General features: G+C 65.4%; 854 protein-coding genes, 19 tRNA genes, 1 other RNA gene, 4 pseudogenes and 1 riboswitch (2 of these 879 only partly in view). Of the genes and pseudogenes, 392 read left to right on the top strand and 486 right to left on the bottom strand.

The window, feature by feature from the left end; genetic code table 11:
* Positions 1 to 217, top strand: partial view of a hypothetical protein gene (locus K5L94_RS10245; protein WP_274512535.1) — the end only. Its footprint begins 284 nt before the window's first position; the window shows 217 of its 501 coding nt (coding positions 285-501); the start codon falls outside the window, past its left edge; the stop codon is at positions 215 to 217.
* Positions 218 to 326: 109 nt separating this feature from the next.
* On the opposite strand, the gene K5L94_RS10240 is transcribed toward K5L94_RS10245, so the two are convergent.
* Positions 327 to 842: a hypothetical protein gene (locus tag K5L94_RS10240; RefSeq protein ID WP_164087103.1), complete on the bottom strand. Its 516-nt coding sequence runs from the start codon at positions 840 to 842 to the stop codon at positions 327 to 329.
* A gap of 597 nt (positions 843 to 1439) precedes the next feature.
* Between K5L94_RS10240 and K5L94_RS10235 the strand changes: the two genes are divergently transcribed.
* A complete protein-coding gene (locus K5L94_RS10235; protein WP_180878157.1) occupies positions 1440 to 1805 on the top strand; it encodes a DUF6713 family protein in 366 nt (121 codons plus the stop codon).
* Positions 1806 to 1878: 73 nt separating this feature from the next.
* Here the strand turns inward: K5L94_RS10235 and K5L94_RS21935 are convergent.
* Positions 1879 to 2185 (bottom strand): annotated as a pseudogene (locus K5L94_RS21935) (hypothetical protein); the annotation flags it as partial.
* Positions 2186 to 2482: 297 nt separating this feature from the next.
* On the opposite strand from K5L94_RS21935, the gene K5L94_RS10230 reads away from it, so the two are divergent.
* The gene (locus tag K5L94_RS10230) at positions 2483 to 3391 is read left to right on the top strand and encodes an SEL1-like repeat protein (RefSeq protein ID WP_274512534.1); all 909 of its coding nucleotides are present in this window, start codon (positions 2483 to 2485) and stop codon (positions 3389 to 3391) included.
* 716 nt (positions 3392 to 4107) lie between these two features.
* Here the strand turns inward: K5L94_RS10230 and K5L94_RS10225 are convergent.
* Entirely contained in the window at positions 4108 to 4269 is a 162-nt protein-coding gene (locus K5L94_RS10225; protein ID WP_274512533.1) for a hypothetical protein, read from the bottom strand.
* Between the two features lie 103 nt (positions 4270 to 4372).
* Positions 4373 to 4600 (bottom strand): hypothetical protein, encoded by a 228-nt coding sequence (locus tag K5L94_RS10220; RefSeq protein ID WP_180878160.1) that lies wholly within the window; start codon positions 4598 to 4600, stop codon positions 4373 to 4375.
* A 92-nt stretch (positions 4601 to 4692) separates the two neighbouring features.
* Between K5L94_RS10220 and K5L94_RS10215 the strand changes: the two genes are divergently transcribed.
* Positions 4693 to 4932, top strand: a complete 240-nt coding sequence (locus K5L94_RS10215; RefSeq protein ID WP_285303993.1) for a tyrosine-type recombinase/integrase — start codon at positions 4693 to 4695, stop codon at positions 4930 to 4932.
* A 93-nt stretch (positions 4933 to 5025) separates the two neighbouring features.
* Here K5L94_RS10215 and K5L94_RS10210 read toward each other — a convergent pair.
* Positions 5026 to 5102 (bottom strand) — tRNA-Arg (locus tag K5L94_RS10210).
* 184 nt (positions 5103 to 5286) lie between these two features.
* Between K5L94_RS10210 and amaB the strand changes: the two genes are divergently transcribed.
* The 7 genes from amaB (at position 5287) to K5L94_RS10175 (ending at position 11940) form a co-directional block, all read left to right on the top strand.
* Entirely contained in the window at positions 5287 to 6819 is a 1533-nt protein-coding gene (gene amaB / locus K5L94_RS10205) for an L-piperidine-6-carboxylate dehydrogenase (protein WP_049457223.1), read from the top strand.
* A complete protein-coding gene (locus K5L94_RS10200) occupies positions 6819 to 7622 on the top strand; it encodes an SDR family NAD(P)-dependent oxidoreductase (RefSeq protein ID WP_274512532.1) in 804 nt (267 codons plus the stop codon). Before amaB ends, K5L94_RS10200 begins: the two co-directional genes overlap by 1 nt.
* A 203-nt stretch (positions 7623 to 7825) precedes the next feature.
* A complete protein-coding gene (locus K5L94_RS10195; protein ID WP_053449569.1) occupies positions 7826 to 8110 on the top strand; it encodes a DUF4190 domain-containing protein in 285 nt (94 codons plus the stop codon).
* Positions 8111 to 8115: 5 nt separating this feature from the next.
* On the top strand, positions 8116 to 8886 hold the full coding sequence (locus tag K5L94_RS10190) for a class I SAM-dependent methyltransferase (protein ID WP_053449568.1): 771 nt from the start codon (positions 8116 to 8118) through the stop codon (positions 8884 to 8886).
* A gap of 8 nt (positions 8887 to 8894) precedes the next feature.
* Positions 8895 to 9950, top strand: coding sequence for a quinone-dependent dihydroorotate dehydrogenase (locus K5L94_RS10185; RefSeq protein WP_053449567.1), 1056 nt, complete (start codon positions 8895 to 8897; stop codon positions 9948 to 9950).
* Between the two features lie 8 nt (positions 9951 to 9958).
* The gene (gene murB / locus K5L94_RS10180; RefSeq protein WP_053449566.1) at positions 9959 to 11020 is read left to right on the top strand and encodes a UDP-N-acetylmuramate dehydrogenase; all 1062 of its coding nucleotides are present in this window, start codon (positions 9959 to 9961) and stop codon (positions 11018 to 11020) included.
* Positions 11021 to 11052: 32 nt separating this feature from the next.
* Positions 11053 to 11940, top strand: a complete 888-nt coding sequence (locus tag K5L94_RS10175) for a DMT family transporter (RefSeq protein WP_274512625.1) — start codon at positions 11053 to 11055, stop codon at positions 11938 to 11940.
* Between the two features lie 76 nt (positions 11941 to 12016).
* Here the strand turns inward: K5L94_RS10175 and K5L94_RS10170 are convergent, their stop codons facing one another.
* The 4 genes from K5L94_RS10170 to K5L94_RS10155 form a co-directional block, all read right to left on the bottom strand.
* Positions 12017 to 13021, bottom strand: coding sequence for an aminoglycoside phosphotransferase family protein (locus K5L94_RS10170; protein ID WP_053449564.1), 1005 nt, complete (start codon positions 13019 to 13021; stop codon positions 12017 to 12019).
* Between the two features lie 98 nt (positions 13022 to 13119).
* Complete coding sequence (locus K5L94_RS10165) at positions 13120 to 14154, bottom strand: heparan-alpha-glucosaminide N-acetyltransferase domain-containing protein (protein ID WP_053449563.1); 1035 nt, start codon at positions 14152 to 14154, stop codon at positions 13120 to 13122.
* Positions 14151 to 14741: a TetR/AcrR family transcriptional regulator gene (locus K5L94_RS10160; RefSeq protein WP_053449562.1), complete on the bottom strand. Its 591-nt coding sequence runs from the start codon at positions 14739 to 14741 to the stop codon at positions 14151 to 14153. Before K5L94_RS10160 ends, K5L94_RS10165 begins: the two co-directional genes overlap by 4 nt.
* Positions 14742 to 14823: 82 nt before the next feature.
* On the bottom strand, positions 14824 to 15597 hold the full coding sequence (locus K5L94_RS10155) for an APH(3')-II family aminoglycoside O-phosphotransferase (RefSeq protein ID WP_238581887.1): 774 nt from the start codon (positions 15595 to 15597) through the stop codon (positions 14824 to 14826).
* Positions 15598 to 15811: 214 nt separating this feature from the next.
* On the opposite strand from K5L94_RS10155, the gene K5L94_RS10150 reads away from it, so the two are divergent.
* Positions 15812 to 16528, top strand: coding sequence for an SDR family NAD(P)-dependent oxidoreductase (locus tag K5L94_RS10150; protein WP_053449561.1), 717 nt, complete (start codon positions 15812 to 15814; stop codon positions 16526 to 16528).
* Between the two features lie 96 nt (positions 16529 to 16624).
* Positions 16625 to 18571 carry an EAL domain-containing protein gene (locus K5L94_RS10145; RefSeq protein WP_053449560.1) on the top strand — a complete coding sequence of 649 codons (1947 nt, stop codon included), beginning with the start codon at positions 16625 to 16627 and terminating at the stop codon, positions 18569 to 18571.
* On the opposite strand, the gene K5L94_RS10140 is transcribed toward K5L94_RS10145, so the two are convergent.
* Complete coding sequence (locus tag K5L94_RS10140) at positions 18568 to 19179, bottom strand: TetR/AcrR family transcriptional regulator (RefSeq protein ID WP_053449559.1); 612 nt, start codon at positions 19177 to 19179, stop codon at positions 18568 to 18570. The genes K5L94_RS10145 and K5L94_RS10140 overlap by 4 nt on opposite strands.
* Before the next feature lie 104 nt (positions 19180 to 19283).
* On the opposite strand from K5L94_RS10140, the gene K5L94_RS10135 reads away from it, so the two are divergent.
* The 4 genes from K5L94_RS10135 to K5L94_RS10120 all read left to right on the top strand — a co-directional run bounded on the left by K5L94_RS10135 (position 19284) and on the right by K5L94_RS10120 (position 22758).
* On the top strand, positions 19284 to 20360 hold the full coding sequence (locus K5L94_RS10135; protein ID WP_164086034.1) for an MBL fold metallo-hydrolase: 1077 nt from the start codon (positions 19284 to 19286) through the stop codon (positions 20358 to 20360).
* A gap of 223 nt (positions 20361 to 20583) precedes the next feature.
* Entirely contained in the window at positions 20584 to 21327 is a 744-nt protein-coding gene (locus K5L94_RS10130; protein WP_053449557.1) for an SDR family oxidoreductase, read from the top strand.
* Between the two features lie 16 nt (positions 21328 to 21343).
* Entirely contained in the window at positions 21344 to 21841 is a 498-nt protein-coding gene (locus tag K5L94_RS10125) for a DUF1097 domain-containing protein (protein WP_049457237.1), read from the top strand.
* A gap of 23 nt (positions 21842 to 21864) precedes the next feature.
* On the top strand, positions 21865 to 22758 hold the full coding sequence (locus tag K5L94_RS10120; RefSeq protein ID WP_053449556.1) for an SDR family oxidoreductase: 894 nt from the start codon (positions 21865 to 21867) through the stop codon (positions 22756 to 22758).
* A gap of 94 nt (positions 22759 to 22852) precedes the next feature.
* Here the strand turns inward: K5L94_RS10120 and K5L94_RS10115 are convergent, their stop codons facing one another.
* Positions 22853 to 23350: a helix-turn-helix transcriptional regulator gene (locus tag K5L94_RS10115; protein WP_053451291.1), complete on the bottom strand. Its 498-nt coding sequence runs from the start codon at positions 23348 to 23350 to the stop codon at positions 22853 to 22855.
* 498 nt (positions 23351 to 23848) lie between these two features.
* On the opposite strand from K5L94_RS10115, the gene K5L94_RS10105 reads away from it, so the two are divergent.
* Positions 23849 to 26965, top strand: coding sequence for a discoidin domain-containing protein (locus tag K5L94_RS10105; protein ID WP_274512531.1), 3117 nt, complete (start codon positions 23849 to 23851; stop codon positions 26963 to 26965).
* Positions 26966 to 27053: 88 nt separating this feature from the next.
* Here the strand turns inward: K5L94_RS10105 and K5L94_RS10100 are convergent, their stop codons facing one another.
* The 9 genes from K5L94_RS10100 to K5L94_RS10060 all read right to left on the bottom strand — a co-directional run bounded on the left by K5L94_RS10100 (position 27054) and on the right by K5L94_RS10060 (position 37684).
* Positions 27054 to 28028, bottom strand: a complete 975-nt coding sequence (locus K5L94_RS10100) for an ABC transporter substrate-binding protein (protein WP_053449554.1) — start codon at positions 28026 to 28028, stop codon at positions 27054 to 27056.
* 16 nt (positions 28029 to 28044) lie between these two features.
* The gene (locus K5L94_RS10095) at positions 28045 to 29796 is read right to left on the bottom strand and encodes an amino acid ABC transporter permease/ATP-binding protein (protein WP_274512530.1); all 1752 of its coding nucleotides are present in this window, start codon (positions 29794 to 29796) and stop codon (positions 28045 to 28047) included.
* Complete coding sequence (locus K5L94_RS10090; RefSeq protein WP_053449553.1) at positions 29793 to 30344, bottom strand: GNAT family N-acetyltransferase; 552 nt, start codon at positions 30342 to 30344, stop codon at positions 29793 to 29795. The genes K5L94_RS10095 and K5L94_RS10090 overlap by 4 nt, the downstream gene beginning before the upstream one ends.
* Positions 30341 to 31561, bottom strand: a complete 1221-nt coding sequence (locus tag K5L94_RS10085) for a M20 aminoacylase family protein (RefSeq protein ID WP_053449552.1) — start codon at positions 31559 to 31561, stop codon at positions 30341 to 30343. Before K5L94_RS10085 ends, K5L94_RS10090 begins: the two co-directional genes overlap by 4 nt.
* A 4-nt stretch (positions 31562 to 31565) precedes the next feature.
* Positions 31566 to 32909, bottom strand: a complete 1344-nt coding sequence (locus K5L94_RS10080; RefSeq protein ID WP_053449551.1) for an LLM class flavin-dependent oxidoreductase — start codon at positions 32907 to 32909, stop codon at positions 31566 to 31568.
* An 18-nt stretch (positions 32910 to 32927) separates the two neighbouring features.
* Entirely contained in the window at positions 32928 to 33905 is a 978-nt protein-coding gene (locus tag K5L94_RS10075; RefSeq protein ID WP_274512529.1) for an LLM class flavin-dependent oxidoreductase, read from the bottom strand.
* 14 nt (positions 33906 to 33919) lie between these two features.
* Complete coding sequence (locus K5L94_RS10070; protein WP_049457245.1) at positions 33920 to 34282, bottom strand: DUF3088 family protein; 363 nt, start codon at positions 34280 to 34282, stop codon at positions 33920 to 33922.
* A gap of 156 nt (positions 34283 to 34438) precedes the next feature.
* The gene (msuE, locus tag K5L94_RS10065; RefSeq protein WP_274512528.1) at positions 34439 to 35020 is read right to left on the bottom strand and encodes an FMN reductase; all 582 of its coding nucleotides are present in this window, start codon (positions 35018 to 35020) and stop codon (positions 34439 to 34441) included.
* A gap of 87 nt (positions 35021 to 35107) precedes the next feature.
* Entirely contained in the window at positions 35108 to 37684 is a 2577-nt protein-coding gene (locus tag K5L94_RS10060) for a TonB-dependent receptor plug domain-containing protein (RefSeq protein ID WP_274512527.1), read from the bottom strand.
* Positions 37685 to 37908: 224 nt separating this feature from the next.
* Between K5L94_RS10060 and ftrA the strand changes: the two genes are divergently transcribed.
* Positions 37909 to 38910: a transcriptional regulator FtrA gene (gene ftrA, locus K5L94_RS10055; RefSeq protein WP_274512526.1), complete on the top strand. Its 1002-nt coding sequence runs from the start codon at positions 37909 to 37911 to the stop codon at positions 38908 to 38910.
* A gap of 79 nt (positions 38911 to 38989) precedes the next feature.
* Entirely contained in the window at positions 38990 to 40234 is a 1245-nt protein-coding gene (locus tag K5L94_RS10050; protein ID WP_274512525.1) for a hypothetical protein, read from the top strand.
* 18 nt (positions 40235 to 40252) lie between these two features.
* Here K5L94_RS10050 and K5L94_RS10045 read toward each other — a convergent pair whose 3' ends face one another.
* The 3 genes from K5L94_RS10045 to K5L94_RS10035 form a co-directional block, all read right to left on the bottom strand.
* Complete coding sequence (locus K5L94_RS10045) at positions 40253 to 40753, bottom strand: hypothetical protein (protein ID WP_274512524.1); 501 nt, start codon at positions 40751 to 40753, stop codon at positions 40253 to 40255.
* Between the two features lie 95 nt (positions 40754 to 40848).
* The gene (locus K5L94_RS10040; RefSeq protein WP_274512523.1) at positions 40849 to 41436 is read right to left on the bottom strand and encodes a TetR/AcrR family transcriptional regulator; all 588 of its coding nucleotides are present in this window, start codon (positions 41434 to 41436) and stop codon (positions 40849 to 40851) included.
* Positions 41437 to 41540: 104 nt separating this feature from the next.
* Positions 41541 to 42485, bottom strand: a complete 945-nt coding sequence (locus K5L94_RS10035; protein ID WP_274512522.1) for an AraC family transcriptional regulator — start codon at positions 42483 to 42485, stop codon at positions 41541 to 41543.
* Positions 42486 to 42593: 108 nt separating this feature from the next.
* Between K5L94_RS10035 and K5L94_RS10030 the strand changes: the two genes are divergently transcribed.
* Complete coding sequence (locus K5L94_RS10030; protein ID WP_274512521.1) at positions 42594 to 43433, top strand: oxidoreductase; 840 nt, start codon at positions 42594 to 42596, stop codon at positions 43431 to 43433.
* Between the two features lie 48 nt (positions 43434 to 43481).
* Here K5L94_RS10030 and K5L94_RS10025 read toward each other — a convergent pair whose 3' ends face one another.
* Positions 43482 to 45251, bottom strand: coding sequence for an oleate hydratase (locus tag K5L94_RS10025; protein ID WP_274512520.1), 1770 nt, complete (start codon positions 45249 to 45251; stop codon positions 43482 to 43484).
* A gap of 215 nt (positions 45252 to 45466) precedes the next feature.
* Here K5L94_RS10025 and K5L94_RS10020 point away from each other — a divergent pair, with 215 nt between their 5' ends.
* The 3 genes from K5L94_RS10020 to K5L94_RS10010 are packed head-to-tail and all read left to right on the top strand — an operon-like array spanning position 45467 to position 46709.
* Positions 45467 to 45922, top strand: coding sequence for an SRPBCC family protein (locus K5L94_RS10020; protein WP_274512519.1), 456 nt, complete (start codon positions 45467 to 45469; stop codon positions 45920 to 45922).
* Between the two features lie 11 nt (positions 45923 to 45933).
* Positions 45934 to 46248: an ArsR/SmtB family transcription factor gene (locus K5L94_RS10015; protein ID WP_197580731.1), complete on the top strand. Its 315-nt coding sequence runs from the start codon at positions 45934 to 45936 to the stop codon at positions 46246 to 46248.
* 2 nt (positions 46249 to 46250) lie between these two features.
* Positions 46251 to 46709, top strand: coding sequence for an SRPBCC family protein (locus K5L94_RS10010; protein WP_197580732.1), 459 nt, complete (start codon positions 46251 to 46253; stop codon positions 46707 to 46709).
* 34 nt (positions 46710 to 46743) lie between these two features.
* Here the strand turns inward: K5L94_RS10010 and K5L94_RS10005 are convergent, their stop codons facing one another.
* On the bottom strand, positions 46744 to 47163 hold the full coding sequence (locus tag K5L94_RS10005) for a hypothetical protein (RefSeq protein ID WP_274512518.1): 420 nt from the start codon (positions 47161 to 47163) through the stop codon (positions 46744 to 46746).
* 151 nt (positions 47164 to 47314) lie between these two features.
* Here K5L94_RS10005 and K5L94_RS10000 point away from each other — a divergent pair, with 151 nt between their 5' ends.
* A complete protein-coding gene (locus tag K5L94_RS10000) occupies positions 47315 to 48079 on the top strand; it encodes a COG4705 family protein (protein ID WP_274512517.1) in 765 nt (254 codons plus the stop codon).
* On the opposite strand, the gene K5L94_RS09995 is transcribed toward K5L94_RS10000, so the two are convergent.
* The gene (locus tag K5L94_RS09995) at positions 48076 to 48858 is read right to left on the bottom strand and encodes a 3-hydroxybutyrate dehydrogenase (protein ID WP_274512516.1); all 783 of its coding nucleotides are present in this window, start codon (positions 48856 to 48858) and stop codon (positions 48076 to 48078) included. The two genes, K5L94_RS10000 and K5L94_RS09995, sit on opposite strands and share 4 nt — an antisense overlap.
* A gap of 233 nt (positions 48859 to 49091) precedes the next feature.
* On the opposite strand from K5L94_RS09995, the gene K5L94_RS09990 reads away from it, so the two are divergent.
* The 4 genes from K5L94_RS09990 to hxsA are packed head-to-tail and all read left to right on the top strand — an operon-like array spanning position 49092 to position 52687.
* Positions 49092 to 49388, top strand: a complete 297-nt coding sequence (locus tag K5L94_RS09990; RefSeq protein ID WP_049403160.1) for a hypothetical protein — start codon at positions 49092 to 49094, stop codon at positions 49386 to 49388.
* On the top strand, positions 49388 to 50884 hold the full coding sequence (gene hxsB, locus K5L94_RS09985) for a His-Xaa-Ser system radical SAM maturase HxsB (RefSeq protein ID WP_274512515.1): 1497 nt from the start codon (positions 49388 to 49390) through the stop codon (positions 50882 to 50884). The genes K5L94_RS09990 and hxsB overlap by 1 nt, the downstream gene beginning before the upstream one ends.
* Entirely contained in the window at positions 50871 to 52040 is a 1170-nt protein-coding gene (gene hxsC / locus K5L94_RS09980) for a His-Xaa-Ser system radical SAM maturase HxsC (protein WP_274512514.1), read from the top strand. Before hxsB ends, hxsC begins: the two co-directional genes overlap by 14 nt.
* 2 nt (positions 52041 to 52042) lie before the next feature.
* Positions 52043 to 52687, top strand: coding sequence for a His-Xaa-Ser repeat protein HxsA (gene hxsA, locus K5L94_RS09975; protein WP_274512513.1), 645 nt, complete (start codon positions 52043 to 52045; stop codon positions 52685 to 52687).
* A gap of 78 nt (positions 52688 to 52765) precedes the next feature.
* Here hxsA and K5L94_RS09970 read toward each other — a convergent pair whose 3' ends face one another.
* On the bottom strand, positions 52766 to 53605 hold the full coding sequence (locus K5L94_RS09970) for a type 1 glutamine amidotransferase domain-containing protein (RefSeq protein WP_274512512.1): 840 nt from the start codon (positions 53603 to 53605) through the stop codon (positions 52766 to 52768).
* Positions 53606 to 53701: 96 nt separating this feature from the next.
* Here K5L94_RS09970 and K5L94_RS09965 point away from each other — a divergent pair, with 96 nt between their 5' ends.
* Both K5L94_RS09965 and K5L94_RS09960 read left to right on the top strand, forming a co-directional pair.
* Positions 53702 to 54625, top strand: a complete 924-nt coding sequence (locus K5L94_RS09965) for a LysR family transcriptional regulator (protein ID WP_274512511.1) — start codon at positions 53702 to 53704, stop codon at positions 54623 to 54625.
* A gap of 553 nt (positions 54626 to 55178) precedes the next feature.
* Positions 55179 to 55535, top strand: coding sequence for a hypothetical protein (locus tag K5L94_RS09960; RefSeq protein WP_274512510.1), 357 nt, complete (start codon positions 55179 to 55181; stop codon positions 55533 to 55535).
* 169 nt (positions 55536 to 55704) lie between these two features.
* Here K5L94_RS09960 and K5L94_RS09955 read toward each other — a convergent pair whose 3' ends face one another.
* From K5L94_RS09955 to K5L94_RS09905, 11 genes are all read right to left on the bottom strand, one after another.
* Complete coding sequence (locus K5L94_RS09955; RefSeq protein ID WP_146256817.1) at positions 55705 to 56148, bottom strand: hypothetical protein; 444 nt, start codon at positions 56146 to 56148, stop codon at positions 55705 to 55707.
* 88 nt (positions 56149 to 56236) lie between these two features.
* On the bottom strand, positions 56237 to 56695 hold the full coding sequence (locus tag K5L94_RS09950; protein WP_220083785.1) for a GNAT family N-acetyltransferase: 459 nt from the start codon (positions 56693 to 56695) through the stop codon (positions 56237 to 56239).
* 538 nt (positions 56696 to 57233) lie between these two features.
* On the bottom strand, positions 57234 to 58622 hold the full coding sequence (locus tag K5L94_RS09945; RefSeq protein ID WP_274512509.1) for a CBASS cGAMP synthase: 1389 nt from the start codon (positions 58620 to 58622) through the stop codon (positions 57234 to 57236).
* The gene (locus K5L94_RS09940) at positions 58622 to 59608 is read right to left on the bottom strand and encodes a CBASS cGAMP-activated phospholipase (protein WP_227860336.1); all 987 of its coding nucleotides are present in this window, start codon (positions 59606 to 59608) and stop codon (positions 58622 to 58624) included. Before K5L94_RS09940 ends, K5L94_RS09945 begins: the two co-directional genes overlap by 1 nt.
* A gap of 152 nt (positions 59609 to 59760) precedes the next feature.
* Positions 59761 to 60342: a hypothetical protein gene (locus K5L94_RS09935; protein WP_274512508.1), complete on the bottom strand. Its 582-nt coding sequence runs from the start codon at positions 60340 to 60342 to the stop codon at positions 59761 to 59763.
* A gap of 217 nt (positions 60343 to 60559) precedes the next feature.
* Complete coding sequence (gene guaA, locus K5L94_RS09930) at positions 60560 to 62125, bottom strand: glutamine-hydrolyzing GMP synthase (RefSeq protein ID WP_005413109.1); 1566 nt, start codon at positions 62123 to 62125, stop codon at positions 60560 to 60562.
* A 104-nt stretch (positions 62126 to 62229) separates the two neighbouring features.
* A complete protein-coding gene (guaB, locus tag K5L94_RS09925; RefSeq protein ID WP_065175075.1) occupies positions 62230 to 63687 on the bottom strand; it encodes an IMP dehydrogenase in 1458 nt (485 codons plus the stop codon).
* A gap of 572 nt (positions 63688 to 64259) precedes the next feature.
* Positions 64260 to 65138, bottom strand: coding sequence for a bifunctional methylenetetrahydrofolate dehydrogenase/methenyltetrahydrofolate cyclohydrolase FolD (folD, locus tag K5L94_RS09920; protein ID WP_014036908.1), 879 nt, complete (start codon positions 65136 to 65138; stop codon positions 64260 to 64262).
* 166 nt (positions 65139 to 65304) lie between these two features.
* A complete protein-coding gene (locus K5L94_RS09915) occupies positions 65305 to 67137 on the bottom strand; it encodes a monovalent cation:proton antiporter-2 (CPA2) family protein (RefSeq protein WP_274512507.1) in 1833 nt (610 codons plus the stop codon).
* A gap of 209 nt (positions 67138 to 67346) precedes the next feature.
* The gene (moeB, locus tag K5L94_RS09910; RefSeq protein WP_274512506.1) at positions 67347 to 68489 is read right to left on the bottom strand and encodes a molybdopterin-synthase adenylyltransferase MoeB; all 1143 of its coding nucleotides are present in this window, start codon (positions 68487 to 68489) and stop codon (positions 67347 to 67349) included.
* 51 nt (positions 68490 to 68540) lie between these two features.
* Positions 68541 to 69461 (bottom strand): LysR family transcriptional regulator, encoded by a 921-nt coding sequence (locus K5L94_RS09905; RefSeq protein ID WP_425507585.1) that lies wholly within the window; start codon positions 69459 to 69461, stop codon positions 68541 to 68543.
* A 119-nt stretch (positions 69462 to 69580) separates the two neighbouring features.
* Between K5L94_RS09905 and K5L94_RS09900 the strand changes: the two genes are divergently transcribed.
* Positions 69581 to 70615, top strand: a complete 1035-nt coding sequence (locus K5L94_RS09900) for an alcohol dehydrogenase catalytic domain-containing protein (RefSeq protein WP_274512504.1) — start codon at positions 69581 to 69583, stop codon at positions 70613 to 70615.
* Between the two features lie 61 nt (positions 70616 to 70676).
* Here K5L94_RS09900 and der read toward each other — a convergent pair whose 3' ends face one another.
* From der to ndk, 7 genes are all read right to left on the bottom strand, one after another.
* Positions 70677 to 72074 (bottom strand): ribosome biogenesis GTPase Der, encoded by a 1398-nt coding sequence (der, locus tag K5L94_RS09895; protein WP_008264979.1) that lies wholly within the window; start codon positions 72072 to 72074, stop codon positions 70677 to 70679.
* Between the two features lie 17 nt (positions 72075 to 72091).
* The gene (gene bamB / locus K5L94_RS09890; protein WP_053449524.1) at positions 72092 to 73300 is read right to left on the bottom strand and encodes an outer membrane protein assembly factor BamB; all 1209 of its coding nucleotides are present in this window, start codon (positions 73298 to 73300) and stop codon (positions 72092 to 72094) included.
* On the bottom strand, positions 73300 to 73938 hold the full coding sequence (locus K5L94_RS09885) for a YfgM family protein (RefSeq protein WP_053449523.1): 639 nt from the start codon (positions 73936 to 73938) through the stop codon (positions 73300 to 73302). The genes bamB and K5L94_RS09885 overlap by 1 nt, the downstream gene beginning before the upstream one ends.
* A 65-nt stretch (positions 73939 to 74003) precedes the next feature.
* Entirely contained in the window at positions 74004 to 74876 is an 873-nt protein-coding gene (locus tag K5L94_RS09880; protein WP_049458294.1) for a helix-turn-helix domain-containing protein, read from the bottom strand.
* A gap of 18 nt (positions 74877 to 74894) precedes the next feature.
* A complete protein-coding gene (gene pilW, locus K5L94_RS09875; protein WP_053449521.1) occupies positions 74895 to 75680 on the bottom strand; it encodes a type IV pilus biogenesis/stability protein PilW in 786 nt (261 codons plus the stop codon).
* Positions 75667 to 76872 carry a dual-specificity RNA methyltransferase RlmN gene (rlmN, locus tag K5L94_RS09870; protein ID WP_274512503.1) on the bottom strand — a complete coding sequence of 402 codons (1206 nt, stop codon included), beginning with the start codon at positions 76870 to 76872 and terminating at the stop codon, positions 75667 to 75669. The genes pilW and rlmN overlap by 14 nt, the downstream gene beginning before the upstream one ends.
* 10 nt (positions 76873 to 76882) lie before the next feature.
* A complete protein-coding gene (gene ndk, locus K5L94_RS09865; protein WP_008265389.1) occupies positions 76883 to 77308 on the bottom strand; it encodes a nucleoside-diphosphate kinase in 426 nt (141 codons plus the stop codon).
* Positions 77309 to 77633: 325 nt separating this feature from the next.
* On the opposite strand from ndk, the gene K5L94_RS09860 reads away from it, so the two are divergent.
* From K5L94_RS09860 to K5L94_RS09850, 3 genes are all read left to right on the top strand, one after another.
* Positions 77634 to 78287: a TetR/AcrR family transcriptional regulator gene (locus K5L94_RS09860; RefSeq protein ID WP_006431024.1), complete on the top strand. Its 654-nt coding sequence runs from the start codon at positions 77634 to 77636 to the stop codon at positions 78285 to 78287.
* Between the two features lie 53 nt (positions 78288 to 78340).
* A complete protein-coding gene (locus tag K5L94_RS09855; RefSeq protein ID WP_053449520.1) occupies positions 78341 to 80713 on the top strand; it encodes a 3-hydroxyacyl-CoA dehydrogenase/enoyl-CoA hydratase family protein in 2373 nt (790 codons plus the stop codon).
* Between the two features lie 69 nt (positions 80714 to 80782).
* The gene (locus K5L94_RS09850; protein WP_006431022.1) at positions 80783 to 81991 is read left to right on the top strand and encodes an acetyl-CoA C-acyltransferase; all 1209 of its coding nucleotides are present in this window, start codon (positions 80783 to 80785) and stop codon (positions 81989 to 81991) included.
* A 488-nt stretch (positions 81992 to 82479) separates the two neighbouring features.
* On the opposite strand, the gene galU is transcribed toward K5L94_RS09850, so the two are convergent.
* From galU to cmk, 8 genes are all read right to left on the bottom strand, one after another.
* Positions 82480 to 83361, bottom strand: a complete 882-nt coding sequence (galU, locus tag K5L94_RS09845; protein WP_053449519.1) for a UTP--glucose-1-phosphate uridylyltransferase GalU — start codon at positions 83359 to 83361, stop codon at positions 82480 to 82482.
* Positions 83358 to 85271 carry a polysaccharide biosynthesis protein gene (locus tag K5L94_RS09840; protein ID WP_053449518.1) on the bottom strand — a complete coding sequence of 638 codons (1914 nt, stop codon included), beginning with the start codon at positions 85269 to 85271 and terminating at the stop codon, positions 83358 to 83360. The genes galU and K5L94_RS09840 overlap by 4 nt, the downstream gene beginning before the upstream one ends.
* Before the next feature lie 3 nt (positions 85272 to 85274).
* Positions 85275 to 86264, bottom strand: a complete 990-nt coding sequence (locus K5L94_RS09835; protein ID WP_053449517.1) for an MraY family glycosyltransferase — start codon at positions 86262 to 86264, stop codon at positions 85275 to 85277.
* A gap of 3 nt (positions 86265 to 86267) precedes the next feature.
* Positions 86268 to 87446: a lipopolysaccharide assembly protein LapB gene (gene lapB, locus K5L94_RS09830; protein WP_006430997.1), complete on the bottom strand. Its 1179-nt coding sequence runs from the start codon at positions 87444 to 87446 to the stop codon at positions 86268 to 86270.
* Positions 87447 to 87452: 6 nt separating this feature from the next.
* A complete protein-coding gene (locus K5L94_RS09825) occupies positions 87453 to 87737 on the bottom strand; it encodes a LapA family protein (RefSeq protein ID WP_006430981.1) in 285 nt (94 codons plus the stop codon).
* Between the two features lie 77 nt (positions 87738 to 87814).
* Positions 87815 to 88120 carry an integration host factor subunit beta gene (locus K5L94_RS09820; protein WP_005409286.1) on the bottom strand — a complete coding sequence of 102 codons (306 nt, stop codon included), beginning with the start codon at positions 88118 to 88120 and terminating at the stop codon, positions 87815 to 87817.
* An 88-nt stretch (positions 88121 to 88208) separates the two neighbouring features.
* On the bottom strand, positions 88209 to 89894 hold the full coding sequence (gene rpsA, locus K5L94_RS09815) for a 30S ribosomal protein S1 (RefSeq protein WP_005416230.1): 1686 nt from the start codon (positions 89892 to 89894) through the stop codon (positions 88209 to 88211).
* A gap of 198 nt (positions 89895 to 90092) precedes the next feature.
* Positions 90093 to 90770: a (d)CMP kinase gene (gene cmk, locus K5L94_RS09810; RefSeq protein ID WP_008265652.1), complete on the bottom strand. Its 678-nt coding sequence runs from the start codon at positions 90768 to 90770 to the stop codon at positions 90093 to 90095.
* 197 nt (positions 90771 to 90967) lie between these two features.
* Between cmk and ykgO the strand changes: the two genes are divergently transcribed.
* The 6 genes from ykgO (at position 90968) to K5L94_RS09780 (ending at position 95499) form a co-directional block, all read left to right on the top strand.
* On the top strand, positions 90968 to 91093 hold the full coding sequence (gene ykgO / locus K5L94_RS09805) for a type B 50S ribosomal protein L36 (RefSeq protein ID WP_005409283.1): 126 nt from the start codon (positions 90968 to 90970) through the stop codon (positions 91091 to 91093).
* Between the two features lie 176 nt (positions 91094 to 91269).
* Positions 91270 to 91569 (top strand): hypothetical protein, encoded by a 300-nt coding sequence (locus tag K5L94_RS09800; protein ID WP_404830627.1) that lies wholly within the window; start codon positions 91270 to 91272, stop codon positions 91567 to 91569.
* 42 nt (positions 91570 to 91611) lie between these two features.
* Entirely contained in the window at positions 91612 to 92649 is a 1038-nt protein-coding gene (locus tag K5L94_RS09795) for an agmatine deiminase family protein (protein ID WP_053449516.1), read from the top strand.
* Between the two features lie 192 nt (positions 92650 to 92841).
* Positions 92842 to 93729: a carbon-nitrogen hydrolase gene (locus K5L94_RS09790; RefSeq protein ID WP_049442792.1), complete on the top strand. Its 888-nt coding sequence runs from the start codon at positions 92842 to 92844 to the stop codon at positions 93727 to 93729.
* 14 nt (positions 93730 to 93743) lie between these two features.
* Positions 93744 to 94274, top strand: a complete 531-nt coding sequence (locus tag K5L94_RS09785; protein WP_049457844.1) for a GNAT family N-acetyltransferase — start codon at positions 93744 to 93746, stop codon at positions 94272 to 94274.
* Positions 94267 to 95499 carry a TraB/GumN family protein gene (locus tag K5L94_RS09780; protein ID WP_053449515.1) on the top strand — a complete coding sequence of 411 codons (1233 nt, stop codon included), beginning with the start codon at positions 94267 to 94269 and terminating at the stop codon, positions 95497 to 95499. Before K5L94_RS09785 ends, K5L94_RS09780 begins: the two co-directional genes overlap by 8 nt.
* A gap of 157 nt (positions 95500 to 95656) precedes the next feature.
* Here K5L94_RS09780 and K5L94_RS09775 read toward each other — a convergent pair whose 3' ends face one another.
* Genes K5L94_RS09775 through K5L94_RS09765 form a run of 3 tightly spaced genes read right to left on the bottom strand, consistent with a single transcriptional unit; the run spans position 95657 to position 103403 of the window.
* On the bottom strand, positions 95657 to 98737 hold the full coding sequence (locus K5L94_RS09775) for an efflux RND transporter permease subunit (RefSeq protein ID WP_053449514.1): 3081 nt from the start codon (positions 98735 to 98737) through the stop codon (positions 95657 to 95659).
* Positions 98734 to 102255 carry an efflux RND transporter permease subunit gene (locus K5L94_RS09770; protein WP_053449513.1) on the bottom strand — a complete coding sequence of 1174 codons (3522 nt, stop codon included), beginning with the start codon at positions 102253 to 102255 and terminating at the stop codon, positions 98734 to 98736. Before K5L94_RS09770 ends, K5L94_RS09775 begins: the two co-directional genes overlap by 4 nt.
* Positions 102252 to 103403, bottom strand: a complete 1152-nt coding sequence (locus K5L94_RS09765; RefSeq protein WP_008266938.1) for an efflux RND transporter periplasmic adaptor subunit — start codon at positions 103401 to 103403, stop codon at positions 102252 to 102254. Before K5L94_RS09765 ends, K5L94_RS09770 begins: the two co-directional genes overlap by 4 nt.
* A gap of 205 nt (positions 103404 to 103608) precedes the next feature.
* On the opposite strand from K5L94_RS09765, the gene K5L94_RS09760 reads away from it, so the two are divergent.
* Together K5L94_RS09760 and K5L94_RS09755 are read left to right on the top strand one after the other, a co-directional pair.
* A complete protein-coding gene (locus K5L94_RS09760; protein ID WP_053449512.1) occupies positions 103609 to 103998 on the top strand; it encodes a c-type cytochrome in 390 nt (129 codons plus the stop codon).
* A 9-nt stretch (positions 103999 to 104007) separates the two neighbouring features.
* A complete protein-coding gene (locus K5L94_RS09755; protein ID WP_006430887.1) occupies positions 104008 to 104469 on the top strand; it encodes a c-type cytochrome in 462 nt (153 codons plus the stop codon).
* A gap of 172 nt (positions 104470 to 104641) precedes the next feature.
* Here the strand turns inward: K5L94_RS09755 and K5L94_RS09750 are convergent, their stop codons facing one another.
* Both K5L94_RS09750 and K5L94_RS09745 read right to left on the bottom strand, forming a co-directional pair.
* Entirely contained in the window at positions 104642 to 106522 is a 1881-nt protein-coding gene (locus K5L94_RS09750; RefSeq protein ID WP_274512502.1) for an ATP-binding cassette domain-containing protein, read from the bottom strand.
* A gap of 288 nt (positions 106523 to 106810) precedes the next feature.
* On the bottom strand, positions 106811 to 107686 hold the full coding sequence (locus K5L94_RS09745) for a LysR family transcriptional regulator (RefSeq protein WP_274512501.1): 876 nt from the start codon (positions 107684 to 107686) through the stop codon (positions 106811 to 106813).
* 102 nt (positions 107687 to 107788) lie between these two features.
* Here K5L94_RS09745 and K5L94_RS09740 point away from each other — a divergent pair, with 102 nt between their 5' ends.
* Both K5L94_RS09740 and dbpA read left to right on the top strand, forming a co-directional pair.
* Complete coding sequence (locus tag K5L94_RS09740; RefSeq protein ID WP_053449509.1) at positions 107789 to 108868, top strand: YeiH family protein; 1080 nt, start codon at positions 107789 to 107791, stop codon at positions 108866 to 108868.
* Positions 108869 to 108952: 84 nt separating this feature from the next.
* Entirely contained in the window at positions 108953 to 110329 is a 1377-nt protein-coding gene (gene dbpA, locus K5L94_RS09735; protein ID WP_274512500.1) for an ATP-dependent RNA helicase DbpA, read from the top strand.
* Between the two features lie 174 nt (positions 110330 to 110503).
* Here dbpA and K5L94_RS09730 read toward each other — a convergent pair whose 3' ends face one another.
* From K5L94_RS09730 to K5L94_RS09715, 4 genes are all read right to left on the bottom strand, one after another.
* Positions 110504 to 111040: an adenine phosphoribosyltransferase gene (locus tag K5L94_RS09730; RefSeq protein ID WP_049457836.1), complete on the bottom strand. Its 537-nt coding sequence runs from the start codon at positions 111038 to 111040 to the stop codon at positions 110504 to 110506.
* Positions 111041 to 111609: 569 nt separating this feature from the next.
* Positions 111610 to 113175: a protein adenylyltransferase SelO gene (locus K5L94_RS09725; RefSeq protein WP_197586625.1), complete on the bottom strand. Its 1566-nt coding sequence runs from the start codon at positions 113173 to 113175 to the stop codon at positions 111610 to 111612.
* A gap of 32 nt (positions 113176 to 113207) precedes the next feature.
* A complete protein-coding gene (locus K5L94_RS09720; RefSeq protein ID WP_053449507.1) occupies positions 113208 to 113897 on the bottom strand; it encodes a glutathione S-transferase family protein in 690 nt (229 codons plus the stop codon).
* A 182-nt stretch (positions 113898 to 114079) separates the two neighbouring features.
* Positions 114080 to 114289, bottom strand: a complete 210-nt coding sequence (locus tag K5L94_RS09715; RefSeq protein ID WP_004153307.1) for a cold-shock protein — start codon at positions 114287 to 114289, stop codon at positions 114080 to 114082.
* Positions 114290 to 114590: 301 nt separating this feature from the next.
* Between K5L94_RS09715 and K5L94_RS09710 the strand changes: the two genes are divergently transcribed.
* Positions 114591 to 115079, top strand: a complete 489-nt coding sequence (locus K5L94_RS09710) for a YaiI/YqxD family protein (protein ID WP_274512499.1) — start codon at positions 114591 to 114593, stop codon at positions 115077 to 115079.
* 6 nt (positions 115080 to 115085) lie between these two features.
* Here the strand turns inward: K5L94_RS09710 and K5L94_RS09705 are convergent, their stop codons facing one another.
* Entirely contained in the window at positions 115086 to 115964 is an 879-nt protein-coding gene (locus K5L94_RS09705; RefSeq protein WP_053449506.1) for a pseudouridine synthase, read from the bottom strand.
* 124 nt (positions 115965 to 116088) lie between these two features.
* On the opposite strand from K5L94_RS09705, the gene K5L94_RS09700 reads away from it, so the two are divergent.
* The 3 genes from K5L94_RS09700 (at position 116089) to K5L94_RS09690 (ending at position 119979) form a co-directional block, all read left to right on the top strand.
* A complete protein-coding gene (locus tag K5L94_RS09700) occupies positions 116089 to 116637 on the top strand; it encodes a YaeQ family protein (protein WP_053449505.1) in 549 nt (182 codons plus the stop codon).
* Positions 116634 to 117818: a BaiN/RdsA family NAD(P)/FAD-dependent oxidoreductase gene (locus K5L94_RS09695; RefSeq protein WP_053449504.1), complete on the top strand. Its 1185-nt coding sequence runs from the start codon at positions 116634 to 116636 to the stop codon at positions 117816 to 117818. Before K5L94_RS09700 ends, K5L94_RS09695 begins: the two co-directional genes overlap by 4 nt.
* A 91-nt stretch (positions 117819 to 117909) precedes the next feature.
* On the top strand, positions 117910 to 119979 hold the full coding sequence (locus tag K5L94_RS09690; RefSeq protein ID WP_040009725.1) for an EAL domain-containing response regulator: 2070 nt from the start codon (positions 117910 to 117912) through the stop codon (positions 119977 to 119979).
* Positions 119980 to 120050: 71 nt separating this feature from the next.
* Here K5L94_RS09690 and fabV read toward each other — a convergent pair whose 3' ends face one another.
* The 6 genes from fabV to K5L94_RS09660 form a co-directional block, all read right to left on the bottom strand.
* Positions 120051 to 121310: an enoyl-ACP reductase FabV gene (gene fabV / locus K5L94_RS09685; protein WP_053449503.1), complete on the bottom strand. Its 1260-nt coding sequence runs from the start codon at positions 121308 to 121310 to the stop codon at positions 120051 to 120053.
* Between the two features lie 697 nt (positions 121311 to 122007).
* Positions 122008 to 122988, bottom strand: a complete 981-nt coding sequence (gene secF, locus K5L94_RS09680) for a protein translocase subunit SecF (protein ID WP_049456823.1) — start codon at positions 122986 to 122988, stop codon at positions 122008 to 122010.
* A gap of 15 nt (positions 122989 to 123003) precedes the next feature.
* The gene (gene secD, locus K5L94_RS09675) at positions 123004 to 124860 is read right to left on the bottom strand and encodes a protein translocase subunit SecD (protein WP_053449502.1); all 1857 of its coding nucleotides are present in this window, start codon (positions 124858 to 124860) and stop codon (positions 123004 to 123006) included.
* Positions 124861 to 124921: 61 nt separating this feature from the next.
* Positions 124922 to 125266: a preprotein translocase subunit YajC gene (yajC, locus tag K5L94_RS09670; protein WP_006434333.1), complete on the bottom strand. Its 345-nt coding sequence runs from the start codon at positions 125264 to 125266 to the stop codon at positions 124922 to 124924.
* A gap of 133 nt (positions 125267 to 125399) precedes the next feature.
* Complete coding sequence (gene tgt, locus K5L94_RS09665) at positions 125400 to 126530, bottom strand: tRNA guanosine(34) transglycosylase Tgt (protein ID WP_053449501.1); 1131 nt, start codon at positions 126528 to 126530, stop codon at positions 125400 to 125402.
* A 79-nt stretch (positions 126531 to 126609) separates the two neighbouring features.
* Positions 126610 to 127707, bottom strand: coding sequence for an alpha/beta hydrolase (locus tag K5L94_RS09660; RefSeq protein WP_274512498.1), 1098 nt, complete (start codon positions 127705 to 127707; stop codon positions 126610 to 126612).
* Positions 127708 to 127844: 137 nt separating this feature from the next.
* Between K5L94_RS09660 and K5L94_RS09655 the strand changes: the two genes are divergently transcribed.
* On the top strand, positions 127845 to 128894 hold the full coding sequence (locus K5L94_RS09655) for a hypothetical protein (protein ID WP_274512497.1): 1050 nt from the start codon (positions 127845 to 127847) through the stop codon (positions 128892 to 128894).
* Between the two features lie 13 nt (positions 128895 to 128907).
* Here the strand turns inward: K5L94_RS09655 and queA are convergent, their stop codons facing one another.
* The gene (queA, locus tag K5L94_RS09650) at positions 128908 to 129975 is read right to left on the bottom strand and encodes a tRNA preQ1(34) S-adenosylmethionine ribosyltransferase-isomerase QueA (protein WP_053449498.1); all 1068 of its coding nucleotides are present in this window, start codon (positions 129973 to 129975) and stop codon (positions 128908 to 128910) included.
* A 211-nt stretch (positions 129976 to 130186) separates the two neighbouring features.
* Between queA and K5L94_RS09645 the strand changes: the two genes are divergently transcribed.
* Both K5L94_RS09645 and K5L94_RS09640 read left to right on the top strand, forming a co-directional pair.
* Positions 130187 to 131683 (top strand): aminotransferase class III-fold pyridoxal phosphate-dependent enzyme, encoded by a 1497-nt coding sequence (locus K5L94_RS09645; RefSeq protein ID WP_053449497.1) that lies wholly within the window; start codon positions 130187 to 130189, stop codon positions 131681 to 131683.
* Between the two features lie 100 nt (positions 131684 to 131783).
* Entirely contained in the window at positions 131784 to 132377 is a 594-nt protein-coding gene (locus tag K5L94_RS09640) for an LOG family protein (RefSeq protein WP_274512496.1), read from the top strand.
* Positions 132378 to 132396: 19 nt separating this feature from the next.
* Here the strand turns inward: K5L94_RS09640 and K5L94_RS09635 are convergent, their stop codons facing one another.
* The gene (locus K5L94_RS09635) at positions 132397 to 135240 is read right to left on the bottom strand and encodes a bifunctional diguanylate cyclase/phosphodiesterase (protein WP_053449496.1); all 2844 of its coding nucleotides are present in this window, start codon (positions 135238 to 135240) and stop codon (positions 132397 to 132399) included.
* A 247-nt stretch (positions 135241 to 135487) separates the two neighbouring features.
* On the opposite strand from K5L94_RS09635, the gene K5L94_RS09630 reads away from it, so the two are divergent.
* The 5 genes from K5L94_RS09630 to K5L94_RS09610 all read left to right on the top strand — a co-directional run bounded on the left by K5L94_RS09630 (position 135488) and on the right by K5L94_RS09610 (position 139692).
* Entirely contained in the window at positions 135488 to 136006 is a 519-nt protein-coding gene (locus K5L94_RS09630; RefSeq protein WP_232281436.1) for an RNA polymerase sigma factor, read from the top strand.
* Positions 136003 to 137019: a hypothetical protein gene (locus K5L94_RS09625; RefSeq protein ID WP_274512495.1), complete on the top strand. Its 1017-nt coding sequence runs from the start codon at positions 136003 to 136005 to the stop codon at positions 137017 to 137019. The genes K5L94_RS09630 and K5L94_RS09625 overlap by 4 nt, the downstream gene beginning before the upstream one ends.
* A 40-nt stretch (positions 137020 to 137059) precedes the next feature.
* Complete coding sequence (locus K5L94_RS09620; protein WP_053451288.1) at positions 137060 to 137656, top strand: IMPACT family protein; 597 nt, start codon at positions 137060 to 137062, stop codon at positions 137654 to 137656.
* Entirely contained in the window at positions 137649 to 139421 is a 1773-nt protein-coding gene (locus K5L94_RS09615; protein WP_053449494.1) for an ABC transporter transmembrane domain-containing protein, read from the top strand. Before K5L94_RS09620 ends, K5L94_RS09615 begins: the two co-directional genes overlap by 8 nt.
* A gap of 76 nt (positions 139422 to 139497) precedes the next feature.
* Positions 139498 to 139692 (top strand): hypothetical protein, encoded by a 195-nt coding sequence (locus K5L94_RS09610; RefSeq protein WP_005416191.1) that lies wholly within the window; start codon positions 139498 to 139500, stop codon positions 139690 to 139692.
* A 249-nt stretch (positions 139693 to 139941) separates the two neighbouring features.
* On the opposite strand, the gene K5L94_RS09605 is transcribed toward K5L94_RS09610, so the two are convergent.
* From K5L94_RS09605 to K5L94_RS09595, 3 genes are all read right to left on the bottom strand, one after another.
* Positions 139942 to 141066: a prephenate dehydrogenase gene (locus K5L94_RS09605; RefSeq protein ID WP_274512494.1), complete on the bottom strand. Its 1125-nt coding sequence runs from the start codon at positions 141064 to 141066 to the stop codon at positions 139942 to 139944.
* On the bottom strand, positions 141063 to 141971 hold the full coding sequence (gene pdxY / locus K5L94_RS09600; RefSeq protein ID WP_053449492.1) for a pyridoxal kinase: 909 nt from the start codon (positions 141969 to 141971) through the stop codon (positions 141063 to 141065). Before pdxY ends, K5L94_RS09605 begins: the two co-directional genes overlap by 4 nt.
* A gap of 525 nt (positions 141972 to 142496) precedes the next feature.
* Positions 142497 to 143696 carry an MFS transporter gene (locus K5L94_RS09595; RefSeq protein ID WP_053449491.1) on the bottom strand — a complete coding sequence of 400 codons (1200 nt, stop codon included), beginning with the start codon at positions 143694 to 143696 and terminating at the stop codon, positions 142497 to 142499.
* Positions 143697 to 143768: 72 nt separating this feature from the next.
* Between K5L94_RS09595 and K5L94_RS09590 the strand changes: the two genes are divergently transcribed.
* Entirely contained in the window at positions 143769 to 144566 is a 798-nt protein-coding gene (locus tag K5L94_RS09590) for an AraC family transcriptional regulator (RefSeq protein WP_053449490.1), read from the top strand.
* Positions 144567 to 144626: 60 nt separating this feature from the next.
* Here the strand turns inward: K5L94_RS09590 and dnaJ are convergent, their stop codons facing one another.
* From dnaJ to hrcA, 4 genes are all read right to left on the bottom strand, one after another.
* Entirely contained in the window at positions 144627 to 145754 is a 1128-nt protein-coding gene (gene dnaJ, locus K5L94_RS09585) for a molecular chaperone DnaJ (RefSeq protein WP_006434177.1), read from the bottom strand.
* A 153-nt stretch (positions 145755 to 145907) separates the two neighbouring features.
* Positions 145908 to 147833 (bottom strand): molecular chaperone DnaK, encoded by a 1926-nt coding sequence (dnaK, locus tag K5L94_RS09580; protein WP_006434175.1) that lies wholly within the window; start codon positions 147831 to 147833, stop codon positions 145908 to 145910.
* A gap of 155 nt (positions 147834 to 147988) precedes the next feature.
* Entirely contained in the window at positions 147989 to 148504 is a 516-nt protein-coding gene (gene grpE / locus K5L94_RS09575) for a nucleotide exchange factor GrpE (protein ID WP_006434173.1), read from the bottom strand.
* Between the two features lie 63 nt (positions 148505 to 148567).
* Positions 148568 to 149632, bottom strand: coding sequence for a heat-inducible transcriptional repressor HrcA (gene hrcA, locus K5L94_RS09570; RefSeq protein ID WP_008266321.1), 1065 nt, complete (start codon positions 149630 to 149632; stop codon positions 148568 to 148570).
* A gap of 114 nt (positions 149633 to 149746) precedes the next feature.
* On the opposite strand from hrcA, the gene recN reads away from it, so the two are divergent.
* Positions 149747 to 151408, top strand: a complete 1662-nt coding sequence (gene recN / locus K5L94_RS09565) for a DNA repair protein RecN (RefSeq protein ID WP_053449489.1) — start codon at positions 149747 to 149749, stop codon at positions 151406 to 151408.
* Between the two features lie 113 nt (positions 151409 to 151521).
* Here the strand turns inward: recN and K5L94_RS09560 are convergent, their stop codons facing one another.
* The gene (locus K5L94_RS09560; protein WP_053449488.1) at positions 151522 to 152439 is read right to left on the bottom strand and encodes a LysR family transcriptional regulator; all 918 of its coding nucleotides are present in this window, start codon (positions 152437 to 152439) and stop codon (positions 151522 to 151524) included.
* Between the two features lie 97 nt (positions 152440 to 152536).
* Here K5L94_RS09560 and K5L94_RS09555 point away from each other — a divergent pair, with 97 nt between their 5' ends.
* Positions 152537 to 153781: an SGNH/GDSL hydrolase family protein gene (locus K5L94_RS09555; RefSeq protein ID WP_053449487.1), complete on the top strand. Its 1245-nt coding sequence runs from the start codon at positions 152537 to 152539 to the stop codon at positions 153779 to 153781.
* A gap of 58 nt (positions 153782 to 153839) precedes the next feature.
* Here the strand turns inward: K5L94_RS09555 and fur are convergent, their stop codons facing one another.
* Complete coding sequence (gene fur / locus K5L94_RS09550; protein WP_005409235.1) at positions 153840 to 154247, bottom strand: ferric iron uptake transcriptional regulator; 408 nt, start codon at positions 154245 to 154247, stop codon at positions 153840 to 153842.
* A gap of 103 nt (positions 154248 to 154350) precedes the next feature.
* Here fur and K5L94_RS09545 point away from each other — a divergent pair, with 103 nt between their 5' ends.
* Positions 154351 to 154743 carry an outer membrane protein assembly factor BamE gene (locus K5L94_RS09545; protein ID WP_006434042.1) on the top strand — a complete coding sequence of 131 codons (393 nt, stop codon included), beginning with the start codon at positions 154351 to 154353 and terminating at the stop codon, positions 154741 to 154743.
* A 36-nt stretch (positions 154744 to 154779) separates the two neighbouring features.
* Here the strand turns inward: K5L94_RS09545 and K5L94_RS09540 are convergent, their stop codons facing one another.
* Positions 154780 to 155037, bottom strand: a complete 258-nt coding sequence (locus K5L94_RS09540) for an RnfH family protein (RefSeq protein WP_008268432.1) — start codon at positions 155035 to 155037, stop codon at positions 154780 to 154782.
* A 3-nt stretch (positions 155038 to 155040) separates the two neighbouring features.
* Positions 155041 to 155466, bottom strand: a complete 426-nt coding sequence (locus K5L94_RS09535) for a type II toxin-antitoxin system RatA family toxin (protein WP_032959119.1) — start codon at positions 155464 to 155466, stop codon at positions 155041 to 155043.
* A 57-nt stretch (positions 155467 to 155523) separates the two neighbouring features.
* Here K5L94_RS09535 and smpB point away from each other — a divergent pair, with 57 nt between their 5' ends.
* Entirely contained in the window at positions 155524 to 156027 is a 504-nt protein-coding gene (gene smpB / locus K5L94_RS09530; protein WP_040007975.1) for an SsrA-binding protein SmpB, read from the top strand.
* 117 nt (positions 156028 to 156144) lie between these two features.
* Here smpB and K5L94_RS09525 read toward each other — a convergent pair whose 3' ends face one another.
* A complete protein-coding gene (locus tag K5L94_RS09525; protein ID WP_053449486.1) occupies positions 156145 to 156717 on the bottom strand; it encodes a hypothetical protein in 573 nt (190 codons plus the stop codon).
* Between the two features lie 219 nt (positions 156718 to 156936).
* Here K5L94_RS09525 and ssrA point away from each other — a divergent pair.
* Positions 156937 to 157329: a transfer-messenger RNA gene (gene ssrA / locus K5L94_RS09520) on the top strand.
* Between the two features lie 112 nt (positions 157330 to 157441).
* Here the strand turns inward: ssrA and K5L94_RS09515 are convergent.
* Positions 157442 to 157903: a methyltransferase family protein gene (locus tag K5L94_RS09515; protein ID WP_053449418.1), complete on the bottom strand. Its 462-nt coding sequence runs from the start codon at positions 157901 to 157903 to the stop codon at positions 157442 to 157444.
* Positions 157904 to 158056: 153 nt separating this feature from the next.
* On the opposite strand from K5L94_RS09515, the gene K5L94_RS09510 reads away from it, so the two are divergent.
* The 6 genes from K5L94_RS09510 (at position 158057) to K5L94_RS09485 (ending at position 163437) form a co-directional block, all read left to right on the top strand.
* Positions 158057 to 160066 (top strand): esterase/lipase family protein, encoded by a 2010-nt coding sequence (locus tag K5L94_RS09510; protein WP_274512492.1) that lies wholly within the window; start codon positions 158057 to 158059, stop codon positions 160064 to 160066.
* Between the two features lie 84 nt (positions 160067 to 160150).
* Positions 160151 to 161023, top strand: a complete 873-nt coding sequence (hchA, locus tag K5L94_RS09505; protein ID WP_271260301.1) for a glyoxalase III HchA — start codon at positions 160151 to 160153, stop codon at positions 161021 to 161023.
* A gap of 5 nt (positions 161024 to 161028) precedes the next feature.
* Positions 161029 to 161733, top strand: a complete 705-nt coding sequence (locus K5L94_RS09500) for a PA1136 family autoinducer-binding transcriptional regulator (protein WP_274512491.1) — start codon at positions 161029 to 161031, stop codon at positions 161731 to 161733.
* An 86-nt stretch (positions 161734 to 161819) separates the two neighbouring features.
* A complete protein-coding gene (locus K5L94_RS09495) occupies positions 161820 to 162053 on the top strand; it encodes a hypothetical protein (RefSeq protein ID WP_006433851.1) in 234 nt (77 codons plus the stop codon).
* A gap of 130 nt (positions 162054 to 162183) precedes the next feature.
* Positions 162184 to 162426: a hypothetical protein gene (locus tag K5L94_RS09490; RefSeq protein WP_053451286.1), complete on the top strand. Its 243-nt coding sequence runs from the start codon at positions 162184 to 162186 to the stop codon at positions 162424 to 162426.
* Positions 162427 to 162582: 156 nt separating this feature from the next.
* Complete coding sequence (locus K5L94_RS09485) at positions 162583 to 163437, top strand: endonuclease/exonuclease/phosphatase family protein (RefSeq protein ID WP_053449414.1); 855 nt, start codon at positions 162583 to 162585, stop codon at positions 163435 to 163437.
* 19 nt (positions 163438 to 163456) lie between these two features.
* Here the strand turns inward: K5L94_RS09485 and K5L94_RS09480 are convergent, their stop codons facing one another.
* The 7 genes from K5L94_RS09480 to K5L94_RS09450 form a co-directional block, all read right to left on the bottom strand.
* Positions 163457 to 163720, bottom strand: a complete 264-nt coding sequence (locus tag K5L94_RS09480; protein WP_053510746.1) for a hypothetical protein — start codon at positions 163718 to 163720, stop codon at positions 163457 to 163459.
* A 248-nt stretch (positions 163721 to 163968) separates the two neighbouring features.
* The gene (locus K5L94_RS09475) at positions 163969 to 165390 is read right to left on the bottom strand and encodes an efflux transporter outer membrane subunit (protein WP_274512490.1); all 1422 of its coding nucleotides are present in this window, start codon (positions 165388 to 165390) and stop codon (positions 163969 to 163971) included.
* Positions 165384 to 166121, bottom strand: a complete 738-nt coding sequence (locus tag K5L94_RS09470; protein ID WP_008265682.1) for an SDR family oxidoreductase — start codon at positions 166119 to 166121, stop codon at positions 165384 to 165386. Before K5L94_RS09470 ends, K5L94_RS09475 begins: the two co-directional genes overlap by 7 nt.
* Before the next feature lie 64 nt (positions 166122 to 166185).
* Positions 166186 to 169356 carry an efflux RND transporter permease subunit gene (locus K5L94_RS09465; protein ID WP_049456792.1) on the bottom strand — a complete coding sequence of 1057 codons (3171 nt, stop codon included), beginning with the start codon at positions 169354 to 169356 and terminating at the stop codon, positions 166186 to 166188.
* A gap of 127 nt (positions 169357 to 169483) precedes the next feature.
* A complete protein-coding gene (locus K5L94_RS09460; protein WP_053449411.1) occupies positions 169484 to 170707 on the bottom strand; it encodes an efflux RND transporter periplasmic adaptor subunit in 1224 nt (407 codons plus the stop codon).
* A 91-nt stretch (positions 170708 to 170798) separates the two neighbouring features.
* Positions 170799 to 171569 (bottom strand): SDR family NAD(P)-dependent oxidoreductase, encoded by a 771-nt coding sequence (locus K5L94_RS09455; RefSeq protein ID WP_053449410.1) that lies wholly within the window; start codon positions 171567 to 171569, stop codon positions 170799 to 170801.
* On the bottom strand, positions 171566 to 171793 hold the full coding sequence (locus K5L94_RS09450; RefSeq protein WP_049456214.1) for a hypothetical protein: 228 nt from the start codon (positions 171791 to 171793) through the stop codon (positions 171566 to 171568). The genes K5L94_RS09455 and K5L94_RS09450 overlap by 4 nt, the downstream gene beginning before the upstream one ends.
* 147 nt (positions 171794 to 171940) lie before the next feature.
* Here K5L94_RS09450 and K5L94_RS09445 point away from each other — a divergent pair, with 147 nt between their 5' ends.
* Positions 171941 to 172972, top strand: coding sequence for a LysR family transcriptional regulator (locus tag K5L94_RS09445; protein WP_005416157.1), 1032 nt, complete (start codon positions 171941 to 171943; stop codon positions 172970 to 172972).
* Positions 172973 to 173063: 91 nt separating this feature from the next.
* Here K5L94_RS09445 and K5L94_RS09440 read toward each other — a convergent pair whose 3' ends face one another.
* Positions 173064 to 173954: a LysR family transcriptional regulator gene (locus tag K5L94_RS09440; protein WP_180879854.1), complete on the bottom strand. Its 891-nt coding sequence runs from the start codon at positions 173952 to 173954 to the stop codon at positions 173064 to 173066.
* A gap of 118 nt (positions 173955 to 174072) precedes the next feature.
* Here K5L94_RS09440 and K5L94_RS09435 point away from each other — a divergent pair, with 118 nt between their 5' ends.
* Positions 174073 to 174798 (top strand): SDR family oxidoreductase, encoded by a 726-nt coding sequence (locus tag K5L94_RS09435; protein WP_053449408.1) that lies wholly within the window; start codon positions 174073 to 174075, stop codon positions 174796 to 174798.
* A 494-nt stretch (positions 174799 to 175292) separates the two neighbouring features.
* Here the strand turns inward: K5L94_RS09435 and K5L94_RS09430 are convergent, their stop codons facing one another.
* The 6 genes from K5L94_RS09430 to K5L94_RS09405 all read right to left on the bottom strand — a co-directional run bounded on the left by K5L94_RS09430 (position 175293) and on the right by K5L94_RS09405 (position 183249).
* Positions 175293 to 175988 (bottom strand): YiaD family glycine zipper/OmpA-like lipoprotein, encoded by a 696-nt coding sequence (locus K5L94_RS09430; protein ID WP_008267948.1) that lies wholly within the window; start codon positions 175986 to 175988, stop codon positions 175293 to 175295.
* Positions 175989 to 176127: 139 nt separating this feature from the next.
* Positions 176128 to 177543 carry a cryptochrome/photolyase family protein gene (locus K5L94_RS09425; RefSeq protein WP_274512489.1) on the bottom strand — a complete coding sequence of 472 codons (1416 nt, stop codon included), beginning with the start codon at positions 177541 to 177543 and terminating at the stop codon, positions 176128 to 176130.
* A gap of 88 nt (positions 177544 to 177631) precedes the next feature.
* Entirely contained in the window at positions 177632 to 178246 is a 615-nt protein-coding gene (locus tag K5L94_RS09420) for an inorganic diphosphatase (protein ID WP_053449406.1), read from the bottom strand.
* Between the two features lie 10 nt (positions 178247 to 178256).
* Positions 178257 to 179624 (bottom strand): purple acid phosphatase family protein, encoded by a 1368-nt coding sequence (locus K5L94_RS09415; protein ID WP_053449405.1) that lies wholly within the window; start codon positions 179622 to 179624, stop codon positions 178257 to 178259.
* Positions 179621 to 180736, bottom strand: a complete 1116-nt coding sequence (locus K5L94_RS09410) for an NHL repeat-containing protein (RefSeq protein ID WP_180879862.1) — start codon at positions 180734 to 180736, stop codon at positions 179621 to 179623. The genes K5L94_RS09415 and K5L94_RS09410 overlap by 4 nt, the downstream gene beginning before the upstream one ends.
* Positions 180736 to 183249, bottom strand: coding sequence for a TonB-dependent receptor (locus K5L94_RS09405; RefSeq protein WP_425507584.1), 2514 nt, complete (start codon positions 183247 to 183249; stop codon positions 180736 to 180738). Before K5L94_RS09405 ends, K5L94_RS09410 begins: the two co-directional genes overlap by 1 nt.
* Before the next feature lie 204 nt (positions 183250 to 183453).
* On the opposite strand from K5L94_RS09405, the gene upp reads away from it, so the two are divergent.
* Complete coding sequence (upp, locus tag K5L94_RS09400; protein ID WP_274512624.1) at positions 183454 to 184086, top strand: uracil phosphoribosyltransferase; 633 nt, start codon at positions 183454 to 183456, stop codon at positions 184084 to 184086.
* 63 nt (positions 184087 to 184149) lie between these two features.
* Here the strand turns inward: upp and K5L94_RS09395 are convergent, their stop codons facing one another.
* A complete protein-coding gene (locus K5L94_RS09395; protein WP_053449402.1) occupies positions 184150 to 184629 on the bottom strand; it encodes an SRPBCC family protein in 480 nt (159 codons plus the stop codon).
* Positions 184610 to 185035, bottom strand: coding sequence for an ArsR/SmtB family transcription factor (locus K5L94_RS09390; RefSeq protein ID WP_230078992.1), 426 nt, complete (start codon positions 185033 to 185035; stop codon positions 184610 to 184612). Before K5L94_RS09390 ends, K5L94_RS09395 begins: the two co-directional genes overlap by 20 nt.
* 59 nt (positions 185036 to 185094) lie before the next feature.
* Between K5L94_RS09390 and K5L94_RS09385 the strand changes: the two genes are divergently transcribed.
* The gene (locus tag K5L94_RS09385; RefSeq protein WP_053451285.1) at positions 185095 to 185388 is read left to right on the top strand and encodes a PsiF family protein; all 294 of its coding nucleotides are present in this window, start codon (positions 185095 to 185097) and stop codon (positions 185386 to 185388) included.
* 84 nt (positions 185389 to 185472) lie between these two features.
* Here K5L94_RS09385 and K5L94_RS09380 read toward each other — a convergent pair whose 3' ends face one another.
* The 6 genes from K5L94_RS09380 to rsmD form a co-directional block, all read right to left on the bottom strand.
* Positions 185473 to 186360: an MBL fold metallo-hydrolase gene (locus K5L94_RS09380; RefSeq protein WP_053449400.1), complete on the bottom strand. Its 888-nt coding sequence runs from the start codon at positions 186358 to 186360 to the stop codon at positions 185473 to 185475.
* Positions 186361 to 186480: 120 nt separating this feature from the next.
* On the bottom strand, positions 186481 to 188211 hold the full coding sequence (ggt, locus tag K5L94_RS09375; RefSeq protein WP_164087536.1) for a gamma-glutamyltransferase: 1731 nt from the start codon (positions 188209 to 188211) through the stop codon (positions 186481 to 186483).
* The gene (locus tag K5L94_RS09370; protein WP_004153175.1) at positions 188208 to 188489 is read right to left on the bottom strand and encodes a YfhL family 4Fe-4S dicluster ferredoxin; all 282 of its coding nucleotides are present in this window, start codon (positions 188487 to 188489) and stop codon (positions 188208 to 188210) included. The genes ggt and K5L94_RS09370 overlap by 4 nt, the downstream gene beginning before the upstream one ends.
* A 131-nt stretch (positions 188490 to 188620) precedes the next feature.
* Positions 188621 to 189112, bottom strand: a complete 492-nt coding sequence (locus K5L94_RS09365; RefSeq protein WP_006433096.1) for a hypothetical protein — start codon at positions 189110 to 189112, stop codon at positions 188621 to 188623.
* Positions 189113 to 189172: 60 nt separating this feature from the next.
* A complete protein-coding gene (gene coaD / locus K5L94_RS09360; RefSeq protein WP_006433094.1) occupies positions 189173 to 189682 on the bottom strand; it encodes a pantetheine-phosphate adenylyltransferase in 510 nt (169 codons plus the stop codon).
* A 26-nt stretch (positions 189683 to 189708) separates the two neighbouring features.
* Positions 189709 to 190287, bottom strand: a complete 579-nt coding sequence (rsmD, locus tag K5L94_RS09355; RefSeq protein ID WP_053511878.1) for a 16S rRNA (guanine(966)-N(2))-methyltransferase RsmD — start codon at positions 190285 to 190287, stop codon at positions 189709 to 189711.
* Positions 190288 to 190898: 611 nt separating this feature from the next.
* Between rsmD and htpG the strand changes: the two genes are divergently transcribed.
* Positions 190899 to 192791 carry a molecular chaperone HtpG gene (gene htpG / locus K5L94_RS09350; protein WP_053449397.1) on the top strand — a complete coding sequence of 631 codons (1893 nt, stop codon included), beginning with the start codon at positions 190899 to 190901 and terminating at the stop codon, positions 192789 to 192791.
* Positions 192792 to 193014: 223 nt separating this feature from the next.
* Here the strand turns inward: htpG and K5L94_RS09345 are convergent, their stop codons facing one another.
* Positions 193015 to 193314 (bottom strand): hypothetical protein, encoded by a 300-nt coding sequence (locus K5L94_RS09345; protein ID WP_274512487.1) that lies wholly within the window; start codon positions 193312 to 193314, stop codon positions 193015 to 193017.
* A gap of 129 nt (positions 193315 to 193443) precedes the next feature.
* Here K5L94_RS09345 and ftsY point away from each other — a divergent pair, with 129 nt between their 5' ends.
* From ftsY to K5L94_RS09330, 3 genes are all read left to right on the top strand, one after another.
* Positions 193444 to 194772 (top strand): signal recognition particle-docking protein FtsY, encoded by a 1329-nt coding sequence (ftsY, locus tag K5L94_RS09340; protein WP_274512486.1) that lies wholly within the window; start codon positions 193444 to 193446, stop codon positions 194770 to 194772.
* Between the two features lie 82 nt (positions 194773 to 194854).
* Positions 194855 to 195979 (top strand): A/G-specific adenine glycosylase, encoded by a 1125-nt coding sequence (gene mutY / locus K5L94_RS09335; protein WP_180879872.1) that lies wholly within the window; start codon positions 194855 to 194857, stop codon positions 195977 to 195979.
* Between the two features lie 5 nt (positions 195980 to 195984).
* The gene (locus K5L94_RS09330; RefSeq protein WP_274512485.1) at positions 195985 to 196254 is read left to right on the top strand and encodes an oxidative damage protection protein; all 270 of its coding nucleotides are present in this window, start codon (positions 195985 to 195987) and stop codon (positions 196252 to 196254) included.
* A gap of 73 nt (positions 196255 to 196327) precedes the next feature.
* On the opposite strand, the gene K5L94_RS09325 is transcribed toward K5L94_RS09330, so the two are convergent.
* From K5L94_RS09325 to K5L94_RS09280, 10 genes are all read right to left on the bottom strand, one after another.
* On the bottom strand, positions 196328 to 196786 hold the full coding sequence (locus tag K5L94_RS09325) for a DUF6491 family protein (protein ID WP_049457522.1): 459 nt from the start codon (positions 196784 to 196786) through the stop codon (positions 196328 to 196330).
* Positions 196787 to 197007: 221 nt separating this feature from the next.
* Positions 197008 to 197721 (bottom strand): lipoprotein-releasing ABC transporter ATP-binding protein LolD, encoded by a 714-nt coding sequence (gene lolD / locus K5L94_RS09320; protein WP_053449393.1) that lies wholly within the window; start codon positions 197719 to 197721, stop codon positions 197008 to 197010.
* Complete coding sequence (locus K5L94_RS09315; RefSeq protein ID WP_006433034.1) at positions 197714 to 198955, bottom strand: lipoprotein-releasing ABC transporter permease subunit; 1242 nt, start codon at positions 198953 to 198955, stop codon at positions 197714 to 197716. Before K5L94_RS09315 ends, lolD begins: the two co-directional genes overlap by 8 nt.
* 23 nt (positions 198956 to 198978) lie before the next feature.
* Entirely contained in the window at positions 198979 to 199428 is a 450-nt protein-coding gene (locus K5L94_RS09310; protein ID WP_164087923.1) for a hypothetical protein, read from the bottom strand.
* Positions 199379 to 199627, bottom strand: coding sequence for an FAD assembly factor SdhE (locus K5L94_RS09305; protein ID WP_005409080.1), 249 nt, complete (start codon positions 199625 to 199627; stop codon positions 199379 to 199381). The genes K5L94_RS09310 and K5L94_RS09305 overlap by 50 nt, the downstream gene beginning before the upstream one ends.
* Positions 199628 to 199700: 73 nt before the next feature.
* Positions 199701 to 200486, bottom strand: coding sequence for a succinate dehydrogenase iron-sulfur subunit (locus tag K5L94_RS09300; protein WP_005409079.1), 786 nt, complete (start codon positions 200484 to 200486; stop codon positions 199701 to 199703).
* Between the two features lie 66 nt (positions 200487 to 200552).
* Complete coding sequence (gene sdhA, locus K5L94_RS09295; RefSeq protein ID WP_053449391.1) at positions 200553 to 202343, bottom strand: succinate dehydrogenase flavoprotein subunit; 1791 nt, start codon at positions 202341 to 202343, stop codon at positions 200553 to 200555.
* A gap of 31 nt (positions 202344 to 202374) precedes the next feature.
* Positions 202375 to 202761, bottom strand: coding sequence for a succinate dehydrogenase, hydrophobic membrane anchor protein (gene sdhD / locus K5L94_RS09290; protein WP_006432981.1), 387 nt, complete (start codon positions 202759 to 202761; stop codon positions 202375 to 202377).
* Positions 202758 to 203150 (bottom strand): succinate dehydrogenase, cytochrome b556 subunit, encoded by a 393-nt coding sequence (sdhC, locus tag K5L94_RS09285; protein WP_005409076.1) that lies wholly within the window; start codon positions 203148 to 203150, stop codon positions 202758 to 202760. The genes sdhD and sdhC overlap by 4 nt, the downstream gene beginning before the upstream one ends.
* 56 nt (positions 203151 to 203206) lie before the next feature.
* Positions 203207 to 203377 (bottom strand): DUF1674 domain-containing protein, encoded by a 171-nt coding sequence (locus K5L94_RS09280; protein WP_005409075.1) that lies wholly within the window; start codon positions 203375 to 203377, stop codon positions 203207 to 203209.
* A gap of 39 nt (positions 203378 to 203416) precedes the next feature.
* Between K5L94_RS09280 and ygfZ the strand changes: the two genes are divergently transcribed.
* Positions 203417 to 204292 (top strand): CAF17-like 4Fe-4S cluster assembly/insertion protein YgfZ, encoded by an 876-nt coding sequence (gene ygfZ / locus K5L94_RS09275; protein ID WP_274512484.1) that lies wholly within the window; start codon positions 203417 to 203419, stop codon positions 204290 to 204292.
* Between the two features lie 127 nt (positions 204293 to 204419).
* On the opposite strand, the gene K5L94_RS09270 is transcribed toward ygfZ, so the two are convergent.
* Complete coding sequence (locus tag K5L94_RS09270) at positions 204420 to 205502, bottom strand: ABC transporter ATP-binding protein (protein WP_053511424.1); 1083 nt, start codon at positions 205500 to 205502, stop codon at positions 204420 to 204422.
* A gap of 353 nt (positions 205503 to 205855) precedes the next feature.
* Here K5L94_RS09270 and zwf point away from each other — a divergent pair, with 353 nt between their 5' ends.
* The 5 genes from zwf (at position 205856) to eda (ending at position 211888) form a co-directional block, all read left to right on the top strand.
* The gene (gene zwf / locus K5L94_RS09265; RefSeq protein ID WP_337999990.1) at positions 205856 to 207292 is read left to right on the top strand and encodes a glucose-6-phosphate dehydrogenase; all 1437 of its coding nucleotides are present in this window, start codon (positions 205856 to 205858) and stop codon (positions 207290 to 207292) included.
* Entirely contained in the window at positions 207289 to 208296 is a 1008-nt protein-coding gene (gene glk, locus K5L94_RS09260) for a glucokinase (RefSeq protein WP_006432897.1), read from the top strand. The genes zwf and glk overlap by 4 nt, the downstream gene beginning before the upstream one ends.
* Positions 208293 to 209015 carry a 6-phosphogluconolactonase gene (pgl, locus tag K5L94_RS09255; RefSeq protein ID WP_164087926.1) on the top strand — a complete coding sequence of 241 codons (723 nt, stop codon included), beginning with the start codon at positions 208293 to 208295 and terminating at the stop codon, positions 209013 to 209015. The genes glk and pgl overlap by 4 nt, the downstream gene beginning before the upstream one ends.
* A 58-nt stretch (positions 209016 to 209073) precedes the next feature.
* Positions 209074 to 210990: a phosphogluconate dehydratase gene (gene edd, locus K5L94_RS09250; protein ID WP_053449386.1), complete on the top strand. Its 1917-nt coding sequence runs from the start codon at positions 209074 to 209076 to the stop codon at positions 210988 to 210990.
* A 238-nt stretch (positions 210991 to 211228) separates the two neighbouring features.
* Positions 211229 to 211888 (top strand): bifunctional 4-hydroxy-2-oxoglutarate aldolase/2-dehydro-3-deoxy-phosphogluconate aldolase, encoded by a 660-nt coding sequence (gene eda, locus K5L94_RS09245; protein WP_053449385.1) that lies wholly within the window; start codon positions 211229 to 211231, stop codon positions 211886 to 211888.
* A 332-nt stretch (positions 211889 to 212220) separates the two neighbouring features.
* On the opposite strand, the gene K5L94_RS09240 is transcribed toward eda, so the two are convergent.
* From K5L94_RS09240 to ispG, 3 genes are all read right to left on the bottom strand, one after another.
* Entirely contained in the window at positions 212221 to 212868 is a 648-nt protein-coding gene (locus tag K5L94_RS09240) for a response regulator (RefSeq protein WP_006432784.1), read from the bottom strand.
* A 200-nt stretch (positions 212869 to 213068) separates the two neighbouring features.
* A complete protein-coding gene (locus tag K5L94_RS09235) occupies positions 213069 to 213818 on the bottom strand; it encodes a phosphatase PAP2 family protein (RefSeq protein ID WP_053449384.1) in 750 nt (249 codons plus the stop codon).
* The gene (ispG, locus tag K5L94_RS09230; RefSeq protein WP_274512482.1) at positions 213799 to 215064 is read right to left on the bottom strand and encodes a flavodoxin-dependent (E)-4-hydroxy-3-methylbut-2-enyl-diphosphate synthase; all 1266 of its coding nucleotides are present in this window, start codon (positions 215062 to 215064) and stop codon (positions 213799 to 213801) included. Before ispG ends, K5L94_RS09235 begins: the two co-directional genes overlap by 20 nt.
* A gap of 114 nt (positions 215065 to 215178) precedes the next feature.
* Here ispG and K5L94_RS09225 point away from each other — a divergent pair, with 114 nt between their 5' ends.
* Positions 215179 to 216405: an ATP-binding protein gene (locus tag K5L94_RS09225; protein ID WP_053449382.1), complete on the top strand. Its 1227-nt coding sequence runs from the start codon at positions 215179 to 215181 to the stop codon at positions 216403 to 216405.
* Positions 216402 to 216971: a response regulator transcription factor gene (locus K5L94_RS09220; RefSeq protein WP_008265983.1), complete on the top strand. Its 570-nt coding sequence runs from the start codon at positions 216402 to 216404 to the stop codon at positions 216969 to 216971. Before K5L94_RS09225 ends, K5L94_RS09220 begins: the two co-directional genes overlap by 4 nt.
* A 21-nt stretch (positions 216972 to 216992) precedes the next feature.
* On the opposite strand, the gene K5L94_RS09215 is transcribed toward K5L94_RS09220, so the two are convergent.
* From K5L94_RS09215 to pcnB, 9 genes are all read right to left on the bottom strand, one after another.
* Complete coding sequence (locus tag K5L94_RS09215; RefSeq protein WP_274512481.1) at positions 216993 to 219893, bottom strand: type 2 lanthipeptide synthetase LanM family protein; 2901 nt, start codon at positions 219891 to 219893, stop codon at positions 216993 to 216995.
* 80 nt (positions 219894 to 219973) lie between these two features.
* A complete protein-coding gene (locus tag K5L94_RS09210; protein WP_049423517.1) occupies positions 219974 to 220180 on the bottom strand; it encodes a DUF6229 family protein in 207 nt (68 codons plus the stop codon).
* Between the two features lie 281 nt (positions 220181 to 220461).
* Positions 220462 to 221976 (bottom strand): glucose-6-phosphate isomerase, encoded by a 1515-nt coding sequence (gene pgi / locus K5L94_RS09205; RefSeq protein ID WP_274512480.1) that lies wholly within the window; start codon positions 221974 to 221976, stop codon positions 220462 to 220464.
* On the bottom strand, positions 221973 to 222353 hold the full coding sequence (gene panD, locus K5L94_RS09200; RefSeq protein ID WP_008268179.1) for an aspartate 1-decarboxylase: 381 nt from the start codon (positions 222351 to 222353) through the stop codon (positions 221973 to 221975). Before panD ends, pgi begins: the two co-directional genes overlap by 4 nt.
* An 87-nt stretch (positions 222354 to 222440) precedes the next feature.
* Positions 222441 to 222938: a hypothetical protein gene (locus tag K5L94_RS09195; protein WP_053449378.1), complete on the bottom strand. Its 498-nt coding sequence runs from the start codon at positions 222936 to 222938 to the stop codon at positions 222441 to 222443.
* Between the two features lie 66 nt (positions 222939 to 223004).
* On the bottom strand, positions 223005 to 223844 hold the full coding sequence (gene panC / locus K5L94_RS09190; RefSeq protein ID WP_053449377.1) for a pantoate--beta-alanine ligase: 840 nt from the start codon (positions 223842 to 223844) through the stop codon (positions 223005 to 223007).
* The gene (panB, locus tag K5L94_RS09185) at positions 223841 to 224656 is read right to left on the bottom strand and encodes a 3-methyl-2-oxobutanoate hydroxymethyltransferase (protein ID WP_004153072.1); all 816 of its coding nucleotides are present in this window, start codon (positions 224654 to 224656) and stop codon (positions 223841 to 223843) included. The genes panC and panB overlap by 4 nt, the downstream gene beginning before the upstream one ends.
* A gap of 34 nt (positions 224657 to 224690) precedes the next feature.
* Positions 224691 to 225176 (bottom strand): 2-amino-4-hydroxy-6-hydroxymethyldihydropteridine diphosphokinase, encoded by a 486-nt coding sequence (gene folK / locus K5L94_RS09180; protein ID WP_274512479.1) that lies wholly within the window; start codon positions 225174 to 225176, stop codon positions 224691 to 224693.
* A 3-nt stretch (positions 225177 to 225179) separates the two neighbouring features.
* Positions 225180 to 226559 carry a polynucleotide adenylyltransferase PcnB gene (pcnB, locus tag K5L94_RS09175; RefSeq protein ID WP_049457499.1) on the bottom strand — a complete coding sequence of 460 codons (1380 nt, stop codon included), beginning with the start codon at positions 226557 to 226559 and terminating at the stop codon, positions 225180 to 225182.
* Between the two features lie 52 nt (positions 226560 to 226611).
* Here pcnB and K5L94_RS09170 point away from each other — a divergent pair.
* A tRNA-Glu gene (locus K5L94_RS09170) sits at positions 226612 to 226686 on the top strand.
* Positions 226687 to 227147: 461 nt separating this feature from the next.
* Here the strand turns inward: K5L94_RS09170 and K5L94_RS09165 are convergent.
* Complete coding sequence (locus tag K5L94_RS09165) at positions 227148 to 228572, bottom strand: sugar porter family MFS transporter (RefSeq protein ID WP_053449375.1); 1425 nt, start codon at positions 228570 to 228572, stop codon at positions 227148 to 227150.
* A 191-nt stretch (positions 228573 to 228763) separates the two neighbouring features.
* On the opposite strand from K5L94_RS09165, the gene fdxA reads away from it, so the two are divergent.
* Positions 228764 to 229087: a ferredoxin FdxA gene (gene fdxA, locus K5L94_RS09160; RefSeq protein WP_005409054.1), complete on the top strand. Its 324-nt coding sequence runs from the start codon at positions 228764 to 228766 to the stop codon at positions 229085 to 229087.
* Between the two features lie 175 nt (positions 229088 to 229262).
* On the opposite strand, the gene K5L94_RS09155 is transcribed toward fdxA, so the two are convergent.
* Complete coding sequence (locus tag K5L94_RS09155; protein ID WP_008267845.1) at positions 229263 to 229778, bottom strand: hypothetical protein; 516 nt, start codon at positions 229776 to 229778, stop codon at positions 229263 to 229265.
* Positions 229779 to 229810: 32 nt separating this feature from the next.
* Positions 229811 to 230704, bottom strand: a complete 894-nt coding sequence (gene dapA / locus K5L94_RS09150; RefSeq protein WP_180879757.1) for a 4-hydroxy-tetrahydrodipicolinate synthase — start codon at positions 230702 to 230704, stop codon at positions 229811 to 229813.
* Positions 230705 to 230868: 164 nt separating this feature from the next.
* Here dapA and K5L94_RS09145 point away from each other — a divergent pair, with 164 nt between their 5' ends.
* From K5L94_RS09145 to K5L94_RS09100, 10 genes are all read left to right on the top strand, one after another.
* Positions 230869 to 231429: a glycine cleavage system transcriptional repressor gene (locus K5L94_RS09145; protein WP_005409051.1), complete on the top strand. Its 561-nt coding sequence runs from the start codon at positions 230869 to 230871 to the stop codon at positions 231427 to 231429.
* Positions 231430 to 231520: 91 nt separating this feature from the next.
* On the top strand, positions 231521 to 232000 hold the full coding sequence (locus K5L94_RS09140) for a peroxiredoxin (protein ID WP_274512478.1): 480 nt from the start codon (positions 231521 to 231523) through the stop codon (positions 231998 to 232000).
* Between the two features lie 84 nt (positions 232001 to 232084).
* Positions 232085 to 233485, top strand: a complete 1401-nt coding sequence (locus tag K5L94_RS09135) for a PhoH family protein (RefSeq protein WP_053511253.1) — start codon at positions 232085 to 232087, stop codon at positions 233483 to 233485.
* Positions 233482 to 233988 (top strand): hypothetical protein, encoded by a 507-nt coding sequence (locus tag K5L94_RS09130; protein WP_008264693.1) that lies wholly within the window; start codon positions 233482 to 233484, stop codon positions 233986 to 233988. The genes K5L94_RS09135 and K5L94_RS09130 overlap by 4 nt, the downstream gene beginning before the upstream one ends.
* Before the next feature lie 12 nt (positions 233989 to 234000).
* Entirely contained in the window at positions 234001 to 234669 is a 669-nt protein-coding gene (locus K5L94_RS09125; protein WP_274512477.1) for a YoaK family protein, read from the top strand.
* A 64-nt stretch (positions 234670 to 234733) separates the two neighbouring features.
* Complete coding sequence (gene thiD, locus K5L94_RS09120; RefSeq protein WP_274512476.1) at positions 234734 to 235543, top strand: bifunctional hydroxymethylpyrimidine kinase/phosphomethylpyrimidine kinase; 810 nt, start codon at positions 234734 to 234736, stop codon at positions 235541 to 235543.
* Positions 235540 to 236466 (top strand): alpha/beta hydrolase family protein, encoded by a 927-nt coding sequence (locus tag K5L94_RS09115; protein WP_274512475.1) that lies wholly within the window; start codon positions 235540 to 235542, stop codon positions 236464 to 236466. Before thiD ends, K5L94_RS09115 begins: the two co-directional genes overlap by 4 nt.
* Positions 236457 to 236533: transfer RNA gene (locus tag K5L94_RS09110), tRNA-Arg, on the top strand. The genes K5L94_RS09115 and K5L94_RS09110 overlap by 10 nt, the downstream gene beginning before the upstream one ends.
* 69 nt (positions 236534 to 236602) lie before the next feature.
* Positions 236603 to 236679: transfer RNA gene (locus K5L94_RS09105), tRNA-Arg, on the top strand.
* A gap of 32 nt (positions 236680 to 236711) precedes the next feature.
* Positions 236712 to 236788, top strand: a tRNA-Arg gene (locus tag K5L94_RS09100).
* 633 nt (positions 236789 to 237421) lie between these two features.
* On the opposite strand, the gene K5L94_RS09095 is transcribed toward K5L94_RS09100, so the two are convergent.
* Complete coding sequence (locus tag K5L94_RS09095; RefSeq protein ID WP_053449370.1) at positions 237422 to 238342, bottom strand: LysR family transcriptional regulator; 921 nt, start codon at positions 238340 to 238342, stop codon at positions 237422 to 237424.
* A 140-nt stretch (positions 238343 to 238482) separates the two neighbouring features.
* Here K5L94_RS09095 and K5L94_RS09090 point away from each other — a divergent pair, with 140 nt between their 5' ends.
* Complete coding sequence (locus K5L94_RS09090; RefSeq protein ID WP_049457850.1) at positions 238483 to 239184, top strand: pirin family protein; 702 nt, start codon at positions 238483 to 238485, stop codon at positions 239182 to 239184.
* 54 nt (positions 239185 to 239238) lie between these two features.
* On the opposite strand, the gene K5L94_RS09085 is transcribed toward K5L94_RS09090, so the two are convergent.
* Complete coding sequence (locus tag K5L94_RS09085) at positions 239239 to 241443, bottom strand: TonB-dependent siderophore receptor (RefSeq protein ID WP_274512474.1); 2205 nt, start codon at positions 241441 to 241443, stop codon at positions 239239 to 239241.
* Between the two features lie 145 nt (positions 241444 to 241588).
* The gene (locus K5L94_RS09080) at positions 241589 to 242284 is read right to left on the bottom strand and encodes an alpha/beta hydrolase (protein WP_053449368.1); all 696 of its coding nucleotides are present in this window, start codon (positions 242282 to 242284) and stop codon (positions 241589 to 241591) included.
* A 185-nt stretch (positions 242285 to 242469) separates the two neighbouring features.
* On the opposite strand from K5L94_RS09080, the gene K5L94_RS09075 reads away from it, so the two are divergent.
* Positions 242470 to 243609, top strand: a complete 1140-nt coding sequence (locus tag K5L94_RS09075) for an MFS transporter (protein WP_053449367.1) — start codon at positions 242470 to 242472, stop codon at positions 243607 to 243609.
* 83 nt (positions 243610 to 243692) lie between these two features.
* On the opposite strand, the gene K5L94_RS09070 is transcribed toward K5L94_RS09075, so the two are convergent.
* Positions 243693 to 244847: an alpha/beta fold hydrolase gene (locus tag K5L94_RS09070; RefSeq protein WP_053449366.1), complete on the bottom strand. Its 1155-nt coding sequence runs from the start codon at positions 244845 to 244847 to the stop codon at positions 243693 to 243695.
* Between the two features lie 185 nt (positions 244848 to 245032).
* Between K5L94_RS09070 and K5L94_RS09065 the strand changes: the two genes are divergently transcribed.
* A complete protein-coding gene (locus K5L94_RS09065; protein WP_274512473.1) occupies positions 245033 to 246379 on the top strand; it encodes a c-type cytochrome in 1347 nt (448 codons plus the stop codon).
* Complete coding sequence (locus tag K5L94_RS09060; protein WP_274512472.1) at positions 246376 to 247302, top strand: c-type cytochrome; 927 nt, start codon at positions 246376 to 246378, stop codon at positions 247300 to 247302. The genes K5L94_RS09065 and K5L94_RS09060 overlap by 4 nt, the downstream gene beginning before the upstream one ends.
* A 12-nt stretch (positions 247303 to 247314) precedes the next feature.
* On the opposite strand, the gene K5L94_RS09055 is transcribed toward K5L94_RS09060, so the two are convergent.
* Entirely contained in the window at positions 247315 to 248847 is a 1533-nt protein-coding gene (locus K5L94_RS09055) for an OmpA family protein (protein ID WP_274512471.1), read from the bottom strand.
* Positions 248848 to 248997: 150 nt separating this feature from the next.
* On the opposite strand from K5L94_RS09055, the gene K5L94_RS09050 reads away from it, so the two are divergent.
* Together K5L94_RS09050 and K5L94_RS09045 are read left to right on the top strand one after the other, a co-directional pair.
* Positions 248998 to 251376, top strand: a complete 2379-nt coding sequence (locus K5L94_RS09050) for a TonB-dependent receptor (RefSeq protein WP_274512470.1) — start codon at positions 248998 to 249000, stop codon at positions 251374 to 251376.
* 8 nt (positions 251377 to 251384) lie between these two features.
* Positions 251385 to 253493 (top strand): phosphocholine-specific phospholipase C, encoded by a 2109-nt coding sequence (locus K5L94_RS09045; protein ID WP_053449363.1) that lies wholly within the window; start codon positions 251385 to 251387, stop codon positions 253491 to 253493.
* A 102-nt stretch (positions 253494 to 253595) separates the two neighbouring features.
* Here K5L94_RS09045 and K5L94_RS09040 read toward each other — a convergent pair whose 3' ends face one another.
* The 4 genes from K5L94_RS09040 to K5L94_RS09025 all read right to left on the bottom strand — a co-directional run bounded on the left by K5L94_RS09040 (position 253596) and on the right by K5L94_RS09025 (position 259812).
* Complete coding sequence (locus K5L94_RS09040; RefSeq protein WP_274512469.1) at positions 253596 to 255191, bottom strand: alkaline phosphatase D family protein; 1596 nt, start codon at positions 255189 to 255191, stop codon at positions 253596 to 253598.
* Between the two features lie 10 nt (positions 255192 to 255201).
* Positions 255202 to 258135, bottom strand: a complete 2934-nt coding sequence (locus tag K5L94_RS09035) for a TonB-dependent receptor (RefSeq protein WP_274512467.1) — start codon at positions 258133 to 258135, stop codon at positions 255202 to 255204.
* A gap of 139 nt (positions 258136 to 258274) precedes the next feature.
* The gene (locus K5L94_RS09030) at positions 258275 to 259300 is read right to left on the bottom strand and encodes a FecR family protein (protein WP_180879776.1); all 1026 of its coding nucleotides are present in this window, start codon (positions 259298 to 259300) and stop codon (positions 258275 to 258277) included.
* Positions 259297 to 259812 (bottom strand): RNA polymerase sigma factor, encoded by a 516-nt coding sequence (locus tag K5L94_RS09025; protein ID WP_180879778.1) that lies wholly within the window; start codon positions 259810 to 259812, stop codon positions 259297 to 259299. Before K5L94_RS09025 ends, K5L94_RS09030 begins: the two co-directional genes overlap by 4 nt.
* Positions 259813 to 260086: 274 nt before the next feature.
* Between K5L94_RS09025 and aceE the strand changes: the two genes are divergently transcribed.
* Positions 260087 to 262762 (top strand): pyruvate dehydrogenase (acetyl-transferring), homodimeric type, encoded by a 2676-nt coding sequence (gene aceE, locus K5L94_RS09020; protein WP_274512466.1) that lies wholly within the window; start codon positions 260087 to 260089, stop codon positions 262760 to 262762.
* 56 nt (positions 262763 to 262818) lie between these two features.
* Here aceE and K5L94_RS09015 read toward each other — a convergent pair whose 3' ends face one another.
* The 3 genes from K5L94_RS09015 to K5L94_RS09005 all read right to left on the bottom strand — a co-directional run bounded on the left by K5L94_RS09015 (position 262819) and on the right by K5L94_RS09005 (position 266637).
* Positions 262819 to 263301 (bottom strand): hypothetical protein, encoded by a 483-nt coding sequence (locus K5L94_RS09015; protein ID WP_008267606.1) that lies wholly within the window; start codon positions 263299 to 263301, stop codon positions 262819 to 262821.
* A gap of 123 nt (positions 263302 to 263424) precedes the next feature.
* Positions 263425 to 265596 (bottom strand): TonB-dependent alcaligin siderophore receptor FauA, encoded by a 2172-nt coding sequence (gene fauA / locus K5L94_RS09010; RefSeq protein WP_274512465.1) that lies wholly within the window; start codon positions 265594 to 265596, stop codon positions 263425 to 263427.
* A gap of 111 nt (positions 265597 to 265707) precedes the next feature.
* Positions 265708 to 266637, bottom strand: coding sequence for a helix-turn-helix transcriptional regulator (locus K5L94_RS09005; RefSeq protein WP_274512464.1), 930 nt, complete (start codon positions 266635 to 266637; stop codon positions 265708 to 265710).
* Positions 266638 to 266781: 144 nt separating this feature from the next.
* Here K5L94_RS09005 and K5L94_RS09000 point away from each other — a divergent pair, with 144 nt between their 5' ends.
* Both K5L94_RS09000 and K5L94_RS08995 read left to right on the top strand, forming a co-directional pair.
* Positions 266782 to 269112 (top strand): TonB-dependent receptor, encoded by a 2331-nt coding sequence (locus K5L94_RS09000; RefSeq protein ID WP_274512463.1) that lies wholly within the window; start codon positions 266782 to 266784, stop codon positions 269110 to 269112.
* Positions 269113 to 269141: 29 nt separating this feature from the next.
* Entirely contained in the window at positions 269142 to 269681 is a 540-nt protein-coding gene (locus K5L94_RS08995) for a DUF4189 domain-containing protein (RefSeq protein ID WP_238581865.1), read from the top strand.
* A 90-nt stretch (positions 269682 to 269771) separates the two neighbouring features.
* Here the strand turns inward: K5L94_RS08995 and K5L94_RS08990 are convergent.
* The 15 genes from K5L94_RS08990 to rlmE all read right to left on the bottom strand — a co-directional run bounded on the left by K5L94_RS08990 (position 269772) and on the right by rlmE (position 285213).
* Positions 269772 to 269864 (bottom strand) — tRNA-Ser (locus tag K5L94_RS08990).
* 78 nt (positions 269865 to 269942) lie between these two features.
* Positions 269943 to 270146 carry a carbon storage regulator CsrA gene (csrA, locus tag K5L94_RS08985; RefSeq protein ID WP_006432031.1) on the bottom strand — a complete coding sequence of 68 codons (204 nt, stop codon included), beginning with the start codon at positions 270144 to 270146 and terminating at the stop codon, positions 269943 to 269945.
* A 147-nt stretch (positions 270147 to 270293) separates the two neighbouring features.
* A complete protein-coding gene (gene alaS, locus K5L94_RS08980; protein ID WP_053449354.1) occupies positions 270294 to 272942 on the bottom strand; it encodes an alanine--tRNA ligase in 2649 nt (882 codons plus the stop codon).
* Between the two features lie 109 nt (positions 272943 to 273051).
* A complete protein-coding gene (gene recX, locus K5L94_RS08975) occupies positions 273052 to 273543 on the bottom strand; it encodes a recombination regulator RecX (RefSeq protein WP_053449353.1) in 492 nt (163 codons plus the stop codon).
* A gap of 110 nt (positions 273544 to 273653) precedes the next feature.
* On the bottom strand, positions 273654 to 274691 hold the full coding sequence (gene recA, locus K5L94_RS08970; protein ID WP_053449352.1) for a recombinase RecA: 1038 nt from the start codon (positions 274689 to 274691) through the stop codon (positions 273654 to 273656).
* 204 nt (positions 274692 to 274895) lie between these two features.
* Entirely contained in the window at positions 274896 to 275531 is a 636-nt protein-coding gene (gene lexA, locus K5L94_RS08965) for a transcriptional repressor LexA (RefSeq protein WP_008267755.1), read from the bottom strand.
* Positions 275532 to 275744: 213 nt separating this feature from the next.
* On the bottom strand, positions 275745 to 277427 hold the full coding sequence (gene ubiB, locus K5L94_RS08960) for a 2-polyprenylphenol 6-hydroxylase (protein ID WP_053451281.1): 1683 nt from the start codon (positions 277425 to 277427) through the stop codon (positions 275745 to 275747).
* 34 nt (positions 277428 to 277461) lie between these two features.
* The gene (locus tag K5L94_RS08955; RefSeq protein WP_053451280.1) at positions 277462 to 277956 is read right to left on the bottom strand and encodes a CinA family protein; all 495 of its coding nucleotides are present in this window, start codon (positions 277954 to 277956) and stop codon (positions 277462 to 277464) included.
* Between the two features lie 122 nt (positions 277957 to 278078).
* On the bottom strand, positions 278079 to 279389 hold the full coding sequence (gene hflX / locus K5L94_RS08950) for a ribosome rescue GTPase HflX (RefSeq protein WP_053449351.1): 1311 nt from the start codon (positions 279387 to 279389) through the stop codon (positions 278079 to 278081).
* Positions 279390 to 279403: 14 nt separating this feature from the next.
* Positions 279404 to 279679 carry an RNA chaperone Hfq gene (gene hfq, locus K5L94_RS08945; protein ID WP_004152891.1) on the bottom strand — a complete coding sequence of 92 codons (276 nt, stop codon included), beginning with the start codon at positions 279677 to 279679 and terminating at the stop codon, positions 279404 to 279406.
* Positions 279680 to 279775: 96 nt separating this feature from the next.
* Complete coding sequence (gene miaA, locus K5L94_RS08940; RefSeq protein ID WP_053449350.1) at positions 279776 to 280729, bottom strand: tRNA (adenosine(37)-N6)-dimethylallyltransferase MiaA; 954 nt, start codon at positions 280727 to 280729, stop codon at positions 279776 to 279778.
* The gene (folP, locus tag K5L94_RS08935) at positions 280729 to 281625 is read right to left on the bottom strand and encodes a dihydropteroate synthase (protein WP_053449349.1); all 897 of its coding nucleotides are present in this window, start codon (positions 281623 to 281625) and stop codon (positions 280729 to 280731) included. Before folP ends, miaA begins: the two co-directional genes overlap by 1 nt.
* A gap of 663 nt (positions 281626 to 282288) precedes the next feature.
* Positions 282289 to 282474: a hypothetical protein gene (locus tag K5L94_RS08930; RefSeq protein WP_008265807.1), complete on the bottom strand. Its 186-nt coding sequence runs from the start codon at positions 282472 to 282474 to the stop codon at positions 282289 to 282291.
* Between the two features lie 102 nt (positions 282475 to 282576).
* The gene (gene ftsH / locus K5L94_RS08925) at positions 282577 to 284511 is read right to left on the bottom strand and encodes an ATP-dependent zinc metalloprotease FtsH (RefSeq protein ID WP_014036751.1); all 1935 of its coding nucleotides are present in this window, start codon (positions 284509 to 284511) and stop codon (positions 282577 to 282579) included.
* 69 nt (positions 284512 to 284580) lie between these two features.
* Positions 284581 to 285213, bottom strand: a complete 633-nt coding sequence (gene rlmE / locus K5L94_RS08920) for a 23S rRNA (uridine(2552)-2'-O)-methyltransferase RlmE (RefSeq protein ID WP_006431652.1) — start codon at positions 285211 to 285213, stop codon at positions 284581 to 284583.
* A 65-nt stretch (positions 285214 to 285278) separates the two neighbouring features.
* Here rlmE and yhbY point away from each other — a divergent pair, with 65 nt between their 5' ends.
* Positions 285279 to 285584, top strand: coding sequence for a ribosome assembly RNA-binding protein YhbY (gene yhbY, locus K5L94_RS08915; protein ID WP_006431650.1), 306 nt, complete (start codon positions 285279 to 285281; stop codon positions 285582 to 285584).
* A gap of 12 nt (positions 285585 to 285596) precedes the next feature.
* Positions 285597 to 285971: an Mth938-like domain-containing protein gene (locus tag K5L94_RS08910; RefSeq protein ID WP_053449348.1), complete on the top strand. Its 375-nt coding sequence runs from the start codon at positions 285597 to 285599 to the stop codon at positions 285969 to 285971.
* A gap of 27 nt (positions 285972 to 285998) precedes the next feature.
* On the opposite strand, the gene K5L94_RS08905 is transcribed toward K5L94_RS08910, so the two are convergent.
* The 5 genes from K5L94_RS08905 to surE all read right to left on the bottom strand — a co-directional run bounded on the left by K5L94_RS08905 (position 285999) and on the right by surE (position 289536).
* A complete protein-coding gene (locus K5L94_RS08905) occupies positions 285999 to 286487 on the bottom strand; it encodes a YqhG/Tai3 family protein (protein ID WP_053449347.1) in 489 nt (162 codons plus the stop codon).
* 180 nt (positions 286488 to 286667) lie between these two features.
* Complete coding sequence (locus tag K5L94_RS08900; RefSeq protein WP_053449346.1) at positions 286668 to 287453, bottom strand: peptidoglycan DD-metalloendopeptidase family protein; 786 nt, start codon at positions 287451 to 287453, stop codon at positions 286668 to 286670.
* Positions 287450 to 288064 carry a YqaA family protein gene (locus K5L94_RS08895; protein WP_008268526.1) on the bottom strand — a complete coding sequence of 205 codons (615 nt, stop codon included), beginning with the start codon at positions 288062 to 288064 and terminating at the stop codon, positions 287450 to 287452. The genes K5L94_RS08900 and K5L94_RS08895 overlap by 4 nt, the downstream gene beginning before the upstream one ends.
* Positions 288065 to 288082: 18 nt before the next feature.
* Entirely contained in the window at positions 288083 to 288760 is a 678-nt protein-coding gene (locus K5L94_RS08890; protein ID WP_006431541.1) for a protein-L-isoaspartate(D-aspartate) O-methyltransferase, read from the bottom strand.
* Positions 288757 to 289536 carry a 5'/3'-nucleotidase SurE gene (surE, locus tag K5L94_RS08885; RefSeq protein WP_008266466.1) on the bottom strand — a complete coding sequence of 260 codons (780 nt, stop codon included), beginning with the start codon at positions 289534 to 289536 and terminating at the stop codon, positions 288757 to 288759. Before surE ends, K5L94_RS08890 begins: the two co-directional genes overlap by 4 nt.
* A 209-nt stretch (positions 289537 to 289745) precedes the next feature.
* On the opposite strand from surE, the gene K5L94_RS08880 reads away from it, so the two are divergent.
* The gene (locus tag K5L94_RS08880; protein WP_049458012.1) at positions 289746 to 290285 is read left to right on the top strand and encodes a Smr/MutS family protein; all 540 of its coding nucleotides are present in this window, start codon (positions 289746 to 289748) and stop codon (positions 290283 to 290285) included.
* 70 nt (positions 290286 to 290355) lie between these two features.
* On the opposite strand, the gene truD is transcribed toward K5L94_RS08880, so the two are convergent.
* The 10 genes from truD to K5L94_RS08830 all read right to left on the bottom strand — a co-directional run bounded on the left by truD (position 290356) and on the right by K5L94_RS08830 (position 298249).
* A complete protein-coding gene (gene truD / locus K5L94_RS08875) occupies positions 290356 to 291387 on the bottom strand; it encodes a tRNA pseudouridine(13) synthase TruD (protein ID WP_053449345.1) in 1032 nt (343 codons plus the stop codon).
* Complete coding sequence (gene ispF, locus K5L94_RS08870; protein ID WP_014646702.1) at positions 291384 to 291881, bottom strand: 2-C-methyl-D-erythritol 2,4-cyclodiphosphate synthase; 498 nt, start codon at positions 291879 to 291881, stop codon at positions 291384 to 291386. The genes truD and ispF overlap by 4 nt, the downstream gene beginning before the upstream one ends.
* A 34-nt stretch (positions 291882 to 291915) precedes the next feature.
* Positions 291916 to 292614 (bottom strand): 2-C-methyl-D-erythritol 4-phosphate cytidylyltransferase, encoded by a 699-nt coding sequence (gene ispD, locus K5L94_RS08865; protein WP_053449344.1) that lies wholly within the window; start codon positions 292612 to 292614, stop codon positions 291916 to 291918.
* Complete coding sequence (gene ftsB / locus K5L94_RS08860; RefSeq protein WP_006431483.1) at positions 292611 to 292964, bottom strand: cell division protein FtsB; 354 nt, start codon at positions 292962 to 292964, stop codon at positions 292611 to 292613. The genes ispD and ftsB overlap by 4 nt, the downstream gene beginning before the upstream one ends.
* A gap of 4 nt (positions 292965 to 292968) precedes the next feature.
* Positions 292969 to 294261 (bottom strand): phosphopyruvate hydratase, encoded by a 1293-nt coding sequence (gene eno / locus K5L94_RS08855; RefSeq protein ID WP_053449343.1) that lies wholly within the window; start codon positions 294259 to 294261, stop codon positions 292969 to 292971.
* A gap of 96 nt (positions 294262 to 294357) precedes the next feature.
* Complete coding sequence (locus K5L94_RS08850; RefSeq protein WP_053449342.1) at positions 294358 to 294687, bottom strand: hypothetical protein; 330 nt, start codon at positions 294685 to 294687, stop codon at positions 294358 to 294360.
* Positions 294687 to 295034: a hypothetical protein gene (locus tag K5L94_RS08845; RefSeq protein WP_053449341.1), complete on the bottom strand. Its 348-nt coding sequence runs from the start codon at positions 295032 to 295034 to the stop codon at positions 294687 to 294689. Before K5L94_RS08845 ends, K5L94_RS08850 begins: the two co-directional genes overlap by 1 nt.
* The gene (gene kdsA, locus K5L94_RS08840; RefSeq protein WP_006431480.1) at positions 295031 to 295861 is read right to left on the bottom strand and encodes a 3-deoxy-8-phosphooctulonate synthase; all 831 of its coding nucleotides are present in this window, start codon (positions 295859 to 295861) and stop codon (positions 295031 to 295033) included. The genes K5L94_RS08845 and kdsA overlap by 4 nt, the downstream gene beginning before the upstream one ends.
* A gap of 89 nt (positions 295862 to 295950) precedes the next feature.
* On the bottom strand, positions 295951 to 297615 hold the full coding sequence (pyrG, locus tag K5L94_RS08835) for a CTP synthase (protein WP_053449340.1): 1665 nt from the start codon (positions 297613 to 297615) through the stop codon (positions 295951 to 295953).
* 400 nt (positions 297616 to 298015) lie between these two features.
* Positions 298016 to 298249, bottom strand: coding sequence for a hypothetical protein (locus K5L94_RS08830; RefSeq protein ID WP_006431442.1), 234 nt, complete (start codon positions 298247 to 298249; stop codon positions 298016 to 298018).
* A 171-nt stretch (positions 298250 to 298420) separates the two neighbouring features.
* On the opposite strand from K5L94_RS08830, the gene parE reads away from it, so the two are divergent.
* The 3 genes from parE (at position 298421) to K5L94_RS08815 (ending at position 302663) form a co-directional block, all read left to right on the top strand.
* Positions 298421 to 300310 carry a DNA topoisomerase IV subunit B gene (gene parE / locus K5L94_RS08825; protein WP_049458019.1) on the top strand — a complete coding sequence of 630 codons (1890 nt, stop codon included), beginning with the start codon at positions 298421 to 298423 and terminating at the stop codon, positions 300308 to 300310.
* Positions 300311 to 300478: 168 nt separating this feature from the next.
* The gene (locus K5L94_RS08820) at positions 300479 to 301057 is read left to right on the top strand and encodes a GNAT family N-acetyltransferase (protein WP_053449339.1); all 579 of its coding nucleotides are present in this window, start codon (positions 300479 to 300481) and stop codon (positions 301055 to 301057) included.
* 109 nt (positions 301058 to 301166) lie between these two features.
* On the top strand, positions 301167 to 302663 hold the full coding sequence (locus K5L94_RS08815) for a S10 family peptidase (protein ID WP_053449338.1): 1497 nt from the start codon (positions 301167 to 301169) through the stop codon (positions 302661 to 302663).
* A gap of 358 nt (positions 302664 to 303021) precedes the next feature.
* On the opposite strand, the gene K5L94_RS08810 is transcribed toward K5L94_RS08815, so the two are convergent.
* Positions 303022 to 304143 (bottom strand): inorganic phosphate transporter, encoded by a 1122-nt coding sequence (locus K5L94_RS08810; RefSeq protein WP_006431323.1) that lies wholly within the window; start codon positions 304141 to 304143, stop codon positions 303022 to 303024.
* Between the two features lie 13 nt (positions 304144 to 304156).
* Positions 304157 to 304783 carry a DUF47 domain-containing protein gene (locus tag K5L94_RS08805; protein ID WP_004152833.1) on the bottom strand — a complete coding sequence of 209 codons (627 nt, stop codon included), beginning with the start codon at positions 304781 to 304783 and terminating at the stop codon, positions 304157 to 304159.
* 292 nt (positions 304784 to 305075) lie between these two features.
* On the opposite strand from K5L94_RS08805, the gene K5L94_RS08800 reads away from it, so the two are divergent.
* The gene (locus tag K5L94_RS08800; RefSeq protein WP_053449337.1) at positions 305076 to 306380 is read left to right on the top strand and encodes a hemolysin family protein; all 1305 of its coding nucleotides are present in this window, start codon (positions 305076 to 305078) and stop codon (positions 306378 to 306380) included.
* Positions 306364 to 307023, top strand: a complete 660-nt coding sequence (locus K5L94_RS08795) for an exopolysaccharide biosynthesis protein (RefSeq protein WP_053449336.1) — start codon at positions 306364 to 306366, stop codon at positions 307021 to 307023. The genes K5L94_RS08800 and K5L94_RS08795 overlap by 17 nt, the downstream gene beginning before the upstream one ends.
* Before the next feature lie 92 nt (positions 307024 to 307115).
* Here the strand turns inward: K5L94_RS08795 and K5L94_RS08790 are convergent, their stop codons facing one another.
* From K5L94_RS08790 to K5L94_RS08775, 4 genes are all read right to left on the bottom strand, one after another.
* Complete coding sequence (locus tag K5L94_RS08790; RefSeq protein WP_053449335.1) at positions 307116 to 307613, bottom strand: pyridoxamine 5'-phosphate oxidase family protein; 498 nt, start codon at positions 307611 to 307613, stop codon at positions 307116 to 307118.
* A gap of 68 nt (positions 307614 to 307681) precedes the next feature.
* The gene (locus K5L94_RS08785; protein ID WP_053449334.1) at positions 307682 to 308677 is read right to left on the bottom strand and encodes an LLM class flavin-dependent oxidoreductase; all 996 of its coding nucleotides are present in this window, start codon (positions 308675 to 308677) and stop codon (positions 307682 to 307684) included.
* Between the two features lie 208 nt (positions 308678 to 308885).
* Positions 308886 to 309653 (bottom strand): sulfurtransferase, encoded by a 768-nt coding sequence (locus tag K5L94_RS08780; protein WP_053449333.1) that lies wholly within the window; start codon positions 309651 to 309653, stop codon positions 308886 to 308888.
* 271 nt (positions 309654 to 309924) lie between these two features.
* Positions 309925 to 310290 carry a DUF6164 family protein gene (locus K5L94_RS08775; RefSeq protein WP_049456388.1) on the bottom strand — a complete coding sequence of 122 codons (366 nt, stop codon included), beginning with the start codon at positions 310288 to 310290 and terminating at the stop codon, positions 309925 to 309927.
* 70 nt (positions 310291 to 310360) lie between these two features.
* Between K5L94_RS08775 and K5L94_RS08770 the strand changes: the two genes are divergently transcribed.
* Positions 310361 to 310795 (top strand): FKBP-type peptidyl-prolyl cis-trans isomerase, encoded by a 435-nt coding sequence (locus K5L94_RS08770; protein ID WP_053449332.1) that lies wholly within the window; start codon positions 310361 to 310363, stop codon positions 310793 to 310795.
* Positions 310782 to 312029, top strand: coding sequence for a TIGR03862 family flavoprotein (locus K5L94_RS08765; RefSeq protein WP_274512462.1), 1248 nt, complete (start codon positions 310782 to 310784; stop codon positions 312027 to 312029). Before K5L94_RS08770 ends, K5L94_RS08765 begins: the two co-directional genes overlap by 14 nt.
* Before the next feature lie 92 nt (positions 312030 to 312121).
* Here K5L94_RS08765 and K5L94_RS08760 read toward each other — a convergent pair whose 3' ends face one another.
* The 3 genes from K5L94_RS08760 to K5L94_RS08750 all read right to left on the bottom strand — a co-directional run bounded on the left by K5L94_RS08760 (position 312122) and on the right by K5L94_RS08750 (position 314901).
* Positions 312122 to 312583, bottom strand: coding sequence for a GNAT family N-acetyltransferase (locus tag K5L94_RS08760; RefSeq protein ID WP_274512461.1), 462 nt, complete (start codon positions 312581 to 312583; stop codon positions 312122 to 312124).
* 84 nt (positions 312584 to 312667) lie between these two features.
* Entirely contained in the window at positions 312668 to 314290 is a 1623-nt protein-coding gene (locus tag K5L94_RS08755; RefSeq protein ID WP_274512460.1) for an FMN-binding glutamate synthase family protein, read from the bottom strand.
* Positions 314291 to 314466: 176 nt separating this feature from the next.
* Positions 314467 to 314901 (bottom strand): BLUF domain-containing protein, encoded by a 435-nt coding sequence (locus tag K5L94_RS08750; protein ID WP_164085876.1) that lies wholly within the window; start codon positions 314899 to 314901, stop codon positions 314467 to 314469.
* Between the two features lie 131 nt (positions 314902 to 315032).
* On the opposite strand from K5L94_RS08750, the gene K5L94_RS08745 reads away from it, so the two are divergent.
* The 4 genes from K5L94_RS08745 (at position 315033) to K5L94_RS08730 (ending at position 317982) form a co-directional block, all read left to right on the top strand.
* Positions 315033 to 315119: transfer RNA gene (locus tag K5L94_RS08745), tRNA-Leu, on the top strand.
* Positions 315120 to 315271: 152 nt separating this feature from the next.
* On the top strand, positions 315272 to 316246 hold the full coding sequence (locus K5L94_RS08740) for a site-specific integrase (protein ID WP_274512459.1): 975 nt from the start codon (positions 315272 to 315274) through the stop codon (positions 316244 to 316246).
* A gap of 57 nt (positions 316247 to 316303) precedes the next feature.
* The gene (locus K5L94_RS08735; RefSeq protein ID WP_274512458.1) at positions 316304 to 317293 is read left to right on the top strand and encodes a tyrosine-type recombinase/integrase; all 990 of its coding nucleotides are present in this window, start codon (positions 316304 to 316306) and stop codon (positions 317291 to 317293) included.
* Between the two features lie 110 nt (positions 317294 to 317403).
* On the top strand, positions 317404 to 317982 hold the full coding sequence (locus tag K5L94_RS08730) for a hypothetical protein (protein WP_274512457.1): 579 nt from the start codon (positions 317404 to 317406) through the stop codon (positions 317980 to 317982).
* A gap of 58 nt (positions 317983 to 318040) precedes the next feature.
* On the opposite strand, the pseudogene K5L94_RS08725 reads toward K5L94_RS08730, so the two are convergent.
* The 3 genes and pseudogenes from K5L94_RS08725 to K5L94_RS08715 form a co-directional block, all read right to left on the bottom strand.
* A pseudogene (locus tag K5L94_RS08725) lies at positions 318041 to 318457 on the bottom strand (hypothetical protein); the annotation flags it as partial.
* Positions 318458 to 318998: 541 nt separating this feature from the next.
* Complete coding sequence (locus K5L94_RS08720; protein ID WP_274512456.1) at positions 318999 to 319427, bottom strand: BLUF domain-containing protein; 429 nt, start codon at positions 319425 to 319427, stop codon at positions 318999 to 319001.
* A gap of 174 nt (positions 319428 to 319601) precedes the next feature.
* Positions 319602 to 320216 (bottom strand): hypothetical protein, encoded by a 615-nt coding sequence (locus tag K5L94_RS08715; protein ID WP_274512455.1) that lies wholly within the window; start codon positions 320214 to 320216, stop codon positions 319602 to 319604.
* Positions 320217 to 320277: 61 nt separating this feature from the next.
* Between K5L94_RS08715 and K5L94_RS08710 the strand changes: the two genes are divergently transcribed.
* Positions 320278 to 320577, top strand: coding sequence for a hypothetical protein (locus tag K5L94_RS08710; protein WP_274512454.1), 300 nt, complete (start codon positions 320278 to 320280; stop codon positions 320575 to 320577).
* Positions 320578 to 321194: 617 nt separating this feature from the next.
* On the opposite strand, the gene K5L94_RS08705 is transcribed toward K5L94_RS08710, so the two are convergent.
* Positions 321195 to 321629: a BLUF domain-containing protein gene (locus tag K5L94_RS08705; protein WP_274512453.1), complete on the bottom strand. Its 435-nt coding sequence runs from the start codon at positions 321627 to 321629 to the stop codon at positions 321195 to 321197.
* 212 nt (positions 321630 to 321841) lie between these two features.
* Here K5L94_RS08705 and K5L94_RS08700 point away from each other — a divergent pair, with 212 nt between their 5' ends.
* Positions 321842 to 322201: a hypothetical protein gene (locus K5L94_RS08700; protein ID WP_274512452.1), complete on the top strand. Its 360-nt coding sequence runs from the start codon at positions 321842 to 321844 to the stop codon at positions 322199 to 322201.
* A gap of 53 nt (positions 322202 to 322254) precedes the next feature.
* On the opposite strand, the gene K5L94_RS08695 is transcribed toward K5L94_RS08700, so the two are convergent.
* From K5L94_RS08695 to K5L94_RS08605, 19 genes are all read right to left on the bottom strand, one after another.
* Entirely contained in the window at positions 322255 to 322614 is a 360-nt protein-coding gene (locus K5L94_RS08695) for a hypothetical protein (protein ID WP_274512451.1), read from the bottom strand.
* 1 nt (position 322615) lies between these two features.
* Complete coding sequence (locus K5L94_RS08690) at positions 322616 to 327634, bottom strand: host specificity factor TipJ family phage tail protein (RefSeq protein WP_274512450.1); 5019 nt, start codon at positions 327632 to 327634, stop codon at positions 322616 to 322618.
* Positions 327634 to 328029, bottom strand: a complete 396-nt coding sequence (locus K5L94_RS08685) for an NlpC/P60 family protein (protein ID WP_053450082.1) — start codon at positions 328027 to 328029, stop codon at positions 327634 to 327636. The genes K5L94_RS08690 and K5L94_RS08685 overlap by 1 nt, the downstream gene beginning before the upstream one ends.
* Entirely contained in the window at positions 328029 to 328490 is a 462-nt protein-coding gene (locus tag K5L94_RS08680) for a DUF1833 family protein (RefSeq protein ID WP_274512449.1), read from the bottom strand. The genes K5L94_RS08685 and K5L94_RS08680 overlap by 1 nt, the downstream gene beginning before the upstream one ends.
* Positions 328487 to 328843 carry a hypothetical protein gene (locus K5L94_RS08675; RefSeq protein ID WP_274512448.1) on the bottom strand — a complete coding sequence of 119 codons (357 nt, stop codon included), beginning with the start codon at positions 328841 to 328843 and terminating at the stop codon, positions 328487 to 328489. The genes K5L94_RS08680 and K5L94_RS08675 overlap by 4 nt, the downstream gene beginning before the upstream one ends.
* Positions 328844 to 328903: 60 nt before the next feature.
* Entirely contained in the window at positions 328904 to 331678 is a 2775-nt protein-coding gene (locus K5L94_RS08670) for a phage tail tape measure protein (protein WP_274512447.1), read from the bottom strand.
* A gap of 2 nt (positions 331679 to 331680) precedes the next feature.
* Positions 331681 to 331980 (bottom strand): DUF1799 domain-containing protein, encoded by a 300-nt coding sequence (locus tag K5L94_RS08665; RefSeq protein ID WP_274512446.1) that lies wholly within the window; start codon positions 331978 to 331980, stop codon positions 331681 to 331683.
* Between the two features lie 8 nt (positions 331981 to 331988).
* The gene (locus tag K5L94_RS08660; RefSeq protein ID WP_274512445.1) at positions 331989 to 332297 is read right to left on the bottom strand and encodes a phage tail assembly chaperone; all 309 of its coding nucleotides are present in this window, start codon (positions 332295 to 332297) and stop codon (positions 331989 to 331991) included.
* Positions 332297 to 332956 (bottom strand): phage tail protein, encoded by a 660-nt coding sequence (locus K5L94_RS08655; protein ID WP_274512444.1) that lies wholly within the window; start codon positions 332954 to 332956, stop codon positions 332297 to 332299. Before K5L94_RS08655 ends, K5L94_RS08660 begins: the two co-directional genes overlap by 1 nt.
* A 71-nt stretch (positions 332957 to 333027) precedes the next feature.
* The gene (locus K5L94_RS08650; RefSeq protein ID WP_274512443.1) at positions 333028 to 333384 is read right to left on the bottom strand and encodes a DUF3168 domain-containing protein; all 357 of its coding nucleotides are present in this window, start codon (positions 333382 to 333384) and stop codon (positions 333028 to 333030) included.
* Entirely contained in the window at positions 333381 to 333884 is a 504-nt protein-coding gene (locus K5L94_RS08645) for an HK97 gp10 family phage protein (RefSeq protein WP_274512442.1), read from the bottom strand. Before K5L94_RS08645 ends, K5L94_RS08650 begins: the two co-directional genes overlap by 4 nt.
* On the bottom strand, positions 333881 to 334231 hold the full coding sequence (locus K5L94_RS08640) for a head-tail adaptor protein (protein WP_274512440.1): 351 nt from the start codon (positions 334229 to 334231) through the stop codon (positions 333881 to 333883). Before K5L94_RS08640 ends, K5L94_RS08645 begins: the two co-directional genes overlap by 4 nt.
* On the bottom strand, positions 334231 to 334539 hold the full coding sequence (locus K5L94_RS08635) for a head-tail connector protein (RefSeq protein ID WP_274512439.1): 309 nt from the start codon (positions 334537 to 334539) through the stop codon (positions 334231 to 334233). Before K5L94_RS08635 ends, K5L94_RS08640 begins: the two co-directional genes overlap by 1 nt.
* Positions 334539 to 335021, bottom strand: coding sequence for a hypothetical protein (locus K5L94_RS08630; RefSeq protein WP_274512438.1), 483 nt, complete (start codon positions 335019 to 335021; stop codon positions 334539 to 334541). Before K5L94_RS08630 ends, K5L94_RS08635 begins: the two co-directional genes overlap by 1 nt.
* Positions 335022 to 335087: 66 nt before the next feature.
* A complete protein-coding gene (locus K5L94_RS08625; protein WP_274512437.1) occupies positions 335088 to 336299 on the bottom strand; it encodes a phage major capsid protein in 1212 nt (403 codons plus the stop codon).
* The gene (locus K5L94_RS08620) at positions 336296 to 336943 is read right to left on the bottom strand and encodes an HK97 family phage prohead protease (RefSeq protein ID WP_274512436.1); all 648 of its coding nucleotides are present in this window, start codon (positions 336941 to 336943) and stop codon (positions 336296 to 336298) included. Before K5L94_RS08620 ends, K5L94_RS08625 begins: the two co-directional genes overlap by 4 nt.
* Positions 336936 to 338195 (bottom strand): phage portal protein, encoded by a 1260-nt coding sequence (locus K5L94_RS08615; protein WP_274512435.1) that lies wholly within the window; start codon positions 338193 to 338195, stop codon positions 336936 to 336938. The genes K5L94_RS08620 and K5L94_RS08615 overlap by 8 nt, the downstream gene beginning before the upstream one ends.
* Positions 338192 to 340099: a terminase large subunit gene (locus K5L94_RS08610; protein WP_274512434.1), complete on the bottom strand. Its 1908-nt coding sequence runs from the start codon at positions 340097 to 340099 to the stop codon at positions 338192 to 338194. The genes K5L94_RS08615 and K5L94_RS08610 overlap by 4 nt, the downstream gene beginning before the upstream one ends.
* On the bottom strand, positions 340032 to 340331 hold the full coding sequence (locus K5L94_RS08605) for a hypothetical protein (RefSeq protein ID WP_239510785.1): 300 nt from the start codon (positions 340329 to 340331) through the stop codon (positions 340032 to 340034). Before K5L94_RS08605 ends, K5L94_RS08610 begins: the two co-directional genes overlap by 68 nt.
* Before the next feature lie 918 nt (positions 340332 to 341249).
* Here K5L94_RS08605 and K5L94_RS08600 point away from each other — a divergent pair.
* Positions 341250 to 341540, top strand: coding sequence for a hypothetical protein (locus tag K5L94_RS08600; protein ID WP_274512433.1), 291 nt, complete (start codon positions 341250 to 341252; stop codon positions 341538 to 341540).
* A 177-nt stretch (positions 341541 to 341717) separates the two neighbouring features.
* Here K5L94_RS08600 and K5L94_RS08595 read toward each other — a convergent pair whose 3' ends face one another.
* The 5 genes from K5L94_RS08595 to K5L94_RS08575 are packed head-to-tail and all read right to left on the bottom strand — an operon-like array spanning position 341718 to position 343674.
* Positions 341718 to 341999 (bottom strand): hypothetical protein, encoded by a 282-nt coding sequence (locus K5L94_RS08595; protein ID WP_274512432.1) that lies wholly within the window; start codon positions 341997 to 341999, stop codon positions 341718 to 341720.
* Positions 341996 to 342199, bottom strand: a complete 204-nt coding sequence (locus tag K5L94_RS08590; RefSeq protein ID WP_274512431.1) for a hypothetical protein — start codon at positions 342197 to 342199, stop codon at positions 341996 to 341998. Before K5L94_RS08590 ends, K5L94_RS08595 begins: the two co-directional genes overlap by 4 nt.
* Before the next feature lie 55 nt (positions 342200 to 342254).
* Positions 342255 to 342737, bottom strand: coding sequence for a hypothetical protein (locus K5L94_RS08585; protein ID WP_274512430.1), 483 nt, complete (start codon positions 342735 to 342737; stop codon positions 342255 to 342257).
* On the bottom strand, positions 342734 to 343168 hold the full coding sequence (locus tag K5L94_RS08580) for a hypothetical protein (protein WP_239684375.1): 435 nt from the start codon (positions 343166 to 343168) through the stop codon (positions 342734 to 342736). The genes K5L94_RS08585 and K5L94_RS08580 overlap by 4 nt, the downstream gene beginning before the upstream one ends.
* Positions 343169 to 343185: 17 nt before the next feature.
* Positions 343186 to 343674 (bottom strand): glycoside hydrolase family 24 protein, encoded by a 489-nt coding sequence (locus K5L94_RS08575; RefSeq protein ID WP_274512429.1) that lies wholly within the window; start codon positions 343672 to 343674, stop codon positions 343186 to 343188.
* Between the two features lie 129 nt (positions 343675 to 343803).
* Here K5L94_RS08575 and K5L94_RS08570 point away from each other — a divergent pair, with 129 nt between their 5' ends.
* Positions 343804 to 344022: a hypothetical protein gene (locus K5L94_RS08570; protein ID WP_142234516.1), complete on the top strand. Its 219-nt coding sequence runs from the start codon at positions 343804 to 343806 to the stop codon at positions 344020 to 344022.
* Positions 344023 to 344082: 60 nt separating this feature from the next.
* Here the strand turns inward: K5L94_RS08570 and K5L94_RS08565 are convergent, their stop codons facing one another.
* From K5L94_RS08565 to K5L94_RS21965, 7 genes are all read right to left on the bottom strand, one after another.
* Positions 344083 to 345186, bottom strand: coding sequence for a ParA family protein (locus K5L94_RS08565; protein WP_274512428.1), 1104 nt, complete (start codon positions 345184 to 345186; stop codon positions 344083 to 344085).
* A 173-nt stretch (positions 345187 to 345359) separates the two neighbouring features.
* A complete protein-coding gene (locus K5L94_RS08560) occupies positions 345360 to 345845 on the bottom strand; it encodes a hypothetical protein (protein WP_274512427.1) in 486 nt (161 codons plus the stop codon).
* Positions 345842 to 346801, bottom strand: a complete 960-nt coding sequence (locus tag K5L94_RS08555; protein ID WP_274512426.1) for a hypothetical protein — start codon at positions 346799 to 346801, stop codon at positions 345842 to 345844. The genes K5L94_RS08560 and K5L94_RS08555 overlap by 4 nt, the downstream gene beginning before the upstream one ends.
* A 259-nt stretch (positions 346802 to 347060) precedes the next feature.
* Positions 347061 to 348494 (bottom strand): replicative DNA helicase, encoded by a 1434-nt coding sequence (locus K5L94_RS08550; RefSeq protein WP_274512425.1) that lies wholly within the window; start codon positions 348492 to 348494, stop codon positions 347061 to 347063.
* Positions 348494 to 349291, bottom strand: a complete 798-nt coding sequence (locus K5L94_RS08545) for a helix-turn-helix domain-containing protein (protein WP_274512424.1) — start codon at positions 349289 to 349291, stop codon at positions 348494 to 348496. The genes K5L94_RS08550 and K5L94_RS08545 overlap by 1 nt, the downstream gene beginning before the upstream one ends.
* Entirely contained in the window at positions 349288 to 349563 is a 276-nt protein-coding gene (locus K5L94_RS08540; RefSeq protein WP_274512423.1) for a hypothetical protein, read from the bottom strand. The genes K5L94_RS08545 and K5L94_RS08540 overlap by 4 nt, the downstream gene beginning before the upstream one ends.
* A gap of 278 nt (positions 349564 to 349841) precedes the next feature.
* On the bottom strand, positions 349842 to 350138 hold the full coding sequence (locus K5L94_RS21965; RefSeq protein WP_425507580.1) for a YdaS family helix-turn-helix protein: 297 nt from the start codon (positions 350136 to 350138) through the stop codon (positions 349842 to 349844).
* Positions 350139 to 350220: 82 nt separating this feature from the next.
* Between K5L94_RS21965 and K5L94_RS08535 the strand changes: the two genes are divergently transcribed.
* The 3 genes from K5L94_RS08535 (at position 350221) to K5L94_RS08525 (ending at position 351691) form a co-directional block, all read left to right on the top strand.
* On the top strand, positions 350221 to 350907 hold the full coding sequence (locus K5L94_RS08535) for an XRE family transcriptional regulator (RefSeq protein ID WP_274512422.1): 687 nt from the start codon (positions 350221 to 350223) through the stop codon (positions 350905 to 350907).
* Positions 350908 to 350924: 17 nt separating this feature from the next.
* Positions 350925 to 351257, top strand: a complete 333-nt coding sequence (locus tag K5L94_RS08530; protein ID WP_274512421.1) for a hypothetical protein — start codon at positions 350925 to 350927, stop codon at positions 351255 to 351257.
* A gap of 128 nt (positions 351258 to 351385) precedes the next feature.
* Positions 351386 to 351691 (top strand): hypothetical protein, encoded by a 306-nt coding sequence (locus tag K5L94_RS08525; protein WP_274512420.1) that lies wholly within the window; start codon positions 351386 to 351388, stop codon positions 351689 to 351691.
* Positions 351692 to 351935: 244 nt separating this feature from the next.
* Here K5L94_RS08525 and K5L94_RS08520 read toward each other — a convergent pair whose 3' ends face one another.
* Positions 351936 to 352256 carry a hypothetical protein gene (locus tag K5L94_RS08520; RefSeq protein ID WP_274512419.1) on the bottom strand — a complete coding sequence of 107 codons (321 nt, stop codon included), beginning with the start codon at positions 352254 to 352256 and terminating at the stop codon, positions 351936 to 351938.
* 168 nt (positions 352257 to 352424) lie between these two features.
* Positions 352425 to 352904 (bottom strand): Arc family DNA-binding protein, encoded by a 480-nt coding sequence (locus tag K5L94_RS08515; protein ID WP_274512418.1) that lies wholly within the window; start codon positions 352902 to 352904, stop codon positions 352425 to 352427.
* 90 nt (positions 352905 to 352994) lie between these two features.
* On the opposite strand from K5L94_RS08515, the gene K5L94_RS08510 reads away from it, so the two are divergent.
* The 9 genes from K5L94_RS08510 to K5L94_RS08470 all read left to right on the top strand — a co-directional run bounded on the left by K5L94_RS08510 (position 352995) and on the right by K5L94_RS08470 (position 357327).
* Positions 352995 to 353165 carry a hypothetical protein gene (locus K5L94_RS08510; RefSeq protein WP_274512417.1) on the top strand — a complete coding sequence of 57 codons (171 nt, stop codon included), beginning with the start codon at positions 352995 to 352997 and terminating at the stop codon, positions 353163 to 353165.
* A complete protein-coding gene (locus K5L94_RS08505) occupies positions 353162 to 353902 on the top strand; it encodes a phage regulatory protein/antirepressor Ant (protein ID WP_274512416.1) in 741 nt (246 codons plus the stop codon). The genes K5L94_RS08510 and K5L94_RS08505 overlap by 4 nt, the downstream gene beginning before the upstream one ends.
* Before the next feature lie 522 nt (positions 353903 to 354424).
* Entirely contained in the window at positions 354425 to 354808 is a 384-nt protein-coding gene (locus tag K5L94_RS08500) for a hypothetical protein (protein ID WP_274512415.1), read from the top strand.
* Between the two features lies 1 nt (position 354809).
* Positions 354810 to 355052: a hypothetical protein gene (locus K5L94_RS08495; protein WP_274512414.1), complete on the top strand. Its 243-nt coding sequence runs from the start codon at positions 354810 to 354812 to the stop codon at positions 355050 to 355052.
* Positions 355049 to 355309: a hypothetical protein gene (locus K5L94_RS08490; RefSeq protein ID WP_274512413.1), complete on the top strand. Its 261-nt coding sequence runs from the start codon at positions 355049 to 355051 to the stop codon at positions 355307 to 355309. The genes K5L94_RS08495 and K5L94_RS08490 overlap by 4 nt, the downstream gene beginning before the upstream one ends.
* The gene (locus tag K5L94_RS08485) at positions 355306 to 355620 is read left to right on the top strand and encodes a hypothetical protein (protein WP_274512412.1); all 315 of its coding nucleotides are present in this window, start codon (positions 355306 to 355308) and stop codon (positions 355618 to 355620) included. Before K5L94_RS08490 ends, K5L94_RS08485 begins: the two co-directional genes overlap by 4 nt.
* Positions 355598 to 356089, top strand: a complete 492-nt coding sequence (locus tag K5L94_RS08480; protein WP_274512411.1) for a hypothetical protein — start codon at positions 355598 to 355600, stop codon at positions 356087 to 356089. Before K5L94_RS08485 ends, K5L94_RS08480 begins: the two co-directional genes overlap by 23 nt.
* Positions 356090 to 356403: 314 nt before the next feature.
* On the top strand, positions 356404 to 356673 hold the full coding sequence (cas2, locus tag K5L94_RS08475; protein ID WP_274512410.1) for a CRISPR-associated endonuclease Cas2: 270 nt from the start codon (positions 356404 to 356406) through the stop codon (positions 356671 to 356673).
* 186 nt (positions 356674 to 356859) lie between these two features.
* Positions 356860 to 357327: a hypothetical protein gene (locus K5L94_RS08470; RefSeq protein ID WP_008267471.1), complete on the top strand. Its 468-nt coding sequence runs from the start codon at positions 356860 to 356862 to the stop codon at positions 357325 to 357327.
* Positions 357328 to 357331: 4 nt separating this feature from the next.
* Here K5L94_RS08470 and hemN read toward each other — a convergent pair whose 3' ends face one another.
* Together hemN and K5L94_RS08460 are read right to left on the bottom strand one after the other, a co-directional pair.
* Entirely contained in the window at positions 357332 to 358741 is a 1410-nt protein-coding gene (hemN, locus tag K5L94_RS08465; protein WP_274512409.1) for an oxygen-independent coproporphyrinogen III oxidase, read from the bottom strand.
* Between the two features lie 44 nt (positions 358742 to 358785).
* A complete protein-coding gene (locus tag K5L94_RS08460; protein WP_053451278.1) occupies positions 358786 to 359226 on the bottom strand; it encodes a group III truncated hemoglobin in 441 nt (146 codons plus the stop codon).
* 178 nt (positions 359227 to 359404) lie between these two features.
* Here K5L94_RS08460 and K5L94_RS08455 point away from each other — a divergent pair, with 178 nt between their 5' ends.
* Positions 359405 to 359692, top strand: a complete 288-nt coding sequence (locus tag K5L94_RS08455) for a hypothetical protein (protein WP_053449326.1) — start codon at positions 359405 to 359407, stop codon at positions 359690 to 359692.
* On the top strand, positions 359689 to 360738 hold the full coding sequence (locus K5L94_RS08450; protein ID WP_053511149.1) for a 4Fe-4S dicluster domain-containing protein: 1050 nt from the start codon (positions 359689 to 359691) through the stop codon (positions 360736 to 360738). Before K5L94_RS08455 ends, K5L94_RS08450 begins: the two co-directional genes overlap by 4 nt.
* A 1-nt stretch (position 360739) precedes the next feature.
* Here K5L94_RS08450 and K5L94_RS08445 read toward each other — a convergent pair whose 3' ends face one another.
* On the bottom strand, positions 360740 to 360976 hold the full coding sequence (locus tag K5L94_RS08445; RefSeq protein ID WP_008267971.1) for a hypothetical protein: 237 nt from the start codon (positions 360974 to 360976) through the stop codon (positions 360740 to 360742).
* A gap of 353 nt (positions 360977 to 361329) precedes the next feature.
* Complete coding sequence (locus tag K5L94_RS08440) at positions 361330 to 361539, bottom strand: helix-turn-helix domain-containing protein (RefSeq protein ID WP_080376007.1); 210 nt, start codon at positions 361537 to 361539, stop codon at positions 361330 to 361332.
* Between the two features lie 111 nt (positions 361540 to 361650).
* Between K5L94_RS08440 and K5L94_RS08435 the strand changes: the two genes are divergently transcribed.
* Both K5L94_RS08435 and crcB read left to right on the top strand, forming a co-directional pair.
* Positions 361651 to 362052, top strand: a complete 402-nt coding sequence (locus tag K5L94_RS08435) for an XRE family transcriptional regulator (protein ID WP_040008084.1) — start codon at positions 361651 to 361653, stop codon at positions 362050 to 362052.
* A 22-nt stretch (positions 362053 to 362074) separates the two neighbouring features.
* A riboswitch (Fluoride riboswitch) is annotated at positions 362075 to 362137 on the top strand.
* Positions 362138 to 362219: 82 nt separating this feature from the next.
* Positions 362220 to 362612 (top strand): fluoride efflux transporter CrcB, encoded by a 393-nt coding sequence (gene crcB, locus K5L94_RS08430; protein ID WP_006430497.1) that lies wholly within the window; start codon positions 362220 to 362222, stop codon positions 362610 to 362612.
* A gap of 3 nt (positions 362613 to 362615) precedes the next feature.
* On the opposite strand, the gene K5L94_RS08425 is transcribed toward crcB, so the two are convergent.
* The gene (locus K5L94_RS08425) at positions 362616 to 363449 is read right to left on the bottom strand and encodes an AraC family transcriptional regulator (RefSeq protein ID WP_053449324.1); all 834 of its coding nucleotides are present in this window, start codon (positions 363447 to 363449) and stop codon (positions 362616 to 362618) included.
* Positions 363450 to 363670: 221 nt separating this feature from the next.
* On the opposite strand from K5L94_RS08425, the gene K5L94_RS08420 reads away from it, so the two are divergent.
* Together K5L94_RS08420 and K5L94_RS08415 are read left to right on the top strand one after the other, a co-directional pair.
* Positions 363671 to 364747: an alpha/beta hydrolase family protein gene (locus K5L94_RS08420; RefSeq protein ID WP_274512408.1), complete on the top strand. Its 1077-nt coding sequence runs from the start codon at positions 363671 to 363673 to the stop codon at positions 364745 to 364747.
* Positions 364748 to 364895: 148 nt separating this feature from the next.
* A complete protein-coding gene (locus tag K5L94_RS08415; protein ID WP_164240761.1) occupies positions 364896 to 365660 on the top strand; it encodes a thioesterase family protein in 765 nt (254 codons plus the stop codon).
* Between the two features lie 15 nt (positions 365661 to 365675).
* Here the strand turns inward: K5L94_RS08415 and K5L94_RS08410 are convergent, their stop codons facing one another.
* Positions 365676 to 365945 (bottom strand): hypothetical protein, encoded by a 270-nt coding sequence (locus K5L94_RS08410; RefSeq protein WP_008267735.1) that lies wholly within the window; start codon positions 365943 to 365945, stop codon positions 365676 to 365678.
* 125 nt (positions 365946 to 366070) lie between these two features.
* The gene (locus K5L94_RS08405) at positions 366071 to 366775 is read right to left on the bottom strand and encodes an ArsR/SmtB family transcription factor (protein WP_180878740.1); all 705 of its coding nucleotides are present in this window, start codon (positions 366773 to 366775) and stop codon (positions 366071 to 366073) included.
* Positions 366776 to 366880: 105 nt separating this feature from the next.
* Between K5L94_RS08405 and K5L94_RS08400 the strand changes: the two genes are divergently transcribed.
* A complete protein-coding gene (locus K5L94_RS08400) occupies positions 366881 to 367522 on the top strand; it encodes a flavin reductase family protein (RefSeq protein WP_274512407.1) in 642 nt (213 codons plus the stop codon).
* Between the two features lie 8 nt (positions 367523 to 367530).
* Here K5L94_RS08400 and K5L94_RS08395 read toward each other — a convergent pair whose 3' ends face one another.
* From K5L94_RS08395 to K5L94_RS08375, 5 genes are all read right to left on the bottom strand, one after another.
* On the bottom strand, positions 367531 to 368076 hold the full coding sequence (locus K5L94_RS08395) for a DUF4124 domain-containing protein (RefSeq protein WP_053449320.1): 546 nt from the start codon (positions 368074 to 368076) through the stop codon (positions 367531 to 367533).
* A gap of 110 nt (positions 368077 to 368186) precedes the next feature.
* A complete protein-coding gene (locus K5L94_RS08390) occupies positions 368187 to 368684 on the bottom strand; it encodes a GNAT family N-acetyltransferase (RefSeq protein ID WP_274512406.1) in 498 nt (165 codons plus the stop codon).
* A 141-nt stretch (positions 368685 to 368825) separates the two neighbouring features.
* A tRNA-Cys gene (locus K5L94_RS08385) sits at positions 368826 to 368899 on the bottom strand.
* 67 nt (positions 368900 to 368966) lie between these two features.
* A tRNA-Gly gene (locus K5L94_RS08380) sits at positions 368967 to 369042 on the bottom strand.
* A 142-nt stretch (positions 369043 to 369184) separates the two neighbouring features.
* A tRNA-Gly gene (locus K5L94_RS08375) sits at positions 369185 to 369260 on the bottom strand.
* A 128-nt stretch (positions 369261 to 369388) separates the two neighbouring features.
* Here K5L94_RS08375 and K5L94_RS08370 point away from each other — a divergent pair.
* Both K5L94_RS08370 and K5L94_RS08365 read left to right on the top strand, forming a co-directional pair.
* Entirely contained in the window at positions 369389 to 369790 is a 402-nt protein-coding gene (locus K5L94_RS08370; protein WP_053512095.1) for a hypothetical protein, read from the top strand.
* Positions 369783 to 370232, top strand: coding sequence for a hypothetical protein (locus K5L94_RS08365; protein ID WP_180878742.1), 450 nt, complete (start codon positions 369783 to 369785; stop codon positions 370230 to 370232). Before K5L94_RS08370 ends, K5L94_RS08365 begins: the two co-directional genes overlap by 8 nt.
* A gap of 2 nt (positions 370233 to 370234) precedes the next feature.
* Here K5L94_RS08365 and K5L94_RS08360 read toward each other — a convergent pair whose 3' ends face one another.
* The 4 genes from K5L94_RS08360 to K5L94_RS08345 are packed head-to-tail and all read right to left on the bottom strand — an operon-like array spanning position 370235 to position 374484.
* Entirely contained in the window at positions 370235 to 371149 is a 915-nt protein-coding gene (locus tag K5L94_RS08360; protein WP_274512405.1) for an HlyD family secretion protein, read from the bottom strand.
* A complete protein-coding gene (locus K5L94_RS08355; protein ID WP_053449314.1) occupies positions 371146 to 371874 on the bottom strand; it encodes an ABC transporter ATP-binding protein in 729 nt (242 codons plus the stop codon). The genes K5L94_RS08360 and K5L94_RS08355 overlap by 4 nt, the downstream gene beginning before the upstream one ends.
* Before the next feature lie 10 nt (positions 371875 to 371884).
* Positions 371885 to 373024, bottom strand: coding sequence for an ABC transporter permease (locus K5L94_RS08350; protein WP_053512099.1), 1140 nt, complete (start codon positions 373022 to 373024; stop codon positions 371885 to 371887).
* Complete coding sequence (locus K5L94_RS08345; protein ID WP_274512404.1) at positions 373021 to 374484, bottom strand: efflux transporter outer membrane subunit; 1464 nt, start codon at positions 374482 to 374484, stop codon at positions 373021 to 373023. Before K5L94_RS08345 ends, K5L94_RS08350 begins: the two co-directional genes overlap by 4 nt.
* A gap of 1161 nt (positions 374485 to 375645) precedes the next feature.
* On the opposite strand from K5L94_RS08345, the gene K5L94_RS08340 reads away from it, so the two are divergent.
* The 54 genes from K5L94_RS08340 to K5L94_RS08075 all read left to right on the top strand — a co-directional run bounded on the left by K5L94_RS08340 (position 375646) and on the right by K5L94_RS08075 (position 422905).
* Complete coding sequence (locus tag K5L94_RS08340) at positions 375646 to 376398, top strand: hypothetical protein (protein ID WP_028690967.1); 753 nt, start codon at positions 375646 to 375648, stop codon at positions 376396 to 376398.
* 118 nt (positions 376399 to 376516) lie between these two features.
* Positions 376517 to 376729 (top strand): AlpA family transcriptional regulator, encoded by a 213-nt coding sequence (locus K5L94_RS08335; RefSeq protein WP_009459729.1) that lies wholly within the window; start codon positions 376517 to 376519, stop codon positions 376727 to 376729.
* Positions 376730 to 376771: 42 nt separating this feature from the next.
* A complete protein-coding gene (locus K5L94_RS08330) occupies positions 376772 to 377647 on the top strand; it encodes a ParA family protein (RefSeq protein ID WP_028690966.1) in 876 nt (291 codons plus the stop codon).
* A complete protein-coding gene (locus K5L94_RS08325) occupies positions 377631 to 377879 on the top strand; it encodes a hypothetical protein (protein WP_019726333.1) in 249 nt (82 codons plus the stop codon). The genes K5L94_RS08330 and K5L94_RS08325 overlap by 17 nt, the downstream gene beginning before the upstream one ends.
* The gene (locus tag K5L94_RS08320) at positions 377872 to 379530 is read left to right on the top strand and encodes a ParB family protein (RefSeq protein WP_028690965.1); all 1659 of its coding nucleotides are present in this window, start codon (positions 377872 to 377874) and stop codon (positions 379528 to 379530) included. Before K5L94_RS08325 ends, K5L94_RS08320 begins: the two co-directional genes overlap by 8 nt.
* Before the next feature lie 15 nt (positions 379531 to 379545).
* Positions 379546 to 380106, top strand: coding sequence for a DUF2857 domain-containing protein (locus tag K5L94_RS08315; RefSeq protein WP_023093474.1), 561 nt, complete (start codon positions 379546 to 379548; stop codon positions 380104 to 380106).
* 3 nt (positions 380107 to 380109) lie between these two features.
* Positions 380110 to 381342 (top strand): STY4528 family pathogenicity island replication protein, encoded by a 1233-nt coding sequence (locus K5L94_RS08310; RefSeq protein ID WP_028690964.1) that lies wholly within the window; start codon positions 380110 to 380112, stop codon positions 381340 to 381342.
* 318 nt (positions 381343 to 381660) lie between these two features.
* On the top strand, positions 381661 to 382440 hold the full coding sequence (locus tag K5L94_RS08305) for a PFL_4669 family integrating conjugative element protein (protein ID WP_028690963.1): 780 nt from the start codon (positions 381661 to 381663) through the stop codon (positions 382438 to 382440).
* A complete protein-coding gene (locus tag K5L94_RS08300) occupies positions 382437 to 382964 on the top strand; it encodes a DUF3158 family protein (RefSeq protein ID WP_028690962.1) in 528 nt (175 codons plus the stop codon). Before K5L94_RS08305 ends, K5L94_RS08300 begins: the two co-directional genes overlap by 4 nt.
* Positions 382965 to 383037: 73 nt before the next feature.
* Positions 383038 to 383478, top strand: a complete 441-nt coding sequence (locus tag K5L94_RS08295) for a single-stranded DNA-binding protein (protein WP_028690961.1) — start codon at positions 383038 to 383040, stop codon at positions 383476 to 383478.
* A gap of 283 nt (positions 383479 to 383761) precedes the next feature.
* A complete protein-coding gene (locus tag K5L94_RS08290; protein ID WP_028690960.1) occupies positions 383762 to 385774 on the top strand; it encodes a DNA topoisomerase III in 2013 nt (670 codons plus the stop codon).
* A 519-nt stretch (positions 385775 to 386293) separates the two neighbouring features.
* Positions 386294 to 387901: a DNA cytosine methyltransferase gene (locus tag K5L94_RS08285; RefSeq protein ID WP_023103930.1), complete on the top strand. Its 1608-nt coding sequence runs from the start codon at positions 386294 to 386296 to the stop codon at positions 387899 to 387901.
* Positions 387902 to 388143: 242 nt separating this feature from the next.
* Positions 388144 to 388701 carry a hypothetical protein gene (locus K5L94_RS08280; protein WP_023103929.1) on the top strand — a complete coding sequence of 186 codons (558 nt, stop codon included), beginning with the start codon at positions 388144 to 388146 and terminating at the stop codon, positions 388699 to 388701.
* Between the two features lie 330 nt (positions 388702 to 389031).
* Positions 389032 to 389244 (top strand): hypothetical protein, encoded by a 213-nt coding sequence (locus K5L94_RS08275; RefSeq protein WP_003290186.1) that lies wholly within the window; start codon positions 389032 to 389034, stop codon positions 389242 to 389244.
* 21 nt (positions 389245 to 389265) lie between these two features.
* Positions 389266 to 389658 carry a hypothetical protein gene (locus tag K5L94_RS08270; protein ID WP_274512403.1) on the top strand — a complete coding sequence of 131 codons (393 nt, stop codon included), beginning with the start codon at positions 389266 to 389268 and terminating at the stop codon, positions 389656 to 389658.
* A gap of 173 nt (positions 389659 to 389831) precedes the next feature.
* Positions 389832 to 390518 (top strand): hypothetical protein, encoded by a 687-nt coding sequence (locus K5L94_RS08265; RefSeq protein WP_017512402.1) that lies wholly within the window; start codon positions 389832 to 389834, stop codon positions 390516 to 390518.
* An 80-nt stretch (positions 390519 to 390598) separates the two neighbouring features.
* Positions 390599 to 391336 (top strand): DUF5983 family protein, encoded by a 738-nt coding sequence (locus K5L94_RS08260; RefSeq protein WP_017512403.1) that lies wholly within the window; start codon positions 390599 to 390601, stop codon positions 391334 to 391336.
* A 97-nt stretch (positions 391337 to 391433) separates the two neighbouring features.
* A complete protein-coding gene (locus K5L94_RS08255; RefSeq protein WP_009459701.1) occupies positions 391434 to 391712 on the top strand; it encodes a hypothetical protein in 279 nt (92 codons plus the stop codon).
* A 289-nt stretch (positions 391713 to 392001) separates the two neighbouring features.
* On the top strand, positions 392002 to 392814 hold the full coding sequence (locus K5L94_RS08250) for a hypothetical protein (protein WP_023103925.1): 813 nt from the start codon (positions 392002 to 392004) through the stop codon (positions 392812 to 392814).
* A 124-nt stretch (positions 392815 to 392938) separates the two neighbouring features.
* Positions 392939 to 393292 (top strand): DUF3085 domain-containing protein, encoded by a 354-nt coding sequence (locus tag K5L94_RS08245; protein ID WP_009459699.1) that lies wholly within the window; start codon positions 392939 to 392941, stop codon positions 393290 to 393292.
* 368 nt (positions 393293 to 393660) lie between these two features.
* Entirely contained in the window at positions 393661 to 394578 is a 918-nt protein-coding gene (locus K5L94_RS08240; RefSeq protein WP_023103924.1) for a DUF3577 domain-containing protein, read from the top strand.
* A 57-nt stretch (positions 394579 to 394635) separates the two neighbouring features.
* Positions 394636 to 395325 carry a DUF3275 family protein gene (locus K5L94_RS08235; RefSeq protein WP_023103923.1) on the top strand — a complete coding sequence of 230 codons (690 nt, stop codon included), beginning with the start codon at positions 394636 to 394638 and terminating at the stop codon, positions 395323 to 395325.
* A gap of 94 nt (positions 395326 to 395419) precedes the next feature.
* The gene (locus K5L94_RS08230) at positions 395420 to 395743 is read left to right on the top strand and encodes a hypothetical protein (protein ID WP_023103922.1); all 324 of its coding nucleotides are present in this window, start codon (positions 395420 to 395422) and stop codon (positions 395741 to 395743) included.
* Between the two features lie 101 nt (positions 395744 to 395844).
* The gene (locus tag K5L94_RS08225; RefSeq protein WP_153164368.1) at positions 395845 to 396252 is read left to right on the top strand and encodes a hypothetical protein; all 408 of its coding nucleotides are present in this window, start codon (positions 395845 to 395847) and stop codon (positions 396250 to 396252) included.
* A gap of 16 nt (positions 396253 to 396268) precedes the next feature.
* Positions 396269 to 396529 (top strand): hypothetical protein, encoded by a 261-nt coding sequence (locus K5L94_RS08220; RefSeq protein ID WP_023103920.1) that lies wholly within the window; start codon positions 396269 to 396271, stop codon positions 396527 to 396529.
* 78 nt (positions 396530 to 396607) lie between these two features.
* Positions 396608 to 397255, top strand: coding sequence for a hypothetical protein (locus K5L94_RS08215; RefSeq protein ID WP_023103919.1), 648 nt, complete (start codon positions 396608 to 396610; stop codon positions 397253 to 397255).
* Positions 397256 to 397317: 62 nt separating this feature from the next.
* On the top strand, positions 397318 to 398427 hold the full coding sequence (locus tag K5L94_RS08210) for a DUF6094 domain-containing protein (RefSeq protein WP_028690959.1): 1110 nt from the start codon (positions 397318 to 397320) through the stop codon (positions 398425 to 398427).
* Between the two features lie 50 nt (positions 398428 to 398477).
* Positions 398478 to 398798 carry a hypothetical protein gene (locus K5L94_RS08205; protein ID WP_023103917.1) on the top strand — a complete coding sequence of 107 codons (321 nt, stop codon included), beginning with the start codon at positions 398478 to 398480 and terminating at the stop codon, positions 398796 to 398798.
* Between the two features lie 90 nt (positions 398799 to 398888).
* Positions 398889 to 399194: a hypothetical protein gene (locus K5L94_RS08200; RefSeq protein ID WP_023103916.1), complete on the top strand. Its 306-nt coding sequence runs from the start codon at positions 398889 to 398891 to the stop codon at positions 399192 to 399194.
* A 135-nt stretch (positions 399195 to 399329) separates the two neighbouring features.
* Complete coding sequence (locus K5L94_RS08195; protein ID WP_028690958.1) at positions 399330 to 401609, top strand: helicase-related protein; 2280 nt, start codon at positions 399330 to 399332, stop codon at positions 401607 to 401609.
* Between the two features lie 113 nt (positions 401610 to 401722).
* Positions 401723 to 402592 carry a hypothetical protein gene (locus K5L94_RS08190; protein ID WP_028690957.1) on the top strand — a complete coding sequence of 290 codons (870 nt, stop codon included), beginning with the start codon at positions 401723 to 401725 and terminating at the stop codon, positions 402590 to 402592.
* A 160-nt stretch (positions 402593 to 402752) separates the two neighbouring features.
* A complete protein-coding gene (pilL2, locus tag K5L94_RS08185; RefSeq protein WP_028690956.1) occupies positions 402753 to 403352 on the top strand; it encodes a PFGI-1 class ICE element type IV pilus protein PilL2 in 600 nt (199 codons plus the stop codon).
* Positions 403349 to 403990, top strand: a complete 642-nt coding sequence (locus K5L94_RS08180; protein WP_023103912.1) for a hypothetical protein — start codon at positions 403349 to 403351, stop codon at positions 403988 to 403990. Before pilL2 ends, K5L94_RS08180 begins: the two co-directional genes overlap by 4 nt.
* 14 nt (positions 403991 to 404004) lie before the next feature.
* A complete protein-coding gene (locus tag K5L94_RS08175) occupies positions 404005 to 404730 on the top strand; it encodes a TIGR03759 family integrating conjugative element protein (RefSeq protein ID WP_042862846.1) in 726 nt (241 codons plus the stop codon).
* The gene (locus K5L94_RS08170) at positions 404712 to 405317 is read left to right on the top strand and encodes a transglycosylase SLT domain-containing protein (protein WP_028690955.1); all 606 of its coding nucleotides are present in this window, start codon (positions 404712 to 404714) and stop codon (positions 405315 to 405317) included. Before K5L94_RS08175 ends, K5L94_RS08170 begins: the two co-directional genes overlap by 19 nt.
* Positions 405314 to 405853 (top strand): integrating conjugative element protein, encoded by a 540-nt coding sequence (locus K5L94_RS08165; RefSeq protein ID WP_017515759.1) that lies wholly within the window; start codon positions 405314 to 405316, stop codon positions 405851 to 405853. The genes K5L94_RS08170 and K5L94_RS08165 overlap by 4 nt, the downstream gene beginning before the upstream one ends.
* A 4-nt stretch (positions 405854 to 405857) precedes the next feature.
* Entirely contained in the window at positions 405858 to 408047 is a 2190-nt protein-coding gene (gene traD / locus K5L94_RS08160) for a type IV conjugative transfer system coupling protein TraD (RefSeq protein ID WP_023103909.1), read from the top strand.
* The gene (locus K5L94_RS08155) at positions 408044 to 408793 is read left to right on the top strand and encodes a TIGR03747 family integrating conjugative element membrane protein (protein WP_023103908.1); all 750 of its coding nucleotides are present in this window, start codon (positions 408044 to 408046) and stop codon (positions 408791 to 408793) included. The genes traD and K5L94_RS08155 overlap by 4 nt, the downstream gene beginning before the upstream one ends.
* Positions 408794 to 408891: 98 nt before the next feature.
* The gene (locus K5L94_RS08150; protein WP_023465080.1) at positions 408892 to 409275 is read left to right on the top strand and encodes an integrative conjugative element protein, RAQPRD family; all 384 of its coding nucleotides are present in this window, start codon (positions 408892 to 408894) and stop codon (positions 409273 to 409275) included.
* On the top strand, positions 409272 to 409505 hold the full coding sequence (locus K5L94_RS08145; RefSeq protein ID WP_009459672.1) for a TIGR03758 family integrating conjugative element protein: 234 nt from the start codon (positions 409272 to 409274) through the stop codon (positions 409503 to 409505). Before K5L94_RS08150 ends, K5L94_RS08145 begins: the two co-directional genes overlap by 4 nt.
* A 10-nt stretch (positions 409506 to 409515) precedes the next feature.
* A complete protein-coding gene (locus K5L94_RS08140) occupies positions 409516 to 409881 on the top strand; it encodes a TIGR03745 family integrating conjugative element membrane protein (RefSeq protein ID WP_023835764.1) in 366 nt (121 codons plus the stop codon).
* 12 nt (positions 409882 to 409893) lie between these two features.
* Positions 409894 to 410292, top strand: a complete 399-nt coding sequence (locus K5L94_RS08135; protein ID WP_023103905.1) for a TIGR03750 family conjugal transfer protein — start codon at positions 409894 to 409896, stop codon at positions 410290 to 410292.
* A complete protein-coding gene (locus tag K5L94_RS08130) occupies positions 410289 to 410978 on the top strand; it encodes a PFL_4703 family integrating conjugative element protein (protein WP_023835765.1) in 690 nt (229 codons plus the stop codon). Before K5L94_RS08135 ends, K5L94_RS08130 begins: the two co-directional genes overlap by 4 nt.
* On the top strand, positions 410975 to 411901 hold the full coding sequence (locus tag K5L94_RS08125) for a TIGR03749 family integrating conjugative element protein (protein WP_023103903.1): 927 nt from the start codon (positions 410975 to 410977) through the stop codon (positions 411899 to 411901). Before K5L94_RS08130 ends, K5L94_RS08125 begins: the two co-directional genes overlap by 4 nt.
* On the top strand, positions 411891 to 413321 hold the full coding sequence (locus tag K5L94_RS08120) for a TIGR03752 family integrating conjugative element protein (protein WP_017515583.1): 1431 nt from the start codon (positions 411891 to 411893) through the stop codon (positions 413319 to 413321). Before K5L94_RS08125 ends, K5L94_RS08120 begins: the two co-directional genes overlap by 11 nt.
* A complete protein-coding gene (locus tag K5L94_RS08115; protein ID WP_023103901.1) occupies positions 413302 to 413742 on the top strand; it encodes a TIGR03751 family conjugal transfer lipoprotein in 441 nt (146 codons plus the stop codon). Before K5L94_RS08120 ends, K5L94_RS08115 begins: the two co-directional genes overlap by 20 nt.
* Complete coding sequence (locus K5L94_RS08110) at positions 413742 to 416609, top strand: conjugative transfer ATPase (protein WP_023103900.1); 2868 nt, start codon at positions 413742 to 413744, stop codon at positions 416607 to 416609. The genes K5L94_RS08115 and K5L94_RS08110 overlap by 1 nt, the downstream gene beginning before the upstream one ends.
* Before the next feature lie 13 nt (positions 416610 to 416622).
* Positions 416623 to 417387, top strand: a complete 765-nt coding sequence (locus K5L94_RS08105) for a DsbA family protein (RefSeq protein WP_028690954.1) — start codon at positions 416623 to 416625, stop codon at positions 417385 to 417387.
* A 178-nt stretch (positions 417388 to 417565) separates the two neighbouring features.
* The gene (gene radC, locus K5L94_RS08100) at positions 417566 to 418060 is read left to right on the top strand and encodes a RadC family protein (protein WP_023103898.1); all 495 of its coding nucleotides are present in this window, start codon (positions 417566 to 417568) and stop codon (positions 418058 to 418060) included.
* A 161-nt stretch (positions 418061 to 418221) separates the two neighbouring features.
* The gene (locus K5L94_RS08095) at positions 418222 to 418668 is read left to right on the top strand and encodes a TIGR03757 family integrating conjugative element protein (protein ID WP_017514119.1); all 447 of its coding nucleotides are present in this window, start codon (positions 418222 to 418224) and stop codon (positions 418666 to 418668) included.
* Complete coding sequence (locus K5L94_RS08090; RefSeq protein ID WP_023103897.1) at positions 418665 to 419612, top strand: TIGR03756 family integrating conjugative element protein; 948 nt, start codon at positions 418665 to 418667, stop codon at positions 419610 to 419612. Before K5L94_RS08095 ends, K5L94_RS08090 begins: the two co-directional genes overlap by 4 nt.
* Before the next feature lie 9 nt (positions 419613 to 419621).
* Positions 419622 to 421016 carry an integrating conjugative element protein gene (locus tag K5L94_RS08085; RefSeq protein WP_023103896.1) on the top strand — a complete coding sequence of 465 codons (1395 nt, stop codon included), beginning with the start codon at positions 419622 to 419624 and terminating at the stop codon, positions 421014 to 421016.
* A 5-nt stretch (positions 421017 to 421021) separates the two neighbouring features.
* Entirely contained in the window at positions 421022 to 421369 is a 348-nt protein-coding gene (locus K5L94_RS08080) for a hypothetical protein (protein WP_077273848.1), read from the top strand.
* A 15-nt stretch (positions 421370 to 421384) separates the two neighbouring features.
* Positions 421385 to 422905, top strand: a complete 1521-nt coding sequence (locus tag K5L94_RS08075) for a conjugal transfer protein TraG N-terminal domain-containing protein (protein WP_028698647.1) — start codon at positions 421385 to 421387, stop codon at positions 422903 to 422905.
* 32 nt (positions 422906 to 422937) lie between these two features.
* On the opposite strand, the pseudogene K5L94_RS08070 reads toward K5L94_RS08075, so the two are convergent.
* Positions 422938 to 424110, bottom strand: a pseudogene (locus K5L94_RS08070) (Tn3 family transposase); the annotation flags it as partial.
* Between the two features lie 63 nt (positions 424111 to 424173).
* Between K5L94_RS08070 and K5L94_RS08065 the strand changes: the two are divergent.
* Positions 424174 to 425330 (top strand): IS3 family transposase gene (locus K5L94_RS08065; RefSeq protein WP_274512401.1). Its coding sequence is split into 2 segments (ribosomal slippage): positions 424174 to 424414 and positions 424414 to 425330, totalling 1158 coding nucleotides; the frame shifts between segments, so codons are not numbered across the junction.
* 1085 nt (positions 425331 to 426415) lie between these two features.
* Here the strand turns inward: K5L94_RS08065 and K5L94_RS08055 are convergent.
* The 8 genes from K5L94_RS08055 to qac all read right to left on the bottom strand — a co-directional run bounded on the left by K5L94_RS08055 (position 426416) and on the right by qac (position 432996).
* Positions 426416 to 427180 (bottom strand): IS6-like element IS6100 family transposase, encoded by a 765-nt coding sequence (locus K5L94_RS08055; RefSeq protein ID WP_001389365.1) that lies wholly within the window; start codon positions 427178 to 427180, stop codon positions 426416 to 426418.
* 506 nt (positions 427181 to 427686) lie between these two features.
* Positions 427687 to 428187, bottom strand: coding sequence for a GNAT family N-acetyltransferase (locus K5L94_RS08045; protein ID WP_000376623.1), 501 nt, complete (start codon positions 428185 to 428187; stop codon positions 427687 to 427689).
* Positions 428188 to 428314: 127 nt separating this feature from the next.
* Entirely contained in the window at positions 428315 to 429154 is an 840-nt protein-coding gene (sul1, locus tag K5L94_RS08040; protein ID WP_000259032.1) for a sulfonamide-resistant dihydropteroate synthase Sul1, read from the bottom strand.
* Positions 429148 to 429495 carry a quaternary ammonium compound efflux SMR transporter QacE delta 1 gene (locus K5L94_RS08035; RefSeq protein WP_000679427.1) on the bottom strand — a complete coding sequence of 116 codons (348 nt, stop codon included), beginning with the start codon at positions 429493 to 429495 and terminating at the stop codon, positions 429148 to 429150. Before K5L94_RS08035 ends, sul1 begins: the two co-directional genes overlap by 7 nt.
* Positions 429496 to 429658: 163 nt before the next feature.
* Complete coding sequence (locus K5L94_RS08030; RefSeq protein ID WP_001261740.1) at positions 429659 to 430450, bottom strand: ANT(3'')-Ia family aminoglycoside nucleotidyltransferase AadA2; 792 nt, start codon at positions 430448 to 430450, stop codon at positions 429659 to 429661.
* Positions 430451 to 430542: 92 nt separating this feature from the next.
* Complete coding sequence (locus tag K5L94_RS08025) at positions 430543 to 431802, bottom strand: chloramphenicol efflux MFS transporter CmlA10 (protein WP_042862943.1); 1260 nt, start codon at positions 431800 to 431802, stop codon at positions 430543 to 430545.
* Between the two features lie 254 nt (positions 431803 to 432056).
* Positions 432057 to 432590 (bottom strand): aminoglycoside nucleotidyltransferase ANT(2'')-Ia, encoded by a 534-nt coding sequence (gene aadB / locus K5L94_RS08020; RefSeq protein ID WP_000381802.1) that lies wholly within the window; start codon positions 432588 to 432590, stop codon positions 432057 to 432059.
* Positions 432591 to 432663: 73 nt separating this feature from the next.
* On the bottom strand, positions 432664 to 432996 hold the full coding sequence (gene qac, locus K5L94_RS08015; protein WP_015059047.1) for a quaternary ammonium compound efflux SMR transporter QacL: 333 nt from the start codon (positions 432994 to 432996) through the stop codon (positions 432664 to 432666).
* 250 nt (positions 432997 to 433246) lie between these two features.
* Between qac and K5L94_RS08010 the strand changes: the two genes are divergently transcribed.
* A complete protein-coding gene (locus K5L94_RS08010; RefSeq protein WP_015057121.1) occupies positions 433247 to 434206 on the top strand; it encodes a class 1 integron integrase IntI1 in 960 nt (319 codons plus the stop codon).
* Here the strand turns inward: K5L94_RS08010 and K5L94_RS08005 are convergent.
* The 3 genes from K5L94_RS08005 to tetR(C) form a co-directional block, all read right to left on the bottom strand.
* Positions 434097 to 434801, bottom strand: a complete 705-nt coding sequence (locus tag K5L94_RS08005) for an IS6-like element IS26 family transposase (RefSeq protein ID WP_001067855.1) — start codon at positions 434799 to 434801, stop codon at positions 434097 to 434099. The genes K5L94_RS08010 and K5L94_RS08005 overlap by 110 nt on opposite strands.
* Before the next feature lie 531 nt (positions 434802 to 435332).
* Positions 435333 to 435647 (bottom strand): helix-turn-helix domain-containing protein, encoded by a 315-nt coding sequence (locus K5L94_RS21960; protein ID WP_061342203.1) that lies wholly within the window; start codon positions 435645 to 435647, stop codon positions 435333 to 435335.
* The gene (tetR(C), locus tag K5L94_RS08000; protein WP_001038045.1) at positions 435634 to 436293 is read right to left on the bottom strand and encodes a tetracycline resistance transcriptional repressor TetR(C); all 660 of its coding nucleotides are present in this window, start codon (positions 436291 to 436293) and stop codon (positions 435634 to 435636) included. The genes K5L94_RS21960 and tetR(C) overlap by 14 nt, the downstream gene beginning before the upstream one ends.
* A 92-nt stretch (positions 436294 to 436385) precedes the next feature.
* Here tetR(C) and tet(C) point away from each other — a divergent pair, with 92 nt between their 5' ends.
* The gene (gene tet(C), locus K5L94_RS07995; protein ID WP_001297013.1) at positions 436386 to 437576 is read left to right on the top strand and encodes a tetracycline efflux MFS transporter Tet(C); all 1191 of its coding nucleotides are present in this window, start codon (positions 436386 to 436388) and stop codon (positions 437574 to 437576) included.
* Positions 437577 to 437631: 55 nt separating this feature from the next.
* On the opposite strand, the gene K5L94_RS21945 is transcribed toward tet(C), so the two are convergent.
* Positions 437632 to 437760, bottom strand: coding sequence for a type VI secretion protein (locus tag K5L94_RS21945; protein WP_001260374.1), 129 nt, complete (start codon positions 437758 to 437760; stop codon positions 437632 to 437634).
* A gap of 265 nt (positions 437761 to 438025) precedes the next feature.
* Here K5L94_RS21945 and K5L94_RS07985 point away from each other — a divergent pair, with 265 nt between their 5' ends.
* Positions 438026 to 438304, top strand: a complete 279-nt coding sequence (locus K5L94_RS07985) for a site-specific integrase (RefSeq protein ID WP_000015696.1) — start codon at positions 438026 to 438028, stop codon at positions 438302 to 438304.
* 357 nt (positions 438305 to 438661) lie between these two features.
* Here K5L94_RS07985 and K5L94_RS07980 read toward each other — a convergent pair whose 3' ends face one another.
* Positions 438662 to 439366 carry an IS6-like element IS26 family transposase gene (locus tag K5L94_RS07980; RefSeq protein ID WP_001067855.1) on the bottom strand — a complete coding sequence of 235 codons (705 nt, stop codon included), beginning with the start codon at positions 439364 to 439366 and terminating at the stop codon, positions 438662 to 438664.
* 65 nt (positions 439367 to 439431) lie between these two features.
* On the opposite strand from K5L94_RS07980, the pseudogene K5L94_RS07975 reads away from it, so the two are divergent.
* The 4 genes and pseudogenes from K5L94_RS07975 to K5L94_RS07960 form a co-directional block, all read left to right on the top strand.
* A pseudogene (locus tag K5L94_RS07975) lies at positions 439432 to 439653 on the top strand (tyrosine-type recombinase/integrase); the annotation flags it as partial.
* A gap of 351 nt (positions 439654 to 440004) precedes the next feature.
* The gene (locus K5L94_RS07970; protein WP_000904906.1) at positions 440005 to 440619 is read left to right on the top strand and encodes a recombinase family protein; all 615 of its coding nucleotides are present in this window, start codon (positions 440005 to 440007) and stop codon (positions 440617 to 440619) included.
* A 65-nt stretch (positions 440620 to 440684) separates the two neighbouring features.
* Positions 440685 to 441488: an aminoglycoside O-phosphotransferase APH(3'')-Ib gene (gene aph(3'')-Ib / locus K5L94_RS07965; RefSeq protein ID WP_001082319.1), complete on the top strand. Its 804-nt coding sequence runs from the start codon at positions 440685 to 440687 to the stop codon at positions 441486 to 441488.
* Positions 441488 to 442324 (top strand): aminoglycoside O-phosphotransferase APH(6)-Id, encoded by an 837-nt coding sequence (locus tag K5L94_RS07960; RefSeq protein ID WP_000480968.1) that lies wholly within the window; start codon positions 441488 to 441490, stop codon positions 442322 to 442324. Before aph(3'')-Ib ends, K5L94_RS07960 begins: the two co-directional genes overlap by 1 nt.
* 123 nt (positions 442325 to 442447) lie before the next feature.
* Here K5L94_RS07960 and K5L94_RS07955 read toward each other — a convergent pair whose 3' ends face one another.
* The 3 genes from K5L94_RS07955 to K5L94_RS07945 form a co-directional block, all read right to left on the bottom strand.
* On the bottom strand, positions 442448 to 442813 hold the full coding sequence (locus tag K5L94_RS07955) for a DUF3742 family protein (RefSeq protein ID WP_028690953.1): 366 nt from the start codon (positions 442811 to 442813) through the stop codon (positions 442448 to 442450).
* 84 nt (positions 442814 to 442897) lie between these two features.
* A complete protein-coding gene (locus K5L94_RS07950; RefSeq protein ID WP_028690952.1) occupies positions 442898 to 443530 on the bottom strand; it encodes an RES family NAD+ phosphorylase in 633 nt (210 codons plus the stop codon).
* A gap of 12 nt (positions 443531 to 443542) precedes the next feature.
* Positions 443543 to 444169 (bottom strand): hypothetical protein, encoded by a 627-nt coding sequence (locus K5L94_RS07945; protein ID WP_023657212.1) that lies wholly within the window; start codon positions 444167 to 444169, stop codon positions 443543 to 443545.
* Positions 444170 to 444488: 319 nt separating this feature from the next.
* Here K5L94_RS07945 and mobH point away from each other — a divergent pair, with 319 nt between their 5' ends.
* Positions 444489 to 446333 carry a MobH family relaxase gene (mobH, locus tag K5L94_RS07940; RefSeq protein WP_028690951.1) on the top strand — a complete coding sequence of 615 codons (1845 nt, stop codon included), beginning with the start codon at positions 444489 to 444491 and terminating at the stop codon, positions 446331 to 446333.
* An 80-nt stretch (positions 446334 to 446413) separates the two neighbouring features.
* On the opposite strand, the gene K5L94_RS07935 is transcribed toward mobH, so the two are convergent.
* The 12 genes from K5L94_RS07935 to K5L94_RS07880 all read right to left on the bottom strand — a co-directional run bounded on the left by K5L94_RS07935 (position 446414) and on the right by K5L94_RS07880 (position 460187).
* Positions 446414 to 449065: an excinuclease ABC subunit UvrA gene (locus K5L94_RS07935; protein ID WP_028690950.1), complete on the bottom strand. Its 2652-nt coding sequence runs from the start codon at positions 449063 to 449065 to the stop codon at positions 446414 to 446416.
* Between the two features lie 25 nt (positions 449066 to 449090).
* Positions 449091 to 450956: a Na+/H+ antiporter NhaA gene (gene nhaA, locus K5L94_RS07930; RefSeq protein WP_153164369.1), complete on the bottom strand. Its 1866-nt coding sequence runs from the start codon at positions 450954 to 450956 to the stop codon at positions 449091 to 449093.
* A 60-nt stretch (positions 450957 to 451016) separates the two neighbouring features.
* Positions 451017 to 452330: a replication-associated recombination protein A gene (locus K5L94_RS07925; protein ID WP_274512400.1), complete on the bottom strand. Its 1314-nt coding sequence runs from the start codon at positions 452328 to 452330 to the stop codon at positions 451017 to 451019.
* Positions 452331 to 452381: 51 nt separating this feature from the next.
* Positions 452382 to 453689 (bottom strand): NAD(P)/FAD-dependent oxidoreductase, encoded by a 1308-nt coding sequence (locus K5L94_RS07920; RefSeq protein WP_028690947.1) that lies wholly within the window; start codon positions 453687 to 453689, stop codon positions 452382 to 452384.
* A gap of 18 nt (positions 453690 to 453707) precedes the next feature.
* Positions 453708 to 454538 carry an S-formylglutathione hydrolase gene (gene fghA / locus K5L94_RS07915; RefSeq protein ID WP_023464790.1) on the bottom strand — a complete coding sequence of 277 codons (831 nt, stop codon included), beginning with the start codon at positions 454536 to 454538 and terminating at the stop codon, positions 453708 to 453710.
* Positions 454539 to 454596: 58 nt separating this feature from the next.
* Entirely contained in the window at positions 454597 to 455931 is a 1335-nt protein-coding gene (locus tag K5L94_RS07910; RefSeq protein ID WP_023464791.1) for a DUF3422 family protein, read from the bottom strand.
* A gap of 182 nt (positions 455932 to 456113) precedes the next feature.
* On the bottom strand, positions 456114 to 456512 hold the full coding sequence (locus K5L94_RS07905; RefSeq protein WP_023103885.1) for a VOC family protein: 399 nt from the start codon (positions 456510 to 456512) through the stop codon (positions 456114 to 456116).
* Between the two features lie 43 nt (positions 456513 to 456555).
* The gene (locus K5L94_RS07900; protein ID WP_011871467.1) at positions 456556 to 457665 is read right to left on the bottom strand and encodes an S-(hydroxymethyl)glutathione dehydrogenase/class III alcohol dehydrogenase; all 1110 of its coding nucleotides are present in this window, start codon (positions 457663 to 457665) and stop codon (positions 456556 to 456558) included.
* Positions 457666 to 457724: 59 nt separating this feature from the next.
* Positions 457725 to 458000, bottom strand: coding sequence for a formaldehyde-responsive transcriptional repressor FrmR (gene frmR, locus K5L94_RS07895; RefSeq protein WP_028690946.1), 276 nt, complete (start codon positions 457998 to 458000; stop codon positions 457725 to 457727).
* A 282-nt stretch (positions 458001 to 458282) separates the two neighbouring features.
* Positions 458283 to 459173: a carbon-nitrogen hydrolase family protein gene (locus tag K5L94_RS07890; RefSeq protein ID WP_028690945.1), complete on the bottom strand. Its 891-nt coding sequence runs from the start codon at positions 459171 to 459173 to the stop codon at positions 458283 to 458285.
* The gene (locus K5L94_RS07885; RefSeq protein ID WP_028690944.1) at positions 459170 to 459778 is read right to left on the bottom strand and encodes a GNAT family N-acetyltransferase; all 609 of its coding nucleotides are present in this window, start codon (positions 459776 to 459778) and stop codon (positions 459170 to 459172) included. The genes K5L94_RS07890 and K5L94_RS07885 overlap by 4 nt, the downstream gene beginning before the upstream one ends.
* Position 459779: 1 nt before the next feature.
* Positions 459780 to 460187, bottom strand: a complete 408-nt coding sequence (locus tag K5L94_RS07880; protein WP_023103882.1) for a ketosteroid isomerase-related protein — start codon at positions 460185 to 460187, stop codon at positions 459780 to 459782.
* A gap of 154 nt (positions 460188 to 460341) precedes the next feature.
* Here K5L94_RS07880 and K5L94_RS07875 point away from each other — a divergent pair, with 154 nt between their 5' ends.
* Complete coding sequence (locus tag K5L94_RS07875) at positions 460342 to 461247, top strand: LysR family transcriptional regulator (protein WP_023103881.1); 906 nt, start codon at positions 460342 to 460344, stop codon at positions 461245 to 461247.
* 150 nt (positions 461248 to 461397) lie between these two features.
* Here the strand turns inward: K5L94_RS07875 and uvrB (K5L94_RS07870) are convergent, their stop codons facing one another.
* The 3 genes from uvrB (K5L94_RS07870) to K5L94_RS07860 form a co-directional block, all read right to left on the bottom strand.
* Positions 461398 to 463374, bottom strand: coding sequence for an excinuclease ABC subunit UvrB (gene uvrB / locus K5L94_RS07870; RefSeq protein ID WP_028690943.1), 1977 nt, complete (start codon positions 463372 to 463374; stop codon positions 461398 to 461400).
* Positions 463375 to 463749: 375 nt separating this feature from the next.
* A complete protein-coding gene (locus K5L94_RS07865) occupies positions 463750 to 464181 on the bottom strand; it encodes a DUF488 domain-containing protein (RefSeq protein ID WP_023835768.1) in 432 nt (143 codons plus the stop codon).
* Positions 464182 to 464433: 252 nt separating this feature from the next.
* The gene (locus K5L94_RS07860; RefSeq protein WP_024086516.1) at positions 464434 to 465414 is read right to left on the bottom strand and encodes an IS5-like element ISPa26 family transposase; all 981 of its coding nucleotides are present in this window, start codon (positions 465412 to 465414) and stop codon (positions 464434 to 464436) included.
* Between the two features lie 448 nt (positions 465415 to 465862).
* On the opposite strand from K5L94_RS07860, the gene K5L94_RS07855 reads away from it, so the two are divergent.
* From K5L94_RS07855 to K5L94_RS07845, 3 genes are all read left to right on the top strand, one after another.
* Positions 465863 to 466804 carry a LysR family transcriptional regulator gene (locus K5L94_RS07855; protein ID WP_028698648.1) on the top strand — a complete coding sequence of 314 codons (942 nt, stop codon included), beginning with the start codon at positions 465863 to 465865 and terminating at the stop codon, positions 466802 to 466804.
* A gap of 514 nt (positions 466805 to 467318) precedes the next feature.
* Positions 467319 to 468485: a glutathione-independent formaldehyde dehydrogenase gene (locus tag K5L94_RS07850; protein WP_020924942.1), complete on the top strand. Its 1167-nt coding sequence runs from the start codon at positions 467319 to 467321 to the stop codon at positions 468483 to 468485.
* A gap of 484 nt (positions 468486 to 468969) precedes the next feature.
* On the top strand, positions 468970 to 469860 hold the full coding sequence (locus K5L94_RS07845; RefSeq protein ID WP_023103878.1) for a LysR family transcriptional regulator: 891 nt from the start codon (positions 468970 to 468972) through the stop codon (positions 469858 to 469860).
* A 22-nt stretch (positions 469861 to 469882) separates the two neighbouring features.
* On the opposite strand, the gene K5L94_RS07840 is transcribed toward K5L94_RS07845, so the two are convergent.
* Entirely contained in the window at positions 469883 to 470176 is a 294-nt protein-coding gene (locus K5L94_RS07840; RefSeq protein WP_009459591.1) for a helix-turn-helix domain-containing protein, read from the bottom strand.
* 119 nt (positions 470177 to 470295) lie between these two features.
* Here K5L94_RS07840 and K5L94_RS07835 point away from each other — a divergent pair, with 119 nt between their 5' ends.
* Both K5L94_RS07835 and K5L94_RS07830 read left to right on the top strand, forming a co-directional pair.
* Positions 470296 to 470949, top strand: a complete 654-nt coding sequence (locus tag K5L94_RS07835; RefSeq protein ID WP_023106332.1) for a substrate-binding domain-containing protein — start codon at positions 470296 to 470298, stop codon at positions 470947 to 470949.
* 118 nt (positions 470950 to 471067) lie between these two features.
* On the top strand, positions 471068 to 472036 hold the full coding sequence (locus K5L94_RS07830) for a Dyp-type peroxidase (protein WP_020924940.1): 969 nt from the start codon (positions 471068 to 471070) through the stop codon (positions 472034 to 472036).
* 37 nt (positions 472037 to 472073) lie between these two features.
* Here K5L94_RS07830 and K5L94_RS07825 read toward each other — a convergent pair whose 3' ends face one another.
* The 4 genes from K5L94_RS07825 to K5L94_RS07810 form a co-directional block, all read right to left on the bottom strand.
* Complete coding sequence (locus K5L94_RS07825; RefSeq protein WP_023103875.1) at positions 472074 to 474017, bottom strand: tyrosine-type recombinase/integrase; 1944 nt, start codon at positions 474015 to 474017, stop codon at positions 472074 to 472076.
* Positions 474018 to 474243: 226 nt separating this feature from the next.
* A tRNA-Gly gene (locus tag K5L94_RS07820) sits at positions 474244 to 474319 on the bottom strand.
* 116 nt (positions 474320 to 474435) lie between these two features.
* The gene (locus tag K5L94_RS07815; RefSeq protein WP_274512399.1) at positions 474436 to 475542 is read right to left on the bottom strand and encodes an NAD(P)/FAD-dependent oxidoreductase; all 1107 of its coding nucleotides are present in this window, start codon (positions 475540 to 475542) and stop codon (positions 474436 to 474438) included.
* Between the two features lie 163 nt (positions 475543 to 475705).
* A complete protein-coding gene (locus K5L94_RS07810; protein WP_274512398.1) occupies positions 475706 to 476917 on the bottom strand; it encodes an NAD(P)/FAD-dependent oxidoreductase in 1212 nt (403 codons plus the stop codon).
* A gap of 284 nt (positions 476918 to 477201) precedes the next feature.
* On the opposite strand from K5L94_RS07810, the gene K5L94_RS07805 reads away from it, so the two are divergent.
* The gene (locus tag K5L94_RS07805; protein WP_053449309.1) at positions 477202 to 477762 is read left to right on the top strand and encodes an RrF2 family transcriptional regulator; all 561 of its coding nucleotides are present in this window, start codon (positions 477202 to 477204) and stop codon (positions 477760 to 477762) included.
* A 59-nt stretch (positions 477763 to 477821) separates the two neighbouring features.
* Here the strand turns inward: K5L94_RS07805 and K5L94_RS07800 are convergent.
* The 13 genes from K5L94_RS07800 to K5L94_RS07740 form a co-directional block, all read right to left on the bottom strand.
* A tRNA-Gly gene (locus K5L94_RS07800) sits at positions 477822 to 477897 on the bottom strand.
* A gap of 144 nt (positions 477898 to 478041) precedes the next feature.
* Entirely contained in the window at positions 478042 to 478671 is a 630-nt protein-coding gene (pgsA, locus tag K5L94_RS07795; protein ID WP_053449308.1) for a CDP-diacylglycerol--glycerol-3-phosphate 3-phosphatidyltransferase, read from the bottom strand.
* Between the two features lie 19 nt (positions 478672 to 478690).
* Positions 478691 to 480535: an excinuclease ABC subunit UvrC gene (gene uvrC / locus K5L94_RS07790; RefSeq protein ID WP_053449307.1), complete on the bottom strand. Its 1845-nt coding sequence runs from the start codon at positions 480533 to 480535 to the stop codon at positions 478691 to 478693.
* The gene (locus K5L94_RS07785) at positions 480532 to 481944 is read right to left on the bottom strand and encodes a hypothetical protein (protein WP_164241073.1); all 1413 of its coding nucleotides are present in this window, start codon (positions 481942 to 481944) and stop codon (positions 480532 to 480534) included. Before K5L94_RS07785 ends, uvrC begins: the two co-directional genes overlap by 4 nt.
* Positions 481941 to 482429 carry a low molecular weight protein-tyrosine-phosphatase gene (locus K5L94_RS07780; protein ID WP_180879828.1) on the bottom strand — a complete coding sequence of 163 codons (489 nt, stop codon included), beginning with the start codon at positions 482427 to 482429 and terminating at the stop codon, positions 481941 to 481943. Before K5L94_RS07780 ends, K5L94_RS07785 begins: the two co-directional genes overlap by 4 nt.
* Positions 482426 to 483199: a 3-deoxy-manno-octulosonate cytidylyltransferase gene (kdsB, locus tag K5L94_RS07775; protein WP_180879826.1), complete on the bottom strand. Its 774-nt coding sequence runs from the start codon at positions 483197 to 483199 to the stop codon at positions 482426 to 482428. The genes K5L94_RS07780 and kdsB overlap by 4 nt, the downstream gene beginning before the upstream one ends.
* 75 nt (positions 483200 to 483274) lie before the next feature.
* Complete coding sequence (gene lpxK, locus K5L94_RS07770; RefSeq protein ID WP_053449303.1) at positions 483275 to 484294, bottom strand: tetraacyldisaccharide 4'-kinase; 1020 nt, start codon at positions 484292 to 484294, stop codon at positions 483275 to 483277.
* Entirely contained in the window at positions 484294 to 486042 is a 1749-nt protein-coding gene (gene msbA / locus K5L94_RS07765; protein ID WP_053449302.1) for a lipid A export permease/ATP-binding protein MsbA, read from the bottom strand. Before msbA ends, lpxK begins: the two co-directional genes overlap by 1 nt.
* Complete coding sequence (locus tag K5L94_RS07760; RefSeq protein ID WP_004152323.1) at positions 486039 to 486461, bottom strand: ExbD/TolR family protein; 423 nt, start codon at positions 486459 to 486461, stop codon at positions 486039 to 486041. The genes msbA and K5L94_RS07760 overlap by 4 nt, the downstream gene beginning before the upstream one ends.
* A 3-nt stretch (positions 486462 to 486464) precedes the next feature.
* Positions 486465 to 487127 (bottom strand): MotA/TolQ/ExbB proton channel family protein, encoded by a 663-nt coding sequence (locus K5L94_RS07755; RefSeq protein ID WP_006429918.1) that lies wholly within the window; start codon positions 487125 to 487127, stop codon positions 486465 to 486467.
* Between the two features lie 3 nt (positions 487128 to 487130).
* Positions 487131 to 489530, bottom strand: a complete 2400-nt coding sequence (locus tag K5L94_RS07750; protein ID WP_274512397.1) for a DNA internalization-related competence protein ComEC/Rec2 — start codon at positions 489528 to 489530, stop codon at positions 487131 to 487133.
* A gap of 59 nt (positions 489531 to 489589) precedes the next feature.
* Positions 489590 to 490933, bottom strand: a complete 1344-nt coding sequence (locus K5L94_RS07745) for a sensor histidine kinase (RefSeq protein ID WP_008267420.1) — start codon at positions 490931 to 490933, stop codon at positions 489590 to 489592.
* 1 nt (position 490934) lies between these two features.
* Positions 490935 to 491606, bottom strand: a complete 672-nt coding sequence (locus tag K5L94_RS07740; protein ID WP_274512396.1) for a response regulator transcription factor — start codon at positions 491604 to 491606, stop codon at positions 490935 to 490937.
* A 145-nt stretch (positions 491607 to 491751) separates the two neighbouring features.
* Between K5L94_RS07740 and K5L94_RS07735 the strand changes: the two genes are divergently transcribed.
* Together K5L94_RS07735 and K5L94_RS07730 are read left to right on the top strand one after the other, a co-directional pair.
* Positions 491752 to 492519: a MipA/OmpV family protein gene (locus K5L94_RS07735; protein WP_133934287.1), complete on the top strand. Its 768-nt coding sequence runs from the start codon at positions 491752 to 491754 to the stop codon at positions 492517 to 492519.
* Positions 492520 to 492549: 30 nt separating this feature from the next.
* Entirely contained in the window at positions 492550 to 492834 is a 285-nt protein-coding gene (locus K5L94_RS07730) for a hypothetical protein (protein WP_053449297.1), read from the top strand.
* 52 nt (positions 492835 to 492886) lie between these two features.
* Here K5L94_RS07730 and K5L94_RS07725 read toward each other — a convergent pair whose 3' ends face one another.
* A complete protein-coding gene (locus K5L94_RS07725; RefSeq protein ID WP_008268513.1) occupies positions 492887 to 493027 on the bottom strand; it encodes a hypothetical protein in 141 nt (46 codons plus the stop codon).
* 162 nt (positions 493028 to 493189) lie between these two features.
* Here K5L94_RS07725 and K5L94_RS07720 point away from each other — a divergent pair, with 162 nt between their 5' ends.
* From K5L94_RS07720 to K5L94_RS07710, 3 genes are all read left to right on the top strand, one after another.
* Positions 493190 to 493759: a peroxiredoxin family protein gene (locus K5L94_RS07720; protein ID WP_053449296.1), complete on the top strand. Its 570-nt coding sequence runs from the start codon at positions 493190 to 493192 to the stop codon at positions 493757 to 493759.
* Between the two features lie 101 nt (positions 493760 to 493860).
* Entirely contained in the window at positions 493861 to 494049 is a 189-nt protein-coding gene (locus K5L94_RS07715) for a hypothetical protein (protein WP_008268658.1), read from the top strand.
* Between the two features lie 221 nt (positions 494050 to 494270).
* Entirely contained in the window at positions 494271 to 494591 is a 321-nt protein-coding gene (locus K5L94_RS07710) for a hypothetical protein (protein ID WP_053449295.1), read from the top strand.
* A gap of 94 nt (positions 494592 to 494685) precedes the next feature.
* Here the strand turns inward: K5L94_RS07710 and K5L94_RS07705 are convergent.
* The 3 genes from K5L94_RS07705 to uvrB (K5L94_RS07695) all read right to left on the bottom strand — a co-directional run bounded on the left by K5L94_RS07705 (position 494686) and on the right by uvrB (K5L94_RS07695) (position 497063).
* Positions 494686 to 494760, bottom strand: a tRNA-Val gene (locus K5L94_RS07705).
* Positions 494761 to 494858: 98 nt separating this feature from the next.
* Positions 494859 to 494933, bottom strand: a tRNA-Val gene (locus K5L94_RS07700).
* Between the two features lie 105 nt (positions 494934 to 495038).
* Positions 495039 to 497063 carry an excinuclease ABC subunit UvrB gene (uvrB, locus tag K5L94_RS07695; RefSeq protein ID WP_006429643.1) on the bottom strand — a complete coding sequence of 675 codons (2025 nt, stop codon included), beginning with the start codon at positions 497061 to 497063 and terminating at the stop codon, positions 495039 to 495041.
* A gap of 170 nt (positions 497064 to 497233) precedes the next feature.
* On the opposite strand from uvrB (K5L94_RS07695), the gene K5L94_RS07690 reads away from it, so the two are divergent.
* On the top strand, positions 497234 to 497728 hold the full coding sequence (locus tag K5L94_RS07690; protein WP_053449294.1) for a GspH/FimT family protein: 495 nt from the start codon (positions 497234 to 497236) through the stop codon (positions 497726 to 497728).
* 48 nt (positions 497729 to 497776) lie between these two features.
* Here K5L94_RS07690 and K5L94_RS07685 read toward each other — a convergent pair.
* The 11 genes from K5L94_RS07685 to grxD form a co-directional block, all read right to left on the bottom strand.
* Positions 497777 to 497853 (bottom strand) — tRNA-Asn (locus tag K5L94_RS07685).
* 79 nt (positions 497854 to 497932) lie between these two features.
* Positions 497933 to 498355, bottom strand: coding sequence for a type IV pilin protein (locus K5L94_RS07680; protein WP_053449293.1), 423 nt, complete (start codon positions 498353 to 498355; stop codon positions 497933 to 497935).
* 38 nt (positions 498356 to 498393) lie between these two features.
* Positions 498394 to 502143: a pilus assembly protein gene (locus K5L94_RS07675; RefSeq protein WP_053449292.1), complete on the bottom strand. Its 3750-nt coding sequence runs from the start codon at positions 502141 to 502143 to the stop codon at positions 498394 to 498396.
* 11 nt (positions 502144 to 502154) lie between these two features.
* The gene (locus tag K5L94_RS07670) at positions 502155 to 502673 is read right to left on the bottom strand and encodes a pilus assembly PilX family protein (RefSeq protein WP_049456559.1); all 519 of its coding nucleotides are present in this window, start codon (positions 502671 to 502673) and stop codon (positions 502155 to 502157) included.
* A 2-nt stretch (positions 502674 to 502675) separates the two neighbouring features.
* Positions 502676 to 503836 carry a PilW family protein gene (locus K5L94_RS07665; RefSeq protein WP_080374888.1) on the bottom strand — a complete coding sequence of 387 codons (1161 nt, stop codon included), beginning with the start codon at positions 503834 to 503836 and terminating at the stop codon, positions 502676 to 502678.
* Between the two features lie 2 nt (positions 503837 to 503838).
* Positions 503839 to 504312 (bottom strand): type IV pilus modification protein PilV, encoded by a 474-nt coding sequence (pilV, locus tag K5L94_RS07660; protein ID WP_053449291.1) that lies wholly within the window; start codon positions 504310 to 504312, stop codon positions 503839 to 503841.
* Positions 504309 to 504824 (bottom strand): GspH/FimT family pseudopilin, encoded by a 516-nt coding sequence (locus K5L94_RS07655; RefSeq protein ID WP_053449290.1) that lies wholly within the window; start codon positions 504822 to 504824, stop codon positions 504309 to 504311. The genes pilV and K5L94_RS07655 overlap by 4 nt, the downstream gene beginning before the upstream one ends.
* A 161-nt stretch (positions 504825 to 504985) precedes the next feature.
* Positions 504986 to 506374 carry a nucleotide 5'-monophosphate nucleosidase PpnN gene (ppnN, locus tag K5L94_RS07650; RefSeq protein ID WP_006429576.1) on the bottom strand — a complete coding sequence of 463 codons (1389 nt, stop codon included), beginning with the start codon at positions 506372 to 506374 and terminating at the stop codon, positions 504986 to 504988.
* 252 nt (positions 506375 to 506626) lie between these two features.
* Positions 506627 to 509881, bottom strand: coding sequence for a TonB-dependent receptor (locus K5L94_RS07645; RefSeq protein WP_053449289.1), 3255 nt, complete (start codon positions 509879 to 509881; stop codon positions 506627 to 506629).
* A gap of 232 nt (positions 509882 to 510113) precedes the next feature.
* On the bottom strand, positions 510114 to 510890 hold the full coding sequence (locus tag K5L94_RS07640; RefSeq protein WP_053449288.1) for an SDR family NAD(P)-dependent oxidoreductase: 777 nt from the start codon (positions 510888 to 510890) through the stop codon (positions 510114 to 510116).
* Positions 510887 to 511207, bottom strand: a complete 321-nt coding sequence (grxD, locus tag K5L94_RS07635; protein WP_053449287.1) for a Grx4 family monothiol glutaredoxin — start codon at positions 511205 to 511207, stop codon at positions 510887 to 510889. Before grxD ends, K5L94_RS07640 begins: the two co-directional genes overlap by 4 nt.
* A 121-nt stretch (positions 511208 to 511328) precedes the next feature.
* On the opposite strand from grxD, the gene K5L94_RS07630 reads away from it, so the two are divergent.
* Entirely contained in the window at positions 511329 to 511907 is a 579-nt protein-coding gene (locus K5L94_RS07630) for a superoxide dismutase (protein ID WP_053451274.1), read from the top strand.
* 67 nt (positions 511908 to 511974) lie between these two features.
* On the opposite strand, the gene K5L94_RS07625 is transcribed toward K5L94_RS07630, so the two are convergent.
* The 3 genes from K5L94_RS07625 to purE all read right to left on the bottom strand — a co-directional run bounded on the left by K5L94_RS07625 (position 511975) and on the right by purE (position 514091).
* Positions 511975 to 512316 carry a carboxymuconolactone decarboxylase family protein gene (locus K5L94_RS07625; RefSeq protein ID WP_006429504.1) on the bottom strand — a complete coding sequence of 114 codons (342 nt, stop codon included), beginning with the start codon at positions 512314 to 512316 and terminating at the stop codon, positions 511975 to 511977.
* A gap of 126 nt (positions 512317 to 512442) precedes the next feature.
* Entirely contained in the window at positions 512443 to 513591 is a 1149-nt protein-coding gene (locus K5L94_RS07620; protein ID WP_053449286.1) for a 5-(carboxyamino)imidazole ribonucleotide synthase, read from the bottom strand.
* Positions 513588 to 514091, bottom strand: coding sequence for a 5-(carboxyamino)imidazole ribonucleotide mutase (gene purE / locus K5L94_RS07615; RefSeq protein WP_005412808.1), 504 nt, complete (start codon positions 514089 to 514091; stop codon positions 513588 to 513590). The genes K5L94_RS07620 and purE overlap by 4 nt, the downstream gene beginning before the upstream one ends.
* Before the next feature lie 58 nt (positions 514092 to 514149).
* Here purE and K5L94_RS07610 point away from each other — a divergent pair, with 58 nt between their 5' ends.
* The 4 genes from K5L94_RS07610 to K5L94_RS07595 all read left to right on the top strand — a co-directional run bounded on the left by K5L94_RS07610 (position 514150) and on the right by K5L94_RS07595 (position 516791).
* Entirely contained in the window at positions 514150 to 514419 is a 270-nt protein-coding gene (locus tag K5L94_RS07610; protein WP_005408847.1) for a Trm112 family protein, read from the top strand.
* On the top strand, positions 514416 to 515267 hold the full coding sequence (nadC, locus tag K5L94_RS07605) for a carboxylating nicotinate-nucleotide diphosphorylase (protein WP_053511397.1): 852 nt from the start codon (positions 514416 to 514418) through the stop codon (positions 515265 to 515267). Before K5L94_RS07610 ends, nadC begins: the two co-directional genes overlap by 4 nt.
* Positions 515268 to 515371: 104 nt before the next feature.
* Positions 515372 to 516373 carry a DUF2272 domain-containing protein gene (locus K5L94_RS07600; protein WP_053449284.1) on the top strand — a complete coding sequence of 334 codons (1002 nt, stop codon included), beginning with the start codon at positions 515372 to 515374 and terminating at the stop codon, positions 516371 to 516373.
* A gap of 67 nt (positions 516374 to 516440) precedes the next feature.
* Entirely contained in the window at positions 516441 to 516791 is a 351-nt protein-coding gene (locus K5L94_RS07595) for a DUF3301 domain-containing protein (protein WP_049436544.1), read from the top strand.
* An 87-nt stretch (positions 516792 to 516878) separates the two neighbouring features.
* Here the strand turns inward: K5L94_RS07595 and K5L94_RS07590 are convergent, their stop codons facing one another.
* From K5L94_RS07590 to K5L94_RS07560, 7 genes are all read right to left on the bottom strand, one after another.
* Complete coding sequence (locus K5L94_RS07590; RefSeq protein ID WP_008264860.1) at positions 516879 to 517331, bottom strand: ClpXP protease specificity-enhancing factor; 453 nt, start codon at positions 517329 to 517331, stop codon at positions 516879 to 516881.
* Positions 517332 to 517415: 84 nt separating this feature from the next.
* Complete coding sequence (locus K5L94_RS07585; RefSeq protein WP_005415948.1) at positions 517416 to 518051, bottom strand: glutathione S-transferase N-terminal domain-containing protein; 636 nt, start codon at positions 518049 to 518051, stop codon at positions 517416 to 517418.
* A 134-nt stretch (positions 518052 to 518185) separates the two neighbouring features.
* The gene (locus K5L94_RS07580) at positions 518186 to 518935 is read right to left on the bottom strand and encodes a cytochrome c1 (protein ID WP_053449283.1); all 750 of its coding nucleotides are present in this window, start codon (positions 518933 to 518935) and stop codon (positions 518186 to 518188) included.
* Positions 518928 to 520187: a cytochrome b gene (locus tag K5L94_RS07575; RefSeq protein WP_006429450.1), complete on the bottom strand. Its 1260-nt coding sequence runs from the start codon at positions 520185 to 520187 to the stop codon at positions 518928 to 518930. Before K5L94_RS07575 ends, K5L94_RS07580 begins: the two co-directional genes overlap by 8 nt.
* Positions 520187 to 520807 carry a ubiquinol-cytochrome c reductase iron-sulfur subunit gene (gene petA, locus K5L94_RS07570; RefSeq protein ID WP_004151998.1) on the bottom strand — a complete coding sequence of 207 codons (621 nt, stop codon included), beginning with the start codon at positions 520805 to 520807 and terminating at the stop codon, positions 520187 to 520189. The genes K5L94_RS07575 and petA overlap by 1 nt, the downstream gene beginning before the upstream one ends.
* 192 nt (positions 520808 to 520999) lie before the next feature.
* Positions 521000 to 521923, bottom strand: coding sequence for a lytic transglycosylase domain-containing protein (locus K5L94_RS07565; protein WP_053511665.1), 924 nt, complete (start codon positions 521921 to 521923; stop codon positions 521000 to 521002).
* Positions 521924 to 521969: 46 nt separating this feature from the next.
* Positions 521970 to 522938, bottom strand: coding sequence for a helix-turn-helix transcriptional regulator (locus K5L94_RS07560; protein WP_053449281.1), 969 nt, complete (start codon positions 522936 to 522938; stop codon positions 521970 to 521972).
* A gap of 80 nt (positions 522939 to 523018) precedes the next feature.
* Here K5L94_RS07560 and K5L94_RS07555 point away from each other — a divergent pair, with 80 nt between their 5' ends.
* Both K5L94_RS07555 and miaB read left to right on the top strand, forming a co-directional pair.
* Positions 523019 to 523639 (top strand): glutathione S-transferase family protein, encoded by a 621-nt coding sequence (locus K5L94_RS07555; protein WP_008264796.1) that lies wholly within the window; start codon positions 523019 to 523021, stop codon positions 523637 to 523639.
* A gap of 106 nt (positions 523640 to 523745) precedes the next feature.
* Positions 523746 to 525161: a tRNA (N6-isopentenyl adenosine(37)-C2)-methylthiotransferase MiaB gene (gene miaB, locus K5L94_RS07550; RefSeq protein WP_274512395.1), complete on the top strand. Its 1416-nt coding sequence runs from the start codon at positions 523746 to 523748 to the stop codon at positions 525159 to 525161.
* Positions 525162 to 525234: 73 nt separating this feature from the next.
* Here miaB and K5L94_RS07545 read toward each other — a convergent pair whose 3' ends face one another.
* The 8 genes from K5L94_RS07545 to K5L94_RS07510 form a co-directional block, all read right to left on the bottom strand.
* Positions 525235 to 526347, bottom strand: coding sequence for an ABC transporter permease (locus K5L94_RS07545; protein ID WP_008265309.1), 1113 nt, complete (start codon positions 526345 to 526347; stop codon positions 525235 to 525237).
* Positions 526344 to 527267, bottom strand: coding sequence for an ABC transporter ATP-binding protein (locus K5L94_RS07540; protein ID WP_274512394.1), 924 nt, complete (start codon positions 527265 to 527267; stop codon positions 526344 to 526346). Before K5L94_RS07540 ends, K5L94_RS07545 begins: the two co-directional genes overlap by 4 nt.
* Before the next feature lie 20 nt (positions 527268 to 527287).
* Positions 527288 to 528244, bottom strand: a complete 957-nt coding sequence (locus K5L94_RS07535) for an HlyD family secretion protein (protein WP_274512393.1) — start codon at positions 528242 to 528244, stop codon at positions 527288 to 527290.
* A 247-nt stretch (positions 528245 to 528491) separates the two neighbouring features.
* Positions 528492 to 530054, bottom strand: coding sequence for a hypothetical protein (locus tag K5L94_RS07530; RefSeq protein ID WP_197652540.1), 1563 nt, complete (start codon positions 530052 to 530054; stop codon positions 528492 to 528494).
* Positions 530051 to 531277 (bottom strand): phospholipase D-like domain-containing protein, encoded by a 1227-nt coding sequence (locus K5L94_RS07525; protein ID WP_274512392.1) that lies wholly within the window; start codon positions 531275 to 531277, stop codon positions 530051 to 530053. Before K5L94_RS07525 ends, K5L94_RS07530 begins: the two co-directional genes overlap by 4 nt.
* An 83-nt stretch (positions 531278 to 531360) precedes the next feature.
* Positions 531361 to 532875, bottom strand: a complete 1515-nt coding sequence (locus K5L94_RS07520) for a hypothetical protein (RefSeq protein ID WP_274512391.1) — start codon at positions 532873 to 532875, stop codon at positions 531361 to 531363.
* The gene (locus K5L94_RS07515) at positions 532872 to 536051 is read right to left on the bottom strand and encodes a phospholipase D-like domain-containing protein (RefSeq protein WP_274512390.1); all 3180 of its coding nucleotides are present in this window, start codon (positions 536049 to 536051) and stop codon (positions 532872 to 532874) included. The genes K5L94_RS07520 and K5L94_RS07515 overlap by 4 nt, the downstream gene beginning before the upstream one ends.
* A 116-nt stretch (positions 536052 to 536167) precedes the next feature.
* On the bottom strand, positions 536168 to 539350 hold the full coding sequence (locus K5L94_RS07510; protein ID WP_274512389.1) for a type VI secretion system Vgr family protein: 3183 nt from the start codon (positions 539348 to 539350) through the stop codon (positions 536168 to 536170).
* Positions 539351 to 539723: 373 nt separating this feature from the next.
* Here K5L94_RS07510 and K5L94_RS07505 point away from each other — a divergent pair, with 373 nt between their 5' ends.
* The 7 genes from K5L94_RS07505 to K5L94_RS07475 all read left to right on the top strand — a co-directional run bounded on the left by K5L94_RS07505 (position 539724) and on the right by K5L94_RS07475 (position 545701).
* On the top strand, positions 539724 to 540710 hold the full coding sequence (locus K5L94_RS07505; protein ID WP_006429312.1) for a PhoH family protein: 987 nt from the start codon (positions 539724 to 539726) through the stop codon (positions 540708 to 540710).
* Positions 540707 to 541192, top strand: a complete 486-nt coding sequence (ybeY, locus tag K5L94_RS07500) for an rRNA maturation RNase YbeY (RefSeq protein ID WP_053449273.1) — start codon at positions 540707 to 540709, stop codon at positions 541190 to 541192. The genes K5L94_RS07505 and ybeY overlap by 4 nt, the downstream gene beginning before the upstream one ends.
* Before the next feature lie 52 nt (positions 541193 to 541244).
* Positions 541245 to 541853 carry a hypothetical protein gene (locus K5L94_RS07495; protein WP_053449272.1) on the top strand — a complete coding sequence of 203 codons (609 nt, stop codon included), beginning with the start codon at positions 541245 to 541247 and terminating at the stop codon, positions 541851 to 541853.
* Entirely contained in the window at positions 541853 to 542461 is a 609-nt protein-coding gene (locus K5L94_RS07490) for a hypothetical protein (protein ID WP_180879792.1), read from the top strand. The genes K5L94_RS07495 and K5L94_RS07490 overlap by 1 nt, the downstream gene beginning before the upstream one ends.
* A gap of 64 nt (positions 542462 to 542525) precedes the next feature.
* The gene (locus K5L94_RS07485; RefSeq protein ID WP_053449270.1) at positions 542526 to 543407 is read left to right on the top strand and encodes a CorC family transporter; all 882 of its coding nucleotides are present in this window, start codon (positions 542526 to 542528) and stop codon (positions 543405 to 543407) included.
* Positions 543408 to 543469: 62 nt separating this feature from the next.
* Positions 543470 to 544672, top strand: a complete 1203-nt coding sequence (locus tag K5L94_RS07480; protein ID WP_274512623.1) for a lipoprotein N-acyltransferase Lnb domain-containing protein — start codon at positions 543470 to 543472, stop codon at positions 544670 to 544672.
* Positions 544673 to 544678: 6 nt separating this feature from the next.
* Positions 544679 to 545701, top strand: a complete 1023-nt coding sequence (locus K5L94_RS07475) for a magnesium and cobalt transport protein CorA (protein ID WP_014036582.1) — start codon at positions 544679 to 544681, stop codon at positions 545699 to 545701.
* Between the two features lie 85 nt (positions 545702 to 545786).
* Here K5L94_RS07475 and K5L94_RS07470 read toward each other — a convergent pair whose 3' ends face one another.
* The 7 genes from K5L94_RS07470 to K5L94_RS07440 form a co-directional block, all read right to left on the bottom strand.
* Positions 545787 to 547151 carry an NAD-dependent succinate-semialdehyde dehydrogenase gene (locus tag K5L94_RS07470; protein ID WP_274512388.1) on the bottom strand — a complete coding sequence of 455 codons (1365 nt, stop codon included), beginning with the start codon at positions 547149 to 547151 and terminating at the stop codon, positions 545787 to 545789.
* Positions 547152 to 547243: 92 nt separating this feature from the next.
* A complete protein-coding gene (locus tag K5L94_RS07465) occupies positions 547244 to 548086 on the bottom strand; it encodes an ABC transporter permease subunit (protein ID WP_004151945.1) in 843 nt (280 codons plus the stop codon).
* Positions 548083 to 549015 (bottom strand): ABC transporter permease subunit, encoded by a 933-nt coding sequence (locus K5L94_RS07460; protein ID WP_049458219.1) that lies wholly within the window; start codon positions 549013 to 549015, stop codon positions 548083 to 548085. Before K5L94_RS07460 ends, K5L94_RS07465 begins: the two co-directional genes overlap by 4 nt.
* Positions 549012 to 550148, bottom strand: coding sequence for an ABC transporter ATP-binding protein (locus K5L94_RS07455; RefSeq protein WP_180878301.1), 1137 nt, complete (start codon positions 550146 to 550148; stop codon positions 549012 to 549014). The genes K5L94_RS07460 and K5L94_RS07455 overlap by 4 nt, the downstream gene beginning before the upstream one ends.
* A gap of 188 nt (positions 550149 to 550336) precedes the next feature.
* On the bottom strand, positions 550337 to 551446 hold the full coding sequence (locus tag K5L94_RS07450) for a polyamine ABC transporter substrate-binding protein (RefSeq protein ID WP_274512387.1): 1110 nt from the start codon (positions 551444 to 551446) through the stop codon (positions 550337 to 550339).
* Positions 551447 to 551538: 92 nt separating this feature from the next.
* Entirely contained in the window at positions 551539 to 552933 is a 1395-nt protein-coding gene (locus K5L94_RS07445; RefSeq protein ID WP_006429229.1) for a glutamine synthetase family protein, read from the bottom strand.
* On the bottom strand, positions 552930 to 553691 hold the full coding sequence (locus K5L94_RS07440; RefSeq protein ID WP_274512386.1) for a gamma-glutamyl-gamma-aminobutyrate hydrolase family protein: 762 nt from the start codon (positions 553689 to 553691) through the stop codon (positions 552930 to 552932). Before K5L94_RS07440 ends, K5L94_RS07445 begins: the two co-directional genes overlap by 4 nt.
* 161 nt (positions 553692 to 553852) lie before the next feature.
* On the opposite strand from K5L94_RS07440, the gene K5L94_RS07435 reads away from it, so the two are divergent.
* The 3 genes from K5L94_RS07435 (at position 553853) to K5L94_RS07425 (ending at position 558556) form a co-directional block, all read left to right on the top strand.
* On the top strand, positions 553853 to 555130 hold the full coding sequence (locus tag K5L94_RS07435) for an NAD(P)/FAD-dependent oxidoreductase (RefSeq protein WP_053509850.1): 1278 nt from the start codon (positions 553853 to 553855) through the stop codon (positions 555128 to 555130).
* Positions 555131 to 555181: 51 nt separating this feature from the next.
* Entirely contained in the window at positions 555182 to 556786 is a 1605-nt protein-coding gene (locus K5L94_RS07430) for an MASE1 domain-containing protein (RefSeq protein ID WP_274512385.1), read from the top strand.
* A 189-nt stretch (positions 556787 to 556975) separates the two neighbouring features.
* Positions 556976 to 558556, top strand: a complete 1581-nt coding sequence (locus K5L94_RS07425) for an MASE1 domain-containing protein (RefSeq protein ID WP_274512384.1) — start codon at positions 556976 to 556978, stop codon at positions 558554 to 558556.
* Positions 558557 to 558667: 111 nt separating this feature from the next.
* Here the strand turns inward: K5L94_RS07425 and K5L94_RS07420 are convergent, their stop codons facing one another.
* Entirely contained in the window at positions 558668 to 558958 is a 291-nt protein-coding gene (locus K5L94_RS07420; RefSeq protein WP_238581863.1) for a hypothetical protein, read from the bottom strand.
* 490 nt (positions 558959 to 559448) lie between these two features.
* On the opposite strand from K5L94_RS07420, the gene K5L94_RS07415 reads away from it, so the two are divergent.
* The gene (locus K5L94_RS07415; RefSeq protein ID WP_006429166.1) at positions 559449 to 560792 is read left to right on the top strand and encodes a diguanylate cyclase; all 1344 of its coding nucleotides are present in this window, start codon (positions 559449 to 559451) and stop codon (positions 560790 to 560792) included.
* 85 nt (positions 560793 to 560877) lie between these two features.
* Positions 560878 to 561339 (top strand): bacteriohemerythrin, encoded by a 462-nt coding sequence (locus K5L94_RS07410; RefSeq protein WP_053449260.1) that lies wholly within the window; start codon positions 560878 to 560880, stop codon positions 561337 to 561339.
* Here the strand turns inward: K5L94_RS07410 and K5L94_RS07405 are convergent.
* Positions 561320 to 562621, bottom strand: coding sequence for an MFS transporter (locus tag K5L94_RS07405; protein WP_049458212.1), 1302 nt, complete (start codon positions 562619 to 562621; stop codon positions 561320 to 561322). The genes K5L94_RS07410 and K5L94_RS07405 overlap by 20 nt on opposite strands.
* A 147-nt stretch (positions 562622 to 562768) precedes the next feature.
* On the opposite strand from K5L94_RS07405, the gene K5L94_RS07400 reads away from it, so the two are divergent.
* Positions 562769 to 563410 carry a hypothetical protein gene (locus tag K5L94_RS07400; RefSeq protein ID WP_274512383.1) on the top strand — a complete coding sequence of 214 codons (642 nt, stop codon included), beginning with the start codon at positions 562769 to 562771 and terminating at the stop codon, positions 563408 to 563410.
* Between the two features lie 155 nt (positions 563411 to 563565).
* On the opposite strand, the gene K5L94_RS07395 is transcribed toward K5L94_RS07400, so the two are convergent.
* On the bottom strand, positions 563566 to 565062 hold the full coding sequence (locus tag K5L94_RS07395) for an aldehyde dehydrogenase (protein ID WP_180878294.1): 1497 nt from the start codon (positions 565060 to 565062) through the stop codon (positions 563566 to 563568).
* A gap of 104 nt (positions 565063 to 565166) precedes the next feature.
* On the opposite strand from K5L94_RS07395, the gene aptA reads away from it, so the two are divergent.
* The 7 genes from aptA (at position 565167) to K5L94_RS07360 (ending at position 573720) form a co-directional block, all read left to right on the top strand.
* The gene (gene aptA, locus K5L94_RS07390; protein WP_049458209.1) at positions 565167 to 566519 is read left to right on the top strand and encodes an omega-aminotransferase AptA; all 1353 of its coding nucleotides are present in this window, start codon (positions 565167 to 565169) and stop codon (positions 566517 to 566519) included.
* Between the two features lie 63 nt (positions 566520 to 566582).
* A complete protein-coding gene (locus tag K5L94_RS07385) occupies positions 566583 to 567461 on the top strand; it encodes a ParB N-terminal domain-containing protein (protein ID WP_053449257.1) in 879 nt (292 codons plus the stop codon).
* Between the two features lie 118 nt (positions 567462 to 567579).
* Positions 567580 to 568866: a DUF445 domain-containing protein gene (locus K5L94_RS07380; RefSeq protein ID WP_049458207.1), complete on the top strand. Its 1287-nt coding sequence runs from the start codon at positions 567580 to 567582 to the stop codon at positions 568864 to 568866.
* Between the two features lie 274 nt (positions 568867 to 569140).
* Complete coding sequence (locus tag K5L94_RS07375) at positions 569141 to 571342, top strand: TonB-dependent siderophore receptor (protein WP_274512382.1); 2202 nt, start codon at positions 569141 to 569143, stop codon at positions 571340 to 571342.
* A gap of 103 nt (positions 571343 to 571445) precedes the next feature.
* The gene (locus K5L94_RS07370; protein WP_274512381.1) at positions 571446 to 571760 is read left to right on the top strand and encodes a DUF3649 domain-containing protein; all 315 of its coding nucleotides are present in this window, start codon (positions 571446 to 571448) and stop codon (positions 571758 to 571760) included.
* Positions 571757 to 573394, top strand: a complete 1638-nt coding sequence (locus K5L94_RS07365; RefSeq protein WP_274512380.1) for a PepSY-associated TM helix domain-containing protein — start codon at positions 571757 to 571759, stop codon at positions 573392 to 573394. Before K5L94_RS07370 ends, K5L94_RS07365 begins: the two co-directional genes overlap by 4 nt.
* Positions 573391 to 573720, top strand: a complete 330-nt coding sequence (locus K5L94_RS07360) for a DUF3325 domain-containing protein (RefSeq protein ID WP_274512379.1) — start codon at positions 573391 to 573393, stop codon at positions 573718 to 573720. Before K5L94_RS07365 ends, K5L94_RS07360 begins: the two co-directional genes overlap by 4 nt.
* A gap of 155 nt (positions 573721 to 573875) precedes the next feature.
* On the opposite strand, the gene rlmKL is transcribed toward K5L94_RS07360, so the two are convergent.
* On the bottom strand, positions 573876 to 576014 hold the full coding sequence (gene rlmKL / locus K5L94_RS07355) for a bifunctional 23S rRNA (guanine(2069)-N(7))-methyltransferase RlmK/23S rRNA (guanine(2445)-N(2))-methyltransferase RlmL (protein ID WP_180878290.1): 2139 nt from the start codon (positions 576012 to 576014) through the stop codon (positions 573876 to 573878).
* 145 nt (positions 576015 to 576159) lie between these two features.
* Positions 576160 to 576687, bottom strand: coding sequence for an alpha/beta hydrolase (locus K5L94_RS07350; protein WP_274512378.1), 528 nt, complete (start codon positions 576685 to 576687; stop codon positions 576160 to 576162).
* Positions 576688 to 576759: 72 nt separating this feature from the next.
* Between K5L94_RS07350 and K5L94_RS07345 the strand changes: the two genes are divergently transcribed.
* Positions 576760 to 577326 carry an N-acetylmuramoyl-L-alanine amidase gene (locus tag K5L94_RS07345; RefSeq protein WP_274512377.1) on the top strand — a complete coding sequence of 189 codons (567 nt, stop codon included), beginning with the start codon at positions 576760 to 576762 and terminating at the stop codon, positions 577324 to 577326.
* Between the two features lie 330 nt (positions 577327 to 577656).
* On the opposite strand, the gene K5L94_RS07340 is transcribed toward K5L94_RS07345, so the two are convergent.
* The 3 genes from K5L94_RS07340 to K5L94_RS07330 form a co-directional block, all read right to left on the bottom strand.
* A complete protein-coding gene (locus K5L94_RS07340) occupies positions 577657 to 578559 on the bottom strand; it encodes a sulfurtransferase (RefSeq protein WP_274512376.1) in 903 nt (300 codons plus the stop codon).
* Positions 578556 to 579368, bottom strand: a complete 813-nt coding sequence (locus tag K5L94_RS07335) for a CoA pyrophosphatase (protein ID WP_274512375.1) — start codon at positions 579366 to 579368, stop codon at positions 578556 to 578558. Before K5L94_RS07335 ends, K5L94_RS07340 begins: the two co-directional genes overlap by 4 nt.
* A gap of 102 nt (positions 579369 to 579470) precedes the next feature.
* On the bottom strand, positions 579471 to 580172 hold the full coding sequence (locus K5L94_RS07330) for an FKBP-type peptidyl-prolyl cis-trans isomerase N-terminal domain-containing protein (RefSeq protein ID WP_005408797.1): 702 nt from the start codon (positions 580170 to 580172) through the stop codon (positions 579471 to 579473).
* 167 nt (positions 580173 to 580339) lie between these two features.
* Between K5L94_RS07330 and K5L94_RS07325 the strand changes: the two genes are divergently transcribed.
* Genes K5L94_RS07325 through nth form a run of 3 tightly spaced genes read left to right on the top strand, consistent with a single transcriptional unit; the run spans position 580340 to position 582172 of the window.
* Entirely contained in the window at positions 580340 to 581122 is a 783-nt protein-coding gene (locus K5L94_RS07325) for an enoyl-CoA hydratase/isomerase family protein (protein ID WP_274512374.1), read from the top strand.
* A gap of 4 nt (positions 581123 to 581126) precedes the next feature.
* A complete protein-coding gene (locus tag K5L94_RS07320; protein ID WP_164086143.1) occupies positions 581127 to 581480 on the top strand; it encodes a hypothetical protein in 354 nt (117 codons plus the stop codon).
* The gene (gene nth, locus K5L94_RS07315; protein ID WP_053449246.1) at positions 581480 to 582172 is read left to right on the top strand and encodes an endonuclease III; all 693 of its coding nucleotides are present in this window, start codon (positions 581480 to 581482) and stop codon (positions 582170 to 582172) included. The genes K5L94_RS07320 and nth overlap by 1 nt, the downstream gene beginning before the upstream one ends.
* A gap of 79 nt (positions 582173 to 582251) precedes the next feature.
* Here the strand turns inward: nth and K5L94_RS07310 are convergent, their stop codons facing one another.
* Positions 582252 to 583484 carry a porin gene (locus tag K5L94_RS07310; protein WP_053449245.1) on the bottom strand — a complete coding sequence of 411 codons (1233 nt, stop codon included), beginning with the start codon at positions 583482 to 583484 and terminating at the stop codon, positions 582252 to 582254.
* Positions 583485 to 583981: 497 nt separating this feature from the next.
* Between K5L94_RS07310 and pstS (K5L94_RS07305) the strand changes: the two genes are divergently transcribed.
* The 11 genes from pstS (K5L94_RS07305) (at position 583982) to rnt (ending at position 593754) form a co-directional block, all read left to right on the top strand.
* On the top strand, positions 583982 to 584998 hold the full coding sequence (pstS, locus tag K5L94_RS07305; protein WP_008267138.1) for a phosphate ABC transporter substrate-binding protein PstS: 1017 nt from the start codon (positions 583982 to 583984) through the stop codon (positions 584996 to 584998).
* Between the two features lie 487 nt (positions 584999 to 585485).
* The gene (pstS, locus tag K5L94_RS07300) at positions 585486 to 586574 is read left to right on the top strand and encodes a phosphate ABC transporter substrate-binding protein PstS (protein WP_049458236.1); all 1089 of its coding nucleotides are present in this window, start codon (positions 585486 to 585488) and stop codon (positions 586572 to 586574) included.
* Positions 586575 to 586656: 82 nt separating this feature from the next.
* A complete protein-coding gene (gene pstC, locus K5L94_RS07295) occupies positions 586657 to 587625 on the top strand; it encodes a phosphate ABC transporter permease subunit PstC (protein WP_008267250.1) in 969 nt (322 codons plus the stop codon).
* Positions 587625 to 588488 (top strand): phosphate ABC transporter permease PstA, encoded by an 864-nt coding sequence (gene pstA, locus K5L94_RS07290; protein WP_006428262.1) that lies wholly within the window; start codon positions 587625 to 587627, stop codon positions 588486 to 588488. The genes pstC and pstA overlap by 1 nt, the downstream gene beginning before the upstream one ends.
* Positions 588489 to 588507: 19 nt before the next feature.
* On the top strand, positions 588508 to 589338 hold the full coding sequence (pstB, locus tag K5L94_RS07285; protein ID WP_005408788.1) for a phosphate ABC transporter ATP-binding protein PstB: 831 nt from the start codon (positions 588508 to 588510) through the stop codon (positions 589336 to 589338).
* A gap of 76 nt (positions 589339 to 589414) precedes the next feature.
* Positions 589415 to 590122 (top strand): phosphate signaling complex protein PhoU, encoded by a 708-nt coding sequence (gene phoU, locus K5L94_RS07280; RefSeq protein WP_008265615.1) that lies wholly within the window; start codon positions 589415 to 589417, stop codon positions 590120 to 590122.
* Positions 590123 to 590349: 227 nt separating this feature from the next.
* Positions 590350 to 590706, top strand: coding sequence for a hypothetical protein (locus K5L94_RS07275; RefSeq protein ID WP_274512373.1), 357 nt, complete (start codon positions 590350 to 590352; stop codon positions 590704 to 590706).
* On the top strand, positions 590693 to 591568 hold the full coding sequence (locus K5L94_RS07270; protein ID WP_053449242.1) for an HvfB family MNIO-type RiPP peptide maturase: 876 nt from the start codon (positions 590693 to 590695) through the stop codon (positions 591566 to 591568). Before K5L94_RS07275 ends, K5L94_RS07270 begins: the two co-directional genes overlap by 14 nt.
* A complete protein-coding gene (locus K5L94_RS07265) occupies positions 591561 to 592340 on the top strand; it encodes an HvfC family RiPP maturation protein (RefSeq protein WP_274512372.1) in 780 nt (259 codons plus the stop codon). Before K5L94_RS07270 ends, K5L94_RS07265 begins: the two co-directional genes overlap by 8 nt.
* Complete coding sequence (locus K5L94_RS07260; protein ID WP_053449240.1) at positions 592340 to 592861, top strand: HvfX family Cu-binding RiPP maturation protein; 522 nt, start codon at positions 592340 to 592342, stop codon at positions 592859 to 592861. Before K5L94_RS07265 ends, K5L94_RS07260 begins: the two co-directional genes overlap by 1 nt.
* Positions 592862 to 593103: 242 nt before the next feature.
* A complete protein-coding gene (rnt, locus tag K5L94_RS07255; protein WP_006428023.1) occupies positions 593104 to 593754 on the top strand; it encodes a ribonuclease T in 651 nt (216 codons plus the stop codon).
* Between the two features lie 44 nt (positions 593755 to 593798).
* On the opposite strand, the gene K5L94_RS07250 is transcribed toward rnt, so the two are convergent.
* The 5 genes from K5L94_RS07250 to K5L94_RS07230 form a co-directional block, all read right to left on the bottom strand.
* On the bottom strand, positions 593799 to 596825 hold the full coding sequence (locus K5L94_RS07250) for a ligand-binding sensor domain-containing diguanylate cyclase (RefSeq protein WP_274512371.1): 3027 nt from the start codon (positions 596823 to 596825) through the stop codon (positions 593799 to 593801).
* Positions 596826 to 597154: 329 nt separating this feature from the next.
* Complete coding sequence (locus K5L94_RS07245) at positions 597155 to 597925, bottom strand: PoNe immunity protein domain-containing protein (RefSeq protein ID WP_274512370.1); 771 nt, start codon at positions 597923 to 597925, stop codon at positions 597155 to 597157.
* A 37-nt stretch (positions 597926 to 597962) separates the two neighbouring features.
* Positions 597963 to 599627, bottom strand: a complete 1665-nt coding sequence (locus tag K5L94_RS07240) for a PAAR domain-containing protein (protein WP_274512369.1) — start codon at positions 599625 to 599627, stop codon at positions 597963 to 597965.
* Between the two features lie 222 nt (positions 599628 to 599849).
* Complete coding sequence (locus K5L94_RS07235) at positions 599850 to 601259, bottom strand: ATP-binding protein (protein ID WP_006427864.1); 1410 nt, start codon at positions 601257 to 601259, stop codon at positions 599850 to 599852.
* A 6-nt stretch (positions 601260 to 601265) separates the two neighbouring features.
* Positions 601266 to 601994 carry a response regulator gene (locus K5L94_RS07230; RefSeq protein WP_006427862.1) on the bottom strand — a complete coding sequence of 243 codons (729 nt, stop codon included), beginning with the start codon at positions 601992 to 601994 and terminating at the stop codon, positions 601266 to 601268.
* A 203-nt stretch (positions 601995 to 602197) separates the two neighbouring features.
* Here K5L94_RS07230 and K5L94_RS07225 point away from each other — a divergent pair, with 203 nt between their 5' ends.
* From K5L94_RS07225 to K5L94_RS07215, 3 genes are read left to right on the top strand one after another with little or no spacing between them, the layout of a single operon-like run.
* Positions 602198 to 603439 (top strand): efflux RND transporter periplasmic adaptor subunit, encoded by a 1242-nt coding sequence (locus K5L94_RS07225; protein WP_008268535.1) that lies wholly within the window; start codon positions 602198 to 602200, stop codon positions 603437 to 603439.
* Positions 603436 to 605394: a MacB family efflux pump subunit gene (locus K5L94_RS07220; protein WP_274512368.1), complete on the top strand. Its 1959-nt coding sequence runs from the start codon at positions 603436 to 603438 to the stop codon at positions 605392 to 605394. Before K5L94_RS07225 ends, K5L94_RS07220 begins: the two co-directional genes overlap by 4 nt.
* Entirely contained in the window at positions 605391 to 606830 is a 1440-nt protein-coding gene (locus K5L94_RS07215; RefSeq protein ID WP_274512367.1) for a TolC family protein, read from the top strand. The genes K5L94_RS07220 and K5L94_RS07215 overlap by 4 nt, the downstream gene beginning before the upstream one ends.
* A gap of 451 nt (positions 606831 to 607281) precedes the next feature.
* On the opposite strand, the gene rlmB is transcribed toward K5L94_RS07215, so the two are convergent.
* The 3 genes from rlmB to rnr form a co-directional block, all read right to left on the bottom strand.
* Positions 607282 to 608025, bottom strand: coding sequence for a 23S rRNA (guanosine(2251)-2'-O)-methyltransferase RlmB (rlmB, locus tag K5L94_RS07210; protein WP_008265272.1), 744 nt, complete (start codon positions 608023 to 608025; stop codon positions 607282 to 607284).
* A 106-nt stretch (positions 608026 to 608131) separates the two neighbouring features.
* Positions 608132 to 608614, bottom strand: coding sequence for a GFA family protein (locus K5L94_RS07205; protein WP_053449235.1), 483 nt, complete (start codon positions 608612 to 608614; stop codon positions 608132 to 608134).
* 83 nt (positions 608615 to 608697) lie between these two features.
* Positions 608698 to 611157, bottom strand: a complete 2460-nt coding sequence (gene rnr / locus K5L94_RS07200) for a ribonuclease R (RefSeq protein ID WP_274512366.1) — start codon at positions 611155 to 611157, stop codon at positions 608698 to 608700.
* A 128-nt stretch (positions 611158 to 611285) separates the two neighbouring features.
* On the opposite strand from rnr, the gene K5L94_RS07195 reads away from it, so the two are divergent.
* Both K5L94_RS07195 and K5L94_RS07190 read left to right on the top strand, forming a co-directional pair.
* Positions 611286 to 611370: transfer RNA gene (locus tag K5L94_RS07195), tRNA-Leu, on the top strand.
* Between the two features lie 155 nt (positions 611371 to 611525).
* Positions 611526 to 611610 (top strand) — tRNA-Leu (locus K5L94_RS07190).
* Positions 611611 to 611795: 185 nt separating this feature from the next.
* Here K5L94_RS07190 and K5L94_RS07185 read toward each other — a convergent pair.
* Positions 611796 to 612542: a sulfite exporter TauE/SafE family protein gene (locus K5L94_RS07185; RefSeq protein ID WP_274512365.1), complete on the bottom strand. Its 747-nt coding sequence runs from the start codon at positions 612540 to 612542 to the stop codon at positions 611796 to 611798.
* A gap of 99 nt (positions 612543 to 612641) precedes the next feature.
* On the opposite strand from K5L94_RS07185, the gene K5L94_RS07180 reads away from it, so the two are divergent.
* Positions 612642 to 613541, top strand: coding sequence for a LysR family transcriptional regulator (locus tag K5L94_RS07180; protein WP_053449232.1), 900 nt, complete (start codon positions 612642 to 612644; stop codon positions 613539 to 613541).
* A 50-nt stretch (positions 613542 to 613591) separates the two neighbouring features.
* Positions 613592 to 613678, top strand: a tRNA-Leu gene (locus K5L94_RS07175).
* A gap of 150 nt (positions 613679 to 613828) precedes the next feature.
* Here K5L94_RS07175 and emrB read toward each other — a convergent pair.
* Genes emrB through emrR form a run of 4 tightly spaced genes read right to left on the bottom strand, consistent with a single transcriptional unit; the run spans position 613829 to position 618552 of the window.
* The gene (gene emrB / locus K5L94_RS07170; RefSeq protein ID WP_006427717.1) at positions 613829 to 615418 is read right to left on the bottom strand and encodes a multidrug efflux MFS transporter permease subunit EmrB; all 1590 of its coding nucleotides are present in this window, start codon (positions 615416 to 615418) and stop codon (positions 613829 to 613831) included.
* A 7-nt stretch (positions 615419 to 615425) separates the two neighbouring features.
* On the bottom strand, positions 615426 to 616607 hold the full coding sequence (gene emrA, locus K5L94_RS07165; RefSeq protein WP_180878280.1) for a multidrug efflux MFS transporter periplasmic adaptor subunit EmrA: 1182 nt from the start codon (positions 616605 to 616607) through the stop codon (positions 615426 to 615428).
* A gap of 11 nt (positions 616608 to 616618) precedes the next feature.
* Complete coding sequence (gene emrC / locus K5L94_RS07160; RefSeq protein ID WP_274512364.1) at positions 616619 to 618112, bottom strand: multidrug efflux transporter outer membrane subunit EmrC; 1494 nt, start codon at positions 618110 to 618112, stop codon at positions 616619 to 616621.
* Positions 618109 to 618552 carry a multidrug efflux system transcriptional regulator EmrR gene (gene emrR / locus K5L94_RS07155; protein ID WP_005408766.1) on the bottom strand — a complete coding sequence of 148 codons (444 nt, stop codon included), beginning with the start codon at positions 618550 to 618552 and terminating at the stop codon, positions 618109 to 618111. The genes emrC and emrR overlap by 4 nt, the downstream gene beginning before the upstream one ends.
* Positions 618553 to 618724: 172 nt before the next feature.
* Here emrR and K5L94_RS07150 point away from each other — a divergent pair, with 172 nt between their 5' ends.
* Positions 618725 to 619606, top strand: coding sequence for a helix-turn-helix domain-containing protein (locus K5L94_RS07150; protein WP_180878278.1), 882 nt, complete (start codon positions 618725 to 618727; stop codon positions 619604 to 619606).
* A 60-nt stretch (positions 619607 to 619666) separates the two neighbouring features.
* Positions 619667 to 621910, top strand: coding sequence for a DNA topoisomerase IV subunit A (gene parC, locus K5L94_RS07145; RefSeq protein WP_006427619.1), 2244 nt, complete (start codon positions 619667 to 619669; stop codon positions 621908 to 621910).
* A 319-nt stretch (positions 621911 to 622229) separates the two neighbouring features.
* Here the strand turns inward: parC and bfr are convergent, their stop codons facing one another.
* Complete coding sequence (gene bfr / locus K5L94_RS07140) at positions 622230 to 622718, bottom strand: bacterioferritin (RefSeq protein WP_004151115.1); 489 nt, start codon at positions 622716 to 622718, stop codon at positions 622230 to 622232.
* A gap of 123 nt (positions 622719 to 622841) precedes the next feature.
* On the opposite strand from bfr, the gene K5L94_RS07135 reads away from it, so the two are divergent.
* Positions 622842 to 625169 carry a penicillin acylase family protein gene (locus K5L94_RS07135; protein WP_274512363.1) on the top strand — a complete coding sequence of 776 codons (2328 nt, stop codon included), beginning with the start codon at positions 622842 to 622844 and terminating at the stop codon, positions 625167 to 625169.
* 82 nt (positions 625170 to 625251) lie between these two features.
* Here the strand turns inward: K5L94_RS07135 and asnB are convergent, their stop codons facing one another.
* Positions 625252 to 626943 (bottom strand): asparagine synthase B, encoded by a 1692-nt coding sequence (gene asnB, locus K5L94_RS07130; protein WP_274512362.1) that lies wholly within the window; start codon positions 626941 to 626943, stop codon positions 625252 to 625254.
* A gap of 347 nt (positions 626944 to 627290) precedes the next feature.
* Here asnB and K5L94_RS07125 point away from each other — a divergent pair, with 347 nt between their 5' ends.
* Entirely contained in the window at positions 627291 to 628169 is an 879-nt protein-coding gene (locus K5L94_RS07125; RefSeq protein ID WP_274512361.1) for a tetratricopeptide repeat protein, read from the top strand.
* Between the two features lie 80 nt (positions 628170 to 628249).
* Here the strand turns inward: K5L94_RS07125 and dapE are convergent, their stop codons facing one another.
* Genes dapE through map (K5L94_RS07095) form a run of 6 tightly spaced genes read right to left on the bottom strand, consistent with a single transcriptional unit; the run spans position 628250 to position 635122 of the window.
* Positions 628250 to 629377: a succinyl-diaminopimelate desuccinylase gene (gene dapE, locus K5L94_RS07120; RefSeq protein ID WP_274512360.1), complete on the bottom strand. Its 1128-nt coding sequence runs from the start codon at positions 629375 to 629377 to the stop codon at positions 628250 to 628252.
* On the bottom strand, positions 629374 to 629745 hold the full coding sequence (locus K5L94_RS07115; RefSeq protein WP_008266886.1) for an arsenate reductase: 372 nt from the start codon (positions 629743 to 629745) through the stop codon (positions 629374 to 629376). The genes dapE and K5L94_RS07115 overlap by 4 nt, the downstream gene beginning before the upstream one ends.
* 31 nt (positions 629746 to 629776) lie before the next feature.
* Positions 629777 to 630643 carry a hypothetical protein gene (locus tag K5L94_RS07110; RefSeq protein ID WP_274512359.1) on the bottom strand — a complete coding sequence of 289 codons (867 nt, stop codon included), beginning with the start codon at positions 630641 to 630643 and terminating at the stop codon, positions 629777 to 629779.
* A 2-nt stretch (positions 630644 to 630645) separates the two neighbouring features.
* Positions 630646 to 631707, bottom strand: coding sequence for a 2,3,4,5-tetrahydropyridine-2,6-dicarboxylate N-succinyltransferase (dapD, locus tag K5L94_RS07105; RefSeq protein ID WP_053508221.1), 1062 nt, complete (start codon positions 631705 to 631707; stop codon positions 630646 to 630648).
* Entirely contained in the window at positions 631707 to 634316 is a 2610-nt protein-coding gene (locus K5L94_RS07100) for a [protein-PII] uridylyltransferase (protein WP_484600517.1), read from the bottom strand. Before K5L94_RS07100 ends, dapD begins: the two co-directional genes overlap by 1 nt.
* A 20-nt stretch (positions 634317 to 634336) precedes the next feature.
* Entirely contained in the window at positions 634337 to 635122 is a 786-nt protein-coding gene (gene map / locus K5L94_RS07095) for a type I methionyl aminopeptidase (protein ID WP_006427380.1), read from the bottom strand.
* A gap of 230 nt (positions 635123 to 635352) precedes the next feature.
* Between map (K5L94_RS07095) and K5L94_RS07090 the strand changes: the two genes are divergently transcribed.
* From K5L94_RS07090 to K5L94_RS06980, 23 genes are all read left to right on the top strand, one after another.
* A complete protein-coding gene (locus tag K5L94_RS07090; RefSeq protein WP_180878266.1) occupies positions 635353 to 635883 on the top strand; it encodes a Csu type fimbrial protein in 531 nt (176 codons plus the stop codon).
* Positions 635883 to 636632 carry a fimbrial biogenesis chaperone gene (locus K5L94_RS07085; protein WP_274512357.1) on the top strand — a complete coding sequence of 250 codons (750 nt, stop codon included), beginning with the start codon at positions 635883 to 635885 and terminating at the stop codon, positions 636630 to 636632. The genes K5L94_RS07090 and K5L94_RS07085 overlap by 1 nt, the downstream gene beginning before the upstream one ends.
* A 7-nt stretch (positions 636633 to 636639) precedes the next feature.
* The gene (locus K5L94_RS07080; protein ID WP_274512356.1) at positions 636640 to 639018 is read left to right on the top strand and encodes a fimbria/pilus outer membrane usher protein; all 2379 of its coding nucleotides are present in this window, start codon (positions 636640 to 636642) and stop codon (positions 639016 to 639018) included.
* Positions 639015 to 640049 (top strand): Csu type fimbrial protein, encoded by a 1035-nt coding sequence (locus tag K5L94_RS07075; protein WP_274512355.1) that lies wholly within the window; start codon positions 639015 to 639017, stop codon positions 640047 to 640049. Before K5L94_RS07080 ends, K5L94_RS07075 begins: the two co-directional genes overlap by 4 nt.
* Before the next feature lie 124 nt (positions 640050 to 640173).
* A complete protein-coding gene (locus tag K5L94_RS07070) occupies positions 640174 to 640419 on the top strand; it encodes a hypothetical protein (protein WP_425507579.1) in 246 nt (81 codons plus the stop codon).
* Positions 640419 to 641117, top strand: coding sequence for a fimbrial biogenesis chaperone (locus K5L94_RS07065; RefSeq protein ID WP_274512354.1), 699 nt, complete (start codon positions 640419 to 640421; stop codon positions 641115 to 641117). The genes K5L94_RS07070 and K5L94_RS07065 overlap by 1 nt, the downstream gene beginning before the upstream one ends.
* 219 nt (positions 641118 to 641336) lie before the next feature.
* Complete coding sequence (gene rpsB, locus K5L94_RS07060; protein ID WP_006427162.1) at positions 641337 to 642143, top strand: 30S ribosomal protein S2; 807 nt, start codon at positions 641337 to 641339, stop codon at positions 642141 to 642143.
* Between the two features lie 126 nt (positions 642144 to 642269).
* Complete coding sequence (gene tsf, locus K5L94_RS07055; protein ID WP_006427160.1) at positions 642270 to 643145, top strand: translation elongation factor Ts; 876 nt, start codon at positions 642270 to 642272, stop codon at positions 643143 to 643145.
* A gap of 250 nt (positions 643146 to 643395) precedes the next feature.
* Complete coding sequence (locus K5L94_RS07050; protein ID WP_008265479.1) at positions 643396 to 644934, top strand: sensor domain-containing diguanylate cyclase; 1539 nt, start codon at positions 643396 to 643398, stop codon at positions 644932 to 644934.
* A 121-nt stretch (positions 644935 to 645055) separates the two neighbouring features.
* Positions 645056 to 645784: a UMP kinase gene (gene pyrH / locus K5L94_RS07045; RefSeq protein WP_006427124.1), complete on the top strand. Its 729-nt coding sequence runs from the start codon at positions 645056 to 645058 to the stop codon at positions 645782 to 645784.
* A gap of 96 nt (positions 645785 to 645880) precedes the next feature.
* A complete protein-coding gene (gene frr / locus K5L94_RS07040; protein ID WP_053449214.1) occupies positions 645881 to 646435 on the top strand; it encodes a ribosome recycling factor in 555 nt (184 codons plus the stop codon).
* A gap of 5 nt (positions 646436 to 646440) precedes the next feature.
* Complete coding sequence (gene uppS, locus K5L94_RS07035) at positions 646441 to 647208, top strand: polyprenyl diphosphate synthase (RefSeq protein WP_274512353.1); 768 nt, start codon at positions 646441 to 646443, stop codon at positions 647206 to 647208.
* Complete coding sequence (locus tag K5L94_RS07030) at positions 647205 to 648041, top strand: phosphatidate cytidylyltransferase (RefSeq protein ID WP_053449213.1); 837 nt, start codon at positions 647205 to 647207, stop codon at positions 648039 to 648041. The genes uppS and K5L94_RS07030 overlap by 4 nt, the downstream gene beginning before the upstream one ends.
* 2 nt (positions 648042 to 648043) lie before the next feature.
* A complete protein-coding gene (locus tag K5L94_RS07025; RefSeq protein ID WP_053449212.1) occupies positions 648044 to 649234 on the top strand; it encodes a 1-deoxy-D-xylulose-5-phosphate reductoisomerase in 1191 nt (396 codons plus the stop codon).
* Between the two features lie 55 nt (positions 649235 to 649289).
* The gene (rseP, locus tag K5L94_RS07020) at positions 649290 to 650648 is read left to right on the top strand and encodes an RIP metalloprotease RseP (protein WP_053508239.1); all 1359 of its coding nucleotides are present in this window, start codon (positions 649290 to 649292) and stop codon (positions 650646 to 650648) included.
* Between the two features lie 74 nt (positions 650649 to 650722).
* Positions 650723 to 653086 (top strand): outer membrane protein assembly factor BamA, encoded by a 2364-nt coding sequence (gene bamA / locus K5L94_RS07015; protein ID WP_053449210.1) that lies wholly within the window; start codon positions 650723 to 650725, stop codon positions 653084 to 653086.
* Positions 653087 to 653458: 372 nt separating this feature from the next.
* The gene (lpxD, locus tag K5L94_RS07010; RefSeq protein ID WP_053449209.1) at positions 653459 to 654481 is read left to right on the top strand and encodes a UDP-3-O-(3-hydroxymyristoyl)glucosamine N-acyltransferase; all 1023 of its coding nucleotides are present in this window, start codon (positions 653459 to 653461) and stop codon (positions 654479 to 654481) included.
* A complete protein-coding gene (gene fabZ, locus K5L94_RS07005) occupies positions 654478 to 654936 on the top strand; it encodes a 3-hydroxyacyl-ACP dehydratase FabZ (RefSeq protein WP_008265823.1) in 459 nt (152 codons plus the stop codon). The genes lpxD and fabZ overlap by 4 nt, the downstream gene beginning before the upstream one ends.
* A 16-nt stretch (positions 654937 to 654952) precedes the next feature.
* Positions 654953 to 655744 carry an acyl-ACP--UDP-N-acetylglucosamine O-acyltransferase gene (gene lpxA / locus K5L94_RS07000; protein ID WP_053449208.1) on the top strand — a complete coding sequence of 264 codons (792 nt, stop codon included), beginning with the start codon at positions 654953 to 654955 and terminating at the stop codon, positions 655742 to 655744.
* A 53-nt stretch (positions 655745 to 655797) separates the two neighbouring features.
* A complete protein-coding gene (gene lpxB, locus K5L94_RS06995) occupies positions 655798 to 657000 on the top strand; it encodes a lipid-A-disaccharide synthase (protein ID WP_271260752.1) in 1203 nt (400 codons plus the stop codon).
* Positions 656997 to 657665, top strand: a complete 669-nt coding sequence (locus tag K5L94_RS06990; protein ID WP_274512352.1) for a ribonuclease HII — start codon at positions 656997 to 656999, stop codon at positions 657663 to 657665. The genes lpxB and K5L94_RS06990 overlap by 4 nt, the downstream gene beginning before the upstream one ends.
* Before the next feature lie 270 nt (positions 657666 to 657935).
* A complete protein-coding gene (gene dnaE / locus K5L94_RS06985) occupies positions 657936 to 661526 on the top strand; it encodes a DNA polymerase III subunit alpha (RefSeq protein ID WP_180878258.1) in 3591 nt (1196 codons plus the stop codon).
* 133 nt (positions 661527 to 661659) lie between these two features.
* Complete coding sequence (locus K5L94_RS06980; protein ID WP_274512351.1) at positions 661660 to 662619, top strand: acetyl-CoA carboxylase carboxyltransferase subunit alpha; 960 nt, start codon at positions 661660 to 661662, stop codon at positions 662617 to 662619.
* 325 nt (positions 662620 to 662944) lie between these two features.
* Here K5L94_RS06980 and K5L94_RS06975 read toward each other — a convergent pair whose 3' ends face one another.
* Positions 662945 to 663400 (bottom strand): CopD family protein, encoded by a 456-nt coding sequence (locus tag K5L94_RS06975; protein ID WP_274512350.1) that lies wholly within the window; start codon positions 663398 to 663400, stop codon positions 662945 to 662947.
* Between the two features lie 149 nt (positions 663401 to 663549).
* On the opposite strand from K5L94_RS06975, the gene K5L94_RS06970 reads away from it, so the two are divergent.
* Together K5L94_RS06970 and K5L94_RS06965 are read left to right on the top strand one after the other, a co-directional pair.
* Positions 663550 to 664140 (top strand): class I SAM-dependent DNA methyltransferase, encoded by a 591-nt coding sequence (locus K5L94_RS06970; RefSeq protein WP_053449203.1) that lies wholly within the window; start codon positions 663550 to 663552, stop codon positions 664138 to 664140.
* A gap of 93 nt (positions 664141 to 664233) precedes the next feature.
* Positions 664234 to 665541, top strand: a complete 1308-nt coding sequence (locus tag K5L94_RS06965) for a polyhydroxyalkanoate depolymerase (RefSeq protein WP_274512349.1) — start codon at positions 664234 to 664236, stop codon at positions 665539 to 665541.
* 200 nt (positions 665542 to 665741) lie between these two features.
* Here K5L94_RS06965 and K5L94_RS06960 read toward each other — a convergent pair whose 3' ends face one another.
* Both K5L94_RS06960 and K5L94_RS06955 read right to left on the bottom strand, forming a co-directional pair.
* Positions 665742 to 666731, bottom strand: coding sequence for a sensor domain-containing protein (locus K5L94_RS06960; protein WP_274512348.1), 990 nt, complete (start codon positions 666729 to 666731; stop codon positions 665742 to 665744).
* Complete coding sequence (locus K5L94_RS06955; RefSeq protein WP_049458153.1) at positions 666728 to 667093, bottom strand: PadR family transcriptional regulator; 366 nt, start codon at positions 667091 to 667093, stop codon at positions 666728 to 666730. Before K5L94_RS06955 ends, K5L94_RS06960 begins: the two co-directional genes overlap by 4 nt.
* A 135-nt stretch (positions 667094 to 667228) precedes the next feature.
* Here K5L94_RS06955 and K5L94_RS06950 point away from each other — a divergent pair, with 135 nt between their 5' ends.
* Positions 667229 to 668131: a peptidylprolyl isomerase gene (locus K5L94_RS06950; RefSeq protein WP_180878255.1), complete on the top strand. Its 903-nt coding sequence runs from the start codon at positions 667229 to 667231 to the stop codon at positions 668129 to 668131.
* 650 nt (positions 668132 to 668781) lie between these two features.
* Here K5L94_RS06950 and K5L94_RS06945 read toward each other — a convergent pair.
* Positions 668782 to 669654 carry a DMT family transporter gene (locus tag K5L94_RS06945; protein ID WP_049456459.1) on the bottom strand — a complete coding sequence of 291 codons (873 nt, stop codon included), beginning with the start codon at positions 669652 to 669654 and terminating at the stop codon, positions 668782 to 668784.
* A 115-nt stretch (positions 669655 to 669769) separates the two neighbouring features.
* Between K5L94_RS06945 and K5L94_RS06940 the strand changes: the two genes are divergently transcribed.
* Both K5L94_RS06940 and K5L94_RS06935 read left to right on the top strand, forming a co-directional pair.
* Positions 669770 to 670714, top strand: a complete 945-nt coding sequence (locus K5L94_RS06940; RefSeq protein WP_053449200.1) for a LysR substrate-binding domain-containing protein — start codon at positions 669770 to 669772, stop codon at positions 670712 to 670714.
* Between the two features lie 69 nt (positions 670715 to 670783).
* Positions 670784 to 671077, top strand: a complete 294-nt coding sequence (locus tag K5L94_RS06935; RefSeq protein ID WP_005408721.1) for a hypothetical protein — start codon at positions 670784 to 670786, stop codon at positions 671075 to 671077.
* 41 nt (positions 671078 to 671118) lie between these two features.
* Here the strand turns inward: K5L94_RS06935 and K5L94_RS06930 are convergent, their stop codons facing one another.
* Both K5L94_RS06930 and K5L94_RS06925 read right to left on the bottom strand, forming a co-directional pair.
* Entirely contained in the window at positions 671119 to 671901 is a 783-nt protein-coding gene (locus K5L94_RS06930) for a DUF4349 domain-containing protein (protein WP_049456462.1), read from the bottom strand.
* Between the two features lie 32 nt (positions 671902 to 671933).
* Positions 671934 to 672290, bottom strand: a complete 357-nt coding sequence (locus K5L94_RS06925; protein WP_053449198.1) for a GFA family protein — start codon at positions 672288 to 672290, stop codon at positions 671934 to 671936.
* Positions 672291 to 672402: 112 nt separating this feature from the next.
* Here K5L94_RS06925 and K5L94_RS06920 point away from each other — a divergent pair, with 112 nt between their 5' ends.
* Positions 672403 to 674211, top strand: a complete 1809-nt coding sequence (locus K5L94_RS06920; RefSeq protein WP_053449197.1) for a DUF885 domain-containing protein — start codon at positions 672403 to 672405, stop codon at positions 674209 to 674211.
* Between the two features lie 84 nt (positions 674212 to 674295).
* On the opposite strand, the gene K5L94_RS06915 is transcribed toward K5L94_RS06920, so the two are convergent.
* Positions 674296 to 674532 (bottom strand): hypothetical protein, encoded by a 237-nt coding sequence (locus K5L94_RS06915; RefSeq protein WP_049456456.1) that lies wholly within the window; start codon positions 674530 to 674532, stop codon positions 674296 to 674298.
* 165 nt (positions 674533 to 674697) lie between these two features.
* On the opposite strand from K5L94_RS06915, the gene K5L94_RS06910 reads away from it, so the two are divergent.
* A complete protein-coding gene (locus K5L94_RS06910; RefSeq protein ID WP_274512347.1) occupies positions 674698 to 675696 on the top strand; it encodes a polysaccharide lyase in 999 nt (332 codons plus the stop codon).
* Between the two features lie 9 nt (positions 675697 to 675705).
* On the opposite strand, the gene agp is transcribed toward K5L94_RS06910, so the two are convergent.
* The 3 genes from agp to K5L94_RS06895 all read right to left on the bottom strand — a co-directional run bounded on the left by agp (position 675706) and on the right by K5L94_RS06895 (position 680441).
* Positions 675706 to 676917, bottom strand: coding sequence for a bifunctional glucose-1-phosphatase/inositol phosphatase (gene agp / locus K5L94_RS06905; RefSeq protein ID WP_274512346.1), 1212 nt, complete (start codon positions 676915 to 676917; stop codon positions 675706 to 675708).
* The gene (gene smrA, locus K5L94_RS06900; RefSeq protein ID WP_053449194.1) at positions 676914 to 678746 is read right to left on the bottom strand and encodes a multidrug efflux ABC transporter SmrA; all 1833 of its coding nucleotides are present in this window, start codon (positions 678744 to 678746) and stop codon (positions 676914 to 676916) included. The genes agp and smrA overlap by 4 nt, the downstream gene beginning before the upstream one ends.
* 132 nt (positions 678747 to 678878) lie before the next feature.
* Positions 678879 to 680441: a serine hydrolase gene (locus K5L94_RS06895; RefSeq protein WP_274512345.1), complete on the bottom strand. Its 1563-nt coding sequence runs from the start codon at positions 680439 to 680441 to the stop codon at positions 678879 to 678881.
* Between the two features lie 110 nt (positions 680442 to 680551).
* Here K5L94_RS06895 and K5L94_RS06890 point away from each other — a divergent pair, with 110 nt between their 5' ends.
* Complete coding sequence (locus K5L94_RS06890) at positions 680552 to 680995, top strand: VOC family protein (RefSeq protein ID WP_053449192.1); 444 nt, start codon at positions 680552 to 680554, stop codon at positions 680993 to 680995.
* Entirely contained in the window at positions 680992 to 681867 is an 876-nt protein-coding gene (locus K5L94_RS06885; RefSeq protein ID WP_053449191.1) for a DUF72 domain-containing protein, read from the top strand. Before K5L94_RS06890 ends, K5L94_RS06885 begins: the two co-directional genes overlap by 4 nt.
* Here the strand turns inward: K5L94_RS06885 and K5L94_RS06880 are convergent.
* Positions 681788 to 682402: a Pr6Pr family membrane protein gene (locus tag K5L94_RS06880; protein ID WP_053449190.1), complete on the bottom strand. Its 615-nt coding sequence runs from the start codon at positions 682400 to 682402 to the stop codon at positions 681788 to 681790. The genes K5L94_RS06885 and K5L94_RS06880 overlap by 80 nt on opposite strands.
* Positions 682403 to 682481: 79 nt before the next feature.
* Between K5L94_RS06880 and K5L94_RS06875 the strand changes: the two genes are divergently transcribed.
* Positions 682482 to 683429 carry a DMT family transporter gene (locus K5L94_RS06875; protein WP_049456461.1) on the top strand — a complete coding sequence of 316 codons (948 nt, stop codon included), beginning with the start codon at positions 682482 to 682484 and terminating at the stop codon, positions 683427 to 683429.
* A 30-nt stretch (positions 683430 to 683459) separates the two neighbouring features.
* On the opposite strand, the gene K5L94_RS06870 is transcribed toward K5L94_RS06875, so the two are convergent.
* From K5L94_RS06870 to K5L94_RS06845, 6 genes are all read right to left on the bottom strand, one after another.
* Complete coding sequence (locus K5L94_RS06870) at positions 683460 to 684620, bottom strand: AAA family ATPase (RefSeq protein ID WP_053451270.1); 1161 nt, start codon at positions 684618 to 684620, stop codon at positions 683460 to 683462.
* A 163-nt stretch (positions 684621 to 684783) separates the two neighbouring features.
* Positions 684784 to 685854, bottom strand: coding sequence for a sensor domain-containing diguanylate cyclase (locus K5L94_RS06865; RefSeq protein WP_053449189.1), 1071 nt, complete (start codon positions 685852 to 685854; stop codon positions 684784 to 684786).
* Positions 685855 to 685988: 134 nt separating this feature from the next.
* The gene (locus K5L94_RS06860; protein ID WP_049424580.1) at positions 685989 to 686711 is read right to left on the bottom strand and encodes a pseudouridine synthase; all 723 of its coding nucleotides are present in this window, start codon (positions 686709 to 686711) and stop codon (positions 685989 to 685991) included.
* A gap of 34 nt (positions 686712 to 686745) precedes the next feature.
* Positions 686746 to 688374, bottom strand: a complete 1629-nt coding sequence (locus tag K5L94_RS06855) for a sensor domain-containing diguanylate cyclase (protein WP_238581862.1) — start codon at positions 688372 to 688374, stop codon at positions 686746 to 686748.
* 145 nt (positions 688375 to 688519) lie between these two features.
* A complete protein-coding gene (locus K5L94_RS06850) occupies positions 688520 to 690940 on the bottom strand; it encodes a putative bifunctional diguanylate cyclase/phosphodiesterase (RefSeq protein WP_053449187.1) in 2421 nt (806 codons plus the stop codon).
* 227 nt (positions 690941 to 691167) lie between these two features.
* Positions 691168 to 693114, bottom strand: coding sequence for a DEAD/DEAH box helicase (locus tag K5L94_RS06845; protein ID WP_049432175.1), 1947 nt, complete (start codon positions 693112 to 693114; stop codon positions 691168 to 691170).
* A 267-nt stretch (positions 693115 to 693381) separates the two neighbouring features.
* On the opposite strand from K5L94_RS06845, the gene K5L94_RS06840 reads away from it, so the two are divergent.
* Complete coding sequence (locus tag K5L94_RS06840) at positions 693382 to 693603, top strand: RNA-binding S4 domain-containing protein (RefSeq protein WP_006426190.1); 222 nt, start codon at positions 693382 to 693384, stop codon at positions 693601 to 693603.
* An 11-nt stretch (positions 693604 to 693614) separates the two neighbouring features.
* Here the strand turns inward: K5L94_RS06840 and ubiM are convergent, their stop codons facing one another.
* The 4 genes from ubiM to K5L94_RS06820 all read right to left on the bottom strand — a co-directional run bounded on the left by ubiM (position 693615) and on the right by K5L94_RS06820 (position 697042).
* On the bottom strand, positions 693615 to 694793 hold the full coding sequence (gene ubiM, locus K5L94_RS06835) for a 5-demethoxyubiquinol-8 5-hydroxylase UbiM (RefSeq protein WP_053449186.1): 1179 nt from the start codon (positions 694791 to 694793) through the stop codon (positions 693615 to 693617).
* A gap of 80 nt (positions 694794 to 694873) precedes the next feature.
* Positions 694874 to 695263, bottom strand: coding sequence for an MAPEG family protein (locus tag K5L94_RS06830; RefSeq protein WP_053449185.1), 390 nt, complete (start codon positions 695261 to 695263; stop codon positions 694874 to 694876).
* A gap of 11 nt (positions 695264 to 695274) precedes the next feature.
* Positions 695275 to 695820 (bottom strand): DUF4019 domain-containing protein, encoded by a 546-nt coding sequence (locus tag K5L94_RS06825; protein ID WP_164087909.1) that lies wholly within the window; start codon positions 695818 to 695820, stop codon positions 695275 to 695277.
* A gap of 58 nt (positions 695821 to 695878) precedes the next feature.
* Positions 695879 to 697042: a COG3904 family protein gene (locus K5L94_RS06820; RefSeq protein ID WP_274512340.1), complete on the bottom strand. Its 1164-nt coding sequence runs from the start codon at positions 697040 to 697042 to the stop codon at positions 695879 to 695881.
* Between the two features lie 320 nt (positions 697043 to 697362).
* Between K5L94_RS06820 and K5L94_RS06815 the strand changes: the two genes are divergently transcribed.
* From K5L94_RS06815 to K5L94_RS06805, 3 genes are all read left to right on the top strand, one after another.
* Positions 697363 to 698841 carry a DNA-3-methyladenine glycosylase 2 family protein gene (locus K5L94_RS06815; protein WP_274512339.1) on the top strand — a complete coding sequence of 493 codons (1479 nt, stop codon included), beginning with the start codon at positions 697363 to 697365 and terminating at the stop codon, positions 698839 to 698841.
* Positions 698838 to 699329, top strand: a complete 492-nt coding sequence (locus tag K5L94_RS06810; protein WP_049458877.1) for a methylated-DNA--[protein]-cysteine S-methyltransferase — start codon at positions 698838 to 698840, stop codon at positions 699327 to 699329. The genes K5L94_RS06815 and K5L94_RS06810 overlap by 4 nt, the downstream gene beginning before the upstream one ends.
* 175 nt (positions 699330 to 699504) lie before the next feature.
* Positions 699505 to 700755 carry an alkaline phosphatase family protein gene (locus K5L94_RS06805; RefSeq protein WP_180878241.1) on the top strand — a complete coding sequence of 417 codons (1251 nt, stop codon included), beginning with the start codon at positions 699505 to 699507 and terminating at the stop codon, positions 700753 to 700755.
* A gap of 100 nt (positions 700756 to 700855) precedes the next feature.
* Here K5L94_RS06805 and K5L94_RS06800 read toward each other — a convergent pair whose 3' ends face one another.
* Together K5L94_RS06800 and K5L94_RS06795 are read right to left on the bottom strand one after the other, a co-directional pair.
* Positions 700856 to 701035: a 30S ribosomal protein THX gene (locus K5L94_RS06800; protein WP_004150462.1), complete on the bottom strand. Its 180-nt coding sequence runs from the start codon at positions 701033 to 701035 to the stop codon at positions 700856 to 700858.
* Between the two features lie 110 nt (positions 701036 to 701145).
* Positions 701146 to 701559: a MerC domain-containing protein gene (locus K5L94_RS06795; RefSeq protein ID WP_008264835.1), complete on the bottom strand. Its 414-nt coding sequence runs from the start codon at positions 701557 to 701559 to the stop codon at positions 701146 to 701148.
* Between the two features lie 135 nt (positions 701560 to 701694).
* On the opposite strand from K5L94_RS06795, the gene K5L94_RS06790 reads away from it, so the two are divergent.
* From K5L94_RS06790 to K5L94_RS06775, 4 genes are all read left to right on the top strand, one after another.
* Complete coding sequence (locus K5L94_RS06790) at positions 701695 to 703899, top strand: TonB-dependent receptor (RefSeq protein WP_274512334.1); 2205 nt, start codon at positions 701695 to 701697, stop codon at positions 703897 to 703899.
* 227 nt (positions 703900 to 704126) lie between these two features.
* Positions 704127 to 704693, top strand: coding sequence for a TetR/AcrR family transcriptional regulator (locus K5L94_RS06785; RefSeq protein WP_053508296.1), 567 nt, complete (start codon positions 704127 to 704129; stop codon positions 704691 to 704693).
* A complete protein-coding gene (locus K5L94_RS06780; protein WP_274512333.1) occupies positions 704693 to 706366 on the top strand; it encodes an MFS transporter in 1674 nt (557 codons plus the stop codon). The genes K5L94_RS06785 and K5L94_RS06780 overlap by 1 nt, the downstream gene beginning before the upstream one ends.
* Positions 706367 to 706376: 10 nt before the next feature.
* Positions 706377 to 707537 carry an HlyD family secretion protein gene (locus tag K5L94_RS06775; protein ID WP_133934171.1) on the top strand — a complete coding sequence of 387 codons (1161 nt, stop codon included), beginning with the start codon at positions 706377 to 706379 and terminating at the stop codon, positions 707535 to 707537.
* A 108-nt stretch (positions 707538 to 707645) separates the two neighbouring features.
* Here the strand turns inward: K5L94_RS06775 and K5L94_RS06770 are convergent, their stop codons facing one another.
* From K5L94_RS06770 to creB, 7 genes are all read right to left on the bottom strand, one after another.
* Positions 707646 to 708137: a Fur family transcriptional regulator gene (locus tag K5L94_RS06770; protein WP_004150412.1), complete on the bottom strand. Its 492-nt coding sequence runs from the start codon at positions 708135 to 708137 to the stop codon at positions 707646 to 707648.
* 34 nt (positions 708138 to 708171) lie between these two features.
* Positions 708172 to 709575, bottom strand: a complete 1404-nt coding sequence (gltX, locus tag K5L94_RS06765; protein WP_274512330.1) for a glutamate--tRNA ligase — start codon at positions 709573 to 709575, stop codon at positions 708172 to 708174.
* Between the two features lie 153 nt (positions 709576 to 709728).
* Entirely contained in the window at positions 709729 to 711285 is a 1557-nt protein-coding gene (locus K5L94_RS06760; RefSeq protein ID WP_053451268.1) for a M20/M25/M40 family metallo-hydrolase, read from the bottom strand.
* 252 nt (positions 711286 to 711537) lie between these two features.
* On the bottom strand, positions 711538 to 711948 hold the full coding sequence (locus K5L94_RS06755; protein WP_053449176.1) for a hypothetical protein: 411 nt from the start codon (positions 711946 to 711948) through the stop codon (positions 711538 to 711540).
* A gap of 10 nt (positions 711949 to 711958) precedes the next feature.
* On the bottom strand, positions 711959 to 713278 hold the full coding sequence (creD, locus tag K5L94_RS06750; protein ID WP_164241361.1) for a cell envelope integrity protein CreD: 1320 nt from the start codon (positions 713276 to 713278) through the stop codon (positions 711959 to 711961).
* 81 nt (positions 713279 to 713359) lie between these two features.
* A complete protein-coding gene (gene creC, locus K5L94_RS06745; protein WP_274512328.1) occupies positions 713360 to 714820 on the bottom strand; it encodes a two-component system sensor histidine kinase CreC in 1461 nt (486 codons plus the stop codon).
* A gap of 3 nt (positions 714821 to 714823) precedes the next feature.
* Complete coding sequence (creB, locus tag K5L94_RS06740) at positions 714824 to 715549, bottom strand: two-component system response regulator CreB (RefSeq protein ID WP_274512327.1); 726 nt, start codon at positions 715547 to 715549, stop codon at positions 714824 to 714826.
* A gap of 35 nt (positions 715550 to 715584) precedes the next feature.
* Here creB and K5L94_RS06735 point away from each other — a divergent pair, with 35 nt between their 5' ends.
* The 4 genes from K5L94_RS06735 (at position 715585) to K5L94_RS06720 (ending at position 721419) form a co-directional block, all read left to right on the top strand.
* Entirely contained in the window at positions 715585 to 716442 is an 858-nt protein-coding gene (locus tag K5L94_RS06735) for a 23S rRNA (adenine(2030)-N(6))-methyltransferase RlmJ (protein WP_006425982.1), read from the top strand.
* 95 nt (positions 716443 to 716537) lie between these two features.
* Positions 716538 to 717083: a GNAT family N-acetyltransferase gene (locus K5L94_RS06730; RefSeq protein ID WP_004150340.1), complete on the top strand. Its 546-nt coding sequence runs from the start codon at positions 716538 to 716540 to the stop codon at positions 717081 to 717083.
* 209 nt (positions 717084 to 717292) lie between these two features.
* On the top strand, positions 717293 to 720757 hold the full coding sequence (mfd, locus tag K5L94_RS06725; RefSeq protein ID WP_053449173.1) for a transcription-repair coupling factor: 3465 nt from the start codon (positions 717293 to 717295) through the stop codon (positions 720755 to 720757).
* A gap of 44 nt (positions 720758 to 720801) precedes the next feature.
* Positions 720802 to 721419, top strand: a complete 618-nt coding sequence (locus K5L94_RS06720; RefSeq protein ID WP_053449172.1) for an HD-GYP domain-containing protein — start codon at positions 720802 to 720804, stop codon at positions 721417 to 721419.
* 498 nt (positions 721420 to 721917) lie between these two features.
* Here the strand turns inward: K5L94_RS06720 and K5L94_RS06715 are convergent, their stop codons facing one another.
* A complete protein-coding gene (locus K5L94_RS06715; RefSeq protein ID WP_274512326.1) occupies positions 721918 to 724011 on the bottom strand; it encodes a M13 family metallopeptidase in 2094 nt (697 codons plus the stop codon).
* A 208-nt stretch (positions 724012 to 724219) separates the two neighbouring features.
* Positions 724220 to 724969, bottom strand: a complete 750-nt coding sequence (gene gpmA / locus K5L94_RS06710) for a 2,3-diphosphoglycerate-dependent phosphoglycerate mutase (RefSeq protein ID WP_274512325.1) — start codon at positions 724967 to 724969, stop codon at positions 724220 to 724222.
* Positions 724970 to 725063: 94 nt separating this feature from the next.
* Here gpmA and nfi point away from each other — a divergent pair, with 94 nt between their 5' ends.
* Complete coding sequence (gene nfi / locus K5L94_RS06705; RefSeq protein ID WP_274512324.1) at positions 725064 to 725747, top strand: deoxyribonuclease V; 684 nt, start codon at positions 725064 to 725066, stop codon at positions 725745 to 725747.
* Between the two features lie 125 nt (positions 725748 to 725872).
* On the opposite strand, the gene K5L94_RS06700 is transcribed toward nfi, so the two are convergent.
* The gene (locus K5L94_RS06700; protein WP_274512323.1) at positions 725873 to 726853 is read right to left on the bottom strand and encodes a cation diffusion facilitator family transporter; all 981 of its coding nucleotides are present in this window, start codon (positions 726851 to 726853) and stop codon (positions 725873 to 725875) included.
* Between the two features lie 219 nt (positions 726854 to 727072).
* Here K5L94_RS06700 and K5L94_RS06695 point away from each other — a divergent pair, with 219 nt between their 5' ends.
* Positions 727073 to 727999 (top strand): hypothetical protein, encoded by a 927-nt coding sequence (locus K5L94_RS06695; RefSeq protein WP_164086900.1) that lies wholly within the window; start codon positions 727073 to 727075, stop codon positions 727997 to 727999.
* A gap of 45 nt (positions 728000 to 728044) precedes the next feature.
* Here K5L94_RS06695 and K5L94_RS06690 read toward each other — a convergent pair whose 3' ends face one another.
* Positions 728045 to 730294 (bottom strand): TonB-dependent siderophore receptor, encoded by a 2250-nt coding sequence (locus tag K5L94_RS06690; protein WP_274512321.1) that lies wholly within the window; start codon positions 730292 to 730294, stop codon positions 728045 to 728047.
* Positions 730295 to 730581: 287 nt separating this feature from the next.
* Between K5L94_RS06690 and K5L94_RS06685 the strand changes: the two genes are divergently transcribed.
* Complete coding sequence (locus K5L94_RS06685) at positions 730582 to 731997, top strand: GGDEF domain-containing protein (RefSeq protein WP_274512320.1); 1416 nt, start codon at positions 730582 to 730584, stop codon at positions 731995 to 731997.
* A 2-nt stretch (positions 731998 to 731999) separates the two neighbouring features.
* Here the strand turns inward: K5L94_RS06685 and K5L94_RS06680 are convergent, their stop codons facing one another.
* On the bottom strand, positions 732000 to 733205 hold the full coding sequence (locus tag K5L94_RS06680; protein ID WP_274512319.1) for an MFS transporter: 1206 nt from the start codon (positions 733203 to 733205) through the stop codon (positions 732000 to 732002).
* 78 nt (positions 733206 to 733283) lie between these two features.
* Between K5L94_RS06680 and K5L94_RS06675 the strand changes: the two genes are divergently transcribed.
* From K5L94_RS06675 to map (K5L94_RS06585), 19 genes are all read left to right on the top strand, one after another.
* Positions 733284 to 733712, top strand: coding sequence for a winged helix-turn-helix transcriptional regulator (locus tag K5L94_RS06675; protein ID WP_053449166.1), 429 nt, complete (start codon positions 733284 to 733286; stop codon positions 733710 to 733712).
* A 93-nt stretch (positions 733713 to 733805) separates the two neighbouring features.
* Complete coding sequence (locus K5L94_RS06670) at positions 733806 to 734141, top strand: DUF3649 domain-containing protein (RefSeq protein ID WP_238581861.1); 336 nt, start codon at positions 733806 to 733808, stop codon at positions 734139 to 734141.
* A complete protein-coding gene (locus K5L94_RS06665; protein WP_053449165.1) occupies positions 734138 to 735727 on the top strand; it encodes a PepSY-associated TM helix domain-containing protein in 1590 nt (529 codons plus the stop codon). The genes K5L94_RS06670 and K5L94_RS06665 overlap by 4 nt, the downstream gene beginning before the upstream one ends.
* The gene (locus K5L94_RS06660; protein ID WP_274512317.1) at positions 735724 to 736023 is read left to right on the top strand and encodes a DUF3325 domain-containing protein; all 300 of its coding nucleotides are present in this window, start codon (positions 735724 to 735726) and stop codon (positions 736021 to 736023) included. The genes K5L94_RS06665 and K5L94_RS06660 overlap by 4 nt, the downstream gene beginning before the upstream one ends.
* Positions 736024 to 736040: 17 nt before the next feature.
* Positions 736041 to 738248 carry a TonB-dependent siderophore receptor gene (locus K5L94_RS06655; protein ID WP_274512316.1) on the top strand — a complete coding sequence of 736 codons (2208 nt, stop codon included), beginning with the start codon at positions 736041 to 736043 and terminating at the stop codon, positions 738246 to 738248.
* Positions 738249 to 738315: 67 nt separating this feature from the next.
* Positions 738316 to 739446 (top strand): metallophosphoesterase, encoded by a 1131-nt coding sequence (locus K5L94_RS06650; RefSeq protein WP_274512315.1) that lies wholly within the window; start codon positions 738316 to 738318, stop codon positions 739444 to 739446.
* Positions 739447 to 739578: 132 nt separating this feature from the next.
* Positions 739579 to 740262: a response regulator gene (locus tag K5L94_RS06645; protein ID WP_049456140.1), complete on the top strand. Its 684-nt coding sequence runs from the start codon at positions 739579 to 739581 to the stop codon at positions 740260 to 740262.
* Positions 740259 to 741638 carry a sensor histidine kinase gene (locus tag K5L94_RS06640; protein WP_053509417.1) on the top strand — a complete coding sequence of 460 codons (1380 nt, stop codon included), beginning with the start codon at positions 740259 to 740261 and terminating at the stop codon, positions 741636 to 741638. The genes K5L94_RS06645 and K5L94_RS06640 overlap by 4 nt, the downstream gene beginning before the upstream one ends.
* Positions 741639 to 741717: 79 nt before the next feature.
* Positions 741718 to 742554 carry an alpha/beta hydrolase gene (locus K5L94_RS06635; protein ID WP_008266311.1) on the top strand — a complete coding sequence of 279 codons (837 nt, stop codon included), beginning with the start codon at positions 741718 to 741720 and terminating at the stop codon, positions 742552 to 742554.
* A gap of 1 nt (position 742555) precedes the next feature.
* Complete coding sequence (locus K5L94_RS06630; RefSeq protein WP_006425769.1) at positions 742556 to 742915, top strand: EamA family transporter; 360 nt, start codon at positions 742556 to 742558, stop codon at positions 742913 to 742915.
* Complete coding sequence (locus K5L94_RS06625) at positions 742912 to 743310, top strand: DMT family transporter (RefSeq protein ID WP_006425768.1); 399 nt, start codon at positions 742912 to 742914, stop codon at positions 743308 to 743310. Before K5L94_RS06630 ends, K5L94_RS06625 begins: the two co-directional genes overlap by 4 nt.
* A 10-nt stretch (positions 743311 to 743320) precedes the next feature.
* A complete protein-coding gene (locus tag K5L94_RS06620; protein ID WP_274512313.1) occupies positions 743321 to 744529 on the top strand; it encodes a DegT/DnrJ/EryC1/StrS family aminotransferase in 1209 nt (402 codons plus the stop codon).
* Positions 744530 to 744697: 168 nt separating this feature from the next.
* Positions 744698 to 745414 (top strand): MtnX-like HAD-IB family phosphatase, encoded by a 717-nt coding sequence (locus tag K5L94_RS06615; protein WP_053449159.1) that lies wholly within the window; start codon positions 744698 to 744700, stop codon positions 745412 to 745414.
* A gap of 65 nt (positions 745415 to 745479) precedes the next feature.
* Positions 745480 to 746880, top strand: a complete 1401-nt coding sequence (locus K5L94_RS06610) for an aspartate aminotransferase family protein (protein WP_006425764.1) — start codon at positions 745480 to 745482, stop codon at positions 746878 to 746880.
* A gap of 28 nt (positions 746881 to 746908) precedes the next feature.
* Complete coding sequence (locus K5L94_RS06605; RefSeq protein ID WP_053449158.1) at positions 746909 to 747973, top strand: GNAT family N-acetyltransferase; 1065 nt, start codon at positions 746909 to 746911, stop codon at positions 747971 to 747973.
* 3 nt (positions 747974 to 747976) lie between these two features.
* Complete coding sequence (locus K5L94_RS06600) at positions 747977 to 748861, top strand: arginase family protein (protein ID WP_053449157.1); 885 nt, start codon at positions 747977 to 747979, stop codon at positions 748859 to 748861.
* Between the two features lie 142 nt (positions 748862 to 749003).
* Entirely contained in the window at positions 749004 to 749363 is a 360-nt protein-coding gene (locus tag K5L94_RS06595; protein ID WP_049456145.1) for a bleomycin resistance protein, read from the top strand.
* 68 nt (positions 749364 to 749431) lie between these two features.
* Positions 749432 to 749644 carry a ParD-like family protein gene (locus tag K5L94_RS06590; protein WP_006425741.1) on the top strand — a complete coding sequence of 71 codons (213 nt, stop codon included), beginning with the start codon at positions 749432 to 749434 and terminating at the stop codon, positions 749642 to 749644.
* A 7-nt stretch (positions 749645 to 749651) separates the two neighbouring features.
* Positions 749652 to 750434, top strand: a complete 783-nt coding sequence (gene map, locus K5L94_RS06585; RefSeq protein ID WP_053451262.1) for a type I methionyl aminopeptidase — start codon at positions 749652 to 749654, stop codon at positions 750432 to 750434.
* Here the strand turns inward: map (K5L94_RS06585) and K5L94_RS06580 are convergent.
* The gene (locus tag K5L94_RS06580; RefSeq protein WP_008267534.1) at positions 750431 to 751045 is read right to left on the bottom strand and encodes a LysE/ArgO family amino acid transporter; all 615 of its coding nucleotides are present in this window, start codon (positions 751043 to 751045) and stop codon (positions 750431 to 750433) included. The genes map (K5L94_RS06585) and K5L94_RS06580 overlap by 4 nt on opposite strands.
* A gap of 105 nt (positions 751046 to 751150) precedes the next feature.
* On the opposite strand from K5L94_RS06580, the gene K5L94_RS06575 reads away from it, so the two are divergent.
* From K5L94_RS06575 to K5L94_RS06555, 5 genes are all read left to right on the top strand, one after another.
* A complete protein-coding gene (locus tag K5L94_RS06575) occupies positions 751151 to 752044 on the top strand; it encodes a LysR family transcriptional regulator ArgP (RefSeq protein WP_274512311.1) in 894 nt (297 codons plus the stop codon).
* 78 nt (positions 752045 to 752122) lie between these two features.
* A complete protein-coding gene (locus tag K5L94_RS06570; RefSeq protein ID WP_053449155.1) occupies positions 752123 to 753529 on the top strand; it encodes a TolC family protein in 1407 nt (468 codons plus the stop codon).
* Positions 753522 to 754535: an HlyD family secretion protein gene (locus K5L94_RS06565; protein ID WP_274512310.1), complete on the top strand. Its 1014-nt coding sequence runs from the start codon at positions 753522 to 753524 to the stop codon at positions 754533 to 754535. Before K5L94_RS06570 ends, K5L94_RS06565 begins: the two co-directional genes overlap by 8 nt.
* Positions 754520 to 755707: an ABC transporter permease gene (locus tag K5L94_RS06560; RefSeq protein WP_274512309.1), complete on the top strand. Its 1188-nt coding sequence runs from the start codon at positions 754520 to 754522 to the stop codon at positions 755705 to 755707. Before K5L94_RS06565 ends, K5L94_RS06560 begins: the two co-directional genes overlap by 16 nt.
* A complete protein-coding gene (locus tag K5L94_RS06555) occupies positions 755704 to 756831 on the top strand; it encodes an ABC transporter permease (RefSeq protein WP_274512308.1) in 1128 nt (375 codons plus the stop codon). The genes K5L94_RS06560 and K5L94_RS06555 overlap by 4 nt, the downstream gene beginning before the upstream one ends.
* 45 nt (positions 756832 to 756876) lie before the next feature.
* Here the strand turns inward: K5L94_RS06555 and K5L94_RS06550 are convergent, their stop codons facing one another.
* The 3 genes from K5L94_RS06550 to K5L94_RS06540 form a co-directional block, all read right to left on the bottom strand.
* Entirely contained in the window at positions 756877 to 758253 is a 1377-nt protein-coding gene (locus tag K5L94_RS06550) for a hypothetical protein (RefSeq protein WP_274512306.1), read from the bottom strand.
* 153 nt (positions 758254 to 758406) lie between these two features.
* Positions 758407 to 758775: a glycine zipper 2TM domain-containing protein gene (locus tag K5L94_RS06545; protein WP_005415760.1), complete on the bottom strand. Its 369-nt coding sequence runs from the start codon at positions 758773 to 758775 to the stop codon at positions 758407 to 758409.
* Positions 758776 to 758941: 166 nt separating this feature from the next.
* A complete protein-coding gene (locus tag K5L94_RS06540) occupies positions 758942 to 761164 on the bottom strand; it encodes a methyl-accepting chemotaxis protein (RefSeq protein ID WP_274512621.1) in 2223 nt (740 codons plus the stop codon).
* Positions 761165 to 761468: 304 nt separating this feature from the next.
* On the opposite strand from K5L94_RS06540, the gene K5L94_RS06535 reads away from it, so the two are divergent.
* Positions 761469 to 761861, top strand: coding sequence for a barstar family protein (locus K5L94_RS06535; RefSeq protein WP_053449149.1), 393 nt, complete (start codon positions 761469 to 761471; stop codon positions 761859 to 761861).
* A 30-nt stretch (positions 761862 to 761891) separates the two neighbouring features.
* On the opposite strand, the gene K5L94_RS06530 is transcribed toward K5L94_RS06535, so the two are convergent.
* Together K5L94_RS06530 and K5L94_RS06525 are read right to left on the bottom strand one after the other, a co-directional pair.
* Entirely contained in the window at positions 761892 to 762884 is a 993-nt protein-coding gene (locus K5L94_RS06530; RefSeq protein ID WP_274512305.1) for a glycosyltransferase family protein, read from the bottom strand.
* Positions 762884 to 764161: an O-antigen ligase family protein gene (locus tag K5L94_RS06525; RefSeq protein ID WP_274512304.1), complete on the bottom strand. Its 1278-nt coding sequence runs from the start codon at positions 764159 to 764161 to the stop codon at positions 762884 to 762886. Before K5L94_RS06525 ends, K5L94_RS06530 begins: the two co-directional genes overlap by 1 nt.
* Before the next feature lie 586 nt (positions 764162 to 764747).
* Between K5L94_RS06525 and K5L94_RS06520 the strand changes: the two genes are divergently transcribed.
* Positions 764748 to 765761, top strand: coding sequence for a type II toxin-antitoxin system PemK/MazF family toxin (locus K5L94_RS06520; RefSeq protein ID WP_144435271.1), 1014 nt, complete (start codon positions 764748 to 764750; stop codon positions 765759 to 765761).
* Positions 765762 to 766186: 425 nt separating this feature from the next.
* Here K5L94_RS06520 and K5L94_RS06515 read toward each other — a convergent pair whose 3' ends face one another.
* A complete protein-coding gene (locus K5L94_RS06515; protein WP_144435270.1) occupies positions 766187 to 766900 on the bottom strand; it encodes a lysozyme inhibitor LprI family protein in 714 nt (237 codons plus the stop codon).
* 591 nt (positions 766901 to 767491) lie between these two features.
* Here K5L94_RS06515 and K5L94_RS06510 point away from each other — a divergent pair.
* The gene (locus K5L94_RS06510; RefSeq protein WP_180874505.1) at positions 767492 to 767815 is read left to right on the top strand and encodes a hypothetical protein; all 324 of its coding nucleotides are present in this window, start codon (positions 767492 to 767494) and stop codon (positions 767813 to 767815) included.
* Positions 767816 to 767857: 42 nt separating this feature from the next.
* Here K5L94_RS06510 and mobQ read toward each other — a convergent pair whose 3' ends face one another.
* Complete coding sequence (gene mobQ, locus K5L94_RS06505) at positions 767858 to 769381, bottom strand: MobQ family relaxase (protein WP_274512298.1); 1524 nt, start codon at positions 769379 to 769381, stop codon at positions 767858 to 767860.
* A 259-nt stretch (positions 769382 to 769640) separates the two neighbouring features.
* Between mobQ and K5L94_RS06500 the strand changes: the two genes are divergently transcribed.
* The 4 genes from K5L94_RS06500 (at position 769641) to K5L94_RS06485 (ending at position 776538) form a co-directional block, all read left to right on the top strand.
* On the top strand, positions 769641 to 769907 hold the full coding sequence (locus K5L94_RS06500) for a hypothetical protein (protein ID WP_019659219.1): 267 nt from the start codon (positions 769641 to 769643) through the stop codon (positions 769905 to 769907).
* 189 nt (positions 769908 to 770096) lie between these two features.
* Positions 770097 to 773060, top strand: a complete 2964-nt coding sequence (locus K5L94_RS06495; RefSeq protein WP_274512295.1) for a tellurite resistance TerB family protein — start codon at positions 770097 to 770099, stop codon at positions 773058 to 773060.
* Positions 773057 to 774355 carry an ATP-binding protein gene (locus tag K5L94_RS06490; protein WP_274512294.1) on the top strand — a complete coding sequence of 433 codons (1299 nt, stop codon included), beginning with the start codon at positions 773057 to 773059 and terminating at the stop codon, positions 774353 to 774355. The genes K5L94_RS06495 and K5L94_RS06490 overlap by 4 nt, the downstream gene beginning before the upstream one ends.
* 2 nt (positions 774356 to 774357) lie before the next feature.
* The gene (locus K5L94_RS06485; protein WP_274512292.1) at positions 774358 to 776538 is read left to right on the top strand and encodes a DEAD/DEAH box helicase; all 2181 of its coding nucleotides are present in this window, start codon (positions 774358 to 774360) and stop codon (positions 776536 to 776538) included.
* 456 nt (positions 776539 to 776994) lie between these two features.
* Here the strand turns inward: K5L94_RS06485 and K5L94_RS06480 are convergent, their stop codons facing one another.
* The 3 genes from K5L94_RS06480 to K5L94_RS06470 form a co-directional block, all read right to left on the bottom strand.
* Entirely contained in the window at positions 776995 to 777978 is a 984-nt protein-coding gene (locus K5L94_RS06480) for a hypothetical protein (RefSeq protein WP_274512291.1), read from the bottom strand.
* Between the two features lie 677 nt (positions 777979 to 778655).
* On the bottom strand, positions 778656 to 779987 hold the full coding sequence (locus tag K5L94_RS06475) for a hypothetical protein (RefSeq protein ID WP_274512290.1): 1332 nt from the start codon (positions 779985 to 779987) through the stop codon (positions 778656 to 778658).
* 236 nt (positions 779988 to 780223) lie between these two features.
* Positions 780224 to 780430, bottom strand: a complete 207-nt coding sequence (locus tag K5L94_RS06470) for a DUF6624 domain-containing protein (RefSeq protein ID WP_274512288.1) — start codon at positions 780428 to 780430, stop codon at positions 780224 to 780226.
* A gap of 460 nt (positions 780431 to 780890) precedes the next feature.
* Between K5L94_RS06470 and K5L94_RS06465 the strand changes: the two genes are divergently transcribed.
* From K5L94_RS06465 to K5L94_RS06450, 4 genes are all read left to right on the top strand, one after another.
* Complete coding sequence (locus K5L94_RS06465) at positions 780891 to 782288, top strand: site-specific integrase (protein WP_274512287.1); 1398 nt, start codon at positions 780891 to 780893, stop codon at positions 782286 to 782288.
* Positions 782289 to 782416: 128 nt separating this feature from the next.
* Positions 782417 to 782785, top strand: a complete 369-nt coding sequence (locus K5L94_RS06460) for an H-NS histone family protein (protein WP_274512286.1) — start codon at positions 782417 to 782419, stop codon at positions 782783 to 782785.
* A gap of 602 nt (positions 782786 to 783387) precedes the next feature.
* Complete coding sequence (locus K5L94_RS06455; protein ID WP_274512285.1) at positions 783388 to 783747, top strand: hypothetical protein; 360 nt, start codon at positions 783388 to 783390, stop codon at positions 783745 to 783747.
* A 316-nt stretch (positions 783748 to 784063) separates the two neighbouring features.
* Positions 784064 to 785896 carry a patatin-like phospholipase family protein gene (locus K5L94_RS06450; RefSeq protein ID WP_141057189.1) on the top strand — a complete coding sequence of 611 codons (1833 nt, stop codon included), beginning with the start codon at positions 784064 to 784066 and terminating at the stop codon, positions 785894 to 785896.
* Between the two features lie 513 nt (positions 785897 to 786409).
* Here the strand turns inward: K5L94_RS06450 and K5L94_RS06445 are convergent.
* Both K5L94_RS06445 and K5L94_RS06440 read right to left on the bottom strand, forming a co-directional pair.
* Positions 786410 to 787600: a sensor histidine kinase gene (locus K5L94_RS06445; protein WP_274512283.1), complete on the bottom strand. Its 1191-nt coding sequence runs from the start codon at positions 787598 to 787600 to the stop codon at positions 786410 to 786412.
* On the bottom strand, positions 787597 to 788328 hold the full coding sequence (locus tag K5L94_RS06440; protein ID WP_274512620.1) for a response regulator transcription factor: 732 nt from the start codon (positions 788326 to 788328) through the stop codon (positions 787597 to 787599). The genes K5L94_RS06445 and K5L94_RS06440 overlap by 4 nt, the downstream gene beginning before the upstream one ends.
* Before the next feature lie 316 nt (positions 788329 to 788644).
* Between K5L94_RS06440 and K5L94_RS06435 the strand changes: the two genes are divergently transcribed.
* From K5L94_RS06435 to K5L94_RS06415, 5 genes are read left to right on the top strand one after another with little or no spacing between them, the layout of a single operon-like run.
* Positions 788645 to 790048: an efflux transporter outer membrane subunit gene (locus tag K5L94_RS06435; RefSeq protein ID WP_274512281.1), complete on the top strand. Its 1404-nt coding sequence runs from the start codon at positions 788645 to 788647 to the stop codon at positions 790046 to 790048.
* A 10-nt stretch (positions 790049 to 790058) separates the two neighbouring features.
* A complete protein-coding gene (locus K5L94_RS06430; protein WP_235652066.1) occupies positions 790059 to 790850 on the top strand; it encodes a MipA/OmpV family protein in 792 nt (263 codons plus the stop codon).
* A gap of 8 nt (positions 790851 to 790858) precedes the next feature.
* The gene (locus tag K5L94_RS06425; protein WP_274512280.1) at positions 790859 to 791965 is read left to right on the top strand and encodes an efflux RND transporter periplasmic adaptor subunit; all 1107 of its coding nucleotides are present in this window, start codon (positions 790859 to 790861) and stop codon (positions 791963 to 791965) included.
* Positions 791962 to 795024: an efflux RND transporter permease subunit gene (locus tag K5L94_RS06420; protein ID WP_274512279.1), complete on the top strand. Its 3063-nt coding sequence runs from the start codon at positions 791962 to 791964 to the stop codon at positions 795022 to 795024. Before K5L94_RS06425 ends, K5L94_RS06420 begins: the two co-directional genes overlap by 4 nt.
* Positions 795024 to 796940 (top strand): esterase/lipase family protein, encoded by a 1917-nt coding sequence (locus K5L94_RS06415; RefSeq protein WP_274512278.1) that lies wholly within the window; start codon positions 795024 to 795026, stop codon positions 796938 to 796940. Before K5L94_RS06420 ends, K5L94_RS06415 begins: the two co-directional genes overlap by 1 nt.
* Positions 796941 to 796988: 48 nt before the next feature.
* On the opposite strand, the gene K5L94_RS06410 is transcribed toward K5L94_RS06415, so the two are convergent.
* The 6 genes from K5L94_RS06410 to K5L94_RS06385 form a co-directional block, all read right to left on the bottom strand.
* On the bottom strand, positions 796989 to 797216 hold the full coding sequence (locus K5L94_RS06410; protein WP_274512277.1) for a hypothetical protein: 228 nt from the start codon (positions 797214 to 797216) through the stop codon (positions 796989 to 796991).
* A gap of 120 nt (positions 797217 to 797336) precedes the next feature.
* On the bottom strand, positions 797337 to 798038 hold the full coding sequence (locus K5L94_RS06405) for a DUF4145 domain-containing protein (protein WP_274512275.1): 702 nt from the start codon (positions 798036 to 798038) through the stop codon (positions 797337 to 797339).
* An 8-nt stretch (positions 798039 to 798046) separates the two neighbouring features.
* Entirely contained in the window at positions 798047 to 798928 is an 882-nt protein-coding gene (locus tag K5L94_RS06400) for a hypothetical protein (RefSeq protein WP_274512274.1), read from the bottom strand.
* A 789-nt stretch (positions 798929 to 799717) separates the two neighbouring features.
* Complete coding sequence (locus K5L94_RS06395) at positions 799718 to 800482, bottom strand: GntR family transcriptional regulator (protein WP_019338253.1); 765 nt, start codon at positions 800480 to 800482, stop codon at positions 799718 to 799720.
* 61 nt (positions 800483 to 800543) lie between these two features.
* On the bottom strand, positions 800544 to 802136 hold the full coding sequence (locus K5L94_RS06390) for an EAL domain-containing protein (protein ID WP_141057191.1): 1593 nt from the start codon (positions 802134 to 802136) through the stop codon (positions 800544 to 800546).
* Positions 802137 to 802188: 52 nt separating this feature from the next.
* Entirely contained in the window at positions 802189 to 804318 is a 2130-nt protein-coding gene (locus tag K5L94_RS06385) for a methyl-accepting chemotaxis protein (protein ID WP_274512273.1), read from the bottom strand.
* Positions 804319 to 804899: 581 nt separating this feature from the next.
* On the opposite strand from K5L94_RS06385, the gene K5L94_RS06380 reads away from it, so the two are divergent.
* From K5L94_RS06380 to K5L94_RS06370, 3 genes are read left to right on the top strand one after another with little or no spacing between them, the layout of a single operon-like run.
* Complete coding sequence (locus tag K5L94_RS06380) at positions 804900 to 805268, top strand: hypothetical protein (RefSeq protein WP_100434275.1); 369 nt, start codon at positions 804900 to 804902, stop codon at positions 805266 to 805268.
* Entirely contained in the window at positions 805265 to 806254 is a 990-nt protein-coding gene (locus K5L94_RS06375) for a caspase family protein (RefSeq protein WP_274512272.1), read from the top strand. The genes K5L94_RS06380 and K5L94_RS06375 overlap by 4 nt, the downstream gene beginning before the upstream one ends.
* Positions 806251 to 806538, top strand: coding sequence for a hypothetical protein (locus K5L94_RS06370; protein WP_100434273.1), 288 nt, complete (start codon positions 806251 to 806253; stop codon positions 806536 to 806538). The genes K5L94_RS06375 and K5L94_RS06370 overlap by 4 nt, the downstream gene beginning before the upstream one ends.
* A gap of 55 nt (positions 806539 to 806593) precedes the next feature.
* Here the strand turns inward: K5L94_RS06370 and K5L94_RS06365 are convergent, their stop codons facing one another.
* The gene (locus K5L94_RS06365; protein WP_100434272.1) at positions 806594 to 807211 is read right to left on the bottom strand and encodes a hypothetical protein; all 618 of its coding nucleotides are present in this window, start codon (positions 807209 to 807211) and stop codon (positions 806594 to 806596) included.
* A 64-nt stretch (positions 807212 to 807275) separates the two neighbouring features.
* Here K5L94_RS06365 and K5L94_RS06360 point away from each other — a divergent pair, with 64 nt between their 5' ends.
* A complete protein-coding gene (locus K5L94_RS06360) occupies positions 807276 to 807554 on the top strand; it encodes a hypothetical protein (protein WP_100434271.1) in 279 nt (92 codons plus the stop codon).
* Positions 807555 to 807664: 110 nt separating this feature from the next.
* On the opposite strand, the gene K5L94_RS06355 is transcribed toward K5L94_RS06360, so the two are convergent.
* Both K5L94_RS06355 and K5L94_RS06350 read right to left on the bottom strand, forming a co-directional pair.
* Positions 807665 to 808114, bottom strand: a complete 450-nt coding sequence (locus K5L94_RS06355) for a BLUF domain-containing protein (protein WP_274512271.1) — start codon at positions 808112 to 808114, stop codon at positions 807665 to 807667.
* A gap of 208 nt (positions 808115 to 808322) precedes the next feature.
* Positions 808323 to 809366 carry an NADPH:quinone reductase gene (locus K5L94_RS06350; RefSeq protein WP_274512270.1) on the bottom strand — a complete coding sequence of 348 codons (1044 nt, stop codon included), beginning with the start codon at positions 809364 to 809366 and terminating at the stop codon, positions 808323 to 808325.
* Between the two features lie 62 nt (positions 809367 to 809428).
* Between K5L94_RS06350 and K5L94_RS06345 the strand changes: the two genes are divergently transcribed.
* Entirely contained in the window at positions 809429 to 809761 is a 333-nt protein-coding gene (locus K5L94_RS06345) for a winged helix-turn-helix transcriptional regulator (RefSeq protein ID WP_274512269.1), read from the top strand.
* A gap of 127 nt (positions 809762 to 809888) precedes the next feature.
* Here the strand turns inward: K5L94_RS06345 and K5L94_RS06340 are convergent, their stop codons facing one another.
* Genes K5L94_RS06340 through K5L94_RS06330 form a run of 3 tightly spaced genes read right to left on the bottom strand, consistent with a single transcriptional unit; the run spans position 809889 to position 811629 of the window.
* Entirely contained in the window at positions 809889 to 810740 is an 852-nt protein-coding gene (locus tag K5L94_RS06340) for an MBL fold metallo-hydrolase (protein WP_100434267.1), read from the bottom strand.
* A gap of 9 nt (positions 810741 to 810749) precedes the next feature.
* On the bottom strand, positions 810750 to 811076 hold the full coding sequence (locus K5L94_RS06335) for a hypothetical protein (protein WP_141057193.1): 327 nt from the start codon (positions 811074 to 811076) through the stop codon (positions 810750 to 810752).
* Complete coding sequence (locus K5L94_RS06330; RefSeq protein WP_141057194.1) at positions 811069 to 811629, bottom strand: sugar ABC transporter; 561 nt, start codon at positions 811627 to 811629, stop codon at positions 811069 to 811071. The genes K5L94_RS06335 and K5L94_RS06330 overlap by 8 nt, the downstream gene beginning before the upstream one ends.
* A 127-nt stretch (positions 811630 to 811756) precedes the next feature.
* Here K5L94_RS06330 and K5L94_RS06325 point away from each other — a divergent pair, with 127 nt between their 5' ends.
* Positions 811757 to 812656 carry a LysR substrate-binding domain-containing protein gene (locus K5L94_RS06325; protein ID WP_274512267.1) on the top strand — a complete coding sequence of 300 codons (900 nt, stop codon included), beginning with the start codon at positions 811757 to 811759 and terminating at the stop codon, positions 812654 to 812656.
* 354 nt (positions 812657 to 813010) lie between these two features.
* Here K5L94_RS06325 and K5L94_RS06320 read toward each other — a convergent pair whose 3' ends face one another.
* From K5L94_RS06320 to K5L94_RS06285, 8 genes are all read right to left on the bottom strand, one after another.
* Positions 813011 to 814336 carry a type II toxin-antitoxin system HipA family toxin gene (locus tag K5L94_RS06320; protein ID WP_274512266.1) on the bottom strand — a complete coding sequence of 442 codons (1326 nt, stop codon included), beginning with the start codon at positions 814334 to 814336 and terminating at the stop codon, positions 813011 to 813013.
* 1142 nt (positions 814337 to 815478) lie between these two features.
* The gene (locus K5L94_RS06315) at positions 815479 to 816384 is read right to left on the bottom strand and encodes a LysR family transcriptional regulator (RefSeq protein ID WP_274512265.1); all 906 of its coding nucleotides are present in this window, start codon (positions 816382 to 816384) and stop codon (positions 815479 to 815481) included.
* Positions 816385 to 816439: 55 nt separating this feature from the next.
* The gene (locus tag K5L94_RS06310; RefSeq protein WP_274512263.1) at positions 816440 to 817627 is read right to left on the bottom strand and encodes a low temperature requirement protein A; all 1188 of its coding nucleotides are present in this window, start codon (positions 817625 to 817627) and stop codon (positions 816440 to 816442) included.
* 17 nt (positions 817628 to 817644) lie between these two features.
* Positions 817645 to 817914: a hypothetical protein gene (locus K5L94_RS06305; RefSeq protein ID WP_180889536.1), complete on the bottom strand. Its 270-nt coding sequence runs from the start codon at positions 817912 to 817914 to the stop codon at positions 817645 to 817647.
* 91 nt (positions 817915 to 818005) lie between these two features.
* Positions 818006 to 818722, bottom strand: coding sequence for a type 1 glutamine amidotransferase domain-containing protein (locus tag K5L94_RS06300; protein ID WP_274512261.1), 717 nt, complete (start codon positions 818720 to 818722; stop codon positions 818006 to 818008).
* Between the two features lie 101 nt (positions 818723 to 818823).
* Entirely contained in the window at positions 818824 to 819597 is a 774-nt protein-coding gene (locus tag K5L94_RS06295) for an SDR family oxidoreductase (protein WP_100434259.1), read from the bottom strand.
* A 252-nt stretch (positions 819598 to 819849) separates the two neighbouring features.
* Entirely contained in the window at positions 819850 to 821043 is a 1194-nt protein-coding gene (locus K5L94_RS06290; RefSeq protein WP_274512260.1) for an MFS transporter, read from the bottom strand.
* Between the two features lie 3 nt (positions 821044 to 821046).
* A complete protein-coding gene (locus K5L94_RS06285; RefSeq protein ID WP_100434257.1) occupies positions 821047 to 821373 on the bottom strand; it encodes a type 1 glutamine amidotransferase family protein in 327 nt (108 codons plus the stop codon).
* A 154-nt stretch (positions 821374 to 821527) separates the two neighbouring features.
* On the opposite strand from K5L94_RS06285, the gene K5L94_RS06280 reads away from it, so the two are divergent.
* On the top strand, positions 821528 to 822436 hold the full coding sequence (locus tag K5L94_RS06280) for a LysR family transcriptional regulator (RefSeq protein WP_181406124.1): 909 nt from the start codon (positions 821528 to 821530) through the stop codon (positions 822434 to 822436).
* Between the two features lie 159 nt (positions 822437 to 822595).
* Here the strand turns inward: K5L94_RS06280 and K5L94_RS06275 are convergent, their stop codons facing one another.
* Positions 822596 to 822985 carry a hypothetical protein gene (locus tag K5L94_RS06275; RefSeq protein ID WP_235652054.1) on the bottom strand — a complete coding sequence of 130 codons (390 nt, stop codon included), beginning with the start codon at positions 822983 to 822985 and terminating at the stop codon, positions 822596 to 822598.
* 403 nt (positions 822986 to 823388) lie between these two features.
* Positions 823389 to 824168: a CHAD domain-containing protein gene (locus K5L94_RS06270; RefSeq protein WP_100434254.1), complete on the bottom strand. Its 780-nt coding sequence runs from the start codon at positions 824166 to 824168 to the stop codon at positions 823389 to 823391.
* A 367-nt stretch (positions 824169 to 824535) separates the two neighbouring features.
* Between K5L94_RS06270 and K5L94_RS06265 the strand changes: the two genes are divergently transcribed.
* A complete protein-coding gene (locus K5L94_RS06265; RefSeq protein WP_274512259.1) occupies positions 824536 to 825060 on the top strand; it encodes a DUF1993 domain-containing protein in 525 nt (174 codons plus the stop codon).
* 214 nt (positions 825061 to 825274) lie between these two features.
* Here the strand turns inward: K5L94_RS06265 and K5L94_RS06260 are convergent, their stop codons facing one another.
* From K5L94_RS06260 to K5L94_RS06205, 12 genes are all read right to left on the bottom strand, one after another.
* Positions 825275 to 826717 (bottom strand): dihydrolipoyl dehydrogenase, encoded by a 1443-nt coding sequence (locus K5L94_RS06260; RefSeq protein ID WP_274512258.1) that lies wholly within the window; start codon positions 826715 to 826717, stop codon positions 825275 to 825277.
* Between the two features lie 115 nt (positions 826718 to 826832).
* Positions 826833 to 827198 carry a thioredoxin family protein gene (locus K5L94_RS06255; RefSeq protein WP_080356154.1) on the bottom strand — a complete coding sequence of 122 codons (366 nt, stop codon included), beginning with the start codon at positions 827196 to 827198 and terminating at the stop codon, positions 826833 to 826835.
* Positions 827199 to 827255: 57 nt separating this feature from the next.
* Complete coding sequence (trxA, locus tag K5L94_RS06250) at positions 827256 to 827585, bottom strand: thioredoxin (protein WP_274512257.1); 330 nt, start codon at positions 827583 to 827585, stop codon at positions 827256 to 827258.
* Positions 827586 to 827625: 40 nt separating this feature from the next.
* Positions 827626 to 828747 (bottom strand): alkene reductase, encoded by a 1122-nt coding sequence (locus K5L94_RS06245; protein ID WP_274512256.1) that lies wholly within the window; start codon positions 828745 to 828747, stop codon positions 827626 to 827628.
* A 75-nt stretch (positions 828748 to 828822) separates the two neighbouring features.
* The gene (locus tag K5L94_RS06240) at positions 828823 to 829377 is read right to left on the bottom strand and encodes an OsmC family protein (protein WP_059033628.1); all 555 of its coding nucleotides are present in this window, start codon (positions 829375 to 829377) and stop codon (positions 828823 to 828825) included.
* A 117-nt stretch (positions 829378 to 829494) separates the two neighbouring features.
* Positions 829495 to 830178: a DsbA family oxidoreductase gene (locus K5L94_RS06235; RefSeq protein WP_059033625.1), complete on the bottom strand. Its 684-nt coding sequence runs from the start codon at positions 830176 to 830178 to the stop codon at positions 829495 to 829497.
* A gap of 113 nt (positions 830179 to 830291) precedes the next feature.
* Positions 830292 to 830855: a TetR/AcrR family transcriptional regulator gene (locus K5L94_RS06230; RefSeq protein ID WP_057496159.1), complete on the bottom strand. Its 564-nt coding sequence runs from the start codon at positions 830853 to 830855 to the stop codon at positions 830292 to 830294.
* A gap of 95 nt (positions 830856 to 830950) precedes the next feature.
* On the bottom strand, positions 830951 to 831292 hold the full coding sequence (locus K5L94_RS06225; protein ID WP_057496160.1) for a carboxymuconolactone decarboxylase family protein: 342 nt from the start codon (positions 831290 to 831292) through the stop codon (positions 830951 to 830953).
* Between the two features lie 23 nt (positions 831293 to 831315).
* Entirely contained in the window at positions 831316 to 832110 is a 795-nt protein-coding gene (locus tag K5L94_RS06220) for an SDR family NAD(P)-dependent oxidoreductase (RefSeq protein WP_262223722.1), read from the bottom strand.
* A gap of 598 nt (positions 832111 to 832708) precedes the next feature.
* Positions 832709 to 833203, bottom strand: coding sequence for an ABC transporter permease (locus tag K5L94_RS06215; RefSeq protein ID WP_237707036.1), 495 nt, complete (start codon positions 833201 to 833203; stop codon positions 832709 to 832711).
* A 45-nt stretch (positions 833204 to 833248) separates the two neighbouring features.
* The gene (locus K5L94_RS06210) at positions 833249 to 833611 is read right to left on the bottom strand and encodes a hypothetical protein (RefSeq protein WP_274512255.1); all 363 of its coding nucleotides are present in this window, start codon (positions 833609 to 833611) and stop codon (positions 833249 to 833251) included.
* Positions 833608 to 834471 (bottom strand): hypothetical protein, encoded by an 864-nt coding sequence (locus tag K5L94_RS06205; RefSeq protein ID WP_188238822.1) that lies wholly within the window; start codon positions 834469 to 834471, stop codon positions 833608 to 833610. Before K5L94_RS06205 ends, K5L94_RS06210 begins: the two co-directional genes overlap by 4 nt.
* Before the next feature lie 213 nt (positions 834472 to 834684).
* Here K5L94_RS06205 and K5L94_RS06200 point away from each other — a divergent pair, with 213 nt between their 5' ends.
* From K5L94_RS06200 to K5L94_RS06185, 4 genes are all read left to right on the top strand, one after another.
* Positions 834685 to 834966 carry a helix-turn-helix domain-containing protein gene (locus tag K5L94_RS06200; protein ID WP_478414812.1) on the top strand — a complete coding sequence of 94 codons (282 nt, stop codon included), beginning with the start codon at positions 834685 to 834687 and terminating at the stop codon, positions 834964 to 834966.
* A 344-nt stretch (positions 834967 to 835310) separates the two neighbouring features.
* Positions 835311 to 836084 (top strand): hypothetical protein, encoded by a 774-nt coding sequence (locus K5L94_RS06195; RefSeq protein WP_188238821.1) that lies wholly within the window; start codon positions 835311 to 835313, stop codon positions 836082 to 836084.
* 23 nt (positions 836085 to 836107) lie between these two features.
* A complete protein-coding gene (locus K5L94_RS06190) occupies positions 836108 to 837073 on the top strand; it encodes a TIR domain-containing protein (protein ID WP_274512254.1) in 966 nt (321 codons plus the stop codon).
* A 64-nt stretch (positions 837074 to 837137) separates the two neighbouring features.
* Positions 837138 to 837539 (top strand): hypothetical protein, encoded by a 402-nt coding sequence (locus K5L94_RS06185; protein ID WP_141057202.1) that lies wholly within the window; start codon positions 837138 to 837140, stop codon positions 837537 to 837539.
* Here the strand turns inward: K5L94_RS06185 and K5L94_RS06180 are convergent.
* The 4 genes from K5L94_RS06180 to K5L94_RS06165 form a co-directional block, all read right to left on the bottom strand.
* Complete coding sequence (locus K5L94_RS06180; RefSeq protein ID WP_141057203.1) at positions 837536 to 837799, bottom strand: hypothetical protein; 264 nt, start codon at positions 837797 to 837799, stop codon at positions 837536 to 837538. The genes K5L94_RS06185 and K5L94_RS06180 overlap by 4 nt on opposite strands.
* A 290-nt stretch (positions 837800 to 838089) precedes the next feature.
* Entirely contained in the window at positions 838090 to 838533 is a 444-nt protein-coding gene (locus K5L94_RS06175; RefSeq protein WP_188238817.1) for an ankyrin repeat domain-containing protein, read from the bottom strand.
* Between the two features lie 133 nt (positions 838534 to 838666).
* Positions 838667 to 839440: a nucleotide-binding protein gene (locus tag K5L94_RS06170; RefSeq protein ID WP_188238816.1), complete on the bottom strand. Its 774-nt coding sequence runs from the start codon at positions 839438 to 839440 to the stop codon at positions 838667 to 838669.
* 11 nt (positions 839441 to 839451) lie between these two features.
* Positions 839452 to 841347 carry a site-specific integrase gene (locus K5L94_RS06165; protein ID WP_274512252.1) on the bottom strand — a complete coding sequence of 632 codons (1896 nt, stop codon included), beginning with the start codon at positions 841345 to 841347 and terminating at the stop codon, positions 839452 to 839454.
* Between the two features lie 136 nt (positions 841348 to 841483).
* Here K5L94_RS06165 and mutS point away from each other — a divergent pair, with 136 nt between their 5' ends.
* The 3 genes from mutS to K5L94_RS06150 all read left to right on the top strand — a co-directional run bounded on the left by mutS (position 841484) and on the right by K5L94_RS06150 (position 846652).
* Positions 841484 to 844105: a DNA mismatch repair protein MutS gene (gene mutS, locus K5L94_RS06160; protein ID WP_425507578.1), complete on the top strand. Its 2622-nt coding sequence runs from the start codon at positions 841484 to 841486 to the stop codon at positions 844103 to 844105.
* 192 nt (positions 844106 to 844297) lie between these two features.
* Complete coding sequence (locus tag K5L94_RS06155; protein WP_008264912.1) at positions 844298 to 845941, top strand: catalase; 1644 nt, start codon at positions 844298 to 844300, stop codon at positions 845939 to 845941.
* Between the two features lie 108 nt (positions 845942 to 846049).
* Positions 846050 to 846652: a DUF937 domain-containing protein gene (locus tag K5L94_RS06150; RefSeq protein ID WP_049456157.1), complete on the top strand. Its 603-nt coding sequence runs from the start codon at positions 846050 to 846052 to the stop codon at positions 846650 to 846652.
* A gap of 72 nt (positions 846653 to 846724) precedes the next feature.
* Here the strand turns inward: K5L94_RS06150 and K5L94_RS06145 are convergent, their stop codons facing one another.
* The 3 genes from K5L94_RS06145 to K5L94_RS06135 all read right to left on the bottom strand — a co-directional run bounded on the left by K5L94_RS06145 (position 846725) and on the right by K5L94_RS06135 (position 848682).
* Complete coding sequence (locus tag K5L94_RS06145; RefSeq protein ID WP_274512249.1) at positions 846725 to 847813, bottom strand: glycoside hydrolase family 5 protein; 1089 nt, start codon at positions 847811 to 847813, stop codon at positions 846725 to 846727.
* A gap of 212 nt (positions 847814 to 848025) precedes the next feature.
* The gene (locus K5L94_RS06140) at positions 848026 to 848433 is read right to left on the bottom strand and encodes an RNA-binding S4 domain-containing protein (RefSeq protein WP_008267691.1); all 408 of its coding nucleotides are present in this window, start codon (positions 848431 to 848433) and stop codon (positions 848026 to 848028) included.
* A 9-nt stretch (positions 848434 to 848442) separates the two neighbouring features.
* Positions 848443 to 848682, bottom strand: a complete 240-nt coding sequence (locus tag K5L94_RS06135) for a hypothetical protein (RefSeq protein WP_053449143.1) — start codon at positions 848680 to 848682, stop codon at positions 848443 to 848445.
* Between the two features lie 62 nt (positions 848683 to 848744).
* Between K5L94_RS06135 and K5L94_RS06130 the strand changes: the two genes are divergently transcribed.
* Entirely contained in the window at positions 848745 to 850226 is a 1482-nt protein-coding gene (locus tag K5L94_RS06130) for an MATE family efflux transporter (protein ID WP_274512248.1), read from the top strand.
* Positions 850227 to 850295: 69 nt separating this feature from the next.
* Here K5L94_RS06130 and K5L94_RS06125 read toward each other — a convergent pair whose 3' ends face one another.
* From K5L94_RS06125 to ffh, 11 genes are all read right to left on the bottom strand, one after another.
* Positions 850296 to 850706, bottom strand: coding sequence for a DUF1801 domain-containing protein (locus K5L94_RS06125; RefSeq protein ID WP_274512247.1), 411 nt, complete (start codon positions 850704 to 850706; stop codon positions 850296 to 850298).
* 38 nt (positions 850707 to 850744) lie between these two features.
* Positions 850745 to 851179 (bottom strand): DUF1801 domain-containing protein, encoded by a 435-nt coding sequence (locus K5L94_RS06120; protein WP_274512246.1) that lies wholly within the window; start codon positions 851177 to 851179, stop codon positions 850745 to 850747.
* Positions 851180 to 851259: 80 nt separating this feature from the next.
* Positions 851260 to 851640 carry a DUF6404 family protein gene (locus tag K5L94_RS06115; protein WP_053449139.1) on the bottom strand — a complete coding sequence of 127 codons (381 nt, stop codon included), beginning with the start codon at positions 851638 to 851640 and terminating at the stop codon, positions 851260 to 851262.
* Between the two features lie 82 nt (positions 851641 to 851722).
* Positions 851723 to 852124, bottom strand: a complete 402-nt coding sequence (rplS, locus tag K5L94_RS06110) for a 50S ribosomal protein L19 (protein WP_005408597.1) — start codon at positions 852122 to 852124, stop codon at positions 851723 to 851725.
* 154 nt (positions 852125 to 852278) lie between these two features.
* On the bottom strand, positions 852279 to 853037 hold the full coding sequence (gene trmD / locus K5L94_RS06105; protein ID WP_053449138.1) for a tRNA (guanosine(37)-N1)-methyltransferase TrmD: 759 nt from the start codon (positions 853035 to 853037) through the stop codon (positions 852279 to 852281).
* 8 nt (positions 853038 to 853045) lie between these two features.
* Positions 853046 to 853558 carry a ribosome maturation factor RimM gene (rimM, locus tag K5L94_RS06100; protein ID WP_010483256.1) on the bottom strand — a complete coding sequence of 171 codons (513 nt, stop codon included), beginning with the start codon at positions 853556 to 853558 and terminating at the stop codon, positions 853046 to 853048.
* A gap of 44 nt (positions 853559 to 853602) precedes the next feature.
* Positions 853603 to 853863, bottom strand: coding sequence for a 30S ribosomal protein S16 (gene rpsP / locus K5L94_RS06095; RefSeq protein WP_005415733.1), 261 nt, complete (start codon positions 853861 to 853863; stop codon positions 853603 to 853605).
* 131 nt (positions 853864 to 853994) lie between these two features.
* The gene (locus K5L94_RS06090; RefSeq protein WP_053449137.1) at positions 853995 to 854777 is read right to left on the bottom strand and encodes an aminotransferase class IV family protein; all 783 of its coding nucleotides are present in this window, start codon (positions 854775 to 854777) and stop codon (positions 853995 to 853997) included.
* A complete protein-coding gene (locus tag K5L94_RS06085; protein WP_053449136.1) occupies positions 854774 to 855850 on the bottom strand; it encodes an NAD(P)H-dependent flavin oxidoreductase in 1077 nt (358 codons plus the stop codon). The genes K5L94_RS06090 and K5L94_RS06085 overlap by 4 nt, the downstream gene beginning before the upstream one ends.
* Positions 855851 to 855931: 81 nt before the next feature.
* Complete coding sequence (locus K5L94_RS06080; protein WP_148564944.1) at positions 855932 to 856366, bottom strand: hypothetical protein; 435 nt, start codon at positions 856364 to 856366, stop codon at positions 855932 to 855934.
* Positions 856367 to 856462: 96 nt separating this feature from the next.
* Positions 856463 to 857839 carry a signal recognition particle protein gene (gene ffh / locus K5L94_RS06075; protein ID WP_005408591.1) on the bottom strand — a complete coding sequence of 459 codons (1377 nt, stop codon included), beginning with the start codon at positions 857837 to 857839 and terminating at the stop codon, positions 856463 to 856465.
* Positions 857840 to 857961: 122 nt separating this feature from the next.
* On the opposite strand from ffh, the gene K5L94_RS06070 reads away from it, so the two are divergent.
* Positions 857962 to 858756, top strand: a complete 795-nt coding sequence (locus K5L94_RS06070; RefSeq protein ID WP_005415730.1) for a cytochrome C assembly family protein — start codon at positions 857962 to 857964, stop codon at positions 858754 to 858756.
* A 101-nt stretch (positions 858757 to 858857) separates the two neighbouring features.
* On the opposite strand, the gene K5L94_RS06065 is transcribed toward K5L94_RS06070, so the two are convergent.
* From K5L94_RS06065 to radA, 4 genes are all read right to left on the bottom strand, one after another.
* On the bottom strand, positions 858858 to 859322 hold the full coding sequence (locus K5L94_RS06065; RefSeq protein ID WP_053449134.1) for a YqhG/Tai3 family protein: 465 nt from the start codon (positions 859320 to 859322) through the stop codon (positions 858858 to 858860).
* 92 nt (positions 859323 to 859414) lie between these two features.
* A complete protein-coding gene (locus K5L94_RS06060) occupies positions 859415 to 861721 on the bottom strand; it encodes a tetratricopeptide repeat protein (RefSeq protein WP_053449133.1) in 2307 nt (768 codons plus the stop codon).
* Between the two features lie 48 nt (positions 861722 to 861769).
* Positions 861770 to 863626, bottom strand: a complete 1857-nt coding sequence (locus K5L94_RS06055) for an ATP-binding protein (protein ID WP_274512240.1) — start codon at positions 863624 to 863626, stop codon at positions 861770 to 861772.
* Between the two features lie 175 nt (positions 863627 to 863801).
* Positions 863802 to 865178, bottom strand: coding sequence for a DNA repair protein RadA (radA, locus tag K5L94_RS06050; RefSeq protein WP_006425111.1), 1377 nt, complete (start codon positions 865176 to 865178; stop codon positions 863802 to 863804).
* A gap of 150 nt (positions 865179 to 865328) precedes the next feature.
* Between radA and K5L94_RS06045 the strand changes: the two genes are divergently transcribed.
* Positions 865329 to 867389: a putative bifunctional diguanylate cyclase/phosphodiesterase gene (locus K5L94_RS06045; protein WP_274512239.1), complete on the top strand. Its 2061-nt coding sequence runs from the start codon at positions 865329 to 865331 to the stop codon at positions 867387 to 867389.
* A gap of 117 nt (positions 867390 to 867506) precedes the next feature.
* Here the strand turns inward: K5L94_RS06045 and cyoD are convergent, their stop codons facing one another.
* From cyoD to cyoA, 4 genes are read right to left on the bottom strand one after another with little or no spacing between them, the layout of a single operon-like run.
* Positions 867507 to 867848 (bottom strand): cytochrome o ubiquinol oxidase subunit IV, encoded by a 342-nt coding sequence (gene cyoD / locus K5L94_RS06040; protein WP_005408584.1) that lies wholly within the window; start codon positions 867846 to 867848, stop codon positions 867507 to 867509.
* On the bottom strand, positions 867848 to 868486 hold the full coding sequence (gene cyoC / locus K5L94_RS06035) for a cytochrome o ubiquinol oxidase subunit III (RefSeq protein WP_006425005.1): 639 nt from the start codon (positions 868484 to 868486) through the stop codon (positions 867848 to 867850). Before cyoC ends, cyoD begins: the two co-directional genes overlap by 1 nt.
* The gene (cyoB, locus tag K5L94_RS06030) at positions 868483 to 870480 is read right to left on the bottom strand and encodes a cytochrome o ubiquinol oxidase subunit I (protein ID WP_040008505.1); all 1998 of its coding nucleotides are present in this window, start codon (positions 870478 to 870480) and stop codon (positions 868483 to 868485) included. The genes cyoC and cyoB overlap by 4 nt, the downstream gene beginning before the upstream one ends.
* 2 nt (positions 870481 to 870482) lie before the next feature.
* Entirely contained in the window at positions 870483 to 871523 is a 1041-nt protein-coding gene (gene cyoA / locus K5L94_RS06025; protein WP_008267587.1) for a ubiquinol oxidase subunit II, read from the bottom strand.
* A gap of 332 nt (positions 871524 to 871855) precedes the next feature.
* Between cyoA and K5L94_RS06020 the strand changes: the two genes are divergently transcribed.
* Positions 871856 to 872284, top strand: coding sequence for a VOC family protein (locus K5L94_RS06020; protein ID WP_274512237.1), 429 nt, complete (start codon positions 871856 to 871858; stop codon positions 872282 to 872284).
* A 107-nt stretch (positions 872285 to 872391) separates the two neighbouring features.
* On the opposite strand, the gene K5L94_RS06015 is transcribed toward K5L94_RS06020, so the two are convergent.
* From K5L94_RS06015 to K5L94_RS06005, 3 genes are all read right to left on the bottom strand, one after another.
* Entirely contained in the window at positions 872392 to 872688 is a 297-nt protein-coding gene (locus K5L94_RS06015; protein ID WP_164085720.1) for a hypothetical protein, read from the bottom strand.
* 107 nt (positions 872689 to 872795) lie between these two features.
* Positions 872796 to 873164: an immunity 53 family protein gene (locus K5L94_RS06010; protein WP_274512235.1), complete on the bottom strand. Its 369-nt coding sequence runs from the start codon at positions 873162 to 873164 to the stop codon at positions 872796 to 872798.
* A gap of 263 nt (positions 873165 to 873427) precedes the next feature.
* Positions 873428 to 873784 (bottom strand): hypothetical protein, encoded by a 357-nt coding sequence (locus tag K5L94_RS06005; RefSeq protein ID WP_080375989.1) that lies wholly within the window; start codon positions 873782 to 873784, stop codon positions 873428 to 873430.
* Between the two features lie 619 nt (positions 873785 to 874403).
* Between K5L94_RS06005 and K5L94_RS06000 the strand changes: the two genes are divergently transcribed.
* Positions 874404 to 874772, top strand: coding sequence for a hypothetical protein (locus tag K5L94_RS06000; protein WP_274512234.1), 369 nt, complete (start codon positions 874404 to 874406; stop codon positions 874770 to 874772).
* Positions 874773 to 874993: 221 nt separating this feature from the next.
* On the opposite strand, the gene K5L94_RS05995 is transcribed toward K5L94_RS06000, so the two are convergent.
* Genes K5L94_RS05995 through K5L94_RS05985 form a run of 3 tightly spaced genes read right to left on the bottom strand, consistent with a single transcriptional unit; the run spans position 874994 to position 875791 of the window.
* Positions 874994 to 875317, bottom strand: a complete 324-nt coding sequence (locus K5L94_RS05995; protein WP_274512232.1) for a hypothetical protein — start codon at positions 875315 to 875317, stop codon at positions 874994 to 874996.
* Positions 875314 to 875538, bottom strand: coding sequence for a hypothetical protein (locus K5L94_RS05990; protein ID WP_274512230.1), 225 nt, complete (start codon positions 875536 to 875538; stop codon positions 875314 to 875316). Before K5L94_RS05990 ends, K5L94_RS05995 begins: the two co-directional genes overlap by 4 nt.
* Positions 875539 to 875572: 34 nt before the next feature.
* A complete protein-coding gene (locus K5L94_RS05985) occupies positions 875573 to 875791 on the bottom strand; it encodes a hypothetical protein (protein ID WP_274512229.1) in 219 nt (72 codons plus the stop codon).
* A gap of 749 nt (positions 875792 to 876540) precedes the next feature.
* On the opposite strand from K5L94_RS05985, the gene K5L94_RS05980 reads away from it, so the two are divergent.
* Together K5L94_RS05980 and K5L94_RS05975 are read left to right on the top strand one after the other, a co-directional pair.
* Entirely contained in the window at positions 876541 to 876783 is a 243-nt protein-coding gene (locus K5L94_RS05980; RefSeq protein ID WP_274512228.1) for a VOC family protein, read from the top strand.
* 25 nt (positions 876784 to 876808) lie between these two features.
* Positions 876809 to 876952: a hypothetical protein gene (locus K5L94_RS05975; protein ID WP_274512227.1), complete on the top strand. Its 144-nt coding sequence runs from the start codon at positions 876809 to 876811 to the stop codon at positions 876950 to 876952.
* A gap of 373 nt (positions 876953 to 877325) precedes the next feature.
* On the opposite strand, the gene K5L94_RS05970 is transcribed toward K5L94_RS05975, so the two are convergent.
* From K5L94_RS05970 to K5L94_RS05950, 5 genes are all read right to left on the bottom strand, one after another.
* Positions 877326 to 877595 (bottom strand): hypothetical protein, encoded by a 270-nt coding sequence (locus tag K5L94_RS05970; protein ID WP_274512225.1) that lies wholly within the window; start codon positions 877593 to 877595, stop codon positions 877326 to 877328.
* Positions 877596 to 877704: 109 nt separating this feature from the next.
* On the bottom strand, positions 877705 to 878694 hold the full coding sequence (locus K5L94_RS05965; RefSeq protein WP_274512224.1) for an RHS repeat-associated core domain-containing protein: 990 nt from the start codon (positions 878692 to 878694) through the stop codon (positions 877705 to 877707).
* A gap of 78 nt (positions 878695 to 878772) precedes the next feature.
* Entirely contained in the window at positions 878773 to 879204 is a 432-nt protein-coding gene (locus tag K5L94_RS05960) for a hypothetical protein (RefSeq protein WP_274512222.1), read from the bottom strand.
* Positions 879201 to 879425, bottom strand: a complete 225-nt coding sequence (locus tag K5L94_RS05955) for a hypothetical protein (RefSeq protein ID WP_274512220.1) — start codon at positions 879423 to 879425, stop codon at positions 879201 to 879203. Before K5L94_RS05955 ends, K5L94_RS05960 begins: the two co-directional genes overlap by 4 nt.
* Positions 879426 to 879703: 278 nt before the next feature.
* A complete protein-coding gene (locus tag K5L94_RS05950) occupies positions 879704 to 880339 on the bottom strand; it encodes a hypothetical protein (RefSeq protein ID WP_274512219.1) in 636 nt (211 codons plus the stop codon).
* A 430-nt stretch (positions 880340 to 880769) separates the two neighbouring features.
* On the opposite strand from K5L94_RS05950, the gene K5L94_RS05945 reads away from it, so the two are divergent.
* The 4 genes from K5L94_RS05945 to K5L94_RS05930 all read left to right on the top strand — a co-directional run bounded on the left by K5L94_RS05945 (position 880770) and on the right by K5L94_RS05930 (position 884805).
* Complete coding sequence (locus K5L94_RS05945) at positions 880770 to 881615, top strand: hypothetical protein (RefSeq protein ID WP_274512217.1); 846 nt, start codon at positions 880770 to 880772, stop codon at positions 881613 to 881615.
* A 183-nt stretch (positions 881616 to 881798) separates the two neighbouring features.
* A complete protein-coding gene (locus K5L94_RS05940) occupies positions 881799 to 882407 on the top strand; it encodes a hypothetical protein (RefSeq protein ID WP_274512216.1) in 609 nt (202 codons plus the stop codon).
* A 369-nt stretch (positions 882408 to 882776) separates the two neighbouring features.
* Positions 882777 to 884150: a hypothetical protein gene (locus K5L94_RS05935; RefSeq protein WP_274512215.1), complete on the top strand. Its 1374-nt coding sequence runs from the start codon at positions 882777 to 882779 to the stop codon at positions 884148 to 884150.
* Between the two features lie 511 nt (positions 884151 to 884661).
* Positions 884662 to 884805: a hypothetical protein gene (locus tag K5L94_RS05930; RefSeq protein WP_274512214.1), complete on the top strand. Its 144-nt coding sequence runs from the start codon at positions 884662 to 884664 to the stop codon at positions 884803 to 884805.
* A gap of 255 nt (positions 884806 to 885060) precedes the next feature.
* Here K5L94_RS05930 and K5L94_RS05925 read toward each other — a convergent pair.
* From K5L94_RS05925 to K5L94_RS05915, 3 genes are all read right to left on the bottom strand, one after another.
* Positions 885061 to 885136, bottom strand: a tRNA-Thr gene (locus K5L94_RS05925).
* 50 nt (positions 885137 to 885186) lie between these two features.
* Positions 885187 to 886191 carry a 2-hydroxyacid dehydrogenase gene (locus K5L94_RS05920; protein WP_274512212.1) on the bottom strand — a complete coding sequence of 335 codons (1005 nt, stop codon included), beginning with the start codon at positions 886189 to 886191 and terminating at the stop codon, positions 885187 to 885189.
* A gap of 101 nt (positions 886192 to 886292) precedes the next feature.
* Positions 886293 to 889166: an autotransporter outer membrane beta-barrel domain-containing protein gene (locus tag K5L94_RS05915; RefSeq protein WP_274512211.1), complete on the bottom strand. Its 2874-nt coding sequence runs from the start codon at positions 889164 to 889166 to the stop codon at positions 886293 to 886295.
* A gap of 235 nt (positions 889167 to 889401) precedes the next feature.
* Between K5L94_RS05915 and K5L94_RS05910 the strand changes: the two genes are divergently transcribed.
* Genes K5L94_RS05910 through K5L94_RS05900 form a run of 3 tightly spaced genes read left to right on the top strand, consistent with a single transcriptional unit; the run spans position 889402 to position 893695 of the window.
* Positions 889402 to 889929, top strand: a complete 528-nt coding sequence (locus K5L94_RS05910; protein ID WP_008267539.1) for an RNA polymerase sigma factor — start codon at positions 889402 to 889404, stop codon at positions 889927 to 889929.
* Complete coding sequence (locus tag K5L94_RS05905) at positions 889926 to 890894, top strand: FecR family protein (protein WP_274512210.1); 969 nt, start codon at positions 889926 to 889928, stop codon at positions 890892 to 890894. Before K5L94_RS05910 ends, K5L94_RS05905 begins: the two co-directional genes overlap by 4 nt.
* A gap of 14 nt (positions 890895 to 890908) precedes the next feature.
* The gene (locus tag K5L94_RS05900; RefSeq protein WP_274512208.1) at positions 890909 to 893695 is read left to right on the top strand and encodes a TonB-dependent receptor plug domain-containing protein; all 2787 of its coding nucleotides are present in this window, start codon (positions 890909 to 890911) and stop codon (positions 893693 to 893695) included.
* A gap of 87 nt (positions 893696 to 893782) precedes the next feature.
* Here the strand turns inward: K5L94_RS05900 and K5L94_RS05895 are convergent, their stop codons facing one another.
* The 7 genes from K5L94_RS05895 to murJ all read right to left on the bottom strand — a co-directional run bounded on the left by K5L94_RS05895 (position 893783) and on the right by murJ (position 903499).
* Complete coding sequence (locus K5L94_RS05895; RefSeq protein WP_053449123.1) at positions 893783 to 894448, bottom strand: lysoplasmalogenase; 666 nt, start codon at positions 894446 to 894448, stop codon at positions 893783 to 893785.
* Complete coding sequence (locus K5L94_RS05890) at positions 894445 to 896334, bottom strand: M61 family metallopeptidase (protein WP_053449122.1); 1890 nt, start codon at positions 896332 to 896334, stop codon at positions 894445 to 894447. The genes K5L94_RS05895 and K5L94_RS05890 overlap by 4 nt, the downstream gene beginning before the upstream one ends.
* 207 nt (positions 896335 to 896541) lie before the next feature.
* Entirely contained in the window at positions 896542 to 897492 is a 951-nt protein-coding gene (ispH, locus tag K5L94_RS05885) for a 4-hydroxy-3-methylbut-2-enyl diphosphate reductase (protein WP_005408565.1), read from the bottom strand.
* Between the two features lie 27 nt (positions 897493 to 897519).
* Positions 897520 to 898044, bottom strand: coding sequence for a signal peptidase II (gene lspA, locus K5L94_RS05880; RefSeq protein ID WP_008266713.1), 525 nt, complete (start codon positions 898042 to 898044; stop codon positions 897520 to 897522).
* Entirely contained in the window at positions 898044 to 900875 is a 2832-nt protein-coding gene (gene ileS / locus K5L94_RS05875) for an isoleucine--tRNA ligase (protein ID WP_164085704.1), read from the bottom strand. The genes lspA and ileS overlap by 1 nt, the downstream gene beginning before the upstream one ends.
* Positions 900872 to 901819: a bifunctional riboflavin kinase/FAD synthetase gene (locus K5L94_RS05870; protein WP_049458439.1), complete on the bottom strand. Its 948-nt coding sequence runs from the start codon at positions 901817 to 901819 to the stop codon at positions 900872 to 900874. The genes ileS and K5L94_RS05870 overlap by 4 nt, the downstream gene beginning before the upstream one ends.
* Before the next feature lie 75 nt (positions 901820 to 901894).
* Complete coding sequence (murJ, locus tag K5L94_RS05865; protein WP_180879540.1) at positions 901895 to 903499, bottom strand: murein biosynthesis integral membrane protein MurJ; 1605 nt, start codon at positions 903497 to 903499, stop codon at positions 901895 to 901897.
* A gap of 117 nt (positions 903500 to 903616) precedes the next feature.
* On the opposite strand from murJ, the gene rpsT reads away from it, so the two are divergent.
* A protein-coding gene (gene rpsT, locus K5L94_RS05860; RefSeq protein ID WP_005408560.1) for a 30S ribosomal protein S20 crosses the window boundary here: on the top strand, positions 903617 to 903695 show its 5' portion. The gene runs 191 nt beyond the window's last position; 79 of the gene's 270 nt are visible here — the first part of the coding sequence; it begins with the start codon at positions 903617 to 903619; its stop codon lies off the right edge, out of view.

Raw genomic sequence — 903695 nt, 5'->3', positions numbered from 1 at the left:
ACCGGCCAGGTACAGCGCGTGGTTGCCCATGGTTGCCCCTCGACGTTCTGCCGCCGCGACAAGAGTTGCAGCCATGGCCGAACACGGCGATATCGACTTTGCCCGTGCGGAAGGTGAACGCTGCCGAGCAATGCTTGGAGCGCAACAGCACGCCATAGACGACATCCGCAGGGATGCCGTTCAGCGTGAGTTGGATGCTTCGACGCCAGCCGAGTGATCCGCACCTGACTACTACAGACAGGAACGTCCCCGCGTGAGTGGGGACACTGCCTTGTATCTCCCCAAGGTCCCTCGCCATGTCCTCTGCAGCGCAGCCTTACCCAGCACTAAGCTGGCGGCGCCGGATGACGGTGGTAGGTCGCTGCTCCGTTTTGATAGCGGATGGTGACCGGAGGATTGATGTTCATGGCACCAGCATCACCTGCATGATCCCCCATGTAGGCCGTCGAGGTTCCAGCGGGCATGCGGACGCAGATCAAGTTGAACCTTGGACCGCTCTCCTTTTCGGCTTTTATCGTCAGAACCTTGAGCACCGTATGGCAGCAGGAGCATGGGAATTCATTCAATTCGATTCCAACTGAGCTACCAAAAGTCTTCGAGCTCTTCAGCCCCGTCCACCAGCACGCAAGCAGCTTCATCTCCGCGTGACTCTTGCACTGGCTGGAAACTTCTGCGCCTTTGGCATTTCCATAATTGAGATTCAGCCCTTTGAAAAGAGCGGCCGCATCTATCAATTCATCAGCACCAGACACAGTATTTTTATGCGTGAACGTTTCATCGTATAGCGTTGCCACTGTGCTGTGCTGGCTGGCCGAACCACCACCCTTGCCCTTGGGGCTCATCGCAGCATCTCCCATTCCCGGAGACATTCAAATACTCGATGGACAGGCACGAATCACGCCAATTCGTCTCACGTATCCAGCCGAAGGCTCTTAAACATCGCTCGCAATCAGGTCGCGAGCCGATGCTCGTAGATGGGTGCCGCTCGTCTTCGAAGATTCAATAGAGCGCGGCCAGGACAGTCGGGCCCGGGTTGAAACAGGTGTCGACATGCTTCTGCCTTCCGGAACGCGCACCGTGCGGCCATAGCTGCGGGCGTTGACCTGACCAGAGCCCGGGTTCCAGTCCCGGCGATCGAACAAGAACAGCACCGGACCGTCGAACCACTGCAACTCTTTGATTCTGGAGACCCCGGCCCGATTCGAACGGGCGATCTTTTAGGAGGGGGATTGCATGCCCTTCTAATTCAATGACTTGCGGATCAACTGCGACCACGCTGCGCCCAAGCGGTCCTTCGGGCGGGGTTTCGTAGCCGGCGGCTCGGTGGGCTCTCGCGCGTCCTTGATGCACTGCAGCTCTCCCCGCCTCGATCAAACGCCTCCCTGCTCGGCAACTGAAACCGGCTGTTAGACTTCGCGAACCCTCGGACGGAAAGCTCCATGGAACGGTGGTATCTGGCAACACTCGTGGCATTGATCCTGCACCAGATTGACGCCGCGTTCTGGCACGAATGGGACATGTTCCGCGTCCCCGGTGGCATCCAAGGTTTCCTTGTCTTCAACCTAGTCGCTGTCGGCGCCCTGCTGCACGGGTATCGCCAAGTCGCGCTGGCCAAGCCGTCCGCGCGAGCTTATGCCCGCCTGTGCGGGATAGTAGGTGCCGGCACAGCAGCAATCCACTTCGCATTTGCCGCTGCTGGCCGTGAGGAATTCCATCTCCCTCTGTCCATCGCGGCTCTAGCCGCATGCCTCATTGCCGGCGTCGGCCTGCTGCTAAGCAGCCAGAAACCGGCCACTGGTCAGTAGCCGCGGCCTAGCTTGGCGCCCCCTGCCCCTGCCCCCACCCACATCTTCATCGGATCCTTCGCCCCGGGCTTCGTGGCGGGGGCGGTTGGATCGGCGTGCTGTCGGTCAAGCGGGCCATGGCCTCACGAAGGGGCAGATCTGGATAGAGCCTGGCCGCGCACCAGCGCTCGCCGTAACGCTTTGCCTGCCGGACGTTGGCGGCCCGCACTTCCTTGACGTCCCCTGCCTTCCATCCATAGCCGGACCCCGGGCCCGCCGTCGAGCGTGACGCTAGCCGTCTCGCGCCCGTTTTACCAGAGCGCCCAGCGCTCACCGATCTGGACCCAGCCAGAGGGGGTCGGGGCGGTGCGGAAGCCTTGGTAGCCGTGCGAGGGAAGCATGGCCGGAAGGATACGACCGGCGGTCGCAGATCCTGCGAACGCAGCAGCGCTCTGCCTGAATCGTTTGGCGAAGGAACCGTTAAGGCCTGCATCGGCGATTTGACGAGATCGCCCATCTGCCCGAATCGGAGAGTCGAGCCTGACTCGACTCTATGCCGGCGCAGCAAAGTTTGCTTGCCGTAGGAAATTACCTACAAGAGGAGTGATATTTTACCTATTGCAGCAACCGATTGAATGTTGCGACCGTCGAGATAGCATGCTTGCTCATCTATCGACTGGCGCGTAATGGAGAACCCGATGCCAAATCCATCCCTAAAGTACAGCTTTGTCTATCAGTGCTTGCGCCTGTCAAAGTTCGCACTCATCGCCTGCATGGTCACCTCATGCTCAGATAAGAATGATGATGTTCAACAGGTGAGCGGCACACCGAAGAATGAAGTACCCGCTGCTACTGCAGAGCTTCGAGGCATCTCTCCAAAGCCAACAGCAATCGATACCAATCTCCAATCTGCACAGCGCCTACCAGATGCTCCCGTGAAAGATCTGTATCCGGCGCTCCGCAATAGAGCAGAAGCTGGAGATCCGGAAGCAAAACGACAGCTGTTCTTGTTGCTCAACGAGTGCCGCGTTGCAATGCAGTCAGACAGGCAACTTGACTACTCCGATAGTCAAGTCTCTCCAGAAATTCTCAAAGCCAGTGGGAAGACACGAGAGCAATACTTGGCCGATCAAGAAATGAGTACTCTCGCTTTCACCGAAGAGAAGCTCAAGCAATGCGAGGGCATCCCAGGCGATGCACTAAAGGAGACGTCCCGATGGCTGAAGGAGGCTGCGCAAGGGGGCGACTCCTACGCGCGGCTGGCCTACTACAACTACATGGATATCATCGTTGGAGATCAGCAGGAACAAGCAGTATCGGCCGAAAAAGTTAAGCAGTTCAATGACGACTCATATCGCTATATCAAAAGTGTAGCTGACACCGGCAACCCGGATGGGCTCTTTACTCTGGGAACTGCGTATCAGCGCGGCATCATTACGCCGAAGGACCCGATCCTTGCCTACGCCTACAAAAAGGCTGCTGGAGAGCTGACTCCCATCGGTGGAAACGAGCAGATGCTGGACCTCATGGCACAGTCCATGACTCCGACTGATCTAAGGAAGGCCAATCAACTGGCCGCTACGCTGGCACAGAGGAGCAAGAGATGAAAATCAGGCTTACGGCAGCATTCCTGTTGGTCTTTCTGCTAGGAGTAGCGGTTTACGTGCATGCCCAAGTGCGAGGAACTAGAAACATCGGGACTTATCCCTGTAATAACTGCGCACTGGGCTATCCGAGAATCGACCCACACACCTCAAATGAGCTTACTCTCGCCATAGCGAGTTTCAACAGACTTGTTGCTCTTGAGTCTCTGTCGATAGCCCCCGGTGACGTCATAACAATGTGTAACGGAACTGCTTGTGTTGGCTATGAAGTTACGTTGGACGGAGATGGATACATGGGAGTCAAGTATGAAGCCCAAGCCAGTACTACTCCTTTGAATCCTAGCGGAAATGCTAATGGCACCGGCTCAGGAACTGGCCATGGAAGCGGTCAAGGCGTCGGGAATCCGGGCGGCGCCAATCCAGGCAGTGGTTGCTATGGCAGTTGTGGCGGAGGACAAACCGGCACAGTGACAGCCGGCCCTGACTCACCGCTCCCGAAACTCCCTAAGGGCTCACAAGAGCTCTAGCGTCCGAAAGCCCTCCCGACCGAGCCCCAGCGGGCGGTGACCCATCCACCGCCCGCCGACGGCTACGTGGCCCCACCATCCCCCAGCGGCGCTGTAACCACCGCTGCGGGCGAGGTCGCCGCCTTCCAGATCGCCTTGTACTGATACAGACTCTGCGCCAGGTGCCAGCGCGCCAGCAGTGCCGCGTGTGCCTCATGCGGCAGCCTGGCCCATGTCCGCGCTGACCTGAATCATGTTCGTTGCGGTCAGGGTTCCGACGATAAAACGCGCGCCGTCAAAGCCAATGCCATTGATCCTTCCCGTGCTGATGTATGCCACGGAAGGGTGGGCCATCGTGTCCGTATTGACCTTCATTGCAGGCGTAGTGGTGACGGGCCTCATCACGGACAGCGATGGGCTGACCGCGCTGCCCGGCCGGCGCCATCGGGCGACACCACTCTGTGGGGTCGGAATGACCCTAGGGTGCTTCGAAGTCCAGGCCCGGCCGCCCGCCCTGGCAGGCTGGGCATTTGCGCAGGTGTATGTCGCTACCATTCGCGCCATAGGTCTCCCCGCAGGGCTTGCAGTGCAGGACATAGATGGACTGCCCGTGGTCCGTGCCAGGGAGGCCGGTGGCGCGGATGTTCTCCTGCTTGTTCCGGTTGATGAAGCCGATCTTGGTGGTGCCTTTGTCGACCCTAGCCATGGATTCGCTCCCTGAGATCTGCCGGCAGTGTAGTCGTACACGCAACGCCCACGAGTGGCGGCTGGGCGCTTCGCCGCCTACCCGATCCGCTGGTGGCCGTGCACAGGGACACGCTCTCCGATTGGTTCACCTCGGATGCCAAGCGTGCGGGAATCGGTGGCAGCCTCCACCGGCTACGGCACACCTTCTGCGCCCACATGGTGATCGCCGGGGTTCCGTTGCGAAGGGTGCAGATTCTGGCCGGGCACGCTGATTACGCCACGACTGAGAAGTTCTACGCCCACCTAACGCCTGAAGGCGACGATGGCGCAGTCGCGAAGCTCAAGTACTGAGCGGGACCATTGGGACCACTGGGACCAAATCCTGTGGATATGCGGGAAACAGTGGGAATTGCTCACCACTGAGCCCGCCTAAGCTATTGATTCTGGTGACCCCGGCCCGATTCGAACGGGCGACCTTCCCCTTAGGAGGGGGACGCTCTATCCAGCTGAGCTACGGGGCCATGCAGCCTGGAAGTTTACAGGCAACACGCCCTGCCCTCCAAGCATTCATGTTCCACCCAGCTGCGCTGGCGCGTTGCACCATGGCCGCATGGGCCGCTCTGCTACCATCGGCGATTCAGTTCATCGCGTCCCCCCACCTGCCCGCGATGGCACCAAACAACGTAACGAAACACAGGAGTCTGCATGTCTTCCGAGCTGCTCAAGTCCCTTGGCCTGGACGCGATCAACGCTGGCACGTACCTGGGCAACGGGGAATGGTCGAGCGCGACCAGCGGTGAGCTGATCACCCCGGTCAACCCGACCACCGGCGAGCCGATCGCGCAGGTCCGCGCCACCACCGAGGCCGAGTACGACACCGTCGTCGCCCGTGCCCAGGAAGCCTTCAAGATCTGGCGCACCACCCCGGCGCCGCGCCGCGGCGAAGCCGTGCGCCTGTGCGGCGAAGCGCTGCGCAAGCACAAGGATGCCCTCGGTTCGCTGGTGGCCCTGGAAATGGGCAAGAGCAAGCCGGAAGGCGATGGCGAAGTGCAGGAGATGATCGACATCGCCGATTTCGCCGTCGGCCAGAGCCGCATGCTGTACGGCTACACCATGCATTCCGAGCGCCCCGGCCACCGCATGTACGAGCAGTACCACCCGCTGGGCCTGGTCGGCATCATCTCGGCCTTCAACTTCCCGGTTGCGGTGTGGAGCTGGAATTCGTTCCTGGCCGCCATCTGTGGCGACGTGTGCATCTGGAAGCCGTCCAACAAGACCCCGCTGACCGCCATCGCCTCGCTGAAGATCTGCAACGACGCGCTGCGCGAGGCCGGCTTCCCGGACATCTTCTTCCTGATCAACGATGCCGGTACCGCGCTGTCGGAAAAGATGGTCGATGACCGTCGCGTGCCGCTGATCAGCTTCACCGGCTCGACCCAGGTCGGCCGCACCGTCAACGAGAAGGTGGCGCGCCGCCTTGGCCGCTGCCTGCTGGAGCTGGGCGGCAACAACGCCATCATCCTGGACGAAACCGCCGACCTGAAGCTGGCCGTGCCGGGCATCGTGTTCGGTGCGGTCGGTACCGCCGGCCAGCGCTGCACCACTACCCGCCGCCTGATCGTGCACCGCTCGATCTACGCCGACGTACTGGCCACGCTGGTGAAGGCCTACAAGCAGGTGGAAGGCAAGATCGGCGACCCGACCGACGCCGCCAACCTGATGGGCCCGTTGAACAGTGACGGCGCCGTGCAGCAGTTCCTCGATGCCATCGCCCAGGCCAAGGCCGCCGGCGGCACCATCGAAACCGGTGGCACCCGCATCGACCGCGCCGGCAACTTCGTCCTGCCGGCGATTGTCTCCGGCCTGAAGAACAGCGACGCCGTGGTCCAGCATGAGACCTTCGCGCCGATCCTGTACGTGATGCCGTACGACAGCCTCGACGAAGCCATCGATATGCAGAACGGCGTGCCGCAGGGCCTGTCGTCCTCGATCTTCACCACCAACCTGAAGACCGCCGAGAAGTTCCTGTCGGCCGCCGGCAGCGACTGCGGCATCGCCAACATCAACATCGGCACGTCCGGTGCGGAAATCGGTGGCGCCTTCGGTGGCGAGAAGGACACCGGCGGTGGCCGCGAGTCCGGCTCGGATGCGTGGAAGGTCTACATGCGCCGCCAGACCAACACCATCAACTATTCGGATTCGCTGCCGCTGGCCCAGGGCATCAAGTTCGACCTGTGATGGACAACGCCGCACCCACGGCACCGGATCGGATCCCCAGCGGGGCTCCGATCCTTGATTACAGCGGCCGCCGCGTGCTGATCGCTGGCGGCAGCAAGGGCATCGGTCGTGAAATGGCGCTGGCGTTTGCCGGCGCCGGTGCGCAGGTTTCGGTCTGCGCCCGCGGCCAGTCCGGCCTGGACGTGCTGCGCGCCGATGCAACCGCACAGGGCGTCGTGCTGCACGCGTTCGCCGCCGACCTGGCTGACACCGGTCAGATCCAGGGCTGGCTGCAGGCCGCCGCCGACGCACTCGGTGGCATCGACGTGCTGGTCAACAATGCCACCGGTTACGGCATGGCCGACGACGAGGACGGATGGGCGGCCAGCCTGCAGGTGGACCTGATGGCGGCGGTGCGGGCCTCGCGGCTGGCCTTGCCGTGGCTGCGCATGTCCGACGACGCCTGCATCCTCAATCTGTCTTCGATTGCCGCGCAGCAGCCGCGCCCCGGTGGCGCGCCCTATGCTGCGGCCAAGGCTGCGCTCTCGCACTACACCACCTCGCAGGCGTTGGCGCTGGTCAAGGACCGGATCCGGGTCAATGCCATCGCGCCCGGCTCGATCGAGTTCGACGACGGCCTGTGGGACCGCCGCCGCAGCGAAGATCCCGCGCTGTACCACGGCACCCTGGCGAAGATTCCGTTCGGCCGCTTCGGCCATCCGCGCGAGATCGCCGATGCCGCGCTGTTCCTGTGCTCGCCACTGGCACGCTGGATCACCGGCAGCGTGCTCAACGTGGATGGCGGCCAGGTGCTGATGGGCTGACACCGGCATCCCGGTAGCTGCCAACCTTGGTTGGCATGCCTTTCGTCGACCAAGGTCGACGCCTACCTGGCTGGAATGCCTTTCGTCGACCAAGGTCGACTTCTGCCGTAGCGGCCAACCTTGGTTGGCGCCCTTGGATTCACCGGGCATGGGATTGCCCGGGCATAGGCACTATCATGTGCACACTGCCAAGGAGGACCCCGATGAGCGTGGCACCCCGACAGACAAGCGCCCTGGCCGTGGTCAGCCTGGTCATGGGCATCGCCAGCTGGACCGTCCTGCCCTTCGTGGCCAGCATCGTCGCCATCGTCACCGGCCACATGGCCCGCGCCGAAATCCGCCGCCGCCCGCTTGAACTTGAAGGTGACGGCCTGGCCGTCACCGGGCTGGTGCTGGGCTGGGTGATGGTCGGCGCGGTGATCGCCGCGATCCTGGTCTTCATCCTGTTCTTCGGCGGCCTGGCCTGGCTCGCCGCTGTATCGAGCTGACCGCCATGACCGCCTCCGACAGCACTGAACGCTTCAGCAGCCGCGTCGCCGACTACGTCCGCTACCGGCCCGATTACCCGCCCGCGCTGCTGCAATGGCTGCACGGCCCGATGGGCGTCAGCCATCAGGCGCTGGTGGCCGACATCGGCGCCGGCACCGGCATCTCCAGCCGCCTGTTCCTGGCCACCGGCCATCCGGTGGTTGCCGTTGAGCCGAATGCGGCCATGCGCGGCGCCGCCGAAGCATGGCTGGCACCGCAGTATCCGCAGTTCCGTGCGGTCGACGGCCGCGCCGAAGCGACCGGCCTGGACGATGCCAGCATCGATCTGGTGAGCGTCGCGCAGGCCTTCCACTGGTTCGACACCGTGGCGGTGCGCGCCGAGTGGCAGCGCATCCTGCGCCCGGGCGGCCAGGCACTGATCTACTGGAACTCGCGCCTGCTTGACGCCAGCCCGTTCCTGGTCGGCTACGAGCAGCTGCTGCTGGACTACGGCACCGACTACAGCGCGGTGGCCGAACGCTACCAGGACGACGCCACCATGCAGGCCTGGTTCGGCACTGGGCTGCGCGGCATGGTGCAGCTGCCGAACGTGCAGTACCTGGACCTGGACGCCCTGCGCGGTCGCCTGTTGTCTTCTTCCTACGCACCGCAACCCGGTCATCCGCGCCACGCGCCGATGATCGATGCCCTGCAGGACCTGTTCGCCGCCCACGCGGTCGACGGCCAGGTCGCTTTTGAATATCAAACCCGAGCCTTCCTCGGCACGCTGGACTGAACCGACGCATGTATTCGCTTGCCCGCCCCTTCCTGTTCTCGCTCGACGCCGAGCGCGCCCACGGCCTCGGCCTGTCCGCACTGGACCTGGCCTATCGCATCGGCACCACGCCGCTGCTGGCCGCCCGCATCGCGCCGATGCCGAGCACCGTGTTCGGGCTGACCTTCCCCAATCCGGTTGGCCTGGCCGCCGGCCTGGACAAGAACGGCGAGCACATCGATGCGCTGTTCGCACTCGGCTTCGGCTTCGTCGAGATCGGCACCATCACCCCGCGCCCGCAGGCCGGCAATCCACAGCCGCGCCTGTTCCGCCTGCCGGAACACAACGCGATCATCAACCGCATGGGCTTCAACAATGCGGGCGTGGATGCGCTGGTGCGCAACGTCGAGCGCGCGCGCAACCGCCGTGGCCTGCTCGGCATCAACATCGGCAAGAACAAGGACACCCCCAACGAACAGGCCGTGGATGACTACATCGCCTGCCTGGACAAGGTGTACCCGTTGGCGGACTACATCACCGTCAACATCTCCTCGCCCAACACCGCCGGCCTGCGTGAACTGCAGGAGGAAACCGCGCTGCGCCAGCTGGTCAGCCAGCTGCGCGACCGCCAGGAGGCACTGGCCGCACAGCACGGCCGCCGCGTGCCGATGCTGGTGAAGGTGGCGCCGGACCTGAGCGAGCGTGACATCGATGCCGCTGCGCGCGTGCTGGGCGAACTGAAGGTGGACGGCGTGATCGCCACCAACACCACCGTCGACCACAGCAAGGTGGCCGGCGACCCGTTGGCCAACGAAGCCGGCGGCCTGTCCGGCGCACCGGTGCTGGAGCAGTCCACGCTGGTGCTGCGCCGCCTGCGCGCGCGCCTGCCCGAGTCGGTACCGCTGGTCGGTGTCGGCGGCATCCTGTCCGGCGCCGATGCAGTGGCCAAGATGGCCGCCGGTGCCGCGCTGGTGCAGTGCTACAGCGGCCTGATCTTCCGCGGCCCGGCGCTGGTCTCCGAGTGCGTGGAGGCGATCCGTCGCCGCCGCGAAGCGCCCAGCCGTGGCGCGGTGGCGCCGCTGTGAGCGCGCCCATGGACACCACCGACGGCGCCGCACCGCTGCGCTGGACGCTCACCCGCAATGCGCCGCTGCAGGCGCTGAACACCTTCCACGTGCAGGCCAGCGCCGCACAGCTGCTGGAACTGCACGATCCCGCACTGCTACCGGACGTGCTGGCGCTGCCCGAGGTAGCCAACGGCCCGCTGCTGGTGCTGGGCAGCGGCAGCAACGTGCTGATCGCCGAAGACCTGCCCGGCACCGTGCTGGTGTTCGGCAACCGTGACATCAGTTTCCTTGAACACCGCGCCGACCACGCGGTGATCCGCGCCGGTGCCGGCGTGCCCTGGCACGGCCTGGTCATGTGGTCACTGCAGGAAGGCCTGTCCGGGCTGGAGAACCTGGCGCTGATTCCAGGCACCGCTGGTGCCGCGCCGATCCAGAACATCGGCGCCTATGGCGCGCAGGTCGGAGAATTCATCCAGGCCGTCGAAGCCTGGGACTGCCACGACCAGGCCTGGGTGCGGCTGGACAACGAGCAGTGTGGTTTCGCTTACCGCGACAGCGTCTTCAAGCAGCAGATGGACCGCTACCTGATCACCTCCATCGAGCTGAAGCTGCCGCTGCTGCATGACCTGCGCATGGACTACGCCGGCATCCGCGAGGAACTGCAGGCGCAGGGCGTGGAACTGCCCGGCGCGGTGGACGTGGCCAATGCAGTGATCGCGATCCGCCGCCGCAAGCTGCCCGACCCCGACGTGCTCGGCAACGCTGGCAGCTTCTTCAAGAATCCGGTGTTGCCGCTGGAACAGGTCGACGTACTGCTGCAGCATTTCCCGGATCTGCCGGTGTTCCCGTCCGACCAGGAAGGCAAGCGCAAGGTCTCGGCCGCCTGGATGATCGAATCCTGTGGCTGGAAGGGTTTCCGCGAGGGCGATGCCGGGGTGGCACCGAGCCATGCGCTGGTACTGGTCAACCACGGCAACGCCACTGGCGCTGAACTGCTGGCATTGGCACGCCGCATCTCGGCCTCGGTGCTGGAGAAATTCGGCGTGCCGATCGAACCGGAGCCCCGCCTGCTCGGCGCACAGTGGTGAACACCCCCACCCTCTCCCCAGGCGCCACCCCGATGCGGGCGGCGCTGCTGATGCTCGGCAGCACGATGGCGTTCGGCCTGATGGCGGTGGCGATCCGCTATGCCACCCGCTACGTGCCGACCCAGGAAGTGGCCTTCTTCCGCAACGCCTTCGGCCTGCTCGCACTGTTGCCGATGCTGCTGCGCCCGGGCCACGCGCCGCTGAAAACCCAGCAGTTGCCGCGTTATTTCCTGCGCAGCGCGATCGGCCTGGGCTCGATGCTGTGCGCCTTCTGGGCGCTGGGCCATCTGCCGCTGGCGCAGGCGGTCTCCCTGTCCTACTCCACCCCGCTGTTCGTCACGATTGCGGCGGTACTGTGGTTGGGCGAAACCATGCGCGTGCGTCGCTGGGCAGCGGTGGTGGTCGGCTTCATCGGCGTGCTGGTGATCGTGCGACCGGGTACCGCTGGCTTCACCGCCGGCAGCCTGGTAGCGGTGGCCGCCGCCCTGCTCAGTTCGCTGGTGGCGATCCAGATCAAGCAGCTCACCCGCGTCGACAGCGCCGACACCGTGGTGCTCTACACCTACGTGTTCTGGGTGCCGCTGTCGCTGGTCCCGGCCCTGTTCGTCTGGGTCTGGCCGACCGGCACCGCCTGGCTGTGGCTGCTGGCCACCGGCGTGCTGGGCACCATCGGCCAGCTGTTGTGGACACGCGCGTTGCGCCTGGGCGAAGTCTCGGCACTGACCCCGATCAGCTTCCTGCAACTTCCGCTGGTGACGCTGTTCGGCTGGCTGCTGTTCAACGAAAGCGTGGACCGCTGGACCATCACCGGTGCCGGCATCATCCTTGCCGCCAACGCCTACATCGCCCATCGCGAAGCCGTGCTGTCACGCCGCGCCGCCAGTGCCGCCGCCTCCGCCGCAGCCAAACCGGCCGAGTAGGTCCCCCTGTAGAGTCGAGCCATGCTCGACTCATCGCGCGCAGCGCGAAGCCTCATCAATGACGGGTGACGTGCGTTTACAGCGCCCGATACGCCCGCTCCGCCGCATCGAACACATTGCCCGGAGCAAACTGCTCCCCCAGGTAATGCAGCGACTGCCGGCGCAGCTGCGGCGAACGCTCCTCGCCATCACTGCCCAGCAGGACCTGCTGGAACTCGATCAGGTCCTGCAGGATGCGCCAGTGCCGGTACCACGCGATCCAGCGCGGATCGCCCAGGTCGTTGCCATAGCCTGCTGCGAAATCCAGCGGATTCTCGCGACCCCAACGCCCACCCACGGCGCCACCGATGAACATCAGGTCGCGCTCGCGTGGCGCCAGCGACAGGCCATCCCAATCGATCAGATGCAGGCCGCCATCGTTCCCCATCAGTAGATTGCCGGCATGCAGGTCGGTGTGGCACAGGTGCAGATCGACCGGCGCATCCTTCAATGCAGCGTGCAGCTCCAGCGCGCTCGCATGCAGCGCCGCGATGCGCGCATGCTGCTGATCCCAGACCGAAGCGAATGCGCGGCCCAGCCCATCCTGCGCTACCGCCAGCCCTTCACCCACCAGCCACTGTCCCACCGTTTCCAGTGCGGCGGTTTCCAGCCGCACGATGGGCAACGCCTGCTGCAGCTCCGCTGGCAGCTGCGCCGCGTGCAGGCGTCGCAGCACGTCGCCCAACCGCTTCCACTGCGTGCGGCTCAGCGCCGCCTCGAAGCCGGACTGCCCTTCGATGTAGGGGAACAAGGTGAACTGCAACCCCCAGCGCTGCACCGACGCACCTCCCGTCAACGCTGGCCAGGGCGCGACGATCTCCTCGATCCCCAGCGTGCCGCGCAGCCAGTGCAGGCTGTCCCAGACTGCAGGATCGACCTGGTAGGTGCGGCACTTCAACCACCATTGCCCGCGCCGCGCATCGACGCGATACACGCTGGCGCTGGCATCGGCGCCCACCGGGCGCGGCACCACTGCGTTCGCCGTGATGGCATAGGACTGCTGCAGGACTTCGCCGAGATGCTGCGCCGAAGCGAATGACATGGATGCAAACGGAAAGTATTACCTGTCGCTACTATCGCAGATGCGTTCGCTACGACACAGACATGTCCGTCACAACATCGTGCGTCACGACCCAAGGGCTAGCCCGCGATGCGCCGCATCGCCATTTCCAGAGGGCCGCGCGCGAACTGCCATGACCACAGCCACGCCGCCCCGGTCGCCAGCAGCAGGAATAGCAGCGCCCACAGCAGCACCGAGGCGAGCGAGGCACGGCCATCCAGCAGGCCCAGGCTTTCCAGCGTGCCCATGCCCAGCAGGATATGCCCGACGTACAGGGTCAGGGTCATTCGCCCGGCCGTGGTGAACGGTGCCAACCACTCACCCGGGCGTAGGCGCGCCAGCCACAGGCAGGCCGCGATGACACTGCAGGCCGCTCCCGCACCCGTCAGCACATAGGCCGGTCCCGGCGGCATCGGCTGCGTTCCCAGCCACGGCTGCCAGGGCGTTCCCTGCGCCAGCTGCTGCACGCCATGCCCGGCCCCGATCAGCAGCAGGCCCAGCACCAGCAGTGCGCGCTGCACCCGAGGCTGCGACAACGGCAGGCGCGCCAACAGCATGCCCAGCAGGAAGAAGCACAGCCACGGCAGCAACGGATGGAAGCCGTTGAACAACAGGTTGCGCGCCATGCCGGGCCACTGCCACAGGCCGGCATACTCCAGCGTCTGCCAGTTCCAGCCTTCGCTGTAGTCCCACTGCAGCAGCGCCCAGAACGAACCGGCGGCCAGGCCGACGATGCTGGCCAGCAACAGCCGTGGCGACGCACGCAGCCACAGCACCGACAGTGCGAAGTACACCGCGTAGTAGTGCAGGATATCGGCTGGGAACAGTGTCAGATTGAGCAGCCCCAGCACCAGCAGGAACAGTGCGCGTCGCCAGGTCTGCACGCTGGCCGACCACCATCCCTGCCGCTGCGTGGCCAGCACCAGGCCCAGCCCGGCCAGCGTAACGAAAGTGGCCGAGGCCTTGCCTTCCAGCAGGTGGAAGAAGCCTGCCAACCCACCCGTACCCTCTGCGGGCACGGCCATCGCCAGGCGGAAGTTGACCAGCACCATGCCGGCCAGCGCGAGGTAGCGTGCCAGATCCAGGCCGTGCAGGCGCCGGTCATCGGCGCTCATGCACGTGATCCCAGCAGCCGTGCCAGCAGTTCGAGGTCCAGCGCAGCTTCCTCCACGCTGCCGGCTTCACCCAGGCCCTGGCGCAGCGCATCGCTTTCGATGGCATCCAGCAACACCTGCGCCTGCAATGCCGGGGCCAGCGCAGGGCGCCGCCGCTCGCGCCGCGCAATGCCCTGCAGCGCATCGCCCAACACCTGTTGAAGCTGCCTGCGGTTGGCCGCGAAGGCCTCGGCGACGGCAGGGTTGCGTGCGCTCTCGGCCAGCACCTCGACCGCGAGCGTTGCCCACTCCGGTTGCCGGCACAACGCGTGGAAGTCCTGCAGGAATGCCAGCACCTGCGCGCGCTCGCCGTCGGCCGCCGCCAGCCGCTGCAGCATCGGAGCCAGTTCCTCGCTTTCGGCCACGGCCACCGCAAGGATGATCGCCTCCTTGCCCGGGAAGTGGTTGTAGAGATTGCCCAGGCTGACACCGGCCGCCTGCGCGATGTCGCGCATGCTGGTCTGGTGGAACCCCTTGGCGAGGAAGCACTGCAGGGCCGCCTGCAGGATCAGGGTCACGCGCTGCTCATTGCGGTCGATTCGGCTCATGGCGCAAATAGTGAACGAACGTTCGTCCATTTCATAGTGCGCGCGAAGCCACCGGCAGGCCGGCGTTCAGCCCCCGCTCGCTTCAGAAGAACTCGTCGAGCAACCGATAGAACGCCAGACGCCGCTCATCGGCGATCACGCCGTAACGCTGGAACAGCGGTGCCACCCAGCGCGTGTTACCAAAATTGTGCACGAGGCTGCGCGCGGCCAATGCCAGGTCCTGGTAGCGGTCGGCCACGCCCAAGCGTCCGCAATCGATGAAACCGCTGAAGCGGTCGTCGGCCACCATCAGGTTGGGCAGGCAGGCATCGCCATGGCAGACCACCCGGTCTTCATACGCCGGCCGGCTCGCGCAAAGCTCGACAAAGACCTGTTGCGCGCTCTGGCCCAGGCGTTCGTCGTCGAAGTCGTCGGCGTCGACCACACCGGCTTCGACGCGTGCCTGCGCGGCATGGAGGCGCGATGCCAACCGCTGGTCGAACGGACAAGTCGCCACGGGCAAGGCATGCAGTCCACGCAATGCGTCGGCCAACACCGCCACCACCTGTTGCGGTGGCAGATCCACTGACGTGGCCAGGTCGCGGCCCGGCAGCGCACTCATCAGCAACCAACGCCGACCCGCCTCTTCGGCAGTGGCCATCACCGTCGGTGCGGGCTGGCCCTGTGCCTGCAACCAGCGCAGGCGCGCGATCTCATCACCCAGTTCGCTGAAGGCATCGATCACTTCCGATTTCAGGAACGCATCGGCCTGCCCGGGCCGATGCACGCGGGCAACATCCGCGCGTGAGACACCTATCGACTGCCGCTCAAAACGCGCGCCGGCCAGGTCCTGCTGCCACGCCTGCGGCAGCGGCATCTCGGCAGGAGTGGATCCGGTTTCGTCCATGCGCATGCGCAGGTCCAGCGTCGGTCGGTGACGATGGCGATTGTCGCGCACTTCCGGCAGCTGCGTCGCCGCGCTGAACCAGGCCCATACGCCAACGCGTGGTTCGATGGACGAATCACTGCTAGCCGTCCACAGTGGCCGGCGCCGCGACGGTCGCTGCAACTCCCGCATACAAGGAAGCAACATGAAGTTGATGGTCATCGGCGCCAGCAGGGGCCTCGGTCGGGCATTCGTCGAAGGCCTGTGCGGCCCGGGCGACACCGTCGTCGGCGTCTCGCGCGGTCGCCCACGCGACCTCGCCTGTCCCGAAGGCGTCGAGCTGCAATGGATCGAAGCGGACCTGTCGCGGCCAACCGACGCTGCCGACCACATCGCAGCACAGGCACCGGCCGATATCGATGTGCTGATCCACAACCTGGGCATCTGGGAAGACAAGGCCTTCAGCGACGAGTACGCCTTTCTCGATGAAAGCGATGCCGCGCTCGCGCAGCTGGTCGACGTCAACATCACCGCCACCCTGATGCTGCTGCAGCGCCTGTTGCCCCGTGTATTGAATGCAGCACGGCCACAGCTGGTGCTGACCGGTTCGACCTCGGCACTGCCGCGCAGCGGCCGCCCGGAAGTGGCCTTCGGCGCTTCGAAGTTCGCGCTCAACGGCATCGCCGATGCGCTGCGCGAAGGCTTCCGCGAGCGTCGCCTGGCGGTCACCAGCCTGCAGCTGGGCTATCTCAATACCGACGATGCACTGTCGGTACCGGTGGCTGACGCCGCAGCGCGCGGCGAAGGCGGGCTGGTGCCCGTGCACGACGTGGTGACCATGGTGCGTGCACTGCTGCAGCTGTCACCCTCAGGCTTCGTGCGCGAGCTGGTGCTACCGGCCATCGCCGACCCGCGCTACTGACTACGGCGGCCAGCGCAGGGAGGCGTCGGTGGCCGCGCGCGCGGCCGTGGTTTACCCTGCTCCTCACTGGCCGTCGGTCACAGGCGGGAACCTGCTATGGATGCGCTTTCACGGGTTACGGCCCAGGTCCTGGACAGTGCCCTGCCCAGCCTGCCGCTGTACCTGCTGCAGGCCACCGCCGTCATCGGCATGATCGGCGTGCTGCTGATCGCCACCCGCCGCGCCGGCCATGCCATCGAAGGGCGCCGCCTGTATGTGGGCGTGGCGCTGGGCCTGATCTACCTGTTCAACTCCTGGTTCGTGGCCCGCTATACCCAGGGCGTGGTCAAGCTCCACCTCGGCTTCGACATCCTGCTGGTCAGCGGCCTGCTCGGTGGCTGGCGCGGTGGGCTGGCCTGCCTGGCCGCCAGCCTGCTGGCCCGCTACCAGTTCTCCGGCACCCAGTTCTTCCTGCCCGCGGCCCTTGAATCCCTGCTGCAGATGCTGGCCGGCATCTGGCTGCGCAGGCGCCTGCACCCGCGCATGCTCAACGAACTCTCGCTGCCCATGATCCTGCAGGCCTGGGGCGTGCGCATCGGCGTGACCGCGCTGGGCCTGGCCCTCGGCGTGGCGATCATCGGCGCCGATCAGCTGCCGGTAACAGAACTGGCGATCCAGCGCCTGCTGGCACTGCCCGTGTCGCTGTTGATGCTGGGCGCCGTATTCGCACTGGTCTACAACGATGCGCAGATCGATGCCCAGCGCCAGCGCGAGCAGGCCTGGCTGCGCATCGACCCGATCAGCGGCCTGCCCAACATGCGCGCGCTCGGCGAACGCCTGCAGCACTATTGGCGCGACAACGACGGCATCGGTCATGCCTGCCTGATCGTCGCCGAGATGGGCAACCTGCGTGACCTGCGGCTGCGTTATGGGCCGCTGCAGGATAACGGACTGTGGCGGCGCGACAGCGGCGACGATGTGCACCGCCTGCTGCCATCACTGCCTGCGGACAGGCTGGAGATCTACCAGTTCGGTGATGCCGCGCTGGCGATCCTGGTCCAGGGCCTGTCGTTGCCGGAACTGCGCACGCAGCCCCGCATCACCGAACTGGCGTCCGGGCTGGCCGAGCGCATCAGCGAGGAGTGGCCAGGCTTCCGGCCGCTGGTCCGCTGCGCGGTGGTCGAACTGAAGCCGCCCGGAGACGCCGACGACGGGCACCTGCCCTTCCGCGCGATCACCCTGGCGTTGAGCGCGATCGAGTCGGGCGTCGTGTTCTTCGACGATCCGGTCCAGCGTGACAGCGAGATCGACGTGCTGATCGAAGGTGCACTGGAACGCTGGCTCCGCCACGGCGACGCGCCGTTGTGCTACCAGCCCAAGCATCGCCTGCAGGACCGGCGCCTGGTCGGTGCCGAAGCGTTGTTGCGCATGCGCGACGGCGAGGGCCGGATGATCACGCCGATGCGGGTGATCTCGCTGCTGCGCCGGCAGGGCCGCCTGGCCGACCTGGAATGGGCCACGCTGCAGTCGGCCATCCACTTCCTGCAGCAGTGCCGGGGTGAGGGCCTGCAGCTGACCGTGGCGGTCAATGTCTCCGCCGAGTCGCTGCGCCTGCCCGGTTTCGGCCTGCGCCTGCAGGAACTGCTGCAGCTGCATGATGTGCCCGGGACGATGCTGCGCCTGGAAATCGTCGAGTGGACCGAGATCGTCGAGCGCGATGTGGTCGATGCCAACATCGCGCAATTGCTGGCGGCCGGGGTGACCCTGTCACTGGACGATTTCGGTGCGGGCTACTCGACCCTGATTTTGCTCTCGCAGCTGGCCATCGCCGAGGTCAAGATCGAGCAGGCGTTGATCGCCACGCTGTCCGATGCCAAGTCACAGTCGATCGTGCGCTTCATCGTCGAAGTCGCGCATCGCTGCGGCGCGATCGTGGTAGCCGAAGGCACCGAGACCCTGGCACAGGAACAGCAACTGCGCGCACTGGGCGTGGATGTCGGCCAGGGCTATCTGTATTCGGCAGCGCTACCGGCGGACGAATTCCGTCGTTTCGCCGCCAGCTAGATCGCGTAGTAGCCCAGGAACATCGCCACCGCCGACTCGGCCACGCGCGCGCGCTCCTCGGCGTTCAACGGTGCCTGCCCCATCGTTACCTGCGGCCAGAACGCAAAGCTCTTCACCAGGCCGTGCAGCTGGTGCCCGGCAAATTCCGGATCGACCGCACGCAGGCGCCCATCGGCAATCGCCGCACGGATCCATGCACTCTCGCCGCTTTCCTTCTCGCCCATGCGGCAGACGATCGCCTGCGCGCGCTCCGGCGAATGGATGATCTCGGCCATCGCCACCCGCGCCAGATCGATGAAGTTGGCGTCGCTGAGCAGCTCCAGCTTCTGCCCCACAAGCTGCAGCAGCTGTGCCGGCAGCGGCTGGTCGGCGCGGTACGGCAGCGTGTCGCTGGCCACGCTGCGCTCCCACAGCTCCTCCAGGATCATCGAGAACAACGCTTCCTTGCTGGGGAAGTGGTTGTAGACGGTGCGTTTGGAGACCCCGGCCGCTTCGGCGATGCGGTCCATGCTGGTGGCCTCGTACCCCGATGCACGGAACTCCTCCACCGCCGCGCGCACGATGGCGTCGCGTTTGCGGTCGGTCAGGCGTTGCGGGGCACGTGGCATGGCGGGGACCAGTCAGCTGAACGGATGCGCACATTTTACACCGAGCAGTGTACTTTTGAAAAACACGAAACTACACTGTGCAGTGTACCCAGCGGACGTCACCCATGAAGCGCCTGCTCCTTGTCCTTTTGCTTGGAATCCTCGCCGTGACCGCCTACACCTTCTGCAAGTCCTGGTCCCTCCCCGACTTCCCCGATTCGCCGCAGTACCGCGACGGCAAGTTCCGCAACGCCCTGCCGCGGCCGGCAATGGGCCTGCGCGACGGCGCGGAGATCTGGTGGACGTTCCTGTTCAACAAGCCCAAGGGCACGGTGCCGGCGCACCCCATTCCGGTGCTGCCGCTGGACCGCGCCCGCCTCGACGCCGCGCCCGACCGCAGCCTGTTCCGGCTGGGTCACTCGACGATCCTGCTGAAGCTGCGCGGCCAGTACTGGCTGACCGACCCGGTGTTCTCCGAACGCGCCTCCCCGGTGCAGTGGATGGGCCCGGCGCGCTTCCACGCACCCCCGATCAGCATCGACGAACTGCCGCCGATCGCCGGCGTGATCCTCTCGCACAACCACTACGACCATCTCGACCACGCCGCGGTGATGCAGCTGGCCGGCAAGACCGCGCGTTTCATTGCGCCGCTGGGGGTGGGCGACCAGCTCATCGCCTGGGGCGTGGATCCCGCCAAGGTGGAACAGCTGGACTGGTGGCAGTCGACCGAAGCCAGCGGCCTGCGCCTGACCGCCACCCCGGGCCAGCACTTTTCCGGCCGTGGGCTGGGCGACAGCGATCGCAGCCTGTGGGCGTCGTGGGTGATCCAGGATGGTGACTTCCGCATCTTCTTCAGTGGCGACACCGGCTACTTCGATGGCTTCAAGGCCATCGGCGAGAAGTACGGCCCGTTCGACCTCACCATGATCGAAACCGGCGCGTATGACCCGCGCTGGGCGTTCGTGCACATGCAACCGGAACAGACCCTGCAGGCGCACCTGGACCTGCGCGGCAAGTGGCTGCTGCCCATCCACAACGGAACCTTCGACCTGGCCCTGCATGCCTGGCAGCAACCGTTCGAGCGCATCACCGCCCTGGCGAAGGCAAACAGCGTGCCGGTCGCCACGCCGATGATGGGCGAAGCGCTGGACATGCAGGCGCCGAACGCCGGCACGCGCTGGTGGGAGCAGGTGCAGTTGTAGCCAGCGATCGCGCCCTGCCTGGAACCCTCTGCCGCACCCGCCTCGCGCGGGTGTTGCAGCAGGCACAGCCGCCCCTGGCGGCCCGGACGGGGACCTGCAGCGGGTCGGCGACCTGATTGTTCGGCTGCCCGGATGATATTGCCGGATCAAGGGGGATTATCCGCCCCGCAATCACGTCCAGGATGACCGTGCGCCATGTGGGTGCGCCTTCCTGGATCTGAACATGAACATCGCTTCCTCAACCCCCGTTGCCCTTGTCACCGGCGGCTCGCGCGGCATCGGTGCCGCCATCTCCCGCCGCCTGGCCGCCGATGGCTTTGCGGTGGCCATCAACTACGCTGGCCGCCACCAAGAAGCCGAAGCACTGGCCACCGAGTTGATGGCCAAGGGGGGCCAGGCCATCGCGCTTCAGGCCGATGTCGCCAACCCGCAGTCCGTGCAGTCCCTGTTCGATGCGATCGAGGCACGCTTCGGCGGTGTCGATGTGGTCGTGAACAGTGCCGGGGTACTGGAACTCGCTTCGCTGGCCGAGAGCGAAGACACCCTGTTCGACCGCCTCATCGCCATCAACCTGAAGGGCGCATTCAATGTGCTGCGCGAGAGCGCACGACGGGTTCGCGATGGCGGCCGCATCGTCACCCTGTCCACCAGCGTGGTCGGATTCAAGCTCGAGCGTTATGGCGTCTATGCCGCAAGCAAGGCGGCGGTGGAAACCATGAGCGCGATCCTCAGCAAGGAACTGCGCGGCCGCGGCATCACCGTGAACGCCGTCGCACCGGGCCCGACCGCCACGAGCCTGTTCCTGGAAGGCAAGTCAGCCGAACTGATCGACCGGCTTGCAAAGATGAGCCCGCTTGAACGCCTCGGCACCCCGGATGACATCGCCGCGGCTGTGGCCTTCCTGGCCGGTGCCGACGGCGGGTGGATCAACGGTCAGGTTCTGCGTGCCAACGGCGGCGCGGTCTGAACCAAGGAGAGACGCCATGAATCCGATCCCTGTTTCCCGCAGTGCCTACGCCCTCGTCACCGTGACCGCGGCGCTCACCGCGGCCTTCGCCGCAGCCGGAGCGCTGCATGCCGGCTGGCCGGTGTGGACGATGTTCATCGGTTGGATTGCCTTTTTCACGCGACTGCAGGGCACGCGCTCCACGATCGAAAACCTGGCCTGCGTCTGGTTCGGGCTGGGCATCGGCGCATTGGCAACACTTGCAGTGGGCCTGCTCTCTCCCTCACTGGGTCCCTCGCTGGCCGTGCCCGTCGTTGTACTGGTCGTAGCGCTGTGCGTGGTCGCCCTGCGTGGCCTGCCGGTATTGAACAACCTGCTGGGGTACTTCCTCGGACTGGTCAGCTGGTTCGCGGCCCACCTTGAGCCCTCGCTGGCCCATCTCTCCGAACTGGCCGCGGCCAGCGCCCTCGGTTCACTGGCCGCCTGGACCGCGCACACCGTGCCGCAGCGCCTGTTGGCCCGCGCCCGGCCATGACCCTTTCTTCTTCCGGAGCTCCCATGTCACACACTATCCTCATCACCGGCGCATCCTCCGGCTTCGGCCTGATGACCGCCAAGGCACTGGCCCTTGCCGGCCACGTCGTCTACGCCTCGATGCGCGAAACACGCGGGCGCAATGCAACCCGCGTGGCCGACATCGCACAGTGGGCAGACGCGCATCACGCCGACCTTCGTAGCGTCGAACTGGACGTACAGTCGGACGCGTCCAGCCAGGCGGCGGTCGAACAGGTGCTGGCCGACGCAGGCGCGCTCGACGTCATCGTGCATAACGCCGGGCACATGGTGTTCGGACCGGCTGAAGCATTCACCCCGGAACAGCTGATGCAGCAGTACGACGTCAATGTGCTGGGCACACAGCGGGTGAACCGCGCCGCGCTTCCGCACCTGCGCCGCCGTGGCAACGGCCTGCTCGTCTGGATCGGCTCGTCCTCCACACGCGGTGGCACTCCTCCGTTCCTTGCGCCCTACTTCGCCGCCAAGGCCGCAATGGATGCACTGGCCGTGTCCTATTCAACCGAACTGTCGCGGTGGGGCATCGAGACCACCATCATGGTGCCGGGTGCATTCACCAAGGGCACCAACCATTTCCTGCATTCGGGTACGCCCGCCGACAGCGCCATCGCGGCCGACTATGAGAACGGTCCCTACGCCGGTGTCGCCGACCAGGCACTGAAGGGCCTGGCAGGGTTGGAGCCTGCAGATGCCGATCCCGAGGAGGTCGCGCGGCAGATCGTGCGGGTGGTGGGCCTGCCACACGGACATCGGCCGTTCCGGGTACATGTAGACCCCTCACAGGACGGCGCCGAAGTGGTCAATGCCGTTGCCGATCGCATGCGACGCGAAATGTACGCCTCCATCGGTCTTGCAGACCTGCTCTCGCCACGAGGCTGAGCCGGGAAAATCAATGCACCTGCGGGGCGCCTTCGGGCGCCCTTTCTGCAGGACCCCAACGCGCGGGTGACAGCGCTGATCCGGCAGCCTGGCACTAAGCCTTCGGCTGCAACCTGCGCCCTTCCCGGGCCAGATTCAACTGCAATGCGGCCGCGGCCAGTTCGGCCATTTCCGTGGTGACCTTCTCGCTGCCACGCGCGCGCAACCAACCCAGAATGTCGGCCAGATGCCAGATGGAGGTTGAGCCGTCATGCACCGGGGACGGAAACGACTGCGGGTTGGCCAGCATCAGCTTCCGCATGTTCTGTCGCGACATCCCGAGCAGATCGGCCACATCCGTAAGCCCCACCAGATCGGGGCTCACCTCCACCAGCTCGGCGCCTGGCACGGCCCGCTGCACATCATCCACTGCCGAGCACAGCGCGACCACCGCGCTGTCGGCGTCACGGCAGAAGGCCAGCGCCATCCTTCCCGGCAAGCCGCTGCCCAGAAGCGCGTCGTCACACCCCGCCTCTGCCAGCCGCCGCTCGAGCATTCCGACGTCATCGTAGCGTTCGGGCAAGCGGTACTTCAGGGTGAAATTGAATTCCATCATCTGCCACCTCGCTTCCATCGAAACCTGATTTCATTGCTCACGACTGCAGTTCTCGACCACGCGGCGCAAGGCGCGCGCGTGGTTGCCAGGACTGCGCGGCGTGCTCCAGATGCTCACGACACAGAATTCTCCACATCGGCAGTCGGTGTCGTTGTAAGGGCAATACATCCGGCCCCACGCGTGGCTCCCACCTACACGGAGGCTCCAGCCTCGAGCTTCCGCGAACCGCAGCACCGATTCGATGTCCTTGTCGGGATGACGAGCACGAGACATTCCTTGTTCTCCCCAGTCTGCACATGACAGGCCAGGGTTGTCAAATGACAACCTGGATGGCTTTGCCTTGAGCAATGACCCTAGCCAATCCCGGTCATGCGTCCAGAGCTACATCCGTCAACGCTCATTGCATCGCCTACCGCAGCGCGTCATGTAAACGGTTACAACCCTTGCTAGCGTAGCGCTCGCCCGATCCCGGCCGAACCTGCGAGGTTGTCTGTAATGGCATTTCGCGTTGAACGCTCCACGGTCCTGAAGCTGCCCTCCTCTTTCCGTCCCACCGCAGCCCTGCTGTTTGTCGGGCTGGCATTTTCCGCGCAGGCCCAGAACCTGCCGGCCCGCGACCAGTGGCGGGCAAGTGCTTCATCGCAGCAGGTCCCGGCCATGGCCATCAGCCACCTGATCGACAACGATCCGAGCACGGTGACCGGCGGCGCGTTCAGTCCCGGCCACTGGTTCCAGATCGACCTCGGCGCGCCGGCCACGCTCGCTGGCGTGCGCCTGACCTGGGATGTCTCCAATCCCGAGGGCTACACGTTGCAGACCTCGCTGGACGGGGCGCAGTGGCAGACCGCCTACACCATGGGCGATTCACTCGGCGGCGTCGAAACGCTGTACTTCGCGCCACGCCAGGCCCGCTACCTGCGCCTGGCCAGTCCGCAGCGCACCTCCGACTGGGGCGTGTCGATCTTCGAAATGGAACCGCTCGACACGTCGCTCAGCGCGCGTGTGGTGGGACTCGATGCCACGCAGTCCGCAGTTCTGTGGCAAGGCGGCAGTGCGGTAGCCATTCCCGCTGGCAAGGGCGGTGTCCATACGCTCGACATCACCTTGCCACGCCCGCAGCCGAGCACCGGGCTGGCGGTGGACTGGGCCAACGTGCATGGCGCCGCAGCGCTGCAGGCCCAGGATGCAGAAGGCCGCTGGCATGCGCTGGCGATGGATGCGCAGGCCGCGACCCGGCAGCAGAGCTGGCTTGCCGCCAGCGCGCCGCTCGACATCCAGGCTCTGCGGCTGACGGTGCACGGCGACGCTGCGCAGATCGCCCGCATCCGCCTGCTGGGCCCGAAGGCGGTGATGACGCCGATGAAGCGTTACCAGATTGCCGCCAGCGGTGCGCAACGAGCCTTGTTCCCCGCCTCGCTGCAGATGCAGCAGACCTACTGGACTGCCGTGGGTGTGCACGCGGGCCGGCAGAAATCGATCTTCGACGAATACGGCAACCTCGAAGCCTTCAAGGGCGCACCGCTGGTGCAGCCGATCTGGCGCAATGCCGACGGGCACGCTGCAGGTGCCGCCGGGCAGACGGTGCAGCATGCACTGCGCGATGGCTGGAAGCCGATGCCGTCGGCCACCTGGGCGCCGCAGCCCGGACTGGAGCTGCGCAGCGAGGCCTTCGCCATCGAGCGCGACGGGCAGCCGGTCACCCTGCTTCGCCACCGGCTGCACAACAGCGGCACGACCACGATCAACGGCACGCTGACCCTGGTTGTACGCCCGATGCAGATGAACCCGCCGTGGCAGAACGGTGGCCTGTCGCCCATCCGCGATGTGTCCGTCGAACGTCAGGCGGTGCGCGTCAATGGCCGCACCCTGCTGCATTCACTCACCCCGGTGACGGCGTCCGCCGCTGCGCCCTTTGGCAAGGAAGGTGCAACGGAAATCACCAGCGCCATCGCCGCCGGTACACTGCCCGACACGCAACAGGCGCAGGACGACCAGGGCCTTGCCGCCGCGGCCCTCAGCTATCGCATTTCGCTGGCGCCCGGGGCCAGCGAGGCCATCGTGGCCGCCTTCCCGTTGGGTACCGCCGCCGCCGATGCCAACGGTGTGCTGCCGGACGCGCCGCCGCTCGACCTGGCCTCGCTGCCGCACGGGGCCGATGCAGCGTTCGACGCGCTGGCCGCGCAGGCCTCAACGGATTGGCAGGCACGGCTGGGCCAGGTGGGGCTGCGCCTGCCCGATCCCTCGCTGGTCGACATGCTGCGCGCGCAGGCGGCGTACATGCTGATCAACCAGACCGGGCCGGCCATGCAACCGGGACCACGCAACTACAACCGTTCCTTCATCCGCGACGGCATGGCCACGTCGGCGGTGCTGCTGCGCATGGGCGAAGCCAAGGTCGCGCGCGACTACCTGGCGTGGTACAGCGAGCACGGCGTGCACGCCAACGGGCTGGTTTCGCCGATCCTCAACGACGATGGCAGCGTCAACACCGGTTTTGGTTCGGACATCGAGTACGACAGCCAGGGTCAATACGTGGCGCTGGTTGCCGATGTCGCCCGGCTCGATGGCGGGCCAGAGTCGGTGCGTGCGTACCTGCCGAAAGTGAAAGCGGCGCTGCGCTTCCTGCAGGAACTACGCGAGCGCACGCTGGTAGCGGGTTACATGGCCGGCCAGCCGGCGCCGGAACGCTTCGCGGGCATCCTTGCGCCATCGATCAGTCATGAGGGCTACCCCTCGCCCACCCACAGCTACTGGGATGACTACTGGGGCCTGAAGGGCTGGCACGATGGCGCGTGGCTGGCCGACGCACTGGGCGATCACGAAACCGCGGTGTGGGCGCGCCAGCAGTACAAGGCCCTGTACGACGCGCTGCACGCCTCGATCCGGGCGACGATGGCGTGGAAGGGCATCGACTTCATCCCGTCCTCGGCGGATCTGGGCGATGGCGATCCCACGGGCGTATCGATCGCCCTGGACCCGACCGGCGCGCAGAGCGTGTTGCCTGCCGATGCATTGCGGACCACCTTCGCCCGCTATCTGGAGGACGTGCGCAAGCGCAACCAGCCCGGTGCGCTGTATGCCTACACGCCCTATGAGATCCGCAATGTACTGAGCTACGTGCACCTGGGCCAGCCCGAGGCCGCCGACGAACTGCTGCAGGGACTGCTGCATGACCGGCGCCCGCTGGAATGGCAGGTGCTGGCCGAGGTCGTGCATTCGCGGCTGCGTTTCCCGCGCTATCTGGGTGACATGCCACACACCTGGATTGGCGCCGAGTACGGCCGCACGCTGTTCGGCATGCTGATGCGCGAAGACGATGACGCGCTGTCATTGCTGCCTGGCACTCCGCCGTCCTGGGTGGCCGGCGATGGGTTGGCGGTGGAACGGCTGCCCACTGCGTATGGCACTTTGCAGATGCAGGCGCGGCAGCGCGACGGCACGCTGGTGGTCACGCTGGGCGACGGACTGCGCAACGACACTGCGGTGAAGGTCTGGTGGCCGGAGCGCACGATACCGAAATCGGTGCGTGTGGATGGGCGGCCAGTTGCCGACTTCGACGCCGAGGGCGTGCGCCTGGCGAAACCGTTCCGGACGCTGGAAGCGCGTTGGTAGAGTCGAGCTTGCTCGACTGCACTTCGCCGCCCCCTACCCCAGTAGAGCAGGCTCGACGCTACAGGGCCGCGCCGGGCCACGCCCGGCGTCAGAGTGCAGGCAACCCCGGCGGGTTCGTCTGCGACTGCGGCACCGCTTCCTCGGCCACGTTCCAGCGCGCCAGCGCCTGCGCATACGCGCCGCTGCCGATCTGGGTGTTCAGCGCCTGCGTCACTGCGTCGGCAAGGCCGCTGCCCTTGCGCGTGGTCACCGAGATCGCCGCAGCGTTTGGCCAGCCACCGGGGAACAGGCCCACGCGCCGCACCTTGCCGTCGCGCGCCGAGTAGGCGCCGGTGGCATTGGGCTCGAACGAGACGTCGGCACGGCCGGTGATCACCGCAAGCCGCCCCACCACCGCATCATCGAAGTACTGGTATTCCACCGGCTTCAGCCCGGCGGCGATGTTCTGCTGGTCCCACTGCCGCAGGATCTGGTCCTGGTTGGTGGCAGCACCGACCACCACCTTCAACCCGGCCACATCGGCAGGCTTTTCGATCTTCCGGATCGGCCCATCGCTGCGCGTATAGATGCCCAGCAGGTCGTAGCGGTAACTGGAGAAATCGAACTTCTTCTTGCGCTCCTCGGTGACCGTCACGTTCGACAGCACCGCATCGTACTTGCCCGATTCCAGCCCCAGCGGCCAGTCAGCCCAGGCCACCGGCACGATCACCAGCTTCAGGCCCAATGCATCGGCAATCAGCCGCGCGATGTCCGGCTCGATGCCGACCACCTCCTTGCTGTCGGCACCATAGTCGGCCAGTGGCAGCTGCCCCGGGTGGGTGGCCACGGTGAACGTGCCGGGCGTGACGAAGCGGTAGCCAGCGGGAATCAACGCCTGCGCCTTCGGATCGAGCGTGCCTCTCAGCACGGCGGTGTTCGCGCCGGCCAGGCTGGCCGCGGCCACATTGCCAGCATCTGGTGCCTGGCGCACGCGCGAATAGACGATGCCAGCGATGCCGATGACCAGCACGCCCACGATCAACAGGGTGCTGCGCGAAGGCCGACGCGGTGCTGCAGGGCTCATGGCGTTCCTTTCAGGGTTACGGAGTCTTGGCCAGGAAATCGGCGGTGCGTTGCTGGAGCGGGCGCTGGAACAGGGCGTCGGGCGTGCCCTGCTCGATCACCCGCCCCTGGTCCATCATCACCACGTGGTCGGCCACGCGACGGGCGAAGCTCAACTCATGGGTGACGATCACCAGCGTGGTGCCGGAGCGGGCCAGTTCCTCGATCACGCTGAGCACCTCGGCCACCAGTTCCGGGTCCAGCGCCGAGGTCGGCTCGTCGAACAGCAGCACTTTCGGTTGCAGGGCCAGCGCGCGGGCAATCGCCACGCGCTGCTGCTGGCCGCCCGACAGTTGGCGCGGGAAGGCATCGGCCTTGTCGGCCAGGCCCACCCGCTCCAGCAGCGTGCGTGCCTGCTGTTCGGCCTCGGCACGCGACACGCCGCGCACGGCGATGGGCGCCTCGATGATGTTCTCCAGCGCGGTCAGGTGCGGGAACAGGTTGAAGCCCTGGAACACCATGCCCACCTCGGCGCGGCGGCGGCGGATCTCGCGCTCCGGCAGCTCGTACAGGGTGTCACCGTCACGGCGGTAGCCGATCAGCTGGCCGCCGACAGTCACGTAACCACTGTCGGCGCGTTCCAGGTGGTTGATCAGCCGCAGCAGCGTGGACTTGCCGGCGCCGGACGGGCCGATCAGCACGGTCACGCTGCCGGCGCGCAGGTCCAGGTGCACATCCTCCAGCACCGGCTGGTCGCCGAATACCTTGCCGACGCCATGCAGCGACACCGCCGCGCCCTCGCCCGCCTCGACCTGTGCTGCGATGCGCGGGCGCTTGGTGGCACGCGGCGTGGCATCGTGCTGTGCACGCGTCGGCGACGAGACACGTGATACCGAGCGCTCGCGCTGCAGTTGGCCGCGCGCAAAGCGCTGCTCCACCCGTCGCTGCAGCAGCGACAGCACGGTCAGGATCACCAGGTACCAGACCGTGGCCACCATCAGCAACGGCACCACTTCCAGGTTGCGCCGGTAGATCACCTGCACGGTGTAGAACAGCTCCGGCAGCGCCAGCACGTAGACCACCGAGGTGCTCTTGGCCAGGCCGATCACATCGTTGAACGCCGCCGGCAGGATCGAGCGCATCGCCTGCGGCAGGATGATGCGGCGCACCTGGCGGCCACGCGGCAGGCCAAGTGCGGCTGCCGCCTCGTACTGGCCATGGTCCACCGACAGGATGCCACCGCGGATCACTTCGGCCGAGAATGCGGCCTGGTTCAACGTAAGGCCCAGCACCGCCGCCGTGAACACACCGATCAGCTGGGTGGTCGGGTACGAGAACAGGCTGATGCCGGTGAACGGCACACCCAGTTCGATGGTGCTGTACAGGTAGCCCAGGTTGTTCAGCAGCAACAACAGCACCAGCAGCGGGATCGAGCGGAACAGCCAGACGTAGCCCCACGACACCGCCGACAGCAGTGGCGAGCCGGAGACGCGCGCCAGCGCAAGCAGGGTGCCCAGCGCGAAGCCAAGGCCGGTACCCAGTGCAGTCAGCAGCAGCGTACGGCCCAGGCCTTCCAGCACCGGGCGCGCGAAGAACCACTCGGCGAACGTGCCCCAGCCCCAGCGTGGATTGCCCAGCACCGATTGCAGGGCAATCAGGATCAACGCCAGCGCCAGCACGGTGCCGAACACCTGCAACGGATGCCGGGCCGGCATGATCTTCAGCGCGGGTGCCGGCGCCTGTGCGGGGCGTGCGGCGATTCCATCCAGTGCAGTCGACGGCGTGCTCATGCGTGGGCTCCATGCAGCACAGCCTGCGTCTGCGCGACCCGCGACGCAGGCGCCTGCAGATATTTCTCGAACGGCAGATGCGCGATGGTTTCCGGATCCGCCTGCAGGTCGAACAGCGCGGTGTAGCCATGGCTGAGGTACAGCCCGACCGCTTCGGGCTGGCGGAAGCCGGTGGTCAGGAACACCCGCCGATAGCCCTGGCGCGCGGCCTGCGCCTCCAGTTCCTGCAACACGCGCCGCGCGATCCCCTGCCGACGCAGCCCCGGCAGCGTCCAGATCCGCTTGAATTCGGCGGTGTCTGGATCGCGGTGCGGCATGAAGGCCCCCCCGGAGATCGCAACGCCGTCGCGCAGCAACAGTACGAACGCGCCTACCGGTGAGGCGAATGCCTGCGCCGGGTAGCGCTGCAGCTCCTCGCGGGCACTGCCACCGATGCGTCGGCGAACATCCGCATAGCGGCTGTCGTACTCCTGTTCCAGGCCATCGAACAGGGGCCGCGCCAGCGGATCATCCACCGAGGTATAGAAGAAGCGTTCGTTGCTGCTCATGCCACGTCCTTCACCAGGTAGTCTTCGGCCAGCCGTGCCCACAGGCTGGCGGCCGGCGCGATGGCGGCGTCGTTGAACACATAGCGCGGGCTGTGCAGCGGTGCGCTGTCGCCGTTGCCGACAAACACGAAACTGCCGGGCCGTGCCTGCAGCAGGAAGGCGAAGTCCTCGCTGGCCGTGCGCGGCGCGAAGCCGCGCACCACCTGTTCGGCGCCGAAGCCCGCTTCCGCCACGCCACGGATATAGGCGGTCTGCTGCGGATGGTTGATCACGCTGGGGAAGCCACGCGGGAACGCAATCTCGGCCCGCGCACCGAAGGCGGCGGCGGTCTGCTCGGCAATCTCGATGGTCCGGCGGCGCAGGGTGTCGCGCACCTCGGGCAGATAGGCGCGTACGGTCAACGTCAGTTCGACCACGTCCGGAATCACATTGGCGGCCTGCCCACCATGGATCGAGCCGACCGTGACCACGCCCATCTGCCGTGGATCGACATTGCGCGATACCACGCTCTGCAGCGCGGTGATGATGTGCGCCGCCACCAGGATCGGATCGACACTGCCCTGCGGCTCGGCACCATGGCCGCCCTTGCCGATCACCTTCAGCCGCGCCCAGTCCACCGACGCCATCGCCGGACCGTCGACGAAGCCAAAGTGGCCCACGGGTACGCCCGGCCAGTTGTGCAGCCCATAGATTGCATCCACCGGGAAGCGCTCGAACAGGCCGTCGGCAATCATCTTCGACGCGCCCGAGCCGGTTTCCTCGGCCGGCTGGAATACCAGCTGCAGGGTGCCGTCGATACGGCCATGGTGAGCCAGGTAATGCGCGGCCGACAGCAGGATGGCGGTGTGGCCATCGTGGCCGCAGGCATGCATCAGGCCGTCGGTCTGGCTGGCATAGGCCAGTCCGGAATCCTCGTGGATCGGCAGTGCATCGATGTCGGCGCGCAGGCCGAGGCGACGGCTGCCCTGCCCGCGCTGCAGCGTGCCGACCACGCCGGTGCCGCCCAGGCCGGTGGTGACCTCATAGCCCCACTGCTGCAGCAGCTCGGCTACGCGGGCACTGGTGCGGTGTTCCTCGAAGGCCAGCTCCGGGTGCCGGTGCAGGTCGTGGCGGATCGCGATGGCCGCGTCGGCGCGTGCTGCGATTTCGGGCAGTACGCCAGTCGTTGGGGAACTCCGCCGGGCATGCCCCGGCGCTACCGCGTTTTCTCCGCTCATCGCCCTACCCTGCCTTCCGCGCCGGTTCGGCATCGCTTGTATGGCGGCTGGCCTTGTATGGCAGGCCCAGATGCTCGCGCAGGGTCTGCCCCTCCAGCTCGCGCTGGTGATAGCCGCGCGCCCGCAGGATCGGCAGCACCTGGGTCACGAAATCGTCCAGGCCTTCGCGCTGTGCAGCGAAGCCAAGGATGAAGCCATCGCTCGCACCGGCATCGAACCAGCGGATCAATTCATCGGCCACATGCTCCGGCGTACCGATGAAGTTTGGCCGCGGGCTCACGGCTTCCAATGCCACCTGGCGCAGGCTCAGGCCCTTTTCGCGCGCGTCCTGCTTGATGCGGTCGGTGGTGGAACGGAACGAATTGCTGCCGATCCCGCCCAGTTCCGGGAACGGCGCATCCGGGTCGTACTGGCTGAAATCATGGTGGTCGAAGAAGCGGCCCAGATAGGCCAGCGCATCATCAAGCGTGGCCAGCGCGGCAATCGCCTGGTACTTGGCTTCGGCTTCCTCGGCAGTACGGCCGACGATCGGGCCGATGCCCGGGAAGATCTTCACGTCATTGCCGCTGCGGCCGTGCGCGATCGCCGAATTTTTCACCTTCTGGGTGAATGCACGGGTTTCTTCCAGTGACGGCGAATGGGTGAACACCGCATCGGCATACTTGCCGGCCAGCGCGATGCCATCATCGGACGAGCCAGCCTGGAAGATCACCGGCTGGCCCTGCGGCGAACGCTGGATGTTGAGCGGCCCTTCCACCTGGAAGAAGCGGCCCTTGTAGTCGAGCCGACGGAACGTGTCCGGCGCGAAGAACGTGCCAGTGTCGCGCTCGCGCACGAAGGCACCGTCATCCCACGAATCCCACAGCCCCTGCACCACCTCCAGGTACTCGTCGGCAATCTGGTAGCGCAGCGCATGTTCGGGGTGTGGCCGCCCGTAGTTGCGCCCCGAACCTTCCAGCGGCGAGGTCACCACATTCCAGCCGGCGCGACCGCCGCTGAGCAGGTCCAGCGAAGCAAACTGGCGCGCCACGGTGAACGGATCGCTGTACGAGGTCGACAGCGTGCCGGCAAGCCCGATCTTTCTCGTTGCCGTGGCCAGCGCCGACAGCAGCGAGATCGGCTCGAAGCGGTTGAGGAAGTGCGGGATCGACTTCTCGTTGATGTACAGCCCGTCGGCGACGAAGCCGAAGGCGATGCCGTTGTCCTCGGCGGTACGCGCGATGTCGATGTAGAACTGCAGGTTGACGCTGGCGTCGGCCGGATTGGACGGATGCTTCCAGGCATGCATGTGGCTGCCGGGGCCCTGCAGCATGATGCCGAACGGAATGTGGCGCGGGGTCGTGCTCATGGGAATCGCTCCTGCAGGTCAGGCCACCGCCGCGCGTGGCGCGGGCGACAGCAGTTCAAGGGATGTCAGGCGTGCGTCGAGGTCGGCCACCGGCGCATCGAGGATGAACTCGCCCACGCCGAAGCGCCGGTGCAGCGCATCCAGTTCGTCACGCACATGCTGCGCATCACCGGACAGCACGCTCGGGCGTGTTTCTTCGATGCGGAAGTCGGCCACGCCTACCTGGCGCGCGTACTCAGCTGCGGCTTCCGGACTGGGCAGATTCACCGTCTGCCCGGGACCGAGGTGCAGCTTGTAGACCCGTAGCGCACCGATATGGCGCGCGGCAGCCTCGGTGGTCGGCGCAGCGAAAGCCACCGTGGCCAGCAGCGGTGGTTGCGTCGACGCACTTCGGTAAGCCTCAAAGGCCGCCTCGATATGCTTTGGATCACCGTCGAAGTGCGCGGCGTAGACAAAACGCCACCCGAGTTCGGCCGCCTGCTTCGCACTCTGCGGGCTGGCCCCGAGCAGGAAGCGTTCCGGTGCCTGCTGCGGAAGAGGCCGGGCCAGTGCTTCGCCCTCGGCGCCAGACAGATAGCCTTCCAGATCGCGCAGCTGCTGGTCGAAATCGGCGAAGGCCGGTCGCCCTGCGGCCAGCGCGGCGGTCGACGCGGGCAACCCACCGGGCGCCTTGCCCACGCCCAGATCCACCCGCCCCGGCGCCAGCGCCGCCAGCAGGTTGAAGTTCTCGGCCACCTTGTACGGTGCATAGTGGCGCAACATCACGCCGCCACTGCCGATGCGGATGCGCCGGGTCTGCGCCAGTACCCACGCCGCCAGCACTTCCGGAGCAGGGCTGGCCAGCGTCGGTGCGGCATGGTGCTCGGCAAACCAGTAGCGGTGGTAGCCCAGCTGCTCGGCGCGCTGCGCCAGCTGCAGGCTGTGGCGCAGCGCCTGCTCGGGCGAGGCACCTTCGGCCACCGGGCTCTTGTCCAACACGCTGATCAGGTAGCTCATCGTCGCGTCCTCGCTCAGGGGTGGGCCACGGGAATGCCAAGCAACCCGTTCAGCGCCGCCAGGATCGGTTCGGCACCGGAGATGTACTGGCGGTCCTGGTGCGCACCGCTGGCAAGCTCACTGCGCACGCCCTGCGGCAATACCAGCTTCGGCAGTGACTGGTCCTGTTCACCGATCTCGGCGATCACCTCGCGGCGCGGCCGCGCGAAGCCGATGCGTCGCACATCCAATTGCGCGTCCAGGCCGTCGATGCTCGACAGCGCTCCTTCCAGCAACAGGCTGTGCCTGCAGAAGAAGCGCTGCCCGGGAATCTGGCCGTCCTCGAACTCACGGTCGAGCAGGAACAGGATGGGTTTGTCGGTTGCGTGCAGACTCACGGAGTCGTCCTCATCAGGGCCGGCAATGCAATGCCGATTCGATTTCGATGCTAGAGAAGCCAGCGCCGGCAACAGCGATGCCAGGCGACAATCGGCGGTCAGATCCGGCCATGCAGATGCGCCTTGGCCATAAGCAAAGCGCCGCCGGTTATGGCGTCAGGCAATGCGCCGAAGCGGCACCGGCAGCACGCGAGCCTGCGCGGCCAGATGCCCGACCGCACGCTCGGCCGCCAGCGCGATCCGGGCCTGCAAGGCAGCGTTGTGGATGCGCTCGCCGTCGAAGTCGGCCGGCGTGGCATACACCCCGATCGGCAGCGTGTGCGCCTGCAGGAAACTGAACAACGGCCGTAGCTGATGATCAATCACCAGCGCATGGCGCTCACTGCCCCCGGTCGCCGCCAGCAGTACCGGCGTATCCACCAATGCCTCCAGTTCGATGAAATCCACCAGATGCTTGAACAGGCCGGGATACGAGCCGCGATACACCGGCGCGGCGACCACCAGCAGTTCGGCAGCCTCGATCGCCTGCAGTGCCTGTTCCACTTCCGGCTGCGCCTCGGCGCGCGACAGCGACTGGCCCAGCAAGCGCGCGATCGGCGCCAGCTCCACCAGATCCACACTGGCATGCACCCGCTGCTGCAGCGATTCCAGCAGATGCCGCACCAGCAGCAACGTGCGCGATGTCGCGGAACTAGTCGGCGAACCGACTAATGCAACCACCTTCAATGCAGAAGACATGAAACGCTCCCATGTAGAGCCGAGCCCTGCCCGGCTGCTTTCGCCGTTGTAGAGTCGAGCCATGCTCGACTGCCGTTGGCCTGAACCTCAGAACCGGTAATTGACCCGCCCGTACCAATACGCGCCAACATTGCCCAGCACATCGCCGCTATCCCACGTGGTCTCGATGCTGGCCACATCGGTGGCACTGCGCGCGTACTCAGGCACCTTGCGGGTGCGCTTGTCGAACACGTTGTTGATGCCCAGCGCCGCACTCCAGCCCACACCCAGTTCCACCGCACCGGAAAGGTTGGTCACCAGCACCGGCGGCTGCTTGTACTCCACGCCGTTGTTCAGGCGCTTGATCGGGCCGTAGTAGGTGAAGTCCAGGTTCGAGCGCCAACGCCCGTTCTGCCAGCCCAGCCCTGCCACCTGCGTGTAGCTGGGCGTGCGGAAGCGCAGCGCGTACTCGCTGGACTTTGTCAGCAGGTTGATGTTCGGCAGACCCTGCAGTGCCGCCGGAATGTCGCTGACCTTCTGGATGGTGGTGCGGCCGACGTTGGCCGCGTAGCTCCAGCGCAGCTTGCCCCAGGCGGTTTCCTGGTTGGCTTCCAGGGTCAGCTCGACGCCGCGCGTGCGCGTGTTGCCCACGTTGGTGAAGTAGCTGGCGTAGAACGCATCACCGGGCAGGATGCTGATGCCGGCCGAACCCAGCAGCGCATCGATGGTGTTCTTCTGCGCCGCGCTCAGCACCGTGCCGCTGTTGTCGGTCACCCGCGCCGGGTCCTGCGCGTTGTAGCCGATCTGGCTGGACTGGCCAAGCTGGCCGCGGATGTCGATCTGATACGCATCCACTGCCAGATGGAACGCCGGGCTCGGGTCCCAGGTCACGCCCAGGCTGTAGTTGGTGGCCTTCTCCGGCTTCAGCGGCGTTGCGCCCAGCGCGATCGCCGCCGGCGAGGACACCTGCGCCACCAGCGTGGTGCCGCACGGGCAGCTGCCGGTGGCCTGGTAGAACTGCGCGCCCAGGCTGGGGGCATGGAAGCCGTTGCTGACCGTCGCGCGCAGGCCCAGTGCCTCGGTGAAATCAAAGCGCGTGGTCAGGCGCCCGGTCGAGACACTGCCGAAATCCGAATGGTCTTCCCAGCGCGCGGCCGCATCCAGGTACCAGCGCGAAGTGATGTTGGTCGCCGCGCCCACATACACCGCCTTGCTGTTGCGCGTGGCCTTCACCGCATCGGCCGTGGAGTAGCCGACGAACGCGGCGGCACCGAAGCCGGTATACGACTCCCACTGCCCAGCCCCACGCTCGTACTGCTCGTGCTGGTACTCGGCGCCCGCGCTCACTTCCAGCGGCGATGCGAACGCCGCCACCTCGAAGCCTCGACGCAGATCGAGATTGGCGATGCCCTGCTGGTAGTCCAGCTTGCCGTCATAGAAATCGGTGGGCGAGCCCGGGTACGGCAGTGAATAGTTCACCGAGTTGCGCGTGTAGGTGCGCACGGTGCTGCGGTTGCCAGTCAGGCTGGCGTCGTAGTCCCAGCCCGCGAGCTGGCCCTTCACGCCGGCCGTACCGGTGTACTGCTTCTCCTTGGTTTCCAGCACCGGCAGGAAGCCGTCCGGAAACACGCTCAGCACGCCCGGCGCCTTGTACGTGGTGAAGATGGTCGCGGGCAGGCGGAAATTCTGGATCGCCTGCGCGGTGCGGTCGCTGGCGGTCGCGTTGGCATAGAACTGCGCGCTTTCACCCAGGCCATGACCCACATTCACGGCGAAGGCCTTCAACGCATACGACGGCGAACTGAGGATGGTGTTGGCCTCGGCATTGCGGTTGGCCTCGGCCGGGTTCGGTGAAGCCCCCACCGGCAGCCGGTTGTTTGGGCGCAGCGCCACCAGGTTGCCGTTCGCGTCTACCGCCGGGTAACTCAGGTAGCCATCGATGTAACGGCGGGTACGGATTGCATGGTGCTGGCGCGTGGTCTCGCCGGACAGGTTGACGAAGCCATCGGCGCCCCACGGCAGGCCGACATTGGCACGCACGCTGGTACGCGAGCCATCGCCATCGATGCTCTGCCCGCTTTCCACCGACAGATCGCCACCGTGCGCCTGCGATTTCAGGATCACGTTGACCACACCGGTGATCGCGTCCGAGCCGTAGATCGCCGAGGCGCCATCGCGCAGCACCTCCACGTGGTCGATGGCCGATACCGGAATCAACGCCAGATCGGCCCAGGCGTGCCCGGGAAAACCACCACCATTGGCCCCGCTCACATAGGCGCTGGCGTTGCGGCGCTTGCCGTTCACCAGCACCAGCGTGTAGCCCGGCGACAGGTTGCGCAGCTGGTAGCCGCGGATCAGGCTCTCCTGATCGCTCTGGTAGCCACCGATCTGGCTCAGCGACGGGAGCGCACGCTGCAGCGCTTCCAGCAGGTTGCCCTGGCCGGTGGCGGTGAGGTCTTCGGCGGAGATCACATCGATCGGCGTGGAGCTGTTTTTCACCGTGCGCGTGCTGGTACGCGAACCGGTCACCACCACGGCATCCAGCGTGGACGCAGCCACATTGGCGGCCGCTGCGGTGGTGGCGGGCTCGGCATCGGCTTCAGCGGCATGGCTGGGCGATGCCGCCAGGGCCGCGGCGATCAGGACAGCAAGCGTGCTCAGTACGGGGGTGTGGGCGGCAGGCATGGGGGCTCGTGGGGGGTGGCCGGAAACACGCTTCCATTCAAGAGCGTGTTCATCCGCCACGACAGGCGTGATCGCGTCACCCAGCCGTAACATCCGGCCACCCACATGACCGCTGGTCATGACGTTAGGCGGCAACGCGGTCTGCAGCGCTACATGCCCCAAAGGCATCACCTCATGCCCGCGCACCACGCAGCGCCACGCAGCGCCGCCCGTAGCATCAAGCCATGCCCACCCTGCCCGCCGATCCCAACGCGCCACTGGTCGCCATCGTCGCCTGCCACGGCCAGGGGCTGTTCGAGTTCGGCTGCGCGGTCGGCCTGTTCGCACCGGTGCGGCCGGAACTGGGCGTTGCCTGGTACCGCACGCAGCTGTGCGCAGGCGAACCCGGCGCACTGCGCATGCTCGGCAACACCCAAGTGCAGCTGCCTTGCGATCTGGGCAGCGTCGATGACGCCGACATCATCGTCATCCCCGGTTGGCGCGAACCCAGCGAGCGCCCGCCACAGGCACTGCTCGATGCGCTCAACCGCGCCCACGCACGCGGCGCACGCATCGCCTCGATCTGCTCCGGTGCGTTCGTGCTGGCCTGGGCCGGCCTGCTCGATGGCCGCCAGGCCACCACCCATTGGCGCCTCACCGAAGCGCTTGCACGCGACTTCCCCCGCGTCGATGTACGCGAGGATGTGCTGTACGTGGATGCGGGCAGCATCATTACTTCGGCCGGCTCGGCCACGGGCATGGACATGATGCTGCACATGGTGCGCAAGGATTACGGCGCGCGCGTGGCCAACCTGGTAGCCGAACGGCTGGTGCTGGCGCCGTGGCGCGATGCCGGGCGCAGCCAGCGCGTCAGCCGCGCGATTCCCAATGGTGAGCCCAGCCGCCTGGCGAAGCTGATGGAATGGATGCGCCGCAACCTGCGCGAGCCGCACTCGCTCGGCAGCCTCGCCGAGCAGGCCGCGCTCAGCCAGCGCACCCTGCAACGACAGTTCCTGGACGCCACCGGCCTGTCGCCGATCGACTGGTTGATCCGCGAGCGCGTGGCCTTCGCCCGTGAGCTGCTGGAAACCACCGACCGGCCGCTGCAGTGGATCGCCGAGCACGCAGGATTCGGTTCGCAGGAATCGTTCCGGCGCCACTTCCGCAGCCAGGTCGATGCCAGCCCCACCGAGTACCGCAGCCAGCATCGCAGCGGCATCGGTGCGGATCGCCTGGTGGGCTGCTGAGCGCCCTCTGTCCCGACTTTCCACGCCGTCATCATCGCTGCAAGATAGGGGCACGCCCCACACTGCCGATGGAACGGTGATGAACGACAGCCCCTACAGGACCTACCGCGTCGGAATCGGCGTTTCGCTGGTGTTGGCCGCGCTCCTCGCCACGCTCTCGCTCATCGCGGTGGCCACTCCCAACCTGGGCTGGGGTGTCGTGGCGCTGGCCACCATCGCACTCTGGGTCGGCTTGCCATTGCTGTTGGTGCTCGTGCTGGCCTGGCTGCGTTACATGGTGCGGCAGCGCGGGCGCGTTCCCGGCCGCGTCCATGCGTTGATGTTCGTGCCGACCGTCGCGGCCATGCTCATCATTCCCCTGTGGCAGTCCCTGCAGCACACGTGGTCCACCGTGGCAGGCGGGTCGCGTGACCCAATTGCCGAGCGGCACATCAATCTCAGCGGGCAGCCCCTGTGGCTGGACACCGCACCGTACGCGTCCACCGGCTCCGGCACAGGCCCGGACCTGCCCATGCAAGGCGACACGCCCGGGCACTTCGTGGCCTTCCACCGCTACCCCAACGCGCAGTCCGATGCAGACAGGGCCTTCCCGTATGAAGAAGGTCGCCTGAAGCGTTCCGTTGACCATTATCGCTACGCCACGCCGTCCGGGGATCGCGCCGTCACCGACGTGCCACTGGTCCGCCAGCCTTATCCGGACACCACACGCTTCAACACCGGATGGGGCCGCACAGGCACACCGGAGCTCGTACATCTCTACTACCACTACAGCGATCATGTGGAGGTCGCGCCCACGCTCGCACGCCTCAGCGGCTCCACTGCCGACGATCTGCAGCGCAGCCGCTTCGAGGGCCTGGTGCTGTTCACCATCCACAACTATGGCAGCGCGCCCATCGTGCGGATGGAAGCCAATGGCATCGCACTGGACATCGGTGACAGGGCCATCGAGAACATCCCGGCGGCGCCTGCGGATTGCACAGCCTATGGCTACCCGGCCGGCGTCGCGCTGCTGCCACTCGACCTGCCGCTGCAGGTGCGCTGGCAAACCGTCGATGCGCCGACACAGTGGCACAGCGCGCGCGTGCAGGTGCCTGCGTTCCGGCAGGCGCAGCCGTTGCCGGGCCAATCCACGTTGCAGCGCGTTCTGCTGTACGTACTGCCCGACGGCATGCTGGCCGCCGAGCGCTATGCCGAGGTGTTCGACGGCGACACACGGCGCGGCATCAAGGCCACCGGCCTGCCGGCCAGCGCTGCCACCTTCGCGCGGTGTGGCAGCGCCCGGGCTGGCTACGGCGATGATGCCGACGCCGTGCTGTCCGATTGATCCGCAGCGCTGGCGTTCTCAGCCACGCGTACGTACGGCGCGTGCATGGATCCCCCAGCACTGCGCCAGGAAGCCGAGCACAAACACCACAGCACAACCCAGCAGCGTCTGCAGGATCACCGGCGCCAGCGGTGCCGCGGCGATCGGGTGCGACAGCGGTACCCGGGTCAGCGTTTCGTTCACGCCCGGCACCAGCGACAGCAGGAAGCTGAAAGACAGCCCAAAGGTCGACAGATACGGTCGCGCGCGGCCGAGGAACTGCAGCCGCCCGGCCAGCACACCGCCGAACGCGGCCAGCAGCACGATCACGCCGAAGGCGTGGCCCGGATTCAGCCCGCCGGTGCTGGACACGGTGAACGAGGTCGCCACCGACAGCACCAGGCCGACCAGATAGGCCTTGCCCGAATGCGTGGCCGGGTCGATGGCGCGGTGACGGATGAAGCCATACAGACCGGCAAGTACCGGAACCAGGCTCACGGCGGTGTGGATCACCCCGAGGGCGGAAAGTGCGTGTGACATGGGGAAAACTCCTTCGGATTGAATGAACCAACTAGTAGGTAGACTCTGTATTCAAAAGAAAGGCCCGCGAACCTCGCAGGCCTCGACAACCGGATTCAGCGGGCGGTGCTCACCCGCGCAATCGCCAGGCGCGCCAGCGTGGCAAACGTGCCGGCATCACCGAAACCGCGCGCGGCCAGCATCGCGCCATGCACCGCCGACATGAATGCCTTGGCCTCATCGGCCGCGGAGCCCTGCAGCTGCAGCTGCCCCGTTGCCGCGCCCTTCTGCAGGGTCAGCGCCAGCCAGCCGCTCAGGTCCTCGAAATGGCCGCGCACTTCCTCGGCAATCTCCGCAGGAATCATCGGCGACTCGGCCGCCAGCATCGCGCAGATGCAGAACGAGGACGTGCCACCGGCGATGCAGGCCGACCAGTAGTCCACGTAGGCGTTGAGTTCCTGCAACGGGTCGTCCAGCTGCCGGTCCAGCAGCGCCAGCCCCTCGCGCGCTTCTGCCCGGTACAGCTCGACCACCGTGCGCACCAGGTCCGCCTTGCTGGGGAAATGGTGGTGGATGCTGGCCTTGCTGATGTTGACCCGCGCCGACACGTCGGCATAGCTGAAGCCGTTGTAGCCGCCGGCCTCCAGCAGCGAACGGGCGTGGGCCAGGATCTCCAGGGCCTTGGGCGAGAGCGGCTCTTTCATATGCCGTAACCTACTAGTAGGTAGACGCGCAGTCAATACCCCACCGGTAGTGCCGGCCGCTGGCCGGCATCCCAGGAAACCAGGCCGGTCCTGTTCCGAGCCCCTCAATGCGAAGACACGTACACCGCCTCTGCCGGCCCCGGCGGCACGGCAAAACTGCGCCGCATGCGTGCCACTTCGGCCGCCGGCGGCAGCGCGAACAGGCGCTTGAACTCGCGGTTGAACTGCGACGGGCTGGCGTAGCCCACCGCCAGCGACGCAGCCTCGGCCGTCATGCGCTGCCGAAGCATCAGCAGCCGCGCCTGATGCAGCCGGGTCGACTTCACGTACTGCATCGGCGACGTACCGGTAACCGCGCGGAAGTGGTCATGGAAGGTCGCCACGCTCATGCCTGCCTCGGCCGCCAGCTGGCCCACATCCAGGGCCGTGGCATATGCCGCATGAATCGTGCGCAGCGCCTTGCCGATGCTGCCGAAGCGCCCGCGCATGGCCAGCGCCTCGCGCATCGCAGCCCCTTGTGCGCCGGTCAGCACGCGGAAGTACAGCTCACGCACCAGCGCTGGCCCCAGCACGGCAGCTTCCAGCGGATCGGCCAACGCTTCCAGCAGGCGCAGCACCGTGGCCTGCATCGGCGCCTGCATCGGGCTGGACATCATGCTCTGTGCGGGCACCTGCCCTGCACCGGCCTGCTCGCCCAGTTCGATCATCAGGTCCGCTGCCAGCTGCAGGTCCAGGTGCAGATAGATCGCCAGCAGCGGCGCCTGTTCCGAGGCCTCGGTTTCCATCGTGAACGGCACCGGCACCGACACCGCCAGGTAATGCTGCGCGTCGTACTGGTACACCTGCCCGCCCAGATAGCCGCGCTTCACGCCCTGGCAGACGATCACGATGCCGGGGTCATACAGCACCGGCGTGCGCGCCAGCGGCCGGTTCGAGCGCAGCAGGCGCACCCCGGGCAGCGGCGTGAGCGTATAGCCCTCCTCGACTGCCAGGGTCTGCAGCAGGCCAACCATGCGCGCCTGCATCTGCCCTTGCTGGGAATCGACCACGGGCACGAGCACTCCAGAGGAATAGGCAAGAATGGACGAATCCTAGGCCTGGGTAGCCGTCGATTCAAGCACTAACGTGCAAGCCCTCCCCCAACGAGCCTGATCACCATGACCTCCTCCCGCCTCATCCTCATCACCGGCGTCAGCAGTGGTTTCGGCCGCGCCCTCGCCCAGCAGGCCCTGCACGCCGGCCACCGCGTGGTCGGCACCGTGCGCAACGACGAAGCGCGCGTGGCATTCGAAGCGTTGGCTCCCGGCCGCGCCTTCGGCCGCCTGCTGGATGTGACCGATGCCGATGCCATCGATGCGCTCGTCGCCGATATCGAAGCAAACGTCGGCGCCATCGACGTGCTGGTCAACAACGCCGGTTACGGCCACGAAGGCATCCTCGAAGAATCCACGCTGGCCGAATTGCGCCATCAGTTCGAAGTGAACGTGTTCGGCCCGGCCGCGTTGATCAAGGCCGTGCTGCCGCACATGCGCGCGCGCCGCCGTGGCCACATCCTCAACATCACCTCCATGGGCGGCTTCATCACGATGCCCGGCATCGCCTGGTACTGCGGCAGCAAGTTCGCGCTGGAAGGCATCAGCGAAGTGCTGGGCAAGGAAGTGGCAGCGTTCGGCATCCACGTCACCGCCGTTGCACCGGGCTCCTTCCGCACCGACTGGGCCGGGCGCTCGATGGCACGGGCACCGCGCAGCATTGAAGACTACGACGCGCTGTTCGACCCCATCCGCAGCGCGCGCGAGGCGAAGAGTGGCCATCAGCTGGGCGACCCGGTGAAGGCCGCGCAGGCCATGCTGCAGATCATCGACAGCGACGCGCCGCCCAGCCACCTGCTGCTGGGCAGCGACGCGTTGCAACTGGTGCGCGCGAAGCTGGCGTCGATGGCCAGCACAATCGATGCCTGGGAACAGCTCAGCCGCTCCACCGACGGCATCGCGTGAAGCGTGGGGGCAGCCGATGCGTTCACCGGCTGCCACCCTCCCGCCGGCTCAGTCCTCCTGCACCAGCTTGAACTCGCGCAGCAGGCCACCAATCTGCGTCTTGTCCAGCTTGTTCATCAGCAGGTTGCGCAGGAAGGCCGGCCCGGGAATGTCCAGCTCCTTGCCATCGCGCAGGCGGCCGGTTGCGGCCAGCAGCGAACGCACGTCATAGGTGGAATTGAACACCTCAGGCACGCCGCGCTCGATGCCCAGCAGCGTGTACACCGCTTCCATCGGCGTGCGCACTGAATACTCGGTGGTGAAGATGCAGTCGCGCTGCTTCGACTCGGCGAACTGGCCAATGAAGGCAAAGTTCACCGCCCCCTCCGGCACTACGTCCGGGCGGTCACCGGCCTGGCGCGGCATGAAGAACGCGGTCACGTACGGCATCATCACCGGCACCGTCTTCGCACCGGTCGCAGCCAGTTCGTCGATCTCGTCCAGCGGCACGCCCAGGTGGTACAGCCACTCGCGGGTGATCTCCTCGCCGGTGCAGTCCTGCATCGGCTTCTTCACGTAGTCGCCGGGCGTATCCACGAACAGCGAATACACCCACACCACGATCTGGTCCTTCGGCTGGTTCTTGAAGTGCGGCTGCCGGTTCACCGTCCAGCTCATCAGCCAGCGCGAGTCGCGCACGCTCACGATGCCGCCGGTCACCACCCTGCCACTGAACGGATCGCGCTTGGCAATCTTCTGGATATAGGCCGGAATGCGCGCATCCAGCGTGGTCACCGTTGCCGATTCCCACTTGGTCTCGGGAATATGCGCACCGAACACATCCGGGCGCCCGAACGCCGCATCCTTCGCGGCGATGCGTCGCCACAGGTCCCACGCCGGTGCCGGGCCTTCATTCAAGCGCGCCGCCGTGTGGTGATCACCGTTGTCTGAATTCTCGGTCAGCGAACCGATGGTCATGAACACCAGGTCATCGGCGCCCAGATCGACGCCGCCGGCCACGCCGTCGTGGGTCCAATGGATGCGCGTGGCCTGCTTGCGGCCGGCCTGCAGATCGAAGTCGACGTCGGTCACCTCAGTGCCGTACTGGAACACCACGCCGTGGTCCTGCAGCCACTTCACCAACGGCAGCACCAGCGATTCGTACTGGTTGTACTTGGTGAACTTCAGCGCCGAGAAATCCGGCAGGCCGCCGATGTGGTGGATGAAGCGATGCAGGTACAGCTTCATTTCCAGCGCCGAATGCCACTCCTCGAACGCAAACATGGTGCGCCAATACAACCAGAAGTTGCTGTCCAGGAAGTCGCGCCCCAGCACCTCGTCGATGCGCTTGTTCTCCATCTCCTGCCGGGTGGCCAGGAACAGCGCGATGATGTCCTTCTGCGCCTGCTCGCTCAGGGTGAACAGGCCATCGGTATGCGCATCCTCGCCGCGATTGATCGTGGCCCGCTGCAGCGAATAGTTCGGGTCATCCTTGTTCAACCAGTAGAACTCGTCCAGCACGCTGGCATCGTCGATCTCCAGCGAAGGAATCGAGCGGAACAGGTCCCACAGGCATTCGAAGTGGTCTTCCATCTCGCGGCCGCCGCGAATCACGAAACCCTTCTCCGGCACCTTCAGTCCATCCAGCGCCCCGCCGGCAATCTGCTGCTGCTCAAGGATGGTGATGCGCTCACCGGCCATGCGGCCATCGCGCACCAGGAACGCCGCGCCGGCCAGCGAAGCCAGTCCCGAACCAACAAACCAGGCGCGCTTGCCATCAACACCCGCCGGCTTTCGCGGGCGCGCGAAGGCTTCGTAGTTGCCACTGCTGTAGTACATGCACTGCTCCTTCCTGGAGGGGGTAACCCCACTGTAAACGCCCCATGCGTCAGCACCGCTTAGGAATAGTTGCGAGCGCTTGCGACCAAATGCCGCAGCAGTGCCCGGCCATGCCTGGCAGATCCCCTCCACACCGACATTTGACATGCAGGCATTTACCTGCCTATAGTCCACCCCAAGGACGGCACCTGCCCGCCCATCGCGAGGAACCTGCCATGGTGGATATCGCACACAGGGTCGGCATCAAGGCCCCCGCAAGCCAGGTGTACCAAGCCCTGGCCACCCCCGAAGGCGTCGCCGCCTGGTGGGCCGAAGACACCCACGGCGACCGCGACGTCGGCGGTACGCTCAAGGTGCGCTTCACGAATAACGGCCAGGAAATCGGCGCCATGGAAATGAAGTTGGAACAGCTCATTCCCGGCCAGCTTGTGCTTTGGGAATTCCTCGCCGGCCCCGCCGAATGGATCGGCACCCACGCACGCTTCGCGCTGAAACAGGAAGGCGACTACTGCATCGTCCTGTTCACCCACGAAGGCTGGAAGGAACGCGTCGAATTCACCTCCCACTGCAGCACCAAGTGGGCGGTGTTCCTGCTCAGCCTCAAGGCCCTGCTGGAAACCGGCAAAGGCCAACCCAACCCGCACGACGTCAGGATCGACAACTGGAACTGAAGACGCCCCGCATGAATGCAGACAAGGTGTTCAAGGCACTGGCCGACCCCACGCGCAGGACGCTGCTGGACCTGCTCTGCGAAGACAACGGCCAGACCCTGGGCCAGCTCTGCGAACACATGGACATGGCCCGGCAATCGGTCACCCAGCACCTGGGCCTGCTGGAAGACGCCAACCTCATCAGCACCGTACGCCGTGGCCGCGAGAAGCTGCACTTCATCAACCCGGTGCCGCTGCACGAAGTCTACGAGCGCTGGGTACGCAAGTTCGAACAGCAGCGGCTGAGCCTGCTGCATGACCTGAAACGAGAACTGGAAGGAGAATGACGATGTCCGCAGCGTCCACCCGCTTCATCCACGTGATCTACATCGCCTCCACCCCGCAGAAGGTGTTCGAGGCCATCACCCGCCCCGAGATCGCCAGCCGCTACTGGGGCCACGAAAACGTGTCGGACTGGAAACCCGGGTCGCGCTGGCAGCATGTACGTGCCAACGAAACGCGCTCGGTTGAACTGGTTGGCGAAGTCGTGGAAAGCACCCCACCCTCGCGGCTGGTGATCACCTGGGCCGCCGCCTCGCAGGCCGACAACCCCGATGCCTACAGCCGGGTCACCTTCGACATCGTGCCCTACCAGGACATGGTGCGGCTGACCGTCACCCACGATGAACTGGAACCGGGCAGCGGCATGGATACCGGCATCCGCCAGGGCTGGCCGATCGTGCTGTCGAGCCTGAAGTCGTTGTTGGAGACGGGCAAGGGGTTGGATGTGTTTGCGAAGCCGAGTTGAGCATCCCAGCCCGGGTTGAAGGAGCGTCGCCGCGCTAACGGCAAGCGGCGACGCTCTTTCCCTGCCACACGGGCAACGATGGGATCAGGGTTTCCGACGAGCTGCCCGCAGCGCTCAGCTGCCCATCAAGGTAGGTCAGCCGCAGGATCTTCCCGTCCTGGCGCAGCGCAATGGAATCCGCTGCGCCGCTCACCAGCACAAGATCACGCCCGCGTTGCTTGACCTGCATCAGCACCGGCGCGATGGCCGCGCCCTCGTAACGCTGGACCAATGCGTAACCGCCATCGGCCTCACTGACAAACGACACCTCCAGGCCAAGAAGATCGCCCGAGTCGGCCTGCCTGCAGACGCTGGAATACGTGGCGTCTCGCGGCTGCGCGTTGGCACTGCCTGCCGACGCGGACAACACCAGCAGACCCGCTGCCAACACAAACGATGGAATCAATCCGACCATTCCCTGTGTCCCCGTCCCGGGTGCTGGCCGCAGCGTAGCGCGTTCCCCTGCTGAACGCCCGCCCCACGCTCACCGCTGCCAAACCCGGTTCCGACCACACTCCGACGCCGCCCGCCACAGCATCACCCGCAGGCTCCCCAGGCGATGTTCGATGAGTGCTTCAGACGCAGATTCCCTGCACAGCAAAGTGGCGGCGGTCACCCTCTCGTTCTGGGTGATGAAGATCGCCGCTACCACCCTTGGCGAGACCGCGGGCGACCTGCTGTCGATGACGCTCAACCTGGGCTACGTGGCCAGCTCGGCCATCCTGCTCACCATCTTCGCTGGCCTGCTGGCCGTGCAGCTGTCGGCGAGGCGCTTCCACCCGGTGCTGTTCTGGTCGGTGGTGCTCGCCACCAGCACCGCCGGCACAACGATGTCCGACCTGCTCGACCGCACGCTCGGCCTGGGCTACGCCACCGGCGCCAGCCTGCTGGCCGGCTGCCTGGCGCTGGTGCTGCTGGCGTGGCGGGTGTCGGAAAAGTCGATCTCGGTCAGCAACATCGCATCGCGTCGCGCCGAAGGCTTCTACTGGACCGCCGTGCTGTTCTCCAACACGCTCGGCACCGCCCTGGGCGACTTCCTCGCCGACGATTCCGGGCTGGGCTTCACCGGCGGCGCGCTGCTGATCGGCAGCCTCATCGCGCTCACCGCGCTGGCCACCCGCATCAAGGGCATCAACCAAGTCATCCTGTTCTGGATCGCCTTCGTACTCACCCGCCCGTTCGGCGCCACCTTCGGCGACCTGCTCACCAAGCCGCTGGAAAAAGGTGGCCTGGGCTTCGGCACGGTGGGGTCGTCACTGGTGCTGTTCACCATCCTGGCCACGCTGGTGGCGCTGCCGATGCTGCAGCGGCGGGCACAGCCCGCCAATTAGCGCGCCGTCCAGCCCCCATCCACCGGCAACGCCGTGCCGGTGATCTGCGCCGCAGCGTCCGAAGCCAGGAACACCACCATCTCGCCCAGTTGCTCGGGCGTCACGAACTGCAACGAGGGCTGCTTTTCAGCCAGCAGCGCACGCGCGGCGGCTTCCTGATCCGTGCCCTCCTTCTGCGCCAACGCCGTGATCTGCTGCTCGACCAGCGCCGTCCGCACCCACCCCGGGCAGATGGCATTGGCGGTGATGCCGGTGCCTGCGTTTTCCAGCGCGGTCACCTTGGTGAACCCCACCACGCCATGCTTGGCCGCCACATAGGCTGACTTGTTCACCGAGCCCACCAGCCCATGCACCGACGCGATGTTGATGATGCGCCCGGCGCCCTGCTGCTTCATGCGCGGCAGTGCCGCCGCCGTTGCATGGAACACTGCCGAGAGATTCAGCGCCAGGATCGCATCCCACTTTTCCGCGGGAAACTCCTCGATCGATGCGGTGTACTGGATGCCGGCGTTGTTCACCAGAATGTCGATGCGGCCCATCTTCGCAACGGCGTGGTCGATCATTCCGCGCACCGCCTCACCACGCGAAAGGTCGGCGCCATCATGCGCCACCCGCACGCCGAATTCGGTTTCCAGGCGGGAACGGATGCGCTCGATCTCCGCCGCATCACCGAAGCCATTCAGCACGATGTCGGCGCCTTGCCGTGCCAGCGCCGTGGCGATGCCAAGACCGATACCGCTGGTGGAGCCGGTGACCACCGCGACCTTTCCAGAGAACATGGGAGAGATTCCTTACGACGGAGGCCCAAGTGTAGATCCACGCCACGCGTGGATGCCCTAGCTCTCGGCAGAAGGCTGATTTGACCCCCTAGTCAGCCCCATTCACCCAAGGATGGTCCGATGAACCTGTGCCAGCCCCTGCCTCCGGCCACCTTAAACGCGGCCCCCCCCTGCCACAGTTGCAACATTCTCCCGTAGGGCGCAAAGTTCGCGTATCCAGGGGGGGATGAGCAATGGAACGCTCGCATTATATTGTTGATCGACAACTGTTTTCGGATGACATGGTGGCCCGCGCAGCGCATCGCTACACGGGCAAGTTTGGTGTGGAACTGTTGAATCAAGGCGCTGATCTTGCGGTGGTTTTTTCTACCACGGATGGCTCCCCGCTGCCGGTCGACCTCTCTACACGGTTCTCCCGTGATCTGCTCGATGAACGCATCAGAGCGTCCGTCCGGGCCGAAACACATGGGCTTCAACTCGAACTGATCAGGGCAGCGCTACACCAGGCCCAGCCCTCGACTGCCGCCTGATGTCCAAGTTCAGGCATCCAGAGGCGTTTGCCGCCTCTCAGGCGTATCAGTTGCTGCCGTTCCGCTTCCGGCGCTTGCCTTGGGATCCAGATCGGGCATTTGTATCCTCCATGGCGGGAGACTGGCTGCTCATGCACATGCATGACCTGCAGCGCTTCGCCGCCCATGAGCTACCAACCAATTCGGCACTCTTTGCCGACCTGGAGGCCCGCCACCTGGCAGTGGCGGGCACAGAACGCAGCAGCCTGTCCCCGTTGCTGAGCCAGATTCGCAGTCGCAAGTCCTACATCCTGGGCGGGCCAGCGCTGCACATCTTTGTAGTCTCGCTTCGATGCCACCACACCTGCAGCTACTGCCAGGTGTCGCGCCAGGAGACAACAGCCACAGCCTTCGACATGGCCGGCTCGCACGCCGAACAGGCGGTAGAGCGGCTGTTTGAGTGGCCAAGCCAAGAACTGACAATCGAGTTCCAAGGAGGCGAGCCACTGCTCAACTTCGAGCAGGTCATGGCCATTACCCGGCGCATTGTCGAGCGTAATCGCTCTGCTGGCCGTAACCTTCGTTTTGTTCTTGCATCCACTCTGCACGACCTCACTGAAGCCCAACTGGCATTCCTCGCTGAGCATCGCTTCAAGCTATCGACATCGCTCGACGGCCCCGAATCGCTCCACAATGCCAACCGCCCCCGCCCGGGCCGCGACAGCTATCGGCGAACCGTGGAAGGCATAGAACTCGGACGCCGCTGGCTGGGTGATGACGGCGTGTCGGCGCTGACGACGCTGACCCGGCGCAGCCTTGAGGTGCCTGAAGCCATCATCGACGAATACCAGAAGCTTGGTTTCCACAGCATCTCGCTGCGGCCTCTGAGTCCCTATGGATTCGCCAACAGGACTGCCCACCGCACAGGCTATTCGACGGCGGATTTCCTCGCCTTTTACCGGCGTGCCTTCGCGCATCTGATGGTGGTCAATCGTTCTGGCTACGCCATGGAGGAGTCCTACGCATCTTTGCTGCTCTCCCAGCTTTTCACCTCATTCGGGCATGGCTACGTTGATCTGCGCTCCCCTTCAGGCGCGGGTCTTGGTGCGGTGATCTATGACCATGACGGGCGCGTCTATCCGTCTGACGAGGCGCGGATGCTGGCGGCCATGGGAGATGACACATTCGCGTTGGGCGATGTTTCGCAACCGGTAGCGCACTGGCTTGGCTCCCCTGCCATGACCCGCCTGCTTGAAGCGGGCGTGGCTGAGGCGCTTCCGACCTGTGCTGACTGCGCGTTCGTGCCACTGTGCGGTGCTGACCCGATCGAGCACTACGCACGCCAGGGTGACCCGATTGGTCACCGACCGAGCAGCGATTTCTGCGCCCGGAACATGGGGCTATTCGATTTCCTGCTGGAACGCTATGAGCGGGAAGATCTAGTGGGCCGTCGGATGATGCGTTCCTGGGCTGTTCCGAAAGCAAACACTGAGGATCTCATTGATGCTGCCGCTTGAAACCAAAGCGGTTCTGTCGCCATCGGCGAAGGCATCTTTGCTGAAGGTGGTCGGTCTTGGCGACTTCCCCCAAGCCTCCCTGCCCCTGCAGCGAATGGCGCTGGATGTCAGGGAGGTGGCACCCGAACAGCTCAGCGATGCGTTGTTGCGCCTCCCTTGGGGAGCTGTCCTCACGCCGCAAGGCTTCGACGTTCCTGACGATGTTCCACACGTGCGCCTGGATGGCCCGTCAGCCCTCTGCAAGTCCGGTGATGTCGTCGAGCTCAATCCCCTTCAACGCAAGGTAGCCATCCGCTATCGGCGCGGGGATACCGGCAACGTTCTGTTTGCCACCGAACGCTGCAACAGCTACTGCCTGATGTGTTCACAGCCCCCGCGCGAGGTGGAGGACGACTGGCGTGTACATCATCTCCTCGATTTGATCGACCTGATCGATGTCGCAGAGCCATCACTGGCGATCAGTGGCGGCGAACCTACATTGCTGGGCAGCGGGTTGGTCGACATCGTACGCAAGTGCGCTGAGAAACTACCGAATACCCACATCCATATCCTTTCCAATGGACGGTTGCGCGATCCTGAGCTACACAGCCGGTTTGCGGACCTCCATCCGAATCTGAGCTGGGGGGTACCGCTCTATGGGGACCATTACGCCCTTCACGATTACGTCGTGCAAAGCGAAGGTGCGTTCTCCCAGACACTACGCGGCGTGTACGCACTGGATGCAGCGCGCCAACGGGTGGAAATCCGAGTCGTTCTGGTTCGGCCTACCGTCGAGCGACTGGTGCAGCTTGCCCGCTACATCTGGCGAAACCTGCCATTCGTCGAGCATGTCGCACTCATGGGCATTGAGCCGATTGGCTTTGCCAAAGCACACCAGGCTGATCTATGGGCAGACCCCATTGACTATGCCCACACCCTGACTGAAGCGGTTGAGACTCTCGCAGAAGCGGGCATCCCGGTTTCGCTCTACAACCTGCCTCTTTGCGCACTGGACCGCTCGCTTTGGCCTTATGCGGTCCAGAGCATCTCTCCATGGAAGAATGACTACCTTCCCGCCTGTGACGCGTGCGCCGTACGATCGCGATGCGGCGGGTTCTTTTCCTGGATCACCCCTGCCTGGACCAGCCGGGCGATCTCCCCTGTACTGGAAATCTGATCATGTCCAATGCATTGATGATTGTCAGCGCCGCCACGCTGGGGGCACTTGGCACCGAGCCACCCAAGGGTCAATCCGACCTGTCCAGACTTTCGGAGATGGATGGCAAGTACGCAACCGTACTCAGCACCTCGCTCAATGCAGGGCGCCACAATCTGTACGCCGGGCACCGCAGCCACAGCTCACATCGATCGCATAGCTCCCACCGCTCCCATTCCTCCGGGTCTGGCAGTTCATATCGCTCCTACTCCCCACCACCAGCGACCTATACACCTCCACCCAGCACCTACACAGCACCTGCCAGTTCGAGAAGCAGCGGTGGAAGTGGAAGCGGCACAGGTACCTATCAGGGGCAAAGCCTTCAGCCCGCGAGCCGGACCAAGGCTGCTACAACCAACAATCTGACAGTGGATCACGGCGCCTCAGCCAAGCCGATTTCTGAGGGGCGCGATGCCGATGCGCTCAAGCTGCTGATCATGCGTGTGCAAGCCGCACTTTATTCGAAGGGCTACGACCCGGGCGCCATTGACGGAACACTGACGCCGGAGACACAGTCGGCACTTCGCATGTTCCAGTTGGCGCACGGCATTCGTGCTACGGGGACGATGACTACGCCTACACTAGATGCGTTGGGTGTGCGGCTTTGAATCGTTCGGCGATGTCATGACCCACTGAAAAGCCGCTAGTGAAGCTCTTCGTCAAAACAGCGCTTGGAGCGAACGGGTCTACTTCAACCGCTCAACCAACTGCTGCCCCACCTCCAGCGCCGAAGCCGGGTTCTGCCCGGTAATCAGCTCGCGGTCCACCACCACATGCCCGGTCCACGGCGTGGCATTGCTGCTGAACGTCGCACCCGCCCGCTGCAACGCAGTCTGCGGGTAGAACTTCATCTCACCACCGCCCAGCATCGGCTTGGCCTGCTCTTCTTCCTGGTTGCTGATCACCGTCATCTGGTAGCCGCTGTAGATCCACTTCGGCGTGGCCGGCATCGCACCCGCATCCAGCTTTGCCACGAAACCATCCGCATCCGGCAGCGTAGACAGCAGCGCGATCGGCCCGTGGCAGACCAGCGCCGTGGTCTTCTTGCGCTGGTGGAAGTCGGCCAGCAAACGGCCCAGCGCCGGGCTCTTCAGCAGGTCCTGCATCGGCGCGTGTCCACCGGGAATGTAGACCGCATCGAAACGCGCGTAGCCTTGCTGCTCGACGCGCGCCAGGCTGACCACCGGCGAGGCCGTCGGCGAGGTCAGCGCCAGATTCTCCAGCAGGTCCTTGTGCAGCGTCAGCTGCGCCGCATCGTTGCCGAAGTACGCCGGCGTCACCGAGGACGCATCCACCGTCGGCGCCCGCCCCTGCGGCGTGGCGAAGGTCACCTCGTGGCCGGCGTCCAGCAGCAGCTTGACCGGCTGCATCAGCTCGTTGAGATAGAAGCCGGTGGACAGCACCTTGCCGTCCTTCAGGTCCAGGTGATTTTCGTCGGACAGCACCACCAGCACGTTGGCGGCATGCGCGCCAGTCGCGGCCAGGGTCAGGGCCAGCGCTGCGGCCAGCCGGGTCATCAGGTTCATAGGGAGCTCCTATCGGGGAATGGCCGCCACTTTATTCATCGCCGCAGCGGCGATAAATTGGCCTCATCGCAAAACATCTGTTCCCCGGAGAGCCAAATGAGCCGCAAGTTCGACTACCTGGGCGATGTGGAGGTGTTCCTGGCGGTGGTCGAGCACGGCTCGTTCACGGCCGGCGCGGTGGCGCTGTCCACCACGCCCTCGGTGCTGAGCCGCGCGGTCACCCGCCTGGAAGCGCGGCTGGGCCGGCAGCTGCTGCAGCGGACCACCCGCCGCGTGGGCCTGACCGACGCCGGGCGGCTCTATCTGGAACAGGTGCGCACCGCCTTCGGCCTGCTGGACGATGCCGAGCGCGACGTACTGGCCCAGGACGGTGCGCTGGCCGGTCGCGTGCGCCTGAGCGTGCCCACCACCTATGGCCACTACCGGCTGCCGCCCGTGCTGGCGCGCTTTGCACAGCAGTACCCGCAGGTGCAGGTGGAACTGAACATCACCAACCGCAACGTGGACCTGGTGGCCGAAGGCTTCGACCTGGCCATCCGCCTGGGCCAGCTGCCGGACAGCGGGCTGGTGGGGCGGAAGCTGGAGGATGCGCCTTTGGTGCTGGTGGCGTCGCCGGAGTACCTGCAGCGCCGGGGTACGCCGCAGACGCTGGACGACCTGCAGCAGCACCTGTGCCTGCCGTTCGTGATGCCGCGCACCGGGCGGTTGGCGCCTTGGATCTTCCGCGACGGTGGGCGCGACGTGGACTGGCTGCCGCGCTCGTCCATCGAGACGTCCGACGATGTGCTGGGCGTGGTGTCGCTGGCCGAACAGGGTATCGGCATTTGCCAGAGCTATGAGTTCATCGTGCGCGAGCGGTTGCAGCGCGGGCAGCTGGTGGAAGTGCTGCCGCAGCTGCGTGGACGGTCAAGGCCGTTCTCGGTGATCTATGCGCCGCATCGGCGGCAGTCAGCGGCGGCGCGGGCGATGATTGAGTTGCTGGTGGGGAATGCGGCGTTGGTTGAGGACGGCGTGGATTGAGTTTCTGCCGTCTTCCCGCGGTGTCGGCTTTGGACCGCTTTTCGGCCTGTCTGACTGATCGCGCGGTGCTGCGGCCCGGTTCGGAATACGAATTGTTGTAAAGGCGGCTGTCTCGCTATCCCCTGAAGGCACGGGCGATTGCGACGTTACCGTTCGCGATCAGCAGTGCGTCTGCACGAATGCGTCGGATCGTGAGGCCTACGGCACGAATAGTGCGTGCCACAATAGATTCCCGCTCTCGAATTCTGCGATCTCTTCGCGAATTTCAATTGGTATTCGGAGCGACCGCGTAAACACCATGGCGCGCCACCGACAACGGGTGGCTCCGGGTCTGCAAACCCGCGACGATTGTTGTGCCAGTTGTTTGCGCTTGTCCGTCGGCACCGTCCCCAAGCGGTGCCGGCGGGCAATCCGTCGGCCTGTATGGCGGGCGGTGCGTGGGGGTCTTCGGACCCACCGGTCATGGCACTACTTCGTCCCGGTTTGCAGCCACGCATCGTCCGCCACCTTCTTCACGGTGGCGCTGTTAAGTACAGCCACGGAAGCCGACGCCATGAAAAAGTCCGACACCTTTTCCTCGTACACCGTTGTTGAGCCCATCAACGACGACACTCCCCTGCCCGATCTGAACTCGCTGCTCGGCATCCTCACGCGCATCCGCGCGGGTGAGGGAGCCGATGGGCTGCCCTGGCCGGAGAACGATGTGTCACCCGGCCGCCGTGTGAGCCTGGCGAAGAGCGAACGCGCGATGGTGGGGGCGCTTACGGTGCTGGAGGTGTTGCACGCGGCAGACCGCTGCCGGGTGGCAGCGGAGCCGGAGCGGCATCTGGATGAGGGGGTTGTGGATGGGCTGTTCCTGGCTTGCCGGGGGCTGGTTGAGTGGGCTTGTCAAGAAGTGAGACCAGAGTGATCTGCTTCTCCAAGCATACTCGCGGCAGACTTGGTCAAGCGTCACATCGAACAACGTCTGCTTCCGGCCAGGAGCGGACGTTGGCTTCTAAAAGGTGCTGACCCATTGCTAATAAGACAGCTTCACTACGAAAGAAGTGAACCTGGAACCTACACTTGCCAACTAATTGCTAAACAGCAACTTTGTCACGGTGCTTTTTCAGCCTGCGACAAGCTGCTGCATATTCTCGCACCAGCTCCTGTCCATCCTCCGCGAGCTTCTTTGCGGACGCGTCAATCTCATCGATAGTCATGGTGGCATCGCCCATGGCGTGCATTAGGTTATTTCTAGAATCCTTCCAGGCGTTGAGCTTGTCGTGCTCAAAGTTCTCCTTGAGAAGCTTGTCCTTCTCTGCACGCCGATTCAGCTCTTTGATTTTTCGCCCCATCATTTTTATAGGTTTTCCATTGGCACCGCCGGCATTCTCACCAACCCCGCCAGAATTTTGTAGAAGCGAAACGAGTCGATCCTCCAGCGCGGCATATGCGTACCAAGATGCCTCCAGGTACGCTCCGGCGTCAGACGCCGATTTCATTCGATTAATGAATGTTTTGTACAAATCTTCCTTCGGCATGCATCCCCCTGTTGCAGTCCATTGCCTGAACTAAGCCGATCCGCATACGGGCTCGGGTTGAATTATTTGCTACGCCGAGCTATCGACGCTAGCGAATCTCTTCGAATTGCCAGATTCTCGTCGGCGTTCCAGACAGCTGGTCAACACCATCATGACTTGGCTCGCCAAAGAGCTTCTTAGCGATTGCCAGCGATGGCTCATTGTCTGTCTCAATCAAGGATTCGATGTAGTAGCGTTGACCGTAGTGTGGTCGAAGATCCTTCTTGAACTGCTCGAGGCATTGACGGATAAAGGTCGAGGTTAGACCGCGCCCCCGAAGGCTCTCTAACGTGCCATAGAATAGACAAAAGCAAGGCAAACCATTGAGCGGCTCATTCTCGTCAAGTACGACAAGCTGTTGGACCTTTAGCCCCGCCAGGCGCGCATAAGTGTAACGCTCTGATGTAACTCCCTGGTCGATCTCTACGAAAATATCTTCGGCACCTGGGACTGGACGCATACGGAAGCCTTCAGAGAACGCTTGCTCCAGCAACTTGAACCCAGTCATTGGATTCTGATGTTCGTGCATTCCTCACCCTGTCGATTTCCAGAAGATCTAGCAGAGTATATAGCGTGAACAAGACCGATATGCCAAGGAGCGTAGGCTTGATTGAATAATTTGGGATCTTCGCTTTCGGCTAGAGGCGGACGCGCCTTGTTCTCGCAGCCCCCATAGAGCAATTCTTGAGGCCACGCCAGTCCGGCAAGATCGCGAGTGAGCAGCTGTCTCATCGCGCGGCTTCTTTACACGTTCCGATGCGATGTGCTTGAGGCAGACCTTGGTCACAAGGCTATGCTGTCCTACGATTTCTACATGGCTCCTTTGCAACTCTTGTCCGACAGCTGGCGGAGCTGAGTGCCCCCCCCTTTTAGCCCCCGACCATGGTCATGGATCGAACTGCACCAATGTCTTCGACGTTTGAACGTTCATCCTCCTCCCCATCAAGAGGGTGGAAGGCACAGCCGCCGGGGGCACCATCTGCACATACGGCAGCCGTCTATTGTGGCGCTGGCCGCCTCCAGCCAGCACTCTAACGTAAACCGAGTCACCGCCCCTTCTTCCCAATTAGCTTCACGTAGGAGGGCCTACTTACGGGGTGGCGTGGAGGAATTGCTGCACGATTCACATCGACCGCCACCCTGGTGACAGAACGAAGTTGACCGTGCACCCTCACCTCACAGTCCATGAAGTGCCGCCCGATGTATGCCACACCACGCGTCCAGACGCGAGATCCGTCATCAACCCCGCTGTGTCCTAAATCGCTTTCTTCGTGAGCGCCAGCACCCGTGTTCCTCACCACCCAAGTCACTCTGGCATGGTTGGGAATAACATCGGGATTTGTGATCGCGAACCTTAGCTTCTCACCGACTCGTGCGAAGGGGACGCGCCCAATGTAGTTCCTCAGTACGCTATGGCTATCCCCATCTAGCACCGTAATGTTGATAACTGGACTCTGGATCGCAAGCCCTGTACCCGCCACCTCCAGCGCAAGCCCATCCACGCCTTCTGGCAGTGGGAACAGGTGTTCAAATGGCTCGCACCAAATTGCTGCAGCTTCAGCTTCATCTTCGCAATCCACAGCGCGAGACGACGAGTCCTTAAATCGTGCCAGCTCTTCCATGAATACGTCGAAGTCACTTTCATCCAGACGATTTAGATTCGTATCGCTGTCGCCACCTACAGGATTGCGCACAGTGCTGTCCACCAAAAGTCGCTCGTAGATCGAATCGACGACGATCGCCAACGCGTCGTCGTCATCCTCTCCGTTGAGGTGTTGTGCAGCATCGACCACCAACACCGTCAGAAGAAGTGAAGAAGGAATTCCGTCAGAGCCCGCGAACTTAAGCGCAGCCCACGCCTTCATGTATCGAACCAGTCGTCGAATACGCGCCTTCTGGCGATCGCTGCCATCGAGCGCTTCTTGGAACCAATCAAGCATGGCTGCTGGGTTGCTCCTTTCCCAGCCATTCGATAGCGTCGCTAACCGGACGCCTCCTCCGTCTGACGCCTTATGATAGACAGGAACGTCAATGTGGAATTTTCGCTCGTATCTAACCCGCGAGCATCGCTCTTTCGGAGCATCGAGCTGCTTTACTTCGTCGCAAATTCTTGCAAACTGCTCTAGCGAATCTCTCAGCAACTCTCGCAACTCGTTGCTGTCAGGCTCCGCCCGACCATCTATGAAATAAAATCCGACATCCACATCGTACTCGGCTCCCGACATCACTGGCTTGATCAATGTGTGGAAACGATATGACCCTTGCAGAAAGGTTGAAACTCCATATCCAGAATCTGCCAGGTCATTCAGCAGCCACTGCTCGAGCGCGTCCTTGTTATCCCTTAGGAACTCCAACTGTCCGTCCGTCGGTCGAACGCGTCGATTGAGCGACTCTGCATCGTCATTGGAAACGAACAATCTGGCTGCAACACCCACTATTCACCCCCTGCAATGATCCACTTTTGTGGCGAGTGAGCCAAATACGGCTCTATCTCTTCTTCGCGTAGCCGATCGAACGTATCTTTCGCAGCGCCAAGCAATCGTTTCTGCGCATACTCGGTTGCGATATTGAGTCCGAGCTTCTTTTGATCGCTCTGACTCGGCGACTCGTCCAGACGTAGATGATTCGAACCGAGTCTATGCCGGACGATCTGAAGCGCCATCTGTTCCTGTGCAGCAAGAATGGTCTGAATCAGCGGAAAGCTAGTCGGTCGAAGCCACGATAGAACGCCCCTTCTCTTCTCTATCCCCATCGGCTCTACGTAAGTGGTAGACATAGTGCCTATGCTGAGCATGCGGACGGACTCATCCTTCGCCGAGAAGTATGTGTTCGCCTCATGGAGCGCCACAAGGTCTGGAGCGTTCGCGAACAAGCCACCGTCTGCGTACAAGCTCTCGCCAAAGCTGGCAATCGGGAAGTAGATCGGCGCGGCTGAAGTTGCTAGCGCAACGTCCCTTACAGAAAGCTTGTAGTCTCTCGTCCAGTCGGCATTGTGCCTCGACTTGAGAGGAGTGCCCCGTCCAAGAGTCAGATTTAGAGCAGGAATTATCAACGCGTGCTTAGCGTCTGCCATCCGAGCACCTCTCGGCAGAAGAGATTCAAGCAGGTCGGCCACTGGCTCGGAGTCGTACTTATTGCGAAACAGCCCCGCTCGAAACAAATTCCTGCGGAATATCACACTCCCCTTGGACACGAACGCTGCGACGACGTCCTTCATTGGAACTTCGAACGCAACAGCTAGCGCCAGAATTCCTCCGATCGATGTCCCCGCAACTAGGTCGAAGCACTGACCGATTGGCTTACCAGCACGCTCTTCAAGTAACTGCAAAACTCTCGCAGAGTAAAGCCCCCTGTACCCACCGCCAGTCAGCGATAGCACATTGATAGCAGACTGTTGGCGCAGACTTTGAGCAACTTCCATGCCCCCCCCTAGACGCGATACCAAGCCTTATAACTATATTCCGGACGCCCACCACAGTCCAATGCCCCCCCCCCCGAACCGGGAGGCAATCCCCGACATCTCAAGCTCACGAGCAATGCCCGCGTAAGCTTGAACGAATTGTTAGGTCTCTCTCAGTGAGACCTGATCTTTGCTGCAAGGCTCAGAGCTACCTCCACATAGCCAATTGCGTCACCATCGCTCAAATTGATCTCCTCAGCGTGAGCGGCGCTATTGCGCAAATGCCGAAGCCTTTTGAAAGTTTCCAGGTCATGCCTGCCTATTACATTGCACTTGAAAAGGTACTCCCCGATCGTCGAGTCGCTTCTAAAGATCTCGCTTGGTGGCTGGCTCCAGAACGAGCTAGCAACTTCATTTGCAGCCCCCTCAACTTCGAGCCAAGCTTCCATGACAGCGACACGAGCAGAAAATGGCACCATTCGCAACAGCTCTAGCCGCTTACTTTCCAGTCTTTTCGGAAGTCCGGGCGAAGTAACGCCCACACTCGGTAGATCAGATGGCTGTTCCGTGAGGCTTTTGACCTTAAGCATCGCGATTTCCCTGGAAAACTCAATTTCAACCTCTTTGTACCTCAGCCTCCTTAATAGAGGTATCAGCTCTTTAAGTGGCTTGCGAAGCAAGAAAGCCAGTACGAGGAGTGAGGCCGGCCAAACTACCGCCTTAATGACCTCGGCTGTGAATGTGAGAGTGTCCAATACGGCGATGCTCCCTGGGGGACTAACTATCTAACTAATTGTTGGACCCGTAGGTCCGGTTATACGACGTATCCACAAAGCACCGTATGGCGACACCCCGATACAGCTCGATATTAGGGCGATTGGATTCGGCTAACAAGCCGGCGTAGAACCGGGCATAGCCCTAGCGGACACCATAAACAACAAGGGCACCTCTCGGCGCCCTCGTTCTTTCAACTCACTCCCACTCAATGGTCGCCGGCGGCTTCCCCGAGATGTCATAGACCACCCTCGACACCCCCCGCAACTCATTGATGATCCGGTTGCTCACCGTCCCCAGGAACTCATACGGCAGATGCGCCCAGTGCGCCGTCATGAAGTCAATCGTTTCCACGGCCCGCAGCGCAATCACCCACTCATAAGCCCGCGCATCACCCACCACGCCCACCGACTTCACCGGCAGGAACACGGCAAACGCCTGGCTGGTCTTGTCGTACAGATCGGCCTTGCGCAGCTCATCAATGAAGATGGCATCGGCCTTGGCCAGCAGCTCGGCGTATTCGCGCTTCACTTCGCCCAGAATGCGCACGCCCAGGCCCGGGCCCGGGAACGGATGGCGGTAGACCATGGTGCGCGGCAGGCCCAGCTCAACGCCCAGGCGGCGCACTTCATCCTTGAACAGCTCGCGCAGCGGCTCCACCAGGCCCAGCTTCATGTGCTCCGGCAGGCCGCCCACGTTGTGGTGGCTCTTGATCACATGCGCCTTGCCGGTCTTGCTGCCAGCCGACTCGATCACGTCCGGGTAGATGGTGCCCTGCGCCAGCCACTTGGCGTTCTTCAGCTTGTTCGACTCTTCATCGAAGATTTCAACGAACAGGTTGCCGATGATCTTGCGCTTGGCTTCCGGGTCGCTCACGCCTTCCAGCGCGGCGAAGTAACGGTCGGCGGCATTCACGCGCACCACCTTCACGCCCATGTGCTCGGCAAACATCGCCATCACCTGGTCGCCTTCCTGCCAGCGCAGCAGGCCGGTATCCACGAACACGCAGGTCAGCTTCTCGCCGATGGCCTTGTGCAGCAGCGCAGCCACCACGGACGAATCGACGCCGCCGGACAGGCCCAGGATCACTTCGTCATCGCCCACCTGTTCGCGCACGCGGGCGATCTGGTCGTCGATGATGTTGGCGGCGGTCCACAGGGTCTGGCAGCCGCACACATCCACCACGAAGCGGCGCAGCAGCGCCTGGCCCTGCAGGGTGTGGGTCACTTCCGGGTGGAACTGCACGCCGTACCAGCGCTTTTCTTCGTTGGCCATGGCGGCCACCGGAATGCGGTCGGTGGTGGCGGTGATGGTGAAGCCCGGCGGCGCAACGGAGACGTGGTCGCCGTGGCTCATCCAGACATTCAGCTTCGGCTCGCCGCCGTGGTCGCTCAGGCCCTTGAACAGCGCATCGGGGTTGATCACGTTCACTTCGGCGTGGCCGAACTCGCGCTGGTCCGCGGCTTCGGTGGCACCGCCCAGCTGCGCGGCCAGGGTCTGCATGCCGTAGCAGATGCCGAAGATCGGCAGGCCGCTGTCGAACACTTCCTGCGGCGCGGCCGGGGCGCCCGGCAGCGTGGTCGATTCCGGGCCACCGGACAGGATGATGCCCTTGGCGCCGAACGCCGCGATCTCGGCCGGGTTGTGGTCCCACGCCCAGATTTCGCAGTAGACGCCCAGCTCGCGGATGCGGCGTGCGATCAGCTGCGTGTACTGCGCGCCGAAATCGAGGATCAGGATCTTGTCGTTATGGATGTTGGTCATGGCGCCCTGGCAATGCAGTAGGGAAAACGAAATCAGATTTGCAGCAGCAGATGGAAAAAGAGGAACGGGAATCAGCTTCCTCGTTCCTCTTTGCCCGGCCCGCGTCAGGCGCGGTAGTTCGGCGGTTCCTTGGTGATCGTCACGTCGTGGACGTGGCTCTCACGCTGGCCGGCGCCGCTGATCTTGACGAACTTGGGCTTGCTGCGCATGTCGTCGATGGTGGCGCAGCCCACGTAGCCCATGGTGGCGCGCAGGCCGCCCATCAGCTGGTGGATGATGCCGCCCACCGGGCCGCGGTACGGCACGCGGCCTTCGATGCCTTCCGGCACCAGCTTGTCGGCGGTGGCGGCGTCCTGGAAGTAGCGGTCCTTCGACCCCTTCTCCATGGCAGCCAGCGAACCCATGCCGCGGTAGCTCTTGTACGAACGGCCCTGGTACAGCTCGGTCTCGCCCGGCGATTCTTCGGTACCGGCCAGCAGGCCGCCGACCATGATGGTCGAGGCACCGGCGGCCAGCGCCTTGCCGATGTCGCCCGAGTAGCGGATGCCACCGTCGGCGATCAGCGGGATGCGGTCCTGCAGCGCTTCGGCCACCAGGTCAATGGCGGTGACCTGCGGCACGCCGACGCCGGCAACCACGCGGGTGGTGCAGATCGAGCCCGGGCCGATGCCCACCTTCACTGCGTCCGCGCCGCTGTCCAGCAGCGCCAGTGCGGCTTCGCCAGTGCAGATGTTGCCACCGATGACCTGCACGTTCGGGAAGTTCTTCTTGACCCAGCTGACGCGGTCCAGCACGCCCTGCGAGTGGCCGTGCGCGGTATCGACCACGATCACGTCCACGCCGGCGGCGACCAGCGCTTCCACGCGGCGATCGGTATCGCCACCCACGCCGACGGCAGCGCCGACCAGCAGGCGGGTCGACAGATCCTTGGCAGCGTTCGGGAAGTCGGTGTTCTTCTGGATGTCCTTGACGGTGATCAGGCCACGCAGTTCGAACGAGTCATTGACCACCAGCACCTTTTCGATGCGGTTGCGGTGCAGCAGCTGCAGCACTTCGTCAGAGGCGGCGCCTTCCTTGACCGTGATCAGGCGATCCTTCTTGGTCATGATGTGGCGGACCGGGTCATCCAGCTCGGTCTCGAAGCGCATATCGCGGTGGGTCACGATGCCGGCCAGCAGGCCGTCGCTGCCCACCACCGGCACGCCGGAGATGTTGTGCGCCTGGGTCAGGGCCAGCACGTCGCGGATGGTGGTTTCCGGGCCGACGGTGATCGGGTCGCGGATGACACCGGCCTCGAACTTCTTGACCTTGGCCACTTCCGCGGCCTGCTGTTCCAGGCTGAGATTCTTGTGGATGATGCCCATGCCGCCAAGCTGTGCCATGGCGATGGCCAGGCGGGCTTCGGTGACGGTATCCATGGCTGCGGACAGGATCGGAAGCTTGAGCTTCAGGTCGCGAGTCAACCGCGTTTCGAGGTTGACGTCCTTGGGCAGGATGGTCGAATGGGCGGGGACGAGCGAGACGTCGTCGTAAGTGAGTGCTTCAGCCTGGATGCGCAGCATCGGCATACCCGAGATGTGGGGAAGCGCGACATTTTACCCTGTTTTCGCGCCCCGTGGCAGGGGGTAGATGCGACGCAGTGTCGCGCGGGCGATCATTGGTTCAGGAGGCCATCCGGGCCGCCGGTGGCGTACCGCCTTTGGTGGGTGCCAACCTTGGTTGGCACGGCCCGTCCGGCAACTGGACCCCAGATGGGCCGATGACCCCGATGGATGTGCCGACCAACGGTCGGCACCCACCTTAAGAGGATCACTCGGGGCAGTCCTGGAGCGCCTTTGGTAGGTGCCAACCTTGGTTGGCACGATCTGTCCGGCACCGGTGCCCCAGATGGGCCGATGGCCCCGATGGATGTGCCGACCAACGGTCGGCACCCACCTTAAGAGGATCACTCGGGGCAGTCCTGGAGCGCCTTTGGTAGGTGCCAAACTTGGTTGGCACGATCTGTCCGGCACCGGTGCCCCAGATGGGCCGATGGCCCCGATGTATGTGTGCCAACCAAGGTTGGCACCTACCAGGAGCGGGTCATCCGCATGTCCGCATTGTGCCGACCAACGGTCGGCACCACCCCAAAAGGTCAGCTCAGCGCTTCCGCCGCTTCCAGGGTGTTCTGCATCAACGTGGCCACGGTCATCGGGCCCACGCCACCCGGCACCGGGGTGATCCAGCTCGCCCGCTGGGCCGCCGCTTCAAACCCGACGTCACCCACCAGACGACCATCATCCAGCCGGTTGATACCGACGTCGATCACCACCGCGCCCGGCTTCACCCACTCGCCCGGCACGATGCCCGGGCGGCCCACCGCCACCACCAGGATGTCGGCGTTGCGCACGGCCTGTTCCAGCACGTCCTTGGGGGTGAACTTGTGGCAGCTGGTCACGGTGCAGCCGGCAATCAGCAGCTCCAGGCCCATCGGCCGGCCGACATGGTTGCTCACGCCCACGATGGTGGCGTTGCGGCCGCGCACCGGCTGGTCGGTGTGGCCCAGCAGCGTGGTGATGCCGCGCGGGGTGCACGGGCGCAGGCCGAACTCGCGCAGGGCCAGGTGGCCGACGTTTTCCGGGTGGAAGCCGTCCACGTCCTTGCGCGGGTCGATGCGCTGGATCAGCCGGCGCGCGTCGGGGATGCCCGGCAGCGGCAGCTGGATCAGGATGCCGTTGATCTTCGGATCGGCGTTGAGCTGGTCGATCAGGTCGAGCAGCTCGGCTTCGGTGGTACCGGCCGGCAGGTCGTAGTCATGTGCCTCGATGCCGACCTTCTCGGCGGCGCGGCGCTTGTTGCGCACGTACACGGTCGAGGCTGGGTCGCCACCCACCAGCACCACGGCCAGGCCCGGACGGCTGCCACCGGCGGCCACGCGGGCGTCGACGCGCACCTTCAGGCTGTCGAGCAGGTCCTCGGCGATACGGCGGCCATCAAGGATGCGGGCAGGAAGCTGGGGGGCGGAATCGGTCATCGGGAGCGGGCGTGGGGCGGCGGGGACGCTATTGTCCCCGATTCAGGCCCCCTCGCCCACCGCCGCGCGTCGACACCGCGCACCGGTAGTGCCGGCCGCTGGCCGGCAACCTCATGGCGTCGGAATGATTCCGTAACTGCCGGCCGACGGCCGGCACGACCGGTGGCTACTCTTCCTCTTCCGGCACATCCTGCGGGTTCAGCGTCTTGCTCGCCCGCTTCGGTGCGGTGAACGGGGTCGGCGTCGGTACGCCCTGCGGGCTGTTGCCGTAGATCATCCGCGCGCCGGCATTCAAACCACCACCGGCAATTTCCAGCTCGAAGCGTTCGGCATCGCGGCGACGGATCTGCTCGGCAATCTCGATCGCGTCATCCTCGTCCGCACCCAGCTCCACCAGCGCGGCCTGGCCGAACAGCACCGCCGACTCAAACGTCTCGCGGATCTGGAAATCGACACCGGCATGGATCAGCCGCAGCGAATGCTCGCGGTCGAACGAGCGCACCATCAGCTTGGCCTGCGGGAATTCATGCGCCACCAGCTCGACAATGCGGTCGGCGGCCTCGGCCTTGTCCACGCACACCGCAATCGCACGTGCGTTGGCCGCGCCCGAAGCATGCAGCACATCCAGACGCGTGCCATCGCCGTAATAGATCTTGAAACCGAAGCGCGCCGCGCTCTGGATCATCTCCACATCGTTGTCGATGATGGTCACGTCCACGTCGCGCGCCAGCAGCGACTGGCTGGCGACCTGGCCGAAGCGGCCGAAGCCGATCAGCAGCACGCTGCCGGACAGGCCATCGGCCTCGTCCACGCCGTCCATGTTCACCGTCGGCTTCGGCGCCACGCGCTTGTAGACCAGCACCACCAGCGGGGTCAGCGCCATCGACAGCACCACCACGGCGGTGAAGTTGGCATTGATGTCCAGGTCGATCACGCCGGCCGATGCGGCGGCGGAGAACAACACGAAGGCGAACTCGCCGCCCTGCGCCATCAGCACGCCGCGATCCAGCGCCTGCGCGTGGTCGCTGCCCATGATGCGCGCCACCACGTAGATGCACAGCGCCTTGGCCGCCATCAACGCCAGCACCAGGCCGAGGATCAGCTGCCAATGCGCGGCCACCACGCTCAGGTCCAGCGCCATGCCGACGCTGAGGAAAAACAGGCCGAGCAGGATGCCGCGGAACGGTTCGATGTCCGCTTCGATCTGGTGGCGGAAGGTCGACTCGCTCAACAGCACGCCGGCCAGGAACGCGCCCATCGCCATCGACAGGCCGGACAGCTGCATCAGCAGCGCCGCGCCCAGCACCACCAGCAGCGCGGCGGCGGTCATCACCTCGCGCGCCTTCGATTCGGCCAGCACGCGGAACAGCGGATTGAGCAGGAAGCGGCCGACCAGCACCAGGCCGACGATGGCACCCACGCCGATCGCCACCGACAGCCAGCGCGAGCCTTCGCCATCGGCGCTGCCCGCACTCGGCGCCATCCACGCCACCAGCGCCAGCAACGGCACGATCAGCAGGTCTTCAAACAACAGGATCGAAACGATCTTCTGACCCGACGGCAGCGCGATGTCACCGCGCTCGGCCAGCAGCTGCATCACCACCGCCGTGGAGGTGAGCACGAAGCCGGTGGCGCCGATGAAGGCCACCTGCCAGGGGAAGCCGAACAGCTTGGCGATGCTGGTCAGCACCAGCGCACAGGTGACGATCTGCAGCGTGCCCAGCCCGAAGATTTCCTTGCGCAGGCTCCACAGGTGCGAGGGCCGCATCTCCAGGCCGATCACGAACAGGAACATCACCACGCCGAGCTCGGCGGTATGCAGGATCGCCTGCGGGTCGGAGAACCAGCCCAGCCCGAACGGTCCGATCGCCAGGCCAGCGGCGAAGTAGCCCAGCACCGAGCCCAGGCCGGCCCGGCGGAACAAAGGCACCATCACCACCGCCGCGCCCAACAGGGCCACGACCTTGACCAGCTCGCTGGTCGCTGCTTCTACCGCCATGCGGTGCTTTCCCCAAGATCCAGAATCGGGTTCAACAATAGAGCAATGCCGATGACGGCAATAGCACGCATGTTGCGCCGGATTGTCTTGGAGGTGGAACGATGTAGGGAGTGACCCCTCAGATCATCCTGAAACCATGTCTTGTAGAGTCGAGCCATGCTCGACTGCTTTTGGCCTCAGCGCGCGGAGCAGTCGAGCATGGCTCGACTTTACAGAGAGCCGCCCCGGCAAAACGCGGCGTAATCGATATACCCCGGGAACGGCACCCCCGGCGCGCACACCGGGCAGTGCGGGTCCGGCCGGATGCCGGTCTCGCGGAAGCGCATGCCCAGCGCATCAAAGCGCAGCAGCCGCCCCACCAGCGGCTCGCCGATGCCCAGCAGCAGCTTCAGCACCTCGGTGGCCTGCAGCACCCCGGCCAGCCCCGGCAGCACGCCCAGCACACCGGCCTCGGAACAGTTCGGCGCGAACTCCGGCGGCGGCGGCTCAGGGAACAGGCAGCGGTAACAAGGCGCCACGCCGCGCTGGCGGCCGGCGTCAAACACGCTTACCTGGCCGTCAAAGCGCTCGATGGCGGCGTACACCAGTGGCTTGGCGTGCTTGATGCAGGCGTCGTTGAGCAGGTAGCGCAGCGGGAAGTTGTCCGAGCCATCCAGCACCACGTCCACGCCCTCCAGCAGCGCATCCACGTTCTCGGAGGTAACCCGTTCCGGCACTGCCTCGACCTCGATCGACGGGTTCAGCGCCAGCAGCCGCTCACGCGCCGAATCAACCTTGAGCTGGCCGACGCTGGCTTCGGTATGCACGATCTGCCGGTGCAGGTTGCTGCGCTCCACGCGGTCATGGTCAGCGAAGCGCAGATGCCCTACCCCGGCCGCAGCCAGATAGAAGCCGGCCGGTGCGCCCAGCCCACCCGCGCCCAGCACCAGCACGCGCGACTGCTGCAGGCGACGCTGGCCGGCCTCGCCCACCTGCGGCAGCAGCAGGTGGCGCGAATAGCGGTCGTAGAAGTCGCGGTCGGCCGCACTGGTCAGCGGCTGCACCAGCGGCAGCACCTGCTCGCGCCAGGCCACGGTACCGCCCGTCACGGAAGCGACGTTGGCATACCCGGCCTCCCGCAGGAACAGCGCGGCATCGGCCGAGCGCTTGCCGCTCTGGCAGATCAGCAGGATTTCCTGGTCGTGCCGCGGCAGATGCGAGGCCGGGTCGGCCTGCAGCTCGCCCTTGGCCACGCCGCGCGCGCCCTCGGCCATGCCCCCGGCCCGTTCGTGCGCCTCGCGCACATCGATCAGCACGGCGCCGTGGGCCAGGCGCTCGCGCGCCTGCGCGGGGGAAAGCTCTCGGATGCTCATGGCCGCATTATCGCGCAGGCCGCTCTGCCATGCCTCGACCAATGCCCGGCGCTACCCAGGCTGCCCGCGCCCGCCGTGCTGTTCCTGAAGAAGACCGATCAGCGCTTTCAGCCCAGGCGGCACATGTCGATGGCCCGGGTAGTACAGCGAAAGCCCGGGAAACTCAGGACACCAGTCCTCGAGCAGCCGCAGCAGGCGGCCATCGGCCAATGGCTCCAGCGCCAGATGCTCGGGAACGAAGGCAATGCCGATACCATCAATGGCCGCGTCGACCATCAACGGCTGGTCCGTCAGCGTGATCGGCCCGGAGACGTTCACCCGCTCGGTGGTGCCTTGATGCTCGAACTCCCAACGGTAGATCGCCCCACTTTCGAAGCGGAAACGAATGCAGTCGTGCTGATGGAGATCCAGCGGCCGCAGTGGCCGGCCACGCGCCTGAAGGTACGTCGGCGAAGCAATCGCCGCGAAGCGCATGGGGGCGGTCACCGCTACCGCGACCATGTCCTGGGGCACGGCTTCGGTCAGGCGGATGCCTGCGTCGAAACCCTCCGACACGATATCGCCCAACCTGCCGTCACTGACGATGTCCAGGTGGACCTGCGGATACTGGCGCAGGAAGCGCGCAAGCACCGGCTTCAGCACGAGCCGTATGGCGCCTTCACTGGCGTTGATGCGGACCGTGCCACGCGGCGTGCCGGCTTCAGTGTCCACGGACTGCAGGGCCTCCTCGATCGAGGCCATGGCCGGCCGCAGCTTTTCCGCCAGGCGCTCCCCGGCGTCGGTCAGCGAGACGCTGCGCGTGGTGCGGTTGAACAGGCGCGCACCCAGCCGCTGCTCGAGGGCCTTGATCGCATGACTGATCGCCGAGGGCGTGATGTTCAACTCCGCCGCCGCACTGCGGAAGCTCCGATGCGCTGCCACCGCCAGGAACGCAGTGAAGGCGGCCAGATCACCTCCACTGGATTGTTGAATACGACTCACCATATTGTGAAATATTGAAGCGATTGTCTTGATAGTCAACCGATTCTACGCTCCGGGGTGTCCGCGGGCACACGCCCTCGGCGCTCACCCACCGGGACAGGATCAAGACGATGAAAACGATGAAAGCGGTTGTGATGACCGGGCCGAATGCGCCGTGGCAGGTACAGGACGTGCCGATGCCCGTGATCGAACCGGGCCAGGTGCTGGTCAAGGTCCACGCATCAGGCATGTGCTACACGGACGTGTGGGCAACCCAGGGCTACGGCGGCGACATCTACCCGCAGACACCAGGGCATGAAGTGGTCGGCGAGGTCGTGGAAGTGGGCGCAGGTGTGCACACCCGCCAGGTGGGCGACCGCGTGGGCACCTCATGGGTCCAATCCGCGTGCGGGCGATGCCCCTACTGCCGCGAGAGCCGGCCCTTGTCCGGGCAGACCGCGATGAACTGCGATGCACCTCGCACCACCGGCTTCGCTGCGCAGGGTGGACACGCACAGTACATCGCCATCTCTGCCGAAGGCACGGTACTGCTGCCCGACGGCCTCTCCTACGTGGACGCGGCGCCGATGATGTGTGCCGGTTACACCACCTGGAGCGGGCTGCGCGATGCGGCGCCCCAGCCACGGGAGAAGATCGCGGTACTGGGTATCGGTGGACTGGGCCACGTCGCCCTGCAGCTGTCCAAGGCCTGCGGCTTCGAGACCATCGCCCTCACCCATTCCGCAGACAAGCATGCGCTCGCCCTTCAGCTGGGCGCCGACCAGGTGGTTGCCAATGGCAAGGAGCTGAAGGCCATCGGTGGCGCCGACGTACTGCTGGTGACCACCAATGAGTTCAGCTCGGCCGAAGAAGCGATGACCGGCCTGCGTGTCGATGGGCGCGTTGTGCTGTGCGGCCTGGACTTCAGCCAGCCCTTCTCGATCTCGTCCGAAGGCGTGCCGTTCCACATGATGCGCCAGCGCGTGATCGGCGCCACCCATGGTGGCCAGCACTACCTCAGCGAAGTGCTGCAGCTTGCCGCCGCCGGCAAGGTGAAGCCGATGGTCGAGACCTTTGACCTGGACCGCGCGACCGAGGCGTATGACCGCCTGTCGTCGGGAAGGATGAGGTTCCGTGGCGTGCTGTTGCCGTGGGGCCACGCCTGAGCAAGGCGGCCGCCCATGCACCACAACGAAAAAGGCGGCCCTGCGGCCGCCTTCTTCTGCATCACTTGCCCTTGACGTGCTTCATCAAGCGCCGCTTGGCCTTGACCTGCCGCTCGGTGAGGACGTTCTTCTTGCCCTCGTACGGGTTGGTACCCTCGCGGAAGATGAAGCTCACCGGGGTGCCGATCAGCTTGAAGCGCTTGCGGAAGAAGTTCTCCAGGTAGCGCTTGTACGATTCCTGCAGCTCCTTCAGGCGCGTGCCGTGCACAATGAAGGTCGGCGGGTTTGCGCCGGCCGGGTGCACGTAACGCAGCTTGGAGACGTGGCCGCGGATGGTCGGCGGCGGGTTGGTCTCGTAGGCCACTTCCAGCGCCTTGTTCACTTCGCTGGTGGTGAAGGTCTTGTTGGCCGACTCGTGCGCGCGGTGCACGGCACGGAACAGCTCGCGCAGGCCCGAGCCATGCTTGGCCGAGATGCGCACCGATTCGGCCCACGGCACGAAGCCCAGCTTCAGCGACAGCAGGGTCTCGGCCTGCTCGCGCTGGTACTCGGTCAGGCCATCCCACTTGTTGATGGCGATCACCAGCGCGCGGCCGGCATCGAGCACGGCGCCGAGCACGGTGGCGTCCTGGTCGGTCACGCCTTCGGTGGCATCCAGCATCAGCACGGCCACCTGGCACTGCTCGATCGACTGCATGGTCTTGACCACCGAGAACTTCTCGACGACCTCGTCCACGCGCGAGCGGCGGCGCAGGCCGGCGGTATCGATCAGGCGGTACTCGCGGCCGTCACGCTCCAGGTCCACCGCGATCGAGTCGCGCGTGGTGCCCGGCACGTCGGAAGCGATCATGCGCTCCTCGCCGAGGATGCGGTTGACCAGGGTCGACTTGCCCACGTTCGGGCGGCCGACAAAGGCGATGCGGATGCGGTTCGGATCGTTGTCCAGCTCTTCGCCACTGCCTTCTTCGGGCAGGCGCTGGATCACTTCGTCCAGCAGGTCGTCCAGGCCCTGGCGGTGCGCCGCCGACACGGTCAGCATCTCGCCGAAGCCGTAACGGGCGAATTCCGAACGCACGCTGTCCTCGTCGGTGCCGTCGATCTTGTTGATCAGCAGCAGCGTCGGGCGCGACAGCTTGCGCAGCCAGGCCAGGATCTCGTCGTCCATTGCCGACGTACCCTCACGGGCGTCGACCACGAACAGGATCAGGTCCGCTTCCGCCGCAGCGGCGCGGGCCTGGCGGGTGGTGGCACCGGCCAGGCCCTCTTCCTCTTCCGCGATACCGCCGGTGTCGACGACGAGGAAATGGTTGTCCTCGTCCAGACGGCAGACACCGTAGTTGCGGTCGCGGGTGACGCCGGGCTGGTCATGGACCAGCGCGTCACGGGTGCGCGTCAGCGCATTGAAAATAGTCGACTTGCCGACATTCGGCCGTCCAACCAGGGCGACCAAAGGCAGCATCGCGATTACTCCAATTTTTAATTTGCCAACCGGAAGGCGGTCAGCTTGCCATCAACGTTCTGCACCAGCAGCACCCCGTCTGCGACGACCGGCTGGGCCAGCAGGGCGTCACCGCCGCTCTTCGCCCGTGCCGCCATCGCACCATCGGAGGTCTTCAACCAGTGCACGTATCCCTTGTAGTCACCGACGACCACGTAATCACCCTGCAGCACCGGGCCGGTCAGCGAACGACGCGCCAGCTCGGTCTGCGACCACATGGCCGCGCCGGTTGCCTTGTCCAGGCCGAACACGCCGCCCTTGTTGTCGGTGACGAACACATTGCCTGACGACACCGCCACGCCACCGGCACCGCCATGGTCGCGCGCCCACAGCGGGCGACCGGTCGGGCCTTCGATGGCCATGGTCTGGTTCTTGAAGCTGCTCACGTAGAGGGTGTTGCCCTCCAGTACCGGAGCACCGTCAACGTCGGCCATGCGCTCAAGCTCGGTACGGCCTTCGCCGTTGCCGATGTTCTGTTCCCACAGGGTGCGGCCATCCTGCTGGGCCAGGGCCGCAACCGCGCCCTCGTCCTTGCCGATGAACAGCACGCCCGGGCCGGTGACCACCGGCGCGTTGCCGCGCACGGTCAGCGCCGGCAGTTCGCTCGGGTTGAACCACTTCTGGGTGCCGTTGCCGGCATCGAAGGCGGTCACGCGGCCATCGTTGCTGCGCACGAACACCAGGCCCTGGGCCACGGCCGGTGCGGCAATGACTTCACCCGGAACACGGGCGCGCCACTTCTCGCTGCCGTCGTTGATGTCCAGGGCGATGACCTGGCCATCCAGCGTGCCGATCACGACCAGGTTCTCACCGACACCCGGGCCGCCGGACAGGCGCAGCTTCGGCTTCTTCTTTTCCTTCTGCGGCTCCCAGGTCCAGACCTTCTTGCCGGTCTGCAGGTCGATGGCGTGCACGCCACCGGTGATCGCCGCGGCGAACACGTGGCCGTTGGCCACCGCCGGGCCCTGGCGCACGCCGATACGGCGCTCGCCCTTGCCGAGGTTGACCGACCAGGCCTTGTTGACCTTGACGCTGGGCTCGAACTTGACCAGCTCAGCCGGCTCCTGGGCCTTCTTCGCTGCCGCGTCCTTGCCGGCGAACCAGCCCTTCACGGTGCTGCAGCCGGTCAGGGCCATGCCCATCAGGAGCACGGTGGCGACGCGGGTGATCATGACCTTCTGACTCATCAAACCGACTCCGCAGGGGCGGCGACCGTGCCGCCGGCATCCATAACCTTGGTTTCCAGCAGGCGCCGCTGCGGCGCTGCCACGTCCAGCGACTTCAGCGCCTTCTCGTACTGTGCACGGGCGTCGTCACGCTTGCCCTGCGCCATCAGCGCATCGCCATGGATTTCCAGGCTGCTGCTGTCGGCGGCGCTGCCCAGCAGCTTGATCGCCTCGTCGCTCTTGCCGGTGGCCACCAGCAGGCGGGCCACGCGCTGGTCGACCACGCGCTGCAGGTCACCTTCGACCTTCACGCCGCGCAGGGTGGCCAGCGCGTCTTCGTTCTTGCCGGCGTCGACCTGGGCCTTGGCCAGCTGCAGCGCCGCGAGGTCGCCGTAGATGCTGGACGGGCCGGCTTCAAGCGCCTTCACTGCCTTGGAGGCATCGTCGAGCTTGTTCTGCTGCAGGCCGAGCAGCGCCTTCTGGTACTCGACATTGGCCGAGGCCAGCTTGCCGCCCTGATCCTTCTGGTACCACTGCCAGCCGGCGATGGCACCGATGGCGATGACCACGCCACCAAGGATGCTGGCGCCATTCTTCCGCAGCCAGCTGCGGACGCGTTCACTTTGTTCGTGCTCGTCGAGCAGATCGTCGATCGCCATGCGTACTCTCGCCCCGCCCATCGGGAGGGACCATTGGGTTTAATCGAAGGTGGTGAAACCGCGCCTCAGTGCGAAACCGGGACTACGGAGCCTTCAGAGGATACCTGAAAGCGTGCCACGTTGGCTCGCTGGTAGGGGGTCAGATCGACGATAGCGCCGTTCTGCTGAACCTGGACCGCCGAGGCGTTGCCCAGGGTCACCCGGGTCACCTGGCCCGGGGTGAAGCTGCGGCTTTCGCCGGACTTGATCAGTGCCTTCTCGACGGTGGCACCGTCCGGGCCGCCGATATCGACCCAGCTGTCGCCGCTGAACTGCATCTCCAGCGTGTTGGCGGCGGCGGCCGGCGCCGGGGCCGAACGCGGCACCGGGGCCAGCGAGGCCACGTACGGGGTCGCGGCCGGCTTGCTGGCCGGGGCGCTCGCCACGTCAACCGGGGTGGCCGGCTCGACGCCCGCGGCGGACGGAGCCACCGGCACGGCGGCCGGGATCGCATCCAGCGAGGCGGTGTTCGGCGACGGGGTGGCGCTACCGTCGAAGTGGCCACGGGTGGCGAACCACACCGGCACGGCCAGGACCGCGGTGATGCCGACATACAGCATGCGCCGGCCGAGGTTCTCGGCAATGCGACGCGCGCGCGGGGTATGGGTATGGCTGACCAGGGTGGGCGGGACCACCGGGCCAACCTGGGCCTGCTCCAGCAGCTGGCTCACATCCACGTTGAGCAGGCGCGCATAGCTGCGCAGCTGGCCACGCACGAACACCGGCGCGCCGAGCTTCTGCCATTGTTCCTCTTCCAGCGACTTGACCACCTGGACCGGCATGCGCAGGCGCGTGCCGACATCCTCGAGGGTCAGTCCGGCCGCTTCGCGGGCCTGGCGCAGGCGGGTGCCGCAGCCGGCCGCAGTCTCGAGAGCGCTCACAGTCTGGTCATCAATCACAATGCATCAACCCTGGAGTTAGGAGCCCGCTTCCTGCGGAAATTCCTGTCGAATCCGCTGGAGATAGCGATCAGATGCCGCCCGATCGCCCAGCCGCGCTTCGATTTGAGACGCAAGTTGTAACACGGAACGCGTTGCGGGTGCAGCCGCAATCCTACGTTCGGCGAAGGCCCGGGCCTCCATGTAGCGGCCCTGGCGGAAGCTGAGCTGGGCCATCGCCTCGAGTGCGACCGGGTTGTCAGGCAGTGTCGTCAGCGCCGCGCGAAGGTCGCGTTCGGCACGTTCGAACTGGCCGGCATCCAGTGCGCAGCCGCCCGCATTGGCCTGTGCCTCGGCCGGCGTGGCATAGCCCGGCGCCTGCAGCGCGCGGTCGAACCAGACCAGCGACTCGGCCGGCCGGCCCTGCTGGCACAGCCAGGCACCGTAATTGTTGAGAATGTCGCCGCGCTGCGGCGCCAGTTCGGCGGCCCTGCGGAAGCTCTCGCCAGCCTGCGGGGTGCGGCCACGGCGCTCATCGATGCCGGCCAGCAGCACCAGCGCGTCCGGGGCCTCCGGCGCCAGCTTCTGCGCCTCACGGGCTTTGCGCTCGGCCGCATCGAGGTTGCCGACCTGCATGTCGCGGGCAGCCAGCGCCAGCAGATCCTGCCAGCGCACCTGGCGGCGGACGTTGTCCGGATCGCGGACCGAGTACACCGGCGCCAGGCTGGGGCCCAGCTTGGCCTTGGGTTGGGATTTGCAGCCGCCAACCGCGAGGGCCAGCGTGCCAGCGAACAGAACCAGCCAGAGGCGGTCAGGCCGCGGCATCGCTCCCCTTCCCCGCCTGAAGCGTCTTGTTGAACTCGGCCTGGCGGCGGGTGCGGTCCATCACCTGGCCCTTGAGCTGGCCACAGGCAGCGTCGATGTCGTCGCCACGGGTACGCCGCACCATGGTCAGCACGTTGCTGTCGAGCAGGATCTTCTGGAAGGCACGGATGTGCGCTTCTTCCGAACGCTCGTAGCGGGTGCCCGGGAACGGGTTGAACGGAATCAGGTTGACCTTGCCCGAATCCTTGGCCTGCACCGCGTTGTCGAACTGGCGCATCAGGCGGGCCAATTCGCGGGCATGCTCGGGCTTGTCGTTGATGCCCTTCATCAGGGTGTATTCGAAGGTGACCGATTCGCGGCGCTTGTTGGCGCGCAGGTAGCGTGCGCACGAGGCCATCAGCTCGGCGATCGGGTACTTCTTGTTGAGCGGCACCAGGGTCTCGCGCAGCGCATCGTTGGGCGCATGCAGCGACACCGCCAGCGACACGTCGCTTTCGGCCGACAGGCGGTCGATCTGCGGCACCAGGCCGGAGGTCGACAGGGTCACGCGCTTGTTGGCCAGGCCGTAGCCCAGGTCGTCGCGCATCACGCTCATGGCGCGCACGACGTTGTCGAAATTCATCAGCGGCTCGCCCATGCCCATCATCACCACGTTGGTGAGGCGGCGCATCTGGTGCGGCACGTTGCCCAGGTGGCGTGCGGCAACCCACACCTGGCCGATGATCTCGGCGGTGGTCAGGTTGCGGTTGAAGCCCTGGGTAGCGGTGGAGCAGAACGTGCAGTTCAGGCCGCAACCGACCTGCGAGGACACGCACAGCGTGCCGCGGGTCTTGTCGGGGATGTACACGGTCTCGATGGCGTTCTTGCCATCCACACCCATCGCCAGCAGCCACTTGTGGGTGCCGTCGGCGGAGGGCTTGTCGAACACGATGTTCGGAACCAGCACCTCGGCATGGGCCTGCAGCTTGGCGCGCAGGACCTTGCCGAGGTCGGTCATTTCATCGAAGTCGGTGACGTAGCGATGGTGGATCCACTTCATCACCTGATGGGCACGGAACTTCTTCTCGCCGAGAACCTCGACGAAAAACTTCTCCAGGCCCGCGCGATCGAGGTCGAGCAGGTTCTGCTTGCCAACCGTGGGTGCCGACTTCGGCAGCGGCTGGATGGCGGGGGACTGTACGACCTCGTTCACGGCATTACTCTCAGCGCGAGACGACTTCGGTGGCGGCGAAGAAGTAGGCGATTTCAATCGCGGCATTCTCGACCGAGTCCGAGCCGTGGGCGGCGTTGGCATCGATGGATTCGGCGAAGTCGGCGCGGATGGTGCCCGCAGCGGCTTCCTTCGGGTTGGTGGCGCCCAGCAGGTCGCGGTGGGCCAGGACGGCGTTCTCGCCTTCCAGGGCCTGGATCATCACCGGGCCGGAGATCATGAACTCGACCAGCGCGTTGAAGAACGGACGCTCGCGGTGCACGGCGTAGAAGCCTTCGGCTTCACGGCGCGACAGCTGCTTGTACTTGGCGGCCACGACCTTCAGGCCGGCCTTCTCGAAGCGGGCGTAGATTTCGCCGATGACGTTCTTGGCAACGGCGTCCGGCTTGATGATCGAAAGGGTGCGCTCCAGCGCCATGGGATGTCTCCAATGGAATCGGGCCGCTGATGGCCCGAAGGGTAACATGAAAAAAACCCGCGTCGGGACGCGGGCTTAGCCTGATAAACGTAGGCGAATTGTAAAAGATAAAGCGCTGGCTTGGTAGTGCCGGCCGCTGGCCGGCAGGCTGGCGCCCGCCGGGCTGCCCACGATTGCCGGCCAGCGGCCGGCACTACCCTTTGCGCCCATTCACCCACCTGAGCGGATTCTGACCGCCCTGGGCATTTTTGCTGCACTGCAAAATGCCATACGCTACCGTCTGGTCCTAGTATCAAACAATCGTTTGATTAAGGTCCGCCCGCCGATGGCCAAACCCGCCCACTTCTCGACCAAGGACCGCATCCTCGGTGCCGCCGAGGAGCTGTTTGCCCAGCACGGCTTCGCCGGCACCTCGCTGCGCCAGGTGACCAGCCAGGCCGACGTCAACATCGCAGCGGTCAATTACCACTTCGGCTCCAAGGAAAACCTGGTCAACGAGGTGTTCCGCCGCCGCATGGACGAGATGACCGGTGCCCGCCTGGCGCAGCTCGAGCGCGCCCGCAGCGAACATCCCGGGCAGCTGCGCCCGGTGCTGGCCGCCTTCGTCGAGCCGGCGCTGGCGCTGGCCCAGGACCGCCAGAACGGCGGTGCCTTCGTGCGCGTGATCGCGCGCGCCTACGCCGAGAAGAACGACAACCTGCGCAAGTTCCTGTCCGACCACTACGGCCACGTGCTGCGTGCGTTCGGCAAGGCGATTGCCGAATGCGCGCCCGACCTGAGCAAGGAAGAGCTGTACTGGCGCCTGGACTTCCTGGCCGGCTCGCTCACCTATGCCATGGCCGACTTCGGGCTGATCAAGCGTCCCGCCGGTGTCACCGAAGCGGCGCATCGTGCCCATGCCGCCCACGAACTGATCCATTTCGCCGAAGCCGGGTTCCGCGCCGCCGCTCGCGCCAGCGCCCTGCCCGCTTCCCCGTGATTCCACCGGGTGTGACCCACCCAGTAACTGCTGACCAACAAAGGCCCTACACCATGTCCAATTCCCTGCTAGTCCGCCGCGCCGCCGTGCTGGGTGCCGGCGTCATGGGTGCCCAGATCGCCGCCCACCTCACCAACGCTGGCGTCGACACCGTGCTGTTCGACCTGCCCGCCAAGGAAGGTCCGGCCGACGGCATCGTGCTGAAGGCGATCGCCAACCTGGGCAAGCTGAGCCCGGCGCCGCTGGCCAGCAAGTCGCTGGCCGAGGCCATCACCCCGGCCAACTACGAGTCCGGCCTGGAGCAGCTGAAGGACTGCGACCTGATCATCGAGGCCATCGCCGAGCGCATGGACTGGAAGCAGGACCTGTACAAGAAGATCGCCCCGTTCGTGGCCGACCACGCCGTGCTGGCTTCCAACACCTCGGGCCTGGGCATCAACAAGCTGGCCGACGTGCTGCCCGAGCAGCTGCGCCACCGCTTCTGCGGCGTGCACTTCTTCAACCCGCCGCGCTACATGCACCTGGCCGAGCTGATCCCGGCCACCACCACCGACGCCGCCGTGCTGGAAGGCCTGGAAGAATTCCTGGTCACCACCCTGGGCAAGGGCGTGGTGTACGCCAAGGACACCCCGAACTTCATCGGCAACCGCATTGGCGTGTTCTCGATCCTGTCCACCATCCACCACACCCAGCAGTTCGGCCTGGGCTTCGATGAAGTGGACGGCCTGACCGGCCCGCTGGTCGGCCGCCCGAAGTCGGCTACCTACCGCACCTCCGACGTGGTCGGCCTGGACACCATGGCCCACGTCATCAAGACCATGGGCGACACCCTGCCCAACGACCCGTGGCACGCGTTCTTCAAGTCGCCGAAGTGGCTGGACGCACTGATCGCCAAGGGCGCGCTGGGCCAGAAGACCGGCGCCGGCATCTTCCGCAAGGTCGGCAAGGACATCGTGGTGCTGGACCTGGAGAAGCAGGACTACCGCCCGGCCGACCGCGCCGCTGCACCGGAAGTGGTCGAGATCCTGAAGATCAGGAACCCGGCCGAGAAGTTCGCCAAGCTGCGCGAGAGCCAGCACCCGCAGGCGCAGTTCCTGTGGGCGACCTTCCGCGACCTGTTCCACTACAGCGCCTACCACCTGGCCGACATCGCCGAGACCGCGCGTGACGTCGACCTGGCCATCCGCTGGGGCTACGGCTGGTCGCTGGGCCCGTTCGAAACCTGGCAGGCCGCTGGCTGGAAGCAGGTCGCGCAGTGGATCGCCGATGACATCGTCGCCGGCAAGAGCATGAGCAACGCCCCGCTGCCGGACTGGGTGTTCGACGGCCGCGACGGCGTGCATGCCGCCGAGGGCAGCTACAGCCCGTCACGCAACGCCAAGCTGCCGCGTTCGTCGCTGCCGGTGTACCAGCGCCAGCGCTTCCCCGATCCGTTGCTGGGCGAGACGTTCGCGCCGGGCGAGACCGTGTTCGAGAACGACGGCCTGCGCATGTGGCATGACGGCGACGGCATCGCCGTGGTCAGCTTCAAGACCAAGATGAACACCGTGTCCGACCAGGTGCTGGACGGCCTGCAGGAATGCGTCAGCCGCGCCGAGAAGGACTTCCAGGGCCTGGTGATCTGGCAGCAGAAGGAACCCTTCTCCGCCGGTGCCGACCTGGCCGGTGCCCTCGGCCTGCTGCAGGCCGGCAAGGTCGACCAGTTCGAAGAGATGGTCGCCAACTTCCAGCGCACCAGCCAGCGCATCAAGTACTCGCTGGTGCCGGTGGTGGCTGCCGTGCGCGGCCTGGCCCTGGGTGGCGGCTGCGAGTTCCAGATGCACAGCGCCAAGACCGTGGCCTTCCTGGAAAGCTACATCGGCCTGGTCGAGGCCGGCGTGGGCCTGCTGCCGGCCGGCGGTGGCCTGAAGGAACTGGCCGTGCGCGCCTCGCAGGCCGCCGGCCCTGGCGGTGACGTGTTCGCCGAACTGAAGAAGACCTTCGAGACCGTGGCGATGGCCAAGGTGTCCAACTCGGCGGTCAACGCCAAGGAACTGGGCCTGCTGCGCAGCACCGACAAGGTGGTGTTCAACAGCTACGAGGCGCTGCACATCGCCAAGGCCGAAGCCCGTGCGCTGGCCGAAGCGGGCTACCGTCCGCCGCTGCCGGCACGCCGCATCCAGGTGGCCGGTGACGTGGGTATCGCCACCTTCAAGATGATGCTGGTCAACATGCTGGAAGGCCGTTTCATCAGCCCGTACGACTACGAGATCGCCGAGCGCATCGCCACCGTCCTGTGCGGCGGCAAGGTCGACCGCGGCACCCTGGTCGACGAAGAGTGGCTGCTGACCCTGGAGCGCAAGCACTTCGTCGAACTGGCCCAGCAGGAAAAGACCCAGGCCCGCATCGCGCACATGCTGAAGACCGGCAAGCCGCTGCGGAACTGACGGAAGACATCGGTAGTGCCGGCCGCTGGCCGGCAACCTCTTCCAACCCCTATTCAAGAGATCACTGCAATGACCAAGCAAATCCAGGACGCCTACATCGTCGCCGCCACCCGTACCCCGGTTGGCAAGGCGCCCAAGGGCATGTTCCGCAACACCCGCCCCGACGACATGCTTGCGCACGTTCTGCGCAGCGTTGTCGCACAGGCACCGGGCGTGGACGTCAACCGCATCGATGACGCGATCATCGGCTGCGCCATGCCGGAAGCCGAGCAGGGCATGAACGTGGCGCGCATCGGCGTGCTGCTGGCCGGCCTGCCCAACACCATCGCCGCGCAGACCGTGAACCGCTTCTGCTCCTCCGGCCTGCAGGCCGTGGCGCAGGCCGCCGACGCGATCCGCCTGGGCAACGCCGACCTGATGCTGGCCGGTGGCACCGAATCGATGTCGATGGTGCCGATGATGGGCAACAAGATCGCGATGGCACCGAGCGTGTTCGACAACGACCACGTCGCCATCGCCTACGGCATGGGCATCACCGCCGAGAAGGTGGCCGAGGAATGGAAGGTCTCGCGCGAAGACCAGGATGCGTTCGCCCTCGCCTCGCACCAGAAGGCCATGGCCGCGATCCAGAACGGTGACTTCAAGGACGAGATCAGCCCGTACGAGATCGTCTCGCACCTGCCGGACCTGGCCGATGGCCAGCGCATCATCACCCGCAACAAGGTGGCCGACACCGATGAAGGCCCGCGTCCGGATTCCTCGGCCGAAGGCCTGGCCAAGCTGCGCCCGGTGTTCCGCAACGGCCAGTTCGGCGGCACCGTCACTGCCGGCAACTCCTCGCAGATGAGCGATGGCGCCGGCGCCGTGCTGCTGGCCTCGGAACAGGCGATCAAGGATTACGGCCTGACCCCGCTGGCGCGTTTCGTCAGCTTCTCGGTGGCCGGCGTGCGTCCGGAAGTGATGGGCATCGGCCCGATCGCCGCGATCCCGAAGGCACTGAAGCAGGCCGGCCTGACCCAGGACCAGCTGGACTGGATCGAGCTCAACGAAGCCTTCGCCGCGCAGTCGCTGGCGGTGATCCGCGATTGCGGCCTGGACCCGAGCAAGGTCAACCCGCTGGGCGGCGCGATCGCCCTGGGCCACCCGCTGGGTGCAACCGGCGCGATCCGTACCGCGACCCTGCTGCACGGCCTGCGTCGTCGCCAGCAGAAGTACGGCATGGTGACGATGTGCATCGGCACCGGCATGGGCGCGGCGGGTATTTTCGAGGCGCTGTAAGGTTCAAAGCACTGCCGGTCGGGATGTCGGTGTACTGAAGGGCCCGGGTGGGTGAGACTGCCCGGGACACGCCGTGAACCCGTCCATGGGGGCTTGGCAGCGGCATCCATGCCGCTGACAGTCCCGGTCAGCCTCACCCACCCGCGCCATCCATCATTCCGCGCGGCGGAGGGGTGAGCAAAGGCAGGATCAAGAGCTGGCGTCAGAGCCCTTTGCGCAGCAAAGGGATCTGACCCCAGCAAGCAAAAAAGGCAGCCACTGGCTGCCTTTTTGCTTTTGCTTTTGGTCTTGCCCTTGATTCCGCCCTTCCCGTCCGCGCCCACTGGAAATCTGACAGGCGGGACGGGTGGGTCTTTGCAGGACCGTTGGCGCCATGGATGGCGCCATCGAGCCCCCATGGACGGGTTTACGGCGTGTCCTGCAAAGGCCCACCCGTCCCGCCCATCACGTATCAATCAAGGCGCTGCACGGAGCGCTTGATAAAACCCTTACTCCTCCGCCAGCATCGCCGCCAGCTTCTCGCGCGCCGGGCCAGCCAGCTTCGGGTTATCCAGCGCGAACCGGATCGTCGCCTCCACCAGCCCCAGGTGCGTACCGCAATCGAAGCGGGTGCCCTCGAATCGATAGGCATCGACCTCTTCGGTTTTCAGCAGCTGCGCGATCGCATCGGTCAGCTGGATCTCACCACCGGCACCGCTGCCGGTCTGTTCCAGCAACTCGAAAATCTTCGGGCTCAGCACATAACGGCCCACCACCGCCAGGTCGCTCGGCGCGTCCTCCGGCTTTGGCTTCTCCACGATCTCCGAAATGCGACCCTTGCGGCCATCAAAGGCCTCGGTGGCCACGATGCCGTAGCTGGCGGTCTTTTCGTGCGGCACGTCTTCAACGGCGATCACGCTGGCACCACTGGCCTCGTTGAGATCGGCCATCTGCTTGAGCGCACCCGCACCGCGGTTCCAGATCAGGTCGTCCGGCAGCAGCACGGCGAACGGCTCGTCACCGATCACGGCTTTGGCGCAGAGCACCGCATGCCCCAGGCCCAGTGCTTCGGCCTGCGTCACGAAGATCGCACGCACGCCCTCCGGAAGAACGTGGCGGATCAGCTCCAGCTGCTCCTGCTTGCCGGCGCGCTCGAGCTTCTGTTCCAGCTCGTAGGCCTTGTCGAAATAGTCGGCAACTGCATGCTTGTAGCGGTTGGTGATGAACACCAACGTATCGCAGCCGGCCTCGATGGCTTCATCCACGGCGTACTGGATCAGCGGCCGATCAATGATCGGCAGCATCTCCTTCGGCACGGTCTTGGTTGCTGGCAGAAAACGCGTCCCCAGCCCTGCCACCGGGAAAACCGCTTTGCGGATTCGCTTGCTCATTGGTACCTGTTGGCCTCACGTGCCGGAAAGGGCAGGACTTTAGCGGATGAAATGTAAGCATCCTGTGCGATTGGCGAAAACTCCGGCATGGTCGCAAACAGGATCTCCTGGATGCTGGCAGTGTCGTAGCTGGCAATCGCCTCGCGCAGGCGCGGGACATTGCCCAGCACCAGATCGCGCGAGAACGTGCGCACGCCGGCCTCGAGAATCTTCGGGTGCGCGGTTGAGCGATAGTCCTCATCCGAATAGAACAGCGTCTCGTGCAGCTTCTCGCCCGGGCGCAGGCCGGTATAGATGATCGGAATGTCCTTGTACGGCTGCTTGCCGGCCAGGCGGATCATCTGTTCGGCCAGCACGCGGATCGGCACCGGCTCGCCCATGTCGAGGGTATAGATCGCACCGTGCGATGCCGACGCGGCCGCCTGCAGGATCAGCTGGCAGGCCTCCGGGATGGTCATGAAGTAGCGGCTGACTTCCGGATCGGTAACGGTCACCGGCCCACCGCGCAGGATCTGCTCGCGGAACAGCGGCACCACGCTGCCGGCCGAGGCCAGCACATTGCCGAAACGCACGGTGACGAAACGGGTGTGCGTGGACTTCTGGTCCAGGCTCTGGCAGATCATCTCGGCGTAGCGCTTGCTGGCACCCAGCGCATTGACCGGGTCCACCGCCTTGTCGGTGGAGATGAAGACGAAATGCTCGACGCGCGCCTCCAGGCAGGCCCGGGCCACGTTCTCGGTCGCCAGGATGTTGTTGCGCACCGCTTCACGCAGCTGGCGCTCCAGCACCGGCACATGCTTGTAGGCCGCCGCATGGAACGCCGTATCCACCGGATGCAGCGACAGTGCGTGGCGGATAACGGCCGGGTCACCACAGTCACCCAGCACGGCTTCGATCTCGACATCCGGGAAACTGCGGCGCAGTTCGTCCTCGATGGTCAGCAGCAACAACTCGCTGATCTCCAGCAGGATGATGCGGCCAGCACCATGGCGCGCGCACTGGCGGCACAGTTCCGAGCCGATCGAGCCACCGGCCCCGGTCACCATCACCGTACGTCCACCCAACCAGCCACGGATCAGATTCCAGTCCGGCATGATCGGCTTGCGGCCGAGCAGATCTTCGATCGCCACTTCCTTCAGCTGCCCGGGAAGCGACTGGCCCTGCAGGATGTCGCTGAGCTTGGGCACGGTGCGGAACGGCACGCCCGTGCTTTCACAGATGGCCACGATCCGCTGCATGCCGGCGGCATCCAGCGAGGGCATGGCAATCACCAGCAGCTTGGCCGCGGTCTCGCGGACCACGGTGGGCGCGTCGTCCAGGGTGCCAAGGATAGGCAGGCCCTGCAGCTTGGCCCCGCGCAGATGGGGGGCGTCGTCGAGCAGGCCGACCGGCTCGAAGTTGCCCGAGCGCCGCAGGTCACGCACCAGCGTCTCAGCCGCCTGGCCCGCGCCGAGGATCAGCACGCGACGTGCGCTGGAATCGGACTGCAGCGCCTGATAGTCCTTCCAGGCCCGGTACAGCAGGCGTGGCGCGCCCAGCAGGGCCGACAGCGCGAACGGATAGATCACCAGCACCGACATCGGCACGCCATCGAAGCGCTTCCACATCAGCACCAGCACGATCGCGACCATGCCGATGAAGCTGGCCTTGAAGATGTTCAGCAGGTCGCTGACGCTGGCAAACCGCCACAGTCCGCGGTAGAGGCCGACGCGCCAGAACACCAGGCCCTGCAGCAGCAGTACCAGTGTGGTGTCGATGTTCCAGAGGGGAAGCTCGGGCGCGTTGGGCAGGATCGAGTAGCGCCCTGCGTGGAGCAGCTGCCAACATGCCCAGACCATGAACAGGTCGTGGCAGACGATGGCCGAACGCGGCATCAGGCCGAGGATTCTGTCCCGCCAGGGTGAAGCCATAAGTCAGGTATTTCCTTGTCGATGGCGCAATCCATTGCGCAGGAGGAGCCAGAGGACGCTCAGCGCACTGAACCACGCGATCGCCACGACAGCCTCCCACCTCGGCTGCAATTTGGAGCAGACAACAGTCACTGTAATACTGAACAGGCCCAAAGCAAAGTACATCCCTGTCACCCGGGCGTGGCTGGCTCCTGCCTGCACCGCGCGTTGGTAGACATGCTGGGTATGGGGTTCCATCCAGCGTTGTCCGGAAATGATGCGCGCCAGCAGTGTGAAGCCTGCGTCCACAAGGAAAGCCGAGGCTGGCACCAGCAGCAGGAGCCAGTTGATGTCCGTGCGCACGCTGGCGATGGCCAGCACGGCCGCCACCGCATAGCCCAACGCGCCACTTCCGACATCACCCATGAAGATCCGCGCCTGCGGAAAATTGAACGGCAGGAAGCCCAGGCAGGCTAGGCCCAATGCCAGGGCCGCAAGCGAATAGGGCCAGGGCAGAAGCGGCGCCAGTCCCAATGCGACAACAATCGCCTGGCTGGCGGCAATGCCGTTGATCCCATCCATGAAGTTCCAGATGTTGATCAGCGAGGCGGTGAACAGCAGCACCAGCCCGGCCAGCAGCCAGCTGCCACCGTTGGCCTTGACCAGCATGGCCAGCAGCGCTGCCGCAATGAAATGCACCAGCAGGCGGCGCAGGGCAGGCAGGGGCCTGTGGTCGTCCCACCAGCCGATGCCGGCCACCAGGACCAGGCCAAGGCTGGCGACCAGCAGGCTTGGCGCGGCGTCCGGCCAGGCCACCATGGCCACGCCCGCCGTAACCAGCAGGCTGATAACAATGGCGATACCACCGCCGCGCGGTGTCGCCACGCTATGGCTGCGGCGCTCGCCGGGCTGGTCCAGCAACTGCCGGCGCACGGCGTAACCGCGGGCGGCCCAGGTCAGGGCCGCGCTCAGCAGGGCCAGCCCCAGCAGCGCCCCCATCACGAACCACGGCATGGATCAGAGCACCGCGTAGTTCAGCAGCGGCTTGACCGTCCCCCACTCCTTGCAGCTCGGGCACTGCCAGTGATGCGTCCGCGCACCGAAACCGCAGCGGGTGCAGCGGTAGGCCGGGTTGCGCACCAGCAACTGATCGGTGATGTGCTTGAGGTCGTGCAGGGTGGCGGTGGAGTCGGCACCCTCGGCCAGGGTCAGGTCGATCAGTGCGGACTCGCCACGCACCGACGGGCGATCCTTCAGCTGGCGCCCCAGGTAGGCACGGGCCGGTGCCACGCCTTCCTGCTCTTCCATCAGCCGGGTCAACGCCAGTACCGGGGCGATGCCGCGATAGTGCTCGGTCATTTCCGACAGGAAGGCACGCGCGCCCGCGAGGTCACCGACCTTGCGATAGTTCGCCATCAGCGCCGGCAGCAGCTCGGGCAGGTACTCCGGATCGTTACGGGCCGCGCGCTCGAACGCGCGCACCGCGGCTTCGGCGTTGCCGGCATCGGTCTCCAGGCGACCCTCGATGATGCCCGCGCGCACCGACATCGCATCGGCCTGGTAGGCACGGGCGATCGCTGCCCTCGCCTCTTCCAGCTTGCCGGCGCCACGGAAGCGCTCGGCCAGCTCGCACTCGAACTGACCGATCAGCTTGCCCATCGGCTCGCCGGTCACGTCCTCGAAACGGGTCGCGTTGTCGATCGCCTTTTCCCAGTCGCGCTCGGCCTGGTAGATGCCGATCAGGTGCTTGAGCGCCTGCGGGGCGCGCTGGTCCAGCTGCGCAAGTTCGGTGAACACGGTCTCGGCACGGTCCAGCAGGCCGGACTTCATGTAGTCCTCGCCCAGCGCCAGCAGGGCCTGCACGCGCTGCGCATCACTCAGATCGTGGCGGTTGACCAGGCCCTGGTGCAGGCGGATGGCCCGGTCGACTTCGCCGCGGCGGCGGAACAGGTGGCCGAGCGCGACCTGGGTCTCGAAGGTTTCCTTGTCCAGCTCGGCGATATGCAGGAACAGCTCGATGGCCTTGTCCGGCTGCTCGTTGAGCAGGTAGTTCAGGCCCCGGAAGTAGGTGCTCGACAGGCGGCTGACCTGGCTGTCACCGTGACGCTGCCCGCCGCGCCGACCGATCACCCATCCCGCTACTGCAGCCAACGGGACGAACAGGAAAAACCACAGCCACTCGGTGACGAATTCCATCTTCGATCAGCGTCCGTCAAAAGATTGGGAGGAAACACCCGCGGCCGGCGTCGCCGCCCCGGACTTGTTGGCACGGCGCAGCTGGCTGTAGAGCGGAATGACCACGCTTACCAGCACCAGACCGGCACCGACGATGACACCCACCAGCAGTGCAGCGATCAGCGCCACGCCTACCGAAGTATGCAACTGGGTGAAAAGCAGGTTGATCGACATCGCGGTCATGTTGACCGCACCGATGATCAGCCCAAGGATCAGGACCGCCAGCAGGACCAGCAGACGAAAAACCTTCATGCGAGAGCTCCAGTGGCAGGAGTCCGTAGCTTATCCGACTCGCGGCTTGATTCGCACGCGGTGGCGCGACGGGAGGCTCAGGCCGGATCAGCGTCCAGCGGCAGCACACTGCTGACCCGCTCGCGCAGTTCCTTGCCCGGCTTGAAATGGGGAACATGCTTGCCCGGCAGGGCAACCGATTCGCCGGTCTTCGGGTTGCGACCCAGGCGCGGCGGACGATAGTGCAGCGAGAAGCTGCCGAAACCACGAATTTCGATGCGATCCCCGGCGGACAGCGAACCGCCCATCATTTCCAGCAACGACTTCACCGCCAGATCGACATCATCGGCCTTCAGGTGCGCCTGGCGGCGCGCAAGGATTTCGATCAGTTCGGATTTGGTCATCACCGGCTCACATCAGGGGCATCTCAGCCTGAAACGGCCCGGGCAAACGCCCGGGCCGTCCAGGAAACAACGTACAGCGTAAGGCCGATTACTCGGACTTGTTGCCGTTCAGCTGTGCACGCAGCAGCGCGCCCAGCTGGGTGGTGCCGCTGGAAGCCGAAGAGGACTGGTATTCCTCCAGCACTTCGCGCATTTCCGCGTCGTCCTTGGCCTTGATCGACAGCTGCAGGGTACGGCCCTTGCGGTCCATGCCCACGAACTTGGCTTCGACCTTGTCGCCGACCTTCAGGTGCTGGGTGGCGTCGTCAACGCGCTCGTTGGCGATGTCGCGTGCCGAGACGTAACCTTCGATGCCGTCAGCCAGCTCGATGATCGCGCCCTTGGCGTCGACTTCCTTCACCACGCCTTCGACCTTGGAGCCCTTCGGATTGGCAGCCATGTACTGGCCGAACGGATCCTGCTCCAGCTGCTTCACGCCCAGGGAGATGCGCTCGCGCTCCGGATCGACAGCCAGGACGACGGCGTCCAGGGTATCGCCCTTCTTGAAGTTGCGAACGACGTCTTCGCCGGTGGTGTTCCAGCTGATGTCGGACAGGTGGACCAGGCCGTCGATGCCGCCGTCCAGGCCGATGAAGATGCCGAAGTCGGTGATCGACTTGATCTGGCCCGACACCTTGTCACCCTTCTTGTGGGTGGCAGCGAAGGTTTCCCACGGATTGGCGGCAACCTGCTTCATGCCCAGCGAGATACGGCGACGCTCTTCGTCGACGTCCAGGACCATGACTTCAACTTCGTCACCGACCTGCACAACCTTGGACGGGTTGACGTTCTTGTTGGTCCAATCCATCTCGGAGACGTGCACCAGGCCTTCGACGCCCGGCTCGATCTCGACGAACGCGCCGTAATCGGTGACGTTGGAGACCTTGCCGAAGACGCGGCTGTTGGCCGGGTAACGACGACCGATGTTGTCCCACGGATCCTCGCCCAGCTGCTTCAGGCCCAGCGAAACGCGGTTGCGCTCGCGGTCGAACTTCAGCACGCGGACGTCCAGCTCGTCGCCGACGTTCACGACTTCCGACGGGTGACGCACGCGCTTCCACGCCATGTCGGTGATGTGCAGCAGGCCGTCGATACCGCCCAGGTCCACGAACGCGCCGTAGTCGGTCAGGTTCTTGACGACACCCTTCAGGATCGCGCCTTCCTGCAGCTTGTCCATCAGCTGCTCGCGCTCTTCCGAGTGCTCGCTTTCGACGACAGCGCGGCGCGAGACCACGACGTTGTTACGCTTGCGGTCCAGCTTGATGAGCTTGAACTCGAGTTCCTTGCCTTCCAGGTAGGCCGGATCGCGCACCGGGCGCACATCGACCAGGGAACCCGGCAGGAAGGCGCGGACATCCTTGATGTCCACGGTGAAACCACCCTTGACCTTGCCGCTGATGCGGCCGGTGATGGTTTCGTTCTTTTCCAACGCTTCTTCCAGCTCGTCCCACACCATCGCGCGCTTGGCCTTCTCGCGCGACAGGACGGTTTCGCCGAAGCCGTTCTCGATCGAGTCGAGGGCGACCTTGACGATGTCGCCTTCGGCGACGTCGATTTCGCCAGCGTCGTTACGGAACTGTTCGATCGGCACGATGCCTTCGGACTTCAGGCCAGCGTTGATCACCACGACGTCGCCGCGGACTTCAACAACGGTACCGCTGACGATGGCGCCCGGCTTCAGCTTGGCCAGGTTGGCCTGGCTGGCTTCAAACAGTTCGGCAAATGATTCGGTCATTAGATTTACTCTGTTGGACACATGGGTCGGTGGCGTCCCCTTCAGGGGAATGGCGACCGCCCGCCTGTTGGTCGACCCCGGAAACGCAGGTCGTGTGTAGTAGGAAAACCGCCACGCATCATTGCGCGACGGAGCTGGTACAGCACTGCTATGCGCGACCACCACCGATGCTGCTGGCAGTGCTCCCGCGCGAACGGATCAGGCAGCCGGAACCGGAAGCAGATCCATCACTCTGGCAACGACATCTGCGATGCCGATGCCTGTGGTGTCGATGAGGACAGCATCGTCTGCCGGCTTCAGGGGCGCCACGGTACGCTGAGCATCACGGGCGTCGCGGGCCATGATCTCGCGCAGGAGGTCATCAAAGTTAACAGAAACCCCCTTGTCTTTCAACTGCTTATGCCGGCGCTCGGCGCGCTCCTCGGCACTGGCGGTCAGGAAGACCTTGTAGGAGGCGTCCGGGAAGATCACCGTGCCCATGTCGCGGCCGTCGGCGACCAGGCCAGGCAGTTCCCTGAATGCGCGCTGGCGCTCTTTCAGCGCGGCCCGCACCTCGGGGATGGCCGCGATGGCCGAGGCCAGCGCCCCGGTGGTCTCCAGGCGCAATTCGTCGGTGGCATCGGTGCCGTTCACCATGACCCGCATCGATTCACCCTGTTCAACAAACTGAACGTGGGTATCGAAGGTGCAGCGCACTAGGGCCGACGCGTCGGAGGTATCGATGTCGGCCCAGCTCGCAGCCACGCCCACCGCCCGGTACAGGGCGCCCGAATCCAGGTAATGCCAGCCCATCCGGCGCGCGATGATGCGGCTGATGGTACCCTTGCCAGCCCCGGAAGGGCCGTCGATGGTCAGGACGGGAGCGAGTGGATTCATGGGGTTCCCAGAGCGTTCGAAGGGGTCATTCTAGCCCCTGCCCGACGCCCCCAGCGGGATCTTTTGTGCAACCACTTGAAACCATGAGGAAAAGCCCGGTAGAATGGCGGGCTTGAACGAGCGTCAACTGCCGATTGTCTTTCGCATATCGCGGCCACGCTCCACCCGAACAACTACTGTTTACGCCGAGGTATGCCATGAAAGTCCTGTCCTCCCTGAAGTCGGCGAAGGCCCGTCACCGTGACTGCAAGGTCGTGCGTCGTCGTGGCAAGATCTTCGTCATCTGCAAGTCGAACCCGCGTTTCAAGGCGCGTCAGCGCTAAGCCTCACAGCCTTCCGGCTGCGGCTGGCCCTACGCGGGGCCGACCCGATGCAAGAAACCGCCTTCGGGCGGTTTTTTGTTTTATGCGGCTTTTTCCTGCCGATTTTGCTGTAATCGCCGTTCTTGACCACTGGGGAGTAGATCGAGATGAAGCGTTACCTGTCCGCCCTGGCCGTGATGGCCACCCTGGCCGCCGCCACACCGGCGCTGGCCGATACCCTGCTTGTCGACCGTGCCCGCGAGAAGCCGGCCGGTGCCCTCCCCGTGCGCGGCCAGAGCATGCAGCAGGTGCAGGCACAGTTCGGCGCGCCGAGCGAACAGCTGCAGCCGCGCGGCGGGCAGAAGCGGCAATGGCCGACCATCAACCGCTGGGTCTACCCGCAGTTCACCGTCTACTTCGAGAAGCAGAAGGTGATCGACGTGGTGGCCAACCAGGCGGACCCGAACGAAGTCGGCCCGAAACCACCGATCCGTTGATCCCTTTACTACCCGCCGTGGGCGGGCCTGTGTAGCGAGACCATGAACCAGACCCTTCGTTTTCCTGCCGAGTGGGAAGCCCAGAGCGGCGTCCTGATTGCCTGGCCCACCGCCGACACCGACTGGGCCGAGCGCCTGGGCCAGGTGGAAGAGACCTACATCGCCCTGGTCGCGGCCATCACCCGCTTCCAGCCGGTGCTGATCTGCGTGGCCGACGACGACGTGGAGACCTATGCCGAGATGCGGCTGCGCTCCAACCGCATCGACATGGACAAGGTCCACTTCACCACGGCGGCCTACGACGACACTTGGCTGCGCGACTCCGGCCCGATCACCCTGCGCCGCGCTGATGGCGGCTTCCAGCTGCTGGATTTCCGCTTCACCGGCTGGGGCGGCAAGTTCGACGCCACCCTGGATGACCAGCTGGTGGGCGTGCTCGACCAGGCCGGCGTGTTCAACGACGCACCGGTGCGCAGCATCCCGTTCGCGCTGGAGGGCGGCGGCATCGAGACCGACGGCGAAGGCACCCTGCTGACCACCTGGAAGTGCCTGCACGAGCGCCACCCGGACCGCGACCGCGCCAGCCTGAGTGCCGACCTGGCCGACTGGCTGCAGCAGGACCGCGTGCTGTGGCTGGACCACGGCTACCTGGAAGGCGACGACACCGACGCCCACATCGACACCCTCGCCCGCTTCGCCTCGGCCGACAGCATCGTCTACCAGGCCTGCGACGACGAGAGCGACTCGCACTATGCCGAGCTGCAGGCGATGGGCAACGAACTGGCCGCGCTGCGCACCAAGGATGGCCAGCCGTACCGCCTGTTCCCGCTGCCGTGGGCACAGCCGGTGATCGACGAAGGCCGCCGCCTGGCCGCGTCGTACGCCAACTACCTGATCGTCAATGGCGCGGTGCTGATGCCGGCCTATGGCGACCCGGCTGACGACCTGGCGCGCGACGTGCTGGCGCAGGCACACCCGGGCCGCGAGATCGTGCAGGTGCCCTGCCGCTCGCTGATCTGGCAGAACGGCAGCCTGCACTGCATCACCATGCAGCTGCCGGCGGGGTTGTTGAAGGCGTAACGGATGCCGCCGGGCCCCGCCCGGCGCTCTCCCTGTAGAGTCGAGCCATGCTCGACTGGCTTTCCGCGCGATCTGACCGGAGAGCAGTCGAGCATGGCTCGACTCTACAAAGGGCGGCCCATTCAGCGCGCAACACGCCGTCGCCATCCATCCGCGCTAACATGCAGGTTTTCCCCCGCAGGAACGCCCCGCATGAACTCGCGCAGCCCCCTTACCGTCGCCCTGATCCAGGAGCGCAACCACGGTGACGCCGCCGCCAATCTGGCGGTGATCGAAGCACGCGTGGCCGAGGCGGCTGCGCAGGGTGCCAAGCTGGTGCTGCTGCAGGAACTGCACAACGGCCCGTACTTCTGCCAGCACGAGTCGGTGGACGAGTTCGACCTGGCCGAGCCGATTCCGGGCCCCAGCACCGAGCGCCTGGGCGCGCTGGCGAAGAAGCATGGCGTGGTGCTGGTCGGTTCGCTGTTCGAGCGCCGCGCCGCCGGCCTGTACCACAACACCGCCGTGGTGTTCGAGAAGGACGGCACCCTGCTCGGCAAGTACCGCAAGATGCACATCCCGGACGATCCGGGCTTCTACGAGAAGTTCTACTTCACTCCGGGCGACATCGGTTTCACCCCGATCGATACCTCGGTGGGCCGCCTCGGCGTGCTGGTGTGCTGGGACCAGTGGTACCCGGAAGCGGCGCGCCTGATGGCGCTGGCCGGTGCCGAGCTGCTGCTGTACCCGACCGCGATCGGCTGGGACCCGGACGACGTGCAGGACGAGAAGACCCGCCAGCGCGACGCCTGGGTGCTGAGCCACCGCGGCCACGCCGTGGCCAACGGCCTGCCGGTGCTGAGCTGCAACCGCGTCGGCCACGAAGCCTCGCCGCTGGGCGCGTCGGGCATCCAGTTCTGGGGCAACAGCCACGTGCTGGGCCCGCAGGGCGAATTCCTGGCCGAAGCCGGCACCGACGCCACCGTGCTGCTGTGCGATGTGGACCTGCAGCGCAGCGAGCACGTGCGCCGCATCTGGCCATTCCTGCGTGATCGCCGCATCGATGCGTACGGCGACCTGCTCAAGCGCTACATCGACTGAGCCGGAGCCCGCGCATGGCCGTCCTCATCCGTGATGCCGGCCCGGCCGACATCGACGCGATCACCGCGATCTACGCGGTGGAAGTGACCGACTTCGTCAACACCTACGAGTACGACATTCCGGACGCGACCGAGATGCTGCGCCGCATGCGCGACATCATCGACCGTGGCTTCCCCTACCTGGTCGCCGAGATCGACGGCCAGGTGGCCGGCTATGCCTACGCCAACACCTACCGCACCCGCGTGGCCTACCAGTGGACCGTCGAGAATTCGGTCTACGTCGATGCCCGTTTCCAGGGCAAGGGCGTGGGCACCGGCCTGCTGCAGGCCCTCATCGATGCCTGCGTGGCGCGCGGCTACCGGCAGATGGTGGCGGTGATCGGTGAACCGACCAACACCGCTTCGATCAAGCTGCACGAACGCTTCGGCTTTCACCTGGTAGGCGTTTTCAAGGGCCTGGGCCGCAAGCACGGCCGCTGGCTGGACACCGTGCAGATGCAGCGCGCGCTCGGCGATGGCGCTGACACCGCACCTTCCAATGAATGAACCCATGACTGAAACCCTTACCGAGACCGGCGACGACCTGTTCGCCGGCCAGCCGGTGCGTGTCGTCGAACGTGACGGCGTGCGCTACACCCTGCTGGGCACTGCCCACGTCTCCCGCGCCAGCGTCGAAGCCGTGGAAAAGGCCATCGACAGCGGCCGCTTCGATGCAGTGGCCGTCGAGCTGGACCCGCAGCGCCTGCAGGCGCTGAGCGACCCGGACACGCTGGCCAAGCTCGACCTGGTCGAGGTGATCCGCAAGGGCCGGGTGGCGCTGTTCGCCGCCAACCTGGCCTTGTCCGCCTACCAGCGCCGCCTGGCCGAACAGCTCGACATCGAGCCGGGCGCGGAACTCAAGCGTGCGGTGGAACTGGCGCGTGAGCGCAACCTGCCGGTACACCTGATCGACCGCGAGGTGGGCCTGACCTTCCGCCGCGCATCGCAGCGGCTGGGCTTCTTCGGCAAGCTGAAGCTGGTCGCCGGCCTCGGTGCCGGCCTGTTCTCATCCGAGGAAGTGGGCGAGAACGAGATCGAGAAACTCAAGCAGGGCGACATGCTGGAATCGAGCTTCGGCGAGTTCGCCAGCGAGAGCCCGGCGCTGTACGAGACCATCATCGGCGAGCGTGACCGCTACATGGCCACGCGCCTGCGCGAAGAACGCGACCCGCAGCAGCGCGAAGTGCTGGCCGTGGTCGGTGCCGGCCACCTGGCCGGGCTGGCGCGCTACCTGGAAACCGACACCGAGGCACCGGCGCCGCTGCGCGCGGAACTGGAGGCGGTGCCGAAGAAGCGCAACATTCCGTGGTTCACGCTGGGCATCCTGGCCATCGTGGCGACCGGCATCGGCGTGGGCTTCTATCGCGGTGGACTGGGCGTGGGTACCGAACTGCTGGCGACCTGGGCCATGTATACCGGTGGCCTGGCGGGCCTGGGCTGCCTGCTGGCCGGTGGCCATCCGCTGAGCATCCTCACCGCGATCGCGGTGGCTCCGTTCAAGCCGTTCCGCCTGAGCATCCCGACCGGTGCGTTCTCGGCGCTGGTGGAAGCGCGGCTGCGCAAACCGGCCTACGAGGACTTCCTGAAGCTGCGCGACGATGCGCAGAGCCTGAAGGGCTGGTACCGCAACCGCGTCACCCGGGTGGTACTCACCTTCATGCTGACCAACATCGGCAGCATGCTCGGCCTGTGGCTGACCACCTTCAAGGTTTGGGGCAAGGTCGCCGGCTGATTGCGTTGTGCCGCGTCGAGCCATGCTCGACTGCGCTCTGGCAGGTGCCAACCCTGGTTGGCGGAGCCAGAAAAAAAGGGGGAGGCCGCCCCACTACGACCGGCCTCCCCCACACCACAACACGTTGCCGCTGCTTGCGGTCGAGCAAGCTCGACCCCTACACCGGGGTACCCGCCACGACCTCCAGACCGCGCGCACGCCGAATCAGTCGCGTAACCGCACTGCGCAGGTCGTCCAGCACCGCGTAGATCGTCGGCAGGAACAGCAGGCTGACCACGGTCGAGAACGCCAGGCCTCCGGCGATCGCGCGCGCCATCGGCGCGTACTCCGGGCCATTGCCGAACATCTGCGTATTGGTCAGCGAGATCGGCACCATCGCCAGGATCGCCGTGCCCATGGTCATCATGATCGGGCGCAGGCGCTCGCGTGAGCCTTCCACCAGCGCCTGGGTGCGGCCCATGCCGCCGCGCCGCAGGTTGTTGATGTGCTCGATCATCACGATGCCGTTGTTCACCACCACGCCCATCAGCACCAGGATGCCGATGAAGGACATGATTCCGAACGAGGTGCCGGTGATCCAGAACAGCCAGAACACGCCGAAGATCGAGAACAGCACGCCGCTCATGATCGCCGCCGGGAACAGCAGCGATTCGAACACCGCCGCCATCACCACGTAGATCATCACCAGCGCGATGAGCAGGTTGAACACCATCTGCTGCATCGCCTCGTCGTCGTTGCCGTAGTCGCCGCCGTCGAAGGTGAAGCCGTAGCCGGCCGGGAAGTTCATCGGCTTGAGCACCGCTTCCATCGCCTTGCGGCCATCCGGCGCGGTGACCTTCTCGGCCAGGTTGGCCTTGATGGTCAGCGTGGTCTGGCGGTTGGTGCGGCCGATCTGGGTGGCGGACGAACCGACATCGACGGTGACCAGGCTCAGCAGCGGCACGCTGCGGCCATCACCGGTACGCACGCTGAAGCCGGCCAGGTCTTCCGGGCTGCTCTGCTCGGCACCGGCGAAGCGCACCCACACCGGCACCTCGTTGTCGCCGCGGCGGAACTCGCGCATCGGTGCGCCACGCAGCGCCAGGCCGACGAAGCTGGCCACCTGCTCGGCATTGAAGCCGAATGCCGCGGCACGCTCGCGATCGACGCGCACCTTCAGTTCTCCGCCCTTCTCGCCGTTGTCGATGCGCACGTCGCGCAGCTCGGCGCGCTGGGCCAGCAGCGGCACCACTTCCTGGCCGATCTCCTGCAGCATCGAACTTGAGTCGCCGACCAGCTGCACCTGCACGCCCTGGTTGCCACCGCCGCCACCGTCGCCGCCCTGGTTGCCGACGAAGTAGTCGGTGCGGGCGGACTTGGGCAGGCCCTTGCGCAGTTCTTCCTGCAGCGCCTTGATGTCCTTGGCGTACTTCTCGTCCAGGGTGACCACGGTCGAGCTGCCTTCCTGCTCGCTGTACCAGGAGTAGACCTGCTTCACATGCAGGCGCTCGCGGTTCTGGTCGATCCAGTTCTCCACCCGTGCCACTTCATCGGACATCTGCCGATAGGTGTAGGCGCCCTTCCACATGTAGCCGATGAAGATGTCCTTGCCGCCATCACCGCCGAACATGTCGATCTTGGTCAGCTTCATCGGCACCAGGCTGACCAGCACCACCAGCACGATGCCGAGCAGGCTCCAGCCGCGATGGTGCAGCGACCAGTCCAGCAGCGTGGCATAGCGGCGCTGCAGCCGGGCGATCATGCCGGTCTGCGAGTGCACCAGCTTGGGCGTGGCCATGCGCGCGGACAGCATCGGGATCAGGCTGACCGCGACCAGCCACGAAGCCAGCAGCGAGACCGAGATGGTGATCGCGATCTGCGACATGAAGATGCTGATGTTGTTGGTCTCGCCGAACAGGTTCGGCACGAACACGATGCAGTGGCACAACGTGCCCGCGCTGAGCGCGATGGCCACGTTGCGGGTGCCGATGATCGAAGCCAGCCGCGGCTGCCCGGGCATGCGCTCGCGTTCCTGGTAGATGCTCTCCACCACCACCACGGCGTTGTCGACCAGCATGCCCACCGCCAGCAGCAGGCCCATCATGGTCAGGATGTTCAGCGTCACACCGACGAAGTACATGAAACCCAGGGTGATGGTGAAGCAGATCGGGATCGCCAGCGTCACCATCAGCGTGGACGGCCAATGGCGCAGGAAGAAGAACAGCACCGTGATCGACAGGATCAGGCCGACGGCACCGGCCTCGGCCAGCTCCAGCAGCGATGACGTCACCGCCTTGCCCTGGTTGTCGATCACCTTGATCTGAACGTCGCGCATCGACGCCTCGGCGCGGATCGATTCGACCTCGGCCAGCGCGGCACGCGAGACCTCCACCAGGTTGGCGCTGCGCTCCTTGAAGATGTCCAGGCCGACCGCCGGGTTGCCGTCCAGGCGGCGCCCGTAGTTCATGCGCGCCGGCTTCAGCCGAACATCGGCAATGTCGCCCAGACGCAGGCCCTTGGCGTTGATCACCAGGTCACGCATCTCCTGCAGGTCGGTGATCTCGCCCACCGGCTGCACGCGCACGCGCTGGCCGTTGTCATCGATCTGCCCGGCCGAGATCGAGAAGTTCAGCGTGCGCAGGCGCTCGCTCAGCTCGTTGATGCTCAGCCCGTGCGCGTTGAGCCGGTTCGGATCGATGGCAATCTCCACCTCGTTCGGCGGCGCGCCGGTGATATCGACGCGCGCCACGCCCGGAATACGCTCGATGCGCCGCTTGAACTCGCGGTCAAGCATGTCATAGGCGGTGGTCAGGTCGGTGGTACTGGCCAGGCGCACCTTCAGGACCGGCTGGTCGCTGCTGGACCACTTGAACACGTTGTAGCGCTGCAGGTCGTCGGGCAGGTCGCTGCGGATCGCATCGATGCGCTCGCGGGCATCGGAGGCGGCGATGGCGATATCACGGTCCCAGTCGCTGAACTCGATGTAGATCAGCGCCGCTTCGGAGGTCGCCGACGAGCGCATGCGCTTGATCCCGGTCATCGTCGCCAGCGACTCCTCGACCGGGCGGATGATGGTCCGCTCCACTTCCTCCGGGGTCGAACCGGTGTACGGGATCTGCACGAACAGGAACGGCGCGGAGATGTCCGGCAGCGCTTCCAGCGGCAACCGGAACGAAGCGATCAGGCCGATCACCACCAGCGACACGAAGCACATGATGGTGGTGACCGGACGGCGGATGGAGAACTCGGCAACGCTCATGCCGGTTCCTCCGCACCCGCCGCGCTGCCGGCGGCACCCGGCTCGATCTCACCTGCGTGCTTGCGGCCGCGTTCACGGTAGTACGCATCACCGCGACGATCCATCAGGTCGTACACCACCGGGATCACCAGCAGGGTCAGCAGGGTCGATACCAGCAGGCCGCCGATCACGGTGATCGCCATCGGCGCGCGTACTTCGGCACCCTCTCCCATCGCCACCGCCAGCGGCAGGAAGCCGAACAGCGTGCACAGGGTGGTCATGATGATCGGCCGCAGGCGCGAGCGCGCCCCCTCTACGAGTGCCTCGTGCTTGGCCACGCCGGCCTCGCGCAGCTGGTTGACCTTGTCGATCAGGATGATCGCGTTCTTGGTGACCAGGCCGACCAGCAGGATCAGGCCGATGAACACCACCACCGAAATCGGCTTGCCGGTCAGCATCAGCGCCAGGATCGCACCGACCAGCGCCAGCGGGATGGTGAACAGGATCACGAACGGATGCAGCAGCGACTCGAACTGCGAAGCCATCACCAGGTAGACCAGGAAGATCGCCAGGCCGAAGGCGAAGATCAGCGACTTCGCCGCCTGTGCCAGCTCCTCGCCCTGGCCGCCGATATGCAGGCCAACGCCCGCACCCAGCGGCTGCTCGGCCACCATCTGCTGCACTTCGCGCATGGCCGCGCCGAGATCGATGTCGCGCAGGTTGGCCGACACCACTGCCACGCGTGTCTGATCGGCACGATGGATCTCGCTCGGACCGGTGGTGGCGACCACATCGGCCACCGCGTCCAGGGTGACCGGGCGCGTGCTGCCCGGGTTGACGATCAGCCGACGGATGCTCTCCACGCTGGCGCGATCACCTTCCTGCGCCCGCACCAGCACGTCGATCTTGCGGTCGCGGAAGCTGTAGCGGGTGGCGACGTCGCCGCGCACCTTCTTCACCACCACATCGGCGATCTGGCGGGTGGTCAGGCCCAGCGCACCGGCACGTTCCTGGTCGAAGCGGATCTGGATTTCCGGGAAACCCTCTTCCACTGTCGACTTCACGTCGGCGTAGTGCGCATTGCCGCGCAGCATCGCCGCCAGGCGCTGGCCGGCCACTTCCAGGGTCGCCATGTCCTGCCCGCGCAGTTCGATTTCCAGCGGCGTGGAGAAGCTGAACAACGCCGGCCGTGCGAAATCGACCTGGGCGCCCGGATGCTGGCCCATGGTGCCGCGCAGGCGTTCGGTGATGGCCGCTTCGGTACGTGCGTTGCCGCCGCCTTCCATCACCACGGTCAGCTTGCCGATGTTCTCGCCGCTTTCGGTCGGGCTCGCATCCAGCCGGGTACCACTGCCACTGACGCCGTACAGCGATGCCACACCCTCGCCCTTGCCGTGTGCCAGCTGCAGTTCGCGCACCAGCGCATCGGTCTGCTTCAGCGGCGTGCCGGCCGGCAGCTTCACCGTCATTTCGAAACGGTCCTGCGCCAGCTGCGGAATCAGGTCGGCACCGAGCATCGGCACCAGCGCCATGGTCGCCACGAAGATGATCGTGGCCACGCCCAGCACCTTGCCCGGGTGGGCCAGCGCGCTCGGCAGCAGGCGCAGATAGCCGCGCTCGGCACCCGCGTAGGGCTTCATCGCCAGATCGCTGGCCTTGCGCATCACCGGGCCGACCACCGCCACCACGCCGCGCCACAGGCGTACCACCAGCCAGGCCAGCGCATAGAAGCCCCAGCGCACGGTCGCGACGACGCCACGGCGGCCCAGCGCGACCGGCTTCTGCCAGCGGTTCTGCGGCTGCCACGGTTCATTCGGTGCCTCTTCCGGGAACGCCAGCGGTGGCCGTCCCTTCAGCGAGCTCAACATCGGGATCAGCGTCATCGACACCAGCAGCGAGATCGCGATGGCGATCGCCACGGTCAACGCCTGGTCGCGGAACAGCTGGCCGGCGATGCCGTCGACGAACACCAGCGGCAGGAACACCGCGATGGTGGTCAGGGTCGAGGCGACCACGGCCATGCTCACTTCGCGGGTACCGGCGATGGCCGCCTGCAGGATGCCCAGGCCGCGCTCGCGCGCCTTGGCGATGCTTTCCAGCACCACGATCGAGTCGTCCACCACCAGGCCGGTGGCCAGCGCCAAGCCGCCCAGCGACATCACGTTCAAGCTCAGCCCCAGCTGGCCCATGAAGAAGAACGTGGCGATGATCGAGACCGGCAGCGACAGGCTGATCACGAAGGTGCTCCAGCCATCACGCAGGAACAGGAAGATGATCAGGATCGCCAGCAGGCCACCGATCACCGCGTCCTTCTTGACGTCGGCGATGGCGTGCTCGATGAAGCGCGACTGGTCCTCGATGGTGGTCATCTCGACGTCGGCCGGGAACGTGCCCTTGATCTGCTCCAGGCGCTTGCGCAACGCCTCGGCGGTGGACACGGTGTTGGCGTCGCCTTCCTTGTAGATCGCCAGCTCGACCGATTCCTTGCCGCCCAGGCGGATCACCGCTTCGCGCTCCTTGTAGCCCTGGCGCACGGTGGCCACGTCCTTCAGGCGCACCGGCACCCCGTTGGCGATCACGCTGGACCCGCCGCCGGACGATGCGCTCTGCGCCGCCGAGGCCGCCGCGATGGCCGCCGCCGAGCCGGTCGAGGCGGCGATGTTGAACATCTGCTGCAGCGCCGAATCCGCCGCGCTGCCATTGCTTCCCTGGGTGGTGACCAGCAGGTTGCGGATCTCTTCCAGATCGGCGAACTGGTTGACGGTGCGCACCAGGAAACGCTGCGAACCTTCTTCCAGGCGGCCGCCGGAGATGTTGATGTTCTCGTCCTTCAGGCGCTTGATGACGGTGTCGATCGGCAGGTTCAGCTGGGCCAGCTTCTGCTGGTCGATGTCGACCTGGATCTCGTCTTCCAGGCCACCGCCGACCTTGACCGCGGCCACGCCGGAGACCGGCTCCAGCTTCTTCTTCAGGTCTTCATCGGCATAACGGCGCAGGCCGGTCAGCTCGCGGATCGCATCGGCATCGCTGGCCGGCGCGGTCTTGCTCGACAGCACCAGGCGCATGATCGGCTCGGTGGACGGGTTGAAGCGCAGCAGCACCGGCGCCTTCGCCTCAAGCGGCAGGTTCAGCGCTTCCATCTTGTCGCGCACCTCCAGGCTGGCCTGGTCCATGTTGGTGCCCCAGGCGAACTCCAGCACCACGTCGCTCTGGCCGGTGCGCGAGACCGACTTCAGCTTGCGCAGGTTCTTGACCACGCCCACCGCTTCTTCGACCGGCTGGGTGATCAGGGTTTCGATTTCGGTGGGCGCCGAACCGGTGTACTCGGTACGCACGGTCAGCGTCGGGTAGCTCAGGTCGGGCAGCAGGTTGACCTTGAGGTTGCCCAGCGCGATCAGGCCGAACAGCAGCAGGGTGACCGTGCACATGGCGATGGTCACGCGGCGGCGGGTGGCGAATTCCACCAGGCCGCCGCGCAGGCCGGCGGCGGCGCCGTCGCTCGCCGGCGAGGCACCGTGGTCGTGGCCCGGGGCGGTCATTGCTTGCTCCCGGCCTTGTCTGCCGGCGTGGCGGACGCTGCGACCGTCTTCGCCTTGGCCTTCGGATCGGCGATCACCTGCACCGCGGTGCCGTCGCGCAGGGCGACCTTGCCGGCGGTGACCACCTGATCACCGGCCGCCAGGCCATCACGGATCTCCACCCACGGGCCCTCGGCGTAACCCAGCTTGACCGGAACCCGTGCGACCTTGCCTTCGCGCACCCGGAACACCGCCGGCTCACCGTCGTCGAGCAACGAAAGGCGCGGCACCACGAGCGCATCGGCACGCTGGTCGTAATCGATGCGGATGCGGCCGAACATGCCGGGCTGCAGCGCGTGCGCGGCACCGTCGAAGGCGCTGACCACGCGAAACGTGCCGCTGCCCGAATCGACCACCGGTGCGATGCGATCGACGGTGCCGGTGAAACTCTGGCCCGGCAGCGCATCGGCAACCAGCGTCACCGGCTGGCCGGCACGCAGGGTGGCCAGCTCGCGCTCGGGGACGTTGAGCGTGGCTTCCAGCCGCGAGTTGTCGACGATGCGGAAGATCGGCGTGTTGATCTGCACGAAGTTGCCGGTCTTGATCGAGCGCGATGCGATGACGCCGGAGATCGGTGCCACCACCGTGGTGTAGGACAGTTCCAGCGTGGCCAGGCGGTACTGCGCGCGGACGTTTTCCAGGTCAAAGCGCAGCTGGTCGACGTCGGCGGCGCTGACCATCTGCTGGCCAACCAGCTTCTGTGCGCGCTGGTAGTTGTTTTCCAGCTTGCGCATCTGCGCTTCACTCTGGGCAACGGCCAGGCGTGCGCGGTCCGGGTCCAGCCGCACCAGCGGCTGGCCGGCGGTCACCCGCTGCCCTTCCTCGACCAGCACCGCCAACGCCACGCCGGAGGTCTTGGCCACCACCTGCGATTCGGCGCGCGGTTCCAGTGCGGCGGTGCCGGTGTAGCTGGCCGCGACCGCGCGGTGGCTGGCCACCGCCACTTCGACCGGGACCGCATCGACCTTCTTCTCCTCCTTGGTCTCGGCGGCCTTGGCTTCGGAATTGGGCCCTGCGGCGCAACCGCCCAGCAGCAGGGAGGTGGAGATCAGCAGTGCGGCAGCGCAGATTCCGCTGCGACGGCCGGACAGGAAGGTTGGGTGCGACATCGTCGGGTCCCTGGAGGATGCGTGGACAGGTGTGGTAGCAAAGTAATGCACCACTTCACGGCCACACCATATCCCAAAGGTCATGGTGTCTTCACGCCGCTGGTCGGCCCACCCCCATTTCAGCTAGATGAAACCTGGGGCTATACTCGGGGCGTTCCGTACCCCACGCCGGAACGACCAGACCCGAATCCCCGGAAACGACACCATGCGCCCGCAGCCGCTCGCCGCTTGTCTCGCTCTGGCCGTCCTCCTGCCCCTTGGGGCCGCCGCACAGCCCGCTCCTGCTCCTGCCACACCTGCCCCGGCCCCGGCTCCCGCCGCTGCCACGGCACCTGCCGCCCCTACCGGCAACTTCGACAATGGCCGCGTCCTGGCCTACACCTGCCAGGGGTGCCACGGCATCACCGGCTACAAGAACGCCTACCCCAGTTACCGGGTGCCGAAGATCGGCGGCCAGACCCAGCAGTACCTGGCCCAGGCCCTGACCGAGTACCGCCAGGGCAAGCGCCGGCATCCAACGATGCAGGCGCAGTCGATGAGCTTCAGCGAACAGGAGATCGCCGATCTCTCTGTTTACCTGTCCACCGTCAAGTAAGGCCCGCCCATGTCGAAAGCCGCGCATCCGATGCGTCATGCCATCGCCCTGTCCGTTGCCCTGCTGCTGGCCGCCTGTTCGCAGTCGCAGGTGGAAAACAGCGAAAAATCCGCCGCCGACCCGGGCCATGCCAGCGGCGAACACGGTTCTTCTTCATCGGCCGGCCTGCCTGCGGGCCGCGAGGCCGCCGGCGAAGCCCGCGCCAAGGTGAAGGGCAAGGCCACCAACCAGAGCTGCATCGACTGCCACGGGGCGGACGGCAATGCGCCGATCGATGCGACCTATCCGAAGCTGGGTGGCCAGTACGGTGACTACCTGGCGCACGCCCTGCAGGCCTACCGTGCCGGTGACCGCCAGCATGCGCTGATGACGCCGCAGGCCAAGGATCTGAGTGATCAGGACATCGCCGATCTGGCGGCGTACTTCGGCAGCCGGCCGAGCCAGCTGCGGGATCTGCACGGGGTCAAATGACCGCTGGCCCCCCGGTGGGTGCGGACCTAGGTCCGCACTGATGCCGCCATCCACGCATGGCGTGGATCTACCAGGCATCGGCGTCGGTAGGTGCGGACCGTTGGTCCGCACGGATCCCAATATCCACGCACGGCGTGGATCTACCGAGTCCACCGGCAGCGCCGGCCGGCGCTCAGCCTTCCAGCTCTTCCCAGCGCGCGTACGCGGCATCCAGCTCGGCCTGGACCTTGGCCAGCTGCTGGGTGTGCGCGGTCACTTCGGCACTGCTGCGGGTGTAGAACGACGGGTCGTTCATCGCCGAGGTCAGCCCTTCGACGTCGCCTTCCAGCTTCTCGATGGTCTTCGGCAGCTGTTCCAGTTCGCGCGCTTCCTTGTAGGCCAGCTTGCGCTTGGGCGCTGCGGGGGTAGCCGCCGCAGCGGCCGGTGCAGCTGCCGCCGGCTTGGCTGCCGGGGCCGCGGCAGGTGCAGCGATGCTGGCCGCGTAGCGCTGCCAGTCGCTGTAGCCACCGACGTACTCACCGATCACGCCGTCGCCTTCCATCACCAGCGTGGAGGTCACCACGTTGTCGATGAAATCACGGTCGTGGCTGACCAGCAGCAGGGTGCCGGTGTACTCGCCCAGCAGCTCTTCCAGCAGCTCCAGGGTTTCTACGTCGAGGTCGTTGGTCGGTTCGTCCATCACCAGCAGGTTGGACGGCTGCGCGAACAGCTTGGCCAGCAGCAGGCGGTTGCGCTCGCCACCGGACAGGCGGGTGATCGGCGCACGCGCGCGTTCCGGGGTGAACATGAAGTCCTGCAGGTAGGCATGCACGTGCTTGCGCTTGCCGTTGAACTCGAGGAAATCACGGCCTTCGGCCACGTTCTCGATCGCGCTCCAGTCTTCGCGCAGCACCGCGCGGTACTGGTCGAAATAGGCGATCTGCAGGTTGGTACCGGGGTTGACCTCACCCTTGGCCGGCTGCAGTTCACCCAGCAACAGCTTCAGCAAGGTGGTCTTGCCACTGCCGTTGGGGCCGATCAGGCCGATGCGGTCGCCACGCAGGATGGTGGTGCTGAAGTCACGGACCATCGTGCGCTCGCCGAAGGCGAACGAAATATCCTTGACGTCGATGACCTTCTTGCCCGAGCTGACGCCCTGCGCGGCTTCCATCTTGACGTTGCCGCTGAGATCGCGGCGCTGCGAGCGTTCGGTGCGCATCGCCTTCAGGCGGCGTACGCGGCCCTCGTCGCGGGTACGGCGCGCCTTGATGCCCTGGCGGATCCAGACTTCTTCCTGCGCCAGCAGCTTGTCGAAGCGGGCGTTTTCCTGCGCCTGCGCGTTGAGGCGTTCCTCGCGGCGGCGCTCGTAGTTGGCCCAGTCGCCCGGCCAGCTGGTGACCTGGCCGCGGTCGATCTCGACGATGCGGGTGGCCAGCGCACGCAGGAAGCGGCGGTCATGGGTGACGAACACCACGCTGCCGCTCCAGCCCTTCAGGAACGCTTCGAGCCAGTCGATGGCTTCGATGTCGAGGTGGTTGGTCGGTTCGTCCAGCAGCAGCACATCGGGGCTGGACACCAGCGCGCGCGCCAGCAGCACGCGGCGCTTCATGCCGCCGGACAGGCGGCCGAATTCGGCTTCGCCGTCGAGGTCGAGCTTGGTCAGGGTTTCGCTGACGCGCTGGTCCAGTCCCCAGCCGTTGGCGGCGTCGATCTTGGCCTGCACGTTGCCGAGCGCTTCGCCATCGAAGACTTCGGCGTGGCTGAGATGGTGGAACTCGGCCAGCCACTGGCCCAGTTCGCCCAGGCCATCGGCCACGACGTCGAACACCGAGCCGGCAGCGCCATGCGGCACTTCCTGCTCCAGGCGGGTGACACGCACGCCCTGCTGCACGCGGACTTCGCCGTCATCGGGCTTGTGGTCGCCGGACAGCAGCTTGAGCAGGGTGGATTTGCCGGCGCCATTGCGGCCGATCAGGGCGATGCGTTCGCCCGGCTCGATCGACAGTTCGGCCTTTTCCAGCAACAACGGGCCGCCGACGCTGAAGTCGACGTTCTGCAGAGTAATCAGAGGCATCCGGATATTGTACGGGTTGGGGGCGTCGGCCGGGTTGCACCCGGCACCCGCAGAGGCAACGGCCGCAGCCAAAGCAACGTCAAAAGCGGCTTACGGTGGCAGGCGGGTCGATGTGGGGCTGCAGGACACGCCGTAAACCCGTCCCTGGGGGCTCGATGGCGCCATCCATGGCGCCAACGGTCCTGCAGCCCCACACCGCCCCGCCTCTGACGGTTCATCGCGATCTGTTGGAACGGCATTCTGCTCTGGTGGGTGTCGACCTTGGTCGGCACATGGGAATCTGATGGCTTACCCCACTTCCCCCAACAACGCCTGCAAGCCCGGCAACCAGTGCTTGCCCGGGTGGCGTACCAGCCACAGGGTGCGCTGCAGGGTGGGCAGCGGGGTCTCCAGCACGCGCAGGCGGCCGAGAGCCAGCGGCTCTTCCAGCGTGTGGCGCGAGAGGCAGGCCAGGCCGAGGCCGGCGATGGCGGCCTGCTTGATCGCTTCGGTATTGCCCAGCTGCAGGGTCTGGGCGAATCCGCGCAGGTGCGGCAGCAGGGCCTGTTCGACGGCTTCGCGGGTACCGGAGCCGGGTTCGCGCAGCAGCCAGCGGGCGCTGCGCAGTTCATCCATCGTCCATCGCGCCGGGGCGTCGGCGGCCGCGACAATCACCAACGGATCCTGCTGCCAGGCGGTGACCTGCAGGCCACGCTCGTGGCACGGGCCCTCGATCAGGCCCGCGTCGACGTCCAGCCGCTGCACGGCAGCGACCACGCCGGCACTGTTGTCGATGCGCAGGTCGACCTCGGCCTGTGGCGCCTGCCGCAGCAGCTCGGCGATGCGCGGCGGCAGCAGGTAGTTGCCGATGGTGGTACTGGCGGCCAGCACCAGCCGCAGGGGTGCGCCCTGCGCCGGGTCGCCGCCAGCGGCCAGCTGCCGCTCCAGGTCGGCGGCATTGACCAGCAGCGTGCGCGCCGGCTCCAGCAGCGCGCGGCCATGCCCGTTCAGGGCCAGGCGACGGCCGATGCGGTCGAACAGCGGGGTGCCGAAATGTGCCTCCAACTCCTGCAGGGCGGCGCTGCTGGCCGACTGCGAGAGCGCGATGGCCTGGCCCGCAGCGGTGGTGCTGCCGTAGTCAGCGATGGCGACGAAGACCTGCAGCTGGCGCAAGGTCAGGCGCATGACAATTACCCGCTTGATAGGTAGCTTTCACCCATATTATTCGTTTTACAGGTCAATCACACAGGCGCACGCTGGCGCCACTACTTCAGCCCCGTCCCCGTCATGAACGCCCCTGCCCTCTCCCCCTGGTCCCTGCCCGCCCTGCGCCAACGCTGGCAACCGCGCCTGCCCGGCCTTCTACTGGTGGGCCTGATCGCTGCGGCCTCGCTATACCTGGCCGAGCTTCCGTGGCTGCAGGCGCACGGCCTGAGCGCGCTGACCGTGGCCATCGTCGCCGGCATCGTGGTCGGCAACACCCTCTACCCGCGGCTGGCGCCGAGCAGCGCAGCCGGTGTCGGCTTTTCCAAGCACTGGCTGCTGCGTGCCGGCATCGTGCTGTATGGCCTGCGCCTGACCTTCCAGGACATCGGCCATGTCGGCGTCAGCGGCGTGCTGATGGACGTGCTGGTAGTGGCCAGCACCTTCGGCCTGGCCTGCTGGCTGGGTGTGCGTGTTTTCAGGATGGAGCGCGAGGCGGCAATGCTGATCGGTGCCGGCAGCGCAATCTGCGGCGCGGCGGCGGTGATGGCTGCCGAGCCGGTGGTGCGCGGCCGTGCGGCGCAGGTCACCGTCGCGGTGTCGACGGTGGTGGTGTTCGGCACGCTGGCGATGTTCCTGTACCCCGCGCTGTATGCACTGGTGCAGTCACACGGCTGGCTGGCCATGGACGCACGCCAGTACGGCCTGTTCACCGGCGCGACAGTGCATGAAGTGGCGCAGGTGGTGGCCGCAGGCCGTGCGGTCAGCGAAGCGGCGGCCGATACCGCAGTGATCACCAAGATGGTGCGGGTGATGCTGCTGGCACCGTTCCTGGTCGCACTGTCGCTGTGGCTGGCGCGTGGTGGCAAGGCCAGCGCCGACGGCAGCAAGGCGCGCATCGTGGTGCCGTGGTTCGCGTTTGGTTTCGTGGCGGTGGCCGGGTTCAACTCGCTGCATCTGCTGCCGGCTGGTTTGCAGGCCGGGCTGGTGCAGCTGGATACGGTGCTGCTGGCGATGGCGATGGCCGCACTCGGCCTGACCACCCACGTCTCGGCGCTGCGCCAGGCTGGGCTGAAGCCGCTGCTGCTGGCGCTGATCCTGTTCGCCTGGCTGCTGTTCGGTGGGCTGGCGATCCACCAGGGCGTGCTGGCGGTGTTGGGCTGAGCAGGAGCGTGCAGACCCAGGTCGGCACCCACATGGATGAAGGCCCCAGGACGGGAGCTGCCGCGCGGACGGGTACAATGCGCCATGACTGACTTCTCGACCCTGCCGCTGAGCCCGGCCCTGCAGCCCGGCCTGGATGCCCTCGGCTACACCACTCTCACCCCTGTGCAGGCGCAGAGCCTGCCGGCCATCCTCGATGGCCGTGATGTGATCGCACAGGCGCCGACCGGCAGCGGCAAGACCGCCGCCTTCGGCCTGGGCCTGCTGCAGTCCATCGACCCCAGCCTGATCCGCGTGCAGGCGCTGGTGCTGTGCCCGACCCGCGAACTGGCCGACCAGGTCGGCAAGCAGATCCGCAAGCTGGCCACCGGCATTCCCAACCTGAAGCTGCTGCTGCTGGTGGGTGGCGTGCCGCTGGGCCCGCAGCTGGCGTCGCTGGAAGGCCATGACCCGCACGTGGTGGTCGGTACCCCCGGCCGCGTGCAGGAACTGGCGCGCAAGCGCGCGTTGAACCTGGGTGCGGTGCGCACGCTGGTGCTGGACGAGGCCGACCGCATGCTCGACATGGGCTTCGAGGAGCCGATCCGCGAGATCGCCGGCCGCACCCACAAGGACCGCCAGAGCCTGCTGTTCTCGGCCACCTTCCCCGACAGCATCCGCGCCATGGCGCGTGACCTGCTGCGCGACGCGGTGGAAGTGACCGTGGAAGGCGCCGACCAGGCACCGGCAATCCGCCACCTGTTCTGCGAGGTGGAACCGGCGCACCGCCAGAAGGCACTGGCCGGCCTGCTGCTGAAGTACACGCCCGAATCGGCGGTGGTGTTCTGCAACACCCGCAAGGACGTGGACGAAGTAGCCAAGTCGCTGCAGCAGTTCGGCTTCTCCGCCCTCGCCCTGCACGGTGACATGGAACAGCGCGACCGCGAGGAAGTGCTGCTGCTGCTGGCCAACCGCAGCTGCAACGTGTTGGTGGCCAGCGACGTGGCCGCGCGCGGGCTGGACGTGGAAGAGCTGGCGGCGGTGATCAACTACGAACTGCCGACCGACGTGGAGAGCTACCAGCACCGCGTGGGCCGTACCGGCCGTGCCGGTGCCAGTGGCCTGGCGATCAGCCTGGTGGCCGGCCGCGAGAAGACCCGTGCCGAAGCGATCGAAGCGCAGATGGGTCAGCCGCTGGACTGGCAGAAAACGCCGCTGGCAACCTCGCGCCCGGCCGAGCTGCCGCAGGCGGCAATGCGCACGCTGCGCATCGATGGTGGCAAGACCGACAAGCTGCGCCCGGGCGATATCCTCGGCGCACTGACCGGTGACGCCGGCCTGTCGAGCAAGTTCATCGGCAAGATCGCGATCTTCCCGACCCGCTCCTACGTGGCGATCGCGCGCGAGCAGGCCAACAAGGCCGTGGCGAAGCTGGAAGCCGGCAAGATCAAGGGCCGTCGATTCCGCGTGCGGATGATGTGATTGAAGCAGCGTTGCCAACCACGGTTGGCAACGGCATGACCTGGTAGCGGCCAACCTTGGTTGGCCCGTCCATGGCGTCGGTTGCGAAAAGCGATGCCAACCCAGGTTGGCAACTACCGGTTCACGGCGGTTCGCTCTGGTAGGTGCCAACCTTGGTTGGCACTCACCCTACGATCAGAACACCAGTTCAGTGTGCAGCGGCAGATCCGCTTCCCAGCGGGCACGGCCACCCAGGCCGTCCAGCTCGACCAGCACGCCGGCGCCGACCACGTCGACACCCAGGCGGCGCACCAGCGACAACGCGGCGACCAGCGTGCCGCCGGTCGCCAGCACGTCGTCGATGATCGCGACGCGGGCGCCAGCCGGCAGCGCATCGGCGTGCACCTCGATGCAGTCGCTGCGGTATTCCAGCGTGTACTCCTCGCGCAGCACCTGGCCCGGCAGCTTGCCCGGCTTGCGTACCGGCACGAAGCCCACGCCCAGTTCCAGCGCCATCGCGGCGCCGAGGATGAAGCCACGCGATTCAATGCCGACCACCGCGTCCAGCTTCTGGTCGCGCCAACGGTCGGCCATCGCGGTGATCGCACCACGGAAGTCCTCGCCGTGGGCGAGCAGCGGCATGATGTCCTTGAAGAGGATGCCGGGCTTGGGGAAGTCGGCGATGTCGCGCAGGCGGGAGGCCCACTGCGGAGCGACGAGGGCGTCGGTCATGTCACGTTGGCTATCTGATGGCGGCATAGGGTACCTGTTCCGGCCGTTGCCTGCCTGTTGAGGGGTATCGGCCGGGCTGCGCCCGGCACCTGCAGAGGCTTCAAGCAACGGCAACGGCAAGAGCTGGTTTCCTGAGGGATGGCGGGGTGGGTCCGGTTGCGGGGGGCGCCGTAAATACATCCATGTAGGCTCGGTCGCCGCATCCATGCGCCTCACGCCCCCGCAACCGGACCCACCCCGCCTTCGACAGATTTCTGCGATCTGCAGTAGATCCACGCCATGCGTGGATGAATCTCCATCGGAATCGAATATTTCGAGAATTGAATGAAATGTATCCACGTGTCGACCAAGGTCGACACCTACCCGCAGCAGCGGGAATCTGTCGGAGGTGGGGCGGTGTCGGAGTGCGGGGTGTCAGCCGCATGGATGCGGCTGCCAAGCCTACAGGGACGTACTTGCGGCGTCCCCGCACTCCGACACCGCCCCGCCAAACCACGGAATCCAGCTTTTGCTCTGGCTGTTGACCTGGCCTCTGCAGGTGCAGGGCGCAGCCCTGCCAACACCCATCCTCAGGAACTGCAGGACAGCATCGAGCAGCCGGCGCGGTTGTCGGCCCACGCCGGGCGCTTGCCGGCGAAGTGTTCAAGCCCCGGGCGCTCGGTATACGGGTCGCGCAGCACCTCCTGCAGGGCGTGCACGCCACCGAGGTCACCCTGCTCCGCGCGGTCGATCGCCTCCTGCGCCAGCCAGTTGCGCAGCACGTACAGCGGATTGGCGGCGCCCATCTTCGCCCTGCGTTCGCTGGCCGACAGCGGATCGGCGCGCAACCGCGTCGCGTAGTTCTGCAGCCACTGCTGCAACGGCGCCCGCAGCGCCTGCTGGCGCGTCTCGTCGTAGTACACCGCGTCCAGCACCGCCGCATCCGGTGCCGCCGGATCGATGCGCATCAGCGCGCGCCAGGCCAGGGTCATGTCCATCGCGCCGTCCTGCATCAGTTGCTGCCAGCGCAGGTAGAGCTGCAGGTCGTCGTCGTCGGCCGCGGCCAGGCCGAGCTTGGCGGCGGCATCGCGGCGCGTACATGCCACGAAGGTGGACTGGTAGGCGGCCAGACCGGCCTGCAGCGGTGCCACATCGGCAAACAGCGGCGCCAGCGCCTGTGCCAACCGGCTCAGGTTCCAGTACGCCACCTGTGGCTGCGTACCAAAGCGGTAACGGCGGCCCTGCGCGTCGGTGGTGTTCGGCGTCCAGTCCGGGTCGAAGTCCTCGACCCAGCCGTAAGGGCCGTAATCGAGCGTGAGGCCGAGCACGGACAGGTTGTCGGTATTCATCACACCATGCACGAAACCCACGCGCATCCAGTGCGCGATCATCTCGGCGGTGCGCACCGCGACCTGCGCGAACCAGTCGCCATACAGCGCCTCGCCCTGCCCCTCCAGCTCGGGGAAATCGCGGGCGATGCAGGCATCCACCAGCAGCTGCAGCAACGCGGTTTCACCGCGCGAAGCCGGCAGTTCGAACGAACCGAAACGCAGGAACGAGGGCGACACGCGGCACACGATGGCGCCAGGCTCGGCACGCGGATGGCCGTCATAGAACATGTCGCGCACCACGTCTTCGCCGGTGCCGACCAGCGACAACGCACGCGTGGTCGGCACGCCGAGGTGGTGCATCGCTTCGCTGCACAGGAATTCGCGGATCGACGAGCGCAGTACCGCGCGACCATCGGCACCGCGCGAATACGGCGTCGGGCCCGCGCCCTTCAGCTGCAGCTCCCAGTGACGGCCGTCGGGCGCAACCAGTTCACCCAGTGAGATCGCACGGCCATCGCCCAGCTGCCCGGCCCAATGGCCGAACTGATGCCCGCCGTAGTTCGCCGCCCACGGCTGCATGCCGGCGTACAGCGCATTGCCGCCGAACACGCGGGCGAAGCCTTCGCTCTCGACGTCAGCGGCATCGAAACCGAGCAGCGTGGCCACCTCCGGCGACCACGCCAGCAACGTGGGCGCCGCCACCGGGGTCGGCATCACCGGTGACCAGGCCGCGGCCAGCACTTCACGGCGGCGCGGGCCGGATTCGGGGTCACCCGGCAGACTGTGCAGCAGGCGGTTGTCGAAACGGGGGCTGTCGGTATCCATGGCCTTGAAGATGGGGGCGACCGCCGCCCGCCTCAATTGCCGCTGAGCGCCTGCAGGTGACCACCGTGGGCCTCGGCGCGCTGGTAGGCCGGGCGCTCGCCGATGCGCTTGAGGAAACCACGCAGTGCAGGCTTGTCGTCGAGGCCACCGCCACGTGCAGCGGCGGCCTGGATCGGGAAGCTCATCTGGATGTCGGCCGCGCTGAACCGCTCACCCGCAAACCATGGGCTTTCGGCGAGGCGGCGTTCCATCCAGTCCAGGTGCAGGCGCCGCTGCGGGCCAATGAAGCCCCGCTCGGCCTTGTCGGCAATGCTGCGCGCGATCGGGCGCGCGAAGAACGGCATCGGCGCGTTGCGGATGCGCCCCATCACCAGGGTCAGCAGCAACGGCGGCATCGCCGAGCCTTCGGCGTAGTGCAGCCAGTAGCGGTAGGCGATGCGCTCGGCGCCCTCGGCTGGCATCGCTGACGGCGACAGCTGGCGCTGGGTGTCGTAGCGGTCGGCAAGGTAGTCGAGGATCGCACCGGATTCGGCCAGCACCAGCTCGCCATCCTGCAGTACCGGCGACTTGCCGAGTGGATGCACGTTGCGCAGCTCGGGCGGCGCCAGCAGCGTTTTCGGATCGCGCGGATAGCGACGGAGCTCGTAGTCCAGCCCCAACTCTTCAAGCATCCACAGCACGCGCAGCGAACGGGAGTTTTCCAGGTGGTGGACGATGCGCATGAGGATGATCCTTGGGAAGACCTGCATCGTACCGCGCTGGATGCATGCCCCTCGTAGAGTCGAGCTTGCTCGACTGTCGTTGAAAGCAGTCGAGCAAGCTCGACTCTACAAAACGGCGGGCAATAAAAAACGCCGGAAGCTTTCGCTTCCGGCGTTCTGGCTACCCAACGGTAGCAGACGGATTAGACCGCCTGCACCTGGTCAGCCTGCATACCCTTCTGACCCTGGACGGCGATGAAGGTAACCTTCTGGCCTTCCTGCAGGGTCTTGAAGCCGGTGCCCTGGATGGCACGGAAGTGCACAAACAGGTCCGGGCCGCTTTCCGGGGTGATGAAGCCGAAGCCCTTGGCGTCGTTGAACCACTTGACGGTGCCGGTCTGACGATCAGACATTTGACTAACTCCTGAAACACATGTTGAAAAAATCGCAGCCACCGGGTATCGGGGCCGAGACTGAGTTGCAGGCGTTGGTAAAGCGGATCGATGAGCGGATCGTGAGATCAACTGCACCAGGCCACGATTCACGGTGACCCTAGCAAACACAGTGGGACGAACGATACGCGTGTTTTCTGCAAAAAGCGATAGCCCGGACGTTCATGGGCAGGGCCCGCCCGCTAGGCGTGACAAGGGCTGGCAGCCGATCGTGGCTAACTCCGAGTCCCCATTCAGGTTTTTCCTACCCTACACTGGGTAAATGACTGAAGCTGAATCCCAAGCTGAACCCGCCCTCCCCCGCATCTGGGTGGATGCAGACGCCTGTCCTGGCGTCATTCGCGACATCCTGTTCCGGGCCGCTGAACGGGTCGGGATCGAGCTGACCCTGGTCGCCAACCAGTGGATCCGCACCCCGCCCTCGCGCTGGTTGCGCTCGATCCAGGTGCCGCAGGGCCTGGACGTGGCCGACAGTGCCATCGTCGAGCGGGTTGCCGCTGGCGACCTGGTGGTCACCCAGGACATCCCGCTGGCCGCGCTGGTGCTGGAGAAGAAGGCCGTCGCACTGAACCCGCGCGGCCAGCTGTACACCCCGAACAACATGGCCGAGCGCCTGTCGATGCGCAATTTCATGGAAGAGCTGCGCGGCGCCGGGGTCCAGACCGGGGGCCCGCCGCCCCTCGGCCCACGCGACCGGCAGCTGTTCGCCGCCGAACTGGACCGTTGGCTGGCCCGGCGTCCCGGCCGCTGAACGGCGCTACCCCGCCTGATCCGGCAGGCACAGGCGGCGCTGGCTGCTGAACTGCCGCCGTTCCCCGCTGAGCGGATCATCGAAGGCCAGCCCCTGTGCCAGCAGCTGCAGGGGCGGCTCGACCGCCCCCTCCGGGCGCGACCTCAGTTGCGGATACAGGTCATCGCCCTCGATCGGCGCGCCCAGCGCGGCCATGTGCACGCGCAGCTGGTGCTTGCGGCCGGTCGCTGGCCGCAGCCGGTAGTGCCAGATCGGTCCCTCCGCCTCGATCAGTTCGATCCGGCTCCGCGCATTGGGCTCGCCCGGCGCTTCGGCCATGCGGAAGAACGGCTCGCCCGGCACCAGCCGGCTATGCCGCTGCAGTGGGAACGCCACGCCCGGCAGGGCCGGTGCCAGTGCCTCATAGATCTTCTCGATGCGCCGTTCGCGGAACAGCCGCTGGTAGGCATCGCGTGAGGCCGGCTGCGTGGAGAACAGCACCAGCCCGGCCGTCAGCCGATCCAGCCGATGCAGCGGCACCAGCTCGGGGTTGCCGGTGCGGACGATCAGACGCGCCAGCAGGGTTTCGCGCACGTGCCGGCCGGCCGGCGTCACCGGCAGGAAGTGCGGCTTGTCGGCCACCAGCAGGTGCGCATCCAGATGGACGATGGTCTCGGCGAACGGAATCACCGGCTCGTCGGCCACCTCGCGGAAGTACTGGATCTCCAGCCCCACCTGCCAGGGCAGATCCGGCGCCAGTGCCCTGCCCTGCGTGTCCTGCACGCGACCACGGGCGAAGCGGTCCTGCCATTGCGCGCGGTCGATGCGCGGGAATCGCGCACACAGGCCATCAAGCAGGCTGGGCCAGTGGCCGGGCGGCAGCTGCAACCGGCTGGGAGGGGTCATCGGGTCCATTCCTGCGGCGGACAAGGACGGCAAGCGTGCCACGTTGACGCTCTGCCGACAGCCCGGCAACGGACACCCCAAGAGCAAACCTCTATCATTGTCCTCTTTAGTCCACGGATCCCCCATGGCTCTTACCGCCACCATCCGCAAGGCCGAACTACAGATCAGCGACATGGATCGCGGCTACTACGCGACCCACAACCTGACCCTGGCCCAGCACCCGTCCGAGACCGACGAGCGCCTGATGGTGCGCCTGCTCGCCTTCGCCCTCAACGCCGGTGATCGCCTCGAATTCGGCCGCGGCCTGAGCACCGATGACGAGCCCGACCTGTGGGAACACGACTACACCGGCGACATCCTGCAGTGGATCGACCTGGGCCATCCGGACGAATCGCGCATCCGCAAGGCCAGCAACCGCAGCCGCCAGGTGCAGGTGGTGAACTACGGTGGCAACGCCTCCGAGATCTGGTGGACCAAGCAGGGCAAGGGACTGGCGCGTTTCGACAACCTGTCGGTGGTCGACCTCGACGGTGCCTTCGTCGAGCAGTGGGGCCAGCAGATCCAGCGTGCGATGCGCTTCAGCGTGCTGATCCAGGATGGCGAAGTGCAGATTCTCAACGACCAGATCCAGCTCGACATCATCCCGAACTGGCGCAAGCGCGCCAAGGCATGAGCACGATCCGCTGCGATGTAGTGGTCATCGGCGCCGGCGCGGCCGGGCTGATGACTGCGATCACCGCCGGCCAGCGCGGCCGCCAGGTGCAGGTGATCGACCATGCCAACAAGATCGGCAAGAAGATCCTGATGTCTGGCGGTGGCCGCTGCAACTTCACCAACACCGGCACCACCCCGGCCAACTTCCTGTCGGCCAACCCGCACTTCTGCAAGTCGGCGCTGGCCCGCTACACGCCCTGGCATTTCATCGAGCTGGTCAGCAAGCACGGCATCGCCTACCACGAGAAAGAGCTGGGCCAGCTGTTCTGCGATGTCTCGTCCAAGCAGATCGTGAAGATGCTGGTGGACGAATGCCAGGCGGCTGGCGTGCAGGTCCGTACCGACTGCAGCGTGCAGCGCATCGAGCACGGCAGCGACGGCTTCCGCGTACACACCAGCCACGGCCTGTTCCACTGTGCCTCGCTGGTGGTCGCGACCGGCGGGCTGTCCATTCCCAGCATGGGTGCCACCGGTTTCGGCTATGAGATCGCACGCCAGTTCGGCCACGCGGTGCTGCCGACCCGCGCCGGGCTGGTGCCGCTGACGCTCAGCGGCAAGCACCAGGAGCGGCTGGCCGAGCTCAGCGGTGTCGCCCTGCCGATCGAGGCGCGCTGCAACGGAAAGAGCTTCCAGAACTTCATGCTGCTGACCCATCGCGGCGTGAGCGGCCCGGCGATGCTGCAGATTTCGTCCTTCTGGCAGCCTGGCGACACGCTGGAACTGGACCTGCTGCCCGGCCAGGATGCCGGCGAGTGGCTGCGCCAGATGAAGCGCGAGCGGCCGGCCGCCGAGCTGCGCACGGTGCTGGGCGAGGTACTGCCCAAGCGGCTTGCGCAGCGCCTGTGCGAACACTGGCTGCCCGACCGCCCGGTGCGCCAGCTGGACGAGCCGGTGCTGCGCCAGGCCGCGCAGCTGCTGGGCGCGTTCCCGTTGGTGGCCAGCGGCACCGAAGGCTATCGCACCGCCGAGGTCACCCTGGGCGGCGTGGACACCGCCGAGGTTTCGTCCTCGACGATGGAATCCAGGCGCGTGCCCGGCCTGCACTTCGTTGGCGAGGTACTGGACGTGACCGGCTGGCTGGGCGGGTACAACTTCCAGTGGGCCTGGGCCAGCGGCCACGCCGCCGGCGGCGTGGTGTGAACCACATCGCCGTTCGATGCGCGCAAGGGGGGCGCGCATGGACGGTTCGGCGCGCATCGTGTATCTAGATTTGCAGATTGGGGAGCAGTGCATGCAGAACGCGAACGACATCACCATCCGCCTGCTGATCGTCGATGACAGCGGCGAGAATGCCGAAGCCATCGTCAGCGCCCTGCGCAACAGTGGCATCGCGGTGCGCCCGTGGCGCCCGCAGGATGCGGCCGAGCTGGCCCAGGTGCTGGACAGCCAGGCCATCGACCTGGTGCTGGCCTCGCCGTCGCCGGGCATTCCACTGCCGCTGGTGGCCCAGCACATCGCCGCCAGCGGCAAGGATATTCCGCTGGTGCTGCTGGCCGAGCGCATCGATGAGGACGAGCTGGTGCAGGCCAGCAGCCATGGCATCCGCGCCCTCGCCCTGCGCCAGCGCCCCGAGCATCTGCTGGCCGTGGTCCGCGACCAGTGGGTGGACCTGCAGGCCCGCCGTGGCCTGCGCCGCATCGAGGCACAGATGCGCGAAACCGAGCGCCGCTGCGACGCGCTGATCGCCTCCTCGCGCGACCCCATCGCCTATGTGCATGAAGGCATGCACATCCGGGCCAACGACGCCTATCTGGAGATGTTCGGCTACGAGCATTTCGACGACATCGAAGGCATTTCGCTGCTCGACATGGTCGCCGCGCAGCATGTGGAAGGCTTCAAGCAGCTGCTGAAAGGCCTCAGCCGTGGCGAAGCGCCGCCGCCGCAGTATCAGCTCGACGCCCGTCACGAAGATGGCAGCGCGTTCCCGGCAACGATGGAATTCACGGCGGCGACCTACGAGGGCGAATCCTGCCTGCAGGTGGTGCTCCGCCGCCGCATGGAATTCGATCCGGAGCTGGCACGCGAAGTTGAAGACCTGCGCCAGCGTGACCAGGTCACCGGCCTGCTCAACCGCCCGACCTTCATGCTGCAGCTGGAAAGCGCGGTGGCCCAGGCCGGTCGCAGCGAAGGCCAGTTCGGCCTGCTGTTGATCGAACCGGACCATTACGCACGCCTGCTGCCGGACATCGGCCTGGCCTCGGCCGACGCGCTGATCGGCGCGCTCGCCGCCCTGCTGGCCGAGGTGGTCGGCGAGGACGCGCAGCTGGCCCGCTTCGGCGAACACAACTTCGCCGTGCTGCAGGCTGGGCCCTATGCGCAGACCGTTGCGCTGGCCGAGCGCATCCGCGAAGCCTATGCCGCGCATGTCTTCAGCATCGGCGCACGCTCGGCCACGGTGACGGTCAGCATCGGCGGCGTGCAGGTGGGCGAGAAGATCGCCAGCATCGGCCAGGTGCTGGCACGTGCCAGCGAATGCACGCAGGCCGCTGCCGAGCTGGGCAATACCTGCCGCATCTTCGACCCCGCCGCTGCCGACCGCGTGGAGGAAGAGCGCGTGCTGCGCTGGGTGGCACGCATCCGTGAAGCGCTGGCCGGCGACGGCTTCCAGCTGCACTACCAGCCGGTGCTGAATCTGCAGGGCGAGCCGCTGGAACTGTACGAGGCCTACCTGCGCCTGGAGCACAACGGCGAGCTGCTGAGCCCGACCGCGTTCCTGGGCATTGCCGAGGAGCACGGGCTGCTGGCCGACATCAACCGCTGGGTGGTTTCGCGGGCCATCGCGGTGCTGGGCCAACGTGCGCGCGAAGGCCATGCCACCCAGGTGCTGGTGAAGGTCACCCCGGAATCGTTCGACGATCCGCAGATGATCGCCACCCTGCGCCGCGAACTGCAGGCACAGGGCGTGCCAGGCGAACGGCTGTGGCTGCATGCACCGGAAGCGAAGGTGTTCACCCATCTGCGCAGCGCGCAGCAGTTCCTTGCCGAGGTCGCGCCCCTGGGCTGCCGCATCGGCCTGGAGCAGTTCGGTTCGGGGCTGGATTCGTTCCAGTTGCTGGCCCACTTCCAGCCGCAGTTCCTCAAGCTGGACCGCGGTTTCACCAGCGATCTGGCCGCCACCCGCGAGAACATCGACCGCATCAGCCAGATCACCGCGCGTGCGCAGGAAGCCGGTATCCGCACCATCGCCGAGTTCGTCAGCGACGCCAATTCGATGACCCTGCTGTTCAGTGCCGGCGTGGACTATGTGCAGGGCGACTTCGTCGGCCCGGCCTTGCCGGAGATGGGGTTCGAGTTTGGTTGACCCACGGGGCTGCCGGCCAGCGGCCGGCACTACCCAACGAAAAGGCCGGCTTTCGCCGGCCTTTTCATTGATCAGGTCATGTCGACCAGATTCTCGATCCTGACGTCCGGATTGACGTCGGCTTCGTAGTCGACACCTTCCACGCCGAAACCGAACAGGCGCAGGAAGTCGGCCTTGTAGCCGGCCAGGTCGCTGATCTCGTACAGGTTCTCGTTGGTCACCTGCGGCCACAGCGCAACCACCTTGCCCTGCACGTCCGCGGCCATTTCCTTGTAGTCGGCACGCAGGCGGCCTTCCTCATCGACCAGCGCGACGGTGTGGCCATCGGCATCGACCAGGTCGTGGCGCAGGCGATCGACCGCCACGCCGTCAGCCTTGCCGCCGTAGAGGATGTCGTACAGCACGTCCAGCTGCTCGATGCAGCCTTCATGGGTGCCCTTTTCCTTCATCACCTTGAACAGCAGCGACAGGTACAGCGGCATGGTCGGAATGGCCGAGCTGGCCTGGGTGACCACGGCCTTCAGCACCGACACGCGCGCATCGCCACCGATCTTTGCCAGCTTCTCGCGCAGGCCCAGCACCTTGGTGTCCAGGTCCTTCTTGGCGGCACCGATCGAGCCATTCCAGTAGATGGCCTGGGTGATCTCTTCGCCCACGTAGGTGAAGGCGGTGGTGGTGCAGCCGTTGGCCAGCACACCGGCATCGGCCAGCGCATCGATCCACATCTGCCAGTCTTCACCGCCCATGACCGCGACGGTGCCGGCGATTTCTTCGGCGGTAGCCGGCTGCAGGTGGGTCTCGGTCAGCACTTCCTTGTCGGTATCCAGGCCACGCAGCGTGATCGGCTCACCGATCGGCTTCAGCGTGGAGCTGATGATTTCACCGGTCTTCGGGTGCTTGCGGCGCGGTGCAGCCAGGCTGTAGACCACCTGGTCGACCTGGCCAAGATCGGCCTTGATCATCTCGATGGCCTTGGCCTTCACCTCATCGGAGAAGGCATCGCCGTTGATGCTCTTGGCGTACAGGCCGGCTTCGTCGGCGTACTTGTGGAACGCGGCCGAGTTGTACCAGCCGGCGGTGCCCGGCTTGGATTCGCTGCCCGGACGCTCGAAGAAGATGCCCAGGGTCGCCGCGCCGCTACCGAACGCCGCAGTGATGCGCGCCGCCAGGCCGTAGCCGGTGGAGGCACCAATGACCAGCACGCGCTTGGGGCCGTTCTGGATCGGCGGACGCGCGCGGATGTAGTCGATCTGCTGCTTGACCGCGGCCTCGCAGCCGGTCGGGTGGGTGGTGACGCAGATGAAGCCGCGGACGCGCGGTTTGATGACCATGGATACCTCGGGTTGGCAGATGCGGCGCACGGGGCGCTCAGCAGGAATACGGGTGCGCGCCTGCGCGCGCGAACCGCAGGATCGTAGTGCGCGGGGGAAGATTGCACAACCGACGCTGGCGTAGGGTGGGATTTTGTTCTGCAGGGCTGCGCCCTGCACCCGCCGGAAGCCAGAGCAACGTCAACGTCAAAAGCTGGGTTCCTGTGGGTTGGCGGGGTGGGTCCGGTTGCGGGGGGCGCTGCAAGTACGTCCATGTAAGCTCGGTCGCCGCATCCATGCGGCTCACGCCCCCGCAACCGGACCCACCCCGCCTTCGACAGATTCCCGCGATCTGCCGGAACGGCACCCTGTTCTGGTAGGTGTCGACCTTGGTCGACACGGATGAATTCATTCGATATCTGACAAATGTGTCGACCAAGGTCGACACCTACCGACAGCGCGCGGTCCAACAGCCGCATGAACCTGTCGAAGGTGGGGCGGTGTCGGAGTGCGGGGTGTCAGCCGCATGGATGCGGCTGCCAAGCCCCCAGGGATGGGTTCACGGCGTCCCCGCACTCCGACACCGCCCCGCCATCCTACGGAATGCTGCTCTGGCTTTGGCTTTGGCTTTGGCTTCTGCAGGTGCAGGGCTGCAAGCCCTGCAACACAAAAAACCCCGCTTGCGCGGGGTTCTCTGTGTGCTGCGCGCCGCAGGTGATTACGGGCGACGGGCCAGAGCCTCGACGTCCTTCGCCTTCGGCAGCAGGTCCTGCTTGCTGACGCGCAGGAAGCCGATCGTCAGCATCGGCACCGCCACCAGGATCGAGGACAGCACCACGATCACCGCACCGATCATGTGCGTCTCGGCCAGGCCTTCCATCGAGCTGCCGCCATACATGTACAGGGCAAGCGCCGACAGGAAGAACATCACCGCGGTGATCACCGTACGCGACAGCGTCTGGTTGATCGAACGGTTCAGCACTTCCATCGAGTCCACGCGCAGGCTGCGGAAGTTCTCGCGGACGCGGTCGAACACCACGATGATGTCGTTGATTGCAAAGCCCATCACCGACAGCAGGCCGGCCAGCACGGTCAGGTCGAACTCACGGCCCAGCAGGGACACGTAAGCCACCGTCACGATCAGGTCGAACATCGCCACGATGCTGGCGGTGACCGCGAACTTCCATTCGAAGCGCACCGCGATGTAGATCAGGAAGCCGGCCAGCATGAAGATGGTGGCGTACAGGCCATTCATCGCCAGGTCCTTGCCGATCTGCGGGCCAACGAACTCGTTGCGCAGCACGGTGGCCTGGTTGTCGGCGGTGGACAGTGCCTTCACCACGGCCGCGGCGGTGGCCTTGTCCTCGGCAGCGGCGTCGCCGGTACCCGGGGCATGCTCGCCGTGCGGGGCCAGGCGGATCAGCAGGTCGGTGTTGCCACCGACACTCTGCACCTGCGCACCGTCAAAGCCGTTTTCCTCGAGCTTGGTACGCACCTGCTCGACGTCCACCGCCTTGTCGAAGCGGGCTTCGATCAGCGTGCCGCCGGTGAAGTCCAGCGCATAGTTGAAGCCCTTGAAGCCGATGATGGCGACCGAGGCCAGGAACACCACGATGGTGACCGCCATGGCGACATGGCGCCAGCGCATGAAGTCGATCTTGGTGTCGTTCGGGAGGATGTGCAGCGGAAACAGTTTCATGTGCGTGTCGTCCCGTCAGATGGCCACGTTCTGGAGCTTCTTGCGGCTGCCGTAGATCAGCGTCGCCAGCGCGCGCGACACGGTGATCGCGGTGAACATGGAGGCGAAAATACCGATGATCATGGTCAGCGCGAAGCCCTTCAGCGGACCGGTACCGAATGCGAACAGCGCCACACCGACGATCAGGCCGGTCAGGTTGGCGTCGAGGATGGTGCCGGAGGCACGCTCGTAACCGGTCACGATCGCGGTCTTGCCCGGCACGCCGGCACGCAGTTCTTCACGGATACGCTCGTTGATCAGCACGTTGGCGTCCACCGACAGGCCGACCGACAACGCCAGGCCGGCAAAGCCCGGCAAGGTCATGGTCGCGCCGAACATCGACATCACCGCCACCACGATCAGCAGGTTGAACAGCATCGCGATCGAGGTGATCACGCCGAACATGCGGTAGTAGATGCTGAAGAACACCAGGGTGAACAGGAACGCGAACACCACTGCGCGCATACCGTTCTTGACGTTCTCGGCGCCCAGGCTCGGGCCGACCACGCGCTCTTCGACGAAGTCCATCGGCGCCGCCAGCGAGCCGGACTTCAGCAGCTTGGCCAGGTCTTCGGCTTCCTTCTTCTGCAGGCCGGTGGTCTGGAAGTTCTTGCCGAACACGCCGTTGATGTTGGCCACCGAGATCACTTCCTCGTTGACCTTGAAGCCACGCACTTCCTGGCCGTCGACGACGGTCACGGTCGGCACGCGCTCGGTGTAGACCACCGCCATCGGCTTGTTCACGTTGGCGCTGGTGAAGTCGAACATGCGCTGGCCGCCGACATTGTTCAGCGTGACGCTGACCGCCGGCGAGCCACTGTTCGAATCGGTCACCGCCTGCGCGCCGACCATCTGGTCGCCGGTGACAATCACGCGCTTGTTCAGCAGCACCGGGCCACCGCCATCACGGCGCTGGTAGACCTTCGCTTCCGGCGGGATGCGGCCGGAGGCGATCGCGTCCTGCGCATTGCCTTCGACCACCGCACGGTATTCCAGGGTGGCGGTGGCGCCGATCATGCGCTTGGCTTCGGCGGTGTCCTGCACGCCCGGCAGCTGCACGACCACGCGGTCGGCACCCTGGCGCTGGATGATCGGCTCGGCCACGCCCAGCTGGTTCACGCGGTTGCGCAGGGTGTTGATGTTCTGCTCGATGGCACCGTTGGCGATCTGGGTGATCTCGGCCTCCGGGATGGTCACCGTGATGCGGCTGCCGCTGACGTCGTAACCGAGGGTCGGCTGAGCCTTGACCAGCGCGGTACGGGCGAGCTGTGCCGCGTCATCACCGGCCGACGGGCTCAGGTTGGCCACGATGCTGTTGTCGGCACGACGCTCCACCGACTGGTAGGCGATGCGGGCGTCACGCAGCGTGCTGCGCACGTCTTCGGTGTAGGCGTCCAGGCGCTTGTCCAGGGCGGCCTTCTGGTCGACCTGCAGCACGAAGTGCACACCGCCCTGCAGGTCCAGGCCCAGCACCATCGGGCGACCGCCGAGGTTGGCCAGCCAGTCCGGCACGGTCGAGGCCAGGTTCAGCGCAACGGTGTACTGCTCGCCGATGGTGTCACGCAGGGCGTCGCTGGCAGCGGACTGCGCCTTCAGGTCCGGCAGGCGGACGATCAGGCTCTCCCCTTCCTTCTCGGCGCCAATGGTGGTGATACCGGCCTTGTTCAGGTCGGCCAGCACGCGGTCGCGCAGCGCATCGTCGACCTGCCCGCCACGGTTGGCGGTGATCTGGATGGCCGGGTCCTTCTGGTAGATGTTGGGCAGCGCGTACAGCGCGCTGAGCGCCAGTACGATCAGGATGACGACGTACTTCCAGCGTGGAAATTCGAGCATTGCTTGGGTCCCGCGCGGCGCCATCCCCGGCGCCGCGGTTGTGCTTCGGAAAGGGAGTGGCTTACTGGGCCGACTTCAGGGTACCGGCCGGCAGCACGTTGCCGACAGCGCCCTTCTGCACGCGGATGCGCACGTTGTCAGCCACTTCGATGGTGATGAAGTTGTCGCCGATGTCGGTGACGATGCCGGCGATGCCGCCGTTGGTCAGCACTTCGTCGCCACGCTTGATCTTCTCCAGCATGGCCTTGTGCTCCTTCTGCCGCTTCATCTGCGGGCGGATCATCAGGAAGTACATGATGGCGATCAGGATGATCGGGAACAGCAGCGTGGTCAGGCCCATGCCCTGCGGTTGGCCGCCGGCGGCCTGGGCGTGGGCGGCGGGAATCAGGAAAGCAAGCAGGTTCATCGTTGGTCCTTTGGTTGGGCGGCGCTCCGGCCCTTTCACGGGCACGGCGTGTCGACCGCGGATCTGGGTCAGCCTTGAAGTATGCCACGGCCCCGGGCGTTCGTCCTTGGGCCGTTTGGCAGGGGGTGTCCGGTTACAGGGGCGGCGCGACCGCCCCCCGTGCCGCGTAGAAAGACTCACGGAAGGCCAGGAAGGTTCCCGCCTCGATCGCCGCACGGATGTCGGCCATCAGCTTTTCGTAATAGAACAGGTTGTGCAGGGTGCCCAGCATCGGCGCCAGCATCTCGTTGCAGCGGTCCAGGTGGCGCAGGTAGGAGCGGGTGTAGCCGCCGGTGCAGGCCACGCAGCCGCAGCCCGGCTCGATCGGGTCCATGTCGCGCGCGTACTGGGAGTTGCGGATGCGGACGGTACCGAACGAGGTGAAATAGTGGCCGTTGCGGGCGTTGCGGGTCGGCATCACGCAATCGAACATGTCCACGCCGCGTGCGACACCCTCGACCAGATCCTCCGGCCGGCCCACGCCCATCAGATAGCGCGGGCGGTCGCCCGGCAGTTCCGGATCCAGGTGGTCCAGCATGGCATTGCGCTCGTGCTCCGGCTCGCCCACGGCCAGGCCGCCGATGGCGTAGCCGTCGAAGCCGATCGCCTGCAGGGCTTCGGCCGAGCGGCTGCGCAGGTCGGTGTGCACGCCGCCCTGGACGATGCCGAACAGGGCCGCATCGTTGCCAAGCTCGTCATGCGCGTTGCGGCTGCGCTGGGCCCAGCGCAGGCTCAGTTCCATCGAGCGGCGGGCGACATCTTCGGTGGCCGGGTACGGGGTGCACTCGTCGAAGATCATCACCACGTCCGAATCGAGCACTTTCTGGATCTTCATGCTCTCTTCCGGGCCCAGGAACACGCGGGCACCGTCGGTCGGTGAGGCGAAGGTCACGCCCTGCTCGGTGATCTTGCGGCGATGGGCCAGCGAGAACACCTGGAAGCCGCCCGAGTCGGTCAGGATCGGGCCATTCCAGCGGCAGAAGCCGTGCAGGCCGCCGTGGTCGGCAATGATGTCCAGGCCCGGGCGCAGGTACAGGTGGAAGGTGTTGCCGAGGATGATCTCGGCACCCAGCGCGCGCACCTGGTCCGGCAGGATGCCCTTGACCGAGCCATAGGTTCCCACCGGCATGAAGGCCGGCGTTTCCACCGTGCCACGCGGGAAGGTCAGGCGGCCACGGCGGGCACGGCCGTCGCGGGTCTTGAGCTGGAACTGCAGTCGGGACATGGAGCGGTCATTCAGGCAAATAGTCGCCCATTGTCTCCCAAAACCGGGCGCCGACGAACCCGTGACCTGTCTGCGCCGTTCAGCGCCCTGCCCGCTGGCGCCAACGCTGCGCCAGCAGGTCGGCCAAGGCCTCGGCCTGGATCGAATTCAGGATGTCGTTATGGTTGGCGGAGACGCTGTCCTCGCCGGCAATCACCCATACCGGCCGCTGCTGCATCGGCACGCAGCCCTGGCCGGGTATGCTGACCGCGCGCAGCACGAAGCGGCCATCGGCCAGGGTCGCGGTACAGGTATCCGCTGGCGAGGGTCGACAGGCATCCCCTGTATTGCAGATCTTGGCACGGTGGGTCTGCCGCTGGCGGTCAAAGCCGATCGGGGTATCGCGGAAGGCGATCCGGTAGCCCCAGCCCACCGCCTTGTCGCCCTGCGCCTGCAGCACCGTGACCTTGCGATGCTGGCGCAAAGCGTCTGCTGCCGTGATCGAGACCGCGCCGCTGAACGCCGGCGATGCCGCCCACGCTGCGACCAGCGCCTGCTCGACCGCGTCGAATTCGCGTTCGGCCACCGCCGGGTTGAGCATGAAGTACTCGAAGCCGTGCAACTGCTCCTGCGCCAGTCCGTCCTTGATCGCATGGAACAACGCCGAGCCGCCAAAGCTGTGGCCGATCATGTAGACCGCACGCTCGGGGTGCTGCTCGCGCAGCATCGTCACCACCTGCGCCAGCCCACCCTCACCAACGGCTATAGACGCGTTCTTCCGGTCCCATACGGTCAGGAAGTCGCTCGGCTCCCAGGCCAGTGGGGTGTCGATGGAATCGCCCCGCCAGCCCACGTACAGCCCTCTCACCGGCGCTCCAGCCTTGGCCTCGACGCTCGCAAGGAACCGGTCAAAATCGGTGAAATTGCTGTCGTTGGGCGATGCGTTGTGGTGCCAGCCGTTGATGAATACCACCACAGGCAGGTCGGCCGGCTCCTCCGCCAGCCAGTGCTGCAGGCGGTCGAACTGGCCGGGCCAATGGAACCGCCCTGCATCATCGATCTCGATCACCATGCGCTCGCTGCGCGCCGGTGCGTCGAGTCGCACGGCCTCGTGCTCGGGCCAGTAGGCGACATCGGGCACGCTGGTACAGGACGAAAGACCGCACACGATCAGGCACAGGCCGGCAATCCGCCGCATGAGCGTTCTCCTTGGTGGGGCACAGGCCCCTCCCCGGGGCCTGCGCGCTGCGATCCTAGCCTGCGGTCACGGGCACTGGACGACCGCCTGTCGGAAGGTCCAGACTGCCGCTGCGATGTATCGAACCGGGGGGAACGATGCTGCACCCAGCACTGCGGGCCGGCTGCCTGATTCTGGCCGCTGCCCTGGCCTGCGCGCCCTGCGCGGCCTTCGAACTGCAGATGGTGACCCGTGCCCAAGCCAAGGATCTGCGCACCAGGCTGGACCAGCTTGGCGTTCGCGGCGTCTCGTTGCAGATGATCCTGGATAGCGGCTACGAGCCCGTGCACGAGCGCATCATGCTGATGTCGTACGGCTGCCCCGGCCAACCATCCTGCGCGGCCCATTCCGAGCGCGGCCATATCAGCATGGGGCTGCAATGGAACGACAATCCCCCGGATGTGCCCTCCCTTGGCGCCTGCCAGGGGAAGGTAGTGATGATGCCGCACCGGAGCGGAAACTGCTGGCTGGCTCATATGCTGAAGGCCAAGCGCAATCCCGATGCCGGTTACGGCGAAGCGTCACTGATGGCGCAGCGCTCGCACTACGGCGACATGCAGTTCCTGCATGCCATGGCGAGCGAGCCCGGTGAAGCGGCGTCGACCACGCTGGAACACATGATGGCCTGGGCCGAGTACAGCTACCGCCTTTCCCTGCGCGGAGGCCTGGAGCAGTTGGATGTGGAGGCACCGGTACGTCAGTTCGCCGGCCTGGCGCCCTGGTTCCAGGCCGAAAAGCGCCACTGGACCGGCGCCGACCTTTTCATGTTCGGCCACGAGTACGACGAACCATTGATACGCGACATGGCATTCGGCTCCCTGCTGCATCTGCTGCAGGATTCCTACTCGCAGAGTCATGTCCAGCGCGACTACGCTGCCGATGGCTTACCCATCGAACGCCTGTTGACCTATCGCGGGCAGTCCAGCCACTGCCACGCCAAGGCCGATCGCAAGGGCCCGGAGGAAAAGAAGCCGCTGGCGGCCAACCTGCGCGCGGCAATCGAGATGGGTCGCGAGCTGATCGCACTCCGCGAACGCACTGCACCGTGGACGGAGGCCGAAGGCCTGCTACGTGGCAGCGCCTTCCGCCTCGCGGCGGACGTGCAGCCAGCCGGCACCGGGGCGTTCACCAGCAAGCACTGCAAGTAGCAGGCGCGGCGCCTCAACCCGCCTGCGGGAACAGCAGCATCGCGTCGCCGTAGCTGAAGAAGCGGTAGCGCTGCTCGATCGCGTGCTGGTAGGCCTCGAACACGCGCTGCTTGCCGGCGAACGCGGAAATCATCATCAGCAGCGTGCTCTCCGGCAGGTGGAAGTTGGTCACCATCGCGTCGACGCTGCAGATGCGGTAGCCCGGGGTGATGAAGATCTGCGTCTCGCCAGCGAACGGCAGCAGCTCGCCATCGCGCATCGCGCTTTCCAGCGCCCGCACCACGGTGGTGCCGACGCCGATCACCCGGCCACCGGCCGCACGCGTGCGCCGCACCTGCTGCACCAGCTCCGCGCCGACGTTCAGCCACTCGCGGTGCATCACGTGGTCCTTCAGGTCATCGGCACGCACCGGCTGGAAGGTGCCCGCGCCCACGTGCAGGGTGACGTGGCCGAAGTCCACGCCCTTCTCCTTCAGCGCGGCCAGCAGCGGTTCGTCGAAATGCAGGCCGGCGGTCGGCGCGGCCACCGCGCCCACTTCACGCGCGAACACGGTCTGGTAGCGCTCGCGGTCGTCCACGCCCGGCTCGCGCTGGATGTACGGCGGCAACGGCAGGCGGCCGGCGTGCAGCAGCCACTGCTCCAGTGACTCGGGCACATGGAACTGCAGCACGTAGAACTCGCCGTCGCGGCCCAGCACCTCGGCTTCGCCGCCGGCATCCAGCGCGATGCGGCTGCCGGCCTTCGGCGACTTGCTGGCACCCACCTGCGCACGCGCCTGCTGGCCGCCGAGCAGGCGCTCGATCAGGATCTCCACGCGGCCACCGCTGGCCTTCTGCCCGAACAGGCGGGCCGGAATCACCCGGGTGTCGTTGAACACCAGCAGGTCGCCCGGCTGCAGCTGTGACGGCAGGTCACGCACCTGCAGGTCGGTGAAGCCTGCCGGGGCGGGTGGCACCAGCAGCAGGCGGCTGGCGGAACGTTCAGCCAGGGGCGCCTGCGCGATCAGTTCGGCCGGCAGGTCGTAGTTGAAATCGGACTTCTTCAAGGCAGTGGGCGGCAACAGGTCGACAATGGCGCGCATTGTACGTCCAGCGTCTGCGAGCCGGCGCGCTTCGCGGCGAACGTCGCGCAAAATGCTGCTATGCAGCAGGCTTTTGCGGGGTTATCGCGCAAAAAAACAAGTGCTAGCATCGAGCCGGAAGTCCGCTGCACGAGCCTGCCCCCAAGCGCGCGTGATGACGCGCGTTTTGCTTTTGAAGACCCGTGCGACCCATTGTTTCAGGAGATCTGCAATGAGCTTCATCGAACGCCTCGCCCCCCTGCGCAACCAGCCCGGCACCCGCCTCACTACTGGTCTGGACGACGCCACCCTGACCGCCCTGTCCGCCCGCCATCCGCAGCTGGTTGCCGCGGTGGAGGCTGCCGCCGAGGAATTCGCGCGCGTGCAGGCCGACCTGGGGCCGCTGCTGGCGCAGGACGAGCAGGCGCAGATCGACGCGATGCAGGACGGCTTCGTCAATTTCTACGCCGATGACGCAGTGACCCCGTATGTGGCGCTGGCCGCGCGCGGTCCTTGGGTGGTGACCCTGAAGGGTGCGGTGCTGTACGACGCCGGCGGCTACGGCATGCTCGGCTTCGGGCACACCCCGGATGCCGTGCTGGAGGCGATGGCCCGCCCGCAGGTGATGGCCAACATCATGACCCCGAGCCTGTCGCAGCAGCGTTTCATCACGGCCCTGCGCGCCGAGATCGGCCATCGCCGTGGCGGCTGCCCGTTCGCCCGGTTCATGTGCCTGAACTCCGGCTCCGAGGCGGTCGGCCTGGCGGCCCGCATCGCCGACGTCAACGCCAAGCTGCAGACCGACCCGGGCGCCCGCCACGCTGGCGCGGCAATCAAGCGCGTGGTGGTCAAGGGCAGCTTCCATGGCCGTACCGACCGCCCGGCGCTGTACTCAGATTCCAGCCGCAAGAGCTACATGCAGCACCTGGCCAGCTACCGCGGCGAAGACTCGGTGATCACCGTTGCGCCCTACGATGAGGCTGGCCTGCGCAAGGTGTTCGAAGATGCTGCGCGCAACCACTGGTTCGTCGAAGCCGTGTTCCTGGAACCGGTGATGGGCGAAGGCGACCCGGGCCGTTCGGTGCCGCCGGCGTTCTATGCGCTGGCCCGTGAACTGACCCGTGCACACGGCAGCCTGCTGCTGCTCGATTCGATCCAGGCCGGCCTGCGCGCGCATGGCGTGTTGTCGGTGGTCGACTACCCGGGCTTCGAAGGCCTGGACCCGCCGGACATGGAGACCTACTCCAAGGCCCTCAACGCTGCACAGTACCCGCTCTCGGTGCTGGCGGTGACCGAGCATGCCGCGCAGCTGTACCGCAAGGGCATCTATGGCAACACCATGACCAGCAACCCGCGTGCACTGGATGTGGCCTGCGCCACCCTCGCCCAGCTGACCCCGCAGGTGCGTGCCAACATCGCCGAACGGGGTGCCGAAGCGGTGCGCAAGCTGGAGCAGCTGAAGGGCGAACTGGGCGGGCTGATCACCAAGGTGCAGGGCACCGGCCTGCTGTTCTCCTGCGAGCTGGCCCCGCAGTTCAAGTGCTACGGCGCCAATTCCACCGAGGAATGGCTGCGCCAGCACGGCATCAACGTGATCCACGGCGGCGAGAACTCGCTGCGGTTCACCCCGCACTTCGGCATGGACAGCGAAGAGCTGGACCTGCTGGTGGGCATGGTCGGCCGCGCCCTGCGCGAAGGCCCACGCCGCGAGCAGGCCGCCGCAGCGTAAGAACGCCCAACGCGTCATACTCCATGGATACCCCGCCCGCAACCGCTGATCCGGTTGCCGGCGGGGCGTTTTCGTTTCCGGCCTAGAGACAGGAAGATCCATGAAATCGATCTGTGTGTACTGTGGTTCCAACGCGGGCAGCAAGCCGGCCTACACCGAACGCGCCATTGCCCTGGGTGACCGCATCGCCCGCGACGGCCTGCGCCTGGTGTACGGCGGCGGCAACGTCGGCCTGATGGGAACCGTGGCCAACGCCGTACTTGCCGCCGGCGGTGAAGTAACCGGCGTGATCCCGCGCCAGCTGGCCGACTGGGAAGTGGCCCATCGCGGCCTGACCGAACTGGAAATCGTCGGCTCGATGCACGAGCGCAAGTCGCGCATGTTCGACCTGGCCGATGGCTTCGTGGCCCTGCCCGGCGGCTTCGGGACAATGGAAGAAATCTTCGAGATGCTGACCTGGCGCCAGCTGGGCATCGGCAACAAGCCGTGCGCGTTCCTCGATGTGGATGGCTTCTATGCACCGCTGATCGGCATGATCGATCGCATGGTGGAGGAGCGCTTCCTGCATCCGGACCAGCGCCACGACCTGTGGTACGGCTCGGACATCGAGGAGATGCTGACCTGGATGCAGAACTACCAGCCGGCACAGGCCTCGAAGTGGATTGACGAAAAACGCCGCGCCGCCCTGCGCTGATGCAACAGCACGCGGCGGCTCAGGCCACCGCGTGCACCCGGGGCGCAGGCCGGCCCAGCAGGTAGCCCTGGCCGTAATCACAGCCGAGTTCGCGCAGGGTCTGCCGCTGCGCCTCGGTCTCGATGCCTTCACCGATGGTCTCGATGCCCAGCGTGCGCGCCAGCGACAGCACGCCTTCAACCAGCGCGCGCGTGCTCTGCACTTCCGGGCCGTGCAGGCCGGCGATGAAACTCTGGTCGATCTTCAACGTGCTGATCGGGAAGCGGTGCAGGTAGGACAGCGCCGAGAAACCGGTACCGAAATCGTCCAGCTGCACCTGGATGCCACGCTCGCGCAGGCCCTGCAGGATGCGCAGCGTATGCGGGCCATCGTCCAGCAGCGCCACCTCGGTGATCTCCAGGCGCAGCCTGCGCGGATCGGCACCGCAGGTGTCGAGCAGGCCGAACAGGCGATCACTGAATTCCGCCGAACGGAAATGGCGCGGCGACACGTTCACCGAGACGTAGCCCTGGCCGCCCTTGCCGAGGCCGGCGATGACCTGCTCGTAGATCAGCCAGTCGACCTGTTCGATCAGCCCGCTTTCCTCACCCAGTTCCAGGAACGCACCCGGCAGCAGCAGGCCACGGCGCTCGTGCTGCCAGCGCAGCAGCGCTTCGTGCCCGACCACTTCGCCATCGGACAGGCGCACGATCGGCTGGTAGAAGGGAACGAAATCGCGGTTGTTGATCGCGCGGCGCAGATCGGCTTCCAGGTCGAGGCTGCGCATTGCCTGTTCGCGCATGTCCTCATCGAAGATCGAGCAACGATCGTGGCCCTGTGCCTTGGCCCGGTACATCGCGGCATCGGCATCGCGCAGCAGTTCTTCACCGGTGCGGTAGCGCGGGTTCCACAAGGCGATGCCCAGGCTGCCGGACGGGAACAGCTCGCGCCCGGCGATCCACATCGATTCCTGCAGCGCCAGCAGCAACCGCTGGCCGAAGTCCAATGCCTGTGCCAGGCCCTGCGGGCACTGCAGCAACACGGCAAACTCGTCGCCACCCAGCCGCGCCACCACATCCTCGGGGCCGGCCATCGACACGATGCGCTTGGCCACTTCCACCAGCATGCGGTCACCGGCCGCATGGCCGATGCTGTCGTTGACCAGCTTGAAACGGTCCAGGTCGAGGAACAGCACGGCGAACACCGGGCCGCCCTCGCGCCTGGCCAGCGCCAGCGCATCTTGCAGGCGGTCGAGCAGGTGCAACCGGTTGGGCAGGCCGGTCAACGCGTCATGCATGGCCTGATGGGTCAGGCGCTGTTCGGCACGCAGGCGCTCGCCGATCTGGCCGAGCAGTTTTTCGTTCACCTCGGCCAGTTCGCGGGTACGCTCCTCCACCCGCTTTTCCAGCTCGGCATGCGCCGAGCGCAGCCGCTGCTGGTCTCGCTGGCGGGCCAGGCCGGTGCCGATGTTCTGCGCGACGAAGGTCAGCAGGCGCTGGTCGTGCACGCTGAACGTGCTGTTCTCGCTGTAGCTCTGCACCACGATCGCGCCGACCACTTCATCGTCGCGCAGCAGGGGCACGCCCAGCCAGCAATGCGAGCGGGCGCCGGATTCGCGCACTTCGCCGGTGGCCAGCAGCGCGTCGATCTGCGCACGCGAGGCCAGCAGCGGGCGCCGGTTGCGCACCACGTACTCGGTCAGGCCGCGGCTGAACGGCCGTGGCGCACGACTGGCATTGTGCTCGTCCACCGAATAGACGAAATCCAGTCCATTGCCCGCCGGGTTGACCAGTGCGATGTAGAAGTTGCGCGCATCAAGCAGGCGCCCGACCACGCCATGCACCTGCCCGTAGAACTGGGCCAGGCTGTCGGCCGACATCGCCATCTCGGCAATGTTGTACAGCGCGGTCTGCAGCTGTTCGGCGCGACGGCGCTCGGTCACTTCATCCTGCAGGCTGTGGTTGGCGCGCTGCAGTTCCTGCGTGCGCCTTTCCACCTGCTGCTCCAGCCGTACCTGCGCCTGGCGCCGGTCCATGGCGGTCTGCACGTGCTGGGCCACGAACCCCAGCAGGGCCCGCTCGGCCTCACCATAGCGGGCAGCCTGTTCATAGCTCTGCACCACGATGGCGCCGCATACGCGGCCATCGCGCAGCATCGGCACGCCCAGCCAGTCCAGGCTTTCCGGCCCGCGCTGGGGGTCGTGCTCCTGCTCCATCACCCGCGCCAGCAGTTCGCGCGACGGGCCACTGAGCGGCCTGCCATGGCGCAGCAGCGCTACGGTCAGACTGCGAGGCATCTCGCTGGCGGCGTGGCTCTGCGATGGATCGGCAACGAAATCATCCACCTGGTCGGCGAAGTACAGGAAGCGGATCTGGTCCCGCACATCGTCGTACTCGACGATGTAGCAGTTCTCCGCGTACATCAGCGTGCCCAGCACGCCGTGCACGTGGCGCAGCATCTCGCCCATCTCAAGGTCGGCACCGGCCAGGTCGGCGATCTGGAACAACGCCTGCTGCAGGCGCTCGGCCTCTTCCAGCGCCTTGATCTGCCCGGCCTGGCGGCCACGCTGCAGGGCCAGTTCCATCGCCTGCCGGGCCAGCCCCCACCACGCGGACGAGGGCGCCGCGCCGGCCACCGACAGCAGCAGCCGCGCACCGTCGTACTCCCAGCCGTGCTGGCCATCGCCGATGCCAGGTTCCCCGGAGGCGCACCCCGTCACCGCCAGCAAGGGCCATCCGCCCTGGCCACAGCCCAGCTGCGGGTCATCCCAGCCCACGCGGACCACCGCCGATTCCGGCAACAGCGCATGCAGCGCGCGCACCAGCGCCGTGCTCAGCACGACCTCGTGTGGTGGCTCTTCCGCCGGTTCAGCATACGTGGACAAATGACAATCTCTTGGCGCCGTCTGTGCGTCGCCTCCCCTGAGCCGTCGAGCATAGCGCGCCACCCGGGGGGCAATGGAAGCCCGCAAACCCCGAATCGTGCGCCCGTACGTTTTTCCTGCTGTCCGTAGCCCCTTGCGCGCCATGAACCCTGCCCTGCCCGCCCTCGCCACCGGCTATGCGCCATCGCCTGCAGGCCTTACCCTGTACGCCGTGGAAGCCAGCGCATTGCCAACCGATGAAGCCTTGATGCTGGCCTGGGCCGGTGGCGACCTGCGCGCGTTCGAAAGCCTGTATGCGCGCCATCGCAAGCGGCTGTTCGGCTTCCTGCTGCGGCAACTGCGCGACAACGCGCTGGCCGAGGAGATCTTCCAGGACGTCTGGCAGCGGGTGATCAGCGCCCGCGCCGGCTGGCAGCCCGAGGCGGCATTCAGCACCTGGCTGTTCCGCATCGCCCATAACCGCTTGAACGATCACTGGCGTGCCGCCCGCCATCGTCCCTCCGCACCGGCCGACGCCGACCTGCGCCTGGCCGCCATCGAGGATGGGCAGACCCCGGAAGCCGAACTTTCCGAATTCGAACAACGTCGCCGCATCCAACTGGCGATGGAACAACTGCCGCCCGAGCAGCGCGAAGTGCTGCAGCTGCGGCTGGATCAGGAACTGAGCCTGGAGGAGATCGGCCAGATCACCGGCGTAGGCCGGGAAACAGTGAAATCGCGGCTGCGCTATGCGATGGACAAGCTGCGTGCGGGATTGAACGCATGAACCGAGACGAACCGCTGACGCCGGAAGAACGCGAGCTGGCCCGCCTGCTCGGCCGTCGCGCCGAACAGGCGCCGCCGGCCGCGCTCGACGCCGCCATCCTGGCCGCGGCGCGCGCCGCCGTGGACGCACCGGCCGCCGCAACCGCCGCCTCCCCGGAAGCACCCCGCGCACGGCGCTCACGCTCGCGCTGGCCGGCCGTGTTCGGTATCGCCGCCTCGATGGTGTTCGCCATCGGCATCGCCTGGCAACTGCGCCCGGAACCACCGCCGGTCCCGGCAGGTGAAGCAGCCGTCGCTGCAGCACCTGCTGCTGCCGAGATCGCAGCCGACGCGCCGCCTGCTGCAGGCGGCGCCGCGGACCGTACGGCGGCAGCCGCAGAACCGGCTGCACCGCCGGCAACGCCCGAGGCTGCTCCGATGGCTGCTCCGATGGCCACCCCCACGCCCGCACCGGCTTCCGCCGAGCGTGCACCCGCAGTGGCGGCAGCACCCAAGCCTGCACCCGTGGACGCACCGGCACGCGCCGCGCGCTCAAGGGCGGCAGAGGCCGCCGCCGATACGCCTTTTGCCACACCGTCAGCCGCACCAGCAGCGGCTCCGCCTGCGCCACCGGCCCCGGCAGCCTACTCGGCACCTGCTCCGGCATTCGCGCCCGCTCCGGCAGCGGCGCTCAAGGCACGCACGGCCGAAGCGGCCATGGACAACGCCGCAGCCAACGCCGAGCCGGCGCAGGCACTGGATCGGGTACAGATCACCTCGATGAAGCGCGAGGCCGCCAGCCGTTCCGCGGCGGGCGTCATGCGCCGCAGCAGCGATGCCAGCCTGAGTGCCGATGCGGTGCAGGCAGAAGTCGGCGCCGACGCGCGCCTGCCACGCCGGCAGTGGCTGGAAAAAATCCGTGAGCGCCGCGATGCGGGCCAGCGCGACCTTGCCCGCGCCAGCCTGGAACGCTACATCGAGCAGTATCCAGAATCGCGCCTGCCGCGCGACCTTCGCCCGTTGCTGGACGACTGAGACCCACGGAGGTCGGGCGCAACACCGTAGAATGGTGGAGATGCCCGATACCCTCGCCCAGCCGGTCAGTCACACGCTGGAAGTCAAACACAGCCGCTTCATTGCCCATGCCACGCCGATTGATGGCGCCGCGGCGGCGATGGCGTTCCTGCAGCAGGTTGCAGTGGCCGATGCCACGCACAACTGCTGGGCTTACCGCCATGGGCAGGACTACCGCTCCAGCGACGATGGCGAGCCCGCAGGCACCGCCGGGCGGCCGATCCTGGCCGCCATCGATGGCCAGGGTTTCGACCGGGTGATGGTGGTGGTGACGCGCTGGTTCGGCGGCATCAAGCTCGGTGCCGGCGGCCTGGTCCGCGCCTACGGCGGTGCCGCCGCCGAGTGCCTGCGCACCGCGCCACGCCTGCCGCTGGTCACCATGGCCCGCCTGCAGCTGCTGGCCGGCTTCGAGGACCTGGGCAGCCTGCATGCCACCCTTCCCGCCTTTGGTGCCGGGAAGCGTGATGAACAGTTCGATGCCAATGGCGTGTGCCTGCGGATCGAATTGCCTGCCGATCAGGTCGACGCATTGAAAATCCGCCTGCGCGACGCCACCCGTGACCGTATCCGCATAGAAGACGACGACCAGGATGACTGACAAGGACGACGCCCCCGCTTCGACCCCGCCGCTGCGCCGCCTTGGCAGCCTGCGCACGCTATGGCCGTTCGTGCGCCGCCACAGCGGCCTGTTCACGGCCTGGCTGCTGGCCCTGGCTGTCTCTTCGGCCGCCACGCTGAGCCTGCCACCGGCCGTGAAGCAGATGATCGACCACGGCTTCAGCAGCGGCGGCCAGATCAACCGTGCCTTCGCCCTGCTGATGCTGGTGGCGGTGGTGATGGCGCTGGGCACCGCCGCGCGCTTCTACTTCGTGTCGCTGCTGGGCGAAAAGGTCGTCGCCGACCTGCGCAGCCAGCTGTACGCGCACCTGATCCAGCTGGGCGCCGGCTTCCACGATCGCAGCCGCAGCGGTGAGCTGGTCTCGCGGCTGACCGCCGACACCGAACTGCTGCGCAGCGTGGTCGGTTCGACGATGTCGGTCGCCCTGCGCAGCAGCGTGACCGTGGTCGGCAGCCTGGCGATGCTGTTCGTCACCAGCCCGAGGCTGGCAGCGTGGTCGCTGCTCGGCATCCCGCTGGCGGTGCTGCCGATCATCATCGGCGCGCGCAAGCTGCGCACCGTCGCGCGCAACAGCCAGGACCGCATCGCCGATGCCAACAGCCTGGCCAGCGAGACCCTCGGTGCGGTGCGTACGGTGCAGGCCCATGCCCGTGAGCCATACGAACGCGGCCGCTTCGACCACGCGCTTGGCGACGCGATCAAGGCCGCGCGCCGCCGCATCGGTGCGCAGTCGCTGGTCACCGCCAGCGCCATCCTGCTGGTGTTCGGCGCCATCGTGGGGGTGCTCTGGCTGGGCGCTCACGACGTGATCGACGGGCGCCTGAGCGCCGGCACGCTGGGCCAGTTCGTGCTGTACGCGCTGATCGGCGGCGGCTCGGTCGGCGCGCTGGCCGAAGTCTGGAACGAGCTGCAGCGGGCGGCCGGTGGCATGGGCCGCATCGGTGAACTGCTGCAGGAAGACATCGAGATCCGTGCGCCGGCACAGCCGCACGCACTGCCGCAGCCGCTGCGTGGCGAAATCCAGTTCGACGATGTGGTGTTCCATTACCCGCAGCGGCCGGACCAGGCCGCGCTGGATCATTTCACCCTGCACGTGCGGCCCGGCGAAACCGTGGCCCTGGTCGGCCCGTCCGGCGCCGGCAAGAGCACGGTGCTGTCGATGCTGCTGCGTTTCCACGATCCGGCCAGCGGCCGCATCTGCGTGGATGGCGTCGACGTGCGCCAGGCCGACCCTGCCGAACTGCGCGCGCAGCTGGCACTGGTACCGCAGCAGCCGACGTTGTTCGCGGCCAGTGCGCGCGAGAACATCCGCTATGGCCGTCTGCAGGCCAGCGACGACGAGGTCGAGCAGGCCGCACGCGCGGCCGAGGCCGATGGCTTCCTGCGTGCGTTGCCGCAGGGCTACGAAAGTGAACTGGGTGAGCGCGGCGCCCGCCTCTCCGGCGGCCAGCAGCAGCGCGTGGCGATTGCCCGTGCGCTGCTGAAGGACGCACCGATCCTGCTGCTGGACGAAGCCACCAGCGCGCTGGACGCGCAGAGCGAGTACAGCGTGCAGCAGGCGCTGGAGCGGCTGATGGCCGGCCGCACGACGCTGGTGATCGCCCACCGCCTGGCCACCGTGCTCAAGGCCGACCGCATCGTGGTGATGGACCAGGGCCGTATCGTGGCCGAGGGCACGCACGCACAGTTGCTGGCCGAAGGCGGTCTGTACGCTGAACTGGCTAGGCTGCAGTTCATCGATTGATGACGGTCGCCTAACATCGGCCGGACCAAGCTGGCGACCAAAAGCAGCGTTCGCAGTCCGTAGAAGGAGGTGCACGATGTCGTTCCGTCAGTTTCCCGCCGTCGACAGCAATGGCGAAAGCCACATCATCATCGAGTTCAAGCCCGAGGCGAATGGCAGCGGGCACCACTCCGAGGCCACGCCGCGCTACGAGCTGGATGATGGCCGCCAGCTGGTGCGCAACGGCCGCGAGTTCACCACCAGCGGCGGCGAGCTGCGGCTGACGATCTGAGGTTTGCCGGGCATGGCCCGGCGCCACCGGATTCCGCATCGCCCCGCGCTGGGGATTCCGCATCGCCCCGCGCTGGTAGGTGTCGACCTTGGTCGACACGCTTTTTGCCAAGGCAGTCGAGCATGGCTCGACGCTATCAATAGCGTGATCAATTTATCGCCAACCGTCTTGACAGCCTTGGCTGCCAAGGCCTGCGCGCGGTTATCCACACGTTTGCGCAGAAATCATCCACACTGCCTGTGGATGAATTCAGCCCAGCACCCGGCCGATGCCGCTGGCGTCCACCTCGGCCGCCGCCGCTGCGATCGCTGCCGGGTCGCTACCCGCCACGAACCCGATACGGAAATGCACTTCGCCGCCTGGCGTGCGCGAGGAGTGGATCGAGGCCAGGCTGATGCGGTGCTGCTCGAACACATTCAGCAGCTCACGCAGCGAACCGGGCCGGTCTTCTGGTAGATGCACCGACAGCGCATTGCGCTCGGTCAGGTCCGCCAGCAGGTAGCCCACCCGCTCGAAGGTGTAGTTGCCGTCAGACAGTGCCTGCTCGCCGAAGGCGCTGCGGTTGGCCGACAACAGCTGCTCACGGAATGCGCCGCGTGCGCCGTCGTCGCCCTGCCCGACCTGTGCCTGCAGGGACTGCAACTGGCCGATCAGCCGCTCCAGCATCGGCGCCACGTACGGGTTGCCGAACTGGATATCTTCGTAGATGGCCGGATTCAACGACAGGATGCGCGAAATGATCGCGGTATCCAGCTCGAACGACGCCGAACGATACGGCATCATCGCGGCCAGATCGCCCAGCTGCGGCTGGTACTGGCGCAGCACGCCAGCCTGGGCCAGGTGGCTGGCATGCACCATCGCCTGTACCAGCGCCATCATCTGGTCGTGGTGCTGCGGGGTGGCGCGCACGCACTCGGCCTGCAGCGCCGCGCACAACGCGTCGACCCACGGCTGCCAGTGCTGCAGCCGCGCTTCGCACACCACCATCACCCGGCCTTTCAGCGTCGGTGCCTTGGGCGGCGCGGTCATCGGATGCAGGCCGACCACTTCAGCCTGCGAGGCCAGCATCGCCTGCACCGGCGCTTCCTTCACCGACGTCACGTCCAGCCACAGGCGGTCCTGCTCGCGCCCCGCCGACTGCTGCACGTACTGGGCAATCAGCGCAGGCGTGTGCCGGATCGGTGCCGAGAACACCAGCACGTCAGCCTGCGCCAGCAGCTGCTCCGGCGTGTGCGAGGCCGGGTCCGCTGGATCATGGCCGATCACCTGCAGCTGCATGTGCTGCTGGAAGAAGCGGCTCAGCCAGCGCCCGTAGGCGCCGGCGCTGCCGACGATACCGACCGTGCGCGGCGTGCGTTCGTGCAGATCGCTCATGCCACGCGTTCGGCGCGGAAGCGCGTGCCTTCGGCCAGTGCGGCAGGCGCCGCGGCGATCACGTCGAACTCTTCGAAGCCGTTGTCCAGGGTCGCCTCCAGCGCTGCATGGGTACCGGCAATGGCGCGCGAGATCGCCTGCTGCATCGATTCGCCGCGCAGCAGGAACGACACCACCAGTGACATCAGCACATCGCCGGTGCCGGCCACATCCACCGGCAGCAACGGCGAGGTCCAGCGCCAGGTTTCCCCGCGACCGACCGCCAGGGTCACCAGCTCGCCGGGGTTTCCACCGACGCTGTGCGCGATCACCCATTGCGGACCACGGTCGAGCAACGTACGGGCGGCGGCGATGGCATCGGCCTCCGCCAACGCCGGCATGCCGGTGAGGCGGTTCAGTTCGAATGCATTCGGCGTGACCAGCCAGGCATGCGGCAGCAGGCGCTCGGCGAAGATCGCTTCCAGGCCAGGCTCGACATAGGGCCCGGTATGGGTATCGCCGATCACCGGGTCGAGGCAGTAGCGCAGCTGTGGGCAGGCCGGCAGGATCTCGTCCAGCCAGTCGGCGAACGCGGCACCGTTGGCGGTACTGCCGAAGTAGCCGGACACCAGCATCCTGGCCCGCTGCGGCAGGCCGCGTTCGTAGGTACCGAGCAGCAGGTCGGCGAACCAGTCGGCGGGCAGCACGCGGCCGCGGGTGGTGTCGTAGAACGGCGCGTTGCTGAGCAGCACGGTCGGGATTTCCGCCACGCGAACGCCGAGCGCGCGCATCGGCGGAACGGCGGCGCTGTTGCCGGCGTGGCCGTAGACAAGTTGCGACTGGACCGAGATGACATCGATCGGCGATGGGCCGTCGGGCCGCTGGCGGCGGCCGTGGACCAGGTGGTTGTCAAGGGATTCGCTCATGCCAGCATTCTACGCCCGGTGGAGGGTTCGGCAGGGCTGCGCCCTGCACCTGCCGAAGCAACAGCAACGGCAACGTCAAAAGCTCGCATTCCCTGGGATGGAGGGGCGGTGTCGGAGTGCGGGGACGCCGTGAACCCATCCATGGGGGCTTGGCAGCCGCATCCATGCGGCTGACACCCCGCACTCCGACACCGCCCCACCTCTGACAGATTCCGTGTGCTGTTGGTAGGTGTCGACCTTGGTCGGCACATCTGTGTGACATCGAATGAATTCATCCGTGTCGACCAAGGTCGACACCTACCAGAGCAAAACGCCGCTCTGCCAGATCGCGGAAAACTGTCGAAGGCGGGGTAGGTCCGGTTGAGGGGGTGTGAGCGGCATGGATGCCGCGACCAAGCCTACATGGACGTATTTACGGCGTCCCCCTCAACCGGACCCACCCCGCCAACCCTCAGGAAACCAGCTTCGGCTGTTGCTTCGGCTTTAAGCAGGTGCAGGGCTGCAAGCCCTGCAAAGCAAAACCCCTCAGTGAGCAGCAGGCCGCGACGGCGGCAGCCACGCAGCCACGATGCCCAGCAGCGGCAGGAACGCGGTCAGCTGGTAGACGTACTCGATGCTGGTCTTGTCTGCCAGCAGGCCGAGCACGGCCGCGCCCAATCCGCCCATGCCGAACGCGAAGCCGAAGAACAGGCCCGACACCATGCCGATGCGGTGCGGCATCATCTCCTGCGCGTAGACCACGATCGCCGAGAACGCCGAGGACAGCACGAAGCCGATCAGCACCGCCAGCACCGTCGTCCAGAACAGATCCGCATGCGGCAACATCAGCGCGAACGGCGCCACACCCAGGATCGACGTCCAGATGATCGGCTTGCGACCGATGCGATCACCCAGCGGGCCACCCAGGAAACCACCTGCGGCTGACGCCACCAGGAATGCGAACAGGTGCAGCTGCGCCTGCGCCACCGGAATGCCGAAGTGGTGGATCAGGTAGAAAGTGAAGTAGCTGCCGATGCTGGCCATGTAGAAGTACTTGCTGAAGATCAGCACCAGCAGGATCGCCAGCACCTTGGCCACGGTGCGCGGCGGATGCCGAGGCGCCATCGACGCGGTGCTGGCCGGACGCGGCGTGCCCAGGTGCAGCGCATACCAGCGGCCGACATAGGTCAGCAGCGCGATGCCGATCAGGGCCGCACCGGCGAACCACGAGGCGGCGTGCTGGCCATACGGCACGATCACCGCAGCGGCGATCAGCGGGCCGAGCGCGGTACCGAAATTGCCGCCGACCTGGAACACCGACTGCGCGAAGCCATGACGGCCGCCCGAGGCCAGCCGCGCGATGCGAGAGGCCTCGGGGTGGAAGATCGCCGAACCGATGCCGACCATCGCGGCGGCCAGCAGCACCACGGCGTAGCTCGACGCGAAGCCGAGCAGCAGCATGCCGCACAGGGTCGAGGCCATGCCGATCGGCAGCGAGTACGGCGCCGGGCGCCGGTCGGTGGCCATGCCGACCAACGGCTGGAAGATCGAGGCGGTGAGCTGGTAGGTCAGCGTGATCAGGCCGATCTGGGTGAAGCTGAGATTGAAGCCGCCCTTGATCACCGGATAGATGGCCAGGATCAGCGACTGCATCATGTCGTTGACGACATGCGAGGTGGAAATGGCAGCCAGCACACCGGGAGCCACCGGGCGTGAGGTCGTTGCGGGAGAAGCCAGGGCGGACATGGACGCAGTCAGGTTGGGGGCGAGCCACGCATGCTACGGTTGCCCTCCCCTCCCTTCTGCCGCGTTCGGGTCATGGCCTATCGCAAAAAGGACATTGCCAGCGACGTCGATCCGGCGGCGCCCTGGCGCGACGTCCCCCAGCATCGCCCGGTCACCTATCGGGTCACCCAGTACCCGGCCGGTACCCACATCGCAGGCCACAAGCACCAGCGCCACCAGCTGGTCTATGCCATCTCGGGGCTGATGGTGGTGCGCTCGGAAGTGGGCCGCTGGGTGGTGCCCTCGACCCGTGCGATCTGGATGCCGGCCGGCATGGTGCACGCGGTCGACTGCATCGCCGCCGTGCACATGCGCAGCCTGTACATCGACCCGTTGTTCGCGCCGCAGTTGCCGGCCGAACCGTTCGCGGTACAGGTGGCACCCCTGCTGCGCGAGCTGCTGCAGGCTGCCACGCTGATCAAGGGCGAGCACATCGAAGACAGCCGAGATGGCCGCGTGGTGCGCCTGCTGCTGGACGAACTGCATCGCATGGACGTGCTGCCACTGCATCTGCCCGCCGCGACCGACCCGCGCCTGCAGCGGATCTGCCAGCACATCCAGAAGCACCTTGGCGATGACGCCACGCTGCAGGACTGGGCGCAGGCACTGGAGGTGGACGTGAAGACCATCCAGCGCCATTTTGCCAGCGAACTGGGCATGACCTTCGGGCAATGGCGGCAGCAGGCGCGGCTTCTGGCCGCCCTGGAGCGACTGGCGGTCGGCGACAAGGTCATCGATGTGGCGCTGGCGATGGGCTACGACAGCCCGAGCGCGTTCACCAGCATGTTCAAGCGGCAGCTGGGGCAGACGCCGGCGGCGTTTTTCCGTTGACCGCATACGACAACGCCGGGCTTGGCCCGGCGCTTTCGTTCAACTTTTCCGTTGAAAAACTCAGGACGTCATGCGGTCCCAGAAGCCCTTCACGCCATCCATGAAGGTGGCCGACTTCGGCGAGTGCTTGCGTGCTTCCTCGCCGACGAAGGTGGCTTCGAACTGCTCCAGCAGCTTGCGCTGTTCGTTGGTGAGGTTGACCGGGGTCTCCACCACCACGCGGCAGTACAGATCGCCCTCGCTGCGGCTGCGCACCGAACGCACGCCCTTGCCGCGCAGACGGAACAGCTTGCCGGTCTGGGTCTCGGCCGGGATGCGGATCTCCGCCTCACCCCCCAGGGTGGCCACGCGCACGGTGTCGCCCAATGCGGCCTGCGAGATGCGGATCGGCACTTCGCAGTGCAGGTCGTCGCCATCGCGCTGGAAGATGGCATGCTCGCGCACGCGCACTTCCACGTACAGGTCACCCGGCGGGGTACCGGCCGGACCGGCCTCGCCCTCACCCTGCAGGCGGATGCGGTCGCCGGTATCGACGCCGGCCGGCACCTTCACCGACAGCACCTTGTCTTCCTCGACACGGCCGTTGCCGTGGCATGTCTTGCAGGGCTTGGCGATGATCTGGCCGCGGCCGCCGCAGTTGTGGCAGGCCTGCTGCATGGCGAAGATGCCGCGCTGGATGCGCACCTGGCCGCGGCCATGGCACACATTGCAGGTCTCGACCTTGCCGTCTTCGGAGCCACTGCCATCGCAGTCGCCGCATTCGGCCAGGGTCGGAATCTCGATGCGGCGCTCAACGCCACGCACCGCTTCTTCCAGGTCCAGCTCCATCACGTAGCCGATGTCGGCGCCGCGACGGGCCTGGCGCGGGCCACCGCCTGCTCCACCAAAGATGTTGCCGAAGATATCGCCGAAGATATCGTTCATGTCCGGGCCGCCCGGACCGCCACCACCGCCCATGCCGTGCTCGAACGCAGCGTGGCCGTGGCTGTCGTACATGCGGCGCTTGTTGCCGTCGGACAGCACTTCGTAGGCTTCCTTGCACTCCTTGAAGGAGGCTTCGGCCGCCGCATCACCCGGGTTGCGGTCCGGGTGGAACTTCATCGCGCAGCGACGGTAGGCCTTCTTCAGCTCGTCGTCGGTGGCGGTGCGGGCAACGCCCAGCACTTCGTAGTAATCGCGCTTGCTCATATCGTGAATCTGGTTCCGGAAAGTCGGGATTCGTCAAAGCGGAAGAGCGGAACCAGGTCCGCTCTTGCGTCGGGCGCCCCGACACGCCGGTGGCGGCCAGGACCCTGATGCGACAACGGGACGCTGCCAGGCAGCGTCCCGCGTCGGTCCGGATCAGGACTTCTTGTCGTCCTTGACTTCGGTGAACTCGGCATCGACCACATCGTCGTTGCCCTTGCCAGCGTTGCCGGCGTCGGCACCCGGGGCGGCACCGCCCTGGTCGGCCGAAGCCGCGGCGAACAGCGACTGGCCGGCTTCTTCCAGCACCTTCGACTTGGCTTCGATCTGCGCCTTGTCGTCACCCTTCATCGCGGTTTCCAGGTCGGCCAGGGCCGCCTCGACCTTGCCGATCACTTCGCCGCCGACCTTGCTGCCGTGCTCGGTGATCGCGCTGCGGGTGCCGTGGATCAGGGCATCGGCCTGGTTGCGGGCCTGCACCAGCTCCTGGAACTTCTTGTCTTCCTCGCGGTTGGCTTCCGCGTCGGCGACCATGCGTGCGATCTCTTCCTCGGACAGGCCCGAACCGGCCTTGATCTCGACCTTCTGTTCCTTGTTGGTCTTCTTGTCCTTGGCCGACACGTGCAGGATGCCGTTGGCGTCGATGTCGAAGGACACTTCCACCTGCGGCAGGCCGCGCGGGGCCGGCTCGATGCCGGACAGGTCGAACTTGGCCAGCGACTTGTTGAAGCGGGCCTGTTCGCGCTCACCCTGCAGCACGTGCACGGTCACGGCCGACTGGTTGTCCTCGGCGGTGGAGAACACCTGCGAGGCCTTGGTCGGAATGGTGGTGTTCTTCTCGATGATCTTGGTGAACACGCCACCCATGGTCTCGATGCCCAGCGACAGCGGGGTCACGTCCAGCAGCAGCACGTCCTTGACGTCGCCGCCGAGCACGCCGCCCTGGATCGCCGCACCCAGTGCCACGGCTTCGTCCGGGTTGACGTCCTTGCGCGGTTCCTTGCCGAAGAACTCGGTCACCGCCTGCTGCACCTTCGGCATGCGGGTCTGGCCACCGACCAGGATCACTTCGCTGATGTCGCTCGAACGCAGGCCGGCATCGTTCAGGGCGACGCGGCACGGCTCGATCGACTTCTTGATCAGGTCTTCCACCAGCGCTTCCAGCTTGGCGCGGGTCAGCTTGATGTTCAGGTGCTTCGGGCCCGAGGCGTCGGCGGTGACGTACGGCAGGTTCACTTCGGTCTGCTGGGCGCTGGACAGCTCGATCTTGGCACGCTCGGCGGCGTCCTTCAGGCGCTGCAGGGCCAGCGGGTCCTTGCGCAGGTCGATGCCCTGGTCCTTGTTGAATTCTTCAACCAGGTACTCGATGACGCGGTTGTCGAAATCTTCGCCGCCCAGGAAGGTGTCGCCGTTGGTGGCCAGCACTTCGAACTGCTTCTCACCGTCGACGTTGGCGATCTCGATCACCGAGACGTCGAAGGTACCGCCGCCCAGGTCGTACACCACGATCTTGCGATCCTTGTTGTCGCCCTTGTCCAGGCCATAGGCCAGCGCGGCCGCGGTCGGCTCGTTGATGATGCGCTTGACGTCCAGGCCGGCGATGCGGCCGGCGTCCTTGGTCGCCTGGCGCTGGCTGTCGTTGAAGTAGGCCGGCACGGTGATGACCGCTTCGGTGACCTTCTCACCGAGGAAGTCCTCGGCGGTCTTCTTCATCTTTTCCAGCACCTTGGCCGAGATTTCCTGCGGCGCCATCTTCTTGCCGTCGCTGGTCGACACCCAGGCGTCGCCATTGTCATGGGCCAGGATGCCGTACGGGACGTGCGCGATGTCCTTCTGCACTTCGGCGTCGGTGAACTTGCGGCCGATCAGGCGCTTCACCGCGTAGAAGGTGTTCTTCGGGTTGGTCACGGCCTGGCGCTTGGCCGAGGCGCCGACCAGGACTTCGCCGTCCTTGGTGTAGGCGACGATCGACGGGGTGGTGCGATCGCCTTCCGAATTCTCGATGACGCGGGCCTTGCCGCCGTCCATGATCGCCACGCACGAGTTGGTGGTGCCGAGGTCGATACCAATGATCTTGCCCATGGGGGAGACTCCTGAGGATGCTTGTTGGGGTCAGTCCGGCCGTTCGGCCGGTGGATGAATACGATGTGGGGGAGGCTCGTGGAACATTCAAGCCATCTCCCGAACGCTGTGTTCAGCGCCTGGAAAACGTTGCCGGGCAAGGCCCGGCGCTGCCGTCAGTCGGCGGCCACCACCACCAGCGCCGGCCGCAGCAGACGCTCGTTGAGCAGGTAGCCCTTCTGGAACACGGTCACCACGGTGCCGGGGGCGGCGCCCGGGGTCGGCACCTGGCTGATGGCCTGGTGGTGTTCCGGGTTGAACGGCTGGCCGGTCGGGTCCAGCAGGACCAGGCCGTTGTCGGCGGCGACCTTCAGCAGCTGCTTGTAGGTCAGCTCCAGGCCCTCGCGCAGCGGGTGCGGATCATCGCCGGCGGCCTTGAGGCCGGCATCCAGGCTGTCGAATACCGGCAGCAGCTCGCCCAGCAGCTTCTCGTTGGCGAACTTGCGGGCCTGCTCGATGTCACGGGCGACGCGCTTGCGCTGGTTCTCCAGGTCGGCGCGCTCACGCAGCGCATCGGCCCTGACCTGTTCAACTTCGGCGCGCAGGCGCTCCAGTTCATCGTTGACGCCGGCGGTGGCGGCCGCATCGGCGGCGGTCTGCTGGGATTCGATATCTGGATGTTCGTGGTTCATGTCTGGGTCCCTGGCGGTCAATCTCCGCCTCCACCCACCCTAGTGTGGGCGGGATGCTGCGTTTCAAGCGTCGGATGTCCCCGGCGTGCGACCGGCCGGCGAAAAGGCCGCGCCCAGCACATCAGCGGTGGCCTGGACCAGCGGGATCATGCGGTCATAGGCCATGCGCTTGGGCCCGATCACGCCCAGCACGCCCAGCACCTGGCCGTTGGCGGTATAGGGGGCCGTGACCAGCGAAACGCCCTGCAGCGGCATCATTCCGGTCTCCTCGCCGATGAAGATGCGCACGCCCGGGGCCTGGATGGTCCGCTCCAGCAGCTGCAGGATCTCGCGCTTGCTGGAGAACAGCTCGAACAGCTCGCGCAGGCGCTCCAGGTCGGACAGGTCCTGCACGCCCATCAGCCGGGTCTGGCCGGCCACCAGCATGTCGTCGGCCGCTGGCTGCAGGGCCTGCTCAGCCAGCTCGATGCTGTGCGCCAGCAGCTGCTCCAGTTCGGAACGGGCGTCGCGCAGCTCCAGCAGCAGGCGGGTGCGGATCTCGGCCATCGGCAGCCCGGCGAAATGGGCGTTGAGGTAGTTGGCGACCTGCTCCAGCTGCCCCGGCGCGAACTCCTGGCGGGTCTCGATGACCCGGTTTTGTACCTCGTTGTCGGCGAACACCAGGATCGCCAGCACCCGGCGCCCGTCCAGCGCCACGAAATCGATCTGGCGGAAGGCGAACTGCTCGCGCCGTGGCGCGCTGACCACGCCGACGAAGTGGCTCATCGCCGACAGCAGCTCCGAGGCGCTGCCCAGCAGGGCCTGGGTGCTGCCGCCGCCGGCCAGCTCCTGGCGCAGGCGGGCCAGTTCGCCCTCCCCCGGCGGCTGCATCTGCAGCAGGCTGTCGACGAACACCCGGTAGCCATGCGCGGTCGGAATGCGCCCGGCCGAGGTATGCGGCGAGGCCAGCAGCCCCAGGTCCTCCAGGTCACCGAGGATGTTGCGGATGGTGGCCGGGCTGACCTCCAGGCCGGCCACACGCGCCAGCGTCTGCGAGCCGACCGGCTCGCCGTCCTGGATGTAACGCGCGATCAGCGTGCGCAGCAGATGGCGCGCACGCGGGGCAAGCTGGTCGGGAGAACCGTGCATGGAATCAACCTGTGAGACACGGACACTAGATAATGGCGGCGCATCCCCTTGGCAAGTCATTGGACCTCCCTCGCCCGCGTGCTAGCGTTGCGCGGCTGCTGATACCTCTTACCCATGCTCAGACATCTTTCGATCAAGGATTTCGCCGTCGTCCGCGCCACCGAACTGGAGTTCGGGCCCGGCATGACCGTGGTTTCGGGCGAGACCGGCGCCGGCAAGTCGCTGATGGTCGACGCGCTGGGCTTCCTGTCCGGCCTGCGCGCCGACAGCGGCGTGGTCCGCCATGGCGCGGCCCGCGCCGAGCTTTCCGCCGAGTTCGCGCTGGACCAGCTGCAGGCCGCGCGCCAGTGGCTGGCCGACAACGAGCTGGACGATGAAGATCAGTGCCAGCTGCGCCGCGTGATCCGTGCCGACGGCGGCTCGCGGTCCTGGATCAATGGCCGCCCGGTGACCCTCGCACAGCTGGCCGACCTGGCCGCGCTGCTGGTGGAGATCCATGGCCAGCATGAACAACAGGCGTTGCTGACCCGTCCGTCGCAGCTGGCCCTGCTCGATGCCTACGCCCGCAACGAGGACGCGCGCCGCCAGGTGCGCCGCGCCGCCGCCGCGTGGCAGGCACTGGTCGACGAATCACTGGCGCTGTCGCAACAGGGCGACGTGAGTGACCGGATCGGCTTCCTGGAGCACCAGCTGCGCGAACTGGACCGCGAGGACCTGGAACCGGAGTCGATCGCCGCGCTCGGCGCCAGCCACCGCCGCCAGGCCCATGCCAGCGCCCTGCTGACCGCCTGCCAGGCAGCCAGCAACCAGCTCAACGGCGACGACGGCAGTTCCGCGCTGGACCTGCTGCAGCAGGTGCGCCACGAGCTGTCGCGCCTGATCGAACATGACCCGCGCCTGGGCGAGGTGGACGGCCTGATCGAGAATGCCTCGATCCAGCTGCACGAAGCCCTTTCGCTGCTGGACCGCGTGCATGACGACCTCGACGCCGACCCCGAGCAGTTCGAAGAGAACGAGCGGCGCCTCGGCCGCCTGCACGACCTGGCGCGCAAGCATCGCGTGCCGATGGACGAGCTGGGCGCGCAGCGCGAACGCATGCATGCCGAAGTGGAACAGTTGCGCGGCGCCGACGAGCGCCTGCAGCGCCTGGCCGGCGAGATCGACAAGGCCGCCGCCGCCTGGCGCGTACAGGCCGAAGTACTGACCGCCAGCCGTCGCGGTGCCGCCGCCGAACTGTCGGCCACCACCACCGGCATCATCGCCGAGCTGGGCATGGGCGGCGGCCAGTTCCTGATCGAACTGGAGCCGCAGGACAACGGCAAACCCGATCCGCAGGGTGCCGAGCGCGTGGAGTTCCTGGTCGCGGCCAACGCCGGCCAGCCGCCGCGCGCCCTGCGCAAGGTCGCCTCGGGCGGTGAACTGTCGCGCATCTCGCTGGCCATCGAAGTGGCGGCGCTGGACCTGGATGCGGTGCCGACCATGGTATTCGACGAAGTCGACTCCGGCATCGGCGGCGCGGTGGCCGACATCGTCGGCCAGAAGCTGCGCGCGCTGGGCGAGAAGCGCCAGGTGTTGTGCGTGACCCACCTGCCGCAGGTCGCCTCCAAGGGCCACGCGCATTACCGGGTGAGCAAGGCGCCGGTGGAAGGCATGACCCAGAGTGCGGTGGAGAAGCTGGACAGCAAGGCACGCGAGGAAGAACTGGCGCGCATGCTCGGCGGCGTGGAAGTGAGCAAGGAAGCGCGCGCCGCCGCCCGCAAGCTGCTGCAGGTCTGACGCGCGTACGCGTTCATCCACGCATGGCGTGGATCTACAGGTAGTGCCGGCCGCTGGCCGGCAACCGGACCTGTGTGGAAGAAGATCGTGAGGTTGCCGGCCAGCGGCCGGCACTACCCCCGTGGCTGCGTCAGATCGACGTTTTCCACCAGGAAATCGAGGAACGCGCGCACTCGCAGCGGCAGGTAGCCGCCCTGCCCCAGGAACACCGCGTGCACCTCCTCCAGGTCACCGGGATTGGCCTCTTCCAGCACCGGCAGCAGCCGCCCGGCGGCGATGTCGGCCTGCACCTGGAACGCGGCCAGCCGCGCCATGCCCAGCCCGCCCAGCACCAGTTGGCGCAGCGCATCGCCATTGCTGGCACGGGCGTTGCCGCTGGGCAGCAGCATGCGCTCACGACCGTCCTGCAGCAGCGGCCAGCCCTGCATCGCCCGCGCATGGCCGATGTCCAGGCGGTTGTGCGCCTGCAGCTCCTCGACGCTGGCCGGCAGGCCGTGCCGCTGCGCGTAGGCCGGTGCGGCCACGATCATCATCCGCGTCGCGCCCAATCGCCGCGCCACCAGGCTGGAACTCTTCAGCGGGCCGGCGCGCACCGCCACGTCGGTGCGCTGCTCAAGCAGGTCGATCACTTCGTCATTGAGGGTCACGTCCACCCCCACCTGCGGGTTGCGCTCGAGGAACGCCGGCAGCAGCGGCAACAGGAAGTGCTGGCCGAACGGCACGTTGGAATTGACCCGCAGCCGCCCGCGCGGCTCGGCGTGGGCGCTGGCACAGCGTTCGGCTTCCTCCAGGTCGGCCAGCACGCGCAGGCCGCGCTCGTAGAACGCGCAGCCTTCCGGGGTCAGCTGCAGCTGGCGGGTGGACCGCTGCAGCAGGCGGGTGCCCAGCCGCTGTTCCAGCCGCGCCACCAGCTTGCTGACCGCCGACGGGGTCATGTCCAGGGTGCGGGCGGCCGCGGAAAAGCCACCGGTCTCGATCACCCGCACGAAGACTTCCAGTTCGCCGGATCGGTTGATGTCGGGTCGCGCCATGGCGATGAATCCAGTTCACAGATGATTGTCCATGCGCAGTCTAGTTCACAGATGAGGGCGGAATCACCATGGCGGCTCCTTTCCCCGGAATCGCTCCATGGACCGCCTCCGCAAGCTCGCTGCAAGCACCCTGCTCGCCCTGTCCGGCGCCGCCAGCGCAACCCCTGCCCCGCACTGGGTGGCCAGCTGGCAGGCCAGCCCGCAACCGGTGTGGGGCGCAGACTTCCTGTTCCCGGCCCTGATCCCGGCATCGCTGCACGACCAGACCTTCCGCCAGGCCGCGCGCATCAGCCTGGGCGGGCCGCGCCTGCGGGTAAGGTTGAGCAATGCCTACGGCACGCAGCCGCTGCGGATAGGAGCGGCCAGCGTGGCCGCACGACCGGGCGCGGCACCACGGCCGCTCCACTTCGACGGCCAGCCCGGCGTGCTGATCGGCGCGGGCCAGGAACGGCTGAGCGATCCGCTGGCACTGCCCACCGGCAATCAGCAGGCCCTGCAGGTCAGCGTTTTCGTGCCGGGGCCGACGCCGCTGCAGACCTTCCACTGGGACGGCCGCCAGACCAGTTGGATCGCCGGCGGCAACCAGAGCCTGGCGCGCGACCTGGATCGAGCCACCCCCACCACCGCACGCCTGTTCCTGACCGGGATTGAAGTCGAGGCCGCACCCGGCGCACGCAGCGTGGTGGTGATCGGCGACTCGATCACTGACGGCGCCACCGCCAGCCTCGACCAGGACCAGCGCTGGACCGACCATCTGGCCGCGCGGCTGGCACCCCGAGGCGTCGCGGTGGTCAACGCTGGCATCTCCGGCGGCCGGCTGCTGCGTGACGGCATGGGCGAGTCGGTTCTGGCCCGCCTGCAGCGCGATGCATTGGATCAGCCCGGCGTGGCCAGCGTGATCGTGCTGATCGGCATCAACGACATCAGCTGGCCCGGCACCGCCTTCGTCCGGCAACAGGCGCGTCCTACGCTGGCCGAGCTGCAGGACGGCTATCGGGCGCTGGCCGAACAGGCCCATCGGCGCGGACTGCGCATCCTGGGCGCCACCCTGCCGCCCTTCGCCGGCGCCCTGCCCGGCACGCCGCTGGACGACTACTACCAGCCCGGCAAGGAGGCGCTGCGCCAACAGCTCAACACCTGGCTGCGCACACGCAGCCCGTTCGACGCGGTGATCGATCTGGACACGGCCCTGCGCGACCCGGCCGATCCGTCACGGATGGCCGCCGCCTACGACTCCGGCGACCACCTGCATCCGGGCGATGCCGGCAACCAGGCGATGGCCGAGGCGGTGGATCTGGAGGTGCTGATGGGGCCGTCCACGCATGGCGTGGATCTACTGTGAACAACGAAAAACCCCGGGCAAGCCCGGGGTTCTGTCGCGTCCGGCTGGCCGGAACGGCTTACTTGCGCTTCTTGCGCACGTACAGCACCAGCGAGTGCTCTTCCAGCTCGTAGCCGTGATCGGCCGCGATCTTGCGCTGCAGCTCTTCGATCTCGTGGCTTTCAAACTCGATGATCTTGCCGCTGTCCACGTCGACCATGTGGTCGTGGTGGCCGCCGCGGTCCAGCTCGTAGACGGCCTGGCCGCCTTCGAAATTGTGCTTGAGCACGAGGCCGGCAGCCTCGAACTGGGTCAGCACCCGGTAGACCGTGGCCAGGCCGATCTCGTCACCATGCTCCAGCAGCTGGCGGTAGATGTCTTCGGCGGTCATGTGGTGCTGGGCATTGCGCTGCTCGAGCAGCGCCAGGATCCGCATCCGCGGATGGGTCACCTTCAGGCCGACTTTACGCAGGTCGTGGGTTTCCATAGGTCTCCGTTCATTGGCGATTTAGCGCCAGCTGCCTCGGATTGGGTCGCGGTGGCACGCCGGGAGTGTATCATCGGTTTGATTTCCCCAACCGCCAGTCCCGATGCGCAATCTCCTGTTGGTCGCCGCCGTCGCCCTGTCCACCACCGGGTGCGGCATCATCTACAAGCAACCCATCTATCAGGGCAACCTGATCCGGGAAGATGCCGTGGCCAAGCTGCAGGTCGGGCAGAGCAAGCAGCAGGTCACCGCGCTGCTGGGCACCCCGTCCATCCCCGACCCGTTCCACGCCCAGCGCTGGGACTACACCTCCAGCCAGCGCGTGAACCGCCTGGGCCGTACCGAGGTGAAGAATTTCGTCGTGTTCTTCGACAACGACACCGTGACCCGCTGGGAAGGCGACTACTTCCCGGGCAACGACAAGGCCCTGGCCCAGCAGACCGTGCGCCAGTTCGGCCGCAACCTGCCGAAGGACAAGAAGAAGAAGGGCCGCTGAGGCGCCCTGCCCGTCCACTCGGACGGGTCGCGGGCATCAACCGCCGAGCGCGCGCCGCCGGCGGTTGTCCTTGGGGTCGGCCAGCAACGGGCGTAGCAGCTCGATGCGGTCGCCTTCCTGCAACACCTGCTGCGGGCGCGCCAGCACGCCATGCACCGCCACTGCCGGGCATCCGGCAGTGCCGTCCAGCGCGGCGGCGGCAATGGCATCGGCCACGGTCGCGCCCTCTTCCAGCTGCAGCCGGCGCGACAGCACCCGCTGCGGCCAGGCCAGCACCACCTCGACCTCGATCATCGCTCAGCCCTCGTCGGCGACGCGGACGAAATCGTTGACCATCCGATCGGCCAGCCCCTGGAAGCCGATCGCCAGGGCCGGGCCCAGCAGGCGCGAACTGGGCTCGAACTCCAGGGTCAGGGTGACCTTGCAGGCATCTTCGGCCAGCGCATGGAATTCCCAGCGGCCGTGCAGTTGCTTGAACGGGCCATCGCGCAGCTGCATGTCGATGCTGTGCGGGCGCTGCAGGGTGTTTTCGGTCTGGAACCAGGTGCTGAACGAGCCCAGGCCCAGGTCCAGGCGCGCCACCAGCCGGTCTTCGCCCTGCTCCAGGATCTGGGCGGCCGAACACCAGCGGAAACGGCGCGGATAGGCCTGGACATCGTTGACCAGGTCGAACATGCGCGCGGCCGAATGTTCGACCAGGGCGCTGCGGCGGATAGTAGGCATGAATACAGGACGTTTCGGCAATCGACCGGGCGGGCCCGAATCGGAGACAATACGGAAATGAGCAAGAACAGCGGCAAGGATAAAGCAAAGAGCGCGACGGCCAACAAGACCATCGCGCTGAACAAGCGTGCCCGCCACGAGTACCACATCGAGGATCGCTTCGAAGCCGGCCTGGCCCTGCAGGGCTGGGAAGTGAAATCGATCCGTGCCGGCCGCGGCAACATCGTCGACGCCTACGCCTACGTCAAGGATGGAGAGATCTTCCTGATCGGCGCGCAGATCACCCCGTTGATCCAGGCCTCGACCCATGTGGTGGCCAACGACCGGCGCGAGCGCAAGCTGCTGCTGCACCGGAGCGAGATCGACAAGCTGGTTGGCAAGGTCGAGCGCGATGGCTACACGATCGTGCCCACCGCGATGTACTGGAGCAAGAACAAGATCAAGCTCGAAGTCGCGCTGGCCAAGGGCAAGCAGACCCACGACAAGCGCGATGCCGCCAAGGACCGCGACTGGGCGATCGAGAAGCAGCGCGTGATGCGTCGCGGCAACCGCGACGCGTAAGCGGTTGCGCATGCCCCTGTAGAGTCGAGCTTGCTCGACTGCTTTGGCCTTCTGTAGAGCCGGGCCATGCTCGGCTTGGACAAGAATCAGTCGAGCAGGCTCGACTCTACAAGCGGCTCAACCGGCCAGCGCGCCCAGCTTCCGCATCCGCGGTACCAGCGCCGCGTGCATCACCGCCAGGTGCATCACCACCGCCAGTTCCGGCGCGTGGCGCTCATCGCCCGCGCGCCACCGCTGTGCCAGCTGCGCCGCATCGGGTGGCAGCAGCGCCAGCAACTGCGCATCGTCCAGCGCGTCGGCCGCGACCTGCAGCTGCCTGGCGACCTGCCTCGACTGCCACACATGCACGCCGATGCTCAAACTGGCCAGCGACATCAGCACCACGGCCAGGCCGTGCTCGAACCACTGCGACAACACCTCCGGCCCCCACAGCAGGGCCGCCAGCACCGCCAGGCCCGGCAGCCGCCACCCCAACCAATGGATGCGACCGCGCTGCGCCCAGTGCACCACCACCGCGCTGGCCACCAGCGCCGCCGCCGCCGTTGCCGGCAGCTCGGTCAGCCAGGTGGCTGCGAGCAGCAGCCCCAGCAGCGCCCAGACCCAGCCGGGGGGCAGCGCGCGCCGCTGATAATCGGCACCGACCGGTCCGACCAGCTGTCGCAGGCTGCGTTGTTGGCTTGCCTCAGTCACCCACCGTCTCCGTGTCTGCTCTAGCCTGGATGGTCGTCGCCAGTGTGTCGCAAATTCGTGCCAATGAAGTTACCAATCCGCTATGCCAGCCGCACTACAACTTCCTGAGGATTGCCAAGGTGACTGTTCAGCTGTTTTGCCGTAGCATTGCCAACGTTGGGCAGGCCCTGACCGTGGCGACACGGAATTGGCCCTGTACCTTGCAGCACTGTAGAAACCGGGGGTGCATTGGTTTCGACGGGGGTTGTGAAGTCGCCTGGCGCATGCCGAGGGGGTAGCTTTCCTCGTAAATCCAGCTGCAAAACTCTAGTTGCCAACGACGACAACTACGCTCCGGTCGCTCTCGCAGCCTAAAAACTGCGGTGCGTGACCTTCTGCCGACTTAGGCGGAGCCTCGAAACTGCTTGTGTCCATGCTCGCAGCGTAGAGTCATTATCATGGAATCGCGCTGGGCGGCTGCCTGTCAGTCCGGCACTAGAACACAACAGGCTGGTTCCCGGATGCGCTTTGCACGCCGTGCTGTTCGGGGACGAGATTTAACGGCGAGCTAAGCATGTAGTGCTGGGGATGGAGTGCCTTCGGACGGCGGTTCAATTCCGCCCACCTCCACCATCTGTATGGCCTGTCGAGGCCACAAGAAGCCGGAACTTCCATCAACGGGGTTCCGGCTTTTTTGTGCCTGTTTTTCGTGCAGGCAGCGTGCCGCGTGACCACCCGGCCCGCGCTACAGCCAACGCCGTACGCGTTGGCGGAACAGCGCATACGCTTCGGGAAAACGAGCCGACAGCACCCGCTCTTCCGGCACGATCTGCAACCGGGTGATGTACAGCACGAACAGCGGCACGGCCAGCCACGCGACCGGGTTCTGCAGGTACAGCACGGCACCAGTCAGAACGATCGCCTGACCGAGATACATCGGATTGCGTGTGTAGCGGTATACCCCGTGCGTGACCAGCGCGCTCGAGGCCGACGGGCGCAGCGGATTGACCGTGGTGCGCGCACAGCGGAAGGCCAGCTTCGGCAGCAGGTTCAGCGTCACACCGAGCGTCAGCAGAGCACCTGCAAGCAGCGCCGGCATCGGCAATGGCAACACCAGGTCCGCTGCCAGGCGGCTGGCCAGGTAGCCGATGCCACCGCACAGCAGCATCACCAGCGGTGGTGGAATCCGTGTCTCAAGCCAACGCATCGCCGTCCTTGTGTGCCTCCATTCACCCCAGTGTCACATGCGAATGCCTGAATCGCTTGCATGGCGGTGGTTTCAAGGCACAAACCGACCGCCCGGTATCTTCCGCTTTGACAGGCCGGACGCTAGAGTGGCGCCACCGCGCAGGAGGATCGTATGGCTACCACGGGCTTGGGCTTCATCGGCCGCACGACCCTCATCATCACCGTGCTGCTCACCTTGGGCGGCTGCGCGACGTTGCGCCAGTTCGGGCCGTCGGTACAGGTCGCCTCGGTCACGCCGGGGCAGTACATCGCGCTCAAGCGCGGCGACATCCTCACCTCCGGCAAGCTCAGCGCGGCAACCACCGAGACCCTGCGCGTGGCCGGCCTCGACGAGGGCGTCTGTGCCAAGCCCGGTCGGCCCTGCATCGAGGCGATGGAAGGCAGCATCGTGGTACGCGAGGAAGACAAGCGTTCGAGCCTGGCCGAACTGTGGCTACAGTACGCAATGACCCTGCCCGCCCCCAAGCGCGAGTACTCCGCGTCGGGCCGCGCCAAGACCGCGATCACCGAACTGGACGCCGACTTCCAGCCGCGCCTGGACGCGTGGATGCAGGTCGCACGCCAGGCCTATGCCTATCTGTTCTTCACCGAACGCACCGCCAACCAGCGCGGCTTCGAAGACCGCCAGACCCAGGTGCGCGACTACTACAACCTGGCGGTGCAGGAAGCCTCGGTGCAGTTGTACAACGCCTACGCGACCGGCCGGGTGCACAGTGAGGCCAGTCATTTCCAGCTGGGCCGCTGGACCTTCGTGCTGGCGCCTTCCACCGAGGCGTCGCCGCTGGACACGCGCACGCCGACCGAACTGGTGCCGGCCGCTTCGCTGTCATTCACTGGCACGCTGCGCAGCGTGCACCGCCGCGACGGCTTCGGTGCGGAACTGGTGGCGGTCATGGATGATCCGGCAAGTACCATCGCCACCTCGGCACCCACCGCGCACGCCACCGCTGCGACCACGCAGAGCTGGAGCGAGATGCCTTCGCCGTCGATGACGGTGCTGCTGCGCTTCTCCGGAAAGAATCTATGGGAAGTGCTGCACGACGACGAGCCGGAACTGGAGATCCACGATCCCTACCAGGTCACCGAAGTCACCCTGCACGGGCAGGAGGTACCGCTGGCGGCGAACTTCACCGCCGGCTACGCGCTGTGGCTGGCGAGATCCAACTTCAGCCACCAGTCGCTGCGCTCGCTGTTCGGCGGCAAGGGCGGCATCGACACGCCGCACCTGTACATGATGCAGCCCTACGATCCGAACCGGCGCGTGCTGCTGATGATCCATGGCCTGGCCAGCAGCCCGGAAGCCTGGGTCAACGTTGCCAACGAGCTGATGCGCGACGACGAGATCCGCCAGGATTTCCAGATCTGGCAGTTCTACTACCCGACCAACATGCCCATCGCGATGAGCCACGATGCGATGCGCCACACGCTGGCCGACGTGTTCAGGCACTTCGACCCCAGCGGAAAGGCGCAGGCCTCGCATGACATGGTGCTGGTCGGGCACAGCATGGGCGGGGTGATCGCGCGGCTTATGGTCTCGTCGTCCGGCGACCACCTGGTCGATACCCTGCTGGCCACTGCGCAGATGACACCGGCGCAGCGCGAACTGCTGCGCACCCGCGGGGCGCCGGTACTGACCTTCCTGCCGGAACCGGAAGTGTCGCGCGTGGTGTTCATCGCCACGCCGCACCGTGGCACCGACGTCGCCGGCACCCGCCTGGGTCGCTGGATCGGTCGCCTGGTGCGGCTGCCGCTGACCGTGCTGGAGGATGTCGCCACCATCGCCAACGATGGCCAGGTCGACCGCAACGATGGCAAGCACGGCTACCAGATGAACAGCATCCAGAACCTGGACAAGGACGACGCGTTCGTCCGCGCCGTGGCTGACCTGCCGATGGCGCCCAAGGTGCAGTACCACTCGATCGTCGCCCGCGCCAAGGCCGACGGGCCGTTGGAAAAGACCGATGACGGGCTGGTGCCGTATTGGAGCTCGCACCTGCCCAACGCCGTGTCGGAGAAGGTGATCGTGTCCGGGCACAGTGTGCAGGAAGCCACGCCCGCGATCATCGAGCTGCGGCGGATCCTGCACGAGGACATGCAGCAGCACGGGGCAGCAGCCAGATAGCCTCGGGCGATTGAGGGAAATCCCTCATCGCGCGTGCGCATCCACGCTTCTATGCTGGCCTTACGTTCCCCGCAGGAGGTCCGCATGAACACGCAAGAGCCCAGTCGCCAGCCCAGCCCCGATCCGGCCGAGCGCGATGCCTTCTTCCCCTCGCCGTACTCGCTGTCGCAGTTCACGTCGCCGAAGAGCAACCTGTCCGGTGCCGACTATCCAGACGCACGCCGTGATGGTCGCTGGAAGGTGCTGATGATCGCCGCCGACGAGCGCTACCTGCCTACCGCCAACGGCCATCTGTTCTCCACCGGCAACCATCCGGTGGAAACCCTGCTGCCGATGTATCACCTGGACAAGGCCGGCTTCGACATCGACGTGGCCACGCTGTCGGGCAACGCCGCCAAGTTCGAATGGTGGGCCTTCCCGCGCGAGGACAAGGAGATCGGCGGGCTGTACGAACGCTATGAAGAACGCTTCCGCCAGCCGCTGGCGCTGGACGACGTCGTGGCCGCACTGGGGGCTGGTTCGGACTATGCGGCGGTGTTCATTCCCGGCGGCCATGGCGCGCTGATCGGGCTGCCGCAGAGCCGCGCGGTGAAAGCAGTGCTGCATTGGGCGATGGCCGAGCAACGCCACATCATCACCCTCTGCCACGGCCCTGCGGCATTGCTGGCCGCAGGCGTCGACGAAGCCGATGGCGGCTCGCTGTTCCGCGGCTACCGCATCTGCGCCTTCCCCGATGCAATGGACCGGCAGACACCGGAGATCGGCTACATGCCGGGCCAGCTGCAGTGGTTCTTCGGTGAGCGGCTGGCGCAGCAGGGTGTGCAGATCGTCAACGAGGGCATCGATGGCAGCGTGCTGCAGGATCGCCTGCTGCTGACCGGCGACAGCCCGCTGGCGGGCAATGCGCTCGGCAAGCTGGCTGCACGCACCCTGCTCGACGCACTGGCCGGGCGCTGATCCGGATGACCGCGCTGGTGCAGGTGTTGCTGGAGCTGGAACGCGCCCGCTCACTGGACGCGGTGGGCGCGGTACTGCGCAGCATCGCCGCACCGCTCGGCTACGACCGCGTGCTGGTGTTCGCCACCGGCACCGGACTGGAGCGCGGCACGCAGCGCGTGTACTGGATCAACGGCGACTGGCTCGGCGAGAGCGGCGATGCCGACCTCGCCCGCTATCTGCATGCCTGCCCGGTCAATCGCCATGTGCTGGACAGCGACGCGCCGTTCTTCTGGAGCAAACGCCAAGGGCTGCGCGGTGAGCGCTACCAGGTGGTGAAGCAACCGCGTGGCGAAGGCCTGCATGGCCTGCAGGTGCCGGTGTTCGGTACCACCGGGCTGGAGGGTGCGATCAGTTTCGCAGGCACCTCCATCGATGCATCCGCCAGCGCACGCCTGCAGCTGGAGGCTGCTGCAACCGCAGCATTCCGCGCCGCGTGCGGTCTGGCTGAAGTTCCTGCAGAACTTTCCGGAAGCCTGCTGAGCACGCGCGAGCGCGAGGTGCTGCGCTGGGTGGCTGCCGGGCGTCGCCAGGCGGAAATTGCCGCCACGCTCGGGCTTTCCGCACGCACCGTGGAAAACCACCTGCGCCATGCACGCCAGCGCCTCGGTGTTGCGACTACCGCGCAGGCGGTACGCGCTGCAACTCGTCGTGGTGAGATCGAGGACTGATCGCAGCGAGGCACTTCCGATGGTCGGGTTCGCGTGATACACACCCCGTGCGCATGTGCGCGATTGCAGAAGCAAGGATGATGCTTATGAAACTGCAACTGGCCGCAATGGCCGCGTTGGTGGTAGCCACTGCAACCCTGGCACCGGTGGCGGACGCCAACACAGGGGTCCCGAGAGAAAATGTTTCCTGTGTGCCGGTGAATGTGGACCGCAACCGCGTCCACCACCACTGCACGGAAACCTACACCGATGAATTCGGCAACGTCTACACAGCCGAATATTGGATCGACGAGTACGGCAACCCCTACCTGCGCGACTGAGCCGGGGAAATGCGCCGGGTCGCCCATGGGCCGGCGCGCATGCAGCAACTCCCGCACGTCAGCCTGGCGTCGCGCGGGACGTTGCACGACAACGCGCAGATGCGCGATTGCAGACACAAGGATGATGACCATGAAATTGCACCTGGCCTCGATGGCCGCACTGATGCTTGCCGTTGGAGCTCTCTCCTCGCCGTCCCAGGCCGCCGCCAGCGGTGGTGGCGGTGGTCCGGAGAACACGAACTGCGTCCGGGTCAAGATGGGGCCCTACTACCATCAGCGTTGCGAAGTGACGTACTTCGAAGAGGACGGCACTCCCTACATCCGGGTGTACTGGATTGACCAGAATGGCCAGTGGTACCTGCCCGCCGACTGAGCACCCGTGATCTCCTGATCGCGCTCACGCGATCCGCCGGGCGACGCGTTCACCGCCCGCCCGGCACCTGCCATCCGCCCATCCCGGCATACCGCTACCCTCGCCTTCCATGGCATGCTCCGTGAAATCGTTTTCATGGAATGGAGGGATTCCACGATGTTGCCGCGTTTCCATCGCCGGGCGCTGTGCGCGCTGCTGGCACTTGCTCTGCCTGTCTTCGCTTGCGCGGCCACGCCTGCGCCGCTGAAAGTGATGTCGTTCAATGTCCGCACCCCGGCCGATACCGAGCCTGGCAAGCGCTGGCCGGACCGTCGCGATGCGATGGTCAAGGTCATCCTCGATGCGCACCCGGCGGTGATCGGCACCCAGGAACTGGTGAAGGAACAGGCCGATTACCTGTCCGAGCACCTGCCCGGCTACCGCTGGTTCGGCGAAGGCCGCCGGGGTGGCAGCGGCGACGAGCACATGGGCGTGTTCTACGACAGCAAGGTGCTGGCCATCGAGGCGTCCGGCAACTTCTGGTTGTCCGATACGCCGGACGTGCCCGGCAGCATCACCTGGGGCAACCTGTATCCGCGCATGGTCACCTGGGCGCTGTTCCGGCGCCTGGAGGATGGTCGTCGCTTCTACTTCATGGATACCCACCTGCCCTACCGCGACGAGGACGAACCGCGCCGGGTGAAGGGTGCCGAGCTGATCGGCAAGCGCCTGGCCACCCTGCCGGCCGACCTGCCGGTGGTGCTGACCGGCGACTTCAACAGCGAACCCGGCGGCGATACCTACAAAGCGTTCACCCACGTGCTGGAGGACACCCGCCCCCAGGTGAAGGCACCGCAGGGCCCGCGCCTGACCTTCCATGATTTCACCGGCAACGCCACCGCACAGCTGGACTGGGTGCTGGTGCGCGGCTTCCATGCACGCAGTTTCCTTACCGACGACCGCCGCATCGACGGCGTGCTGCCGTCGGATCATTTCCCGCTGGTGGTCGAGCTGGACTGGCCGAAGCGCTGAACCTGCACGGCCGCCGCGGCTACGGCGGCGGCTGCCGTGACAGCAGGCGGTACAGTGCCTGATGCTGGTCGCGTGCCTGGCAGATGCGGGCACCGACGGCCAGAAACACGGACACGCCGATCAGCCCCAGGCCGAGCAGCGGATCCGGCAGCCGTATGAACCCGATCGCAGCCGCCATCGACGCGAGCACCATCAGTACCACCACCGCCACCGAAAGCCCCGCGCCGGGTGGCCCCGGATCTCCGAACAACCTGCGCTGGGTATCGTGTTTGCCATCGGTCATCACCTGTCCTCCCAAGAGCCTGTCCCACTAGTTACACGGCGGACACGGCTTCCGGCAGAGTCAGAAACGTCATGACTGTGACAACGTGCACAGCCTGCACGGTGCTTCCCTGCCCCGGTTGCCGAACTGCGGATTCATCATCCACTGCCAGGCGCTGGCTGCCGGAGAAGGCGGCACGATGGCGGGGGGCCGATCAACGGCCCTGAAACAAGAAGGGGACGGACGCTACCGCCTCCGTCCCCTCGGGGTTACTGCAGCTGCGCCACGCTGGGCGGCTGCGGCGACTGTCCCCAGCCGCCCAGTGCCTTGTACACACCCACCACGCTGACATTCACTTCTGCCTCGGCCGCGGCCAATGCATCGTCGGCGGCCAGCTGCGTGCGCTGCGCGTCCAGCAGGGTCAGGAAGTCCTCCGATCCCTCGCGATAGCGGATCTGTGCAAGCGATTCGGCACGTCGTGCCGCCTGCGCCTGCTCGACCACGATCGCCAGCCGCGCCTGCTGCTTGGAGTAGCGGGTCAGCGCGTTCTCGGTGTCTTCCAGCGCCAGCAGCACCGCCTGCTCATACTGCGCGGCCACACCTTCGGCCTCGGCCTTGCTGGCACGCAGGCGTGCACGCACGGTGCCGAAATCGAAGGCCGCCCAGCTCAGCGACGGGGTCAGCGACCAGGCCTTGTTGTTGCCGTTGACCAGGCCGCTGGCATCGCCACCAAGGAAGCCGACGAAACCGGACAGCGACAGCCGCGGGAACAGATCGGCGGTGGCCACGCCGACGCGTGCGGTCGCCGCCGCCAGTCGACGTTCGGCCACCCGCACGTCTGCGCGTTGGCGCAGCAGCTCGCGGGTATCGCCCAGCGGCAGGGCCTTGGCGAACGCCGGCACCTCATGCGGTGCGAGCATCGCGGTGAGCACTTCCGGGCGCTGGCCAAGCAGCACCGCCAAGCGGTTGCGCGACTGCGTCTCGGCCACTTCCAGCAGCGGAATGTCGGCCTCGATCGCCTTCAGGCGGGCACGGCTGCTCTGCACGTCCAGTTCGCTGCCGGCACCCAGCTCCCAGCGGGCCTCGGTCAACTTCTGCGTGTCGCGCAGATTGACCAGGGTGTGCTGGGCCACCGCGATGCGTTTCTGCGTACCGCGCAGCTCGAAGTAGTTGCGTGCTACCTCGGCGGCGACCAGCACCTGCGCGTCGGCCAGGTTGGCCTGCTCGGCATCGAGGTCGGCACGCGCGGCTTCTGCAGCGCGGCGCTTGCGGCCGAACAGATCCAGCTCCCAGCCGGCGTCGAAGCCGAGCTGGTAGCTTTCACTGAACACCCGCTGCCCACCCAGCTGCGGATCGGGTTGCTTGCGGCGGTCGTAGCTGCCGCCTGCGGTGATGTGCGGGGCCTGGTCGAAACGGCTTTCGACGAACACCGCGCGGGCCTGGCTGACGCGGGCCACGGCCACGCGCAGGTCGAGGTTGTCCGACAGTGCGCCATGCACCAGTTCTTCCAGCACCGGATCATCGAACTGCGCCCACCAACTGGCCACCGGCGACGTGCTGGTGAACACCGGCTGCTGTGCGCCCTGCAGGACGACCGGTTCCTGCACCGGCGCCTTGTAGTTCGGGCCGACGCTGACACAGCCCGCCAGCACCAGGCTGGAGACGGCCATCGCCAACGTGCGGATCACCATGGCAGCACCTCGCCCAGGTAGGTGAAGCTGCCGCTGGCACCGGATTCGCCGATCAGCGCCATTTCCACGCTGGAACGTGCGCCTTCGCTGATTTCGATCTCGCCGTTGCCACCGTTCATGTCGGTCTTCACGTAACCCGGATGCACGGTGTTGACCTTGATCGGGGTGTTGCGCAGTTCGTAGGCCAGGCTCAGCGTCCAGCTGTTCACCGCCGCCTTGGAGGCGTTGTAGGCCGGAATCTTGAAGTCGTAGATGCCCGACGCCGGGTCGGCGTGCAGGGTCTGCGAGCCGAGCATGCTGGACACGTTGACGATGCGACCGGACTTGGCCTGCTTGACCAGCGGCAGGAACGCCTGGGTCACGGCCACCAGCGCATACACATTGGTATCGAAGGTGCGCTTCCAGGTATCGAGCGACTGTTCCGAGGGAGCCTGCGCCGGGTTCTCGATCATGATGCCGGCGTTGTTGACCAGGATATCGAGCCGGCCATGGCGCTGGCGCACCTGCTCGACCGCCTCGGCGATGCTGGCAGCATCGGTCACGTCCAGCTGGATCGCTTCCACCGGCAGGCCCTCGGCCTGCAGCTTCAGTGCCTGCTCCACGGCGGTCTCGCGCTTGCGGCCGGCCAGCAGCGTGTGCACGCCGGCCTGCGCCAGCTGGCGCACGGTCTCGGCACCGATGCCGCGGGTAGCGCCGGTGACCAGCGCGATCTTGTTCTGATGGGAGTTCATGGATTCATGCCTTGTGAGGGGAAAGCCGCCGCCGGCCACTGACCGGCGGCGACGGGGTTCCATGTCAGTGATGGATGGTCGGCTCGCCGTGCTGCACCAGCTGGCCACCGCCGTTGCGGGTGACGAACTTGCGCAGGGCGACGTAGAACACCGGGGTGAGGAACAGGCCGAACAGGGTCACGCCCAGCATGCCGGCGAACACGGTGATACCGGTCACCGAGCGCACTTCGGCGCCTGCACCGTGCGACAGCACCAGCGGCACGGTGCCGGCGATGAACGCGATGGAGGTCATCACGATCGGGCGCAGACGCAGGCGGCAGGCTTCCAGCGCGGCTTCGACGATGCCCTTGCCGCCCATCTCCAGCTCTCTGGCGAATTCGACGATCAGGATCGCGTTCTTGCACGCCAGGCCCATCAACACCACCAGGCCGACCTGCACGAACACGTTGTTGTCACCGCCGGTCAGCCACACGCCGAACAGCGCCGACAGCAGGGTCATCGGCACGATCAGGATCACCGCCAGCGGCAGCGACCAGCTCTCGTACAGCGCGGCCAGCACCAGGAAGGCCAGCATGATCGCCACCGGGAACACGATGAACGCCGCCTTGCCCTGGGTCGCCTGCTGGTAGCTCAGGTCGGTCCATTCGGTGGTCATGCCCACCGGCAGTACCTTGCCCGCAATCTCGGTCAGCTTGTTCATCGCCTCGGCCGACGACAGCAGGCGCGGGTCGGCTTCACCGGCCAGGTCCGCTGCCGGATAGCCATTGAAGCGCAGCACCGGGTCCGGGCCGAAGGTCTGCTTGATGGTGACCATCGAACCGATCGGCACCATCTCGCCGCGGTCATTGCGGGTACGCAGCTTGCCGATGTCCTCGACCGTCTCGCGGAACGGACCGTCGGCCTGCGCGATCACCTGCCAGGTACGGCCGAACTGGTTGAAGTCGTTGACATAGGCCGAACCCAGGTAGGTCTGCAGGGTGTCGAACAGCTCGGTGAGCTGCACGCCCTGCGCCTTGGCCTTGACGCGGTCCACTTCCGCATCCAGCTGCGGCACGTTGGCCTGGTAGCTGGAAATCGGGAAGGCCATGCCCGGGGTCTGCGCAACGGTGCCCTGCATCGCTTGCACGGCATTCTGCAATGCGCCGTAACCCAGGTTGCCGCGGTCCTCGATGAACATCTGGTAGCCGTTGCCGTTGCCCAGGCCGAGGATCGGCGGCGGCATCATCGCGAACGCGAAGCCTTCCTGCAGGCCGGCGATCTTCTGGTTGATCTCGGCATTGATCTGCGCAGCGGTACGGCCATGACGCTCGGCGAACGGCTTGAGCGGAATGAACGCCACACCGGTGTTCGGCGTGTTGGTGAACTGCAGCGCGTTCAGGCCCGGGAACGAAATGGTGTGGGCCACGCCGTCGGTTTCCTGGGCGATCTTGGCGACCTTGCGCAGCATTTCATCGGTACGCGCGATCGACGAGCCTTCCGGCAGCTTCACACCGGCGATCAGGTACAGCTTGTCCTGGGTCGGGATGAAGCCCGGCGGTACCAGCTTGAAGATCACGCCGGTACCGACCAGCAGGATCGCGTAGACCACGAACACCGCGCCACGACGGCCGAGGATGCGGGCCACGCCACGCTCGTACTTCTCCGAGCTGGACTTGAAGAAGCGGTTGAACGGACGGAACACCCAGCCGAACAGGCGGTCGATCAGGCGGCTCGGGCCGTCCTTCGGCGCGCCGTGGGCCTTCAGAAGGCGCGCGGCCAGCGCCGGCGACAGGGTCAGCGAGTTGATCGCCGAGATCACCGTGGAGATGGCGATGGTGACCGCGAACTGCTTGTAGAACTGGCCGGTGACACCGGACAGGAAGGCCATCGGCACGAACACGGCACACAGCACCAGCGCGATCGCCACGATCGGGCCGGACACTTCACGCATGGCCTGGTGGGCCGCCGCAGTGGGCGACAGGCCTTCTTCGATGTTGCGCTCGACGTTCTCCACCACCACGATCGCGTCGTCGACCACGATGCCGATCGCCAGCACCAGCCCGAACAGGCTCAGCGTGTTGATCGAGAAGCCCAGCAGGTACAGCGCAGCGAAGGTGCCGACCACCGACACCGGCACCGCGATCAACGGGATGATCGAGGCACGCCAGGTCTGCAGGAACAGGATCACCACCAGCACCACCAACGCGATGGCTTCCAGCAGCGTGGAAACCACGGCCTTGATCGAGTCGCGCACGAAAATGGTGGTGTCGTACACCGCTTCGTACTTCACGTCGGCCGGCATGGTCTTCTGCATCTCGTCCATCGTCGAGATGACCTGGTCACGGATCTCCAGTGCATTGGCACCCGGCGACTGGAAGATACCGATACCGACCGCGTTCTTGCCGTCCAGCTGCGAGCGCAGCGTGTAGTCGCCGGCACCCAGTTCCAGGCGGGCCACGTCGGCCAGGCGCACGATCTCGCCATCGACGCCGCTCTTGAGCACGATGTCGCCGAATTCCTTTTCGGTCTTCAGCCGGCCCTGGGCGTTGATCAGGGTCAGGAACTGGCTGTTCGGCAGCGGTTCGGCGCCGAGCTGGCCGGCCGAGACCTGCACGTTCTGCTCGCGCATGGCGCGCACCACGTCGCTGGCGGTCAGGCCGCGCGAAGCCACCTTGTCCGGGTCCAGCCAGGCGCGCATGGCGTAATCGCCGCCACCGAAGATCTGTGCGTCACCCACGCCCGGAATACGCGCCAGCGCATCCTTGACGTGCAGGCGTGCGTAGTTGCGCAGGTACAGGGTGTCGTACTTGCCTTGCGGCGAGGTCAGGTGCACCACCATCAGGAAGGTCGGCGACTGCTTCTGCGTGGTCACGCCCTGCCGGCGCACGTCCTCGGGCAGGCGCGCCTGCGCCTGCGCCACGCGGTTCTGCACCTTCACCGCCGCCGCGTCCGGGTCGGTGCCCGGGCGGAAGGTGACGGTCATCTGCAGCACGCCATCGGAGCCGGCGACCGACTTCAGGTACATCATGCCTTCGACGCCGTTGATCGCCTCTTCAAGCGGCGTGGCGACGGTCTCGGCAATGACCTTGGGGTTGGCGCCCGGATACACCGTGCGCACCACCACCGACGGCGGCACCACTTCGGGGTACTCGCTGATCGGCAGGATCGGAATCGTGATCAGGCCTGCGGCGAAGATCACGATCGACAGCACCGCCGCGAAGATCGGCCTGTCGATGAAGAAACGGGAAAAGTCCATGGAGGAATTCCTGGGAAATGCCGTCGGCGGGCAACAGCCGCCCTGCCCCTCGCCGATATGACGAAGGCAGGGAAGGCTGCCGCTGGCGCCGGCAGCTAAGCGGAAACGCGAATCAGGAGACGGCGGATCAGTGGTTCAGTGCGGCGGTGGCGTCGCGGCCCGGTGCCGGCGCGGCCTGTGGCTGCATCGCCACGGCCTTGGCCTGCACCGGCATGCCCGGCATGAACACCTTCTGCACGCCGTCGATGATCACCTTGTCACCGGCAGCCAGCCCGTGCTCGACGATGCGCAGGCCTTCGGCGGTACGGCCGAGCTGGATGTCGCGGCGCTGCGCCTTGCCATCCTTGTCGACCACGTAGACGTACTTGCGGTCCTGGTCGGTCAGCACGGCCTTGTCATCGATCAGCATGGCCTGGAACTGGCCGCTGCCGAGCAGCTGCACGCGGGCGAACAGGCCCGGCGTGAACTGGCGGTCGGCATTGTCCAGCAGCGCACGGACGCGGATGGTGCCGGTGCTGCGGGCCACCTGGTTGTCGAGGAAGTCGACCTTGCCCGAATGCGGGTAGCCCTCTTCACCGGACAGGCCGACCTTCACCGGCAGATCGCTGTCGCGCTCGCTCGGGCGCTCGCCCTTGCGTGCCATCTGTGCGTAACGCAGGAAGGTGCTTTCGTCGGCATCGAAGTAGACGAACACGGTATCCAGCGAGACCAGCGTGGTCAGTACGCTGGCGCTGTCGCCGGCGGTGACCAGGTTGCCGGCGGTGACCATCGCGCGGCCGGCACGGCCGTCGATCGGGGCACGCACCTTGGTGAACTCCAGGTTGAGGCGGGCCGCGTCCAGCGCAGCCTGCGCCGCCTGCACGGCCGCACCGGACTGGTCGGCGGCAGCGCGACGCTGCTCGGCGGTCTCGGTGGAGATCGCCTGCTGCTCGGACAACCGCTTGGCACGCTCGGACTCGCTGCGGGCCAGCGTGGCCTGGGTGCGGGCGCGGGCCAGTTCGGCGGCGGCACGATCGTACTCGGCCTGGTAACTGCGTGCGTCGATGGTGAAGAGCACTTCGCCCTTCTTCACTTCCTGGCCTTCGACATAGTTGACCTTGTCGATGTAGCCGGACACGCGCGGGCGCAGTTCAACGCTCTGCACCGCTTCGACGCGGCCGCTGAACTCGTCCCACTGGCTGACCTGCTTGACCAGCACCGGCGCGGCGCTGACCTGCGGCGGCGGCGGCGCACCGGCTTCTTCGGCATGGCCGCCGCTGCAGGCTGCAAGCACGGCCGCGGCGAGGATCGACACGCCGGCCATCGCGATGCGATGGCCGAAACGATGTGGGGTGGTATTGGGGGAAGTCATGGCATGCATCCGTACGGAGGGGTGGTACAGCTATATGAAAAGGTGTTGCGAAAATCGGCGGCGCATACTGCGACCTCAACCTTGGTCGAGGTCAAGCGACGCCTGCGGTATCGCGCCAGAGCGGGGGTACTTCCAGGTGCAGCAGGCCGCGCGGCAGTTCGGCATCGCTGCTGTCGCAACGGACGATGGCGCGGTTGTCGCGGCAACCATCGAGCAGCGAGACCACGCGACGGCCGACCAGCAGCGAGCTGGGCCACTCGATGCAGGCGTTGGCCGCGTTGGCCGGGGTACAGACCGGGCTGCAGACTTCCAGCATCTGCGCACGCACGCCCAGCGCCTGCGCTTCCTGATGCACCACCTGCGCGTACATGCGCAGCGCGGCGGTGGTGATCGAGGTCTCGCCGTAACCCGCCCACGGCTTGGCATTGGCCGGGCTGCCGATCATCACGTAGCGGCGCGCGTGCACGTTGTCCTGCAGCAGCGGCAGCAGGTGGCGAACCGCATGCACGTGCGGCATCAGGTCGGCCTGCATCGCGCCCATCAGCTCGTCACCGTTGCGATCGGTCACGCGGCCACGGCGGTAGGGACCGCCCATTGCGGCGATCACCGCTGCCAACGGACGCGGACGCTGCGCGATACGCTCGGCCAGCGCCCGTGCCGAGCCGTCATCACTGAGCGAACCCAGCAGCGTTTCCAGGCCCGGCTCATCGGCGAACTGTTCGTGCAGTGCCGCCAGCCGGCCCGGATCGCGACCGACCACCAGCACCGGGCTGCCGGCTTCCAGCAATGCACCGACCACGCCCTGGCCCACGGCGCCGGTGCCGCCGAGGACCAGGACTTCGGGCGTCAGCATCCCATTCACGGGACATTTCCTCCCAAATCCGGGATAGTCCCAATTCGCCGCAGCCGGTCCCCCTTGTGCGGGGCCAGGCGGATGACGCCGCCACGCTGCTGACGCATGGGCGCGGTAAACTCCCGGAAATCCTTGTGCACCAAGGAACTCGGACGGGCTTCAACGGTCATCGCCAGGTCCAGGGTGTTCTGGCCGGCATTCCGGAGACGGGCAAGAATGTTGCGCAGGCTCATGGCGGACGGGCTCCAAATAACGAATGGCGCCACGATAGACCTCAAACCTTTACTTGATTAGTCCTGATTAAGGGGAATAATCATCCCGTTCCCGGTCCAATCGTTCTGTCACGATTGTCCCATCCCCGACGTCCAGGATCCCCGACCATGTCCCACGATCTCAACGAGACGCTGATCTTCGTCAAGGTGGTCGAGCAAGGCAGCTTCATTGCCGCTGCCAAATCGCTCGGCCTTCCCAAGACCACGGTCAGCCGCAAAGTGCAGGAACTGGAAACGCGCCTGGGCGCGCGCCTGCTGCACCGGACCACGCGCCGCCTCGGCCTGACCGAAGCCGGTTCGATCTACCACGAGCATTGCCAGCGCATCGCGCGCGAGCTTGAAGAAGCCGAGAGTGCGGTGAGCCAGCTGCAGTCCGGCCCGCGCGGCTGGCTGCGCTTCACCGTGCCCTATTCGATCGGCATCACCTGGATCGCGCCGCTGCTGGGCCAGTTCCATGCGCAGTATCCGGAGATCCGCCTGGACATGCACATGGGCAACGAGAAGCTGGACCTGATTGCCGGCGAAGCGGATCTTGCACTGCGCGTCGGTGCCCTGCCCGACTCCAACCTGGTCGCGCGCAAGCTCGGCAGCCTGCGCACGCAGGTGTTCGCCAGCCCGGCCTACATCGAACGCTATGGCGAGCCGCTGCATCCGGAAGAGCTGCAGTTCCACCGCATCCTGGCGATGCGCAAGCCGTACCACACCGGCAACTCGCCGCGCTTCACCTGGCAGCTGGGCGAGAACGGTGGCGAACTGCGTGACTTCCCGGTCACGCCGTTGATGACTGCCAACGACATGTCCGCACTGAACGGCGCACTGGTGTGCGGCGAAGGCCTGCTGCTGACTGGCGATGTGATGGCCAAACCGTTCGTCGAGTCCGGCATGGTGCGCCGCGTGCTGGCCGGCTGGACCGGCCCGGAGGTGGACTTCAACGCCGTGTTCGCCGGTGGCCGCCTGGTCTCGCCGAAGGTGCGTGCGTTCGTCGACTTCCTGGTCGAGAAGCTCAACTTCGACGCCAACTACATGCTGGCGCAGTGCCCGGGCGCGAAGCTGGCACAGCAGCAGAAGGCGCAGGAGGACGCCGCGCTGGAAAGCAGCGGCAAGCGGATCCTGGAGAAGGTTGCCGCGTCGGCGGCGTGATGCCGTCTGTAGAGTCGAGCCATGCTCGGCTGCGCCTATGTAGAGTCGAGCCATGCTCGACTTCCGGAAAACAGTCGAGCATGGCTCGACTCTACAGTTCGGACAGCACGTGCCCGACCAGCGCACGTAGTTTCGGCTCGGCCTGCCGGCGGCTGGGGTAATACAGGAAAAAGCCGGCAAACCGCGGGCAATACGCGTCCAGCACGGACACCAGCTCGCCGCGTTGCAGCCACGGCCGCCAGGTGTCTTCCATGCCGATGGCCAGGCCTGCGCCCGCCAAGGCCAGCCTGACCATCACCCCCATGTCGTTGCTGGTGATTTCCGGCTGCACATCGACACTGAACTCGCGGCCCCGCTCTTCGAACTCCCAGCGATAGGGCGCCCTGCCCGGCGCACTGCGCCAACCGATGCAGCGATGGCTGGCCAGTTCCCGTGGGTGCGCCGGAAGCGCATGGGCATCACGATAGCCCGGCGAGCACACCACCAATTGGCGCTGCCGCGCCGATACCGGCACCGCGACCATGTCCTGGGCAATGACCTCGCCCAGACGCACGCCTGCATCGAATCCCGCGCCGACGATATCGAACGCTTCATCGGTCACGGTGATGTCCAGCTGCAACGCCGGATAGCGCGCGGCGAAACCAGCCAGCATCGGGCCTGCCAGGAACGCCTCGGCAATGGAGGACACGGCAAGCCGCAGTTGTCCGGACACGGCGGACTGCCGGCGCACGCTGGCCTCCAGCGCATCGCCCAGTTCCGCCAGCGCAGGGCTGACCGATACCAGCAGTGCCTGCCCGGCATCGGTGAGGCTGACGCTGCGGGTCGTGCGCAGCACCAGGGCTACACCCAGCGACTGCTCCAGCTTGGCGATGGTCTGGCTGACCGCCGAACGGGTCACGCCGAGTTGCTCGGCGGCGGCGGTGAAGCTGCGACAGTCAGCCACCCGCTGGAACACCCCCAGAGCGTTGAGATCGATGGCCATTGGTTAGCAACTCTGAACAAGGTGATCAGCAGTCGCCATCTTATCGCGACAAGGTCCGCCGTCTACCGTGGCAATGCCGGGCACACCCCGGCACTCCCTACCCTTCAGAGACACCGCCATGACCCCTTCCCGAACCATCCTGATCACCGGCGCCTCCAGCGGCATCGGCGCCGGCATCGCCCGTTCCCTCGCGCAACCCGGGGCACGCCTGGTACTGGGTGCACGCCGCGTGGATCGTCTGCAGGTGCTGGCCGACGAGCTGCGCCAGCAGGGGGCCGAGGTGCTGGTGCATGCCCTGGACGTGACCCGGCGCGCGCAGGTGGAGGCCTTCGCCGAAGCCGCCCGGCAACGCTTCCGCGCAATCGACGTCATCGTCAACAATGCCGGCGTGATGCCACTGTCCCTGATGGGCTCGCTGAAGGTGGAGGAATGGGACCGGATGATCGACGTGAACATCCGTGGCGTGCTGTACGGCATCGCTGCCGTGCTGCCCGGCATGATCGCCCAGCGCAGCGGCCAGATCATCAACATCGCCTCGGTCGGCGCACTGTCGGTGGTGCCGACCGCAGCGGTCTACTGCGCGACCAAGTATGCGGTGCGCGCGATTTCCGACGGCCTGCGGCAGGAGCACCGCGAGCTACGGGTGACCTGCATCCATCCTGGCGTAGTGGAAAGCGAGCTGGCCGACAGCATCACCGATCCGGCCGCCGCCGAGATGATGGTCGGCTACCGCGCGATCGCCCTGCAACCGGATGCGATCGGCCGCGCCGTAAGATTTGCAATCGAGCAGCCTGCGGACGTGGACGTGAATGAAATCGTGGTGCGGCCGACGGCGACGGTGTGAGCCGGGCATTCCGCTCTGGTAGAGGTCGAGCTTGCTCGACCGCCTTCTGTAGAGTCGAGCCATGCTCGACTCCATACACGCAGTCGAGCATCGCTCGACTCTACAAAAGCGAAAAAGCACGCGGTCATGCGGTGTGCCCAGCAACGCTCGGCACCCACAAAAATGCCGCCTGCAAGGGCGGCATTTTCGTTCCGGCGGGCAGACTTCCGGTAGATGCCGACCTTGGTCGGCACTGCACGCAAACGCAGCGAACGGGAACGCTATCGGCGTGCCGAGCAAGCTCGGCACCTACGGAAAATGCCGCCTGCAAGGGCGGCATTTTCGTTCCGGCGGGCAGACTTCCGGTAGATGCCGACCTTGGTCGGCACTGCACGCAAACGCAGCGAACGGGAACGCTATCGGTGTGCCGAGCAAGCTCGGCACCTACGGAAAATGCCGCCTGCAAGGGCGGCATTTTCGTTCCGGCTGCGCCGGAACAGCAGTAACGCTGCGCGTTACTGCTTGAGCGGAATCACGCGGATCTCGACGCGGCGGTTCTTGGCGCGGCCGGCATCGGTGCTGTTGTCGGCAATCGGGTACGACTTGCCGGCGCCCAGCGTTTCAATGCGCACGCTCTGCACACCCTGGCCGATCAGGTACTGTGCAACCGAGTCGGCACGCTCCTTCGACAGGCGGTTGTTGACCGCGTCACTGCCGATGCTGTCGGTGTGGCCAACCACTTCGATCATGGTCTGGTTGTAGTCGCGCAGGGTACCGGCAACGCCGTTGAGCGAACCATAGAACTGCGGCTTCAGCGTCGCCTTGCCGAAGTCGAAGGTGATGCCGTCCGGCAGGTTCAGCATGATGTTGTCGCCCTGGCGCTGCACATCGATGCCGGTGTTGGCGGTGCGCTCGCGCAGTGCACGTTCCTGGCGATCCTGGTACTGGCCGACAGCGGCGCCACTGAGTGCGCCGATACCGGCGCCGATCAGCGCGTGCTGGCGGCGCTCGGTGGCGCTGTCGCCGGTCAACAGGCCGGCGGCCACGCCGATGGCGGTACCGATCAGCGCGTTGCGGCCGGTGCGGTTCTGCTGCTCGGTCGGGTTGCCGTACTGGTCACTCTGCACATAGGAGCCGCCGGTGGCGCAGGCCGACAGGACGGCCGCACTCATCAGGGCCAGTGCGACGTTGCGGGTGGTGTTGCGGATCATGGGGTTCTCCTTGGTTTCCGGTCGGCCGGCGGCTTGCGGGCGCAAAGAGAATAAACAGCCCGATGCGATGCCGGAATGATGATGCAGCACGCCGACAGGGCCGCGTTCAGCTATCTGACCAGATCACTCAGCCCGCGCTTTACCCCGCCCCCGACTGGCGGTAAGCAGCCAGAGCGGCATCGCGACCCGCCGCCAGGTCCACCAGAGGCGTGCGCGGATAGCCAGGGGCATGCGCCTCCAGCAGCAGCGGATGCTGCCACGGCGCGAAGCGTGCCTTCAGCGGCAGCGCAGCCAGTTCCGGCACCCAGCGCGTGATGTAGCGCGCCTGCGGATCGAATTTCTCGGCCTGGGTCACCGGATTGAACACACGGAAGTACGGCGCGGCGTCGGCGCCTGTTCCGGCCACCCATTGCCAGCCCATCGTGTTGTTGGCCAGGTCGGCGTCGACCAGGGTGTCCCAGAACCAGCGCGCGCCATGCAACCAGTGCGCACGCAGGTGCTTGCACAGGTAACTGGCCACGATCATCCGCACCCGGTTGTGCATGTAGCCGGTGTGCCACAGCTCGCGTAGGCCGGCGTCGACGATCGGCACGCCGGTGTTGCCACGCTGCCAGTCATGCAGCTGCGCAGCGCTCGGATCTGCCCACGGGAAGCGATCGAAGCGCGGATTGAGGTTGTCGGTTGGCGTCTTCGGGAAGTTGTGCAGCAGGTGATAGGCGAAATCCCGCCAGCCCAGCTGTCGCAGGTAGCCGTCGATATCGGCGTCGGTGCCGGCGCTGCGCAGGCCCTCCAGCGCATGGGCGATGCGCCATGGCGCGATCTCGCCGAAGTGCAGGTGCGGCGACATCCGCGACGTTCCCACGCGATCCGGCAGGTCGCGCTGCTCGCGATAGCCGCGCAACGCACCGTCCTCGAACACGGACAACGCCTCCAGCGCGCCGGCCTCGCCCGGCTGCCAGTGCTCCCAGAAACCGGCATCCCAGTCCAGCGCAGGCGAAAGCCGCAGCTCATCCAGCGCAAGGCTGTCGACCGCGTGCGCTGTCAGTGCCTTCGGTGCGGCCGTCAGCGCCGGCAGGCGCCAATGGCTGAGTACGTTGCGCCAGTACGGAGTGAATACCTTGTACGGTTGGCCTTGCTGGGTCGCGATGTCCCAGGGTTCGAACAGCAGGCTGCCATTGCAGCTCTGCGCATCGATGCCCTGCTCGCGCAGCGTGCGCTTGATCTCCGCGTCGCGCGGTTGGGTAGCCGGTTCGTACTTGCGGTTCCAGTACACCGCCTCGGCGCCGATCTGTTCGACCAGCGCCTGCAGCGTCGCCAGGCTGTCGCCGCGGCGCAGCACCAGCGACGAGCCGCGCGAACGCAGGTCGGCATCCAGCGCCGCCAGCGAACGGTGGCGCCACGCGTCGGAGGCCGCGCCCGGCACCCACTCACCTTCCTCGTGCGGCGCGTGGATGTAGACCGGCACCACCTCGTGGCCCGCCTCCAACGCGGCCTGCAGGGCCGGATTGTCCTGCAGCCGCAGGTCACGACGGAACCATAGCAACGCTACCGACACATGCACCGCCTTCGATATGGAAGGCGCACATGATAGCCAGCGACGGTGAAGGTGATGCGTGGGCGGGGCATCCACGCATCGCGTGGATCTACCGGTTGAAGCGCTGCATCGCCTCGCTGATCAATGCCCGTGCTTCGGCAGCGTTGCCCCAGCCATTGAGCTGCACCGGGTTGCGGCCGGCCGGCAGGTCCTTGTAGACCCGGAAGAAGGCCTCGATGCGCTGCCGTTCGATCTCCGTCAGATCGGCCAGGTCGCGGATGTTGGCGTAGGTCGGGTCGACCTTGTCGGTGGGCACGCCGATGATCTTCTCGTCGTGCTCGCCGCCATCGATCATCTTCAGGTAGCCGATCGGCCGGAAACGCACGATCACCCCCGGATGCAGCGGCTCGCGGGTCAGCACCAGCGCATCCAACGGGTCATTGTCACCGGCCAGGGTACGCGGCATCGAGCCGTAGTTGGCCGGATAGGCGACCGGCATCGACTGGAAGCGGTCCACATGCACCAGCCCATCTTCCTTGATCTCGTACTTGGTGAAGCTGCCGGCAGGGATCTCCACCGCCAGGTTCGCTTCCTGCGGGGCCTGCTTCGGCTGGGCCACCAGGAACGGATGCAGCACGGCATCGGCGGCGGTCACCGCACTGGCCAGCAACAGCAGGGCAGTACCGATGGCAGCAAGGGGAAGGATGCGAGAGGGAGTGGTCATCGGCGTGCGCTCATTCCCAGCACCGGTCGGCGCGACCCTTGGCGGTCTGCGAACGGGGGCAGTCGCGCGGCGTGACGCGGCCGTCGGTCAGTTCCGTTCGCGTCTTGCTGCCCTTGGCGTCACGCTGCAGTTCGAAGGCATCGTAGAGACGGCCTGTCACCGTGCGCGCTTCATAGCGCAGGCGCTGCGGGTCGACGTTCAGGACCTGGAACAACTGGGTGTCCTCGGCCACCGGATCCATCGTCCTGCGTGCTTCGTCGGAAAGGCGGTACTGCTTCGGCCCAGCCACGGTCACCACGTACTGCGGCGTCGCAGCGTGTCCTTCACCCCGGCGGCCGTAGGTGTGATCGTGCCCCTGCAGCACCAGATCGACGTTGTGGCGGCGTACCACCGGCAGCAGCACGTCACGCAACGCGGCGTTCTCGCGGCCTTCGCGCGGCGAGTAGAACGGCTGGTGCAGCAGCACGAGGGTCCACGGCTGCGGATTGCCGGTCAGCACCTTGTCCAGCCACTGCGCCTGCGCCTTGGCCGTACCCAGGTCGAGTGCCGAGGTGCCATCGACCACGGCCACGCGCACGCCCTGCGCATCGAACCAGTAGCTGGTCTGCTGCGCTGCGCTGGCGCCGTTGCCCGGCAACGCGAAGGTCACCGACCAGTGCTTGCCCAGCACGCGGCGCTCCTGCGGGGTGTCCTCGAACTCCTCGAAGTACTCGTGGTTGCCGATTGCCGGCGCCACCAGCGTTTCCTGCGCCAGCCAGCCGGTAGCCGCAAACCATTCGCCCCACTCGCTGTCGTCCATGTTGTCGCCGCCGCTGACCAGATCGCCGGCAAACAGGCTCATGCGCGCCTGCGGTGCCGCCTTCTGCGCAGCACGCACGACCCGGCTGACATGGCTCACGTTCTTGTTCTGGGTGTCACCGAAGTACAGCAGGGTCAGCGGCTGGTCGGCGGCCGCCAGCGTGCGCAGCTGGTTCCACGCGCTCCAGCTGCCATTGCCCTGCACGCGGTAGACGTACTGGGTATCCGGCTGCAGGCCGCCGATGTCGGCACGATGGTGATGCGACAGCCCGTTTTCGGTCTGCAGTGCGCGCGTCGTCGCACGCACCTGACGGATGCCCTCGATGGCCGGCGAATCTGCAGCCAGCGCAATCTCCAGCAGTGGCGCCTGCACGCTGCCATCGGTACGCCAGGCCACGGCGAAAGCGTGGCTGGGATCAGCCGACGGCGAGGCGACGATGCGGTCCGGCACCGTCGTCGCTGCGTAGTGGTGGCTGCCCGCCGGTACCTGGGTATTCGGCTCGGCCGCCGCGAACGACAGCGACGGCAGCGCCAGCAGCAGGCCCAGCGCCAGCGCGCGCATCACGCACTGCCGGCTCATGCGCCACACTCCAGCGGCAGCGCGAGCTGCTTGGCGATGCTCTCCCAGTCGAACGCCACCACGCCCTGGTCGTCATGCACCGCATACAGCGCACCGTGCGGGAACCGCGCGCTGGGCTGCTGCATCATCCAGATGCCATCGGTGTTGGCCACGGTGTTGCCCTGGAACGCACCCACCGGCTTCAGCGTGTGACGATCGAACAGGTGGAACACGCTGCGCTGCTTGCCCTGCTCGGTGGTGATCCACCAGCCGTCCTTGCCACAGGTGCGCAGGGTCACGCCTTCGGCCTGTGCCTTGAACACGTCGCGGCCGAAGGTAGTGCCGGTGAAGCGGCCGGCCAGGGTGTAGACCTTGAACTCGCTGGCGTAGCTTTCGTCCTCTTCGGCAATCAGCAGGCGATCGTTTTCGGGGTCGCCCCAGATCGATTCGACAACGCGCAGCGCACCGGCCTCGGTGGTATCACCGATGCTGGCCACCAGCGTCGCCTCGACCTTGGCACCGTCGCGGGTCACGTGGTACTGGCGCACGCGCTTGTCCAGTTCAGCCAGCGGCGGCAGGATGTCACGCCCCTGCGCATCCTCGCCGTTGTCCCAGGAGTCGGTGACGTAGACGCTGTAGCCATCGGCCCGGCGGTCGACCCACAGGCCGTACGGCTTGCGCAGGTCGTCCGCAGCGAACGTCGCCAGCGGGGTGAAGTCCGGCAGGCTCAGCACCTGCACGCGGTGATTGTCGCGCTCCACGATCCACAGCAGGTCGTCGGTCACCGCGATGCCGTTTGGGCGGTCGAACTGCCCCTTCGCGGTACCGCTGCTGCCAACGTCACGCAGATGCTGGCCGGTACTGCCGTCGTAGACCACCAGCTTGTCGGTGGCCTTGGCGGTGGCGATCAGCCACAGCGCTCCGTCCGGTGCACGCCAGGCCGCCGGCGAATCGATGTTGTCGGCCGGCGTCATCGGCGAAAGGAACGCCTCGGCGATGGTGGCCACCGCACGCTCGCCGGTGGCCTTCGCTGCCGTCGCGGGCGCCGCCGGATCATTGCCCGTGGCCGGCGTACAGCCAGCCGCCAGGCTGGCCATCAGTGCGGCAGCCAGGACGGTGATACCACGCCCCATCACAGTGCCACCTTCAGGCCCAGCGCGTAGGTGCGGCCATACTCTTCCATCTGCAGGGTGCGCGAGCGCGTGCCCTGGTACAGCTCAAGCGGCTTGTCCAGCAGGTTCTGCGCTTCGAAATACATGCTTACGCGCGGGGTGAACTTGTAGTCCAGCGAGAAGTCGAGCTGGGTATTGGGCGCCACATAGATGTCGAAGGCACGGCCCTTGCCGATGCTGTCCAGGTATTCACTGCGGTACACCGCCGCCAGTCGCGTGCTCAGGCCATACTTTTCATAGCCGATGTGTGCGCTGTAGACGTGCTTGGAGGCGCGCGGCAGGGTGAAGTCTTCGCCCGCACGATCCTTGATGCCAGCATCGAACGTAGTGTCGAGCCAGGTACCGCTGGCACCGACCAGCAGCCCGTCCAGGCCGGCCGGCAGGAACGCCAGCTGCTGCTGCCAGTTGAATTCCGCACCGCGCACCGTGGCCTTGCGGCCGTTGATCGGCTGGGTCACGTCGAAGCCGCCATAGTCCGGGTCATTGGTGCGCACGGTTTCCACGATGTAACCGTCGATCGACTTGTGGAACAGGCCCAGCGACACGATGCCGGTGCTGCCGATGTACTTCTCCACCGACAGATCGATGTTCTTCGATTCGTACGGATCCAGCTCCGGATTGCCCAGCCGCACTTCCTCGTCACCGCGGCTGTAGCCCACGCGCGGCGAAATGTCACCGAACGACGGGCGCGAGACGGTCTTGTTGGCCGAAGCGCGCAGCACCCAGTCGTCTGCGGCGTCGTAGCGCAGGTGCAGGCCCGGCAGCACGTTGGTGTAGCTGCTGTTGGCCACGCGCGGGGTGACGGTGAAGCTGCGGCCGTTGGCCGCCACGTCCACCTGGTTGCCGGTGGCCTTGAACTGGGTGTTTTCCACGCGCACGCCGCCAATGATGCGCAGTGCGCCGATGTCCCAGGTACCCATCGCGTAGCTGGCGAAGATGTCCTCGCTGGCCACGTAGTCTTCTTCCAGCGAGGTCATTGCGTTGCCGCCAAGGTCCTGCGGCCGCGCACTGTACTGGCTGCCATTGGCCGCCCAGAACGCCCGCATCGCGGCCGAATCCATACCGTCACCCATGTTGCCGTGGCGATGCTCCGGCGAGGAGGTGGTCCAGCTCGACAGCGCCACCTTCGGGCCGACGCGCAGCTCGCTCTCATCAACGTTGACGTCGCGGTCGCGCCAGCGGCCCAGCAGGCCGATCTTGATGCTGCCGCTGTCGCCGTCGAAGCGCACGTTGATCTGCGCGCTGTGTTCCTTGTCATTGACCTGCTTGGGCGAGAGAACGAAGCGGTCGAACGCGTAGTTGCCGTTGTCCAGCCACTGCGGGTTGTCGAAGCTGTAGCTGGGCAGTCGACTGCGCTGGTCCAGGGTGCCGTTGAACGGCGCGCCGTTGAGCTTGAAGCGGGCCTCCATCTCGTCGTTCACACGCTCTTCGGTGCGGGTGTAGCCCACCTTGTAATCGACCACGGCATTGGTCAGCTTGTTCTCGCCGCCCAGGCTTGCCGCAAAGGTGTTTTCCTTCTTGGTGCGGTAGCGCATGCGCTTGTCGATCGAATCCTTCGGCATGCCATCCAGGCGGTACTGGTCGGTGCCGGTCTTGACCATCTTCGCGTCATCGAAGTTGAAGATCACCCGCTGGCGGGTTTCGGCATCGTCGAACTGGCTGTACAGCGTGCGCAGGTAGTACTTGCTGTCTTCGTTCGGGCGCCAGTCGAGGTTGAGGTTGGCACCGATGCGCTTGCGCTCGATCTCGTACTTGCGGTGCTGCAGGTTGATCGCAGTGACGTCGCCAGGCGCGGCATCATCCTCGCCGTCGTATTCCACTTCGGTGTTGTCCGACTCGAACTTGCGCTTCTGGTAGTTCACGCCCAGTGCCACGCCGAAGGTGTCGTTGAACACTTCGCTGTAGTTGAAAGCGGCCTTGGGGCTGGTCTCGCCGGACAGCTGCTGGTGGCTGCCCTCGATCTTGGCGCGCAGGCTGCGACCGTCGCGGTCGAAGGCCGAGGCCGACTCCACCAGCACCGCGCCACCAATGGCATCGCCCGGCATGTCCGGGGTTGGCGACTTGACCACGCGCAGGCGCTCGGTGGAATCGGACGGGATGACGTCCAGCGGCGCGGCGCGGCTGGAATCCTCCGGCGTGCCAATGGCGATGCCATCGACACTGACGCTGTTGAGGTTGGCGTCCAGGCCACGGATGACCACGAAGCGGCCTTCGCCCTGGTCACGGGTCACGCTGACGCCCGGCAGGCGCTGCAGCGACTCGGCCACATTCTTGTCCGGGTACTGGCCCAGCGCATCGGAGGACACGGCGTCCTCGATGGCATCGCTGCTGCGCTTGAGGTCGACCGCGCGGATCTGCGATTCGAGCTGCGCACGCACTTCGATGCGGTCGAGGTCGACCGCGTCGGCGGCCACCGCGCCGGTGGCGGCAACCGCCTGCTGCCCGGCGGCCTGCAGCGGTGCAGCCGCCCCCATCGCCAGGGTCAGGGTGATGGCAACGGCCAACGGAGTCTTGATATGCACTGGGAATCCCCATTCCTGTTAAGAATGGGTCTGCACGGTATGTCCGCAAGGTTGCATGGCCATGACATGGATCTGCACATTTGACGAAGCGCGGGTTTGGGTTCGGCCCACCGATCCGGCAAAATGGCGTCCTCTCTCCTTTTCCCCTTCCCGACCATGAAGATCGTCGAAGTGCGCCACCCGCTGGTGCAGCACAAGATCGGCCTGATGCGCAACGCCGCGCTCAGCACCAAGGATTTCCGTGAACTGGCCAATGAGCTGGGCACGCTGCTGGCCTACGAGGCCACCACCGACCTGGACACCGAGCCGCACACCCTGCCCGGCTGGGCCGGCCCGGTCACCGTGCAGCGCATTGCCGGCGCCAAGATCACCGTGGTGCCGATCCTGCGCGCCGGCCTGGGCATGCTCAGCGGCGTGCTGTCGCTGATCCCGGCCGCCCGCGTCAGCGTGGTCGGCCTGCAGCGTGATGAGGAAACCCTGCAGCCGGTGCCCTACTTCGAGCGCCTGACCGGTCGCCTGGAAGAGCGCGATGCGCTGATCCTGGATCCGATGCTGGCCACCGGCGGCACCCTGATCGCCACCATCGACATGCTCAAGCGCGCAGGCGCCCGCCGCATCAAGGGCATCTTCCTGGTCGCCGCGCCGGAAGGCATCGACGCGGTCAAGGCCGTGCATCCGGACGTGGAGATCTACACCGCGGCCATCGATGCCCAGCTCAACGACAAGGGCTACATCCTGCCGGGCCTGGGCGATGCCGGTGACCGCATCTTCGGTACCCGCGTCGGTTGATCCGGCGAGCCGGGGTCAGAGCCCTTTCTGCGAAAGGGATCTGACCCCATCCCGCATTCCGGCCTACAGTCCGGCCGCGAAGGTTTCCAGCTGGCCGATGGCAGTGTTCCAGCCGTCGAAGAAGCCCAGCTGCTCATGCTGGTCGCGCAGCGCCTTGTCCGGATGCATCACCCGCGCGGTGTAACGGCAGCCTTGGCCCTCGTCCTCCATCGTGATGATGGCGGTGAAGCCCAGCCACGGCGACTGCGGGCGCCAGCCCGCGCCCAGCATCGAGGTGAACACCAGGCGCTGCTGCGGCACCACCTCCAGGAAGCTGCCCGGATTGTCACTGCTGCCGCCATCGGGGCCCTGCATGAAGGTGTGGAAGGCCCCGCCAGGGCGCAGGTCGAACGCACGCACCTCGGTGGTCCACGGCTTCGGGCACCACCACTGGCGCAGCAGTTCGGGGTCTGTCCAGGCCCGCCAGAGTGCCGCGCGCGGTGCGTTCAACAAGCGGCTGATGACCAGATCGGTGTCCGGATTGCTACTTGCGTCCTCGGCCATGAGCCTGCTCCTGTCGGTGAAGGGTTTCGACGAAATCGACCATGCGGTCGGCACGCGCATCCCACAGGACGCGCTGTTCGGCCAGCCACTGCTCGGCCTGGCCCAGCCGCGCCGGCACCAGTTCGCAGGTACGTATGCGCCCCTGCTTGTGGCTGCGCACGACGCCGCTGCGTTCCAGCACGGCCAGGTGCTTCATCAGCGAAGGCAACGCCATCTGGAACGGCTCGGCCAGCATCGACACCGTGCACGGCCCCTGCCCCAGCGCGGCCACGATCGCGCAACGGGTGGGGTCGGCCAGGGCGTGGAAGATCCGTTGAATGGCGGGATCATACTTACCCATATGGCTAAGTAATACGCCGATCTGAATGCCGACGCAAGCAGGCGCGACCGGGCGGCGATTCTTCACGTGGCCTTGCGGGCCGGAAGCGAATGCTCCGCGCACCCGCCACCGCCTGGAGCACCCTGATGAAAGCCCCTTTCTTGCTGGCCGCCGTTCTTCTGGTCGGCCTGCCGCTGGCCGCCAACGCCACCACCCCGCAGCAGCAGCGCATGGCCGACTGCTCGGCCAAGAACAAGGGGCTGAAGGGCGACGCCTACAAGACCGCGCAGAGCGCCTGCCTCAGCGGCCACGCCACCGAAACCAAGGCGGTCAACCCGCAGCAGGAGCGCATGCGCAAGTGCAATGCCGATGCGGGCGCCAAGAAGCTGGCCGGTGATGCACGCAAGACCTTCATGAGCAGCTGCCTGAAGGCGTCGTAATCGTCGCGCCCGGATAGAACGCCATTCACGCATGGCGTGGTTCTACTGCATCAGTGAAGGGCCGGGCATTGCCCGGCCATTTCATTACCCCAATGCGCGCGCCTTCAGTTCACCCTGCTCATGCAGGGTGACGAAACGACCCTTGTCATCGCGACCGAGCTGCGCCAACGCCACCTGCGGATCGTGGGTGAAGAACAGATGCACGTTGCGCGCCAGCTTGTCCTCGAGGAACTGCCGCTTCTCGTCGATCAGCAGCTCGGCGTTGCGGTCGTAGCCCATGGTGATCGGCACGTGTACCCATGAGCGGCCCGGAATCAGGTCGGCGCAGAACACCACGCCACCATGCGCACCCTCGCCGGCATGTGCATGGCCGACGATCTCGGCCAGCATCAGCCCTGGCGTGTGGCCATCGCTGTAGCTGAAACGCACGCTGCGCCCCAACGCCTTGGAGTATTCCCCGTCCACCACTTCCAGGCGGCCACTGGCCTGCAGCAGGCCCGGCAGCTCCGGAATGAAGCTGGCCCGATCCCGCGGATGCGGCTGCACGGCGCGCTGCCAGTGCTGTGCGCCCACCACGTAGGTCGCGTTGGGGAACAGCAGCTCGGGCTCCCGCCCTTCGCTCCATGCCGCCAGCAGGCCACCGGCATGATCGAAGTGCAGGTGGCTGAGCACCACCACATCGATGTCCTCGTGTTCGAAACCGGCTTCGCGCAGCGAATCGATCAGCACGTGCTGGCTTTCCTGCACGCCATAGCGCTCGCGCATGCGCGGATCGAAGAACGCGCCGATACCGGTTTCGAACAACACCGTCTTGCCTTCCAGCGGGCTGGCAAGCAGCGCACGGCAGGCCAGCTCGATGCGGTTGAGCTCGTCCGGCGCTGCCCATTTTTCCCATAACGCGCGCGGCGCGTTGCCGAACATCGCACCGCCATCGAGGCGCTGCGAGTTTCCACGAATAGACCAGAGTTTCATGAGTCGATTATCGGCGCCGGCTCGTTAAATAATCGCTAGAAAGGAAACGGAAAACCCCGCCGTTGCGGGCGGGGTTTCGATGATCCAGCGGATTGCCGGCCAGCGGCCGGCACAACCGGATCAGCGCGCTGGCACGACCTGGGCGCTGCCCACCGGGTTGCGCGGGTCACTGCCGCCGAACAGCGTGTTGGACTTGCGGTCCCATTCCACGGTCTGCAGGTTGCCCCAGACGTGACTGGAACCGCGGCCACCGGCAGCGACGTTGCCTGGCAGGTCGATCCTGTGGCCCATCGCCTGCAGCTGCTTCACCGTGCCGGCATCGAACGCATCGTCCTCGGCTTCGATCAGGTCCGGCAGCCACTGGTGGTGGTAACGCGGCAAGGCGGCCACCTGCTGCGCATCCAGGCCGGCGTCGTAGCCGAGGATGCCCAGCAGCACCATGGTGATGATGCGGCTGCCACCCGGGGTGCCCAGCACCACCACCTTGTCGGCGTTCTCCATGAAGGTGGGCGTCATCGAGCTGAGCATGCGCTTGCCCGCCTTCGGCGCGTTGGCTTCATAGCCCATCACGCCGAACGCGTTGGGCGTGCCCGGCTTCAGCGCGAAGTCGTCCATCTCGTTGTTCAGCAGCACGCCGGTGCCCTTCGGAATCAGCCCCGAGCCGTACAGCAGGTTGACGGTCTGGGTGGCACCGACGCGGTTGCCGTCGCGGTCGATGATCGAGAAGTGGGTGGTCTCGTCATCTTCCAGCGGCGTCGGATTGCCCGACAGCAGGTCGCTGGGCGTGGCTTTCTCCGGATGGATGGTGGCCCGCAGGCCCTGCGCGTAATCCTTGCTGGTCAGCACCTTCTGCGGGATCTGCACGAAGTCCGGATCACCCAGGAAGAAGGTGCGGTCGCGGTAGGCGCGGCGCATCGACTCCACCACCAGGTGGGTGCGGTGGGCCGGGTCCATCTTCTTGATGTCCCAGCCTTCGAGGATCTGCAGCATGCTGGCCAGCGCGATGCCACCGGACGACGGCGGCGGCGCCGTGGTGATCTTCCAGCCGTTGTAGTTGAAGACGATCGGTTCGCGCTGCTTCACCCGGTATCCGGCCAGTTCCTCGGCGGTCCACTTGCCTCCGGCCTGCTTCACGCCTTCCAGCAGCAGTCTGCCGGTCTGGCCCCTGTAGAAGCCGTCGAAGCCACCGGCGGCCAGGCGTTCCAGCGTCTGCGCCAGTTCCGGCTGCTTGAACAGGTCGCCTGTGGCGATCGGCTTGCCGTTGCGCAGGTAGACCTCGCGGGTGCCGGGGAAGCGCTCCATCACTTCACGGCGCGAGGCATAGCCCTTGGCCATGCGCTCGTACACCGGGAAACCTTCGCGCGCGATGCGGATGGCCGGCTGCAGCGACGCCGACAGCGGCAGCTTGCCATGCTTGGCCGACAGTTCGACCAGCGCCGCAGGCAGGCCCGGAATGCCCGCCGACCAGGCGCCGTTGACCGAGCGGTCACGGTCGAGGTTGCCCTGCTTGTCGAGGAACGCCTGGGGCGTTGCCGCAGCCGGTGCAGTCTCGCGCGCGTCCAGCATCACATCCTTGCCGGTGGCCGCGTCGTGCAGCAGGAAGAAGCCACCGCCGCCCAGCCCGGAACTGATCGGTTCGACCACCGCCAGCGTGGACGATACGGCCACCGCCGCGTCGAAGGCATTGCCGCCCTGCGCCAGGATGTCGATGCCGGCCTGGGTGGCCAGCGCATGGCCACTGGCAATGGCGGCGCCGTCGGGGCGTTCGGCACGGACAGGGCTGTCGGCCCAGGCGATCGGGCTCAGCAGCAGGCCGAGCAGCAACAGCGGACGGACGATCAGCGTCTTCATTCGGATGGGGGCTCCGCATAGAGTTCGGGGTGATCGTGCTGCAGCTGGCGCAGCTTGGCCAGCAGCTGGTCTTCCGTTTCCACGATCTCCGGGTCCGGATCGATGCATTCGACCGGGCAGACGACCACGCACTGTGGCTCGTCGAAATGACCCACGCATTCGGTGCAGCGCGCAGGGTCGATCACGTAGATGGTTTCACCCATCGCAATGGCCTGGTTCGGGCAGGCCGGCTCGCATACGTCGCAGTTGACGCAGAGCTCGTTGATTTTCAGCGACATGGCGATACTCCTCGCCCGCGCCTTGGGACAAGGACCGGCCAGCGCGGGCGCGCGGGCCGGTCAGGTCATCAGCGGCGCGCTTGCGGAGCGCCGCCCGGGCCATGCCGGAGCATGGCCGCCATGGCTCGGTCTTACTTGGCTTCGACGAAAATGTACTCGGCACCGGTCGGCTGGATCGCAGCCTGCACGCGGGCGTTGTCGGCCGACTGGCCGATGAAGACGACGCGCACGCCCTTCATCGAATCCGGCCCCACGTCCTTGAACACGGCCTGGATCATGTCAGCCATCTTGCCCGAGGCCGACGAACCGAAGGCCAGCATGTTGCCCGGCTGCACGCCACGGGCCACGGCCTGGGTCGCGCTCTCGGTCTGGCGCTCGTACTTGGCCTGGAAGTCCGGGTCCGATTCCGGCGAGAGGTAGTACAGGAACGGGCTGTTGGTGATGTTGCCCATGTTCTGGATCGCCACTTCCTGCAGGTATTTCTTCCAGCCTGCATCGTCGTCCTTGGACGGCGCGACCAGCGCCTGCTTGGCTTCGTCGACCGGAGCGGCCTCTTCCTTCTTGCAGGCGGTGAAGGCCAGGGCCAACGAAGCGATCAGCATCGCGCGCATGGTGGTGTTCATGGGTTTCCTCCCGGAATGGTGCGTGGTGGTGTACGTAATGGGGTGCGGGTACAGCGGGACTTACGACTGTGCCGACTTCGCTTCGCGGACCTTGCGCAGGGCTTCGAGCACCGCGGCCGGCACGAAACCGGACACGTCACCGCCCAGGCGCGCGATCTCGCGGACCAGCGAGGACGAAATGAAGCTGTGCTGCTCGGCCGGGGTCAGGAACAGGGTCTCGACCTCGGGGATCAGATGGCGGTTCATGCTGGCCATCTGGAACTCGTATTCGAAGTCGGACACCGCGCGCAGGCCGCGCAGCAGCACCCCCCCCTGGACCGAACGGACGAAATGGGCCAGCAGCGTATCGAAGCCGATGACCTCGACATTGCCGTGGTGGCCCAGTGCGCCGCGGGCCAGCTGCACGCGCTGTTCCAGCGGCAGCGCCGGGCCCTTGGACGGGCTCTGCGCCACACCCACCACGACCTTTTCGAACAACGGCGCGGCCCGGCTCACCAGGTCGATATGACCATTGGTGATCGGATCGAACGTGCCGGGATAGACGGCAATGCGGCGGTTGGCCACGGTCATGGGCGGATGCAGATGTTCAGATGAAGTCAAAGTGTAGCAGTGGCGCGGCGGTACAGGGCAAAGCGCACCTCACGGGTGCCGCCCTCGCGGTGCAGCAGCCATTCCGCCGGCAGTGACGGGACGTGGCCGGCCGGCGATTCCAGGTACAGCCAGGCATCGGCGGCCAGGTGCCGCGGCAGCTGGGCCAGCACGCCCTGCCACAGGCCATCGGCGAACGGCGGGTCGATGAACACCAGGTCGGCCTGCTGCGCCGGGGCGCTTTGCAGCCAGCGCAGGGCATCGGCCTGGACCACGGTGACCTGGTCTACCGCCTGCAGCTTGGCGACGGCGGCGGACAGGTTGCGCCCGAGCTGGGCATCGCGCTCGACCAGGGTGGCGTGGGCGGCGCCGCGCGAGACGGCCTCCAGGCCCAGCGCGCCGCTGCCGGCGAACAGGTCGAGCACCCGCGCCCCGCCCAGCCGGGGCATCAGCCAGTTGAACAGCGTTTCGCGAACGCGGTCGCTGCTTGGCCGCAGGCCCGGCAGGGTCGGCACCGGCAGGCGGGTATTGCGCCAGCGGCCACCGATGATGCGGACCTGGCCGTCATTGCCACCACGGCCGCTCACCGGCGCCCCCGGTGGGGGTTGTTCGAGAATTTCAGCATGAAGGGGATTGTAGTCGTCCGGGCGGCGCCCGGAACCCGCAGAGGCCGAAGCAACGTCAAAAGCGGGCTATCCCTGGGTTGGCGGGGCGGTGTCGGATTGCGGGGACGCCGTGAACCCATCCATGGGGGCTTGGCCGCGGCATCCATGCCGCGGACACCCCGCAATCCGACACCGCCCCACCTTCGACAGACTTCCGCGATCTGTCCGAATCCACGCCATGCATATCTGAACATCTGTCAGACATCGAAGGAATTGATGAGATCAGAAGCCCAGCCGTTGCCACCGTCACCGGGAATTTGTCAGAGGTGGGGCGGTGTGGGTGGGCAGGACCGTTGGCGCCATGGATGGCGCCATCGAGCCCCCATGGACGGGTTTACGGCGTGTCCTGCCCACCCACACCGCCCCGCCATCCCACGGAATGCCCGCTGTTGCTTTTGCTATCGCTGTTGCTTCGGCCTCTGCGGGTGCAGGGTGCAACCCTGCCAGACCAACCCCTTGATTTCGGGACAATCAGCCATACCCCTTGGCGAGGCCGCACGCGCTGGCGCGGCATTGCACATGGAGCCTTATCGATGACCGAGACCACCCAGACCGAAACCCTTGGCTTCCAGACCGAAGTCAAGCAGCTGCTGCAGCTGATGATCCACTCGCTGTACTCCAACAAGGAAATCTTCCTCCGCGAGCTGGTCTCCAACGCCGCCGACGCCGCCGACAAACTGCGCTTCGAGGCCCTGACCCAGCCGGCCCTGCTGGAAGGCGACAGTGAACTGCGCGTGCGCGTCAGCTTCGACCCCGCCGCCCACACCATCACCATCGAGGACAACGGCATCGGCATGAGCCGCGCCGAAGCCATCGCCCACCTCGGCACGATTGCAAAGTCCGGCACCAGTGACTTCCTGCGCCAGCTGTCCGGCGACCAGAAGAAGGATTCGCAGCTGATCGGCCAGTTCGGCGTCGGCTTCTACAGCGCCTTCATCGTTGCCGACGAAGTGGAAGTCACCTCGCGCCGCGCCGGCCTGGCTGTCGGCGAAGGGGTGCGCTGGAGCTCGCGCGGCGAAGGTGACTTCGACGTCGCCACCATCGACAAGGCCGAGCGTGGCACCCGCATCGTGCTGCACCTGAAGGACGGCGAGCATGACTTCGCCGACGGCTGGCGCCTGCGCAGCATCCTCAAGAAGTATTCGGACCACATCGGCCTGCCGATCCAGATGCCGAAGGAAGGTGGCGAAGAAGGTGCAGCAGTCGAGTGGGAAACCGTCAACCGCGCCAGCGCGCTGTGGACCCGCCCGCGCACCGAGATCAGCGACGCCGAGTACACCGAGTTCTACAAGCACGTGGCGCACGACCACAGCGACCCGCTGGCGTGGAGCCACAACAAGGTTGAGGGCAAGCTGGAGTACACCTCGCTGCTGTACGTGCCCGGCCGCGCGCCGTTCGACCTGTACCACCGCGATGCGCCCAAGGGCCTGAAGCTGTACGTGCAGCGCGTGTTCGTGATGGACCAGGCCGAGCAGTTCCTGCCGCTGTACCTGCGCTTCATCAAGGGCGTTGTCGATTCCAACGACCTGTCGCTGAACGTCTCGCGTGAGATCCTGCAGTCCGGCCCGGTCATCGATTCGATGAAGGCCGCGCTCACCAAGCGCTCGCTGGACATGCTGGAAAAGCTGGCCGCCGACAAGCCCGAGCAGTACGCCACGTTCTGGAAGGAATTCGGCCAGGTACTGAAGGAAGGCCCGGCCGAGGACTACAACAACCGCGAGAAGGTGGCCGGCCTGCTGCGCTTCGCCTCCACCCGTGGCGACGGCGACGCGCAGAGCGTGTCGCTGGCCGACTACCTCGGCCGCATGGCCGAAGGCCAGGACAAGATCTACTACCTGACCGGCGAGAGCTACAGCCAGGTTCGCAACAGCCCGCACCTGGAAGTGTTCCGCAAGAAGGGCGTGGAAGTGCTGCTGCTGACCGACCGCATCGACGAGTGGCTGATGGGCTACCTCACCGATTTCGACGGCAAGGGCTTCGTCGACATCGCCCGTGGCGACCTCGACCTGGGCGCGCTGGAAACCGAAGCGGACAAGCAGGAGCAGGAAGCGGCGGCCAAGGACAAGCAGGGCCTGGTGGAGCGCCTGAAGACGGTGCTGGGCGATGATGTGGCCGAAGTGCGCGTCTCGCATCGCCTGACCGATTCGCCGGCGGTGCTGGCCATCGGCGAACAGGACCTGGGCCTGCAGATGCGCCAGATCCTGGAAGCCAGTGGGCAGAAGGTGCCGGACAGCAAGCCGGTGCTGGAGATCAACCCGGGCCACCCGCTGATCGCCAAGCTGGATGCCGAAGCCGATGGCACGCGCTTCGACGACCTGGGCCGAGTGCTGTTCGACCAGGCCGCACTGGCCGCCGGTGACAGCCTGAAGGACCCGGGCGCCTATGTGGCGCGCCTGAACAAGCTGCTGCTGGAACTGTCGGCCTGACCGACAGGGTGGTCGCCGGGCATGGCCCGGCGCTACCGGGTGCTGGTGGATGCCAACCTTGGTTGGCATTCCTGCTCTGGTAGATCCCAAGCTTGGTTGGCATTCCTGCTCTGGTAGATGCCAACCTTGGTTGGCGCTCCAAAGGCGTGCCAACCAAGGTTGGCACCTACCAGGGCGGGTCGAGCGTGTCAACCAAGGTTGACACCCACCAAAGCCGGTCGCCTCAGGCTTCCCAATCCAGCAGCGAGCCCAGCATCTGGTCCTGGCGGCGGATCACCGTGGCGTTGGCGGCGAACGCCACCACATCGGCCCGGGCCGCCAGCAGGTCACCCAGCGGCGCGCCGGATTCGGTGCCGGTGGTCGTCACCACAGCCTGCACCCCACCCTGCTCTGCGGCACCACGCTGCAGCTGCAGGCGCTGGGCATCGGGAGTCGCCAGGTTGGCCACGTCGTGCGCGGCCACCTGCACGCCCTGCTGGGCCGCGCGCATTCCGCCGAGGGCCATTCCCATCACGTTGTTCATGGCGGTCTCCGGGCCACCCTGCGCAGCCCTCCGGACCGGTTAACGGCCGGCAGGCCGCGTCCTTGAGTCCACATCGGCCCGACAGGCCCGAGTGGTAGCATATCCCTCAGATTTCAGCGCCTTTTGCCAATGCTCAGTTTTTTCCGCCGCAAGAAGCCCCAGGACGCCCCCGCAACGGAGGCGCCCAAGACCCAGCACTACTCGGCTGAAGAGCTGGCGGCGGCATTCCCGTCCGCTGCCCCGGTCGACGAAGCTCCGGCCGCTCCGCTAGCCGCGCCGAACACGCCAGAAGCTGCCACGCCCGAGGCTGCCACGCCCGCGCCGACGCCTGCACCTGCGCCGGTCGCAGTGCCCGAAGCGCCGGCCGCCGCACCGGCACCGCCGGCTGCGGAACGCGTCATCGCCGCAGAGGACTTCGAAGCCGAAGCCCTGGCCGCTGCTGCCGTGCTCGCGCCGCTGGCGCCGGTCACCCCGGCCGAAGCACCGGCTGCGCCCGCCGCTGATCTGCCGGTGCTGGTCGACGCGGCCCCGGCTCCGGCCGGCAAGCCCGGCTGGCGCGAACGCCTGCGCAACAGCGTCATCGCACGCAGCTTCGGCGGCCTGTTCTCGCGCAACCCCAAGCTCGACGACGACCTGCTGGACGAGCTGGAAACCGCGCTGATCACCGCCGACGTCGGCGTGGGTGCCACCACCGACCTGGTAGAGGGCCTGCGCAAGCGCATGAAGTCGCGCGAATTCGCCGACGCCAATGCGCTGCTGGCCGCGCTGCGCAGCGAACTGATCGCGATCCTGCAGCCGGTGGCCAAGCCGCTGGTGATCGACCGCACTGCCAAGCCCTTCGTGGTGCTCACCGTCGGCGTCAACGGCGTTGGCAAGACCACCACCATCGGCAAGCTGGCCAAACGCTTCAAGGACGAAGGCCACAGCCTGATGCTGGCCGCCGGCGATACCTTCCGCGCCGCCGCCGTGGCCCAGCTGCAGGCCTGGGGCGAGCGCAACGGCGTGGCCGTGGTCGCCCAGGGTCAGAACGCCGATGCTGCATCGGTGGCATTCGATGCGCTGCAGGCCGGCAAGGCCCGCGGCACCTCGGTGCTGATCGCCGATACCGCCGGCCGCCTGCACACCCAGTCCGGGCTGATGAACGAACTGGGCAAGATCCGCCGCGTGCTCGGCAAGATCGACCCCACCGCCCCGCACGAAGTGCTGATGGTGATCGATGGCACCACCGGCCAGAACGCGCTGTCGCAGCTGCGCCAGTTCAATGCCGCGGTGAACGTGACCGGCCTGGTGGTGACCAAGCTGGACGGTACCGCCAAGGGTGGCGTGGTGTTCGCGCTGGCCCGCGAGTTCGGCATCCCGATCCGCTTCGCCGGCATCGGCGAGCGCCCGGAAGATCTGCGCGTGTTCGATCCGGAAGCCTTCGTCGACGCCCTGCTGCCTGAAGCGCTGGGCGGCTGATACACCGCGCAGCCACCCGTGGGGTGGCTCTACTGGAACCGGTAGAGCCACTCCAAGGTGGCAGCCCTCCTCCGGAACACCGATGCCACGCCAGCCGCACGCCAGCGCCGACACTGCCCAGCAAGACGGCTTCGTTGCCCGCCTGCTGCACTGGTTCGACGGCCACGGCCGCCACGACCTGCCCTGGCAGCACCCGCGCAGCCCGTACCGGGTCTGGCTGTCGGAGATCATGCTGCAGCAGACCCAGGTGGCCACGGTCATCCCGTATTTCCAGCGGTTCCTGCAGCACTTCCCGACCCTGCCCGACCTTGCCGCGGCCAGCAACGACGCGCTGATGGCGCAGTGGGCCGGGCTCGGCTACTACGCCCGCGCACGCAACCTGCACGCCGCGGCCAAGCGCTGCGTGGAACTGCACGGCGGCGACCTGCCGCGCGATTTCGATGCACTGCACGCGCTGCCCGGCATCGGCCGCAGCACCGCTGGCGCGATCCTCAGCCAGGCCTGGAACGACCCGTTCGCAATCCTCGACGGCAACGTCAAGCGCGTACTCAGCCGCTACCACGGCATCGACGGCTTCCCCGGCCTGCCGGCCATCGAGAAGCAGCTGTGGGCGATCGCCGAGGCACATGTGGCGCAGGTCCCAGCCGGACGCATGGCCGACTACACCCAGGCGCAGATGGACCTGGGCGCGACCGTCTGCAGCCGCGCGAAACCGGCCTGCGTGATCTGCCCGCTGCACGACGACTGCATGGCGCGCCGCGAAAGCCGCACTGCCGAACTGCCCACGCCCAAGCCCGGCAAGACGCTGCCCGAACGCGAAGCAGTGGCGCTGCTGTTGCGCGACGCCCAACAGCGCGTGCTGCTGCAGAAACGGCCGGACACCGGCATCTGGGCGCAGCTGTGGACGCTGCCGCAGGCCGAAGCCGGCAGCATGCTGCAGGACTGGTTCGATGCGCACGTCGACGGCTCACTGGAAGATGCCGAGGAACTGCCGGTGCTGCAGCACACCTTCAGCCACTACAAGCTGCATCTGCAGATACTGTCGCGGCAGGTACACGGGCTGCGCGTGGAGGAACCTACGCTGCGCTGGGTCGCCGCCGACGAACTTCCCGCGCTGGGCCTGCCCGCGCCGATCCGCAAGCTGCTCGATGGCGCCACCATCAAAGCGCCAAAACGAAATTCCAAGAAACCCCGCAACCACGAGTGAGTGCCATGTCCCGAACCGTCTTCTGCCAGTACGAACAACGCGATGTCGAGGGCCTGGACTTCGTGCCCTACCCGGGCGAACTGGGCCAGCGCGTCTTCAACAACATCGGCAAGCAGGCCTGGGCGGCGTGGCTGGCGCACCAGACCATGCTGATCAACGAAAACCGCCTTTCGCCCCGCACGCCGGAGCACCGCGCGTTCCTGGAAGGCGAACTGGTCAAGTTCCTGTTCGAGAGGGACGCAGAAAAGCCGGCCGGCTTCACCCCCGAAGCCTGACGGCAAAAGGGGACGGAGGGGATTAAGTCGTTTGTGCCACAAACGACTTAATCCCCTCCGTCCCCTTTTTTGATCATTTGGCCGGGGCGGTTTCCGCCTCGCGCTCCTGCACCTGGGCCTGGCGCAGCTCCTGCTCGGACGCGCGCAATGCCTTGACGTCCAGCTTGCGGATGCTCTTGATGAAGCACGGCATGCGTGGGCCGCCCGTAGGGTCGCGCACCAGCACCTTGTCGAAGCGCGTCGAAACGCGATTCATCTGGCTGGTCAGGCCGATGGCGGTGGCAAACGTCAGGTCCTGGCAGGGGCCGTTCAACTCCAGCAGATAGGCTTCGCTGGGGCGGGTCCATACCGCCAGCGCGCTGTCTCCCAGTTCGGTCCAGCCATTGAGGCTGCCGAAGAACTGCATGTCGTTCTGCGGCGCACCGGCATGCGCACGGTACAGGTCCAGCTTCTCGGCACTGCTGAGCCGGCCGGTGGTCGCACAGGCGGCCAGGGCCAGGCAGAGGCCGGCCATCAGGATCGGGGTCTTCATGGCGATCTCCTCGGGGTACTGTCGCCATCATGCGCCTGCCAGGGTGGCGCCCGTGCGACGACCGGGAGCCCCATTCAGGCGGCGGTCGGCGGTCGACCAAGGTCGACCTCCACCAAGGCAGGCCCAGGACTCCGGAATCCGGTAGTCGCCAACCTTGGTTGGCGCTTGCCCCGCAGGAGCAGCCGACCAAGGTCGGCTTCCACCCAAGCGGGACCAGCGGCTCAGACGTCAGCGTGGGCCAATGCGTGCAGCCGCCCTTCGCGCAGTTCCAGCACCCGATCAAGGCGACGCGCCAGGCTGCGGTCGTGGGTGACCAGCACCAGGCTGGTGTGGCGGGCGCGGTTGAGTTCCAGCATCAGCTCGAACACGGTGCCTGCGGTGCGGTCATCCAGGTTGCCGGTCGGCTCGTCGCCAAGCACGCAGGCCGGGTGGTTGACCAGTGCACGCGCCACGGCGGCACGCTGGCGTTCGCCACCGGACAGCTCGCCCGGCTTGTGGTCCAGGCGATGGCCGAGCCCCACCGCCTCCAGCAGGGCCGTTGCCCGGCTGGACGCCTCGGCCACGGCGGTACCGGCCAGCAGTACCGGCATCATCACGTTTTCCAGCGCGGTGAATTCCGGCAGCAGGTGATGGAACTGATAGACAAAGCCCAGCGCCTGGTTGCGCAGCAGGCCGCGCGCGGTATCCGACAGCGCCGACATGCGCTGGCCGGTCACATAGACTTCGCCGGCGGTTGGAACATCCAACCCACCCAGCAGGTGCAGCAGCGTGCTCTTGCCGGCGCCGGACGCACCGATGATCGCCACCGTCTCGCCAGCGGTCACGGTCAGGTCCAGGCCATCGAACACCGGGGTCTGCATGCGCCCTTCGGCGTAGGTCTTGCCCAGTGCTTCGGCGCGGATCACTTCATCGCCGCGGTTGAAGACCTTATTCATAGCGCAGGGCCTCCGCCGGCTGGGTGCGTGCTGCCCGCCAGGCGGGATACAGGGTGGCCAGGAAGCTCATCAGCAGCGCGACCACGGTGATCGCCACCACGTCGCCGGTCTGCATGTCGGTCGGCAGGCCGGTGATGTAGTACACGTCCTCAGGCATCAGCTTGACGTTGAACACCGCCTCGATGGCACCGAGGATGCGTTCGAGGTTGAGGGTCAGGGTGATGCCGCCGATCAGCCCGGCCAGGGTGCCGAAGATGCCGATCAGCGAACCCTGCACCATGAACACCTGCATCACCCCGCCCGGGGTAAGGCCGAGGGTGCGCAGGATCGCGATATCGGCCTGCTTGTCGGTGACCAGCATCACCTGCGAGGACACCAGGTTGAACGCACCCATCGCGATGATCAGCGACAGCAGGATGCCCATCACCACCTTCTCCATGCGCAGCGAGTGGTAGAGGTTGGCATTCTGCTGGGTCCAGTCACTCACGCGGTAGGCGCCACCGAGGCTCTGCGCCAGGTCCACGCCCACCTCCAGCGAGCGGTCCATGTCGTGCAGCTTCAGCCGCACGCCGGTGGCACCGTCACTGCGCAGCACGCGCTCCAGGTCCTGCATGTTGGCGAAGCCGACGCCACGATCGACCTCGTTATAGCCGGCTTCGAAGATGCCGCTGACGGTGAAACGCTTCATCCGCGGCACTGCGCCGGCAGGCGTGCCCTGCACTTCGGCGAAGGTCACCAGTACCTGGTCGCCGACGTCCACGCCCAGCCAGATCGCCAGCTCCTTGCCCAGCAGCAGGTTGAAGCTGCCCGGCTTGAGGCTGTCATAGCTGCCCTTGGTGACCTTCTTGTCGATCACCGATACCTTCGGCTCCAGCGCCGGATCGATGCCCTGGATGATCGCGCCCTGTACGCGCGGGCCGCTGATCATCGACTGGATCTCGATGTACGGCGCGGCACCCGCCACGCGCGGATCCTTGCTGGCGATGTCGACCACACGCATCCAGTCCGGCATCGGCTCGCCGTCGCGGCTGATGGTGGTGTGCGCGGTCATCTGCAGCAGGCGGCTGCGGATTTCCTTCTGGAAACCGCTCATCACGGCCAGGGTAGTGATCAGCACCGTGACGCCGAGCGCGATGCCCAGGATCGATGCCATCGAGATGAAGGAGATGAAGCCGTTGCGGCGCTTGGCGCGCAGGTAGCGCAGGCCGATCGCCACGGGGATGGGTTTGAACATGCAGGCACGCCAGTCAATTCAGCTTATGGTGCCATCGTACGCGGCCGACGGGAAACGGCACGTGCGGCCACGGCCAGTCGCAGTTCACGTCGCTGCCCGGAATCGAGCACATCCGGCCAGAACAACAGGTGCCGGCGGCGTCGGCCCTCACGCCAGGACAACAACAGCCAGGCACCACGCACCACCAGCCGTGGCACCTCGATGTCCTGCCCGGCCACCTGCAGCGGCTCGGGAAGCGGCGGCAGCCGCACCTGCAGGCGCGGCCTGCGCAGCCGCCAGGCCAGCTCGGCCAGGCCAAGGCCCCAGGCCAGCAACACAGCAGGGATCAGCAGGCGCGGTGGCAGCTCCGAGGCGCGCAGCAGCCAGGGCGCGGCCAGCAGCACCGCCAGCTGGGCGGCGGCCTGCAGCCGCGAGGGACGCCACTCAAGGCTTGAGGGCGAGGATCTTCTGCATGAGAGGGATCGCGTGCGCATGCGGGCAGGCCTCATAGCCCATGAACCAGCGCCACAACTTATCGTCCTCGCAATCGAGCAGGAACAGGAAAACCTCGCGCTCTTCGGTCGGCGCAGTGCTCCATTCGTGGTCCAGGTAACGGCCGAACAACTGGTCCAGTTCGCGCATGCCGCGGCGGCAACGCCAGCGCAGCTTCTTCAGCAGAACATCTTCTTCCATCGTGCTTCTCCAGATACAGCAAAGCCACGCATGGCGTGGCTCTGCTGGGGTCATGCAACTACCCGGCGCCGTATCAGGCGCGGCGTTCCATCATCAGCTTCTTGATCTCGGCGATCGCCAGCGCCGGGTTCAGGCCCTTCGGGCAGGTCCGGGCGCAGTTCATGATGGTGTGGCAGCGGTACAGCTTGAACGGATCTTCCAGATCGTCCAGGCGCGCACCGGTGTCCTCATCGCGCGAGTCGATGATCCAGCGGTAGGCCTGCAGCAGGATCGCCGGGCCCAGGTAGCGCTCGCCGTTCCACCAGTAGCTCGGGCAACTGGTCGAGCAGCAGGCGCACAGGATGCACTCGTACAGGCCATCCAGCTTCTTGCGGTCTTCCGGCGACTGCAGGCGCTCACGGTCCGGCGGTGCCGGGGTCTGGGTGCGGATCCACGGCTTGATCGAGGCGTACTGCGCGTAGAAGTGGGTCAGGTCCGGAACCAGGTCCTTGACCACGTTCATGTGCGGCAGCGGATAGATCGGCACTTCCTTCTTGCCGCAGTCCGAGATGGCTCGGGTGCAGGCCAGGGTGTTGGTGCCGTCGATGTTCATCGCGCACGAGCCACAGATACCTTCGCGGCAGGAGCGGCGGAAGGTCAGGGTCGGGTCGATCTCGTTCTTGATCTTGATCAGGGCGTCCAGGACCATCGGGCCACAGGCGTCCAGATCAACTTCATAGGTATCGGTGCGCGGGTTGCTGTCGTCGTCCGGACTCCAGCGGTAGATCTTGAAGGTGCGCACGTTCTTGCCGCCGTTCTTGACGGGGAAGTGCTTGCCCTTCGTGATCTTGGAATTCTTGGGGAGTGAAAACTCGGCCATGGCTGCTCTCGTTGGCTCAGGCGGCCCGCGCCCGTGGGCGCGGATTGCATGGTAGGCGGGGTCGGATCAGTACACGCGCGGCTTCGGCGGCACTACGGACACGTCGTCGGTCAACGTGTACATGTGCACCGGACGGTAGTCGAAGCTGCACTTGCCCTTCTCGTCGACGCTGACCAGGGTGTGCTTCTGCCAGTTGACGTCGTCGCGGTCCGGGAAGTCCTCGTGCGCATGCGCGCCGCGGCTTTCCTTGCGCTGTTCGGCCGAGTTGATCGTCGCCACCGCGTTGAGCAGCAGGTTGTTCAGCTCGTAGGTCTCGATCAGGTCCGAGTTCCACACCAGCGAACGGTCGGAGACCTTCACGTCCTGGAACGAGTCGAAGATCTTGTCCATCTTCTCGCAGCCTTCCTTCAGCGTCTGGCTGGTGCGGAAGACGGCCGCGTCGGCCTGCATGGTGCGCTGCATGCGATCGCGGATGACCGAGGTCGGGGTATCGCCGTTGGCGTGGCGCAGCTTGTCCAGCAGGCCCAGCGCCTTGTCGCAGGCATCGGCCGGCAGCGGCTTGTGCGATGCGCCCGGCTTGATGGTCTCGGCGCAGCGGTTGGCCACCGCACGACCGAACACCACCAGATCCAGCAGCGAGTTCGAGCCCAGGCGGTTGGCGCCATGCACGGACACGCAGGCCGCTTCGCCGATGGCGTACAGGCCCGGCACCACCGCATCGGGGTTGTCGCCGACCTTGCGCACGACTTCGCCGTGGTAGTTGGTCGGGATGCCGCCCATGTTGTAGTGCACGGTCGGGATGACCGGGATCGGCTGCTTGTGCACGTCGACGCCGGCGAAGATGCGGGCGCTTTCAGCGATGCCCGGCAGCTTCTCGTCGATCACGCCCGGGCCAAGGTGGGTCAGGTCGAGCAGGATGTGGTCCTTGTGCTCGCCGACGCCGCGGCCTTCGCGGATCTCGATGGTCATCGAACGGCTGACCACGTCGCGCGAGGCCAGGTCCTTGTAGTGCGGTGCGTAACGCTCCATGAAGCGCTCGCCGCTGCTGTTGCGCAGGATGCCGCCTTCACCGCGGACACCCTCGGTGATCAGGCAGCCGGCGCCGTAGATGCCGGTCGGATGGAACTGCACGAACTCCATGTCCTGCATGGCGATGCCGGCACGCATGGCCAGGCCGCCACCGTCGCCGGTGCAGGTGTGCGCCGAGGTGGCGCTGAAGTAGGCACGGCCGTAACCGCCGGTGGCCAGCACCACGCCCTGGGCGCGGAACAGGTGCAGGGTGCCATCGGACATGTCCAGGGCCAGCACACCGCGGCAGGCGCCCTCTTCATCGAAGATCAGGTCGAGCGCGAAGTACTCGATCATGAAGCGCGCGTCGTGCTTCAGCGACTGCTGGTAGAGCGTGTGCAGCATCGCGTGGCCGGTACGGTCGGCCGCCGCGCAGGTACGCTGCGCCGCCGGGCCTTCGCCGTACTTGGTGGTCATGCCACCGAACGGACGCTGGTAGATCTTGCCTTCGGCGGTGCGCGAGAACGGCACACCGTAGTGTTCGAGCTCGATGATGGCCGGGATGGCCTCACGGCACATGTATTCGATGGCGTCCTGGTCGCCCAGCCAGTCCGAACCCTTGATGGTGTCGAAGAAGTGGTAGCGCCAGTCGTCCTCTCCCATGTTGGCGAGTGCGGCCGAAATACCGCCCTGGGCGGCAACGGTGTGCGAACGGGTCGGGAAGACCTTGGTCAGGCACACGGTCTGCAGGCCCTTGGCGGCCAGGCCGAACGTGGCGCGCAGGCCGGCGCCGCCGGCGCCGACCACGACCATGTCGTACTTGTGTTCGGTGATCTTGTAAGCGGACATCTAATCTGGATTCCTGTGTTGGTGCCTGGGCTCAGGCAACGCCGAGGGCGATGCGGCCCACCGCAAACACACTGACGATCATGCCGAGCACGGCGACGAACTTCACCGCGGTCTGCAGCACCAGGGCCAGCAGCGATTCGTGGATGTAATCTTCCAGCACGACCTGCATGCCGAGCTGCGCGTGCCAGAACATGGCGATCAGCAGGCCGATCAGCGGCACGGCATTCCACGGCTTGGCCACGGCGGCGGCGGCGGTCGCGTAGTCCGAACCCAGCAGGCTCAGCACGAAGACCAGGAACCAGATGCCCAGCACCACCAGGGCGGCGGCGGTCAGGCGCTGGTGCACGAAGTGTTCGGTGCCGGTCTTGGCCGAACCAAGGCCGCGCACGCTCTTCAACGGGGTACGGAACCTGCTCACGCGGCACCTCCGAACATCACATAGGCCCACACCAGCAGGGTGATCACCAGGCTGCCGGTGACCGACAGCCAGCTGCTGCGGATGAAGGCGGGAATGCTGAAGCCGATGGCGAAGTCCTGCACCACATGGCGGATGCCATTGCACAGGTGATAGGCGAACGACCATGTCCACGCGAACAGGAACACGCGGCCATACCAGGCCCCGGCATGGCCGGTGAAGCAGTTCCAGGACTCGGGCCCCATCATCAGGGCCAGCAGGCCCGCGGCGATGATGAGGGCACCAACAGACAGAAAGACGCCAGTGGCTCGATGCAGGATCGAGGTGGCCATCTGAATCTGCCAGCGATACACCTGAAGGTGCGGGGAAAGTGGGCGTTGTCTGGTCGCCATTCGCTGGGCTCGTTGTCTCGGCTGGGCGGCACACGGCCGCGTTGGCTCAATGCTGATCAGAAATCGATGCAGCGTCCGTTTTTCTCCCAATCGCCGTACCGCACCGGATCAAGTCCGCCGCGGCCGCCGAATTCCTCTGCTTTTTCCTGTTCCACGGGCACGGGTGCCGCGGGGACCAGCGGGGCTTCAGATTCGTCGTCGGGAGTGGGGGTTGTTTGGCCTATCATGTTCGGTCTCGCAACGCACAAATTTTAGACCTCGTTCACGTGCCTGACAACCTGCCCCCTGCTTTCGTCGGATATCCGCGCCTTCCCGGGCACCAGCTGCTGAGCCTGCAGGGTGTCGATGCGGCCGTTTTCGCCCACGCCCAGTTCAGCAGCGATGTCACTGCCCTGCCCCTGCTGCACTGGCAGTGGAGTGCCTGGCTGAGTGCCAAGGGCCGCACCATGGCGGTGTTCCAGCTGCTTCGGCTGGCCGAAGACCATGTGATGCTGGTGCTGGCCGACGGCGATGCCGATGCGATTGCGTCGCAACTGCAGCGCTTCGTGTTCCGCCGCAAGGTGAAGGTGCTGGTGCGCAGCGACCTTGCGGTGGCCGGCGCCTTCACCGCGCCCGAGGCCGCCAGTGGCGCCGCCATTGCGCACGCCGAAGGTGACGGCTGGGAACTGGACCTGGGCAGCGATGCCCTGCCGCGCACCCTGCGCATCGGCGCTACCGACGCCTTCGCCGCCGGCAGCGAGGCCGATGAGGTGGCCTTCGCCCTGGCCTGGCGCCAGGCCGACCTGCGCTACGGCCTGCCCCGGCTTGAGGAAAGCCAGCGCGAGGTGTGGACTCCGCAGCAACTGGGGCTGGATCGCCTGAACGGCTACAGCGTGAAGAAGGGCTGCTACCCGGGCCAGGAGATCGTCGCCCGCACCCACTTCCTCGGCAAGGCCAAGCGCGCGGTGCAGCTGCTGCATACCGCGGCGCCGGCGCAGGCCGGTGATGGCGTGCAGCAGGACGGCGCTACGCTGGGCACGATCGCCAGCGTAGCCGGTGACCTGGCGCTGGCGGTGTTGCCGTTGGAGGCCAGTGACGCCGATCTGCAGGTCGGCGATGCCGTCGCGCAGCGCATGCCGTTGCTGGACGGATTGGCGCGCTGAATCCACCCGACGCTTCGGTGGGTGCGGACCGTTGGTCCGCACGCCTTCGGCGAATGAATGGTAGTGCCGGCCGCTGGCCGGCAACCACGCCTGGTTGAGGTTGCCGGCCAGCGGCCGGCCCTACCCGTTACAGGCGCTCGCCAGTTTCCGGGTTGAAGAAATGCAGCCCCTGCGGGTGGATCGCCACGCGGATCTGCTCACCCACCGCCGGCAGTACCTGCGGCGCCACGCGCATGGTCAGCGCATGCTGGCCACTGCTCAGGTTGACGAAGATCTCGTTGCCGACCGGTTCGATGCCTTCGATGCGCGCGTTGAACGCATGCGCATCGTCGGCGGTCGCCGGCTGCAGGTGCTCGGGGCGCACGCCCACCGCGATCGGCTTCTGCAGCCACGCCGGATCGATCGTGGCCTGGCCCAGCGGCGCGCGCCATTCGCCGTCAACCACGGTCACGCCACCGGCATCGCCCTGCAGCGTGCCACGCAGCACGTTCATCGCCGGACTGCCGAGGAAGCCGGCCACGAACAGATTGGCCGGGCGGTCGTACAGCGCCATCGGCGTGTCGATCTGCTGGATGACGCCGTCCTTCAGCACCACGATGCGCTGGCCCAGGGTCATCGCTTCGACCTGGTCATGGGTCACGTAGATCATGGTGGTGCCCAGCTTGCGGTGCAGCTGCGCGATCTCGGTCCGCACACTGTGGCGCAGCTTGGCATCCAGGTTCGACAGCGGCTCGTCGAGCAGGAACACCGCCGGCTCGCGCACCAGCGCGCGGCCCAGCGCAACGCGCTGGCGCTGGCCGCCGGACATCGCCTTGGGCAGCTTGTCCATCATCTCGGTCAGGCCCAGCGTCTGCGCCGCCTCGGCGATGCGCCTGTCGATCGTCGCCTTGTCATGGCCGCGCAGCTTCAGGCCGAAGGCCAGGTTCTCGGCCACGGTCATGTGCGGGTACAGCGCGTAGCTCTGGAACACCATCGCGATGTCGCGATCCTTCGGCGCCACGTCGTTGACCACGCGATCGCCGATGGTCAGCGTGCCGCCGCTGATCTCTTCCAGCCCAGCCACCATCCGCAGCAGGGTCGACTTGCCACAGCCGGACGGGCCGACCAGCACCATCAGCTCGCCATCGGCGACCTCGAAGCTGGCGTCCTTCACCGCGACCTGGCCGTTGTCATAGACCTTGCGCACACCCTGCAACTGCACTTTTGCCATATCACCTAATCCGGTCCGCCCGATGCCGGGCTGTCTTTTGGGACTGCCTCGGCCCTCCCGATGGCAGTGATGATTGCGCGCCCACCGCATGGCGGCGAGCACTGCAATCGAATACAGTTGCCCATTCTGCCATGTAAACGTTTTCACGTGGCACTATCCGATGATCGGTGCGCACCGATCTGCGTCGGCGATTGAACGAAGGTTCCGCCGAGGTAGTGGTTTCGATTGGAACGGTCTTCCGGAGCCCCGGGAAACCCGCCCGACGAACCTCGGACAGGCAGTTGCGCGGATGTCCCCCGAACCCAGCCATGAAGCGATTGACAACGATGTCACCCGGATCTGAAACTCGAGCGATGCACGACACCCTCTTCCTGTTCGGTGCCACAGGTGATCTGGCCCAGCGCTACCTGTTCCCTTCGCTGCTTCGCCTGCTCGGCGACGGCCTGCTGCCGGAGGACTTCCGCATCCGCGCACTGGCCCTGTCCGGGCATGACACCGAAGCCTTCCATGACATCCTGCGGCCGCGCCTGCAGCAGGCCATGCCGATGGCCACGCAGGACGACATCGCCGGGCTGCTGCGCCGCATCGACTACCGCTCGGTGGACCTGCGCGACGTCGATTCGGTGGCCGCCGCGGTCGCCGACCTGGTGCACCGCAAGTGCGTCAGCTACCTGGCCATCCCGCCGGGCCTGTACATCTCCACCTGCGAAGGCCTGGCCAAGGGCGGCGCCCTCGCCGCGCCGGCACGGCTGATGCTGGAGAAGCCGATCGGCAGCGACAGCGAAAGCGCTGAAGAGATCATCTCCACCATCGGCCAGTGGATCGACGAGGACCGCGTGTTCCGTCTCGACCACTACCTGGGCAAGGCGGCGGTGCAGAACCTGATCGCGCTGCGCTTCGGCAACACGCTGCTGGAAGCGGTGTGGAACCGCAATTACATCGAATCGGTGCACATCCTGGTCGCCGAAAGCGAAGGCGTGGATGGCCGCGACGCCTACTACGCCCGTTCCGGTGCGCTGCGTGACATGGTCCAGAGCCACATCCTGCAGCTGCTGTGCATGGTGGCGATGGAGCCGCCGGCCTCGCTGGAAGCCGACCGCATCCGCGACGAGAAGGTCAAGGTGCTGCGCGCCCTGCGCCCGCTCGATGCCAGGCACGCCGCGCGTGACAGCATCCGTGGCCGCTACACCGCCGGCACCATCAACGGCCAGCCGGCCCAGGCCTACCAGCCGCCGGAAGGCAGCGACGTGGAAACCTTCGCCGGCGTCACCGCGCATATCGACAACTGGCGCTGGAGCGGCGTGCCGTTCCACCTGGTCACCGGCAAGCGCCTGCCCGAGCGCACCACCCGCGTGGTGGTCACGCTGAAGCCGGTCACCCACTGGCTGTTCGAGCGCCCGCAGCGTGCGCAGGCCGCACCGAACCGCCTGGTGTTCCAGCTGCAGCCGCAGGAGAACATCGAGCTGGGCCTGATGAGCAGCCTGGCCGGCCCGGAATGGGGCGCGCTGGAACTGCATCCGCTGGAACTGGAACTGTCGGTGCCGACCGGCCTGCACCGCCGCATCGCCTACGAACGCCTGTTCCTGGATGCCTTCAACGGCAACCACACGCTGTTCGTGCGCGACGACGAAGTCCGCGCGGCCTGGGCATGGATCGACAGCGTCGCCGATGCCTGGAAGGAAGCCAGGCTGCCGCTGGAACCCTACCCCGCCGGCCAGTGGGGCCCGGGCAACGCAACGGAGTTCCTGCCGCAGGGCGTGGATGCGCCGGACAGTGGAGCCTCGGCATGAGTGTCGGCTCGCAGCCGGTGCTGGTCGCCGACATCGGGGGCACCAATGCCCGTTTCGCACTGGCCGATACCTCGCTGGACGCGCCGCTGCTGAAGGACAGCATCCGCGAATACGCAGTGGCGGAGTTCCCATCGCTGGGCGACGCCGCACGTCATCACCTCGAACAGATCGGTGCCAGCGCGGGCCGTGGCGTGTTCGCGGTGGCGGGCCGTGTCGATGGTGACGAGGCACGCATCACCAACCACCCGTGGGTGATCTCGCGCAGCCGCACCGCGGCGATGCTCGGCTTCGACGAACTGCACCTGATCAACGACTTCGCCGCACAGGCGATGGCGATCTCGCTGCTGCAGCCGGAAGACGTGATCCAGGTCGGTGGCGCGGCATGGGTACCGGGCAAACCCGGACAGCCGCGCAACTACGCGGTGATCGGACCCGGCACCGGACTCGGCGTCGGCGGCCTGATCCTGCGCCATGGCCGCTGCTATCCGCTGGAAACCGAAGGCGGCCATGTCAGTTTCCCGCCGGGAACGCCGGAGGAGATCCGTATCCTGGAGATCCTGTCCGAGCAGTTTGGGCGCGTCTCCAACGAACGGCTGATCTGCGGCCCTGGCCTGGTCAACATCCATCGCGCCGTGTGCGAGATGGCCGGCATTGACCCGGGCCAGCTGCAGCCGGTGGACGTAACCGCACGTGCGCTGCATGGCGACCCGCAGGCGATGCGCACCGTGGACGTGTTCTGCGCCGTGTTCGGCGCGATCGCCGGTGACCTGGTGCTGACCCAGGGCGCCTGGGACGGCGTGTTCCTGACCGGCGGCCTGACCCCGAAGATGCTTGATTCGCTGCAGCACTCCGGGTTCCGCCAGCGCTTCGAGCACAAGGGCCGCTTCTCTTCGATCATGGCGCGGGTGCCGTCGCTGGCGGTGATGCATCCCCACGCTGGGCTGCTGGGCGCCGCCGCCTATGCCGCCGACGCCGAACGTGACGCACCAGGAGTTGCCGCATGAGCCCCACCTTCCACGACGACCGCATCGAGTTCATCCAGCACGGCGACGCCGATGGCTGGATCGAGGCGGTCGCCGCCGAGATGGCACAGACCCTCAACCACGACATCAACGAAGTGGGCCGCGCCCGCATCCTGCTGTCTGGCGGTACCACGCCGGCGCCGGTGTACCAGGCACTGGCCGAGCTGGACGTGCACTGGGACCGGGTTGAAGTCAGCCTGGCCGACGAGCGCTGGCTGTCGCCGCAGGATCGTGACAGCAACGCCTGGTTGGTGCGCGAACATCTGCTCAAGCGCGCCGAGGGCGCGCATTTCGACCCGTTGGTGCGCGTCGGCAAGCCGCTGCCGGAATGCGTCTACACCGTCAACCTGCAGGCCCAGCACAGCCAGCCGCCGAGCCTGGTGGCGCTGGGCATGGGCAATGACGGCCACACCGCCTCGCTGTTCCCGGGCTCGAAGGACCTCGCCCGCGCGCTGGAAAGCACCCTGCCCTATGCGGCGCTGGATGCCACCGGCTGCCCCGGTGCCAACCAGTGGCCGCTGCGCATCACGCTGACCCCGCACGGCCTGCGCCAGTGCCGCCAGCGCCTGCTGCTGCTGCGCGGCAAGCAGAAGCTGCAGGTGCTGCGCCAGGCCCTGGACAGCAACGACGCCCAGCAGTATCCGATCCTCAACGCGATCAACCTGGAAGGCGCGCGCCTGCGCGTCCACTGGGCTGATTGAAGTCGGCGGCGGCGCGCTGCCGCCGCTTGCCTCTCGCCACCACGAACGCCGGTAGCCAATGAGCCTCCATCCGCAACTGCACGCCATCACTGAGCGCGTCATCCGCCGCAGCGCCGCCTCGCGCGCCGCCTACCTGGCCGCGATCGACGCCGCCCTGCGCGATGGCCCCTTCCGCAGCCGCCTGAGCTGCGGCAACCTCGCCCATGGCTTCGCCGCCTGCGGCGGTACTGACAAGAGCCGGCTGCGCGGCGGCGTGACGCCGAACCTCGGCATCATCACCGCCTACAACGACATGCTGTCGGCGCACCAGCCGTTCGAGACCTACCCCGAACAGATCCGGAAGATCGCCCGCGAGCTGGGCGCCACCGCACAGGTGGCTGGCGCGGTGCCGGCAATGTGTGACGGCGTGACCCAGGGCCGTGGCGGCATGGAACTGTCGCTGTTCTCGCGCGATGTGATCGCCCAGGCGACGGCCATCGGCCTCAGCCATGACATGTTCGACACCACCGTCCACCTTGGTGTGTGCGACAAGATCGTGCCGGGCCTGCTGATCGGTGCGCTGGCCTTCGGCCACCTGCCGGCGGTGTTCGTGCCGGCCGGCCCGATGACCCCGGGCATTCCGAACAAGCAGAAGGCCGAAGTGCGCGAGCGCTACGCCGCCGGTGAAGCCACCCGCGAGGAGCTGCTGGAGGCCGAGTCCGCCTCGTACCATGGCGCCGGCACCTGCACCTTCTATGGCACCGCCAATTCCAACCAGGTGTTGCTGGAAGCGATGGGCGTACAGCTGCCGGGTGCGTCGTTCGTCAACCCGGACACCGCCCTGCGCGATGCACTGACCCGCGAAGCCACCGAGCGCGCACTGGACATCACCGCGCTGGGCGACGATTTCCGCCCGCTGGGCCGGATCATCGACGAGCGTGCGATCATCAACGCGGTCATCGCGCTGATGGCCACGGGCGGCTCGACCAACCACACCATCCACTGGATCGCGGTGGCGCGGGCCGCCGGCATCGTGCTGACCTGGGATGATTTCGACGAACTCTCGCAGCTGATTCCGCTGCTGGCCCGTGTGTACCCGAACGGCGAAGCCGACGTGAACCGCTTCGCCGCCGCCGGTGGCCCGGCATTCGTGTTCGGCGAACTGATCAAGGCCGGCCTGATGCACGGCGATCTGGTCAGCGTGGCGCGTGGCGGCATGGCCGACTACGCCCGCGAGCCGCAGCTGCGCGAGGGCAAGCTGGTCTACCTGCCGGGCCTGGAACGCAGTGCCGATGAAGAGGTGGTGCGCAGCGTCGACAACCCGTTCGAAAGCCAGGGTGGCCTGCGCCTGCTGCGCGGCAACCTGGGCAAGTCACTGATCAAGCTGTCGGCGGTGAAGCCGCAGTACCGCAGCATCGAGGCACCGGCGGTGGTGGTCGATGCGCCGCAGGTGCTGAACAAGCTGCACGCCGGCGGTTTGCTGCCCGAGCATTTCGTGGCGGTGGTGCGTTACCAGGGCCCGCGTGCGAACGGCATGCCGGAACTGCATTCGCTGGCGCCGCTGCTGGGCCTGCTGCAGAACCAGGGCCGGCGCGTGGCGCTGGTCACCGACGGCCGCCTGTCCGGCGCCTCGGGCAAGATTCCGGCGGCCATCCACGTGACGCCGGAAGCGGCGCGCGGTGGCCCGCTGGCGAAGGTCCGCGAGGGCGACATGATCCGCCTGGATGGTGAAGCCGGCACGCTGGAAGTGCTGGTGGACGCTGCCGAATGGGCGGCGCGGTCGTTGGCGCCGAACACGGCTCCGGCAGCGCATGACCTGGGCCGCAATCTGTTCGCGATCAACCGTCGCGTGGTGGGCCCGGCCGACCAGGGCGCGATTTCGATTTCGTGCGGGCCGGCAGCGGCGGATGGTGGGCCGTGGGATTACGACGCCGAGTATGAGCTGGGGCACGATGCGGCGGCAGCGGCGGCGCCGCATGAGGCGAAGGACGCCTGAGGGTTGAAGAGCGTTGCGGGTTTGTTGCGGCGGTGAGTTTGCTGGCGGCGGCAGAGGGCAGGCCGTCGCCAGGACACGCCGTGAATACGTCCCTGTAGGCTCGGTCGCGCCATCCATGGCGCGAACGGTCCTGGCGACGGCCTGCCCTCCGCCGCATCACAGTTTCCGGCGCCGATACGCCGCGAAGTGATCACTGAAAATCAAATTCAAACGCAGAAGCAAAGGCAGAAGCAGAGCTATGGGTATCGAACAACATCAGGTGAAGGCGGCGGAGCTGTTGCATGCGGCGGGCATCCTGCCGGTGGTGACGATTCATACGCTGGACCAGGCGCGTGCGGTGAGTGCGGCGCTGCTGGAAGGGGGCTTGCCGGCGATCGAGCTGACCCTGCGTACGCCGGTGGCGATGGAAGCGCTGGCGATGCTCAAGCGCGAGCTGCCCGATGTGGTGGTGGGCGCGGGCACGGTGCTGACCGTGCAGCAGATGCAGCAGTCCATCGATGCGGGTGCGGATTTCCTGGTGACCCCGGGTACGCCGCCGGCACTGGCCGATGCGCTGGCCGCCGCCCCGCTGCCGGTGGTGCCGGGTGCGGCGACGCCGACCGAGCTGCTGTCGCTGTATGCGCGCGGCTTCCGCGTGTGCAAGCTGTTCCCGGCCACGGCCGTGGGCGGGCTGGCGATGATCAAGGGCCTGGCCGGCCCGGTCGCCGATCTCAAGCTGTGCCCGACCGGTGGCATCACCGAGAACACCGCCGCCGAATACCTCGAGCAGAAGAACGTGGTCTGCATCGGTGGTTCGTGGATGGTACCGGGCAACTGGATCGCCGACGGCGAATGGGACAAGGTCCGCGCCAGCGCCGCCGACGCGGCGAAGATCATCAAGCGCGTGCGCGGCCACTGAGCCCGACAAAGGTGTAGAGCCGAGCCCACGCTCGGCTCCGGCATCATCAGGGGTCAGAGCCCTTTCCCACCGGGAAAGGGATCCGACCCCGGGCGACGAGCGCGCACAGCGCGCGACCCGCTCCTGCTCTTCCTTCTTCATTCCGCGGTGGACGCGCACGGAACCTGTCCGTGGCCGGGCGGATGGGTTGTGCAGGGGCGTGAGCCGCATGGATGCGGCGACCGAGCTTACAGGGACGTACTTGCAGCGCCCCCTGCACAGCCCATCCGCCCGGCCCCTCAGAATTCAACCGCACCGCACACCGCGAGGGGCTCAGCCGTTGGCCGAAACCCTCACAACGGCCGTGCCGGATCCACCAGCCCGTACTGGCTCGCCATGCGCGCCAGCGCGATGTTGTCGTGGATTCCCATCTTCTCGAACAACCGCGCCTTGTGCGTGTTCACCGTCTTCGCGCTCAGGCTCAGGCGCCGCGCGATGTCTTCCTGGCGCAGGCCCTGGGTCAGCAGCAGCGCCACTTCCAGCTCGCGCGGCGACAGGCTGTCGAACGGCGAGCCGTTGCCCTCCACCGTCGACAGCGCCAGGTTCTGCGCGATGCTGGTGCCCAGGTAGCGACGACCGGCCGCCACGTCGCGCACCGCACGCAGCAGCTCCTGCGCATCGCAGCCCTTTCCGATGTAGCCGGCGGCACCGGCTTCAAGCAGGCGCTTCGGCAGCGGGCCGTCTTCCAGCACCGACACGATCACCACGCGGGTATTGCGGTGGCTGCGGACAATGCGCTCGGTCACTTCCATGCCACTGACACCCGGCAGGTGCAGATCGCACAGCACCACGTCCGGCAGCAGCTGGCGCACTTCACGCAGCGCGTCTTCGCCGGTCTCGGCTTCGCCCACCACCTCGATGTCGGTTTCCCCCGACAGAATCATCTTCATCCCGGTGCGGACCAGTGCGTGGTCATCCACCAGGTAGACTCGAATCGTCATTCACGTACCTCTTCGAATGCGGCCATTGCAGGTCAAGCTAGGCAGGGTGCCGTAACCCTGCAAGCGCGTTCGTAATGCGGCAATGGCAATCTGCCTTGCGCATCACAGTACCGCGCCTGGTGCTTGCCCCCTGTCTTGCAGAACCTGCTGCAACGAAACAACTGATCTATCACGTAGACGTCCCCGAAGGGTCATCCACGTCAAACCCCCTGTGATGATGCTTCGCTGGCCTTCGCTGGCGGCGAGCCGTGACGTCGCCATGGGTGCCGGCGACTGAACATGACCAGATAGCACCCTACCACCCAAACCAGCGCGGCACACCATCCGGCCAGGATATCGGAGGGGTAATGCACCCCCAGATAGACCCGGGACACGCTGACCAGCAGGCTGAACGCCGGGGCCAGCAGCAGCACCGGCCAGCGCCAGCGGGTGTTCCAGGCCAGCAGTACCAGGGTCACCGCCAGGGTCATCGACCCCATCGCATGGCCACTGGGGAAACTGAACGTCGATTCCGGCGCGATCGATTCCCACAGGCTGGGGCGTTGGCGCTGGAAGAAGTGCTTGCTGCCCATGTTCAGCAGCGCCGAGCCGACGAAGCTGACGCCGACGAAGGTGGCCTCGCGCCAGCGCCGGTAGCCCAGCAGCACGCCGATGATCAGCACATCGGCCGGGATCAGGAACCACTCGTAGCCCAGCCTGGAGATGAGCACGAAGAAGCGGTCCAGCAGCGGCGAATGCAGGCCATGCATCTGCCACAGCAGGGGGGCATCGAAATGGAACGATTCAAATTCGTGCACTTCATCGGCCAGCGCGACGAAACCGGCCAACGGCAGCAGCACGCCACCGAACAGCAGCAGCAGGCGCCAGGCGTTGCGCGCCATCCAGTGGCGGAAACCGGAGGCTGACTCCGGTGCAGCGAGGATCGCAGGCTTATCCGGCGCTTCGGACATAGTTGTGTTCGACGTAATCGTCGATCAGGGCGACGAACTCCTGGGCAATGTTGTCGCCACGCAGGGTCACCTTCTTCTCGCCATCGACGAAGACCGGCGCCGCCGGCGTCTCACCGGTACCCGGCAGGGAGATGCCGATGTTGGCGTGGCGCGACTCACCGGGCCCGTTGACGATGCAGCCCATCACCGCCAGGGTCATGTTCTCCGCCCCCGGGTGGTGGATCTTCCACAGCGGCATCTTCTCGCGCACGTGGTTCTGCACCACCTTGGCCAGTTCCTGGAAGAATTCGGACGTGGTGCGACCGCAGCCCGGGCAGGCCGTGACCAGCGGGGTGAAGGCGCGCTGGCCGGTGGTCTGCAGCAGTTCCTGGGCGACGATCACTTCCTGCGTACGCGACTGGCCCGGTTCCGGGGTCAGCGAAATGCGGATGGTGTCACCGATACCTTCCTGCAGCAGCACGCTCAGCGCCGCCGACGACGCGACGATGCCCTTGCTGCCGATGCCGGCCTCGGTCAGGCCCAGGTGCAGGGCGAAGTCGGAACGCTGGGCCAGGTCGCGGTACACCGCGATCAGCTCCTGCACGCCACTGACCTTGGCCGACAATACGATGCGATCACGCGGCAGGCCGAGCTCAACCGCCTGCTCGGCCGAATCCAGCGCCGAACGGATCAGCGCTTCGCGCAGCACGCGGCCGGCGTCCCAGGGCTGTTCGCGCAGGTTGTTCTCGTCCATCAGCTTCGCCGCCAGGGCCTGGTCCAGCGAGCCCCAGTTGGCGCCGATGCGCACCGGCTTGTTGTAGCGGATCGCAAACTCGATCAGCTGGGCGAACTGCAGGTCCTTCTTCTTGCCGAAGCCGACGTTGCCCGGGTTGATACGGTACTTGGCCAGTGCTTCGGCACAGGCGGGCTCGGCAGTCAGCAGCTGGTGGCCGTTGTAATGGAAGTCACCGATCAGCGGTACGTCGATGCCCATCATCGCCAGCTTGTCGACGATACGCGGAATCGCCGCAGCGGCTTCAACGGTGTTGACGGTCAACCGCACCATTTCCGAACCGGCACGCCACAACTCGGCCACCTGCTTCACGCTGGAGGCCACGTCGGAGGTGTCGGTGTTGGTCATCGACTGCACCACCACCGGCTTGCCTCCGCCTACGGTGACCCCGCCGATCTGCACGGCATGGGTCTGGCGGCGCGGCCAGAAGGTGGCATCGGAGGGCGGAGTCGGGCGGGTGACGGCGTCGTGCATGGGCGCATTCTACCGCCCGCCCCCGCATTCCGGGTGACTCGCATTCAGCCGGCGGCACGGCTGCGGCCTATTGTCGCAGGCACGTCCGCCCGTGAACGCATACGATGGGCGTGAATGACCGGTCCCGACGCCCCGTTTCTCCGTACCCTGTGCAGCCTGCGCTGGCTTGCCGTGGGCGGCCAGGCCGCGACCATCCTGGTGGCCACCTGGGTGCTGGGCCTGCCGTTGCCGCAGCTGCCGTTGTGGGCCGGCGTGGCGGTGCTGGCCCTGTTCAACGTCTACACCCAGTTGCGCCCGGAGGCAGCCGACACCGCGCCGCTGACCGCCTTCGGCCACATCCTGGTGGACGTGATCATCCTGACCTGGATGGTGGGCTGGAGCGGCGGCATGGCCAACCCGTTCAGCTCGCTGTTCCTGATCCTGATCGCACTGGCCGCATTCGCCCTGCCCCTGCGCTGGGCGCTGGCGGTCGCGCTGGCCTGCCTGCTCGGCTACGCCAGCAGCGGCATCTTCGGGCAACCCCTGCCGGACGGCTACTTCCGCGCACAGGACCTCAACCGCTGGGGCGTGGTCGCCAACTTCCTGATCTCCGCCGCGGTGGTGCTGGCGTTCTCGACCCGGCTGGCATTGGCACTGCGCCAGCGCGAGCTGGAGCTGTCGGCGCTGCGCGAGCGCTTCGCACGCAACGAAGGCATCGTCGCCCTGGCCACCCATGCCGCCTCGGTGGCGCATGAACTGAATACCCCGCTGGCGACGATGACCCTGCTCGCCGACGACGTTGCCGAGCGCAGCGAAGAGCCGGAAGTACGCGAGGACATGGAAACCCTGCGCGAGCTGCTGGTGCAGTGCCGTGAGCGGGTGCTGGCACTGGCCGCACCAGCGTCGGCCGACGCGCCGGGCCGCAGTCACTCCAGCGCCCAGCAGGTGCTGGAGCAATGGCGACTGGTGCGGCCGACCATCGACCTGCACCGCAACGACGATGCGCCACTGCGGCTGCCGCTGGACCCGGGCGTGGGCCACCTGCTGATGGTCCTGCTCAACAACGCCGCCGATGCCGGCGAGAAGGCCGGCCGGCCGCGCGTGGACCTGGACCTGCGCATCGAAGGCGACGACCTGATCGGCGAAGTCCGCGACTACGGCCACGGCTTCGATGCCCGCGCCGCCGTGCTGCCGGGCAAGCTGTTCGGCAGCAGCAAGAGCGAGGGCATGGGCGTCGGCCTGGCCCTGTCCCATGCCACCATCGAACGCCTCGACGGCGAGATGTGGATGCGCCCGGCCCAGGGGGCCGGCAGCCGCGTCGGCTTCCGCCTGCCGCTGGCCCCACGCGAGGACACCCCATGAGCCTTCACCACTCCACCCTGGGCCTGCTGGTCGACGACGACGAGCTGTACCTGCGCACCCTGCAGCGCAGCCTGGCCCGCAAGGGGCTTGAAACGCAGACCGCACAGGATGCCGCCAGCGCGCTGGCACTGGCCCGCCAGCATCCGCCAGCGTTCGCGCTGATCGACCTGAAGCTGGGCAGCGATTCGGGCCTGGCCCTGATCCAGCCGCTGCGCGCCCTGCGTGCCGACATGCGGATCCTGCTGGTGACCGGCTACGCCAGCATCGCTACCGCGGTGGAAGCCATCAAGCTCGGTGCCGACGACTACCTGCCCAAGCCGGCGACCGTACCGATGATCCTGCGCGCATTGGGCGAGGAAGACGACGGCCCGGCCGACGATGGCGAAATGGAAGTGCCCGACGCGATGACGCCGATCAGCCGCCTGCAGTGGGAACACATCCAGCAGGCGATGCACGAGACCGGTGGCAATGTCTCGGCAGCCGCGCGCCTGCTCGGCATGCACCGACGCTCGCTGCAGCGCAAGCTGGCCAAGCGGCCGAGCCCGGAACGCGACCCGACCCGTTGACCGCCGCGGGACGTTCCCGGCTCAGGCCTCCGCCAGCGCCGCCGGCACGGCCTGCCCGCTGCTGAATCGTGGCTCCATTGCGCCCGCCCGCGCCGACGCCGTCTCCTGCAGCAGCGGCGACGGCAGCACGCAGGCCGGATGCATGCGCAGGAATCCATAGATCGCGCCGGCCAGCCCGATCATCAGGCCCGGGGTGAAGGCCGCACGGGTCAACCCGCCGACCATGCCCTGGTGCTCCTCGATCGAAGACACGATCTCGATGGCTGCATCATCCCGCGCATAGGGGCAGCCCTCCGGGTCCAGCGCGGCGGCCAGCACCAGCAGCTCGCGGGTCGACACGTCGCCGTGGCACAGGGTATGGCTGAAACCCCATTTGCCGCGTGCATCGGCCACCGCCCGGCGCATGTCGCGCAACTGCGCCGGGTCGCCGGTACGCGCATACAGGTCGGCGGCCGCCAGTCCGATGCCGACGCTGCCATGGCACCAGGTGGGGAAGTTCTTCTGCCCGTCCTGCAGATGGATGTCGCGCCAGTGCCCGGTATGCGGCTCGAACAATGCCGCCTGGAACGCGAAGGCCTCTTCTGCCAGTTGCCGCCAGGCGGCGCGCTCTGCCGCACTGCCCGCCTGCGAACGTGCCAGCCGTGCCAGCGCCCACCCCATGCCCATCGCACCATGGCCAAAGCCACCGATCGGCTCCCGGAACTGCGGCGTCGGCCAGCGCGCACCGTCGGCATCGACGATCGCCGCATCCTGCATCCGTCGTCCCGCTGCAGCCGCCAGATCCAGCCAGCGCGCGCTGCCGGTGGCCTCGGCCAGCGCCAGCAGCGGCAGGATCATGCCGGACACGCCATCAATCAGTTCGAACTTCACCGGCCCCTGGAAACCACGGCGTTCGGCGGCTTCCGCGCAGTGTTCTGCCAGCGCCAGCAGTGCCGGCCGCTGCAACAGATCGTGCAACGCCAGCAGGGTCCAGATCTGCGAACCGGTGCCGACGAATCCACCGTCGATCTCGGCAGGATGGCGCTCGCACATGGTCTGGAACACCGCAATGGCGCCGTCGATGGCCGGTTCCAGGCCGGCCACCGGATCTGCACGCCCCTGCGCCACTTCACGGCGGTAAGCCGCCAGCGCGAAGGCAATGCCACCCAGGCCGAAGTACAGGTCGGGCTGCACTGGTTGAACCGTCCAGCCGCTGCGGGTCACCTCGGGCGTGATCCAGGTCATCGAGCCGTCTTCACCGTGCACGGCCAGCCGAAGCAGGTTCTCCACCGCGCGCGCTGCGAGTGCGCGTCGACGCGCATCCAGTTCGTCGGCGTGCGGCTGCCGTGCCGCGTAGCTGTAGCCGGAGCGGGCCTCTGCACGTGCCAGCGCATGCTGGTTCAGGTCGGTGGCCACCAGCGTGCTGCGGATGGTCACGTCTTCCAGATCGATGCGCATCGCGCGCCAGTTGGCGACGATCGAATGAATGCGTGGCGCATCCAGCAGCGATGCGAAGATCGGAATGTCACCGTAGCGCAGGTCATCCACCTCGCCGCGCACGGTGTCCAGGTCCGAAGGTGCAGCCGGCGATACCGTCGCGTTCCGTACCAGCAGGTCGACGGCACGTTCGACTGCCTGGGATTCGTTGTGCAGGGACGCCGGATGCCAGAGCATCCGCCCCAGCTCGGCATAGGCCATGGTCGGCCGCCGCACGTCCCGCACCTGGCACCCTTCGAACCCCGCCAGCAACGGCATCAGCTCGCCCTTCGCATCCAGCGCGCGCAGGCGCCCACTGGCATCGACGAAACCCTCGCTGATGTGGTCCCAGTACAACGAGACATCCGGCTGCGGGCTCGGATGGTTCTGTGCGATGGCAACCTCCGCCTCGACCAGGCCCAGCCGCGCCGGCGCGGTCCCGTCTTCGATGATCACCGGCACCTGCACCCGTGGCTGCTCGCCCGGCAGCGCGCCGGCCGCGGACAGGTCCACGCCTTCCATGCCGAGGCCGGTGGTGCGGAACGGCACGATACCGGTGCGCAGCACGGAATTGCGCATCAGTTTGACGGCGGTGTCGTAGGCATCGCCCAAGCCTGAGGGTTCGACGTCGATGACGCGCGAAAACACACTTTCGGCGTCGACCACCACCGGCACCGGCCCGACTGCAATCAGGTTCTCAAGATGGATGTCGGTACCCCCGACCAGGCGCAGGATCGCCAGCCAGTGACCGAGGCCGCGGTAATAGGCACGCAGCTCTTCGTCACCGGAACAGTAGCGGTGCTCCGCGAATGCGGCCCAGCCGTGGCTGCCACGATCAACCACGCGGGGCACGCGTACCCGGTCCGCGCCTTCGCCGAAGACTGCGGCAAGCAGGCCATCGAGCGTGGCATCGATGCGCAGCGAGCGCGGCTTGTACATCAGCGTGCCACCGTCGAACTGCAGCCGCGCCACTGTGCGGCCGCCGCCATGCAGGTCACCCCGCCCCAGCGAGACGGCACGCAACGCTCCTGCCGGCCGGTCGAGCAGCTCCGTCAGCAGCGCGCGATCACTGCCGATGCGCGCGGCCAGCTCCACCACGGCCGCGCATTGCCCTTCGAGCATGCGCGACAGCCGCGGCAACAGCACCGGGTAGCGTCGCTGCAGATGCTGCTGGAAGCCCTCGCTGGTGGCGAGGGCCATGAATTCGTCCAGCGCACCGGCGCTGTCAAGTGGGCCGATGTCACCGCCGCGCGCGGCGGCATGCAGTTCAAGCAGCAGCACGCGATTGAGCTTGAGCTGGGCATGCTCACGAAGCGCGGCATCGCCTTGCCCGTGCAGCAGCGCGCGTTCGTCCGGCCGCAGGTCGAGAGCGGGGTCATGCAGGCCAGCGGCCAACGCGGCGCGCGCATCGGCAAGAAAATGTTCGGTGATGCGCGCAAACACGGCCGCAGCCGGAGAAGCGGTCATTACGCCCCCTGCAAAGTGTCCAGAGTCTGTTCCAGTGGCCGGCACGCAGCGCAAGCCGCTGCGTGCCGGCTCGGGCTACATCAACAGCACAGGCAGTGATTGACCACCGACATCGTGGTGGTGCACTCGGTACCACCACCGGTGATCAGGGTGTCGGAGGCCGACGTGAGCGCGGACTCGGTGGCCGCAGCGCCATAGATGAACAGCGAACCGGCGGGGTTGGCACACCCATCCACATCGTCCGAGCCGTTGAGCCAGCCGGACACAACATCGTCATTCAGATCCATTCGCAATCTCCTGTCATTCACAACATGAGGCGTTGAGAACGTGGATCGATTCCACGTTCCTTCGGATACGGCCAGTCCCTGGCATCAACTTCATGCTGCGAGCGATACTGGATGACAGGTACTGCCGCCCGTGCACACTGCATCGGCATTCGATGCGGCGTCAAGCTGCGCTGCGGCAGGCACGCGGATGCACGGCACGCGCAACACGGAAGGGCGCGTGCATGGCCGGGATGTGAGATGCGGGGATGGCCGGCCGGTGGCCGGCGCCTCCAGGGACAGGCTCAGCGCTTCAGCTGCGCAAGAATCTCGCGGGTCATCGGATCGGCGATCGCCACGTCCTCACCCTGCAACGCCGGCAGCAGGCCACTGGCCAGCTGCTTGCCCAGCTCGACACCGAACTGGTCGAAGGCATTGATGTTCCAGATCACCGATTGCACGTACACGGCGTGCTCGTACATCGAGATCAGCGCGCCCAATGCCTGCGGGGTGAGTGCATCAAGCAGGATCAGCGTGCTCGGGCGACCGCCCGGGTAATCGCGGTGCGGGTCGTCGCTGCCCTGGCCATTGGCCAGCGCCTCGGTCTGTGCCAGCAGGTTGGCCAGCAGGGCCTGATGATTGATCGTGTAGGGATCATCGTTGTGCACGCAGCCGATGAAATCGGCCGGCACGATGCTGGTGCCCTGGTGCAGCGCCTGGAAGAAGCTGTGCTGCACATCGGTGCCCGCCCCGCCCCACCACACCGGCACGGTGTCGGTGGTGACCGGCTGGCCATCACGCTGCACGCGCTTGCCCAGGCTCTCCATCACCAGCTGCTGCAGGTAGGCCGGCAGCAGCGCCAGGCGCTGGTCGTAGGTCATCACCGCATGCGTGGCACAGCCCAGCAGGTTGCGGTTCCAGATGTCGGTCAGGCCGTGCAGCACCGGCAGGTTGCGCTCCAGCGGCGCGTCCAGCGCATGCGCATCCATCTGCGCCGCGCCTTCCAGCAGCTGCTCGAAACGCTCGAAGCCGATCGCCAGCGCGATCGGGAAACCGACCGCCGACCACAGCGAATAACGGCCCCCCACCCAGTCCCACATCGGCAGTACGCGATCGGCAGCGATCGCGAACGCCTTGGCGGCACGTTCCGGATTGGCGCTGACCGCATACAGGCGCTCGCTGCCACCGAGCCAGTCGTGCAGGATCTGGCCGTTGAGCAGGGTTTCCTGGGTACCGAAGGTCTTGGAGATCAGGATGCCGGCGGTCTTTGCCGGATCCAGCGTGGCCAGCGTGCGCTGCATCGCGGCGCCGTCCACGTTCGACACGAAATGCACGCGCAGGCGCGCGCCACTGACCGGGCGCAGCGCATCGGCCACCAGGCGCGGGCCGAGATCGGAACCGCCGATGCCGACGCTGACCACGTCGGTCACGCCGCTGTCTTCCAGCGCGCGCACCAGCACGCCCATGCGCTGGCGGATTCCGCGCGCAGTGGCATAGGCCTCGGCCGCCACCGGCGCATCGACCACATCGCCACGCAGTGCGGTATGCAGCGCAGCGCGGCCTTCGGTCAGGTTGACCTGCTCGCCGCGGAACAGGCGATTGATGGCACCGCCGACATCACGGCCGGCGGCCAGTGCCAGCAACGCCTGCAGCGCGGCGGCATCGTATTTCTGCCGGGCGAAGTTGACGTACAACGGACCGACCCGCAGCGCCAGGTCCTGTACGCGGCCGGGTTCGGCGGCGAGCAGGCCGGGAATGCTTGCGCCCTTCAGGCGCTGGGCGTGGGAATGCAGCGAGTCGAATCCGTTGTTCGTTGTCATGCGGCCTGGGTCGGGATCGTGTCGTTGGTGTGGGTGATCTGGTTGCTGCCATCAACGTACACCAGCTTCGGCTTGAAGCTGTCGGCTTCCTGCTCGGTCATGCTGGCGAACGCGGCGATGATGATGATGTCACCGACCTGCACGTGGCGCGCGGCGCCACCGTTGAGCGAGACAACGCCGCTGCCGGCTTCGGCGCGGATGGCATAGGTCGAGAAGCGCGCACCGTTGGTCACGTCCCAGATATGCACCTGCTCGAACTCGCGGATGCCGGTGGCAGCCAGCAGGTTGTCGTCGATGGCGATCGAGCCTTCGTAGTTCAGCTCGGAATGGGTGACGGTGGCGCGGTGGATCTTGGTCTTGAGCAGGGACAGGTGCATGGGGGCGCTGCAACGGCAAAGGAAAGAGCGGATTCTAGCACCCGCTTGAGCGTCGTCAGGGGCCTGCGGCAGGACGCTGAAGGCCGTTCAGGCGTCCTCGCCCGGCGGGGCTGCCGGGATCGCACTGGCGGTGCCGCCCATGGACAGGCGGAACACGGTGTGGAAGGCCAGCCCGGCGACCCCGCCGAAGCCCCCTGCAGCCAGCACCAGCAGGCCATAGCCAACCACATCGAAGGTGTCGACGTAACGCAGGCGCTGCAGCAGCGGACCGCTGTCCTCACCCGGCCAGGTACAGATGGCCATGACCAGCGCCGCCAGCCCGAAGCCGACCCACACGAAGCGGCCCCGGCGCAGGCGACACTGAGACTGCTGGAACAGCGCCATCGGCAACAGCACGGCAATGGCACCGCAGGCGGCCAGCACGAACATCAGTCCGCCGCCGTTGAGCGCCGGTAGCGGTGTGCGCCTGAATTCGAGTGCGAACAACAGTCCGCCCACCAGCTGGGCCGGCAGCATGCCCGCAGCCAGCACCGCCAGGATCGAGGCTTGGGCAAGGCGGCCGGTATCAGTGGCAGGAATCTTCATGTGCTGTCTCCCGTCCGTGGGAAGGTGGGAGGCGCCCGTTGCGGGCGCCCCGGAGCCGCATGCGGCTCAGAATTCCAGGTTGTCGATCAGCCGGGTACTGCCCAGGCGCGCGGCAATCAGCGCCACGCGGCCACCGCCGTCGAAAGTCGGCTCGGCCAGCTCCGGGGTGCGCAGCACCGCGTAGTCGACCTGGAAACCGGCCGCCTGCAGCGCGGCCGTCGCATCGGCCTCGATCTGCGCGCGCGACTGGCCAGCCACATAGCCTTCGCGCATGCCCAGCAGGGTGCGGTGAAGGGCGGTCGCGACCGGACGCTGTTCGGCGCTCAGGTACTGGTTGCGCGAACTCTTGGCCAGGCCATCCTCGTCGCGCACGATCTCCGCCCCCACGATCTGGATCGGGAACGACAACTCGGCCACCATCTGCCTGATCACGGCCAGCTGCTGGTAGTCCTTGCGGCCGAACACCGCCACGTCCGGCTGCACCTGCAGGAACAGGCGCGCCACCACCGTGCACACGCCATCGAAGTGGCCCGGGCGGCTGGCACCCTCCAGTACTTCGCTCACGCCCGGGGCATGCATCTGCGTGGTCTTGTCCACGCCCAGCGGGTACATCGCCTCCACGCTGGGCAGCCACACGGCATCGCAGCCGACCTGCTCCAGCCCGGCCACATCGGCCTCGGGCGTGCGCGGGTAGCGGCTGAAGTCTTCATTGGGTCCGAACTGGGTCGGATTGACGAAGATGCTCGCCACCACCTTGTCGGCGTACTGGCGCGCCAGGGTCACCAGCGAATGATGGCCGCCATGCAGGTTGCCCATGGTCGGCACCAATGCCACGCGCAGGCCTTCGCGCTTCCACTGGCCGATCTGCTCGCGCAGTGCGCCGAGCTCGTTGAAGGTCTGGATCATTGGGCGTAGGCGTGCTGTTCGTCAGGGAAGCTGCCGTCGCGCACGGCGTCGGCATAGGCGCGGGTGGCACCGGCCACCGAACCGCCTTCGGCAAGGAAATCCTTGACGAACTTCGGGCGGCGATGACCGCTGTCCAGGCCGAGGAAATCATGCAGCACCAGCACCTGGCCATCGCACTGCGGGCCGGCGCCGATGCCGATGGTCGGCACGTCCACCGCCGCCGTGACTTCGGCAGCGACCGGAGTCGGCACGCATTCGAGCACCATGATGCTGGCACCTGCGGCGGCCACGGCCCTGGCATCTTCCACCAGCTGGCGCGCGGCATCGCCACGGCCCTGGATCTTGAAGCCACCCAGGCGCAGCACCGACTGCGGGGTCAGGCCCAGATGCGCGCAGACCGGGATCTCGCGCTCGACCAGATAGCGGATGATGTCGACCTTGAAGCCGGCACCTTCGATCTTGACCATCTCGGCACCGGCCTGCAGCAGCTGCAGCGAGGCATCCAGCGCGCGTTCGGGGGTGGCATCGGCGCCAAACGGCAGGTCGGCCACCAGCAGCGCACGCTGCAGTACGCGGGCCACGGCGCGGGTGTGGTAGACCATGTCGGCCACGGTCACCGGCAGGGTCGAATCATGGCCCTGCACGACCATGCCCAGCGAGTCGCCGATCAGGATCAGGTCAACGCCGTTTGCGTCGAAAGTGCGGGCAAAGCCGGCGTCGTAGGCGGTCAACATGACCAGCTTCTGGCCATTGCGCTTGGCCTCGGCCAGGGCGGGAACGGTCCAGGGCTTGCTGTCTGCGTGGGTGCTCATGTGCTGATAACCGGGGGAGATAACCCGGGCATTATCACTCTATCGGCGCGATCCCGCAGGCATCCACCCGCATCACTGCATCCCGCACGCGTCCATGGCCGGGAATGGCCAGATCCGGTGCGATTTCGGCCAGTGGCACCAATACGAAGGCACGCTCGTGCAGGTACGGGTGCGGCACCTGCAGCCCGGGCTGGTCGAGTTCCTGCGCGCCGTACAGCAGCAGGTCCAGATCCAGCGCGCGCGGACCCCAGTGCACCGCCGGATCACGCACGCGGCCGAAGCGCTGCTCCAGTGCCAGCATCGCCTGCAGCAGCTCATCGGCTGGCAGCGCGGTATCGACCGCGGCCACCGCATTGACGAACGGCGGCTGGTCCTGGTTGCCCCAGGCCGGCGTGGCATACAGGCGCGAGGCCTGCCGCAGGCGGGTCCCGGGCAGCCCGTCCAGCGCGGCAATCGCCGCGCCGACGGTCTCGGCCGCGTCGCCGAGGTTGGCGCCGAGGCCGATCCAGGCAAGGGTCATCGCTTACTCGCCCGCCGCACCGGCCGGGGCACCCGGGCGACGACGACGGCGGCGACGCTTGCGCGGTGCTCCGCTTTCGTCATCTCCCTCTTCGCTGTGCATCGCATCCAACGACGACTCCAGTTCGCGCCCGGACTGCGCCTGCGCCTCGCGCCAGAACTCGACATCGGCGGCGTGCTCGGCCGAAGCCACCTGGCGCAGGCTGAGGAAATCGAACGCAGCACGGAAGCGCGGATGGGTCAGGGTGCGGAACACGCGCTTGCGCTGGCGCGAGCCGAAACGCGACTGCAGCAGCCAGATCTCCTGCATCGGCAGCGAGAAGCGGCGCGGCAGCGCGATGGTGCTCAGCTGCTGCACGGTCACACGGTCGGCGGCACGCCGCTGTGCCTCTTCCGGTGCCACGCCCTGCTTGAGCAGGGTCGCCTGCGCGCGGCAGTAGGCCGGCCACAGCAGCAGCGCGAACAGGAACGCCGGCGAGACCGGCTCGTCATTGGCAACGCGCGCATCGGTGTTGGCCAGGCCCTCGACCAGCATGCGGCGCAGCGCGCCGGTGCGGTTGGACTTGAGCGCCTTGGCACTTTCCGGGAACAGCACATCCAGCAGGCCGTAGCGCTCCAGGCCTTCGAAGCTGGCCACGCCATGCCCGGACAGGAACAGCTTGAGCACTTCCTCGAACAGGCGCGCTGGCGCGGCTTCGTTGAGCAGGCCAGCCAGATGCGGAATCGGCGCGGCGGTGCCCTCTTCGATCTGGAAACCGAGCTTGGCCGCCAGGCGCACCGCACGCAGCATGCGTACCGGGTCTTCGCGGTAGCGCTGCTCGGGGTCGCCGATCAGTTTCATCAAGCGCGCCTGCACGTCTTCGAAGCCGCCGGTGTAGTCACGCACCGAGAAGTCCTCGATGGCGTAGTACAGCGCGTTGCAGGTGAAGTCACGGCGGACGGCATCGTCTTCGATGGAGCCGTACACGTTGTCGCGCACGAGCATGCCGTTTTCCATCTCGCGGTCGCCGCTGCCGTCGTCGCTGTTGGCACGGAAGGTGGCCACTTCGATGATCTCGCGGCCGAATACCACGTGGGCCAGGCGGAAGCGGCGGCCGATCAGGCGGCAGTTGCGGAACAACTGCTTGACCTGTTCGGGCGTGGCGTCGGTGGCCACGTCGAAATCCTTGGGTTGGCCATTGACCAGCAGGTCACGCACCGCGCCGCCGACAAGGTAGGCGCCGAAGCCGGCATCGCGCAGGCGATAAAGCACGCGCAGGGCGTTCGGGCTGATGTCCTTGCGGGAGATCGTGTGCTGGTCGCGCGGGATGACGCGCAGGCTGAACGGTGATGTAGCAGAGGAAATGATGTTGGCGCTTCCGGTTGAAGTTTCGGGATTGCCCAATGGCATCGAGGTGCATATACTAGCGCTCCTGCCTCGGCAGCGACACAGTTACGCTCCCTTCGTCTAGTGGTTAGGACGTGGCCCTCTCAAGGCTAAAACAGGGGTTCGAGTCCCCTAGGGAGCGCCAGTCGCCGCAGCAGGAACCGAAAAAGCCCGCCTCGCGCGGGCTTTTCTGTTTTCCGGGATTGCCGATGGTTGCGGTCGGGTTGGTCGCGTTGGCGCCTCCCTGTTCCTGCGCGGGAGGGGGCGGGCCACCCTTTTCTGGACACGCAAAAGCCCATCCATGGTGCTCGATGGCGCCATCCATGGCGCCAACGGTCCAGAAAAGGGTGGCCCGCCCCCTCCTGACAGTTTCCCGCGACCGCGGCAGTAAGCACTCTTCGTCTCCCGCCGCATGTTCCATCCCGACGCGCCAACCTGCATCCGCCACCCGTGATGTGTCGAGAGGTGGCAGGCCAGCCGCTCCAGGACCGTTGGCGCCATGGATGGCGCCATCGAGCCCCCAGGGATGGGTTTACGGCGTGTCCTGGATCGGCTGGCCTGCAGCCTCCCCACGGAGAAAGGAGGCGCTGAAACACAGGCTGGCCGTCAGCCTTCCATCTGCTCCAGCTCCTTGCCCTTGGTCTCGCGCACATGGCGGACGACGAAGAAGATCGAGAGGATCGCTGCGACCGTATAGATGCCGTAGGCCCCGGCCAGGCCGATGCCGGCCAGCAGCATCGGGAAGGTCACGGTGATCGCGAAGTTCGAGGTCCACTGTGCCGCGCCGGCCACTGCCAGTGCCGGGCCGCGGATCTGGTTCGGGAACATCTCGCCCAGCATCACCCACATCACCGGGCCCCAGGACATGTTGAAGAACACCACGTAGACGTTGGCCGCGACCAACGCGAGCCGGCCCATACCGTCGGACAGCTGCAGGCGGCCCTCGGCCAGGCTGCCACTGGCAAAGGCCACCACCATCAGCACCAGCGCCACCGACATACCGACTGAACCGACCCACAGCAGCGGCTTGCGGCCGATGCGGTCGATCAGCAGCACGGTCAGCAGGCAGGCCCCGATGCTCAGTGCACCCGACAGCACGTTGATCAGCAGCGCATCGCTTTCCGAGAAGCCGACCGCCTGCCACAGCACCGCGCCGTAGTAGAACACCACGTTGATGCCGACCAGCTGCTGGAACATGGCCAGGCCGATGCCGACCCAGAGGATCGGGCGCAGCCGGCCGGTGGCCTTGTCGCGCAGATCACCAAAGCGCGGCTTGTGCTGGTCGTGCGCCAGGCTGGCTTCGATCTCGGCCTGCTTGGCCGCCGCCGCGCCGTCGCCGTACAGCCGGGCCAGCACCGCCCTCGCCTGCGCCTGCCGCCCCTTCAGCACCAGGAAGCGCGGGCTCTCCGGAATCACCAGCAACAGCAGCAGGAACAGCCCGGACGGCAGCGCCTGCATCCAGAACATCCAGCGCCAGGCCTCGTGGCCCAGCCACAGGGGCTCGGTTGACGCGCCGGCTGCGCGGGCCAGCAGGTAGTTGCTGAGGAAGGCGGCGAACAGCCCGCAGATGATCGCCATCTGCTGCACCGTGGCCAGGCGGCCACGATAGCGCGCCGAGGCCACTTCGGCGATGTAGGCCGGTGACATCACGCTGGCCGCGCCTACGGCGAAGCCGCCGAGCACGCGCGCGGCGATGAACAGCCAGGACGCATGGGCGGCGCCGGCGCCCAGCGCCGAGACCAGGAACATCAGCGCCGAGACGATCAGTACGCCGCGGCGCCCCAGGCGATCCCCCAGCCAGCCGGCCAGGAAGGCGCCGATCGCGCAGCCCAGCAGCATCGAAGCAACTTCGAAACCCAGTGCCGCTTCGCTGGAGTTGAAGGCCTGGCGCAGGCCATCGACCGTGCCATTGATGACACCACTGTCAAAACCGAACAGGAATCCACCGAGGGTGGCCACGCAACTGATCAGGACGATGAACGCGGTGTTCTCACCGCCGTGCGGGGCGGTGCCGGTCTGGGCTTGGGACATGGACGATCCTGCTGGAAAGGGAATTCGGCCACCGCTGCGGCCGATGGCCCGCAGCGTCGCACAGGCTCGGCCGTGCCGCCAATGGCCGCAGTGGTCGCGCCTGCCAGACGCCCGTTTTCCGTCCCGCGCCGACACCGGGGGCCAACCTGTTCTAGAATTGTCAGGTTCAGGAATCGATCCACCCCCAGCCCATGCCCTTTGTCGTCACCGAAAACTGCATCAAGTGCAAACACACCGATTGCGTGGAAGTGTGCCCCGTGGATTGCTTCCACGAAGGCCCGAACTTCCTGGTGATCGACCCGGATGAGTGCATCGACTGCACCCTCTGCGAGCCGGAGTGCCCGGTCAACGCGATCTTCCCGGAGGACGACGTCCCCGCCGGGCAGGAAGGCTTCGTCGCCCTCAATGCCGAACTGGCAAAGGAATGGCCGGTGCTGACCGTGCGCAAGGATCCGCCCGCCGACGCCGGCGAATGGGACGGCAAGCCGGACAAGCTGAAGCTGCTGGAGCGCTGAGAAGCGCCCACTGCGGCAACGGAAAAGGGCGCCGAGGGCGCCCTTTTCTGTTCTTCGGCAGATGCCAACCGCGTGATCCGGTAGGTGCCAACCTTGGTTGGCACAGAAGCGCCGACCAAGGTCGGCCCCTACCCGGGCACGTGCGGACCTGGGCCCGCACCCACCCGACCGGCTCTTACTGGGCCAGCTTCGCCTTCAGTGCGGCAATCAGCTTGACCGGCGCTTCGGCAGTGGCCGGCAGGCCACGCGGGTCGACCGCGGAGATGTAGGCGCCGGCATCGACAGCGACCACGCGGACCAGGAAGTTGCTGCCTTCGTAGGCCACGTCGTACGAGCCCAGCAGCTGCGCGCGGCTGGCGATGGTCACGCCCGCCACGCCTTCCAGCGCGCTACCGACCTTGGCGAAGGCTTCATCCTTGCCGCCGGCGATGGTGAAACCGGTGTTGCCCACGGCCGGGGCCGCAGCCACCGGCGCCGCCGGCTTGGTCGCCGAAGCAAGCGTCGGCACCTTGTTGTCGGAGGTGGCGTTGGGCAGGTTCAGGTCCGGCGGCACTTCCAGCGGACGCATTTCCGGGGCCAGGGCGTAGTCGCCCTTGACGCCACGCTTGAAGCAACCGGTGGTGCCGGCCGCGACAGCTACAGCAAGCAGGGCGTAGGACAGCACGCGGACGGTGGAAACGGATTGACGCATGTGAATCTCCTGGGTCAGACCAAGACGGAAGGTCAGTGGCTGGAAAGGGCTTCGAGGGCGGCGATGTCGCCGGCAAGATGGTCGGCAGCCGCATGATGCGCCGCCGACAGCGGCAGCAGCGGCAGGCGCAGGTCGTGGCCGATGCCGATGCGGCGCAGCAGCGCCTTGACCGGAATCGGGTTCGGCTCGACACCGCAGAAGTCGTGGAATGGCTGCAGGCGCGCATCCCACGACCCGGTGGCTTCGTGGTCATGGGCGGCGGCCAGCTCGCACATGCGGCGGTAGGCGCCGGGCAGCACGTTGGAACCGACCGAGACCAGGCCGTCGATACCGGCCTGGATCGAGCGCGCGGCAGTGCCGTCATCGCCACTGAGCACCGCGAACTGCGGGCTGCGCAGCGCCAGCAGCGCCTGCACCCGGCCGGTGTCGCCCACCGCTTCCTTGATGCCGACGATGTTGGGATGGCGGGCCAGTTCGGCCACGGTCTCCGGCTGCATGTCGCAACCGGTGCGGCCGGGCACGTTGTACAGCACCACCGGCAACCCGCCCTGGTCGGCAACCGCGCGGTAGTGCGCGATCAGGCCGGCCTGGGTCGGCCGCACGTACGGCGGGGTAACCACCAGCGCATGGCTGGCACCCAGCGCAGCGGCGCGGCGGGTCTGTTCGATGGTTTTGGCCGTACCCGACAGGCCGGTACCGGCCATGACCGGGATGCGGCCGCCGATGCGCTCGACCGCGCTGGCCAGCAGCAGGTCGTACTCGGCATCGGTGAGGGTCGCCGCTTCGCCGGTCGAGCCGGCTACGACAACGCCATGGACGCCACCTTCCAGTTGCAGGTGCAGCAGGCGCTGCCAACCGTCGGGATCGAGGGCGCCGTCGGCCCGGAACGGGGTCGCCAGCGCGGTGATGAGGCCGGAAAGGGACAAGGACGTGCTGCTCTTGGCTGGGAAGGGAAAACGCCCGCCACGAAAGGCCGGGGGCGACCTGAATGTTACTTGCGGCGCGAAAGCACGGGCAAGTATGCTGGACACCGGTGGATCCCCGCCTCTGGCGGGCATTCAGACTAACGCATGCATTACCCGGAATCGCCTTGACCGACACCACCCCGCGCCCCGCGCCGAGCGAAAACCACCTCCTGATCAACGCCTATACGACGCATCCGGAGTCTCCCCTGCTGTCCGTCACCCGCCGCATCGCCGACAGCGGCTGCAACCTGGTGGACGCGCGCCTGGCCACGGTCGGCCGCGATGTCTCGGTCACCGCCCTGGCCACCGGCTCCTGGGACTCGGTGGCCAAGCTGGAAGCGATGCTGACCCGGCTGGAGCGCGAGGAAGGCCTGAAGCTGGTCTGGTACCGCACCGCTGCCAAGCAGGCGCAGTCCAACCTGCTGCCGTACATCGTCGAAGTGATCGCCGCCGACAAGCCGGGCATCCTGTTCCAGCTGGCCGATTTCTTCGACCGCCAGGGCATCACCATCGAGAACCTGCAGAGCACGCGCTACCGCGCCATGCAGACCGGTGCGGAAATGTTCAGTGCGCAGGTCACCATCGGCGTGCCGGCCAACATGCACATCGCCGCGCTGCGCGACGATTTCCTTGAATTCTGCGACCACCTGAACCTGGACGCGATCATGGACCCGATGAAGTTCTGAATGAATTCCTGATTTTTCGCGCGTCCCTCACGGGCGCGTGGCGTTTCATGCAATTGTCGTAGAAAGAACCCAGGCTCGACAGAAGGACCTCATGAACAACGGCGACACCCTGGACAGCACCATCCTCTCCCTGCCGCTGGCCCTGTCCGGTGGCGACCAGGCCACCCTCGGCGATTACGCCGGCCACTGGCTGGTGCTGTACTTCTATCCCAAGGACAGCACCCCCGGCTGCACCACCGAAGGCATCGACTTCAACGCGCTGCTGCCGAAGTTCCGCAAGGCCGGTGCGGTCGTGCTCGGTGTCTCCCGCGATTCGGTGAAGTCGCACGACAACTTCTGCGCCAAGCAGGGCTTCAACTTCCCGCTGGTCAGTGATGGCGACGAAGCGCTGTGCAGCGCCTTCGACGTGATCAAGATGAAGAACATGTACGGCAAGCAGGTACGTGGCATCGAGCGCAGCACCTTCCTGATTTCCCCCGACAGCCGCATCGTGCAGTCCTGGCGCAAGGTCAAGGTTGCCGGCCATGCCGATGCCGTTCTCGCCGAACTGAAGGCCTCCCAGTCCAAGTGAGTCCCACTGCCTACTGTGTCTGCCATCACCCTGCCCTGCGGCAGGCCGTGATGGTTTTTCCCTGTCCGTAACCAGGAATCGACGATGACCCGAGGCAAGCGCATCTACGTGCTGGATACCAACGTGCTGATGCACGATCCCACCGCGCTGTTCAAATTCGAGGAGCACGACGTTTACCTGCCCATGCAGGTGATCGAGGAGCTGGACAACGGCAAGAAGGGCACATCCGAAGCGAGCCGCAATGCCCGCCAGGTGAGCCGCTTCCTCAACGAGCTGGTGCAGGCGTCCGGCCTGGACAACCTGGCCGACGGCATTCCGCTGCAGCGCCCCAATGGGCTGCAGCTGCGCGGCAAGCAGAGCGCCGGCAAGCTGCGCTTCCAGACCAGCCATTTCGACGCCGGGAAGAGCTTCGGCCAGGTGATCCCGGACAACGCCATTCTCGGCGCGATCCTGGCCCTGAAGGAAGAAACCCCGGACCTGCCGGTGGTGTTCGTTTCCAAGGACATCAACCTGCGGATCAAGGCGGCGATCGCCGGCATCGTGTCCGAGGACTACGAGAACGATCGCGCGCTGGACGATTTCAGCCTGCTCTACACCGGCGCCACCGAGCTGCCGGAAGACTTCTGGAAGCGCCACGGCGAAGACCTGCGCAGCTGGAGCGACAAGGGCCGTACCCATTACGAAATCCAGGCACTGGACGGCGAGGAGTGGTATCCGAACCAGTACGTCTACCTGCCCGGCGAAGATGAAGTCGAGCTGCGCGTCAGCCGCGTGGTCGGCGACGGCAAGGTGGTGCTGTCGCTGGTCGACGATTTCCGCCATGGCAGCCATGCCGTGTGGGGCATCAGCGCACGCAACCGCGAGCAGAACTTCGCGCTCAACGCGCTGATGGATCCGGAGATCGACTTCGTCACCCTGCTCGGCACCGCCGGCACCGGCAAGACCCTGCTGGCACTGGCTGCAGGCCTGGCGCAGACGATGGACCAGCAGCGCTACCGCGAGATCATCATGACCCGCGCCACGGTCAGCGTCGGCGAGGACATCGGCTTCCTGCCCGGCACCGAAGAAGAGAAGATGACGCCGTGGATGGGCGCGCTGACCGACAACCTGGAAGTGCTGACGCACAACCAGGAAGGCGGCACCTGGGGCCGCCAGGCGACCAACGACCTGCTCGCCAGCCGCATCAAGATCCGCTCGATGAACTTCATGCGCGGCCGCACCTTCCTGTCGCGCTACCTGATCCTGGACGAGGCGCAGAACCTCACCCCGAAGCAGATGAAGACCTTGATCACCCGTGCCGGCCCCGGCACCAAGATCGTCTGCCTGGGCAACGTCGAGCAGATCGACACCCCGTACCTGACCGAGACCACCTCGGGCCTGACCTACGCGGTGGATCGCTTCAAGAACTGGCCGCACAGCGCGCACATCACCCTGCGCCGTGGCGAGCGTTCGCGCCTGGCCGACTACGCTTCGGAGGTATTGTGAGCCGCTGCACCCGACTGCTGCTGCCCACGGCTGCGATCGCCCTCGCAGCCGCGCTGGGTGCCTGCACCACCACGCGCGGCCCGGCCAGCGTGCCGACCGCCGAGCGTACCGGACAGTCCTGGGTGGTCACCCGCCCGATCATCGCCGCGCAGGTGCTAGACACCTGCTCACGCCCCAGCCCCGGCCGCGAGGCCGGGCGGGTCAGCGGCTACTGGGCGCCCAGCCGGCAACAGGTCGACCAGCTGGAAGCGAAGCTGTCCTCGCTGGAAGCGCAGGTGCCGAAGGTGCTGGACTTCGATCGCCAGTACGTCGGCATCGAAAGTGCCGGCAAGCGGCTGATCTACATCAACGCCTTCCACCTGCCCGACGACAGCGGCGTCAATCCGGCCCGTGAAGCGATCCGCGTCTGCGATGGCGGTGCACAGTTCTGGGGCGCCGTGTTCGACCCGGCCAGCAACACCTTCAGCGAGCTGCAGTTCAACGGCGGCTTCGGCGGGCCCTGAGGGGCCCTGCCGATGGGAATACGCCTGCCCACCTGGGTCTGGATCGGTGCGGTTGCGCTCTCGTGCGTGGCCGGCATGGTCAACGTGGTCGGTTTTCTGGGTTTCGAGCATCAGGCGGTCAGCCACATGACCGGCAGCACCAGCCAGCTGGGCATGGCGCTGGCCCAGGGCGACTGGCGTGCGGTCGGGCATCTGTGGGGCCTGCTGATCGCCTTCTCGCTGGGCGCCATGCTCAGCGGCCTGTTGATCCAGGACAGCGCCCTGCAGCTGGGGCGTCGTTACGGCGTTGCGCTGGCGCTGGAATCGGCGCTGCTGCTGGTGGCCATTCCGCTGTTCGAACAGCACCAGATCTGGGGCGCACTGGCCGCCGCCATGGCCTGCGGCCTGCAGAATGCGATGGTCACCACCTTCAGCGGCGCAGTGGTGCGCACCACCCACCTCAGCGGCATGTTCACCGACCTCGGCATCGGCCTGGGCCACCTGCTGCGTGGGCTGCCGCTGCAGGTTCGCCGACTGACCCTCAGCGGGTTGATCATCAGCGGCTTCCTCGCCGGTGGCATCCTCGGCGCCTGGTTGTTCATGCGCTGGCAGTACGACGCCCTGCTCGCCCCCGCCCTGCTGACCGGCCTGACCGGGCTGGGCTATGTGGTGTACCAGCAGTGGGCGCGCTGGCGGCATTGAGTCAAGGACATCCACGCATGGCGCGGAGCTACCCTCCCCAGCGGGACCACGGCACAATCGCTGGATGAGCCCGACTACTCCCGTATCCGCCCTCACCATCGCCGGCTCCGACTCCGGCGGTGGTGCTGGAATCCAGGCCGACCTGAAGGCGTTCGCCGCACATCGCGTGCATGGCCTGTCGGCGATCGCCGCGCTGACCGCACAGAACACCCGCGGCGTGACCGCCGTGCACGTGCCGCCGGTCGACTTCCTGCGTGCGCAGCTGGAGGCCTGTTTCGATGATTTCGATATCCACGCGGTGAAGCTCGGCATGCTGGCCAACGCCGAGGTGATCAACGTCGTTGCCGACACACTGCAGCGCCATCGCCCACCGCACGTGGTGCTGGACCCGGTGATGGTCGCCACCAGTGGCGCACGCCTGCTGGAAGACAGCGCCCTGCAGGCGATGCGTGAGCGCCTGATTCCCCTTGCCACGCTGATCACCCCGAACACACCGGAAGCAGAACTGCTGGTCGGGCGGAACATCGGCAACGGTAACGATGCCGAGCAGGCCGCCTCCGCCCTGCTCGACCTCGGTGCCGGCGCCGTTCTGCTCAAGGGTGGCCATCTGCATGAGGGCAACCGCGTGATCGACCGCTACTTCGACGGCGTCAGCAGCGAAGAATTCATCCACGCCCGCCTGCCGCTGGATGCGCACGGCACTGGCTGCACGCTGGCCTCTGCCATTGCCGCGCAGCTGTGCAACGGCCTGAGCCTGGCCAATGCCTGCGAGGCCGGCATCGACTATGTCGCGCGCGGGCTGCAGAGGGGCTACGCCCCCGGCGGCAGCGAGGTGCTGGTGCTCGATCACTTCGGCGCGGCACCGCACGCATGAGCCTGACGCCGGACACGCTTGCCGTGCAGTGCGAGGATGGCCATCGCTACGAGGTGATTGCCTGCGTGCCTGCGCAGCCCATCGCGCGCCTGCTGTGGCTGCCGGCGCTGGGCGTGGCCGCGCGCCACTACCTGCCGCTGGCACAGGCACTGGCCGCCAGGGGGGTGGTGGTCTACCTGCATGAGTGGCGCGGCAACGGCAGCAGCTCGCTGCGCCCGTCGCGCACGCAGGACTGGGGCTATCGCGAGGTACTCGAACAGGATCTGCCGGCTAGCCAGGCCGTGCTGACCGCCGCAGATGATGAAACTGGCCCGCTGCCCTGGATCATCGGCGGCCACAGCCTGGGCGGACAACTGGCCTGCGTGCATGCCGGCCGCGCTCCGCAACACTTCAACCGGCTATGGCTGGCGGCCAGTGGCTCGCCGTTCTGGCGCGGCTTCCCCCCACCGCGCGGCTGGCTGCTGCCGTTGGTCTACCGCTTCCTGCCGTGGATCGCGCAGCGCCAGGGCGTGCTGCATGGTCGGCGCCTCGGCTTCGGTGGCACCGAAGCGCGCGGACTGATCGCCGACTGGGCGCGCGTCGGCCTGAACAACCACTACGCTGCCGTCGGCATGAGCGAAGACCTCGATGCGCAGATGGCGCGGGTGCACGGCAGTGCGCAGGCGGTGCTGATGGAACACGACTGGCTGGCGCCGGCCGGCTCGATGCGCACGCTGCTGGCGAAGCTGCCGAATGTGGACGCGCAGCTGCGCGTGCTGTCCGCGCAGGAACTGGGCACGCGTGCCGATCATTTCGCCTGGCTGAAAGCTCCGGACGCGGTGGCTGACTGCTTTTTCATTCAGTTGGGTGAAAATTTTCACAAAACTGTTGACGGTGCGCGCCGACATCCGCATAATTCCGCTCCTGTCGCAGGGCGCCCGTAGCTCAGTTGGATAGAGTACCTGGCTACGAACCAGGCGGTCGGGAGTTCGAATCTCTCCGGGCGCACCACTCGACAGGTTTCCAGCATCCGCCGCTGGAAATGCAGTAAAATTTGGCAGTAAGTTGATTGTGTACCGCGCGCCCGTAGCTCAGTTGGATAGAGTACCTGGCTACGAACCAGGCGGTCGGGAGTTCGAATCTCTCCGGGCGCACCATACACAGTCAGCACAACAAGTTTATGTAATTGGCGCCCGTAGCTCAGTTGGATAGAGTACCTGGCTACGAACCAGGCGGTCGGGAGTTCGAATCTCTCCGGGCGCACCATTACACCGAAACAGCAGGCCTCGGCCTGCTGTTTTTTTATGTGTGTTTTTCGGCAGGGCTGCGCCCTGCACCTGCAGATGCTTCAAGCCAAGGCAAGCCAAGCCAAGCCAAGCCAAGGCAACGGCAACAGCAACAGCAAAAGCTGGCATTCCGCGGGTTGGCGGGGCGGTGTCGGAGTGCGGGGACGCCGTGAACCCATCCCTGGGGGCTTGGCCGCGGCATCCATGCCGCGGACACCCCGCACTCCGACACCGCCCCACCTCTGACAGATTCCCGCGATCTGATGGATCCACGCCATGCGTGGATGAATCTCCATCGAATTCGAATATTTCGACAATTGATTGAACAGCATCCACGCATGGCGTGGATCTACCGTGTCGACCAAGGTCGACACCTACCAGAGCAGTACGCCGTTCCGACAGATCGCGGAAAACTGTCGAAGGCGGGGTGGGTCCGGTTGCGGGAGTGTCCGCGGCATGGATGCCGCGGCCAAGCCCCCAAGGACGGGTTTACGGCGTCTCCCGCAACCGGACCCACCCCGCCATCCATCAGGAAACCCGCTTCTGCTGTTGCTGTTGCTGTTGCTGTTGCTCCAGCCCGTAGCGGGTGCAGGGCGCAGCCCTGCCAAACCCCCTACCCCCTGGCCATGGCCTGCCACCACTGCGACAGCAGCTCCGGCCTGCGCAGGCGCTCGCGCCACCAGCGCAGTGCCGCGCCATCCTCACCCGTGCGCCAGGCCAGCCAGAAGGTCTCTTCCGGCTTGTGTTCCTCCACCTCGCGGATCACCAGCTGGCCGCGCGCCACCGCCGCGCGCGCGCACGGCTCGGGCAGGAAACCGAAGCCGACACCCTCGCACTGCAGCTTCAGCTTGCTCGCCATGTCCGGCACCGTCAGCATCTCCTGCCCCATCAACAGGCCGACCGTGCGCGGCAGCAGCCGGCGCGCCGAATCAGAAACGGCGATCGCGCAATGCTCGACCAGTTGCTCGCGACCCAGCACGCCCTCCACCGCGGCCAAGGGATGGTTGGGCGCAACCGCGAACACGAACTCCACCGTGCCCAGCGGCTCGACCACATACCCACCGCCACTGGGGCCCTCGCCCGGTGCGCCCACCAGCAGGTCGGCACGTCTGTCGAGCAGCGCTTCCCAGGTGCCGGACAGTGCCTCGCCGATCAGCCGCAGCCGGGTCGGCGCCTCGGCCTCACGGAATGCAGCGATGTCAGGGCCCAGCAGCCAGGTCGGGAACACCGAATCCACCGCCAGGGTCAGCTCGGTCTCCCAGCCCGATGCCACCCGGCGCACCCGCAATTCCAGTTCGCGGGCCGCGCGCAGCAGGTGCCGGCCCTCGTCCAGCAGGGCGCGGCCGGCCTCGGTCGGCTCGGCGCGCGGCCCGACCCGGTCGAACAGCTGCACGCCCAGGTCTTCCTCCAGCTTGGCCACAGTGTAGGAAATGGTCGAGGGCACCTTGTGCAGGGCCTTGCCGGCACCGGCAAACGAGCCGCGGCGGTCGATGGCATCGAGGATCTGCAGGGCATCGAGGCTGAGCTTGAGCATTCGAATTTTTCGATGATGGCTGTCAAAACTATCCGTTTTTCAAACCCCGGGCGCAAGCGGATACTTCTCTCCAACGGGGAAACACGGCGGCTACCGCCCCACCCCGCCCCATCGAAACCATCGAACAAGGAGATTCCATCATGCTGCAGATCCGCAAGAGCGCTACCCGTGGCCTGGCCGAGCATGGCTGGCTGTCCTCCCGCCATACCTTCTCCTTCGCCAACTACTACGACCCCCGCTACGTCAGCTTCGGCCCGCTGCGGGTGATCAACGAAGACAAGGTGATTGGCGGCCAGGGCTTCGGCACCCACAGCCACAGCAACATGGAGATCGTTTCCTACGTGCTGGGCGGCGCGCTGGAGCACAAGGACTCGATGGGCACCGGCTCGGTTCTGCGCTACGGCGACGTGCAGCGCATGAGCGCCGGCAGCGGTGTCAGCCACAGCGAGTTCAACCACTCGGCCGACGAGACCGTGCACTTCCTGCAGATCTGGATCTTCCCGGATGCGGAGAACATCACCCCGTCCTACGAGGAGACCCACTTCACACCGGACAGCAAGCGCGGCCAGCTGCGCCTGATCGCTTCGCCGGACGGTGCCGACGGTTCGCTGCGCATCCACCAGGATGCCCGCATCTTCGCCACCATCCTTGATGGCGGCCAGAAGCTGCACCATGCGCTCGGCAACGGTCGTGGCGCCTACGTGCAGGTGGCCCGTGGCCAGTTGCAGGTGAACGGCATCACCCTTGAAGCCGGTGATGCGCTGCAGGTCAGCGACGAAGCGCAGCTGACCCTGGAAAACGGCAACGACGCCGAAGTGCTGGTGTTCGACCTGCCGCTGTAACGGCAACGCCCGCGATGCTGGATGGCATCGCGGGCACATTGCTGTAGATCCGCGTCAGAACCTGTAGTTCAAGGTCAGCCGCACGTTGCGCGGCTCGCCCCAGGTGTAGGTGCTGTACCAGCTGAAGATGGTGTAGTAACGCTTGTCGAGCAGGTTGTTGACGTTGAGCGTGGCCGACAGGCGATCGTTGAATTCATAGCGCGCCATCGCATCGAGCAGCCAGTAAGGCTGGGTGCGATGCACCACCTTGGCCTGCGTGGCCGGATTGGTGATCTCGCCGAAGGTCGAATCCTGCCAGCGCGCACCACCGCCCAGCGTCAGTCCCTGCCAGGCACCGCGCAGGCGGTAGCTGGAGTGCAGGCTGAACTGGTTCTCCGGTTCCAGCGTGGTCACCTTGGTGCCCGCCTGGCGCGCGATCTTGTGCGAGAACCCACCCTGCACCTGCCAGCCCTCGGCCAACTGGCCCGACATTTCCAGCTCGTAGCCCTTGGTCCGCACGCCCATCAAGGCGCGATAGGCATCCTGCCCATCCGGTGTCTTGCCACCGGTGGGCTGGGCGAAGTTGTCCTGGTCAAGCTGGAACAGCGCTGCACTGGCGTTGAAGCGGCCATCGAGGAACTCGGCCTTCAGGCCCATTTCGTAGCTGCGGCCTTCCAGCGGATCCAGCGCCTTGCCCTGCTCGTCACGCTCGCCCTGCGGCTTGAAGATGGTGCTGTAGCTGGCGTACACCGAATAGTGCTCGCCGAGGTCGTAGACCACGCCGGCGTACGGCACGAACACGCCGGTCTCGCGCGTCTGCGGCGAGCGGTAGCTGGCCAGGCGGCTGCCAACGATCACCTTCAGCGGATCGGCCAGGTCAAAACGGCCGACCACGTACAGGCCGTTCTCACGGGTCACTTCGTTGTTGTCGTAGCTGCGCTGCCATTGCGGCTCGGCGATGTCGCCGTCCCAGCGGCGATAGTCCGGCACTGTATCGGGGAAACCATCCTGTGGGCCGTAGCCGGTATTGGTCCAGCGCTTGCGCGAGGCACTGCCGCCGATCACCAGCTCATGCGCGCGGCCGAACAGGCCGAAATGCCCGCTCACATAGAAGTCGGCGGCGTTGCTGACCGTCTTTCCGACGTACTTGCCGAGCCACAGGCTGACGCCTTCTCCGGTCAACGGATCGGGATTGCCCGCGGCGGCACCGGCCAGCGCAGCGTCGTAACCGTTGACCTGGTGGTTGAGCTGCAGCTTGGCCACCCAGTCGTCGGAGAACGTATGCTCCAGCGTGGCAAAACCAGTGCGCACATACTGACGCCAGCCGGCCCAGCGTGCGCCGTTGTTGAACGAGCGCGGCATGCGGTTGAAGTTGCCGGCACTGTCCAGCAGCGGAATACCGCCCCACGTCGAACCCTTCGGATCGCTGTCCATCGCATCGCCACCCACGGTCAGTAGCGTGCGCTCGCCCAGATCGGCTTCCAGCACTGCGTAGCCGACCTTGCTGGTGCGCTGGTAGTGGTCGAGGTTGGAATGCTTGTCTTCCCATGCCCCCACCGCGCGGCCGCGTACGTGGCCATCGGCAGTCAGCGGGCCACCGACATCGAGCTCGGCACGGTAGTCGTCCCAGCGGCCGACACCCAGCGAGGCGCTGCCAGCGAACTCCCTGCCCGGCTTCTTGCGCACCAGGTTGATGGTCGCGCCGGGATCGCCCATGCCGGTCAACAGGCCGGTAGCGCCCTTGAGCACTTCGATGCGGTCGTAGATGGCGGTGTCGCTGAGCGTGTTGCCGGCCGAATAGGCCGAGTCACGCGACATCGGGATGCCGTCGTACTGGAAGTTCTGCACGGCGAAACCACGTGCGTAGTACTCGGTGCGCTCGCTGTCGTAGGTGACGATGCTGATGCCCGGGGTCACCCGCATCACGTCGTCGATGCCGTGCAGGCCAAAGTCATCCATCTCCGCACGGGTGATCACGCTGATGGTCTGCGGTGTCTGCCGTGGCGTCAGCACCAGGCGGGTGGCGGTCGCGATGGTGCCAGGTGTGTAGGCGCCGCTGCCTTCGGTGATGGTACCCAGCTGGTTGGCGGTGACCTGCACGGTCTGCAGGGTCTGCGAGGCGGGCGTCTGCGTGGCCTTGTCGCCGTCATCGGTGGACTGCGCGGCGGCGATGCCACTGCTGGCCAGTGCGGTGATCAGCAGGCTCTGCGCGAGCGCCTGCGGCAGCAAGCGGCGACGCGGCAATGAGGACGGAAGACGGACAACGGGCACGTACTGCACGACAGGACCTCCACGATCGGGTGGGATCCTCTGGCGACGGCTGGAGGGGATGGGGATTCGGCCGGGTGGCCGCAGGCGCAGGAGTGTACTCCCCTGCGCCCCGGCTGTCGTGCGATGTGCTGTCGTGCGTCGCGATGACGCGGGATCAACCGCCGATGGTGGCGCAGGCCTCCAGGATCAGCGCACTCACCTCGACGGGCTTCGAGGCCAGCGAAGCATGGCTGGCGTCCAGTTCCAGCAGGCGCTTGGGCTGCATCCTGCCAGCCATGGCCTTCTGGTTCTCCGGCGCGATCATGCGGTCATGGCGGGACAACTGGTACCAGCTCGGCCGGTGCTTCCAGGCCGGGTCACTGACCGCATCGCCGAAGGTGCTGGCCAGCGGCGCCTTCTGGGTCACTGCCATCACCCGGCCTTCGTCGGCGCTCAGGTCCTGGCAGAAACTCTCATGGAATTTGTCCGCGCGCAGCCACAGGTAGCCGTCGCTGTCCGGTGCCAGATTCGGCGCGGCTTCCGGCAGATGCTGCTGGGTGATGCCGCCCGGGCTTTCGCCGGCATCCGGGGCAAAGGCCGCGATATAGACCAGCCCCTTCACGTTGGCCTCGTTGCCGGCCTGGCTGATCACTGCGCCACCATAGGAATGGCCGACCAGCAGCACCGGCCCGTCGATCTGCCGGATCATCTTCTGGGTGCGTCCTGCATCGTCGGCCAGCGAGGTGAGTGGCAGTTCCACCGCCTGCACGCGGTCATGGCCGTTGCGATGCAGTTCCAGGATCACCTTGGCCCAGTGTGCGGCCCCGCCCCAGAATCCATGGACGAGGAGGATGGTCGGTGTCGTGCTCATGTATGGATCTCCGGCAGCGGCCGGCGGAATGCCGACCGTGCAGCCACTGTCCGTGGGCGGCGTTAACCACTGGTGACGCAATCGGGTCACTGCAATCGTATGCGTCGTCCAATGTCATGCAGGGCACTTGCCGATCTCACGTGAAAACGTTTCCATGGGCGTTCCTCTGGAGCTTCGCACCGCGCATGACGCCTTCATCCCCGCTTGCCCAGCAGCACGCTACCCGTGCCGCCTTCTTCATTCCCGGATTCGCCACCGCCGCGTGGGCGCCGATGGTGCCCTACGCCAAGGCCAAGGCCGGGCTGTCCGACGCCAGCCTTGGCGCGGTGCTGCTGTGCCTGGGCCTGGGCTCGCTGCTGGCGATGCCTTTGGCGGGCGCACTGACCGGGCGACTGGGCTGCCGTCGGGTGATGGTCATCACCTGCGCCATGATGCTGTGCGCGCTGCCGCTGCTGGTACTGGCCCCTTCACCCATGGCACTGGGCGCGGCGCTGTTCGTGTTCGGCGCCGGCGTAGGGGCACTGGACTGTGCGATGAACATGCAGGCGGTGGCCGTCGAGCGCGATGCCGGGCGCGCGATGATGTCCGGCTTCCACGCCTTCTACAGCATCGGCGGCTTCGTCGGTGCCGGCTGCATGACCGGCCTGCTGATTCTCGGCACGCCGCTGTGGCTGGCCGCGCTGGTGTCGGTTGCCATACTGCTGCTGGTCGCAGCCTTGGCGGCCCCGCACTGGCGACCGCAGCGCATCCTGCATGAAGGCCCCCTGCTGGCACTGCCGCATGGCGTGGTGCTGTTCATCGGGGTGCTGGCGTTCGTGGTGTTCCTCGCCGAGGGCTCGATGCTGGACTGGAGCGCGGTGTTCCTGGCGGAAGTGCGGCAGGTGCCGCGCGACCAGGCGGGAGCCGGCTTCGCATTGTTCACGCTGGCGATGACCGCGATGCGCCTGTTCGGCGACGGCATCGTCGAGCGCCTCGGGCGAACGCGCACGATTGTCATCGGTGGCATCACCGCGGCCGCCGGTTTCGGCCTGGCCACGCTGGTAGCGTCGTTCCCGGTGGCGCTGGCCGGCTACGTCCTGGTCGGGCTGGGCTGCGCCAACATCGTGCCGGCGCTGTTCTCGATGGCCGGCCAGCAGCGGGTGATGCCGGAGAGCATCGCCATCACGGCGGTGACCACGCTGGGCTACGCCGGCATCCTCGCCGGTCCGGCCGCGATCGGCGCGCTCGCGCACGTGACCAGCCTCGGCTTCGCCTTCCTGTGCGTGGCCGCGTTGCTGCTCGGCGTGGCCGCGTCCGCACGCTCACTGGCACGCCGCCTGCCCTGACAGAAAAAGGGGACGGAGGGGATTAAGTCGTATCTGCCTCGGGTGTGCTGCAAACGACTTAATCCCCTCCGTCCCCTTTTTGTTCAACCGCGCGTCGGGGCCTTCACCGGCATATCCGCAGCGTCGTGCACCAGCCACTCAGCCTGCGCCGGCAGCTGCGGGGCCGGGCACGCGCTCTTCGGGTGGTGCTCGTCACGGGCCATCCAGTCATCGACCACGCCGGCCAGCAGGTCCAGCCGCAGCGGCAGGGTGATGTGGTCCTCGCCACGCATCTCGATGTAGTGCGCGCGCGGATTTGCCAGGGCCAGCTCGCGGCCCTGGCTGACCGGAATATGCTGGTCGCCCTGCCCGTGCAGCAGCAGCACGCAGGCGCGGGTATCAGCCAGCGCGCGTGCCACGTCCACCCGATCCAGATCGACATCGATGCGGCGGCTGGCGGCGGCGATCACCTGGTTGATGTCCTGGCCGCCGTAGCGCCAGCGCGCGTAGGACGCCACCGCCTGCGCCTTCAGGCCTTCCGGCTGCAACCCCATCAGGTGCGGGATCATCGTGCGGATCGCCACGCCGGCGTTGGCGAACGACTCCATCGCCACCACGCCAGCCACCTGGTCACCCAGCTTGTCGGCGGTGAACACCGCAGTGGCGGCGCCGTAGGAGACACCGAACAGGTACAGCGGTCCTATGATCTCGCCACGCGCGCGCAGCTCGCCGATCACATCGACGACGTCGTCGGATTCATAGGTGCCATAGCCGGACGGGCCTGCACCGGACTGGCCGTGGTTGCGCAGATCCAAGGTGACCACGCGGTAGCCAGATTCGGCCAGCTGCAGCGACCACGGCAGCATCGAATCGCCGTTCATCATCCAGCCGTGCAGCAGCACCACGGTGCCGCGTGGCGCCTGCGCGCGGAACGGCTGCGGCACGGCCAGGCTCAGCCCGGTATCCAGCGGCAGGCCGTTCTCGTGGCGCTGCGGCAGGTAGTGGTAGCGCGCACCGTAGTCACCCGGATCGAACACGCGCCAGAAGATCGGCACGCCATCACGGCCCGGTGCGAAGCCGTGGCGGTTGGGCAGTTCGGCGATGGCCGCGGCGATGCGCGGGCGATCGAGCAGGGTCGACACGCCACCTGGCGCGATCAGCCTGTCGGCGAGCGAGGTGGATGAGGCATTGATCGAGGAAGAGCATGCAGCCAGCCACAGGCCGGCGCACGCCAGCAACAGCAGCAGCAGGCGCTTCATATCACGTCATAGGGGCAAATCAGACAGGCTGGGACGTTAACGCCTCAATCGCCCTTCCATCTATCGCGCACGGATGACGGCTTGATGACAACGCAGGAACGATTCAGCTTGGTGCACAAGCTGTATCCGTTCAGTCATTGATCCGGATCAATGAACGCACGCGCACGATTGCCCACAGTGCCGCCATGCGCACCTCGCTCAAGCTCGCCATTGCCCTGGCCGCCACAGTGGCCGCCGCCTACGGCATCGCCCGCACCACGCCCTACTGGTTCGCACCGCGACAGACGGCGCAGGTCGACATCCACGATCCAGCCCTGATCACGCATGGGCAATACCTGTCGCGCGCCGCCGACTGCGCGGCCTGCCATACCGCGCCTGGCGGCAAGCCGTTCGCCGGTGGCCTCGGCATGCAGACGCCGATGGGCACGATCTACTCGACCAACATCACGCCCGACCCCGAAACCGGTATCGGCAGCTACGACTACGCCGACTTCGAGCGCGCGGTGCGCCGCGGCATCCGTCATGACGGCCAGCCGTTGTATCCGGCGATGCCGTATGCCTCGTACGTGATCGCCAGCGACGCCGAGATCAAGGCGCTGTACGCCTATTTCATGGGCTCGGTGCAGCCGGTGAGGCAGGACAACGCCGACAGCACGATTCCATGGCCGGCCAACATGCGTTGGCCGCTGGCGTGGTGGCAGCTGCTGTTCGCACGCCCACGCAGTTTCAACCCGGACCCGTCGCTGGATGCCGGGCAGCAGCGCGGTGCCGAACTGGTGGAAGGCCTGGCCCATTGCGGTGCCTGTCACACCCCACGCGGCCTGGCGTTCCAGGAAAAGGCGATGGCCGACGATGGCAGCCGCCAGTTCTTGTCCGGCTCGGTGCTGGAAGGCTGGTACGCGAAGAACCTGCGCAACGAGTCGACCGGCCTGGCCAGCTGGAGCGAAGGTGAGATCGTCGACTTCCTGCGCACCGGCCGCACTGATCGCTCGGCGGCCTTCGGTGGCATGGCCGACGTGGTCGAACACAGCACGCAGTACCTGTCCGACGCCGACCTGCTGGCGATGGCGCGCTATCTGAAGCAGCTGCCGGCGCGCGAGGGCCGCAGCGCGCAGGGGGCGGCCGGTACCGACACCACCACCGCAGCGCTGCGCAATGGCGACTACCGCGTGGCCGGCTCGCTGGCCTATGCCGAGCACTGCCAGGCCTGCCACCGCGCCGATGGCCGCGGCATGCCACGCGTATACCCGGCGCTGGCCGGCAACTCGATCGTATTCGCCGATGATCCCAGCTCGCTGGTGCAGGTGACCTTGATTGGTGGGCGCACGCCACATACCCCGCATGACCGCATGGCGTTCACCATGCCGGGCTTCGAGCAGCTGCCGAACGCACAGCTGGCACAGATCCTGACCTTCATCCGCAGCAGCTGGGGCAACCAGGCCAGCGCGGTCAGCGAGGTCGACGTGGCGCGCATGCGGCGGGTGGTGCGCGACAAGCCGGTGCACTACGTTCCGCAGGAGGCCGCACGATGAAGCGCTCGCGCAAGCATTCCCGCCTGCTGTTCGGCAGTGCGATCGCCGCCCTGGTGCTGGCCGGTGCCGGCACCCTCGCCTATCGCCATCTGTACCCGGACCTGGATGCCGCCACGGCCAGCACGTTCGATATGCTCGATATGCAGGGCAAGGTGGTCGGGCACTACCAGCCACCCAGCGCCGAAGAGATCGCCGCGCTCGGCAACGCCGAGTCGGTGATGCTCGGACGCCGCCTTCTCAACGAGACCGCACGGCTGTTGCCGGACAATGTCGGCAACGATCTGAACTGCAACTCGTGCCACATGGCCGAGGGCAAGCGGCCCTTCGGCAACCACTACTTCAATACCGGTGGCGGTGCCTATCCGCGCTACATGCCGCGCCCGGGCAGGGTGATCGGGCTGACCGAGCGCATCAACGGCTGCCTGCAGCGTTCGATGAACGGCAAGCCGCTACCGAAGGACGCGCCGCAGATGCGCGCGATGCTCGACTACATGGCATGGCTGAGCAGTCCGGTACCCGAGGGCGCCCGCGTGGCTGCGCCCAGTGAAGGGCCGATCGACAGCACGCTGACCCCGGACCCGATCCGCGGCCAGGCGCTGTACGCCGCCCAGTGTGCGGCCTGCCATGGCGACAATGGCGAAGGCCGGCGTGATGCCAGCGGTGACATCGCCTTCCCGCCACTGTGGGGTGAGCACAGCTTCAACATCGGCGCTGGCATGGCGCGGCTGTACAAGGCCGCCGGCTTCGTCAAGCACAACATGCCACCGGCGGTAACCCGCGAGCCGCCGCTGGGGCAGCAGGTGATGCCCGACCAGGACGCGGTGGACATCGCCAGCTACTTCATCAATCAGCCGCGGCCGGACTTCGCCAACAAGAGCAAGGACTGGCCGCGCGACCCGAAACCCAAGGACGCGCGGTACTGAGCAGGCGCCCGCTCAGCGCTTGACCAGCTCCACGCGGCGATTGCGTGCCTTGCCGTCCTCGCTGCCATTGTCGGCCACCGGCTTGTCCGCACCGAAGCCGGCCGCCTGCAGGCGATCGGCGGCGATGCCCCTGGCGGTCAGCGCGGCCACCACCGACCGTGCGCGATCCTCCGACAGGCTGCGGTTATGCGACACGGCGCCACTGTTGTCGGTGTGGCCTTCAATCGACAGCTTCAACGCAGGATCACCCTGCAGAAGCTGCAGCACCTGCGCCAGCTGCGCTTCGGAGGCCGGCAGGATCTGCGCCTTGCCGGTGGCGAAGTTGACCTGGATCGCCACTCGGCCGTCGCTGTCCAGCTTCTTCTTCAACGCATCGGCCGGCAGCAGCGCCGCGGTCTGGGTGAAGCCCTTGCGCTCGGCCACCACCCAGCCGGCACTGAGGTATTCCAGCCGCGCGTGCACCCACACCTGGCGGCCATCGGCCAGATCGACGCTGTAGACCACGCTGTCGTAGTTGTTCCAGTTGAAGCTGGCTGCATTGCTGTAGGCCGACTGCACCGGCTTCGGCACCCCTTCGGCCGCCTCGCGCGGGATGCGCCCCTCGAACACCTTGGTGCCGTTGACCTGGGCCATCATCGCTTCGAGGTTGCGGCGCACTTCGTGCATTGAGTATTCGCGCTCACCCTTGTCGAAATCGGCGGCGAAGGTACGACCCTCGACCTGCTCGAAGTGATCGCCGGTCCAGAACGGGAACGCATCGAAATCACGTTGCTGGGCCTTGTTGCGGTCGCCATAGCCGGCCGGCAGGGACAGGTGCGGGAAGCTGTCCGACCACTGCGCGGTGGCCTTGAACGGCACTTCATCCACCACCACCAGGCCAGCGCCGTTGCTGTCCACTGCCAGCTGCAGCCAGACGGTGCGGTTGGCCTGGCGCAGCACGTAGACCGTGGTGGGCGCGTCCTGTTCGCCGTTCACCGCGTCGATGAAGCCACCGCCGATCTCGCCTTCCAGCTGCGGGCCATAGTAGATATCGCGCAGCAGTGTGCCTTCAAACACCTTGCGGCCACCGGCGGCCGTGATCACACCGTCGAAGTTGCGCTGCACTTCCAGTGCGGAGAACGTCTTGTCGGGTGCCGCTTCACTGTCGGCCACGATGCGGGCCGACCAGCTCGGGCCTTCCACCCAATGCACGCCCTCGCCCATGCGGAACGGAAATCGTGCCCACGCGCGCGGGTGCGGTGCGTTCTGCGGCGCATAGCCTTGCGGCAGGCTGAAGAACGGCAGTTCGCCCAGCGCGGCAGTGCTCAGCGGCACGCTGCCGGTGTCGAACGGCACCAGCGGCACCGGCTTGCCATCGCGGTCGGTGAGTGCGGCGCCACCGGCCGCAGTGGAGGAAGCCGGCGGCGCTGCCTCGGGTGCGGCGTTCTCACCGGGGGTGGGCGGCGGAGGCTGTGCGCCCGCCTGTTCGCCTGATGGCGCCCGGTTGCACCCTGCCAGCAGCACCAGTGCTGCGCCCCCCAGCCAGATCTTCGACCGCTTCCGCATCGCCAGCACCTCAGCTCCATTGAAGCGCCGAGCATACCCGAAGGCCGTGACCGGCCCCACAGTGCCATCGTAGTTGCGTGGCCACGTCATGCCGATGTCATTGGCACTACCGACACTCCGGGGCTTCCCTCTCTTGCAGGTCCGGTTTCGATGCGAACGATTGCGCGCTTTCCCCGTATTTCGCTGCTTGCCCTGCTGATCGCCCCCGCACTGGACGCCCTGGCCGAAGCACCGCAGGGCGAGACGGCCGAAGCGCGCAGCAGCGACGCCCGTACGCTGGACCAGGTGCAGGTGATCGGCCAGGCCACCAGCTACGCCAAGACCTCGGTACGCGCCGAGACGCTGAACCGGCAGACGGTGATGAGCAGTGTCAACGACGCGCTCAATGAAGTGCCGGGCGTGGTGGTCAGCGAGGCCGACGCCACCGGCTCGTCGGTGTGGGGTACGCAGATCAGCATGCGTGGCTTCGTCACCAACCGCGACACCCAGCAGATCGGCACCACCATCGACGGCCTGCCCAATGGTGGCTCCGGCTACGGTGGCGGTTCGCTGGCCAACCGCTACATCGACACCCTCGATCTGGAAACGGTGGAAGTCAGCCAGGGCACCGCCGACATCTCCTCGCGCTCGAACGAGGCGCTGGGCGGTACGCTGAACTTCCTCACCAGCGACCCGCTGCAGGACAGCCGCCTGCGCTTCGTGATCGGCGCCGGTGACAACGACGCACGCAAGTACTACGTGCGCTATGACACCGGCCTGCTCGGCGGCCATACGCGCGCCTGGGTCAGCGCGTCCTCGTCCAAGGTGCACGATTGGATCGATGGCACCGGCCACGCCAGCAACGACCATATCGCCGGCAAGTTCATCACCGAACTGGACCGCTGGACGCTGACCGGCTACCTGTCCTACAACGATGCCGACGAACCCGAGTACACCAGTGTCTCGCCCGCCGGCTTTGCCACCAACCCGGACCGTGACAATCTGGTGGGCACGCTCACCGGCATTCCGTACCTGGACCAGAACTACCGCTCCGGTTCGCGTGCGCTGCGCGAAAACACCTTTGGCTACCTGCGCGCCGCCTTCGATGGCGGCAACGGCTTCAAGGCCTCGGTGGCGGCCTACGGGCACCGCATGGAAGGGCGCGGCGACTGGCTGCCGCCGTACCTGGCGCAGGTCAGCGATGACGGCGCCGGTCGCCCGGAGTCGGAATACATCGGCGGCAAGACGGTCTACGGCGGCAGCAATCGCGGCCAGATCTTCTTCGTCAATCCCGATGGCAGCGCCGCGCAGCGCCTGGCCAGCTGCACCCCGCGGCTGGGCTTCAGCGCCGAGTACGACCCGAACTGCTACGCCGGCAACGTACTGGGCGCGCAGTCCTACCGCCACACCCACTACGACAACGACCGCATGGGCGTGACCGCCGACGTTGAATGGCGGCAGAGCTTCGGCGCGGTCGACAACACGATCCGTGGCGGCCTGTGGGTGGAGAAGCTGGACCGTTCAGCGCGCCGCGACTGGCACCGCCTGCTCAATGTCGGCCAGAGCATCGCCTTCGATCACCAGCCCTACTGGGTGCAGTTCGAGGACAAGTACAAGGTTGACGAGCAGATGTACTACGTCGAGGACGTCGCGCGCTTCGGCCCGTTCAGTGCGCGCCTGGGCGTGAAGCAGTTCTTCGTCGACCAGTCACGCCGTCGCGTGATCGGTGCCAGCGAGCACGTGAAATCCGATTCCAAGTCCGACCCGCTGCTGTCCACCGGCTTCACCTGGGCGCCGGGCGTGGAAGGCATGGAGCTGTTCGCCGGCTTCTCGCAGAACTTCGCCGCCATCCCCTCCGGCGTGCTGGGCGAGACCGACCCGCAGCGCTTCCGCAACGTCGAGCCGGAAACCGCCGACAACATCGAAGTGGGCATGCGCATCAGCCGCTGGCCGCTGACCGCCTCGGTCACCCTGTACAACATCAAGTTCGACAACCGCATCGTCTACCTGCCGGCCGGCTTCGTCAGCGGCATCGACTACCTGGGCGAGACCGACGGCGTCTACGAGAACTTCGGCGGCGTGGAAAGCAACGGCCTGGAAGCGGCGCTCGGCTATGGCTGGGACAACGGCTGGCGGATCAATGCGGCCTACACCTACAACCGCTCCAAGTACCTGGGCAGCGGCAACGCCGCGCGCGACACCCAGCTGGGCATCGTCGACGGCGCCAAGGTGATCGGCCAGCCGGAGAACACACTGGTGCTTTCGGCCGACTGGCAGGGTGCGAACTGGAACTTCGGCCTGTCCGGCCGCTACCTGGGCACCCGCTACCTGGACGCCGCCAACGTCAACAAGCTGCCGTCGGCCACCGTGTTCAACGCCAACATCGGCTTCGACCTGCAGGGCCTGTCCCCGCGCCTGAAGGGCATGGGCGCCAACCTGGTGGTGAGCAATCTGACCGACAAGCGGTATCTTGCAGGGGTGGACGGCCGCGACAACGCCTTCATCGGCGCACCGCGCACCGTCGGCATCTCCTTCCGTGTGGACCTGTGAGTGAGCCCGTGACCGATATCGGCCGACGCCGGTTGTTGCAGGCCGGCGTTGCCGCCGGCCTTTCCCCGCTGCTGCCCAGCATCGCCCGGGCCGCAGCGATCGCCCCTGCCACGCAGACGCGCAGCCTCGAAGACCTGCAGCACATCGTGGTGTTGATGCAGGAAAACCGCTCGTTCGACCACTACTTCGGCACGCTGCCGGGCGTGCGTGGCTTCGGCGATCGCTTCGTTGCGCCGGCCGCTGCACTGGAGGCCGGTGGCCGCACCCGCAGCCTGTGGCTGCAACCCGACGCCAGCGGCAAGCGCGCGATCGCGCCGTTCCCGCTGGATACCGCCGCGCACTTCGGCTACATGCGCGTGGAAGGCACCCCGCACACCTGGCCCGATGCGCAGCGCGCCTGGGACCACGGCCGCATGGGGCAATGGCCGAAGGCCAAGCAGAATCACTCGATGGGCTACTTCCAGCGCAGCGACCTGCCGTTCCAGTTCGCGCTGGCCGATGCCTTCACGATCTGCGACGCCTACCACTGCGCGATGCAGGCCGGCACCAACCCGAACCGGGTGTTCCTGTGGACCGGGCACAACGATGCCGCCGCGCGCGCCGGTGGCCCGGTGATCGCCAACTCGCACGACAACTTCCCCGAATACGGCGGGCATCCGGCGTCGTACCGCTGGAGCAGCTATGTCGAACGCCTGCAGCAGGCGAGCGTGTCCTGGCAGATCTACCAGGACATGGCCGACAACTTCACCGACAACCCACTGGCCGGCTTTGAGGCGTTCCGTCGCGCCTACAGCGCTGCGCCCGGGCATGACCCACAGCTGCGCGCGCGCGGCGTCAGCACCCGTGGGCTGGCGCAGCTGCGCCAGGACGTGCTTGATGGGCGCCTGCCACAGGTCAGTTTCATCATCGCCGACGCCGCCGGCAGCGAGCATCCCGGCCCGTCCAGTCCCGCCCAGGGCGCGGCCTATACCGCGCGCGTGCTGGACGCGCTGACCGCCGACCCGGAGGTCTGGAGCCGTACGGCACTGCTGTTGATGTTCGACGAGAACGACGGCTTCTTCGACCACATGCCGCCACCGGCACCGCCTTCGCCCGTGGACGGCGGCTGGGCCGGCGCCTCATCGGTCAGTACCGACGGCGAGTATCACCGTCATCCGGCACCGGGTGATGAAAAATACGATGCCGCCGAGCTGCGCGGCCGCCCGTATGGGCTCGGCCCGCGCGTGCCGCTGTACGTGATTTCGCCGTGGAGCCGCGGCGGCTGGGTCGATTCACAGGTGTACGACCACACCTCGGTCATACGCCTGATCGAACGCCGCTTTGGCGTGGCCGCGCCGGACATCTCACCGTGGCGCCGTGCGGTCTGCGGCGACCTGACGGGCGCCTTCGACTTTGCCCAGCGCGATACCCGCCCGTTCGTGCGCGGCCTGCCCGACGTGAGCGCGGTGGCCGCACGTGCCGCTGCGCTGCCGGGACGCACCGTGCCGGCGTTGCCGGAAGGGTTGAACCCGGCGAAGCAGGAAAGCGGTATACGCCCGGCGCGGGCCCTGCCCTATCGGCCGCAGGCCTCGATTGCCCGCCTGGATGCAACGGGCGTGGATCTGGTGCTGTCCTGCGAAGGTGCGGCGGCGGTACTGCATGTCTACGACCGCCTGCGGCTTGGCGCCATTCCGCGCCGCTACACGCTGCTGCCGGGGATGCCGCTGCAGGAGCGCTGGCCATTGGATGCCCAGGGGCGCTACGACCTGTGGCTGCTCGGCCCAAATGGCTTCCACCGCCATTTCCAGGGCGCGGCAAAGGCGCCGGCCCTGCAGGCGACGGTCGAGCGCGCGGACGGCCCGTTGCGGTTGCAGCTGCGCAATCTCGGCGACAGTGCACTGCAACTGCGTGTGCAGGCCGGCGCCTACGCCGGGCACATGCCCGAGCAGGCGCTGGCGCTGCCGGCGCGTGCGGAAACCTCATTGGCGTGGGACGCGACGCCTACCGCTGGCTGGTATGACCTGCAGGTCAGCGCGGGCGAGAGCACCCTGCGCCTGGCCGGGCGCGCCGAGGATGGACGCCCCGGCACCAGCGACCCGGCGATGGGCAGCGAACCGCTGCGCTTCGAGCACGATTGAGCCGTTGCGCTGATGTAGAGTCGAGCCATGCTCGACTGCTTTTCGATCATCTACCGGGAAAAGCAGTCGAGCATGGCTCGACTCTACAATGGACTGGCCCGGTCAGGCCTCCTGCAACCCCGGCCGGCCGTGCTCCACCGCGTAGCGCCTCCAGCTCTGCACGGTGCCGTTGGGCTGCATCACCGAATCCAGCGTCTTCATGTCACCGATCCATGCGTGGCGGGTGACATCGCACAGCACATAGCCACGCTTGTCGGTGGTCGCCTTCAGGTGCGGGCTGTGCCGCAGCTGGTTTTCGGCGTAGGCATCCACGCCCTGGCCATCGGCACCGGAGGTGATCGAGGTGGCGAGGAATTCGCTGGAGACCACGCCCGAATCGCGATGGTCCTGCACAAGGTCACTGGCGTAGTGGCGATGCGCGTCGCCACAGGCAGTGACCACGTTGCCGAAGCCGACCTTCTGGATGTGCTCGAGCAGGCGCCGGCGGCTGTCCAGATAGCCCGACCACTGGTCGTCGGACGACTGCACCACCCCGTCCTTCTCTCGCATGTAATTGCCCAGTGCCACCTGGTGGGCAATGGTGTGCCAGCGCGGTGCGGCATCGGCCAGGCCGTCGAACAGCCAGCGCTCCTGCTTCGCCCCCACGATGCTGCGCTTCGGCGATTCCACCTCCTCGCGCAGCGCCATGTTCACCTGCTTGCTGCGGTACTGGCGGGTGTCGAGCAGGTGCAGGTCCATCAGCGTGCCGTAGCGCGCGCGCCGGTACAGCTGCATGTGGCCCTCGCGCGGAAATGCCGAACGCCGCAGCGGCATGTTCTCGTAGTAGGCCTGGAACGCCTGTGCGCGGCGCAGCAGGAAGACTTCGCTGGGCGTATCGTCCTGGTCTTCGGCACCGGCCCAGTTGTTGTCCACTTCGTGGTCATCGAAGGTGACGAACCAGGGTGCCGACGCATGCGCGGCCTGCAGGTCGGCATCGCTCTTGTACTGGGCGTAGCGGCGGCGGTAGTCGTCCAGCGTATAGGTCTGCGGCCCGACATGATTGCGCAGGTTGGTGAATGGCTGGCCGTTCATCCTGCGCAGGCCCGGCTGGCTTTCACCCTCGTAGATGTAGTCACCGTAGTGGAACACGAAATCCAGCGGCTCCTCGGCGATCCGCCGCCATGCGGTGTAGTGGCCTTCCTCGTAGTGCTGGCACCCCGCCACCGCAAAGCGCACCCGGTCCACCGCGGCCGTAACCGCGGGCAAGGTGCGGGTGCAGCCCACCGCGCTGGCGTGGCCACCCACCGTGAAGCGGTACCAGTAGGGGCGACCGGGTGCTAGCCCTTCCAGCTCCACGTGCACGGCGTGGCCCAGCTCGGGATGGGCCATCGCCGAGCCCTGGCGCACCACCTTGCGCATGCCATCGTCCGCGGCCAGCTGCCACTCGACCACCATCGGCCGCGTCGGCATGCCGCCGCCGAACACCAGCGGTTCGGTCGCCAGCCGCGTCCACAGCACCATGCCGTCGGCCGAGGGATCACCCGAGGCCACACCCAGGGTGAACGGCGTGCTGGCAAAGTGCGGCGAGGCCAGCAGGTTGCGCGGGTTCAGCGCGGTGGCATCGGCCTGCGCCACCAGTGCATGTGCCGTGCCCATCCACGCACCGGCTGCGGACAGGCCGGCCAGTGCCAGGAATCGCCTGCGATTGATCGTCTCCACGGCTGCGCCCTCAGTTGTAGATGATGTGGAAGTAGAAGAAGCGGCCGTAGTCGTCGATCTCGGTACGGAAGCGCCCGTTCGGACCGGTGCTGTAGGTGGGCTGGGTATTGAACAGGTTCTTGGCTTCGTACTTCAGCGTCACGTGCCTGCTGACCTTGTGGCTGAAGGCCATGTTGAAGGTCATGTAGGGGTCGTAGTATGAATCCAGCCATTCGGTATCACCGAAATCAACCAGCATCCGGCTGCGGTAGGTACCGGACAGGCGCAGCTGCGCACTCTTCCATGGCATGCGCCAGATCACCGAACCGTTGAGCGACCAGTCCGGCTGGTACAGCAGACGGTCGAGGCGGCGCTCGCTGCCATCGCTGATGCGGTAGTTGGTCTGGCCCTCCAGCCGGGTCGCGTTGAAGTACATGTCGAAACGGTGGCGGCCCCGCTGCAGGTTGCGGTTGGCCACCGCGAACTCGATGCCACGCAGCTTCGACTCATCCGTGTTCATCGGCTGGGTCACCCGGTAGCGGGTATCACCCACGTTCTCGAAGGTGGTCAGGGTGTAGATGTCATCCTTGATCACCTTGTCGAACAGCGCCACCGACACAAGCCCGTTGTTGCCGTTGAAGTACAGGTCCCACGCCAGGTCGATGTTGGTGGAACGGCGCGGCTGCAGGTTGGCGTTGCCCTGCTTGATGGTGCAGAAGCCCCTGCCTTCCTCGTCATCGCCACAGCTGGTGCTCGTCGCCTGGGCGATATTGCTCGGCGTCGGCCGGCCCAGGGTACGGCTGGCGGAGAAACGCAGGCGCTGGTCATCACTCAGCTTGAATGTGGCGTTCAACGACGGCAGCAGGTTGTTGTAGCCGCCGCCGGTCGTGCGGAAGGCCGAGGTATAGGTGGTGCCGCCGTCGTTGCTGAACGGACTGAATGCATCGAACGTGGTGTGGTCATAGCGCAGGCCGCCGATCAGCAGCAGGCGGTCCCAGGCGTAATGGGCAGACACATATGCGTTGCCGATGTCTTCCACGTACTTGTAGTCGCTGGTGAAGTTGGCATTGGGATACGCCGCGTTGTTGCTGCCCAGCTTCGGAAAAAGTTCGTCGTTCCACTTGCGGTTGTCGATCAGCGGGAAGCCCGGCACGCTGCCCAGCAGGGTCGAACCCGGGTACAGGTAGTCGTTCAACGTCGCGCTGCTCTTGTAGTAGTCGAAATCGATGTCCTGCCAGATCTTCAGGTGACGGTATTCGGCACCCGCAGCCAGGCCGAAACCGCGCGCGTCGGCATCGATGTTGTAGCTGAAGTCGGCGCGCAGGTTGTCGATGGTCTCCTTGGCATCGCGCGGCGAGACATAGGCCTGTGCCGGATTGAGCTTGAACGCCGAACTGGTCAGCAGGCTGGAGTCGGAGACGCCCACCGCGTTGGGAAAGCCATGGCTGTCGTTCTCGTAGTCGACGAACAGGTTGCTCGGGTAGGCGCGCACGCCCCAGTAGACCTGGCTGTTGTGGAAGGTCTCCTCGGTGTGGCCGCCACGCAGCGTCAGCCGCGAGCGATCACCGATATCCCAGTTGAAGCTGGCGATGGCGCCACGGTTGTTGCGGTCCCAGCGGTCGTGGCGATTCTTGATGTAGATGCTGTTGATCTGGGTGGTGCCGCTGTCTTCGGTCTGGTTGCGGATCGGAAACTTGGCATTGCCATACAGATCGGTCTTGTTCATCGTCGAGTTCTCGTAGAACCGGTACGAGTACAACAGCAATGATGCATAGAACGGATCATCCGACGGCTTCCATTCCAGCTTGGCCGAGCCACCGAAATTGGTGATGAAGTTGGTGTAGGTACCGGTACTGAAGTTGCCGGGTGCACGCAGCCCGTTCCAGCCCTTGGCCTCGTCCGGCCCGGTGGTGCCGTCGGTAAGGTACTTGCCGGCATCGTTGTAGTAGTAGTTCGACTCCACCCAGCGCTTGACGCTGTTGCGCGAACGCTGCTCGTAGCGGGCCACCGCAACGATGCCGAATTCCTGGTCCGCACCGAACTGGTTGGAGAACACCATCTTGGCGCTCTTGCCGAAGTGGCCCAGCGTCTCATGGTTGCCACCGGCGCTGCGCTCGACATGGGTCTCGGCCGTGGAATGGATACCGGCCACATCGGCGAACACGTACTTGCCGTATCGATCAAACGCGCTGCGGCTGATGATGTCGATCACGCCGCCAATCGCATCCGGCGCCTGTTCTGCGCTGAAGCTCTTGTAGATGTCGGTGCGGGTGCCGATGTCGCTGGGAATCAGCTGCAGGTTGTTCATGCGCTCGCCGGAGCCACTGCCCCCCACGCTGGCAATCGCGATGCCATCGATGGTGGTGTAGTTGAGGTTGGCCTGCACGCCACGCACGGTCACGTAGCGTGGTTCACCGGCATCCTCGACCGCGCTCAGGCCCGGCGCGGCCATCAGGCTTTCGGCCAGGGTCTCGTCACCGTAGCTGTCCATCTCGTCGTAGACCACCGAATCCTTGATCACCGGCGAGGTCTTCTTCTGGTCGATCACCTCGTGCGCAGCGATCACCTTCACCGTATCCAGCGTTGGCGCCACCACGGCCTCGGCCTCGCGCGGCTTCGGTGCGGCCGGCTTCGGCGCGGTGCGCGCGGGTGCAGGATCGATGGCGATGACGTTGCCATCGACAACGGTATAGCCCAGGCCGGTGCCGGCCAGCAGAGCGTCCAGCGCCTGCCTGACGGTTGCCCCTCGTGGCACCGCGCCGGCCATGCGCGCATCACCGCCCGCCGAGTACAGGAACTGCACACCGGAACTGCGCGACAACTGTTCCAGCGCACGCGACAGCGGCTGCGCTGCGATCGGGGCCGATACAGGCGCTTCGAGGCCATCGGCGCCGGCCGCGAGGGCCACCGGCATGCTGCAGGGAGACAGGGCGAGGACGATCGATAGGTAGAGCGTGTTCCGCATCACGGGTCCTTGGAAGAGAGAGACAACAGGTGCCGCAGCGTGATCCGACAGCGGCTTCTCCCAAGTAAGAGCCCGCGTCCGCCGAAGTGGAGAACGCGGATTCGATGAATTTTTTCTGACAGCGAGCGACCAGCCGGCTTCAACGACTTCCGACCCGCACCGTATCGCCTTCGCGACGGACGACGAAGCGCGGATCGCGTTCGAGGAAGACCTGCAACGCACCGATGCGATGCGCATCCAGGCTGCCGGACAACCGCGCCGATGCGGCGCCTTCGTCCAGCACCCGCACCTGCACCTGGTTGTGGCGGTTGAAGGCCGCAGCCACCTCGTCCAGCCGCTCGTCCAGGAACGATACCTTGCGCTGCTGCCAGTCCAGCAGCATCGACAATGGCATGTCCAACGATTCGACGGCATGGCTGCGCGTGTCGACCTGCACCACGCGCCCTCCGTCCAGCTGCGCAAGGCGGCGGGCACCTGCTCCCTGGCTCCAGACCTCGACCTCGCCGGAGACCACGCCGATGCGCGTACCCTGCAGCCGCCGCGACACATCGAACACCGTGCCGATGTCACGGATCTCCAGGCCGTTCACCTGCACCTTGAACGGCCGCCGGTCGTGGGCGATGTCGAATGTGGCCTCGCCCTGCAGGAGTTCCACCTTGCGGCTGAACCAGCCCATCCGCACGCGCAGGCGGCTGTCCGCGTTGAGCTGCACCTGGGTCTGGTCGGCCAGGACCAGGTCTAGCAGTTCACCGTGGTCGGCGCTGTACATCTGCTCGGCAGGCATCAGCAACGGAAGCAGGCCAACGCCCAGCAGGGCAGCGCACGCTGCGACGGCCAGGCCCAGCCAGCGCGCGCGGTGGCGCCTGGGCACACTGCGCAGCGGCTCCGGCACGCTGCCAAACAGCGGCACCACCTTCGCCGAGGCGGCCTTCAGTGGCGGCGCCAGCACTTCCTCGGGCAGCGGCGATTGCAGTGCCTCGTCGACCTGACGGTACAGCGCGAGCGCCCGCATGTAGGCGCGCACGTGCTCGGGCGAACGCTTCATCCATTCCAGGAAGGCAGCGCGCTCGGCCTCGCTCAACGTCCCCTCGCGATTGCACAGGAACCAGTCCATGGCCTCGCGGGAAATGCCATCGTCGGCCACGTCGGATGGATGCCGGTTCATGTGCGCTCCCTGGCGCCCAGCGCCTTCCTGCAGGCCTCCAGCCCCTTGCCGATATGCTTGCGCACCATGTGCACCGACACCTGAAGCTGCTGGCTGATTGCCGGGCAGTCCAGCCCGTCGCGGTAGTGCAGCTCCATCACCCGCCGCGTGGTCGTCGGCAACTGTACGATGGCGCTGCGGATATCGTTCCAGCGCTGCGCGCGCTCGAACTCACCTTCGATGTCTTCTTCACTCTTCAGCACTTCAGCCAGCAGGTCGACGTCTTCCAGCGGCGGCAACGTGGAACGCGAGCGTGCGTGCTCGCGCGCCAGATTGGCCGCCACGGTGAACAGGTAGGCTTCCGGGTTCTCGATCGCCGCCGCATCCTCGCCGGTCGTCCGCAGCAGCCGCAGGTACACCTCCTGGGCGAGATCCTCGGCATCCTCGTTGGCCGAGCCGCGACGCAGGAAGAAGCCACGCAGCAGCCTGCGCCGCAGTTCGTAGCTCTTTTCCCAGATCCTCACGCTGTTCACGGCCGACCAACCACCCCGAGGCTGGAAAACCCAGCAGGGTGACGGCCCTCGGTGACAGCGGTATTGCAGCGGCATGCCAACGCCTGCTTGCCAGAGACCCAAGCCGGGCCCGCCTATCGAAGCCAGCAGGCCCGGCCTACGCTTGCGTTCCCGGTGACCGCGACGGTCGCCCTTCGCGTCCCGGCCCCGCCGTGGCAACCCCGCTCCAGTGCTGTGCGCCCTGCCGGTGTTGTCGCCCCGGCAGGCGGCCGGTCGGCGCCCTCTGGAGACCGCCATGAACCAAGCCCCCATCCCCTTCGATACCGATCCGCTGGAAACCCGGGAGTGGCGTGAATCGCTGGAAGCGGTGATGCAGGCCGGTGGCCGGCCACGCGCGCAATACCTGATCGACCAGCTCAGCGAGCTCGATGCCCAGCAGCACGGCGACCTGCACACCCGCGCCTGGACCGCCTACGTCAACACCATTCCGCCCGAGCGCCAACCTGCCTATCCGGGCGACCTGGCCATCGAGCGCCGCTTGAACGCGATGATCCGCTGGAACGCGATGGTGATGGTGCTGCGTGCCGGCAGGCATTCCAACGTCGGTGGCCACATCGCCACCTACCAGTCGGCCGCCGTGCTGTACGACGTGGGCTTCGACCATTTCTTCCGTGGCCGTACCGACGCCTTCGACGGCGACATGATCTACATCCAAGGCCATTCCGCGCCGGGCATCTATGGACGTGCCTATGTGGAAGGCCGCATCGATCCGCAGCGGATGGACAACTTCCGCCGCGAAGCCGGGCGCGAAGGACTGTCCTCGTATCCGCACCCGCGCCTGATGCCGGAGTTCTGGCAGTTCCCCACCGTGTCGATGGGGCTGGGCCCGCTCACCGCCGCCTACCAGGCACGCTACATGCGCTACCTCGAGTACCGCGGCCTGAAGGAACACCAGGGTCGCAAGGTGTGGGCCTTCCTCGGTGACGGCGAGATGGACCAGCCCGAATCACAGGCGGCGATTTCGCTGGCCGGCCGCGAGCGGCTGGACAACCTCGTGTTCGTGGTCAACTGCAACCTGCAGCGCCTGGACGGTCCGGTACGCGGCAACGGCAAGGTCATCCAGGAGCTGGAAGGCACCTTCCGCGCGGCCGGCTGGAACGTGATCAAGCTGATCTGGGGCAGTGGCTGGGACGACCTGCTGGCCCGCGACCATAGCGGCCTGCTGCGCCAGCGCATGATGGAATGCGTGGATGGCGACTACCAGACCTTCAAGTCGCAGAACGGCGCGTATGTGCGCGAGCACTTCTTCGGCCGCTATCCCGAACTGCTGGACCTGGTCTCGCACATGAGCGACGACGACATCTGGGCGCTCGCACGGGGCGGCCACGATCCGCAGAAGGTGTACGCCGCCTACCAGCAGGCAGTGAACACCAGCGGCCGGCCCACCGTGATCCTGGCCAAGACGGTCAAGGGCTTTGGCATGGGTGAAGCCGGCGAAGGCCAGAACATCAACCACCAGCTGAAGAAGATGAGCGCCGACGCGGTGCGTGCTTTCCGCGACCGCTTCAATCTGCCGGTCAGCGACGAACAACTGGAGGAGATGCCCTACCTGCGCCCGGAACCGGGCAGCGCCGAAGCGATCTACTTTGCCGAGCGTCGCCGCGTCCTGGGCGGGCAGCTGCCGGCGCGCCTGGCCCGGGTCGATCCGCTGCCGCTGCCACCGTTGTCGATCTTCAACAGCCAGCTGCAGGGCAGCGGCGATCGTGGCCAGTCCACCACGATGGGCTTCGTGCGCATCCTCACCAGCCTGCTGAAGGACCCAGAACTGGGCAGGCTGGTGATTCCGATCGTGCCCGATGAATCACGCACCTTCGGCATGGAGGGCCTGTTCCGCCAGATCGGCATCCATTCGTACCTCGGCCAGCTGTACACCCCGCAGGACGCCGGCCAGTTGAGCTACTACAAGGAAGCCAGGGACGGGCAGATTCTGCAGGAAGGCATCAACGAATCCGGTGCGATCTGTTCGTGGATCGCCGCCGGCACTGCCTACAGCAACCATGGCCTGGCCACGATTCCGTTCTACATCTTCTATTCGATGTTCGGGCTGCAGCGCGTCGGCGACCTGGCATGGGCCGCGGCCGATGCGCGTACGCGCGGTTTCCTGCTGGGCGCCACCTCCGGCCGCACCACGCTGATGGGCGAAGGCCTGCAGCACGACGATGGCCACAGCCACGTGCTGTCGTCGGTGATTCCCAGTTGCGTGTCCTACGACCCGACCTTCAACTACGAACTGGCGGTGATCATCCACGACGGCCTGCGCCGCATGTATGTCGACCAGGAAGACATCTACTACTACATCACCGTACTCAACGAGAACTACCCGCATCCAGCCCTTCCCGAGGGCGCCGAGGCCGGCATCCTGAAGGGACTGTACCTGCTGCACCCCGCGCCCTCCGAACGAGGGACCTCGCAGCTGCGCGTGCAGCTGATGGGCAGTGGTTCGATCCTGCGCGAAGTGGAGGCGGCGGCCGAGTTGCTGCAACAGGACTTCGGTATCGCCAGCGACGTCTGGAGCGCGACCAGCCTGACCGAACTGCGCCGCGATGGCCTGGCTGCCGAACGCTGGAACCTGCTGCATCCGGCCGCGGAACTCCGTGTGCCTTACGTGCAGCAGTGCCTGCAAGGCCACGCAGGGCCGCTGGTGGTGGCCACCGACTACATGAAGATCGTCGGCGACCAGATCCGTCCCTTCATCAATGACCGCCGTTTCACTGCATTGGGCACCGACGGCTTCGGCCGCTCCGACACGCGTGAATCGCTGCGCACGTTCTTCGAAGTGGATCGCCACTTCATCGTGCTGGCGGCCCTGAAGGCGCTGGCCGAAGAGGGCCGCATCGAGCGCTCGCGGCTGCAGGAGGCCATCGACCGATACGGCATCGACACCGGCAAGCCAGATCCGGCCGCGGTCTAGGGCGGCAGGCGCAACGCCTGCGGATCTTCCCCGCAGGCGCGGCGCGCGCAGTGCCGCTAGGGCAGCCGCTTGAACAGGTTGGTCTGCAGGATCGGGGTACCGTCATGGCCGTAGAACGCCTTGGTCTCGGTCATCGTCGCGCGGTCATCGGCTACCGTGTAGATGCGGGTCGAGGCGGGCGTGCCATGGTCCACCAGCTGCATCACCAGCGTGTTCGGCGCCGGCAGCTTCAGGTTGGCCTTGTCCGCGCCATAGGTGCCGGACAAGGCGCCCGGCGTGCCATCCAGGGCCAGCGTGCCATCGGACTTCATGGTCTTGCCGTCATGCAGGACGATATCCACATGCGAGCTCCAACGGCCGCTGCCGGCGTCCTTGAACTCCAGCACCACCTGCTTCGGGCGCTGCGCTTCGGGTAGCGCCGAGGTGGCGATATCCAGCGACCAGCGCCCCAGCAGCGGTGAGGGTGAGGCCTCCATCGCCAGCGCCGACGCGGCCGGCAGTGACAGCGCGGACAACAACACAGCGGACAACAGCTTCATACGATGCTCCGTTCGAGTGAAGAAGGTTCTGCGTAGGACATTGTGGGGCGCAGCGCTTCGGATCGTGCCCGTCACCCGTGCCGGGTACAAGCCGAAGCGCTGAACACAGGGCAACGTCGCGCCTCAATAGCCGACCTTCACGGTGAACATCACGTTTCGCGGCGCGCCGTACCAGCCCTGGTTGTAGAAGCCGATCTGCGAGTAGTAGTGGCGGTCGAACAGGTTGTTGATGTTGACCGCCGCGGACAGGTTGGAACTGAACTGGTAGCGCGCCATCAGGTTGACCAGCGCATAGCCGGGCTGCTCTACCGGCACCCGGCGGTTTCCGGGTGCCGTGGCGGTCTGGTACATGCGGTTCTGCCAGTCCACGCCACCGCCAAGGGTCAGCCGGTCCCAGGTACCGGGCAGGCGCCACGTAGTGAACAGCTTGAACAGGCTGCGTGGCTTGGCGGTATTGATGGCCCTGCCCTGCGCGTCCTGCGCGATGAACGTGGTGAAGCTGGTGCCCAGGCTCCAGCCCGGCAATGGCTCACCGGCCAGTTCCAGTTCCAGTCCATCCACCGTTGCACCCTTCACTGCGCGGTACGCGGCCTGCGTACTGCCCTCGACCAGCCCGCCGGTCGCTTCGGCCAGGTTGTCCTGCCGGGTACGGAACAGCGCGGCTGAAGCATTCAAGCGCTCCTGCAGCCAGCTGCCCTTGAGGCCCAGCTCATAGCTGCGGCCGCTGACCGGGTCGAGGATCTGCCCGGATGCATCGCGATTGTTCTGCGGCTTGAAGATGCCGGTGTAGCTGGCGTAGACGCTGCTGTACCCGTTGAGGTCCCAGACCAAGCCGGCATACGGCACGAACTCGTTGCGGTAGCGGTACTTGCGCTTGGCTCCGAAGTACACCTGGTCGGTCTCCCAGTTGCTCAGGCGAGCACCGACGATCGCATGCAGCGGGTCAGCCAGCGACAGCCGCGCCACCGCATAGGCGCCGCTCTGATGGTTGTCCAGATCATCGGCCTGGGTCTTGCTGCTGGCCCACACCGGTTCCGGCGTGCCCGGCCCGTGCCAGTCCAGATAGCTGGCCAACGGCGGCAGCGGCGCCAGCGCGCGGTACTGCCCCAGCGCGATCTCGTCGCGCGACCGCGACCAGCCGATCGACGCCGTGTGCTGGCGACCGAACAGCTGGAACGGACCCGACAGGCTGGCACTGACTGCCTCGCGCCGCACCGGTCCATCGTAGCGGGTGAAGCTGTTGCCATTGGGCATGGCGCCGGTGACCGGATCGGGATAGCCGCCGCGATAGAGGTGCTTCATCTCCATGTCGGTATGTGAACGGCTGTAGGACACCCGCGCCTGCCAGTCGTTACCGAAGCGGTGGTTGAAATCGAAGAAGCCGTTGCGGGTCTCGGTGCTCATCCGTGCCCACGGGGCCGTGGCCGATACCGAGCGATCGAAGGCGGTGCGCGTGCCATCGGCGTTGAACAGCGCGAAGCCACTGCCAAAGCCACGGTTGTCATTGCCCTGGTAGGAGATGCCGGCGATCAACCCGGTGTCCTCGCCCAGATCCACGCTGACCACGCCGTAGAGCGTCTCCGCGGTGCCGTCCAGGCCGGCGGTGTAGCTATCGGCCTCTGCTTTGGCTGCCACCAGGCGACCGCGTACGCGGCCTTCCCTGCTCAACGGGCTGGACACATCCGCCCACGCCCGCCGTGCGTCCCAGCTGCCGAGGCTGACGCCACCACTGGCAGCGAACTCGCGCAGCGGGCGCTTGCGCACATAGTTCACCGCCGCCGAGGGATTGCCGGCGCCGGTCATCAGGCCGTTGGCACCGCGCACGATCTCGATGCGGTCATACACCACCATGTCCAGGTTGTTCTCGCCGAAATTCCACGGCGACAGCACCGGCATCACCACGCCATCGAACTGGTAGTTGTCGATCTCGAAACCCCGCGCCGAGAACGAGTAGCGGTTGGCATCGCTGCGCGTGACCGAGATGCCTGGCGCGATGGCCAGCGCATCGGCCGTACTCAGCAGCGCGCGGTCCTCGATCTGCTGGTGGGTGACGACGCTGACCGACTGCGGTGTCTGCCGCGAGGTCAGCGACAGGCCGGTCGCCGTACCCATGGAATTGGTGGTGTAGGAGCGCGACGATTCGGTGCTGCCGTCGAGATCGGCGGTGACCTGCACGGTGGGCAGTTGCGAGGCCGTGGCGGCAGGTTCGCGTTCGGCGGCATGGGCAGCGTTGAACAGCGCCAGGGTCGTGCCGATGGCGGTTGCCAGGGCACACGGGCGGAAACAGGCAGGCATGGAAGGTCCAGCGGGAAGGAAAGGCTGGATGAGAATTATTGTCATTTGAACGTGAGCGCACGTATGCGCGGACGCAGCAGGTGTTTGCGCGCTGCCGGCGATGATCGAACGTCAGCGGAACCGGCTCGGTGCGATGCCATAGCGTGCACGGAACGCGGTCGCGAAATTGGTGGCATGCCGGTAGCCGGCGAAATGTGCGGCCTGCTGCACGCTGCAGCCCTGCCGGAGCTGCTCGCAGGCCCGCTGCAACCGATGTTCGCGCAGCCAGGCAAACACCGAGCATCGATACACCTGCAGGAACTTCAGGCGCAGGCTGCTGGGGCTCATGCAGGCCACGCGCGCCAGATCGTCCAGGCTGTGATCGGCGGCCGGCGCTGCCTGCAGGCAATCGATCACCCGCTGCAGCATGCGGCGATCGCGCGCGGACACGCGCAGCTCCAACGCGGCATTGCGAGCAGGCGCGCCCAGGGACAGTGCCAGCATCTGCAGGCCCACGCCCTCGCACAGCAGCGCATGCATCGCGCCGTCCCAGACACCCGACAGCAGCTGGTCGGCCGCGTGCCCCAGATGCGCGGGTACCTGCCAGCTGTGCAACGGCCGGCCGTCGGAGCGGTGCGCGGACAGCAGTTCGTTGATCACCGGGTCATCCAGCGGCGCCGATGCGTCCAGCGAGACATTCAGGCTGCGCATGCGCTGCCCCGCGGGGTGGATCGCGGTCATGGGCGCCGCATCGGCCAGTATCCTCGCGCCCGCGCCCGGGCGCATTCCGATCTGCGCCTGCCCTGACAGGCGAGCACCGGCGCAGCCTTCCAGCATCACGATGGCCGAGAACGCCGGCGGCACTTCCGAGATCGCCTCGAAGGCCTGGTGCGCAACCACGTCCGACAGCGCCAGGGTCAAGCCCGGGCGCAGGCAGCGCTGCTCCACCCTGCCCTCGACCACGTACGGCTCCGCGGTGGTGGCGGCCGGTTCCGGCAGTCGATAGCGGAAGCCGCTGCGGCGGCCCAGGCGGTCCAGGTCGGCAAGGGTGAGGGCATGCATGGAGTCACCGACGGAGGAGCGGACGTCGGCCATTCTCATATGAGAACCACTCTCATCTCCAGTCCGGCTGGCAAGGCCCATTCGCCCCTTGTCGATACAAATAGTTACGTTATAACATTTCACACTATTTTCACGGAGCGTGTCATGCGTCGCCATCTGCTTGCTGCCGCCATTCTGTTCGCCGTCCACACCGCCCACGCCGCGGACGAACCCACCCTTCCCACGCTTCAGGTCGAGGCCTCGAAGCCCTCGCGCATCGACAGCCGGGTCACCGTCGACAATCCACAGGCGCAGAACCGCACCCTCGGCGGCCTGCTCGAGCATGTCTCCGGCGTGCAGAACAGTGCGTTCGGACCGAACGCGGGCGCCCCGGTCATCCGCAGTCTCAGCGGCAACCGGGTTCAGATCCTGCAGGATGGCCAGTCCATCCTTGGCATGAATGCGATCAGCGGTGACATCAACATTCCCTTCGATCCACTGTTCGTGCGCAGTGTCACCGTCAACAAGTCCTCCGACACGGTGCGCTATGGCGGCAATGCGATCGGCGGCAGTGTGGAGATCGACTCGGGCCTGATCTCGCGCAGCATGGAAGACAAGGACCAGTCGATGGAACTGGTCCTGCGCAAGGGCTTCAACGCCGCCGATGCGCAGGGCTTCCGCATGAACTTCAACAACCAGCGCAACATCTCCACCAACCTGCAGGTCTCGCGCCAGCGCATTTCCCACTACGACATCCCCGGCAACAGCAAGGCCAGCGTCTGCAACACCCGCCTGTTCCCCGCCACCGGCGGCGTCAACTCGGCGCTGGCCGACAGCTGCCAGAAGGAAGCGCGCGTCCAGCAGATCTACAACAAGGCCTCGCAGCCCTATATCGACCAGTTCATGACCGAGAACCCGGACTGGGCCGACGGTGACTTCTCCTTCTATACCAACAACCCGACCTCGGTCTGGCAGCGCCGCACCTACATCAACCCGGTCAACCCGGCCTATGTGCCCGGCACGCCCTCGTATGTGCAGAAGCAGATCAACAATGACGTGACCCCCGACTATCACCACCGGTTGGGCAACAGCTACTCACGCAATTCGCAGGTGGCCGCCGGCTCGACCCTGTTCTTCGACCGCGGCTACGTCGGTGTCAGCATCGATGCCAAGGACAGCGAATACGGCGTGCCCGGCTTCTCGATGCAGAACCTGTCATTCGGCTCGAACTACGCCGATGGCCTACCGGTGGGCGTGGTGATCAAGCAGCAGCGCTACGCGCTGGAAGCACTGCTGCGCGATCCGCTGCCCTACTTCGAGCGTGCCGAACTGCGTGTCTCCAAGCTGGACAACACCTCGGGCGAACGACTCGGCGCGTCCAAGGCCAACGACTACGACTTCGAAAGCATCCAGGCCGAGCTGCTGCTCAGCCACCAGCGCGTCGGCCCGCTCAGCGGCATGCTCGGCCTCAGCCACCAGTCGCGTGATGTCACCGGCAGCGGCTCGCTGCGCTACCTGCCCGATGTCGATACCCGCAGCAATGCAGTGTTCCTGAAAGAGACGCTGGACTTCGGCTGGGCCACCTTCGATGCCGGCGTCCGCCATGAGCGTGTCGACCACACGCTGCAGCCCAGCCGCTTCAAGACCGCGCGCAATGCTGCCAACACGAAACTGCAGGACCGCGACTACCGGCTCAACAGCTACAGCCTCGGCTCGTACGTCGAGCTCGGCCCCTTGTTTGCCGCCAAGGTGCGCTACTCGTCCTCGCAGCGCGCACCGGAGATCAACGAGCTGTATGCCAGCAACGCGCACTATTCGGTGATGACCCAGGAGGAAGGCAACCAGAACCTGGAGCCGGAGCGTGCAAAGAACCTGGAGCTGACCGGCCTGTTCCACCTCGGCGGCTTCGAGCTGTCGGCCACCGCGTACCGGATGAAGTACGAGAACTACCTCTACCTTGGCTACTCGGGCCTGCAGACCGCCAACCGCCTGCCGCTGAAGTACTGGAAGCAGACCGACACCACGGTGAAGGGCTTCGAGATCGACGCTTCACAGGCGCTGGATCTCGGCCGCTATGGCACGTTGAACATCTCGGCCTTTGCCGACCTGGGGAAGAACAAGGCCGACCACCCGGACGCGCTGCGCGCCCACAATGATGGCGAGTACCTGCCGAACATGCCGACCAACCGCTACGGCGCCAACCTGCAGTGGCAGCGCCAGGGCTGGAAGGCGCAGCTGTCCAGTACCTACTACGGCAAGCAGAAGTACCTCGGCCGCAATGTCAGCGAGGAAATTCCGCTGGACGCGTTCAACCTGGTCGACCTGCAGGTCAGCCGCGAACTGCCGGTGCGCAACAGCTACATCGCCGGCATGGAAGTGTTCGTCAACGGCAGCAATCTGCTCAACGAGGAAGCGCGCCCGCACAACTCGCCGTTGAAGTACATCGCCCCGCTGCCGGGGCGTGGCTTCCAGGTGGGTGTGACGGTCAGGCTCTGAGCCCGGGCGGAAGGAGAAGCGGCCTGCGGGTGGATTACCTGCAGGCACCCGGCACGGCGACGCGCCGGGTTGCGTCGCGAACCCGGGTTGATCCACCATCCGTCGAAAAGGAGATGGCCATGAACTGGAAGCAAGCGATTTCCCTTGGGGTGTTGTTGACCATCACCTCGGGGGCAGGTGCCGCATCTGCGATCACCTACGACAAGGATGGCCGCTACGGCTACTCGATGAACCAGCATTCCCTTACCACCGCGATGCAGCAGTCGCTGCACTACTGCGCGCTGCAATCGCGCAATTGTGGCCAGTCTGCCAGCACGACCAGCGAAGGCTATTCGGCCATCGCGACGGGCACGGTTGCGTTGGGCTTTGCACTGGGTGAGAAGACTGCGGACGCCGCGCAGCGCAAGGCCGAAAGAATGTGCAGGGAGCGCGCCAACGACTGCACGCTTGCCTTGTTGTGGCGCGAAACCCCACCGCGTGATCTCGAGCCGCCACAGCGTCCTGCTGCCGCCGCTCCGGCACCTGCAACGACGCCTGCTGCAGTACCTGCCATCCGTAGCGATCACTAAGGACAGGCAGCCCCGCGCAGGCTGCACCTTCGAACACCGGACAAAGAAAAACGCCTGCAGATCGAGGATCTGCAGGCGCTTCTTTGTATCTGGCGGAGTGAGAGGGATTCGAACCCTCGATAGAGCTTTTGACCCTATACTCCCTTAGCAGGGGAGCCCCTTCGGCCACTCGGGCATCACTCCGGGGTATTCACCGCGTCTGGTGCGTTGCACCTCAGCGGGGCGTGAATCATAACGTTAATCGAGTGCGAAGGTAAAGCGTTATTCGGCAGAATTTTCGCTACCGGCGCCACCGGCTTCGTCACCGCGCTGGATGCGCTGATAGATCTCTTCGCGATGCACAGCGACGTCCTTCGGCGCGGTGATGCCGATACGCACCTGGTTACCCTTGACGCCAAGCACGGTGACGCTCACCGAGTCACCGATCATCAGGGTTTCGCCGACGCGGCGAGTCAGGATCAACATTTTTGCAAGTCTCCATGGAACCGTGTGGAAGGGTATCCCCCACCGGCTTGACGCTCCGTCAAGAAGCGCTACCACGACAAAGGGAAAAGATTCGCAATGGTACCGTCAGCCGTCCCGCTCCTACAAGGAGGGGGACGGCCGGGTTCATCACAGGCGGGGGCTGACCCATTCGACAACTGCAGCCAGCGCAGTGGCAAGGGCGGGCCCGTCCTCGCCACCACCCTGGGCGAGGTCCGGGCGTCCGCCGCCCTTGCCCCCGATCTGACCGGCGATATGGGACAACAGTTCCCCGGCCTTGACCTTGCCCATTGCGCTGCCGTTCACACCCGCAACCAGGGCCGCCTTGCCGTCCTGGGCGCCGGCCAGCACGATCACCGCGTCACCCAGCTGCTGCTTCAGGCGGTCCATGGCGTCACGCAGGGCCTTGGCGTCGAAGCCTTCCAGGCGGGCGGCCAGCACCTTCACGCCGGCGACCTCGACGGCCTGGCCGGACAGGTCGGCGGTGGCACCGGCGGCGACCTTGGCCTTCACGGCTTCCAGCTCGCGCTCCAGCTGCTTCTGGCGCTGGCCGAGCGCGCGGATCTTCTCGACCACGTCACCGGCGCTGCCACCGAGCAGCTCGGCGGCTTCAGCCAGGCGTGCCTCTTCGGCGTCCACGTAGTCCAGGGCGCCCTGGCCGGTGACCGCCTCGATGCGGCGCACGCCGGCGGAGACACCGCCCTCGGAGGTGATCTTGAACAGGCCGATATCGCCGGTACGGTTGACGTGGGTACCACCACACAGCTCGGTGGAATAGTCACCCATCTTCAGCACGCGCACGTGCTCACCGTACTTCTCGCCGAACAGGGCCATCGCGCCGAAGTCCAGCGCCTCCTGCATGGCCATGGTGTGCACTTCGGCGGCATTGTTGGCGCGCACCTGCTGGTTGACCTTGCGCTCGATCACCGCCAGCTCATCAGCGCTGATCGGCTGGAAGTGCGAGAAGTCGAAACGCAGGCGGTCCGGCGCGACCAGCGAGCCCTTCTGCTGCACATGGGTGCCCAGCACTTCGCGCAGGGCGGCGTGCAGCAGGTGGGTCGCCGAGTGGTTGAGGATGGTGGCGCCGCGACGCTCGCCGTCAACCTGGCCGGACAGCACGTCGCCAACCTTCAGGCCACCTTCGGACAGCGTGCCGACGTGGCCATGGAACTGGCCAGCGAACTTCTGGGTGTCTTCCACCGCCAGGCGCACGCCGTTGCCGGTCAGCACGCCGGTGTCGCCGACCTGGCCGCCGGATTCGGCGTAGAACGGAGTCTGGTTGGTGATGACGATGACCGCATCACCGGCATCGGCCGACTGCACCGGACGACCGTCCTTGAGCAGCGCCAGCACGGTCAGGCCATCGGCCTGCAGGCGGTCATAGCCCAGGAACGCGGTCGGGCTGAGGGTGGCTACCAGCTCCGCCGGCAGGGTCACGCCGCCGCCGAACTTGCCGGCCGCACGCGCGGTCTCGCGCTGCTGCTCCATCGCGGCATCGAAGCCGGCGATGTCGACGGTCAGGTCACGCTCGCGGGCGATGTCCTGGGTCAGGTCGAGCGGGAAACCGTAGGTGTCGTACAGGCGGAAGGCGTCAACGCCCGGGATCACGCCATTGCTGGCTTTGCCAGCCACGTCCTCGAAGATCTTCATGCCGGCGTCGAGGGTTTCAGCGAAACGCTCTTCCTCGGCCTGCAGCGCACGGGTAACGGTGTCCACCGCCGCCGGCAGTTCCGGATAGGCCTCGCCCATCTGTTCGACCAGGGTCGGCACCAGCTTGCTGAAGAACGGCTGGCGCACGCCCAGCATCCAGCCATGGCGCAGGGCGCGGCGGATGATACGGCGCAGCACGTAGCCGCGGCCTTCATTGGAGGGCAGCACGCCGTCGACGATCAGGAACGAACAGGCGCGGATGTGATCGGCGATCACGCGCAGCGACTTGTTCTCCAGGTCGGCGGTGCCGGTCAGCTCCGACGCCTTGCGGATCAGCGCCTGGAACAGGTCGATCTCATAGTTGGTATGCACGTGCTGCAGGATCGCCGCCAGGCGCTCCAGGCCCATGCCGGTATCCACGCACGGTGCCGGCAGCGGCACCAGGGTGCCGTCGGGCTGGCGGTCGAACTGCATGAACACCAGGTTCCAGATTTCGATGAAGCGGTCGCCGTCCTCATCCGGGGAGCCCGGGGGGCCGCCGGCGATATGGTTGCCGTGGTCGTAGAAGATCTCGGTGCACGGGCCACACGGACCCGTGTCGGCCATCTGCCAGAAGTTGTCCGAGGCGAACGGCGCGCCCTTGTTGTCACCGATGCGCACGATGCGCTCTTCCGGAATGCCGACCATGTCGCGCCACAGCGCGTAAGCCTCGTCGTCGGTCTGGTAGACGGTGACCAGCAGGCGCTCGGCCGGCAGCTTCCAGACCTGGGTCAGCAGCTCCCAGGCCCAGGCAATCGCGTCCTTCTTGAAGTAGTCGCCGAACGACCAGTTGCCCAGCATTTCGAAGAAGGTGTGGTGGCGTGCGGTGTAACCCACCTGGTCGAGGTCGTTGTGCTTGCCGCCCGCCCGCAGGCAGCGCTGGACGTCGGCCGCGCGCACGTAGCTGCGCTTCTCCGCGCCAAGGAACACGTCCTTGAACTGCACCATGCCGGAGTTGGTGAACAGCAGGGTCGGATCGTTGCCCGGCACCAGCGGCGCCGACGGCACGATGGTGTGGCCTTTGCCCTTGAAGAATTCAAGGAAATCGCTGCGGATCTGGGAGGTCGTGAATTTGGCGGATGCGTTCATTGAGGGCTGGCAGTCTGCGGGCCGGCGGACCCGGACCACCGGCCACATTGGCCAGGGTCGCAAGGGACCGCCGAAAACCTAAAGGGTATCAGGCCCGGCGCCGCCAGTCTCAGTCATCCGGGTCGTAGCGGGTCGCGCGGCGGATGCTGTCGCCGTCAAAGCCACGTCTGGCCAACAGATCGGCGGCCTTGCGCCGCTGCGTCAGGTCCTGCGGGCCAGCCTCGCCGAAGCGGCGGCGGACCAGGTCACGGGCGTTTTCCTGCCAGTCGCCCTCATAGCTGTCCATCGCCGCCGCAATCGCAGCACTGTCCAGCCCATGGGTGCCCAGCTCGGCGCGGACATGGATCGGCCCGTAGCCGGTGTTGGCGCGCATCCGCACCAGGTTCTCGGCAAAACGGCTGTCGTCCTGCCAGCCCGCCTCGGTCAGCTTGGCCACGGCAGCCTGCGCGGCTTCGTCTTCGATGCCACGGGCGGTCAGCTTGCGGGTCAGCTCCCTGCGCGAATGCTCACGGCGGACCAGCAGGCCCAGCGCGCGTTGCACGGGCGTCTGCTCACGTGGCCGGCGCTTGCGGCCGGTGGGAATATCGTCGGAGTCGGACATCGGTGCTCCAAGGGTGGCGCCGTCCGTGGCGCCCTGCCCATCCCTGGGCGATTCGAACCTGCGAGGCAGGGCGACGTCACTGACGGCGCCGCCCTGCCCCACAGCAAGCCTTACTCGTCGTCGCCGTCGTCGTCGCCTTCCTCGCGGGCGGCTTCAGTCGGCTGGAACTTCTCGCGCAGCTCGGCTTCGAGCTTGGCGGCGACGGTCGGGTTGTCACGCAGGTAACCGCGGGCGTTGTCCTTGCCCTGGCCGATGCGTTCCTCACCGTAGCTGTACCAGGCGCCGGCCTTCTCGACCAACTTGGCCTCCACGCCCATGTCGATCAGTTCGCCTTCGCGGCTGATGCCCTCGCCGTACAGGATCTCGGTGATGACCTGCTTGAACGGCGGTGCCAGCTTGTTCTTGACGACCTTGATCTTGGTCTGGTTGCCGATGATCTCGTCGCCCTTCTTGATCGCGCCGATGCGGCGGATGTCCAGGCGGACCGAGGCATAGAACTTCAGTGCGTTGCCGCCGGTGGTGGTTTCCGGGCTCTGGCCCGGCATCATCACGCCGATCTTCATGCGCAGCTGGTTGATGAAGATCACCAGCGTGTTGGAGCGCTTGATGTTGCCGGTCAGCTTGCGCAGCGCCTGGCTCATCAGGCGGGCCTGCAGGCCCGGCAGCTGGTCGCCCATCTCGCCTTCGATTTCGGCCTTCGGGGTCAGCGCGGCGACCGAGTCGATCACCAGGATGTCCACCGAGCCCGAACGGACCAGCATGTCGGCGATTTCCAGCGCCTGCTCACCGGTATCCGGCTGCGACAGCAGCAGGTCATCCACGTTCACGCCCAGCTTGCCGGCGTAGATCGGGTCCAGTGCATGCTCGGCGTCGATGAAGGCCGCCGTGCCGCCCAGCTTCTGGCATTCGGCGATGGCCTGCAGGGTCAGAGTGGTCTTGCCCGAGGATTCCGGCCCGTAGATCTCAACGACACGGCCCTTCGGCAGGCCGCCAATGCCCAGTGCGATGTCGAGCATCAGCGAGCCGGTCGGGATGGCTTCGACGGGCTCGACCACGCGGTCGCCCATGCGCATCACCGAGCCCTTGCCGAACTGCTTCTCGATCTGGCCCAGAGCTGCAGCGAGGGCGCGCTTCTTGTTCTCGTCCATCGGTTGGGTCCTTGCAGAGGTGATGTCGTTGGAGGTGCTGTCTTTGGGGGTCTTCTTTGCCATGGGCTCACTTTAAGTCGGACGTATCGCACAGGCTGAGATTCTGCCCGGCGCTCTGAAAAGAATTATCGGACATCCGTACCAACCTCAGTGGAACCAGAGAATCGCCACAAAAGACCGCGGGGAAATGCAATGCGGAACGGGTCAACGGTTGGGGCGCAGCAGGCCGCAATAGAGGCCTTCGATCGCAAAGTCCTGATCCGGCAGCACTTCAATCGGCCTGTAATCGGGGTTGCGCGGCAGCAGGCGGATGCGGTCCTTGGCGATCTTCAGCAGCTTGACCGTGATCTCGTCATCGATGCGGGCTACCACGATCTGCCCGGAATGGGCGTCACGGGTACGGTGCACGCCGATCAGGTCACCGTCGAAGATGCCCTCGTCGATCATCGAATCGCCCTGCACCTTCAGCAGGTAGTCCGGCGCCGGCGAGAAAAACACCCGGTCCAGCACCACGAAATCGTCCGAGCCGATATCGGCACCGATCGGCAGGCCGGCCGCCACCCGACCCAGCACCGGCAGCCGCAGCACGCTGTCGGGCAGGCCCGGCTCGGCCAGCTTCTCGACCGGCGGGGCCTGCACCAGGCGGATGCCACGGGCCTGGCCCGGGATGCGACGGATCGCACCGGCCTGCTCCAGGGCTTCCAGGTGGTACTGGGCTGCGCGCACGCCCTTGAAGCCGAACGCACGTGCGATTTCAGTCTGCGACGGCGGTGCGCCTTCGCTCTCGATACGCTCGGCGATCAACTGCAGGATCGCCTGCTGGGTGTCGGTCAGGTCCATGGTTAGTAGTATTACTACTAACGCTCAGGTCTGCAAGTGCCGGGTGCGACACGGGGTGACGCCTACCTGCGGGGCCGAGGCGTGGTCGGCAATCGTCGCCGGGCATGGCCCGGCTGGCAAAGGCACAAGCAAGTGCAGCCGACTAACAGTCGGCTCTACAGGAATCGCTGCGCGATTCCGCGGTTCCGGCGGGAACCGCTGCGGTAAACACACTCACGTGTGTTTACCGCTTCTCCATATCGAAAACAGGATCCAGACGCCGCAGAAACCGGCGCCGATGAAGCCGCACACGCCCAGCGCCAGCAGCCAGCGGCTGGAGACGCCGCCCACGCTGTGCATCACGATCGACGAGCCGATGATCAGGGCGGCGGTGACGATGCCCATCACCAGCCGGTTCGCCGCGCGGTTCACCTGTTCGCCGAAACCCTGCAATGCCGTGGTTTCTACCTTCAGCTGGAGGCGGCCACGGCGGGCGGCCTGCACCAGCTTGCGCAGGTCGCGCGGCAGTTCGCCGGCAAAATCCACCAGCCCCAGCAAGCTGCGCCGGCCGCGCTTGAGCAGCGCCTTTGGCGCATAGCGCTGCAACACCACCCGCTCCAGGAATGGGCGCGCGGCGCTGGCCATGTCGAAATCCGGATCCAGCTGGCGGCCCATGCCTTCCAGGGTCAGGAACGCCTTGATCATCAGCGCCAGGTCGGCCGGCAGGGTCAGGCTGTAGCTGCGCAGCAACTGGGTGATGTCGCCCAGCATCAGCCCGATGCGCAGGTCCTTCAACGGCACACCGCGGTACTGGTCGACGAACTGGCTGATGTCATGCTGCAGCCGGTTCTCATCCACCTCCACCCCACCGGCCCAGTCCAGCAGCACGTCGGCCACGCTCTGCGGGTCCTGCTCGACCAGCCCGTGCAGCAACTGTGCGACCTGGAAGCGACGCACTTCCGACAGCGCGCCGACCATGCCGAAATCGATCACGCCGATGCGCCCGTCGCGCAGGTAGATGATGTTGCCGGGGTGCGGGTCGGCGTGGAAGCTGCCGTCCTCCAGCACCATCTTCAACACGATGTCGGCGCCGCGCCGTGCCAGTTCGCGCCGGTCCAGGCCAGCCGCGTCGACACCCGCCAGGTCCCGTCCGGGAATCCCGTCAACGAAGTCCTGCACGTTCAGGCTCTCGCAGGTCCACTGCCAGTGCACGCTGGGAATCAGGATGTCGCCGCGGCCCTTGAAATTGCGCGCGATGCGCTCGGCGTTGCGGCATTCGGCGGCGAAATCCAGCTCGCGGCGCAGTGACACGGTGAACTGCTGCACCACCTCGGCCGGACGATAGCGGCGCAGGTCCGACAGGCGGGCTTCGACGATCTCGGCCAGGCGTGCCAGCAGCCGCAGGTCGGCCTCGACCACATCGCGGATGCCGGGGCGACGCACCTTCAACACCACCTCGCGACCGTCATGCAGGCGCGCACGATGGGCCTGCGCCAGCGAGGCGGCGGCCATCGGGGTTTCATCAAGGAAAGCGAATACCTCCGTGGGCGACGCGCCAAGGTCGGCCTCGAGCTGCTCGCGGATGTCCGCGTACGGCAACGCCGGCACTGCGTTCTGCAGTTCGGAGAGCTCGGCGATCCATTCCGGAGGCAGCAGGTCGACACGGGTCGCCAGCACCTGGCCGAGCTTGACGAAGGTCGGGCCGAGATCCTGCATCGCGCTGCGCACGCGCACCGGCGCGGTCATCCGCAGCAGTTCCTGCCGCTCCTCGTTCCAGTGCAGCAGGCGCCCTGCCCGTTCAAGCGTCGTGGCCAGGCCGATGCGCCGCACCACGTCGCCGAAGCCATAACGGATCAGGACGACGGCAATTTCCTGCAGTCGGCCCAGGTCACGGACTGTGCCCAGCGTTTCCCACATCATGCGTGCTCCGGACGATTACCGGAGCAGCATGTCACAGCTGGGCGTCGATACCGCGCAATGCCGCCGCCACGGTCTGCCGGCGGATGGCTTCGCGGTCACCCCCGAACTGGAACAGCTCGGCGCGGGCGTAACCGCCACGGCGCTTCCAGCCGATCCAGACGCTGCCGACCGGCTTGTCCGGGCTGCCGCCGCCGGGGCCGGCGATCCCGGTCACCGCCACCGCAATGCCGGCACCGGAATTGACCAGGGCACCGGAAACCATTTCCAGCACCGTCTCGCGGCTGACCGCACCGAACTGCTCCAGGGTCTGCGCGCGCACGCCCAGCAGGCGCTGCTTGGCTTCATAGCTGTAGACCACCATGCCGCAGTCGAAGAACGCCGACGACCCGGCGATATCGGTCATGCACTTGGCGATCCAGCCACCGCTGCAGCTTTCAGCGGTCACCAGCTGCAGCGAGGCCTGCTGCAGGCGCTGCCCTAGCGCGGCGGACTGGGCGTTGAGATCGGCGTCGGTGGGGATGGACATCGGCATGACGGTGGGGTGAAGAACCTGCACGTTGTACCGCAGATGACAGGTTGATGTCGCGGGCCGGCGGCACGGTTGCGCTGCCGGCCAGCGGCCGGCACTACCGGGCCTTGGTCGCTACCTCACCACTCCGGCAGCTTTTCCGGCAACAGCGCGCGGATCGGCGCGCCGTCGGCACTGGCAGCCAGCTTCTCGGCTTCGGCGATCGGCAGGTCCACCTGCAGCAGCCAGCCCTCTTCATCGGCCTGCTCGCTGCGGATCACTTCCAGCTGATGCAGGCGCGCGCGCAGGCGTCCGGCGTCCGGCGGCAGGCGCAGTTCACCGGTCACGTGCTGCAGGCCCAGGCGCTTGCCCAGCACTGCCTGCAGCAGGTCCAGGCCCCGCCCGTCACGCGCGGAAATCCATACCCGCTCGCGTCGCGATTCATCAGGAATACCGTCCTGGCCATCGTGACGGACGTCGGCACCGTCGATGCGGTCGATCTTGTTGAACACCAGCAGCTGCGGCAGATCACCAGCACCTACCGCGGTCAGCACCTCGTCGACCTGGGCGATGCGCTCCTCGCGATGCGGATCGGCGGCGTCGACCACATGCAACAGGAAATCCGCTTCGCGCGCCTCAGACAGGGTCGAGCGGAACGCGGCAACCAGGTCGTGCGGCAGATCGCGGACAAAGCCAACGGTATCGGCCAGCACCACGCTGCCACCCGGGACCGCAATGCGGCGCACGGTCGGGTCCAGCGTGGCAAACAGCTGGTCGGCGGCGTAGGCCTCGGCGCCGGTCATGGCGTTGAACAGGGTCGACTTGCCGGCGTTGGTGTAGCCCACCAGGGCCACGCGCGGCAGTTCGCTGCGCACGCGCGCACGGCGCATCTGGGTGCGCTGCACTTCCACCTTCTCCAGGCGCTTCTGCAGCTGCTCCACCCGCTTCTGCAACAGGCGGCGGTCGGTTTCCAGCTGGGTTTCACCCGGGCCACGCAGGCCGATCGAGCCGCCGCGCTGGCGCTCAAGGTGGGTCCAGCCGCGCACCAGCCGCGTGGCCAGGTGACGCAGCTGCGCCAGCTCGACCTGCAGCTTGCCTTCGTGGCTGTGCGCACGCTGCGCAAAGATGTCCAGGATCAGGCCGGTCCGGTCGATCACCCGGCGCTCGAGGAAGCGTTCCAGGTTGCGCTCCTGGCCCGGGCTCAACGCATGGTTGACCAGGATCAGGTCGGCGCCGCTGGCATCGGCCGCCGCCTTGATCTCGTCCAGCTTGCCGCTGCCGATCAGGGTCGACGGATTGGGACGGTCCAGACGCGCGGTGATCGTCGCGGCGATGCTGGCCCCAGCCGAGCGGGCCAGATCACCGAACTCTTCCAGCACATCATCTTCCAGCTTGCCGAAATGCGGCTGGATCAACAGGGCGTGTTCGCCCTTTTTCGAGCGGTCAAACATTCACCGCTCCGGTATTACTCGTCTGCTTCATCACCTGCCTGACCACCTTCACCCGATTGCACGTAACCACCGCCCGGACCGACCTTCACATTGCGTGCCGGGACGACCGTGGAAATGGCGTGCTTGTAGACCATCTGGCTGACCGTGTTGCGCAGCAGGACCACGAACTGGTCGAACGACTCGATCGTGCCCTGCAGCTTGATGCCGTTCACCAGGTACACCGAAACCGGCACGCGTTCGCGCCGCAGTGCATTCAAGAAAGGATCCTGCAGCGATTGCCCCTTGGACATTGCACACTCCTGATTATTGTTCTTATTGGGTTGCCGACGGTTGCCACGGCCCCCGAGCCGCCCGCCGTCCAATGATGTTACACGGCTGGCGGGGGTTCAGCGTGCGACGAAGGTCGACACCGCGCCGGCCAGGCGCTCGTTGTCGATATGGGGGTCGAACCAGCGCGCATCAAGTTCGCCACGCAGCCAGGTCAGCTGGCGCTTGGCCAGCTGGCGGGTGGCGAAGATCGCCTTGTCACGGAAACGGGCGGCATCCCCCTCCCCGTCCAGGTATTCCCAGGCCTGGCGGTAGCCGACTGCACGTACCGCAGGCAGGTCCAGGGGCGCCTGCACCCTGGCCATTTCCGGCATCGCGCGCAGTGCCCGCACCTCGTCGAGGAAGCCCTGTGCCAGCATGAGATCGAAGCGGGCCTCGATGCGCTGGTGCAGTACCGCGCGGTCGCGCGGGGCCAGGATCAGCTTGAGGGTGCGCACCGGCAACGGCGCCACGCCCGGCCGGCGCTGCCATTCCGAGATGGGGGTACCGGTCAGGCGATAGACCTCCAGCGCCCGCTGGATGCGTTGCGGGTCGGTGGCATGGATGCGGGCAGCCGCGGCCGGATCGACCTTGGCCAGCTCGGCATGCAGCGCCGCCCAGCCACGCTCGGCCGCTTCGGCACTGAGCATTTCGCGCATTGCCGGGTCGGCTTCGGGCATCGGCGACAAGCCCTGCAGCAGGGCGCGGAAGTACAGGCCGGTGCCACCAGCCAGGATCGGCGTTTTGCCGCGCCCCACGATATCGGCCACGACACGGCCGGCATCGGCGGCAAACTCGGCCGCCGAATAGGTCTGCCAGGGCTCGCGCAGGTCCAGCAGGTGATGCGGGGCCTGCGCGCGTTCGGCGGCATCGGGCTTGGCCGAACCGATGTCCAGGTGCCGGTACACCAGCGCCGAATCGACACTGACGATCTCGCCATCCAGCTGCTGTGCCAGGGCAATGGCCGTGGCCGTCTTGCCACTGGCCGTCGGCCCCATCACGGCGATCGCCAATGGCCGCCGGTCGATGCCCATCAGTCTTCGTCCGGCCAGCGGAGGGTCGGCGTGGCGTCGGCGCGCGGTGCCGGCACGGCATCGACCGCCTGCCAGATCTTCAGCGCATCGACAGTGGCGGCCACGTCATGCACGCGCACGATGCGCGCGCCGCGCTGCACCGCGATCAGGTGCGCAGCCACCGAAGCCGCCACCCGTTCCGACGGTGTGTCGCGACCGGTCAGTTCACCGAGACTGCGCTTGCGCGACAGCCCGGCCAGCATCGGCACACCCAGTTCCAGGAAGCGCTCCGAGCGCGCCAGCAGGGTCATGTTGTGCGCGGTGGTCTTGCCGAAACCGAAGCCGAGATCGACCAGCAGGTTCTTCTTGGGAATGCCGGCCATTTCCGCAGCGAACAGGCGCTGCACGAGGAACCCGTGCACCGCGGCAACGACGTCGTCGTAGTGCGGATCAGCCTGCATGTGGCCGGGTTCGCCCTGCATGTGCATCAACACCACCGGCACGCCGGCTTCAGCGGCGGCGTCCAGCGCACCCTCCTGGCGCAGGCCGAAGATGTCATTGATCATGCCGGCACCGGCGGCCACCGCCGCGCGCATCACCTCCGGCTTGAAGGTGTCGATGCTGATCGGCACCGCAGTGCGGGCGGCCAGCTGTTCAACCACAGGAATCACCCGGCGCAGCTCTTCCTCGATCGATACCGGGGCAGCACCCGGGCGGGTGGACTCACCGCCGACGTCGAGCAGATCGGCGCCCTCCTCGACCAGCTTCAGGCCATGTGCGACCGCGGCCTCGGTGGTGTCGTGCGCGCCGCCATCGGAGAACGAGTCCGGGGTGACGTTGACGATGCCCATGACCCGGGCACGGTCGAGGCGCAGGATGCGGCCGGCGCAATCGAGCTGGGGCGAGGTATCGAACATGGGCAATCCTGCAGGGACAACGGCGGTTAGTTTAGTTCGGCAGGGCGGCGCCCTGCACCCGCAGAGGCCAGAGCGACAGCAACAGCCGGAGCAACAGCAGGTCTACTGAGGAATGGCGGGGTGGGTCCGGTTGCGGGGGTCGCTGCAAGTACGTCCATGTAAGCTCGGTCGCCGCATCCATGCGGCTCACGCCCCCGCAACCGGACCCACCCCGCCTTCGACAGATTTCCGCGATCTGCCCGCGCTTCTGTAGAGCCGAGCCATGCTCGGCTCAAATCTCACAGATATCGAGATACTCGATTTAGATGGAAAGTCATCCACGCATCGCGTGGATCTACCGTGTCGACCAAGGTCGACACCCACCAACAGCGACCGGAATCGGTCAGAGGTGGGGCGGTGTCGGAGTGCGGGGTGTCCGCGGCATGGATGCCGCCATCGAGCCCCCAGGGGTGAGGGCGCTTTGCTTGCGAAGCACTGCTTCGCAAGCGCCCGAACGCACAGCCGCCAGCGGCTGGGCCGGTCTGGGGATTTTCGGCGTGTCCTGCCAACCCACACCGCCCCGCCATCCCACGGAATGCCGCTGTTGCTGTGCTGTTGCCGCTGAGGTTGCCGGCCAGCGGCCGGCACTACCACGGGTGCAGGGCGCAGCCCTGCCGGTACCCCTCAACGGCGGCGGCGCTTGCGGTCCACGTACAGGGTCTTGGCGATGCTCAGCACGATACCGACCGCGATACCCACCACGCAGCCCAGCAGCAGGTTGTCGGCACCCAGGCCTACCCCCACGCCCACCACGGTGGCGATGACCATCTCGACGGTGTGGGAAATCGGTTCGGGCTTCGGGGCGGACATGCGGGCTCCAGCGTCAGTTCGGTGCTTCGGAAGGGGCCAATGGCCCGGAAACGACGAAGCCGGGTTGCCCCGGCCTCGTCTGGTGTCACGTGCAGCGGGCCGTCAGTGCGATTCGGCCGGGCCTGCGATCGGCGGCAGCGGGCGGGCGTCACCGCCCTTGTCGTTGCCACCATCCTTGTTCGACTTGTTCCAGCCGGCCGGCGGCGGCGGATCGCGACCTTCCATGATGGCGTCGATCTGCGGCGCGTCGATGGTCTCGTACTGCAGCAGCAGCTGCGACATGGCGTGCAGCTTGTCCAGGTTGGCCGTCATCAGCTCGGTGGTGCGTGCGTAGGCCTCATCGAGGATGTTGCGCACTTCTTCGTCGATGCGGCGCGCGGTGTCGTTGGACACGCTCTTGTGCTGGGTGACCGAGCGGCCCAGGAACACCTCGTCGTCCTCTTCACCATAGGCGATCGGACCGAGCTGGTCGGACAGGCCCCACTTGGTGACCATGTTGCGGGCCATCTTGGTGGCGCGCTCGATATCGTTGGAGGCGCCCGTGGTGACCTTGTCGGCACCGAAGATCAGTTCCTCGGCAACGCGGCCACCGTACAGCGAGCACAGCTGCGACTTGATCGCCACGCGGTTCATCGAGTACTTGTCGCCTTCCGGCAGGTACATGGTCACGCCCAGCGCGCGACCGCGCGGAATGATGGTGACCTTGTAGACCGGGTCATGCTCGGGCACCAGGCGGCCGACGATGGCGTGGCCCGCTTCGTGGTAGGCGGTGAGGGTCTTCTCCTCCTCGCTCATGGCCATCGAGCGGCGCTCGGCACCCATCAGGATCTTGTCGCGGGCACGGTCGAAGTGGTCCATGCGGACTTCCTTCTCGTTGCCACGCGCGGCGAACAGCGCCGCCTCGTTGCAGAGGTTGGCCAGATCGGCACCGGAGAAGCCCGGGGTACCGCGCGCGATCACCATCGGCTCGACGTCGTCGGCCAGCGGCAGCTTGCGCATGTGAACCTTCAGGATGTGCTCGCGGCCCTTCACGTCCGGCAGGCCCACCACGACCTGGCGGTCGAAACGGCCCGGACGCAGCAACGCCGGGTCCAGCACGTCCGGGCGGTTGGTCGCGGCGATCACGATCACACCCTCGCCACCCTCGAAGCCGTCCATCTCGACCAGCAGCTGGTTCAGGGTCTGCTCGCGCTCGTCATGACCGCCGCCCAGGCCGGCACCACGGTGGCGACCGACGGCGTCGATTTCGTCGATGAAGATGATGCATGGGGCGTGCTTCTTGGCCTGCTCGAACATGTCGCGCACGCGGCTGGCGCCGACGCCGACGAACATTTCCACGAAGTCCGAACCGGAGATCGAGAAGAACGGCACCTTGGCTTCGCCGGCGATGGCCTTGGCCAGCAGCGTCTTGCCGGTACCCGGCGGGCCCACCATCAGCACGCCGCGCGGAATCTTGCCGCCCAGCTTGGTGAACTTGGACGGGTCGCGCAGGAAGTCGACCAGCTCGCCCACTTCTTCCTTGGCCTCGTCGCAGCCAGCGACGTCGGCGAAGGTGACCTTGATCTGGTCTTCGCCCTGCAGCTTGGCGCGCGACTTGCCGAAGGACATCGCGCCCTTGGCACCGCCGCCACCGCCCTGCATCTGGCGCATGATGAACAACCAGAAGCCGATGATCAGGATGACCGGCAGGAAGTTCATCAGGATCGCGCCCAGGGAGATGCCGCTGGACGGCTCTTCCTGCACGATCTCCACGTTCTTGGTGCGCAGCACGTTGATCAGGTCACGATCGAACGGTGCGGTGATGGTGGACGACTGCCCACCGCGGGTGGTGTAGGTCAGCTGGCTGGTGCCGCCGCGCATGTCGCCGCCGAAGGCGACCTTCTGCACGTTGCCGCTGTCCACCTGGTCCAGGAACTGCGAGTACGACGCACCCTGCGCCCCGGCCCCGGAGGTCTTGGGCGAGAAGCTCTGGAAGACCACCATCAGCACGACGGCGACGACCACCCATAGCAGGAGGTTCTTGGTCAAGTCGTTCATCCTCATTGGCTCCGGTGTTCCTCTTAGTGCTGGCGTTGCGTTGGGGTCGAACTTGCGTACGTTGCGAGCTTACTTCATGTGGGCGCGTTTTCCCTGACCCAAGGCATACACCTCGGGAGAGCGCTTGCGCGAGGCTTCCGGCTTGCGGATGGAGACCTTGTCGTACCTGCGGCGCATTTCGCGCACATAGTCGTCAAAGCCTTCACCCTGGAACAGCTTGATCAGGAAGGCCCCACCGGTCTTCAGGTGGTTGTCGGCAAAATCCAGGGCCAGCTCCGCCAGGTGCATCATCCGCGGCTGGTCGACCGCGCCCACACCACTCTTATTGGGGGCCATGTCCGACAGCACAAGGTCTACCGGCTGATCCCCGAGCATGGCTTCAAACTGAGATAGGACGGCTTCTTCCCTGAAGTCACCATGAAGGAACTCCACGCCGGCCAGCGGCGGCATATCCAGGATGTCCAGCGCCAGCACGCGGCCGGTGTCGCCGATCTGTCTCCGGACCTGCTGAGACCAGCCTCCCGGGGCCGCTCCCAGGTCGACCACGACCATGTGCGGCTTCAGCAACCGGTCACGTTCGAGCAGTTCTTCGAGCTTGTAGGCGGCGCGCGAGCGCATGCCTTCGGCCTGCGCCTTCTTCACGAAGGGGTCGGAGAAGTGTTCCTTGAGCCAGCGCTGGCTGCTTTTGCTGCGGGTTGCCATTGAAAATAGGGGCTGATGGGGTCCTCATGATACCCTGATCGCCCCATTCAACCGTCTTTTCCTGCATGTCCATCGCCCTGACCGCCTCCCAGACCCGTTTCCTGCGCGGCCAAGCCCACGACCTGAAGGCCCTGCTGCAGACCGGCGGCAAGGGCGTGACCCCGGCCTTCATCGCTGAGCTGAACGAAGTGCTGGAGCGCCATGAGCTGGTCAAGGTGAAGGTCGCTGCCGAGGACCGCGACGCCCGTGACGTGATGATCGGCGAGATTGTCGCAGCCACCGAAAGCGCGCTGGTGCAGCGCATCGGCCACGTTGCCGTGCTGTACCGCCCGAGCAAGGAACAGCGCCAGATCGTGCTGCCGCGCGGCTGATCGCCCACTGCCATGCAGCTGAACCACGAACCGCCTGATTACGCCTACAGCCTGCGCGCCGCCGACGGCCGCTCGGCGCGGGTCAACGACCAGGCGCTGGGCAGCAGCTTCTTCCTGACCCCGGACCAGCTGGTCGAGCACTGGCCGGTGAAGCAGGCCGCCGAACTGCAGCTGGCCGACCTGGAGCCAATCCTGGCACTGAACCCGGCGCTGATCGTGCTTGGCACCGGCGACCGCCAGGTGTTCCCGCCGGCCGTGGTGATGGCCGCCTGCCTGTCGCGCGGCATTGGCCTGGAAGTGATGAACAATCCGGCCGCCGCACGCACCTTCAACATCCTGGCCGCCGAAGGCCGCAAGGTCGCCGCCGCCTTCATCCTGGAAGGCTGAGTTCGAGTCGCCGGGTGCGCCCCGGCGCTAGCTGCCCGAAGCTGTGCAGCGGAAGGCCGAGAACGCCTTGAGCCGGCCAATCAGGTTGCCACCCTGCCCCCAGCGGATATCCATGACCTTCCAGTCGCGGTCCTGGCGCTGCAGCAGGACCCGGTCGGTCCAGCGATAGTCGCCTACGGCCATGTCAACGCGGATCCAGGTGGCGTCACCGCTCGATGCGGGCATTCCTACGGATATCGTTTCCGGCCGATCCGGTGCCAGCAGATACGGGCTCTGGTCGAGCATGTGCGGCTTTTCGTCGCGCGCGGCCAGCGCGCTGCAGGCCCGCTCGTAAGCGCGCTGAGCATCAATCGCTGAACGCAGGGCATCGCCCAGCAGCGGCGGAATGGCCGTTTCGTTCGACGCCGGTGCCTGGATGGCGTCGTAGAGACGGGTAACCACGTCACGCGGATCGCTGGCGGCGGTCGCCAATGGCGCGACGATGAGCAGCACGAGAGCGGAAGCAAAGCGGAACATGGGGCACCGGGGCGAATGGGACCACTCAAGAATGCCGGGTATTCCATCCGTCGTGAAGGCGAGCCTGCAACACACAAGATCGCAAGTGACCGCATCTCTACGCTACCCGAGTCGAGCATGGCTCGACGCTACAAGTCAGGAAGGCCGGGCATTGCCCGGCGCTACCCGATCCAACGGCGATCAGCGTGCCGGCAGGTACTGCTGCGGGTCGACCGGCTTGCCGTTGTAGCGAATCTCGAAGTGGACCATGTCGCGGTTCGCGCCGGTGCGGCCCATCTCGGCGATCTGCTCACCCGCCTTCACGCTCTGGCCTTCATTCACCAGGCGCTTGCGGTTGTGGCCATAGGCCGACAGCCATTGGTCGCTGTGCTTGATGATGATCAGCTCGCCGTAGCCGACCAGGCCGGCGCCGGAATACACCACCACGCCATTGGCCGTGGCCTTCACCGGTTGGCCGCTGGTGCCGGCGATGTCGACGCCCTGCTTGGTCGCGTCGCCGGCCACGTAACGGCCAACGATCGCGCCATCGGCCGGCCAGCGCCAGGCGATGTTGCTCTTCACCGGACCCGCCGGTGCGGTGGTCGGCGCGGTGCTGCCGGCACTGCTGCCACCGGAACGCGGGGCGGTGACCACCGTGGTCGGCGCGCGGCCGCCACTGGCACCAGCCGGATACAGCCGGATCACCTGGCCCGGATGGATCGTCGAGGGGTTGTCCAGGCTGTTCCAGGCGATCAGGTCGGCCGGAGTGATGTCGTGGATGCGGGCCAGCGCATAGATGGTGTCACCCTTGCGCACGACCACGGTCTGCCCCGGCTTGGGCACCGAGGTCTTTGGCGTGGTCACGCCCCCGCTGCTGCCGCCGCCACCGGGGCGGACCACAGTCGCGGTGCCACAGGCGGCCAGGGTGGAAACCAGCAACGCCAGCGCGCCTATGCGCACTCCCTTGCTCAGACGATCAGGACTCATGCGAACTTCGACCTCCATACAAGCCAGGCGATCAGCACCACCACCAACGCGGTGGCGATCCAGCCCAGCGGTTCAATCCAGCGGCGCAGCGCCGCTTCGGCACGCGCGCCACCGATCCGGATGACCGCGGCCAGCACGTACACGCGCTTGCCACGACCGATCAGCATGCTCAGCAGGTACTGCGGCATCGGTACGCCGACGATACCCGATGCCCACGTGAAGACCTTCATCGGGATCGGCATGAAGCCGCCCAGCACCAGGAAGGTGAACACCGCCCACGGCGATTCGGCCATCTTTGCCTGCACGGTGGTGATGCCCTGCTCGATCGCTGGCAGCATGCCCATCGCCTCGAACAGCGGCTTGATCGCCTCGAAGGCGAAATGGCCCAGTGCATAGCCGATCAGTGCGCCGACCATCGAGCCGGCCAGGCTGAGGGTGGCAAACCACCAGCCGCGTTTGGGCTGGGCCACGCACATCGGCGCCAGCATCACCTCCGGCATCACCGGGAAGATGATCGCCTCGAAGAAACTCAACACCGTCAGGTAGGTCGGCGCGCGTTCGTGCGCCGCCCACTTCATCGCCCGCTCGTACAGCGGCCCGAAAATCTTCATGCAACCCTGCTCCGTGGATTAGTCGAGCATGCCAGACAGCAGCGGCACGAAGGTGACCGGCGCCAGCACGCGTTGTTCGATGCTGCCGTCAGCCTTGCGGTCCAGCTGTACCAGCGACTGCGCTCCGGGGCCGCCGACCGGTGCCACCAACCGGCCGCCCTCGGCCAGCTGTTCGACCAGTGCGTCAACCAGTGCCGGCGCCGCAGCAGTGACCACGATGGCATCGAACGGGCCGTGCTCGGCCCAGCCGACGCGGCCGTCGTCATGCTTGGTGCGGATGTTCATGCCCAGCGCCCGGAAGCGCTTGCGCGCCTGCCGCAGCAGGTCTCCGATGCGCTCCACGGTGTAGACCTCCAGGCCCAGCGCGCCGAGGATGGCCGCCTGGTAGCCGGAACCCGTACCGACCTCCAGCACCCGCTTCGGTGCACCCTGCAGCACCGCCTCGGTCATCCGCGCCACGACCCACGGCTGCGAAATGGTCTGCCCGTGGCCGATGGGCAGCGCGGTGTCTTCGTAGGCGCGCGAGGCCAGCGCCTCGTCGATGAACAGATGGCGCGGCACCACCCGGATCGCATTCAAGGTGGGCTCGTCGACGATGCCGGCCTCGCGCAGGCGATCGACCAGGCGATCACGCACGCGCTGCGAGGTCATGCCGATGCCGACAGCTTCCGGCTGCAATCGCAGGCGTGGACTCATGCCGGCCGGTCCAGCGCGGCACTGAGGCCGCCGACCCAGCTGGCCACCTTCTCCAGCGCCTGGTAGCGGGTCAGGTCGACCTGGATCGGGGTGATCGAGATATGCCCGGTGCGCACCGCATGGAAGTCGGTGCCGGGGCCGGAGTCCTGCTCGCGACCAGCCGGGCCGATCCAGTACACCTCGTTGCCGCGCGGGTCCTTCTGCGCGATGCAGCCTTCGGCGCGATGGCGGTTGCCGAGCCGGGTGACTTCAAAGCCCTTGACCTCGTTCCACGGCAGGTCAGGCACATTGACGTTGAGGATGGTGTCGGCCGGCAGCGGATCGGCCTTGAGCCGGGCGACGATTTCCACCGCGGCACGCGCGGCGGTCTCGAAGTGCTTCGGATCGTGGTTGCGGCTGACCAGCGAGACCGCCACTGCCGGCAGGCCGAGGAAGCGACCTTCCATTGCCGCCGAGACGGTGCCGGAATAGATCACGTCATCGCCCAGGTTGGCGGCGTTGTTGATGCCGGACACGACAATGTCGGGCTCGAACTCCAGCAGGCCGGTCAGCGCCAGGTGCACGCAGTCGGTCGGCGTACCGGCCACCGAAACGGTGTAATGGTCGATGCGCTTGAGGCGGATCGGCAGGTCCAGGGTGAGCGAGTTGCTGGCGCCGGAGCGATCGCGGTCGGGTGCGACCACCGTGACTTCGTGGCCTGCCTCGCGCAGGACCGAGGCCAGCATCCGGATGCCTGCGGCGTCGACGCCGTCGTCGTTACTGACCAGGATTCGCATCTTCGATTTAACCGCTTGATTTTCCAAGAATTCGATTCCGTCACCGTGCAGTGTGGGCGGGACCGCCGTACTCCCCTGCGGAAGCCGTCGACCCTGCAAGGGCATCGTCTATTGTGCCGCATGCGAGCCGCGGGTCCTACCCTGCCGGCAGTCAGGGCCGACATCGAACCGTCATAGGCAGACCTGCGCCGGCGGTTTACCCTGTGCGCATGTCGCACCCTGAAGACGAAGATCCGGCCGCCCTGTTCCGTGCGGCCATCGGCGAAGTGACGCCGCTGCGCAAGGATGCCGAACCGGCCCCGGCCGCGCCGCGGCCCAAGCCGCGCGCGCGCATGGCCGAACGTGACGAGGCCGAAGCGGCTGGCGAATTCGCCCGGCTGCTGCGCGACAGCTCGCCACTGGAAGCCGGCGATGTGGCCAGCTATCGGCGCGACAACCTGCCGCCGCGCTTGTTCCAGCGGCTGAAGCGTGGCCAGTATTCGGTGCAGGACGAACTGGACCTGCATGGCGCCACCGCCGCGCAGGCCGAGTCGCTGCTGCGCCAGTTCCTGCTGGAGGCGCATGCTCACGAATATGGTTGCGTACGCATCATCCACGGCAAGGGCCTGCAGTCCGATGGCGGCGCGCCGGTGCTGAAGAACCTGGTCGATCGCCATCTGCGCCTGCGCAACGATGTGCTGGCGTTCCATTCGGCACCGACCGGGCAAGGCGGTACCGGCGCGGTGCTGGTGCTGCTGGCGCGCAGATGAAAAATGGGACGGAGGGGATTAAGTCGTTTGAGGCACAAACGACTTAATCCCCTCCGCCCCCTTTTTTCGGTCAGGCCTGCGAGGCGTCTTCGACCGGGCCGAGTTCGTGCAGCACTGCGGTGGCGTAGCAGCCTGGCGGCAGTGCGAACGACAGTTCCAGCACGTCATCGGCCAGCCACACGTGCTGCAGCAACGCCGGACGCAGGCGCAGCGCGCGGCGCTCCTGTTTCAGGCGTGCGTCTTCCAGGCCGGCCCGCAGCGCTTTCGATTCCTCGTCGTCCAGCGCTGCCAATTCGAGCTCACGTGCAGCGTCGGTGCTGCGCAGCTCGCCCTCGCCCCACAGCGGTGCGCTGGGATGGATGTCGAAGCGCGCCAGGCGTTCGGCCAGTACATCGGTATAGGGCTCGGGGCCGAACACGCTGCGGCTGCCGTCCAGCATCCACACTTCGCCGTCCAGCGGCTGGTCCCAGCTGCCCTGCTCCACGCGCGCGGCCAGCACGCGGTTGAACAGTGCGGAACGGGCAGCCGACAGCAGCAGCGAACGCTGGTCCTTGCGCATGCGACGGCCACCGAACATCGCCAGGGCCGCAGGCACGTTGCCGCCGTCGCGGCCGAAGCGCTGCTCACCGAACCAGTTCGGCAGGCCGCGCTCGGCAATCTGCTGCAGGCGTTCGCTGATCGCTGCACGATCCCCCTTCACGTCGCGCAGCACCAGCTTGAAGCGGTTGCCGGCCAGTGCGCCGCGCTGCAGCTTGCGGTTGTGCCAGGTGGCGTCGAGCACTTCAATCTCATCACTGGCCAGCGCGGCGAGATCCGGCGCGATGCGTTTGGGCAGGTGCACGCTGAAGCGCTGGGTGGTGACGGCGTGGCGATCCTTCATGCCGGCATAGCTGACCGCCATTTCCGGCAGGCCAGCCCACGCCGCCAGCAGCTTGGCCACGTGCACGGTATTGGCACCGCGCTTGCGGATGTGCAGCAGCAGGTGCTCGCCTTCACCCGTGGCCTCGAAGGCCGGCAGTTCGTCGACCTGGAAATCGTCCGGCGTGGTGCGGATGCGTGCGGTGAGCAGCGGCGCACCGAACGCCAGCGGTACCGGAATCATGCCGCCACCAGCAGCACCACCGCCTGAGCAGCGATGCCCTCACCGCGGCCGGTGAAGCCGAGCTTTTCCGAGGTGGTGGCCTTGACGCTGACCGCGTCCAGCGGCAGCTGCAGCAGCCCGCCGATGCGCTCGCGCATCGCCAGCGCATGCGGTCCAACCTTGGGTCGCTCACAGATCACGGTGATGTCGGTGTTGCCGACGCGCCAGCCGCGCTCGCGCAGCAGGCTGTCGCAGTGGCGCACGAACTCACTGCTGTCGGCGCCCTTCCAGCGATCATCACTCGGGGGGAAGTGCTGGCCGATGTCACCCAGCGCCAGCGCGCCGAGCATGGCATCGCACAGGGCATGCAGGATCACGTCGCCGTCGCTGTGCGCGAGCACGCCACAGCTGTGCGGTACGTTCACGCCGCCAAGCATGATGTGATCGCCTTCACCGAAGGCATGGACGTCGTAGCCCTGGCCGATGCGGACGGGCGGGAACGGTGCGGTGCTCATGGATGCAACCCTTGCAGCAGGGCCGCGCGGGCAATCAGCCGGCGCGGCGGGAAAGTACGAATTCGAACCGGTCCAGATCGGCCGGGGTGGTGACCTTGAAGTTGTCCTCGCTGCCTTCCACAAGCAGCGGGCGCTGGCCCTGGCGCTCCATGGCCATGGCCTCGTCGGTGACCTCGACACCGGCGGCCGCAGCCTCGGACAGCGCACGGCTGAGCTGGTGGCGACGGAACAGCTGCGGGGTCAACGCACGCCACAGCCGTTCGCGCGGCTCGGTGCCATCGATGCCACCATCGTCGCCCGCGCGCTTGAGCGTGTCGCGCACCGGCGCGGCCAGGATCGCGCCGACCGGATCGGCACGACCGACTTCAAGCAGGCGACCGAGATCGGCCAGCGACAGGTTCGGACGCGCCGCGTCGTGGACCAGCACGAACTCGTCGGCGCGCACCGACTCCGGCAGCGCCTGCAACCCGGCCAGCACCGAAGCGGCACGGGTCGCGCCGCCGATGCAGGTCAGCACCGGCTTGCCCGCCCACTCGGTCCAGCCCGGCCAGTCGGCGTCGTCCTGCCCGACCACCACCATTGCCCCGGCCACGGCCGGATGCGCCAGCAGCGCGTCCAGGGTGTGGGCGAGCAGGATCTGCCCGCCCGCCTGCAGGTACTGCTTGGGTAGTGGCGCGCCAAAGCGGGTGCCTCGGCCGGCGGCCGGAACCACCACCCAGATCGCCGCGCTCACGGCACGTCCGCCGGATGTTCGGCGGCCTGGGCATTGGCACCTGCCGCAGACTGCGCCGGTGCAACCGGCGCATCTTCGACCACGCGGTAGAACTTCTCGCCGGGCTTGATCATGCCCAGCTCGCTGCGCGCGCGCTCCTCGATGGCGGACTGGCCTTCCTTGAGGTCCTTCACTTCGGCAGCAAGCGCATCGTTGCGCTGCTGCAGGCCCTCATTGTCCCGCTCCTGGTTGGCGACCTGCGCTTCGAGCATCATCACTTCACCCGAATTGCCCGGACCGAACCAGAAGCGGTACTGCAGCCAGCCCAGCAGCAGGGCCAGCACCAGCAGCATCCAGCGCCAGTCGCGCATCGGCTCAGCGCTTCAGCGAAACGAACGCGTCACGACCGGCGTAACGCGCGCCGGCACCAAGGGCTTCCTCGATGCGCAGCAGCTGGTTGTACTTGGCCACGCGATCGCTGCGGCACAGCGAGCCGGTCTTGATCTGGGTTGCGGTGGTGGCAACCGAGATGTCGGCGATGGTGGTGTCTTCGGTTTCGCCCGAACGGTGCGAGACCACGGCGGCATAGCCGGCACGGTCGGCCATGGCGATCGCTTCCAGGGTTTCGCTGAGGGTGCCGATCTGGTTGACCTTGATCAGGATCGCGTTGGCGGTGCCTGAGTCGATGCCCTCCTGGAAGATCTTCGGGTTGGTCACGAACAGGTCGTCACCGACCAGCTGCACCTTCTTGCCGATGCGATCGGTCAGCAGCTTCCAGCCGGCCCAGTCGTTCTCGGCCAGGCCATCTTCGATGGTGATGATCGGGTACTGCGCGGCCCAGTCGGCGAGGAAGTCGACGAACTGCTCGGAGGTCAGGCGCTTGTTCTCGCCAACCAGGTTGTACTTGCCGTTCTCGAAGAACTCGCTGGAGGCCACGTCCAGGCCCAGCAGCACGTCTTCACCGGCGGTGTAGCCGGCCTTGCCGATCGCTTCGAGGATGGTGTCGAGCGCTTCGACGTTGCTGCGGAAGTCCGGTGCGAAGCCGCCTTCATCGCCGACCGCCGTGCTCAGGCCGTGGCCCTTCAGCACCGACTTCAGCGAATGGAAGATCTCGGTGCCGGCACGCAGCGCTTCGGAGAACGAGGTGAAGCCCACCGGCAGCACCATGAATTCCTGGAAGTCGACGTTGTTGTCGGCATGCGCGCCGCCGTTGATGATGTTCATCATCGGCACCGGCAGCGACGGGGTCACGCCGGTCTTGGCGGCGAGGTACTGCCACAGCGCCTGCTTGTTCGAAGCGGCGGCAGCGTGCGCGGCAGCCATCGAAACACCCAGCAGCGCGTTCGCACCCAGGCGACCCTTGTTCTCGGTGCCGTCGAGGTCGATCAGGCGACGGTCGAGGCCGGCCTGGTCGGTGGCTTCAAAATCCTTCAGCGCGTTGGCAATGGCGCCGTTGACGTTGTCGACGGCCTTGCGCACGCCCTTGCCCAGGTAACGGGTCTTGTCGCCGTCACGCAGCTCGACCGCTTCCTTGGTGCCGGTCGAGGCGCCGGAGGGAACCGCGGCACGACCGAACGAACCGTCCTCCAGGATGACTTCGGCTTCCAGCGTGGGGTTGCCACGGCTGTCGAGGATTTCACGGGCGTGGATGCTGCGGATCGTACTCATGGTCGGGCCGGTTACCTGTATGGAGAGGGGGCGACAAAACGAATGCCGCGTGATTATCCCCGGCTGCCCGCCACTTGCCAAATGGCCTGATCGGCATCAGCCCCAGCTGGACCCGATCACGATCAGGACCAGCGACAGCAGCATCGCCAACAGCGCACCGGCAATGGCTGCCCAGATGGGTCCACGCTGCCATCGCCAGGCCAGCACCATCGCCACCGCACTGCCGACGAACGACAGGCCGAGCATGACCAGAGCGGCCAGAATCCAGTACTGCATGGCCCGCATGCCGTGGTTGCCGTCACCCGGCGAGCCGAAGCTGGCCGCAAAGGCCATTACACCCAGCAGCAGGGACGCCCAGGCGAGCACGGACAGCCCCAGCGCGATCAGGCCCCAGGGCCAACCGCGCGCCGACGCGCTCGTATTCATCAAAGAAGACCGTAGAACAGGGCACCCAGCCACAGCGACAGCAGGATGACCGCCAGGCCCGCCGCCACCTTGCCGCGATTCAGCCGCCAGGCCAGTACGGCGGACACGGCGCAGCCCACGGCAGCCAGCAGCTCTGCCGCCAGCAATGCCATGAAATATGCGCGCAGATTGATTGCGCTGCCGCCATCACCGGGCGGCCGCACCGACGCGGCGCCGATCAGCACCAGGCCGAACATGCCCATCGTGAACAGCACGGCCAGGCCGAGTGCGATCAAGCCCCACGGCCATTGCTTCCAGTGCCGACGGTGACGCTGGGCGTCCAGCGCCACCCACGGGTCGCGACTCACGCGAAGCGCGAGAAGCCGTGCTTCTTGGTCACCGCATCGAGCTCCATCAGGGTCTCGAGCAGGGCTTCCATCTGATCCAGCGGCCACGCATTGGGGCCATCGGACAGGGCCTTGGACGGATCCGGATGGGTCTCGGCGAACAGGCCGGAGATACCCACCGCCACTGCGGCACGGGCCAGCACCGGCACGTGCTCGCGCTGGCCGCCCGAACTGGTGCCCTGGCCGCCCGGCAGCTGCACCGAATGGGTGGCATCGAACACCACCGGGCAACCGGTGTCGCGCATCACCGCCAGCGAACGCATGTCGCTGACCAGGTTGTTGTAGCCGAAGCTGGCGCCGCGCTCGCAGACCATGATCTGCTCGTTGCCGGTGGCCTTGGCCTTTTCCACGACCGGCTTCATGTCCCACGGCGCCAGGAACTGGCCCTTCTTGATGTTGACCGGCTTGCCGGCCGAGCACACCTTGCGGATGAAGTCGGTCTGGCGGACCAGGAACGCCGGGGTCTGCAGCACGTCCACCACCGAGGCCACTTCGTCCATCGGGGTGTATTCATGGACGTCGGTCAGCACCGGCACGCCGATCTGCTTCTTCACCTCGGCCAGCACCTTCAGGCCCTCTTCCATTCCCGGGCCGCGGAAGGCGGTGCCCGAAGTGCGGTTGGCCTTGTCGAAGCTGGACTTGAAGATGAAGTTGACGCCGAGGCGGTCGGTGATCTCCTTCAGCTTGCCGGCGGTATCGAGCTGCAGCTGCATCGACTCGATCACGCAGGGGCCCGCGATCAGGAACAGGGGCTGGTCCAGCCCGACCTCGAATCCACACAGTTTCATGGCGTTTCCTTGTTGTCCGCAGCACCGGTCATGCCGGTGCGCTGGGGGTTGAAGCATGCAGGATGGGGGCCGAAGCCCCCATTCACAAGTCAGGCGCGCACTTCGGAAAGCAGCTTTCCGCCCGCCTTGCGCTCGCGCGCGGCACGGATGAAACCGATGAACAGCGGGTGGCCGTCACGCGGCGTGGACAGGAATTCCGGGTGCGCCTGGCAGGCCAGGAACCACGGGTGCACATCGCGCGCTAGCTCGACCACTTCCACCAGGGTGTCGTCCATCGACTTGCCGGCGATCACCAGGCCCGCGTCTTCCAGCTGGGTGCGGTAGCGGTTGTTGAACTCGTAACGGTGGCGATGGCGCTCGGCGACCACATCCTTGCCGTACAGCTCACGGGCCAGCGTACCCGGCTTCAGGCGCTGTTCCTGCAGGCCCAGGCGCATGGTGCCGCCCAGGTCGCTCTTGTCGTCACGCTTCTCGACATCGCCGGTAGCGGTGCGCCATTCGGTGATCAGGCCGATCACCGGGTTCGGCGACTGGCGATCGTTCTCGGTGCTGTTGGCGCCTTCCAGGCCGACCACGTTGCGGGCGTAATCAACCACCGCCGCCTGCATGCCGTAGCAGATGCCGAAGTACGGCACCTGCTGCTCGCGCGCGAACTTCGAGGTCAGCACCTTGCCTTCAAAACCACGGTCGCCGAAGCCACCCGGCACCAGGATGCCGTCGACGTCGGCCAGCGCGGCCATGTCGGTGCCTTCCAGGTCCTGGGCTTCCAGCCACTTCAGGTTGACCTTGGTGCGCTGGCGCAGGCCACCGTGCTTGAGCGCCTCGCCCACCGACTTGTAGGCATCCTGGTGGTCGACGTACTTGCCGACCACAGCAATGGTGACTTCGTCCAGCGGGTGCAGGGTCGCGTCGACCGCATCCTCCCACATCGACAGGTCGACCGGACCGGCCTTGTCGGCCAATTTCAGCTGGTTGACGACGATCTCGTCCAGGCCCTGCGCGTGCAGGCCGGACGGAATGCGGTACAGCACGTCCACGTCAGGCACGCTGATGACGGCGCGTTCGGAGACGTTGGTGAACTGCGCGATCTTGCGGCGCTCCGAATCCGGCACAGCCTGCTCGGAACGGCACAGCAGCACGTCCGGCTGGATGCCGATCGAGCGCAGTTCCTTCACCGAGTGCTGGGTCGGCTTGGTCTTCAGCTCGCCGGCGGCGCCGATGTACGGCACCAGGGTGAGGTGCATGAACAGCGCCTTCTCCGGGCCGCGCTCGGTGCGCACCTGGCGGATCGCCTCCAGGAACGGCAGCGATTCGATGTCGCCCACGGTGCCGCCGATCTCGACCAGCGCCACGTCATAGCCTTCGGTGGCTTCGTCGATGCAGCGGCGGATCTCGTCGGTGATGTGCGGAATGACCTGCACGGTGGCGCCCAGGTAGTCGCCGCGACGCTCCTTGCGGATCACGTTCTCGTAGATGCGGCCGGTGGTGACCGAGTTCTTGCGGCTCAGGCGGGTGCGCACGAAGCGTTCGTAGTGGCCCAGGTCGAGGTCGGTCTCGGCGCCGTCGTCGGTGACGTACACCTCACCGTGCTGGAACGGGCTCATGGTGCCCGGGTCCACGTTGATGTACGGGTCGAGCTTCATCATCGTGACCTTCAGGCCACGGGCTTCGAGAATGGCGGCCAGTGACGCCGCGGCAATGCCTTTGCCGAGCGAGGACACCACGCCGCCGGTTACGAAAATCAAGGGAGTCATGGCTGCAAGCATCCTGTCTGGAAATGGAAAACGGCAGCACCACGCGCGCCCTGGGGGCGGGCATGGAGCCTGAAGGGGGTTTTCCGGTTCGCTGGGGCAGCGAGGGAGGTGCGGAACCGTGCGGCGGCAGGCGCCGGACGGGGACCACCGTGCGAGGTCGGGGCGGCCGTGCCGGCCCTATCGACCGTCACCTGCGACCCGCATTGCTGGCGACCACGCATGGTCGCGCCAGCCCATTCGCAAAGGGTGGACACGCACTTACTCCCGGAAAGCCGTAGTTTACAGATTGATGGCCGCCAACCCAAGAGGCAGTTGCGGCCATCACCCAAAAGAAACGCCCCGCAGAGCGGGGCGTCGGGGGGCGAATCCCTTGCGGCAAGGGCTTCGGAGGGTGGAAGGATTACTTCTTCTTCCTCGCCTCTTCTTCCTCTTCCTGCTGCGGGGCCGGCTGGCCCTGCGCCTTCATTTCGGCAGTGGCCTGCGCGCGACGCTTGGCCTTGGCATCCGCCTCGGCCTGCGCCTTGTCGGCCTGGTCACCCTGCTGCGGCGCCGGCTGGCCGGCGTTCTGCGCCACCACCAGCGGCACTGCAACGGCGGCAGCGGCCAGGATCGCAATGGTCAGCAACTTCTTCATGAGGTCCTCCTCGCGGTATGGCTTGGACGTTTCGACCCAACCGGGGTCGCCGGCGTTCAGATTCCAGCGGCTGCCATTTTACCCCCTCCCCGGCGCCGAGGCTGAACCGCAGGCGTGCAAAATCGCCGTCCAGACCGCACACTTGCGCGTCGCTCCGCGCTTTGAAGATAGATGAACGCCCGCTATAACGCCGCCGATATTGAAGTCCTGTCCGGCCTTGACCCGGTCAAGCGCCGTCCCGGCATGTATACCGACACCGCGCGCCCGAACCACCTGGCGCAGGAAGTGATCGACAACTCGGTGGACGAGGCCCTGGCCGGCCACGCCCGCTCGATCGAGATCACCCTGTACAAGGACGGCAGCGTGGAGGTCAGCGATGACGGCCGCGGCATGCCGGTGGACATCCACCCGGAAGAGAAGATCCCGGGCGTCGAACTGATCCTCACCCGCCTGCATGCGGGCGGCAAGTTCAGCAACAACAACTACACCTTCTCCGGCGGCCTGCACGGCGTCGGCGTCAGCGTGGTGAACGCGCTGTCGACCCTGGTGGAAGTGCACATCAAGCGCGAAGGCGCCGAACACCGCATCACCTTCCGCAATGGCGACCGCGCCACCCCGCTGGAAGTGGTCGGCAGCGTCGGCAAGAAGAACACCGGTACCCGCGTGCGCTTCTGGCCGGACCCGAAGTACTTCGATACGCCGAAGTTCGCGGTGCGCGCACTCAAGCACCTGCTGCGCGCCAAGGCGGTGCTGTGCCCCGGCCTGACCGTCAAGCTGACCGACGAAGCCACCGGTGAAGTCGATACCTGGTACTACGAAGACGGCCTGCGCGATTACCTGAAGCTGGAACTGGGCGAGCGCGAATCGCTGCCGGCCGACCTGTTCGTCGGCAACCTGAAGAAGGACACCGAGGTGGTGGACTGGGCCGTGGCCTGGCTGCCGGAAGGTGAACTGGTACAGGAAAGCTACGTCAACCTGATTCCCACCGCGCAGCACGGCACCCACGTCAACGGCCTGCGTACCGGCCTGACCGAGGCGCTGCGCGAGTTCTGCGACTTCCGCAACCTGCTGCCGCGCGGCGTCAAGCTGGCCCCGGAAGACGTGTGGGACCGCGTGTCGTTCGTGCTGTCGCTGAAGATGACCGACCCGCAGTTCAGCGGACAGACCAAGGAACGCCTGTCCTCGCGCCAGGCCGCCGGCTTCGTCGAGGGCGCGGCCCACGATGCCTTCAGCCTGCTGCTGAACCAGAACGTGGAGCTGGGCGAGAAGATCGCGCAGATCGCCATCGAACGCGCCAGCGCGCGCCTCAAGACCGAGAAGCTGGTCGTCCGCAAGAAGGTCACCCAGGGCCCGGCGCTGCCCGGCAAGCTGGCCGACTGCATCAGCCAGGACCTGTCGCGCACCGAGCTGTTCCTGGTGGAAGGTGACTCGGCAGGCGGTAGCGCGAAGCAGGCCCGCGACAAGGACTTCCAGGCGATCATGCCGTTGCGCGGCAAGATCCTGAATACCTGGGAAGTTTCCTCCAACAGCGTGCTGGCCTCGGAAGAAGTGCACAACCTGGCCATCGCCATCGGTTGCGACCCGGGCAAGGATGACATCAGCGGGCTGCGCTACGGCAAGGTCATCATCCTGGCCGACGCGGACTCCGACGGCCTGCACATCGCCACCCTGCTCACCGCGCTGTTCCTGAAGCACTTCCCGGCGCTGGTCGATGCCGGCCACGTGTTCGTGGCGATGCCACCGCTGTTCCGCATCGACGTGGGCAAGCAGGTGTTCTACGCCCTGGACGAGGAAGAAAAGCGCTCGATGCTGGACAAGATCGAACGCGAGAAGATCAAGGGCGCCATCAACGTGACCCGCTTCAAGGGCCTGGGCGAGATGAACCCGCCGCAGCTGCGTGAATCCACCATCCACCCGGATACGCGCCGCCTGGTGCAGCTGACCGTGGACGATCGCGAGCAGACGAGTTCGCTGATGGACATGCTGCTGGCCAAGAAGCGCGCCTCCGACCGCAAGGGCTGGCTGGAAACCAAGGGCGACCTGGCTTCGCTGGAAGTCTGACGCCATCCTCTGGTAGTGCCGGCCGCTGGCCGGCAGTCGAGGTTGCCGGCCAGCGGCCGGCACTACCAGTTGGAGGCAGGCACTACCGGTTGGCGGCCGGACTCATCCCGCCCCCATCGGCAAACCCGGCGGCGCCATAATGCGCGTCCATCCGCGTGGACCACCGTATTGGCCAGCCACTCGCAGCTGTTCCCCGGCCTGCCGCTGCACAGCGCGCGGCTGGTCCTGAGCCCGATCCGCCGCGACGACGCTGCCGCGTTGTTCGTACTGCAGTCGGATCCGGACGTGATGCGCTGGTGGAACCACCCGGCCTGGACACGACCGGCCGAGGCGCGCGAACAGATCGATGACGATCTTGCCGCCCATGCCATCGGCACCCAGCTGAAACTGGCCGTGCGCGAATCCATGGACGGCCCGCTGCTCGGCGTCTGCGTGGTGTTCGCCGTGGACCGTGACGCCGCGCGCGCAGAGATCGGCTACCTGCTGGCGCCCGACCAGCAGGGCCAGGGCTACATGCACGAGGCGCTGCAGCAGGTGCTGGCCTATCTGTTCCGCACGCTGCGCCTGCATCGCGTCGAAGCCGAGATAGACCCGCGCAATGCGCCTTCCGCACACGTGCTGGAACGGCTGGGCTTCCACCGCGAGGGCGTGCTGCGGCAGCGCTGGCGAATCCAGGGGGAACTCTCTGACTCGGCCGTCTACGGCCTGCTGGCCGACGACGACGCGGCCGCCGCCCTGCCCGCTTGACCCAATCTGGCTGCTGGAGGCTGCAGCCTGCGGACATGCCTTTGGACACATACGGCGCGGCCCTCCCCGGCCTAGCATCGGAACCCCCTTCCGCTGCCGAAACGGTGCCATGAAGTCCCTGCTGCATATCGCCGCGCTCTGCGTCGGCCTGCTCATCGCCCCGGCCAGCGTGCTGGCCGCGCCCGACGCCGAGGCCAAGCCCGATCCGAAAGACGACAAGACCGAAGCGCCCGCCCTGCCGGCCGATGCGTCGGCACGCCAGAGCATGCACCTGGCCGGCCGCACCCTGGACTACACCGCCACCGTCGGCACCCTGCCGGTGCGCGATGCCAAGGGCAAGGTGATCGCCGACGTGGTGTTCACCGCCTACACGATGCCGGGCAAGGACCGGCCGGTGACCTTCGCGCTCAATGGCGGGCCCGGCGCGTCGTCGGTCTACCTCAACATGGGCGCGATCGGGCCCAAGGTGGTGACCTTCGGTTCGGAGGGCGACAGCGCCTCGGCGCCGGCTACCCTGCATGACAATCCGGGTACCTGGCTGGACTTCACCGACCTGGTGTTCATCGATCCGGTCGGCACCGGCTTCAGCCGTGCACGCATCGGCGATGACGAAGCCAAGAAAGCGCTGTACAACCCCAGCGCCGACATCGAGTACCTGTCGCGCTCGATCTACGACTGGCTGCTGCGCAACCAGCGCATGGCCTCACGCAAGTACCTGACCGGCGAGAGCTATGGCGGTTATCGCGGCCCGCGCATCACCCACTTCCTGCAGACCCGGCTGGGCGTGGCGATGAACGGCCTGGTGCTGGTCTCGCCCTATCTGAGCCCGACCCTGGAAGACAACGCCGATGTCTCGCCGATGGCCTGGATGCAGACGCTGCCGTCAATTGCCGCCGCGCACCTGGAGCGCCAGGGCAGGCTGACCGATGCAGCGATGCGCGAGGTGGTCGAATACACCCGCGGCGACTACGCGACGGCGCTGATGAAGGGCCGCAGCGATCCGCAGGCGACCGAAGCGATGCTGCGCAGGGTGACCGAGCTGACCGGACTGGACCCACAGTTCGTGCGCCGCGCCGGTGGCCGCCTGGAAACGCAGGCGTACCTGCGTGAAGTGTTCCGCGACAAGGGCACGCTGGGCAGCCGCTACGATTCCAACGTGACCGCATTCGATCCGTTCCCGAACGATCCGGAGCAGCGCGCCAATGATCCGCTGCTGGACAGCATCATCGCGCCGACCACCACGGCGATGGTCGACTTCGTGACCCGCGTGGTCGGCTGGAAGGTGGATGCGCGCTACCAGGCTCTGAACTACGACGTGAACCGGCTGTGGGACCGCAATGGTGAGCTGCGCCAGGGTGCGGTGACCCAGTTGCGGCAGGCGGTGGCGATCGATCCGCATCTGCAGGTGCTGATCGTGCATGGCTGGAACGACCTGTCGTGTCCGTTCATGGGGTCGATCCTGACGGTGGACCAGATGCCGGCGATGGGCAGCAACCCGGATCGCGTGCAGGTGCGCAGCTATCCGGGCGGGCACATGTTCTACAGCCGGGCGGACAGCCAGGCGGCGTTCCGCAGGGATGTGCAGGCGCTGTTCCAGCGTAATTGAGGTGTTCGGCCGGGCCTGCGGCCCGGCACCCGCTGACGGCAACGGCAACGTCAAAAGCCGGGTTCCAGTGGGTTGGCGGGATGGGTCCGGTTGCGGGGGACGCCGTGAACCCGTCCCTGGGGGCTTGGCCGCGGCATCCATGCCGCGGACACCCCCGCAACCGGACCCACCCCGCCTTCGACAGTTTCCCGCTGCTGCCGATGGATGCCGACCGTTGGCCGGCACGGGATCGGATCCCGGTTTCTGCTCTGGCGGGTGTCGACCTTGGTCGACACGATGGATGCGGAAAAATTCTTTGCCCATGAAAAAAGCCCGCCGGAATCCGGCGGGCTTTTTTTGTGCAACGTGTGCCTGCAGATCAGGTCCAGCCGAACAGCTCGAACAGCTTCAGGATCAGGTAGGCACAGCCACCGGCCGCCGGGATGGTCAGGATCCAGGCCCAGACGATGCGTTCGATCACGCCGAACTTCAGCGAACGCGGGTTCTTGGCGAAGCCGACGCCCATGATCGCGGTGGAGATGCTGTGGGTGGTCGAGACCGGCATGCCGAAGTGGGCGGCCAGGGTCAGGATGGTGGCCGAGCTGGTTTCCGCGGCGAAGCCGTGGATCGGATGCAGCTTGACCATCTTGTGGCCCAGGGTCTTGATGATCTTCCAGCCGCCCGAAGCGGTACCGGCGGCCATCACCACGGCGCAGGTCAGCACGATCCACATCGCGATGCCGTCACCGGCATGGGCGTCCGGGTGCATGAAGGCCAGCCACGACGGCAGGTCGTTCAGTGCGCCGGTCGCTTCGGCACCGATCAGGGTCATCGCGATGATGCCCATGGTCTTCTGCGCGTCGTTGTGGCCGTGGGCAAAGCCCATGTAGGCCGCCGAGGCGATCTGTGCCTTGCCGAAGAACGCGTTGACGATGCGCGGACGGGCCAGGCGGCCGATGGCACCACCGATCTTGGCCAGGCCGGCGATCAGCCCCCACAGCAGCACCATCACCACGATGCCAAGCAGGAAGCCGGCGATCGGCGAGGTGATCATCGGCACGAACACCTTCCACAGCAGGCCCTTGTTCTGCGCCCAGCTGCCCAGGCGCTCGGACCAGATCAGCGCGTCCCAGTTGTTGTGCGCAGCGGCCAGTCCGGCGCCGCAGAGGCCGCCGATCAGCGCGTGCGAGGACGAGGACGGCAGTCCCTTCCACCAGGTGATCAGGTTCCAGATGATGCCGCCCAGCAGGGCGCACAGGATCACCTGCGGGGTGACGTCGACCACGTTGGTGTTGAGCAGGCCCGAAGCAATGGTCAGCGCCACCGCGGTACCGGTCAGTGCACCGATGAGGTTCATGAAGGCGGCCAGCATCACCGCCCAGCCGGGCGAGAGCACCTTGGTCGCCACCACGGTGGCAATGGAGTTGGCAGTGTCGTGGAAGCCGTTGATGAACTCGAAGACGAGCGCGGCCAGGATCACCACCAGGACAAGGGTCAACATGCGGCGGCGTCCGTCAGCTGTTCTTCAACACGATCTGGTACGCCACCACGCCGGCCTCGCGGCAGCGGTCGATGGCCTTTTCCAGGATCTCGAAGAATTCCTTCAGCAGGAACATCTGCAGGTTGTCCAGGCGGCCCGAATAGATGTCGCGGTACAGCTCGAGCATCAGCCGGTCGGCCTCGTTCTCCAGCGAGCGCAGCTTCTCGTTGAGCGCGGTCATCCGGTCCAGGTTCATGTGGCGCAGGTCGGCCACCATCTCCACCACCACCCCGGCGGCCTGTTCCAGCATCGCCGCGCGCGGCGCGAAGTCGATGTGCTCCAGGTGGGTCGTGGCCAGCGAATAGCGATCGGCGAACTTCTCGATCTGCTTGGGAATCTTGTACAGCGCCGAACCCAGCGCTTCGATGTCTTCGCGCTCGATCGGGGTCATGAAGCTGTCCACCAGCGCCTGGCTGATCTTGTCCGAGGCCGCGCGTTCGCGCAGGCGGGCCAGCTTGAAAGCGTCCAGCGCCGGCTGGCGGTCGGCCTCGCGCAGCATGGAATGCAGCGCCTTGGCGGCGTCGGATGCCGCGACGGCGGCCTCATCGAGCAGGGTGTAGAACTGTTTGCCGGAACCGAAAATGGTCTGCAGAGAGAACATTGAGAAACCTGTCAGCCGTCGCGGGAAGGACGGCACCAGACGGAATTATGACGGCTAGATGACCATCTCGGGTATCCCTGCCCCCTTTCCGGGCCTTGGCCCGCCCAACCTGAACAGGCAGTTGCCACCCTGCCACGCCCCTTTGCTAAGATGCCAGCGCGCCTTCGGGCGCACCTTATGGACGACGACCCTTATCCCCCAGCGCCGCGCCGGACCCCGCTCCTGAGCGCCAGCCGCCATCGCAAGCACCCGCCCTCCCTGCCACCAACCGGGGACGACGCCCGTGTTTGAAATGATCCTGATTGTCTTCGCGCTTGTTCTGCTGAACGGCTTCTTCGCCATGTCCGAGATGTCGGTCATGACCTCGCGCAAGAGCCGCCTGAAGCAGATGGCCGCCACCTCCAAGCGGGCCGCCAAGGCACTGGAGCTGTCGGAAAAGCCGGAGAGCTTCCTGTCCACCGTGCAGATCGGCATCACCGTGATCGGCGTGCTGACCGGCTACCTCGGCGGTGAAGCGCTGGGCGAGGCCTTCGCCGGCTGGATCCAGGGCCTGATGCCGGGCTTTGCCTACGCTGGCAACGTCGGCACTGCGCTGGCGGTCAGCCTGATCACCTTCATCACCCTGATCTTCGGCGAACTGGTTCCCAAGCGCCTGGCGCTGACCCGTTCGGAGGCCATTGCCGGCCTGGTGGCGATGCCGATGAGCTGGCTGGCCAAACTGGCCCTTCCCTTCGTGTGGCTGCTGTCCAGGACCACCCAGCTGGTGCTGCGGCTGTTCGGCCTGGGCAAGGATGAAGTCGCCTCGGTGACCGAAGAAGAGATCCGCATGCTGGTGGCCGAAAGCCATGAGGCCGGCGTGATCGATGCCCACGAGCGCGACATGATGAACCGTGTCATGCGCCTGGGCGACCGCACCGCCGACAGCCTGATGACCCCGCGCAACCGCATTGCCTGGCTCGACACCCAGGCCGGGCTGGAGCGCAACCTGGAAATCATGGCCGAGCATGAGTTCTCGCGGTACCCGGTGTACCGCGACAACGACATGGACGTGGTCGGCGTGCTTGAGCTGAAGTCGCTGGCCACGCGCATGGCTCGCGGCGACACCGCGCTGTTCCAGACCCTGCGCGAGCCGCTGTACGTTTCCGAATCGACCCATGCGATGAAGCTGCTGGAGATCTTCCGCGAGGAACAGCAGTCGATGGCGCTGGTGGTGGACGAGTACGGCGAGATCCAGGGCCTGGTGACCATCAGCGACCTGATGGGGGCCGTGGTCGGCCGCCTGCAGGCGGTGGAGAACGCCGACGAGGATGCGCTGGTGGTGACCCGCGAGGATGGCTCGCTGCTGGTGGATGGCTCGCTGCCGATCGAGGACCTGCGCGAGCTGATCGGCAGCAACGACCTGCCCGATGCCGAGGACGGCGACTACTACACGCTGGCCGGCATGTGCATCCACTACTTCGGCCGCATCCCGCATGCCGGCGAATACTTCGACTGGGCCGGCTGGCGATTCGAAGTCGTCGACCTGGACGGTGCGCGGGTGGACAAGCTGCTGCTGCGCACGCTGTCCGACGAGCAGGCCGATGAGCTTACCGCCTGAGGCCGGCCAGGGTCCGGGCGCCGAGCGCTCGGCCTACCGCAACGAGGGCATCCGTACCCTGCTGGAGATGTTCGCCTCCGGCGACCCGGCCGAGCACATGCCGCTCGGCCAGATCCTGTGCAACCTGCAACAGAGCGCGTTCGGCGTGTTCCTGTTCGTGGCGATCCTGCCGTCGTTCATCCCGATCCCGGGCATGGGCGGCGCGGTCAGCGGCCCGCTGGTGATCCTGATCGGCCTGCAGATGCTGTGCTGCCTGCGGCGCCCGTGGCTGCCCGGCTTCATCGCCCGCCGCGGGCCGAAGCGCGGCACCATGCACCGCTTCCTCGACCGCATCGACCGGCCGCTGCGGCGCCTGGACAAGATGCTGAAACCGCGCCTGTCGCAGCTGCTGACCCCGCTGCCGGCGCACGCGTTCACCGGCCTGCTGCTGGTGCTGCTGGGCGTACTGCTGTCGCTGCCGATCCCGTTCACCAACTTCCTGTTCGGCTTCCAGCTGCTGCTGTTCGCACTGGCATTGCTGGAACGCGATGGCGCGCTGATGCTGTTCAACTGGATTGCCGCGCTGGCGGCCATCGCGTTCTTTGGTTTCAGTTCCGGGCAACTGGTGGGCTACACGGTGGAGCTGTTCCAGCGCTGGTTCTGAACCGGAACCCGGTAGGGCCGGCCGCTGGCCGGCTGCCACGTTTGCAGGATTGCCGGCCAGCGGCCGGCACTACCAGTACCGGACATCGGTCATCAGCGCAGGTCGATGAACCCGTTGTCGGCCAACGCCGCCGGTTCGTCCTGCACCGCCGACAGCACGAACGTCAGCGCCTTGCCCAGCAGCGTACCCGGGCCATCCCAGTACTCGGCCGAATCGGCCCGCACATGGATCAGGCGCAGGTTGGGATCCTCCTTGCCGCCAGGGAAGAACAGCTTCATCGCAGGCGACCACAGTTCCTCGATCTTCGCGCGATCATCCACCACGCGAGCGCGACCGGACACCGACACATACGTGTTCTTCGAGGGCGAGGCATAGGCCACGTTCACCCGCGGATCGAGTGCGATCTCGGCCACCTTCGGGCTGTCGGCGGTGATGACGAACCACAGGTCACCGCCGAACGCGACCTGCTGGGTGGCCAGCGGCCGGCTGTAGAGGCGGCCATCCACCCCGGTGGTGGTGAACATCGCCACCTCCACGTCCTTGATCAGTTCGGCCAGCTGGGCGATGTGTTCGGCGCGGGTATCGGCCATGGGGGGGCTCCATTGGGATGAGCCCCCATCAGACGCGGTGTGGCTGCAACAGCCCGTGACGCAAGTGTTCAGCCCGCGTGGCGAGCGTGCCAGGCGTGCATCGCCAGTTCGAACGAACGCAGGCGCGCACGGTGGTCATACAGGTTGGCGGTGAGCATCAGTTCGTCGGGCGCGTGCCGTTCGACGAAGGCGGCGATGCCGTCGGCCACCTGCTGCGGATCACCCAACACGGTGCAGGCCAATGCCCGCTCCACGCCCAGCTTTTCATGCGGTTCCCAGAAGGTTTCGATGTCGTCGATCGGTGCCGGGATCTTGCCCGGGCGACCGCGCCGCAGGTTGACGAAACTCTGCTGCTGGCTGGTGAACAGGCGGCGCGACTCGGCTTCGCTGTCGCTGGCAACGACGTTCAGCGCCAGCATCGCGTGCGGCTGCTTCAGCGTGGCCGAGGGGCGGAACTCGCGGCGATAGACCGCCAGCGCTTCGTCCATCACGTCCGGAGCGAAATGCGAGGCGAACGCGTACGGCAGGCCCATCGAAGCGGCCATGCGCGCACCGAACAGGCTCGAACCCAGGATCCAGGTCGGTACGCGCAGGCCGCCGCCGGGAACCGCCTGCACGGGCTGGCCGGGTTGCACCGGCTCGAAGTAGTGCAGCAGCTCGCGCACGTCCTGCGGGAACTGGTCGGCACTGTCGAAGTAGCGGCGCAGGGCGCGTGCGGTGGGCTGGTCGGTGCCGGGCGCCCGACCCAGGCCTAGGTCGATGCGGTCGGGATACAGCGAGGCCAGCGTACCGAACTGTTCGGCCACCTGCAGCGGCGCGTGGTTGGGCAGCATGATGCCGCCGGCACCGACGCGGATGCGCTTGGTGCCACCGGCGACGTGGCCGATCAGCACGGCCGTGGCCGCGCTGGCGATGCCGGGCATGTTGTGGTGTTCGGCCAGCCAGTAGCGGCGGTAGCCCAGCGCATCGGCGTGCTGGGCCAGTTCCAGCATGTTGGCGAAGGCGGCGGTGGTGTCACTGCCCTCGCAGACCGGGGCCAGGTCGAGAATCGACAACGGGATCATCAGCGGTTTTCCGTCACAGGATTTCCCATGCATGGGGTCGGCCAGGCGCGGCGGCCAGTGACGGTGGCGGGATGCTGATTCCTGCGGAATGGGTTCAGAGCCCGCCGGACATGGCCCGGGGCGCCACGCGTGTCGGGTAGTGCCGGCCGCTGGCCGGCAGACAGACAGCCCTTGCAGCCGGCCAGCGGCCGGCTCTACCAATGTGTAGTCAGAACGCGCTGGGGCGCGGCTCGGGCAGTGGCTGGTCGACCATCGGCTTCAGCTCGGCATCCAGCGCCACGCGCTCGTCGAACACGAAACAGCGGCCTTCGTAGCCCTCGCCACCGACGTCCTCGAAATAGCCGAGGATGCCGCCGTCGAGCTGCAGCACGTTGTCCATGCCGTCGTTGACCATCCACAGTGCGGCCTTCTCGCAGCGGATACCGCCGGTGCAGAAGCTGACCACGGTGCTGCCCTTCAACGCCTCGCGGTGCGGCGCCAGCGCCTCGGGCAGGTCGGTGAACTTGTGGATGGGCAGCACCAGCGCATCCTTGAAGGTGCCGTACTCCACTTCCTGCAGGTTGCGGGTGTCGAGCATCACCACCGGCTTGCCGACGTCATCGTGGCCCTGCCGCAGCCAGCGCTGCACCGTGGCCGGATCGACCGCCGGAGCGCGCGGGTACTCCAGCGGCTGGCCGTCATCGCGGCGGAAGCTGATGATCTCGTCCTTCACCTTGGCCTTCAGCCGCGCAAATGGCTGGTGCTCGCTGAGGCTGGTCTTGACCCGCATATCGGCAAAACGCGCATCGGCGTGCAGCGCCGCATAGAAGCCCTCGACCGACTTCGGCGCACCGGCCAGGAACAGGTTCAGCCCCTCGCCCGCCACCAGGATCGTGCCCCGCAGCCCAGCCGCCTCGGCCCGCGCCAGCAGCTGGTCGCACAGGACCTGGGGAGCGTCGATGACGGCGAAATGGTAGGCGGCGGTATTGGCGATCATCCCGCCATTTTAGCGCCAGACCATCCCAGGAGCAGACTTGCCCGTTCATCCACGCACCGCGTGGATCTACAAAGCTCATGAACCTGTCAGGGGCGGGGCGGTGTGGGCAGGCGGGGGCGCAGAGCGCCATGGATGGCGCTCTACGAGGCACGCAGGAGCAGTTTTTGCCGTCCCCCGCCTGCCCACACCGCCGCGCCATCCCACGGAATCCAGCTTTTGCCGTTGCCGTTGCTTCTGCGGGTGCCGGGTGCAACCCGGCAGGAAGCCCCCTTTACCCCCGCAACAGCATGAACGGCAGCAGCACCAGCGCCGCCGCGCCCGCCATCCCCAGCAGCACCAGCACCACGAACACCGGGCGCCGCCGCAACAGGCTGCCGAAGGTCTCCGCCGTGCCGTCGCGCAGCGCCTGCTCGCGCTCTGCACGCACGCGCTCGCCGCGCGCGGCCTGATACTCGGCCATCAGCGCCTTCGCACGCGGATGATCGGCATCCTCGCGCAGCCACAGACCGCCGTTGGAGATACCCCAGGGGCTGGGTTCGGTGCGATACCAGGCGATGCCATGCTGATCCAGCAGCGTGCAGACATCGGCATATTCGTCGTCGCCGACGTTGCGCAGATTGAGCAGAAGTTTTGCCATGCCCCCATGATACCCGGCACCGATGCGCTACCCTTGCCGCCCTCGCCCTGCGCCCTTCCGGAGACGCCCGATGCGCCGCCTGCTGCTTCCCCTGCTGCTGTCCCTCGCCGCCGCTGGCTGCTCGACCGGGCCCTCCGGCCCGCCGCCGGGCGGCACCCTGACCACCTTCGAGCGCATCGACAGCGTGCCCGGCACCGGTGCCGAGGCTGTCGCCGGCAGCAAGGTCACCGTGCACTACACCGGCTGGATCTACGACAACCGCACCGAGACCAAGCACGGCAAGACCTTCGACAGCTCGGTCAGCCGTGGCGAACCGTTCACTTTCGCACTCGGCGCCGGCCAGGTCATCCGCGGCTGGGATGAAGGCGTGGCCGGCATGAAGGTCGGCGGCAAGCGCACGTTGATGATCCCCCCGGACTACGGCTACGGCGACCGCCGGGTCGGTCCGATTCCGGCCGGCTCGTCGCTGGTGTTCGACGTCGAGCTGCTCGATGTCAAACCGTAATACCGCAGCGCAGTGTCGGGTCGCCGTGATCGGCGGTGGCCCGGCCGGCCTGTTCGCCGCCGAGCGCCTGCGTGCGGCCGGGCTGGACGTCGACCTGTACGAGGCCAAGGGTTCGCCCGGCCGTAAGTTCCTGATTGCCGGCAAGGGCGGGCTCAACCTCACCCATTCCGATCCGCGGCCGCTGTTCGACAGCCGTTACCGCGAGCAGGCGGCTGCCGTCGGCCAGTGGCTGGACGGCTTCGACGCGCAGGCGCTGCGTGACTGGGCCGCCGGTTTCGGTGTGGAGACCTACGTGGGCAGCTCCGGCCGCGTGTTCCCGGTCGACCGCAAGGCCGCGCCACTGCTGCGCGGCTGGGTGCGCCGGCTGAAGGAACAGGGCGTACGCCTGCATGCCAACCATCGCTGGATCGGCTGGAACGACGACGGCGCGCTGCGCTTCGCCACCGAAGCAGGCGAGATCGATGTCCACGCCGATGCCACGGTGCTGGCGATGGGCGGCGGCAGCTGGCCGCAGCTGGGCAGTGACGGCGCCTGGGTCGCGCCTCTGCAGGCGCGTGGCGTGGACATTGCGCCCCTGCAGTCGGCCAATTGCGGTTTCGACGTGGAGTGGACGCCGTTCTTCGCCCAGCGCAATGCCGGCGCACCGTTGAAGCCGGTGGTCGCGCACTGGATCGACCTGGCCGGCCAGCCGCAGTCGCTGCAGGGCGAATGCGTGGCCAGCGACTACGGTATCGAAGGCAGCCTGATCTACGCGCTGGCGGCTGACCTGCGCGAGACCATCAACCGCGATGGCCACGCCATGCTGTGGCTGGATCTGGTGCCGGGCCGCGACGCGGCACGCCTGCTGGCCGACCTGTCGCGCCCGCGCAAGGGCCGCAGCTTCGGCGAGCACCTGCGCCGGCAGGCCGGCCTGGATGCGGTGAAGGCGGCGCTGGTGTTCGAGATCCTCGGCAAGGAGGCCGGCAATGATCTGCCTGCCGTGGCCTCCACGCTCAAGCGGCTGCCGTTGCGCCTGCTGCGGCCACGACCGATGGCCGAAGTGATCAGCACGGCCGGCGGTGTGCGCCTGGATGCGCTCGATGATGGCCTGATGCTGCGGGCGTTGCCCGGCGTGTTCTGTGCCGGCGAGATGCTCGATTGGGAGGCCCCGACCGGCGGCTACCTTCTTACTGCCTGCTACGCCAGCGGCCTGCGTGCGGCGGAAGGCGTGATCGGATGGTTGGCCGGGCGGTGACGCCCGAACTGTAGAGCCGAGCCATGCTCGACTGCATTTGATTCAGGCGATAAAGCAGTCGAGCATGGCTCGACTCTACAATTGCCGGGCGCTCACCATGGCCGGCGCATGCTCACCGAGGCCAGCGCCACGCCGCTGGGATGCGGGTAGGCTTCCTCGCGCTCGGCAATGAAGCCCTGCCGTTGATAGAACGGCACGGCATTGAGCGAGGCCGACAACACCACGTCGCGCTCACGGTCGGCCATCGCCAGCAGGCGCTGCATCAGGGCCTGGCCGATCCCCTTGCCACCCCGGTCCGGATCAACGAACAACGCATCGATTTCATTGGCATCGGTATCGAACACGCCGAAGCCGAGCAGGGCGCCCTGCGCATCCTCGGCCACCACGCAACCGCCCTGCCCCAGCAGCCGCGCGTACTGCGACGGCGGTGGCGAGGCCGACCAGGGCGCGATCACCTCCGGCGGGTAATGGCTGCTGCAGGTCTCGCGCACGCACCGCGTACGCAGCGCCCACAGCGTGGCTACATCGTCGGCCGTGCCTGTTCTGAGCTGCATGACATCTCCTTGTAGAGTCGAGCTTGCTCGACTGTTCTTCGTTCCAGACACGCAGTCGAGCATGGCTCGACTCTACAACGGCAGCTACCGCGACTTGCTGGCGCGCAGTGCCTGGATCTTCGGCGGCGGCTGGAACGAGTCGCTGCGCGCATCGGCCCAGAACGCATGGAACACCGCGTGGTCGGGCACCTTGTGCAGCAGCTCGCCCGGTTCCAGGTAGCGGTACAGGGAGGCAAGCGAACGGATCTCGACCGGCGAAACGCGACGCAGGATGTGCTCAGGCCCCAGTTCGGCCGGATCGTTCAGGCCGGCCGCGCACAGCAGTTCCTTCAAGGCATGCAGTGTGTGCTCGTGGTAGCTGTGCACGCGCGTGGCCTTGTCTGGTGCGTCCAGATGCTTCCAGCGCGCCGGGTTCTGGGTGGCAATACCGGTCGGGCACTTGTCGGTGTGGCAGCTCAACGACTGGATGCAACCCAGCGCGAACATGAAGCCACGCCCGGCATTGCACCAGTCGGCGCCCAGTGCGATGGTGCGCGCGATGTCGAATGCACTGGTGATCTTGCCGGCCGCGCCGATGCGGATGCGCTCACGCAGATCCAGGCCAACCAGCGTGTTGTGCACCAGCAGCAGCGCTTCGTGCATCGGCACGCCGACGTGGTCGACGAACTCGGCCGGTGCCGCACCGGTGCCGCCCTCGGCACCGTCGACCACGATGAAGTCGGGAAGCAGACCGGTTTCCTGCATCGCCTTGGCGATACCAAACCATTCCCAGGGGTGGCCGATGGCCAGCTTGAAACCCACCGGCTTGCCACCGGACAACCCGCGCAGGCGCGCGACGAACTGCAGCAGTTCGACAGGCGTCGAGAACGCCGAGTGACGCGACGGCGATACACAGTCCACGCCCATCGGCACGCCTCGCGTCACCGAGATCTCGGCAGTCACCTTCGGTGCCGGCAGCACGCCACCGTGGCCCGGCTTGGCGCCCTGTGACAGCTTGATCTCGATCATCCTGACCTGGTCGTGGGTGGCGTTGGCGACGAAGCGCTCTTCGCTGAAGGCACCCTTCTCATCACGGCAACCGAAATAGCCCGAGCCGATTTCCCAGACCAGATCGCCGCCCATCTCGCGGTGGTAGGGCGAGATCGAGCCTTCGCCGGTGTCGTGGTAGAAGCCACCGCGGCGCGCGCCTTCGTTCAGCGCACGGATTGCATTGGCCGACAGCGAGCCGAAGCTCATCGCCGAAATGTTGAACACGCTGGCCGAATAGGGCTTGGCGCAGTTGGCGCCGATCAGCACGCGGAAATCATGCTTGACAATGGACGTGGGCGCCAGCGAATGGTTGATCCACTCGTAGTCCACCGCATAGGTGCTGCGCAGGGTACCGAACGGCACCGTGTCCATCTCGTTCTTGGCGCGCTGGTAGATCAATGCACGCTGCTGCCGCGAGAACGGCACGTCTTCCAGGTCGCTCTGCACGAAGTACTGGCGGATCTCCGGGCCGATCGATTCCAGGCCGTAGCGGAAATGCGCCATCACCGGATAGTTGCGGCGCAGCGTGCTGCGCTTCTGCAGCAGATCCCAAGTCCCCAGCGCCACCATCGCGACGGTCAGGCCGACGCCCCAGTACCAGGCCGGCCAGATCGTGGCCAGCCACAGGCATATAGGGAACATCAGGATGGCGAGCAGGTAGACGATATACCGGTGCATGGCTTTCCTCGGTTGCAACTGCCCCCGAGTCTACCGCGCTGCCCGTCTGCCGGGTTTGCAGGCGATCGCCTTTAGACGGGCCTGGGCCATCGCCGGCACCCCTGCTTCATGAGCGGCTTCCACTGTTGAACCGGAGGTGATACGACTGAAATCGGACAGGCGTCGCCCAGACTGGCTCAGGAACCCAGCGCGACCGCCGCCGGCTCGAGCTCGCCGTCTGCGCCGGTCCAGGCCTGCAGCAGGCGTTCGAAGCCACCGCTGCCAAGCAGGAAGCCCGGCCAAGCCGCCTCGACGATCTGTGCCAGCAGGTCTGCCTCGATCCTGCGGGTACCCATCGACCATCGCGGAAACGCCCGCTGCAGCACCGGCGCGCGGCACAACATCTTCACCTGTCCATGGCTGCGGGCATTGACGATGCGCTGGAACACCGAATCGATGCCATCTTCGGGGCCTTCCAGGTACTGCAGGAAACGCGTGCCATCGAACATCAGGACACCGGTGACACCCGCTACGCGATTGAATGCCGTGGCATCGGCCAACAGGCGATCAAGATCGGTTGTCTGCAGATCGGCACGGGCCTCACTGGCATAGGCAATCGCGTGTAGCGACATCAGATGGCTCCCCCCCTGGGAACGATGGCTGGAACTATGACATGAATAGGAACGACAGTTAAGCACGCCACCCACCCTGCACAATCGGGTCGCAGCCCTGCGGGTGGGCTACAATCGGCGCCGCGTTGCAGGCCCGGATGGCGAAACTGGTAGACGCATCGGACTTAAAATCCGCCGGGGGCAACCCCATGCCGGTTCGATTCCGGCTCCGGGCACCATCGCATGTTTTGGGGAGCCAACGTGTTTGCCACGACTCACCCCAATTCGGCACGAAATCAGATACTTAGAGCGATCTGAATTTCCGCGACCGCCACGATTTGCCCGGACTTGCCCGGCTACTCTCCCCAAAAATTCCCCATATGATGCGGCCATGGCCAGCATCCAACGATCGGGAAACAAGTGGCGCGTGCAGGTGTACGTGGCCGGCGTTCGCGACTCCACTACCAAGCACACAAAGCAAGAAGCTGCGAAGTGGGCGCTTGAGCGAGAGGCAGAACTTCGAGGTGGGAAGTTGCCAGACAAGTCGCTGCGCGAAGCTATGCGCCGCTATGTCAAGGAAGAGGCGCCCAAGCGAGCTGGCGAAAGATGGGAGTCAGTCCGCATCGCGGCCTGGGAACGATCACTGCCGCTCTTGGACAGGCGAATTGCGACAATCAACGGTTCCGACATCATTGCTTGGCGTGACGGAAGGCTTAAGCATGTCAAGCCAGGGACGGTGGCACGCGAAATGAACCTAATGCGGTCCGTATTCGAGACTGCACGCCGGGAATGGAAGTGGATCAAGCAGAATCCGATGTCGGACGTTCGATGGCCGCAGCAGCCGAAAGGTCGGGCTCGCCGCGTGTCACCAGCTGAGGAAGCCGACCTGATTGCAGCGTTCGGGCTTGACAAGGATCTGTCGGCGGAGACGGCTACCCAGCGGACGGGCTTGGCCTTCCTGCTCGCCTTGGAGACAGCCATGCGCTCAGGTGAGATCCTCTCACTGACTTGGCCGAATGTGCATCTGTCCGAGCAGTACGTTCACCTACCAAAGACCAAGAACGGGGACGCGAGAGATGTGCCGCTTAGCCGGCGGGCTTGCGAGATCCTGAAGACACTTCCTCTTGGCTTCGGGCCCGTATTCCAGCTTAAGTCCGCCGTGCGTGATGCACTTTGGCGAAAGGTCCGGGACTCGACGGGCCATCGCGAAGTGCACTTCCACGACAGCCGAGCTGAGGCCATCTGGAGGCTGTCGAAAAAGTTGGACATCCTCCAGTTGGCCCGAATCATCGGACATCGGGACCTCAAGTCTTTGATGATCTACTACCACGAGCCTGCTTCTGAGATCGCCCGCCAACTCGGGTGATGCTCTCATCTAGGGTGACCGGGGAAGCCAAGGCATGCCTTACTCAGGGTGACCGAAATGGTGACGGTGCGACTGTACTGGCGAGGAACGCGAGCCTACATCGACTGGACTGAGAGCAACGGGCGATTTCGCAAGTCCATTGGGCAATGTGATGCCAGTGAGGCGGAGAGAATTCGGTCCGCGAAGGAAGCAGAACTGACCCACGGGGTCCGGATCTTGGCGCACCTACCCAAGGTCTGCGACTACCTGGAGTGGTATCTGGACTGGTACGAGGCCGAACACCCGACCACCATTTCGAAGGCCAGAAGCGAAGTTAAGCGCTTCATCGAACGCTTCGGCCTTCGGCCGATCGACAGTATCCGAGCAATCGAGGTGGAGGAGTACAAGCGCTCCAGACTACTCGATGACAAGGCGGCAAAGGAAACAGTAGGGAAGGAGATTCGACGGCTCAAGACGGCCTTCAACCGTGGCGTCGAATGGAAAGAGCTGGGTGTGAATCCACTGGCCTCGGTGAAGGCGCCTCGTGGCGTGAGGAGCGTTGCCGTCAAATTCTATGATCGCGCGGCGATGCGTAGGCTCTACCGGGCCAATCCATCCAGAGCGCCTCTCTGGCTCTTCATGGCACACACCGGCATCCGGCGCGGGGAGCTGACGGGACTGAAGAAGGACTCGGTCGTTGGAAGCCGCCTGTGGGTCGAAAGCACCCCGGATGAGAACGGCCTCGGGCGGACAAAGTCCGGCAAGTGGCGGGAAGTGCCTTTGAATCGATATGCCAAGTGGGCACTTCGACATCTCCCCGACCCATTGGTTACGGCACACATGGATACCGTCTCAGACTGGTTTAGAAAGGACGCCAAACTGGCGGGTATCGGCGGACATCTGCATCGGTTGCGGCACACGTTTTGCGCACACATGGTAGTAGCCGGTGTGCCACTGCGACGAGTTCAACTTCTTGCTGGGCACGCAGACTACACAACGACAGAAAAGTTCTACGCACACCTTAGCCACGATGGCGATATTGACGCGGTGAGAAGTCTTAGATACTAAAGGCCGTAGCAACACCTATCGGCCCACATCTCTCGCCCCGCTTATTTGTTGATTGCGGAGTGGAACGTCGCTAGCTATAAGAGCCTCACAACAGCAAAAGGGGGCAGCGCGTGGACGCATTCTGGAAGTTCGTGCAAGTCATCTCTCCAGCATTGATTGGCCTGTTCGGCGTCGTGGTCGGCGGATGGGTAACAGTCTGGCGTGAGAAGAAGTCGGACGCGAGGAAGGCTGCGAAAGAGACAGCGTATCTGGCAGCGATAGTTGGAGGCGAATTGGACGGCTTCGCCAGTCAATGTGCCGACGTGGTGGATGACCCTGGCTATACCGATAAGGACGGATATAAACGGGCTGGAGTAACACGCCCAACATTCGCCCCCTCCAAGTTCGATGTGGATTGGCGCTCCATACCATCCAAAGACATGTTTGACATCCTTGACTTGCCATACCAAATTGAATTCGCAAATTCAACCATAGAGGCGGTGACAACCCATTCCGATAGCCCTCCCGACTTCGAGCTCACATTCTCCGAGAGCCGTCTCCAGTACGCACGGCTGGGCCTTCACGCTGCTGAAATCGCCAATCGAATTCGCACCGCCGCCAAACAGAAGCCAAGGGCTAAGACGTACGAATGGGATCCGATCGCCAGGTTCACAGCGGACATCAAGAAATTTGAAGCGGAACGGAAGTAGCCCACAACGCGAACTTCGGTTCATTCTTGCTGAGCTTAGACACCGCCGTTGACTATCGCGGTTCCAGCGCTTCCTTGATCCGCGCCAATTCCACAGCCCCGGCCTCGGCCAAGCGCCGGGCCTGTTGCTGCTGCTCGCGGGTCGGCGTCAGGCCGGGAAGCGGTTCGATGGGCTCGGCCGGGGTCGTGTCCAGCAGTCGCGCCACAGCGGCGCGCAGGCGCATCTCCGGGTAGAGCCTGGCTGCGCACCAGCGCTCGGCGTAGCGCTTGCCCTGGGCGATGCAGGCTGCCCGTCCTTCCTTGATCTGCCACATCTTCCGGGCGTCGAGGCGGACGCGCACGCCGCCGTCCTTGCCGAGGCTCACATTCGCAATCTGGCGGCCGCTCCACCACAGCACCCAGCTCTCCCCCATCTGGACCCAGCCAGCGGGCATCGGGGTGGTGCGGGAGCCTTGGTAGCCGTGCGAGGGAAGCATGGCCGGAAGAATACGGGCGACGGTCTCACACTCTGCGATGGCGCTCGACGTTCCAACTCGCTGTGATGAACAGTTCACCTTGGATGTCGCACACTGCAGCCTCGCGGCTCTTCTCCGGTGCAGAATCCTTTGCGCCCGTGTCCAGCCTTTAAACGGCACGGCTATGCACCCTCCCAATGCCTTCAGGATCCATTCGATCCTGCCCCTGCTTGCGCTCAATGGCGCGATCACCCGCTTGGAGCAGGTGCGATCAACCTGCAAGAACTGCGGACTGAGGTCCTCACTTTGCGAGGGTGCAGGCCTTCAAACCGATCTGAAGGGCACCACGCTCACCTGCCCAGGTTGCGGAGCCACGGGTTTGATGGATGAAATCGAGACCTGGCATCACTGGCTTGACCAGTGCCGTCGCGAAAGACTGCTAGCGCAGTTCGCCCCTACGCCAGGTGATCCGCTCGATACTGGAGACACAAAATGAACGACAGCGGCTCCGAACTATCGATGGGTGCCTAGACAGTTCGGATGGGTGCCAGTGCGGCGCTGCTCAGGCAGCCTCCGCGAACGGTTCGACAAGCGCCACCAGCATCTCCATCGCGGTGGCCGGGGCAACCTCATCGCCTCCCCGCTGCAGGAAGCCAGTCCAGTCGGCTCGCACCAGTTGCACCAGCTCCGGCGGCGCCAAGGGGATGCAGCGCATCGGCCAGTATGGAAGCCTGCGCTGCCCCACGCGTCCACGCGCAATCTCGATCAGGTTCGTATGGCTGGCGGCCCCAGCAGCTCTGGAGAAGGCCACATCCAGACCGTCCTGGGGCCCCTCCATGTAGGAGAGGAACCGGCTTCCATCAAACAACGTCACCCCGGTCACTCCTGCTCTGCGGTTGAACCGCTCTGCGTCCGCCATGACCTTCAAAAGGTGGGCCTGGGTCAGGTCGCCGACCGCCTCGCTGACGAATACAACCGCCTTGTTGGGCATGGCACGCTGCTCCGGGCCTGTCGGGGAGTCCGAGCGTAGAGCTGACCGCGTAAGCGTCGCGTAGAGGCCGCCAGATCGCCGTCACAGTTCCGCCAGGTTCTCCGCCCCGCGGGTGTCGCCGACCGAACTGCCTGCGGTCAGGTGCAGCCGACTCGTCGAGAACAGGCCAGATCGTTAAATCGGCCCGAGATCCTTCACCACCGCCTGCCCCTTTTCCAGGAAACCAGCCAACAGCCGGCCTCCAGCTACCTGTCGCCCTACCCGTTCATTGAGCCATCTAGCCTGGACCTTGCCAGCCGCAAGAACGTCGGCTGGCGCGAAGCTATCCGGCCTGCTGGCCAGCGGTTCCCCAGGAGAAGCCAAGCCCCCATCGAGGGGCTGCACTATCGTTGACCTGGAGCTGTCGCTCTTCGCATACGCTGTGGCCACCATCCGGCCTCTCTTCGGCGACCAGCCACCCAGCACCAGCTCGGTCCCAAGCTTTTCGATCGGCAAGCGAGCCTCGGCTGCCGCCCTCACGTAATTCGGCCATAGTTGATCCACTACCAGGCCCAACTCGGCGGAGAGCTGCTCCATCGTGAAATCAGCTCGGAAGCTCGCCTGCAGAGCCAGCTCGTAGATGCGAACGAAGAACTGCGTGGACCCGCGCGCAGCCAGCACAAGGTTGTGCTGCGGAATCAGGAGCAGTTTTGCACCAGATGAGTGGGCGCCGGTCTGGGCATCCTCCGCCAAGGTGTCAACGGCAACGAGGAGCTGGTCAGCACGCAGCAAAACGTTGAGGATGCTCATTGTGTCCGCCTAGTGGCCCACACGGACTATCCATCCTATTCATGCGCAAGTCGAGCCCGCTATGACACTCACCCTGGAGCAAATTGCTGAACGACTGCGCTCGTGCGAGGTCGATCTGGAAGCCCATCGGGCCTACCTCAAGGCGATGGAGTACGCGCTTGGCGCTGCCATCGCCACCCACAACGATCCGCGATCACTGGCCCGAGTGTGGGAACTTATGCTGGTAGAAGCGGCGGACGTTCATGCCGGCACCGACGGCCCGGTTTTCACCGCTGCCCTTCAGCAGTCTCTTCGGATGCTGACCGATCAGATTTCCTCGATCGACCCTAAGGCTACCAATCAGCGCCCAGTAGATCAGTAAGGATTCGCTCAAGCGCGGCGGCGGCCTCCTGCTGGGAGTCCACTTTGATCGAAAGGCCGCTTTGCGACGGACCGGGCCTGACCTGAAACCGCGTAAGGGTGCCGCCCCCGCGCCCATCCACCTGGACCCTGGCCGTTATGGTTCTTCCCCTGGCGCTGAATATCCAATCTTGAAACTCGTGCATCTGTACTTATCGGTGTGGGCTTCACAGGATAACTGCCGCCACGTGATGCGAGAATCATCCAAGGTGACACCCCCACTCTAGGTGTTGACCCGGGATTTCGCCCGCCATGCTCCTGTCTCAACGTCCCTGCGTAGCGCCCACGTCTTCGCGGGTATCTTCGCGCCACGAGCGGTGAGGTACTCCGGCATTGAAAGAAGAACCTCTTCCCCCCTCACAGAGCAACTGGTCGAGAGGACGACACCATCACTCAACTCCACCAAGCACGTGGTCTCACCGTCAGTTCCCGGGAGACTGCCAGAGAGATCGGCGGTAGCCCCGGGATAGATGTGTGTATGCGTGAACTCAAAGCGCATCGATCTGTTCCCAACTGCCCTTGATCGCTTATACACCCGAGGACAGCACAAGGGGCTATCTCCAGGGGAGCCGAAGCAATTCAGGCTGCCGCCGCCTCGCGGCATTGCGCAACCAGATCGGCGAGTTGCTCCATGCCGGTAACGGGATCAAACCGGCCTTTCAGCCGCTGGGAGAAGTTGGTCCAGTCGGCGCGGACCAAGGACTTAAGCTGAGAGGCGGTCACCCGCATGAATAGCAATGGCTGTTCCGGGAAGCGGAGCTGCTGAACAGTCCCTCGAGCGAGCTGCACAAGCTCTGAGTGGATGGCCAATGACTCGATGTAGACCAAAGTCGCAGCTACCGAACTGGCGGTTCCCTCGAGGTAGGTAAAGAAGCGGCGTCCATCGAAGCACACAACCGCTCGCGATCCACACGCCTCGTTGAACCTGGCCCCAGCGGCCATTAGGTCGGCAAGCCGGCTTTCACCCACCTCTTCGACAGCAGAGCTTACAAACACAACTGAACACTTCAGCATGCGGCACAACCTCGAATTCAGAGGCGAGCGTATGCCCGGCCATGTGCTCAGCGCGTGCAGGAAGCAAAGCAACAAGCGGTGCACAGTCACGGGATTTCCACGCTTGCAGAACTACGCTCCGCACACCACTCAAGACTGAGTGGCCGTGAGCTGCATCAAGCCGCCGCGCGTACCTCGCAGGAAGCGATCAGCCATGACACTGTCGCCCCTGAATGATCAAAAGCAATCCATTACACGCGCCGCCCTTCGAACCCAACTCCCCTCAGTTCGTCTGGAAAACCAGGTTCAAGGACAAATGTGTCTATACCGGTTGCGGAGTTGGCCTGCCTGGGCGGATTGAGAGCGACAAAAGTGCCGAGATCCGCGCAACCAAACAGGCGCTTGCCGCACAGCTTGCGCACGTTCGGCTTTCGCAGTGCCACGAGGTGTTCGTGCGAAATATGACGGCCGCCCTGATCACTGTCCACCACTTTCTTTCTGAAGCAGCGGAGAAGGATGCCGTCTTCTTCCTTTGCGCAGATGCAGAGGTCGCTGGGCAGATCATCGACACTCTCAACATCTGCGCGGAGTAACACGTCGCGCCACTTGGCCGCAGCAGCAGCCGGTGGGGGTGACGGCTTAGCCGTCACCCCCCGCCCTCATCCAGCGGCCCGACGATCTCCGGCGCAGGCGGGCTCTCCGACTCCCACACTCGATCCGTCGCGGCCTTGATTAACGCCATCAGCTTCCAGCCAGGCTCGGTAATCTGCTCGCCGGTCTGCGGGTGGGTGAAGGTGTACTCGCCCGCCAGCAGCTCACGGATCGGAGCGCGCACCGTGCGGTCATAACTGCGGGTGTTGACCTGACCCGTGGCCGGGTTCCAGTCCACGCGATCAAAGAAAAACAGCACCGGGCCGTCATTGGCCCGGAAGTCCCATTGCACATCGATCCGGGTCGCCAGCATCTCGACCCGGTTGTTGTTGCTCTCGGAAAGAATCGGCGACATCTCATTGCTCCACGGAAATGATGCCCAGCGTCTGATTGATCACCACACCGACCGTACCTCCGCTCGCCGTGCCGGTGGCCACGTTGCGGGTGACGATGATGGCCCGGTAGGTGAACTGCTCGGTGCCGGGGGTGTTGTCGGTGAAGGTGTGCGAGCCCGCCATGCGCGAACTCAGCTGCGACGGCCCACCCTGCTCGTTCAGCACCTCATAGTTGCCCGTGACGTTGAAGTTGGTGATGAACTGCTCGGCACCATTGCCCACCCGCCGATAGATCGCGATGGTGGCGTTCACCGGCCCGGAAACCCCGGTCCACCGGCCCGTGTTCGCCGTGTCGGTCTTGGTCATGTCGTAGCTGACCACGACGTTCTTGGCGCGCCCCAGCGTAGAGAACGGCCCGTTGACGATCTCGGCGTTGCCGTTGGTCGAAGTGGTCTGCACAGCGTTCTTGAGCACGCCGGCCGACAGGCTGCCTCCGAAGTACCCATTGCCCTGGTTGTCGATCCAGAACAGGCCGTTCGCCTTGCTCGCGTTGGCCGGGTTGGAGCCCACACCGATCCACATCATCAGGTCGTTGGATACACCGAACGGCTTGCCGTGCACCATCATGTAGGCCCCGGAACGAGTTACCCACCTGCCACTTCCGAAGGTTGTGCTGCCCGTATTGTTGGGGTCAACGATGCTCAACACGTCAGCAACAAAGCTGATTCGGCCAATGGTGCCGTCGTTGACGGACGTCATACCGATGGCATTGCCATTCACGTCCAGCGCCCAAGTGTACTTGGCAAACATGGTCGACTGGCCGTTCTCCAGCGTCGTCGCCCGCACCTCCATGGACTGCATTGCCGTGGCTGTGTCGGAGGTGGTGACTTCATCGCTCCAGGGAGTCGCGGAGGGGCCACGCTCCAGTTTCAGACGACGGAACGACATTACCTCACCCGTGCCCTCGCAGATCACGCCGGCCAGCAGCCGCGTAGCGTCCGGCGGCACATCGATTGGAACATTAAGCGCCTGCCAGATCCCCAGCTTGGAGCGATCGGACAGAACGGTCACCGAACCAATCAATCCGCTGCCGTTGTATGCGCTGAGCACCAACCGTGCATTGCCGACCGAGCCATTGCGGAACACCTCTCCGGACAGGTAGTGAACGCCTGCCGTCGGGCTCTGCACGTACTGATAGCAGCTGTCACTGCCGCTGGTCGGCTGGATCGCCAGGAATGGGCCGTGTGACGCATAGTTCAACGGCGCGCCGTTGGTCGGCGTACCGCCCCAGCCCGTCAGCCCATTGCGCCAACTGGGGTTCTTCAGCATGTTCGGGTTGGGGTTCATCCCCACCGACAGATGGGTGATGGCCGAACTGTTGGCCGTCACCGAGTCCCCGAGGTTGCTGACCTGGCTGGCCAACTGCTGTAGCCCCGCCGCAGACGCTTTTCCCTCCAGCGCGGCATCGGTCGTGTTGAGCCGCTCGCCCAACGCACTGTCGCGAGCGACACTGGCCTGCTCGACTGCAGTCACGCTGGCCGTGCTTGCCTTGCCGCCCAAGGCCGCGTTGGTGTTGTCGAGGCGCTGGGACAAGGCCGCGTCCGCCTCCGCCAACGCGTTAATCTGGCTGGCCACTTGCCCTGCGCTGGCAGCCTGACCACCATCTGCCGGAAGCTTCACCACAACGGCGTCAACGCGGCCGGCCTCTGCAGCAATGTCACTGGCGTTCTTCGTGGACATGCTGATGGCGGCCGCCAGCGCATCGCCCACCGAGGTGTAGTCGCCGATGGCCTCCCACACCGCCGGATTGGTGCCTGGCTCCACGTCCACGTTCTCGGCCAGCGCCCGGTACAGCGTCCCTGCGCGGCGCACGAAGTCGCCGGCCGGGTAGGTCGTGCCGGCCGCCCATTCGTCGGCGCCGACAATGTCCTCCAGGATGCCGTTGAGCGCGGCGACCTGGGCGTCGGTGTACTGACGCGCCTTGCCAACCGCCTCGTTCACCGCGGCTACGTCACCCGCCAGTCGATCGATGATCTCCTGCCCCACCCGCTGGTTCGCCCGCTCCGCCTCTTCCCATGTCTCCTGCATCTGCTCGCCGAGGTTGTTCCCCAGCGCCTTGACCACCACGCGCATGCCGGTGGAGAGCTCGCCCGAGGTGTTCACGCTGCGGCAGGCGAACGTCCAATCGCCAGACTCGGGGATGACCGCTTCGAAGGGCGCCGTGTGGTAGCCCGTCTCGCCTACCGGCGTCATCGCATTCCAGTCCGGGCTCATGTCCTTCCCCGGCATGTAGCGGATCTCGACGCCGGCAAAGTCCGCCGATCGCGTCGTGTCGCCCAGCCAGCCCCAGGTGTAAAGCCGCACGCCGCCGCTGCGCTCTTCCACGTCGAACAGGTCAACCAGCACCGGCGGTACGTCCGCACCGTGCGTGGCATAGGTCACCGTCACCGCCACGCCAGCCTGCCCGTCCGGGCTGTAGGGCCGCACGGTGATCGGGTATACGCCTGCGCGCGGAATGCGCCAGGTGGCCGAGCGCGTGGTGGTCGAGGCGACCTGCTCCAGCTCCGAATTCTGGTCCAGGTCCGACAGCACGCGGATCTCGCCCACCGGTCCGGTGATATCGAACGAGGCCTGCAGCTCGGAAAACACCGTGTCACCCTGCACCACCTGGCGCTCGGTGATCCGCAGGTTGCTGGCCACCGGCCGGGTGCCCAGTTGGGAGCCATTCTCCGGCGGGATGTACTCGCCGGTCTTCACGTAGTGCCAGTACTCCGGCCCCTCGGCCACCACGTCGACCGCGGCGCCCTTGAGATCGTTCTCCGGTTGGATGCCCACCACGCGCACGCGGTAGCCCGGCGTCTGCTTGAAGTCGTAGATCCAGATCGTGTCCCATGCCGGGTTACTGTCGCTGTTGCCCGGCAGCTCGGCATCGGTCGGCCACGGCTCGGCCAGCTGCAGCTGGTCGCTTTCTCCTGTGAACGGGCGCACCCGCAGCACGCGGTACACCCGCTCGCCTGGGATGCGCAGGCCGATATAGGCGCTGCCCTGCGCGGGTGCAGGCACCGGTACGTCAAGCTGCAGCGTCACGACTCGCCCCGCCCCCATCGATGCAGACAGGACCTGGCCGCCGAAGCCCCATTGCGTCAGGTCGTGCTGCAGCGCCAGCACCGACATGCGGCCGTAGGCCAGGTGCTCGATATCGGTGCTGTAGCTGATCGACTTGTACTGGTACAGGCTCTGCGCCAGATGCCACCGGGCCAGCATGGCGGCATGCGCCTCGCTGGTGACACCCTCGCCGGTCACCTGTGCCGGGTTGAGCATGGTGGTCACGCCGGGCGCAGGCACGCGCAGGGTCTTTGCCTCCCACGTGGCGCGGTCCAGGTAGCTGTACTCGATACCGTCGGCGCCGTTGGCCAAGGTGTACTCGACCTGGAACTGACCCTTCTTGATCGTGGCCATGTTGACCACGCCCGACAGCGGCTGCTCATCAGCGGCCCACACCACGGCCAGACGGCCCTTGGGCCATGCGATCTGGCCGAAGCCGGCCAGCGCGACCGCGTCCATCACCGCTTGGTGGTTGCGCTTCTCGGCCACCTGGTAGTCGTAGGTGAAGCCATTGGCCGCGCAGTGCAGCATGAAGGCCTTGAGTGCCTCCACGTCGATCTGGCTGTCGGGCAGACCCATGCCGGCAATCCGAACGCCCGCCGGCGACTTGATGCCACGGGCGTAGGCCAGGATCTGTGCGCCCGGGTTACTGCTTTCCTCGGTGACCCAGCCGATGGCGTCACCCTTCCACACCGGGATCGGGAAGGAATGTGCAACACAGCGCAGCTCGTCGGGGCTGCCGTTGAGCTGCCCGGATGCCTTCATGCGGATGCCGATGCGCGGGATGCCGTCATAACTGGCCGTGTCGGGCAGCACACTGACCAGGTTGGTCCAGCTGAAGCTGGCCTGCGCGTTGTTCCCGTCGGTGTTCAGGCCCGCAGTCCGCACTCGTACTTCGTACTGACCGGGCGGCACATCGAGGCCATAGGTCGCGCGCCGGGACTTCTGCGTCCGACCGGCCACGGTGTAGTTGCCGAACACACGCCAGCCGCTCTCGCCCACTGCGCGGTACTGGATCTGGATCTGTTCGCGGTTCTCGTAGTCGCGGCCCTTCTTGTCCGCATCGAAGATGCGAAAATCCATGTTCACCTGCAGCCGGATCGCACCCGCCGAGCTGGTGCGCTGAACCCAGTTGCTGGGCGTGTGCTTGGGATCGCTGCTGGTGTCCAGGATCACGCCACCGTCGACGCTGCCAGAGTTGCTGTACAGCGGAATGGCCTCATCCGGCATGCCGGGGAAGCCGCTGTGCCAGACCTGAACCCCCTCATAGCTGCTCAGCAGGGCATCGCCGTTGTACAGCTCGTCCACGCGGGCCACGTTGAGCCCCGGAGTCAGCACAAGCGACAGGTACTGCTCGTCACCCTCATAGTTCATGTACGGCTTGCTGGCCACGTCCGGCGCGATGCGCACCGTACCGAGCACGAACGACAGCGGCTCATAGGCACGCATCCGATTGCGGGGCGCCGAAATGGAGAAGAGTGTGTCGGCCGGAGCCGAGGCGGCAGCGCTGGGCAGCTTGGGACCGAGAACCTTGTTGATCAGCAGGCTGCCGGCAGCGTAGACAGCCGCGCGCGCAAGCGTCGTACCCAACACCGTGGAGGTGCCGATGCTGAAACCTGCAATGGCTGCACCGCCCAACGTGAAGTAGGCCAGTGCGACCTGGGCCACCAGCCGGATCGCGCTCTTACCGACCACGCCCCGGATCTCGATCACCTGGCCATGCTTCGGGTAAACGTTGCTCCACAGATGCCGCTCAACCGACCGGCCGCCGATAGTTACGAGCCACGCCTGCCCGTCCAGACCTTCCACATGGCGCTCAAGGAAGGCATACAGGCTCTCACCCGGGCGCAGGTCGGCCTGCAGGTTACGCTGGCCATCCAGCATCACCGGATGCGGGGTGATGATCAGACGGCCGGCATCGGTAGGCGTGTGCATCAGGCCCATGCGTAGTAACCCTCGATTCGCAGCCCAAAGTCGGGCAGATCGCGCACTCGGTGCAGCACGCTGCAGCCGTTGCGCTCGTTGCTGTGAAGGACCCAGCCCTCATGGGCCAGGAAAAAGAAAACCCCGGCATGGCCGGGGTTTCGGTGTCCCTGATCGAACATCAGGACAAGATCGCCGTCTTCGGGTGGTCCGTCTCGCAGGTGGGCGTAGGGCCGGGACAGTGCCCCCAGCTCAGCCGCGCCCTGCAGCCCGCGCGGGCGACGGCCCGGTAGGGTGATCACCCTATTGAACAGCTGCAGCTGCACGAGTACCACCAGGTCGGCGCAGTCGAATCCGTCTTCGTCGTAGGGGATGCCCACGAACTTCTCCACCTCGGCCAGGCGCATCAGAAGATCCCCGGCAGAGTGTAGGGATTGGCCCGCAACGTCACGGCCTGCTGGCGTGTCAGGAAATCCACCCCGAGCTGCGCCGAAGCCGTGCGGGTATTCACCAAGACTTGCGTCATCGGCAGGTCGTAGCTGGCCTCGATCACGTTGGCATCGGCCCGGTCGGTGATCATCAGGCGCGCCGTGACCAGCTCCCCCGGCTGCAACCGCTCCAGGTCCTCAGTGATCGAACGGCCCACGTTGTCGAGCACCAGCTGCGCGCGTGGCGCCTGCCCGCCCACATCGTCGGGCAGCTTGAAGCCGAACGGGAATCCCGTATACACGTTGCCCTGGCTCACCCAGTCGCCCGTGTCGTTGACGATGCGCAGCACCTCCACGAACGACGGGGCGCTCAGCTCCAGCAGCAGCAGGATGCCGGTGGCGTCGTCGGTGCGCTGCCGGCGCTCGGTGAACGTACTCATCGCAGATACTCCAAAACAAAGTCGCGCTTAGACAAGCGGAACCCAGGCGCTAGCGGCTCTAAACGCCCAATCCTCCCCGCCTGGAATCTTGCCCGAACCATTTGACCGGTCCTCGGATTTCTCACGTTGAACCAGCCGATTCTCTTGAGGCGGTTGAAGTACCAATCCTCGAAGTCGGAAGCAGCCTGCTCGGATCGAAAGAGAGCGGATGCACCCATGGTTTGCAAGACATGGGTATTCAGCAGCCGCTGCCGCGGCACACCGCGTTCCATCTCTGTTCGTTCAACTGAGGGTTCAAAGTCTTCGCCAAATGCCGCGAACAGTATCTCGGCATAGTTCGGGAATGTCTCCACAATCTTTCAGCTCCAATAGTCACTTGCAACTGCATGCGAGCGGTGATCCTGCTTTTGGTTTTATCCGGAGAAGTCCTGCCACCCATAGCGAGCCTTGCCGGCCATACCAATCTGCCCTCCGCTCGCCACGTTCTCAGCGACAACATCAATGATGAGACTCTTGATCTGTGACCCATCCGGCGCCGTCTCGGTCTGATGCCGCTGCTGAACTCGGTTGTCGCCGTAGTTGTTGACCACCACATTGCCGAAACCAGCGCTTGATCCTCCGTGCACGGTTACACCTAACCTGCCGTCAGATCCACGCCGCAAGGGCATAATGGCCTCTGGCCCCGCCTCACCGAACACCCCGGCTCCCTTAGCAAATGCAAACAGCTGGGGCGAGCTGTACACCCCACCGGAGTAGGTCGACAGGCTCGGCGACTGATACGCGGCACCTTTAGCGTGCGGAATGGGAATAGCCTCTTTTACGACTGATCCACCCCCTCCACTCAGCCCGAACAACCTCCCAATGCTGGTGCCCGACAGTCCATCCAGTAGGCCAACAGCGGCCTTCTGAGACTGTATGCGTAGCAAGTCAGCGATAACCGAGCGCGTCAGGTCACTGAAAGAGAGCTTCCCGGTTTCGCCGAATTTCACCCAAGCGTCTTCCCACCCATTCAGTGCAGTGGTCATCACACTGTTGGCCTGTTCCATGGAATTCTTTGCAGCGAAGCTGTAGTCCTCCCAACCGCGCTGGACGCCAACGCGCCAGTCACCGAGCAACGCGAGCCGCCGAGCCTGATAGCCCCCCTCCCGTCGCAGCTGATCATCACGATGACGTTCTGCATTGGCCGCGAGCTGATCCCACTGTTCCTTATCCGTGGCGACCTCCTTGCTGCCGATGCGCTTCAGTTCGTCCTCAAACTCTCGTTGAATCTCGATCCGTCGGCGCAGCTGAGCAACACTATCCTGACCGTGACCATAGGACATTAGGTCAAGCTCGTCGCTTCGCCTTCTCGTGGCGGCCTGCTGGTCGAAGATGGCCTGTTGGCGGGTTAGCGCCTCCAGGGTCTTCTTCTGCTTGTCCGTCGCATCCACCAAGTCACCGGTGGTCTTCAGCTCCTCCAACATCGTCCTGATGCGCTTCCGATCGGACTCTGGGATCTTTGCCCCCAACCGGTCCAGCTCTTCCAGGACCTGCACCCGCAGACGCTGGCTGACGGTAAGCTTCTCCTCGCTGCCAGACTGCTCCTTGTTCAGAGCTACCTGCTGCTGAATCCTGGCAACGATCGATGTTGCCGGATTCGTTTTGGAGTCGCCATTGCGGCGCGCCTCTGCCTCTTGGAACTGCTTGCGCGAGGCGGCCAGTTCCCGATCAATATCAGCCTGATCCTTGCCAAGCTTCTTGCCCAGGGCGACGATCTGCGCCTCTTCAGCGAGCTGCTTTTGACGCTTCGACAGGTTCTGTCCTGACAGGCGCTCCCATTCCTGCTGGTCCTTCTTCCGCTGCTCCAGGTGTTTGCGCTCCCCAACGCTGTCGATCGACGCATCCGCGCCATCAGCGTAGATGCCGGCCATCCTGACGGTGGGCTTTGGACTCAATCCCCAATAGCGCTCAGCGAAGTTGTTCGCTAACCCGAGGTAGCCGCCCAGCAACTTGGCCTGACCTGCTATCGGGGTAAAGAACGATGCAGTTTCCGCTACAGCGCCCCGCTTCAAGCCTGTGGTGCGGGATAGAAGGCGGTCAGTCAGCTCGATGTAACGCCCCAGCTCGTTGAAGGCAGAGGACGTGTCGTCCTTTACTGCCTTCCACCACTGGCTGACGCCCGAAAGGGACTCACGCGCCTTCGCTGACACATCTCCAAGGCTGTCGTGATAGATCCGGATTGCCTCCGTGACCGCCTCCTGCTGCCTCCCCTCTTCCTGCAGCGCGGTCACCCGATCCAGCTGGGCTCGAGTGAGGAAGTGCTCTGCCTCGTTCAGCTTGAGCAATCCTTCGACCGGGTCCTTTGCCAGCTCTTTGAACTTGCCGATGGTTGAGTCGATGCTCTGGCCAGTCGCGCCTTCCATTTCGGCCGCTGATTCCGACACCAAGCGGAACTGTTCGCCGATGAAGCGGCCCGAAGCCGCAACTTGTGTCAGTGCCGCGAGAGCCTTGCCCCGCGTTACACCGCCAAGGTTGTCCATCTGCCGAGCGAGCGCCGCAATCTGCTCGGCGCTGGTCCCGGCATAGTTCCCGGTCGTGATCAGCGCCAGTTCTGCCTGTCGCTGCGCCTCTCCCACCTGATACCAGGCCACGCCAAGCGCCGCGGTCGCAGCGGCCGCAGCCGTCAGCGGGTTGATCATCGACAGCAGCTGCGACGCCAGGGCGGCGGCCGCAGGCCGGATGCCTCCGAACATGTCCTTAAGCTGTCCGCCCTGCTGCAGGAAGACAGTCAGCGGGTTCTGTCCACCCTGCAGGCTCACAGCAATGTCCGTGATCTGCGCCGGCACACCGCGCATGGCTGCTGCCTGCTGGGCCGCGCTGACACCGAAGGCGTTCAGCTCCTTGCCCGAGCGCTTGGCTGCCGCTTCAGCGCGGGCGAGCTTCTGCACGATTTCGTCCAGCACCGGCCCGCTCGTGCGCAATGCGGCGTTGTAGGCCAGCTGCTGCGACCGGGTCATGCCGAGGGTGTCTGCCTGGCGAACAAGCGTATCGATGCGCGAGCGCTCAGCGCGAGACAGCTGCTGATACTGCTGCTGCGCGCTGCCCGACATGTCGGCAACACCGCGCTTTGCTGCAGTGATTGCGCTGTCGAACTGCTGCGTATCGACAACCAGGTCGATTCGAGCTGCGCCAATTGATTGTTCGGTCATGGTCAGCCCTTGCTGATTTCGGTTAGGGCGGCGCCCTCAATGATGCGGATCGCGGCCATCACCTCGGCCCGGCGATCACCGGTCAACCCTTCGCGGTCCAGCTCTTGGAACACGACGTTGTAGTCCAGGCCAAACGGTCCTCCGGCGCTTGCACGCCACTGGGTGGAGACCCGGGAGAAGATTTCGATAGGCAGCGAGCACTCGGGCCACAGCTGCACCTCCGGCGGCTGGTAGTGCTTCGCTTTGAGGCCAACCTGGGCAAGCTCGGCCTCGGTGGGGGCGTGCCAGTACAGCGCCCCCACCGCCTCGATCAGTTTCCCTTGCGGGCCACCTGGATGGCTTGGGAGTAGCCGGTGATGATCACCGCGTCCAGTCCGATCTGCTGCTGCAGGGCCTCATCCACGCCGGCAGTATCCAGCGACACGTCGGCATCCCACTCAGCCACCATGTCGAGGATCGCCTGGGTCGGCGTGGTCTCCTGCCCCGCCAGACGCTGCAGCAGGGTCGTGTAGGCCTCCTGCGTCAGGTGCCGATAAGTGAGGTTGAGCTTCTGCTCGCGGCCGTGACCGACGATGGTCAGCGCTGCCTTGAAGGTCTCCGGGGCCTTTACCTTGAACATCAGGCGCCCTCCACCAGGACTGAATCAGCCAGAGCGGTGAACGTCGCGGTGGTGCCCATCGGCGTGTTCGCGTTCATGGTCGGATCGCCGTCGTAGCTCAGGTAGCCATACCAGTACAGAACATCGCCGCCGGCGAGCTTGGCCCGCAGCACCACAGGTTCGCCCTTCGCGTCGACCGTCTTCAGCGCCGGATACCAAGGCTTGGTCGGGTCGTAGTAGAGCGGGATGGTGATGGTCTTGGCGTTCTTGAAGGTCGGGATCTGGATCTGACGGCCGGTCGGGTTCTCCAGCAGCGTGCCGCTCCAGTACTGCTGCTCACCGCCAGCGGTTGTCGGATCACCCTGCTGGTCCATGTCCATGAAGGCACCGGCCTTGCGCAGGAAGCCTGCGCCGCTGGTGCCTGGATACAGAGAGGTGTCGGTGGTGTCGGTGCCGAGCAGTTCGATCGCACCCGTGGATTCTGCGCCAGCACGCGTCGTGCGGTTGTTCAGGGCCGGCCAGCCGGGTATCTCCAGCACCACCACGTCATCGGTGTCGACCGCATTGGCGGCGATGCTCGCCAGCGCCGGGGCCGCCTTGGAGATTCCGGTGGTTGCGATCTTGGTGGCCACCACCGGCGCGAAACCGAACTGGGTGCCCTTCGGGAGCTTGAGTGCCATGTGTTGTGTTCCTCTGGTTGAAAACGAAAAGCCCGGCGCTTGGCCGGGCTGATGCGGGGTGGGTGGGACGCTTACGGGTCAGGGAACCAGAGCCCGAAGTCGAGGCGGGCGCCGTATGCCTTGATGGGCGCCTCGTACATGGCGACTGCAGCGCCAAATGGCTCGGAGTGCGGAACGCCGGAACAGATCGCATCCTCAATGCGACGGATCAGCGTGTTGGCTTCCGGTCGGGACTTGGACCAGATGGTGATCTGCACCCGCGCGTGCTTGTGGTCCGGCATAGATCCCTCGAGGAACCACAGTGCCTGGCCACCGACTTGCTGATAGAGCGCAAACGGGAAGACCGGCTGGTCCGGCGGAACGTCGGGGTAGAAGCGCCCCTCTACCAAGGGGGCAACCAGGGCATGGAGGGACGGTTCGTAGCTCATCCGCCACCTCCTCGCACCTCGCGCAACAGCTCGGGCAGCCGCTCCCTCCCCCTTTCCACCATCGCCGCCTGCGCGCGCGTCAGGGACGCCTCGTACCCTGGCCGGACGAAGGGCTTGGCGGGAACCCATTCTGGCTGCGCAAGCGGTGCACCCAGCGTCCAGGATCCGTCCGTGTCCTTGTAAACCGCATGCGTCTGCCAGTGGCCGAACTCCACCAAATGCCCGTGTGGCGCCTTCTTGGCGTTCCACGAGATCGAGTACACCTGCCGACGGTCGGTGGATCGGCCGTCCCGGTACGCTAGGTAGATCGCATCGCGAAGACTGCCGGGGCGCAGACTGCCCCCCTCCTCCGTGCCGACCGGTGCCCGCAGCTTCACCTCATCCCGAATGACCTGGCCACCTGCAACGGCCATGGAGCGGGCGAGACTGACGCGCGAGTCGAGAAGCGCCTCCAGTCCCTTCACCGCGTCGGAGAAGTCAACGTTGGCCTTGATGCTCATCCGCTGTTGCCTCCCTGCTCAGTGATGATGAAGGCGCGATCCTTGCGAGCGAGGTCACGGGTGATTCCTTTGACCTCAAACACGAGGCCCTCGTACAGGATCCGCATGGTTGCGTCGATCCCGAGTGCCGTCACGGTCTGAAACCTGGCCATGAAGCTGTACCGGGAGATCGACGCCGGGACGCCGCCTTGTAGACCAGCGCGGATCGCTCCGAGACCAGTTTCGCCGGCAATGCTGACCATGATCTCGTCGACCAGCTCCCAGCCCTGAACTGGTTGCCCCCAGTCATCCGTTCCGGCCGCCGGCCGCTCTACCCGGACCTTTCGATTGAGCAAGCCTGCGCGCATCAGAATGTCTTCCTGTACCAGAGGAGTCGCTCGACGCCGAACTGCACCTCAGTGGATACCTCGCCGACCACAATCGCCTCACGGTTGGCGACCCAGTGCCCCACCAGCAGAAGTGCAGCCTGCATCACGTCCGGCGACAGCTTCATCTCATCCGGGCCGGCAGGCTCACCCTCGACCAGCCTCCGGTCGCAGTGCTGCTCGATGTGCGACAACGCGGCTGCCACGTACTGCTGCAGCAAGGCGTCGTCCACGTCGGCAACGATGTTGCACTGCTTGCGCACCAGCTCCAGGTCGAGGGTGACGGCCATTACGCGGGATCCTTCTTCTGGGCTTCAGCCAGCGCCGCTGCCAGGCGGGCAGCGCCCCAACGACGGTCGAACTCGACGCCGGCGGCTTCCAGCTGCTGGATCAGGAGCGCCCTTTCATCAGCGCCAACCTGATCGGCTGCCTGGGTGCCTGCGGCAGCGTCGGTAACAGCGCCGGCCGTGCCAGCTTCACCGGACGCGGCACCGTAGCCCACGGGTGCGCCTGCGGTGCCTGGAGCTGCATCGGTACTGGCGGCTCCGCCCACACCGTCGCCCTCGCCGGCCTTCAGTTCGCTGGGCTTGGCGGGCTTTTTCTCTTGGGGTGCGGCACTTTCGTGGACCTGTACCACCAAGCCCTTGCCGACCAGCGCGTGCCCGTACTCCGGGTCCACATTTTCGAACACCTGGCCGGCCTGCACATCGGCAGACTCGGCGTTGAGCTTCGGGGCATCACCGCGAAAGCACCATACGGCTTTGATATTCATGTTCCTACTCCGCATCGAAAGAGAGAGGCCGGCGCGTGGCCGGCCTTGTTCGGGGTCAGCTCGCTATCACGCCTGCGGCTTGAAGCGGCCCTTCACGAACGCTTCGACGCGCCGCTTGGCCAGGCCCAGGCGCTCTTCGACCAGCAGCACGCGCTGGTTCTTCACGAAGTCGTCGTTGATCAGGCCGACCTTGAACAGGAAGCTCATGCGGTCGTAGATCGTGGCGCCGCGCTGGAAGTTGGCGACCAGGAACTCGCCACCGGTGGTGGTGCCGTCGCCCTCGTCCATGCTGTCGGAAGCCACCACCGGGCGGCCCCACAGGATCGGGGTCACGAAGCCCTGCAGGTTGGCGAACAGGTAGCGATTCTGGCTGTCCTTCTCCAGCTCGATGTTCATCCAGTCCAGCTCGGTCATCACCGTTGCGTCGGCCGACAGCTTCGACTGCTTGCGAACCTGGTAGATCGCGCGGCGGACGGTGTCGATCGAGGTGTCGCTCGCCTTCGAAAGGTCGGCGTCGAACACGGTGGCATCGGTCATCAGGCCAGGCAGGTTGTTTCCCAGGCCGTCGCCCTTCAGGATCTGGACTTCTTCTTCCAGCTTCAGGTCATAACGCAGCAGCTGCTGCAGGTAGCCGTACATCTGCGGCACATCGTCCAGCGCTTCGTCGGTCACCGGAATCCAGACGGCCAGCTTCTTCACCAGGTCGGTCTTCTGCTCGAAGGTGACGTTGCTCTGCGGTTTGGCCGTGCCTTCGCCGACCGGGCCGGCGCCGCGGGTGTGCAGCTTCTCCCGGTAGTAGGTGTAGCTCTGGCCGGTGACGGAGATCGACGGAATCAGGTCGCGGATGCGCAGTTCCTGGCGGATGCCCGGCTGAATCGTCGGGTCGTAGTTCGGGACGACGATGCCGGCGCTGGTGACCGCCTTGGTTTCCTGCATGGACGCCAGCTCGTCCTTCTTGATCTCGATCTCCGCCGCCGACTTCTCGCGGCCCATCAAGGACTTGTACTCGTCGTTGCCCTTGATGAAATCGATGAAGCCCTTCTTCGTGCCGGGCTGGTTTCCCAGCCCGATGCCCTTTTCTTCCAGCTTCAGCACCTTGTCGACCACCTTCTGGATCTCGTCGGTGGCGGTCTGGATCTGATTCTTCAGGTCGGTGGTGACCTGGTTGCCCTTTTCGATCTCGGCCGAGGCGCTGTCGTACTTCTTCTGCAGGCCGGCGAAGCCGTCCTTCAGCTGCTTTTCCAAGCCCTCACGGATATCGCTGATGTTCTCGCTCATTGGTGCATACCTTTGAAAATGGATTCGATGGATGTGCCGAGTTGCTGCAGCTGCTTCACGGTCTCCGTGTCCCCAATGCCACCGTCACGGTGGATCGCAGGAAAGCCGAGCGAGGCGACGGCCGCCGCCTCTTTCTGGGACAGCCCCATGCGTTCGCGCAGGGCCGATTCGAAGGTGCGAACGTCGGACTTGACGCTCATGACCTGTGCTTCTGGATTCATTCCGAAGGGGACAAATGACGCCTCCCACAGTTCAGCCTTCTTGATGACCCGAACCTGCTTGCCGCCACGCGTTTCAATGGCGTCTTCAAGCGTGTTGAATCCGATTGACATCTCATCGAGCGTGCCATCCCTCATCAACTCGTATGCGTCCCTTGCATAGCTGACATTGAGGTTGACCTTTCCACTCAGTAGGAGACCCTTACTGTCTTGCTCGAATGCGGAGTTGCCTACCAATCGCGTCAGGTTGTGATACAGCGCTAGCCGCAAGCGACCGTTTCGATTTGTTTTTACCTTTACGAACGCGCCAGGGACGATCAGATCTCCGCCGAGATCAACATTGTCAAAGACCGAGGCATAGCCGACGAAATTTCCGGATTCGTCTGCCGACTTCACTTCGAATGGGCAAGCGAGGTTGCTAAGCATTGGCGGGGTCTCCGGTTGGGTCGTCACTGCTGGAATCAGGTTTGTTGCTGGTCCACCGGGTGACCTGGTTGTACTGCTCACCGTCGAGCACGGGCAGGTTCTCCTTGACCCGAACCTCGTTGATCGTCATCCAGCCCGAGCCGCCGGAGCCGCCAAGTGCGGTCTTGTAGTAAGTGGAACGGGCGCCGCTGTCGGCGCGCAGCAGGCCCTCTACAACGGCCTCCACGAACATGTCCCCATCAGCGAACAGCTTGTCGTTGATCTCGCTCTCGATGGCGTCCAGGTAGGGCTTCAGGCCAAAGGTGACGAAGCCGCTGGTTTGCTGTTCCAAGTTCGAGCCCAGCACCGACGTGGAGCGCGCGCGATTGGTCAGGTACAGAGGGACGCCCCAGATGCCGGCGAGTGCCTCCTCTTGGAACTGCTGCGACTCGATGAACTGGCTGTCTTTCTGCGTCAGACCGGCTGGAGTGATCGTTGGCCCGCCCTGCAGGATGGCCATCTTGCCCAAGTCATCCACGTCGCCCTGGCGGATATCGGGGAGCTTCGCCTTGATCTGGGCCTGCTGCTCTTTGGTCAGGAAGCCCGGATAGGTGATGTATCCACCGGTGAAGCCGCCCTTGCGCATGAAGCGGGCCGACCAGTCCTGCGCAGCGCGCGCCAAGCCGATGGTTTCCGCCTGGTACTCGACTGGCGACAGGCCAACGATGCCGTCCGGACTGAACAGCTTGAAGTGCAGCATGTTCTCCGGAGACACCGGAGTTTCGCTGCCGTTGATGTTGGCCCAGTAGATCAAGCCGTCGTCGGTGTCGATTCGGATGTTGTCCACCGCCACCGGGATCAGGCCAATCCAATCGCCGCTGTCATCGCGTCGAATGATGACGAACGCATTGCCCCGCAAAGCCATGTTCACCACCACCGCTTTGATCAGGTCCAGCCACTTGACGAAGGGGTTGGGCTTGCTCAGCAGGCGCAGGAGCCGCCGCCGCTGCGGGCTGGCTCCCTTGACCAGCGCTCGCACGCCGTTCTTGTCCTCATACAGCTTCCAGGGCAGCCCTGCGGCCGACTCGGTCAGGACCTTGACGCACGACCAGACGATGCTGACCGTCAGTGCCTTCTTGGGCGTCACCCGAACGCCCGCCTTCGTGCCGCGGCCACCGGTGGATAGGTCGACCTCCACGTAGTTGCCTGTGGCGGGGTCGTCGTATCCGAAGAACCGCCAGGTCAGCGGGTTGTACCAGCGAAAAGTTGTCATCCGATCAGCCCAAAGAAGCCGTTTTCCAGGTAGTCATCGATGCCGCCGGCGTCGGGCGGCATGGCGTGTGCCGCGCCGATGGCCATGCATAGGGCCACCGCGGCGTCGATCTTGTTTGCCGATCTGGCCTTCGACAGCCAGCTGTTGCCCCAGCGGTCCGATTCGATGACGGCGGACATGATTGCGGACACCAAGACGGGGTTACGGCGCAGGCGTAGGCGACCTTCCAGAAGCGCCTCTTCCAGCAGGCGCAGAGATCCAGGCATCCACATGCCCTCCGGCGCAGGTTGCCCCGACTGCTCAGCGGCCTCGACCGCCGCCTCCAGTGGCTTGCCCTTCTTGCAGCCGCCCTGCGGGTGCTCGGCGAAGGTCACCGACAAGCCAATGTCGTTGACCTCTTCCTCGAACCGGCGGAACGCGTAGCGGTCGTACGCGACCAGCTGCACGTCGTATCGGTTGTCGTACTCAGCCATGACCTGAGCCACGTGCCGGAAGTTGATCGCTTGACCTTGGGGCGCGTGCAGGTATCCACCGTTTACCCACGTGCGATAGGGCAGCTTGTCCTGCAGCTGCCGCGCGTCCAGCGTGTCACCGGGCGTCCAAGCCTCGATCCAGGCGTCGAATGTCGGCTTCTCGATGACCAGCTTCTCGCCTTCGACTTCAACCTCCACCGGGACAGTGCCGGTCTCCACTACTGCAGCCATCGCGGTGATATCGCGAACCTGCGACAGATCGAGGCCGAGGTAGACCTTGCGGCCCTCATGCATGCGCGGGTCGAAGTCGGCCAGCGCCGGTTCCAGCGTTGGGCGCGTCATCCAGGCGGTCTCCGCATCGGTCCACACACAGAAGTGCAAACGAAGAATGCCGTTCAGTGACCCGGGGATCGCTTTGGCTTGCGCCACCACGTCCGCCAGGTACTGCTCGGTAATAGTTACCCCCAATAGGGGATTGGCCTTCGCCCAGCAGCTGGGATCCTCAAGCGGGTCGTCCCCGTCGTCCAGGCTGCACACGTAGCTGAAGGTTCGGTCGTCGATCACGTCGCCAACGAAGGTCGGATCATTCACCGCCTCGGTGTGGCCGGCGGCGACCTTGACCGCATGCTCATGCTCTTCCCAGCACACCGAGGTTCGGTCGCTGCCGGAATTGGTGATCATGAACAGCAGCGGTTCGCGGCGGAACTTGAAGCCGCGCTCCAGCATTTCGATGATTCGCCGGTCGGGAAGCTCGTGCACCTCGTCGACCAGCACGAAGAACGGCCGAGGGCCGGAGCCAGTGCGCCCTGTGTCGCGCGATACAGGCCGGAAGAAGCTCGCGCTGGCGTGGTGCGCCATGCTGAACTCTCGTCCTTCGCCGCCGGCGAACTCGACTCGCTTGGCCAGAAGCGGCGACTTCTTGACCATCTTCACCGCATCGGCGAACAGAATGCCCGCCTGATCCTTCTTCGCGGCCGCCGAGTAGATCTGCGCGCCGGCCTCGCGTGCGGCAGTCATCCCGAGCAGGCCCAGGCCTCCGGCCAGCGGGCTCTTGCCGTTGCCCTTGCCCTGCTCGATATACGCGCGACGGAAGCGCCGAAGGCCGTCGGCCCCCTTCCAGCCAAACAGCGAGCCGATGATGAATGCCTGCGAGGGGTGCAGCTCGAACTTCCGGCCTTCGAACTGCCCCTCGGAGAGCATCAGCACGTTCTCGAAGTACCGGAACGCGTACTCCGCAGCCTCGTGGTCAAAGTAAAGGCCCCTTTCGGGGCCTTCGATCAGATCCTGCAGGTGGCGGCGACAGGCGTTTCGCACGTGCGGCCCGGCAACGATCCGGCCGGCCACCACGTCCAGCGCATACGCCTTAGTGCGGTCGGCCGGCGCTCGGGCCACCGAAGAATTCTTCGCCTTGGTCGTCTTCGTCACCGCCATGCGAGACCTTCGATTCATCCACAGGTGTGGCGCCCAGCTTCGAAAGGATCGAACTGAGCGCCTGGGTTGCTGACACGCCGAATTCGGCTTTGGGGTCTTCCATCCGCGCCGTCCAGAGGCACGCCAGGCGGAGAAGCACCCGGTGGCTGGAGTTGAGCCACGACATTTCCGATGCGAACTCCTTCCACGCCCGCTTCTCGGCCGCGGTCATGGTCTTGAACGGCTCGCCCAATGGGCGCGTGCCTTTCGGTCTCTTCCTCCCGGCATGCCGGCCTGGGTTCTTGATGGCGGCGCCGCTTGTCGCAGCCTTTGCGACGGGCAATCGGGGCCTTGGCATGAATTCCTCGGGAAAATGCGGGATTTCTTGGCAGGAATGGCCCGCTCGAGGGTCGTCCCGTGAATTGTGGATACGCGAATTTAGGGGAACGATCGGTCTAGGCCGAGATCGACCTAAACAATTCGCTCCCCCTACCCTGCGCGGCGTGGAACATGATGCCGTGGAACTGGTCAGCCTCCGATCGGCCAACCGTCGTCATCACAACCTCTGATCTGCACGGCGCCTCGCTCCAGTCTTGCCTGATCGCTGTTGTGGCAGTTGGCACACTGGCTGTCGAAGGGACCGCTCCAGAACATCTCCTCGGTCTCTCCGGCCGGGTGTCCGTTGGAGTGGTTGCAAATCGTAGCCACCGTCACGTGGCCGCGCGCCTTGCATCGGCTGCACATCGGCTCTCGATCCAACTGTGCTCTACGCGTGCGCTGCCAACGGGCTGTGCCGTACAGCTGGGCGAAGGCAGTACCGCCAGCCTGACGAGTCCTGTTACGGAGCGGAGTTCGCTCGCCTGCCATCAGTAGTGCCTCCTATCCAAGCAACACTCTCTTCCTTCGCACCTTGATCGTGGGCAGTCGCTCCTCCTTCTCACCCAGAGCTTGCGCCACGTGCTGTGCTCGGAGGCCGATACACATGGACGGAAACGATCTTGGCCTCTGCGCTGCAATGAACCTTTTTCCCGGGGACGGCGGTCAATCGACCGATCTCCGATCAGGCCATTCGGCACCCGATTCAGAAATTTAGAAGAGAAATTTACATTTTCATCTTGCATATTTTTTAAGAAGCGCTTAAATTATTTGCACACCACAACTGGAACTACAAATGCTTAAGCACCACGAAGTTGCGTTTCAGGCTTTCATCGACCAAGTCGTCCGTACCGGCGCAGCGAGCACGACGTGGGAGTCGCTCTATTCATGGTTCAACACGACCAGGATCAGCAAGACCGTTTGGCGCCAGATCCATGCGCAGTATTTGGAGCTTTGCGACTACTACGACTGGCAAGGTGACACGCCCGCGCTGAGCGCTCTGACATTCGACGCATCGGTAACGCTCATTCGCGGCCCATTTGAACGCGAAAAGCTGAGCGTTCTGTCTGAAGAAGGCATCGGCTAAGGGAGCGTCGCTTGCGCTGCGGGGCGCCATTTCAACTTTGGCGTCCCGCTCACGCCCGCCCTTCTCTACCTTGGAGTCAGCCGGCTAGTTGGCCGCTTCGAACTCATTGCGGCCTCTGAGACCTTCCTGCCACTGCACTCGCCATAGGCCGCAGCGAGCGCAGGAATCCGCACCCGTTCACTTGACCAGGTCCGGCACAGGTTTGCCCTGCACCTGATCAATGGCTTCGAGCTGGGCCTCGTACTGCACCAAGCATCGCTTCCGGCCGTTGCTCACGTCGAACACCGCCGATGGCGGTGCCTCCTTCACCCACTTGCAGCGCTTGCGCAGCTGGGCGTCGATCGGCACGTAGGTGGCCACGGGAACCGTGATGACGGCAGCTGGCGGCGGGTTCGGCTTGGTAGGTGCGGCCTGGCACGCGGCCAGCATCGAGGCCACCGGCAGCAGTGCGAACCTCATGCCGCGATCCTCCTGCCGAGAGTGATGGGTGATTCCAGGGTGCGATCCTCCTGCACGAACGCAGCGGCGATCTCCAGTACCAAGTCCACTGCCATGCACCACAGGTGCAACGCTGGAACCTTCGGGCTGCCGGTCACCTGGGAATCGCTGTCTTCGCGCAACCAAGCAGGCACACCGAACAGGCGGCCCTCGTGGGTCATCCCGGCCTCAATGGCGCTTTCCCTATCGATGTAGAGCCATACTGGGAGCCGCATATCAGTACCCCTTCAGTGCCGGGCAGGCGGAATCGAGCAGCTCCAGTGCTGCCTTACAGGTGTCGGGCCTCTGTTCGTAGCGGCCGCGCCAGGTGGAAACCTCCTTCTCGGATGCCTCGATCTTTCCAGCCAGGTCCTGGAGGGCTGCCGCGCTCTCTGCCTTGAGGGCTTCCAGCTTCTCGGCCTCCACCCTCAACGCGGCGGCGACCTCGGCCAGGCGCTGATCGCGGGTGTCTACGTCCGCCTGCAGTCGGGCAGCGTCGGCCTGCCAGTCGGCCCGGACCTTGATCACCTGGGCGCTCAGGTCGCGGATCTTCTGCTCCTTCTCCCAGGCAGTCAGCCCGGACACCATGCAGCCGAATGCCAGCACGGCGCACACCAGCTTGACCTTGCTGCCGGGCTTGCTCAGCCACTGCAGCGCGTCCGCAGCAGCGCCTACGATCAGCGTCCACAGCGCGCGAAGGAATCGAATCACTGCGTTCATGGCTTGTCGCCTCCGATGGCGCCGGTGGCTTTCTCCACCATGCGCACGTAGCCGGGCAGCAGCCGGCGAATCAGCACGCCGGATAGGCCGGCCAACGGCAGCTGCGGGGCGCCTGCCAGTGCCGGCCAGATGGATGCCGCAACGGCAATGACCCATGCGGCCACGATGGCGTAGGCCACGACCGCAACGGCCAGGGCGGCCCAGCGCGCAGCAGTCTGCAGGAAGCGGTGCCCGCGCCGACGGCTGGCGTCAGCGGCAACTCGCTCTGCATCCTTCTCCGGCAGCAGCAGGACGCCAATCAGGGCGCCGGCCATTGCCACGAGCAGCACGGATTGAGGCACGCCGAGGATGACTCGCTCGGCCTCGCGGAGGGCGTCCGCCGTCGCCGGCGCCACCACCGCGGCGGTGAACGTCCCGACGATGATTTTCATGGTGCTCACGGGCTCGGTCACGGCGCCACCGTCCCGCCGGCCTTGCGGTACACGGCGAGCAGGTCGGCAAGCTTCTGTTCGTGCTGGCCGTAGCCCGCGCCGGGCAGGCTCGCCCAGGTCTTGCGGACGGCCTTGATGGCTTCCTCGATCTTCCCCGCCTGGATCAGCGGCAGCGCGCGGCGCTCCCGGATCTGCTGCAGCGCAATCAGGTCCTGGCTCAAAGGCGAGAAGTCCGTCAGGCCGAGCGTTTTCTTGTAGGCATCGTAGTAGCGGCGCAGCAGCTGGTAGCGGCCGGCTGCGGTCGACTGGATCTTGAGCTTCGACAGCTCCACCAGCACGCGCGGATGGTCGGCGTAGCTCTTGAACAACTGCCCGCCAACGATCACGTCGTAGCCACGGCCTTTGGTCGCCTGCTTGCCGTTGTCCGTACCTTCGGACCAAGCCAGCATGTCGAGGAAGGCCACGACGTTCACGCCGCCAGCCTGTTGGGGAGTGATCTGCGCCATGGCATCTCCATAAGACAGAGAACCCGGACTGAGCCGGATGTAAGGGTTTCAGCTAATTAGTGAAGCTGCCTTTGTGCTTGCTCAACTTGTGGAGCACGATGGGCGTTCCATCACACAAGGGACTCAAACATGGCCGCAGACGAATTCACATACTTCGCGATGTCTACCGTGCGCCTCGCCCACATCAGTGCGATTAGCGACGTAATCGACAACGGGCCGGAATCCGGCAGCAGTCGCTACCAGGTCAACGTCATCGTCACCGGGATTACGCTTTCGGAGAGCTATGCCGCTGAGCCCGATGCCCGGCAAGCCCGCGCCGTTCTTCTGGACGCGTTGGAGGACTACTAAATTCCATACAAAGTGAAAAGCCCCGGCTGGGCCGGGGCTTGGATTCGAAGTAACAGTTGGCTAATTCGTCAGCTCAATGATTGACTCAGCCAGATGCTGGAACACACGACCGAACTCTTCGCGGTTCGCCTTCATCGTTTGCAGGATCTCTCCAGTCTGCTCAATCTGCGCATCGGAAAGCGCGAACACGGGCACGCTGTACTTCTGAGACTGCGCCACAAGGGAATTGAAGTCCGAGATATTCGCCAGATTGAACGGGCCCGTCTCATTCACACTTGCTTGGAAGCGCTTGAATGAAACGATCATCTTCTTGGCGTTAAGCGCAGGCGCCAGCTCATTGTCGACTGTCTCGTCAATTCTATTGATCCACTGCTGGAACGACTTGGCAGGCGCACCGTTTCGTGGGCGATACTTTTGCGACAAGAAGCCAAGCATCACCGGCGGCTCTTCGGGAATCGGATAGATCAGCTCCCTATCCCGGAAGAAATCAATCTCATCCGACCAGCGAGGAATCGTCTTCGATAGCGAACGGATGGCCTGCACACAGAAGAAATCAGGCGCAGTCGGAACGATGAAATGATCACTCGCCATCAAGATGCACTGATTGAGCGCACCCACGCTGGGACTCATGTCCACCAAGACAAAGTCCGCGCCGATTTCCTCACCTGTCAATCGGATCAACTCGCCAATGCTGCCAGGCAAGTTTCGGATGGCTGGGATTGAGTTTCGCGTGGTAAGTGCCACGCTAAGCTGCGTTTCGGCCTCTGATAGCGCGATGTTGCCGCAGAGCACAAAGAGGTTCGGATTGGCAGTCGCTGCAGGCTCGGCCGGCTCCAAACGCCTCAGATCACCGTCGATGACCGGCTTGAGTCCGGCATAGACGTCTGACATTGGATACTTCGCGTAGTGCTGCTCAATGTCAGCGTCGTCTGTATAGCCGAGAGCAAGGGCAGTGAGATTGCACTGCGGATCGGCGTCGACGAGAAGGACCTTATGCCCGAGTTCTGCCAACTTCCAACCCACATGGAACGTCGAGGTCGTCTTGCTAACCCCACCCTTGTGGTTAAAAAACGAAATAATCTTCAAGTCCTTCCCCTGATGTCTGGAGCCATCCATTTGGCCCGACGCGGATTTTCGCACGCCCATCTGGGATTTGCCTCTCATAGCAACATGTTCCGTTGAACTTGGCCGCTAAGGCGGCGCCTTTAGACCCTATAGAATACAGCTTGCGTAGACCGCTATGCCTCTTCCAACGCAAACGGCCCGCCGATTGGCGAGCCGCTTGGTACGCGCGTAGTAAGCGCATGATGGGATTTTGGGGGGTGTTTTCCGTCCCGTCAAGCCGCTTCGTGGAAAAGCTGGACTTTGACCTCCCGCAGAGCTGTGAATCGCTGCTCCTCCAGCCACGCACCCGCTGCCCTAACCCTGGCCTCGAGCTTCTCACGGCGGGAGAAGATGAGGTACGCGTACTCGCTGTAGGCGGAGCCAGTGACCCTTCCTCCCGCCATCTGCTGAATGGCCAAGGCGCCTCCAAACCTGGTCAGGACGATTTGCTCACGGCTATCGCCCTCCTTCCTTTCGGCATCTTCCCATTCCCTCAGCAAGGCCACCTGGTGCATCAGCGTCGAGCCGTAGTAGGTTTCCAACGCCATCACCCCCACCCGTCCTACCGAACGTGCGGCGGCCCCGATGGCAGCCGCAACGTCCTGATCGGTGAACCGAGGCGGGCCCCCGACGAAGTACCCGTCGCGAAGGTCGCGATAGGCAGACTTCCCCATCAGAGCAGCGATGCGCTCTTCGATCGGTCGCTTGTCAGTGCTCATCTGGATACCCCGATTACGATCTTGGTGACGTTGTGCTTGCGATGGAGAGCCGCTTCAATTCTCTGGATCCAGGCTTTGGGATCACCTCCGCCACCCAAACGATCGATCGCTATCTTTCCCACGAGACAGCGGTCTTTCCAGTCGTTGACCAGGAAACAGGCGCCCGTCAGATCGCAACTGAGAAAGGCATCGATGGCCCGCACAGCATCCTCTGCCGCGGATACTGAACTATCGGTTCGTGACAACGCCGCGCTTAACTCCCGCCGCCCCTTTTGCGCCCCGCTTTCGATCAGCGCGTCCGCATCGTCATAGAGCTTGCGGAGCTTCCTGAGATCATCCGCCATAGGAGCCACGTAAGATGGTTTGCAGACTACGATGGACGCAATTGGAGGCAGTGTGATCCGAACGATCCTAGCGTCCTTGATGACCTCTCCGTCGCTATCCACCTTTGCTGGGGTCCTGCCTTCGACAATGACCTCACCCGAAGTCCTGGCGAGATCCTCAAGTCTGGACTGATTCTTGCGACCCACCGCTTCCATGAAGCCGTGCAGCGCGCGGCGGCGGCCATCAAGGCGTTCGAACGCAGTCACCACCGCAGCCCTGGCGCTATCCCTATCGGACAAAAGCTCGGACAGCCTCAGCTTGACCGCTTCGTCATCGATGCTCTTCTGCGCTAGGTTGATATCGCGCATGATCGTGCTATCGGCGTCGTACTTCTTCTTCGCGCAATCTCCGCCGATGATCGTTAACCCACCTCCTGCTACGCGTGCCACCCAACCCTTTTTGTGGGGCGTCCTGCAAAGTGTTCCGGCCTCCTTGAGCGAGCAGCAGTACATTTCCTCCTTTTCGAAGGCGTACCAGCCGACCAAGCCGACGTAGGTCTCCGCCGAGATGGGCCGCTCCTTTTCAAACTCCGGCAAAGCAGTTATTTCAGCCCGATTCTTAAATTGCTTCATGACTAGATAGCTCCTTGCGGCAAGGACAGCGGAGAGAAGGCGGATGGCGGAAGCTCCAAGGGCCCAGTCCAGATTTTCAAGCAAGACTGCCCGGTAATCATGAAAGTCGTACGGAATCGCGACCCCTGAGATTGGCAAGCCTCGGCGGTGGTTGAACGCTGGCCGCGATCACGCCACAGCAGGCGGTCAAGCCTCTGAGCCTGCTGGTCGAGCGTATCGGCGCAATGCCTGAGTGCTTGGGATCCTGTTGGGATGATGGTCATCGACCGATCCCCCCGTAGGACCTACGGCCAGGACCATAGCTGGTCCGGCGCGGCGGTTGGTCGTCGTTCGCGGCCTCCGGCTTGCGCGGCAGCGGGCCGTCCCAGTTGTCGATGCGCATCTGATCGAAGCGGTTCTGGAGACTGATGCGCTCGCCGGCGCGGATATTTCGACCCTTCGCGAAGTGCATCTCCACGACGCCCTGCAGATGGGTTTGCTGCTCGGGGGTGTCGTAGTAGTCCTCGCGGTGCAGGAGCACCACAACGTCCGCCTTCTGTTCCAACTCGCCCGATTCGCGGAGATCAGAGAGGGTGGGACGCCGGTCGGTTCGACCAGTGACGCTCCGATTCAGCTGTGCCAGGGCCACGAGTGGGATCTTCCACTCTTTGGCCAGATCCTTGCCCTTCTGCAGGATACGGCCGTACTCGAAGCGTGCCATGCGGGGATCCACGTCGAAGTCGTGAATGTGGTCGATGACCAGCAGCTGCAGCGGCGTGCGCTGATGCATGCGGCGGGCGCGGGCCTCGAACTGCCGGACGTTCAGAGAGGCTGTGTCATCGATGTACAGCGGCGCCGCCTTGAGGTCCCGAATGGTCGGTGTCAGGCGACTCTGATAGATCTCGCTGTCCTCGGCTCCGTGGCCAGGACGGGTAACCCACTCGTGCGGAATCATGCCGACGCTGGCCACATTGCGGTCGTGGCAGTCGTCCATGCTCATTTCCAGACTGAACAGGCCGACCGTGACACCCTTCAGCGCGGTGTACACCGCAACATTCAACGCCGCGATGCTCTTGCCCATGCTCGGGCGACCCGCAATCAGGTACGCAGTCGACGGCTGCAACCCGTGCGTGACCCGATTGAACTCTGCCCAAGGGGTTTCCAGGCCGGTCAGCCCACCGCCATTGTGGTAACGGTCCTCCCAGCGCTTGTACCACCCGTACATGGTCTCTCCGGCAAGCCGAAGACCGCCGCGCTGGGCCGGCTGCAGCCCGGCGATGTCCTGCGTCAGCTCAGCCAGGAGCTCAGGGAACTCGCGGCCATCCTGCTGCCGCGCAGACTCCATCGCCTTGCGTCCGACCTCGGCCAGTCGTCGCCGGCCGGCGTACTGCATCACGATTTCGGCGTACGCAGCCACGTTGGCAGCCGACGGCGTCGTACTAGCCAGCTCCGTGATGTAGGTGCCATCGCCGACCAAGTCCAGCTTCCCGCGCGCCTCAAACCACTCGCCGATGGTGACCGCGTCAAACGGGCGCTGCTTCTCCGCCAGCGTGCGGATCGACTCAAAGATCAGCTGATGATCGTGACGGTAGAAGTCCTCGGCGGACAGCGTGTCCGACACCAGCGGCCACGCCTCGGGAGCCAGCATCAGGCCACCCAGGACCGCCTGCTCCGCTTCAAAGCTATGCGGGGGAAGATTGGGGTCAAAGCGCATCAGCCCTGCTCCCCTTTGCGATTGTTGTGGTAAGTGCCCTCAATGACCTTCAGCAGGTTCTCCTCGGACTTGATCAGCCACGGCAGCGATACTTGGAAGCTGTTCACCTTGCCCATGAGGTAATCGCTATCCCGCATCCACTCGAACAGGCCACGCCACCATTCGACCGTCTGCCTTTCGGGATCCGCCTTCCAGCGCGCGCGCAGGTGGGCCTTTCGACTGTCGCTCCACCCTTGCACGACGGGGCAGTTCGGAAGCTCCCTGTGGTAGGCGGCGATGATCGCCTCGTGAGGGCAGCCGGTAGTCGACCTGCCACCGAGCAGATCTGCCCGCTCATCCGCTTCGTCAGTGGCGCCTTCGTCACCGGCAGGTGACCCATGGGTTTCTTCTTGATGGTTATATGACGGATTGGCTGCACCACGTGCACCGCGTTCGGTCGTGGCGTGCACCCCGTTAGTGTCGTGGCGTGCACCCCGTTCCCCTTCACGGGGTGCACCACATGCACCCCGTTCCATGATCAGGTCGTAGCAAATCGGGCGGCGATCTGCAGCGGGAATGTACGCCGCAACGATGGCCTGATTACCCTTCCTGATGACTCCAGCTTCAAGCAACTGGCCGAGGCGAGCCCGCACTGTGCGAACAGCCAGGCCTGTGTCCTGGGCAAGCGTTGCTGCGGAGGGAAACGCGTTCCTGCCGTCCTTGTCAGCGTAGTTGGCCAGGCACAAGAGCACGTGCCGGGAGATCGACTCGGTCGCAACTTGCTGGTCCAGCGCCCATGTCATCGCCTGAACACTCATGCCGATGCTCCCGACACTTCCGGGAATGCAGCCAGCATCAACGTGGCGAAGGCGCCCAGGTGTTCCGTCGTGATCCAGCGCTTGCTGGACATTTGCTGGATCCACTCCAGCGCCTGCTGCGGGCCTGAGCAGTAGAAGTCATAGGTAGGCTCATCGCCCTCACGGCTGCGGTCGTAGACCTCCACGGCAATGCGGCCGTCGGGCAAGCGCTCCTGCAGTCTGACCAAAGGACTTGCGCGACGTTCTTGGACATGGGCCAGGGCTTCCTGCATTACCTCGCCGTAGGCGCGCAGGCCTCGGCCATGCAGATTTGCAGCGGATTCGTGTTGTGGCATAGTGGCCTCGCTCTGAACGAAGCCTCCGCATCTGTCTGCCCGACAGCGGGGGCTTCGTTGCATCTGGACATTGGGTTGTCCCCCGAGCGCGTCACGCTCGTAGCGCCAGACACCTACATGGCCACTTCCACATGCAGGGTGGTCGCCGTCCTTGCCCCCTCGCGCCCGATCCTTCAGGCGAGTTTTTGTTCTGTGCCTCCGGCCAGCCCGGGTCGTTATGCCCTGCTCTTTCCGGACTCAACTGGCTGCAACGTCACTCCATAGGCGATCACCCTGCCTTGCGCATCCCGGTCCCATCGCAGATCCGGACGAAGAAGCTCGCAACTGACACCAGTCGCTACCTCAACCAGCGGAGCTAGGTAGGGCGGGGTCAAGCCACCCTGGAGATTCAGCCAGCTCCAGACGTGTCCTTGGCGGATGGGATGCCCTAATGCGGTGACCAGATCAGCAAGGGCCTTCTGGCCGCCGGCTGCGGCAACCGCGGACCTGAGATGCTCAATGGGTTCGCTCATAGGAAGGGAGGCTACTACTTTTCCTGTAGAACCACAACTATAATTGTTTGACGATCACAACAAGGATGGTCACGCTCCCGGTATGGATACGACCCTTGCTGAGCGATTGGTCGCAGCGCGCGAGCGCTCCGGCCTGTCTCAAACCGCCCTAGCCAAGTCTGTGGGGATTTCCCAGCAGGCCATAGCCCAGCTCGAATCCGGTAAGGCCAAGAAGACCGGGGCACTTGCTGAGATTGCCCGGTCACTGGACGTCGACCCGCTATGGCTGGCGCTAGGCGTCGGCGACATGCTGGGAGCGCCGCCCCAGGGTCACCAAGCGGGCGACAACGAGTACACCGACGTCACTGGCTACTCTCAGGCTGTTGGCCTGGGGGCGGCGGGTGCCGAGGCTGAGGAGTACGCTGAGACCCATAGCCTGAAGTTCAAGAAGACCAGCCTGCGCCGGCGGGGCATCTATGGGCGGAACCTGGCCATCTACTACGGCAAGGGCGACTCGATGGAACCAACCATTGAGGACGGCGATGCGATCCTGTTCGACACCTCAGACACCCGAGTGGTCGATGGGCTGATGTACCTGATCCAGGTGCACGGCGCCGCCAACCCGGAGTACTACGTAAAGCGAGCAATGGTGCTGGATGGCACGGTATTCTTCGCAAGCGACAACCCGAAGGGCGACCACCACTGGCAGAAGCCGCGGCGGATGGACTCGAAGCGGGAACCGATCACGGTCGTTGGCCGTGTCCACTGGATTGGCGGATGGGCGGATTGAACGCCTAAGGAAATCGAATGCATCTTTCCATCAACGACGTGCAGCGCTTCTTCATCGCGAAAGGCGTACCCAACACCTGCCCAGTCTGCGCGAGTGAAAACCGCTACATCACCGGTTTCGGTAATGGCGAAGCAACGACTGCGTTGACCTACTGCGATCACCCTGAAGGTCCGGTTGGCTACCTGCAAATGCTCCCAAGTCGACTAGCGAAGCCCGTTGTCGCGGTGGAGTGCAGCAATTGCGGCAACGTTCAGTGCTTTGCCTACCACGTGATTTTCAACTGGGTACTCCAGAACCCGCTGTACACACCGATTATGCCGCCTCCTCCTACCAATGCAGAGGAGTTTTGACCATGGCGTCTACGGGCAAGGGAATGCCGCCCCAATGGAAGGGCCCGCCAGAGTCCAACGGTGGAGCGACGCAACCGCACGTAGATGAAGGCGGCGGCGGCGGCGGCGGTTCGATATATGATGCGCCCATGCATGAGCGCGTCGCAAAACTCGAAACGGTCGTGGCAAACCTCGCCACAAAAGTGGATATCGAGGCTTTACGTGCCGATATCGAACGGGGCCAGAAGGAAAACCGCGCCTGGATGCTGGCAACGGTTCTCGCATTGTTTGCGGGAATCCTTGGCGCTGGTGGCTTGGTTCTGACTGCGCTGAAGCCGAGCTCAGCGCAACAGTCGGCGGTGATGGCCGCACCACAGCCAATCATCATTCAGATCCCCCCCCAGCCCCAAGGCGTGGCACCGGCCCAGCCACCGCCCCCATCGGCCAAGCCCTGACCCCAGAGACCCCGCTCCGGCGGGGTTTTTCTTTGGCGGAAGCCGTCGTTCCACAACAAGAATGGTAATTTCCAAAAATCAACAAAAATTATTGTTGATTCATCCACAATTGTAATTGTAGCCTAACCCCATGTTGGCAACGGCCGATCGATGGGGTGAACCAATGAAGAGTCTCGCGGGACGATGCCGAAGCAGCTCTCCCCTCGCCCACAAGCTCCAAGCAGACGGCCGCCGTAGACCGTCTTCAGCGGTCGTAACTCTTGCCGCCCGTGGAAATGTCGTAGAGCGCCTGGCTGTACGGCAAGCGGAGCAAGACAGTGCTTTTGCTCGCGACACCACCCATCATCCCCATGCGGCACAGCAGCGACACGCCGCCCATTTCTCGCTCGCACATGGCATCGGCGCTGTCGATGAACTCGGTCTTGTTGAGCCGAAGAATGACCAGCGTCTTGCCCTCGGGAATAGCGCCGATAGGCTGGATGACGAAGATCGTGAGCTGCGTGTAGACCACGATGGCCAACACCACAAGCACGATGAGCAGAATGCTGACGGTCTTCCTAGTCATGGGATCCCCCTGTCCATAGTCCCGGATCGGATCATGACACGGCTCGCGCTTGGTGGGAGACCTGAAGGCAGGCAGCCGCATCTAGCCAGCAAGCCAAACCCAGCACTGCATACGACGCAGGTACGGCTATCGCCTGGGCGCACGCCAGTGACCGCTGGCTTGAGGGAGTCAGCGCTCCTTCTTGGTCTTGGCGCCCGCGTCCGCTTCTTCCGACTCCGGCAATTCGGGCAATCCTGCTGCGTTACGCAGAACGTTGTTTTTGCTAGCGGCAGCGGCACGTCGGTAGACGTCTGCCAGCGTCTTAAACATGTGGTGGAATTTGTCCACGTCGTCTTTTGGCAACGGCGTCGACTCCTTCAAAACCAAGTCCAAGAAGGAGTCTGCCTGGATCACCATTCCTCGTGCAGTCTCGGCATCGTCTTTCTGAGTCCGGACGTTTTGGGCCAACTGCCCAACGATCCTGAACACCTCGTCGTCATCCATCGTCCGACGAAAGCTCGCCTCAAGGCGAGCGTTGATCTCAGCATTCAGGGAACGCCCGGAAACGCTCGCAGCGGTCTCCAGCTGCTCGCGCAGTTCCGGCTGCATGCGCAGTCCGAAGGGATTGATGCTCGCCGTGGACGGCCTAGTTTCGGTCTTCTTCGCCATAGCTACATCATGAAGCCAAAAACCCCTTGACACCATGACTACATGGTGTAACTAATAACACTATGTAGTCACCAGCCTAACGGAGACGACATGAAGGACCGCAAGACCAAGACCAGCGACACCAACCCGTTTGGCCTGCGCATGGACCCCATGGTGCGCGAACGCGCCCAGGCGAAAGCCGACGAGCTGGAACGTAGCCTCAACTGGACCATCAATCATTTGTTGAAACAGGCCCTGGGCCTCAAGGAGCCGTCTCCGTGACAAACCTCGTATCCCTCAGCGGCGACACCGCCGTAACCAGCACCCAGACCATCGCCGGGAACACCGACAACGATCACTCCAGCGTCATCAAGCTGGTGCGGACCTACCTTTCCGATCTTGAGGAGTTCGGCTTGGTCCGATTTGAAATCCGACCAAGATCCCAGGGCCAGCACGGTGGTGGAGACACCGAGTACGCCGAACTCAACGAGCAGCAGGCGACCCTGCTCCTGACGTACATGCGGAACAGCCCGATCGTGCGCTCTTTCAAGAAGTCCCTGGTGAGGGCCTTCTTTGATATGGCCCAAAGGATCAAGATGCGGGCCTCGGACCCGATGGCCGTCTTGAACGATCCCACTGCGATGCGCGGCCTGCTTCTGACCTACACCGAGAAAGTGATCAGCCTGGAACAGACGGTCGCCGAGCAGGCACCGCAGGTGGCCACGCTGAATCGGATAGCTGCTGCCGATGGCTCACTGTGCATGCGAGACGCGGCCAAGGTTCTGCAGGTGCGCCCAGTGGATCTGCGGCGCTGGCTGGTTGCTCATGGATGGGTCTACCAACGACCGGGCCATAGCGGCTGGCTCGCCTATCAGGACCGGATCCAGCAAGGCGTCATGTGCCACAAGGTCACGACCGTCCAGCGCGATGACGGAACCGACAAGGTCGTTGAGCAAGCCAGGATCACGCCAAAGGGCATCGCCCGCATTGGCGCCGAACTGGCAAAGGCAGCGGCATGAATCCTAACCCCCCTCTTCAGAGCGGCGGTTACGCCACACCGACGAGTCGATCGCCATCTAGGCTTCTTCTTGCGGCCTGGGTGGCCATCGGCAGCGCAGCGGTTGTGCTGGTTCCGCTGCGATTGATCGAGATGGCAGTCGCACACAACCGAAGCGCCCTTCTTTGTGTCGCTACAGCAAGTGATGCATCTTCCCCGACTTTTGCATTTTCACACGCGAACCTGAACCAAGGAAACCTGAAAGATGAGTAGGGAAATGCCTACCCCTGTTGGAAAGCCAATCGTCATGAGGGTAAAGGCGGGAACCACCGTCTTTATCGGAAATGGCATCCAGATCCAGCTGCGCGGCGCGCACAGAAACCGAGCCGAGATCCACATCTACGCCCCATCGAACATGGACGTAGACCGAGCTGTGACCTTCGAGCCCGATTGGAACCTCAAAAACAGTGACGGCCCGGGCGTTGCAGCGCCCGAGCCGTCAGCCACGCCGCACCCGTAACCGTCAGATCACAAGGAAGCCAACATGGCGAACAACAGTGTACCCGCGGCAGAGCCGGCCGCAGCCCCCCGTCTTGCAGTCGGCGAGCACTACCTGACCTCGATGTGGCGGGACAACCCGCTCTCGGACTTCCTCACCAACCGGCTGTTCCAGATCGACCGGAACACAAAGGCCTCCGTAGCGATCCTGGAAGTTCTGCGCCGCGACTTCACTGGCAGCCAGGATGTGCGTGACATCGGCTCTGACGAAGAGCCGGTTCTGCAGGACAAGTTGACCGAGCACACCATTGATGGACTGATGCTGGCGATGGAGAGCCTGCTGGGCGACGCGGAGAACCTGCTGGACTACGTTCGCGAGAACCAGAACAACGTATGCCGCCACCCGCTCAAGGGGGTGGCCTGTGGCTGATATGACCCTCACCCAGGAAGAGCCGTTCAGCCTAGTCCCGGTGCAGAGCAATGCCCCCATGTTCAAGGTGTGCGCCGGTATCGACACCGCTCACAGCGACTTGAAGGCCAGCATCTACTTCGACTACGTGCAACGCCAGCTGAGCAACCTGGATAGCGACAGGATCACCGACGACGACATGTTCGTCCTTGGCGACCTTCTCGAGATGTGTAGGGCGCTGCGCTACGCCGGAGGTGCGCAATGAGCAACTCGGACAACGTGGCAAAAACTAAGGAAATCGCAATCTCCGGATCTCCGCTTGTGGTGGCATCCGGGCAGGATCTGGACGTCGCGCTGAGCAAGGCCAGGCTTCTCACTGATCACGTCCAGGCACTCCTCTGGCAAGGCATGCGAAGTGCCGCCGGCAAGGACGTCTCTTTCGGATACGACGAGGTCGTGACGATGGATTTTCTTCTCGATATCGCGACCGGCCTGTATCGGGCTGCAGGAGCGGAAGCATGAGCATGTTTGATGATCTGCTGGATATGGGCCACGTGGAGCAGGAACCGGACTTCCTGGTTGACGCCAAGGGGGTGCGATGTGTTCGCCGGGCCATTACGTTCGGGCTCCATGCGCTGGTGCAAGTCCAGAAGGCCAAGGAAGTCCAGAGCGCAACGGATGGAGACGGCCAGTCGTGGCCGGATGATTTGCGTCTCGCGATGCCTGGCGAGTCGTTCGTCGCAAGCATTGGGGAGCTGGCAGACGCGTTGCTCTGGATTGAGTATGCCAGCCACGTGAAGGAGATACGCGATGACGCTGCAGCTGATCACTGAACTGCGGTCCGCCGCTGCCACTCTTCGCCTCCCTGGTGGCACGACCACCGACCGGATCAGCGCCGAGCTGCTCGAACGGGCGGCGCAGAAAATAGCGCTGCTGCAGCGCGCGCCGCTGCCGGCCACTACCGTGAGCGATCTCGTGCCAATGAAGCAGGACGGCTGGTCACTGGAGGGCTACTGCACGTGGGCGATCCGCGCGGCCGAACGAGCGCATGGCATTGGTGGCGAACCTCCGAACCCACCACCTCCCACCTGGGCCGGGGCACCGCACGGCTACAACTTCCGAGCTATGGACAGCGACGGCCGCTGGTACTGGTTTAAGAATCGCCCCTATACCGAGACGCTAGGCACCCACGACGGCTGGGACAGCGACGAGAGCATCCGCGAGGCTCGCGGCCTGCATTTCTACCCTGGGTGGGCAAATACGTTGGAGGCACGACCGGAGGTGGCAAATGGCCGAGCATGACCACACCCTCGCAGCCCTCGCCGCCCTAATTGAAGGCGACCGCTGGCTAAGTGCGGACTCTTGTGCCGTCCTCCTAGGTTTGACGACCCAAGAAGGAAAGCCCAACCGGCGCGGCTTTCTCGAAAGGCTGGCATGCCGCCCTAGCTTCCCTCCCCCACTTCAAATCGGAAACGAGAAGAAGTGGAAGAGGTCTGAGGTCCTGAGGTGGGCCGACGAGGAAAGACGGGCCAAGCGTAGAGCGTGAGAGCTTGGAGAAAGCCATTCCCCGCGCTACGCTCAGGTGGCCCACAGGGGGCTAAACAATGGAGTGTTACGTGGCACTTTTCCTTGTGTCTTACGACATCATTGAAGGAAATTCGTACGATGCGATCATCGACGAGTTGAAGCGACTAGGTGCCGTCCGCACCCAACGCTCAACTTACTTCGCAAGCGTTACGACTGACAGTGCTCCAGGATTCTTGCAGCATCTGAAGAAGTTCGTGGATCCCGAAGACCGTCTTATGGTGATCAAGCTGACCGAAAAACCTGCGCATACGGTCGGTCTGAAGGGAACCAATGCCTGGCTTGAAGAACACTTTGGCTGAGCTCACTGAGTCCCCGGAGCTTTTCCGGGGGCTCAATAGCTGCCAAGTCTTGCAATTGCCCCCAGATTTTCCCCAGAATCCCCCGAACCCCTTGCAGCACAAGGCCTTCTGATTCCGGCTCCGGGCACCAACATCGCAGCGCAGGATGGCGTCCGCCCTTCGGGGCATTGCACAAGGAACCCGCACATGAAGCTTTCTGCCCTGATGCTTGCCCTGCTCTGCACCGCCAGTCTTCCGGCGTTGGCTCAGTCGCACTCCGATACCCGTCGCAATCGCGATGGCAGCATGGACATCCGCCACAGCGATGGTTCGTCCACCCGCATCACCCGTGACCTGTCCAAACGCGTGATCGCCGAGCACAGCAACGGCAGCCGCTCGGTCACCACGACCGATCTCAGCGGACGCAAGCGCACCACCTACAGCGATGGCAGCTACTCCGACACCACCACCGATCTGAGTGGCAGGATCATCACCCAGTACAGCAACGGTGCCCGCTCGACCAGCACACGCGACCTGAGTGGCAGGTGGCGCACCGAGTACAGCGATGGTTCGTACTCGACCAGCGTGCAGGACCTGAGCGGCAACTGGCGTACCACCGCCAGCGGCGGCATGGCGGCCAGGCATCCGGAGCGCGGCTTCGGCAAGAAGCGCTGAGTTTTCAGATCGCACGCGAGTAGCGCGGCTGCTCATGCGCCGCGCGCAGGTACGGATCGAAGCACATCGCCAGCAGCCGCAGCAGCGGCCGTCCCGGCTCGCTGGCACGCACCACGCCCTCGCGGTACTCCGCCAGGCCGTCCTCCTGCAGCCGCTGCACCGACCGCAGGTCTTCGGCGAAGTACCGCTCGAAATCCACGCCGTGGCGCTGGCCCAGCACAGCGCCATCCACCTCGCCCTGGCACATCAGCTGCTGGATCAGTTCCGCGCGCAGCTGGTCGTCGGCGCTCAATGCCACGCCGCGCCAGACCGGCAGCTGGCCCTGGTCCACCGCGTCCTCCCACGACGGCAGGTCACGCGGATTCTGGCTGTAGGTGGCACCAATGTGGCTGATCGCACTCACGCCCAGGCCGAGCAGATCGGTATCGGCGTGGGTGGTGTACCCCATGAAATTGCGATGCAGCTGGCCTGCGCGCTGCGCGCGTGACAGATCCTCTTCCGGCAACGCGAAGTGATCCATGCCGATGTACTGGTAGCCGGCCGCGGAGAGCTTCTCGACCGCCAGGCCCAGCAGCGCCAGCTTGTCTTCCGGCGAGGGCAAGCGGCGTTCGTCGATCTGCTTCTGTGCGCGGAACAGGTGCGGCAGGTGTGCGTAGCCATACACCGCCAGGCGATCCGGGCGCAGCGCCAGCACCCGCTCAAGGGTGCGGCCGAACCCCTCCAGGCTCTGCCCGGGAAGGCCATAGATCAGGTCGACGTTGACCGAGCGCATGCCGCTGTCGCGGCAGGCCTGCAGGATATCCAGCGTCTGCTGCACGCCCTGTATGCGGTTGATCGACTCCTGTACGTGCGGATCAAAGTCCTGCACGCCCAGGCTGGCCCGGTTGAAACCCAGCCGCGCCAGCATGGCGACGTCGTGGGTATCGATGAAGCGCGGGTCCAGTTCGATCGAAAAATCGCGCTGCGGCGAATCGCTGAAGTCGAAGCGGCGGCGCAGGCCTTCCACCAGCGCAGTCATCGCCTCGGCTTCGAGGAAGTTCGGCGTGCCCCCGCCCAGGTGCAGCTGGATGACCTCGCGGCCATCCTCGAACTGCGGCGCCAGCAGGTCGGCCTCGGCCAGCACGCGCGAGACGTAGCTGTGGCCACGGCCGCGATCACGGGTGATCACCCGGTTGCAGCCGCAGTAGAAGCAGGGGCTGGAACAGAATGGCACGTGCACGTACAGCGACAGCGCGCGGGCCAGCTGGTTGCTGTCGGCGATCGCCTGACGCAGTGCCGGCGCGTCGAAGCCGTCGTGGAAATGCGGCGCGGTCGGGTACGAGGTGTAGCGCGGCCCGGGCCGATCGTGGCGGCGCAACAGGTCGGGGTCGAAGGTCCAGGCCAGGCCGCCGGCAGCGGGAGAGAACGTGTCCATGGCGCCAGCATCGCGCCGGGCGGCCGTGACCGCCTTGACCCAGATCAATCCTTGGCAGGGATGCCCAGCACCGGCAGGCCGACCTGCGGCCAGCGCAGCATCTGGTAGCGCTTCCAGAAGGTGTCACCGATGCGTGCGGCCACGTCGTTGGCCAGCGCCTGCATCGGCGGGTTGTTGCATTCGGCGGTGGTGATGCGGAACAGCACCAGCCAGCGGTCGAACAGATCCTTGTCCAGCTCGATGGCCATGTGCTTGGACATCGGCGAGCCCTTGAAGCGGCGGGTAGCGCGCAGCATCGCCGACCAGAAGTCGACCAGCTGCGCCAGGTGCTCCGGCCAGTCGTGGACATGCGCTTCGAACACCGGCCCCAACCGCTCTTCTTCGCGCACGCGCGCATAGAAGTCGTGGACCAGGCGGGTCACGTCCTGCTCGGTACACAACTCGGGCGAGGCAACGGGGAGGACAGGCGGAGGCGTGGCGTTCATCGGGTACCCAAAGCGTGCCGGCAGTGTGCCGCAGCCGGCCGGCACCGCCGTTGATCCAGATCAATGTCGGCGCAGTTCGCTGCCCCTAGGCTGGCACGCTTGCAGGAAGCATGCCCTGCGGATGCTGCGCCGGACCAGGCGGAGTATACGCGCCGCCCACTTATCGATCCGGGACAGCATGAACAGACCCTCCCTCAGCCGCCGCCAGCAGCTGATCCAGCATTGGGGCGCCATCCTCTGGCCCAGCTTCATCGCCGCTGGCGTGGCCAGCATGGTGTTCTTCGCCTTCGTCGATCCGTTGCGCCTGCAGGCCATCAGCTTCCCGGGAACCACCATCAGCCGCGAGCTGGGCTATACCGCAGGCTTTTTCATGTTCTGGACGGTGACGGCGCTGTCCAGCGCGGTTACCTGGTACCTGCAACGGCCGATGCCGAGCGACGACGACGACGAGCTGCCACTGGGATGAGTACGCCCTGCCCCACGACGCCGCGCCCGCGGCACTGGCGCGGCATCCTCAGCGCAGGCCTGCTGGCACTGTTCTATGCGCTGCCCTGGTTGCGCTGGGACGGTCATCAGGCCGTGCTGCTGGACATCAATGCCCGGCGCTTCGACCTGTTCGGCTGGACGCTGTGGCCGGGTGATGTGGGAGTGCTGATTGGCCTCTTGGCAGTGCTGGCGGTGAGCCTTGCACTGCTCACTCATCTGGCCGGACGCATCTGGTGCGGCCATGCCTGCCCCCAGACGCTGTGGAGAGGTGCCTTCGACTGGATCGGCCACACCGTGTCCCGGGCACTGCCGCCGGCACTGGCGCGGCCGGCCACGCAGCTTGCATGGGGCCTGCTGTCGCTGTGGACCGGAATCACCTTTGTCGGCCTGTTCAGCCCGATCGCCGGGCTGGTGGCTGCCGCGCCGCACGCCGCCTGGAGTGGCTGGGAAACGTTCTGGGTACTGTTCTACGCCGCTGCCACCTGGGGCAATGCCGGTTTCCTGCGCGAGCAGGTCTGCCGTTCGCTGTGCCCGTTCGCACGCATGCAGCCACTGCTGACCGATCCGCATACACCGCGTGTCCTGTATGACGCGCGCCGCGGCGAGCCGCGCGGACCGCGCCCATCCGGCCTGGGCGGCGTGCTCGGTCGCGGCCGTGGCCTGCTCGACCCGACCACCGCGCAGGACTATGTGTTCCGTGCCGCGCATCCGCTGCTGGCAGGACCGATGCCAACGTTCAGCGCAGACCGCCTGGGGGACTGCACCGACTGCGCCGCGTGTGTCAGCGCCTGCCCGATGCAGCTGGACATCCGCCAGGGGCCGCAGGCCGATTGCCTGGCCTGCGGCGCCTGCCTGGAAGCCTGCGCACAGCACCAGCACCGGGCCGGTTTCGGCCGGGGGCTGCTGCGCTACTGCAGTCCGCAGGTCATGACCGGCCAGCCGCGGCGCTGGTGGCGACCGCGAACCCTGGCCCTGCTGTCTCTGCTGCTGGCGCTGCTTGCCTGCGGCGGCTGGCGCCTGCTCTGAATCAGCGCGGCCCGTCGGCGTGCGGCGGGACCAGCTGTGCACGGCGGACAATGCCCAGCTGCTCGATGATCAGCGCCATTTCGTTGGTGACTTCGGTGCGTTCGGTCCCCTGCGGGACCAGGCGATCCAGCACCTGCTGGTAGGTATCCCAGAACGCCGGACCGCATCCGTGTTTGTGATAGCTGGCTTCCAGTTCGCGGCGTACCCGTTCAGCCAAGCCATGCATGCCGTATTCCATACGACCTCCGTTGGACTTGTTCTGCATTGTTGACGGTCTACCGACTCACTTGCGTGCTACTGAAAGACTCCCGGGCTTCACGTCCGGTTGATGCCAATTAGTCATAGATTTCACGACAGGTCAATTACATGCACCGACTTTCGTGATCGAAATTATTAATCGTTCACAAAACTACATACGCTGCCCCGGTGGTGCCGGATGGGTTGAACCCGACGTGCCCTCCGGCCGGCAGACGCCGAACTCCTATTGACGACACTGATTGAGTTCTTTCGATCCATTGAATTTGCCCATTTTGCTAAGTCTACTTAGCAAATGGTGCTTAGCGTGCTAGATGCGACAAAAGACGGCGCAGATCAGATGGATTCGCTGCCTGGCGCGTCGGTTGCAGGGAACAGATGCGGGTAGCGCTGACGTAGGATGTACTGCCGCAGGGCAGGAATCGGAAGGTCCTTAGGCCATTGCGACACTGCGGATCGGCTTATGCCAAAGAAGCGGGCCAGTTCGGCATCGGTCCTCAGTCCCAGCCGGGTACGCACCTGCCGTTTGCTCCAGAATTCGGTCACGGTCGGTTCTTCTGTTAACCAGACTTATTCTCGCGGCAAGGATTCTTGGCATTCCACGCGTTAAGCTGGCTTGCATAGATGAATACTCTCGGCCAACGACTCGCCGCCGCCATGAAGAAAGCCGGGCACCCTCGCCCGGCCGATCTGGCCCGCGCCGCCAAATCCACAACGGCAACCATCAGCAACTGGCTCAATGACCATGTGAGCGCCTCTCATGTGAAGGCCGCACAGCTGTTCCGCATCGCCGATGCGGCCAAGCTGGACGCGCGCGAACTGCTGTACGGGGTGACCGGGCGCGGCGTAGGCGAACCCGGCAATGCCTACATCCCCAGCCAGGCCCATCTGGATGTCTGGCAGGACGCCTACGAGCTGGTCAGCCACCTGGTGGCCGAGAACGGGCTGGAGATCGACCACCGCCGCCATGCCGCGCTGGACCTGCTCGCGTTCGAGCTGCTGATGGATGGCTTCAGCCGCAGCAAGGTCGCCCGCGTACTGACGACCTCGATGACGTAAACGCACTGCCGCTGGTAGCATGGCCCGCGATGGGGATGGAGCTCCCCGATAACCGCCTGGAAGGGCTGATGGCTCCTGCCAAGACGAACCCGGTGTTCGTCGACGGCAGGCCGTGCCTGCCCTCGGCGTTCGCCATCGGACCTGCGAACCCGCACTCGAGGCACGCGATGCAAGCATTGAACAATTACTTTCTGGTCTTCATCGGAGGCGGCCTCGGTGCCTGCCTGCGCCATGCCTGCAACCTGATCGGCGCACGCGTCGCGGTCGGCAGCCCGTGGCCCTGGTCGACCTTCCTGATCAACATCAGCGGCGCGCTGCTGATGGGCGTGGTGGTCGAGGCCTTCGCCCTGCGCAATGGCGCCTCGCCGCAGCTGCGGCTGCTGCTGGCCACCGGCATTCTCGGCGGCTACACCACGTTCTCGACCTATGCGCTGGAGATCGGCCTGCTGCTGCAGCGCGGCCAGCATGGGCTGGCAGCATTGTATGCCGGGGGTTCGGTGGCACTGGGCCTGGCCGGCCTGTTCGGCGGCATGAAGCTGGCCCGGCTGGTGCTGGGCTGACGATCAGGCCGCGCTGGCGCGCGCCTGCACACGCCATTCCCGTGGCGACTGCCCGGTGTGTGCCTTGAACGCGCGCGACAGGGCGGCCTCGCTGCCGTAACCGACGTCATCGGCAATCCGCTTCAAGGGACGGCCCTGGCGCAGTGCCTGCTGGGCCAACCCCACCCGCCAGCCCTGCAGGTAGTGGCCCGGCGTCGTACCCATCGCCTCGCGGAAACTGGCCGCAAACACGCTGCGCGACATGCCCGCCACATCGGCCAGGTCTTCCAGCGTCCACGCCTGTGCGGGCGCTGCGTGCATCGCCACCAGCGCCAAGCGCAGGCGTGGATGACCGAGCCCGGCGAACAGGCCACCGCGCATCTCGCCGCCTTCCATCAGCTGGCGCAGTACCTGGATCATCACTACCTCGAACAGGCGGTTGACCATTGCCGCCCGCCCGCAGCGCTGCTCGAAGGCCTCTTCGAACAGCAGCTCCAGCGCGGCATGGCCGCCGTACAGGTCGGCCAGCGGCAGGCAGATGAAATCGGGCAGCGCAGCGCTGATTGGATTGAGCCGGCCGCCTTCGAAATGCAGGTTGGCGCAGGCCATGTCGGCGCCAAGCTGCGGGTCGGTAATGAACCGGTGGGGCATCGGCCGGGGGTACAGCAACAGGCTGGGGGCCTCGACCTGCACCGTCTGCTGGCCATGGCTGACCTGCAGCGGTCCCCGCCGCACCAGGTGCAGCTGGCCGGCCTCATCCTCGCCTTCCAGGGTATTGATGCCGCACAACGCGCCGGCATGGAACACCGAGGCGGTGACCGCGAAGCGTTCGAGCAGGATGGCGAGACGATCAACCATGACGGGACTCCAGATCAAGCGGCACTGCTTCAATACGACGGATCGTATCGGATTCACCACGTCATTGGGCGAACCGGCCGGCGGCCCTACCTGGAAGTGCCGCGAAGGCTGCATGGCCGTGACGACCGCGCGACCGACCGGCACTTCCCTGCGGCAATGCAGCGCGCGCAACATTCCCGGGGCATCTATGCTCGGCGCCATTCCCGGATGGAACAACCACGATGCGTTGCTTGCTTCGTTGCGCCTTCGCTCTCGGCCTGCTGCTGCCGTCGACATCGTTGCTGGCCGCACCAGCGACTGCACCACGCGCGCTCAGTGGCGAACTGCAGGGAGCGCCGTGGCGCCTGGACGTGCCGGCCAGCTGGAACGGCGACCTGGTGATGCTGGCGCATGGCTATGAGCCGGTGGGCGTGCCGCGCACCACCCCGATGGCCGCCAACGACAGCACCGCAACACTGCTGGCCGCCGGTTACGCCGTCGCGCAGAGCGCGTATTCCAGCCAGGGCTGGGCAGTGGCCAATGCGATCACCGACATGGAGCGCCTGCGCCAGCACGCGCTGGACGAACTCAAGCGCGTGCGCCACACCTGGCTGCTCGGGTTCTCGATGGGCGGCGCGGTGGCCATCGCCAGCCTCGAGCGATATCCGCAGCACTACGCCGGGGGCGCCTCGCTGTGCGGCGCCAACCTCAGTGGTGAGCAGATCGCCGCCGACCTGCTGACCACATTGGTCGCGTTCGATTACTTCTTCCCCGAAGCAGAAGGCCTGCCAGCTGCTGGGCTCGCCTCGACGGAAGCGGCCGTGCTGCCACAGGCAACCCTGTATCAAGGCATTGCCAATGCGCTGCAGCGGAACCCGGAACATGCCGCCGTGCTGGCCAGGCAGTTGCAGGTCTCTACGGATGCGCTGGCCGGTACGATCAGCCTGCACGCACTGGTCCTGCACGAACTGGCCACGCGCAGTGGCGGCATGCCGGTGGGCAACAGGGGCGTGGTCTACCGCGGCTTCGGTGACGATACGGCGTTCAATGCCGGTGTGCAGCGTGTCGATGCCGTGCCTGCCGCGCAGGCCGATGTCCGCGCGACGCTGGCACTGAGCGGCGCCTTGAAGCGACCGCTGGTGATCCAGTTCAACCACAACGATCCCACCATCGTGCCGCGCATGCAGGCGGTGTATCCGCAGCTGGCCGCGCGCGCCGGCGCACGGCCCTTGCCACGGGTGTTGCCTGCGGCGGGCGAAGGGCATTGCGGCTTCTCTGAAGCCGACGTGGTCGAGGCGTTGAAGGCTGCACAGCGGTGAAAACAACGCGTGTCGCGGTGCGTCAAGGCCGCGCTGGAAAGACTGCTCCTGCGGGGGCCGGCTCCGCCCGCTGCGGTGCCGAACGCTTACGATGCAGAGACCGGTGGAGTTCCTGCCGCCGCCCTTCCCTGCTGAAGCAACGCACCCGATGGCCTTCTTCAAACGACTGAGCGAAACCCGCTACCTGCCGACCGAACATACCGGCGGCGCCTGGAACATCCGCGAGCAGCACATCGCGCCGGCGATCGGCCTGCTCGCCCACCACCTGGAGCGTGATGCCGCGGCGCGGGGCCATGGCTTCCTGATCGCGCGCCTGTCCTACGACATCCTCGGCACCATTCCGATCGAAGCGATGGAGGCCGACGTACAGGTGCTGCGAAGCGGCCGCACCATCGAACTGGTCGAGGCCACGCTGCGGCATGACGATCGCCCGGCTCTGCGCGCGCGCGCCTGGTTGATGCGCCCGAATGACACCGAGGCCATCGCCGGCACGCCGATTCCAGGCATAACTCCACCGGAGTCGATGCCGGCATGGGACCCGGGCACGGTCTGGCCCGGTGGCTTCATCCAGAGCATCGAGATCCGTCGCCACGATCAGGGGCCCGGCCGCGCAACCTACTGGGCGCGCGCAACGCAGCCGCTGCTGGATAGCGAGACGGTCAGCCCATTGGCCCGCGCCGCGACGCTGTTCGACCTGTCCAACGGCATGGCGGTACGTGCCGATCCGAAGGAGGTGGCCTTCCCGAACCTGGATCTCACCGCTCACCTGTTCGGCGTGCCCGAAGGCGAGTGGCTGGGCTTCGACACGTCGGTGTCGTTCGGCCGCCAGGGCATCGGCCTGACCAGCACCGTGCTGCATGATGCACGCGGCCCGATCGGAACACTCGGCCAGGCGCTGACGGTGCGCCCGTAAATGCAATGGGCGGCGTCAGCCGCCCAGCGTACCCATGGTGAAGGTGTAGCCCGAACTCATCAGGAACTCGCGCATGCGCATTTCCGCGCGGCGCGGCGAGGCCAGATTGGCCGGTGCGTACAGCGCGTAGACCACGCCCGCACCTTCGATGGCCTCGCGACGCACCCCGCAGTGCCGGGTCTCCGAAGCGATCACCCACCCATCCTTCAACCGGTCGGGCCCGATCGACTGGCCGTTCATCAGCCGGAACGTCAGCCAGCGTACTTCCGCAGCGGATTTGCTCATCGCCGGCATTCCGGCTGCGTATTGCGGTCCATCATGTTCTTGCTCGCCATTGCAGCTCCCTAAGACTTGGAACCTGACCATAGCGCCTCCCCATGTCGCGGTCGGATGAGACTGGCTGGTACAGCTCAGGTTGCCAGGCCGAACCGCTTCCACAGCGCCTCGCGCCCCGTCGGTGTCAGCCGAAGTTCGCGCCGACCTTCAACGCGCCGCAGCCAGTCATTCTTCACGAAGCTGTCCAGCATCGCCTCACCGACCAGGCCGGCCAGATGCGGGCGCCGCTCCGTGCAATCCAGGCAGCCCCGGCAATAGCGTGCGGGCTTGCCGGTCGCGGGGCGCTGCAACACCTCGGCCAGCGGCTGGCCGAGTTGCGCCAGGAATACGGCGCCCTCTGCACTCACCCCCCAATGGTCCTCGAACGCAAGCAGGTGCCCGGCCTGCAGCAGGCGTTCGGTAATGGCCACGGCATGTACACCGGCCAGGTGCCGGTAGCACGAGCGTGCCTTGCGCAACGCCGGCATGCTGCGCGACGCAGCAGCGGTGCAGGATGGCGTGCGGTCGGCAACCCGCAGGATACCTTCCAGCATGTCCGCGACCTCGGTGGACGCCAGCCGATGGTAGCGATGGCGGCCCTGCGGGATGGCGACCAGCAGATCGCCTTCGATCAGGCGACGCAGATGCGTGCTCGCCGTCTGCGGCGTCACCCCGGCCACACGTGCCAGTTCCATCGCGGTGTAGGCGCGGCCATCCATCAGCTGCAGCAGCATCGCGGCGCGCGCCTGGTCACCGACCAGGGCGCCGACACTGACAAGGGAACCGGAGGTGTGGACCATGCCGGCATTGTGGCATGCAAGGCCCGGCTGACAGTTCGATGCAGGCCGAAGCATTGCCGGCCCACCTCGGCGCACAGTCATCGCCCCGCTCTTCCGAGAACCGCAGTGACGAATCCTTCGATCCCGCGCCGGCGCATCACCCCTTCGGTCCTGTACCCGGGCACGCCGGTACTGCTGATGACCACGCTCAATCCAGACGGCAGCAGCAACATCAGCCCGCTCTCTTCGTTCTGGGCACTGGGCAACCGGGTCGTGCTGGGGCTCGGCACGCAGGGCCAGGGCTATCGCAACCTGCAGTTGCGCAACGAGTGCGTGTTGAACTTCCCGTGCCACACCCAGGCCGCGCAGGTGGAAGCCATCGCACGCGCGACCGGGCGCGACCCTGTGCCCGATGCCAAGCAGGCGATGGGCTATGTGCATATCCGCGACAAGTTCGCGCTGGGCGGATTCAGCGCCGTGCCGTCCGCTCAGGTGGCACCTGCGACCATTGCCGAATGCCCGCTGCAGGTGGAAGTCACCGTAATGGCAATGCACGCACCCAGTGAGGACGATGGCCAGCACTTCGTGATTGCCGAGGGGCGGATCCGCTGCGTGCATGCCCATGAGGACATCACCCAGGCCGGCACGCAGCATATTGACGTGGCACGCTGGAAACCGCTGATCTATCTGTTCCGGCACTACCTGGGCGTCGGCGAACCCGTCGCGCGCAACTTCCGGGCGCAGACGCCGGAGCGGGCTCCGGCGTAGCGGGCGGATCAGCGCGTGGTCGCGGGCGTGTTGCTGAACGTGTCGCGCACCGAGCGCTCCCGCTCGCGGCGAGTCGCAGCGCACTGCTCGCGTGCGTTCGACATCTGGGTGTCCGCGGCAACCCGCTCCGCACTCATCGACTGCTGCAGGCTGGCGATCTGTGCACGAATGCCTGAATCCTGGGTGGCACCAGCGAGGTTGGTGCCGGCCGTAGCCAGTTGCCGGTTCAGTTCAGCGATCTGGCGGCCCACCTGTTGGCTGCGTGACTCCAACGGGCCGTAGATGCGGGAGCGCTCGCCCTGCACGCAGTTGCGCTCGGCGATACCGGCGTCCGCCAGCGCGGTGTTCTGGTACACGGCGGCGCGGTTCGACGCCTCCCCCGCAGATTCGGTCGAGGGACGGGTGGACCGCAGCTTCATCGGCTCAGCACCGGCCGCGCACGGATTCTGGCTGTACACCGTTTCCCCGGATGCGCCCTTGCATTTGTAGACCTGGGCCGACGCCAGCGGCGCGCTACCCGCCATCAGGGCTACCGCAAGCAGAATTCCCTTCATCCCTCACCTCTCCCTGGTTCGCAATGGATCACCAACGCACGATACGGCGGATCGGGGATGCCTGCACGTGCCGCCGGGCTGTCCTGGCATTTCGCAGGCCCCCTCGGCCGTCAGGCCAGTGCAATCCAGTACGACACCATGTCCACGTAGCGGCCATCGCGCTTCACCGCGCGCGGCTCGGTGCCGGATTCGATGAATCCCAGCGACGCGTACAGTGCGCGCGCGGCAGCGTTGTCTGCCAGCACCGTGAGGGTGAGCGACTCGATGTCCTCCGCGCGTGCGGCGGCAAATGCCCCAAGGAACAGCTGCCGGGCGATTCCGTGCCCACGATGCCCTGCGCTCACGTGGACGCTGTGAATTTCCGCCGTGTGCCGCCGTGACAAACGTACGGGCCGCACATAGCGCAGGAAGCCAACCAGCTGTGCCTGGTCAAAGGCGCCGAAGTAACGGGTATGGGCGTCATCGAGTTGAGTCCGCATCACCTGTGCGGTCTCACCGCTGGCCTCGGCCAGCGTGGAAAGGAACGCAGCGGGTGATTCACGCAGCGCCTGCAGGCGGGCCGCCCACAGCGTGTCCGCGTCGTCGTGTTGCAGTGGCCGGATCAACATCCCTGGTTCCTGCAGGCGTTCATGCGCAGTGGTCAGCCTAGCAGTCCAGTCCCAGCGACGTACATGAAGTTTGGCAGGGCCACGCCGCAGGTGCGCTACGCAGAAATAAAAAAGCCCTGACCGGAGTCAGGGCTTTTCAATTGGAGGCCTCAAGCGGAATCGAACCGCTGTAAACGGATTTGCAATCCGGTGCATAGCCACTCTGCCATGAGGCCAACGTACTGCGCGCCAGGAACGAAGCCCCTGACAAGACAAAACCCCAAGATGGGGCCTGTCGGAATATGGAGCGGGAAACGAGACTCGAACTCGCGACCTCAACCTTGGCAAGGTTGCGCTCTACCAACTGAGCTATTCCCGCGTAAGCCGACATGGTACCGGAAATCCGGGACACACACCAGCGATTTCACTTTTCTGACTGCGCGCAAAGCCTTGTGGCCCAACGTGCCCCGCCTTGCCGTGGCGGCAGAAAAACAAGGCCCCTACCGGGGCCCTGTAGAATCTGGAGCGGGAAACGAGACTCGAACTCGCGACCTCAACCTTGGCAAGGTTGCGCTCTACCAACTGAGCTATTCCCGCAGATTCTTCGACCTGCGTCGAAGGAGCGCTATTGTGTCCAAATTCCTTCACGTCGTCAACAGTCTTCACACGATGCGGTCACGGGCGTCCGCGCTGGGGTACGCTGCCCCGCCCAGTTGCTTTCGGCCATGTTCCTTCGCGGCAAGCCCCTGTTGATCGCCCTGCTGCTGCACCTGCTGGTGGCGCTGCTGTACTGGGCGCTGATTCCGCTGGGGATGAATACCTATCGCGACCATTTCGGATTCACCTCCCATCGCGACATCGGCCTGGGCATCGCCCAGTTCCACCTGTTCTGGATGTTCCTTGCCGCCCAGCCATTGATCGCAGCCCTGCGGCCACTGTTCGCGAAGCTGCTGGTACTGGCGATCCCGCTGGCGTTCGCGACCTGGACGCTGATGCACAACCACCCGCTGCGCCTATTGTACTTCACCATCGGGCCCGGCCTGCTGGCGCTGGGCGCCATCGCGGTGAGCCTACGTTATTCGTCGCTCGGAACCTCACGCCCCACCACGGACATCGCCGATGCCTAGACGCTACGTCCGCCTGTTCTGGCTGCTGGTCTCGCTCACCTGGCTGGCGCTGATCGCCGCGCTGGTCAATGCCGGCTTCACCCCTGACTACTGGCTGCTGCATCGCCTCGAAGGCGTCGAGCCGCGCTACCCCACCAGCAGCGTCATCGTGTTCGCGCTGCTCGGAACGGTGGAGCTGGTGGTGACCGCACTCATCGTGCGGCCCTGGAAACTGAAGCGGCTGTGGCTGCGCCTGCTGATCGCCTTCGCCCTGCTGCTGGCGTGGTCGGTACCGTGGATGCTGTCGGCCATGCACCAGCCACCCGTGCACGGCATGCATCTGCTGTGGTTGCTGCTGCTCGACGTGGGACTGCTGCTGGCACTGTGCGGGGTATCAGCAGTGAGTGCCTGGCGGGCGCTCAGGCACCGCGCGGGAGACGGCCCGGCCCCGCTGCAACGCTAGGGTTACTTCCGGAACTCCACCCGCACATGCTGGCCGAAGCGCGCCTTGGCCGCGCCGTCGAACTCCAGCACGCACTCCACCACCTTGGCCACACCGCGCCCCGCGTCTTCGGGCAGGCGTGCCTGCGCGAACACCGGGCTGATGCGCACCACGTGTGCGGACGGCAGCGTACTGGTGTTCTCGGCACCGTCACTGTCCGGCACCACGGTGGCCTTCATGCCCACCTGCACGGCATCGGCATAGGCGGCGCTGAGTTCGGCGCGCACCTGCAGCGGACGCGCCGGCAGCAGCGAGATCGCGGGCTTGCCAGCCTGCACGAAGGCGCCCAGCCCCGGCACCTGTCCGACCACGGTGCCGGCTTCGGGCGCGCTCAGCGACATCTGCTGCAGTTTCAGTCTGGCGTGTTCCAGCTTGTGCTGGGCCATGTCGACCTGCGCGCCGGCCACGTCGACGTCGGCACGCACGCCGGCCAGCTGCTGCTTGGCCGCGTCGGCCTGCTGGTTGGACGACACGCCTTCGCTGGCGCCGGTGGACAGGCGGGTGGCGTTGCGCTCCAGTTCGCGCAGCTGCGCCTGGCTGCCCTTCAGACGGTCATTGGCCAGGGCGAGATCGGCGGTGGCCATCGCCACCTCCTGCTGCAGCAGGGCACCATCCAGCGACAGCAGCAACTGTCCCTTCTTCACCGTGGCGCCCTCCTTCACCGGTGCGGCGGTGATCGAGCCATCCACCGGCGGCGCCAACGCGATCAGGCCACCCTCGACGTCGATGATGCCGCGTGCCACCGCGACCTTGCCGGCGGTGGCCGTGCTTGCCTTAGCTGCAGGTGCCTGGGCGGGCGCGTCTTTGGAACAGGCGCCAAGCAGCAATGCCGCGGACAGGGCCAGGCTGAGGGGAAGCAGGTGCGACGTCTTGGTCATGGGGCGGACTCTACAGTTTCGTTCTGGCGGCGGTCATCACGGACCATGCCGTCTTCCATGGCGATCACCCGATCGGCATGCCGGATCAGGCGCGGATCGTGGCTCACGCACAGCACGGTGGCGCCATGCGCACGTGCGTAGCGATGCAGAATGTCGATCACGCGCTGGCCGTTCTCGGCGTCCAGCGCGCTGGTGGGTTCATCGGCGAAGATCAGCGTCGGTGATTTGGCGAAGGCGCGGGCGACGGCAACGCGCTGCTTCTCGCCGCCGGACAGCTGCGCCGGGCGCATATGGCTGCGGTGGCTGAGGCCGACTTCTTCCAGCGCCCTGCGGGCCAGCGGCTCGCTTTCGCGATTGCTCATGCCACGGTAGCCCAGCGGCAGCTGCACCTGCTCAAGCGCGGTCAGCGCCGGGAACAGGTTGAAGCCCTGGAACACAAAGCCGACATGGTGCAGGCGGAAACGCTCCACCTCGCTGCGGCTCATGTGACCCACATCCTGGCCCAGCGCATGCACGCGGCCACCATCGGGTGAAGACAGGCCGGACAGCAGCGACAACAGCGTGCTCTTGCCGCAGCCGGACGGGCCCGACACCAGGGTCAGCTCGCCGGGGTAGATGTCCAGCGACAGACCGCGCAGCACCGGTACCTGCACATCGCCGGACATGAAGCCCTTTTCCAGTGCGTCGGCCTGCAGGGTCGGGGCGACGGCGGGTGTGGAAGTCATCGACCGGTCCTCAACGCAGCAGCAACGATGGATCGGAGCGGACCACGCTGCGGACCGCCATGATGCTGGACAGCATGGCCATCACCGCGACCAGCGCCACGCAACCGATGATGACCATCGGCGTCAGCTGCACCGGCACGCGCTGGGTCTGCGCGATCAACAGCACGACGGTGCTGAACGCCGCCGCCAGCAACATGCCGACCCCACCGATCAGCAGCGCCTGCTCGAACACCACCCGCGCCAGCGCGTAGCGGCCGGCGCCAAGCGCATTGAGCGTGGCGTATTCGCGCACCGAGCCAGCCACCACCGAAGCAAACGACTGGTTGGTGATCACCGCGCCGACGAAGCAGACGATGACCGCCATGAACAACACCGCGATGCCGGCGCCGGTATCGAACAGCCAGTACTGCTGCGAGCGGCTGGCAAACTCGGGCGCCGTCCAGAACTCGACCGGCGTGGCCTGGCCCATCGACGCGGCCAGACGATCGCGCACGCGGTCGGCCAGCTCCGGCGAACGCAGGCCCGCCACGAAATAGGTACTGCCTTCATGCGGGTCGGTACCGGCAATGGCACGCGCGGTATCCAGCGACGCCAGCACGTTGACGCCGCCAAGGCCGCGCAGCCCCGGCTGTGCGGCAACCACGCGCACCGCCTTGCCGTTGATCCAGGCACGGTTGTCCTGCAGGTCCACGCCCAGCGTATCCAGATCGGCACTGTCGACGATCACCGCGCCCGGCTCGCGCAGCTGCGCGCGCAGGTCGGCCGGCAAGATGCGCGCGAACATCATCGCGTCATCCTGGGTGGAGATACCGGACAGGTAGACCGACACGTTACCGGTACCCTGCGCGCTGGAGCGCCATTCGCCATCGACCCATTCGTAGGGTTCGACGCGGGTGACATCCGGGTCCATGCGCAGGTGGCTTTCCACATCCGCGCTGATTGCATGGCCGTAGTTGACGCTCTGGGTGCCCGGGAAACCGGCCCATATGTCGGCGGAGGATGCCTTCACATAGATCGCGGCGGTACCGAAGATGCCCAGCACCAGCGCCGCCTGCACGATCAGCAGCACGCCGGCGAAGCACATCGCCAGCACCACCGGCAGGAACCGGCGCCACTCATAGGCCAGGGTTTTCCTCGCCAGCGCGATCATTGCGGTTCGCCCTCGCCCTCGACGGGCAGCGGCGCGCCGCCAAGTGCGCGATACAGGGAGGCGAATGCCAGCACGCGCGCGCCCTGTGCACCGATCAGATCGGCCTGCGAAGACAACGCAGCGCGCTGGGTGTCGAGGCCATCGAATTCGCTGGACAGGCCCAACTGCACCTGCCGCGCTTGGCGCTTGACCTGCTGGCCGGCGGCATCATTGGCCGCACGCAGCGACTGGATGCTGCTGTCCTGGCGTGCCAGGCTGCCCAGTGCGCCTTCCACTTCGCTCACCCCTTCCAGCACCGCCTTGCGGTAGCCGAGCAGCGCGGCATCCAGCTGTTTCTCATCGGCATGGAACCGCGCGCGGCGCTGGCCCCAATCCCACAGCGGAATATCGATGTACGGGCCGATGGAGGGACTGGAATCGGAATTGGAGCGGGCGTTCTGGGTGAGGTTGTAGGCGTACAGGATCGAACCGCCGAGGCTGACCCGCGGATACATCGCGGCACGCGCGGAACCCTTGCTTGCCGCAGCCTGCATCACTTCCGATTCGGCCAGCAGGATCTGCGGACGGTGACGCAGCAGGTCGGCCGGCACCTGCTGCAGCGAGAATGCGCCCAGCTTCGGCGGCGTGCGATACGCACGCCAGGCCGGGTCCGGGCCATCGCGGCCCAGCAGCAGGGCCAATGCACGGGCGGCATTGTCCGCATTCTCGCTGGCCTGCGCCGTGGCCGCGCGGGTGGCTGCCTGGCGAGCCCGCAGCCGATCAAGTTCGCCCGGCTCATCCAGGCGCAGGCGCTGGCGAACCAGCGCCAACTGCTCGCCGCGATCATCCACCGCCTGCTGCCGGGCCAGCAGGTCCTGCTGGGCCTGCGCCACGGTCAGATCCAGGTAGCTGCGCACCACGTCGGCGATCACCGCAACCTGCGCAGCACTGCGCAGCGCCTCGGCATTGCCGGCCGAAGCCTGCGCGCTCAACTGCGCACTCTCGGCGGCACCGAACAGGCCCAGGTCCCAGATCGCTTCAATGCCCGCATGGAAATAGGTATCGACGGCGGCGGCGTCCTGCACCTGCTTGGCGCTGGCCGAGATCTCCGGCAGGAAGCGTGAGTCCGACGTGCCGGCGACGATCCGCACCGCCTGCAGGCGCAGCGTGGCCTGCTGCAGGTCGAGGTTGCCGGCAATGGCCTGGTCCACCAGGCCATCCAGCGCCGGGTCGGCCAGCACCTTCCACCATTGCCTGGCGTCCACCGCCACGCCCTGCCCCTGTGGCAGCTGGGTCCAGGCGCTGGGCGTGCCGCCGGGCAGGTCCGGCACCGGCACCGACATGCAACCTGCCAGGGCCAGGCTGGCCAGCAGTGCGCCGGGGCGCAGCACCGCCTGCAGGGAAGATCCGCGCCCGGTCCTGGGCACTGCCACTGGAGTGATACGCCTGACCACCAGCCCGCCAACGTGTAGAAGGAGCATGAAGGCTACCGTGCGATTGTGGAGCGAACATGGAGAATTGGTCCGAAAAACGTCACAACACGCGTGCGGTTCAGGCAACGCTGATGCTGGCCTTTCGCCAGCCTTTCAGCGCGCGCGACGCGCAGAACGCTGGTGCACATTCCAAGCCATTGAGCCTTGCCGGAGCCCATCCCGCGGCTCACGCGTCCGGCCGTCCCCACGACCGATGCGACCCGCCATTCCGATTGCGACACTGATGTCGGAATCTCCCCACAGGCGCACTGATACCACGCCTTCCATGAAGATGCCGTGGCGCGGCTGTGGCGACTGCAGCAGCCAGCATCGCGACAAACGAAAAAACGCCCCCTTGCGGGAGCGTTTCTACTGAATCTGGAGCGGGAAACGAGACGTGTACTAGGACAGTAAGTCGTTGTTTCCCAATCACTTTCTTCGTTGGGCTGGCCAGCGAAGACCTCAATTGTAGCCTTGTTTTTCGTCCTCGGCAACAAATTCGTCCAAAGAGTTCCACAGACGTCCAAAGAGCTGCACTCAGCACACCAGACCCACGATCGGTACATCGTCGTAGGCAACTCCCTCGAACTCATCATCCACGCCCGGCCGTCTGCCCCGCATCCATCACCGCGAAGACGATCAGGCAGATGGTTCTGGTGATGGCACAGCTCGGATGCCACCTAGGAACGCCTGCACCACAACTCACAGGCGACCTTCTGGTCAAGCTCCTTTGAAAGAACGCGCATGCTGGCCACCGCGTTTCCGCACACGATTCTTTGTCGATATATCAGGATGACGGGGCAAGCATGACAGGCGCCGGTTTGCTGCGTCCGACTGGACATTCGAGGACGATTGCGGCCCCCTCACGCTTCCTGAGACCGCTGGCATATCAGGTCATACCTAGACGGTTTTGCAGAAACCGTAACTTCTCACGACCCTGATAGCGTGAGCGTCGCTGTCGAGCCTACGTCCCGATGCTCGACCTTCTGATCGATGATTTTTGCACATCGAACACACGACGACTACCAGTTGCGCGAACTGGTGAGAAGTATTCAAACCACATGACGAAGCGGCCTTCGGGACCCACTTCCTACACAAGCGACAGGCCGACCATGAGGTCGGCGACAAAGGAGTCGGTCATGTAGTTCTTCTCCTGGAAGGAGACGGAGCATGCACGAGAACAAGAATGATGCACCAACATCAAAGGTGTTCTATCGCCCGATCGAAGCGTCCATCCGCTGGGCCGGGCTGCTGCGATACGAGCAGGTGATCCTGGCTTCGATTTCGTCGCCAAGGCGCCTGCCGCAGTCGTTGGACTGTCCACGTTGTGACGAGCTGCGGCTTTGCACCGAACGCATCTTCGACGGCATCCTCAATGGAGAACTGCCCTTCGGACGGAACGGCATCACGACGCGCGATTCCGCGCTGATCGACTCCCCTGATCTGACGGTGCGCCACGTCGATCTGAAGCGCTGGATGCGCCAGCACTATCCCGAGCAACGACCGTGCTTCCTTTTCTCCCGGAGCGAGCGCATCGCCCATCCCTTCATCTCGGTGGAAACTGGGCAGGCGATGCTAGTCGAGCGCCTGGCCCTGAAGTCCACCTTGGACCAGTACAAACGCCAACTGCATGAGCTGCAGGAAAAGCACGGAGCGCTTCTCAAGCAGATGGCGCCCTCTGCTGGCGCACAGTGCCTGATCAGTGATCGCGCCGAAGCCACCTACCTGAACATCATCGGCAGCATGCTGGACCTGATGCTCGGCCAGTCGCCTTCCGGCGTTCCGTACTCCAGCTTCAAGACGCAGGAGGCGGTGGTCAGCGCGTTGGTCGCCCATCACAGCGGCGCAATGGGGATCGCGGAGCGGACGCTAAACGGCAAGTTCGCCACGGCCAGACGCCGGCTGCGTAGCGCAACAGTCTGAGGTTTTCCATCTTGTATGTGCAATCGCGGAGATTGCATTTGCAATGTCTTTTCCCATCCATGTCTATTGAATGGAGGTCACGCCAACAAACGCCACTGAGCGTTCAGGAGTGACCGCCATGTCGCAAACACCTGCACTGCCCGCAAGCGAGCGCCGCATCCTGCGGCTTGATGAAGTCGAAACCAAGTCGGGTTTCAAACGCGCCCACATCTACAACCTGATGCGCAAAGGCCTGTTCCCGAAGGCGCTGCGCCTGGGCGTGCGCGCGGTCGGTTGGGACTCCATCGAGATCGATCAGTGGATCGCCGAGCGCGTCAACAACCGGGCCTGACCCGTTCTCCAGCGGACTTCCCATCCTCACACGGAGAACGCCATGCAGGTCGTATCCATCATTTCAACCAAAGGTGGCGTCGGCAAGACCACCACGGCCGCGAACCTCGGCGGGCTTGCCGCGGACGCGGGGCTGCGTGTACTGCTGCTCGACCTCGACGTGCAGCCCACCTTGTCCTCGTACTACGAGCTAGGCCACCGCGCACCTGGTGGCATCTACGAGTTGCTGGCCTTCAACGAGCGCGACCTCGGGCTGCTTGTGTCCCGCACGAACATCGAGGGCCTGGACTTGGTGCTCTCCAACGACCACCGAGGCGAGCTGAACACTTTGCTGCTGCACACGCCGGATGGGCGCCTACGGTTGCGCCATCTCTTGCCGGTCCTGGCGCCTCTCTATGACCTGGTGCTGATCGACACCCAAGGTGCGCGCTCGGTGCTGCTGGAGATGGCGGTGCTCGCCTCCAACCTCGCGCTGTCGCCCGTGACCCCGGAAATTCTCGCGGCGCGCGAGCTGCGGCGCGGCACCATGCAGTTGCTCGAAGACATTGCGCCCTACCGGCACCTGGGCATCGAGCCTCCACCTCTGCATCTGCTCATCAATCGCGTCCACCCTGTGTCAGCCAATGCACGGCTGATCCAGCAGGCCCTGCGCGATCTTTTCCAGGACCACGCCGGCATCCGCGTGCTGGCCACCGACGTGCCGGCCATCGAGGCGTATCCGCGTGCAGCTACGCGCGGATTGCCAGTGCATCGGGTCGAATACCGCCAGCCGCCGGGCAGAGTCGCCCTCGCCGCGCTCGACACCATGCGCGGCCTCGCAGACGAACTATTTCCGCAATGGCGGCACCGATTTGCCATGGTGTCCGGCCGTCCGCCACACCCTCTTGATGCCGGGAGGTCCCATGGCGAACGCACATGAGCTAGCCCGAGGCCACAAGCGGCTTCGCGCCCTGATCGAGTTCGCGGTTGGCGAAGGTTGGCACGTCAAACGCACGCCTGGCGGCCACCTCAAGTTCACCAAGCCTGGCTGCGCCGCGATCTACACCAGCTCGACGGCAAGCGACCACCGGGCGACCCTGAATGCCCGTGCGCAAATCCGCCGCGCCGAGCGCGAGGCCCGATACCAAGCGCAGGGAGGCGGCCATGGCTGAGATCACCTCCCAGCAGATGGCTGGCAAGCTGCTCGCGGCCGGGTTCGAGCGCAGCGGCCCGTCAGCCTCGACCTTGAGCGACCCGATCGCCGACACCCCCATGGTCGTGACCCTAGATCAGTTGCGCCCCTACGACCACGATCCCAGGAAAAAACGCAACCCGGCCTACGAGGAAATCAAGGCGTCCATCCGCGAGCGCGGTCTGGACGCAGCGCCGGCCATCACTCGCCGACCAGGTGAGTCCCACTACATCATCCGCAACGGTGGAAATACTCGGCTGGCGATCCTGCGCGAACTATGGTCAGAGACCAAGGACGAGCGGTTTTTCCGTGTATCGTGCCTGTTCCGGCCGTGGCCCAGCCGCGGCGAAGTCGTCATGTTGACCGGCCACTTGGCCGAGAACGAATTGCGCGGGGGCCTCACGTTCATCGAGCGCGCCCTCGGCGTCGAGAAGGCGCGCGAGTTCTACGAGCAAGAAAGCGGCACCACCTTGAGCCAGTCCGAGCTGGCCCGCCGCCTCGCCGCCGATGGCTTCCCGGTACAACAGTCGCACATCAGCCGCATGAACGACGCGGTGCAGTATCTCCTGCCCGCGATCCCCACCGTGCTCTATGGCGGTCTCGGTCGCCATCAGGTCGAACGCCTGTCGGTCATGCGCAAAGCCTGCATGCTCGCGTGGGAGCGCTACGCCAAGGGTCGCCCACTGGTTCAGGACTTCGACGAATTTTTCCAGGAAGTGCTGTCGCAATTCGACGTCCAGGCCGACGAGTTCTCCGCGCAGCGTGTACAGGACGAGCTGATCGGCCAGATGGCCGAGATGCTGGGTGTCGATTACGACGTGCTCGCCCTGGACATGACCGAATCCGAGAGCCGGCAGCGCGCCTTGGTCAGCGACCCAACGCCGCCATCGACGCCGCCTGCGTTGCCGGAGCCGGGAACCATCGCGCGCCCACCTGCCAACACTGCGCCACCCATCGCAGGGGCTGCATCCGCAGCGCCGCCTGCAGGCCGACCTGCGGCAACGCCTTCGACGCGCGAGAGCGACACGGATGCCAGCCAGGCAAGTCCGGCCAACCCTGCGGTGGGTGGCGATCTGCTTCGGGAGCACATCGTCTCGCCGGCACCGACGACCGAACGGCTCCAGTCCATTCAGCGCATGGTCGCCGACCAGTTGGGTGATGCGCTGCCGCTCGACTTCTCGGCGAGTGTCTTGCAGTCCATCCCTGTGCAGGCTGGCGGGCTCTATCCGATCTCCGATGTCTGGTACATCGATCCCGGCGTGGACACAGCCGAGCGCCTGCGCATCCACATCGCACAGTTCGCCCGCGAAATCGCGGGCGAGGCAGACCTGGACGAGTGCATTGATGACCGTGCAGAGGGTATCGGTTTCGTCTGCCGGGCCCGCACCCAAAGCTCGGCACCGCTGGGCCGTGCCGTCCTCGCGCTGTTAGCGTGCCTGGCCGGTCAGCGGCCCGCCGACGTCGGCCTGCACGACGGGCAAATCGTCATCGAACTGCCGGCGCTGCTGCACGGCCAGGGTGATGCGGCCCAGCGATTGAGCGATACCTCGCTGGTCAAGCTGTTCCGGCTGCTGCGGCTGGCCCGGCGCCTGCTCGACCTTGAAGCCGGCGCTGAAGGCGTTGGAATGTGAGCGAGGGAGGCCAGCATGTCCGCACCACACCCACTCAACCAGGCCGTCATCGCCCAGGCCCTCTATGACCTGCGCAATGGGCAACTGCGCCGGTGCAAACTGATGGGGTTTGGCGAGGAAGAACTGGACGCCCTCAAGCATCCCGCGCTGATCAGCGTGCTCGCCAACGCTAACGTCTCCTGGTGCTCGGTGACGGTCAACCGCGAAGTGCTCCGGCGACTGCTCAAGCAGGCGCAGGACGTGGAGAAGGAAATCGCCACGGTCGATCGCATGCTCAGGCTGGGCGCGAGCACCGAGATGGTCAGTCGGTTCTATGGCCTGACCCACCAGGAGGTGGCGCTTCGCCGCGAAATCCTCGGCCTGCCGAAGCGCAAGGGCCGCCACCCCGTGCTGGACGAGAAACAGGACACGGAGCTGTGGCGGCAATGGAAGGCCGTGACCGGCAGCAGGAATGTCGATCTCGAAGACGAAACCTCCATCCTCGACGCTACCATGGACTTGGCCGAAGGCATGTCGCTGCCTCTGTCGGTGGTCTGGGCCTCGATCAAGAGCTGGGTCGATCAGGGATTGGGTTGAGCCATGGCCGTGGACGACACCGCACCACGCCGTGGCCCCGTCGCACTCGCGGATCTGTTCGATGCTGCCCTGAAAGACCTCGCGCCCAAGCCCAGCCCCAGTGCGCCAGCACCCGTGCCTACGCCGACGCCCGCCACGTCAGGCGATGCCTTCCTCTTCAGCGGCAACCGGCACGAGACCGTGCCGCGGCGGCTGTTCCTCGACCGTCGCCTGACGCCGCTGGAGCGCAACGCCTGGCAGGTGTTCCGGCTGATGCTCAACGACGACGGCATGACAGCCTTCCCGACGTATGAGCAGCTTCGACCCTGGCTGGCGTCGATGCCCTGCGCCGGGCAGGCCTCGCATGAAACCGTGGCCCGAGCGTTGACGCTGTTGCGCCTCACCCGATGGTTGAGCCTGGTACGGCGACGGCGTGACCCCAAGACCGGCCGCATCCTCGGCAACCTCTACGTTCTGCACGATGAACCACTGACGCCCTTCGAGGCCATGCAGCTCGACGCCGACTACCTGGCACTGGTCAGCCAGTCCCTCGGCCATTCGGCCAAGGCTGTCCAGATGGTCGGTCTGAACACCCTCAAGGAGATCGCGGAAGATCCGATGCTCTCCGGACGCACACTGCCGTCGCGGCTACAGGTCCTGGCCGAACGCCTCGCCAGCCAAGGCATCACGGCCGCCGAAAGTTATCCACAGGAGGATGCCGCCCACGATTCCGAAGAAGGAGCATCGAGCCTTCTTCGGAATGCGGACGACCCGTCTTCGGAATCCGAAGCAGGGGCGAAACCCGCGCCAGACGCCTCTCTTCGGAATCCGAAGCAGGCCCGTACAGTACGTAGTAGTCGTATTAATGAAGTACGTACTACCGCGCAGGCGCGCGCGCTGGGCGATCTGCAATGGCCCAAGCGCTTCACGGAACTGAAGGCAGAGCAGCAGACAGGTGCCAGGGTGGCATTGCAGCAGGTCGATGCCGCGCTGAGACAGGCCGTGCTGGACGACTGGGCCGCACGATGCAGCAGTCATGGCATCCGCAATCCTGCGGGGTATCTGTTCGGCATCATCCAGCGCGCCATCCATGGCGAGTTCAATGCCTGGGCCAAGAAAGACGCGCCATCGGCACCCGTCCCGCCAAACGAGCGGCCACCAGCAGCACCGCCACCTCAGCCGCAGGGTAAGCCAGTGCCGCCGGAAGTCGCCAAGCAGCACATCGAGCGGCTACGCAATCTGCTCGCCAGCAAGTGAGCCGGCATGCAAGTCGGTGAAAGTAGATGCCCATGGCCGCCAATAGAGCTATCCCCTGGGGATAGTTCCGCTGCTGGGCACAACGCCAAGTTGTCGCAGGCCTGGGATCGACCATCTGCCGCAGCATCGGTGTTGCCTACCCTGATCCCGGCGTGCAGCGTTCGTTGACGCTCCATGGAGCTATCCCCTGGGGATAGCTCGCGCCGCATGCAACCGCCGCGCCCTAAACCGGGGCCCGCCGGGATTCGGATTCTTGACTGACTGCCTTCCGCTTCCTGCCGAAGCTGGCCGCTCCTTTTCCAACAACGAGCGGACACCATGGCAACCAATGAACCTCTGCAACTGAATCTCGGCTCCCTGCGCAGCGCGATGTCGCTGACCCTGCACACCCATCACGCTTCCCGCATCTGGCACGGCCGCGCCGCCGCCGAGGGGCGACCGGGCATCGTCGGCCTGAACGGCTACATCGCCCAGATGAACAAGATGCGGCGGGGCTCGGAGCAGGACGACCCGTACTCGGACTGGTGGATGCTGCGCATCGAGGACAAGCTCGACCAAACCAAGGTCACGCTGCAATCGCTGCGCGAGCAGGTGGACCAGGCGCTGGCGAGCGTGCCACCGGCGCTCAGCCTGGGCGAAAACCTCAACGTGCAGCCGGTCAAGCTCCCGCTCTTCGTCAACGCGCAGCTCGGCTTTGCCGCGGTCTATCTCCTGGCCGACTACGACGACATCGCCCGCAAGCTGATCCTCGCCCACCACACCGCGCTCATCGACCGCAGCACCTTGGAACGCTGGCTCAACGAGGGCGCGCACGCGCTGCGCAGCCTGTTCTCGCTGGCCCAGCAGTATCGCTACTCGGGCTGCACCCGCGACGATTTCGCGGCGAAGAACGCCGCTGCGCGAGTCGCGCTGGAGAAGTACGGCGAACTGCCGCAGGAGGTGCTGGAGGGGACACGCCGCTCGAAGTTTGCGCCACCCGTCGTGCGCCGTGGCCTGCAACAGCGCGGCGACGGTCCTGCCACAGCGCCTCCGCCCAGCGACGAAGCCGCCACCGCAGAGCCGCCCGAAGCGTCAGCCGGCGAGGACGAGCCCGCATGAACGATCTGAACCAACCGACCCGCTACTTCCGGGGCCTGCAACAGGGTGCCTTCATGCGGCTGGAACACGCGGCCTCTCTAAAAGGCCTTTTAAAGCCTTTTAAGGGTAAAGGGGACTTCGAGGCCTGGGCCAGCCAGTGCTTCGCCATGCGCGACGAGTTGATTGCCCTGGCACAGCGACAGGTGCTGGAGCAAGCATGCGGGCACCCCTTCCACCTTCTGCCCATCGAACTGGCCCAACAGACCACTGGCGCAGGAACCGTCTTCTTGCGCTGGCGCAGGCACGACAGGTCGGCCATGGGCGTGGCGCTGTGGCGGGAGCTGATCGCCAGCAGCAGCACACCCGTCAACCTGCTGGCCGACCTGCACGCGATCGAGCTGCAGCGCATCACGTTGAACATGCAGATCAGCCTGCTGCACACCTTGGGCAGGCAGGCGCAGGAATGCGCCAGCAAGGCCGCCGAGGCGGACGACGCCTACCTGCACCGGCTCACGTCCGTTCCTGCCGCAATGCGCGATCGGTGATTGCGCCGGGCATCCCAGCACGCGCCCGGCGCCGACGAGGCACGGGTATTTCAACCACCACGGAGATCACACCATGAGCACGCATTTTTCTGGCGAAGGCAACATCGGCTCGCCACCGGAGTACCGCGAATTCCCCAACGGCAATGACGAACCCAGCCGCTTGCTGCGCCTGAACGTCTATTTCGACAACCCCGTACCCAAGAAGGATGGCACCTTCGAGGACCGCGGCGGCTTCTGGGCGCCGGTGGAAATCTGGCACCGCGACGCCGAGCACTGGAAGGACCTGTACCAGAAAGGTATGCGCGTGCTGGTCATCGGCCGCATGGAGCGCGAGCCTTGGACGGACAACGAAGATCAGCCGCGCGAGACCTGGCAGATCAACGCGCGCAGCGTCGGCATCCTGCCGTACCGCATCGAGTCCGTGGCCCTCAGTCCGAAGCCGCAGGAGGCAGAACCGAAGCCACAGGCTGCCCAGGAATCGACCGCGCCGAAGGAGGCGAAGCGCAGGAAGTGAACCGGCATGGAGGGCGGCCGCCGTAGTGCTTCGCCGCCCTCCATGCACCCCGCAAGCTATCCCCTGGGGATAGCTCCATCAACGTCCATCGACTTCCACGCGCTCCCGCAAATCGCGGCTACTGGTCCGCACACCTGCGGCCACGCGCCATCCCCGCCCGAGCCATTCCATCGGCGTGAAAGCGGTCGCCGGCGCATGCGGCTTGTTTGCTGCTACCCCAGGTGGCGCTCGGCATCCTCGATTCCAGCAACTCCATGAACAACGGGAATCGGGATGGACGGACATGCGGCTGTTCTTGTGCGAGAAGCCCTCCCAGGGCAAAGACATTGGCCGAATTCTCGGTGCCACGCAGCGCGGTGAAGGCTGCCTCAACGGTTCCGGCGTCACCGTCACCTGGTGCATCGGCCATCTCGTCGAAGCGGCAGCCCCCGAGGTCTATGACGCGGCGCTCAAGCGCTGGTCGCTGGAGCAGTTGCCCATCATTCCTCAGCACTGGCGGGTCGAGGTCAAACCTAAAACCGCCACGCAGTTCAAAGTCGTCAAGGCGCTTCTGGCTAAGGCGACCCAGCTTGTCATCGCCACAGATGCCGACCGCGAGGGCGAGTTGATCGCCCGCGAGATCATCGACCTGTGCGGCTACCGCGGTCCCATCGAACGGCTGTGGTTGTCGGCGCTCAACGATGCGTCCATCCGCGCGGCACTCGGCAAGCTCCGGCCATCGGCCGAGACGCTGCCGATGTACTACTCGGCGCTGGCGCGCTCTCGGGCGGATTGGCTCGTCGGCATGAACCTCAGCCGCTTGTTCACGGTGCTGGGACGGCAGGCCGGCTACGACGGCGTGCTGTCGGTAGGCCGCGTCCAGACCCCCACGCTCAAACTGGTCGTGGACCGCGACCGCGAGATCACCGCCTTCGTGTCCGTGCCGTACTGGGCCATCGACGTGTCCCTGTCCGCCGGTGGCCAGACTTTCGCCGCGCAGTGGGTTCCCCCGAAAGCATGCACCGACGACGCCGGCCGCTGCCTGCAGCAGCCCATCGCGCAGCACGCCGCGCAGCAGATCCGCGCCGCGGACAGCGCCCAGGTGGTGGCGGTCGAAACCGAGCGCGTGCGGGAAGGCCCGCCGCTGCCGTTCGACCTGGGGACCTTGCAGGAGGTGTGTTCCAGGCAGCTTGGGCTCGATGTGCAGGAGACCTTAGACATTGCTCAGGCCCTATACGAGACGCACAAGGCCACGACGTACCCGCGCTCCGATTCGGGCTACCTGCCCGAAAGCATGTTCGCCGAGGTGCCAACGGTCCTCGACAGCCTGGTCAAGACCGATCCCTTGCTGCGACCGATCATGGACCAGCTCAACCGCACTCAACGCTCACGCGCCTGGAACGACGCGAAGGTGTCTGCTCACCACGGCATCATCCCGACGCTCGAACCGGCGAACCTCTCGACCATGAGTGAGAAGGAACTGGCAGTGTATCGGCTGATCCGGGCGCATTACCTGGCGCAATTCCTTCCTCACCACGAGTTCGACCGCAATGTGGCGAACCTCTCCTGCGGCCAGCAGACGCTGGCGGCCACCGGCAAGCAGGTCGTCGTCAAGGGGTGGCGCCTGGTGCTGGCCGAACCGCAATCCGAGGAGGATGGCGACCCTGCGGCGCGCAGCCAGGTACTGCCCGCGCTGCGCGAGGGCCTGGCATGTCAGGTGGCCGACGTCGATCTGAAGGCGCTCAAGACGCTGCCCCCTCGGCCCTATACGCAGGGCGAGTTGGTCAAGTCCATGAAGGGCGTCGCCAAACTGGTCTCGGACCCGCGCCTGAAACAGAAGCTCAAGGATACGGTCGGCATCGGCACCGAAGCGACGCGGGCCAACATCATCAGTGGCCTGCTGACGCGGGGCTACCTCGTGAAGAAGGGCCGCGCCATCCGTGCCTCGGATGCGGCCTTCACCCTGATCGACGCGGTGCCCACAGCGATTGCCGACCCAGGGACAACCGCCGTCTGGGAACAGGCGCTGGACATGATCGAAGCTGGACAGCTCACGCTGGACGTATTCATCGGCAAGCAGGCTGCATGGATCTCACAGTTGATCGCGCAGTACGGCAGCACGTCCCTGTCCATCAAGGTTCCCCACGGACCGCCTTGCCCACAGTGCGGCGCACCGACGCGCCAGCGCACCGGCAAGAGCGGCCCATTCTGGTCGTGCAGTCGCTACCCCGACTGCAAAGGCACGCTGCCGGTCGAATCCGGCACGTCCAAGCGTGGTGCCTCGCGCCCGCGCCGCAGCGGCCGCAAAGGCTCCTGACCGACCCCGTTCCCCGTGAACCGTGCCCGCCATCGGCGGCGCGGCCTGTGTTCCGCACGCCCTGCGGGACGCCCAGCGCGCAACGCCTTCTTGTCCGTGTGCGCGTCCCGCTTGGTCATCCCCGGCCGCGGGACCTGAAGGTAGCTTCTCCGCGAACCGCCTCCTGCGCGTTCTGCTGATCTGCATTTCTCCCGCCTCTGCGAAGGGTCCCCCGGTGGCTTGCCAAGCTGCGCGAGCCACCCGGAGACCCTTCGTGGTCAGCGGTATTCGGTGCCGGTGCCCGCCGGCGCAAAAACGGGCTCCCTTTGTGCGCGGATGTGCGCCAGACGATGCCGGCGCGAACCACGACATGCGCCGGGTGTGATTGCTGATGAGCAGACGGTTCTAGCGACGACCGGGCCTGCACCAGCCCACGGGTGGTTCTGTCCTCCCGAGCCGAAGGCCGCAGGGCCTTCGGCGCCTTTCTCCTGCCTATCAACGTCCCGGCCCGCCCCGGGCCACACGAACAGGAGACCCGACATGAACCCGCAACCTTGCACCCTTCGCGGTGCGCCCCAGGCCGCGCCACTGCTGTACGGCAGCGTGTGCAGCGGCATCGAGGCCGTGAGCCTCGCATGGCAACCCCTCGGCCTCAAAGCCGCGTGGTTCGCCGAGATCGAGCCGTTCCCGAGCGCCGTGCTCGCCCACCGTTACCCCCATGTGCCCAACCTGGGCGACATGACCGCGATCGCCCGTCAGGTGCGCGCCGGCACCGTGCCGGCGCCCGACATCCTGGTCGGCGGCACGCCGTGCCAGTCGTTCAGCGTTGCCGGCGCGCGCCAGGGGTTGAACGACCCGCGCGGCGCCTTGACCCTTGCCTATGTGGAGCTTGCAAATGCCATCGACCAAACCCGCCACCAAGACCGCCGCCCGCCGGCAACGCTCGTCTGGGAAAACGTCCCCGGCGTCCTCAACGACCGCAGCAATGCCTTCGGGCATTTCCTGGGCGCACTGGCCGGAGAAAGCCGTGCGCTCCAGCCGCCAGGGGAAAAATGGGCGCACGCTGGTTGTGTGTCTGGACCCCGCCGCCGCATCGCCTGGCGCGTGCTCGACGCTCAATATTTCGGTGTCGCCCAACGCCGCAAGCGCGTGTTTCTTGTGGCATGTGGTGGTGATGACCTCGATCCCTCCGAAGTACTTTTTGAGCGCACAGGCCTGCGCGGGGATTCTTCTGCGGGCCGCGCGCCGTGGCAAGAAGCTGCCCGCGCTGCTGGACCGGGTGCTGCAGCAGCAGGCGGATACGCAGGATTCGCTGGACTGAACCAGCCCTACGGCAAGGTCACGACGACGTTCGGATTCAGCGGCGGCATTGGCCCCGTCGATGTTGCGGCATGCCTGATGGCCGCGGGTCCCAAGCACGACATCCGCACCGAGACGTTCATGGTGCAGTCCATCGCCGGCAGCATCGCCCACACCCTCGACACCGCCAACAACGGCAAGGGCAGCAGCGAGGACGGTACGGGAAAGGGCGTGCCGATCATCGCCTTCACCGCCCAGGGCAGCGGCGCGGACGCCACGATCGACCTGACGCCGACGCTGCGTGCCGGCGGGCATCGCAACAGCCATGCGAACGCAGGCGTCGTGCCCGCCATCGCCTTCGCGCAGAACAACCGCGGCGAAGTGCGCTTCGAGTCGGGCCATGGACAGGTGTCTTGCACCGTCCTGTCCAACGGCAAGCCGGGCTACGGTGTGCCGATGGTGGCCTGCGTTGCCCTGCGGGGACGGACGCAGGGTCTTGCTGCCGAACTGGGCGGAAGCGTTGCGGCGGCGTTGCGTACCAGCGGCGGCGGCGCAGACAAGCCCCATGTCCTGGCCCCCGACTTCGAGGCACATTTCCGCTACGACTGGAATGAATCCGGTGCAGCGGACTGGTCGCAATGGCGGGTGCGGCGGCTGATGCCCATGGAGTGCGAGCGGCTGCAGGGCATGCCCGACGACTACACGCTGATCCCGTATCGCGGCAAGCCTGCCGCAGACGCTCCGCGCTACAAGGCGATTGGCAACTCCATGGCCGTCCCGTGCATGGCTTGGCTGGGCAACCGGCTGGTGCAGTGCCTGCACAAGACGGACTCGACCGCTTCGGATTGATCGACGACGCAGCCTGCCGGCCGCGCCATTCTCCCCCTGCATTGCCGATGTATCGGCAGCAGCCCGCAGCCAGGGTGTCAAGGCTGCCGTGGGTTCCGCCCACGCCACCCACCAGTTCGCTTCGGCATCTCACCGGCGAACGCTGCCCACCGGGGCATCGATGCCTCCTTTCTCCAACCCACGGGATGGTCGCCACGTCCCGTCAGGGGCATGTCGCCACCCGGTCGATTTCAGGACTTCCCATGGACACCATCACCAAGCAAGACCGCATCACGCTGAAGAACCTCAAGGTCGCCGACTTCGCCAGCGAGGAAACGCTGTGCTTCACCGCGACCATCGTGTTCGACGGCACTCCCATCGCCGAGGCCCGCAACGACGGGCATGGCGGCTCGACATTCCTCCGCGCGCTCAACGGCAAGACGACGCTGCTGGCTCAGGCCGAAGCCTTTGCCAAGGGCTTGCCGCCTGCGCCGCTCGATCTAGGCCAGGAGGGTGAAGACCCTCATTACATCGACATGACGCTCGACTTCCTGGTCGATGAACTGGCCGATGCCATGCACGCGGAGCGCAAGGTGCGAGCCGCCTTCAACCGCGACATCGGCAACAAGGTGCTGTTCATCAAGGACGGCAAACTGCTGTTCATCAAAGGCATCAAGCTCAAGGCTATCGCCGACCGCAAGGCGTACTTCGCTTCGCTGCGCACCAGGCAGGCCCAGCCCATCGTCATCCTCGCCGAGCTTCCGCCCGAGCGGGCATTCGACCTGTGGAAGCAGCATGTCCTGGGCGACAAGCCCGATTGACCCAGCGCCACCGCACCCTCCTGACAGCCCCGTACTCGATGCGGGGCTTTTCTTTTCCTGTGCTCATCAATCGGGGCTGGGCCGAATGCCGTTTTCCAACTGACGCGGCGCAGCCCTCGCACGAAGCTGCCTGCATGTTCGCTGATTCGTCAGCACATGCCAGCAGCCAGGGTTCCAGGCTGCCGCGGGTCTCTCCCGCGTCACCCACCAGTCCGCATCGCATCAATTCTGCGGATGAGCGTCCCCGTGACGCTGATGCTTTTTATCAACCGCGTGCGGGAGCTGCCATCCCGTGAGGGACAAGGCCCCGCTTTTCCAAGGAGCCCGTCCATGTCCCAGCAAGCCTCTTTCGGCCAGTTGGCCCTGACCTACTGCGGCAAGTTCCTGCCGCTCGAAGTCTTGCAAAGCGCCGCCGGCCACTACATCGGCACGCGCGATACCGAAGGTCCCGTTTCGCGGGAATCCCGCGAGTACTTCCGCAGCTATGCCGCGGCTCAACGCGCCCTCGAAAGAGGCGGCTGGTCCCAGCTCGCCATTCCCTGATCCAACTGGAGAAATCACGTCATGAACCAGCTACTGCCGCGGGAAGTCGTCGATGAGATCATGCGGGAAGAGCAGCATTTCGCTGCCGCGCCCCAAGCCTTCTTCGAGGCCTGGAAGCGCGGTGTCGAGATTGCTGGTCCCGAGTGGTTCGGCGACGGCACCCGTGAAGGCCTGAACCAGGCCAAGACCAAGTGGGATTTGCGTCCCGACATGCTGCGGCTCAACGATGCCCTCGGCGTCCTGAGCAGCGGCGAACGCATGTTCCTGTCCGCCATGGTCAGCTTCTACAACGCGCGCGAGGGCGGTGCCATGCTCAAGCGCTGCCGCTTCCACGGGCTGTCGGACTTCGACGGTCTCGATCTGGAACGCCGCAAGGTCATCGCCGACCTGCTGGTGAACTACAGCGGTTGGTGAGCCGGTCTCCGGCACGCCACTGTCCTCTCGATCCCCCCGTGAGGGACATGCGCCCATAAGGCCATGTCCCTCAATTTTTCTTCCCCATCGCCCGACGCCAACGGCCTTGGGCTATTCCCTGCGGACGCCATCGTCCGCATGGGCTGGCTCCGCTCTTCTCGAAAGGAGCCAGCATGGCAAACAACTACTACGAAGGCACGGGCGTTCTCGTGCTCAACCGCGTTACTCCCGTCATCAAGGCACTGTTCGGTGCTTTCGCGCTCGACGAAAACCATCCCGGCAATGGGCAGGCCTACATCGCCCAGATCGCCGAAACCAATGATCCACGCTGGACAGATGTGCTGGACGGTCTGGAAAACCTGGCCACACAACTCGGCATCCCCATGCCCGACGACGAAGAGTTGTCGATTCCGCCTCTGCTTGAACGGCTGGCCGCGCACTTCGGTGCTGACCAGGACGGGGAGCTGGAGAACCTGATCGAGCACCACCAATTCGAGGACGGCGCCGACCTGGAAGCCCTGCTTCTGATCGCTACCCGCTTCGATGACGGCCATAACCTGACCGCCATCCAGTTTGAGGGCTGCTGGTATTGCAGCAAGCCAAGGCTATTCGAGTTCGGCGGCAACGGCTGCTACCTGAGCCGTGAGGTCCAGGTCTTCAGAACGTCCTCGCAGGCGCTTCAACTCGGCGATCAACTGCGCAACACCATCCTGGCCGCCGACATCGAAGAGGCCTCAGCGTTGATCGCGCTGGAGGCCGCCAACCTGCTTGCCGGCATCACCGATGAGCAATTTCGCCTAAATGTGCGCCATCGCATCGCCGAACGGCTGGTTCAGACGCCAACGATCAGCGCCGACTGACGCATTTTCCACTTTCAACCAACCGGGTCCAATTCCCGGTGGCGGAGATTGGCCCCAATATTCAAATCTGGAGAGTTCCCATGTCCCAGAAACCCAATCCCTTTCTCCGCGGCTACTGGAATCTGAAAATCGTCCGCACGCTGTGCATCGGCTACGACGACGGAAGCCCGCATGTCTGGCGAATCATCCACGCGAGTCAAAAGCACTTTTCCGACGAGGAACTGATTTCATCCTCGTGCATCGTCACCAGCGATTTCGCCGTGGTCAGGAATGGTCCCGAACCCGTGAGTGCCGAGGTGCTGGCCGAATGCGATACCGCAGAAGGTGTCAGCGGCGAAGGTGTAATCGGTGCCGTGGTCTATGCCATCCATGGCGACGACTTCGACGGTCGCCCCATCCACGTCGGCGACGCCTATTCGGCAGAGGCAGCGCGGGAAGTCGTACAGCGCCTGAGTTTCGAGACCGGCTACTACAGCCGGTGCTGGGAAATCAGCAGCGCACACATCAGCCAAGAAACCGGCCAATACCTCGCCAACCTGGCAGACCTCGCTACGCCGGAGGCATTCCTGTTCATCGCGTTCCGGGTTCCGTACAGCCCGGCGATCGGCATCAAGCTGATCTCCACTCCCTGGACGGACAAGAACCTGGACCACGCCGAGGGCATCAGTGCGGAGCAGCTTCGCCAGGAGCACCGAAGCAAGGGTATGCCGGATGACCTGGCGAACGTCATTGAACTGGCTGGCCAGGCCGACGTGCGCATCCTGATTCTCGACGCCGACGCACCCGTGCTGTTGGGCCTGCCGTTGGCCGAATCCTAGCAGCCGCTCGACGCAACATCCTTCCTCTTTGTTCTCCCCCATACCGGCCCGTCTCCCTCCCGGAGCCGGGCTGGTCCATTTTCATAGGAGCAACCTCATGTTCCCCGACCTCATCTCGCGCACGCCAGACTTCGAGCACCAGCTCGGCGCCTGCGTCAATGCCATGGGCCAGGACGACGCCATCGGCCAGATCCTGGTATTCGAGCGCATGAGCGGCACGCTGCACATGCGCCATATCGCCAGCGCCGACCTGGTGGACACCGACATTGACGACTACGAAATGGTCGTCTTCGACGGTGGCAACACCAGCGGCGATACATGGAAGCATGTCTTCTTCCCACGTCAGCGCGAGCACTACTTCGTGTACGAAGCCTGACCCAACCAAGCCCCTTTTCGAGGGGCTTTTTCTTGTCCGCAGCGCAGGAAAGCGGGTGCGACGCTGTGCGATTTCTTGCAGGCAGGCCGCCCATTCCAGAGCCATCCTTGCTCCATGTTCGTCGGCGTTGCCGACACATGCCCTGGCAGCCGAGACCTTCAAGGCTGCAAGTGCGGGAAACCGTGCTGGTCGTTTCTTCCTATGGACGTACCCCGTCCGTTCACGCCACCCACAAGGGACCTCTCCCTTGCGGGCGGGGAATCCCTTGTTCTTCCTCAAGGAGATTCCCATGGACCGTTCCCTCATCAAATCCATGATGCCTTCGCTTGTCGCGGGCCATGTCCCTCGCAACGTGCGTTCGTTCAAATACCGCGTATTCGATGATCAGCCGCAGTCCTCGACGTTGGGCTTCGCCATTGACCCTCAGCCCTTCAACGGCAAGGTAGTCTCCGCGACCGACGATGCCATCGTCGTCAAGCTCAAGCCTTCCGAGTTCGCCGTGCTCGATCCCAACCTGGTGACCACCGTTCCCAGCGAGGGCGCCAAGGTCCATGTCCAACCCTACGCCCGGCGACGTTTCGACGGGCTTCGCGCGGACACCCCGGAAGTCGTCACCGAGAAGACTTCGGATGGCACGCCTTACACCATCACGAGGCATATCCTTGGCAAAGCACCCGCCAAGCTGCCCATTCCCGAGCCGCAGTGCATGGAGCTGGGCCAACTCATCGAGCAGTTGGAGGAGATGCCCGCGCCCGACGGGTTCCGGTGCATCACCCACATGCTGGTCGATGCAGGTGCCCGCGACTTCGCCTGGGTCGATCCCAAGCCCTCCAGGATCATCGAGACCCCGCCGGCGATCAGCTTCACGGTCTCAACCACCAAGTTCGAGGGTCAGGTGACGATCCTCTACGACCGTGGCGGCGACACCTACGTGGTGGAGCTGCACCGCGACGGTGAGTTGGTCGATAGGCACGACGAGGTGTATTTCGACATGCTCGGTGAAGTGCTGGAGCGGCTCATCGACGACGGGCGCTGGCGCCTGATCGACGTGAGCGTGATCGACGCCAAAGCCTTTCGGCAACGTCAGGCGGTTCCAGCCTGACGTGCCAGACAGGAAGCCTAGCGGCACGACTGATCAGTCCACAGCCTACCGGCGACTGCCCCACAAGCCTTCCATCCGTTTCGGTGGAGGGCTTTTTTCTTCATCCATACAGGAGATTTCAACCATGTCACTGCGATTCAGAGGCTCCGACCTGCGCCCCGTGCTTGCCGAAGCCATCGCCAACCAATGCCGCGTCGCCCTGGCCAAGGACCAGGGCGTGTACTTCCTCGCCGAGCGCGGAGAGCGCCGCCCCGATGGCCGCGTGAAGCTGCTGGCCTATGCCGTCGGCTGCAACCCGGATACCGACCCGTTCGATGACTGGTGGGAACTGGCACGCGCCGAGCTTGGCGGCGACGACTTCGGCGAGTTCTTCGACCCGAAAGACAGCGTTTTCACTCGCATTCTGCAAAGCTCAGATGATCTGGAGCTGTCCGCCACCGCTACGTATCTGTCGCTGGCGGCGGTGGAATCGGCGTAGTCCAAAAATGTCCGCATACCCCTTGAAGCCCCCATTTCGGGGGCTTTCTTTTGGGCGGAACTGGGCAGCCTGGAAAAAATGGGAAGCGCCCGGATGCCGATTGATTGCTGTCGCGCGCGCGAGGCCCGGCCATGCTGACCCCATGCCTGCTGACGTTGTCAGCGACATGCCAAGCAACCATCGGTCTTCAAGGTTGCGTCGCAGTTCCCACTGCGTGACCGAGCCAGCTCGCACCGCATCCATCCGCGAGCGGCCACCAGTCTCTGGTGGCGGATGCTTTCGCCTTATCGACCCACCGCGGGGTTACGCACCTTTCCCCGCATGCGTGGGGCTGGTGTGTCTCCGCTTCTTCCCTATGGAGATTCACCATGAACACCACGTCCAACGAGAAATCGTATTTCGACCTCCACACCTCGGGCATCGGCTACATCCAGCGTGTCCGTGAAGTGCCTGTCCGGGGCGGCCGCCGTGCGCAGCCTTTCCTGGCATGCACCGTTGCCGCGCTGGTCGGCCCCGCCAGGGACCCCAGCTACCGCTACTTCGACGTCAAGGTCTCGGGTGCCGAGGCCAAGAACCTCGTCCAGCGCTACATCGGCGTTGACGATCCCAAGCAGCGCCCGCTGGTGCGCTTCCGCCTCGGCGACCTGTGGGGCGATGCGTACATCCGCGACAAGGGCGAGCGCAAGGGTGAAGCCGCCGCGTCCCTCAAGGCGCGACTGCTCAAGGCCGAGCCGCTTGACCGGGCCGAACTGGCTTCCATCAAGCAGCACGAGCTGATCACCCGCGGCATCGGCTACCTCAGCCGTCCGAAGGACGTCACCCCCAAGGATGGCGATCCGTTCCTGTCGTGCTGCGTCGCGGCTCTGGCCGGGCCTGTCGGTGAACCGGACTATCGGTACTTCGACACCATCGTCGCCACCCCTGAAGCCGAGCACCTGGTTCGCCGGTGCGTGCAGGCCATCGAAGGGGACCGCAAGGTGCTGATCGCCTTCAAGTTGAACGACATGAAGATCGATCCGTACATCCGCACCAAGGGTGAGCGCGCCGGGGAGCCGGGAGCGAGCCTGGAATCGACGCTGATCCACATCGGTCTGATCAAGATCGACGGCACCCAGGTCTATCCGACGAGCCAGGCGCAAGCCGAGGCGTCGCAGGCCGAGGACGCACCCGCGCCCGAAGCCGAGGACGCCGCCGACACCGCTGCCGACCAGCCTATCGAGCCCGCCGAGCGCGAGCCCGCAGGTGAAGTCGAAGAGCAGGAGCCGGCATTGGCTGCTTCGTTCTGATCCGGCATGGCCCCTCACGGGGCCTTGCCTTTTTCCTATTCCTCAAGGAGAAGCATCATGGCAGTCACATCGGCACCCGAGAAATCGGCCACTCCCATCATCGTCCCGGGCCAGCTCGCGCTGCGCACCATTCATGGCCGCAACGGAAAGTTCAATGTTGGCAAGCTCGAATGCCAACTCGGAAAATTCACGATTAAAGACGCGGAGTTGGAGCAATACCCCGAGGGCAAGTATCAAGGGGAGTTCGTCCTTCGCTACATCTTCCTCAAAGGCTATCCGATCAGCGACGGCAGCATGCGTTTCGAGATGCGCGCCAACCTGGACGGTATGACACTTTTCGGCATCGACAAGCTGAGCAAGGCCGAAGCACATAGCTTCGCCCCGCAGGAAGTCGATCCGCTCGATGAAGATCAAGGGACACAGCCTGCGACAACGCCGGCCAAACCCGCCAAGGCATCCAGGTCCGCCAAACCTGCACCCGTGCAGACGTCCGCGGACCCGCTGGTCGATACCACGCCCTTCGGCGTGGACGCGCCGCCTGCTGCGGCTGCTGCCCCCGGCAGCACCGAGGATGGCGACGCCGCGCTGTTCGGCCTGTTGTGGCCGCTGGGCGAGTCTGTGAAGCTGGATTCGACCATCGACCGCCGCGCCCTGCGCGCCCAGATCGCCCGCCTGGGCGAACTGGGCTACGCGCTGGACTTCAAGACGCAGGAGTGGAGCCGCCAGGCCGAACTGCAACCTGCGTGATTGCAGACACCGCATCCGCGGTGTTCTTCATCCACCCGCTGGGGTTCCTTCCCCATGCGGGGGTGGCCTCGGCTTTCTTCTGGAGGTCTCCATCATGTCCACCATCACTTGCGATACACCCCGTTCCGCGCTGGACGAAACCGCGTGGCGCGCCGTTTGCAAGACGGCCGCCGAGCATGCCCAACGTGGTTGCGGCCTGTCCTGGGATCACTGGGTCACGCTTTTCAGCTCGGAGATCGACGCGCAAGCCAGTCGATTGCCGGAAAGCCAGCGCGTTCATGCGCTGGAAATCGCGACCCAGGAATGGGACTACGCAACACCTGCCGAACGGCAGGAAACCCAGGACTGGCTCGCTGAAAACGGCTGCTGTTCGCATGGGATCACGCTGGGTTGCTGCCCGGCCGGTTGCGGTTCCTAGCCCGCACTGCATTCCATCGCCGCACACGCGGCATTCCATCACCCGCTGGGGGTTCTTCCCCACGGGGAGGCCTCTGGCTCTACTTCTTCAGGAGGCCTCTCATGGGCTGGTATTTCTCTCCCCAATCGCGGTCTGAACTGATCGCCGAACTGATCGCACCGCAGGAGACCGAGCGCGCCAGCGTGAAGGTCATCGCCCACACGCTGCGCGGCAACGTCCTCTGGTCCGTCGCGGAAGTGACGGCCAGGGCCGAAGGCGTGCATCGTGATCTCGCGCCGGGCCAGTCCCTGCGCTACATCCGCTGCGATCTTCTGGAGCGCAGCGGCAACCAGTGGGGCTACAAGCCGCTGGACGAGTCCATGCACCCGTACTACTACTCGTGCCCGCTGTCCTATCTGGACCTCGCACCGGAGCAGTCCGCCGACTGGCGTGCAGGCGTTCGCGCCTACCACGCGCGGCGTCGTACAACCACGGTTGCCACGGCACCCGCCGCGGCACTATTGGCCTGAGCCAGGAGGAACCAACATGGACCCGATCCTGGCTGCGCTCCCCGCCTCGCTGTTAAAGCTCGTTGAAGGCAGTTTGTCCAACGACGAAGTTTCCTCCGACGAGGAAATGCTGGCGTACTTCATCGACAACGGCCTCACCGAGGAGCAGGCACGGCAGGCGCTGACCTATCGCGACCAGTACCTCAACAACATCTACCTGGACGGCTTCACGCCGATCACCGCGGTGGACGAGGCGCTTCACTTCAACCCGCACACCCGGCAGTTCGAGCCGGACTGAGCGGTTTTCTTCCACCCCCCCCGGGGCAGTACCTGCCCCGACGGGCGGTGCTGTTCCCGCTCATCCGAGGACACCACCATGCCCGCAAACACTTCTTCCACGCTGTACCGCATCGACGAATGCCCGGACGTGATGGCCGACGCCTGCGTTGGCGATGACCAGGGCAACCTGATCTTCCTGTCCATCTGGGCACGCGACACCGCCGTCCAGCAATTCCTCGCTCGCCTGACCCTCGGGCGCGACGAGCAGGGACTGGACCAGTTCCACGTCATCACCGACCAGGGCGGCAGCGTCCCGGTGTTCATCGGCAACGTCGATCGCCTGGAAAAGCGCATGACCCGCGCCTACCGGCGAACGCTGTTCGGTTCGCTGTCCAACGTGTGGCTGTTCGACCGGCGCTGCGTCAAGCCCGACAAGGCCAACGCCAGCGCATTGGCACTGCTGCCGCGCGACAGCGCCCACCGGCTTGACCGCCTGTGGATGCTGGTGCGGGACACCTGCCCGTTGCCGCTACTCGACCACTGGCGCGAGACCGTGCTGGAACTGCTGCAAAGCCGCGAGATGCTGGCCCGCCTTCCGTTCGCCCTCGGGCCGCTGGAAGGCCATCGGCTCGCCATCGACGTGCCGGCGCTGACCCTGGCGCTGGGCTCCCTGATCCGCAGTGACGCGCTCACCGCCTATCCCTATCCGACCAAGATTTGGACGCCGGAAGCGGTAGCGGCTTGACCCCCTCGGAGGCACGTCTCGGCGTGCTTCCGTCTTTCATCCCCGCCAACCAGGAGACTTCCATGGCCCTCATGTTCCCGCGGCTCGCCCGCAATTTCGCCAAGAACGGGTACTACCCGACCGACGAACCCACGCTCGAAAGAGCCCTCAACGCACTGATGCCCAGCGACGGGCCGATGTGCATCCTTGATCCCTGCGCCGGCGAAGGCGTGGCGATCGCCGAAGCCGCCTATGCCCTCGGGCGTGACCAGGCCAAGGCATTCGCGGTCGAGTTCGACGCGGAGCGGGCACGCCATGCCCGAGGCTTGGTCGATCACTGCCTGCACGCGGACCTGATGGACACGATGGTCTCCAAACAGTCCTTCGGGTTGCTCTGGCTCAACCCGCCGTATGGCGACCTGTCCAAGGACGTCAACGGCAACATCGGCTATCAAGGTCAGGGACGTGCCCGCCTCGAAAAGCTGTTCTATCAGCGTTCGCTGTCGCTGCTGCAGTACGGCGGCATGCTGGTCTTCATCGTCCCCGGCTACGTGCTCGACGCGGAGCTGGTTGGTTGGCTGACACGCCACTACACCGATCTGCGGATCTACCGAGCGGTGGAAACGCAGTTCAAGCAGGTGGTGATCTTTGGCCGAAGGGTGCGCCAGCGCGAGCAGGCCCCCGATGGCGTCAAGGCCGTGCGCAACTTGCTGCTGCAGGTTGGGCTTGGCGAAGTCGAAGCCGAGGAACTGCCGAGCGAATGGCCGTTCCTGCCGTACATCGTCCCCGCCAGTCCGGTCGAGCCGGAGCATTTCTTCCGCGTGACGATGGAGCCGGAGCAGTTCGCCGATGAGGTCGGTCGGCTGCAAGGCCTCTGGCCGTCGCTGGACACGCACCTGGGGGCCGCGCAGCAGTCGCTGCGTCCACCGGCGCGAGCCTTGTCCCACTGGCATCTCGCCCTGGCCTTGGCAGCGGGCGCGATCTCCGGCGTTGTGCGCTCCCAGACGGGGCGCGTGCTCGTCGTCAAAGGTGACACCCACAAGGACAAAACGCTCCAGCGGGAATTCACCGAACGCGAAGACGGCTCCATCGCCGAGACCCGCATCCTCACCGACAAGTTTGTGCCCGTCATCCGCGCGTGGGACATGACGCCTGGCTCCGCGACACGGGGCGAGGTGTTGACCATCCGCTGATCCACCGGACGCGCTGCCGTCCTGCTGTACCACATCGAAGGAGAAACACCATGTTCCCGAATCCGTTCAAGCGGCCAGCGCCGCACAAGCAACCGTTGTTCGCACCGAGTACGTTGAAGTTGAGCGAGAAGGTGCATTGGCTGGCCCGAAGAGGCCTGATCGACCCCTTAGCCTATGTCCAGCGCCATGTGCGCGGGGACTGGGGCGAGATCGATGAGGCCACACGCCAAGCCAACGACGTGGCGATCCAACAGGACAACCTGATGATCTCGCAGTTCAGGATCACGCCGGACCTGGCGCTAATCGTCAAGACCAGCGAGGACCACCAGACCACGGTGATCCAGCTTCCCGAAGAGCGGGACCTGATCTGACGTCCCCACATCGTCATCCTCATTCTCCTGACGGAGCCACTTCACTCCGGCAGGGGTGTCGTGGCTCAATGACTCATCAAGGAGGAGCCCATGGCATCACATCGCATCGAAACCTACTGTCAGAACCTGGCGTTCCCCATCGGGGCGCTTATCTTCAGCAAAGGCATTGACCGCCTGGTCCGCTCGGGTCGCCTCGACCCGATCCCGTACTTCAGGCGCCACACCCGTGGCGACTGGGGCGACGTCAACGTCCAGCAATGGCAGGCCAACAGCACCGCGCTTCAATCAGGCGCATCGCTGGCATCGCACTACGTGATCCATCCGGGGCTGGCCATTCGCATCGTTACCGACGCGGAGCGCCACGCCACCGTCATCGTTCTGCCGTCCGAGGACTGAGCACGGTTCAGCCGCTGGCCACCCAGGCCAGCACCTTCAACCACCGTCGGCCACGCGTCGATTTACTTCCCACCACGGGGCATGCCACTGCCCCGCTGGGGGTGGTGCATGCCCCTTTTTCTTTGGAGCATCACCATGTCCCTCGATCTCGAAACCAATGCCGCTGAAGCCGCGCCCGTACAGGGCGAACTGCTCGACGCGGAATCTTCCCCTCTGACCCTGAGCCTTCAGGATTTCGTCGGCGAGTTCGGCGACGAACTGCTCGACGCCCTCAACAGCGCCAACCCGCCGGTCTATACCGGCCAACCGCAAGCACATCGCCAGCTCATCGTCGCCAGCCTCAAGCGCAAGCTGTTCCAGGCCCAGGCCGAAGTCGTCCACGCCGCCGCGGAGCTGCTGATTGACCGTGGCGAGCGCGCCGCGATCGTCAATGGCGAGATGGGCTGCGGCAAGACGACCGTCGGCATCGCCACGGCCGCTGTGCTCAACGCCGAAGGCTACCGCCGGACCTTGGTTCTCTCGCCCCCGCACCTTGTTTACAAGTGGCGGCGCGAGATCCAGGAGACAGTAGCGGGCGCGAAGGTCTGGGTGCTCAACGGCCCCGATACCTTGGTCAAGCTCATCAAGCTGCGCGAGCAGTTGGGTGTGCAGCCGACCGGCCAGGAGTTCTTTGTCCTGGGGCGCGTCAGGATGCGGATGGGATTCCACTGGAAGCCTGTCTTCACCCAGCGGCGCACCCGCCACGGCGACGTGGCGGCCTGCCCGGACTGCGGCACGGTCATCACCGACCTCGACGGCGAGCCGGTCAACCCGGTCGCGCTCGAAGCCGAGGAGTACCGCAGGAAGTGCAGCCATTGCGCAGCGCCCCTGTGGACGCTGATCCGCCCACGCAGCCTGTCCGGCAGCGACCAGTCCTCGGCCGTGCTGAAAGCCTTGAAGCGCATCCCGACCATCGGGGCAGTCACCGCGCAGAAGCTGATGCAGAAGTTCGGAGACGGCTTCCTGGCCTCGATGCTCGGCGACAACATCCATGAGTTCATCAACCTCATGGACGGCAACGGCGAGCTGGTGTTTTCCGACCGTCAGGCCACCCGCATGGAACGTGCGATGGCCAACATGGAGTTCGGCTTTGGCGAAGGCGGCTACCAGCCGTCCGAGTTCATCAAACGCTACCTGCCGCAAGGCACGTTCGACCTGCTCATCGCCGATGAGGCGCACGAGTACAAGAACGGCGGCAGTGCCCAAGGCCAGGCCATGGGCGTGCTGGCAGCGAAGGCTCGCAAGACCTTGCTGCTGACTGGCACGCTGATGGGCGGCTACGGGGACGACCTGTTCTACCTGCTGTTCCGAGCCCTTCCGGGGCGGATGATCGAAGACGGCTACCGCCCGACCACGAGCGGCAGCATGACCTCGGCCGCGATGGCGTTCATGCGCGATCACGGGGTCTTGAAGGACATCTACTCCGAGAGCACCGGCACGGCGCACAAGACGGCCAAGGGCACCAAGGTATCGGTGCGCACGGTCAAGGCCCCGGGCTTCGGCCCCAAGGGCGTCTTGCGCTGCATCCTGCCGTTCACGATCTTCCTCAAGCTCAAGGACATCGGCGGCAACATCCTGCCGCCGTATGACGAGGAGTTCCGCGAAGTCGCGATGGACACGGCGCAAGCCGCGGCCTACCGCGATCTGGCGGGTCGGCTGACCGCGGAGCTGAAACAGGCTCTTGCACGACGCGATACGACCTTGCTGGGTGTGGTGCTCAACGTGCTACTGGCCTGGCCAGATTGCTGCTTCCGGTCGGAGACCGTGGTGCATCCGCGCACGCGCAACACCTTGGCGTTCGTCCCGGCTCAGTTCAACGAGTTCGAGATCAGCCCCAAGGAGCGTGAGCTGATCGACATCTGCAAAGAGGAGAAGGCGCAGGGCCGCAAGGTGCTGGCCTACACGGTCTATACCGGCACGCGCGACACGACCAGCCGGTTGAAGGTGCTGCTGGAGCAGGAAGGCTTCAAGGTGGCGGTGCTGCGCGCAAGCGTGGATGCCAGCCGCCGCGAGGACTGGATCGCCGAACAACTGGACCGTGGCATCGATGTGCTCATCACCAACCCCGAGCTGGTTAAAACGGGACTGGACCTGTTGGAGTTTCCGACGATCGTGTTCATGCAGTCGGGCTACAACGTGTACTCGCTGCAGCAGGCGGCACGCCGCTCCTGGCGCATCGGGCAGAAGCAACCCGTGCGCGTGATCTACCTTGGCTACGCCGGCTCCTCGCAGATGACCTGCCTCGAACTGATGGCCAAGAAGATCATGGTCTCGCAGTCCACCTCGGGCGACGTGCCCGAATCAGGGTTGGACGTCCTGAACCAGGATGGTGATTCGGTCGAGGTCGCACTGGCCCGGCAACTGGTCGCCGCCTGATCCCCACGCCAACGCTGGCCTAACGCCGCCGGCTTTCCGCTGTTCCCACCTTGCAGCCACGTCCACGGTCTCCGTGGGCGTGGCTGCGCTTTTTCGATCCCAAGGAGATTTCCATGAACACCAATACCCAAGCAACGACCAAAGTCGTCAGTGCTCGCCTCACGCTGGACGTGACTTACCTGCTCAACGGCGAGGCCGAATCGGAAATGCTGGCACGGCTGCGCAGCATGTGCGAATACGCCATCGATGAGGGTCTGCTGACCGGCGAGACCGCCGCGGAAGTGGATAAGTGGTCGATCGATGTGTCCGAGCAGCCCTCGGAAGCTGAGAGTGACACCCTGGTAACCGAGATCGCCTCCTTCATGCGGCAGCGCATCGAAGACGGCAATCTGAACGCTGAAGACATCCCCGTGCGCCTGGCGCGCTACGGCCTGATGGCTCCCGAGGCATTCGCCGACGAGATGCGCGAGCGCATGGGTATGGCCGACGAAGAACCCGAGAGTCAGGCTGTCATCCCTCCGACCGAGCCTGCTGAAGGCGGCGAGATCGAGATGCAAGTCGCTGTCGCCTGCGTCGATGCTTCCGGCACCCCCAACATGCCGGTCTTCAAGGTCAGAACCACCCAGGAGGAATACGACCAGGGTGCCCACTACCACAAAGCCAAGGATCTGGCCGAAGAAGCCCGGTACGAAGGGCCGTTCGTCTGCTTCGACGCTGCCGAATATGGCCCCATCCTGTCGGCCGCCCGCGAACTGGGTCTTGTCCCGCAGGTCGTCGTGGTCGATATGACCGACGGCCAGATCCACTCCATCCGCTGCGACACCGGCGAGATCAAAGTCGTCTGCTACGACACCAGCGATACCGACGAGTACTCGGTGGCGATGGCGGACCGGCCGCTCGGCGAGAACGGCCAACTCGTGCGCTGCTGGGCGCATGCCCAACTGGCACAGGTCGATCCTGGCCTGAAGCTGGCTCGGGGTTGATTCGGCAGGGTCCGACCTGCGCTCTCATTGGCCCCTTCGGGGGCCTTTTTCTTTGGAGGGAGGCTGTCGGAAAATCGGACGGGGCGTGATTCGCATTGTTTGCTGCCGCGCACGACCCCAGCGGCGATGGTGAGGGCTCGATGTTTCAGGACGCCGAGCTATGTGCCCCTCTCCACCCTGGTTTCACCATCCCGAACGCCGCCTGCTGACGGGATTTCTCGGCCTGCTTTGGTCGGTACTGGCTGGCGGCTGCGCGACAACGACTGCGCCGCACGCACCCGATGCCTTCGAGGAAGTCTCGACCGCGCCCGAACCCGAAGCGCCCGAGTACATCCCCGTTGTGCGCTATGGGCGCTACACGTTGGTCGAGCTGGCCCCCACGGCGGCGCAGCGCGACCTGCTGTTGCAGACCATCGATGTTTCGATGCCGGCGGATGCCCGCGTCACGGTCGGCGATGGGCTGCGGCACGTGCTCAAGCGCAGCGGCTACAGCCTGTGTCAAACGGCACATGCCGTGATCGAGTTGTATGCGCTGCCGCTGCCGGCGGCGCACCTGCATCTCGGTCCCATGACCTTGCGCGACGCGCTGATCACCCTAGCTGGTCCGGCCTGGGAACTGCACGCGGATGACCGCGCACGACAAATTTGCTTCGAGCGGCCCGGCGACAGCATGGCCGTCGAATCCATGCCTGAACCGGCCGCCGCCGATGCGGTGCAGACCTTCCCACTGATGCCCTCCATTCCAGGCGGCCAGCCATGAACACTCCCCAATCCTCGCGGCGCCCGGCTGCCGCCGTGGTGGCGCAAAGCCTGCTCTGGCTCTGGCTGCTCGGTCTCAGCGTCATCGTGGCCCTCGGCTACCAGGCGATGAGCGACCAGGCCGACGAGGAACGGCTCGACTCCCGTTTGCAACGCCTCGAAGCGCAGGCGGTGGCCTTGGCCGAGACCATCGGAACCATCCAGCAGCGTCCGCAGGTCGCAACGGCGGCGGACCTCAAAGACACCCGCCAAATCCTGGAAGCACGCGCTTCCCAAGTTGAGAAGACATTGAGCAGCTACGCAGCAGCCGACGACCTTCAGGCGCTGCGCGCGGAGATCGAGCAGATCAAGACGCGTCAGACCGCCGCGCGTGCAGCAACACCCGCCCAGCCGCGCACATCGAGCAAGCCCGCCGCCAAGCCTGAACCGCCGCCACTGCCGTTCCGCATCGTCGGCGCCGAACTGCGCGCCGGCCAGCTCAGTGTGTCCGTCGCGCCGAGCAGCGGGGACTTCACGCCCGACCAGCTTCAGGTGCTGTTGCCCGGTGATGCGGTCGGTCCATGGCGCTTGCAGGCAATCGATGGCAGCGCTGCGGTGTTCCAAGCCGGCGAACAGATCCGTCGCGTGGCGATTCCCTGATCGGAGCACACGACATGAAGCCGTCGATCATCCTTTCCGCACTCCTACTGGCTTCAGTCCAGTGGCCCGCGTGGGCGCAACAGCCAGCCACAGCTCCAGCCCGCAATGCGCAGAGCCAGGAGCGCCCGCTGGCCGCCCGCGTCCTGGACGACCGAGTAGCAAGCAACTGGGGGCTCCAACCCCTGGAATGGGCGCGTTACCGCGAGCTGATGGATGGGCCGCTGGGCATCTACTCGCCAAACCTGGACCCGCTGTCTGCCCTAGGCATCGAGGCACGCACCGACGAAGAACGGCGGCGCTATGCAGAGCTGCAGGTGCAAGTCGAGGCTCGCCGCGTCGAGAAGCTGCTCGCCTACCAACGTGCCTACGACGAAGCCTGGCAGCGCCTGAACCCCGGCATGCAGCGCGTGAACCTGCCCGACGACGGGCCGGGCACCGGCACCGCGCGCGGCAGCGGTCGCATGGCGGTGTTCGTCAAGGACGGCTGCGCGGCCTGTGGGCAGCTCGTGCAGCGGCTGCAATCCTCGGGTGCCGAGTTCGACCTGTATATGGTGGGCAGCCGCCAGGACGACGCACGCATCCGCGACTGGGCCAAGCGCGCGCAGATCGACCCGGCGCGCGTGCGCAGCGGCAGCATTACCCTCAACCACGACGGCGGCCGCTGGCTGTCGCTGGGCCTGCCCGGTGACTTGCCCGCGGCTGTGCGCGAGGTGAACGGCCAATGGCAGCGCCAGCCGTAGCGGCCACCTCCTTCTCGCAGCTCTTGTGCGCACTGGTGCTCGCTACCGGCCTGTGCGCCTGCGCCGTCCATGCCCAGGAGATTCCGCCACCTGCCTACCAGCTCGCCGCCCAGCAGGCGGGCATCCCCTCGACCGTGCTCTACGCCGTGGCCTTGCAGGAGAGCGGCGTTCGACGCAACGGGCGCATCGTGCCGTGGCCGTGGTCCCTCAATGTCGCCGGCCAGTCGCGCCGCTTCGCCACGCGCGCCGACGCCTGCTCGGGCTTGCAACAGGCAATGCGTACCACGCCCCACACGCGCATCGATGCAGGCCTGGTCCAGATCAACCTCGGCTACCACAAGCATCGCTTCACCAGCGCGTGCGACCTGCTGGACCCGTATCGAAACCTCGCCATCGCCGCTGAAATCCTGAACGAGCAGCACACGTCCGGCGAAGACTGGCTGCTCGCGATCGGCCGCTACCACCGTCCTGCGGGCGGCGAGCCCGCCGCCCGCTACCGGCGCAGCGTGTCGCGCCATCTCGCGCGTGTGCAGGGCGCACATCCAAACGCCGCGGTGCTCGCCGCGCGCCAGGAGACTTCCCCATGACAAAATCCCATCTGGCCCTGCGGGGCCTGCTTGTGCTGCTGGCAGGTCTGCCGCTGGCATCGCGTGCCGGCGATCCGCTGATCGTGGTCGAAGATCGCGGTGGCACGTCGGCGCTGCCGTACTACGAGGCCCTCAACCTCCAGGCGCGCGCCGATGTCCCGGGCCGGCCGCCCATTCCGACGCCACAGGTTCCCGCCACACCCGCGGACGAGGCAGCGATGCTGCCGGTGCGTAGCGCCAAGCTCACGCCCGGCACCGTCGCGCGGCGCGTGATCGAAGCGCCCGGCCTGCGGCCGTTCGTGGTCATCGGCGACGACGACGCCTCCCGGGCCTGGCTGCAGCGCCGCGGCGTCGCTTTGCGCGAACGCGGCGCGGTCGGCCTCGTGGTCAATGTCGAGACCGCGCAGGGCCTGGCACGGTTGCGTGCCCTGGTGCCGGGCGTGCCGCTCGCGCCCGTAGCCGGAGACGACCTGGCCGATCGCCTGGGGCTGCGGCACTACCCGGCGCTGATCACGGCCACCGGCATCGAGCAATGAAGCCATGTCGGGGAAACAGCCGGTCGAGGTTCTGCTACGCCCAGCGGTGGAGCTATACACCGTCGCGGCGTGTGCAGGCGCCGCGTTTCTGTGCCTGGTGGCCCCATGGTCGCTCGCGCTGAGCCCGTCGATGGGCGTCGGCAGCGCGCTGGCTTTCGGCGCTTACGGCGCGATCCGCTATCGCGATGCCCGCGTGATCCTGCGCTACCGACGCAACATCCGCCGCCTGTCGCGCTACGTGATGACGAGCAAGGACGTGCCCGTCAGCCAGCAGCGGCTTTTCATCGGGCGCGGGTTCCTGTGGGAACAAAAACACACCCATAGGCTGATGCAGACGTACCGGCCGGAGTTCCGCCGATACGTCGAGCCGACGCCTGCCTACCGGCTGGCACGGCGACTGGAGGAGCGGCTGGAGTTCGCGCCGTTCCCGCTATCCCGGCTGTCCGCGCTCACGGGCTGGGATGCTCCTTTCAACCCGGTGCGTCCGCTGCCGCCTGTGGGCGGCCTGCCACGCCTGCACGGCATCGAACCGGACGAGGTGGACGTCAGCCTTCCGCTCGGCGAGCGTGTCGGGCACTCGCTGGTGCTGGGCACCACGCGCGTGGGCAAGACGCGACTGGCCGAGTTGTTCGTGACCCAGGACATCCGCCGCAAGAGCGCTGCCGGCGAGCACGAAGTCGTGATCGTCATCGACCCCAAAGGGGATGCGGACCTCTTGAAGCGCATGTATGTCGAGGCCAAGCGCGCCGGCCGTGAAGGCGAGTTTTACATCTTCCACTTGGGCTGGCCGGAGATCAGCGCCCGCTACAACGCGGTGGGCCGATTCGGTCGCATCTCGGAAGTCGCCACCCGTATCGCAGGGCAACTCTCCGGTGAAGGCAATAGCGCGGCCTTCAGGGAGTTCGCGTGGCGCTTCGTCAACATCATTGCTCGTGCCCTGGTGGAACTGGGACAGCGCCCGGACTACATGCTGATCCAGCGGCACGTCATCAACATCGACGCGCTGTTTATCGAGTACGCCCAGCACTACTTCGCCAAGACCGAGCCCAAGGCCTGGGAGGTGATCGTCCAGATCGAGGCCAAGCTCAACGAGAAGAACATCCCGCGCAACATGATCGGGCGAGAGAAGCGCGTGGTTGCGCTGGAGCAGTATCTCTCCCAGGCGCGCAACTACGACCCGGTGCTCGACGGACTGCGCTCGGCAGTTCGGTACGACAAGACCTACTTCGACAAGATCGTCGCGTCATTGCTGCCGTTGTTGGAAAAGCTAACCAGCGGCAAGATCGCGCAGCTCCTGGCACCGAACTATTCCGACCTGGCCGACCCGCGCCCGATCTTCGATTGGATGCAAGTCATCAGGAAGCGCGCCATCGTCTATGTGGGACTGGACGCGCTGTCCGACGCCGAGGTTGCCGCAGCGGTCGGCAACTCCATGTTCTCCGACCTGGTTTCGGTCGCGGGCCATATCTACAAGCACGGAATCGACGATGGCCTGCCAGACGCCTCGGCTGGCGCGCGCGTACCGATCAACGTCCATGCGGATGAATTCAATGAACTCATGGGTGACGAATTCGTGCCGCTTATCAACAAAGGCGGCGGCGCCGGGCTGCAAGTCACCGCGTACACGCAGACCCTCTCGGACATCGAGGCCCGCATCGGCAATCGCGCGAAAGCTGGCCAGGTGATCGGCAACTTCAACAACCTGTTCATGCTGCGCGTGCGCGAGACTGCCACTGCCGAACTGCTGACGCGGCAGTTGCCGAAGGTCGAGGTCTATACCACTACCATCGTCTCCGGGGCAACCGACAGTTCGGACATCCGCGGCGCGACGGATTTCACGTCGAACACCCAGGACCGCATCAGCATGTCCAGCGTGCCGATGATCGAGCCATCGCACGTAGTCGGCCTGCCAAAAGGCCAATGCTTCGCGCTGCTGCAGGGCGGCCAGCTTTGGAAGGTTCGCATGCCGCTGCCGCTACCAGACCCGGATGAAGTGATGCCGACGGACCTGCAACAACTGGCAGGGTACATGCGCCAGAGCTACAGCGAGGCTACGCAGTGGTGGGAGTTCACCAGTTCCCCGGCCTTGCAGGATGCGGCCTTGCCCGATGACCTGCTGGATGATGCTGCTCCAGCCGAGCCTGCTGCGGTGGCCACCGACACCGACCACAGTGGCGACGAGGCCGCGCCGTGAAGGACGCCGCCTCGACCGCGCAGCGGGAGCAGAATCAGCGCCAGGGCCTGATCGTCGGCACCATCACCTTGCCGTTTCGCTTGCTTGGAGTGCTGATCGGCTCGCTGCTGTTCTCGATCGTGGTGGAGTGCGTCGGCATGCACCTGTTCTGGAAGGACCAGGGCTGGCGCCATTCCCAGCAGATGTTGCAGTACGAGCTTGGGCATCTGTCCAACCACTTCACGCGCAGCGTGGTCGTGCAGGAGCCGGGGCGCACGGCGCACGAGTTGGTGGATACAGGCTACGAATGGGTGTTTGTTCGCTCCGGGCTGCTGGCGCGCATGAGCCAGACCGCCGAGCGCGTCCGCGCGCCCAGCCACGAGCAGGCGCGCAACTTCCGCTACTACATCAGCCAAGCCTATGTCTGGGCCGAGAGCTACCTGATCGCCGCGGCCTTCACGACGCTGACCTTCCTAGTGCGCCTGCTGGTCCTGGTGCTCACGCTGCCACTGATCTTCACGGCTGCTTTCGTCGGTCTGATTGACGGTCTGGTGCGACGTGACGTGCGCAGGTTCGGCGCGGGCCGCGAATCCGGGTTCATCTACCACCGCGCGAAAGCCAGCCTTATGCCCCTGGCCGTGCTGCCGTGGATCACGTACCTGGCACTGCCGATCTCGGTGCATCCATTGCTGATCCTGTTGCCGAGCGCCGCCTTGCTGGGACTGGCCGTGAGCCTGACTGCGGGCAGCTTCAAGAAGTACCTCTAGCCGATCAATCCGGTCATCCGCAGGTTCCTATTGTTTGCGGCCTGAAACAGCCCTGATCTCCACGATCTAGCCATTGCTGATCACACAGGAATGGCGCGATGTTGGCTCCGATCTGGCTGCGCGCCGCGCATCGCGGCGTGCCCACTTTTCTCGTGACGGCCCTTGTGTTGGGCCAGTCCTCGATGGCCTTGGCCGAGTCCCCAGCGCAGCGTCAGGAGCTGGTCGCAGCGCTGCGCCAACTCGACGCGCTGGAGCGCACGGTCGCCGACAGCGCCGCGCATGCCCCCATCCAGCCGGGCGAGCGCTACCACTTCGACTACCCGAGGCTGCTGGCTGACCTGGCGCGCGTGCGCGCCGGCATCCAGGCCCATCTCACACCGTCGCGCGCCCAGCCGCGCGACCCGTCCGAATTGGCCGGCGACTACCGCACGGAGCGGGTCGTCCCGCCATCACCGCCGACGACCGCGGAGGGCAAGCCATGAACGGCGCCCAGGTCTCGGCATTTCAAGCCAACAGCGGCATCGCACCTTCAGCGATGGCGACCGTCCTGGTCGGCGTCGTGTTCGCGGTCCTGCTCGTCTGGGGCGTCTGGGCCATGCGAACGGCCTACGTGGGGTGGTCCGAGAGCCGCCTCAACCAGCGCCAGTTCCTCGGCGTCTGCATCCGATTCGTCGCGATGTACCTCGTCCTGACTTTCTTCCTCCTCTCCTGACCTGAAAGGCATGACCATGCAAAACCGCATCCTCAATTCCCGTCTTGCCCAGCGCGCCGCCGTGGCCCTGGGCGCCGCTGCGCTGCCCGTGCTGTCGTTCGCGCAGGGTCTGCCGCAATTGGAGAACCCGACCCGCGGCACGGGCAACGGCATCATGGAAACGATCCGCAACTACGGCTACGACATCATCATGCTCGTAGCCCTGCTGGTGGTGGCGTCGATGTTCATCGGCGTGTGCTACCACGCTTACGGGACCTACGCGGAAATCCACACAGGCCGCAAGACGTGGGGCCAGTTCGGCCTCACGGTCGCCATCGGCGCCGTCCTGCTCGTGATCGGCATCTGGCTGCTCACCGAAGCCACCGGCATCCTGTAAGGCGAGGCCGGTATGTCTGAGCAGCAGCACGTCCGTGCGGACGGGACCGTGACGTTCCTTCCGCACCGGCTCAACCGCCACCCCGTTGTCGTGCGCGGCCTCACCGCCGACGAGCTGTGGATCTGCTGCGGCTTGTCCGGCGCCGCCGGCCTGCTGGTCGGCGCGCCGCTGTCGTGGGTGTTCCGCACGATCGCGCTAGCTCCCACGTTCGTCGTCCTGGGCGTGGCCTTGGGCGTGTTCATCGGCGGCGGCATTCTTCGCCGCCTCAAACGCGGGCGTCCCGACACCTGGCTGTATCGGCAACTGCAATGGCGCATTGCGACACGTCATCCACTGATGGCGGGTTGGGTGGGCGGCCATGTGCTGATCTCGCGTTCCGGCTTCTGGACCACCCGAAGGAGCGCGCGATGAGCCGCTTCAAGAACGAGATCACCCACCTGCAGGCGCACATCAAGACGCTTCGCCTGGGGGCTGGCGCCCTGGTCATCGTCGCCCTGGTCATGGGCGGCGGCTGGTGGAGCGCTCCGCGCGATCTGACCATCCACGTTCCGCCTGACCTGCGCTCCGGCAGTACCAGGAAGTGGTGGGAAGTGCCGCCCGAATCGGTCTATGCGTTCACGTTCTACGTGTTCCAGACGCTCAACCGCTGGCCGACGAATGGCGAAGAGGACTACGCGCGCAACCTCCACACGCTCTCGCCGTATCTCACCCCGTCCTGCCAGGCCTTCCTTCGCGCGGACTACGACTACCGCCGCAGCACGGGCGAGCTGCGCCAGCGCGTGCGCGGGATTTATGAAATCCCCGGCCGCGGCTACGGCGACGACCCTACGGCGCGCGTGCGCGTGGTCTCCGACCGCGACTGGGTGGTGACGCTGGACATCACCGCCGACGAGTACTACGGCGCCGAGCAAGTCAAGCGCGCTCTGGTGCGCTATCCAGTGAAGGTCACGCGGGTGGACGTCGATCCTGCCCGCAACCCGTTCGGCCTGGCGCTCGACTGCTATGAGGGCGCGCCCCAGCGCATCAGCACGCCGGAGCCAACGCGCCCGGCGTCTGGCGGCCTGTCTCCGCAAGCGCCCCAAGGAGAAACCCCATGAAGCATCCTGTACTCACGCTGCTGGGGCTGTTGGCCGTGGCCGCCGCTCCTGCTGTCCAGGCAGTGGAGATCCTGCGCTGGGAACGTATGCCGTTGGCGGTGCCGCTGAAGGTCGGCCACGAGCGCATCGTGTTCATCGACCGCAACGTCCGCGTGGGCGTACCTGCGGGCGTCGGCGAGCGCCTACGGGTGCAGAGCGCGGGCGGCGCGGTGTACCTGCGCGCCAGCGAGCCGATCGAGCCCACGCGGCTGCAATTGCAGGACGCCGACACGGGCGCGCTGATCCTGCTGGACATTGCGGCGGAGCCAGCCAAGGACGGCGAAGCCGAGCTGGAACCAGTGCGCATCGTCGAGGGCAACAGCACCCCGGCGCGCTATGGCGATCAGCCCGGCGATGACAACGAAGCTCCGGCGCGCGCCCAGGACCAGGCCGGCGCGCGAGCGGCGCGACGCGAGACCCCGGTGTCGGTTGTCCTGACGCGCTTTGCCGCACAGAACCTCTACGCGCCGCTACGCACCGTGGAGCCGCTGCCGAGCGTCATGCGGGTGAACCTGCGCCGTGACCTCGACCTCGGCACGCTGATGCCGACGCTGCCCGTGCGCGCGGTCGCGCTCGCGTCATGGCGTCTGGAAGACCAGTGGGTGACCGCCGTGCGCCTGACCAACAGCAGCAGCGGCTGGATCACCCTGGACCCGCGCGTGCTGCAAGGCGATTTCCTCACCGCCACCTTCCAACACGAGGCGCTTGGCCCGCGCGGGACGCCCGAGGACACGACCGTTCTGTACCTGGTGACGCGCGGGCGTGGCCTTGCGCAATCGCTGCTACCAGCGGTCAACCGCTTCGACCCGGCCGTGCATCTCCCGCAACCGGAAGCCGGTTCCCAGGATGGCACCGACCGCAAGGAGGTCCGCCATGCGCAGTAATGGACTCCTGAAGTGGCTGATGATCCCGGTTGCCGTGCTGGTGCTGTTCGTCGCCATCCGGCTGTTCTCGGGAGGCAGCACTTCGGCACCACCGACCGCGGATGCCGGCGCCAAGCTCACGCCAGCGGAAATGAAGGCGCTGGGCATCGAGGGCGATACCCCGCGCGACACCGTGGCGACGCTCGTTGCCCAAGTGAAGCAGTTGCGCACCGAGCTTCAGACCGCGCTCTCGGACAACAAATCCCAGCGCGAAGAAAACCAGCGACTGCGCCAGCGCGAGAACTCCATTGACCAGCGCATCAATTCGGCCCTCGACTCCGAGCGCACCAACCTGCGTCGCGACCAAGAGCAGGCAGCCAGCGCGCGTCAGCAGACCGAAGGGCTGCTGGCCGACCTGCAACGGCGCCTGGACAGTATCGGCGGACGTGGCGGCGGCCATGCCGACCTGCCGGTGGGTCTGGGGCTGCGTGACGGCGACGAGGCCGGCATGGAAGGCGGCGTGCGCTGGGTCGAACCCGACGATGCGAGGAAAGCCGAGGGGCGCAACAGCAGTCGTGGCACGGGTAGCGGCATGAGCTTCCCGACGAGCTTCGGCCCCGCGCAGAGCACGTTGGAAACCACGGCGGAAACCGTGGCGAACGCGGGCGCACGCGCCGCAGGCGTGAAGAGCGCCAAGGCGGTCTATACCGTACCGACCAATTCGACGCTGATGGGGTCGGTGGCGATGACGGCGCTGATCGGCCGCGTGCCGATCGACGGAACCGTCAACGATCCGTACCCCTTCAAGGTGTTGGTCGGATCGGACAACCTGACCGCCAATGGCATCGACATTCCCGACGTGGCCGGTGCCGTGTTCAGCGGCACCGCATCGGGCGACTGGACGCTCTCGTGCGTGCGCGGCCAGGTACGCAGCATCACCTTCGTCTTCCACGACGGCACGATCCGCACCATCCCCGAAGACCGCGACGGCAACCAGCAAAACAACCAGCAGCAGAACTCTCAAAGTGGAGGCCTGGGCTGGATCAGCGACCCATACGGCATTCCCTGCGTCAGCGGGGAGCGGCGCAGCAACGCCCAGCAGTACCTTGGCTCGCAAGCCCTGATTACCGCCGCCGGTGCCGGCGTCGCCTCGCTGATCGACAGCGACAGCGGCCAGATGTCCTACGTCGGCGCCGACGGCTCCATCGGCAGCGTCGGTATCTCGGGCAATGAAGCCGTGGGCCGCATCCTGGCCGGTGGCGTGCGCGACATGGCCGACTGGGTGAACAAGCTGTACGGCCAGGCGTTCGCCGCTGTCTATGTCCAGCCCGGCGCGAAGGTCGCCGTCCACCTCGAAAAGCCGCTCGCCATCGACTTCGATCCCGAAGGCCGCAAGGTCGATCACCGCGCAGGAGAAAGCCATGCTCTCGAACTTGAATAAGGCCCTGGCGCTGGCCCTCGCCGTCGCGGTGCTCGGCGGCTGTGCCACCAGCAAGGAAAAGCTGCTCCCCCACGGCGACAGCACGATGATGGACATCTGGCAGCAGAACGCCGGTGACGGGGGTGGTGGCGCCGGCCAGGTGGCGCGCAGGCAATTGCTCGATGCACGCCAGAGCCTGCGCCGGACGCTGACCGAGGCCGACGTGGAGGCCGCGCCCACCGAGCAGATGCGCTACACGCGCACGGCGCGCAACGAGGTCTATCGCCAGTTCCACCGCCTGCCGAACCCCGATCTTGTCATGTATGTGTACCCGCACCTGGCGGGCACCGATCCCGTGCCGGTTCCGGGCTACACGACGGTCTTTCCCCTGTACCAGCGTGTGCAGTACGCCATGCCGGGCGAGCGCGTGGAGGACTACTGATGCGCTGGAAACTCCCCTGGCCGAAGCTGGCTGCATCCGATGGTGGCAATGACGAGCAGCCGGACGGCTGGCAGCGCCACGTCGAGGCGTTGCGCCAGGCCGGCATTGCCGAACCCGGAGCGACGGTCCAGGGCCGCAGGCCGGCGACCGTGGCGGACGAGCAGGCGATGTACGACGTTGCGCAGTCATTCGCGGAGCTGCTGCCGTGGGTGGAGTTCCTGCCGCCGTCGAAGTCCATGCTGCTGGAGGACGGGCAATCGGTCGCGGCCTTCTACGAACTGGTCCCGCTAGGCACCGAAGGTCGGGAACCGGGCTGGCTCGCTCATGCCCGCGATGCGCTCGAAAACGCGCTCCAGGACTCGTTCGATGAGCTGGATGAGAACCCGTGGGTGCTCCAGCTCTATGCACAGGACGAGCCCAGCTTCGACCAGTACATGCAGACGCTACGCGACTACGTGCAGCCGCGCGCCCGCAGCACGGCCTTCACCGAGTTCTACCTCCGCTTCTTTGGCCACCACCTGCGCGCGGTGGCCAAGCCCGGCGGACTGTTCGAGGATACGGTGGTCACGCGGTTGCGCTGGCGCGGCCAGACGCGGCGCGTGCGCATGGTGGTCTATCGCCGGGCCGCCGGGCAGGCGAACCGCCGCGGCCAGACACCCGAGCAAATGCTGAACATCGTCTGCGATCGCCTCTGCGGCGGCTTGGCGAACGCCGGCATCCAGGCCCGGCGCATGGTCGCGGCCGATGTTCACGACTGGCTGCTGCGTTGGTTCAACCCACGCCCCACGATGCTCGGGCCCGGCGCTGAGGAGCGAGAGCGCTTCTATGCGCTGGCCCGCTATCCCGACGAGGTGGAGGAAGGTGAGATTGAGCTGGCGAGTGGTCGGGACTTCAGTCAACGGCTGTTCTTCGGTCAGCCTCGCTCCGATGCCGAGCACGGCACCTGGTACTTTGACGGTATGCCGCATCGCGTACTGGTCACCGACCGGCTACGCATGCCGCCCGGTACGGGGCACCTGACCGGCGAAACCCGCAAGGGGGACGCTATCAACACGCTTTTCGATCAGATGCCCGAAGACACCACGATGTGTCTGACCATGGTGGCGACGCCCCAGGACATCCTCGAATCGCACCTGAATCACCTGGCGAAGAAGGCTGTCGGCGAAACACTGGCATCGGAACAAACGCTCAAGGATGTGCAGGAGGCACGCTCGCTCATCGGCAGCGCGCACAAGCTCTACCGCGGCACGCTGGCCTTCTATCTGCGCGGACGCGATGAAGCCGAACTTGACAGGCGCGGTCTGGACCTCGCCAACGTGATGCTCAACGCGGGGTTGCAGCCTGTGCGCGAGGACGATGAAGTCGCGCCGCTCAACAGCTACCTGCGCTGGCTACCGTGCTGCTACAACCCTGCGCAAGATCGACGGAACTGGTTCACCCAACTGATGTTCGCCCAGCATGTGGCGAATCTCTCGCCGGCGTGGGGTCGCAGCCAGGGTACGGGTCATCCGGGCAACACGTTCTTCAACCGCGGCGGCGGGCCGATCACGTTTGATCCACTGAACCGCTTGGACAGGCAGATGAACGCCCATCTGTTCCTGTTCGGCCCCACCGGCTCGGGCAAGAGCGCAACGCTCAACAACCTCTTGAACCAGGTCACGGCCATCTACCGGCCGCGGCTGTTCATCGTGGAAGCCGGCAACAGCTTTGGCTTGTTCAGCGACTTCGCAAAGCGCCTGGGTCTGACCGTGAACCGGGTCAAGCTGGCTCCTGGCTCGGGCATCAGCCTGGCGCCGTTCGCCGACGCTCGCCGGCTGATCGAAACGCCCAGCAACGTGCAGACGCTTGATGCCGATGCACTGGATGAAGAATTGCCAGCCGATTCCTCGGTCATGGAGGAGGACGAGCAGCGCGACGTGCTGGGTGAACTGGAGATCACGGCACGGCTGATGATCACAGGCGGCGAGGACAAGGAAGAAGCCCGGATGACGCGGGCCGATCGCTCGCTGATCCGCCAGTGCATCCTCGATGCCGCCGAGCACTGCGTGGCCGAGAAACGCACGGTGCTCACGCGCGACGTGCGCAACGCGCTGCGCACGCGCGGCCAGGACCCGACGCTGCCCGAGATGCGGCGCGTGCGGCTGCTGGAGATGGCGGACGCGATGGACATGTTCTGCCAAGGCACGGACGGCGAGATGTTCGATCGCGATGGCACGCCGTGGCCCGAGGCCGACATCACGCTGGTGGATCTCGCGACCTATGCCCGGGAGGGCTACAACGCGCAGCTCTCCATCGCCTACATCAGCCTGATCAGCACGGTGAACAACATCGCCGAGCGCGACCAGTACCTGGGCCGTCCGATCATCAATGTGACCGACGAAGGCCACATCATCACGAAGAACCCGCTGCTTGCGCCCTACGTTGTAAAAATTACAAAAATGTGGCGCAAGCTAGGGGCCTGGTTCTGGCTGGCTACACAAAATATCGACGATCTGCCGCGTGCCGCGGAGCCCATGCTCAACATGATTGAGTGGTGGATCTGCCTGTCGATGCCGCCCGATGAGGTCGAGAAGATTGCACGCTTCCGCGAACTCTCGCCCGCGCAGAAAGCGCTGATGCTCTCGGCGCGCAAAGAAGCGGGCAAGTTCACCGAGGGCGTCATCCTTTCCAAGAGCATGGAAGTGCTGTTCCGCGCCGTGCCGCCCAGCCTGTACTTGGCGTTGGCGCAGACCGAACCCGAAGAGAAGGCCGAGCGCTACCAGCTCATGCAGCACTACGGCTGCACCGAACTGGAAGCGGCCTTCAAGGTGGCCGAGAAGATCGACCAGGCGCGCGGCATCGAGTCGCCGGCCTTGGAACTGTCGTAAGACGGAGAACGCCATGGAACAGAAACGTCCTTCCATTCCGATGCAGGTCCAGGCGTTCCGCCGCCGCAACGGGCGGCCCCGCTGGCCCTGGGCATTGGCTGCTGTGCTGGTCGCGCTGCTGCTGATCTGGCTTGTGTCAAGGTCGCCCGGCGAATCCCCGCCGCAGCCGCCCACGCCGGTCAGCATGGCACCGGTGGCCGGGCCGCCCTGGCTAATGGGCAACCCCAAAGGCCGTTTCACGCTGACGCTCTATGCCGACCTGGAGTGCCCGTTCTGCCGGGAGTATTTCCCGCAGCTCAAGCGGTGGATCGGCAACAACACCGACGTGGCGCTGCAATGGCACCACCAGCCGCTGGCCGAGCACGAGCCGGCCGCGTCAGCCGAGGCACGCCTAGTGGAATGCGCTGCCGAAGCAGGTGGGCATGTCGCGTTCTGGCAGGCGATCGAATGGGTCTATGCCCACACGCGCAGCGGCGGCCAGGGCTTGCCCGATGGCTTGCGGTACCCCGAATCGACGCCAGCCAGCGAGCAGTGCATGGCAAGCGAAAGGCCCAGTGCGGCTATCCGCGCCCAGGCTGCGGAAGCCACCAAGAGCGGCGTAACCGCCACGCCGTCGCTGCGCCTGCTCGATCGCCAAACGGGCCAGGCCATCCTGCTGCAGGGGCCGATCGAGGGCGATGCCTTGCTGTCAGCCATGGACATGCTGGCGGCTGAGGGTCCGACCAGCACACCCACATCCGAAATGCCTGCCGACGTCGTCGGCGACATGCCCAGGTAGCCCCGGTCTTCAAGGCTACGGCGCAGTCCTCTGCGCTGACCGCGACTCGTTCGCCTTGCATCCTGGCCGCGAACGGTCACCGCAATCGCGGTGATGGATGCATCTTTTCATTCTCATCCCCAGGAGGGCTTGCCCTCGGGGGCGCGCGCCCTCCGATCTCACCGTCTGGAGGTTCGCCATGTCTTTCGCCATCAATGACTCCTGTGTGGAGTCGCTTTCCGCCGTAGCTGCCCAGCACGAAGACTGGATCATCCAGCAGGCCATCGTGCTGCTGGAAAAACGGATCTTCAAAGCTGGACCATGCCTCAGCCAGCCGGCCGCCGTGCGGGACTATCTGCGCGTGAAACTGGTCGCTGAACCCAACGAGATATTCGCCGCTGTGTTCCTGGATAGCATGCACCAGGTGCTGGCCTACGAGCCATTGTTCAGGGGCACGATCAACTCGACTTCTGTTTATCCACGTGTCGTCGTACAGCGTGTGCTGGAGTTGAACGCCGCCGCGGTGATCTTCGCGCACCAGCACCCCTCGGGCATCTCCGAGCCGTCGAGCGCGGATCGTGTGCTGACCCAGCAACTGCAGGCCGCGCTGGCGCTCATCGATGTACGGGTACTGGATCACATCATCGTAGGCCAAGGTTCCCCGTTCTCCTTTGCGGAGTCAGGCCTGCTGTAACGGTCGCATTGCTTCATTGATCCTCGCGGAGGCTTCGGCCTCCGTTTTTTTATGGCCCGGGACAAGCAGGTATGCGGGCAGCCCGCGATGCGCATTGTTTGTTGGGGTGGCATCGGGTTCGCGTTTGACTATGGCCCTGATCAACTTTCGGGGCACGCGACATGCCGGCATCCTTTTCCACGTTCGCGTCGGGCTGGCGAACCCTTGGTCTCGTCGTGGCGCTGCCGGCGTCCCTGGCCGTGTTCAGCCCCGTCACCTTCGCAGCCGACGTACTGGTCGTCACCGACAGCCACCACCCGGTCAAGACCATGGGCGGCGAGCGGCTGATCGAGCTGGACGAAGCCCGCCGGATTGAAGCGGAGCTTTCTGCGGAACTGCCCGCCGCCCCCGAACAGGCGGCGGCCACCGTCAAGCGTCGGCTGAACCAAGGCGGCGCCGACCTACAGCGCCGCATCGCTTCCGCATACCAGGGCGTCACCGACGCATGGAGCCTGGGCATCACCAGCATCCCGGCTGTCGTGGTGGATCAGCGCTACGTGGTCTATGGCGAGCCGGATGTGGCCCGCGCTGTCGCGCGCATCGAGCAGCGTCGGAGGACCCAGCCATGACGAGGCCATTCGACCTTATGCGCCGCATGCGGGCTGGCGTGGCTTCCTTGCTGCTGCTCAGCGCCACGGGTAGCTACGCCTTGAACACCACCGCCATCGTTGCCTCGGTGGCCTCGCCCGATTGCTTGGAGTACCGGGTGGTGGGTATCTGCTACTGGCTCTACTGCACCTGGGGAGGCTGCACGGTGCGCACCTCTGTCAAGGTGCGCCACTACATCCCCGATGCGGTCGTCTCCAGCTACAGCAACACGGGCGAGAACCCGTGGGTCGAAGTCCGGGCGATGAGTACGGCCAACCCGTCCGCCCAAGCGGGCGGCGATGGAACGACGAACGAGGATCACGAAAACAATCTCGCGAAATTCAAGAACGCCGACGTGATCGGCCATCCCGGCGTCGAGGTGTTCAACCAGTTTGTTTCGTCCTCGGGCTACTTCTGCGAGGGCGCGGGAACGGCATTCATGCCGTATCTGCTCAGCACCTTGGACACGCTTGCCTGGCGCTACAACGTGCCCGAGATGGCCTACCCGGAGGCATTGATTCCCGGCATGCGCGAGGTCGGCGCACGCACCACGATGAACCTTTGGGGCAACGTGTATCCCCGCGGCGGCTTCCTGCACCAGACCGACGACCACAAATCGGGAGCCGTGGTGGCCCAGCGTGCGGGCGATGTCGTCACGCGCCGCGGGCAGTTGCACGTGTACCAGCCGCTGCTTGCCAATGCCCGCGATGGCTACTGGCCCGCCAGCGCGCTGATGGAGGGTGATGCCTCGACTGGCAAGTGGCAGGAACTCACGCCCGTCCTGTCCTCGTCCTGCACGGTTTTCCCACGCACCGGCTTCCTGACTCAGGCCCAGCAAGGCGACTACGCCTGGGCGCTGTGGCGGCCGTATGCCTGCTGCGAACGCCGTGGACAGGTGTTCCTTGGCAGCGTTGATTTCCTTTGAGGTGCCGCGATGAAGCGTTCCGACTCTATGCAGTTCTCCCCACCGGCTCGTGGCAAGAGGATCTGTTTGGCGCTTACCGGCGCGTTGGTTCTGGCAAGCGGCGTGGCCTGGGGCCAACTGGGCTACCAGACCAGCGGCAACGTCATCGGCGATGACGTCATGTACTCCATCGGCGGCGGCAGCGCCGTTTCGATGGGCCGCGCAGCCGGCATGCGCTCGCTCGGCGTGGGTGTCGGCTGGAACAGCAATCTGATCTGCGGCGACATGAGCATCCAGACCACGTTGAAGAATCAACTCAACGGTGTCACCAATGGCTTTCAGCAGATCATGTCCTCGGTGATCCAGAGTGCTACGAGTGCTGTGGCGTCCCTGCCGGCGTTGATCATCCAGCGTGCAGATCCAGGCCTCTACAACCTGCTCACCAACGGCGTTCTGCAAGCGCGGCTGGATTTCGACCGCTCGAAGCTGACGTGCCGCGCCATGGCCGAAAAGATGGCCGAAACGGCTGGCGGCCAACTCGGCTGGAGCCAGATGGCAGAGGGGTTGGCGCTGCGTGACGCTGTTTCGAGCACGGATGCCGTCTCGGCCATCGAGCAGGCCGAGACGCGCCGTGGCAACGATGGCGTGCCCTGGGTCGGGGGAAGCAATGCCGGCGGCTCCGGTCAGCCCGCGATCAAGGTGGTCGGTGACGTCACCCGCGCGGGCTACAACCTGGTCAATGGCCGCGGGGTGACCGACACGTCGGCAATCGCTCCGGCCAGTTGCACGAGCCTGTCGTGCCAAACCTGGACCACGCCGCAGGCGGCCATCGAGTGGGCAACACGGGTGCTCGGCGAGAAGGAGCAGCGCACCTGCGACGCCTGCACCAAGACGGAGACGGTGCCCGGCGTCGGGCTGACGCCCCTGATCCAGGAGGAGTACGACGCCAAGCTGCAGGCGCTCCAGGACCTGGTCTCCAAGGCGAAGAACACGACGCCCGAAAACCTGCGGGAGGCCGGCAGCGCGTCGCTGCCCATCACGCGCGGCGTGGTCGAGGCACTGCGCGACGAACCGGACCAGCACCTGCTGTCGCAGCGCCTGGCGTCCGAGGTTGCGCTGGCGTCGGTGCTGGAGAAGGCGCTACTGCTGCAACGCACGCTGCTGACCGGCAAGAAGGAGCCCAACGTGGCGGCCAACCAGCTCGCCGTGGAGGCGGTGAACCACGAGAGCGACACGCTCGATCGCGAGATTCGCAACCTCAAGACCGAGCTGGAGCTGCGCCGGGAGCTGGCGAACAACTCGCCCATGGCGATCATCCAGCGCCACGGCACGCGCGCGGCGGGCTCGCGTGGCATCTACGAAGGCGATCCGGTGCCTGACCGCCTCGATCAGTTGCAGAAGGGCAATCCGGGAGGCCGGCCATGAGCCTGATGCGTGCGGCCTGGCTGCGCCCGCGCTGGCTGTTCAACCGGCGCGCAGCGAAGGCGCTGCTGTGGACGATGGTACTCGCGGCCGTCGCCGTGGGTGCCAACATCGTTGGCATCTACCTCGTCGGAAGTGTCGCGGGCTGGGAGCGTTGGCTGGCGGCAGCAGCGGGCTACTTCCTGGTCTGGCGGCTGTGCCTGTATGGCGCGACGGCCTACGGCTGGGTCTGGATGCGTCGCCGGCTGCTTGCGCGTGAGGACGACGCGCAAGCGCGGCGCCGCCTGGTACGCAGCGAGATCGCCGGCGTCGTTGCCATCGTGGCGCTTGAAGCCAGCCTGTTGATGCAGGGCTGAGGGGAGGTCCGAGCCATGACGCTTTTCACAACCGACTACCTGGAGTACTACCTGACCTTGGTGTCCTGGATCGTCAACAACGGCATCTGGGCGGTACTGGTATCCAGCGGGGTATTCGCACTGCCCTTCGTGGCGATCATCGTGCAGGAATGGCTTAAGGCCCGTGCGGAAGGTGCCGACGAAGGCAACAAGGGCGTGCTCTCGGCCGCACGCATCGAGAACCGGGTGTTCGTCGCCATCGTGGTGGTGATGTTCGCCGGCATCCCCTTCATCGACGTGGACCTCAACACAATTCAGTACGACAGCTCGCGCTCGGCCCAGTGCCAGGTCAACGTGCCGCAGCCCACGGATACCGGCTGGTCCCAGTCCTTCAGCACCATCAACAACCAGAGTGCCAAGGTGCCGGTCTGGTGGGCCTTCATGCACGCGCTCTCGCGCGCCGTCACCAGCGCCTCGGTGGCGGCAATCCCGTGCGGGACAGACCTGCGACAGATGCGCATGGAGATCGACGCTACCCGCATCAATGACCCGGTTCTGGCTCAGGAAGTGGCCGATTTCACACACGACTGCTACGGACCTGCACGCGCTAAATTGTTCATGGCGCGGCCGGAGCTGGACGACGCTCAAATGAACGACGTGACCTGGATCGGTTCGAGGTTTTTCACGGATACCGGCGGCTACTACGACAGCTACCGTTCCAGCACGGCGCGCGAGTCATGGCCCTATGACGACACCCGCGACGCAGGGCTTGCGCAGGTGGCCAGTGGCGGCGGCTACCCGACCTGCAGGCAGTGGTGGGCCGATGGCAGCAACGGCCTGCGGGCACGGCTGCTGGGCCAGGTGGACCCCAGCCTGTTGAATCGCTTGGCGGGCTGGGCCGGGTTCCTGAGCCGTACCGAGGTGGACGATTCGGTGGTCCGTACCATCGCGTCACCGCGACAGCAGAAGCTCAACCAGGGTTCGGTCTATACCGACTACGGCGGCCAGATCGACAAGACCCTGCCGAACATCGTGACGCGGGCCACGGGGGATGTAGGAATGGCGGTCGGGGCACTTGCCGCATTTCCCGCCATGGACGTGGTGCGCCAGGCGCTGCCCATGGTGCTTGCCTTGCTCAAGATGGCACTGGTCATCTGCATCCCGCTCGTACTGGTCGTCGGAACCTATGACCTGAAGACGGTCGTCACCGTCAGCGTCGTGCAATTCGCGCTGTTCTTCACCGATTTCTGGTTCCAACTCGCACGCTGGATCGACAGCACCATCCTCGATGCGCTCTATGGGTGGGGCTTCGGCTGGAACCGGCCACACACTAACTTCGATCCGCTGGTGGGGTTGAACAATGCCTTTGGCGACCTGCTCCTGATGTTCGTCATGGGCACGATGTTCCTGGTCTTGCCGGGCTTTTGGCTTGCGAGCCTTACCTGGGTTGGGATTCGGGCCGGGCACGTCATCCAGGGGCTTTCAGATGGCAGCAAGAGCGCCGGCCAAGCAGGCGGTAAGGGCGCTGGGGCCCTTACCGGAGGTAAGCTGAAGTAGGGGTCGTTTGCGGGAGGGGGCGGAATCCTACGCTAAGGCTTTGGCCAGCGATATTCTCCGGTGAGATTGATGTGTTCCCATCCGAGCGGCGAAACATGGGCCAAGAGATCGGGCGATAGCAGCTTTCCATCGCGTTTCTGGTTTGCAACGACCTCGCCGAGCTTCATGGTGTTCCAGAAGATGATGATGGCGGCGAGCAGATTCATGCCGGCGATGCGGTAATGCTGGCCTTCGGCGGAACGGTCGCGGATTTCACCGCGGCGGTGGAAGCTGATTGCCCGCTTCAGCGCATGATGAGCTTCGCCTTTGTTGAGCCCGATCTGGGCACGCCGTTGGAGTTCGGCATCCAGAATCCAGTCGATCATGAACAGGGTGCGCTCGACGCGACCGACTTCCCGCAGGGCTGTCGCGAGCTCGTTCTGCCGCGGATAGGAGGCGAGTTTCCGCAGAATCTGGCTTGGCGCGACGGTCCCGGCAGCAATGGTGGCGGCGATGCGCAGGATGTCGGGCCAATTGCGCTCGATCATGGCTTGGTTGACCTTTCCGCCGATCAACGCTCGCAGGTGCGCCGGGGCGGCCGACGGATTGAACGCGTAGAGCCGTTTGGATGGCAGGTCGCGGATGCGCGGAGCGAACCGGTAGCCGAGAATGGCACATGCGGCAAAGACGTGATCGGTGAAGCCGCCCGTGTCGGTGAACTGCTCGCGGATATGGCGTCCAGCATCGTTCATCAGCAGGCCATCGAGGATGTAAGGCGCTTCGCTTGCCGTTGCAGGAATCACCTGGGTTGCGAACGGCGCATATTGGTCGGAGACGTGGCTATAGGCTTTCAGGCCCGGGGTATTGCCATATTTCGCGTTGACCAGGTTCATGGCCTCACCTTGCTCTGTAGCGACGAAGAACTGTCCGTCGCTCGAAGCCGACGTGCCCATGCCCCAGAACCGGGCCATGGGTAACGCTGCCTGTGCCTCGACCACCATGGCCAGCGCCCGGTCATAGGCTTCGCCCTCGACATGCCACCGTCCAATGCGGATCAATTCCCAGAAGGTGTGGGTGTTTGTCGCATCCGCCATTTTGCGCAAGCCGAGGTTGATCCCTTCCGCCAAGATAACGTTCATTAGCCCGATCCGGTCAGCGCAGGGTGCTCCTGTGCGCAGATGGGTGAACGCTTCGGTGAAGCCGGTCGCCGCATCCACCTCCAGCAGGGGGTTCACCCCCGTTTTCACGGACACTTACGAGAAGGCCGATCTAGGCCATGAGGAGTGTTCATGTCGAAGCGAAGGAAGTTCAGCGCCGAGTTCAAGCGTGGCGCTGTTGAGCAGGCGAGCCAGCCGGGGGTCAGCTGTGCCCAGGTGGCGCGGGAACTGGGGATCCGGGACGCCCTGCTGACCCGGTGGAAGCGGGAGGCGCAGAGCCAGGGCAAAGTGGTCTTCGGCGGTACCGGCACGCCGCGGGACGAGGAACTGGCCCGCCTCAAGCGCGAGCTGGCTCGGATCAAGAAGGAACGGGATTTTTTGCGAGAAGCGGCGACGTTCTTTGCCAAGGCATCATCCTGAGGTATCAGGTGATCGAACGTTGCCGCGATGAGTTTGCGGTTCGACTGATGTGCCGTTGCCTGCGGGTGTCGGCCAGCGGTTACTACGACTGGAGCAAGCGATTGCCCAGCGCCCAGCAGACCGACAATCAACGACTGCTTGGCCGGATCCGTGAGTTGCACGAGGACAGCCGCGGCACGCTGGGCGCCGGTCGCATGCACGAAGACCTTGCGGATCAAGGCGAGACAGCCAGCCTGAACCGGGTGGCGCGCCTGATGGCTGCTAACGGCTTGCAAGGCTGGCCGCGACCGAAGCGGCGTGGCCAGCGCGGCCAGCCGGCGCTGACGCCGCCGGGCGTACGCAACCTGCTGGAACGGGACTTCACCGCGCTGGAGCCGGAGACCAAGTGGGTCACCGACATCACCGAGCTCAAGACTCGGGAAGGCAAGCTGTACCTGTGCATCGTGCTGGATCTGTTCGACCAGCGGGTCGTGGGTTGGTCGATGCACCACCGGCAGGACCGGCAGATGGTGATCCGGGCCGTCCAGATGGCCGTCTGGCAGCGCCAGGGCAGTCATCCCGTGATCCTTCATTCGGACCGTGGCAGCCAGTTCCGGAGCAGCGACTACCAGCGTTATCTGGCGACCCACCGACTGGTGTGTTCGATGAGTGCGGTGGGCCACTGCGGTGACAACGCTGCGTGCGAAGGCTTCTTCGGGCTGCTCAAGCGCGAGCGGGTCTACCGCATGACGTATCCGACGCTCGATGCCGCAAGAGCCGATGTGTTCGAATACATCGAGCGGTTCCACAACCCGAGAATGCGGCGAAGAGTCGCAAGGCAGGACTTGAAGTTTTCAGTCCTTTCACAACCGTCCGTGATTTCGGGGTAGAACCCAGGAGATCGGTGATGCGCGTGGGCGGGATCTGCTTGTAGAGATCGAGCACCAGATCTTCGGCGCCTGTCGGCGCGGCGGCTTCGAGTTTCTCGATATGCAGAACGCCGTTTTCAATCGACCCGCCCGGGATCGTGCCTGCGCGAGCGGCACGGCCAAGCTCGCGCAACCGCATGTCGAGGCGAGCTTGCCGGTCTGCCAGCCATTCCTCCGGCCGCAATGGCACAGCGAGACGACCGCCTTCCGCGATGGATTGTGCCGGAACGAGTGCGTGTTTCAGATCGCCATAGCGCCGGGACCTAGTAAGCCAGACATCTCCGGAGCGGAACGCATCGCGCAGATGGAACAGCACCGCGATCTCCCATAGGCGAGCGTCGCCAGCCCTCTGGGCCCGAAGGTGGCGATGCCATTTCGAGCTGGGCCGCAAGAAGCTGGTCATCGCGGCATCGTTCAAACCGGTACGAAGGGCCGTCACCGCTTCCAGAAGCGGCAGTGCAACGGGCGCAGCTCGCAGATCGAGCAGGCGCAACATGCGTGGAGCGTATCGGCGGAAGCGGTGATAACCGTCGAGCACATGATTGAGCGGATCGTCGGCCATGGTGGCGGTCAGCCTGGTTGCCATTGCAACAAGGGTTTTTAAGCCGTCCCACCCTGACCCACTCGCGATGACATCGCCCAGCGGCTGGCCATCATCCTGTGCATCGACCAGGGCGCCCCCGATCTCGGCGAAGGATTTCAGGGTGTCACGCACCACCCCCGCTTCGTCTGCGACCTTTGCATGGCAAATACGCTCCGAAGCACGGTAGAGACGGCCGACGATCCGGTCGTGGGTTTCGACCACTGCGTCGGCCAACATCGCCTGCCATTCCGAGACGCAAACAGCCAAGATCGCAAGCCGCCTGTCCTCCGGGAGATCGCGCATGCCGTCGGCATAATACCGTTCACCCTGCCTGCGCAGACGAGTCACCCGATGGGCAGGAACGCCGGCAAGCAGATCCTCGGGGAGATCGATGCGTTGCAGATATTCGGGCTCTGTTGCAAAGATTGGCGGCAGTCAGAGGTAGGCTGTCGCTCTGCGCCGATCAGGCGGCTGCTGCGAAATGGTGGTTGAGCATGCCCATGGCCTCCGTCAGCGCCGAGGGCCCAATGCCAAAAGCTCTCTCCACAAGGCGCACCTCGCCCCTGATGCCGGGCTGCAGGCACCAGGGGCGAGCCTGTCCTTTGCGCAGGGCTCGCATGACTTCGAATCCCTTGATCGTGGCATAGGCCGTGGGGATCGATTTGAAACCGCGCACCGGCTTGATCAGTATCTTGAGCTTTCCGTGATCGGCCTCGATCACGTTATTGAGATACTTCACCTGCCGGTGGGCCGTCTCCCGGTCCAGCTTTCCTTCGCGCTTCAATTCGGTGATCGCTGCACCATAGCTCGGCGCTTTGTCGGTATTGAGCGTGGCAGGCTTTTCCCAGTGCTTCAGGCCTCGCAGGGCCTTGCCCAGGAACCGCTTCGCTGCCTTGGCGCTGCGGGTCGGCGACAGGTAGAAATCGATCGTGTCGCCCCGCTTGTCGACTGCCCGGTACAGGTAGGTCCACTTGCCCCGCACCTTGACGTAGGTTTCATCCAGGCGCCAGCTCGGATCAAAGCCACGCCGCCAGAACCAGCGCAGCCGCTTCTCCATCTCCGGGGCGTAGCACTGGACCCAGCGATAGATCGTCGTATGGTCGACCGAAATGCCGCGTTCCGCCAGCATTTCCTCAAGGTCGCGATAGCTGATCGGATAGCGACAATACCAGCGCACCGCCCACAGGATCACATCACCCTGGAAATGGCGCCACTTGAAATCCGTCATCGTTCCGTCCGTCCAATCTCCGCCAAGCATGCTCAAGCTTCACGATTTTTGCAACAGAGCCCACACGAGTATTGAGCATAGTCGAGATTGGTGCAGATCACTTCTGATATTGAACTGTCAGGAGCTGGCTGCACAACAGCCATTACGCCCAATCAACTGGTGCAGTCGTCTTCTGAAAATGACATTTGGTATCTCTCATAAACGGATGTTTTTGAGAGAACTATCTTCGGCCTTCACACGCACGAAAGGCGGCGAAGCTCCGCCGTTAATCCGTCCGCCGGAGATCTCGCCCAGGCAGGCTGAAGGCCGAGCAAGCCTGACAGGCCCGAAAAGCCCGGCACGGGCGTCGGCGGCGATGACGGCGGCGGCATTATCCAGGGTTGATGATGGAAGTGGAGGATATCGACAACCTCTCGCGCAACCAAGACATCGCGGTCGGACTGCAAGTGATCTTGAAGCCACGGGCCCGTCCCACCCCGACATGGACCTCGATGCCCGAACGGACGTTAGATTTCGAGTTCTAGGCGTTCTGCGATGAAGGTTGGATCCCAGCCGGGATTGAAAGTGTCGACGTGGGTGAATCCGAGCCGCTCGTATAGGCCACGCAGGTTCGGGTGGCAGTCGAGCCGCAGCTTGGCGCACCCCTGCGTTCGCGCGGCATGGCGGCAAGCCTCGATCAGCGCGGAGCTGACACCCCGGCCCGCATGTGTCCGTCGCACCGCGAGCTTGTGCAGATATGCGGCCTCCCCCTTGAGGGCGTCGGGCCAGAACTCGGGATCCTCGGCCGACAAGGTGCAACAGCCGACGATGCCGTCGCTGCAACTCGCGACTAGGAGCTCGGATCTCAGGACGAAGGTCTCCGCGAATGTCCGGTCGATCCGCGCGACGTCCCAGGCGGGCGTTCCCTTGGCGGACATCCACGCCGCAGCGTCGTGCATCAGCCGCACAACCTCGTCGATATCACCCGAGCAGGCGACCCGAACGTTCGGAGGCTCCTCGCTGTCCATTCGCTCCCCTGGCGCGGTATGAACCGCCGCCTCATAGTGCAGTTTGATCCTGACGAGCCCAGCATGTCTGCGCCCACCTTCGCGGAACCTGACCAGGGTCCGCTAGCGGGCGGCCGGAAGGTGAATGCTAGGCATGATCTAACCCTCGGTCTCTGGCGTCGCGACTGCGAAATTTCGCGAGGGTTTCCGAGATGGTGATTGCGCTTCGCAGATCTCCAGGCGCGTGGGTGCGGACGTAGTCAGCGCCATTGCCGATCGCGTGAAGTTCCGCCGCAAGGCTCGCTGGACCCAGATCCTTTACAGGAAGGCCAACGGTGGCGCCCAAGAAGGATTTCCGCGACACCGAGACCAATAGCGGAAGCCCCAACGCCGACTTCAGCTTTTGAAGGTTCGACAGCACGTGCAGCGATGTTTCCGGTGCGGGGCTCAAGAAAAATCCCATCCCCGGATCGAGGATGAGCCGGTCGGCAGCGACCCCGCTCCGTCGCAAGGCGGAAACCCGCGCCTCGAAGAACCGCACAATCTCGTCGAGCGCGTCTTCGGGTCGAAGGTGACCGGTGCGGGTGGCGATGCCATCCCGCTGCGCTGAGTGCATAACCACCAGCCTGCAGTCCGCCTCAGCAATATCGGGATAGAGCGCAGGGTCAGGAAATCCTTGGATATCGTTCAGGTAGCCCACGCCGCGCTTGAGCGCATAGCGCTGGGTTTCCGGTTGGAAGCTGTCGATTGAAACACGGTGCATCTGATCGGACAGGGCGTCTAAGAGCGGCGCAATACGTCTGATCTCATCGGCCGGCGATACAGGCCTCGCGTCCGGATGGCTGGCGGCCGGTCCGACATCCACGACGTCTGATCCGACTCGCAGCATTTCGATCGCCGCGGTGACAGCGCCGGCGGGGTCTAGCCGCCGGCTCTCATCGAAGAAGGAGTCCTCGGTGAGATTCAGAATGCCGAACACCGTCACCATGGCGTCGGCCTCCGCAGCGACTTCCACGATGGGGATCGGGCGAGCAAAAAGGCAGCAATTATGAGCCCCATACCTACAAAGCCCCACGCATCAAGCTTTTGCCCATGAAGCAACCAGGCAATGGCTGTAATTATGACGACGCCGAGTCCCGACCAGACTGCATAAGCAACACCGACAGGGATGGATTTCAGAACCAGAGAAAGAAAATAAAATGCGATGCCATAACCGATTATGACAACGGCGGAAGGGGCAAGCTTAGTAAAGCCCTCGCTAGATTTTAATGCGGATGTTGCGATTACTTCGCCAACTATTGCGATAACAAGAAAAAGCCAGCCTTTCATGATATATCTCCCAATTTGTGTAGGGCTTATTATGCACGCTTAAAAATAATAAAAGCAGACTTGACCTGATAGTTTGGCTGTGAGCAATTATGTGCTTAGTGCATCTAACGCCGGAGTTAAGCCGCCGCGCGTAGCGCGGTCGGCTTGAACGAATTGTTAGACATCATTTACCAACTGACTTGATGATCTCGCCTTTCACAAAGCGAATAAATTCTTCCAAGTGATCTGCGCGTGAGGCCAAGTGATCTTCTTTTTGTCCCAGATAAGCTTGCTTAGCTTCAAGTAAGACGGGCTGATACTGGGCAGGTAGGCGTTTTATTGCCCAGTCGGCAGCGACATCCTTCGGCGCGATTTTGCCGGTTATTGCGCTGTACCAAATGCGGGACAACGTAAGCACTACATTTCGCTCATCGCCGGCCCAGTCGGGCTGCGAGTTCCATAGCTTCAAGGTTTCCCTCAGCGCCTCGAATAGATCCTGTTCAGGAACCGGGTCAAAGAATTCCTCCGCTGCCGGACCTACCAAGGCAACGCTATGTTCTCTTGCTTTTGTAAGCAGGATAGCTAGATCAATGTCGATCATGGCTGGCTCGAAGATACCCGCAAGAATGTCATTGCGCTGCCATTCTCCAAATTGCAGCTCGCGCTTAGCCGGATAACGCCACGGGATGATGTCGTCATGCACGACAAGGGTGACTTCTATAGCGCGGAGCGTCTCGCTCTCGCCAGGGAAAGCCGAAGCCTCCATAAGGTCATTGAGCAATGCTCGCCGCGTCGTTTCATCAAGCTTTACGGCCACAGTAACCAACAAATCAATATCGCTGTATGGCTTCAGGCCGCCATCCACTGCGGAGCCGTACAAATGCACGGCCAGCAACGTTGATTCCAGATGGCGCTCAATGACGCTTAGCACCTCTGATAGTTGGTTCGAAATTTCGATGGTCACCGCTACCCTCATGATGTCTAACGCCTGAGCTCAGCCGACCGAAACCGCGTAGCGGTTTTGGGTCGGCTGCAGCGATTTGTTGGGCGATAGCTTGCCACATTCTCTCAACGATTGGGATTTGACGTACTTTCCGCACTTTGTAGCGCGACCACATCATGCTCCCCCTGGCCGCGAGAGCCCTCCGCTCGGGAAACACAAGACAGACCGAGCACGACTGTTGCAAGGGTCAAACAGTACACGACAACCGGCCAAGCCGTGTTGCGCGGCAACAGCGAAATGATCAACGTTCCGATGCTTCCTAGCAGTACACCGCCCAAGCAGAAGTAAACTGCCGTGACCGTTCCAGCAACATGGTCGAATCCTTGAAGAGCGCCATTGGGTGCCACAGATACCGCTGTGGCGACACCAATACCCACTAGCCACATCGGAGCAATAAAGCCTAACACGGACTGCGAAGCCCATATTTCGGTGATGGCAAGCAATACTGCTCCAGCTATCAGGCATCCCATTCCCATTCGCAAGACACTTGGGCTGCCCCACTTGGGTATCACACGCCCCATAAAACGAGCCGTAAACACCATGGCAATTGCCACTGTGGCGAACAGCAGGCTGAAGCCAAGCTGAGACACACCTTGCCTGCCCATTATTAGTCCGGGCGCAATGGAGAAAAAGACGAAGAAGCTACCCATTCCAGCGGCGTAACACAACGTGTACAACCAGAAGTTCAGGCACTTAACGGGGAGTAGCAGCTGCGACCATTGCAAGCCCGTAACTCGTTGCACCCGGGTTTCTGGCCAGAATCGCCACGCTGCTGCAGATGCAGCGATCATGCCCAAACCTAGAAACGCAAAGATAGCCCGCCACCCAAGCCACATGTCGACGAGCGCTCCGAGCAATGGGCCTACCGCCGGGACCATGGCCAGCATGGATCCGAGTATGCCGTAAATGACGTTACTTTCCTCGCGACCTGCGTAAATGTCACGTACTGTTGCAAACGTGGAAACAAGGCACGCCGAGGCACCACAAGCCTGAAGAATCCGAAGCCCCAGAAAGACTTCAGCCAATGACGTAAAAGCGAGGCCCATTGACGCCACAACGTAGGCGAGGCCACCTCCCAGTAGAACGGGGCGGCGCCCCAGTCGGTCCGATAGCGGTCCAAACAAGAGCTGACCGGCACCGATCATGACCAAGTACGTTGTCAGCGTAAGCTGAACTGTGCTCGCTGTCGTGCCAAGCGCGTTTGGCATAAAAGGCACTGCCGGCAAGTACATGTCCATGCCGAGTGATGCCAGCAAATCGAACGGTGATAACAACAACACCGTGGCGGCAAGGGAGTACCGCCAACTAAAGTTTTTTGAGCGCACGAAACCATCTCCTTGAACGAAGGATTTGGCGGCGCTCTCGTAGAGCAAAAGGATTCATGAGAACGCCGCAACAACCGAAAAATGAAGGTTGCTGCGGCTTACTTGTCTGCGTTCTTGGAAGTGCTCATCTGCTGGCTATCTCATGATTGAATTTGAATCGTAACAACTTTCAAGCAACTCAGCGAGGAGCCTTATTGTGCGCCCAACACCTGAGTTAAGCCGCGCCGCGAAGCGGCGTCGGCTTGGACGAATTGTTAGGCCGCATATCGCGACCTGAAAGCGGCACGCAAGACCTCAACCTTTTCCGCCCCGAGTGAGGTGCATGCGAGCCTGTAGGACTCTATGTGCTTTGTAGGCCAGTCCACTGGTGGTACTTCATCGGCATAGTAAAAGTAATCCCAGATGATCGCCTCCCAGCTGTTACAACGGACTGGCCGCCCGGCGATGACGCCCTCAGCCGCCTCTGGGCACGAGCCCTGCGGAGCCTCCGCGATTTCATACGCTTCGTCTGCCCACCAAGCAGGTTCGCAGTCAAGTAACTCATCCCCGATCTCCGCTAAGAATCCATAGTCCAACTCCTCCATGACGCGCCCGCCGAGCATTTCAACTATTGCCTCGAGCTCGCCGCGCCTCTCGCCGGGAAACGTCAGATCAATATCATCGTGCTTGCGTGTTACACGCCCTAGCCGTGCATCGATCGCCCAGCCCCCACCGATCCAGAGCGGCAGATTTCGCTCATCTGCCGCAGCTAGAATTTTGTGTATCAATGTGACCTGCGTTGTGTCCATGCGGCCTAACACCTGAATTAAGCCGCGCCGCGAAGCGGCGTCGGCTTGAATGAATTGTTAGATGCCAGCCCGATCAATGTGCGCTGACCTTGGATAGCAGATTTAGAACGGCGACGCCACTAACGATAAGTCCCATGCCAACGAACGCCCACAAGTCTAGTTTCTGGCCATGGAAGATCCAAGCGATAGCTGCCACAAGTACGATGCCGAGGCCAGCCCAAACAGCATAAGCAATGCCGACCGGGATGGACTTGATTGCGAGAGAGAGGAAATAGAACGCAAGCCCGTAGCCAGCCACAACTACAACAGAAGGAACTAACTTGGTGAATCCATGGCTGGACTTCAGTGCGGAAGTTGCGACGACCTCACCAAATATTGCAATAGCCAGAAAGAGCCAGTTCTTCACGTGCAATCTCCTCTACGGTATGAAGGATAAATAGTGGTGGCTATGAGTTGCCAAAAACAGTCTTGCGGCTGTCGATTTTCTGTGAGCATACGCAACGCCAAATCTGGCATCTAACTTTGTTTTAGGGCGACTGCCCTGCTGCGTAACATCGTTGCTGCTCCATAACATCAAACATCGACCCACGGCGTAACGCGCTTGCTGCTTGGATGCCCGAGGCATAGACTGTACAAAAAAACAGTCATAACAAGCCATGAAAACCGCCACTGCGCCGTTACCACCGCTGCGTTCGGTCAAGGTTCTGGACCAGTTGCGTGAGCGCATACGCTACTTGCATTACAGTTTACGAACCGAACAGGCTTATGTCCACTGGGTTCGTGCCTTCATCCGTTTCCACGGTGTGCGTCACCCGGCAACCTTGGGCAGCAGCGAAGTCGAGGCATTTCTGTCCTGGCTGGCGAACGAGCGCAAGGTTTCGGTCTCCACGCATCGTCAGGCATTGGCGGCCTTGCTGTTCTTCTACGGCAAGGTGCTGTGCACGGATCTGCCCTGGCTTCAGGAGATCGGAAGACCTCGGCCGTCGCGGCGCTTGCCGGTGGTGCTGACCCCGGATGAAGTGGTTCGCATCCTCGGTTTTCTGGAAGGCGAGCATCGTTTGTTCGCCCAGCTTCTGTATGGAACGGGCATGCGGATCAGTGAGGGTTTGCAACTGCGGGTCAAGGATCTGGATTTCGATCACGGCACGATCATCGTGCGGGAGGGCAAGGGCTCCAAGGATCGGGCCTTGATGTTACCCGAGAGCTTGGCACCCAGCCTGCGCGAGCAGCTGTCGCGTGCACGGGCATGGTGGCTGAAGGACCAGGCCGAGGGCCGCAGCGGCGTTGCGCTTCCCGACGCCCTTGAGCGGAAGTATCCGCGCGCCGGGCATTCCTGGCCGTGGTTCTGGGTTTTTGCGCAGCACACGCATTCGACCGATCCACGGAGCGGTGTCGTGCGTCGCCATCACATGTATGACCAGACCTTTCAGCGCGCCTTCAAACGTGCCGTAGAAGGCACTGTTGCAAAGTTAGCGATGAGGCAGCCTTTTGTCTTATTCAAAGGCCTTACATTTCAAAAACTCTGCTTACCAGGCGCATTTCGCCCAGGGGATCACCATAATAAAATGCTGAGGCCTGGCCTTTGCGTAGTGCACGCATCACCTCAATACCTTTGATGGTGGCGTAAGCCGTCTTCATGGATTTAAATCCCAGCGTGGCGCCGATTATCCGTTTCAGTTTGCCATGATCGCATTCAATCACGTTGTTCCGGTACTTAATCTGTCGGTGTTCAACGTCAGACGGGCACCGGCCTTCGCGTTTGAGCAGAGCAAGCGCGCGACCATAGGCGGGCGCTTTATCCGTGTTGATGAATCGCGGGATCTGCCACTTCTTCACGTTGTTGAGGATTTTACCCAGAAACCGGTATGCAGCTTTGCTGTTACGACGGGAGGAGAGATAAAAATCGACAGTGCGGCCCCGGCTGTCGACGGCCCGGTACAGATACGCCCAGCGGCCATTGACCTTCACGTAGGTTTCATCCATGTGCCACGGGCAAAGATCGGAAGGGTTACGCCAGTACCAGCGCAGCCGTTTTTCCATTTCAGGCGCATAACGCTGAACCCAGCGGTAAATCGTGGAGTGATCGACATTCACTCCGCGTTCAGCCAGCATCTCCTGCAGCTCACGGTAACTGATGCCGTATTTGCAGTACCAGCGTACGGCCCACAGAATGATGTCACGCTGAAAATGCCGGCCTTTGAATGGGTTCATGTGCAGCTCCATCAGCAAAAGGGGATGATAAGTTTATCACCACCGACTATTTGCAACAGTGCCCATAGGCTTCATCAGCGCCTGACTGGCGAGCACGATTCCGGCCCTAGCCGCAGGATCGCGCAGGACGACCTAGTTACGAACCAGGCCGAGTGTTCCTGACATCCATCGGCACCATAGTTCTGCTTATCCGGCACGCGCGCGTCAGGGGTGTGGTGAACTACAAAGCAGACCCGTTGAGGTTATCAGTTCGATGCACAATCAGCAGCGCATAAAATATGCACAAGAACAGGAGCACCCTTCGCATTAAGCTGTGGTGGTAACAAGTAGTGCCGGGCTACCATCAGCGAGCATGATGCGCTCCCACAGCATTCGCCTTGGCAGTATGGAAGTTCCTCGCTCCAGTTCGGGCCGGTATCCACCTCGAGTGACCCCAGCCGCCCCTCATGCCAACCGAGCCCATTAAGCGCAGAGTCGGCCGCAACTATCTCGGGGACGCATAAACACGCAGCGATTTACCAAGGAGTTCGGCTAGGTCAATCCGCAATTCCCTTTGCCTGGCCGGAGATGCCGCGAGCAAACAATGTGTCCGGTCGCTACCAGATGGACTTTGTGGGCGGAGGATTGCACCAGACGCTTCAGCGCAGCGTCGTACGATGAATCGGAAGGCCCGGTAAGCAATTGAAGAACCGCTGACCACCTCCCATCCGACAATGCAAGGGTGCCCCGCTCCCAGCGCGACACGGTTGCCTGATCCACACCCATTAATTCAGCTAGGTGACTTTGCTTCATATGACGAAGCAACCGCGCCCTCCGCACCTGCCGCCCCCTGTCATTCGTCAACATTCTTCAGCACCTCAATGTCGTTCGTAGTGAGCCTCATTTTTTCAAGACCGCCGATGATGAGAGCCAGGCCTCGCTCGAATGCCGCGTCCGGACCGCCTTCGTAGACGATTTTCATCGCGCTCTGTAGGCGCGCCGGCATCGTAGACGCTGAGGTGGTCAACTGATCTTCGCCCCGCTCCTCGGCGTCTGCCTCGCTAGCTTGCTGCTCAAGAACAGCGCCGACGGTGAAGTAGCTGATTGCCATCAACGCATAGGTCGCGTCACCTGCCGAAAAGCCAGCATCGCAAAGGAAGCGAAGCTGCGCGTCGGCTTTTTCCATCTGCGGCGCGGCTGGCCGCGTCCCGGCATGAATACGCGCGCCATCGCGATAAGCGAGCAACGCCCGTCGAAAACTGCATGCATTGCCCTTCAGGAACGAACGCCAGTCGTCGTCATCCCTTGGCGTCGAATGCGTGTGATTTATCGTCAGCATGGCTTCGGCAAGTGCGTCGAGCAACGCACGCTTGTTCTTGAAATGCCAGTAGAGCGCTGGCTGTTGCACCCCGAGGCGCTCAGCCAGTCGGCGCGTCGTTAGACCTTCCATGCCCACGTCGTTAAGCAGTTCGAGCGCGGTTCGGATCACGGCCTCGCGTTGGAGCTTGTTCATTCGCGAATTCTCATGTTTGACAGCTTATCATCGATAAGCTTTAATGCGGTAGTTTATCACAGTTAAATTGCTAACGCAGTCAGGCACCGTGTATGAAATCTAACAATGCGCTCATCGTCATCCTCGGCACCGTCACCCTGGATGCTGTAGGCATAGGCTTGGTTATGCCGGTACTGCCGGGCCTCTTGCGGGATATCGTCCATTCCGACAGCATCGCCAGTCACTATGGCGTGCTGCTAGCGCTATATGCGTTGATGCAATTTCTATGCGCACCCGTTCTCGGAGCACTGTCCGACCGCTTTGGCCGCCGCCCAGTCCTGCTCGCTTCGCTACTTGGAGCCACTATCGACTACGCGATCATGGCGACCACACCCGTCCTGTGGATCCTCTACGCCGGACGCATCGTGGCCGGCATCACCGGCGCCACAGGTGCGGTTGCTGGCGCCTATATCGCCGACATCACCGATGGGGAAGATCGGGCTCGCCACTTCGGGCTCATGAGCGCTTGTTTCGGCGTGGGTATGGTGGCAGGCCCCGTGGCCGGGGGACTGTTGGGCGCCATCTCCTTGCATGCACCATTCCTTGCGGCGGCGGTGCTCAACGGCCTCAACCTACTACTGGGCTGCTTCCTAATGCAGGAGTCGCATAAGGGAGAGCGTCGACCGATGCCCTTGAGAGCCTTCAACCCAGTCAGCTCCTTCCGGTGGGCGCGGGGCATGACTATCGTCGCCGCACTTATGACTGTCTTCTTTATCATGCAACTCGTAGGACAGGTGCCGGCAGCGCTCTGGGTCATTTTCGGCGAGGACCGCTTTCGCTGGAGCGCGACGATGATCGGCCTGTCGCTTGCGGTATTCGGAATCTTGCACGCCCTCGCTCAAGCCTTCGTCACTGGTCCCGCCACCAAACGTTTCGGCGAGAAGCAGGCCATTATCGCCGGCATGGCGGCCGACGCGCTGGGCTACGTCTTGCTGGCGTTCGCGACGCGAGGCTGGATGGCCTTCCCCATTATGATTCTTCTCGCTTCCGGCGGCATCGGGATGCCCGCGTTGCAGGCCATGCTGTCCAGGCAGGTAGATGACGACCATCAGGGACAGCTTCAAGGATCGCTCGCGGCTCTTACCAGCCTAACTTCGATCATTGGACCGCTGATCGTCACGGCGATTTATGCCGCCTCGGCGAGCACATGGAACGGGTTGGCATGGATTGTAGGCGCCGCCCTATACCTTGTCTGCCTCCCCGCGTTGCGTCGCGGTGCATGGAGCCGGGCCACCTCGACCTGAATGGAAGCCGGCGGCACCTCGCTAACGGATTCACCACTCCAAGAATTGGAGCCAATCAATTCTTGCGGAGAACTGTGAATGCGCAAACCAACCCTTGGCAGAACATATCCATCGCGTCCGCCATCTCCAGCAGCCGCACGCGGCGCATCTCGGGCAGCGTTGGGTCCTGGCCACGGGTGCGCATGATCGTGCTCCTGTCGTTGAGGACCCGGCTAGGCTGGCGGGGTTGCCTTACTGGTTAGCAGAATGAATCACCGATACGCGAGCGAACGTGAAGCGACTGCTGCTGCAAAACGTCTGCGACCTGAGCAACAACATGAATGGTCTTCGGTTTCCGTGTTTCGTAAAGTCTGGAAACGCGGAAGTCCCCTACGTGCTGCTGAAGTTGCCCGCAACAGAGAGTGGAACCAACCGGTGATACCACGATACTATGACTGAGAGTCAACGCCATGAGCGGCCTCATTTCTTATTCTGAGTTACAACAGTCCGCACCGCTGCCGGTAGCTATTGACTATCCGGCTGCACTAGCCCTGCGTCAGATGGCTCTGATCCAAGGCAAACTGCCAAAATATCTGCTGGCACCGGAAGTCAGCGCCCTGCACCATTATGTTCCGGATCTGCATCGCAGGATGCTGCTGGCTACCCTGTGGAACACCTACATCTGTATTAACGAAGCGCTGGCATTGACCCTGAGTGATTTTTCTCTGGTGCCGCCTTATCACTGTTGAAGGCCACCGCTCATCACGCGTTTGCTGACATTGAGCCCTGCCGGCCGATCGGCCTGAGACTCTCAGCACAGGAGACGGCGGGTGACGAGCGTATACTTTTTCGACGCTTGGTTGCGGTCGCGCTAGGCGTGGCCGCCGACGAACCCGCTGGTGTCGCCCTTGCGGAGCAGCGCAAGGCGGACCTTGCCACGACATCCCCTCGCCCGCCGATCGTCTAAATTCGTCGAGGTTAAGAAATTCCCGCTCCGGCGAGGCCATCACCATCACCGGCGTCAGGTAGTGGACATGGCAGCAGCGCACGCAGGGGCACTGTTGCAAAGTTAGCGATGAGGCAGCCTTTTGTCTTATTCAAAGGCCTTACATTTCAAAAACTCTGCTTACCAGGCGCATTTCGCCCAGGGGATCACCATAATAAAATGCTGAGGCCTGGCCTTTGCGTAGTGCACGCATCACCTCAATACCTTTGATGGTGGCGTAAGCCGTCTTCATGGATTTAAATCCCAGCGTGGCGCCGATTATCCGTTTCAGTTTGCCATGATCGCATTCAATCACGTTGTTCCGGTACTTAATCTGTCGGTGTTCAACGTCAGACGGGCACCGGCCTTCGCGTTTGAGCAGAGCAAGCGCGCGACCATAGGCGGGCGCTTTATCCGTGTTGATGAATCGCGGGATCTGCCACTTCTTCACGTTGTTGAGGATTTTACCCAGAAACCGGTATGCAGCTTTGCTGTTACGACGGGAGGAGAGATAAAAATCGACAGTGCGGCCCCGGCTGTCGACGGCCCGGTACAGATACGCCCAGCGGCCATTGACCTTCACGTAGGTTTCATCCATGTGCCACGGGCAAAGATCGGAAGGGTTACGCCAGTACCAGCGCAGCCGTTTTTCCATTTCAGGCGCATAACGCTGAACCCAGCGGTAAATCGTGGAGTGATCGACATTCACTCCGCGTTCAGCCAGCATCTCCTGCAGCTCACGGTAACTGATGCCGTATTTGCAGTACCAGCGTACGGCCCACAGAATGATGTCACGCTGAAAATGCCGGCCTTTGAATGGGTTCATGTGCAGCTCCATCAGCAAAAGGGGATGATAAGTTTATCACCACCGACTATTTGCAACAGTGCCCCGTAGAACAAGCAGGCATCACGAAGCCCGCCACACCGCACACCCTCCGCCACTCGTTCGCGACGGCCTTGCTCCGCAGCGGTTACGACATTCGAACCGTGCAGGATCTGCTCGGCCATTCCGACGTCTCTACGACGATGATTTACACGCATGTGCTGAAAGTTGGCGGTGCCGGAGTGCGCTCACCGCTTGATGCGCTGCCGCCCCTCACTAGTGAGAGGTAGGGCAGCGCAAGTCAATCCTGGCGGATTCACTACCCCTGCGCGAAGGCCATCGGTGCCGCATCGAACGGCCGGTTGCGGAAAGTCCTCCCTGCGTCCGCTGATGGCCGGCAGCAGCCCGTCGTTGCCTGATGGATCCAACCCCTCCGCTGCTATAGTGCAGTCGGCTTCTGACGTTCAGTGCAGCCGTCTTCTGAAAACGACAAGTCCCCTGCACGATGCTGTCTTGCGCCGTCACTTTACTAACCATAAACACCCTTTGTATGCCTTAGACAGAATTACGGGTTAAGTGACAATTTTTGACGACCGGCACGTTCTGGCTCACACTGTCACATAATCGAACGTTTGTGATACATGCTGATCGGATATGCCCGCGTCTCCAAAGCCGATGGCTCGCAGTCTCTCGACCTGCAGCACGACGCCTTGCGCGCCGCAGGTGTCGAACGGGACAATATCTATGATGATCTTGCTTCCGGCGGTCGTGATGATCGCCCTGGCTTGACTGCCTGCCTCAAGTCATTGCGTGACGGCGATGTGCTGGTGGTCTGGAAGCTCGATCGCCTCGGACGATCGCTTGCCCATCTGGTCAACACGGTGAAGGAGCTGTCAGACCGCAAGATCGGCCTGCGGGTTCTGACTGGAAAGGGCGCTCAGATCGACACCACGACTGCGTCCGGTCGCATGGTGTTCGGAATCTTCGCCACCTTGGCCGAGTTCGAGCGGGATCTGATCCGAGAGCGCACCATGGCGGGTCTCGCCTCCGCGAGAGCGCGCGGTCGCAAGGGCGGACGAAAATTCGCGCTCACCAAAGCTCAGGTGCGTCTCGCGCAAGCCGCCATGGCCCAGCGCGATACTTCAGTTTCCGATCTCTGCAAGGAACTCGGCATCGAGCGCGTCACTCTCTACCGATATGTCGGTCCCAAAGGCGAGCTCAGAGACCATGGAAAGCATGTTCTCGGACTTACGTAGCAACTCGTTTCTTTTCGCAGGTTGAGCCACCTCCGCGCTTCATCAGAAAACTGAAGGAACCTCCATTGAATCGAACTAATATTTTTTTTGGTGAATCGCATTCTGACTGGTTGCCTGTCAGAGGCGGAGAATCTGGTGATTTTGTTTTTCGACGTGGTGACGGGCATGCCTTCGCGAAAATCGCACCTGCTTCCCGCCGCGGTGAGCTCGCTGGAGAGCGTGACCGCCTCATTTGGCTCAAAGGTCGAGGTGTGGCTTGCCCCGAGGTGATCAACTGGCAGGAGGAACAGGAGGGTGCATGCTTGGTGATAACGGCAATTCCGGGAGTACCGGCGGCTGATCTGTCTGGAGCGGATTTGCTCAAAGCGTGGCCGTCAATGGGGCAGCAACTTGGCGCTGTTCACAGCCTATCGGTTGATCAATGTCCGTTTGAGCGCAGGCTGTCGCGAATGTTCGGACGCGCCGTTGATGTGGTGTCCCGCAATGCCGTCAATCCCGACTTCTTACCGGACGAGGACAAGAGTACGCCGCAGCTCGATCTTTTGGCTCGTGTCGAACGAGAGCTACCGGTGCGGCTCGACCAAGAGCGCACCGATATGGTTGTTTGCCATGGTGATCCCTGCATGCCGAACTTCATGGTGGACCCTAAAACTCTTCAATGCACGGGTCTGATCGACCTTGGGCGGCTCGGAACAGCAGATCGCTATGCCGATTTGGCACTCATGATTGCTAACGCCGAAGAGAACTGGGCAGCGCCAGATGAAGCAGAGCGCGCCTTCGCTGTCCTATTCAATGTATTGGGGATCGAAGCCCCCGACCGCGAACGCCTTGCCTTCTATCTGCGATTGGACCCTCTGACTTGGGGTTGATGTTCATGCCGCCTGTTTTTCCTGCTCATTGGCACGTTTCGCAACCTGTTCTCATTGCGGACACCTTTTCCAGCCTCGTTTGGAAAGTTTCATTGCCAGACGGGACTCCTGCAATCGTCAAGGGATTGAAACCTATAGAAGACATTGCTGATGAACTGCGCGGGGCCGACTATCTGGTATGGCGCAATGGGAGGGGAGCAGTCCGGTTGCTCGGTCGTGAGAACAATCTGATGTTGCTCGAATATGCCGGGGAGCGAATGCTCTCTCACATCGTTGCCGAGCACGGCGACTACCAGGCGACCGAAATTGCAGCGGAACTAATGGCGAAGCTGTATGCCGCATCTGAGGAACCCCTGCCTTCTGCCCTTCTCCCGATCCGGGATCGCTTTGCAGCTTTGTTTCAGCGGGCGCGCGATGATCAAAACGCAGGTTGTCAAACTGACTACGTCCACGCGGCGATTATAGCCGATCAAATGATGAGCAATGCCTCGGAACTGCGTGGGCTACATGGCGATCTGCATCATGAAAACATCATGTTCTCCAGTCGCGGCTGGCTGGTGATAGATCCCGTCGGTCTGGTCGGTGAAGTGGGCTTTGGCGCCGCCAATATGTTCTACGATCCGGCTGACAGAGACGACCTTTGTCTCGATCCTAGACGCATTGCACAGATGGCGGACGCATTCTCTCGTGCGCTGGACGTCGATCCGCGTCGCCTGCTCGACCAGGCGTACGCTTATGGGTGCCTTTCCGCAGCTTGGAACGCGGATGGAGAAGAGGAGCAACGCGATCTAGCTATCGCGGCCGCGATCAAGCAGGTGCGACAGACGTCATACTAGATATCAAGCGACTTCTCCTATCCCCTGGGAACACATCAATCTTACCGGAGAATATCGTTGGCCAAAGCCTTAGCGTAGGATTTCGCCCTCTCCCGCAAACGACCCCAAGTAGCGCGGTGCCGATCAGTCGTCGGTGTACAACTCGTGCGACGTATCGTTGTACAGATTGGGATCGTAGCCGGGTGTCTTGCGCAGTTCGGTGAGGTCGGTGAACGGCCACTCGTCTTCTTCCGATGTATTGGCAGCCGCCGCCCATCCCGCCACCACGACTCCCAGCAACACGAGTGCGAACCAGAAGGCGGCGTAGAGCAGCGCGCCCAGCACAGCCAGCTTGACCACCCACAGCAGCACTGTGGCACCAACCGAAGGCACCCCTTTGGCCACCAACCAATTCGATACCCGCCGTTCGCCACGCGCATAGACGCGCCATCCGCGGCCAAAGGTACGGCCGAGGCGTTCTGCGGTACTGGTGCGGGTCGTCGTGTTCATGGTCGTCTCCTGCTACTGAGGAATGCCTATTCCTGTTTGCTCCACTTCATTCCGTTTCGGGCTTCAATGTGTTTTCTTGCTGCTTCAGGACGCTTCGTCATCCGGTTCCACCGGGCCGGGGTCGGGCTCCACGCCGATGCGGTAGGTGGCAACGAAACGCGGCCAGTCCACATGGTCAACCAGGTCGATGTCCTCGACAACGCTGACCTTCGTTCCCGCACGCTCGAACAGGGCGATGCTCGCGGCGGGATAGTTGTTGCGCGACGGATAGAGCACCCCGTCGAACAGCGGCTGGCCGTCGTCGCCGACCATCGCATGCACCTGAGCGGACACCTGCTGCGTGTGCGTGTAGTCGCGGCTCGCCAACTGCTCCAGATTCAGGCCGAAGTAGCCCGCCATGACGCCCGGCGCCGTGAGGTCGGCCAGGAGCACGTCGTCCAGCACGCCCACGGCGCGGACCATCCGGGCGTGGACCTCCTTCAGGGCGATGGAGCGCTTCGTGTCTTCAAGCCACTGGTGCTTGTGAAACACCGACTCCATCAGCGCCGTGGGCAGGTCGCGCCCCAGGTAGAGCACGCCGTAGGCCCCCGCCGGGTCATCGTAGCGATTCGTGCTGCTGCGACCATAGTACAGCGGGCTGCCCCGATAGACGACGCGGCTCACATGCTGGAGCAGTTCACCGGCATCGATCAGGAACGAAGGCAGCTCGTGGCTCATGGCGATCTCGCTTCAATGCACCTGGACGCCCAGCACGTTGAACACGGCCTCGGCCACGTCATCGATCGTGCCATGCGTCACCGCATCCACCGGCGAGCGCCCACCCAAGCCTTCGAGCGGTTCGGACAGTGCGCGGTAGATCGTCCAGTGATCGATACCCTCGACCTCCTGAAGCACGGTTTGGGTCAACTGCTGTTTCACCGGGTCGAGCTGCCAGTCGGGCAGCTTCTGACCGCGCGGCCCCACGTTCAGCGCCAGCAGCCGACGCGCGAGGATGTCCTTGTAGATCTGCTGGCGCGACTTGTCCGCCAGCTTGGCGAACTCCGCGGGCGGCAGGTTGTGCGGCTGGTTGAAGGTTTCCAGCAGCACGGCGCGGCCTCGCTGGACGTCGGTTTCATTCGGTGCCCAGCGCGTGTCGGCGCGCAGCGCGGCCGCCTTGCGTGCAAGGGCCTGCCCAACGGTCTCCCCCTCCAAGTTGGCGGGCAGTGTCACCGCTTCCACACGCTCGTGGACGAACGCCTGCAACTCGGCCGCGAAAGCCGTGGCATCCCGGATTTCGACGGTATCCGCGAAGCGGCGTACATCTTCCACCGTGACGCGCGGCAGACGGTCGGCAATGAATTCAATGGCAGTGGGCATGGTCATCTCCCGAGTAGGTTTGGGACAGGATTCACTCTAGTCGCCTTTGTCGCGTCTGTCAACTTAGTCGCCTGAGTGAGAACAACCTACCTGGCGGAAGCAGCGTTCCCACAGCATAGGCAGAGGCCAGCGCCGGGTCGCCGTCCAATGCATTCGAGCGGGTTCCACATTGACGCTGGAGCCGCAACCCAGGCCTCGCTATACCGAAACGGTTAAAGGCCAAAGGGCCGAAATGGCAAGGGAATGGGGTGCAAGGGGAAAGGCCCTACCTCGAAAAGGCCAAAAGGCCTCCCGGTCGGCCCGTCATCAGGACACCCACATGCTTTCCCTGTTCCAGCGAAAACGGCCCCCGGTCGCTGCCGCACCGACGCCACCACCCGTCACCGCCCTCCCGAAAGGGCTGCTGCGTCCTGAGTCGGCCGCATCGCTGCTGGCCACCCCACGCCGGCAGAAGCTGCTGGAGCACATCTGGCAGCGTACCTCGCTCTCGCGTAGGCAATTCGCCACCCTGTATCGCACGCCCCTGGAACGCTATGCCGAACTGGTCCAGGCCTTCCCGGCCTCCGAGGCGCATCACCATGCCTACCCGGGCGGCATGCTCGACCACGGCCTGGAGATCGTCGCCTACAGCCTGAAACTGCGGCAGTCCCATCTGCTGCCCATCGGTGCCAGTCCCGAAGACCAGGCGGCCCAGTCCGAAGCCTGGACCGCCGCCGTTGCCTATGCTGCGCTGCTCCACGATATTGGCAAGATCGCCGTCGATCTACACGTCGAACTGGCCGACGGCAGTACTTGGCATCCGTGGCATGGCCCGCTGCACCAGGCGTACCGATTTCGCTACCGTGACGACCGCGAATACCGCCTGCACAGCGCCGCAACAGGCTTGCTCTATCGCCAACTGCTCGACCGCCACGTCCTGGACTGGCTCAGCGACTATCCGGCTCTCTGGGCACCGCTGCTCTATGTGCTGGCCGGTCAGTACGAACATGCCGGTGTACTGGGGGAACTCGTCGTGCAAGCAGACCGGGCGTCGGTGGCCCAGGAGCTGGGCGGCGATCCGGCGCGCGCCATGGCCGCGCCCAAGCACGCACTGCAACGCAAGCTGCTGGACGGGTTGCGCTACCTGCTCAAGGAACAGTTGAAGCTGAACCAGCCGGAAGCCTCCGATGGCTGGCTCACCGAGGATGGTTTGTGGCTGGTGAGCAAGACGGTTTCGGACAAACTGCGCGCACACCTCCTGTCTCAGGGGATCGATGGCATTCCTGCGAACAACACCGCCGTGTTCAATGTGCTGCAGGACCACGGCATGCTGCAGCCCACACCGGACGGCAAGGCGGTCTGGCGCGCGACCGTGACCAGCACGACCGGCTGGTCCCATTCGTTCACCCTGTTGCGTCTCGCTCCCGCGCTGATCTGGGAGTCTGGCGAGCGACCAGCACCTTTCGCGGGCACGGTAGAGATCGACGCGACGCCCGCGGAAAACGACGCCAGCATGTCGGCTCCCGCGCCTACCGTCTCGGTGAACCCAGCGCAGGGAGGTCAAGAGCCTCCGATTTGGGAGGGCGACAGCACCACCATCGTTTCACCGCCCGCAGCCCAGCCCGTGCCCGACGTCATGGAGGATTTGCTCGCGATGGTGGGCTTGGGTGAGTCGGCCGGCGTTGGCCAGGATGCCGAGGAGTTCCTCCACACCCCCGCGCCAGCAACAGCCGCGACGTCCATTCCATCGCCTGCACCTGCACCCGCGCCTACGCCTGGGTCATCGGCAACGAAGCCATCCGGGGAACAGTTCATGGTTTGGCTGAAGCAGGGAATCGCCTCACGACGGCTCATCATCAACGACGCGAAGGCACTCGTGCATACGGTGAATGACACGGCCTACCTGGTCAGCCCGGGTGTGTTCCAACGCTATGCGCAGGAGCATCCCGAAGTGGCCGCACTCGCCAAGCAGGAGAGTCAACAGGATTGGCAGTGGGTGCAGAAGCGCTTCGAGAAGCTGCAGCTACATCGAAAGCAGCCCAATGGCCTGAACATTTGGACCTGTGAAGTCACGGGCCCGAGGAAGTCCCGCCGACTGCATGGCTACCTCCTCGAAGATGGGTCCTTGGCACTCGCCGAAATACCGCCCAACAATCCCTATCTTGCTCTGACTCAGGAAGGATGACGCGATTCGGGCATTGATCGCCACCGTCGTGTGGCGACGATCAATGCCCCGCGAAAACTGGCAACATTTGGCGAACTGAGCTACTCGGCCCGCGCCAACTCCTGTGCAAGGAACGGAGCGGTTCTGCTGCCAGACGTTCGGGCCACCTGCTGAGGGGAGCCCGCCACCACGATGCTGCCGCCGGCAGCGCCTGCACCAGGCCCCACGTCGATCACCCAATCGGCCTGGGCCACCGCGCGCATATCGTGTTCGATCATCACTACGGTATTGCCGGCATCGACCAGGCGCTGCAACTGCACCAGCAGCCGGTCGGCGTCCGACGCATGCAGCCCGGTAGTCGGCTCGTCGAGCACGTACAGGCTTCGGCCGCGCTGGCTGCGCTGAAGCTCGGTCGCCAGCTTGATACGCTGCGCCTCGCCACCGGAAAGCTCGGTGGCCGGTTGCCCCAGGCGCAGGTAGCCCAGTCCGATATCGCGCAGCAGTTGCAGTGGCCTTGCCACAGCGTCTTCACCCGCGAAGAATTCGCTGGCTTCGTCCACGGTCATCTGCAGCACCTCGGCGATGTTGCGCCCGTTCCATTGCACCTTCAGCGTGGCCTCGTTGTAGCGTGCGCCATGGCACGTCGGGCACGGCGCGTACACGCTGGGCATGAACAGCAGTTCCACGCTGACGAAGCCCTCGCCCTCGCAGGTCTCGCAGCGCCCCTTGGCGACGTTGAACGAGAACCGTCCGGCATCGTAGCGGCGGCGTCGCGCATCGGGCGTGGCAGCGAACAGCTTGCGCACATGGTCGAACAGGCCCGTGTAGGTGGCTAGGTTCGACCGCGGCGTGCGCCCGATCGGTTTCTGGTCCACCTGCACCAGACGCTGTACGGCGTCCACGTCGCCCGCCAGATGGCCGCCGGTCGCTTCGATCACTGCCGGCCCTTCGCTGGTGGCGCTTTCGGCTACATCGTCTTCCGGCTCGTGGCCCAGGTGCAGCAGCACCAGCTCCGGCAGGGCCTGCGCGACGAGGCTGGACTTGCCCGAGCCGGAGATGCCGGTGACGGCCGTCAGCACGCCCAGCGGAATGCGTGCGTCCACGCCATGCAGGTTGTGGCGGTGGACGCCCTGCAGCTCCAGCCAGCCGATCGCTTCGCGTGCCCGGCTCCCCGGCGCGGGGATCTCGTCGAACAGGTAACGGGCGGTGCGCGATTCGGCAATCTTGCGCAGGCCATCCGGCTCGCCACTGTAGAGCACGCGGCCGCCACGCTCCCCGGCATCCGGCCCGACATCCACTAGCCATTGCGCGCGGCGCATCAGTTCCAGGTCGTGCTCCACCACGAACACCGAGTTGCCTGCGTCGCGCAGCCGATCGAGTGCGTCGTACAGGGCCTGGCTGTCGGAGGGGTGCAGCCCCGCCGAGGGCTCGTCGAGCACGTACACGACGCCGAACAGCAGGGAACTCAATTGCGTAGCCAGCCGCAGGCGTTGCAACTCGCCAGCCGAAAGCGTCGGCGTGGCCCGGTCCAGCGTCAGGTAGCCCAAGCCCAGCCCGCGCAGTTGGCGCAGGCGTGCCATCACGCCACCGGCCAGGCGCTGCGCGGCGAGGCGCTTTTCTTCCGACAGCGCGGAGGTGCGGCGCACGTCGGGCGATACCGCGTGTACGGCACGACCGGAGGCCGCGCGTTGGGCACGGTCGCGCCGGGTCGCTTCCTTGTCCGTAGCCGCCCCCGCTGCATGGGCGCGGAAATCACCCTGGGCAATGGGTTCGAGCAAGGCCGCCAACTGGTCCAGCGGCATCTGCATGAACGCGCCGATGTCCACGCCGGCGAAGGTGACCGACAACGCCTCGGGCTTGAGCCGCTTGCCGTGGCAGGTGGGGCACGGCTTGCCCTCCATGAACCGGGACACGCGCTTTCTCATCAGCGCGCTCTGGGTGTTGGCAAAGGTGTGCAGCACATACCGGCGAGCACCGGTGAAGGTGCCCATGTAGCTCGGCTCCATCTTGCGCTTGAGCGCGGCGCGGGTCTCGGCGGGCGTGAAGCCGGCGTACACCGGCACCGTCGGTGTTTCCTCGGTGAACAGAATCCAGTCGCGATCCTTCTTCGGCAGGTCCTTCCACGGTCGGTCAACGTCGTAGCCCATGCTGACCAGGATGTCGCGCAGGTTCTGGCCTTGCCAGGCGGGGGGCCAGGAGGCGATCGCCCGCTCGCGGATGCTCAGGGAGGGATCGGGCACCATGATGGCCTCGGTCACCTCGTACACATGGCCCAGGCCGTGGCAGGTCGGGCACGCTCCCTGCGGCGTGTTGGGCGAAAAATCCTCGGCGTACAGCATCGGCTGGTTGGCTGGGTAGGCGCCGGCGCGCGAATACATCATCCGCACCAGGCTGGACAGGGTGGTCACACTGCCCACGGAGGAACGCGCGTTGCTGGAGCCACGCTGCTGCTGCAGCGCCACCGCCGGCGGGAGGCCGTCGATCGCATCGACGTCGGGCACGCCGGCCTGGTCGATCAATCGCCGCGCATAGGGGGCCACCGACTCGAAGTAACGTCGCTGAGCCTCGGCATAGATGGTGCCGAAGGCCAGCGAGGACTTCCCGGAGCCGGAGACTCCCGAGAACACCACGAGCGCGTTACGCGGGATGGAAACGTCCACCTCTTTGAGGTTGTTCTCGCGCGCCCCGCGCACCTGCACGAGGCCGCTGGCCGCAGCGGTACAAGAGGATTCACCGAAAGAATTGTTTGGCATGTTCTTATCCTGTAGTTCGTCCCGCTCAGGACGGGACTTCCTGAGTTCGTGGGCCGCGGCGACTGGCTTCGAGCGCCGCGGTGACAGTGCGGGCGTCGTAGCTGCCGCGCAGACGACGACCCTCGACGAAGAACGTCGGCGTGGCGTGCGCACCGCTGGCGACCGCACTGGCGAGGTCGCGCTCGACACGCTCGATCACCGCGGTGCTGTCGAGATCCGCGATGAACCGTTCGACGTCGAGCCCAAGCTCGGCGGCGTAGCCGATCAGATGCTCGCGCTCCAGCGCATGCTGACGGGTGAACACGAACTCCAGCCACGGCCAGAACATCCCCTGGTTCGCCGCTGCCTCGGACGCCCGCGCGGCGATCGGCCCGTGCGGGTGGTGCGGCAGATGGCGCACCACATACCGCAGGTCGTCCCCGAAGTGGGCACGCAGATCGTCCCAAGAACCGGTCGCGTGCGCACAGTACGCGCACTCGAAGTCCACGTACTCGACGAGTGTGAGCTGGGCGTCCTCCGGCCCGCGGATGTGATCGATCTCCGGATCGACCGGTGGCTCAAGCACCATCGGCAGGTCAGCGGTCTTCTCACCCCACCGCTTGGCGGCGACCTTGAAGATCAGCCACCCGAGCAACGTGGCGAACACCATCGACACGAGCACGCCGACCGTCGCCTGGCGGCCCAGGTCGGAGGTCGTGCCGAACGCGAGCCCGATGATCAGCAGCGACACGGTGAAGCCGATCCCGGACAGTGCCGCACCACCGAACACGCTCCCCACCCCGACGCCCTCGGGCAGCCGGCCCAGGCCGAGACGGACGGCGACGAGCGTGATGAGCCCGATGCCCACGAGCTTGCCGAGCACGAGCCCTGCGATGACGCCCCACGTGACTGGCGAGCCGAAGGCCTCGGCGAGCAGCCCGCCACGCACGTCCACTCCGGCGTTCGCCAAGGCGAACACCGGCACGATCAGCAGCGCCGTCGGCAGCCGCAGGAACTCGTGCAATCGCTCGTTCACCGAGATACCCCGGGACAGCCCGCAGTCCACCGCGCGGGCCGATGCGGCACTCGGAGACTGCCAGAAGTCGCGGAACAGTTGTTTTGCCGCGACGACCTTGTGACGTTGCGTCGCGTAGGCGGGGATCAGCAGCCCCGCGGCCATCCCGGCGAGAGAGGCATGGATGCCGGAGTACACGGTTGCGAGCCACAGCACGATCACGATCAGCACATACGGCATTGCCCGCCACTGGCGGGTGCGCCCTAGCCACCACAACGCAACGAGACTGGCGAGGGCGATCAACAACGGGACGATCCGAATCTCCTCGCTATAGACGATGCCGATGATGGACACGGCGAGGAAGTCATCGACCACGGTCAGGGTGAGCAGGAACACGCGCAACTGACCGGATAGCCGCGGGCCGACGATCGCCAGGGTGCCCAGCATGAATGCCGTATCGGTGCCGACCACCGCCCCCCACCCGTGCAGGCCTTCACTTCCGGCCAGCCCCACGATCAGGACATACACCAGCGCGGGAAGCACGACACCTGCGACACCCGCGATCAGAGCGAGACGGGCACGGCTGCGGTCCCTGAGCGATCCGTGGGCGAACTCCTGACGCACCTCCAGGCCGATCAGGAAGAAGAAGACCACCATCAGGCCGTCGTTGACCCAGTGATGCAGATCCATGTGCATGCCCAGCGGCCCGAAGTCAAACCCGACGTCCAGGTGCCACAACGCGAAATAGGCATCGGATAGCGGCGAGTTCGCCCACGCCAGCGCCACGACCGTGACGATCACCAGCAGCACCGCAGCACCAGACTCCGTGCGCAGATAGCGGGCAACGCGTCCCCGGCTGATATTCGCCGAGGATGCACCGAAAGAAGTGGCTGACATGTTCTTATCCTGTTCCTGTAGTTCGTGAAGTCGCGATGAGCCGGTTTCGGAGGCGACCGGTCAGGCGTCCGCCTCTGGCAGCGTCCCATCATCCAGCGAGCGCAGCCAAGTAAGCCTTTCTCCCAGCCTGCGCTCAACACCTCTGTCCGTTGGCTGATACCAGCCCGGCCGCGCCACGCCCTCGGGAAAGTAGCTTTGCCCAGCGGCATAGCCCTTGGGCTCGTCATGGGCATAGCGGTAGCCTTCGTGATACCCCATCTGCTGCATCAGCTTCGTCGGCGCATTGCGAAGATGGAGAGGCACAGGCAGGGAGCCGCTGTTCTTGACGAAGGCCTTCGCCTTGTTCCAGGCGGCATAGGCAGCGTTCGACTTGGGGGCGGCAGCAAGGTAGGTCGCCGCGTGGGCAATCGGTATTTCGCCTTCGGGGGAACCCAGCCTCTCATAAGCCAGCGCGGCATTGAGCGCCAGTTGCAGCGCCTGCGGGTCGGCATTGCCGATGTCTTCGCTGGCCACCACGATCATGCGGCGCGTCACCTGGCTGACGTCGCCGCTGCCGTCGAGGATGCGGGCCAGCCAGTACAGGGCCGCGTCGGGGTCGGAGCCCCGCAGCGACTTGTGGAAGGCGGAGAGCTGCCAGTAGAACTCGTCGCCGCCCTTGTCGAACCTGCGCAGTGATGGGCTGGTGGACAGTTTGGCAAACTCGCCATCGACCACGGCCTTGCCCGCGCCCGACGCAGCATTCGTCACCTGCTCAAGCAGATTGAGGAAGCGCCTGCCATCGCCATCGGCAAAGCCCTTGAGCAGATCCAGCGCGTCCGCGTCCAACGTGACGCCCTGGAGATGCGGCAGTGCGCGTTCGTAGAGCTGGTTCAGTTCGTCGCCGGACAGCGGTTCGAGGGTATAGACCTGCGCGCGTGAGAGCAGAGCGGAATTGACCGCCAGCCCCGGATGCTCGGTCGTTCCCCCCACCAGGGTCAGGAGCCCCGACTCGACATGGGGCAGTAGGGCATCCTGCTGCGCCTTGTTGAAGCGATGGATCTCATCGACGAAAAGCACCGTCGATCGACCATGGTTGCCCAGTTCTGCCTGGGCCTCGTCGATGGCTTGCCGGATGTCCTTCACCCCGGCAAGCACGGCCGAGATGGCGATGAATCGGCTGTCGGTCGCACTGGCGGCCAGGCGCCCCAGGGTGGTCTTGCCCACGCCTGGCGGCCCCCAGAGGATGAACGAGTGCAACTTGCCCGCCTCGAACGCGAGACGAAGCGGCTTGCCGGGGCCGAGCAAGTGCCGTTGCCCGACGAATTCATCCAGCGTCTTGGGCCGCAGGAGTTCGGCCAAGGGAGGCTTGGGCTTTGTCGTGAATAGATCGGTCAAGTTCCTCTCCCTGGTATTTCTGATAGTTGACGTTCCGATAAGGTGTGCACCTCAATCCAGAGAGCCGGATTTATCCAACGCCGTGGGCTCTTTGTCGCTAATCGCATGCATGATGATGCGAGAGCCGCGGTAGCCGATGCTATGGTTCCATACCCAGCTCAACGCGACGCTGAGACGATTTCGCGTACCGATCAGAAAGTAGATATGCGCGAGCTTCCAGATCCACCACGCAAAGGCTCCACGCAGCTTAACCCGCCCCATGTCAATTACGGCCAGGCTGCGGCCGATGGTGGCCAGGTTCCCCTGATGCCGGTATTTGAAAGGCCCGTCAGCGGGCTTGCCTTTCAAACGCCGTCCAATGAGGTTGGCGACGTACTTGCCTTGCTGTTTGGCGGCGGGGGCGATGCCCGGTACGGGCTTCCCATCAGCCATGGTGCACGAGGCGGTATCGCCGATGGCGAAGACCTCCGGGCGACCGGCCACCGTCAGGTCGGGACCAACGACCACTCGACCCGCACGATCAGACGCAGCACCCAACCAGCGAGCCGCGGGAGACGCCTGGACGCCGGCGGCCCAAACGATGGTCTTGGCCGAAAGAGGCTTGCCGCCATACACCACGCCGTCGGCCGAGCATTCGGTGACCGGCGTACCCAGCACGACCTCGACCCCGAGCTTTTCGAGTGCCTGGCGCGTATAGGCCGAAAGATCCTCTGGAAAGACGGACAACAGACGCGGGCCCGCCTCGATCAGTACAACCCGGGACGTGCTCGGGTCGATCGAGCGGAAGTCACGCGCCAGCGTGTCTCGTGCAAGCTCGGCGATGGTCCCGGCCAATTCAACCCCGGTGGGACCACCACCGATGATGACGAACGTCTGCAGCGCGGCACGCTGCTGAGGATCGCTCGTGCGCTCGGCCTCCTCGAAAGCCGCGAGGATTCGGCCTCGAATGGTCGTGGCATCTTCCAGCGTCTTCAACCCCGGCGCGAAAGCCCCCCATTCGTCGTGTCCGAAATAGGCATGGGTAGCACCTGTCGCGAGTACGAGCGTGTCGTAGGTTTGGCGCGAGCCATTGTTGAGAATGACCTGACGCGCGTCCTGGTCGATACCTTCCACTTCCGCCATCAAGGTGTTCACTTCCGGGCGATTTCGGAATAGATAGCGAATAGGCCAGGCGATCTCGGATGTCGAGAGAGATGCCCCTGCGACCTGGTAAAGCAGCGGCTGGAACAGGTGATGATTGCGCCGGTCGATGATCGTCACATCGACCTCGGCACCAGCAAGCTGGTTGGCAACCTCGATCCCGCCGAAGCCCGCTCCGATAATGACGACGTGATGTCGGTTTTTGGAGGTCTTTGTCATGACCTGATCTCCTCTCTCTCAGCGTTTCAGCGCCGATGCGTGGTGTGCCATATGCTCGCCAATGAAACTGGCAATGAAGTAGTAGCTGTGGTCGTAGCCTGGGCGCAGATTCAACGTGAGCGGGTGCCCCGTCTCGTCGCAGGCCTTGCGCAGCAGATCGGGCTGAAGCTGACTCTCCAGGAACTCGTCGCCCAAACCCTGATCCACCAGCAGCGGCAGACGCTCCTGCACGGTGCGAATCAGCTCCACGGTGTCGTACTGCTTCCACGCCTCCCGGTCGCTGCCCAGGTACGCCTCGAAGGCCTTGTGTCCCCAGGGAACCTGGGTGGGCGCGACGATGGGCGAGAAGGCCGAGACGCTTCGATAACGGCCCGGGTTGCGCAGGGCGATGACCAGAGCACCGTGTCCCCCCATGGAATGGCCGCTGATGCTCCGCTCCGCTGTCACGGGAAAGTGGGCCTCGATCAGCGCCGGTAGTTCCTGCACCACGTAGTCATACATCCGATGATTCGCAGCCCAGGGTTCCTGCGTGGCGTTGACGTAGAAACCTGCCCCCTGTCCGAGGTCATAGGCGGGATCGTCGGCAACGCCTTCGCCGCGAGCGCTGCTATCGGGCGCGACGACGGCAATGCCATGTTCGGCTGCGTAGCGCTGGACGGCGGACTTGGTGATGAAGTTCTGCTCGGTGCAGGTGAGGCCTGAAAGCCAGTACAGCACCGGCACCTTGCCGTGCTGTGCCTGCGGAGGCAGATAGACGCCGACTTTCATCGTGCAACCGAGCGTCGTGGATTCATGCTGATAAACGTCCTGCCAACCATCAAAGCTGGCGTGATGTTCGATGCGTTCCATGGTGTTCTCCTATGTTCAAAGGAACGGCGCAGCTCTCGCGCGCCAGGACGGCAGCTCGTCAGGAAGATTTCTCTTCCGCTGCCGTGTCGCCGTGGGCGTGTCTGATCCTGCGCACGATCCACCAGATCGTCAGCATCACCGCAGGCACCAGAACCGCCATCACCGGCGCCACGCTGTCGTGAACCATCGGAATGCCCTTGAGCAAATAGCCGAGAAGACTCACGACGTAATAAGAAATTGCCGCGACCGACAGGCCTTCGACGGTTTGCTGAAGGCGCAATTGCATCTTGGCCCGGTTGTTCATCGACGCAAGCAGATCGCGGTTCTGGCGTTCAAGCTCGACGTCGATCCAGGAACGCAGCAACGCGATGGCCCGGGTCAGCTTGTCGGAGAGCTTGGTCTGGCGCTCCTTTACGGATTGGCATGTCCGCATGGCGGGAGCGATGCGACGCTGCAGGAAATCCGCCCAGGTGCAGTACCCGGATACGGCCTCTTCCGAAAGCGCTGCCAGCCTTTCCTCGACGATCTCGTAGTAGGCACGGCTGGCGCCGAAGCGATAGAGATTCGCCGCAACGCCAGCTTCCAGCTCGGCAGCCAGGCCGGTCAATTCGGACAGCAGCACGTCGCTGTCGCGCCGTTCCACCAAGCTCGTACACATCTCGTCGGTGATCGCCGCAAGGCGCGACTCCATGCGTCGCAGTTCCGACGTCATCGATCGTGTCAACGGCAGGGACAGCAACGCCAAGGTGCGGTAAGTCTCGATCTCCAGCAGACGTTGAGCCAGCGCACCCGCCCGCGCCGGGGTCAAATCGCGGGCCAGGACGAGGATCTGCGTCAGGCCATCCTCATCCTGTCGAAAGTCGGTCAGGATGGCGGCAGAGCCGTTCTCCACCAGCGAGTAGCACAGGCTGGCAGGATCGAAGCGATCGACCTCCTTCTCCGTTTCCGGCGTCCACGGAAGAAGTCTCAAACGGATGCCGGATACGACCGGGCCGGGAGGAACAAATCCATGCTTGAACGGATTTTCGCCGCACGGCTCTCCCGTCTCGGAATCCAGCGAAGCGCACCAGAGATACGTCGAGAACTCGGTGTGCTTTTCGCAGTGCAGGTCTCCTTCATCCCATGTCACGCCGTGGAGCGGCGTAGTATGGTCGGGTTCGGCAACGCCGAAGCGATGAGACAACTCGCTCATCGCCATCTGATCCCTGGCCTGGTCGCCTTCGGTCATGAAAGCGAGCTGCAATATGCCGCGGGGGGCCTGAATCAAGAGATGCGGGCGCGCGTGCACTTCACCCACGGCGGCAGCACGATCGGTATAGGCCGGCATGCCGTACACGGTGGCGGTCGGGGTGGGTTGTACGGTCGTCGTATTGATGTTGGCCGGCTCTTTCATAACGACCTCATTTCTTCTTGGTTGAAAAACACGCTTCAAAGCAAATGCCCGCAGCCATGCGTTTCGCACATGGCTGCGGGCCGATCTTCATGAGCGGGCACCGCTCTACACGGTCCGTCTAATAGGCTCGCCGTGTAGAGGCTTGTGCTGGCCCTTTCAGAACGCCCTCAGCTTCCTAGCTTTCAGACGAAGGTGTACGAGCAAACCTTGTTGCCCGCCGGATCACGCAGGTAGGCCGCATAGGCACCCGGCAGGTGGCCACGCGGGCCAGGCTGGCCCTCGTCGGTGCCGCCTGCGGCAAGGCCGGCGGCGTGGAAGGCATCCACTTCGGCGGGAGTGGCGGCCGCAAAGCCGACCGTCACGCCGTTGCTGGAAGGCGCTTCACCATTGCCCGGACGGGCGATGATGAAAGCCGGCTTTTCGCGACCGAAAAGCACCCATCCGTTGCCGAAAGGACCGAGGTTCTTGATGCCGAGAGCACCCAGAGCGGCGTCATAGAACGCGGCCGACTTCTGGACGTCGGCGGCGCCGATGAAGACGTGCGAGAAGATGCCGTCGCCGGAAATGACAGGATTGGACATGGTTAATTTCCTTGGTGGTTGGTGTTGAATGGATAGTGAGTGATCAGTAGTGGATCACCGTGCGAATCGACTTGCCTTCATGCATCAGGTCGAAGGCGTGGTTGATCTCGTCGAGACCCATGGTGTGAGTGACGAACGGGGCGAGATCGATCTCGCCTTTCATTGCGTCTTCCACCATGCCCGGGAGTTGGGTGCGCCCCTTGACCCCGCCGAAAGCCGACCCCTTCCAGGTCCGGCCGGTGACCAACTGGAACGGACGGGTCGAGATTTCCTTGCCGGCCCCGGCGACGCCGATGACGATCGACTGGCCCCAGCCGCGGTGGGCAGCTTCCAGAGCCGAACGCATCACGTTGACGTTGCCGATGCACTCGAAGGTGTGATCGACACCCCAGCCAGTCATCTCGATCAGAACCTCGTGAATCGGCTTGTCGAAGTCCTTCGGGTTGAGACATTCGGTCGCGCCGAAGGTACGAGCCAGTTCGAACTTCGCCGGATTGGTATCGATGGCGATGATGCGGCCCGCTTTGGCCTGGCGTGCACCTTGAATCGCAGCGAGACCGATGCCGCCGAGGCCGAAGATGGCCACCGAGTCGCCGGGCTGTACCTTGGCCGTGTTGTGCACGGCGCCGATGCCGGTGGTCACGCCGCAGCCCAGCAGGCAGACGTGCTCGGGGTTGGCGTCCGGGTTGATCTTGGCCAGCGAGACTTCGGCGACGACCGTGTATTCGCTGAAGGTCGAGCAGCCCATGTAGTGGTAAAGCGGCTGACCGTTGTACGAGAAGCGAGTCGTACCATCGGGCATCAGCCCCTTGCCCTGGGTTGCGCGAACCGCGACACACAGGTTGGTCTTGCCGGACTTGCAGAACAGGCACTCGCCGCATTCGGCGGTGTAGAGCGGAATGACGTGATCGCCAGGCTTCACGCTGGTCACACCTTCACCCACCTCCACGACGATACCCGCACCTTCATGACCCAGCACGACCGGGAAGAGACCTTCGGGGTCGTCGCCCGACAGGGTGAAGGCGTCGGTATGGCAAACGCCGGTATTCGTGATCTTGATGAGCACCTCGCCCTTGCGCGGCGGCTCGACGTCGATCTCGACGATTTCCAGCGGCTTTCCTGGCCCGAAGGCAACTGCTGCACGTGATTTCATGATGTCGCTTCCTTTACTAGCTAACTAAATTTGCCCTCACCGAGGGCACCCTGGTGCCTCTATCGCAGATAGGAGCGGACGATAGAGATGGTCTCGTCAATGGACTTGTTCTGCGAATCGCTCCTGATTTCGCTACTGGGAAATTCTTCCCGCAGATAGCTCTCCAGAACGGTTGCCATCAATCCGTTGACTGCCCCACGAACGGCCGCAAGCTGCTGAAGAATTGCAGGGCATTCCGCACCTGCATCAAGCGTTTGCTCAAGAGTCGCTACCTGACCTTTGATGCGCCGGATGCGCGTCAGTGCTTGCTTCTTTTCTTCCGGACTGTGTGGCATCGAACACCTCTCTACTTGGGTACACCGCCGCATTATACAATACTCCCCCATAGTATATGCGGCCGAACTTTGCCACAAATTCTGTGCTCTTCGAGCACTCTTACAGGCTAGTACAGGTTTGTTCCCAAGAAGCGCAAAACATTCAAATCAATGAATATTTCTTGCATGTATCGACAGCATCGGGGCAAGTTCAAAACTGGTCAAACTGGAAAAATCTATGCGCAGATAGATATGACCTATCTAAGCCGACTCATCGAGTTGAAGCTATCAAGATGAGACCGGCTAGGCGACCTGATGACCCGAGTGTCGAGCTTTCCGCAGTGCAGGCAACATCTGTCCGTCCCAGTCACGATCGACCGCAACCTGGGCCTGTTCTTGGTTTCGTTCGAGTGCTTCAACGTCAAGATCACCGATCGCCCATGTCTGCGTGCCGCAAGTAGTCGCGAGAATGCCATCCTCGGGGAATCCACGATCCATGGGTGCATAGATCGTGGCCTCGCCAGTGTTCGTGTCCAGCGCCGGACTCCAGTCAGCAGCTCCGGTCGTCACGGCCTGTGCGACGAACATCCGGTTCTCCAGTGCCCGCGCCATGCAGCCCACACGAACCCGGGTTGCACCTGCCCTCGTGTCCGTACAGCTCGGGACCAACAGCAGGCGTGCACCCGCCTCTCGCTGGGCTCGCACGGGCAATGGAAACTCACTGTCGTAGCAGACAGCGATGCCGGCACGCACGCCATTCAGGTCGAACACTTTGAGTTCGTCGCCCCCCTCGATGACGCCAGTGTCTTTCTCGAACCCCGTCAACTGCAATTTGTCCTGGTAGTCACGCGTGCCGTCCGGCGCAAACCACCACGCCCGGTTGCGATAGCGATCCGGTCCAACCCGGGTCAAGAACGTACCGGCCTGAATGGTCATGCGCAGCTCGCGCGCCAGGTCGGTGTACAGGGCCAGCCACGCAGGCTGCAAGGCCTGCAGCGCGGCCAGCGAGGCGTTGAAATCCTGGCGGATGCCAGGCTCGAACATCGCAGCCAGTTCGAGGGACAGATATTCTGGCAACACGGCCAGTTCCGCTCCGGCACGGCTCGCCTCCTCCAGAACCCGCCGCTGCCGCGCTGCGAATGCCTCGAAGCCCGTGGGCTGACCCACTGCGTATTTCGCAACTGCTACTTTCATTTCGCGTTCTCCAGGGAGCGCAGCCACATCGTGAGCGTCTGCTCGGTTTCGCTCGGCTCACCCACCTGTTTCCAGGGCAGCGTAACCTTCATGTCCGACTGCCGCACGTAGCCACGACGGATCCAGAAGGGATCATTACTGCGGTAGTTGGAAGGACGCCGGGGATCGTCGTCTGCTCGATCCACCGACGCGAACGATGTCCACTGCATGCCGCCCAACGAACGGGCATGCGCTTCGCGTTCGTCAAAGAAGCGATGGCCCAGGCCAAGGCCCCGGAAGGCCGGGAGCAGGACTGATTCGCCGCAGTAAAACACTGCCTCCATCGGGATTCCTCGATCGGCGAACGGCACCTGGAAGGCCGGCTCCGCATCGCCGAGCGGCAATCCCGTGGACGCACCCACGACCACGTCATCAGCGAGCGCGAGTACCAGCAGGCTGTCTGCCGAACGGGCGTACATAGCGAGGTAGTGCTTCTCGTATTCGGTGTCGCCCTCGTACAGGTAAGGAAAGCTGCGGAAGACGCTCGCCCGCAGGCCTGCCACGGCATCGAACCATTCGGCAATGTCCGGACCACGATGAACCAGCACCTGCACGTCGCTGGTCATTTCAGGCGTCCCCTCCAACCTGTGCGATCCAGTCGCCGAGGTTGTAGTAGTTGGTGACACGAGCGATCTTGCCATCGCGGATCTCGAAGAACGCGCCGCCCGGCAGCACGTAGCGCTGGCCCTGGGCTTCCGGCAGCCCGTCGTCCGTGACCTTGTATTCGCCATGCACCACGTACTCCGCGCCTGCACACAGGCCGTCGGCGCTGACCATCACCACGATCCCGCGCAGTTGCTCGCCATAGCAGCGGTCCATGCGCTGCAGGAAGGCGCGGAAGGCTTCGCGACCGACCTCACGAGCGCCCTGGTTCAAGTCGTGCGCGACGTCATCGGTCAACATTGACAGCATGGCCTCGCGGTCACCGCGGTTGAAGGCGTCGTAGTAGGCAGTGATGAGAGTCGCAGCGTTCATTCGCGTTCCTTATTGGGTTGTTCGGAGCGGAGCATTCCGGGGTGTTGTCAGTCTGGGCAACCGCGCCTCCCTTGTATATGGAATTGTTGCGATTTTATAATTCCACAATCTGGAACAATCAACGAGCAGCGAAATCGGCCATAAGGCGTGCGTCATGAACAAGGAAATGGAACTACTGCGCATCTTTCGGGTGGCGGCCGAAAGCAGCAGTTTTCGCGATGCGGCCGTCCGGCTGGGGACTTCTCCGCAAGGTGTAACCCGTGCCATCCAGCAACTGGAGCAACACTACGGCGAGGTGTTGTTTCATCGAAGCACGCGCCAGGTGCGCATCACCGCCTTCGGCGAAGGGCTGCTAGACCAAGTGCGCCCCGCATTGGAGCGGTTCGAGGATCTGTGGCGAACGCCTGGCTCCGACCAGCAGGCCTCTCTGTCCGGTACGGTTCGCATCACCGCACCGCACAGCTTGGGCACCAGAGCGGTGCTACCGGCACTGGAGCGCGTGGCCGCGCGCCATCCCGGCATCACGCTGGATGTGCGCCTGTCCGATCGCATCAGCAATACGGTTGACGAAGGGATTGACGTCGGGATCAGGGTCGGATTCATGCGCGATAGCCGCTTCGTCGCACGCAAGGCCGCCGACATGAGACTCCCCATCGTTGCCGCTCCGCGCCTGATCAAGAAAGTGGGCGTACCTGCAAACATCGATGCGCTAAGCAGCCTGCCAGTTACCGTGGCCTTGGATATCAATACCGGCCGTCCCTGGCCTTGGCACTTCAAGGCGGGACGCCAGTGGACACCTACCGCACCCACTCTCGTCGCAGACAATGCCGACATGGAAATGGGAGCGGCGCTGGCCGGGATCGCGTTCGCGCAACTGGCGGACTACATGGCCGCCCCCTACATTGCCAGCGGGAAGCTCGTGCGAGTGCTGGAGAACGAAGAACCTCCGGCATGGGGGTTGTACGTCTATCGGCCTCAGCGTGGCCCCATTCCGGGAAGGGTTCGAGCGGTATTTGATGAAATGCTGGTCGCCGTTGGATCGTTGCCAGCTTTGCGCTGACACGTCGCAAGACGCTGTAGGGCACACACCTTGGAAAGCGGGGCACTGAGCCTCGGCGGCTCACCCCTCCGGTTGAATGATGAGCCGACCGTCTGCCCGCTTGCCCCAGGTGCAGATCGGTCGGCCATGCAACTCAATGCCGGCGAACGATTAGATGTAAATGAATTGCCGGTACAACCCATCCAACTGATGACGAATGTCTTCGACGCGCTGCTCGTCACCGGTATCGGTAAATTCGAGTAGCTGCTGTTCCTTGGCAGTGATCTGATCGCAAAGGTCGGACAAGTTCTCGCAGAAAGCCTCGGAATGAACGGTGGGCTCCTCCGTATTCGTCTCTTCCCCTGCTAGTTTTCGCACAGACGAGGCTGGAGAAATCCCATTTTCCTCGTTAAAGGCAATTTGAAGCTGCCTGCGCCTATTGGTCTCATCGATCGCCTGCTTCATCGCCGGCGTCACCGCGTCGGCGTACAAGATCGCCTTGCCGTTTTCATTCCGAGCGACTCGACCGATCATCTGAATGAGCGCATGGGCCGAACGCAAGAACCCTGCACGGTCTGCATCGAGAATGGCAACCAATGATGCCTCTGGAATATCCAGCCCTTCGCGCAAAAGACTAATCCCAATCAAAACATCGAACTCTCCTGCGCGCAGGCCATTGATGATCTCAACACGATCCTCCGCTTTTATGTCCGAATGCATGTAGCGCGCTCGAATCCCGTTGTCCGTCAAGAAATCCGTTAGCTCTTCTGCACTGACCTTCGTCAGCGTAGTCACAAGCACTCGATTCTTTCTCTTCACGCACTTCGATATTTCGGCAAGCAGGTCATCTATGTATCCATCCGCTTTCCGCACTTCAACCTTGGGGTCAAGCAGTCCCGTTGGCCTGATAACCTGTTCGACAACCCTGCCTTTCGACACCCTCAGCTCGTAGTCGCCCGGAGTAGCGGAAACAAAGATGGTCTGAGGCTTGACCTTCTCGAACTCGTCAAAGTTCAATGGCCGGTTGTTCTTCGATGAAGGCAAACGGAACCCGTAATCGATCAGCGTGTCCTTGCGCGCCTGATCCCCCCGGTACATTGCGGATATCTGTGGCACCATGACATGAGATTCATCGACGAACAGCAGCCCGTCTTTCGGCAAATAATCCAGCAACGTGATCGGAGGAGAAGCTGCGTCTCGGTCGCTGAAGTAGCAGGAATAATTCTCCATCCCCGAGCAATAGCCGACCTCGCGCATCATTTCCACGTCATGCGTGATCCGCTCGTACAGTCTGTTTGCCTCGACCAAGCGATTATTCCTGTTCAGCTCGGCAACCCGCTCTTCCATATCAGCGAGTATCTTTTTGGATGCAGAATCTATTTTGTTCGTGGGCGGTGCGAAAAGCGTTTTTGGCGAAACCAAATAATGGTCTATCTCTCCCAACGTCTTGCCAGTAACAGGGTCCATCCATTGGACAGACGCAACAGTGTCATCCAACAGTTCCACCCGAACCGCCCTGTACTCGGAATCAGCGGGGAAAATGTCAATCACATCACCTTGGACGCGGAACGTTGCACGCTTGAGCGTACGCTCCGTGCGATCATATTGCAGCAAAGCCAAGCGACGAATTAGCTCTCTCTGGTTTAGTTTGACCCCAGGGGACAGAGCGATCTGTAGCGCTCGATATGCATCTGGATCACCCAGGCCGTAGATTGAAGACACCGAAGCGACGACGATCACGTCACGACGCTCAATCAAGGATTTGGTCGTGGACAGGCGCAGGCGCTCAAGGTGGTCATTGATGGCCGAGTCCTTCGGTATGAAACGATCGGTGCCCGGCATATAGATCTCGGGCTGAAAATAGTCGTAATACGAAACGAAGTACTCGACCGCATTCTCAGGAAAGAAGTGCTTCATTTCACTATAGAGCTGCGCGGTCAACGTCTTGTTGGGAGCCAAGATCAACGTGGGCCGCTTCAGACGATGAATCACATTGGCCATGGTGAAGGTCTTACCTGAGCCGGTGATACCTTTCAGCGTCTGGTGCGTCGCACCTTCTTCTATGTCCGACAGCAGCCGCGCGATCGCCTCTGGCTGGTCCCCCGCCGGCGTATAGTTGGAGTGCAGAATAAACATACCGGTTGACATTAGATATCTCCTAATTGAGCTACTTCAATTTGTCCTGATGTATCGGCTATTCCAGAAGACCTATAGCAGTACCAAACTGGGGTGTAAATGACGGCGATCCTGCCGCGCCCCACCTGGGCGTAGGCGTCGCCAACATGATAGCCCAACACATGGGCGGGCTTCCCAGTGCATATCCGCCGATCGCCACGACGTCAGCCAGCGGCCCGTCTGCCAATGCACCTGGAGCCACTCGCCTCGTTGAGCGCTGACATCGAGCCGTGGCGGGCGAGGTTGCTCTGTACGCCCAATGTGTGGCGCCGGCTCCCGCCGATACGCGCCTTTGTCTCTCTCAGCCCTCCAGACGAGGCGTTGGAAACGTGGAGCTACGTCGCCCCTCTAAAGATGCACGATCTCAACATTCGGCCATTTGCCTGCAAGGTACTCGGCCACTAGCCTCCGATGGCAGTGATGGGGCTTGTCTTCGCTGCAAAGCAGGCAACTGTTATCAATCTTTTCTTTATCGATTGACTCAATCTTTCGGGACGACATTAAATCCAGAAATTTACTGGCGTAGATATCCCAATCTCCCCCTTTTATTTTATATTCCTCGAACATGTCTTTGGTTGGAGCAAGTGCTGGTAGATGTTCATATTCCATCCCACACAACGCCTCGGAAAAATATCGAAGATCCTCGCGTTTAGCGAACCCGGCCAATTGCGAAACATTATTCAGGCGAACATCGACAAGGCGCTTGGCACCAGAAGCACTTAACTTGGTGAAGAAGGACCGCGCGGAGGTCTTAGTGAATCCAATCGTGAATATCTTCATCTGCCTTATTCCCCTCGTTCCTTCATCCATAAATGGCTGTTATTGAGCTACCGCCAGGCATGCCCGTCAATCGCAGCTAAGGAAACGCTGGGGGCATGGTGTACTAGGGATGGTCTGAAGTAGCCCCTGTTTTCCGGCTACTTCGCCATCGACACTTTCAAAAAACGGTAGCCGCTCAAATCCCGGTCAAACCTGCCGTCTATTTCAGCCTTTTTTGCCGCTGCAAGCACCTCGCAGCAGTCACTTCACTCTTCACGGACGCACCTCTCCTGCATTGGAGAGCAAATGTCGACGCGCCATCCAAATGTTCGACAGGGCGAACAGCGTCACCATCTGAGCAGTGTTTTTCACCAAGCCTCGGAAGCGCACTTTCGTATAACCAAACTGGCGCTTGATCACCCGAAATGGATGCTCAACCTTGGAGCGAACCTGGGCCTTGGCTCTTTCGATCTTACGTATCGCTTTGTATAACGCGCTGCGGTTACCGTGCTTTTTGTAAGTGCTGCGCCGGGCTGCAATCTGCCAGATGACTTGGCGCCCCTCATGCTCTTCACGCTTCTCTACACCGGTATAGCCCGCATCAGCGCAGACCACGTTCTCACCACCGTGCAGCAGTTTGTCGACTTGGGTTACGTCCGCGACGTTGGCCGCAGTGACCACCACGCTGTGCACAAGCCCGGACTCATCGTCGACACCAATGTGAGCTTTGGCACCGAAGTAATACTGGTTGCCCTTCTTGGTCTGATGCATTTCCGGGTCGCGTTTGCCGTCCTTGTTCTTGGTCGAACTGGGCGCATGAATCAGAGTGGCATCGACGATGGTGCCTTGTCGCAGTGACAAGCCACGGTCGCCCAAATAGCCATTGATCACGCCGAGAATACCGGTGGCCAACTCATGCTTTTCCAGCAGGCGACGGAAGTTGAGGATGGTGGTTTCATCCGGGATTCGCTCCAGGCTCAGACCGGAAAACTGGCGCAGGATCGTCGTCTCGTACAGCGCCTCTTCCATCGCCGGATCGCTGTAACCGAACCAGTTCTGCATTAGATGAATCCGCAGCATCGCCATCAGCGGATAGGCTGGACGGCCCCCTTCGCCCTTTGGGTAATGAGGTTTGATCAGAGCAATCAAACCCTCCCAGGGTACGACCCGATCCATCTCTATCAGGAACAGCTCCTTGCGGGTCTGCTTGCGCTTACCGGCGTACTCGGCATCGGCGAAGGTCATTTGTTTCATCATCGAAAAGCTCGGCGATTGGTGTCCGGGGATTTTGCCAAATCAGGAAGTCTTTTTCAGGATTTCCCCAGCTGCGCCACAACGGCCATGGCAGGCTCCATTCTCTCCCCGCTTCAACGGCCACGACCCGAACAGCTCAAGAGCTTAGCACCGCCTTTTGCGGTTGCGTGCCTCACCACTCACGCTTACTCCCTTCCAGAACGCGCCAACTGCTAAGCTACATGAGGACGACTCGCCCACAGCGCAAAGCACCTGTGTTCGCGCTATTGGCTGTCCCGTGCGTTGTGGTGCTGACCGTCGATGACGAGTCGAACCTACTGTATGGGCACTGCGCGCGGCAGCCTTTCATGCGTGCCAGCTACGTGCCCAAGGTTGGACGCGGATCGAAGCGTGCGCAGGGTTTTTCGTGAAAGTATAAAATCTAATCAACTTTATCAGAAGAAAATATATGATCGTAAGAAACTTTGAATACTTGCTTGCTTTGCACCGTGAAGGCCATTTTGGCAACGCGGCCAAAAGCTGCAATGTTTCTCAGCCGACACTCTCCGCGGGCATTAAGCAATTGGAGGAAGACATGGGTGTCGAGATCGTGCGTCATGGCCGACGCTATGACGGCCTCACTTCTGAAGGGATGCGCGTACTGTCTTGGGCTCAGCAGATGTATGACGACTGCAAAGGGCTGGAGCGAGAACTCTCCGCACTACGGCGAGGTATAGAGGGGCAATTCCGGCTAGGGATACTCCCAGGAACTGCCGGTGTAGCGCCCACATTAAGCATCGCCCTTGCTGAAAAAACACCCTTACTTCAACAATCAGTTCTGGTTTCCGGCGCTTCTTCCCTGCTACAGGCGATTCGAGAAAACAATTTGGATATCGCACTCATGCATTTGGAGGATATCCCAGGGGAAGACTTCGATACTCACCTTCTGTACCGTGAACGCATTTTCCTTTTTCACGCCGCGAGAACACAGCAACCCCGAAGCACAACGTGGGACCATGTTCTCAATAGACAACTCTGCGTGCTGAACTCGGCAGTACCTGAACCCATTCAAGATAGGCTGATGCAATGTACCGCGCAGACTATTCGCACTGATTCAATTGACGTGCTATCGGCACACGTGGCGACAGGAAAATATTCGGCAGTTCTTCCGCAATCTCTCGCCGGCCAACTCGCGCACATTCCAAATCTCCACGCAATCGCAATCAATGGACCAATGTCGCACTCAAATGTCGGATTCGTTGCTGGGAAAAATGCGTTCGAGGCACCGTCATCGCGTGCATTGCTCGAAATGGTGCACACCCCCGAACTCGCCGCCACTCTTCAATCCGTTATATCGATCCATCGTCGGTTCCAGCCCAAAGCAGACTCATCTCAAAGCCCCCTGAAATAGCGAGTCTTGAAGAGCAACTCTGTATTGCTTCAACCAGGCGAAGATTGCAGGCATGCCGTGTGCGCCGCTAACAGGCGCCACGTGCTGAGCAACCCATCGAAGGCCACTAGGTCCAGGGGCAACTCGGGGGACAGGAGTACCTGCTGCATGCGGCCTCCTCATGTCTCGCTGGGTCGAGCTGACTGTTCCTAGATCAAGCTAGGAGGCGCGATGTAGCGATGATCGTTGCCCTCTCCCGGCTAGGAGACGAGCACGGCTCGACGATCCCGCGTAGATAGATCGTGCCTATCTGTACATAGATTATTCCAGTTTGACCACTTCTGAGCTTGATCCGATGCTGTCAAGACCGCAGAAGGAGACGCGGCCAACGGCTAGGCAGTACCACGATCGTTCTTCTTGACAGCGGTAAATTTCGTTTCCCACTTCGATTTAGAAGATGGAAACATTAACGCACAGAGGTGACGAAATGACTCCGACCGGTAACCGAATCGTGACTTTCGAGAAGCCCTTGGAAATGAAGGTCAACACCTTCAAATTTCCAGAGCTGATAACCCCTCAAGGGAAAAGCGCACCCCATGGCGCTATCCTCAAAATAGTTACCACAAATATCTGTGGCAGCGACCTTCACATTTATCGCGGTTCGTTTGCTGTTCCCAAGGGAATGACCATGGGCCATGAAATGACCGGCGAAGTGATCGAAGTGGGATCAGACGTCGAAGTCGTGAAGAAGGGCGACATCGTTTCCGTTCCCTTCAATGTGGGGTGTGGGCGTTGCTACAACTGCAAGCATATGCGCTCCGATGTATGCGAGAACACCAACCCCGAAATCGACTGCGGAGCCTACGGGTTCAACCTCGGTGGCTGGACGGGGGGGCAAGGTGATTATCTCTTCGTACCGTATGCGGATTTCAATCTCCTTCGCTTCCCTGACAAGGATGCCGCCATGGAAAAAATCCGCGACCTGACCCTTCTCTCTGACGTATTACCCACAGCTTTCCATGGGTTCGCTGGCCCAGACTGGCCAGCCGCGCCGGCCTACGTCGTCGGCGAAAACATCCTGATCTTCGGTGCCGGGCCGGTCGGCAGAGCGGGTGCCGCCTGCGCCAGACTTCTGGGTGCAGGCGCCATCATCGTTGCCGATTACATTCAAGAGCGGCTGGACCTTCTCAAGCCACACGGCGTGGAAACCATCAACCTTTCCGACGGCGTGCCGATCGAGGAGCATCTCGAACGCATTACCGGGCACAGGGAGGTGGATCGCGTCATCGACTATGTTGGTGTGGACTGCCGCGGGTTTGGCGCGGAGGCTGACAAGATCGTGGAGAGCGCTGTTACCAACGCAATGCTCAAATATGTCCGCTTCGGCGGAATGACCAGTACGGTCGGTGTGTACTGCGCAAACCCGATCTCGAAAGACCCGAAAGCCAAGAAAGGCCATATGGATCTGGAATGGTCCAACGCCTGGATCAAGTCGCCGCGAATGTCGGCTGGTCAATCTCCGACGGCCAACTACAACCACGCGTTAATGCGGGCGATACTGAACGATCGCATGCCTTACCTTTCGCCGATGATGAACACTAAGTTCATCAAGCTCGAAGACGCGCCCGCCGCGTACAAAGAGTTCGACGCGGGTTCTGCATACAAGTACGTCATCGACCCGCATGGTTCAGTGCGGCATTAAGCATCCGGCGCGGGCTAAGCATCAGGATGTCTCACACTTTCTGGTGAGAGGCATTCTGGTCCCGCCAGTCTCCGGGCAGCAACTGGAGCCGGCGAATATTTTCGCCGGCATTTGCCGTCTGCCCCAGGGTACTTGCCTTGGCTCGGACCAGGAGCAGAGCCTCAGCAATCCGCAGGTGATGATCAACCGCAAGCGTGTTCAAGCGCTTGGTTCGCAATCGGCCAAGGGTCAGACGGGGACGATGCACGGCATCCATTGACGTGCGTGGCTGGAGATAGCCTTCGTCTGATCCTTATCACCCCACGGACTTGATCAGGCTCGCCTAGTGTTGTGCCTGCCTCGGGCCATCGCACGGTCAACCCAGCCCTGGCTCATTCAGCCAGAAGTTTCCAATGATGTGGCCGAACTCGCCGCCGCCAGAATGGCAGTCACTTCTATAGGGAGATAGCACAGTGTTGGATAAGTCGGAACGGGAGGGTGGCCTATGGAGCTGCGCCATCTTCGCTGCTTCGTAGTTCTTGCTGAGGAGCTACATTTCACGCGGGCGGCTGAGCGCCTGCATATCGAACAACCACCGCTATCACGAGCCATCAAGGAACTTGAGGACGAGTTGGGCGTAGTGCTCTTCGACCGAAACCGACGAGGAACAGTTCTAACGGCGGCGGGCGCGGTCTTCTTGCAAGATGTTCGCCGTCTATTCACAGTGCTGGAACAGGCTCGTGAAAATGCCAAGGCTGTGGCATCGGGCTTGCGCGGTAGCCTGCGCATCGCTGTATCAGATGGGGCTATCGATCCACGGCTGTCGGCATTTCTGGCTCGTTGCCGCGCCGAGGAGCCGGAGATCGAAATACGCTTGTCAGAAGTGCCTCTGGCAGAGCAAGTGCGTGGCTTGCGTTCGGGCGACTTCATGATCGGGTTCGCGCACACGGGCGATGTCGGCGACGGTATCGCTGCCGAACCAATCTGGCACGACCCGCTGGTGATTGCGGTGCCAGCTCGTCACTCATTGCTCACCTACAAGGAGGTGCCACTTCAAGAACTTCAAGGCCATCCACTTGTCCTGTGCGACCCGCAGGTATGCGAGGGCTATTGCCGCGAACTCAAGCGGCTGCTCAACACGTTGGAGCACAAGCTGAATGTTGTCGAGGAAGTGTCCTCGCTGGACATGATGCTCACGTTGGTCGGCGCCGGCTACGGCATCGGCTTCATGACGGCGACCAAGATTCCCATCTCCCAACGGCCGGATGTGGTGATCCGCCCCTTGGCGATGGATTCTGCCGTGATCACCACCTACCTGCTTCGGCCGGACGGCGGCAATTTATCGGCTTCGGTGGAGCGATTTATCGTTCGCCTTCGCGACTCTTCGGACGGTTGACGGAGCCTGGCAGGCTAGACACTCAGGGATCAGTGTCGGCACGCAGATTGCGTTCGGTCGCCGTCATCAGGTCAGCCGCGCTTATTCCAAGTGCCGTAGAAATTTTCAGTATGAGCGGAAGCGTGGGCACGTGCTCACCACGCTCGATCTTACCCATGTGAGAACGCGAAATGCTTGCCCGAGATGCGAACTCGTCTTGCGCGACTCCTTGAGCGACGCGCGCAGCGCGCACGGCCTGTCCGAAGGCTAACGCCGACTCGGATTCATACGTCGATGTGCCAGAAGGACGGCCTGGCTGAATTGTTGATTTCTGCATTAGCAGAAGCGTCAAACAATCTGCCACAATTAACCACGTTAAAGATAACGACGTTAAACTTCACTCTTTCCTGAAACGCTGGTTTGCCTTTCTGGACAGATCGCTTATTGGGGGCCCTCATGCATGACGCCACCAGCCAGTTTTCCCATTTCAGGCTTGCTATCGCGCCCGGAGTGCCATCCTCTTGCCTCACAACGCTTCTTGCCCTACAGCGCGCGGAGGAACCAGAAGTCACCATCACGTTCTTTGAGACCTCAGCCGATGATCTGTTGACGGGCCTTGAGGAAGGCCGCTACGACGCTGGAATGACGCTTCGGAACGCTGGTGCTCCGGCTGTGAAAAGCCAACCGCTCTGGGTGGAGAACGTGGCTGTTGCAGTGCCGCTGGGGTCCCCCTTAGTTGCCCAGGCGAAGATCACGCTTGCCGAGCTTCTGGACTATCCGGTGTTTCGCTGGCCGGCGGAGGCTTGCCTACTGCTGGATCAGCGACTGTCCTTTCTTCCGTTGAGCCAGCAGAGCATTCAGCACGTGACTTCGTTCGAGATGATGGCGCTTTGGGTGACCGCTGGCTACGGAGTGGGGCTCTCCGCGCAATCGCGCATTGAGCGTGCCCATGCGTGGGGGATCACTATGCGACCGCTTTCAGACGGCCCCTACGAGATCGTGACATACCTGCAGCGACCCCACGGACGAGCCAATGTTGTTTCTGAGCGGTTCGAGCACAGGGCAATGCTGGTTGCCAGGGACAGGGCGGCTTGCTCGAATACCCCATAGCCCGCTCTCGCCGAGGCTGCGTGCGGGTAATTGCAGCGGCACGCGCCTGTTAGCGCGCCAGTGATAGCGCTTCCATCTCTGGCAATATGATGAATTAACATGGTCTTTGGAGGCACGAATGGTTGGAAGTGGTTGGGATCGAGTACCAATTGACTCGCAAAGCATCGATGCGCCGCTGTCGCGCGCGGCGGTGTTTCTCACGTTGACGGTCGCCGAGGGCCACGAGGCCCTTCAGGCGGTCGCCGGCGTCTTGGACGGGCTGGACGACCTGATCAAAACGGTGGGCTTCCGCGATCTCAACGGCCGGCTGTCGTGCATCACTGCACTGGGATCGGCGCTATGGGACCGTTTCCAGACCGGGAAGCGCCCGAAGGAACTACGGCCCTTCGTGCCCATCGAGGGTGCCAAGCACACCGCGCCTGCCACGCCCGGCGACCTGTTCTTTCACATCCGTGCCGAACGCGAGGACCTCTGTTTTGAATTCGAGCGCCTGCTGCTGGACCAACTGGGCAGCAGCGTGACGGTGGCCGACGAGGTGGTCGGTTTTCGCTACTTCGACTCCCGCGACCTGCTTGGCTTTGTCGATGGCACGGCCAACCCGACCGGGCACGACATCGGCGCCTCGACGCTGGTCGGCAGTGAAGATCAGGCGTTCGCCGGCGGCAGCTACTTGGTGGTGCAGAAGTATCTGCACCAAATGCAGCCGTGGGCTCGGCTCGCCAAGGACGAGCAAGAGCGGATCATCGGCCGGGAGATCGTCAGCAATGTCGAATTGCCCGACGCGACGAGCGGCCAGAAATCGCACAAGACCCTCGCCACGATCGTGGACGACGACGGCACCGAGCACGACATCCTGCGCGACAACATGCCCTTCGGCCGCCCCGGCCAGGGCGAATATGGCACCTACTTCATCGGCTACTCCAGGCATCTGTGGGTGACGCAGAAGATGCTGGAGCGCATGTTCCTCGGCGATCCGCCAGGCATGCACGACCGCCTGCTCGATTTCTCGACGGCGCACACCGGCGCCGTGTTCTTCGCTCCCGCACCGCGCACGCTGAGCGAACTCGTGGAGGCGGTGCAAGCGTAATGCAGGGGCCGCAAGGCCCCTGCAAGGTTTGAGAGCCCTATGCTCCGTCTAGAACTACTGCGCTATCCACCAGCCGACGAACGCTTTGCCGCACATCCTCGGGGATGGGGTACGGGGCAATGGCCTCGGGCATATCCGCATAGTGCTGGTAGTCGCCCATGATGACCTGGATGATCGCCGGTACGTTGGTCGGCGTGACCGCATCAATGGCCGCGCGGTCCCCCAGGTCAGGGTGCGGCTGGGTCAGCATGCGGTACAGATCCCACGAATCCGCGTGCGGGCACTGGTTCATGAGCACCTGGGCCAGCTTGTGCTTGAGCGGCACCAGTTGCCAATCGGGAACACGCTGCCCCCGATTGCCCAAACTGATGGACAGCAACTTGCCCGCTTTCAGTTCGCGGTTGATCTGGTCCTTGGACTTTCCGGCCAGCTTGCCGAACAGCGGGACCGGCAAGCTGCTTGGAGACTCGTAGATGGTCAGCATTTCCTCGCGCTCGCGCTGGATCGCGGACACTTCCGGCTCTGGGGCATGCGTCGGAGGCGGCGGTACCTGAGACAGCCGCTGGAACGTGATGCCGCCGCTGCTCGGGGTTACGACAATAGGCGTGGCCACGACGGGCGGGACGCCGGGAGGAGTGGGCTCGGCCATCGCGAGGGTCGCATCCACCGCTTCCTCCACTTCTGCCATCGCCGGCGCCCCGTCGATACGGATGGTCAGATGCGCGCTCGCGGCTTCCACTTCGCCCTGTTCGAGCAGGTCGAGCCGATCGGCCCAGTCCTGCATCATCCGACGGCGCGGCTCAACGTACTTGGCGTGGTTGTAGGACGAACTCACCTTGTTGGGGTCGGAATGGGAAAGCTGCGCGTCCACCCAAATCTTCGGGTAGCCAATCTCGTTGAGCGCCGTCGAGATAGTGCCGCGGATGCCGTGGCCGGTCAGGCGCCCCTCATAGCCCATGAGCTGCACGGCCTTGTTGAGGGTGTTCTCGCTGATGCGCTTCTTGAGTTCGCTGCGGTGTGACAGCAAGTACTTCTGCGCCGGCCGCATCACCCCCAGGAGATAGCGCACGATCTCGATGGCCTGCAGGGATAGCGGCACGATATAGGGGGGCACATCCTGCGGCCGCTTCCCTGCCTTGCGCATTTCATCCTGGAGCTGCTTGACGATCTGCGGTGGGATGATCCACAAGCCCCTGTCGAGGTCGAACTGTTCGGGTTCGGCCAATCGCAGTTCGCCGGTGCGCACCCCGGTCAGGAACAGCAGCCGGACGCCAAGCTGGGTCTGCCAGCCACGGGGGTTGTAGAGCCGGAGCTTCTGGAGGAACTCGGGCATCTCGGGCAGGTGCAGGTAGGGATTGTGGGCTACGGGGGGCTTGGGCTCTGCCACCACGTCCAGGTCGGCGGCCGGGTTGACTTCCAACCCCTCGGCAATGACCAGGGCATAGCGGAACAACTGGTTGAACCAGGTGCGGACCTTCTCGGCGGTGGTGAACGCCTTGCGTTTCTCGATCGCCGCCAAGACGCCCAGGAGTTGGGGGCGGCGAATGTCGTAGATCGACATTCTTCCCAGGGTGGGCAACACGTCCTTGTTGAAGATGCGCAGGATCTGCGACAGCGTGCTTTGACGGCCTTCCTTGAGTTCCTTGCGGCGATGCTCGACCCAGGCATCGAAGACGGTCTTGAAGGTGTATTCGCCCGCCAGCTTGGCCGCGTGCCGTTTCTGGTCGCGCTCGACCTGAGGATCGATCCCCCTGGCGAGCAGGGCCTGGGCCTTGTCTCGCTCGATCCGGGCCTCGCGCAGGCTGAGAGCAGGATAGCCGCCCAGGCACAGGCGCTTTTGCTTGCCCAGCCAGTAGTAGCGGAATTGCCATGACTTGCCGCCTGCGGCTGAGACCATCAGGCCCAGGCAGTCGTTGTCGGAGAGGGTGTAGCGTTTTCCGGTGGTCTTCGCCTGCCGGACGGTCAGATCAGAGAGCGCCATTTCGAGACTCCTAAGTAATGACTTAGGCCCTATGCTCGTCATGGTCCCCGCTCAGCCCCAGCAACTATCCGGTAGCCGACCCACCCGTATTCTTGTGCCTTATTTGGTCACTCAAAAACGGTAGCTGTGGGTGGATTTCCGTGGCACTCGCTGGAATGAAAAAAGGAGCCGAAGCTCCTTTTTTCAATGACCTACAGACCCCAGTAGAAGTCTGTGGATCAAAATTTGGAGCGGGAAACGAGACTCGAACTCGCGACCTCAACCTTGGCAAGGTTGCGCTCTACCAACTGAGCTATTCCCGCAGATTTCGTTCGACCTGCGTCGAAGGAGCGCTATTGTGTCGATATTGCTGCACGGCGTCAACAGGAATTTTCACCTGGCGTAAGCGGCCTGGCTTGGGCGCCCCGGCCTGCTCCCTTCACGTGCGAAGACCGCGACGGTGGAAGTAGATCTGCTCGGCGACGCGCCGCGTGGCTGCCGTATGCAGCAGTACGTTGAGGGGCCAATCGGCCCGCAGATGATCCATCGCCCAGCGCAGCAGGCGCTTGCCATGGAACGCCGGCGCCACCTGCCGCGCCACATGCTCCGGCTGTGGGCCGGTGCCGCGCAGATGCCGGCCTATGGCATCGCCCACGGCCCAGCCATGCCGCCACGAGGAGTGGATACCGCCGGCCGAGAGCGGCGAGACGATGCCCGCGGCGTCGCCGGTCAGGATCACGCCAGGGCCGGTGATCGGGCCGTCCGGCCGGCCGCACGGCACCAACCCGGCGCGGGTGGCCGAAGGCCGCGCGGCGGGCGGAATGCCGACCACATCGCGCACGTGCTCAAGGAAGCCATCGATATCCGGCGGCCGCACCTGTGCCGGGTGATGGCGCAGTGCCAGGCCCACCTGCAGGCCCGTCGGATTCTGTGCGACCCAGCCGATATAGCCCGGTGCGAAGCGCTTGCTGACGAAGCAATGCAATGCATCGCCCTGCGGCAATTGCAGGCCAGCGAACTCGCGTTCGACGCCGTAAAGGTTGTCACGCACCCGACCGAGGCCGGTGCGCTGGGCCACGCGCGAACGCGCGCCATCGGCACCGACCAGATAGGCGCAGCGCCCCACTCCTTCCACATCCCAACCTTCGCCACTGCGGCGGGCACCGGTGAAGGACTGTTGCAGGTGCAGGTCCACGCCGTTCGCACGCAGTTCGCTGGCCAGCCAGCGCATCAGGTTCGGCGTATCGGTGGTGAGGAAGTAGTAGCCGGGTGCAGTCAGCAGCACGTTGCGCAGGTTGGGCGCGTACAGGCGCACATCCGCGACGCGTTGCAGCAGGTGCTCCGGCATACGCCCCAGCCACGTCTGTTCCATCGCTTCCTTCACCACGATGCCGGTGGTGTGCAGGCGCTCGCCGGGATCGGCCTTGCGTTCCAGCACGCACACGCGCAGGCCGTACTGGGCAGCAGCCAGCGCACAGGCGGCACCGGCGAAACTGGCGCCGACGATGACCACGTCCTGGTCGTAAGCGGAGGGAATGTGGGGCATTGCTGCAAGGCCTGCTGGAAATCAGGGATGCAGCTTCAAGCCAGCGCATGGCGGGGCGATGGGGTGACGGTGAAGTGGGGATGAAGCGGTGCTTTGCACGTGCTGCGCCATGAGGAGCACCACTCCCTTCAGGGAGCGGTGCTTGCTGAACGTCCTGGCGCTGTCAGGCAACCACGATGCGAAGCGGGTCGGCCAACGCCAGGATCTCCGCACGCTCACCACTGGGCGGATAGATCCATTCGGTGTTGATGCGGGTCTTCAGCGCCTTGGCCTCCGCACCGAAAAGCACCACCTGGCGGTCCCAGCCCTCGGTGTAGACGGCGCCCCACGGCCCCAGGTCCAGGCAGGTCACGTACTTGGGCTGCGCGTAGGGAATCATCGCCTCCCCGATCAGGTCGGCGGCCGCATTGTGGCCGGCCGAGCGTCCCAGGTTCATCGCGTGCTGGCAGGACATCATCGCTACGTTGCCATCGTCGTCCGTGGCGGCGTGCGCGCAGTCGCCAGTGGCGAATACCGCGTCGACACCCGTCGCCTTGAGGGTGCGATCGACGTGCAGGCGACCCACGGCGTCGTGCTGGCCGGGGATCTGTGCGGCCAAGGTGCTGGCACGTGCACCGGCCGTCCAGATGACGGTCGCGGCGTCGATGCGTTCACCGTTCTCGAGGGTCACGCCTTCGGCATCCACGTGGGCCACGCCCGAACCCAGCCGCCACGACACACCCAGCTCGGTCAGGGCCTGGGTGATGACCGGCCGTGGGCCTTCGCCGAGGTCCGGACCCAAGGCCTCGGCACGCTCGACCATGATGACGTCCACTGCGGCATCGGCACCGAGCACGTCGCGCAGGCGGTCCGGCATTTCGGCTGCGGTTTCGATACCGGTGAAGCCGGCACCCGCGATCACCACCGTGTTGCGTCCTGCGTTTTCGGGGCGATCGGCAAGATGCTCCAGGTGCACCTGCAATCGCGCCGCGTCGGCGATCTGATCGACATTGAAGGCGTGCTGCTGCAGGCCCGGAATCGGCGGGCAGTTCAGGCGGCTGCCGGCGGCCAGCACCAGGCGATCGTAGTGCAGCGTCTGCGATGCGGCATCCGCACCATGGCCAACCACCTGCACCTGCTGGTTGGCAACATCGATGTGCTCGACGCGGCCGGCAAGGTAGTGCACGCCGACGGCATCGAAGATCGGCTGCAGCGGGGCCTTCATGCGCTCCGGCCCCTTTTCGTACAGGCGTGGGCGCACATGCAGCTCAGGGGACGGCGCTACCAGCACGATCTGCACATCATGGCGCGCGGCCTGATCGAGAAGACGGGCGGCGGCCAGCGCGCTCCACATGCCGGCAAAGCCGGCGCCGATGACAACAATGCGTTTGGACACGGAGGTAAGTCCTTCTGGGAAATGAGATTCAGGCACCCATGCGCGTGGATGGCAGGGGCGTCAGTGATGTGGTGCGCCGGCACGCCACATAACGCGGATCATATGAGTCCGCGTTATGTGGCGCAAGCAGTCGATGGCGGACCGTTCAGGCCAGCACGCCCCTGCCGTGCGCGTGCCCCCAGCCACAACGCCAATGAAATCAATGCCCTGCATGGGACGCCACTCGCTTGCGGCCAGTAACTCAGGCCCCTATAGTCCGCGTTACATTTTTCTGGACCGGTCCCATGGCCCACATCGGAACGGGCGTCGAGTACGCCCTGCACTGCCTGCTCTGGCTGGTCCCGCCGCTGGAACAGCGGCCCAGCAGCCGCGACCTGGCCGAACTGCAGGGCGTGCCGGCAGCCTTCATGGCGAAGATCTTTCCGAAGCTGGAGAAAGCCGGCATCGTCGAGTCCACCGGCGGCATCCGCGGCGGCTACCAGCTGGCGCGTGCGCCCGAGGACATCAGCGTGCTGGACGTGGTCGACGCCGTTGAGGGGCAGAAGGCGCTGTTCGACTGCCAGGAGATCCGCGGGCGCTGCGCGCTGTTCGATGGCAACCCACCGCGCTGGGCCAACCGCGGCGTGTGCGGCATCCACGCGGTGATGATCAATGCGCAGAAGGCGATGCGCGAAGAACTGGCGCGTTCCAGCCTGGCGTCGATTGCCGAGGGCGTGCAGGGCAAGGGACGCCCGGCGAGCTTTGCAGGCGATGTGCAGGACTGGTTTGCCGACCGCCAGGTTGCACGCGAGGAAGCGCGCATCACCGGCATGCGCGCACGCACGTCGGCACAGGACGATGATTGATCGCAGTGGCGCGCACGCAAACGAAAAACGCCCCCTTGCGGGAGCGTTCTTCTTGAATCTGGAGCGGGAAACGAGACTCGAACTCGCGACCTCAACCTTGGCAAGGTTGCGCTCTACCAACTGAGCTATTCCCGCTTGGGAGGCGAAATTCTACCTGTTCCAGGAATGGCGTCAAGCGGTTTTTTTGGCGTATGCGAGGCACCTGGCAGTGCGTATCCACGCCTGGCATGGATGCAGCATTTCCAGTAGATCCACGCCATGCGTGGATGTCGCGCCCGATCAACCGTTGCCCAGCTTCTTCTGGCGCGAACGTTCGCGTGCGGCGCGTTCGTCTTCGCGCAGGCTTGGCCAGGCGGCGTGCAGGTACTGCAGGCCCGACCACAGCGTCAGCACCGCCGCAATCGCCAGGGTCCAGTCGCCGATGTGGAACACCGGCCAGCCCATCCAGATGTCTTCCACTGGCACGTTCGGTGCCACCGAATAGAGCAGGCACAGCAGCGCGACCATCTGCGCGGTGGTCTTGACCTTGCCGATCATCGCCACGCGCACCTTGGCACGCTGGCCCAGCTCCGCCATCCACTCGCGCAGCGCCGACACCGCGATCTCACGGCCGACGATCACCGCCGCCCAGAACGCCATCCACGGCGTCGGGTGGCCCTGCACGATCAGGAACAGCGCCACCGCCACCATCAGCTTGTCCGCGACCGGGTCGAGGAACGCGCCGAACGCCGATTCCAGCTGGTAGCGGCGGGCAATCCAGCCATCGAGCCAGTCGGTGATCGCGGCCAGGCCGAAGATCGCCGCCGAAGCGAAGTTGGTCCAGGTGTAGGGCAGGTAGAACACCAGCACCAGCACCGGGATCATCACGATCCGCAACAACGTCAGCCAGGTGGGGAGGGTCAACTTCATGGCGTGCGTGCTTCTCTCTCTACTCGGCCGCATCGGGCGTGGCCAACCCGTGCAGGTTAGCGTAGATACGCGCCGCGAGGGCGTCATTGATGCCTTCTACCTTGGCGATTTCCGCTTCGCCGGCGGCTTTCAGGCCGACAAGGCCACCGAAATGCTTGAGCAGGCTGGCACGGCGACGCGGCCCGATGCCGGGGATGTCCTCCAGCTTGCTGGTCATCCGCGCCTTCTGCCGGCGACCGCGATGGCCGGTGATGGCGAAGCGGTGCGCCTCGTCGCGCACCTGCTGGATGAACTGCAGCGCCGGATTGGCCGCACCCGGCCGCAGTTCGCGCCCATCTGGCATCACCAGCGCTTCGTGGCCGGCGCGGCGTTCCACGCCCTTGGCCACGCCTACCAGCAGCACCCCTTCCACGCCGAGGTCGGCCAGCGCGGCCTGGGCCTGCGCCAACTGGCCGGCGCCACCGTCGATCAGCAGTACGTCCGGCAGCACGCCCTGCTCTTCCACGGCACGGCGGAAGCGGCGGTCGATGGCCTGGCGCATGGCGGCGTAGTCATCGCCCGGCTCGATACCGCTGATGTTGAAGCGGCGGTACTGCGCGCGCACCGGGCCAGCAGCATCGAACACCACGCAGGAGGCCACGGTGGCTTCGCCGAGGGTATGACTGATGTCGAAGCACTCGACCCGCTTGACCGGCTCGGCCAGGCCCAGCATGTCGCGCAGCGCGTCGCTGCGCGCGTGCTGCGCGTTGCGGCTGTTGAGTTCGGTGGCCAGGGTCAGCTGCGCGTTGCGGCTGGCCAGTTCCACGTAGCCGGCACGCTCGCCACGCACGTTCCACTTCAGCTGCACCTTGCGTTCGGCCGAGGCCGACAGCGCGGCGACCAGCAGGTCGGCATCGGGAATCTCGCGATCCAGCAGGATCTCGCGCGGCGGCTCGAATTCGATGTAGTACTGCGAGACGAACGCGGCCAGCACTTCCTCGGGGCTTTCCTCGCCATTGGTGCGCGGGAAGAACGGACGGGTGCCCAGGTTGCGCCCATCACGGAACGCCAGCAGCAGCACACAGGCCTGCGAGCCCTGCATGGCCACCGCCAGCACGTCCAGGTCGGCGGCGCGGCCATCCACGTACTGACGGGTCTGCATGCTGCGCAGTGAGGAAATCAGGTCGCGCAGGCGTGCGGCCTGTTCGAATTCCAACGCCTCGCTGGCCACCTGCATCTGCTCGCCCAGCTCGCGGGTCAACTCATCGCTCTTGCCTTCCAGGAACAGCGCGGCACGACGCACCGACTCGGCATATTCGCTGGGCGCCACCAGCTCCACGCAGGGTGCGCTGCAGCGACCGATCTGGTACTGCAGGCACGGTCGCGAACGATTGCGGAACACGCTGTCTTCGCAGCTGCGCAGCTTGAACAGCTTGTGCATCAGGTTGAGCGTCTCGCGTACCGCAGTGACACCCGGGTACGGCCCGAAATAGCGGCCGGGAATGGCACGCGGGCCGCGATGCAGCGCGATGCGCGGCCAGTCCTCGCGGGTCAGCAGCACATGCGGGTAGGTCTTGTCGTCGCGCAAGGAAACGTTGTAGCGCGGCGACAACGACTTGATCAGCTGGTTTTCCAGCAGGAGCGCCTCGGCTTCCGAGCGCGTGACAGTGACGTCCATGCGCGCGATCTGCGAGATCATCGACATGATCCGCGCGTTCTTCGGGCTGCCATTGAAATAGCTGCCGACGCGGTTGCGCAGTGCACGCGCCTTGCCCACGTACAGCAAGGTGTCGTCGGCCGCGTACATGCGGTACACGCCGGGTGCGGTGCTGAGATGGGCCGCGAAGGCCTTGCCATCAAAGGCCGGGGCGGGAACGTCGGTCATTCGCTGATCGGTACTTCGCTGAGCACGCCACTTTCAGGGTCCAGGCGCAGCACGGCGTGGGCATCGGTCTCGGCGATCCACACCGCGCCGGCGCCCACCGCCAGCCCGGCCGGGCCCTGCAGGCGACGCGGCAGCGGCTGGGTGGTGAGTTCGCCGCCGCCCAGGCGAAGCGTGCGCAGACGGCCATTGCCGGAGTCGGCGATCCACAGCAGCGGAGCGTCCGGACTCAAGGCAATCGCCTGCGGGAACTGCAGGCGGGCCTGCGCGCGCGGTCCATCCTCATTGCCGAAGCGCCAGGGCCCCTGCCCGACCAGCGTCTGCACCAGGTCGCCGCGCAACTGCAGCGCACGGATCGAGGACCCCAGCGCGTCGGCCACGTACAGCACCTGCTGCACCACCGCCAGCGCGCTGGGCTGGGCGAAGGCGGCCAGGTGACCACTGCCGTCGCGCTCGTCGATGGCACCACTGCCGGCGCGCCACTGCAGGCTGCGCTGGCCCAGGTGATAGCTCCAGATGCGGTTGTCGCCGGCCATGGCGATATGCAGCTGGTTGTCGGCGATGGCCAGGCCGATCGGATGGTCCAGCGATACCTGCCGCGCCTGCGCAACCGGGCCCTCCACCGGCGCGCCGGGGCGGCCGTTGCCACACAGCGTGTCGACGATGCCGGTGAGCAGGTTGATGCGTCGCACCGCATGGTTGCCGGTATCAGCCACGTACAGCGCGTCGCGTTCCAGGACCAGCGCCTGCGGTCGATGGAACGCCGCCTCGGCAAGGTTGCCATCCATGAAATCGGCGGTACCCAGCCCGAACTGGCGCAGGATGCGGCCACCATGGCTGCATTCGAGGATGCGGTGATGGCCGCTGTCGGCGATGTACAGGCGCTCGGTGCTGACGGCCAGCCCCAACGGAAAACGCAAGGCCTGGCGCGGCTCCGGATGCAGTTCACTGCCTCCCCGCGGCGGCGCCGAAGGGGCGCCCTGGCACAGCGCGTTCAAGGCACGCTCAAGCTCACCGGGCGCGCCCTGCCCGACCAGCCGTTGCTGCTCGCGGCCCTGCGCGTCCAGCAGCACCATCGTTGGCCAGGCGTTGATGCCGAAGCGACGCCAGCCATCCCAGTCGGCATCCAGCAGCACCGGCATCGTCAGGCCCTGCCGGCGCAGCAGCTTCAATGCGGCCCCCGGGTCGCGCTCGAAATCAAAGCGCGGCACCTGCAGCACCAGCGGCTGCAGCTTGCCCGGGTGGCGTGACAGCCACTGGCCGAATTCGGCCAGCCGCTGCGCGCTCCAGGCGGAGGCGGCGTTGACGAACAGCAGCGCCACCGGCCGACCGCGCAGTTCGGTCAGGGTGCAGGGGGTGGCATTGAGCCAGGTGGCGAACTCGGGCAGGTCCGGGACGGGCTGGACGTTCATGGCCCGATTATGCCGGAGTCGGCGTCATGCAACAGTCGTGCCACGACACGTTCCGCAGCAGTGTCGACCAGCGTCCAGACCTGCTCGAAGTGATCGTTGCCACCGGTGTAGGGATCCGGGATCGCCACCCGCCCTTCTCCGCCCGACCACGGCAGGTACAACGCCAGCTGCTCGCGCTGGGCGGGTGCAGCCAGGCGACCGGCATCGCGCAGATTGGCTTCGTCAGCGCACAGGATCCAGTCGAAGCGGTCGAAATCCACGGCCCGCAGCTGGCGTGCACGCAGGCCACCAATGTCCACGCCGTGCCCGGCCGCGCAGGCGATCGCGCGCCGGTCCGGTGGCTCACCGACGTGCCAGTCACCGGTACCGGCCGAATCGACCTGCACCCGCCCGGCCAGCGGCGAGGCCTCCAGGCGTGCGCGCAGCGCACCTTCGGCCATCGGCGAACGGCAGATGTTGCCGAGGCAGACGACCAGCAGTTTCATCGCGCGCCCATCGCCTGCAGCAGCGCTTCGGCGCGCTCGAGGTCCTCGGGAGTATCGATGCCCGGCGGGAACGGTTCCGGCGAGATCGCCACGCTGATCGCATAGCCGGCCTCCAGCACCCGCAGCTGTTCCAGCGATTCGACCTGCTCCAGCTGGCCCGGCGGCATCGCCGCGAACTGCTGCAGGAAGCCGGCGCGATAGCCATAGATGCCGATATGGCGCAGCCAGGCATGGCCGTCCGGCAGCGTGTTGCGACTGCGCGCGAAGCCATCACGGTGCCAGGCGATCGGCGCACGGCTGAAGTACATCGCCTCGTTGCGCACGTTGCGCACCAGCTTGACCACGTTCGGGTCGAACAGGGTGTGCGCGTCCTCGACGGTGGTGGCCAGGGTCGACATCGGCGCATTGCCGCCGACCAGCGCGTCGGCCACTGCGCGGATACCAGCCGCAGGCGCGAAGGGTTCATCGCCCTGCAGGTTCACCACCACGGTGTCATCGGCCCAGCCGGCAATGCGCGCGCACTCGGCCAGACGGTCGGTGCCGGACGCGTGCGATGTTGCGGTCATCGCCACCTTCACTTCGGCCAGCCCGGACAGCGTGTCGGCGATGCGCTGGTCGTCGGTGGCGACCCAGACCTCGCCAGCACCCGCCTGCAGCGCGCGGCGCGCCACGTGCAGGACCAGCGGCTCACCGCCCAGCAGGCGCAGCGGCTTGCCCGGCAGCCTCGATGCGGCATAGCGGGCCGGGATGGCGACGACGAATTCGGTCATGCGGGCGGTACTCGGCAGGCTCGTTGCAACAGGAATGCGGCCGGCGGCAGGTGAATGCAAGCGCCGCCGCGCCACTCAGTTCGGTCTCAGCTTGTCCAGGCGATCGGTCAGCGCCACCCAGAACGCAGCAGGCAGCTCGGCACGCAGCGGGACGGCGTAGTGCCAGTCGTTGCCGAACTGACGGCACTTCACCGCGTCCTTCTCGGTCATCAGCACCGGCAGCTGGCTGCCGAAGGACAGGTCCTGCGGCTGATACGCCTGATGGTCGGCAAAGGCATGCGGCACCACGCCGATGCCACGCGCGCGCAGCATGTCGAAGAAGCGCTGCGGATGGGCGATGCCGGCCACCGCGTGCACACGCTGGCCCTTGAAATACGACAGCGGGCGCGCACGGCCACCGGCCAGCGGCTGCGCACTGTCGATGTGCAGGGCCATCGGCCACTGGCCGAATCCACAGGCCTGGGCTGCGGCATCCTCATCGGCCTGGCCGAGGTTGACCACCCGGAAGTCGCACTCGGTAGCGCGGCTGACCGGCTCACGCAGCGGTCCGGCCGGAATCATCCGGCCATTGCCGTAGCGGCGCTGGGCATCGACCACTTCAATTTCGATGTCGCGTGCCAGCCGGTAGTGCTGCAGGCCATCGTCGCAGACGATCACATTGCAGCCGGCCTCGATCAGCGCCTTGCCAGCGGCAACGCGATCACGATCCACGCGCACCGGCACGCCGGTCTTCCACGCGATCAGCACCGGCTCGTCGCCGCCCTTGGCGGTCGGCGTGTCGGCCTGTACCCACAGTGGCTTGTCCGCATCCTCGCGGCCATAGCCGCGGCTGGCCACGCCCGGCTTCCAGCCGGCGGCACGAAGGCGCTCGACCAGGGCGATGGTCAACGGCGTCTTGCCGGTGCCGCCTGCGGTGATGTTGCCGACCACGATGACCGGCACCGGCAACGTGTAGTGCTTGCGCCAGCCGCGCCGATAGGCACGCCGGCGCAGCGCGGTGACACCGGCGTACAGCGGCGCCAGCAGGCGCATCGCCCAGGGAACCGGGCTGCCGTCGTACCAGTACGGCGGGGTCTGGGTACCCTTGCCAGCCATCAGTCCTGCCTTTCGCGGAACTGCATGCTGTGCAGATGCTGGTACAGGCCACCCATGCTCAGCAGCTCCTTGTGGGTGCCGCGTTCAACGATGCGACCGTGGTCCATCACCAGCACCTGGTCGGCATGCTCGATGGTTGACAGGCGGTGTGCGATCACCAGCGTGGTGCGCTCGGGCATCAGGCGCTGCAGTGCATCCTGTACCAGCCGCTCGGATTCGTTGTCGAGCGCGGCGGTGGCTTCATCGAGGATCAGGATCGGGGCATCACGCAGAATCGCGCGCGCGATCGCCAGGCGCTGGCGCTGGCCGCCGGACAGCAGCGCGCCGTTCTCGCCGACCGGGGTCTGCAGCTGCTGCGGCATGCGTGCGATGAATTCCCACGCATTGGCCGCTTCGGCGGCCGCGCGGATCTGATCATCGGTCGCGTCCATGCCATAGGCGATGTTGGCGCCGATGGTGTCGTCGAACAGCATGACCTTCTGCCCGACCATCGCCACCTGGCGGCGCAGATCGGCCAGCGGATAGTCGTCCAGGGCCACGCCGTCGAGGGTGATGCGCCCACCACTGGGTTCGTAGAAGCGCGGTACCAGCCGGATCAGGCTGGTCTTGCCGCTGCCGGATCGGCCAACGATGGCGGTCACCGTGCCCGGCTTGGCAACGAAGCTGATGTCATCCAGCGCGATGCCACTGTCGGCGCGGTAGCGCAGCATGACGTGCTCGAAGGCCAGTTCACCCTGCACGCGCTGCACCGTGTTGCGGCCTTCGTCGCGCTCGACCGGCATGTCGAGGATGCCGAACAGGCGCTCGGCAGCGGACACGCCACGCGAGATCGAGGACTGCACGCTGGTCAGGCGGCGCAGCGAGGGAATGATCGCGGTCATCGAGATCATCAGGCCCATGAACTGGCCGGCGTTCAGACGGCCGGCGAGCGCTTCGCGGGTCGACACCCAGACGATCACCGCCAGCGCCAGCGCGGCCAGGAACTGGACCACGCTGGACGCGCCGGCACGGGTGATTTCCACCTTCATGTTCAGTGCCAGCATGCGGTTGGCCAGGCGCGAGTAACGCGACATCTCATGCTGCTGGGTGCCGTGCACCTTCACTTCCTGCTGCGCGGCCAGCGACTGCTCGGCGGTCTGCGCCATCGTGCCCATGCCGTCCTGGATGCCGCGGCTGATACGCCGGTAGCGCTTGCCGACGTAGGACACGATCACGCCGATCATCGGCACCACCACCAGCATCGCCACGGTGACCTTGACGCTCATCTGCAGCATCACCGCCAGCATCGCGATGATGGTCAGGGTATCGGCGACCACGGTCTTGAGCGCATCGGCGCTGGCCTGGGTGACCTGCTCGGTGTCGAAATTCAGGCGGCTGACCATCACCGGGGTCGATTCGGTATCGAAGTGCGAGGACGGCAGGTGCAGGTACTTGGCCAGTACCTGCTCACGCAGGTCGCGCACCACGCTGCGGCCGGTCTTGGCCAGTGCGTAGTCGCTGACCCAGGTGGCGGCACTGCGCATCAGGAACAGGCCGAGGATGGTCAACGGCAGGATCACCGCCATCCTTGGCTCGGGATTGACGAAGCCGCGGTTGACCAGCGGCTCCATCAGCTTGGTGAAGAAGTACCCGGCCACCGACTCCACCGCCATGGCGATGACAGCGGCGACCATCAGGACCCAGTAGGCACGGGTATATCCCAGCAGACGCTTGTAGATCGGCCACACCGGCGCGTGTTTGGAACTCATGGACGCACCTCGGGTGCTGTTGCAATGGCAATACGGCGGAAGCCGAGCTGGCCCAGCGCATCCTGCGCGGTCACCACGGCCTGGTAGGGAGTGCGTGCATCGGCGCGCAGCAGCACGGTCTGCTCGCGATCACTGCCCGCCACGGCGGCAATGGTCTGCTTGACCGACTCGACGTCGCTGCGCAGCACTTCCTGGTCATTGATGAAATAGCGGCCCTCGGCGTTGATCAGCACGCTGAGCGAGCGCGGCGGCTCGTTGGTCTGCTGCTGGCTGGCGGTCGGCAGCTGCACCTGCAGCGTCGAACGCGCATCGAACGTGGTGGTGACCACAAAGAAGATGATCAGCACCAGGATGACGTCGATCAGTGGCACCAGGTCGATATGCGGCTCATCCTGGGACCGGTCGTTGCCGATACGCATCGATCAGGCCTTCGCCGTGGCAGCGTTGGACGAACGCACCGCCGCGGCCGGGTTCATCACTCCGGGGCGACCGTCGAGCGTATCCAGCAATGCGCTGGCTTCCTGCTCCATCTCCACCACGTAGCCGTGGATGCGGCCCTTGAAGTAGCGATGGAACATCAGCGCCGGGATCGCCACGATCATGCCGGTGGCGGTGCAGACCAGGGCCTTGCCGATGCCACCGGCCAGCTGGTTCACGTCACCCACGCCGTGGTCGAGGATGCCCAGGAACATCTGGATCATGCCGATCACCGTGCCGAGCAGGCCCAGCAACGGGCCCGCCGAGGCGATGGTGCCCAGTGCGTTGAGGAAACGTTCCATGCGGTGCACCAGGTGGCGGCCGGTGTCCTCGATGCGCTCGCGGATCTGGTCACGCGGGCGATTGCGCGCTTCCAGCGCGGCGGCCAGCAGCGCGCCCAGCGGCGAGTTGGCACGCAGGGTCTGCAGATGGGCCGGATCAAGCTTGCCGCGCGCGGCCCAGTTGCGCACTTCCTGGCCGAGGCCGGGCGGCAGCACTTCCGTCCGCCGCAGGGACCAGAAACGCTCCAGGATGATCGCCAAAGCCAGTACGCCCAACAGCAGCAGCGGCACCATCGGCCAGCCACCGGCCTTGACCAGTTCCCACACGTTTCAACCCTCCGGCCCAACGGCCGCTTGTTCAATCGACGATAGGATAGCAGCCGACCGCGCCCGCCCAGCGGCATCCCACCAACGGGATGCGTGGACACGCTGTTCACGCAGCTGCAGCCCTTGCGCACCAAGCCATACGCGGATCGCCCCGGCGTCGGCGGTCGCCAGCACCTCGGCCCCCTGCGCCTGCCAGCGCTGGACCACCTCCGGGCGCGGGTGCCCGAAGCGGTTCTGGTGCCCGGCCGAAACCAGCGCCAGCCGCGGTGCCACCGCCGCCACCCATCCCGCGCTGGAGCTGCCGCCGCTGCCATGGTGCGGCACCAGCACCACGTCGGCCTTCAACGCGGTCGGCCAAGCCTGCAGCAGCGCCCGCTCCGCCGAACGGCCGATGTCACCGGGCAGCAGAACAACGCCGTGGCGGCTGGCGATGCGCAGCACGCAGCTGTCTTCGTTGCCGCCCTGCCGGCTGCCCGGCGCCGGGTGCAATACCTGGAAGTCGACACCGTCCCACTGCCAGCGCATTCCCTGCCGGCAGGGCCTGGCCCCGGCAATCGCGCTGCCGGGCGGTGCCAGCGCATGCAGCCCGGGCAGCTGACGCCGCAGGCTGGGCAGGCTGCCGATGTGGTCCAGATGGTCATGGCTGAGCATCACCTGCTCGGGCGGCCCCTGGCCCAGCGCGCGCAGGGCCGGGATCAGGATCCGTTCATTGCCGTCGGCGCCGGTCGGCGGCCCGACGTCATACCAGAGCGCGTGCCGCGCCGTGCGCACCAGCACCGCCGTGCCCTGGCCGACATCGTGCACCAGCAGTTCCAGCTCACCCTGCGCGGGTGCCCCGCGCGCCGGCCACAGCAGTGGCAGGCACAGCAACAGCCCCACCAGGCCACCGCCGGCCCCGCGCGGCAGCAGCCACCAGAACACCCCCAGCAACGCCGCCGGCACCGCCCAGCCCGGCGCCTCGGCCAGCCACCACATCGCCCTCGGGTGCAGCGCCAGCGGCTGCAGGGCCTGCCAGCTGACCTCGAACAACCCGGCGGCGGCACGCCATGCCCATCCTCCGGCGCCGTCGTGCAGGGCGTGAAGAGCGGTCCCCAACAGCGACATCGGCACCACCAGCAACGTCCACCACGGGATGATCGGCAGATTGACCAGCGGCCCCAACCGCGCGGTGCCACCGAACAAGGCCACGCACAGGGGCAGCAGGCCCACGCTCGCCACTCCCTGCGCCGCCAGGAAACCGCGCAGGCCACCGCCAACCCCCTCCGGCGCGGTGCGCGGCAGGCACCACAACAGCCACAGCACCCCGCCAAAGCTCAACCAGAACCCTGCTGACAGGACCGACATCGGCGCCGGCAGCACCATCACCATCGCAGCCAGCGCCAGCCCCTGCCCTGCGGCAACCGGGCGGCGTCCGGCCCGGGCCAGCGCAACCAGGCCGATCATCAGCGCCGCGCGCACGGTCGGCAGCGCGCCACCGGCCGCAACGGCATAGGCGGCCGCAGCCAGTGCGGCGCCCCACGCGGCGGCCTGCGGCCGTGGCCGGACCCGCCCCAGCGCTGGCCACAACCACCACGACACGCGGCACAACAGCGCACCGAATCCAGCCACCACGCCCACGTGGAATCCGGAAATGGCGACCAGATGGGTCAGGCCCAGCGCGCGCAGGTGCTCCCAATCGGCATCGGACACGCCACGGGTGTCGCCCAGTGCCAGCGCCTGCACGAACCGTGCAGCCGGATGCGCCACCTGCGTGGCAATCGCGGCGCTGCTGCGTTCACGCCAGGCCTGCAGGCCCCGTGCGGGCAGCCGCTCACGTGCGCTTGCCGGATCACGGACCGTGCCATTGCCGGAAATGCCCCGCTGCAAGGCATGCCGCTCGGCATCGAAGCCGCCCGGATTGATCCGTGAACGCGGCGCCCTCAGGCGCAGTGAGAGGTCCCAGTGCGCCCCGGCGCGAACCGCATGGCGCCCGCCCCCGCTGCCAGCGCTTGCAGGCCCGCGCCACGGATCGCTCCAGGTCACCTGCAGGCGCGTACCACGCAGCGACGGCAGCGCCCCGGCCTCGTCCACACGCAGTACGAAACGCGTGTAACCGGGCCCGCTGTGTGGAAGCTCGACCACGCGTCCCTGCACCCGCACATCCTGCGCCGGCGCAGCGGGAGGCATCTGCCGGTGCAGCGCCCAATGCCCGTGCAGCGTCGCCCATGCCAGCCCGAACACGGCCATCGCCCAGCCCCGGCCACGCCAGCGCGCCAGCCAGCAGGCGCCAGCGGCGACCGCCAACGGCGCGCACAGCCACAGCGGCAGCAGCACCGGCAGCTGCATGCAGGCCAGCGCGCCCAGCACCAGCCCTGCGGCACTGCCCCCGCCGAACAGGGGTGGGGCGGATCGTTCGGGAACCATCCGTGCAGCCTGCAATCGATCACGACGGCCTGCCTATCGGGCAATGCCCCGCGCGGCTGTCAGCGCCGAACGGTGCCGCGATGGAAATTGACCCGGAAGCTGGCGCCACCGCCGGCCGCTTCGCCGACACTGACCGAGCCGCCGTGGTGCTGCACGATCTCCTTCACCAGATGCAGGCCCAGCCCACTGCCACTGCCGGCCGCGCGCAGCCGGTGGAACGGCTCGAAGATCGCCTCGCGATCATTGACCGGAATGCCGGCGCCCTGGTCGCTGACTTCCAGCAGTCCGCGCTCATCCAGGCGCACGCAGATGGTGCCGCGCCCGCCACCGTGGACGATGGCGTTGTGCACCAGGTTGGCGATCACCCGCCCCAGCGCCAGGCTGTCGCCGTGGATCCACACCGGCGCGTCCGGCGCATCCACCTCGAAGCCATAGCCCGCCCCTACCACCAGCGGCGCCAGCTCGGCAGCGGCTTCGCGCACCAGCAGCGCCAGGTCCAGCCGTTGCAGCGCACCGACATTGCGGTCGAGCCGCTGCAGGTCGAGCAGATGCTCGGCCACGTTGCCGAGGCGGGCGACGTCGGTGAGCAGCTGCGACTTGAGTTCGCCCTGCGGCAGCTGTGACAGGCGCGCCTGCACCACCGCGATCGGCACGCGCAGCTCGTGTGCGGCATCGGCGAGGAACTTGTCGCGCGCCGCGTAGCCCTGCTGCACCTTGTCGATCGCATCGTTGAACGCTTCCACCAGCGGCGCAACCTCGGTCGACACCAGCTGCGCATCCAGCCGCGCGCCCGGCTGGCCGATATCCAGCTCCTTGGCCTGCTGCGCGGAACGCCGCACACCGCGCATCGCGCGGTGGATCACCGTCGGCATCACCAGCAGCGTGACCACGATCAGCGGCAGGAAGAACCACAAGCCAATCAGGCGCAACACCATCAGTGCGCCATCCAGCAGCCCGCCCTTCGGTGCGCCCCCCACCATCACCGTGATGCGTCGGCCATCCTCGTTGCGGATCATGACCCTGGCCACATCCAGGTAGGGCGGCACCAGCGAACCGAGTTCGGTGGCACCCAGCGTCGGCAACCGCGCCAGCAACGGCGCGTGGATGGCCGGAATCGTGCCGCGTTCCAGCCAGATGCCCTTGTCATCGACCGCCGCGAACCAGAGATTGCCTCCCGCATCCGCGTCCAGCCTGCGCCAGCGCGCTTCATCCAGCACCAACCGGCCGCCCTCACTGTGCACGGCCTTGGCCACCGCCTCGGCCATGAACATGTCCATGCCCCAGGAGTCCTTGTCACCCCAGGTCAGGATCAACGCAACCACCGCGAACAGCACGGTGAATGCCTGCGCGAGGAACAGGCGCCAGGCCAGGCCGAGCGTGATGGAACGGATCGGACGCGCCATCTCAGGCCTCCGCCAGCAGGTAGCCGACGCCCCGGATCACGTGGATCTCCACGCCCGCCCCGGCCTGCTGAAGCGCCTTGCGCAGCTTGGAAATGTGCGCATCGAGCGCATTGGACTGGATCTCATCGTCAAAGCCGTATACCGCCGCTTCCAGCGCACTGCGGGTGACCGTGCGCCCCTGCCGCATTGCCAGCGCCTGCAGCACCAGCACCTGCCGGCGCGGCAGCGCCAACGGTTGGCCTTCCACCTGTGCCTGCAGCGATTCGAAGTCGAACTCGAGCCGTCCCAGCCGCAGGCTCGGTGTCACCATCGCGGAAGGCCGCCGCGACACCGCGCGGATGCGCGCCATCAGCTCCTCGATCGCCACCGGCTTGACCAGGTAATCATCGGCACCGACGTCCAGCCCTTCGACCTTGTCCGACAACGTGCCCTTGGCCGTCAGCATGATCACCGCCAAGTTCGGGCGCAGTGCGCGCGCGGTAGCGACAAAACCGGCGCCGTCGCCATCGGGAAGCTGGCGGTCCAGCAACATCAGCTGGTGCACCGGTTCGCGCAGCGCGATGGCCGCCTCGGCGAGGCTGCCGACCACATCGGCCACCACGCCCTGCCGCTCCAGGCCCGATTGCAGGGCACGGGACAGGTCAGGATCGTCTTCGACCAGAAGGATGCGCATCAGGGACTCGGCTGCCGGAAACGGTGCCGATCATAGTGCCTGGCGCCTGCTTTGGGCGTCATTGCGTGCCGATTGCCCAGGCGCAATGTTCTGACAATGTTGGGCCCGCACCATGCACAGCCATCCCCCGCAAAGTGGCTGATCGATGCCGTCGCTGTCCCCGACCCTGCTGCGCCCCCTGCTGTTCTCCGCTGCCATCGGCCTGCCGTTGATCACGCATGCCGCCGACCGCAGCCCGGGCGTGCAGGCTGGCATCACCGCGGGTGCGACGTCCGGCGCGTATGCGCACTACGACGTCAAGCCGCTGGTCGTACCGGCGATTTCCTGGCAGGGCCAGCGCTTCTTCGCCAGCCCCGGCTCGCTGGGCATGTACCTGTACAAAGGCCAGGGCCTGCGGCTGTCGGCGGCACTCACGCCCTACACGCTGCGCTTCAAGACCGACGACGTGAATGATCCGCAGCTGCGCCGCCTGCACAGCCGGCAGATGTCGGCCATGGCAGGAATCAACGGTGAATACAGCGCCGACTGGGGCATTGTCGAGGCCGGTGTGATGCGTGAGATCACCGGGCATGGCGGTGGCTTCGAATCGCGCCTGCATTACAGCTATCCGATCCAGGCCGGCCGCTTCACCTGGGTGCCACGGGTGGGCGTGGTGCACTCCAGCGCACGCCTGCTGGACTACTACTACGGCATCAGCGACGAGGAAGCACTGCGCTCGGGCCTGGCGGCCTACCGCCCGGGCAGCACGACATCGCCGAGCCTGCAGATCGCGGTCAGCACGCCGCTGGGCACCCAGTGGCGTGCAACAGGCGTGGTCGCCAACCAGTGGTTCGGCGATGCGGTGAAGGACAGCCCGATGGCACGACGTGGTACACAGACGTCGGCCTTCGTTTCCCTGATGCGCTCGTTCTGATCGAGCGCCTGCTACGGACAAGGACCCCCCATGGCCTCCGTCTCCCCTGCTGCTGAAGCGCACGCGATCCTGCGTGCTCCCGATCTGGAAAGCGCCGAGCGCGCCTACCTGGGCCTGATGCCCGACCTGGAACACGTCAACGCGTTGGCGCGGCGCGCCCTGGGACTTTCGCGCGTAGCCGATGCAGCGCGCGGCTACGCGCTGTCGATGACCCTGGTCGGGCTGCGCCTGCAGGAGCTGGAGATGGGTGAGGCCATCGCGAAGGAACAGCGCCAGGCGACCCTGCGCAGCCTGCGCCAGGCCTTCGACGCCTGAGCGCAGGGTAGCAACGGCGCATGCAGCCGGTGCTGCAGCGCCGCGCAAGGACTCAGCGGAAGGTGGTCCAGGCCAGGACCGCAGCCAGCAGGGCCACCCAGACCACCGCCTTGAACGTGCCCTCCAGCATGTTGCCGCCGAACAGCAGTTCAAGCACTGGATTGGGCCGGGACACCGGGACATGATCGCTCATCGGGAAATCCTTCTGGTAATGAGGGGAAGGCAGGCGCGCATGCCTGCGCGGGTGCCACTCTAGTACAGGCGCGGCTCCCGTGCGCGCGTGGCGAACATCGACTTAACATCCCGTGCGCCAGTTCCGGTATGTTCGAGCCAACGCTGCGTTCAAGGATGATCGATGATCAAGCGCGTCCTGTTCCCCGTTGTGGCCCTGTTGCTGTCTGCGCTGATCGTCGCGCTGGGATGGCAGAACCGCCAACTGCGGCAGATCAACCAACAGATGGCCTCGCAGCTGCAGGAGATGCGGCTTGAAGCGCACGGCCTGGCACGCGGCAGCGTTCCCGCCCCGCTTGCGCTGAAGACCACGCAGCAGGCCCGTGTGCAGCTGGGCGGCCCGCGCACTGCGCCGCAGATCCTCTACTTCTTTTCCACGACCTGCCGCTACTGCCTGGCCTCGATGCCGCATGTGCGGAAGATCGCCGCTGCACGCGGTGCCAGCGAACTGATCGGCGTGGGACTTCCTCCCTACGATGAACTGGCCGACTACGCCGACACGCACGATCTGCGCTTCCCGGTCGCCATCGACAGCGAAGGCGATGCATCGAAGCGCTATCGCGCAACGGTCACCCCGATGCTGATCGTGCTGGGCAGCGATGGGGGCGTGGCCTACAAGCATGTGGGCCAGCTTGATGAGCAGGTCGTACAGGCCGCCATGACGTCGTTGGCGCCGGACCTTGCCCTGCCCTGACCTGGCACGCGCCAGCCCCTCATCACTACATCACGCGCCACCACTGGCACTCACGTGCCTTCGGCAACTGCAACACCACAACGCCCACCAAGGAGATACACATGATCGGAAAGAAAGTCCTTTCGTCCGTCGCCGGTATCGTCGTTGTCGCGGCCATGGCCTTCGGCGCCGCCCAGGCCTTCGCCGTCGCGCCCAAGACCGGCTACGCGCCGGGCTGCGAACCGCACCCGAGCTGTCCGTTCGGCAATTCCGGCAAGCCGGGCCAGGTGCTGTGCTGTGATCCGTTGTAATCCCATCCGTTCCGAAGCCCGGGTTTACTGACCGGTTGCCACCGCCGCGACGCTGTTCCGGCTCCGCGGCGGTGGCAGGGCCACGGGGTATTGGCCACCCCGCCCCGGATTCATCCTCCCCGGACCCACTTGACGCACGCTTTACCGGCTTTCGTCGCATACCGGTTTCACCGCACAGGAGGCAGTGCCACGCTGGACTCCCTTCTCCGGAGCACCGTGCCATGCCGATGCTTGCCCTGCTGCTGTTGTGCGCTGGCTTGTTCGGCCGCGATGCCGATGCCGGGGATGTCTCCCTGCGCCGCCAGATCCTGCAGGCCGATGCCGAGCACGCGGGCGCTCCGGCGGCACGGGATCCGGCCACCCTGCAGCTGTACCGGCTGCGCCAGGACCGCGTACTGCGTGTTGGCTACCAGCCTGTGGCCGCAGACGGCCAGCAGCAACGGTCCAGGTCGGCGCGCTACGCGCAGGTCTGGGAACGCGTCGAGGGCCACTGGAAGCTGCAGCGCATGATCAGCATCGACGAATGGGTCGCGCAGCGCTGATGCGCGGCGAGGCTGCCAGCACAAACGAAAAAAGCCGGCCCAAGGCCGGCTTTCATCGTGATCCACCGCTGCACCGGCCATGCCGGGAGCCAGGTGGTGGGCGGTACAGGGTTCGAACCTGTGACCCCTACCATGTCAAGGTAGTGCTCTACCGCTGAGCTAACCGCCCATCTTGTTCTTGCCGCCCGAAAGCTGGCCTTGCTACGTAAAAACCCGGCGCCAGGGCCGGGCTTTGCAGTTCACGACAGCCCCTTTTCAGGGACTTCGTGGTGGGCGGTACAGGGTTCGAACCTGTGACCCCTACCATGTCAAGGTAGTGCTCTACCGCTGAGCTAACCGCCCGTTTTGCTTCTGCATTTCCGCGATTGCGTCGGTGCAGGCCGCGTATATTACGGATGCCAGCCGTGAAGCGCAACACTTTTGTGAAGATGCGGCTGCCTGCCGTGTTCAGCCCAGGCTGGCTTCCTTCAGCTGCCGGATCTGGTCGCGCACGCGTGCCGCATCCTCGAACTCCAGGTCCTTGGCATGCTGGTACATCTGCTGCTCCAGCGCCTTGAGCCGGGTGGCCAGCTGGGCCGGGCTGAGCGACCGGTAGTCGGCCCCTTCCTCTGCCACGCCTGCCCGGCTCTTGCCCTTGCCCTTCTTGGCTTCTTTCTCCGCTGCATCGGACCGGGCGCCTTCCAGCACGTCGACGATCGGCCGTGCCACCGAGCGCGGCACGATGCCGTGTTCCTCGTTGTACTCGACCTGCTTGGCGCGGCGGCGGTCGGTCTCGTCGATCGCCGCCTGCATCGAACGGGTGATCTTGTCGGCATAGAGGATCGCCTTGCCGCGCACGTTGCGCGCCGCGCGGCCGATGGTCTGGATCAACGAACCCGTCGAGCGCAGGAAGCCCTCCTTGTCGGCATCCAGGATCGCCACCAGCGACACCTCGGGCATGTCCAGGCCTTCGCGCAGCAGGTTGATGCCGACCAGCACGTCGAACTTGCCCAGGCGCAGGTCGCGGATGATCTCCACGCGCTCGACCGTGTCCACGTCCGAATGCAGGTAGCGCACGCGGATGCCATGCTCGGTGAGGTATTCGGTGAGGTTCTCCGCCATGCGCTTGGTCAGCGTGGTGACCAGCACGCGGTCGCCGGCCTTGATGCGCTCGTTGGCCTCGCTCATCAGGTCATCGACCTGGGTACCGACCGGGCGGATTTCCACCACCGGGTCGATCAAGCCGGTCGGGCGCACCACCAGCTCGGTGATCTCGTCACCGGCTTCACGATACTCATAGGGACCGGGCGTAGCCGACACGTAGATCGCACGTGGGCAGCGCTCTTCCCACTCCTCGAAGCGCAGCGGGCGATTGTCCAGCGCAGAGGGCAGTCGGAAGCCGAATTCGACCAGGGTCTCCTTGCGCGAGCGATCGCCCTTGAACATCGCGCCGATCTGCGGAATGGTCACGTGCGATTCGTCGATCACCAATAGTGCGTCGGGCGGCAGGTAGTCGAACAGGGTCGGCGGCGGCTCGCCGGCATTCTTGCCGGTGAGGTGGCGCGAGTAGTTCTCGATGCCGTTGCAGAAGCCGACCTCGGCCATCATTTCGATGTCGAACTGGGTGCGCTGGGCCAGGCGCTGCGCCTCGACCAGCTTGTTCTCCGCGTACAGCTGCTCCAGCCGCTCCTTCAACTCGACCTTGATGGTGTCCACCGCCGCCAGCACACGCTCGCGGGTGGTCGCGTAGTGGGTCTTCGGGTACACGGTGAAGCGCTGCATGTTGCGCAGCGTCTCGCCGGTGAGCGGGTCGAACAACGTGATTTTCTCGACCTCACCATCGAACAGCTCCAGGCGCAGTGCCTCGCTGTCCGACTCGGCCGGGAACACATCGATCACTTCGCCGCGCACGCGGAACGTACCGCGCTGCAGTTCGTACTCGTTGCGCGTGTACTGCAGCTGGGTCAGGTGATTGATCAGGTCGCGCTGGTCGATGCGCTCGCCCTTGGACAGGATCAGGCGCAGCGACAGGTAATCCTCGGGGGCACCCAGGCCATAGATCGCCGATACGGTCGCCACCACGATCGCATCTGGGCGCGACAGCAGGGTCTTGGTCGCGGCCAGGCGCATCTGCTCGATGTGCTCGTTGATCGAACTGTCCTTCTCGATGAAGGTGTCCGACGACGGCACATAGGCTTCCGGCTGGTAGTAATCGTAGTAGCTGACGAAGTACTCCACCGCGTTGTGCGGGAAGAACGCCTTGAACTCGCCATACAGCTGCGCCGCCAGCGTCTTGTTCGGCGCCATGATCAGCGTCGGCTTCTGCACGTTCTGGATGACGTTGGCGATGGTGTAGGTCTTGCCCGAGCCGGTGACGCCCAGCAGGGTCTGCTTGGCGATGCCCGCTTCGAAGTTGCTGGTCAGCTTCGCGATGGCATCGGGCTGGTCGCCCGCCGGCGAGTACGGCGAGACGAGTTCAAAACGGTCGCTCATGGTGTTGCCAGTTCCCGGGAAAGGTGAGTATACGGGGCCAGGAGTGACGGCCGGCTGAGGGGTTTCCGGGCAGCCGAGCGCGGCGCTACCTGATGGTGCAGTCCCTGCGAGGCAGCGAGGCTGGATGCATGCGCCTCCCTCCTGCTTCCAGCCCCGACACACAGCACGGCATGCATCTGCTCGAACTACTGGTGGTGGTGGCGGTCCTTGCCGTCCTGCTGGCAGCCGGCTGGCCCGCCCTGCAGGAACTGATGCTGCATCAACGTGCGGAATCCACCCGCCTCGGCCTGCAGTCCGGCCTGGCCACCGCGCGCTACCAGGCCATCATGCGCAGTGCGCTGATCGGCCTGTGCGCAAGCCCCGATGGGCACCACTGCGGCGACGATTGGAGCCAGGGCTGGATCGTGTACAGGACCGACGGGCGACGACAGCCCCCCTCCTCCGTCGACTCCATCCTGCTGCACCAGTCCGGCCTCTCCAGCGTCAGGATCAGCGCCGCCAGCAGCAGCGGCCGGCCACAGATCTACTTCCAGCCGGATGGCCGCAGTCCCGGAGCGAACCTGACGCTGCGCATCTGCGCGGACGACCGGGAGCATGCCCGCGTCATCGTCAGCAACAGCGGCAGAATCCGCTCGACCCGCAGCCAGGACGGTCCGCCCTGCTGACAACAAAAAAGGCCTGCGGATAACCGCAAGCCTTTGATGCGTAATGCTTGGCGCCCGAAGTTGGACTCGAACCAACGACCCCCTGATTAACAGTCAAGTGCTCTAACCGGCTGAGCTATTCGGGCGGGGAGGCGCATTGTAATCACCTCGAACCGAGAGTGCAACACTCTTTCACGCAGCCCTGCAGGCAGCTTCCCGCTCGCGTTACCAGCAGTCGGACAGTGTTGCCTGCGACGTCTTCACGTTGGCCTGATTGAGCGTCAGGTCGCCACATTTGTCCTTGGTCTGCGCATTGGCCGCTGCTGCCGTGAACGTGAACGTCGACTGCCCGGTCTCCATGGACAGGGTGTAGGCCGCGGTGCCGCCCTCGCGTGGCGAGTTGATGGAATCAGCTCCGCCGGGGAAGGTGAAGCCCACATAGGTGTTGTTGATGGTGTGGTAGCGCTCGGCCAGCTGCGCGTACTCCACCAGATCGGCCTTGGCCTGCGCGCGCCGCGACTTGAGAACATGCGCGCTGTAGTTCGGATAGGCGATCGCAGCAAGGATCGCCACGACCGCCACCACGATCATCAGTTCGATCAGGCTGAAACCGCGGGCCACGCGGCCCGCCATCCACGGTGTACGCATTGCGGTGGCTCCTGGTGCCTGCAAAGAAGGAACGTCGATCACTGGATCTGCCTCCACGACTGGCGACCGCAGGGGTACGGCAGGTACATCGGCTCCGCGCCAGCCACCGAAATCTGCATCATGCAGGCATCGCCCGGGGGTTTCGGCGGCGGACTGCCAGGCTTGCCCGGGTCCGGCGGCGCCAGCCGTGGCACCACCGAAGTGGTGACATCCCGCACCGGCGCGTTGCCGCCCGTACTCAAGGGCACGCCAGCCGTGCCTGCGCCGGGCGACGCGCCATCAGGAGCACCAAAGCGCACCTGTGACATCGCCGCCTCGCCACTGCTGGCCTGCAGGCCGAACACCCAGTTCGCACCATCCACCGAACAGCCCTGGGACTCTGAAGGAATGTAGGTCGGCATGAACACCACACCCGAAACAATGCGCGGATTACCCACCGCACGCTCCTTGCCTGACAGCGTCACAGTCCAGCCACGGCTCTGCGCCGGAACAGTCCCTGGCGAAAGGGTGCGCATGCCATTGTCGAACTGTGCCGTGAACGGACGCAGGTTGGCTGAGGTCAGCGTCGTTCCGGGCTGCCCGACTTCGGTGTCGTTGATGCCATACAGCGCCTGCACCGCCGCGTCGTTCTCATCGCCGTAGTAGGAGAAGCTGCCGGTGCCGAAGATCAGCATCACACCACCGGAGGCCCCCGTGGTCACCGTCATGCCACCGGTAATCGGCTGGCGGTAGGTCCGCTGGTCGCTGCGATCGACGTGGGTATCGGTGGTGAACAGCGGCGCCGTCGGTGCTGCATCGTCGCGCAGGTCGAATTTCCAGATCGCACCCCGCTTGTCAGCAGCGTAGACGGTATCGGCCAGGCCGTCGCGCACCCGGTCGTTCTGGCTCGTCCCACCCCAGCGATCGACCACGACGATATTGCCCAGGCCATTGTTGCCGGCAGGCAGGTTCTGACCCGACTCGACCGCCTCGATCATGCGGATGGTCGGCGTGCTGCTGGCCAGCATGTCGACAACGAACAACACGGCCTTGCCACTCCTGCTTTCATAGCCGTTGCCAAATATCGCGCGGAAGCCCACAGAACCGTCGGCGTTCTTCATCGGCACGATCACCGGCTTGCCCAGCACGTGGCCGATGTTGGCGCGCACCTCTTCATCCAGTGCGGCGTTGAGGTCGCTGATCTCCCACAGCAGGGAGCCGGCACCGCCGAACTGGGCAGGATCGGACACATCCAGCGCGAACACACTGCGCCCGCCAGCTCCGGCCGTGCCTACCAGCGAGGTCGTCCAGCCGTTGCTGCCATAGGTATCGCTGACCGTTACCGGGCCATCGACGTAGTAGCGATGCTGGAAGCGCTGGACGTTCTGGTTGGTGGGGTCGTTGGGCAGCAGCAGGTTGCCCATGTGGCCCAGCGACGTGGATGGAATGTACGCAAACAGCTCCTTGCCACCTTCACCGTCCATCTCCCCGTCGGCCCCCATGCCGCCATCGAAGGCGTGCAGCATGCCGTCGTTGGCAGCGGCATAGACCATATACCTGTGGTCATTGCGCTTGGTGACCATGTAGTCGGCATAACTGGTGCCCATCGAGCCTGGCAGGCGGCGGAAACCGTAGTCATCCAGCGGCGAGCTCAGGGCCGGGGTGGAGGTGATGATGTCGCCCAGCACCGTACTGCGGTCGCGCAGCTTGCCGCCGTTGCGCTTCTCATGGCTGACATCTCCGCGCAGGTATGCCACTGCCGTTGTCGAGTCCGTAGCCAGCCCTTCCAGTTCCGAAGCGCTGCAGATCAGGATGCCCGGATACATCACACCCGACTTGTCGCACAGATTGGCCAGACTGACATTGCCACCGGAGAAGTCCACCAGCGCACCATCGCGCCAGAAGCGAATGCGGCGCGATGCGGCCGCCGGCATCTGCGCGGCCGCTTCCCACGCTTCTTCAGAAACGATCGCGCGGGTGGTCGCATCAACCTTCAGCTTGAAGGCATGCAGCTTTCCATACCAGTCCGTGCCGTTGTTGGTTGCCTCGTAGAATGGCTCCACCGACAGCGAGCCCACGCCTATGCGCGCACCGGTCAACGAACGTGAACCGGACGGCGTTGCGCCCTGGGCGACGTTGCTGATGATACGGCGCATGGCAGCAGTGATATCGCCTGGACGCGTGGCATTGACCATTTCGCCGTGGCTGTCATACACCGCGTTCCACAGCTCGTCGACTGCCTCCGGCTTGAGGTTCTGCGTTGTGGTCGGGAAATTGGGTTTTGTCACGTAGGGGTCAGGACTCAGGACCCAGGGCCGCTCCGGGTCCGGCAGGTACTTGACGCCGAACTCCTTGCCCTGCGTACCCAGCGTCACACCGTAGAAATTCATGTGCAGCTGCTTGTTGCAGTCCAGTGAAGCGTCCGGACTGGAACCCTTGCACTCTGCAGGAACCGGCACCGAACCGTTATCAAGCGAAGGAACCAGAGGGCCCTTGTAGTACGGTGCCACCAGATCCTTCATCAATGTCGTGTTTCCATCTTCATTGATGTAACCATCGGTGAACAGCATGCCCGCATTCTTCTGGCAGGCCAGAAGCACAGGAGCCCCTTCATCCGTGCGCTGGAACTGCTGGCCCAGGTAGTCGGCGGCAGAACGATTGGGCGTACTGTCGTCGGCCCGCATTTCACGGGTGATTTCGCTGAGCAGCTTCGCCCTTTGCGACTCGGTCGTCATGTCGAACATGGTCACTGGACGTCGACCATTGATGCGGAACCAGCCCACTCGCAGATTGGTAGTGTCATACAGCGCATTGGTGGCCGCGCCGATCAACGCCTCGCGGCGAGTCCGGTACAGGCTGAACCAGTTTGCGAAGCTCTGCATGGCATTGTCGTACTTCGCTTGGTTATTGCCGAAGTTCGCAAGCTTGATCTCGTACTTGTACAGCGTCCCCGGCCGGCCACCCGGCGAACTGGCAATAGCTACCGGTGTGGCGGTATAGCCGTAATCCGCAGGAAGCGTAGCGGGATTCTCAAGGAAGAACGTCGCCGGGTAGAAAGCCACAGCAGCGTCGCAGCTTGAGCTGTTGATGGAAGTCTCACGGGTGACTCTGTCAAACGTTCCCTCCCCCTGCACAGCTCCACCGCTCAAGCTGCACCGGCCGCGCTCGATACGGGTGCCTACCGGCAGTTTCATCCCGGAACGGAAGCGGAATCGCCAGCTTCCCGAATCCCTGCCGCCAGTCTGCATGCTGGTCAACAGCGAGTCCGCCGTCAGATTCAGCGCACCACCGATCTTGGCGGGCGCGCCGGCCGGCCGGGGATCGAGAGGAGCACTGGCCGCTTTGATCTCCAGGTAATTGGAGGTTGCCGGTGCAGACAGTCCCGTCTTCCAGCCTGGGTAGCTCTCACGGGGATCGTAATAGGATGAATTGACATCTGGCGAACGCGCGAATCCAAAGTTATCCAACGGCGGGATAGCCACATTGCTATCCCGCCCATAACTCGGAAACACATACAGGTAACGCTGCCCCGAACCATCGAATCCGTTGGCTATTCCCTTGTTGTAGAAGCTGCTGCCATCCCAGCGATAAGCACCGTCGCGCGTATTGTTCAGCGTTTCCCACAGCATCGAACCGGAATCGTCCAGCGCCATCAGGAACGCTGGCGGCGTCTGCACCTGGATGTTCAGCGGCGCCTGCGCCAGCGTGCCCTGGGCCTGGGCGGCCATCAGGCTGTAGATGAAATAGCCTCCCCCCAGCGCCAGTGCGGCGCCGCCTGCGGCCATGAAGCGGAATTTGCGCGAAGCCATGGCCTGCGTCCTCAGAGTTTGAATACGGTGTCGATCACCACCGACGACGAGCTCGCATCGGCATCGTCGGTAGCGAACCCGGTGATCTGGTAGATCGGTGTGGTGTCATCCAGCGGTCGGCCCATGTCCAGCGACGATTCGCCGACCACGCAGCTGTCGATCTGCCGCACGTTGACGGCCGGCGACGTCTCGTCGCGCCGGTCCTCCGCCCAGCTGGCCGGATCGAAACCGTCATCGCAGACACGCGATACATCCCCTGCCTGCAGCAGGCTGCCCTCGCTCACGCTTTCGCGATTGGTGATCTGTTCCACCGAACGCTCGGCCGCCCGCACCACGCCTTCCGAATTCTGGAAAGCGCGGTTGGCCGCCCGGTAGTTGGCCGCCATCTTTTCCTGCATGCCGGCCACCTGCATGCCGGCAATTCCGAGCAGCGCCAGCAGGATGAGCATCACCAGGGCCACATACAGCACCGCACCACGCTGCTGGGCGGGAGCGACGACAGGCCGGAAGGAGCGCGGGAAAGGAGTCATGGTCAGTTTCCGAACAGGCGATTGCGCAGCGCAATCGACACTTCATAGCTGGAGCGGTAATGACCATCGGACTTGTCGCCGTTGGCAAAGCCCACGCCGAGCACGGACAGCGCATTGGCCGAGCGGGTCGAGGACGACGGCGACGGACTGCGTGCCAGCAGCCCCACCTGCACCTGCCCCACGCGCAGCCATTGCGCGGCACCCGCGGCATCGGCATCAGTGCTGACGCCATCGGCCGCAGCGAACTGCGTGATGTTGCCGGCCGGCGGCGTGTCCAGGCTGATGTTGGCGGTGTTGTCCAGGCCGTACATCAACTGCAGGCTTTCGATGCCTTCCACCAGTTCTTCGTTGATCGAGTAGGCGCCATCACTGTCGGCACGCGCGCGGCGCAGGCCCGGCTGCTTCGTCTCCGGATTGATGCCCACGTAATAGACCATCGACTCGGCGCGATACAGCATCGTCTGCCCGGTGGGCTGCGCGGCATAGCGCGACAGGTCGAGCGAGGCGGCGGTGACCCGTGCGGCGCTCAACGTGCCCGCGAACACATCCGCGTGGCCGCAGTCGGCGATGCCGAACAGGGTCGGATCACCCACGCCACCGCCAGTCAGGCGGGCGACGCGGGTGCTGTCCATGTCCAGCAGCGCGTTGCCGCCGTCCGTGGAAATGGCAGTGACCGGCACGCCTTCCGGCGCGAAGAAGCGCAGGACGAGCACGTCGCTGCCGCCGGCGGGTACCGGGATGAGCCCTTCGATCGCGGTAGGCAGGCCGGTCGGAGCCGACCAGTCCGCGCCCAGCGTCAGGCTCCCGCCCGGCGTCGTCTCGGGCGCATCGAAGCCCTGGATGGACACGCTGAAATCCAGCGGACTGCCGTCGCCCGAGGTTGCCCCCAGGTGTGACACCGGGTCGCCCTGGTTCTTCACCACATGGGCCTGGTCGTTGACGCAGCCCATGTGTCCGGCCATGCGGATGTCGCGCTCCAGGAAATCCAGCGCGAAACGCGCGTTCTCCTGCACGCGGGAGGCGCCCTCGGACAGGCGGGAGGCCGTCTGCGAGGCGATGAACACCTGGACCACGCCCAGCATCAGCACGAGGCTGATCACCAGCGCGACCATCAGCTCAACCAGCGACAGGCCGGCCATCGCGGCACGACGGTTCATGGCCATGCTCACAGCTCCGTATCCAGGGCGAAGGTGGTGGCCTTGTCCGGATCGTCCGGATCCCAGCGCTGGTCGCCCCAGCTGACGGCCACCCTCACGTTGCCGCCGTTGTAGGTGACTTCCGCGCCGGCGTCATCACCCAGCGCCTTCACCACCTGGCACTGCCAGCGCGCGACCTTGGCGGAAATGGCGACGTCGCCGGTATCGGCACTGCACGCCTTCTCGGCGGTCTTGCTGCCTGCGGCAAACGACGCGGTGGTATACCACGCCGCCTGATAGCGGTTGCTGCGCATCTGCTCGGTCAGGTCATAGGCAAGATTGGTGGCCTGGGTACGGTAGTTGGCGCTCTGCACGAAGCGGACGTTCATGGTCTGCAGCAGCGCGAAACCCAGCAGGCCGAATGCCAGCACGATGATGGCGATCAGCACTTCCAGCAGGGTGAAGCCCCCTGCCTGCCGCGCGCGGACGGAACGGGATTTCATGGGCAGGCTTCCTTGGTGCTGCGGATCTGCCCGGAGGCGTTCACCGTCAATGTGCGCTTGTGCAGCGCGTCCTTGCTGCAGACATCCGGCTCCAGCAGGATCTGCTGATCGGCGCTGGCCCTGCGGCGCCCACGGCCATCGAAGGCGATCACCTCCGACGGCCCGCTGACCGTCAGCTTCGGGCTTCCATTGACGAAGCGCAGGACGGTCTCACCCGACGACATCTCGCCATCACCGTTGGTATCGGCGAAGGCCAGCATGCCGCCAGACCAGCTGCCGTCGCAGCTGGCGCCATCGCTGCTGCCGCACACGCCGCCGCCGCGGTTGCTGCGGATCGCCTCGCTGCGGGCCAGGCTGAGCAGGCCCAGGATTTCATTGTTGCCCGAGGTCACCCGGCTGGAACGCAGGGTGCCCTGGAAGCTCGGAAACGCGATCGCGGCCAGGATCGCCACCACGGCGATGGTGACCATCAGCTCGATCAACGTGAAGCCGCTTTCCCGGCGCAAAGACATTGGACGCTCCCCAGCGTGTTGATGGCCACGATGGGCCATCGCCCTGCCACCGGCAAGCGGCGGCAGGATGAACGGTCAATCCGGGACGACGGGCGTCAAAGGCTTGACGACCCGCCCTCTCCTGTCCGGCCCGGCGCGAGCCCCATCGCGCCGGCGCAGGCTCAGGCCAGCACCTGGTAGCAGGGCTGGTATTCGCCGGAGATCTTCATCCGGCGCTGTTCGACGAAGGCGCGCAGCAGCGCGTCCAGGGCCTGCATCATGTCGGTGTCGCCGTGGATCTGGAACGGCCCGAACTGCTCGATGCGGCGCATGCCGTCTTCCTTCACGTTGCCGGCCACGATGCCCGAGAACGCCCGGCGCAGGTCGGCCGCCAGCGCGTGCGGCGCACGCCCGTGGTGCAGGTCCAGCGCGGCCATCGCCTCGTGGGTCGGCACGAACGGCTGCTGGTACTCCCACGGAATCTCGATCGACCAGTTGAAGAAGAACGAATCCTTCTGCGCCAGGCGGTGTTCGCGCACGCGCTTGATGCCGTTGGCCATCTTCTTCGCCACCGCCACCGGGTCACCGATGATGATCTCGTAGCGCTCGGCGGCTTCATCGCCCAGGGTCAGGCGGATGAAGCGGTCGATCTGCTCGAAGTACGGCGCGGCCACGGTCGGGCCGGTCAGGATCAGCGGGAACGGCAGATCCTTGTTCTCCTCGCGCAGCAGGATGCCGAGCAGGTACAGGATCTCCTCGGCGGTACCGACGCCACCGGCGAACACGATGATGCCGTGGCCGATGCGGACGAAGGCCTCAAGGCGCTTCTCGATGTCCGGCATGATCACCAGGTGGTTGACGATCGGGTTCGGCGACTCGGCGGCGATGATGCCCGGCTCGGTCAGGCCGATGTAACGCGTCACGGTACGGCGCTGCTTGGCGTGGGCGATGGTGGCGCCCTTCATCGGGCCCTTCATCGCGCCCGGGCCGCAGCCGGTGCAGATGTCCAGGCCGCGCAGGCCCAACTCGTAGCCCACCTGTTTGGTGTACAGGTATTCGTCGCGCGAGATCGAGTGGCCGCCCCAGCACACCACCAGGTTCGGATCACCCGGGTTGAGGATGCGGGCGTTGCGCAGCAGGCCGAACACCGCATTGGTGATGCCTTCGGACGACTCCAGCTCGGCCGCATAGGCCGGGCCCATCTCGATGGCCATGTAGGCCAGGTCACGCACCACCGCGAACAGCAGTTCGGCAACGCCGCGGATGATCTCGCCATCGACGAAGGCCATCGCCGGCGCGTTGACCAGGTCGATGCGCACGCCGCGATCCTGCTGCGCCACCTGGATGTCGAAATCGGGATACAGATCGCGCGCCGCACGCGGATCGTCAGAGGCACTGCCGCTGGTCAGCACGGCCAGCGCGCAGCGGCGCAGCAGCTCGTGCATGCCGCCGGCGGAGGCATCGCGCAGGCGCGCCACTTCGGCCCGCGACAGCACATCCAGCCCACCGCGCGGGTAGATCCGTGCGTCCTGCACCGGCAGCGCGCGGGCTGCTTTTTCGTTCGTGGTCATATCCAATTTTTCGCTTCCTTCAAGGTTTCCGACTGTACTGCCGCCCCCTTAAAAAGCAAAACGGCCGGGAAACCCGACCGTTGGATATGTGCTGCCCGTGATCACCTGCCTGGGACCGCTTCGGCGGCATTGGCGCCGCGCACATTTCTGGATGCTACGCCCATGCAGAGCCGCCTGCAAGGACTTTCGCCTGAACGGAAAACGGCCGGGTTTCCCCGGCCGTTTCCACTTACATCTTCAGGCTCTGACGGATCAGAACTTGTACTTCAGGGTCAGCTGCATCGACCAACGCGACACGCCGGTGTTGCCCTTGTCGTTGTTGTTTTCCTGGATGGTCGGGGTATCGGTGCTGCCGGTGAAGTTGTAGATGTACTTGCCGGTGGCCGGATCGATACCTGCGTAGCTGGCCACGCGGGCGGTCGAGTTGAAGCCGTAATCTTCGATGCGGCCCCACTTCTTGTTGAGCAGGTTGCCGACATTCATGATGTCCAGCGCCAGCTCACCCTTGTGCTCCTTCACGAAGCCCGGGAATTCCTGGGCGATGTGCAGGTCGAAGCTGTTGACCCACTTGGTGCGGAAGGCGTTGGCCGGGGCGATCTGGCCCTGGTACTTCGCCAGCTGCGGGTTGGCAGCCAGCCAGTCGAAGAAGGCCTTCTCCATCGTCGCGCCGCCGGTGAACTTGACGTCGCCCGGGCCGTTCGGCACGTAGAACAGGTCGTTGAAGTAGCCGGCGCCGGTGGTGGCAGCGGCGTCGCCGTTCATGTCGTTGTAGTAGATGTAGCTGAACGGACGACCCGAACGACCTTCGTAGAACAGGCCCACGGTGGTGTTGTAGTTGCCGAAGAACGCCTTCTTCCAGTTGATCGAACCGGTCACGCGGTCCTTGATCGCGTAGCGCGAATCATAGGCCACGTTCTCGTTGGCGGTGCCGATCAGGGTGCTGCCCCAGTTGGAGGTGTTCTGCGAGCTGGTCAGCGGGCTGACTTCCTTCGCGGCGGTGTAGGTGTAGGCCAGCGACCAGCCCCAGTTCTCGGTCAGCGGCTTGTTCAGGCCGACGGTGAACTGGCGGCTGCTGCCCTTGTCGGTGTTGCGCATCAGCAGCACGTCGCCGATGTCATCCGGACGGTTGGCCTTGCCACCCACGGTGCCACCGCCGACGGCGGTCGCGCCTTCGCGGATCGAGCAGTTGGTGCCGGCGCACGGCACGTAGCCCTGCGGGTTCCAGTACAGCTCACGACCGTCCTGGCCGATACGGGTGTATGACGGGCCACCAGCGTTCTTGTACAGGTCCAGGCGCTCGAAGTAGATGCCGCTCTTGACCTTGGTGTACAGGAACTCAGCCGACGCGACGATGCCGTACCACGGCAGTTCGTGGTCGAAGGCAAGGTTCGACTTCCACACCGACGGCAGCTTCAGGTCCGGCGCGGCGATGTCGACGTTCTGGCGAGCACCGGCACCCGCAGCCGGGATGTACGGCGGGTTGGTGTTCGGGGTGAAAATGCCGGTCTGGTTACGAACGGTGTACTCGGTGTAGTTCAGGCCGGTGTTCTGGTAGGCACCTGCCAGCCACACGTTCGGGGCCGCGCCACCGAACAGGCCCACGCCGCCACGCAGCTGGGTCGGACGATCGCTGTCGAAGGTGTAGTTGAAGCCGAAGCGCGGCTGCACCAGCTTCTTGTCGGGCAGCTTGGTGTTGTCGTAGCCGTACAGCTCCATGATGCGCGGGTTGTACAGGCGCTGGTTGCTGAAGTCCGGCATGTCGACGCGGACGCCGCCCTGCACGGTCAGGTTGCTGTTGACCGCCCAGCTGTCCTGGATGAACAGACCGGTGTTCTTCAGGGTGTAATTGGCCGGGATGTCGTCGTAGCTGCCACCCGCGCGCGGGGCACGCACCACGTACTGGTTGACGCGGCCCGCTGCGAAATCAGCCAGGTTGTTGAACACATACGCGCCGTTGACGTTGCGGCCGTAGTAGTTCATCAGGTCGTTCTTGGAGTAGTCGAAACCGAACTTGACGGTGTGGTCGCCGATGTACCAGTTGGCGGCACCGAAGGCGCTCAGCTCCTTGCTCTCGACTGCATTGACATGCGAGTTCTGCTCGGTACCGAAGTACAGCGAGTCATTGCCGCTGGCACCGAAACCACGGACCTGGATCTGCGGCAGGCTGGACGGGGTGGTACGGACCGAGGTGTATTCCTTGTGCGAGATCTTGAACTCGGTCGAGAAGTTCTCGGACCAGTCGCTGAACAGTTCACCCATCCAGGATTCGTAGGTCTTCGGCTGCTGGTACCAGAAGGTGCTCAGCGAGATCGCGCTGTTGCTGATCTGCGGGAAGCGGACGACGTTCTGCTCGAGCTTGTTGTAACGCACCGCGGCGCGGTGGTTCTCGTTGATGTTCCAGTCGATCTTCAGCGCGTACTCTTCCACCTCGGTCTTGTTGGCCGGGGGATTGAGCGAGCCTGCGTCGAAGCCGTAACCGGTGGCGATCTGCTGCGCACGGGCGATGTCGGCATCGGTGATGGTGCCCTTGCCGTACGGCGAATCGGTCAGGCTGACGCCCGGAGCCGAGCGCTCCATCTTCTCGTAGTTGGCGAAGAAGAACAGCTTGTCCTTGACGATCGGGCCGCCGAAGGTCATGCCGTAGGTCTTCTCGTCATCGAAGCCGTTGAAGCGGACGCCGTCCAGCTCCTTGCGGACCATGTCCTTGTCGCGGTACGCGTAGTACACGGTGCCGCCGAAGTTGTTGGTACCCGACTTGGTCACCGCATTGATCACCGCACCGGTACCGCCGGCGATGGTGGTGTCATAGTTGGCGATGTCGATGTTGATTTCCTGGATCGCATCCATCGACACCGGCTGACGCTCGGTCGGCAGGTTGTTGGATTCCAGGCCGAACGGGTCGCCGGCGCCGATGCCGTCGATGCGGATGGCGTTGTAACGGGTGTTCTGGCCACCGACCGAGATCGCGCCGTCAGCCTTGCTGACCTGCGAGATGCGCGGATCCAGGCGGATGTAGTCCTGGATGTTGCGGTTCACCGACGGCAGCGACTCCAGCGTCTCGCGGTTGACGTTGGTGCCGGTGCCCATCTTGTAGGCGCTGAACAGATCGCTGCCCACGGCAGCGGCAACAACATTGACCGCGTCCAGGTTGGTGGCAGCCAGGTCACCGCCCAGGTTGGCGTTGACGGTGTTGACCTGGTTCAGGTTCAGGTAGACACCTTCTTCGGTCTTGGTGCCAGCACCCGGCTTGGTGATGGTGATGGTGTACGGACCACCCACGCGCAGGCCGCGCGCATTGTATCGACCCGACGCATCGGTGGTGGCACGCGAAACGGTGCCCGACTCGGTGTGGGTGATGGTGACTTCAGCACCGGCGACAGGCTGGCCTGCGGCGGACATCACCTGGCCGCCGACACCGGCGGAGGTGCTCTGGGCGAAGGCGGGAGCGGCGGCGAGTGCAGCCACGAGACCAAGGGTAAGCTTGGACATCCGGAGTGGGTGGGTCATTTTTCGGTAGCCTCGATGCGAGTTGGCGATGGCGGAAAAAAAGCGCATCCAAACAGCCCTGCGGGTGGCTGGTCGGAGAGTTATCTGGGGTTCCCTACCGCTTGGCTGAAGGCAGCCATAACGGTTAACACTAGATTAACACGCTACGCCATCAATGTGACGGTTGTGCGACAAACGGCACCAGATCGCAACGCAATCGTGACGGGTTCTTCACTCCGTCTTTCCCCGGGACTCACTCGCCGGGAAACGCTCCGCTGGCATCGAGAATCCGCCCCCGCCAGGCATGGCCGGCGCGGGACAACAGGGTTACCGCCGCGGCAGCCGCGGCTTCCGGGCCCTGCGCGGCCGGATCCTGGTCAACCGAGTAGGCCCGGGCACGCAGCGCCGTACGCAGCGGCCCCGGGTACAGGCCACTGACCCGCACCGGGCTGCGGCCGAGTTCGTCGTGCAGGCTGGTGATCAGGCCACGCAGGCCATGCTGGGCCACACCATAGCCGCCCCAGTAGGCTTGCCCGACCCGCTCCGGAGCGTCGACGGCGAACACCAGAGCGGCATCCTCACGTTGCCGCAGCAGCGGCAGGCAGGCCTGGGCCAACCACGCCGGGGCGGTCAGGGTGACGTGCACCGCGCGGGCGAAACTGGCCGGATCGGCCAGTTCGAACGGGGTCAATCCGGGAAAGTGTGCCGCACAGACCAGCAGGCCATCCAGCCGCCCCAGTTCGCGCTGAAGCGCCTGGGCCAGCTCGGCATAGTCGTCGGGGCCCGCCCCTTCAAGGTCCAACGGGTACAGCAGCGGTTCCGCGCCGACGGCTTGGACCTGGGCGTAGACCCGATCCAGCCGGCGCGGCTTGCGTCCCAGCAGCACCACCGTGGCGCCGGCGGCTGCAGCAGCCACCGCCGCGGCACTGCCCAGGCCACCGCCCGCACCGGCAACCAGCACCACGCGATCCTGTAACGGGCGGCCATCGCGCGCCCCGTCGGTCGGTGACGTCGATGGCCAGGCACTCATCCCTGGGTCGCCTCTTCGACGATGCGCTTGAGCTCGCCGGACTCGAACAGCTCCAGGACGATGTCGCAGCCGCCGATCAGCTCACCATTGATGAACAGCTGCGGGAAGGTCGGCAGATTGGAGAAGCGTGGAAGGTTGGCGCGGATCTCGGGCTCTTCCAGCACGTTGACGGTGCGCAGGGCGACGGCGCCGGCCGCCATCAATGCCTGTACGGCGCGGCTGGAGAAGCCGCACATCGGGTACTGCGGGGTGCCCTTCATGAACAGCACGAGCGGGTAACGATCGACCTCGGCCTGGATTTGCTGCATCACCGCCACAACCACACTCCTTGCTTCGTCGGACAAACCGACCGCGGTGGTCGGCTAGACTGCCCACGGTAGCCGCCATTGTAAGCGGATGGAACCGGCTGCCGCCGCCCCTCTGGCCACGAACCTGTCCATGCCCGTCGAATTGCCCGCCCTGCCCTACCTTTCCGGCTCCCTGCAGCCACACCTGTCCGCACAGACCCTGGAACTGCACCACGGCCGCCACCACCGCGCCTATGTCGATGCGGTCAACGCCGGCATCCTGGGCACCGAGTGGGAAGAAGCGTCACTGGAAGAGATCGTCCGCCACGCCCAGGGCAAACTGTTCGATGCCGCCGCCCAGGCCTGGAACCACGGCTTCTACTGGCAGTGCCTGCGCCCTCGCGGTGGCGGCGAGCCGCAGGGCCGGCTCGGCGAACTGGTCAAGCGCCAGTTCGGCGACGCGCAGCGCCTGCGCGAGGAATTCAACCGCACCGCGCTGGGCCTGTTCGGCTCGGGCTGGGTGTGGCTGGTGCAGCACCCGGGCGGGCAGCTGGGCATCCAGGCCACCCGCAATGCCGGCACCCCGCTGACCGGCGACAGCACCCCGCTGCTGTGCTGCGACGTCTGGGAGCACGCGTACTACACCGACTACCAGAACGACCGTGGGCGTTACCTGGATGCGTTCTGGCAGATGGTCAACTGGGAATTCGCCGAGAGCCAGCTGCGCTGAGCCGGCTGCTCGACCGCGGGGAGTGCCGGCCGCTGGCCGGCAACCCACCGGGAAGCAGAGCGTGGCATCACGCACTCTCGTGTGCGGCCACCGCGTCCATCACCCGCGCCGAATAGACCAGCGCGGCGCCGGCATTGAGCGACACGGCCACGCCCAACGCTTCGGCAATCTCCTCGCGGTTGGCGCCGTGCTTCAACGCGGCATCCACGTGCACGGTGATGCAGCCATCGCAGCGGGTCGTGACCGCCACCGCCAGCGCAATCAGCTCACGGGTCTTCGCATCAAGGTGGTTGGTCTGCGCGCCGGCGTTGGACAGGGTGGCATACCCCTTCACTGTATCCGGCGAGAGCTTGCCGATCTCGCCGATGCGGCCCTTCAGTTCCTTGCGGTAGGCATTCCAGTCAAGCATGGTCGTGACTCCTGGGAAAGGAGCCCCACGCTACCACCGGGAACGTTGCGCCGATGCCTGCACCGGCGCGCCACATCGTTGCAGGAATACCGGGGAATGCCGGCCGCTGGCCGGCATTCCTCCTGCTCAGCGATTGCGCAGGGCGTGCGCGGCCGGCGCCACCTGGGACGGGCGGCCCAGCTCCAGCCCAACCTGGTCCAGCGCATCGGCCAGTGCCGCAGCATCATCATCGCGCAGCGTGGCATGACCGACCTTGCGGCCCTCGCGTGGCTCCTTGCCGTAGTCGTGCCAATGGCCGCTGGCCTGGGCCAGCACTGGCGCAGGATCGGGCATCGCGCCCAGCCAGTTCAGCATGCAGGCATGGCCGAGCATGCGGGTGCTGCCCAGCGGCAGGCCAAGCACGGCGCGCAGATGGTTCTCGAACTGCGAGGTCTCGCTGCCTTCGATGGTCCAGTGCCCGGAGTTGTGCACGCGCGGCGCCATCTCGTTGGCCAGCAGTTCGCCATCGCGGCAGAACAGCTCCAGCGCGAACACGCCCACGTACTGCAGGTGCTCGGCAACGCGACGGGCATAGCCGATCGCAGCCTGCCGCTCGGCGTCGGACAGCACGGCCGGCGCCACGCTGGCCGACAACACGCCGTCGACATGCCAGTTGCCGGTAACCGGCCACGCCTCGAAGCTGCCATCGCGGCCACGCACGGCGACCACGCTGACCTCGCGCTGGAAGGCCACGAAGCCCTCCAGGATCAGGCCCGTGCGCTCGACCTGCGCACCCAGCGCATCCCAAGCGGCGTCGATGTCGGCCTCGCTGCGCAGGCGGAACTGGCCCTTTCCGTCATAGCCGAGGCGGCGGGTCTTGAGAATGCACGGCAGGCCGAACGCGGCCGCCTTCTCAGCCAGCTCGTCGCGGCTGCGGATGTCGGCGAAGGCCGGCAGCGGGATGCCCAGCTGCTGGAACAGGGTCTTTTCGCTCAGCCGGTCCTGGGCCACGGCCAGCGCGGCCGGCGGCGGGTAGACCGGCACGCGGTCGGCCAGGAACTGCGCGCTGTCGGCGGGTACGTTCTCGAAATCGAAGGTGACCACATCCACCTTCGCCGCGAAGTCCGCCAGCGCCTGGCGGTCATCGAAGGCGCCGACCGTCAGGGGCGCCAGCGGGCCACTGCAGGCGTCGGCCGCCGGATCGTACAGTTCGAAGCGCAGTCCCAGCGGCGCACCGGCCAGGACCATCATGCGGGCGAGCTGGCCGCCGCCCAGGATGCCGACGGTCAGGCTCATTGGCGCGGGTCGTCGTGGGCCATCACGTCTTCGGTCTGGCGCGCACGGAAGGCGTCGAGCGCCTGGCCGATCGCCGGCTGGTCGCTGGCCAGCATCGCTGCAGCGAACAGCGCGGCATTGGAGGCGCCGGCATTGCCGATGGCAAAGGTGGCGACCGGGATGCCGGCCGGCATCTGCACGATCGACAGCAGCGAATCCATGCCGTTGAGGGCCTTGGACTGCACCGGCACGCCCAGCACCGGCACGGCGGTCTTGGCGGCGATCATGCCCGGCAGGTGCGCGGCCCCGCCGGCACCGGCGATGATCGCGCGCAGGCCACGCGGGCCCGCCTGCTCGGCGTAACTGAACAACACATCCGGCGTCCGATGCGCGGACACCACCTTCACTTCGAACGGAACACCCAGGGCTTCAAGCTTCTGGGCGGCGTGCTGCATGGTTTCCCAGTCGGAACGGGAACCCATGACGATGCCGACAAGCGGCGCGATCGGGTTGGGGGTCATTGGCCGTCACCTGCCTTAAAGACGTATTCTAGCCATCTTCCACGCAAGACGAAGAACCATGGATCGCAAGCTGCTCGACCTGCTGGTGTCGCCGGACACCCGCCAGCCCCTGTCCCTGCTGGATGGCAAGGGCCTGGAAGCCCTCAACAAGGCCATTTCCGCCGGCGCGGTGAACAAGGCCGATGGCAACCCGCTGGCGCAGCCGCTGCGCGAAGCGCTGGTCACCCGCGACCGCAAGCAGGTGTTCCGCGTCGACGACGGCATTCCGGTGCTGCTGGCCGAGGAAGCCATCCCGACCGCCCAGATCGCCGACTTCCCGGCCGCATGAGCACGCTGCCGACGCCGGATGCGGCCGTTGTCGCCGCCGATGTCGCGCGTGCGCTGGCCGAGGACCTGGGCAGTGGTGACGTCACCGCCGCCCTGCTGCCCGACCAGGCCGACAGCGCCTACCTGCTGTGCAAGCAGGATGGGGTGATTGCCGGCCGCCCCTGGTTCGACGCCACCCACCGTGCGCTCGACCCGGACGTGCGCATCGAATGGCAGGTTTCCGAAGGCGACGCGGTCACCGCAGGCACCGTGCTGGCCCTGCTGTACGGGCGCAGCCGCAGCCTGGTCAGCGCCGAACGCACCTCGCTGAATTTCCTGCAGACGCTGTCCGGCACCGCCACCACCACTGCCCGCTATGTGGCCGCCGTGGCCGGTACCGGCACGCGCATCCTCGACACCCGCAAGACCCTGCCCGGCCTGCGCCTGGCGCAGAAGTACGCCGTGCGCTGCGGCGGCGGCGACAACCACCGCTTCGGCCTGTACGACACGGTGATGCTGAAGGAAAACCACATCCGCGCCGCCGGTTCGCTGGCCGCCGCCGTGGCAGGCGCACGCCGGCAGTGGCCCGCGCTGCCACTGGTGGTCGAGGTGGAGGATCTGGCGCAGCTGCGCCAGGCCCTGGAGGCCGGATGCGAACGCATCCTGCTGGATGACTTCAGCCCCGACCTGCGCCGCGAGGCCGTGCGCATCACCGCCGGCCGTATCCCTCTGGAAGTCTCCGGCAGCGTCGGCCTGGGTGGCCTGCGCTCGATCGCCGAGGATGGCGTGGACTGCATTTCCATCGGCGGCCTGACCAAGCACGTGCAGGCCATCGATCTGTCGTTGAAGCTGGGCCCGCCGCCGGGTTGAGGTGACGGTCGCATGGTGCCGGCCAGCGGCCGGCACTACCGTTCTCACACCCTGCGTTCACGACGGCACTGCGACGCTGCGGCCATCCCCCACAGGAGCCGCGCATGCGCCGGATGCTCTTGCCTGCCTGCCTTCTGCTCGCGACCGTCCCCTTTTCCGCAGCGGCTGCGGAGGCCTGTGACGTACCGCCCCGCTACGGCCTGAGCCCGTTGGCAGTGGCCATCCGCAACACCGCCTGCAACGAACACCGGCTGTGGTTCCGGCCCTTCATCGATCGCGATGGTCGCGCTGCAAGCCTCAGCGTCACCGAGGCCGAGAGCGAGCATCTTGCCGACAACGGCCTGATCGCCTGGCAGCGCGTGGCCGGCTATTGGCGTGACAGCGGCACGCTCAACGCGATGGGCAGCATCGCCGGCGCCAGCAGCTGCCTGGCGCCGCTGGGCACGCGCTACACCGACAGCGACTGCCGCGCGTTCCTGGTCGACAACCCGTGGTCGGCCGCCTTCATTTCCTGGGTGATGGTGCGTGCCGGCGTGCCCGGCTTCAACACATCGCCGCGCCACATCGACTACATCCGTGCTGCCTACCAGGGCGGCCCTTCCGGTGTGCCCTATCGGCTGGTTGATCCCGCGACCGCAAAGCCCGCGCCGGGCGATCTGCTGTGCTTCCTGCGCGACCGCAGCACCACGCTGAGCTACAGCGGGCTGGTACAGGCGCTCGGCAATGGTTCGGTCGGCCACTGGAAATCACATTGCGAAGTGGTGGTGGCGGCCAACCTCGGCGGCGACCAGACCCTGTACCTGGTGGGGGGCAATGTGATGAATACCGTGGCAATGCGGCTGCTGCCGCTGGACCGCACCGGGCTGATCCAGCTGCCGCCGGCACGCGAACGCAGCAGCACCGGCATCGACCCCAGCTGCACACCGGGCCGCGAAGACGAATGCAGCTTCAACCGCCAGGACTGGGCAGCACTGCTGCAGCTGACCGCCACATCACCCCTGGTGATGCCCTCGCCCACTGCGACGCCGATGCAGACCGCGCCGGCGCCGCAACCGGCCATCGTGCCCGCGCAGCCAGTGTCCAGCGAGCCGCAGCCGCGGCGGTGACTGCAGCGCTTGATCCAGCGCGTGTTCGCCGCCATCTTTGCCGGATCGACCTCTGACCGCTGACGCCATGCCCACCCTGCTGCTGTTGCTGATTGCCGGCGGAATCATCTATTTCTTCTGGAACGCCGCCCGTTCGGCCGCCGAGCGCGCGGTCGAGCTGGGCCGCAATGCCTGCCGCGCCGCCGATGTGCAATGGCTGGACCAGGCAGTGCACGCCACCGGCCTGCGCCTGTCGCGCGGCGAGGATGGCCGGCTCGGATTCGAGCGCACCTTCAAGTTCGAGTATTCCTATGACGGCATCGATCGCCACGTGGGCCGCATGGTGCTGCGCGGCGACCAGCTGATCTCGTTTACCGGGCCCGGCGCGGCACGGATCAGCCAGATCCGGCCGGATGTGGACGATGCCGAGGATGTGTAAGGTTTAAAGGCGTGCCGACCAACGGTCGGCACCCACCTCTGAACCGGCAAATGAAAAACGCCGCCCATCGGGGCGGCGTCGGAATCGTTACTTGACCACGCGCAGGTTCGGGCGACCCTTGGGCGGCGGGCTGGCAGGCGGCGTATCGTCCGGCGGCGTACCTTCGTCATGCAGCAGTTCATCGCTGGTCGGCGCGGTCTCGTTGCCCGGGATGTCGTCCGGCAGCGCCATGCCCTGCCCGGTCTCGCGGGCGTAGACGGCCAGCACGGCGCTGATAGGCACCTGCACCGGATAGCTGGTGCCGGAGAAGCGCGCCGAGAAGCTCACCATCTCGTTGTCGATCATCAACCGCACGACGGCACGTTCGGCGATGTTGAGCACCACCCGGCCATCCTTGACCGCCGAAGGCGGGACCTGCACGCCGGGGACGCCGGCGTCGACCAGGATGTGCGGGGTCAGCTGGTTGTCGTTGATCCATTCCACCAGCGCCCGCAGCAGGTACGGGCGGTGGCTGGTCATGTGGAAGAAGTCTTCGGTCATGCGTGAAGTGTACGCGCCCGGCGCCCCGCCGGGGCGGATCGCCTGCACACCGGTCGGCGTGCAGACGGGTAAGGCATGTCCGGATCAGACCGGCAGATCGCGCAGCTTCTTTTCCTGCTCGGTCAGGCTGCGGACGAAACCCGGGTGGCGGAAGATGCGGTTGCCGTAGTCCTCGATCGCCTTGCCGTCCTTGGGCAGCGGCACGTCCAGTGATTGCAGGCGCCAGATGATCGGTGCCATCGCGCAGTCGGCCAGGCTCATTTCCGGATTGAGGAAGAACTTGCTGGCCTTGAACAGCGGCAACGACGCAGTCAGCAGTTCCTTCAGGCGCTTGCGACCGGCCTCGGCCTGGGTCTTGTTGCCCAGCTGGATGGCCTGCACCTGCGGCACCCAGTCGTGCTCGATGCGCAGCATGGCCAGGCGGATGCGCGCGCGCGAGAGCGGATCGACCGGCATCAGCGGCGGATGCGGGTAGCGCTCGTCCAGGTATTCGCTGACCACCGACGCGGCATACAGCACCAGTTCGCGCTCGACCAGGGTTGGCACCGAGTGGTACGGATTGAGGTCGATCAGGTCTTCAGGCGGGTTCTGCGGATCGACCGGAACGAAGTCGAAGGTGACCCCCTTGGCCGCCAGGACCAGGCGTACACGGTGGCACAGCACATCGTCGTTCGAGGAAAACAGCGTCAGTGTATTGCGCATGCGTACGCTCGCCGCCATCAAAGGCTCTCCTACGACAGGAGACCGCCTGCCGCATCGGCGCCGCCAGCACCGTGCCAGCGGTCGACTCCTCCCCGAGTGTGCAACCGACCATCACAAAAGCCAATAGGCCCGTGCGATGGCCGGCCGCAGAATCAGTGAACGTCCTTCCAGTATTCCTTCTTCAGCAGGTACAACAGGAAGGTCAGCAGGGCCAGGAACAAGATCACCCACACGCCCAGCTGCTGCCGCTTCAGCGCGGCCGGCTCGCCGGCGTATTCGAGGAAGTTGGTGATGTCGCGCACGGCCTGGTCGTACTGGCCGGCATCGACCGAACCCGGTGTTTCAATCTTGAGCCCGGTCACCGGCGGGTCCATGCCCGGCGCCTCGGGCTTGCCGTGCACGGCATGCTGCAGGCCCTGCATCTCCCACAGCGGGTTGGGCATGGACGCGTTGGCAAACAGCGCGTTGTTCCAGCCCAGTGGCCGGCTGCTGTCCAGGTAGAACGACTTGAGGTAGGTGTAGACCCAGTCACTGCCCCGCACACGCGAGATCAGGCTGAGGTCCGGCGGCATCTTGCCGAACCATTTCTCGGCATTCTCCTTGGGCATCGCCACCGGAATCGGGTCGCCGATCGCCGAGCCGGTGAAGTTGAGGTTGTTCATCACCTCTTCCTCGGTCAGGCCCAGGTCCTGCGCCATCCGCGAATAGCGCAGGTACTTCAGCGCGTGGCAGCCGGAGCAGTAGTTCATGTACAGCTGCGCGCCGCGCTGCAGCGATGCGCGGTCACCGAGGTCGTTGCCGGCCTGCAGCAGCTTGGTGCCGCCCTCGGCGGCGGAGGCCAGGAAACTGCCCAGCATCAGGGTGGCCGCCAGGGCCAGCCGGACCATCCAGCGCTCAGTCATGCGTGGTCACCCTCTCCGGTACCGGCTTGGTCTTGTCCAACCTTGTCCATAGCGGCATGGTGATGAAGAACGCGAAGTACAGGAAGGTCAGCACCCGCCCGATGTAGGTCTCGTGCACGTCGGTGCCGGGGCCGGAACCGATCACACCCAGCCACACGAAGCACACCGCCAGCACGCCCAGCATCACCTTCGAGATCCAGCCGCGGTAGCGCACCGACTTCACCCGCGCCTTGTCCAGCCATGGCACCAGGAACAGGATCGCGATGGCCGAGAACATCACCAGCACGCCGCCCAGCTTGTTCGGCACCACGCGCAACATCGCGTAGTACGGCGTGTAGTACCAGACCGGCTTGATGTGTTCCGGGGTGACCAGGCGGTTGGCCTCGGTGAAGTTGTCGTGCTCCAGGAACAGGCCGCCGAAACCGGGCGCGAAGAAGATGATGAAGGCCGCGATGATCAGCAGGAAGCCGGCGCCGACGCCATCCTTGAGCGTGTAGTACGGGTGGAATGGAATGCCATCGGCCGGGGCATTCGGCGACCAGCGGTTGCCCTTCGGGCCCTTCTTGATCTCCACGCCATCCGGGTTGTTCGAGCCCACTTCGTGCAGCGCGCCCAGATGCAGCACCACCAGCAGCAGCAGCACCAGCGGCAGGGCGATGACGTGCAGCGCGAAGAAGCGGTTGAGCGTGGCGTCGCTGGGCAGGTAGTCGCCCATGATCCATTCGGTCAGGCCGTTGCCGATGACCGGTATGGCGCCGAACAGCGAGATGATCACCTTGGCGCCCCAGAACGACATCTGGCCCCACGGCAGCACGTAGCCCATGAAGGCTTCGGCCATCAGCACCAGGTAGATCAGCATGCCGAGGATCCACACCAGCTCGCGCGGCTTCTGGTAGCTGCCGTACAGCAGGCCGCGGAACATGTGCAGGTAGACCACGATGAAGAACAGCGAGGCCCCGGTGGAGTGCATGTAGCGGATCAGCCAGCCCCACTCCACGTCACGCATGATGTATTCGATGGAACCGAACGCCTCGGCGGCGTTGGTCTTGTAGTGCATCGTCAGGAAGATGCCGGTGACGATCTGGTTGACCAGCACCAGCAGCGCCAGCGAACCGAAGTAGTACCAGATGTTGAAGTTCTTCGGCGCGTAGTACTCGCTGACATGCTTGCGGTACACCGGCATCAGGCCCGGCGCGCGGGCATTGACCCAGTCGGCGACGCCGCTGGCGGTACGGCTGAGGATATTGGCCATCAGGCTGCCCCCTGCGGATCGACACCGATGATGATGGTGTTGTCGTCCTGGTAGTGGTGCGCGGGCACCTTCAGGTTGATGGGCGCCGGCACGTCCTTGAAGACGCGGCCGGACATGTCGAAGCGCGACTTGTGGCAGGGGCAGAAATACCCCCCCTTCCACTGCGGGTCGTAGGGCTCGGGCCGGATCTCGGCGACCATTTCAGGCGAGCAGCCCAGGTGCGTGCACAGGCCGACCAGCACGGAGATGTCCGGCTTGATCGAGCGCAGCTCGGGATTCTGCTTCAGCACGTAGTCCGGCTGCTGGTCCTTCTCGCCGGACTCGGGGTCCTTGAGGCGGCCATCCAGTCCGTGCAGCGCATCGAGGATCGCCTTGGACCGCTTGACGATCCAGATCGGCTGGCCGCGCCATTCCACGATCAGGCGTTGGCCTTCCTGCAGGGCGCTGATGTCGGCCACCACCGGTGCGCCGGCAAGCTTGGCGCGGGCACTGGGGTTCCAGGACTTGATGAAAGGAACTGCGGTGAATCCGACGCCGACGGCGCCCACCACGGCTGTGGTGGCAGAAAGAAAACGCCGACGTCCGGTGTTGACTGGATCGTGTACCCCATCGTTGGCCATCCGGCACTCCGATATTGATTAGGTAGCTTTAAGGCTGCCAGCGGATCCGGTGGGGGCCAGAGCCGCATTGAATCTTGGACGAGTGTAGCGGAACCGTCGCGCGCCACACAACGCACTGCAACAATCTTTTGAAGGCGTGCCGACTGACAGTCGGCACCTACCGTTTAGAGCGTGCCGACCCACGGTCGGCACCTACTGGTGGCTCAAGGCACTGCGGTAGCGGTCGGCCAGCTGGCCGACCCGGCGCACGTAGTACTGGGTTTCACTGTAGGGTGGCACGCCGCCGTGGCGGTCGACCGCGCCCTCGCCCGCGTTGTAGCCGGCTGCCGCGAGGGTCAGGTTGCCATTGAAGCGTTTCAGCAACCATGCCAGATACTGCACGCCGCCGCGGATGTTCTGCCCGGCATCGTAGGAATCACTGACGCCGAAGCGGGCGGCAGTCGGTGGCATCAGCTGCATCAGGCCCTGCGCACCGGCACGGCTGAGCGCGGTCGGGTTGTAGGCGGATTCGGCGTGGATGATCGCGCGCACTACGGCCTCCTCAACACCGAACTCGCGCGCGGCCGAGGTGATCTCGCTCTGGAACGCCGTGGTGTTCAGGCGCACCGTGCCGAAGTCCACGCGCGGATTGACCCCGCAGGCGTAGCAGCGCTCCATGAAGCTGTAGCGGATGGTCCGCACCGGGCCCAGGTTGGCCACCTGGGTCGGCCGCGCACTGGTGTAGTGGCGCACGCCATCCTTCATGAAGGAATAGACCTGGCCGCTGACCATCCGCCCACCGCGCGAGGCGGTTGCGGCCGTGGGCACGGAAGCAGGTGCAGGTGCGGGTGCAGCCACTGCGGGCGTCGCAGCACTGGCCGCGACGGCAACCGGATTGCGCTCGATGCTGGCCACGGTGGTGGCTGGCGCGGGTTTCGGCGCGGTCACCACAGGGCGCGGCGCCGGGCGGGTATCGCGGCTGTAGCTGATGCTGCTGCAGACGGCGCCGGCCACGCGCTTGCTCACATAACTGGTGACGCCGTCGGCGCCCTGGCACTTGTACAGGGTTCCGGCGCTGGCCGGCGCAGCGGTCAGCGCAGCGATGATGATCGCCGTTGTCCCCAGTATCCCCTTCATGGCGGCGAGTGTCCCAGCTTCGCCGGGGCTTGCCAAGCGATGCGGCTCAGGCTGTGACCGACGGCACAGCCAGCAGCTGGCCCAGGCCCGCCAGGCGCTGCGCCAGTTCGTCGCGCAGCTCCGGGGGCGTGGTCCACAGCGCCACGGGCACGCGGTCCAGGCTGAGGATCTGCGCCAGCATCATGCCGCGGCTCTCGGCCCCCATCCGCAGCAGGCAATGGTCGGTGCCATCGGCCTCCAGTACCCCGCACCACGGCGGAATCCGGCCTTCCAGCTCGGAATGGCTGCCGGCCAGGCGCAGGATGGCCTGCAGCGCGAACGGCGCCTGGCTGACGGCCTGCCGCACCATCACATCCGGCGGTGCCGGCGTGCGCCGATGCAGGCCCGGCTCGGTGCATTCGCGCACCGCGCCCATCCGGTCCACGCGCAGGGTGCGCCAGTCCTGGCGGCCCAGATCCCAGGCCAGCAGGTACCAGCGGCGGCCATAGTTGACCAGATGCTGGGCTTCGACCTCACGCTGGGTGACCGCGTCCTGCGCACTGCGGTACTCGAAGGCCAATCGCGACGCCTGCCGGCAGTGCTGCGCCAGCCGTCCGAGCAGGCGTGCATCGGTGGCGGGCAGGTCCGACAGCGTGGCGGTGGCGGCATGCACCTCGCCGGCCTGCTGGCGACGACGGGTTGGCACCAGCGGATCCAGCTTGGACAACAGGCCGCGTGCGGTGTCGTCGATGCCGGCGACAGTGGCCGAGGCCGCGCGCAGGGCGATGGCCAGGGTGGTTGCTTCCTCTTCGTCCAGCAGCATCGGCAGTACCGGCGCACCGGCCCCCAGCTGGTAGCCGCCGCCGACTCCGGCCGAGGCCTGCACCGGGTAGCCCAGTTCGCGCAGGCGCTCGATGTCGCGGCGGATGCTGCGCCGGTCCACGCCCATGCGTTCGGCCAGCTCGGCCCCCGACCACTGGCGGCGGGCCTGCAACAGGGCGATCAGGCGCAGCAGTCGATGGGCGGTATGGCGCATGAAGGATCGAGGACAGAAGTCGTCCGCAATAGTGCCCCAGGATGGCCTCCAGTTCACCACCCACCGCAAGGAGCAATGCCATGACCTCACGCCAGATCACCCTGTACCACGCCGCCCGTTCACGCTCGAGCGGCGCCGTGGCCCTGCTCGAAGCGCTGGGTGCCGACTACCGCATGCAGGTGCTGGACCTGAAGGCCGGCGCCAACCTGGCCCCGGCCTACCTGGCCATCAACCCGATGGGCAAGGTACCGGCCATCGTCCACAACGGTGCGCTGGTGACCGAACAGGTGGCGATCTACCTGTACCTGGCCGACCTGTACCCGGAAGCGGGGCTGGCACCGCCGATCGGTGACGCCCTGCGCGGGCCCTACCTGCGCTGGATGGCCTTCTACGGTGCCTGCTTCGAGCCGGCGATGATCGACAAGGCGATGCACCGCGAGCCGCCGCCGCGCCTGATGTCGCCGTACAACGACGCCGAGACCGTGCTGCAGGTGATCGAGGCCCAGCTGGCGCAGGGACCGTACCTGCTGGGCGAGACGATGAGCGCCGCCGACGTGCTGTGGGGCAATGCGCTGGCCTGGACCAGTGCTTTCGGCCTGGTGCAGCCGGCGCCGGCCACGGCCGCCTACATCGAACGGATCAGCGCGATGACGGCGTTCGACCGCTCGCGGCAGATCGACGCGGAGCTGGCAGCGGCGTAATCGCGCCGCGCCCCCGCCGGGGCCGACCAGCCACGGGCGGACGGCGGGAGGGCCGGGATGCGGGTAGAATTGCCCGCTTTCCCGCCACCCGAATGGATTAAGCGCCATGACCGGGACGCCAGACGTCTTTCCGCCCGCCCCCGGCGGTACCCCGCTCGTTGCCCTGCCCGCCGGTCCGCGCAAGCCCGACCAGGTGAAAGGCAAGCTGTACATCAAGACCCACGGTTGCCAGATGAACGAGTACGACTCGGCCAAGATGGCCGACGTGCTTGCCGCCAGCGATGGCCTGGAACTGACCGACAGCCCCGATGACGCCGACGTCATCCTGGTCAACACCTGTTCCATCCGCGAGAAGGCGCAGGAAAAGGTGTTCAGCCAGTTGGGCGTGTGGAAGGGCCTGAAGAACAAGGGCCGTGAAGTGATCATCGGCGTGGGCGGCTGCGTCGCCTCGCAGGAAGGCGAGGCGATCATCAAGCGCGCGCCGTTCGTGGACCTGGTGTTCGGCCCGCAGACCCTGCACCGCCTGCCGGAACTGATCCGTGCCCGCCGCGAGCAGAAGCGCCCGCAGGTGGACATCAGCTTCCCCGAGATCGAGAAGTTCGACCGCCTGCCCGAGCCGCGCGCCGAGGGCGCCTCGGCCTTCGTGTCGATCATGGAAGGTTGCTCCAAGTACTGCTCGTTCTGCGTGGTGCCCTACACCCGCGGCACCGAGGTCAGCCGTCCGTTCGAGGATGTGGTGGTGGAAGTGGCCCAGCTGGCCGCGCAGGGCGTGCGCGAGATCAACCTGCTCGGGCAGAACGTCAACGCGTACCGCGGGCCGTATGGCGATGGCGAGTTCGCCGACCTCGGCCTGCTTATCCGCACCATCGCCGAGATCGACGGTGTCGGCCGCATCCGCTTCACCACCTCGCACCCGCTGGAGTTCAGCGATTCGCTGATCGACGCGTTCCGCGACGTGCGGCAGCTGGCCAACTTCCTGCACCTGCCGGTGCAGGCCGGCAGCGACCGCGTGCTGTCAGCGATGAAGCGCGGCTACACCGCGCTGGAATTCAAGTCGAAGATCCGCAAGCTGCGCGCGGTGCGCCCGGATATCTCGATCAGTTCGGACTTCATCGTCGGCTTCCCCGGCGAGACCGATGCCGATTTCGAGAAGACCATGAAGCTGATCGAGGACATCGGCTTCGATCACAGCTTCTCCTTCATCTATTCGCGTCGACCGGGAACGCCGGCTGCGGACCTGGAGGACACGATCAGCGATGCCGAGAAGCACGCGCGCCTGTCGCGCCTGCAGGATCGCATCAATGCGCACGCCGCCGGCATCTCCGAGAAGATGGTCGGCACCGTGCAGACCGTGCTGGTGGAAGGCCCGTCGCGCAAGAACCCGAACGAGTTGACCGGCAAGACCGAGAACATGCGTTCGGTGAACTTCCCGGCACCGGCGCGCCTGATCGGCCAGTTCGTGGACGTGGTGATCACCGAAGCGCTGACCAACTCGCTGCGCGCGCGGGTGGTGGCGGAGTAAGGCGTGCCGACCAACGGTCGGCACCTACCGGCATTGATGCCGGCCAGCGGCCGGCACTACCGGATGGCATGCTTCAATCCAGGCGCTTGCGGAAGCGCAGGATCGCCAGCGTCATCATCACCACGATGAAGGCCAGCAGCGCCAGCGCGTCGTGCCACAGCTCCCACAGCGACGCACCGCGCAGCATGATGCCGCGCACCAGGCGCAGGAAGTGGGTCAGCGGCAGCACTTCGGCCAGCCACTGCACCGGCCGTGGCATGCCGGCGAACGGGAACATGAAGCCGGACAGCAGGATCGACGGCAGGAACAGGAACAGCGTCATCTGCATCGCCTGGAACTGCGAGCGCGCGCGCGTGGAGATCAACAGGCCCAGCGCCAGGTTGGCCAGCACCAGCAGCACCGCGGCCAGGTAGATGTCCAGCAGGCTGCCGCGGATCGGCACCTGGAACAGCCAGGTGCCCAGCACCAGCACCAGCGTGGTCTGCAGCAGGCCGATGGCCGCATAGGGCAGCACCTTGCCCACCATCAGTTCGCTGCGCGATACCGGCGTGGCGATCAGCAGCTCCATGTTGCCGCGCTCGCGTTCGCGCACCACCGCCACCGCCGTGAACATCACCAGGGTCATGGTCAGGATCACCCCGATCAGCCCCGGCACGATGTTCACCGCTGATCTTCGCTGCGGGTTGTAGAAGCTGGTCACGCTGACCTGGCCGCTGGCAATGCTGCCTTCGCGCAGCGGCCGCGTGTTGCTGGTCGGGCGCGTGTCGAGCGGCACCTGCGCCAGCTGGATCGCCGCACTCTGCACCACGGTATCGCTGCCATCGACCAGCACCTGCACCGCTTCGCGCCCATCGAAACGACGGCGCTCGAAATCGGCCGGTACCACGATGCCGACGCTGATCTCGCCGCGGCGCAGCGCCTGCATCAGCTGATCCGGGCTGTAGGCTTCGCTGCGCGGGGTGATCACACCGGTGGCGACCATGTCCTGCACCAGCGCGCGCGAGGCCGCGCTGTTCGCCTGGTCGGCCACACCCGCATCAAGATGGCGCAGGTTGAGGTTGATCGCATAGCCGAACAGCAGCAGCTGCATCACCGGAATGCCGACGATCATCGCCAGCGTGATGCGGTCGCGGCGCAGCTGGCGCAGCTCCTTGAGCATGATCGCCCACAGCCGGCGCAGGTTCATGCCGCCGGCTCCCGGCCACGACCTCGGGTGGCGGCGACGAACACGTCTTCCAGGTTCGGCGCGACCGCCTCGATATGCGCCTGTGGATCGGCACCGGCCAAGGCGCGCTGCAGCGCCGCCATGTCGGCCGCGTCTTCACTGCACAGTACGCGCAGCTGCGTGCCGATCTGCGCCACGCTCAGAACGCCGGGCAGGTCGGCCAGCGCGCGGCTGGCCTGGCGTGGCTGCGAAGAGGTGACCTGCAGCGTGCGCCCCTGCAACCGCGCGCACAGTTCGGCCGGCGTGCCATCGGCCACCAGCGCGCCGCGATCCAGGATCGCCAGACGGTGGCAGCGCTCGGCCTCGTCCATGTAGTGGGTCGACACCAGCACGGTGGTACCGGCGTCGGCCAGTTCGAACAAGGCCTCCCAGAAATCGCGGCGCGATTCCGGGTCGACCGCGCTGGTCGGCTCGTCCAGGAACAGCAGTTCGGGCGCGTGCACCACGGCACCGGCCAGGGCCAGGCGCTGCTTCTGCCCGCCGCTGAGCGTGCCGGCCAACTGCGGCTGCCGGTCCTGCAGCCGATACTGCTGCAACAGTGCATCGACGCGCTGCCGGGCCTGCGCGCGCGGCAGGTCCTGGATCGCGGCAAGGAACTCCAGGTTCTCGCGCACCGACAGGTCTTCGTACAGCGAAAAGCGCTGGGTCATGTAGCCGATGCGGCGGCGCAGCGCCTCGGCCTGTTCCGGCACCGACAGGCCCAGCACCTCGATCTGCCCGGCACTCGGCTCCAGCAGGCCGCACAGCATGCGGATGGTGGTCGACTTGCCCGAGCCGTTCGGGCCGAGGAAGCCGTAGACCTGGCCACGCGGTACCGTCAGGTCGACGTTGTCCACGGCCAGCAGATCGCCGAAGCGCCGGGTCAGGCCCTGCGCATGCACGGCAATGTCGTCGCCGGTGTTCAGAAGCTCACCCGCACCGGCAATCCGGCCGGCAGTTTCTGCATGTCGGTCGCCTCGTCCACTTCGATCTCGGCCAGGTAGCTCAGCCGCGCCACGTCGTCGCCGGTCAACGCGTAGTACGGCGTAAATGAAGGCTCGCTGCGGATCGAGCGCACATGCCCTTTCAACGCAGCGGCTTGCCCTTCCAGATGCACCTGCGCGGCCTGCCCGACCTTGACCTGCAACCGTAGTGGCTGTGGCAGGTAGACGCGCGCATAGGGGCGCTCGCCGACCAGCATCACCGCCAGTGGTGCGCCGATCGGCGCCTGGTCGCCCTGCCGATAGGGCAAGGCGTCGACCACGCCATCGCGGGGGGCGCGCAGCTGCAGCTTCTGCAGGTTGACGCCCTGCACCACCTGCTGCGCCTGCGCAGCGTCCGCCGCCGCCTGGCCCTGCGCGATATCCTGCGCGCGGCTGCCGTGCACCAGCTCCAGCCAGGCCTGCTCGGCGGCAAGCACGCTGGCTTCAGCGTTGCCGGCGGCGGCCCGTGCGCGGTCCAGCTCGGCGGCGGCGATCAGGCGCTGGCGTGCCAGGGGCTGCACGCGCCGGTAGTAGGCACTGGCTTCCACCGACTCCGCGCGTAGCGCGGCCAGCTGTGCCTGGGCCTGCGCGATCTGCTCCTGCCGTGGGCCGATCTTCAGTTCTTCCAGCTGCGCCTGCGCGCGCGCGGTGTCGGCCTGTGCGGCGGCGAACTGGGCGTCACCGCGGGCCGGGTCCAGCTGCATCAGCACGGTGCCGGCCTTGACCTGCTGGCCTTCGCGCACCTCCACCGCTGCAATCACTTCGGCCGCCGGTGCCGGCACGGTGACCCGGTCCCATTCCAGCGTTCCCAGCGCAGTCGGTGGCGCCTGGCCACAGCCTGCCAGCAGGGCCAGGCCCACCAGTCCGAACCCACGCATGCCGTTGCCCATGCCCATCCCCTCCAGCGACGGCACTACGGTGCCATCTGCCCCGTGCACCCGCGATGATGCCGATCCGCCCCGGCGGTTTTTTCACCACACCATGGAAGGCCTTGTGCCGTCAGGGTCTGGTCCACCTATCCACAGGTTGATTCGGCATCATTCCACAGCCGGTGTGGAAAAGCGCCAGGGGGATGGGCGGATTGCTCGCCTGGCAATGGAACGTGCGCCCGCGGCAGGATGGACCGCATGGCGACAGGAGCGGTCAATCCTTCTCTTCGCCTGGGAACCCAAGCTTCGTGGTACCAAAGCCATACTTGGTTTCCATCAGCTTCTTCACCGGGCCCATTCCCTCCACGCTCATCTTGCCGTCGGGCGTGCCGCAGCGTGTACCGACCTGCGTCCTGCCGTACTGCAGTTCGGCTTCACGACTGCGCTTGGGCCGAGGATCGGGCTCCCACCAGGGGAAATGGGCGTAGGGCTTGTTGGTCGAGACTTCGTAGCGCCAGCACACGAACGACAGGGTCTCTCTACCGGCAGCGTCATAGTCGTACACGCGGTAAGAGCTGTAACCGCTGGTGAGGGGCGTGAGCTTCAATACGCCCTTGTCTGCGTAGGCGCGCAGGTTCTCGGTGTAGGCGTCACCAGAGACAGGGCCGGACAGGATCACGCGCGTGAGCTTGCCCTTTGCGTCGTAGTTTTCCTGACGATTCAGATCCAGCGTGCGCCACTGGCGTTCGCGAGGGTGCTTGGCACCTGGGGAGAAAATTTCGAAAATCCGGCTGTGGGACCGGTGGCGGTACTCGCGCACGCGGGTGTAATCGGTTATGCCCTCAAACAGCCCCGTTGCAACTTCCATTGGCACGCGCTCGCCGGGGAATCTGTAGACCAACTTCTGTTGACCGTCCTGACTGCGCTCAGCGAAAAGAGCTGTCGCATCGGCGGGAGCGATAACGAATGAGTAGTCTTCAATTCCACTAATTCCTCCTTTCTCGCTACCATGAAACATGCTACCGATCCGCGTGCGCTGATTGGCATCTCCGATATAAATACTTCCGCTCGCGTACCACGCGCCATCGGTCGCCTCTGTTCCAATACCGATGTCCTCGCGATAGGGATCCTCACCTGCCTTACGCGTGGCTTTCTTGGTCAAATCAGAGGCCAGCGACCCGTCCGGCCGATAGGTGAAGTACCAAGCATTACTTTTGGACGCCTTCACGCGAAGCTGGGGGCATGTAAAGTCTGCATCATCCGATACGCTGACACCTGAAATCTCATTTGCCACCTCTACGCGACCATTTTCGTCATAGAGCGCACAGAACGTTGTGACCTTACGGCCCGACGTGCCGGTCTGTTGAATCGATGTCAATTGACCCGACGTATCGTAATCAAGCTCGTGCGCCTTATGCAGTTCAAAGTACGGATACAGCAACTTGACTGCAGGATGCAGGCTTCGGGGAGGCGCTTCACCAATCAGCTTGGACTCCCGCCTTCTCCATTCCTCAGCACGGCAGATCCGCTGCCCTTGGCCAGTAGTTTCCAGATAGTAGACCGAACCACCATTCGAGTCGAATGGAACGTTGTTCAACTTAGCCAGATCAGGACCGGTCCTGATTCTTATGTAAGGTGCCACCTCGTTCGCGCGACTGAGGCTGGCGCCTACTGCATCTCCTCCACCATCCAAGCTTGGCGTAAACTTGACCACCATGCTGTGTCCCTGAAAGCGGCCATCCCCTTCATTTTTTGAACTGCAACCTGCATGCGCGGCTTGCACGGCGCACAGAGCACTCACCGCAATCAGTGCTTTCAGCAGCAAATACTCACTCACACCTTTTCTCCTTGACTCAAGGCAGCATGTCGAGTCGAGCATGCCAATTCACTTGACCTATCCCCCTGAACAGGCAGGGCTGCAATGATCTCGCTCGGCATCGCGGCAGCCGGATCGTCCATGTCACTCCCCCAGAGGAGTGGCATGGTCACCCAGAAACCCTGAATCCCGCGGCGCGTTGCGGTACCTCTGAGAAAATCCGTCGCCTTACGCACATCATGCCGCCCCACTGCATCGGTCACGTAGTCGTTCACAACACTTGGCTCCTTCATGAAATCTGACTGCAGATCTGCCGGCTGCGCGTAGAGCATGCGCCTGACGTGCCCTTTGTCACTAAGACCTGCCGCCGGAAATCCATGAAACACAGAGTCGTAGCGAGGGAAAGAGTCGCGCGGGACATTCGTGAAAACACGCTGATAAGCTTCGGAATTGGCATCCGCAAGCTGCCTGATTCCCATCCAAGTTCTGGCACTTGCCGGTTTGTCGACCTCCAGGGTTGGAACTTTTTCGCTGAACCAAGGGTAGTAGTCTTCGGTTGCATTAGAAAAGACGAATTGCCCCCCCTTCTCAGGCTTCGTCTCAAGCGCCTGCCCCAGGAACTTCCTCCAAAGTTTCATCCGCAGATCCCGCGCAAACTTCCGGGTTATCACCTGCACGCCATTGCCCAGGTCCATCGACTTGGCCGCACCATCCACGATCACTGCGGCTATCTCGGTGTCACCCGTGCCCAGCAGGCTGCGGTCGTTGCAGTTCGCACTTCCAATGATGGCCACAGCGTCGTCCACGATCAGCAGCTTGGAGTGTACGTAACACTGCTCGGTCACCACGTACAAGGGGGTGGCCTGATCCGCGCCGATCGTATGCGGTGTGTAGTGGTTCTTGTGGTTGATGTCGGCCAGGACCCCATAACTTCTCAGGTTCATTACCGACAGATATTCCTTCCAGCGCCCGGCCTTCACCTCTGCCTGCAGGTCGGCCTCTTCCACGCTCGCCTCGCGGATGTCCTTGTCGCGCGCGATCAGTGAACGGCAGATGCGGCGGATCAGGCTGTCGTCGCCACGCAACAGGGTCTGCTGCACCCAGTACTGCTGCTTCAGCACGGCACCGTCGAACAGGCTGCCTTCCGGATGCACGGGCAAGGTGATGTACACATGGAAGCCCTGTCCGGCCACGATGGCGCGACGGATGCGCGCGGCGATGGCCGCCACCAGCGGATCGCTCAACGGCGTCAGTTCCGTGCCACGCGCCAGCGTGGTCTACTCCGGCAGGCCGACGCCTGTCACAAGTTCGGGAAAGAAGTCTCGCCCTACTCGCCCGGCAATCCCAGCTTGGTCGTCCCAAACCCGTACTTGGTTTCCATCAGCTTCTTCACCGGGCCCATTCCCTCCACGCTCATCTTGCCGTCCGGCGTGCCGCAGCGTGTACCGACCTGCGTCCTGCCGTACTGCAGTTCGGCTTCACGACTGCGCTTGGGCCGAGGATCGGGCTCCCACCAGGGGAAATGGGCGTAAGGCTTGTTGGTCGAGACTTCGTAGCGCCAGCACACGAACGACAGAGTCTCTCTACCGGCAGCGTCATAGTCGTACACGCGGTAAGAGCTGTAACCGCTGGTGAGGGGCGTGAGCTTCAATACGCCCTTGTCTGCGTAGGCGCGCAGGTTCTCGGTGTAGGCGTCACCAGAGACAGGGCCGGACAGGATCACGCGCGTGAGCTTGCCCTTTGCGTCGTAGTTTTCCTGACGATTCAGATCCAGCGTGCGCCACTGACGTTCACGGGGGTACTTTGCGCCAGGAGCGAAAACTTCGAAAACACGCTGACCGGTGCTGTGGTAATACTGGCGGACACGAGCATACCCTACAACCCCCTCAAGGAGACCCTTAGCGAGATCGGGTGGCACACGCTCACCAGTGAAGGTATAGCGCAACTTATGCGATGCCTCCTGGCTGCGATGCGCGAATACAGGCGTCACGTCGGACGAGGCGACACTGAAATTCGTGGTCTCAAAATACTCAATCCCGCGCGCATCACTCATCCCGAAAACCAACGAATCATACCCCACGCCATTCGAACCATTAACGTAGTACAGCTCCCCGTACCCTCGCCAGGATCCGTCTTCAACGGCCCGATCCTCCGCCCCGGCGCCGGACTCCTGCGACTGTCCAGGCTGCACCAGCGATTTTGAAAGTTTCCTCTTCAACGCCCCGTCATTTCCGTATTGGAAATATTCCGTCATACTCAGCGAAGGAGTGCCCCGCAGAGTCTCACAGTTAAAGTCGTGATCAAACGACACCGGATTGTTATCTGTCGAAGTGGCAACCGCGACCCTTCCTGCGGCGTCATAAAGCGCACAGAACTGGACTTGGGATCTGCCACCTGAATCATCAAGAATCACCGACTCTATCCGCCCTTGATCGTCGTAGATGAAACGCCTTGAGCTTTCAACCTTGAAGTATGGATAGACCCTTCCAACTGCCTCCGGAATATCAGCGGGCACCTTTCGAAAAACGGCCTCTCTTCGAACCCATTTCTCTTCGCGGACTACACGAAGTCCACTTCCGCTATTAGGCTCAAGATACACAACAGCTCCTCCATCTCGATCAAACGGCTTGTTCTCGATTTCATCAGGGGAGGTCAACCTAATAGCCACGTTGGGAGCAAGAATTGTCGGCCTGTCTCCGGAGACCCTGACAACACCGCGCGAATCGGGAGAGAACCGAACTTGTACATTCTTTGGCACCTCCCCCCATGGCTCAATGCCCGCGCCGCTCGCCCCGGCCACAATCGGAAAGCAAAACAGCATCGTGATCCAACCAAATTTCATGAATGTGCCCCGCTTACCGATGACGACTTTTTATCATTGAGCGCCAAGAGCACTTCACTCGACCCCAACGCTGGTGCAGCTGCAATTATCTGATTCGGCATTGCCGCGGCAGGATCATCCATACCATGCCCCCACAAGAGCGGCATGGAAACCCAGAATCCATGAAGATTCTTCTGATCCTTCATAAAACTCATCGCTTTCGCAACATCGTGACGTCCGACGCTGACGGTTGCCCCGTCCGCCAATTGACTTGGCTCGATCATGAATTCCGGCTGCAGATCCGGCGGCTGGGCGTGCAACATTCGCAATTGATGCCCTTTTTCATTGAACCCAGCAGCGGGAAAACACTGGAATACTGAATCATAGCGCGCCATGGAATCACCAGGAATGTTGGAAAACACTCGATGATAAGTGGCCAAGTTAAGGTCAGCTATCTTTCCAATTTCCCGCCAGGTGGATGACGCGACTGGAAGCTCTACGAAAGCACTCCTGGGTCGCTTTTGAAATGGCGGATAGTAGGGGCTGGTGGCATTCGACTCAGCATACCCTCGCTCCTTTCCGTCATTGACTGCGATTTCCTCCCCCAGGAACTTCCTCCAAAGTTTCATCCGCAGATCCCGCGCAAACTTCCGGGTTATCACCTGCACGCCATTGCCCAGGTCCATCGACTTGGCCGCACCGTCCACGATCACTGCGGCGATCTCGGTGTCACCCGTGCCCAGCAGGCTGCGGTCGTTGCAGTTCGCACTTCCAATGATGGCCACGGCGTCGTCCACGATCAGCAGCTTGGAGTGTACGTAACACTGCTCGGTCACCACGTACAAGGGGGTGGCCTGGTCGGCGCCGATCGTATGCGGTGCGTAGTGATTCTTGTGGTTGATGTCGGCCAGGACCCCATAACTTCTCAGGTTCATTACCGACAGGTATTCCTTCCAGCGCCCGGCCTTCACCTCTGCCTGCAGATCGGCCTCTTCCACGCTCGCCTCGCGGATGTCCTTGTCGCGCGCGATCAGCGAACGGCAGATGCGGCGGATCAGGCTGTCGTCGCCACGCAACAGGGTCTGCTGCACCCAGTACTGCTGCTTCAGCACGGCACCGTCGAACAGGCTGCCTTCCGGATGCACGGGCAAGGTGATGTACACATGGAAGCCCTGTCCGGCCACGATGGCGCGACGGATGCGCGCAGCGATGGCCGCCACCAGCGGGTTGCTGGCCGCTGACTTCACGCCCTGCTTGCGCTTCACCAGGTCCTGCACAACGCCGGTTTTCCCGATGGGCCCACTCATGGCCACGCCCTTGTCGACGTAGCCGGCCTTCTTTTTTTCGGCTTGGGTCATGGGCCGCCGCTCGCCGCCCTTGATTGCCGTCTCCACCGTCCTGCCGGCTTCAGCGTCGGACCATCCGCATTCGGAAATCAGGAACTGGGTCTCGAGGTAGACAAAAGCGCGCGCCGAGGCGATGCAGTTGACCATCGCATCGAGGATCGAATGCATCGGCTGGTTGCGCTCCCAGTACGGCTGCAGGCAACTGGCATCGTCCAGATTCAGGCCGAGCTCCTTGCAGCCCTTCTTCTCCAGCGCATGCAATGCCGTACCCGAGGAACGCACGATCTGTACGGTGACGTCGCCGGCCGTGCCCGGCCGGGCCAGGTCACCGAACAACGCCTGCATGCCGCCCATCGACTGCAGCCATTGATCGCTCAACGGCGTCAGTTCCATGCCACGTGCCAGCGTGGTCTGCTCCGGCAGGCCGGCACCTGTCCAGTCGTTGGCACCGCGGATGCCCCGGTTCAGGACCTTGCGCACCGCCGTGCCGATCTCACGGTCGCCGCGCTGGTTCTGCCAGACCATGGCGTTCCAGCGGTGCATGAAGTTGCGGCAGATGTCGAACACCGCCGGTCCCTGCAGGCGCGCGTGCACGTCCTGCCACGGCATGCGCGGCTGGCGGCCGCTGTCGAGCAGGCGCTGGATGCGATCCACCGGCTCGTTGATCCACTTCACCAGCGATTCCCACGCCTGTTTGGCCTTGTTGAACTTGTTCTCGATCTCGGCATATTTGGCCTTGGCGTCCGTGACCAGCGAGTCAGGATCACGCACGTATCCCACGACCGTGGTGGCCGTCTTGATCGGGCCCAGAATGGCGTCCTTGATCGCAGCCTTGCGCTCATCGACCCACTCGCCGAACTTCTTCGCCTGGATCTTCGTGAAGCCTTCCACCGCGCGCCCTGCGGCGGCGGCGGCCTCGCCGACGTTCAGCTTGACCGCCTCGTCGGCGGCCCGGTTGGAAGCGGCGATGACGTCGGCGTATTCCTTTTCGATCTCGGTCAACCACCCTTGAATGGCCAGGAAGGTCTTGGCGACCGAACGCTGTACCTTCACCGCTTCTTCCATGCCCGGAATGACCATCTCGGCAAGCTTGCGGATGCCTTCGCGCTCCAGCGCGTCGGGCACGCCCAGCTTGTCCGCATAGTCCTGCAGTTCGGCCAGTGCGGCGCCGGCATCCCATTGCGCCTTCATCCGGTCCAGCGCGATGGCCAGGCCCGGCACGTATGCCTGGGCAAAGCCGGGGCGGACACGGCCGACCGCGTCCGGGCTGGTATCGGGCTTGTCCAGGGTCAGGTCCTGCTCAGCCCTCGTCATGCCCCGAAACTTGCTCAGGCAGTTGTTGTAGTGGTCATTGAGCACATGCAACGTCGGGTCGCAGACCACGTCGAAGTTGCCGTCGTCCCAGCGCCCGTGGGCGATGTCCAGGCCGCCGACAAAGCCGATCTTCCCGTCCACCACCAGGATCTTCTGGTGGTGCGAAAAGGCGATGTTGAAGGCATCGGTGCGGCCGGTGGCCGGGTTGTGCAGGCCGACCTGCACCTGCCCCGGCGTGTTGGCATCCTGCATCTTGTACAGGGCCGTACGCGCCTCGTTCTCGTGGGTGTAGGCCGCCGCCTCGACACTGTCGTAGAGCAGCACCCGCACGTCCACGCCGCGCTGGTTGATGGCATCGAACAGCAGTTCACTCAGGCGGCTGGCGTGGGCACCGCCGCGGCTGTCCAGCTCGGTGTCGAAGTTCATCTGCCAGTCGGCGATGAAGATGAACTTCTGCGCGCCGCGGATGGCATCGGCCATCGCCTTCATCGCCGAGCGGCCATCGGTGTAGGCGTCGACCTTGTTGCCGCGCCGCACCGGCGCGAACTGGCGGTCCGGTGGCGCGTAGTAGTCACCGCTGCTGGTGCCCTTCTGCCCGTCCAGGCAGGTCAATGCGGTATGCGGGACGCTGCCCAGCTTGGTGCCGTCTGCCATCACTGGATCTCCTTGCGCTGGGCCGGGTCGGCGTCGATATGCGACTGGAACTCGTACTCGGCACGCTGCCGGTAGGCATACAGCGCCGCATCATCGGGAAGGTCGGCCAGGGTCTTGCCGTAGTTGATCGCTTCAAGCGTGTCCATGGTGGCGCGCACGCCTGGCGAGCTGCTGTAGGGGCGCGGACGCTGCAGGGGAATCACGTCGATGCCATGCACCAGGAACAGCCGCCCCGGGAACCGGCCGGCATCGTTCCAGATCTTCGCGCACAGGGCGTCATCCAGGCTGACGTCGCCCTGCTCGTCGGCCTGCCCCTCGGCAACGGTCTCGGCCCAGTTGCCCGGTACCAGCGCGCCATCTCGCATGTCCTCGTCCAGCGCCCGGCGGGTACGCACGATCTTCCAGGGCTGGCCTGCCAGCGGATGCCCCTGCGGCCCCGGAATGTCCTGCAGGCGGAAGGCCAGCTTCGGAATCTGCTCGCTGAGGGTGCTGGTCGGCATGTCCGGGAGCGCGTAGCTGAGCTGCGCAGGCCCGACGAAGGATTTCTGCCCGGCGTGCACGGTGATGGTGCCGGGACAGTTCACCACCAGGTTGCCGCCCTCCAGGGTGAGGCTGGCGCCACCGGCGGTGGCGATATGCAGGGTGCGCGGCGCGGCCAGTTCCACGGCCGCCTGGGCGCTGGCGGCACGCAGAGAGGCACGCGATTGCACGTTGATCTGCGCGGACTGGGCGCGGACGTCCAGCGCCGCCTGCCCCGCCACGACGCTCAATGCAGCCTCGCCGGCAAAGGTCCGGCCACTGGCTGCGAGCACGCCCACGGCCTGCATCGCGTGCAGGCGCGCGCTACCGGCCACGCTGGCATCGCTGTGCTGGCCACTGGCCAGCACCACATGCCGGGCACTGCTCCACTGCAGCGCCTGCCCGGCCACCATGGCCAGGCCGGCATGGCCGTGCAGCCCGAGCATGGGCTCTTCGGTATGCGGCACGGCGCCGCCGGTGGGCCGACCCTCACCACCTGCGCGGGCCTGTGCGTAGTCCTGCCCGGGCACGCTGGCGCGCGCGACCCGCTGCAGGCCTGCCAGGCCCGCGCTGTCGTCCGGCGGAGCGTGGCTGGCCATGCCGACCGCCCGGTGGGTGGTCGCCATCGCGTGCCAGGACCCGGCCAGGGTTGACGCCTGCTGCAGCAGCGCACTGGCGGCAACGGCCTCACCGGCCGGCGAAGCGGGCGCGCGGGGGTGCGCGATCAGCCATGCGCCACGCTCGGCGCGCAGTGCACCCCAGGCATCGGTACGCAGTTCCGCGCCCTCGCCGCGCAGGGACCCGCGATGGTTGTCGGCCTGGTGCCGCAGGTGGCCAAGATTCAGTTCGCTGATGGCATGGCTGCTGGCCAGCTGCAGGCGCAGCTGCGCATCGGAGTCGTCGAATACCAGGCGGTTGTAGCCGGTACCGGACCACTCCCGTGACTGGATGCCCCACAAGGCACCGGCATGCCGGTGCTGGCCTTCACCGGGCGCCATCGCATGCCAGGCAGGGGCGTGGCCGCCGGCCGCATTGCCCTGCGCACTCGGACGCCTGTCGGCGGCCTGGCCGAACAGGCCTGCGTCGCTACCGGCTGCGGCCGCACCGGCAGGCGTGGGAGCAGCGCCGGCATCACCACGGCCGTTGTACAGCGCACCCAGCACCAGCGGCCGGTCGATGTCGCCCTCAAGGAAGCCGACCAGCACCTCCTGGCCTACACGCGGCAGGAACTGCGAACCCACGCCTGGCCCGGCGTAGCGCTGCGCCACCCGCATCCAGCACGTTGCCTCGGCGTCGGTGGCCCCCTGCAGATGCAGGCGCACCCGGACCCGGCCCTGGCTGTCGGCATGCAGATCGGCGTCACTCCGGCCATCGCCGGCGATGACCCGGGCGGTCTGGTAGCCCGGTGCAAGCGGCCGCGGGTTGATGCGCTCCCCGGTCCCGTCCTGCAGTACCGGGCGCCATGGCTGCCGCTGGTCGACGGCCCGGAACCGGTTGGCGTAGCCCAACGCCGAGGACGCCTCGAGCGGGGCTCCCGGCAGCCCTGCGCTGGCCGCGAGCCAGGGCGCAGGTGGCTCGGCCCGCCGCTGCCCGCGCCCCTGCGTGATCGGCGGCGGGTTGCACCCGTGGTGCAGTACTTCAGTTGGAAGGAGGGTCGGGGCGGCGGCGGTTCCTGCCGCCAGCACGCGGATGAAGCGGCCCGCCTGCAGGCTTCGAACGCTGCCGGTGCCCAGCCAACCGGCCAGGCCCGCCTCGTGCGCTTCGGCCACCCGGCGTGCCCGGCGCTGCCCATCGGCCGCCTGGGCGAAGGCATGCGCGCCCACCGGGTCGTAGATCTCGCGCGGACTCTGGCCGCCCGCCTGCAACGGCAACTGGACATGGCGGAGCACCGGCCCCCGGTAATCGCTGGTGACCAGCGACAACCGGTTGCTGCCCAGCAGGCGACGTGCGCCCAGCTGCTGCAGCGTGTCCGCCACTTCGGTACCGTCATTGCGATGGAAGCGGATGCCGCCATCGCGGGCGGACTGAGGGTTCTCCGGCTGCGCTCGACTGTCGGAAAACAGCACGAGGGTCAGCCGCCCGCCGCTGTCGCTCTCGAATGCGCCGGCAATTCCCTCTTCGGCCAGCAGGCGCTGCACGAAGGCCAGGTCCGGCTCGCGATACTGCACGCAGTAGCTGCGCGCAGGCGCCTCGGCCAGAGCGGCTACGGCGTCCTCGCTCCAACGCCAGCAGGCCAACTCGCCATGCCCGCCCAGCACGTCCTCGACGATGTCGCGCACGGTGCGCTCCTGGTACACGCGGCTGTGCCGCGCATGCCCCAGCAGCCAGGTCCATGGGACACAGTGCAGGCGATAGCGCGCCAGGCCGCCCTCACTGTCCAGCCGATGGGCAGCGGCAACATACCCGCAGCGCAGATGATCCTGGCCATCGTCCAGGCGGGTGACCAGCGCCGCCTCGCGACCCGGCCATTCACCGAACGCGAGGCCCGCGTCCGGATGCAGCACATCCACCCAGTAATCGAATCCACCGGCCAGGCATTCATGGCCCCACCATTGTTCGACGAACAATGGGGGCAGGCCATCGGCCCGCAGGCGGTGCAGTTGATGGTCCGGCTCCAGCCCGACCAGCGAAGCAAGCGCGGCATGCGCGAGTGAAGCATCCATGTCATTTCCTGTGCCAGGCGCTCCTGCCCTGGCGATGGCCTACCTGCCACTTCCGCGTTGCTACGGGCCGGGCAGCGCGCTGCGCCGATCCTTGCGGAAGACCCTGTTCCCTTGGGGCTCCGGGCAGATAGTCATCCGCGGCCCGGCCGCCGTCAAGTTTCCGGCACTCCCCCCTCCGCCGGTCATGACGTTTTTTTCACCATCGGCTCATGGAGCCTGTGGCACAAGGGACGAAGGTGTCTATCCACAGCTTTCTTCCAGCCCGGTCCACACGCCATGTGGAAAACGCCCGGCGCTGGCCGTGTGACCCTGCCGCGCGCTACCCTTGCCGCCTGAATCCACTGTGGTGCAAGGCTTCCGCCCTACCCGATCAATGAAAAGCATCGAGCATCGAGACTTCACCCTGTCGCCGGAAGACAACGAGCGGCTGGCCAACCTATGCGGTCCGTTTGACGGGCATCTGCGACAGATCGAGCTGAAGCTCGGCGTGGAGATCGCCAACCGCGGCTTCGTGTTCCGCATCAGCGGACCGGAAGAGGCCATCGTCGAAGCACAGAAGCTGGTCGAGGCGCTGTACGCCGAGGCCGGCGAGACCACCTTCGACAACCATGCCATCCATCTGCGCCTGGCCCAGGCCAACGTCGAGCAGATCGCCGAGCGCTCCTACGAAGCGCAGGACGTGGCAATCAAGGTCAAGCGCGGCACGGTGCGCGGACGCGGTGCGAACCAGGGCCGCTACCTGCACCAGATCGCCACCCACGACATCAACTTCGGCATCGGCCCGGCCGGTACCGGCAAGACCTTCCTGGCCGTGGCCAGCGCGGTCGAAGCGCTGAATGAATCGCGCGTGCAGCGGCTGATCCTGGTGCGCCCGGCGGTGGAGGCCGGCGAGAAGCTGGGCTTCCTGCCCGGCGACCTGAGCCAGAAGGTCGATCCCTACCTGCGACCGCTGTACGACGCCCTGTATGAAATGATGGGCGTGGAGAAGGTGGTCAAGCTGCTGGAGAAGAACGTCATCGAGATCGCGCCGCTGGCCTACATGCGCGGCCGCACGCTCAACGATGCGTTCGTGATCCTGGACGAAGCACAGAACACCACCATCGAGCAGATGAAGATGTTCCTGACCCGTCTCGGCTTCGGTTCCACCGCGGTGGTGACCGGCGACCTGACCCAGACCGACCTGCCCAAGCACGTGCGCTCCGGCCTGCGTGACGCCATCGATGTGCTGCGGGGGGTCGAGGGCGTCAGCTTCACCTTCTTCGAATCCCGCGACGTGGTCCGCCACCCGCTGGTCGCGCGCATCGTCAGCGCCTACGACCGCCGCGACCTGCATCAGATCCAGCCTGGAGCAACTCCATGACCCGTGGTCCCGTGCGACTGGATGTCGCCGTCAGTTACGCCCTGCCGCGCACCGGCCTGCCGGCGGCGGTCAGCTTCCGCAAGTGGGTGGCCGCCGCACTGAAGGGCCGCATCCGCGAGGCCGACCTGGCCATCCGCGTGGTCGACGCCAAGGAGGGGCAATCACTGAACCGCCACTACCGCGGCAAGGACTACGCCACCAACGTGCTCAGCTTCCCGGCCGAAATGCCCGAAGGCCTGCCCAAGGGCGTCAAGTTCCCGCTGCTCGGCGACCTGGTGATCTGCGCGCCGGTAGTGGCCCGCGAAGCCGATGAACAGGGCAAGGCGCTCAATGCCCACTACGCGCACCTGACCGTGCACGGCGTGCTGCACCTGCTCGGCTGGGACCACGAGGACGACAAGGAAGCCGAGGCGATGGAACAGCTGGAGCGCGAGATCCTGGCCGAGCTCGGCATCGCCGATCCGTACGCCGGCGAGCGCTGAGCAGGCCGGGCGGCCATCCCCCGGGTCCATAACGAAAACACGAGGAACAAGGATGATCCAGCAAGGCAGCTTCATCACGCTACTGATCGTGGGCGGCCTCTTCGCCGCCCTGCTGGTGCTGGGCGTGCGCACCGTCCGGCGCATCGCTGCCACCGATCCCACCGGGCAGCACTGGCTGCTGCGCGGCCTGGCGCTGCTGTCGCCCCTCTGCCTGGTGGCAGGGCTGGCGATCGGCATGATCGGGCCGTACCTCAACGACCGGGCGCAGCCCGCACACGGCCCCGGCCTGCTGACGATCTCGATGCTGCTGATGCTGGCGGGTGCGCTGGCGCTGCCGGTGCTGTGGCGGATGATGCTGCAACGGCGCCTGGGCCGGCCCGCCAATGGGCTGCCGTTCTTCCATGCCTCGCGCACCTCGCTGCTGGTGCTGTACGTACTCGCCGCGGTCTACATGATGCTGATCCGGAATGCCGGGCCGAACCCGATGCCCTGGCTGATGGACGCTGGGCTGGTGCCGACCGTGGCCTGGGCCATCGCGGGGCTGCTCCACCTCGCGATGCTGTCGGTGCTGATCACCCTGCCGCTGATGTTGCTGCGTGCAGTGATGATCGGAGTCGCCCGCCGTATCACCCGGCCGTTCACCCGTTCCTCGGGGCTATGATGGCGCCCCACCGCCTGCGGATACCGCCCGTGTCACTGCGCTGCTGCCTGATCCTGCTGGGTGCCCTTGCCGCTCCGCCTGCCTTCGCCTCCAGCCTGGACCTGCCGGCGCTGATCGAGTGCCGGCAGCGCGTGGCCGATCTCGGTGCGCTGGCGCCGCTGCTGGCCGACCCGCTGAAGGCCGTGGCCCAGGGCCTGCAGCCGTTGCCGCAGGGCAACCAGTTCATGAGCGAGTACCGGCTGGCCCAGCCGATCACCGTCTTCGGCGTGGCCACCGAGCGGGTGGCGGTGGCCGGCGCCAGCATCATGGCGGTCCTTGACCAGGCCGACCCACGGCCGCTGGCCAAGCGGCTGGGGCTGGAGACCGGCTACGACCAGGACGGCAAGTTCATGGCCGGCCGCGAACTGGTCAGCCGTGATGTGACCGACCCGAAGACCGGTGAGGCCCAGATCGAGTCGATCATCCTCAGCGTCTCCACCGTGGCCTCCCATCCCGGCAAGACCCTGGCCGGCTGCACCTACAGCCTGGACCTGCCCGAGGAAGAAGCCCCCGCGCGGCCTGAACTGGCCCCGCCGCCGATCACCGGGCCCGGCAGCGACGGTCACTGACAGGCCGTCACATCCTGCTAGACTGGGGCCAACGCCCGGCCTGCCGGGTGCCTTTTTTCCAGAGATGTCAGAAGACGACAGTAGTAGCTCCCCTGCGGAGCACAGTGAAAAGAAGCGCGGCTGGCTTGAACGCCTGACGTCCGCCTTCTCCGGCGAACCCCACACCCGCGACGAGCTGGTCGCGGTCCTGCACACCGCGCAGGAAGAGGGGCTGATCGCCGCCGATACCCTGAAGATGATGGAAGGCGCCATTTCGGTGGCCGAGCTGACCGTGGGCGACGTGATGATCTCGCGCTCGCAGATGGTCTCGCTGCCGGTCGAAGCGCCCTTCCTGGAGCTGATGAGGCAGGTGGTCGAATCCGGCCATTCGCGCTTCCCGGTTCATGGCGAGAACAAGGACGACATCCTGGGCATTCTGCTGGCCAAGGACCTGCTGCGCGGCGTGGTCGCCGACAACGGCCCGGCCAACGTGCGCGAGCTGCTGCGCCCGGCGGTGCTGATTCCGGAAGCGAAGAAGCTCAACGTGCTGTTGAAGGAATTCCGCCTGTCGCGCAACCACATGGCCATCGTGGTCGACGAGTACGGCGGTGTCGCCGGCCTGGTCACCATCGAGGACGTGCTGGAGCAGATCGTCGGCGAGATCGACGACGAGCATGACGAGGCCGAGGATCCGTCGGCGCAGATCGCCATCCAGTCCGACGGCCAGTACGTGGTCGACGCGCTGACCCCGATCGGTGACTTCAACGAGCGCTTTGGTGCCACCTTCTCCGACGAGGACTACGACACCATCGGTGGCCTGGTCACCGAGGCCGTGGGCCACCTGCCGGAAGTGGGCGACGAGCTGGCGCTGGATCGTTTCATGTTCCGCGTGGCCCGCGCCGATGCGCGCCGGGTGCAGGCCTTCCACGTGACCGTGCTGCCGCCGGACGCGCAGGACGACGCTTGAAGCGCGGTGCCCCCAACCTGGCACTGCGCCTGACGGTGTGGCTGGCACTGTGCGTGCTGGCCATGGTCCTGCCGCTGGCCGCCTCCGCGCAGCCGGTGGCAGCCACACCCGCACCTGCTGTACCCGTCGCCAGCGCCGAGGCTCCTGCCCCGCGCATCGGCGTGGTGACCATGCAGCCGGGCACGGTGTTCTTCGAGCGCTTCGGCCACGACGCCATCGTCGTGATCGATCCGACCAGCGGCGAAGCGACCTCGTACAACTTCGGCTACTTCGATCCGTCCGAAGATGATTTCATCAGCCGCTTCGTGCGCGGCGACATGATGTATTACCTGGTGGCGCTGCCGCTGCAGCAGGACCTGTCGTACTACGACGAGACCGGCCGTGGCGCCAGCGTGCAGTGGCTGGACCTGCGCCCGGACCAGGCGCGAGCGCTGGCCGCCGACCTGGCCGAGCGGGCCAAGCCGGAAAACGCGCGCTACCACTACGATTACTACACCGCCAACTGCGCCACGATGGTGCGCGATACCGTGGACAAGGCGCTGGGCGGCGGACTGCAATCGCAGCTGTCGGGGCGCTCGCGCGGCAACACCTATCGCAGTGAATCGGTGCGCCTGGCCTCGCCGGCAGCGTGGATGTGGCTGGGCTTCGACGTCGGCCTCGGCCCGTTCGCCGACCAGCCGCTGTCGCGCTGGCAGGAAGCGTTCGTACCCATGCGTCTGGCCGATGCGCTGCGCCAGGCACGCAACAGCGATGGACGACCGCTGGTGCAGTCCGAACAGGAACTGTTGCCGCACCGCATCGACCCGGAACCGAAGGAATTCGCGCGCCGCTGGTGGCCGTGGCTGCTGTGCGGCCTGGTGATCGCCGCCGGCGTGCTGGCGCTGCGCAGCCGCCCGCGGCTGCTGGCCGGGCTGGCCCTGCCGTTCTGGCTGCTGTGTACCATCGCCGGCAGCCTGCTGGTGTTCCTGTGGGGCTTCAGCACCCACTACGCCGCCTGGGCCAACCGTAACCTGCTGCTGCTTTCGCCGCTGGCGGTGCTGCTGCTGCCGGGCGCGATCGCCGTGCTGCGCCGGCGCGTGCCGGGCCGCATGTTCAGGATCGTGCTGTGGCTGCTGGCGGTACAGGCCGTGGCCGCGCTGGTAATGCACTGGCTGAGCCTGCAGGCGCAGTACAACGTGCAGTGGATCGTGCTGCTGCTGCCGGTGCACGTGGCCCTGGCATGGGTCCTGGGGCCTCGTCCTCACTTGTCCGAAACACGGCCCTGACGCACGATGGCGGGCATGTCATTGCCCGCCTCCGCTTCCGCACCTGCCTCGGCCAACCCCGCCTGCGTCATCAACTGCGTCCACTACGATGACGAGGGCAAACGCCACGACATCAGCCTGGACGCCATCAGCGATGTCATTGCCAGTGGCAACGGCTTCGTCTGGGTGGGCCTGTACGATCCCAACGACGATGTCCTGCTGAAACTGCAGGAGGAATTCTGCCTGCACGACCTGGCCATCGAGGATGCGCGCAACGCGCACCAGCGGCCCAAGGTCGAGACCTACGGCAATTCCCTATTCGTGGTGGTGACCACCGCGCAGATGGTCGATGAGCGCATCCAGTACGGCGAAACGCATGCCTTCCTCGGCCCGCGCTTCCTGGTGACGGTGCGCCATGGTGCGTCGCTGTCCTATGCGCCGGTTCGCGCGCGCGTCGAGCGCGAGCCGCAACTGCTGAAGATGGGCCCGTCGTATTGCCTGTACGCGGTGACCGACTTCGTGGTCGACAACTACCTGCCGATCGTGCACCGCTTCCGCGACACCCTGGACCTGCTGGAAAAGGACATCTTCGCTGACAACTACAAGCGCAGCACCGTGGTGCGGCTGTACGAGCTCAAGCGCGAACTGAACAAGATGCGGATGGCGGTGGCGCCGCTGCAGGACGTGCTGGCGCAGCTGCGCCGCTACCAGGGCGATCTGATCCCCGACGAAGTGAAGCTGTACGTGCGCGACGTGCACGACCACGCCGTGCGCATCAGCGATGTGATCGACACCCTGCGCGAAATGCTGGGCACCGCGCTGAGCGTGAACCTGTCGCTGGTGACGCTGGCGCAGGGCGAGACGGTCAAGCGCCTCGGTGCATGGGCCGCACTGCTGGCGGCGCCGACACTGATCACCAGCTGGTACGGCATGAACTTCAGCCACATGCCGGAGCTGAGTGAACCGTGGTCCTACCCACTGATGATCGTCGGCGTGGGCGGCGTGTGCGTGGGGTTGTACCGGTTGTTCAAGCGCGCCAAGTGGCTGTAATCCGCCTTTTTGTAGAGTCGAGCCATGCTCGACTGATGCGGCCAACAGCAGTCGAGCATGGCTCGACTCTACAAAGGCAGGGGCATCAAGCCACGTAGACGGTCTTGATGTTCATGAACTCATGGATGCCGTGGTCGGCCAGTTCGCGGCCGAAGCCGGACTGTTTGCTGCCACCGAACGGCAACCGCGCGTCGCTCTTGACGATGGCGTTGACGAACGCGGCGCCACACTCCATGTGCTGGGCAAAGCCTTCGCCGCGCACCGGGTCGCGGGTCCACACGCTGCCGCCCAGGCCAAAGCGGGTGTCATTGGCCACGCGCAGCGCCTCGGCCTCGTCCTTGACCCGGATCACTGCGGCCACTGGCCCGAACAGTTCCTCGTCGTACGCCGGCATCCCCGGACCCACCTGATCGAGCACCGTGGCCGGATAGCCGGCATGCGTGCCGGCAATCGGCTCACCACCGACCAGCACGCGCGCGCCCTTGGCCACGCTGGCCTGCACCTGCTTGTGCAGTTCGTCGCGCAGGTCGGCGCGGGCCATCGGCGCCAGCGTGGTACCACGCTCATCCGGATCGCCGTACTGGCGCTCGCCCGCCGCCTCAACGAAGCGACGGGTGAATTCATCGGCCACGGCATCGACCACGATGAAGCGCTTGGCTGCGATGCAGGTCTGGCCGCTGTTGTCGAAGCGTGATTTCACTGCCGCCGCCACGGTCTTGTCGAGGTCGGCATCGTCGAGCACCACGAACGCATCACTGCCGCCGAGTTCCATCACCGACTTCTTCAGCTGGCTGCCGGCATTGGACGCGATCGAGCGCCCTGCCCGTTCGCTGCCAGTCAATGTCACCGCCTTCACCCGCGCGTCGCGCAGCACGTCGGCGGCCTGGTCGTTGTCGATGTGCAGCACATCGAACACGCCGTCCGGCAGGCCGCCGTCACGGCACACCGCCAGGATCAGGTCGGCGCACTGCGGCACGTTGCTGGCGTGCTTGAGCAGGGCCACGTTGCCGGCCATGAACGCCGGGGCCAGGAAACGGAACACCTGCCAGATCGGGAAATTCCACGGCATCACCGCGAACACGCAGCCGATCGGCTCGTAGCGCACGTAGCTGCGCTGGGCTTCGGTGTCGATCAGCTGTGGCTTGAGGTAGTCGGCGGCGTGGTCGGCGTAGTACTCGCAGGCAGCGGCACACTTGTCGACCTCGGCCAGCGCTTCGGCCTTGAGCTTGCCCATTTCATGGGTCATCGCCTGCTGCAGGTCGTCGCGGCGTGCGCGCAGCTGCGCGGCGATCTGGCGCAGGATGGCGCCCCGTTCCTGCAACGAGCGATCCGCCCAGCCCAGGAAGGCCTCGGCGGCAGCCTGCAGGCGCTGCTCGATATCGGCAGCGCCCATCAGTTCATGGCGGTAGGTGACCAGGCCGGTGGCCGGATCCACGATCTCGACGGTCATGGGGGATCTCCTTGAGGAAGACCCCCATTGTGCGCCGCCGGCCGTGAGCCGGATGTTGCCGGCGCTGTTGTTGCCGGCCCGGCCGGCAGACCTCAGCCGTTGTCCTGCCGCGCCAGCTGCAGGTCGCGCTGGCGCCGCTTCTCGGCCCGTGCATTGATGTACCAGCCGATCACCGCGGCGATCGATACCGCCGACACCAGCAGCGTTGCCAGTGCATTGATCTTCGGGCTGATGCCCATGCGCACCGAGGCGAACACCTTCATCGGCAGCGTGGTCGAACCCGGCGTGGCGACGAAGCTGGCCACCACCACGTCATCCAGCGACAGGGTGAAGGCCAGCAGCCAGCCTGCCACCAGTGCCGGGGCGATGATCGGCAACGTGATGCGGCCGAACACGGTCAGCCGGCTGGCACCCAGGTCCATCGCCGCTTCTTCCAGCGAGAGATCCATTTCCTGCAGGCGCGAGGACACCACCACGGTGACGAAGCACAGGGTGAAGGTGACGTGCGCAATCCAGATGGTGGTCAGGCCGCGCGCCGGGAAGCCGGGAATCGCACCCATCGAGGCCAGCAGCGCCATCAGCGAGAAACCGAGGATGACGTCCGGCATCACCAGCGGTGCAGTGACCAGGGCGCCGAACAGCGGCTTGCCGCGGAAGCGCTTGAAGCGGGTCATCACCATCGCCGCCAGCGTGCCCAGCACGGTGGCGGTACAGGCGGTCCAGAACGCCACCACCAGGCTGGTCCACATCGCATCCATCAGCGCGCGGTCGGCGAACAGGTCGCTGTAGGCACGGGTGGAGAACCCGGCCCAGACCATCGCCAGCCGCGAGCTGTTGAACGAGTAGAACATCAGCAGCAGGATCGGCAGGTACAGGAAGGCGAAGCCGAGCAGCAGCACGCCCAGCCCCAGGCCCTTGGCGGTGCGCGGGCTCATGCCTGCTTTCCTTCCAGCAGGCGCTGCTGGGAACGGTTGAACAGCAGGATCGGCACCAGCAACAGCAGGATCATCGCCACCGCCATCGCCGAGGCGCCCGGCCAGTTGCGGTTGTTGAAGAACTCGTTCCACAGCTGGCGGCCGACCATCAGCGTCTCCGAGCCACCCAGCATTTCCGGGATCACGAATTCGCCGATCGCCGGAATCATCACCAGCATGCAGCCGGCGATGATGCCCGCCTTCGACAGCGGCAGGGTGATGCGCAGGAACGCCTGCCACGGCTTGGCGCCGAGGTCGTAGGCCGCTTCCAGCAGGCGGTGGTCGTGCTTGACCAGGTTGGCGTACAGCGGCAGCACCATGAACGGCAGGTAGCAGTAGACAATGCCGATGTAGGCGGCGGTCGGGGTATCGATCAGCTGCAGCTTGGGCAGGCCCAGGCTGGTCATCAACGTCTGCAGGCCGGTGAACTGCAGGAACTGGTCAAGCAGCCCGTTGCGGTCCAGGATCGCCTTCCACGCGTACACGCGGATCAGGAACGAGGTCCACGACGGCAGCACCACCAGCATCATCGCCACGTTGCGCGCGGCCGGCGACAGGCGCGCGATGGCATAGGCCATCGGGTAGCCGATCAGCAGGGTGAGGAAGGTGGAGATGGCCGCGATCTTGATCGAGCTGAGGAACGCCTGCGCGTAGATCGAATCGCGGAACAGCGCCAGGTAGTTCTCCAGGTTCAGCTTCAGCGAGAAGCCGCCGTCCACGTACTGCAGCAGCCAGGTGTACGGCGGCGAGCCGACCCGGCTGAGCGAGAAGCTGATCATCAGCACGATCAGGAACGGCACCGCGAAGAACAGCAGCAGCCACAGGTACGGAATGCCGATCACCGTGGCACGCAGCCCCGGCAGCCAACGCTTCAGGCCGGCGACGTTCATGAGGTGAGCACCACGCCATCGTTGTCGCGCCAGTGCACCCACACGCTGTCGCCCCAGGTCAGGCCATCGCTGGCCCAGCGCTGCGAGTTGGCGAAGTTGGCCAGCACCTTGGCGCCGCTGGGCAGGCGCACGTGGTAGACCGAGTGGCTGCCGAAATAGGCGATGTCCTCGATCACGCCCTGTGCCTTGTTGGTGTGCCCTTCCGGCTCGTCCTTGCCGATCATCACCTTCTCCGGGCGCAGCGCGAACGCGACCGGCTGCCCTTCATAACCGGTGATGCCGTGGGCGATGTAGATCGGTGCCGGGAACAGCGGCGAGCGCACGGTCACGTACTCGGGCAGGTCCTCGTCGATCACCCCGTCGAACAGGTTGACCGAACCGATGAACTCGGCGACGAAGCGGTTGGCCGGCTGCTCATAGACTTCGTCCGGCTTGCCGACCTGCTGGATCCAGCCGGCATCCATCACCGCGATGCGGGTGGCCATGGTCATCGCTTCTTCCTGGTCGTGGGTGACCATCACGCAGGTCACGCCCGACGATTCGATGATGCTGACCAGTTCCAGCTGCATCTGCGAGCGCAGCTTCTTGTCCAGCGCGCCCATCGGCTCGTCCAGCAGCAGCAGCTTCGGCCCCTTGGCCAGCGACCGCGCCAGCGCCACGCGCTGCTGCTGGCCACCGGACAGCTGGTGCGGCTTGCGCTTGCCCAGGTGGCCCATCTGCACCAGCTCCAGCATCTCACCGACGCGCTTGCTGATCGCGTCCTTGGCCAGGCCATCCTGCTTCAGCCCGAAGGCGATGTTCTGCTCGACCGTCATGTGCGGGAACAGCGCATAGGACTGGAACATCATGTTGACCGGCCGCTGGTACGGCGGCAGCGCGTCCAGGCGCTGGCCATCGAGGGTGATGCTGCCCTTGGTGGGCGTCTCGAAGCCGCCCAGGCAGCGCAGCAGGGTCGACTTGCCACTGCCGGAGCCACCGAGCAGGGCAAAGATCTCGCCCTTGCGCACGTCCAGATTGACGTCGTCGACGGCGACGAAACCGTCGAATTCCTTGCGCAGGTCACGAATGGAGAGATAGCCGGGCACACCCGTCGTGTCGACGACGGCGGCTACCGGCTGGGCTTCAACGGGCATGGGGGCTCCGGGAGCGGGCGGTGGACAGCGGCCGCCATTCTAACGGCCCGGGGGCGCAGGGGATATGACGGCAACAGGCGGGCGGGGCCGGTCGGGCCGCGCCTGCGCGGCCACTGCCCTTGCCGGGCAAGGCCCGCCTCCCTCCCGGGGAGCGGGCGCCGGGCATCGCCCGGCGCCGCCGGACTGGCTTATCGCCCGGTCTTCACCTCGGTCCACAGCCGGGTGTAGAGCTTGTCGGTCTCCGGCGTGTTGATCGAATAGCTGAACATCTTCTCGGCCACATCGGCCGGCGGGTAGATGGTCGGATCGGTACGGATCGCCTCGTCCACCAGCGGGGTCGCGGTCGGCACCGGGTTGGCGTAGTGGATGAAGTTGGTGTTGGCCGCGGCCACCTTCGGCTGCAGCAGGTAGTTGATGAACGCGTAGGCCGCTTCCGGGTGCTTGGCGTCCTTCGGGATCGCCAGCATGTCGAACCACTGCGGGGCGCCTTCCTTCGGGATCGAGTAGGCCACGTGCACGCCATTGCTGGCTTCCTCGGCACGGTCGCGGGCCTGGATGATGTCACCCGACCAGCCGACCACCAAGCAGGTGCCGCCATTGGCCAGCGAGCCCACGTACTGCGAGGAGTGGAAATTCTGCACGTACGGACGGATCGACTTCAGCAGGTCGGCCGCCTTCTGCAGCTCGGCCGGCTCGGCGCTGTGCGGGTCCAGGCCCAGGTAGTGCAGCGCGATCGGGATCATGTCCGCCGGCGTGTCCAGGATGGTCACGCCGCAGTCCTTCATCTTGCTGATGTTTTCCGGCTTGAACACCAGGTCCCAGCTGTTGGCGATGTCGGCGCTGCCGCCGAAGCGCTGCTTCAGCATGTCCACGTTGTAGCCGATGCCGGTGGTGCCGATCATGTACGGCACGCCGTACTGGTTGCCCGGGTCCTGGGTGGCGATGCGCTTCATCACCGCCGGATCGAGGTTGGCCAGGTTTGGGATCTTGCTCTTGTCCAGCGGCAGGAACACCCCGGCCTGGATCTGGCGCCCGAAGAAGTTCAGGGTCGGCACCACCACGTCGTAGCCGCTGTTGCCGGCCAGCAGCTTGGTCTCGACCATCTCATCGCTGTCGAACACATCGTAGGTCACCTTGATCCCGCTCTCCTTCTCAAAGGCCGGAATGGTGTCCTCGGCGATGTAATCGCTGTAGTTGTAGACGTTCAGGACCTGGCTGTCCTGCGCGCCACCTTTGCCACCGCCACAGGCGGCGAGCATGGCGGAGGCCAGGCCGAGCGTGAGGATACGCAGCTTCATCGGGTGCTCCAGAATGCGGGAAGGGGGGGCCGGCGGAGCCGGCAACGGGTGCCAGCCTACCCCCCGGCGGCGGATTTTTCTATTGCGGATGCTCAGACGTTCAGCAGCAGGAACTCGCGTTCCCACGAGCTGATGACACGGAAAAAGGTCTCGTATTCCTTGCGCTTGACCGAGATGTAGGCCCGGCAGAAACGCTCGCCCAGCAGCGCCTGCAGCGCGCCGCACTGTTCCAGGCCATCCAGCGCCTCGCCCAGCGAGCGCGGCAGGTTGTAGCCCAGTTCCTTGGCACTGCCGCTGACCGGTGCATCCGGTGCCAGGCGCTCGCGGATACCCAGCAGGCCACAGGCCAGGGTGGCCGCCATGGCCAGGTAGGGGTTGGCGTCGGAACCGGCAAAACGGCTTTCGACGCGCATGTTTTCCGGGGTATCCAGCGGCACCCGCAGGCCGCAGGTGCGGTTGTCGAACCCCCAGTGCACGTTGCTTGGTGAAACCTCGCCGAACACCAGCCGGCGGTAGGAATTCACGTTCGGCGCGAAGAAGGCCATGGCCATCGGCACATACTTCTGCAGGCCCGCCAGGTAGTGGGCGAACATGGGGCTGAAATCCTCGCCGCCATGCTCGCCACTGAACACGTTCTGGCCGTCGCTGATCCGTACCAGGCTCTGGTGGATGTGCATGGCGCTGCCGGGCTCGTTCTCCATCGGTTTGGCCAGGAAGGTGGCGTACACGCCGTGGCGCATCGCCGATTCGCGCATGGTGCGCTTGAACAGGAACACCTGGTCGGCCAGGTCCATCGCGTTGGCGTGGGTGAAATTGACCTCCAGCTGCGCCGCGCCGGACTCGTGGATCAGCGTGTCGACGTCCAGCTTCATCGCGTCGCAGTAGTCGTACATCAGGTCGAGGATCGGGTCGAACTCGTTGACCGCATCGATCGAGTAGGACTGGCGCGCCGTTTCCGGACGGCCCGAGCGGCCCGCCGGGGGCAGCAGCGGAAAATCCGGGTCGGTGTTCTTCTGCACCAGGAAGAACTCAAGTTCCGGTGCCACGACCGGGCGCAGGCCCAGTTCGGCATAGGCGTCCAGCACCCTGCGCAGCACGTTGCGCGGGGCCAGCTCGTGCGGTTCGCCGGTCTTGGTGTAGCAGTCGTGGATGATCTGCGCCGTCGGGTCGGTGGCCCAGGGCACCATGCGCACGGTGTCCGGGTCCGGACGCAGGATCATGTCCGAATCCGACGGCGAAGTCAGGTCGTAGTAATCGTCGGGGAACTCGCCGGTGACCGTAGTGGCGAAGATGCCTTCCGGCAAGCGCGTGCCGTAATCGTGCGAGAACTTGTCGGCGGGGATGATCTTGCCGCGCGCGTTGCCGGTGATGTCCGGCACCAGGCATTCGACCTCGGTGATCCGCCGCTCCTTCAGCCAGCGCAGCAGGCTGCTTTCCTGCGGTGCGGGGGGCGTGGCCGTCTTGCGCGGGCGCGTTCGGGAACTCATCGGGAATCCAGTCGGTTCTGTTGGTGCTGCCGGCAAGCTTGGCCGAACGCACGGAAAATAGCGTGATAGAACGGCGCCTGCATGACACGCCACTCCGGGTGCCACTGTACGCCGAGCACGAATCGATGATGCAGGCTGCGCGCCGCCTCGACCAGCCCGTCGTCGGCCACCGCCTCGACCTGCAGCCCCCGCGCCAGGCGGGCGATGCCCTGCCCATGCACCGAATTGACCTGCACGCGCTCGCCCTCGTGCCACTGCGCCAGCCAGCCATCGGCAGCCAGCGTGACCGCGTGGGCCGGGCCGTACTGCACCTCCACCGGCGCCTGCGGGTCCTCGCGATGGTCATCCAGGCCCGGCACCACATGCACCTGCGGATGCAGGCTGCCGCCCAGTGCGACGTTCAACTCCTGGAAGCCGCGGCAGATCGCCAGCACCGGCAGGTCCAGCGCCAGCGCCTCCTGCAGCAGCGCGAAGGCGTTGGCATCCCGCGCCGGATCATGCGGATTGCCCGGCCAGCTGCGGCCGCCTTCATAGTGCTGTGGTTCGATGTTGCTGACCGCACCGGTCAACAGCAGGCCATCGAGCCCCTGCAGCCAGTCGCTGGCCGGCAACGGCGGCTGCAGGCTCGGCAACACCAGCGGGGTGACGTCGGCCGCCTCGACCAGGGCGCGCACGTACTTCTCGCCGGCCACCGCGAAACGGTGATGGCCGAGCACGGTACTGTCGGTGGGCAGGCCCACCCAGGGCAGGCGGCGCATGGGAAAACTCCTTGGCGTATGGACACGTTACCCGTCGCCCGGCGAACGCGGCAAGTCATCACCGTCACACCATGGCCGTCATCCATCGGCGAAACTACGCGGGTGAACACCGGTCCCCCTCCCCCACTCCGACCATCCGCGCCGCAAGCGCGAGGCCTGCAGTGAGCGCTGCCTTCCCACCCAGCTGGTACGCCGCCAGCCTGCCCGAACCACCCGCGCTGCCCGCGCTGCGGGGCGATGTGCAGGCCGATGTAGCCGTGCTTGGCGCCGGCTATACCGGCCTGACCGCGGCACTGGAACTGGCGGCACGGGGCCAGCGGGTGGTCCTGCTGGAAGCACAGCGGATCGGCTGGGGCGCCTCCGGGCGCAACGGCGGGCAAGCGCTGGTTGGCTACGGCTGCGAGGTGGATGAGCTGGAGCGCCAGCTCGGCCGCGACGATGCCCGCCGCCTGTTCGACTGGTCGCGCGATGCGGTGCAGGCGATGCGCACGCGCATCGACCGCCATGGCATCGATTGCCACTGGGTGGAAGGCCACGCCAGCGTCGCCATCCGCGAGCGTCACGAGCGTGATCTGCGCGCCAACTGCGAGCACCTGCAGCGCCACTACGACTACCCCATGCAGTGGTGGGACCGTGACACCCTGCATGCGCAGCTGGACAGCCCGCGCTACCGCGCCGCGATGTTCGACCCGCTCAGCGCGCACCTTCAGCCGCTGGCCTATGCACGTGGCCTGGCCGATGCAGCACGTGCGGCCGGGGTGGTCATCCACGAGGATTCGCCCGTGGTGCGCATCCAGCGCGGCTCCCAACCCGCGCTGCACACGGCGCAGGGCAGCGTGCGCGCCGCGCATCTGGTGGTGGCCGGCAACGCGTGGCTGCAGGGCCTGTTGCCTGAGCTGGAACGACGGATCATGCCGGTCGGCACCTATATCGGTGCCAGCGCGCCACTGGGTGCGCAGCGCGCCCGCGCCCTGATCGGCAACAACATGGCCGTGGCCGACACCGCCTGGGCACTGGACTATTTCCGCCTCAGCCACGACCACCGCCTGCTGTTCGGCGGCCGCGCCAGTTATTCGGCCCTGCCCCCGCCCGGGCTGCACGGGGTGATGCAGCGGCGCATGCACCAGGTCTTCCCGCAACTGGCCGACGTGCCGCTGGAACAGGTCTGGGGCGGCTACGTGGACATTACCCGCAACCGCGCCCCGCACTGGGGCCGGCTGGATGGCAACCTGTACTTCGCGCAGGGGTTCTCGGGGCATGGCGTGGCCGCCGCCGGGCTGGCTGGCGAGGTCATCGCCGCCGCCATTGCGGGCCAGAGCGAGCGCCTGGACGTGTTCCAGCGCCTGCGGCATGCGCCCTTCCCGGGAGGGCGGCTGCTGCGGATGCCGCTGCTGGTCGCGGCGATGTCGTGGTACAAGCTGCGGGATGCGTTGTGGTAGCGGAACCCTTCCCAGCCACATAATCGGTGCAGGAGCTGGGGGAGCACGTGGATGCGGTGGTGGAAGGACGGCCTGCAGGTGAGGATACGGGTCAGCCCCGAGGGGCTGGCACTGGCGCTGCTCTATGCCTTCGCCTGCTGGGGCGCGCGCAAGCTGTCACTGGACCAGTTCTTCCTGCCTGCTGGCGTACGGGTGGCCGCACTGCTGCTGTGCCCGCCCCGGCTCTGGCCTTATCTGCTGATCGGTGAATACGCCTACTTCGCGCATCTACGCATCCCCCTGATCAGCAAATACAACCTGACCTGGGTGATCCTCGCCTCGGTGTTCCTGATGCCTGCCGTGATGCTGATCGTGCGGCTGCACCGGAAGCTGCAGGCACGCACCACGATCGTCGGCGTGATCTCCATTGCGGCATGCGCCGCGATGGTCATCAGCCTGCTGAACCTGGGGATCTCGTACCTGCTCTGGGAACCGTTGCACAACGCGTCATTCATCACCAACCTGCTGCGCTATGCGCTGGGCGACTTCACCGGCATCCTGATCCTGGCGCCTCTGGCTCTGCTGTGGATCCGCCGAGCCGAGGAAGAATGGACGGTCCGGTCCATTGCTGCCGTGGCAGGAGCACTCGCAGCCATGCTTGTCGTTGGCCTGCAGGCGACTCCGGTGTCTGCCTCGATCACGGCGCCTGGCTCACTGCAGTTGCTGTTAATCCTGCCTATTCCCGCGATCGCCCTGACCTGCCTGCTGGGATGGCGCGGTGCGGCCATCGGTGTCGCCGCCGTGAACATGATGCTTGGCCTGAGCGCCCCTGCCGACCATCCGACGGCATTCGACCCGGCCACGTTCGCTACCCAGCAGGCCATGGCCATCGCCAGCATCGCCCTGCTGCTGCTGGGCGCGCGCATCACCCACTTCCAGAGCCAGCATCGGTTGCGCGAGGAAGATGGCAGAGCAGCCCTGCTGCTTGCGCGGAACTCACACCTGGCCAGCGAGATGGACCTGCGTGAGCGTGCGGCCCATCTGCGCCAACTGGGCGATGGCATGGACCTGTCGCTGAACGAAATGGTGAACTGGCTGCATGCGCAGGGCCATCACGCTGTCGCAGACAGCCTGCGGCATACCTCGGAGGTGCATTCACGCCTGTTCCGGGCCCAGGCCAGCATGATCTATCCCGCCGCCCTGGAACGGCTGGGCCTGTACGTGGCCTTGCAGGCGGGTGGAGTGCGTGAGGCATGGAACGCCACGCATCGAATCGGGCAACCCAGGTTGATGGGTGACCCCTGCGCGCTCGGGGTAGGCTTGCAGCTTGCGGCCTACCGGCTTGTAGTTGATGCGGTATCACTTCTACTGAGATGCGAATCCGGACAAATTTCGGTCAGCATCCGCTGTGGATGTTTCGCCCGGAATCCGGGTGTATTCATCTGCGTAGCCCTCGTGGGTCGGAACGAATCTTTGGGAATCCGGACCACGGAACTGGCAAATGAGCAGTTGCTGGGCCGAATTCTTGTGCATGGTGGCCACATGGACATGAGTGGCAACAGACTCAGGATCGTATTGACGGAAGCGCGGGGAGGTTCCAGCCAGGCGAGCGCTACCGAAGCTTTGGGGGGACGTACATCCTCCATTGACCCAGGCGCTCCGCGGGCCGCAACCTGACTTCCTCATAGAAACGAGATGCAGATCACTACTCGAAGGTGATCTTTGTTCGGCACCGCCTTGCCCCCCCCGCCAAGGCGGTCCAGCTCGTGTGATTGCGCGCCCGTGCTTCTATGGATACTGTCACCCAATGGCGCGTTCAAACAAGCAATGGGGCCGCCGCCATGTCACGAGCATTGGAGGCTTGGGTTGAATTGGTGGAAGAGGGGAATTGAACTGACGTTCCGCGTGCGGCCCTTGGGGCTGGCGATTGCCGTGATGTACGCGATTACGTGTTGGGCCGCTTGGCGGGTTTCGCTGGACCAGTTTTACCTGCCTGCCGGCATTCGCGTAGCGGCTTTGCTTGTGTGTCCACCTCGCCTCTGGCCCTACCTGCTTATTGGCGAGTACGCGTACTTCGCACAACTGCGCTACCCGTTGATAGATGAGTATGGGCTGGCATGGGTAATCCTGGGTTCGGCATTCCTGCTGCCAGCCGTTGCTCTGGTTGTACATGCGCATCGAAAATTCATGACTGCCAGGGCAGATGGATGGCTGCTTTCGGTCGCGGTGTCAGCCGCAGTGATTGCTACTGCCCTCAAGCTTGGGCTGTCTCACTTGCTTTCAGAGAACCCTTCAAGCGTGCCGATTGCGACAAGGGCCGTACGCTTCGTCCTTGGTGACTACATTGCCATCCTGACGGTTGCGCCACTGGCGGTTCTCTGGAGCAGGCGCCATGCAATGGACGAATGGGGACGCTGGCGCTCTCCCCCGACTGTCGCCGCTCTTGCAGTGATGCTGGGACTGGGTCTGATTACCGCAATGGCCCCTGGCTTGTCGGATGCAAGCAAGACAAGTCTGCAGTTGACCATGGCGCTGCCCGTGATCGTGTTGACATGTATTCATGGCTGGCAGGGAGCAGCCGTTGGCGTCCCCCTGTTGAACATTCTCATTGCAGTGGTTACTCCTACATCCGGCCTCCTTGGCTCATACGATGAACGAACCTTCACGACGCAGCAGCTGATCGCCATTGCAGGAACCGGGCTGCTGGCACTCGGCTCACGCATCAGCCGGCACTATCATCAGCGGGGGCGTAGAGACGTAGACGGGCACCAGGCTGCACGACTATCAAGGTCCGCTCATATGGCGGGCGAAATGGATCTGCGGGAGCGTGCCCTGGATCTCAGGAGAATCGCGGATGACATTGAAGCTTCCTTGAGCAGGACAGCCGACCTGTTGAAGACACATGGCCATCACTCGCCGGCAGTGGATCTACTTCTCACATCCACCGCACATTCCCGCCAATTCCGCGAATTGACCAGCATGGTCTATCCGACCGAGGTCGAGCACGTCGGTCTCTACCTGGCCCTGCAGGTCAGCGGCATTCGTGAAAGCTGGAATCAGACACATAGGATCACATCCCCCTTCCTGACTGGGGATCCCTGCAAACTGAGTATTCCCTTGCAGTTGGCGGCCTACCGCACTCTCACCGAGGCCGTTTCATTGCTGCTCAAGCAGGAACAAGGACAGATCCAGATACGTGCTCGCTGTGGGAAATTGAAAGGGCAACAAGGAATTCTGCTCAGAATCGCTCTGCTGGACCGTGATCGCGATCTGCTACTCGACACAACACGTCTGGCTATTGAACGTCTGAGTTCCCGCGCACAAGCCTATGGAGGGAAAGTGCACTGCGAAGGGAACTGCGTACGTGTGCTGCTCCTGGAGACCGCAGCCAGCGGCGCGCAAAGCAGCATGCAGGCCGCCTGGGCAAGCCGAGCGGACATAGCCTGACTCTTGCCAGCCATCGGAACGGAAGGCCGGCACGATCAGATCATGGCAGGAGCCGCCCCCCCGGCTCCTGCTTCGTCGATATGCGCAATCGTGGCGCCAACGAGAGTGTCCTCAGCCTGCGGTATCCATAGACTCGACGACCCATACAGCGCTTGCACCTTCTCCATAGACAACCAACGAGAACTGAGCACTCTGGAACACCACGCGCCGGACAACCTTCTCGGGCAAACTCAGTCGATGCGAGGGCAAAGACACCTTAGCCGCACTCTTGCCAGCCGGCAGCGTCCAGAACGTGGCGTCGACATTTCCCACGATCAGCACGACCTGACCCGAGAGATCATTCACTTGGTAGTAACTGATCCCATCACGCTCGAACCCATAGACAAGCCAGTTTGGGTTCAAACTCAGATTCGTGGCTGCTGGCAGAGATTCTCCCAGACCGCTCCGAGCCATATGGATTCCGTTGTCGCCACTGGGGCAACACGCTGATGCGCTGAAAGCAGACACAGAAAGCAGGACAGCGGCAGGAAGCAACACTCGCAGTTCAGAAAATCTCACGCTCACCCCCATGGATGGTTGGAATGACAGCTCCAGGCAATTCCGTTTCGCCACCCCACGACTGGATGGCGCTCGACCTCGCTTGAAGGGTTCCTTCGTTCGACGCAGCCGTGTCCAATGCACCAGTAGGGGTGGCGCGACCCAGCATAACCATGCCGCGCCGTGAGCGCCATGAAGGGAGTGCGTTCGAATCTCACCCTGTTGTCCTAGAGATTCCCGGCGAACTGACCCGAACCAGGCAGGGCAGATATGTCCACAACCGAGGGCTCCGGCTAAAGTTGCACCCGAAACTGCCGCTATCCGTGCCGAGCCCTCCCTCGTGAGCCACCGCATCATGCCCGTGCTGCCGCAGGCCGCCGTCGATGGCGACCTGGCCGATCCGCTGCCACAGCGGATCCTGCTGGTCGAAAACTCCCGTGCTTTCACTGGCATGCTGCGCGAGGCCATCGAGCAACGCCTGGAACTGCCGGTGGTGATCGCCTCCACCCTGGCCGAGGCCGACCGCCTGCTGAGCGAGGATGGGGGCTGGTTCCTGGTGCTGACCGGGCTGGTGCTGGCCGACGGCGACCGCGATGCGGTGGTCGAGTTCTTCCTCAAGCGCGGCCTGCCGACCGTGGTGGTCAGCAGCGTCTACGATGAAGACCTGCGCAAGCGCGTGCTGCAGCAGCAGATCATCGACTACGTGCTGAAGAACACCCCTGGCAGCATCGATTACCTGGTCTGGCTGGTGCAGCGGCTGGAGCGCAACCGTCGCATCGCGGCGCTGGTGGTGGACGATTCGCCCTCCGCGCGCGGCTACGCCGCCGCCCTGCTGCGCATGTATGGCCATGAGGTGCACGAGGCCGCCGACGGCAACGAAGGCCTGGCCGCGATCGAGGCGCATCCGGCGATCCGCCTGGCGGTGGTCGACCAGGAGATGCCCGGCATGCAGGGCGTGGAATTCACCCGCCGCCTGCGTACCCTGCGCTCGCGCGACAAGGTGGCGGTGATCGGCATCTCCGGCAATACCGATGCGTCACTGATCCCGCGCTTCCTGAAGAACGGCGCCAACGACTTCCTGCGCAAGCCCTTCTCGCGCGAGGAGTTCTTCTGCCGGGTCTCGCAGAACGTGGACCAGCTGGAACTGATCGGCACCCTGCAGGACCTGGCCACCCGCGATTTCCTCACCGGCCTACCCAACCGCCGTTGTTTCCTTGAGCAGAGCCAGCGCCAGCTGCCGCAGCTGCAGCTGCACGGCCAATGCGTGGCGGTGGCGATGATCGACATCGACCACTTCAAGCACATCAACGACACCTACGGCCACGAAGCCGGCGACGATGCGCTGCGCGCGGTAGCCGGCGCGGTGGCCGCGCACGCGCGCAGCCAGGACCTGATCGCGCGCTTCGGTGGCGAGGAGTTCTGCCTGCTGGTGCCTGACATGGAACAGGACGAGGCGCTGCTGTACTTCGAGGAACTGCGCCAGCGCATCGCCGCGCTGGAAGTGGACATCGGCTCGGCCACCCTGCGCATGACCGTCAGCATCGGCCTGTGCTGCCTGCGCCCGCAGCGTGATGCGCTGCACCGGCTGATCTCCGAGGCCGACCGCCAGCTGTACCTGGCCAAGGCCGGCGGCCGCAACCGGGTCAGCTGTACCACCATGGCCAGTCCGTTGCGCCCACGCGAGCCCGCCCTGCCCTGACCGGCACGCCTTGATCCAGATCAACGCCGCCCGCGCGCCGCGGTTCTACAGTCGGCCCCGACATACGCATGAAGGGGAGCCGGGGATGGCACTACTGGTCTGGCAGGACGATCTGAACATCGGCATCGAGGTGATCGATCAGCAACACCGCCGCATCATCGAGATGCTCAACCACCTGCACGTGGCCCAGGCCAGCATGCAGCGTGCGGCGGTGGGCGAAGTGATCGATGAAGTGGTCGACTACACCATGTCGCACTTCGCGTTCGAGGAAGAGCTGATGGAGGAGGCGGGTTATCCGTTCTGTGCCGCGCACAAGCGTGTGCATGAGGTCTTCATCAAGCGCGTGGCCGAGTACCGGCTGCGTTTCCAGGCCGGCGAGGACATCAGCGACGAGCTGCGCACCATGCTGTCGCGCTGGCTGTTCAACCACATCCGTGGCGATGACCAGGCCTACGCCGAGCAGGTCAAGGCGCACCTGAACCAGTTCGCCCGCGAGCACCAGGGCGGCGGCTGGCTGGGGCGCACGCTCAAGCGCTTCTTTGGTTGAGCCGCAGTGCGCGCCGGTGCAGCGCCACCAGCGCGCACAGGGTGGCCACCGCAGTCAGGCACAGGTAGTAACCCACCGCGACCAGGCCGAAGTGTTCGGCCAACCACGTGGCCAGGTACGGTGCCGGGGCCGCACCCAGAATGCCGGCCAGGTTGAATGACAGCGACGCCCCGGTATAGCGCACCTCCACCGGGTAGATCTCGGCCAGGAAGGTGCCGCACGGCCCGTAGGTCAGGCCCATCAGGAACAGGCCCAGGCACAGGAAGCCGGTGACCAGCCACGGGCTGTGCGGCTGGAACAGCGGTGCGAACAGCACGCCGAATCCGACGATCAGCACGCTGGCCACGATCATCGTGCGGCGCGTGCCCCAGCGGTCGCCATAGCGTGCCGACAGCGGGATGCCCAGTGCGAAGAACAACATGCCGGCCATCTGCATCAGCAGGAACTGTTCGCGGCTGTAGCCCAGCACCGCGGTGCCATGGCCGAGGCTGAACACCGTCATCAGGTAGAACAGCACGAAGGTGGCGAACGCCCCCAACGTGCCCAGCAGCATCGGCACCGGGTGGTCTCGCAGCACCGTCAGCATCGGCAGCCGCACCGGCGCCTTGCGTTCCAGCGCCTTCTTGAAGTCGGGGGTCTCGTGGATGTTCAGGCGCACCCACAGGCCAAGGCCGACCAGCAGCGCGCTGGCCACGAACGGAATGCGCCAGCCCCACTGCAGGAAGTCGTCCTGGCTCAGGCAGCGGCCCAGCACCAGGAAGATGCCGGCTGACAGCAGGAAGCCGAGCGGCGCACCCAGCTGCGGGAACATGCCGTACCAGGCGCGCTTGCCCGGCGGCGCGTTCTCGGTGGCCAGCAGCACCGCCCCGCCCCACTCGCCGCCCAGGCCCAGACCCTGGCCGAACCGGCACAGCGCCAGCAGTGCAGGTGCCCACAGGCCGATCTGCGCATGGGTCGGCAGCAGGCCGATCAGTACCGTGGACAGGCCCATGGTCAGCAGTGCGGCCACCAGGGTGGCCTTGCGGCCGATACGGTCACCGAAGTGGCCGAACACCGCCGAGCCCACCGGCCGGGCGATGAACGCCACCGCGAAGGTCGCCAGTGACTGCAGCAGTGCCGCCTGTTCGCTGCTGTCCGGGAAGAACAGGTGCGGGAACACCAGCACCGCGGCCGTGGCGTAGATGTAGAAGTCGAAGAACTCAATGGTGGTGCCGATCAGGCTGGCCAGCAGGACGCGGCGGGGGGAATTCACGGGCGGTGCGGCAGCGCGGGTCGTCGACATCGGCAACACGGGTAACGGTGGATCGCCCGATTCTGCCACGGGCCGGTGGCCACACGGGGCAATGGTTTCAGCCGACACCGATGCCAACGAAATTTTTCGGGCCGCCCGCTAGGCTGCGCCACCGGTCCCTGCATGGATGCCTTGCCGATGGCTGCAGTTGCGTTGTCGTGGTCCGATTCGCCGAAGCTGCCGCGCATGGCGGCGTGGCTGGTGGTACTGCTGGTGCATGGCCTGATGGCGCTGTGGTTGTGGGGCAGTGGCCGGATCGTGCTGCGTGCTGACGATGGCGCACGGATCTCGTTGCGCTGGCTGCCACCGGAGCTGCCGGCGCCGGCGCCGTCACTTCCGGCGTTGCCCTCCGTACCGATGACACGCCGGGCTGCATCGGTGAAGCCCCACCCTGCCCCGATTGCGCAGGCGGAGACCGCCCTGCCCGCCGAAGGGGCACCGGCGGCTGAGGCTCCGCTGATCCTGGGCCTGCCTGCGGGCAGCATCGAGGGTGGCGATGGCATCAGCGCGGCGGGGGTGGCGCCACGCCTGATCGGTCGCCGCGAGGTGCATGCTGCGTTCGCACCGCGCCGCAACCATTTCCGCATCCGCCGGCAGATGACCCCGGAGCAGATCGTGCACGGCGTGGCGCAGCTGCTGGGGCTGTGGCCGCCCGGGTATATCGTCGACCCTTGCGAGCTGGGGAAGCAGGATATGGACTATTTCCAGAATGCGGTTGAAGAGGCCGATCGCGACCTGCTGCGTGCTGCGGTCCTGCAGGTGAGTGCACGCTGCCGGTAATCTGCATTCCGCGAACGGCAGTCGAGCAAGCTCGCCTCTACTCAAACGCGGCGCTTCCGTAGCGTCGAGCTTGCTCGACGGCTTTTGCCCTTCTGCATCTCGCGGAGAGCAGTCGAGCGTGGCTCGACTCTACAGAAGCGCGGGCAACTCCGACGCTACAACTGGATCCAGGTGGCCTTGATCTCGCTGTACTTGTCGAACGCGTGCAAGGATTTGTCGCGCCCATTGCCCGACTGCTTGTAGCCACCGAAGGGGGCGGTCATGTCGCCGCCATCCCAGCCGTTCACCCATACGCTGCCGGCGCGCAGCTGGCGTGCAACGCGATGCGCGCGACCAAGATCACGTGTCCACAGGCCGGCGGCCAATCCATAGCGGCTGTCGTTGGCCAGGCGCACGGCTTCGGCTTCGTCATCGAAACCCAGAACGGCCAGGACCGGCCCGAACACTTCCTCGCGTGCCAGGGCCTGCTCAGGCCGCACCTGGTCGAACACGGTGGGCTGCACATAGCAGCCGCCCGCTTCCACCTCGGCGCGATGACCGCCCAGCAGCAATCGGGCGCCCTCGCCTTCGGCACGCGCGATATCGCCCATCACCTTGTCCAGATGCGCGGCATCGACCAGCGCGCCCATCGGTGCGTCGGCTTCCAGCGGGTGGCGCGGCTGCATGTGCTGGCCATAGGCCACCACCTGGTGGACGAAATCCTCGCGGATCGAGCGTTGCACCAGCAGCCGCGAACCGGCGGTGCAGACTTCCCCCTGGTTGAAGAAGATGCCCTGCGCCACGCCCTTGGCCGCCGCATCGAGGTCCGGGGCGTCTGCGAACACCACGTGCGGGCTCTTGCCGCCGCATTCCAGCCAGACCCGCTTGAGGTTGGATCGGCCAGAGTATTCCAGCAGCTTCGCGCCAGTGGCGGTGGAGCCGGTGAAGGCCAGCACGTCCACGTCCATGTGCAGGGCCAGCGGTTCGCCGACGCGCGCTCCATGGCCGGGCAACACGTTCAGAACCCCGTCCGGCAGGCCCGCTTCGGCGGCCAGTGCCGCCAGCCGCAGCGCCGACAATGGCGACCGCTCGGAAGGCTTGAGCACCACCGAGTTGCCCATCGCCAGCGCCGGCGCGATCTTCCAGCAGGCCATCAGCAACGGGAAATTCCACGGCACGATGGCCGCCACCACGCCGGCGGCCTCGCGCGTGACCAGCCCCAGTTCGTGCGGGCCGGTGGGCGCGATCTCCCCGTACAGCTTGTCCACCGCTTCGGCGGTCCAGCTCAGGCAGCGCACCACGCCGGGCAGGTCGATGCGCCGCGCATCGCGTACCGGCTTGCCCATGTCCAGGGTTTCCAGCAGGGCCAGTTCGTCGGCGTGTTTTTCCACCAGCGCGGCCAGCGCCAGCAGCACGCGCTTGCGATGCGCCGGGCTGGCCTGCGACCAGTGGCCCGCATCGAAGGAGCGGCGGGCCGCCAGCACGGCACGCTCCACGTCCTGCGCGTCGCAGTCGGCGACCGCACCCAGCACCCGACCGTCGATGGGGCTGATGCAGTCGAAGCGGGCGCCGCTGGCAGCGTCGACCTGGCGGCCGTCGATGAAGGCCTGGCCGGGTATCGACAGCTGGAGTGCCAGCGCCTGCCAGTGGCTGCGGTCGGGGAAATCGGCCATGGGACACTCCTGCAATCAACCAGCCTTGCTTATACCGGGGCCGCCGCGACTTCGCCGTGACGCAGCTGCGCTACATTCGTCGCATCGCACCCGATGGAGCTGGCATGAAGCGTCCCGAAAGCGACCTGCACGACCTGGCCACCCAGCGCCCCGAGTCCCTGGACGCGTACTGGATGCCATTCACCGCCAATCGCCAGTACAAGGCGGCGCCGCGTGTACTGGTACGCGCCGAGGGCATGCACTACGAAGATGTCGATGGCCGCCCGATCCTCGACGGTACCGCCGGCCTGTGGTGCTGCAACGCCGGCCACGCGCGGCCACGCATCGTCGAGGCCATCGTCGAGCAGGCCCGCACGCTCGACTATTCACCGGCCTTCCAGATGGGCTCGCCGCCGGCCTTCGCACTGGCGCAGCGGCTGGCCGCACTGGCGCCGGCCGCGCTCAACCATGTGTTCTTCACCAGCTCCGGGTCCGAGGCGGTGGACACCGCGATGAAGATCGCGCTGGCCTACCACCGCCAGCGCGGCGAGGGCCAGCGCACCCGCTTCATCAGCCGCGAGAAGGCCTACCACGGGGTCGGCTTCGGCGGCATGGCTCTGGGCGGCCTGCCCAACAACCGCAGGGCATTCGGCCTGCAGCTGGGCGGCGTGGACTACCTGCGCCACACCCTGGACCTGCAGCGCAATGCGTTCAGCAAGGGCCTGCCACGCCAGGGCGCGGAGCTGGCCGATGACCTGGAACGGCTGATTGCGCTGCACGATGCCTCGACCATTGCCGCGGTGTTCGTTGAACCCATCGCCGGTTCGGCCGGGGTGATCCTGCCCGCACCGGGTTACCTGCAGCGGCTGCGCGAGCTGTGCGACCACCACGGCATCCTGCTGGTGTTCGATGAAGTGATCACCGGCTTCGGCCGGGTCGGCATGCCCTTTGCCGCGCAGCGTTTCGGGGTCACCCCGGACCTGCTGACCTTCGCCAAGGCGGTCAGCAACGGTGCGGTGCCGCTGGGCGGCGTGCTGGCCAGCGATGCGGTGCATGCCGCGTTGATGCAGGCGCCCCCGCAGGCGATCGAGCTGTTCCACGGCTACACCTATTCGGGCCATCCGCTGGCCTGCGCAGCGGCGCTGGCCACGCTGGAGGTCTATGCCGAGGAGCGCCTGTTCGAGCGCGCCATCGAGCTGGGTGAATACTGGCAGGAGCGGTTGCACGCCCTGCAGGGGCTGCCCAACGTGATCGATATCCGCAACTTCGGGCTGGTCGGTGCGGTGGAGCTGGCGCCACGCCGCGACACCCCCGGCAGCCGCGGCTACGAGGTGTTCCGCCGCTGCTTCCACGACGGCCGGCTGCTGGTGCGCTGTACCGGCGACATCATCGCGCTGTCGCCGCCATTGATCGTGGACAAGCCGCAGATCGACCAGATCACCGGCATCCTCGGCGAGATGATCCGGGCCACCGCCTGAGCCCGGGCCGGTGGTGGCGAGCAGGTACAATGGGCGGTTCCGCTCCTGCTCGCTGCCGTGCCCATGGATATCGTCGTCAAAGAAGAACTCAAGGCCTACATCGACCCGCTGACTGCGGACGAACATGACGCGCTGGAGCGCAGCATCCTGGCCGAAGGCTGCCGCGATGCGCTGGTGCTGTGGGGCGATGTGCTGGTCGACGGCCACAACCGCTTCGGCATCTGCCAGAAGCACGGCCTGCCGTTCAACACCGTGCAGAACACCCGCTTCCAGAGCATGGAAGACGTGCACCTGTGGATGATCGAGCAGCACCTGGGCCGCCGCAGCGTTTCGGACTTCCAGCGCGGCGTGCTGGCGCTGCGCAAGCGCGACATCCTGGCTGCCCGCAAGCAGGTCGAGCAGGCGCAGCTGCAGCGCGAGAGCGACGGCAGCGCCGAGATCGTCGAGGACGCCGGCGAAGACAGCCCGCCGTGGGAACCGGCGCCGAAGATCAGCCGCGCCGAGCTGGCCCGCGAAGCCAAGCTGAGCACCAGCCAGGTCGGCATGATCGAGCGCATCCACGCCCAGGCCGCCGCCGAGGTGGTCGAAGCAGTGAAGGCCGGCGTGATCTCGATCAGCGCCGCCGCAGCCGTGGCCGACCTGCCGGAAGACGAGCAGCGCGCCGCCGCCGCCGGTGGCAAGGACGAACTGAAGCAGGCCGCCAAGCGCGTGCGCGAGTCCAAGCGCAAGCCGCGGGCACCGAAGCCGGACGCGGCCGAGATGGACTTCGAGGAGCCGGATGAGGACGCGATCGCCAGCCGCGACGCCGACGTGCTGTCGGCACTGGAGCAGCTGGGCGAGGACGCACCGGCGCTGCGTCGCCGCGTCGTCGCGCTGACCCGCGAGAACGACACCCTGCGCGCGCAGCTGGCCGCGCTGCGCAAGCAACTCGAAGCGCTCTGAACCAGCGGCTAGTGCCGGCCGCTGGCCGGCAACCCCATGAACGTTCCGGGTGCGTTGCGGATGCCGGCCAGCGGCCGGCACTACCCGATGCTCATGCAGGGCCGGATAGACTTCGGGCATGACGCCTGCCAACGATCCGCGCCGCGCACAGCTGCGGCGCCTGAAAGCCCTCGCACTGGGCCTGCTGCTGTTGATGCTGGCCGGATTCGCCGTCAGCCACTGGCAGGGCGAACGTGGCATCTGGGCCTGGGTCTCGGCGTTCTGCGAGGCCGCCGCCGTGGGTGCGCTGGCCGACTGGTTCGCCGTCGTCGCGCTGTTCCGGCGGCCGATGGGACTGCCCATTCCGCACACCGCGATCATCCCGCGCAGCAAGGAACGCATCGGTGACAGCCTGGCGCTGTTCGTGCGCGACCAGTTCCTGGAACCGGGCGTGCTGTTGGCCAAGCTGCAGGTGTTCGATCCCGCCAGCCGCCTGGGCAGCTGGCTGGCCGATCCGGCGCGTTCGCGGATGCTGGCCGACATGGCGCGCGGCTGGGCGTTGCAGGCACTGGATTTCTTCGACGAGACCGCCGTGCGCCGGCAGCTGCACGGTTTCGTGGTGCAACAGCTGCGGCAGTGGAATGCCGCCGCCACCGCCGGCGAGCTGCTGGCGCTGCTGACCGCCGATGGCCGCCACCAGCGCGTGCTGGACGAGGGCCTGCAGCGGCTGGGGCGCTGGTTGGAGCAGGCGGAAGTGAAGGAGCGCGCCTCGCAGCTGATCGTGCGCTACATCCAGCGCGAATGGCCGACGCTGTCGAGCACCGTGAACTGGGTCAAGCCGATCGACGAGATCGGCGACAGCCTGGCCGAGCGCCTGGCGCGCGCGGTGCTGGAAGAACTGCAACAGGTGCTGGCCGAGCCGGAGCATCCGCTGCGCCAGGACTATGAGCGCTGGCTGCAGGCCTACGTGCAGCGCCTGCGCGAAGACCCGGCGCTGGCAGAACGCGTCGAACAGCTCAAGCAGGAAATGATCGACCACCCTGCCCTGCAGGAGTACGTGCAGGGGCTGTGGGCGCGCATCCATGCCAGCCTGCGTGCCGACCTGCAGCGCGACGACTCCGCACTGGTCGGCCACCTGCAGCGCAGCCTGGCCTCGCTGGGCAGCAGCCTGCAGGCCGACCCTGCCCTGCGCGAGGCACTGAACCAGCACCTGCTTGAAGGCGCGCAGCGCCTGACCGGGCGCCTGCGCGAGGGCGTGACCACGCATATCGCACAGACCGTGAAGAGCTGGGATGAGCGGCATCTGGTCGAGCAGCTGGAACTGAGCGTAGGCCGCGACCTGCAGTTCATCCGCTTCAACGGCACCCTGGTCGGCGGGCTGATCGGCCTGCTGCTGCATGCGGCGACGGTGATCTTCCGGTTCTGAACGCGCGCCTCGATCCACCGGCAGCAGTCGTCACGCTTGATTAACGAAATGCGAATGCCTATCATTTGCTAATCGGTTGTACGCTTAGCCAAGCGGGGCACGGACGCACGTACCCACCCGCCCCTTCGCCCGTGTACATCCCCCGACTACCGGGTCACCCGCACTGCGCGGGTGGCGCACCGTCGATGGGGCTCGCTGGGCGACGTGCGCGGAGCGCATGGCGACTGTACCTGCGCATTCCATCGCCTGATTCGTCCTGCATGGAACCGCACCAATGGCAATGCCGCTGAACTCCCCCCGTCCCACCGTGTTGGCCCTGGCCGTGACTGCATTGATGATCGCCCCGCTGGCCCACGCCGACGGCACTGCCGATCCTTCCGCGCGCACGCTGGATACGGTGAAGGTGACTGCCGATGGCGAGATGCCCAGCAGCTATACGGTGAAAGGCGCGCGCACTGCGACCAAGCTCGACCTGTCACTACGCGAGACGCCGCAGTCGGTGACGGTGCTTACCCGCCAGCGCCTGGATGACATGGGTCTGTTCTCGCTGTCGGACGTGATGGGCCAGGTGACGGGCGTCAGCGTGTCGGTCACCGACAGCGAGCGCATCAACTATGTCTCGCGCGGCTACACCATCGACAACTTCCAGATCGACGGCATGCTCAACACCTTCGGTGGCTCGATCAAGACCAACACCGACAACGTGATCTACGAGCGCATCGAAGTGATCCGCGGCGCCACCGGCCTGACCACCGGCGCGGGTGATCCGTCCGGCACCATCAGCATGATCCGTAAGCGGCCGACCGACACTTTCCAGATGGGTGCCAACCTGACCCTCGGCCGCTGGGGCAACCGTCGCCTGGAAGCCGACCTCGGCGGCCCCGTGGCCTGGGACGGCCGCATCCGCGCGCGCGTGGTCGCGGCCAAGCAGCAGAGCGATTCGTTCCGTGATGTCTATGCGCTGGACAAGGACGTGTTCTACGGCATCGTGCAGGCCGACCTGAGTGACAGCACGCTGTTCGAAGTGGGCTACGAGTACCAGTCGCCGCACACCACCGGCGTGACCTGGGGCGTGGTGCCGTACTGGGGCGCCGACGGCGCACCGGCCAACCTGCCGCGCTCGACCAATCTGTCGGCCTCGTGGAGTGCGTGGCCGATCGTGGAAAAGACCAGCTTCGCGCGACTGGAACAGCAACTGGGCAACGGCTGGTCGGTGAAGGGCAACCTCAGCCATGCCGTGCGCGATACCGATGGCAGCGTCTGGTACGGCGCGGCCGGCTACCCGCGCGCCGACGGTACCGGTGTGACTGCCTACATTTCACACTTCAACGAACACAGCACGATGGACGTGTTCGACGTCAACGTGGGCGGGCCGTTCCAGCTGTTCGGGCGCGAGCATGAACTCGTGTTCGGCCTGGGCCAGTCGGTGCGCAAGGGTGAGTCCGAGGCCATGTCGTTCGATTCCAGCGCACCGGGCTACGCGCAGGTGCCCGACTGGCGTCACTGGACCGGCGAGGTGCCGGTACTGCCGGTGACCCGCCTTGGTCGCCTGTCGTCACAGGACGAACTGCGCCAGCGCGCCGCCTATGTAGCGGCTCGCCTGCGCCTGGCCGATCCGTTGCTGGCCGTGGTGGGCGCCCGCTATGGCAGCTGGGAAACCCGCAAGTGGACCTATGGCTACGACGCCAACGGCAACCGCAACAGCATTACCCGCACCGGCTACCGGCCGGACGACATGCTCACTCCGTATGCCGGCCTGGTCTACGACTTCAATTCGATCTTCAGCGGTTATGTCAGCTACACCGACATCTTCAAGCCGCAGAAATCCCGCGACCGCAACGGCAACTACCTGGAGCCGGTGGTCGGCGACATGTACGAAGCGGGCGTCAAGGCCGAGTTCTTCGGCGGCCTGCTGAATGCTTCGGCGGCGGTGTTCGAAGGCAAGCAGGACAACGTGGCCGAGATCGATGATTCAGTGCCGGTGAACTCGCTGCCCGATGGCAGCCAGGCCTATCGCTCCACCGGCAAGGGCAACAAGGTGAAGGGGTGGGAAATCGAGACCCAGGGCAGCATCGGCGAGCAATGGAACATCTCGGCGGGCTTCGCCCACACCGTCATCCGCAACAAGGACGGCGTGCTGCAACGGACCACAGCCCCGCAGGACACCTTCCGCCTCAACACCAGCTGGCGCCCCGGCGGCATCGATGGCCGCTTCTGGCTGGGTGGCGGCGCCACCTGGCAGAGCCGCATCTGGAACACCAGCACCAAGGCGGATGGCAGCAAGGCCAACATCACCCAGGACGCGTTCTACCTGCTGAACCTGGCCGGCGGCTACCGCTTCAACGAGAACTTCAGCGCGCAGCTGAACATCAACAACCTGCTGGACAAGAAGTACTTCAACAACGTCGGTTTCTACAGCGGCGTGTACTGGGGCGAACCACGCAACGTGACGATGACGCTGCGCTGGAAGCTCTGACGATGGATGGCACCGGTTCTGCGACTGGTGCCCGGCCACGGATGGCCAACCCCGGCGCGCTGCGGTGCGCCGGTCCCTTTTCACTGAAACCAGCAGGAATGCCGTGGACCGCTCGCCCGCAACCGCCAGCCCCCGCACCTTCTTCTCCAACCCGCGCTGGGGCGTGCTGTCACGCTCGCTGGCCGCGATCTTCGGCGGCTACGCGCTGGCCTCGGTGACCAGCGTGTTCTGCGCCCTGGCGCTGCCCGGCGCGCGCGGCCAGACCGTGCTGACCGGCATGCTGCTGGCGATCCTGGTGGCCGCCTGCGCCGCGTTGTGGGCGTTCGCCACCCGCACTGCGCTGCGCGCCTGGGTCGGCATCCTCGCCCCCACCCTGCTGATGGCCGTCGTCGCGCGCCTGCTGGGGGCCTGGGCATGAAGAACGGATTCCGCCAATCGATGGCCTGGCTGCACACCTGGACCGGCCTGCTGGTCGGCTGGCTGCTGCTGTTGATCTTCATGGCCGGCACCGCCAGTTACTACCGCGAGGAAATCAGCCGCTGGATGCGCCCGGAGCTGCCGGCCAACAAGGTCAGTATCGACGTGGCCGCGCAGCGCGCGGTGGACTACCTGCAGGCCAACGCCAGCCAGGCCGAGAACTGGTTCGTCACCCTGCCGCAGCCGCGCAACCCGGCCATGCAGATGTTCTGGCGGCTGCCGCCGGAGCTGGCCGATCCCAGCCGTGGCCGTCGAGGTGGCTTTGGTGATGCCACGCTGGACCCGAACACCGGCCAGGCCCTGAAGGCGCGCGAGACGCGTGGCGGAGATTTCTTCTACCGCCTGCACTTCGACCTGCATTACATCCCGGTGCTGTGGGCGCGCTACCTGGTCGGCTTCTGCGCGATGTTCATGCTGGTGGCGATCATCACCGGCGTCATCACCCACAAGAAAATCTTCAAGGACTTCTTCACCTTCCGCAAGGACAAGGGTCCGCGTTCCTGGCTCGATTTCCACAACGTCAGCGCGGTGATGGCGCTGCCCTACCACGCGATGATCACCTACACCGGCATCGTCACCCTGATGATCATGTACCTGCCGTGGGGCGTGAAGGTGGCCTACCCGCAGGACGAGGACAAATTCTTCAGCGAAGCCTTCGGCGGCATGCCGGAGGTGACCGCGCCGGCCGAAGGCCGCGCCACGCCGCTGCCGATCGCGCAGCTGCTGGACAGCGCGCGAGCGCATTGGCACGGCGTGGAGGTGGCGGGCTTCACCGTATCCAACCCGGGCGCGGCCAATGCAGTGATCGACATCCGCCAGCGTGACGGCAAGCGCCTGTCCACCGACACCCCGGCCGTGCGCTACGACATGGTCAACGGCACGCTGCTGGAAGAAACACCGCCTTCCGGTGGTGCCACCGCCACCCGCGGCGTGCTGTACGGCCTGCACCTGGCGCGCTTCGCCGACTGGGGCCTGCGCGCACTGTTCTTCCTGTCTGGACTGGTCGGCTGCCTGATGGTGGCCAGCGGCGTGGTGCTGTGGGCGGTGAAGGAACGGCCCAAGCACGCCAAGAGTGGCCGCACCGGCTTCGGCCTGCGCCTGGTCGATGCGCTGAACATCGGTACCGTGGCCGGCCTGCCGATCGCCTTTGCCGCCTACTTCTGGGGCAACCGCCTGCTGCCGTTGGACATCGCCGAGCGCTCCAGCGCCGAGGCCAACGTGTTCTTCTACGCCTGGGGTGCGGCACTGCTGGCCGCCTTCATCTGGCCGAAGCGGATGATGTGGGCCTGGCAACTGTACCTGGGCGCCGCCGCGTTCGCGCTGGTGCCGGTGGTCAACGCGCTGACCACGCATGCGCATCTGGGCGTGACCCTGCGCAATGGTGACTGGGTGCTGGCTGGCGTCGATCTGTCGATGATCGCGTTCGGCGCGATGCTGGCGCTGTGCGGCTGGCGCATGCAGCGCTGGACGCCACCACTGTCTGCGGCCGAGAAGAAGAAGCGTGCCGCGGCGGCGGCAGCGCCCAAGGCTCCGGTTGATGCTGCGGAAGCTGCCGAAGCGGAGGCCAGCGCATGATGCTGCTGGCGTTGACCCTGTCGTTCTCCGCGTTCACGGCATTGTCGCTGGCGATGGAAAAGCACCAGCACGACCTGCATGGCAAGGCGGCTGCCTCGCCGGCACGCCGGACGCAATGGCGGGTGCTGGGCTGGGCCCTGCTGGCGGTAGCGTTCGCACTGTGCGTGGTCGACCACGGCTGGGCGATGGGCCCGGTGCTGTGGCTGGGCACGATGACGCTGGGCGGCGCGGTGTTGTCGTTCGGGTTGTACCCGTACCGGCCGAAGTGGATCGCCGCGCTGGCGATCGCGTTGCCCGTGGCCGGGCTGCTGGTGGCGGTGCTGTAGCCACCCTCCACGCATGGCGTGGATCTACTGAACGCCCATCCACGCATGGCGTGGATCTACCGGCCAGATAGGGGTAGTGCCGGCCGCTGGCCGGCATCCCATGAACCCTCTGCGGGTCTGACATCGTTGCCGGCCAGCGGCCGGCACTACCGGGCTTAACCCAACCGCTTCAATTCCCACGCGCGGTGGATGCGCGCGTTGCGCTCGAAATCCGGCCCGATGGTGCGCGCGGTGATCTCGCGGCACTGGGCGAACTCGGCGATGGCGTTCTCTTCCAGCTTGAAGCGGCGGAAGTTGTTGGAGAAATACAGCACGCCGCCCGGCGCCAGTCGTGCCACCGCTGCGCGCAGCAGCTTCAGCTGTTCGCGCTGCACGTCGAAGTCGTCGGCGCGCGCGGAGTTGGAGAAGGTCGGCGGGTCACAGAAGATCACGTCGTACTGCCCGCGGTCGCCTTCCAGCCACGCCATGGCGTCGGCCTGCACCAGCAGGTGCTGGTTGCCGCCCTGCCCGTTCAACGCCAGGTTGTCGTAGCACCACTGCAGGTAGGTGGCCGACAGGTCGACGCTGGTGGTGCTGGCGGCACCGGCCACGGCCGCCTGCACGCTGGCCACGCCGGTGTAGCAGAACAGGTTGAGGAAGCGCTTGCCGCGCACCTGCTCGGCCATCATCCGGCGCAGCGGGCGGTGGTCGAGGAACAGGCCGGTGTCGAGGTAATCGAACAGGTTCACCTGCAGCAGCGCGTTGTTTTCGCGCACCACGATGAACTCGTCGCGCTGTTCGAAGCGGCCGTACTTGCTGCCGCCCTTGCCACGCTCGCGCGACTTCATCGACACCTGTTCCGGCGGCACGCCGAATACTTCACGCGCGGCCGCCAGCAGCTCGTTGCGGCGACGGCGCACGTCGTTTTCCGGAATCGCCGCCGGTGCCGCATATTCCTGCACGTGCAGGAACGTGCGGCGCTGGCCACCGTCTTCCTCGTAGACGTCGATGGCGGCCGCGTACTCCGGCAGGTCGGCATCGTAGGCGCGGAAGCAGGTGATGTCCTCGCGGGCGCGCCAGCTCTTGAACTTCTTCAGGTTCTTGCGCAGGCGGTTGGCCACCATCTGCGCACCTTCGCTCAGCTCGCGCGGCTGCGCCGGGTCGCGGCCCGGCACGGCGATCGGGTCGCAGACGATCAGCGCGCATTCCAGCGCGCCGTTGAACATCTGGTACTTCTTGCCGGCGCGCAGGCCGGTGGCGAAGGCCAGTTCATCGTTGCCGCACAGCAGGCTGGCGCGCCACTGCGGCACGGCCTTCTGCAGGGCATTGCCCAGCGCGCGGTACAGCGCCGGATCGGCCGCCAGACGCTCGTCGTACGGCGGGTTGCAGACCACCGCGCCGATCTCCTGCTCCGGCGCGGCCAGGTCGGCGACGTCGGCGCGGGTGAAGCGGATCGCATGGGCGACGCCCGCTACTTCGGCATTCTCGCGCGCCGCCTGGATCGCGGTCGGGTCGATGTCGCTGCCGTGGATGACCGGCTTCAACGCTGCCAGGCCGGCCGCTTCGCGGTCACGTGCCTCGCTCTGGATGGCCTTCCAGGCGGCCTTGTCGAAGCCCAGCCAGCGGCTGGGCGGCAGGCTGCCGTGGCGCATCAGGCCGGGGGCAACGTCGGCGGCCATCAGCGCGCCCTCGATCAGCAGCGTGCCGCTACCGCACATCGGGTCCAGCAGGCCGCCACCGGCGGCGTGCAGGCGCGGCCACTGCGCGCGCAGCAGCAGCGCGGCGGCCAGGTTTTCCTTCAGCGGCGCCTCGTGGGCGGCACCGCGCCAGCCACGGCGGTGCAGCGGGCCGCCGCCCAGGTCGATCGACAGTGAGGCGCGGCCCTTGCGCAGCGACAGGTTCACGCGCACATCCGGCAGGTCGGTGTTGACCGACGGGCGTTCCAGGCCTTCGTCACGCATGCGGTCGACGATGGCGTCCTTGATCCGCTGCGCCGCGAAGCGCGCATGGGTGATCTTGTCACCGGACACGTGCGCGTCCACCGCCAGGGTCATTTCCGGCTTGATGTGCTCATGCCACGGCAGCGCACGCACGCCGTCGTACAGGGCCTGCTCGTCCGGGCACTCGAACTCGTCGATCGGCCACAGCACGCGGCTGGCCAGGCGCGACCACATGACGATCCGCAGCGCCTGCTCCAGTTCGCCGTCGGCGTTGACGCCGGCAATGGTGGCGGTGGCCTTGCCAAGGCCCAGGGCCGACAGTTCATCGGCAAGCAGGTATTCCAGGCCCTTGGCGCAGGAGACGAAGAATTTCACGGGATCGGTTCGCAGGTGGTCGGGCGCGGCACAGGGGCCGGGCCAGTCGGAAAGGAGGGCCGTAGGCACGGCCGGCAGGCCCGCGCCGGGGGCGGCGGGGCTGCCATTGTAGTCAAAGCGGGCGGGCGCGCCGTGCGCCCGGGCTTCACAGCTGGCGCAGCAGGCGCTCGAAGGCCTGCGCGGAGGCCTCCACGTGGTGCTCAAGGCGGTGCCCATCATCGACCAGCAACAGCTGCGCCGAGCGCGCCTGGGCCCAGGCGATCACTCCGGCGGCCGGGACCACGTCGTCATGCCAGGCCTGGACCACCGTGGTCGGCACCGCGGCGGCGTCCAGCGCCGGCATCGGGCCCATGGTGGTCGGTGGCACCATCAGGAACAGGCCGGCCACCGGCACCTGCAGCGAGGCGATGGCGGAAATGTAGGCACCGAGGCTGGAGCCGGCCAGCACCACCGGCCCCTGCCCGGCGGCAATGGCGGCACGCTCGACCAGGCGGCGCAGTCGGGTCGGCACGTCGCCCACCCGGCTGACCTCGCTCATCGCGTCCAGGTCGGTGTAGTCGGGGCGTTCATGGGTCCAGCCCAGGCGTTGTGCCACCTCGGCCAGCGCGGTGACCTTGGTCGCGTCCGGGCCGCTCTCGAAACCGTGCGACAGGATGCAGTGGCCGCGGCTCATGCGCGCGCTCCGCGCGAGCGGGCCGATGAGGAAAGGGAAGGCAGGTTCATGCCGCAATGCTAGCATCGCCGGATGCCCAACCCGCTCCTGCCCGGCCTGCAAGTGCAGCCCCTGCCCTACCACGACCGCCTGCCGCTGCGCGACCCGGCCACGCTGGAGATGGTGGTGATCCACTGCACCGAACTGCCCGACCTGGCGATGGCCCGCGAGTACGGCGAGCGCGTGCTGTACGACAGTGGCGCCGGCAACAGCGGCCACTTCTACATCGATCGCGACGGCCGCGTGGTGCAGTACGTGGCACCGGAACGGGTGGCCCACCACGTGCGCGGCATGAACGCGCATACGCTGGGCATCGAGCTGGTCAACACCGGGCGCTACCCGCACTGGTTCGACAGCCGCCACCAGGCGATGGACGAGCCGTACACCGAGGCGCAGCTGGTGGCGTTGGAACACCTGCTGCTGGCGCTGGTGGCGCACTATCCGTCGCTGCGGCGGATTGCCGGGCACGACCAGCTGGATCTGGAGCAGGTAGTGGCCAGCGACGATCCAACGCTGCGAGTGGCGCGCAAGCGTGATCCGGGGCCGTTGTTTCCGTGGGCGAGGATTCTGGCGAAGGTGCCGCTGCAGTCGGTGGGTTGATCGGCAGGGCTGCGCCCTGCACCCGCAGAGGCAACGTCAACGTCAACGTCAAAAGCGGGCTGTCGGTGGGATGGCGGGGTGGGTCCGGTTGCGGGGGACGCCGTAAATACGTCCATGTAGGCTCGGTCGCCGCATCCATGCGGCTCACGCCCCCGCAACCGGATCCACCCCGCCTTCGACAGATTTCTACTGCTGTGGGTGGGTGTCGACCTTGGTCGACACGGTAGATCCACGCCATGCGTGGATGAACGTCGAATCGATCGGAACGAGCCTTTGTAGAGTCGAGCCATGCTCGACTGCTTCATGCGCGATGCGTGCGAGGGTACGAGCTCAGGCGCCGGTCGCCACCGGGCGGCTGCTGTCGCTGACCCAACCGCTCCAGGAATCGGCGTAGATGCGTGCGCCGGACAAACCGGCCGATTCCATCGCCAGCAGCAGATGGCAGGCCGTCACGCCAGAGCCGCACATCAGCACCACCTGTTGCGGATCGCGGTTGCCGATCACGCCCTGCAGTTCGGCGCGCAGTTCCTGTGCATCACGCAGGCGGCCGTCGGCGACGTTCAACGCAAACGGACGGTTGACCGCGCCGGGTACGTGACCGGCGACCGGGTCCAGCGGCTCCACTTCGCCGCGGAAGCGTTCGCCCGCGCGTGCGTCGACCAGCCAGCCCGGCGCGTGCTTCAGACGTGCGCTGATTTCATCGGCATTGGCGATCTGGGTGGTGTCGAAACGGCCCGGGTAAGCCGGCAGCGCCGTTACTTCGCCCTGGCCGGTTGCCAACGCGTGACCTGCGGCCTGCCACGCGGCGATACCACCATCGAGCACAGCCACCTTGGTGTGCCCGATCAGGCGCAGCAGCCACCACAGGCGCGAGGCGGCCATGCTGCCGTCGCTGCCGTCGTAGACCACCACCTGGGTGTCGGGACCGATACCCCACTGGCCCAGCTTTGTGGCGAAGGCATCGCTGTCCGGCAGCGGATGACGGCCGTGGCCGCTGCGGGTCAGATCCGACAGGTCCCGATTGAGGTCGGCGTATACCGCGCCCGGAACATGCCCCGCCAGATACTGGCCGCTACCCGCCTGCGGATCAGCCAGCGAGGACCGCGCATCGACCACGCGTACGGCGGTACTGGCAGTAGCACGTGCGTCGACCACGCGAACGCCCTCGCCCAATGCAGCGGCCAGGGTGGCGACATCGACCAGGGTGGTCCACGGCGGATCGATCGGCTTCATTGCACTTGCTCCAGGCGGCGACGCAGGTTGTAGAGGATGGCCGCGGTCGCGCCCCAGATGCGCTGGCCCGGCCAGCCGTATTCGAGGACGTGGCGGACGCGGCCGCGATGATTGATTTCGACCTGGCGCAGGTTGTCGGCAGCCATCAGGTAGTCCAGCGGCACCTCGAACACCTCGGCCACTTCGCTGGGTTGCGGCACCGGCACGAAGTCCGGATCCACCGCCGCCACCACCGGCGTGACCCGGTAACCGGTGATCGTCACGAAGGGATCCAGGTAGCCCAGCGCCTGCACCTGGCCGGGCGCCAGCGCGATTTCTTCCTGGCTCTCGCGCAGCGCAGCGGCCAGTGCATCGCGGTCGTCCGGTTCGGTGCGACCGCCGGGGAACCCGACCTGGCCACCATGGGTGCGCAGGGTCTCGGTACGGCGGGTGAGAATCACCTGTGCGCCGTTGGCACGCGGCACGATGCCGGCCAGCACCGCCGCTTCCACGGGGGGGCCGGGCGGCAGGAGGTCGATCAGTTCACTGCGGTTCCAGCCGTCGCCAAGCGGCGGCACGGCCAGCGGATGCAGCGCGCGCATCAGGCGTTCGTGGTCGGCCAGCGAGCCGCGCAGCGATTGCTGAAGCTGTTCGCGCAGCGGTTGCACGCGATGCAGGATGCGGCTGCGTTCCTCGTTGCTCATCGACGACCACCTTGCGATCTCGTCGAGATGCCGCCCGCAGCCGGTGCACTGCCGGCCTGGATCCAGCTTGCACACTCCGATGCAGGGACTTGCGACAACACGCGCCGATTCTTCCGTTGTTTGCACCCTGCAACAGTAGCGCGAATGGGCTGGATTTGCGCGTCAGGCACTGCACAAACAAAAACGCGCCGGTGGGATCACCGGCGCGTTTCGTTTACTGCTTCGATATTACTTGACGCTGACCAGCTTGATCTCGAACTGCACAGCCACGTTCGGCGGGAACGGGGTGCGCGGATCGGCACCGTAGGCCTGGTCCGGCGGCAGGGTGACTTCCCACTTCGAGCCTGCCGGCATCTGCAGCAGGGTCTCGCGCATGGCCTTCATTTCAACTTCGCTGACCTTGATCGACGGGATCTGCTGGGCCGGACGGGCTTCGGTCGGACGCTGGCCGTACGGGAACGGACCGGCCACTTCCAGCTGCACGGTGCTGGCCTGGGTCGGCTTGGCACCCTTGCCGGCTTCGATCACGCGGTACTGGACGCCGCTCGGCAGGGACTGCACGCCGGCCTTGGCCTTGTTCGCCGCGATGAACTGATCGCTCTTGGTCTTGTTTTCGGCAGCGGCCTTTTCGTACTCGGCCTTGGCGGCCTGGGCACGGCCCTGCTCGCGCTTCTGGAACGCTTCAACGGCCGGCTTCAGCTGCTCGGCGGTGATCGCCGGCTGCTTCTTGGCGTAGGCGTCCTGCAGGCCCTTCACCACCGAGTTGATGTCCAGCTGCTCACCGCGACCGGTCAGCTCCGCCAGGTTGTTGCCGTAGTCGTAACCGAAGTAGTAGCTCAGCTTGCCCTTTTCGGACGAAACGTCCTGGGCGAAGGCATTGCCCGTCAGGGCCAGGGCCGCGACGGCGACCGCGATAGAACGCAACTTCATCAAACAGTTCTCCAGGGGTGGTAACTCAGGGACGTTCTGCGCCGCCCTGAGGCGACGGGTTAGGATAACGGGCGCAACGTGTAACCGCTACTCACGATGCAGGCTATGACCCGTCTGCGTTCGCGGAGTTCAATCTCACTTTTTTTTAACGTTCCAGGAGTTTCCCCGTGGCCGATGCCCTGATCGCTGTCGCCGACGACGGCGCCATCCGCACCGTGACCGTCCAGCGCCCGGACAAGCTCAACGCCCTGAATGCCGCGACCCTGCAGGCCCTGGCCGAGGCGTTCAGCGCCGCCGCCGCCGACCCGGAGGTACGCGTGATGGTGCTGACCGGCGCCGGCCCCAAGGCCTTCGTGGCCGGCGCCGATATCGCCGAGATGAACACGCTCAGCGCCGTTCAGGGACGTGATTTCTCGCTGCTCGGCCAGGGCCTGATGCGCCAGATCGAACGCATGCCCAAGCCGGTCATCGCGCGCGTGAATGGTTTTGCGCTGGGTGGCGGCCTGGAACTGGCGATGGCCTGCCACCTGCGCATCGCCGCCGATACCGCCAAGGTCGGCCAACCGGAAATCAACCTCGGCCTGATCCCGGGCTTCGGTGGCAGCCAGCGCCTGCTGCGCCTGTGCGGCCGTGCCGCCACCCTGGAGCTGTGCCTGCTGGGTGCACCGGTCAATGCAGCACGTGCGCTGGAACTGGGCATCGTCAACGAGGTGGTGCCCGCCGACGCGCTGGACAGCCGCGTGCAGGACGTGGCCCGCCAGCTGGCACGTTCGGCGCCGCTGGCCCTGCGTGGCCTGCTCGATGCGGTGCACGTGGGCGGCGAGTGCAGCCTGGAAGCGGGCCTGGAGTACGAAAGCGCACAGTTCGGCCTTCTGTTCGCCACCGAGGACATGCGCGAAGGCACCAGTGCCTTCCTGCAGCGCCGTCCGCCCGCCTTCCAGAACCGCTGACGCCATGGCATCCCGACCCAACCCCGCGCAACTGTTCGCCCGGGTCCAGGCAGACGATCTCGATGGCGCCCTGCAGGCCGGGCTGATGGACTATGTCGCCCGTGCCGGCGACGAACAGTTGCTGCCCGGCCACCCCGAGTTGCCGCAGCGCCTGCAGCAGGCCCAGCAGCAACTGCACGCCGCGTGGGCCGCGCGCGAACGCTACCGCGCCCGTGCGGTGCGGCTGGCACGCCGAGAGGCCGAACGCGACGCACGCCGGACACCGGCCCCGGCGCCGGACGTGAAGCCGGCCCTGCCCGCGGCAGCGGCGGCCATCCTCGCCCGGGCCAAGGCCCGCGCCACCGGCAAGGAGCAGTAATGGCCACGGTGAAGAAGACCGCGCGCGCACCGGCGCGCCGTGGCGGCGTGATGCCGCGTGCCGACGTGGTGGAAATGTTCACCCGCCTGCGCGAACTCAATCCGCACCCGAAGACCGAACTGGAATACAGCTCGCCGTTCGAACTGCTGGTGGCGGTGGCGCTGTCGGCACAGGCCACCGACGTCGGCGTCAACAAGGCCACGCGCCGCCTGTTCCCGGTGGCCAACACGCCGGCGAAGATCCTCGCGCTGGGCGAGGACGGCCTGAAGCAGTACATCGCCACCATCGGCCTGTTCAACGCCAAGGCGAAGAACGTGATCGCCACCTGCGCGATCCTGCTGGAGAAGCATGGCGGCGAAGTGCCGCGTGACCGCGATGCGCTGGAGGCGCTGCCCGGCGTCGGCCGCAAGACCGCCAACGTGGTGCTCAACACGGCGTTCGGCGAGCCGGTGATGGCGGTGGATACGCATATCTTCCGCGTGGCCAACCGCACCGGGCTGGCCCCCGGCAAGAACGTGCGCGAGGTGGAAGACAAACTGGTGAAGGCGATTCCGGCCGAGTTCCTGCTCGACGCGCATCACTGGCTGATCCTGCACGGCCGCTATGTGTGCAAGGCGCGCAAGCCGGATTGCCCGGGCTGCGTGATTGCCGACCTGTGCCGGTTCAAGGACAAGACCACGGCCGAAGCGTGACGCGGACCGTGTTGTGACGAAACGAAGACGGCGGGCACCAGGCCCGCCGTCTCGATTTCAGACACTGTGTTTGAGGTGATCAGAACGACAGGTCGCCCCAGACGCCGAATTCCTTGGTCTTGTCGTTCTTCTTGTCGCCGGCGTTGGCCAGGTGCGTGTACTTGTACACGGTCGACAGCTTGAGGTTCTTCATGACCGGGAACTCGACACCGACGTTCCAGTACTTGTCGCTCAGGGTCGGGTCCAGGGTCTTGCTGACGTCGGTGTCATCGTAACGACCGAACACGTTGATGCCGCCGTCGGTGACGCGCACGCTGCCCCACACCGACCAGCCGCTGGTCTTGTCGGTGGCAACGGTCAGCACGTTGTTGAGGTTCTTGGCCTGGAAGTACTCACCACCGACGCGGAAGTTGCTGTCGGCGTAGGCCACCATCGCGTTGGCGCGGGTGTAGGTGTTCTCGGCGCTCTGGATGTCGGTTTCCTTGCCCAGCTTGCCGCTGTAGCCACCGACGGCGACCACGAAGTTCTCGTTCGGGGTGTAGGCCACGCGGCCTTCCACGTCCATGCCCTTGCTGCGGGTCGGGTTCTTGTAGCCGGCGCCGGACACGACCGAGACGGCGTAGTTGAAGTTGTTGCCCAGGTTGCCGAAGCCATGCAGGCCCCAGTCGGACGAGTTGCCGTACTTCAGGCGATCGGTCAGGGTGTTCTCGACATAACGCATGCCGTAGAACTTCTCGACGTACGGGATCCACGGCATGTCGGCGGCACCGACGCGCAGGTTGAAGGCCGGGTCGAAGCTGCCCTGCACGTAAGCCTTCTTGACGAACAGTTCGGTATTGCCGATGGCCGAGCTGTACTGGAAGTCGGTGGTCAGGTTTGCCGACCAGATGTCGTTGAACTTGTGGTCGACGGTCAGGTAGAAGCGCTTGACGTCCAGACCGGTGCCGCTGGCGGCGGTGTCCTTGCCGTTGCTGGTCTTGTCGATGTTGGTCAGGTCGAAGAACATGCGACCGCCGATCTTGTTGTCATTGACCAGCTTGGCCAGCTTGTCGACGCTGGTCTGGGTCTTCTGTGCACCTTCCAGGGCCTGGGCCTGGGTGATGTTCACTTCGGACTGCGCGTCGGACTGCGCCTGCAGCGCCTGCGAGTCGCTCTGCAGCTGCTGGACCTGGGCCTGCAGAGCAGCGATCTGCGCCTGCAGCTGCTGCAGCTGTGCCTGGGATACGCCCGTGCTGGCGGGAGCTGCGAAGGCGTCGGCGGAAACCAGACCGAGGCTTGCAACGACCGCGGCGGCGAGCAAATGGGAACGCATTTTGGATTTCTCCAGAGGGTTGGAATGGCTTGGGCAGAACGCCACGCCGGCAGGCCGGTCAAGCGTTTTGCGAACATTCCGTTAAAACCATGACAGCCGAATGACAACCTGAGCACCAACCACAGATTTCTTCGTGCGGTCATGCGTACGACGCATTTGTCGCGCCATCCTTGTCGATCCCTTGCGGCATATGGCGTGATGTATCGGGGTCGACGCGCAGGCCGCCCGCCGCGCGGCATCCACCTGCCGCCCGGTTGCGCACGAAAAACGCCGGATCGCTGCGGAATGCCCGGAGCACACATGCATCGGACAGGCCGTCAGCGACATATAGAAAGGGGTCACAACGGGTGCGTCGTTCCTTCACGCCCCTGCCGCACAGGCGCCGGGCAGCGCTGTAATGGATGCGTCATACAACGGTCCCTGCGCTGTCATCGAACCGTTATGGAATGTGCACCGGGCGGGTAACCCCGCATCCCAATCAACCCAGGAGCCACCCCGTGATCCACGCCTTCAAGTCGCGCGTTGCCGTTGCCGTCTTCGCAGCGTCGTCCGTGTTCGCCGCCAACGCCGCTGAAATCACCGGCGCGGGCGCCTCGTTCATCTACCCGGTGATGTCGAAGTGGTCGGCCGACTACAACGCCGCCACCAGCAACAAGGTCAACTACCAGTCGATCGGCTCCGGCGGTGGTATCGCCCAGATCAAGGCCAAGACCGTTGATTTCGGCTCGTCCGACGCCCCGCTGAAGCCGGAAGAACTGGCTGCTTCGGGCCTGGCCCAGTTCCCGTCGGTGATCGGCGGCGTGGTGCCGGTGGTCAACGTGGCCGGCATCGCTCCGGGCGCGCTGAAGCTGGACGGCACCGTGCTGGCCAACATCTTCCTGGGCAAGATCAAGACCTGGAACGACCCGGCCATCGCCGCGCTGAACCCGGGCCTGACCCTGCCGAGCGCCAAGATCACCGTCGTGCACCGTTCGGACGGTTCGGGCACCACCTTCAACTTCGTCAACTACCTGTCCAAGGTCAGCCCGGAGTGGAAGAGCTCGGTCGGTGAAGGCACCTCGGTCCAGTGGCCGGCCGGCATCGGCGGCAAGGGCAACGAAGGCGTTGCTGCCTACGTGAAGCAGATCAAGGGCGGCATCGGCTACGTCGAACTGTCCTACGCACTGCAGAACAAGCTGTCGTACACCGCGATGAAGAATGCCGCCGGCAAGTTCGTGCAGCCGAGCGACGCCTCGTTCGCCGCCGCTGCCGCCAGCGCCGACTGGGCCAGCGCCAAGGACTTCTACCTGGTGATGACCAACGCCCCGGGCGCCGAGTCCTGGCCGATCACCGCCACCAACTTCATCCTGGTGCACAAGAAGCCGAAGAATGCTGCCAACGGCAAGGCCACCCAGGAGTTCTTCCGCTGGGTCTACAAGAGCGGCGACGCCCAGGCCCGCCAGCTGGACTACGTGCCGCTGCCGGACAGCCTGGTCCGCCAGATCGAGACCTACTGGTCGCAGAACCTGAAGTAAGCAAGCGCGTTCCCCCGCAGGAACGGGATCGGCGGGTCCTCTCTCCCCCGCCGATCCCACCCGGGCGCGAGATCCTCGAGATCTCGCGCCTTTCTCGTTTGCCGGTGGCGTCGAGCTTGCTCGACTGCCCCGGGTGGGTAGAGTCGAGCTTGCTCGACTGCTCCTGGTCGGCCCTAGTCGAGCAAGCTCGACTCTACGAAGGGCCAAGGACTCGGCTGGGTGCTGAAGTGTGCGGACCAACGGTCCGCACCTACCGAGAGCATGGAGCAGTCGAGCAAGCTCGACGCTACGGAGGCCATCCGCCGGTCATACCGTGCGCAGATCCGGGGTCTGCGGGGGTCTCCCGGATCGTGGCCGACCCTGTGAAACCCTTGTCGGAACGTGATCCAGGACACCTCTGTCATGGTCGTAATACGGCTGTAACAAAAACATCATTTCATAGCCGCATCCGCCGACCCCGTCGGCTCTTCCCCGCTATGGAGTGACCATGAAACTGCACTCGGCCGGCCTTGCCGCCCTTTCCCTGGCCATCGCCCTGGGCCTGTCGGCCTGCGGTGGCGACAAGCAGGCCGCACAGCAGCCGGCTGCCGACGGTGCTGCCGCTCCGGCCGCTGCCGGTGCCAAGGTGACCGCCGAGGTCTCCGGCGCGGGCGCATCCTTCATCTTCCCGCTGGTCTCCAAGTGGTCGGCTGACTACAACGCCAGCACCGGTGCCAAAATCAACTACCAGTCGATCGGCTCCGGCGGCGGCATCGCCCAGATCAAGGCCGGCACCGTCGACTTCGGTTCCTCGGACAAGCCGCTGAGCAGCGAAGAGCTGGCCCAGGCCGGCCTGGCCCAGTTCCCGTCCGCCATCGGCGGCGTGGTGCCGGTGGTCAACATCGAAGGCCTGGAAGGCGGCAAGCTGCGCCTGAGCGGCGCCCTGCTGGCCGACATCTTCCTGGGCAAGGTCAAGACCTGGAACGATCCGGCCATCGTCGCCGCCAACCCGGGCGTGAAGCTGCCGGACGGCAAGATCACCCTGGTCCACCGTTCGGATGGTTCGGGCACCACCTTCAACTTCTCCAACTACCTGTCCAAGGTCAGCCCGGACTGGAAGGCCAAGGTCGGCGAAGGCACCTCGGTGCAGTGGCCGGACGGCGTGGGTGGCAAGGGCAATGAAGGCGTCGCGTCCTACGTGAAGCAGATCAAGGGTTCGATCGGCTACGTCGAACTGGCCTACGCGCTGCAGAACGGCATGCCGTACACCGCCATGCAGAACGCGGCCGGCAACTGGGTCGAGCCGAGCGCGGAGACCTTCGCCGCCGCGGCCGCCAGCGCCGACTGGGCCAGCGCCAAGGACTTCAACCTGGTCATCACCAATGCCCCGGGCGACCAGGCGTGGCCGATCACCGCCACCAACTTCATGCTGATGCAGAAGCAGCCGAAGGACGCCAAGCGCAACCAGGACACCCTGGCCTTCTTCAAGTGGGCCTTCGAGAACGGCCAGGCCCAGGCCAACGAGCTGCACTACGTGCCGCTGCCGGCCGAACTGGTCAAGCAGATCGAGGCCTACTGGGCGACCGACCTGAAGTGATGGTTACGACGGTGCCCGCCCCGCGCGGGCACCGCTGCTTCCACGCCATGCCGCCCCGCCCCTTCCTGGCCCAGCCGTCCCCATGAATGCCATCGCCCAGCCTGTAGCCGCCCCGTCCACGCGTGATGCGCGTGATGCCCGCAACGACAAACTGTTCCGATGGGTGCTGGTCGGCACCGTCATCTTCGTCCTGATCGCCCTGGCCTGCGCCGCGCTGTCGATGCTGTGGGGCGGCCGCCATGCCCTGCAGATGCAGGGCCTGAGCTTCTTCTTCTCCGCCGACTGGAATCCGGTCGAAAACAAGTTCGGCGCCCTCGCCCCGATCTACGGCACCCTGGTCACCGCGCTGATCGCAATGGTCATCGCCGTGCCGGTCAGCTTCGGCATCGCCTTCTTCCTCACCGAAGTCGCGCCGCGCTGGCTGCGTGGCCCGGTCGGTACCGCCATCGAACTGCTGGCCGGCATCCCCTCGATCATCTACGGCATGTGGGGCCTGTTCGTGCTGGTGCCGGTGATGACCGAGTACGTCACCCCGTTCCTCAACGAAACCCTGGGCGAGTGGCCGATCATCGGCCCGATGTTCCAGGGCCCGCCGCTGGGCATCGGCATGCTCACCGCCGGTTTCGTGCTGGCCATCATGGTCATTCCATTCATCTCTTCGGTGATGCGCGAAGTATTCCTGACCGTGCCGACCCGCCTGAAGGAGTCGGCCTACGCGCTGGGCTCCACCAAGTGGGAAGTGAGCTGGGACATCGTGCTGCCCTACACCCGCTCGGCGGTGATCGGCGGCATCTTCCTCGGCCTCGGCCGCGCCCTGGGTGAAACGATGGCAGTGGCCTTCGTGATCGGCAACAGCGTGCGCCTGTCGCCGTCGCTGCTGGAGCCGGGCACCACCATCGCCGCGCTGATCGCCAACGATTTCGGCGAGGCCACTGAAACCTACCGCTCGGCCCTGCTGCTGCTCGGCTTCGTCCTCTTCATCGTCACCTTCGTGGTGCTGGCCATCGCCCGCCTGATGCTGATGCGCCTGTCCCGCAAGGAGGGCAACTGATGTCCACCACAGCTGATTCGCTGTACCTGCGCCGCCGCATCGGCAATGTCGTTGCCATCACCGCGTCCTGCGCCACCGCCCTGTTCGGCCTGTTCTTCCTGGGCTGGATCCTGTTCACCCTGGCCTCCAAGGGCCTGGCCGGCATCAACCTGGATCTGTTCACCAAGATGACGCCGCCGCCGATGCAGGAAGGCGGTCTTGCCAACGCCTTCTTCGGCAGCGCCGTGATGTGTGCGCTGGCGATCGGCATCGGCACCCCGCTGGGCGTGCTGGCCGGTACCTGGCTGGCCGAGTACGGCAACGCCCGCAAGGCCGGCACCGTGGTCCGCTTCGTCAACGACATCCTGCTGTCGGCGCCGTCGATCGTGCTCGGCCTGTTCGTCTACACCCTGTACGTGATGCAGACCGGCGGCAACTTCTCGGCATTCGCCGGTGCGCTGTCGCTGGCCTTCATCGTGCTGCCGGTGGTGGTGCGCACCACCGACGAAATGCTGCGCCTGGTGCCTTCGCAGATGCGCGAAGCCGCGCTTTCGCTGGGCATCCCGCAGTGGAAGGTGATCGTGCAGGTGCTGTACCGCAGCGCGTCGGCCGGCATCATCACCGGCATCCTGCTGGCGCTGGCGCGCATTTCCGGCGAAACCGCCCCACTGCTGTTCACCGCCTTCGGCAACCAGTACTGGAACAACAACATCTTCCAGCCGATGGCCTCGGTGCCGGTGGTGATGAACCAGTTCGCCGGCAGCCCGTATGAATCCTGGCAGGTGCTGGCCTGGGCCGGTGCCCTGGTGCTGACTGTCTTCGTGTTGCTGGTCAGCCTTGCCGCCCGCGGCATCCTGCTGCGCAACCGTATCTCCCATGACTGACCTTTCCGTGGATAACGCCATGAACGACCTTTCCAATGCCGTGCCGATGCAGCGCATCGCCGTGCCGTCCTCGCACGAGAGCCTGCACACGCCGTCGCCGGTCAAGCTGGCCGCGCGTGGACTGGACTTCTACTACGACAAGTTCCACGCCCTGAAGGGCATCAACCTGGAGATTCCGGAAAAGCGCGTGACCGCGCTGATCGGTCCGTCCGGTTGCGGCAAGTCGACCCTGCTGCGCATCTTCAACCGCATCTACGCGCTGTACCCGAAGCTGGAAGCGCGCGGTGAGGTGCTGCTGGACGGCGAGAACATCCTGTCGCCGAAGTACCCGATGAACCGCCTGCGCAGCAAGGTCGGCATGGTGTTCCAGAAGCCGGTGCCGTTCCCGATGACCATCTTCGAGAACGTGGCCTACGGCATCCGCCACCACGAGAAGCTGAGCAAGGCCGACATGGCCGACCGCGTCGAGCAGGCGCTGCGCCAGGGCGCGCTGTGGGACGAAGTGAAGGACAAGCTGGGCCAGAGCGCGCTGGGCCTGTCCGGTGGCCAGCAGCAGCGCCTGTGCATCGCCCGTGCCGTGGCCCTGCGCCCGTCGGTGCTGCTGCTGGACGAGCCGACCTCGGCGCTGGACCCGATCTCGACCAGCCGCATCGAGCAGCTGGTGGAAGAGCTCAAGCACGAGTACACCATCGTCATCGTCACCCACAACATGCAGCAGGCCGCGCGCGTGTCCGACTACACCGCCTTCATGTACCTGGGCGACCTGATCGAGCACGACCGCACCGAAGTAATCTTCTCGCAGCCGTCGCAGCGGCAGACCGAGGACTACATCACCGGTCGCTTCGGCTGAAACGTCAGTCGAGCGTGGCTCGACTCTACAGACAACGGCAGTCGAGCATGGCTCGACTCTACAGAGTGGAACAACCATGAACCTTCCCAACGACCACATCGTCAAGAGCTACGACGAAGAGCAGCAGCGCCTGGTGGCCGAAATCGTGCGCATGGGCGAGATGGCCGTCGCCCAGCTCGAAGCAGCGATGGACGTGATCGAGAAGCGCGACGAGAACGCCGCCCATCGCATCATCGCCAACGATGAAGCCATCGACGCGCTGGAACAGCAGATCAGCCACGACGTGATGCGCCTGGCGCTGCGCGGGCCGATGGCCCGCGACCTGCGCGAGATCCTGGCCGGCCTGCGCATCCCGGCCGACATCGAGCGCATCGGCGACTACGCGGCCAATGTCGCCAAGCGTTCGATCGCACTGGGCAAGGTACCGCCGCTGCCCCAGATCCAGGGCCTGCGTGCGCTGGGCCGCCTGGCCGCGCAGCAGGTGCGCCGCGCCATCGCCGCCTACCGCGACAACGACGCCGACGCCGCACTGGCGCTGCGTGAGGACGACGCCCGCCTGGACGCGCAGTACACCGCGCTGTTCCGCGAGCTGCTGACCTACATGATGGAAGACCCGCGCAACATCACTCCGTGCACCCATCTGCTGTTCATGGCCAAGAACCTGGAGCGCGTGGGCGACCACGCCACCAACATCGCCGAGAACGTGTGGTTCCTGGTGCACGGCGAGCAGCCGCTGCCGCCGCGCGAAAAGCGCGACGAGACCTCCAGCACCGGCCAGCCCTGACGCTGCACTGCAACACGTGAGTTGACTCCATGGTGGCCGCTGTCCTTGCGACAGCGGCCTTCTTGTTTCTGGGCATTCCGGCCACCGGTCTCCCCTTCTGTAACAAACCTCACGAAAATTTGAGGTCTTGGCGAGGATTCGTTGAGTAGGATCGCTGCACCATCGTTTCCACCGGCACCCCTGCCGGCCACCCGGGCACCCGCCCACACCACCCAGGAGCACGACCGATGAGCAGTTCCAACAAGACCCTGTCCCTGCTGACTGCTACCGCCCTGGCCGCCGGCCTGGGCATGACCGCCAGTGCCTCGGCCCTGAGCATGAGCGACCTCGCCCAGGGCTACCTGGTGGCCGGCCAGGCTGCCAAGGCCAGCACCGATGCCAAGGCCGCCGATACCAAGATGGCCGCCGACGCGATCAAGCACGCCGAAGGCAAGTGTGGCGCCGACGGCAAGAGTGCTGAAGGCAAGTGCGGCGCCGACAAGGGCAAGGCTGCCGGTGCTGCCGCCGGTGCCAAGGCCAAGACCGGCGACAAGAAGTCGGCTGAAGGCAAGTGCGGCGAAGGCAAGTGCGGTGGCAAGCACTGACGTCCGCGCCAGCATCGTCCACCCGCGGTCGCCGCTTCGCGCGGCGGCCGCCGGGTTGGGCCTGCGCCGGGCGCTGCTGCAGGATCTGCGTGATGCACCGGCCGGCGACTTCGATTTCCTCGAATGCGCGCCGGAAAACTGGATCCATGTCGGTGGGCCCGCCGGCGACGCGCTGGCCGAACTGGCGCAGCGCCACCCGCTGAGCTGCCACGGCCTGTCATTGTCGCTGGGTGGCAGTGCGCCACTGGATACCCAGCTGCTGGAGCAGGTCGGCCAGTTCCTCGAGACCCATCGCGTGCCGCTGTACAGCGAGCACCTGAGCTACTGCAGCGACGACGGCCACCTGTACGACCTGCTGCCGATCCCCTTCACCGATGAAGCGGTGCGCCATACCGCGGCGCGCATCGCCCGCGTGCAGGACCTGCTGGGCCGACGCATCGCGGTGGAGAACGTGTCCTACTACCTGGCACCGGAGCCAGCCATGGACGAACTGGCCTTCACCAACGCCGTGCTTGCAGAAGCCGACTGCGACCTGCTGCTGGACGTCAACAACGTCTACGTCAACGCCTGCAACCACGGCTACGATGCCGACGCCTTCATTGCTGGGCTGCCCGCCGAACGCATCGTCTGCCTGCACGTGGCCGGGCACCTGGATGAAGCACCCGACCTGAAGATCGATACCCACGGCAGTGCGGTGATCGATCCGGTCTGGGAGCTGCTGGCGCGTACCTATGCGCGCATCGGCGCGCGCCCGACCCTGCTCGAACGCGACTTCAATTTCCCGCCCTATGCCGAACTGCAGGGCGAGCTGCAGACCATCCGCCGCCTGCAGGCCACGCACGCCGGTGGCGGTCATGGCTGAGGCTCCCGATTCCCTGCGTGCACAGCAGCATGCCTTCACCGCGCACCTGCGCGACCCGCAGGCGGTGGCCGCGCCGGCAGGCCTGGAACCGCGTCGCGTGGCGGTCTACCAACGGCTGCTGTTCAACAATCTGCTCGGCCTGTTGAGCAACGGTTTCCCGGTCTGCGTGCGCCTGCTCGGCGAACCCGCCTGGAGCGCGCTGGTGCGCCAGTACTTCGCCACGCATCGCTGCCAGACGCCGTTGTTCACCGAGCTGGCCGCCGAGTTCGTGCAATGGCTGCAGGCACGGCCGCAGCTGCCGCATCCGGCACTGGCCGAGCTGGCCCACTACGAGTGGGTGGAAACCGCGCTGTACCAGCTGGCCGCCGAGCCCCTGCCGCCCGCGGCAGACATCGATCCGCTGCAGGTGCCGCTGCAGCGCTCGCCGCTGGCCTGGCCGCTGCTGTACCAGTGGCCGGTACATCGGCTCGGCGCCGAGGACGCGCCAACGCAGCCGCCAGTCGAACCGACCGGCCTGCTGGTACGCCGCGAAGCCGATGGGGAGGTGCGGTTCGCCGCGCTCAGCCCGCTGGCGGTGTACCTGCTGGCCAGCATCGGCGAGCAACCCGGCCTCGAGGGCCAGGCCTACCTGCAACACCTGGCCAACGCCCACGGGCTGGCCGAGGACGCGCTGGCCGGACCCGGTGCCGCGTTGCTGCGGCAGTTCCTGCAGGCTGGCGTGATCGGCCCGCTCCCCGCCCCTCCCTGCCCCCCTTCCGCGGAGATCCCCTGATGAACCTTCCGACCCTGGCCGTCGCACGCGGCCAGCTGGACCGTCTCGCCCCCTGGCTGGCCCCGCTCGGCCTGCGCCTGCTGCTGGCCTGGGAATTCTTCGAATCCGGCCGCGAGAAACTGCAGGGCCAGAACTGGTTCGCCGACCTGCAGGACGCCTTTCCGTTCCCGTTCGATCAACTACCGCCCGCCCTGAACTGGCAGCTGGCAACCTGGTTCGAACTGCTCGGCGCGGCCTGCCTGTTGTTGGGGTTCGGCACCCGTTTCGCCGCCACCGGCCTGCTGGTGCTGACGGTGGTAGCAACCTATGCCGTGCACTGGCCGATGGAATGGCACTCGCTGGGCGACCTTGCGATGGGCTATGCGATCAGCGACCAGGGCTTCGGCAACTTCAAACTGCCGGTGCTGTTCATGGCGATGCTGCTGCCGTTGATCTTCACCGGTGCCGGCAAGCTGAGCGTGGATGCGTGGTTGTCGCGGTGGTTTCCATCGGGCATGACGGTCCGGCCCGCGGCCCGGTAGGCGCTGACCGGGGTCCGGCGCGCTCTGTGCCAACCAAGGTTGGCACCTACCGGGTTCCAGAGGTTGGCACCTACCGGGTTCCAGAGGTTGGCACCTGCCGGGTTTCAGGGGTTGGCACCTGCCGGGAACCTGGTGGTGTGGTGCTCCGGTGGGTGTCGACCTTGGTCGACACGCTCCTGCGCAGGGAACCCGTGCGCCACAGGCCAGCCGGGCGCTCGGGGGCGCTCTGCTAGAATTCACGCATGACTGACCCCACTCCCGCACCTGCCGCCGCTCCCGATTCCGCAGTTCCCCAGGCGCAGCGCGCGATGTCACAACGCTTCCGCGGCTTCCTGCCGGTGGTGGTCGATGTGGAAACCGGCGGTTTCGACAGCCAGCGCAATGCCCTGCTGGAAATCGCCGCCGTGCCGATCGAGATGGACGAGAACGGCCTGCTCTACCCCGGCCAGACCGCCAGCGCACACGTGGTGCCGGCCGAGGGCCTGGAGATCGATCCAAAGTCGCTGGAAGTGACCGGCATCATCCTCGACCACCCGTTCCGTCTGGCCAAGGAAGAGAAAGCGGCACTGGACCATATCTTCGTCCCGGTGCGTGCCGCGATGAAGAAGTACGGGTGCCAGCGCGCGATCCTGGTCGGCCACAACGCCCATTTCGACCTCGGTTTCGTCAATGCGGCCGTGGCGCGCACCGGCCACAAGCGCAATCCGTTCCATCCGTTCAGCGTGTTCGACACGGTCACCCTGGCCGGCATCGCCTACGGGCAGACCGTGCTGGCGCGTGCGGCTACGGCCGCCGGACTGGGCTGGGACGCGAATGAAGCGCACAGCGCGGTGTACGACACCGAGCAGACGGCGCGCTTGTTCTGCACGATTGCCAACGCCTGGCCGCGCTAAGACAGCCAACGGCGCAACCGCATCCACGCATTGCGTGGATGCGATCAACCAATACTCGTACGATCGCGGCCATCGCTCTTGGCCCGGTACAGCGCGCGGTCGGCGCGCTGGTACAACAGCGCCGGGGTGCGGTCGTCGGCGTCCAGCTCCACCAGGCCGGCGCTGAAGGTCACGCGCAGGCCGTCCACGCCGGCCCAGTCCGGATGGTCATGGAACAGCCCGCGCAGGCGCGCGCACAGCTGCGCGGCTTCTTCCAGGCGGGTGTCGTTGAGCAGCAGCGCGAACTCTTCGCCACCGGTGCGCGCGGGCAGGTCCGAATCGCGGCTGGCCGCGGCGATCAGTCGCGCCACCTCCACCAGCACCGCATCGCCGATGCTGTGGCTGTGGCGGTCGTTGACGTCCTTGAAGTGATCGATGTCCAGCACCACCAGGCACAGCGGATGACCGCTGCGCTGTGAGCGGGCGAAGTCGCGGGCCAGGGTTTCATCGAAGCCACGGCGATTGGCCAGCCCGGTCAGGGCATCTTCGCGGGCTTGCCGCTCGAACGCCTCGGCCTGCCGTGCCAGGCGCTCGGCCAGCTCGGTCTTTTCCTGGTTCAGTGCCTGCAGGTGCACGGTCTTGGCCTGCAGGTCGAAGGTCGCCTCGTCCACGCGCCGGGCCAGGCGCAGGTTGCTCGCCTTCAGCTGCTGCAGCAGCAGGCGGTACAACGCCACCAGGCCGGCCAGCAGCAACAGCCCGCCCAGCGCCTGCACGCTGCGGCGCTGCCACCAGAACGGCTCCACGGTGAAGCTCCACACCGCTTCCTGCTGGCCCCAGGCCCCCGCCGGGTGCGCAGCGGCCACGTGCAGGGTGTAATCCCCCGGTGGCAGGCCAACGAACTCGACGCTGCGCTGCGGGCCGCGTTCAACCCAGCCGGCATCCAGCCCATCCAGCCGCGTGCGGTAGCGGATCCGGTCGGACATCAGGTAGCTCAGGCCCACGTAGCTCACCGCTAGGCGGCGGCCACCCGGAATGTAGTTGCGGTCGGGCCCTTCCCAATGCACCGGCGCACCATCCACCTGCACGCTCTCGATCGCCGCCGGCGGTGACGGGCGTTCACGGAAGCGCTGCAGGCGCTGCGGATCGACCGTGCTCAGCCCGCCCGCGGTGACCACCCAGAACGTGCCGTCCTGGCGCAGGATCGCCGACGGGCCCGAACTGCCGTTGGCCTGCGCGTTGGCCATGCCGTCGATCTCGTTGTAGCGCTCCACCAGCACCCGCGGCGCGCGGCCGTCGGCCACCGCATTGAGCGTGGCCATGTCGGTGCGCAGCACGCCCCGATTGCTGCTGACCCACACGTTGCCAAGGCGGTCGGGCACCAGTTGGAACACCGCATCCACCGGCATGCCCTGCTCCAGCCCCACCCGCGCCAGCCGGCCGTTCTGCCAGCGGTACAGGCCGCGGTCACTGCTGATCCACATCGCATCGCCCAGCTGATGGAAGCCGAACACGCTGCGGCCGCCGCCCATCGGGGCCAGGTCGATCGACTGCACGTGGTTGCCGCGCAGCACGCGGATGCCTTCGATGGTGCCGATCCACAGGTTGCCCTGGTGGTCATGCTCGAGCGCGGTGATCAGGCCACCGGGCATGCCCGGCACGCTCGATACCTGCACGCGGTCGCCGTCGATGCGGACCACGCCCTTCTGCGTGCCGGCCCAGACCACGCCCTGCGCATCCACGCTGATCGCGCGGATGTTGCCTCCCGGCATGCCATCGGCGGCCGCAAAGTTATGCCGTAGGCTGCCGTCAGGGCCGAGGCGGTAGACGCCGTCACCGAAGGTGCCGACCCACAGATCCCCCGCCGGGCCCTGCGCCAGGCTGAGGACCGACGGCGCCTTGCCCCCCCGGTTGTGCAGCGGTACGGGACGGAAGCGGCCGTCGGGGGTCTGCAGGTCCAGGCCGCTGGCGCTGCCGACCCACAACTGGCGGTCACGGTCCTCGAACACGGTGCGCACATAGTCGCCACTGAGGCCATCGCGCTCGGTGTAGCTGCTGAACAGTGTCTCGCGCAGGCGGTACAGGCCGCCGTTGGCACCCACCCAGATGCTGCCCTCCGCATCCTCGCGCAGGCTGACAACGCGCCCGCCGGGCAGGTTCAACCCCGCCGGCAGCCGCTCCAGCCCATGCGTGGAGATCCGCAGCAGGCCCTGGTTCTCGGTACCCAGCCACAGGTCGCCGTGGCGGTCCTGCAGCATCGCGGTCATGTGCAGCTGGCCCGGCAGGCGGTGCACCAGCACCAGCTGATCGTCCTCCACCCGGTACAGGCGCTCGCCGGCGACGATCCACAGGGCACCATCCGGAGCGCGGTACGGCCACGACAGCCCGGTACCCGCGCCCAGGCCCCACGCGGCGGGTGCGCGCTTGAGCACACCGTCGTTGTCACGCAGCACCAGCCCATCGAGCGTGCCGACCCAGACCCGGTCCTGCGCGTCGACCACCAGTTTGGTGAAGCTCATCGCCATCGGAAGATCAGCCGCCGGTGCCTGATAGACGATGCCCTTGTCCGGCACCAGGTAGCCGAGCCCCTTGCCTTCGTACAGCAGCCACAGGCGCCCCTGGCTGTCCATCTGCATGGACTGGATCAGCACCTGCGGGGTATCGCCCTGATGCTCCCAGACCCGCCACTGGCCGTCGTTGCCGCGATGGCTGACATTGCCGCGCGAATCGCTGATCCACAGCCCGCCCTGGCGATCGACGTAGAGCGCACCGATGCCGTTGTCGCGCAGGCCCGGGCGGGTGCTGCGGTCGAACACGGTGAAATCCAGGCCGTTGTAGCGCACCAGGCCTTCCCAGGTGGCGAACCAGAGATGCCCCTCCGGGGTCTGCGCGATGTCACGCAGCGAGTTGTGCGGCAGGCCGTTGCGCGAGGTCCAGACGTCGATCGCGTAGTCCCGCAGCGGCGGCGCGCCTTCCTGCGCCGCCAGTGGCGCGGCCACGGCCAGCAGCAGCCACAGCAGCCCCTGCCGCAGTGCCCGCCTGAATGATGATCCACGGCGCTCCGCCCAACGCCTCGTGTCCCCCTGTCCGCCCATCAGCGCAGTGGCGGTGGCCAGCGATGGCTGCGGGGTCTGGCAGCGTGAGGAAACGCGCGGGCAACGCGGAGCGGCGTGCCGGCAGGAACGGGCTGGCTCATCGGGGGGCGTCTGGGGAGATGCGCGAATGATAGGGCAAACGCCAGCCCGCTGCGCCTAATCAGCCATGCACCACGCCCGCGGCAACAACGGCTGGCTTTCTGAGCCAGCCGTGCAGGCGATGCAGGTTTGCGGCGGGAGGGCTTGGTCCGGTACACCGTCCCGATCCCAGGCGGTGACCACAGGCCGGTCCAGAAGACCTCTCGCCTGGCGCCTCAGCGGAGGGACAACTACATCCTGTCGCCGGCACGACGCCTGTAATGGGCCACCAGATCGGCCGGGTAGTACTCGTGGTCGCGGAAGCTCGAATCGTCGATGTCGAACAGCATCACGACCAGCGCGGCCTCGAAGGCCCAGTAGCCCATGTAGCCGCTGTCGTCGTCACGGTGATTCCCGTGCCAGTACACGTTGCGGCTGCCTGCATACCAGCCGTCCAGGAACTCCTTTACGAGCCCGGGCCGGCCCGAGGGTGAGGCGATTGCTTCCATGAGCGGGAGGTATTGGCGATACAACACCTCAGTGGAAACGGGCCGGCCCGCATCCCCCAGCGCAACTGCGATCGCGTCGAAGAGTTTGTCTTTTCCGGCGATCCGCAGCAACTTCAAGCTTCGTTGAATGTACTCTCGCCCCATATCCAGCGAGAGCGCGAAAGCCAGCCACCATAGCCATTGCACGAAGTGATCTTGCCGGATGTCCTCGAACTGGAAACGGTAACTTCTCTCACCGGTCTCCAGTAGATCGCAGAGTTTGCTCATCTTCTCGCGCACTGGAAGGAGCGACCTCACCTCACCCTTGATTGATTCGATGTCATCACCTCGGGAATATCGCATTACCACCACTCCCAACACTGAATCGAAAAGCCTTGAGGCAGCAAGAACACGCCCTTTGCGCGGCAGTTCATCCCCCGCGATTCTCGATTCCTTTCGATGAATCGAGGCTCTCTCATGCTCGATCCAGCGGTCAAAGTAGCTTCTGTTCTTGCGCGAATCTCGCATTTTCATTGTTGGATCAAACCCTTAGTTGACTCCGAAGCGGTCATCAATCGATTCTGACAGTCCCAACCGTTCCGTCTTCGGCCACTCTGACAACAAGCTTCTCGACGCGCCCCTCTTCCAGAGCTTCTACAATCTTCTCTGCCTCATCCTTGCCAACTTTCGCCTCTAGACGCTTTCCAATCCACTCATCATCCATCTGCCGCGTACCGTCCCTGTACGGCCCACCCAAACGGCCCGTGTTGTACTTCGCTTCAGTGATCACATAGTCAGGCGGCGGATCCGGGTGGCTGTAGACCCCATCGATGCCATTCTCTCCCGGACGATACACGCCATCGGTCTTCCCCACTGGCGTCAGTCCCTTGTCCAGCATCGCCTGATGCGCTCTCGCCTCGCCGAACGCAGCACCTGCGGCGCGCGTGCGCGGCAACCGGGTTTCCACCACCCCATCGGCATCCGGCGCCCGGCTTTCCGTGTGCCGACGCTTGCGCGCGCGCAATGCCCGCGCCAATGCCGTGAACGCCTCACCCAGCTCGTCCAGCAGCGCTGCCAGACGCTGTCCCAGCCGCCCGATCCGGGCCGCCCAGGCTGCGCCGCCATAGGCGGTTCCGGCCGTGCCTGCGCTGAACGCGCCCAGCAGCACGCTGATAACGACATCGAGCGCAAACTGGCTACCGTAACGCTGGGTCAACTCCTGCAGCTCGTCTGGCGGTACCGCCTTCGCCCAGTACGCAGGGAACGTCGCCAACAGCTGCCAGGTCGGGCCGTCGTCGAACAGCAGGATCAGCTGCTCCTTGATCGTACTGGCCTTGTCCAGCACCTGCTCGCCTGCTGCACGATGCCCTGCAATGCGTGCATCCAGCCCGTTCCAGTCACCTGCCAGCAGCAGTCCGCTCAGTTCGCGCAGTTCCGCATCGGCCTTGAAGCGCAGCACCGCCAGTTGCCACACCGTTTCCACGCTGCCACTGACCCAGTCCCATGCCCCCTTCGTCTGGCCTTCGATGCGGTTCAGCTCCATCAGGAAGGCCCGATGAGCAGAGTTGGCACTGTTCCATTGTCGCCAGTCCGCAGCAAAATCCTGCCGGGTCTGCTGCACGATGCGCTGCAGGGCGACGCGAAGTCGTTCGCGGCAGGCCTCAATCTCAGCCGAGTCGGCGCTGTCGGCCTCGTGCTGGTAGATCACCTGCACCGGCCCCACGCTCACCTGCGGCAGACGTGCACGGCCTTCGTCATCGAGATGGCCGCTGAACACGCGGCCATCGGACAGGGTCGCCCGGTAACTGACACCGCGCGCGGGCGTACAGTCCAGGTCGCCGTAATGGCAATGCAGCACGACCTCGCGCGTAGCTGCCACATCGCGGGCAACGAAACCGCTGGACGGTGGCCCGGCGCTCCACAGGTTCACCTCCGCCGGCGCGGTAGGCGCCGCGGAGACCGACGCACCGCCACCGCCGTCAACCACATACACCAGCGACTGAGCGCCTCCGAGCAACCTGCAGCCACAGGCCAGCGAATCGCCTTCGCGCGCGATCGGCTTGCCATCGACGATCAGCGTCGGGTCCCCGGTGACGATCTCGAACGTGCCCCCATGCTTTGGACACGTCGCCTTGTCACCCACGCAGGCCACGGCCTTGCCTTCGATATCCGTATTCGACGATCCGGTCAGCACCCGCCCGCCGCCCGTGGTGGCGTCGCCGACCACGATCCACATCCGTGCCATCTGCCATCCGCGAGAAACTTCGATGGCTTCAGGTGACGGGCCGCACGCAGCGCAGGCAATTCAACGCTGACGCAATTGCCCCGACCGTCTAGGCAACGCCTTGCAACGCAGGCGATTACCGCACGTGACGCATTCGCCCTATCGCGCCGCAAGCAGGGCTATCGCGTCAGTATCCGGCGGGGCCTGTCGGAATGCAGCCCCTCCCGCGTCGACTCAGCCGGCGCGGCCCGGCGGCACCACCTGCGCACTGGCCGGCCACTGCACCACGGCTTCCAGCCCGCCTTCGGCGCGATTGCGCAGCCACAGGCGCGCACCATCCTTCTCGGCCAGCGCGCGGGCAATGGTCAGCCCCAGCCCGGCACCACCGGTTTCGCGCGAGCGCGAGGTTTCCACCCGCACGAACGGGTCGAACACCGCTTCCAGCTGGTCCTCGGCCAGCCCGGGGCCATCATCGGCCACCATCACGGTGATCGCACCGCCACTGCGCTCCACCCGTACCCGCACGCGCTGGGCGTACATCACCGCGTTGTCCACCAGGTTGGAGAACAGGCGGTGCATGGCCAGCGGGCGCAGCATCAGCACCGCGCCGGTTCCCCCTTCGAAGACGACATCGGCGCCCCCTTCGGCGGCATCTTCAACGATGCTCTCCAGCAGCGAATCCAGGTCCAGCGCCGCGCGCTGCTCGGCACTTTCGGCGCTGCGTGCCAGTTCCAGGCCTTCGCGCACCAGTGCCTGCATCGCCGCCAGATCGCCGATCAGGCGCTCGCGCAGCACCTCGTCGGTGACATTTTCCAGGCGCAGGCGCAGGCGGGTCAGTGGGGTCTGCAGGTCGTGGGTGATCGCCGCCAGCATCTGCGTACGCTCGGCCAGATGCCGCTGCAGGCGGTGCTGCATCGCGTTGAAGGCTTCCGCCGCACGCTGCACTTCGCGCGGTCCGCGCAGGGGCAGCGGATCCCGCTGCAGGTCATCGCCCAGGTCTTCGGCGGCGGCCGCCAGCTCCTGCAGCGGCGCGCTGGCCATGCGCGCGACGATGTACGCCAGCACCGCGATCGCCAGTACCAGCAGGGTCAGGAACCACGGGTCGACGGCGAGGATGCCGTTGTGGGCCACCGCTGGCGAGTCCAGCGCCAGCTTCAGCAGCGTACCGTCGTTGAGGGTTACGTCAACCGCGCGGCACTTGGGCGGAATGAACGCCGGATCGCGCTCGCGCGGATGCTTGCGATGCCCGGGCGGCGGCGGCGGCAGCAGGTCCTGCAGCTTCGGAATGCACGAACGGAACGAGGTGAAGTGCACGTGCGCGCGCGACACCGGGCCGGGCCGGTCATCGAGCACTTCCATCAAGGCCGTATCGGCCCGGCCCAGGCGCGCGCCCGGCAGCAGCGCACGCACGCTGGGGCCACCGACCTCCAACAGCCGCTCGCGCAGTTCGGGGTTGCCGTCGAGCAGGTTGACGTAGCCCTGCAGGCGGTCGGCGATGCGATTCAGGTTCTGCCGCTCGAACTCCTGCTGGCGCTTGGAGGTGGCCAGCATGGTCGCGCCGATCGCGGCCACGCTCATGCCCAGCAGCAGGATCACGAACAGCCGCCCGACCATCGAGGACAGGAAATGGCGCAGGCGCTTCATCGCGACCTATTCCAGGTTGACCGACGAGGCCAGCACGTAGCCTTCGTTGCGCACGGTCTTGATCAGGCCGTCCGGCCCGCCGTCATCGCCCAGCTTGTTGCGCAGCCGGCTGACCTGCAGGTCGATCGCGCGGTCCTGCGCCTCGTAGTTGCGGCCGCTGCTGAGCGCCACCAGTTGCTCGCGCGACAGCACCTTGTTGGCATGCGCGATGAACACCCGCAGCAGCCGGAACTCGGCACCGGACAGCACCACCACGCGATCGTCCGGGTCCACCAGGTGGCGGTGCTCCAGGTCGAATATCCAGCGCGAGAAGCGCGCGCGGCGTACCGCCAACGGCTCCAGGTTGGCCGGCAGCGCTTCGGTGCGGCGCAGCACGTTGCGGATGCGCGCCAGCAGCTCGCGCGGCTCGAACGGCTTGGCCAGGTAATCATCGGCACCCATTTCCAGGCCCAGCACGCGGTCGATCGGCTCGGCACGCGCGGTCAGCATGATCACCGGGGTGTTCGAGCGCGCGCGCAGGTCGCGGCACAGGGTCAGGCCATCCTCGCGCGGCAGGTTGAGGTCGAGCACGATCAGGTCCACGTGCTCGCGGTCCAGCAGCTGGCGCATGGCGGTGCCATCGGCGGCCGTGCTCACCTGGTAACCGGCGCGGCCAAGCTGTTCGGCCAGCAGGGTCCGGATGTCGTTGTCGTCGTCGACGATCAGCAATCGATGCATCGTGTTTTCGGTCTCCATGTCGCGATCATCCCGTGTCGGCAGCTGAACCGCATCCGGGGCAATGCGTACCAGTGTATCCAGCCGAGGCCGCGATACCTGTGGTTACGCGTATTCACCGACAGTGTTACATAGAGACATACCCCGAGGATTGGCCCCCTGCCGGTCGATCTTCACAATGCCCACCAACGCCGCTGCCGCGGCCCCGAGAGTGAAGCCACGACGTGAGTTTCCGCCTGCTGCCCGCGACCCGCCGGGGTCGACTGATACTGATCGCCCTGCTTGCCCTTGCCGTTGCCGTCGCTGCCTGGTGGCTGCTGCGCAAGCCTGCCGCCCCGGCGGTGGCGACCACCCCGGTCAGCCGCGGCGACATCGAGCAGACCGTGGAGGCCACCGGCGTGATCGATGCCTACAAGCTGGTCAGCGTCGGTGCGCAGGCCTCGGGCCAGATCAAGTCGCTGAAGGTGCAGCTGGGCGACACGGTGAAGGAAGGTGACCTGATCGCCGAGATCGACGCCACCACCCAGCAGAACCAGGTGCTCAACGCGCAGGCCTCGCTGGACCAGGTCACCGCCCAGCGCGCGGTGCAGCAGGCCACCCTGCGCCAGGCCGAACTGGAGTTCGCGCGCCAGCAGCAGATGCTGGCCGCCGAGGCCACCTCGCGCCAGGAATACGATGCCGCCGAGGCGCAGCTGAAGACCGCCCGCGCCCAGCTGCAGTCCTACGAGGCGCAGATCAAGGGCCGCGAAACCGAGCTGGGCACCGCCCGCGCCAACCTGGCCTATACCCGCATCACTGCGCCGATGGACGGCACCGTGGTCGCGGTGGTGGCCGAGGAAGGCCGTACCGTCAACGCCAACCAGACCGCACCGACCATCGTCATGCTGGCGCGGCTGGACGTGGTTACCGTCAATGCCGAGATCTCCGAGGCCGACGTGGTCAAGATCAAGGCCGGCATGCCGGTGTACTTCACCACGCTGGGCGACCCGGACCGCAAGTACCACGCCAAGCTCCGCCAGATCAATCCGGCGCCGGCCTCGATCGCCAACGAAAGTTCGTCCAGTTCCAGCAGCTCGTCCAGCTCCAGCTCCAGCAGCGCGGTCTACTACAACGCGCTGTTCGACGTGGAGAACCCGGACGGCACGCTGCGCATCGACATGACTGCGCAGGTCTCGGTGCTGCTGAAGCAGGCCAAGGGCGTGCTGATGGTGCCGTCGGTGGCACTGGGGCCCAAGCGCCGTGGCGATGAGCGCACGGTGCGGGTGCTGGACGACAAGGGCCAGCCGCAGCCGCGCAAGGTCACCGTGGGCATCAACAACGGTGCATCCGCCGAGATCCTGTCCGGGCTGAAGGAAGGCGAGCGCGTGGTGGTGGGCGAAGCCAGCGCGGCCGGTGCCGCCGCCGGCGGCGGCAACCGTGGCGGCATGCAGATGCGGGTCGGTGGCCCGGGCATGGGGCGCCGATGAGCATGGCGGCGCCGCTGCTGCGCCTGCGCGACCTGCGACGCGAATTCCCGGCCGGCGAGGATGTCATCGCCGTGCTGCGCGACGTGAATCTGGATATCCATGCCGGCGAGATGGTGGCCATCGTCGGCCAGTCCGGTTCGGGCAAGTCGACGCTGATGAACATCCTCGGCTGCCTCGACCGCCCGACCCGCGGCAGTTACCAGGTGGCCGGCCGCGAAACCGGGAAGATGGAGCCGGACGAGCTGGCCGAGCTGCGCCGCGGGCATTTCGGTTTCATCTTCCAGCGCTACCACCTGCTGGGCGATCTGGATGCGCGCGGCAACGTGGAAGTGCCGGCGGTGTATGCCGGCAGTCCCGGCCCGGTGCGCAACGCGCGTGCCGAGCAGCTGCTGCAGCGGCTGGGCCTGGGCGACCGCATGCACCACAAGCCGGGCCAGCTGTCCGGTGGCCAGCAGCAGCGCGTGTCGATCGCGCGCGCGCTGATGAACGGCGGCGAGGTGATCCTGGCCGACGAACCGACCGGCGCACTCGACACGAAATCCGGCGAGGAGGTGATGGCGATCCTCGGCGAGCTGCACGCCGAAGGCCACACCATCATCATCGTCACCCACGACATGAGCGTGGCCCAGCACGCACAGCGCATCATCGAGATCCGCGACGGCGAGATCATCGCCGATCGCGCCAATCCGGATGCGCCGAGCTACCGCGCGCAGCGCGAAGCCAGCACCGGCGTTTCCCATGGCAACAGCTGGCGGGCCGCCCGCGACCGCTTCACCGAAGCGTTCCGCATGGCCCTGCTGGCGATGAACGCTCATCGGCTGCGCACCTTCCTGACCATGCTCGGCATCATCATCGGCATTGCCTCGGTGGTCTCGGTGGTGGCGCTGGGCAACGGCTCACAGCAGCAGATCCTGCAGAACATCAGCGCGCTGGGCACCAACACCATCGACGTCTACCCCGGCCGCGGCTTCGGCGACATGCGCTCGGCGCGCGTGCAGACGCTCAAGGCCAGCGATGCCGACGCCTTGTCAAAGCAGAGCTACGTGGACAGCGCCACCCCCAGCGTGTCGACCTCGGTCACTGCGCGCTACCGCAACCAGTCCTCCACCGCCCAGGTCAGCGGTGTTGGCGAGCAGTTCTTCCGGGTCAAGGGCGTAACCCTGCTCAGCGGCAGCTTCTTCGATGCCGACGCGGTGAAGGGCCTGGGCCAGGTGGCGGTGATCGACGAGAACACCCAGACCCAGTTCTTCCCCGATGTCGACCCGGTCGGCCAGGTGATCCTGCTCGGCAACGTGCCGGCGCGCGTGGTGGGCGTGGCCAAGCGCCAGAGCTTCGGTTTCGGTGGCAGCACCAGCCTGAGCGTGTGGGTGCCGTACACCACGGTGATGTCGCGCATGCTGGGCCAGAGCCACGTATCCAGCATCACCGTGCGTGTGGATGACAGCACTCCGATGGATGCCGCACAGGAAGCGATCACCCGCCTGCTGACGATGCGCCACGGCACCGAGGATTTCTTCCTCAGCAACAGCGCCGAGATCCGCGACACCATCGAGCAGACCACGCGCACGATGACCCTGCTGATCGGCGCGATCGCCGCCATCGCACTGCTGGTCGGCGGCATCGGCGTGATGAACATCATGCTGGTCTCGGTCACCGAGCGTACCCGCGAGATCGGTGTGCGCATGGCCGTCGGCGCCCGCCAGAGTGATATCCGCCAGCAGTTCCTGATCGAAGCGGTACTGGTGTGCCTGCTCGGCGGCGTGCTCGGCATCGGCCTGGCCCTGCTGCTGGGCTCGATGATCGGCCGCTTCGCCAGCGACTTCCAGGTGCTGTTCTCCACGGCCTCGATCATCGCTGCGTTCGCCTGCTCGACCCTGATCGGCGTGGCGTTCGGATTCCTGCCAGCACGCAACGCGGCGCAGCTCGACCCGGTGGAGGCCCTGGCCCGCGAATGAAGATGATGACCCGACTGCCCTTCCCTGCTCCCTCGCGCCTGCTGTTGGCTGGCGCCGTGCTGCTCGCCCTGTCCGCCTGTGCGTCGGTCGGCCGCTATCCGATAAAGGAACCGGACGTGGCGGCCAGCTACGGCCGGGGCGATGCCACCCTCAACGCACCGGCCGACGACCCGCGCAGCAGCCTGGACACACCGGGCCGCGACATCCGCCAGGACACCTGGTGGACCGGCTTCGGCGATGAACGCCTCGACCGCTTGGTGGCGCAGGCACTGGCCGCCAACAGCGACCTGGCCGCCGCCGGCCTCGCCGTGCAGCGTTCGCGCCTGCAGGCCGGGCTGGCCAGCAACGCGCTATGGCCGCAGCCGTCGTCATCCGGCGTCAGCGGCAGCGCCAGCCGCGCCACCGACCTGGCTGACGACTGGCGTCGCAGCTACTCCACCGGCGTCTCGCTGGGCTGGGAAGTGGACCTGTGGGGCCGCCTGCGCACCCAGCGCGACATCGCCCGCTGGGAGGCCGAGGCGAGCGAGGAAGACCGCCAGAACACCGCGCTGCTGGTGATCGGCGACACCATCAACCAGTACTGGAACCTGGCCTACCTCAACCAGTCGATCGCGACCGGCCAGGCCAACCTGGAGCGCCTGGAGCGCACCCGTGAACTGGTGCAGGCCCGCTTCGACGCCGGTGCGGTATCGCGCCTGGAAGTGCGCCAGGCACTGCAGAACCTGCAGTCGCAGCGCTCCTCGCAGAGCGCGCTGGAACAGCAGCGGGTGGAGGCGCGCAATGCACTGACCGTGCTGCTGGATGGCACGCCCTGGCCGCAGCAGGACGAACCGCAGGACCTGCTGGGCGCACGCAGTCCCGCCATCACCGAGGGCCTGCCGACCGACCTGCTCGGCCGCCGTCCCGACCTGCGCGCGGCCGAACTGCGCCTGCGCAACAGCCTGAAGACCATCAAGGTGACCGCCACCCAGTACTACCCGGCGCTGAGCCTGACCGGCAGCCTCGGTTCCAGCGCCACGTCATTGGGTGATGTGCTGCGCAACCCGGTGGCCACGCTGGGCGCCGGCCTGTCGTTGCCGTTCCTCAACCTGCAGCGCGCGCAGCTGGATACCGACATCGCGGGCACCGCCTACCAGATCGCCGCCACCAACTTCCGCAAGACGCTGTACACCGCGCTCTCGGAAGTGGACAACGCGCTGTCGGCACGTGAGCAGCTGGCGCGCCAGGTGGCGGCCTCGCAGGCCTCGTACGACGAAGCGGTGGAAGTCGAGCGCGCGCAGGAAGTGCGCTACCGCGTGGGTGCCACCGACCTGCGCACCTGGCTGGAGGCACAGCAGACCCGGCGCGATGCCGAGCTGTCGCTGGCGCGCGTGCGCCAGGGCCAGCTGAACAACGACGTGACCCTGTTCAAGGCGCTGGGCGGCAGCGCGGGGTGAGGCGATGCGGGGCTGCGCCCCGCACCCGCCAAAACAACGTCAACATCAACGTCAACAACGGGGCATTCCGTTGAATGACGGGGTGGGTCCGGTGACAGGGGACGCCGTGCCCCCCCCTCCGGGGTCCGGCCCAGCCGCTGGCGGCTGTGCGTTCGGGCGCTTGCGAAGCAGTGCTTCGCAAGCAAAGCGCCCTCACCCATGGGGGCTTGGTCGCCGCATCCATGCGGCTCACACCCCTGCCACCGGACCCACCCCGCCCTTGACCGTTTCCCGCGGCTGTCGGAATGGCGTCATACACCGCCTTGGTAGGTGTCGACCTTGGTCGACACGGTAGCGCCGGGCCATGCCCGGTGAGCCCGCAGCGCCGCACGAAAAAGGAGCACAAAAAAGGGTCAGAGCCCCCTCCTGCGGAGAGGGATCTGACCCCCGATCAATCATCCAGCAGTGCCGATCAACCGCGCTGGCGCACGGCCTCGAACAGGCTGACGCCGGCGGCGACGGAGACGTTCAGGCTCTCGATCTCGCCCGGCATCGGGATCTTGACCAGGCCATCGCAGTTCTCGCGGGTCAGGCGGCGCAGGCCATCGGCTTCGCCGCCCAGCACCAGCGCGATGTTGCCCTTCAGGTCCAGTTGGTACAGCGAAGCGGTCGCTTCACCGGCCAGGCCGTAGATCCACACGCCCTGCTTCTGCAGGTCCTTCAGGCAGCGCGACAGGTTGGTCACCGCCACCACCGGAATGCGGTCGGCGGCACCGGCCGAGGTCTTGCGCACGGTGGCGTTGACCGTGGCCGACTTGTCCTTGGGAATGATCACCGCAGTGGCACCGGCGGCCGCCGCCGAGCGCAGGCAGGCGCCGAGGTTGTGCGGGTCCTGCACTTCATCCAGCACCAGCAGCAGGGCCTTGCCCTCGGCCGCGGTAACCAGGCCTTCCAGCTCGTTCTCGCTGTAGGTACGGGCGGCGGCATAACGCGCGGCCACACCCTGGTGGCGCACCGAACCGCCCACGCCATCCAGCGCCTGGGCGTTCACCTTGCGCACGTCGATACCCTTGCGGCGGGCGTTTTCCTCGATTTCGGTCAGGCGCGGATTCTTCGCACCGGCCTCGACCAGCACTTCGCGGACGTTCTCGGCGTCGTTCTCGATGGAGGAGGCGACGGCGTTGACGCCGACGATCCACTGGCTGTTCTTGCTCATGCGGGAGGGGACCGGAAAGGGGGTGGCTATGGTAGAGCATCGGCGGGCCGGGCGCTGCGGCGGCGGCCACCCGCCAGCCGAGCGTAGGCCCGGCTCTACAGGTGGGTCATCGACTGCGCGGCGGCCAGTGCGGGGTGTCGTGGTCGGGGTGCTGGTGGGACACGATCGTGGCCAGGAACGCCAGCGACGCGACGTCGTCCTCGGTGCGCCGCGCCGGCAGGCCGCCCAGCGCATCGACGAATGGCAGCTTGCGCTCCACCCCGTACTGGATCGTCGGCGGCAGGCGCTCGGGCTGGTCGAAGGCGCCGGCAGCGATTGCCACGCCGTCGGGCGCCTCGTAGGTCAGCGGGGTGCCACAGTCGGCACAGAACCCCCGCCGGACCACGTTGGACGACTGGAAGTAACGCGGCTGGCCGCGGGTCCAGCTGAACTGCACGCCGCGCACCGACACCAGCGGCGCGTAGTAGGCACCGAAGGCCTTCTGGCACATCCGGCAATGGCAGATCGAGCTGTCGGTCAGCGCGCCGCGCGCCTGGAAGCGGATCGCGCCGCACTGGCAGCCGCCGCTGTACTCGGGTTGGCCCTGCATGGTGCGTTCCTCCGCAAAATCGTGTCGACCAAGGTCGACACCTACCGGGTGAGGTGGGTGCCGACCGTTGGTCGGCACGCCTTTCAATACTGCTTCTTGGTGCGCTTGGCCGGCTTGCCCCGCTCGGGCAGCGGCGGCAGCCCGTCGCCCTCGTCCTCGCCCTTGTGCTCGACCAGGCGGAAGTCGATCTTGCGTTCTTCCATGCTGGCCTTCAGCACCAGGATGCGCACGCGGTCGCCCAGCCGGTAACTGCTGCCACGGCGTTCGCCGGTCAGCGTCTTGCGGGTGGCGTCGAACTTGTAATAGTCCTGCGGCAGCTGGGTGACATGCACCAGGCCCTGCACCTTCGACTCGTCCAGTTCCACGAACAGGCCGAAGCTGGTCACGCCGCTGATCACGCCGTCGAACTGCCCGCCGACGTGCTTTTCCATCCACGCCGCGCGGTAACGCTCGTCGACCTCGCGTTCGGCCTCATCGGCGCGACGCTCACGCTCGGAACACTGCAGCGCCAACGCGGCCATTTCGCGCGCGTTGTAGGTGAACTTGTCCAGCGGCTTGCCGGACAGCGCGTGCTTGATCGCGCGATGCACCAGCAGATCGGGGTAGCGGCGGATCGGCGAAGTGAAGTGCGCGTACGCCTCCAGCGCCAGGCCGAAGTGGCCGTGGTTGTCCGGGCTGTAGATCGCCAGGCTCTGGCTGCGCAGCAGCACCGACTCCAGCAGCGTGGCATCGGGGCGATCGCGGATCTTCTTCAGCAGCTTGGTGTAGTCGCCGGGGCGCACCTTCGACCACGGCGGCAGGCTCAGCTTGAACTCCTTGAGGAATTCCAGCAGGTCGGCGTACTTGGTTTCCGGTGGCTTCTCGTGGATGCGGTACGGCGCCGGCACGTGGCGCGACAGCAGGTACTTGGCCGCCTCGACGTTGGCCGCGATCATGCATTCCTCGATCAGCTTGTGCGCGTCGTTGCGCACCAGCATGCCGGCCTGGGTCACTTCGCCGCGGTTGTCCAGCACGAAACGCACTTCGCTGCTTTCGAACTCGATGGCACCGCGCTTGGCGCGCGCCTTCGACAGCACCTTGTACAGCTGGTGCAGGCGCTGCACCTGCGGCAGCAGATCGCCCATCCAGGCCTTGGTATCGGCATCATCCTCGCCCACCGCCTTCCACACCTGGGTGTAGGTCAGGCGCGCGTGCGAGTTCATCACCGCTTCGTAGAAGCGCGAATGGGTGACCAGGCCGTCGCGGTCGATCTGCATGTCGCAGACGAAGCACATGCGGTCGACCTTGGGCATCAGCGAGCAGATGCCGTTGGACAGGGTCTCCGGCAGCATCGGCACCACGAAGCCCGGGAAGTACACCGAGGTCGCGCGCTTCTGCGCCTCCTCGTCCAGCGGCGTGCCGGGGCGCACGTAGTTGGAGACATCGGCGATCGCCACCACCAGGCGGAAGCCATCGGCATTCGGCTCGCAGTACACCGCGTCGTCGAAGTCCTTGGCATCCTCGCCGTCGATGGTGACCAGCGGCGTGCTGCGCAGATCGACGCGGTCGCCGATCATCGACGGCTCGACCACCAGCGGTACCGATGCGGCTTCGTCCAGTACTTCCTGCGGGAACTCGAACGGCAGTTCGTGGCCGTGGATGGCGGTCTCCACCACCAGCGAGGCGGTCAGCTTGTCGCCGAGCACGGCGATGATGCGGCCGATCGGCGGGCGGCGGCTGTCCGGTGCCTGGGTCAGTTCGCAGACCACCAGCTGGCCGTCGCGCGCGCCACCGGTCTGGTCCGGCGGCACCTGCACGTTGCGCTGCACGCGCTTGTCGTCGGGCACCACGTAGTTGATGCCCATCTCGACGCTGAAGCGGCCAATCAGGCGGGTCATGCCACGTTCCAGCACGCGGGCGATGCTGCCCTCGCGGCGGCCGCGATGGTCGATGCCGGTCACGCGCGCGAGCACCTTGTCGCCGTGCATCACCTTGCGCATTTCATACGGCGGCAGGAACAGGTCGTCGCCGCCTTCGACCGGGCGCAGGAAGCCGAACCCTTCCGGGTTGGCGATCACCACGCCGGTGACCAGGTTCAGGGTCTGGATCGGGGCGAAGCCACCGCGCCGGTTCTGTACCAGCTGGCCGTCGCGGACCATGGCGCCGAGCCGGCGCGACAGCGCTTCGGCCCGGTCCGGCGCACCCAGGCCCAGGCGTGCGCCCAGTTCTTCGGCGGTCTGCGGCCCTTCGCAACGCTCCAGCAGGGCCAGGATGGCCTCGCGGCTGGCGATGGGTTGTTCGTACTTTTCTGCCTCGCGGGCGGCATAGGGATCGTCGATCACCTTGCCGGTCGGCGGCAGCTTGCGGCCCGGAGCCGGGCCCGGTGCATCATCACCGTGGCGCTTGCGGCCACGCGGCGGCGCGCCGCCTTCGTTCAATTCGGGGAACCAGCCCGGCAGCGGCTTGCCCGGTTTGGTGGTGCGGGCCGCGCCCGCCTTGGCGCCCTTCTTCGGGGCCTGGCTGCGGGACTTGCTCCCGCCCTTGCTTGGTTTTTTGGTAGTCATCGCCCTACATGGTAGCCGGTGACGGCGTGCAGAACGGGTCAGTGGCCGCCTTGAAGGCACTGCGTGAAAAAATTGCAGGAAGTCGTTGACAGCCTGCGGATTCATCTTCACAATTGCGCCTCTGGAACGCCCAGGTGGCGGAATTGGTAGACGCACTAGTTTCAGGTACTAGCGGGTAAAACCGTGGAGGTTCGAGTCCTCTCCTGGGCACCAACGAAAAAACTCCTCGCTCCGGCGGGGATTTTTTTTGCCTGCTGCATGGCGATGGATCCTGATTTCCTCATCGACAGGCGTGGTCGGGAATCCAGAATGGCTTCACCAGGGTGTTGACACCCCCGTAACAACACCCCATAATCTCGCTCCTCGACGCCCAGGTGGCGGAATTGGTAGACGCACTAGTTTCAGGTACTAGCGGGTAAAACCGTGGAGGTTCGAGTCCTCTCCTGGGCACCATGTCGAGAATGAGAAAAACCCGCGAGAGCGGGTTTTTTCATGTCCGGAATCCGGGCCTTCGTAGCGTCGAGCCATGCTCGACTGCACCGGTCCGTAGAGTCGAGCTTGCTCGACTGCTTTGCGCTTCGTCCTGCATGGCATCAGTCGAGCAAGCTCGACTCTACGTACACGCGCGGCAACGCGCTTCAGAACAATGGCCGCAGTACCAGCTCCAGCCCGAGCAGCAGCAGGAACCCGAGGAAGCAGGCGCGGAACACCCGCGCACTGATCCGCTGCCGGATCAGCTGCCCCAGCCACATTCCCAGCAGCGCGGGTATCACCGCCAGCGCGCTCAGGCCCAGTTGCTGGATACCGAACGCGCCGTGCAGCACCAGGCCGGTGGTCAGCGAAATCGTCGACACCGTAAACGCCAGCCCCAGCGCCTGCACCAGTTCTTCGCGCTGCAATCCCAGCGACTGCAGGTACGGCACCGCCGGCATCACGAACACACCCGTCGCACCGGTCACCACGCCCGACAGCGCCCCCACCAGCGGCCCCAGCCAACGCTCGCACCGCTGCGGCACGCGGAACACCGGGGCCAGCAGCGCATACGCCGCGTAGACCACCAGCGCCACGCCAAGTGCCATGCGCGACCAGGTGCGATCGACCCTCACCAACAGCGCGGCCGCGCCCAGCGTCACCACCACCACCGCCAGCATCATCGGCCACAGCCGCCGCACGATGTGGCCCAGTGACGGCCCGGACACCAGCTGCCATGCATTGGTGACGAAGGTCGGAATGAACAGCATCGACGCCGCCGCCACTGGGGACAGCGCGCCACCGAGCAGGCCCATGGCCACCGTCGGCAGGCCCATCCCGGTCACGCCCTTGACCACGCCGGCCAGCACGAACACCACCACCAGCAACACGTAGAAGTACATCGATTCATTCATGCCTTCATTGGATCGGGCCACCGCCCGGCGCACAATGCGGTCTTCCCGGCCTCGCCTTCGGCTGATCCGAAGGCTCAGGCGTTGCAATGAGGGCACGACATGCGGATGGACATCGCCGACCTGCGCCTGTTCCTGGCCATCGCCGAAGCCGGCAGCATCACGGCCGGCGCAGCGCAGGCGAACCTGGCGCTCGGCTCGGCCAGTGAACGCCTGCGCACGATCGAAGCCGACGCCGGTACGGCATTGTTGAACCGGCACCCGCGCGGAGTCAGCCTGACCGAGGCCGGCGCTGCCCTCGCCCACCATGCCCGCCTGATCCTGCGGCAGCAGGCGCAGCTGCGCGGCGAGCTGCAGGCGTTCGCGCATGGCGCGCGCGGCACCCTGCACCTGTATGCCAACACTGCGGCGCTGACCAACTACCTGCCCGCGCGGCTCGCACCGTGGCTGGCCGAACGCCCGCGCCTGCATGTCGAACTGCTGGAACGGACCAGTCCTGAAGTCGTGCGTGCGATCAGTACCGGCCAGGCCGAGGCCGGCATCATCAGCGACGCGGTCGATGCCGCCGGCCTGCAGCAGCATGTGGTGGCCGAAGATCCGCTGGTGATGCTGCTGCCCGCAGACCACCGCCTCGCATCGCGGCGCAGCGTGGCCTTCGCCGATGTGGCCGGCGAGACCTTCGTTGCGCTGGCCGATGGCAATGCACTGCAGACCTACATTGAAGACCAGGCGCGCGACATCGGGCGCCGCCTGGACGTGCGCATCCGCATGAAGACCTTCGAAGGCGTGTGCATCATGGTCGGCCACGGCATCGGGGTCGGCATCGTGCCGCGTACCATCGCCCGCCAGCATCGGCGCAGCACGCACACTGTCGCGGTACCGCTTGCCGATGCGTGGGCTCAACGTCGCCTGTGCGCCTGTTTTGCCGAGTGGACGCAGCTGTCGCCGGCGATGCGCAGCCTGCTGCATCACCTGGGCGTGCAGCCGCAGAAAAAAGCGTGAAATCTTGTTGACACATCTTCTGCCGTTCCCCATAATTCGTCTCCTGAGTCGCCCAGGTGGCGGAATTGGTAGACGCACTAGCTTCAGGTGCTAGCGGGGGCAACTTCGTGGAGGTTCGAGTCCTCTCCTGGGCACCATGACTCAGCAAATGATCAAACCCGCGCAAGCGGGTTTTTTCATGCCCGTCATCCGGGCACATCCAGGCGACGCGTGCATGCATCACGATGAGACTTCAAACAAAAACCCCGCCTTGCGGCGGGGTTTTGTTTTTCATCAACACCGGTCGGTCAATGCCCGCCGCCGGCCGAAGCAGCACCTGCACCGGCGCCGAACGGCGGCTTGGCCAGCCACAGGAAGGCAATGATCGCCAGGAAGATCCAGCCCAGCAGGAAGAAGATGTCGTTGAAGCCCATCTGCGATGCCTGATGGTTGATCATGTTGTTCAGTACCGCCGCGCCATGTTGCAGGTCACCCTGCCCCATTGCCGCCACCTGGTCCTGCATGCCCGGCTGATAGGCCGAGATGTGCTCGGTCAGGTCGGCATGGTGCACCTGGGTGCGTCGCGCCCACAGCCACGTCGTCAGTGACGCCGCAAAGCTGCCGCCCAACGTACGCAGGAACGTCGCCAGGCCCGAGCCTGCCGCGATCTCGCGACCATCCAGGTCCGACAACAGGATCTGCAGCACCGGCATGAAGAACAGCGCCACACCAATACCCATGATCAGCTGCACGCCGGCCACGTGCATGTAGTCCACCTGCAGGTTGAAGTTCGAACGCAGGAAGCTGGTCATCGACAGCACGATGAAGGCCACCGTGGCCAACATGCGCATGTCGAAGCGCGATGCGTACTTGCCCACGAACGGGGTCATGATCACCGGCAGGATGCCGATCGGCGCGGTCGCCAGGCCCGCCCAGATCGCGGTGTAACCCATGTCACGCTGCAGCCACTGCGGGATCAGCAGGGCCACGCTGAAGAACGCCGCATAGGCCACCACCATCGCCAGCGTACCGGCGCGGAAGTTGCGATGGCGGAACAGCTTCAGGTCGACGATCGGATCCTTGTCGGTCAGCTCCCAGATCAGGAACACCGTCAGCGCCACCACGGCCACGCAGGCCAGCACCACGATCTTCATCGACGAGAACCAGTCCTCGTCGTTACCCAGGTCGAGCACCAGCTGCAGCGCGCCAACACCGATCACCAGGGTGATCAGTCCGACGTAATCCATCTTCGGCTTCTCGATCTGCTCCGGGCGCCCCTTCAGCTGGTTGCCCACCACCAGCGCGGCGAAGATGCCCAACGGCACGTTGATCAGGAAGATCCATTCCCAGCTGTAGTTGTCGGTGATCCAGCCACCGAGGATGGGGCCGCAGATCGGCGCCACCACGGTGATCATCGCCAGCAGCGCCAGCGCCTGCCCGCGTTTCTCGCGGGGATAGATCGAGACCAGCAGTGACTGCGTGATCGGATACATCGGGCCGGCCACGAAGCCCTGCAGCGCGCGTGATACCACCAGCATGCCCATGCTCTGCGCCAGGCCGCACAGCAGCGAGGTGATGACGAAGGCCAGCGTGGCCCAGACGAACAGCTTGCGCTCTCCGAAGCGGCGGCTGAGCCAGCCGGTCAGCGGCAGCGCGATGGCCGTGCTGACCGCGAACGAGGTGATGACCCAGGTCGCCTGCTGCGAACTGGCACCGAGATTACCGGCGATGGTCGGCAGCGAGACGTTGGCGATGGTGGTGTCGAGCACCTGCATGAACGACGCCATCGCCAGGCCCACGGTGCACAGGGCGACGCTGGGCGGCAGGAACCCGGAGGCCGCACCCGGCGCCGCCGGGGCGCCCGGAGCACCGGGCGCGGCTGGAGCTTGTGCGGACATGGCGACCTCAGCCCACCTTCGCCTGCTGCTGCGGCAGGTTGCCCTGGATGATCGTGTGGATCACCTCATCGGCATCATGCAGCTGCTTGGCATACACATCGGTGTCGAACACCGTGCCCTTGGCCGCCGCGCTCGGCAGCACTTCGCCCTTCTGGTCGCGCAGGCTCACTTCGGCCTTCATCGACAGGCCGATGCGCAGCGGGTGCTCGGCCAGCTGCTTGGCATCGATGGCGATGCGCACCGGCACGCGCTGCACGATCTTGATCCAGTTGCCGCTGGCGTTCTGCGCCGGCAGCAGCGAGAACGCCGAGCCGGTGCCCAGGCCCAGGCTCTGGATGCGGCCCTTGTACTTCACGTCACCGGCGTACAGGTCGGACTTCAGCTCCACTTCCTGGCCCAGGCGCATGTGGCGCAGCTGGGTTTCCTTGAAGTTGGCCTCGACCCACATCTGCTCGGTCGGCACCACGGCCATCAGGGCATTGCCCGGCTGCACGCGCTGGCCGACCTGCACCGAACGACGGGCAACGTAGCCGGTGACCGGCGCGACGATGCCGGCGCGGGCGTTGTTGAGGAAGGCCTGGCGCAGCTGCGCGGCCGCTGCCTGCACGTCCGGCTGGGTGGCAATCACGGTGTCGTCGACCAGCGCGCGGTTGCGCTCGACGGTCTCACGCGAACCGGCCACGGCCGCTTCGGCGGCGGCCAGCTCATCGCGGGCATGGGCCAGTTCTTCGTTGGAGATGGCACCGGTGGCGGCCAGGTCCTTGCGGCGGGCGAAGTCGTCACGCACGCGCTTCAGGGTCACCTGGCGGGCATTCAGGTCTGCCTGCGCGCCTTCCACGCTGCGGTACAGGCCGCGGGTCTGGCGCACCGTCTTGGCCAGGTTGGCTTCGGCCTGCTGCAGCGCCACCGAGGTGTCGGACGGGTCCAGCTGCACCAGCAGCTGGCCGCGCTCGACGCGCATGCCGTCATCGGCGTTGATGGCGACCACGGTACCGGCCACCAGCGGGGTGATCTGCACCTGGTTGCCCTGCACGTAGGCATCGTCGGTCTCTTCGAACCAACGGCCGAACATGAAGTACCACAGCGCCAGTGCGGCAAGCAGCAGCACGACGATCACGAACAGGCCGCGCAGCAGGTTGCCGCGGCGGTTGGAGGCGGCCGGGGCCGCAGTGTCTTGGGTCTGGCTCATGGCGGAGGTCTTCAGGAATGCGAGGAATCGGAATGGGAGGCAATCGGGGCGCGGTCGGCGTCAGCGGGCTGGAAACCACCGCCCAAGGCCTTGCTCAGGCGCACCGAGGTCTGCACCTGCTGCGACTGCAGGCCGGCCAGCTGCTGCTGCGATTGCAGCAGGGTGGACTGCGCGGTCAGCACGTCCAGGTAGCTGCCGATGCCGGCGCGGTAGCGCTGCTGGGCCAGGTCGAAGGCCGAACGTGCGGTGTCCACGGCCTGCTGCTGCGCGTGCGCCTGCTGTGCCAGCGAACGCACCGCATTGACCTGGTCGGCGACGTCGCGCAATGCGTCGAGCACGGCCTGGTTGTAGTTGGCCACCGCCAGGTCGTACTGCGCATCGGTGTTGGCCAGGTTGGCGCGCAGCTTGCCGCCTTCGAAGATCGGCAGGCTCAGCGCCGGGCCGATGTAGGCGAAGGTGGAACTGCTCTTCAGCAGATCGCCCACGTTCGGGGCGACCACGCCGGCCAGCGCGGTCAGGTTGAAGCTCGGGTAGAACTTGGTCCTGGCGACTTTGATCTGCTTGTCGGCCGCTTCCACGCGCCAGCGCGCAGCCACGATATCCGGGCGACGGCCAAGCAGTTCGCTCGGCAGCACACCCGGCAGCTGCAACGCCATCGGGTTCAGCGGCTGCGGGCGCTGGATCGACAGGCCCCGGTCCGGGCCCTTGCCGACCAGCGCGGCCAGCGCGGTGCGGGCAGCGTCGATGCGCTGCTGCGCGGCCAGCACCTGCTGCTGCGCGGCCGGCACGCGGGCCTCGGCCTGGCGCACCTGCAGGTCACTGTCGATGCCGGCGCTGCGGCGCTGGCGGGTCAGCTGCAGCGACTTCTGCGAGCGGGTCAGTTCTTCCTCGGCCACGTCATTGAGCTGCCAGGCGTAGGCCAGGTCGGTGTAGGCCTGGGCGATGCCGGTGGACAGGTTCAGGCGTGCCGCCTGGGCTTCGACCGTGGCGGCATGCGCGCCATCCACGGCCGCTTCCCAGGCCGCGCGCTTGCCGCCCCACAGGTCCACGCCGTAGCTGAAGTCGAAGGCAACCTGGCTGCTGCCGCCGTAGCGGCCGCCCATCTCGCTGCCGACCATCGATTCGGGCAGGCGCAGGCCGGTGTAGCCACCGGACACCGACAGGCTGGGCAGCTGATCGGCTCGTGCGGTGCCGACCTGGGCCTGGGCCTGGCGCAGGCGTGCATCGGCGGCGTCCAGGCTCGGGTGGCCGGCGAGGCCTTCAGCGATCAGCGCGTCCAGCTGCGCGTCGCCCAGTGCCTTCCACCAGTCCTGCGCCGGGAAACCGGTGGCGCTCAGGTCGGTGTCGGCCAGGGTGCGTTCGCTGTGCAGGCTGTCCACCTCAAGCACGTGGCCCTGCGGGGTGAGGCCGCGGCTGCTGGCGCAGGCGGCCAGGGCCAGGGCCAGCGCTGACACCAGCAGCGCGCGCCCGGACCGGCGGAGAGTGGGATGCGGGATCGGGTTCATGGGGTCGTCAGTGAATCGCGGATTCGGGTAAGGAGGGACAGCAGCAGCGTGCGCTCATCGGCGGAAAGATCACGCAGCGCGTAATCCATCACCGCGTCGCCGCGCAGCTTCAGCCGCGCCCACAGCGCGCGGCCTTCGTCGGTCAGCACGATCTGCAGTGCACGCCGGTCCTGCGCATGCGGCTCGCGGCGGACACAGCCCAGGGCCTCGAGCTTGTCCAGCAGGCGAGTGACCGCACTGGGCACCTGGTCGATGGCCTGGGCCAGTTCGTTGGCGGTACAGGGGGCCATGTGCGAAAGCACCTTCAGCCCGATGTAGTGGGTGAAGCCGATGCCCAGATCTTCTTCAGCCATGGACGCGTCGAGTTGGCGGACCAGGCCGTCGCGCACCTGGCGCAGCAGCAGGCCGAAGCTGGGGGGAGTGGTTGCAGGACAGATCATGGGGGAGCATTCTCTTCCAAAAAAAATATTTCTCAATGGAAATATTCGATCTGGCATCGAATGCTGTGTTGCAGCAGCGGGCTCGATCAGTGAAGGCGCCTACCTTAATGATCTGGTCAGGTGGCCCGGTAGTACAATCCAGCCAATGGATGACACATTTCAGCCAGCGGATATGATGAACAAGGCAGAAATCCCCCCTCCCAAGCGCCTGCTGCGTGACGACGCGCTGGACTGGTTCGAGCGCAACGATGGCCCACCGGTCGTCGCCTTCCGCTTCGACAGCCCGCAGGGCCTGGTCCGCGAAGTGGACTGGCACCACCACCAGCGCGCGCAGCTGATCTGCGTCGAGCGCGGCCTGCTGACCACCCGCACCTCGCACGGCACCTGGTCACTGGCGCCGGGTTCGGCCGGCTGGATGCCGCCGCTTGAGCCACATACGGTCACCCTCGACGGGCCGTTGCGCGGCTGGGGCATGGCCCTGGCGGCGCCTGCCTGCTCCACCCTGCCCTCCGATCCGTGCGTGCTGGGCCTGTCCAAGCTGGCGCAGGCGCTGGCCGACCGCATCTGCGAATGGCCGCTGGGCTATGCCACCACGCCCGAACGCCAGCACATCATCGACGTGCTGCTGGACGAGATCCGCACCGCGCCACGCCAGCGCATGCACCTGCCGATGCCGCATGACCGGCGCCTGCTGAAGATCGCCTCGCAGCTGCTGGCCGACCCGTCCGACGAGCGCAGCCTGGCCGAATGGGCGCACTGGGCCGGGCTTTCCCCGCGCAGCCTGACCCGCCACTTCCGCGACGAGACCACCCTCAGCTTCGCCCAGTGGCGGCAGCAGGCCCGCCTGTCCGAGGCCCTGCGCCAACTGACCGACGGCCGCAGCGTGGCCGATATCGCCCATGCGCTGGGCTTCAGCAGCGCCAGCGCCTTCGTCACCGTGTTCCGCCGCCACTTCGGGCTGCCACCCGGGCGCTACCTGGCACGCGCCGGGCATGGCCTGGAAACCGGGCTGGACCCTGCGCGCGGCTTGGCATCCCCCGCCGCATCCGGATAATCACAGGATTGCGAGCGGCGACCGCCGTCGCCGCCTCCCGACAACAGGTAACAACGCCGCATGACCGAACTTGCCCGCCCCGTGTTCCACGGATTCGAACAACTGCCGCTGCGCGAGTACGCCGAGCGCGCCTACCTCGACTACTCGATGTACGTGGTCCTGGACCGCGCTCTGCCGTTCATCGGCGACGGCCTGAAGCCGGTGCAGCGCCGCATCATCTATTCGATGAGCGAGCTGGGCCTGAATGCCGCGTCCAAGCCGAAGAAGTCCGCGCGCACCGTCGGTGACGTCATCGGTAAATACCACCCGCACGGCGACAGCGCGTGCTACGAAGCGCTGGTGCTGATGGCCCAGCCGTTCTCGTACCGCTATCCGCTGATCGAGGGCCAGGGCAACTTCGGCTCCAGCGATGACCCGAAGTCGTTCGCGGCGATGCGTTACACCGAATCCAAGCTGACCCCGATCGCCGAAGTACTGCTGGGCGAACTGGGCCAGGGCACCACCGACTGGGCGCCGAACTTCGACGGCACCCTGCAGGAACCGACCTGGATGCCGGCGCGGTTGCCGCACCTGCTGCTCAACGGCACCACCGGCATCGCCGTGGGCATGGCCACCGACGTACCGCCGCACAATCTCAACGAGATCGTCAGCGCGCTGCTGCACCTGCTGGACAACCCCGAGGCCAGCGTGCGCGACCTGTGCGAGCACGTGCAGGGCCCGGACTACCCGTCCAGCGCCGAGATCATCACCGCGGCCAGCGATCTGCGGAACATGTACGAGACCGGCAACGGCAGCGTGCGTGCACGTGCGACCTTCACCAAGGAAGCCAACAACATCGTGGTCACGGCGCTGCCGTTCCAGGTGTCGCCGTCGAAGGTGATCGAGCAGATCGCCGCGCAGATGCGCGCCAAGAAGCTGCCGTGGCTGGAAGACATCCGCGATGAGTCCGACCACGCCAACCCGGTGCGGGTGGTGCTGGTGCCGCGCTCCAACCGCGTCGATGCCGAGCAGCTGATGGGCCACCTGTTCGCGACCACGGACATGGAGCGCAGCTACCGCGTCAACCTCAACGTGATCGGGCTGGACGGCCGTCCGCAGGTGAAGAACCTGAAGATGCTGCTCAGCGAATGGCTGACCTTCCGCAGCAATACCGTCACCCGCCGCCTGCAGCACCGCCTGCAGAAGGTCGAGCGCCGCCTGCACCTGCTGGAAGGCCTGCTGGTCGCCTTCCTCAACCTGGACGAGGTGATCCACATCATCCGTACCGAGGACGAACCGAAGGCAGCGCTGATCGCGCGCTTCGGCCTGTCCGACGACCAGGCCGAGTACATCCTGGAAACCAAGCTGAAGCAGCTGGCGCGCCTGGAAGAGATGAAGATCCGCGGCGAGCAGGACGAGCTGGCCAAGGAGCGCGAGAAGATCCTCGGCATCCTCGACAGCAAGGCCAAGCTGAAGAAGCTGATCCGCGACGAACTGACCGCCGATGCCAAGAAGTTCGGCGACGCACGCCGTTCGCCGCTGGTGCAGCGCCAGGCCGCGCAGGCCATCGACGAGACCGAGCTGGTGCCGAGCGAGCCGATGACCGTCGTGCTGTCGGAGAAGGGCTGGATCCGTGCGGCCAAGGGCCACGATGTCGATGCGTCCGCCCTGTCCTACCGCGATGGCGACGCCCTGCAGGGCGCGGTGCGCGCGCGCAGTACCCAGCAGGTCGCGTTCCTCGACAGCGAGGGCCGCGCCTACTCGACGCCGGTGCATACCCTGCCGTCCGCTCGCGGCAACGGTGAACCGCTGACCGGCCGCTTCTCGCCGGCGCCGGGCACCAGCTTCGTCACCCTGGCCAGTGCCGAACCGGAGACGCGCTTCGTGCTGGCCTCCAGCCATGGCTACGGCTTCGTCACCCGCTTCGAGAACCTGATCGGCCGCAACAAGGCCGGCAAGGCGATGCTGAACCTGTCGGCCGGCTCGTCGGTGCTGATTCCTTCGGTGGTTGCCAACGTCGCCACTGATCGCATCGTGGCGGTGACCAGCTCCGGCAACCTGCTGGCGATCGCCGCCAACGACCTGCCGGAACTGGACAAGGGCAAGGGCAACAAGATCATCGAGATCCCCAAGGCCAAGCTCGCCACCGAACGCGTGGTCGCCATCGTGGCGATCAGCCCGGGCCAGACCCTGCAGGTGCGCAGCGGCCAGCGCACCATGGGCCTGAAGTTCAACGAGCTGGACGCCTACCTCGGCGCCCGCGCCACCCGCGGCCACCTGTTGCCACGTGGCTGGCAGAAGGTGGAAGGGCTGTCGGTGGAGTGACCGGTAGTGCCGGCCGCTGGCCGGCAACTGCTGAATGTTGCTCGGATCCAACGTTGCCGGCCAGCGGCCGGCACTACCGGAATCCAGGGACGTCAGACACGAAAAAGCCGGGGCATGCCCCGGCTTTTTTGTTGTCGGCTGGCGGGCGGTGGAGCAGCTGGCGGGCGAAGGCTGGCTGGCGGTGCTCCGGTGCTGGCGGGCGACAGAACTTTGTGCTTCTTCTGGTAGAGCCGACCGCTGGTCGGCTGTCTTTTGAAGAGCAGCCGACCAGCGGTCGGCTCTACCGGGTGGTCGCCGGGAATTGCCCAGCGCCTGCGGCTCAGTGCGCCGGGGCGCCGTTGCCGTCGATCTTGCTCAGCTGGTAGAGCTCCAGGCCGATGCGCTTGATCAGGCCCAGCTGCTGCTCCAGCCACCAGGCATGGTCTTCCTCGGTGTCCTTCAGCTGCGCCAGCAGCATGTCGCGGCTGACGTAGTCACCCTTCTCTTCGCACAGCTTCATGCCGGCGGCGAGATTGTTCCGAACCGCGTATTCAGTATCCAGATCCTTCTGCAGCATCTCCTCCACGGTCTTGCCCGGCTCGGTGGCATGCGGGCGCATGTCCGGGTCGCCGCCCAGGAACAGGATGCGGCGCAGCAGCGCGTCGGCGTGCTGGGTCTCTTCTTCCATCTCGTGGTTCAGGCGTTCGTACAGCGCGAACAGGCCCTGGTCCTCGTAGCGGCGGGAATGGATGAAGTACTGGTCGCGGGCAGCAAGCTCGCCGCGCAGCAGTTCCTTCAGGCAGGCGATGACGTCCGGGTTGCCTTTCATGGGGGGCTCCTGTGAATCGATGCGGCATAGGGTGACGCATTTCCGGCGACGGTGATCTAATCGGAATCAGTCGCAGTTGCGCCTGCGGCTACAATCGACCCTCGAGCGTGGAAAGGACGTGCGATGCGACGTACATGGCGTTGGGTGCTGGGCGTGTTGATCGCCATCGTGCTGGCCACCGTTCTGGTGCTGTGGCTGCTGCTGCGCGGCAGCCTGGCCGACCTGGACGGCGAGCATGCGCTGCCGGGCCTGGCCAAGCCGGTCACCGTCGAGCGCGATGCGCTGGGCGTGGTCACCATCACCGCCGGCAGCCAGGCCGACGCGATGCGTGCGCTGGGCCGCGTGCATGCGCAGGAACGCTATTTCGAGATGGACCTGATGCGGCGCAGTGCCGCGGGCGAGCTGTCGGCGCTGTTCGGGCCGAAGGCCGTCGACGCCGACAAGCGCATGCGCGTGCATCGCCTGCGCGCGCGTACCGAGGCGAACATGCAGGCCGCGCTGGGCAGCAACAGCGAGGCCGTGGGCGCCTACGTCGCCGGCGTCAATGAGGGACTGGCCGGACTTCCGGTGCGGCCATGGGCGTACCTGCTGCTGCGCCAGGCGCCGCAACCCTGGCGGGCCAGCGACAGCGTGCTCACCGGGCTGGCCATGTACGCCGACCTGCAGGATCCGGGCAACCAGACCGAGCTGGCGTTGAGCCGCATCCGCGCGGTGGTGCCGCCGGCGCTGTACGCCCTGCTCGCCCACGATGGCAGCGAATGGGATGCGCCCCTGTTCGGCGAACCAACCGGCAACGCCGTGCTGCCCGACGCCAGCCAGCTCGATCTGCGCACATTGCAGGGAAAGCCGGGCACCGGACAGGAAGAGGCCGATGCGGTCGGCAGCAACAACTTCGCCGTATCCGGTGCACTGACCGCCGACGGCCGCGCCATCGTCGCCGATGACATGCACCTGGGACTGCGCGCGCCGGGGCTGTGGTTCCGCGTGCGCCTGCGCTACCCCGACCCGCAGGCCGCAGGCGGCCAGGTCGATGTCACCGGTTTCTCGCTGCCCGGCCTGCCGGCGGTGATCGTCGGCAGCAACGGGCACGTTGCCTGGGGCTTCACCAACAGCTACATCGACACGGCGGACTACCGCACTGAACCGGCCAACGCTGCGGTCACCGTGCATGAGGAACGCATCGCGGTGGCGGGCCAGGCCGACGTGCTGTTCCCGGTGCGCGAAACCGCATGGGGACCGATCCTGCACACGCATGCCGATGGCAGCGGCGATGCCCTGCGCTGGGTCGCGCAGCTGCCGGGTGCGGTGCGCCTGGACTTTGGTGACCTGGCCCGTGCCGGCGATCTGGAAGCCGCCCTGCACTTCGCCGACCAGGCCGGCATCCCGGCGCAGAACCTGGTGATCGGCGACCGCAGCGGACGCATCGCCTGGCGCCTGATCGGCGCCCGTCCAGACCGCGGCCCCGGTTGTGCACCGGCCGGCTTCAACGCCGCCAGCAACCAGGACTGCGCGCCTTGGCCGATCCGCAGCGACGCCGCACCGGCACTGATTGATCCACCCAGCCATCGCCTGTGGACCGCCAACGGCCGCGTGCTCGACGGCGAGGCATTGGCCAGCGTTGGCCATGGTGGTTATGACCTTGGGGCCCGTGCGCGGCAGATCCGCGACCTGCTGGCCATCCAGGAGCGCTTCGACGAGCACGACCTGCTGGCGATCCAGCTCGACGACCGCGCGGTGTTCCTGCAGCGCTGGTGGGCACTGCTGCACGACGTCATCGAACGCAGTGACGATCCTGCGTTGAAGCGGTTGGGAGAGGCCAGCCATCAATGGGGCGGCCGCGCCTCGGTCAGCTCGGTCAGCTACCGGGTGGTGCGCGAGTTCCGCTCGCAGGTAATGCAGACGCTGTCTGACGCTTTACTGGCCCCGGCCAACGCTCGACTGGGAGAGGACTACCTGGACCCGCGGCTGGCGCAGCTGGAAGGCGTCGCCTGGCCGATGCTGCAGCAGCGCCCGGCCAACCTGCTGCCCCCTGCCTTCGACAGCTGGGACGCACTGCTGGTCGATGCGGCACGACGAACCGAGGACGAACTGTCCAAACAGGGCCCGCTGGCCCAGCGCAGCTGGGGCGAACGCAACACCGCGGCGATCTGTCATCCGATCGCACGCGCGCTGCCGGACTTCGCAAAGCGCTGGCTGTGCATGCCAGCCGATCGCCTGCCCGGCGACCGCGACATGCCGCGCGTGCAGACGCCGAATTTCGGCGCCTCCGAGCGGATGGTGGTCTCGCCAGGCCACGAGGCCGATGGCATCGTGCACATGCCCGGCGGCCAGAGCGGTCATCCGTTGTCCCCCTACTGGGGTGCCGGCCATGAAGACTGGGTGCATGGCCGACCCACCCCGTTCCTGCCGGGCAAGGCCCAGCATGTGATGACGCTGGTGCCTGCACGTTGACGATCGCGGCCAGATCCTTCTCCCAAAGGAGAAGGAATCTGACCCCGCCATTGCCGGCCAGCGGCCGGCACTACCGCCGGCGCTAGGCCAGTGCCTGTTCGTGCACGCCGGCAATCGCACGACCGGACGGGTCGGCCGCTGCCGCGAAGCTGGCATCCCATGCAATCGCCGCCGGCGACGAACAGGCGATCGACTTGCCGCCCGGCACCGTCTCGGCAGCTGCGCGACTGGGGAAGAACTGCTCGAACAGGTGGCGGTAGTAATACGCCTCCTTGGTCTGCGGAGGGTTGTGCGCGAAGCGCTTGTCCGCAGCCGCCAGCACACGGTCGCTCACCTGTGCTTCGGCATGCGCCTTCAGCCCGTCGATCCAGCCGTAGCCGACGCCATCGCTGAACTGTTCCTTCTGCCGCCACAGGATGCTGTCCGGCAGGTAGCCGTCGAACGCCTCGCGCAGCACCGCCTTCTCGATGCGACGGCCACCGAACCCGGCACCGACCATCTTGTGCGCGGCGTCGAAACGCATCGCCACGTCGAGGAATTCGCGATCCAGGAACGGCACGCGCGGCTCCACGCCCCAGGCCATCATCGACTTGTTGGCGCGCAGGCAGTCGTAGTTGTGCAGGGCATCGAGCTTGCGCACCAGTTCATCGTGGAATTCGCGCGCATCCGGCGCCTTGTGGAAGTACAGGTAGCCACCGAAGATCTCGTCGCTGCCTTCGCCGGACAGCACCATCTTCACCCCCATCGCCTTGATCCGCCGCGCCAGCAGGAACATCGGCGTCGATGCGCGGATGGTGGTGACGTCATAGGTCTCGATGTGGCGGATCACTTCCGGCAGTGCATCCAGGCCTTCTTCGAAGGTGTATTCGAAGCCGTGGTGCACGGTGCCCAGCGCTTCGGCGGCAATCGCTGCGGCCGCCAGATCGGGCGAGCCCTTCAGGCCAATCGCGAATGAATGCAGGCGCGGCCACCAGGCTTCGGTCTGGCAGCCGTCCTCGATGCGACGGCGTGCATAGCGCGCAGCCACGGCGGCGACCAGCGAGGAATCGAGGCCACCGGACAACAGCACGCCGTACGGCACGTCACTCATCAGCTGGCGTTCGACCGCATGCTCGAAGGCCTGGCGAAGCTCGGCCAGGTCGGCCTGGCGGCCCTGCACATCCGCGTACTCGCGCCACGGCTGCTGGTAATAGCGCACCAGTTCGCCGCTGGCGCTGTCGAAATAGTGGCCCGGCGGGAACTGCGCGACGTCTGCACAGGTGTCCACCAGCGCCTTCATTTCCGAGGCCACGCGCAGGCGACCCTGCGCATCATGGCCCCAGTACAGCGGCACCACGCCGACCGGGTCACGCGCCACCAGCACGCGGCCGCTGTCACGGTCCCACAGCGCGAAGGCAAAGATGCCGTTGAGCTGCTCCAGCCACTGCGCCGGCGATCCGCCCTGGCGGTACAGCGCGTTGATCACTTCGCAATCCGAGCCGGTCTGGAAGTCATAGGCGGCGGTCAGCGCGGCCTTCAGCTGCTGGTGGTTGTAGATCTCGCCGTTCACCGCCAGCGCCAGCTGGCCATCGGCCGACAGCAGCGGCTGCGAGCCGCCGGCCGGATCGACGATGGCCAGCCGCTCGTGGACCAGCAGTGCGCCTTCGTCGAGGTACACGCCGCTCCAGTCCGGGCCGCGGTGGCGCTGGCGCTGCGACAGTTCCAGCGCGTGGCGGCGCAGGGAAGGAAGATCGTCACCGGCCTGCAGGCCGAAGATTCCGAAGATCGAACACATGGCGGAGCTCCTGTTGGGGGAATTCACGGGGTGGGAAGGTGTTCGACCGGCCATCCAGGCCCGGGTGGGGCTGCGCCCGGGCACAAAAAAACCCGCATCGGCCGATGCGGGTTTTCTGGTGTCCGGGCGTATGTTGCTGTCTATCTACCCAGGGCGCAGTCCCGCATCGGCCGCGCACGATTATTCGCGCGCAGATTATTGCGGTTGTTGTTGTTGACGGCGGTGGCCAAGTGGATCGACATGGCATCGACCCTACCCCGGTTTCCGGCACGGTGCAACAGTTGCGTCGGCAACCAGCCGGACCGCCTGGCGGCGCATAATGGCCCACCCCGAAATGTGTAACTGGAATGCAACACAGCAATGGACGCACCGGGGCGCTGGCCGCCCTGCTCTGCCTGGGCCTGGCCGCATGCCAGACCGTGCCCCCGCCCTCGCCCCTGCCGCCAGCCCAGCTGCAAAGCCTGGAGCAACGCGGCACCGACGGCAGCTTCGACGGTGCCTGGGACACCGCGCAGACCTTCGAGCACTTCAACGATCCGCGTGCGATCACGTACTACGAGCGCGCCGCCGCGATCACGCCCTGGACCTTCCACAACACCAAGGCGGAAGAAGCACTGGGCCGGATCTGGACGTCCGGCACGCTGCGGCATGCCGACAGCCCCCATATCGATCCTGCACCGGTTCTGCGTGCGTCGTGGCGACGTGGCGAACGCGCCTACCTGGCAGCGGCCAACCACGGCAATCCCTGCGCGTTCCATGAACTCGCCACTGCCTATCGCGCGCGCAGCGACGCGCAGCTGGCATTGCGCTGGGACCTGCGCGCGATGATCTACCACCGCTATCCAAGCCGTTCCTCACGACTGCCGGATGCGGTGGCCGCGCAGGCCGGCACCGTGCACCCGTTGGTGGCCCGCATCCAGCGACGCGCCGAGCGCGGCGATGCCGAAGCGCAGGTGGACCTGGGCGCGCTGCTGGAAAGAGGCGTGGGCCTGCCGCGCGATCCGGCGCGCGCCCTGCAGCTGTACCAGCTCGCCGGTGCGCAGGGCAACGTGTTCGGCCAGTACTTCGCTGGGCTGTTGCTGGGTCGGAGCGCGCCGGGCGTGGAGAAAAACACCGATGCAGCGACGCAATGGTTCGCCAGGGCCGAAGCGCAGCACTTCTACATGGCCGCGCCGAGCTATTGGAAGAAGGCGATCGAGCCGCCGTTCTTCATTTTCTCGGAGTAGTAGAGCCGAGCATGGCTCGGCTCTACAGGAAAGCAGCCTCAGCCGGAGGCGTGCCGACCAACGGTCGGCACCCTCCCTCCTCACACCAGCAGCCGTTCCACCAGCCGCTGGTACAGCCCCGGCAGCGCTTCCAGCTCGTCCACGCGCACGTTCTCGTCCACCTGGTGGATGCTGGCGTTGACCGGCCCCACTTCGATGCACTGCGCACCCAGCGGTGCGATGAAGCGCGCGTCGGAGGTGCCACCGCCCGTGCTTTCCTCCGGCGCACGACCGATGTGTTCGGCCAGCACGGCACGCGCAGTGGCGCGCAAGGTACCTTCCGGGGTGTAGAACGGCTCACCGCTGCGATGCCACTTCAGCGTGTACTGCAGGCCATGCCGGTCGAGCAGTGCAGCGATCTCCGCCTCCAGCTTCGGCGCGTCCCAGTGCGGGTTGTAGCGGATGTTGAAATCCACCTCCAGCTCACCGGGAATCACGTTGTTGGCGCCCGTGCCGGCATGGATGTTGGAGATCTGCAGGCTGGTCGGCGGGAAGCTCTCGTAGCCCTCGTCCCAACGCCGCGCACTCAGTTCGGCCAGTGCCGGCGCGGCCTGGTGGATGGGATTGCGCGCCTTTTCCGGATACGCCACATGCCCCTGCACGCCCTGTACGCGCAGCTTGGTCGACAGGCTGCCGCGACGGCCGACCCGCAGCAGGTCACCCAGCGTCGCGGTCGACGAAGGCTCACCGGTGATGCACCAGTCGATGCGCTGGCCACGCTCGGCGAACAGGCGTGCCACATGGCGCACGCCATCGATCGCATCGCCTTCTTCGTCGCTGGTCAACAGCACCGCCAGCGTGCCGGGATGATCGGGATGCGCGGCCACGAACTGCTCGGCGGCGACCACGAACGCGGCCACGCTGCCCTTCATGTCGGCCGTGCCGCGGCCATACAGCACGCCGTCACGGATCGTCGGCGTGAACGGGTCGCTCGCCCATGCCTCGCGTGGACCGGGCGGCACCACGTCGGTGTGTCCCAGCAGCACCAGCACCGGCGCGCCGTGGCCGTGGGTCGCCCACAGGTTGTCGACCTCGCCCAGGCGCAGGTGATCGCAGTGGAACCCGGCCTGCTTCAGGCGTGCCGCCAGCAACGCCTGGCAGCCGGCATCGTCCGGCGTCACCGAGGGGCGTGCGATCAGCTCGCAGGTCAGGTCGAGGACGGCACTCATGCGCCGCCCACGCCGAAGCGTGCCTTGAATCCGTTGTCACTGAAGCCCTGGCTCACCGTGCCGTCGGCGGTCACCACCACCGGGCGCTTGATCAGCTGCGGGTACTCACGCAGCAGCAGCTTCCATTCGGCATCGGACTCGGCCGCCTTGCGGTTGTCCGGCAATTGCCGCCAGGTGGTGGAGGACTTGTTGACCATCGCCGCCAGGCCGCCCAGCTGCGCGGCCCATTCCAGCAGGGTTTCCGGGCTGGGCTTGTTGTCGCGGTAGTCGACGAAGGTGTACGGCACGCCGAAGCGGTCCAGCCACTTGGTCGCCTTCTTGCAGGTATCGCAGTTCTTCAAACCGTAGACAGTGGTGCTCATGGCCATCTGTGATGCTGGAAAACAGAGGGCCAGAATCTCACAACAGGCGCTCGGACACGACCCGGAACTGCACCGCCGGCAGCCGCAGCGCCAGCCCTTCGGCCAGGTTCACGCCCATCGCCTGCAGGCGCGGACAGTGCGCTCCGCCCTCCAGCTGCAGCGGTTGCAGCTGGGTGGTATCCACCGGCAGATCGATGCGGGTGCTGGCCCAGCGCCCATCGCAGGTACGTGCAATGGCCTCGTCCTGGCAGGTCAGGAATCGCAACCGCGCGTCATGGCCATCGCAGAACCCGGCCCATGCCGAAGGGTTCCAGCCTTCGGCGGCGCGCCACTGCAGATGCAGCGCCGGGGCACTGCCCTGCCCGCCTTCGATCCAGGTCTGCCCGCCGCCATCGGCGCGTACCCGGTGTTCGAACCGCGTGGACAGATGGGGTTGCATCGCATCGCTGAACGCGCGCGCACCAGCCACGAAGGCCAGCTGGCCCATCACGTTGCGGTCGAACAGCACCACCGGCGTCCCGTCCGGAGCATCGTCACGGCGCAGGTACCAGCGCCAGTTGCTCTGGCGTGGCGAAGGCATCAGCGCGCGCAGCGGTCCGGCCATGCCGGGCCCGAAATGGCCATGGCGGTAGCTGAGGATGGTGTACGGCGTACGCCCTTCATGCACGACGTAGTGATGGCCCGGCGGCGGTGGCGGTGCATGGCGCACATCGACCCACCAGCTCACATACACCACGTCGCGCACGTCGCTGACCAGCGCCGGTATCGGCCAGCGCCGCGACAGCGCACGCCGCAGCCGGGTCCAGCGTGGGGCGTGCAGCAGGCGAGGCAGCATCCGCCCGAACAGGGTGTCGGACGGATGCCGGTAGATCGCGGACTGCGCCAGGTCTTCCGGCGCCGTCACCTTCAGTCGGCCAGGCCGCGCAGCAGGTCGTTGACGCTGGTCTTGCTGCGGGTCTTCGCATCAACCTGCTTGACGATCACCGCGCAGTACAGCGAGTGGGTACCGTCCTTGCTCGGCAGCGAACCGGACACCACCACGCTGTACGGCGGGATGTAGCCGTAGCTGATCTCGCCGGTAGCGCGGTTGTAGATGCGCGTGCTCTGGCTGAGGAACACGCCCATGCCGATCACGCTGTGGTGGCCGACCACGACGCCTTCCACCACTTCCGAACGCGCACCGATGAAGCAGTGGTCTTCAATGATGGTCGGGCTGGCCTGCAGCGGTTCCAGCACGCCGCCGATGCCGGCGCCGCCGGACAGGTGGCAGTGCTGGCCGATCTGCGCGCAGGAGCCGACGGTGGCCCAGGTATCGACCATGGTACCTTCGCCGACGTAGGCACCGATGTTGGTGAAGCTCGGCATCAGCACCACGTCCTTGCCGAAGTACGTGCCGCGGCGGGCGATCGCACCCGGCACCACGCGCACGCCGCCACGGCGGAACTTCGCTTCGTCATAGCCGGCGAAACGCGATTCGACCTTGTCCCAGAACGGCGCCGGGCGCGCATCGACCACCGCCATGTCGTTGACGCGGAAGTACAGCAGCACGGCCTTCTTCAGCCACTCGTTGACCTTCCAGCCGCCATGGCCGTCCGGCTCGGCAACCCGGAACTCACCGCTTTCCAGGCCATCGATCACCCGGTTCACCAGCGGCTTGGTCGAGCCTTCTAGCTCATGCAGGGTCAGCGTGGCGCGGCGCTCGAAGGCGCTCTCGATGCCGAACTTCAGCTCTTCCACGCCCGGCGCGGCCGGCTTGCGCAGCGACTTGCGGGCAATGGTTTCGGCGCGCGCGGCTTCAGCGCTCTTGGCCGGGGCCTTCTTCGGTGCAGCCACCTTCTTCGCCGGGGCCTTCACCGCAGCGGCCTTCTTCGGCGCGGCAGCCTTCTTCGCGGCCGGCACGGCGGCAGGTTTCTTGGCCGCTGCGCTCTTCGGGGTCGCGGCGGTTTTCTTGGCGGGCTTGGTGGCCATCAGGCGGGGTCTCCGGCGTTTCGATCAGGGTCCAGGCAGGCCAGCATCGCGTCATGCAGCTGCTGCCGGGCAGGTTCAGTCAGGGGGAGGTCGTGTTCGTCACTGATCACGAAAGTGTCTTCGGCGCGTTCGCCGAATGTGGCAATGCGCGCGTCATGCACGCGCAGGCCCTGGTTGCGCAGCACGAACGCCACGTCGGCCAGCAGGCCGGGACGGTCGGGGGCGACCAGGGCAAAACGGGTCGCGCCGGGCTCATCACGGAACTCGATGCGCGGGGCAAAGCGGAAATGGCGCAGCTGCCGTGGCACCACCCGGCGCGAAGGCCGCAGTCGGGTCAGGTCACCGCTGAGCGCCTCGCGCAGCGCAGCCTCCAGGTTGGTGCTGCTGCCATCGGCGAAGGTATCGGCCGGGTTCACCTCGAAGGTATCGAAGATGGTGTCGGCAGGGCCATCCAGCACGCGTGCGCGGTGGATGCCATAGCCCTTGCGGTCCAGGGTCATCACGATGGCGGCGAACAGGCCGTCGCGGTCCGGCGAATGCACGAACACTTCCAGCGCCGGGTCGTCGACGCTGATCCGGCGCACCTTCACCAGCGCCTGGCCCTGCTTCACCGGCACCAGCGCGGCCGCCTGCCAGGCCAGCTGCTCCGGCCGCAGCCGGATGAAACCTTCATCGGGCATCACCGCGAACTGGCGGTCGATGGTGGCATCGTCGTAGCCCTGCTCGCGCACCAGCGCACGCACGCTGTCACGCGCCTCGGCCACGCGCTCGGCCGCTGGCACCGGGTGTTCCAGCCCTTCGCGCAACGCGCGCCGGGTGGCGAAATAGAGATCGGCCAGCAGGCGGTCCTTCCACGCGTTCCACAGCTTCGGGCTGGTGCCGGCGATGTCGGCACAGGTCAGCAGGTACAGGTAGTCGAGGCGGTCGCGGCTGCCGACCAGGGTGGCGAAGCGATGGATCACCACCGGATCGGCGATGTCCTGCTTCTGCGCGGTCACCGACATGCGCAGGTGCTGTTCGACCAGCCATGCCACCAGCTCGGTATCGGTACCACTCAGCGCATGGGCCTGGCAGAACGCGCGCGCGTCCACCGCACCCAGCTCCGAATGGTCGCCGCCACGGCCCTTGGCGATGTCATGGAACAGGCCGGCCAGCAGCAGCAGTTCCGGCTTGCGCAGGCGTGGCCACACTTCGTGCGCGATCGAGAATCGCTCGTCGGCACGACTGCTGGCGAACAGGCCGATGTTGCGCAGGACCATCAGCGTGTGCTGGTCGACGGTGTAGACATGGAACAGGTCGAACTGCATGCGCCCACTGACCTGGGCAAACGCGGGAATCCACTGCCCGAGCACGCCCAGCCGCGCCATGCGCGAAAGCGTGTCGACCGGGCGCTGGCCACGCAGCAACGCCAGGAACTGCTCGCGCGCATCGGCGTCGGCCACGTCGTAGGCCGGCAGCACGGGCAGCGCTTCGGCCAGCGCACGTGCGGTCAGCGAATGCAGGCCACGCACCTGCGGATTGTTGGCCCAGCTGGCGAACAGCGCGAATACCTGGCCGATGTCGCCGCGCGGCCAGTCGGCATCATTGGCCGCCAGGTAGCCGCGGCGCAGGGAGAAGCCCACGGTCAGCGGTTCCGGCTGCGCCTCGCCATCGAACTGTTCCTCGAAGCGCTGCAGCAGGCGGTCGCTGATCCGGCGCACCACCAGTGCGGCGCGATAGAAGCCCTGCATCATCTTTTCGACACCGAGGTTCTCGGCGTCGTCTTCAAAGCCCAGGCGCGCGGCCAGGGTCTTCTGGTAATCAAAGCGCAGGCGCTCTTCCGGGCGGCGCGCCACCAGGTGCAGGCCGAAGCGCAGCCGCGCCAGCACCGCGCGTTCGCGCTTCAGCGCGGCCGCTTCGTCGGCGCCCAGGTGGCCGAGCCCGACCAGCGCCTCCAGGTCACGCACGCCGAAGGCGCGCAGCGCCATCCAGCCCAGCGTATTGAGATCGCGCAGGCCGCCGGGGCCATCCTTCAGGTCCGGCTCCAGGTTGTCGGCGGTATCACCGAAGCGCTGGTGGCGGTTGCGCAGTTCTTCCAGCTTGGCCAGGAAGAACGTACGCGCCGGCCACAACTCGCGATCATCGATGGCCTCGCGCAGGGCGCGACGCGTGGCCTCTTCGGCCAGGATCGGGCGCGCCTCGATCAGCGCGGTCAGTACGGTCTGGTCGGCCGCCGCCTCGCGGCATTGCGCAGCGGAGCGCACGGCATGGCTGACCGCCAATCCACAGTCCCACAGCAGCGCGAACAGGCGCGCCAATGCCGCTTCGTGCACCAGCTGTGCCGGCGGCTCGCCGAACACCAGCAGGTCGATGTCCGAACGCGGGAACAGTTCGCCACGGCCGTAGCCGCCCACCGCGAACAGCGACAGGCTACTGTCGGCCGGCAGGCAGCGCTGCCAGGCCAGGCGGATCAGATGGTCTGCAGCGCGTGCGCGCAGCGCCAGCAGGCGCTCGATGTTGTCGCCCTGGTCGAAGCGGCGGTACAGGCGCGCGTCGGCCTGCTGCAACGCCTGGCGCGCGGCAGCAGCCCAGTCCGGGTCGTTGAGCGACGCGGCCGGCGTGTCCAGCAGCGAACTCGCCGGCAGCATCCTCAGGAGACCTGCGACTCGCCCGGCGACAGGGTCAGCACATCCACGCCGGTCTCGGTGACCGCGATCATGTGCTCCCACTGCGCCGACAGCTTGCGGTCCTTGGTCACCACGGTCCAGCCGTCCGGCAGCACCTTGTTGTAGCGGGTGCCCTCGTTGATCATCGGCTCGATGGTGAAGGTCATGCCCGGCTGCAGCACCAGGCCCTGGCCCGGGCGGCCGTAATGCACCACCTGCGGCTCGTCGTGGTAGACCTTGCCGATGCCGTGGCCGCAGTACTCGCGCACCACGCTGAAACGCTCGCCTTCGGCATAGCTCTGGATGGCATGGCCGATGTCGCCCAGGGTGGCGCCCGGACGCACCGCGCGGATGCCGCGCCACATCGCTTCGTAGGTGGTTTCCACCAGGCGGCGCGCCATCACCGACGGCGTGCCGACGAAGTACATGCGGCTGGTATCGCCGTGCCAGCCGTCCTTGATGACGGTGACGTCGATATTGACGATGTCGCCATCCTTGAGCACCTTCCCTTCACTGGGGATGCCGTGGCAGATGACGTTGTTGACCGAGGTGCACACGGTCTTGGGGAAGCCGCGGTAGCCAACGTTGGCCGGAATGGCGCCCTGCACGTTCACGATGTGGTCGTGGCAGATGCGGTCCAGTTCCTCGGTGGTGACACCGGGCTTGACGTGGGGGGTGACGATGTCGAGCACTTCGCTGGCCAGGCGGCCGGCGATGCGCATCATCTCGATTTCCTGCGGGGTTTTCAGATTCACGCTCATGGCGCCCATTATCGCTGATCCGGCCGCAATCTGAACGAACGCCACCCAACTGGCGATCCGGGCCATGCACGGTTCCGGCAAGGAAAGTGAAAGCGTGACGAACTCCGCCCTTTCGGGTCCCTATTTATCACGGATTACAGACACTTGCGCTGCCTAAGCTGGCCCCAGCGTCGTCAAAGCGGCACCGATCGTGCCGTCTTCGCCTTGTTCAACAGACCTTCGGGTCAGGGAGGTTGTCCATGCGATCCCCAGTTCGTTCCCCGCTGGCCTGGGCCATGGCCGGGCTCCTGGCGTCCAGCCCGGTGCTGGCCGCCGACACCACCACCTTCAACGTCACCCTGATCGTCACCAAGGCCTGCACCATCACCGCCGCGGCGGCCACCAACGTGGATTTCGGCACCGCCGCCTCCACCACCGCCACGCCCACGCTGGGCCAGGGCACAGTGACCGCGCAGTGCTCGGCGCTGACCCCGTACACGATTTCGCTGAATGCGGGCGCCAACGCCAGTACCGCCAATGACGTCACCACCCGCCGGATGAAGAACACCAATGCGGCGGTGACCGCCAACAACTATGTCGGTTACCAGCTGTATCAGGATGCGGCGCACACGCTGGTGTGGGGGGCCACCACCGGCACCAACACCCAAGCCGGCATCGGCACCGGCCTGGCGGTGCCCTACATCGTCTACGGCCAGATCCTGAACCTGAGCACCAACAACCCGGCCACCGGTAACTACCTGGATACGGTCACCGCCACGATCACCTATTGATGGAGCACGCCCGCATGGCCGGATCCCGCCCGTGGCGCGCCACCGGCGTGGCGCTGCTCGCCCTCTGCCTGCTGGCAGCCTCCACGGCAGGGGCCACCAGCCTGCAGGTGGCCCCCACCAGCCTGCAGCTGGAAGCCCGCCAACGCGCCGTCGAGCTGTGGCTGACCAACAGCGGCACCTCACCAGTGAAGCTGCAGGTGCGTGTGTTCCGCTGGGTCCAGCAGAACGGGCAGGAACAGCTGCTGCCCACCGATGAACTGGTCGCCACCCCGCCGATGCAGGAATTGGCGGCCGGACAGCAGCAGCTGGTGCGGGTGATGCGGCCCACCCGTGAGCCGCCGCCGGCCCAGCCGTACTACCGGCTGATCGTGGACGAGATGCCGGACCTGTCCACCCGCACCGACGGCATGCAGTTCGTGCTGCGCTATTCGATTCCGGTGTTCGTGCAACCGGCGTCGGGCAAGCTGGCCGCACGGCTGCAGGCCCGGCTGGTGCGGCTGGACGATGGCCGCGACGGCGTGGAGGTGTCCAATTCCGGCGACAGCTACGCGCAGATCGCCGACCTCGCGCTGGGCAGTGCCAAGCGCCCGCGCATCGTGCACCCCGGCCTGCTGGGCTACGTACTGCCCGGCCAGGTGATGCGCTGGCCGCTCGAACGCACGGCGATCGACCGCGACAACGACCAGATCACGGCCAAGCTCAATGGCGAGTCGGAACAGACGCCACTGTCGCCACCACCGGCTCGCTGAGGCGTTGATGGGCGCGCTGCTTGCTGCCCTGGCTCCTGCGGCGACCGAAGCCGCCGATGTGTCCGGCGCAGGGGCCACCGGGGCTGCCGATGTATCCGGCGTGTCCGCCGATGCCATCCTGCCGCCTCCCACCCCGCTCACCGCCAGCCAGACGCTGTACCTGGACGTATCGCTCAACAGCACGCCACGCGGCCTGCTGCCATTCACCGACAATCGCGGTCGCCTGCAGGCCAGTCCCGAAGTGCTGCGCCAGCTCGGCTTCAATGCCAGCGGCGACGCGCCGGTGTACCTGGACCAGATCAGCGGCGCGGTGGTGCGCTATGACGCCCACATGCAGACCCTGGCACTGGACGTACCGCTGGACCAGCTGACCCTGCCGACCACCGTGCTCAGCCGCCCGCAGGCGCGCGCACCCGCTGGCAGTGCATCGCCCGGCGTGCTGTTCAACTACGACGTGTATGGCAGCCGGGTGGATACGCTCGGCAACCTCAGCCTGAGCTCGGAACTGCGCCTGTTCGGCATCGGCAACGGCACCTTCGAGAACACCGCGATCAGCCGTCGCTACCAGCAGCCCGGCGACCGCCGCTGGCGTGGCGAGAGCGTGCGCCTGGATACGCGCTGGAGCCTGGATTTCCCCGACCAGGCAATGACCCTGGAGGTTGGCGACTTCTACAGCGGCTTCGTCGACTGGACCCGGCCGGTGCGCCTGGGCGGCCTGCAGATCGGCCGCAACTATGGCCTGCAGCCCTATCGCGTGCTGACCCCCACCCCCAGTTTCCTCGGCCAGGCGGTGGTGCCCTCCACGGTCGAGCTGTATGTCGATGGCCTGCGCCAATACAGTGGCCAGGTGCCGGTCGGCCCGTTCCAGCTGGGCGCACAACCCGGCATCAGCGGTACCGGCAGCGCGCAGGTGGTGGTGACCGATGCGTTCGGTCGCATGCAGACGCTGGATTTCAGCTTCTATGGCACCCAGCAGCTGCTGGCCAAGGGGTTGTCGGACTGGTCGCTGGGCGTCGGCCATCTGCGCGAAGACTTCGGCCAGCGCTCGTTCGCCTACGACGACCGCACGGTTGCCAGCGCCAGCTGGCGCGGCGGCGTCAGCGATACATTCACCGGCGAAGCACATGCCGAAGGCGGCGGTGGCCTGGCCCACGCCGGCCTCGGCGGCTGGTGGCTGCTCGGCAGTGCCGGCGTGTTCAATGCCGCCTACGCGCACAGCGACTACCACGGCCTGCAGGGCGGGCAATGGGCGCTGGGCTACAGCTGGAACAACCGCCGCCTCAACGTCAACCTGCGCAGCGTGCGCAGCCACGGCGACTACCGCGACCTGGGCGCGCTGCAGGGCAACCTGCCGCCGAGCATCAGCGAACAGGCCACGGTCGGCATGGATCTGCTGCGGCTGGGCACGCTCAGCGCCAGCTACCTGCGCCTGCGCTATCCCGATGGCGAGGACAACCGCTACGCCAGCCTGTTCTGGTCGCGCACCTGGAGCCAGCGCTGGTCGGCCTACCTGTCGGTGAACCAGAACCTGGACCAGAGCGACGACCGCAGCATCTATCTGTCGGTCACCGCCAGTCTCGGCAACAACCGCCAGGCCAGCCTGTCCAGCCAGCGCAATGGCGACAGCCAGAGCTGGGTGGCCGACGTCACCCAGCCCGTGCCGGGCGATGGCAGTGCCGGCGGTGTCGGCTGGCGCGCCCAGGTCCGTCATGGCGAAGACGGCAATGGTGGCCTGGCCGAGGTCGGCATCCTCAACGATGTCGGCCGCTACTCGTTCGGTGCGTCGCGCCAGGGCGGCCTCAACTATGCCTACGCCAGTGCCAGCGGCAGCCTGGTCTGGATGGGCGGGCACGCCTTCGCCACCCGCGAGGTCTCCGACGCGTTCGCGGTGATCAGCACCAACGGCGTCGGCGGCGTGCCGGTACGACTGGAGAACCGCCTGATCGGCGTCACCGATGATCGCGGCCTGCTGCTGGTCAGCCCGCTGCTGTCGTGGCAGCGCAACCGGGTCTCGATCGACACCCTCGACCTGCCCGAGGACATGCGCGCCGACCGCATCGAGGACTGGGTGACGCCGCGCCAGCGCGCGGGCACCCGGGTCACGTTCCAGCTGCGATCGCGGCCCTCGCTGAGCCTGACCCTGCTGGGCATGGACGGCCAACCACTGGAGGTCGGCAGCGAAGTGCAGCTGCCCGATGGCCGCCAGGCGACCGTTGGTTATGACGGCCTGCTCTACCTCGAGGATGTGGCCGCCGGCAGCATGCTGTACGTCACCACCAGCCGCGGCCAGTGCCGGCTGAAGGTGCCGGACCTGCCTAGGGTGGTGGCGTCCGGCGCCCGGCCGCAGCCGGCACCGCTGCACTGCATCCCGGAGGTGGCGCCATGAGGATGCTGCTGCTTGGCCTGCTGCTGGTGGCTGGGCTGCTGGCCGCGGCACCGGCGCGCGCCATCGCGGTCTGCACGGCCATCGCCGACCCGACACTGCCGTTCGGCAACGTCAACAGCAATGCGCCGGGCGCAACCACGGGCACGCTCAACATCACGGTGAACTGCACCACCTCCGCGCTGAGCCTGCTGGCCACCACCGGGGTGCGGGTGTGCGTGGGCATCGGTGCCGGCAGCGGTGGCGGCAGCAGCGCCAGCTGGCGGACGATGAAGACCGGCACCAGTGACAGCATGAATTTCCAGCTCTACAACACCTCCAACTTCAGCCAGGTGACCGGCTTGACCCCGCGCGGCACGCCGCCCGCGCAGGAACTGACCTTGACCTACAACGTGCCCCTGACCGGCGGCAACGGCACGCAGGCCACGCAGCTGTTCGCACAGATCCCGGCCAATCAGATCCTGGCCTCGGGCGCGTACAGCAGTACCTTCAGCGGCGCCAACGTGGTACTGACCTGGGCCTGGAACGAAGTGCTGCTCGGCACCGCCACCGTGCCGGCCACCTGCAATGGCGGCGCCACCGGCACCAACAGCGCCAGCGCCGCGTTCAGCTTCACCGCCACCGCCAACGTGCTGCCGCAGTGCGGCAGCTATGTCACCACCAACATGAACTTCGGCAACGTCACCGGCGGCATTCCCGCCAACATCGACCAGACCGCCACGCTGACGCTGACCTGCCTGAAGAACACCGCCTACCAGATCAGCCTGAACAACGGCCAGAACAACCCCGCCGCCACCAGCACGCGGCGCATGGCCACCACCCTTGGCACCGGCACCTACTACCTCACCTATGAGCTGTACCGCGATTCGGCGCGCAGCCTGCGCTGGGGCAACACCCTCAACGTTGATACCGTTGGCGGCACCGGAAGTGGCAGCGCGCAGCAGCTGACCATCTATGGCCGGGTGCCGCCGGTCACCGGCCAGCCACCTGCCGGCACCTACAACGATCTGGTGCAGGTGACGATCACCTATTGACGCGCGTGCCGACCTGCGGTCGGCCCCCACCGGGCAGATGGCGCAGTCGAGCAAGCTCGACTCTACAGTTCCTGCCGATCCGGCCGATACCGCGCAACGAGTCTTTCGACACACGGGATGGCAGGTGGTTCGCGCATTTCTGACCGGGGCGATGCTGGTCGCCAGTACGCCCGCGTGGGCCGAGCCCAGCAGCAGTGCCGTGCAGATCCGGCTGACCGTGGTCGAGGCCTGCAGCGGTGATACCGGCGGCGACCACTGCCCATCCCCGCATCTGCGCAGCGATGCACCGCAGCTGCCATCCCAGGTCCGCGACCTTGCCCCGCCGGCCGACGACGACGACGCAGCGCCTGCCGTGACCGTCATCTACTGATGCGCACACGGCTGACCCTGCTCGCGCTGCTGCTGGCGTCGCCGGCCGCGGCGCTGGACCTGCTGCCGACCACGCTGCAGCTGCCAGCCGACGGCGGCCATACCGCGCTGTGGCTGTACAACCCCGGCCCGGGTCGCTGGCAGGGCCAGGTGAGGATCCTGGCCTGGGAGCAGCAGGCGGACACCGAGCGACTGCGCCCCAGCGACCAGATCGTGGCCAGCCCGGTCCAGCTGGACCTGCCAGCAGGCGCTCGCCAGCGCGTCTGGCTGCTGCCGCGCCTGCCGTCTCCCGTGGCCAGCGAACGGGCCTACCGGGTCGTGCTCGCGCCCAGCGCGCCTGGCCTGCCGCGCTACTCGCTGCCCCTGTTCCAGGGACATGCCGCGCCGCTGGCGCAGCCGCAGCTGCGGTCCGAGGTCGGCCCCGAGCCGTCGCACCCTACCCTGCGACTGACCAACTCGGGTACCCTCCACGCCCGCCTGCACGACCTCGCCTTCGTTGCCGACGATGGCCGGCGCCTCGTACTGCTGCCCGGCCTGGCCGGCTATGTGCTGGCGGGCCAGGAGCGCCACTGGGCGCTGCCCGCCCATGCCCGCGGCTATGCCGGCGGCCATTTCCAGGCCCGCCTGCAGGACGGCCGCGTGGTCGAACTGTCCACGCCGGACCCGGCAATTGCAGCAAACGCACCGGGCGGGCTATAATCGACCGGATTCCTGCCGCCTGCGTGCGCGGGACCCGTCCACACCGGACGTCACCGGTGAATCCACACCTGCTGCCCCCATCCGTGCCGGGGTGCTCCGCGAGGAGTTCGGCCACGGAGGCAACAGGGAAGCCCAACCCCGGAACCGATCGCGCTTCCACGCGTCCCGCACACCTATCCCCGCGGGCGGAATCGCTGGTTCCATATCAGGAGTATTGCAATGCCCCAGGTCACCATGCGTCAGATGCTGGAAGCCGGCGTCCACTTCGGCCACCAGACCCGCTACTGGAACCCGAAGATGGCTCCGTACATCTTCGGCGCCCGCGGCAAGATCCACATCATCAACCTGGAAAAGACCGTCCCGCTGTTCAACGACGCGATGAACTTCATCTCGTCGGTGGCCCAGAAGCGCGGCACCGTCCTGTTCCTGGGCACCAAGCGCAGCGCCCGCGAAACCATCAAGGAAGAAGCCGAGCGTTGCGGCATGCCGTTCATGAACCAGCGTTGGCTGGGCGGCACCCTGACCAACTTCCGTACCGTCAAGCAGTCGGTTGCCCGCCTGAAGGAACTGGAAGCCGGTGAAACCGACGGCACCTTCGAGAAGCTGGTCAAGCACGAAGTGCTGGGCCTGCGTCGCGAGCGCGACAAGCTGGAAGCCTCGCTGGGCGGCATCAAGGACATGAACCGCCTGCCGGACGCCATCTTCGTGATCGACATCGGCCACGAAGACATCGCGATCAAGGAAGCCAAGAAGCTGGGCATCCCGGTCATCGCCGTGGTCGACACCAACTACAACCCGGAACTGGTTGATTACGCCATCCCGGGCAACGACGACGCCATCCGCGCCGTGCAGCTGTACGCCCGCGCTGCGGCCGACGCCGTGCTGGAAGGCAAGGCTGCTGCTCCGCACGCCGCCTCGGTGCGTGAGGAAGAGTTCGCTGAAGCCGCTGCTGAAGGCGAAGACAAGCCGGCTCGCCGCGCTCCGGCGAAGAAGGCCGCCAAGAAGGGCGACGACGCCCAGGCCTGATCCAGGCCCCGGGGTGGACGCCCGGCGTCCACCCTCCCTGCGCGCAGCCCTTGGCGCGTGACAGGACCGTGTCACACGGGCCGGCCACCATGCCGGCCCAACCCCTTTCTTTCGTGAGGTAATCCCGTGGAAATCACTGCTTCCCTGGTCAAGGAACTGCGCGAGCGCACCGGCGCCGGCATGATGGAATGCAAGAAGGCGCTCACCGAAGCCAACGGCGACATCAACGCCGCTGCTGAAGCCATGCGCAAGTCCGGCGCTGCCAAGGCCGACAAGAAGGCTGACCGCGTGGCTGCCGAAGGCCGTCTGGGCCTGGCCCAGGATGGCGGCAAGGCCGTGCTGGTCGAAGTCAACTCGGAAACCGACTTCGTCGCCAACGACGACAACTTCAAGTCCTTCGTCAACGCCGTCGCCGCTGCTGCCCTGGCATCGGGCGCCAACGACGTCGAAGCCGTGAAGGCTGCCAAGCTGGCCGACGGCCGCACCGTTGAAGAAGCCCGCGCCACCGCCGTGCAGACCCTGGGTGAGAACATCCAGATCCGTCGCATGGTGAAGGTGGATGGCAACAACACCATCGGCGCCTACGTCCACACCAACGGCAAGGTCGGCGTGCTGGTCGACCTGGTCGGCGGCGATGTCGAGCTGGCCCGTGGCCTGGCCATGCACGTAGCCGCGCTGAAGCCGCCGCACAACAAGGCTGCCGACGTGCCGGCCGAGTTCGTCGAGAAGGAAAAGGAAATCGAACTGGCGAAGATGTCCGAGAAGGACAAGTCCAAGCCGGCCGACATCCTGGAAAAGATCATCAGCGGCAAGATCAACAAGATCGTCAGCGACGTGACCCTGTACGGCCAGACCTACGTGCTGGGCGACACCACCGTCGAGCAGGTGGTCAAGGCCGCCGGCGCCGACGTGGCGGGCTTCAAGCTGCTGATCGTGGGCGAAGGCATCGAGAAGGTGGTGGAAGACTACGCCGCCGAAGTCGCCAAGGCGATGCAGGTCTGATTCCAGCCCTCCGGCTGTGAAGCGACCAGAAGAGCCGCGGGAAACCGCGGCTCTTTTTTTATGCCCACTGCACCCGTGGGTGCGCACCGTTGGTGCGCACACCGACACCGGCGCCCAGGGACCTTTGCGTTGCGCACCAATCAAGCCGATACTCGGCGCAGGGAAACCGCAGTCATTTAGCAGGAACGAAAATTGCGGACTGTGATGCATTCCTAGGTATTCTTGTCCCAATGGAATTGAACGACCCGACATGCCTCCCGAGCTGACAGCTGCCCTGGCGCTCTGCCGCAACCTGCCTTCGCCACCCGGTATTGCCCTGCGCATCATCGAACTGGCCCAGGACCCGGAAGCGGACATCGCCACCGCCGCCGACATCATCGCCATCGACATGGCGTTGAGCGCTCGCATGCTGCGCATCGCCAATTCCCCCCTGTACGCCAGCCGGCGCCGGATCGAGAACCTCGGCCAGGCGCTGACCATGCTCGGCCTGAACGCCACGATCAGCCTGGCCCTCGGCTTCACCGTCACCCAGGGCCTGACCGGCGGCAGTGGCGAGGGCCACGACCTGCGCCAGCGCGCCTGGAAGCGCAGCATCCTCAGCGCCCTGGCCGCCAGCCAACTGGGACAGGCCCGCGGCCTGCGCCGCCTGGAAGAACTGATGCTGGCCGGCCTGCTGCAGGACCTGGGCGTGCTGTGCCTGGCCCAGGCCGAATCGGAACGCTACCTGCCCCTGCTGCGCGAAGCGCGCGACAACACCGACCTGGTCGCGCGCGAGCGCGAGGAACTGGGCTGCAGCCATGCCGACGTCGGCGCCTGGGTGGCCGAGCAATGGGGCCTGCCGCGCTATCTGGTGGAGAGCATCAGCCACAGCGAGGACCAGGACGCGGTCGAATCGCCCTTCCAGGCCTGCGTGCAGCTGTCCGGCGCCGTCGCCGACATCTGGCTGGACGAGGATGCCGACACCGCCCGCGAACGCGCCCTGCAGCAGGTGCACGACCACCTGGAACTGGACAGCGCCCGCTTCGACCAGGTGCTCGCCCGCATCAGCGAGGCCCTGCCGGACATCGCCAGCCTGTTCGAGGCTGGGCTGAACTCGCCTTCGCGTGTGCGTGAACTGATCGACCACGCACAGGAGCTGGCCACCCTGCGCAACCTGCGCGAACTGCAGGATGCCGACCAGGCGCGCCGCCGCGCCGACGAATTCGAAGCCCGGGCCAAGCGCCTGGCCGACCAGGCCCATCGCGACGCGCTGACCGGCGTGCTCAACCGCCGCCAGCTGGAAGCGGTGCTCGAGCAGGAGTTCCTGCGTGCCGGCCGCCAGGGCTGGCCGCTGTCGGTGGCGTTCATCGACCTGGACGATTTCAAGAAGATCAACGACGCGCATGGCCACCTGACCGGTGATGAGGTGCTGCGCGCCTTCGCCGGCAAGCTGCAGGGCCAGCTGCGCAACAGCGACACCGTGGCCCGCTTCGGTGGCGAGGAATTCGTCGCACTGCTGCCCAATACCAGCGAAACCGTGGCACTGGACGTGATCCGCCGGGTGCTGGCCAACATCGTCGCCACGCCGATGGCCGAGCTGGAAGGCGGCCCGCTGTTCGTCACCTTCTCGGCCGGCGTGGCCACCCAGGGCGGCTACGAGCGCTTCGCCGACGTGCAGGACCTGCTGCGCGCGGCGGACGACGTCCTGTACCGATCCAAGAATCTCGGCCGCAACCGGGTGATCGCCCGCTCCCCTGGCGCTCTTGGCCACGACGAGCTGTCGGCGACCGCTGGCGCCGAGCTGGGCTGAACGGGGAGCCCCGCCTGGCCGGGGCAAACGCCGGAATTTTGCGCCGCAGTGCACAAAACACTTTGGCAGGACGCTGCATGCGCGTAGAATCGCCCGCGATTTCCACGCACCCGAGGTCCCCATGTCCAAGCTCGCCTATCGCCGCATCCTTCTGAAACTGTCCGGGGAGGCGCTGATGGGAGATGAGGACTACGGCATCGACCCGAAGATCATCAACCGCCTGGCCCGCGAGGTCATCGAAGCCCAGCAGGCCGGTGCCGAAGTGGCCCTGGTGATCGGCGGCGGCAACATCTTCCGCGGTGCCGGCCTGGCCGCTGGCGGCATGGACCGGGTCACCGGCGACCAGATGGGCATGCTGGCCACGGTCATCAACGCCCTGGCCATGCAGGACGCCCTGGAGAAGCTGGGCGCCAAGGCCCGCGTGATGAGCGCGATCAAGATCAACGACGTGTGCGAGGACTACATCCGCCGCCGCGCCATCCGCCACCTGGAAAAGGGCCGCCTGGTGATCTTCGCCGCCGGCGTTGGCAGCCCGTTCTTCACCACCGATTCCGGCGCCGCCCTGCGCGCGATCGAGATCGGCGCCGACCTGCTGCTGAAGGCCACCAAGGTCGACGGCGTGTACGACAAGGACCCGAACAAGCACAGCGACGCGGTGCGCTTCGACAGCCTGAGCTACGACGAAGTGATCCGCCGCGGCCTGGAAGTGATGGATACCGCCGCCTTCGCCCTGGCCCGTGACAGCGACCTGCCGATGCGCGTGTTCGACATGGGCCAGCCGGGCGAGCTGCTGAAGATCCTCAACGGCGAGAACATCGGCACCCTGGTCCAGGGCCGCGATCAGGCCTGAGCCTGAGCGCGAGGCGACAACCGGGCCGATCCAGGCCCGGCAGCGTCCCGTATTCGCCTATAATCGCCCGATTCCAGATACATCCAGGACCGGGCGATGCTCAACGACATCAAGAACAACGCGCAGACGCGCATGGCCAAGAGCATCGACGCTCTGAAGCACACCCTCACCTCCATCCGCACCGGGCGTGCCACTCCCGCCCTGCTGGACCGCGTGACGGTGAATGCCTATGGCAATGCCAGCACCCCGCTGAACCAGGTCGCCTCGATCTCCAACGCCGATGCCCACTCGCTGCTGGTCACGCCCTTCGACAAGAGCATGATCAAGGAAATCGAGAAGGGGCTGTACAACCACGAGTTCACCCCGAACACGCTGGGCGCCGCGATCCGCATCAACATGCCGCCGCCGACCGAAGAGCGCCGCAAGGAGCTGGCCAAGCAGGTGCAGAAGGAAGGTGAAGGCGCCAAGATCGCGATCCGCAACATCCGTCAGGACGCGAACAAGGAAATCGCCAAGCTGGTCAAGGACAAGGCGATCAGCGAAGACGAGAAGAAGCGCGGCGAAGACGACATCCAGAAGCTGACCGACGCCAACATCAAGGACGTCGACAAGGTCGTCGCCGACAAGGAAAAAGAACTGCTGTCGGTCTGAAGTCGATGCCTTCAGTCCCGCCTCCGTTGCCGGCTGCCCTGCCCCGCCACGTTGCCATCATCATGGATGGCAACGGCCGTTGGGCGCAGCAGCGCCGCCGCCCGCGCGTGATCGGCCACCGTGCCGGCGCGCGCGCGGTCAACCGCACCATTGAGCGCTGCCTTGAACTGGGCATTCCCGCGCTGACCCTGTTCGCGTTCTCCAGCGAGAACTGGGGCCGGCCGCAGGAAGAAGTCGATGCGTTGATGAAGCTGTTCCTCGGCGCGCTCGACCGCGAAGTGGACGAGCTGCACCGGCGTGGCGTGCGCGTGCGCTTCATCGGTGAACGCGAGCGCTTCGGTGCCGGCCTGGTCAGCCGCATGCAGCTGGCCGAGCAGCGCACCGCTGACAACACCACCCTGACCCTGTCGATCGCCGCCAGCTACGGTGGCCGCCAGGATATCGCCCGTGCCGCGCGCGCCCTGGCCGTGGAAGTGGCCGCCGGCCGCCTGCTGCCCGAACAGATCGACGAATCGCTGCTGGGCAGCCACGTGGCCCTGGCCGACCTGCCGGCCCCGGACCTGTTCATCCGCACCGGCGGCGATACCCGCATCAGCAATTTCCTGCTGTGGCAGCTGGCGTACACCGAGCTGTGGTTCACCGAGGCCCTGTGGCCGGACTTCGATGCCGAACTGCTGCAGCAGGCGCTGGACGCCTATGGCAGCCGCGAGCGTCGTTTCGGTTTGACCAGCGCCCAGATCGCCGCACTGGCCACCGAGACCTCCAGCCCATGACCAAGACCCGAGTACTCGCCGCGCTGATCATGGCGCCGGTGGCCATTGCCGCGATCCTGCTGCTGCCGACGCAATGGCTGGCCGCCGCCGCTGCCGCCGTGCTGCTGATCGGCCTGTGGGAGTGGCTGAAGCTGGCCGGCATCGAAGACACCCTGGCGCGCACCGTGCTGCTGGTGCTGAACCTGCTGCTGATGGTGCTGCTGGTGTGGGCCGATGGCAGCACGCTGGTGCTGTTCCAGATCACGACACTGGCCGGTGTCGCCTGGTGGCTGGCGGCGCTGGTCTGGCTGCGCTTCTTCAACTTCGGCGCACAGCCGACGGCGCCCTCGCGGATCGTGAAGATGCTGGCCGGCACCCTGGCCATCGTGCCGGCTTGGGCCGCACTGGTGCTGATCCATGCCGGCGGCGATCCGCCGGGCAAGCAGGGCCACCTGTGGCTGCTGGCCGCGCTGGCGCTGGTCTGGGCAGCCGATTCGGGCGCCTATTTCGCCGGCCGGCGCTTCGGCAAGCACAAGCTGGCCCCGCGCATCAGCCCCAACAAGACCTGGGAAGGCCTGTTCGGCGGCCTGCTGGCCGGTGTTGCCGTGGCCGTGGGCCTGGGCTGGCTGGCGGGCATCGACGTCGCGCACCTGCCGGGCCTGCTGATCACCTCGGTGGTGGCGGTGTTCGCATCGGTGCTGGGCGATCTGTTCGAAAGCCTGATCAAGCGCCACGCCGGTGCCAAGGACTCCGGTCACCTGATTCCGGGCCATGGCGGCGTGCTCGACCGTGTCGACGGCGTCCTCGCCGCCGTTCCGGTGTTCGCGCTGGGCAAGGAAATCTTCGGGTTCTGACCATGAATGCTGCTGCAGACCTGCGCCGGGTCGCCGTTCTCGGCGCCACCGGCTCGATCGGTGCCTCCACGCTGGACGTGATCGCCCGCCACCCGCAGCGCTACCGGGCGACCGTGCTGGCTGCCGGCCGCCAGCTGCAGGCCTTGCTGGCACTGTGCCGCCAGCACGAACCCGAGCACGCGGTGATCGCTGACGAGTCGCTGTTCGCCGGGCTGCGCGATGGCCTGCGCGAGGCAGGGCTGTCCACCGAGGCCCATGCGGGTGCCGCCGCACTGGACCAGCTGGCCGCCAGCGATGCCTGCGACACCGTGGTCGCGGCCATCGTCGGCGCCGCCGGGCTGTCCTCGACCCTGGCCGCCGCAGCGGCCGGCAAGCGCATCCTGCTGGCCAACAAGGAGTCGCTGGTGCTGGCCGGCGAGCTGCTGACCCGCACCGCCGAACGTGCCGGCGCCGAAATCATCCCGATCGACAGCGAACACAGCGCGATCTTCCAGTGCCTGCGCTCGCGCGATGCCAGCATCGATGGCGCCGGCGTACGCCGGATCCTGCTGACCGCCTCCGGCGGCCCGTTCCGTGGCCGCAGCCGTGCCGAGCTGGCCCAGGTCACCCCGGCGCAGGCGGTGGCACACCCGAAGTGGTCGATGGGGCCGAAGATCTCGGTCGATTCGGCGACGTTGATGAACAAGGGCCTGGAAGTCATCGAGGCGCATCACCTGTTCGCGGTGCCCGGCGAGCGCATCGAGGTGCTGGTGCATCCACAGAGCCTGGTGCATTCGCTGGTCGAGTTCGTGGACGGCTCAACCCTGGCGCAGATGGGCCTGCCGGACATGCGCACCACGCTTGCGGTCGGCCTCGGCTGGCCGCAGCGCATCGAGTCTGGCGTGGCCGGGCTGGATCTGCTGGCCCAGGGCCGACTGGATTTCGAGGCCCCGGACACCGACGCGTTCCCCTGCCTGGCCCTGGCCTGGCAGGCGATGCAGGCGGGCGGAACCGCACCGGCGGTGCTGAACGCTGCCAATGAAGAGGCGGTTTCAGCGTTTCTTCAGGGCCGGATCGGTTTCCTGACCATCCCGGAGCTGGTTGCTAACGCTCTTTCAACACTGCCGACCCAAGCAGCCGATACACTGGAGGTCCTGTTGTCCGCCGACCAGCGGGCACGCCAGCTGACCCTGAACGCCATCGACGCCGCCTGAACGATTGCCTCGCCCCGCATGACGACGCCGCCTCTGCCCGCCACTGTGAGCCTGCATGACTGACTTCATCGGATCGGTCTGGTGGATGATTGTCAGCCTCGGGCTGCTGGTCACGTTCCACGAATTCGGGCATTACTGGGTCGGGCGCCTGTGCGGGGTCAAGATCCTGCGCTTCTCGGTCGGCTTTGGCCGCCCGCTGTGGTCACGCCGCGACCGGCACGGCACCGAGTTCGCCATCGCCGCCATTCCGCTGGGCGGCTACGTGAAATTCCTCGACGAACGCGAGGTCGAAGTCCATCCGCACGAGCGCGGCCAGGCCTTCAACCACAAGACCGTCTGGCAGCGCATCGCGATTGTCGCGGCCGGCCCGATCGCCAACCTGCTGCTGTGCATCCTGCTGCTGTGGGCGATGTTCGTGATCGGCAAGCAGGATTATTCGCCGACCATCGGCCGGGTCAGCGGCATCGCCGCCACGGCCGGGCTGCTCAGCGGCGACCGCGTGCTGCGGGTGGATGACCGCCAGGTGGTCACGCTCGGCGATGCCAGCATGGCACTGACTGCGGCGGCGATGGACCGCCGCGACGTGAAGCTGGAAGTGCTCGACCCTGCCGACCAGGTGCGCGTGCGTACCCTGCCGCTGTCGCAGCTGCCGGCCGGATTCGATGAACGGCGGGTACCGATCCTGGCCGGCCTGTACTGGCAATCCTGGCTGCAGCCGGCGCTGGTCGACTCGTTGACCGCCGATTCGGCGGTCGCCGGGCAGCTGCAGCCGGGTGATCTGATCGTGGCGATCGATGGCCAGCGCATCGACAGCGTCGACCAGGTCATCGGCGAAATCCAGGCCCTGGGCCGCGCCGGTGGCCCGGGCATGATCGAGGTCCTGCGCGGCGGCGAACGCCTTGCGCTGGAAGTGACACCGCGACAGGGCAAGGATGGCAAGGGCAACCCGGTCTGGCAGATCGGCGTCGGTTTCCCCACCACCTACAGCCCCGCCTACGACACCCTGCTGCGCTATGGACCGCTCGACGCGGTGACCGTGGCCGTTCGCGAAACCGGCCGCCTGGCCGCCGACTCGCTGGGCATGATGGGTCGCATCGTCACCGGCAAAGCCTCGCTGCAGAACGTTTCCGGGCCGGTCACCATTGCCCGCGTGGCCAATGTCTCGGCCAAGCGCGGCCTCGACTGGTTCCTGCAGTTCCTTGCCCTGCTGTCGCTCAGCCTGTGCATCATCAACCTGCTGCCGATCCCGATCTTGGACGGCGGGCACCTGCTGTATTACCTTATCGAGTTGGTCAAGGGCAGCCCGCTGAGCGAGCGTGCCATCGCCGCCGGCCAATACATCGGCCTGGCGTTGCTGGCCGGGCTGATGGGGTTGGCGTTCTACAACGACATCCTCGGCCTGGTCCCGCGATGAACTTTTCCACGTTGTTGCCGTCTACAGCGTCGGCATCCCGCACCAATGAAATCGACCTTCCTACCGGACGTGACATGACGCGACTCCCCAATCGCCGCCTGCTGGCCCTCGCCCTCGCCGCCGTCACCGGCGCTCCCGCCCTGGCCCAGGCAGCCGAGCCCTTCACTGTCAGCGACATCCGCGTCGATGGCCTGCAGCGCATCAGCTCGGGCACGGTGTTCACCTACCTGCCGGTGGAACGTGGCGAGACCATCACCGACAACAAGGTCGGCGAGACGATCCGCGCCCTGTACAAGACCGGCTTCTTCGAAGACGTGCAGCTGGATCGTCAGGGCAGCATCCTGGTGGTCACCGTCAAGGAACGCCCGGCAATCAACAAGCTGACCGTCACCGGCAACAAGGACATCAAGTCCGAGCAGCTGCTGAAGGGCCTGTCCGACATCGGCCTGACCGAAGGCGGCACCTTCGACCGCCTGAGCCTGGACCGCGTGACCCAGGAACTGCGTCGCCAGTACAACGACCGTGGCAAGTACACCGTCGAGATCACCCCGACCGTGAGCCCGCTGGACCGCAACCGGGTGGACATCGCGATCGCCATCAAGGAAGGCAAGGCGGCCAAGATCCGTCACGTCAACCTGGTCGGTACCGAGAAGTTCGAGAGCAAGGACATCCTGGAGACCTGGGAGTCCAGGGAGCACAACTGGGCGTCGTGGTACCGCCGTGACGACCAGTACTCCAAGGAAAAGCTGTCCGGCGACCTGGAAAAGCTCAACTCCTGGTACCTGGACCGCGGCTATGTCGACTTCAGCATCGATTCCACCCAGGTCTCGATCAGCCCCGACAAGCGCGACATGTTCCTCACCGCCGGCGTGACCGAGGGTGCGCAGTACAAGATCTCCGAGATCAAGGTCAGCGGCGACACCATCCTCCCGCAGGAGGACGTCGAGCGCATGGTGATCCAGAAGTCCGGCGACACGTTCTCGCGTGCACTGCTGGAGTTCAGCTCGGACACCATCACCAATTCGCTGTCCAACATCGGCTACGCGTTCGCCAAGGTGAACCCGATCCCGACCACCAACCGCCCCGACCAGACCGTGGCGATCAACATGCAGGTCGTGCCGGGCCCGCGCGTGTCGGTGCGCCGCATCCTGTTCCGTGGCAACACCCGCACCTCCGACGAAGTGATGCGTCGCGAAATGCGCCAGTTCGAGAACAGCTGGTACTCGCAGGCCGCGATCGACCGTTCCAAGATCCGCCTGCAGCGCCTGGGCTACTTCGAGTCGGTGGACGTCGAAACCCCGGCCGTCAGCGGCAGCAACGACCAGGTCGACGTCGTCTACAACGTCAAGGAAACCACCTCCGGCAGCTTCGTGTTCGGCCTGGGCTACTCGCAGTCCTACGGCATGACCACCTCGGTGCAGCTGTCGCAGAACAACTTCCTCGGCGGCGGCAACCGCGTGTCGGTCGAAGCCTCGCGCAGCAGCTACCTGCAGCGCTATGGCTTCAGCTACACCAATCCGTACTTCACCGATGACGGCGTGTCGCTGGGCTACAACCTGTCCTGGCGCGAACTGGACTACTCCGACTTCAACACCGCGCAGTACAACAGCACCAATGGTTCGGCACAGGTGGTGTTCGGCGTGCCGATCACCGAGACCGATACCGTCTCGCTGATGTTCGGCATCGACAGCAACCAGATCACCACCTACCCGGGCTCGACCCCGCCATCGATCATCGATTACATCGATGCGGTCGGCACCCGTACCTTCCACGCATGGCGCACGGAGCTGGGCTGGGCCCGCGACTCCCGTAACGACTACTTCATGCCGACCCGCGGCACCTACCAGCGCATCGGCCTGGAAACCACGCTGCCGGGCTCGACCATCGAGTACTACAAGCTGAACTATCAGATCAGCAAGTACTGGCCGATCATGCCGTCGCTGGTGATCAACACCCGCGCCGAAGTGGGCTACGGCGACGCCTACGGCAAGGACTACACCCGTACGGTCACCGATGCCGACGGCAAGACCCGCACCGTCACCGCCAGTGGCCTGCCGTTCTTCGAGAACTTCTATGCCGGTGGTACCAACTCGGTGCGCGGCTTCGAGGACAACACCCTCGGCCCGCGCGAGGCCACCAACGGCTATCCGGAGGGCCAGCCGCTGGGTGGTTCGCTGAAGACCGTCGGTTCGGTCGAAGCGTACTTCCCGCGCCTGTTCGACAGCCCGTCGGCGCGCGTGTCGGCCTTCGTCGACTTCGGCAACGTCTACAACGGCACCAAGAACTTCAAGGCCAACGAACTGCGCGTGTCCACCGGTGTGGCCCTGCTGTGGCGCGCCCCGGTCGGTCCGATCTCGATCAGCTACGCCTTCCCGCTGAAGAAGGAAGACGACGACAAGATCGAACGCCTGCAATTCACCTTCGGTGGGCAGTTCTGACGAACCGCCCTGCGGTTCATCAGAACTGCACGCGCATCCCTCCTATCCCCCGCGCCGTCGGCGCGCCCCCCTTAACAGAAGGGGGGCTCTCCACCAGACGGGGTGCGAAGCGCCGGGCTCTGCCCGGCGTTTTCGTTGATGCAGATGACACTGCACGGCACAGGCTTTTGGCCGAGCTCGCAGGAAACTGTCCAGAGGCGGCGGGTGGCCCTGGACAGGACCGTTGGCGCCATGGATGGCGCCATCGAGCACCATGGAGGGGCTTTTGCGTGTCCTGGCCAGGGCCACCCGCCGCCTCCCGCTCGTACCAGGCAGGCGCCAAGCCCTCGCCCCCCGCATGACCGCAATGGCGTCACACGTTAAACTCCCGCCGTGAATACTCCCACCTACACCGCCCAGCAACTCGCCGAGCAGTTCGGCCTGCAGGTCCATGGCGACCCCGCCACCGCCATCCATGGCGTGGCCACCCTCGCCCATGCCGGTCCTGGCCAGCTGACGTTCCTCTCCAATCCGCGCTACCGCGCCCAGCTGGCCGACAGCCAGGCCTCGCTGGTGGTGCTGCGTGCCGACGACGCCGAGGCCGCCCCGGGCGCCGCGCTGGTGGCCAAGGACCCGTACACGGCCTTCGCCAAGATCGCCGCGCTGTTCGACATCGCGCCGACACGGCCGCCAGGCATCCACCCGAGCGCCGTCATCGACCCCACCGCCCAGGTTGCAGCCAGCGCCCATATCGGCCCGTTCGTCTCCATCGGCGCGCGCAGCGTGGTCGGCGAGAACTGCATCATCGGCACCGGCAGCGTGATCGGCGAAGACTGCAGCCTCGACAGCGGCTGCGAGCTGATCGCGCGGGTCACCCTGGTCACCCGGGTCAGGCTCGGCAAGCGCGTGCGCGTGCATCCTGGCGCCGTGCTCGGCGCCGATGGCTTCGGCCTGGCAATGGACGCCGGCAAGTGGATCAAGGTGCCGCAACTGGGCGGCGTGCGCATCGGCGACGATTGCGAGATCGGCGCCAATACCTGCGTCGACCGCGGTGCGCTGGAAGACACCGTGCTGGACGACGACGTGCGCCTGGACAACCTGGTGCAGATCGCGCACAACGTTCAGATCGGCGCGCACTCGGCCATCGCCGGCTGCACCGGCATCGCCGGCAGCGCCAAGATCGGCCGTTACTGCCTGCTTGGCGGCCACGTCGGCGTGGTTGGCCACCTGGAGATCTGCGACAAGGTCGTGATCACCGGCAAATCGGTGGTCCGCAACTCCATCCATGAGCCGGGCGAGTACTCGTCCGGCACCCCGTTGACCGATAACCGCACGTGGCGCAAGAACGCCGCGCGCTTCAAGCAGCTGGACGCATTGGCTCGCCGCGTCCTGGCCGCTGGCAAGGAGAAAGAATGAACGACACGCTGCAGCTTCCTATCGACGTCTGCCAGATCCAGGAACTGCTCCCGCACCGTTACCCGTTCCTGCTGGTCGACCGGGTGCTTGAGCTCGACATCGAGGCCAAGCGCATCCTGGCGCAGAAGAACGTGAGCATCAACGAGCCCTTCTTCCAGGGCCACTTCCCGGGCCGCCCGATCATGCCCGGCGTGCTGATCATCGAAGCGCTGGCCCAGGCCGGTGGCGTGATGACCCAGCTCACGCTCGGCCGTGACTCGCAGTCCAAGCTCTTCTACATGGTCAAGGTGGAAAACGCCCGCTTCAACAAGCAGGTCGTCCCCGGCGACGTGCTGATGCTGGATGTGCAGATGAAGCGCCTGATCCGCAACATGGGCTGGTACTACGGCGAAGCCAAGGTCAACGGCGAAGTCGTTGCCTCGGCCGAAGTCATGTGCGCCGGCGCCAAGGGCTGATCCACTGGAGGCAGGAATGACTGACAACGCACCCCGGATCCACCCGACCGCCGTCATCGACCCGGCCGCACGCCTGGCCGACGATGTGCAGGTGGGCGCCTTCAGCCTGATCGGTGCCGATGTGGAAATCGGCGCCGGCACGGTGGTCGGCCCCCATTGCAGCATCCATGGCCCGACCCGGATCGGCCGCGACAACCGCTTCATCGGCCACGCGGCGATCGGTGGCGAGCCGCAGGACAAGAAGTTCGCCGGTGAGCGCAGCGAGTTGGTGATCGGCGACCGCAACGTGTTCCGCGAATTCGTCACCGTCAACCGCGGCACCGGCGGCGGCGGCGGCATCACCACCATCGGCGATGACAACTGGATGCTGGCCTACACGCACGTGGCGCACGACTGCCATGTCGGCAACTTCTGCGTGTTTTCCAACAACACCACCCTGGCCGGCCACGTCATCGTGGGGGATTACGTGATCATCAGCGGCTTCGCCGGTGCCCACCAGTTCTGCCGCATCGGCGCGCACGCCTTCCTCGGCATGGGCGCGCTGACCAATGGCGACGTTCCGCCGTTCACCATGGTCGGCACCGATTCGCTGGGCCGCCCGCGCGGCATCAACAGCGAGGGCCTGAAGCGCCGCGGTTTCGATGCCGAGCGCATCTCGGCCATCAAGCGTGCCTACCGCACCCTGTACGTGGCAGGCCTGCCGCTGGCCGAGGCCAAGGTGCAGCTGACCGAACAGGCGCGTGCCAGCGATGACGTGAAGGCGATGCTGGACTTCATCGAGCACGCCGAGAGGCCCTTGCTGCGATGAGCAGCACGACCGGCCAGGCGCCGGCCGGCGCCGCTGTGATTCCGCTGGCCTCGATGGCCGGCAGCGTCCCTGCGCAACGGGTGCTCAGCGAGCGCCCGTTGCGGATCGCACTGGTGGCCGGTGAAGCGTCCGGCGATCTGCTGGGTGCGGGGCTGGTGCGTGAACTGAAAGCACGCTTTCCGAACGCCGAATTCGCCGGCATCGGCGGCGATGCGATGCGCAGCGCCGGCTGCCAGACCTGGCATGACGCCAGCGAACTGGCGGTGATGGGGCTGACCGAAGTACTGCGCCACCTGCCACGACTGCTGAAGCTGCGCTCGGCGTTCCGGCAGCGTGCACTGGAATGGCAGCCGGATGTGTTCATCGGCATCGACGCCCCCGACTTCAACCTTGGCATCGAGCGCTGGCTCAAGCAGCGTGGCGTGCGCACCGTGCACTACGTCAGCCCCTCGGTCTGGGCCTGGCGCGAGAAGCGCGCCGAAAAGATCGGCAACAGCGCCGACCTGGTGCTGTGCCTGTTCCCGATGGAACCACCGATCTACGCCAGGCACGGCATCGATGCGCGTTTTGTCGGCCATCCGATGGCCGACGACATTCCGCTGCAGGGCAACCGCGAGGAGGCACGCGCCGCGCTTGGCCTGCCGACCTCGGCCAAGGTGCTGGCGGTGCTGCCGGGCAGCCGCCTGGGTGAGATCTCGCGCCTGGGCGAACCGTTCTTCGAAGCCGCCTGGCAGGTCTCCGAACGCATTCCCGGCCTGCATGTGGTGGTGCCTGCCGCCAATCCGGCGTGCAGGCAGCTGATCGAAGAACAGCTCTCGCGCTCGGCGCTGCCGGTGGCCTATTCGCATGTACTCGACGGGCAGGCGCGCAACGCGATGATCGCCGCCGACGTCGTCGTGCTGGCCTCGGGCACCGCCACGCTGGAAGCGATGCTGGTCAAGCGCCCGATGGTGGTCGGCTACCGCGTCAACGAGCTGACCTACCGCCTGGTCAAGGCGCTGGGCCTGATCAAGGTCGACCGTTTCGCGCTGCCCAACATCCTGGCCGGCCAGGATCTGGCCCCGGAACTGATGCAGCACGACTGCACGCCGGACAAGCTGGCGGCGGCCATCCAGCAGTGGTTCGACCATCCGCAGCGCACGGCCGACCTGCAGGGCATCTATGCCCGCCTGCATGAACGCCTGCGCCGCAACGCCTCGGCACGTGCCGCCGATGCGGTTGGCGAACTGCTGATGCGCGACCAGGCCAAGGCATGAGCCGGCGCCACGCCGCGGCGGCGAGCCTGGCCTTGTTCGATGGCACGGCCGTGGTCGAGCCGGAGCGCCTGATCGCAGGCGTTGACGAGGCCGGGCGCGGCCCGCTGGCCGGGCCGGTGGCCGTTGCCGCGGTGGTGTTCGACCCGGCAAGGCCACGCATCAACGGCCTGGATGATTCCAAGCAGCTCGCCGCCGCGCGCCGCGAGCAGCTGCATGACCGCATCATCGAACGGGCCCTGGCCTGGCATGTGGTGCTGGTCGACGTGGACACCATCGACCGCCTGAACATCTACCAGGCCACCCTGCAGGGCATGCGCGAGGTGGTCGCCGCCGTGGCCCATGTGGCCGGCTTCGCCCGCATCGATGGTAACGTGGTTCCGAAGGGGCTGGTGCTGCCTGCGCAGGCCCTGGTCGGCGGCGATGGCATCGACCGCGCAATCATGGCCGCGTCGATCCTGGCCAAGGTCTCGCGCGATCGCTACATGCAGGACGTGCACGCTCGTCACCCGCAGTACGGCTTCGAGCAGCACAAGGGCTATGGCACCCCGGCCCACCTGGCCGCCCTGCGTGAACACGGCCCCTGCGTGGAACACCGCCGCAGCTTCGCCCCGGTGCGCGAATGCCTGGAAGCGCCGCAAGGGGCGGCCACCCTCGCGACCACCTGAACGGCTGCTGCAATCCCGCTGGGGAATAGTCCCCCCGGGTCATGGGGACGCGCCCACGGCGCGAGGGGGTCGGGAAGCATGGTGGGACCGGGCCCACGGTTCGCCTGCGGACCCTGCGAAGCGATAGCGCGAATGCGATATCGCGTGCCGTCAAGAGCTTGTCGGCACCCCCTGCCCTCGCTACCCTGACCGGGCACTCCAGCGCTTCCCGACCCCGGCGACGATTTCCCCGTCGGCACCCGGGGCCCGCGCGCTCCAACCTGGTCCGGCATGTCCAACTCCCGCTTCGTACATCTCCACGTCCACACCGAGTTCTCGCTGGCGGACTCGACCATCCGTGTGCCGGCCAAGCCGGACCAGGCGGACCCGAAGAAAGCCAAGCAGGCCAATCTGCTGTCACGCTCGGTCGAGCTCGGGCTGCCCGCGCTGGCCGTGACCGACCTCAACAACCTGTTCGCCCTGGTCAAGTTCTACAAGGCCGCTGAAGGCGTGGGCATCAAGCCGATCGCCGGCGCCGACGTGCTGATCGCCGAGGAAGGCCAGGACCCGTGGCGGATGACCCTGCTGTGCCGCGACCGCGAGGGCTACCTGAGCCTGTCGCGGCTGCTGACCCGCGCCTGGATGGAAGGTCATCGCCCGGAAGGCGGCGTGGCCGTGCACCCGGACTGGCTGAAGGCCGGCAACGCCAACCTGTTCGCGCTGGCCGGGCGGCAGAGCCTGGCCGGGCGGCTGGCGCTGGACGGCAAGCATGAGCTGGCCGAACAGCAGCTGGCCGACTGGCAGCGCGTGTTCGGCGATGGCCTGCACCTGGAACTGACCCGTACCGGCCGCGAAGGCGAGGAAACCTTCAACCAGTTCGCGCTGATGGCCGCCGGCCAGCGCGGCCTGCCGGTGGTGGCCAGCAACGATGTGCGCTTCCTGTCGCCGTCGGATTTCAGCGCGCACGAAGCACGCGTGTGCATTTCCACCGGCCGCGTGCTGGACGACCCCAAGCGTCCGCGCGAGTACAGCGACCAGCAGTACCTGAAGTCGGCCGAGGAGATGTGTGCGCTGTTCGCCGACATCCCCGATGCGATCGACAACACGCTGGCGCTGGCCGAGCGCTGCAACATCGAGATGCGGCTGGGCACCTACTTCCTGCCCAACTACCCGGTGCCGGACGACGAGACCCTGGACACCTGGATCCAGAAGATGTCGCGCGATGGCCTGGAAGAGCGCCTGGAGAAGAATCCGCTGGCGCCGGGCAAGACCCGCGAGGAGTACTTCGAGCGCCTGGAGTTCGAACTCAACACCATCATCAAGATGGGCTTCCCGGGCTACTTCCTGATCGTGGCCGACTTCATCCAGTGGGGCAAGAACCAGGGCATTCCGATCGGCCCCGGCCGTGGTTCGGGTGCCGGTTCGCTGGTGGCGTGGGCGCTGAAGATCACCGACCTGGACCCGCTGCCGTACAACCTGCTGTTCGAGCGCTTCCTGAACCCGGAACGCGTGTCGATGCCCGACTTCGACATCGACTTCTGCATGGATCGCCGCGACGAGGTGATCGACTACGTCGCACGCAAGTACGGGCGCGAGCGCGTCAGCCAGATCATCACCTACGGCACCATGGCCGCCAAGGCGGTGGTGCGCGACTCCGGCCGCGTGCTTGGCTTCCCGTACGGCCTGGTCGACGGCGTTTCCAAGCTGATTCCGAACATCCTCGGCATCCACCTGAAGGATGCGCTGGGCAAGGGCAAGGAAGGCCCCAGCTCGGAAATGGCCTCGGCCGAACTGATCCAGCGCTACGAGACCGAGGACGATGTCCGCGACCTGATCGACCTGGCGCTGCAGCTGGAAGACCTGACCCGCAACGCCGGCAAGCACGCCGGTGGCGTGGTGATCGGGCCGGAGCCGCTGAGCGAGTTCTGCCCGCTGTACGCCGAACATGACGAGAACGGGCTCGGCAAGAATCCGGTCACCCAGTTCGACAAGAACGACGTGGAAGAAGTGGGCCTGGTGAAGTTCGACTTCCTCGGCCTGCGCACGCTGACCATCATCGACTGGGCGGTGAAGGCGATCAACAAGCGCCATGAGCGCGCCGGCATCCCGCCGGTGGACATCGCCGCGATCCCGCTGGACGACACGCCCACCTACAAGGACATCTTCGCCAACGGCAATACCGGCGCGGTGTTCCAGTTCGAATCCTCGGGCATGCGCCGCCTGCTGAAGGACGCGCGCCCCGACCGTTTCGAAGACCTGATTGCGCTGGTGTCGCTGTACCGCCCCGGCCCGATGGACCTGATTCCTTCCTTCAACGCGCGTAAGCACGGCCAGGAAGAAATCATCTATCCCGATCCGCGTACCGAAGCGATCCTGAAGGACACCTACGGCATCATGGTGTACCAGGAGCAGGTGATGCAGATGGCGCAGATCGTCGGCGGCTACTCGCTGGGCGGCGCCGACCTGCTGCGCCGCGCGATGGGCAAGAAGGTGCCGGCGGAAATGGCCAAGCACCGCGAGATCTTCCGCGAAGGCGCGGCCAAGGACGGCGTGGACGAGGCCAAGGCCGATGCGATCTTCGACCTGATGGAGAAGTTCGCCGGCTACGGTTTCAACAAGTCGCACGCCGCCGCCTACGCGCTGGTCAGCTACCAGACCGCATGGCTGAAGCGCCATTACCCGGCCGAGTTCATGGCGGCCACGCTGTCCTCGGACCTGGACAACACCGACAAGGTGGTGGGCTTCCTCGACGAGGTGCGCAACCTCGGCCTGACCGTGCTGCCGCCGAAGGTGAACCAGTCGGCCTTCATGTTCGAAGCGGTGACGCCGGACACCATCCAGTACGGCCTGGGCGCGATCAAGGGCGTTGGCCAGGGTGCCTGCGAAGCCGTGGTCGACGAACGCCTGAAGGGCGGCCAGTACAAGGACCTGCTCGACTTCTGCACCCGTGTCGGCTCGGCCAAGCTCAACCGGCGCACGCTGGAAGCGATGATCAACTGCGGCGCGCTGGACGAGCTCGGCCACAACCGCGCCTCGCTGATGCTGCAGCTGCCGGAGGTGATCAAGGCCACCGACCAGATGGCACGCGAGCGCGCGTCCGGCCAGAACTCGCTGTTTGGCGGCCCCGACCCGAGTGCAACCACGATCCAGCTGGACCTGCCCCAGGCCGATGAATGGCCGTTGCTGCAGCGCCTGAACGGCGAGCGCGACACGCTGGGCTTCTACCTCAGCGGCCACCCGTTTGATCCGTGGCGCGACGATGTGCGTGACCTGGTCGGCAACGACCTGGGTTCGGTGGAGAAGATCTGGAGCGCCAACAGCGGCGGTGGCGGCGGTGGCGAGAAGCGCTGGCGCCCGGAAGTGCAGACGGTGCTGGCCGGCCAGGTGGTCGGCGTGCGCCGCAAGGGCGAAAGCCAGATCTTCATCCAGCTCGAGGACGGTCGCGGCCGCGTCGAGTGCAGCGCGTTCTCCGACGCGATGGCCGAGTTCGGCCACCTGATGACCAAGGACCGCATCCTGGTGGTCAAGGGCGGCCTGCGCGAGGACGAGTTCAACGGCGGCTTCGCGCTGCGCATCCGCCAGGTCTGGGATTTCGATGAAGTCTGCGCCAACTACGCCACCCGGCTGTCGCTGCGCCTGGACCTGCGCCAGCAGCGCCCGGTGTGGGAGCGCATCGATGCCCTGCTCGACCGCCATCGCCCGGGGCGCACCCCGCTGCGCCTGGACCTGCTGCTGAAGGGCCCGCAGGGCGGCGTGGCCGGCATGCTTGATGTCTCCGGGCAGAGCGCGGTGCGCATCGATTCCAAGCTGATGGAGGCGCTGCGCGCCGATCCCGCCGTGCGCACGCTGAAGGTGCGCTACAGCCCGCCGTGGGCCAGCTGAGGCTGTGGCCCGCGCCCCGGGCTGACTGGCGCCCCCTGCCCGGCTGCGCTACCGTCGCCTTCCAGACGAGGGCGTACGGGCGGTTTGCACGCATTCGGCTAGAATTCCCCTCTTCTTTACACGACGGCTTCCGATGAATCCGAACTACCTCGACTTCGAGCAACCCATCGCCGACCTGGAAGCCAAGATCCAGGAACTGCGCAACGCCAGTGCCGGGCCGGCGGTCAATGTCGAGGCCGAAGTGCACGCGCTGCAGGACAAGCTGCGCATGCGCACCGCGCAGATCTTCCGCAACCTGACCTCGTGGCAGGTGCTGCAGCTGGCCCGCCACCCGTCGCGCCCGTATACCGCCGACTACATCCGCATCATCTGCGATGAGTTCCAGGAACTGGCCGGTGATCGCGCCTTCGCCGACGACAAGGCCATCATGGGCGGCCTGGCCCGCATCAACGGCCGCGCGGTGATGGTGATCGGCCACCAGAAGGGCCGCGACACCAAGGAAAAGATCAAGCGCAACTTCGGCATGCCCAAGCCGGAGGGTTACCGCAAGGCGCTGCGCCTGATGAAGATGGCCGAACGCTTCGGCCTGCCGGTGCTGACCCTGATCGACACCGCCGGCGCCTGGCCGGGCATCGACGCCGAATCGCGCGGCCAGTCCGAAGCGATCGCACGCAACCTGATCGAGATGGCTGAACTGAAGGTGCCGATCATCTGCACCGTGATCGGTGAAGGCGGCTCCGGCGGTGCGCTGGCGCTGGGCGTGGGCGACCGCACCGTGATGCTGGAGTACTCGGTGTACTCGACCATCACCCCGGAAGGCTGCGCCTCGATCCTGTGGAAGGACGCCGGCAAGGCAAAGGACGCGGCCGAGCAGCTGGGCCTGACCGCCCCGCGCCTGAAGGGCCTGGGCCTGGTCGACAAGGTCGTGCGCGAGCCGACCGGTGGCGCCCACCGCAACCCGATGCAGATGGCCAAGCGCCTGAAGGCCGTGCTGCTGAACGAACTGGACGCGCTGGAAAAGCTGCCCACCGAACAACTGCTGGAACAGCGCTACACCCGCCTGCGCAGCTACGGCACGTACGAGGCCGCGTGATCGCTACCTGACGTCGGATAAAAAAGAGCCGGGCAGATGCCCGGCTTTTTTTGTCTGTACCTCGCACAGCACCTAAGCATGGCGTGAATCTACTGGGTGCAGCTGCGGCCGTTGACGTTCGGGTCCGCCATGAGTGAGCCGAGCATCGCAGGGGAATCAGGGGCGAAGAGGCGCCGGTGTCTGAGCGCAGCGAGTTCGGCGCCGTCCCCTGATTCACCGAGAAGCGCAGGGAACCGGTGCGCAGCACCGGCTCGCGTTCGGCGGCGTGTTCTTTGGTTACTTTCTTGCACGAGCAAGAAAGTGACATGTTCGAGCACGCGGGATCTCAGAACGGCTTGGCCAGCACCAGCCACACGATCGGAATGAACGCCAGCAGCGGGATCTCGTTGATCCAGCGCAGCGCGCGCGACGACGGCAGCGCCCTGCCCTTGGCCACGCCCTTCAGCAGCCGCCCGATCCAGATGAAATACGCCAGCAGCACCACGACCAGCCCCAGCTTGGCATGCAGCCAGCCAGCGCCGCCCGGCGCCACCATGGTCGGGAAACCCGGGATGACCTTGTAGCCCAGCCACAGCACCAGGCCCAGCAGGAAGGCCAGACCGAACATCGAATGGCCGAAGCGGTACAGGCGCAGGCCCATCAGCTGCAGGCGCTCGGTCACCGCCGGCTGGCCTGCGGTCTCGGCCAGGTTGACCAGGATGCGCGGCAGGTAGAACACCGTCGCCATCCACGCCACCACGAACACGATGTGGAAGGTCTTCACCCAGTAGTAGCTCTGCATGCGCTTGCTCCGGCGGCTGGCGTAGATGGGCGGTCATTCTCGCATGCCGTGGCGAAGCCGCTGCAGGCCCGCACGCCGCGACACATCGACGCATGGCGCGCCGCAACACCGTACGATAGGCGCCGTTTTCCCCGATCATGCACCGCCCCATGGACAAGACCTACGACGCCGCCTACTTCCAGCGCTGGTACCGCCGCGCCGACATCGGCGGTAGCGCCCGCCTGGCGCGCAAGGTCGCGTTGGCCGTGGCCAGTGCCGAGTACTACCTGGAGCGACCGATCCGCAGCGTGCTGGATATCGGCTGCGGCGAAGGCGCCTGGCGTGCGCCGCTGCTGAAGCTGCGTCCGAAGGTCGAATACCTCGGCTTCGACAGCAGCGAGTACGCTGTGCGCCGCTACGGCAGGACCCGCAACCTGCACCTGGCCAGCTTCGGCGATTTCGCCTGGCTGCGGCCCTGTGCCCCGGTCGACCTGCTGGTCTGCTCGGACGTGATGCACTACGTGCCCGACCGCGAGCTGCGCGCCGGCCTGGCCGGCGTGGCCGAGCTGACCGGCGGCGTGGCCTTCCTGGAGACCTTCGCCGCCGAGGACGCATTCGAGGGCGACCACGACGGTTTCCAGGCCCGCCCGGCACGCTGGTACCGCCGCGCGATGGCCCGGCACGGCCTGCAGCCGGTCGGGTCGCACTGCTGGCTCGGCCCCGCCCTGGCAGGCGATGCCGCCGCGCTGGAACGGATGTGAATCCGGATTCATTATTTTCAGCCAACTTAACCTGCGGGACACCCGGATGGGATATGCTGCGCGGCAACATATGACCATACATATTCGGTCGTCATGCTCTATCAACTGCACGAACTGACCCGCAACCTGCTCGCCCCCTGGGTGCACCAGGCCCAGGCCAACGCCAAATTCTTCGCCAACCCGGGCCACTGGTGGTCGCAGATGCCGGGTGCTGATCGCCTGGCCGCGGTCAACGAGTTGTTCCATCGCATCGGCAAGGATTACGAGAAGCCCGAGTGGGGCATCAACGAAATCGACGTCGATGGCGAGCGCGTGCCGATCGTGGTGCACGAGGAAGTGAGCAAGCCGTTCTGCAAGCTGCTGCGCTTCAAGCGCCACAGCAATGAAGCCGACCAGCTGCACACCATGCTCAACCAGCCGTTCGTGCTGGTGGTCGCGCCGCTGTCCGGCCACCACGCCACCCTGCTGCGCGATACCGTGCGCACCCTGCTGCGCGACCACCGCGTGTACGTCACCGACTGGGTGGATGCGCGCATGGTGCCGTCCAGCGAAGGTGAGTTCGGCCTGGACGACTACATCGCCTACATCCAGGAATTCATCCGCCACCTTGGCGTTGAGCGCCTGCACGTGGTGAGCGTGTGCCAGCCGACCGTGCCGGTGCTGGCCGCGGTTTCGCTGATGGCCAGCCGTGGCGAACCGACGCCGCGCACGCTGGTGATGATGGGCGGCCCGATCGATGCGCGCTGCAGCCCGACTGCAGTGAACAACCTGGCCACGCAGAACCCGCTGTCGTGGTTCGAGAACAACGTCATCCACACCGTGCCGCCCAGCTACCCCGGCGCCGGTCGCCGCGTGTATCCGGGCTTCCTGCAGCATGCCGGCTTCCTGTCGATGAACCCCAGCCGCCATTTCAGCTCGCACTGGGATTTCTACACCGACCTGGTCAAGGGCGACCTGGAAGACGCCGACGCGCACCGTCGTTTCTATGACGAGTACAACGCGGTGCTGGACATGCCGGCCAAGTACTACCTGGACACCATCCGCGTGGTGTTCCAGGACTTCCTGCTGCCGCGTGGCGAGTGGGTGGTCAATGGCGAGAAGGTCGATCCGTCGGCCATCGGCGATACCGCGCTGCTGAGCATCGAGGGCGAGCTGGACGACATCGCCGGCCTCGGCCAGACCGAAGCGGCGCAGGCACTGTGCACCGGCATCAGTGCAGACCGCCGCGAGCATTTCATCGTCGAAGGTGCCGGTCACTACGGCATCTTCAGCGGCCGCCGCTGGCGCGAAGTGGTGTACCCGAAGGTGCGCGACTTCTTCGCCGCGCATGCCGAGGCACCGGCGGCGAAGGCCACGAAGAAGAAGAGCAACGTGACCCCACTGCGCCGCAAGGCGGGGTAACTCGCCCATGGTGGGTGCCGACCTTGGTCGGTACGACTTGGTAGATGCCAACCTTGGTTGGCGCTCTACCGTCAATCCCGGCATCTGATGGAGCGTGCCAACCGAGGTTGGCACCTGCCAAAGCCGAGCCCGTCAGGCATTTCGATAGCTGATGGAGCGTGCCAACCGAGGTTGGCACGCACCCAAGCGTGGATTCGCGGTTACAGCCGCACCAGCAGGTTCTTGGCGATCAGCCCGTGCAGCTTGCCGATGCCGCGCGCCAGGTGCAGGGTCAGCAGCAGCAGCAGCGCACCCACGGCGGCAACCACGATCGCTACCAGCGGCGAGGCCGCCATCGGCAGCACATTCACGCCGTCAACATAGATGCCCGGGATGTCGCCGCTGAAGATCGCCGCCACCGGTGCCCAGATCATGCCCAGCGACAACGACAGCAGCGTCACCGCGATGGTGAAGTAGATGATGCCCAGCGGCAGCATCAGCACGAAATACAGCAGGGTCAGCCAGGTGCGGCCATCGGTGAACATGTCGCCGATACGCTGCAGCCAGGTGCGGCTGCGGTCGGTGTAGCGCGGTCGGCGCGGCATGCGTTCGCCCAGCAGTGCTTCCACCAGCCGCCCTTCCAGCAATGCCAGCCCGCGCACCGAGCCGAAGAACAGCACGGTCAGCGGAATACCGATGATCAGGATCAGCAGGCCCAGCGACAGCGACAGGCCGGTCACCACCCAGGTGAAGAAGAAGATGCCGGTGGCCAGCGACAGCAGCATGTAGAACAGCGCGCCGTAGGTATGCGGATCCGCCACCACGCCGAAGAAGCGCGCCAGCAGCGAGCGCTGAACCGGCGCCGGCGGCGGTGCGGCCGGCTCGACGCCACTGGCCTCGGCTGCCGCACGCAGCACCGGCGAGGTATCCGCACGCGGCGTGCGCAGCGCGCGGTTCACCGTCACTTCGGTCTCGCGGTAGATCTCGGCCACTTCGTCCGGCGCGCCATAGCTGCCGGCGACGTCGGCGATCACCTCGGCCTCGCTGCGGCCGGGCTGCGCCGCCAGCTCCGAACGCAGGTATTCCTCGGCGTCGTACAGGGCGTCCTGCACCATGGCGGGATCAGCGCCTTCAAGCGCCGAGCGCAGCTGCGCCAGGTACTGCGGAATGGTGGTCGGCAGGGCACGGCCTGCCAGGCTCGGGTCGTTCATTGCGGTACCCCCTCCAACACGGAATCGACGGAATCGCGGGTGGCCTGCCAGGCCTGGCGCCATTGCGCCAGCACCTCGCGGCCACGTTCATTGATGCGGTAGTAGCGCCGCGGCGGCCCGCTGCTGGACGGCTCGACATGACTTTCCAGCAGGCCGGCCCCTTCCAGGTTGCGCAGCACCGGGTACAGCGCGCTCTGCTTGCCGCTCAGCACGCCCTCGCCCACCCGCTCCAACTCCTTGGCAATGAGGTAGCCGTACAGCGGCTGCCCGGCCCGGGCGAGCACCGCCAGCAGGGCCAGCGACACGGTTCCAGCGCTCAGCTCCTTCTGGAACTTCTTCAGGTGGACATCGTCTTCGACCATGACCGGCCCTCCACTACGTTGAAGTCAACAGTAGTGCGAAGTTCGGTATAGCGAATGTGTCGTTAGTCATCGTGCCGGTTGGCGTGGCCGGGACGCTCGCGCAGAATCGAAGCCTCGTTCATTTCCGGGGTTCCCATGCCGCACCGTCGTCGCCTTGCCCTGACCGCCCTCGCCCTGGCCTGCCTGCTGCCCACCCTGGCCAGCGCGGCCACGCCCTACCGCAGCCCGCAGCAGATCCTCGACGCGTCGGCAGCCAGCGACTGGCGCACGCCGGACCCGGCCAACCTGCTCTACATGGACCTGCCGGCTGGCCGGGTGATCATCGAACTGGCGCCGCAGTTCGCCCCGCGCCATGTCGCCAACATCCAGACTTTCGCCCACGAGCACTTCTGGGACGGCACCAGCATCTACCGTTCGCAGGACAACTTCGTGGTGCAGTTCGGCGATGCCGACGCCGATGACGCGGCCAAGGCCAAGCCGTTCGGCAGCGCCGCACGCAAGCTGCCGGCCGAATTCGAACGCGCCAGCGCCGGCCTGAAGGTGAGTGTGTTGCCAGACCGCGATGGCTGGGCGGCGCAGACCGGCTTCGTTGACGGCTTCCCGGTCGGCCAGGATCCGCAGGCCGGCAAGGCCTGGCTGGCGCACTGCTACGGCATGCTCGGCGCCGGCCGCAGCAACGAGGAAGACAGCAGCATCGGCGCCGAACTGTACGTGGTGACCGGGCAGTCGCCGCGCCAGCTGGACCGCAACATCACCCTGGTCGGCCGCGTGCTGAAGGGCATGGAGCTGCTCAGCGCGACCCCGCGCGGACCGGCACCGATGGGTTTCTACACCGACCCGAAGCTGCGTACGCCGATCGTGTCGATCCGCCGTGCCAGTGACGTGCCGGTGGCCGAGCGCACGCCGATCCAGGTGCTGCGTACCGATTCGAAGACCTTCGCCGAAACGGTGGAGGCGCGACGCAATCGCGTGGATGATTTCTACAAGCGCCCGGCGGGGCATATCGATCTTTGCAATATTCCGGTGCCGGTGAAGTAACGCCGTCGCAGGTTCTGCGCGTGGCGCGTGCTGAAGGCGCTTCATCGTTCATGAGCGTTACTTTTCTTTTCGCGCGAAAAGAAAAGTAACCAAAAGAAACGCGCCGCCAGATCGCGAGCCGCCGTGCTTCGCACGTCGGTTCCCTGCGCTTCTCGGTGAATCACGGGGCGGTGCCGAACTCGCTGCGCTCAGACATCGGCACCTCTTCGCCCCTGATTCCCCTGCGATGCTCGGCTCGCTCAAGGCGGATCCAAGATCAAAGGCCGCAGCTGCACCCAGTAGATCCACGCCATGCGTGGATGCCTTTGCCGTTGATCTTGACCTTCCAGTCCGCCTTGAGCGAGCCGAGCACCGCAGGTCCGGCGAGGGCGAAGAGGCGCGGGTGTTTGAGCGCAGCGAGTTCCCGCGCCGTCCCTCGACGGACCGAGGAGCACAGGGTACCGGTGCGCAGCACCGGCTCGCGACCTGGCGGCGTGTTTCTTTGGTTACTTTCTTGATGGCGCACATCCATGTGCGCCACCCTACGGGCCGGCTGCGCCGTTCCACGCTGCTCCTGCAGCGCGGTGCACGAGCAAAGAAAGTGACACCTCCCCGCAGGCGCGGAAAAGAGCTGCCGGGCAGCGCCCGGCACTACCAGTGCGTCGACGCCCTCAGCCCTTCTGGCTCACCGCCACGCTCCCCAGAATCAACGCACCGGCAATCAACATCTGCACCGTCACCGCCTCCCCCAGGAACAACCACGCGAACGCCGCGCCGAACAGCGGAATCAGGTAGGTCACCGTCGATGCGCGCGACGGGCCGATGCGACCGATCAGGCGGTAGAACATCAGGAACGCCAGGCCGGTGCAGGCCACGCCCAGGGCAATCGCCGCACCCCACGCCTTGAGCGGAATCGCCGCCTGTGGCCAGTGGCTCACCGCCATTGGCAGCATCCACAGCGAAGCGCACGACAACGTCGCCGCAGCAGCGGCCGCCGACGGCAGGCCGGTCATGTGCCGCTTCACCAGGTTTACGCCCAACCCGTACAGCAGCGACGCCGCAGCGCCGGCGATCACCGCGGTGCCGATGCTCAGGCCCGACACCTTGGCCGTGGCCAGCACCACCACGCCGGCAAAACCGACCAGCAGCGCGCCAGCACGGCGCATGCCGATCTTCTCGCCGAAGAACAGGAAGGCGATCAGCGCGGCGAACAGCACCGTCATCGCATTGCAGATCGCACCGATCGCGGCCGGTGCCTGTTCGGCGGCATAAGCGAACAGCACGAACGGCAGCGCCGAGTTGATCAGGCCGATCGGGGCCAGCCACAGCCAGCGCCGCGGCGGAAACTGCGCGCGGGCACGCCACAGGAACGGCAGCAGCACCAGCGCGCCCAGTACCAGCCGCACCTCGACCAGCGCGAACGGGCCGAACGACGGCACCGCCACCCGCATGAACAGGAACGAGCAACCCCAGATGGCGCCCAGCAGGGTCAATTCCAGCGGCGTGCGCCAGTCGCGCTCGGCCGCCTGTGGGACCGCGTTCATGCCCTGCCTCCGTCCATCGTCGGTTCCTCGCCAAGGCACACAGGATCGGGCGAAGACGCCCGCCGCACAAGCGCGTAGTATCGCTGCCAGCCACAAATATGGTTTGAGGCTGGACATGCAGCTACGCCCCTCCCTGCTCCCGGCGCTGGCCGTATTCGCGGTCGCCGCGCGCCACCAGAACTTCGCCCAGGCCGCGCAGGAACTACACCTGACCGCCAGCGCGGTCAGCCATCATGTGCGCCGCCTGGAGGAAGTGCTGGAGACCCGCCTGTTCCTGCGCCATGCGCGCGGAGTCCGGCTGACCGCCGAGGGCCGCCAGCTGGCCGACGCCGCCAGCGCCGCCTTCACCGATGTTGCCGCCGTCGCCCACCACCTGCATCCCGCTGCGGACAGCGTGCCGCTGCGGATCGCCACGCTGCGCTCGTTGTCGTACTGCTGGCTGCTGCCCCGGCTGCCGCGCTTCACCCAGGCCCACCCGCACATCCGCATCGAACTGCATACCGGCAGCGGGCTGGATCGCTACGATGACAACGGCCCGGAAGTCGGCATCCGTTATGGGCTGGGCCAGTGGCCCGGCCTGCGCGCGCAGCACCTGATGGACGACTACCTGTTCCCGGTGGCATCACCGGCGCTGGCCGGCGTTGAATCCCTGGCCGATCCGGCACGCATCGCCGGCCTGCCGCTGCTGACCGATCTGTCGCCGCAGGGTTGGCGCGACTGGTTCCGCCATGCCGGCGTGCGCCCGCCCTCGCCGCTGCCGCCGATGCATACCTTCGCCGACAGTACCGATGCGATGCGCGCTGCGGTGTACGGCATGGGCGCGGTGCTGGCGCGCACCCACATCGCCCAGCCCTACCTGCAGCGCTACGAAGTGGTGCGCCTGCCCGGACCGGCGCTGAAGGCGCGCTACGCGTATCACGTGGTGCACGCGGAAGGGCAACCGCCAAGCCAGGCCGCGCGCCTGTTCATCGACTGGTTGCTGGAGCAGGCGCAGGACGAACGCACGCCGATTCCCGCCTTGCCGGACAGCCTGCTGGGGCGCCCACCCACGCACGCCTGACTGCGCCCTCACCCGCTCTTTGCTTCGCGCTGGCTAGTCTGCTGTCGAACCCCACAACGTACCCATGCCATGGCCATGCTGCGACTGCGCATCACCGGAACCGAAGACGACGCCCGCGCCATCAGCGACCTGCTGCTCGGCCTGGAGGGCATCGAACACGTCGAGGAAACCGACGACCTGATGCCGCACATGGACGACGACGACTCCAGCTCGGCCGGGCTGTCCGATGACATCGGCCCGGGCATCCATGAACTGGAAGTGGAAGTCGGCAATGAAAGCACCGCGCAGAAGGTGCGCGATGCGGTGCAGGAACTGGCACTCGAGCTGGACGTGTTCGTCGAATACGAAACCGACGAAGGCTGACACTGGCAGTGCCGGCCAAGGGCCGGCACCCCACGGACGGATCAGGAAGTGGGCGGCAGCTTGCGGCGACGACGACGGCGCAGCCACGCGCGCACGCCCCAGGCGGCGATCAATGCCAGCACGCCCACCGGCAGCAACGCGGCGGCGGCACGGATCAGGAACGCAACGCTGGTGTTGAGGATGCTGCCCGATTCACGCAGTGCGTCACCGATTTCGCTGCGGCTGCGCTGGCCGGAGGTGGTGTCGAAATGGATCGTCACCAGCTGGGTATCGATGCGGCGGCGCTGCTGTGCGGCATCCTTGTTGGCCTGCTCGACGCCGGCCTCGATCTCCGACAGGCGCGTGGTGATCGCCATCAGGTCCTCGACCTTCAGATCCTTGCGGTCCTGGTAGGACAGCAGCCGCGCATGCTCCTTCTCCAGCCGCGCCCTGGTCAGTGCGGTGTCGGCCACCTGCTGCGCGAGGTCCTCGGCGCGCGTACTGCGCGACTGCAGCGTGCCGCCCTCGCCGGCCATGGCGATCAACGGCTCGGTCCCCTTGGGCGCAATACGCACCTTGACCTCACCACTGGGCTGCTCGCCACTGCGCTGGTCGACCTGCAGCACCGCACAGTCGCCGAACGTCGCGCTCTGGCAGGCCTGGGCGATCTGCCGGATGCGGGGCGCGATCTGCGCCGCATCCAGCTGTACCTGCACGTCATGCTCGTAGGCAAGGAACGCACCTTCCGGCGAAGCAACGGCGGCGTCGGCCGCACTGGCGCCTGCTTCCGCCGCCCGCTGGCCACTCTGGGCGCAGGCAGCCAGCGCCAGCAGCAGCACCGGCATCGCCGCGGCCCGCGTCCACGCACGCAGCGGCCTCAAAGCGCAGCTCCGTCGTAGGACATCACCGCCAGCGTGGCCAGGTCCACCTGCGGCACGCAGCGCACGTTCACCGCCACCATCGGCGCGCCGGTACGCGGATCCACCGCTTCGCTGTAGGGCGCGATGCCGCATTCGCGGCAATGGTGGTGGTCGATGTGCGCCTTGTTGAAGTGGTAGGTGGCCACGTCGGCCGGGGCGGTGGTCAGCTGGAACGCCTCGCGCGGAGCGAACCACAGCAGACCGCCGCGGCGCCGGCACATCGAGCAGTTGCAGTCGATGACATCGCTGATCGGCGTTTCGGCCTGTACGGTGAATGCGATCCTGCCGCAATGGCAGCTTCCCTGGTATTCCATGTCCTGCGCTCCGCTGGAGAGTCCTTGTCGGCGCCCATGGTAATCCTATGGCAGGGGGACAAAGCAGCCTCAGCGGCCTATGCTCGCGGTTTGACCCTGTACAGGAACGCCGATGCGCCCGCATCTCCTTGCCCTCGCCCTGGTCGCCGCCCTGGCCGGTTGCCAGCCGGCCGACGCCCCGACCACCGGTTCCACCCCGGCCGCCAGCCAGCAGGCCGGTGACGCCGCCGTCGATGCCGCCTTCGCCGATCTGTCCAAGCGCGCCCTGGACACCTGGATGCAGCTGTCGCCGGTCAGCGCCACCCAGATCGGCGACCACCGCTACGACAGCGAGCTGGACGACCTGAGCGCCGCCGGCCAGCAGAAGACCGTGGCCGCCTACAAGGCGCTGCTGGGCGAGCTGGACAAGATCGAGGTGGCCAAGCTGGGCCGCGAGAACCAGGTGGACGCGGCGATCCTGCGCAACCAGCTGCAGTCGGAAATCTGGAACGCCGAAGTACTGCAGTCCGGCAAGTGGGACCCGCAGCTGTACAACGGCATTGCCGGCAGCGCGATCTATGGCCTGATGGCTCGCGAATTCGCGCCACTGCCGGAACGCCTGAAGTCGGCTACCGCACGCATGGAAAAGCTGCCGGCGATCTTCGCCCAGGCCCGCGAGAACCTGGACCCGGCCCGCGTGCCGAAGATCCATGCCGAGACGGTGGCCAAGCAGAACAAGGGCATCCTCAGCATCGTCGATACCTTCATCACCCCGCACATCGGTGAACTGCCGCAGGCCGACCAGCAGCGCCTGCAGGCCGCCATCGACGGCCTGAAGAAGGCGGTGGACGAGCAGCAGACCTGGCTGGACAAGACCCTGGTGCCGAACGCCAAGGGCGACTTCCGCATCGGTGCGGAAAAGTACGACCAGAAGCTGAAGTTCGCGCTGAGTTCGTCGCTGTCGCGCCAGGAGATCGGTGAGCGTGCGCGCGCCGAACTCAAGCGCGTGCGCGAAGACATGTATGGCATCGCGCAGACCGTGCTGAAAGACAAGCCGGGCGCGCCGGAGATGCCGGCCCAGCCGACCGACGAGCAGCAGCAGAAGGCGATCGAAGCCGCGCTGGAGCTGGCCTACGCCGACAAGCCGGCACGCGACAAGGTGGTCGACGATGCCAAGGCCGCGCTGGAGCAGTCCACCGCGTTCGTGCGCGAGCACGACCTGGTGACCCTGCCCGACGCGCCGGTGGACATCATCCTGATGCCGGAATTCCAGCGTGGCGTGGCCGTGGCCTACTGCGATTCGCCGGGCCCGCTGGACAAGAACCTGAAGACCTTCTACGCCGTGTCGCCGATTCCGGACGACTGGAACGACAAGCAGGTCGACTCGTTCCTGCGTGAGTACAACTCGCGCATGATCCACCTGCTGAGCATCCACGAAGGCACCCCGGGCCACTACCTGGAGGGCTGGCACTCGGCCAAGTTCCCCTCCACCCTGCGTGCGGTGCTGCGTTCGGGCCTGTTCGCCGAAGGCTGGGCGGTCTACACCGAGCGCATGATGCAGGAGCAGGGTTACCTCAACAACGACCCGCTGTTCCACCTGGTGCAGCTGAAGTTCTACCTGCGCACGATCTCCAACGCGATCCTCGACCAGGGCGTGCACGTGGACAACTGGGATCGCGAAAAGGCGATGCACCTGATGACCCACGACGCGTTCCAGCAGGAAAGCGAGGCGGCCGGCAAGTGGGTGCGTGCACAGCTGACCTCGGCGCAGCTGCCGACCTACTTCGTCGGTGCGCAGGAACACTTCGATACGCGCAAGGCGGTGCAGGAAAAGCTGGGCGACAAGTTCAGCCTGAAGGCGTACCACGACCAGGTGCTGTCCTACGGCGCACCGCCGGTGCGCTTCGCCCGCCAGCTGATGCTGGACCAGCCGATCGAGTGATCGGGACGGTGTGAGATGAAGCGGAGCGGCCCGGGGAAACCCGGGCCGCTTTTTTTGTTCGCCCCTGCCTGGGCTGCTGCCGGGTCAGAGCAGATGGATGTACATTTTCTTTGAGCCCAGCCGCAGATCTACGAAGTACTCAACACCACAGCCACGACAGGCTGCAGGGCAATCTTCATCGCTGCCCCGCTCGTTTTCCAATGAGCCAGCCACTACCGGGTATCCGCACTCGAAACAGTTGAAAGCCACATGGTTGCCATGCGGATCAGCAGGGATCTCGTCACCCTCACCGTCCATCACGAGAAAATCCGTGATTTTCATCGCCACTTCCTCCCGCTGAATTGATGACGACAGACTAGCCGACTCTTGAGCTTCAGGCGCCGCTCCGGTCCTGAGCACTTGCAGAGCGGGCTTGCGCGGCCTCACAACTGGCAAACGACTCCGGGCGCATCGTTCGCACGGCCTTCCCTTTCCCTGCAGGTTCCAATGCGCATACTCGCGCTACGCCTCGGCCTCCTTTCCGCTGCCTTGGCGGCCGGCACTGCCTTCGCCGCCTGCCCGTCGCCGCCGGCCGGACACCCCGACATCCGCGCCCTGGGCTACTACACCGACAAGGCCGGTTCGGTGATCGACCCGGCACTGCACCAGCAGAATCACGATGCCACCGCGCCGTTGGACCGTTATGCCGCGGACGTGGCGCGCATGAGCGACGACTATCTGCGCGACGGTAGCCCTGCCGCCGCGCAGTGCACGCTCGCCTGGCTGGGCGCATGGGCGAAGGACGGCGCGATGCTCGGGCAGATGATCCGGGTCAACAACGATCAGTCGTTCTACATGCGGCAGTGGATGCTCGATGCGGTGGCGATGGCCTACCTGAAGGTGCATGACCAGGCCGACCCGCAGCAGCGCGCGCGCATCGATCCGTGGCTGCAACAGCTGGCGCGTGCCAACCTGGCGTACTGGGACAATCCGAAACGGCGCCGCAACAACCACTACTACTGGGGCGGCCTGGGCGTGCTGGCCACCGGCCTGGCCACCGATGACGAGACCCTGTGGCGGGCCGGCCACGCCGCCTTCCAGAAGGGCATCGATGACATCCAGGACGATGGCAGCCTGCCGCTGGAAATGGCGCGCGGGCAACGCGCCCTGCATTACCACGATTACGCGCTGGCGCCGCTGGTGGTGATGGCCGAACTGGCGCGGCTGCGCGGCCAGGACTGGTACGCCAGCCGGGATCACGCCATCGACCGCCTTGCCCGCCGCGTCATTGAAGGCAGCAAGGACCCTGCGTGGTTCAACGAACAGACCGGCGTTGCACAGCTGCCGCTGCAGGCCAGCGGCTGGGTCGAGTTCTACCGGTTGCGCTCACCCGATGGTGGCCTGTTCGACGCGGCACACGCACGCGGGCCATTTCACTCGCCGCGGCTGGGAGGCGATCTTACCCTGATGGCCACGCACGGCATCGTGCGTGCGCCGCTGCGTTAGCGGCGTGGCTCAGCGGGCTGCCGGATGCAGCAGATGTTGGAATTCGGCGACGGTGCAGCCCTGTGCCGCGCACCCCGGCACACGCAGCGCGACGCGGCCCGGCGGCTGCGCCTCGGTCAGCGGCTGCGCATCACGCAGCTGCGCGCTGGTCGGGTAGACGTAGGCCAGGCGGATACGCTCCGCCCCGCTGTGGCGGTCACGCCAGCGCTCGAACTGCAGCAGGCCACCGATCGGTGTCTTCTCGTACTGGCCTGGCAGCGTGTAGTCGCTGATTCCCAGCGCGGCGAGCACGGACCCGATGTTGGAGTCATGGCCAACCAGCAGGTTCACCTTCGGCGAGGCCGGATCTTCAAACAACGCGCCCAATCGTTCCAGCAGCGGCCCGGCCACATCCCGTGCCACCTCGGGTGGTCCGAACAGGATGTCCTGGTAGCCGTTGCGGATCTGCGCCAGCGCCTGCCATTGCGCCTCCGTGTTCAACCGGCCCCAGCCTTCGCGCGGAATGCCACTTCCCTGGTAGTGCTCCATCAGCAGGGCATCGACCAGCCCGCTGGCCAGGGCCAGGGATCCAAAGACGCGCGGCTCTTTGCCCGCGTCTGCGCTGAAGCGGGTGCCGGCCAGGGTCAGACGGCAGTCACCATGGCCCTCGCACGCCGCCGACTGCGGATAGCGGGTGATCGCCTCCACCACGGACAGGGCCGGTGCCAGCTGCGAACGTACCAACGCCTGCTGCATCGCCGACTGCGCGCGTTCGCGGAAGGCCGCGTCATCGCGGTGGATCACCGGGTTGAACAGCGGGTCCATGGTGCCCAGCGGCATGCGCTGTTCAATCACAACATGGCAGCCCGGGAAGGCACCGGCCACGAAGAACTGCGCGGTGGCCTGGGTGCGCTGCAGGCTGTTGGCATGGGCGTGGAAGTCGGCGGGCCGCGGGCAATCCGACACCGGCAACAGCTGTGCCTGCCGCAGCCACTGGCCCATGTAGCGGCCCATGTAGACCTCCAGCACGCCGCCCTTGGTGGTCAGCTCACCCGCAGCGACGTCCCAGCGCGGCCAGGTTTCCGGTGTCGCGTTGGCAAGAGCGCCGGAGTCCACCACCGGCGCGCGCAGGTTGTGGCGGCTGAGCAGGACGACCTGCTCGAGCTGGTCGCCTTCCACCGGCGCTGTCGCCGCAGTTGCGGCCGGAGTTGCCAGGCTGAGTGCCAGCAGCAGGGCAATCACTGATCGGCCGCCACGAAACCACCGGTCTGCCGCGCCCACAACCGCGCATACAGGCCGCCGGCCGCAATCAGTTCGGCATGGGTACCGGTCTCGACGATGCGGCCCTGGTCCATCACCACCAGCCGGTCCATGCGCGCGATGGTCGACAGCCGGTGCGCGATCGCGATCACCGTCTTGCCGCCCATCAGTTCGTCCAGGCTGTCCTGGATCGCCGCTTCCACTTCTGAATCCAGCGCCGAGGTCGCCTCGTCCAGCACCAGGATCGGTGCGTCCTTCAGCAGCACGCGGGCAATGGCGATGCGCTGACGCTGGCCACCGGACAGCTTCACGCCACGCTCGCCGACATGCGCGTCATAGCCACGACGGCCCTGCCCGTCCACCAGCGTATCGATGAAGGCCTCGGCACGTGCCTTGGCCACGGCAGCACGCAGCTGTTCCTCGGTCGCATCCGGGCGTCCGTACAGCAGGTTGTCGCGGATCGAACGATGCAGCAGCGAGGTGTCCTGGGTGACCACGCCGATCTGCTGGCGCAGGCTTTCCTGGGTGACATGGGCGATGTCCTGGTCGTCGATCAGGATGCGGCCGCTTTCCAGGTCGTACAGGCGCAGCAGCACGTTGACCAGGGTCGATTTGCCGGCGCCGGACGGGCCGACCAGGCCGATCTTCTCGCCCGGCTTCACCACCAGGTCCAGGCCGGCGATCACGCCGCCCTTCTTGCCATAGTGGAAGTGGATGTCCTGGAAATGCACGCCACCGCGGGTCACCTGCAGCGGCACCGCATCCTCGCGGTCCTGCACGGTCAGCGGCTGGGCGATGGTGGTGATGCCATCCTGCACCGTGCCGATGTCCTCGAAGATGCCGTTGATCGTCCACATGATCCAGCCGGACATGTTGTGGATGCGGATCACCAGGCCGGTGGCCAGGGTGATCGCGCCGACCGTGATGTGGCCGCCGTTCCACAGCCACAGCGCCAGCCCGCAGGTACCGGCAATCAGGAAGCCGTTGACGATGGCGATGGTCAGGTCCATGCCGGTGGTGATGCGGGTCTGTGCGCGGTGCTTGACCGCCAGTTCCTGGATCGACTCGGCCACATAGGCCTGCTCGCGCCCGCCATGGGCGAACAGCTTCAGCGTGGGGATGTTGGTGTAGCCATCGACGATGCGGCCCATCGCCTTGGAACGCGCCTCGGAGGCGATCCAGGCCCGTTCCTTCGCGCGCGGCACGAAGTAGAACAGGATGACCGCATAGGCCAGCAGCCACAGGATCAACGGCACCATCAGCCGCCAGTCGGCCTGCGCGAACAGGTACAGCGCGGTGCCGGTGTAGACCACGATGTACCAGAGCGAATCGACCATCTGCACCGCCGACTCGCGCAGCGAGGTGCCGGTCTGCATCACCCGGTTGGCGACGCTGCCGGCAAAGTCATTCTGGAAGAAGCTCAGGCTCTGCCGCACCACGTAGTTGTGCATCAACCAGCGCGAACGGTTGCTCAGGCCCGGCACGATGGCCTGGTTGACCAGCAGGTTGTGCAGGCCGACCAGGATCGGCCGTGCGATGACCGTGATGAACAGCATCCAGCCCAGTTCGTTGGCGTGGCGCGTGAAGAAATCGGCACCCGGCTGCTCGGCGACCATGTCGACGATGCGGCCCAGGTAATCGAACATGGCCACTTCCACCAGCGCCAGCAGCAGGCCGGCGATGAGCGTGGCCAGCAGCACCGGCCACACCGGGCGCAGGTAGTGCAGGTAGAACGGCAGCACCTTGCGCGGTGGCATCCGCCCATCCACGGGCGGGAATACCGGAATCAGGGATTCAAACCAACGGAACATTGCATTCCCTCGCCTCTTGCAAGCGGCGGAGTATCCCACGCCGCATGTGTACGCCAGCCGACGATCGCCTGATCACTCCGGTCGTCGCCCGCCCTGGCGGGCGCCCTACCGCAGGCCAACCAAGGTTGGCCTCTACCGGGCCACCGGGGTGAACAGCAGGTCCTGGAAATCGAAGCTGAAATCAGTCAGGCCGGAGATCGGCTGCATGCGCACGTCGCGTACCTTGCCGTCCGGGTCCAGGGTGAAGTTCACGAACGCGTCGGCGTTGAGCGAGCGATCCTCCCAGCGCACGATGAAGGTGTCGTGCTGCCAGTGCTCCAGGCGGCCGCTCAGCTGCGCGGTCTTCATGAAACGCAGGCGCAGGCCCTTGCCCTCGGCACTGATCTGCATGTCGCCATACCAGCGGTCGCGGAACGTCCCGGTGTAGCCGGCCAGCGCCAGCGACGGCGTGCTGCGCTTGTCCCGTGCAGCCTGGTGCTTGGCCCAGGCTTCATCCGCCTTGCCCTGGCCCTTGGCCATGGCCTTGGCGTAGGCATCGACCCAGTCGTGCTTCTCCCCGCCCAGGTAGGCATCAAGCACGCTCAGGGTGATCGCGTTGAACGCCGCGCCCACTTCCTGGTTGGTCAGCACCACCACGCCCAGCTTCTCGCCCGGTACCAGGGTCAGCCGCGAGACCATGCCCGGCCAGCCACCGGTATGCCAGACCAGCTTCTGGCCGCGGTAATCACTCAGGCTCCAGCCTTCGCCGTAGCCGGCAAAGTTGGCCCGCGCCGGTGCCAGCTCCGGCACGCTTGGCGCCGGGATCGACTGCGGCGTGATCATCCGCCACATCTGCTGCTGGCTCTTTTCGGTGAACAAGGGCGTGCCGTCGGCCAGCTTGCCTTCGGCCAGCTGCACCTGCATCCAGCGTGCCATGTCGTGCGCGCTGGAATAGATGCCACCGGCGCCGGCATTGTTCGACCAGGTCAGCGGCGCAACCGTGCGCAGGTCCTTGAAATCGTACTTGGCGTGGCCGACGGCCGCCGTGTCGCCCGGCTTCAGGTGATCGGCGTTGTAGCGCGTGCCGGCCATGCCCACCTTGTCGAAAATGCGGGTCTGCAGGAACTGCTGGTAGCTCATGCCCGAGACGTGCTCGATCACCTGCTGGGCCACCGCGTACAGGATGTTGTCGTAGGCATAGCTCTCGCGGAAACCGCCCTTCAGCGGCACCTGGCCCAGCCGCTGCACCACTTCGGCGTTGCTGTAGGACGTGGTCGGCCAGAACAGCAGGTCACCGGCACCCAGGCTCAGGCCACTGCGGTGCGAGAGCAGGTCGCGGATCGTCATCTGCCCGGTCACGAACGGGTCGGACATGCGGAACGACGGCAGGTGGTCGATCACCTTGTCGTCCATCTTCAGCTTGCCGTCTTCGGCCAGCAGGTTCAGCGAAGTGGCAGTGAACGCCTTGGTGTTGGACGCAATGGCGAACAGGGTGTCGGCCTGCACCGGCTCCGGCCTGCCCTGCTCGCGCACGCCCCAGCCGCGTTCCAGCACCACCTGGCCATACTTGACCACGGCCACGGCAATGCCGGGCACGTCGAACTGCGCGCGCACGCGCTCGACCGTCGCATCCAGATCCTGCAGCGGCGTCGGGGTCGACGCGCTCGCCATGGTCGTGCAGGCCAGCAGCACGGCGCCTCCAATCCAGGTTTTCATCAAGCACCATCTCCGAACAAGGGTCGCGGCCATGTGCAGGCCGTCACCGGGGTTTCGCGGAATGGTAACGGCCGCCGGCGCACCCTGCCCTGTGCCATAGGAGGGGTGTCATGGGCGAGAACAGCCAGCCGGGCAACGGCTCCACCATCATTCCGTGCCTGCGCTACCGCGACGCGCTGGCCGCCATCGACTGGCTGCAGCGCGCCTTCGGCTTCCACGCCCAGGCCGTCTACGCCGACGGCGAGACCGTGTTCCACGCGCAGCTGACCTTCGGCCACGGCATGATCATGCTCGGTTCGGCCAGCAACCACAGTGCGTGGACCGAGCACACCGCCATGCCTGACGAGGTCGGTGGCCGCCAGACCCAGAGCGCGTGCGTGATCGTCACCGATGCCGATGCGCACTACGCCCGCGCCAAGGCCGCCGGAGCACGCATCGTCATCGACATCGCCGACCAGGACTACGGTGGTCGCGGCTACGCCTGCGCCGACCCGGAAGGCTATCTGTGGTGGTTCGGCAGCTACGACCCGTGGCGCGCGGACCACGGCCAGTGACGGTCGCTTCCCGGCAGGCGGCCATCCGCTGTGGCATCGGTGGCTGGGTGTTCCCCGAATGGCGCGGCGGCACGTTCTATCCGGCGGGGCTTGCGCAGCGCGAAGAACTTGCGCATGCCAGCCGTGCGTTGCGCTGCATCGAGATCAACGGCACCTTCTACCGCACACCTACACCGACCCAATGCGCGCAATGGGCGGCGCAGACGCCGGAGGGCTTCCGATTCTCGATGAAGGCGCCACGCTACCTGGTGCAGCGCCGCGACCTGTCCAGCACGGTGGAGGCCGCCGCCCCATTCCTGCAGGCTGCGCTCGCGCTTGGCGACCGGCTCGGTCCGTTGCTGTGGCAGTTCGATCCACGCCATCCGGCTGATGCCGAAGCGCTGGACGCACTGATGACCCAGCTGCCGAAGCAGCTGGATGGCGTGCCGCTGCAGCACGCGCTGGAAGTGCGCAATGCAGCGGTGCACGGTCCTGCGCTGGTTGCCGCCGCCCGCCGTCATGAGGTGGCCCTGGTGATCGAGGACAGTGACGAGGCGCCGTTGCACGGCGACATCAGTGCCGGCTTCGTCTACGCGCGGATCAAGCGCAGCCAGGCCCGCTTGAAGGAGGGCCTGCCTGTGCCCGTGCAGCAACGCTGGGCCGAACGTGCACGACGCTGGTCACAAGGCGAGCCCGTGGACGACCTGCCCTGCCTGGCCGAACCGCCCCCGGCCAGGCCCCGCGAGGTCTACCTGCTGTGCATCGGCGCGGGCAAGGCACGCAATCCGGCGGCGGCGATGGCATTGCAGCGGCTCATCGACGGCGCCAGCGATCCAGCGCCCACAGCATCGTCCAGCCCAGCACGAACACCGCGGCCACGCGCAGCACGTTGATCGCGAAGGCCACCGCCCCGATCCGTTGCACCTCAAGGAACGGGTACGGTGCCTGTCCCAGCAGCCAGGCTAGGCTCATCGCCCAACCGAGATAGGCCAGCGGCAGCCACAGCACCACCGCCAATGCACGCCAGCGCAGGCCGCCGTGCGGCAGCAGCAGCAGCCAGCCGCCCAGGTACAACACTGGCACAGCGTAGTGCAGCCCCATATCCACCCACCACTGCAGGCCAGTGGGTCGCCAAAGCGCCTGCAAGGCCAGAACGTAGACCAGACAGGTCACGCCGATGCACAGCGCCATGGCCGCGGCCACGGTCCCGCCCAGCGGGCGGCCGCGTGCCAGCCATGCACACCCCAGGCACACGCCCAGATTGCTGAGGATGGTGAAGTAACCGAAGAAGCGCAGGGTCGCCGCGACCACGCCCGCATCGCCGCCGGGCCCGCCCAGCAGCAACAGGTACTGCAGCAGCAGCGAGGTGGCAGCGACCAGGGCGGTCAACGCCGCCCATCCACGCACGAACATCGGGCCTGCAGGCATGCGGATACCTCGCCAGGAACGGGGCGCAGCGGCGACCGGGACCATCGCCGCGAACCTGCGCTTGCCGCACAATACACGGATGAGCACACCCGACACCCGCAAAGCACTCTGGCAGATCCATTTCTGTGTCCTGCTGTGGGGCGTCACCGCCATCCTCGGCAAGCTGATCACCCTGCCCGCGCTGCCGTTGGTGTGGTGGCGCATGCTGCTGGTGACGGCGATGCTGGCCCTGCTGCCGCGGGTCTGGCGCGGGTTGCGCACCCTGCCCTTGCGACTGGTGGCCGGTTACGCCGGCATCGGTGCGCTGGTCGCCCTGCACTGGCTGACCTTCTATGGCGCGGTGAAGCTGGCCAATGCGTCGGTGGCCGCCACCTGCATCGCGCTGGCACCGGTGTTCACCTCGATCATCGAACCGTGGGTGGCCAAGCGGCCGTTCCAGCTGCGCGAACTGGCGTTCGGCCTGGCCGTGCTGCCCGGCGTGGCGCTGGTGGTCGGTGGCGTACCCGATGGCATGCGCCTGGGTGTGTTGATCGGCGCACTTTCGGCACTGCTGGTGGCGGTGTTCGGCTCGCTCAACAAACGCATGGTCAGCCATGCCGATCCGCTGACAGTCACCGCGCTGGAGCTGGGTGCGGGCACCCTCACCCTGACCCTGCTGGCACCGCTGATGCCGTACCTGCTGCCGGCACTGGCCAGCCCGCTGTGGATCGTCCCGGACCTGCACGACGGCATCCTGCTGCTGGTGCTGGCCGGGTTCTGCACGCTGCTGCCGTTCGCGCTGGCGCTGGTCGCGCTGCGCCACCTGAGCGCCTACACGGTGCAGCTGGTGACCAACCTGGAACCGGTCTATGCGGTGCTGCTGGCGGTGGTGCTGCTGCGCGAACAGCACGAGGTCACCCCGTGGTTCTACCTGGGCGTGGCGATCATCGTCGGCGCGGTATTCCTGCACCCGCTGCTGAACCGACGCAAGCCGGTACAGCACCCGGAGATTCTCGGTACGGCGGAAGCACGCAACATCGCCGATTGAACGTATCCACGCGGAGTATCGATCGCCGTATTACCGCTGCGGCCAGTGCCATGCCGGAACATCCAGCAGCCCCTGCCCGCTCAGCAGCGTGCGCCCGTGTTCCTTGTGCAGGTGCAGCGAATGGCACCCCGGCGCCTGTTCCAGCGCCGCGATCAGGCGGCTGGCGTGTGATACCACCCATACCTGGCTGCGCGCACTGGCGGCAATGATCAGCCGTGCCAGCGCCGGCAGCAGGTCCGGATGCAGGCTGGTCTCCGGCTCGTTCAGCACCAGCAGCGGCGGCGGCCGCGGCGTGTGCAGGGCGGCGGCCAGCAGCAGGAAGCGCAGGGTGCCATCGGACAGTTCCGCCATCGACAACGGCCGCAGCAGGCCGGGCTGGTGGAAGCGCAGGGCCAGCCGACCGTCCAGCTCGTCGAAGCCCACCGAGGCACCCGGGAAGGCATCCTCAACGCTGCATGCCAACCCGACCGGATCTCCGATCTCGAGGATGGTGACCCAGGCCGCGGCCAGATCGCGGCCGTCGTGATGCAGCACCGGCGTGCGCGTGGCCATCGCCGGTTGTCGCGCCGGCGCATCGGCATCGCTGCGGAAGTGATCATAGAAGCGCCAGCGACGGATGTACTCACGCAGGGCGATGGTTTCCGGCATGCGCTGCGGATCACCGACCTGGGTGAACAGGCTGTCGAACAGCGACAAGCGGTCATCGATCAGATCCCAGCCGCGCGCATGGCGTTGCCGTACCATCACCCCGCGGCGATCGACCAGCAGGTTGGCGCTGCGCAGGAACGGCCCGGCCCAGATCGCCTCGGCCTTGATCTGCGGGTCCAGTGCGAACGCCGAACGACTGGGCGGCGGGTAACCCAGATCGATGGCGTAGCCGAATTGGTCGGTGGCAAATCCCAGTTTCAGGCCCACAGAAGCCTGCCGGGGGCCGCCCTGCAGCGGAATCTCGCCGGCCATGACCCGCCGATCAAGGGTTTCCGGGCCGGCCCATAGCGCCGAGCCGAGCCCGCCTTCACGGGCCAGCACCGCCGCAACGCCGCCCTGTGCGGTTTCCGCCAGCAGGCGCAGCGCGCGGTACAGGCTGGATTTGCCGCTACCGTTGTCGCCGGTGATCACATTCAACTGCCGCAGCGGCAGCACCAGCCCATGCAGCGAGCGATAGTGCGCGATGGCCAGGGTCTGCAGCATGCTCGAGGTCCGTGGAAACAGGACCGCCATGCTGGCCGGTCCTGATCGCACGAGCTGCGACGCGATGTGAATCGGGAAGAGCATCCACGCATGGCGTGGATCTACTGGAACGGGATCGAATCACCACGCATCGCATGCGTTCAGCGCGCGAGTTGCCGGTGTTTCAGCCGGCCAGTTCCACCCGGTTGCGGCCGTTGCCCTTGGCGCGGTACAGCGCCTTGTCGGCGCGTGCCAGCATCTGGTCCACGCTTTCGCCGGACTGGTGCTGGGCAACGCCGATGCTGATGGTCACCGGGAAACCGAGCGGCAGCTCGGCTACCGCCAGGCGCAGGAACTCGCACTGCCGTTCGGCCGCATGCAGGTCGGTGGCCGGCATCACCGCGACAAACTCCTCGCCACCATAGCGTGCCGCCATGCCGCGACCGGCGAAGTGCGAGCGCAGCAGCGTGCCCAGTTCGGCCAGCACCCGGTCGCCAGTGGCATGGCCCTGGAAGTCGTTGATGTGCTTGAAATGGTCGATGTCCAGCAGCGCGACACAGGCTGCAGCGGGCTGCGCGCCGTTCATCGCCACGGCCTCTTCCAGCGCCGCCGCCATCGCGCGCCGGTTGGGCAGGCCGGTCAGCGCGTCGGTGCGGCTCTGTTCGGCCAGGTCGGCATTCTGGGCCAGCAGCACGTCCTGGTACTCCGACAGCAGTCGCTCGTAATCGTCGCGTTCCAGCATGTGCTTCTGGATGTCGAGCGCGAAACGGCGCAGCTCCATCACCAGCATCACCTGCCGCGACAGCGCGGCCAAGGCCTCGGCCTTGTCACTGGCCAGGCGCTGCGGATGCGCGTCGAACACGCACAGCGTACCCAGCGGCAGGCCGTCGGAACTGATCAGGGGCGCACCCGCGTAGAAGCGGACATGCGGATCGCCGGTCACCACCGGATTGTCATGGAAGCGGATGTCCTGCAGCGCGTCCTCGACCACCATGATCTGTTGCGGCTGCAGGATGGCGTGGCCGCACATCGATTCGCTGCGCAGGTTCTCCGCGGCATCAATGCCCTGGATCGACTTGAACCATTGCCGCTCGACGTCGATCAGGGTGACGGCGGCCATCGAGGTGCCGCAGACCGCCTTGGCGATCACCACCAGGTCATCGAAGGATTTCTCGCGCTCCGAATCCAGGATGCGGTAGCGGTACAGCGCCTCAAGCCGAAGGGCTTCGTTGGCAGGCTTGTCGGGCTTGATCATGCAGCGTCATGTTCCGGCAGGTCACTGCGAAGTCTAGCCGATGCGGGTGCGCAATCCGCGTGCCGGGTGGTGCCGGCCGCGGGCCGGCATCCCGGGTACATCGAAGGCACCTTGCAGCCGGCGAGCGGCCGGCCCTACCAGTCCAGCTGCTTCGGCAGCAGGCCCTGCAGCTCCTGCTCGGTCAGGTTGCGCCACTGGCCCGGCTTCAGCGCACCGATCTTGATGTTGTCGATGCGCACGCGGCGCAGCTGGGTCACGCGGTAGCCGAACTCGGCCGCCATCAGGCGGATCTGCCGGTTCAGGCCCTGCTGCAGGGTGATGCGGAAACCGAACTTGGCGATGCGCGAAGTCTTGCATGGCAGCGTCATCTGGTCGTGGATGCGCACGCCGCGCGCCATGCCCCGCAGGAACTCGTCGGTGACCGGCTTGTTCACCGCCACCAAGTATTCCTTCTGGTGCCCGTTCTCGGCACGCAGGATCTGGTTGACGATGTCGCCGTTGCTGGTCATCAGGATCAGCCCTTCCGACTCCTTGTCCAGGCGGCCGATCGGGAAGATGCGCTGTTCGTGGCCCACGAAGTCGACGATGTTGCCCTTGACCGACGTTTCGGTGGTGCAGGTGACGCCCACCGGCTTGTTCAGCGCGATGTAGACGTGGCGGCGGGCGCCGGGCTTGCGGGCGACGCGCGCGCGCAGCGGCTGGCCGTCGACCAGCACCTGGTCTTCCTCGCCCACCACCGCGCCGGTGCCGGCCGCATGGCCGTTGACGGTGACGCGGCGGGCGGCGATCAGGCGATCGGCCTCGCGGCGGGAGCAGAAGCCGGTGTCGGCGATATGTTTGTTGAGTCGGGTGGTCATCGCCCTATTATCCGGCATCGCCGCCCGCCGCGCTTCATGCCGATGCAGCCGGATCAAGCTCTTCGCCGTCGAAGACCCGGTTGCGGCCGGCGCGCTTGGCCACGTACATGGCATGGTCGGCCCGGCGCAGCAGCCCGGCCAGATCGTCCTCGCCCGGTCGCCATTGCGCCAATCCAATGCTGGCGGTCACTTCCAGCCCCGGTACCTGCAGTGCCTGGCCGGCCTCGGTGATGCGCTGGCGCAGTCGGTCCAGCCGCGCCGACGCGGCTTCGCGCGGCATGCCCGGCATCAGCAGCAGGAACTCCTCGCCGCCCATCCGCACCACTTCGTCCTGGCTGCGCACCGCCGCGCGCAGGGCGCGCGCGACCGCGACCAGTACCTGGTCACCCACCGCATGGCCGTGGCGATCGTTGATGTCCTTGAACAGGTCGATGTCGAGGAAGCCGATCACCAGCGGGCCGCGCTCACGGTCAACCTGTGCCAGGTGACGGGCCAGCTGCTGCAGTCCTGCGCGCCGGTTGGGCAGCCCGGTCAGGCCATCGGTCTCGGCCAGCTGGCGCAGCTCATCGCGCTGCTGGCGCAGCCGCCCGAGGCGTTGGTTCATGGCGTAGGCGGCCATCATCAGCAGCCAGGTCACCGCCAGCTGCAGCGCCTCCACCCGGTACTCCAGCAACCATTCGGCTGCACTGGCGTCGGCGATGATCAATACCAGCATCGGCGCCAGCGCGGCCAGCCCGGCCTGCGCCCAGCGGTCGCCGCGCCAGCGCGCCCAGACCCCGGCCAGCAACGCCAGGCCACACCCCAGCAGATAGGTCACCTGCAGGCCCTGTGCGACCCAGGCCAGCTGGCCCCAGCGCAGCCACGGCACCAGCACGGCCAGCGCCAGCAGCCCCCACAGCACGATCGCCTGCAGCGGCCGCGAACGGGGCAGCGCGCGGTCGCCACCGTTCAGCCGCCACAGCGCCGGCAGCACCAGTGCCTGGGTGGCCGCGGTCAGCGAAAGCAACCACCAGGCCCCGCGCTCGCCCACCGGCAGCCAGGGCTCCGGGTAGCCGCTGAGGCCACCGAGGATCGCCTGCCACAGCACCAGCACGGTGGTGCCGGCGATGTAGACCAGGAAACTGCGGTCGCGCGTGGTCAGGAACGCCATCAGCGCCGACAGCGCCAAGGCGATGGCCACGGCAATGCAGGCGGCGCGCACCAGCAGGCGGGCGGTGTCGTTCTGCTGCACCGGGCTGGGCGCGCCCAGCCGCAGGGTCGGAACCCAGCGCGCCTTCAGCGGCGTCTGCCAGGAGACCACGAATGGCGCGTGGCTGCCGGCCGGCGGTACCGCGACCAGGCCGATGCCTGCGCGGAAGCGTGAATCGCGGGTGCGGGCATCGTGCATGTTGCCGCAGATTTCGCGGTCACCGTGCTGGACCCGGACCTCGCCGGCGAAGACGTTGAACACGTCCAGCGCCTGTGGCTCGCCCGACCAGCCCCCGGGCGGCGCGGGCACTTCCACCTGCTGGCGGGCACCGGACAGCATTTGCGGCGTGCACGCACGATGTGGGGTCGGCGCGTCGGTGGCGCCCCCGACCAGCAGGTAATCGCGGCCCGATACGGCCTCGGCAGCCTGAAGCGGCCACGGTATCGCCCACCACATCAGCAGGACGGCCAGCATCCCCCCTGTTCCATACCGCCACTGCCTGCTGCCCACGCCACGTCCTGTTCCTGCTTACGTCCGCGCCCACTGCACGTCGCCCCTGGCGCGCATTATCGCAGCCGGGCGCGCCGCGCATGTGTAGACCAAAGTCGCCGCCGTCCGTTCAGCCCGCGCCCTGCGGCCCGTTCACCGCCACCAGCCGGAAGGGCTTCAGGTCGGTCAGGGTCATCCGTTCCAGCGGCTGCGGCCGTTCGATCGCATAGCCCTGCAGGCCCTGTACCCCCAGCCTGGTCAGCGCGCCGGCCACCTCGGCGGTCTCCACCCACTCGGCCACCACTTCCATCTGCAGCTCGCGCCCCAGCTCGCTGATCGCCCGCACGGTGGCGTGGCTGACCGGATCGGTGTCCATGTCGCGCACGAATGCACCATCGATCTTCAGGATGTCGGCCGGCAGCTGGCGCAGGTAGCCGAACGAGGACAGGCCGGAACCGAAGTCGTCCAGCGCCATCCGGCAGCCCCGCGCCTTCACCGCATCGATGAAGGCGCGCGCCTGGCTGAGGTTGCTGATCGCAGCGGTCTCGGTGATCTCGAAGCACAGCTTGGACGCCAGTGCGCGGTTGCGCTCGAGCAGGTCGCAGACGAAGGCCAGGAATCCCGGTTCGGCGATCGACTGGGCCGAAACGTTGACGTTGCACAGGCCCAGCTGGCGTACATGCGCCGGGCAGACCTGCAGGTGCCGGAACAGCAGCCCGAGCACATGGCGATCCAGCGCCACGGCCATGCCGTAGCGCTCCACCGCCGGCATGAACTGGCCGGGCAGATGCAGGCTGCCGTCGGTGCCGCGCATGCGCACCAGTACCTCGTAGTGCAGGTAGGACGGATCTCCCACCCGGGCGATGCGCTGCGCATACAGCAGCATGCGGTTCTCGGCCATCGCCAGGCTGACGCCCTGCAGGCGTTCGGCCTCCAGGCGCCGTTCTTCCAGCGCCATGCGGTTCTCGTTGAAGCAGTGCACGCGGTTGCGGCCCGCCTGCTTGGCCGCATAGCAGGCGCTGTCGGCGGCACTCATCAGCCAGTTCACGTCGGGGGCATCGGCACTGACCTCGACCACGCCGATGCTGCAGCTCAGCTGCGGGCTGCCCTCGCTGATCGGGAAAGTGGCCTGGCCCAGGTTGCGGATCACCCGCTGCAGCACCCGCTTGGCTTCGTCCTGACCAGCATGGGCGAGGAACACGGCGAACTCATCGGCACCGAGCCGGCCGACCCAGTCGCCATCGCGCACGGCCGCCACCAGGTAATCGGCGAAACTGCGCAGCATCTGGTCGCCGGCGGCATGCCCGAAGCTGTCGTTGACCAGCTTGAAATGATCCAGGTTGATGTAGCACAGCGAATGCGTGCCACCGTCGCTGCGCACCTGCAGCAGCGCGCGCTCCAGCAGGCGTTCGATCTCGCGGCGGTTGATCAGGCCGGTCAGCGGATCGTGGCTGGCGTGATGCTCGATCTCACGTGCCAGCGCATGGTTCTGGCTGACATCCTCGATGATCGCGAACACCGACAGCCCCCCGCTGCTGTGCACGCCGGTACCACTCCAGCGCCCCCAGACCAGGCTGCCGTCGCGCCGCCGGAAGCGCAGTTCGCTTGGCCGCAGCTGCCGGTCCCAGTCGATGCGGCCGACACCGTCGATGACCAGTTCGCCGTCCATCAACAGATCGTGCAGTGACATCTGCAGCAGCACATCGCGACGATAATCGAGAATGTCCGCCATGGCCTGGTTGGCCTCGATCACCTTGCCATCGGTGTCGAGCTTGAGCATGCCCACGTTGGCCTGGTAGAACGCCGCGCGGAAACGGCTCTCGTGCTCGGTCAGGTCCTTGCCGACGCGACGCGCCAGCGCCACGGCCATCAGGCTGATCGCAAGCACCGACAGGCCCGCAACCATCAACGTGGCCAGCCTCACCAGCGTCGCCATCCGCAACAGCGCCTGCGAGAACGCCTGGCTCTGCACCTGCATCCGCCGATCAAGGTCACCCAGTTGCTGCAGGTAGCGATCACGCGCGGCGATCGGCAGCGGGCCACTGTCGTGCCGCAGCTGCAATTCATCGACCAGGCGCTGCACCGCCATCAGGTCGCCGTCGGTCTTCCGCCACAGCGCGGTTGCTTCGCGGAAGGCACCGATATCGCGTGCATAGCGGAACGAGAACACCAGGCGCGGAATATCAGCGCGCGCGTTGCCGCCCTGCAGGAACCCCTGCCTGGCCTTGGCTTCATCCGGCTCAGCCTGCTCCAGCGCCAGCCGCGCCTGCAGATCGCCCAACGGCACCTGCAGGGCCTGGCGCGCGTCGTCCAGGTCCTGGGCATCGCCCCGCGCCAGGTAACGACTGAGCGCGGCGGTTGCATCCTGCTGACCGCGCGACCAGTAGCCCTGGCCGGCAATCCAGGCGGTGGAGGCCGCCTGCAGTTCCTGGATCAGCGCGGACAGTGCGACCAATCCAATCGCCATGCCCGTCAGCAACGCAAATCGCAGTCCCAGGCCCCGGGTCATGGGAACCCGTCGGCTCTGCTGGTCCGTGCCACTCCTACCCATCCCGGATCCCCCCGAATGTGCTGCGGTGACAACCTCCCTTGGAACTGGCTCAGCCTAGGACCGGGAATGTGTTGACCATGCGAAAAAGGGGACGGAGGGGATTAAGTCGTTTATGGCATAAGCACCTGGCCTGCCATTTACGACTTAATCCCCTCCGTCCCCTTTTTGCGGGCCCGGAACGGGCAACGCCAGCCCGAAGGCTGGCGTTGTCAGGGCTGCGGTGCGGCTCAGTAGCTGCGCGGGCCGCGCGGCTTGAAGCCGTCACGACGCGGCGGGCGGCTGTCGCGGTCACCGCCGCGGTCGCCACCGTGGCCACCCGGACCACCCGGGCCGCCACGACGCGGGCCACCCGGGCCGCCCGGACCACGCTTGTCGAAGCGCGGCTTGAACGGACGCGGGGCCGGGTTGGTGTCTTCACCCGGCGCCAGCGCGCGCATCTGCAGCTGCTGGCCCGACACCCACACCTTCTGCAGGTGCGACAGCACGTCCGGCGGCATCTGCGCCGGCAGGTCCAGCAGCGAGAAGTCGTCGTGGATGTCGATGCGGCCGATGAAGCGGCTTTCCAGGCCCGCTTCGTTGGCGATGGCGCCGACGATGTTGGCCGGCTTCACGCCGTGCTGGTGGCCGACCGAAATACGGTAGGTCTCCATGCCCTGCTCCGGCGCACCACGCGGCGGAACCTCGCGGCGCGGGCGCTGCTCGAAACCACCTTCGGCATCGTCACGACGCGGGCCACGCTCGAAACGCGGGCCGCGCTCGTTGCGGTCGAAGCGATCGCCACGCTCCGGGCGGTCGCCACGGTCGAAGCGCTCGCGCGGTGCACGCTCTTCGCGCGGCGCACGCACCGGCGGCTGCAGCAGGAACGGGGTGTCACCCTGCAGCATCTTGGCCAGCGCGGCAGCCACTTCGATGGCCGGCACGTTCTGCTCGTTCTCGAAGCGCTCCAGCAGCTGGCGGTAGAAGTCCAGGCCACCGGCACCGAGGGTTTCGGTGATGCGCGAGGTGAACTTGTTGATGCGGGTATCGTTGACCGCTTCCACGCTCGGCAGCTGCATCTCCTCGATCGGCTGGCGGGTAGCGCGCTCGATCTGGCGCAGCATGCCCTTCTCGCGCGGGGTGGCGAACAGGATCGCTTCACCGCTGCGGCCGGCGCGGCCGGTACGGCCGATGCGGTGCACGTAGCTTTCGGTGTCGTACGGGATGTCGTAGTTCAGCACGTGGCTGATGCGCTCCACGTCCAGGCCGCGGGCGGCCACGTCGGTGGCAACCAGGATGTCCAGCTTGCCTTCCTTCAGCATGGCGATGGTGCGCTCACGCTGGGCCTGCTGCATGTCACCGTTGATCGCGGCCGCGGCCAGGCCACGGGCCTGCAGCTTGCTGGCCAGTTCTTCGGTGCCGGCCTTGGTGCGGGCGAAGATGATCATCGCATCGAACGGCTCGACTTCCAGGATGCGGGTCAGCGCGTCCAGCTTGTGCATGCCGCTCACCCACCAGTAACGCTGGCGGATGTTGGCCGAGGTGGTGGTCTTGGCCGCGATGGTCACTTCCACCGGGTCCTGCAGGTAGGTCTGCGCGATGCGGCGGATCTGCGGCGGCATGGTGGCCGAGAACAGCGCAACCTGGCGCTGTTCCGGCAGCTTCTTCAGCACGGCCTCGACGTCATCGATGAAGCCCATGCGCAGCATTTCATCGGCTTCGTCCAGCACCAGCGTCTTCAGCTCGGACAGGTCCAGGGTGCTGCGGTCGAGATGGTCGATCACGCGGCCGGGAGTACCGACCACGATGTGCACGCCGCGGCGCAGCGCCGACAGCTGCTGGCCATAGGGCTGGCCGCCGTACACCGGCAGCACGCGGAAGCCGGGAATCTTCGACGAATAGGACTGGAACGCCTCGGCGACCTGGATGGCCAGTTCGCGGGTCGGCGCCAGGATCAGGGCCTGGGGCTTGATCTGCTGCAGGTCGATGTTGGACAGTACCGGCAGTGCGAACGCTGCGGTCTTGCCGGTGCCGGTCTGGGCCTGGCCCAGCACGTCGCGGCCTTCCAGCATCGCCGGGATGGTGGCGGCCTGGATCGGCGACGGGGTTTCGTAGCCGATGGCGGTGACCGCCTGCATCACGGGTTCGGACAGGCCGAGCTGCGCAAACTGCAGCGGCGCTTGGGAATCTTGGGACATGGGGAACTCCAAAGGCACTGCCGTCGTTCTGGCAGTGCGATAAAAAAGGGATGGTCCGCGCTTTGGGCGCCCTTCTTATCGCGTGCCCTGGCGCTGCTCGGTCGGAGGAGATTTCACTCGCTCAGAGCGGAATGATACCGCATTGATCCTGAACGAGGCGTACAGCTTTTCCGGGCGCGTGCGGTCATGCCCGGTGCTGGCGCACAATACGCGCCCTCTTTCCGGCCCGGCCACCGGCCTGCGCCCTCTTCCCAGGAACCCCGCTCCATGCAGATTCTCGAATTCGACCTCGACGGCGACTACGTCGAACTCAAGCAGCTGCTCAAGCTGGCCGACCTGGTCACCAGCGGCGGCGAGGCCAAGATGGTCATCAGCGAAGGCCAGGTATTGGTCGACGGTGAGGTCGAACTGCGCAAGGCCTGCAAGATCCGCGCTGGCCAGGTGGTCGAGTTCGCCGACAGCCAGATCCGCGTGCTGGCTGCCGGCTGATCTGAACCCGTTCAGGCCACGCGCTGGGTCAGGTGCGAGGCGATCAATTGCCTGAACGGCGCCACGCCCTGCGCCACGCGCAGGCCGGCCGCACGCAGCAGCCGCGCAGGGCGTCGATCGTCGGTGTACAGGCTGGCGATCGCGTTGGTGGCCTCGTACAACGGCCGCGACGCCAGTCGATGGCCACGCTGATAGCGGGCCAGCATGCCTTCGGCCGCGATGTCGGCACCACGCCGCTGCTGCCCGACGATGCCCTGCGCCAGCCGCTGTGCGCTGGCCAGGCCCAGGTTGAAGCCATGCGCGGTGACCGGGTGCATGCCCACCGCCGCATCGCCGACCAGCGCCGAGCGCTCGCCCACGAACCGGTGCGCGTATACCCCCACCAGCGGATACGCCTGCGGCGTGGCCACCGGCTGCATCCGGCCCAGGCGGTGCTCGAAGCAGGCACTGATGGCCTCACCAAACGCCACCTCGTCCATCGCCAGCAGTTCCTCGATCTGCCGCGGCGGCAGCGTGATCACCGCCGATGCCTGGCCCTCGTTGAGCGGCAGCAATGCCATGGTGCGGCCATAGCCGAACCACTCCCACGCAGTGTGGTGGTGATCGCGCTCGACCTGCATGCGGCAGACCAGCATCGATTTGCCGAAGTCACGCATCTGCGCGCCGATGCCGAGCATGCGACGGGTTGCCGAAAAGCGGCTGTCGGCAGCTACCAGCAGCCGCGCGTGCAGCTTGCTGCCGTCGTCCAGCGTAACCACGTGGCCCTGTGCATCGGCCTGCACGCCCAGCACCTTGCGGCCATCGAACAACTCCAGCCCGTCCTGGCCCTGCACGGCATCCCACGCGGCGCGGCGGATCAGATGGTTGGGCACCAGCCAGCCCAGCGGCTGGCCGTCGACCTGGCTGCTGGCGAAGGTCAGCGCAAACGGCGAGCCGCCGTTCATCACTCTTGCATCGCGCAGCTCGGCCACTTCGGCCTGCGCCAGGCGCTGCCACAGCCCCAGCTGCTCCAGGCTCTGCCGCGAGGCATGGGTCAGCGCGATCTCGCGACCATCGAAGGCCGCCTCGGCCAGTACCTGGCGCGGCTGCACCTCCACCAGCCCGACCTGCAGGCCGCTACCGGCCAGCGCGCGTGCGAAGCACAGTCCCGCCGGGCCCGCGCCGACCACCACCACGTCCATCCTGCGCATGCGCGCCTCCTGCCGTTGATCCAGTCCGCGCCAGCATAGCGCCACGCAGCTGACCGGCCTTGATCTGGATCAGGCCCGGCTCACAACAACGCGAACACCAGCGCCAGGATGGCCAGCAGCGATACCGCCCAGACCAGGCTGCGCACATAGGGCACGCCGGCGGCATACAGCGGCAGATAGACCACCCGCGCCCAGAAGTAGGCCTGCGCGGCCAATGCGGTGGTGTCGTTGCTGCGCCCGGCCAGCACCACCGCGATCGCGGCGGCGGCGAAGAACGGGAAGGTCTCCAGGAAGTTGGCCTGGGCCCGCTGCAGGCGGCCGGCCAGCGCACTGAGCGGCCGGGCCTGGCCATCACGCGCCGAGGCATTCCACTTCAGGCCACGCTCGCGGGTGACCACCGTGGAGGTGGCGAAGATGTAGACAAAGCCCAGCAGCACCGACCAGGCCAGCATTGTCAGTTCAGTTGCCATCATTGCGCTCCTCAGGGTGCCGATGCACGCAGGCTGTAACCGGCCAGGCGCCACACCTGGTCCTCGTCGAAACGGAACGACACCAGTTCGCGTACCGGCTGCGCGCTGTTGGCGAAGCGGGTCGGGAAGCTGACGTTGATGTACAGGCCTTCGGGCACGGCGGCACCGGCGCCGTACTTGACCCGGGTGATGGTCGGCTGGCCGCGGCCGGCCATCGCGCCCAACCGCGTGCGCTCGGTGGTCAGCTGGCTGACAAAGGCCGCCTTCGGCACCGCACGTCGCGCGACGGCGGAGGCGCCCTCCCACAGCTCGCCGGCACGGTTGGCATCGACCAGCTGCGCCGCCTTCACTGCGGCTGCGCCCATTTCCGCGTCCTGCTTCTGCACCTGCGCCTGCTGCGCGGCGGTCAACGCCGGGGCACCGGCGGTGGCCGGCTTCGCGGCCGCCGGCGATGCCGGCGCCGGGCGCGCGGGTGCAGGTGCGGGCGTGGCCGGCGCAGGCACCTGCGCCAACGCAGTGAAGGGCATCAGGGACAGCAGCAGGAGCACGCGCTTCATGGACACCGCCGGTTACCGGGAAAGAACCGCAGTCTACGCCAGCACAGTGAGCTGTTCGTCAGTGCGCGTGGGCGCTGCCCTCGACCACGGCAGCGTCGGCCTGCGCGGCAGGCTTGCCGGCGTCCGCAGGAGCCTGTTCGGCCACCGGCGGCGGCTCGGACGGTGCCGGCGGCAGCGTGGCCACATCGATCTCCGACAGCGGGCTCTCTTCGGGACACACCGCATCCGGGAAACCGAAGCGCTGCTTCAGTGCCTGGCCACAGCTGTTGATCGACTCCATGTCAGCGCCTTCGCGCTTGCACTGCTGGTCGAAGGCGATCAGGAACGCATCCTTGCGCTGTACGAAATCATCGCCGCAGGCGCGCATCTGCTTGATCCGCTCCAGGTCGTCCTGCACGGCGTTGGTGCCATCCAGGCCGTACTGGCGCAGCTCGTCCGGGGTCAGCAGGCGCAGGCTGCGGTTGGGCACGGTCATCATCAGATCGGCCACGCCCACCGCCACGCCGTTGCGCTGCAGGTAGTCCTTCACGTTGTCGTAGACCTCGTGCAGCTCGCGGTTGAGTTCAGCACGCGAGGTGGCCTTGGAACTGATGCGCATCATGCGGTGGATGCCGACCTTGCCCGACAGCAGGCGGTTGTCACCGGCGGCCAGCACGAACACGCAGGCACTGTGGCAGATCGAGCCTTCGCGCACCCAGATGGTCCAGCCCGATTCACCGATGCTGTCACCGGCCACGATGGCCGATTCCACCTGGCCGCCGCTGGAATCCAGGTCGAGGATGCGCTTGTGGATCTTCTGCTCGTCGGCGACCACGGCCAGCCGCCACATCATCTCGGCGAAGCCCGGATTGATCTTTCCGGAATAGCGCACGCGCATCAGGCCACGCTCGGCGCAGGGCGCCAGCGCCTGGCTGATCTGATCGCGCTGCAGGCCTTCCAGCTCGATACCGTCGCCGGCCTCGCCTGCGTACTCGGTGCTGCAGCTGACCCAGGCGCGGCCATTCTCCAGCTGCGCCTGTGGCCACGGCCGATCGGCCCGGCTGCGCGGCGGCGCGGGCGGCGGCGGTGCGTCAGCCGCATTGATCGACACCATGTTCTCGCCATCACTGGCCGGCGCCCGCGCAGCCTTGTCGGCAGCGGTCACATTGCCCGGATTCTCCAGCTGACTGCAGCCCGCCAGGGCCAGGCACAACAGGGGCAACCAGCGGAATTTGGCGGACATCGGCAACCGGTCTTCATGAGAGCAAGGGCCACAGTCTACCCGTCCAGCGCGCGCGTTCAGCGCGTGGCACTGAACCCGCTCTGACCCTCGGGAAAGCGTGTCGACCAAGGTCGACACCTACCCACAGCAAAAGCGTGCCGACCAACGGTCGGCACCCACCAACTGCAGCGACCAACCGCCCCGCCATCCCACGGACTGCCAGCTCTTGATTGAGACGTTGACGTTGCGGGTGCAGGGCTGCAAGCCCTGCCAGCACCCTCTCCAGCATCCATGTCCGAATCCGGCGAGTATCCCCGCCCGCACCCGCCTAGACTGGCGCCATGGACACCGCCCTCGCCCTCGACACCGCCGCCTGCGACCGCGCCCGCCTGGCCCGCGACGCACGCTTCGACGGCGTGTTCTTCACCGCCGTGCGCAGCACCGGCATCTATTGCCGCCCGGTGTGCCCCGCGCCCCCGCCAAAGCCGCGCAACATCACCTACTACCCGAGCGCCGCTGCCGCCGCCGCCGCCGGCTACCGGCCGTGCCTGCGCTGCCGCCCGGAACTGGCGCCCCAGGCCCAGCAGGCACTTGCCGGCCAGGCCGTGCAGCGCGCCCTGGCCCTGATCCAGGGTGGCTTCCTGCAGGAACAACCGGTGGCAGACCTCGCAGAGAAGATCGGACTCAGTGCACGCCAGCTGCAACGGCTTTTCGTTGAACACCTGGGCGCGACACCCGGACAGATCCACGCCACCCATCGCCTGCTGCTGGCCAAGCAGCTGTTGACCGAAACCACGCTGCCGGTGACCGACGTCGCGCTGGCAGCCGGCTACAACAGCCTGCGCCGCTTCAATACCGCGTTCCTCCAGGGCTGCGGCATGGCCCCCACCGCGCTGCGCCGCCAGCATCAACCGCTCGCCGCCGATGAGGGGGGCCTGGTGCTGCGCCTGGCCTACCGGCCACCGCTGGACTTCCCACGCATGCTGGCCTTCCTGCGCAAGCGCAGCCTGCCCGGCATCGAACTGATCGGCGAAGACGGCTACCAGCGCGTGTTGGGCACGCCTGAGCGGCCCACCCTGCTGCGCGTCACCGCCGATCCGAAACGGCCGGAACTGCACCTGCAGCTGAGCGCCGTCGATCCGCGCCTGATTCCGGATATCGTGCGCCGCGTGCGCCGCGTGTTCGATCTGGATGCCGACCTGCAGCAGGTGCACGCCGCGCTGAGTGAGGAACCGCTGCTGGCGCGCGGTATCGCCGAACGCCCCGGGCTGCGTGTTCCGGGCGGCTGGGATGGATTCGAAGTGGGCGCGCGCGCGGTGCTCGGCCAGCAGGTCAGCGTCGCCGCGGCCACCACGTTCGCGCGGCGCCTGGTGGATGCCTTCGGCGCACACCTGCCGGGCATGCCATCGGACTTCGATCGCCAGTTCCCCGCACCCGAGGTGCTGGCCGGGGCGCCGCTGGAATCGATCGGCCTGCCGCGCAGCCGTGCCGCTACCGTGCGAGCACTCGCAGCCGCCTGCGCCAGCGGCCAGCTCGATTTCGGGCCTGGCCAGGCGCTGGAAGAGTTCGTCACCCGCTGCGTGGCACTGCCCGGCATCGGCCCGTGGACCGCGCAGTACATCGCCCTGCGGGGCCTCGGCCAGCCTGATGCCTTCCCCGCCGGCGACCTGGTGCTGCAGCAGGTCCTCGGCCATGCGCAGGGCCAGCGCCTGAGCGAGCGTGCCACCGAAGCACGCTCGCAACCCTGGCGGCCGTGGCGCGCGTATGCCGTACTGCACCTGTGGCACCTGTCCGGCACTTTCGTTGGAGAACCGACATGACCCTGTTGTTCGACCGTTTCGACAGCCCGATCGGCGTGCTGACCATCGCCGGCGACGAGCGCGGGCTTGCGCATGTGCTGTTCCCGGAGAATCGCCATCCGGCGCGTGGCCGCGACGACTGGCACTACGCGCCGGATGCGCTGCCGGAGGCCCGCCAGCAGTTGCTGCAGTTCCTGCACGGCGAACGCAGCAGCTTCGATCTGGAACTGGCACCGCGCGGCACGCCGTTCCAGCTGCGCGTGTGGCAGGCGCTGGCGCTGATTCCGTTCGGGCAGACCTGGAGCTACCTGCAGCTGGCACAGCACCTGGGCCAGCCCAGCGCAACACGCGCGGTGGGCGCCGCCAACGGCCGCAACCCGTTGCCGATCATCCTGCCCTGCCATCGCGTGATCGGCAGCAACGGCGCACTGACCGGGTTCGGCGGCGGCCTGGAGACCAAGGCCGCGCTGCTGCGCCTGGAACAACGCCAGGCCCCATTGTTTGCATGAGGGCCGGCCGGGCTGCGCCCGGCACCCGCAGAAACAACGGCAACGTCAAAAGCCAGACCGGCTCTGGATTGATGTGGGTTGGGCGGCGCGGGGACAAGGAAGAATGCGCGGACACGCTGCGCCCTTCCGCGCAGCGTGTCTTGGGCCGGTCATTGCGCCGGCTTATCATGCGCGGATGACTTCCGTACGCCTGACCTGCGCGCTGGCGCTGCTGCTGCCATTGGCCGCCTGCACCACCGCGCCCGCGCCCTCCGCCTCCGTTGCCACGCCCGTTGCTGCGGCTGCGCCGCCGAAGCTGCTGCTGATCTCCATCGACGGCCTGCGCGCCGACGCGCTCGATCGCGGCCTGACCCCGAACCTGCAGCGGCTGATCGACGGTGGCGTGCGTGCACGCTGGATGACCCCATCCTATCCGTCGCTCACCTTCCCCAACCACTACACCATCGTCACCGGCCTGCGCCCGGACCACCACGGCATCGTCAACAACAGCATGGACGACGAGGCACTGGGCCGTTTCGAACTGAGCAACCGCGAGGCGGTCACTACCAGCGCGTGGTGGGGCGGCGAGCCGATCTGGGTCGGCGCCGAGAATGCCGGCGTGCGTTCGGCCACCACCTCGTGGCCGGGCAGCGAGTCGGAAATCCGCGGGGTGCGCCCGAGCCAGTGGCGCATCTACGACGGCCAGGAACCGCTGGAACAGCGTGCCGGCATCGTGCTTGACTGGCTGGCGCAGACCGACGCCGATGCGCCGCGCCTGACCACGCTGTACATGGAGCACGTGGACAAGGCCGGCCACCACTACGGCCCGGATTCGAAGCAGTATGCCGACGCCATCGTGCGCGCCGACCAGATCGTCGGCCAGGTGCTGGATGGACTGCAGCAGCGCGGGCTGGCGTCGACAACCAACGTGATCGTGGTGTCCGACCATGGCATGGCCAGCGTCGCCGACGGCCACGTGATCGCCACCGAATCGATGGCCGATCCGGCCATCGCACGCAATGTCAGCCAGGGCCAGTCGGTGGGCTTCGCACCGGTCGCCGGTCGCGAAGCCGACGCCGAACGCGTCCTGCTCGGCCGCCACGCCCACTACGAATGCTGGAAGAAGGAAAACCTGCCGCCGCGCTGGCACTACGGTACGCACCCGCGGGTGCCGCCGATCGTCTGCGCCATGGATGAAGGCTGGGATGCCCTGCATCGGGACAGGATCGCCAAGCGCACCAAGCAGGATCGCGGTTCGCATGGCTACGACAACGCCCTGCCGTCCATGCGTGCGGTGTTCGTGGCCGGCGGCCCGTCGTTCCGCCAGGGCCTGGTGATCGATGGCTTCGACAACGTCGATGTCTATCCGCTGCTGGCGCATCTGCTGCAGGTGCCGGCCGCGCCGAACGACGGCAACCCGGAAACGCTGAAACAGACTCTGCGCTGACGCCGCCGTAGAGCCGGGCCCACGCCCGGCTCGGCGAACAGGCATAAAAAAACGCGGCGCCAGGCGCCGCGTTTTTTCTTGAAGCGGTCGACCGGCCGGATCAGGCCTTGGCGACAGCCTTCTTCGCCACAGCCTTCTTCGCCGGAGCCTTGGCCACGGTCTTCTTGGCAACCGGGGCGGCGGCGCCTACGGCGACCTTGCTCGCGGTGTGCGAACGGGCGTTGCCGTAGCTGGCGTTGTAGCGCTTGCCCTTGGCGGTCTTGCGGTCACCCTTACCCATGTCTTCAACTCCTCAAGTGTGAAATCTGGTTACCCCGTACTGACACGGGTTCGGCGGGGCCGCCTTGCTGGGCGCCCCCGCGCACGATCGGAAATCCTATCACGGAGCGCCTAGTGCGCGCAGCTGGCGTCGTGCACGTGGCCGTGATTGAGGCGCAGGTTGACCAGGTGCGCGACGCCCACCAACAGGCCACCGATGGTCATCACCACCGCATGCGGCACCGCGTTGTGATGCAGCGGGTCGTACAGCACGCCGGCCCACAGCGCGACCAGGCCCGGAATCAGGAAACCCAGCGCGCGCAGCGCACCATGCCGGCGATAGCCCCAGACCAGGCTGAACAGCCCGAGCAGGGTCACGAACACCACCAGCGCCTGCTCCACGCCGTCGCTCAACCAGAACGACAGGCCCAGCGACGGCGCCGCCGCCAGCAGCACGGGGATCACCGCGCAATGCACCGCGCACAGCATCGAACCAGTGGCGCCGAATCGGTCGAGCAGGTGGCGCAGGCGTGAGGACAGGGACATGACTTCCAGCAGGGTCGGCGAATCGTTATGGAATAATATAACATCCGTTCCCGACCCGCACGGTTTCCCTCCCCCTGTCCCACCGACGGGATTCGTGCGCCCTGCTATTGATACATTGTAACAAAGGACCTGCCCATGCCCGCCCACACCCCCCGGCTCAAGCCGCATTCCCTGGCCCTGGCCCTCGCCGCCCTGCTGCCGTCCGCCGCCTTTGCTGCCGGCCAGGACAGCGCCCATCGTGACCGCCACCTGACCGAGCTGTCGTCGGTGCAGGTCACCGCATCGCCGCTGCAGGGCGATGCCGAATCGCTGGCGCGCCCGGTCGAGGTTCTCGCCGGGGAACGCCTGGACGAGCAGAAGGCCGGCACCCTCGGCGATACCGTAGCCAAGCTGCCCGGCGTGCAGAGCACGTTCTTCGGCCCGGGCGTCGGCCGCCCGATCATCCGCGGCCAGGAAGGCCCGCGCGTGGCGGTGCTGTCCAATGGCATGGGCAACATGGATGCCTCCACGGTCAGCGCCGACCATGCCACCAGCATCGAGCCGTTCCTGGCCGACCAGATCGAAGTGCTGAAGGGGCCGGCCACGCTGCTGTTCGGCAGCGGCGCCATCGGTGGTGCGGTCAACGTGGTCGATGGCCGCATCGCGCGCGAACTGCCGGAGCGTCCGCTCAGCGGCCGTGCAGAACTGCGCGGCAATTCGGTGAACAACGAACGCAGCGGCATGTTCCGCCTCGATGGTGTCAGCGGCAACGTCGTGCTGCATGTGGACGGCCTGGTGCGCAATGGCGACGACTACCGCATCCCGGGTTACGCGGTGATCGACAGCCTGGAAGATCACCACGACCACGATCATGACCACGATGCGGCCGAGAGCGAAGAACCGCGCCGTGGCCGCCTGGACAACAGCTCGATCCGCACTCGCGCCGGTGGCGTCGGCGCAACGTGGCTGGGCGACGGTGGTTACTTCGGCGTATCGGCCAGCACCTACCGCACCAACTACGGCATTCCCAATGGCGCGCACGTGCATGCCGACGGTGATGATCATGGTCATGACCACGGCCACGACCACGGCGATGAGGAGGAAGGCGGCGACGAGCATGACGTGCGCATCGACATGGTGCAGAACCGCTTCGAGACCAAGGCCGGCATCTACGACCCGGTCTCGTTCCTGAAGAACATCAACGCACGCGTGGCCTACACCGACTACGAGCACGTGGAGCTGGAGGCCGGCACGCCGTCGACCCGCTTCACCAACCGCGGCATCGAAGCGCGGCTGGAAGCCGTGCAGCAGCAGATCGGCGGCTGGGACGGTGCCTTCGGTCTGCAGTTCGGCAACAGTGATTTCGGCGCCAAGGGCGAAGAAGCCTTCGTTCCGGATACCGGCACCAGGAACATCGGCCTGTTCGTGCTGCAGGAAAAGCAGTTCGGCCCGTTCAAGCTGGAACTGGGCGGCCGCCACGACCAGGTCAAGCTGGACCCGACCGGTGACTACCGTCGCCGCACCTTTGGTGCCACCAACCTGTCCGCGGCGGGCATCTGGAAGCTCAACGACGCGGTGGACCTGCGCATTGGCGTGGACAGTTCCGAGCGTGCGCCGACCAATGAAGAGCTGTACGCCGCTGGCGCGCACATCGCCACCCGTTCGCTGGAAATCGGCGACGCCAACCTGAAGACCGAGCGCGGCCAGCGCGTGGAACTGGGTATCCACACCCACAGTGACCGCCTGGACTTCTCCGCATCGGTCTACCAGACCAAGTTCAAGGACTTCATCTACTTGGCCGACACCGGGGTTACCGAGGGCCTGCCGGTTCGTGCCTGGACCCAGCAGGACGCGGTATTCCGCGGTGCCGAGGCCGAAGCGCTGGTGCACCTGTTCGAAGGGGGGGCCGGTGATTGGGACCTGCGCCTGTTCGGCGATTACGTGAAGGCCAAGCTGGATGGCAGCGGCAGCCGCAACCTGGACATCGCAGTGCCGCACGGCGACCACAACCACAACTACACGGTGGAGCTGGCCAACACCGGTTACCTGCCGCGCATCGCTCCGGCCCGCGTCGGCGCCGACCTGCGCTGGTCGAAGGACGGCTGGCGCGCGTCGGTCGGCGCGGTGCGCTACAGCCGCCAGAAGGACGTCGCGCAGAACGAGGAACCGAGCAACGGCTACACCCTGGTCGATGCGCACCTGGCCTACCGTTGGGATCGCAATGCGAGCAACAGCTACGAGGTGTTCCTGGATGGCAGCAACCTGACCAACCGCGAAGTGCGCCCGCATACCTCGCTGCTGCGCGACTACTCGCCGCTGCCGGGTCGTGGCGTCGCTTTCGGCATCCGCGCGTTCTTCTGATCGCGCACGGCGGGGTCGGAGCCCATTCCGCAGGAAAGGGCTCTTGACCTCCCTCATCCACGCATGGCGTGGATCTAAAGCATCTCCAGCGGGGGCCTTCGGGCCCCCGTTTTCATTTCCGCCAACACCATCACGCAAGCGTCACAAAGATGTGCGTACGACAACAAACGGACAATCCCGCCACTCAATGTCTCGCCAACCGGACATTAATGTCCGAAAATGAACCCATGACCGCCCAACGTGCCGATGCCGCTGCCCGCCGTGCCCTCATCCTCGACGCCGCCGATCATGTCTTCGGCCAACATGGCGTCACCGCTCCACTGGACCTGGTGGTCGAACGCGCCCAGGTGGGCCGCGCCACCCTGTACCGCAACTTCCCCGACCGTACCGCGCTGATCCAGGCGCTGCTGCAGCGTACGGTCGACCGCATCCGGCGCCAGGTCGAGCAGCTCGGCGACCGCGACGACGCCTTGTTCGAGGTGTTCGAGGGCATGGCCCAGCGCATCATCGATTCGCCTGCCCTCGCCGATTACTGGCGTGCGGTGGATTCGGACGTGCCGGCCATGCGCACCGCGCGCGAGACCGTGCGTGACCTGCTGGAAGCGCCGATTGCCCGTGCCAAGGCCGCCGGCCTGTGCCGCGCCGATCTGGAGAAGACGGATATTTCACTGATCTCGGGCATGCTGGGCGCAGCCCTGCGCGGCAAGACCCGCGACGAGCGCGCCCAGCTGGCCGGGCGTGCCCTGCAGCTGCTGCGCGGGGGTCTGCAGGGAGCACCCAGCGAGGCGCGCTGATGGTCCAGCCGTATCTGAAGCCGGTTCCGGATTGGGAGGAGCACGAGAAGCCGACCATGCCCGGTTCGGCGTCGATGCCCTGGCATCCGCCCTATCGGCGCGTGGCCTACGCGCTGGTATCTCTGCTGGTGGCGATCACCGGCGGCCTGGGCAACGCGCTGGTCACCGCCAACCTCCCGTTCCTGCAGGGCCAGCTGGCGCTGACGCCGACCCAGGGCAGCTGGCTGGTGGCGGCCTACGCGATGGTCAATGTCACCGCCAACCTGCTGGCCTTCAAGTTCCGCCAGCAGTACGGCATCCGCCTGTTCGCCGAGATCGGCCTGGGCCTGTACGCAGCGCTGGCGGTGCTGCATCTGTTCGTCGGCAGTTTCGAGACCACCCTGCTGACCCGCGCCGCCAGTGGCTTCGCCGGCGCCGCCTGTTCGACACTGGGCACGCTGTACATGCTGCAGGCGCTGCCGCGCCGCTTCACCGGCAACCTGCTGGTGGTGGGTGTCGGTCTCTCGCAACTGGCGGTGCCGATTGCCTGGATCGTCTCGCCGGGCCTCGTGGATACCGGCCAGTGGCACCAGCTTTACTCGTTCGAAGCCGGCCTTGCCCTGTGCGCGTTCGCGGCAGTGGTGGTGCTGAAGCTGCCGCCCGGCATCCAGATCAAGGCCTTCGAGCCGATGGACTTCCTCACCTTCGCCCTGCTCGCCCCTGCCGTTGCCCTGCTGGTGATCGTGCTGGCACAGGGCTATACCCGCTGGTGGCTGGATACGCCGTGGCTGGGGTGGGCACTGGTCGCCTCGATCGCGTTGTCCACCACCGCCTTCATCATCGAACACTACCGCCGCAACCCGCTGCTGCAGACGCGCTGGCTGGCCAGCCTGCCAGTGCTGCACTTCATCGTCGGCGCGTTCCTGATCCGCTTCCTGACCACCGAACAGTCCTACGGCGTGGTCAACCTGATGCGCACGCTGGGCATGGGCCCGGACCAGCTGCGCCCCCTGTTCGGCGTGATCCTGGCCGGCGTGATCACCGGCATCGCGGCGGCGTCGCTGACGTTCGGGCCGAAGCGGCTGATTGCCCAGCTGCTGATGGCGATCCTGCTGCTGGGCACCGCTGCCTTCTTCGACCAGCACCGCACCAGCCTGGACCGGCCGCACGACTTCTACGTCAGCCAGTTCCTGGCCTCGGTCGGCGCCGGCATGTTCATGGGCCCGCTGATCATGCTCGGCATCTCCGCCGCACTGAAACAGGGCGTGGACCACATGATCACCTTCCTGGTCACGCTGTCGATCACCCAGACCCTGGGTGGCCTGGCCGGTTCGGCGGTGCTCGGCACCTTCCAGCTGCATCGTGAGCAGCTGTATTCCAGCGCATTGACCAGCCAGCTCGATCCGGCCGACCCGGTGGTCGCGCAGCGCCTGCGCGTGCAGCAGCAGCTGTACAGCGCGCAGATCACCGATCCCGTGCTGCGCAGCGCGCAGGGCAGCGCGCAGCTGGCGCAGATCACACGCCGCGAAGCCAATGTGCGAGGCTTCAATGATGTGTTCACCCTGAGCGGCTGGCTGGCCATCGGCTTCCTGTGCTGGTTGCTGCTGCTGTCGCTGCGTACCGCCGTGATCAAGCAATGGCGCAAGCGCCACCCCACGTCCCCTGCTGCGGCCACGCCGGTCGCGCCCCGTTGAGTTGATCGCCATGCCCCCTGTCCCGCCCCGCCCAGACGACATCGACGCCGACAACGTCACCCCGCCGCCACCGACCGATGCGGCGCCTGCGCCCACGCCCGCGGCGCCGGCGGCCGCGCCGAAATACCTCAAGCCCAGCGCGCGCAGCGTGGTGGTGATGGTGGTGGTGGCGTTGCTGGGGATCGCACTGATCCTGCGTGCCTGGCACCTGTGGCCCTTCACCAGCAGCGTGATGGTGACCGACAACGCCTATGTGCGCGGGCAGATCACGGTGATGGCGCCGCAGGTGAACGGCTACGTGACCGAGGTGCTGGTCAAGGACTTCCAGCATGTAAAGAAGGGCGAACCGCTGTTGCGCATCGATGACCGCATCTATGCGCAACGTGTCGCCCAGGCACAGGCGACGCTGGACAGCGCACGCGCGGCACTGGCCAATTCGGACCAGTCGCAGGCGCAGAACCGTGCGCAGATCGCCTCCGCACACGCCACGCTGTCGGCGGGCCAGGCCGAACTGCAGCGCTCGCGCAACGAGGCCCGGCGCTACGAGGAGCTGGCCGCACAGCAGCTGGTGTCGGTCAACGACCGCGACAAGTTCCGCACCAGCCAGGCCTCGGCGCAGGCCAGCGTGCAGCAGTCGCAGGCGCAGATCCGCATCGCCGAGGAAACGCTGGTATCGACCCGGGTGGCACGCAAGAGCCTGGAAGCGCAGGTGGAGAGCGCGCAGGCACAACTGGAACTGGCTCGCATCGACCTGGCCAATACGGTGATCCACGCACCGCGCGACGGCCAGATCAGCGAGGCCAGCGTGCGCGTGGGCCAGTACGTGGCCGCCGGCTCGCAGCTGCTGTTCCTGGTGCCTGACACGCTGTGGGTGGTCGCGAACTACAAGGAAGGCCAGACCTGGCAGATGGCGATCGGCCAGCCTGCCTCGTTCTCGGTGGATGCCTTCCACGGCCAGGTGCTGAGCGGCCGCGTCGAGGAGATCGCGCCCGCCACCGGGTCCGAGTTCAGTGTGTTGCGCCCGGACAACGCCAGCGGCAACTTCACCAAGGTGGTGCAGCGGCTGCCGGTGCGCATCAGGATCGACGGGGAGCAGAAGCTGGCAGCACAGCTTCGTCCGGGCATGTCGGTGATCGTGCGGGTGGATACCGCGACCAAGCCGATGGACTAGGGTACAGGCCCGGTTGCGCCGATATGAAACGGGGTCAGATCCCTTTGCCAATGGCGAATGGATCCGCCCCCCCTCCCATGCCGGCCAGCGGCCGGCACTACCGTTGCGTTACCCGGCGCAGCGGGCGCAGAGCCCGTGCACTTCCAGGGTCTGTGCCTGCGGCTGGAAGCCCAGCTCCTTGGCGCGCTTTTCCAGCTGGGTGACGATCTCGCGGTCTTCCAGTTCCACCGCGCTGTGGCAGCTGTTGCAGATCAGGAACGGCACCGAGTGCGCCGCGCTGCTGGGGTGATGGCAGGCCACGAAGGCATTCACCGATTCCAGCTTGTGCACGAAGCCGTTGGCCATCAGGAAGTCCAGCGCACGGTACACGGTGGGCGGGGCATCGGCGCCCACGCCCTTGCCGTTGCGCACCCATTCCAGCAGCTCGTAGGCCTTGACCGGCTTGCCGGCCTCGGCGATCAGCTTCAGTACGTTGGCGCGGATCGGGGTCAGGCGCAGCCCGCGTTCGCGCGAGACACGCTCGACCACCGCCACGAAATCCGATGCGTCGTGGACGTGGTGGTGCGGGGCGGTACAGGCAGTGGCGGTCTTGGCGGGCATGCGTGTTCTCCGGTTCGGGCCTGGCAAGGATGCCTCAGGCCGTTGCTACCTTGGTGATGGCCACATCAATGCGTTTCAAGGCCTGTTCGCGGCCGGCCAGGTACACGGTATGGGAAATGTCAGGACTGACCTGGGTGCCGGTGATGGCCACGCGCAGCGGCTGGGCGACCTTGCCCATGCCGATGTCCAGCGCGGCGGCCACGTCGTGCAGGGCCACGCCCACCGACTCGGCGGTCCACTCCGGCAGCGCCGCCAGCAGCTCGCGGGCCTTGCCCAGCGCCACCTCGGCACCGGCCTTGAAGTGCTTGGCCACCGCCGCTTCGTCGTAATCGGCCAGCGGCTGGTACCAGACCACGGCCTTCTCGGCCATTTCCTTCAGGGTCTGCACGCGTTCACGCAGCGCGATCACCACGTCCTCCGGGGCGGGGCCGGCGGCCACGTCCAGGCCCAGCTTCTGCAGCTGGTAGACCAGGTGCGGCACGATGGCAGCCACATCCTCGGTCTTCAGGAAGTGCTGGTTGACCCAACCCAGCTTGGCCATGTCCAGGCGCGAGGCCTTGGAATTGCAGTCCTTCACGTCGAACAGCTCGATCAGTTCCTGGCGGCTGAACAGCTCCTGGTCACCGTGCGACCAGCCCAGGCGGGCCAGGTAGCTCAGCAGCGCGTCGGGCAGGTAGCCGGCGTCCTTGTACTGCATCACGTCGGCCGCGCCGGTGCGCTTGGACAGCTTGGCGCCCTGCTCGTCCAGGATCATCGGCATGTGGCCGAACTTCGGCACCGGCGCACCGATGCCTTCGTACAGGTTGATCTGGCGCGGAGTGTTGTTGATGTGGTCGTCGCCGCGGATGACCTCGGTGATGCCCATGTCCCAGTCATCCACCACCACTGCGAAGTTGTAGGTGGGGTAGCCGTCCGGGCGGAAGATGACCATGTCATCCAGCTCGCTGTTGGCGATCTCGATGCGGCCCTTGATCAGGTCGTCGAATACCACCGTGCCTTCCAGCGGGTTCTTGAAGCGGATGACGCGGTTCGGGTCGTCCTTGTACGGCAGGCCCAGCTCGCGCGCGGCGCCGTTGTAGCGCGGCTTTTCCTGCCGGGCCATGGCGGCTTCGCGCATCGCGTCCAGCTCTTCGCGGGTTTCGTAGGCGTAGTACGCCTTGCCGTTGGCGATCAGCTGCTCGGCCACTTCCTGGTAACGGGCGACGCGCTCGGTCTGGTAGATCGGGCCCTCGTCGTAATCCAGGCCCAGCCACTCCATCGCCTCCAGGATGGCGTCGATCGCGCCCTGGGTGCTGCGTTCACGGTCGGTGTCCTCGATGCGCAGCACGAACTCGCCGCCGCGGTGGCGGGCCTCCAGCCAGCAGTACAGCGCGGTGCGGGCACCGCCGATGTGCAGGTAACCGGTGGGGCTGGGGGCGAAGCGGGTGCGGCAGATCATGAGGCGCTCGGGGAACGGGAATCCCCCGATTTTACCAGCCCACCGCCCCCGACGGAAAAAGGGGACGGAGGGGATTAAGTCGCGATTGCCGAGCCGATGCGGCTACGGACGGGAAGCGGAGGGGAGAAACGACTTAATCCCCTCCGTCCCCTTTTATGGTTCAGCCTTGCGCGGGAACGGCTGCTCGCGCATGGCGGCGTTGTAGGCGAACGAGGCGACGATGGCCGCGGCCTGCTTCAGATCTTCCGGCTCGGCGTGGTCCCAGGTGTCCAGGTGGCTGTGGTGGACGTTGCTGAAGTAGTCCAGACGGTCCTGGATGAACTGGAAGCCCGGCAGGCCGATGCGGTCGAAGCTGATGTGGTCGGTGCTGCCGGTGTTGCGGGTGGCCACGGTGGTGGCGCCCACGTCATGGAACGGCGCCAGCCAGGCTTCGAAGATCGGCATCGCCGCCAGGTTTTCCTGGGCGTAGATGCCACGGAAGCGGCCCGAGCCGTTGTCCATGTTGAAGTACACCTGGAACTTGCTGTAGTCGCGCGTCTTGCGCAGCGCACCGGTCGGCTCGCGCAGCGAGGCCGGCAATGCCTTCTGCGCCGGGTCGGTGGGTTCCGGGAACTGGCCGAAGTGCTTGGCCACATAGGCCTGCGAGCCGATCAGGCCCTGCTCCTCGCCACTCCACAGCGCCACGCGGATGGTCCGCTTCGGCTTGGCACCGGTGGCCTTGAGGATACGCATGGCCTCCATCATCACCGCCACGCCGGCGGCGTTGTCGGCCGCGCCGGTGCCGCTGTGCCACGAATCCATATGCGCGCCGATCATCACCACCTCATCGGGCTTGCTGCTGCCGCGGATCTCGGCCAGCGTGTTGTAACCGGGCTGGTCGGCTTCGTCAGTGAAACGCGCGGCCACGTCCACGCGCAGGCGCACGGTCTGCTTGGCCTTCAGCGCGCGCACCAGCGGGTTGAAGTGTTCGCTGATCATCGCCAGCTCGGGGATGCCCACCGATTCACCGGCCTTGCGCGAACCACCTCCGGCAACACGGATGATGCCGTTGTCCCAGCTGCTGATGCTGATCGAGGCCAGCGCGCCCTCTTCGACGAAGAACGCATTGACCTTGCTCGCCAGCGCCTGGCGCTCCTGGTATTCCTTGACCCGCTTGGCGCGCTCGGCGGTGGCGTCCTGGTCCTTGGGCAGGGTGAATTCCTGCAGGCCTTCCAGCGAGGTGGCGTCGTGGCGATGCGAATCTGCCTCGGTGCCGCGCTTGTACTCGCGTGCTTCGCCCAGCAGCAGGATCCTGCCGCGCAGCTTGCCGCGGTACTTCTCGATGTCTTCCGGCTTCTTGATCTCGACCTGCACCAGCTCACCTTCGACCGGGCCGTTCGTACCCGGCGTCCACGCCTTGGGCAGCGCATGCAGCGGTTGGATGCGGTCACCCAGCATTTCCACGCTGGCCGAGGTGAACTCCCAGCCACGGCCGAAATCATCGAAGGCTTCGTCGTGGACGTTGTCCAGCTTCCATTCGTTGAACTTGCCGCGGGTCCACGCGTTGGCGCGGCCCATCGCCGGCGAATTGGTCAGGCGCGGCCCGATGCGTTCGGTGAGGTAGCTGAAGGTATCCATCACCTGCGAGCGATGGAAGGCCTCCTGGCGGATGCGGCTGACCATGTCCAGGTCCACCGTCTCGCGCTGCTGCGCCCCTGCATTGCCCCCCATCGCCAGCGCTACCGCCAGCACACCCCACTTCAGCCCGCTCCACTTCAACACGCCGCACCCCTGCCCTTCGGCTCGATCATCAACCCGTCGAGTCTAGCCAGCAGGGGCGCGGTGATACCGTCCCATCGGTCATGGGCGGTGCGGAAGCGTGCGAACCAAGGTTCGCACCCACAGGTGATCGGTTGGTTCGCACCCACCAAAGGGCTGGGTTCCCGCCCGTAGATCCACGCCATGCGTGGATGAACAGCCGAATCATCCACTCCAGCCCAGCCACAGCTGCGCCCGCGCCGGCAGCAGCAGCAACCAGTGCCGCCGGTCGATGCTGCTGCAGCCGTACACCGCCGCATGTGCCGGCCAGTCCTCCGGCAGGCCGCCGATGCCGATCTCGGCCAGCGCCTCCGCTCCGGCCTTCCATGGCCGGTAGCGTGGCACCCTGCCCGCCAGCGCGCCGCGTCCCTGCCGCGCACCCTGCAACCAGTCCAATCCCTGGCCCTGCAATCCCTCGCAGGTGACCGCGGCCAGCTGGAAGCGGACCAGGCCGGGGGCGATCCGTGCCCCCGGCAGGGCCGCCAGCACACCATGTGCCTGCAGCAGTGCATCCACTTCCAGCAGGGCCGGAATGCCCTGCCGTGCCCGTTGCCGCAATCCGTGGCGCCAGCCCATGGCGTCCTCCTTACTTCAGTTCCGCGCCAAGCGCGTACCAGTCGACCCGGCGGGTCACCCACATCGCCAGCGCCAGGATCACGAACAGCAGCAGCGAGCCCATCAGCAGCGCGTTGTTCTCCGACACCAGCAGCCCATACAGCGCGCCGTACAACACGGTCAGCAGCGCGGCAAAGCCGAGGCCACGCTTCCAGTGGCCCAGCACGTTGGCCAGGTACACCGCCTGCAGCCCGATGCAGGCCACGGCCGAGACCAGGTAGGCCTTCCAGAACGCGATGTGCTCGGACAGGCTGATCAGCAGCAGGAAGAAGATCGCCAGCGCCAGGCCCACCATCAGGTACTGCAGCGGATGGATGCGCAGCGACTTGATCAGTTCGAACAGGATGAAGCCGACGAAGGTGAGCAGCACGAACAGCACGCCGTACTTGGAAGCGCGGTCGGCCTGGGTATAGGTATCGACCGGATCGACCAGCGACACGGTCACCGCCTGCGAATCGATCGCGCCGTCGCTGCGCAGCTGGCGCTGCGCGTCGGACGCCAGCGAGGACACCGCCCAGCGTGCATCGAAGCCCTGCGCATTGACGCGTCGCTCGTTGGGAAGGAATGCACCACTGAACGACGGATGCGGCCAGCTCGAACGCAGCGCGATGCGGGTGTCATCGCCCACCGGCACCACCGACAACATGCGGCTGCCGTCCAGGCGCAGTTCCAGTTCGACGGTACTGGCGGCCAGGCTGCCGCCCTGGTCGCTGGCGAACCCGGCCACGGGAGCATGCAGGCCGCGACCGACTTCGCTGGCCGCTTCGACGCCTGGCAGCAGCCGCAGCTGCTTTCCGTCCACGCGCAGGTTGGGCGTACCGACCAGCCCGCGCACGTCGGAGACGCCCAGCGCCACATACGGCTGTCCGTAGCTGCGGCCTGCCTTCACCGGGTAGTCGTCGACGGCGAACGTTGCCTTCAGCTGGCCGTTCCAGCTGTACACCGGCACCTTGAACAGGCCGACCTCGCGCTGGCTCGGCAGCATCTCACCGCCCACTTCCAGCGTGGCCGGCATCTGCAGCCAGTGGCCTTCGCTGACCTGCACCTCGGTCTTCTTGTTGCCCTTGGCGTCGACCACTTCGACCTGCTGGCGCTCTACCCACGGCACCACCCGCACCGGCCCGACCAGGCGCTGTACCCCGGCGCGGCTGTCGGCAACCCGCGAAAAGGCCTCGTCGCGGTATGCGCTGCGCTCGGTGATGACCCCACGGATCATCATCAGTGGAACCAGCAGCAGCAGGATCAGCCCGCCGACAATGGCGAACCGCAGCAGCATTTTCAGGGATTTCATGGTCCATCCTCGTTGGAGAGGGCTGCAGGATGGACCGCTGCAGTGAGCAGGGTTTGTGGCGAATTTGAAGCGAGTGTGAAGTCAGCGGCGCGGGCGCTGGCCCGGCACGCTCAACGGCAACCACAGGCTGGCCACGGTGCCGCCGCCGTCACGGACCTCGACGCTGGCACGGCCGTCATGCAGGCGCGCGACCTCCTGCACGAACGGCAGGCCCAGGCCCGAGCTGCGCCGTCCACTGGCGGGACGCGCCAACGAATAGAAACGCTCGAATACCCGATCGCGCGCATAGTCCGGAATGCCCGCCCCCCGGTCGGCCACCTGCAGGCGCACGCCCTGCCCGTCCACCTCGGCCTGCAACGCGATCTCCGCACCGGCTGGTGAGAATGCGATGGCATTGTCGATCAGGTTGTGCAGCGCCTGCCGCAGCAGGTAGGCATCGCCCTGCACGGATAGGTCGGGCGCGCTGCCGATGCGCACCTGTACGCCCGCCGCCTGCGCGCGCACCTGCGCCGCAGCCGCCGCCTCGGCCAGCAGCACCGGCAACGCGATCGGGTCGCGGGTCTGCAGCCAGCCATGCTGCTCCACTTCGGCCAGCGCCAGCAGCTTGTCGATGGTCTCGGTCAGCCGTTCCTGCTGGTCGACGATGCTGCGCGCGAAATGCACGCGGTCGGCCTCGGGTAGCGGCTCCTGCAGCAGCTCGGCGGCACCGCGGATCGCCGCCAGCGGGCTCTTCATCTCGTGCGTCAGTGACTGCACGTACTGTTCGACGTAGGCCTTGCCTTCCAGCTTGCGGCGCATGGTTTCCAGCGCCTGGCCGAGATCGCCGATCTCGTCGCGGCGGCGGCGCGGCGGCGGTACCGGTTCGCCGGCGGTGACCGCGCGGGCATAGCGGCTGAGCTGGCCCAGGCCGGTGGTCAGCCACATCGTCACCAGTACGCCGACCAGCGCCGACAGCCCGATCAGCCATGCCCCGCGCTCGATGATGGCGCGCTGGCTGGCGGCGATGAACGGATCGATGCTGCGGTTGGGCTGGGCCAGGCTGAGCACACCGATCAGCGTGCGTCCGTCGGCCGGGTCATATACCGGCGCCGCCACGTGCATTACGGTATCGCCTTCCTCGCCCGGTACTTCCGGGCTGGAACGGGCGCCGTACTCGCCGCGCAGGGTGCGGTAGACATCGTTCCAGCGCGAGTTGTCGCGGCCCAGGTCGCGGCCCAGCGAGTCGTAGATGACGATGCCTCGGGCGTCGGTGATGGTCACCCGGTAATCCAGCGAGCGCTTCGGGAAGCGCCAGACCATTGCCTTCAGGTCGCGCTGCCGCGCCTTGGCCAGGTTGCGGGTGAAGCCGCCGCTGCGGATGGTGCCGTCCTTGACGTCGGCGGCGGCCATCTCGGCCAGCACGTTGGCCGCATCGACCAGGGTCGACTCCATCGCCTGGCGCACACCCGGTTTCACTTCATTGACGAACACCCGCATCACGAAGAACGCGGCGATGCCGGTGATCAGGAAGAAGCCCAGGAACAGCTTCAGCACCAGGCGCATCGGCTAGACCTCCAGCGCGTAGCCGAGGCCACGGTGGGTGCGGATCGGATCATCACTGGCACCGGCCGCACGCAGCTTGGCGCGCAACGTCTTTACATGCGTGTCCACGGTACGGTCGGCGCTGTCGGCGCTGCTGTCCCAGCCGCGATCCATCAGCTGCGCACGGCTGAGGATGGCGCCCGGGCGTTGCAGCAACGCCTCCAGCAGCGCGTATTCGTAGCGGGTCAGGTCCAGCGCCTGGCCCCTGAAGCGGATGCGGCGGCCGTCGCGGTCGATGGCGAATGCGCCGTGCTCCTGCCAGCCCGCTTCGGCGCTGCCCGCTGTCGCCAGCTGTGCGGCACGGCGCAGGCGAGCACGCACCCGCGCCACCAGCTCGCGCGGCGAGAACGGCTTGGTCATGTAGTCGTCGGCCCCCAGTTCCAGGCCGAGCACGCGGTCCACTTCGTCATTGCGGGCGGTCAGGAAGATCACCGGCAGCTGCGCAGCCGCGCCCGGCTGCGCGCGCAGCCGCCGGCACACCTCGAAGCCGCCCAGATCCGGCAGGCCCACGTCCAGCACCAGCAGATCGATACCCCCGGCCTGCAGACGTTGCAGGGCTTCGCTGCCCAGCAGGCAGTGGCTGGCGGCATAGCCTTCGCTGCGCAGCGCATAGAGCACGGTTTCGGCGATGGCGGCTTCGTCCTCGACCACCAGGACATGGGCAACAGGGGCTGTCATGGCGCGCAGCATAGCCGCTGCGGCCGCCGCCCCGTACACTGCCGCCCATGAACTATCGCCACGCCTTCCATGCCGGCAACCACGCCGATGTGCTCAAGCACATCGTGCAGCTGGCCCTGATCGACAGCTTCAAGCGCAAAGACAGCCCGTTCTTCGTGCTCGACACCCACGGCGGTGCCGGCCGCTACCTGCTGGCCAGTGAAGAGAGCCGCAAGACCCTGGAGGCCGAGTCCGGAATCATGCGACTGATGGCCCAGCCCAAGCTGCCGGAGGTGGTCGAGCGCTACCTGAAGGCCGTGCAGGCCGACAACCCGGTGGGCGCGCTGACCAACTACCCGGGCTCGCCGCTGCTGAGCGCACAGGCGATGCGCGCGCAGGACCGCATGGCGGTGTGTGAGCTGCAGGAACCCGAAACGGCCACGCTGAAGGCGCTGTTCGCCCATGACAGCCGCGTCGACGTGCGTCCGGGCGATGGCTATGCGCTGCTGCGCTCGCTGCTGCCGCCGAAGTTCAACGGCAGCAAGATCGGCCGCGGCCTGGTGCTGATCGACCCGCCCTACGAGGCCCAGGACGCCGAGTACCAGAACATCCTGGCCGCCCTGGCCGAGACTCTGGCACGCTGGCCGCAGGCGACCTGCGCGGTGTGGTTCCCGATCAAGCAGCGCCGCACCATCCTGCACTTCCTGCGCAAGGCCAGTGCGCTGCCGGTGAAATCGGCGATGACGATCGAGTTCCTGGTGCGCCCGGACGACTCGCCGCTGCGCCTCAACGGCAGTGGCATGCTGCTGCTCAACCCGCCCTGGCAGTTCGATCGGGTGGTCGGCCCAGCCCTGCCGGCGCTGCGCCAGCACCTGGGCGAACCCGGTGCCAGCACCCGCCTGGATTGGCTCAAAGCCCCCGAATAACGGCCTTCACGAGGCTGTACCGCCGTGAGCCTTTCGTTCACGGAATGCAGCCCCGGTGATGCCACAATCGATGGACCACCAAGGAATCACCCGGTATGGCCACTCGCAACCGCATGCCGCCCTGGCATGAGATCTTCAAGGCTCCCAGCGGCCACGAGCTGCTGATCCGCCCCATCCGCCCGGAAGATGGCGCGCCGCTGCAAGCAGCGTTCAGCCTGTTCGGGCCGGAAGAAATCCGTGATCGTTTCCTGCAGGCGGTGACCGAGCTGTCGCCGGAAACCACCCAGCGCCTGACCCACCCCAATCCCAAGACCGAGATCACCCTGGTCGCAGCCGAATCCCTGCCCGCTGGCGAAGCGGTGGTCGGCGCGGTCGCCCGGGCCTCGATCATCCCCGGTACCCGTGAAGCCGAGTACGCGATCCTGATCAGCCGCTTCCTGATCGGCCAGGGCCTGGGCCGGCAGCTGATGCGCAAGCTGGTGAAGTGGGGCCGCGGCAAGTACCTGGACCGCCTGTACGGCGACGTGGCCGCCGAGAACGAGCCGATGAAGCAGCTGGCCGCCTCGCTGGGCTTCAAGCCGGTGCCTCATCCTACCGGCGCCGAAGGCCTGGTGCGGATGGTGCTGGAGCTGGACAACTGAAGGATGGGCCGGGCACTGCCCGGCACCGCATGTTTCGATAGTCGAGCAAGCTCGACTCTACGGATGCGCCGGGCACTGCCCGGCACCGCATTCCGGTAGTGCCGGCCGCTGGCCGGCAGCCTCATGCACCGTTGGGGTATCGGAATGCCGGCCAGCGGCCGGGACTACCTGGCGGGCTTCGACCGGGCTTCTGCTAAAATCCGGGGTCCATGTCGCGTACCTCATACCCCGCCCCGCCGCTGCCGCGCGCCGGCCAGCTCCGCGCCTGGTGGCGCGCCCCCGCATCGCCGACCGCCCTGGCCTGGTACCTGGCCCAGGCCGCGCGTGCGCACGACGCCCCGCTGCTGGTGATCGCCCGTGACAACCACGGTGCCAACCAGCTCGAAGCCGACCTGCAGACCCTGCTTGGCGGCGACCCGGCCCTGCCGGTGGTCGCCTTCCCGGACTGGGAAACCCTGCCCTACGACCGCTTCAGCCCGCATCCGGACATCATCTCGCAGCGCCTGGCCGCCCTGCACCGCCTGCCTGCGCTGAAGCGCGGCCTGGTGATCGTGCCGGTGCAGACCCTGCTGCAGCAGCTGGCGCCACGCAGCTACGTGATCGGCGGCAGCTTCGACCTGAAGGTCGGCCAGCGCCTGGACCTGGAGGCCGAGAAGCGCCGCCTGGAGAGCGCCGGCTACCGCAACGTGCCGCAGGTGATGGACCCGGGCGACTTCGCCGTGCGCGGTGGCCTGCTCGACGTGTTCCCGATGGGTGCCGACGAGCCCCTGCGGGTAGAGCTGCTGGACGAGGACATCGACTCGATCCGCGCGTTCGACCCGGAAAGCCAGCGCTCGCTGGACAAGGTCGAGGCCGTGCACATGCTGCCCGGCCGCGAAGTGCCGATGGACGAGGCCAGCATCGCCCGCGTGCTGGCCACGCTGCGCGAACGCTTCGATGTCGATACCCGGCGCAGCGCGCTGTACCAGGACCTGAAGTCCGGGCTGGCCCCGGCCGGCGTCGAGTACTACCTGCCACTGTTCTTCGAGCGCACCGCGACCCTGTTCGATTACCTGCCCAGCGGCAGCCTGCCGGTGGTCTGTGCCGGTGCCGGTGAAGCCGCCGAGACGTTCTGGGCGCAGACCGGCGAGCGCTACGAACAGCGCCGCCACGATGTGGAGCGCCCGTTGCTGCCGCCGTCGGCGCTGTACCTGTCGCCGGAACTGCTGCGCGAGCGCCTGAACGATGCGCCGCGCATCGAAGTGTGGTCGGCCGACCACGCACGCATCGCCGATGCGCACGCGCTGGGCGACCAGCCGTTGCCGCCGCTGCCGGTGGCTGCACGCGAAGCACCGGCCGGTGATGCACTGAAGTCCTTCCTCGGCCACTACCCGGGCCGGGTGCTGATCGCCGCCGATTCGCCTGGCCGCCGTGAAGCCCTGCTGGAAGTGCTGCAGGCCGCCGAGCTGAAGCCACCGGTGGTGGCCGACCTGCCCGGCTTCCTCGCCGGCGATGCGCGCTTCGCGATCGCGGTGGCGCCACTGGAAGACGGCTTCGCGCTGGACGATCCGCGCATCGCGGTGCTGACCGAGCGCCAGCTGTTCCCCGAGCGCGCCGGCAGCACCCGCCGCACGCGCCGTGCCGGCCGCGAGCCGGAAGCGATCATCCGCGACCTCGGCGAGCTGACCGAAGGCGCACCGATCGTGCACGAGGACCATGGCGTGGGCCGCTACCGTGGCCTGATCGCGATGGACGTCGGCGGCATGCCCGGCGAGTTCCTCGAAATCGAATACGCCAAGGGCGACCGCCTGTATGTGCCGGTGGCCCAGCTGCACCTGATCAGTCGCTATTCCGGTGCATCTGCGGAAACCGCGCCGCTGCATTCGCTCGGCGGCGAGCAGTGGAGCAAGGCCAAGCGCAAGGCCGCCGAGAAGGTGCGCGACGTGGCCGCCGAACTGCTGGAGATCCAGGCCCGCCGCCAGGCGCGTGCCGGACTGGCGCTGCAGGTGGACCGCGCGATGTACGAACCGTTCGCGGCCGGTTTCCCGTTCGAGGAGACCCCGGACCAGCTGGCCGCGATCGACGCCACCCTGCGCGACCTGGCCAGCAGCCAGCCGATGGACCGCGTGGTCTGCGGCGACGTCGGCTTCGGCAAGACCGAGGTGGCCGTGCGCGCCGCCTTCGCCGCCGCCAGCGCTGGCAAGCAGGTGGCCGTGCTGGTGCCGACCACGCTGCTGGCCGAACAGCATTTCCGCAATTTCCGCGACCGCTTCGCCGACTACCCGATGAAGGTCGAAGTGCTGTCGCGCTTCAAGACCAGCAAGGAAATCAAGGCCGAACTGGAGAAGGTCGCCGCCGGCACCATCGACGTCATCGTCGGCACCCACCGCCTGCTGCAGCCGGACGTGAAGTTCAAGGACCTGGGCATGGTGATCGTCGACGAGGAACAGCGTTTCGGCGTGCGCCAGAAGGAAGCATTGAAGGCGCTGCGCGCCAACGTGCACCTGCTGACCCTGACCGCCACGCCGATCCCGCGCACCTTGAACATGGCCATGGCCGGCCTGCGTGACCTCTCGATCATCGCCACCCCGCCGCCGAACCGGCTGGCGGTGCAGACCTTCATCACGCAGTGGGACAACGCGCTGCTGCGCGAAGCCTTCCAGCGCGAGCTGGCGCGTGGCGGCCAGCTGTACTTCCTGCACAACGACGTGGAGAGCATCGGCCGCATGCAGCGCGAGCTGTCCGAGCTGGTGCCCGAGGCGCGCATCGGCATCGCCCACGGCCAGATGCCCGAGCGCGAGCTGGAAAAGGTGATGCTGGATTTCCAGAAGCAGCGCTTCAACGTGCTGCTGTCGACCACGATCATCGAGTCGGGCATCGACATCCCCAACGCCAACACCATCATCATCAACCGCGCCGACCGCTTCGGCCTGGCCCAGCTGCATCAGCTGCGCGGCCGTGTCGGCCGTTCGCACCATCGCGCCTACGCCTACCTGGTGGCCCCCGACCGTCGTTCGATCACCCCGGATGCGGAAAAGCGCCTGGAAGCGATCGCCTCGATGGACGAACTCGGCGCCGGCTTCACCCTGGCCACGCACGATCTGGAGATCCGCGGTGCCGGCGAACTGCTGGGCGAGGACCAGAGCGGACAGATGGCCGAGGTCGGCTTCAGCCTGTACACCGAACTGCTGGAACGCGCGGTACGCAGCATCAAGCAGGGCAAGCTGCCCGACCTGGATGCCGGCGAGGAAGTGCGCGGCGCCGAAGTCGAGCTGCATGTGCCGGCGCTGATTCCGGAAGACTACCTGCCGGACGTGCACACCCGCCTGACCCTGTACAAGCGCATCTCCAGCGCGCGCGACAGCGATGCACTGCGCGAGCTGCAGGTGGAGATGATCGACCGCTTCGGCCTGCTGCCGGATGCGGCCAAGCACCTGTTCGCCATCGCCGAGCTGAAGCTGAAGGCCAACACGCTCGGCATCCGCAAGCTGGACCTGGGCGAGAACGGTGGCCGCATCGTGTTCGAATCCAAGCCGAACATCGACCCGATGGCGGTGATCCAGCTGATCCAGAAGCAACCGAACCTCTACGCCATGGAAGGGCCCGACAAGCTGCGCATCAAGCACCCACTGCCGTTGCCGGAAGACCGCTTCAACGCGGCCCGCGCCCTCCTGACCACCCTCGCCCCGGGTTGATCGCCCCCGAATACCCCGCACCGGTCCCCACCCGGTGCGGGTGGATGCCCATGTTTCCTGACGCCGTACCCGCCCCCGACCTGCTGCACGCGCAGGCCTGCCTGATCGATGCCCTCTCGATGTCGCTGCAGATGCGCGACGCTTACACCCGCCACCATTGCGACCGTGTCGGCCTGCTCGCGCAGCGCCTGGCCGCGCACTGCGACCTCGACACCGAGGCCTGTGAACAGATCGGCCTGGCCGCCCGCTTCCACGACATCGGCAAGATCGGCATCCCCGACGACGTGCTGCTGGCCCCGCGCCGGCACACCGACGAAGAGCGCGCGATCATGCGTGAGCACCCGGTGCGCGGCGAGCATATCTTCCTGGCCACCGGGCGCAGCGATGCCGCACCGGTTGCACGGCTGATCCGTGCCCATCACGAAGCATTCGATGGCAGCGGCTATCCCGATGGTCTGCGTGGCGAGAGCATTCCGCTGGGTGCGCGCATCGTCACCATCGCCGATGCCTACGATGCGATGACCAGCGTGCGTCCCTATCGTGCCGCGATGGCGCGCGAGGCTGCGCTGGGCATCATCGAGAACCAGTCCGGTGGCCTGGTCGATCCTTACGTGCTGCAGCGCTTCCACCGCATGCTGGCGCAGGAGCCGGAGCTGGCGTAACTGCCTGCCGCCGGGTATCAACTGACGCGCCCGCCGACGCGCCGGTAGAGTCGACTGTTAGTCGACTGCCCTTCGTCCAGATCGCGAACATTCCGCGCTGCACGCGATAGTCGACCAACGGTCGACTCTACCAAGCGGGTTTCGTCGGGCCGGTTGGTCGACTGCCCTTCGTCCAGATCGCGAACATCCCGCGCTGCGCGCGATAGTCGACCAACGGTCGACTCTACCAAGCGGGTTCCATCGGACCGGTTGGTCGACTGCCCTTCGTCCAGATCGCGAACATCCCGCGCTGCGCGCGATAGTCGACCAACGGTCGACTCTACCAAGCGGGTTTCGTCGGGCCGGTTGGTCGACTGCCCTTCGTCCAGATCGAGAACATCCCGCGCTGCGCGCGATAGTCGACCAACGGTCGATTCTACCGATCCGGCGCCACCGGGCCGACAAACAAAAGGCCCGGCGTTCGCCGGGCCTTTCGCATCACGCATCACGTGCGATCGATTACCAGATCACCACGCGCTTGTCGTCGGCACGCACCATCGCGTCGCCGGCCTTGCACTGGAACGCGGCAGCGAAGGACGGCATGTTCGACGGCGCGCCATTGGCACGGAAGTTGGCCGGGGCGTGCGGGTCGGTGTTCAAACGCACGCGCAGTTCACCGTCGGTGAAGTTGCGGCGCCACACGGTGGCCCAGTTCATGAAGAAGCGCTGGTCCTGGCTGTGGCCATCGACTGCGACGTTCGCCTTCGGGTCTTCCTTCAGCGCCATCTGCAGCGCGTCGTAGGCCACGGTCAGGCCACCCAGGTCGCCGATGTTCTCGCCCAGGGTCAGCTTGCCCTTCACGAACACGCCCGGCACCGACTCATAGCCGTCGAACTGCGCGACCAGCTGGTCGGTACGCTGGGTGAAGGCCTTGCGATCGCCGTCGGTCCACCAGTTGTCGAAGTTGCCGTTGGCGGCGAACTGGCTGCCCGAGTCATCGTAGCCGTGCATCATCTCGTGACCGATGACCGCACCGATGCCGCCGTAGTTCAGCGCCGGATCGGCCTTGGCGTCGAAGAACGGCGCCTGCAGGATTGCCGCCGGGAACACGATCTCGTTCTTGGTGGCGTTGTAGTAGGCGTTGACCGTCTGCGGAGTCATGCCCCACTCGGTCTTGTCCACCGGCTTGCCGATCTTGTCCAGCATGTAGCGGTAGTTGAACGCACGCGCGGCCTGCATGTTGCCCAGGTAGCTGTCACCGTTAGTCTGCAGGCCGGCCCAGTCACGCCACTTGTCCGGGTAACCGATCTTGGGGGTGAAGCTGGCCCACTTTTCCAGCGCCTTCTTCTTGGTTTCCTCGCCCATCCACGGCAGCTGCTCCAGGCGCGCCTTCAGCGCTACCGAGAGATTCTCCACCAGGTGCTGCATGGCCACCTTCGACTCGGCCGGGAACACGGCGTCGACGTACAGCTGGCCCAGCGCTTCACCCATGCCGCCATTGACCGACTCCAGCACGCGCTTCCAACGCGGCTGCATTTCCTTCTGGCCACGCAGGGTGGTGCCGTAGAAGTCGAAGTTGGCCTTCTCGAACGGGCTGCTCAGGTACGGCGAAGCATCATCGATGGTGTGGAAGCGCAGGTAAGCCTGCCAGGTGCTGGCCGGCACGTCGGCCAGCATCTTGTCCATCTCACCGAAGAAGCCCGGCTGGGCCAGCGAGAACTTCTGCGCGGCCGGCACCTTCAGGGTGTCGAACAGCGCGGTCCAGCTGAAGTTCGGGGTCAGCGTGTCGGCGTCGGCGGCGCTGAGCGGGTTGTAGCGCTTGGCCGGGTCACGCATTTCGATGCGCGACATCGAGGCCTTGGCCAGGCGGGTTTCGAAGGCCATCACGGCCTTGGCCTGCTCGGCCGCCTGCGCAGCATCCACGCCGGACAGGGTCAGCACCTGCGCGATGTAGGCCACGTAGGCGTCGCGGATCTTGGCCTGGGCGTCATCAAAGTAGTAGCCCTTCTCCGGCAAGCCCAGGCCGCCCTGGCCAACATAGGCGATGACGTTGGCCGAATCCTTGTAATCGGCGTTGGCAAACAGCGAGAACAGCACGCCCTTGCCCTCGGCCTGGCTGTCGCGCAGGTACTGGGTGATGGCGGCGGTGTCGTTCAGCGCGCCGATCTTGTCGAGCGTCGGCTGCAGCGGCGCCAGGCCGGCGGCTTCGATCTTCGCTTCGTCGTTGCCGGTCTTCCAGATGTCACCGATCTTGGCTTCCACCGAACCGGCCTTGGCCTGACTGGCGGCGGCCTGCTGTACCAGCGTGTGCTGCACTTCCAGCGAGCGCTCGCGCAGGATCTCGAAGCTGCCCCAGGTGGTCTGGTCGCCCGGCACCGGGTTGGCCTTCAGCCACTTGCTGTTGACGAAGCCATTGAGGTCGGTACAGGCCGAAATGGCCGGGTCCAGATCGGCGCTGTTGAGCGAGATCAGCGGCGTCTTGATCTGCGACAGGTCGAAGGCCGGCTTGGCATCGGCAGTGGCGGCCGGGGCGGCTTCGTTCTTGCCACAGGCGGCCAGCGAGGCGGCGATGGCGATCGTCAGGCCCAGCGGGACCAGATTGCGGACGTTCATGAGGCTCTCCTGCGGGTAATTCCACAGGGTAGCCGGGAAGGCCGGCGAGACGGACCGGCCAAAGGTCACAGGGCCTACCCCTGTAGCGTCGAGCCATGCTCGACTGCTCTGCGCCTCTTGCCGCAGCGGTCATGAACGTGGAACGGAGAGCAGTCGAGCATGGCTCGACTCTACAAAAACGAAGGCCGGCTTGCGCCGGCCTTCTGCTTTATTTCGCCTTGCCCTGGTTGGCCACGGCTTCAGCGGCCTTGCGCGCCGCTTCCGGGTCGCCCAGGTAGCGGAACGACTTCACCGTCAGGTCGTCGTTCAGTTCGAACAGCAGCGGGATGCCGGTCGGAATGTTCAGCTCGAGGATTTCATCGCGCGAGACGTTGTTGAGGTACTTGTACAGCGCGCGCAGCGAGTTGCCGTGGGCGGTGACCAGTACGGTCTTGCCGTCCTTCAGTTGCGGCGCGATGGCGTCGTGCCAGTACGGCAGCACGCGGTCCAGCGTGGTCGCCAGCGATTCGGTGCCCGGCAGCGCGTTGCGGTCCAGGCCGGCGTAGCGGCGGTCATGGATCGGGTGGCCCGGATCTTCCAGCTCCATCGGCGGCGGCGGGATGTCGTACGAACGACGCCACACCTTGACCTGCTCCTCGCCATGCTTGGCCGCAGTCTCGGCCTTGTCCAGGCCCTGCAGGCCGCCGTAATGGCGCTCATTGAGGCGCCAGGACTTGTTCACCGGCAGCCAGTCCTGCTCCAGCTCGGCCAGCGCACCCTGCAGGGTGTGGATGGCACGCTTGAGCACGGAGGTGTGGGCGACGTCGAACTGCAGGCCTTCCTCGCGCATCAGGCGGCCGGCGGCGGCCGCTTCCCGGCGCCCCTGCTCGGTGAGGTCGACATCGACCCAGCCGGTGAAGCGGTTGTCCAGGTTCCACTGGCTCTGGCCATGGCGCAACAGTACGAGTTTACGGGTCACTGCAGGGTCTCCAACGCGAGGAAAGGCAGGCCGCCATTGTAGCCCCGGCCGCTGCTCACCGGGCTGTGGCGCCGCGCATGCGATGCTGTGGCCGATGAATACGATGATCGACCCCGGGCGCTGGGAAGGCAGCGTCAGCGCCGCCCGCGCGCAGCAGCTGCAGCTGGCCGGACGCGTGGAGCGCCAGGACCGCCTGCCCCGCCACGTGCGCTGGCTGGCCGGGCTGGATGTCGGCTTCGAGGAGGACGGCGCCATCACCCGCGCCGCTGCGGTATTGCTGGACGCAACGATGCTACGGCCTGTCGCGCAGGAGATCGCGCGCATTCCCACGGTGATGCCCTACATCCCCGGCCTGCTCAGTTTCCGCGAACTGCCCGCGTTGTTGGCGGCGCTGGCCTTGCTGCCGCGCACACCCGACCTGGTGTTCGTCGATGGCCACGGCATCAGCCATCCGCGCCGGTTGGGCATCGCCGCGCACCTGGGCGTGGTCACCGACCTGCCAAGCATCGGCGTGGCCAAGTCGAAACTGGTGGGCCGGTTTGAGGAACCGGCACCGGAACCCGGCGCGCATACGCCGCTGCTGGACGGCAATGAACAACTGGGTTGGGTACTGCGTAGCAAGGTGCGCTGCAAGCCGTTGTTCGTGGCCGGTGGCCATCGGGTCAGTGCGGACACCGCGCTGGACTGGGTGCAGCGCACGCTGCGGGGCTACCGCCTGCCTGAGCCGACCCGGCTGGCGGATCGGCTGGCCTCACGACGGGGGAGCGTCGACGGTTAGTCGACTATCGCGCGCGACGCGGGCCTTGTCGCACCCTCTCGGCAGAACAGTCGACTGACAGTCGACTCTACCAGGCAGGTTTCGCCCAGCCGGTGTCGCCCCTTCAGCTTGCCTGCATATCCCATTCAACGATGCACGTGGCCGCGATGACCCTGCGCATCCTCGCCGTGGTCGTGGCCCTCGTGGCCCTCGTGCTCGCCGCCCTTGGCCGGCGCAGGTTCGCCACAGGCCTCGCCGCAGTGGTCCGCCTCGATCTGCAGCGTCACATGCTCGATGCCGAAGTCATCGTGCAGGCGGCCACCCAGTTCACGGCGCAGCACATCGGCATCGGTGCCGTCGCGCATCACGATGTGCGCGGTCAGTGCCGGCGTGCTGGAAGCCAGCGCCCACACGTGCAGGTCATGCACGTCCAGCACGGCCGCGTGGTCGGACAGGCTGTCGCGCACCTTGGCCACGTCCATGCCCTTGGGCACGCCTTCCAGCAGCACGTTGATCGCCTCGCGCATCAGCACGTAGGTGCGCGGCAGTACCCACAGGCCGATCAGCACGGCCAGGATCGGGTCGATCGGCTTCCAGCCGGTCCACTTGATCAACAACGCGCCGGCGATCACCGCCACCGAGCCCAGCATGTCCGCCCACACTTCCAGGTAGGCGCCCTTCACGTTGAGGCTCTCGCCACTGCCGGCCTGCAGCAGGCGCATCGAGATCAGGTTGATGATCAGGCCCGCAGCGGCGATCACCAGCATGCCGGAGGAAGCGATCTCCTGCGGCTCGCGGAAACGTCCCACCGCCTCCCACAGGATGTAGGCGGCGACCACGAACAGCATCGCGCCGTTGATCATCGCGCCCAGCGCTTCCAGGCGTGCATAGCCGTAGGTGCGCCGTGCATCCGGCGGGCGCCGGCTCAGTCGCACCGCCACCAGCGCGATCATCAGCGCCAGTGCGTCGGTGGCCATGTGCGCGGCATCGGACAGCAGCGCCAGGCTGTTGGTCCAGAACGCGCCCACCACTTCGACGACGAGGAAGGTGGAGGTCAGGCCGAGCGCCCACCACAGGGGCTTCTCGTGGCGGATCTGGGATGGCAGGTGATCGTGGTCGTGGCCCATGGCAACAGCTCCTTTGCGATGGGAGGCAGGCTACGCCGGCACGCGTGGGGAAACTATCACGGTGTTTATAACATTGCAGAATCCGCGCGATGGGCCGCTGCTTGCACCCGCACCGGGCAGCCCTATGATGGCCGCATCCCCTCTGGATGGGGAACGGGCAGCCAACTCGCTACGGCGTTGCTGCCCGCAATGGACACCCACGCACAAGGAATCCGGAACATGTGGACCACCAAGACCCCCTGGGTCGCCATCACCATGGCCTGCGCATTGGGCATGGCGGCAAGCGCATCGGCCAAGACCTGCCAGCAGAACTTCCGCTCGGTAGGTGACCCCCGCAATGGCCAGTTCTTCACCTCCGAGGTCACCCTTCCCGGCCTGAAGCCCCGCAGTGCACTGGGCCAGCTGCGCAAGGCGGCCCTGGACGAGGGCAACAACTTCGTCAGCGGAGATGTCATCACCGAGACCGAAGGACAGATGTACGTCCTGCAGACCGATACGAAGATGCCGTTGGTCAGCATCATCACCGCCTCCAATGGCGGCAACGTGGTGGTCGGCACCAAGCTGTCACGCGGGCAGACCGCCAAGGAAGAAGACGCACGCAGCGCGCTGTGTGGTTGGCTGGACAAGCTCAGGACCGGCCCCGAAGGCGAGGCGATCGCGGAAGCCGTGCGGGTCTCCAGTGGCTTCGACAAGCCGATCCAGGCCACCGCGGTCGGCATGTCCACCCAGATGGGCAAGGACTCCAAGCGGCTGCAGCGGGAAATCAACACCGCACCGCTGAGGTCACTGTTCTCCGGCAGCAGTACCCCGCCGGACACCGAAGCGATGTACCAGCCGTTGCTCGTCAAGTATTTCGGCCGTCGTTTCATCATTGATGGCCAGGTCTACACCGCCCAGGCCAACCGCTTCACCAAGACCTTCGAAGTGGGCTATCTGGTCACTAAGATGAAGGGCATCGGTGGCATTGGTGGACGCCAGTCGAACGACGACAACAACGCCAACTTCACCGTGCACTGTGCGCTGGCCCCGGATCAGATGGCACTGGCCGCCACCCTGCGCGAGAACGACTGGGTGAAGCTGGAAGGCGTAGTCGACAAGATGGACACCGGTGGCGTTCACCTGCGCGATTGCCGGCAGGTGAAGTAGGTTGCCAGGCTGCGCCGGGACTGGCCCGGCGCAGCACTCGCCGGATCAGAATCCGAAGCGCAGGCTGGCCCAGTACGCGCGACCCGGCTCGTTGTAGGTCGCCGCACCGGCATCGCTGCTGTTGGCTTCGCGGAACAGGCGCTTGTCGGCCAGGTTGTTGACGCCGAAGCCGAAGCTGACCGTCTCGGTCACCCTGTAGCGCGCGCTCACGCCCCAGATGTTGTACGCCCCGCGATCCTGCAGCGCGAGCGACGGATCACAGGTGCCGGTGCAGCGCGGATCATTGTTGATGTTGGTGGTGGCCGGCTTCTGCTTGCCATAGAAGGTACCGGTCAGCAGCAGCGACAGCTTGTCGGTGGCCTGCCAGTCCAGCATGGTGTTGATCGTGTACTTGGGGATCACCGACAGCGGCTGGCGCGTGGTCTTGTTCTCGTTCTCCACCATGTAGGTGAAGTTGTTGCTCCACTTCAGGCGGTTGCCCTGCTCGCCCAGCAGCGGGATCACCAGGTTTCCTTCCAGCCCCTGCACGATCGCCTTCGGCGCGTTCTCCCAGCGGAAGATGCGGCCCCTGCCATCGGCGGTCAGGCCGATCTGGTCGTAGCCGGCCTGGATCTTGTCCTTGTAGTCGTTGTGGAAGTAGGTCAGCGACGCCTGCCAGCCACTCTGCGGCGCCCACTCCACACCCAGTTCCTTGTTCAGGCTGGTTTCCGCCTTCAGGTCCGCATTGCCGCGCATGTAGCAGCCGGCGCCCAGGCTCGGCAACGCATTCGGGCAACCATTGCCGCGGGTGTAGTACAGGTAGTCCGGATTCGACTGGTACAGGTTCGGTGCCTTGAAGGCGCGCGCGATGCCACCCTTCACCACCCAGTCGCTGTTGATGCGGAACTGCGCGTTGAGGCTGGGGCTGGTGTTGTTGCCGAACTGGCTGTGGTGGTCGAAGCGCAGGCCCGGGGTGACGATCCAGCGCTCGCCCAGGTAGATGTTGTCTTCGACGAACACTGCAGTGGTCTGCGCATCGGCCTTGCCGCGTGCACGGTCGGCCGACAGGCCTGGGAAACCGCCACCGCTGCTGCTGGACTGGCTCATCGAGTACGGATCGGTCAGGCGGCTGTCGAGATGTTCAAAGCCCAGCGTCCAGATGTTCTCGGCGCCGCCCAGCGTGGTCGGGAAGCTCACTTCGCCATCCAGCTGGTAGTTGCGCAGGCGCGAGGTCGACCAGTCGGTGCCATTGAAGCTGCCTTCCGGGCCACCGGCCAGGCCTTCATTGATGCGCGAGTTGTTGACGGCCTCGACCGCGGCCGTAACCCGCGAGGTCACGTCGCCCCAGCGGCCGCGATGGGTGATCGCACCGGTGTTGCGGTACATGCGGTTGGTTTCCGCCTTGCCGTCGGCCAAGGCAGCCAGATCGATGCCGGTCGAGGTGCCGGTGGTGCTGACCGCGCGGTCGCCGGCGTAGATGTTGCCCTGGCGGCTGGTGCCAGCCTCGAACTCGACCACCTGGTCGGCCGTCACGTCCCAGCGCAGCAGCGCGTTGACGTCGCGGTTCTTGACGCCCTCGCGGCCGGCCGGCGGCACCGCGTTCGGGTTGGTCGCGTACTGGCGGTTGAGGTCCAGCGAATCGGCGTCGGTCTTGTTGAGGTTGCCGTACAGGCGGAACGACAGGGTGTCGGTCATCGGCCCACTGAGCTGCAGGCCGACGCGCTCGCTGCCGCCTTCGGCGCTGTGCTCGGGCACCAGGCCGTACAGGTCGACCGCACCGGTCAGGTCGCCGGTCGGGCGCTTGGTGATGATGTTGACCACGCCGCCGGAGGCACCGGAACCGTAGCGGGCTGCCGCCGGTCCGCGTAGCACTTCGATGCGCTCGATCATCTCCGCGGGGACCCAGTTGGTGTCGCCGCGCGTGTTGCGCTCGCCGCTGCGGCCCATGCGCACCGCATCGCGTGCGCCGATGCGCTTGCCGTCCACCAGGATCAGGGTGTTTTCCGGGCCCATGCCGCGCAGGTCGATCTGGCGGTTGTTGCCGTACTGGCCGGAGGCACTGTTGCCGGTCAGGTTGACGCCCGGCATGGTACGCAGCAGCTCGGCGATGTCGTTGGCCGGCGGGCGCTTGGCGATGTCCTCGGCGGTGATGGTCGAGGTGCCCAGCGCCTGCCGCGCGATCTGCGAGGCAGTGACGTGCACCGTGTCGATATCGGTTGCGTCGGTTTCGGCCTGGGCGGTCAGGGCGCTGCCCGCCAGCAGGGCGGCAACGGCGAGCGCCAGCGGGCGCGGCGAAAGGACAACGGCTCGGGACATGATCTGGACCTTCTGGCAGGGCAACGGGGCCTCTGGCAAAGGGCTTGAGGCAACGACGAGGGGGGAGGCGGAGCGTCGCTGCAGTCGCCTGCGGCCCGTTCCGTGCGTGCATTCTCCCATTAATGCGATTGATTCTCAAATGCGTTCACTCATTGCAGCAGCAGGCGCGATGTGCTTTGCGCACCGGGCAAGCCTGCATCGCGCTTAAACAGGCCGGCTCACCCGCCATCAACCGCACGCCACCACGGCCGATACCGGTGGTTTGCCGTACGCAGCCAGAGATCGACGTGGAATCACCCCAATTGGACGATGCCAGCCAGCCGTTGGCCGAGGCGTGGCAGCATTGCCTGCAACAGGCCGGCCCGGCCGCCACCGCGCTGTTGCGCGCCGCTGCCACCGATGCCCCGCCCGCGCTGGCCCAGCGCTTCTACGAAGTGCTGCTGCAGGATGCACGGGCACGCCGTTTCCTGTCCCATGAGCAGGTCAAGCAGCGCCTGCAACCGGCCATGCAGCGCTGGCTGGTGCAGTTGCTGACCACCGATGCCGCCGGCATCGCCACCACCGTCGCCTCGCAACGGGTGATCGGCGATGTGCACGCGCGGGTCGGCATTCCCGTCGACCTGGTGACCCGTGGCGCGCGCGTGCTCAAGCACGAGCTGTTCGTGCGCCTGCGCGACACTGCGCCCGACAGTGCCACCGCCTTCGCCGCCATCGACTGCCTCAGCGCGATCATGGACATCGCCATGGAAGGCATGACCCTGGCTTACACCCATGCGCGCGAACGCTCCACTCGTGCCGATGCGGCCTACCGGCTGTTCTCGCTGGTGCAGAACGTCAGCACCGAGCGCGAGCGTCAGCGCGCCCTGCTGCTGGATTGGGAGAACGCCCTGCTGTACGCCCTGGCCGGCCACGTGCAGGGCAGCGACAGTGCCAGCCTGGCCAGCTCCGAGTTCGGCCTGTGGTTCACCCACAAGGGCATCCCCAGCTTCGGTGAAAGCAGCGAGACCCAGCAGGTCGGGCAGTTGATGGCGCGTATCGATGATCGCCTGCAACAGGCCGCCACCGACGCCACTGCCCAGCGGCTGGCCGGGCTGCCATTGATCCGCGAAGACCTGGCAGCCATCCGCACGCTGATGACGCTGCTGTTCGAGCGCATCGGCGAACTGGATGCCGGCAGCGACGCCCTGACCAACCTGCTCAACCGCCGTTTCCTGCCGACGGTACTGCGCAGGGAGATCGAGCTGGCCACGCGCAACCACACGCCGTTCTCGCTGCTGCTGCTGGATCTGGATCACTTCAAGGCCATCAACGACGGCCACGGCCATGATGCCGGCGACCGCGCGTTGCAGCACGTGGCGGGCCTGCTCGGCCAGCTCACCCGCGGCAGCGATTATCTGTTCCGCTATGGCGGCGAAGAATTCGTGGTGGTGCTGGTCGCGGCCAGCGAATCGCAGGCCGAAGTGATTGCCGAAAGCCTGCGCCGGCAGATCGCACAGTCGCCGGTGGCCCTGGCCAATGGGCAGGTGCTGGCACTGACCGCCAGCATCGGCGTGGCCGGCCATGACGGCCACCCGGATTACGAGCGGCTGATGGCGCGTGCCGACGCTGCGATGTACGAGGCCAAGCGCAGCGGCCGCAACCGCGTGGTGGTGGCCAGCGAGGCGCTGCAGGAGGCGCCGGGGCGGCGCGCATTGCAACGGTAGCGTCAACGCCAGACGGGCGTGTCGCTCCGCAGGGGCATGCCGCGGTATGCCCCACATCCCCACCACAGCAGCGCCAGCACTGCGATGCCCGCCCCCAGCAGGCACACCGCGGCCCAACCATGCCGGGCCTGCACCCACGGTCCGGCCGCCGCACCGATGCCGCTGCCCACCGCGTAGAACAGCATGTACAGCGCCACCAGGCGCCCATGCTGTTCAGCCGGCGCGCGCAGCAGCAAGGCCTGGTTCGACACGTGCAGTGCCTGCCCACCGAGGTCGAGCACAACCACGCCCAGCAGCAGCAAGGACACCGACTGTTGAAGCCCCAGCAGCGGCCACCAGGCAAGCAGCATCAACACCAGCGCACCGAGGCTGACCCGATGGGCGAAGCCACGGTCGATCCAGTGCCCCACCCGCGCCGCCATCAGCGCGCCGAGCACACCCGCCAGGCCAAGGGCACCGATGGCGGCGGTCGACCAGTTCAACGGCGGTGCCGACAGTGGTAGCGGTGCCGCTGCCCAGAACACATTGAGGCCGGCAAACAGCAGCAGCGCCAGCGGAGCACGCTCGCGCAGCGTTCGATCCCGCCGCAGCATGCCCAGCATCGAGCACAGCAGCGCCGACCAGCGCGGCGGTATCGACGGCACCGGAACCGCCGGCAGCCGCCGCCACAGCACCCCTGCCAGGGCTGCCATCAGCAGCGCTGAAAGCAGATAGACCGCCCGCCAGCCAGCGCTGGCCGCCACCACGCCCGATAGCACGCGCGCCAGCAGCAGGCCGATGAACACTCCCCCCTGCACCACACCTACGCTGCGACCGCGCTGCTCGGGCGGCGACAGCGTGGCGGTATAGGCGATCAACCCCTGGGTCAGCGCCGTGCCCAGCAGCCCGGCCAGCAGCATGCCCGACAGCAGCCACACCGCGGTGCGTGCCGCCGCCAGCCACACCAACGCCACCACCAGTGCCATCAGCTGCAACCGCAGCAGCCGGCGGCGGTCACCGCGGTCAGCCAGCGGAAGCAGTCCGAGCAGTGCCAGCACGCTGCCAGCCTGGGTAGCGGCCAGTACCGCGCCCGCCACCGCGCGATCCAGCGCGAACGCCTGTGCCAGCTGGTCCAACAGAGGCTGGGCGTAATAGACGTTGGCGACGCTGGCGCCCGCGGCAACGGCCAGCAGGACCAGCAGCGGACGTGGAATGGATTCAGCCTTCATGATGTGGTTGCAAATTGAAACTGGATGCAGGCTAGCGGCATTGGTTTTAAACTGCAACCACATTTGGAGGCACCCGCCATGCACGCTGACAGCCCCTGCCCCGTCGCCCGCGGCGCCGACCTGCTCGGTGATCGTTGGGCCCTGCTGGTGATCCGCGATGCCTTCGATGGCGTCAGTCGCTTTGGCGACTTCCAGCGCAGCCTCGGCGCGGCGCGCAACATCCTCAGCGATCGCCTGCGCAGGCTGGTCGAGGCCGGCATTCTGCAGCTGCAGCCGGCCTCCGATGGTTCGGCCTACCAGGAATATGTGCTCACCGCCGCCGGCCTGGAGCTGTTCCCGCTGCTGGTAGCGCTGCGCCAATGGAGTGAACGCCATCGCTTCGGCGCTGGCGAAGCCCACTCTTCCTTGATCCAGCGTGACAACGGTTCAGCCGTTCCCTACATGCAACCGCTGGACAACAACAGACAGCCGCTGCCCGCGCACGCCACTGTAGTGCGCAAGCTGTAGACCGCCGCATCCCCCGGATGGGGGACTCGACAGGGCCACCGGTGTCAAATAGCATTCAATCGCAATTGCACACGGTTCTCATTGACTTCGGCGATGGCCGCTCCTACCTCTCCTTCTGCTGCCGGCGCTGCGCCGGCCAAGCGTGTGGCGCGCGTTAACGGTCATGGCCTGCTCTGGACCCGCGGGCTGCTGGCGCTGCTGGGCGGTTACGCGGTGGCCGCCTGCTGGGCTGCCGCGCTGGCGCGCCTGCTGCCCGGCACCAGGGCCGATGCCACCCTGGTGGCGACCATGGCCGCGTTCGTGGTCTACGCCCTGGCCGCCATCTGGGCCTATGCCGCGCGCAGCACCCTGCGCGCCGCACTGGGTCTGCTGGCCGCGGGCGCACTCGCTGCACTGATCGCTTGGCTGCTGCGCGGGAACATCGCATGAGCAGCGCCGACAACCTGGGCGGCATCCGGCAATCACAATCGGTGCTGCACACCTGGTCGGGCCTGGTGGTCGGCTGGGTGCTGTTCCTGATCTTCATTGCCGGTACCGCGTCGTACTGGAAGGAAGAACTGACCCGCTGGATGCAGCCGGAAATCGGCCTGCCCGCCGATGCCACCACCGCAGTGAACCAAGCCCAGCAGTTCCTGGCCCGCACCGCAGCCGACGCGCAGCGCTGGAGCATCGAACTCCCCGATTCGCGCAGCAGCGCCACCACCGTCAGTTGGCAGCCGAAGGGCGAAAAGGAACGCCGGCGCGGCCAGCGCAATCCCAACCAGGCCACTCTGGATGCCGACGGCACCCCGGTGCAGGTACGCGAAACACGCGGCGGCAATTTCTTCTACCGCCTGCATTTCGATCTGCACTACGTGCCGGTGCTGTGGGCGCGCTGGTTCATCAGTGCCTGTTCCATGCTGATGCTGGTGGCGATCATCAGCGGTGTCATCACCCACAAGAAGATCTTCACCGACTTCTTCACCTTCCGCCGCGGCAAAGGCCAACGTACCTGGCTGGACGGCCACAATGCGCTTGCGGTGCTGTCACTGCCGTTCCATCTGATGATCACCTACACCGGTCTGATCACCCTGATGACCCTGTACATGCCGTGGGCGGTGGATGCGAACTACCCCGGTGGCCGCGATGCGTTCTTCGCCGAACTGTTCCCGCGTGCGGAGAAGGCCGAGGCCAGTGGGGTGGCCGCGACGCCGCCGGCGCTGGCCGAGGTGCTGCGCCGTGCCGAAGTGCAATGGGGCGGCGGCCATGCGGCCTCGCTGCAGGTCGAGCAGCCTGCCGATGCGGCGATGCGCATCAGCGTGCGCCGCCAGCAGGGCGACCAGATCGCTGGCGCTGCCGACACGCTGGCCTTCGATGCGCGCGGCAACCTGCTGGATGCGGCGCCGCCGCGTTCGGCCGCCGTCATCACCCGCGACGGCATGATCGGCCTGCATGCCGCGCGCTTCGCACCCACCACGATGCGCTGGCTGTTCTTCCTTTCCGGCGTGGCCGGCACGCTGATGGTGGCCACCGGGCTGGTGCTGTGGACGGTGAAGCGGCGCACCCAGCTGCCGGATCCGGCGCGGCCGCACCTGGGCTTCCGCATCGTCGAACGCCTGAACATCGGCTTCGTCACCGGCCTGCCGGTGGCGATGCTGGCCTTCCTGTGGGGCAACCGCCTGCTGCCGCTGGACGTGGCCAACCGCAGCGATGCCGAGGTGAAGGTGTTCTTCTACGCCTGGGCCGCCTGCGTGGTGCACGCGATGCTGCGCCCGGCCCGACGCGGCTGGGTAGAACAACTGGCATTGGCCGGCGCGTTGGCGCTGGGCCTGCCGCTGTACAACCTGGTGGTCTGGCAGGGCGGCGCGGTCAGTGCGCTGGCCAACGGTGATGGCGCCAAAGCCGGCATCGACATCGGCCTGCTGCTGATCGGCGCGAGCCTGTTGTGGGCCGCGCGCAAGGTGCACCGTTTCGTGCCGGCGCAGCGCAAGCCCCGCACCGCACGCGCCACCACGCCGGCCGAGGCGGGCGCATGAGCGTGCTCGCACTGCTGTTGGCGGCCGCCGCCTTCGCTTGCCTGGCCATGGCAATGGAACGCCACCACCGCGATGTGGCCGGCCATGCGCCACCAACGCCGCGCCGTCGCCTGCTGCAGGTGCTGGGCGCGCTCGGGCTGCTCGCCAGCCTGTTGGCCAGCATCACAGCCTGGGGCGCTGCACAGGGTTTTGTTGGTTGGTGCGGCGTGCTCGCCGCAGGCGCCGGGGCCATGGTGCTCTGGCTCAGTTTCCGCAGCCCGGCCAAGCCGGCGCCACGCCCGCCTTCCCGTTCCTGAACTAGAAAGGTCATTCCATGAAGTACACGCACTCTGGCGCCCTGCGCCGGAACGCCCTCGCCTTGTCGCTCGCCTGCGCCGCCTCGCCGGCGTTGGCCCAGGACACTGCGCCGGCCACCACCGAACTGGACCGGGTGATGGTGACCCAGCGCACCGAGGGCTACCAGGTCTATGGCACCAACACCGCCACCAAGCTGCCGTTGACCCTGCGTGAAACCCCGCAGTCGCTGACCGTGTTCACCCGCCAGCGCATCGAGGATTTCAACCTCATCACGATTTCCGAAGTGCTGCAGCAGACGCCGGGCGTCACCATCCAGTCGTATGACAGCAACCGCACGCTGTTCAACGCGCGTGGGTTTGCCATCAACAACTTCATGTTCGATGGCATTCCCACCAACTACACCACTGGCGCCGGCGGCAACTCGATCCTCAGCGACACATCCATCTACGAACGCATTGAAGTGGTGCGCGGCGCCAGCGGCCTGGTGACCGGTTCGGGCAACCCGTCGGCCACGGTGAACATGGTGCGCAAGCGCCCGACCGAAACGTTCCAGGCCAGCACCAGCCTCAGCGCCGGTTCGTGGGATTACAAGCGCGCCGAAGTGGATGTATCCGGCCCGCTCAGCAAGAGTGGCCGCGTGCGCGGGCGCTTCGTCGGCGCCTACACCGACAAGGAAAGCTGGGTGCGCTTCCAGCATGACAAATCGCCCAGCCTGTACGGGGTGATCGAAGCCGACCTGACCGACAGCACCCGCCTGCGTGCGGGCATCGACTACCTGAAGACCGGTTCCGATGGCGGCGCCTGGAGCGCCTCGCCGCTGTACTTCCGCGATGGCAGCCGCGCGCACATGCCGCGTTCGTACAGCGCCGCAGCGCGCTGGAACGAATGGAACCGCGAAAGCACCAACTACTTCGCCACGCTGGAACAGCAGTTCGGCGCCGGCTGGAGTGGCCGCCTGGCCTACAACCACCGCGCCACCGACACCGATTCGCTGCTGCTGGCCGGTTCCAACACCGGCAACTGGGCCGACCCGGTCACCGGCCTGGGCCTGCGCATTGCCGATACCTACTCGGTCTCGGAAACCCGCGAAGATGCCTTCGACCTGTACGCGTCCGGTCCGTTCCAGCTGTTCGGCCGTTCGCACGAGCTGGTGGTGGGCATCAACCACTACGACCGTGACCTGGACACCATCCGCGCCGGCATCACCTCGCGCCCGTACAGCGTGGCCGCCTTTCCCAGCATCTTCAGCTGGGACGGCAACATCGGCAAGCCGACCACCTACAACTACGGTATTCCGTCCAGCACGGTGAACACCACCGAAACCGGCTACTACGCCGCCGTGCGCCTGAACCCGATCGACCCGCTGAAGATCATCGCCGGCGCGCGCTATTCCGATTACCGCACCACCACCGACAACTACAACACCGACGGCGTGTTCACCAGCCGCAGCGCGCGCACCACCGCGCATGAGCTGACCCCGTACGTGGGCGTGCTGTACGACCTGAGCAGCAGCATCACCGCCTTTGCCAGCTATTCGGACGTGTTCCAGGCCACCGCGCGCCGCGACATCAACAACCAGCTGCTGGACCCCACCACCGGTGGCAACTACGAGTACGGCCTGAAGGCCGACTTCTTCGGCGGCCGCCTGTACGCGGCGTTGAACGGCTTCTACATGAAGCAGGACAACGTGGCCGAACTGGACCCGAACGGTGGTGAGATCAAGCTGCCCGATGGCAGTTCGCCGTACATCGCCAGCCGCGGCATCACCACCCAGGGCGGTGAGTTCGAAGTCTCCGGTTCGATCAACGACCACTGGAGCATGACCGGCGGCTACACCTACAGCTACAGCAGCAACTCCGATGGCAGCCGCTTCGCCAGCACCAGCCCGATGCACCTGGCCCGCTTCAACACCACCTGGACCCATGGCCAGTGGACGCTGGGCGGGGGTGTCAGCGTACAGAGCGAGATCTACCAGATGCAGCCCATTCCCACCGGTCGCTTCACCGCCAGCGGCACGCCGGTCACGGCCACCGGCAAGATGAGCCAGGGCGGCTACGTGCTGTTCGACCTTATGGGCCGCTACCGCATCAACGACAACCTGAGCGTGGGCGTGACGGTCACCAACCTGTTCGACAAGGCCTACTACCGCAACGTCGGCTTCTTCAACTCTGGCTATTGGGGTGAACCGCGCCGCGTGCTGTTCAACCTGCGCGCGAAGTTCTGAGCAACGGCGTAGCATCAGGGGCGGGCCTTCGGGCCCGCCTTTTCATTGCCCGCCAAGGAAACACCCGATGCTGCACCGTGCCCTGTCCTGCCCTGCCCGCCTGCTGCTGACACTGGCCCTGCTGCTGGGCACGCCCCTGTTGCAGGCCCGCGAGGTCGCCGCACCGGCCGCCCATGTTGAGGCCGATGGCCCCTATGTGTTCCGCCAGGGTAACCAGCTGCAGGCCAAGTGGATCTGCGCCGACAAGGTCGAGTCGCGCACGCTGGCCATTGGCGCAGCAGATACCGATGTCGCGCCGCGCTGCGGGTACGCGCACACCGTGCACGTGGCCGCACCCACTGCGCCCTCGGTCTCCGTGCTGCCGGCGGTGCCACGCATCGTGGCGCTGTCCGACATACACGGCCAGTACGGGCTGCTGGTGCGCCTGCTGCGCGCCAACAAGGTCATCGATGCCCAGGACCGCTGGGCAATGGGCAAGGACACCCTGGTCATCGCCGGTGATGTGTTCGACCGCGGCCCGCAGGTGACCGAAGCGTTCTGGCTGCTGTATGGCCTTCAGCAGCAGGCCGCCGCTGCCGGTGGCGCGGTGCACTTCGTGCTCGGCAACCACGAAACCATGGTGCTGTACGACGACCTGCGCTACGTCAACCCGAAGTATCTGCGCAGCGCGCAGCTGCTTGGCCGCAGCTACCCGCAGCTGTACGGCGCTGATTCGGTGATCGGCCAATGGCTGCGCACCCGCCCGGTGCTGCTGAAGATCGGTGACACGCTGTTCCTGCACGGCGGCATCTCGCCCGAGGCGGTGGCACTGGCGCTGGACCCGGCGCGCACCAATGCGGCCTACCAGGCCTCGCTGGGCCTGCCCAAGGCCGAAGTGAAGGCCGACCCCGCCACCGCGCCGCTGTATGACGGCAAGACCAGCCCGATCTGGTACCGCGGCTATTTCGATGGCCGCCTCGACACCGCCGGTGTACAGAACGTGCTCGACCGCCTGCAGCTGAAGCGCATCGTGGTCGGGCACACCTCGATGCCGCACGTCAGCAGCTTCCATGGCGACCGCGTGATCGCGATCGACAGCAGCATCAAGAACGGCGAGAACGGCGAATTGCTGTTCATCGAGAACGGCGCGCTCAGCCGTGGCCTGCTGGACGGCTCACGGGTGCCACTGGCACCGGGCGAACCCGGCCTGCAGGACTGAATGGCGGGACAGCGCGGCGGCCGCCAACCACCCCGCGCTGCTCCACCTTCACCCGGTTTGCGGCTACCCTCGGCAGCCGAGAGGCCCACCCCGTCCATCCGGCGGGCCTGACCGTTACAGGAGCCCCCGCGCATGCGCGTATTGATTGCTGAAGACGACCCGGACATCGCCTCCGGCCTGTGCGCCTCGTTGCGCCGGCAGGGGCATGTGGTCGACCACGTCGACAATGGCGCGCACGCCGATGCTGCGCTGGGCTCCACCCAGTACGCGCTGCTGGTGCTGGACCTGGGCCTGCCGCAGCTGGACGGCCGCGACGTGCTGCAGCGCCTGCGCCAGCGCGGTGATGGCCTGGCGGTACTGGTGGTGACCGCGCGCGATGGCCTGGCCGAACGCGTGCGCGTGCTCGACCTCGGTGCCGATGACTATCTGGTCAAACCGTTCGCGCTGGACGAATTCGAAGCGCGCGTGCGTGCACAGCTGCGCCGGGTCACCAGCAATGGCAATCCGGACCTGCGCATCGGCCGCCTGCGCCTGGACCTGGCCGGTCACCGGGTGTGGATCGATGACCAGTCGCTGGAACTGACCGCACGGGAGTTCGGCCTGCTGTCGGCACTGGCGGTACGCGCCGAGCGCATCGTCTCGCGCGCGCAGCTGGTGGAAGCACTGTGCGACTGGGGCCAGGACCTGACCGACAACGGCCTGGATATCGCCCTGCACCGCCTGCGCCGCAAGCTGCAGCCCGGCGGCATGGGCATCCGCACCGTGCGCGGGCTGGGCTACATGCTGGAAGACGGGCAGGACGACAGCGCCCCGTGATCAGTGGACCGCCCAGCCTGCGCCGGCGCCTGCTCGCCTTCCTGGCGTTGCCGATGCTGGGCCTGCTCATCTTCAATACGATCCTGGCCTATTACGTTGCGCTGGACTATTCCAACCGCATCCACGACCGCAACCTGATCGACGATACGCATTCGTTCGCGCAGATGCTGAGCACCATGCCGGTGACCAGTGACCTGTCACCGCAGGCCCGCTTCCTGATCGAATACGATCCCGACGGCCATCGCTATTTCAACGTCGACAGCAGCCGCAAGGGCACCCTCAGCGGCAACGCCGACTTCAGCCCTTACGCGCCGTCGCAGGACTGCGCGGGCGTGCATCCGGCGCTGTATGACGGCAACCTCAACGGCCAGCAGGTGCGCATGGCCACCGTCTGCACCCAGGCGATGAACGATCCGCAGGACCAGCTGGCGGTGACCGTGGCCGAAAGCATGGCCGACCGCCGCCAGCGCGCGCGCGAGATCCTGATGATCATCATCCCGCTGATGACCATGCTGGCGCTGGGCACCGCCGCGTTGGTCTGGTTCGGCGTGACCTACGGCCTGCGCATCCTGACCCCGCTGAGGACCCGCCTGGCACAGCGCCGCGGCGAACTGGCGCCGATCTCCGATGCCGACGTGCCGGAAGAGATCCAGCCGCTGATCAGCACCATCGACGATCTGTTCGCGCGCCAGGCCGAAATGATCACCCTGCAGAACCGCTTCATCGCCGATGCCGCGCACCAGTTGCGCTCGCCGTTGGCCGGCATGGCCCTGCACGTGGACCAGGCGCTGGCGCATGGCGACCCGGACACCGTGCGCGAAGCCCTGCAGCACATCCGCCGGCTCAACCAGCGCACCGCCCGGGTCAGCACCCAGCTGCTGGCGCTGAGCCGGGCGCAGACCGTGCCGGACACGGTGGAAGCGCTGGACCTGTGCGAACTGGTCCCGCAATGGGTTGGCATGCGCGTGCCGGAGGCGATCCGCGATGGCATCGACCTCGGCTACCGCGGCAGCAGCCAGCCGCTGCGCGTGCTCGGCAACGGCGCCATGCTGCAGGAGGCGCTGGACAACCTGATCGACAACGCCCTGCGCTATGCCGGCCGTGATGCCACCGTCACGGTTGGCGTGCACGCGCTGGATGACAATGACGTCGAACTGTACGTGGAAGACAACGGCCCCGGCGTGCCCGAGGACGTGATGCCCCGGCTCGGCGAACGCTTCTTCCGTGCCCCCGGCACCGCCGCCAGCGGCACCGGGCTGGGGTTGGCCATCGCCCATGAGGCGGTGGAGCACTTCGGCGGGCGCCTGGCCTTCCTCAACCGGCCCGGTGGCGGGCTGAAGGTGGCCATCACGCTGCCGCTGCTGAAGGCCCCCTGACCCGGCCCGGGGCGTTGAAAGGCTGGTGAAAATCGCGCTTGCGATCCTGCCATCCCCACTGCCGTCCCGGAGCCGCCAGGTGACCGAATCGCACGACTTCTTCCTCCCCGGTGGCCCGCAGGGCGTGCTGCTGGTGCATGGCCTGACCGGCACCCCGGCGGAAATGCGCATGCTGGGCAAGGGCCTGAACAACGCCGGGTTCACCGTGCATGGCGTGCAGCTGCCCGGCCATTGCGGCACCGTGGATGACCTGCTGGCGACCACCTGGGAGCAGTGGTACCAGGGCGTGGAAGATGCGGCGGCCGAGCTGCGCGGCAAGGTCGACCAGCTGTTCGTCGGTGGCCTGTCGATGGGCGCGGTGCTGTCGCTGGCACTGGCCGCGCGCCGTCCGGAGTGGGTGTCCGGCGTCGGCGTGTATGGCGCCACCTTCCGTTACGACGGCTGGAACATCCCGGCCGTGGCCCGCCTGTCGTTCCTGCTGCCGTGGTTCAAGCGCTTCAACATCGGCCGCGACCGCATGTTCATGGAGGAGCCGCCGTACGGCCTGCGTGACGAGCGCCTGCGCGCGCAGGTCAGCGCCGCCATGCTGTCCGGCGACAGCGCCGCCGCCGGCCTGCCTGGCAACCCCTGGCATGCCCTGGCCGAAATGCGTGCACTGAGCCACTGGACCCGCCGCCACCTGCACCAGGTGACTGCCCCGTGCCTGGTGATGCACGCCCGTGAGGATGATGTGGCCAGCATGGGCAATGCCGAACTGGTGATGTCGCGGGTCAGCGGCCCGAAGGAACTGGTGGTACTGGAAGACAGTTACCACATGATCACCATCGACCGCGAACGCCGCGACGTCATCCGTCGCAGCGCGCGTTTCTTCACCGAAATCGGTGAACGCAGCGGCGTGCTCAAGGCGGTGGCCTGAGATGGGGGCACTCGCCACCCTGCTGTGGCTGGCCAACGTCGTGCTCGATACCGGTGGCCAGCTCGCCTTCAAGGCTGCGGCCAGCGACCCGCAGGACGGCGAAGGCCTGCAACGCTGGAAACACATGCTCAGCCGCCCCTGGCTGTGGATCGGCATCGCCTGCTATGTGCTTGAGTTCGTCGCCTGGATCGCCTTCCTGTCGCTGGTACCGCTGTCCAAGGGCGTGCTGCTGGGCTCGATCAACATCGTGGCGCTGATGATCGCCGGCCGCTTCCTGTTCCGCGAGAAGCTCACGCCGTTGCGGGTCACCGGCATGCTGCTGGTTACCGCCGGCGTAGCCGTGGTGGGGGCCGGCTCATGAGGCGCCTGTATGTGATCGGTTTCCCGCTGCTGATGGCCTTCGACACATTGGCCCAGCTGTGCTTCAAGTATGCCGGCGATGCCGCGCTGCCGGTCGAAGCCAACAGCGCGTGGCTGCTGCGCGTGCTGTCGCAGCCGTGGGTCTACGGCGCCATCCTCGGCTACATCGGTGCCTTCTTCACCTGGATGAGCCTGCTGCGCCATGCGCCGATCGGCCCAGCATTCGCCGCTTCGCACCTGGAAGTGATCAGCGTGCTGCTGCTGTCGGCCTGGCTGTTGAACGAGCCACTGACCCTGCATCACCTGGTCGGCGCGGTACTGATCGTGGCCGGCATCGTCTGCCTGGGCCGTGCCGAAGCAGACGACCCGCACAGCCCCGCCGAAAGCACCGCGTGAGCGCGTTGCGATGAGCCTGTTCGCGCGCGAACTGCCACCGACCGCAGGCCTGCCGATGCAGGCCAGCGACTTCCTTCCCGGTGGTGGCGACCTGCGCGACATCCTGGCCCGACAGCTCGGCACACCGCCGCTGCAGCTGACCTGCTCCGGTACCCACGCGCTGCTGATCGCGCTGCGCACCCTGCGCAAGCGCGCGCCCAATCGTGACACCGTGATCCTGCCGGCCTACACCTGCCCGCTGGTGCCGATCGCGGTGCACAGCCTGGACCTGCGCGTGCAGCTGTGCGATACCCGCCACGGCCACTTCGACTTCGATCCCGGCCAGCTCAAGCGGCTGGCCGATGCGCGCACGCTGGCGATCCTGCCAACCCACCTCGGTGGCCGCATCGCCGATGTCGAGCTGGCCTGCGAGATTGCACGCGGCGCGGGTGCCTGGGTCATCGAGGATGCCGCGCAGGCACTGGGTGCACGGATCGGCAACAGCAGTGTCGGCCTGCGCGGCGATATCGGTTTCTTCAGCCTGGCCGCCGGCAAGGGATTGAGCCTGCACGAAGGCGGCCTGCTGGTCAGCCGCGACGACGAGCTGCGTGCCGCGCTGGCCGGACATGCTGCCGAACAGGTACGTTTCAGCCTGCGCTGGGAGCTGCTGCGCAGCGTGCAGCTGCTCGGCCTGGCGGCCTGCTACCGACCTTCGCTGCTGTCGCTGGTATACGGCAATCCACTGCGCGGCGCGCTGCAGCGTGGCGACCTGGAAGAAGCGGTCGGTGACATTTTCCCGCTGCAGATTCCGCAGCACCGGGTCAGCCAGTGGCGGCAGAACATCGGTGCCAATGCCGCACGGCGCCTGCCGGCCTTCCTGCAGGCCGGACGCCTGCGCGCGTTGCAGCTGCGCGTGCAGCTGGCCCAGCTGCCAGCGGTGGAGGTGGTCGATGGCCTGGCCGGTACCGGTGGCACCTGGCCGATGCTGATGCTGCTGCTGCCCAGCCAACGCGCCCGCGATGCGGCACTGAAAAACCTGTGGCCGCGCGGCCTCGGCGCCAGCCGCATGTTCATCCATGCGCTGCCCGACTACGCCTACCTGCGCGGCATCGTGCCGATGGCCGACGTGCCCAACGCACGCGACTTCGCCGCACGCATGCTGACTCTCGGCAACAGCGCCTGGCAGACCCGTGAAGACACCGCGGAAATCCTGCGTGCGCTGGCTGATGCCCAAGCGTGAAAGCCGCTCCTCCCGGGCGTTTCGCGCATTCAGCAACGTCACTTCCTGAACGCTTTCCCCGCCCGGAAATGAAGGCTTTCAACAGGAAAGGAACGAGAAAGGCGGCCTGCCTACATTGAGCCTGCCCCGGCACCGTGCCGGACGCCTTTCCCATCGACGGACCTGCCCATGCACTGGAGCATCCTGTGTGACTTCGACGGCACCATCAGCCTCGAAGATGTCATCGACTCGCTGCTGGAGAAGTACGGCCAGCCGGGCTGGCAGGAACTGGAAGAACAGTGGAAGTCGGGAAAGATCGGCTCGCGTGAATGCATGCAGGGCCAGGTGCGGCTGCTGAAGCTGGACCCGGCCACGCTTGATGCGCACCTGGACCAGGTGCAGATCGATCCGGGCTTCACTGCCTTCGTCGCCCGCGCCGAGCAGCTGGGCCTGCCGCTGCGCATCGTCAGCGACGGCCTGGACTATGCGATCCACCGCATCCTCGCCAACCACGGCCTGTCGCGGCTGCCGGTGGTGGCCAACCACCTGCGCTGGTGCGAAGACCACTGGGAACTGGAATCGCCCTACCAGTCCGAAGGGTGCCGCAGCGGCACCTGCAAGTGCACCTGCGCTGCGCAGGCACGTGCCAACGAAGCACCGCGCGTGCTGATGATCGGCGACGGCAGTTCGGACTTCTGCGTGTCGGAGGATGCCGACTTCGTGTTTGCCAAGCGCCGCCTGATCACCCATTGCACCCATGCCGGCATCGAACATGCCGCGATCGATACCTTCCACGATGCCATCGCGCTGTTGCCGCGCCTGCTTGATGGCAGCCTGCTGCAGCCACGTCGCATCGACGCCAGCCCGCAGCCCACTGCACTGCCCCTGCTGCTGGCCACCGCCTGAGCACCTCCTTCCAGACCCGCTCCCCCGTTGCCCCCTTTCGAACGTCCTTCACGGAACCGAACTGCATGAACATTTTTGACAAGAATGCCGACGCCGCTGCCTCCGATGCGCAGCTGCTGGCCGACGAAGCCCGCTACAGCTCCTTCGGCGACACCGTCCACTACGTCGACCCGCCGAAGATCTTCCAGCGCGGCGAAGGCAGCTACATGTTCGATGGTGCGGGCGTGCCCTACCTCGACCTGCAGATGTGGTACTCGGCCTGCAACTTCGGCTACAGCAACAAGCGCCTGAACGATGCGCTGAAGGACCAGATCGACACCCTGCCGCAGGTCGCCAGCCAGTACCTGCACCCGACCCGCGTACAGCTGGCCAAGACCATTGCCGTGGACATGCACGAGAAGTTCGGCCTCGACGGCCGCGTGCACTTCAATGTCGGCGGCGCGCAGGCCATCGAAGACTCGCTGAAGATCGTGCGCAACGCGCGCGGCGGCAAGAGCCTGATGTTCGCCTTCGAAGGCGGCTACCACGGGCGCACCCTGGGTGCCTCGTCGATCACTTCCAGCTACCGCTACCGCCGCCGCTACGGTCATTTCGGCGAGCGCGCGATGTTCATCCCGTTCCCGTACCCCTTCCGCCGCCCGAAGGGCATGACCCCGGACGAGTATTCCGACCACTGCGTGTGGCAGTTCGAGCGCCTGTTCGAAAGCGAATACAACGGCGTGTGGGATCCCAAGGTCGGCCAGGCCGAGTACGCCGCGTTCTACGTCGAGCCGATCCAGGGCACCGGCGGGTACGTCATCCCGCCGCGCAACTTCTTCACCGGCCTCAAGCGCGTGCTGGACAAGTACGGCATCCTGATGGTCGTCGATGAAATCCAGATGGGCTTCTGGCGCACCGGCAAGCTGTGGTCGATCGAGCACTTCGGCGTGACCCCGGACGTGCTGGTGTTCGGCAAGGCGCTGACCAACGGCCTGAACCCGCTGTCGGGGCTGTGGGCGCGCGAAGAGCTGATCAACCCGACCGTGTTCCCGCCGGGCTCCACCCACTCCACCTTCAACTCCAACCCGCTGGGCACCCGCCTGGGCCTGGAAGTGCTGAAGCTGGGCAAGGAGATGGACTACGAGCGCACCGTGCCGGAAAAGGGCGCGTACTTCCTCGACGGCCTGCGTGGCCTGCAGAAGCGCCACCCGGAAATCGGCGACGTCGACGGCCTGGGCCTGGCCCTGCGTGCGGAAATCTGCCAGACCGACGGCTACACGCCGAACAAGGAACTGCTGGACCGCATGGTCGACATCGGCCTGGCCGGTGACCTGCTGCACGACGGCAAGCGCATGGGCCTCGTGCTCGACGTGGGTGGCTGGTACAAGAACGTGATCACCTTCGCGCCGTCGCTGGACATCAGCTACGAAGAGATCGACCTGGCGATCACCCTGCTCGACCAGGCGCTGACCAAGGCCAAGGGCTGAGGTCGATGCGCTGCCGGTTCCCGTGCCGATGGAGATGACGTCACGTGCGTCCAGCACTGCGCTGGAACCGGCCGCGCTGCTGGAGGGCTTCCTGGCCCACCCGCCGCTCGGATTCGAGGCAAGCCGCCTGCCCAGCGGCCTGCCGACCTTCCGTGCGCCGCTGGACCTGACCACCACGATGGACGACGCACTGCGCGGCAAGCTGCTTGGCCTGCCGCTGTCGCGCCTGTGGCGGCCCTGGATCACCTGGCAGACCCGCTTCGTCGGTGCCACCAGCACCGAGTACACCCCGCTGCCGGCGCACCTCGCGCCGGAGGCGCTGGCCGAGGACGTGACGCGTCACGCGATCGGCGATACCCGGCTGCTGGTGGTCAAGGACCTGGCGATCGATTCACCGCTGCTGGACGACGCCGCCAATGCACACAGCGGGGCCTTCCTGCAGGCGCTGCTGGCACGTGGCTTCGTTGAACTGGAAGGCATGCCGCTGGCCTGGGTGGCGATCGATTTCGATTCGCTCGACGGCTATCTCGGCCGCCTGTCGTCTTCGCGTCGCAAGAACATCCGGCGCAAGCTGCGCTCGCGTGATGACCTGCAGATCGACTGCATCGCCAGCGGTGATCCGGCGCTGGCGGACCCGCAGCTGCAGGCCGAACTGTATGCCCTTTACCTGGGCGTATATGCGCAGAGCGCGGTGCATTTCGACCAGCTCGACCTGCCCTACTTCCAGCACCTGCTGGCCGACAGCCAGGGCCAGGGGCGGATGTTCCTGTACCGCCACCAGGGCCAGCTGATCGGCTGGAACCTGTGCTACGTGCACGCCGGCAAGCTGGTGGACAAGTACATCGGCCTGGCCTACCCGCAGTCGCGCGAGCACAACCTGTACGCGGTCAGCTGGATGCACAACCTCGAATACGCGCTGCAGCACGGCCTGAGCCATTACGTGGCCGGCTGGACCGACTCGCGGATCAAGGCCGAACTGGGTGCGAGCTTCACTTCCACCCGGCATGCGATCCACGCGCGCTCACCGCTGCTGCGCGCCGCCCTGCGCAGGCTGGCGCCGCATCTGCAGGGCGAGCCTGATGGAGGCGGTTGAACGATGCCGTTGCGTTCCCCGCTGATCCTGGACCTGGATGGTGGCGTGCTGCCGCTGCCCCAGGCGCAGACCCTGGCCCTGCCGCAGTGGCACGATCCGCTGCGCTTCGCCTGCAGCAATGCCACGCTGGACCGCTTCGCCGCTGACGTGCTGGCCCCGCTGCCGGCCCAGCTCGGCACGGTCATGCTTGGCAGTGGCGATTTCCACCACCTCAGCCTGCCGCTGCTGCGGCGCATGCGCGCGCAGGCACCGTTCCAGCTGGTGGTACTGGACAACCACCCCGACAACATGCGCTTCCCGTTCGGCATGCATTGCGGATCGTGGGTGAACGCCGCCAGCAAGCTGCCGCAGATCTCGCATATCCATGTGCTGGGCATCACCTCCAGCGACATCGGCCTTGGCCATGCCTGGGAGAACCATTGGCGCCCCCTGCTGGGCGGTCGCCTCACGTACTGGTGCATGGACGTGGACGTGGGCTGGGGCCATCGCCTGGGCATGGGCCGCGCCTTCCGCCGTTTCGAACATCCCGAGGCACTGGTCGCTGCGTTCGCTGCCGAGCAGGCCAAGTCGCCGCAACCGACCTACCTGTCCATCGACAAGGATGTGTTCGCCGAGGACGTGGCCCGCAGCAACTGGGATCAGGGCCGTTTCCAGCTGGAAGACGCGCTGGTGGTGATCGAGGCGCTGCGCGCCGGCGGACTGGTCGGCAGTGACATCACCGGCGAAGTGTCGCTGGCCAACTACCGCAGCCGGTTCAAGCGCTGGCTGTCGTCGCTGGATGGCCAGCCCGACATCCCTGCCGACGATCTTCCCGTATGGCAGGCGCGCCACCAGCAGGTGAACCGCGAACTGCTGGCGGCGATGGCTACGGTGCCGACGGTCTGCTGACCGCTTGCGGTCGCGTCGGCTGCCGGCCGGCGTGGCTTCGGTAGTGCCGGCCGCTGGCCGGCAGCCTCATCGTTCCCGGGCTCAAAAGGATGCCGGCCAGCGGCCGGCACTACACTGGACGCCTACCCCCGGAGACGCCGCCATGCCCCAGACCGTCATCCCGCAGCTGCGCATGCGCCATGCCGACACCTCCCTGCCGTTCTACGTGCAGGGCCTGGGCTTCGTGGTCGACTGGGAACACCGCTTCGAACCCGGCTTCCCGCTGTTCGCCCAGCTCACCCGCGACGGCCAGACCCTCTTCCTCACCGAACACACCGGTGATTGCGAGGTCGGCGGCGCGGTGTACTTCATCGTCGAGGATGTCGATGCGCTGCACCGTGCCTTCAGCGCCGCGAACGTGCCGATCGAGCAGCCGCCGCATGACACCGAATGGGGCAGCCGCGAGATGCTGCTGCGTGATCCCGACGGCAACCGCCTGCGCTTCGCCACCCACGCAGACTGAACCCCAGCGGCTTGAGCCGAATATACGAAACATATATGCTTCGTATATCCACTACCCCAGGACCGCCGATGGGCATCGTCAACATCGATGACACCCTGCACGACCAGCTGCGCCGTGCCTGTACCGTCTCCAGCCGCTCGATCAACGCCCAGGCCAACTTCTGGATCCGGGTCGGCATGCTGTGCGAGATGAATCCCACGCTGAGCTTCCAGGACATCGTCGCCAGCGAACTGCGCGCGGCCGGCGTGCAGCCACAGGCGCTGGCGCCCGGGCGGGCCTGACATGGCGATGATCAAGCAGCCGCACGAAATCGCGCTGATGGCCGAATCCGGGCGCCTGCTGGCGCAGGTGTTCGCCGCGCTCGACCGGCTGCCGCTGCAGGGCCGCAGCACCATGGAAATCAACGATTTCGTCGAGCGCATGATCGTCGATGAACTGCAGGCAAGGCCGGCCAGCAAGGGCCAGTACGGTTTCCCGTATGTGCTCAACACCTCGATCGACAACGTGATCTGCCACGGCGTGCCCAGCACCACCGACGTGCTGCGCAACGGCCAGATCGTCAACCTCGACATCACCCTGGAGAAGAACGGCTACATCGCCGACTCCAGCACCACCTACCTGGTCGGTGAGGTCGACTATGCCGCGCGCCGGCTGGTGCAGACCACCTACCAGGCGATGTGGAAAGGCATCGCCACGGTGCGCCCCGGCGCGCGCCTGGGCGACATCGGCCACGCCATCGCCCGCCACGCGCGCAGCCATGGCTACAGCGTGGTGAAGGAATACTGCGGCCACGGCATCGGCCAGGAGATGCACGAGGAACCGCAGATCCTGCACTACGGTCATCCGAACACCGGCATGACACTGGAAGAAGGCATGGTGTTCACCATCGAACCGATGCTCAACCAGGGCAAGCCGGCCATCCGCCAGCAACCGGACGAATGGCCGGTGTATACGCGCGACGGCAAGCTGTCGGCGCAGTTCGAACACACCGTGGCGGTCACCGCCAGTGGCGTGCGCGTGCTCACCCTGCGCCCCGGCGAAGCGCCATTGTGTGCGGTGGATGCGGCCTAGAGCGGGCGCAACAGCAGCAGCGTGGCGAGGCAGAACATGAAGACCGCCACCCCTGCGTCCAGCACGCGCCACGCAGCCGGCCTGCGGAACACCGGCTGCAACAGGCGCGCGCCATAGCCCAACGTGCAGAACCAGGCCACGCTGGCCACGCAGGCTCCGGCGGCGAAGGCCCAGCGCAGATCGCCGGGGTAACGCGTGGACAAGCTGCCGAGCAGCACCACCGTATCCAGATAGACGTGCGGATTGAGCAGCGTGAACGCCAGGCAGGTCAACAGTACCTGGCGCCCGCTGCCACCCTGCGTCTCGGCGGCGGCCAAGGCACTGCCACCGTGCCAGGCGCGCAATCCGGCCTGCAGTCCATACCAGAGCAGGAACGCCGCACCGCCGAAGCGCAGCACCTGCAGCAGCAACGGCCACTGCTGCACCAACGCCCCCATGCCGCCAACGCCGGCCAGGATCAGCGCGATATCAGCGCCGGCACAGGCCAGCACCACCGTTCCGACATGGCGACGTTGCAGCCCCTGGCGCAGGACGAAGGCATTCTGCGCACCGATGGCGATGATCAGGCCGGCACCTGCGAACAGGCCGGCGGTGGTAGCGGCGATCCACATCAGGAAGGCCCAGGCAGCGAAGGGACGCGCAGGGTGCGGCCATTGCCGCGTTAAGACAATCTGATTTTTCTTTATCCTGTGCAGAAAAACTGAAGGGGCGCCTGCATGGATCTGGTACATCCGCAACTGGCCGCGTTTGCCGCGGTGCTGGAGGAAGGCAGCTTCGAGGCTGCGGCACGCCGCCTGTCGATCAGCCCCTCGGCGCTGTCGCAGCGGATCAAGGCCCTGGAGGACCGGCTCGGCCAGGTACTGCTGGTCCGCCAGGCGCCGTGCCGCCCCACCGCGGCCGGGGAGGCCCTTCTGCGCCGGGTTCGCCCGATGCAGGCACTGGAGGCCGAGGCCTTGGCCGAACTGCTGCCCGAGCGTGGCAGCGACGCTGCGCGCACGCCGATCCCCTTGGCGGTCAACGACGACTCGCTCGATACCTGGTTCGTGCCGGCCATCGCCGAACTGCACCAGCGCCACGGCTACCTGTTCGACCTGCGCATGGATGACCAGGACCACACCCTGCAGCTGCTGCGCGATGGCAGCGTGCTCGGCGCGGTCACCGCCGAAGGCCAACCGGTGAAAGGCTGCAACGTGCATCCGCTCGGCGCCATGCGCTACCACGCCATCGCCTCGCCCGGCTTCGCCCGCCAGTACTTCAGCGATGGCATGCAGGCCGCCGCCTTGGCACGCGCACCGATGCTGGTGTTCAACCGCAAGGATGAACTGCAATGGCGCTTCGTGCGGCGGCTGACCCGCGCGCGCCTGCAGCCGCCGCTACACTACCTGCCCTCCTCCACCGGTTTCGTCGAAGCCGCAGCGTGCGGACTGGGCTGGGGCATGGCTCCGGAAACCCTGGTCGCGCCCGCCGTGCATGCCGGCCGCGTGGTGGTACTGGAACCCCGCCGCTGGCTGGATGTGCCGCTGTACTGGCAGCATGCCGCCGTGCGCTCAAGCACGTTGCAGCACATCACCCAGGCGCTGCGCAGCGCGGCCAGCGGCACCCTTCGCTGAGGACCACACGATGACCGCAGACCCGGGCTTCACACCGCGCGCACTACCGTTTGCGCACTTCTTCACCATTGGGACGGCATGGGCGTGATCGGCCGACGTACAAGGATGCTCCGCGCAAAGGCCGCGCTGGCGCTGACGCTGGCAACCTGCCTGCCCATCACTGCGTCGGCGCAGTCCATCACCGACGCACCGGCTTTGGACTGGGAACAGGCACGGCAGCGCCTGGAACAGGTCTCCGATGCGCTGGCCGCCGCCGACGCCGCCGTGCGCAACAAGCAGGACCTGCAGGACGCCACCCGCCTGCTGCGCCTGCCGGAGATCACCGGCGAAGTGCGCCGCCTGCAGTTCCAGAAGACCCTGACCCTGCCGCTGGGTTCACTGGCGCCGGTGGCCGAAGCCTTCGGCATCGACTCGCCGCTGTCGTTCACCGAACGCGACTGGCGCACCCGCCCGGTGGTGACTGCGGTGCTGCCGCTGTACACCGGCGGGGTGATCCCTGCTGCACAGCGCGCCGCCAGCGCCGCCCATGAACAGGCCAGCGCCGAGCGCGAGGCGCAACGCCAGTCACTGACCGTGCAGCTGGCACAGGCCTATTTCGGCCAGCGCCTGGCCGAACAGGCCGTGGAGGTGCGCCGCGATGTGCGCGATGGCCTCAACCGCCACTTGTCCGACGCCGAGAAACTGGAGCGCGAGGGCTTCGCCACCCGCGCCCAGCGCCTGCAGGCCACCGTGGCCCGCGACAAAGCCGAGCGCGAGTACCAGAAGACGGTGAACGACCTGGCCACCTTGAAGGCCGCGCTGTCCACCCTGCTGCGCAGCGGCGGTGAGGTGCAGCCGGTATCACCGCTGTTCGTGCAGCGCGCGCCGCTGGAGCCGGTCGCCCGCTTCGAACGCACCGCGCAGGCCCGCCAGCCGCAGATCGCGCGCCTGCGGGCGATGGTGGCGCAGGCCGAACAGGGTGTGCGCGTGCAGCAGGCCAAGCTAAAGCCGCAGATCTTCGCCTTCGGCCAGTACGACTTCCGCCGCCGCGACGAAATGCTGACCGATCCGGACTGGGCCTTCGGCATCGGACTGAAGTACACCTTCCTGTCGCCGAACTCGCGGCCGGCGCAGATCAGCGCCGCGCGTGCGCAGCAGGAGCAGGCCGAAGCGGGCCTGCGCGAAGCCGAGAACCAGGTTGCACTAGGCGTGCGCAAGGCCTGGAACGAACTGGAGACCGCCCGCCAGCAGTTCGTGCTGCTCGACAGCAGCATTGCCCAGGCACAGGAAAACCTGCGCCTGCAGGAGCTGGCGTTCCGCGAAGGCCAGGCCACCTCGCTGGATGTGATCGACGCGCGGCTCGGCCTCGGCGGTGCCCGCGTCGAGCGCGCACAGGCCGCCTACCAATACGATGTTGCACTGGCACAGCTGCTGGAGGTCAGTGGACAGATGGACCGTTTCGAAGAGTTCCGGCGGCGTGCGGACGAGGTGATCGACCATGAGTGATGTGCTGCACGACGATGCGACGACGCCCCCCGGAAAGCGCCGGCTGGGACCCATCCTGATAGGGGTGCTGCTGGTGGTGGTGGTGCTGGGCCTGTGGCTGGCCTGGCGCAGCCCGGCCGACCAGATCCAGGGCATGGCCGATGCGGACACGATCAACGTGGCCGCCAAGATCACCGCGCGCGTGGCCGAACTGAAGGTGCGCGAAGGCGACCGCGTGCAGTCCGGGCAGGTGCTGTTCCTGCTCGACAGCCCCGAGGTGGCCGCCAAGGAACAGCAGGCACACGGCGCCCTGGCCGCCGCGCAGGCGGTGGCCGACAAGGCCGATGAAGGCGCGCGCAGCGAGGACATCCGCGCCGCCGAAGCCAACTGGAAGCGCGCCGAAGCCGGTGCGACGCTGGCCGAGGCCACCTACCAGCGCGTGCAGAACCTGTTCAACGAAGGGGTGATGACCCGGCAGAAGCGCGATGAAGCACATGCCCAGGCCACCAGCTCGCGCGAACTGGCGCGTGCCGCGCGCGCGCAGTACGACATGGCGCTGTCTGGCGCACGCGAGCAGGACAAGCGCGCCGCGCAGGGCCAGGTGCAGCAGGCGCAGGGCGCGGTGGCCGAAGTCAACGCCGCGCGCGCCGAAGTGGAAGGGCGCGCCCCGGTCGCGGGCGAGATCAACAAGCGCATGGCCGACCCGGGTGAACTGGTGCCGGCCGGCTATCCGGTGTTCACCCTGGTCGACATCGACCGCATGTGGGTGGCGATGAACCTGCGCGAATCGCAGATGCAGGGCCTGAAGGTCGGCAGCAAGCTGCGTGGCAGCGTGCCGGCGCTCGGCCAGGACGGCGAGTTCGAGGTCTACTTCATCAACCCCGCTGGCGATTACGCAACCTGGCGTACCACCCGCCAGTCGTCCGGCTACGACGTCCGCAGCTTCGAGGTGCGGGTGCGCCCGGTACGCCGCATCGAGGGCTTCCGCCCCGGCATGAGCGTGCTGTTCGCATGGCCCCAGCACTGAGCCCTGATGGCGGCGGCTTCGCCGCTTCCTGGCGGCGCGAGCTGCGGTCGTTGCGCGGCAACCGTGCCGACCTGATGCTGGTCACCGTGCTGCCGCTGCTGATGCTGGTGGTGATGGCATGGATGTTCACCCCCTCGGTGATGCGCGACATCCCGATCGCCGTGGTCGACCTCGACCACAGCAGTGACAGCCGCCTGCTGCTGCGCATGCTCGATGACAGCCCGGGCGTGCGCATCGCCAGCCAGCCAGCCGACATCGAGGACGCACGTTCGCAGCTGCGTCGCCTGGACGTGTTCGCGATCGTGCTGGTGCCGCGCGACGTTACCCGGCAAGCGCTGCGCGGGCGCCAGGGCACGGTGTTCGCCTATTACAACGCCACCTACATGACCACAGGCCAGTCCGCCGCGCGTGATATCGGCGATGCGGTCTCGGCCTGGAACGCACGCCTGCTGCGCGAGCGCATCGGCCTGCAGGTCGGCCCGGGCAAGCTGCGTGCGGCACCGATCGCGGTGCAGTCGGACATCCTCTACAACCCGGCACGCAGCTACGAGCTGTTCCTGCTGCCGCTGATCTTCCCGGCGGTGCTGTCGCTGGTGCTCGCGCTTGCCGTAGCCGGCAGCCTTGGCCGCGAGATCCGCGATGGCACCCTGCCCGACTGGCTGCGCCGCACGCCGTGGGCCGCCATCGCCGGCAAGGCTGCACCGTACATCCTGCTGTTCTCGCTGTACGGTGCGCTCGGGCTCGGCTACCTGGCCTGGCTGCGCGGTGATGGCGTGGCCGGCAGCGTGCTCCTGCTGCTGCTCGCACAGCCGCTGTTCTACCTGGCCACGGCCGCCTACGCGTTGTTCTTCGTCGGCGTCACCCGCGACATGGGCACCGCGCTGTCCGCAGTCGGCCTCAGCATCGGCACCGCATTGGCGTTCTCCAGCGCCACCTTCCCGGTGCTGGACGGCCCCCTGTTCACCCGCATCTGGCATCAGCTGCTGCCGCTCAGTGCCTACATCAAGCTGCAGACCCAGCAACAGTTCATCGGTTCACCGCTGCTGGTTTCGCTGTGGCCGTTGGCCACGCTGCTGCTGATGTCGGTGGTGGCCGGCGGCATCGGTGGCCTGCGCCTGATCGCCTTCGCGCGTACGCCTGACGCTGCGCAGCCGGCGAGGGCCGACGCATGAGCACGCTCTGGCGCAGCCTGCGGCAGACCCTGATGGCGGTGCTGTGCGACCGCTATGCGATCGTGGTGATGGTCGGCGCGGTGATCCTGTATTCGTTCTTCTACCCGGCGGCGTACCGCCACCAGGTGGCCGGCAACCTGCCGGTGCTGGTGGTGGACGAAGACCACAGCGCCACCAGCCGCGAACTGCTGCGAAAGCTGGACGCGCTGCGGGTCGCACGCGTGGTCGGGCAACCGGCCGACATCGACAGTGCGCGCCAGCAGCTGGAAGCCGGCCATGCCGAAGGCATCGTGCTGATTCCGGCCAACCTGGAGCGCGACATCCTGCGCGGCCACCCGGCCAAGCTGGTGCTGCTCGGCAACGGCGCCTACCTGGGCCGCGCCAGCTGGGTGCTGGGCAGCGTGGCCGATGCACTGGGCGCGTTCGGGCGCGACGCGGCGGTCGGGCAGGCGGCCTTCATGGGCGCACCGCAGGCACCGCCGGTCACCCTGGTGCAGCGCCCGCTGTACAACACCCAGGAAGGCTACGGCAGCGCCATCGTCCCCGGCGTGGCCGAACTGATCGTGCACCAGACCCTGCTGATGGGCATCGGCGTACTGCTGGGTGGCCGTCGTCTCGCGCTCGGCCGGCGCCTGCGCTTCGATCTGCCGACCCTGGGCGGCATGGTACTGGGCTTCGGCCTGATCGGCCTGTTCGGCCTGTTCTACTACGCCGGTTTCACTGCCTGGGTGCAGGACTATCCACGCGGTGGCAATCCTCTGGGCCAGCTGCTGGGCGGCACCCTGTTCATCGCCGCGACGGTGGCGTTCGGCCTGTTCGTCGGCAGCTTCTTCCGCACCCGCGAACGTGCGTTCCAGTACATCATCGCCACCTCCATCCCGCTGTTCTTCCTGGCCAACCTGTCCTGGCCGGCAGTGATGACCCCACGCCCGCTGGTGTGGCTGGCGCAGCTGCTGCCAACCACCTCGGGCATCAACCTGATGGTGCGCCTGAACCAGATGGACGCCCGCCTGGCCGAAGTCAGCCACGAACTGATCACCCTCAGCATCCTGCTGCTGCTCTACGGCAGCCTCGCCGCCTGGCGCCTCCTCGCAAAAAAGGGGACGGAGGGGATTAAGTCGTAAGCGGCCGGATTGGCGGATTGCGACTTAATCCCCTCCGTCCCCTTTTCAGGGGTCTGGCGCGTACCAGAACGGGATGCGGTACTCGCGACGTCGCTCCGGGCCGCGTTCGCCACCTTCGGCATTCCAGACCAGATTCAGATCATGCCGACCGGGTACCAACCCCGCCATCGGCAGGTATCCGACCAAGCCGCGCATGTCGACATCACGGCGTTCCATCGGCATGAACTCGTGCAGGTCGACCGGCGCGCCATCCAACTGCACCAGCCACAGCCGCGACAGGCACTCCACCGCCGCACTGGCAGCCTGCGCGCCTACGGCTTCGTTGCGCGCCCCGGGCAGCGCACTGCAATGCTGGCGTGCCAACGGGTTGTCGCGCTGGGGACGATGCGGAATGAACACGCGCAGGCGCGAACCGGTGATCGTGTCGGAGGGAATCATCGGGTACGCCAACAGCTGATCGTGTGCCGAGCGCATCGACTCGTAATGCGCGCTCAACATGCCGTGTTCGACAGCCTCGTCAGTCATCACCTGGTAACGGTTGAACAGCGAAAACTTCACCGAACCCAGTACCTGGACGGCTCCCAGCACCATGGCCACCACCACGGCGAGCAGATAGACCGCCATGAATGAACGCGAGCGCAGGTTGCTCTGCAGGGTCAGCTGCATCGTCTGCATCTGGCGCAGCAGGGGAATCCGCTGCAGGCCCGCCAGGAAGCGCTGCAGCCAGTGCTGCAGGCCCTCATGGGCCTGGTTGCGCCGCTGCCTACGCGCAATGACGCGCTCCAGCAGCGCGGGCACCAGCGCGAGTGCAAGCAAGCCGGTCAGGACGCTAATGACCACGATCATGACAACACGTTCTGAACCGCCGGCAAGCGCACTGATCGCCATCGCCACGCACAGCGTCAGCACGGCCATCACCAGCGTTCCGGCCAGCGTCTGCACGGCCAACAGCGTGGTGGAGAAGAGCATGGTGGCCAAACGATCAGCGCGCTCGATGCTGCCATCCAGGCCACCGTCGCGGGCCTTGAGGAAGGCGCGCGATACCGGGCCCATCTGCGGAAGCCGTTGCCAGTCGATGCCCTTGGGGAAGTGCGATTTCAGCCCGATCAGGCCTATCCAGTAGCCGCGCACGGTCAGGTGCGCGATCAGCGCCACTGCCAACACGTAGCACATGCCCACGCTGATGCTGAAACCAAACCACAGCAGTTGGAAGTAAATGCCTTCGGTATGCAGGCTGCTGCGCGCCCAGGCATCGAACAGATAGCCAGGAACCGCCAACAGTGCAAACGCCAGCAGGCCGGAAATGAACAATTCGAGCTCGTCGGTACGCTCACGCAGTCGGCCGAAGCGCGCTGTCGCTTCCAGTACTGGATCGACCTCGGCAACCGGCGTGTGCGACTCAGTCAGGGGTGATTCGTTCACATTGCGTTCATCCATTGAAGTCGGCGCAGTATAGACACCGCGCTGCAGCCCGCGATACAGGGCCGTTCAACGACGAACGCCGGCACAGGGCCGGCGTTCGAGGACATGCGTACTGCGAAATCCTGTGGAAGGAAGCGCTACCGGTGCAGACAATCAGCGGTAAACACGCTCGCAGCGGCGTTCGACCACGCGATCACCGTTTTTCTGCTGGCTGTTGCCCTGGATCTGCCGGCCCGCGGCGCCACCGGCGACGGCACCGGCGACGGTGGCCAGCTTCTTGCCGTTGCCGCCACCCACCTGGTTGCCGAGCAGGCCACCAATCACCGCACCGGTGGCTGTACCGGCAATACGGTTGGGGTCACGCGAATTGCGTTGCACTTCCACGTTCTTGCAGACCACGCGGCTGCCATCGTTGAACTTGCGCCCTTCATCACGCGGCCCGTAGGTCTGTGCGCCTGCAACCGAACTGGCCGCCAGCAGCGTGCCCAGCACAAGCAGTCGAGTCGAGGTCTTCATGGCCATCTCCTGAGGTCCGGTATGCCGCAAGTGTCCTCCCACGGCTGGCAACCGGAAGTGAAATGGACGTATGCGCGGCGACATCGGCCATCGCCCGTTCAGGAAAAAAATCCGCGCCCATCGCGACCAGCCATCGCGATGGGCGCCGTCTCCCTGCCGGCATGCCGCCCTTCTAGAACTCCTGCCAGCCACCCGCGTTGGCGGCCAGCGTCGAATCGATGCGGGGCGAAAGAACCGTCGGCCTGCGCACCGGAGCCACCGAAGCCGCGACGGCCGCCAACGCAGGCCGTACCACCGCCGCAGCCGTGGCGGCGCCGGTGCGGAACACCGACACCGCTTCAGCCAACAGGTTGGCCTGCTCTTCCATCGAGCGTGCCGCAGCGCTGGCCTCTTCCACCAATGCCGCATTCTGCTGGGTGGTCTCGTCCATCTGCACCACGGCCTGGTTGACCTGCTCGATGCCCGAACTCTGCTCCTGCGAGGCGGCGGAGATATCGGCCATGATGTCGGTCACCCGCTGCACCGAGGCCACGATCTCGCCCATCGTGGTGCCTGCCTGGCGAACCAGTGCCGACCCATCGGCCACCTTGCCGACTGAGTCCTCGATCAGGCCCTTGATCTCCTTGGCGGCACCGGCCGAGCGCTGCGCCAGCGTGCGCACCTCGCTGGCCACCACCGCAAAGCCCCGGCCCTGCTCACCGGCACGCGCCGCTTCCACCGCGGCGTTCAGCGCCAAAATGTTGGTCTGGAATGCGATGCCATCGATCACCGAGATGATCTCGGCAATCTTCTTCGAGGCGGCTTCGATGGCGGACATCGTGGTCACCACCTGGCCGACCACCTCCCCGCCCTGCGAGGCGACACCATGCGCGCCGATGGCAAGCTGGTTGGCCTGCCGTGCGTGTTCGGCATTCTGCTTCACGGTGGAGGTCAGTTCCTCCATCGACGCGGCCGTTTCCTCCAGATTCGCGGCCTGCTGCTCGGTGCGCCGCGACAGGTCGGTGTTGCCCGAGGCAATCTCGCCTGCAGCCAGGTTGATGCTGGATGCACTGGCCTGGATGCGGCCAACGATCTGCTTGAGCTGATCGACGGTGGCATTGCAGTCATCGCGCATGCGGGCGAACACACCATGGAAGTCACCTTGCATGCGTACGGTCAGGTCGCCTCGCGAGATGGCCTGCAACAGGGTCGACACCTGCACCAGGTTCTCATCGGTGGTCTGCATCAGCTGGTTGAGCCCGGCCACCATGTCGCGGAAATCGTAGGCGAAGCGGTCCTCATCGCCGCGCAGGCTGAAATCACCCGCCGCAGCTGCGGTCGCCAGCCGGCGGATCTCGCTGTTGATCGCCGACAGGCTGCTCTTGGTTTCATCCATTGCCTGGGTGATCGCCGCCTTCTCGCCCGGCAACGGGTCCATGTCCACCGACAGGTCACCGCGGGCATAGTGCTTCATCACTTCGATCAGCCGGTTCTGCACCTGCACGTGCGAACCAACCAGCGCATTGGTTTCGTGCACCATCCGCCCGAAGTCGCCGGGGAACGCGCTCTCATCCATGCGGTAGCTGAGGCTGCCGGCGTCATGCTGGCGGGCCAGCTCGCCCTGCGCCGCCATCACCGCCTGTACCTGCATCTGCATGCGTTGCATCGACCTGAGCAGCTGGGTCACCTCATCGTTGCCCGACGCATCGATGACGTTGTCCAGGCGGCCACCGGCGATGCCATCAGCCAGCTTCACCGCCCCCTCCAGCGGACGGGTCAGGCTGCGGGTGATCGCCCAAGCCGCCAGCGAACCCAGTATCAGGCTCAGCACGCCGAACGCGATCGACAAGGTGCCGGTCCAGGCCTCCGTGCTGCGATATTCCTGGCGGCTGCGCTCGGTCAGTGTCTCTTGATGCCGCAGCAGCGTCGAGATGGATTCGTTCCAGGCCGTGGCCAGCCCGTGCTCGGCCAGCAGCTCTTTGGCAGCGCCGTCGAAATCCCCAGCCTTCATGCGCTCGTGCAGATGCTGGGTGGAGGCGTCGGTCGCCTTGCGTGCCGCGTCGATTTTCGCAACCAGCGCATCGCCGGTGGCGTCACGCGGAATCTTGATGTACCTGGCCCAGATGCCGTCGTAGGTCTGCGACAGTTCCTGTGCCTTCTGATAATCCTTGTCGAAATCCTCGCCACGCTTGATCACCATCAGCCGCCGATGCATCAGCACGGCATTGTTGGTATCGAGCATGTCATTCAGCAGCCGCATCTTCACCATGTTGACGTCCACCACTTTCTCGAACTGGGCGGACTTGAGCTGGTTTCCGTACAGCACCAGGCCAACGATGGCCATGATGAACAGCAGCAGCAAACCAAAGCCGGCGCCCAGCCGGGATCCCACTCGGAGGTTGCGTAAGGCGAGCATCTCAATTCCCTTGATCATGGCCGTACGATCGATGGCGGCGCAGGCAAGGGAAACTTTATGGGAGTTTATATTTGGAACGATCCAATAATATTGAACAGGCAGAATGGACCCGCCCCCATACCGCCCCCCCATCGCCCTTTGGCTGACGATGACATGCCAGCGCAGCATTGAAATCACGCCGCATTGACAGTTTCTCCCCGGTATATCCATCCAGCATCCATTGATAATCAGCAGCGGACACCACCGTTCCGGATCGGGCTGCCAGTGCATGCAGCCGTTACCGGCGAACGGCTACAGTTGCGGCATGTCCCTGGTCCTGCACATCGACGGCGCATCCATCAACGACATCGCCAGCCTGTACGCGGAAATCAACCGTGTGTTCATGGCCAGCGAGAACTGGCAGCTGGGAGCAAGCCTGGACGCGCTTGATGACCTGCTGTGGGGTGGCTATGGCGTGCTCGCCGGCCACTCCGCCGCGACCGTCGTCTGGCACGACATCGCGCATAGCCGCAGTGTATTGGGGCGGGACGCCACGCATGCGTGGCTGCGGTCAAAACTCGATCAGCCCGGCACCTTCAATGTCGCGGCCATCAACGAGCAGATCGCGGCGCTGGAGCACCGCCAGGGACAGACGTACTTCGAGATCGTGATGGAGATCTTCGACGGGCATCCGCAGATCACCCTGGTCGCTGCCTGAGCGCGCTGCGGCAACGCCGCGTGCCGGGCTTCAGAATTCCGCCAGGGCCTCACCCAGGCGCAATGGGAACGCAACCTCGCTGGCCAGATGCCATGCGCGTGCATTGGCACCGAGCCGGGTGCATTCGGCCTCATCCATCGCCAGTGCACGCTCGACGGCCTGCTCCAGCGCTGTCTCGTCCACATGCCAGGTCCTGGACAGGTGGCAGGGCGCGCCCTCGTGAGCCGCCACCAGAAGACCGCGGCTCTCATCGATCATCTGGTTCATCGGCGCGCCATCGCAGGTGATCACCACCGCCGCGCAGCTCATCGCTTCGACCAGGTAGTGGCCCCAGCCCTCGGTCTGCGACAGGCACAGGTGGAACACATGCTCGTTCTGCAGGCGCTGCACCTCTTCATCGGGCAGGCGCTCGCGGACGATCCGCAGGTTTGCCGCCCCACCCTCGTCTTCGTCCGAAGGCCCACCACGCAGGACGGTCAGCAGGGGCCATTCCGGGTGCCGCTTCCAGACCTTCACCAGGGTCGCCGTACCCTTCATGCGGCTGCTGCCTGCGGCATGCAGGAAGCTGCGGGGCTTGCGCGGCACCGAAGCGTCGTAGCGGTCGCGGCTGCAGAAGCCCACTTCCAGCGCGCGCATGCCCAGCGCAGTGAAGATGCGCGTGGCGTCCTCGGTCTTGGTCAGCAGGGCATCGAATCGCGGCAGGATGCGGAGGCTGCGCGCAGATACCCATTCCGGATTCGGGATCAGCAGATTGACCTCGGCCAGGCCAAAACTGGCCGGCCGTACGTGCTCCAGCGAGATGTTGATATCGAATCGCGCCGGCTTCCGCCCCAGGCTCAGCCACGACGCCAACAGGCGGCGCAGGCGCAACCGGCGCAGTTTCCACGCCCCGCCATTGCGTACCGCATCGAGGCGGCTGATGGTCACCTCATGCCCGAGCTGTCGCAGCGAGCGCTCGATCACCTGGATGTCATGGCTCAAGCCGCGCTGGTTGTCGGCCGCCAGCAGGTGAACATGCGCCATCAGTGCGAACTCCCGTCCCGGCGCAGGTCGCGGACCGGCAACGCGGTCGCCAGGACGAAGCCCAGCACCAGGTAGAAATAGAACGAATGCGGCATTGCCCGATAGAACACGTTGTCGGTGAACGCCGAGAGCGCGTAGACGATGACCACGGCAAGGCCGGCGGTGGCGACCATCGCCGTGGTTTCATCGGCATGGCCGATCCGCCGCACGAAATGAATACCCGGCAGGATGAAGATCAGCAGCATGATCAGCAACAGCGGCACGCCACCGGTCACTGCCGCTTCCAGGTACTCGTTGTGGGGATGGTTGTAGCGAGAGATCGCGTCGGACACCTCGCCGCGCGCAATGCCCTCGCGCGCATAGGTACCAAACTGGTTCAAGCCCACCCCGGTCAGCGGGTGCTCGGCAATGGCGTCGACCGCCACGCCCCACATCGCGATGCGCTCACGCACCGAACCCACTTCGTTGTGCTGGTTGAAGCCGGCGATCTCGCCACTGACCTCACCGAAGCGTTGGATGACCTGATGGTTGAGCACCGTGGTGGCACCGAGCACGCCGATGACCAGGGCGCCGACGAAGGCCAGCGGGCCACGCCAGCGCCGGGTACGCCACACGTGCACCGTCATCACCATCAGCATCGCCGGAATGAAGGCCAGGATCGGCCCCCGGCTCTGCGCCAGGATCGAGCCGTAGACGCCCACGGCAACGGCAACCCCATGCAGGCAGCGCTCGGCCGGATGGACGTTCGGCTGGATCAACCGGATGACCGAGAACAGCGCCATGCACAGCGTGACCATCGTGAACTCGATGGCCGTCCATTCGCCACCACTGAAACCATAAGCACGTTCCAACCCCATCACGTGGTGCTGCACGATGCATGAGCCACCGAACACAAGGGTGGAGAGCGCGAACAGAGTCCAGATCAGGCGCCAGTCCAGCACGGCGGCGAACACCGCGGCCGTACCCAGATAGAGCAGCATCTGCGCGGGCAGGTCCAGCTCGCTCCAGCGCAGGTCGTGCCAGGCGATGCTGAAGAAGGCAAAGGCCAGGCGCAGCAAACAGGCGATCACGATGAAGCGCGCGATGCGGTAGCGCAGGCGGACATCCGGCTGGCGACGGATCAGCACCACGCCGGTGACCAGCAGGGCCAGCAGCAGCACGGCCTTCAACAGGTTGTACGACGCAGATCCGGCAAGCGGGACAACGGCAACCAGCGTACTCAGCAGGGCGATGCGCCAGTAATGGCGAGGTTCGGCGGCCATGCAGGCTGCAGTCATGCGTGTTCTTTCCATCAACGCCCGCCCGGGGATGAATTGCCCCGGTTTCCATGGAGGCCGATTGGCGGGAATCGCCGGGGCCGACACTACCGTGGCCCTCCATGGAAATCAACCAAACCACCCCTGTCGTTGGCGCCCAGACAGCCCCGGCGCGCGCGCCCCGCCCGGTGGATCAGGGCGGGGATCATCGACCCGCCCAGGCCGTTACACTAACTGTTCTTCCGGCCCTGCCCCGCAAGGCCTCGCCCAGACGCCCTGCCCAGACGCGAACCGCTCCAAGTGACTGATACGAAAGACAACACCAGCAACGCCAAGGCGTCCAAAGAACACACCCCGCTGATGAAGCAGAACGACTAAAAGAAGATTTTAGTCACCAAGAGCCTTGTGCAGCAAGGATCTCGAACATCGCCAGCGAAATCTGCGCTTCGTCGCAACATCGCCGCAACAGCAACTGTTCGGCCCTCTAGTATCCTATTTGAGGAGCTGCTCGCATGAAGCCGCCCTTGGCCAAGCCATTCGTCAGCGTACGCCATAGCAATCACGGTTCTTGGGCAAATTTCCAACAGGTCACATACTAGGCGGGTTCGTGTCGAGCATTCTTGTTAGCTACATTGAGCGCAGGCTAGATCAGGCGCAGAACGAAACCTTTCATGCGCTCGGTAGCGAGTCTCTTGATGGAATTTCTGAAGTGTTACTCCCTCGGAGCGAACACGACCGCACGATCTACTTCGTTAAGAAGTTCTACGGCCATGACTGCTATCAGTGGCTTGTACATTCGGTTGAACCAACAGCCCCCACCACCACGACCTGCGCGGCCTATAAGGTTGTGCTCAATGCGCCTCCCAGTTCGGGCGCTACAGAGTACCTCCACCAAACCCTAAACAAGGGCACGCGACGTAGTCTTTCAAGCACCGTTCGGCCTGGCAACCTAGTGGAAGTCGATTACGGTCATGAGCTGACCATTGGGCGGAGCGACGGCGAGCTGCGATCAAACAAGCGATACAGCGACACCATCCAAAACGGCGAAATGCACAAACGCCGCTTAGCCGTCGTGGTGAGCACCTCCCGTCGAACGACGTTACAAGTGGTTCCGATCACGTCTCAGGAGCCAGCGACAACCGACAAGACGACGTTCGAGTTGTCAGACGAGACACTGAAGCAACTGAAGTTCTACGGCAATTCGGGAAAACGAAGTTGGGCGATCGCCAGCATGATCGAAACAGTGTCGACGCGCCGCGTCTTGCCACCCGTTTCGTACTACGAGGGACGTGGTGGCGTGCGATCCGGACGAGACACCAACTACAGCGTCTCGCTGTCCAGCTCCGAAACGCGCTCACTAAAGGAGGCGCTGCTCCATTCGATCAGTGTACGTGACTACTACGAGAACCAGAGTGCCCTCGCTAACGCCAAGGCGAGGATCAGCGTGTTGGAACCACTGTCCGACCGGGTAAATGAACTTGAAGCCCAACTCCTGACCTTGCAGGCGGAAACCGAGCACCTCCGCCTATGCAAGGAGGTTGCGGACATGTGGGCCACAAACATGAACCTTGACCTTCTGGACGAGGTAGATATGCTGAGGGCGCTCTACAGTGGCCGCTAGGCCCTCCAGGTGGGGTTACTTGACCAACGGCGAAATTCTCGATAGCATAGCTTCACTTGGTGGGAGTTCTGGAGCAGCACCAGTACCCCGCGACGGCCTTTAGGGCCATGCTGCAAAAGTAAAAGATCGTAGCAAAAAGGCCACCTACGGGTGGCCTTTTTGCTGTGTATGCTCTATCCCTAAGATAGCGGCTATTTCTTTCGCCCCAGGGAAATAAATTCCCAAAAAATCAACAACAAGCCGGAGCAAGGGCGGGATATCCGTCCTGCAGATGGCCGGCTACGCCCGGGCCGAGCACGCAAAAATTGCCGACAAGTTGACCAAGCGGCTAGCGACCGCGTTAGGAGCGCTGTTGATTTGGCCGTCCAGGAACTGCTCAGGCCCGTGCCCTGAGCAGTCACGGCCAGCGATAGATTCCTTAGGAGCTATTTCAACTCGGCCAACCGCGCTTGGTAAGCCTGCTCCACACAGGCTTCGTCGGTACAGACGTCCCGCACCGTCCTGCGCCACCGTCCTTGACTCGCCGCAACCTCGCCCGGGTCCATCGAGCGGGTCCGGACGGCACCAAACGCCTCTGCAGTTTGCTTGTCCAACCGGGCCAGATCCGGATCGGCACAAATCATCTGCTCTACGGCCGACGACGCGTTCACACAGTCAAAGCTGGGCCCAGTCGAAGCGCCATCCGCCAGCGGCTCGTCCGAGTTGGGCTCTTGGTAATCGTCCGCCTTCGTCGACATCGCTGAATCATAAGCAGGATCAACGTCCACTGCCTGTGACGCTTCCACTGGGGCCGCAGCTGCGGGAGCCATGGCTTGTGTTTGGCTCCTGACATTAGAGCTGATAGCCGCACCGATGCCAATAAGATCTCCAGGAAGCACCTGGACCTCGGCCAAGTGTTGTCCATTGACCGCCTGAGAGGTGTATTCAAGCCGTAGCTTGTAAACGTCCTGCCCAGGGTTGTTGAATGGCGCGGCCAGGTCAGCTTCGCAACTGTAGCGGCTGATCTTCTCATCAAAGCTCGTCGGATGAGCCAAAGAGATGGGAAGAACACTGCGAAGCTGCTCTGCGCTCAAATTGGCAGCAGCACTGGTCGCCCCCAGCTCCCGCTGGATGATGCTGCGAACCAGGTCCAGGGTCATCTCATCGCCGCACTCCGGCGCTCCGGCCTTCCCGCACCCTACGAGTGCAGGAAGCAAGAACGCACTGCTTAGAACCATTTTTTTCATTGACATCCTGTCCTCGTCGCAAAGGTTGGGCAACGCCCTCTTATGCGGCTATCGACCCCGTTGCGAATTTCTTTAGAGAGCTAACTTGGGGCCATCGTGATCCAACGCCGGCGGAGTCAGCCCCGCTTGTGGGGCCGACTGCGCGACTGCAGGTGACTTTCCAGGGACCGCTTCCCCGCCAGCAAGTTCTTTTCGACTAAGTAGCAATTGTGTGCGCAATTCCCTGCTGAGTGCCCTTGCTAATTTTCACTTAACTGGTTGGCTACGAGCACACACCAACCGAGGACGCACATTGCTAGATCCACGAACCCAAATCGCCGCCCTACTTCTGAGCGGCAGCTTCAATCCCACCGTCCATCGCACTCGCGAAGAGCGCTTGGGAAACATCCAAGCCGCTCTGGAGCTCGCGGAGCACGTCCTGGGCAGGTCTTCAGGAAAAAGCCCGATCCAACCCATCGATGCTCAGTTGACCGACCACGGGAACACACCAACGACGGAGGAACCATGACTGATCCACAAACCCGAATCGCCGCGCTGGTTTTAAGCGGCACCATCGAACGAGCGGCTCAGCGTACACAGCAGGAGCGCTCAGAAGATGTTCGAGTGGCCTTGGAGGTCGCCGCCGAGGTTTTGCGCCAGCGCGCAGGCGGAAACCCAGTCGACCTCATTCATGACAGGCCTCACCTTCAGCCACGGCCCGCTCCTACAACCAAGGAACGCGTCGAGGTAAAAGAGGATCTGGCTCCGTTGGACCAACTGCTCGCTGATCGGCGGGGAATCAGGCCCTCGGCCAAGCCGCCAACGACCAAACGGCCAACGATTCATTGAACTTCCCAAGCCCCCCGCCACAGCGGGGGCTCTTCATTGCTGTCAGTGAAGCCTTGGCCGAGGCGTGGCCTGCGGGGTGGATACAGTCAGCTTTGCGGGGTCTCCCGTTTCGTGAAGCGGATCCTCCAACTGATCCAGGGCTACCCTGCTGCCGGCTTCCAACTCTGCCACGGCGGCTGACAGCTGATTCGCACAGGCCTCTTCCTGACCGTCCTCGATCTTTGTACGAGCTTTTCTCAGGGCATCCAAACGCTGCTCGATTGCGGCCAAGCGACGTCCGCGACGCCGGGCCCAAGCCACCAGTGCAGCGCCTGTCGGCCGGGGCTGCTGTTCGATGAAGTCCTCCAACGACCGCTCCGCGCGCGTCAGAAGCGATGCAGCCCGTCGTTCTGCCTCCACCCGTCGCAGCCACTCCGTCGCTCGTCGCCTCACGGCGGTCAAGCCCCTTAGCGCTCGGTGGATATCCTTGCGCACCCTTGTCGCCACGCTCCCGTTGCTAACGGCCAAGTCCAGGCGACCTAGAAGCAGGCGCGTGGACCGAAGCGCGCCCTCGAGACCGGCCGCCACCACGTCACGCCAAAGTCCCCACGCGCTCTCCATCAGGGATCGCAGCGATGGTTCGGGTGCATCGGGAAGAGTGCGAATGGCCAGAGCTCCTCGCCGACCGAATCCCTTTACGTCCTCGATGTAGCTTTCACCCGATTTCGCCCCCAGCTCGACACGGTTCGGCGGCATCGATGCATGTCCGCGGGCACGATCTGTATCCGTCGCTGCCCTCTCAAACCGTATCGCTGCCTGATGCACAGCACCCTGGTTTTCCGCAACGATGTTGGCCAGAACCTTCCCGACATCGGTCTCCACTCCCCGCCGTTCGAGCGCTGAGGCCTGCTGGCCCAAGTGGATCGTTGGGCGCCGCCCGAGAACCGCAGCTTCGACGATGTCGCCGCGCTCGAGCGCGTCCTCCGCTTGCGCTTCCAAACTTCGATGATCGACGGACACTGGGACCTCGGCAGCGGCCAAGTGCTGGTTTGTCAGCTGGGCCACCATCGCCCGGAGCCACTCCACTTCGCTGCGCCCCGAGGGGCCACCGTCCAGCTCGCGCGTCTTGTCCGCAAGCCCTTCGGCATCCAAGCGGCGCGTGGTGGCGAGGATGTGCACGTGCCAATTCAGTCCATCGTTGCTGCCCGGCGAATGGATGCTCGCTTGGGCTGCAAAGCCGTAGCGATCAACCAGGGCCCGGGCGATGTCCGCCGTCAGGGCCGAGCGCTGCGGCCCATTGAGCTCATGCGGAAGTGCGATCTCAAACTCTCGGGCCACGGTCGCGTCTTTTCGCTTCTCTGCCGCCTCGGCTGCTTGCCAGAGCCTGGCCGCATCGAGCGACCAATCGGGCGCCTTCAAAGGAACCACCCAGCGGCTCTCGACCACTCCGCCTCTGCGAGAGTAGTCGTGCCGTGCTCCCGTGCGCTCATCTACGAGCGACAAGCCCGCGCGGTAGGCCGCGGCGGCAACGGCCGAATGGCCTTTGGCACGGGAGAAGGTTTTGACGCGGGTGTGGTAGATAGCCATGCAGAGAGCTCCAGTTCTTTGAGCCCTTTATGCCTTTGAATTTGCCGTTGGCAAGTCGCAAAGCGGCTTGGGGTTCAAGGGGCGAAGCCCTTTGCGCACGCATCACTTGTGATGCCTAAGTGCGCTTTTCGCTCTTTGCATTTGCATCTTTCTTTTCTGATTTTCTGAATTGCATCAAGTGCGAAAGCGATGCGCCATAAATAGGTTGACGGATGAGAAATCATTGCTTCACTGAGGGAGACTTCACTAGGAGAAGATCATGTCATCCACCAATCACTACCGCGATCAGATCCAACGGGCCACCCATCGGCTGGCCCAGCTTCAAGCCAGGGAGCTTCTGGCGCATCAGCGGCAGGATGCCCGGGAGAAGGCCATCAAGCGCCGCGACGACGCCAAGCGCAGACGACAAGTGGCCGAACTCGTTTTCCTGGCCGGGGCCCAGAACCTGCCAGACAACGAGATCGTCGCAGCCCTGCAGCGGCACATGCTTGCGGTGAACGAAACACGGCTCTCACCACCCCACTGATCATCCCAGCTCACTCGTACGGCCATCAACGTCAAGGCTTGGGGCAGGCACGCCAGTGCCCTGGACGCCAATACTGAATGGGCGAATCCTGGCCATCCCAGAGCCTCGCCCCGTCCTGGCGATGCGCGTCTCACGTGGGGTTGGCGAGCTACAATGCCCCAAAAGGAAGCGCCAAAGGCAGGGGGCCACATGGCGAGAAGGAAGCAAACCGCAGGCGGCTGGATCGTCGCAATCCTGGTCGTCATAGCATTGGTGCCAAAGGAAGTCTGGATCGGTTTGGGGATCGTCCTTGCGGTGGCCGCCGCCGTTTGGCTCTGGGCCAAGTGGCAGGCGATGCGCCCGAAAAAGACACCCTCTCCCGCCAAGCCGGTCCCCGCTCCAGAGCCGACCTTGGCGGAGTTGATCAAGGCATCCGCTCTTCCATCTGGGCAGGCGGCACAGAGACAGCCCCGCGCAGAAGCTGCCCAACCGGCGAGACCCGCGAATATTGAATCGGGCACGTCCTCGGGATCGGTCGGCGCTGCGGTGCCAGAAGATGCGCGCCCGCTCGGCTCTGAGGGGCGCCCGGCGCTGCCTGCGGCGCAGGCCCCGAGCAAAGCGCCCCCGGAGACTCTTTCGCCGCCCCGTCCTGGCAATTTGGAAGAGGCCAAAGCCGCGGTGAGCATGCGCCTTGCCATCGAGTCCGCCGCACGGGTGCTGACGGCCGTGGGCTCCGCAAACCCTTCTACCCCCTACCCCTACCAACCTGACGAGGAACGCATTGAGCGCGCGCGCCCGGGCAACCTCGCTGCGGCGAAACTTGCCGTGACCCAGCGCTTGGCCGCGACTTCGCAAGATGAGCTGGTCGAGCCGCTGATCCAGTTCGCCACAAACGCGGACACAGCCTCGGGAGAAACCTTGACGGGCACCATAGATGGGCGAGCGCACTCGGACTCAAGAGCCGCGGAGCAGACTAACTCTCCCCACACGAACGGAACCCGCGACGCAGGTGCAATGACGCCGCCGCCCCCGCTTCCATCGCGGGCTTCGCCTCCCTCCCTGCCCGATGAGCTCCGGCGGGTGGCCATCGACGCCGGAACGCCGGCAAAGCAATTCACGGTACCCCGCCCCCCCGAGGGCTGGGACAAGACCCGCTGGCTCGGCGTCCAGGACGAGATCGAGATCGCCGGCATCGTTATCCGGGGCGGCCTGTTCTACACAGGTCCGCGGCTGATCACCCCTGGCACGCGTGAGAACGAGCCCAGCTTGGTCAATGGCGTTCTTGCCGTAGGGCGATACGGAGATTACCGGTCCACGACGCGCTACTGGGGAGGCTACGCAGATTTTGAACCCGCTGAACGCCACTCCTATCTGAAGTGGCTCGCTTCGGACCGTACCGATCCCGGCTGCGCAATCCAGTATGTTCGATTGTTCCTGTTTGGATTGGAGCGTCGCATCTTGCTGGATTCGGTGAACGATCCGGATTCCAAGCAAGACTGGCCCGCTATCGAGGCGATGCTCCGCCGTTTGTCGTCTGCTTATGCCGCCGTGCTTCCGAACGTCCACGGTCATGTCAACAGCCTGCTCGACTGGATGGCTCTGACCGAAGCAGGCGAACAGCTTTACAACGCGCCGCTTCCCGCGTTCGAACGAACTTACGAACTGCCTTTCTACATCCGCTTGGCCCTGGGGCAATGCTCCTTGGATCGAGTCCCCGTGCCCGCCGCGCTGGCCACTGCGTGGGTGCGACTCAATCCAGAGATTCCGCTGCGAACCGCCGCAACGCGTTGTGCGGAAGAGTTCGATCGCCTTTTCGCTCTGCGGTATCAAGAGACGTTCGGCCCTGGAATGGTGCTGCCAAAAAACCGCACCAAGCTGAAGTTCACACGCCGCCCCTTTAACCCGGCCTTGGACCGGACTGATGCCGGCACCAAGACTTTCGGTGACATTCCCGATGTCACCGCATTGCGAGCGCCCATAAAGGCGCTGCAGGAACTTGTTTCTCAGTGCACGGAGGACCTCGGAGCCTTCAGCCGGCTCGTGGGCAAGAACCCCGAGGCCCGCCAATCCATTGAGGGCACCTTGCTGCTTCCGTCAGAGATCTGGCCGCTGGCCACGCGGACCGCATTGGCCGAAGTCGCTTCGGATGTTCAAACCGCCAATTTGTCGATCAAGCTGACCGACCTATTGGAAAGGCTTGGGGCAGTCGGAACCACCTTGGGCAAGGACAAAATTCGGGAACTCGCACGAGCACTGGAGCAGTCCAAGGTCGGCATGGAACCCAATGTGCTCGAAGGCGCGCGGGTGCCTGGCGAGAACGACCCGATCGTTCTCTTCCCCCTGCTTCCCGACCAAACCCATCGAACCGACGCTCAGGCCTATCAAACGGCCCAGTTGACCCTGCAACTCGCCTCGACGGTCGCTCAGTCTGATGGCACGTTCAGCACCCACGAACTTCAGCACCTTTCACGCGAAATCGAAAGCTGGACGCATCTGAGCGAGGGTGACCGACGGCGTCTGCGCGCGCACCTTGATCTCTTGGCGATGGCACCGCTTTCCTTGCCTACGCTGCGCAAGAAGCTGGATCCGCTCAGCGGGGACATAAAGGACGCCATCGCCGGGTCCATGGCCACGCTCGCCCAAGTCGACGGGATGGTCTCCCCAGAGGAGGTCCGGTTCTTGGAGCGCGTCTACAAAGCGTTGGGCGTGGATCCCGCTCGTGTGTTCAGCGACGTCCATGCCCCACGCCCGCCCAAAGCCCCCAGCGCATTGCCCAAGGCTGCGTCTGGCGCATTCCAACTCGATCCCGACCGGATCGCTGCTCTTCAGCGGGACACAGCCCAAGTCTCCGCATTGCTCGCCAACATTTTCACCGACGAGGAAGCGACTCCCCCTGATCTTGCGCCGGCGGAAGCGGTGAGTGCCGAGGTGGAGAGTGCTGGTCAGTTGCTCGGGCTTGATCAGGCACACAGCGCATTGCTGAGGCTAATGCTGTCGCGCCCCGTCTGGACCCGTGCAGAACTGGAAGATGGCGCGGCAGACATGGAGCTGATGCTCGACGGCGCGCTTGAACAAATCAACGATGCGTCGTTCGACGCTTACGACATTCCATTTTCCGACGGCGACGACCCGTTGGAGATCAACCCCGAATTCATTGAGAAGATCGAGCAATGAGCAGCCCAATCCGTTCCAGGGACCGCGACGCGGTGATCCAGTCGCTGCGCGCCGGCGTCGTTCCACGCGCCGGTCAGCATTTGATCCAGGTCGGGCGCGCCCGTGAAGTGCAAACCCTGGTCAGTGACATCGATCGGCTCGCCGATGGCGGCTCGTCCTTCCGCCTGGTGGTGGGTGAGTACGGCGCAGGCAAGACCTTTTTCTTGAACCTCGTTCGCGCCGTTGCAATGGAGCGGAAGCTCGTCGTGGCCAGCGCGGATCTGAATCCCGACAGGCGGTTGCATGCTTCAGGGGGACAGGCCCGGTCGCTCTACGCGGAGCTCATGCGGAACTTGGCCACTCGGACCAAGCCCGATGGAGGCGCGCTGCCCGGGGTGGTCGAGAAGTTCATTTCGACCGCAGTGGCCGAGTCCAAGTCGCAAGGCTTATCCACCGAGCAGGTCATTCGCGCGAAGCTCGAGCAGCTGAGCGAACTGGTGAACGGCTATGACTTTGCCGACGTGATCGCCGCCTATTGGAGAGGGTTCGAGCAAGGCAACGAGCAGCTCAAGTCCGATGCCATTCGTTGGTTGCGTGGCGAATTTGCCACCCGGACGGACGCGCGTGCAGCGCTGGGCGTCCGAACCATCGTGGACGACGCATCGGTCTACGACCAGCTCAAGCTCATGGGCCGCTTTGTTCGGCTGGCGGGCTATAGCGGCCTGCTGGTGTGCCTGGACGAACTGGTCAACCTCTACAAGTTGGCCAACGCCCAGGCCCGGAATGCAAACTACGAGCAGCTCCTGCGCATGCTCAACGACTCCCTGCAGGGCACTGCGGTTGGCCTTGGTTTTGTTCTGGGCGGCACCCCGGATTTCCTGATGGATACCCGCCGCGGCGTCTACAGCTATGAAGCTCTTCAGAGCCGCCTGGCCCAGAATACCTTTGCCACCAACGGGTTGGTGGATTTCAGCGGCCCTGTCGTTCGACTGTCGAGCCTGACAGCCGAAGACTTCTACGTCCTGCTCACCAAGATTCGCCATGTCTACGCTGCCGGCGACGCAGGCAAGTATCTCTTGCCCGATGAAGCCATTCACCAGTTCATGACCCATTGCGCCAATCGAATCGGCGATAGCTTCTTCCGCACCCCGCGCACAACGATCACCGCCTTTATCAACCTCTTGGCCGTCTTGGAGCAGAACCAGGGCGTGGACTGGCAGGACCTGATCGGATCGGTCGAGGTGGCAGCTGACCACGGGGGCGACGGCGAGTTGGTCGTGCAAGAGGACGACGAGCTGGCGTCGTTCAGGCTCTAACGATGACTGCCTCCAGCGCCTTCCAATCGCTGCACCCTCGAATCCAGCGCTACCTCTGGACCGAACAATGGGAGGCGCTGCGTGAGGTCCAGGAATTGGCGATTCCTCTCGTCCTGAGCGCCGACCGGGACGTGATCATCGCCGCCAGCACCGCCTCGGGAAAAACCGAGGCCGCTTTTCTTCCTGCGCTCACGCACCTTCTGAACACCGACGAGGAGGGCCTGATTGTCTACATCAGCCCTCTAAAGGCGCTCATCAACGACCAGTTTGAACGGCTGCAGCGGCTTTGCGAGGACCTTGAAGTCCCCGTGTGGCCTTGGCACGGGGACGTATCGGGCTCCACCAAGCAGCGGTTCTTTAAGCACCCCCGTGGCGTGCTCCTGATCACGCCGGAGTCCTTGGAGGCGATGCTCTGCAACCGCGGGACATCCGTTGCGGCAGCGTTCTCAAAGCTCCTCTACGTTGTCGTGGACGAACTCCATGCGTTCATTGGAAGCGAGCGCGGGAAGCAGCTTCAATCGTTGATGCACCGGATCGACGTGCTATTACGGCGGCGGACTCCCCGCCTGGGCCTGTCGGCAACCTTGGGTGACTTTTCGAGCGCTGGGGCCTTCCTACGCCCCGGTGTTGGGACTGCCCCCGCGCTGGTCAACGCCTCATCAGCTGGAAATGATCTCCAGCTGATCATCAAGGGCTACGAGCAACCCGCATCTGAGGGCGGATCCGACGAGAATCCCGCGGCTCCCGCTGCGGTGGCCGAGCACCTCTACCGGGTGCTTTCAGGGACGAACAACCTGATCTTCCCCAATAGCCGAAGGGAGGTTGAACGCTACACGCACCTCCTCAACCTGCTGAGCGAACAGGACGGCCGGCCGAGAGAGTTCTGGCCACACCATGGGAGCCTGTCCAAGGAAATACGCTCGGACACGGAAGCGGCCCTGAAACAAAAGGGTCGTCCAGCGAACGCAATTTGCACGAACACCCTGGAACTGGGCATCGATATCGGAGCGGTGAAGAGCATCGCGCAAATTGGCCCACCACCTTCCGTGGCCAGCCTTCGCCAACGCCTTGGTCGCTCCGGGCGCCGCCCTGGAGAGCCAGCGGTGTTGCGCGGCTACGTTATCGAGGACTCAATCGACGCTGAGTCGACGTTGAAGACAAGGCTTCGACTGGACACAGTTCAGTCCACTGCTTGCGTGCTGCTATTGCTGGAGAGGTGGTTTGAACCGCCTTCGGTCAACGGCCTACACCTTTCAACGCTCGTCCAGCAGTTGCTTTCTTCCATTGCCCAATACGGCGGGCTTAAGGCAGCTCAAGCGTATCAGCTGCTCTGCGCAGATCAGGGACCGTTTCACGGCCTATCCCAAGACGCGTTCGCAGAGTTGCTTCGCCACCTTGGCCAAGAACAGGTGCTAATTCAAGATGGCTCCGGCTTGCTGCTCCACGGCCCGGTCGGCGACAAGTTGGTCAACCACTACACCTTCTACGCCGCTTTCAGCGTCGACGAAGAGTTCCGGATCGTGGCCGCCGGCAAGGCACTGGGCACGCTCCCCGTGTCCCAACTGGTGACCGTCGGCCAGCGAATCTTGTTTGGCGGCCGCACTTGGCTCGTCGAGCAGATCGACGACGCCCAAAAGACGATCTATGTGGCCGCAGCGAAGGGCGGCACCCCGCCTCTTTTCAATGGAACGGGCGGGCAGGTCCACACCCAGGTCCGTAACAAGATGCGTGGACTGTATCAGCAAGAGATCAAACCAGACTTCTTGGATCCCACTGCCTATCGCTTCCTGCAGGAGGCGCAGAGCGCCTACCGTCAATTGAGACTGGACGGGAAGGTTCTCCTCGACCAGGGCAGCGATGCCTTGCTGCTGACGTGGCTGGGAGACTCCGCAAATGAAGCCATCGCCTGCCTCCTAAACGCTCAGGGATTCACTTCTCAGGCCGGCAGGCTGGGCGTGGAAATCTCCAAGGGGGCTAGGAGTCTCGATGACGTGATCAAGGTGCTCGGGCGGGTGGCAAAGATGGCATTGCCATCGCCAGAGACGCTTCTTTACTCTGCGAACAACCTAGTCACGCAGAAGTGGGACGGCGTACTTCCTCCACGCCTTCTGAGACGCTCGTATGCATCGTTGAAGCTGGACTTCGAAGAGGCGATTGCATGGCTCGCTTGCGAGTTCGGATAGTGCACCAGGTCGTCAATTGGTGCGAGCCGATAGTCCCAGTTGCCAATGACGCCCTCAGCCCCAGGCATTGCCACCCAAACCCCAAACGGGTTACTCAAGCCCATGGCCTAGTCTAGGTTGCAGATCCTCGTTCAGCATCACCATTGGAGCCATGACCAGGGCACCCTCTCGCCCCTCAGCCTGGTAACACCAAGTGCCTGACCACGAATCACAACCGCTCAGGCACGATCTTTCCAATTGCACGATAGACAATTGGAATTCCTCGGTATGACCGCGGCAAACCTTGCGGAACCCTCTTAAAGACATTCACCAAAAAAGCTCGACGCCCGAGACGCCAATGCCATGTTAGCCCGATACCAGAAATTTGCGCCAACTTGGATACCCGGTCGTAGAGCTCCCCTATCGAGCCATCGATCGATTGAACCTCAGGATCAACATTCATAAGCCCCCCACTCCCTACAATAGCCTCAGCTTTAACTCAGAAAACACCGTTGTCAATGGCGTAGCATAAGTAACCTTCAAAACCCGCACACCAAAGCGCCTCCGCCATCCACCACAGAAAAGATGACCAAACGCCCCTCCCTTCAAATCACATATAACTGAACCGCTATCTCCGCCATTCGAGAACTTCCGCGGGAAAGCCCCAACCTCAATGCAATCATCAAAAAAAGCAACACCCCCGTCCCACGCAACACTCACGGCGCAAATTCCTTTACCCAGTATTCGGCCGTAGGTTAGACCGGTGGTTCTTCCAATCTTTGCGACCCCCGAAAATAATCCAGGAACATTAGAAACTTGAGTGATTGATCCAAGCCCAGGAATATTGTTGACATGCCCGGATTCGGGATCTCTTATCCTGGCAATTGCAGCATCGACCACATTGACTTGGCCAACGACCACATCTTTCCATAGGACAAGATCAGCAACTACATCAGCTGACTTAATTAGATCATTGCGACCAGGTTGAATAATCCTACACTCGCCCCGCCCGGCAGGATCCAGAAGGACATGATTGTTGGATAAAATGAATTGTCCGTCCATCTCTTCGGACTCGACAAACAATCCAAGGGTCCCTGCGGCTCCCTTTATGTTAGAGATACTTACACCCACACGCATGGGCCTGCTCTTCCCCCTCAACCAAGCAGCACCTTCCGGCCCAAGAATCTCCATAGGCTGGATATCAACCTCGCCTTTACATATCTCAGTAATCTCGCCAACGATTTGCGGAATTACAGACTGCTCGCCTTGCGGGCGCACAGCCAGATAAAAGTCGCCCTGCCGCGCTCCTGGCGCTATGCCGAGTGCGATCTGCGCACGCGGCGCCCTCCAACGAGACCTCGCACCACCTCGTGAGAAGCGCATTTCCGGGACAGGTCTCGGCCGCAACTCGAAACGATCCAACAGCTCATCTCTCAGACCTACGACACGCTCGTATTCCATTCAGATAGCTTCCTGATAAATCCTCATCCAAGCATGCCACCTGCAGGGCACTGGAGGGGAGCGCGAGCCGACTAGCCCTAGTGACCCGATAAGCCCTGCATCACACGTCTGTCCCGTCCTCGCCCACCTGCCACGGTAGGCCGGCCTCGGGCAGCAACGCTCGCCTTAGGCGAGCGATGTGCACCGCGTCGGCGGCACTGAGCACGCTCTCTTCGCCCTCTGTGGGCAGCCGAAGGTCCGGACCGCCTGATGAGCTCGCCGCGAAGTCCTGGGTCAGTGGGCGTCCCACCAGTTGCACCTAGCGACGCGACGAGGATCGACCGAGTAGTTGCGCCACGGCTCCGCTTCCCAAGCAATTTCTCAGCCACGATTTCACGGCGTCGTTTACCATTCCTACAGAACTAAACCAAACAATCCAAAGGGCGCTGTTAGCTTACAGAAATTAAGCGGTATAGAATTGCGGCGGATCTGCTCTGCCGCGCATCAAGCCCCATTGCAGCGGGTGCTCTTGCCCTCGGACGCTACCGCCGCCAGGGGCTTTACCTCTCGGGGCAGCCTTCTGTCCACTCATCATGTTTCTCCGTGGTTTAAATTGCCTGAAGGCAATGCGCTGCTCCACGGGAGATGAGCTCACCTGCTGATGAGTGTGGCTATTGCTCGCGATCTTTTAACTCGCCTCATGGCTGATCATCGTCCGCCGTGCGAGGCCCGTGAGGCGGGTCCTTTGACCTAAACTTGTTAGGACTCTCAGTTCGCCTGACAGCCCTTAGCACTACGTCCTTAAGGTCTTCAGACAGGCTTGGAACCTTTTTCAGAGCTTCACGGAACATTGGCGACGCGAAAAACTCCGCATAAGGGCTTCCATGATCAGTCTCCGCCATGAAACGCAACGGCTCTTGGTCAAGGTGGCGGAGCGCCGACCCAAATAGGTCCTTTTCAAATTCCGGATCGATTCGTGAGGCTTCGCGACGGTAGCCCTCATAGGCCGTCGCAAGGGACGCTTTAAATGAGTAGTCTTCCGCTAGGCGAAAGCGCTGCGCTATTTGACGCGTAGCCAGCCAAGCCACCCACAGTGGCGCGGCAAGGGAAAGCGTCCCAAGGGCGACCTGAACCCAGATCAATGACATGAACTGCTGGCTTGTCGGGTCCTTTGTGAGTTCGGAGATTGCTTGGACTCTGAGGTAGCCAAGGTACGCGCCAGCGCCGAGTGCACCGATCAAAAGGCCGACCCACCACCTAACCGATACCCGAAGCGCGTTAGCCCTGCTATTGAAAGCCTCAGCGAGCGCATGACTGGTCGTGGCGCGATACACGGCCTCGATCCCGTCCAGTACCCTCTTGGCTTCAACCTCTAACGCCTCCATCCGGGTGAAAGACGACGCAGCACCATCTGCTGCGGCTTTCGACTTCGACGCTGCCTCAACTGCAGACTGATGTGCTGCTGCAACGTCCTTGCGTGCGTTAGCAATCATCTCAGCATCGACCGGAAGATCCCCGATCAGCTGAGCCCCCTGCCTGATCTCGTCCAACTGGTCTTGGAGAGCCTCTCGATCCACAACAATGGCATCCAATGCCTTCTTGGTCAGCTTCAGCTGACGCCGCAGCCGACCTGGCAGCGTCTCTGGATCGGGCTCGGCCCACACGCCAGTTGGAAAAAGAGTGCGCTCCCACTGATTGAACGTCTCAAAGTACGCCCAACCTGCCTGACCTATGTTACCGCCCGAAAGATTGCCCAGATTGCTAGTCAGTATGGTGAGCTGGGTGGGAAGGCTGGCGATCAAGTCCGCTTGATCTTGCTCGTCGGGGTCAGTCTCATCGAAAGCGAGATCCGCATCCCTGATACGCTGAGCCAACCGCGCCGGAACGGCGGCAATCTCCTGTGGCGTGAGTGCAGGCGCCATCCAACCGATCTGCTGCTGGAGCGGATTGGTCACGCCATTAAACGTCCGCTCCACCGCAGAAGTAAATTCATCCAGAGCAGTACACGCTGCTTCGACTTGCTGGTCCATGGATAGCCCCCCCATCCCTATTCAGCGCATTGTAGACGCAGATTATGCTGCCTGCGCAAGGCTCGGCCTGCGATCCGCACCTTCAAGAGCTCCTGCGGACCCGCAAATCTCGTTCGGTGGACGCGTCCGAAGCACTGGACCAGGGTAGCGACGTAGACCCACTCGAAAATGCCAGCAGCCTAGACCTCGATCGCAACGCAGTCCGTTTCGATGCGGCCCCAAAGATAGGCGTGATTTCATGTTCTGACCTGCCCTCTGGCCACCAAGGGTTGCATGGCGTCCGCGACAGAGCGCTGGAAGGGCGGATCCTTGTCGGCATACTGGGCTACCAGCCAGGCCGCGTCCGCCCCGTCCTGGCCCACCTGCGCCACGGTCGGCCAGCCATGGGCCGCAACGATCGCCTTCAGCCGAGCGGTGTGCGCCGCATCGACAGCACTGAGCACCCTCTCCTCACCCTCAGTGGTCAGCGGGAGGTCCCGCGCGCAGCTCGGGGTTAGTGGGCGCCCCACCGCTGGCTCCCAGCGGCGCGAAGAGGATCGCAATCACAAACAATGGACAGACTCGTTGCGCCACAGCTCCGCCTCCAAGGTGATTTCTCAGCCCTCAATTCTCCGCAACGTTTATCATCCGTACAGAACTAACATAACAATCCAAATGTCGCTGTTAGCTTATATAAATTAAACAGTACACAAATGACTGCGAAAAGCTACAAGACCATGCATCGCAAACCCTTGATTTAAAAGCGTTGTGACCGTCATCCTGCGCAGTAACACCTTTGCGCGTTTACGCCTTACAACCACCGCCACGGAGAAAGCCTAAGGCAAAAACAGAAGACATCTTTTTCTATTGACGATTTTGCAGCCTGTTTTATCTGTACTTCCATCGAAACGATGGAAGCCAGAAATGCCCCTGAAGAAACTTCTACACCCCCTGCAATCCTACGTGGACGATCCCAGGGACTCCTTGCAGATGACCGACATCCGCATCGGAAGGGTTCGTATCGGAAAGCTCGTGGTCACCGGCCGGGAGGCCGCGGTCCACGCTCAGGACATCTTCAACACCGTCTGTGAGCGAACAAGGCGTCCGCGCTCTACGAAGAATGGCACGCGCTACCCCGAGCCACTGCCTGTAGCGACACCAGGTCGTTCGCTTTCGGTGGAGATTGATGACTACCTCCGAAATCGTGGCGACTACAGTTGCCTCGCCAAAGAGACGGTCGAAGCGACCGCACGCACTCTGCGATTGCTGCTGCTGACGTGCGGTGACATTCCTGTCTCGCGCATCGATCACGCCCACATCTACAGGGTTTGGGACTTGATCCGCTGGCTACCGGACCGCTTTCTATCCGACCCGGCATACCGCGGCTTCACCTACAACCAAGCAGTGGAGTGCGGCAAGCAACTGAGCGTCGCGCCACCAGCCCCGGCCACTCTTGAGAAACACCGTCGGTTCCTGTCGACGTTCTTCAAGAAGCTCGAAAAATCCAAGGCCATCGTTGCGTCCCCCATGGTCGCCTTCGACGAGATCAAGAAGGACTTGGTAGTGGATCCGAACAAGCCCGAGCGCCTGTTTGACGATGCAGAGCTCAAGCGCATCTTCGCGCACGAAACGTACATCCCATGGGCCATCAAGTATCCTCACCGCTGGTGGCTTCCCATCCTTGGCCTCTGCACGGGAGCACGCATCAACGAGATCGCTCAGTTGAAACTGGCGGATGTGGTGCAGGAGGCCGGCGTCTGGTGCATCCGGATCCAGAAGACCGTCGATCCCGACCTTGCGCACAAGACCCGAGATCGGAGCCGGCAGCGCCTGAAGGGGAAGGCAGCCATTCGAACCCTCCCCATCCCCGCCCCGGTGGTCGACGCAGGCTTCCTAGATTTCGTGGCCGATATCCGCGCGTGTGGCCATCCTCGATTGTTCCCCCACCTGACCGCCGGCGTGAACCGCAAGACAGGCGAATCCAACCAGCGCTACAGCCAAGCGGCGCTCAACCAGTTCAGCACCTACCTGAAGAGCCTGGGCTTCGGGAAGGGAATCGGGCTGCACGCGTTTCGGCACACCATCGCCACGGAGCTCCATCACAAGGGAATTCCCGACGAGGACATTGCCTTGCTGACGGGCCACAGCATCAGCAAGAGGGTTCCGGTGCTGCATGAGGCCTACTTCCACAAGAAGCCCGAGCTCGCGCGAAGGAAACAGATCGACCTTTTGGCCCGCTACGCGCCACCGGTGGAGCTGCCGATCTACAACAGGGGGCAGTTCGCAAAACAACTGGGTGATGCGAGCAAGTTCTACCCGTAGTAACCGGGGCTCTTATCCGAGCCCCACCAAACCCCTGAGGCAGGGCCTAGCTAAGCGCTCGTCAGGGGGCGTTCGCATCGAACCCCATTTGGAACTAGGCTAAAGCTCTCAACGCTCGGATCAAACAGATGACCATCGATGTCAGCGGCCTGTCGGCCAAAGAACTAAAGACCCTGATCGCTCAGGCAGAAAAGCAGCAAACCAAGGTGCTGACCCGGCCCAAGGCTGCCGCCATGCGAGCCAAGATCAACCAATACGTCAAAGACCACGGTTACACGATTGAGGAGCTTTACGGGGCGGTTTCAACGGCCTCTTCCGAGACCTCCAAGAAGCGCACCGGCCGCAAACCCGCGAAGTCCGCCGGCAGCAAGGTCGCCCCTAAGTACCGCAATCCGGCCAACCCCAGCGAAACATGGTCCGGCCGTGGCCGCCAACCAAGGTGGCTTGCTGCGCTGGTCCAGAAGGGGAAAGAGCCCAGCGAGTTCTTGATCAAGTAGTCCAAAGCACAAGTCCACGAGCGAAAGCGAATCAACACCCAGGCCCTTTGTCGGCGCGCGCACGGCGCATGTGAGGGCCTGGGCTTACTTGCCATGGACGGCGAATGCGCTCTGGTGAAGGCACTGATTGGTGTCGCCTGACATTGCAGGACAGGACGTGCGCCCGATTGCAGGCGCGTGCCTCGCCGTCGATGACGAGGCCTGGGAAGACTCTTCTCTTAGTCCCGGCATCGCCCCGCGCCGATCGCGCGGTCACCAGAATCCCTGCAGCCTGTCGTCGGGGCGTTGGGTCTTGCTCCACCTATCCGCCACCCACCAAGCAGCCCTGGCGGACAGGATCAAGGCTAGCACGTCGCGCCAGAGCAGGCCGAGGCTGTGCAACGATCAACTCCAGGCAGGGCGACGGGCAAAGCTTGCCGAAGGCGACGGCACTGACGTGGCTCAAGTCGCCAGGAGATAAGGCCGATACCGTACCCGTGGCACACTCGCGATACATAGCTTGACTGCCGCTCATTACGTGAGCATCGCAGCCAAGTCTCTGGAACAACCCAACTGCGGGCGTGCGCCGTCCTTCAACACAATTGGCTTACATGGAGTTTCCAATGAACCCACACTTCTCGGCCGAAGCACCGGAGCGCCCCCGTCCAAAAGGCCTATATGCGCAACTAGATTTCATTGAACCCTTGGGCGAAGGGTTGGCCCTGGTTGGCTTGGACGGTGTGGATGCGGAGTGGTTCGCGGAATTCACCAAGCGCTATGGCCTGAACGATAATGCCGCGAGCGCGGACGCATGCGGAGAGTTCTTAGGAGAACGTGGTAGCACAAGAATTCTGACTCGCCAGTTTTTTATCAAGCGCGCTGATCGGGCTTCGAGCTGCGCTCTGCGCCTGTGGAGCAAAGAAGTCTACAACCCTGCGCTGAGGCGCAGACACCGCCCGAGTGCCGCCCTTCCTTTGATGTAAATCGGCTTTTCGCTATAGATGCCAACGGATGCGGGAAACGCGGCTCGATAGCGCAACAATAGTGGCGGACGGCATAAGTGCTCGCGGTGCCAATCTCGGGGTAGCCAGGACCTACCGCCCTGATATATCGATGCGAGCCTGTTGAGCTAAGCTCTCCTAGCGCGGTTGATTTAAATTGCACTTAAGGATGCTTAGAGGAGCCTGGCTGGGCGTGAGTAGGAATTCGGTACTTCATCGATGGCACCACAATGCCGTCCTACTCATCCAAGCACCGCGCGTGGGAATTCACAACATATTTGGATGAAGGCGATAAGCAATGGAAGCAGTGGAGACCGCTATGGATGAAAACCCTTCCCTCGCCAGCAATGGCGGGACGACGCCTATGGACACGACTGATGCTTCGCTTGATGTGGCCCCGAATCCGCAAGGACTCGCCGTCGTAGAGCAGAACGTGTTTGTTGCCTTCCAAGGCGGCGGTGCCAGAGGCGTCGTTCATGTCGGCGGACTTCGGGCCCTTGAGGACGGGTTAGGTGAAGCAGACGAATCAGATAGCTCACCGATAAGGCTCAAGCTGGTAGGCGTGGCGGGGACATCTGCTGGATCAATCGTGGCCGCGCTTGTTGCCAGCGGAAGGACTTCCGATGATCTTTACGATCCAACGACCGGAGATCACCTCCTCTCGACGCTACAGGGCGGAGCCTATCGCTCTCTCACAGGCCTGTTCACTCGGCGCGGATGGAACAATATCCTTCGCGCCAAAAGAGTGTCTTCTCTCTTGTCCTCAATTGCCAACGTTCGAGACCTATTTAAGTATGCTTTTGTAGCCTCGGTCGTGATTGCTCTTACGACGTATTTGGTAGGACTTTCCGCCTACCCATCAAGTTTCCTTAGCCTTCGTTTGGCAGCCAGCCTGAACGCTGCTGTAAACATCATGACTGTGATCATTCCAGTTGGGATGATCATTTTCATCATAGTTGGCGCGTTCGTGGTTGTTCGCCTGCGTCCAGGGCTAGCCCCGTTAACAGCCGTTAAAACGGCTGTTGATGAAGCCATCAGGTTATCGCTACCTAACTTGAGTAGCTACGCAGACAGGCATCTCGAAGATGAAAAATATGTGACCTTCAAATGCCTCAAAAGCTGTGGTGGACTGCCCCTTCGCATCGTCGCGACCGATTTGACGAGAAAGGACGTTCGCCTATTTTCGTACGAGACCACTCCTAACGTAGCCATTGCCGACGCTGTATGTGCATCGATCGGACTTCCCTATATCTTCAAGCCCCATCGTATAGACATCGACGGCACACCACACGAATTTGCCGATGGGGGATTTCTATCCAACCTGCCCCTATGGGCCTTTGATGATGAACGGGCCAAGGATCCAGATTGCTGGTCCATCGGAATGTCTATCAAGTCAATCCCTAAGGTCGCCGACGAGAAAATTGACAAGCCGTCACACTGGTCAACTGCGATCCTTGACGCCATTGTCTCAGGACCATCGCTCATTCATCGCCGCGGCATTGATAATCTGATGATGGTGGATCTACCTTCGTCCTTAGACCTGCTGGACTTTGATAAAGGCGAGGTCCGCATTCGCGGGGAGATATCCCGGGCCCGGACAAGGGCTAACAAGATGCTGCACGCACAGTTCTTACAATTTAAGCTCACAAAACTCATGCACTGGATTGATGAGGTCGCGCTTGAAAACTTCAATTCAGTTTTGCGGAGCGCGGGCAGGGAAGAGAGAAAAAGCCTGACGTCAAGGCTGTACTTAAACTCTCAGAGATACGCGTTACTGATTGCAGGCCCTGGCTCTGGCTTAGGAGGAGCCTCCCTAACCAAATTCCCTCTCATCGATATGGGCAATAGTCTGCATTGGCGCACGGCGTCAGAAGTGGGCCTGCCGACAAAGGGGCTTTGGTCCGTGGTGGTCAGACTTAAAAAGCCCCTAACGATGGGAGACGCGTTTGTTTCGTTCCACTCTTTAGATTTGACGCCACAAGACCTGAGTGCTATAACTGGGATGGGCGATGACTCATCGAGCTTGGACGCTTTGGTCGGACTACTTCGAGGGTCACTTGAAGAGTTTGAATTAGCGTTAGCAGCTGAAAAGCATATTACCCGTGAATTCATTTTTAATTGCGGCGTATGAGGTGCAATATGAATCGTAAAAATCTGTTACCTACTGCACCTGCTCCCACTGCCTCCCGCGAAGCTGTGCGGGATGCCTCGCCTAAGGTGAAGCCGCTTCTGAAAATATCCGCAAATACGGGAAGCATTAACTCTCGTGCTTTGATGGCTACCGTGGCTGCTCTGAGGAAGGAGCGAGACCAACCTAATCAGCCAAAACCTGCAAGGCCGCGCCGCGCGCTCATTTCCTTCAAATGACTCGAACGGCGACCGCAGATCGCGCTCTAGACTCAGTTGATGATACAGCGATGATGCGGAGGGGCGGCATCGGAACGCCTTCAGATTCTTGGTCATTCTTGTTCTAGACTCGGCTGAGCGGACCTGCCATGCCTTGCCCCGTTTGGCCGCGGGCCCTCCAGACCGGCCCGAGCGCTCGGCAATTAGCACCAGACCATATCGGCAAGATCACAAGATCGCGGCAGTGGAGCGCTGGGACTTGACCAAGCCTGGGCGCCATCTATTGGCACCGAATCTTTCAACGGCTCATCTCTCGGTTGATCGAGACCACCACCTCCAAGCCTCCACCCGTGCGATTTCGCACTGTCAGCACGCCACCGTGGGCAGCGCATATGGCACCCGCAATGGAGAGGCCAAGCCCGGAGCCACCCGAGTGCCGGGCCCTGGACCGATCCGCCCTCCAAAAGCGGTCCTGGACACGCGGGAGGTCGGCCTCGTCGACCCCTGGGCCACGGTCGCCAACAATGAGCGTCACCCGCGTCCCCTCCTGCCTGAGCGATACGTCCATGACGCCGCCGCTGGATGCATACCGCAGCAGGTTGTCCACCACGATGGTCACCACTTGGCCCATCCGCAGCCGGTCGGCCTGGACCTCGATGCCGGCGTCCAGATCCAACTGGCATGCAACCCCAGCAGCTTGGAGTTCCAGTTCCACCCACTGAATGCGCTCGAGCACCAGATCTGCGAGCGCAAACCGCTCTTCTTCCAAGCTCAGGGCCCCAGCCCGCGCCATCGACAGCAGATGGAGGTCGCCAACGATGCGATTGATCTGCTCCAGCTGCCGGTGAACCAGCAAGAGTTGATCATTGGAGTGCGGAAAAACATCGTCCACCATCCCTTGAATGCGCCCCATCGCAGCGTTCAACGGGGTCCTGAGCTCGTGGGCCAGCATCGCACTGGAGTCCCTGATCTCCCGCTCATATTGCTCCAGGCGAGACGACATCTCGTTGAAATCTTCGGCCAAGCCGGCCAGCTCTTGTGGGGCATGCGGACTCAGCGCTGCCCGCGCCGAGAAGTCCCCCTCGGCCACCTGCCTCGCCGCTTTTGCCACCGAGCTGAATTGCCGCGATAGCGGGCGAGACATCATGAACCCAAAGACGAAGATGAAAGGAACGGATGTCACCAGCAACGCCAGAAGGGTGAACCAATCTGGATTTCGCAGGCCCGGCAAGAAGTTCTCGATGGCGTAATTGGCTTGGAACAGCGCCCATAGCCGCGCTTCGTCCAAATGCGGATCTGCCACAAGCCGCCGCACTTCTTGCTGTACCTGGGGCGGTAGCGCGCTGAGGATGCGCTCATCCTTCAGCTGGAAATGCAGCCACATCCCAAGCGCCACGCAGCTCACTGCCCCCACGGCCAGCCCGCTCATTCGAAGGCCGACCCAAGTCCATAGGGAGCTGGGCGCTCGTGGATGGCGGCCAGGCTTCATTGGAACCTGTATCCCACGCCGCGCACCGTCACCAGAACACCGGTAATCCCGTGGTGCTCGAGCTTCTTGCGAATGTTGTGGACATGCGTGTCGACAACGCGATTCAGCGAATCGCTGGTGGCCGCAACCCCTTCCAGCAGCTCCGCGCGTGTGAAGGCCTTGAAGGGGGTGCGCAGGAGTGCATAAAGGATGTTGAATTCGGTGGGAGTCAGCTCGACGACGGACGGAGACCCTGCGGCCTCTGCTTCAACGAGCACCCTCACAGCCTCCCCGTCTACGGTGAGCCGCCCGTGCTGGAGGACCTTTTCCTTTCCTCGACCAGGCACCACCCGGCGCAGCACCGCATGAACCCGAGCCACAACCTCTCGAGGGCTGTAGGGCTTGACCACGTAGTCGTCTGCTCCGTATCGCAGGGCACCAAGCTTGTCCGGCTCGTCCCCGACGGCGGTCACCATGATCACGGGCGTGTCCCCCGCTTTGCGAATGGCCGACAGCACGTCAATGCCGCTCATCTTCGGCAGCATGATATCCAGAAGAACCAAGTGGGGACGCCACTGCGCGAAAAGTTCCAAGGCCTGCAGGCCATCGTTGGCCACCGCCACAAAAAAACCCTCCTTGCGAAGGTAGGCCTCCAGGATACTGGCGCCGTCCGCGTCGTCCTCGACGACCAGGACCCGCTTGTCGTTCGACGGAATGGGAGCCGAATTCATAGAATCCGAAAAAGTCATTGATGAAATCTTGATATTTGGGCGGAAACCGTCGAAACGGCGCGCCATTCTTACCACTACAGCGGCGCCTCTGCCACCAAGACGTTGCAGATCGTCAGGATCTTCAGCATGTCGGTTCAGAAACGACGCTCGCAGCCGAGGAAACTGCGCTTTTTTTTGAGGCTTGATCGAATCTCAACAAAGAGCACAAAGAACATTGAGGAGAGGCCTTCAAGCTTCGCGCAATTCTCTGGCGAACGTTGGTTAATCCGTGATTACTTGCTCGGCCTTCCGCTGGTTCGGACCAGCTCTGGTTAGTTCGGCAGCTGTCTTAGGGATGGCCGCGTTGGCAGGGTGTTCTTTGTCCCCCAAATACGTCCGTCCCGCCGCTGTCGTTCCCGAACAGCTCGGCTCTACGACTGTTTCGCCTACCAACGGAGCGCGTTGCTCGGAGCGGATGCGCGGGGAAGACATTGCTTTTGTCCGGGCGACAGTCAAGGGCGGCCAGCTGGACGCCATGATCAAAGCGGCGCTGTGTCGCAGCCCCGACTACCGGCTTGCGGAGCTCAACGTGCGACTCGCGCGAGCGCAGGCCGGTCAGAGCAACAGTGCACGATTGCCACGGCTGGATGGGCAAATCGTCAAGAGCAAACAGCGATTCGGCGATTCCGCGCTGGACGAGCGCTACCAGCAGGATCTGTCCATGGCGACCGTCGGACTGTCAGAGTTCGATCCCGACTTCTTCGGGCGCCTCAGGTCGCTCGCCGCTGCCGAAGGGCTCCGGTGGGAAGCATCTCAACACGGCCGCGACGCGGCCCGGGGAGCGCTCATTGGCGAAACGCTCCGCGCCTACGTCCTCTACTCTGCGGCCAAAGAAGCCGAAGCCCAGGCCGGGGTAGTGGCCAGCAGCACTCGGGAACAGCTCCGCCTCGCTGAGCGCCGGCAAGCGCTTGGCATGATCGCCTCCGACGATCTTCGCGACGCGGAGAGCTTGGCTGCACAAGCGGATGCAAACGCGGCCAAGGCTGCCGAGGCATCAAAGGCCCAAGAGCGGGCCCTGCGATTTCTGGTTGGGTTTGACTCAGCGCTGCCAAGCCCAAACCTGTCGCTTTTCGTCGACGGCTCGGGCGACGCGGCCCGCTACGGTGGTTTGGATTCTTCCGTGCTCTACCACCGCCCCGAGGTGCTTGAGGCAGAAGCCCAGTTACAAGCAGCTCACGCTGACATCGGCGCCGCACGCGCGGCCTTCTTCCCGTCCATCCAACTTACCACCTCGCTTGGCTCGGCCAGCGAGAGTTTGGGTGGCCTCTTCTCTGCCTCGAAAGCTTGGACGTTCACCCCCAGCCTGCGGCTTCCCATTTTCGACTTCGGTCGGAACAAGCAGGCGCTGGATCTCGCATGGATCCGTCAACAGCAAGGGGTCGTGCAGTACGAGAAGGCCGTCCAACGCGCGTTTGTCGATGTCGCCGATGCCCTTGGCAGCCGAAGCCAGGCCGAGCAGGCCTACACCGCAGCTCGCAGGAAGGAGCTCGCTGCCGTCGGAAAGACGGGCCGACTGATCCAACGAATTGATGCAGGCCTGCAAGACGCCATGAACCGACCGCAGGCCGAGATTGACGCGGCCAATGCCACGGCCGACCGCGTCGCTGCTCAGCAGGACTTTGCCCTTTCCCGGATCGCTCTGTCGCACGCGTTCTATGCCACGGCTCCTGCCCGCCCTTCCCCTTCCGACTCCCACTGAGGTTTCCAATATGATCACCAAGACCAAATCAACCGTCCTGCTTGGATTGGCCGTGCTTCTGGCGGCACCGGCCGCTCACGCCGGCGGCCTGTGGGGCGACAAGATGGAGGCCACTTTTGGGGCCGGCGTGCTCTACGGCCCGCTCTACGCGGGCTCGGATGAGAGCCAAGCGATCCTTGTCCCCGTGCTGTCCGTTCAGCGGGGCATCCTCTTCGCCGACTCGACCCGCGGGGCGGGCCTGCAGTATCAGTTTGGCAATGGCCTCTATCTCTCCCAGTCGATCTACTACGACTTGGGCCGCTTGGAAAGGGACAGCTCATGGCGCCCTGGCTCAGATTCCTTGAAGGGCATGGGCCGCGTTCCAGGCTCGGTCACCACGAAGACCATGCTGGTTCAGCCCTTGGGCGATCGCTTCAATGTCTCAGCGGAAGCGGAATACGCCCTGCGATCTTCGGCGCACCGTCTTCGCTACCGCGTGGGGGCGGAAGCAAAGCTCTTCAACGGCAATGCCAACGACGTGTTTCTCACAGCAGATGTGCACGGCGGCGATCGGGATTTCAACCAAGCCTACTACGGGGTGAGTGTCGCTCAGGCGGGCGTTACAGGACGCCGGGCGTTCTCTGCCGACTCGGGTATCAATGCCTACGCCGCCGGCGTTCGCTGGGAGCACAAGTTCGGCGATCGTTGGATGGGCATCGCGCAGATCAATGCGATGCGCTACGCGCACGACGTGAGCGGCAGCTCCATCATTGAGCGGCGCAACAGCGTCTTCGGGAACGTGGCCCTCACCTACACCTACTGAGACAGAAAATGGCCTTCCTCCCACCGCTATCGATGCGCGCCCTTCTCGCCCTCTCCCTCGCCGCGCTGTCCGCCTGCAGCCAAGAGCCCACGCCGCCCGCGCCGGTGCGAAGCGTGAAGGTTGAAACGGCAGAGCGAGGGGCACGCACCTCGGCTGAGTTCATCGGCACGGTTCGCCGGTCCTCCAGGGCGCAGCTCAGTTTTGAGCAGGCGGGACGGATCAAAGCAATCCATGTCGATATCGGCGACGCGATTGCCAAAGGCCAAGTTCTCGCAGTCTTGGACCCAATTCCCGTCCAGCAACAGTTCGCCCGGGCCAGCGCCCAGCTGAACGCGGCCCGCGCAGCGCTGGCCGAACGCCAGCTTCAGTTCAACCAACAAGAAGCGATGTTCAAGGACGGTGCCGTTGCGCAGGTCAGCTTGACTCAGGCTCGCGCCGCCCTGGAAGCGTCCAAGGCGGAACTCAATAGTGCTCAGGCCGATGTGACCCTGGCTCAGCGCGCGGTCGATCACAGCATCATCCGAGCGCCATTTGACGGGCAAGTCATCGCTCGCCATAGCGAACCGACCGTTGACGTCACCGCAGGCCAAGCGATTCTGGACGTGCAGGGCAGCGGGCAGACGGAAGTTGCAGCCGACGTACCGGCCTACCTCGCCAAGGCCCTCCAGGCAGGGGCCGCAGCATCTGCACGGCAGGACGGCAACGTATTGGTCCCCCTGACTCTGCGTTCGGTTGCACAGCACGAATCGACCGCAGGAACTGTGCCGGTTCTCTTGGAAGCTGCGGACGGTGGCGCGCCCCTCCTACCCGGCTCACTGATTCACGTGTTGGTTCAGGTCGACAACGCGAACAAGACCCTGACGGTGCCGCTCTCAAGCCTCGTCCCCAGCAGCACCGCCGGCGCGGCGGATGTCTTTGTTTTCTCCGCGGCTCATCAGACCGTGAAGAAAGTTCGCGTTCGCGTCGGCAGCTACCAGGGAAGCCAAGTCGAAATCCTCGGAGGGTTGGCCGAAGACGCTGTGATCGTCACGGCGGGGGCCAGCTACCTCACGGATGGTCAGAAAGTTCGGCCTTACAAAAGCCAGTCCCAGCTCGGACAAGGGGCAACCCGATGAACCTTACCCAGTCGGCGATAAAATCCAGCCGTCTGACGGTGTTCGCCTGCCTGCTGCTTCTGTTCGGCGGCATCTTCACCTTCTTTGGCTTTCCCTCTCAAGAAGAGCCGTCCGTCACCATCCGTGAAGCGCTCGTGTCCGCTGCTCTCCCGGGCCTGCCCAGCGAGGAAGTGGAAGAGCGCATTGCCAAGCCGCTGGAGGAGCGGCTGCGAGAGGTGGCCGGCATCAAGCGAGTTGTATCGACCGTTCGCCCTGGCAGTGCCCTGATCCAATTGACGGCCCAGGACAGCGTCGATGATTTGCCCACCCTTTGGCAGCGTGTGCGCGCTAAGGCAGCTGAGGCCAGCGCCGAACTACCGCCGGGCACTCAAGGGCCACTGGTGGACGACGACTTCGGACGCGTCGCCGTTGCCTCCATTGCGGTGACCGCCCCCGGATTCAGCACAAGCGAAATGATGGGGCCGCTGCGCGCCATGCGGGAAGAGCTCTATCGTCTGCCGGGCGTCGAGCGGGTGACTATGTATGGACTGCAGGAAGACCGGGTCTACGTGGACTTCGACAGGTCCAAGCTGGCCTCGACCGGCGCCACCCCCAACGGGATCATCGACCAACTCAGGGACAAGAATGTTCTTTCGCCCGGCGGGGAAGCCATCGCCGCCGGTCTCTCGCTGACCCTCTCTGCCGACAGCCAGGTCCGCAGCGCCCACGATTTGGCCGACGTGCTGGTCAGCGTGCCCAATGCCAAGGAGAGCCAAGTCATCCGGCTAGGGGATCTGGCCGCCGTTCGGATTCTGCCACCGGACCCGCCGGAGGGAGGCGCGCTCTACAAAGGGAAGCCAGCCATCGTCGTGGCCGTCTCTATGGCCAAGGGCTACAGCATCGAGACCTTTGGCAAAGGCTTGCGTGCAGCGTTGGATCGCACCCAGTCGGCCCTGCCGGTCGGCTTCGAGCAGCACGTGGTGACGTTCCAGCCGGACGTGGTGGAACGCGAAATGGGCAAGATGCACCACGTCATGGGGGAGACCGTGGTCATCGTCATGGCGGTCGTCATGCTTTTCCTAGGCTGGAGGACCGGGCTCATCGTTGGAGCTATTGTCCCGCTGACCATCCTTGGCTCGTTGGTGGCAATGCGCGCGCTCGGCGTGGAACTCCAAACGGTGTCGATCGCGGCCATCATCCTGGCACTGGGACTTCTGGTCGACAACGGCATTGTCATTGCCGAGGACATTGAGCGCCGCCTTGCACATGGCCAGGAGCGGATAAGCGCCTGCGTGGACGCTGGAAGGACGCTGGCCATTCCGCTTCTCACGTCCTCGCTGGTGATCATCCTGGCGTTCTCCCCGTTCTTCTTTGGTCAGACCTCCACAAACGAATACCTGCGATCCTTGGCGATCGTCTTGGCCGTCACGCTGCTGGGCTCCTGGATCTTAAGCATCACCGTGACGCCCCTGCTGTGCATCCGATTCGCCAAGGTCCACGTCCACGCCGAGGATGACGGCCAGTATCAGAGCCGGCTTTACAAAGGCTACAGTCGCATCATCGCCAAGGTCTTGGACCACAAAGTGGTCTTCATGGGGACGATGGCAGCGCTGCTGGCCGGTGCACTGGTCATCCTGACGTCATTGCCCTACGACTTCCTGCCGAAGTCGGATCGCCTACAGTTCCAGATGCCAGTCACGCTGGAGCCAGGCGCGGCATCGACTGAAACCAGAAAGGTGGTTACAGAACTCAGCGCTTGGTTTGCTGACAGAGAGCAGAACCCGGAAGTCACTGAGAGCATCGGCTACGTCGCCGACGGCGGACCGCGGATCGTGCTTGGCCTGACACCGCCGCTTCCTGCGTCCAACGTGGGCTACTTCACCGTGAGCGTTGCCCAGGGGACGGATATCGATGCTGTGATCCGCCGTGCCCGGGAGCACGTTCTGGCTGCCTATCCAACGGTGCGTGCCGATCCCAAACGGTTTTCCCTCGGCACAACGGAAGCCGGCGTGGCCGTCTATCGGATCTATGGGCCAGACGAGGATGAACTGCGCCGCATCGGTGAGGAAGTGAGCGCAAAACTCGCGACGCTCGGCGGCACGCAGGATGTCTACGACGATTGGGGAAAGCGCACTCCTAGCTACACCATCAAGGTAGACGCGGCCAATTCGAAAGCGGCGGGCGTGAGCAACAACGATATCGCCGAGTCGCTACGCTACCGCTACAGCGGCGCCGAGGCCACCCGCCTGCACAGCGATGGCACGGCCACGCCCGTCATCCTGCGCTCCACTGCCAGCGAACGATCACCGACGGCTCGTCCCGAGGACACCTTGGTCTATTCCAGCGCGTCCGGAAAGGCAGTGCCGTTGGGCGCGATTGCCACGGTCGAAGCGTCCAGTGAGCCGTCCACGATCGTGCGCCGCAACTTGATGCGGTCGCTGACAGTCACGGGCAAGAACCCCGGGATGACCACCAGCGAAATTGTCGCCACCCTCAAGCCCGAGATCGCGGCCATCAAGCTACCGCCTGGCTACCGCATTGAGCTGGGAGGCGAGATGGAGGATGCGGCGGAGGCCAACGACGCCTTGCTGGGCTTCATGCCCCACGCGCTCGGCGCCATCCTTCTCTTGTTCGTTTGGCAGTTCAACTCGTTCCGAAAGGCCTTCATCGTCGTCGCCAGCATTCCATTTGTCCTCATCGGCGCCTCGCTGGCACTGTTGGTCACCGGCTACCCGTTCGGCTTCATGGCCACGTTTGGGTTGCTTGCGTTGGCCGGCATCATCGTCAACAACGCAGTCCTGCTGCTGGAGCGCATTGAGGCTGAGCTTGAAGAGGGGCTGCCAAGGCGCGAGGCGGTCGTATCGGCGGCAGTGAAGCGGCTCCGTCCGATCCTCATGACCAAGCTCACCTGCATCGTCGGCCTGGTGCCCTTGATGGTGTTCGCCGGCCCGCTTTGGACTGGCATGGCGATCACGATGATCGGTGGTTTGGCGCTGGGAACCCTCGTGACGTTGGGCCTCATTCCAGCCCTATACGACTGGCTGTTCAGCCTTCGTATTCGACCGGAGGATGCGCGCTGATGGCGCAGAACATCAATCGCGTCGCCGCTGTGCTGTGCGCCGCACTTTTGAGCGGTTGCGCCATGGTCAAAATCAAGAACGTGTCCCCAGAGCGCTACTTCGAGCAACGTCGGGGTGACATCCTGAGCACCGGGGAACTTAGCCCTGCCACACGGCAGGAGATGGGCCTGCTTTCCTTGGACACGAAGGCCTGCTTGTCGGCGCCCGAGCCCTGCTCGGGCACCCTCATCGGGTCGGAGGAAATCAAGTCCGCAGACTCGTTGGCCGCCGCGGCGGAGCTGTGGGTTGCCCACGCCGCGGAGCTGTCCCGAACGTCGCCGGACAGTGATCGGACGATGGACGCTTGGTTGAAGGCCGCCCGCTACTCCTACGCCTACTTCCTGGTCTTCCAGCAGAATGCCTCACGCTTGGCGCCCCGCGATCGCGATACCCAAATTCGGGACTATTACAACTACGCCGTGGAGAACGTCACGGCAAGCCTGTTCCGACGCTATCGGCGGGGAGAACACTCCAATCTGACGAGTGAGAGCCTCCCCACGCCAGCAGGTTGGAGCCTGAAGCTCGACATGTCGGGCCTGCGCGAGATTGGTGACGTTCCCGTCCCCAGAGAACTTCTGGCCGCCTCCGGTATTGGGTTCGGCGGGATCCGAAATGCCTACCGCCGCGATGGCTTTGGAGCGGAAATGGTGGCCGCGCTGCCCCCAGGGACGTCCAGTCCTCAACCGTCGCCGGTGTCGGACTTTCCGTTGGCCGGCGGCTATAGCGCGATGCCAACCCCCAACGTCACGTGCTTGTTGGACTTCCACGGCGATGACGTGCAGCAGGTGCTTGCGTCACGTTCGGCGACCCTTAGGGCGTTCGATCCACTGTTGGAGAGCGCGGCCGCCATCAAGGGAGAGAATGTGCCCCTGGCCGCCAACTTCACTGCCGGCTACGGCGTATGGTTGGCACGCTCCAACTTCGCCACCGAGGCCATCCGCACGCTCTTGGACATGGACAAGAGCTTGGACAAGCCGCACCTCTACATGCTGCAGCCGTTCGACCCAAACCGGCGAGTGGTTCTGATGTTGCATGGCTTGGCCAGCAGCCCTGAGGCGTGGGTCAATACTGCTAATGATGTGCTTGGCGACGATGATCTCAGGGCCCGTTACCAGGTCTGGCTGATGTATTACCCCACCAACCTGCCGCTTCCCTACAACCATCAAGCGATCCGGGAGACCGTCCTGAAGACACTGAAGGACATGGATCCTTCCGGTGCCGCAAAGGCCTCTCATGGAATGGTCGTGGTTGGGCACAGCATGGGCGGGCTGTTGACACGGCTGATGGTTTCTTCAAGCAATGGCAGTCATCTGCTTGACCAGACCCTGCAGGAGCTCAGGGGCAAGGGTGACGACGCCAGTAAAGTGCGCGAGGAGCTGGCCCCACTCCTGGAGTTCGATCCGATGCCTGAAGTGCGACGGGCAGTCTTCATCGCTACCCCGCACTTTGGAACGCCATCCGCGGAAGGCGTACTCGCCGCGATCGTCTCCCGGCTGTCCTCGATCCCTCAAGGGCTCTCCACACGTTACAGTGCCAGCGCGGCCGTCTTGGCGACCGTATCGGGCCGCCTCCCACTGAGCATTGACAACCTCAAGGAAAGCGACCCCTTTGTAAAAGACATCGCCGAGCTTCCGATCTCCCCGGACGTGGTCTACCACTCCATCATTGCTGTGAAGAACCCAACGAACTTGGCCACCGCAACGGATGGCTTCGTTCCCTACCGAAGCGCACACCTGGCCAGCGCTGCTTCGGAAAAGGTCATCGTGAGTGGTCACAGCGTGCAGCAGACACCAGAGGCCGTTCTGGAACTGCGGCGTATCCTGCGCATGGACGCGGGGTTGGAAGCGCCACAATCCGAGCCAGCTCGCTCGGAGTAAGAAAGCTAGCGCTCTTGGCAAAGTGGCCCCATGTTGGGGCCACTGGTCTCAGTTCGTCTTGGAGAACGCCGCTCTGCTGACGATTTGACGCACGCCGCAGGCGGAGCACTTCAGTTCCAGCGCTCCACAGATGCCGAGCGTTGCACTCTTGGTGGCATCCAGGAACGTGAAGCATTTCAAGCACTGCATCTTCTCGGCCTGGATGGGAGACGTGGCCGCATCCGGATGGTCACAGATGGCCAAGTTCTGAACTTTGAATACGCCGAACTGCTGCACAACTACCTCGTATAACGGCTCAAGAGGGTGACAAACCGCAGAGGGAGCCAAAGCGCCCTCCCCGCGCGGCTCCTCAACGAACCTAAGTGACTGGCACCTCGGCCAGCCCAACACACGCCGCTACACAGGCTCTTGTGGCTGAGGCTCGGACTCGTCCTCGTCCTCTTCGCTGCCGTAGGTCCGCTTGGCCAGCTTGGGCAGGACGTAGACGCCGAGCAGCAAGTGATCGATGACCTCAAGGGCCAATGTCAACTCCTCAACGCTGTGCGGTGCGACTTCATGTGCAGCGTTGTTGCCCAGGACGCGCAGGTTGTGAAGGATGGTAGCGCCCGCATCGGTCAATCCCCGACGTTCCTTGAGATCGTTGATCTTGTGATAGAGCTCTCTGCCAACCGCACCTTGGTCTTTGCAGACCGTCTCAACGATTGCGCGGATACCAATGCCGCTGAGCACCGGGTTGGACGCATTGAGACAGGCCAGAGTCTCCGAGTAGATGCGCTCGACCTTGGTTGGCAACAGATGGGAGGACTCCAGCGCTGCCCTGCCCAAGTTGGGAGTGGGGAAGATCTCAACGTCTGGCACGTATTCCCACTCACCTTGGCGCACCTCCGCCACGTTTTCATTCGTGCCAGTGGCCATGCGGAAGGCAACAGTGCCGCAGCCCAGGCAACGTACGGTCTGATACTCATGCGTCCAGTTCAGTGCAATGTCGTCGGGGACTTCGCCCTGCTCGGTGTGTTCATGGATCACCTCATGATTGGTGATATGCCTGCAACGTCGGCAGGGGCAGCTTTCCAGCTTGGTGGTTTCTTTTAAGGTCATGTCGAGAATTAGATTGTGCTAGGCGAGGCGCTGCCATACTCGGTCTCGAGCAACGGCTGCATCTGCTCACGCCAAAACTGGGAGTCGGCGACCAAGCACCTCGCATGGGTTGCGTAGGCATGGTCGAGGGTCTGATTGAATCGGTTCCACCACCCTGCGGTGTAAGAACTCCACATAGAAAGGCGGTCGATCGCCTGATCGACTTCGTCGGTACTGATCGCGTCTAGTTCCGCGAGAGCTTCCACGTAGGCCCCCGTTCTGCCCTCGGCAATCTGATAGTTCTTCAGCTGTTTATCAACGACCACATCGTTCCGGAACCGGCGTAGCACCATCGAGTGCGCTCGAGCTCTTCCCTCGGCGAGGTTGTCCCGAAGAATCCTCGCGATTGCGTCGCAGCGTTTTGATCGGACGTCGTATGCCTCGCGATCCTGGCGAGCGTCGCTCAGCCTCTGGAGCTCGGACAGCCATGGGAAGGCCAGTAGGAACTTGAACCGCTGAATGCCCGTCTGATTAGGAATCGGGCCCGGGTCATACTCGCAGCAGCTCTCCAACGTCGAGACGGCGGAAAGGACGATGGTCGCCCAGCGATCAACGCGATCACACAAGGGCATGCCCTCGGCCGCCTTGTCATCGAAATCCCGCCTCAGCGCGTCAAGCTTCTTGTCGAGCTCGACGTAATCAATGGAGGACAGCCCATAGCCGAGCATGGCGGCCAGATCCTGTGCCCTGCGTACCTCGTCGGATTCGGGCGCCTCCTTCAGTTCCCGCTCGACGGCCCAAGCCGCCGTCAACACGCGGTCAATGGATCCCCCGTCGGCCAGGAAGTCCCGCAGGAAGGAGTAGTCGTCGTGCGGAGTCTGAGTTCTGAGGGGATTGGAATCTTTGAGCATGAGCGACCAGCCTTGAGGAGACGTGTCGCGGTTGCCTGGGCGAGGCCAAGCGCGACACGCTACCGGGCCTCTCCACAGCCTGGCTGGCCAGGCTGAGCACTTGTTTTGGCCCCGGCGCTCAGAAGCGACGCGATGGCCGGAGGCTACCCAAGACGGACATCCTCGTGAATTGGCGCGGAGAGAAGGATTCGAACCTTCCAGCCTCCCCTTGGATACGACATCACAGTGAAGCGCATTCGTCCTTCAACTTGGGTTGCAGCTCTTCCCCAACTGGGCTCCGCGAGAGGCACGCCACCAACCAACCAGACCACAGGACACTTCTGAACCACCCACGGACGGACAAACCGAAGCGCCATCCGTGCGCCTCGCTCCTTTCCTTAGCTTGCTGACCGTCGAACACTGCATCCGGACCCCTGCAAGCATCCGTGCGCCCTTCGTCTTCTGCGTGTGGAACAACGTAATCAATGTGTGTGTTTGAAGTCATATTCAGCTCCTTAGTGATGACATACGCATCGACCACCAGGGAAGCCTGCAACCCAAACCAGGACTCGAACTGCGCCTCCCTGTGCGCCGATGTTGGCACCAAGAAGGGGGGATCAGTGATCCCACGAGCCTAGTATAGATTGCCCACCACGAACTTGATCGCTGCAGGTTGGAGAATCAGACCAAGCCCGTGGGATTCCCCAGACATGTATTGCCGCTGCCCGTTGCACCCGACAAGACAGGCACCGCGCTCATATCAAGATGGCCTTGAGGACCACGGCTTTTCCCCCAGGGCTGCGGCGGTGATCACCCCGAGGGTGGGAGCGCATAGCGCACGCTTTGCCGATAACGGGAACTGGGGTAATGACCAACGGTGACCTCCACCGGCTTGCCCGTCGCCGAGTAGTAGAATCGAACCACTTGGAGCGCCGGATCGCCTGGCGCTGCCTGCAGCAGCCGCGCGGTGTCCTGGTCGAGGACCGTCGCCGTCACATCTTGGCGGACCTCTGTCACAGCAATCCCGAACATACGCTCCAGGTTCTGATAGATCGGCCCACGAGCGACGTCGGGCGTGATCTGGGCTGCCGCATACTGGGGCGGCAGATAGATCCGCAAGACGCTCATTGGCAAAGGGGCCTGAGGGCGCCGCCGCAAGAAGCATGCCTCCGAGAGCTGGATGCCCCTTCGGCATTCCAGAACCTCGGAAAGGCGCTCGTTGACGGTGATAGGGCCCAGGGAGACCTGGTGCAGTTCGGTCTTTCCAAGAAAGTCGCGAAGGTCTTCCGCGGACGTGATCGGAGCGAAGGCCTCCGCTCCCTGGGGTGCGGGCAGCACGATGGACCCCACGCCAGGCCTGGACGCGATCAGCCCCTGCGATCTCAGCAGTGCAAGGGCCTGGCGGACGGTCTGACGACTGACTCCATGGATTGAGGTGAGGCTCTTTTCTGACGGCAGCGTGCTGCCGACGGCGAAGGCCCCGCTCTCAATGTCACTTGCGAGCGACTGTGCAAGCAGGTGGTAGAGCGGCTTGGAATGGCCATTAGAGGACAATGCTTTATCAGGGATGGTCACTTCGTATCTCTTTCCGTTCCTTTGCGCGCAAGCCTCTGAGACCAGCACGCCTCTGATTTCATCAGGCGGGCGCTGGACTGCCATTGCTGGTGAGCCCAAGCATGTCGTCGGGTAGCGAGTCGGCCTTGCATGGCTTTCCTAGCAACCAGCCTTGGCCAACCGCCTCGGGAACGAGCCGGTGCATCGCCAAGGCCTGCATCTCGGTCTCAACCCCTTCGGCAACAAGAGGCAGACTCAACGCCTTGGCCATCGCACAAATGGCTTCGACGGCGTAGCTTGCCGGTGAAAGGGTGCCCATAGCCCTGGTAAAACGACGGTCCATCTTCAGTCCTGCCAAGGGCAAGTCTGCCAGGTAGGCAAAGTTGGAATACCCCGTCCCAAAGTCATCCAGATACACGCGAAAACCTGCTTGGTCCAGTTGCCCCAGCGCATCGGCAAGATCCTGCTGTGATGCCGTTGACCGCTCCGTAAACTCCAACACTACGTCGGCTGGCGAAACACCGAAAGCTTCGGTTTGCTCGCTCAGGAAATGTCTCAGCTCGCTGTCCAAAATGTCCTGAGCGGACAGATTGATGCTGGCGTAGAAGCCGTCCCCGCGTCGTAGACGAGGCCCCATCTCTTCCAGGCTCTTGACGATCACCAGCTTCGCCAGCGCCGTTCCGAGCCCCTGTTCCTCCGCCATGGGAACGAAGGTATCCGGCGGCACGTCAACGCCGGCCAAGGTACGCCATCGCGCCAAAGCCTCCACGCCCACCATTCGCCTATCTGACAAGCGCCGCAGTGGCTGATAGACCAAATCGATATCGCCATGCCTGATCGCCCTTGCAAGCATGCGGTGAAGCGCTCGTCTCCGTCCCTGAGAGACCTTTAGCAACGCGCCCAAGCCCCCTCCCCCCACCAAAGCGAGGGCGAGTATGGAAGCGACGATCCATGAAGGCTGACCCAAAAGGCTGCCAGCCTGTGCCTGAGACACAACGCAGATATCAAACTCGTTGCTACACGCCCGTGTGGATATGTGACCGGCCAAGGGCGCGGCCAAGCCGTCCTTGCTCAACGTCAGGTCAAACGCATCTCCAAAGCTTTGGAAGTGGTGCTTCCCGTCACGGCTGATCACCAGCGCGCCGATGCTGCCAACAGGCATGGACACCCGGTCAAACGCGGTGGGCGCCGTCGTGACGATGGCGTTACCGTAAGACGCCAGGTCGACCTTGATTCGGTCGTCCCCGGGAGCGGGCACGCTCCGCCAGAGCGAATAGCCACGCACGACGCGGTGAGGTGGAGCGAGCTCAACGGGCGTCGGCAGGCGGCCCCACATTGCGGTGCAAAGCAGCCGGCCGCTGATAACCCGCCCAACGTCTTTGATGTAACGGGAGTGAAAAGCGATCAGTCGCAACTCGGCCAGGTCGCTGGGGCCACAGGGCTCTGCGCTGATTCGCAGCACCCTGTTGAGACCATCGACGCTTGCACGTGCCACATCCTCCGCATGCACCAGCAGCCCGGTCGTGTAGTTCGCCAGGTCGACTCTGGCCCGTTGGGTTACTGCCAGCTGAGCCGCCCCAAGGGTAACGAGGACGACCGCAGTGCCCAGAAGGTATGGGGCTGATAGGTGAAGAGCCCGACGTGAAGATCGCCACCTGGCGGAAGGCTTGCGCATTGGTTCCTCATGGATAGGACCCGCCGGCCACCCGGTGCCCAGCGGGATGAGCTCAGCTGGCGTGAACCAAGCGGGGGCGGAATTCTGCGTTGACCTTAAAGAAGGCAACGGCTTGGGCCAGCCCAACGGCCTGCTCTTCTACCGCTCCAGCCGCGGCGGAAGCCTCTTCAACCAGAGCAGCGTTCTGCTGCGTCACCTCATCCATCTGCATCACGGCCTGATTGACCTGTTCGATGCCCGCGGTTTGCTCTTGAGAGGCCGCCGATATCTCCGTGATCATGTCGCGGACACGCTGGACGCTCCCCACCACTTGGTGGATCGTCGACCCCGTCTCACGGACTTCATTGGAGCTGTCCACCACGTCCTGAACCGAACGATCAATCAACTGCTTGATTTCCTTGGCTGCCTCTGCACTGCGCTGTGCCAGCGTTCGCACTTCGCTTGCTACCACCGCAAAGCCTCGGCCTTGGTCGCCGGCCCTGGCCGCCTCCACTGCGGCATTGAGTGCCAAAATGTTTGTCTGGAAAGCGATGCCATCGATGACGGTGGTGATATCGGCGATGCGCTGGGACGAGGCCTCAACCTTCACCATCTTCTCCATCACGCGATCAACGGCTCGCCCGCCCTGAAGGGCCAAGTCGCCGGCGTCAGACGCAAGCCTCGAGGCTTGAATGGCATGATCGGCATTCTGGCGCACGGTCGACGTCAGCTCTTCCATCGATGCGGCCGTCTCTTCCAGATTGGCGGCCTGCTGCTCGGTGCGACGGGAGAGGTCCGCACTACCCTTGCTCACTTCTGAGGCGGACACGCGGATGACGCCAGCACCGTCTTGGATGCCCCGAACGATCCGGCCTAGCTGCTCAGAGGAGGAGTTCGCCGCATCGCGCATCGTCGCGAACACGCCGCCAAACTCGCCAGAAACGCGGAAAGTCAGATCGCCTTGAGCAACGGCCTCCAACAGTCGTGCGATGTCCGACAGGCTCTTATCACTGACATCGAACATCTGGTTGAGGTTGTCGATCATCTCGCGGAAGCTGTGACTGAAGCCATCTGCGGCGCCGCGCTGAGAGAAGTCTCCCGCCGCAGCGGCTTGGACCAGCCGACGAATCTCCTCGTTGATGGCCAGCATGTTCGTCCGCGTAGTCTCCATGGCCTCGGTAATGGCGGCCTGATCGCCTGGGAGCAGCGGCATGCGAGCGCTCATGTCCCCGACGGCATAGTGCTGGGCAATGCCTACGATCTGCGAGGTTACTGCGTTGGAGCGCTCCACCATGCCGTTCGTGTCGCCGACCAGTTCACCAAAGGCACCTGGATGGCGGGACTCATCGATGCGGTGCGACGTCCGCCCTTCGGCCTGGGCCGACGCCATTGCCTTTTGATCCGCAATCAGGCCCTTGATGCGCTCCTGCATCGATCGCATGCTTTCAAGCAAGGCAGAAGTCTCGTCTCGGCCTTCCACCTTGATAACGTTTTCAACGTTGCCCGACGCAATGGCGGTTGCGGTCTTAGTCGCCTCGCCCAGTGGTATGGTCAGGCTTCTCGTGATGGTGATTGCCAATGCGATGCTGAGCAGGACCGCCAAGACCCCAGCGGCGACCAACATCTTCCGGGCGCTTGCTGCAACGGCCTGAGCGTCTTGGTAGCTCGCGTCAGCCAAGCGCTCCTGAAGCTCTGCGTTGGCGAAGATGGCCGCCTGCCATTCGCCGAGCAGGGCGTCTCCTTCACTAAGCAGCTTCGTTGCCGTCGCCACGTCGCCGTGCGTCGCAGCTTCGACGACCGCATCGTTGACCCGGCGAGCCGCAAGCCGCTTCTCGGTGATCACTGCACGAATCTTTTTTCCTTCTTCATCGGCAGGCGTTGCATACAGAGCGTCGCGGGCCTTGTCATAAATGGCCCTTTGCTCTCCGATCTCTTTCAGCAGGGATGCTTGGATCTTCTTGTCCTGCAGCATGATCAGCTCGCGCAATGAAATGCTGATCTGCATGTTGGCACTGGCCATCGTCTTGGAGAGACGGATGCGCTCCATGCTCTCTTTCACGATGGTGTCCATGCTGGTCTCGGCGCGAGACAGCGCCCAAAGGCCAGATGCCACGATCGACATCGCCACCGCGATCAACACCACGAAGGCCGCACCCAATCGGGTGCCGACCCTGTACCGCATCAAGAAATTCTTCACATTCATACCTCTCATGGGGGGAGGAGCACGCTCCTGGCCGACAGCGTCGGCGAGCGAGTGATCGGCCCCACGAAGAACAACCTTAATGCGCCCAATTTACGCAGCCAATTCGCAGAAATGGGCTCACTTAGCGGGCAAATGTCCGCTTTTGACCACAAATAGCGCTATTTCGGACAACAGGCATCCACCTAGAAGACAGGATTTGTCGCCCGATAGCGACCAACTATCGAAATTTGAAGGGACATGTATCTTTCGTTTATCCACGGTAGATTGAGGCGACACGGGATTGGCTTGGAACATGCACCGTTAAGCTAGCGGAGGCCTTGCTTCGCGCGTCCCTGCGTGAATCGGGCAAAGCTAAGATCCGGACGACCATAGCGGTCGCGGTCTCTCGCCGCTGCCTTTTACCCTTCCCTACCCCCAGTCAAGAATTGTCGGACAGTGCCGGCCTCAACGCGGATGCCAACAAAATTCCCTAATAGATAGCTTGGTGCGCCGCACCATGATCATGTAGCTGCCCCGTGGTATGAATGCCCATGTGATGTGCGTCACAAATCTTCGACCTATCTCGATCAGGATGAATCGTCATGGCCAAAAAGGTTGTTTTTGTCGCTTTCGCAATCGAAGACGTTGCAATTCGAGACATGCTCAAAGGACAGTCGCTCAACACAAAGACGCCCTTTGAATACGTCGACATGTCAGTTAAAGATGCCTACGACGAAGAGTGGAAAAAGAAGGTCCGTACTCGAATTCTTCGTTCAGATGGCGTCCTGGCGATCGTGTCGGCGAACTCGCTGACCTCTAGCGGACAGAAGTGGGAAATTGCCTGCGCTAAGGCGGAAGGCGTGCCGCTAAAAGGGATCTGGGGTTACAAGGACGATAGGACCGCGCTCGCCGGCGTCAGCACCATGACCTGGACCTGGGCAAACCTCGAAGACTGGATCGACACGCTGTGACGCGGAGAGCCTTGGTGGTGGGCGTGGACTTTTACGCTCACGTCTCTGACCTTCATGGATGCGTCAATGACTCGTTTGCGGTCAAGGCGATGCTAGATCGGCATGCTGACGGGTCACCCAACTTTGGCGTCCGGCATCTAACGGCGACTGGGCCTGGCGACTCAGTGACCCGGGAGGAAATGCGCTCTGCGATCGAAGAGCTGTTTGCTGGGGAAGGGGAAGTTGCGTTGCTGTATTTTGCAGGCCACGGACACATCGAAGAAACCGGCGGCTACCTGTGCTCGTCGGAGATCCATACCGGACACGATGGCCTGCCGCTTTCAGAAATCATGACGATGGCCAACCGGTCCAAAATGGCCAACCGTGTCATCATCTTGGACAGCTGCCATAGCGGGGTCGCAGGCGGGGCGGCATTGAATCAGCGCGTCGCGGAAATCAGCGATGGCGTCACTATCCTGACTGCTTCTACGGCTGAGCAATACGCCACAGAAGAAGACGGCGCTGGCGTCTTCACTTCCCTCCTTGTTGATGCGCTGGGGGGAGCGGCTTCCAACCTAGTTGGTGACGTGACGCCAGGTGGCGTCTATGCCCACGTGGATCAATCGTTGGGACCTTGGGCACAGCGCCCTGTTTTTAAAACAAACGTGAAGACCTTTGTGTCTCTGCGCAAAGTCCAGCCGCCCCTTGCACTTTCCGACCTACGGAGAATCTCGGAACTGTTCCCTAGTAAGGGGGCCACCTTCCAACTGGACCCTTCCTTCGAGCCTGAGCGTTCCGCCGACTGGGAAAGGGATCCCAACGGCATTCCCCCTCCTGACCCCGAGAACGCCGCCATTTTCTCAGTCTTACAGAAATACAATAGAGTCGGCCTGCTCGTGCCGGAAGGAGCACCGCACATGTGGCACGCCGCAATGGAATCGAAGTCAGTCCGACTAACCGCTCTGGGAGAGCACTATAGGGCACTGGCGGCAAGAGGTCGGATATGAACAACGTAGCCGACCAAAATCTTGACCGCGCCATGGAATATCTCGTGGAGCAGCTTGCTTCGATTGAACACGAGAGATGGGCCCATTGGCAGGCCTACTTGCACAAGCAGGGCCAGCGCCAGAACGACGGCAGCATCGTTCTGCCTGCCGAGCTCGTGTCGAGGTGGGAACGCCAAATTGCGACCTCATACGCAGAGCTTACTCCCGACGAGCAGAGCTCTGACCGCGAACAGGTCATGAAGTACTTGCCGCTCATAATGAAGATGCTGCAATTAGGCAGCTAAGTAGAACAACACTCCAGCGACCCTAGTGGCCGTACCGGAACATTGGGTGCTCTCCCTACGAAAGCGCCCCGAGGTCTTTCACGACCGCCTGGCCCTGCAGCAGGAACCCCAGCAACAACCTTCCTCCGGCCACCCGCCTGCCCTCACTTTCGTTGAGCCAACGCGCCTGCAGCCGGCCCGCCTCAAACAGGGCTGGCGTGGCCATCGAGGGCGGCCAGGCCCGCAAGGGCTCACCGGGCGACGAGAGCTGCCCCGTGATCGGCTGGACCACTGCGGGCACCGCCGCGTCGTGTTTGGCATAGGCGGTGGCCATCATGCGTCCGTTCTTGGGGGACCATCCGCCCAGCACCAGCTCGGTGGTGCAGTATTCTGCCGGCAAGCCCGCTTCGGCCACGGCTTTGGCGTAGTTCGGCCAAAGCTGGTCAATGACCCGCCCCAACTCCGCTGCTAGCTGTTCCAGGGTGAAGTCCGCTCGAAAACTGGCCTCCAACGAAAGCTGGTAGATGCGCAGGAAGAACTGGGCCGACCCTCTGGTCGCCAGCAAGATTTGGTGCTGAGGAATGAGCAGCACCTTTGCCCCCGCCGAAGCTTGACCACTTATGGCGTCCTCCGCCCAGGTATCCACCGTCACAACCAACTGGTCAGCGCTCAGCAAAACGTTGAGGATGCTCATGGGTAAAGTCTGGCGGCCTTTCTCCCACTATCCAATCTTGCCCCCACACCTGTCGAGCCCTCCTATGGAACTTTCCCTAGAACAGCTGGCCGCGCGCCTTGAGGCATGCGAGGCCGACCTGGAAGCCCATCGCGGCTACATCAAGGCCTTGGAATATGGGCTGCGGGCGGTCATCGCCAGCCACCCGAACCCGCAAGTGCTTTCACTGGCATGGGGGATGACGCTCGCTGGCGCTGCAGATGCCCACGCAGGAGAAGAGGGGTTTGCCTTCAACGGGGCTATGCAGCAGGCAATGCGCAACTTAACCCGTGAAGTAGTAGTTGGTGACGTGGGAGCCGGCTAGCAAGCGGTTACAGGTAGTGACCACTGTCGGGCCCGATTACTCGGTCAACTACACGGAAGGTTTGTCTGAACTGCGCGATATGGTCCCTGCTCCGGCCATCAGTGCGCCTGTTAGTCGACAAGCGCTCGCCGGCTGACCAGGAACAGCAGACGGTCAATTGCCGTCGCGTTGAGTGCTTCGCCATCTCCCCGTACCTTGAACGCGGTCCAGTCGCTGGCCGCCACCCGGCTCAGTTCGTCCGTTTCAACGGGTAGCCACCTCATCGGCCAATAGGGCAGACGCCGGTCTGCCACAGCGCCCCGTTGCAACTCAATCAGATGGAGGTGGCTCGAGGCCCCGAGCACGCGGGAGAAGGCAACGTCGAGCCCATCCGCCGGGCCCTCTAGGTATTGGAGAAACCTGGCACCGTCGAAGAGCAACACCCCGCTGACGCCCGCGTCGCGGTTGAAGCGCGCAGCGTCATCCACCAGATCGTCCAGCTTCGAACCTTGCAGCCCCAGCTTGTCTCCAGTCAGAAGATCCGAAGCTTCACTCACATACGCCACCGCCCCAATTGGCACCCACTGCTCCTTGTCGCCCCCATCAGCAGAAGAAGTTACCAAAACTGAATCAGCAAGGTTGGCGCAGCAGTGGGAAGTGCGGCGCCAATCCTGACTGATTCACAAAAGCCCAGAACGGCGCGGAGCCTCTTTAGCCATTCTGAATCATCGGGTCAAGGTCCGCTTCCGGCCAGAAGCCGACCCGCATATGCACCGGCGAGGGCTTGGCTCAAATGGCGATGAGGACTTTACCCATGACAGATCCCGCTTCAAGTGCCCCGTGCGCTTCGGCGATCTTCTCCAGCCCCACCTTAAGGCCGACATGGGGCGAATAGGCGCCGCTGGCAAGGCATGCGTTGATGTCCCTGATCGCGTTGTCTTTCGCTTCTTGAGGGACCGAATAGATGTACACGAAGCGGAGCACGCAACCGTGCACCATCGCACGCAACAGCGGCAGTGAAAGCGCATCGGTTGCCCCTACGGTTGCATAAGCGCTGATAACCCCACCAGAAGCGAGGCATGCGAGGTCAAGATCGAGGTTTGCCTTCACATTGACGTCTACGATGCGGTCCACGCCCGCATTCCGGGTAGTCGCTTGAATCGCGCCGGCGACATCGTCGTTCAGACGGTCCAGCACCAGATCTGCTCCGGCCGCCCGGGCAATGATTGCCTGCTCGGGATTCATCACCGTTGCCGCGACCCAGGCTCCCGCCCACTTCGCCAGAAGGATGGCGGCGGTGCCGACCACGCCCGCCCCGCCTTGCACCAACACCCTTCGGCCGTCGATGGCGCCATCGGCGAAGAGGCAGCGATGGGCTGTTAGTGCCGGGATGCCCAGGGATGCACCCACCTCGAAAGAGACATCGTCAGGCAGCGGCACGGCATGCCCTGATGGCACCACCACGAACGCTGCTGCCGTCCCGCTCGCCCGGCCCTGCTGGGCTTCATAGATCCAGACCCGTTGCCCTAGACGACCCACCTCGTCCGCGTCGCCAACCGCATCGATCACACCCGCCCCGTCTTGGTGGGGAATGATGCGTGGAAACGGCATCGGCGAAGAGAACCCTGTGCGGGCCTTGAGGTCTGTGGGATTCAGCCCCGACATGTGGACCCGAACCCGAACTTCGCCTGGCCCGGGTTGCGGGGTCGGCAGCTCGGCGACACGAAGCACCACATCGGCCGGGCCCTGGCGGTCGTAGTACGCAGCTCTCACGGGCTTTCTCTCTGATTGCGAAGGGACTCCTTCGGGGCCAGCACTATCGGAGGCAAGCATCCGCCTTACAACTAGGCACACTTTGTATATATAGGGATACAAAGTATCCCATTGGAGCAGTCATGGCCCGTAGCGCCCCTCCCGAGTACCGATGTGCCGTAGAAATCACCGTGGACATCGCGGGTGGCAAGTGGAAGCCGTTGATCGTTCACTACCTGCTGAGCGGAACCAAACGGTTTGGGGAACTGCGAAAACTGATCGGCGGAGTGACCCAGCGCTCGCTGACCTTGCAGCTGCGCGAGCTTGAGGCAAGCGGCATCGTTCGACGCGAAGTGTTCGCAGAAGTTCCACCACGCGTTGAATACACGTTGACGGCGCTAGGCACCACGCTGGCACCGACGCTGGAAGCAATGAAGTCCTGGGGGGAGCACTATCTGGCCAGCAGGAACGACTAGCCCTGTTGGGATCGCGGTTCGCAATGTGCTCGGCTTAGCGCATAGTTTGTTTCCGACTCTAGGCGCCGTCCTGGACGGCTGCTTTCGGCCAGGAGCGGACGCTGCCCTTACAACAACCAGTCCTTCTTCATCCGGCGTAGGTGAAGGCATAACTCCTTCCGATGCGCTGGATGCGAGCAAACCCCAGCTCACCCAAGTGCATGCCGGCCGCGATCAACCGATCTGCACTGACCATATCCAAAAGCGCTGAACGGGCCGCTGCAGCCCGCTGCGGATCCTGGTCGAATGCGATGGATACGTCGGGCCGGGCAATTTGGATGTGGGGAAAATGCACGATGTCACCCCAGATCAACGCACTGCAGCCCTCCGATTCCACCCGATAGCCGGTGTGCCCTGGCGTATGGCCTGACAGCGGAACCATACTGATACCGGGCAGTACATCGCCCTCGGCCAACAAGCGCAGGTTGCGGCGATATCCGGCGAACACCTGCCGTGCGAGCAGAAAGTTGCCCCGGGCACGATCATTGCTGCGGGCAAGGTTGCCGTCGTCCTCCCAGAAGGACAGCTCGCGTGGGTGTATGAGCAGCTCCGCATTGGCGAAGACGGGGTAACCTTGAGCATCGAGTAGACCGCCAACATGATCAGGATGCGCATGCGTGAGCAGGATCGTATCCACATCCGCGGGCTGCACACCGGCTCGCAACAGATTGACCCTCAGTTCCCCTCCCCAGCCCTTGATCCCCCCGGCACCGGCGTCGATGAGGATCGTGCGGTCCTTCCCCCGCACCAGGTAGGTGTTGATGTGGATCGAGGACGGGTCGCTGACCCCTGCCTTCAGCTGTAGCTGCGCGGCCTCGGCCGGATCAATGTGGGAGAGCAGATCCAAACTGGCGGTCAGATGGCCATCGCTGATCGCTTGGATCAGGAAGCCACCGATCTGGAGGGTGGGTAGAGCCCGTTCAACGATGGATGCGTTCATGGCTGCTCGTCAGTTTCGTGCGTGGAGGGCATCATTGGCGTAGCCAAAGCAACGGATGCGCGCCGTCAGCCCTGCATGGTCTTGGATGGCCAGATCGAGCTGCCGCATGAATGCGTCCATGAGCTCGGGCGTCCTACCCGGTCCCAGTCGGTAGGCCAGTTCCGCGGACGCCGGATGGCCCCGTCCCTGCCGCGCAGCCAGGTAAAGGATGTGCACGTTGTCCAACGCAGCACCCAGCACGTCCGTGCACAGCACCGCGCATTGCTCAGTGAGCGCGTCCAGACTGTCCTTCGCCGGCATCCGCTCCTCGGTGAAGTAGATCGAGAGCCTAGGCATTTGGGTGCGGCTCCGCCCCTGACCGGCCTGCCTCGGACACGCACTTGAGTTGTGCTGTCATGGGCGTATACGCGTGCACACCGCCAGGAAGGGACTCCACGACCGGAACTTGCCCCGCCGGGACGCTCGCAAGCCAGAGCGCTGCGGGCGCGTGATCGAGCGCAACCGCATGCAAGGCCTCGAATGCAGTCCCCATCTCAATGAGCGGCTCAGGGCCGACGCGACTCACCAGCAGGCAATCGCCCTGTTCGACGGCGGGGGCCCGATCCAAGCCACTGTATAGGTTGCGATGCCAGTCGGTGATGTGCTGCTGCCAGCGCGCGAAGTTGCCCCCGCCCTTCCGGGCATACTCGTCCCCCTGCAGGACCTCCAGGCCGTCTATCGAGTGAAGGGCAAGGTAGGCCGGGCACCCTGCGCCACATGCCCTGAAGCGCTGCGAGGTGTGGAACCCCCGCACGGAAATGAGCGCAGGCAGTTTGTGCAGGCTGTAGAAGTCGTTCCATTCCTCCTCGCTGGCGGAGTCGGAATAGCTGCATTCAACGGCGTAAATCATGGGAACACTCCTGGGCCGGCTTGTGCGCGCGCCCCTTGTTGATGTCCCGTCATGCTAGGCCTGCATTAGCTCACATCAAATCGACGTTTCGGTATGCTTCAGTGACAAAAGATCACGCTGAATCCCCATGCGCAGGAAGATTCCCAGCAGCACCGCCCTGACCGCCTTCGAGGCCGCCGCCCGCCACGGCAGCTTCGCGCGGGCAGCGGAAGAGCTTTCCCTCACCGAGGGGGCCATCAGCCGCCAGATCGGTAGGCTGGAATCCTTCTTGGGGGTCCCCCTATTTGAGCGGGTCGGCAATCGCGTCCGCCTGCTGCCCAATAGCGAGCGATACGCCGCCCAAGTCCGCGAGTCACTGGACCGCTTGGACCGGGACAGCCAATACCTGATGGGCCAACCGAAGGACGCTGCAAACCTGGACATTGCCGTAACGCCCACCTTCGCGTTGCGATGGCTTATCCCTCGCCTGCCCGCGTTTAGCCGCGCACACCCGAACATCACCGTGCACCTTTCCGAGCGCACTGCCCCGTTCGCGCTTGCCGGCAGTGGATTCGACGCCGCCGTGCACTTCGAGCACCCAGCCTGGGTGGGTATGCGCACTTACCCGCTGCTGCAGGAAGTGCTGGTGCCGGTGTGCCATCCCGCGCTCATCAAGGGCGCAAAGGCTCGCGTCCCGCTGGATCAACTGCCGCGGCTACACCGACGACAAAGCCCTGATGCTTGGCAGCGCTACGCCAAGGATTCAGGCATATCCCTCACCAACCCAGCGGTGGGAGCACGCTACGACCTCCATGCGATGTTGATTGAAGCAGCGCTTGCAGGCCTCGGGGTTGCTCTGGTGCCACGCCTTTACGTGGAGGCAGAGCTGGCGCAAGGTCGGCTGGTGGCGCCATGGCCGCAAGGCGAGGCGGTGTCCAAGACGTTCTGCCTGGTGCTGTCCGAACCGATCGGTTTGACTGCCGGTCCAGTGCAAGCGTTTGCACACTGGTTGCAGGAAGAGGCCCGCGCGGCTCGAATGGAAAAATGACTTGACGACTACGCCGTAGGAGCGCTCGCATGAAGCATTGGCCTACCGCTCAGAGGGTTACGCAGGCGCCCTTCGTAGACATAGCTATTTGAGAAGTCCACCAGAGGTCGACCACCCTTTGCAAGGCAACCGGACTTTGTAGCTTTCCAGCACTAACGTGAGGATCGCGGTTACCACAGACCAGCCGAGCAACTTGAGATGGAATAGCAGCGTCGGTGATTTCGGTGATGTCCGGCACATGCTGACGCCGGTAAGCGAATGGCGGACTCGGTCAATCAAAGAGAACGGCACCGATAGCGTCCTGCTCCGTCCAACCCAAGAGCCAGAACCCATCAGCACGGCGCTCCAAGCCATTTAGGTTCGCTCGACCCCATCCTGGAAGGAGCTACGCTTTCTCTTCCTTTTCAACTTCGATGTGAATACAAGCGGATCGAACTGGCGCCTCTGATTGAGGAGATGCGGCCTATCCACACTTCGAGCCAGCTCCTCAATGTCGCGAGCTGAAACCCCAGCCTGTTGGAAGTGCTCCTGCCAGGTATCGACAACTGCAATAACTTTCACCACCTCCGCAGCAGCAGCCTCAGCGGTCAATCCGAAAGCGGAACATTCCGACATTGCATTGTCCAGCGTTGAGTCATGGCCAGAGGTTCCACAGCGGAACTCCTGCATCCCTTGACCGGAGTTCGTTGGCAAAACATCGTAAGCAGGCGCCAGTCGAAGCTGACCTAAACCAGGATCTGGAACCAATAGTGAATGGTTCTTCTCATGATCGTCTGTATTGTCGATCAGGATGTTAAACACCATCCGCCGAAAAAGCTCCCTCGCGTCGGCCTCATGGAGGTTTCCCCGAGACACTCCTTTTCGGCGAAGTATAAGAGCCAATGCCGGGTAGCCCAAGTCTGGGACGCCGGTTGTTGCCGCACGGATTGCCGTACTGGCCGATAGGCTATGAATTCGCTTGCCCATCTCGCGATCAAAGCGATGTATGGCAACGGCGTTCGTTCCGTCCAGCGGGATGACCTTTGTCTCGGCTACAGTTATCCCAGCACGCGAAGCCAGTGTCATCGAAGCGTGCTCAACCAACGGCGCATCCACCGGTTCATTATTGAAGAACTTGATCACCCACTCGGCACCACCGATCTGGATGACTGCCTTGGGCTTGGCACCGCCCAGAGGGCTTCCCCCGGCCGCTATGATTCGCTGCTCTACAACGCTAAGCGACTCAGCATTCTCGATCTTCGCTGCGGCCTCACTCAACGTCTGCGCGTCCTCTAGGCGAGGAAGAGGGCCCTGTCTGTGTGGAAGGTACTCGCCGGGATGAGTGGAAACTCCCAAGGCGCCGAACCTATCGTCACCGGCTAGATACAAGTACTCCATCAGCGAATGACGATCAGGCTTGTCCACATAGCGGATGACCTTCTCCCCCCAACGATCTGGCCTGGCATCGTCCACTGCACCTACAGCCCTCGCAGAACCCTGCAATCGTGTGGGTGGCACGAACTCCATGTCGCGCTCGAGAGGTAAATCTTCACTGAGAGCAAAGCCACTTTTTCTCCACTCCTCGCCATGCCTCAAAGAAACGCCTTTCCCGACGTTCATCAGACTCAGTTCACCGACATATCTCGGTTGAGATGGGTCAACTACGCACCACAGATAAAGCTGATCAAATTTCATCTTCATCCTTCATCCCCCGCCGGCTCACCCGAGCCTCGGCAGATGCCTTGGCGCGTGCACGACCTAGCGCAATCGCGTCTCGAACGCTTAGCTCCACCGCCCCCAGATCTGTTTCAGGGCTGGCCAACTCCCCCAGATCATCGTCTCGCTGAATGAGCCAAAGAGCTGTGGCCACGATGCCCAAACTTACGGAGGGGTCGCCGGCCTCAAGGCGAAGCAACGTAGGGACTGAAACACCCAGTCGCTGGGCCCATGCCTTAAGGGACTCTCTGCGCCTCAATCGGGCCACAGCCAAGTCCGCCCCCAGCTTCTCAATTGCCGCTGCGGTAGACGGTGGGAGTTGCTGGATTGCGCGGGAAGCTTTCGACATAAACATATAGTATACCCAAATGCGTGCATTTGCAAACATATATGTTAATTTTGCACGGAACGCCTCAAGCCCCCTCCTTCTCCCGGTGGAGGGGATGCTAGGAGTCTTGGCCCTCTCAGCAGGAACTCCGGCGTGTTCAAGACCTCCGCATTTGATACGGCCGCGCTGGCGTATTGGCGGGGGCTGCTGCGCCATGCTGGAATAGGCCGCCGCATCTTGTGAAGACGGTCAAGCATCCGGCACAGTCAACGCCCGCTCGACATCGAGCCAGGTCTTGGTGGGCGCCAACGCGCCCCCCCTGCCGAATTTCACCAGATCAGTTGATTGGTTTCGCCGTGAACGAAAGACGCGCTTGAGGCGCCTTCGGCCCGCTCACCCTTATTCCATCAGTGACGGGAGGCCTGCGGATAGCGGCGCCAGATAGCTGGGAATTAGCAGTTGCCGACCTGGCTGGCGGCCGAGGCGCTGGGCAGTGGCGCACTGATCGCCGTCCTGGCACCGCAGGGCGAACAGGTGACGCCGATTTAGGCCCTGCGGCCAACGACCGGCGACCTCGCGCCAAAGATCCGGGTAAGCGCGAATGAACTGCTGGTCTACTTCCTGCCGCTCGCGCCCGGGGATTGGCTCCACTGGCCTACCGGTCGCCCACTGCTGCCGTTTCCCGGCCCACTCTCATGGGCGCGGTATGGATATCGCATGATCCAATGCGCCCATCTCTGCTCCATCCACAGTCAACCAAGGCTGGTCCCTGCGCTCCACTCCTTGTCCTAGACCGGCCTCACAGGTCCAAGTGGGGCCGCACCAAGGCCTCAAACCACTCGATGAAGGCGTTGAGTCGGCGCGAACGCTGCCGGCGATTGGGGTAGACAAGCGATACCTGCATCGGCGCGGCGCGAAAGTCGGGCATGACCTCCACAAGTTCGCCCCTGTCGAGCAGATGCTGGACATCGAACCTGGGAATCTGGATCAACCCCATCCCCGCCACGCAGCAGGCGATGTAGCTTTCGGCGTTGTTGGCGATAACGCGGCTGGGTACGGCGACCAGGAGTTCTTGGCCCGACACAACGTAGTCCCAAGGAAGTTCGCGCCCGGTGGAGGGCGAGGCGTAGCCCACGCACAGGTGCGCCTGGAGCAGATCCTCCGGCCTGGCGGGCACGCCATGCTCCCGCAGGTAGGCCGGACTGGCGCAGTTGATCAGGGCGATATGCCCCAGGGGACGGGCGACCAGGCTGCTGTCATGCAGCGCGCCAATCCGCACGGCGCAGTCAACCCCTTCCTGCACCAGATCGATCGCACGGTCGGTCGAGCCCAATGCCAACTGGAGACCGGGATAGCGACGCAGAAATCCTGGCAGCGCGGGGGCAATAAGCCGACGCGCGATGCGGCTAGGCACGTCCACGTTGAGCCGTCCGGAGATCCTGCGTTGGCTGGCATGAAACAGCTGCTCGATGTCTTCGGCGTCGCAGAGGAAGAGGCGTACCCGCTCCAGCAACTGCACGCCATCGGCTGTAGGCCGCACCTGCCGCGTCGTTCGGTGCAGCAGGCGCGTGCCCATGGCCAATTCGAGTTGCTGAATGGCAGCGGACACCGACGCGCGCGGCACGTCCAGCGCATGGGCGGCCTTGATGAAACTCCCCATCTCGGCAACCTGGACGAAGATGCGGTACTGATCGAGTTTGTCCATTCATCCTTTTCCACAAAACCCGCTCGCGCCGGGAAGCCGCCCTACGGGAAACGCCTCATCCCCTGTCGTTGCGGCGACGCTCCCGCAGCAGGCGCCCCTCCCAGAAACTCACCACCAGCACGACCAGGGTGGTCAGCCAGCCCATGACCAGCAAATCCACGACCCATGCCACCGGCACCAAGGCCAGCAGCATCAGCACGCCGGCCAGGTGCGACGCTGGCACCACGCCATAGACCACCCGCTTGTAGATGGCACTGCCCAGCAGGTAGATCGCCGGCCCTGCAAGCAGGATGGCCGTCTGCGCCAGACCGGGACGGGCATGGGGATGGGCGAGCACCAGGTCGTTGCCGACCGCCGAGGCGATGACCCCGGCAATCAGGATGGCATGCACGTAATGGAAATATGCGCCGATGCGTCCGGGGTCGTCCGAGCGTGTGATGGCGGCCGTCGCATCCTTGCTCGACGTGCCGAAATACAGCCACCACATGGCCAATGTGCCGATGAAGGTGGCCAACAGCGCCAGCACCACCGGTACATCCCAGGTGGCCGCAGCGGCAAGGGTGGCGCCGCTGGCGAGCACCGTCTCGCCCAGCGCCACAATCACGAACAGCTGGCAGCGCTCGGCCAGGTGGCCGCCCTCGATGGTCCATTCCTGCGTGTGCGAACGGCCCATCCCCGGCAGGGCAAAGCCGAACATGGGCGAGACGTATTCGCAAAGAACGGCAACCAGCCACAACAGCGCACGCGCCTCATGCTGCGCCAGTGCCCCGGCGATCCAGAACACCGCCGAGATCGACACCCAGCCCAGCATGCGGTGGTAGTTTGGCGCCAACGGATGCCCGCCGCGCAATTGCAGTGCGATGAAAGCCGTTCTTCCGACCTGCATCGCCACGTAGGCGCCGGCGAACATCAGCCCCCGATCGGAGAATGCCATCGGGATGCTGGCCGCCATGACCAGCCCGAGCAGCATGGTCACGAACATCATGCCGCGGATGCGCGGTGTTTCCGGATTGAACCAGTTGGTGGCCCAGCAGGCGTATTGCCACCCCAGCCAGACCGCGAACCACAGGATAAGCGTTTCGAGCACGCCGACGCCGGTGAGGTTGTGCAGCAGTTCGTGGCTGAGCTGGGTCACCGCAAAGACGTAGACCAGATCAAAGAACAGCTCTTCGTAGGTCACCCGCGCGTGGTGGCCATCGCGATGGCGTAACAGCGGATGCTCCGAACCGGGCCTGCTGGACATGGCTGTCATCCTGTTCTTCACGAATGCGAAAGGCGCCAGACGATGAGGCCGGCAACAACCGCGGGGACCGCAAAGACCAGCAGCAGGATCGGAAGCTCATCGCGCACGCTGTAACCGGCATGCGCCACGCCCACCCACATATTGACACCGGCCACGACCAGCCAGGCCGGCACGAAGACCTTGGCCGCCAGCACCATGCCTGCCGCGTTCGCGCCCCAGAGCCAGCCGAACAGGACGAATACGCCCAGCAGGAGCAGTCCTGCGGCCATCACCATCAGTACGTGCATGTCCCCTCTCCTCTGTTTCCTGTTGAGCGCGCAACCCAGCAAAGAAGACCGACGGCGCCGCCCATGCCGGTGCCCGCCATGCACAACGACCCTACTCGTCCAGGGCATCGAGCACCAGCTCGGCGGTGAGCCCACTGCTGTACTGCTGCTGCCCGGTGATCAAGCGGCCATCGCGGATCGCGAACGGTTCGTTCGCGCCCCGGCAGCGGTAGGTGGTGCCCTGGATCCGGGCGGCTTCGCCCTGGATGGTGTAGTCGTTCAGGGTCATGCCAAAGGCCTTGTTGACCTCGTCCTCCTCCTCGTCGCTGAAGCCGGTCCAGGTCTTGCCTTCGGCCAGCAACCTGCCATCGGACAGCCGCGTCCAGAGCAGGAGGCAAGCGCCGTGGCAGATCAAGGCGACGACCTTCCCCTTCTCGTAGAAGTCGGCGATCAGCGCGTGCAACGCCGGGGCGTCCTTGAAGGTGAGCAGCGGCCCGCCCCCGCCGGCAACCCACACCGCGTCGTAGTCGTCCACGTTCACCGCACTGATCGGCAGCGTCTGCTTGAGCAGTGCGCCAAACCTGGCGTGATGGACAAAGCCCAAGGTGACCAGGTCGTCGGCGTAGGGGCCGCCGGGCGTGCGCGGGTCGCTGTGCGTGTCAATCATGACCTCCCCGCCTTCCGGAGACGCCAGGTCCACCCGATGCCCGGCTTCTGTGAACATCAGGAAGGCGCGGGTCATCTCTTCGCCAAAGAAGCCCACCGCAAAGCCCTTCAGCTGGGCGGTATTGGAGACGATCGACAGGATGCGGCGCGGCTTGCGCTTCACGCCGATGCGGGTTTCAACTTTCAGGTCAGACGCTTGCATGGCTATGCCCTCCAAAGTTCAACTATCGCCCGGGCCCAGGCCCCGGCGGCGGGCGTAGATGCCTACTTGGTGGTGTATCCACCGTTGATGAGGATGGTCTGCCCGGTGATCCACCAGCCGTCGCTCACCAGGTGGCGGATGAAGGGCACGACATCCTCGATGTCAGTCAGGCCGGTCTTGCTGAAGGGCGAAAGCGCCGCTGCCGTCTGGTGGTAGGCCACCGCATCGGCGCCCTCGGCCGGATAGAAGAAAGGCGTGTCCATCGGGCCCGGGCCGATGGCCGTGACCGAAATGCCGCGTGCACCGAACTCCTTGGAGGCCGCGCGGGTGAAATGCTCCACCGGCGCCTTAGTGCCTGCGTAGGCGGCATAGAACGGGGTGAAGGCGCCCAGCAGCGAGGTCACGATCGTGCAGATCTTGCCGTTGTCGTTGAGATTCCTGCCGGCTTCCTTGAGGAAGAAAAAGGCGGTCTTGGAATTGACAGCCGTCATCTGGTCATACTCGGCCTCGCTGATCTCGGCCATGGGCTTCTTGAGCACCTTGCCGACGGTATTGATGGCGATGTCGGGCTTGCCGACCGCCGCGACAGCGTCGGCGAACAGCTTTTCGACGGCACCGGCCGTGCTCAGGTCGCCCTGCAACGCCACGGCCTGCGCACCACTGGCCAGCACCGCGGCGACGGTGGCGTCGGCATCGGCCTTGGTGGCGGCGCTGTTGTAGTGGATCACCACGGCCTTTGCGCCCTGCGCGGCCAGGTCGCGGGCGATCAGGCCGCCGAGGTTCTTGGCGCCGCCGGCGATGAGGACAACCTTGCCCCGGATGGAATGGTCTGCCATGGAAAATCTCCTTCACGAATCACGGAGAGTTGAGCTTAGGCGTCTCCTGCCAAGCGATAATCCGCGTCTGACTGGATAGATAATCCAGAAAAACAGCCCAATGAAGGAAAGCTCGGCTTCGGCTCTCACAACTCGCACCGGAAAATGAGGGCTCGCGCCATGAGCTTTCCCATGAACATCGCCCCATTTGTGGCGCCTGCCGCGATAGATGCCTGCGCCGCCCGCCGGCACGAACCGGTGCCAGCGGAATGATCAGGTCATAAGTCTTTCAACCTGAAATGCCGGACGCCGCATCTGCCAGAGCATCCAGAGGATCCCCAGGCCAACGGCAACCGCACCCACCCACGCCGTGCTGGTCAGCCCCATCGCCTCCAAGCTGGCACCGCCAAGCATCGAACCCAGCGCGATACCGCCATTGAATCCGGCGATGTTCAGCCCAGCCGCCACCGCCGGCGCCTGCGGCGCGTGGACCTGCGACAGCCCGATCACCCGCGCCTGCAAGGCGGGCACCGCCGCATAGGTCAGCGCACCCAGGAGGCCCGTCAGCAACACCATCAACGGCAACGACGGTGCCGATGCCCAAATCGCTAGCAGCGCTACGGCCAAGCCGACCAGTACGGTCATCACGGCGAAGTCCGCACCCTTGCGGTCGGTCAGGCGTCCGCCCCAGATGTTGCCAATGGCAGCCATCACGCCATAGCCCAGCATCAACAGGCTGGCCGTGCTCTCGCTGGCGTTCGTCACCTGCAGCAGGATCGGGGAAATGTAGGTGTAGAGCGCGAACGACCCGGCATAGGCCAACACAGTGATGCCGGCTCCGGCCAGCAGACGCGGATTGAATATGGCTTTGAGACCATCCATCGCGTTGGCCTGCGCCGAGCCGTCGTTCCGATCCGTCGGCATCAGGGCAAACAGGCCGAGGAAACCAATCGCGCCGCTCGCGGCCACCGCCATGAAGATGACTTGCCAGCTCAGCACGGCGCCCAGGTAGGTGCCAAGAGGAACGCCCAACGCCAGGGCCAAGGTCAGGCCGCCGAACACTACAGCCACTGCCGCCCCGGCCCGATGCCGGCCCGCCAATTGCGTGGCAACGCTCGAGGCCACGGCGAGGAACACGCCGTGCCCCAGGCCCGAGGCGAAGCGAGCAATCAGCAAAGGCGTCAGCGCATCCGACAAGCTGACCACCGCGTTGCCCAGCGTGAACAGCCCCATCGCCATCAGCAGTAGCGGCCTGCGCGGCCAGCGGCTCGCCAGCGCGGTCAGGCCCGGCGCGCCGATTACCGCGCCCAGCGCGTAGGCCGTGACCGCCGTGCCGACTTGGGCCACGCTGACATGCAGGTGGCTGGAGATGGTGGAGACCAGCCCGATGGTCACGAACTCGGTGAAACCCAGTGCGAACGCGCAAAGCGCGAAGACGTAGATGACGAAAGGCATGCGCTCGTTCATGGCTTAGATCCGACCCACGGATGCCGCTGCCAGCAGTGGCAGCATCGCCTCGGCCACACCCTTGGCCGAAGCCGGGTTCTGGTCCAGCACCAGCCTCTCGCTGGCTAACCCCCTTCTGCTGAAGATTCGGTTCGGGCATTGCCGGATACCGCGTTCCTGCACGGCATCGGCAAGCGGGAACGGCAGGCCGTCGTAATAGCGCGCGTCAGCCAGCACTCGATGCGGATGCGAGGCTTTGGAAACACGGAAACCACCAGGAGCCGTGTCGGCGGCGCCAGTCGGCCCCTTGCGGTCGTGGCTGCTCAGGACGAAGAGAATGCGTTGGGTCATCGAAAGGCTCCTGGGTGCGGGTGGTGCACCTCGCCGGGCACCTCCAAGGGGAGCGTGCGCGTTGCGGTATGCGAGGTAAGGAACTCATTCTGGGGAATCCGATATATCCTTAAAATGACCAAAATAGACAAACACTTTCCCCGAAATGGCCCAAATGGCTCTGCGCAATCTCGATGATCTGGCGGTGTTCGTGCATGTGGTGGACCGGCGCAGCTTTTCCGCCGCCGCACGCGACCTGCACCTCGCGCCCAAGACGGTCAGCAAGCAGATCGCCCGGCTAGAACAGGCGCTGGGCACCACGCTGTTCGAGCGCAACACCCGCAACTTGCGCATCACCGACGAAGGGCGGGCAATCGCTGAGCGTGCCCGCGTGGCCCTAGCGGTGCTGGAGGAAGTGCAGGAACTGGCGACCGGCGGCAACCAAGAACTAAGCGGCATCATCCGCCTGACGGCCCCCATGCCGTTCGGGCGCAAGTTCGTGGCCCCGGCGATCCACGATTTTTGTCGTCTACATCCCCGAGTCGGCTTCGACCTGCGCCTGTCCGATCAGGTGCAGGACCTGTATAGCGGCGATCTGGACTTGGCGATCCGCATGGGCGAACTGGCCGACTCACGCCTGGTGGCGAGGCGCGTGGCCGACAACCGGCGGATTCTTGCGGCGTCTCCCACCTACCTAAAAGTGAATGGACAGCCCGCTCAGCCGGAAGATCTGGAGCGGCACAACTGCTTGGTGTTCGCCTATCCGGGGCTGTTGCAAGACACCTGGCCGCTGCGTAAGGGCCGGCGGGAGAAGTCTGTCACGGTCAGCGGCACGCTCTGTAGCGACAGCGGCGACGTCCTACACGCTTGGTGCCTTGCCGGACTGGGCGTCTCGCTACGCGAAACCTGGGACATCCACGAGGAACTCCGCGACGGTCGCTTGGTGCGCGTTTTGCCGGACTGGGAGGCCATCCCCTCGAAGATCAGCGTCGTGCGGGCGCGGCGAGAGCCTGTGCCCCGCCGACTGACGGCCTTCAGCGACTTCCTACTAAGGCGCTGGCAGCAGGCGCCTTGGGATCAATGACAGCCTAAAGCTCGGACCCCATCGCTCAATCGAACCAGGTTGGCCCCCCCTCAGCTACCGCTGGGAACACACTGGCATTGAGCCGTTCTTCCGCGTGAAGCTTCGACGTGGCGCCACCCCAGATGGCTTCCTGCTACGGAAACGCTATATCCAAGCAAGCTACGGTTTTCTCAAGGCAGTGAGCATCGATTCCAGATTTGCTCCAGCCGGGGCTGCCAGGAGCGCAGTCCTCTCCGCCGAGCTGATCGCCAGATAGGTCATGCGACCGCCCGATGCCTTTGTAAACAGGTAGAAGCCTGCCAACTTCGGCTGATTGGTGACCTCATACACACCCTCGTCCTTAATGACGAAATGAATATTCTTGGGCTTGGCCTTCTCATCACCTTTTCGAGGGTGCCACACCTTCACCTCACCCAAGACAGCCTGGGCTGCTCCTTTTGGAAGCAAACGAAACACTTGGGATACGGCCTCGGATTTATTGCATTGCAAGAAGATGCCCCGCTCGCCGCCGATGACCTCAAACGTCAGAGTTTTCCTGTAGTCAGCCACTTGACTTCCTTTCCTTTCGCCGTATCAAGAACAACCTCAACTGCGGCGGTTTATTTGTGTATTGGCTAGAAATATTCAATCATGAAGGGCTCTCTAGCCGGCTAGAGAACCTTGAGGAAGGGCAGCTCCAACCCCTATTTTGCCTTTTCCTAAGCACCGAACTCGGCTGGCAATATGGAATCATGGAAAGCGAACACGTCCTGGGCGGCTGCCTCTTGGCGGCCAGCGATCCGCAGAACGGCCATATCCTGTCCTTGGAATCTCCAGACTCGGATGTGAGCGCTCCGCTCCCGCAGTAATTAGTGCATTCCAAAACCGGGTATCGGCCGGGCGCTCCGGTTCTTTAGGGCCCTCTCTAGACGCCAAAGGACTGACTCTTGAGCCTGATGTTGAGTTCACGAACTCAGTTAGGCACCGCACGGGCCAACTCTTCCTCAATGGCCGCGATGAGCAGCTTTCGGTGCTCGATGCCAGTCATTACCCTAACCAAATTGCGAAGCATCCGCAGGTCCTGGCGCCGCCCGAGGCGGTCACTGAGCTGGTGAAGCACTTTGGCCTTCCCAACCGCCTTCTTAGATGAAACATCCACGCCGAGGGCCTGCATGGCTTCTATTTGCATACGCAGCCTGCGCACCGCCCTTCGCCAACGGTGGAGGACTTCGACGTCGTCCGAGCCAGCCGCTTTCTTTCGCACCTTCACCACACGTCGCTCACTGCGCTTATAGCCAGCCCAGATCGCATCGCTCTTCACCTCGGGCCAAGGCTGCGTGCTCAGTAGCTCAGCCACCTTCTGAACTGCCTTCCGACGGCGGGCAAAGCTTGGGTCCTTGTCGAGCTCCGCTGCCAGCACGTGCTCACGTCGGGCATCCAGCCTTCGCAGAATCGTTCCCCATGGCAAGTCTGGATACTTTTTTTCCATCCCTCGCGCCGATTCGATCACAACATGGCTGTCTCGTAAGGCCGAGAGGCCCTTTCCAATCCTACGGAGGCGTTGGTCCTCTGTAGCCAGATCCAGATCGGAGGCATCGAAAAGCCGCAGCAAAGCCCGCAGCCGCCGGATGCCTTTGCGCGCGCCATGCACGGATTCATGGACGCCGGCGCCCGGGCGCAGCGCTGCAGCGATAGCTGAGCACTCGTGTTGCGCCAACTCGAGCGCCTTTGCGCCAACCGCACTGACTGGCATCTCTACGTCTCCGGAGACTGCTTGAGAACAGTAGTTCTAACCCCAGTCCTTTGCAATTTTCTGAATCCCAAGCCTGACATCCGCGGCTTGTTGTCCTAAACGTCATCACCATGTCTACCCCTTGCGTGGCGCGCAGGCCTTGCAGCCAATGCAGAGCGGCTCGGAACCTGCGTATGGTTCCATACGGTGTTGAGCTCCGTTGCCGTGCCAGACCTATGGGCCACTCAAGCAGGCGTTTCGTCTCTGTTCCACGATGGACAGTTCTCTGCGATCCCTCGGTAGGCAGCTTCCAGTGAATAATGGTCGATAGCAGGCCAACGCCCGCGCCATTCACAACAAAGCCCTGTCTTAAGCACTAGGAAGCACCATGACCATCCATCAAATGACCATCTGCGGTTTTGCGCAGATGCTTCGCGCGCTCAAAGGCCAGCTGGACAAGGCCGACGCACATGCGCTGGCCATCGGCTATGACCCGCGCAACCTGCTCTCAGCGCGCTTGGCGCCGGACATGCACCCGCTGTCCAAGCAGATACAGTTCGCCTGCACCCAGGCACGCGAAGCGGGCTGCCGACTCAGTGGAGAGCCGTTGCCGTCACTTCATGCACCCCACGACATGGATCAGGCGCGTGCGCTGATCGATCAGACACTGGGCCACTTGGCCGCAGTCGACGCAGCGGTCATCGATGCCAGCGCCTCGCGTGAAGTGGCAATCGAGCTGGCTGACGGCCTTGCCTTCGACATGAACGGAGGCGAATACGCCGCAAACTGGGCCACGCCGCAGTTCTACTTTCACCTGATCACCGCTTACAGCATCCTGCGCCACAACGGTGTGCCGCTGGGAAAAGCCGATTACGTGCCGCACATGTTCGCCTGGATGCGACAAGGCGGTTGAACCATGCAGCTAGCCCCGACGAAGTCTGCGGGGCGGCAGCCGATCTGGACAACGTGGCAAGTGCATAGTGAACATCGCCTACGGTTTTGAGGACAGGAGGATATCGGCGCCCTGCCCCGAAGCGGCTGGCCCTGAGCTAGCCGGGGAGCAGATCCCAATGCCGGAGAGAGCCATCAGGATTCTGCTGGCCCCCGGGTCGACCGCACCTCTCTACTCAAGAGCCTGGCAAGCAATCCAAACAGGCTTCCGGCGGTGGCGGTGGGATGACCAGCTTGCGCTGTATTTGACGCAAAGCCGTCCGAACACCTTCCTCGACAACCGGGTGATAGAACGGACTGTCGATCATCTGCTGGACGGTATCTCGCCGCTGAACGCTCCACGAAAGCAGGTGGCCAATGTGTTCGGCCGATGGGCCAACCATCTCTGCACCCAAGAAGGTTCCTGTGGCGCTGTCGGCGTAGACACGGATTACCCCGTGGTTCTCCAGCATGACCCGGCTGCGCCCCTGATCAGCAAACGATGCCTCTCCAACCTCAAAGGCCGCGCCACTCTCGGTCAACTGCCGGAAGGTGGCGCCCGCCATCGCGATCTGGGGGTTGGAGAACACGATCCCCAGTGGTGCCCTGCGCGGCCGTGGGCGCACGTTTGGATAGCGGCCCGCGTTGTCGCCTGCGATGCGGCCGTCGTCGGCGGCCTCATGAAGGATATCGGCCATCCCATTGGCATCCCCGGCAACGAAGATGTGCGGGCAGGTGCTCTGACCGGTAGCCCGGTCGACGATGGGCAGCCCGTAGCTGTCCAAACCGATATCGGCATTGTCCAGGCCGATTCCGAGCATGTTCGGCTTACGACCTGTCGCCGCAATCAGGTAGTCAAACGTCTCGGTACTGCGAACACCGTCAGCGCTTTCTGAGACCACCAATACTCGACCATCCTCGGTGAGCGAGGGTTTGACCTTTGCGCCCAGGCTCACAGGAACTTCTTCAGAGAAGATGCGTGTGGCCTCCGCCGCAACCACTGGGTCGCTCAGCGGTCCGATGAGCCGGCTGCGACCGTAAAGGCGAACCGTCACTCCAAGGCGGTGCAGGGCCTGTGCCAACTCAAGGCCAATGACCCCGCTGCCAACAACGGCCACTGAGCTGGGCAGATCAGTCCACTCAAAAACGTCATCGTTCACAAGAAGCCGGTCGCCCAAAGCCTCACGCCATCCCTCCGGAACGAAGGGGCTGGATCCTGTCGCTACAACGATGCGATCAGCTTCGACGATGGTGGATGACCCGACTAAAAGCTCATGAGGGGAGAGGAACGTCGCCTTGCCGCGCAGGCGGTGCTCCTCCGGCCACGCTTCTACCGACTCCACAACGAAGCCGACGAAGCGATCGCGCTCGCGGCGCACCCGAGCCATTACTTCCCGTCCGTCGACCTTGATTGCTCCGGGCATGACGCCAAAGCTCGGCGCCAACGCCAGCATATGAGCAGCATCTGCGGCACTGATGAGCAGCTTGCTCGGCATGCAGCCAACCCTCGCACAGGTGGTTCCGTAGACGCCACCTTCAATCACCACGATGCTGTCGGTATGCGCTTTGGCCGCGCGGTAGGCTGTCATTCCGGCACTGCCGGCGCCAATGATGGCGACATCAACCTTGATACGAGTCATCTGAGACCTCTTTTCGCCAGCGCATTGCAGTTGCCTGCAGCACGATCAGCGGAGAATGAATCGACCTCAACTTGTGGACGGCCGATTCGAACATTTCGGAGTATTCGGTTGTCGACTATTGGCGTGCGCTATCGAGTCGCTTCTGAGCCCACTGCGCGATACGCGGTGCGGACAACGAGCCCAGGAGCCTGCCTACTTCTTGACCTTGCTCGTCATACATCAGGAGCATCGGCACAGCAGCGACCTTCAACGAGTCCAACAGCTGCGGATCCGTCGCTGCATTCACCTTGAGGAATCGGGCCTTTGTGCCCATTGCCTCGGCGGCGGTAGCGAAAGCAGGCTCCATCGTCTTGCAGGGAGGACACCATGGTGCCCCTATGTAGAGCAGAAGAGGATCGGCTGTAGAGCGCGCAATGCGGTTGAATCCCATGGCGTTCACTTCTTCCACCTTCCCAACCCATGAAGGCACGGACGTGTTCATCGCTTCACCTTCTTTGCTAGGCGGGCGCCCCATAGAGGGCGCCCGCTTGGTTGTGGCTTACTCGCCCTTTACGAACGGAGCGATCTGCTCGTGCAAAGCCTGCTTAGGCATCGCGCCGACGATCTCCTTGGCGACCTTGCCATCCACGAACACTTTCAAGGTGGGGATGGACCGCACCCCAAATCGCTGAGCCAACTCCGGGTTCTGATCGATATCGACCTTGACCACGTGGAGCTTGCCTTCAAGCTCATCGGATAGCTCTTCCAAGGAAGGCGCGATGGCTCGGCAAGGCGGGCACCAAGGGGCCCAGAAGTCCACCAGCACCGGCGTCTTGCTTTCAATGACGTCGGACTCGAAGTCGAAGGTTGTCGTGCTACGGGTTGCCATGTCACACCTCATCTGTGGCCCGCATTAGCGGGGTAGTTGATCAGACGACTTCTGCGGCGGCGCTAGCGCCATCGTAGGTCGGATAGTCCGTGTAACCCTTGGCTCCGATCACGCCGTAGAAGGTGGACGGATCAGGCTTTGCCAGCGGCCAGCCGTTCTTCATCCGCTCCACCAGGTCGGGGTTGGAGATGAAGTTGGTGCCGAACGCAATCAGGTCGAGCTCGCCCTTGGCCAGTTCCGCCTCGGCCAGTTCCTGGGTGAACCCACCTGCACCGATCAGCGTGCCCTGATATGCCTTTCGGAACGCGGCGCCGAAGCCAGCCGGCGTGCCCGCTGCCGAGATCGTGGTCTGGTAGTTCAGATGCACGAACGCCAGGGTCCGCTCGTTCAGAGCCGAGGCCATGCTTGCCCACGCTTCAGCCTCGCCTTCGAAGGCCTCCATATCGTAGATGCGACCAAACGGGGACACGCGAACGCCCACCTTCTCGCCGCCAATTTCAGCCGCGACCGCGTCGATGGTTTCCAGCAGCAGACGCTGACGGTTCTCGATCGACCCACCATACTGGTCGGTGCGGGTATTGAGCTTGCTGCTCAGGAACTGGTCGAACAGGAACGCGTTGGCGGCCATCAGTTCGACGCCATCGAAGCCCGCATCCATCGCACGACGCGCAGACGAGGCGAAGTCCTGAATGACACGCTTGACCTCATCGGTGGTCAGGGCGCGCGGCTTGCTCGGCAGCACCGGCCCTTCCTTGCCAGGCTCGACCCATGCATAGACCATCGTGGTGGTCGCCGGCACGTCGCCCGACGACACCGGCGCGACGTTGCCCGGCTGCAGCGAGACGTGCGACAGCCTACCGACGTGCCAGAGCTGGGCAAAGATCTTGCCGCCATTGGCATGCACCGCATCGGTGACTTTACGCCAGCCTTCGGTCTGCTCATCGGTGTAGAGGCCGGGCGTGTATAAGTATCCACGCCCCTCGTCGGAGACGGGAAGGCCCTCGGTGATGATCAGGCCGGCCGAGGCGCGCTGACCGTAGTAGAGCGCAGTCAGCTCGCTGGGGATGTTCTCCGGGGTGCGCGTGCGGGTCATTGGTGCCATGACGACGCGGTTTGCCAGCGGAAGGCCGGACAGATCGAAGGAGGTAAACAGCTTGTTCATAGCGGCATCTCTAATGGGTGTGCAGCCCCACGCTGGGGCTGCTGATTGTTAGGCAGGGTCCGACCAGTTGAAGGCTCAGCCTTCGACGACTTCCAGTTTGGAGACCATGCGGATCGCCTTGGAGAAGTTGGCCAGGTTCACCGAGGTCTTGGTCACCACCGCGTGCAGTTCTTCCAGGCGCTCGCGCGAGGCGTCCGTGTTCAGACGCACCACGTAGGTGACCTCGTCGTAGCCCGGGTTGACGCTTTCGTCCAAACCGAGGAAGCCACGCAGGTCCAGTTCGCCGTCCGTCTCGATCTCCAGGCTGTGGACGGTGATGCCCATGGCCGCTGCGTTCACCACGTAGCCCACTGTCAAGCAGGCATTGAGTGCTGCCATCAGCAGCTCCTGCGGATTGGGAGCCGAGTTCTGACCGAGCAGTTCGGTCGGCTCATCGGCAGCAATCTCGAAGTGGCGCTCGTGTTTCACCCCGGCCATCGAGTAATGGTTGACCGTGGCGACAGAACGGGTCTGGCCGTCCCACTTCGTCTTTACGTTGAAGCGGGCGTTACGCTTGGATGCGTCTTCAGCGACGCCTTTGGCAAATTCCTGAAGAGCGGCGACGTCGATACCATTGGGCTTGTTGGTCATTTTCGTAGTTCCTTTCTGAGTGCGCTCACGCGCGGTGGGTCATCCGGGCGCTAAAGGCCGGGGCATGACCGAATTGGGATTTGGCTGAGCAGTTCTGTTGCTTAGACGGTCAAGAAATCAGTGCGCGCAGCCATCGATGCCGCAGCTTTCGCCTTCGCCGGCGACAATCATTGGAGCTGGCATCTCACGGGCCGCTTCAAGGATGGCGCGCTCAAATACGTCCACTTCTCGAGCGCCGGAGACAAACACCTTGTTGTTGAACAAGAACAACGGCACGCCGTTGGCGATCTGGTTTGCATCCATTTCATCGCGTCCGATCTCAGCGGCGATGCGCTCAGAGTCGAACTCGAACAAGGTGTCCGTCACGCCGACCTCTTTGGCAAGCGACGCCAGGACGTCCTGGTCAAAGATGTCGATGCCATCGGTGGTCGCTGCTTTGTAGATGCGCTCGCTCAGCAGCTGGGCCACGACCGGGGAGCGGATACTCTTGACCAGCGCATGCGCAACCGTCGTATCACCGAAACGCATGGTGTCGAAGTTGTAGACCAAGCCTTCCAGGATGCCATTCGTGCTGACGGCCGCCATCATCCGATCTGCGCCCGCCGGCCCGCCCAGCTTCTGATACAACGCGGTCTTGTAGTCCATCGGCTTGACACCTCGCGCAAGGCGATAGGCCTTGTGAGTCACCTCAACCTGGACCTGTCCTGCCAGCGCATCCACCGCCTTTTCAAAGCGCTTTTTTGCAATCCAACACCACGGGCAGACGTAGTCCGACCAGATGTCCACCTTGACCGTTTTCATGACGCTCTCCATTAATCCGAGCAGATGCGAACTACCATTCAGTCGGTAGGCTAAGAATCTGTAAAAAAATGCCGTGCGAGCCCTCAGTGCTTGATGGCAGCACCGCGATAAGGTCAGGCGTTTTCGACGATCAGCCTGATGACACTTGGCTGCAACGAGTCGGCGTCTTTGGTGGCCCAGTTGATGAAGCTGGAGCCCTCCAGAACACTGAGAAGCAGGAATGCTTTCTGCCTGGCGCCACTGCCTTTGGGGATTTGCTTGAGCTTGATGCCTTGCTCCAGCATTCGGGTGAGCCAGGTCAGCTGCATCTCAAAGAACCGCTGAGTCAATTGCTGCATGCTCGGTGGCAACGCGGACATCTCTGCAGCCAGCGCCCCGCATAGAGGGAGCAACTTGCCGTCGTCACCAGATTTAAAGATCTGGAAAAAGGCTTCAAGGCGGGCAACCACATCGCTGTGCTGAACCTCAACACGATCGAACTCGGTGCGGACACGTTCAATGTAGTCCTCCACGATTGCCCCGCCCAAGTCTTCCTTGGTCGGGAAATGGTGATGGATGCTTGCCTTGCGAATGCCGACAACCTCAGCGAGGTCCGCGTAACTGAAGGCGCTGTAGCCGCGGGTTCGCATCAGGTTTTCAGCGGTGTGAACCAGGGCGTCGCGTGTGCCAACGGCCATCTCGATACCTCCACTTTGATGAGATCAACTCTACCTACCACATGGTAGTTAGTCAATGCCCAACGACAACCTCATTGCCGTCGTTGGGCTGCGGTTTACGCACCAATCTCGTCATACGCCTCAAGAGCGCGCGAGGAGTAGACATAGGCGGCGCCGGCATTGAGTGCGATGGCGGTGCCCAGGGCAGCGGCGATTTCTTCCTTGGTCGCCCCGGCCTTCTTGGCCGCGCCGGCATGTGCAGCGATACACCCATCGCAACGGGTGGTCACAGCCACCGCGAGCGAGATCAGCTCATGCGTCTTGGCGTCCAGCACGTTGCCCTCACGGGTAGCGAGCTCCAGCTTATGGAAGGCGCTGGCCACAGGGGCATTGGCCTTGTTGAAGCCACTGACACGCTTGATGAGCGACTTCAGCTCTTCGGTCCACTTCTTTTCCATTTCGATCACCTTTGTATGTTGGTTTAATTGCCGAGCTTGCGAGCAGCCATGACGCCACCGTCCACGTCCCACACCGCGCCGGTAACCCAGGAGGCCTTGTCCGACAGCAGGAAGATGACGGTCTCTGCAACATCGCGCGGTGTGCCATTGCGGCCGAGCGGATGGAAGTTCTTGAAGCCATCCAACGCGCCCGCAAGCTGCTCGCCAGGAATAAACCGCTCAAAAATCCTCGTCTCCACCATGCCGGGGCTGACTGCGTTCACGCGGATGCCGTGCTCCGCCAGCTCTGCAGCAACGTGCCTGGTCATTGCATCCAACCCCATCTTGGCCATCGAGTAAGCCGGGGCTGTAACCGTTTCGATGGCCTGGCGGGCCGCAACAGCGGTGACGTTGACGATCGAACCCGGCTTCTTCTGCGCGACCAGCGAAGCGGCCACCTGCTGGGTGATGAAGAACAGCGAGCGATTCAGGTCGAGGAAGTTGTTGTAGTCCTCAATCGAGTGCTCCAAGAATGCCTTCGGATAGAAGATGCCTGCCGTGTTGACGAGGAGGTCAATGTCGCTGTGTTCCGCCGCCAGCTTTGCAAGCAACGTCTGCACGCTTTCCGGGTTCGAGAGATCTGCGGCGAAAGCAGCTGCCTTGCCCTCCCCCGCTACGGCCGCCAACTGCTGGCGCGCAACCTCTGCCTTTTCCGGGCGATTGCCGACCACAACGACCGCGCCGCCCTGCTCGGCCACCATTTGGGCGACCTCCAGGCCGATCCCACTGGTGCCACCCACGACCAACAACTTGCGACCGTCGAACTGTTTGATGTCCATCTGATTGGCCCTTATGCCTACCTAGTGGTTGGTAGGCTATGCCGATGATCGATGGGTGTCAAGAAAGACTCGCGGCCTTTTCATTCAGCTTGTTCAGGTCTAGCCCTGAACCACCTAGGGAGCCCTGGGCTGACCTTGGTCAGCCATAGCAGGTCGATAAATAGTGGAGCGCCGCAAAAGGACGTCAGAGAGTCCCGATCTCGGAAATGGTTACCTGTGCTTCTACAAGGACAGCGACCAGCATCCGTCCCCCGGCAACGGTCCGCCCCACGCTTTTGTTGAGGTAGGCCGCCTGCAGCCGGCCGGCCTCCAATACGGCGTCAAGTTCGAAGCTGCCCGGACGCCCGCGCAATGGTTCCCCGGGTAACGCCAGGCCACCTTCCAGCGGCTGCAGCCGTGTCGGAACACCGCCCGCATGGGCACCGACGCGTTGATCGCTGCGGCCAAAACGGGCCTCAGGGACGCCTGCGAGAACTACCGGACGGCGCTGATCGAGCATCGAGGGACGTAGGCGGCCATCGTCGCGGCGTCTTTTGCGGACCGCCCAAAGGCGACATTTCCCCTCCCTTTGACGGTTTTTAGAAGTTCGTGGCCCGCCCTACAGACTGGTGGCGCGCCACGCGCGCCCGATCAACCCGCCCACCAGTGGCGCAATCGGGAAGACGGTGTAGAGGGCGGCCAGCGCCAGCGGCGGGACGGAAACAAAGAAATTGCGTTCCGATTCAATCAGACCGGGGTAGAAGATTCCCACACCGATGCTCGCCAGCTGGATCGCGACCACGACCAGCGTCCCCATCAGTGCCCCCTTCCAAAAGCCCCCGCGCCTCGGTTCCAAGAAGGGATTGACCGCCCTGGCTGCCCGAACGCGCGCCGCCCGCCAGTTCAGCACGCAAAGCAGCAGGAGGAGCGCCAGCACGCCAACGCCAGCCGAGAACGCCGCCACAGCCTGCCAGGCAAGCCCCAGCTCTCCAGAAATTTCTGCACCGCCTGCGAAGGCGAGCAGGCCAGCACCGCCCAGGAGGACCGTTGCGGGTGCAAGCAGGCCCCACTGCATATGGGACGCGGTTGAGTGAGAGCCGACATGGGCATTCATGGAACCTCCAAATGAGCGAAATCGAGGGCGGGTTACAGAGGCGGATCAGGGCTTCTTCTGTGCGTCGATGAGCACCCACTGCCCTGCCCGCTTTTCAAACACCAGGTCTGCCCGGGCAGGCACAGGCGCAGGCTCTTCCTTCAGCTGGCGCCCACCCTGGAAACCAATCACATCGAGGGTGCCGCCCGTGACGCACGTCGTTCGCTCGGGCCCGGTCTGACTACAGTCGGCGCTCAAGTTGTCCCAGCCTCGCACTTCCACGCGCTGCCCCAGCTCGGCCACCAGGTTCGCGTTCAAATACTGCTCGTACCCCTTTGCAACCTGCTCTACCGACGGTCCCTGTTCTGCCTTACCGCAGGCGATCATGGCAACAGCTGCTACCGCGGCGACCACCATTCCACGCTTCATGCACCTTCTCCTTGGTTCTTGGTGACGTCCACTTCGATCGTTTCGTTCCGGTAGCCCAAGCTCACTTTCTCGACGGTCACGTCCATCTTGGGTTCCGTGCCGTCGATCCAAACCCGATTGACCGAGAAGACCACACGGTCGTCCTGGAACGACCGGCCCTGCCGCGCGAGGTTGGCCGCTTCAGCGAGGTCCATCCGGATCAGCAACCGGTAGCGCCCCGCGTTCGGAGGGCTGGACACGCCGGTGGGGGTCTTGCGGGTCCAAGGGACGAAGTTCTTCCCCGTGACACTCAAGCCAGCAAGCGAGATCTGCGGCATCGGCACGAACACTTCCATGACGCCCCGATCCGCGTTGTAGCTGACCCCACCGAGCGCTTTGAAGTTCGGGCGAACGGCATACCGCCGAATTCCTTTGAACCGCTCCAGCCGTGCGTCGAAAGCAGGCCCGAAGCGCTGCTCGATCACCGCCGCAGGCGGCTCCGCCTCTTTACTGCCCGTCGTCCTCTTTGCGGCCACCCACGCCTGCCGCAAGCACCACTGCCGTTTGTCAGGCCTCAACTGGTAGGCGGAATGGGCCATCGCCAGCAGGCCCATGTCGCACATGTCGATCCCTTGCGCGCCGGTGGAGGAGAGCCCTTCGCGAAGGTGCTGAGCACCATCAAGGGTGTCCCCGTCCAGGTCCCAGTACATCCCGGCAGGTTCGGCGTACAGGGGGTGGGACACCTTGGCCTGCGAGCCGGACTTTCCTGAAAGGGCCCCACCGATCTGCCGAAGCAGGCCCGATGCGGTCGTGGATTGGGCGCTGGCGCCCGTCGATACGGCCAGCGCGAGCGCGCCAGCCAGAACTGCCCCGTTCTTCATACAGCCCCTCGTTCCTTTGGATGGACTTGCCACGGACTTACGTGGCACGTAGAGTCTACCCGTGACGTAGGGCTTGGGTCATCATCGGTGCATGCCTGCACTGCATCCGTTCAGCCTGTGACTACGCCGACAACTCCGCGAGCGATCGTGGCCGCGCGCTTGCGCCAAGCCAGGATCCTTCGAGGCTTTAGCCAGCGCGAAGTGGGGGTCAGGATGGGCCTGGACAAAGACACCGCATCGGCTCGCATCAGTCGCTACGAGAGCGAATCGATGACGGTGAGCCTGGAAGCACTGTTCGAGCTGGCGCAGGCACTGGACGTGCCGCCGGCCTACCTGCTGGCGACGACGCCGGCGATGGCCGACGCGATTTTGGCACTGGGCATTCAAAGCGAGGCCCAGCAGGCCAAGCTGTCTCAAGCTCTCGAAGAACTGACCGCGCTTCCGCCGGGCAAGCGAAAGCAAGCCATTGAGCGCCTGTTGGCGCATCCCGAATAGGCGATCGCAGTAGTTTTACCGAGAGCAGGCGGATTGGTGACGTGGGGGATAATGTTGACTGCCCACTTGACCGCTTTCCTCGGGGTGGTCCTTGCCGACCTACTGCCCCGTCCTGAGCAAAGCCAAGCGATCTTCAGCCTCCTCGTCTTGGCGCTTGTGCCGCCGAATGTCGCGACGCCCGGCCTGGTGGCGATTCTCAATAGCATGACGCGCCAGACCTCACGCAGGTAGGTGCTTGCTGATGCCCCCCCTAAAAAGGCCCCGCTTCGGCGGGGCCTTTGCGTTGCGTCCGCCCATTAAATCTGGCACAAGGATTCTAGGACGTATATCAGCGAGGCAAGGGAATGGCGGACAATGGAGCGGACGGGGAGCAGACGAAGAAGGAAGCCGACAACGCCGGCGCCAAATCGCCCTCGCACATCGCTTCTGCGCTAACAACGATGGCGGGCGGCATCTTGGCCGTGGCTACCCTGATCGGGTTCTTCCTCCATTTGTCCGGTGATGTCGCGCATTCGACCTACTTGACAGAGATGGGGGTTCCTGCGGCCCTCTTCCCCCAAGCCACCGATGCAAAAATCATCCATGGCTACTACGTGGTCATCATCCAAGGCATTCGCCTGATCAGCGACATTCCTTGGGGCATCGTGTTCACGATGATTGGAATGTCCACGCTGTCCATTGTCATCGCCCGTGCGCCCGTCAAGGAAAACACAGCGATGCGAGGGTGGCTTGAGCGGCGATCCTATTGGATCAGACAACCTATCGTTGCGCTTCTGGGATCAGCGGTGTTCCTCTCTGCCGTAGCGAGCGTCGGTTGCTTTGTCCTACTACTGGCCATCGTGCCGGGCCTTGTAGGGGAGAAGTTTGGCAAAAGCAAAGCCGACGAGACAAAGAAGCTGCTTCTTGCGGAAGCCTCGGCAAAGGGCTCAGAACTCTGGCAGGGTTCAGAGCGCCTCGCCGAAGGCCGCGTTGTTGAGGCGAGCGACAGCTGGATCGCAATCTACGACAGCGAGCTAAAGACGGTGCGAATTCTCAAAAACGATGGCATTGAAATAAGAACTCACCTATCGACTGCAAAGGCGTCTGATCAGGCTAGCCCGCCCATGCAATCGCAATAACTCCACCTGTTCAGGAGAACGTTGTGCCCACTGTGTTCTTTTCCTACTCCCACGCCGACGAGGACCTTCGGGACCAGCTTGAGAAGCAGTTGGCCATGCTCAAGCGGCAAGGTGTGATTGAGACTTGGCATGATCGCCGCATTGGCGCGGGGCAAGAGGTTGGCCAGGTCATCGATGACCACATCAACAGCGATGACATCATTTTGCTATTGGTCAGTCCGGACTTCATCGCCTCCGATTACTGCTACGACATCGAGATGAAGCGGGCCATGGAACGCCACGAAGCAGGCGAAGCCATCGTCATCCCCGTCATTTTGCGTGCTTGCGACTGGCACCATGCGCCCTTCGGAAAGCTGCTCGGCATGCCCAAGGACGGAAAGCCTGTCACTCAATGGCCGGACCGGGATGAAGCTTTTCTCCAGGTGGCCAGAGCGGTTCGGGACGCCGCCGGACGCATTTCAGGGAGCCAAGCCCCGGCTACCGTGAAAAATCCCCCGTCGAAGGCAACCGTCAGACAAAGTGATGCCAGCCCATCAATAACCAGCCCACGCTCGAGCAACTTGCGGTTATCCAAGACCTTCACCCAACGGGACAAGGACCATTTCAAGACCGAGACGTTCGAATACATCGCCCGCTACTTCGAGAACTCTCTTGCTGAACTGCAGGCAAGGAACCCGGGATTCGAAGGCGTGTTCCGGCGCGTGGATGCTAACCGTTTTTTTGCCACGATCTACAAGGATGGTAAGGACGTTGCCCGAGCGACCGTATATATGGGTGGCATGCTGGGCGGGATCAACTACCTTCACGGCGAATCCGACAGCAGCAACTCGTCCAACGAGTCCCTTTCGGTTGACGCTGACGACCAAATGCTCTTCCTGACCAGCATGGGCATGTCATCGTTCGGGCGCGAGCATGATCGGAAGATGAGCCAGGAGGGGGCAGCAGAGCTGCTGTGGGGACTGGTTATCGCGCCACTTCAACAGGGATAGAGCACCCTCATTCCTTAAAGCTGTTTTAATCGCATAGGCCGCCATCCAACAGTTAGGAAGGGTTATGAGTATCAAGTCGAATTCGTATGGAAAAAAACCCAACAGTCCCGCCCCTGAAGTAGGCGACAAAGGCGAGCCAATTCCGGCGAAGAATCAACTTCCAGAACCAATTCCCGCTCTCTCCGAAGAGGGGCTAGTGGCCGGCGATGTGCAACTGGCAAGTTCTGGTGATGTCGACAAGCCCAGCACAATCACAAGTCCCCAGCGTGCAAGCGGCGAGAGGCCCGTAAGAAAATACTACTTGGTCCCTCCGAAAGGGACGACTTGTCCGCCAGAGCATGTCAGCCTGCAGCTTGCTTCGAAGTGGGCGGCCTATGAAATCCCAGGCGGAGGGCACATAGGCAATTACGATTCGGAAGAACAAGCGATCCTTTGGCTAGAAGAACGCGGGTATCGGGAGGGCTAAACCCCCTGTTTTTCATCGGCAGACCAGAGCCGTGGGAGATCTCGGATCGCGTTACCCAAGCCGTCCACAGGCTTGTAGACGCTGCCAATGTCGATGTCTTGAACCTTCGGCGCGTTAGCAACTGAACGGTTCTCCCAGTTTGCATGCCAATGATCAATGCAAACGTCGGTCGCTAGGTCCGCCTCTTTTTTTGCCTGCGCGACGGGCAGTCGATGTAGCGCGGCAAGGAAAGCGGCATTCCAAAAATCCTCAATTTTCATGTTTGGTCTCTCGGCTAAAGAGCTGATCTAGCAAACATGGGCGCATTGTCAATCCTGAAGCCTCACAATTTTCACGTGTGCGAGCGCTATCCGTGCCGGCAACGCACGGCAGGCTAGCTACGAAGGAGGCCTAACCGCTACGGTGCCTAGACACAAACAGGACACCCCTTTGGGTTGCGCTCCTCGGGATGATCATGGGCTCAGACACGGGCGGATCCGCCATCTTCGCTCCATTTCGATTCAAAGACCGCGATAACCGAACATAGGCGGAAACGAGGGGTGATCATGTATCAGTACACCGTGTCAGACTGCCCCTTGGAATTAAGGAAGTCGACAAACGCATCGTCCCCCATTTCTTTGGCCTCTTCCTTCGGCTCCCCCTCTTCCACGCTAGCCCCCGCAGCAATCAGTGCCTCGGCGACCTGACACTTAACCTCGAAATCGAGCTCCACGTCACGGGCCAGCCAGACCAAGGGAGGCTGATCCTCTTCGTCGTCTGTGTAGGTATACGCGTCCGGGCCCAGCCCGGTAGCCAAAAGCGCCCTCACAAGCTCCACATCCCCCATCACGCAAGCGTTGTGCAGCTGGGGATACATCAGTGACCGCCCACGCTCGTGAAGGCCTTCTGGCAGCGCCTTCACTGCGTCCAGCATCTCATCGAAGCGTTCGCGGAAAGCCTCACTGCCCCCGTAGAGGTCGTCGAAGCCCATGGCGGCTGCGATGCGTGCGTTCATATCTTTTCCTCTCTGAGGTTGAAGGACCATCACCTATCCAAGTGGGTGCTACGCGCTCCGACATCGGCTTAGGCCAAGTGCGCGCTGTCTCTAAACATCCCCGTAGTCGCCTCCCCCGGGCTCGTCTGCCGCGTCACGACACTTCGTTGTCTCGGGCAAATGGCCGCACTGGCACAACCATCGCATCCCTTGGTGCCCAACGCGCCTCCAGATCAGTGGCTCGCTGGGCGGCTTGGGCTTGGCAGAGTTCCTGCATCGCCGCCTGCAACACCTTTACGTAGGCGGCGTGGTAGGGCTCACGCGTCTCCCAGTCGACCCAAGGCGCCTGCAAGGCCAGCTCGACTGTGGCATCCCAAACGTCACCCCGTTCAAGCGCACTGCTAAGCACGTCGTCGCTCACCACCAAGACGTGGCCGGCCACCCGGCCATCCACCAACGCCCACTCATGGGGAACCACGGCAATGTCATCGAGCGTGGCCAGCGTGGCAATGCGCCCCAACTTCTTCTGAAGCCGGCTTGCGTCGTCGCGCGCCTGCCGCAAGGCCAATTCGATTTCCAGCTCACGGACCCGTTGCTGGGCTGCGTCCAGTTCGTCGATCAAGCGACGCTCTTTGACGCTGCGGCCCACGCGTGAGGCCTGCCAAGCAACGAGTTCGGTGTAAGGGTAACGGACGTGCTCGTTGGCCCCTCCAACAGCGCGGCCGGCCCCTTTCACGAAGGGCGGCCCTGCGGGGGGCGTTCGACGGCGCCACTCCCCAAGCGTGTCGAAGTGGACCCCGAGGTAGCGCGCCGCTGCCTTGGTGCTGATCGTAGGAGGCGGCAAGCCTGCGGCAGCTTTGTTCAGCTCAGCATCCAGTGCCGCAGAGCGCTGCTCCAGGTAGTCCTCTTCCTTGCGCTGGCATTCCATTGGGTCGCTCCTTACTGGGCGTCGCGCCGGTTTCTTGCTGAGAAAATCGAGACTGGGGCATCGCCGGACTCGTCCAGCCGGGGCTTGTCCGTCCCCTTCAAGCGATTCCAAACACGGGGACTCGTGGCCACCATGTGCTCTTCCACCCGTCCCATGGCCTCGCGGAGCTTGGACCACTCCTGCTCGGTGTAGCGCTCCGAGACAGCGGCCATGCGATCCTCGCCTCGTCCCAACGTTCTGTGGTGGAGCAATTGGGACACGATTCGACTTTCGCCGAACAGGAGGGCGGCGTAACGGCCGAGCGTCCGGCGCAGGTCGTGGAGGGTCAGACCAATGTCCACCTCTGCCCGCAGATCGAGCAACCCCGCGTCCCGGCGCACGTTTGCCACGATGCTCTTGCTGTCCGAGTAGTGCCCCGTCGTGCTGCGATCTGATCGGGCGGGAAAGACAAACATCGTTTTGGCCAGCGCGCGGCGTGCCTTCTCTGCTTCCTTCTCCAGCCGGTCCAGAAGATCCCGGCGTGCACGCCTGGCTCGAGCGGCGCCCAACACTTCTTCCGCGTCCGCTAGGTCTTGCTTGAGCTTGGTTTCGTCCGCGCGCTCGTCGTAACGCCGCTGCAAAATTTTTTCACCAAAGTAGGCCACCGGCAGGTAGCGCTCCTCGCCATTCTTGGTATCAAACAAGTAAACCTGAGAGCCCGCTCGCCTCGTGTAAGGGTTGACCTCATCCGGCCCGGCCAACCAGACCCAGGATACCTCCGACTGGCGCAGCTCGCCGGGGGAGCACCGGTCAAACCAGCGCAGGGGAGCGGCCTCGCCGCGGCGGGTGCCCCAGAGCAAGGTCAGCAGCAAGTAGTCTGCGCCGGTGGCGTTCAAGCCGCCCTGCTCGTCCCGTCGCGCCAAGATCACCTTAAGGACCGTGGGAAGCGTCTCGTCCCCCAACGGATTGCGCACTTCCGCGCGCTCGTAGTGCCGGCGCAGCGCTTGCGAGTCCCGCAGCATGTCGTCGTCGTGGATGACCTGGAACGGGTTGTAGCGCAGCACCGGTTCCCGCTGCTGCTGAGCCGCCGCTTTGCGTTCCCGCTTCAGCACCAGGTCGACCGCCCTCTTCGCGTCTGTGAACGCGTGCTCGGTCGACGCCAAACCGGCCGCTTTGACTCGCTGGATGTACTTCCCGGTCACGCCCAACGCTTCGAGCTGTTGCGTGGAGAGCTCGGCCCAATCCGGTTGATCAGCCAGCGCTTGGCGCATCGGGGTGGGGATTCGGTTGGAGCGCACCATGGACGATCGCCGCAAGCTGTCGAACGCACGGTGGATGTCCTTGTCCAACAGCTGAAGGATCGGTTTGTCCGCCAGCCCGACTTCCGGCCGAGCGAACCGCGCCAAGCTGTCCTGGATCGCCCGGATGCTGGCGGGCTTGGCTTTCTTGTTGCGGACGCGCTTCTGCAGGTCCTCAACGTAGGCCGCAAAGCAATCCGCCAGCGTGAGCCCCTTCAGCTCCACCAGCTGCTCGGCTCGGGCCTCTTCCTTCGAAGGATGCTCGCCCGTTTCTCGAACCACGGCCAACTTCCGCCGCGCCAGCTCGTAGGCTTGCTCCGGGCCGATGTCGGTGACGCTGCCCAGGGAGAAGCGACGAACCCCGGCTGGGCCACGGACCACGACTTCATAGGTGGTGCGGGTGGTGCCCACGTAGAAGCCAAAGCCCGTCGGCGCCCCCTGATTGCCGTCCAGGACGCGGTAAGGCTTCCCGGCATCTTCGGGGAGTCGAGGCGCGATGACCACCCTTCCATGCTTGCCTTCGACCGGGCCTTTGGCCACGCTCAGTTCGCAGATTTGCCGGTAGGTCAGCTTAAACTTGGTGCCTCGGCGGCGCGGGGTCTCTGCCTGCGCCGCAACAACCGTATCCATGGTCGATCCGCCGTCTGTCCGTCGCAACATCGATTTGATCCTCTTTGAGTGACTAGCGCAACTGAGGCGCAACGAATAACCCCGTTACTTGCCGCAAGTGCCCTGGATTGATCGCTACAACCCGTAGGAAGTTCTCTTGCAAACCACTGATTCAAAAGCGAAACCGTCTGCATCGAAGGCAAGCGCAGAGCACACGCCCCTCATGAAGCAGTTCTTCGCGGCCAAGTCCGACCATCCGGACCTGCTGCTGTTCTTCCGCATGGGCGATTTCTACGAGCTGTTCTACGACGACGCCCGCAAGGCGGCGCGGCTGCTGGACATCACCCTGACCCAGCGCGGCAGCTCCGGCGGCGCGCCGATCCCGATGGCCGGCGTGCCGGTGCATGCCTACGAGGGTTATCTGGCACGGCTGGTGGCGCTGGGTGAGTCGGTGGCGATCTGCGAGCAGATCGGCGATCCGGCGCTGGCCAAGGGCCTGGTCGAGCGCAAGGTGGTGCGCATCGTCACCCCCGGCACGGTGACCGACGAGGCATTGCTGGACGAACGCCGCGACACCCTGCTGATGGCGCTGTCGCGTACCAAGCAGGGCTACGGGCTGGCCTGGGCCGACCTGGCCGGTGGCCGCTTCCTGGTCAACGAGGTGGAAACCGACGACGCGCTGGAAGCCGAACTGGCGCGGCTGGAGCCGGCCGAACTGCTGGTGCCCGACGAAGAGAACTGGCCGGAATTCCTGCGCCAGCGTACCGGCGTGCGCCGCCGCGCGCCGTGGCTGTTCGACGCCGACAGTGGCCGCCGCCAGCTGCTGGCGTTCTTCAAGCTGCATGACCTGAGCGGTTTCGGCATCGATGACAAGCCGCGCGCCACGGCTGCGGCCAGCGCCCTGCTCGGCTATGTCGAAGAAACCCAGAAGCAGCGCCTGCCGCACCTGACCTCGATCGCGATGGAAACCGCCGGCGAGGCGATTGCGATGAATGCCGCAACCCGCCGCCATCTGGAACTGGATACGCGCGTCGATGGCGACACCCGCAACACCCTGCTGGGCGTGCTGGACAGCACCGTGACGCCCATGGGCGGGCGCCTGCTGCGGCGCTGGCTGCACCGCCCGCTGCGCCTGCGCGAGGTGCTGGTGCAGCGCCACCATGCGGTGGAAACGCTGATCGACCGCGGCAGTGATGCCGACATCCGCGAGCAGTTCCGCCGCCTGGGCGACCTCGAACGCATCCTCACCCGCGTCGCACTGCGCTCGGCGCGCCCGCGCGATTTCTCCACCCTGCGTGACGGCCTGGGCCTGCTGCCGGCAGTGCGCGAGGTGCTGGCGCCGCTGGATTCTCCACGCCTGCAGGCGCTGCACGCCGCGCTGGGCGAACATGACGAATGCGCGCAGCTGCTGGCCAGCGCCATCGCCGAGATGCCGCCGCTGAAGCTGAGCGATGGCGGCGTGCTGGCCGACGGCTTCGACGAGGAGCTGGACGAGCTGCGCCGCCTGTCGACCCATGCCGACCAGTTCCTGGTCGACCTGGAGCAGCGCGAGCGCGAGAGCAGTGGCATCGCCACCTTGAAGGTGGGCTACAACCGGGTGCACGGCTATTACATCGAGATCAGCAAGGGCCAGTCCGACCGCGCACCGGTGCACTACACCCGTCGGCAGACACTGACCAACGCTGAGCGCTACATCACCGAGGAACTGAAGGCCTTCGAGGACAAGGTGCTGTCCGCGCGCGACCGTTCGCTGTCGCGCGAGAAGTACCTGTACGAGCAGCTGCTGGACACCCTCGGCGGGCAGCTGGAACCGCTGAAGCAATGCGCGGCAGCGCTGAGCGAGCTCGACGTGCTGGCCGGCTTCGCCGAACGCGCGCAGGCGCTGGACTGGGCACGCCCGGAACTGCAGGCCGAGCCCTGCCTGAAGATCGAGCGCGGCCGCCACCCGGTGGTCGAAGCGGTGCGCGAACAGCCGTTCGAACCGAATGACCTGGACCTGCATCCGGACCGCCGCATGCTGGTGATCACCGGCCCGAACATGGGCGGTAAATCGACCTACATGCGGCAGAACGCGCTGATCGTGCTGCTGGCCCACATCGGCAGCTTCGTGCCGGCCAGCCGTGCGCTGATCGGCCCGATCGACCGCATCCTGACCCGCATCGGCGCCGGCGACGACCTGGCCCGCGGGCAGTCGACCTTCATGGTCGAAATGGCCGAGACCAGCTACATCCTGCATCACGCCACCGCGCACTCGCTGGTGCTGATGGACGAGATCGGCCGTGGCACCTCCACCTATGACGGCCTGGCCCTGGCCGACGCGGTGGCCCGCCACCTGGCCTACCAGAACCGCTGCTACACGCTGTTCGCCACCCACTACTTCGAGCTGACCGCGCTGGCCGACGAGCAGCACGAAGGTGGCCGCAGCGGCATCGCCAACGTGCACCTGGATGCGGTCGAGCATGGCGAAGCGCTGGTGTTCATGCATGCGGTGAAGGACGGCCCGGCCAACCGCAGCTTCGGCCTGCAGGTGGCGGCACTGGCCGGCCTGCCCCGCGCCACCGTGGCGCAGGCCCGTCGCCGTCTGGCGGAGCTGGAGCAGCGCGGCGGAGAAAGCCATGCCGCCGAACTGGCGCCGCAGGCGCTGGATGCACCGCAGCAGTTCGGCCTGTTCGCCGCGCCGGCCAGCAAGGCGCAGGAAGCGCTGGCGGCGATCGACCCGGACGAGCTGACCCCGAAGCAGGCGCTGGAAGCGCTGTACCGGCTGAAGGCGCTGCTGTAACCGCAGCGCACGTCCATGGCCTCCCGCCTGGCCGCGGGGGGCCAATTGAAAGATTCCACAAATCCGATTCTGTTTTTCAATTGACAGAATCTATCAACCTGAACGAATCATTCGATTATTCATTTCATCTGGCCCTAGCTACAGTCGAGTGAAGATGTTTCCCACGTCTTCACCGCCACCAGGAGCCAGCCGATGAGCCAGTCCGACAACAACAACGCCAAGTGCCCTTACCACAGCGCCCCGACGCCTGAGGAAGGCGCCCAGCAGCAGCGCGAGCTGAGCACCACGCCGAAGCAGAAGCACGGTGACGACCCGGTCACGCCGATGACCACGGCCTTCGGCGCGCCGGTGGTGGACAACCAGAACAGCAAGACCGCCGGCCCGCGCGGCCCGCTGCTGATGGAAGATGTGTGGCTGCTGGAGAAGCTGGCCAATCTCAACCGCGAGATCATTCCCGAGCGCCGCATGCACGCCAAGGGCTCGGGCGCGTTCGGCACCTTCACCGTCACCCACGACATCAGCAAGTACACCCGCGCCAAGCTGTTCGAGAAGGTCGGCAAGCAGACCGAAATGTTCGCCCGCTTCACCACGGTGGCCGGCGAGCGTGGCGCCGCCGACGCCGAGCGCGACATCCGCGGCTTCGCGCTGAAGTTCTACACCGAAGAAGGCAACTGGGACCTGGTCGGCAACAACACGCCAGTGTTCTTCCTGCGCGACCCGCGCAAGTTCGCCGACCTCAACAAGGCGGTCAAGCGCGACCCGCACACCAACCTGCGCAGCGCGCGCAACAACTGGGATTTCTGGACGCTGCTGCCCGAAGCCCTGCTGCAGGTGACCGTGGTGATGAGCGACCGCGGCATCCCGCGCAGCTTCCGCCACATGCACGGCTTCGGCTCGCACACCTACAGCTTCACCAACGCCGACAGCGAGCGCTTCTGGGTGAAGTTCCACTTCGTCAGCCAGCAGGGCATCGAATCGCTGACCGACGCACAGGCGCAGATCCTGGTCGGCCATGACCGCGAAAGCCACGGCCGCGACCTGTTCGCCGCCATCGACAAGGGCGACTTCCCGAAGTGGAAGCTGTTCATCCAGGTCATGCCGGAACTGGATGCGGAAACCTACCGCGTGCACCCGTTCGACCTGACCAAGGTGTGGCCGAAGAGCGACTACCCGCTGATCGAGGTCGGCCAGTTCGAACTGAACCGCAACCCGGTCAACTGGTACCAGGACGTGGAGCAGTCGGCGTTCGCACCGAGCAACCTGGTGCCGGGCATCGGCCCGTCGCCGGACAAGATGCTGCAGGCGCGCCTGTTCGCCTATTCCGATGCGCAGCGTTACCGCCTGGGCGTCAATCACCACCAGATCCCGGTGAACGCTGCGCGCTGCCCGGTGCACAGCAACCACCGCGATGGTGCGATGCGCGTGGACGGCAACTACGGCGGCCTGCCGCACTACGAGCCGAACAGCTACGGCCAGTGGCAGGAGCAGCCGGAGTACCGCGAGCCGCCAATGAAGATCCGCGGTGACGCCGACTTCTGGAACTTCCGTGAGGACGACGCCGACTACTTCAGCCAGCCCGGTGCGCTGTTCCGCAGCTACAACCAGGCGCAGAAGGACCGCCTGTTCGCCAACACCGCCCGTGCCCTGGGCGATGCGCCGGACTTCATCAAGCAGCGCCACATCGACAACTGCAGCAAGGCCGACCCGGCCTACGGTGCCGGCGTCGCAGCAGCCCTGAAGGCGCTGGCCAGCCAGCCGTCGGACCCGTTCAAGCCGGCACAGCCGGAAACCGACTTCCCTGCCGCCACCCCGGGCGCGGAAGACATCGAGCTCTGATCGGCCTCCCCCGTGTACGGCACGCCGCCTCCCCGTGAGGCGGCGTCGCCGTTTTAACGGTCCGCGTCGTACCTTCTGCACGCCCCATCCCAATCGAGGATTCCCCTGATGAGCCTGACCGATGAACTTCTCGCCAAATTGCAGGGCGCTCCGCTGCAGCAGGTGTCGCAGCAGCTCGGCATCAGCGATACCCAGGCCTCCGGCGCGATCAGTGCCGCGCTGCCGGTGCTGATGGGCGCGCTGGGCAACAACGCTGCGCAGCCGCAGGGGGCGCAGGCCCTGCTCGGCGCGCTGCAGAACAACCACAGCGGCCTGGACCTGGGCAGCGTGCTCGGTTCGGTGCTGGGCGGAGGTGGCGGTGGTGCCGCCAGCGATGGCGCCGGCATCCTCGGCCACATCTTCGGCGGCAGCCAGCAGAAGGTGGAAACCGGCCTGGCCCAGGCCACCCAGCTCGACAGCGGCCGCACCAGCCAGCTGCTGCAGATCCTCGCGCCGATCGTGATGGCCTTCCTCGCCCAGCGGCTGGGTGGCGGCCAGGCCGATGCCGGCTCGCTCAGCCAGGCGCTCGGCCAGGAAAAGCAGCAGGTGCAGCAGCAGGGCGGCATTGCCGGTGGCCTGCTCGGCAGCGTGCTGGACCAGGACGGCGACGGCCAGTTCGGCATGAGTGACCTGTTGAAGCTGGGCGGCAACCTGCTCGGCGGCAAGCGCTGACCGGCGCTGTCGCCGGGGATGACCCGGCATGATCTGCATCGCTACGGATCACGCCGGGCCCTGCCCGGCGTCCTACCGGTTCCCGGCCTTCAGCCGCTGCAGGATCGGCGCGAACAACGGCGCCTGCATCGAGCGCGGCGGCACCGCTGGCTTTCCTTGTTCCTGTGCCTGCCAGTACGACCACGGCAGCGCCTTGTCGCCCAGTTCGTAGTCCATGCCGTCCCAGCCATCCTCGCGGAAAGCGTAGAAGGCCCAGTGCACCTTGTCCTGTTCCAGCACCTGCAGCACGTCCTGCAGGTAGCGGCTGCAGTCGGGCCAGCGGCGCATGCAGCCGAATTCACCGACCACCATGCGGTTGGCCCCCACCCCGTGCGTCTTCGCCCAGTCCATCGGCTGCTGCAGGTAGCTGCGTACGCGCGCCGCGTCCCAGCGCTCGCTGTGGCCGCCGAACGGCACGCTGCCCGGGTAGCGCCAGGGCTTGGCTCGCTTCTGGTTGGGCGCACTGGTCGCCGCGTACGGTTCGTACATGTGCACGCTGTACAGCAGCCGGGTATCGGCCAGTGGTGCCGGCCAGTAGTTGAAGCCATCGGCGGCCGCATACCATCCGGCATCCAGCATCAGCGGCATTTCCGCGTCGACCTCGCGGATGCGCGCGATCAGCTCCGAGTAGAAACGGCGCAGATCACGCGGACCGTCCTGCACCCCGGCGTACCACTGCTGCATCGCCTCGCTGGACGCATGTTCGGCCAGGCCGGCACCGAATTCCGGCACCGGTTCGTTGATCAGGTTGTAAGCGGCCAGTGCGGGATGTCCCTTCAGCGCCACGGCCAGGTCATGCCAGAAGCGTAGCGCCGGGGCGTGATTGTCGAACGACTGCCACAGGCGCTGGTCGACCTTGTCACCGTTGTGCTGCTTCCAGCGCAGCAACGGCAGCGACAGCGGGGTGAGCACCACCTTCAGTCCGGCCGCGTCGGCATCGTCCAGCACGCGGCGCAATGTCGCCAGATCAGCTGCGACCAGCCCTTGATAGTCGTCCGCGTTGCCGATCAGGAAGTCACGGCCGCCCTGCGCCTTCCACTTGTCCGGTACCAGCCGCACCCAGGTCGCGCCGGTCGCACGCAGCGCCTCGAAGTAGTCCCGGTCCGGAGGCGACATGTTCATGCTGTTGCCCCCGCGCTGCGGAGCATCCCAGAAGGTGATATCGGCCGCGTGCAAGGGCGCGGCAGCAAGCAGGGACAGGCACAACAATAGGCAACGCATCGGCAGGCTTCCAGAAGGTGAACATCCAGCCTGCCCCGCCGCTTCCGAACGCACCGTGACTCGCGCCTCCTTTCGCACCGCGATAGGAACAATGCACCGGAATCGCCGTTCCGTCAGAGCGCGTCGATATCACCCAATGCCCGTATCAACCGCCGCGCGCGCTTGTCCGGCTTGTGCTCCGGCGGCTGGAAGCCATCGCGGGCGGCGATGCGCAATGCGCGCTGCTCGGCACGACGCGCCTTCGAGGCTTCGCTCTCGGCGTACAGCTGCTGCGCTGCCGGGGCCGGCCCGCGCTGGTCGCTCAGCCCCAGCACCTGGATCTCGAAATGCTCTTCGCCACGATCGACCTGCAGCTGCTCACCCACGCGCACAGCGCGCGAGGATTTCGGGCGCTGGCCAGCCACGCTGACCTTGCCGGTCTCAATGGCCTGCTTGGCCAGGCTGCGGGTCTTGAAGAAACGGGCCGCCCACAGCCAGATGTCCAGGCGGACACTGGGCGACAGCGGGGAAAGCTCATGCATCGGTGCGTACTACTCCGGTGGCTTGTTCAGGGGACGCGGATGGTCGGGGTCGGTACGGCAACCGCTGCCCCCGATCAGGGTGGGTACGCCAGCGGACAGATCCTGGCGCTGGCTGCCGACCAGGCACTCGGGCCGGTCGGTCGGCCGCACCTGGGTATCACCCAGCCGGTCGTCCATCGAACATGCGGCCAGTACGACGCCGATCAAGGCCAGCGCCATGCCCCGTCCCACCCGTAGTCGTTGATGCATTGCCACATCCCGCAAACCGGCTTGGTGCTAGTGTGCGCCTCCCGGGAATCGATCACCACTCCATGGCCAAAGCGCCGCTTGACCTGACCTCCGGCCCGATCGGCCGCAATCTCCTGCTGTTTTCCCTGCCGATCCTGGCCGGCAACATCGCGCAGTCGCTGAATGGTTCGGTGAATGCGGTGTGGGTGGGGCGTTTCCTCGGCGAGGCGGCGCTGACCGCCACCGCGAACGCCAACAACATCATGTTCTTCCTGATCGGCTCGGTGTTCGGCTTCGGCATGGCCTCGACCATCCTGATCGGCCAGGCCATCGGCGCACGCGACATCGCCCAGGCGCGGCGCGTGGTCGGTACCAGCGCCACCTTCTTCATCGGCCTGTCGGTGATCATCGCCATCGCCGGCTGGTTCATGGCGCATCCGCTGCTGGCGGCGATGGGCACGCCGGCCGCCTCGCTGCCGCTGGCCGAGGCCTACCTGCAGATCATCTTCCTGGCGATGCCGACGCTGTACGCGTTCGCCTTCCTCACCGCCGCGCTGCGCGGTGCCGGCGATTCGCGTACGCCATTCCGCTTCCTGATGGTGTCGGTGGCGCTGGACATCGTGCTGAACCCGGTGCTGATCTTCGGCATGGGGCCGTTCCCCGCGCTGGGCATCGCCGGCTCGGCGTGGGCCACGCTGGTCGCGCAGACCCTGTCGCTGGCCGGCCTGCTGCTGTACATGCGCCACAAGCGCCACAAGCGCCACACGCTATGGCTGGGGCGTGCCGACATGCGCCTGTTCAAGCTCGACCTGACCATCCTCAAGGCGCTGGTGCTCAAGGGCGTGCCGATGGGCCTGCAGATGGTGCTGATCTCGCTGTCGGTGATCCTGCTGATGACCATGGTCAACCAGTACGGCACGGCTACCGGCGCAGGCTATGGCGCCTCGCTGCAGCTGTGGAACTACCTGCAGATGCCGGCGATGGCGATCGGTGCGGCCTGCTCGTCGATGGCCGCGCAGAATGTGGGCGCACAGCGCTGGGACCGCGTGCGTGGCACCGCACGCCAGGGCGTGATGTTCAACTTCCTGCTGACCGGCGCACTGATCCTGCCGCTGGTGGTATTCGATCGCCAGCTGCTGGCGCTGTTCCTGCCGCCGGCCAGCGAGGCATTGGACATCGCCCGCCATCTCAACCATGTGGTGATCGGCTCGTTCCTGTTCTTCGGCGTCAGCTTCGTGATCTCCGGCGTGGTGCGCTCGACCGGCGCGGTGATTCCGCCGCTGCTGATCCTGGCCGGCTCGCTGTGGGGCGTGCGCGTGCCGTTCGCCGAACTGCTGCAGCCGTACTGGGGTGCCGATGCGATCTGGTGGAGTTTCCCGGTCAGCTCGTTCGTATCGATGCTGCTGTCGCTGGCGTATTACCGCTGGGGCGGCTGGCGCAAGGCGAAGATGATCGGCAAACCTTCGCACGCCGAGGAACTGGCCACGCCCTCGGAAATTCCGGCCTGCCCGCCCTCGCCGGTGGCCGACCCGGATGCCGCATTGGAATCATCGCCGCCACGGTAGTGCCGGCCGCTGGCCGGCAGCTTCATGCCGCTCCGGAATCATCACGCAACAGCCGGCCAGCGGCCGGCTCTACCGCTTCTTCTTTTTCGCCGCGTTGAACATCGCCGCCTCGCGCAGCAGCGCCTTGAACGCGGCGGCATTGGGCATCGCGCCTTCATGGATGTCGATCGCGCGCCGCGTGTTGCCGTCCAGGCTGGCGTTGAACAGACCCTTCGGGTCCGCCAACGCCGCACCGTTGGCGAAGGTCAGTTTCACCGCCTGCTTGTAGGTCTCGCCGGTACACAGGATGCCGTTGTGTTCCCACACCGGCGTGCCGCGCCACTTCCAGGTTTCCTGCACCTCCGGCAGCGCTTCATGGATCAGCGCGCGCACGCGTGCCAGCGTCTCGCCACGCCAGTCGCCCAGTTCGGCGATGCGTGCATCGATCAGTTCGGCCGCCGGGGTTCCGGCATCGGCAGGGTTGGGCGCGTGCGTGGCCATCAGGTGCTCTCGTCGGGAAGGACATCGAAACGTCGGGCTTACATGCGCTCGCCGGGCAATGCGGCCGCCTGCCGCACCCAGTCGAGGAACCGGGCTTCATCCAGCACGCCGTCCTGCCGCAGGTGCAGGTAGCGCGTATCGGCGCTTCTGGATGGCTCGGGCGGCACCGGCTTCAATGCAGCGCCGCGGAAAAACGCGACCTTGATGTAGCGCGTGAAGCAATGGAAGCTGAGGAACCAGCCTGCGCCCGGGGCCGCCGCATACATTGGCGAATTCCATTTCACCGCCTTGTGTACGCCGGGCACGGCCTGCTCGATCAGCGCATCCAGGCGCTCGCCGATCGGTCGTTTCCAGTCCGGCATCGCCGCGATGTAGGCCTGCACCGTGGCATCGCCCTCGCCCTTGGCGATCTGCGGGTTGCCACCGGACAGCAGCCTGGGAACGGCGGAAGGTGCGGTTCGCTTGGCAGGCATCGCACGGCACGTCCATCTGAGTGGAAAGCGCAGCCTAGCGCGGTGCATGCCTGCCGGTCACGGCGCGCTGCGCCATCGGTTCAGTCCGTCTGGCCGGCCAGGAACTGGCGCCAGCCCGGCAGCTTGCGGTGACGCCGCAGCGCATGCATCAGCGCCGCCATCACCACGCCGAACAAGGCACCGGCCAGCAACCCGGCCACCAGCAGCAGGGCCAGCGGGCGCTCACTGCCCTGCCACAGCATCAGCCACATCAAGCCGGTCCAGAACAGCCCGAACAACAGGCCCTGCACCAGCGCATTGGTGCCGAAGCCGGCCAGGATCGGCGGTGGCAATGCGACGCCCACTCGCCACAGCAGCCGATGCAACAGCGGGGCCGACTGCGCACGCGCCAGCCCCTTGCTGTCGAGAAAGCGCAGCGCCGACTGGATTGCGGCGGGATAGCGCGGATTGATGTCGCTCATCACCTGATCGTGACCGATGCACGGCCGGAAACGCAAACGGCCACCCGAAGGTGGCCGTCGCGGCAACAACCGAAGTTGTTTATCAGGCCTTTTCGGCCAGACGGGCAGCCTTGGCGGCAGCAGCGGCAGCCAGGTCTTCCTTGATGCGGGCAGCCTTGCCTTCCAGGCCACGCAGGTAGTACAGCTTACCGGCGCGGACCTTACCACGACGCTTCACTTCGACCGAGTCGATGATGGCGCTGTGGGTCTGGAAGACGCGCTCGACGCCGTAGCCGTGCGAGATCTTGCGGACGGTGAACGAGGAGTTCAGGCCGGCATTCTTGGTGGCGATCACAACGCCTTCGTAGGCCTGCACGCGCTCGCGGCTGCCTTCCTTCACCTTCACGTTGACGACAACGGTGTCGCCCTGGCTGAACTTCGGCAGTTCGCGGGTGATCTGGGCGGATTCGAATTCCGCGACGATGGACTTGTTCAGCTTGCTCATGGGTTACACCGATTCTTGTTCGGGTGGGTGTGTCGTTTCGACAACGTAGGCTGATGCAGTCACTGGACTGTGCTGCACGTTTGTTGTGGGTACTGCGCGCGCCGGCCGGGGCTGGCGGGAATTGGCCATGATAGCCGATAAAGCCAGCCCTGCGCTAGGGGCGGGCCTTCTGTTTCAGGGCCTGCCGGGCCTGGTCCAGCAGTTTGCGGTCGGCCTTGCCCAGTGCCTGTTCATCCAGCAGGTCCGGGCGCCGTTGGGCGGTACGGACCAGCGACTGCTGGCGACGCCATGCAGCGATGGCCGCGTGGTTGCCCGAGCGCAGCACCTCCGGCACGTCACCCAGCGGATGCTGGGCCGGCTGGCTGTAGTGCGGGCAGTCGAGCAGGCCGAGGTCGCCCTCGAAGCTGTCCTGCGCCGCAGATTCGGCGTCGTTCAGGGCGCCGTCCTGCAGGCGCGCCACGGCGTCGATGATCACCGCCGCGCCCAGCTCGCCCCCGGACAGCACGTAATCGCCGAGGGAAATCTCCTCGTCGACATTGGCTTCCAGGAAACGCTCGTCGATGCCTTCGTAGCGGCCGCAGAGCAGGACCATGCGCGGCAAAGCCGCCAGTTCCCGCACCTTGGCCTGGGTCAGCGGTGCGCCCTGCGGGCTGAGGTAGATCACCCGCGCCGGGGCCGGGTCGGCGTCGCGGATCGCCTGCAGGCAGGCCTGCAGCGGCTCGATCAGCATCACCATGCCCGGGCCACCGCCGAACGGACGGTCGTCCACCCGGCGGTAGTTGCCTTCGGCGTAATCACGGGGATTCCAGCCATGCAGGCTGAACAGGCCCTTCTCCTGCGCACGCCCGACCACGCCCAACCCAGCGGACTGGGCGAGGAACTCGGGGAACAGGGTGATGACGTCGAAACGCATGCTCACACTCAGAACTCGGGATCCCAGTCGACCACGACCAGGTTGGCCTCGAAGTCGACCGATTTGACGAAGTCCGGCTGCACGAACGGAATCATCCGCTCGCGGTCACCACGGACCACCACCACGTCGTTGGCGCCGGTGCTGAACAGGTGCGAGACCTGGCCCAGGGCGACGCCCTCGGTGGTCTTCACGTCCAGGCCTTCCAGGTCCACCCAGTAGTACTCATCGGGCTTCGGCGGCGGCAGCGCACTGCGCGCCACGTAGATCTCGGTGCCGTGCATCGCTTCGACGGTATCGCGGTCCTCGACGCCGGGGAAACGGGCGACCAGGTGCTTGCCGCTGTCGCGGCCACGCACACCTTCAATCGTGGTTTCCACGCCGGACGGGCTGCGCACGATCCACGGCTGGTAACGGAAAATGGCGGAACGTGGCTCGGTCCAGGACTCGAGCTTGATCTCGCCGCGCACACCAAAAGCGCCGACAACCCTGCCCAGCAGGATGCGGCGCTCGATATCTTTCATCTGCTTCAACCAAGAGGGCCACGCCGAAGCGTGGCCCGTCAGGATCAGGCCGCAGCGGCCTGGGACTTGGTCGCTTCCTTGATCAGGTTGCGGACCTTGTCGGTCGGCTGGGCGCCGTTCTTGACCCAATGGTCAACGCGGGCCAGGTCCAGCTCGATGCGCTTCTCGGCGCCCTGGGCGACCGGGTTGTAGAAGCCAACGCGCTCGATGTTGCGGCCGTCGCGCGCGCTGCGCACGTCGGTGACGATGATGTGGTAGAACGGACGCTTCTTGGCGCCGCCGCGGGTCAGTCGAATCTTGACCATGGTGTTTTTCCTATTGCCCAGTCGCCAGGATGGCGAGGTAAGCGGGCGATTATAGCGGCAGAGCCGGGCCGAGCCAACCCCGGGGGTGCCCCGACCTTCACGGTAGCACCGGGCCCTGCCCGGCGGGGCTTTCAGCCCAGATCGTCCCAAGGCACCCCTGCCAGCACCGCCCTACCCTGTTCAGCCAGCGCCTGCGAACCCGGCAGGACATGCCCGTCGATGGCCTCCAGCGCCCACAGGCCGCTGGCATTGCAGGCGAAGGCCGCCTTCACGCCAGCCAGGGCCGCCCGCGGGAGGGGCCGGCTGACCTGCGGGCCGGGCCAGTGCTGCTTCAGCAGGCTCTCGGCGGTACCACGCAGGGCGGGGGCGCGCGGCCAGAGCAACTGGTGACCGTCGTGGACGGCCAGGTTCCAGGTTGTGCCTTCGCTGATGCAGTCGTCGCTGCCGACCAGCAAGGCATCGTCGAAGCCCTCGGCCATCGCCGCACGCCGCTCGGCGAACAGGCCAAAAGTGCCTACATGCTTGATCTGCGGCAGCTCGCGCTGCCAGACCACGCTGCGCACCCGCTTGGGTGCGCTCAGTGCCACCGGCGCCGAGACGGCCACCAGCACGTCCACCGGCACGGTCGCCAGCGGGCTGCGGAAATCGAAGTGGCGCGAGTACACCGTCACCCGCAGCGAGGCATCGGCCCGCGCCGCCTGCTGCAGCGCCTGCACCATCCACGCCTGCACCTGCCCCGTATCCAGTTCGCTGCCAAACAGTTCGCGCGTGGCCTGCGCAAGCCGCGCCAGATGCAGGTCGAGCCCCTGCACGGCACCGCCGCGCACCTGCAGCGAGGTGAAATGGCCATAGTTGACCAGTGCCGGCAGCAGGTCCTCGACCTGCGCCGGCTGGCCGTTGCAGGTCACCGTCATCGCAGCAGCGCCTGCGCCTGTTGCCACATGCCACGCAGCACGTCGGCGGCCGGCTGTGCCGGGGCCATCCATGCCGACTGCCCGGCCCACGCCTGCATCGCCGCCAGCCGGTTTTCCTGTACGGCCTGCCTGCGCATCGGTGCGGTCAGGCCGCGCTGCACCGGGTACGGGCGCGGTGCAGGTGCGCCGTCCGCGGCGGCGGCGCGCACATAGGGGGTGGCCAGGCCACGGCCAAGGCGGCCACTGAAGGCACGCGTCGGCCAGGTATCCTCCGGCTCGCTGGCGGCCAGCCCGTCGGCCCACGCCGAGGCGATCGCCGCTTCGGGCGTGCGCAGGAAGGCCGTACCGATCTGCACGGCGCTGGCGCCCAAGGTGAGCGCGGCGGCGATGCCACGGCCATCGGCGATGCCACCGGCAGCGATGACCGGAATCCGCAGGTGATCGGCCAGGCGCGGCAGCAGCGCGAACAGCCCGACCAGCTGGCGCTCGGCCATCGCCGGATCAAAGGAACCGCGATGGCCGCCCGCTTCCACGCCCTGCGCCACCACCGCATCGGCGCCGGCGTCCTGTGCCGCGCGTGCTTCGGACAAGGTGGTCGCACAGGCGATCCAGGCGATGCCGGCATCCTTCAGCTGCTGCACATGGCGTGGCTGCAGCACGCCCATGATGGTCGAGGCCACTGCCGGGCGCGCCGCCACCAACGCGGCGAACTGTTCCTCAAAATCGGCAGGCGTGGCATCGGCAGCACTGGCCGGCACGTCCGGCCCCCACTGTGCAAGGAAGGTGCGGCTGGCAGCCTCGGCGGCAACATCACGGGTCGGCGCCGGGTCCGGCACCCACAGGTTCACCTGTGCCGGACCGGTGGAAGCGGCACGGAAGTCGTCCATCCATCGGCCGATATCGGCCGATGACGACAGCACTGCGCCCATCGCGCCCATGCTGCCGGCATTGGCCAGCGCGGCCGACAACGGCACCGGGCAGGCGCCGGCCATCGGTGCCAGCAGGATCGGAAGCTGCAATGAAAAACGCCGACAGAAGGCGTCGGCGCGTTCAAGAATCGGCGATGCGTTCACGCGACATACCTGTGGGAGAAGTCGCTGCCCAGCATACGCCAGTCGCTGCGGCCAGAACCCGAGGGGCTGGCCGCGCGAGGATCAGCGCGCCACCACCGCGTAGGTGCGCACCAGCTGGCTGTCCATTTCCTCGTTGAACTGGAAGGTCACATAGCGTGCGTCGTCGGCGGCGAATTCCGCCTCGGCCGATGCACGGCCGATTTCGGTGCCCTCGGCATCCAGCGCACGCGCAACCAGCTTGCCCTTGAAGGCCTTGTCGGCCACCACATACACGGCCGCTTCCTTGGAGCCCATGCCGCGGCTCTTGCCCAGGGTCACGGTCAGGCCCCGCGCCGCCAGGCCCGGATCGGCCTGCAGCGTCACGTTCATGCGCTTGTCCACGCCTTCGCCCAGGCCAGCGACGAAATCGGCTGCGGTACCACTGATGGCACTGCCGGCCTTCTGCGATACCGAGGTGTCGTCCTTGCAGGCGGCCAGCGCCAGTACCAGCGCCGCTACCACGATCATCTTCTTCATGTGCATTCCCTTGTCAGATCAATACGTAGTCAAGCAACAGGGGGCTGGCCACGCAAGTGCCGGTCCCGGCCCCCTGCGCCCTCCCCCTTTCAGGCATCAACGGAACGGCATGCCGCGGCCGCCCATGGCGCCCATCATGCCCTTCATGCTGCGCAGCATGCCCTTCATGCCGCCGCCCGCCATCTTGCTCATCATCTTTTCCATCTGCATGTACTGCTTCATCAGCTTGTTGACGTCGGCCGGAGTCACGCCCGAGCCCTTGGCGATGCGCGCGCGGCGCGAGCCGTTGAGCAGGTTCGGGTTGCGCCGTTCCTTCTTGGTCATCGAGCTGATGATGGCGATCATGCGCGGCACTTCCTTGCCCTGGCTGACCTGCTGCTTCAGATGGTCGGGGATGTTGCCCAGGCCCGGCAGCTTGTCCATCAGGCCGCCGATGCCGCCCATGTTCTGCATCTGCTCCAGCTGGTCGCGCATGTCGTTCAGGTCGAACTTCTTGCCCTTGGCGACCTTCTCGGCCAGCTTGGCGGCCTTGTCCTTGTCGACCTGCTGCTCGACCTGCTCGACCAGCGACAGCACGTCGCCCATGTCGAGGATGCGGCTGGCGATGCGGTCCGGGTGGAACACATCCAGGCCTTCCGGCTTTTCGCTGACGCCGACGAACTTGATCGGCTTGCCGGTGATGTAGCGCACGCTCAGCGCGGCACCGCCACGGGCGTCACCGTCGGTCTTGGTCAGCACCACGCCGGTCAGCGGCAGCGCGTCACCGAAGGCCTTGGCGGTGTTGGCCGCGTCCTGGCCGGTCATGGCATCGACCACGAACAGGGTTTCGGCCGGGTTCACGGCAGCGTGCAGGGCCTTGATCTCGGCCATCATCGCTTCGTCGATGGCCAGCCGGCCGGCGGTATCGACCAGCAGCACGTCGACGAACGACTTGCGCGCATCATCGATGGCGGCGCGGACGATGGCTTCCGGCTTCTGGTCGGCGCTGGACGGGAAGAACAGCACGCCAACCTGCTCGGCCAGGGTCTTCAGCTGCTCGATCGCGGCCGGACGGTAGACGTCGGCCGACACCACCATCACCTTCTTCTTGCGCTTTTCCTTCAGGTGCTTGGCCAGCTTGCCCACGGTGGTGGTCTTGCCGGCGCCCTGCAGGCCCGCCATCAGGATGATGGCCGGGGCTGGAACATTGAGGTTCAGGTCGCTGGCTTCAGCGCCCATCACCGCGGTCAGCTCGTCGCGCACGACCTTGATCAGGGCCTGGCCCGGGGTCAGCGACTTCAGCACTTCCTGGCCGACCGCGCGCACCTTGATGCGCTCGATCAGGGCCTGCACCACCGGCAGCGCGACGTCGGCTTCGAGCAGCGCGATGCGGACCTCGCGGGTCGCCTCGCGGATGTTCTCCTCGGTCAGGCGGCCACGGCCACGCAGGCGCTCGATGGTGCCGGAAAGGCGCTGGGTCAGGGACTCGAACATGCGGTACGACCTGTCTGAAAACGGGGGACAATAAGGCAGACAGTATAACGGGTCCGCCCCGCCTGCCGGGCTGCGACGCCGCGGCCGTCGCCACCACCGCGGGGGTATGCGAAACTGCAACGATGACAATCGTTCTCATCGCCGTCCTGCTCTACCTGGCCGCCAGTGCCCTGCTGGTGCGCGCGCTCGGCCGCGATGAAACCACTGGCTCCCCCATCTGGCTGTGGCCGGCGCTGCCCGCGATGCTGCTGCATGGCGGCTACCACGTGATGGTGGCGATGCGCACCAATGGCGGGCCGGACATGCACTTCTTCGCCGCGCTGTCGCTGGTCGGCCTGGGCATGGCCTGGCTGACCTCGCTGGTCGGCGCGCGCGGACGGATGTCGGCGCTGGGCGTGGTGGTGTTCCCGCTGGCCGCCGTGCTGCTGCTGGCCTACCACGGCTACGGCCACGAACCGAGCAAGGTGCTGGGCTGGCGCCTGGCCAGCCACGCCTGGCTGGCCTTGCTGGCCTATGCCACGCTGAGCATCGCCGCACTGCTGGCGATCATGCTGTGGCTGCAGGAGCGCGCGCTGCGCCGCCGCGAGTTCCGGCCGTGGCTGCGCGCACTGCCGCCGCTGGCCGACCTGGAATCGCTGCTGTTCCGGGTGATCACCGTTGGCTTCGCGCTGCTGACCCTGACCCTGGTCACCGGCGTGCTGTTCGTCGACGACCTGCTGGCGCAGAAGCTGGTGCACAAGACCGTGCTCAGCGTGCTGTCGTGGATCGTGTTCGGCGTGCTGCTGATCGGCCGCCGCCGCTACGGCTGGCGCGGCATGAAGGCGGTGCACTGGACGCTGGCGGCGATGCTGTTGCTGCTGCTGGCGTTCTTTGGCAGCCAGTTCGTGATCGAACTGGTGTTCGGGCATTCGCGATAGCGGCGTGCCGACCCACGGTCGGCACCCACCCCAACATCGCATGGTAGTGCCGGCCGCTGGCCGGCAACTGGACAGCACCCTGCGTGGATGCCGTAGGCGGTTCAGGGCACCGGCTGGGCGAGGATCTTCCGCACCGACTGGCCGCGACTGGTCACGATGTCATCGACCTGCCAGCAGCCGTTGCCCTGCCGGACCATCGGTACGCGGGTCAGGCGCGCCTGCTTCCACACGGTGTAGCGCATCTCGACCTCGCCGGCGCTGGCCGAGGCCTGCTGCCAGCGGTAGTCCTCCGCGCTGTCGATGTCACCGTCCTGGCCATCCAGCCAGGGGTCCGAATCGATCGTGCAGATGCCCTGCTCGCGCACCTGGCAGGCACGTTCGCCGCGCAGCGCCTTGCCGAAGGCCGGGCTGACCAGCGCGGGCGGCGGCTCCAGCAGATCCCCCTTGCCCGTCGTCGCCTCGTAGAAGGCGCGCGCCACGGCCACCGGCGCCTGGCAGGCCGGCGCGGCCAGCACGGCGGGGGCCAGCAGCAGTCCGGCGAACACCCACATCCCTGTCTTTCGCATAGGTCTCTCCTTGGGGTAGTGCCGGCCGCTGGCCGGCAACACAGGGTCGCATGGCGCTGCCGGCCAGCGGCCGGCACTTCCCGATACCGGGCTTACAACCCGTAGCGCTCGATCACGTCCAGGTGCGGCTGGCGGTCCTGGTCACAGGCTTCAGCCAGGCGCAGCCAGCAGTGCGGATGTGGCCACGTCGCGGTCTGCTGCTGCAGGAAGCGATGCAGCGCCAGCGGCGCATGGTCCTGCGGCTGGGCCACGGTGAACAGCACGCCCGGCAGGGTGCCCTCGTCCGCGTCCGGATCGGTCACGGTGTAGTCCGGGCGGCTGTGCGACCAGACCTGCCAACCCTGTGCTTCGGCGGCTTCAACAAAGGCGTTCCAGGCCTCTTCGCCCGGGTGCGCGCCATCGATCAGCCAGCTGCGGGCAAAGCCGCCGCGCTCCAGCACATGCACCTGTGCGTAGGTCGGGATGAAATGCTCGCGCGCTTCCTCCTCTTCCGGTGCCGGATGCACCAGCGCGGCATCGAACACCACCCAGTCGCCCACCTGCTGGGCGCGGTTGGCCGGTGCGTTTTCGACGATGCGCGCGGTGACCGGGCCGCTGCGGCGCGCGTAGTACTCCATCGGCTCGCCATGCTCTTCGCTGCGGATGATCACCCAGCCCCAGGGCTCCTCGACCACGCCGTCCTGGCTGGACAGCTCCATGCCGATCGCCGCCGCCGAGCGGCGCACCGCGTCCCAGTCGCGCGCCGCACTGGCCGCGCTCATGTGGTCCCAATGCGCGGCGTTGGGTTCTTCCAGCAGCTCCACCAGCTGCGCATAGCAGGCCTGTGCTTCGCTGAAGCGGCCGGTTTCCATGTACATCCGCGCCAGCGTACCGCGTGCACCGTGCGAGCCCGGCGAGGCCGCCAGCAACGCCTGTGCGGCCTGCTCCAGCGCCGGCCAGTCGGACACGCGGCGGGCGCGTTGCACCTCGCACCAGTGCGCGAACACCGGCACGCTGCCGCGATAGACGTCGGCCAGGCGACGCAGGCCATCGTCATCGCCCTGCTCGGTCAGCCAGCGCATCAGGGTGTAGGCCGCCGGGCCGTCTTCCTGCGCGTGCGCCTGCACGAACTGCCACAGCAGCGCGCGCGCCTCGGCCTGCGCACCGCAGGCAGCCAGCGCAGAAGCCGCTGTCTCGGCCAGCGCTTCGTCATCGGGCAGTTGCGCCTGTGCCTGCAGCAGCCATTGCGCCTCGCGTTCGGGGTCACGCGACTGGTTCTGCTCGCCCTGCTCGCTCAGCCACGCCAGCAGGTCGCCCGCGGGAACCGGCAGCGGTGCCACCTCCGGCAACGCCTCGATGCGCGCGGCCAGCCCAGCCACCAGCGCCGCCGCACCGCGGTCCTGGCGCAACTGCGCCAGATGGGTGCGGGCCAGTGCCAGCTGGCGCTGCGCGACCCAGCGCGCACCGCGCTGCAGGGCCAGCTCCACGCTCAGCGCAGCCACTTCGATCAGCAGGCGGTGCGAACCGACCTGGGCGAAGTGCTCGATGATGGTGGAGTAACGCGTGCCCAGATCCCAGCTGTTGCGTGCCGGATCGCGCTGGCACAGCGCGGCGGCGGTGTTCGCCCACAGCCGCCAGTAGGTGGGGGTCAGTTCACTCCAGGGCACCAGCTGCTGCAGCGCCTCTTCATCGCGTCCCAGCTGGGCCAGCGCCCAGGCCTTGGACAGGCGGCGCGGCACCGTGCAGTTGGCCGGCTCGTACTCACCGGACGCGGCCACTTCGGCCTCGCGCTTCTCGATCAGCACCAGCGCCTCCTCGGCGCGCCCCATGCCCAGCAGGATCTTGATCTGCATCTCCGGGAAGCTGTCGAACACTTCCTTGCCACAGGCCTCGATCGCATCGGACTGCACCTGCAGGTAGTCGAGCGCATCCTGGCCGCGACCATCGTCGAGCAGCGCGTCGGCCTTCTCGCAGCTCAGGCACTGGAAGCAGGCCCAGCCGGGATTGATGCGCGCCAGCGTTTCATCGCACACCTCGATGCGCTCGGGCACCCAGCCGGGGCCATCGATGTTGCCGTAGCAGGCGGCCAGGTCCTGGGTCACGCAGATCGACTGCGGGCACTCCAGCGTGTCCTCGCGGTGCGCCCGCTCGAACAGCGCCACCGCTTCGCCCAGCGCGCTCTCGCCCTCGACACGATTGCCGACACGGTTGCGCAGCGCCCAATGGCCGACGTAGACGTCGACCCACGGGTTGTCCAGCGCCTTGCCCAGCGCGCGCGCCTCGGGCAGCAGCGCGTCGACGCGGTCGACACGCAGTTCACTCACCTCGTCGGCGAGGCGGTTCAGCAGGTGCGCGTTCTGCGCCTGGCCGGCCTGGCGCAGGTCGCCCTGCAGTTTTTCGACCCAGTTCCAGATGTCCATGGGATAAGTGCTCCTGTCTAGCGAAGGCTGGATGAGAGGGGGCGGTGCTCAGCGCAGCATCTGCTGCAGGGCACCGGCAATATCGGAGAAGGCGCCGTTGAGATCCGGGCCCGGCGTGCCGGTCGCGCGGGCCAGCGGACGGCCCTGCGCGGCAACGATGATCTTCAGCGAGCGCAGCAGGCGCGCCGCGGCTTCGGCCTGGGGGTGGCCCTCGCGCTGCGCGCGCAGCAGCGCCTGCACCGCCGGATTGTCGAGATTGAGATACAGCCGCGACGGCGCGCGCGATTCGATGCGCGCGGTGAACTGCCGCGCCAAGCGCAGCGCCGCCATCGACACACGCTTGTCGTTCTCGTCGTCTTCCAGGCGCTGCTTCAGTTCGGCCTCACGGTCGGGCACCACCACCACCGGCAGCGCCTCCGGGCTGAAGCGCGCCGGCAGCAGCTGCTCACCGTCGCCCAACTGCTCACGCAACCATGCCAACTGTGCTTCGTCGAGGCTGTCGTCGCTGCGGAACAACGCACGATTGCCCTGCTCGGTGCCGAGTTCGACCAGGCGCAGGCCCTTGGCCTGGGCCCAGCGCCGCAGGAACGGCACCACCGCATAGCGATGGCCATGCGCGACCGGCACGCCCATCGCGCGGAACAGCATTTCCTCGAAGCCGCCACCGTTGTCGAGGATCACGTGCACGGCACCGCGTGCCGGCAATGCACTGGCCGGCAGGTCGCCCTGCGAGGTCGGCACGCGCACGTGTTCCAGCAGCAGGTCGAACAGGCGGTCGTCGCACAGCGCCGCGCCCAGCAGCGCCTCGTTGTGGCGGCTCAGTACACGCCGCCACGCTTCCGGCTGCTGTCGCGCAACGTCGGCCAGGCCGTCGATCAATGCCTCCAGCAACGCATGCTGCACGGCACGGTACTGGTCATCGCGCTGCAGGTCTTCGCGGCTGGCGGTGGGCGTGAGACGGGACGACTCGATCACCCCGCCGATGAACCCGGCCCACGGCGGCAGCAGGTCGCGCGCATCATCGTCCAGCAGCATGCCGCGCACGAACACCGACAGGTTGCGGTTGTCGCTGGTGCCATAGGTGGCACCGTCCTGCACCCACAGCAGGCCGGTGGCATCACTGCGGCCATCGGCACCCAGCGGCACGGTGACGATCGGTTCGAAATCGTGCTCGAAGCGTGCGGCGAACTGCAGCGCCTGCCGGCGTGCCTGCACCGGATGCAGCGCGACATCATGCTGGCCGCGCCACGGCGGCGGCTCAGGGTTGAGCGCCTCGGCTGCGGCGCCGATGAAGATCGGCTCGGACAGCAGCGCGCAGTAGCGGCCCAGCACCTCGTGCAGGCGCGCCTCGTTGGCCAGCGGCAGGAAATCCGGATGCAGCTCCAGCTCCACCTCGGTGCCGACCGCACGTGCCGGCACTTCGCTGACGGTGTACTGCTCGGCATTGCTGGACACGTACAGATGGCCCAGCTCGGGCGTCTGGTAGGAAGTGGTGCGCACGCTGACCCGGCGCGCCAGCACGAACGCCGACAGGAAGCCCAGGCCGAACATGCCGATCAGGCCATCGTCGTCCTCGCCGCCCTGGCGCAGGCCACGGGTGTAACCAACGCCGACGGTGGCGAGGTAGTCATGGATTTCCTGGCGGGTCAGGCCGGCACCGGTATCGGTGATGCGCAGCACGCCGGCACCGGCATCGACCTGCACCGCGATGCGCGAGGGTACATCGACGCCGGGCTGCTCGATGCGGCGGCGGATGATCGAGTCGTGCGCGTTCTGCACCAGTTCGCGCAGCGCCACCATCGGGGTGGAATACAGGTGCTTGCCCAGCACCGTCATCAGTCCATTGAGATCGACCCCGGCGCGACGGATTTCGGCGTTGGGGGCGGTGAGCGCGGTGTCCTGCATGTAATCGTTTACTCCTGGGCACGGAAAGACACCAGAGGGCGCCTTCGTCGAGCGGGAAAAACTAGCACAGCAAGCCTGACCGGTACCGTGTCGGCCGCCGCATCCACGTAGAGTCGAGCTTGCTCGACTGCTGTTCTGCCAGCAGTCGGGCAAGCTCGACTCTACGTAACCTGCATCACGCCGCGTCGATGGCCTCGGACAACCGCTCCACCGCGATCACTTCCATGCCCTTCACCGAGCCGCCCTTGGGCGCATTGGCCTTGGGCACGATGGCGCGCTTGAACCCATGGGTGGCGGCCTCGCGCAGGCGGTCTTCGCCATTGGGCACCGGGCGGATCTCGCCGGACAGGCCGACCTCGCCAAAGGCAATCGTCTTCTCCGCCAGCGGCCGGTCCTGCAGCGAGGACAGCACCGCCAGCAGCACCGGCAGGTCGGCGGCGGTTTCCTGTACGCGGATGCCACCGACCACATTGACGAACACGTCCTGGTCGCCAACCAGCACGCCGCCGTGGCGGTGCAGCACCGCCAGCAGCATGGCCAGGCGGTTCTGCTCCAGGCCAACGGCGACACGGCGCGGATTCGACAGCGGCGAGGCATCGACCAGCGCCTGCACCTCCACCAGCAGCGGCCGCGTGCCCTCGCGGGTGACCATCACGCAGCTGCCCGGCTGGTGGGTACTGCCCCCGGACAGGAAGATCGCCGACGGATTGGAGACCTCCTTCAGGCCCTTGTCGCCCATCGCGAACACGCCCAGCTCGTTGACCGCACCGAAGCGGTTCTTGAACGCGCGCAACAGGCGGAAGCGGCTGCCGCTCTCACCCTCGAAGTACAGCACCGCATCGACCATGTGCTCCAGCACGCGCGGGCCGGCGATGCCGCCCTCCTTGGTCACGTGGCCGACCAGGAACACGGCGGTGCCGGTCTCCTTGGCGAAGCGCACCAGCCGCGCCGCGCTCTCGCGCACCTGGCTGACCGAGCCGGGCGCGGCGGTCAGGCTTTCGGTCCACAGCGTCTGCACCGAATCGGCCACGATCAGCCGCGGGCCGGCCCTGGACGCATGCTGCAGGATCGATTCGACCCCGGTCTCGGCCAGCGCATTCACACCGTCCAGCGGCAGCTCCAGCCGATGCGCACGGCCGGCCACCTGGGCCAGCGACTCCTCGCCGGTGACATACAGCACCGGCAGCTCGGCCGCCATCTTGGCCACCGCCTGCAACAGCAGGGTCGACTTGCCGATGCCCGGATCGCCACCCACCAGCACCACCGCACCTTCGACCAGGCCGCCGCCCAGCACGCGGTCGAACTCGCCGATGCCGGTGGAGACCCGGCGGTGCTCGGTCTGCTCAACATCCTTCAACGCGGTGATCTTCGGCGGATCGATCTTGCCGGCCCAGCCGGCCCGGCGCGAGGCCGGCGCCTTGGCCGCCGCCGCGCTCTCCAGCACGATCTCCGACAGCGAGTTCCAGGCATTGCACTCGGTGCACTGGCCCTGCCACTTGCTGTACTCGGCGCCGCATTCATTGCAGACGTAGGCGGTGCGGGCTTTGGCCATCGGATGATTTCCAGCAACGGGAACAGGCGTGGCAGGATAGCCGAGCCGGGTCGCAGGTGCTGCGACCGCTCAAGTCCCGCCCACCCGCGCCGATAGGGGTCGCGGGCGTGCGCCTTGCGGGCGCCCCTCCCTTCTCCCACTGGATTCAACATGACTGGCAGTTACAGTCAGAGCCTGGTTGCCATCTCGCTGCTGGTGGCCATTCTTGCTTCGTACACCGCGCTGGACATGGCCGGCCGCCTGGCCACCGCCGAAGGCCGCGTGGCCCGCTGGTGGCTGGCAGGGGGCGCGGCGGCGATGGGCCTGGGCATCTGGTCGATGCACTTCATCGGCATGCTGGCCTTCGACCTGCCGATTCCAGTCGGCTACGACCTCGGCATCACCCTGTACTCGCTGGCGGTCTCCATGGGTGCCTCGGCCTATGCGCTGTGGCTGGTGTCGCGGCCCAGCCTGCCGTGGCGACGACTGCTGGCTGGCGCGGTACTGATGGGGCTGGGCATCGCCACCATGCACTACCTCGGCATGGCGGCGATGCGCATGCAGCCGGGCATCGATTACCACCCGGGCTGGTTCGCCGCATCGATCGCGGTGGCCATCGGTGCCGCCGGCGCCGCGCTGTGGATCGCCTTCCGCCTGCGTGCCGAGCAGCACAACACCCTGCGCCTGCGCGCACTGGCCTCGCTGGTGATGGGCCTGGCCATCGTCGGCATGCATTACACCGGCATGGCCGCGGCGCGCTTCCCCGAAGGCAGCATCTGCGGCGCGGTCGGCAGCGGCGCCATCGACACCCGCTGGCTGGCGGTGCTGGTGATCGTCACCACCGTGGCCACGCTGGGCATCGCGCTGGTCGCCTCGCTGTTCGATCGGCAGATGCGCGTACGCACCGGGCTGCTGGCCGATTCGCTGGCGCGCGCCAACAACAAGCTGATCCAGGCCGCGCTGCACGACCCGCTCACCCAGCTGCCCAACCGCATGCTACTGCAGGACCGCATCGAACAGGCCATCGAGAAGGCGCGCCGCCGCGGCCACACGGTGGCGGTGATGTTCTGCGACCTGGACGGCTTCAAGGCGGTCAACGATGCCTACGGCCACCAGCTCGGCGACCGCCTGCTGGTGGCGGTGGCGCAGCGCATCGGCGGCCTGCTGCGGCCGCAGGATACCTTTGCCCGCCTCGGCGGCGACGAGTTCGTGATCGTGCTGGCCATCGACATTCCCGACGATGCGGTGGTGGTGGCCGAGCGCATCATCGCCGCGGCCGGCGAGCCGTTCACGCTGGATGCGGCCGAGCTGCAGGTCAGTGCCAGCCTCGGCATCGCGCTGTACCCGGACGATGCCGGCAACGAGCGCGAGCTGATGGCGCACGCCGATGCGGCGATGTACCACACCAAGGAAACCGGCCGGAACGGCTACACCTTCTTCACCCCGTCGATGCAGCTGAGCGCCAATCGCCAGCTGCGCCTGCTGCAGGACCTGCGCAAGGCCATCGCCCGCGACGAACTGATCCTGCATTACCAGCCCAAGTTCCCGGCCGCGGGCGCACCGGCCACCGGCGCCGAGGCGCTGCTGCGCTGGCAGCACCCGGAGCTGGGCCTGCTGGCCCCGGACGTGTTCATCCCCATCGCCGAGCGCAGCGGCCTGATCCTGCCGATCGGCGACTGGGTGCTGGACCGTGCGTGTGCGCAGCTGCGTGCGTGGCACGAGGCAGGCCATGCGGAATGGTCGATGGCGGTGAACCTGTCGCCGTTGCAGTTCGCCTCGCCGGCACTGCTGGACAGCGTGCGCGAGGTGCTGCAGCGGCACCGGATCGAACCGGCACGGCTGACCCTGGAGATCACCGAGACCACGGCGATGAAGGACGTCGATGCCAGCCTGGCGATCCTCAACGACCTGACCGCGATGGGCGTGCACATTGCCATCGACGATTTCGGCACCGGCTATTCCAGCCTGCTCTACCTCAAGCGCATGCCGGCCACCGAACTGAAGATCGACCGCGCCTTCGTGCACGACCTTGAGTGCAATGACGAGGACGCCGCCATCGTCTCGTCGATCATCGCGCTGGGCCGCACCCTGCAGCTGCAGGTGGTGGCCGAAGGCGTGGAGACGCAGGCGCAGCGCGAGTACCTGAGCGAACTGGGCTGCGACCAGCTGCAGGGTTACCACCTGGGCCGGCCGATGGAGGCCGAGGAATTCCTGCGCAAGGTGGCGGGGTAGAGCCGGCCGCTGGCCGGCTTCCCGCGATTGCCGGCCAGCGGCCGGCACTACCGGACAACGGAAAAACAAAAAGGCCGCCCGAGGGCGGCCTTTCTGCGTGGCAACGTCGCCAGGACGTCAGTGCATCATGTGCACGTTCATGTTGTGCATGACCCACAGGGTGCCGACCACGATGATGCCGATCACCACCACGGTGAAGGCCGCAGCGTTGACGTTCCAGCGGCTTTCCGAAGAGCGGTCCAGGTGCAGGAAGAACACCAGGTGGACCAGCATCTGCAGTACCGCGGTGATCGCGATCACCACACCGTTGACGGTGCGCGAGAAATCACCCGACATCACCATCCAGAACGGGATGACGGTCAGCACCACCGCCAGCACGAAGCCGATCAGGTACGACTTCACGGTGCCATGGCTTTCGCCGCCGGTGCCGTGGTCGTGTGCATGGTTGTCATGTGCCATTACAGCGCTCCATTGAGGTAGACGACGGAGAACACGCCGATCCAGATCAGGTCCAGGAAGTGCCAGAACAGGCTCAGGCACGCCATGCGGGTCTTGTTGGTCGGGGTCAGGCCGTACTTCTTCAGCTGCACGAACATCACCAGCAGCCACAGCAGGCCGGCGCTGACGTGCAGGCCGTGGGTACCGACCAGGGCGAAGAACGCCGACAGGAAGGCACTGCGGTCCGGACCGTAGCCCTGATGGATCAGGTGCTGGAATTCCCACACTTCCATGCACATGAAGCCGAAGCCCAGCAGCCAGGTGATGGCCAGCCACAGGTACATCTGGCCCATCTGCTTGCGGTGCATGGCGATCATGCCCAGGCCGAAGGTCAGCGACGAGGTCAGCAGCAGCGCGGTTTCCCACGCCACGAACGGCAGCTCGAACAGGTCCTTCGCGCCGGGGCCGCCATCGGTACCGCCGGACAGCACCACGTAGGTGGCAAACAGCGAGGCGAAGATGAGGCAGTCGCTCATCAGGTACACCCAGAAACCGAAGACGGTGTTGCCGCCGGTGTCGTGGTGCTCGTGGTCGTCATGGCCATGGGCCGCCGCATGCGCGGCGTGCCCGTGGCTCAGGGTCGAGGTATTGGTGCTCATGCCTTCAGCTCCGACTTCACCAGGCCCTGGTTTTCCAGGTGCTTGCGGTGTTCGTTCTCGATGCGTTCCACCTCGGCGGCCGGGACCCAGTAGTCCACGTCCTGGTCGAAGGTGCGGTAGATGAACGTGGCGATCATGCCGACGAAGCCGACGATGGCCAGCCACCAGATGTGCCAGATCATCGCGAAGCCGAACACCAGGCTGAAGGCACCGATGACCACGCCCGTGCCGGTGTTGCGCGGCATGTGGATGTCGGTGTACTTGGCCGGCTTCGGCCAGGCTTCACCACGCTGCTTGCGCTCCCAGAAATCGTCCAGCTCGGTGACTTCCGGCAGCGTGCCGAAGTTGTAGAAGGCCGGCGGCGAAGAGGTTTCCCACTCCAGCGTACGGGCATCCCACGGGTCGCCGGTCAGGTCGGCAGTCTTCTTGCGGTCGCGGATCGACACGGCCACCTGGATGATCTGGCACAGGATGCCGGCGCCGACGATGAAGGCACCTGCAGCGGCCACCAGCAGCAGCGGCTCGTAGGCCGGGTTGACGGTGCTCTGCAGACGACGGGTCATGCCCATGAAGCCCAGCACGTACATCGGCATGAAGGTCACGTAGAAGCCGATGAACCAGCACCAGAACGCGCACTTGCCCCAGAACTCATTGAGGCGGAAGCCGAACATCTTCGGCCACCAGTAGGTGATGCCGGCGAACATGCCGAACACCACGCCGCCAATGATGACGTTGTGGAAGTGGGCGATCAGGAACAGGCTGTTGTGCAGCACGAAGTCGATGGCCGGGATCGCCAGCATCACGCCGGTCATGCCGCCGATGGTGAAGGTGACCATGAAGCCGATGGTCCACAGCACGGGCGTGGTGAACTGCACGCGACCGCGGAACATGGTGAACAGCCAGTTGAAGATCTTCACGCCGGTCGGGATCGAGATGATCATCGTCGTGATGCCGAAGAAGGCATTGACGTTGGCACCCGAGCCCATGGTGAAGAAGTGGTGCAGCCACACGATGAACGACAGCACGCCGATGCAGGCGGTGGCGTAGACCATGCCCTTGTAGCCGAACAGCGCCTTGCGCGAGAAGGTCGCGATGACTTCGGAGAACACACCGAACGCCGGCAGGACCAGGATGTACACCTCCGGGTGGCCCCAGATCCAGATCAGGTTGATGTACAGCATGGCGTTGCCGCCACCGTCATTGGTGAAGAAGTGCGTACCCAGGTAACGGTCCAGGGTCAGCAGCACCAGAGTGATGGTCAGCACCGGGAAGGCAGCGACGATCAGCACGTTGGTCACCAGGGCGGTCCAGGTGAACACCGGCATCTGCATCAGCTTCATGCTGGGGGTACGCATCTTCAAGATGGTGATGAAGAAGTTGATACCGCTCAGCGTGGTACCCAGGCCTGCGACCTGTAGACCCCAGATGTAGTAGTCCATACCGACGCTTGGACTGTATTCGATGCCCGACAACGGCGGGAACGCCAGCCAGCCGGTGGCGGCGAATTCACCGATCCACAGCGACAGCATGATCAGCACCGCGCCGGACACGAACAGCCAGAAGCTGAGCGAGTTGACGAACGGGAACGCGACGTCGCGCGCACCGATCTGCAGCGGCACGGCCAGGTTCATCAGGCCGGTGATCAGCGGCATCGCCACGAAGAAGATCATGATCACGCCGTGGGCGGTGAAGATCTGGTCGTAGTGGTGCGGCGGCAGGTAACCCTCGGACCCGCCAACGGCGAGCGCCTGCTGGGTACGCATCATGATGGCGTCGGAGAAACCGCGCAGCAGCATGACGAAGGCGACGATGAGGTACATCACGCCGATCTTCTTGTGGTCCACCGAGGTGAACCACTCCTTCCACAGATAGCCCCACAGCTTGAACTTGGTGATCAGGGCCATGACGCCCAGGCCACCCAGCACCGCACCGACCAGGGTGGTCAGCACGATCGGATCGTGGGGGATCGACTCAATAGAGAGTTTTCCCAACATGTTCATTCTCCCGAACCCGCGTGGCCGGCATGGCCTGCGTGTTCGTGTTCGTTGGCATCCAGGTTTTCACCCGATTCCTTGGAATCATGCGCGTCACTGGGGGCGTGGCCCTCGTGCGCTTCATGGCTGGCGGCATCGGCAGCGGCGGCACCGGCGTGTTCGTGCTTCATGCCGTAGTGCTTGTTGTCGCCCATGTGCTTGGCGATGACCCAGTTGAACAGGCCTTCTTCGGTCTTGCCGAAGTAGGTGACCGGGTACCACTCGGCGTTGCGTGCTTCACCCAGGGCCTTGAACGAGGCCTTGTCCAGGGTCTGCTCGCCGGCACGGACCTGGTCCAGCCACTGGCGGTATTCGGCATCGGTGACCGAGTAGGCGGTGAAGTGCATCTTGGCGAAGCCCGCGCCGCTGTAGTGCGAGGACATGCCCGGGAATTCACCGGTCTCGTTGGCGATCAGATGGAGCTTGGTCTCCATCGCAGCCATCGAGTAGATCATGCTGCCCAGGTGCGGGATGAAGAAGGCATTCATCACCGTGTCGGACGTGATCTTGAAGTTCAGCGGCGTGTTGACCGGGAACTTGATTTCGTTGACGACCGCCACCTTCTCTTCCGGATAGATGAACAGCCACTTCCAGTCCAGCGAGATCGCCTCGATGGTGACCGGCTTGACGTCCGATTCCAGCGGCTTGTACGGGTCAAGCGCGTGCGACGAACGCCAGGTCAGGACCGCCAGCACCAGCACGATCATGCACGGAATGGACCACACCACCACCTCGATCGCCGTCGAGTGGGACCACTTCGGCTCGTAACGGGCCTTGGTGTTGGAGGCGCGATACTTCCACGCGAAGGTCAGGGTCATGATGATGACCGGGATGACGACCAGCAGCATGAGCACGGTGGCCGTGATCAGCAGGGTCTTCTCATCCTGGCCGATCTGGCCCTTCGGACTGAGGATGGCCACGGCATCGCAGCCGGTGAGCATCACCAGCAACGACAGCAGCAGGCCCGGGCGCAACCAGCGCCCAAGGGTTTTCAACGGAATCATCGGTCGATCCAATTGCGAGGGAATGCCGTTCCCCGTCCTGCCTGTTCCGGCCAAAGCCGGTCCCACCGGTCCGGGGACAGGCAGGGAGGTGGGGTCGAGTCAGCCCTACAATTTTAGGCCGTCACCCACCATTTAAGAAAGGCATTGACAATGATCGAGCGCAGGAAAGGCGCCGATCTGGCTGCGACACGTTGTCGCACCGCGCGCCCGCGGGCTGTCCAGCCGCACGGGCTCGCAGCGTAACACCGGGCCCGGCCACGCCAAAGCCACCGGACCGGCAAAGCCTACTGAACGCGTTCAGCCAATCAACGACCCGACCAGGAGCCAGGAACATGGAGCGCCCCTTCAGCATTCAACGTATCGATCATGTGGTGTTCCGGGTCCGGGACCTGCCGCGCAGCGTGGACTTCTATCTGCAGGTGTTGGGCTGCACCGTGGCGCGGCAACGCGATTCTCTGGGCCTGGTCCACCTGCGCGCGGGTGCGTCGATGATCGACCTGATCAGCCTCGACGGAACCCTGGGTGGCCGCGGGGGCGTCGGCCCCGGCACGGAAGGCCGCAACGTCGACCACCTGTGCCTGCGCATCGAGCCCTTCGACGAGGCCGCGCTGGTCGCCCATCTGACCGCGCACGGCGTGCAGGTCCTGGCGCCGGCCGAGGTCAACTTCGGCGCCGAGGGCGATGGCCTGTCACTGTACTTCCATGACCCCGATGGCAACTCCATCGAACTGAAAGGGCCAGCCCAGAAAGACGCCACGTGAACACACAAGCGGCCACCCGTAGCGAACAGACGAGATCAAGCGCAGCGAATGGGGCGCCGTACCAAGTACCGACGGATCTTTCGAGCAGACGGGTCTTTCATGGAGGTCTAGCCAGTCAATACTGCAGCTACAACGAAAGCGGCCACCGTGATCGCCAGTGAAGCACGTATGACCAACACCTCACTGCGAACCGCGGGCATGGCCTGTATCGGCGCCCTTTTCTCAAGCCCAAGCACGACTGCCAGATACGTTGACTGACCGCGCAGGCCAAACGGCTCCGGACAACCGAGGCTCTGCCACAACTCTGGATGCAGTCTCGGAACGCGCCTTGTAAACCGGAAGAAGACCATCAGGTAGATTGAAACGGATATAAATGCCACCGAGAAAATAACGTTGTGCAACATGGCAGCTTCCCTGAAGTGAGCTCGACATCGGACGCAACATCCTGCCATCCCCATGCCCGGCCGATCACCGGCCAAGCGTCCAGAAGCATACGCTGATTAAGGACGGATCATCTCCGTAGCTTTCCGGAATGCCTGCCATGGCTATACCCGACGCCTTCGCTTGGCGCGTCGCAACTGTCGGCGCCGCTCTCCCCGGCGAAATTCAAGAACTGAAGTACCATCTCCTCCAGGTTAAGCACGCCCCCACAAGCAATGTAGCGCCGATCAGAAATTTCGGACTGAATCCAGTCTGCTTCTGAACGATCGACGCGCGTCCTGGGCAGCGAATACTCACTAAGCTCCGTGTCAATCAAGTCGATAGTGAGAATCCACCCTGGGTTGTCCAGTGTCTCAATCTTGATGCCATAGGAGTGCTCCCAATCTTCGTCGCAGTGCTTCGTGTACCATCTTTGCAACAGCGTAATCGCAGTGTCCATAAGCAATCCCCGTTCCGCTTTGGCGGCCCTTCTGGCAGCGCCTAACGCATACCCTTCTGCCCTGCACTTTTACATGTGATGTGGTAACGACAGATCCATCTGGCTGCAGCACCCTGTCGCAGGACTTTCTGTCAGCGCGGGCAGCCAGCGTAGCATCCGGCCCAGCCGAGCCAAAGCCGCTAGACCAGCAAATTCCGCTGAACGCATTTGGCAATGGCGATTCACCGCACGAGGGCGTCAGCGGTCGCCCAAGCCAGTTGAGGTCAGGCCGGCCGCACTTCCCTGCACACCAGTTCAGCCAGTTCGCGGCATGCGAAGAACAAGCCCTCGACGACGCCCTCATCCAGATGCCGGTCGGGCGTGGCCATGGATTCGCAGCGGCTGGCCGCATGCAGCATCTCCACTGCGGTCAGCATGCCCACCGCCGCGCGGTCGATCCTGGCCAGGGACTGACGGCGGCCGTCTGACAGGTTCTCTTCCGGCCACAGCATGCCATCGGACCCTTCGCCATCGCGGATGCGCTTGAGGCAGCCCTGGAAGGTGCTGAGATCAAAGGACGGGTTGTCGTCGTCGTTGGTGGGTTCATCGACGGGGAATGGCGGAATCTTGCGAGTGGTCATGGCGTCGGCTTCCGTGGCTGTACTTAGCAGCGCCACCGCGCGGAAGCGGGGTGGCGGACGGTGCGGGTTCCAAACCGGGACAGATAGTTACCATTGACCGGCGGGTCCGAAGACCCCCACGCACCGCCCGCCATAAAGGCCGACGGATTGCCAGCCGGCACCGCTTCAGGACGGTGCCGACTGGCAAGCGTAAGTAACATCTGTCTCGGGTTTGGATGCCCGGCCACCCTTTTCCGGTGGCGCGCTATGTTGTTTACGCCTGCACCTTCGATTCAATGAGAAAAATCCGAAAGGTTCGGATGCATCGAAAGGAGCGGTACGAATTGTTGCATGCGCGGTAGATGGCGCGGGCGACACGAGAAGACGCGAGTGCGCTAATGCTTGGGCGGCGACGACATGAGGTGCCGCAAATAGCTTGTAGATCTTTGAGACCCGTGACGTTTCCCGCTTACCAATAATTGTATGAAGCAGCCTGGCCGAATGGACGGCCAGTTGGCGGCGCCGTGCGATCTGTCGCAACTGGCCGACCGATCATGCAGAAAGCGACAGGCGATTGGCTTCCGTTTTGCCATCCATGGGCTGGCACTACTGTGCAATGCCCGCCCTCCAGCCGGCGGCCATGGCGCTGCGCTACCGAAGCACAAACAAAAAGCCCGACCAGAAGCGGAGCTTTTCATTGCAACTGAAACCGCAAGCAGAAATCGAACCTACGACTCGCCACTTGGGAGTCGACATCAGTGACTATTCACCCGCCTTGCGCATCAGGCGATCCAGGGATGGAAAGGACGAAATCAATGATCTCTTCGATCTCCAGGCCTCGTTGATTGGGCTCATCATCAGCGCCCAAACCAGTCTCCAACAACTCCTGAACCAAGGTATTGATCAGCAACTCGCGATCACGTTCAACCAGGCTTCCAAAGCCTTCCCCAGGCAACTGAAGGTTGCGCTTCGCTGCGACTTCAACCAACAGAGGAGGCAAATGGGATGAGACTATCCTCTTCATTTCACGGACCTTCGGGTCTCTCAACCCACCGCACTTTCTGGAGATGCCATCGTGTGCACGATGCCGTTGCCGCACATGAACCGCTGGATGTAGCCATTCGCATATTAACGAACGTCGGCAGCGAAGCTCCCGACCCGCTCAACCTGACCTGGCGCATCTGGCGATTAGTCTTCCATCAGCCCGCTCGGCTACGCCCACCAAGACAACTAGGAACCGATCTTCAATATCCCAAGAACAACCAAAAGCATCAGGGCACTGAGCCAAGCGTAGTGAAACCCAACCCCCTTGAAGAGAGTTCTGGAGAACCATGGAAGATCACGCCCTGCCTTACCGAAGCCCAGCCGCAACACGCCACGAATGCAACCAAACCACCAATCAATACGATCTATTCCTACACCTCTTAGCAATTCCGGAGCGTGCACCTTCAATTCGTAGAGCGCTCGATGCGCAAGCAGCGCGTTAACGAACGCCAGCGAATATAGCAATACAAACAGAACACGATATTCAGAGAATAGCTGTTCGATGCTCATTTGTCGTACGCCACTGTGTCGTCAAACATGCGGGAAGATCCAGAATAGCTACGGATGGATGGACCGACAGCGCCGATCGTATCGAAGCCAGCGCCAGCGTCGCAAGTGAGCAAGACCCCAATAATCTTGGCCTTGACGTTAACCACAATGCCAGGCAGCAATTTTACCCCCCCTTCATTTACAACCGGAATCAATCGAATTTCGTGCTGGCGCAGGGCCATCCACTACCTTGCCGACCGGCGCGCCATACGACTCTTAATGAGTGCGCTCGATCAAGGTGCCAGAGGCATCCGTACTCGCAACCGGGCTTCCCAGCGCATCGGTGTGCAGGTAGGCGATCTTTGCGTCCGGGCCTGCGTAGTCCCGGCGAGCGATCAGGCTGCCGGCCAGGTGGAGGTACTCGCGCCCCGGCCCCTTGCGGCCATCACTCTGGAACACCAGCCGAGCGTCCTGCACGTACCGCGAAAGCACCACTCCAAGTCCTGGAGCCAGGCAGGTCGCCAACGGAGACCAAGCTCAGAGCGATGGATGCACGGAACGGAAACTCCCGACACCATAGGGCCGATTTCAAGGGTGAAACCAGTTCCTCGAATTACTCTACCCTTCAGTGCCGCAAGCACTCACAGTCACGGCGAACGTTGGCAACCCGGCCATTGAGCGGCTTGTGTTTTTGATGCAACCGAGTTCACGAAAGAGCGTACTCCTATCGCCTTCGATGCGGGCTTTGCCACCACTGCTTCAGCGCAAGGAGGAGTTGAAGGATTAGAAAGATCGCCGCGAAGTAGCCCCAAATCCGCAAACCGATATGCACAGCATCCGGGTGATGGCGGTACGCAAGAACTGCGAAATACGTAAGGCCAAAGAACGCAGCGAGGAGCTGAGTTCCTAGAAGGCCTTTTATCATGGAAGTCATTTCTTTCTCTCCAAATCTTTCTGTACGACAGCTGCCCCTGCTCCCACGAAGCCCTGGCCCGCTTGGGAAGCCGCATCCTGGAGTGCCGATTGTCTGCGAAAAGCCCACTGAACGCGTTCGGCCAAGCAGTGCAACCCGGTAGGAGAACAGGATCATGGACCGCCCCTTCAGTGTTCAACGCATCGACCACCTGGTGTTCCGGGTCCAGGACCTGCCACGCAGCGTGGACTTCTAACAACGGGTGCTGGGTTGCGGCGTGGCGCGGCGGCCCGATCATCTGGGCCCGGTCCATCTGCGCGCCGGCACGCCGATGATCGACCTGGTCAGCCTCAAGGGAACGCTGGGCCGCCGCGGCGGAGCCGGCCCGGGCAAGGACGGCCGCAATGTCGACCACCTGTGCCTGCGCATCGAGCCCTTCGACGAGGCCGCGCTCGTCGCACACCCCGCCGCGCACGGCGTGCAGATACTGGCGCCGACGGAGGTCAACTTCGGCGCCGAGGGGACGGCCTGTCGCTCTACTTCCATGACCCGGACGGCAACACCATCGAGCTGAAGGGTCCGGCCCAGGAAGACGGAACATGAAACCGTCGCCGGCCATCCGCAGCGGCAGGATCGACTTCAAACGCAGCGAGCGGGCGCTGTACCACGCGCCGACGGGATCGTTCGAACTCGATGTCCCTGAACACCCACCGTTCACCCAGATGGAGCGCCTGCCCCTTTGAAGTAAGGGCAAGCTCTGCAATACCACGCAAGCAACCAAGCCACCAATCAACCTTGATGATTCCGACTGCAGCGAGAACTCCTGGCCGTTCACGCTCGATTTTCAGCAGCACCCTGTGAGTCGGAAATGCGTTTATCCAAATAGCACCTGGAATGACAGGACTCAAAACGGGGGAGCCCTGAAAGAATCCCATTGACTAGATCCACACACCGCCCCCCCCAATCGATACATGCCGCCACAGCACGTGCGTGGAATTCGGAATTCGGGATTCGGGATTCGGGATTCGGAAAAACATGCAATAACAGACCTTATCAATACGCAGGGATCCAAATACAGATATCCCCACAGACGCTTGCGACCATCAATCCACCCTCTCAGCCCACGCCCCACTCCTCGATACTCTTCTCGACCGCCAATATCTGCTCTTCCGCATAGACCCTATCGCGAAAACGGATATCAGCATCATCAAGATAATGCCAGATCACATGAGGGACATTCATTTCGGAAGCACTTGATTGAAGGACGCACTTGAGAGCCTCCGCCCTCCTGTACCAGGCAGAGACTTGCTCCGCAGAAGTAGGCTCGGATTCCAACAACATTCGCAGACAGGCAACAGCGGACTTCATTTCATCAGCGCCACGCATATAGGCACCTATTTCCTTACCCACCGAGGATCAAACAATACAAGATGAGCGGCCTCACCGCGAGCAGCGGGTCCATAGTTGATATGAAGAATCGGTGTACTTCCACTATTTATTGGATGAAGGTCAAGACGAAGCCCCCACTGCCCTCCTTTCCAGCGAACTCCCGCCAGTCGTCCATTGGCATGCAAACCGCCAGGCGAGGGGCGTCAAACGAGAGATTTCTCCACGTGTTTGCCGCTCCACCTGCTATTGAACGTGAGGCTGCCGCCAGATAGGGGATGCCAGCGTCAGCGGCAATCGCCGCGCCACCTACTACGCCGGCCCCCGATATGACCGCACCGGCCGCGTCAACTCGAGCGGGATCCCATGCCATGTCATACGTACCAGTCTTCCAACCAATGGCACTGGGAACAGGAACTCTCCCGTCTGCGGTCGGAGCCCCAGTTGATCCTGCCCCTGACGGACTCTCGACAGCGCTTCCATTTCGAGATCCACCACCTAAGGTTCCCATCCGTGAACCGGGTGCCACTCCTGCCCCCTTGATGGCGCTTCCAACAGTAGCCACCCGTGCGCCGCGAACCTTTTCCTCTGCGGCACGACCATCCGGATCGGTAAACCTGTATGGGTTACCGTTTGCATAATAGCAGCGACCGAATGCTGCTTCTGTAGCCGAGATAGGATCGAAAGACAGAAACGCACCCACCTCTGGATCGTAATACCGCTGCTGCATGTAGCTCAGCCCGGTCTCACCATCCATCACATGCCCGGTGTAGCCAGGGCCATCCACCACCTTGCCGATCGGTGCGCCATACGGCTCGTAATGAGTACGCTCGATCACGTTGCCGGAAGCATCCGTACTGGCAACCGGGCTTTCCAGCGCATCGGTGTGCAGGTAGGTGATCTTGGCGTCGGCGCCTGCGTAGTCCCGGCGAGCGATCAGGCTGCCGGCCAGATGAACGTACTCGCGCCCCAGCCCCTTGCGGCCATCACTCTGGAATACCAGCCGACCGTCCTGCGCGTACTGCGAAAGCACCACTCCCAGCCTTGGGGCGGAGGCAAGGGTGCGGCGTACTAGCGTAGTCATTGAGCGGCGCTTCATGCGCCTTACAACCGAGCGCACGGATTACGATGACTTTGCCACAGATGTTGTTTATCTCAACGGCATTGAGGAGTAAAACTACCTTTCGCAGTAGTAGGGATAAACAGAAAATGATAGCGAGCGAGCTGCGTCAGCTGCGATGACTTCCGCATCGCCAAATGCTGCATAGGCAATGCTCGCCCGCAAGGCTTGACCTGGCTCCAAGTGAACCTCGCCGCATCCTCCGGGGCAGTACGCAGTCATGGCTGCTTTCGGATGCAGAGGACCGTCGGTCGTGGTCAGAATGGCTCCTTCGTACCCCGTCGGAAACGTCCCATTTTCGATAGGCCAGCTTTCCTTTGAGAGGCAAAGAGTCTCGTCAGCGGCAGAGGCCAAAACTACATCGTAGCGCTTTTCCGTAGCGCGGTCAGTCACAGAAACAATGAAATCCTTAGAGTCCGCACGCCGAAGCTGAGTTGCGCAGGCCGGTATCAACGTGCACAACAAGGTAGCTGCCAGTAATTTTTTCATCGAGCCTGATCCATGATGTGGTCCGGATTGATAAGACGCTGCTCGCTGGGCAACGCCCCGAAGATACTTTGCTGCTGAGGGGTTCCGAATTTGTATGCCGTGTCGCCATTGAAAAACTGGTCCTTATAGCCCAGCACGGCATGCCCGGCTTCATGGCCAGCCCCCCAAGCCAATCTGGAGGAATCATTAAAACCCGCATGCGTCGTGTTGATGATGACCATTTTCGGTCCGGCAGTAGGGACCCCTGCCAGGGTATCTCCACCCCCCATAAGTTGCGGTGATTTGTGCGCCCGTCATGCCATTAGCCGGAATGGCTCCTGCGCTGGTATCCCGCAATGCCGCAGCCATGGAACTCATATCCGAGGCTGTCTTGGACATGTTCTCTGCCGTCGCTGAGCCAGCACCAAAATTACGCTCAAATGCCTTCTCGGCTCGCTGACCCGAGTGGGCAGCGTAGAGCTTTGCACAGAAGGTCTCGGCAGAGTTCATGGTGCCCTCCTCACTTGACCTTAAACATGCGATCCACCCTATCCCCCAACGCATCAAACATATGGCGCACGGGGAATAGCTCCTGCGGGACCGGTTTACGCCGCCGCCATACGGTGACCTCCCGCCCTGGACGAAGTGCCATGTGGGAAAACGCCGGGCCCAAACCAGCACTGGACACCGCAACGTAGAGCATCATGTTCGGCAGTTGAATCACGTAGACCGGATGACCCCCAAAATCTACCGGATAAGGGGTCGCAAGGAACCCCGCGAGGTCACTGCGGGTCAATATGATAGCGACCTCACGGCCACCATGAATAGTCGCCCGGCCCCCTCGAAGTGCCTTTAGGGCCTCTCCTGCTATCACTGGCACGTCTACAGACTTCACCTCCCAACGATCGCTGAAGTGAGCGCGTAAAAGAGTATTCATCGCGAAAGAGTGCAGCCGCTCGGGATCAGCGTCGAAGGTGGGCAAGCTTGCAGCACGCCATCGCACCGTCGGAAGGGTCAGCGCTAGAGCCTGTCGCCTGAACATGATTGCGTAGCTATCGGCGGGGCCAAATAGACGTTCGCACTCCAGGCATGCCAGGTGTTCATCGAACAGCCCTGCGATTGCGAAAGACGCGCGCGGGCCGTTTGTCGTGGACATGGATATCAGCTTCCGCTCATCCCCCGCAGCCGCTTTTGAGAGAGCGTCGGGGTATATATGGCAGCGGATGAGCTTCGGAGCCGGCCTGCTGCAGATTTTGCAGATGGGCATTCGTTGTTCCCCCTGATGGCCCGCCAGGGAGCCGCAGGCGATCCAATGCTAGCAGCAAGCCCCTAAGAAGAGCCACGAAGGGGCCGGCGCAGCTGCCAAACTGGCCTCGAGCAACCTATGCCCCCCCAATCTCCCCTGATATTGTTCGCCCGAGGTACGCAGCGACGGCCACCAACGGTCTTCATGGCGCGGAAGGCATTGGCACTTACGCCAAGCTGATGCCAGAAGTGGCCGGGCCGCCGCAAGAACTACGCCCGCCGACATGTTTGACCTTCAGGGGCATGTGACCCTGCCGTCCAATTAAAACTGGTGTAACGCCATGCGCTTCAATCAAATACAGATCTTGGACACCATCCCCCGCGCGGAACGAAACACTGCGATGCGGCTTTACGATGACCTCTTGATTCGCGCTAACGTATTTGCGCCAAGTCCGGAAGTCTTGTATCAGCGGGTCGAGAGCAGTCGCGAGGCGTTGGAGTTCCTGCAAACCATGGCGCAGCGAGTAGTTGAAAGTGGCAACATACCGGTTTTGCACATTGAGTGCCACGCCGGTGACGAAGGAATCAGGTTTGCCGACGATACAACCTGCACTTGGCTTGAGCTAAAACCCTACTTGACGGAACTCAACCTAGCCACTGAAATGAATCTTTTGGTAGTCATGGCTTCCTGCGACGGGCACGCGATCACTCACACTGTTCAACCAGTCGATAAAGCCCCACTATTTGCCCTCATCGGATCAACCTGCGAATTATCCCCCCCTGAAATAGAGCGCGGCTTCCTAGCCCTTTACAGCACGCTATTCCAGACGCGGACGGCCTCCCTGGCATTCAGAGCACTCTGCGAGACCCGACCTGACACATACGTCTACCGAAGCGCAGAAATGATCTTTCAGGCTGTATGGGACTATTGCCAACAGACGCAAGAAACGGAGCATGGTCGTCGTTTGCGGGGCGAGGAGTTCGTAAGAAAATATCAGGCTTACATCGGACCCGAGGTCACTGCTGATATGGTGGCCGCCCTATATCGCGAAAGAAACCGACACTTCTTCGACCTGTTCCGACGTAAGTTTTTCTTGATTGACCGATATCCACATCACGAACAGAGATTTGCCGTGGTCTATAGGGCACCCGAGGATTACGAGGCAGCTGCACCAAGTCAGGAATGACATAGTCGCAGACAGCCATACATTGCCTTTTGCCGTTCCCCGAACCCATCGCAAGGAATGCTCGTGGCCGCTCCCCCCCTTAAGTCGCAGACCCTTCGTAACCGAGCTGGAGAGGTCCGCCACCTTGTCTACCTTGCCCAGCTGACACTGACTCGTCTCGGACATCGAGTCGATGAACGGACTATGGTCGTCCTGCCGCTGGTCCTTTCCTCATTGGGCATGGCTGATACGGTCTGCTTCCTGCTAGAGGCGGCGCCTGAGCGCTACTGGGTAGGCGCGGCCGCGCTGCAACGGGCACAGATTGAGCACCTACTGCGAGCTGCGTACTTTTCCCGCGCAGCGACCGAAGAAGAAGTGGAAGCTTTTAGGACTAAGGGAGAGTTGCCAAGGCGTCCTCACGACAGGCCCGACCGCCCAGATCGCACCATCTACCTTCGAGAGATTGCCCAAGAGGCGTACCAGGATGTGCTTGGCGACGATCTGCCCAAGTTGCTGGCCATGATCAAGAACCATCACGGAGACCTGTCAGGGTTGCTGCACGGAGGAAAGGAGATAGTCGATGTCTACAGCCGCATGCATGACGAGCTGGGCAATATCGAACTTGAGTGGGATGAACTGCTAGGAACGGTCGACAACGTGGCAGTGTTTGTGCAATTTGCCGTAGGCGTGGCAATGGGCCTTTCCCCGCTGGAACCGGAGCAGATCGATGCGGCTGCGCGGGCGTCCTACGAGCAAGGAATGGCCTACATGCATGAGCGGCCAAGAGCAGCGACTGAGCCGGAAGAGCGATAAGGGATATCTGACATGTTCAAGAAGATTGCAGACGCAATGGCTCGCCGTGCAGCGGAAGCCAAGCTAGAGAAAGACCGCACAGGTGATCGACGTTCGAAGCGTCGGTCTACGTATGGATGGACCTACCGCCGTGCGCGCGCTTGGCTTCACTGACGACCCGTCGCAGGTAGGAATAAGAGACCGTCTAGCGCTATAGATTTGGATGGGGAACCCATGCTCCCTCTTCAAGTTACCCCTTCGGCTCCAACCTTTTCTGTTGACTGATTAGCCGGTCCATTAATCAACCCACCTTCTTCCAGCGTCCAGTCCACCTCAATTGCACGTGAGGTGTCACCGGCTGCTGCCTTCTGCTACCTTGGATTTAAACTCATGCCCCTCCCTACTGCTGCCTACGCCCTTGCCTCTGACCCGACCGGTCACATTGCTGCTACCGTCGCTCGTAAGGCGCGCAGCAAGGCGTTCAAGGCAACCCATTCCAATGGAACCAGCCACAAAGCCAAGACGCCCGGTGCACTCCGAAAGCGCGCTCCGAAGGTCTCCCGAGTGCCCACCAACGTGGCACCTCATGACACCGCCGGTCGCCTCCGTCAGATGGGCTTCAAGTCCGCCTCAGGCGTGAACTACCTGCGTGCCTGGGTCGCCCTGACTGGCCCCGGATCCTCCTACGGCGTTGCGCTACCCATGCAGGTCGCAGCCGCGCGCACTGTCGCCCAGCTCCGCATTGCCATCGCCAACTGCGACATGGAAGGCGAGCCGGTATTCATCTGGATGGACCCAGACGACTGCAAAATGCTTCTTTACTGGCACCTTCCTGACGAAGAAATCCAGCCCTACCGATCGGTGTTTGGGCTGCAAGCCCTCACCAAGCGTAATGACGTGTTGGAAGTCCCTTACAGCGCCTTCCCCGAGAACGTCAACACGCCCGCCTATCGCCAGCAGGCCGTCCACATGGACCATGTACTAAGCCGGGACCGGCCCTCAATATGGATCGATCCCGACTGGACCAAGCATCCTGTTCTGGTTGTAGGCGGGGCAGTATCGGCAACGCTTGTGATCTGCCTGACCTATTTCAATCAGTTCGCACTTCCCCAGAGGACTGCGAGATTGGAGGACCAGGCGGCGAATGCGACTGAGGAAGCTGGCAAGCTAAAAGAAGAGTTGGTCGCTCAAGAGCAGCTCACCGAGCGCACTCAGAAGGAGGTTACGCGGCTCAAGTCGCGTGAGGAGCACCTGTCGAGTCTGCTATTGGAGGCACGTACGGTGGATGTATTTGTCCCTGGAACTGGGTATCCGAGCGGCTTCGCTACAGCAAAAGTAGGGATGAAGGAGGCTGATATGCACTCAGCCTATCCGAAAGGTGCGGTTGAGGTTGAAGAGATGGGGTACCTAACGGTCAATCTCGCCAATTCACCCTTTGGTCGCGCCGTATACTATTTCGATGAGTCAGGGCCGGATCGCAGGGTTTCGCACATTCGCTTCTCTTTGAAGCTGAACTACGGGAAGGAGCATCAGGACATCGTCAAAAGAATATCCGAGAGTCTGGGTAAACCGTTGATGGTGACGACGAAATACTATGCATGGCCGGCCCGTGATGGCACCGACGTACTAGTAACTGATAGCGACGGTTTGATGATCATTCGTCAGGGTCATAGGCCTACCTATTGGCTTGGGGGCAAGGAGTACGATGCTCTCTGCAAGAAGCTGGCCAAGAGTGAATGCTTGGCCGGTGAGCCGAAGCGGTAAGGTGGGCCAAGGCTATCGCCTCGCTTAAATTTTGCCCCCACCTCCTGCCGCAAATCTTGGCCCCGGAGTCGCAGCCATGCCGAGGGAGTGCCGGCTTCGATGGCCACGCATCCGGGTGAAAGCTGCCAGGGTACGCGTGACGCCCACTTAGGATGCCTCCCCGCACCGATGGCGAATCTGCTATTGCCCTGTTAAGAAGGCGCGAAGCCTATGCTCAAGGCTCCGCCAAGCTCACATAAGGCTTGATCAACGCACGTATCTGGCTCACCCAGTTCCGAATCGAATGACTTAGGCACCTCGCCCTCAATCCGATCCAACCCTGCAGCCATCTGTCTTTTTCAACTTCGCAAGCAATTGTGTCGCCTCATTGATACAGGGCCGCCGCTGAGCCACCGTTTGGGCCATTTGAGTCACCCGCACGTCCGAAGACTCCTGGAAAGCTACTTAGGCCGCGAAGGGTCCTCAGGAGGTCTTACACTTGTAGCACTTGGAAACAATGCCGGAGTAGCCAATGGACGTCCAGAAGGTCGAGGACTTGATCGACAAGCTCATTGCCGATGCATCCAAGACAGACGCTCAATCGCAATGGTTGCGGTTTGTTGTGGGCGCTTTGGCGTTCTGCACAGTCGCCATGCTGACCAAGCTCTTCCTGTAGAAGAGACGAAGCTACCTCCACCCTTCCGAGTCACTCCATCGAACCGGACGTCGTTGTGGACGTGGGCCCTAGCATTGCGGGTGCGCGCCGTAGGCAACAAGTCGGCGAATTACGCGCACAGCTTGAGGACAATCCGGTACTGCGCAGAAAGCCATATCACTGCACATCATCGCGGAAAAAGCGGCGCACCCACGCTTCCCTCATGCTGTACCTGCGGGGTCCGCAAGTAACTGATTTTTCAGTAAAACTAGACCATGGTGCCGGAAACAGGAGTCGAACCTGCGACCTACGCATTACGAATGCGCCGCTCTACCAACTGAGCTATTCCGGCGTAGCCCGCGATTTTACGGGCTGGGCGCCCCGGCGGTCAATCCACCCGGCTCAGCCCGCCTCTAACCGGTTGGCGCAGGGCCGCCCGGCGGCGAAGTCGGCCAGGTTGCCCAGCGTGATCGCCGAGATCTCCTGCAGCGCCTCCACGGTGAAGAAGCCCTGGTGGCCGGTCACCAGCACGTTGGGGAAGGTCATCAGGCGCTGGAAGGCCTCGTCGTCGATGATCTCGCCGGACAGGTCCTGGAAGAACAGCGCGCTTTCCTGTTCGTAGACGTCGATGGCCAGATGGCCGAGCCGGCGCGACTTCAGCGCGCGGATCACCGCGTGGGTGTCCACCAGTGCGCCACGCGAGGTGTTGACCAGCATCGCGCCGGGCTTCATCCGCGCCAGCGAGGCGTCGTTGATCAGGTGCTGGGTGTCGGGTGTCAGCGGGCAATGCAGCGAGACGATGTCGGCACGCGCCAGCAGTTCGTCCAACGCCACCATGTCTCCCACCCCGGCAAAGGCCGCCGACGGATACGGGTCGTGCCCCAGCACGGCACAGCCCATGCCCTTGAAGATGCGCGCGGTGGCCAGGCCGATCTTGCCGGTACCGACGATGCCGACGGTGCGGCCATGCAGGGTGCGGCCAAGCAGGCCATCAAGCATGAAGTTGCCTTCGCGCACCCGGTTGTAGGCACGATGGGTCTGCCGGTTGAGGGTCATCACCAGCGCCAGCGCGTGCTCGGCCACGGCTTCGGGCGAGTAGGCCGGCACCCGCGCGACGAACAGGCCCAGTGCCTTCGCCGCAGCAAGATCGACATTGTTGAAGCCCGCGCAGCGCAGCAGCACCGCACGCACACCGAGCGAATGCAGGGCGTGCAGCACTGGCGCGTCGAGGCGGTCATTGACGAACACGCAGACGGCGGCGCAGTCCTGCGCCAGCGCTGCGGTATGCACATCCAGCGCGGCATCGAAGTAGACGAACGCGTAGCCCTGCCCGTCCGCATCACGCTGGTTGGCTTCGTCCAGGAAGCGACGGTCGTAAGGGCGGGCGCTGAAGACGGCGATCTGCATGGAAGGACCTGGGTGGGATGCCCTGCCGACCATACCGCAGCCACGCGTCTATGGGGATGGCACCGGCGATGCAGGCATCGCCGGTGCCCCCTGCCACTTGCTTAGAACCGATAGCCCAGGCCCAGCATCACGCCGTTCTGGATCTGCCCGTCGCGGCGCTCGCCCACGTAGTCGGCCATGATCGACAGCCGCTCGCTGGCGCGACTGGTCACGCCCACGTTCCAGGCCAGCACCTGCTCGCCCACGGCCTGGCTGCTGGCACCAAACACCAGGTCCGGGGCCGCAGCGAAACCAGTGCTGTAGCGCGCCTGCGAATCGCCCAGCTCCTTCTGCCAGACCACGCGGGCACGCGGGGTGATGCGCTCGCCGTTGTTACCTTCGAAGGTCTTGAACAGCTGCAGGCCGGCGCCGACGCGGATGCTTTCCAGGCTGCCGCTGCGGCCAACCAGTGCGCCTGCGCCCTCCCCTTCATTGAAGCGCGTGGCCGAGGTGCGCGCGTAATCCACCACCGGCAGCAACGGCTGGATCACCAGCCCCGTGCCGGTGGTGAACGAGAACGCGTGCTCGACCCGCGCGGAGATTGCATCGTTGTTGTACTTGGCGCGCAGCGGCTGCTGCAGGCCATCGATGCCACTGACGCTGCGGCGGGTGTCGTGGCGCAGGTCGGTATAGCGCACCGCCGCCGACAGGTAGCCGCGCGAATACGTCGCATCCAGATAGCCGCCCACGTCCAGCGCGCGCACGTCACCGCTGAAGTCGGAGCCGTCGCGGCCCTTGGTCGACATGTCGGCTGCCGCCACGCTGACGCCGAGGGTGACGCGGTCATCGGCCACGCGGGTATCGGCACCGACCACGATGCCACCGATGTTGTGGCTGAGGCCGGCCACGCCGCCCTCCGCATCGATGCGGCCATGGCTGGCGAAGCCGCGTGCCCACAGGCCGCGGTTGCGCCCCGCCTCGCTGCCGCTGGCAGTACCGCCGGCGGCCGGATCGACCAGATGCATCGCCAGCTGGTTGAACAGGCTGCCGTGGCGCATGCCCGGCTGTGCCGACACCGACTGCGCGGCCTGCGAGGCCAGGCCATCGGCATCACCACCACTGCGCATCGCGGCCTGGTGCTGCTGCACCACGTTGCCGATGCTGCCGACCAGCGCGTTGTCGGCCAGCCGCAGGCTGGCATGCGCATCACCGCGCAGGGCACCGGCCTGCTGCGCGATCACATCACGGTCGGCGAACTGCAGCGCGCCCAGCAGCGATTTCAGGTTGCCGTCCTGGCGGGCGGAGGCGGTCGCCAGCGCGCGGCCCAGTCCATCACCGGAAGTGGCGTTGGTGAACAGGCCCAGCTGATCGAAGCCTGGGTTTGCGGTCAGCCACAGGCCGTCGGCGGTCTGCTTCACGTTGAAGCTCAGCAGCGAGTTGTGGCGCGGGCGGAACACATCGCCCGCGGTGATGCTGGCGCTGTAGCCGGTGTCGCCCAGGCGCACGACATCCTCGAAGCCGCCCTGATAGATCGGGCCCTTTACCAGGTCACGGCGGAAGTCCTGGCCGTAGTAGCCCTGCGCCACATTCAATTCGAGGAAGGCGCCCTTGGAGATCACCAGCGCGCCGTCGGTCGGTTCGTCATCGAAGAACGTGCCCACGCGCAGTCGGCCCGTGGCGGCGCCGCCGTTCTCGGTGACGTCGAACAACAGCTTGCCGCCCGGCATGATGTTGACGTAGCCGTGGGTGACCAGATCACCGCCGCGCGGCATCAGCGTGCCAAACACGCGCAGGCGGTTGAAGCCGTCCTCGCGCCAGGAGGGTCCGGAACCGCTGCCCAGTGCATCAAGATCCATCGCGGTGCCGGCCACGTCGCCATGGCCGACCAGCATGCCCGCGCCCAGCACGCGCACTTCCGACGCACGCAGCGCGCCGCCTTCCAGTGCGATGGTGCCGTTGTCGACCAGCATGAAGTCGGCGCCGGTGGTGGCGGCGGTGCGCCAGGTGGCACCGTTGGTCACGCGGATCACGCCCATGGCGTTGTCGAGCGTGGATACATCCAGGTCAGCCAGGCGCAGCTTGGACAGCAGCAGCGCCTGGATGCCCGGATCGTTGAGGTAGTCCTGCACCGAATCCGGGCCGATGCCCTGCGGGCCACGGCTTGAGGCGTTGTAGATGCTCTGCGCCAGGTTGATGTAGCTGGACTGCCAGTTGGTGTTCCAGCGCGCGAAATCGTCGTCGACGAAAGTCTGCAGCTGGCGCCCGGTGCGCAGGTAACCGGGGTTGATGTCGCCGCTCACGTTCGCGCTCACGTTCAACGTGTCGCCAGGATCGCGATAGCCGTTCGCGGTGATGATGTTGTTGCTGTAGATGTCCTGGCCCGGGAACGACTCCAGCTTGCTGCCGCTGCCATCCGGGTCGAAGGTGACCGAGGCGCCGGTGGTGCGCGCCGGGTCGCGGAACACCAGCAGGCCATTGGGCTGCACGACCTCGTACATGGCCTTGTGCAGCAGGCCGGCATCCATGCCGCCGCCGTAGTTGCCGGTGTAGATCTGGGTCATGCGCGGCGATGGCGTATAGATCACCTTGCCGCCGTTGCTGGCCGCATGGATCTGCACCGAATCGACGATCGGCAGGTCGCCGGCCAGATAGCGCTGGACGCCACCGGACTGCATGATCGAGCACGACGAGATGCAGTGGCCGGACACGATGGTGTTCAGGCCGGCGGTGCGGATCACACCCTGCAGCCACTCGCCCGCGATCAGCGCGCCGCCGTTGGAGGTGCGCAGCACCACTTCGCGGATCGGCCGGCCCTCGGCCTGCGCCTTGGCCAGCAACGCCGGCAACGACACCACGTCGGCGTAGGTCACCCCGCCACTGAGGAAGATGCGATCGCCCTGCACGTGATAACTCATTGCCATGACGTCATCAGCAGCCGCGAGGGCGCCGACGCTGATCAGCCCGGCCAGGGCCAGGCTCAACTTCGAATGCTTCATACGTTCTCTCTCCACCCGCAACACGCGGGTAAGGGGTCAAACGTCAGAGCGGCGCGAACTCCCCCAGCCGACCCGTCGCGCAATGATGAATGCATTCACAATGAGAATGGGGTGCCGCACACTCTTCCCCATCCGGTCATCGTCGCGTAAAACTCGATGACGCATCCGCCAATGTCTGCCGAGGCCAGCCCTGTCCGCTCCGTCCCCCCTGATCCACCACGCGCCGGAGCCGCCGGTGCCAGCGGATGCCTTCATCGCGTTCGTACGCGAAGAACGCGCACCGTTGTGTGCGTTCCTGCGCACGCGGGGCGTCGGGCCGGAGGATGCAGAGGACATCGCGCAGGACTGCATGGAGCGGCTGATCCGCTATCGCGCGCATGGCGCCGACGAGCTGCGCCTGCTGCTGTATCGTATCGCCCGCAACCGCCTGGCCGATCGCGGCCGCTCTGCGCAGTCGCGACCGCACCTGCCGTTGGCCGAGCATGATGGCAGCGACCAGCCCACCAGCCAGTCGCCCGATCCATTGCGCCAGGCCGAGTCCGGGCAGATGCTGTCCCTGCTGCGGCAGGCCCTTTTCAAACTGCCCGAGCGCGCGCGCGAGGTGTACCTGCTCAACCGGATCACCGGCATGAGCTATACGCAGATCGCGCGGCACTGTGGAATTACTGCCAAGACCGTGGAAAAACATATCGCCCGTGCCCTGCAGGGCCTGCGCCAGGAGTTGGGACCGGATCCGCTGCACAACGACAGGGATGTGGAATGAACCATTACCGGCACACGGAAGACGCCTCGCTGTTTGAACGCGCCAGCGCCTGGGTGGCGCGGCTGGAAGCCCCGGACTGCACGCCGGCCGAACGCAAAACGTTCGAGGACTGGCTGGCCGAGAACCCGGCCCATGTAAAGGCGTGGGTGCAGGCCGAGAACCTGTTCCAGCAGGGCCAGGGCCTGGCGGCAGACCCTTGGCTGCGTACCGCTGCGGCCCGTGCGGCGCGACCGCCGCGCCGCCGCTGGTTGCCGGCATTCGCGGCCGCCGCCGGCATCTGCCTGGCCATCGGCGTGGGCTGGATGCTGGCCGTGGACGGCAACCCCACGCCGCAGCGCTATGCCAATGACAGCCACGAAACGCAGCAGCTGACCCTGGCCGACGGCAGCGTGGCCACGCTCGACGCGGGCACCACGCTGCACGCCCGTTTCGGCTGGCGCCATCGCGAGCTGGACCTTGAACGCGGGCGCCTGCAGCTGCAGGTCGCGCCGTCGAACAAGGCGCTGCAGCTGCGCGCCGGCACCAGCACGATCCGCGATATCGGCACGACCTTCCAGGTCGAACGCCTGCGCGATGGCCTGGTGGAAGTCGCGCTGCTGGAAGGCGCGGTGGAAGTGAGCAACGGTGCGGCCCAGCACACCCTGGCACCGGGCCAGCAGCTGCAGGTGCTGCCCTCCGGGCGCATCCAGCCGGGCCCGGCGCTGTCGTCCACGGCGGCCGCCGAGGGCTGGCTGCAGGGACAGCTGGTATTCGACGCCACGCCGCTGTCGATCGTGGTCGAACGGATGAACCGCTATGGCCGCACACCGCTGGTGATTGCCGATCCGGAGATCAGCAACCTGGCGGTCAGTGGCACGTTCCGCGCAGGCGACGCACAGGAGTTGCTGTCCGCGCTGGAACTGGGCTGGTCCGTCGCTGGCCAGACGCGCCCGGATGGCGCGCTGGAACTGCGCCGCACGTACTGAGGGGGCCTGCAGTGATGGCAGGACCGGGCGCGCTGCAGTGGGGGCTGCTCCGCCCCCTGCTGTGCCTGGCGCTGTTGGCCACTGCACTGCCCGCGGCCACTGCCAGCGAATCGGCGGCCACGCAGGCCTACCGCATCGATGCCGGCCCATTGCCGTCGGCGCTGCAGCAGTGGGCCCGGCAGAGCGGCATCGCGCTGCTGTTCGACGCCCGTGAGCTGGCAGGACTGCACAGCGACGGCGCGAACACCCGGACCGATCCTGCCACCGCCCTGAAGCAGCTGGTTGCCGGTATGCCGGTGACGATCCTGCGCACGCCTTCGGGTGGCTTCGTGGTGCGCCGCGTCGGTGCGGCCCCGATTGCCACAACACCCACGCCAAAGGCCGTGGTGGCTCCCCGCCACGATGCCCCCCGGCCGCCGCCGCAGGTGGAACTGGCACCGATCCACGTCACCGGCAGCCGCCTGCCACGCACCTCGGTGCAGACCACGCTGCCGGTCACCACGATTGATCGGGACGACATCCTGCGCAGCGGCTACGGCAGCCTGTTCGACCTGCTGCGGCACCTGCCCGGCATGAATGGCCTGCCGGCGATGAGCAGCGCGCGCAGCGGTGACTCGCAGTACCTGCCGGTCGGTGCCGCAGCCACTACCAGCCTCGATGGCATGGGGCCGCGCGCCACCCTGTTCCTGGTCAATGGTCGGCGCCTGCCGCGCTACCCGATGGTATCGCTGGAGCAGGGAGGGCTTACCGACCTGGGCGGCATTCCGCTCAGCTTCGTCGAACGCATCGAGCTGGTGCGTGGCGGTGCCTCGGCGATCTACGGCGCTGACGCCATGTCCGGCGTGGTCAACATCATCCTGCGCGACCAGGCCGATGGGCCGGAAGCCATGCTGCAGACCGGCCTGAGCAGCCGGGGCGACGCCGCGCAGTATCGCCTGCAGGCGGCCACCGGCGGCCTGCGCGGCAACGGCGATCGCTGGTTCGCCGGCGTCGACCTGCACCGTGTCGACCACCTGGCCGGCGACCGCCGCGACTGGCATGCGGAAACCTCGCAATACCTGATCGGTGCCTTCGGCGCTGGCCGCTACTGGCCTGCACGGCGCTGCGAAGGGCCGTTGAAGCGGCGCGATGGTGCCTGCTGGTTCGACAGTGCGCGCCCACGCTCGCTGCAGCCCGCTTCGGATACCGCGTCGGCCTACCTGCGCTATCGGCATGAACGTGGCGAAGGGCGCTACGCCTATGCCGAGGCCCGCGCCAGCCACAACCGCCAGCGCTTCGACCTCGGCCCCACCGCGGTTTCCCTCGCCCTGTACGGAATCACCTTCAACACCGTGCTGCGCGAAGCCGGCAACGTGCGCCCACACGTTCGCGCCACCGATGCTGACGTCACCTTCGGCATCGGCCGCGACCAGGGCCGGCGCAGCTGGGATGCCGGGCTCAGCGCACAGCGCAGTGATGTCAGCCTGTCCACGCCGGGCACCGTGCGGGCCACCCCGTTGATCGAGGCCGCGCAGTCACTTCGGTTCCTGCCCGGATTCGACATGCTGCCCAGCGGCGAAACGGCGTCCTGGTTCCCGATGATCCGCAACCGTGGCCTTACCGAACAATGGCAGGGCTGGTGGGGCATGCAGCGCGAACTCATGCCGTTGCCGGGAGGCAATGCGCAGCTGGCCACCGGCATCGACCTGCGCCATGAGCGCTGGACCTCGCACCCCGATGCGCTGCTGAGCCAGGGTGACCTGGCGCTGGGACTGCCGCAGCAGCAGCGCAGGCTGTCGCGGCAGAGTGGTGGCGCCTACGCCGAACTCGGCCTGCCACTGGCACCTGCGCTTCGCATGGACCTGGCCGCACGCTGGGACCGTGACGGTGACTACACCGCGGTCTCGCCACGGGCCGGCCTGCGCTGGACGCCGTCGCCGCAGTGGTCATTCCTGCTGGCCAGCGGGCGCGGCTACCGTGCCCCCAGCCTGTTCGAGCAACGGCGCCCGCCCGGCCAGTTCGGCACCCTCACCCTGCCCGCTTCGGATGCGCTGCCGCCGTGTGCGCAGAGCGCCGCGGATGGACGCTGCAGGGTGACCGCAGGCGTGGAAGAAAACACCATGCTGAAAGCGGAGAGCTCGCGCAGCCATTCACTGGCCGCGACCTGGTCCCCGAATGATGCGTTCTCGCTGTCGCTGACCCACAACATCGTCGAGCTGCGCAACGAGATCCTCGCACTGCAGCCCAACGATGCGGTCTGGAACCGCGATACCTGGCAGCTGGACGAACAAGGCAGGCTGCGCAGCCTGCGCCTGTCCTTCGACAACATCGGCCGCACCACTTCGCGCAACTGGGTGCTGCGCGGCGAGTACCGCATCGACACCGGCAGCAACGGCCAATGGCTGTTCTCGCTGGATGCACTGAAACAGCAGGAACTGCGCCGCCAGCGCGACCACGAACCCGCGATCGACCTGCGCGGCCATGTGACGCCGGAGATGGCAGCGGTGCTGAACGTGCAGTGGCAGAACAGCCACTGGGACATCGCCCTGCGCGGCAACCAGGTCGGCCGCACCCGCGCCTGGCTGCCCGGTGCCGAGTGCCCGCAGGATCAGGTTGAACAGAACCACTGCATGAACCCCCGCCAGCTGCGCTGGAACCTGCACCTGGCACGCCGCCTTGGCCCGCGCATCGTTGCCGCGCTGGACGTGCACAACGTGCTCGACACACAACCGGTGAACTACCTGGTCGGCAATGGTGGGCAGATGCCCGGGCTGGACGATCCACTGGGCCGCTACTACCTGCTGACCCTGCAATTCCGCTGAGCGCAGCACCGGAAAAGGGGACGGAGGGGATTAAGTCGTTTCTGCCACGATGCCGAATACGACTTAATCCCCTCCGTCCCCTTTTTGCTACTTCACCGAGCGGGCGATGGCGTATTGCGCGGCGTAGTAGGTGGACAGCACCAGCAGGCTGGCCAGCGGCAGGCCACCGGCGAAGCGGTCCCAGGCCAGCAGTGAATCGCTGGCGACGAACAGCACGGCACCGGCAGCGGCCCAGCGTGCGCTGCACGGTTCCGGCGCGGCCGCCTGAGGACGCACCCATGCGCGTGCGAGTGCCAGCACCGCCATCGAGGCCAGCACCACCACGTACGCCAGCACCGGGATGCGCATCGGCGCCGGCAGGTGCGGCCACAGGCCCAACACATTGAGTGCGGCGAACGCTCCCAGCAGCACGCTCGCAGCCACCAGACTGCGCCCGCCGCGCAGGCCATCGCGGAAGGCGGCGATGTAGCACAGGTGGGCCAGCAGGAACGCCACCAGGCCAGGCACGAACGCATCCATCGGCAGCATCAGCGCGATGTCGCCCACGCACGACATCAGCATGCCGGCCAGCACCGCGCGCCGGTAGAACGGTTGCGCAGGAGCGTGCACCTGCCAGGCGATGCCGGCGATCAGCAGCGTCGTGGCCGGCTTCGCCAGCCAGTGCAGCCAGCGTCCATCACCGTGCAGGTACGCGCCAATGATGGCCAGGATCGCCACCAGCAGGATCATGCCGTCGCGGGCGCGCGCTTTCATCGCGCCTTCCACAGCTCGGCCAGGCGATCAGGCGTGCCGGCGATGCGCTCCAGCACCGGGTACTGAAGGCCACCGTGGTAGTCGATGTTCATCGTATCGATGCGGTCGAACTGCTTGACCAGCAGCACGATCGGCGCCTTGTCCCTGGCCGCATCGGCCACGGCGTCCTTCAGCCGCTGGCTGCTGTACTCGCGGCCGCCGACGGCGATCACCTTCATGCCCGGCGCCAACCCTGCGTTGAATGCCGGGCTGTCCCAGATCACGTCACCCACCGTGCCGCTGTCGAGCACGGTCGCCCCGAGCGAGTAGGCCAGCAATGCGCCCTTGGCGCGCTTTTCCTGCGCCTTGTAGGCGGCGTTCGGGGTATCGCGGTAGACCAGCTTCCAGCCGGCCAGCGCCAGGCCACCGGTCAGCGGACCGTGCCCATCCAGGCGGCCGCGCAGGAACGTCGCCCAGTCGTACGGCGCGATGCCGTTCAAGGTCGTGACCACGTCGTCGAAGGTGTACGGATTGACGTCCCAGTCGCCATTGCCGACCCCGAAGAAGGCGCGCGCAAAGTCGTCCAGGCTGCGGCGGTTGCCGCTCAGTTCGCGCAGCTTGCCTTCCACTTCCAGCCACAACATCTGGCCACCGGAATAGTAGTCCTCGCTCATCTGGTAGTTGCGGTACGGCAACGTGCGACGCTGGGCGATGGTCGGGTCGTTGGTGGTGTCCTGCAAGGGCCGCCAGGCCAGGCCAGGACGGCCACGGTCATAAGTGGCGGCCACATTGGCCAGCATGTCGCGCGCCTGCTCGACCGACCACAATCCGGAACGCGCGGCCAATACCTGGCCCCAGAACTGGGTCTGGCCCTCGTACACCCACAGCAGGCTGTCGCCCATGGGAACGTTGAAGCTGGCGGTGGCCAGGTCGGCACCGCGGCGGTACTTGCCGTTCCACGAGTGGGTGTACTCGTGCGGCAGCAGGTCGCGCATCCACGCGCTCTTGTCCCACTCGGTGAAGTAACCCGGCTCGGCGCTGTTCTCGCTGGAACGGTGATGCTCCAGGCCGATGCCACCGAGGCGGTCAGTCAGCGCCAGCAGGAACTCGTAGTGGTTGTAGTGGCGCGCGCCATAGAGCTTGTCGGCCTGCTGCACCAGCGCGCGGTGGAGCTTGATCTGTGCGTCCGTCGGTTTCAGCGACTTGGCATCGTCGGCGAACACGTTGAGGTGCACCGGCACCTTCGCGCCCGGGTCGAGGTCGATGCGCTGGTAGTGCTCGCCGGCGAACAACGGCGAATCGACCAGGTGGTCATAGGAAATCGGCTTGAACACCACGGTGTCACCGTCACGGCGCGCGGTTTCCAGCGCGGTGGCGAACGACCAGCCTTTGGGCAGGGTCACGCTGGCCTGCGCCTGCAGCTGGCGCGCATCGACGCCCGCCGGATACAGCGAATTGGCGTTCCACTGCAGGTTGAGCATTTCCGGGGTCATCACCACCCGGCCCTGGCTGCCGCCCTGCGAGGACAGGAAGTCGAAGTGGGCGACGATCTCGCTCACGCCTTCGGGCACGTCCACCTTGAACGCATAGACATTGAACTGATCGCGCTGCCAGGCCAGCGGCTTGCCGTTGGCGGTGACGCGCAGCCCGGCCAGCTTGTCGATCGGGCCGGTGGGCGAATGGTTGCCGGGAATCCACTGCGGATACAGCAGGGTCATCGGGCCGGGTTTGGCCGGCACGGTGGCGGTGACCTTGAAGATGCGGCGGGCCAGGTCACGCGCATCCACGTCGATGCGCAGCAGGCCGGGCGCTGCGGCATTGGCCGGCGGCGCGGCCTGCGCCAGCGCCAATGCAGGCGTGGCGGCCAGCGCGAACAGCAACGACATGGCCAAGGCTCGGGTTTTCATCGGGCAGCGTCCAACAGCGGAGAATTTCCCGATGCTAGGCCTGTGGGATGCGTGGCCCCATGGCCAAAGGTCATGGCCCGCGCGAACCCCGCCAGAAGCGGCAAAACCGGCAACAAGGCCGGGAGCAGCAGATCCGCGCCATGCGTGGATGGAATGCATCCAGAAGCAGTGCGAACCAAGGTTCGCACCCACCAGAGTCAGGCCCGGTCAGTCGACCAGGCGCAGGCGCAGTTCCTTCGGCAGCGCGAACACCATCGATTCCGGTTCGCCATCCAGCTCACCCACGCCGGTGGCCCCCAGCTCGGCCAGCCGCGCCAGCACGCCGTCAACCAGCACCTGCGGTGCAGAAGCACCTGCGGTGACGCCGATGTGCTGCTTGCCTGCCACCCACGCCGGGTCGATCTCGTGCGCGCCATCGATCAGGTAGCTCTCCACGCCTTCGCGACGGGCGAGCTCACTCAGTCGATTGGAATTGGAACTGTTTGGCGAACCGACCACCAGCACGAGGTCGCAGCGCTTGGCCAGGTCGCGCACCGCGTCCTGGCGGTTCTGCGTGGCGTAGCAGATGTCGTCGTTCTTCGGGCCCTGCATGGCCGGGAAGCGCTCGCGCAGCGCATCGATGATGCCGCGCGTATCGTCCACCGACAGCGTGGTCTGGGTGGTGTAGGCGAAGTTTTCCGGCTGGTTGATCTGCAGCGTGGCCACCTGCTCCACATCCTCGACCAGATAGATCTGGCCGGTGCCGGCCTCGCGGTTCCACTGGCCCATGGTGCCTTCCACTTCCGGGTGGCCGGCGTGGCCGATCAGCACCACGTCACGTCCGGCACGGCAGTGGCGGGCCACTTCGAAGTGGACCTTGGTCACCAGCGGACAGGTGGCGTCGAACACCTTCAGGCCACGGCGCTCGGCTTCCTGGCGCACCGCCTGCGAAACGCCATGCGCGCTGAAGATCACCGTGTTGTTGTCAGGCACTTCGTCCAGTTCCTCGACGAAGATCGCGCCGCGCTGCTTCAGGTCGTCGACCACGAAGCGGTTGTGCACCACTTCATGGCGGACGTAGATGGGCGCGCCCAGCGTTTCGATCGCGCGCTTGACGATCTCGATCGCACGATCGACACCGGCACAGAAACCACGCGGGTTGGCGAGCAGCACATCCATCAGTTCAATCTCCCGGCAGCGGCCGGCTTACGGTTTCGGATTGGCATTATCCGCCTTTTTGGCGGACTTGCCGTCGAACAGGCCAAACAGGGCGATGCCGATGGCCCCCACCACGATGGCCGAATCGGCGATGTTGAACGAGGGCCAGGTGTAGCTGCCCACGTACCATTGGATGAAATCGACCACGTGGCCGTGCACCTGGCGGTCGATCACGTTGCCGATGGCACCGCCGATGATCAGCGCATACGGCACCGCGGCCTTCCAGTTGCCGCGGGCGGTGCCGCGCAGCCACCAGGCCATCAGGCCGCTGATGGCGATCGCCAGCGCGGTGAAGAAGTACTTCTGCCAACCACCGGCGTCGCTCAGGAAACTGAACGCCGCACCGGTGTTGTAGGTGCGGTACCAGTTCCAGAAGCCGTCGATGACCACCACCGGCTGGAACTCGGGCAGGCTCGACAGCACCCAGGCCTTGGACCACTGGTCCAGGCCGATGATGGCCGCCGACAGCAGCAGCCAGACCAGGGCGTTGGGATGCGGGCGTGCAGTGCTCATCAGAACCAGCTCCGCAGTTCGCCGGCGCCGGTGATGTTGCTCACGCAGCGGCCGCACAGTTCGGGATGGTCGGCGTTGCTGCCGACATCGGCGCGGTGGTGCCAGCAGCGCACGCACTTGGCCTTGGTGGTCGGCTGGGCGCTGACGAACACTTCGTCGGTGGTTGCCGGGCGCACCTGCACGTCGCCGCTGATGAACAGGAAGCGCAGTTCATCGGCCAGCGGCTGCCACTTCGCGGCCTGCTCTTCGCTGGCGGCGATGGTGATCTCCGCTTCCAGCGCGGCACCGATCGCACCATTGGCACGCATCGGCTCCAGCACCTTGGCCACCTGCTCGCGCACGGCCAGCAGCTGGTCGAAGTCGGCGGCGTTGAGCTGGGCATCGGCCGGCAGCGGCGCCAGGCCGTCGTACCAGGTGGTGAACAGCACGTGCCCGGCACGTTCGCCCGGCAGGTAGCCCCACAGCTCGTCGGCGGTGAAGGTCAGGATCGGCGCCACCCAGCGGGTGAACGCTTCGGCGATGTGGTACATCGCGCTCTGTGCCGAACGGCGACCGTGCGAATCGGTCGGCATCGTGTACAGGCGGTCCTTGGTCACGTCCAGGTACAGCGAGCCCAGGTCCACGCTGCAGAAGTTCAGCAGCAGCTGCACGATCTCGGCCATGTTGTAGCCGTCGTAGGCTGCCTTGATCTTCTCCTGCAGCTCCCACGCGCGATGCACGATCCAGCGGTCCAGCGCGACCATCTGGTCGAGAGGACGCAGGTGCTGGGCCGGATCGAAGCCATCCAGGTTGCCGAGCAGGAAGCGCGCGGTGTTGCGCAGGCGGCGGTAGGCATCGGCGTTGCGCTTGAGTATCTCCTGCGACAGCGACATCTCGTTGCTGTAGTCGGCCGAGGCGATCCACAGGCGCAGGATGTCCGCGCCCAGCTTGTTCATGATGTCCTGCGGCTCGATGCCGTTGCCCAGCGACTTGGACATCTTGCGGCCGTGCTCGTCCACGGTGAAACCGTGGGTGAGGCACTGCTTGTACGGCGCGCGCTTGTCGATCGCCACGCCGGTCAGCAGCGAGGACTGGAACCAGCCGCGGTGCTGGTCGGAACCCTCCAGGTACAGGTCGGCCGGCTTGCCGAAGCCGCGCGCGGCGAGCACGCCTTCATGGGTCACGCCCGAATCGAACCAGACGTCGAGGATGTCGGTGACCTTCTCGTAGTCGGCCGCTTCGGCGCCCAGCAGTTCGGCGGCATCCAGCGAGTACCACACGTCGATGCCCTCGGCCTCGACTCGGTCGGCCACCTGCTGCATCAGCTCGACCGAACGCGGATGGATCTCGCCGGTCTGGCGGTGGGTGAACAGGGCGATCGGCACGCCCCAGGTGCGCTGGCGCGAGATGGTCCAGTCCGGGCGACCGTCGACCATGCTCTGGATGCGCGCCTTGCCCCAGGCCGGGAACCAGCCGACGGTGTCGATGGCGGCCAGCGCATCGGTGCGCAGGTTGGCCTTGTCCATCGAGATGAACCACTGCGGGGTGGCGCGGAACACCACCGGCGTCTTGTGGCGCCAGCAGTGCGGGTAGCTGTGGCGGATCGGGTGGAAGGCCAGCAGCGAACCGTTGTCGCGCAGCACGCCGACGATGGCCTCCTGCGCCTTCCACAGGTGCTGGCCGGCCAGCACCACGTCACCGGCCGGCGGGGTCGATTCCAGGTACACGCCACGGCCGTCGATCGGGGTGACCTGACCGGCGTTGTACTTGTCCAGCAGGCCGTACTTCTGGCTGACCACGAAGTCTTCCTGGCCGTGGCCGGGCGCAGTGTGCACCGCACCGGTACCGTCCTCGTCGGAGACATGGTCGCCGTTGAGCACCAGGATTTCGCGCTCCGGGTAGAACGGATGCGCCAGCAGCTGGTTTTCCAGCGCCGCGCCGGTGGTTTCACCGTGCAGCACCACTTCATCCACGCCGTAGCGCTGCAGCGCGCGCTCGGCCAGCGCGGCGGCCAGCACCAGCCAACGGCGCTTGCCGTTGTGGGCCGGGCCTTCGGCCAGCACGTAGTTGATCTCCGCGCCCAGCGAAACGGCCAGCGAGGCCGGCAGCGTCCACGGCGTGGTGGTCCAGATCGGCACGGCCACTTCGACGTCGGCCGGCACGCTCACGCCGAACGCCTGGCCGATGGCCTGCGCATCGCGCGCGGCGTAGGCCACGTCGATCGCCGGCGATTCCTTTTCCTGGTACTCGATCTCGGCTTCGGCCAGCGCCGAACCACAGTCGAAGCACCAGTACACCGGCTTGGCGCCACGCACCAGATGGCCGTTGGCCACGACCTTGGCCAGCGCGCGGATCTCGTTGGCTTCGAAGTCGAAGCTCAGGGTCTTGTACGGGTTGTCCCAGTCACCGGTCACGCCCAGGCGCTTGAAGTCCACGCGCTGGATGTTGATCTGCTCTTCGGCGAACTCACGGCACTTCTGCCGGAATTCAACCGCGTCGAGCTTGGTGCCGACCTTGCCCCACTTCTTCTCGACCGCGATCTCGATCGGCAGGCCGTGGCAGTCCCAGCCCGGCACGTAGGGTGCATCGAAGCCGGCCAGGTAGCGCGACTTGACGATGATGTCCTTCAGGATCTTGTTGACCGCGTGGCCGAGGTGGATGCGGCCGTTGGCGTACGGCGGGCCGTCATGCAGCACGAACAGCGGGCGGCCGGCGGCGTTGTCGCGCAGCTGCTGGTAGAGCCCCTGCGCTTCCCACTGCGCCAGAATGCCCGGCTCGCGCTTGGGCAGGTCGCCGCGCATCGGGAATTCGGTGGCTGGCAGGTTCAGGGTGGTCTTGTAGTCCTGGCTCACGCAGTGGCTCGCAATCTATGTTCGGAAAGGATGGCGCGCGCCTGTTCGGCGTCGCGGTGCATCTGGTCGGTCAGTGCCGCCAGATCATTGAATTTCTCTTCGTCGCGCAGCTTGGCGACGAACTCCACGTCGATGTGGCGCCCGTACAGGTCGCCCTGGAAATCGAACAGATGCGCTTCCAGCAGCGGCTCCACGCCGTCCACCGTCGGCCGCGTGCCGAAGCTGGACACCGAGGGCCACGGCTGGTCGAACACGCCGTGCACCCAGGTCGCGTAGATGCCCGACAGCGCCGGGGTCTTCGGGAAACGCAGGTTGGCGGTCGGGAAACCCAGCGTGCGGCCGAGCTGGCGCCCGCGCACCACCCGCCCGCTGATCGCGTACGGACGGCCGAGCAGGTCGCCGGCGCGGGCGAAGTCGCCGTCCTGCAGCAGCTGGCGGATGCGGGTGCTGGAAATGCGCTCGCCGTGCAGGTCCACCGCTTCGATCTCGCCGGCGCTGAAGCCCAGTTCGGCGCCCATCTTCTGCAGCAGGGCCAGGTCGCCACGACGGCGGTTGCCGAAGCAGAACTCCGGGCCGATCCACACCTCGCGCGCACTCAGGCGATTGACCAGCAGCCGCCGCACGAAGTCCTCGGCCGGCATGGCGGCCATGGCCGCGTCGAAACGCAGCAGGCCGATCGCATCGACGCCGAGCTCGCGCAGGATCTCGACCTTGCTGCGCGCCAGGGTCAGCCGCGGCGGCGGCGTGCCCTGGGCGAAGAATTCACGCGGCAGCGGCTCGAACGCCACGGCCACCGCGGCCACGCCCAAGGCGCGCGCGCGGGCGACCGCGTGGCGGACCAGCGCACGATGCCCCAGGTGGAGGCCGTCGAATGCACCGATACAGACCACGCTTCCGTTGGGGAACAGCTCCCCGCCCTCGACGCTTCTGAACAGCCTGCTCATCAACTCTCGTTCCGGCCCGACCGGGGCCGCCGCTTCAATGGTGTAACCCTGAAGTATAGCCGCCACGGGCCGCGATCAATGCCCGCGCAGGTCGCGCGGGCGGAAGCCCATCGCCACCATCGCCAGCGCATAGGTCGCACCACCGCCACCGACCAGCACCGCCAGGGCACCGATCCGCTCCCACACGCTCATCGCCGAGAAGCCCGGCAGCCAGTACAGCAGCGCCAGCAGCACGCCGACCATGGCCAGGCAGGCCAGCAGCAGGCGCAGCAGATAGCCGCCCCAGCCCGGGCGGCGCTGGTAGACATCGGTCTTGCCCAGCCAGTACCAGAGCAGGCCCAGGTTCAGGTAACTGGACAGCGCACTGGCAATACCCAGCGCCAGGTGCAGGCCCGGCTGCTTGCCGATGGCCGCCATCACGCCCTGGGCCTTCAGTTCGTCCGGCACCATCACCTGGTACAACACGGCCAGCAGGGCGAAGTTGAACACCATGTTGGCCACCAGCGCGGCAATACCGGCGCGTACCGGGGTCTTGGTGTCCTGCCGCGCGTAGAACGCCGGCAGCACCACCTTCAGCAGGGCGAACGCCGGCAGGCCGAAGCTCAGGCCGTACACCGACAACGCGGTCATGCGGGTATCGAAGGCACTGAACTGGCCGTGCTGGAAGATGGTCGCGATCAGCGGCTCGGCCAGCAGCAGCAGGCCGAGCATGGCCGGCACCGAGATCAGCAGGGTCATGCGCAGGCCCCAGTCCAGCGAGCGCGAGAAGCCCTCGCGGTCGGTGCTGACGTGGTGGCGGGCCAGCGCCGGCAGGATCACCGTCCCCAGCGCCACGCCGAACACGCCCAGCGGCAGCTCCAGGAAGCGATCGGCCAGCGACAGCCAGGACTGCGAGCCGTCGGTCAGCTTGGCCGCGATGACCGTGTCCAGCAGCAGGTTGATCTGCGCCACCGAGGAACCGAACAGGGTCGGCACCATCAGCGTCATCACCTTGCGCACGCCCGGATGGCTCCAGCCCCAGCGCGGCAGGGTCAGCAGGTTGATGCCCTTCAGTGACGGCAGCTGGAACAGCAGCTGCAGGATGCCGGCGGCCAGTACCGCCCAGCCCAGCGCCAGGATCTGCTTCTCCGGGGTGCCGCCCAGCCGCGGTGCCAGCCACAGCGCGCCGGCGATCATGCACAGGTTGAGGATGACCGGGGTCAGCGCCGGCATCGCAAAGCGCTGGAAGCTGTTCAGCGCGCCGCCGGCCAGGGCGGTGAGCGAGACGAACAGCAGGAACGGGAAGGTCAGGCGGAACAGGTCGACCAGCAGGCCCTGCTTGACCGGATCGGTATCAACGCCGCTTGAGAAGACCGAGGCCAGCTGCGGCGCGAAGATCAGCGCCAGAGCGGTGACCAGCATCAGCACCCCACCCAGGGTGCCGGCGGTGCGCGCCATCAGTTCGCGCAGCTCGGCATGGCTGCGAGTTTCCTTCACTTCCGTGAACACCGGCACGAAAGCGGTGGCGAAAGACCCCTCGGCGAACAACCGGCGCAGGAAATTGGGTACCCTGAAGGCGACCCAGAAAGCATCAGTGATGGCGTTGGTGCCGAACGTGGTGGTCACCACGAAGTCCCGGACAAGTCCAAGGACGCGCGAGACCATGGTCATGCTGCTGAACGACAGCAGGCCCCGCAACAACTTGGGTGAACTCACTCAGCGTCCCTCTTGACAATCGACTTGACGTGCATTTCTTACGCCATCATACTAGCTAGCTTGCTGTTCCCATAACACCGATTTTTTCAGGAAACCACCACCGTGGCCAATATCAAGTCCGCCAAGAAGCGCGCCAAGCAGACCGTCGTGCGCAACGCGCGCAACGTGGCTCAGCGCTCGA

It is taken from the genome of Stenotrophomonas forensis (genome assembly GCF_028752115.1).
Lineage (GTDB): Bacteria > Pseudomonadota > Gammaproteobacteria > Xanthomonadales > Xanthomonadaceae > Stenotrophomonas > Stenotrophomonas forensis.
This window is presented reverse-complemented; position numbering and strand designations above follow the sequence as displayed.

What these genes read in the sequence shown, in the direction of transcription:
- K5L94_RS10240 (WP_164087103.1), bottom strand. Translation starts at nt 842, where the DNA reads ATGAGCCCCAAGGGCAAGGGTGGTGGTTCGGCCAGCCAGCACAGCACA.
- K5L94_RS10235 (WP_180878157.1), top strand. Translation starts at nt 1,440, where the DNA reads ATGGAACGGTGGTATCTGGCAACACTCGTGGCATTGATCCTGCACCAG.
- K5L94_RS10230 (WP_274512534.1), top strand. Translation starts at nt 2,483, where the DNA reads ATGCCAAATCCATCCCTAAAGTACAGCTTTGTCTATCAGTGCTTGCGC.
- K5L94_RS10225 (WP_274512533.1), bottom strand. Translation starts at nt 4,269, where the DNA reads ATGAAGGTCAATACGGACACGATGGCCCACCCTTCCGTGGCATACATC.
- K5L94_RS10220 (WP_180878160.1), bottom strand. Translation starts at nt 4,600, where the DNA reads ATGGCTAGGGTCGACAAAGGCACCACCAAGATCGGCTTCATCAACCGG.
- amaB (WP_049457223.1), top strand. Translation starts at nt 5,287, where the DNA reads ATGTCTTCCGAGCTGCTCAAGTCCCTTGGCCTGGACGCGATCAACGCT.
- K5L94_RS10200 (WP_274512532.1), top strand. Translation starts at nt 6,819, where the DNA reads ATGGACAACGCCGCACCCACGGCACCGGATCGGATCCCCAGCGGGGCT.
- K5L94_RS10195 (WP_053449569.1), top strand. Translation starts at nt 7,826, where the DNA reads ATGAGCGTGGCACCCCGACAGACAAGCGCCCTGGCCGTGGTCAGCCTG.
- K5L94_RS10190 (WP_053449568.1), top strand. Translation starts at nt 8,116, where the DNA reads ATGACCGCCTCCGACAGCACTGAACGCTTCAGCAGCCGCGTCGCCGAC.
- K5L94_RS10185 (WP_053449567.1), top strand. Translation starts at nt 8,895, where the DNA reads ATGTATTCGCTTGCCCGCCCCTTCCTGTTCTCGCTCGACGCCGAGCGC.
- murB (WP_053449566.1), top strand. Translation starts at nt 9,959, where the DNA reads ATGGACACCACCGACGGCGCCGCACCGCTGCGCTGGACGCTCACCCGC.
- K5L94_RS10175 (WP_274512625.1), top strand. Translation starts at nt 11,053, where the DNA reads ATGCGGGCGGCGCTGCTGATGCTCGGCAGCACGATGGCGTTCGGCCTG.
- K5L94_RS10170 (WP_053449564.1), bottom strand. Translation starts at nt 13,021, where the DNA reads ATGTCATTCGCTTCGGCGCAGCATCTCGGCGAAGTCCTGCAGCAGTCC.
- K5L94_RS10165 (WP_053449563.1), bottom strand. Translation starts at nt 14,154, where the DNA reads ATGAGCGCCGATGACCGGCGCCTGCACGGCCTGGATCTGGCACGCTAC.
- K5L94_RS10160 (WP_053449562.1), bottom strand. Translation starts at nt 14,741, where the DNA reads ATGAGCCGAATCGACCGCAATGAGCAGCGCGTGACCCTGATCCTGCAG.
- K5L94_RS10155 (WP_238581887.1), bottom strand. Translation starts at nt 15,597, where the DNA reads ATGCCGCTGCCGCAGGCGTGGCAGCAGGACCTGGCCGGCGCGCGTTTT.
- K5L94_RS10150 (WP_053449561.1), top strand. Translation starts at nt 15,812, where the DNA reads ATGAAGTTGATGGTCATCGGCGCCAGCAGGGGCCTCGGTCGGGCATTC.
- K5L94_RS10145 (WP_053449560.1), top strand. Translation starts at nt 16,625, where the DNA reads ATGGATGCGCTTTCACGGGTTACGGCCCAGGTCCTGGACAGTGCCCTG.
- K5L94_RS10140 (WP_053449559.1), bottom strand. Translation starts at nt 19,179, where the DNA reads ATGCCACGTGCCCCGCAACGCCTGACCGACCGCAAACGCGACGCCATC.
- K5L94_RS10135 (WP_164086034.1), top strand. Translation starts at nt 19,284, where the DNA reads ATGAAGCGCCTGCTCCTTGTCCTTTTGCTTGGAATCCTCGCCGTGACC.
- K5L94_RS10130 (WP_053449557.1), top strand. Translation starts at nt 20,584, where the DNA reads ATGAACATCGCTTCCTCAACCCCCGTTGCCCTTGTCACCGGCGGCTCG.
- K5L94_RS10125 (WP_049457237.1), top strand. Translation starts at nt 21,344, where the DNA reads ATGAATCCGATCCCTGTTTCCCGCAGTGCCTACGCCCTCGTCACCGTG.
- K5L94_RS10120 (WP_053449556.1), top strand. Translation starts at nt 21,865, where the DNA reads ATGTCACACACTATCCTCATCACCGGCGCATCCTCCGGCTTCGGCCTG.
- K5L94_RS10115 (WP_053451291.1), bottom strand. Translation starts at nt 23,350, where the DNA reads ATGGAATTCAATTTCACCCTGAAGTACCGCTTGCCCGAACGCTACGAT.
- K5L94_RS10105 (WP_274512531.1), top strand. Translation starts at nt 23,849, where the DNA reads ATGGCATTTCGCGTTGAACGCTCCACGGTCCTGAAGCTGCCCTCCTCT.
- K5L94_RS10100 (WP_053449554.1), bottom strand. Translation starts at nt 28,028, where the DNA reads ATGAGCCCTGCAGCACCGCGTCGGCCTTCGCGCAGCACCCTGTTGATC.
- K5L94_RS10095 (WP_274512530.1), bottom strand. Translation starts at nt 29,796, where the DNA reads ATGAGCACGCCGTCGACTGCACTGGATGGAATCGCCGCACGCCCCGCA.
- K5L94_RS10090 (WP_053449553.1), bottom strand. Translation starts at nt 30,344, where the DNA reads ATGAGCAGCAACGAACGCTTCTTCTATACCTCGGTGGATGATCCGCTG.
- K5L94_RS10085 (WP_053449552.1), bottom strand. Translation starts at nt 31,561, where the DNA reads ATGAGCGGAGAAAACGCGGTAGCGCCGGGGCATGCCCGGCGGAGTTCC.
- K5L94_RS10080 (WP_053449551.1), bottom strand. Translation starts at nt 32,909, where the DNA reads ATGAGCACGACCCCGCGCCACATTCCGTTCGGCATCATGCTGCAGGGC.
- K5L94_RS10075 (WP_274512529.1), bottom strand. Translation starts at nt 33,905, where the DNA reads ATGAGCTACCTGATCAGCGTGTTGGACAAGAGCCCGGTGGCCGAAGGT.
- msuE (WP_274512528.1), bottom strand. Translation starts at nt 35,020, where the DNA reads ATGTCTTCTGCATTGAAGGTGGTTGCATTAGTCGGTTCGCCGACTAGT.
- K5L94_RS10060 (WP_274512527.1), bottom strand. Translation starts at nt 37,684, where the DNA reads ATGCCTGCCGCCCACACCCCCGTACTGAGCACGCTTGCTGTCCTGATC.
- ftrA (WP_274512526.1), top strand. Translation starts at nt 37,909, where the DNA reads ATGCCCACCCTGCCCGCCGATCCCAACGCGCCACTGGTCGCCATCGTC.
- K5L94_RS10050 (WP_274512525.1), top strand. Translation starts at nt 38,990, where the DNA reads ATGAACGACAGCCCCTACAGGACCTACCGCGTCGGAATCGGCGTTTCG.
- K5L94_RS10045 (WP_274512524.1), bottom strand. Translation starts at nt 40,753, where the DNA reads ATGTCACACGCACTTTCCGCCCTCGGGGTGATCCACACCGCCGTGAGC.
- K5L94_RS10040 (WP_274512523.1), bottom strand. Translation starts at nt 41,436, where the DNA reads ATGAAAGAGCCGCTCTCGCCCAAGGCCCTGGAGATCCTGGCCCACGCC.
- K5L94_RS10030 (WP_274512521.1), top strand. Translation starts at nt 42,594, where the DNA reads ATGACCTCCTCCCGCCTCATCCTCATCACCGGCGTCAGCAGTGGTTTC.
- K5L94_RS10025 (WP_274512520.1), bottom strand. Translation starts at nt 45,251, where the DNA reads ATGTACTACAGCAGTGGCAACTACGAAGCCTTCGCGCGCCCGCGAAAG.
- K5L94_RS10020 (WP_274512519.1), top strand. Translation starts at nt 45,467, where the DNA reads ATGGTGGATATCGCACACAGGGTCGGCATCAAGGCCCCCGCAAGCCAG.
- K5L94_RS10015 (WP_197580731.1), top strand. Translation starts at nt 45,934, where the DNA reads ATGAATGCAGACAAGGTGTTCAAGGCACTGGCCGACCCCACGCGCAGG.
- K5L94_RS10010 (WP_197580732.1), top strand. Translation starts at nt 46,251, where the DNA reads ATGTCCGCAGCGTCCACCCGCTTCATCCACGTGATCTACATCGCCTCC.
- K5L94_RS10005 (WP_274512518.1), bottom strand. Translation starts at nt 47,163, where the DNA reads ATGGTCGGATTGATTCCATCGTTTGTGTTGGCAGCGGGTCTGCTGGTG.
- K5L94_RS10000 (WP_274512517.1), top strand. Translation starts at nt 47,315, where the DNA reads ATGAGTGCTTCAGACGCAGATTCCCTGCACAGCAAAGTGGCGGCGGTC.
- K5L94_RS09995 (WP_274512516.1), bottom strand. Translation starts at nt 48,858, where the DNA reads ATGTTCTCTGGAAAGGTCGCGGTGGTCACCGGCTCCACCAGCGGTATC.
- K5L94_RS09990 (WP_049403160.1), top strand. Translation starts at nt 49,092, where the DNA reads ATGGAACGCTCGCATTATATTGTTGATCGACAACTGTTTTCGGATGAC.
- hxsB (WP_274512515.1), top strand. Translation starts at nt 49,388, where the DNA reads ATGTCCAAGTTCAGGCATCCAGAGGCGTTTGCCGCCTCTCAGGCGTAT.
- hxsC (WP_274512514.1), top strand. Translation starts at nt 50,871, where the DNA reads ATGCTGCCGCTTGAAACCAAAGCGGTTCTGTCGCCATCGGCGAAGGCA.
- hxsA (WP_274512513.1), top strand. Translation starts at nt 52,043, where the DNA reads ATGTCCAATGCATTGATGATTGTCAGCGCCGCCACGCTGGGGGCACTT.
- K5L94_RS09970 (WP_274512512.1), bottom strand. Translation starts at nt 53,605, where the DNA reads ATGAACCTGATGACCCGGCTGGCCGCAGCGCTGGCCCTGACCCTGGCC.
- K5L94_RS09965 (WP_274512511.1), top strand. Translation starts at nt 53,702, where the DNA reads ATGAGCCGCAAGTTCGACTACCTGGGCGATGTGGAGGTGTTCCTGGCG.
- K5L94_RS09960 (WP_274512510.1), top strand. Translation starts at nt 55,179, where the DNA reads ATGAAAAAGTCCGACACCTTTTCCTCGTACACCGTTGTTGAGCCCATC.
- K5L94_RS09955 (WP_146256817.1), bottom strand. Translation starts at nt 56,148, where the DNA reads ATGCCGAAGGAAGATTTGTACAAAACATTCATTAATCGAATGAAATCG.
- K5L94_RS09950 (WP_220083785.1), bottom strand. Translation starts at nt 56,695, where the DNA reads ATGACTGGGTTCAAGTTGCTGGAGCAAGCGTTCTCTGAAGGCTTCCGT.
- K5L94_RS09940 (WP_227860336.1), bottom strand. Translation starts at nt 59,608, where the DNA reads ATGGAAGTTGCTCAAAGTCTGCGCCAACAGTCTGCTATCAATGTGCTA.
- guaA (WP_005413109.1), bottom strand. Translation starts at nt 62,125, where the DNA reads ATGACCAACATCCATAACGACAAGATCCTGATCCTCGATTTCGGCGCG.
- guaB (WP_065175075.1), bottom strand. Translation starts at nt 63,687, where the DNA reads ATGCTGCGCATCCAGGCTGAAGCACTCACTTACGACGACGTCTCGCTC.
- folD (WP_014036908.1), bottom strand. Translation starts at nt 65,138, where the DNA reads ATGACCGATTCCGCCCCCCAGCTTCCTGCCCGCATCCTTGATGGCCGC.
- K5L94_RS09915 (WP_274512507.1), bottom strand. Translation starts at nt 67,137, where the DNA reads ATGGCGGTAGAAGCAGCGACCAGCGAGCTGGTCAAGGTCGTGGCCCTG.
- moeB (WP_274512506.1), bottom strand. Translation starts at nt 68,489, where the DNA reads ATGAGCATCCGAGAGCTTTCCCCCGCGCAGGCGCGCGAGCGCCTGGCC.
- K5L94_RS09900 (WP_274512504.1), top strand. Translation starts at nt 69,581, where the DNA reads ATGAAAACGATGAAAGCGGTTGTGATGACCGGGCCGAATGCGCCGTGG.
- der (WP_008264979.1), bottom strand. Translation starts at nt 72,074, where the DNA reads ATGCTGCCTTTGGTCGCCCTGGTTGGACGGCCGAATGTCGGCAAGTCG.
- bamB (WP_053449524.1), bottom strand. Translation starts at nt 73,300, where the DNA reads ATGAGTCAGAAGGTCATGATCACCCGCGTCGCCACCGTGCTCCTGATG.
- K5L94_RS09885 (WP_053449523.1), bottom strand. Translation starts at nt 73,938, where the DNA reads ATGGCGATCGACGATCTGCTCGACGAGCACGAACAAAGTGAACGCGTC.
- pilW (WP_053449521.1), bottom strand. Translation starts at nt 75,680, where the DNA reads ATGCCGCGGCCTGACCGCCTCTGGCTGGTTCTGTTCGCTGGCACGCTG.
- ndk (WP_008265389.1), bottom strand. Translation starts at nt 77,308, where the DNA reads ATGGCGCTGGAGCGCACCCTTTCGATCATCAAGCCGGACGCCGTTGCC.
- K5L94_RS09860 (WP_006431024.1), top strand. Translation starts at nt 77,634, where the DNA reads ATGGCCAAACCCGCCCACTTCTCGACCAAGGACCGCATCCTCGGTGCC.
- K5L94_RS09855 (WP_053449520.1), top strand. Translation starts at nt 78,341, where the DNA reads ATGTCCAATTCCCTGCTAGTCCGCCGCGCCGCCGTGCTGGGTGCCGGC.
- K5L94_RS09850 (WP_006431022.1), top strand. Translation starts at nt 80,783, where the DNA reads ATGACCAAGCAAATCCAGGACGCCTACATCGTCGCCGCCACCCGTACC.
- galU (WP_053449519.1), bottom strand. Translation starts at nt 83,361, where the DNA reads ATGAGCAAGCGAATCCGCAAAGCGGTTTTCCCGGTGGCAGGGCTGGGG.
- K5L94_RS09840 (WP_053449518.1), bottom strand. Translation starts at nt 85,271, where the DNA reads ATGGCTTCACCCTGGCGGGACAGAATCCTCGGCCTGATGCCGCGTTCG.
- K5L94_RS09835 (WP_053449517.1), bottom strand. Translation starts at nt 86,264, where the DNA reads ATGCCGTGGTTCGTGATGGGGGCGCTGCTGGGGCTGGCCCTGCTGAGC.
- lapB (WP_006430997.1), bottom strand. Translation starts at nt 87,446, where the DNA reads ATGGAATTCGTCACCGAGTGGCTGTGGTTTTTCCTGTTCGTCCCGTTG.
- K5L94_RS09825 (WP_006430981.1), bottom strand. Translation starts at nt 87,737, where the DNA reads ATGAAGGTTTTTCGTCTGCTGGTCCTGCTGGCGGTCCTGATCCTTGGG.
- K5L94_RS09820 (WP_005409286.1), bottom strand. Translation starts at nt 88,120, where the DNA reads ATGACCAAATCCGAACTGATCGAAATCCTTGCGCGCCGCCAGGCGCAC.
- rpsA (WP_005416230.1), bottom strand. Translation starts at nt 89,894, where the DNA reads ATGACCGAATCATTTGCCGAACTGTTTGAAGCCAGCCAGGCCAACCTG.
- cmk (WP_008265652.1), bottom strand. Translation starts at nt 90,770, where the DNA reads ATGAATCCACTCGCTCCCGTCCTGACCATCGACGGCCCTTCCGGGGCT.
- ykgO (WP_005409283.1), top strand. Translation starts at nt 90,968, where the DNA reads ATGAAAGTCCTGTCCTCCCTGAAGTCGGCGAAGGCCCGTCACCGTGAC.
- K5L94_RS09800 (WP_404830627.1), top strand. Translation starts at nt 91,270, where the DNA reads ATGGCCACCCTGGCCGCCGCCACACCGGCGCTGGCCGATACCCTGCTT.
- K5L94_RS09795 (WP_053449516.1), top strand. Translation starts at nt 91,612, where the DNA reads ATGAACCAGACCCTTCGTTTTCCTGCCGAGTGGGAAGCCCAGAGCGGC.
- K5L94_RS09790 (WP_049442792.1), top strand. Translation starts at nt 92,842, where the DNA reads ATGAACTCGCGCAGCCCCCTTACCGTCGCCCTGATCCAGGAGCGCAAC.
- K5L94_RS09785 (WP_049457844.1), top strand. Translation starts at nt 93,744, where the DNA reads ATGGCCGTCCTCATCCGTGATGCCGGCCCGGCCGACATCGACGCGATC.
- K5L94_RS09780 (WP_053449515.1), top strand. Translation starts at nt 94,267, where the DNA reads ATGAATGAACCCATGACTGAAACCCTTACCGAGACCGGCGACGACCTG.
- K5L94_RS09775 (WP_053449514.1), bottom strand. Translation starts at nt 98,737, where the DNA reads ATGAGCGTTGCCGAGTTCTCCATCCGCCGTCCGGTCACCACCATCATG.
- K5L94_RS09770 (WP_053449513.1), bottom strand. Translation starts at nt 102,255, where the DNA reads ATGACCGCCCCGGGCCACGACCACGGTGCCTCGCCGGCGAGCGACGGC.
- K5L94_RS09765 (WP_008266938.1), bottom strand. Translation starts at nt 103,403, where the DNA reads ATGTCGCACCCAACCTTCCTGTCCGGCCGTCGCAGCGGAATCTGCGCT.
- K5L94_RS09760 (WP_053449512.1), top strand. Translation starts at nt 103,609, where the DNA reads ATGCGCCCGCAGCCGCTCGCCGCTTGTCTCGCTCTGGCCGTCCTCCTG.
- K5L94_RS09755 (WP_006430887.1), top strand. Translation starts at nt 104,008, where the DNA reads ATGTCGAAAGCCGCGCATCCGATGCGTCATGCCATCGCCCTGTCCGTT.
- K5L94_RS09750 (WP_274512502.1), bottom strand. Translation starts at nt 106,522, where the DNA reads ATGCCTCTGATTACTCTGCAGAACGTCGACTTCAGCGTCGGCGGCCCG.
- K5L94_RS09745 (WP_274512501.1), bottom strand. Translation starts at nt 107,686, where the DNA reads ATGCGCCTGACCTTGCGCCAGCTGCAGGTCTTCGTCGCCATCGCTGAC.
- K5L94_RS09740 (WP_053449509.1), top strand. Translation starts at nt 107,789, where the DNA reads ATGAACGCCCCTGCCCTCTCCCCCTGGTCCCTGCCCGCCCTGCGCCAA.
- dbpA (WP_274512500.1), top strand. Translation starts at nt 108,953, where the DNA reads ATGACTGACTTCTCGACCCTGCCGCTGAGCCCGGCCCTGCAGCCCGGC.
- K5L94_RS09730 (WP_049457836.1), bottom strand. Translation starts at nt 111,040, where the DNA reads ATGACCGACGCCCTCGTCGCTCCGCAGTGGGCCTCCCGCCTGCGCGAC.
- K5L94_RS09725 (WP_197586625.1), bottom strand. Translation starts at nt 113,175, where the DNA reads ATGGATACCGACAGCCCCCGTTTCGACAACCGCCTGCTGCACAGTCTG.
- K5L94_RS09720 (WP_053449507.1), bottom strand. Translation starts at nt 113,897, where the DNA reads ATGCGCATCGTCCACCACCTGGAAAACTCCCGTTCGCTGCGCGTGCTG.
- K5L94_RS09715 (WP_004153307.1), bottom strand. Translation starts at nt 114,289, where the DNA reads ATGTCTGATCGTCAGACCGGCACCGTCAAGTGGTTCAACGACGCCAAG.
- K5L94_RS09710 (WP_274512499.1), top strand. Translation starts at nt 114,591, where the DNA reads ATGACTGAAGCTGAATCCCAAGCTGAACCCGCCCTCCCCCGCATCTGG.
- K5L94_RS09705 (WP_053449506.1), bottom strand. Translation starts at nt 115,964, where the DNA reads ATGACCCCTCCCAGCCGGTTGCAGCTGCCGCCCGGCCACTGGCCCAGC.
- K5L94_RS09700 (WP_053449505.1), top strand. Translation starts at nt 116,089, where the DNA reads ATGGCTCTTACCGCCACCATCCGCAAGGCCGAACTACAGATCAGCGAC.
- K5L94_RS09695 (WP_053449504.1), top strand. Translation starts at nt 116,634, where the DNA reads ATGAGCACGATCCGCTGCGATGTAGTGGTCATCGGCGCCGGCGCGGCC.
- K5L94_RS09690 (WP_040009725.1), top strand. Translation starts at nt 117,910, where the DNA reads ATGCAGAACGCGAACGACATCACCATCCGCCTGCTGATCGTCGATGAC.
- fabV (WP_053449503.1), bottom strand. Translation starts at nt 121,310, where the DNA reads ATGGTCATCAAACCGCGCGTCCGCGGCTTCATCTGCGTCACCACCCAC.
- secF (WP_049456823.1), bottom strand. Translation starts at nt 122,988, where the DNA reads ATGAAACTGTTTCCGCTGCACATCCTCCCGAACGACACCAAGATCGAC.
- secD (WP_053449502.1), bottom strand. Translation starts at nt 124,860, where the DNA reads ATGCTCGAATTTCCACGCTGGAAGTACGTCGTCATCCTGATCGTACTG.
- yajC (WP_006434333.1), bottom strand. Translation starts at nt 125,266, where the DNA reads ATGAACCTGCTTGCTTTCCTGATTCCCGCCGCCCACGCCCAGGCCGCC.
- tgt (WP_053449501.1), bottom strand. Translation starts at nt 126,530, where the DNA reads ATGTCCCGACTGCAGTTCCAGCTCAAGACCCGCGACGGCCGTGCCCGC.
- K5L94_RS09660 (WP_274512498.1), bottom strand. Translation starts at nt 127,707, where the DNA reads ATGCGGCGGATTGCCGGCCTGTGCCTGATCGTGTGCGGTCTTTCGTCC.
- K5L94_RS09655 (WP_274512497.1), top strand. Translation starts at nt 127,845, where the DNA reads ATGCTGCACCCAGCACTGCGGGCCGGCTGCCTGATTCTGGCCGCTGCC.
- queA (WP_053449498.1), bottom strand. Translation starts at nt 129,975, where the DNA reads ATGCGCGCCATTGTCGACCTGTTGCCGCCCACTGCCTTGAAGAAGTCC.
- K5L94_RS09645 (WP_053449497.1), top strand. Translation starts at nt 130,187, where the DNA reads ATGAGCTTCATCGAACGCCTCGCCCCCCTGCGCAACCAGCCCGGCACC.
- K5L94_RS09640 (WP_274512496.1), top strand. Translation starts at nt 131,784, where the DNA reads ATGAAATCGATCTGTGTGTACTGTGGTTCCAACGCGGGCAGCAAGCCG.
- K5L94_RS09630 (WP_232281436.1), top strand. Translation starts at nt 135,488, where the DNA reads ATGCTGGCCTGGGCCGGTGGCGACCTGCGCGCGTTCGAAAGCCTGTAT.
- K5L94_RS09625 (WP_274512495.1), top strand. Translation starts at nt 136,003, where the DNA reads ATGAACCGAGACGAACCGCTGACGCCGGAAGAACGCGAGCTGGCCCGC.
- K5L94_RS09620 (WP_053451288.1), top strand. Translation starts at nt 137,060, where the DNA reads ATGCCCGATACCCTCGCCCAGCCGGTCAGTCACACGCTGGAAGTCAAA.
- K5L94_RS09615 (WP_053449494.1), top strand. Translation starts at nt 137,649, where the DNA reads ATGACTGACAAGGACGACGCCCCCGCTTCGACCCCGCCGCTGCGCCGC.
- K5L94_RS09610 (WP_005416191.1), top strand. Translation starts at nt 139,498, where the DNA reads ATGTCGTTCCGTCAGTTTCCCGCCGTCGACAGCAATGGCGAAAGCCAC.
- K5L94_RS09605 (WP_274512494.1), bottom strand. Translation starts at nt 141,066, where the DNA reads ATGAGCGATCTGCACGAACGCACGCCGCGCACGGTCGGTATCGTCGGC.
- pdxY (WP_053449492.1), bottom strand. Translation starts at nt 141,971, where the DNA reads ATGAGCGAATCCCTTGACAACCACCTGGTCCACGGCCGCCGCCAGCGG.
- K5L94_RS09595 (WP_053449491.1), bottom strand. Translation starts at nt 143,696, where the DNA reads ATGTCCGCCCTGGCTTCTCCCGCAACGACCTCACGCCCGGTGGCTCCC.
- K5L94_RS09590 (WP_053449490.1), top strand. Translation starts at nt 143,769, where the DNA reads ATGGCCTATCGCAAAAAGGACATTGCCAGCGACGTCGATCCGGCGGCG.
- dnaJ (WP_006434177.1), bottom strand. Translation starts at nt 145,754, where the DNA reads ATGAGCAAGCGCGATTACTACGAAGTGCTGGGCGTTGCCCGCACCGCC.
- dnaK (WP_006434175.1), bottom strand. Translation starts at nt 147,833, where the DNA reads ATGGGCAAGATCATTGGTATCGACCTCGGCACCACCAACTCGTGCGTG.
- grpE (WP_006434173.1), bottom strand. Translation starts at nt 148,504, where the DNA reads ATGAACCACGAACATCCAGATATCGAATCCCAGCAGACCGCCGCCGAT.
- hrcA (WP_008266321.1), bottom strand. Translation starts at nt 149,632, where the DNA reads ATGCACGGTTCTCCCGACCAGCTTGCCCCGCGTGCGCGCCATCTGCTG.
- recN (WP_053449489.1), top strand. Translation starts at nt 149,747, where the DNA reads ATGCTCAGACATCTTTCGATCAAGGATTTCGCCGTCGTCCGCGCCACC.
- K5L94_RS09560 (WP_053449488.1), bottom strand. Translation starts at nt 152,439, where the DNA reads ATGGCGCGACCCGACATCAACCGATCCGGCGAACTGGAAGTCTTCGTG.
- K5L94_RS09555 (WP_053449487.1), top strand. Translation starts at nt 152,537, where the DNA reads ATGGACCGCCTCCGCAAGCTCGCTGCAAGCACCCTGCTCGCCCTGTCC.
- fur (WP_005409235.1), bottom strand. Translation starts at nt 154,247, where the DNA reads ATGGAAACCCACGACCTGCGTAAAGTCGGCCTGAAGGTGACCCATCCG.
- K5L94_RS09545 (WP_006434042.1), top strand. Translation starts at nt 154,351, where the DNA reads ATGCGCAATCTCCTGTTGGTCGCCGCCGTCGCCCTGTCCACCACCGGG.
- K5L94_RS09540 (WP_008268432.1), bottom strand. Translation starts at nt 155,037, where the DNA reads ATGATCGAGGTCGAGGTGGTGCTGGCCTGGCCGCAGCGGGTGCTGTCG.
- K5L94_RS09535 (WP_032959119.1), bottom strand. Translation starts at nt 155,466, where the DNA reads ATGCCTACTATCCGCCGCAGCGCCCTGGTCGAACATTCGGCCGCGCGC.
- smpB (WP_040007975.1), top strand. Translation starts at nt 155,524, where the DNA reads ATGAGCAAGAACAGCGGCAAGGATAAAGCAAAGAGCGCGACGGCCAAC.
- K5L94_RS09515 (WP_053449418.1), bottom strand. Translation starts at nt 157,903, where the DNA reads ATGCGTTGGCTTGAGACACGGATTCCACCACCGCTGGTGATGCTGCTG.
- K5L94_RS09510 (WP_274512492.1), top strand. Translation starts at nt 158,057, where the DNA reads ATGGCTACCACGGGCTTGGGCTTCATCGGCCGCACGACCCTCATCATC.
- hchA (WP_271260301.1), top strand. Translation starts at nt 160,151, where the DNA reads ATGAACACGCAAGAGCCCAGTCGCCAGCCCAGCCCCGATCCGGCCGAG.
- K5L94_RS09500 (WP_274512491.1), top strand. Translation starts at nt 161,029, where the DNA reads ATGACCGCGCTGGTGCAGGTGTTGCTGGAGCTGGAACGCGCCCGCTCA.
- K5L94_RS09495 (WP_006433851.1), top strand. Translation starts at nt 161,820, where the DNA reads ATGAAACTGCAACTGGCCGCAATGGCCGCGTTGGTGGTAGCCACTGCA.
- K5L94_RS09490 (WP_053451286.1), top strand. Translation starts at nt 162,184, where the DNA reads ATGAAATTGCACCTGGCCTCGATGGCCGCACTGATGCTTGCCGTTGGA.
- K5L94_RS09485 (WP_053449414.1), top strand. Translation starts at nt 162,583, where the DNA reads ATGTTGCCGCGTTTCCATCGCCGGGCGCTGTGCGCGCTGCTGGCACTT.
- K5L94_RS09480 (WP_053510746.1), bottom strand. Translation starts at nt 163,720, where the DNA reads ATGACCGATGGCAAACACGATACCCAGCGCAGGTTGTTCGGAGATCCG.
- K5L94_RS09475 (WP_274512490.1), bottom strand. Translation starts at nt 165,390, where the DNA reads ATGGTGATCCGCACGTTGGCGATGGCCGTCTCCAGCCTGGTGCTGGCG.
- K5L94_RS09470 (WP_008265682.1), bottom strand. Translation starts at nt 166,121, where the DNA reads ATGAACTCCCATCAGAACAAGATCGCGCTGGTCACCGGCGCTACCCGC.
- K5L94_RS09465 (WP_049456792.1), bottom strand. Translation starts at nt 169,356, where the DNA reads ATGGACTTTTCCCGTTTCTTCATCGACAGGCCGATCTTCGCGGCGGTG.
- K5L94_RS09460 (WP_053449411.1), bottom strand. Translation starts at nt 170,707, where the DNA reads ATGACTTCCCCCAATACCACCCCACATCGTTTCGGCCATCGCATCGCG.
- K5L94_RS09450 (WP_049456214.1), bottom strand. Translation starts at nt 171,793, where the DNA reads ATGAGCCTGCGCAACATTCTTGCCCGTCTCCGGAATGCCGGCCAGAAC.
- K5L94_RS09445 (WP_005416157.1), top strand. Translation starts at nt 171,941, where the DNA reads ATGTCCCACGATCTCAACGAGACGCTGATCTTCGTCAAGGTGGTCGAG.
- K5L94_RS09440 (WP_180879854.1), bottom strand. Translation starts at nt 173,954, where the DNA reads ATGGCCATCGATCTCAACGCTCTGGGGGTGTTCCAGCGGGTGGCTGAC.
- K5L94_RS09435 (WP_053449408.1), top strand. Translation starts at nt 174,073, where the DNA reads ATGACCCCTTCCCGAACCATCCTGATCACCGGCGCCTCCAGCGGCATC.
- K5L94_RS09430 (WP_008267948.1), bottom strand. Translation starts at nt 175,988, where the DNA reads ATGATCCGCAACACCACCCGCAACGTCGCACTGGCCCTGATGAGTGCG.
- K5L94_RS09420 (WP_053449406.1), bottom strand. Translation starts at nt 178,246, where the DNA reads ATGACCACTCCCTCTCGCATCCTTCCCCTTGCTGCCATCGGTACTGCC.
- K5L94_RS09415 (WP_053449405.1), bottom strand. Translation starts at nt 179,624, where the DNA reads ATGAGCCGGCAGTGCGTGATGCGCGCGCTGGCGCTGGGCCTGCTGCTG.
- K5L94_RS09410 (WP_180879862.1), bottom strand. Translation starts at nt 180,736, where the DNA reads ATGGGGCGTGGTATCACCGTCCTGGCTGCCGCACTGATGGCCAGCCTG.
- K5L94_RS09405 (WP_425507584.1), bottom strand. Translation starts at nt 183,249, where the DNA reads ATGGGGGCGGCTGCACCGCTGCAGGCCGCCGGGCAGCAGGCGGTTGCC.
- upp (WP_274512624.1), top strand. Translation starts at nt 183,454, where the DNA reads ATGAAGATCGTCGAAGTGCGCCACCCGCTGGTGCAGCACAAGATCGGC.
- K5L94_RS09395 (WP_053449402.1), bottom strand. Translation starts at nt 184,629, where the DNA reads ATGGCCGAGGACGCAAGTAGCAATCCGGACACCGATCTGGTCATCAGC.
- K5L94_RS09385 (WP_053451285.1), top strand. Translation starts at nt 185,095, where the DNA reads ATGAAAGCCCCTTTCTTGCTGGCCGCCGTTCTTCTGGTCGGCCTGCCG.
- K5L94_RS09380 (WP_053449400.1), bottom strand. Translation starts at nt 186,360, where the DNA reads ATGAAACTCTGGTCTATTCGTGGAAACTCGCAGCGCCTCGATGGCGGT.
- ggt (WP_164087536.1), bottom strand. Translation starts at nt 188,211, where the DNA reads ATGAAGACGCTGATCGTCCGTCCGCTGTTGCTGCTCGGCCTGCTGCTG.
- K5L94_RS09370 (WP_004153175.1), bottom strand. Translation starts at nt 188,489, where the DNA reads ATGTCGCTGAAAATCAACGAGCTCTGCGTCAACTGCGACGTATGCGAG.
- K5L94_RS09365 (WP_006433096.1), bottom strand. Translation starts at nt 189,112, where the DNA reads ATGAACACCACCATGCGCGCGATGCTGATCGCTTCGTTGGCCCTGGCC.
- coaD (WP_006433094.1), bottom strand. Translation starts at nt 189,682, where the DNA reads ATGACCGTGGCCAACCGCCGCATTGCCGTCTATCCCGGCACGTTCGAT.
- htpG (WP_053449397.1), top strand. Translation starts at nt 190,899, where the DNA reads ATGACCGAGACCACCCAGACCGAAACCCTTGGCTTCCAGACCGAAGTC.
- K5L94_RS09345 (WP_274512487.1), bottom strand. Translation starts at nt 193,314, where the DNA reads ATGAACAACGTGATGGGAATGGCCCTCGGCGGAATGCGCGCGGCCCAG.
- ftsY (WP_274512486.1), top strand. Translation starts at nt 193,444, where the DNA reads ATGCTCAGTTTTTTCCGCCGCAAGAAGCCCCAGGACGCCCCCGCAACG.
- mutY (WP_180879872.1), top strand. Translation starts at nt 194,855, where the DNA reads ATGCCACGCCAGCCGCACGCCAGCGCCGACACTGCCCAGCAAGACGGC.
- K5L94_RS09330 (WP_274512485.1), top strand. Translation starts at nt 195,985, where the DNA reads ATGTCCCGAACCGTCTTCTGCCAGTACGAACAACGCGATGTCGAGGGC.
- K5L94_RS09325 (WP_049457522.1), bottom strand. Translation starts at nt 196,786, where the DNA reads ATGAAGACCCCGATCCTGATGGCCGGCCTCTGCCTGGCCCTGGCCGCC.
- lolD (WP_053449393.1), bottom strand. Translation starts at nt 197,721, where the DNA reads ATGAATAAGGTCTTCAACCGCGGCGATGAAGTGATCCGCGCCGAAGCA.
- K5L94_RS09315 (WP_006433034.1), bottom strand. Translation starts at nt 198,955, where the DNA reads ATGTTCAAACCCATCCCCGTGGCGATCGGCCTGCGCTACCTGCGCGCC.
- K5L94_RS09310 (WP_164087923.1), bottom strand. Translation starts at nt 199,428, where the DNA reads ATGCGCACGCGATCCCTCTCATGCAGAAGATCCTCGCCCTCAAGCCTT.
- K5L94_RS09305 (WP_005409080.1), bottom strand. Translation starts at nt 199,627, where the DNA reads ATGGAAGAAGATGTTCTGCTGAAGAAGCTGCGCTGGCGTTGCCGCCGC.
- K5L94_RS09300 (WP_005409079.1), bottom strand. Translation starts at nt 200,486, where the DNA reads ATGGCCGAGTTTTCACTCCCCAAGAATTCCAAGATCACGAAGGGCAAG.
- sdhA (WP_053449391.1), bottom strand. Translation starts at nt 202,343, where the DNA reads ATGTCCGCTTACAAGATCACCGAACACAAGTACGACATGGTCGTGGTC.
- sdhC (WP_005409076.1), bottom strand. Translation starts at nt 203,150, where the DNA reads ATGGCGACCAGACAACGCCCACTTTCCCCGCACCTTCAGGTGTATCGC.
- K5L94_RS09280 (WP_005409075.1), bottom strand. Translation starts at nt 203,377, where the DNA reads ATGATAGGCCAAACAACCCCCACTCCCGACGACGAATCTGAAGCCCCG.
- K5L94_RS09270 (WP_053511424.1), bottom strand. Translation starts at nt 205,502, where the DNA reads ATGGCAAAAGTGCAGTTGCAGGGTGTGCGCAAGGTCTATGACAACGGC.
- zwf (WP_337999990.1), top strand. Translation starts at nt 205,856, where the DNA reads ATGCACGACACCCTCTTCCTGTTCGGTGCCACAGGTGATCTGGCCCAG.
- glk (WP_006432897.1), top strand. Translation starts at nt 207,289, where the DNA reads ATGAGTGTCGGCTCGCAGCCGGTGCTGGTCGCCGACATCGGGGGCACC.
- pgl (WP_164087926.1), top strand. Translation starts at nt 208,293, where the DNA reads ATGAGCCCCACCTTCCACGACGACCGCATCGAGTTCATCCAGCACGGC.
- edd (WP_053449386.1), top strand. Translation starts at nt 209,074, where the DNA reads ATGAGCCTCCATCCGCAACTGCACGCCATCACTGAGCGCGTCATCCGC.
- eda (WP_053449385.1), top strand. Translation starts at nt 211,229, where the DNA reads ATGGGTATCGAACAACATCAGGTGAAGGCGGCGGAGCTGTTGCATGCG.
- K5L94_RS09240 (WP_006432784.1), bottom strand. Translation starts at nt 212,868, where the DNA reads ATGACGATTCGAGTCTACCTGGTGGATGACCACGCACTGGTCCGCACC.
- K5L94_RS09235 (WP_053449384.1), bottom strand. Translation starts at nt 213,818, where the DNA reads ATGTCCGAAGCGCCGGATAAGCCTGCGATCCTCGCTGCACCGGAGTCA.
- ispG (WP_274512482.1), bottom strand. Translation starts at nt 215,064, where the DNA reads ATGCACGACGCCGTCACCCGCCCGACTCCGCCCTCCGATGCCACCTTC.
- K5L94_RS09225 (WP_053449382.1), top strand. Translation starts at nt 215,179, where the DNA reads ATGACCGGTCCCGACGCCCCGTTTCTCCGTACCCTGTGCAGCCTGCGC.
- K5L94_RS09220 (WP_008265983.1), top strand. Translation starts at nt 216,402, where the DNA reads ATGAGCCTTCACCACTCCACCCTGGGCCTGCTGGTCGACGACGACGAG.
- K5L94_RS09215 (WP_274512481.1), bottom strand. Translation starts at nt 219,893, where the DNA reads ATGACCGCTTCTCCGGCTGCGGCCGTGTTTGCGCGCATCACCGAACAT.
- K5L94_RS09210 (WP_049423517.1), bottom strand. Translation starts at nt 220,180, where the DNA reads ATGGATCTGAATGACGATGTTGTGTCCGGCTGGCTCAACGGCTCGGAC.
- pgi (WP_274512480.1), bottom strand. Translation starts at nt 221,976, where the DNA reads ATGACAACGAACAACGGATTCGACTCGCTGCATTCCCACGCCCAGCGC.
- panD (WP_008268179.1), bottom strand. Translation starts at nt 222,353, where the DNA reads ATGCACCTGTCCCTGCTCAAGACCAAGATCCACCGCGCCACCGTCACC.
- K5L94_RS09195 (WP_053449378.1), bottom strand. Translation starts at nt 222,938, where the DNA reads ATGAAGATTCCTGCCACTGATACCGGCCGCCTTGCCCAAGCCTCGATC.
- panC (WP_053449377.1), bottom strand. Translation starts at nt 223,844, where the DNA reads ATGATCCAGACCTTCAACGAGCTCGGCGCACTGCGCGAGCAGATCGGC.
- panB (WP_004153072.1), bottom strand. Translation starts at nt 224,656, where the DNA reads ATGAGCACCCACGCAGACAGCAAGCCCTGGACCGTTCCCGCCCTGGCC.
- folK (WP_274512479.1), bottom strand. Translation starts at nt 225,176, where the DNA reads ATGACCCTTGCCTGGATCGGCCTCGGCGCCAACCTCGGCGACGCGGCC.
- K5L94_RS09165 (WP_053449375.1), bottom strand. Translation starts at nt 228,572, where the DNA reads ATGTCCCAAGCCCAGACCGGCACCGCCCCGCACGGCGGTGAGAACACC.
- fdxA (WP_005409054.1), top strand. Translation starts at nt 228,764, where the DNA reads ATGCCCTTTGTCGTCACCGAAAACTGCATCAAGTGCAAACACACCGAT.
- K5L94_RS09155 (WP_008267845.1), bottom strand. Translation starts at nt 229,778, where the DNA reads ATGCGTCAATCCGTTTCCACCGTCCGCGTGCTGTCCTACGCCCTGCTT.
- K5L94_RS09140 (WP_274512478.1), top strand. Translation starts at nt 231,521, where the DNA reads ATGAACAACGGCGACACCCTGGACAGCACCATCCTCTCCCTGCCGCTG.
- K5L94_RS09135 (WP_053511253.1), top strand. Translation starts at nt 232,085, where the DNA reads ATGACCCGAGGCAAGCGCATCTACGTGCTGGATACCAACGTGCTGATG.
- K5L94_RS09125 (WP_274512477.1), top strand. Translation starts at nt 234,001, where the DNA reads ATGGGAATACGCCTGCCCACCTGGGTCTGGATCGGTGCGGTTGCGCTC.
- thiD (WP_274512476.1), top strand. Translation starts at nt 234,734, where the DNA reads ATGAGCCCGACTACTCCCGTATCCGCCCTCACCATCGCCGGCTCCGAC.
- K5L94_RS09115 (WP_274512475.1), top strand. Translation starts at nt 235,540, where the DNA reads ATGAGCCTGACGCCGGACACGCTTGCCGTGCAGTGCGAGGATGGCCAT.
- K5L94_RS09095 (WP_053449370.1), bottom strand. Translation starts at nt 238,342, where the DNA reads ATGCTCAAGCTCAGCCTCGATGCCCTGCAGATCCTCGATGCCATCGAC.
- K5L94_RS09090 (WP_049457850.1), top strand. Translation starts at nt 238,483, where the DNA reads ATGCTGCAGATCCGCAAGAGCGCTACCCGTGGCCTGGCCGAGCATGGC.
- K5L94_RS09080 (WP_053449368.1), bottom strand. Translation starts at nt 242,284, where the DNA reads ATGAGCACGACACCGACCATCCTCCTCGTCCATGGATTCTGGGGCGGG.
- K5L94_RS09075 (WP_053449367.1), top strand. Translation starts at nt 242,470, where the DNA reads ATGACGCCTTCATCCCCGCTTGCCCAGCAGCACGCTACCCGTGCCGCC.
- K5L94_RS09070 (WP_053449366.1), bottom strand. Translation starts at nt 244,847, where the DNA reads ATGAAGCGCCTGCTGCTGCTGTTGCTGGCGTGCGCCGGCCTGTGGCTG.
- K5L94_RS09065 (WP_274512473.1), top strand. Translation starts at nt 245,033, where the DNA reads ATGCGCACCTCGCTCAAGCTCGCCATTGCCCTGGCCGCCACAGTGGCC.
- K5L94_RS09060 (WP_274512472.1), top strand. Translation starts at nt 246,376, where the DNA reads ATGAAGCGCTCGCGCAAGCATTCCCGCCTGCTGTTCGGCAGTGCGATC.
- K5L94_RS09055 (WP_274512471.1), bottom strand. Translation starts at nt 248,847, where the DNA reads ATGCGGAAGCGGTCGAAGATCTGGCTGGGGGGCGCAGCACTGGTGCTG.
- K5L94_RS09050 (WP_274512470.1), top strand. Translation starts at nt 248,998, where the DNA reads ATGCGAACGATTGCGCGCTTTCCCCGTATTTCGCTGCTTGCCCTGCTG.
- K5L94_RS09035 (WP_274512467.1), bottom strand. Translation starts at nt 258,135, where the DNA reads ATGCGGAACACGCTCTACCTATCGATCGTCCTCGCCCTGTCTCCCTGC.
- K5L94_RS09030 (WP_180879776.1), bottom strand. Translation starts at nt 259,300, where the DNA reads ATGAACCGGCATCCATCCGACGTGGCCGACGATGGCATTTCCCGCGAG.
- aceE (WP_274512466.1), top strand. Translation starts at nt 260,087, where the DNA reads ATGAACCAAGCCCCCATCCCCTTCGATACCGATCCGCTGGAAACCCGG.
- K5L94_RS09015 (WP_008267606.1), bottom strand. Translation starts at nt 263,301, where the DNA reads ATGAAGCTGTTGTCCGCTGTGTTGTTGTCCGCGCTGTCACTGCCGGCC.
- fauA (WP_274512465.1), bottom strand. Translation starts at nt 265,596, where the DNA reads ATGCCTGCCTGTTTCCGCCCGTGTGCCCTGGCAACCGCCATCGGCACG.
- K5L94_RS09005 (WP_274512464.1), bottom strand. Translation starts at nt 266,637, where the DNA reads ATGCATGCCCTCACCCTTGCCGACCTGGACCGCCTGGGCCGCCGCAGC.
- K5L94_RS09000 (WP_274512463.1), top strand. Translation starts at nt 266,782, where the DNA reads ATGCGTCGCCATCTGCTTGCTGCCGCCATTCTGTTCGCCGTCCACACC.
- csrA (WP_006432031.1), bottom strand. Translation starts at nt 270,146, where the DNA reads ATGTTGATCCTGACTCGCCGCGTCGGCGAAACCCTGATGATCGGTGAC.
- alaS (WP_053449354.1), bottom strand. Translation starts at nt 272,942, where the DNA reads ATGAACGCATCCGCCAAATTCACGACCTCCCAGATCCGCAGCGATTTC.
- recX (WP_053449353.1), bottom strand. Translation starts at nt 273,543, where the DNA reads ATGTCCGACTCCGACGATATTCCCACCGGCCGCAAGCGCCGGCCACGT.
- recA (WP_053449352.1), bottom strand. Translation starts at nt 274,691, where the DNA reads ATGGACGAGAACAAGAAGCGCGCCCTCGCTGCAGCTCTGGGCCAGATC.
- lexA (WP_008267755.1), bottom strand. Translation starts at nt 275,531, where the DNA reads ATGGACCTGACCGACACCCAGCAGGCGATCCTGCAGTTGATCGCCGAG.
- ubiB (WP_053451281.1), bottom strand. Translation starts at nt 277,427, where the DNA reads ATGTGGGAAACGCTGGGCACAGTCCGTGACCTGGGCCGACTGCAGGAA.
- K5L94_RS08955 (WP_053451280.1), bottom strand. Translation starts at nt 277,956, where the DNA reads ATGTCCATCCCCACCGACGCCGATCTCAACGCCCAGTCCGCCGCGCTA.
- hflX (WP_053449351.1), bottom strand. Translation starts at nt 279,389, where the DNA reads ATGTTTGACCGCTCGAAAAAGGGCGAACACGCCCTGTTGATCCAGCCG.
- hfq (WP_004152891.1), bottom strand. Translation starts at nt 279,679, where the DNA reads ATGTCCAAGGGGCAATCGCTGCAGGATCCTTTCTTGAATGCACTGCGG.
- miaA (WP_053449350.1), bottom strand. Translation starts at nt 280,729, where the DNA reads ATGGGCATCGACCGGCGGCCATTGGCGATCGCCGTGATGGGGCCGACG.
- folP (WP_053449349.1), bottom strand. Translation starts at nt 281,625, where the DNA reads ATGTTCGATACCTCGCCCCAGCTCGATTGCGCCGGCCGCATCCTGCGC.
- K5L94_RS08930 (WP_008265807.1), bottom strand. Translation starts at nt 282,474, where the DNA reads ATGTCCGCCCCGAAGCCCGAACCGATTTCCCACACCGTCGAGATGGTC.
- ftsH (WP_014036751.1), bottom strand. Translation starts at nt 284,511, where the DNA reads ATGAACGACTTGACCAAGAACCTCCTGCTATGGGTGGTCGTCGCCGTC.
- rlmE (WP_006431652.1), bottom strand. Translation starts at nt 285,213, where the DNA reads ATGGCAACCCGCAGCAAAAGCAGCCAGCGCTGGCTCAAGGAACACTTC.
- yhbY (WP_006431650.1), top strand. Translation starts at nt 285,279, where the DNA reads ATGTCCATCGCCCTGACCGCCTCCCAGACCCGTTTCCTGCGCGGCCAA.
- K5L94_RS08910 (WP_053449348.1), top strand. Translation starts at nt 285,597, where the DNA reads ATGCAGCTGAACCACGAACCGCCTGATTACGCCTACAGCCTGCGCGCC.
- K5L94_RS08905 (WP_053449347.1), bottom strand. Translation starts at nt 286,487, where the DNA reads ATGTTCCGCTTTGCTTCCGCTCTCGTGCTGCTCATCGTCGCGCCATTG.
- K5L94_RS08900 (WP_053449346.1), bottom strand. Translation starts at nt 287,453, where the DNA reads ATGAGTCCTGATCGTCTGAGCAAGGGAGTGCGCATAGGCGCGCTGGCG.
- K5L94_RS08895 (WP_008268526.1), bottom strand. Translation starts at nt 288,064, where the DNA reads ATGAAGATTTTCGGGCCGCTGTACGAGCGGGCGATGAAGTGGGCGGCG.
- K5L94_RS08890 (WP_006431541.1), bottom strand. Translation starts at nt 288,760, where the DNA reads ATGAGTCCACGCCTGCGATTGCAGCCGGAAGCTGTCGGCATCGGCATG.
- surE (WP_008266466.1), bottom strand. Translation starts at nt 289,536, where the DNA reads ATGCGAATCCTGGTCAGTAACGACGACGGCGTCGACGCCGCAGGCATC.
- K5L94_RS08880 (WP_049458012.1), top strand. Translation starts at nt 289,746, where the DNA reads ATGTCGCACCCTGAAGACGAAGATCCGGCCGCCCTGTTCCGTGCGGCC.
- truD (WP_053449345.1), bottom strand. Translation starts at nt 291,387, where the DNA reads ATGATTCCGGTACCGCTGGCGTTCGGTGCGCCGCTGCTCACCGCACGC.
- ispF (WP_014646702.1), bottom strand. Translation starts at nt 291,881, where the DNA reads ATGAGCACCGCACCGTTCCCGCCCGTCCGCATCGGCCAGGGCTACGAC.
- ftsB (WP_006431483.1), bottom strand. Translation starts at nt 292,964, where the DNA reads ATGCGCGACTGGCGCTGGATGCTGCTGGTGCTGGCCCTGCTGCTGGGC.
- eno (WP_053449343.1), bottom strand. Translation starts at nt 294,261, where the DNA reads ATGAGTACGATCCGCAGCATCCACGCCCGTGAAATCCTCGACAGCCGT.
- K5L94_RS08850 (WP_053449342.1), bottom strand. Translation starts at nt 294,687, where the DNA reads ATGAATACGAGCGCGTCGGCGCGCGGTTGGCCCTGGGGCCTGATCGCG.
- kdsA (WP_006431480.1), bottom strand. Translation starts at nt 295,861, where the DNA reads ATGAAACTGTGTGGATTCGAGGTCGGGCTGGACCAGCCCCTGTTCCTG.
- pyrG (WP_053449340.1), bottom strand. Translation starts at nt 297,615, where the DNA reads ATGACTCCCTTGATTTTCGTAACCGGCGGCGTGGTGTCCTCGCTCGGC.
- K5L94_RS08830 (WP_006431442.1), bottom strand. Translation starts at nt 298,249, where the DNA reads ATGAAGAAGTTGCTGACCATTGCGATCCTGGCCGCTGCCGCCGTTGCA.
- parE (WP_049458019.1), top strand. Translation starts at nt 298,421, where the DNA reads ATGAACGCCCGCTATAACGCCGCCGATATTGAAGTCCTGTCCGGCCTT.
- K5L94_RS08815 (WP_053449338.1), top strand. Translation starts at nt 301,167, where the DNA reads ATGAAGTCCCTGCTGCATATCGCCGCGCTCTGCGTCGGCCTGCTCATC.
- K5L94_RS08810 (WP_006431323.1), bottom strand. Translation starts at nt 304,143, where the DNA reads ATGTTGACCCTTGTCCTGGTGGTGATCCTGGCCGCGCTCGTCTTCGAG.
- K5L94_RS08805 (WP_004152833.1), bottom strand. Translation starts at nt 304,783, where the DNA reads ATGTTCTCTCTGCAGACCATTTTCGGTTCCGGCAAACAGTTCTACACC.
- K5L94_RS08800 (WP_053449337.1), top strand. Translation starts at nt 305,076, where the DNA reads ATGATCCTGATTGTCTTCGCGCTTGTTCTGCTGAACGGCTTCTTCGCC.
- K5L94_RS08795 (WP_053449336.1), top strand. Translation starts at nt 306,364, where the DNA reads ATGAGCTTACCGCCTGAGGCCGGCCAGGGTCCGGGCGCCGAGCGCTCG.
- K5L94_RS08790 (WP_053449335.1), bottom strand. Translation starts at nt 307,613, where the DNA reads ATGGCCGATACCCGCGCCGAACACATCGCCCAGCTGGCCGAACTGATC.
- K5L94_RS08785 (WP_053449334.1), bottom strand. Translation starts at nt 308,677, where the DNA reads ATGATCCCGTTGTCGATTCTCGACCTGGCCCCGGTCTGCGAGGGCAGT.
- K5L94_RS08780 (WP_053449333.1), bottom strand. Translation starts at nt 309,653, where the DNA reads ATGATCGCCAATACCGCCGCCTACCATTTCGCCGTCATCGACGCTCCC.
- K5L94_RS08775 (WP_049456388.1), bottom strand. Translation starts at nt 310,290, where the DNA reads ATGGCAAAACTTCTGCTCAATCTGCGCAACGTCGGCGACGACGAATAT.
- K5L94_RS08770 (WP_053449332.1), top strand. Translation starts at nt 310,361, where the DNA reads ATGCGCCGCCTGCTGCTTCCCCTGCTGCTGTCCCTCGCCGCCGCTGGC.
- K5L94_RS08765 (WP_274512462.1), top strand. Translation starts at nt 310,782, where the DNA reads ATGTCAAACCGTAATACCGCAGCGCAGTGTCGGGTCGCCGTGATCGGC.
- K5L94_RS08760 (WP_274512461.1), bottom strand. Translation starts at nt 312,583, where the DNA reads ATGCAGCTCAGAACAGGCACGGCCGACGATGTAGCCACGCTGTGGGCG.
- K5L94_RS08755 (WP_274512460.1), bottom strand. Translation starts at nt 314,290, where the DNA reads ATGCACCGGTATATCGTCTACCTGCTCGCCATCCTGATGTTCCCTATA.
- K5L94_RS08750 (WP_164085876.1), bottom strand. Translation starts at nt 314,901, where the DNA reads ATGTCGCTACACGCGATTGCCTATGCCAGTGAGGCCCGTGCCGATCTG.
- K5L94_RS08740 (WP_274512459.1), top strand. Translation starts at nt 315,272, where the DNA reads ATGGCCAGCATCCAACGATCGGGAAACAAGTGGCGCGTGCAGGTGTAC.
- K5L94_RS08735 (WP_274512458.1), top strand. Translation starts at nt 316,304, where the DNA reads ATGGTGACGGTGCGACTGTACTGGCGAGGAACGCGAGCCTACATCGAC.
- K5L94_RS08720 (WP_274512456.1), bottom strand. Translation starts at nt 319,427, where the DNA reads ATGCCCAACAAGGCGGTTGTATTCGTCAGCGAGGCGGTCGGCGACCTG.
- K5L94_RS08715 (WP_274512455.1), bottom strand. Translation starts at nt 320,216, where the DNA reads ATGAGCATCCTCAACGTTTTGCTGCGTGCTGACCAGCTCCTCGTTGCC.
- K5L94_RS08710 (WP_274512454.1), top strand. Translation starts at nt 320,278, where the DNA reads ATGACACTCACCCTGGAGCAAATTGCTGAACGACTGCGCTCGTGCGAG.
- K5L94_RS08705 (WP_274512453.1), bottom strand. Translation starts at nt 321,629, where the DNA reads ATGCTGAAGTGTTCAGTTGTGTTTGTAAGCTCTGCTGTCGAAGAGGTG.
- K5L94_RS08700 (WP_274512452.1), top strand. Translation starts at nt 321,842, where the DNA reads ATGATCAAAAGCAATCCATTACACGCGCCGCCCTTCGAACCCAACTCC.
- K5L94_RS08695 (WP_274512451.1), bottom strand. Translation starts at nt 322,614, where the DNA reads ATGTCGCCGATTCTTTCCGAGAGCAACAACAACCGGGTCGAGATGCTG.
- K5L94_RS08690 (WP_274512450.1), bottom strand. Translation starts at nt 327,634, where the DNA reads ATGCACACGCCTACCGATGCCGGCCGTCTGATCATCACCCCGCATCCG.
- K5L94_RS08685 (WP_053450082.1), bottom strand. Translation starts at nt 328,029, where the DNA reads ATGCGCCTGGCCGAGGTGGAGAAGTTCGTGGGCATCCCCTACGACGAA.
- K5L94_RS08680 (WP_274512449.1), bottom strand. Translation starts at nt 328,490, where the DNA reads ATGAGTACGTTCACCGAGCGCCGGCAGCGCACCGACGACGCCACCGGC.
- K5L94_RS08670 (WP_274512447.1), bottom strand. Translation starts at nt 331,678, where the DNA reads ATGACCGAACAATCAATTGGCGCAGCTCGAATCGACCTGGTTGTCGAT.
- K5L94_RS08660 (WP_274512445.1), bottom strand. Translation starts at nt 332,297, where the DNA reads ATGTTCAAGGTAAAGGCCCCGGAGACCTTCAAGGCAGCGCTGACCATC.
- K5L94_RS08655 (WP_274512444.1), bottom strand. Translation starts at nt 332,956, where the DNA reads ATGGCACTCAAGCTCCCGAAGGGCACCCAGTTCGGTTTCGCGCCGGTG.
- K5L94_RS08650 (WP_274512443.1), bottom strand. Translation starts at nt 333,384, where the DNA reads ATGAGCTACGAACCGTCCCTCCATGCCCTGGTTGCCCCCTTGGTAGAG.
- K5L94_RS08645 (WP_274512442.1), bottom strand. Translation starts at nt 333,884, where the DNA reads ATGAGCATCAAGGCCAACGTTGACTTCTCCGACGCGGTGAAGGGACTG.
- K5L94_RS08640 (WP_274512440.1), bottom strand. Translation starts at nt 334,231, where the DNA reads ATGCGCGCAGGCTTGCTCAATCGAAAGGTCCGGGTAGAGCGGCCGGCG.
- K5L94_RS08635 (WP_274512439.1), bottom strand. Translation starts at nt 334,539, where the DNA reads ATGGCCGTCACCCTCGACCTGGAGCTGGTGCGCAAGCAGTGCAACATC.
- K5L94_RS08630 (WP_274512438.1), bottom strand. Translation starts at nt 335,021, where the DNA reads ATGAATATCAAAGCCGTATGGTGCTTTCGCGGTGATGCCCCGAAGCTC.
- K5L94_RS08625 (WP_274512437.1), bottom strand. Translation starts at nt 336,299, where the DNA reads ATGAGCGAGAACATCAGCGATATCCGTGAGGGCTTGGAAAAGCAGCTG.
- K5L94_RS08620 (WP_274512436.1), bottom strand. Translation starts at nt 336,943, where the DNA reads ATGCTTAGCAACCTCGCTTGCCCATTCGAAGTGAAGTCGGCAGACGAA.
- K5L94_RS08615 (WP_274512435.1), bottom strand. Translation starts at nt 338,195, where the DNA reads ATGACAACTTTTCGCTGGTACAACCCGCTGACCTGGCGGTTCTTCGGA.
- K5L94_RS08610 (WP_274512434.1), bottom strand. Translation starts at nt 340,099, where the DNA reads ATGGCGGTGACGAAGACGACCAAGGCGAAGAATTCTTCGGTGGCCCGA.
- K5L94_RS08600 (WP_274512433.1), top strand. Translation starts at nt 341,250, where the DNA reads ATGCTTAAGCACCACGAAGTTGCGTTTCAGGCTTTCATCGACCAAGTC.
- K5L94_RS08595 (WP_274512432.1), bottom strand. Translation starts at nt 341,999, where the DNA reads ATGAGGTTCGCACTGCTGCCGGTGGCCTCGATGCTGGCCGCGTGCCAG.
- K5L94_RS08590 (WP_274512431.1), bottom strand. Translation starts at nt 342,199, where the DNA reads ATGACCCACGAGGGCCGCCTGTTCGGTGTGCCTGCTTGGTTGCGCGAA.
- K5L94_RS08585 (WP_274512430.1), bottom strand. Translation starts at nt 342,737, where the DNA reads ATGAACGCAGTGATTCGATTCCTTCGCGCGCTGTGGACGCTGATCGTA.
- K5L94_RS08580 (WP_239684375.1), bottom strand. Translation starts at nt 343,168, where the DNA reads ATGAAAATCATCGTCGGGACGTTCACCGCCGCGGTGGTGGCGCCGGCG.
- K5L94_RS08575 (WP_274512429.1), bottom strand. Translation starts at nt 343,674, where the DNA reads ATGGCGCAGATCACTCCCCAACAGGCTGGCGGCGTGAACGTCGTGGCC.
- K5L94_RS08570 (WP_142234516.1), top strand. Translation starts at nt 343,804, where the DNA reads ATGGCCGCAGACGAATTCACATACTTCGCGATGTCTACCGTGCGCCTC.
- K5L94_RS08565 (WP_274512428.1), bottom strand. Translation starts at nt 345,186, where the DNA reads ATGAGAGGCAAATCCCAGATGGGCGTGCGAAAATCCGCGTCGGGCCAA.
- K5L94_RS08560 (WP_274512427.1), bottom strand. Translation starts at nt 345,845, where the DNA reads ATGAGCACTGACAAGCGACCGATCGAAGAGCGCATCGCTGCTCTGATG.
- K5L94_RS08555 (WP_274512426.1), bottom strand. Translation starts at nt 346,801, where the DNA reads ATGAAGCAATTTAAGAATCGGGCTGAAATAACTGCTTTGCCGGAGTTT.
- K5L94_RS08550 (WP_274512425.1), bottom strand. Translation starts at nt 348,494, where the DNA reads ATGCGCTTTGACCCCAATCTTCCCCCGCATAGCTTTGAAGCGGAGCAG.
- K5L94_RS08545 (WP_274512424.1), bottom strand. Translation starts at nt 349,291, where the DNA reads ATGAGTGTTCAGGCGATGACATGGGCGCTGGACCAGCAAGTTGCGACC.
- K5L94_RS08540 (WP_274512423.1), bottom strand. Translation starts at nt 349,563, where the DNA reads ATGCAGGAAGCCCTGGCCCATGTCCAAGAACGTCGCGCAAGTCCTTTG.
- K5L94_RS21965 (WP_425507580.1), bottom strand. Translation starts at nt 350,138, where the DNA reads ATGAGCGAACCCATTGAGCATCTCAGGTCCGCGGTTGCCGCAGCCGGC.
- K5L94_RS08535 (WP_274512422.1), top strand. Translation starts at nt 350,221, where the DNA reads ATGGATACGACCCTTGCTGAGCGATTGGTCGCAGCGCGCGAGCGCTCC.
- K5L94_RS08530 (WP_274512421.1), top strand. Translation starts at nt 350,925, where the DNA reads ATGCATCTTTCCATCAACGACGTGCAGCGCTTCTTCATCGCGAAAGGC.
- K5L94_RS08525 (WP_274512420.1), top strand. Translation starts at nt 351,386, where the DNA reads ATGCATGAGCGCGTCGCAAAACTCGAAACGGTCGTGGCAAACCTCGCC.
- K5L94_RS08520 (WP_274512419.1), bottom strand. Translation starts at nt 352,256, where the DNA reads ATGACTAGGAAGACCGTCAGCATTCTGCTCATCGTGCTTGTGGTGTTG.
- K5L94_RS08515 (WP_274512418.1), bottom strand. Translation starts at nt 352,904, where the DNA reads ATGGCGAAGAAGACCGAAACTAGGCCGTCCACGGCGAGCATCAATCCC.
- K5L94_RS08510 (WP_274512417.1), top strand. Translation starts at nt 352,995, where the DNA reads ATGAAGGACCGCAAGACCAAGACCAGCGACACCAACCCGTTTGGCCTG.
- K5L94_RS08500 (WP_274512415.1), top strand. Translation starts at nt 354,425, where the DNA reads ATGGCGAACAACAGTGTACCCGCGGCAGAGCCGGCCGCAGCCCCCCGT.
- K5L94_RS08495 (WP_274512414.1), top strand. Translation starts at nt 354,810, where the DNA reads ATGACCCTCACCCAGGAAGAGCCGTTCAGCCTAGTCCCGGTGCAGAGC.
- K5L94_RS08490 (WP_274512413.1), top strand. Translation starts at nt 355,049, where the DNA reads ATGAGCAACTCGGACAACGTGGCAAAAACTAAGGAAATCGCAATCTCC.
- K5L94_RS08485 (WP_274512412.1), top strand. Translation starts at nt 355,306, where the DNA reads ATGAGCATGTTTGATGATCTGCTGGATATGGGCCACGTGGAGCAGGAA.
- K5L94_RS08480 (WP_274512411.1), top strand. Translation starts at nt 355,598, where the DNA reads ATGACGCTGCAGCTGATCACTGAACTGCGGTCCGCCGCTGCCACTCTT.
- K5L94_RS08470 (WP_008267471.1), top strand. Translation starts at nt 356,860, where the DNA reads ATGAAGCTTTCTGCCCTGATGCTTGCCCTGCTCTGCACCGCCAGTCTT.
- hemN (WP_274512409.1), bottom strand. Translation starts at nt 358,741, where the DNA reads ATGGACACGTTCTCTCCCGCTGCCGGCGGCCTGGCCTGGACCTTCGAC.
- K5L94_RS08460 (WP_053451278.1), bottom strand. Translation starts at nt 359,226, where the DNA reads ATGAACGCCACGCCTCCGCCTGTCCTCCCCGTTGCCTCGCCCGAGTTG.
- K5L94_RS08455 (WP_053449326.1), top strand. Translation starts at nt 359,405, where the DNA reads ATGAACAGACCCTCCCTCAGCCGCCGCCAGCAGCTGATCCAGCATTGG.
- K5L94_RS08450 (WP_053511149.1), top strand. Translation starts at nt 359,689, where the DNA reads ATGAGTACGCCCTGCCCCACGACGCCGCGCCCGCGGCACTGGCGCGGC.
- K5L94_RS08445 (WP_008267971.1), bottom strand. Translation starts at nt 360,976, where the DNA reads ATGGAATACGGCATGCATGGCTTGGCTGAACGGGTACGCCGCGAACTG.
- K5L94_RS08435 (WP_040008084.1), top strand. Translation starts at nt 361,651, where the DNA reads ATGAAGAAAGCCGGGCACCCTCGCCCGGCCGATCTGGCCCGCGCCGCC.
- crcB (WP_006430497.1), top strand. Translation starts at nt 362,220, where the DNA reads ATGCAAGCATTGAACAATTACTTTCTGGTCTTCATCGGAGGCGGCCTC.
- K5L94_RS08425 (WP_053449324.1), bottom strand. Translation starts at nt 363,449, where the DNA reads ATGGTTGATCGTCTCGCCATCCTGCTCGAACGCTTCGCGGTCACCGCC.
- K5L94_RS08420 (WP_274512408.1), top strand. Translation starts at nt 363,671, where the DNA reads ATGCGTTGCTTGCTTCGTTGCGCCTTCGCTCTCGGCCTGCTGCTGCCG.
- K5L94_RS08415 (WP_164240761.1), top strand. Translation starts at nt 364,896, where the DNA reads ATGGCCTTCTTCAAACGACTGAGCGAAACCCGCTACCTGCCGACCGAA.
- K5L94_RS08410 (WP_008267735.1), bottom strand. Translation starts at nt 365,945, where the DNA reads ATGAGCAAATCCGCTGCGGAAGTACGCTGGCTGACGTTCCGGCTGATG.
- K5L94_RS08405 (WP_180878740.1), bottom strand. Translation starts at nt 366,775, where the DNA reads ATGGTCCACACCTCCGGTTCCCTTGTCAGTGTCGGCGCCCTGGTCGGT.
- K5L94_RS08395 (WP_053449320.1), bottom strand. Translation starts at nt 368,076, where the DNA reads ATGAAGGGAATTCTGCTTGCGGTAGCCCTGATGGCGGGTAGCGCGCCG.
- K5L94_RS08390 (WP_274512406.1), bottom strand. Translation starts at nt 368,684, where the DNA reads ATGTTGATCCGGCCACTGCAACACGACGACGCGGACACGCTGTGGGCG.
- K5L94_RS08370 (WP_053512095.1), top strand. Translation starts at nt 369,389, where the DNA reads ATGTTCCTTCGCGGCAAGCCCCTGTTGATCGCCCTGCTGCTGCACCTG.
- K5L94_RS08365 (WP_180878742.1), top strand. Translation starts at nt 369,783, where the DNA reads ATGCCTAGACGCTACGTCCGCCTGTTCTGGCTGCTGGTCTCGCTCACC.
- K5L94_RS08360 (WP_274512405.1), bottom strand. Translation starts at nt 371,149, where the DNA reads ATGACCAAGACGTCGCACCTGCTTCCCCTCAGCCTGGCCCTGTCCGCG.
- K5L94_RS08355 (WP_053449314.1), bottom strand. Translation starts at nt 371,874, where the DNA reads ATGACTTCCACACCCGCCGTCGCCCCGACCCTGCAGGCCGACGCACTG.
- K5L94_RS08350 (WP_053512099.1), bottom strand. Translation starts at nt 373,024, where the DNA reads ATGATCGCGCTGGCGAGGAAAACCCTGGCCTATGAGTGGCGCCGGTTC.
- K5L94_RS08345 (WP_274512404.1), bottom strand. Translation starts at nt 374,484, where the DNA reads ATGCTCCTTCTACACGTTGGCGGGCTGGTGGTCAGGCGTATCACTCCA.
- K5L94_RS08340 (WP_028690967.1), top strand. Translation starts at nt 375,646, where the DNA reads ATGCACGAGAACAAGAATGATGCACCAACATCAAAGGTGTTCTATCGC.
- K5L94_RS08335 (WP_009459729.1), top strand. Translation starts at nt 376,517, where the DNA reads ATGTCGCAAACACCTGCACTGCCCGCAAGCGAGCGCCGCATCCTGCGG.
- K5L94_RS08330 (WP_028690966.1), top strand. Translation starts at nt 376,772, where the DNA reads ATGCAGGTCGTATCCATCATTTCAACCAAAGGTGGCGTCGGCAAGACC.
- K5L94_RS08325 (WP_019726333.1), top strand. Translation starts at nt 377,631, where the DNA reads ATGGCGAACGCACATGAGCTAGCCCGAGGCCACAAGCGGCTTCGCGCC.
- K5L94_RS08320 (WP_028690965.1), top strand. Translation starts at nt 377,872, where the DNA reads ATGGCTGAGATCACCTCCCAGCAGATGGCTGGCAAGCTGCTCGCGGCC.
- K5L94_RS08315 (WP_023093474.1), top strand. Translation starts at nt 379,546, where the DNA reads ATGTCCGCACCACACCCACTCAACCAGGCCGTCATCGCCCAGGCCCTC.
- K5L94_RS08310 (WP_028690964.1), top strand. Translation starts at nt 380,110, where the DNA reads ATGGCCGTGGACGACACCGCACCACGCCGTGGCCCCGTCGCACTCGCG.
- K5L94_RS08305 (WP_028690963.1), top strand. Translation starts at nt 381,661, where the DNA reads ATGGCAACCAATGAACCTCTGCAACTGAATCTCGGCTCCCTGCGCAGC.
- K5L94_RS08300 (WP_028690962.1), top strand. Translation starts at nt 382,437, where the DNA reads ATGAACGATCTGAACCAACCGACCCGCTACTTCCGGGGCCTGCAACAG.
- K5L94_RS08295 (WP_028690961.1), top strand. Translation starts at nt 383,038, where the DNA reads ATGAGCACGCATTTTTCTGGCGAAGGCAACATCGGCTCGCCACCGGAG.
- K5L94_RS08290 (WP_028690960.1), top strand. Translation starts at nt 383,762, where the DNA reads ATGCGGCTGTTCTTGTGCGAGAAGCCCTCCCAGGGCAAAGACATTGGC.
- K5L94_RS08285 (WP_023103930.1), top strand. Translation starts at nt 386,294, where the DNA reads ATGAACCCGCAACCTTGCACCCTTCGCGGTGCGCCCCAGGCCGCGCCA.
- K5L94_RS08280 (WP_023103929.1), top strand. Translation starts at nt 388,144, where the DNA reads ATGGACACCATCACCAAGCAAGACCGCATCACGCTGAAGAACCTCAAG.
- K5L94_RS08275 (WP_003290186.1), top strand. Translation starts at nt 389,032, where the DNA reads ATGTCCCAGCAAGCCTCTTTCGGCCAGTTGGCCCTGACCTACTGCGGC.
- K5L94_RS08270 (WP_274512403.1), top strand. Translation starts at nt 389,266, where the DNA reads ATGAACCAGCTACTGCCGCGGGAAGTCGTCGATGAGATCATGCGGGAA.
- K5L94_RS08265 (WP_017512402.1), top strand. Translation starts at nt 389,832, where the DNA reads ATGGCAAACAACTACTACGAAGGCACGGGCGTTCTCGTGCTCAACCGC.
- K5L94_RS08260 (WP_017512403.1), top strand. Translation starts at nt 390,599, where the DNA reads ATGTCCCAGAAACCCAATCCCTTTCTCCGCGGCTACTGGAATCTGAAA.
- K5L94_RS08255 (WP_009459701.1), top strand. Translation starts at nt 391,434, where the DNA reads ATGTTCCCCGACCTCATCTCGCGCACGCCAGACTTCGAGCACCAGCTC.
- K5L94_RS08250 (WP_023103925.1), top strand. Translation starts at nt 392,002, where the DNA reads ATGGACCGTTCCCTCATCAAATCCATGATGCCTTCGCTTGTCGCGGGC.
- K5L94_RS08245 (WP_009459699.1), top strand. Translation starts at nt 392,939, where the DNA reads ATGTCACTGCGATTCAGAGGCTCCGACCTGCGCCCCGTGCTTGCCGAA.
- K5L94_RS08240 (WP_023103924.1), top strand. Translation starts at nt 393,661, where the DNA reads ATGAACACCACGTCCAACGAGAAATCGTATTTCGACCTCCACACCTCG.
- K5L94_RS08235 (WP_023103923.1), top strand. Translation starts at nt 394,636, where the DNA reads ATGGCAGTCACATCGGCACCCGAGAAATCGGCCACTCCCATCATCGTC.
- K5L94_RS08230 (WP_023103922.1), top strand. Translation starts at nt 395,420, where the DNA reads ATGTCCACCATCACTTGCGATACACCCCGTTCCGCGCTGGACGAAACC.
- K5L94_RS08225 (WP_153164368.1), top strand. Translation starts at nt 395,845, where the DNA reads ATGGGCTGGTATTTCTCTCCCCAATCGCGGTCTGAACTGATCGCCGAA.
- K5L94_RS08220 (WP_023103920.1), top strand. Translation starts at nt 396,269, where the DNA reads ATGGACCCGATCCTGGCTGCGCTCCCCGCCTCGCTGTTAAAGCTCGTT.
- K5L94_RS08215 (WP_023103919.1), top strand. Translation starts at nt 396,608, where the DNA reads ATGCCCGCAAACACTTCTTCCACGCTGTACCGCATCGACGAATGCCCG.
- K5L94_RS08210 (WP_028690959.1), top strand. Translation starts at nt 397,318, where the DNA reads ATGGCCCTCATGTTCCCGCGGCTCGCCCGCAATTTCGCCAAGAACGGG.
- K5L94_RS08205 (WP_023103917.1), top strand. Translation starts at nt 398,478, where the DNA reads ATGTTCCCGAATCCGTTCAAGCGGCCAGCGCCGCACAAGCAACCGTTG.
- K5L94_RS08200 (WP_023103916.1), top strand. Translation starts at nt 398,889, where the DNA reads ATGGCATCACATCGCATCGAAACCTACTGTCAGAACCTGGCGTTCCCC.
- K5L94_RS08195 (WP_028690958.1), top strand. Translation starts at nt 399,330, where the DNA reads ATGTCCCTCGATCTCGAAACCAATGCCGCTGAAGCCGCGCCCGTACAG.
- K5L94_RS08190 (WP_028690957.1), top strand. Translation starts at nt 401,723, where the DNA reads ATGAACACCAATACCCAAGCAACGACCAAAGTCGTCAGTGCTCGCCTC.
- pilL2 (WP_028690956.1), top strand. Translation starts at nt 402,753, where the DNA reads ATGTGCCCCTCTCCACCCTGGTTTCACCATCCCGAACGCCGCCTGCTG.
- K5L94_RS08180 (WP_023103912.1), top strand. Translation starts at nt 403,349, where the DNA reads ATGAACACTCCCCAATCCTCGCGGCGCCCGGCTGCCGCCGTGGTGGCG.
- K5L94_RS08175 (WP_042862846.1), top strand. Translation starts at nt 404,005, where the DNA reads ATGAAGCCGTCGATCATCCTTTCCGCACTCCTACTGGCTTCAGTCCAG.
- K5L94_RS08170 (WP_028690955.1), top strand. Translation starts at nt 404,712, where the DNA reads ATGGCAGCGCCAGCCGTAGCGGCCACCTCCTTCTCGCAGCTCTTGTGC.
- K5L94_RS08165 (WP_017515759.1), top strand. Translation starts at nt 405,314, where the DNA reads ATGACAAAATCCCATCTGGCCCTGCGGGGCCTGCTTGTGCTGCTGGCA.
- traD (WP_023103909.1), top strand. Translation starts at nt 405,858, where the DNA reads ATGTCGGGGAAACAGCCGGTCGAGGTTCTGCTACGCCCAGCGGTGGAG.
- K5L94_RS08150 (WP_023465080.1), top strand. Translation starts at nt 408,892, where the DNA reads ATGTTGGCTCCGATCTGGCTGCGCGCCGCGCATCGCGGCGTGCCCACT.
- K5L94_RS08145 (WP_009459672.1), top strand. Translation starts at nt 409,272, where the DNA reads ATGAACGGCGCCCAGGTCTCGGCATTTCAAGCCAACAGCGGCATCGCA.
- K5L94_RS08140 (WP_023835764.1), top strand. Translation starts at nt 409,516, where the DNA reads ATGACCATGCAAAACCGCATCCTCAATTCCCGTCTTGCCCAGCGCGCC.
- K5L94_RS08135 (WP_023103905.1), top strand. Translation starts at nt 409,894, where the DNA reads ATGTCTGAGCAGCAGCACGTCCGTGCGGACGGGACCGTGACGTTCCTT.
- K5L94_RS08130 (WP_023835765.1), top strand. Translation starts at nt 410,289, where the DNA reads ATGAGCCGCTTCAAGAACGAGATCACCCACCTGCAGGCGCACATCAAG.
- K5L94_RS08125 (WP_023103903.1), top strand. Translation starts at nt 410,975, where the DNA reads ATGAAGCATCCTGTACTCACGCTGCTGGGGCTGTTGGCCGTGGCCGCC.
- K5L94_RS08120 (WP_017515583.1), top strand. Translation starts at nt 411,891, where the DNA reads ATGCGCAGTAATGGACTCCTGAAGTGGCTGATGATCCCGGTTGCCGTG.
- K5L94_RS08115 (WP_023103901.1), top strand. Translation starts at nt 413,302, where the DNA reads ATGCTCTCGAACTTGAATAAGGCCCTGGCGCTGGCCCTCGCCGTCGCG.
- K5L94_RS08110 (WP_023103900.1), top strand. Translation starts at nt 413,742, where the DNA reads ATGCGCTGGAAACTCCCCTGGCCGAAGCTGGCTGCATCCGATGGTGGC.
- K5L94_RS08105 (WP_028690954.1), top strand. Translation starts at nt 416,623, where the DNA reads ATGGAACAGAAACGTCCTTCCATTCCGATGCAGGTCCAGGCGTTCCGC.
- radC (WP_023103898.1), top strand. Translation starts at nt 417,566, where the DNA reads ATGTCTTTCGCCATCAATGACTCCTGTGTGGAGTCGCTTTCCGCCGTA.
- K5L94_RS08095 (WP_017514119.1), top strand. Translation starts at nt 418,222, where the DNA reads ATGCCGGCATCCTTTTCCACGTTCGCGTCGGGCTGGCGAACCCTTGGT.
- K5L94_RS08090 (WP_023103897.1), top strand. Translation starts at nt 418,665, where the DNA reads ATGACGAGGCCATTCGACCTTATGCGCCGCATGCGGGCTGGCGTGGCT.
- K5L94_RS08085 (WP_023103896.1), top strand. Translation starts at nt 419,622, where the DNA reads ATGAAGCGTTCCGACTCTATGCAGTTCTCCCCACCGGCTCGTGGCAAG.
- K5L94_RS08080 (WP_077273848.1), top strand. Translation starts at nt 421,022, where the DNA reads ATGCGTGCGGCCTGGCTGCGCCCGCGCTGGCTGTTCAACCGGCGCGCA.
- K5L94_RS08075 (WP_028698647.1), top strand. Translation starts at nt 421,385, where the DNA reads ATGACGCTTTTCACAACCGACTACCTGGAGTACTACCTGACCTTGGTG.
- K5L94_RS08055 (WP_001389365.1), bottom strand. Translation starts at nt 427,180, where the DNA reads ATGACGGATTTCAAGTGGCGCCATTTCCAGGGTGATGTGATCCTGTGG.
- K5L94_RS08045 (WP_000376623.1), bottom strand. Translation starts at nt 428,187, where the DNA reads ATGGACAGCGAGGAGCCTCCGAACGTTCGGGTCGCCTGCTCGGGTGAT.
- sul1 (WP_000259032.1), bottom strand. Translation starts at nt 429,154, where the DNA reads ATGGTGACGGTGTTCGGCATTCTGAATCTCACCGAGGACTCCTTCTTC.
- K5L94_RS08035 (WP_000679427.1), bottom strand. Translation starts at nt 429,495, where the DNA reads ATGAAAGGCTGGCTTTTTCTTGTTATCGCAATAGTTGGCGAAGTAATC.
- K5L94_RS08030 (WP_001261740.1), bottom strand. Translation starts at nt 430,450, where the DNA reads ATGAGGGTAGCGGTGACCATCGAAATTTCGAACCAACTATCAGAGGTG.
- aadB (WP_000381802.1), bottom strand. Translation starts at nt 432,590, where the DNA reads ATGGACACAACGCAGGTCACATTGATACACAAAATTCTAGCTGCGGCA.
- K5L94_RS08010 (WP_015057121.1), top strand. Translation starts at nt 433,247, where the DNA reads ATGAAAACCGCCACTGCGCCGTTACCACCGCTGCGTTCGGTCAAGGTT.
- K5L94_RS08005 (WP_001067855.1), bottom strand. Translation starts at nt 434,801, where the DNA reads ATGAACCCATTCAAAGGCCGGCATTTTCAGCGTGACATCATTCTGTGG.
- K5L94_RS21960 (WP_061342203.1), bottom strand. Translation starts at nt 435,647, where the DNA reads ATGTTGACGAATGACAGGGGGCGGCAGGTGCGGAGGGCGCGGTTGCTT.
- K5L94_RS21945 (WP_001260374.1), bottom strand. Translation starts at nt 437,760, where the DNA reads ATGCGCACCCGTGGCCAGGACCCAACGCTGCCCGAGATGCGCCGCGTG.
- K5L94_RS07985 (WP_000015696.1), top strand. Translation starts at nt 438,026, where the DNA reads ATGAGCGGCCTCATTTCTTATTCTGAGTTACAACAGTCCGCACCGCTG.
- K5L94_RS07980 (WP_001067855.1), bottom strand. Translation starts at nt 439,366, where the DNA reads ATGAACCCATTCAAAGGCCGGCATTTTCAGCGTGACATCATTCTGTGG.
- K5L94_RS07970 (WP_000904906.1), top strand. Translation starts at nt 440,005, where the DNA reads ATGCTGATCGGATATGCCCGCGTCTCCAAAGCCGATGGCTCGCAGTCT.
- K5L94_RS07960 (WP_000480968.1), top strand. Translation starts at nt 441,488, where the DNA reads ATGTTCATGCCGCCTGTTTTTCCTGCTCATTGGCACGTTTCGCAACCT.
- K5L94_RS07955 (WP_028690953.1), bottom strand. Translation starts at nt 442,813, where the DNA reads ATGAACACGACGACCCGCACCAGTACCGCAGAACGCCTCGGCCGTACC.
- K5L94_RS07950 (WP_028690952.1), bottom strand. Translation starts at nt 443,530, where the DNA reads ATGAGCCACGAGCTGCCTTCGTTCCTGATCGATGCCGGTGAACTGCTC.
- K5L94_RS07945 (WP_023657212.1), bottom strand. Translation starts at nt 444,169, where the DNA reads ATGCCCACTGCCATTGAATTCATTGCCGACCGTCTGCCGCGCGTCACG.
- mobH (WP_028690951.1), top strand. Translation starts at nt 444,489, where the DNA reads ATGCTTTCCCTGTTCCAGCGAAAACGGCCCCCGGTCGCTGCCGCACCG.
- K5L94_RS07935 (WP_028690950.1), bottom strand. Translation starts at nt 449,065, where the DNA reads ATGCCAAACAATTCTTTCGGTGAATCCTCTTGTACCGCTGCGGCCAGC.
- nhaA (WP_153164369.1), bottom strand. Translation starts at nt 450,956, where the DNA reads ATGTCAGCCACTTCTTTCGGTGCATCCTCGGCGAATATCAGCCGGGGA.
- K5L94_RS07920 (WP_028690947.1), bottom strand. Translation starts at nt 453,689, where the DNA reads ATGACAAAGACCTCCAAAAACCGACATCACGTCGTCATTATCGGAGCG.
- fghA (WP_023464790.1), bottom strand. Translation starts at nt 454,538, where the DNA reads ATGGAACGCATCGAACATCACGCCAGCTTTGATGGTTGGCAGGACGTT.
- K5L94_RS07910 (WP_023464791.1), bottom strand. Translation starts at nt 455,931, where the DNA reads ATGAAAGAGCCGGCCAACATCAATACGACGACCGTACAACCCACCCCG.
- K5L94_RS07905 (WP_023103885.1), bottom strand. Translation starts at nt 456,512, where the DNA reads ATGTCCAATCCTGTCATTTCCGGCGACGGCATCTTCTCGCACGTCTTC.
- K5L94_RS07900 (WP_011871467.1), bottom strand. Translation starts at nt 457,665, where the DNA reads ATGAAATCACGTGCAGCAGTTGCCTTCGGGCCAGGAAAGCCGCTGGAA.
- frmR (WP_028690946.1), bottom strand. Translation starts at nt 458,000, where the DNA reads ATGCCACACAGTCCGGAAGAAAAGAAGCAAGCACTGACGCGCATCCGG.
- K5L94_RS07890 (WP_028690945.1), bottom strand. Translation starts at nt 459,173, where the DNA reads ATGAAAGTAGCAGTTGCGAAATACGCAGTGGGTCAGCCCACGGGCTTC.
- K5L94_RS07885 (WP_028690944.1), bottom strand. Translation starts at nt 459,778, where the DNA reads ATGACCAGCGACGTGCAGGTGCTGGTTCATCGTGGTCCGGACATTGCC.
- K5L94_RS07880 (WP_023103882.1), bottom strand. Translation starts at nt 460,187, where the DNA reads ATGAACGCTGCGACTCTCATCACTGCCTACTACGACGCCTTCAACCGC.
- K5L94_RS07875 (WP_023103881.1), top strand. Translation starts at nt 460,342, where the DNA reads ATGAACAAGGAAATGGAACTACTGCGCATCTTTCGGGTGGCGGCCGAA.
- uvrB (WP_028690943.1), bottom strand. Translation starts at nt 463,374, where the DNA reads ATGTCAACCGGTATGTTTATTCTGCACTCCAACTATACGCCGGCGGGG.
- K5L94_RS07865 (WP_023835768.1), bottom strand. Translation starts at nt 464,181, where the DNA reads ATGAAGATATTCACGATTGGATTCACTAAGACCTCCGCGCGGTCCTTC.
- K5L94_RS07860 (WP_024086516.1), bottom strand. Translation starts at nt 465,414, where the DNA reads ATGAAACAAATGACCTTCGCCGATGCCGAGTACGCCGGTAAGCGCAAG.
- K5L94_RS07855 (WP_028698648.1), top strand. Translation starts at nt 465,863, where the DNA reads ATGATCGTAAGAAACTTTGAATACTTGCTTGCTTTGCACCGTGAAGGC.
- K5L94_RS07850 (WP_020924942.1), top strand. Translation starts at nt 467,319, where the DNA reads ATGAAGGTCAACACCTTCAAATTTCCAGAGCTGATAACCCCTCAAGGG.
- K5L94_RS07845 (WP_023103878.1), top strand. Translation starts at nt 468,970, where the DNA reads ATGGAGCTGCGCCATCTTCGCTGCTTCGTAGTTCTTGCTGAGGAGCTA.
- K5L94_RS07840 (WP_009459591.1), bottom strand. Translation starts at nt 470,176, where the DNA reads ATGCAGAAATCAACAATTCAGCCAGGCCGTCCTTCTGGCACATCGACG.
- K5L94_RS07835 (WP_023106332.1), top strand. Translation starts at nt 470,296, where the DNA reads ATGCATGACGCCACCAGCCAGTTTTCCCATTTCAGGCTTGCTATCGCG.
- K5L94_RS07830 (WP_020924940.1), top strand. Translation starts at nt 471,068, where the DNA reads ATGGTTGGAAGTGGTTGGGATCGAGTACCAATTGACTCGCAAAGCATC.
- K5L94_RS07825 (WP_023103875.1), bottom strand. Translation starts at nt 474,017, where the DNA reads ATGGCGCTCTCTGATCTGACCGTCCGGCAGGCGAAGACCACCGGAAAA.
- K5L94_RS07815 (WP_274512399.1), bottom strand. Translation starts at nt 475,542, where the DNA reads ATGCCCCACATTCCCTCCGCTTACGACCAGGACGTGGTCATCGTCGGC.
- K5L94_RS07805 (WP_053449309.1), top strand. Translation starts at nt 477,202, where the DNA reads ATGGCCCACATCGGAACGGGCGTCGAGTACGCCCTGCACTGCCTGCTC.
- pgsA (WP_053449308.1), bottom strand. Translation starts at nt 478,671, where the DNA reads ATGAAGTTGACCCTCCCCACCTGGCTGACGTTGTTGCGGATCGTGATG.
- uvrC (WP_053449307.1), bottom strand. Translation starts at nt 480,535, where the DNA reads ATGACCGACGTTCCCGCCCCGGCCTTTGATGGCAAGGCCTTCGCGGCC.
- K5L94_RS07785 (WP_164241073.1), bottom strand. Translation starts at nt 481,944, where the DNA reads ATGAACGTCCAGCCCGTCCCGGACCTGCCCGAGTTCGCCACCTGGCTC.
- K5L94_RS07780 (WP_180879828.1), bottom strand. Translation starts at nt 482,429, where the DNA reads ATGAAACTGCTGGTCGTCTGCCTCGGCAACATCTGCCGTTCGCCGATG.
- kdsB (WP_180879826.1), bottom strand. Translation starts at nt 483,199, where the DNA reads ATGACCGAATTCGTCGTCGCCATCCCGGCCCGCTATGCCGCATCGAGG.
- lpxK (WP_053449303.1), bottom strand. Translation starts at nt 484,294, where the DNA reads ATGGCTGGCAAGGGTACCCAGACCCCGCCGTACTGGTACGACGGCAGC.
- msbA (WP_053449302.1), bottom strand. Translation starts at nt 486,042, where the DNA reads ATGAGTTCCAAACACGCGCCGGTGTGGCCGATCTACAAGCGTCTGCTG.
- K5L94_RS07760 (WP_004152323.1), bottom strand. Translation starts at nt 486,461, where the DNA reads ATGCGTATCGGCAACGACCGGTCCCAGGATGAGCCGCATATCGACCTG.
- K5L94_RS07750 (WP_274512397.1), bottom strand. Translation starts at nt 489,530, where the DNA reads ATGGTTCCCGAACGATCCGCCCCACCCCTGTTCGGCGGGGGCAGTGCC.
- K5L94_RS07745 (WP_008267420.1), bottom strand. Translation starts at nt 490,933, where the DNA reads ATGGCGCGTCCGATCCGTTCCATCACGCTCGGCCTGGCCTGGCGCCTG.
- K5L94_RS07740 (WP_274512396.1), bottom strand. Translation starts at nt 491,606, where the DNA reads ATGCGCATCCTTCTGGTCGAAGACGATCCTGACCTGTCCCGTGCCCTG.
- K5L94_RS07735 (WP_133934287.1), top strand. Translation starts at nt 491,752, where the DNA reads ATGCCGTCGCTGTCCCCGACCCTGCTGCGCCCCCTGCTGTTCTCCGCT.
- K5L94_RS07730 (WP_053449297.1), top strand. Translation starts at nt 492,550, where the DNA reads ATGGCCTCCGTCTCCCCTGCTGCTGAAGCGCACGCGATCCTGCGTGCT.
- K5L94_RS07725 (WP_008268513.1), bottom strand. Translation starts at nt 493,027, where the DNA reads ATGAGCGATCATGTCCCGGTGTCCCGGCCCAATCCAGTGCTTGAACTG.
- K5L94_RS07720 (WP_053449296.1), top strand. Translation starts at nt 493,190, where the DNA reads ATGATCAAGCGCGTCCTGTTCCCCGTTGTGGCCCTGTTGCTGTCTGCG.
- K5L94_RS07715 (WP_008268658.1), top strand. Translation starts at nt 493,861, where the DNA reads ATGATCGGAAAGAAAGTCCTTTCGTCCGTCGCCGGTATCGTCGTTGTC.
- K5L94_RS07710 (WP_053449295.1), top strand. Translation starts at nt 494,271, where the DNA reads ATGCCGATGCTTGCCCTGCTGCTGTTGTGCGCTGGCTTGTTCGGCCGC.
- uvrB (WP_006429643.1), bottom strand. Translation starts at nt 497,063, where the DNA reads ATGAGCGACCGTTTTGAACTCGTCTCGCCGTACTCGCCGGCGGGCGAC.
- K5L94_RS07690 (WP_053449294.1), top strand. Translation starts at nt 497,234, where the DNA reads ATGCATCTGCTCGAACTACTGGTGGTGGTGGCGGTCCTTGCCGTCCTG.
- K5L94_RS07680 (WP_053449293.1), bottom strand. Translation starts at nt 498,355, where the DNA reads ATGCGTACACCGTGGATGGCGGGCCGCGTGGCCCGCGGTTTCAGCCTG.
- K5L94_RS07675 (WP_053449292.1), bottom strand. Translation starts at nt 502,143, where the DNA reads ATGGCTTCGCGCAAATTCCGCTTCATGGCCGCAGGCGGCGCCGCACTG.
- K5L94_RS07670 (WP_049456559.1), bottom strand. Translation starts at nt 502,673, where the DNA reads ATGACTCCTTTCCCGCGCTCCTTCCGGCCTGTCGTCGCTCCCGCCCAG.
- K5L94_RS07665 (WP_080374888.1), bottom strand. Translation starts at nt 503,836, where the DNA reads ATGGCCATGAACCGTCGTGCCGCGATGGCCGGCCTGTCGCTGGTTGAG.
- pilV (WP_053449291.1), bottom strand. Translation starts at nt 504,312, where the DNA reads ATGAAATCCCGTTCCGTCCGCGCGCGGCAGGCAGGGGGCTTCACCCTG.
- K5L94_RS07655 (WP_053449290.1), bottom strand. Translation starts at nt 504,824, where the DNA reads ATGTCTTTGCGCCGGGAAAGCGGCTTCACGTTGATCGAGCTGATGGTC.
- ppnN (WP_006429576.1), bottom strand. Translation starts at nt 506,374, where the DNA reads ATGACCACGAACGAAAAAGCAGCCCGCGCGCTGCCGGTGCAGGACGCA.
- K5L94_RS07645 (WP_053449289.1), bottom strand. Translation starts at nt 509,881, where the DNA reads ATGACCCACCCACTCCGGATGTCCAAGCTTACCCTTGGTCTCGTGGCT.
- K5L94_RS07640 (WP_053449288.1), bottom strand. Translation starts at nt 510,890, where the DNA reads ATGAGTGCCTGGCCATCGACGTCACCGACCGACGGGGCGCGCGATGGC.
- K5L94_RS07630 (WP_053451274.1), top strand. Translation starts at nt 511,329, where the DNA reads ATGCCCGTCGAATTGCCCGCCCTGCCCTACCTTTCCGGCTCCCTGCAG.
- K5L94_RS07625 (WP_006429504.1), bottom strand. Translation starts at nt 512,316, where the DNA reads ATGCTTGACTGGAATGCCTACCGCAAGGAACTGAAGGGCCGCATCGGC.
- K5L94_RS07620 (WP_053449286.1), bottom strand. Translation starts at nt 513,591, where the DNA reads ATGAGCCTGACCGTCGGCATCCTGGGCGGCGGCCAGCTCGCCCGCATG.
- purE (WP_005412808.1), bottom strand. Translation starts at nt 514,091, where the DNA reads ATGACCCCCAACCCGATCGCGCCGCTTGTCGGCATCGTCATGGGTTCC.
- K5L94_RS07610 (WP_005408847.1), top strand. Translation starts at nt 514,150, where the DNA reads ATGGATCGCAAGCTGCTCGACCTGCTGGTGTCGCCGGACACCCGCCAG.
- nadC (WP_053511397.1), top strand. Translation starts at nt 514,416, where the DNA reads ATGAGCACGCTGCCGACGCCGGATGCGGCCGTTGTCGCCGCCGATGTC.
- K5L94_RS07600 (WP_053449284.1), top strand. Translation starts at nt 515,372, where the DNA reads ATGCGCCGGATGCTCTTGCCTGCCTGCCTTCTGCTCGCGACCGTCCCC.
- K5L94_RS07595 (WP_049436544.1), top strand. Translation starts at nt 516,441, where the DNA reads ATGCCCACCCTGCTGCTGTTGCTGATTGCCGGCGGAATCATCTATTTC.
- K5L94_RS07590 (WP_008264860.1), bottom strand. Translation starts at nt 517,331, where the DNA reads ATGACCGAAGACTTCTTCCACATGACCAGCCACCGCCCGTACCTGCTG.
- K5L94_RS07585 (WP_005415948.1), bottom strand. Translation starts at nt 518,051, where the DNA reads ATGGCGGCGAGCGTACGCATGCGCAATACACTGACGCTGTTTTCCTCG.
- K5L94_RS07580 (WP_053449283.1), bottom strand. Translation starts at nt 518,935, where the DNA reads ATGACTGAGCGCTGGATGGTCCGGCTGGCCCTGGCGGCCACCCTGATG.
- K5L94_RS07575 (WP_006429450.1), bottom strand. Translation starts at nt 520,187, where the DNA reads ATGGCCAATATCCTCAGCCGTACCGCCAGCGGCGTCGCCGACTGGGTC.
- petA (WP_004151998.1), bottom strand. Translation starts at nt 520,807, where the DNA reads ATGGCCAACGATGGGGTACACGATCCAGTCAACACCGGACGTCGGCGT.
- K5L94_RS07565 (WP_053511665.1), bottom strand. Translation starts at nt 521,923, where the DNA reads ATGAAGGGGATACTGGGGACAACGGCGATCATCATCGCTGCGCTGACC.
- K5L94_RS07560 (WP_053449281.1), bottom strand. Translation starts at nt 522,938, where the DNA reads ATGCGCCATACCGCCCATCGACTGCTGCGCCTGATCGCCCTGTTGCAG.
- K5L94_RS07555 (WP_008264796.1), top strand. Translation starts at nt 523,019, where the DNA reads ATGACCTCACGCCAGATCACCCTGTACCACGCCGCCCGTTCACGCTCG.
- miaB (WP_274512395.1), top strand. Translation starts at nt 523,746, where the DNA reads ATGACCGGGACGCCAGACGTCTTTCCGCCCGCCCCCGGCGGTACCCCG.
- K5L94_RS07545 (WP_008265309.1), bottom strand. Translation starts at nt 526,347, where the DNA reads ATGAACCTGCGCCGGCTGTGGGCGATCATGCTCAAGGAGCTGCGCCAG.
- K5L94_RS07535 (WP_274512393.1), bottom strand. Translation starts at nt 528,244, where the DNA reads ATGGGCATGGGCAACGGCATGCGTGGGTTCGGACTGGTGGGCCTGGCC.
- K5L94_RS07520 (WP_274512391.1), bottom strand. Translation starts at nt 532,875, where the DNA reads ATGAAATTTGGTTGGATCACGATGCTGTTTTGCTTTCCGATTGTGGCC.
- K5L94_RS07510 (WP_274512389.1), bottom strand. Translation starts at nt 539,350, where the DNA reads ATGGATGCTTCACTCGCGCATGCCGCGCTTGCTTCGCTGGTCGGGCTG.
- K5L94_RS07505 (WP_006429312.1), top strand. Translation starts at nt 539,724, where the DNA reads ATGAAAAGCATCGAGCATCGAGACTTCACCCTGTCGCCGGAAGACAAC.
- ybeY (WP_053449273.1), top strand. Translation starts at nt 540,707, where the DNA reads ATGACCCGTGGTCCCGTGCGACTGGATGTCGCCGTCAGTTACGCCCTG.
- K5L94_RS07495 (WP_053449272.1), top strand. Translation starts at nt 541,245, where the DNA reads ATGATCCAGCAAGGCAGCTTCATCACGCTACTGATCGTGGGCGGCCTC.
- K5L94_RS07490 (WP_180879792.1), top strand. Translation starts at nt 541,853, where the DNA reads ATGGCGCCCCACCGCCTGCGGATACCGCCCGTGTCACTGCGCTGCTGC.
- K5L94_RS07485 (WP_053449270.1), top strand. Translation starts at nt 542,526, where the DNA reads ATGTCAGAAGACGACAGTAGTAGCTCCCCTGCGGAGCACAGTGAAAAG.
- K5L94_RS07480 (WP_274512623.1), top strand. Translation starts at nt 543,470, where the DNA reads ATGGTCCTGCCGCTGGCCGCCTCCGCGCAGCCGGTGGCAGCCACACCC.
- K5L94_RS07475 (WP_014036582.1), top strand. Translation starts at nt 544,679, where the DNA reads ATGGCGGGCATGTCATTGCCCGCCTCCGCTTCCGCACCTGCCTCGGCC.
- K5L94_RS07470 (WP_274512388.1), bottom strand. Translation starts at nt 547,151, where the DNA reads ATGACCGTCGAGATCGTGGATCCGGCCACCGGCCTGGTCACCTACCGC.
- K5L94_RS07465 (WP_004151945.1), bottom strand. Translation starts at nt 548,086, where the DNA reads ATGAGCCCGCGCACCGCCAAGGGCCTGGGGCTGGGCGTGCTGCTGCTC.
- K5L94_RS07460 (WP_049458219.1), bottom strand. Translation starts at nt 549,015, where the DNA reads ATGAACGTCGCCGGCCTGAAGCGTTGGCTGCCGGGGCTGCGTGCCACG.
- K5L94_RS07455 (WP_180878301.1), bottom strand. Translation starts at nt 550,148, where the DNA reads ATGCCCGTTGAAGCCCAGCCGGTAGCCGCCGTCGTCGACACGACGGGT.
- K5L94_RS07450 (WP_274512387.1), bottom strand. Translation starts at nt 551,446, where the DNA reads ATGAAGCTGCGTATCCTCACGCTCGGCCTGGCCTCCGCCATGCTCGCC.
- K5L94_RS07445 (WP_006429229.1), bottom strand. Translation starts at nt 552,933, where the DNA reads ATGAGTTCCCGAACGCGCCCGCGCAAGACGGCCACGCCCCCCGCACCG.
- K5L94_RS07440 (WP_274512386.1), bottom strand. Translation starts at nt 553,691, where the DNA reads ATGCGCCGCCTGCCCTGGGTGGGCCTGCCCACCGACAGTACCGTGCTC.
- K5L94_RS07430 (WP_274512385.1), top strand. Translation starts at nt 555,182, where the DNA reads ATGCGGTGGTGGAAGGACGGCCTGCAGGTGAGGATACGGGTCAGCCCC.
- K5L94_RS07415 (WP_006429166.1), top strand. Translation starts at nt 559,449, where the DNA reads ATGCCCGTGCTGCCGCAGGCCGCCGTCGATGGCGACCTGGCCGATCCG.
- K5L94_RS07410 (WP_053449260.1), top strand. Translation starts at nt 560,878, where the DNA reads ATGGCACTACTGGTCTGGCAGGACGATCTGAACATCGGCATCGAGGTG.
- K5L94_RS07405 (WP_049458212.1), bottom strand. Translation starts at nt 562,621, where the DNA reads ATGTCGACGACCCGCGCTGCCGCACCGCCCGTGAATTCCCCCCGCCGC.
- K5L94_RS07400 (WP_274512383.1), top strand. Translation starts at nt 562,769, where the DNA reads ATGGCTGCAGTTGCGTTGTCGTGGTCCGATTCGCCGAAGCTGCCGCGC.
- K5L94_RS07395 (WP_180878294.1), bottom strand. Translation starts at nt 565,062, where the DNA reads ATGGCCGATTTCCCCGACCGCAGCCACTGGCAGGCGCTGGCACTCCAG.
- aptA (WP_049458209.1), top strand. Translation starts at nt 565,167, where the DNA reads ATGAAGCGTCCCGAAAGCGACCTGCACGACCTGGCCACCCAGCGCCCC.
- K5L94_RS07385 (WP_053449257.1), top strand. Translation starts at nt 566,583, where the DNA reads ATGGATATCGTCGTCAAAGAAGAACTCAAGGCCTACATCGACCCGCTG.
- K5L94_RS07380 (WP_049458207.1), top strand. Translation starts at nt 567,580, where the DNA reads ATGACGCCTGCCAACGATCCGCGCCGCGCACAGCTGCGGCGCCTGAAA.
- K5L94_RS07375 (WP_274512382.1), top strand. Translation starts at nt 569,141, where the DNA reads ATGGCAATGCCGCTGAACTCCCCCCGTCCCACCGTGTTGGCCCTGGCC.
- K5L94_RS07365 (WP_274512380.1), top strand. Translation starts at nt 571,757, where the DNA reads ATGAAGAACGGATTCCGCCAATCGATGGCCTGGCTGCACACCTGGACC.
- K5L94_RS07360 (WP_274512379.1), top strand. Translation starts at nt 573,391, where the DNA reads ATGATGCTGCTGGCGTTGACCCTGTCGTTCTCCGCGTTCACGGCATTG.
- K5L94_RS07350 (WP_274512378.1), bottom strand. Translation starts at nt 576,687, where the DNA reads ATGAGCCGCGGCCACTGCATCCTGTCGCACGGTTTCGAGAGCGGCCCG.
- K5L94_RS07345 (WP_274512377.1), top strand. Translation starts at nt 576,760, where the DNA reads ATGCCCAACCCGCTCCTGCCCGGCCTGCAAGTGCAGCCCCTGCCCTAC.
- K5L94_RS07340 (WP_274512376.1), bottom strand. Translation starts at nt 578,559, where the DNA reads ATGAAGCCGATCGATCCGCCGTGGACCACCCTGGTCGATGTCGCCACC.
- K5L94_RS07330 (WP_005408797.1), bottom strand. Translation starts at nt 580,172, where the DNA reads ATGAAGTTGCGTTCTATCGCGGTCGCCGTCGCGGCCCTGGCCCTGACG.
- K5L94_RS07320 (WP_164086143.1), top strand. Translation starts at nt 581,127, where the DNA reads ATGGCATCCCGACCCAACCCCGCGCAACTGTTCGCCCGGGTCCAGGCA.
- nth (WP_053449246.1), top strand. Translation starts at nt 581,480, where the DNA reads ATGGCCACGGTGAAGAAGACCGCGCGCGCACCGGCGCGCCGTGGCGGC.
- K5L94_RS07310 (WP_053449245.1), bottom strand. Translation starts at nt 583,484, where the DNA reads ATGCGTTCCCATTTGCTCGCCGCCGCGGTCGTTGCAAGCCTCGGTCTG.
- pstS (WP_049458236.1), top strand. Translation starts at nt 585,486, where the DNA reads ATGAAACTGCACTCGGCCGGCCTTGCCGCCCTTTCCCTGGCCATCGCC.
- pstC (WP_008267250.1), top strand. Translation starts at nt 586,657, where the DNA reads ATGAATGCCATCGCCCAGCCTGTAGCCGCCCCGTCCACGCGTGATGCG.
- pstA (WP_006428262.1), top strand. Translation starts at nt 587,625, where the DNA reads ATGTCCACCACAGCTGATTCGCTGTACCTGCGCCGCCGCATCGGCAAT.
- pstB (WP_005408788.1), top strand. Translation starts at nt 588,508, where the DNA reads ATGAACGACCTTTCCAATGCCGTGCCGATGCAGCGCATCGCCGTGCCG.
- phoU (WP_008265615.1), top strand. Translation starts at nt 589,415, where the DNA reads ATGAACCTTCCCAACGACCACATCGTCAAGAGCTACGACGAAGAGCAG.
- K5L94_RS07275 (WP_274512373.1), top strand. Translation starts at nt 590,350, where the DNA reads ATGAGCAGTTCCAACAAGACCCTGTCCCTGCTGACTGCTACCGCCCTG.
- K5L94_RS07265 (WP_274512372.1), top strand. Translation starts at nt 591,561, where the DNA reads ATGGCTGAGGCTCCCGATTCCCTGCGTGCACAGCAGCATGCCTTCACC.
- K5L94_RS07260 (WP_053449240.1), top strand. Translation starts at nt 592,340, where the DNA reads ATGAACCTTCCGACCCTGGCCGTCGCACGCGGCCAGCTGGACCGTCTC.
- rnt (WP_006428023.1), top strand. Translation starts at nt 593,104, where the DNA reads ATGACTGACCCCACTCCCGCACCTGCCGCCGCTCCCGATTCCGCAGTT.
- K5L94_RS07250 (WP_274512371.1), bottom strand. Translation starts at nt 596,825, where the DNA reads ATGGGCGGACAGGGGGACACGAGGCGTTGGGCGGAGCGCCGTGGATCA.
- K5L94_RS07245 (WP_274512370.1), bottom strand. Translation starts at nt 597,925, where the DNA reads ATGAAAATGCGAGATTCGCGCAAGAACAGAAGCTACTTTGACCGCTGG.
- K5L94_RS07240 (WP_274512369.1), bottom strand. Translation starts at nt 599,627, where the DNA reads ATGTGGATCGTGGTCGGCGACGCCACCACGGGCGGCGGGCGGGTGCTG.
- K5L94_RS07235 (WP_006427864.1), bottom strand. Translation starts at nt 601,259, where the DNA reads ATGAAGCGCCTGCGCCATTTCCTGTCCTCGATGGTCGGGCGGCTGTTC.
- K5L94_RS07230 (WP_006427862.1), bottom strand. Translation starts at nt 601,994, where the DNA reads ATGGAGACCGAAAACACGATGCATCGATTGCTGATCGTCGACGACGAC.
- K5L94_RS07220 (WP_274512368.1), top strand. Translation starts at nt 603,436, where the DNA reads ATGAGCATGGCGGCGCCGCTGCTGCGCCTGCGCGACCTGCGACGCGAA.
- K5L94_RS07215 (WP_274512367.1), top strand. Translation starts at nt 605,391, where the DNA reads ATGAAGATGATGACCCGACTGCCCTTCCCTGCTCCCTCGCGCCTGCTG.
- rlmB (WP_008265272.1), bottom strand. Translation starts at nt 608,025, where the DNA reads ATGAGCAAGAACAGCCAGTGGATCGTCGGCGTCAACGCCGTCGCCTCC.
- K5L94_RS07205 (WP_053449235.1), bottom strand. Translation starts at nt 608,614, where the DNA reads ATGCAGGGCCAACCCGAGTACAGCGGCGGCTGCCAGTGCGGCGCGATC.
- rnr (WP_274512366.1), bottom strand. Translation starts at nt 611,157, where the DNA reads ATGACTACCAAAAAACCAAGCAAGGGCGGGAGCAAGTCCCGCAGCCAG.
- K5L94_RS07185 (WP_274512365.1), bottom strand. Translation starts at nt 612,542, where the DNA reads ATGAATGAATCGATGTACTTCTACGTGTTGCTGGTGGTGGTGTTCGTG.
- K5L94_RS07180 (WP_053449232.1), top strand. Translation starts at nt 612,642, where the DNA reads ATGCGGATGGACATCGCCGACCTGCGCCTGTTCCTGGCCATCGCCGAA.
- emrB (WP_006427717.1), bottom strand. Translation starts at nt 615,418, where the DNA reads ATGTCCGCACAAGCTCCAGCCGCGCCCGGTGCTCCGGGCGCCCCGGCG.
- emrA (WP_180878280.1), bottom strand. Translation starts at nt 616,607, where the DNA reads ATGAGCCAGACCCAAGACACTGCGGCCCCGGCCGCCTCCAACCGCCGC.
- emrC (WP_274512364.1), bottom strand. Translation starts at nt 618,112, where the DNA reads ATGAACCCGATCCCGCATCCCACTCTCCGCCGGTCCGGGCGCGCGCTG.
- emrR (WP_005408766.1), bottom strand. Translation starts at nt 618,552, where the DNA reads ATGATCTGTCCTGCAACCACTCCCCCCAGCTTCGGCCTGCTGCTGCGC.
- K5L94_RS07150 (WP_180878278.1), top strand. Translation starts at nt 618,725, where the DNA reads ATGATGAACAAGGCAGAAATCCCCCCTCCCAAGCGCCTGCTGCGTGAC.
- parC (WP_006427619.1), top strand. Translation starts at nt 619,667, where the DNA reads ATGACCGAACTTGCCCGCCCCGTGTTCCACGGATTCGAACAACTGCCG.
- bfr (WP_004151115.1), bottom strand. Translation starts at nt 622,718, where the DNA reads ATGAAAGGCAACCCGGACGTCATCGCCTGCCTGAAGGAACTGCTGCGC.
- K5L94_RS07135 (WP_274512363.1), top strand. Translation starts at nt 622,842, where the DNA reads ATGCGACGTACATGGCGTTGGGTGCTGGGCGTGTTGATCGCCATCGTG.
- asnB (WP_274512362.1), bottom strand. Translation starts at nt 626,943, where the DNA reads ATGTGTTCGATCTTCGGAATCTTCGGCCTGCAGGCCGGTGACGATCTT.
- K5L94_RS07125 (WP_274512361.1), top strand. Translation starts at nt 627,291, where the DNA reads ATGCAACACAGCAATGGACGCACCGGGGCGCTGGCCGCCCTGCTCTGC.
- dapE (WP_274512360.1), bottom strand. Translation starts at nt 629,377, where the DNA reads ATGAGTGCCGTCCTCGACCTGACCTGCGAGCTGATCGCACGCCCCTCG.
- K5L94_RS07115 (WP_008266886.1), bottom strand. Translation starts at nt 629,745, where the DNA reads ATGGCCATGAGCACCACTGTCTACGGTTTGAAGAACTGCGATACCTGC.
- dapD (WP_053508221.1), bottom strand. Translation starts at nt 631,707, where the DNA reads ATGGCCACCAAGCCCGCCAAGAAAACCGCCGCGACCCCGAAGAGCGCA.
- map (WP_006427380.1), bottom strand. Translation starts at nt 635,122, where the DNA reads ATGGGCGCCATGAGCGTGAATCTGAAAACCCCGCAGGAAATCGAGATG.
- K5L94_RS07090 (WP_180878266.1), top strand. Translation starts at nt 635,353, where the DNA reads ATGCGATCCCCAGTTCGTTCCCCGCTGGCCTGGGCCATGGCCGGGCTC.
- K5L94_RS07085 (WP_274512357.1), top strand. Translation starts at nt 635,883, where the DNA reads ATGGAGCACGCCCGCATGGCCGGATCCCGCCCGTGGCGCGCCACCGGC.
- K5L94_RS07080 (WP_274512356.1), top strand. Translation starts at nt 636,640, where the DNA reads ATGGGCGCGCTGCTTGCTGCCCTGGCTCCTGCGGCGACCGAAGCCGCC.
- K5L94_RS07075 (WP_274512355.1), top strand. Translation starts at nt 639,015, where the DNA reads ATGAGGATGCTGCTGCTTGGCCTGCTGCTGGTGGCTGGGCTGCTGGCC.
- K5L94_RS07065 (WP_274512354.1), top strand. Translation starts at nt 640,419, where the DNA reads ATGCGCACACGGCTGACCCTGCTCGCGCTGCTGCTGGCGTCGCCGGCC.
- rpsB (WP_006427162.1), top strand. Translation starts at nt 641,337, where the DNA reads ATGCCCCAGGTCACCATGCGTCAGATGCTGGAAGCCGGCGTCCACTTC.
- K5L94_RS07050 (WP_008265479.1), top strand. Translation starts at nt 643,396, where the DNA reads ATGCCTCCCGAGCTGACAGCTGCCCTGGCGCTCTGCCGCAACCTGCCT.
- pyrH (WP_006427124.1), top strand. Translation starts at nt 645,056, where the DNA reads ATGTCCAAGCTCGCCTATCGCCGCATCCTTCTGAAACTGTCCGGGGAG.
- frr (WP_053449214.1), top strand. Translation starts at nt 645,881, where the DNA reads ATGCTCAACGACATCAAGAACAACGCGCAGACGCGCATGGCCAAGAGC.
- uppS (WP_274512353.1), top strand. Translation starts at nt 646,441, where the DNA reads ATGCCTTCAGTCCCGCCTCCGTTGCCGGCTGCCCTGCCCCGCCACGTT.
- K5L94_RS07030 (WP_053449213.1), top strand. Translation starts at nt 647,205, where the DNA reads ATGACCAAGACCCGAGTACTCGCCGCGCTGATCATGGCGCCGGTGGCC.
- K5L94_RS07025 (WP_053449212.1), top strand. Translation starts at nt 648,044, where the DNA reads ATGAATGCTGCTGCAGACCTGCGCCGGGTCGCCGTTCTCGGCGCCACC.
- rseP (WP_053508239.1), top strand. Translation starts at nt 649,290, where the DNA reads ATGACTGACTTCATCGGATCGGTCTGGTGGATGATTGTCAGCCTCGGG.
- bamA (WP_053449210.1), top strand. Translation starts at nt 650,723, where the DNA reads ATGACGCGACTCCCCAATCGCCGCCTGCTGGCCCTCGCCCTCGCCGCC.
- fabZ (WP_008265823.1), top strand. Translation starts at nt 654,478, where the DNA reads ATGAACGACACGCTGCAGCTTCCTATCGACGTCTGCCAGATCCAGGAA.
- lpxA (WP_053449208.1), top strand. Translation starts at nt 654,953, where the DNA reads ATGACTGACAACGCACCCCGGATCCACCCGACCGCCGTCATCGACCCG.
- lpxB (WP_271260752.1), top strand. Translation starts at nt 655,798, where the DNA reads ATGGCCGGCAGCGTCCCTGCGCAACGGGTGCTCAGCGAGCGCCCGTTG.
- K5L94_RS06990 (WP_274512352.1), top strand. Translation starts at nt 656,997, where the DNA reads ATGAGCCGGCGCCACGCCGCGGCGGCGAGCCTGGCCTTGTTCGATGGC.
- dnaE (WP_180878258.1), top strand. Translation starts at nt 657,936, where the DNA reads ATGTCCAACTCCCGCTTCGTACATCTCCACGTCCACACCGAGTTCTCG.
- K5L94_RS06980 (WP_274512351.1), top strand. Translation starts at nt 661,660, where the DNA reads ATGAATCCGAACTACCTCGACTTCGAGCAACCCATCGCCGACCTGGAA.
- K5L94_RS06975 (WP_274512350.1), bottom strand. Translation starts at nt 663,400, where the DNA reads ATGCAGAGCTACTACTGGGTGAAGACCTTCCACATCGTGTTCGTGGTG.
- K5L94_RS06970 (WP_053449203.1), top strand. Translation starts at nt 663,550, where the DNA reads ATGGACAAGACCTACGACGCCGCCTACTTCCAGCGCTGGTACCGCCGC.
- K5L94_RS06965 (WP_274512349.1), top strand. Translation starts at nt 664,234, where the DNA reads ATGCTCTATCAACTGCACGAACTGACCCGCAACCTGCTCGCCCCCTGG.
- K5L94_RS06960 (WP_274512348.1), bottom strand. Translation starts at nt 666,731, where the DNA reads ATGAACGACCCGAGCCTGGCAGGCCGTGCCCTGCCGACCACCATTCCG.
- K5L94_RS06955 (WP_049458153.1), bottom strand. Translation starts at nt 667,093, where the DNA reads ATGGTCGAAGACGATGTCCACCTGAAGAAGTTCCAGAAGGAGCTGAGC.
- K5L94_RS06950 (WP_180878255.1), top strand. Translation starts at nt 667,229, where the DNA reads ATGCCGCACCGTCGTCGCCTTGCCCTGACCGCCCTCGCCCTGGCCTGC.
- K5L94_RS06945 (WP_049456459.1), bottom strand. Translation starts at nt 669,654, where the DNA reads ATGAACGCGGTCCCACAGGCGGCCGAGCGCGACTGGCGCACGCCGCTG.
- K5L94_RS06940 (WP_053449200.1), top strand. Translation starts at nt 669,770, where the DNA reads ATGCAGCTACGCCCCTCCCTGCTCCCGGCGCTGGCCGTATTCGCGGTC.
- K5L94_RS06935 (WP_005408721.1), top strand. Translation starts at nt 670,784, where the DNA reads ATGGCCATGCTGCGACTGCGCATCACCGGAACCGAAGACGACGCCCGC.
- K5L94_RS06930 (WP_049456462.1), bottom strand. Translation starts at nt 671,901, where the DNA reads ATGCCGGTGCTGCTGCTGGCGCTGGCTGCCTGCGCCCAGAGTGGCCAG.
- K5L94_RS06925 (WP_053449198.1), bottom strand. Translation starts at nt 672,290, where the DNA reads ATGGAATACCAGGGAAGCTGCCATTGCGGCAGGATCGCATTCACCGTA.
- K5L94_RS06920 (WP_053449197.1), top strand. Translation starts at nt 672,403, where the DNA reads ATGCGCCCGCATCTCCTTGCCCTCGCCCTGGTCGCCGCCCTGGCCGGT.
- K5L94_RS06915 (WP_049456456.1), bottom strand. Translation starts at nt 674,532, where the DNA reads ATGAAAATCACGGATTTTCTCGTGATGGACGGTGAGGGTGACGAGATC.
- K5L94_RS06910 (WP_274512347.1), top strand. Translation starts at nt 674,698, where the DNA reads ATGCGCATACTCGCGCTACGCCTCGGCCTCCTTTCCGCTGCCTTGGCG.
- smrA (WP_053449194.1), bottom strand. Translation starts at nt 678,746, where the DNA reads ATGTTCCGTTGGTTTGAATCCCTGATTCCGGTATTCCCGCCCGTGGAT.
- K5L94_RS06895 (WP_274512345.1), bottom strand. Translation starts at nt 680,441, where the DNA reads ATGAAAACCTGGATTGGAGGCGCCGTGCTGCTGGCCTGCACGACCATG.
- K5L94_RS06890 (WP_053449192.1), top strand. Translation starts at nt 680,552, where the DNA reads ATGGGCGAGAACAGCCAGCCGGGCAACGGCTCCACCATCATTCCGTGC.
- K5L94_RS06880 (WP_053449190.1), bottom strand. Translation starts at nt 682,402, where the DNA reads ATGCCTGCAGGCCCGATGTTCGTGCGTGGATGGGCGGCGTTGACCGCC.
- K5L94_RS06875 (WP_049456461.1), top strand. Translation starts at nt 682,482, where the DNA reads ATGAGCACACCCGACACCCGCAAAGCACTCTGGCAGATCCATTTCTGT.
- K5L94_RS06870 (WP_053451270.1), bottom strand. Translation starts at nt 684,620, where the DNA reads ATGCTGCAGACCCTGGCCATCGCGCACTATCGCTCGCTGCATGGGCTG.
- K5L94_RS06865 (WP_053449189.1), bottom strand. Translation starts at nt 685,854, where the DNA reads ATGATCAAGCCCGACAAGCCTGCCAACGAAGCCCTTCGGCTTGAGGCG.
- K5L94_RS06860 (WP_049424580.1), bottom strand. Translation starts at nt 686,711, where the DNA reads ATGACCACCCGACTCAACAAACATATCGCCGACACCGGCTTCTGCTCC.
- K5L94_RS06855 (WP_238581862.1), bottom strand. Translation starts at nt 688,374, where the DNA reads ATGCTGGCCGTCCTGCTGATGTGGTGGGCGATACCGTGGCCGCTTCAG.
- K5L94_RS06850 (WP_053449187.1), bottom strand. Translation starts at nt 690,940, where the DNA reads ATGGGTAGGAGTGGCACGGACCAGCAGAGCCGACGGGTTCCCATGACC.
- K5L94_RS06845 (WP_049432175.1), bottom strand. Translation starts at nt 693,114, where the DNA reads ATGTCCCAAGATTCCCAAGCGCCGCTGCAGTTTGCGCAGCTCGGCCTG.
- K5L94_RS06840 (WP_006426190.1), top strand. Translation starts at nt 693,382, where the DNA reads ATGCAGATTCTCGAATTCGACCTCGACGGCGACTACGTCGAACTCAAG.
- ubiM (WP_053449186.1), bottom strand. Translation starts at nt 694,793, where the DNA reads ATGCGCAGGATGGACGTGGTGGTGGTCGGCGCGGGCCCGGCGGGACTG.
- K5L94_RS06830 (WP_053449185.1), bottom strand. Translation starts at nt 695,263, where the DNA reads ATGGCAACTGAACTGACAATGCTGGCCTGGTCGGTGCTGCTGGGCTTT.
- K5L94_RS06825 (WP_164087909.1), bottom strand. Translation starts at nt 695,820, where the DNA reads ATGAAGCGCGTGCTCCTGCTGCTGTCCCTGATGCCCTTCACTGCGTTG.
- K5L94_RS06820 (WP_274512340.1), bottom strand. Translation starts at nt 697,042, where the DNA reads ATGTCCGCCAAATTCCGCTGGTTGCCCCTGTTGTGCCTGGCCCTGGCG.
- K5L94_RS06815 (WP_274512339.1), top strand. Translation starts at nt 697,363, where the DNA reads ATGGACACCGCCCTCGCCCTCGACACCGCCGCCTGCGACCGCGCCCGC.
- K5L94_RS06810 (WP_049458877.1), top strand. Translation starts at nt 698,838, where the DNA reads ATGACCCTGTTGTTCGACCGTTTCGACAGCCCGATCGGCGTGCTGACC.
- K5L94_RS06805 (WP_180878241.1), top strand. Translation starts at nt 699,505, where the DNA reads ATGACTTCCGTACGCCTGACCTGCGCGCTGGCGCTGCTGCTGCCATTG.
- K5L94_RS06800 (WP_004150462.1), bottom strand. Translation starts at nt 701,035, where the DNA reads ATGGGTAAGGGTGACCGCAAGACCGCCAAGGGCAAGCGCTACAACGCC.
- K5L94_RS06795 (WP_008264835.1), bottom strand. Translation starts at nt 701,559, where the DNA reads ATGTCCCTGTCCTCACGCCTGCGCCACCTGCTCGACCGATTCGGCGCC.
- K5L94_RS06790 (WP_274512334.1), top strand. Translation starts at nt 701,695, where the DNA reads ATGCCCGCCCACACCCCCCGGCTCAAGCCGCATTCCCTGGCCCTGGCC.
- K5L94_RS06785 (WP_053508296.1), top strand. Translation starts at nt 704,127, where the DNA reads ATGACCGCCCAACGTGCCGATGCCGCTGCCCGCCGTGCCCTCATCCTC.
- K5L94_RS06780 (WP_274512333.1), top strand. Translation starts at nt 704,693, where the DNA reads ATGGTCCAGCCGTATCTGAAGCCGGTTCCGGATTGGGAGGAGCACGAG.
- K5L94_RS06775 (WP_133934171.1), top strand. Translation starts at nt 706,377, where the DNA reads ATGCCCCCTGTCCCGCCCCGCCCAGACGACATCGACGCCGACAACGTC.
- K5L94_RS06770 (WP_004150412.1), bottom strand. Translation starts at nt 708,137, where the DNA reads ATGCCCGCCAAGACCGCCACTGCCTGTACCGCCCCGCACCACCACGTC.
- gltX (WP_274512330.1), bottom strand. Translation starts at nt 709,575, where the DNA reads ATGATCTGCCGCACCCGCTTCGCCCCCAGCCCCACCGGTTACCTGCAC.
- K5L94_RS06760 (WP_053451268.1), bottom strand. Translation starts at nt 711,285, where the DNA reads ATGGGGGGCAATGCAGGGGCGCAGCAGCGCGAGACGGTGGACCTGGAC.
- K5L94_RS06755 (WP_053449176.1), bottom strand. Translation starts at nt 711,948, where the DNA reads ATGGGCTGGCGCCACGGATTGCGGCAACGGGCACGGCAGGGCATTCCG.
- creD (WP_164241361.1), bottom strand. Translation starts at nt 713,278, where the DNA reads ATGAAATCCCTGAAAATGCTGCTGCGGTTCGCCATTGTCGGCGGGCTG.
- creC (WP_274512328.1), bottom strand. Translation starts at nt 714,820, where the DNA reads ATGCGCCTGGTGCTGAAGCTGTTCCTGGGCTTCTTCCTGATCACCGGC.
- creB (WP_274512327.1), bottom strand. Translation starts at nt 715,549, where the DNA reads ATGCTGCGCGCCATGACAGCCCCTGTTGCCCATGTCCTGGTGGTCGAG.
- K5L94_RS06735 (WP_006425982.1), top strand. Translation starts at nt 715,585, where the DNA reads ATGAACTATCGCCACGCCTTCCATGCCGGCAACCACGCCGATGTGCTC.
- K5L94_RS06730 (WP_004150340.1), top strand. Translation starts at nt 716,538, where the DNA reads ATGGCCACTCGCAACCGCATGCCGCCCTGGCATGAGATCTTCAAGGCT.
- mfd (WP_053449173.1), top strand. Translation starts at nt 717,293, where the DNA reads ATGTCGCGTACCTCATACCCCGCCCCGCCGCTGCCGCGCGCCGGCCAG.
- K5L94_RS06720 (WP_053449172.1), top strand. Translation starts at nt 720,802, where the DNA reads ATGCCCATGTTTCCTGACGCCGTACCCGCCCCCGACCTGCTGCACGCG.
- K5L94_RS06715 (WP_274512326.1), bottom strand. Translation starts at nt 724,011, where the DNA reads ATGAACGTCCGCAATCTGGTCCCGCTGGGCCTGACGATCGCCATCGCC.
- nfi (WP_274512324.1), top strand. Translation starts at nt 725,064, where the DNA reads ATGAATACGATGATCGACCCCGGGCGCTGGGAAGGCAGCGTCAGCGCC.
- K5L94_RS06700 (WP_274512323.1), bottom strand. Translation starts at nt 726,853, where the DNA reads ATGGGCCACGACCACGATCACCTGCCATCCCAGATCCGCCACGAGAAG.
- K5L94_RS06695 (WP_164086900.1), top strand. Translation starts at nt 727,073, where the DNA reads ATGTGGACCACCAAGACCCCCTGGGTCGCCATCACCATGGCCTGCGCA.
- K5L94_RS06690 (WP_274512321.1), bottom strand. Translation starts at nt 730,294, where the DNA reads ATGTCCCGAGCCGTTGTCCTTTCGCCGCGCCCGCTGGCGCTCGCCGTT.
- K5L94_RS06680 (WP_274512319.1), bottom strand. Translation starts at nt 733,205, where the DNA reads ATGAAGGCTGAATCCATTCCACGTCCGCTGCTGGTCCTGCTGGCCGTT.
- K5L94_RS06675 (WP_053449166.1), top strand. Translation starts at nt 733,284, where the DNA reads ATGCACGCTGACAGCCCCTGCCCCGTCGCCCGCGGCGCCGACCTGCTC.
- K5L94_RS06670 (WP_238581861.1), top strand. Translation starts at nt 733,806, where the DNA reads ATGGCCGCTCCTACCTCTCCTTCTGCTGCCGGCGCTGCGCCGGCCAAG.
- K5L94_RS06665 (WP_053449165.1), top strand. Translation starts at nt 734,138, where the DNA reads ATGAGCAGCGCCGACAACCTGGGCGGCATCCGGCAATCACAATCGGTG.
- K5L94_RS06660 (WP_274512317.1), top strand. Translation starts at nt 735,724, where the DNA reads ATGAGCGTGCTCGCACTGCTGTTGGCGGCCGCCGCCTTCGCTTGCCTG.
- K5L94_RS06655 (WP_274512316.1), top strand. Translation starts at nt 736,041, where the DNA reads ATGAAGTACACGCACTCTGGCGCCCTGCGCCGGAACGCCCTCGCCTTG.
- K5L94_RS06650 (WP_274512315.1), top strand. Translation starts at nt 738,316, where the DNA reads ATGCTGCACCGTGCCCTGTCCTGCCCTGCCCGCCTGCTGCTGACACTG.
- K5L94_RS06645 (WP_049456140.1), top strand. Translation starts at nt 739,579, where the DNA reads ATGCGCGTATTGATTGCTGAAGACGACCCGGACATCGCCTCCGGCCTG.
- K5L94_RS06630 (WP_006425769.1), top strand. Translation starts at nt 742,556, where the DNA reads ATGGGGGCACTCGCCACCCTGCTGTGGCTGGCCAACGTCGTGCTCGAT.
- K5L94_RS06625 (WP_006425768.1), top strand. Translation starts at nt 742,912, where the DNA reads ATGAGGCGCCTGTATGTGATCGGTTTCCCGCTGCTGATGGCCTTCGAC.
- K5L94_RS06620 (WP_274512313.1), top strand. Translation starts at nt 743,321, where the DNA reads ATGAGCCTGTTCGCGCGCGAACTGCCACCGACCGCAGGCCTGCCGATG.
- K5L94_RS06615 (WP_053449159.1), top strand. Translation starts at nt 744,698, where the DNA reads ATGCACTGGAGCATCCTGTGTGACTTCGACGGCACCATCAGCCTCGAA.
- K5L94_RS06610 (WP_006425764.1), top strand. Translation starts at nt 745,480, where the DNA reads ATGAACATTTTTGACAAGAATGCCGACGCCGCTGCCTCCGATGCGCAG.
- K5L94_RS06605 (WP_053449158.1), top strand. Translation starts at nt 746,909, where the DNA reads ATGGAGATGACGTCACGTGCGTCCAGCACTGCGCTGGAACCGGCCGCG.
- K5L94_RS06600 (WP_053449157.1), top strand. Translation starts at nt 747,977, where the DNA reads ATGCCGTTGCGTTCCCCGCTGATCCTGGACCTGGATGGTGGCGTGCTG.
- K5L94_RS06595 (WP_049456145.1), top strand. Translation starts at nt 749,004, where the DNA reads ATGCCCCAGACCGTCATCCCGCAGCTGCGCATGCGCCATGCCGACACC.
- K5L94_RS06590 (WP_006425741.1), top strand. Translation starts at nt 749,432, where the DNA reads ATGGGCATCGTCAACATCGATGACACCCTGCACGACCAGCTGCGCCGT.
- map (WP_053451262.1), top strand. Translation starts at nt 749,652, where the DNA reads ATGATCAAGCAGCCGCACGAAATCGCGCTGATGGCCGAATCCGGGCGC.
- K5L94_RS06580 (WP_008267534.1), bottom strand. Translation starts at nt 751,045, where the DNA reads ATGTGGATCGCCGCTACCACCGCCGGCCTGTTCGCAGGTGCCGGCCTG.
- K5L94_RS06575 (WP_274512311.1), top strand. Translation starts at nt 751,151, where the DNA reads ATGGATCTGGTACATCCGCAACTGGCCGCGTTTGCCGCGGTGCTGGAG.
- K5L94_RS06570 (WP_053449155.1), top strand. Translation starts at nt 752,123, where the DNA reads ATGGGCGTGATCGGCCGACGTACAAGGATGCTCCGCGCAAAGGCCGCG.
- K5L94_RS06565 (WP_274512310.1), top strand. Translation starts at nt 753,522, where the DNA reads ATGAGTGATGTGCTGCACGACGATGCGACGACGCCCCCCGGAAAGCGC.
- K5L94_RS06560 (WP_274512309.1), top strand. Translation starts at nt 754,520, where the DNA reads ATGGCCCCAGCACTGAGCCCTGATGGCGGCGGCTTCGCCGCTTCCTGG.
- K5L94_RS06555 (WP_274512308.1), top strand. Translation starts at nt 755,704, where the DNA reads ATGAGCACGCTCTGGCGCAGCCTGCGGCAGACCCTGATGGCGGTGCTG.
- K5L94_RS06545 (WP_005415760.1), bottom strand. Translation starts at nt 758,775, where the DNA reads ATGGCCATGAAGACCTCGACTCGACTGCTTGTGCTGGGCACGCTGCTG.
- K5L94_RS06540 (WP_274512621.1), bottom strand. Translation starts at nt 761,164, where the DNA reads ATGCTCGCCTTACGCAACCTCCGAGTGGGATCCCGGCTGGGCGCCGGC.
- K5L94_RS06535 (WP_053449149.1), top strand. Translation starts at nt 761,469, where the DNA reads ATGTCCCTGGTCCTGCACATCGACGGCGCATCCATCAACGACATCGCC.
- K5L94_RS06530 (WP_274512305.1), bottom strand. Translation starts at nt 762,884, where the DNA reads ATGGCGCATGTTCACCTGCTGGCGGCCGACAACCAGCGCGGCTTGAGC.
- K5L94_RS06525 (WP_274512304.1), bottom strand. Translation starts at nt 764,161, where the DNA reads ATGACTGCAGCCTGCATGGCCGCCGAACCTCGCCATTACTGGCGCATC.
- K5L94_RS06515 (WP_144435270.1), bottom strand. Translation starts at nt 766,900, where the DNA reads ATGACCCTGGACCTGGTTCGCAGCATCATCCAGCGGGAGCTGGGGGCG.
- K5L94_RS06510 (WP_180874505.1), top strand. Translation starts at nt 767,492, where the DNA reads ATGACTGATCCACAAACCCGAATCGCCGCGCTGGTTTTAAGCGGCACC.
- mobQ (WP_274512298.1), bottom strand. Translation starts at nt 769,381, where the DNA reads ATGGCTATCTACCACACCCGCGTCAAAACCTTCTCCCGTGCCAAAGGC.
- K5L94_RS06500 (WP_019659219.1), top strand. Translation starts at nt 769,641, where the DNA reads ATGTCATCCACCAATCACTACCGCGATCAGATCCAACGGGCCACCCAT.
- K5L94_RS06495 (WP_274512295.1), top strand. Translation starts at nt 770,097, where the DNA reads ATGGCGAGAAGGAAGCAAACCGCAGGCGGCTGGATCGTCGCAATCCTG.
- K5L94_RS06490 (WP_274512294.1), top strand. Translation starts at nt 773,057, where the DNA reads ATGAGCAGCCCAATCCGTTCCAGGGACCGCGACGCGGTGATCCAGTCG.
- K5L94_RS06485 (WP_274512292.1), top strand. Translation starts at nt 774,358, where the DNA reads ATGACTGCCTCCAGCGCCTTCCAATCGCTGCACCCTCGAATCCAGCGC.
- K5L94_RS06480 (WP_274512291.1), bottom strand. Translation starts at nt 777,978, where the DNA reads ATGGAATACGAGCGTGTCGTAGGTCTGAGAGATGAGCTGTTGGATCGT.
- K5L94_RS06475 (WP_274512290.1), bottom strand. Translation starts at nt 779,987, where the DNA reads ATGGACCAGCAAGTCGAAGCAGCGTGTACTGCTCTGGATGAATTTACT.
- K5L94_RS06465 (WP_274512287.1), top strand. Translation starts at nt 780,891, where the DNA reads ATGCCCCTGAAGAAACTTCTACACCCCCTGCAATCCTACGTGGACGAT.
- K5L94_RS06460 (WP_274512286.1), top strand. Translation starts at nt 782,417, where the DNA reads ATGACCATCGATGTCAGCGGCCTGTCGGCCAAAGAACTAAAGACCCTG.
- K5L94_RS06455 (WP_274512285.1), top strand. Translation starts at nt 783,388, where the DNA reads ATGAACCCACACTTCTCGGCCGAAGCACCGGAGCGCCCCCGTCCAAAA.
- K5L94_RS06450 (WP_141057189.1), top strand. Translation starts at nt 784,064, where the DNA reads ATGGAAGCAGTGGAGACCGCTATGGATGAAAACCCTTCCCTCGCCAGC.
- K5L94_RS06445 (WP_274512283.1), bottom strand. Translation starts at nt 787,600, where the DNA reads ATGAAGCCTGGCCGCCATCCACGAGCGCCCAGCTCCCTATGGACTTGG.
- K5L94_RS06440 (WP_274512620.1), bottom strand. Translation starts at nt 788,328, where the DNA reads ATGACTTTTTCGGATTCTATGAATTCGGCTCCCATTCCGTCGAACGAC.
- K5L94_RS06435 (WP_274512281.1), top strand. Translation starts at nt 788,645, where the DNA reads ATGGCCGCGTTGGCAGGGTGTTCTTTGTCCCCCAAATACGTCCGTCCC.
- K5L94_RS06430 (WP_235652066.1), top strand. Translation starts at nt 790,059, where the DNA reads ATGATCACCAAGACCAAATCAACCGTCCTGCTTGGATTGGCCGTGCTT.
- K5L94_RS06425 (WP_274512280.1), top strand. Translation starts at nt 790,859, where the DNA reads ATGGCCTTCCTCCCACCGCTATCGATGCGCGCCCTTCTCGCCCTCTCC.
- K5L94_RS06420 (WP_274512279.1), top strand. Translation starts at nt 791,962, where the DNA reads ATGAACCTTACCCAGTCGGCGATAAAATCCAGCCGTCTGACGGTGTTC.
- K5L94_RS06415 (WP_274512278.1), top strand. Translation starts at nt 795,024, where the DNA reads ATGGCGCAGAACATCAATCGCGTCGCCGCTGTGCTGTGCGCCGCACTT.
- K5L94_RS06405 (WP_274512275.1), bottom strand. Translation starts at nt 798,038, where the DNA reads ATGACCTTAAAAGAAACCACCAAGCTGGAAAGCTGCCCCTGCCGACGT.
- K5L94_RS06400 (WP_274512274.1), bottom strand. Translation starts at nt 798,928, where the DNA reads ATGCTCAAAGATTCCAATCCCCTCAGAACTCAGACTCCGCACGACGAC.
- K5L94_RS06390 (WP_141057191.1), bottom strand. Translation starts at nt 802,136, where the DNA reads ATGCGCAAGCCTTCCGCCAGGTGGCGATCTTCACGTCGGGCTCTTCAC.
- K5L94_RS06385 (WP_274512273.1), bottom strand. Translation starts at nt 804,318, where the DNA reads ATGAATGTGAAGAATTTCTTGATGCGGTACAGGGTCGGCACCCGATTG.
- K5L94_RS06380 (WP_100434275.1), top strand. Translation starts at nt 804,900, where the DNA reads ATGGCCAAAAAGGTTGTTTTTGTCGCTTTCGCAATCGAAGACGTTGCA.
- K5L94_RS06370 (WP_100434273.1), top strand. Translation starts at nt 806,251, where the DNA reads ATGAACAACGTAGCCGACCAAAATCTTGACCGCGCCATGGAATATCTC.
- K5L94_RS06365 (WP_100434272.1), bottom strand. Translation starts at nt 807,211, where the DNA reads ATGAGCATCCTCAACGTTTTGCTGAGCGCTGACCAGTTGGTTGTGACG.
- K5L94_RS06360 (WP_100434271.1), top strand. Translation starts at nt 807,276, where the DNA reads ATGGAACTTTCCCTAGAACAGCTGGCCGCGCGCCTTGAGGCATGCGAG.
- K5L94_RS06350 (WP_274512270.1), bottom strand. Translation starts at nt 809,366, where the DNA reads ATGCTTGCCTCCGATAGTGCTGGCCCCGAAGGAGTCCCTTCGCAATCA.
- K5L94_RS06345 (WP_274512269.1), top strand. Translation starts at nt 809,429, where the DNA reads ATGGCCCGTAGCGCCCCTCCCGAGTACCGATGTGCCGTAGAAATCACC.
- K5L94_RS06340 (WP_100434267.1), bottom strand. Translation starts at nt 810,740, where the DNA reads ATGAACGCATCCATCGTTGAACGGGCTCTACCCACCCTCCAGATCGGT.
- K5L94_RS06335 (WP_141057193.1), bottom strand. Translation starts at nt 811,076, where the DNA reads ATGCCTAGGCTCTCGATCTACTTCACCGAGGAGCGGATGCCGGCGAAG.
- K5L94_RS06330 (WP_141057194.1), bottom strand. Translation starts at nt 811,629, where the DNA reads ATGATTTACGCCGTTGAATGCAGCTATTCCGACTCCGCCAGCGAGGAG.
- K5L94_RS06325 (WP_274512267.1), top strand. Translation starts at nt 811,757, where the DNA reads ATGCGCAGGAAGATTCCCAGCAGCACCGCCCTGACCGCCTTCGAGGCC.
- K5L94_RS06320 (WP_274512266.1), bottom strand. Translation starts at nt 814,336, where the DNA reads ATGAAGATGAAATTTGATCAGCTTTATCTGTGGTGCGTAGTTGACCCA.
- K5L94_RS06315 (WP_274512265.1), bottom strand. Translation starts at nt 816,384, where the DNA reads ATGGACAAACTCGATCAGTACCGCATCTTCGTCCAGGTTGCCGAGATG.
- K5L94_RS06310 (WP_274512263.1), bottom strand. Translation starts at nt 817,627, where the DNA reads ATGTCCAGCAGGCCCGGTTCGGAGCATCCGCTGTTACGCCATCGCGAT.
- K5L94_RS06305 (WP_180889536.1), bottom strand. Translation starts at nt 817,914, where the DNA reads ATGCACGTACTGATGGTGATGGCCGCAGGACTGCTCCTGCTGGGCGTA.
- K5L94_RS06295 (WP_100434259.1), bottom strand. Translation starts at nt 819,597, where the DNA reads ATGGCAGACCATTCCATCCGGGGCAAGGTTGTCCTCATCGCCGGCGGC.
- K5L94_RS06290 (WP_274512260.1), bottom strand. Translation starts at nt 821,043, where the DNA reads ATGAACGAGCGCATGCCTTTCGTCATCTACGTCTTCGCGCTTTGCGCG.
- K5L94_RS06285 (WP_100434257.1), bottom strand. Translation starts at nt 821,373, where the DNA reads ATGACCCAACGCATTCTCTTCGTCCTGAGCAGCCACGACCGCAAGGGG.
- K5L94_RS06280 (WP_181406124.1), top strand. Translation starts at nt 821,528, where the DNA reads ATGGCTCTGCGCAATCTCGATGATCTGGCGGTGTTCGTGCATGTGGTG.
- K5L94_RS06270 (WP_100434254.1), bottom strand. Translation starts at nt 824,168, where the DNA reads ATGCCAGTCAGTGCGGTTGGCGCAAAGGCGCTCGAGTTGGCGCAACAC.
- K5L94_RS06265 (WP_274512259.1), top strand. Translation starts at nt 824,536, where the DNA reads ATGACCATCCATCAAATGACCATCTGCGGTTTTGCGCAGATGCTTCGC.
- K5L94_RS06260 (WP_274512258.1), bottom strand. Translation starts at nt 826,717, where the DNA reads ATGACTCGTATCAAGGTTGATGTCGCCATCATTGGCGCCGGCAGTGCC.
- K5L94_RS06255 (WP_080356154.1), bottom strand. Translation starts at nt 827,198, where the DNA reads ATGAACACGTCCGTGCCTTCATGGGTTGGGAAGGTGGAAGAAGTGAAC.
- trxA (WP_274512257.1), bottom strand. Translation starts at nt 827,585, where the DNA reads ATGGCAACCCGTAGCACGACAACCTTCGACTTCGAGTCCGACGTCATT.
- K5L94_RS06245 (WP_274512256.1), bottom strand. Translation starts at nt 828,747, where the DNA reads ATGAACAAGCTGTTTACCTCCTTCGATCTGTCCGGCCTTCCGCTGGCA.
- K5L94_RS06240 (WP_059033628.1), bottom strand. Translation starts at nt 829,377, where the DNA reads ATGACCAACAAGCCCAATGGTATCGACGTCGCCGCTCTTCAGGAATTT.
- K5L94_RS06235 (WP_059033625.1), bottom strand. Translation starts at nt 830,178, where the DNA reads ATGAAAACGGTCAAGGTGGACATCTGGTCGGACTACGTCTGCCCGTGG.
- K5L94_RS06230 (WP_057496159.1), bottom strand. Translation starts at nt 830,855, where the DNA reads ATGGCCGTTGGCACACGCGACGCCCTGGTTCACACCGCTGAAAACCTG.
- K5L94_RS06225 (WP_057496160.1), bottom strand. Translation starts at nt 831,292, where the DNA reads ATGGAAAAGAAGTGGACCGAAGAGCTGAAGTCGCTCATCAAGCGTGTC.
- K5L94_RS06220 (WP_262223722.1), bottom strand. Translation starts at nt 832,110, where the DNA reads ATGGACATCAAACAGTTCGACGGTCGCAAGTTGTTGGTCGTGGGTGGC.
- K5L94_RS06215 (WP_237707036.1), bottom strand. Translation starts at nt 833,203, where the DNA reads ATGAATGCCCATGTCGGCTCTCACTCAACCGCGTCCCATATGCAGTGG.
- K5L94_RS06210 (WP_274512255.1), bottom strand. Translation starts at nt 833,611, where the DNA reads ATGAAGCGTGGAATGGTGGTCGCCGCGGTAGCAGCTGTTGCCATGATC.
- K5L94_RS06205 (WP_188238822.1), bottom strand. Translation starts at nt 834,471, where the DNA reads ATGAAGAACGGGGCAGTTCTGGCTGGCGCGCTCGCGCTGGCCGTATCG.
- K5L94_RS06200 (WP_478414812.1), top strand. Translation starts at nt 834,685, where the DNA reads ATGGGCCTGGACAAAGACACCGCATCGGCTCGCATCAGTCGCTACGAG.
- K5L94_RS06195 (WP_188238821.1), top strand. Translation starts at nt 835,311, where the DNA reads ATGGCGGACAATGGAGCGGACGGGGAGCAGACGAAGAAGGAAGCCGAC.
- K5L94_RS06185 (WP_141057202.1), top strand. Translation starts at nt 837,138, where the DNA reads ATGAGTATCAAGTCGAATTCGTATGGAAAAAAACCCAACAGTCCCGCC.
- K5L94_RS06180 (WP_141057203.1), bottom strand. Translation starts at nt 837,799, where the DNA reads ATGAAAATTGAGGATTTTTGGAATGCCGCTTTCCTTGCCGCGCTACAT.
- K5L94_RS06175 (WP_188238817.1), bottom strand. Translation starts at nt 838,533, where the DNA reads ATGAACGCACGCATCGCAGCCGCCATGGGCTTCGACGACCTCTACGGG.
- K5L94_RS06170 (WP_188238816.1), bottom strand. Translation starts at nt 839,440, where the DNA reads ATGGAATGCCAGCGCAAGGAAGAGGACTACCTGGAGCAGCGCTCTGCG.
- K5L94_RS06165 (WP_274512252.1), bottom strand. Translation starts at nt 841,347, where the DNA reads ATGGATACGGTTGTTGCGGCGCAGGCAGAGACCCCGCGCCGCCGAGGC.
- K5L94_RS06155 (WP_008264912.1), top strand. Translation starts at nt 844,298, where the DNA reads ATGAGCCAGTCCGACAACAACAACGCCAAGTGCCCTTACCACAGCGCC.
- K5L94_RS06150 (WP_049456157.1), top strand. Translation starts at nt 846,050, where the DNA reads ATGAGCCTGACCGATGAACTTCTCGCCAAATTGCAGGGCGCTCCGCTG.
- K5L94_RS06145 (WP_274512249.1), bottom strand. Translation starts at nt 847,813, where the DNA reads ATGAACATGTCGCCTCCGGACCGGGACTACTTCGAGGCGCTGCGTGCG.
- K5L94_RS06140 (WP_008267691.1), bottom strand. Translation starts at nt 848,433, where the DNA reads ATGCATGAGCTTTCCCCGCTGTCGCCCAGTGTCCGCCTGGACATCTGG.
- K5L94_RS06135 (WP_053449143.1), bottom strand. Translation starts at nt 848,682, where the DNA reads ATGCATCAACGACTACGGGTGGGACGGGGCATGGCGCTGGCCTTGATC.
- K5L94_RS06130 (WP_274512248.1), top strand. Translation starts at nt 848,745, where the DNA reads ATGGCCAAAGCGCCGCTTGACCTGACCTCCGGCCCGATCGGCCGCAAT.
- K5L94_RS06125 (WP_274512247.1), bottom strand. Translation starts at nt 850,706, where the DNA reads ATGGCCACGCACGCGCCCAACCCTGCCGATGCCGGAACCCCGGCGGCC.
- K5L94_RS06120 (WP_274512246.1), bottom strand. Translation starts at nt 851,179, where the DNA reads ATGCCTGCCAAGCGAACCGCACCTTCCGCCGTTCCCAGGCTGCTGTCC.
- K5L94_RS06115 (WP_053449139.1), bottom strand. Translation starts at nt 851,640, where the DNA reads ATGAGCGACATCAATCCGCGCTATCCCGCCGCAATCCAGTCGGCGCTG.
- rplS (WP_005408597.1), bottom strand. Translation starts at nt 852,124, where the DNA reads ATGAGCAAGCTGAACAAGTCCATCGTCGCGGAATTCGAATCCGCCCAG.
- trmD (WP_053449138.1), bottom strand. Translation starts at nt 853,037, where the DNA reads ATGCGTTTCGACGTCATCACCCTGTTCCCCGAGTTCCTCGCCCAGTCC.
- rimM (WP_010483256.1), bottom strand. Translation starts at nt 853,558, where the DNA reads ATGAAAGATATCGAGCGCCGCATCCTGCTGGGCAGGGTTGTCGGCGCT.
- rpsP (WP_005415733.1), bottom strand. Translation starts at nt 853,863, where the DNA reads ATGGTCAAGATTCGACTGACCCGCGGCGGCGCCAAGAAGCGTCCGTTC.
- K5L94_RS06090 (WP_053449137.1), bottom strand. Translation starts at nt 854,777, where the DNA reads ATGACGGTGACCTGCAACGGCCAGCCGGCGCAGGTCGAGGACCTGCTG.
- K5L94_RS06080 (WP_148564944.1), bottom strand. Translation starts at nt 856,366, where the DNA reads ATGAAGAAGATGATCGTGGTAGCGGCGCTGGTACTGGCGCTGGCCGCC.
- ffh (WP_005408591.1), bottom strand. Translation starts at nt 857,839, where the DNA reads ATGTTCGAGTCCCTGACCCAGCGCCTTTCCGGCACCATCGAGCGCCTG.
- K5L94_RS06070 (WP_005415730.1), top strand. Translation starts at nt 857,962, where the DNA reads ATGACAATCGTTCTCATCGCCGTCCTGCTCTACCTGGCCGCCAGTGCC.
- K5L94_RS06065 (WP_053449134.1), bottom strand. Translation starts at nt 859,322, where the DNA reads ATGCGAAAGACAGGGATGTGGGTGTTCGCCGGACTGCTGCTGGCCCCC.
- K5L94_RS06060 (WP_053449133.1), bottom strand. Translation starts at nt 861,721, where the DNA reads ATGGACATCTGGAACTGGGTCGAAAAACTGCAGGGCGACCTGCGCCAG.
- K5L94_RS06055 (WP_274512240.1), bottom strand. Translation starts at nt 863,626, where the DNA reads ATGCAGGACACCGCGCTCACCGCCCCCAACGCCGAAATCCGTCGCGCC.
- radA (WP_006425111.1), bottom strand. Translation starts at nt 865,178, where the DNA reads ATGGCCAAAGCCCGCACCGCCTACGTCTGCAATGAATGCGGCGCCGAG.
- K5L94_RS06045 (WP_274512239.1), top strand. Translation starts at nt 865,329, where the DNA reads ATGACTGGCAGTTACAGTCAGAGCCTGGTTGCCATCTCGCTGCTGGTG.
- cyoD (WP_005408584.1), bottom strand. Translation starts at nt 867,848, where the DNA reads ATGGCACATGACAACCATGCACACGACCACGGCACCGGCGGCGAAAGC.
- cyoC (WP_006425005.1), bottom strand. Translation starts at nt 868,486, where the DNA reads ATGAGCACCAATACCTCGACCCTGAGCCACGGGCACGCCGCGCATGCG.
- cyoB (WP_040008505.1), bottom strand. Translation starts at nt 870,480, where the DNA reads ATGTTGGGAAAACTCTCTATTGAGTCGATCCCCCACGATCCGATCGTG.
- cyoA (WP_008267587.1), bottom strand. Translation starts at nt 871,523, where the DNA reads ATGATTCCGTTGAAAACCCTTGGGCGCTGGTTGCGCCCGGGCCTGCTG.
- K5L94_RS06020 (WP_274512237.1), top strand. Translation starts at nt 871,856, where the DNA reads ATGGAGCGCCCCTTCAGCATTCAACGTATCGATCATGTGGTGTTCCGG.
- K5L94_RS06015 (WP_164085720.1), bottom strand. Translation starts at nt 872,688, where the DNA reads ATGTTGCACAACGTTATTTTCTCGGTGGCATTTATATCCGTTTCAATC.
- K5L94_RS06010 (WP_274512235.1), bottom strand. Translation starts at nt 873,164, where the DNA reads ATGGACACTGCGATTACGCTGTTGCAAAGATGGTACACGAAGCACTGC.
- K5L94_RS06005 (WP_080375989.1), bottom strand. Translation starts at nt 873,784, where the DNA reads ATGACCACTCGCAAGATTCCGCCATTCCCCGTCGATGAACCCACCAAC.
- K5L94_RS06000 (WP_274512234.1), top strand. Translation starts at nt 874,404, where the DNA reads ATGGCGCTGCGCTACCGAAGCACAAACAAAAAGCCCGACCAGAAGCGG.
- K5L94_RS05995 (WP_274512232.1), bottom strand. Translation starts at nt 875,317, where the DNA reads ATGAGCATCGAACAGCTATTCTCTGAATATCGTGTTCTGTTTGTATTG.
- K5L94_RS05990 (WP_274512230.1), bottom strand. Translation starts at nt 875,538, where the DNA reads ATGGCCCTGCGCCAGCACGAAATTCGATTGATTCCGGTTGTAAATGAA.
- K5L94_RS05980 (WP_274512228.1), top strand. Translation starts at nt 876,541, where the DNA reads ATGATCGACCTGGTCAGCCTCAAGGGAACGCTGGGCCGCCGCGGCGGA.
- K5L94_RS05975 (WP_274512227.1), top strand. Translation starts at nt 876,809, where the DNA reads ATGAAACCGTCGCCGGCCATCCGCAGCGGCAGGATCGACTTCAAACGC.
- K5L94_RS05970 (WP_274512225.1), bottom strand. Translation starts at nt 877,595, where the DNA reads ATGCGTGGCGCTGATGAAATGAAGTCCGCTGTTGCCTGTCTGCGAATG.
- K5L94_RS05965 (WP_274512224.1), bottom strand. Translation starts at nt 878,694, where the DNA reads ATGAAGCGCCGCTCAATGACTACGCTAGTACGCCGCACCCTTGCCTCC.
- K5L94_RS05960 (WP_274512222.1), bottom strand. Translation starts at nt 879,204, where the DNA reads ATGAAAAAATTACTGGCAGCTACCTTGTTGTGCACGTTGATACCGGCC.
- K5L94_RS05955 (WP_274512220.1), bottom strand. Translation starts at nt 879,425, where the DNA reads ATGGTCATCATCAACACGACGCATGCGGGTTTTAATGATTCCTCCAGA.
- K5L94_RS05950 (WP_274512219.1), bottom strand. Translation starts at nt 880,339, where the DNA reads ATGTCCACGACAAACGGCCCGCGCGCGTCTTTCGCAATCGCAGGGCTG.
- K5L94_RS05945 (WP_274512217.1), top strand. Translation starts at nt 880,770, where the DNA reads ATGCGCTTCAATCAAATACAGATCTTGGACACCATCCCCCGCGCGGAA.
- K5L94_RS05940 (WP_274512216.1), top strand. Translation starts at nt 881,799, where the DNA reads ATGGTCGTCCTGCCGCTGGTCCTTTCCTCATTGGGCATGGCTGATACG.
- K5L94_RS05935 (WP_274512215.1), top strand. Translation starts at nt 882,777, where the DNA reads ATGCCCCTCCCTACTGCTGCCTACGCCCTTGCCTCTGACCCGACCGGT.
- K5L94_RS05930 (WP_274512214.1), top strand. Translation starts at nt 884,662, where the DNA reads ATGGACGTCCAGAAGGTCGAGGACTTGATCGACAAGCTCATTGCCGAT.
- K5L94_RS05920 (WP_274512212.1), bottom strand. Translation starts at nt 886,191, where the DNA reads ATGCAGATCGCCGTCTTCAGCGCCCGCCCTTACGACCGTCGCTTCCTG.
- K5L94_RS05915 (WP_274512211.1), bottom strand. Translation starts at nt 889,166, where the DNA reads ATGAAGCATTCGAAGTTGAGCCTGGCCCTGGCCGGGCTGATCAGCGTC.
- K5L94_RS05905 (WP_274512210.1), top strand. Translation starts at nt 889,926, where the DNA reads ATGAACCATTACCGGCACACGGAAGACGCCTCGCTGTTTGAACGCGCC.
- K5L94_RS05900 (WP_274512208.1), top strand. Translation starts at nt 890,909, where the DNA reads ATGGCAGGACCGGGCGCGCTGCAGTGGGGGCTGCTCCGCCCCCTGCTG.
- K5L94_RS05895 (WP_053449123.1), bottom strand. Translation starts at nt 894,448, where the DNA reads ATGAAAGCGCGCGCCCGCGACGGCATGATCCTGCTGGTGGCGATCCTG.
- K5L94_RS05890 (WP_053449122.1), bottom strand. Translation starts at nt 896,334, where the DNA reads ATGAAAACCCGAGCCTTGGCCATGTCGTTGCTGTTCGCGCTGGCCGCC.
- ispH (WP_005408565.1), bottom strand. Translation starts at nt 897,492, where the DNA reads ATGGATGTGCTGCTCGCCAACCCGCGTGGTTTCTGTGCCGGTGTCGAT.
- lspA (WP_008266713.1), bottom strand. Translation starts at nt 898,044, where the DNA reads ATGAGCACTGCACGCCCGCATCCCAACGCCCTGGTCTGGCTGCTGCTG.
- K5L94_RS05870 (WP_049458439.1), bottom strand. Translation starts at nt 901,819, where the DNA reads ATGAGCAGGCTGTTCAGAAGCGTCGAGGGCGGGGAGCTGTTCCCCAAC.